Annotated in this window: 832 protein-coding genes, 21 tRNA genes, 2 other RNA genes, 44 pseudogenes, 1 riboswitch and 2 other annotated features (2 of these 902 cut by a window edge); of the genes and pseudogenes, 497 read left to right on the plus strand and 402 right to left on the minus strand. The window is 51.2% G+C overall.

Going from position 1 to position 922,746, the window contains the following annotated elements:
• Positions 1-473: the 5' portion of a 7-cyano-7-deazaguanine synthase QueC gene (gene queC, locus SBG_RS02080; protein WP_000817215.1), read on the minus strand. The gene continues 223 nt to the left of window position 1, outside the view; 473 of the gene's 696 nt are visible here — the first part of the coding sequence; its start codon is at positions 471-473; its stop codon lies off the left edge, out of view.
• A gap of 63 nt (positions 474-536) precedes the next feature.
• Positions 537-2,237: an SgrR family transcriptional regulator gene (locus tag SBG_RS02085; RefSeq protein ID WP_001238186.1), complete on the minus strand. Its 1,701-nt coding sequence runs from the start codon at positions 2,235-2,237 to the stop codon at positions 537-539.
• A gap of 100 nt (positions 2,238-2,337) precedes the next feature.
• Here SBG_RS02085 and cof point away from each other — a divergent pair, with 100 nt between their 5' ends.
• Complete coding sequence (cof, locus tag SBG_RS02090) at positions 2,338-3,156, plus strand: HMP-PP phosphatase (RefSeq protein ID WP_000113028.1); 819 nt, start codon at positions 2,338-2,340, stop codon at positions 3,154-3,156.
• 52 nt (positions 3,157-3,208) lie between these two features.
• On the opposite strand, the gene cdsH is transcribed toward cof, so the two are convergent.
• Entirely contained in the window at positions 3,209-4,264 is a 1,056-nt protein-coding gene (cdsH, locus tag SBG_RS02095) for a cysteine desulfhydrase (RefSeq protein WP_000987840.1), read from the minus strand.
• A 112-nt stretch (positions 4,265-4,376) separates the two neighbouring features.
• Here cdsH and decR point away from each other — a divergent pair, with 112 nt between their 5' ends.
• The 5 genes from decR to amtB all read left to right on the plus strand — a co-directional run bounded on the left by decR (position 4,377) and on the right by amtB (position 10,293).
• Positions 4,377-4,835, plus strand: a complete 459-nt coding sequence (decR, locus tag SBG_RS02100) for a DNA-binding transcriptional regulator DecR (protein WP_000884583.1) — start codon at positions 4,377-4,379, stop codon at positions 4,833-4,835.
• Positions 4,836-4,875: 40 nt separating this feature from the next.
• A complete protein-coding gene (locus SBG_RS02105; RefSeq protein WP_001235654.1) occupies positions 4,876-6,648 on the plus strand; it encodes a SmdA family multidrug ABC transporter permease/ATP-binding protein in 1,773 nt (590 codons plus the stop codon).
• Positions 6,641-8,422, plus strand: coding sequence for a SmdB family multidrug efflux ABC transporter permease/ATP-binding protein (locus SBG_RS02110; protein ID WP_001256095.1), 1,782 nt, complete (start codon positions 6,641-6,643; stop codon positions 8,420-8,422). The genes SBG_RS02105 and SBG_RS02110 overlap by 8 nt, the downstream gene beginning before the upstream one ends.
• A gap of 214 nt (positions 8,423-8,636) precedes the next feature.
• A complete protein-coding gene (gene glnK, locus SBG_RS02115; protein ID WP_000780337.1) occupies positions 8,637-8,975 on the plus strand; it encodes a P-II family nitrogen regulator in 339 nt (112 codons plus the stop codon).
• A gap of 31 nt (positions 8,976-9,006) precedes the next feature.
• The gene (gene amtB / locus SBG_RS02120) at positions 9,007-10,293 is read left to right on the plus strand and encodes an ammonium transporter AmtB (RefSeq protein WP_000816971.1); all 1,287 of its coding nucleotides are present in this window, start codon (positions 9,007-9,009) and stop codon (positions 10,291-10,293) included.
• Positions 10,294-10,415: 122 nt separating this feature from the next.
• Here the strand turns inward: amtB and tesB are convergent, their stop codons facing one another.
• Entirely contained in the window at positions 10,416-11,276 is an 861-nt protein-coding gene (gene tesB / locus SBG_RS02125; RefSeq protein WP_000084183.1) for an acyl-CoA thioesterase II, read from the minus strand.
• Positions 11,277-11,490: 214 nt separating this feature from the next.
• Between tesB and SBG_RS02130 the strand changes: the two genes are divergently transcribed.
• Positions 11,491-12,060 carry a YbaY family lipoprotein gene (locus tag SBG_RS02130; protein ID WP_000779806.1) on the plus strand — a complete coding sequence of 190 codons (570 nt, stop codon included), beginning with the start codon at positions 11,491-11,493 and terminating at the stop codon, positions 12,058-12,060.
• 32 nt (positions 12,061-12,092) lie between these two features.
• Here SBG_RS02130 and SBG_RS02135 read toward each other — a convergent pair whose 3' ends face one another.
• Positions 12,093-12,482 (minus strand): MGMT family protein, encoded by a 390-nt coding sequence (locus SBG_RS02135; RefSeq protein WP_000908589.1) that lies wholly within the window; start codon positions 12,480-12,482, stop codon positions 12,093-12,095.
• An 84-nt stretch (positions 12,483-12,566) separates the two neighbouring features.
• Here SBG_RS02135 and ffs point away from each other — a divergent pair.
• Positions 12,567-12,663: signal recognition particle sRNA small type (gene ffs, locus SBG_RS21290), an RNA gene on the plus strand.
• A 57-nt stretch (positions 12,664-12,720) separates the two neighbouring features.
• Here the strand turns inward: ffs and SBG_RS02140 are convergent.
• Positions 12,721-14,271 carry an EAL domain-containing protein gene (locus SBG_RS02140; RefSeq protein ID WP_000213124.1) on the minus strand — a complete coding sequence of 517 codons (1,551 nt, stop codon included), beginning with the start codon at positions 14,269-14,271 and terminating at the stop codon, positions 12,721-12,723.
• A 204-nt stretch (positions 14,272-14,475) separates the two neighbouring features.
• Between SBG_RS02140 and SBG_RS02145 the strand changes: the two genes are divergently transcribed.
• Both SBG_RS02145 and ykgO read left to right on the plus strand, forming a co-directional pair.
• Positions 14,476-14,736 carry a type B 50S ribosomal protein L31 gene (locus tag SBG_RS02145; RefSeq protein WP_000801419.1) on the plus strand — a complete coding sequence of 87 codons (261 nt, stop codon included), beginning with the start codon at positions 14,476-14,478 and terminating at the stop codon, positions 14,734-14,736.
• A gap of 5 nt (positions 14,737-14,741) precedes the next feature.
• A complete protein-coding gene (gene ykgO, locus SBG_RS02150; RefSeq protein ID WP_001197749.1) occupies positions 14,742-14,882 on the plus strand; it encodes a type B 50S ribosomal protein L36 in 141 nt (46 codons plus the stop codon).
• 52 nt (positions 14,883-14,934) lie between these two features.
• Here ykgO and SBG_RS02155 read toward each other — a convergent pair whose 3' ends face one another.
• The 6 genes from SBG_RS02155 to acrA form a co-directional block, all read right to left on the minus strand.
• Entirely contained in the window at positions 14,935-15,405 is a 471-nt protein-coding gene (locus tag SBG_RS02155; protein ID WP_000136180.1) for a YlaC family protein, read from the minus strand.
• 117 nt (positions 15,406-15,522) lie between these two features.
• The gene (maa, locus tag SBG_RS02160; protein ID WP_001278796.1) at positions 15,523-16,074 is read right to left on the minus strand and encodes a maltose O-acetyltransferase; all 552 of its coding nucleotides are present in this window, start codon (positions 16,072-16,074) and stop codon (positions 15,523-15,525) included.
• A gap of 178 nt (positions 16,075-16,252) precedes the next feature.
• Positions 16,253-16,471 carry an HHA domain-containing protein gene (locus SBG_RS02165; RefSeq protein WP_001280991.1) on the minus strand — a complete coding sequence of 73 codons (219 nt, stop codon included), beginning with the start codon at positions 16,469-16,471 and terminating at the stop codon, positions 16,253-16,255.
• 27 nt (positions 16,472-16,498) lie between these two features.
• Positions 16,499-16,873, minus strand: a complete 375-nt coding sequence (gene tomB, locus SBG_RS02170) for an Hha toxicity modulator TomB (RefSeq protein WP_000344807.1) — start codon at positions 16,871-16,873, stop codon at positions 16,499-16,501.
• 495 nt (positions 16,874-17,368) lie between these two features.
• Positions 17,369-20,518 (minus strand): efflux RND transporter permease AcrB, encoded by a 3,150-nt coding sequence (gene acrB / locus SBG_RS02175; protein ID WP_001132513.1) that lies wholly within the window; start codon positions 20,516-20,518, stop codon positions 17,369-17,371.
• A 22-nt stretch (positions 20,519-20,540) separates the two neighbouring features.
• On the minus strand, positions 20,541-21,734 hold the full coding sequence (acrA, locus tag SBG_RS02180; RefSeq protein ID WP_001039205.1) for a multidrug efflux RND transporter periplasmic adaptor subunit AcrA: 1,194 nt from the start codon (positions 21,732-21,734) through the stop codon (positions 20,541-20,543).
• 141 nt (positions 21,735-21,875) lie between these two features.
• Between acrA and acrR the strand changes: the two genes are divergently transcribed.
• On the plus strand, positions 21,876-22,532 hold the full coding sequence (acrR, locus tag SBG_RS02185) for a multidrug efflux transporter transcriptional repressor AcrR (RefSeq protein ID WP_000101762.1): 657 nt from the start codon (positions 21,876-21,878) through the stop codon (positions 22,530-22,532).
• A 116-nt stretch (positions 22,533-22,648) separates the two neighbouring features.
• Entirely contained in the window at positions 22,649-26,011 is a 3,363-nt protein-coding gene (gene mscK / locus SBG_RS02190) for a mechanosensitive channel MscK (RefSeq protein ID WP_000178226.1), read from the plus strand.
• A gap of 39 nt (positions 26,012-26,050) precedes the next feature.
• Here the strand turns inward: mscK and SBG_RS21300 are convergent.
• The 4 genes and pseudogenes from SBG_RS21300 to priC form a co-directional block, all read right to left on the minus strand.
• Positions 26,051-26,203 (minus strand): annotated as a pseudogene (locus SBG_RS21300) (Rpn family recombination-promoting nuclease/putative transposase); the annotation flags it as partial.
• A pseudogene (locus SBG_RS23430) lies at positions 26,196-26,341 on the minus strand (Rpn family recombination-promoting nuclease/putative transposase); the annotation flags it as partial. The pseudogenes SBG_RS23430 and SBG_RS21300, both read right to left, overlap by 8 nt.
• A 69-nt stretch (positions 26,342-26,410) precedes the next feature.
• The gene (gene rsmS / locus SBG_RS02195) at positions 26,411-26,578 is read right to left on the minus strand and encodes a pleiotropic regulatory protein RsmS (protein WP_000051160.1); all 168 of its coding nucleotides are present in this window, start codon (positions 26,576-26,578) and stop codon (positions 26,411-26,413) included.
• Positions 26,579-26,590: 12 nt separating this feature from the next.
• Positions 26,591-27,118 carry a primosomal replication protein N'' gene (priC, locus tag SBG_RS02200; RefSeq protein WP_020842834.1) on the minus strand — a complete coding sequence of 176 codons (528 nt, stop codon included), beginning with the start codon at positions 27,116-27,118 and terminating at the stop codon, positions 26,591-26,593.
• A 68-nt stretch (positions 27,119-27,186) separates the two neighbouring features.
• On the opposite strand from priC, the gene SBG_RS02205 reads away from it, so the two are divergent.
• From SBG_RS02205 to adk, 7 genes are all read left to right on the plus strand, one after another.
• A complete protein-coding gene (locus tag SBG_RS02205; protein ID WP_001189866.1) occupies positions 27,187-27,564 on the plus strand; it encodes a DUF454 family protein in 378 nt (125 codons plus the stop codon).
• Between the two features lie 152 nt (positions 27,565-27,716).
• Positions 27,717-28,268 carry an adenine phosphoribosyltransferase gene (apt, locus tag SBG_RS02210; protein WP_000127345.1) on the plus strand — a complete coding sequence of 184 codons (552 nt, stop codon included), beginning with the start codon at positions 27,717-27,719 and terminating at the stop codon, positions 28,266-28,268.
• A 114-nt stretch (positions 28,269-28,382) separates the two neighbouring features.
• Positions 28,383-30,314: a DNA polymerase III subunit gamma/tau gene (gene dnaX / locus SBG_RS02215; protein WP_000121952.1), complete on the plus strand. Its 1,932-nt coding sequence runs from the start codon at positions 28,383-28,385 to the stop codon at positions 30,312-30,314.
• Positions 29,647-29,711, plus strand: a sequence feature (DnaX frameshifting element). (Overlaps the previous gene by 65 nt.)
• A gap of 45 nt (positions 30,315-30,359) precedes the next feature.
• A complete protein-coding gene (locus SBG_RS02220) occupies positions 30,360-30,689 on the plus strand; it encodes a YbaB/EbfC family nucleoid-associated protein (protein ID WP_000467098.1) in 330 nt (109 codons plus the stop codon).
• Complete coding sequence (gene recR, locus SBG_RS02225; RefSeq protein WP_001195018.1) at positions 30,689-31,294, plus strand: recombination mediator RecR; 606 nt, start codon at positions 30,689-30,691, stop codon at positions 31,292-31,294. Before SBG_RS02220 ends, recR begins: the two co-directional genes overlap by 1 nt.
• Positions 31,295-31,403: 109 nt before the next feature.
• Positions 31,404-33,278 (plus strand): molecular chaperone HtpG, encoded by a 1,875-nt coding sequence (gene htpG, locus SBG_RS02230; protein ID WP_015702744.1) that lies wholly within the window; start codon positions 31,404-31,406, stop codon positions 33,276-33,278.
• Positions 33,279-33,499: 221 nt separating this feature from the next.
• A complete protein-coding gene (adk, locus tag SBG_RS02235; protein ID WP_001220230.1) occupies positions 33,500-34,144 on the plus strand; it encodes an adenylate kinase in 645 nt (214 codons plus the stop codon).
• On the opposite strand, the pseudogene SBG_RS23435 reads toward adk, so the two are convergent.
• Positions 34,141-34,248, minus strand: a pseudogene (locus SBG_RS23435) (hypothetical protein); the annotation flags it as partial. The gene adk and the pseudogene SBG_RS23435 overlap by 4 nt on opposite strands.
• 72 nt (positions 34,249-34,320) lie before the next feature.
• Between SBG_RS23435 and hemH the strand changes: the two are divergent.
• Entirely contained in the window at positions 34,321-35,283 is a 963-nt protein-coding gene (gene hemH / locus SBG_RS02240) for a ferrochelatase (RefSeq protein ID WP_001250070.1), read from the plus strand.
• On the opposite strand, the gene aes is transcribed toward hemH, so the two are convergent.
• Positions 35,280-36,251, minus strand: a complete 972-nt coding sequence (gene aes / locus SBG_RS02245; protein WP_015702745.1) for an acetyl esterase — start codon at positions 36,249-36,251, stop codon at positions 35,280-35,282. The two genes, hemH and aes, sit on opposite strands and share 4 nt — an antisense overlap.
• 152 nt (positions 36,252-36,403) lie before the next feature.
• Here aes and SBG_RS02250 point away from each other — a divergent pair, with 152 nt between their 5' ends.
• Positions 36,404-37,708, plus strand: coding sequence for an inosine/guanosine kinase (locus SBG_RS02250; RefSeq protein WP_015702746.1), 1,305 nt, complete (start codon positions 36,404-36,406; stop codon positions 37,706-37,708).
• Between the two features lie 81 nt (positions 37,709-37,789).
• Here the strand turns inward: SBG_RS02250 and ybaL are convergent, their stop codons facing one another.
• Complete coding sequence (gene ybaL, locus SBG_RS02255) at positions 37,790-39,466, minus strand: YbaL family putative K(+) efflux transporter (protein ID WP_000546199.1); 1,677 nt, start codon at positions 39,464-39,466, stop codon at positions 37,790-37,792.
• Positions 39,467-39,680: 214 nt separating this feature from the next.
• Positions 39,681-40,901 carry an MFS transporter gene (locus SBG_RS02265; RefSeq protein WP_001251648.1) on the minus strand — a complete coding sequence of 407 codons (1,221 nt, stop codon included), beginning with the start codon at positions 40,899-40,901 and terminating at the stop codon, positions 39,681-39,683.
• Between the two features lie 172 nt (positions 40,902-41,073).
• On the opposite strand from SBG_RS02265, the gene ushA reads away from it, so the two are divergent.
• Positions 41,074-42,726 (plus strand): bifunctional UDP-sugar hydrolase/5'-nucleotidase UshA, encoded by a 1,653-nt coding sequence (gene ushA / locus SBG_RS02270; RefSeq protein ID WP_000670385.1) that lies wholly within the window; start codon positions 41,074-41,076, stop codon positions 42,724-42,726.
• Positions 42,727-42,831: 105 nt separating this feature from the next.
• On the opposite strand, the gene ybaK is transcribed toward ushA, so the two are convergent.
• The 3 genes from ybaK to copA form a co-directional block, all read right to left on the minus strand.
• Positions 42,832-43,311: a Cys-tRNA(Pro)/Cys-tRNA(Cys) deacylase YbaK gene (ybaK, locus tag SBG_RS02275; protein WP_000186622.1), complete on the minus strand. Its 480-nt coding sequence runs from the start codon at positions 43,309-43,311 to the stop codon at positions 42,832-42,834.
• A 201-nt stretch (positions 43,312-43,512) separates the two neighbouring features.
• Complete coding sequence (locus tag SBG_RS02280) at positions 43,513-44,307, minus strand: TraB/GumN family protein (RefSeq protein WP_000365142.1); 795 nt, start codon at positions 44,305-44,307, stop codon at positions 43,513-43,515.
• A 153-nt stretch (positions 44,308-44,460) separates the two neighbouring features.
• Positions 44,461-46,962: a copper-exporting P-type ATPase CopA gene (gene copA / locus SBG_RS02285; RefSeq protein ID WP_015702747.1), complete on the minus strand. Its 2,502-nt coding sequence runs from the start codon at positions 46,960-46,962 to the stop codon at positions 44,461-44,463.
• Positions 46,963-47,079: 117 nt separating this feature from the next.
• On the opposite strand from copA, the gene cueR reads away from it, so the two are divergent.
• A complete protein-coding gene (gene cueR, locus SBG_RS02290) occupies positions 47,080-47,496 on the plus strand; it encodes a Cu(I)-responsive transcriptional regulator (RefSeq protein ID WP_001026763.1) in 417 nt (138 codons plus the stop codon).
• Here the strand turns inward: cueR and SBG_RS02295 are convergent, their stop codons facing one another.
• Together SBG_RS02295 and SBG_RS02300 are read right to left on the minus strand one after the other, a co-directional pair.
• The gene (locus SBG_RS02295) at positions 47,497-47,949 is read right to left on the minus strand and encodes an NfeD family protein (RefSeq protein ID WP_000561168.1); all 453 of its coding nucleotides are present in this window, start codon (positions 47,947-47,949) and stop codon (positions 47,497-47,499) included.
• Positions 47,946-48,863, minus strand: coding sequence for an SPFH domain-containing protein (locus tag SBG_RS02300; protein ID WP_000906148.1), 918 nt, complete (start codon positions 48,861-48,863; stop codon positions 47,946-47,948). Before SBG_RS02300 ends, SBG_RS02295 begins: the two co-directional genes overlap by 4 nt.
• 146 nt (positions 48,864-49,009) lie before the next feature.
• Between SBG_RS02300 and fetA the strand changes: the two genes are divergently transcribed.
• Together fetA and fetB are read left to right on the plus strand one after the other, a co-directional pair.
• Complete coding sequence (fetA, locus tag SBG_RS02305) at positions 49,010-49,687, plus strand: iron efflux ABC transporter ATP-binding subunit FetA (RefSeq protein WP_000140154.1); 678 nt, start codon at positions 49,010-49,012, stop codon at positions 49,685-49,687.
• The gene (gene fetB, locus SBG_RS02310) at positions 49,674-50,453 is read left to right on the plus strand and encodes an iron efflux ABC transporter permease subunit FetB (protein WP_000014138.1); all 780 of its coding nucleotides are present in this window, start codon (positions 49,674-49,676) and stop codon (positions 50,451-50,453) included. Before fetA ends, fetB begins: the two co-directional genes overlap by 14 nt.
• Positions 50,454-50,542: 89 nt before the next feature.
• On the opposite strand, the gene SBG_RS02315 is transcribed toward fetB, so the two are convergent.
• The 3 genes from SBG_RS02315 to tesA form a co-directional block, all read right to left on the minus strand.
• Positions 50,543-51,397, minus strand: coding sequence for a co-chaperone YbbN (locus SBG_RS02315; RefSeq protein ID WP_000116050.1), 855 nt, complete (start codon positions 51,395-51,397; stop codon positions 50,543-50,545).
• A 59-nt stretch (positions 51,398-51,456) separates the two neighbouring features.
• Complete coding sequence (locus SBG_RS02320; protein WP_001172809.1) at positions 51,457-52,227, minus strand: SDR family oxidoreductase; 771 nt, start codon at positions 52,225-52,227, stop codon at positions 51,457-51,459.
• A 162-nt stretch (positions 52,228-52,389) separates the two neighbouring features.
• Positions 52,390-53,004, minus strand: a complete 615-nt coding sequence (tesA, locus tag SBG_RS02325; RefSeq protein WP_001010568.1) for a multifunctional acyl-CoA thioesterase I/protease I/lysophospholipase L1 — start codon at positions 53,002-53,004, stop codon at positions 52,390-52,392.
• On the opposite strand from tesA, the gene ybbA reads away from it, so the two are divergent.
• The 3 genes and pseudogenes from ybbA to SBG_RS21320 all read left to right on the plus strand — a co-directional run.
• On the plus strand, positions 52,975-53,661 hold the full coding sequence (gene ybbA / locus SBG_RS02330; protein ID WP_001110588.1) for a putative ABC transporter ATP-binding protein YbbA: 687 nt from the start codon (positions 52,975-52,977) through the stop codon (positions 53,659-53,661). The two genes, tesA and ybbA, sit on opposite strands and share 30 nt — an antisense overlap.
• Positions 53,658-56,072 carry a putative ABC transporter permease subunit YbbP gene (gene ybbP / locus SBG_RS02335; RefSeq protein WP_000561753.1) on the plus strand — a complete coding sequence of 805 codons (2,415 nt, stop codon included), beginning with the start codon at positions 53,658-53,660 and terminating at the stop codon, positions 56,070-56,072. Before ybbA ends, ybbP begins: the two co-directional genes overlap by 4 nt.
• Positions 56,073-56,305: 233 nt before the next feature.
• Positions 56,306-56,593: pseudogene (locus SBG_RS21320) on the plus strand (DUF2931 family protein); the annotation flags it as partial.
• Positions 56,594-56,610: 17 nt separating this feature from the next.
• On the opposite strand, the gene mnmH reads toward SBG_RS21320, so the two are convergent.
• The 5 genes from mnmH to ppiB all read right to left on the minus strand — a co-directional run bounded on the left by mnmH (position 56,611) and on the right by ppiB (position 60,707).
• A complete protein-coding gene (gene mnmH / locus SBG_RS02340; protein ID WP_000997736.1) occupies positions 56,611-57,699 on the minus strand; it encodes a tRNA 2-selenouridine(34) synthase MnmH in 1,089 nt (362 codons plus the stop codon).
• 95 nt (positions 57,700-57,794) lie between these two features.
• A complete protein-coding gene (purK, locus tag SBG_RS02345; protein ID WP_000815607.1) occupies positions 57,795-58,862 on the minus strand; it encodes a 5-(carboxyamino)imidazole ribonucleotide synthase in 1,068 nt (355 codons plus the stop codon).
• Positions 58,859-59,368: a 5-(carboxyamino)imidazole ribonucleotide mutase gene (gene purE / locus SBG_RS02350; protein ID WP_000098731.1), complete on the minus strand. Its 510-nt coding sequence runs from the start codon at positions 59,366-59,368 to the stop codon at positions 58,859-58,861. Before purE ends, purK begins: the two co-directional genes overlap by 4 nt.
• A gap of 119 nt (positions 59,369-59,487) precedes the next feature.
• The gene (gene lpxH / locus SBG_RS02355; protein ID WP_000212275.1) at positions 59,488-60,210 is read right to left on the minus strand and encodes a UDP-2,3-diacylglucosamine diphosphatase; all 723 of its coding nucleotides are present in this window, start codon (positions 60,208-60,210) and stop codon (positions 59,488-59,490) included.
• A gap of 2 nt (positions 60,211-60,212) precedes the next feature.
• Positions 60,213-60,707, minus strand: coding sequence for a peptidylprolyl isomerase B (gene ppiB / locus SBG_RS02360; RefSeq protein ID WP_000255986.1), 495 nt, complete (start codon positions 60,705-60,707; stop codon positions 60,213-60,215).
• Positions 60,708-60,880: 173 nt separating this feature from the next.
• On the opposite strand from ppiB, the gene cysS reads away from it, so the two are divergent.
• Positions 60,881-62,266 (plus strand): cysteine--tRNA ligase, encoded by a 1,386-nt coding sequence (gene cysS / locus SBG_RS02365; RefSeq protein WP_000912380.1) that lies wholly within the window; start codon positions 60,881-60,883, stop codon positions 62,264-62,266.
• A 109-nt stretch (positions 62,267-62,375) separates the two neighbouring features.
• On the opposite strand, the gene ybcJ is transcribed toward cysS, so the two are convergent.
• From ybcJ to SBG_RS02380, 3 genes and pseudogenes are all read right to left on the minus strand, one after another.
• A complete protein-coding gene (ybcJ, locus tag SBG_RS02370; RefSeq protein ID WP_000190296.1) occupies positions 62,376-62,588 on the minus strand; it encodes a ribosome-associated protein YbcJ in 213 nt (70 codons plus the stop codon).
• 1 nt (position 62,589) lies between these two features.
• The gene (folD, locus tag SBG_RS02375; protein WP_000225829.1) at positions 62,590-63,456 is read right to left on the minus strand and encodes a bifunctional methylenetetrahydrofolate dehydrogenase/methenyltetrahydrofolate cyclohydrolase FolD; all 867 of its coding nucleotides are present in this window, start codon (positions 63,454-63,456) and stop codon (positions 62,590-62,592) included.
• A 344-nt stretch (positions 63,457-63,800) separates the two neighbouring features.
• Positions 63,801-64,043: pseudogene (locus SBG_RS02380) on the minus strand (fimbria biosynthesis transcriptional regulator FimW); the annotation flags it as partial.
• A 254-nt stretch (positions 64,044-64,297) separates the two neighbouring features.
• Between SBG_RS02380 and SBG_RS02385 the strand changes: the two are divergent.
• Positions 64,298-64,374: transfer RNA gene (locus SBG_RS02385), tRNA-Arg, on the plus strand.
• A 16-nt stretch (positions 64,375-64,390) separates the two neighbouring features.
• Here the strand turns inward: SBG_RS02385 and SBG_RS02390 are convergent.
• Positions 64,391-65,098 (minus strand): annotated as a pseudogene (locus SBG_RS02390) (site-specific integrase); the annotation flags it as partial.
• Between the two features lie 80 nt (positions 65,099-65,178).
• Here SBG_RS02390 and SBG_RS02400 point away from each other — a divergent pair.
• Both SBG_RS02400 and SBG_RS02405 read left to right on the plus strand, forming a co-directional pair.
• Positions 65,179-66,278 (plus strand): IS3 family transposase gene (locus tag SBG_RS02400; RefSeq protein ID WP_088736678.1). Its coding sequence is split into 2 segments (ribosomal slippage): positions 65,179-65,440 and positions 65,440-66,278, totalling 1,101 coding nucleotides; the frame shifts between segments, so codons are not numbered across the junction.
• Between the two features lie 375 nt (positions 66,279-66,653).
• Complete coding sequence (locus SBG_RS02405; RefSeq protein ID WP_000990995.1) at positions 66,654-67,757, plus strand: hypothetical protein; 1,104 nt, start codon at positions 66,654-66,656, stop codon at positions 67,755-67,757.
• Between the two features lie 158 nt (positions 67,758-67,915).
• Here SBG_RS02405 and SBG_RS23010 read toward each other — a convergent pair.
• Positions 67,916-68,059: pseudogene (locus tag SBG_RS23010) on the minus strand (IS3 family transposase); the annotation flags it as partial.
• Between the two features lie 72 nt (positions 68,060-68,131).
• Here SBG_RS23010 and SBG_RS21335 point away from each other — a divergent pair.
• Positions 68,132-69,141: pseudogene (locus tag SBG_RS21335) on the plus strand (IS110 family RNA-guided transposase).
• A gap of 215 nt (positions 69,142-69,356) precedes the next feature.
• Here the strand turns inward: SBG_RS21335 and SBG_RS23440 are convergent.
• Both SBG_RS23440 and SBG_RS02425 read right to left on the minus strand, forming a co-directional pair.
• Positions 69,357-69,473: pseudogene (locus SBG_RS23440) on the minus strand (transposase); the annotation flags it as partial.
• Positions 69,474-69,598: 125 nt separating this feature from the next.
• A complete protein-coding gene (locus SBG_RS02425; protein WP_015702749.1) occupies positions 69,599-70,657 on the minus strand; it encodes an acyltransferase family protein in 1,059 nt (352 codons plus the stop codon).
• A 1,040-nt stretch (positions 70,658-71,697) separates the two neighbouring features.
• On the opposite strand from SBG_RS02425, the pseudogene SBG_RS22445 reads away from it, so the two are divergent.
• Positions 71,698-72,500, plus strand: a pseudogene (locus SBG_RS22445) (IS3 family transposase); the annotation flags it as partial.
• Here SBG_RS22445 and rclR read toward each other — a convergent pair.
• On the minus strand, positions 72,498-73,352 hold the full coding sequence (gene rclR, locus SBG_RS02445) for a reactive chlorine-specific transcriptional regulator RclR (RefSeq protein WP_000339575.1): 855 nt from the start codon (positions 73,350-73,352) through the stop codon (positions 72,498-72,500). The pseudogene SBG_RS22445 and the gene rclR sit on opposite strands and share 3 nt — an antisense overlap.
• Positions 73,353-73,566: 214 nt before the next feature.
• Here rclR and rclA point away from each other — a divergent pair, with 214 nt between their 5' ends.
• From rclA to rclC, 3 genes are all read left to right on the plus strand, one after another.
• Positions 73,567-74,892 carry a reactive chlorine resistance oxidoreductase RclA gene (rclA, locus tag SBG_RS02450; protein WP_000195938.1) on the plus strand — a complete coding sequence of 442 codons (1,326 nt, stop codon included), beginning with the start codon at positions 73,567-73,569 and terminating at the stop codon, positions 74,890-74,892.
• Between the two features lie 157 nt (positions 74,893-75,049).
• A complete protein-coding gene (gene rclB / locus SBG_RS02455; RefSeq protein WP_000913124.1) occupies positions 75,050-75,286 on the plus strand; it encodes a reactive chlorine resistance periplasmic protein RclB in 237 nt (78 codons plus the stop codon).
• An 11-nt stretch (positions 75,287-75,297) separates the two neighbouring features.
• The gene (rclC, locus tag SBG_RS02460; protein ID WP_000362172.1) at positions 75,298-75,858 is read left to right on the plus strand and encodes a reactive chlorine resistance membrane protein RclC; all 561 of its coding nucleotides are present in this window, start codon (positions 75,298-75,300) and stop codon (positions 75,856-75,858) included.
• 95 nt (positions 75,859-75,953) lie between these two features.
• On the opposite strand, the gene SBG_RS02465 is transcribed toward rclC, so the two are convergent.
• Positions 75,954-77,129 (minus strand): coiled-coil domain-containing protein, encoded by a 1,176-nt coding sequence (locus SBG_RS02465; RefSeq protein ID WP_000720315.1) that lies wholly within the window; start codon positions 77,127-77,129, stop codon positions 75,954-75,956.
• A 325-nt stretch (positions 77,130-77,454) separates the two neighbouring features.
• Here SBG_RS02465 and pheP point away from each other — a divergent pair, with 325 nt between their 5' ends.
• Positions 77,455-78,849, plus strand: a complete 1,395-nt coding sequence (pheP, locus tag SBG_RS02470) for a phenylalanine transporter (RefSeq protein ID WP_000786297.1) — start codon at positions 77,455-77,457, stop codon at positions 78,847-78,849.
• A gap of 41 nt (positions 78,850-78,890) precedes the next feature.
• Here pheP and SBG_RS02475 read toward each other — a convergent pair whose 3' ends face one another.
• Entirely contained in the window at positions 78,891-80,138 is a 1,248-nt protein-coding gene (locus SBG_RS02475; RefSeq protein WP_001156972.1) for a mechanosensitive ion channel family protein, read from the minus strand.
• Between the two features lie 315 nt (positions 80,139-80,453).
• Between SBG_RS02475 and SBG_RS02480 the strand changes: the two are divergent.
• Both SBG_RS02480 and SBG_RS02485 read left to right on the plus strand, forming a co-directional pair.
• Positions 80,454-82,423: pseudogene (locus tag SBG_RS02480) on the plus strand (autotransporter outer membrane beta-barrel domain-containing protein).
• 200 nt (positions 82,424-82,623) lie between these two features.
• Positions 82,624-85,353, plus strand: coding sequence for a sigma 54-interacting transcriptional regulator (locus SBG_RS02485; protein WP_001031472.1), 2,730 nt, complete (start codon positions 82,624-82,626; stop codon positions 85,351-85,353).
• A gap of 104 nt (positions 85,354-85,457) precedes the next feature.
• On the opposite strand, the gene SBG_RS02490 is transcribed toward SBG_RS02485, so the two are convergent.
• The 9 genes from SBG_RS02490 to SBG_RS02530 all read right to left on the minus strand — a co-directional run bounded on the left by SBG_RS02490 (position 85,458) and on the right by SBG_RS02530 (position 92,000).
• A complete protein-coding gene (locus tag SBG_RS02490; RefSeq protein ID WP_000109364.1) occupies positions 85,458-86,444 on the minus strand; it encodes an SIS domain-containing protein in 987 nt (328 codons plus the stop codon).
• 66 nt (positions 86,445-86,510) lie between these two features.
• Complete coding sequence (locus SBG_RS02495) at positions 86,511-87,554, minus strand: glutamine--fructose-6-phosphate aminotransferase (RefSeq protein WP_015702752.1); 1,044 nt, start codon at positions 87,552-87,554, stop codon at positions 86,511-86,513.
• A gap of 32 nt (positions 87,555-87,586) precedes the next feature.
• A complete protein-coding gene (locus SBG_RS02500) occupies positions 87,587-88,441 on the minus strand; it encodes a PTS system mannose/fructose/sorbose family transporter subunit IID (protein WP_001293372.1) in 855 nt (284 codons plus the stop codon).
• Positions 88,442-88,443: 2 nt separating this feature from the next.
• A complete protein-coding gene (locus SBG_RS02505; protein ID WP_015702753.1) occupies positions 88,444-89,187 on the minus strand; it encodes a PTS mannose/fructose/sorbose/N-acetylgalactosamine transporter subunit IIC in 744 nt (247 codons plus the stop codon).
• 14 nt (positions 89,188-89,201) lie between these two features.
• Positions 89,202-89,672 (minus strand): PTS sugar transporter subunit IIB, encoded by a 471-nt coding sequence (locus SBG_RS02510; RefSeq protein ID WP_000594173.1) that lies wholly within the window; start codon positions 89,670-89,672, stop codon positions 89,202-89,204.
• Positions 89,650-90,099 carry a PTS sugar transporter subunit IIA gene (locus SBG_RS02515; protein WP_001216295.1) on the minus strand — a complete coding sequence of 150 codons (450 nt, stop codon included), beginning with the start codon at positions 90,097-90,099 and terminating at the stop codon, positions 89,650-89,652. The genes SBG_RS02510 and SBG_RS02515 overlap by 23 nt, the downstream gene beginning before the upstream one ends.
• A gap of 196 nt (positions 90,100-90,295) precedes the next feature.
• A complete protein-coding gene (nfsB, locus tag SBG_RS02520; protein WP_000355871.1) occupies positions 90,296-90,949 on the minus strand; it encodes an oxygen-insensitive NAD(P)H nitroreductase in 654 nt (217 codons plus the stop codon).
• A 101-nt stretch (positions 90,950-91,050) separates the two neighbouring features.
• Entirely contained in the window at positions 91,051-91,419 is a 369-nt protein-coding gene (locus SBG_RS02525; RefSeq protein ID WP_000348995.1) for an MmcQ/YjbR family DNA-binding protein, read from the minus strand.
• A complete protein-coding gene (locus SBG_RS02530) occupies positions 91,419-92,000 on the minus strand; it encodes a TetR/AcrR family transcriptional regulator (RefSeq protein ID WP_000113600.1) in 582 nt (193 codons plus the stop codon). The genes SBG_RS02525 and SBG_RS02530 overlap by 1 nt, the downstream gene beginning before the upstream one ends.
• Before the next feature lie 290 nt (positions 92,001-92,290).
• Here SBG_RS02530 and SBG_RS02540 point away from each other — a divergent pair, with 290 nt between their 5' ends.
• Entirely contained in the window at positions 92,291-92,632 is a 342-nt protein-coding gene (locus tag SBG_RS02540; RefSeq protein WP_000155634.1) for a RamA family antibiotic efflux transcriptional regulator, read from the plus strand.
• A 5-nt stretch (positions 92,633-92,637) separates the two neighbouring features.
• Here SBG_RS02540 and SBG_RS02545 read toward each other — a convergent pair whose 3' ends face one another.
• The 4 genes and pseudogenes from SBG_RS02545 to SBG_RS02560 all read right to left on the minus strand — a co-directional run bounded on the left by SBG_RS02545 (position 92,638) and on the right by SBG_RS02560 (position 97,090).
• Positions 92,638-92,886 carry a DUF1158 domain-containing protein gene (locus SBG_RS02545; RefSeq protein ID WP_000682504.1) on the minus strand — a complete coding sequence of 83 codons (249 nt, stop codon included), beginning with the start codon at positions 92,884-92,886 and terminating at the stop codon, positions 92,638-92,640.
• Between the two features lie 65 nt (positions 92,887-92,951).
• A complete protein-coding gene (locus tag SBG_RS02550) occupies positions 92,952-94,070 on the minus strand; it encodes a YbdK family carboxylate-amine ligase (protein WP_001130608.1) in 1,119 nt (372 codons plus the stop codon).
• Between the two features lie 14 nt (positions 94,071-94,084).
• Positions 94,085-94,787: pseudogene (entD, locus tag SBG_RS02555) on the minus strand (enterobactin synthase subunit EntD).
• Positions 94,788-94,834: 47 nt separating this feature from the next.
• Positions 94,835-97,090 carry a TonB-dependent siderophore receptor gene (locus SBG_RS02560; protein WP_001034959.1) on the minus strand — a complete coding sequence of 752 codons (2,256 nt, stop codon included), beginning with the start codon at positions 97,088-97,090 and terminating at the stop codon, positions 94,835-94,837.
• A gap of 189 nt (positions 97,091-97,279) precedes the next feature.
• On the opposite strand from SBG_RS02560, the gene fes reads away from it, so the two are divergent.
• The 4 genes from fes to wzz(fepE) all read left to right on the plus strand — a co-directional run bounded on the left by fes (position 97,280) and on the right by wzz(fepE) (position 104,009).
• Complete coding sequence (gene fes, locus SBG_RS02565; protein WP_015702754.1) at positions 97,280-98,494, plus strand: enterochelin esterase; 1,215 nt, start codon at positions 97,280-97,282, stop codon at positions 98,492-98,494.
• A gap of 30 nt (positions 98,495-98,524) precedes the next feature.
• Complete coding sequence (locus SBG_RS02570; RefSeq protein ID WP_000396017.1) at positions 98,525-98,743, plus strand: MbtH family protein; 219 nt, start codon at positions 98,525-98,527, stop codon at positions 98,741-98,743.
• Positions 98,740-102,624, plus strand: coding sequence for an enterobactin non-ribosomal peptide synthetase EntF (gene entF / locus SBG_RS02575; RefSeq protein ID WP_000194177.1), 3,885 nt, complete (start codon positions 98,740-98,742; stop codon positions 102,622-102,624). Before SBG_RS02570 ends, entF begins: the two co-directional genes overlap by 4 nt.
• 248 nt (positions 102,625-102,872) lie before the next feature.
• A complete protein-coding gene (gene wzz(fepE) / locus SBG_RS02580) occupies positions 102,873-104,009 on the plus strand; it encodes an LPS O-antigen length regulator Wzz(fepE) (RefSeq protein ID WP_000096777.1) in 1,137 nt (378 codons plus the stop codon).
• Between the two features lie 54 nt (positions 104,010-104,063).
• On the opposite strand, the gene fepC is transcribed toward wzz(fepE), so the two are convergent.
• Genes fepC through fepD form a run of 3 tightly spaced genes read right to left on the minus strand, consistent with a single transcriptional unit; the run spans position 104,064 to position 106,851 of the window.
• Positions 104,064-104,858, minus strand: a complete 795-nt coding sequence (gene fepC, locus SBG_RS02585; RefSeq protein ID WP_000140625.1) for an iron-enterobactin ABC transporter ATP-binding protein — start codon at positions 104,856-104,858, stop codon at positions 104,064-104,066.
• Positions 104,855-105,844, minus strand: coding sequence for an iron-enterobactin ABC transporter permease (gene fepG / locus SBG_RS02590; protein ID WP_015702755.1), 990 nt, complete (start codon positions 105,842-105,844; stop codon positions 104,855-104,857). The genes fepC and fepG overlap by 4 nt, the downstream gene beginning before the upstream one ends.
• Complete coding sequence (fepD, locus tag SBG_RS02595) at positions 105,844-106,851, minus strand: Fe(3+)-siderophore ABC transporter permease (RefSeq protein WP_000098940.1); 1,008 nt, start codon at positions 106,849-106,851, stop codon at positions 105,844-105,846. Before fepD ends, fepG begins: the two co-directional genes overlap by 1 nt.
• 110 nt (positions 106,852-106,961) lie before the next feature.
• On the opposite strand from fepD, the gene entS reads away from it, so the two are divergent.
• Positions 106,962-108,206, plus strand: a complete 1,245-nt coding sequence (entS, locus tag SBG_RS02600) for an enterobactin transporter EntS (protein ID WP_001081651.1) — start codon at positions 106,962-106,964, stop codon at positions 108,204-108,206.
• A gap of 61 nt (positions 108,207-108,267) precedes the next feature.
• Here the strand turns inward: entS and fepB are convergent, their stop codons facing one another.
• Positions 108,268-109,224: a Fe2+-enterobactin ABC transporter substrate-binding protein gene (gene fepB / locus SBG_RS02605; RefSeq protein ID WP_001239000.1), complete on the minus strand. Its 957-nt coding sequence runs from the start codon at positions 109,222-109,224 to the stop codon at positions 108,268-108,270.
• A gap of 308 nt (positions 109,225-109,532) precedes the next feature.
• On the opposite strand from fepB, the gene entC reads away from it, so the two are divergent.
• From entC to SBG_RS02640, 7 genes are all read left to right on the plus strand, one after another.
• Positions 109,533-110,708: an isochorismate synthase EntC gene (entC, locus tag SBG_RS02610; protein ID WP_000367607.1), complete on the plus strand. Its 1,176-nt coding sequence runs from the start codon at positions 109,533-109,535 to the stop codon at positions 110,706-110,708.
• Positions 110,709-110,717: 9 nt separating this feature from the next.
• A complete protein-coding gene (gene entE / locus SBG_RS02615; protein ID WP_001222454.1) occupies positions 110,718-112,328 on the plus strand; it encodes a (2,3-dihydroxybenzoyl)adenylate synthase EntE in 1,611 nt (536 codons plus the stop codon).
• Between the two features lie 13 nt (positions 112,329-112,341).
• Positions 112,342-113,199 carry an isochorismatase gene (locus SBG_RS02620; protein WP_001007175.1) on the plus strand — a complete coding sequence of 286 codons (858 nt, stop codon included), beginning with the start codon at positions 112,342-112,344 and terminating at the stop codon, positions 113,197-113,199.
• The gene (gene entA / locus SBG_RS02625; protein ID WP_000204919.1) at positions 113,199-113,954 is read left to right on the plus strand and encodes a 2,3-dihydro-2,3-dihydroxybenzoate dehydrogenase EntA; all 756 of its coding nucleotides are present in this window, start codon (positions 113,199-113,201) and stop codon (positions 113,952-113,954) included. Before SBG_RS02620 ends, entA begins: the two co-directional genes overlap by 1 nt.
• Before the next feature lie 2 nt (positions 113,955-113,956).
• The gene (entH, locus tag SBG_RS02630; protein ID WP_000637971.1) at positions 113,957-114,370 is read left to right on the plus strand and encodes a proofreading thioesterase EntH; all 414 of its coding nucleotides are present in this window, start codon (positions 113,957-113,959) and stop codon (positions 114,368-114,370) included.
• A gap of 181 nt (positions 114,371-114,551) precedes the next feature.
• Positions 114,552-116,657, plus strand: coding sequence for a pyruvate/proton symporter CstA (gene cstA / locus SBG_RS02635; RefSeq protein ID WP_001043104.1), 2,106 nt, complete (start codon positions 114,552-114,554; stop codon positions 116,655-116,657).
• Between the two features lie 63 nt (positions 116,658-116,720).
• Entirely contained in the window at positions 116,721-116,918 is a 198-nt protein-coding gene (locus SBG_RS02640; RefSeq protein ID WP_000460621.1) for a YbdD/YjiX family protein, read from the plus strand.
• A gap of 85 nt (positions 116,919-117,003) precedes the next feature.
• Here SBG_RS02640 and SBG_RS02645 read toward each other — a convergent pair whose 3' ends face one another.
• Positions 117,004-118,092 carry an oxidoreductase gene (locus SBG_RS02645; protein ID WP_001057952.1) on the minus strand — a complete coding sequence of 363 codons (1,089 nt, stop codon included), beginning with the start codon at positions 118,090-118,092 and terminating at the stop codon, positions 117,004-117,006.
• A 126-nt stretch (positions 118,093-118,218) separates the two neighbouring features.
• Here SBG_RS02645 and SBG_RS02650 point away from each other — a divergent pair, with 126 nt between their 5' ends.
• On the plus strand, positions 118,219-119,379 hold the full coding sequence (locus SBG_RS02650; protein ID WP_001257293.1) for a pyridoxal phosphate-dependent aminotransferase: 1,161 nt from the start codon (positions 118,219-118,221) through the stop codon (positions 119,377-119,379).
• Here SBG_RS02650 and SBG_RS02655 read toward each other — a convergent pair whose 3' ends face one another.
• The 4 genes and pseudogenes from SBG_RS02655 to dsbG form a co-directional block, all read right to left on the minus strand.
• A complete protein-coding gene (locus SBG_RS02655; protein ID WP_001164750.1) occupies positions 119,380-119,997 on the minus strand; it encodes an IbrB-like domain-containing protein in 618 nt (205 codons plus the stop codon).
• Positions 119,970-121,205: a phosphoadenosine phosphosulfate reductase gene (locus SBG_RS02660; RefSeq protein ID WP_000118131.1), complete on the minus strand. Its 1,236-nt coding sequence runs from the start codon at positions 121,203-121,205 to the stop codon at positions 119,970-119,972. Before SBG_RS02660 ends, SBG_RS02655 begins: the two co-directional genes overlap by 28 nt.
• A 167-nt stretch (positions 121,206-121,372) precedes the next feature.
• Positions 121,373-122,277: pseudogene (gene citR, locus SBG_RS02665) on the minus strand (DNA-binding transcriptional repressor CitR).
• Positions 122,278-122,604: 327 nt separating this feature from the next.
• On the minus strand, positions 122,605-123,351 hold the full coding sequence (dsbG, locus tag SBG_RS02670) for a thiol:disulfide interchange protein DsbG (RefSeq protein ID WP_000597116.1): 747 nt from the start codon (positions 123,349-123,351) through the stop codon (positions 122,605-122,607).
• 388 nt (positions 123,352-123,739) lie between these two features.
• Here dsbG and ahpC point away from each other — a divergent pair, with 388 nt between their 5' ends.
• From ahpC to SBG_RS02700, 6 genes are all read left to right on the plus strand, one after another.
• Complete coding sequence (gene ahpC, locus SBG_RS02675; RefSeq protein ID WP_000052802.1) at positions 123,740-124,303, plus strand: alkyl hydroperoxide reductase subunit C; 564 nt, start codon at positions 123,740-123,742, stop codon at positions 124,301-124,303.
• 242 nt (positions 124,304-124,545) lie between these two features.
• On the plus strand, positions 124,546-126,111 hold the full coding sequence (gene ahpF, locus SBG_RS02680) for an alkyl hydroperoxide reductase subunit F (protein WP_015702757.1): 1,566 nt from the start codon (positions 124,546-124,548) through the stop codon (positions 126,109-126,111).
• Between the two features lie 224 nt (positions 126,112-126,335).
• Positions 126,336-126,890, plus strand: a complete 555-nt coding sequence (locus SBG_RS02685; protein WP_000377446.1) for a TorD/DmsD family molecular chaperone — start codon at positions 126,336-126,338, stop codon at positions 126,888-126,890.
• Positions 126,887-129,166 (plus strand): molybdopterin-dependent oxidoreductase, encoded by a 2,280-nt coding sequence (locus SBG_RS02690; protein WP_000064218.1) that lies wholly within the window; start codon positions 126,887-126,889, stop codon positions 129,164-129,166. Before SBG_RS02685 ends, SBG_RS02690 begins: the two co-directional genes overlap by 4 nt.
• Positions 129,163-129,720: a 4Fe-4S dicluster domain-containing protein gene (locus SBG_RS02695; protein WP_001250389.1), complete on the plus strand. Its 558-nt coding sequence runs from the start codon at positions 129,163-129,165 to the stop codon at positions 129,718-129,720. The genes SBG_RS02690 and SBG_RS02695 overlap by 4 nt, the downstream gene beginning before the upstream one ends.
• Positions 129,720-130,487, plus strand: coding sequence for a dimethyl sulfoxide reductase anchor subunit family protein (locus tag SBG_RS02700; RefSeq protein WP_000417087.1), 768 nt, complete (start codon positions 129,720-129,722; stop codon positions 130,485-130,487). The genes SBG_RS02695 and SBG_RS02700 overlap by 1 nt, the downstream gene beginning before the upstream one ends.
• 67 nt (positions 130,488-130,554) lie before the next feature.
• Here the strand turns inward: SBG_RS02700 and uspG are convergent, their stop codons facing one another.
• Positions 130,555-130,983: a universal stress protein UspG gene (gene uspG / locus SBG_RS02705; RefSeq protein ID WP_000278498.1), complete on the minus strand. Its 429-nt coding sequence runs from the start codon at positions 130,981-130,983 to the stop codon at positions 130,555-130,557.
• Between the two features lie 225 nt (positions 130,984-131,208).
• Between uspG and SBG_RS02710 the strand changes: the two genes are divergently transcribed.
• Positions 131,209-132,447, plus strand: a complete 1,239-nt coding sequence (locus tag SBG_RS02710; protein ID WP_000646107.1) for a zinc-dependent alcohol dehydrogenase — start codon at positions 131,209-131,211, stop codon at positions 132,445-132,447.
• Between the two features lie 82 nt (positions 132,448-132,529).
• Here SBG_RS02710 and rnk read toward each other — a convergent pair whose 3' ends face one another.
• The 9 genes from rnk to citC all read right to left on the minus strand — a co-directional run bounded on the left by rnk (position 132,530) and on the right by citC (position 140,829).
• Positions 132,530-132,940, minus strand: a complete 411-nt coding sequence (rnk, locus tag SBG_RS02715) for a nucleoside diphosphate kinase regulator (RefSeq protein ID WP_000089744.1) — start codon at positions 132,938-132,940, stop codon at positions 132,530-132,532.
• Positions 132,941-133,175: 235 nt separating this feature from the next.
• The gene (gene rna, locus SBG_RS02720; RefSeq protein WP_001274573.1) at positions 133,176-133,982 is read right to left on the minus strand and encodes a ribonuclease I; all 807 of its coding nucleotides are present in this window, start codon (positions 133,980-133,982) and stop codon (positions 133,176-133,178) included.
• A 109-nt stretch (positions 133,983-134,091) separates the two neighbouring features.
• Complete coding sequence (gene citT, locus SBG_RS02725) at positions 134,092-135,555, minus strand: citrate/succinate antiporter CitT (protein WP_000059044.1); 1,464 nt, start codon at positions 135,553-135,555, stop codon at positions 134,092-134,094.
• Between the two features lie 37 nt (positions 135,556-135,592).
• On the minus strand, positions 135,593-136,489 hold the full coding sequence (gene citG / locus SBG_RS02730; RefSeq protein WP_000982651.1) for a triphosphoribosyl-dephospho-CoA synthase CitG: 897 nt from the start codon (positions 136,487-136,489) through the stop codon (positions 135,593-135,595).
• Positions 136,461-137,012 carry a citrate lyase holo-[acyl-carrier protein] synthase gene (citX, locus tag SBG_RS02735; protein WP_001238271.1) on the minus strand — a complete coding sequence of 184 codons (552 nt, stop codon included), beginning with the start codon at positions 137,010-137,012 and terminating at the stop codon, positions 136,461-136,463. The genes citG and citX overlap by 29 nt, the downstream gene beginning before the upstream one ends.
• A 3-nt stretch (positions 137,013-137,015) precedes the next feature.
• Entirely contained in the window at positions 137,016-138,545 is a 1,530-nt protein-coding gene (gene citF / locus SBG_RS02740) for a citrate lyase subunit alpha (RefSeq protein ID WP_000192338.1), read from the minus strand.
• Positions 138,546-138,554: 9 nt separating this feature from the next.
• Positions 138,555-139,463, minus strand: coding sequence for a citrate (pro-3S)-lyase subunit beta (gene citE / locus SBG_RS02745; protein WP_000623662.1), 909 nt, complete (start codon positions 139,461-139,463; stop codon positions 138,555-138,557).
• Positions 139,460-139,756 (minus strand): citrate lyase acyl carrier protein, encoded by a 297-nt coding sequence (citD, locus tag SBG_RS02750; RefSeq protein ID WP_000700713.1) that lies wholly within the window; start codon positions 139,754-139,756, stop codon positions 139,460-139,462. Before citD ends, citE begins: the two co-directional genes overlap by 4 nt.
• Positions 139,753-140,829 carry a [citrate (pro-3S)-lyase] ligase gene (citC, locus tag SBG_RS02755; RefSeq protein ID WP_000467879.1) on the minus strand — a complete coding sequence of 359 codons (1,077 nt, stop codon included), beginning with the start codon at positions 140,827-140,829 and terminating at the stop codon, positions 139,753-139,755. The genes citD and citC overlap by 4 nt, the downstream gene beginning before the upstream one ends.
• 385 nt (positions 140,830-141,214) lie before the next feature.
• Here citC and dpiB point away from each other — a divergent pair, with 385 nt between their 5' ends.
• Together dpiB and dpiA are read left to right on the plus strand one after the other, a co-directional pair.
• Positions 141,215-142,876, plus strand: a complete 1,662-nt coding sequence (gene dpiB / locus SBG_RS02760; protein ID WP_001115047.1) for a sensor histidine kinase DpiB — start codon at positions 141,215-141,217, stop codon at positions 142,874-142,876.
• A complete protein-coding gene (dpiA, locus tag SBG_RS02765) occupies positions 142,845-143,525 on the plus strand; it encodes a two-component response regulator DpiA (protein WP_000138787.1) in 681 nt (226 codons plus the stop codon). The genes dpiB and dpiA overlap by 32 nt, the downstream gene beginning before the upstream one ends.
• 45 nt (positions 143,526-143,570) lie before the next feature.
• Here dpiA and dcuC read toward each other — a convergent pair whose 3' ends face one another.
• Positions 143,571-144,956: an anaerobic C4-dicarboxylate transporter DcuC gene (gene dcuC / locus SBG_RS02770; RefSeq protein WP_015702758.1), complete on the minus strand. Its 1,386-nt coding sequence runs from the start codon at positions 144,954-144,956 to the stop codon at positions 143,571-143,573.
• Positions 144,957-145,348: 392 nt separating this feature from the next.
• Here dcuC and pagP point away from each other — a divergent pair, with 392 nt between their 5' ends.
• Positions 145,349-145,921 carry a lipid IV(A) palmitoyltransferase PagP gene (pagP, locus tag SBG_RS02775; RefSeq protein ID WP_000289777.1) on the plus strand — a complete coding sequence of 191 codons (573 nt, stop codon included), beginning with the start codon at positions 145,349-145,351 and terminating at the stop codon, positions 145,919-145,921.
• A 187-nt stretch (positions 145,922-146,108) separates the two neighbouring features.
• Entirely contained in the window at positions 146,109-146,318 is a 210-nt protein-coding gene (cspE, locus tag SBG_RS02780) for a transcription antiterminator/RNA stability regulator CspE (protein ID WP_000034825.1), read from the plus strand.
• 52 nt (positions 146,319-146,370) lie between these two features.
• Here the strand turns inward: cspE and crcB are convergent, their stop codons facing one another.
• Positions 146,371-146,754, minus strand: coding sequence for a fluoride efflux transporter CrcB (crcB, locus tag SBG_RS02785; protein ID WP_000939754.1), 384 nt, complete (start codon positions 146,752-146,754; stop codon positions 146,371-146,373).
• 90 nt (positions 146,755-146,844) lie between these two features.
• Here crcB and SBG_RS02790 point away from each other — a divergent pair, with 90 nt between their 5' ends.
• Together SBG_RS02790 and tatE are read left to right on the plus strand one after the other, a co-directional pair.
• Positions 146,845-147,633: a deaminated glutathione amidase gene (locus SBG_RS02790; RefSeq protein ID WP_000959101.1), complete on the plus strand. Its 789-nt coding sequence runs from the start codon at positions 146,845-146,847 to the stop codon at positions 147,631-147,633.
• A gap of 128 nt (positions 147,634-147,761) precedes the next feature.
• Positions 147,762-147,965 carry a twin-arginine translocase subunit TatE gene (gene tatE, locus SBG_RS02795; protein ID WP_000503937.1) on the plus strand — a complete coding sequence of 68 codons (204 nt, stop codon included), beginning with the start codon at positions 147,762-147,764 and terminating at the stop codon, positions 147,963-147,965.
• Between the two features lie 86 nt (positions 147,966-148,051).
• Here the strand turns inward: tatE and lipA are convergent, their stop codons facing one another.
• The 15 genes and pseudogenes from lipA to leuS form a co-directional block, all read right to left on the minus strand.
• Positions 148,052-149,017 (minus strand): lipoyl synthase, encoded by a 966-nt coding sequence (lipA, locus tag SBG_RS02800; RefSeq protein WP_000042643.1) that lies wholly within the window; start codon positions 149,015-149,017, stop codon positions 148,052-148,054.
• Positions 149,018-149,222: 205 nt separating this feature from the next.
• Positions 149,223-150,176 carry a YbeF family transcriptional regulator gene (locus SBG_RS02805; protein WP_001282839.1) on the minus strand — a complete coding sequence of 318 codons (954 nt, stop codon included), beginning with the start codon at positions 150,174-150,176 and terminating at the stop codon, positions 149,223-149,225.
• 300 nt (positions 150,177-150,476) lie between these two features.
• A complete protein-coding gene (lipB, locus tag SBG_RS02810) occupies positions 150,477-151,118 on the minus strand; it encodes a lipoyl(octanoyl) transferase LipB (RefSeq protein WP_000284003.1) in 642 nt (213 codons plus the stop codon).
• A gap of 99 nt (positions 151,119-151,217) precedes the next feature.
• Positions 151,218-151,481 carry a DUF493 family protein YbeD gene (gene ybeD / locus SBG_RS02815; protein ID WP_000850547.1) on the minus strand — a complete coding sequence of 88 codons (264 nt, stop codon included), beginning with the start codon at positions 151,479-151,481 and terminating at the stop codon, positions 151,218-151,220.
• A 107-nt stretch (positions 151,482-151,588) separates the two neighbouring features.
• Positions 151,589-152,800: a D-alanyl-D-alanine carboxypeptidase DacA gene (dacA, locus tag SBG_RS02820; protein ID WP_000858710.1), complete on the minus strand. Its 1,212-nt coding sequence runs from the start codon at positions 152,798-152,800 to the stop codon at positions 151,589-151,591.
• A 139-nt stretch (positions 152,801-152,939) separates the two neighbouring features.
• Positions 152,940-154,061, minus strand: a complete 1,122-nt coding sequence (rlpA, locus tag SBG_RS02825) for an endolytic peptidoglycan transglycosylase RlpA (protein WP_001231312.1) — start codon at positions 154,059-154,061, stop codon at positions 152,940-152,942.
• Between the two features lie 10 nt (positions 154,062-154,071).
• Positions 154,072-155,184, minus strand: a complete 1,113-nt coding sequence (mrdB, locus tag SBG_RS02830) for a peptidoglycan glycosyltransferase MrdB (protein ID WP_000131712.1) — start codon at positions 155,182-155,184, stop codon at positions 154,072-154,074.
• A gap of 2 nt (positions 155,185-155,186) precedes the next feature.
• On the minus strand, positions 155,187-157,088 hold the full coding sequence (gene mrdA, locus SBG_RS02835) for a peptidoglycan DD-transpeptidase MrdA (RefSeq protein WP_000813319.1): 1,902 nt from the start codon (positions 157,086-157,088) through the stop codon (positions 155,187-155,189).
• A gap of 30 nt (positions 157,089-157,118) precedes the next feature.
• The gene (gene rlmH / locus SBG_RS02840) at positions 157,119-157,586 is read right to left on the minus strand and encodes a 23S rRNA (pseudouridine(1915)-N(3))-methyltransferase RlmH (RefSeq protein WP_000776107.1); all 468 of its coding nucleotides are present in this window, start codon (positions 157,584-157,586) and stop codon (positions 157,119-157,121) included.
• A gap of 3 nt (positions 157,587-157,589) precedes the next feature.
• Complete coding sequence (rsfS, locus tag SBG_RS02845) at positions 157,590-157,907, minus strand: ribosome silencing factor (RefSeq protein ID WP_001161670.1); 318 nt, start codon at positions 157,905-157,907, stop codon at positions 157,590-157,592.
• A gap of 312 nt (positions 157,908-158,219) precedes the next feature.
• Positions 158,220-158,704 (minus strand): annotated as a pseudogene (locus SBG_RS02855) (histidine phosphatase family protein); the annotation flags it as partial.
• Between the two features lie 43 nt (positions 158,705-158,747).
• A complete protein-coding gene (gene nadD, locus SBG_RS02860) occupies positions 158,748-159,389 on the minus strand; it encodes a nicotinate-nucleotide adenylyltransferase (RefSeq protein ID WP_015702759.1) in 642 nt (213 codons plus the stop codon).
• A 1-nt stretch (position 159,390) separates the two neighbouring features.
• Entirely contained in the window at positions 159,391-160,422 is a 1,032-nt protein-coding gene (holA, locus tag SBG_RS02865; protein WP_000620488.1) for a DNA polymerase III subunit delta, read from the minus strand.
• Positions 160,422-161,012, minus strand: coding sequence for an LPS assembly lipoprotein LptE (lptE, locus tag SBG_RS02870; RefSeq protein WP_001269956.1), 591 nt, complete (start codon positions 161,010-161,012; stop codon positions 160,422-160,424). The genes holA and lptE overlap by 1 nt, the downstream gene beginning before the upstream one ends.
• A 14-nt stretch (positions 161,013-161,026) precedes the next feature.
• A complete protein-coding gene (leuS, locus tag SBG_RS02875) occupies positions 161,027-163,609 on the minus strand; it encodes a leucine--tRNA ligase (RefSeq protein WP_001157883.1) in 2,583 nt (860 codons plus the stop codon).
• A gap of 280 nt (positions 163,610-163,889) precedes the next feature.
• Here leuS and SBG_RS02880 point away from each other — a divergent pair, with 280 nt between their 5' ends.
• Together SBG_RS02880 and SBG_RS02885 are read left to right on the plus strand one after the other, a co-directional pair.
• The gene (locus tag SBG_RS02880; protein ID WP_138993375.1) at positions 163,890-164,081 is read left to right on the plus strand and encodes a hypothetical protein; all 192 of its coding nucleotides are present in this window, start codon (positions 163,890-163,892) and stop codon (positions 164,079-164,081) included.
• Between the two features lie 46 nt (positions 164,082-164,127).
• Positions 164,128-164,601: a zinc ribbon-containing protein gene (locus SBG_RS02885; RefSeq protein ID WP_001044882.1), complete on the plus strand. Its 474-nt coding sequence runs from the start codon at positions 164,128-164,130 to the stop codon at positions 164,599-164,601.
• Positions 164,602-164,695: 94 nt separating this feature from the next.
• Here SBG_RS02885 and rihA read toward each other — a convergent pair whose 3' ends face one another.
• The 10 genes from rihA to miaB form a co-directional block, all read right to left on the minus strand.
• On the minus strand, positions 164,696-165,631 hold the full coding sequence (gene rihA, locus SBG_RS02890) for a pyrimidine-specific ribonucleoside hydrolase RihA (protein ID WP_001207595.1): 936 nt from the start codon (positions 165,629-165,631) through the stop codon (positions 164,696-164,698).
• A gap of 116 nt (positions 165,632-165,747) precedes the next feature.
• Entirely contained in the window at positions 165,748-166,473 is a 726-nt protein-coding gene (gene gltL, locus SBG_RS02895; protein WP_000631373.1) for a glutamate/aspartate ABC transporter ATP-binding protein GltL, read from the minus strand.
• Complete coding sequence (gene gltK / locus SBG_RS02900) at positions 166,473-167,147, minus strand: glutamate/aspartate ABC transporter permease GltK (protein ID WP_000272803.1); 675 nt, start codon at positions 167,145-167,147, stop codon at positions 166,473-166,475. Before gltK ends, gltL begins: the two co-directional genes overlap by 1 nt.
• The gene (gene gltJ / locus SBG_RS02905) at positions 167,147-167,887 is read right to left on the minus strand and encodes a glutamate/aspartate ABC transporter permease GltJ (protein ID WP_000020927.1); all 741 of its coding nucleotides are present in this window, start codon (positions 167,885-167,887) and stop codon (positions 167,147-167,149) included. The genes gltK and gltJ overlap by 1 nt, the downstream gene beginning before the upstream one ends.
• A 159-nt stretch (positions 167,888-168,046) precedes the next feature.
• Positions 168,047-168,955 (minus strand): amino acid ABC transporter substrate-binding protein, encoded by a 909-nt coding sequence (locus SBG_RS02910; protein WP_020843612.1) that lies wholly within the window; start codon positions 168,953-168,955, stop codon positions 168,047-168,049.
• A 379-nt stretch (positions 168,956-169,334) separates the two neighbouring features.
• A complete protein-coding gene (lnt, locus tag SBG_RS02915) occupies positions 169,335-170,873 on the minus strand; it encodes an apolipoprotein N-acyltransferase (RefSeq protein ID WP_000853077.1) in 1,539 nt (512 codons plus the stop codon).
• Positions 170,874-170,896: 23 nt separating this feature from the next.
• Positions 170,897-171,775 (minus strand): CNNM family magnesium/cobalt transport protein CorC, encoded by an 879-nt coding sequence (corC, locus tag SBG_RS02920; protein WP_001278611.1) that lies wholly within the window; start codon positions 171,773-171,775, stop codon positions 170,897-170,899.
• 157 nt (positions 171,776-171,932) lie between these two features.
• The gene (gene ybeY, locus SBG_RS02925) at positions 171,933-172,400 is read right to left on the minus strand and encodes an rRNA maturation RNase YbeY (RefSeq protein ID WP_000084482.1); all 468 of its coding nucleotides are present in this window, start codon (positions 172,398-172,400) and stop codon (positions 171,933-171,935) included.
• Positions 172,397-173,443, minus strand: coding sequence for a PhoH family protein (locus SBG_RS02930; RefSeq protein ID WP_001018048.1), 1,047 nt, complete (start codon positions 173,441-173,443; stop codon positions 172,397-172,399). The genes ybeY and SBG_RS02930 overlap by 4 nt, the downstream gene beginning before the upstream one ends.
• Positions 173,444-173,658: 215 nt before the next feature.
• A complete protein-coding gene (miaB, locus tag SBG_RS02935) occupies positions 173,659-175,083 on the minus strand; it encodes a tRNA (N6-isopentenyl adenosine(37)-C2)-methylthiotransferase MiaB (protein ID WP_024134959.1) in 1,425 nt (474 codons plus the stop codon).
• A 143-nt stretch (positions 175,084-175,226) separates the two neighbouring features.
• Between miaB and ubiF the strand changes: the two genes are divergently transcribed.
• On the plus strand, positions 175,227-176,402 hold the full coding sequence (gene ubiF / locus SBG_RS02940; protein WP_000184645.1) for a 3-demethoxyubiquinol 3-hydroxylase: 1,176 nt from the start codon (positions 175,227-175,229) through the stop codon (positions 176,400-176,402).
• 133 nt (positions 176,403-176,535) lie between these two features.
• On the opposite strand, the gene SBG_RS02945 is transcribed toward ubiF, so the two are convergent.
• The 12 genes from SBG_RS02945 to nagB all read right to left on the minus strand — a co-directional run bounded on the left by SBG_RS02945 (position 176,536) and on the right by nagB (position 183,648).
• Positions 176,536-176,610, minus strand: a tRNA-Gln gene (locus SBG_RS02945).
• 43 nt (positions 176,611-176,653) lie between these two features.
• A tRNA-Gln gene (locus tag SBG_RS02950) sits at positions 176,654-176,728 on the minus strand.
• Positions 176,729-176,774: 46 nt separating this feature from the next.
• Positions 176,775-176,851, minus strand: a tRNA-Met gene (locus SBG_RS02955).
• A 15-nt stretch (positions 176,852-176,866) separates the two neighbouring features.
• A tRNA-Gln gene (locus SBG_RS02960) sits at positions 176,867-176,941 on the minus strand.
• Positions 176,942-176,976: 35 nt separating this feature from the next.
• Positions 176,977-177,051 (minus strand) — tRNA-Gln (locus SBG_RS02965).
• Between the two features lie 23 nt (positions 177,052-177,074).
• A tRNA-Leu gene (locus SBG_RS02970) sits at positions 177,075-177,159 on the minus strand.
• A 7-nt stretch (positions 177,160-177,166) separates the two neighbouring features.
• A tRNA-Met gene (locus SBG_RS02975) sits at positions 177,167-177,243 on the minus strand.
• Positions 177,244-177,462: 219 nt separating this feature from the next.
• Complete coding sequence (asnB, locus tag SBG_RS02980) at positions 177,463-179,127, minus strand: asparagine synthase B (protein WP_000337045.1); 1,665 nt, start codon at positions 179,125-179,127, stop codon at positions 177,463-177,465.
• A gap of 288 nt (positions 179,128-179,415) precedes the next feature.
• A complete protein-coding gene (gene nagD / locus SBG_RS02985) occupies positions 179,416-180,168 on the minus strand; it encodes a ribonucleotide monophosphatase NagD (protein WP_000153140.1) in 753 nt (250 codons plus the stop codon).
• A 240-nt stretch (positions 180,169-180,408) separates the two neighbouring features.
• The gene (nagC, locus tag SBG_RS02990; protein ID WP_000187571.1) at positions 180,409-181,629 is read right to left on the minus strand and encodes a DNA-binding transcriptional regulator NagC; all 1,221 of its coding nucleotides are present in this window, start codon (positions 181,627-181,629) and stop codon (positions 180,409-180,411) included.
• Between the two features lie 4 nt (positions 181,630-181,633).
• Positions 181,634-182,788: an N-acetylglucosamine-6-phosphate deacetylase gene (nagA, locus tag SBG_RS02995; RefSeq protein ID WP_000271199.1), complete on the minus strand. Its 1,155-nt coding sequence runs from the start codon at positions 182,786-182,788 to the stop codon at positions 181,634-181,636.
• A gap of 59 nt (positions 182,789-182,847) precedes the next feature.
• Entirely contained in the window at positions 182,848-183,648 is an 801-nt protein-coding gene (nagB, locus tag SBG_RS03000) for a glucosamine-6-phosphate deaminase (protein ID WP_001237055.1), read from the minus strand.
• Between the two features lie 326 nt (positions 183,649-183,974).
• Between nagB and nagE the strand changes: the two genes are divergently transcribed.
• From nagE to chiQ, 4 genes are all read left to right on the plus strand, one after another.
• Positions 183,975-185,933 carry a PTS N-acetyl glucosamine transporter subunit IIABC gene (gene nagE / locus SBG_RS03005; RefSeq protein ID WP_001023076.1) on the plus strand — a complete coding sequence of 653 codons (1,959 nt, stop codon included), beginning with the start codon at positions 183,975-183,977 and terminating at the stop codon, positions 185,931-185,933.
• Positions 185,934-186,198: 265 nt separating this feature from the next.
• Positions 186,199-187,866, plus strand: coding sequence for a glutamine--tRNA ligase (gene glnS / locus SBG_RS03010; protein ID WP_001287192.1), 1,668 nt, complete (start codon positions 186,199-186,201; stop codon positions 187,864-187,866).
• A gap of 506 nt (positions 187,867-188,372) precedes the next feature.
• On the plus strand, positions 188,373-189,779 hold the full coding sequence (gene chiP / locus SBG_RS03015) for a chitoporin ChiP (RefSeq protein ID WP_001258807.1): 1,407 nt from the start codon (positions 188,373-188,375) through the stop codon (positions 189,777-189,779).
• Positions 189,780-189,828: 49 nt separating this feature from the next.
• Positions 189,829-190,161, plus strand: a complete 333-nt coding sequence (gene chiQ / locus SBG_RS03020) for a ChiQ/YbfN family lipoprotein (RefSeq protein WP_000738511.1) — start codon at positions 189,829-189,831, stop codon at positions 190,159-190,161.
• Positions 190,162-190,210: 49 nt separating this feature from the next.
• On the opposite strand, the gene tcuC is transcribed toward chiQ, so the two are convergent.
• The 9 genes and pseudogenes from tcuC to ybfF form a co-directional block, all read right to left on the minus strand.
• Positions 190,211-191,515, minus strand: coding sequence for a tricarballylate/proton symporter TcuC (gene tcuC / locus SBG_RS03025; protein ID WP_000035247.1), 1,305 nt, complete (start codon positions 191,513-191,515; stop codon positions 190,211-190,213).
• Between the two features lie 50 nt (positions 191,516-191,565).
• On the minus strand, positions 191,566-192,705 hold the full coding sequence (gene tcuB, locus SBG_RS03030; RefSeq protein ID WP_000811129.1) for a tricarballylate utilization protein TcuB: 1,140 nt from the start codon (positions 192,703-192,705) through the stop codon (positions 191,566-191,568).
• Positions 192,692-194,095, minus strand: coding sequence for an FAD-dependent tricarballylate dehydrogenase TcuA (tcuA, locus tag SBG_RS03035; RefSeq protein WP_000228714.1), 1,404 nt, complete (start codon positions 194,093-194,095; stop codon positions 192,692-192,694). The genes tcuB and tcuA overlap by 14 nt, the downstream gene beginning before the upstream one ends.
• Positions 194,096-194,192: 97 nt before the next feature.
• Positions 194,193-195,119 carry a tricarballylate utilization LysR family transcriptional regulator TcuR gene (tcuR, locus tag SBG_RS03040; protein WP_000423382.1) on the minus strand — a complete coding sequence of 309 codons (927 nt, stop codon included), beginning with the start codon at positions 195,117-195,119 and terminating at the stop codon, positions 194,193-194,195.
• Between the two features lie 114 nt (positions 195,120-195,233).
• The gene (gene fur, locus SBG_RS03045; protein ID WP_000131705.1) at positions 195,234-195,686 is read right to left on the minus strand and encodes a ferric iron uptake transcriptional regulator; all 453 of its coding nucleotides are present in this window, start codon (positions 195,684-195,686) and stop codon (positions 195,234-195,236) included.
• Positions 195,679-195,764 (minus strand): annotated as a pseudogene (locus SBG_RS22935) (fur leader peptide). The gene fur and the pseudogene SBG_RS22935 overlap by 8 nt, the downstream one beginning before the upstream one ends.
• Positions 195,765-195,967: 203 nt before the next feature.
• The gene (gene fldA, locus SBG_RS03050; RefSeq protein ID WP_001018621.1) at positions 195,968-196,498 is read right to left on the minus strand and encodes a flavodoxin FldA; all 531 of its coding nucleotides are present in this window, start codon (positions 196,496-196,498) and stop codon (positions 195,968-195,970) included.
• A gap of 150 nt (positions 196,499-196,648) precedes the next feature.
• Positions 196,649-196,942 (minus strand): LexA regulated protein, encoded by a 294-nt coding sequence (ybfE, locus tag SBG_RS03055; protein ID WP_001040939.1) that lies wholly within the window; start codon positions 196,940-196,942, stop codon positions 196,649-196,651.
• A gap of 129 nt (positions 196,943-197,071) precedes the next feature.
• Complete coding sequence (gene ybfF / locus SBG_RS03060) at positions 197,072-197,845, minus strand: esterase (protein ID WP_000773242.1); 774 nt, start codon at positions 197,843-197,845, stop codon at positions 197,072-197,074.
• 184 nt (positions 197,846-198,029) lie between these two features.
• On the opposite strand from ybfF, the gene seqA reads away from it, so the two are divergent.
• Positions 198,030-198,569, plus strand: a complete 540-nt coding sequence (gene seqA, locus SBG_RS03065) for a replication initiation negative regulator SeqA (RefSeq protein WP_000848390.1) — start codon at positions 198,030-198,032, stop codon at positions 198,567-198,569.
• 24 nt (positions 198,570-198,593) lie between these two features.
• Positions 198,594-200,234 (plus strand): phosphoglucomutase (alpha-D-glucose-1,6-bisphosphate-dependent), encoded by a 1,641-nt coding sequence (pgm, locus tag SBG_RS03070; RefSeq protein ID WP_000974370.1) that lies wholly within the window; start codon positions 198,594-198,596, stop codon positions 200,232-200,234.
• A 154-nt stretch (positions 200,235-200,388) separates the two neighbouring features.
• Here pgm and SBG_RS03075 read toward each other — a convergent pair whose 3' ends face one another.
• The 10 genes from SBG_RS03075 to kdpF all read right to left on the minus strand — a co-directional run bounded on the left by SBG_RS03075 (position 200,389) and on the right by kdpF (position 213,001).
• Complete coding sequence (locus SBG_RS03075) at positions 200,389-200,874, minus strand: pyridoxamine 5'-phosphate oxidase family protein (RefSeq protein ID WP_015702761.1); 486 nt, start codon at positions 200,872-200,874, stop codon at positions 200,389-200,391.
• Between the two features lie 65 nt (positions 200,875-200,939).
• On the minus strand, positions 200,940-202,259 hold the full coding sequence (gene potE, locus SBG_RS03080) for a putrescine-ornithine antiporter (protein WP_000042649.1): 1,320 nt from the start codon (positions 202,257-202,259) through the stop codon (positions 200,940-200,942).
• A complete protein-coding gene (gene speF / locus SBG_RS03085) occupies positions 202,256-204,454 on the minus strand; it encodes an ornithine decarboxylase SpeF (RefSeq protein WP_001292414.1) in 2,199 nt (732 codons plus the stop codon). Before speF ends, potE begins: the two co-directional genes overlap by 4 nt.
• A gap of 379 nt (positions 204,455-204,833) precedes the next feature.
• Complete coding sequence (gene speFL, locus SBG_RS22450; protein ID WP_015632840.1) at positions 204,834-204,938, minus strand: leader peptide SpeFL; 105 nt, start codon at positions 204,936-204,938, stop codon at positions 204,834-204,836.
• 277 nt (positions 204,939-205,215) lie between these two features.
• A complete protein-coding gene (kdpE, locus tag SBG_RS03095; protein WP_000186046.1) occupies positions 205,216-205,893 on the minus strand; it encodes a two-component system response regulator KdpE in 678 nt (225 codons plus the stop codon).
• Positions 205,890-208,574: a two-component system sensor histidine kinase KdpD gene (gene kdpD / locus SBG_RS03100; protein WP_000997496.1), complete on the minus strand. Its 2,685-nt coding sequence runs from the start codon at positions 208,572-208,574 to the stop codon at positions 205,890-205,892. Before kdpD ends, kdpE begins: the two co-directional genes overlap by 4 nt.
• Positions 208,571-209,155, minus strand: a complete 585-nt coding sequence (gene kdpC, locus SBG_RS03105; RefSeq protein ID WP_000579805.1) for a potassium-transporting ATPase subunit KdpC — start codon at positions 209,153-209,155, stop codon at positions 208,571-208,573. Before kdpC ends, kdpD begins: the two co-directional genes overlap by 4 nt.
• Before the next feature lie 8 nt (positions 209,156-209,163).
• Entirely contained in the window at positions 209,164-211,212 is a 2,049-nt protein-coding gene (gene kdpB / locus SBG_RS03110; protein WP_000088041.1) for a potassium-transporting ATPase subunit KdpB, read from the minus strand.
• Positions 211,213-211,232: 20 nt separating this feature from the next.
• Positions 211,233-212,912: a potassium-transporting ATPase subunit KdpA gene (kdpA, locus tag SBG_RS03115; protein WP_000730061.1), complete on the minus strand. Its 1,680-nt coding sequence runs from the start codon at positions 212,910-212,912 to the stop codon at positions 211,233-211,235.
• Positions 212,912-213,001, minus strand: coding sequence for a K(+)-transporting ATPase subunit F (gene kdpF, locus SBG_RS03120; protein WP_001670793.1), 90 nt, complete (start codon positions 212,999-213,001; stop codon positions 212,912-212,914). The genes kdpA and kdpF overlap by 1 nt, the downstream gene beginning before the upstream one ends.
• Before the next feature lie 337 nt (positions 213,002-213,338).
• Between kdpF and SBG_RS03125 the strand changes: the two genes are divergently transcribed.
• The 5 genes from SBG_RS03125 (at position 213,339) to phrB (ending at position 218,760) form a co-directional block, all read left to right on the plus strand.
• Positions 213,339-213,545 carry a YbfA family protein gene (locus SBG_RS03125; protein WP_000401433.1) on the plus strand — a complete coding sequence of 69 codons (207 nt, stop codon included), beginning with the start codon at positions 213,339-213,341 and terminating at the stop codon, positions 213,543-213,545.
• A gap of 341 nt (positions 213,546-213,886) precedes the next feature.
• Positions 213,887-215,881, plus strand: a complete 1,995-nt coding sequence (gene tssD / locus SBG_RS03135; protein WP_001280043.1) for an Hcp family type VI secretion system effector — start codon at positions 213,887-213,889, stop codon at positions 215,879-215,881.
• Positions 215,878-216,540, plus strand: coding sequence for a DUF2931 family protein (locus SBG_RS03140; RefSeq protein WP_000197723.1), 663 nt, complete (start codon positions 215,878-215,880; stop codon positions 216,538-216,540). Before tssD ends, SBG_RS03140 begins: the two co-directional genes overlap by 4 nt.
• Positions 216,541-216,543: 3 nt before the next feature.
• Positions 216,544-217,224 carry a DUF2931 family protein gene (locus tag SBG_RS03145; RefSeq protein WP_043942378.1) on the plus strand — a complete coding sequence of 227 codons (681 nt, stop codon included), beginning with the start codon at positions 216,544-216,546 and terminating at the stop codon, positions 217,222-217,224.
• A gap of 114 nt (positions 217,225-217,338) precedes the next feature.
• Positions 217,339-218,760: a deoxyribodipyrimidine photo-lyase gene (gene phrB, locus SBG_RS03150; RefSeq protein WP_001142026.1), complete on the plus strand. Its 1,422-nt coding sequence runs from the start codon at positions 217,339-217,341 to the stop codon at positions 218,758-218,760.
• A gap of 38 nt (positions 218,761-218,798) precedes the next feature.
• Here phrB and dtpD read toward each other — a convergent pair whose 3' ends face one another.
• Entirely contained in the window at positions 218,799-220,280 is a 1,482-nt protein-coding gene (dtpD, locus tag SBG_RS03155; protein ID WP_001041755.1) for a dipeptide permease DtpD, read from the minus strand.
• A 327-nt stretch (positions 220,281-220,607) separates the two neighbouring features.
• On the opposite strand from dtpD, the gene ybgI reads away from it, so the two are divergent.
• The 18 genes and pseudogenes from ybgI to nei all read left to right on the plus strand — a co-directional run bounded on the left by ybgI (position 220,608) and on the right by nei (position 242,413).
• On the plus strand, positions 220,608-221,351 hold the full coding sequence (gene ybgI, locus SBG_RS03160) for a radiation resistance protein YbgI (protein WP_000798856.1): 744 nt from the start codon (positions 220,608-220,610) through the stop codon (positions 221,349-221,351).
• A 15-nt stretch (positions 221,352-221,366) separates the two neighbouring features.
• Entirely contained in the window at positions 221,367-222,023 is a 657-nt protein-coding gene (gene pxpB, locus SBG_RS03165; RefSeq protein WP_001188379.1) for a 5-oxoprolinase subunit PxpB, read from the plus strand.
• Positions 222,017-222,949 (plus strand): 5-oxoprolinase subunit PxpC, encoded by a 933-nt coding sequence (pxpC, locus tag SBG_RS03170; protein WP_000932034.1) that lies wholly within the window; start codon positions 222,017-222,019, stop codon positions 222,947-222,949. Before pxpB ends, pxpC begins: the two co-directional genes overlap by 7 nt.
• Entirely contained in the window at positions 222,939-223,673 is a 735-nt protein-coding gene (gene pxpA, locus SBG_RS03175; RefSeq protein ID WP_001017916.1) for a 5-oxoprolinase subunit PxpA, read from the plus strand. Before pxpC ends, pxpA begins: the two co-directional genes overlap by 11 nt.
• Before the next feature lie 516 nt (positions 223,674-224,189).
• Positions 224,190-224,756 (plus strand): tyrosine-type DNA invertase, encoded by a 567-nt coding sequence (locus tag SBG_RS03180; RefSeq protein ID WP_000824703.1) that lies wholly within the window; start codon positions 224,190-224,192, stop codon positions 224,754-224,756.
• A 797-nt stretch (positions 224,757-225,553) separates the two neighbouring features.
• The gene (locus tag SBG_RS03190) at positions 225,554-226,294 is read left to right on the plus strand and encodes a hypothetical protein (RefSeq protein ID WP_015702763.1); all 741 of its coding nucleotides are present in this window, start codon (positions 225,554-225,556) and stop codon (positions 226,292-226,294) included.
• Positions 226,295-226,896: 602 nt separating this feature from the next.
• Positions 226,897-228,311, plus strand: a pseudogene (locus SBG_RS03195) (mannose-1-phosphate guanylyltransferase/mannose-6-phosphate isomerase).
• Positions 228,312-228,335: 24 nt separating this feature from the next.
• A complete protein-coding gene (gene rfbK / locus SBG_RS03200) occupies positions 228,336-229,718 on the plus strand; it encodes an O9 family phosphomannomutase RfbK (protein WP_000192695.1) in 1,383 nt (460 codons plus the stop codon).
• Positions 229,719-229,723: 5 nt separating this feature from the next.
• Positions 229,724-230,509: an ABC transporter permease gene (locus tag SBG_RS03205; RefSeq protein ID WP_015702765.1), complete on the plus strand. Its 786-nt coding sequence runs from the start codon at positions 229,724-229,726 to the stop codon at positions 230,507-230,509.
• Between the two features lie 2 nt (positions 230,510-230,511).
• Entirely contained in the window at positions 230,512-231,807 is a 1,296-nt protein-coding gene (locus tag SBG_RS03210; RefSeq protein WP_000025039.1) for an ABC transporter ATP-binding protein, read from the plus strand.
• A gap of 18 nt (positions 231,808-231,825) precedes the next feature.
• Positions 231,826-233,883 (plus strand): class I SAM-dependent methyltransferase, encoded by a 2,058-nt coding sequence (locus SBG_RS03215; protein ID WP_000207078.1) that lies wholly within the window; start codon positions 231,826-231,828, stop codon positions 233,881-233,883.
• A 10-nt stretch (positions 233,884-233,893) separates the two neighbouring features.
• Entirely contained in the window at positions 233,894-236,416 is a 2,523-nt protein-coding gene (locus SBG_RS03220) for a glycosyltransferase family 4 protein (protein WP_000547785.1), read from the plus strand.
• A 47-nt stretch (positions 236,417-236,463) separates the two neighbouring features.
• Complete coding sequence (locus tag SBG_RS03225) at positions 236,464-237,609, plus strand: glycosyltransferase family 4 protein (RefSeq protein WP_000691217.1); 1,146 nt, start codon at positions 236,464-236,466, stop codon at positions 237,607-237,609.
• Positions 237,610-237,618: 9 nt separating this feature from the next.
• A complete protein-coding gene (locus SBG_RS03230) occupies positions 237,619-238,734 on the plus strand; it encodes a glycosyltransferase (RefSeq protein WP_020843643.1) in 1,116 nt (371 codons plus the stop codon).
• 373 nt (positions 238,735-239,107) lie between these two features.
• Positions 239,108-240,700 (plus strand): acid phosphatase, encoded by a 1,593-nt coding sequence (locus SBG_RS21040; protein WP_143767824.1) that lies wholly within the window; start codon positions 239,108-239,110, stop codon positions 240,698-240,700.
• Positions 240,701-240,981: 281 nt separating this feature from the next.
• A pseudogene (locus SBG_RS23015) lies at positions 240,982-241,119 on the plus strand (ISL3 family transposase); the annotation flags it as partial.
• A 131-nt stretch (positions 241,120-241,250) separates the two neighbouring features.
• Complete coding sequence (locus SBG_RS03240; RefSeq protein WP_000807160.1) at positions 241,251-241,565, plus strand: hypothetical protein; 315 nt, start codon at positions 241,251-241,253, stop codon at positions 241,563-241,565.
• A gap of 56 nt (positions 241,566-241,621) precedes the next feature.
• On the plus strand, positions 241,622-242,413 hold the full coding sequence (gene nei / locus SBG_RS03245) for an endonuclease VIII (RefSeq protein WP_001114041.1): 792 nt from the start codon (positions 241,622-241,624) through the stop codon (positions 242,411-242,413).
• Positions 242,414-242,466: 53 nt separating this feature from the next.
• Here nei and SBG_RS03250 read toward each other — a convergent pair whose 3' ends face one another.
• From SBG_RS03250 to SBG_RS23540, 3 genes are all read right to left on the minus strand, one after another.
• Positions 242,467-243,513 (minus strand): AbrB family transcriptional regulator, encoded by a 1,047-nt coding sequence (locus SBG_RS03250; RefSeq protein WP_001122042.1) that lies wholly within the window; start codon positions 243,511-243,513, stop codon positions 242,467-242,469.
• A 141-nt stretch (positions 243,514-243,654) separates the two neighbouring features.
• Complete coding sequence (locus tag SBG_RS03255; protein WP_000785804.1) at positions 243,655-244,938, minus strand: citrate synthase; 1,284 nt, start codon at positions 244,936-244,938, stop codon at positions 243,655-243,657.
• A gap of 226 nt (positions 244,939-245,164) precedes the next feature.
• On the minus strand, positions 245,165-245,347 hold the full coding sequence (locus tag SBG_RS23540; protein WP_141024988.1) for a hypothetical protein: 183 nt from the start codon (positions 245,345-245,347) through the stop codon (positions 245,165-245,167).
• Between the two features lie 331 nt (positions 245,348-245,678).
• Between SBG_RS23540 and sdhC the strand changes: the two genes are divergently transcribed.
• The 8 genes from sdhC to sucD all read left to right on the plus strand — a co-directional run bounded on the left by sdhC (position 245,679) and on the right by sucD (position 255,575).
• Positions 245,679-246,083, plus strand: a complete 405-nt coding sequence (gene sdhC, locus SBG_RS03265; protein ID WP_000263343.1) for a succinate dehydrogenase cytochrome b556 subunit — start codon at positions 245,679-245,681, stop codon at positions 246,081-246,083.
• Positions 246,077-246,424: a succinate dehydrogenase membrane anchor subunit gene (gene sdhD, locus SBG_RS03270; RefSeq protein ID WP_000254372.1), complete on the plus strand. Its 348-nt coding sequence runs from the start codon at positions 246,077-246,079 to the stop codon at positions 246,422-246,424. Before sdhC ends, sdhD begins: the two co-directional genes overlap by 7 nt.
• A complete protein-coding gene (sdhA, locus tag SBG_RS03275; RefSeq protein WP_000775558.1) occupies positions 246,424-248,190 on the plus strand; it encodes a succinate dehydrogenase flavoprotein subunit in 1,767 nt (588 codons plus the stop codon). Before sdhD ends, sdhA begins: the two co-directional genes overlap by 1 nt.
• A 16-nt stretch (positions 248,191-248,206) precedes the next feature.
• Positions 248,207-248,923, plus strand: a complete 717-nt coding sequence (sdhB, locus tag SBG_RS03280) for a succinate dehydrogenase iron-sulfur subunit SdhB (RefSeq protein ID WP_024134962.1) — start codon at positions 248,207-248,209, stop codon at positions 248,921-248,923.
• A gap of 463 nt (positions 248,924-249,386) precedes the next feature.
• Positions 249,387-252,188 carry a 2-oxoglutarate dehydrogenase E1 component gene (gene sucA / locus SBG_RS03285; RefSeq protein WP_001181511.1) on the plus strand — a complete coding sequence of 934 codons (2,802 nt, stop codon included), beginning with the start codon at positions 249,387-249,389 and terminating at the stop codon, positions 252,186-252,188.
• Positions 252,189-252,202: 14 nt separating this feature from the next.
• Positions 252,203-253,423 carry a 2-oxoglutarate dehydrogenase complex dihydrolipoyllysine-residue succinyltransferase gene (gene odhB, locus SBG_RS03290; RefSeq protein WP_000099865.1) on the plus strand — a complete coding sequence of 407 codons (1,221 nt, stop codon included), beginning with the start codon at positions 252,203-252,205 and terminating at the stop codon, positions 253,421-253,423.
• Positions 253,424-253,539: 116 nt separating this feature from the next.
• Positions 253,540-254,706 (plus strand): ADP-forming succinate--CoA ligase subunit beta, encoded by a 1,167-nt coding sequence (sucC, locus tag SBG_RS03295; RefSeq protein WP_001048617.1) that lies wholly within the window; start codon positions 253,540-253,542, stop codon positions 254,704-254,706.
• Positions 254,706-255,575 carry a succinate--CoA ligase subunit alpha gene (sucD, locus tag SBG_RS03300; protein WP_000114550.1) on the plus strand — a complete coding sequence of 290 codons (870 nt, stop codon included), beginning with the start codon at positions 254,706-254,708 and terminating at the stop codon, positions 255,573-255,575. The genes sucC and sucD overlap by 1 nt, the downstream gene beginning before the upstream one ends.
• Before the next feature lie 72 nt (positions 255,576-255,647).
• Here sucD and SBG_RS03305 read toward each other — a convergent pair whose 3' ends face one another.
• On the minus strand, positions 255,648-256,364 hold the full coding sequence (locus SBG_RS03305) for a GntR family transcriptional regulator (protein ID WP_000527120.1): 717 nt from the start codon (positions 256,362-256,364) through the stop codon (positions 255,648-255,650).
• A gap of 171 nt (positions 256,365-256,535) precedes the next feature.
• Here SBG_RS03305 and mngA point away from each other — a divergent pair, with 171 nt between their 5' ends.
• The 18 genes from mngA (at position 256,536) to SBG_RS03395 (ending at position 271,743) form a co-directional block, all read left to right on the plus strand.
• The gene (gene mngA, locus SBG_RS03310; protein WP_001054841.1) at positions 256,536-258,443 is read left to right on the plus strand and encodes a PTS 2-O-a-mannosyl-D-glycerate transporter subunit IIABC; all 1,908 of its coding nucleotides are present in this window, start codon (positions 256,536-256,538) and stop codon (positions 258,441-258,443) included.
• A gap of 23 nt (positions 258,444-258,466) precedes the next feature.
• Positions 258,467-261,097: a mannosylglycerate hydrolase gene (gene mngB / locus SBG_RS03315; protein WP_000648940.1), complete on the plus strand. Its 2,631-nt coding sequence runs from the start codon at positions 258,467-258,469 to the stop codon at positions 261,095-261,097.
• 680 nt (positions 261,098-261,777) lie between these two features.
• The gene (cydA, locus tag SBG_RS03320; RefSeq protein WP_000884367.1) at positions 261,778-263,346 is read left to right on the plus strand and encodes a cytochrome ubiquinol oxidase subunit I; all 1,569 of its coding nucleotides are present in this window, start codon (positions 261,778-261,780) and stop codon (positions 263,344-263,346) included.
• 15 nt (positions 263,347-263,361) lie between these two features.
• On the plus strand, positions 263,362-264,501 hold the full coding sequence (gene cydB, locus SBG_RS03325; protein WP_000568260.1) for a cytochrome d ubiquinol oxidase subunit II: 1,140 nt from the start codon (positions 263,362-263,364) through the stop codon (positions 264,499-264,501).
• Positions 264,502-264,515: 14 nt separating this feature from the next.
• Complete coding sequence (gene cydX / locus SBG_RS03330) at positions 264,516-264,629, plus strand: cytochrome bd-I oxidase subunit CydX (protein ID WP_000270278.1); 114 nt, start codon at positions 264,516-264,518, stop codon at positions 264,627-264,629.
• A 211-nt stretch (positions 264,630-264,840) separates the two neighbouring features.
• Positions 264,841-265,122, plus strand: coding sequence for a cyd operon protein YbgE (gene ybgE, locus SBG_RS03335; RefSeq protein WP_000875304.1), 282 nt, complete (start codon positions 264,841-264,843; stop codon positions 265,120-265,122).
• 272 nt (positions 265,123-265,394) lie between these two features.
• Complete coding sequence (gene ybgC / locus SBG_RS03340; protein ID WP_001046007.1) at positions 265,395-265,799, plus strand: tol-pal system-associated acyl-CoA thioesterase; 405 nt, start codon at positions 265,395-265,397, stop codon at positions 265,797-265,799.
• Complete coding sequence (tolQ, locus tag SBG_RS03345; protein WP_000131317.1) at positions 265,796-266,488, plus strand: Tol-Pal system protein TolQ; 693 nt, start codon at positions 265,796-265,798, stop codon at positions 266,486-266,488. The genes ybgC and tolQ overlap by 4 nt, the downstream gene beginning before the upstream one ends.
• Positions 266,489-266,491: 3 nt before the next feature.
• Positions 266,492-266,920, plus strand: coding sequence for a colicin uptake protein TolR (tolR, locus tag SBG_RS03350; RefSeq protein WP_000124467.1), 429 nt, complete (start codon positions 266,492-266,494; stop codon positions 266,918-266,920).
• Between the two features lie 64 nt (positions 266,921-266,984).
• Positions 266,985-268,202, plus strand: coding sequence for a cell envelope integrity protein TolA (gene tolA, locus SBG_RS03355; protein ID WP_000030609.1), 1,218 nt, complete (start codon positions 266,985-266,987; stop codon positions 268,200-268,202).
• 131 nt (positions 268,203-268,333) lie between these two features.
• Positions 268,334-269,626 carry a Tol-Pal system beta propeller repeat protein TolB gene (gene tolB / locus SBG_RS03360; protein ID WP_015702772.1) on the plus strand — a complete coding sequence of 431 codons (1,293 nt, stop codon included), beginning with the start codon at positions 268,334-268,336 and terminating at the stop codon, positions 269,624-269,626.
• Positions 269,627-269,659: 33 nt separating this feature from the next.
• Positions 269,660-270,184, plus strand: coding sequence for a peptidoglycan-associated lipoprotein Pal (pal, locus tag SBG_RS03365; RefSeq protein ID WP_001176619.1), 525 nt, complete (start codon positions 269,660-269,662; stop codon positions 270,182-270,184).
• A 9-nt stretch (positions 270,185-270,193) separates the two neighbouring features.
• On the plus strand, positions 270,194-270,982 hold the full coding sequence (gene cpoB, locus SBG_RS03370; RefSeq protein ID WP_000097543.1) for a cell division protein CpoB: 789 nt from the start codon (positions 270,194-270,196) through the stop codon (positions 270,980-270,982).
• Between the two features lie 164 nt (positions 270,983-271,146).
• Positions 271,147-271,222: transfer RNA gene (locus SBG_RS03375), tRNA-Lys, on the plus strand.
• 136 nt (positions 271,223-271,358) lie between these two features.
• Positions 271,359-271,434: transfer RNA gene (locus SBG_RS03380), tRNA-Val, on the plus strand.
• 3 nt (positions 271,435-271,437) lie between these two features.
• Positions 271,438-271,513: transfer RNA gene (locus SBG_RS03385), tRNA-Lys, on the plus strand.
• A gap of 47 nt (positions 271,514-271,560) precedes the next feature.
• Positions 271,561-271,636 (plus strand) — tRNA-Lys (locus SBG_RS03390).
• Positions 271,637-271,667: 31 nt separating this feature from the next.
• Positions 271,668-271,743, plus strand: a tRNA-Lys gene (locus SBG_RS03395).
• 32 nt (positions 271,744-271,775) lie between these two features.
• Here the strand turns inward: SBG_RS03395 and SBG_RS03400 are convergent.
• A pseudogene (locus SBG_RS03400) lies at positions 271,776-272,155 on the minus strand (GNAT family N-acetyltransferase); the annotation flags it as partial.
• Positions 272,156-272,282: 127 nt separating this feature from the next.
• Here SBG_RS03400 and nadA point away from each other — a divergent pair.
• On the plus strand, positions 272,283-273,326 hold the full coding sequence (gene nadA / locus SBG_RS03405; protein WP_001275526.1) for a quinolinate synthase NadA: 1,044 nt from the start codon (positions 272,283-272,285) through the stop codon (positions 273,324-273,326).
• A gap of 24 nt (positions 273,327-273,350) precedes the next feature.
• A complete protein-coding gene (pnuC, locus tag SBG_RS03410) occupies positions 273,351-274,070 on the plus strand; it encodes a nicotinamide riboside transporter PnuC (RefSeq protein WP_000345383.1) in 720 nt (239 codons plus the stop codon).
• On the opposite strand, the gene zitB is transcribed toward pnuC, so the two are convergent.
• Positions 274,067-275,005 carry a CDF family zinc transporter ZitB gene (zitB, locus tag SBG_RS03415; protein WP_000951258.1) on the minus strand — a complete coding sequence of 313 codons (939 nt, stop codon included), beginning with the start codon at positions 275,003-275,005 and terminating at the stop codon, positions 274,067-274,069. The genes pnuC and zitB overlap by 4 nt on opposite strands.
• Before the next feature lie 110 nt (positions 275,006-275,115).
• Positions 275,116-275,502, minus strand: coding sequence for a YbgS-like family protein (locus tag SBG_RS03420; protein ID WP_000784380.1), 387 nt, complete (start codon positions 275,500-275,502; stop codon positions 275,116-275,118).
• Between the two features lie 316 nt (positions 275,503-275,818).
• Between SBG_RS03420 and aroG the strand changes: the two genes are divergently transcribed.
• On the plus strand, positions 275,819-276,871 hold the full coding sequence (gene aroG / locus SBG_RS03425) for a 3-deoxy-7-phosphoheptulonate synthase AroG (RefSeq protein ID WP_001109237.1): 1,053 nt from the start codon (positions 275,819-275,821) through the stop codon (positions 276,869-276,871).
• Positions 276,872-277,025: 154 nt separating this feature from the next.
• Positions 277,026-277,562, plus strand: a pseudogene (locus tag SBG_RS22795) (iron chelate uptake ABC transporter family permease subunit); the annotation flags it as partial.
• Positions 277,563-277,655: 93 nt separating this feature from the next.
• On the opposite strand, the gene gpmA reads toward SBG_RS22795, so the two are convergent.
• The 7 genes from gpmA to modE all read right to left on the minus strand — a co-directional run bounded on the left by gpmA (position 277,656) and on the right by modE (position 285,432).
• Positions 277,656-278,408: a 2,3-diphosphoglycerate-dependent phosphoglycerate mutase gene (gene gpmA / locus SBG_RS03435; RefSeq protein ID WP_000301553.1), complete on the minus strand. Its 753-nt coding sequence runs from the start codon at positions 278,406-278,408 to the stop codon at positions 277,656-277,658.
• A gap of 223 nt (positions 278,409-278,631) precedes the next feature.
• Positions 278,632-279,672, minus strand: coding sequence for a galactose-1-epimerase (gene galM, locus SBG_RS03440; protein WP_000931419.1), 1,041 nt, complete (start codon positions 279,670-279,672; stop codon positions 278,632-278,634).
• Entirely contained in the window at positions 279,666-280,814 is a 1,149-nt protein-coding gene (galK, locus tag SBG_RS03445; protein WP_001049353.1) for a galactokinase, read from the minus strand. The genes galM and galK overlap by 7 nt, the downstream gene beginning before the upstream one ends.
• A 2-nt stretch (positions 280,815-280,816) precedes the next feature.
• Positions 280,817-281,863 (minus strand): galactose-1-phosphate uridylyltransferase, encoded by a 1,047-nt coding sequence (gene galT / locus SBG_RS03450; protein ID WP_000171935.1) that lies wholly within the window; start codon positions 281,861-281,863, stop codon positions 280,817-280,819.
• 10 nt (positions 281,864-281,873) lie between these two features.
• Complete coding sequence (gene galE / locus SBG_RS03455; RefSeq protein ID WP_001265455.1) at positions 281,874-282,890, minus strand: UDP-glucose 4-epimerase GalE; 1,017 nt, start codon at positions 282,888-282,890, stop codon at positions 281,874-281,876.
• 213 nt (positions 282,891-283,103) lie between these two features.
• A complete protein-coding gene (gene modF / locus SBG_RS03460; RefSeq protein WP_000096916.1) occupies positions 283,104-284,576 on the minus strand; it encodes a molybdate ABC transporter ATP-binding protein ModF in 1,473 nt (490 codons plus the stop codon).
• Positions 284,577-284,643: 67 nt separating this feature from the next.
• The gene (gene modE / locus SBG_RS03465) at positions 284,644-285,432 is read right to left on the minus strand and encodes a molybdenum-dependent transcriptional regulator (RefSeq protein ID WP_001147420.1); all 789 of its coding nucleotides are present in this window, start codon (positions 285,430-285,432) and stop codon (positions 284,644-284,646) included.
• Positions 285,433-285,560: 128 nt separating this feature from the next.
• Between modE and SBG_RS03470 the strand changes: the two genes are divergently transcribed.
• From SBG_RS03470 to modC, 4 genes are all read left to right on the plus strand, one after another.
• Complete coding sequence (locus SBG_RS03470; protein ID WP_000891513.1) at positions 285,561-285,710, plus strand: AcrZ family multidrug efflux pump-associated protein; 150 nt, start codon at positions 285,561-285,563, stop codon at positions 285,708-285,710.
• 167 nt (positions 285,711-285,877) lie between these two features.
• Entirely contained in the window at positions 285,878-286,651 is a 774-nt protein-coding gene (modA, locus tag SBG_RS03475) for a molybdate ABC transporter substrate-binding protein (protein ID WP_000951409.1), read from the plus strand.
• Positions 286,651-287,340, plus strand: a complete 690-nt coding sequence (gene modB / locus SBG_RS03480) for a molybdate ABC transporter permease subunit (RefSeq protein ID WP_000604020.1) — start codon at positions 286,651-286,653, stop codon at positions 287,338-287,340. Before modA ends, modB begins: the two co-directional genes overlap by 1 nt.
• A gap of 2 nt (positions 287,341-287,342) precedes the next feature.
• A complete protein-coding gene (gene modC, locus SBG_RS03485; protein WP_000891718.1) occupies positions 287,343-288,401 on the plus strand; it encodes a molybdenum ABC transporter ATP-binding protein ModC in 1,059 nt (352 codons plus the stop codon).
• Here modC and SBG_RS03490 read toward each other — a convergent pair whose 3' ends face one another.
• Positions 288,402-289,220: a pyridoxal phosphatase gene (locus SBG_RS03490; protein ID WP_015702773.1), complete on the minus strand. Its 819-nt coding sequence runs from the start codon at positions 289,218-289,220 to the stop codon at positions 288,402-288,404. It abuts the gene before it with no gap.
• A 163-nt stretch (positions 289,221-289,383) separates the two neighbouring features.
• Between SBG_RS03490 and pgl the strand changes: the two genes are divergently transcribed.
• Complete coding sequence (gene pgl / locus SBG_RS03495; RefSeq protein ID WP_000815465.1) at positions 289,384-290,379, plus strand: 6-phosphogluconolactonase; 996 nt, start codon at positions 289,384-289,386, stop codon at positions 290,377-290,379.
• 150 nt (positions 290,380-290,529) lie between these two features.
• Here the strand turns inward: pgl and SBG_RS03500 are convergent, their stop codons facing one another.
• Positions 290,530-291,462: a LysR family transcriptional regulator gene (locus tag SBG_RS03500; RefSeq protein ID WP_000679981.1), complete on the minus strand. Its 933-nt coding sequence runs from the start codon at positions 291,460-291,462 to the stop codon at positions 290,530-290,532.
• A gap of 196 nt (positions 291,463-291,658) precedes the next feature.
• On the opposite strand from SBG_RS03500, the gene SBG_RS03505 reads away from it, so the two are divergent.
• From SBG_RS03505 to SBG_RS03515, 3 genes are all read left to right on the plus strand, one after another.
• A complete protein-coding gene (locus SBG_RS03505) occupies positions 291,659-292,714 on the plus strand; it encodes a 4-oxalomesaconate tautomerase (RefSeq protein ID WP_000723618.1) in 1,056 nt (351 codons plus the stop codon).
• Positions 292,715-292,796: 82 nt separating this feature from the next.
• Positions 292,797-294,230, plus strand: coding sequence for an anion permease (locus SBG_RS03510; RefSeq protein ID WP_000817131.1), 1,434 nt, complete (start codon positions 292,797-292,799; stop codon positions 294,228-294,230).
• Between the two features lie 96 nt (positions 294,231-294,326).
• Entirely contained in the window at positions 294,327-296,585 is a 2,259-nt protein-coding gene (locus SBG_RS03515; protein WP_024134966.1) for a hydratase, read from the plus strand.
• Between the two features lie 76 nt (positions 296,586-296,661).
• Here SBG_RS03515 and SBG_RS03520 read toward each other — a convergent pair whose 3' ends face one another.
• From SBG_RS03520 to SBG_RS03530, 3 genes and pseudogenes are all read right to left on the minus strand, one after another.
• A complete protein-coding gene (locus tag SBG_RS03520) occupies positions 296,662-297,945 on the minus strand; it encodes a putative acyl-CoA thioester hydrolase (RefSeq protein WP_001094759.1) in 1,284 nt (427 codons plus the stop codon).
• Between the two features lie 136 nt (positions 297,946-298,081).
• Positions 298,082-298,855: pseudogene (locus SBG_RS03525) on the minus strand (tyrosine-type recombinase/integrase); the annotation flags it as partial.
• Positions 298,801-299,244, minus strand: a pseudogene (locus tag SBG_RS03530) (integrase core domain-containing protein); the annotation flags it as partial. The pseudogenes SBG_RS03525 and SBG_RS03530, both read right to left, overlap by 55 nt.
• 33 nt (positions 299,245-299,277) lie before the next feature.
• On the opposite strand from SBG_RS03530, the gene SBG_RS23445 reads away from it, so the two are divergent.
• The gene (locus tag SBG_RS23445) at positions 299,278-299,634 is read left to right on the plus strand and encodes a T3SS effector NleG family protein (protein WP_000392462.1); all 357 of its coding nucleotides are present in this window, start codon (positions 299,278-299,280) and stop codon (positions 299,632-299,634) included.
• Positions 299,635-299,721: 87 nt separating this feature from the next.
• On the opposite strand, the gene SBG_RS03540 is transcribed toward SBG_RS23445, so the two are convergent.
• Positions 299,722-301,320: a hypothetical protein gene (locus SBG_RS03540; protein ID WP_001274311.1), complete on the minus strand. Its 1,599-nt coding sequence runs from the start codon at positions 301,318-301,320 to the stop codon at positions 299,722-299,724.
• Between the two features lie 522 nt (positions 301,321-301,842).
• On the opposite strand from SBG_RS03540, the pseudogene SBG_RS21370 reads away from it, so the two are divergent.
• Positions 301,843-302,072 (plus strand): annotated as a pseudogene (locus SBG_RS21370) (helix-turn-helix domain-containing protein); the annotation flags it as partial.
• Between the two features lie 81 nt (positions 302,073-302,153).
• Here SBG_RS21370 and SBG_RS23020 read toward each other — a convergent pair.
• Positions 302,154-302,436: pseudogene (locus SBG_RS23020) on the minus strand (hypothetical protein).
• 117 nt (positions 302,437-302,553) lie between these two features.
• A pseudogene (locus tag SBG_RS23325) lies at positions 302,554-302,661 on the minus strand (BRO-N domain-containing protein); the annotation flags it as partial.
• A 280-nt stretch (positions 302,662-302,941) separates the two neighbouring features.
• On the opposite strand from SBG_RS23325, the gene hutI reads away from it, so the two are divergent.
• The 5 genes from hutI to hutH all read left to right on the plus strand — a co-directional run bounded on the left by hutI (position 302,942) and on the right by hutH (position 309,276).
• The gene (gene hutI, locus SBG_RS03555; RefSeq protein ID WP_001249468.1) at positions 302,942-304,165 is read left to right on the plus strand and encodes an imidazolonepropionase; all 1,224 of its coding nucleotides are present in this window, start codon (positions 302,942-302,944) and stop codon (positions 304,163-304,165) included.
• Positions 304,162-305,103, plus strand: coding sequence for a formimidoylglutamase (gene hutG, locus SBG_RS03560; RefSeq protein WP_000195679.1), 942 nt, complete (start codon positions 304,162-304,164; stop codon positions 305,101-305,103). The genes hutI and hutG overlap by 4 nt, the downstream gene beginning before the upstream one ends.
• A gap of 43 nt (positions 305,104-305,146) precedes the next feature.
• A complete protein-coding gene (locus SBG_RS03565; RefSeq protein WP_000283554.1) occupies positions 305,147-305,872 on the plus strand; it encodes a histidine utilization repressor in 726 nt (241 codons plus the stop codon).
• A 196-nt stretch (positions 305,873-306,068) separates the two neighbouring features.
• Complete coding sequence (gene hutU, locus SBG_RS03570) at positions 306,069-307,754, plus strand: urocanate hydratase (protein ID WP_001115190.1); 1,686 nt, start codon at positions 306,069-306,071, stop codon at positions 307,752-307,754.
• Between the two features lies 1 nt (position 307,755).
• Positions 307,756-309,276 carry a histidine ammonia-lyase gene (gene hutH / locus SBG_RS03575; protein WP_001095249.1) on the plus strand — a complete coding sequence of 507 codons (1,521 nt, stop codon included), beginning with the start codon at positions 307,756-307,758 and terminating at the stop codon, positions 309,274-309,276.
• 84 nt (positions 309,277-309,360) lie between these two features.
• Here hutH and SBG_RS03580 read toward each other — a convergent pair whose 3' ends face one another.
• Complete coding sequence (locus tag SBG_RS03580) at positions 309,361-309,837, minus strand: kinase inhibitor (RefSeq protein WP_000767414.1); 477 nt, start codon at positions 309,835-309,837, stop codon at positions 309,361-309,363.
• A gap of 57 nt (positions 309,838-309,894) precedes the next feature.
• On the minus strand, positions 309,895-311,184 hold the full coding sequence (gene bioA / locus SBG_RS03585; RefSeq protein WP_000205498.1) for an adenosylmethionine--8-amino-7-oxononanoate transaminase: 1,290 nt from the start codon (positions 311,182-311,184) through the stop codon (positions 309,895-309,897).
• 86 nt (positions 311,185-311,270) lie between these two features.
• On the opposite strand from bioA, the gene bioB reads away from it, so the two are divergent.
• The 6 genes from bioB to slrP all read left to right on the plus strand — a co-directional run bounded on the left by bioB (position 311,271) and on the right by slrP (position 320,100).
• A complete protein-coding gene (gene bioB, locus SBG_RS03590) occupies positions 311,271-312,311 on the plus strand; it encodes a biotin synthase BioB (RefSeq protein ID WP_000930078.1) in 1,041 nt (346 codons plus the stop codon).
• Positions 312,308-313,465 carry an 8-amino-7-oxononanoate synthase gene (gene bioF, locus SBG_RS03595; protein ID WP_000118929.1) on the plus strand — a complete coding sequence of 386 codons (1,158 nt, stop codon included), beginning with the start codon at positions 312,308-312,310 and terminating at the stop codon, positions 313,463-313,465. Before bioB ends, bioF begins: the two co-directional genes overlap by 4 nt.
• The gene (gene bioC, locus SBG_RS03600; RefSeq protein WP_000079901.1) at positions 313,449-314,204 is read left to right on the plus strand and encodes a malonyl-ACP O-methyltransferase BioC; all 756 of its coding nucleotides are present in this window, start codon (positions 313,449-313,451) and stop codon (positions 314,202-314,204) included. The genes bioF and bioC overlap by 17 nt, the downstream gene beginning before the upstream one ends.
• Positions 314,197-314,883 carry a dethiobiotin synthase gene (bioD, locus tag SBG_RS03605; RefSeq protein ID WP_000167230.1) on the plus strand — a complete coding sequence of 229 codons (687 nt, stop codon included), beginning with the start codon at positions 314,197-314,199 and terminating at the stop codon, positions 314,881-314,883. Before bioC ends, bioD begins: the two co-directional genes overlap by 8 nt.
• Before the next feature lie 646 nt (positions 314,884-315,529).
• Positions 315,530-317,551 (plus strand): excinuclease ABC subunit UvrB, encoded by a 2,022-nt coding sequence (uvrB, locus tag SBG_RS03610; protein ID WP_000042510.1) that lies wholly within the window; start codon positions 315,530-315,532, stop codon positions 317,549-317,551.
• Positions 317,552-317,835: 284 nt separating this feature from the next.
• On the plus strand, positions 317,836-320,100 hold the full coding sequence (gene slrP, locus SBG_RS03615) for an SPI-1 type III secretion system effector E3 ubiquitin transferase SlrP (protein ID WP_000482016.1): 2,265 nt from the start codon (positions 317,836-317,838) through the stop codon (positions 320,098-320,100).
• A gap of 93 nt (positions 320,101-320,193) precedes the next feature.
• On the opposite strand, the gene yvcK is transcribed toward slrP, so the two are convergent.
• Complete coding sequence (gene yvcK / locus SBG_RS03620; RefSeq protein ID WP_001246039.1) at positions 320,194-321,102, minus strand: uridine diphosphate-N-acetylglucosamine-binding protein YvcK; 909 nt, start codon at positions 321,100-321,102, stop codon at positions 320,194-320,196.
• A gap of 264 nt (positions 321,103-321,366) precedes the next feature.
• Positions 321,367-321,512: riboswitch (molybdenum cofactor riboswitch) on the plus strand.
• Between yvcK and moaA the strand changes: the two genes are divergently transcribed.
• The 6 genes from moaA (at position 321,500) to SBG_RS03650 (ending at position 324,955) form a co-directional block, all read left to right on the plus strand.
• Positions 321,500-322,489: a GTP 3',8-cyclase MoaA gene (gene moaA, locus SBG_RS03625; RefSeq protein ID WP_000168193.1), complete on the plus strand. Its 990-nt coding sequence runs from the start codon at positions 321,500-321,502 to the stop codon at positions 322,487-322,489. Its footprint overlaps the riboswitch before it by 13 nt.
• Positions 322,490-322,510: 21 nt before the next feature.
• On the plus strand, positions 322,511-323,023 hold the full coding sequence (moaB, locus tag SBG_RS03630; protein ID WP_000084607.1) for a molybdenum cofactor biosynthesis protein B: 513 nt from the start codon (positions 322,511-322,513) through the stop codon (positions 323,021-323,023).
• A gap of 2 nt (positions 323,024-323,025) precedes the next feature.
• The gene (gene moaC / locus SBG_RS03635) at positions 323,026-323,511 is read left to right on the plus strand and encodes a cyclic pyranopterin monophosphate synthase MoaC (RefSeq protein ID WP_000080875.1); all 486 of its coding nucleotides are present in this window, start codon (positions 323,026-323,028) and stop codon (positions 323,509-323,511) included.
• On the plus strand, positions 323,504-323,749 hold the full coding sequence (gene moaD, locus SBG_RS03640; RefSeq protein ID WP_000598598.1) for a molybdopterin synthase sulfur carrier subunit: 246 nt from the start codon (positions 323,504-323,506) through the stop codon (positions 323,747-323,749). The genes moaC and moaD overlap by 8 nt, the downstream gene beginning before the upstream one ends.
• Position 323,750: 1 nt before the next feature.
• On the plus strand, positions 323,751-324,203 hold the full coding sequence (gene moaE / locus SBG_RS03645) for a molybdopterin synthase catalytic subunit MoaE (protein ID WP_000141039.1): 453 nt from the start codon (positions 323,751-323,753) through the stop codon (positions 324,201-324,203).
• A 47-nt stretch (positions 324,204-324,250) separates the two neighbouring features.
• Complete coding sequence (locus SBG_RS03650) at positions 324,251-324,955, plus strand: Bax inhibitor-1/YccA family protein (RefSeq protein WP_000373635.1); 705 nt, start codon at positions 324,251-324,253, stop codon at positions 324,953-324,955.
• A 110-nt stretch (positions 324,956-325,065) separates the two neighbouring features.
• Here SBG_RS03650 and SBG_RS03655 read toward each other — a convergent pair whose 3' ends face one another.
• The 3 genes from SBG_RS03655 to SBG_RS03665 are packed head-to-tail and all read right to left on the minus strand — an operon-like array spanning position 325,066 to position 328,024.
• A complete protein-coding gene (locus tag SBG_RS03655; RefSeq protein ID WP_001129812.1) occupies positions 325,066-326,028 on the minus strand; it encodes a lysylphosphatidylglycerol synthase transmembrane domain-containing protein in 963 nt (320 codons plus the stop codon).
• Positions 326,028-327,269 (minus strand): cardiolipin synthase ClsB, encoded by a 1,242-nt coding sequence (gene clsB / locus SBG_RS03660; RefSeq protein ID WP_000649647.1) that lies wholly within the window; start codon positions 327,267-327,269, stop codon positions 326,028-326,030. Before clsB ends, SBG_RS03655 begins: the two co-directional genes overlap by 1 nt.
• Positions 327,266-328,024, minus strand: a complete 759-nt coding sequence (locus tag SBG_RS03665; RefSeq protein ID WP_000192042.1) for an endonuclease/exonuclease/phosphatase family protein — start codon at positions 328,022-328,024, stop codon at positions 327,266-327,268. Before SBG_RS03665 ends, clsB begins: the two co-directional genes overlap by 4 nt.
• 132 nt (positions 328,025-328,156) lie before the next feature.
• Between SBG_RS03665 and SBG_RS03670 the strand changes: the two genes are divergently transcribed.
• Entirely contained in the window at positions 328,157-328,567 is a 411-nt protein-coding gene (locus SBG_RS03670) for a YbhQ family protein (protein ID WP_000871967.1), read from the plus strand.
• Here SBG_RS03670 and SBG_RS03675 read toward each other — a convergent pair.
• From SBG_RS03675 to cecR, 5 genes are all read right to left on the minus strand, one after another.
• Positions 328,529-329,635 carry an ABC transporter permease gene (locus SBG_RS03675; protein ID WP_000469040.1) on the minus strand — a complete coding sequence of 369 codons (1,107 nt, stop codon included), beginning with the start codon at positions 329,633-329,635 and terminating at the stop codon, positions 328,529-328,531. The genes SBG_RS03670 and SBG_RS03675 overlap by 39 nt on opposite strands.
• 61 nt (positions 329,636-329,696) lie before the next feature.
• Positions 329,697-330,827, minus strand: a complete 1,131-nt coding sequence (locus SBG_RS03680) for an ABC transporter permease (protein WP_000045759.1) — start codon at positions 330,825-330,827, stop codon at positions 329,697-329,699.
• Entirely contained in the window at positions 330,820-332,556 is a 1,737-nt protein-coding gene (locus SBG_RS03685; protein WP_001287607.1) for an ATP-binding cassette domain-containing protein, read from the minus strand. The genes SBG_RS03680 and SBG_RS03685 overlap by 8 nt, the downstream gene beginning before the upstream one ends.
• Entirely contained in the window at positions 332,549-333,544 is a 996-nt protein-coding gene (hlyD, locus tag SBG_RS03690; protein WP_000743443.1) for a secretion protein HlyD, read from the minus strand. Before hlyD ends, SBG_RS03685 begins: the two co-directional genes overlap by 8 nt.
• Positions 333,544-334,218 carry a transcriptional regulator CecR gene (cecR, locus tag SBG_RS03695; RefSeq protein WP_001095906.1) on the minus strand — a complete coding sequence of 225 codons (675 nt, stop codon included), beginning with the start codon at positions 334,216-334,218 and terminating at the stop codon, positions 333,544-333,546. The genes hlyD and cecR overlap by 1 nt, the downstream gene beginning before the upstream one ends.
• Before the next feature lie 227 nt (positions 334,219-334,445).
• Between cecR and rhlE the strand changes: the two genes are divergently transcribed.
• From rhlE to ybiB, 3 genes are all read left to right on the plus strand, one after another.
• Complete coding sequence (gene rhlE, locus SBG_RS03700; RefSeq protein ID WP_000007044.1) at positions 334,446-335,801, plus strand: ATP-dependent RNA helicase RhlE; 1,356 nt, start codon at positions 334,446-334,448, stop codon at positions 335,799-335,801.
• 209 nt (positions 335,802-336,010) lie between these two features.
• The gene (gene dinG, locus SBG_RS03705; RefSeq protein ID WP_001218673.1) at positions 336,011-338,155 is read left to right on the plus strand and encodes an ATP-dependent DNA helicase DinG; all 2,145 of its coding nucleotides are present in this window, start codon (positions 336,011-336,013) and stop codon (positions 338,153-338,155) included.
• Between the two features lie 29 nt (positions 338,156-338,184).
• Entirely contained in the window at positions 338,185-339,159 is a 975-nt protein-coding gene (gene ybiB, locus SBG_RS03710; RefSeq protein WP_000386566.1) for a DNA-binding protein YbiB, read from the plus strand.
• 154 nt (positions 339,160-339,313) lie between these two features.
• Here the strand turns inward: ybiB and ybiJ are convergent, their stop codons facing one another.
• Together ybiJ and SBG_RS03725 are read right to left on the minus strand one after the other, a co-directional pair.
• Positions 339,314-339,574, minus strand: coding sequence for a DUF1471 family protein YbiJ (ybiJ, locus tag SBG_RS03715; RefSeq protein ID WP_000849093.1), 261 nt, complete (start codon positions 339,572-339,574; stop codon positions 339,314-339,316).
• Positions 339,575-339,858: 284 nt separating this feature from the next.
• Positions 339,859-340,125, minus strand: coding sequence for a DksA/TraR family C4-type zinc finger protein (locus SBG_RS03725; protein ID WP_000146333.1), 267 nt, complete (start codon positions 340,123-340,125; stop codon positions 339,859-339,861).
• 237 nt (positions 340,126-340,362) lie between these two features.
• Between SBG_RS03725 and rlmF the strand changes: the two genes are divergently transcribed.
• Positions 340,363-341,289, plus strand: coding sequence for a 23S rRNA (adenine(1618)-N(6))-methyltransferase RlmF (gene rlmF / locus SBG_RS03730; RefSeq protein ID WP_001275952.1), 927 nt, complete (start codon positions 340,363-340,365; stop codon positions 341,287-341,289).
• Here rlmF and ybiO read toward each other — a convergent pair.
• From ybiO to rhtA, 6 genes are all read right to left on the minus strand, one after another.
• Positions 341,286-343,514, minus strand: a complete 2,229-nt coding sequence (gene ybiO, locus SBG_RS03735; protein WP_001267689.1) for a mechanosensitive channel protein — start codon at positions 343,512-343,514, stop codon at positions 341,286-341,288. The two genes, rlmF and ybiO, sit on opposite strands and share 4 nt — an antisense overlap.
• Positions 343,515-343,634: 120 nt before the next feature.
• The gene (gene glnQ / locus SBG_RS03740; protein ID WP_000569092.1) at positions 343,635-344,357 is read right to left on the minus strand and encodes a glutamine ABC transporter ATP-binding protein GlnQ; all 723 of its coding nucleotides are present in this window, start codon (positions 344,355-344,357) and stop codon (positions 343,635-343,637) included.
• The gene (glnP, locus tag SBG_RS03745) at positions 344,354-345,013 is read right to left on the minus strand and encodes a glutamine ABC transporter permease GlnP (RefSeq protein ID WP_001159051.1); all 660 of its coding nucleotides are present in this window, start codon (positions 345,011-345,013) and stop codon (positions 344,354-344,356) included. Before glnP ends, glnQ begins: the two co-directional genes overlap by 4 nt.
• 176 nt (positions 345,014-345,189) lie before the next feature.
• Positions 345,190-345,936, minus strand: coding sequence for a glutamine ABC transporter substrate-binding protein GlnH (glnH, locus tag SBG_RS03750; protein WP_000843878.1), 747 nt, complete (start codon positions 345,934-345,936; stop codon positions 345,190-345,192).
• A 471-nt stretch (positions 345,937-346,407) separates the two neighbouring features.
• A complete protein-coding gene (dps, locus tag SBG_RS03755; RefSeq protein WP_000100806.1) occupies positions 346,408-346,911 on the minus strand; it encodes a DNA starvation/stationary phase protection protein Dps in 504 nt (167 codons plus the stop codon).
• A gap of 289 nt (positions 346,912-347,200) precedes the next feature.
• Positions 347,201-348,088, minus strand: a complete 888-nt coding sequence (gene rhtA / locus SBG_RS03760) for a threonine/homoserine exporter RhtA (protein WP_001119561.1) — start codon at positions 348,086-348,088, stop codon at positions 347,201-347,203.
• A gap of 353 nt (positions 348,089-348,441) precedes the next feature.
• On the opposite strand from rhtA, the gene ompX reads away from it, so the two are divergent.
• The gene (gene ompX / locus SBG_RS03765) at positions 348,442-348,957 is read left to right on the plus strand and encodes an outer membrane protein OmpX (protein ID WP_000716762.1); all 516 of its coding nucleotides are present in this window, start codon (positions 348,442-348,444) and stop codon (positions 348,955-348,957) included.
• A 61-nt stretch (positions 348,958-349,018) separates the two neighbouring features.
• Here the strand turns inward: ompX and SBG_RS03770 are convergent, their stop codons facing one another.
• Complete coding sequence (locus SBG_RS03770) at positions 349,019-350,599, minus strand: phosphoethanolamine transferase (protein ID WP_001054639.1); 1,581 nt, start codon at positions 350,597-350,599, stop codon at positions 349,019-349,021.
• A 263-nt stretch (positions 350,600-350,862) separates the two neighbouring features.
• Positions 350,863-350,991, minus strand: coding sequence for a manganase accumulation protein MntS (gene mntS / locus SBG_RS03775; protein ID WP_001001757.1), 129 nt, complete (start codon positions 350,989-350,991; stop codon positions 350,863-350,865).
• Positions 350,992-351,176: 185 nt separating this feature from the next.
• On the opposite strand from mntS, the gene mntR reads away from it, so the two are divergent.
• Both mntR and SBG_RS03785 read left to right on the plus strand, forming a co-directional pair.
• Positions 351,177-351,650 carry a manganese-binding transcriptional regulator MntR gene (gene mntR, locus SBG_RS03780; protein ID WP_000091025.1) on the plus strand — a complete coding sequence of 158 codons (474 nt, stop codon included), beginning with the start codon at positions 351,177-351,179 and terminating at the stop codon, positions 351,648-351,650.
• A complete protein-coding gene (locus SBG_RS03785; RefSeq protein ID WP_000761378.1) occupies positions 351,647-352,759 on the plus strand; it encodes an anion transporter in 1,113 nt (370 codons plus the stop codon). The genes mntR and SBG_RS03785 overlap by 4 nt, the downstream gene beginning before the upstream one ends.
• Before the next feature lie 72 nt (positions 352,760-352,831).
• Here SBG_RS03785 and ldtB read toward each other — a convergent pair whose 3' ends face one another.
• Positions 352,832-353,752: a L,D-transpeptidase gene (gene ldtB / locus SBG_RS03790; protein WP_001056410.1), complete on the minus strand. Its 921-nt coding sequence runs from the start codon at positions 353,750-353,752 to the stop codon at positions 352,832-352,834.
• A 218-nt stretch (positions 353,753-353,970) separates the two neighbouring features.
• On the opposite strand from ldtB, the gene SBG_RS03795 reads away from it, so the two are divergent.
• The gene (locus tag SBG_RS03795; RefSeq protein WP_000961438.1) at positions 353,971-355,563 is read left to right on the plus strand and encodes an ABC-F family ATPase; all 1,593 of its coding nucleotides are present in this window, start codon (positions 353,971-353,973) and stop codon (positions 355,561-355,563) included.
• A gap of 116 nt (positions 355,564-355,679) precedes the next feature.
• On the opposite strand, the gene SBG_RS03800 is transcribed toward SBG_RS03795, so the two are convergent.
• Together SBG_RS03800 and SBG_RS03805 are read right to left on the minus strand one after the other, a co-directional pair.
• Complete coding sequence (locus SBG_RS03800) at positions 355,680-358,043, minus strand: glycoside hydrolase family 31 protein (RefSeq protein WP_000854247.1); 2,364 nt, start codon at positions 358,041-358,043, stop codon at positions 355,680-355,682.
• Between the two features lie 14 nt (positions 358,044-358,057).
• Entirely contained in the window at positions 358,058-359,359 is a 1,302-nt protein-coding gene (locus SBG_RS03805; RefSeq protein ID WP_000077527.1) for an MFS transporter, read from the minus strand.
• Positions 359,360-359,600: 241 nt separating this feature from the next.
• On the opposite strand from SBG_RS03805, the gene SBG_RS03810 reads away from it, so the two are divergent.
• Complete coding sequence (locus tag SBG_RS03810) at positions 359,601-360,761, plus strand: LacI family DNA-binding transcriptional regulator (protein ID WP_000333598.1); 1,161 nt, start codon at positions 359,601-359,603, stop codon at positions 360,759-360,761.
• Here SBG_RS03810 and SBG_RS03815 read toward each other — a convergent pair.
• Positions 360,728-361,993, minus strand: a complete 1,266-nt coding sequence (locus tag SBG_RS03815) for a DUF1479 domain-containing protein (protein WP_000154963.1) — start codon at positions 361,991-361,993, stop codon at positions 360,728-360,730. The genes SBG_RS03810 and SBG_RS03815 overlap by 34 nt on opposite strands.
• Positions 361,994-362,250: 257 nt before the next feature.
• Between SBG_RS03815 and SBG_RS03820 the strand changes: the two genes are divergently transcribed.
• Positions 362,251-363,060 (plus strand): Cof-type HAD-IIB family hydrolase, encoded by an 810-nt coding sequence (locus SBG_RS03820; RefSeq protein ID WP_000217911.1) that lies wholly within the window; start codon positions 362,251-362,253, stop codon positions 363,058-363,060.
• A 76-nt stretch (positions 363,061-363,136) separates the two neighbouring features.
• On the opposite strand, the gene SBG_RS03825 is transcribed toward SBG_RS03820, so the two are convergent.
• A complete protein-coding gene (locus SBG_RS03825; protein ID WP_000192651.1) occupies positions 363,137-365,569 on the minus strand; it encodes a formate C-acetyltransferase/glycerol dehydratase family glycyl radical enzyme in 2,433 nt (810 codons plus the stop codon).
• A gap of 5 nt (positions 365,570-365,574) precedes the next feature.
• Positions 365,575-366,474, minus strand: coding sequence for a glycyl-radical enzyme activating protein (locus tag SBG_RS03830; protein ID WP_000576955.1), 900 nt, complete (start codon positions 366,472-366,474; stop codon positions 365,575-365,577).
• A 136-nt stretch (positions 366,475-366,610) separates the two neighbouring features.
• Between SBG_RS03830 and SBG_RS22800 the strand changes: the two genes are divergently transcribed.
• Positions 366,611-366,754 carry a hypothetical protein gene (locus SBG_RS22800; protein ID WP_153655392.1) on the plus strand — a complete coding sequence of 48 codons (144 nt, stop codon included), beginning with the start codon at positions 366,611-366,613 and terminating at the stop codon, positions 366,752-366,754.
• A gap of 48 nt (positions 366,755-366,802) precedes the next feature.
• Here the strand turns inward: SBG_RS22800 and moeB are convergent, their stop codons facing one another.
• Positions 366,803-367,552 (minus strand): molybdopterin-synthase adenylyltransferase MoeB, encoded by a 750-nt coding sequence (gene moeB, locus SBG_RS03835; RefSeq protein WP_000829267.1) that lies wholly within the window; start codon positions 367,550-367,552, stop codon positions 366,803-366,805.
• The gene (gene moeA / locus SBG_RS03840) at positions 367,552-368,787 is read right to left on the minus strand and encodes a molybdopterin molybdotransferase MoeA (RefSeq protein WP_000395774.1); all 1,236 of its coding nucleotides are present in this window, start codon (positions 368,785-368,787) and stop codon (positions 367,552-367,554) included. The genes moeB and moeA overlap by 1 nt, the downstream gene beginning before the upstream one ends.
• Before the next feature lie 264 nt (positions 368,788-369,051).
• Here moeA and gsiA point away from each other — a divergent pair, with 264 nt between their 5' ends.
• From gsiA to gsiD, 4 genes are read left to right on the plus strand one after another with little or no spacing between them, the layout of a single operon-like run.
• Entirely contained in the window at positions 369,052-370,923 is a 1,872-nt protein-coding gene (gsiA, locus tag SBG_RS03845) for a glutathione ABC transporter ATP-binding protein GsiA (protein ID WP_015702778.1), read from the plus strand.
• 32 nt (positions 370,924-370,955) lie between these two features.
• Positions 370,956-372,494 carry a glutathione ABC transporter substrate-binding protein GsiB gene (gene gsiB, locus SBG_RS03850; RefSeq protein ID WP_000191697.1) on the plus strand — a complete coding sequence of 513 codons (1,539 nt, stop codon included), beginning with the start codon at positions 370,956-370,958 and terminating at the stop codon, positions 372,492-372,494.
• A gap of 59 nt (positions 372,495-372,553) precedes the next feature.
• Positions 372,554-373,474: a glutathione ABC transporter permease GsiC gene (gene gsiC, locus SBG_RS03855; RefSeq protein WP_000935938.1), complete on the plus strand. Its 921-nt coding sequence runs from the start codon at positions 372,554-372,556 to the stop codon at positions 373,472-373,474.
• 2 nt (positions 373,475-373,476) lie between these two features.
• The gene (gene gsiD, locus SBG_RS03860; protein ID WP_001238269.1) at positions 373,477-374,388 is read left to right on the plus strand and encodes a glutathione ABC transporter permease GsiD; all 912 of its coding nucleotides are present in this window, start codon (positions 373,477-373,479) and stop codon (positions 374,386-374,388) included.
• Between the two features lie 116 nt (positions 374,389-374,504).
• Here gsiD and rimO read toward each other — a convergent pair whose 3' ends face one another.
• Positions 374,505-375,830, minus strand: a complete 1,326-nt coding sequence (gene rimO / locus SBG_RS03865) for a 30S ribosomal protein S12 methylthiotransferase RimO (RefSeq protein WP_000073310.1) — start codon at positions 375,828-375,830, stop codon at positions 374,505-374,507.
• 229 nt (positions 375,831-376,059) lie between these two features.
• Between rimO and bssR the strand changes: the two genes are divergently transcribed.
• Positions 376,060-376,443, plus strand: coding sequence for a biofilm formation regulator BssR (gene bssR / locus SBG_RS03870; RefSeq protein ID WP_000259654.1), 384 nt, complete (start codon positions 376,060-376,062; stop codon positions 376,441-376,443).
• 117 nt (positions 376,444-376,560) lie between these two features.
• Positions 376,561-377,682 (plus strand): PQQ-dependent sugar dehydrogenase, encoded by a 1,122-nt coding sequence (locus tag SBG_RS03875; protein ID WP_015702779.1) that lies wholly within the window; start codon positions 376,561-376,563, stop codon positions 377,680-377,682.
• Here the strand turns inward: SBG_RS03875 and SBG_RS03880 are convergent.
• Positions 377,679-378,305, minus strand: a complete 627-nt coding sequence (locus SBG_RS03880; RefSeq protein ID WP_000631914.1) for a glutathione S-transferase family protein — start codon at positions 378,303-378,305, stop codon at positions 377,679-377,681. The genes SBG_RS03875 and SBG_RS03880 overlap by 4 nt on opposite strands.
• 243 nt (positions 378,306-378,548) lie before the next feature.
• On the opposite strand from SBG_RS03880, the gene dacC reads away from it, so the two are divergent.
• Positions 378,549-379,751 (plus strand): serine-type D-Ala-D-Ala carboxypeptidase, encoded by a 1,203-nt coding sequence (gene dacC, locus SBG_RS03885; RefSeq protein WP_000195705.1) that lies wholly within the window; start codon positions 378,549-378,551, stop codon positions 379,749-379,751.
• A 44-nt stretch (positions 379,752-379,795) separates the two neighbouring features.
• Here the strand turns inward: dacC and deoR are convergent, their stop codons facing one another.
• Positions 379,796-380,554 (minus strand): DNA-binding transcriptional repressor DeoR, encoded by a 759-nt coding sequence (deoR, locus tag SBG_RS03890; RefSeq protein WP_000450099.1) that lies wholly within the window; start codon positions 380,552-380,554, stop codon positions 379,796-379,798.
• Positions 380,555-380,625: 71 nt separating this feature from the next.
• Positions 380,626-381,234, minus strand: a complete 609-nt coding sequence (ybjG, locus tag SBG_RS03895) for an undecaprenyl-diphosphate phosphatase (RefSeq protein WP_000892320.1) — start codon at positions 381,232-381,234, stop codon at positions 380,626-380,628.
• Between the two features lie 315 nt (positions 381,235-381,549).
• Between ybjG and SBG_RS03900 the strand changes: the two genes are divergently transcribed.
• Positions 381,550-382,800 carry an MFS transporter gene (locus SBG_RS03900; RefSeq protein WP_000551908.1) on the plus strand — a complete coding sequence of 417 codons (1,251 nt, stop codon included), beginning with the start codon at positions 381,550-381,552 and terminating at the stop codon, positions 382,798-382,800.
• 35 nt (positions 382,801-382,835) lie between these two features.
• Here the strand turns inward: SBG_RS03900 and SBG_RS03905 are convergent, their stop codons facing one another.
• Positions 382,836-383,651, minus strand: coding sequence for a Cof-type HAD-IIB family hydrolase (locus tag SBG_RS03905; protein ID WP_000023537.1), 816 nt, complete (start codon positions 383,649-383,651; stop codon positions 382,836-382,838).
• Positions 383,648-384,859, minus strand: coding sequence for an MFS transporter (locus tag SBG_RS03910; protein ID WP_000217413.1), 1,212 nt, complete (start codon positions 384,857-384,859; stop codon positions 383,648-383,650). The genes SBG_RS03905 and SBG_RS03910 overlap by 4 nt, the downstream gene beginning before the upstream one ends.
• 167 nt (positions 384,860-385,026) lie before the next feature.
• Here SBG_RS03910 and SBG_RS03915 point away from each other — a divergent pair, with 167 nt between their 5' ends.
• Positions 385,027-385,581, plus strand: coding sequence for a TetR/AcrR family transcriptional regulator (locus tag SBG_RS03915; protein WP_000662486.1), 555 nt, complete (start codon positions 385,027-385,029; stop codon positions 385,579-385,581).
• 153 nt (positions 385,582-385,734) lie between these two features.
• On the opposite strand, the pseudogene SBG_RS23450 reads toward SBG_RS03915, so the two are convergent.
• Positions 385,735-386,290, minus strand: a pseudogene (locus tag SBG_RS23450) (tyrosine-type recombinase/integrase); the annotation flags it as partial.
• Here SBG_RS23450 and SBG_RS03925 point away from each other — a divergent pair.
• From SBG_RS03925 to SBG_RS03950, 6 genes and pseudogenes are all read left to right on the plus strand, one after another.
• Positions 386,257-386,810, plus strand: a pseudogene (locus tag SBG_RS03925) (phage baseplate assembly protein V). The pseudogenes SBG_RS23450 and SBG_RS03925 overlap by 34 nt on opposite strands.
• Positions 386,807-387,166, plus strand: a complete 360-nt coding sequence (locus tag SBG_RS03930) for a GPW/gp25 family protein (protein WP_000177407.1) — start codon at positions 386,807-386,809, stop codon at positions 387,164-387,166. The pseudogene SBG_RS03925 and the gene SBG_RS03930 overlap by 4 nt, the downstream one beginning before the upstream one ends.
• A complete protein-coding gene (locus SBG_RS03935) occupies positions 387,153-388,061 on the plus strand; it encodes a baseplate assembly protein (protein ID WP_000268334.1) in 909 nt (302 codons plus the stop codon). Before SBG_RS03930 ends, SBG_RS03935 begins: the two co-directional genes overlap by 14 nt.
• Positions 388,054-388,659, plus strand: a complete 606-nt coding sequence (locus SBG_RS03940) for a phage tail protein I (protein WP_001086799.1) — start codon at positions 388,054-388,056, stop codon at positions 388,657-388,659. Before SBG_RS03935 ends, SBG_RS03940 begins: the two co-directional genes overlap by 8 nt.
• Positions 388,656-389,432: pseudogene (locus SBG_RS03945) on the plus strand (phage tail protein); the annotation flags it as partial. The gene SBG_RS03940 and the pseudogene SBG_RS03945, both read left to right, overlap by 4 nt.
• Positions 389,433-389,967: 535 nt before the next feature.
• Positions 389,968-391,125: an acyltransferase family protein gene (locus SBG_RS03950; RefSeq protein ID WP_001285260.1), complete on the plus strand. Its 1,158-nt coding sequence runs from the start codon at positions 389,968-389,970 to the stop codon at positions 391,123-391,125.
• A gap of 221 nt (positions 391,126-391,346) precedes the next feature.
• Here SBG_RS03950 and SBG_RS03955 read toward each other — a convergent pair whose 3' ends face one another.
• From SBG_RS03955 to SBG_RS22860, 3 genes and pseudogenes are all read right to left on the minus strand, one after another.
• The gene (locus tag SBG_RS03955; protein WP_000584703.1) at positions 391,347-391,811 is read right to left on the minus strand and encodes a tail fiber assembly protein; all 465 of its coding nucleotides are present in this window, start codon (positions 391,809-391,811) and stop codon (positions 391,347-391,349) included.
• A 1-nt stretch (position 391,812) separates the two neighbouring features.
• Positions 391,813-392,013: pseudogene (locus tag SBG_RS23545) on the minus strand (gp53-like domain-containing protein); the annotation flags it as partial.
• Positions 392,014-392,143: 130 nt separating this feature from the next.
• The gene (locus SBG_RS22860; protein WP_162470497.1) at positions 392,144-392,491 is read right to left on the minus strand and encodes a hypothetical protein; all 348 of its coding nucleotides are present in this window, start codon (positions 392,489-392,491) and stop codon (positions 392,144-392,146) included.
• Between SBG_RS22860 and SBG_RS03965 the strand changes: the two are divergent.
• From SBG_RS03965 to SBG_RS04005, 9 genes and pseudogenes are all read left to right on the plus strand, one after another.
• A pseudogene (locus tag SBG_RS03965) lies at positions 392,428-392,982 on the plus strand (recombinase family protein). The gene SBG_RS22860 and the pseudogene SBG_RS03965 overlap by 64 nt on opposite strands.
• 83 nt (positions 392,983-393,065) lie before the next feature.
• Positions 393,066-393,270 (plus strand): annotated as a pseudogene (locus SBG_RS03970) (phage tail protein); the annotation flags it as partial.
• Between the two features lie 40 nt (positions 393,271-393,310).
• Positions 393,311-393,517 (plus strand): annotated as a pseudogene (locus SBG_RS03975) (phage major tail tube protein); the annotation flags it as partial.
• Between the two features lie 54 nt (positions 393,518-393,571).
• On the plus strand, positions 393,572-393,874 hold the full coding sequence (locus SBG_RS03980; RefSeq protein WP_001280962.1) for a phage tail assembly protein: 303 nt from the start codon (positions 393,572-393,574) through the stop codon (positions 393,872-393,874).
• Positions 393,875-393,888: 14 nt separating this feature from the next.
• The gene (locus SBG_RS03985) at positions 393,889-394,008 is read left to right on the plus strand and encodes a GpE family phage tail protein (RefSeq protein WP_000763316.1); all 120 of its coding nucleotides are present in this window, start codon (positions 393,889-393,891) and stop codon (positions 394,006-394,008) included.
• Positions 394,001-396,969: pseudogene (locus SBG_RS03990) on the plus strand (phage tail tape measure protein); the annotation flags it as partial. The gene SBG_RS03985 and the pseudogene SBG_RS03990, both read left to right, overlap by 8 nt.
• A gap of 7 nt (positions 396,970-396,976) precedes the next feature.
• On the plus strand, positions 396,977-397,462 hold the full coding sequence (locus tag SBG_RS03995) for a phage tail protein (RefSeq protein WP_000980410.1): 486 nt from the start codon (positions 396,977-396,979) through the stop codon (positions 397,460-397,462).
• Complete coding sequence (locus SBG_RS04000; protein ID WP_001102270.1) at positions 397,459-398,511, plus strand: phage late control D family protein; 1,053 nt, start codon at positions 397,459-397,461, stop codon at positions 398,509-398,511. The genes SBG_RS03995 and SBG_RS04000 overlap by 4 nt, the downstream gene beginning before the upstream one ends.
• A gap of 90 nt (positions 398,512-398,601) precedes the next feature.
• The gene (locus SBG_RS04005; RefSeq protein ID WP_000972393.1) at positions 398,602-398,820 is read left to right on the plus strand and encodes an ogr/Delta-like zinc finger family protein; all 219 of its coding nucleotides are present in this window, start codon (positions 398,602-398,604) and stop codon (positions 398,818-398,820) included.
• A 235-nt stretch (positions 398,821-399,055) separates the two neighbouring features.
• Here the strand turns inward: SBG_RS04005 and SBG_RS04010 are convergent, their stop codons facing one another.
• A complete protein-coding gene (locus SBG_RS04010; RefSeq protein ID WP_001024857.1) occupies positions 399,056-400,741 on the minus strand; it encodes an aspartate:alanine antiporter in 1,686 nt (561 codons plus the stop codon).
• 271 nt (positions 400,742-401,012) lie between these two features.
• Between SBG_RS04010 and SBG_RS04015 the strand changes: the two genes are divergently transcribed.
• Positions 401,013-401,390, plus strand: a complete 378-nt coding sequence (locus SBG_RS04015) for an inner membrane protein YbjM (protein WP_000681116.1) — start codon at positions 401,013-401,015, stop codon at positions 401,388-401,390.
• A gap of 31 nt (positions 401,391-401,421) precedes the next feature.
• On the opposite strand, the gene SBG_RS04020 is transcribed toward SBG_RS04015, so the two are convergent.
• On the minus strand, positions 401,422-401,685 hold the full coding sequence (locus SBG_RS04020) for a GrxA family glutaredoxin (protein ID WP_000495514.1): 264 nt from the start codon (positions 401,683-401,685) through the stop codon (positions 401,422-401,424).
• A 169-nt stretch (positions 401,686-401,854) separates the two neighbouring features.
• Here SBG_RS04020 and SBG_RS04025 point away from each other — a divergent pair, with 169 nt between their 5' ends.
• The 13 genes from SBG_RS04025 to SBG_RS04085 all read left to right on the plus strand — a co-directional run bounded on the left by SBG_RS04025 (position 401,855) and on the right by SBG_RS04085 (position 414,063).
• Positions 401,855-402,145: a YbjC family protein gene (locus tag SBG_RS04025; protein ID WP_001259125.1), complete on the plus strand. Its 291-nt coding sequence runs from the start codon at positions 401,855-401,857 to the stop codon at positions 402,143-402,145.
• On the plus strand, positions 402,129-402,851 hold the full coding sequence (gene nfsA / locus SBG_RS04030; RefSeq protein WP_001070124.1) for a nitroreductase NfsA: 723 nt from the start codon (positions 402,129-402,131) through the stop codon (positions 402,849-402,851). Before SBG_RS04025 ends, nfsA begins: the two co-directional genes overlap by 17 nt.
• A gap of 58 nt (positions 402,852-402,909) precedes the next feature.
• The gene (gene rimK / locus SBG_RS04035; protein WP_000684312.1) at positions 402,910-403,812 is read left to right on the plus strand and encodes a 30S ribosomal protein S6--L-glutamate ligase; all 903 of its coding nucleotides are present in this window, start codon (positions 402,910-402,912) and stop codon (positions 403,810-403,812) included.
• 96 nt (positions 403,813-403,908) lie between these two features.
• Positions 403,909-404,385: a YbjN domain-containing protein gene (locus tag SBG_RS04040; protein ID WP_000624815.1), complete on the plus strand. Its 477-nt coding sequence runs from the start codon at positions 403,909-403,911 to the stop codon at positions 404,383-404,385.
• A gap of 348 nt (positions 404,386-404,733) precedes the next feature.
• Positions 404,734-405,846: a spermidine/putrescine ABC transporter substrate-binding protein PotF gene (potF, locus tag SBG_RS04045; protein ID WP_000126167.1), complete on the plus strand. Its 1,113-nt coding sequence runs from the start codon at positions 404,734-404,736 to the stop codon at positions 405,844-405,846.
• A gap of 85 nt (positions 405,847-405,931) precedes the next feature.
• Complete coding sequence (gene potG / locus SBG_RS04050) at positions 405,932-407,065, plus strand: putrescine ABC transporter ATP-binding subunit PotG (RefSeq protein ID WP_001000692.1); 1,134 nt, start codon at positions 405,932-405,934, stop codon at positions 407,063-407,065.
• A gap of 9 nt (positions 407,066-407,074) precedes the next feature.
• The gene (potH, locus tag SBG_RS04055; protein ID WP_000105458.1) at positions 407,075-408,028 is read left to right on the plus strand and encodes a putrescine ABC transporter permease PotH; all 954 of its coding nucleotides are present in this window, start codon (positions 407,075-407,077) and stop codon (positions 408,026-408,028) included.
• Entirely contained in the window at positions 408,025-408,870 is an 846-nt protein-coding gene (potI, locus tag SBG_RS04060; protein ID WP_000183361.1) for a putrescine ABC transporter permease PotI, read from the plus strand. The genes potH and potI overlap by 4 nt, the downstream gene beginning before the upstream one ends.
• A 72-nt stretch (positions 408,871-408,942) precedes the next feature.
• Complete coding sequence (locus tag SBG_RS04065; RefSeq protein WP_000506267.1) at positions 408,943-409,416, plus strand: YbjO family protein; 474 nt, start codon at positions 408,943-408,945, stop codon at positions 409,414-409,416.
• A 42-nt stretch (positions 409,417-409,458) separates the two neighbouring features.
• Positions 409,459-410,589, plus strand: a complete 1,131-nt coding sequence (rlmC, locus tag SBG_RS04070; protein WP_001149768.1) for a 23S rRNA (uracil(747)-C(5))-methyltransferase RlmC — start codon at positions 409,459-409,461, stop codon at positions 410,587-410,589.
• A 281-nt stretch (positions 410,590-410,870) separates the two neighbouring features.
• Complete coding sequence (locus tag SBG_RS04075; RefSeq protein ID WP_000399312.1) at positions 410,871-412,214, plus strand: PTS sugar transporter subunit IIC; 1,344 nt, start codon at positions 410,871-410,873, stop codon at positions 412,212-412,214.
• Positions 412,215-412,245: 31 nt separating this feature from the next.
• Entirely contained in the window at positions 412,246-412,566 is a 321-nt protein-coding gene (locus SBG_RS04080; protein ID WP_015702781.1) for a PTS sugar transporter subunit IIB, read from the plus strand.
• A 9-nt stretch (positions 412,567-412,575) separates the two neighbouring features.
• Positions 412,576-414,063, plus strand: coding sequence for a sulfatase (locus tag SBG_RS04085; RefSeq protein WP_000644037.1), 1,488 nt, complete (start codon positions 412,576-412,578; stop codon positions 414,061-414,063).
• An 85-nt stretch (positions 414,064-414,148) separates the two neighbouring features.
• Here SBG_RS04085 and SBG_RS04090 read toward each other — a convergent pair whose 3' ends face one another.
• The 8 genes from SBG_RS04090 to SBG_RS23330 all read right to left on the minus strand — a co-directional run bounded on the left by SBG_RS04090 (position 414,149) and on the right by SBG_RS23330 (position 422,844).
• On the minus strand, positions 414,149-415,561 hold the full coding sequence (locus SBG_RS04090) for an aryl-sulfate sulfotransferase (protein ID WP_015702782.1): 1,413 nt from the start codon (positions 415,559-415,561) through the stop codon (positions 414,149-414,151).
• A 176-nt stretch (positions 415,562-415,737) separates the two neighbouring features.
• Positions 415,738-416,469, minus strand: a complete 732-nt coding sequence (gene artJ, locus SBG_RS04095; protein WP_000737541.1) for an arginine ABC transporter substrate-binding protein ArtJ — start codon at positions 416,467-416,469, stop codon at positions 415,738-415,740.
• A 234-nt stretch (positions 416,470-416,703) separates the two neighbouring features.
• A complete protein-coding gene (gene artM, locus SBG_RS04100) occupies positions 416,704-417,372 on the minus strand; it encodes an arginine ABC transporter permease ArtM (RefSeq protein WP_000895391.1) in 669 nt (222 codons plus the stop codon).
• Positions 417,372-418,088 (minus strand): arginine ABC transporter permease ArtQ, encoded by a 717-nt coding sequence (artQ, locus tag SBG_RS04105; RefSeq protein WP_001001674.1) that lies wholly within the window; start codon positions 418,086-418,088, stop codon positions 417,372-417,374. The genes artM and artQ overlap by 1 nt, the downstream gene beginning before the upstream one ends.
• Before the next feature lie 6 nt (positions 418,089-418,094).
• On the minus strand, positions 418,095-418,826 hold the full coding sequence (artI, locus tag SBG_RS04110) for an arginine ABC transporter substrate-binding protein ArtI (protein WP_000756594.1): 732 nt from the start codon (positions 418,824-418,826) through the stop codon (positions 418,095-418,097).
• A 17-nt stretch (positions 418,827-418,843) separates the two neighbouring features.
• Entirely contained in the window at positions 418,844-419,572 is a 729-nt protein-coding gene (gene artP, locus SBG_RS04115; protein WP_000027180.1) for an arginine ABC transporter ATP-binding protein ArtP, read from the minus strand.
• A 223-nt stretch (positions 419,573-419,795) separates the two neighbouring features.
• Positions 419,796-420,311, minus strand: coding sequence for a lipoprotein (locus SBG_RS04120; RefSeq protein ID WP_001270718.1), 516 nt, complete (start codon positions 420,309-420,311; stop codon positions 419,796-419,798).
• A 760-nt stretch (positions 420,312-421,071) separates the two neighbouring features.
• A complete protein-coding gene (locus SBG_RS23330) occupies positions 421,072-422,844 on the minus strand; it encodes a DUF4116 domain-containing protein (RefSeq protein WP_000701348.1) in 1,773 nt (590 codons plus the stop codon).
• A 601-nt stretch (positions 422,845-423,445) separates the two neighbouring features.
• Between SBG_RS23330 and SBG_RS04130 the strand changes: the two genes are divergently transcribed.
• The gene (locus SBG_RS04130; RefSeq protein ID WP_001160725.1) at positions 423,446-423,769 is read left to right on the plus strand and encodes a heavy metal-binding domain-containing protein; all 324 of its coding nucleotides are present in this window, start codon (positions 423,446-423,448) and stop codon (positions 423,767-423,769) included.
• The gene (locus tag SBG_RS04135; RefSeq protein WP_001202301.1) at positions 423,766-424,596 is read left to right on the plus strand and encodes an N-acetylmuramoyl-L-alanine amidase; all 831 of its coding nucleotides are present in this window, start codon (positions 423,766-423,768) and stop codon (positions 424,594-424,596) included. The genes SBG_RS04130 and SBG_RS04135 overlap by 4 nt, the downstream gene beginning before the upstream one ends.
• On the opposite strand, the gene SBG_RS04140 is transcribed toward SBG_RS04135, so the two are convergent.
• The 7 genes from SBG_RS04140 to SBG_RS04170 all read right to left on the minus strand — a co-directional run bounded on the left by SBG_RS04140 (position 424,593) and on the right by SBG_RS04170 (position 433,769).
• Positions 424,593-425,606, minus strand: a complete 1,014-nt coding sequence (locus SBG_RS04140) for an NAD-dependent epimerase/dehydratase family protein (RefSeq protein ID WP_000866899.1) — start codon at positions 425,604-425,606, stop codon at positions 424,593-424,595. The two genes, SBG_RS04135 and SBG_RS04140, sit on opposite strands and share 4 nt — an antisense overlap.
• A 95-nt stretch (positions 425,607-425,701) precedes the next feature.
• Positions 425,702-427,135, minus strand: coding sequence for an SDR family oxidoreductase (locus SBG_RS04145; RefSeq protein WP_001136512.1), 1,434 nt, complete (start codon positions 427,133-427,135; stop codon positions 425,702-425,704).
• Positions 427,136-427,145: 10 nt separating this feature from the next.
• On the minus strand, positions 427,146-428,147 hold the full coding sequence (gene ltaE, locus SBG_RS04150) for a low-specificity L-threonine aldolase (RefSeq protein WP_000566417.1): 1,002 nt from the start codon (positions 428,145-428,147) through the stop codon (positions 427,146-427,148).
• A 38-nt stretch (positions 428,148-428,185) separates the two neighbouring features.
• Positions 428,186-429,904, minus strand: coding sequence for a ubiquinone-dependent pyruvate dehydrogenase (gene poxB / locus SBG_RS04155; protein ID WP_000815328.1), 1,719 nt, complete (start codon positions 429,902-429,904; stop codon positions 428,186-428,188).
• 191 nt (positions 429,905-430,095) lie between these two features.
• A complete protein-coding gene (hcr, locus tag SBG_RS04160; RefSeq protein WP_000178699.1) occupies positions 430,096-431,064 on the minus strand; it encodes an NADH oxidoreductase in 969 nt (322 codons plus the stop codon).
• Positions 431,065-431,074: 10 nt separating this feature from the next.
• Complete coding sequence (gene hcp, locus SBG_RS04165; RefSeq protein WP_000458840.1) at positions 431,075-432,727, minus strand: hydroxylamine reductase; 1,653 nt, start codon at positions 432,725-432,727, stop codon at positions 431,075-431,077.
• Between the two features lie 142 nt (positions 432,728-432,869).
• Positions 432,870-433,769 carry a lysine exporter LysO family protein gene (locus SBG_RS04170; protein WP_000490988.1) on the minus strand — a complete coding sequence of 300 codons (900 nt, stop codon included), beginning with the start codon at positions 433,767-433,769 and terminating at the stop codon, positions 432,870-432,872.
• 200 nt (positions 433,770-433,969) lie between these two features.
• On the opposite strand from SBG_RS04170, the gene SBG_RS04175 reads away from it, so the two are divergent.
• Entirely contained in the window at positions 433,970-435,628 is a 1,659-nt protein-coding gene (locus tag SBG_RS04175; RefSeq protein WP_000599777.1) for an ATP-dependent endonuclease, read from the plus strand.
• Here the strand turns inward: SBG_RS04175 and SBG_RS04180 are convergent.
• The gene (locus tag SBG_RS04180; RefSeq protein WP_000192850.1) at positions 435,625-436,575 is read right to left on the minus strand and encodes a VirK/YbjX family protein; all 951 of its coding nucleotides are present in this window, start codon (positions 436,573-436,575) and stop codon (positions 435,625-435,627) included. The two genes, SBG_RS04175 and SBG_RS04180, sit on opposite strands and share 4 nt — an antisense overlap.
• Positions 436,576-436,720: 145 nt before the next feature.
• Between SBG_RS04180 and macA the strand changes: the two genes are divergently transcribed.
• Together macA and macB are read left to right on the plus strand one after the other, a co-directional pair.
• Positions 436,721-437,839 carry a macrolide transporter subunit MacA gene (gene macA / locus SBG_RS04185; protein ID WP_001201757.1) on the plus strand — a complete coding sequence of 373 codons (1,119 nt, stop codon included), beginning with the start codon at positions 436,721-436,723 and terminating at the stop codon, positions 437,837-437,839.
• A complete protein-coding gene (gene macB, locus SBG_RS04190; protein ID WP_000125868.1) occupies positions 437,836-439,782 on the plus strand; it encodes a macrolide ABC transporter ATP-binding protein/permease MacB in 1,947 nt (648 codons plus the stop codon). The genes macA and macB overlap by 4 nt, the downstream gene beginning before the upstream one ends.
• Positions 439,783-439,932: 150 nt before the next feature.
• On the opposite strand, the gene cspD is transcribed toward macB, so the two are convergent.
• Positions 439,933-440,154 carry a cold shock-like protein CspD gene (cspD, locus tag SBG_RS04195; protein WP_000447498.1) on the minus strand — a complete coding sequence of 74 codons (222 nt, stop codon included), beginning with the start codon at positions 440,152-440,154 and terminating at the stop codon, positions 439,933-439,935.
• A 323-nt stretch (positions 440,155-440,477) separates the two neighbouring features.
• Here cspD and clpS point away from each other — a divergent pair, with 323 nt between their 5' ends.
• A complete protein-coding gene (gene clpS, locus SBG_RS04200; RefSeq protein ID WP_000520786.1) occupies positions 440,478-440,798 on the plus strand; it encodes an ATP-dependent Clp protease adapter ClpS in 321 nt (106 codons plus the stop codon).
• A 30-nt stretch (positions 440,799-440,828) separates the two neighbouring features.
• Complete coding sequence (clpA, locus tag SBG_RS04205; RefSeq protein WP_000934068.1) at positions 440,829-443,105, plus strand: ATP-dependent Clp protease ATP-binding subunit ClpA; 2,277 nt, start codon at positions 440,829-440,831, stop codon at positions 443,103-443,105.
• A 384-nt stretch (positions 443,106-443,489) separates the two neighbouring features.
• On the opposite strand, the gene SBG_RS04215 is transcribed toward clpA, so the two are convergent.
• The 3 genes from SBG_RS04215 to SBG_RS04225 form a co-directional block, all read right to left on the minus strand.
• A tRNA-Ser gene (locus SBG_RS04215) sits at positions 443,490-443,577 on the minus strand.
• Between the two features lie 148 nt (positions 443,578-443,725).
• Positions 443,726-444,403, minus strand: a complete 678-nt coding sequence (locus SBG_RS04220; protein ID WP_000203410.1) for a hydrolase — start codon at positions 444,401-444,403, stop codon at positions 443,726-443,728.
• Positions 444,404-444,422: 19 nt separating this feature from the next.
• Positions 444,423-445,283, minus strand: a complete 861-nt coding sequence (locus SBG_RS04225) for a pirin family protein (RefSeq protein ID WP_000809976.1) — start codon at positions 445,281-445,283, stop codon at positions 444,423-444,425.
• 108 nt (positions 445,284-445,391) lie between these two features.
• On the opposite strand from SBG_RS04225, the gene SBG_RS04230 reads away from it, so the two are divergent.
• Positions 445,392-446,303, plus strand: a complete 912-nt coding sequence (locus SBG_RS04230) for a LysR family transcriptional regulator (RefSeq protein WP_000597933.1) — start codon at positions 445,392-445,394, stop codon at positions 446,301-446,303.
• A gap of 238 nt (positions 446,304-446,541) precedes the next feature.
• Here the strand turns inward: SBG_RS04230 and infA are convergent, their stop codons facing one another.
• The 5 genes from infA to trxB form a co-directional block, all read right to left on the minus strand.
• Positions 446,542-446,760: a translation initiation factor IF-1 gene (gene infA / locus SBG_RS04235; RefSeq protein WP_001040187.1), complete on the minus strand. Its 219-nt coding sequence runs from the start codon at positions 446,758-446,760 to the stop codon at positions 446,542-446,544.
• Between the two features lie 292 nt (positions 446,761-447,052).
• Positions 447,053-447,757, minus strand: coding sequence for a leucyl/phenylalanyl-tRNA--protein transferase (gene aat / locus SBG_RS04245; RefSeq protein WP_001241653.1), 705 nt, complete (start codon positions 447,755-447,757; stop codon positions 447,053-447,055).
• Between the two features lie 44 nt (positions 447,758-447,801).
• A complete protein-coding gene (gene cydC / locus SBG_RS04250; protein WP_001202240.1) occupies positions 447,802-449,523 on the minus strand; it encodes a heme ABC transporter ATP-binding protein/permease CydC in 1,722 nt (573 codons plus the stop codon).
• Entirely contained in the window at positions 449,524-451,290 is a 1,767-nt protein-coding gene (cydD, locus tag SBG_RS04255; RefSeq protein WP_001044529.1) for a heme ABC transporter permease/ATP-binding protein CydD, read from the minus strand. It abuts the gene before it with no gap.
• A gap of 114 nt (positions 451,291-451,404) precedes the next feature.
• A complete protein-coding gene (gene trxB / locus SBG_RS04260; RefSeq protein ID WP_000537395.1) occupies positions 451,405-452,373 on the minus strand; it encodes a thioredoxin-disulfide reductase in 969 nt (322 codons plus the stop codon).
• Between the two features lie 546 nt (positions 452,374-452,919).
• Between trxB and lrp the strand changes: the two genes are divergently transcribed.
• From lrp to rarA, 4 genes are all read left to right on the plus strand, one after another.
• Positions 452,920-453,414 carry a leucine-responsive transcriptional regulator Lrp gene (gene lrp, locus SBG_RS04265; protein ID WP_000228469.1) on the plus strand — a complete coding sequence of 165 codons (495 nt, stop codon included), beginning with the start codon at positions 452,920-452,922 and terminating at the stop codon, positions 453,412-453,414.
• 134 nt (positions 453,415-453,548) lie between these two features.
• Positions 453,549-457,520: a DNA translocase FtsK gene (gene ftsK / locus SBG_RS04270; protein WP_000076975.1), complete on the plus strand. Its 3,972-nt coding sequence runs from the start codon at positions 453,549-453,551 to the stop codon at positions 457,518-457,520.
• Positions 457,521-457,662: 142 nt separating this feature from the next.
• Positions 457,663-458,274: an outer membrane lipoprotein chaperone LolA gene (lolA, locus tag SBG_RS04275; RefSeq protein WP_015702786.1), complete on the plus strand. Its 612-nt coding sequence runs from the start codon at positions 457,663-457,665 to the stop codon at positions 458,272-458,274.
• 9 nt (positions 458,275-458,283) lie between these two features.
• Positions 458,284-459,627 carry a replication-associated recombination protein RarA gene (gene rarA, locus SBG_RS04280; protein ID WP_000067777.1) on the plus strand — a complete coding sequence of 448 codons (1,344 nt, stop codon included), beginning with the start codon at positions 458,284-458,286 and terminating at the stop codon, positions 459,625-459,627.
• A gap of 90 nt (positions 459,628-459,717) precedes the next feature.
• On the opposite strand, the gene SBG_RS23335 is transcribed toward rarA, so the two are convergent.
• Positions 459,718-459,840 (minus strand): hypothetical protein, encoded by a 123-nt coding sequence (locus tag SBG_RS23335; RefSeq protein ID WP_256861780.1) that lies wholly within the window; start codon positions 459,838-459,840, stop codon positions 459,718-459,720.
• Between the two features lie 43 nt (positions 459,841-459,883).
• Here SBG_RS23335 and serS point away from each other — a divergent pair, with 43 nt between their 5' ends.
• From serS to SBG_RS04320, 7 genes are all read left to right on the plus strand, one after another.
• Positions 459,884-461,176, plus strand: a complete 1,293-nt coding sequence (gene serS, locus SBG_RS04285) for a serine--tRNA ligase (RefSeq protein ID WP_000886701.1) — start codon at positions 459,884-459,886, stop codon at positions 461,174-461,176.
• Positions 461,177-461,411: 235 nt separating this feature from the next.
• A complete protein-coding gene (gene dmsA / locus SBG_RS04290) occupies positions 461,412-463,856 on the plus strand; it encodes a dimethylsulfoxide reductase subunit A (protein WP_000850271.1) in 2,445 nt (814 codons plus the stop codon).
• 10 nt (positions 463,857-463,866) lie between these two features.
• Positions 463,867-464,484, plus strand: a complete 618-nt coding sequence (gene dmsB / locus SBG_RS04295) for a dimethylsulfoxide reductase iron-sulfur subunit DmsB (RefSeq protein ID WP_000213081.1) — start codon at positions 463,867-463,869, stop codon at positions 464,482-464,484.
• A 1-nt stretch (position 464,485) separates the two neighbouring features.
• Positions 464,486-465,349 (plus strand): dimethyl sulfoxide reductase anchor subunit family protein, encoded by an 864-nt coding sequence (locus tag SBG_RS04300; protein WP_000526460.1) that lies wholly within the window; start codon positions 464,486-464,488, stop codon positions 465,347-465,349.
• Between the two features lie 349 nt (positions 465,350-465,698).
• Complete coding sequence (locus SBG_RS04310) at positions 465,699-466,847, plus strand: MFS transporter (protein ID WP_000109261.1); 1,149 nt, start codon at positions 465,699-465,701, stop codon at positions 466,845-466,847.
• A 217-nt stretch (positions 466,848-467,064) separates the two neighbouring features.
• Complete coding sequence (locus SBG_RS04315; protein WP_001134271.1) at positions 467,065-468,486, plus strand: amino acid permease; 1,422 nt, start codon at positions 467,065-467,067, stop codon at positions 468,484-468,486.
• 760 nt (positions 468,487-469,246) lie between these two features.
• Positions 469,247-472,450: an Ig-like domain-containing protein gene (locus SBG_RS04320; protein ID WP_141024932.1), complete on the plus strand. Its 3,204-nt coding sequence runs from the start codon at positions 469,247-469,249 to the stop codon at positions 472,448-472,450.
• Positions 472,451-472,636: 186 nt separating this feature from the next.
• Here the strand turns inward: SBG_RS04320 and pflA are convergent, their stop codons facing one another.
• The 4 genes from pflA to ycaO all read right to left on the minus strand — a co-directional run bounded on the left by pflA (position 472,637) and on the right by ycaO (position 478,930).
• A complete protein-coding gene (pflA, locus tag SBG_RS04325) occupies positions 472,637-473,377 on the minus strand; it encodes a pyruvate formate lyase 1-activating protein (RefSeq protein WP_000111035.1) in 741 nt (246 codons plus the stop codon).
• A gap of 191 nt (positions 473,378-473,568) precedes the next feature.
• A complete protein-coding gene (gene pflB, locus SBG_RS04330) occupies positions 473,569-475,851 on the minus strand; it encodes a formate C-acetyltransferase (protein WP_001292826.1) in 2,283 nt (760 codons plus the stop codon).
• Positions 475,852-475,907: 56 nt separating this feature from the next.
• Positions 475,908-476,765 carry a formate transporter FocA gene (gene focA, locus SBG_RS04335; RefSeq protein ID WP_000642537.1) on the minus strand — a complete coding sequence of 286 codons (858 nt, stop codon included), beginning with the start codon at positions 476,763-476,765 and terminating at the stop codon, positions 475,908-475,910.
• A 404-nt stretch (positions 476,766-477,169) separates the two neighbouring features.
• Complete coding sequence (gene ycaO, locus SBG_RS04340; protein WP_020843786.1) at positions 477,170-478,930, minus strand: 30S ribosomal protein S12 methylthiotransferase accessory factor YcaO; 1,761 nt, start codon at positions 478,928-478,930, stop codon at positions 477,170-477,172.
• A 135-nt stretch (positions 478,931-479,065) separates the two neighbouring features.
• Here ycaO and SBG_RS04345 point away from each other — a divergent pair, with 135 nt between their 5' ends.
• The 14 genes from SBG_RS04345 to SBG_RS04410 all read left to right on the plus strand — a co-directional run bounded on the left by SBG_RS04345 (position 479,066) and on the right by SBG_RS04410 (position 494,985).
• Positions 479,066-479,758, plus strand: a complete 693-nt coding sequence (locus SBG_RS04345) for a DUF421 domain-containing protein (RefSeq protein ID WP_000642861.1) — start codon at positions 479,066-479,068, stop codon at positions 479,756-479,758.
• Positions 479,759-479,943: 185 nt separating this feature from the next.
• The gene (gene serC, locus SBG_RS04350) at positions 479,944-481,032 is read left to right on the plus strand and encodes a 3-phosphoserine/phosphohydroxythreonine transaminase (protein WP_000079583.1); all 1,089 of its coding nucleotides are present in this window, start codon (positions 479,944-479,946) and stop codon (positions 481,030-481,032) included.
• A 70-nt stretch (positions 481,033-481,102) separates the two neighbouring features.
• Complete coding sequence (gene aroA / locus SBG_RS04355; protein WP_000445206.1) at positions 481,103-482,386, plus strand: 3-phosphoshikimate 1-carboxyvinyltransferase; 1,284 nt, start codon at positions 481,103-481,105, stop codon at positions 482,384-482,386.
• A gap of 143 nt (positions 482,387-482,529) precedes the next feature.
• Entirely contained in the window at positions 482,530-483,291 is a 762-nt protein-coding gene (gene loiP, locus SBG_RS04360) for a metalloprotease LoiP (protein WP_000792313.1), read from the plus strand.
• A 172-nt stretch (positions 483,292-483,463) separates the two neighbouring features.
• A complete protein-coding gene (gene cmk, locus SBG_RS04365) occupies positions 483,464-484,147 on the plus strand; it encodes a (d)CMP kinase (protein ID WP_000125010.1) in 684 nt (227 codons plus the stop codon).
• A gap of 113 nt (positions 484,148-484,260) precedes the next feature.
• Positions 484,261-485,934 carry a 30S ribosomal protein S1 gene (gene rpsA, locus SBG_RS04370; protein ID WP_000140319.1) on the plus strand — a complete coding sequence of 558 codons (1,674 nt, stop codon included), beginning with the start codon at positions 484,261-484,263 and terminating at the stop codon, positions 485,932-485,934.
• Positions 485,935-486,089: 155 nt separating this feature from the next.
• Positions 486,090-486,374, plus strand: a complete 285-nt coding sequence (gene ihfB / locus SBG_RS04375; protein ID WP_000167332.1) for an integration host factor subunit beta — start codon at positions 486,090-486,092, stop codon at positions 486,372-486,374.
• A 229-nt stretch (positions 486,375-486,603) separates the two neighbouring features.
• Positions 486,604-488,868, plus strand: coding sequence for a ComEC family protein (locus tag SBG_RS04380; protein ID WP_000705768.1), 2,265 nt, complete (start codon positions 486,604-486,606; stop codon positions 488,866-488,868).
• Positions 488,869-488,904: 36 nt separating this feature from the next.
• The gene (gene msbA / locus SBG_RS04385; RefSeq protein WP_000551247.1) at positions 488,905-490,653 is read left to right on the plus strand and encodes a lipid A ABC transporter ATP-binding protein/permease MsbA; all 1,749 of its coding nucleotides are present in this window, start codon (positions 488,905-488,907) and stop codon (positions 490,651-490,653) included.
• On the plus strand, positions 490,650-491,627 hold the full coding sequence (lpxK, locus tag SBG_RS04390; RefSeq protein ID WP_000561700.1) for a tetraacyldisaccharide 4'-kinase: 978 nt from the start codon (positions 490,650-490,652) through the stop codon (positions 491,625-491,627). Before msbA ends, lpxK begins: the two co-directional genes overlap by 4 nt.
• A gap of 43 nt (positions 491,628-491,670) precedes the next feature.
• Positions 491,671-492,903: a winged helix-turn-helix domain-containing protein gene (locus tag SBG_RS04395; protein WP_000056906.1), complete on the plus strand. Its 1,233-nt coding sequence runs from the start codon at positions 491,671-491,673 to the stop codon at positions 492,901-492,903.
• 51 nt (positions 492,904-492,954) lie between these two features.
• Positions 492,955-493,137 carry a protein YcaR gene (gene ycaR, locus SBG_RS04400; protein WP_000350056.1) on the plus strand — a complete coding sequence of 61 codons (183 nt, stop codon included), beginning with the start codon at positions 492,955-492,957 and terminating at the stop codon, positions 493,135-493,137.
• On the plus strand, positions 493,134-493,880 hold the full coding sequence (gene kdsB / locus SBG_RS04405; RefSeq protein WP_000011565.1) for a 3-deoxy-manno-octulosonate cytidylyltransferase: 747 nt from the start codon (positions 493,134-493,136) through the stop codon (positions 493,878-493,880). Before ycaR ends, kdsB begins: the two co-directional genes overlap by 4 nt.
• A 211-nt stretch (positions 493,881-494,091) precedes the next feature.
• Complete coding sequence (locus tag SBG_RS04410) at positions 494,092-494,985, plus strand: YcbJ family phosphotransferase (protein ID WP_000436896.1); 894 nt, start codon at positions 494,092-494,094, stop codon at positions 494,983-494,985.
• On the opposite strand, the gene elyC is transcribed toward SBG_RS04410, so the two are convergent.
• Positions 494,965-495,741: an envelope biogenesis factor ElyC gene (elyC, locus tag SBG_RS04415; RefSeq protein ID WP_000899613.1), complete on the minus strand. Its 777-nt coding sequence runs from the start codon at positions 495,739-495,741 to the stop codon at positions 494,965-494,967. The two genes, SBG_RS04410 and elyC, sit on opposite strands and share 21 nt — an antisense overlap.
• A 135-nt stretch (positions 495,742-495,876) precedes the next feature.
• On the opposite strand from elyC, the gene cmoM reads away from it, so the two are divergent.
• From cmoM to SBG_RS04455, 7 genes are all read left to right on the plus strand, one after another.
• On the plus strand, positions 495,877-496,680 hold the full coding sequence (gene cmoM / locus SBG_RS04420) for a tRNA uridine 5-oxyacetic acid(34) methyltransferase CmoM (RefSeq protein WP_001154030.1): 804 nt from the start codon (positions 495,877-495,879) through the stop codon (positions 496,678-496,680).
• The gene (mukF, locus tag SBG_RS04425) at positions 496,673-497,995 is read left to right on the plus strand and encodes a chromosome partition protein MukF (RefSeq protein ID WP_001288862.1); all 1,323 of its coding nucleotides are present in this window, start codon (positions 496,673-496,675) and stop codon (positions 497,993-497,995) included. The genes cmoM and mukF overlap by 8 nt, the downstream gene beginning before the upstream one ends.
• Positions 497,976-498,680 (plus strand): chromosome partition protein MukE, encoded by a 705-nt coding sequence (gene mukE / locus SBG_RS04430; RefSeq protein WP_000060026.1) that lies wholly within the window; start codon positions 497,976-497,978, stop codon positions 498,678-498,680. Before mukF ends, mukE begins: the two co-directional genes overlap by 20 nt.
• Positions 498,680-503,146: a chromosome partition protein MukB gene (mukB, locus tag SBG_RS04435; RefSeq protein WP_000572756.1), complete on the plus strand. Its 4,467-nt coding sequence runs from the start codon at positions 498,680-498,682 to the stop codon at positions 503,144-503,146. The genes mukE and mukB overlap by 1 nt, the downstream gene beginning before the upstream one ends.
• Positions 503,147-503,455: 309 nt before the next feature.
• Positions 503,456-505,312: a L,D-transpeptidase gene (ldtD, locus tag SBG_RS04445; RefSeq protein ID WP_000925903.1), complete on the plus strand. Its 1,857-nt coding sequence runs from the start codon at positions 503,456-503,458 to the stop codon at positions 505,310-505,312.
• A 272-nt stretch (positions 505,313-505,584) separates the two neighbouring features.
• Entirely contained in the window at positions 505,585-506,133 is a 549-nt protein-coding gene (locus SBG_RS04450; protein WP_000357051.1) for a YcbK family protein, read from the plus strand.
• A 27-nt stretch (positions 506,134-506,160) separates the two neighbouring features.
• Positions 506,161-506,808: an MBL fold metallo-hydrolase gene (locus tag SBG_RS04455; protein ID WP_001109476.1), complete on the plus strand. Its 648-nt coding sequence runs from the start codon at positions 506,161-506,163 to the stop codon at positions 506,806-506,808.
• A 61-nt stretch (positions 506,809-506,869) separates the two neighbouring features.
• Here the strand turns inward: SBG_RS04455 and aspC are convergent, their stop codons facing one another.
• The 5 genes from aspC to SBG_RS04480 form a co-directional block, all read right to left on the minus strand.
• Entirely contained in the window at positions 506,870-508,060 is a 1,191-nt protein-coding gene (aspC, locus tag SBG_RS04460; RefSeq protein WP_000462660.1) for an aspartate transaminase, read from the minus strand.
• Between the two features lie 184 nt (positions 508,061-508,244).
• A complete protein-coding gene (gene ompF / locus SBG_RS04465; protein WP_000977715.1) occupies positions 508,245-509,336 on the minus strand; it encodes a porin OmpF in 1,092 nt (363 codons plus the stop codon).
• Between the two features lie 603 nt (positions 509,337-509,939).
• Positions 509,940-511,340, minus strand: a complete 1,401-nt coding sequence (gene asnS, locus SBG_RS04470) for an asparagine--tRNA ligase (RefSeq protein WP_000117875.1) — start codon at positions 511,338-511,340, stop codon at positions 509,940-509,942.
• Between the two features lie 166 nt (positions 511,341-511,506).
• Positions 511,507-512,709: a nicotinate phosphoribosyltransferase gene (gene pncB, locus SBG_RS04475; protein ID WP_000191415.1), complete on the minus strand. Its 1,203-nt coding sequence runs from the start codon at positions 512,707-512,709 to the stop codon at positions 511,507-511,509.
• Positions 512,710-513,232: 523 nt separating this feature from the next.
• Positions 513,233-513,718: an MEKHLA domain-containing protein gene (locus SBG_RS04480; protein WP_000138826.1), complete on the minus strand. Its 486-nt coding sequence runs from the start codon at positions 513,716-513,718 to the stop codon at positions 513,233-513,235.
• A 684-nt stretch (positions 513,719-514,402) separates the two neighbouring features.
• On the opposite strand from SBG_RS04480, the gene pepN reads away from it, so the two are divergent.
• The 3 genes from pepN (at position 514,403) to zapC (ending at position 519,012) form a co-directional block, all read left to right on the plus strand.
• Positions 514,403-517,015, plus strand: a complete 2,613-nt coding sequence (pepN, locus tag SBG_RS04485) for an aminopeptidase N (protein ID WP_000193878.1) — start codon at positions 514,403-514,405, stop codon at positions 517,013-517,015.
• 277 nt (positions 517,016-517,292) lie between these two features.
• Positions 517,293-518,303 carry a quinone-dependent dihydroorotate dehydrogenase gene (gene pyrD / locus SBG_RS04490; protein ID WP_000291726.1) on the plus strand — a complete coding sequence of 337 codons (1,011 nt, stop codon included), beginning with the start codon at positions 517,293-517,295 and terminating at the stop codon, positions 518,301-518,303.
• Between the two features lie 166 nt (positions 518,304-518,469).
• On the plus strand, positions 518,470-519,012 hold the full coding sequence (zapC, locus tag SBG_RS04495) for a cell division protein ZapC (RefSeq protein ID WP_001220655.1): 543 nt from the start codon (positions 518,470-518,472) through the stop codon (positions 519,010-519,012).
• On the opposite strand, the gene SBG_RS04500 is transcribed toward zapC, so the two are convergent.
• The gene (locus SBG_RS04500) at positions 519,009-520,118 is read right to left on the minus strand and encodes a YcbX family protein (RefSeq protein ID WP_000224087.1); all 1,110 of its coding nucleotides are present in this window, start codon (positions 520,116-520,118) and stop codon (positions 519,009-519,011) included. The genes zapC and SBG_RS04500 overlap by 4 nt on opposite strands.
• 98 nt (positions 520,119-520,216) lie before the next feature.
• Here SBG_RS04500 and rlmKL point away from each other — a divergent pair, with 98 nt between their 5' ends.
• The 6 genes from rlmKL (at position 520,217) to rmf (ending at position 528,142) form a co-directional block, all read left to right on the plus strand.
• Positions 520,217-522,325: a bifunctional 23S rRNA (guanine(2069)-N(7))-methyltransferase RlmK/23S rRNA (guanine(2445)-N(2))-methyltransferase RlmL gene (rlmKL, locus tag SBG_RS04505; protein ID WP_001086478.1), complete on the plus strand. Its 2,109-nt coding sequence runs from the start codon at positions 520,217-520,219 to the stop codon at positions 522,323-522,325.
• Positions 522,326-522,337: 12 nt separating this feature from the next.
• Positions 522,338-524,245 (plus strand): ABC transporter ATP-binding protein, encoded by a 1,908-nt coding sequence (locus tag SBG_RS04510; RefSeq protein ID WP_000053132.1) that lies wholly within the window; start codon positions 522,338-522,340, stop codon positions 524,243-524,245.
• Between the two features lie 14 nt (positions 524,246-524,259).
• Positions 524,260-525,513, plus strand: a complete 1,254-nt coding sequence (pqiA, locus tag SBG_RS04515) for a membrane integrity-associated transporter subunit PqiA (protein ID WP_000333142.1) — start codon at positions 524,260-524,262, stop codon at positions 525,511-525,513.
• Positions 525,514-525,517: 4 nt separating this feature from the next.
• A complete protein-coding gene (gene pqiB / locus SBG_RS04520; protein ID WP_000433624.1) occupies positions 525,518-527,158 on the plus strand; it encodes an intermembrane transport protein PqiB in 1,641 nt (546 codons plus the stop codon).
• Positions 527,155-527,718 (plus strand): membrane integrity-associated transporter subunit PqiC, encoded by a 564-nt coding sequence (gene pqiC, locus SBG_RS04525; protein ID WP_000758950.1) that lies wholly within the window; start codon positions 527,155-527,157, stop codon positions 527,716-527,718. The genes pqiB and pqiC overlap by 4 nt, the downstream gene beginning before the upstream one ends.
• Before the next feature lie 256 nt (positions 527,719-527,974).
• Positions 527,975-528,142, plus strand: a complete 168-nt coding sequence (rmf, locus tag SBG_RS04530; RefSeq protein ID WP_001537784.1) for a ribosome modulation factor — start codon at positions 527,975-527,977, stop codon at positions 528,140-528,142.
• 99 nt (positions 528,143-528,241) lie between these two features.
• Here the strand turns inward: rmf and fabA are convergent, their stop codons facing one another.
• On the minus strand, positions 528,242-528,760 hold the full coding sequence (fabA, locus tag SBG_RS04535; protein ID WP_000227926.1) for a bifunctional 3-hydroxydecanoyl-ACP dehydratase/trans-2-decenoyl-ACP isomerase: 519 nt from the start codon (positions 528,758-528,760) through the stop codon (positions 528,242-528,244).
• A 68-nt stretch (positions 528,761-528,828) separates the two neighbouring features.
• A complete protein-coding gene (locus SBG_RS04540; protein ID WP_000156464.1) occupies positions 528,829-530,589 on the minus strand; it encodes an AAA family ATPase in 1,761 nt (586 codons plus the stop codon).
• A 185-nt stretch (positions 530,590-530,774) separates the two neighbouring features.
• On the opposite strand from SBG_RS04540, the gene matP reads away from it, so the two are divergent.
• Positions 530,775-531,227, plus strand: a complete 453-nt coding sequence (matP, locus tag SBG_RS04545) for a macrodomain Ter protein MatP (protein ID WP_000877171.1) — start codon at positions 530,775-530,777, stop codon at positions 531,225-531,227.
• Between the two features lie 70 nt (positions 531,228-531,297).
• On the opposite strand, the gene ompA is transcribed toward matP, so the two are convergent.
• Positions 531,298-532,347 (minus strand): porin OmpA, encoded by a 1,050-nt coding sequence (gene ompA / locus SBG_RS04550; RefSeq protein ID WP_015702792.1) that lies wholly within the window; start codon positions 532,345-532,347, stop codon positions 531,298-531,300.
• Positions 532,348-532,703: 356 nt separating this feature from the next.
• Positions 532,704-533,213: an SOS-induced cell division inhibitor SulA gene (gene sulA, locus SBG_RS04555; protein ID WP_000288729.1), complete on the minus strand. Its 510-nt coding sequence runs from the start codon at positions 533,211-533,213 to the stop codon at positions 532,704-532,706.
• Between the two features lie 216 nt (positions 533,214-533,429).
• On the opposite strand from sulA, the gene SBG_RS04560 reads away from it, so the two are divergent.
• On the plus strand, positions 533,430-534,044 hold the full coding sequence (locus tag SBG_RS04560) for a TfoX/Sxy family DNA transformation protein (RefSeq protein WP_001202381.1): 615 nt from the start codon (positions 533,430-533,432) through the stop codon (positions 534,042-534,044).
• On the opposite strand, the gene yccS is transcribed toward SBG_RS04560, so the two are convergent.
• Positions 534,022-536,175, minus strand: a complete 2,154-nt coding sequence (gene yccS / locus SBG_RS04565) for a YccS family putative transporter (protein ID WP_000950885.1) — start codon at positions 536,173-536,175, stop codon at positions 534,022-534,024. The genes SBG_RS04560 and yccS overlap by 23 nt on opposite strands.
• Positions 536,176-536,193: 18 nt before the next feature.
• Positions 536,194-536,640: a YccF domain-containing protein gene (locus SBG_RS04570; protein ID WP_001261225.1), complete on the minus strand. Its 447-nt coding sequence runs from the start codon at positions 536,638-536,640 to the stop codon at positions 536,194-536,196.
• A 122-nt stretch (positions 536,641-536,762) separates the two neighbouring features.
• Here SBG_RS04570 and helD point away from each other — a divergent pair, with 122 nt between their 5' ends.
• Positions 536,763-538,817 carry a DNA helicase IV gene (helD, locus tag SBG_RS04575; protein ID WP_000420532.1) on the plus strand — a complete coding sequence of 685 codons (2,055 nt, stop codon included), beginning with the start codon at positions 536,763-536,765 and terminating at the stop codon, positions 538,815-538,817.
• A 35-nt stretch (positions 538,818-538,852) separates the two neighbouring features.
• Here helD and mgsA read toward each other — a convergent pair whose 3' ends face one another.
• Together mgsA and SBG_RS04585 are read right to left on the minus strand one after the other, a co-directional pair.
• Positions 538,853-539,311: a methylglyoxal synthase gene (gene mgsA, locus SBG_RS04580; RefSeq protein ID WP_000424184.1), complete on the minus strand. Its 459-nt coding sequence runs from the start codon at positions 539,309-539,311 to the stop codon at positions 538,853-538,855.
• Between the two features lie 94 nt (positions 539,312-539,405).
• Entirely contained in the window at positions 539,406-540,068 is a 663-nt protein-coding gene (locus tag SBG_RS04585) for a DUF2057 family protein (protein WP_000847728.1), read from the minus strand.
• 173 nt (positions 540,069-540,241) lie between these two features.
• On the opposite strand from SBG_RS04585, the gene SBG_RS04590 reads away from it, so the two are divergent.
• Positions 540,242-540,655, plus strand: a complete 414-nt coding sequence (locus SBG_RS04590; protein ID WP_024134977.1) for a CoA-binding protein — start codon at positions 540,242-540,244, stop codon at positions 540,653-540,655.
• A gap of 47 nt (positions 540,656-540,702) precedes the next feature.
• Here the strand turns inward: SBG_RS04590 and hspQ are convergent, their stop codons facing one another.
• Both hspQ and rlmI read right to left on the minus strand, forming a co-directional pair.
• Positions 540,703-541,020: a heat shock protein HspQ gene (gene hspQ / locus SBG_RS04595; protein ID WP_000561983.1), complete on the minus strand. Its 318-nt coding sequence runs from the start codon at positions 541,018-541,020 to the stop codon at positions 540,703-540,705.
• Between the two features lie 57 nt (positions 541,021-541,077).
• Complete coding sequence (gene rlmI, locus SBG_RS04600) at positions 541,078-542,289, minus strand: 23S rRNA (cytosine(1962)-C(5))-methyltransferase RlmI (protein WP_000140487.1); 1,212 nt, start codon at positions 542,287-542,289, stop codon at positions 541,078-541,080.
• Between the two features lie 213 nt (positions 542,290-542,502).
• Between rlmI and SBG_RS04605 the strand changes: the two genes are divergently transcribed.
• From SBG_RS04605 to yccX, 3 genes are read left to right on the plus strand one after another with little or no spacing between them, the layout of a single operon-like run.
• Positions 542,503-543,051 carry a YbhB/YbcL family Raf kinase inhibitor-like protein gene (locus SBG_RS04605; RefSeq protein ID WP_000859425.1) on the plus strand — a complete coding sequence of 183 codons (549 nt, stop codon included), beginning with the start codon at positions 542,503-542,505 and terminating at the stop codon, positions 543,049-543,051.
• 25 nt (positions 543,052-543,076) lie between these two features.
• Complete coding sequence (locus SBG_RS04610) at positions 543,077-543,856, plus strand: helix-turn-helix transcriptional regulator (protein ID WP_000558464.1); 780 nt, start codon at positions 543,077-543,079, stop codon at positions 543,854-543,856.
• Positions 543,857-543,904: 48 nt separating this feature from the next.
• Positions 543,905-544,186 (plus strand): acylphosphatase, encoded by a 282-nt coding sequence (gene yccX / locus SBG_RS04615; protein WP_000029956.1) that lies wholly within the window; start codon positions 543,905-543,907, stop codon positions 544,184-544,186.
• On the opposite strand, the gene tusE is transcribed toward yccX, so the two are convergent.
• On the minus strand, positions 544,183-544,512 hold the full coding sequence (gene tusE / locus SBG_RS04620; RefSeq protein ID WP_000904437.1) for a sulfurtransferase TusE: 330 nt from the start codon (positions 544,510-544,512) through the stop codon (positions 544,183-544,185). The genes yccX and tusE overlap by 4 nt on opposite strands.
• Before the next feature lie 81 nt (positions 544,513-544,593).
• The gene (gene yccA, locus SBG_RS04625; protein ID WP_000374045.1) at positions 544,594-545,253 is read right to left on the minus strand and encodes an FtsH protease modulator YccA; all 660 of its coding nucleotides are present in this window, start codon (positions 545,251-545,253) and stop codon (positions 544,594-544,596) included.
• A gap of 406 nt (positions 545,254-545,659) precedes the next feature.
• On the opposite strand from yccA, the gene SBG_RS04630 reads away from it, so the two are divergent.
• Positions 545,660-545,747, plus strand: a tRNA-Ser gene (locus SBG_RS04630).
• A 105-nt stretch (positions 545,748-545,852) separates the two neighbouring features.
• On the opposite strand, the gene SBG_RS04635 is transcribed toward SBG_RS04630, so the two are convergent.
• From SBG_RS04635 to SBG_RS23045, 3 genes and pseudogenes are all read right to left on the minus strand, one after another.
• Complete coding sequence (locus SBG_RS04635) at positions 545,853-546,872, minus strand: tyrosine-type recombinase/integrase (protein ID WP_015702793.1); 1,020 nt, start codon at positions 546,870-546,872, stop codon at positions 545,853-545,855.
• Positions 546,873-547,097 carry a DUF4224 domain-containing protein gene (locus SBG_RS04640; protein ID WP_000196400.1) on the minus strand — a complete coding sequence of 75 codons (225 nt, stop codon included), beginning with the start codon at positions 547,095-547,097 and terminating at the stop codon, positions 546,873-546,875. It lies immediately after the preceding gene.
• Between the two features lie 35 nt (positions 547,098-547,132).
• Positions 547,133-547,288: pseudogene (locus SBG_RS23045) on the minus strand (hypothetical protein); the annotation flags it as partial.
• Positions 547,289-547,538: 250 nt separating this feature from the next.
• Between SBG_RS23045 and SBG_RS04645 the strand changes: the two are divergent.
• Positions 547,539-547,745, plus strand: a pseudogene (locus SBG_RS04645) (hypothetical protein).
• A gap of 39 nt (positions 547,746-547,784) precedes the next feature.
• Here SBG_RS04645 and SBG_RS04650 read toward each other — a convergent pair.
• The 3 genes from SBG_RS04650 to SBG_RS04660 form a co-directional block, all read right to left on the minus strand.
• A complete protein-coding gene (locus SBG_RS04650; RefSeq protein WP_000846936.1) occupies positions 547,785-548,591 on the minus strand; it encodes a DUF3037 domain-containing protein in 807 nt (268 codons plus the stop codon).
• Positions 548,588-549,436, minus strand: coding sequence for a hypothetical protein (locus SBG_RS04655; protein ID WP_000097141.1), 849 nt, complete (start codon positions 549,434-549,436; stop codon positions 548,588-548,590). The genes SBG_RS04650 and SBG_RS04655 overlap by 4 nt, the downstream gene beginning before the upstream one ends.
• 171 nt (positions 549,437-549,607) lie before the next feature.
• Positions 549,608-550,075, minus strand: a complete 468-nt coding sequence (locus SBG_RS04660; RefSeq protein WP_000214259.1) for a helix-turn-helix domain-containing protein — start codon at positions 550,073-550,075, stop codon at positions 549,608-549,610.
• Positions 550,076-550,088: 13 nt separating this feature from the next.
• On the opposite strand from SBG_RS04660, the gene SBG_RS21430 reads away from it, so the two are divergent.
• The 7 genes from SBG_RS21430 to SBG_RS04690 all read left to right on the plus strand — a co-directional run bounded on the left by SBG_RS21430 (position 550,089) and on the right by SBG_RS04690 (position 553,949).
• Positions 550,089-550,316: a transcriptional regulator gene (locus SBG_RS21430; RefSeq protein WP_000145711.1), complete on the plus strand. Its 228-nt coding sequence runs from the start codon at positions 550,089-550,091 to the stop codon at positions 550,314-550,316.
• Positions 550,282-550,656: a CII family transcriptional regulator gene (locus SBG_RS04665; RefSeq protein WP_015702794.1), complete on the plus strand. Its 375-nt coding sequence runs from the start codon at positions 550,282-550,284 to the stop codon at positions 550,654-550,656. Before SBG_RS21430 ends, SBG_RS04665 begins: the two co-directional genes overlap by 35 nt.
• 91 nt (positions 550,657-550,747) lie before the next feature.
• Entirely contained in the window at positions 550,748-551,653 is a 906-nt protein-coding gene (locus tag SBG_RS04670; RefSeq protein WP_000024047.1) for a replication protein, read from the plus strand.
• On the plus strand, positions 551,650-552,342 hold the full coding sequence (locus SBG_RS04675; RefSeq protein WP_000788824.1) for a replication protein P: 693 nt from the start codon (positions 551,650-551,652) through the stop codon (positions 552,340-552,342). The genes SBG_RS04670 and SBG_RS04675 overlap by 4 nt, the downstream gene beginning before the upstream one ends.
• 13 nt (positions 552,343-552,355) lie before the next feature.
• Positions 552,356-552,613: a DUF4752 family protein gene (locus SBG_RS04680; RefSeq protein ID WP_000025837.1), complete on the plus strand. Its 258-nt coding sequence runs from the start codon at positions 552,356-552,358 to the stop codon at positions 552,611-552,613.
• A complete protein-coding gene (locus tag SBG_RS22975; RefSeq protein ID WP_000065099.1) occupies positions 552,610-553,521 on the plus strand; it encodes a DUF551 domain-containing protein in 912 nt (303 codons plus the stop codon). The genes SBG_RS04680 and SBG_RS22975 overlap by 4 nt, the downstream gene beginning before the upstream one ends.
• 101 nt (positions 553,522-553,622) lie before the next feature.
• Positions 553,623-553,949: a hypothetical protein gene (locus tag SBG_RS04690; RefSeq protein ID WP_024134978.1), complete on the plus strand. Its 327-nt coding sequence runs from the start codon at positions 553,623-553,625 to the stop codon at positions 553,947-553,949.
• 286 nt (positions 553,950-554,235) lie between these two features.
• Here the strand turns inward: SBG_RS04690 and SBG_RS04695 are convergent, their stop codons facing one another.
• Positions 554,236-554,667 (minus strand): Arc family DNA-binding protein, encoded by a 432-nt coding sequence (locus SBG_RS04695; protein ID WP_000085729.1) that lies wholly within the window; start codon positions 554,665-554,667, stop codon positions 554,236-554,238.
• Positions 554,668-554,789: 122 nt separating this feature from the next.
• On the opposite strand from SBG_RS04695, the gene SBG_RS21440 reads away from it, so the two are divergent.
• The 9 genes from SBG_RS21440 (at position 554,790) to SBG_RS04735 (ending at position 559,999) form a co-directional block, all read left to right on the plus strand.
• Positions 554,790-554,957, plus strand: coding sequence for a hypothetical protein (locus tag SBG_RS21440; protein ID WP_000409416.1), 168 nt, complete (start codon positions 554,790-554,792; stop codon positions 554,955-554,957).
• Positions 554,958-555,030: 73 nt separating this feature from the next.
• On the plus strand, positions 555,031-555,858 hold the full coding sequence (locus SBG_RS04700) for a phage antirepressor N-terminal domain-containing protein (protein WP_015702797.1): 828 nt from the start codon (positions 555,031-555,033) through the stop codon (positions 555,856-555,858).
• Between the two features lie 72 nt (positions 555,859-555,930).
• Positions 555,931-556,677, plus strand: a complete 747-nt coding sequence (locus SBG_RS04705) for a hypothetical protein (RefSeq protein WP_000128278.1) — start codon at positions 555,931-555,933, stop codon at positions 556,675-556,677.
• A gap of 185 nt (positions 556,678-556,862) precedes the next feature.
• On the plus strand, positions 556,863-557,096 hold the full coding sequence (locus SBG_RS04710) for a DinI family protein (RefSeq protein WP_001217667.1): 234 nt from the start codon (positions 556,863-556,865) through the stop codon (positions 557,094-557,096).
• 116 nt (positions 557,097-557,212) lie between these two features.
• Positions 557,213-557,461: a hypothetical protein gene (locus tag SBG_RS04715; RefSeq protein ID WP_015702798.1), complete on the plus strand. Its 249-nt coding sequence runs from the start codon at positions 557,213-557,215 to the stop codon at positions 557,459-557,461.
• A gap of 34 nt (positions 557,462-557,495) precedes the next feature.
• Complete coding sequence (locus SBG_RS04720; RefSeq protein WP_000929795.1) at positions 557,496-558,098, plus strand: DUF1367 family protein; 603 nt, start codon at positions 557,496-557,498, stop codon at positions 558,096-558,098.
• Positions 558,098-558,304 carry a hypothetical protein gene (locus SBG_RS23050; RefSeq protein WP_001241018.1) on the plus strand — a complete coding sequence of 69 codons (207 nt, stop codon included), beginning with the start codon at positions 558,098-558,100 and terminating at the stop codon, positions 558,302-558,304. The genes SBG_RS04720 and SBG_RS23050 overlap by 1 nt, the downstream gene beginning before the upstream one ends.
• 182 nt (positions 558,305-558,486) lie before the next feature.
• Positions 558,487-559,158, plus strand: coding sequence for a bacteriophage antitermination protein Q (locus SBG_RS04730; protein ID WP_000793789.1), 672 nt, complete (start codon positions 558,487-558,489; stop codon positions 559,156-559,158).
• 268 nt (positions 559,159-559,426) lie between these two features.
• A complete protein-coding gene (locus tag SBG_RS04735; RefSeq protein WP_000211402.1) occupies positions 559,427-559,999 on the plus strand; it encodes an ORF6N domain-containing protein in 573 nt (190 codons plus the stop codon).
• Positions 560,000-560,140: 141 nt separating this feature from the next.
• On the opposite strand, the gene SBG_RS04740 is transcribed toward SBG_RS04735, so the two are convergent.
• From SBG_RS04740 to SBG_RS23055, 3 genes and pseudogenes are all read right to left on the minus strand, one after another.
• On the minus strand, positions 560,141-560,641 hold the full coding sequence (locus SBG_RS04740; protein ID WP_000151608.1) for a type II toxin-antitoxin system death-on-curing family toxin: 501 nt from the start codon (positions 560,639-560,641) through the stop codon (positions 560,141-560,143).
• Between the two features lie 10 nt (positions 560,642-560,651).
• Positions 560,652-560,831, minus strand: coding sequence for a hypothetical protein (locus SBG_RS04745; protein ID WP_000509712.1), 180 nt, complete (start codon positions 560,829-560,831; stop codon positions 560,652-560,654).
• Positions 560,832-561,286: 455 nt separating this feature from the next.
• Positions 561,287-561,373 (minus strand): annotated as a pseudogene (locus tag SBG_RS23055) (ORF6N domain-containing protein); the annotation flags it as partial.
• Positions 561,374-561,763: 390 nt separating this feature from the next.
• Between SBG_RS23055 and SBG_RS04750 the strand changes: the two are divergent.
• The 14 genes from SBG_RS04750 to SBG_RS21055 all read left to right on the plus strand — a co-directional run bounded on the left by SBG_RS04750 (position 561,764) and on the right by SBG_RS21055 (position 569,864).
• Positions 561,764-562,189, plus strand: a complete 426-nt coding sequence (locus SBG_RS04750) for a subtilase family AB5 toxin binding subunit (RefSeq protein ID WP_000717991.1) — start codon at positions 561,764-561,766, stop codon at positions 562,187-562,189.
• Between the two features lie 70 nt (positions 562,190-562,259).
• Complete coding sequence (gene artA, locus SBG_RS21445; RefSeq protein ID WP_141024936.1) at positions 562,260-562,961, plus strand: toxin ADP-ribosyltransferase subunit ArtA; 702 nt, start codon at positions 562,260-562,262, stop codon at positions 562,959-562,961.
• Positions 562,962-563,198: 237 nt separating this feature from the next.
• On the plus strand, positions 563,199-563,588 hold the full coding sequence (locus SBG_RS04755; protein ID WP_001294877.1) for a phage holin family protein: 390 nt from the start codon (positions 563,199-563,201) through the stop codon (positions 563,586-563,588).
• Entirely contained in the window at positions 563,575-563,856 is a 282-nt protein-coding gene (locus SBG_RS04760; RefSeq protein WP_000226306.1) for a phage holin family protein, read from the plus strand. Before SBG_RS04755 ends, SBG_RS04760 begins: the two co-directional genes overlap by 14 nt.
• Positions 563,856-564,470: a glycoside hydrolase family 19 protein gene (locus SBG_RS04765; RefSeq protein WP_000372743.1), complete on the plus strand. Its 615-nt coding sequence runs from the start codon at positions 563,856-563,858 to the stop codon at positions 564,468-564,470. The genes SBG_RS04760 and SBG_RS04765 overlap by 1 nt, the downstream gene beginning before the upstream one ends.
• A complete protein-coding gene (locus tag SBG_RS04770; RefSeq protein WP_001050816.1) occupies positions 564,467-565,009 on the plus strand; it encodes a DUF2514 family protein in 543 nt (180 codons plus the stop codon). The genes SBG_RS04765 and SBG_RS04770 overlap by 4 nt, the downstream gene beginning before the upstream one ends.
• 261 nt (positions 565,010-565,270) lie before the next feature.
• On the plus strand, positions 565,271-565,801 hold the full coding sequence (locus SBG_RS04775; RefSeq protein ID WP_001109263.1) for a KilA-N domain-containing protein: 531 nt from the start codon (positions 565,271-565,273) through the stop codon (positions 565,799-565,801).
• The gene (locus SBG_RS04780) at positions 565,767-566,126 is read left to right on the plus strand and encodes a DUF2514 family protein (RefSeq protein ID WP_086935865.1); all 360 of its coding nucleotides are present in this window, start codon (positions 565,767-565,769) and stop codon (positions 566,124-566,126) included. Before SBG_RS04775 ends, SBG_RS04780 begins: the two co-directional genes overlap by 35 nt.
• Positions 566,127-566,200: 74 nt before the next feature.
• On the plus strand, positions 566,201-566,611 hold the full coding sequence (locus SBG_RS04785; RefSeq protein WP_001222152.1) for a hypothetical protein: 411 nt from the start codon (positions 566,201-566,203) through the stop codon (positions 566,609-566,611).
• A gap of 88 nt (positions 566,612-566,699) precedes the next feature.
• The gene (locus SBG_RS04790; protein ID WP_000819054.1) at positions 566,700-567,005 is read left to right on the plus strand and encodes a hypothetical protein; all 306 of its coding nucleotides are present in this window, start codon (positions 566,700-566,702) and stop codon (positions 567,003-567,005) included.
• A 102-nt stretch (positions 567,006-567,107) separates the two neighbouring features.
• The gene (locus tag SBG_RS21450) at positions 567,108-567,458 is read left to right on the plus strand and encodes an HNH endonuclease (RefSeq protein ID WP_001111091.1); all 351 of its coding nucleotides are present in this window, start codon (positions 567,108-567,110) and stop codon (positions 567,456-567,458) included.
• Between the two features lie 84 nt (positions 567,459-567,542).
• Positions 567,543-567,800, plus strand: a complete 258-nt coding sequence (locus SBG_RS04800) for a hypothetical protein (RefSeq protein ID WP_000480907.1) — start codon at positions 567,543-567,545, stop codon at positions 567,798-567,800.
• A gap of 1 nt (position 567,801) precedes the next feature.
• Entirely contained in the window at positions 567,802-568,914 is a 1,113-nt protein-coding gene (locus tag SBG_RS04805; protein ID WP_015702803.1) for a hypothetical protein, read from the plus strand.
• 371 nt (positions 568,915-569,285) lie between these two features.
• Complete coding sequence (locus SBG_RS21055) at positions 569,286-569,864, plus strand: T3SS effector NleG family protein (RefSeq protein WP_001131213.1); 579 nt, start codon at positions 569,286-569,288, stop codon at positions 569,862-569,864.
• Between the two features lie 333 nt (positions 569,865-570,197).
• Here SBG_RS21055 and SBG_RS04815 read toward each other — a convergent pair whose 3' ends face one another.
• The gene (locus tag SBG_RS04815) at positions 570,198-572,546 is read right to left on the minus strand and encodes a type III secretion system effector HECT-type E3 ubiquitin transferase (RefSeq protein WP_015702805.1); all 2,349 of its coding nucleotides are present in this window, start codon (positions 572,544-572,546) and stop codon (positions 570,198-570,200) included.
• 354 nt (positions 572,547-572,900) lie between these two features.
• The gene (locus SBG_RS04820; RefSeq protein ID WP_000817267.1) at positions 572,901-574,031 is read right to left on the minus strand and encodes an RNA-guided endonuclease InsQ/TnpB family protein; all 1,131 of its coding nucleotides are present in this window, start codon (positions 574,029-574,031) and stop codon (positions 572,901-572,903) included.
• 238 nt (positions 574,032-574,269) lie between these two features.
• Here SBG_RS04820 and SBG_RS21460 point away from each other — a divergent pair.
• Positions 574,270-574,362, plus strand: a pseudogene (locus SBG_RS21460) (heavy metal-binding domain-containing protein); the annotation flags it as partial.
• A gap of 323 nt (positions 574,363-574,685) precedes the next feature.
• Positions 574,686-574,889, plus strand: a tRNA-Ser gene (locus tag SBG_RS22775).
• Positions 574,890-575,023: 134 nt separating this feature from the next.
• On the opposite strand, the gene SBG_RS04830 is transcribed toward SBG_RS22775, so the two are convergent.
• The 3 genes and pseudogenes from SBG_RS04830 to SBG_RS23385 all read right to left on the minus strand — a co-directional run.
• Positions 575,024-575,353, minus strand: a complete 330-nt coding sequence (locus SBG_RS04830; protein WP_000416679.1) for a type II toxin-antitoxin system RelE/ParE family toxin — start codon at positions 575,351-575,353, stop codon at positions 575,024-575,026.
• Between the two features lie 25 nt (positions 575,354-575,378).
• Positions 575,379-575,609, minus strand: a complete 231-nt coding sequence (locus SBG_RS04835) for a type II toxin-antitoxin system Phd/YefM family antitoxin (RefSeq protein ID WP_001261974.1) — start codon at positions 575,607-575,609, stop codon at positions 575,379-575,381.
• Between the two features lie 80 nt (positions 575,610-575,689).
• Positions 575,690-576,472: pseudogene (locus tag SBG_RS23385) on the minus strand (integrase); the annotation flags it as partial.
• Between the two features lie 279 nt (positions 576,473-576,751).
• Between SBG_RS23385 and SBG_RS21060 the strand changes: the two are divergent.
• The 3 genes and pseudogenes from SBG_RS21060 (at position 576,752) to yibB (ending at position 579,074) form a co-directional block, all read left to right on the plus strand.
• Positions 576,752-577,330 (plus strand): T3SS effector NleG family protein, encoded by a 579-nt coding sequence (locus tag SBG_RS21060; RefSeq protein WP_001131213.1) that lies wholly within the window; start codon positions 576,752-576,754, stop codon positions 577,328-577,330.
• Positions 577,331-577,520: 190 nt separating this feature from the next.
• Positions 577,521-578,007 (plus strand): annotated as a pseudogene (locus SBG_RS21475) (hypothetical protein); the annotation flags it as partial.
• 212 nt (positions 578,008-578,219) lie between these two features.
• On the plus strand, positions 578,220-579,074 hold the full coding sequence (gene yibB / locus SBG_RS04855) for a protein YibB (RefSeq protein WP_000207287.1): 855 nt from the start codon (positions 578,220-578,222) through the stop codon (positions 579,072-579,074).
• 488 nt (positions 579,075-579,562) lie between these two features.
• On the opposite strand, the gene SBG_RS22895 is transcribed toward yibB, so the two are convergent.
• The gene (locus tag SBG_RS22895) at positions 579,563-582,370 is read right to left on the minus strand and encodes an SET domain-containing protein-lysine N-methyltransferase (protein WP_001214050.1); all 2,808 of its coding nucleotides are present in this window, start codon (positions 582,368-582,370) and stop codon (positions 579,563-579,565) included.
• A gap of 185 nt (positions 582,371-582,555) precedes the next feature.
• On the opposite strand from SBG_RS22895, the pseudogene SBG_RS22500 reads away from it, so the two are divergent.
• Together SBG_RS22500 and SBG_RS23065 are read left to right on the plus strand one after the other, a co-directional pair.
• A pseudogene (locus SBG_RS22500) lies at positions 582,556-582,763 on the plus strand (integrase core domain-containing protein); the annotation flags it as partial.
• A gap of 468 nt (positions 582,764-583,231) precedes the next feature.
• Positions 583,232-583,639, plus strand: a complete 408-nt coding sequence (locus SBG_RS23065) for a hypothetical protein (RefSeq protein ID WP_000877078.1) — start codon at positions 583,232-583,234, stop codon at positions 583,637-583,639.
• Between the two features lie 236 nt (positions 583,640-583,875).
• Here SBG_RS23065 and SBG_RS04875 read toward each other — a convergent pair whose 3' ends face one another.
• Positions 583,876-584,217, minus strand: a complete 342-nt coding sequence (locus SBG_RS04875; RefSeq protein WP_000527416.1) for a type III secretion system chaperone — start codon at positions 584,215-584,217, stop codon at positions 583,876-583,878.
• Positions 584,218-584,232: 15 nt separating this feature from the next.
• A complete protein-coding gene (locus SBG_RS04880; RefSeq protein WP_001166942.1) occupies positions 584,233-585,915 on the minus strand; it encodes a type III secretion system effector inositol phosphate phosphatase in 1,683 nt (560 codons plus the stop codon).
• Positions 585,916-586,228: 313 nt separating this feature from the next.
• Here SBG_RS04880 and SBG_RS04885 point away from each other — a divergent pair, with 313 nt between their 5' ends.
• Positions 586,229-586,399, plus strand: a complete 171-nt coding sequence (locus SBG_RS04885; protein WP_001111007.1) for a YlcI/YnfO family protein — start codon at positions 586,229-586,231, stop codon at positions 586,397-586,399.
• A gap of 3 nt (positions 586,400-586,402) precedes the next feature.
• Here SBG_RS04885 and SBG_RS04890 read toward each other — a convergent pair whose 3' ends face one another.
• The 4 genes from SBG_RS04890 to hprR all read right to left on the minus strand — a co-directional run bounded on the left by SBG_RS04890 (position 586,403) and on the right by hprR (position 590,287).
• Positions 586,403-586,510: a hypothetical protein gene (locus SBG_RS04890; protein ID WP_000175091.1), complete on the minus strand. Its 108-nt coding sequence runs from the start codon at positions 586,508-586,510 to the stop codon at positions 586,403-586,405.
• A 108-nt stretch (positions 586,511-586,618) separates the two neighbouring features.
• Positions 586,619-588,088: a C69 family dipeptidase gene (locus SBG_RS04895; protein WP_000784858.1), complete on the minus strand. Its 1,470-nt coding sequence runs from the start codon at positions 588,086-588,088 to the stop codon at positions 586,619-586,621.
• A gap of 164 nt (positions 588,089-588,252) precedes the next feature.
• A complete protein-coding gene (locus SBG_RS04900; protein ID WP_000593980.1) occupies positions 588,253-589,614 on the minus strand; it encodes a heavy metal sensor histidine kinase in 1,362 nt (453 codons plus the stop codon).
• On the minus strand, positions 589,607-590,287 hold the full coding sequence (gene hprR / locus SBG_RS04905) for a response regulator transcription factor HprR (RefSeq protein ID WP_000698219.1): 681 nt from the start codon (positions 590,285-590,287) through the stop codon (positions 589,607-589,609). The genes SBG_RS04900 and hprR overlap by 8 nt, the downstream gene beginning before the upstream one ends.
• A gap of 135 nt (positions 590,288-590,422) precedes the next feature.
• Between hprR and hiuH the strand changes: the two genes are divergently transcribed.
• Positions 590,423-590,833 carry a hydroxyisourate hydrolase gene (hiuH, locus tag SBG_RS04910; protein WP_000833189.1) on the plus strand — a complete coding sequence of 137 codons (411 nt, stop codon included), beginning with the start codon at positions 590,423-590,425 and terminating at the stop codon, positions 590,831-590,833.
• A gap of 125 nt (positions 590,834-590,958) precedes the next feature.
• Here hiuH and SBG_RS04915 read toward each other — a convergent pair whose 3' ends face one another.
• The 3 genes from SBG_RS04915 to hpaR all read right to left on the minus strand — a co-directional run bounded on the left by SBG_RS04915 (position 590,959) and on the right by hpaR (position 593,709).
• Positions 590,959-591,471 (minus strand): 4-hydroxyphenylacetate 3-monooxygenase reductase subunit, encoded by a 513-nt coding sequence (locus SBG_RS04915; RefSeq protein WP_001188448.1) that lies wholly within the window; start codon positions 591,469-591,471, stop codon positions 590,959-590,961.
• A 17-nt stretch (positions 591,472-591,488) separates the two neighbouring features.
• On the minus strand, positions 591,489-593,051 hold the full coding sequence (gene hpaB, locus SBG_RS04920) for a 4-hydroxyphenylacetate 3-monooxygenase, oxygenase component (protein WP_000801499.1): 1,563 nt from the start codon (positions 593,049-593,051) through the stop codon (positions 591,489-591,491).
• Positions 593,052-593,268: 217 nt separating this feature from the next.
• Complete coding sequence (hpaR, locus tag SBG_RS04925; RefSeq protein WP_000543925.1) at positions 593,269-593,709, minus strand: homoprotocatechuate degradation operon regulator HpaR; 441 nt, start codon at positions 593,707-593,709, stop codon at positions 593,269-593,271.
• A 274-nt stretch (positions 593,710-593,983) separates the two neighbouring features.
• Here hpaR and hpaG point away from each other — a divergent pair, with 274 nt between their 5' ends.
• The 9 genes from hpaG to SBG_RS04970 all read left to right on the plus strand — a co-directional run bounded on the left by hpaG (position 593,984) and on the right by SBG_RS04970 (position 602,995).
• Positions 593,984-595,273, plus strand: a complete 1,290-nt coding sequence (gene hpaG, locus SBG_RS04930; RefSeq protein WP_000679214.1) for a 4-hydroxyphenylacetate degradation bifunctional isomerase/decarboxylase — start codon at positions 593,984-593,986, stop codon at positions 595,271-595,273.
• Positions 595,270-596,736, plus strand: a complete 1,467-nt coding sequence (hpaE, locus tag SBG_RS04935; protein ID WP_000723532.1) for a 5-carboxymethyl-2-hydroxymuconate semialdehyde dehydrogenase — start codon at positions 595,270-595,272, stop codon at positions 596,734-596,736. Before hpaG ends, hpaE begins: the two co-directional genes overlap by 4 nt.
• Before the next feature lies 1 nt (position 596,737).
• Positions 596,738-597,589 carry a 3,4-dihydroxyphenylacetate 2,3-dioxygenase gene (gene hpaD / locus SBG_RS04940; RefSeq protein ID WP_000516972.1) on the plus strand — a complete coding sequence of 284 codons (852 nt, stop codon included), beginning with the start codon at positions 596,738-596,740 and terminating at the stop codon, positions 597,587-597,589.
• Between the two features lie 9 nt (positions 597,590-597,598).
• Complete coding sequence (locus SBG_RS04945) at positions 597,599-597,979, plus strand: 5-carboxymethyl-2-hydroxymuconate Delta-isomerase (protein ID WP_001120094.1); 381 nt, start codon at positions 597,599-597,601, stop codon at positions 597,977-597,979.
• Positions 597,980-598,057: 78 nt separating this feature from the next.
• The gene (gene hpaH / locus SBG_RS04950; protein WP_000884789.1) at positions 598,058-598,861 is read left to right on the plus strand and encodes a 2-oxo-hept-4-ene-1,7-dioate hydratase; all 804 of its coding nucleotides are present in this window, start codon (positions 598,058-598,060) and stop codon (positions 598,859-598,861) included.
• A 9-nt stretch (positions 598,862-598,870) separates the two neighbouring features.
• A complete protein-coding gene (gene hpaI / locus SBG_RS04955; RefSeq protein WP_000785080.1) occupies positions 598,871-599,662 on the plus strand; it encodes a 4-hydroxy-2-oxoheptanedioate aldolase in 792 nt (263 codons plus the stop codon).
• Positions 599,663-599,760: 98 nt separating this feature from the next.
• Complete coding sequence (gene hpaX / locus SBG_RS04960) at positions 599,761-601,137, plus strand: 4-hydroxyphenylacetate permease (RefSeq protein ID WP_001285808.1); 1,377 nt, start codon at positions 599,761-599,763, stop codon at positions 601,135-601,137.
• 9 nt (positions 601,138-601,146) lie between these two features.
• On the plus strand, positions 601,147-602,043 hold the full coding sequence (gene hpaA / locus SBG_RS04965) for a 4-hydroxyphenylacetate catabolism regulatory protein HpaA (RefSeq protein ID WP_000336605.1): 897 nt from the start codon (positions 601,147-601,149) through the stop codon (positions 602,041-602,043).
• Between the two features lie 13 nt (positions 602,044-602,056).
• Positions 602,057-602,995 (plus strand): MBL fold metallo-hydrolase, encoded by a 939-nt coding sequence (locus SBG_RS04970; protein ID WP_000977386.1) that lies wholly within the window; start codon positions 602,057-602,059, stop codon positions 602,993-602,995.
• Between the two features lie 408 nt (positions 602,996-603,403).
• On the opposite strand, the gene SBG_RS04975 is transcribed toward SBG_RS04970, so the two are convergent.
• From SBG_RS04975 to cbpA, 3 genes are all read right to left on the minus strand, one after another.
• A complete protein-coding gene (locus tag SBG_RS04975) occupies positions 603,404-603,766 on the minus strand; it encodes an anti-adapter protein IraM (RefSeq protein WP_015702810.1) in 363 nt (120 codons plus the stop codon).
• A gap of 651 nt (positions 603,767-604,417) precedes the next feature.
• Complete coding sequence (gene cbpM / locus SBG_RS04980) at positions 604,418-604,723, minus strand: chaperone modulator CbpM (protein WP_000200902.1); 306 nt, start codon at positions 604,721-604,723, stop codon at positions 604,418-604,420.
• The gene (cbpA, locus tag SBG_RS04985) at positions 604,723-605,643 is read right to left on the minus strand and encodes a curved DNA-binding protein (protein WP_000420598.1); all 921 of its coding nucleotides are present in this window, start codon (positions 605,641-605,643) and stop codon (positions 604,723-604,725) included. The genes cbpM and cbpA overlap by 1 nt, the downstream gene beginning before the upstream one ends.
• 233 nt (positions 605,644-605,876) lie before the next feature.
• On the opposite strand from cbpA, the gene SBG_RS04990 reads away from it, so the two are divergent.
• The 5 genes from SBG_RS04990 to agp all read left to right on the plus strand — a co-directional run bounded on the left by SBG_RS04990 (position 605,877) and on the right by agp (position 610,686).
• Positions 605,877-606,239: a hypothetical protein gene (locus SBG_RS04990; protein WP_001118909.1), complete on the plus strand. Its 363-nt coding sequence runs from the start codon at positions 605,877-605,879 to the stop codon at positions 606,237-606,239.
• Between the two features lie 48 nt (positions 606,240-606,287).
• Positions 606,288-608,174, plus strand: coding sequence for a protein-disulfide reductase DsbD family protein (locus SBG_RS04995; protein WP_000972987.1), 1,887 nt, complete (start codon positions 606,288-606,290; stop codon positions 608,172-608,174).
• Positions 608,171-608,794, plus strand: a complete 624-nt coding sequence (locus SBG_RS05000; RefSeq protein ID WP_000873971.1) for a DsbA family protein — start codon at positions 608,171-608,173, stop codon at positions 608,792-608,794. Before SBG_RS04995 ends, SBG_RS05000 begins: the two co-directional genes overlap by 4 nt.
• The gene (locus SBG_RS05005) at positions 608,784-609,290 is read left to right on the plus strand and encodes a protein disulfide oxidoreductase (RefSeq protein ID WP_000907554.1); all 507 of its coding nucleotides are present in this window, start codon (positions 608,784-608,786) and stop codon (positions 609,288-609,290) included. The genes SBG_RS05000 and SBG_RS05005 overlap by 11 nt, the downstream gene beginning before the upstream one ends.
• 160 nt (positions 609,291-609,450) lie before the next feature.
• Positions 609,451-610,686 carry a bifunctional glucose-1-phosphatase/inositol phosphatase gene (gene agp / locus SBG_RS05010; protein WP_000752016.1) on the plus strand — a complete coding sequence of 412 codons (1,236 nt, stop codon included), beginning with the start codon at positions 609,451-609,453 and terminating at the stop codon, positions 610,684-610,686.
• A 33-nt stretch (positions 610,687-610,719) separates the two neighbouring features.
• Here the strand turns inward: agp and SBG_RS05015 are convergent, their stop codons facing one another.
• Together SBG_RS05015 and wrbA are read right to left on the minus strand one after the other, a co-directional pair.
• Positions 610,720-610,947: a YccJ family protein gene (locus SBG_RS05015; protein WP_001143127.1), complete on the minus strand. Its 228-nt coding sequence runs from the start codon at positions 610,945-610,947 to the stop codon at positions 610,720-610,722.
• Between the two features lie 20 nt (positions 610,948-610,967).
• Positions 610,968-611,564 (minus strand): NAD(P)H:quinone oxidoreductase, encoded by a 597-nt coding sequence (gene wrbA, locus SBG_RS05020; protein ID WP_001062897.1) that lies wholly within the window; start codon positions 611,562-611,564, stop codon positions 610,968-610,970.
• Positions 611,565-611,948: 384 nt separating this feature from the next.
• Here wrbA and SBG_RS05025 point away from each other — a divergent pair, with 384 nt between their 5' ends.
• Positions 611,949-612,116, plus strand: coding sequence for a con-10 family general stress protein (locus tag SBG_RS05025; protein ID WP_001273663.1), 168 nt, complete (start codon positions 611,949-611,951; stop codon positions 612,114-612,116).
• A 137-nt stretch (positions 612,117-612,253) separates the two neighbouring features.
• On the plus strand, positions 612,254-612,892 hold the full coding sequence (rutR, locus tag SBG_RS05030) for an HTH-type transcriptional regulator RutR (RefSeq protein ID WP_000082921.1): 639 nt from the start codon (positions 612,254-612,256) through the stop codon (positions 612,890-612,892).
• Here the strand turns inward: rutR and SBG_RS05035 are convergent.
• On the minus strand, positions 612,889-613,284 hold the full coding sequence (locus SBG_RS05035) for a lysozyme inhibitor LprI family protein (protein WP_000821067.1): 396 nt from the start codon (positions 613,282-613,284) through the stop codon (positions 612,889-612,891). The two genes, rutR and SBG_RS05035, sit on opposite strands and share 4 nt — an antisense overlap.
• A 58-nt stretch (positions 613,285-613,342) precedes the next feature.
• The gene (gene putA, locus SBG_RS05040) at positions 613,343-617,305 is read right to left on the minus strand and encodes a trifunctional transcriptional regulator/proline dehydrogenase/L-glutamate gamma-semialdehyde dehydrogenase (RefSeq protein WP_000537478.1); all 3,963 of its coding nucleotides are present in this window, start codon (positions 617,303-617,305) and stop codon (positions 613,343-613,345) included.
• Between the two features lie 420 nt (positions 617,306-617,725).
• Between putA and putP the strand changes: the two genes are divergently transcribed.
• Positions 617,726-619,234 (plus strand): sodium/proline symporter PutP, encoded by a 1,509-nt coding sequence (gene putP / locus SBG_RS05045; protein ID WP_001018466.1) that lies wholly within the window; start codon positions 617,726-617,728, stop codon positions 619,232-619,234.
• Between the two features lie 50 nt (positions 619,235-619,284).
• Here the strand turns inward: putP and SBG_RS05050 are convergent, their stop codons facing one another.
• Entirely contained in the window at positions 619,285-621,045 is a 1,761-nt protein-coding gene (locus SBG_RS05050; protein ID WP_000936836.1) for an NEL-type E3 ubiquitin ligase domain-containing protein, read from the minus strand.
• Between the two features lie 115 nt (positions 621,046-621,160).
• Positions 621,161-623,437 (minus strand): NEL-type E3 ubiquitin ligase domain-containing protein, encoded by a 2,277-nt coding sequence (locus tag SBG_RS22505; RefSeq protein ID WP_141025018.1) that lies wholly within the window; start codon positions 623,435-623,437, stop codon positions 621,161-621,163.
• A gap of 417 nt (positions 623,438-623,854) precedes the next feature.
• Between SBG_RS22505 and SBG_RS22865 the strand changes: the two genes are divergently transcribed.
• Together SBG_RS22865 and phoH are read left to right on the plus strand one after the other, a co-directional pair.
• Positions 623,855-624,151, plus strand: coding sequence for a hypothetical protein (locus SBG_RS22865; protein WP_000245491.1), 297 nt, complete (start codon positions 623,855-623,857; stop codon positions 624,149-624,151).
• Positions 624,130-624,918 (plus strand): phosphate starvation-inducible protein PhoH, encoded by a 789-nt coding sequence (gene phoH / locus SBG_RS05070; RefSeq protein ID WP_000533519.1) that lies wholly within the window; start codon positions 624,130-624,132, stop codon positions 624,916-624,918. The genes SBG_RS22865 and phoH overlap by 22 nt, the downstream gene beginning before the upstream one ends.
• A 465-nt stretch (positions 624,919-625,383) precedes the next feature.
• Here the strand turns inward: phoH and SBG_RS05075 are convergent.
• Positions 625,384-625,471, minus strand: a tRNA-Ser gene (locus SBG_RS05075).
• Positions 625,472-625,706: 235 nt separating this feature from the next.
• Between SBG_RS05075 and ghrA the strand changes: the two genes are divergently transcribed.
• From ghrA to SBG_RS05100, 4 genes are all read left to right on the plus strand, one after another.
• Positions 625,707-626,645: a glyoxylate/hydroxypyruvate reductase GhrA gene (gene ghrA, locus SBG_RS05085; RefSeq protein WP_000402542.1), complete on the plus strand. Its 939-nt coding sequence runs from the start codon at positions 625,707-625,709 to the stop codon at positions 626,643-626,645.
• Between the two features lie 84 nt (positions 626,646-626,729).
• The gene (locus SBG_RS05090; protein ID WP_000283639.1) at positions 626,730-627,467 is read left to right on the plus strand and encodes a phosphatase; all 738 of its coding nucleotides are present in this window, start codon (positions 626,730-626,732) and stop codon (positions 627,465-627,467) included.
• A gap of 23 nt (positions 627,468-627,490) precedes the next feature.
• Positions 627,491-628,042: a TorD/DmsD family molecular chaperone gene (locus SBG_RS05095; protein WP_001001893.1), complete on the plus strand. Its 552-nt coding sequence runs from the start codon at positions 627,491-627,493 to the stop codon at positions 628,040-628,042.
• 100 nt (positions 628,043-628,142) lie between these two features.
• A complete protein-coding gene (locus tag SBG_RS05100) occupies positions 628,143-628,625 on the plus strand; it encodes a DUF1097 domain-containing protein (RefSeq protein ID WP_043942384.1) in 483 nt (160 codons plus the stop codon).
• 49 nt (positions 628,626-628,674) lie between these two features.
• Here SBG_RS05100 and csgG read toward each other — a convergent pair whose 3' ends face one another.
• The 4 genes from csgG to csgD are packed head-to-tail and all read right to left on the minus strand — an operon-like array spanning position 628,675 to position 631,028.
• Positions 628,675-629,508 (minus strand): curli production assembly/transport protein CsgG, encoded by an 834-nt coding sequence (gene csgG / locus SBG_RS05105; RefSeq protein WP_001137624.1) that lies wholly within the window; start codon positions 629,506-629,508, stop codon positions 628,675-628,677.
• Positions 629,509-629,534: 26 nt separating this feature from the next.
• Positions 629,535-629,951, minus strand: coding sequence for a curli production assembly/transport protein CsgF (gene csgF / locus SBG_RS05110; RefSeq protein ID WP_001264076.1), 417 nt, complete (start codon positions 629,949-629,951; stop codon positions 629,535-629,537).
• Between the two features lie 26 nt (positions 629,952-629,977).
• On the minus strand, positions 629,978-630,373 hold the full coding sequence (gene csgE / locus SBG_RS05115) for a curli production assembly/transport protein CsgE (protein ID WP_000683729.1): 396 nt from the start codon (positions 630,371-630,373) through the stop codon (positions 629,978-629,980).
• A gap of 4 nt (positions 630,374-630,377) precedes the next feature.
• Positions 630,378-631,028 (minus strand): biofilm master transcriptional regulator CsgD, encoded by a 651-nt coding sequence (csgD, locus tag SBG_RS05120; protein ID WP_000481522.1) that lies wholly within the window; start codon positions 631,026-631,028, stop codon positions 630,378-630,380.
• 767 nt (positions 631,029-631,795) lie between these two features.
• Between csgD and csgB the strand changes: the two genes are divergently transcribed.
• The 6 genes and pseudogenes from csgB (at position 631,796) to SBG_RS05150 (ending at position 635,644) form a co-directional block, all read left to right on the plus strand.
• On the plus strand, positions 631,796-632,251 hold the full coding sequence (gene csgB / locus SBG_RS05125; RefSeq protein WP_000791660.1) for a curli minor subunit CsgB: 456 nt from the start codon (positions 631,796-631,798) through the stop codon (positions 632,249-632,251).
• Between the two features lie 41 nt (positions 632,252-632,292).
• On the plus strand, positions 632,293-632,748 hold the full coding sequence (gene csgA / locus SBG_RS05130) for a curli major subunit CsgA (protein WP_000771416.1): 456 nt from the start codon (positions 632,293-632,295) through the stop codon (positions 632,746-632,748).
• A 61-nt stretch (positions 632,749-632,809) separates the two neighbouring features.
• The gene (gene csgC / locus SBG_RS05135; RefSeq protein WP_000557253.1) at positions 632,810-633,136 is read left to right on the plus strand and encodes a curli assembly chaperone CsgC; all 327 of its coding nucleotides are present in this window, start codon (positions 632,810-632,812) and stop codon (positions 633,134-633,136) included.
• A 130-nt stretch (positions 633,137-633,266) separates the two neighbouring features.
• A pseudogene (locus SBG_RS23390) lies at positions 633,267-633,586 on the plus strand (type 1 fimbrial protein).
• 95 nt (positions 633,587-633,681) lie between these two features.
• The gene (gene ymdB, locus SBG_RS05145) at positions 633,682-634,221 is read left to right on the plus strand and encodes an O-acetyl-ADP-ribose deacetylase (RefSeq protein ID WP_024134982.1); all 540 of its coding nucleotides are present in this window, start codon (positions 633,682-633,684) and stop codon (positions 634,219-634,221) included.
• A complete protein-coding gene (locus SBG_RS05150) occupies positions 634,157-635,644 on the plus strand; it encodes a phospholipase D family protein (RefSeq protein WP_015702813.1) in 1,488 nt (495 codons plus the stop codon). Before ymdB ends, SBG_RS05150 begins: the two co-directional genes overlap by 65 nt.
• Before the next feature lie 16 nt (positions 635,645-635,660).
• Here the strand turns inward: SBG_RS05150 and mdoC are convergent, their stop codons facing one another.
• On the minus strand, positions 635,661-636,815 hold the full coding sequence (gene mdoC, locus SBG_RS05155) for a glucans biosynthesis protein MdoC (protein WP_000100144.1): 1,155 nt from the start codon (positions 636,813-636,815) through the stop codon (positions 635,661-635,663).
• Between the two features lie 270 nt (positions 636,816-637,085).
• Between mdoC and mdoG the strand changes: the two genes are divergently transcribed.
• The 3 genes from mdoG to SBG_RS05170 all read left to right on the plus strand — a co-directional run bounded on the left by mdoG (position 637,086) and on the right by SBG_RS05170 (position 641,490).
• Positions 637,086-638,621 (plus strand): glucans biosynthesis protein MdoG, encoded by a 1,536-nt coding sequence (gene mdoG, locus SBG_RS05160; protein ID WP_015702814.1) that lies wholly within the window; start codon positions 637,086-637,088, stop codon positions 638,619-638,621.
• Positions 638,614-641,157 (plus strand): glucans biosynthesis glucosyltransferase MdoH, encoded by a 2,544-nt coding sequence (gene mdoH / locus SBG_RS05165; protein WP_001044617.1) that lies wholly within the window; start codon positions 638,614-638,616, stop codon positions 641,155-641,157. Before mdoG ends, mdoH begins: the two co-directional genes overlap by 8 nt.
• Positions 641,158-641,262: 105 nt before the next feature.
• Positions 641,263-641,490 (plus strand): YceK/YidQ family lipoprotein, encoded by a 228-nt coding sequence (locus tag SBG_RS05170; protein ID WP_001221026.1) that lies wholly within the window; start codon positions 641,263-641,265, stop codon positions 641,488-641,490.
• Here the strand turns inward: SBG_RS05170 and SBG_RS05175 are convergent, their stop codons facing one another.
• From SBG_RS05175 to SBG_RS05185, 3 genes are all read right to left on the minus strand, one after another.
• The gene (locus SBG_RS05175) at positions 641,491-641,865 is read right to left on the minus strand and encodes a MysB family protein (RefSeq protein WP_000180070.1); all 375 of its coding nucleotides are present in this window, start codon (positions 641,863-641,865) and stop codon (positions 641,491-641,493) included.
• A gap of 81 nt (positions 641,866-641,946) precedes the next feature.
• Positions 641,947-643,161: a multidrug efflux MFS transporter MdtG gene (gene mdtG, locus SBG_RS05180; RefSeq protein ID WP_000075061.1), complete on the minus strand. Its 1,215-nt coding sequence runs from the start codon at positions 643,159-643,161 to the stop codon at positions 641,947-641,949.
• 146 nt (positions 643,162-643,307) lie between these two features.
• Positions 643,308-644,228 carry a Kdo(2)-lipid IV(A) acyltransferase gene (locus SBG_RS05185; protein WP_000183366.1) on the minus strand — a complete coding sequence of 307 codons (921 nt, stop codon included), beginning with the start codon at positions 644,226-644,228 and terminating at the stop codon, positions 643,308-643,310.
• Positions 644,229-644,446: 218 nt separating this feature from the next.
• On the opposite strand from SBG_RS05185, the gene trhO reads away from it, so the two are divergent.
• A complete protein-coding gene (trhO, locus tag SBG_RS05190) occupies positions 644,447-645,499 on the plus strand; it encodes an oxygen-dependent tRNA uridine(34) hydroxylase TrhO (RefSeq protein WP_001144649.1) in 1,053 nt (350 codons plus the stop codon).
• A gap of 51 nt (positions 645,500-645,550) precedes the next feature.
• On the opposite strand, the gene SBG_RS05195 is transcribed toward trhO, so the two are convergent.
• The 10 genes from SBG_RS05195 to mdtH all read right to left on the minus strand — a co-directional run bounded on the left by SBG_RS05195 (position 645,551) and on the right by mdtH (position 652,946).
• Positions 645,551-646,126 carry a YceI family protein gene (locus SBG_RS05195; protein ID WP_000749276.1) on the minus strand — a complete coding sequence of 192 codons (576 nt, stop codon included), beginning with the start codon at positions 646,124-646,126 and terminating at the stop codon, positions 645,551-645,553.
• Positions 646,123-646,695, minus strand: a complete 573-nt coding sequence (locus SBG_RS05200; protein WP_001159777.1) for a cytochrome b — start codon at positions 646,693-646,695, stop codon at positions 646,123-646,125. Before SBG_RS05200 ends, SBG_RS05195 begins: the two co-directional genes overlap by 4 nt.
• Positions 646,696-646,956: 261 nt before the next feature.
• On the minus strand, positions 646,957-647,070 hold the full coding sequence (locus SBG_RS05205; protein WP_001216202.1) for a DUF2770 family protein: 114 nt from the start codon (positions 647,068-647,070) through the stop codon (positions 646,957-646,959).
• A 40-nt stretch (positions 647,071-647,110) separates the two neighbouring features.
• Positions 647,111-648,229: an N-methyl-L-tryptophan oxidase gene (gene solA / locus SBG_RS05210; protein WP_000872771.1), complete on the minus strand. Its 1,119-nt coding sequence runs from the start codon at positions 648,227-648,229 to the stop codon at positions 647,111-647,113.
• A 112-nt stretch (positions 648,230-648,341) separates the two neighbouring features.
• A complete protein-coding gene (gene bssS, locus SBG_RS05215; RefSeq protein ID WP_000414439.1) occupies positions 648,342-648,587 on the minus strand; it encodes a biofilm formation regulator BssS in 246 nt (81 codons plus the stop codon).
• A 287-nt stretch (positions 648,588-648,874) separates the two neighbouring features.
• A complete protein-coding gene (gene dinI, locus SBG_RS05220) occupies positions 648,875-649,120 on the minus strand; it encodes a DNA damage-inducible protein I (RefSeq protein ID WP_001217765.1) in 246 nt (81 codons plus the stop codon).
• A 73-nt stretch (positions 649,121-649,193) separates the two neighbouring features.
• Complete coding sequence (gene pyrC / locus SBG_RS05225) at positions 649,194-650,240, minus strand: dihydroorotase (RefSeq protein WP_000126578.1); 1,047 nt, start codon at positions 650,238-650,240, stop codon at positions 649,194-649,196.
• Positions 650,241-650,341: 101 nt separating this feature from the next.
• A complete protein-coding gene (locus SBG_RS05230; RefSeq protein ID WP_000713049.1) occupies positions 650,342-650,902 on the minus strand; it encodes a lipoprotein in 561 nt (186 codons plus the stop codon).
• A gap of 124 nt (positions 650,903-651,026) precedes the next feature.
• On the minus strand, positions 651,027-651,674 hold the full coding sequence (gene grxB, locus SBG_RS05235; RefSeq protein WP_000780887.1) for a glutaredoxin 2: 648 nt from the start codon (positions 651,672-651,674) through the stop codon (positions 651,027-651,029).
• A 63-nt stretch (positions 651,675-651,737) separates the two neighbouring features.
• Positions 651,738-652,946 (minus strand): multidrug efflux MFS transporter MdtH, encoded by a 1,209-nt coding sequence (gene mdtH, locus SBG_RS05240; RefSeq protein WP_000092164.1) that lies wholly within the window; start codon positions 652,944-652,946, stop codon positions 651,738-651,740.
• 236 nt (positions 652,947-653,182) lie between these two features.
• Between mdtH and rimJ the strand changes: the two genes are divergently transcribed.
• The 4 genes from rimJ to murJ all read left to right on the plus strand — a co-directional run bounded on the left by rimJ (position 653,183) and on the right by murJ (position 657,212).
• A complete protein-coding gene (gene rimJ / locus SBG_RS05245; RefSeq protein ID WP_000468203.1) occupies positions 653,183-653,767 on the plus strand; it encodes a ribosomal protein S5-alanine N-acetyltransferase in 585 nt (194 codons plus the stop codon).
• A 33-nt stretch (positions 653,768-653,800) separates the two neighbouring features.
• The gene (locus tag SBG_RS05250; RefSeq protein WP_000873040.1) at positions 653,801-654,448 is read left to right on the plus strand and encodes a YceH family protein; all 648 of its coding nucleotides are present in this window, start codon (positions 653,801-653,803) and stop codon (positions 654,446-654,448) included.
• A gap of 1 nt (position 654,449) precedes the next feature.
• On the plus strand, positions 654,450-655,373 hold the full coding sequence (locus tag SBG_RS05255) for a Gfo/Idh/MocA family protein (protein WP_001259716.1): 924 nt from the start codon (positions 654,450-654,452) through the stop codon (positions 655,371-655,373).
• Between the two features lie 303 nt (positions 655,374-655,676).
• Positions 655,677-657,212, plus strand: coding sequence for a murein biosynthesis integral membrane protein MurJ (murJ, locus tag SBG_RS05260; protein ID WP_024134985.1), 1,536 nt, complete (start codon positions 655,677-655,679; stop codon positions 657,210-657,212).
• A 64-nt stretch (positions 657,213-657,276) separates the two neighbouring features.
• Here the strand turns inward: murJ and flgN are convergent, their stop codons facing one another.
• The 3 genes from flgN to flgA all read right to left on the minus strand — a co-directional run bounded on the left by flgN (position 657,277) and on the right by flgA (position 658,748).
• Positions 657,277-657,699, minus strand: coding sequence for a flagella biosynthesis chaperone FlgN (gene flgN / locus SBG_RS05265; RefSeq protein WP_000197548.1), 423 nt, complete (start codon positions 657,697-657,699; stop codon positions 657,277-657,279).
• Positions 657,700-657,703: 4 nt separating this feature from the next.
• Complete coding sequence (gene flgM / locus SBG_RS05270) at positions 657,704-657,997, minus strand: flagellar biosynthesis anti-sigma factor FlgM (RefSeq protein WP_000020890.1); 294 nt, start codon at positions 657,995-657,997, stop codon at positions 657,704-657,706.
• A gap of 91 nt (positions 657,998-658,088) precedes the next feature.
• Entirely contained in the window at positions 658,089-658,748 is a 660-nt protein-coding gene (flgA, locus tag SBG_RS05275; RefSeq protein WP_001194092.1) for a flagellar basal body P-ring formation chaperone FlgA, read from the minus strand.
• A 155-nt stretch (positions 658,749-658,903) separates the two neighbouring features.
• On the opposite strand from flgA, the gene flgB reads away from it, so the two are divergent.
• From flgB to flgL, 11 genes are all read left to right on the plus strand, one after another.
• On the plus strand, positions 658,904-659,320 hold the full coding sequence (gene flgB, locus SBG_RS05280; RefSeq protein WP_000887044.1) for a flagellar basal body rod protein FlgB: 417 nt from the start codon (positions 658,904-658,906) through the stop codon (positions 659,318-659,320).
• Between the two features lie 3 nt (positions 659,321-659,323).
• Complete coding sequence (gene flgC / locus SBG_RS05285) at positions 659,324-659,728, plus strand: flagellar basal body rod protein FlgC (protein ID WP_001196451.1); 405 nt, start codon at positions 659,324-659,326, stop codon at positions 659,726-659,728.
• A gap of 11 nt (positions 659,729-659,739) precedes the next feature.
• Positions 659,740-660,438, plus strand: a complete 699-nt coding sequence (flgD, locus tag SBG_RS05290) for a flagellar hook assembly protein FlgD (RefSeq protein ID WP_000020453.1) — start codon at positions 659,740-659,742, stop codon at positions 660,436-660,438.
• A gap of 14 nt (positions 660,439-660,452) precedes the next feature.
• Complete coding sequence (flgE, locus tag SBG_RS05295; RefSeq protein WP_000010569.1) at positions 660,453-661,730, plus strand: flagellar hook protein FlgE; 1,278 nt, start codon at positions 660,453-660,455, stop codon at positions 661,728-661,730.
• A gap of 20 nt (positions 661,731-661,750) precedes the next feature.
• On the plus strand, positions 661,751-662,506 hold the full coding sequence (locus tag SBG_RS05300) for a flagellar basal body rod protein FlgF (RefSeq protein WP_000349282.1): 756 nt from the start codon (positions 661,751-661,753) through the stop codon (positions 662,504-662,506).
• Between the two features lie 13 nt (positions 662,507-662,519).
• Positions 662,520-663,302, plus strand: a complete 783-nt coding sequence (gene flgG / locus SBG_RS05305) for a flagellar basal-body rod protein FlgG (protein ID WP_000625846.1) — start codon at positions 662,520-662,522, stop codon at positions 663,300-663,302.
• A 56-nt stretch (positions 663,303-663,358) separates the two neighbouring features.
• Positions 663,359-664,057: a flagellar basal body L-ring protein FlgH gene (gene flgH / locus SBG_RS05310; protein ID WP_001171211.1), complete on the plus strand. Its 699-nt coding sequence runs from the start codon at positions 663,359-663,361 to the stop codon at positions 664,055-664,057.
• A gap of 11 nt (positions 664,058-664,068) precedes the next feature.
• The gene (locus SBG_RS05315) at positions 664,069-665,166 is read left to right on the plus strand and encodes a flagellar basal body P-ring protein FlgI (protein ID WP_024134987.1); all 1,098 of its coding nucleotides are present in this window, start codon (positions 664,069-664,071) and stop codon (positions 665,164-665,166) included.
• Positions 665,166-666,116, plus strand: a complete 951-nt coding sequence (gene flgJ, locus SBG_RS05320; RefSeq protein ID WP_000578695.1) for a flagellar assembly peptidoglycan hydrolase FlgJ — start codon at positions 665,166-665,168, stop codon at positions 666,114-666,116. Before SBG_RS05315 ends, flgJ begins: the two co-directional genes overlap by 1 nt.
• A gap of 64 nt (positions 666,117-666,180) precedes the next feature.
• On the plus strand, positions 666,181-667,842 hold the full coding sequence (flgK, locus tag SBG_RS05325; protein ID WP_000096430.1) for a flagellar hook-associated protein FlgK: 1,662 nt from the start codon (positions 666,181-666,183) through the stop codon (positions 667,840-667,842).
• Between the two features lie 14 nt (positions 667,843-667,856).
• Positions 667,857-668,810, plus strand: coding sequence for a flagellar hook-associated protein FlgL (gene flgL / locus SBG_RS05330; protein ID WP_001223038.1), 954 nt, complete (start codon positions 667,857-667,859; stop codon positions 668,808-668,810).
• Positions 668,811-668,894: 84 nt separating this feature from the next.
• Here the strand turns inward: flgL and SBG_RS05335 are convergent, their stop codons facing one another.
• A complete protein-coding gene (locus tag SBG_RS05335) occupies positions 668,895-670,097 on the minus strand; it encodes an MFS transporter (protein ID WP_000178754.1) in 1,203 nt (400 codons plus the stop codon).
• Between the two features lie 110 nt (positions 670,098-670,207).
• On the opposite strand from SBG_RS05335, the gene SBG_RS05340 reads away from it, so the two are divergent.
• The gene (locus SBG_RS05340; RefSeq protein ID WP_024134989.1) at positions 670,208-671,143 is read left to right on the plus strand and encodes a LysR family transcriptional regulator; all 936 of its coding nucleotides are present in this window, start codon (positions 670,208-670,210) and stop codon (positions 671,141-671,143) included.
• A 41-nt stretch (positions 671,144-671,184) separates the two neighbouring features.
• Here SBG_RS05340 and rne read toward each other — a convergent pair whose 3' ends face one another.
• A complete protein-coding gene (gene rne, locus SBG_RS05345) occupies positions 671,185-674,418 on the minus strand; it encodes a ribonuclease E (RefSeq protein ID WP_000827443.1) in 3,234 nt (1,077 codons plus the stop codon).
• A 572-nt stretch (positions 674,419-674,990) separates the two neighbouring features.
• Between rne and rluC the strand changes: the two genes are divergently transcribed.
• The gene (gene rluC / locus SBG_RS05355) at positions 674,991-675,944 is read left to right on the plus strand and encodes a 23S rRNA pseudouridine(955/2504/2580) synthase RluC (RefSeq protein ID WP_000846307.1); all 954 of its coding nucleotides are present in this window, start codon (positions 674,991-674,993) and stop codon (positions 675,942-675,944) included.
• Between the two features lie 98 nt (positions 675,945-676,042).
• Here rluC and SBG_RS05360 read toward each other — a convergent pair whose 3' ends face one another.
• Complete coding sequence (locus SBG_RS05360) at positions 676,043-676,627, minus strand: Maf family protein (RefSeq protein ID WP_001137601.1); 585 nt, start codon at positions 676,625-676,627, stop codon at positions 676,043-676,045.
• 197 nt (positions 676,628-676,824) lie between these two features.
• On the opposite strand from SBG_RS05360, the gene yceD reads away from it, so the two are divergent.
• The 14 genes from yceD to ptsG all read left to right on the plus strand — a co-directional run bounded on the left by yceD (position 676,825) and on the right by ptsG (position 689,481).
• Complete coding sequence (gene yceD / locus SBG_RS05365; RefSeq protein ID WP_001174490.1) at positions 676,825-677,346, plus strand: 23S rRNA accumulation protein YceD; 522 nt, start codon at positions 676,825-676,827, stop codon at positions 677,344-677,346.
• Positions 677,347-677,397: 51 nt separating this feature from the next.
• Positions 677,398-677,571 carry a 50S ribosomal protein L32 gene (gene rpmF / locus SBG_RS05370; RefSeq protein WP_000290727.1) on the plus strand — a complete coding sequence of 58 codons (174 nt, stop codon included), beginning with the start codon at positions 677,398-677,400 and terminating at the stop codon, positions 677,569-677,571.
• 134 nt (positions 677,572-677,705) lie between these two features.
• Entirely contained in the window at positions 677,706-678,785 is a 1,080-nt protein-coding gene (gene plsX / locus SBG_RS05375) for a phosphate acyltransferase PlsX (protein WP_079775220.1), read from the plus strand.
• 80 nt (positions 678,786-678,865) lie between these two features.
• Positions 678,866-679,819, plus strand: coding sequence for a beta-ketoacyl-ACP synthase III (gene fabH, locus SBG_RS05380; RefSeq protein ID WP_000288152.1), 954 nt, complete (start codon positions 678,866-678,868; stop codon positions 679,817-679,819).
• Between the two features lie 15 nt (positions 679,820-679,834).
• Positions 679,835-680,764, plus strand: coding sequence for an ACP S-malonyltransferase (fabD, locus tag SBG_RS05385; RefSeq protein ID WP_000191349.1), 930 nt, complete (start codon positions 679,835-679,837; stop codon positions 680,762-680,764).
• Between the two features lie 12 nt (positions 680,765-680,776).
• Positions 680,777-681,511: a 3-oxoacyl-ACP reductase FabG gene (gene fabG, locus SBG_RS05390; protein ID WP_000007236.1), complete on the plus strand. Its 735-nt coding sequence runs from the start codon at positions 680,777-680,779 to the stop codon at positions 681,509-681,511.
• A 154-nt stretch (positions 681,512-681,665) separates the two neighbouring features.
• Positions 681,666-681,902, plus strand: coding sequence for an acyl carrier protein (gene acpP / locus SBG_RS05395; RefSeq protein WP_000103754.1), 237 nt, complete (start codon positions 681,666-681,668; stop codon positions 681,900-681,902).
• 85 nt (positions 681,903-681,987) lie between these two features.
• Positions 681,988-683,229 (plus strand): beta-ketoacyl-ACP synthase II, encoded by a 1,242-nt coding sequence (gene fabF, locus SBG_RS05400; protein ID WP_000044671.1) that lies wholly within the window; start codon positions 681,988-681,990, stop codon positions 683,227-683,229.
• A 123-nt stretch (positions 683,230-683,352) separates the two neighbouring features.
• Positions 683,353-684,162: an aminodeoxychorismate lyase gene (pabC, locus tag SBG_RS05405; RefSeq protein ID WP_000478650.1), complete on the plus strand. Its 810-nt coding sequence runs from the start codon at positions 683,353-683,355 to the stop codon at positions 684,160-684,162.
• 2 nt (positions 684,163-684,164) lie between these two features.
• Positions 684,165-685,187: a cell division protein YceG gene (yceG, locus tag SBG_RS05410; protein WP_000736780.1), complete on the plus strand. Its 1,023-nt coding sequence runs from the start codon at positions 684,165-684,167 to the stop codon at positions 685,185-685,187.
• Entirely contained in the window at positions 685,177-685,818 is a 642-nt protein-coding gene (gene tmk / locus SBG_RS05415) for a dTMP kinase (RefSeq protein ID WP_000535405.1), read from the plus strand. The genes yceG and tmk overlap by 11 nt, the downstream gene beginning before the upstream one ends.
• Complete coding sequence (gene holB, locus SBG_RS05420) at positions 685,815-686,819, plus strand: DNA polymerase III subunit delta' (RefSeq protein ID WP_000872439.1); 1,005 nt, start codon at positions 685,815-685,817, stop codon at positions 686,817-686,819. The genes tmk and holB overlap by 4 nt, the downstream gene beginning before the upstream one ends.
• 10 nt (positions 686,820-686,829) lie before the next feature.
• A complete protein-coding gene (locus SBG_RS05425) occupies positions 686,830-687,627 on the plus strand; it encodes a metal-dependent hydrolase (protein ID WP_000480276.1) in 798 nt (265 codons plus the stop codon).
• 420 nt (positions 687,628-688,047) lie between these two features.
• Positions 688,048-689,481: a PTS glucose transporter subunit IIBC gene (gene ptsG, locus SBG_RS05430; protein WP_000475705.1), complete on the plus strand. Its 1,434-nt coding sequence runs from the start codon at positions 688,048-688,050 to the stop codon at positions 689,479-689,481.
• Between the two features lie 131 nt (positions 689,482-689,612).
• Here the strand turns inward: ptsG and fhuE are convergent, their stop codons facing one another.
• On the minus strand, positions 689,613-691,793 hold the full coding sequence (gene fhuE / locus SBG_RS05435; protein WP_000874159.1) for a ferric-rhodotorulic acid/ferric-coprogen receptor FhuE: 2,181 nt from the start codon (positions 691,791-691,793) through the stop codon (positions 689,613-689,615).
• 343 nt (positions 691,794-692,136) lie between these two features.
• Here fhuE and hinT point away from each other — a divergent pair, with 343 nt between their 5' ends.
• From hinT to SBG_RS05475, 8 genes are all read left to right on the plus strand, one after another.
• A complete protein-coding gene (hinT, locus tag SBG_RS05440) occupies positions 692,137-692,490 on the plus strand; it encodes a purine nucleoside phosphoramidase (RefSeq protein ID WP_015702824.1) in 354 nt (117 codons plus the stop codon).
• Positions 692,491-692,502: 12 nt separating this feature from the next.
• The gene (locus SBG_RS05445) at positions 692,503-692,877 is read left to right on the plus strand and encodes a YcfL family protein (RefSeq protein WP_000617904.1); all 375 of its coding nucleotides are present in this window, start codon (positions 692,503-692,505) and stop codon (positions 692,875-692,877) included.
• A 13-nt stretch (positions 692,878-692,890) separates the two neighbouring features.
• Positions 692,891-693,529, plus strand: a complete 639-nt coding sequence (gene lpoB / locus SBG_RS05450) for a penicillin-binding protein activator LpoB (RefSeq protein ID WP_024134990.1) — start codon at positions 692,891-692,893, stop codon at positions 693,527-693,529.
• Positions 693,510-694,334 (plus strand): thiamine kinase, encoded by an 825-nt coding sequence (thiK, locus tag SBG_RS05455; protein ID WP_001212572.1) that lies wholly within the window; start codon positions 693,510-693,512, stop codon positions 694,332-694,334. Before lpoB ends, thiK begins: the two co-directional genes overlap by 20 nt.
• A 10-nt stretch (positions 694,335-694,344) precedes the next feature.
• A complete protein-coding gene (gene nagZ, locus SBG_RS05460; RefSeq protein WP_000529343.1) occupies positions 694,345-695,370 on the plus strand; it encodes a beta-N-acetylhexosaminidase in 1,026 nt (341 codons plus the stop codon).
• Between the two features lie 24 nt (positions 695,371-695,394).
• Complete coding sequence (gene ycfP, locus SBG_RS05465; RefSeq protein ID WP_000587939.1) at positions 695,395-695,937, plus strand: alpha/beta hydrolase YcfP; 543 nt, start codon at positions 695,395-695,397, stop codon at positions 695,935-695,937.
• Positions 695,938-696,257: 320 nt separating this feature from the next.
• Positions 696,258-697,562 carry an NADH-quinone dehydrogenase gene (ndh, locus tag SBG_RS05470; protein ID WP_000211058.1) on the plus strand — a complete coding sequence of 435 codons (1,305 nt, stop codon included), beginning with the start codon at positions 696,258-696,260 and terminating at the stop codon, positions 697,560-697,562.
• A 186-nt stretch (positions 697,563-697,748) separates the two neighbouring features.
• Positions 697,749-698,288 (plus strand): glycine zipper 2TM domain-containing protein, encoded by a 540-nt coding sequence (locus tag SBG_RS05475; protein ID WP_001043444.1) that lies wholly within the window; start codon positions 697,749-697,751, stop codon positions 698,286-698,288.
• Positions 698,289-698,362: 74 nt separating this feature from the next.
• Here the strand turns inward: SBG_RS05475 and comR are convergent, their stop codons facing one another.
• Positions 698,363-698,998, minus strand: a complete 636-nt coding sequence (gene comR / locus SBG_RS05480) for a TetR family copper-responsive transcriptional repressor ComR (protein ID WP_000205977.1) — start codon at positions 698,996-698,998, stop codon at positions 698,363-698,365.
• Between the two features lie 239 nt (positions 698,999-699,237).
• Here comR and bhsA point away from each other — a divergent pair, with 239 nt between their 5' ends.
• Positions 699,238-699,495, plus strand: coding sequence for a multiple stress resistance protein BhsA (bhsA, locus tag SBG_RS05485; protein WP_000800157.1), 258 nt, complete (start codon positions 699,238-699,240; stop codon positions 699,493-699,495).
• Between the two features lie 139 nt (positions 699,496-699,634).
• Here bhsA and ldtC read toward each other — a convergent pair whose 3' ends face one another.
• The gene (ldtC, locus tag SBG_RS05490; protein WP_000917046.1) at positions 699,635-700,600 is read right to left on the minus strand and encodes a L,D-transpeptidase LdtC; all 966 of its coding nucleotides are present in this window, start codon (positions 700,598-700,600) and stop codon (positions 699,635-699,637) included.
• Positions 700,601-700,747: 147 nt separating this feature from the next.
• Positions 700,748-704,194 (minus strand): transcription-repair coupling factor, encoded by a 3,447-nt coding sequence (gene mfd, locus SBG_RS05495; protein WP_001114317.1) that lies wholly within the window; start codon positions 704,192-704,194, stop codon positions 700,748-700,750.
• Positions 704,195-704,530: 336 nt separating this feature from the next.
• On the opposite strand from mfd, the gene lolC reads away from it, so the two are divergent.
• Genes lolC through cobB form a run of 5 tightly spaced genes read left to right on the plus strand, consistent with a single transcriptional unit; the run spans position 704,531 to position 709,446 of the window.
• Positions 704,531-705,730, plus strand: a complete 1,200-nt coding sequence (gene lolC, locus SBG_RS05500; RefSeq protein ID WP_000284701.1) for a lipoprotein-releasing ABC transporter permease subunit LolC — start codon at positions 704,531-704,533, stop codon at positions 705,728-705,730.
• The gene (gene lolD, locus SBG_RS05505; protein ID WP_001033715.1) at positions 705,723-706,424 is read left to right on the plus strand and encodes a lipoprotein-releasing ABC transporter ATP-binding protein LolD; all 702 of its coding nucleotides are present in this window, start codon (positions 705,723-705,725) and stop codon (positions 706,422-706,424) included. The genes lolC and lolD overlap by 8 nt, the downstream gene beginning before the upstream one ends.
• Positions 706,424-707,668: a lipoprotein-releasing ABC transporter permease subunit LolE gene (lolE, locus tag SBG_RS05510; RefSeq protein ID WP_000168097.1), complete on the plus strand. Its 1,245-nt coding sequence runs from the start codon at positions 706,424-706,426 to the stop codon at positions 707,666-707,668. Before lolD ends, lolE begins: the two co-directional genes overlap by 1 nt.
• A gap of 27 nt (positions 707,669-707,695) precedes the next feature.
• Entirely contained in the window at positions 707,696-708,607 is a 912-nt protein-coding gene (gene nagK, locus SBG_RS05515) for an N-acetylglucosamine kinase (RefSeq protein ID WP_000291324.1), read from the plus strand.
• A gap of 17 nt (positions 708,608-708,624) precedes the next feature.
• On the plus strand, positions 708,625-709,446 hold the full coding sequence (gene cobB, locus SBG_RS05520; RefSeq protein WP_001191858.1) for a Sir2 family NAD+-dependent deacetylase: 822 nt from the start codon (positions 708,625-708,627) through the stop codon (positions 709,444-709,446).
• Positions 709,447-709,545: 99 nt separating this feature from the next.
• Here cobB and potD read toward each other — a convergent pair whose 3' ends face one another.
• Genes potD through potA form a run of 4 tightly spaced genes read right to left on the minus strand, consistent with a single transcriptional unit; the run spans position 709,546 to position 713,370 of the window.
• Positions 709,546-710,592: a spermidine/putrescine ABC transporter substrate-binding protein PotD gene (gene potD / locus SBG_RS05525; RefSeq protein WP_000759340.1), complete on the minus strand. Its 1,047-nt coding sequence runs from the start codon at positions 710,590-710,592 to the stop codon at positions 709,546-709,548.
• A 24-nt stretch (positions 710,593-710,616) separates the two neighbouring features.
• A complete protein-coding gene (gene potC / locus SBG_RS05530) occupies positions 710,617-711,396 on the minus strand; it encodes a spermidine/putrescine ABC transporter permease PotC (protein WP_000971934.1) in 780 nt (259 codons plus the stop codon).
• Positions 711,393-712,250, minus strand: a complete 858-nt coding sequence (potB, locus tag SBG_RS05535; protein ID WP_000799378.1) for a spermidine/putrescine ABC transporter permease PotB — start codon at positions 712,248-712,250, stop codon at positions 711,393-711,395. Before potB ends, potC begins: the two co-directional genes overlap by 4 nt.
• Positions 712,234-713,370: a spermidine/putrescine ABC transporter ATP-binding protein PotA gene (potA, locus tag SBG_RS05540; RefSeq protein WP_000531584.1), complete on the minus strand. Its 1,137-nt coding sequence runs from the start codon at positions 713,368-713,370 to the stop codon at positions 712,234-712,236. The genes potB and potA overlap by 17 nt, the downstream gene beginning before the upstream one ends.
• A gap of 250 nt (positions 713,371-713,620) precedes the next feature.
• On the opposite strand from potA, the gene pepT reads away from it, so the two are divergent.
• Entirely contained in the window at positions 713,621-714,847 is a 1,227-nt protein-coding gene (gene pepT, locus SBG_RS05545) for a peptidase T (protein ID WP_000359406.1), read from the plus strand.
• A 131-nt stretch (positions 714,848-714,978) separates the two neighbouring features.
• Here the strand turns inward: pepT and SBG_RS05550 are convergent, their stop codons facing one another.
• The 8 genes from SBG_RS05550 to rluE form a co-directional block, all read right to left on the minus strand.
• A complete protein-coding gene (locus SBG_RS05550) occupies positions 714,979-716,100 on the minus strand; it encodes a ribosomal protein uL16 3-hydroxylase (RefSeq protein WP_000456518.1) in 1,122 nt (373 codons plus the stop codon).
• 80 nt (positions 716,101-716,180) lie between these two features.
• On the minus strand, positions 716,181-717,644 hold the full coding sequence (gene phoQ, locus SBG_RS05555; RefSeq protein ID WP_001031691.1) for a two-component system sensor histidine kinase PhoQ: 1,464 nt from the start codon (positions 717,642-717,644) through the stop codon (positions 716,181-716,183).
• On the minus strand, positions 717,644-718,315 hold the full coding sequence (gene phoP, locus SBG_RS05560; RefSeq protein ID WP_001537766.1) for a two-component system response regulator PhoP: 672 nt from the start codon (positions 718,313-718,315) through the stop codon (positions 717,644-717,646). The genes phoQ and phoP overlap by 1 nt, the downstream gene beginning before the upstream one ends.
• A 126-nt stretch (positions 718,316-718,441) precedes the next feature.
• On the minus strand, positions 718,442-719,812 hold the full coding sequence (gene purB / locus SBG_RS05565; RefSeq protein WP_000423754.1) for an adenylosuccinate lyase: 1,371 nt from the start codon (positions 719,810-719,812) through the stop codon (positions 718,442-718,444).
• A gap of 3 nt (positions 719,813-719,815) precedes the next feature.
• Positions 719,816-720,457, minus strand: coding sequence for a high frequency lysogenization protein HflD (gene hflD / locus SBG_RS05570; RefSeq protein WP_015702828.1), 642 nt, complete (start codon positions 720,455-720,457; stop codon positions 719,816-719,818).
• Between the two features lie 35 nt (positions 720,458-720,492).
• Positions 720,493-721,599, minus strand: coding sequence for a tRNA 2-thiouridine(34) synthase MnmA (gene mnmA, locus SBG_RS05575; protein ID WP_015702829.1), 1,107 nt, complete (start codon positions 721,597-721,599; stop codon positions 720,493-720,495).
• 53 nt (positions 721,600-721,652) lie between these two features.
• Positions 721,653-722,114 carry an NUDIX hydrolase gene (locus SBG_RS05580; protein WP_000476061.1) on the minus strand — a complete coding sequence of 154 codons (462 nt, stop codon included), beginning with the start codon at positions 722,112-722,114 and terminating at the stop codon, positions 721,653-721,655.
• Positions 722,115-722,123: 9 nt separating this feature from the next.
• Complete coding sequence (rluE, locus tag SBG_RS05585) at positions 722,124-722,777, minus strand: 23S rRNA pseudouridine(2457) synthase RluE (protein WP_015702830.1); 654 nt, start codon at positions 722,775-722,777, stop codon at positions 722,124-722,126.
• A 171-nt stretch (positions 722,778-722,948) separates the two neighbouring features.
• On the opposite strand from rluE, the gene icd reads away from it, so the two are divergent.
• Positions 722,949-724,199, plus strand: a complete 1,251-nt coding sequence (icd, locus tag SBG_RS05590; RefSeq protein ID WP_000444467.1) for an NADP-dependent isocitrate dehydrogenase — start codon at positions 722,949-722,951, stop codon at positions 724,197-724,199.
• Positions 724,200-724,284: 85 nt separating this feature from the next.
• Here the strand turns inward: icd and SBG_RS23070 are convergent.
• The 3 genes and pseudogenes from SBG_RS23070 to SBG_RS05600 form a co-directional block, all read right to left on the minus strand.
• Positions 724,285-724,577: pseudogene (locus SBG_RS23070) on the minus strand (tyrosine-type recombinase/integrase); the annotation flags it as partial.
• A gap of 285 nt (positions 724,578-724,862) precedes the next feature.
• Positions 724,863-725,039: a hypothetical protein gene (locus tag SBG_RS22805; RefSeq protein WP_020843964.1), complete on the minus strand. Its 177-nt coding sequence runs from the start codon at positions 725,037-725,039 to the stop codon at positions 724,863-724,865.
• Between the two features lie 191 nt (positions 725,040-725,230).
• Positions 725,231-726,862: a serine hydrolase gene (locus tag SBG_RS05600; protein ID WP_000175908.1), complete on the minus strand. Its 1,632-nt coding sequence runs from the start codon at positions 726,860-726,862 to the stop codon at positions 725,231-725,233.
• Positions 726,863-727,134: 272 nt separating this feature from the next.
• On the opposite strand from SBG_RS05600, the pseudogene SBG_RS05605 reads away from it, so the two are divergent.
• From SBG_RS05605 to SBG_RS05625, 5 genes and pseudogenes are all read left to right on the plus strand, one after another.
• Positions 727,135-727,421, plus strand: a pseudogene (locus SBG_RS05605) (tail fiber assembly protein); the annotation flags it as partial.
• A gap of 179 nt (positions 727,422-727,600) precedes the next feature.
• Entirely contained in the window at positions 727,601-730,042 is a 2,442-nt protein-coding gene (locus SBG_RS05610) for an NEL-type E3 ubiquitin ligase domain-containing protein (protein ID WP_000481983.1), read from the plus strand.
• 576 nt (positions 730,043-730,618) lie between these two features.
• On the plus strand, positions 730,619-731,026 hold the full coding sequence (locus SBG_RS05615) for a subtilase cytotoxin subunit B (RefSeq protein WP_001033993.1): 408 nt from the start codon (positions 730,619-730,621) through the stop codon (positions 731,024-731,026).
• Positions 731,027-731,042: 16 nt separating this feature from the next.
• Positions 731,043-731,774: a pertussis-like toxin subunit ArtA gene (gene artA / locus SBG_RS05620; protein ID WP_000735766.1), complete on the plus strand. Its 732-nt coding sequence runs from the start codon at positions 731,043-731,045 to the stop codon at positions 731,772-731,774.
• Between the two features lie 192 nt (positions 731,775-731,966).
• Positions 731,967-732,509 carry a glycoside hydrolase family 108 protein gene (locus tag SBG_RS05625; RefSeq protein ID WP_000158846.1) on the plus strand — a complete coding sequence of 181 codons (543 nt, stop codon included), beginning with the start codon at positions 731,967-731,969 and terminating at the stop codon, positions 732,507-732,509.
• A 158-nt stretch (positions 732,510-732,667) separates the two neighbouring features.
• Here the strand turns inward: SBG_RS05625 and SBG_RS05630 are convergent, their stop codons facing one another.
• The 3 genes from SBG_RS05630 to SBG_RS23075 form a co-directional block, all read right to left on the minus strand.
• Positions 732,668-733,045: a DUF1353 domain-containing protein gene (locus SBG_RS05630; protein WP_001277617.1), complete on the minus strand. Its 378-nt coding sequence runs from the start codon at positions 733,043-733,045 to the stop codon at positions 732,668-732,670.
• A gap of 157 nt (positions 733,046-733,202) precedes the next feature.
• Positions 733,203-734,021 carry a cytolethal distending toxin subunit B family protein gene (gene cdtB, locus SBG_RS05635; protein ID WP_000754356.1) on the minus strand — a complete coding sequence of 273 codons (819 nt, stop codon included), beginning with the start codon at positions 734,019-734,021 and terminating at the stop codon, positions 733,203-733,205.
• Between the two features lie 743 nt (positions 734,022-734,764).
• Entirely contained in the window at positions 734,765-738,535 is a 3,771-nt protein-coding gene (locus SBG_RS23075) for an SET domain-containing protein-lysine N-methyltransferase (protein ID WP_001214051.1), read from the minus strand.
• 484 nt (positions 738,536-739,019) lie between these two features.
• Between SBG_RS23075 and SBG_RS05645 the strand changes: the two genes are divergently transcribed.
• The gene (locus SBG_RS05645) at positions 739,020-743,174 is read left to right on the plus strand and encodes a S6 family peptidase (RefSeq protein WP_001034026.1); all 4,155 of its coding nucleotides are present in this window, start codon (positions 739,020-739,022) and stop codon (positions 743,172-743,174) included.
• Between the two features lie 84 nt (positions 743,175-743,258).
• On the opposite strand, the gene msgA is transcribed toward SBG_RS05645, so the two are convergent.
• The 5 genes from msgA to pagD form a co-directional block, all read right to left on the minus strand.
• Entirely contained in the window at positions 743,259-743,498 is a 240-nt protein-coding gene (gene msgA, locus SBG_RS05650; protein WP_000497449.1) for a virulence protein MsgA, read from the minus strand.
• Positions 743,499-743,701: 203 nt separating this feature from the next.
• Entirely contained in the window at positions 743,702-744,223 is a 522-nt protein-coding gene (locus tag SBG_RS05655; protein ID WP_000173717.1) for an RICIN domain-containing protein, read from the minus strand.
• A gap of 516 nt (positions 744,224-744,739) precedes the next feature.
• The gene (locus tag SBG_RS21070) at positions 744,740-747,487 is read right to left on the minus strand and encodes an NEL-type E3 ubiquitin ligase domain-containing protein (RefSeq protein WP_141024950.1); all 2,748 of its coding nucleotides are present in this window, start codon (positions 747,485-747,487) and stop codon (positions 744,740-744,742) included.
• Positions 747,488-747,852: 365 nt separating this feature from the next.
• A complete protein-coding gene (gene cspF, locus SBG_RS05665) occupies positions 747,853-748,065 on the minus strand; it encodes a cold shock-like protein CspF (protein ID WP_015702832.1) in 213 nt (70 codons plus the stop codon).
• Positions 748,066-748,277: 212 nt separating this feature from the next.
• Positions 748,278-748,541 (minus strand): virulence protein PagD, encoded by a 264-nt coding sequence (pagD, locus tag SBG_RS05670; RefSeq protein WP_000680383.1) that lies wholly within the window; start codon positions 748,539-748,541, stop codon positions 748,278-748,280.
• 695 nt (positions 748,542-749,236) lie between these two features.
• Between pagD and SBG_RS05680 the strand changes: the two genes are divergently transcribed.
• Both SBG_RS05680 and SBG_RS05685 read left to right on the plus strand, forming a co-directional pair.
• Complete coding sequence (locus tag SBG_RS05680; protein WP_000713482.1) at positions 749,237-749,794, plus strand: Ail/Lom family outer membrane beta-barrel protein; 558 nt, start codon at positions 749,237-749,239, stop codon at positions 749,792-749,794.
• Between the two features lie 358 nt (positions 749,795-750,152).
• Positions 750,153-750,229 (plus strand) — tRNA-Arg (locus tag SBG_RS05685).
• A 754-nt stretch (positions 750,230-750,983) separates the two neighbouring features.
• Here the strand turns inward: SBG_RS05685 and SBG_RS05695 are convergent.
• Positions 750,984-751,328, minus strand: a complete 345-nt coding sequence (locus SBG_RS05695; RefSeq protein WP_000977719.1) for a c-type lysozyme inhibitor — start codon at positions 751,326-751,328, stop codon at positions 750,984-750,986.
• Positions 751,329-751,709: 381 nt separating this feature from the next.
• Here SBG_RS05695 and SBG_RS23345 point away from each other — a divergent pair, with 381 nt between their 5' ends.
• The 3 genes and pseudogenes from SBG_RS23345 to SBG_RS23080 all read left to right on the plus strand — a co-directional run.
• Entirely contained in the window at positions 751,710-751,835 is a 126-nt protein-coding gene (locus SBG_RS23345; RefSeq protein ID WP_000758943.1) for a hypothetical protein, read from the plus strand.
• 606 nt (positions 751,836-752,441) lie between these two features.
• Complete coding sequence (locus tag SBG_RS05710; protein ID WP_001218113.1) at positions 752,442-752,909, plus strand: Hsp20 family protein; 468 nt, start codon at positions 752,442-752,444, stop codon at positions 752,907-752,909.
• A gap of 249 nt (positions 752,910-753,158) precedes the next feature.
• Positions 753,159-753,320 (plus strand): annotated as a pseudogene (locus SBG_RS23080) (hypothetical protein); the annotation flags it as partial.
• A gap of 92 nt (positions 753,321-753,412) precedes the next feature.
• Here the strand turns inward: SBG_RS23080 and SBG_RS05720 are convergent.
• Complete coding sequence (locus tag SBG_RS05720; protein WP_000929984.1) at positions 753,413-753,943, minus strand: cytochrome b; 531 nt, start codon at positions 753,941-753,943, stop codon at positions 753,413-753,415.
• Between the two features lie 144 nt (positions 753,944-754,087).
• The gene (locus SBG_RS05725) at positions 754,088-754,402 is read right to left on the minus strand and encodes a TRL-like family protein (RefSeq protein ID WP_000791255.1); all 315 of its coding nucleotides are present in this window, start codon (positions 754,400-754,402) and stop codon (positions 754,088-754,090) included.
• Between the two features lie 624 nt (positions 754,403-755,026).
• Here SBG_RS05725 and SBG_RS05730 point away from each other — a divergent pair.
• Genes SBG_RS05730 through SBG_RS05750 form a run of 5 tightly spaced genes read left to right on the plus strand, consistent with a single transcriptional unit; the run spans position 755,027 to position 759,824 of the window.
• On the plus strand, positions 755,027-756,661 hold the full coding sequence (locus SBG_RS05730) for an ABC transporter substrate-binding protein (protein ID WP_000489754.1): 1,635 nt from the start codon (positions 755,027-755,029) through the stop codon (positions 756,659-756,661).
• Positions 756,661-757,635 carry an ABC transporter permease gene (locus SBG_RS05735; RefSeq protein WP_000765073.1) on the plus strand — a complete coding sequence of 325 codons (975 nt, stop codon included), beginning with the start codon at positions 756,661-756,663 and terminating at the stop codon, positions 757,633-757,635. The genes SBG_RS05730 and SBG_RS05735 overlap by 1 nt, the downstream gene beginning before the upstream one ends.
• Positions 757,625-758,437: an ABC transporter permease gene (locus tag SBG_RS05740; protein ID WP_000966651.1), complete on the plus strand. Its 813-nt coding sequence runs from the start codon at positions 757,625-757,627 to the stop codon at positions 758,435-758,437. The genes SBG_RS05735 and SBG_RS05740 overlap by 11 nt, the downstream gene beginning before the upstream one ends.
• Positions 758,431-759,228 carry an ATP-binding cassette domain-containing protein gene (locus SBG_RS05745; protein ID WP_000950226.1) on the plus strand — a complete coding sequence of 266 codons (798 nt, stop codon included), beginning with the start codon at positions 758,431-758,433 and terminating at the stop codon, positions 759,226-759,228. The genes SBG_RS05740 and SBG_RS05745 overlap by 7 nt, the downstream gene beginning before the upstream one ends.
• Positions 759,222-759,824, plus strand: coding sequence for an ATP-binding cassette domain-containing protein (locus tag SBG_RS05750; protein WP_000947435.1), 603 nt, complete (start codon positions 759,222-759,224; stop codon positions 759,822-759,824). The genes SBG_RS05745 and SBG_RS05750 overlap by 7 nt, the downstream gene beginning before the upstream one ends.
• A 76-nt stretch (positions 759,825-759,900) precedes the next feature.
• Here SBG_RS05750 and SBG_RS05755 read toward each other — a convergent pair whose 3' ends face one another.
• Entirely contained in the window at positions 759,901-761,034 is a 1,134-nt protein-coding gene (locus SBG_RS05755) for a mechanosensitive ion channel family protein (protein WP_015702836.1), read from the minus strand.
• Positions 761,035-761,224: 190 nt separating this feature from the next.
• Between SBG_RS05755 and SBG_RS05760 the strand changes: the two genes are divergently transcribed.
• The 6 genes from SBG_RS05760 to SBG_RS05785 all read left to right on the plus strand — a co-directional run bounded on the left by SBG_RS05760 (position 761,225) and on the right by SBG_RS05785 (position 764,985).
• On the plus strand, positions 761,225-761,551 hold the full coding sequence (locus tag SBG_RS05760; protein ID WP_001183712.1) for a four-helix bundle copper-binding protein: 327 nt from the start codon (positions 761,225-761,227) through the stop codon (positions 761,549-761,551).
• An 8-nt stretch (positions 761,552-761,559) separates the two neighbouring features.
• A tRNA-Arg gene (locus SBG_RS05765) sits at positions 761,560-761,636 on the plus strand.
• Positions 761,637-761,774: 138 nt separating this feature from the next.
• Complete coding sequence (gene zinT, locus SBG_RS05770; protein WP_000234691.1) at positions 761,775-762,425, plus strand: metal-binding protein ZinT; 651 nt, start codon at positions 761,775-761,777, stop codon at positions 762,423-762,425.
• 120 nt (positions 762,426-762,545) lie between these two features.
• The gene (locus SBG_RS05775; RefSeq protein WP_000059486.1) at positions 762,546-763,334 is read left to right on the plus strand and encodes an aminoglycoside adenylyltransferase family protein; all 789 of its coding nucleotides are present in this window, start codon (positions 762,546-762,548) and stop codon (positions 763,332-763,334) included.
• Positions 763,335-763,475: 141 nt separating this feature from the next.
• Complete coding sequence (locus tag SBG_RS05780; protein ID WP_000147861.1) at positions 763,476-764,069, plus strand: helix-turn-helix domain-containing protein; 594 nt, start codon at positions 763,476-763,478, stop codon at positions 764,067-764,069.
• 67 nt (positions 764,070-764,136) lie between these two features.
• Positions 764,137-764,985: a MerR family transcriptional regulator gene (locus tag SBG_RS05785; RefSeq protein ID WP_000190256.1), complete on the plus strand. Its 849-nt coding sequence runs from the start codon at positions 764,137-764,139 to the stop codon at positions 764,983-764,985.
• A 51-nt stretch (positions 764,986-765,036) separates the two neighbouring features.
• On the opposite strand, the gene SBG_RS05790 is transcribed toward SBG_RS05785, so the two are convergent.
• A complete protein-coding gene (locus tag SBG_RS05790) occupies positions 765,037-765,285 on the minus strand; it encodes a biofilm/acid-resistance regulator YmgB/AriR (RefSeq protein ID WP_000208086.1) in 249 nt (82 codons plus the stop codon).
• 313 nt (positions 765,286-765,598) lie between these two features.
• Here SBG_RS05790 and SBG_RS05800 point away from each other — a divergent pair, with 313 nt between their 5' ends.
• From SBG_RS05800 to SBG_RS05835, 7 genes are all read left to right on the plus strand, one after another.
• Positions 765,599-766,144 (plus strand): chorismate mutase, encoded by a 546-nt coding sequence (locus tag SBG_RS05800; RefSeq protein WP_000621487.1) that lies wholly within the window; start codon positions 765,599-765,601, stop codon positions 766,142-766,144.
• Positions 766,145-766,168: 24 nt separating this feature from the next.
• Positions 766,169-766,951 (plus strand): transporter substrate-binding domain-containing protein, encoded by a 783-nt coding sequence (locus tag SBG_RS05805; RefSeq protein ID WP_015702837.1) that lies wholly within the window; start codon positions 766,169-766,171, stop codon positions 766,949-766,951.
• 96 nt (positions 766,952-767,047) lie between these two features.
• Positions 767,048-767,686 carry a leucine efflux protein LeuE gene (leuE, locus tag SBG_RS05810; RefSeq protein ID WP_000457184.1) on the plus strand — a complete coding sequence of 213 codons (639 nt, stop codon included), beginning with the start codon at positions 767,048-767,050 and terminating at the stop codon, positions 767,684-767,686.
• A gap of 173 nt (positions 767,687-767,859) precedes the next feature.
• Entirely contained in the window at positions 767,860-768,222 is a 363-nt protein-coding gene (yeaR, locus tag SBG_RS05815) for a DUF1971 domain-containing protein YeaR (protein WP_000939307.1), read from the plus strand.
• A 2-nt stretch (positions 768,223-768,224) separates the two neighbouring features.
• Positions 768,225-768,407, plus strand: coding sequence for a DUF1869 domain-containing protein (locus SBG_RS05820; RefSeq protein ID WP_020843991.1), 183 nt, complete (start codon positions 768,225-768,227; stop codon positions 768,405-768,407).
• 228 nt (positions 768,408-768,635) lie between these two features.
• Complete coding sequence (locus tag SBG_RS05825) at positions 768,636-769,277, plus strand: hypothetical protein (RefSeq protein ID WP_024134991.1); 642 nt, start codon at positions 768,636-768,638, stop codon at positions 769,275-769,277.
• A 311-nt stretch (positions 769,278-769,588) separates the two neighbouring features.
• Complete coding sequence (locus SBG_RS05835; RefSeq protein ID WP_000512151.1) at positions 769,589-769,837, plus strand: GlsB/YeaQ/YmgE family stress response membrane protein; 249 nt, start codon at positions 769,589-769,591, stop codon at positions 769,835-769,837.
• Between the two features lie 138 nt (positions 769,838-769,975).
• Here SBG_RS05835 and SBG_RS21525 read toward each other — a convergent pair whose 3' ends face one another.
• Positions 769,976-770,074, minus strand: coding sequence for a YoaK family small membrane protein (locus tag SBG_RS21525; protein ID WP_001589065.1), 99 nt, complete (start codon positions 770,072-770,074; stop codon positions 769,976-769,978).
• A 186-nt stretch (positions 770,075-770,260) separates the two neighbouring features.
• On the opposite strand from SBG_RS21525, the gene SBG_RS05840 reads away from it, so the two are divergent.
• Both SBG_RS05840 and SBG_RS05845 read left to right on the plus strand, forming a co-directional pair.
• Complete coding sequence (locus SBG_RS05840) at positions 770,261-770,512, plus strand: putative hemolysin (protein ID WP_000779518.1); 252 nt, start codon at positions 770,261-770,263, stop codon at positions 770,510-770,512.
• 68 nt (positions 770,513-770,580) lie between these two features.
• The gene (locus tag SBG_RS05845) at positions 770,581-770,892 is read left to right on the plus strand and encodes a hypothetical protein (protein ID WP_015702838.1); all 312 of its coding nucleotides are present in this window, start codon (positions 770,581-770,583) and stop codon (positions 770,890-770,892) included.
• Here SBG_RS05845 and SBG_RS05850 read toward each other — a convergent pair.
• Positions 770,878-771,225 carry a DUF488 domain-containing protein gene (locus SBG_RS05850; RefSeq protein WP_000907094.1) on the minus strand — a complete coding sequence of 116 codons (348 nt, stop codon included), beginning with the start codon at positions 771,223-771,225 and terminating at the stop codon, positions 770,878-770,880. The genes SBG_RS05845 and SBG_RS05850 overlap by 15 nt on opposite strands.
• Before the next feature lie 110 nt (positions 771,226-771,335).
• Positions 771,336-772,520 (minus strand): CynX/NimT family MFS transporter, encoded by a 1,185-nt coding sequence (locus SBG_RS05855; RefSeq protein WP_000106780.1) that lies wholly within the window; start codon positions 772,518-772,520, stop codon positions 771,336-771,338.
• Between the two features lie 100 nt (positions 772,521-772,620).
• Here SBG_RS05855 and SBG_RS05860 point away from each other — a divergent pair, with 100 nt between their 5' ends.
• Complete coding sequence (locus SBG_RS05860) at positions 772,621-773,394, plus strand: AraC family transcriptional regulator (protein ID WP_015702839.1); 774 nt, start codon at positions 772,621-772,623, stop codon at positions 773,392-773,394.
• On the opposite strand, the gene SBG_RS05865 is transcribed toward SBG_RS05860, so the two are convergent.
• Positions 773,395-773,841, minus strand: a complete 447-nt coding sequence (locus SBG_RS05865; protein ID WP_000460715.1) for a DUF441 domain-containing protein — start codon at positions 773,839-773,841, stop codon at positions 773,395-773,397. It lies immediately after the preceding gene.
• 209 nt (positions 773,842-774,050) lie between these two features.
• On the opposite strand from SBG_RS05865, the gene yoaI reads away from it, so the two are divergent.
• On the plus strand, positions 774,051-774,155 hold the full coding sequence (yoaI, locus tag SBG_RS05870) for a small membrane protein YoaI (protein ID WP_024134992.1): 105 nt from the start codon (positions 774,051-774,053) through the stop codon (positions 774,153-774,155).
• On the opposite strand, the gene SBG_RS05875 is transcribed toward yoaI, so the two are convergent.
• Positions 774,152-774,670 carry a YbaK/prolyl-tRNA synthetase associated domain-containing protein gene (locus tag SBG_RS05875; RefSeq protein WP_024134993.1) on the minus strand — a complete coding sequence of 173 codons (519 nt, stop codon included), beginning with the start codon at positions 774,668-774,670 and terminating at the stop codon, positions 774,152-774,154. The genes yoaI and SBG_RS05875 overlap by 4 nt on opposite strands.
• Positions 774,671-774,722: 52 nt before the next feature.
• Positions 774,723-776,213 (minus strand): diguanylate cyclase DgcJ, encoded by a 1,491-nt coding sequence (gene dgcJ / locus SBG_RS05880; RefSeq protein WP_001048648.1) that lies wholly within the window; start codon positions 776,211-776,213, stop codon positions 774,723-774,725.
• Positions 776,214-776,507: 294 nt separating this feature from the next.
• On the opposite strand from dgcJ, the gene SBG_RS05885 reads away from it, so the two are divergent.
• Complete coding sequence (locus SBG_RS05885; RefSeq protein ID WP_000825739.1) at positions 776,508-776,711, plus strand: hypothetical protein; 204 nt, start codon at positions 776,508-776,510, stop codon at positions 776,709-776,711.
• 154 nt (positions 776,712-776,865) lie between these two features.
• Here the strand turns inward: SBG_RS05885 and SBG_RS05890 are convergent, their stop codons facing one another.
• The gene (locus tag SBG_RS05890; RefSeq protein ID WP_000219720.1) at positions 776,866-778,149 is read right to left on the minus strand and encodes a YeaH/YhbH family protein; all 1,284 of its coding nucleotides are present in this window, start codon (positions 778,147-778,149) and stop codon (positions 776,866-776,868) included.
• Positions 778,150-778,271: 122 nt separating this feature from the next.
• Positions 778,272-780,206 (minus strand): protein kinase YeaG, encoded by a 1,935-nt coding sequence (gene yeaG / locus SBG_RS05895; protein ID WP_001518010.1) that lies wholly within the window; start codon positions 780,204-780,206, stop codon positions 778,272-778,274.
• A gap of 424 nt (positions 780,207-780,630) precedes the next feature.
• On the opposite strand from yeaG, the gene SBG_RS05900 reads away from it, so the two are divergent.
• The 3 genes from SBG_RS05900 to SBG_RS05910 all read left to right on the plus strand — a co-directional run bounded on the left by SBG_RS05900 (position 780,631) and on the right by SBG_RS05910 (position 783,966).
• Positions 780,631-781,377, plus strand: coding sequence for a MipA/OmpV family protein (locus SBG_RS05900; RefSeq protein WP_015702840.1), 747 nt, complete (start codon positions 780,631-780,633; stop codon positions 781,375-781,377).
• Positions 781,378-781,700: 323 nt separating this feature from the next.
• Complete coding sequence (locus tag SBG_RS05905; protein WP_001028190.1) at positions 781,701-782,897, plus strand: anaerobic sulfatase maturase; 1,197 nt, start codon at positions 781,701-781,703, stop codon at positions 782,895-782,897.
• A gap of 211 nt (positions 782,898-783,108) precedes the next feature.
• The gene (locus SBG_RS05910; protein ID WP_000978602.1) at positions 783,109-783,966 is read left to right on the plus strand and encodes an aldo/keto reductase; all 858 of its coding nucleotides are present in this window, start codon (positions 783,109-783,111) and stop codon (positions 783,964-783,966) included.
• Between the two features lie 134 nt (positions 783,967-784,100).
• On the opposite strand, the gene SBG_RS05915 is transcribed toward SBG_RS05910, so the two are convergent.
• Together SBG_RS05915 and gapA are read right to left on the minus strand one after the other, a co-directional pair.
• Positions 784,101-784,985, minus strand: coding sequence for a D-hexose-6-phosphate mutarotase (locus tag SBG_RS05915; RefSeq protein WP_000608647.1), 885 nt, complete (start codon positions 784,983-784,985; stop codon positions 784,101-784,103).
• A gap of 335 nt (positions 784,986-785,320) precedes the next feature.
• On the minus strand, positions 785,321-786,316 hold the full coding sequence (gene gapA, locus SBG_RS05920; RefSeq protein WP_000153508.1) for a glyceraldehyde-3-phosphate dehydrogenase: 996 nt from the start codon (positions 786,314-786,316) through the stop codon (positions 785,321-785,323).
• Positions 786,317-786,657: 341 nt separating this feature from the next.
• Between gapA and msrB the strand changes: the two genes are divergently transcribed.
• Complete coding sequence (gene msrB, locus SBG_RS05925) at positions 786,658-787,071, plus strand: peptide-methionine (R)-S-oxide reductase MsrB (RefSeq protein ID WP_024134995.1); 414 nt, start codon at positions 786,658-786,660, stop codon at positions 787,069-787,071.
• Between the two features lie 42 nt (positions 787,072-787,113).
• Positions 787,114-787,395: a YeaC family protein gene (locus SBG_RS05930; RefSeq protein WP_001046860.1), complete on the plus strand. Its 282-nt coding sequence runs from the start codon at positions 787,114-787,116 to the stop codon at positions 787,393-787,395.
• A gap of 119 nt (positions 787,396-787,514) precedes the next feature.
• Here SBG_RS05930 and SBG_RS23085 read toward each other — a convergent pair.
• Positions 787,515-788,012 (minus strand): annotated as a pseudogene (locus SBG_RS23085) (glycosyl hydrolase family 18 protein); the annotation flags it as partial.
• Between the two features lie 292 nt (positions 788,013-788,304).
• Between SBG_RS23085 and SBG_RS05940 the strand changes: the two are divergent.
• From SBG_RS05940 to SBG_RS05975, 8 genes are all read left to right on the plus strand, one after another.
• Positions 788,305-789,381, plus strand: coding sequence for a zinc-binding dehydrogenase (locus tag SBG_RS05940; protein WP_000645186.1), 1,077 nt, complete (start codon positions 788,305-788,307; stop codon positions 789,379-789,381).
• Between the two features lie 26 nt (positions 789,382-789,407).
• Positions 789,408-790,787, plus strand: a complete 1,380-nt coding sequence (locus SBG_RS05945; protein WP_000435319.1) for an MFS transporter — start codon at positions 789,408-789,410, stop codon at positions 790,785-790,787.
• A gap of 10 nt (positions 790,788-790,797) precedes the next feature.
• Positions 790,798-791,841, plus strand: a complete 1,044-nt coding sequence (locus SBG_RS05950; protein WP_000798084.1) for an NAD(P)-dependent alcohol dehydrogenase — start codon at positions 790,798-790,800, stop codon at positions 791,839-791,841.
• 21 nt (positions 791,842-791,862) lie between these two features.
• Complete coding sequence (locus tag SBG_RS05955; protein ID WP_000878875.1) at positions 791,863-792,699, plus strand: ketose-bisphosphate aldolase; 837 nt, start codon at positions 791,863-791,865, stop codon at positions 792,697-792,699.
• A gap of 4 nt (positions 792,700-792,703) precedes the next feature.
• On the plus strand, positions 792,704-793,651 hold the full coding sequence (locus SBG_RS05960; RefSeq protein WP_000343335.1) for a sugar kinase: 948 nt from the start codon (positions 792,704-792,706) through the stop codon (positions 793,649-793,651).
• A gap of 9 nt (positions 793,652-793,660) precedes the next feature.
• Complete coding sequence (ydjG, locus tag SBG_RS05965) at positions 793,661-794,644, plus strand: NADH-dependent methylglyoxal reductase (RefSeq protein WP_000782142.1); 984 nt, start codon at positions 793,661-793,663, stop codon at positions 794,642-794,644.
• 129 nt (positions 794,645-794,773) lie between these two features.
• Positions 794,774-795,532 (plus strand): DeoR/GlpR family DNA-binding transcription regulator, encoded by a 759-nt coding sequence (locus SBG_RS05970; protein ID WP_000719104.1) that lies wholly within the window; start codon positions 794,774-794,776, stop codon positions 795,530-795,532.
• Between the two features lie 135 nt (positions 795,533-795,667).
• Positions 795,668-797,026, plus strand: coding sequence for an MFS transporter (locus SBG_RS05975; RefSeq protein WP_000389920.1), 1,359 nt, complete (start codon positions 795,668-795,670; stop codon positions 797,024-797,026).
• A 103-nt stretch (positions 797,027-797,129) separates the two neighbouring features.
• Here SBG_RS05975 and pncA read toward each other — a convergent pair whose 3' ends face one another.
• The 3 genes from pncA to sppA form a co-directional block, all read right to left on the minus strand.
• Positions 797,130-797,786 (minus strand): bifunctional nicotinamidase/pyrazinamidase, encoded by a 657-nt coding sequence (pncA, locus tag SBG_RS05980; protein ID WP_000184716.1) that lies wholly within the window; start codon positions 797,784-797,786, stop codon positions 797,130-797,132.
• A 25-nt stretch (positions 797,787-797,811) separates the two neighbouring features.
• Positions 797,812-798,828 carry an asparaginase gene (gene ansA, locus SBG_RS05985; protein ID WP_001170146.1) on the minus strand — a complete coding sequence of 339 codons (1,017 nt, stop codon included), beginning with the start codon at positions 798,826-798,828 and terminating at the stop codon, positions 797,812-797,814.
• Positions 798,829-798,963: 135 nt separating this feature from the next.
• The gene (sppA, locus tag SBG_RS05990) at positions 798,964-800,820 is read right to left on the minus strand and encodes a signal peptide peptidase SppA (RefSeq protein ID WP_001259786.1); all 1,857 of its coding nucleotides are present in this window, start codon (positions 800,818-800,820) and stop codon (positions 798,964-798,966) included.
• Positions 800,821-800,998: 178 nt separating this feature from the next.
• Here sppA and SBG_RS05995 point away from each other — a divergent pair, with 178 nt between their 5' ends.
• The 3 genes from SBG_RS05995 (at position 800,999) to topB (ending at position 804,644) form a co-directional block, all read left to right on the plus strand.
• Positions 800,999-801,550 carry an NAD(P)H nitroreductase gene (locus SBG_RS05995; protein WP_000339307.1) on the plus strand — a complete coding sequence of 184 codons (552 nt, stop codon included), beginning with the start codon at positions 800,999-801,001 and terminating at the stop codon, positions 801,548-801,550.
• Positions 801,551-801,667: 117 nt separating this feature from the next.
• Positions 801,668-802,711, plus strand: a complete 1,044-nt coding sequence (selD, locus tag SBG_RS06000; protein WP_001294905.1) for a selenide, water dikinase SelD — start codon at positions 801,668-801,670, stop codon at positions 802,709-802,711.
• Positions 802,712-802,715: 4 nt separating this feature from the next.
• The gene (topB, locus tag SBG_RS06005) at positions 802,716-804,644 is read left to right on the plus strand and encodes a DNA topoisomerase III (protein WP_001235883.1); all 1,929 of its coding nucleotides are present in this window, start codon (positions 802,716-802,718) and stop codon (positions 804,642-804,644) included.
• Between the two features lie 69 nt (positions 804,645-804,713).
• Here the strand turns inward: topB and gdhA are convergent, their stop codons facing one another.
• Complete coding sequence (gene gdhA / locus SBG_RS06010) at positions 804,714-806,057, minus strand: NADP-specific glutamate dehydrogenase (RefSeq protein WP_000372638.1); 1,344 nt, start codon at positions 806,055-806,057, stop codon at positions 804,714-804,716.
• Positions 806,058-806,295: 238 nt separating this feature from the next.
• On the opposite strand from gdhA, the gene SBG_RS06015 reads away from it, so the two are divergent.
• Entirely contained in the window at positions 806,296-806,571 is a 276-nt protein-coding gene (locus tag SBG_RS06015) for a YnjH family protein (RefSeq protein ID WP_000488095.1), read from the plus strand.
• Here the strand turns inward: SBG_RS06015 and SBG_RS06020 are convergent.
• Together SBG_RS06020 and xthA are read right to left on the minus strand one after the other, a co-directional pair.
• Positions 806,531-806,947 carry a pyrimidine (deoxy)nucleoside triphosphate diphosphatase gene (locus SBG_RS06020; RefSeq protein WP_000591733.1) on the minus strand — a complete coding sequence of 139 codons (417 nt, stop codon included), beginning with the start codon at positions 806,945-806,947 and terminating at the stop codon, positions 806,531-806,533. The genes SBG_RS06015 and SBG_RS06020 overlap by 41 nt on opposite strands.
• Positions 806,948-807,019: 72 nt before the next feature.
• Entirely contained in the window at positions 807,020-807,826 is an 807-nt protein-coding gene (gene xthA, locus SBG_RS06025) for an exodeoxyribonuclease III (RefSeq protein WP_000673960.1), read from the minus strand.
• Positions 807,827-808,270: 444 nt separating this feature from the next.
• On the opposite strand from xthA, the gene astC reads away from it, so the two are divergent.
• The 6 genes from astC to spy all read left to right on the plus strand — a co-directional run bounded on the left by astC (position 808,271) and on the right by spy (position 815,115).
• Positions 808,271-809,497: a succinylornithine/acetylornithine transaminase gene (gene astC, locus SBG_RS06030; RefSeq protein WP_000059518.1), complete on the plus strand. Its 1,227-nt coding sequence runs from the start codon at positions 808,271-808,273 to the stop codon at positions 809,495-809,497.
• The gene (gene astA, locus SBG_RS06035; RefSeq protein ID WP_001263886.1) at positions 809,488-810,522 is read left to right on the plus strand and encodes an arginine N-succinyltransferase; all 1,035 of its coding nucleotides are present in this window, start codon (positions 809,488-809,490) and stop codon (positions 810,520-810,522) included. Before astC ends, astA begins: the two co-directional genes overlap by 10 nt.
• Entirely contained in the window at positions 810,519-811,997 is a 1,479-nt protein-coding gene (gene astD, locus SBG_RS06040; protein WP_000177339.1) for a succinylglutamate-semialdehyde dehydrogenase, read from the plus strand. Before astA ends, astD begins: the two co-directional genes overlap by 4 nt.
• Positions 811,994-813,337, plus strand: coding sequence for an N-succinylarginine dihydrolase (gene astB / locus SBG_RS06045; RefSeq protein WP_000127917.1), 1,344 nt, complete (start codon positions 811,994-811,996; stop codon positions 813,335-813,337). The genes astD and astB overlap by 4 nt, the downstream gene beginning before the upstream one ends.
• A complete protein-coding gene (gene astE, locus SBG_RS06050; protein WP_000368436.1) occupies positions 813,330-814,298 on the plus strand; it encodes a succinylglutamate desuccinylase in 969 nt (322 codons plus the stop codon). The genes astB and astE overlap by 8 nt, the downstream gene beginning before the upstream one ends.
• A gap of 331 nt (positions 814,299-814,629) precedes the next feature.
• Positions 814,630-815,115, plus strand: a complete 486-nt coding sequence (spy, locus tag SBG_RS06055; RefSeq protein ID WP_001228994.1) for an ATP-independent periplasmic protein-refolding chaperone Spy — start codon at positions 814,630-814,632, stop codon at positions 815,113-815,115.
• 74 nt (positions 815,116-815,189) lie between these two features.
• On the opposite strand, the gene cho is transcribed toward spy, so the two are convergent.
• Positions 815,190-816,071 carry an excinuclease Cho gene (cho, locus tag SBG_RS06060; protein ID WP_024134997.1) on the minus strand — a complete coding sequence of 294 codons (882 nt, stop codon included), beginning with the start codon at positions 816,069-816,071 and terminating at the stop codon, positions 815,190-815,192.
• 121 nt (positions 816,072-816,192) lie between these two features.
• The gene (gene nadE, locus SBG_RS06065) at positions 816,193-817,020 is read right to left on the minus strand and encodes an ammonia-dependent NAD(+) synthetase (protein ID WP_000174991.1); all 828 of its coding nucleotides are present in this window, start codon (positions 817,018-817,020) and stop codon (positions 816,193-816,195) included.
• 218 nt (positions 817,021-817,238) lie between these two features.
• Between nadE and osmE the strand changes: the two genes are divergently transcribed.
• The 7 genes from osmE to chbG all read left to right on the plus strand — a co-directional run bounded on the left by osmE (position 817,239) and on the right by chbG (position 823,136).
• Positions 817,239-817,580, plus strand: coding sequence for an osmotically-inducible lipoprotein OsmE (osmE, locus tag SBG_RS06070; RefSeq protein ID WP_001038667.1), 342 nt, complete (start codon positions 817,239-817,241; stop codon positions 817,578-817,580).
• A 300-nt stretch (positions 817,581-817,880) separates the two neighbouring features.
• Positions 817,881-818,201: a PTS N,N'-diacetylchitobiose transporter subunit IIB gene (gene chbB / locus SBG_RS06075; RefSeq protein ID WP_000412168.1), complete on the plus strand. Its 321-nt coding sequence runs from the start codon at positions 817,881-817,883 to the stop codon at positions 818,199-818,201.
• 81 nt (positions 818,202-818,282) lie between these two features.
• Complete coding sequence (chbC, locus tag SBG_RS06080; protein WP_000073001.1) at positions 818,283-819,641, plus strand: PTS N,N'-diacetylchitobiose transporter subunit IIC; 1,359 nt, start codon at positions 818,283-818,285, stop codon at positions 819,639-819,641.
• Between the two features lie 50 nt (positions 819,642-819,691).
• Positions 819,692-820,039: a PTS N,N'-diacetylchitobiose transporter subunit IIA gene (gene chbA, locus SBG_RS06085; protein ID WP_000459885.1), complete on the plus strand. Its 348-nt coding sequence runs from the start codon at positions 819,692-819,694 to the stop codon at positions 820,037-820,039.
• A 10-nt stretch (positions 820,040-820,049) separates the two neighbouring features.
• On the plus strand, positions 820,050-820,889 hold the full coding sequence (gene chbR / locus SBG_RS06090) for a transcriptional regulator ChbR (RefSeq protein ID WP_000983394.1): 840 nt from the start codon (positions 820,050-820,052) through the stop codon (positions 820,887-820,889).
• A 121-nt stretch (positions 820,890-821,010) separates the two neighbouring features.
• Positions 821,011-822,366: a 6-phospho-beta-glucosidase gene (locus SBG_RS06095; RefSeq protein ID WP_000078768.1), complete on the plus strand. Its 1,356-nt coding sequence runs from the start codon at positions 821,011-821,013 to the stop codon at positions 822,364-822,366.
• 11 nt (positions 822,367-822,377) lie between these two features.
• Positions 822,378-823,136, plus strand: a complete 759-nt coding sequence (gene chbG, locus SBG_RS06100) for a chitin disaccharide deacetylase (RefSeq protein ID WP_000442742.1) — start codon at positions 822,378-822,380, stop codon at positions 823,134-823,136.
• A gap of 43 nt (positions 823,137-823,179) precedes the next feature.
• Here the strand turns inward: chbG and katE are convergent, their stop codons facing one another.
• The gene (gene katE / locus SBG_RS06105; protein WP_000081155.1) at positions 823,180-825,432 is read right to left on the minus strand and encodes a catalase HPII; all 2,253 of its coding nucleotides are present in this window, start codon (positions 825,430-825,432) and stop codon (positions 823,180-823,182) included.
• 201 nt (positions 825,433-825,633) lie between these two features.
• Between katE and cedA the strand changes: the two genes are divergently transcribed.
• A complete protein-coding gene (gene cedA / locus SBG_RS06110; protein WP_000977513.1) occupies positions 825,634-825,876 on the plus strand; it encodes a cell division activator CedA in 243 nt (80 codons plus the stop codon).
• A 104-nt stretch (positions 825,877-825,980) separates the two neighbouring features.
• Here the strand turns inward: cedA and tcyP are convergent, their stop codons facing one another.
• The 3 genes from tcyP to hxpB all read right to left on the minus strand — a co-directional run bounded on the left by tcyP (position 825,981) and on the right by hxpB (position 828,914).
• Positions 825,981-827,372 carry a cystine/sulfocysteine:cation symporter gene (tcyP, locus tag SBG_RS06115; RefSeq protein WP_001010656.1) on the minus strand — a complete coding sequence of 464 codons (1,392 nt, stop codon included), beginning with the start codon at positions 827,370-827,372 and terminating at the stop codon, positions 825,981-825,983.
• Positions 827,373-827,508: 136 nt separating this feature from the next.
• Positions 827,509-828,108 carry a metal-dependent hydrolase gene (locus SBG_RS06120; protein ID WP_000505806.1) on the minus strand — a complete coding sequence of 200 codons (600 nt, stop codon included), beginning with the start codon at positions 828,106-828,108 and terminating at the stop codon, positions 827,509-827,511.
• A gap of 137 nt (positions 828,109-828,245) precedes the next feature.
• Positions 828,246-828,914 carry a hexitol phosphatase HxpB gene (gene hxpB / locus SBG_RS06125; RefSeq protein ID WP_000106806.1) on the minus strand — a complete coding sequence of 223 codons (669 nt, stop codon included), beginning with the start codon at positions 828,912-828,914 and terminating at the stop codon, positions 828,246-828,248.
• A 148-nt stretch (positions 828,915-829,062) separates the two neighbouring features.
• Here hxpB and SBG_RS06130 point away from each other — a divergent pair, with 148 nt between their 5' ends.
• Positions 829,063-829,599, plus strand: coding sequence for a YniB family protein (locus tag SBG_RS06130; RefSeq protein ID WP_000222153.1), 537 nt, complete (start codon positions 829,063-829,065; stop codon positions 829,597-829,599).
• A gap of 53 nt (positions 829,600-829,652) precedes the next feature.
• Here SBG_RS06130 and SBG_RS06135 read toward each other — a convergent pair whose 3' ends face one another.
• The 3 genes from SBG_RS06135 to pfkB all read right to left on the minus strand — a co-directional run bounded on the left by SBG_RS06135 (position 829,653) and on the right by pfkB (position 831,940).
• The gene (locus tag SBG_RS06135) at positions 829,653-830,513 is read right to left on the minus strand and encodes a fructosamine kinase family protein (RefSeq protein ID WP_000267680.1); all 861 of its coding nucleotides are present in this window, start codon (positions 830,511-830,513) and stop codon (positions 829,653-829,655) included.
• Between the two features lie 106 nt (positions 830,514-830,619).
• Positions 830,620-830,910 (minus strand): type V toxin-antitoxin system endoribonuclease antitoxin GhoS, encoded by a 291-nt coding sequence (ghoS, locus tag SBG_RS06140; protein ID WP_000135451.1) that lies wholly within the window; start codon positions 830,908-830,910, stop codon positions 830,620-830,622.
• A gap of 100 nt (positions 830,911-831,010) precedes the next feature.
• Positions 831,011-831,940 carry a 6-phosphofructokinase II gene (gene pfkB, locus SBG_RS06145; protein WP_000251695.1) on the minus strand — a complete coding sequence of 310 codons (930 nt, stop codon included), beginning with the start codon at positions 831,938-831,940 and terminating at the stop codon, positions 831,011-831,013.
• Between the two features lie 287 nt (positions 831,941-832,227).
• Between pfkB and SBG_RS06150 the strand changes: the two genes are divergently transcribed.
• Complete coding sequence (locus SBG_RS06150; RefSeq protein WP_000771384.1) at positions 832,228-832,986, plus strand: DUF481 domain-containing protein; 759 nt, start codon at positions 832,228-832,230, stop codon at positions 832,984-832,986.
• A 59-nt stretch (positions 832,987-833,045) separates the two neighbouring features.
• Here the strand turns inward: SBG_RS06150 and SBG_RS06155 are convergent, their stop codons facing one another.
• Positions 833,046-834,005: a lipid A deacylase LpxR family protein gene (locus SBG_RS06155; protein WP_001046430.1), complete on the minus strand. Its 960-nt coding sequence runs from the start codon at positions 834,003-834,005 to the stop codon at positions 833,046-833,048.
• Positions 834,006-834,459: 454 nt separating this feature from the next.
• Here SBG_RS06155 and SBG_RS06160 point away from each other — a divergent pair, with 454 nt between their 5' ends.
• From SBG_RS06160 to selO, 15 genes are all read left to right on the plus strand, one after another.
• Positions 834,460-835,314: a DNA/RNA non-specific endonuclease gene (locus tag SBG_RS06160; RefSeq protein WP_000278513.1), complete on the plus strand. Its 855-nt coding sequence runs from the start codon at positions 834,460-834,462 to the stop codon at positions 835,312-835,314.
• 249 nt (positions 835,315-835,563) lie between these two features.
• A complete protein-coding gene (thrS, locus tag SBG_RS06165) occupies positions 835,564-837,492 on the plus strand; it encodes a threonine--tRNA ligase (protein ID WP_001144228.1) in 1,929 nt (642 codons plus the stop codon).
• A gap of 3 nt (positions 837,493-837,495) precedes the next feature.
• The gene (gene infC / locus SBG_RS06170) at positions 837,496-838,038 is read left to right on the plus strand and encodes a translation initiation factor IF-3 (protein ID WP_001574431.1); all 543 of its coding nucleotides are present in this window, start codon (positions 837,496-837,498) and stop codon (positions 838,036-838,038) included.
• Between the two features lie 95 nt (positions 838,039-838,133).
• Entirely contained in the window at positions 838,134-838,331 is a 198-nt protein-coding gene (gene rpmI, locus SBG_RS06175) for a 50S ribosomal protein L35 (protein WP_001124225.1), read from the plus strand.
• Positions 838,332-838,380: 49 nt separating this feature from the next.
• Positions 838,381-838,737: a 50S ribosomal protein L20 gene (rplT, locus tag SBG_RS06180; RefSeq protein WP_000124850.1), complete on the plus strand. Its 357-nt coding sequence runs from the start codon at positions 838,381-838,383 to the stop codon at positions 838,735-838,737.
• 115 nt (positions 838,738-838,852) lie between these two features.
• Positions 838,853-838,976 (plus strand) — a sequence feature (Phe leader region).
• The gene (gene pheM, locus SBG_RS22530) at positions 838,858-838,902 is read left to right on the plus strand and encodes a pheST operon leader peptide PheM (RefSeq protein ID WP_001386830.1); all 45 of its coding nucleotides are present in this window, start codon (positions 838,858-838,860) and stop codon (positions 838,900-838,902) included. Its footprint overlaps the feature before it by 45 nt.
• A gap of 62 nt (positions 838,977-839,038) precedes the next feature.
• Positions 839,039-840,022, plus strand: a complete 984-nt coding sequence (pheS, locus tag SBG_RS06185) for a phenylalanine--tRNA ligase subunit alpha (RefSeq protein WP_000018575.1) — start codon at positions 839,039-839,041, stop codon at positions 840,020-840,022.
• A 15-nt stretch (positions 840,023-840,037) separates the two neighbouring features.
• Entirely contained in the window at positions 840,038-842,425 is a 2,388-nt protein-coding gene (gene pheT, locus SBG_RS06190) for a phenylalanine--tRNA ligase subunit beta (protein WP_000672312.1), read from the plus strand.
• 4 nt (positions 842,426-842,429) lie between these two features.
• Positions 842,430-842,729 (plus strand): integration host factor subunit alpha, encoded by a 300-nt coding sequence (ihfA, locus tag SBG_RS06195; protein WP_001229266.1) that lies wholly within the window; start codon positions 842,430-842,432, stop codon positions 842,727-842,729.
• Positions 842,730-842,931: 202 nt separating this feature from the next.
• The gene (btuC, locus tag SBG_RS06200; RefSeq protein ID WP_000954978.1) at positions 842,932-843,912 is read left to right on the plus strand and encodes a vitamin B12 ABC transporter permease BtuC; all 981 of its coding nucleotides are present in this window, start codon (positions 842,932-842,934) and stop codon (positions 843,910-843,912) included.
• A gap of 91 nt (positions 843,913-844,003) precedes the next feature.
• Entirely contained in the window at positions 844,004-844,555 is a 552-nt protein-coding gene (locus SBG_RS06205; RefSeq protein ID WP_001181574.1) for a glutathione peroxidase, read from the plus strand.
• A complete protein-coding gene (gene btuD / locus SBG_RS06210; protein WP_000080617.1) occupies positions 844,555-845,304 on the plus strand; it encodes a vitamin B12 ABC transporter ATP-binding protein BtuD in 750 nt (249 codons plus the stop codon). Before SBG_RS06205 ends, btuD begins: the two co-directional genes overlap by 1 nt.
• 76 nt (positions 845,305-845,380) lie before the next feature.
• A complete protein-coding gene (locus SBG_RS06215; protein WP_001210799.1) occupies positions 845,381-845,845 on the plus strand; it encodes a C40 family peptidase in 465 nt (154 codons plus the stop codon).
• A gap of 308 nt (positions 845,846-846,153) precedes the next feature.
• Positions 846,154-846,867, plus strand: a complete 714-nt coding sequence (ydiV, locus tag SBG_RS06220; RefSeq protein WP_000587218.1) for an anti-FlhDC factor YdiV — start codon at positions 846,154-846,156, stop codon at positions 846,865-846,867.
• A gap of 61 nt (positions 846,868-846,928) precedes the next feature.
• On the plus strand, positions 846,929-848,371 hold the full coding sequence (gene selO, locus SBG_RS06225) for a protein adenylyltransferase SelO (protein WP_000175653.1): 1,443 nt from the start codon (positions 846,929-846,931) through the stop codon (positions 848,369-848,371).
• 35 nt (positions 848,372-848,406) lie between these two features.
• Here the strand turns inward: selO and hemP are convergent, their stop codons facing one another.
• The 3 genes from hemP to ppsR form a co-directional block, all read right to left on the minus strand.
• Positions 848,407-848,598, minus strand: coding sequence for a hemin uptake protein HemP (gene hemP / locus SBG_RS06230; protein WP_000089119.1), 192 nt, complete (start codon positions 848,596-848,598; stop codon positions 848,407-848,409).
• Positions 848,599-848,743: 145 nt separating this feature from the next.
• Entirely contained in the window at positions 848,744-849,790 is a 1,047-nt protein-coding gene (gene aroH / locus SBG_RS06235) for a 3-deoxy-7-phosphoheptulonate synthase AroH (protein WP_001082200.1), read from the minus strand.
• Between the two features lie 156 nt (positions 849,791-849,946).
• Positions 849,947-850,780, minus strand: a complete 834-nt coding sequence (gene ppsR, locus SBG_RS06240) for a posphoenolpyruvate synthetase regulatory kinase/phosphorylase PpsR (protein WP_000370990.1) — start codon at positions 850,778-850,780, stop codon at positions 849,947-849,949.
• Between the two features lie 336 nt (positions 850,781-851,116).
• On the opposite strand from ppsR, the gene ppsA reads away from it, so the two are divergent.
• On the plus strand, positions 851,117-853,495 hold the full coding sequence (gene ppsA, locus SBG_RS06245; RefSeq protein ID WP_000069412.1) for a phosphoenolpyruvate synthase: 2,379 nt from the start codon (positions 851,117-851,119) through the stop codon (positions 853,493-853,495).
• Positions 853,496-853,598: 103 nt separating this feature from the next.
• On the opposite strand, the gene aroD is transcribed toward ppsA, so the two are convergent.
• From aroD to ydiK, 3 genes are all read right to left on the minus strand, one after another.
• On the minus strand, positions 853,599-854,357 hold the full coding sequence (gene aroD / locus SBG_RS06250; RefSeq protein WP_000860210.1) for a type I 3-dehydroquinate dehydratase: 759 nt from the start codon (positions 854,355-854,357) through the stop codon (positions 853,599-853,601).
• A gap of 60 nt (positions 854,358-854,417) precedes the next feature.
• Positions 854,418-854,525, minus strand: an RNA gene (gene rprA, locus SBG_RS21555) — antisense sRNA RprA.
• A 182-nt stretch (positions 854,526-854,707) separates the two neighbouring features.
• Positions 854,708-855,826, minus strand: a complete 1,119-nt coding sequence (gene ydiK / locus SBG_RS06255) for an AI-2E family transporter YdiK (protein ID WP_000248606.1) — start codon at positions 855,824-855,826, stop codon at positions 854,708-854,710.
• Positions 855,827-856,090: 264 nt separating this feature from the next.
• Between ydiK and ydiJ the strand changes: the two genes are divergently transcribed.
• The 3 genes from ydiJ to SBG_RS06270 all read left to right on the plus strand — a co-directional run bounded on the left by ydiJ (position 856,091) and on the right by SBG_RS06270 (position 859,842).
• Entirely contained in the window at positions 856,091-859,147 is a 3,057-nt protein-coding gene (gene ydiJ / locus SBG_RS06260; RefSeq protein WP_000612892.1) for a D-2-hydroxyglutarate dehydrogenase YdiJ, read from the plus strand.
• Positions 859,144-859,554 (plus strand): 1,4-dihydroxy-2-naphthoyl-CoA hydrolase, encoded by a 411-nt coding sequence (gene menI, locus SBG_RS06265; RefSeq protein ID WP_000637931.1) that lies wholly within the window; start codon positions 859,144-859,146, stop codon positions 859,552-859,554. Before ydiJ ends, menI begins: the two co-directional genes overlap by 4 nt.
• Before the next feature lie 99 nt (positions 859,555-859,653).
• The gene (locus tag SBG_RS06270) at positions 859,654-859,842 is read left to right on the plus strand and encodes a YdiH family protein (RefSeq protein WP_020844128.1); all 189 of its coding nucleotides are present in this window, start codon (positions 859,654-859,656) and stop codon (positions 859,840-859,842) included.
• Between the two features lie 274 nt (positions 859,843-860,116).
• Here SBG_RS06270 and SBG_RS06275 read toward each other — a convergent pair whose 3' ends face one another.
• Positions 860,117-861,463 carry an L-cystine transporter gene (locus tag SBG_RS06275; RefSeq protein ID WP_000237156.1) on the minus strand — a complete coding sequence of 449 codons (1,347 nt, stop codon included), beginning with the start codon at positions 861,461-861,463 and terminating at the stop codon, positions 860,117-860,119.
• 424 nt (positions 861,464-861,887) lie between these two features.
• Between SBG_RS06275 and sufA the strand changes: the two genes are divergently transcribed.
• The 7 genes from sufA to ldtE all read left to right on the plus strand — a co-directional run bounded on the left by sufA (position 861,888) and on the right by ldtE (position 868,563).
• Entirely contained in the window at positions 861,888-862,256 is a 369-nt protein-coding gene (gene sufA, locus SBG_RS06280; RefSeq protein ID WP_000418971.1) for a Fe-S cluster assembly scaffold SufA, read from the plus strand.
• 8 nt (positions 862,257-862,264) lie between these two features.
• On the plus strand, positions 862,265-863,752 hold the full coding sequence (gene sufB, locus SBG_RS06285) for a Fe-S cluster assembly protein SufB (protein ID WP_000089392.1): 1,488 nt from the start codon (positions 862,265-862,267) through the stop codon (positions 863,750-863,752).
• Positions 863,753-863,768: 16 nt separating this feature from the next.
• Entirely contained in the window at positions 863,769-864,515 is a 747-nt protein-coding gene (gene sufC, locus SBG_RS06290; protein WP_000948899.1) for a Fe-S cluster assembly ATPase SufC, read from the plus strand.
• A complete protein-coding gene (gene sufD, locus SBG_RS06295) occupies positions 864,490-865,761 on the plus strand; it encodes a Fe-S cluster assembly protein SufD (RefSeq protein ID WP_000907919.1) in 1,272 nt (423 codons plus the stop codon). The genes sufC and sufD overlap by 26 nt, the downstream gene beginning before the upstream one ends.
• Entirely contained in the window at positions 865,758-866,978 is a 1,221-nt protein-coding gene (sufS, locus tag SBG_RS06300; RefSeq protein WP_000143872.1) for a cysteine desulfurase SufS, read from the plus strand. The genes sufD and sufS overlap by 4 nt, the downstream gene beginning before the upstream one ends.
• A 12-nt stretch (positions 866,979-866,990) precedes the next feature.
• Entirely contained in the window at positions 866,991-867,407 is a 417-nt protein-coding gene (sufE, locus tag SBG_RS06305; protein WP_000279745.1) for a cysteine desulfuration protein SufE, read from the plus strand.
• A 154-nt stretch (positions 867,408-867,561) separates the two neighbouring features.
• Positions 867,562-868,563 (plus strand): L,D-transpeptidase LdtE, encoded by a 1,002-nt coding sequence (ldtE, locus tag SBG_RS06310; RefSeq protein WP_000817067.1) that lies wholly within the window; start codon positions 867,562-867,564, stop codon positions 868,561-868,563.
• 65 nt (positions 868,564-868,628) lie between these two features.
• Here the strand turns inward: ldtE and lpp are convergent, their stop codons facing one another.
• The 10 genes from lpp to ttrB form a co-directional block, all read right to left on the minus strand.
• Positions 868,629-868,865 (minus strand): murein lipoprotein Lpp, encoded by a 237-nt coding sequence (gene lpp, locus SBG_RS06315; protein ID WP_001082307.1) that lies wholly within the window; start codon positions 868,863-868,865, stop codon positions 868,629-868,631.
• Between the two features lie 309 nt (positions 868,866-869,174).
• Complete coding sequence (pykF, locus tag SBG_RS06320; protein WP_000751451.1) at positions 869,175-870,587, minus strand: pyruvate kinase PykF; 1,413 nt, start codon at positions 870,585-870,587, stop codon at positions 869,175-869,177.
• 6 nt (positions 870,588-870,593) lie between these two features.
• The gene (gene ynhH, locus SBG_RS23550; RefSeq protein ID WP_420802493.1) at positions 870,594-870,824 is read right to left on the minus strand and encodes a protein YnhH; all 231 of its coding nucleotides are present in this window, start codon (positions 870,822-870,824) and stop codon (positions 870,594-870,596) included.
• Positions 870,825-870,988: 164 nt separating this feature from the next.
• Positions 870,989-872,332, minus strand: a complete 1,344-nt coding sequence (locus tag SBG_RS06325) for an APC family permease (RefSeq protein ID WP_000756078.1) — start codon at positions 872,330-872,332, stop codon at positions 870,989-870,991.
• Positions 872,333-872,353: 21 nt separating this feature from the next.
• Entirely contained in the window at positions 872,354-873,247 is an 894-nt protein-coding gene (locus SBG_RS06330) for a proline iminopeptidase-family hydrolase (RefSeq protein WP_001000498.1), read from the minus strand.
• A gap of 58 nt (positions 873,248-873,305) precedes the next feature.
• Positions 873,306-874,043 carry a glutamine amidotransferase gene (locus tag SBG_RS06335; RefSeq protein ID WP_001259475.1) on the minus strand — a complete coding sequence of 246 codons (738 nt, stop codon included), beginning with the start codon at positions 874,041-874,043 and terminating at the stop codon, positions 873,306-873,308.
• An 11-nt stretch (positions 874,044-874,054) separates the two neighbouring features.
• Positions 874,055-875,281: a PfkB family carbohydrate kinase gene (locus SBG_RS06340; RefSeq protein ID WP_000471827.1), complete on the minus strand. Its 1,227-nt coding sequence runs from the start codon at positions 875,279-875,281 to the stop codon at positions 874,055-874,057.
• 443 nt (positions 875,282-875,724) lie between these two features.
• Positions 875,725-878,787, minus strand: coding sequence for a tetrathionate reductase subunit TtrA (gene ttrA, locus SBG_RS06345; RefSeq protein ID WP_000002383.1), 3,063 nt, complete (start codon positions 878,785-878,787; stop codon positions 875,725-875,727).
• Complete coding sequence (gene ttrC / locus SBG_RS06350) at positions 878,780-879,802, minus strand: tetrathionate reductase subunit TtrC (protein ID WP_000197497.1); 1,023 nt, start codon at positions 879,800-879,802, stop codon at positions 878,780-878,782. Before ttrC ends, ttrA begins: the two co-directional genes overlap by 8 nt.
• Positions 879,803-880,537: a tetrathionate reductase subunit TtrB gene (gene ttrB, locus SBG_RS06355; RefSeq protein ID WP_020844137.1), complete on the minus strand. Its 735-nt coding sequence runs from the start codon at positions 880,535-880,537 to the stop codon at positions 879,803-879,805. It lies immediately after the preceding gene.
• Between the two features lie 181 nt (positions 880,538-880,718).
• Between ttrB and ttrS the strand changes: the two genes are divergently transcribed.
• From ttrS to SBG_RS06375, 4 genes are all read left to right on the plus strand, one after another.
• Complete coding sequence (gene ttrS / locus SBG_RS06360) at positions 880,719-882,497, plus strand: tetrathionate respiration histidine kinase TtrS (protein ID WP_001214399.1); 1,779 nt, start codon at positions 880,719-880,721, stop codon at positions 882,495-882,497.
• Complete coding sequence (ttrR, locus tag SBG_RS06365; protein ID WP_000974597.1) at positions 882,472-883,095, plus strand: tetrathionate respiration response regulator TtrR; 624 nt, start codon at positions 882,472-882,474, stop codon at positions 883,093-883,095. Before ttrS ends, ttrR begins: the two co-directional genes overlap by 26 nt.
• A gap of 93 nt (positions 883,096-883,188) precedes the next feature.
• The gene (gene fumD, locus SBG_RS06370) at positions 883,189-883,398 is read left to right on the plus strand and encodes a fumarate hydratase FumD (RefSeq protein ID WP_000517887.1); all 210 of its coding nucleotides are present in this window, start codon (positions 883,189-883,191) and stop codon (positions 883,396-883,398) included.
• 105 nt (positions 883,399-883,503) lie between these two features.
• The gene (locus tag SBG_RS06375) at positions 883,504-884,397 is read left to right on the plus strand and encodes a LysR family transcriptional regulator (protein ID WP_000942976.1); all 894 of its coding nucleotides are present in this window, start codon (positions 883,504-883,506) and stop codon (positions 884,395-884,397) included.
• 62 nt (positions 884,398-884,459) lie between these two features.
• Here the strand turns inward: SBG_RS06375 and SBG_RS06380 are convergent, their stop codons facing one another.
• Complete coding sequence (locus SBG_RS06380; protein ID WP_000692602.1) at positions 884,460-885,509, minus strand: NAD(P)-dependent alcohol dehydrogenase; 1,050 nt, start codon at positions 885,507-885,509, stop codon at positions 884,460-884,462.
• 179 nt (positions 885,510-885,688) lie between these two features.
• Between SBG_RS06380 and SBG_RS06385 the strand changes: the two genes are divergently transcribed.
• Complete coding sequence (locus tag SBG_RS06385) at positions 885,689-886,648, plus strand: LysR family transcriptional regulator (protein WP_000828063.1); 960 nt, start codon at positions 885,689-885,691, stop codon at positions 886,646-886,648.
• Here SBG_RS06385 and SBG_RS06390 read toward each other — a convergent pair.
• From SBG_RS06390 to SBG_RS06425, 8 genes are all read right to left on the minus strand, one after another.
• The gene (locus SBG_RS06390; protein WP_000792043.1) at positions 886,597-887,556 is read right to left on the minus strand and encodes a YbgA family protein; all 960 of its coding nucleotides are present in this window, start codon (positions 887,554-887,556) and stop codon (positions 886,597-886,599) included. The two genes, SBG_RS06385 and SBG_RS06390, sit on opposite strands and share 52 nt — an antisense overlap.
• Before the next feature lie 172 nt (positions 887,557-887,728).
• Complete coding sequence (locus tag SBG_RS06395) at positions 887,729-888,457, minus strand: MerR family transcriptional regulator (RefSeq protein WP_000122329.1); 729 nt, start codon at positions 888,455-888,457, stop codon at positions 887,729-887,731.
• Between the two features lie 57 nt (positions 888,458-888,514).
• Positions 888,515-888,904 (minus strand): DUF4280 domain-containing protein, encoded by a 390-nt coding sequence (locus SBG_RS06400; protein ID WP_015702848.1) that lies wholly within the window; start codon positions 888,902-888,904, stop codon positions 888,515-888,517.
• Positions 888,901-889,827, minus strand: a complete 927-nt coding sequence (gene tssA / locus SBG_RS06405; RefSeq protein ID WP_015702849.1) for a type VI secretion system protein TssA — start codon at positions 889,825-889,827, stop codon at positions 888,901-888,903. The genes SBG_RS06400 and tssA overlap by 4 nt, the downstream gene beginning before the upstream one ends.
• A 10-nt stretch (positions 889,828-889,837) precedes the next feature.
• Positions 889,838-893,377, minus strand: coding sequence for a type VI secretion system protein (locus SBG_RS06410; protein ID WP_000193577.1), 3,540 nt, complete (start codon positions 893,375-893,377; stop codon positions 889,838-889,840).
• A complete protein-coding gene (locus SBG_RS06415) occupies positions 893,374-894,120 on the minus strand; it encodes a DotU family type IV/VI secretion system protein (RefSeq protein WP_001145006.1) in 747 nt (248 codons plus the stop codon). The genes SBG_RS06410 and SBG_RS06415 overlap by 4 nt, the downstream gene beginning before the upstream one ends.
• A complete protein-coding gene (gene tssK, locus SBG_RS06420) occupies positions 894,110-895,441 on the minus strand; it encodes a type VI secretion system baseplate subunit TssK (protein ID WP_001092370.1) in 1,332 nt (443 codons plus the stop codon). The genes SBG_RS06415 and tssK overlap by 11 nt, the downstream gene beginning before the upstream one ends.
• A 1-nt stretch (position 895,442) precedes the next feature.
• Positions 895,443-895,913 (minus strand): hypothetical protein, encoded by a 471-nt coding sequence (locus SBG_RS06425; protein WP_000980884.1) that lies wholly within the window; start codon positions 895,911-895,913, stop codon positions 895,443-895,445.
• A gap of 369 nt (positions 895,914-896,282) precedes the next feature.
• Here SBG_RS06425 and tssB point away from each other — a divergent pair, with 369 nt between their 5' ends.
• The 10 genes from tssB to SBG_RS06475 all read left to right on the plus strand — a co-directional run bounded on the left by tssB (position 896,283) and on the right by SBG_RS06475 (position 908,023).
• Complete coding sequence (gene tssB / locus SBG_RS06430) at positions 896,283-896,795, plus strand: type VI secretion system contractile sheath small subunit (RefSeq protein WP_024135000.1); 513 nt, start codon at positions 896,283-896,285, stop codon at positions 896,793-896,795.
• Between the two features lie 20 nt (positions 896,796-896,815).
• On the plus strand, positions 896,816-898,297 hold the full coding sequence (gene tssC / locus SBG_RS06435) for a type VI secretion system contractile sheath large subunit (RefSeq protein ID WP_000370974.1): 1,482 nt from the start codon (positions 896,816-896,818) through the stop codon (positions 898,295-898,297).
• Between the two features lie 18 nt (positions 898,298-898,315).
• Complete coding sequence (locus tag SBG_RS06440; protein WP_000338743.1) at positions 898,316-898,792, plus strand: Hcp family type VI secretion system effector; 477 nt, start codon at positions 898,316-898,318, stop codon at positions 898,790-898,792.
• A gap of 12 nt (positions 898,793-898,804) precedes the next feature.
• Positions 898,805-899,182 carry a GPW/gp25 family protein gene (locus tag SBG_RS06445; protein WP_001148931.1) on the plus strand — a complete coding sequence of 126 codons (378 nt, stop codon included), beginning with the start codon at positions 898,805-898,807 and terminating at the stop codon, positions 899,180-899,182.
• 18 nt (positions 899,183-899,200) lie between these two features.
• A complete protein-coding gene (gene tssF, locus SBG_RS06450) occupies positions 899,201-900,922 on the plus strand; it encodes a type VI secretion system baseplate subunit TssF (protein ID WP_000342708.1) in 1,722 nt (573 codons plus the stop codon).
• The gene (locus tag SBG_RS06455) at positions 900,886-901,824 is read left to right on the plus strand and encodes a type VI secretion system baseplate subunit TssG (protein ID WP_043942424.1); all 939 of its coding nucleotides are present in this window, start codon (positions 900,886-900,888) and stop codon (positions 901,822-901,824) included. Before tssF ends, SBG_RS06455 begins: the two co-directional genes overlap by 37 nt.
• Positions 901,815-904,328: a type VI secretion system ATPase TssH gene (tssH, locus tag SBG_RS06460; protein ID WP_000364403.1), complete on the plus strand. Its 2,514-nt coding sequence runs from the start codon at positions 901,815-901,817 to the stop codon at positions 904,326-904,328. The genes SBG_RS06455 and tssH overlap by 10 nt, the downstream gene beginning before the upstream one ends.
• 23 nt (positions 904,329-904,351) lie before the next feature.
• Positions 904,352-905,368 carry a hypothetical protein gene (locus SBG_RS22535; RefSeq protein ID WP_015702850.1) on the plus strand — a complete coding sequence of 339 codons (1,017 nt, stop codon included), beginning with the start codon at positions 904,352-904,354 and terminating at the stop codon, positions 905,366-905,368.
• A 169-nt stretch (positions 905,369-905,537) separates the two neighbouring features.
• Positions 905,538-907,502, plus strand: coding sequence for a type VI secretion system Vgr family protein (locus SBG_RS06470; protein WP_001113490.1), 1,965 nt, complete (start codon positions 905,538-905,540; stop codon positions 907,500-907,502).
• On the plus strand, positions 907,502-908,023 hold the full coding sequence (locus SBG_RS06475; RefSeq protein ID WP_001293697.1) for a toxin-antitoxin system YwqK family antitoxin: 522 nt from the start codon (positions 907,502-907,504) through the stop codon (positions 908,021-908,023). The genes SBG_RS06470 and SBG_RS06475 overlap by 1 nt, the downstream gene beginning before the upstream one ends.
• 82 nt (positions 908,024-908,105) lie before the next feature.
• On the opposite strand, the gene SBG_RS06480 is transcribed toward SBG_RS06475, so the two are convergent.
• The 3 genes from SBG_RS06480 to mdtK all read right to left on the minus strand — a co-directional run bounded on the left by SBG_RS06480 (position 908,106) and on the right by mdtK (position 909,797).
• Positions 908,106-908,182 (minus strand) — tRNA-Val (locus SBG_RS06480).
• A gap of 13 nt (positions 908,183-908,195) precedes the next feature.
• Positions 908,196-908,272, minus strand: a tRNA-Val gene (locus SBG_RS06485).
• A 151-nt stretch (positions 908,273-908,423) separates the two neighbouring features.
• Complete coding sequence (gene mdtK / locus SBG_RS06490) at positions 908,424-909,797, minus strand: multidrug efflux MATE transporter MdtK (protein WP_001182067.1); 1,374 nt, start codon at positions 909,795-909,797, stop codon at positions 908,424-908,426.
• Between the two features lie 216 nt (positions 909,798-910,013).
• On the opposite strand from mdtK, the gene SBG_RS06495 reads away from it, so the two are divergent.
• The gene (locus SBG_RS06495) at positions 910,014-910,655 is read left to right on the plus strand and encodes a riboflavin synthase (RefSeq protein WP_000493975.1); all 642 of its coding nucleotides are present in this window, start codon (positions 910,014-910,016) and stop codon (positions 910,653-910,655) included.
• 43 nt (positions 910,656-910,698) lie between these two features.
• On the opposite strand, the gene cfa is transcribed toward SBG_RS06495, so the two are convergent.
• Positions 910,699-911,847 (minus strand): cyclopropane fatty acyl phospholipid synthase, encoded by a 1,149-nt coding sequence (cfa, locus tag SBG_RS06500; protein WP_000098873.1) that lies wholly within the window; start codon positions 911,845-911,847, stop codon positions 910,699-910,701.
• A gap of 289 nt (positions 911,848-912,136) precedes the next feature.
• Positions 912,137-913,342: a purine nucleoside transporter PunC gene (gene punC / locus SBG_RS06505; protein ID WP_001182305.1), complete on the minus strand. Its 1,206-nt coding sequence runs from the start codon at positions 913,340-913,342 to the stop codon at positions 912,137-912,139.
• Between the two features lie 112 nt (positions 913,343-913,454).
• Between punC and punR the strand changes: the two genes are divergently transcribed.
• Positions 913,455-914,387, plus strand: a complete 933-nt coding sequence (punR, locus tag SBG_RS06510; RefSeq protein ID WP_000269511.1) for a DNA-binding transcriptional activator PunR — start codon at positions 913,455-913,457, stop codon at positions 914,385-914,387.
• Here the strand turns inward: punR and purR are convergent.
• Positions 914,384-915,409, minus strand: coding sequence for an HTH-type transcriptional repressor PurR (gene purR, locus SBG_RS06515; protein ID WP_000190994.1), 1,026 nt, complete (start codon positions 915,407-915,409; stop codon positions 914,384-914,386). The genes punR and purR overlap by 4 nt on opposite strands.
• A 294-nt stretch (positions 915,410-915,703) precedes the next feature.
• Between purR and cydH the strand changes: the two genes are divergently transcribed.
• A complete protein-coding gene (cydH, locus tag SBG_RS21560) occupies positions 915,704-915,793 on the plus strand; it encodes a cytochrome bd-I oxidase subunit CydH (RefSeq protein WP_000102275.1) in 90 nt (29 codons plus the stop codon).
• Positions 915,794-916,082: 289 nt separating this feature from the next.
• On the opposite strand, the gene sodB is transcribed toward cydH, so the two are convergent.
• Complete coding sequence (gene sodB, locus SBG_RS06520; RefSeq protein WP_000007289.1) at positions 916,083-916,664, minus strand: superoxide dismutase [Fe]; 582 nt, start codon at positions 916,662-916,664, stop codon at positions 916,083-916,085.
• A 125-nt stretch (positions 916,665-916,789) separates the two neighbouring features.
• On the minus strand, positions 916,790-917,614 hold the full coding sequence (locus tag SBG_RS06525; RefSeq protein WP_020844158.1) for a C40 family peptidase: 825 nt from the start codon (positions 917,612-917,614) through the stop codon (positions 916,790-916,792).
• 333 nt (positions 917,615-917,947) lie between these two features.
• Between SBG_RS06525 and grxD the strand changes: the two genes are divergently transcribed.
• Entirely contained in the window at positions 917,948-918,295 is a 348-nt protein-coding gene (gene grxD, locus SBG_RS06530; RefSeq protein WP_000108175.1) for a monothiol glutaredoxin 4, read from the plus strand.
• Between the two features lie 229 nt (positions 918,296-918,524).
• On the opposite strand, the gene rnt is transcribed toward grxD, so the two are convergent.
• The 4 genes from rnt to SBG_RS06550 form a co-directional block, all read right to left on the minus strand.
• Positions 918,525-919,172 (minus strand): ribonuclease T, encoded by a 648-nt coding sequence (gene rnt / locus SBG_RS06535; RefSeq protein ID WP_001282269.1) that lies wholly within the window; start codon positions 919,170-919,172, stop codon positions 918,525-918,527.
• A 100-nt stretch (positions 919,173-919,272) separates the two neighbouring features.
• Positions 919,273-919,680, minus strand: coding sequence for a lactoylglutathione lyase (gene gloA, locus SBG_RS06540; RefSeq protein WP_001237803.1), 408 nt, complete (start codon positions 919,678-919,680; stop codon positions 919,273-919,275).
• Positions 919,681-919,748: 68 nt separating this feature from the next.
• Positions 919,749-920,846 carry an alkene reductase gene (gene nemA / locus SBG_RS06545; RefSeq protein ID WP_000093567.1) on the minus strand — a complete coding sequence of 366 codons (1,098 nt, stop codon included), beginning with the start codon at positions 920,844-920,846 and terminating at the stop codon, positions 919,749-919,751.
• 58 nt (positions 920,847-920,904) lie between these two features.
• Positions 920,905-921,504, minus strand: coding sequence for a TetR/AcrR family transcriptional regulator (locus SBG_RS06550; protein ID WP_001041830.1), 600 nt, complete (start codon positions 921,502-921,504; stop codon positions 920,905-920,907).
• A 101-nt stretch (positions 921,505-921,605) separates the two neighbouring features.
• Between SBG_RS06550 and SBG_RS06555 the strand changes: the two genes are divergently transcribed.
• Positions 921,606-921,845 carry a DUF1289 domain-containing protein gene (locus SBG_RS06555; RefSeq protein ID WP_015702852.1) on the plus strand — a complete coding sequence of 80 codons (240 nt, stop codon included), beginning with the start codon at positions 921,606-921,608 and terminating at the stop codon, positions 921,843-921,845.
• Between the two features lie 49 nt (positions 921,846-921,894).
• Positions 921,895-922,746 carry the 5' portion of an aldo/keto reductase gene (locus SBG_RS06560; protein ID WP_000250722.1) on the plus strand. It continues 45 nt past the right edge of the window, so only the first 852 of its 897 coding nucleotides appear in the window; the start codon lies at positions 921,895-921,897; its stop codon lies beyond the right edge, outside the window.

Here is a 922,746-nt window from a genome sequence, read left to right on the forward strand (position 1 = left end):
GTTTCGAAGCGGATATTTTTCGCCATGCCCAGACTTACGGCGTGGTTCAACGCTTTGACAAATTCGTCCCGACAATCCGGATAACCGGAAAAATCGGTTTCACATACGCCGGTAATTACTGCTTCGGCTTTTACCTGATAAGCGTAAATAGCTGCCAGCGTCAGAAAGAGAATATTGCGTCCCGGTACAAACGTGTTGGGGATACCGTCAGCGTTCGGTTCATAATCCGGCACTGGAATGCTATCTCGCGTCAGGCTGCTGACCGCCAGTTCGTTCAGTAAGGTGACGTCCAGCACTTTATGCGCGCGCGCGCCAAGTTTTAACGCCAGAGAGCGTGCAACATCAATCTCAGCGCGGTGGCGCTGGCCATAATCAAACGTGACACAATGCACTTCATCATACTGATGCAGTGTCTGCGCCAGACAGGTGGTGGAGTCCTGACCTCCACTAAATACAACAACGGCGCGTTTCATAATTATTCCGATAATGACGAAAACCAATATGGTAACGCGTGCGGATAATGCCGACCAGCTTCTTCATGGCGAAGGCGGCGGAAGCCAGGCTTCGCTAAATTCAAACCATCCGCGGGGAGTAAGCCGAACGCCGTTAACGCCTGGTGGGGCGCTGATACGGTAATGATAATTAAACAGCGGCGTCAGTGTGGCCTCATCCATCAGATTGGCAAAAACCTGTTGCAGCGCAGTGCGGCGATCTTTTTCATTTGGCTGAATTTGCAGCGCGTCAAGCGTAGCCTGTAGATGCGAAAACGCCGGTGCATCTAACACATGTGGCCAGAGCGGATCGCAACGTAGCCATTGCTCCAGCGTATATTCCGGCGCTTCGCCGATTAGCCTGTCGCCCATCATTAGATCCGCTTGCGCCAGCGCAGGGCAGTTATCCCAGGTTTTAGCGTTATGAAAAATCAGCGTTAATTTACAGCCGAGAGTCGCAAGGTAGAGGCGAAGTTGTTCCGCCATTGTATGAAGCTCGACGGGAAGATGGTATGCCAGGGTGAGTTTTTTAGGCAAGGGCGTTTCATCAGCATCCTGCCATTGTGGTATTGTCCAGCCAGGTAGCAGTTCCTGACTCGGGGTAATCAGATTCTCATCTACCGGCAACGTTTTTAGCAGAGAAGTATGATGGATAATATGCATCAGGCGTCGCGCCTGCGATACGTTGAGCCGGAGGCCCTTTTTAATCGTTAAATAACAAAAGCCCAGACTAATACCACTACTTACCTGACTCAGCGTCGCCAGCTCGTCCGGTTTGCCGATGGCGATCTGCACCGGATGGCGGCAACTGGTGCCCAGATCCTGCGCAAATAGCTGGGGAGTGATCCAGAATTCAATCGCTTTAAGCAGCGGATGGCTAAGGTGGTAATGGTCGTGACTCTCCAGGCGTACCAGCTCCGGCGTAAATAACGTTAGACGAAAAGGACCGGTGCCGATAAGCGGTAGGTCAGGATGTGCCAGACCGCTGCAATAGCTCGCCAGACGATGCGCCAGCCAGTAATCAGGCCGATGAAGGATAAAGGTCAGGCACTGAGGATGGGTAATTTCGATACGTGCGACGCTAATAAACAATTTGCTTAGCGTTGGCAGGGTAAGCAGCCTTTCGAGGCGTTCATGTAGCTGCGCGGTATCCACCGTATCGCCATTATGCCAGTGCAGCGTGGAACGAATATAAAAATCCCAGCGTAAACCGTCGGCGGAAATATTCCAGTGATGCGCCAAATCCCCGCAAGGATATTGGCTATCACGATCGAAGCGCGTTAACCCGGAAAAGACTTGCCCGGCAAGATGTTGCTCGGCGCGCCCCGGCAGGAAACCCGGACGTAGCGGGTCAAGCGGACGATAATAAGGTATACGTAATGTCGGCGTATCGTTTTGCCATTGACCCCCCATAAAGGGCTGGAGCATTGCCCGCAACTCGCCCGGCGCCAGTTGGGCCAGTTCCAGCACATTAAGCTGTTGCCCCTTTTCCAGCGCCTGCTCCATCATGGCGGTGCGCAGAGATTCCGGCGTAACCAAAAACTGTAGCCGTCCACGTTTCCCGCGTCCGGACTGCGCCTCCCATTTTAACCAACCCGCTTCCTGTGCCTGACGGAGCAGCGTTCGCAGATGACGCTCGCTACAAAAGCAACGCCCAGCCAGTTCGCTTACGGTGACGTATTGTGTTTCTCCGGCGGAAGGCTGCCAGAGTCGTTGATATTGATTAAGTCGATTCAGTAGCCTCATAAAAACCCGGAACACTTCCTTTTATCTGTTCACTATTACTTCCGTATATCTCAGGTAATACTGAACGACAAGTTAACCGCGTCACAGTGTGGAGAAAGCGATGGCCCGTCTGGCTGCATTTGATATGGATGGCACATTATTAATGCCCGACCACCATTTGGGTAGAGAAACGATCGCCACGCTGGCGCGTCTGCGCGAACGCGACATCACTCTGACATTCGCCACTGGTCGTCATGTTCTGGAAATGCGGCATATTCTGGAAACACTTTCACTGGATGCTTATCTGATCACCGGTAACGGGACGCGCATCCACTCGCTGGAAGGCGACGTGCTTCATCGCCAGGATCTCGATCCCCAGGTTGCCGATACGGTGATGCATCATGCCTGGGATACCCAGGTCAGTATGCATGTTTTTAATGACAACGGCTGGTTTACTGGCCATGAGATCCCCGCGCTACTTCAGGCACACGTATACAGCGGCTTTCGTTATCAGGTTATCGATATAAAACGCATTCCAGCGCATCAGGTGACGAAGATCTGCTTTTGCGGCGATCATGACTCACTGGTCCGTTTGCGTATTCAGCTCAATGAGGCGCTGGAAGAACGCGCGCACCTCTGTTTCTCTGCTGTCGATTGCCTGGAAGTATTACCGCTGGGGTGTAATAAAGGGTCGGCGCTGGCGGTATTGAGCGGCCATTTGGGGCTTTCACTGGCAGACTGTATGGCGTTTGGCGATGCGATGAACGATCGGGAAATGCTGGGCAGCGTCGGGCGAGGGTTAATTATGGGTAACGCCATGCCGCAGCTTATCGCTGCGCTGCCGCATCTGTCGGTTATCGGACATTGTAGTAATCAAGCTGTGTCACACTTTTTGACGCATTGGCTGGACAATCCGCATCTACCTTATTCCCCCGAATGAGAGATCTCTTCCAGCAAGCCAGACGCTCTGTCTGGCTTTTTTTTGTCGGTTTTTAACCAGCGGTAAGCCATTTTTCGATAGTGGCCGACCACGGTGCTAAATCACCGATATGGTTGCTAACCCATAACGGGTTGTAATAAGTATCCAGATAGCGTTCGCCGCTATCGCACAATAACGTCACGATAGCGCCGGTTTCTCCAGCTTCGCGCATCCGGGCCGCAAGCTGTAACGCGCCCCACATATTCGTACCGGTAGAAGCGCCAACCTTACGGCCCAGCTGTGTTTCCAGCCAGTGCGCGGCGGCAACGCTGGCCGCGTCCGGTACACGCAGCATCTCATCAACGACATCCGGAATAAAAGAGGGCTCAACACGCGGACGACCGATACCCTCAATTTTGCTGCCCACCGGACTGCGTAATAAAGCGTCCCGATGTTGCCAGTAAGATAAGAAGACGGAGTTTTCCGGATCCACCACCATCAACTGAGTATCGTAGCCCTGGCAGCGAATATAGCGTCCGATTGTTGCTGAGGTTCCTCCCGTTCCGGCGCTCATGACAATAAACCGAGGCACCGGATGGGGTTCGTTCCGCATCTGGCGAAAAATACTGTCGGCAATATTATTATTGCCCCGCCAGTCGGTAGCGCGTTCTGCATAGGTGAACTGGTCCATATAGTGGCCGTTCAGTTCATGCGCCAGCCGCTCAGATGCTGCATAAATTTCGCTGGCGCTCTCCACAAAATGGCAATGGCCACCGTAAAATTGGATCTGCTCGATTTTACGTTTGGCGGTACAGGCGGGCATGACAGCGATGAACGGTAGTCCCAATAGACGCGCGAACCAGGCCTCGGAAATCGCCGTTGAGCCTGACGATGCTTCAATAATCGGCGTACCTTCTTTAATCCAGCCATTACATAGCCCATAAAGGAATAACGAGCGTGCCAGACGATGTTTGAGGCTACCGGTAGGATGCGTGCTTTCATCTTTCAGGTAAAACTGAATGCCGGGAAAGGCTGGCAGGGGCAGGCGAATAAGATGCGTGTCGGCCGAACGCTGGTGGTCAGCGTTAATTTCATTAATGGCATTTTTAACCCAATTGCTACTCATCATTAATATCCATTTATCATTTTGTGCCAAGATTAGCGAAAAGCACGGAAAAAATTGTTGCTATTTGGCCTTTAAATTACAATGCAGAGAGAAAAATATTCTCTATAGGCCGGCTATGTTAGATAAAATTGACCGTAAACTGCTTGCTTTATTGCAGCAGGACTGCACCCTCTCTTTGCAGGCGCTGGCGGATGCCGTTAATCTGACGACCACGCCTTGCTGGAAGCGGCTTAAGCGCCTGGAAGACGACGGCATTCTGCTGGGGCGGGTCGCACTGCTGGACCCGGAAAAACTGGGGCTGGGGTTAACCGCCTTTGTGTTGATAAAAACGCAGCACCACAGTAGTGAATGGTACTGTCGGTTCGTGACCGTCGTTACTGAGATGCCGGAAGTGCTTGGTTTCTGGAGAATGGCAGGGGAGTATGATTATCTAATGCGGGTTCAGGTAGCCGACATGAAGCGCTATGACGACTTCTACAAACGCCTGGTCAATAGCGTTCCAGGACTGTCAGACGTCACCTCCAGTTTTGCGATGGAACAGATTAAATACACCACGTCTCTACCCATTGAATAATTCTCCCGGTATTACCGGACATCATATCAGGAAATAACGCGTGCGATTATTTGCTCAATTAAGCTGGTACTTTCGCCGGGAGTGGCGTCGCTATCTTGGCGCGGTGTTCTTGCTTATGCTTATTGCGATTCTTCAGCTCATTCCGCCAAAAGTGGTAGGTATTGTCGTGGATGGCGTAACCGCACAGCACCTTACTGCTGGTTGGGTAGCGATGTGGATTGGTTCTATCGCGCTGATTGCCGTGGTGGTCTATTTATTGCGTTATGTCTGGCGTGTGCTGCTATTTGGCGCATCCTACCAATTAGCGGTTGAGTTGCGTGAAGATTATTATCGCCAGCTTAGCCGACAGCACCCTGAGTTTTACCAGCGTCATCGTACCGGTGATCTGATGGCGCGCGCGACGAATGATGTGGATCGTGTGGTCTTTGCCGCAGGCGAGGGCGTTCTGACGCTGGTGGACTCGCTGGTAATGGGGTGTGCGGTGTTGATTGTTATGTCCACGCAAATTAGCTGGCAGTTAACGCTGTTCGCACTGCTGCCGATGCCGATTATGGCGCTGATGATCAAACGTTACGGCGATCGGCTGCATGACGATTTCAAGTTGGCGCAGGCAGCCTTTTCCAGCCTGAACGATCGTACGCAAGAAAGCCTGACCAGCATTCGCATGATCAAAGCATTTGGTCTGGAGGACCGACAGTCCTCGCTATTCGCGGCGGATGCCGAAGATACCGGCAAGAAAAATATGCGAGTGGCGCGTATTGACGCTCGTTTTGATCCGACGATTTATGTCGCTATCGGCACGGCGAACCTGCTCGCGATTAGTGGCGGGAGCTGGATGGTGGTTAACGGCAGCATGACGCTGGGGGAACTCACCAGCTTTATGATGTATCTGGGGCTGATGATTTGGCCTATGTTGGCGTTGGCCTGGATGTTTAATATTGTAGAACGTGGCAGCGCCGCTTATAGCCGCATCCGTGCGATGCTGGCAGAAGCTCCGGTCGTCATCGATGGCGAAGAGCCGGTACCGGCGGGGCGGGGCGAACTGGTAGCGGCGATTCGCGAGTTTTGCTATCCGCAAACGACGCATCCGGCGCTGGAGAATGTCAATTTTCGTCTTAAACCCGGTCAGATGCTGGGAATATGCGGGCCGACCGGCGCAGGAAAGAGCACGATATTATCGCTTATCCAGCGCCATTTCGATGTCACGCAGGGAGAAATCCGTTTTGATGACACGCCGCTGACACGTCTGCAGCTTGATAGCTGGCGTAGTCGACTGGCGGTTGTCAGCCAGACGCCGTTTTTATTCTCGGACTCTATCGCTAATAACATTGCGCTTGGACGTCCGGATGCGACCCAGGAAGAGATTGAACAAGTGGCGCGTTTAGCCAGCGTCCATGAAGATATTCTCCGCTTGCCTCAGGGGTACGACACGCAGGTGGGCGAGCGCGGTGTGATGTTATCGGGGGGGCAAAAACAGCGTATCTCGATTGCCAGAGCGCTATTGCTGAATGCGGAAATCTTGATTCTTGATGATGCGCTTTCGGCGGTAGATGGCCGAACAGAGCATCAGATTTTGCATAATTTGCGTCAGTGGGGCGAAGGACGCACGGTCATCATTAGCGCGCATCGTTTGTCGGCACTCATCGACGCGAACGAAATCATTGTTATGCAGCATGGACATGTTGTTCAGCGCGGCGATCATGATCAACTGTCGCAGCAGATTGGCTGGTATCGCGATATGTATCGCTATCAACAACTGGAAGCCGCGCTGGATGACGCGCCGGAAAATGACGAGGAGGCGGCGAATGCGTAGTTTTGGGCAACTATGGCCGACGCTGAAACGGCTGCTGTCGTATGGCTCGCCCTGGCGAAAACCGCTCTCTGTCGCGGTGGTGATGCTGTGGATTGCGGCCGCGGCAGAGGTTAGCGGCCCGCTACTGATCAGCTATTTCATTGATAATATGGTGGCCCAACACCATTTACCGCTGGGTAAAGTCGCGGGTCTGGCGGCTGCCTATGTGGGACTGCAGTTTCTGGCGGCAGGTCTGCATTACGCGCAGTCTTTATTATTTAACCGGGCGGCTGTCGGTGTGGTTCAGACATTACGTACTGACGTAATGGATGCCGCTTTGCGCCAGCCATTAAGCGCCTTCGATACGCAGCCTGTCGGACAATTAATTTCACGCGTGACCAACGACACGGAAGTTATCCGCGATCTGTACGTTACGGTCGTCGCGACGGTATTACGCAGTGCGGCGCTGATCGGCGCCATGCTGGTCGCCATGTTCAGCCTTGACTGGCGCATGGCGCTGGTGGCGATTTTGATTTTCCCGGCGGTGCTGACCGTAATGATCATTTATCAGCGTTACAGCACGCCGATTGTTCGACGCGTGCGGGCGTACCTGGCAGATATTAACGACGGCTTTAACGAAATCATCAATGGGATGAGCGTTATTCAACAGTTTCGCCAGCAGGCGCGCTTCGGCGAACGAATGGGCGAGGCCAGCCGTTCGCACTACATGGCGCGGATGCAGACGCTGCGCCTGGACGGCTTTTTATTGCGTCCATTGCTTAGCCTCTTTTCCGCACTCATTCTGTGCGGTCTATTGATGCTCTTCAGTTTTTCGTCTGCCGGCACGATTGAGGTTGGAGTGCTGTACGCGTTTATTAGCTATCTGTCGCGCCTGAACGAGCCGCTCATTGAGCTGACTACCCAGCAATCTATGCTACAGCAGGCGGTTGTAGCGGGAGAACGTGTCTTTGAACTGATGGATCGCCCGCGCCAGCGCTATGGCAGTGACGACAGGCCGTTGCAAAGCGGTGCGATTGATATTGACCATTTGTCGTTCGCTTACCACCGCGATAATCTTGTTTTACAGGATATTACGTTATCAGTACCGTCTCGTAGCTTTGTGGCCCTGGTTGGACACACCGGCAGTGGGAAGAGCACGCTCGCCAGCTTACTGATGGGTTACTATCCGCTGACGCAAGGCGAGATCCGTCTGGATGGACGAGAAATTTCTTCCCTTGAGCACCGTGTTTTACGTCAGGGCGTAGCGATGGTTCAGCAGGACCCGGTAGTGATGGCAGATACCTTCCTGGCCAATGTGACGCTGGGACGTGAGGTTTCAGAGGAGCAGGTTTGGCAGGCGCTGGAAACGGTACAACTGGCGGAACTGGCACGCAGCCTGAGCAATGGCTTGCATACGCTTCTCGGTGAACAGGGAAATACGTTGTCTGTCGGGCAAAAACAGCTGCTGGCGCTGGCACGAGTGTTGGTTGACGCCCCCCAGATATTAATTCTTGATGAAGCAACGGCCAGTATTGACTCCGGCACCGAACAGGCGATACAGCAGGCATTGGCTGCGATTCGCGAGCACACCACTCTGGTGGTTATCGCCCATCGGTTATCAACCATCGTTGAGGCTGATACCATTCTGGTGCTCCATCGCGGCCAGGCCGTGGAACGCGGGACGCATCAACAATTACTGGCGGCGCGAGGGCGCTACTGGCAAATGTATCAGTTACAGTTAGTTGGTGAAGAGTTAGCCGCCAGCGTACATGAGGAGTCTGACTCCGTGGCGTAAATCCCGGCGCCACTGGGGCAAAATGTTACCTGTCATGCACCGTCATGGTGCGTTTTACGTTTTCCTGCTTTGATATCGGGGACGGTCAATATCATCACGCCCCGTTAATTGCGCGCTTTCTTGCCATTCCATTTTTGGCACATCCTTTGCAAAGTCCATCCTGAAGGGTTCATACATGGCTGCTGCCTTACCTGATTCTGCCTGGAGGGGGTCTATGAAACTGGTTACCGTGATTATCAAACCGTTTAAGCTGGAGGACGTGCGTGAAGCGCTTTCTTCTATTGGCATTCAGGGGCTGACCGTCACCGAAGTGAAAGGGTTTGGCCGTCAGAAAGGCCATGCCGAGTTGTATCGCGGCGCGGAGTACAGCGTGAATTTTTTGCCAAAAGTCAAAATTGATATCGCTATCGCCGACGATCAGTTGGAAGAGGTCGTCGATATCATCAGTAAAGCGGCGTACACCGGAAAAATTGGCGATGGCAAAATTTTCGTCGCAGAGCTCATGCGCGTTATTCGTATTCGCACTGGCGAAGCCGACGAAGCCGCGCTGTAAGCCCCGTCACCCAGCAACAGGACATGAAACAATGAAGAGAGCGATGATAAAAAACACACTGGCTTCACTGGCGCTGCTGCCCGGACTGACGATAGCCGCGCCAGCGGTTGCCGATAAAGCGGATAACGCCTTTATGATGATTTGCACTGCGCTGGTATTGTTTATGACGATACCGGGTATCGCATTATTCTACGGCGGATTGATACGCGCTAAAAACGTGCTGTCGATGTTAACTCAGGTAACCGTCACCTTTGCGCTGATCTGCATTTTATGGGTGCTTTATGGCTATTCGCTGGCGTTTGGCGAAGGTAATTCTTTTTTTGGTAATGTTGACGGGGCGATGTTGAAGAATATTGCCCTGACGGCAGTAACAGGCTCAATTTACCAGTATATCCATGTGGCGTTTCAGGGCTCTTTCGCCTGTATTACCGTCGCGCTGATGGTTGGCGCGCTGGCGGAACGTATCCGTTTTTCGGCTGTACTGATTTTCGTGACAGTGTGGTTCACACTCTCTTATATTCCGATTGCGCATATGGTGTGGGGCGGCGGCCTGCTGGCTGCTCACGGCGCGCTGGATTTTGCCGGCGGTACGGTAGTGCATATTAACGCCGCTATCGCCGGGCTGGTAGGGGCCTATTTAATTGGCAAACGTGTCGGTTTTGGGAAGGAGGCGTTTAAACCCCATAATCTGCCGATGGTCTTTACTGGTACGGCGATCCTGTATATTGGCTGGTTTGGATTTAACGCGGGCTCCGCGGGTAGCGCAAATGAGATTGCGGCGCTGGCCTTTGTGAACACGGTTGTGGCGACCGCCGCCGCGATCCTGGGATGGATCGTTGGCGAGTGGACGCTACGCGGTAAGCCTTCACTGCTGGGAGCCTGTTCCGGTGCGATTGCTGGTCTGGTTGGGGTGACGCCTGCCTGTGGCTATGTTGGCGTTGGTGGCGCGCTGCTCATCGGCGTTATCGCCGGGCTGGCAGGATTATGGGGGGTCACGATGCTTAAACGTATCCTGCGGGTGGATGATCCGTGTGATGTTTTTGGTGTTCATGGCGTGTGCGGGATAATCGGTTGCATCCTGACTGGCGTCTTTGCCGCCAGTTCTCTGGGGGGCGTTGGCTTTGCCGAAGGTGTCACGATGGGGCATCAGGTTTTGGTACAACTGGAAAGTATTGCTATAACGGTAGTCTGGTCTGGGGGTGTCGCATTTGTCGGCTTCAAACTGTCGGATAGCCTGGTGGGACTGCGCGTGCCGGAAGAGCAGGAACGGGAAGGACTGGATGTGAACAGCCACGGCGAAAATGCGTATAACGCGTGACTGTACAACATGCCGGATAGCGATGCGAAAGCGTCTTATCCGGCCTACGGGGCCCGACATTCACGGTAGACCTGATAAGCGAAGGACCATCAGGCAGTTAACGCCGGATAGCGGAATGGTTTTTAATTGTGATTACGCATCACCCCTTCTTGCACGGTCGAGGCGACCAGCGTGCCATCCTGAGTATAAAACTCGCCGCGAACAAAGCCCCGGGCGCTGGAAGCGGAAGTGCTCTCCACACTATAAAGTAGCCATTCATTAAGATTGAACGGGCGATGGAACCACATCGAGTGATCGATAGTGGCGATCTGAATGCCTTTTTCCAGAAAACCGATGCCGTGAGGCTGAAGCGCAACAGGAAGAAAGTTCAGATCAGAAGCATATCCCAGCAGGTATTGATGGACACGAATATCAGCCGGAACTGTGCCGTTGGCACGAATCCAGACCTGACGCGTCGGCGCGGCGACGTGACCTTTTAACGGATTGTGAAATTCTACAGGACGAATCTCCAGCGGACGATCGCTGAGAAACTTTTCTTTCAAAATCGGCGGCAGGAGATGCGCCAGCGACTGCGCGATTTCCGTTTCTGATTGTAGCCCTTCCGGTCCTGTTGCGGCCGGCATCGCCTTTTGATGTTCAAAGCCCGGTTCCGGGGCCTGGAAGGATGCGGTCATATAAAAGATCGGTTTCCCGTTCTGAATAGCGGCAACGCGGCGGGCGCTGAAACTATTACCGTCGCGCAGCACTTCTACATCATAGATGATGGGCTTTTGGCTATCGCCTGGCCGCAGAAAATAGCTGTGGAATGAATGCACCAGCCGCTCTTCCGGCACCGTTTCTTTTGCCGCATACAGCGCCTGGCCCACCACCTGGCCGCCAAATACCTGACGTAGACCTAAGTCTTCACTTTGGCCCCGAAAGAGTCCTTCTTCAATTTTTTCCAGATTCAATAACGTCAGCAAATTATTTAGCGTCTGACTCATACATGCTCTCCAGGTGACAACAATGCCGAAGCGAGATAGGCCAGAGTATAACGCAATTTCACAAGTGGTCCGATGGGTACAAAAGTCTGAATAACAGACCAATTCCAGGCAAAAATGAGTGACATGTGCCACACTTAATCACGTTATGTTTCTGTTAACCACTCTTCCGGCGGGGGGAAAGGCCTGCTGGTGCATTGATGATAAGGAGAATTGAATGAAACTCGTGCACATTGTAAGTGGTTTAGCGGTTGCGATATCTCTGGCGGCCTGCGCTGATAAAAGCGCTGATATCCAGACGCCTGCGCCAAACCCTAACATGTCGATTACTGCTAATCAGTCTACTATTCAGCAACCCAATGTTTCTGGTACCGTCTGGATCCGCCAGAAGGTCGCTTTGCCGCCAGATGCGGTGCTGACCGTGACGCTTTCTGATGCTTCTCTGGCGGATACTCCGTCTAAGGTATTGTCGCAAAAAGCGGTACGGACCGAAGGTAAACAGGCACCTTTCAGTTTTGTGCTGCCGTTTAACCCATCCGATATTCAACCTAACGCGCGTATTCTCCTGAGCGCGGCAATCACCGTCGATAACAAGCTGGTATTTATTACCGATAATGTAAAAACGGTGATTAATAATGGTGGCACTAAAGCGGATTTGACGCTGGTGCCGGTACAGCAAACGGCGGTGCCTATTCAGGCCAGCGGTGGTGCGACGACGACGGTTCCATCGACGTCGCCTACCCAGGTTAATCCGTCTTCTGCCGTTCCTGCGCCTACCCAGTATTAATCCTGCGCCAACCCTCTCCACACCGGAGAGGGTTAATACACCCAGCGATAGCGCTGTAAATCAATTTGCCCGCTTCCCGATACCACCACGCCTTCCGCCAGTAGCGCCTGACGTTGCCGTTGTAGATCTGGCCCGGTGAGAGATATGGCGCCGTGGCGATTGACAACCCGATGCCATGGCAGGTTACTGTCTTCCGGCAGACGTTTTAACACTCCACCAACCTGACGCGCCGCCCGCGGCGAGCCGGCAAGCCTGGCGACATCGCCATAGGTCATAACAAACCCTTCCGGGATCGAGGCGACGATTTGCCAGACGCGCTGCGGAAATGTGTCCTGTATATCCATCATAGAATCCTGCGTTAATGCTTCAGGATAATCCGGAATAACGGTGGAAGAAAGCCCGGGTGCGCAAGAAATCAGCATCCGATACCTGATGGGTTGCAATTACAGGGTATAGCAGTGATAATGCGCCTGCGCGTTGGTTCACAACGCTCTCTATGGGGGCTCTGTTGGTTCTCCCGCAACGCTACTCTGTTTACCAGGTCAGGTCCGGAAGGAAGCAGCCAAGGCAGATGACGCGTGTGCCGGGATGTAGCTGGCAGGGCCCCCACCCAATTCTGCCGTTCGGCAATGTTATCTACGTTGTTTTCTCTGCGCCTCGTTATAGCCGTTGCTCTGCCCAAAGAATAAATGCCTCGCCGGGCAGCGCCTTACTGTATAACCAGCCCTGACCATAATGCACGCCATGCTGGCGTAGCCACTGTTCTTGCCTCGTCGTTTCGATACCTTCTGCAACCATTTTGAGTTTGAGCGTTTTCGCCATTTCAATAATATGCGGCGTGACGTTTTTATATTCCAGCGCATCGACAAAGGACTTATCAATTTTAAGGACATCCACATCCAGATTTTGTAAATAGCTGAGGCTGGAATAACCGGTGCCAAAATCATCAATATAAATTGAATGCCCCGCGTTACGGTATCTGGCGACGATTGGCGCGCTGGTTTTCGGATCGGCGAACTCGCGCTCTGTTAACTCAAGCGCGATTTGCGATGGAGAAATTTGGCTACGGCTGAGCAGGGAGCTTAACAACGCCGGGAGCTTGTCCGACGCCAGATCGGATGCCTCAAGGTTGATGGAAATATGCTGTTCAGGGTGGGCTTTTAACCAGCTCCCCATGTCTTTAAAGACGGTTTCGATGATCAAGCGGGTTAGCGGCTCCGTAAGCCCGGTTTGTTCGGCCAGCGCGATAAAAATCTCCGGAGAAAGGAAGGTGTCGTCCGCCTGTGGCCAGCGAGCTAAGGCTTCTGCGCCGACAATTTTTCCATTGCTCAGGGAGACAATAGGCTGATAGTGCACGTTGATTTCTCGATTGTCTATCGCATCCTGGAGACGGTGGCGGGGCGACTGTAGCCGACGCAAAATACGCAGAATAAAGGCGGCGGCCAGTAAACCCGTGAGGATTCCCGCTGGCAGCCAGATAAATGTCTGGCGATACCAGTTTTGTTCCAGCGGGGCAGAGGATGCCCAGCTTACAATCGTGATCCCCATTTCCGGAAAGGGATGGATAGCATACAGAGTGCCATGATTTTCCAGGCGCAGGGGCGTCTCATGCTGAATCAGAGGAAGAATGGCGGGCTCAAGTTTACCACTGCTGGCAACCACGGTATTGCGCTCCTGCCCAATAATGGCGACATCAATCGGCCATGCTCCGAATGGAATCACGTCGATAAAAGATGCCGGGTCGATCATGACGATGTAGTTATTACTGCCGAGTGCGGCCATATAACGATTTATTCCCAGATCGTTTTGTGCCGTAAACCAGGCGCGATAACCATCCTGCGTGATTTTCATGGGAGGCGGAAAAGCGGGAATGTGGCTCTCTTTTTCCAGTGAGGAGCACACGGGAACATTGTTTTTAAGATACAACACTTCCTGAACATAACGAAAGCTATAAGACACACGGCGCATGGCGAGTAAATGAGCGCTGCTGCAGGGTTCTCCTTTAAAGGAAGCCATATACGCTAATGCGGCTTTTGCCTGGCCTCTGACCCTTTCTGTACGTAATGCAACCCGGGAGGAGAAGACATCCAGTTCGTCATTGAACTTTTTTTCAACCTGGCGGTGCGCCAGCCACAGACTTAATCCTATCGGGAAAAGGACAGACAGGATAAGCACTCCCGTTACCAGGCTGACCAGATGTCGTGTTGTCACAGTGATATCCTTATAAACACAGCGTAGAGAAAGTATATCCGATCACAAATCGCGCCTTCGAATGATAAAGCGATTTTATCGGTTTTACAGGCCGCAGGGGACCAGGGGGAGTCTGACGGAGGAGGCACCCTGTATTTACAGGTTGAAAAATGATCGTGAATGATGTATTTTAATGTTATGTTATAACATAATGGTGAGGGCGCAATGAAACCAGATATTCATCCTGTTTACCGTACCGTCGTATTTCACGACACCAGTGCAAATGAATATGTGAAGGTGGGATCGACTATCAAAACTGAACGTACAATCGACATGGACGGTGTGACGTATCCGTATGTCACTATTGATGTGTCATCAAAATCGCATCCTTTTTACACTGGTAAACAGAAAACGTTTGATAACGAAGGCAGCGCCGCGCGTTTCCAGAAACGTTTTGGCCACTTTCTCGGCGCTAAGCGGGGATAAATGCGATGCAGGTACTTAACTCACTTCGCAATGCTAAACAACGGCATCCGGATTGCCAGATAGTAAAACGCAAAGGACGCCTGTATGTGATTTGTAAAACGAATCCACGATTTAAGGCGGTTCAGGGGCGTAAAAAAAGGCGTTAACCACCTACTGTGAGAGAAGAACAGTGCGCACCAGGGATGGGGCGCACTTTTTTTATTCGCGTGCTTCTGCGCGGGCGAGCGTAAAAATATCGTAGAAGGAAAGTTCACCTTTGCGGGCTATCATCTTTTGCAACTGGGCCTTTTGCGCATTATCTACCCGTGGAGACTGAAGAATCGTCTCGATGAGCGTGGGGGGAACGAAACGGGTGTTGTACCATTCGCCGTTATAGCACACCCGGAGATCCAGCACGTCGATGTCGTCATAATGATAACGCGGAGCGACGTCGAAAAAGAAAAAACCATTAAACACGATAAATAACACGACTAACAGCCACACCGAACCCGCCAGTGTTTCTGATTGCAGCATAACCGCCAGTGTCGCAAACCAGGCGGCATACATCGCGATGAATAATCCGGGATGTTTACGAATAAAACTGATGCTAAAACGCGGTCTGTTATCGCGTTTTTCACGGGCGTTTAAGTCATCAATGGTTTCGCTGAGCAGGCGCTGTATCTCTGTCATCTTTTGCCTTCATGATTTCTGCGACATGCGGGATAGTAACAGCGCATTGTAAGAGGTTGCTCGGCATGAGAAAAGTAACAGATTAACTATGAATTATCATAACAGTTATCATTTTTACTACAATTTTTTAATGATTCGAGCCGGGTTTCCGCCGACCACGACGTTTGACGGTACGCTTTTTGTCACTACAGCGCCTGAGGCAACGACCACATTATCACCGATCGTTACGCCCGGATTAATGACAGCTCGTCCGCCTATCCAGACGTTATTGCCAATGGTCACGGGTTTGCCAAATTCTCGTCCACTGTTGCGTGTAACGGCGTCCAGCGGGTGTGTGGCAGTATAAATATGTACCCCCGGCGCAAACATACAGTTGTCGCCAATATGAATTGGGCACACATCAAGCATGACACAGTCAAAGTTAGCGTAAAAGGAATGACCAGGGTAAATATTATAACCATAGTCACAGCGAAAGGAGGGTTCAATATAGACGTTGTCGCTTTGACCCAACAGGTTACGCAAAATCGCCTGACGCTTATTTATTTCATCAGGCGCGGAATGATTGTATTGATGGATGAGTTGGCGTGCCCGCAGACGATCGCGACATAAAGTTTCATCGCTCGGGCAATACAACTCCCCGGCAATCATTTTTTGTTTTTCGTCACTCACTGTGCGCTTCCATTAGCAGATATTATCGCAACATAATCGATAATATATTATTCAAGGGAACGTTCCCTGTTATTTCTATGTGATCTATATCACTGTTCTATAATGACCCGTTGTGTTATTGGCTGAAAACGAAGGGGGATAACACATGGGGTATTCCCGTAAACGCAATATCGAGTGATTAACGAATGAATTTCCATACAGAAGAAGGAATCTTGTCGTAAAGTTTGTTCATCGTCAATTCTGCAAGACGGTGATCTGCTGCTGAGTAAAATACAGCCAACTCGTTATCGGATAGTTCATATTTATTTTTCTCAATGACGCGCTCCAGAGTGTCAATTGTCTGACAGCGCCGTAAACGCATCAAATAATCAGTTTTAGTTAATGGTTTATCAGACATAAATTCTACCTATGATTGTAATAATTTTTAACAAGACAAACTAACAGGATTGGCCCTGGTGGCGTTAACAAAACAGCGAAACAGGCGGTTGCCCGATTTACGCCATTTTTGCAAATCCTGCGTATTAATACCATAGCTACTGAACAACATAAAGGTGTCGTCCAAGTATTCATCTATCTGTGCAATCAATTTATTGTCTTCATTGTACTTAATTTTATAATTAAGCGCGAAAGTTGCAATATGCTCGATCAGTTCATTGAGCTGAAGATTGACTGCTGAGGTCGGATCGTTAACCCAACCATGGTTGCTTTCTTCAAGGTTCGCAAGACAGTCATGATACAGGGTTTCGCAAAGAAATTTAAGCTGCGCGATATCATGTCTTTTGGGTGAGTATTCGTCCATAATGCATCCCCTTCTTAGTGGCTTGAACTAACTGAACACCGTTGAGATGGATACAACTAACTAACCTGGCACTTCCCCATGTCACCTTATGATTTAACTATAATCTACTCTAAAAAACTTTTCATCGTCATATTACGAAAAATTACAATTGCGTGAAATCTGTGTTCTGCCCTGCATTTTCGAATTTTGACAGTCAACGTCGAAAGCTTAAAAAGCAATCATTTTATTGTTTTTATAATCATCAGGTTAACGTTTTTTTACGTGTCAGACTAAAGTAAATGTCCGGCACGGAAGAAACAAACCAGGAATAATCTTAATATTACTTAATTAATACTTAATTAAGGCGTGGCCTATTTTGTTAAGCATAGCCTTCAGGATACCAGAAATTATACATTTTATTAATATGGTAAAAATAAACCTTCCAACAATAAGCGTATTTTATGATTTTTGTGCAGAAAAAAGGCCGCTTGCGCGGCCTTATCGACAGTGAGTAGATCAGCGATGTTCTATAGTGTGGCTATGTTCAATATCTTCGCTTTTACGACTAAAGCGGCGACGTACCACGACGAAGAAGACGGGGACAAAGAAGATAGCCAGGACTGTTGCAGTTATCATCCCGCCCAGTACGCCAGTACCAACAGCGTTCTGGGCGCCGGAACCCGCACCGGAACTGATTACCAGCGGCATAACCCCCAGCATAAACGCTAACGATGTCATCAGAATCGGACGCAGACGCATACGTACAGCCTCCAGCGTCGCTTCTACCAGACCTTTCCCTTCTTTATCCATTAAGTCTTTGGCGAATTCGACGATAAGTATCGCGTTCTTCGCCGACAACCCAATGGTTGTGAGCAGACCCACCTGGAAGTAAACGTCGTTTGTCAGTCCGCGGAAGGTAGCTGCCAGCAGCGCGCCAATAACCCCCAACGGAACAACCAGCATGACGGAGAACGGTATAGACCAGCTCTCATACAACGCCGCCAGACACAAGAAGACGACAATCAATGAGATAGCGTACAGGGCAGGAGCCTGGTTGCCAGACAGTCGTTCCTGGTAAGACATGCCGGTCCAGTCATACCCGATACCGGATGGCAGCTTACTGGCCAGCTCTTCCATCATCGCCATCGCTTCACCGGTACTCTTACCTGGTGCCGCCTGACCCAGTATTTCCATCGAAGGCAGACCGTTATAGCGTTCCAGACGCGGAGAACCATATTCCCAGCGGGAAGAGGAGAATGCAGAGAACGGCACCATCTGACCGTCGCTACCACGGACGTACCAGTCATTAATGTCATCTGGCAACATGCGGTATTTTGCCTCGGACATCACGTAAACTTTCTTCACGCGACCTCGGTCGATAAAGTCATTTACATAGCTGCCGCCCCAGGCCGCGCCCAGAGTGGTATTAATGTCACTAATGGAAACGCCAAGCGCCTGCGCTTTTTCCTGGTCGATATCGATTTTGAACTGTGGCGTATCTTCCAGACCGTTAGGACGTACGCCTACCAGCAGATCGGGATATTTCGCCACTTCGCCGAATAACTGATTACGCGCCTGGGTCAGTTTCTCATGGCCGAGGCCAGCCTGATCAATCAACTCAAAGTCAAACCCGGTCGCGGTGCCCAGCTCAACAATCGCTGGCAGGTTAAAGGCGAAGACCATCGCATCTTTAATTTGTGAAAACGCCGCGGTTGCCCGTTGGGTAATCGCTTCAACCTTGTTTTCATCACCAGGACGGTCGGCCCAGTCTTTCAACGATACGAACGCAATACCGGTATTCTGGCCGCGCCCTGCAAAGCCGAAGCCGTTAACGGCGAACACAGACTCAACGTTGGCTTTCTCTTTGTTCAGGTAGTAGTCCGTGACCTCATCCAGCACTTTCTGCGTGCGCTCTTGCGTCGCGCCGGCAGGGAGCTGAACCATCGTCAGAAATACCCCCTGATCTTCATCCGGCAAGAAGGAGCTTGGCAGACGAACGAACAGATAAGCCATTCCGACGACGATAATAAGATAGAGCAGCAGATAACGACCGGTACTGCGCAGAATATTACCTACGCTATCGGTGTAATGATGCGTGCTCTTATCGAACAGGCGGTTAAACCAGCCGAAAAAGCCTTTTTTCTCTTCGCCGTGATCGCCTTTGGCGACGGGTTTGAGCATCGTCGCACACAGCGCGGGCGTCAGGATCAGCGCGACCAGCACCGACAACGCCATCGCCGATACGATAGTGATAGAGAACTGACGATAAATCGCCCCGGTAGAACCGCCAAAGAAGGCCATCGGAATAAATACCGCTGACAGTACCATCGCGATACCCACCAATGCGCCCTGAATCTGGCCCATGGATTTGCGCGTCGCTTCCTTCGGCGGAAGGCCTTCTTCCGTCATAACACGTTCGACGTTCTCGACCACCACGATGGCGTCATCCACCAGCAAGCCGATGGCGAGCACCATCCCGAACATCGTCAGGGTGTTTATCGAGAAACCGAAGGCTGCAAGGACCGCAAAGGTCCCCAACAGTACCACCGGCACCGCAATGGTTGGAATCAACGTCGCACGGAAATTCTGCAGGAACAGATACATCACCAGGAACACGAGGATAATCGCTTCAACCAGCGTTTTCACCACTTCATGAATAGAGATCTTCACGAACGGCGTGGTGTCATACGGGTAGACGATTTTCATCCCAGACGGGAAGAACGGTTCCATTTTTTTCAGTTCGGCGCGAATAGCGGTAGCGGTATCGAGCGCGTTAGCGCCAGTAGCCAGTTTGATGCCCAGACCCGATGCCGGCTGACCGTTGAATTTTGCAATAACGTCGTAGTTTTCGCCGCCAAGCTCAATCTTCGCCACATCCCGCAGACGAACCTGGGAGCCGTCCTGGTTCACCTTCAGCAGGATTTTGCCGAACTCATCTGTCGAAGTTAGACGCGTTTGGGCAATAATAGACGCGTTAAGCTGCTGGCCTTTTACCGGTGGTGTACCACCGAGCTGGCCTGCTGCGACCTGGGCGTTCTGCGCTTTGATAGCGTTAATCACATCAACTGGCGTCAGTTGATATTTAGTCAGCTCTGTTGGATTCATCCAGATGCGCATAGCGTACTGCGAACCAAACAGCTGTACGTCACCCACCCCCGATGTACGGCTGATCGGGTCTTTCATATTGGCGGCGACATAATCCGAAATATCCTCCTGAGTCATCGTACCGTCGGTGTTAATGACGCCCACGACCATCAGGAAGCTACTGGAGGATTTTTCAACGCTAACGCCCTGTTGCTGTACTTCCTGCGGAAGTAACGGCATTGCCAGTTGCAGTTTGTTCTGAACCTGAACCTGCGCGATGTCTGCATCGGTACCGGATTCAAAAGTGAGTGTGATCTGCACGGTCCCCGTGGAGTCACTGTTTGAGGACATATACATCAGATTATCGATACCGTTCATATTCTGTTCGATAACCTGCGTGACGGTATCCTGTACCGTTTTCGCATCAGCGCCAGGGTAAGTCGCTGAGATCGTCACTGCTGGAGGCGCAATAGTAGGATATTGCGCTACCGGCAATTTGAGGATCGCGAGCCCCCCTGCCAACATGATGATGATGGCGATCACCCACGCAAATATAGGGCGATCGATAAAGAAATTAGGCATGTCTTAACGGCTCCTGTTTAAGTTAAGACCTGGGCTGAGCAGGCTGGTTACCGTTTGCGGCTTGCTGTTTGTTATCCGCGGTAATTTCCTGCACTTTGACCTGTGCGCCAGGACGTACTTTTTGCAGCCCGCTGACGACCACGCGGTCACCCGCTTTCAACCCGTCAGTCACCAGCCATTTATCGCCGATCGCCTGGCTTGCGACGATTTGGCGGGTTTCCACTTTGTTATCAGCACCCACGACCAGAACCGTGGCATCGCCACGCGGCGTGCGGGTAACGCCCTGTTGCGGAACCAGTAAGGCCGTCGGGTTTGTCCCTTCTTGCAGACGCGCGCGAACGAACATTCCTGGGAGCAAAGTGTGATCCGGGTTAGGGAAGATGACGCGCAAAGTAATCGATCCGGTAGTCTGGTCGACGGTAACGTCGGAGAATTCAAGCGTACCGGATTGCGGGAATTTGATGCCGTCGCTGGTCACCAGATCCACCTTCGCTTTGCCGTTTTCCTGTTTCAGCGTGCCATTCGCCAGTTCCTGCTTCAGACGCAGGAAATCATTGCTGGATTGGGTTACGTCCACATAGATAGGGTCAAGTTGCTGTACGGTCGCCAGTGCCGATGCCTGACCGTTTTGTACCAGCGCCCCTTCCGTCACGGACGATTTACCAATACGGCCGCTAATTGGTGAGGTAACTTTGGTATATGCCAGGTTGATACGCGCGGTTTCAACGGCGGCCTTGGCTGCAACAACGGCGGCATTCGCCTGCTGCGCGTCAGCTTGCGCCTGATCGTATTCCTGCTTACTGATATACTGCGTACCTAACAGTTTTTGATAACGTTTTACCGTCAGTTCAGCGATATTCGCGGCGGCCTGCGCTTTTGCCAAATCACCTTTGGCACTGTCGTAAGTTGCCTGGTACGTCGCAGGATCAATCTGGTAGAGGGAGACTCCTGCTTCGATATCACTTCCTTCAACAAAATTACGTTTCAGGATAATGCCGCTTACCTGAGGGCGAACTTCGGCGATACGGTAAGCAACGGTACGACCCGGAAGTTCAGTAGTGATCTGCAGTGGTTCCGTTTTTAGCGTAACAACGCCAACTTCTGGCATCTGCTGGCCGCCTTGCTGGTCCTGTTTGTCGTCACATCCTGTTAGCGCTAAGCTGCCTGAGAGCATCAGAACGACCGCCAGAGGCGTTAACCCTCTGTTTTTGTTCATATGTAAACCTCGAGTGTCCGATTTCAAATTGGTCAATGGTCAAAGGTCCTTAAACCCATTGCTGCGTTTATATTATCGTCGTGCTATGGTACATACATCCATAAATGTATGTAAATCTGACGCCTGTAAATTCACCGACATATGGCACGAAAAACCAAACAACAAGCGCTGGAGACACGACAACACATCCTGGATGTGGCCCTGCGTTTGTTCTCGCAGCAAGGCGTATCGGCGACCTCACTGGCGGAGATTGCGAACGCAGCTGGCGTGACGCGCGGCGCAATCTATTGGCATTTCAAAAATAAGTCGGATTTATTCAGTGAGATCTGGGAGCTATCAGAATCCAATATTGGTGAGCTTGAGATTGAGTATCAGGCAAAATTCCCCGACGATCCACTATCTGTATTAAGAGAAATTTTAGTTCATCTTCTTGAAGCTACCGTCACAGAAGAACGCCGCCGCTTATTGATGGAGATTATATTCCATAAATGTGAGTTTGTCGGAGAAATGGTTGTGGTTCAACAGGCGCAACGTAGCCTTTGTCTGGAAAGTTACGATCGGATAGAGCAAACATTGACGCAGTGTATTGATGCTAACATGCTGCCTGAAAATCTGCTGACCCGTCGCGCGGCGATACTGATGCGCAGCTTCATTTCAGGTATTATGGAAAATTGGTTATTTGCTCCGCAATCATTTGATTTAAAAAAAGAAGCCCGCGCCTACGTTACCATCCTGCTGGAGATGTATCAGTTGTGTCCGACGCTGCATGCGCCAACCGCCAGTGAGGCCCCTTCATAATTGTCCAGGAAAACTCCTGGACATTTTCTATCTCGCTATTCTGTTTGTTACAGCCGTGATATTCTTGCGGCTCAACTATTTCCGGCCCGCTTGCCGGTTCAAATACCTTCATTGTCATGACTATGTTGCAGCTTTATAAACGTTCACAGCATTTTGTTTTTATTACCATTAGCTTCCTTATTATCCTGCTGTCCTGTCAGTCTCTGGCGTTTGCCCGGGGGCAAACGAATGGTGACTTGCCGTCAAAAGCGGATATACAAGCTCAGTTGGATACGCTGAATAAACAAAAAGATCTCTCCGCCCAGGATAAGCTGGTCCAGCAAGATCTTACCGATACGCTCGCCACTCTGGAAAAGATTGAACGGATAAAAGAGGAGACCGTACAGCTGCGACAGAAGGTGGCGCAGGCGCCGGAAAAAATGCGCCAGGCGACGGAAGCGTTAAATGCGTTGGGGGATGTTGACAATGACGATGAAACGCGAAAAACGCTGAGTACGCTCTCATTACGTCAGCTTGAGCTGCGTGTTGCGCAGGTGCTGGACGATTTGCAAAATTCGCAAAACGATCTGGCGGCCTACAATAGTCAGTTGGTTTCGCTGCAGACCCAGCCTGAGCGCGTGCAAAATGCGATGTATGCCGCTTCGCAACAAATTCAGCAAATCCGCAATCGTCTGGATGGCAATAATGTAGGCGAAGCCGCGCTACGCCCCAGCCAGCAGGTGTTATTACAGGCGCAGCAGGCGTTACTTAATGCGCAGATTGACCAGCAACGTAAGAGCCTCGAAGGAAATACTGTTTTGCAGGACACCTTGCAAAAACAGCGAGATTACGTGACGGCTAACAGTAATCGCCTTGAACATCAGCTTCAACTTTTACAGGAAGCGGTCAACAGCAAACGACTCACGTTAACGGAAAAAACCGCCCAGGAAGCCATCTCGCCCGATGAAACTGCGCGTATCCAGGCTAACCCGCTGGTAAAGCAGGAGTTGGATCTTAACCATCAGCTTAGCCAACGCCTGATTGCCGCGACCGAAAACGGCAATATGCTGATGCAGCAAAATATCAAAGTGAAAAACTGGCTCGATCGCGCGTTGCAGTCGGAAAGAAACATCAAAGAGCAGATTGCTGTACTAAAAGGCAGCCTGCTGTTATCGCGTATTCTTTACCAACAGCAACAAACGTTACCTTCCGCCGATGAACTCGAAGACATGACCAACCGCATAGCGGATCTGCGTCTGGAACAGTTTGAAATTAACCAGCAGCGCGATGCCTTATTCCAGAGCGACGCCTTTGTCGACAAACTGGAGGAGGGGCATACCAACGAGGTGAATGATGACGTTCACGATGCCTTGCTGCAGGTTGTGGAGATGCGCCGTGAGCTGCTGGATCAACTGAATAAACAGCTGGGTAATCAGTTGATGATGGCGATTAACCTGCAAATTAACCAGCAGCAGTTAATGAGTGTCTCGAAAAACCTGAAAGCTATTCTGACGCAACAGATTTTTTGGGTGAACAGTAATCGACCTATGGACTGGGCCTGGCTTAAAGCGTTTCCTCAAACGTTAAAAGAGCAGTTCAGCACGATGAAAATTACGGTGAACTGGCAAAAAGCCTGGCCTGCGGTATTTATTGCTTTTTTAGCGGGGCTGCCGCTGTTGCTCATTGCTGGTTTAATTCGCTGGCGTTTGAAATGGCTAAAAGCGTACCAACAGAAACTGGCCGCCGCGGTGGGATCGTTGCGTAACGATAGTCAGCTCAACACCCCGAAAGCGATCCTGATCGACCTGATCCGCGCGTTGCCGGTGTGCCTGATTATCCTTGCGATTGGCCTGATCCTGCTGACCATGCAGTTAAATATCAGCGATCTCCTGTGGGATTTTAGTAAGAAACTCGCGCTGTTCTGGCTGGTATTTGGGGTGTGCTGGAAGGTACTGGAAAAAGAGGGCGTGGCGATACGCCATTTTGGTATGCCAGCGCAGTTGACCAGTCACTGGCGTCGCCAGATTGTCCGCATTAGCCTGGCGTTGTTACCGCTGCACTTTTGGTCTGTGGTGGCGGAGCTGTCGCCGCTGAATCTGATGGATGATGTGCTGGGGCAGGCGGTTATTTTCCTCAACTTGCTGGTGATAACGTTACTGGTGTGGCCGCTGTGTCGGGAAAGTTGGCGTGATAAAGAGTCGCACGGCATTCGACTGGTGACCGTGACGATTCTTTCTATCATCCCGGTGGCGTTAATGGTGCTCACGGCGACCGGCTATTTCTATACCACCCTGCGCCTGGCTGGTCGCTGGATTGAAACTGTCTATCTGGTCATTATCTGGAACCTGCTTTACCAAACGGTGCTGCGCGGATTAAGCGTAGCGGCGCGCAGGATTGCCTGGCGCCGCGCGCTGGCTCGTCGTCAGAACCTGGTAAAAGAGGGAGCGGAAGGCGCGGAACCACAGGAAGAGCCAACTATCGCGCTGGAGCAAATTAACCAGCAAACATTACGTATCACTATGCTGCTAATGATTGCCCTGTTCGGCGTGATGTTTTGGGCGATTTGGTCCGATCTGATCACCGTATTTAGCTATCTTGATAGCATCACGTTGTGGCACTACAACGGCTCTGAAGCTGGTGCTGCGGTGGTGAAAAGCGTGACGATGGGGAGCTTGCTATTCGCCATTATTGCCGCGATGGTGGCCTGGGCGCTTATCCGCAACTTACCCGGTCTGCTGGAAGTATTAGTGCTTTCACGCCTGAATATGCGTCAGGGCGCCTCGTATGCGATCACCACGATCCTTAACTACATTATTATCGCCGTTGGCGCGATGACGGTGTTTGGGTCGCTCGGCGTCTCATGGGATAAATTGCAGTGGCTGGCGGCGGCGCTGTCGGTTGGTCTGGGTTTTGGTTTGCAGGAGATTTTCGGTAACTTCGTTTCAGGCTTGATCATTCTCTTCGAACGTCCGGTGCGTATTGGCGATACGGTGACGATTGGCACTTACTCCGGCACGGTCAGCAAGATTCGTATTCGCGCCACTACCATTACCGATTTCGATCGTAAAGAGGTGATCATTCCGAATAAAGCGTTCGTGACGGAGCGGCTGATTAACTGGTCGCTGTCCGATACCACGACACGTCTGGTTATTCGGCTAGGGGTCGCTTATGGCTCGGATCTGGAGAAAGTGAAAAAAGTCCTGCTACAGGCAGCAATGGAACATCCTAAGGTGATGCATGATCCGGAACCTGCCGTATTCTTTACCACCTTTGGCGCCAGCACTCTCGATCATGAGCTACGTCTGTATGTGCGTGAATTACGCGATCGTAGCCACACGGTGGATGAACTAAACCGCGCCATCGATCGCCTGTGCCGCGAAAATGATATCAATATTGCTTTTAACCAGCTTGAGGTGCATCTGCACAATGAGAAGGGCGATGACGTGACCGAAGTAAAGCGCGATCTTAACGGCGATGAGCTGGCGCCAACGGTAAGCTAAAAGGGGGCGCCGCGCGCCTTATTATTGCGCGCGGCGCCGCTAATGCGAAAGCGTGGAAAGCGTTTCCAGCGTAATGCCAGTGACGCTGGCGATAAGCCTGGCTTCCGGGCCGCTGGCAAGTATTTTGCGGGCAATAGCACGCGCGTCGGCCTGATGACCTTGCGCTAATCCTTGCTCAAGGCCTTTTTGCAAAACGCCCTGACTCCAGCTTCAGCGAATCCAGAGCGCAGATAGTAAGAAAGGCTTCTGGCGGGAATCGCGGGCGACCTCTTTTTGCATCAGCATCTGTCGGAATACCGCATTGTGCGGCGTGGTGGGTAAACGTTCCATGACCCGTCCCTTGTTGCCTGACTGTAGCGACCACTTTGTCAGCGGCAACAAGGATAAACCAGTGAATAATTATTCCGTTTGCGAGCCGTCTTCCGCACTTTTTAATTTGTTTTCATAATCACGCATCACAATTTCCAGCGCGCGTAGCACCGTTCGCGCCGGTAAGCGGTTCTCTTCAAGCAGAACAATTAAATCTACGGCCAGTTTGACTTCATCCGGGGCGTTTTCAAGCGACATACTTTCTCCTGGTTAACGGGTTAAACGCGCCAGTACGTTTTCTATCTTCTCCAGCGCATGGCGACAGCGCGCCAGTCGCCCTTCATAGATCTCGACTTCCTTCTGGAGCGCCTGTTGTTCGACATGATGGGTCGCCTGTACCAGACGCGCTTTTCGCTCCTGCGTCATCGCCAGCAGTCGACGCTCAAACTCCTGATGCTGTATTCGTCTACGCTGCCAGCGGCCAAGCCCTGGCGCAGCGCTGTCCCACTGGCGCAGCGGCCAGGCGGCGGTTTCACGCGATATTGCTTCCAGTTGCGAAGCCAGATGTTCCGACAGCCAGGCAATTTGCGGTAGCTGTTTATGCTTTACCGCCTGACCCAGGGCAGCAAGATTGGCTTGTGCCTCTTCCAGATATCCCTGCAACAGAGTACTGCGGGTACGAAAAAGATGCCTATCAAAGCGTGCGCTAAGCGTCGCGTGTTGCGCCAGCGGCGCGCACCGTTGACGTAGCCGCGCCAGCTTCTCTTCCAGCGCCTGTAACAGCATAGCGGTTTTCAATTCAACACCCCGATGAAAATAAGGCAGGCTGTGCTACAGTAGCCTTCTGTTTGATAACGATTCGCATTATGCAACGTACTATTTTAATCATTATTGGCTGGCTGGCGGTAGTATTGGGTACGGTAGGCGTGGTTTTACCTGTGTTGCCGACGACTCCGTTTATTTTACTGGCTGCCTGGTGCTTCGCCCGCTCGTCGCCGCGCTTCCATGCCTGGTTATTGTACCGCTCATGGTTTGGTGGTTATCTACGCTACTGGCAGCAGCATCGGGCCATGCCGCCGGGGGCGAAACCACGAGCGATCGCGCTGATATTGGTGACCTTCGGTATTTCGCTGTGGCTGGTGAATCTCATGTGGGTGCGGGCGCTGCTGTTGGTTATTCTGACCTGCTTGCTCATTTTTATGTGGCGGATACCGGTGGTTGATGAAAAGCAACAAAAGCGCTGAAGCACACGAATCGCTGTTGCAATTGTTGTTCGCAGCCAGTAAATTCGACCGTTTTCGAGCACAGGCGCAGGCGGTCAAAGTGTAACCGAGAGTTACCCCTGACCAAAGCGTATTGCGCCGTGAGTAACACCGTACTTAGCAGGCATACATCCATGACCGCGACTGCACAGCAGCTTGAGTTTCTTAAAAACAGCATCAAAAGCATTCAGGACTACCCGAAACCGGGCATTCTTTTCCGTGATGTCACCAGCTTACTGGAAGACCCAAAAGCGTACGCGCTCAGTATTGAACTGTTGGTTGAGCGTTATAAAAAGGCGGGTATCACCAAAGTCGTCGGCACCGAAGCGCGTGGCTTTCTGTTTGGCGCGCCGGTCGCACTTGGACTGGGCGTTGGTTTTGTTCCGGTACGCAAACCGCGTAAATTACCGCGTGAAACCATTGCCGAGACCTATGAGCTTGAGTATGGCACCGACCAGCTGGAAATCCATGTTGACGCTATCAAACCCGGTGATAAAGTGCTGGTCGTTGACGATCTGCTGGCGACCGGCGGCACCATTGAAGCGACCGTGAAGCTGATTCGTCGTCTGGGCGGGGAAGTCACCGATGCGGCGTTCATTATCAATTTGTTCGATCTTGGTGGTGAGCAGCGTCTGGAAAAACAGGGTATTACCTGTTATAGCCTGGTCCCCTTCCCGGGGCACTGATTCAGGTTATCTGCGTCTGATATTTTAGCCACAGACACAACCTCGCTGTATTGACGAGGTTGTGTTAGCATTACCCTCCTATGAATCCACCTTCCAGCGTTTCAGAGCCTGCCAATGAGTTATCAGGTCTTAGCCCGAAAATGGCGCCCACAAACCTTTGCTGACGTCGTCGGCCAGGAACATGTGCTGACCGCACTGGCGAACGGCTTGTCGTTAGGGCGTATTCATCACGCGTATCTTTTTTCCGGCACGCGCGGCGTCGGGAAAACGTCTATCGCCCGACTGCTGGCGAAGGGATTGAACTGCGAAACGGGCATCACCGCCACACCCTGCGGCGTCTGCGATAACTGCCGCGAAATCGAGCAGGGACGCTTTGTCGATCTGATTGAGATTGACGCCGCCTCGCGCACGAAAGTGGAAGATACCCGCGATCTGCTGGATAACGTCCAGTACGCGCCTGCGCGCGGGCGTTTTAAGGTCTATTTGATCGACGAAGTACATATGTTGTCGCGCCACAGTTTTAACGCGCTGCTTAAAACGCTTGAAGAGCCGCCCGCGCACGTGAAGTTTTTACTGGCAACCACCGATCCGCAGAAGCTACCGGTGACCATTTTGTCTCGCTGCCTGCAATTTCATCTCAAGGCGCTGGACGTTGAACAGATTCGCCATCAGCTTGAGCATATTCTTGATGAAGAACATATCGTTCACGAACCTCGCGCGTTGCAACTGTTATCACGGGCGGCTGACGGCAGTTTGCGCGATGCGCTAAGTTTGACTGACCAGGCTATCGCCAGCGGCGACGGACAGGTCTCAACACAAGCAGTAAGCGCGATGCTCGGCACACTGGACGACGACCAGGCGCTGTCATTAGTGGAAGCGGTAGTTGACGCCGATGGCGAACGTGTTATGGCGCTTGTCAATGAGGCGGCGGCGCGCGGTATCGAATGGGAAGCGCTACTCGTCGAAATGCTTGGCCTGCTGCACCGTATTGCGATGGTACAACTTTCGCCTGCTGCGTTAGGCAGCGATATGGCGGCCATTGAACAACGAATGCGCGAGCTTGCCCGGACGGTGTCTCCAGGCGACATCCAGCTTTATTACCAGACGTTGCTGATTGGCCGTAAAGAATTGCCCTGGGCGCCAGATAGGCGTATGGGCGTTGAAATGACATTACTGCGTGCGCTGGCGTTTCACCCGCGTATGCCGTTACCGGAACCGGAAGTCCCCAGACAATCTTTTGCGCCTGTTGCGCCAACGGCGGTGATGACGCCGATGCAGGTGCCGCAGCAGCCCGTGGCTCAACAGCCGCCGGCGGCGCCCGTTGGATTGTCGGAGAGCACCAGCCAGGTACTGGCGGCGCGTAATCAGTTGCAGCGCGCGCAGGGAGCAACCAAAGCAAAAAAGAGTGAACCGGCAGCCGCATTCCGCGCGCGGCCGGTGAATAACGCTGCGCTGGAGCGGCTGGCCTCCGTATCGGAACGCGTACAGGCACGTCCTGCACCGAGCGCGCTGGAAAAGGCGCCAGCGAAGAAAGAGGCGTATCGCTGGAAGGCGACAACCCCAGTGGTGCAGACCAAAGACGTTGTTGCGACGCCAAAAGCGCTAAAAAAAGCGCTGGAGCATGAAAAAACGCCGGAGCTGGCGGCAAAATTAGCGGCCGAAGCGATTGAGCGCGATCCGTGGGCGGCGCAGGTAAGCCAGTTGTCTCTGCCTAAGCTGGTGGAGCAGGTGGCGTTAAATGCGTGGAAAGAAGAGAACGGCAATGTCGTCTGTCTGCACCTACGCTCAACTCAGCGGCATTTGAATTCCAGTGGCGCGCAGCAGAAGCTGGCGCAGGCGCTGAGCGAATTAACCGGTTCACCGGTTGAACTGACTATCGTTGAAGATGATAATCCGGCGGTGCGTACGCCGCTGGAATGGCGTCAGGCTATTTACGAAGAGAAGCTTGCGCAGGCGCGCGAGTCGATTATCGCGGATAATAACATTCAGGCGTTGCGTCGGTTTTTCGACGCCGAACTGGATGAAGAGAGTATCCGCCCCATTTGATCGTAAGCCCGGCTTGCGATTGTGAACCATCAAGAGAGAGAGCTTATGTTTGGAAAAGGCGGTCTGGGCAATCTGATGAAACAGGCCCAGCAGATGCAGGAAAAAATGCAGAAAATGCAGGAAGAGATTGCGCAGCTGGAAGTGACCGGCGAATCCGGCGCAGGTCTGGTGAAGGTCACTATCAATGGTGCGCATAACTGCCGCCGCGTGGAAATCGACCCCAGCCTGCTGGAAGATGACAAAGAGATGCTGGAAGATCTGGTCGCTGCGGCGTTTAACGATGCGGCTCGCCGTATTGAAGAGACGCAGAAAGAGAAGATGGCGTCCGTCTCTTCTGGTATGCAGTTGCCGCCAGGCTTTAAGATGCCGTTCTGATGCAAACCAGCCCGCTGTTAACTCAGCTTATGGAGGCGTTGCGCTGTTTGCCGGGCGTTGGCCCTAAGTCGGCACAGCGGATGGCGTTCACCCTGTTGCAGCGCGATCGCAGTGGCGGTATGCGTCTGGCGCAGGCTCTGACCCGGGCGATGTCGGAAATTGGCCACTGCGCCGATTGCCGGACGTTTACTGAGCAGGATATCTGTCATATCTGTTCGAACCCGCGGCGCCAGGAAAACGGCCAGATTTGCGTGGTGGAGAGTCCGGCGGACATCTACGCTATTGAGCAGACCGGGCAATTTTCCGGGCGGTATTTTGTGCTGATGGGCCATCTGTCACCGCTGGACGGCATCGGGCCGGATGATATCGGTCTCGATCGCCTTGAACAGCGACTGGCGTCAGAAAAAATCAGCGAACTGATCCTCGCGACCAACCCAACGGTCGAAGGGGAAGCTACCGCGAACTATATTGCCGAGCTGTGTGCGCAATATGGCGTCGAGGCCAGCCGCATCGCCCACGGTGTGCCGGTTGGCGGCGAGCTGGAGATGGTTGATGGCACCACGCTGTCCCACTCTTTGGCAGGGCGCCATAAGATTGTTTTATGAACAAACGGAGGCCGCATTTGCAGCCTCCGCTTGAAATCACACACGCTTGTCCCCATTTCACCCTCAACGTATTTTTACCCTTAAAATGGTATTGTTGAGGTCTATCCACATGAAAGGTCAAGAAACTCGTGGTTTTCAGTCAGAGGTTAAACAGCTTCTGCACCTGATGATCCATTCTCTTTATTCCAATAAAGAAATCTTCCTGCGTGAACTTATCTCTAACGCCTCAGATGCGGCGGACAAGCTGCGTTTTCGCGCACTGTCAAACCCGGACCTGTATGAAGGTGACGGCGAGCTGCGCGTGCGCGTCTCTTTTGATAAAGATAAGCGTACGTTGACCATTGCTGATAACGGCGTGGGGATGAACCGCGATGAGGTGATTGACCATTTAGGCACGATTGCTAAGTCTGGCACCAAATCTTTCCTTGAGTCGATGGGGTCCGATCAGGCGAAAGACAGCCAACTCATCGGTCAATTCGGGGTGGGTTTCTACTCCGCGTTTATCGTTGCCGATAAAGTGACCGTACGTACCCGTGCAGCGGGCGACAAGCCGGAAAATGGCGTGTTCTGGGAGTCTGCTGGCGAAGGTGAATATACCGTTGCGGATATCACCAAAGACGACCGTGGTACGGAAATCACCCTGCACCTGCGTGAAGGCGAAGATGAATTCCTTGATGACTGGCGCGTGCGCTCCATCATCAGCAAATATTCTGATCACATTGCTCTGCCGGTAGAGATTGAAAAACGGGAAGAAAAAGACGGCGAAACCGTCATTTCCTGGGAGAAAATCAACAAGGCTCAGGCGCTGTGGACCCGCAATAAATCTGAAATTAAAGACGATGAGTACAACGAGTTCTACAAGCACATCGCGCATGATTTCACCGATCCGCTGACCTGGAGCCACAACCGCGTGGAAGGGAAGCAGGAGTACACCAGCCTGCTGTATATCCCGTCGCAGGCACCGTGGGATCTGTGGAACCGCGATCATAAGCACGGTCTGAAACTGTACGTACAGCGCGTGTTCATTATGGACGACGCTGAGCAGTTCATGCCGAACTATCTGCGTTTTGTGCGTGGTTTGATTGACTCTAACGATCTGCCGCTGAACGTGTCCCGTGAAATCCTGCAGGACAGTACAGTGACGCGTAATCTGCGCAGCGCGTTGACCAAACGCGTTCTGCAGATGCTGGAAAAACTGGCGAAAGACGACGCGGAAAAATACCAAACTTTCTGGAAACAATTCGGCCTGGTGCTGAAAGAAGGCCCGGCGGAAGATCATGCCAATCAGGAAGCCATCGCCAAACTGTTGCGCTTCGCCTCTACCCATACAGACTCTTCCGCACAGACCGTGTCGCTGGAAGACTATGTTTCCCGAATGAAAGAAGGGCAGGAAAAAATCTACTACATCACCGCAGACAGCTATGCGGCGGCGAAAAACAGCCCGCATCTGGAACTGCTGCGTAAGAAAGGCATCGAAGTGCTGCTGCTCTCCGATCGTATTGATGAGTGGATGATGAACTATCTGACCGAGTTCGACGGTAAGGCGTTCCAGTCTGTTGCTAAAGCCGATGAGTCCATCGAAAAACTGGCGGATGAAGTCGACGAAAACGCGAAAGAAGCGGAAAAGGCGCTTGAGCCGTTCGTGGAGCGTGTCAAAACCCTGCTGGGCGATCGCGTGAAAGAGGTGCGTCTGACGCATCGTTTAACCGACACGCCGGCGATTGTCACCACCGATGCGGATGAGATGAGCACCCAGATGGCGAAACTGTTCGCTGCGGCCGGTCAGTCCGTGCCGGAAGTGAAATACATCTTTGAGCTCAACCCGGATCACATCCTGGTCAAACGTACTGCCGATACGCAGGACGAGGCGCAGTTCAAAGAGTGGGTAGAACTGTTGCTGGATCAGGCGCTGTTTGCCGAACGCGGTACGCTGGAAGATCCGAACCAGTTTATCCGCCGTATGAACCAGCTACTGGTGTCCTGATAGCGGTTATATGAGGCCGGATGATGCTAACGCGTATCCGGCCTACTGATTCCAGGCCGGAAGGTTATTTATACCGCCATCCGGCACTTTCTCTTCTTATTTTCGATTTTCCCCCCGTTAACCGTTTCAGCATCAGGCGGCTTCCTTGAGCGAACTGCGTGATGGTGGTATCGTTTAGCGCTTTTTAAAAAATATCGACAACCTTTAAGGGGATTTTCGTAATGCGTATTATTCTGCTTGGCGCTCCGGGCGCGGGTAAAGGAACTCAGGCTCAGTTCATCATGGAGAAATATGGTATTCCGCAAATCTCCACCGGCGATATGCTGCGCGCCGCAGTGAAATCAGGCTCCGAGTTGGGCAAACAGGCAAAAGACATCATGGATGCTGGTAAGCTGGTGACTGATGAACTGGTGATCGCGCTGGTTAAAGAACGTATCGCCCAGGATGACTGCCGTAACGGTTTTCTGCTGGACGGCTTCCCACGCACGATTCCGCAGGCTGATGCGATGAAAGAAGCAGGTATCGCAGTGGATTACGTGCTGGAATTTGACGTACCGGACGAACTGATCGTTGACCGTATCGTTGGTCGTCGCGTACATGCTGCCTCAGGGCGTGTTTACCACGTTAAGTTCAATCCACCGAAAGTGGAAGGCAAAGACGATGTTACCGGCGAAGATCTGACGACCCGTAAAGATGATCAGGAAGAGACCGTACGTAAGCGCCTGGTGGAATATCATCAGATGACCGCGCCGTTGATCGGCTACTATCAGAAAGAAGCGGAAGCGGGTAACACCAAATACGCGAAAGTTGACGGTACCCAGGCCGTGGCCGACGTGCGTGCTTCCCTCGAAAAAATCCTCGGCTAATATTGCCCGCCGCCATCCGCCTTACCGGATGGCGGCGTGAACGCCTTATTCAGCCTACAAGATTGCGCAGGCCTGATAAGCGTGGCACCATCAGGCAAAACCTCTCACAGCAATTAGTTCTTCTTCTTCGCTTTTCCGCTACAATTATCAACAATTTGAATGGACAAGAGGCGGCAATGCGTCAGACGAAAACCGGTATCCTGCTGGCTAACCTTGGCACGCCAGACGCCCCAACCCCCGAGGCGGTAAAACGCTATCTTAAACAATTTTTAAGCGACAGACGCGTGGTGGATACGCCTCGTCTGCTGTGGTGGCCGTTACTGCGTGGCGTCATCTTACCTCTGCGCTCACCGCGTGTAGCGAAACTTTATCACTCTATCTGGATGGAGGATGGTTCACCGCTCATGGTCTATAGCCGCGAACAGCAGCAGGCTCTGGCCGCGCGGCTACCGGATACACCCGTCGCGCTGGGGATGAGCTACGGCTCGCCCTCGCTGGAAAGCGCCGTCGATGAACTGTTGGCAAGCAACGTCGATCATATTGTCGTGTTGCCCTTGTATCCGCAATACTCTTGCTCAACGGTGGGCGCCGTCTGGGACGAACTGGGACGGATACTGGCGCGTAAACGCCGTATCCCCGGTATTTCCTTTATCCGCGATTATGCGGATAACGGCGCTTATATTGATGCGTTGGCGAAAAGCGCACGCGAGTCGTTTGCCAGACACGGCGAGCCGGATTTGCTCCTGCTCTCCTATCACGGTATTCCACAACGTTACGCGGATGAAGGTGATGACTACCCGCAACGTTGTCGCGATACCACGCGCGAACTGGTTTCCGCATTGGGGCTGCCGCCGGAAAAAGTGATGATGACGTTCCAGTCGCGCTTTGGCCGTGAACCGTGGCTGACGCCCTATACTGATGAAACGCTAAAAATGTTGGGTGAGAAAGGAACGGGGCATATTCAGGTCATGTGTCCGGGGTTTGCGGCGGACTGCCTTGAAACGCTGGAAGAGATTGCGGAGCAGAACCGGGAGATCTTCCTTGAGGCAGGTGGTAAAAAATATGCATACATTCCGGCGCTGAACGCGACGCCGGAACATATTGATATGATGCTGAAACTCACGGCGCCGTACCGTTAACGCGGCGTCTTCATCCTCGCCATAAAGAATCGCGCGCCGTCCTGCAAGGCATCGTCGGCGATTGTCATCATTCGCGAATAGTGCAGAAAGGCGTGCAGTGTGCCGGGATACATTTTGTATTCGCAGGGCTGCTGGTGCGCCTGTAATGTCTGGTGCAGCAAGCGGCTGTCATCAATGAGCGGATCAAACTCCGCGCTGGCAATAAAGCAGGGCGGCACATCGTGCGTGAGATCGTTATTAAACAGACAATACCAGGGCGATTCCCGATCTTCTTCGTTACGCAGATAGGCCTTTTCGTACATGTCCAGATCTTCACGCGTCAGGCCGTCCCACGTGCCGCCGAACAGACGGCGGCTTACCGAATCCTGCAACCCATACAGCCCATACCACAGCAGAATCGCGATAACGTTACCGCAGCGAATGTGCTTATCACGTAACCAGATCGCGCTGGCAAGCGCCAGCATGGCGCCTGCGGAATCTCCGGCGAAACCGATTTTCTCCACGTTGAGCGAGTATTCATCGGCATGTTGAGAGAAGTAGCTGCATACTGCGACGGTTTCTTCAATGGCCTGCGGATAACGCGCTTGCGGCGACAGCGAATAATCAATACCGATCACGGTGCAGCCGGTATAACGCGCCAGCAAACGCATTATCCGGTCATGCGTATCCAGGTTACCGAGGATAAATCCGCCGCCGTGCAGATAGTATAAGGTGGCCTGACTGGTCGGCTGCGGCGAGTAGAGCCGGGTTGTTACATCGCCATAAGGCGTAGGGACGACGCAGGTGCGGGTGGTCATGGACGGCGCGTCGGCATTCCAGAAACGGCGCTCAAGAAGATAATACTGGCGCTGGGTCTCAATATCGCCATCGGCAGGCCAGGGGGGAAGACCTGGTTGCTGGAAGTTTACGACGGCTTTCATTTCGTCTGACAGTCGGGTGAGTACGGGAATTTTATTTTCCGGCTTCATAAAACGCTCCTTGTGAAAGTGAACCATTGTAAAAAACGCGGCTGGAGAAACTGCGATCCCGTCGTCCGATATTGAAACGCCATCGCCCATCGCGCCCATCAGAAGGAATGTGCTACCATGCAGCGCTCCGTTATTCATCCGTAAGCACAATCATGAAATTTCCCGGTAAACGTAAATCCAAACACTATTTTCCCGTCAATGCGCGTGACCCGTTGTTGCAACAAATTCAGCCAGAACAGGAAACTAACGCCTCCTGGGTGGTCGGTATCGACCAGACGTTGGTGGATATTGAGGCGAAAGTGGATGACGATTTTATTACACGCTATGGATTAAGCGCCGGGCATTCTCTGGTGATAGAAGACGAGGTGGCGGAGAAGCTGTATCAGGAACTGACGCGGGAAAATCTGATCACCCATCAGTTTGCTGGCGGCACCATAGGCAATACGATGCATAATTACTCGGTACTGGCGGATGACCGTTCGGTGTTACTGGGCGTGATGTGCAGCAATATTGAGATTGGCAGCTACGCTTATCGCTACCTGTGTAATACTTCCAGCCGTACCGACCTGAATTATCTGCAAGCGGTAGATGGCCCGATTGGCCGTTGTTTCACGCTAATTGGCGAATCCGGCGAGCGTACCTTCGCTATCAGCCCCGGCCATATGAATCAGCTACGGGCGGAAAGTATTCCGGAAGCGGTGATCGCTGGCGCCTCCGCGCTGGTGTTGACCTCATATCTGGTGCGCTGTAAGCCTGGCGAACCGATGCCTGACGCGACGATGAAAGCAATCGAATACGCGAAAAAGCATAACGTGCCGGTTGTCATGACGCTGGGCACCAAATTTGTGATCGCCGATAATCCGCAGTGGTGGCAGACGTTTCTTAAAGAAAATGTCTCTATTCTGGCAATGAATGAAGAAGAAGCAGAGGCGCTGACCGGCGAAAACGACCCGCTGCTGGCCGCGGATAAGGCGCTGGACTGGGTCGACCTGGTGTTATGCACCGCCGGGCCGATAGGGTTATATATGGCAGGCTTCACCGAAGAGGAAGCAAAACGTAAAACCCAGCATCCGCTGTTGCCGGGGGCTATTGCTGAATTTAACCAGTATGAATTTAGCCGGGCGATGCGCCATAAAGATTGTATTAACCCGCTGCGTGTCTATTCGCATATTGCGCCGTATATGGGCGGGCCGGAAAAAATCATGAACACCAACGGTGCGGGAGATGGCGCGCTGGCAGCGCTGCTGCATGATATTACGGCGAACAATTATCATCGTACCAACGTGCCGAATTCCAGTAAGCACAAATTTACCTGGCTGACTTACTCGTCGCTGGCGCAGGTCTGTAAATATGCTAACCGTGTCAGTTATCAGGTGCTGAACCAGCACTCCCCACGTCTGACGCGCGGACTGCCGGAACGTGAGGATAGCCTGGAAGAATCGTACTGGGATCGCTGAGTTAATGCCCGATGACGCTTCGCTTATCGGGCCTGCAACGTCTCAGGCCTGATAAGACGCTTTTCGTCGCCATCCTGCACATCAACTGGCGACGACCTCACCTGCAGGCGGCGTTTCAAGGAGTTTCAGCATAGCGCGGGCAATCTCTCGCTCACCCATCACAACCTGGTTCGCGCCGCGCTCGGTGATGTAATCCACCTCATCGTCGTAATGCGCTCTGGCGATAATTTCAATCCCCGGACATTTTTCCCGCGCCGAAGCGACAATCTCACCAGCTTCATAACCATTGGGAATGGTCAACAGCAGCCAGCGGGCGCAGTCAAGATGCGCCAGATTCATGATCTCTTCGTTAGCGGCGTTGCCCAGTACGGCGCGAATCCCGCGGTCACGTAGTTCATCCACGCGGGTACGCGATGTTTCAATAACCACCAGCGGAATACCGGCGGCCATTAATTTTTCTCCCAGCAGGCTACCGACGCGGCCAAAACCCACCAGCAGGGCATGATTACAGATATCCACCGGAATTTGTTTTTCTTCTTCGATAGCCTCTTCCAGCGTTTGCTCCTCCAGCGTTTCAGTTTTCGCCAGATACTTCTCCAGCAGGGCAAACAGTACGGGATTAAGCATAATCGACAAAATCGCGCCCGCCAGCACCAGGTTTTGCCCTGCTTGCGGCAGCAGGTCAAGCGCCATGCCGAGTCCGGCGAGAATAAAAGCGAATTCGCCGATTTGCGCCAGGCTGGCGGCAATGGTCAGCGCGGTTCGTGGCGAGTGGCCGAACAACCGCACCAGAAAGAATGCGGCGACCGATTTCCCAAAAACGATAATGGCAAGCGTCGCCAGCACCGCCAGCGGCTGTTGGATCAAGACTAACGGATCGAACAACATGCCAACGGAAACAAAAAACAGGACAGCAAATGCATCACGCAGCGGCAGTGTATCGTGCGCTGCCCGGTGGCTAAGTTCCGACTCATTAAGTACCATTCCGGCGAAGAACGCGCCCAGCGCGAAGGAAACGTCAAACAGTTCCACGGCGCCAAAGGCAATACCTAACGCCAGCGCCAGTACGGAAAGGGTAAATAACTCGCGGGAACCGGTGGCGGCGCTGCGGGCCATAATCCATGGCACCAGGCGGCGTCCCACCAGCATCATGATGGCAATAAATGCCACCACTTTACCAATGGTTATTCCCATATCCACTGCCAGCGAGGCAACGCCGACATCACCTTTTTCCACCATGGCGGCGACGGCAGGCAGCAACACCAGGGTCAATACCATCACCAGATCTTCGACAATCAGCCAGCCGATAGCGATTTGTCCTCGCTGACTATCAAGAAGCTGTCGCTCTTCAAGCGCGCGTAGCAGGACGACAGTACTGGCGGTAGACAGGCAGAGCCCAAAGACGATGCCTGTCATTAATGACCATCCCAGCACAGCGGAAAGCGCCATACCCAACAGCGTCGCCACGGCTATCTGAGCGACGGCGCCGGGAATGGCGATAGACTTTACCGCCATCAAATCCTTCAGCGAAAAATGCAGCCCGACGCCGAACATCAGCAGAATCACGCCGAGTTCCGCCAGCTCCGGCGCCAGTTTGGTATCCGCCACAAAACCCGGTGTAAAAGGCCCAGCCAGAACGCCCGCTAACAGATATCCCACCAGTGGAGAAATACGCAATTTGTTGGCAATCATGCCGAGAATAAAAGCGAGCACAAGGCCGCCGACAATGGTGGTAATAAGCGGGGTGGCGTGATGCATTCCGTCTCCTTTGGTTGCTGGGGTCCAAAATTCCGGTTAATAGTTTATGACAATTTCAATCATGATGTTTATAAAAAATGGTTGAGTTTTATAAAAAAATGGAATTTAGCTCTAAAAAGAGCACGGATCGGAAAACAGGCAAAGAAGGGACACGCTAAGCGTGATAGTATCGGGAAATAAGGGCGGTTAAAGCATATGTTTAACCGCCATAAAATTACGCTTTATGTCGATTATCAGGCAGGAATATAGTCAGTATCCCCAGAAGCGGAAGGAAAGCGCAGATTTTATAAACTAAATAGATACTGGTATGGTCGGCAATAAGCCCCAATACCGCTGCACCAAGTCCCCCCATCCCGAAGGCAAAACCGAAAAAGAGGCCGGAAACCATACCGATACGTCCTGGAAGCAGCTCTTGCGCATAAACCAGAATGGCGGAAAATGCTGACGCAAGAATGAAGCCGATAATGACGGTTAAAATCCCCGTCCAGTACAGGGTGGCGTAGGGTAAAATGAGGGTAAACGGCGCAACGCCGAGAATAGAGCCCCAAATGACATATTTTCTACCAATTTTATCGCCTACTGGCCCGCCGATTACCGTCCCGGCAGCCACCGCAAACAGGAATGCAAACAGATGAAGCTGTGCATTTTGTATCGATAACCCGAATTTTTGCATCAGATAAAAGGTGTAGTAGCTGCTGATGCTGGCCATGTAAAAATATTTTGAGAAAATCAGCAGCAGTAAAATGCTAACGGCCAGAATAACTTTATTCCGCGGCAGTGGGTTAGCGATAACCGCTTTGGGTTTACCTTTTGCTATCCGGTGCTGGGCTGCATACCATCGGCTGATCTGCGCCAGCACCACGATCGCCAGCAGTGCGGCCAGCACAAACCAGGCAACATTCCCTTTGCCATACGGCGCGATAATCACAGCGGCCAGCAGCGGGCCTAACGAACTGCCGAAATTGCCGCCTACCTGGAAGATAGACTGCGCCAGACCATGACGCCCACCGGAGGCCATACGCGCCACGCGGGAGGACTCCGGGTGAAAGACGGACGAGCCAGTGCCGACCAGCGCTGCAGCGAGTAATACGGCGCCAAAACTGCCCGCCATCGCCAGTAGCACCAGACCGCTGAGGGTAAAACACATACCGACAGGCAGCGACCACGGCATGGGATACTTATCCGTCCAGTAGCCAACGACCGGCTGAAGCAGCGATGAGGCGAGCTGGAACGTCAGGGTGATCAAGCCTATCTGGACGAAGGTTAGCGAAAACTCTGCCTGCAATAGGGGGTAAATCGCCAGGATTAGCGACTGGATCATATCATTCAGCAGATGGGAAAGACTAATCGCGCCCAAAATACCAAACGAGGTGCGTGCTTTAGCGGCGGCTGTGGGCGCGCCTGCCAACGGCTGGGTTGATTCACTCATGGCCATAGAAAGTCACTTAAATTTTATGCGATGTTGTAGATAGTAGGATGTGTAATTATTACTCGCCTAACATACCTGTGAAATGTGTTTGAAGGAAGTCTCAATTCTGAAAACATATTTGTCTATTATCGCAAGGAAAGGTAATTTCTGCGGTTGATATCGAGTCAGGGAGAGAAGCATGAAATTTTTAAAACGGGGTGTGGCGCTGGCGTTACTGGCGGCGTTCGCGCTGGCGAGTCAGTCTGCACAGGCTTACGAAAAAGATAAAACTTATAAAATTACTATTCTGCACACAAATGATCACCACGGTCACTTCTGGCGCAGCGAATACGGCGAATACGGTCTGGCGGCACAAAAAACTCTGGTGGACGGTATTCGTAAAGAGGTGGCGCAAGAGGGCGGAAGCGTGCTGTTGTTATCCGGCGGCGATATTAATACCGGCGTGCCGGAGTCTGATCTTCAGGATGCCGAACCCGATTTCAGAGGGATGAATCTTATTGGCTACGACGCTATGGCCGTCGGCAACCATGAATTTGATAACCCGCTCACCGTACTGCGTCAGCAGGAAAAGTGGGCGAAATTTCCTTTCCTCTCCGCCAATATTTATCAAAAGAGTACCGGCGAGCGTCTGTTTAAACCATGGGCGATTTTTACGCGCCAGGATATAAAAATCGCGGTGATCGGTTTAACCACCGATGACACGGCTAAAATAGGCAACCCGGAATATTTCACCGATATTGAGTTTCGTAAACCTGCTGAAGAAGCAAAGGTGGTGATTCAGGAACTTAATATGAACGAAAAGCCGGACGTGATTATCGCGACCACGCATATGGGGCATTATGACAATGGCGTTCACGGTTCGAATGCGCCGGGCGATGTGGAGATGGCACGTAGCCTGCCTGCCGGTTCGCTGGCGATGATTGTGGGGGGGCACTCTCAGGATCCGGTATGCATGGCGTCAGAAAATAAAAAGCAGACCGATTACGTACCGGGAACCCCCTGCGCGCCGGATAAGCAAAACGGCATCTGGATAGTACAGGCGCATGAGTGGGGGAAATATGTGGGCCGCGCGGATTTCGAATTCCGTAACGGCGTAATGAAAATGGTTAACTATCAACTCATTCCGGTCAATCTTAAGAAAAAAGTGACCTGGGATAACGGGAAAAGCGAGCGCGTACTTTACACGCCGGAAATCGCAGAAAATCCGCAAATGCTTTCGTTATTAACGCCGTTCCAGAATAAAGGTAAAGCGCAACTGGAAGTCAAAATCGGTAGCGTGAATGGTCCTCTTGAGGGCGATCGCAGCAAGGTCAGATTTGTCCAGACGAATATGGGCCGGGTGATTCTGGCCGCGCAAATCGCGCGTACTGGCGCCGATTTTGGCGTAATGAGCGGCGGTGGTATTCGCGATTCCATTGAGGCGGGAGACATTACCTATAAAAGTGTGCTCAAGGTACAACCGTTCGGCAATATTGTGGTGTATGCCGATATGAGCGGCAAAGAGGTGATAGATTATCTTACCGCTGTGGCGCAGATGAAACCGGATTCAGGCGCCTACCCACAGTTTGCCAATGTGAGCTTTGTTGCCAAAGAGGGCAAACTCACGGATCTGAAAATTAAGGGTGAGCCTGTTGACCCGACCAAAACTTACCGTATGGCGACGCTCAGTTTCAATGCCACGGGCGGCGATGGTTATCCGCGTATTGATAACAAACCGGGCTATGTGAATACTGGTTTCATTGATGCCGAAGTGCTGAAAGAGTTTATTGAGCAGAATTCACCACTGGATGCAGCGGCATTTGCGCCAAAAGGCGAGGTGAGCTGGTTGTAACGGTACTGATAGCCATCACTCCCCGATGGTGCGCTGCTGACTCTGTATACTGTAGGCCGGACAAGGCGCTTGCGCCGCCATCCGGCAACACTATTTCGCGCTGGATTAATCCCGACGTGCGATATCGGCGAATGTGGCATCCAGTAGCATGGCCAAATCATCAGCGGCCAGTTCAATATCCAGCCCTCGTTTACCCCCGGAAACATAAATGGTGGCAAATGTACGGGCTGGCGCGTCAATCAACGTTGGTAGCCGTTTCTTCTGCCCCAGCGGACTGATTCCGCCGACCAGATATCCCGTGGTACGTTGCGCCACCATGGGGTCGGCCATATCGACCTTTTTCGCGCCCAGAGCTTTGGCGACTTTTTTCAAATCCAGTTGTCCGGCCACAGGCGTTACGGCGACCGCCAGCTGCTTCAAATCGCCATTCACGGCCACCAAAAGCGTTTTGTACACCTGATCGGCGTTCAGCCCGAGCTTACGCACCACTTCATCACCAAAGTTAGTTTCATTTGGATCGTGTTCGTAGGTGTGAACGTTAAACGGAATCTTGTTCTTTTCGAGTAACTTAACTGCGGGTGTCATAACGTACCTTCTTACTACAGACGTGATTTTCTATCAGCATACGCCGGAAAGCGGACTAAAAAATAGTACAATCTTGTGCATTAGGTCTTGGCAGTTGCGGCAACTTTGAGCGACAATCTGAAGATCCGAAGTGAAAGCTTCGGGATAATAATAATGATGAAATTCCTCTTTGACGGGCCAATAGCAATATTGGCCATTTTTTTAACGCATTAATTCCGGCAAATTTCCTTCTCCATAAACATGGAGAGCGCCAACGGCGACCACATATTGTCCTGGCGGCATAGCACTCAGCCGATCCCGCCAGGCAAGATTACGCTGATGCATGAGCACGTCATACAGTGATTGGCTAAATGTTTTGGGTAAGGTGATATCCCCCCTCTGTTGCGGCATTTTCAACCACCAACTCATCATTTGCTGTAACAGACGGGCGTTGGTATGCCAGTGTGTCAGCGTATCGTCCAGCAGCGCCAGACCGTTATCCGGTAACTGACACAGCAGCGCAATCTGGCTGGCGGCGCCTTCCAGTTCAATCACCGGTTTTTGCGCCTGCCTGGCGGCTTGCAATAACTGATAATCAATTCCGTATTCCGGTCGTAAACCTAACTGCTGTGCCTGTGTCGCCTGTAAAATCATGGCGATTTGCCATAACGGCTGGGTAGAAAACAGCGACAGGGAAATGCCCAGCTCCCCGGCAATTTTTTGCAGATTGCACAACTGCTCTTCGCTGATACGGTCTTCCAGCGCAGCAAATTTAGGAAGATCGGCAAACGGAGAGTCATGACCGGAGACATCGGCTTCGACAATCAGCGCATCGGCGTGTTTAAGCTTTTTAAGCAGTCTGGCCGGGAGGGGAGCCATATCGCGCGTGCCCATATGAATACTGCCTACAAGATGAAAATGACGGTTGCCAGGCAAAAAGATATCGATGGCGGGCCAGGTATAATGATTGCCACGCAATGCGGCCCATAGTGTTTTTACCCGGTACAACAGATCCATACGACCTCCTTGAGTAGGCGACTATGCTAGCGCGTGGCCCAGGAAGATACAATGAATTCGCGGAGGGGAGAAAGGTAGGATCACAACGCGAAAGCGTCTTATCCGGCCTGGAGAATAGCCTATTCCTGCCAGACCGGGTAAGTAGACGCTGGTTTATGCTTTCGGTTTAAAGCGCAACAGACGGTTGGCGTTACTGACCACGGTAATGGATGACAGCGCCATCGCCGCGCCTGCTACAACCGGGTTTAACAGGGTACCGGTAAACGGCCACAGAATACCGGCGGCCACCGGGATACCAATACTGTTGTAAATGAACGCGCCAAGCAGGTTCTGCTTCATATTGCGCAGTGTCGCGCGCGAAATGGCCAGCGCATCTGCTACGCCCATCAGACTATGGCGCATTAGCGTAATTGCTGCGGTTTCAATCGCTACATCGCTACCGCCCCCCATAGCAATACCAACGTCTGCCTGTGCCAGAGCGGGCGCATCGTTGATACCGTCACCGACCATTGCCACCTGACGTCCCTGGCTTTGCAGACGTTTAATCGCATCGGCTTTGCCATCCGGCAGTACGCCTGCAATGACCTCATCAATGCCCGCTTCTTTGGCAATGGCGTTAGCCGTGGTCGGGTTATCCCCTGTGAGCATCACCAGACGGTATCCGGCACTGTGCAGGCGTTCAAGCGCGGCAATACTATCGCTACGCAACGGATCGCGCACCGCCAACAAGGCCGCTGCTTTACCGTCAACCGCCAGCAGCACCGGCGTAGCGCCTTGCGATGCCTGTGCGGTAATTTCCGCGGTCATAGCATCTGTGGCGACGTGCTGTTCATTCAGCAACGCCTGGTTCCCCAGAAGCAGTTGATGACCCTCCGCTTCGCCGCTGACGCCCAGCCCGCGCAGCGTTCTGAAACCGTTCACCTGCGGCAGTTTATCGTCGCCGGCTTTTTCCAGAATCGCATGTGCCAGTGGGTGGCTGGATCCTTGTTCTAGCGCGGCCGCCAGACGTAATGCCAGGGCTTCATCAATGCCATTGAAGGTTTTCACCGCCACCACTTGCGGCTTACCTTCCGTGAGTGTCCCGGTTTTATCAAAGACGATCGTATCCAGCGTACTGGCGCGTTGCAGGGCGTCTGCATCACGTACCAGCACGCCAAATTCGGCGGCGCGGCCTACACCGGAAATGATCGACATCGGCGTCGCCAGGCCTAATGCGCAAGGGCAGGCGATAATCAATACAGTTGTGGCAATGACCAGGGTATAAACAATTTGTGGCGCCGGACCGAAGAAATACCAGATGGCGGCACTGAGTAGCGCAATAACCACCACCACGGGAACGAATACCGCGGAGATTTTATCGGCCAGTTGTCCAATTTCCGGTTTACTACTTTGCGCCTGGCGCACCATGCGAATAATGCGTGACAGCGTGGTATGACTGCCTACCGCACTGGCGCGGAATAATACGCTGCCGTCCTGTACGACAGTACCGGCATGAACGCTGTCGCCTTCGCCTTTTTGCTGCGGAATAGGTTCGCCGGTCAGCATGGCTTCATCAAGCCACGCTTCGCCCTGGGTAATTTCGCCATCCACCGGCACGCGATCGCCAGTAGTCAGACGTAACAGCATCCCTGGCTGAACATCTGCCAGCGGGACGCTTTTTTCACCGTCTTCTGTCACGACACGAGCGGTCGGCGGGGTGAGATCGAGTAATTTTTCCAGCGCTTTTGAAGACCGCTGACGGGCGCGCGCTTCCAGCATGTGTCCGAGGTTAATCAGACCAATAATCATCGCGCTGGCTTCGTAATAGAGATGCCGCGCCTCCATGGGGAACCATTGCGGCCATAAGTTGACGCTCATGGAGTAGAGCCAGGCGACCCCTGTGCCGAGCGCCACCAGCGTATCCATCGTCGCCGTGCCGTTCAGCAGGCTTTTCCATGCGTTACGATAAAAGTGACCGCCCGCAAAGACCATCACGGCAAGCGTTATGATGCCGATAACAAGCCATAAACTGCGGTTGTCGCCCGTCACCATCATGTTATCGCCGATCATCCCCCAGACCATGACCGGGATACCGACCGCCAGGGCGACGATGGCCTGCCAGCGAAAACGTTTCATGGTGGCGATGGCGGTTTCCTGCTGGCGCTCGCGGCGTTTAATGTCATCTTCAATCGCCTCTGCGCCGTAGCCGGCTTTTTCCACCGCCTGCACTAAATCAGCGGCGGACGCGCTGCCCATCACCAGCGCAGTGCGTTCCGCCAGGTTTACCCGTGCCTGCGTGACGCCCGGTACGCTTTGCAAAGCATGTTGTACGCGGGTGACGCAACTGGCGCAGCTCATGCCGCTTAACAGCAACTGTTGACTTTCTTCATCGGCCGTCGCTACCGGAAGCTCATGGGGAACCGCTGCCAGTGCTTCCGACGGGATTGATGACTCCGTCAGCGGTTTAGCCTTTGGGTGGCTTAACGTCGCGCCATACCCGGCTTGTTTGATGGTTTCAATCAACGCGTCCGCACTGGCGGTGCCGGTGACGTGAGCTTCGGTTACGGTGACGTCCGCCAGTTCAACATCCGGACGTTGTTCAAGACTTTCTTTTACGCGTTTGACGCAATGACCGCAGGACAAACCGTCCAGGGTCAGGTCGATAGTTTGAGACATAATAAAAACTCCTTTATGATTGGCCATCAATTCATTGACCTTAATAATCATAGTGACTCACTGTGATACTGTGATAAAGGTTAAACCTTCCAGCAAGGTTAAGGTCAAGGGGGAAATATGAATATTAGCGATGTGGCGAAAAAAACCGGCCTAACCAGCAAAGCGATCCGGTTTTATGAAGAGAAAGGGCTGGTGACGCCGCCATTACGTAGCGAGAATGGCTATCGTACTTATACGCAGAAACATCTAAATGAGCTGACGTTACTGCGACAGGCAAGACAGGTCGGCTTTAATCTGGAAGAGTGTGGCGAACTGGTCAATCTGTTTAACGATCCGCGGCGCCATAGCGCGGAGGTGAAAAAGCGGACTCTGGAAAAAGTCGCGGAGATAGAGCGACATATCAGCGAGCTGCAATCAATGCGCGATCAATTGCTGGCGCTGGCTGAGAGTTGCCCCGGCGATGACAGCGCCGATTGCCCGATTATTGATAATCTTTCCGGCTGCTGCCATCACAAGGTGCAAAAGCCACGTTGATTAAACGGCGCGGATACGTAGGGTGATGCCTTCCACGGCGATCACTTCGACATGCGTTCCTGCTTGCAGATCTTCGTCAGCCCATACCGGCCATGAGCTATCGCCGACGCGCATATGTCCCCGTCCGTTGATTAACGGGGCATCAAGCATAAACCGACGACCTATCAATTGTTGTCCACGTTGGTTAAGGCGGTTGTCTGCCGGTTTTTGTTCCCGCACGCGGCGCGCCAGCCAGCGCCACCAAAGCCAGGCCGCCAGTAACGTTAATGCCGCAAACAGTACGCCCTGCCATTCCCAGCCTAGCGGCACAAGCCAGACCGCCAGGCCAGTAATCACTGCCGCCACGCCGCTCCACAGCAAATAGCCGTTACCGCCGAGCATTTCAGCGGCCAACAACAGGCCGCCAAGACTAAGCCAGAATATGTGTGGATGGACCAGTATCATCGCTATCATGGTTTTTTCCGTTCGCTGGCGCTGTCCTTAACCAGCTCGCTGATCCCGGCGATAGCGCCCATCAGACTGCTGGCATCCAGCGGCATCATCACCACTTTGCTGTTATTCGCCGAGCCGATTTGCTGTAACGCTTCGGTGTATTTCTGCGCCACAAAGTAGTTTACTGCCTGAATATCCCCGGCGGCGATGGCTTCCGACACCATCTGCGTGGCGCGTGCTTCCGCTTCGGCGGAACGTTCGCGCGCTTCTGCCTGCAGGAAAGCAGACTGGCGTTCGCCTTCGGCTTTCAGAATCTGCGACTGTTTTTCCCCTTCGGCTTTCAGAATCTCCGCCTGACGCACCCCTTCGGCTTCAAGGATATAGGCGCGTTTGGTCCGCTCCGCTTTCATCTGAGCGTTCATTGAGGAGATCAATTCCGCAGGTGGACGGACATCGCGAATCTCAATGCGGGTAACTTTAATCCCCCACGGATTGGTGGCTTCATCGACAATATGCAGTAGCCGCGTGTTGATGCTGTCGCGCTGGGAGAGCATTTCATCCAGCTCCATCGAGCCGAGCACTGTACGGATATTGGTCATGGTAAGGTTAATAATCGCCAGTTCCAGATTGCTGACTTCATACGCGGCGCGCGGCGCATCGATAACCTGAATAAAACAGACTGCGTCGATAGTGACGTTGGCGTTATCTTTTGAGATCACTTCTTGCGATGGAATATCCAGTACCTGTTCCATCATATTAATTTTACGGCCAATTCTGTCCATAAACGGCACCACAAGGCTTAACCCCGGCTGTAGGGTTTTGGTGTAACGTCCAAAGCGCTCCACCGTCCACTGGTATCCCTGCGGAACGATTTTGACGCCAGCGCCGACGATCACCAGCGCGACGAAAATAAGAATAGGGATAAGAATGAGCATAGCTACACCTCCTGTTGTGTTATCCATAAACCAATTTTGCTGACAAATTAAGCGAATTATACCTGATTCCGTAAAGCATGTTCCCCCCTTATTAATTACAGGGATACACTATCGCTATAAAAAGATGAACAACGGATGCGCAATAAATGACAGAACGTAACATGTTGCTTGAGTTAAAGCAGGTTGGCTATCAGACGCCGACGACAAAAATATTGCATAACATTAGCTTTACGCTGCAATACGGTGAATTTAAGTTAATTACCGGTGCTTCTGGCTGTGGAAAAAGTACGTTGCTGAAAATGGTGGCCTCGTTAATGAGTCCTGATATCGGCGTGATTCTTTTTGAGGGGCAGGATATTACGACTCTGAGTCCGGAAGCTTATCGCCAGCAGGTTTCTTATTGCGCTCAGACACCAGCACTATTTGGCGATACGGTTTACGATAATCTGATTTTTCCGTGGCAGATTCGTCATCAGCGTCCGCAACCGAAAGTATTCGCGGATGATCTGGCGCGTTTTGAACTGCCGGAGGCGATTTTGCAAAAACCCATTGCCGCGCTTTCTGGCGGCGAAAAGCAGCGTATCGCTTTAATCCGTAACCTACAGTTTTTGCCGAAAATACTGTTACTTGACGAAATAACCAGCGCGCTGGATGAACATAACAAACGGAATGTGAATGATATTATTCATCATTATGTCCGCGATAAGCAGGTCGCCGTCTTATGGGTAACGCATGACAAAGATGAAATTCAGCACGCGGACAAAGTGATAACGCTAAAGCCGTCTGCCGGAACGATGCAGGAGGCATGTTATGAGCGGACATAATATTACCAATACATCGCTGGCATTATCGATGCTGCTGGTAGTTGTGGCGATGTTAATCAGCCAAAAAGAAAAGCTGGCGTTGGAAAAAGATATTTTGTGGAGCGTATTCCGGGCGGTAATACAGCTTATTATTGTCGGCTATGTGCTGAAATACATTTTTGGTGTTAACCATGCCGCTCTGACGCTACTGATGGTGCTGTTCATCTGTTTTAACGCCGCATGGAACGCGCAAAAGCGTAGTAAATATATCGATAAGGCATTTCTCTCCTCGTTTATTGCCATCACTGTCGGCGCCGGGTTGACACTGACGGTACTGGTACTTACCGGTTCGATTGAGTTTGCGCCGATGCAGGTTATACCGATTGCCGGTATGGTGGCGGGTAACGCAATGGTGGCGGTAGGGCTGTGCTACAACCAACTGGGGCTGCGTTTTCATAGCGAGCAGCAGCAAATCCAGGAAAAGTTAAGTTTGGGCGCAACGCCGAAAATGGCCTCCGCCGGGCTTATCCGCGATAGCATCCGCGCATCGCTTATCCCGACGATCGACTCGGCAAAGACCGTTGGGCTGGTGAGCCTGCCGGGGATGATGTCCGGGCTGATTTTTGCCGGAATCGATCCGGTAAAAGCGATTAAATATCAAATTATGGTGACATTTATGCTGCTTTCGACAGCCAGCCTCTCAACCATCATTGCCTGTTATTTAACCTACCGGAAGTTCTATAATTCGCGTCATCAGCTGGTGGTGATACCGCTTAAGAAATCGTGATGCTCGCCGGATGACGGCGCAAGCGCTTTATCCGGCCTGGGGACGATGGGGGAGGCCTGATAAGCGCAGCGCCATCAGGCAAGCAATGATTAATACAGCAGCGCGTATAGCTGGCGACGGTATTTTGACGCCAGCGCATCGCCGGTGCCGAGTGCGGCCAGAATTTCCTGGAAGGTTTTGCGCGCCTGTCCCTCGGCGGCGGCAAGATCTTTTCTCAGATGGCTGAACAGCAATTCCAGTGCTTCCTCATTGCGTCCGACCTGATGCAACTGTAACGCCAACTGCGTGGCCAGGGCCGCATTCTGAGGATTATCCGCCACCTGCTGCTGAAGTTGCTGAATTTCTGGCGTATCCGCCGCCTGTTTAAGCAGATCGATCTGTGCGACCAGTCCCTGATAACGGGTATCCTGATCCTGTAGCGGGATAGTTTTTAATACCGCTTCGGCTTCCTCTGAACGGTTCAGAGCAATGTGTGCTTCTGCCAGTAACAAGCCAATCTCGCTGCTTTGTTGAGAGAGCTGCCAGGCGTCTTTCAGCAGCGGCAACGCATCAACGTAGTTACCTTCCTGCATTAACTGCATCGCCTGCTGCGCTTTTAGCTCTTCTTCGCGCGGCAGTACTTTATCCAGTAGAGCACGGATAGCTTCTTCCGGCTGCGGCCCCTGGAAGCCGTCGACCGGCTGTCCGTTCTGGAACAGATAGACCGTCGGAATAGCGCGAAGGCCAAACTGTGCGGCGATCATCTGTTCGGCGTCGCAGTCCAGCTTTGCCAGAATAAACTGACCGTTGTACTGGGCGGCCAGCTTTTCCAGAACCGGCGTTAATTGCAGACAGTGCTGGCTGCGTTCAGACCAGAAGTAGAACAGTACCGGTGTAGTCATAGACTGTTCTAAGGTCTGCTGCAGGTTAGACTCATTAATATTGACAATATTCTGTACGGACATGGCGTCGCTCTCTTTTGTCTGTGTCACGTTTACATGGGGGCGGACGGGCGCGCTTCAACTCAGCTTTGTAAAATTTTATCCAGCATCCGGCCCGGCAATAGGCGTTTCAGCGCCATCACCGCCCAGGTGACCAGCGTAACGGGGTAGCGTAGTTTTGGCTTATCGCTTGCAAAAGCATGACGCACTTTCGCTACTACCGCGTCAGGATCGCGGGTGAAACGCGCGGCGATGCCGGGATTTTCTACCGGTTTATCGCGTTGTGTCTGGTTAACGTTATCTGTAAACCGGGTACGAATTGGGCCGGGTTCTATCAGACTCACTTTAATGCCGGTGTGCCGTAGTTCCATACGCAGCGCGTCAGACCACGCTTCCAGCGCGTATTTGCTGGCGGCGTAAGCGCCGCGCCCTGGGGTGGAAATCAGCCCCATCACTGATGAGGTCATCACAATGCGACCTTCGCCATGGGGCAGCATAGCGGGAAGTAAGCGCATGGTAAGCTGATGCGCGCCGAAAAAATTGCTGGAGAACTGTTGCTCCATTTGTTCGCGGCTGATGGTAGAAAGGGGGCCATAAACGCCGTATCCGGCATTATTAAAGATCCCATACAGACGGTTATCGGTCAGCGCGATCACCTCATCGGCGGCACGATCCACGCTTTCGGAGGAATCAAGATCGATCAACACGCCGGTAAATCCCATACTGTTCATTCGGGCGACATCATCGGGTTTGCGGCAGCCCGCCAGGATTTGAAATCCCTGGCGTTTAAGTTCAAGTGCGCTATCCAGACCGATTCCGCTGGAACATCCTGTTATTAAGACCGATTTTTGCATAACTTTACCTGTCAGGATCTCCGTTGATTTAAGAGTCGTGGTTAACTATATCCGTCATACTTTGAGTTGCCTGTGTGTTGGCGGCGTTCGCTCACCCCAGTCACAGAGTTAACTATGCTCCTGGGATTCTCTTACTTGCCGCCTTCATGCAACCCGAACTATTCAGGAGAGAAAAGGGGTCAACTGCTTCGCCATCCAGTCGGCAATAAACGGCTGGGCGTCGCGGTTAGGGTGAATACCGTCATCCTGCATCCACTGCGGTTTCAGATATACCTCTTCCATAAAAAACGGCAACAGAGGAATATCGAACTCTTTGGCAAGCTTAGGATAAATCGCACTAAAGGATTCATTATAACGGCGTCCGTAGTTAGCGGGCAGATGAATTTGCATCAGTAATGGTTGGGCATCGGCGGCTTGCACCGTCTGAATAATTTTACGTAACGTTTGCTCGGTTTGCGCAGGCGCAAAACCCCGTAAGCCATCGTTGCCACCAAGTTCCACCAGTACCCAGCGCGGCTGATGGTGTTGCAACAGCGCGGGTAAGCGCGCCAGTCCCTGCTGCGAGGTATCGCCGCTGATACTGGCATTTATGACCGGCGTTTTGTTTTGCCATTTATCATTAAGCAGCGACGGCCACGCCGTGCTGGCTGCCATACGGTAACCAGCGCTAAGGCTATCGCCCAGGATTAATAAGGTGTCCGCGGCGGCGGCGCGGAAGGTTAACAGGATCATAAACAGGAAGGACAAATGCCAGCGGAAAATAGTGTTGAAGTTCATCGTCTCAGGAAGTCCGTCGGTCAGGGTGAGCATGAGCTTTCCATCCTTACCGGAGTTGAACTGGTTGTCAAACGTGGTGAAACCATTGCGCTGATTGGCGAATCAGGATCGGGCAAATCCACACTGCTGGCAATTCTCGCCGGACTGGACGACGGCAGCAGCGGAGAGGTCAATCTGGTAGGGAAACCGCTTCATCAGATGGACGAAGAGGCGCGGGCACAGCTTCGCGCTCAGCATGTCGGCTTTGTTTTTCAATCCTTTATGCTAATTCCTACGCTTAATGCATTGGAAAACGTCGAACTGCCGGCCTTGCTGCGTGGAGAGAATAGCGGCCAAAGTAAAGCGGGGGCCAAAGCGCTGCTCGAACAACTGGGGCTGGGAAAACGGCTCGATCATCTTCCGGCGCAGCTTTCCGGCGGCGAACAGCAGCGTGTGGCGCTGGCGCGCGCGTTTAATGGGCGTCCTGATATTTTGTTTGCCGATGAGCCGACGGGTAACCTTGATCGGCAGACCGGGGATAAAATCGCCGATTTGTTGTTCTCGCTTAACCGTGAGCATGGCACTACGCTGATTCTGGTGACGCACGATCCCCAACTGGCAGCACGTTGTGACAGGCGGCTGCGGCTGGCCGACGGTCTGTTACAGGAGGAAGCATGATAGCCCGTTGGTTCTGGCGTGAATGGCGCTCGCCCTCGCTGATTATTGTCTGGCTGGCGCTAAGTCTGGCGGTGGCCTGTGTACTGGCGCTCGGCAATATCAGCGACCGGATGGAAAAAGGGTTAAGCCAGCAAAGCCGCGAGTTTATGGCGGGTGATCGAACGCTGCAAAGTTCACGAGAGGTGCCGAAAGCCTGGATTGAAGAAGCGCGTAAGCGCGGTCTCAATGTGGGCGAGCAGCTGACTTTCGCGACGATGACGTTTGCCGGCGATACACCGCAACTGGCGAGTGTGAAGGCGGTAGATGGCGTTTATCCGATGTACGGTGAACTACAAACCCGTCCAGGCGGAATAAAACCGCAACCGGGCAGCGTACTGCTGGCGCCGCGTCTGATGGCGCTGCTTAATCTGAAAACGGGCGACATGATAGATGTCGGCGACGCTACCTTGCGTATTGCGGGTGAAGTGGTGCAGGAACCGGATTCCGGGTTTAATCCTTTTCAGATGGCGCCGCGTCTGATGATGACCATAGCCGATGTGGCAAAAACTGGTGCGATACAGCCGGGTAGCCGTGTGACATGGCGGTATAAATTCGGCGGAACGCCACAGCAACTTGCCAGCTATGAGACGTGGCTATTACCGCAGCTTAAGCCTGAACATCGTTGGTACGGACTGGAGCAGGATGAAGGGGCATTGGGAAAATCGCTCGAACGCTCGCAGCAGTTTTTGCTGCTCTCGGCGTTGCTAACGCTACTGCTGGCAGTGGCCGCCGTCGCGGTAGCGATGAGTCATTACTGCCGTAGTCGCTACGATCTGGTAGCGATTTTGAAAACGCTGGGCGCGGGCAGAGCGCAGTTGCGTAAGCTGATTGTCGGACAATGGATGATGGTTCTGGGCCTTTCCGCCGTTACGGGGGGCGCGATTGGGCTCTTGTTTGAAAACGTCCTGCTGGTGCTGCTCAAACCGGTGCTGCCCGCCGATTTGCCGTCTGCCAGCCTGTGGCCCTGGATGTGGGCGTGGGGTGCGATGACGGTTATCTCTTTACTGGTTGGCTTACGGCCTTATCGATTGTTGCTGGCGACCCAGCCGCTACGGGTACTGCGTCGCGATGTTGTCGCCCGCGTCTGGCCGTTAAAAATTTATCTGCCTGCCGCCTGCGCCGTCGTGGTGGCGCTGCTTGCTGGATTAATGGGAGGAAGCATATTGTTATGGGCGGTCCTGGCTGGCGCCGTGGTGCTGGCGCTGCTGTGCGGCGTGCTGGGCTGGATGCTGCTTAACGTGCTGCGCGGCCTGACGCTGACGTCGCTACCGCTGCGTCTTGCCGTCAGCCGCCTGCTGCGCCAGCCGTGGTCAACGTTGAGTCAGCTCTCTGCATTCTCACTTTCGTTCATGTTGCTGGCGTTAATACTGGTATTGCGCGGCGATCTTCTTGACCGTTGGCAGCAGCAGCTCCCGCCGGAAAGTCCGAACTATTTTCTCATTAATATTGCTGCGGAACAGGTGACGCCGCTGAAAGCCTTTTTGTCGGAGCATCAGGTACTCCCGCAGACGTTTTACCCGATTGTGCGGGCGCGGTTAACCCGGATAAACGACCGTCCGACGGAAGGTCAGCAGGATGAGTCGCTCAACCGTGAACTGAATTTGACCTGGCAGGATACACGCCCGGAGCATAATCCGCTTGTCGCTGGCCACTGGCCACCAAAAGCCGGTGAAGTCTCTATGGAGGAGGGGCTGGCAAAACGGCTAAACGTCAGGCTGGGCGATAGTGTGACCTTCATGGGCGATACGCAGGCGTTTAGCGCCAAAGTTTCCAGTCTGCGCAAAGTAGACTGGGAAAGCCTGCGGCCTAACTTTTTCTTCATTTTTCCTTCCGGAGCGCTGGACGGGCAACCACAAAGCTGGTTGACCAGTTTCCGCTGGGAAAATGGCAACGGCATGTTGACGCAGCTTAACCGTGAATTTCCTACTGTCAGCCTGTTAGATATCGGCGCGATCCTGAAACAGGTGGGGCAGGTGCTGGAACAGGTCAGCCGGGCGCTGGAGGTGATGGTGGTGTTAGTCACCCTCTGCGGTATATTGTTACTATTGGCCCAGGTGCAGGTCGGTATGCGTCAGCGTCATCAGGAGCTGGTGGTATGGCGTACGTTGGGGGCCGGAAAGACACTGCTGCGTACCACACTCTGGTGCGAATTCGCCATGCTGGGGTTGGTTTCCGGGCTGGTCGCCGCGATTGGCGCGGAAACGGCGCTGGCGGTCTTACAAATCAACGTCTTTGATTTCCCCTGGGAGCCGGACTGGCGTTTATGGATGGCGCTACCGTTTTGCGGCGCGCTGCTGCTTTCCGTATGTGGTGGCTGGCTTGGCGTTCGTTTGCTGAAAGGGAAAGCGTTATTCCGCCAGTTTAGTGGATAATCCATAATGTGAATAATTACGCGCCGTATTTTAAAGCGGCGCGTAATTCTTTTGTCGCGCAAAGTGTTAACTTATTGATTTTTAGTGGTATAAAACATTTAAAAATGCACAACACTAAGATTTTATAATTGTTATTATTTTCACGCTAAGTGATTTGAATTGGCTATCTATCAAGAAAAATATAATGACAATTAAAATAACTGCGTAGGTGGCATCGTTCTTTACGCATCCTGTCTTTTAATAAAGCTAAAAATCCGCCACAGTTTATTCCTTTCTGTTGGGATTCAGTGATTGATAAAAAGGCGTATGAAACACGAATCACCTTCAGCGTTACGGTCTGGAAAATGACCATAAACCTAATATTTCGCTTACCGGTGAGCGAGTGATTTTAATTGAAACGGTATCGGGAAAGGGTGCAAAAATGTGTAAGAACATAACCAACCATCCTGATGGATATGTGTATTATGAAGACACACCGGACTTTATCAAAGGTAAAAAGTACCCCCTACGGCGAGTGGTAAGGGGACCTCTCTAATTGTTACTGATGTTCCATTAACCAGTGCCCAACGGTTTCCGATGTGCCGCGAAAAACGATATTCGCGGCTTTCTTTTTCAGTTGATAGCGGTACATCGGGTCGTAATATTCATTCAGTAGCGGAACCAGCCATGCCATATGTCCGTCTGTGCTACCGCTGGATAATTGCTCCGCCAGCGCCATATCCAGCGTGTTTGTCAGTTCGGCGAAGCGTTGCAGCCCCAGACGGCGGCGAATGGCGAAAAGTCCGTGGCGCAGGTACTCACTGTACGCCTGCCAGCCGCGGTCATCGCCGTAGGCGCTGGTGAAATCGTGATGCATACGGATGAAATATTCTTCACGCAGACGTTCCAGTCGACGCTCAAGCGGATCTTCTACTACCACAACCGGTGCCTGCGCCATTCGTTCGCGTAAAGGCTCAGGTAGATGGTTAGCGCCAATCGTTCGCCCTTCATCTTCCAGTACCCATCTTTTTAATGTTTGACGCGCGTTAATCTTCAGCATTTCGACTGCAAGTTTATTTTCAAAGCTGGCCTGGCTGAGCTGGGGTTTCAGCGTGCGTCCGAACGAGGAGCCGCGATGGCGTGCAAGCCCTTCCAGATCCAGACCGTTGGGCTGCTGTCGTACCAGTTGTGTTTTGCCGCTACCGGTACAGCCGCCAATTAACAGAATGGGTTTTTGCACCAGTTGTTGGGTCGCCTGAATTGCCTCCTGGCGCAGCGCTTTATAGCCACCTTCAATAAGGGGGCAGTCAATCCCAGCCTCTTGCAGCCAACGTTGTACGATATGCGACCGCTGACCACCGCGTGCGCAGCACAGAAACCCGTTGGGGAAGCGCTGGAACGCGGCTTTCCAGGCTTCAAGACGCTGCTGGCGAATGTCACCGCTCACTAACCGGTGTCCCAGCGCTAACGCTGCATCCGCACCCTGACGTTTATAACAGGTGCCGACGGCGGCTCGCTCGTCATCCGTCATCAATGGCAGGTTGATAGCGCCCGGCATGGCGCCCTGTTGAAACTCAATCGGCGCGCGTACATCAATTAAAGGCGTATCGGCAATGAGGAGCGCGCGAGAGTCCGTTCCATCGTTCATGTGTAATCCCGAAAAACAAAACAGCAATAGTGAGATTTTACGCGCTGAGGGAGGAGCCGGGAAAGGGGAAGATCATTCTCCCGGCATTTTATGCGTTATTTAAGCTTACTTTGCGCCCAGATAATACCGCTGGCATATTCTGGCGGCAGGAGCGGAGAGAGCGCTTCCAGAGTCGCCCTAAGACGTGACGTATCGCTGTCGGTCAAATTCAGATGGCCGACTTTTCGTCCCGGACGTACCGCTTTATCATACCAGTGCAGATGTACCAGAGGCAGCTTTAGCCAGTCGTACTGTAAGTCGCTGCCGATCAGATTGACCATCACCGATGGGGCATTAACGACCGGTGTAGGCAGCGGCAGGCCGGTAATCGCGCGTAGATGTAATTCAAACTGACTGATGCTGGCGCCATTTTGCGTCCAGTGTCCACTGTTATGTACGCGCGGCGCCAGTTCGTTGATTAACAGACCTTCGGGCGTAATAAAACATTCCATTGCCATCACGCCGACATAGTTTAGCGTCTGCATAATCGCCGAAAGCATGGATTCTGCCTGTGCCTGCTGCCCGGCGTTCGCCTGCGGGAATGCGACGCTGGTCCGCAGGATGCCGTCCTGATGCAGATTGTGCGTCAGTGGGTAAAACACAGTATTGCCGTCGTGAGCGCGTGCGCCGATTAATGACACTTCACCGGAAAAATGAATGCCGCGCTCAACAATACATTCGCCATAGCAGTCATCCGGCAGTTGCCCGGTTTCGCCCGCGCGTAGCCGCCACTGTCCGCGACCGTCGTAGCCGCCAATACGACGCTTAACAATCGCCAGTTCGCCCAGTTTATCGAACAGGGCAGGCCATTGGCCCTTATCCGACAACTTTTCCCAGGGGGCGGTCGCCAGCCCAAGCTTATCGAAAAGCTGTTTTTGTGTCAGGCGGTCGGCGATGATCGGGAATACCTCTCGATTGACGAACGCCGGGTGACGTGCCAGTTCGCGGGTAAGCGCGGTTTCAGGCCAGCGCTCAATCTCTGCGGTAATAACGCTCTGTTGTACCGGAACGGCGGTAGGTTCCGCATCCAGCCCGACCGGCCAGACGGCAATACCCAGCGGTTCGCCTGCCTGGCGCAGCATCCGGCCCAGTTGCCCATTGCCGAGAACACACACTTGCTTCATGCCGCACCTCGTGGATCGGGGTTTTCCAGCACGTCATCCGTTTGTGCTTTGCGCCAGTCGCGAAGGCGCTGATGCAGTGCGTTATCGTGGGTGGCCAGAATTTGCGCCGCCAGCAGCGCCGCGTTAGCGGCGCCAGCTTTGCCGATGGCCAGTGTGCCAACCGGAATACCGCGCGGCATCTGTACAATAGAATAGAGACTGTCCACACCGCTTAGCGCAGCGCTTTGTACCGGAACGCCAAGTACCGGCACCAGCGTTTTTGCCGCAATCATTCCTGGCAGATGCGCCGCGCCGCCCGCGCCGGCAATAATTACCTGAAAGCCGTTTTCTTCAGCATTTTCGGCAAAGCTGAACAGTTTATCGGGGGTACGGTGAGCAGAAACCACTTCGACATGGTGCGGAATATCCAGAATGTCAAAAATTTCGGCGGCGAATTGCATGGTAGCCCAGTCGCTTTTGGACCCCATCACGATGGCGACACGCGCCGGATTATTGCGGGAAGACATGCGTCTTAAAACTCCTGTGGTGCGGGACACGCTGCTTTTGAGGTGTCAGAGAATAGCATGATAATCAGGCAAGGAAAACGGTTGCGTAGCCGCCATAACAGAAGAGTAGACGATCGAATTTAAAAGGGGAATGGGATGAGTTCCACGTCGTCCGGCGTAACTTTTACCATTGAACCTTCATGGTGCCATGCGCCTAACACTACACGGAAGGCGGGCTGACCGTTAGCGAAAAGTGTATGCACTGCCGGACGGTGGGTGTGACCGTGAATCAACCACTGTACGCGGTGTTTTTCCATTTCGGCGATAACGGCCTGCGCATTGACATCCATAATATCCAGCGACTTGCTGCTGTTAGCCGCTTTACTGCCAGCGCGCATTCTGGCGGCGATACGGCGACGAATAAACAGCGGCAGGGTAAGAAACAGTCGTTGGATCCCCGGATGGTGAACTTTGGCGCGAAATGCCTGATAACCGACATCGTCGGTACAGAGGGTGTCGCCATGCATAATCAGTACATTGCGGCCATACAGGTCGAGGACTTTTTCCTGCGGCAGTAGCGTCATGCCGCTCTCGCGGGCAAAGCGTTTACCCAGCAAGAAGTCGCGATTGCCATGAATAAAGAAGCAGGGCACGCCAAAATCCACAACCGCTTTGATGGCGGTGGCTATCTCATGATGCAATGGGGTGGGATCGTCATCGCCAATCCAGGCCTCGAAGAGATCGCCAAGAATATACAATGCGTCGGCCTGACGGGCTTCCGTGGCTAAAAAACGCAGAAAACCGGCGACGATCGCCGGTTCTTCCGTTTGCAGATGCAGATCTGCAATAAATAGTGTCGCCACGATTACTCGCTGACGGTCACGTTTTCAATGATCACGTCTTCTTTTGGCACGTCCTGGTGCATACCGCTGCGACCAGTAGCCACGCCTTTGATTTTATCCACGACGTCCATACCTTCAACCACTTCCGCAAAGACACAATAGCCCCAGCCCTGCATGCTTTCGCCAGAGAAGTTCAGGAAGTCGTTGTCAACCACGTTGATGAAGAACTGTGCGGTTGCGGAGTGAGGTGCCTGAGTGCGCGCCATGGCCAGCGTACCACGGGTATTTTTCAGACCGTTATTGGCTTCGTTTTTAATAGCGTCTTTAGTGGCTTTTTGTTTCATGCCCGGCTCAAAACCGCCGCCCTGAATCATAAAACCGTTAATCACACGGTGGAAAATGGTGTTGTTGTAAAAACCTTCGCGACAGTAGTCCAGGAAGTTTTTAACTGTTTCAGGCGCTTTATCATCAAAGGTTTTGATTACGATATCGCCGTGATTAGTGTGGAAAGTAACCATTTTTGCATCCTGTTCCGTTATAGTGGTGCTTCAACTCTCGGAAGAGTCAGATATAGGGGTGTGTTATAGCATAACCGCAAGGTTCGATCACCTCGCAAAGTGTGCTGCTTCCTGCCCGAATTATGGGTATCATACGGACTTTATTACCCACACACGTCTATACGGAATCTTCGATGTTAAAAATATTTAATACACTGACGCGCCAAAAAGAGGAATTCAAACCCATTCATGCCGGGGAAGTCGGCATGTACGTGTGTGGTATTACCGTTTACGATCTCTGTCATATTGGCCACGGACGTACGTTTGTCGCCTTTGACGTTGTCGCGCGCTATTTGCGTTTTCTCGGCTATAAGCTGAAGTACGTGCGTAACATTACTGATATTGACGATAAAATCATTAAGCGCGCAAATGAAAATGGCGAAAGTTTTGTCGCGCTGGTCGACAGAATGATTGCGGAAATGCATCAGGACTTCGATGCGCTGAATATTCTGCGTCCGGACAGCGAACCGCGTGCGACGCACCATATTCAGGAGATCATAAATATTACCCAAACGTTGATCGAGAAAGGTCACGCTTATGTAGCGGATAACGGCGATGTGATGTTTGATGTACCGACCGATCCGGCTTACGGACAGCTTTCGCGCCAGGATCTGGAGCAACTTCAGGCGGGCGCGCGCGTTGATGTGGTTGACGTGAAGCGTAACCCGATGGACTTCGTGTTGTGGAAAATGTCGAAAGAGGGCGAGCCGAGCTGGCCGTCACCGTGGGGCGAAGGGCGTCCGGGCTGGCACATTGAATGTTCGGCGATGAATTGCAAACAGTTGGGCAACCATTTTGATATTCACGGCGGCGGTTCCGATCTGATGTTTCCGCATCATGAAAATGAAATTGCCCAGTCCACCTGCGCGCACGATGGCGAATACGTCAACTACTGGATGCACTCCGGTATGGTGATGGTGGATCGTGAAAAGATGTCCAAATCGCTGGGCAACTTCTTTACTGTGCGCGACGTACTGAAATACTACGATGCGGAAACTGTGCGCTACTTCCTGATGTCCGGCCATTACCGTAGCCAACTGAACTACAGCGAAGAGAATCTCAAGCAGGCGCGCGCCTCGCTGGAGCGGTTATACACTGCGCTACGCGGAACGGATAAATCAGCGGCCCCGGCGGGCGGCGAGGCGTTCGAAGCACGTTTTGTGGAGGCGATGAATGATGATTTCAATACGCCGGAAGCTTACTCCGTTCTGTTTGATATGGCGCGTGAAGTCAACCGTCTCAAGGGTGAAGATATGACCGCCGCGAATGCAATGGCGTCCCATCTGCGCAAAATTTCCGGCGTGCTCGGTCTGCTTGAGCAGGAGCCGGAAGCCTTCCTGCAAAGCGGCGCGCAGGCGGATGACAGTGAAGTCGCGGAAATTGAAGCGCTGATTCAACAACGTCTGGATGCGCGTAAAGCGAAAGACTGGGCGGCGGCAGATGCGGCGCGCGATCGTCTCAATGAGATGGGGATCGTGCTGGAAGACGGCCCACAGGGAACCACCTGGCGTCGTAAGTAATAGCCGTATTGCCGGAGGGTGACGCAAGGCGTCTCATCCGGCCTGCCGTTCATTGTATAGTAGGCCGGATAAGGCATGAGCCGCCATCCGGCGCATTCACCGACGCAGCTCAGTCGGTGACATTTACGCTTTGACCGGCATAGCTTACCGTTTGTCCGGCCACGATTTTGCAGCGTTTACGCGTTTCAATTGCGCCATCGACCTTAACCAGCCCATCGGCAATGGCCATTTTCGCCTGGGCGCCGCTTTCGCTCCAGCCTTCCAGCTTGAGGAGATCGCACAGTTCAACGTGCGGATGCTTGCCTAAAGAGAATGTCGCCATGTTATTTTCCTTGTGGATCGTGATATTCAACGCACGCCTGTAGCGTATTTTCGATAAGCGTGGCGACCGTCATTGGGCCGACGCCGCCGGGGACTGGCGTGATGTATGACGCGCGTGCCGCGGCTTCTTCAAACACGACATCGCCAACGACTTTGCCATTTTCCAGACGGTTAATCCCGACATCGATCACAATCGCGCCTTCTTTAATCCATTCGCCGGGAATAAATCCCGGTTTACCGACGGCGACGATCAGCAAATCGGCATGTTCAACATGGTGACGCAGATCTTTGGTAAAGCGATGCGTGACGGTAGTGGTGCAGCCGGCCAGCAGCAGTTCCATGCTCATTGGGCGACCAACGATATTCGAGGCGCCGATCACCACGGCATTCAGGCCGTAGGTATCAATGTTATAACGCTCAAGCAGGGTGACAATACCGCGGGGCGTACAGGGACGCAGACGCGGCGCCCGCTGACACAAACGACCAACGTTATATGGATGGAAACCGTCCACGTCTTTATCCGGCGCGATACGCTCCAGCACTTTAACGTTGTCGATACCTGCCGGTAAAGGCAACTGCACCAGAATACCGTCGATCGTGTTATCTGCATTCAGAGTATCGATAAGCGCCAGCAGTTCGGCTTCGCTGGTAGTTTCCGGCAGGTCATAGGAGCGGGAGACGAACCCTACTTCATCGCATGCTTTACGTTTGCTTGCCACATAAATCTGTGAGGCAGGATTGCTGCCGACCAACACAACCGCCAGACCGGGCGCGCGAAGACCTGCAGCGATGCGTGCCTGAATTTTTTGAGCAACCTCAGATCGCACCTGTTGCGCAATCGTTTTACCGTCAATTATCTTTGCTACCATCAGAGAGAGGATTCCATCTGTTACTTCAAGCCAAAGGGGATAACGCTATTTTGTCAGAACCCGGCCTCGCTGTCAGTTAACGTTTGCATTTCCGACGCGATCACGACGCCTGTTGCCTCCGCGTACGAAAGGGATGCCTGGCCTGCGAGTACGCTGGAGTTAACCAAAAACAAACAATTCATCACGTAGGTATAATTAACGTAATTCCGCATCACTAATAGGTCCAGACAATATAACACCCCTATTTATACAAAACAGGATTAAACCCTTCTTATATCCCAATAAGAATTAACTTAGGTCATTAAAAGAGTTTGTGTCTATTTTGTATTTATCAAAATGTTTGCTTTATTATCGTGGTTATTACAAATAATTACCCTTAATTGATGTTGGGTATGCATAGGTATCTGATAGCAGTCTGCGCTGAACCAGTCATCGTCCAGCGCCAGAAAAGCAATGTCAGCATTATCTATCTTTTTGGCGGAGAGAAAGTCAATTTTCTGTTACCACTGATTCGTCAGACGCGTCATGATGATTTTAAGACCATGCTCGAAGTGGCTGTTTTGCTCTTTAATAGCGATACTCAGCATAAAAAATAACCTGAACAGCAGGTGAGTCATGGTGAAATATTAAAGAAACGTATTGATTTTCTAAAGACAGGCAACCTTAATTCCCGCTTTAGGTCTGCTGAGTTGTGTCCGGGTGATTTCCTGGACCCCGTCGTAGCGCCAGAAAAGATGATATTCGTACACTTAGTCAGCAACCGGAACAAAAGCCATTGACTCAGAAGTGCCTGACCGTATAATTCTCGCGTTTCGTCTACGCGAAGTCTTCACTTCACAAGGCGCCCTTAGCTCAGTTGGATAGAGCAACGGCCTTCTAAGCCGTGGGTCGCAGGTTCGAATCCTGCAGGGCGCGCCATTATTATATCAACTGGTTACGCCTCTTTAATTCCCTCCTTATTTTCCATATGGGACATATTTGGGACATCATCACTGAAAATCGAGTCAATTTGCTTTGCGTGTTCCGTTAAACGGTTCGGCGCAAGGTGAGCGTATCGGCGCACCATCTCGATGCCCTCCCATCCTCCCATTTCCTGCAGAACAGAAAGCGGTACTCCGGACTGAATTAGCCAACTGGCCCACGTGTGCCTCAGATCGTGGAAACGGAAATCCTCAATTCCAGCCCGGCGGCAAGCTGCATTCCATGCTCGCTGGTCATCGACGCGCATCTTTCTGATAGTCGGCGTCTTTGAGCCATCGGGCCGGATGCCTTCTTTCGTATGCACGAACACCCATTTATGATGCTTACCAATCTGGTCACGCAATATTTTACAGGCAGTATCATTTAGCGCTACGCCAATAGCGTGGTTTGACTTACTGTCTTCAGGGTTCACCCAGGCAACGCGACGTTGCATGTCTATCTGTTGGCATTCCATATTGATGATGTTAGACCGCCTAAGTCCCGTTGCCAGCGCAAATTTAACAACAGATTTCAACGGTTCCGGACATTCTTCAATAAGTCTTTTTGCCTCATCACGCTCAAGCCATCTGACGCGTTTGTTTCTGACAGCAGGAACCTTGATTACAGGCGCTTTCTCCAGCTATTTCCAGTCACGTTCTGCCGCGCGCAGAATCGCCTTCATTGATCTCCGCCCTGAAAACAGTGCCAGGCTAAACGGAAGTATCCGGCCTTTCTTTCATCTCACAGAGAGGCCCATCCATCATGAAAAAGACCTGTTATACCAAAGAACAGATAGCGTTTGCGCTGAAAAAGGCCGAAACCGGCACTCGTGTCGGGGAAGTCTGCAGAAAGATGGGCATTTCTGAGGCCACGTTTTACAACTGGAAGAAGAAATTTGCCGGTCTGGGCGTGACGGAACTGCGTCGTTTGCGGCAGCTGGAGGATGAAAATCAGCGGCTGAAGAAACTGGTGGCTGATCTGAGTCTGGACAGGGAGATGCTGCAGGAGGTACTGAAGCAAAAGCTCTGAGGCCGGCTCAGAAGCGCCAGGCGGTGCATTTCCTGCGGGAGGCCTATCGTATCAGTGTCCGCCGGGGATGCGGGTTGCTGATGCAGCGCAGAACTGTCTACCACTGGCAGAGCCGGCGTGATGATCGTGCGATAACCCTGCGCATCAGGGAGATCGCGGAAACACGAATACGCTACGGTTGCCCGCGTATCCATATCCAGTTGCGGCGGGAAGGCTGGCGGGTTAATCACAAGAAAACACACCGGATTTATTGCCTGGAAGGGCTGAATCTGCACAGAAAGCGCCCCCGCAGGCATGTCAGTGCAGTACGCCGCCAACAGCGCCCGGACCTGACGCATATCGATCAGTGCTGGAGTATGGATTTCGTGTCGGATAGTCTGTTTAACGGACGGCGTTTGCGGGCGCTGGCTGTAATGGATAATTTTAGTCGGGAATGTCTGGCAATCCATGTCGGAAAATCACTGAAGGGTGAGGATGTGGTCCGCGTAATGGAAGCGCTGCGGGTGCTGGATAAGCGCCTGCCGGTACGTATTCAGACGGATAACGGCAGCGAATTTATCTCGAAAACCCTGGACAAATGGGCGTATGAGCATGGTGTGACGATGGACTTCTCGCGCCCCGGAAAGCCGACAGATAACCCGTTTACTGAATCATTTAACGGCAGTCTGCGGGATGAATGCCTGAATATTCACTGGTTCCTGTCACTGGAAGATGCGCAGGAAAAACTCGACAACTGGCGCAGGGAATACAATCATGAGAGAACGCATTCATCATTAAATGGCATGACTCCGGCTGAATTTATCCGGAGTCTCCGGAAAGACGAAGATCTCTGATTTAGCACTGTACGGAATTTGGGCCAGGGGCAAAGGCTACATCTTTTGGTTTAGAAACTGTATTAAAGGGGGGCTAAGGTCTCAAAAGAAATAAGAAAGAGTTTTTATAAAAAAATTAAGGGAGATACACTGCAAAAAATTAATGTTCGCTATCACTTCTGGCTTAGCGCTCATACAGTTAGCAATATATTGAATAATAAAGATTTAAATACTGATCTGTGAATTTTGGTGTAAGCGTAAAGCACATAACAGGTATAGGTATGATATAAGACACGATGAATCAATAGAATGCATTATGTATCTTGATGTATTTATAAATTGCATAATTATAGTGTTACATGTACAATATGAGTAATTTTTTTTAGGGTTATTGACATGAACGCCTTTTTGCTTTTTATTGCGATCTTAAGTGTGATAATCGACATTGCCTCACCTTTGTCTGTGTATGGAGCCCAACTTATTATTTTCCCACTTGTTTGTTCATTATTGTATATAAACAGCAATGCTAAAGCTGGATACCTGTCGATTATATGTGTCTTTTTGATAATGTCTCTAATTATTATAAGTGCTTTTATACATATTAATATTTCTATGCACACAGAGATATTGATATATCAATCAATAAAAGTCTGCCTTTGGTTGCTTTCTGCTTTATTATTATATTATGCCTCCGTTAGTATTCCTGTTTTTACAATAGAAAAGGCTGTAAGAGTTGCTATTATTGTATATATGGCGTGTTTGGTTTTTCAGGTTGCGTTATATGGTCTATATGGAACTGTCATTGATTACTCAATAATGATGGGAGGAGAACCATCAAGAAATATGATGAGTGGTGTGGGATTTAGGCCTACTGGATTGACTTCGGAGCCAAGTGTGTATTGTGGAATTACTGCATGGCTAATTACTTTAAGATATGCAGTAAATAAAAAAACAGATGTATTATTTATATTATCATGTCTATCCATGCTATTAACATTATCTTTTGTTGGTGTGTTCCTCTGCTTCGGGATTCTTTTGATAGGCATGCTTCGTGTTAGAATGATAATCCCTGTTATAGGGTTTATTTTTATGGGGTACTTAGTTCTGATTGATAGAGTTGACGAACGAGTATCTCTGTTTCTCTCAGGTGGAGATGGAAGTAATAATGTAAAAATAGATACATGGAATAACTTCATATCTAACTCCGACATATATACATATGGTTACGGATTGATAGGGAAGTCGCTATCAGCACCATCATTTTATGAATCATTATATGATATGACTATATTTGGCAATCTTTTTACTATTTTCGGTATGCATTTGGGCGTAGTTGCATTGCTTGCGTTCATAATGTTTGTAGTTAGAATTAATCTTTCAAAAAGGACAAAGATAATGCTTATGTTATCATCGTTGAAGATTAGCCTGCCATTCTTTGCCGTATTTTACTTGTCCATTTCATTACTTTGTGCCATAGCAGATAATAAGACCAAAAGCTAGTCATAAAATCGCACATGTTAGAACACACATTAGTTTCTTGGCTGGTGGTTATATATTTATACTATAGTCATCAGGAAAAGATGCTGTTAAAGAAAAAATGAATCTGTACCGTTAATATGATAATAGATTCCGATTTGCATCAACAGACCGCATCCCTATAGAACACTGGTACGGTAATCCTCCTGCAGCATCTTCTTATCCAGACTCAGATTAGCAACCAGTTTCTTCAGGCGCTGATTTTACTCCTCCAGTTGCTGCAGACAACATAGCTCCGTCACGCCCAGAGTGGCAAATTTCCTCTTCTAGGTAATGGGATGGACGACCTCCACCCGCTGCAGTTAACTGTACAAAATGTGTTCAGCAGGAGGAGCGCCATGAATATTGTATTTCTGGGTATTGCTCTGCCTAAAAATATCTTTCAGCTCTGCGGGTTAAACTAGGCCGGTGAGTAAATTTACTCAAAACGTACCGGCCGGAATGAATTACTTCAGACAGTGGCGAATATTCTTGCCTGTCTGATTGGTGTCGAAACGTCCATAGAAGCATTTTACTGGGAACGTAAGTTTGAAAAGCTGGGGTATAAAGTAAAAGTCATCAGCCCTCAGTATATAAAACCTTATGTCCGCGAACAAAAAAATGACGGTAATGATACGCAGGCGATCGCTGTGGCTCTGATGTAACCGACGATATAATTTGTTCCACGGAAAAGCCCGGAGCAGCAGTATATACAGGTTTTACACCGTGCCAGGCAGTGAATAATCAATCATCGTACTGCAACAATCTGTCATCAGATGGCTGCTGCTTGACCGGAGGAATAACAATCGGCGCGGCAGCCTCAAGAGTTCGTCGTACAGTTCCGCTGATTTTTGAAGATGCAGAAAATGGTCTCAGTGCCCGAATGTACAAGACAATTGCGGAACTCTATGATCTCTTTAATGACCATGGTCGTCGTATAAACTTTTTTGATAAAGAAATCGATGTTGTGTTCAGGCAATCTGAGGCCTGCCAGCGTATCGTCAAAGTTAAAGGCATTGGACCTAAAACGGCTATGGCCGTTGTTGCGGCAATTGGCAATAAAAATGGTCGTCACTTTGCTGCATGACTTGGTCTGGTTCCACGGCAACACTCAAGTGGCGACAGGCAGGTACTGATGAATATGACGAAGAAAGCCGACAAGCATTTGCGAACACTTTTTATTTATGGTGCACGCGCTGTTTTTAGGATTGCCACAAATAACAATGATGGCTGTCTGCATCAGTGGGTTAACTAGTAGAAGGAACGGCGCGGATTTAATAAAACGATCGTGGCAGTCTCTAGCAAGAACGCGAGAATAATTTGGTCGATGTTGAGAAATGAGAGCGAATATCAGGCTGTAGGAAGTTAATACCTCGCAATAAAAGTTGCATTATACTGAAAAATGATGACAGGTTGCACCTGCACAATTTCAAGCTGATTTTTATACTGGCCTTTTAGTCCGCCCAGATGTTGAGATGATTGTGTACGGATTACCCATTTGGACACAGGTATTCCTGTGCTGGACAGATGTAAGCAGCAACTCAAAACTAGATTTAGTACTTACAAAACGGAGGTAGTCAATATATATAAAATGTCCTCAGAAATCCCCATCTTTCTGCAGAGTTTCCCGATGTGAATGCCAGTTTCGGCCTGTATCAGCGCAAATGCTATCTGTGCCTCGATATAACGGGTCTTTTTCATGACGAATATGTCTCCAGGTAGAGTGAAAAAAGGCCGGATACTCCAGTTTAGCCTGGTACGTCTCTCAGAGAAGAGATCACAATGTTATCTAAAATGGAGTTTCGGCCCAAATTATGGTCATTTTGCTATTTTATAAATCGCTTTCCTAGAGAAATAAAAGGCTTCTCTATTAGCTCATGTACGATTATAGAGATAATTAAAATAACTGACAATATAATAAATAGCCTTGAAAAACCAGATGTGTTCGGGAATATGAAAAAATCATATTTATAAATACACTCAAGGATAACAACATGAATTATGTATAATGAATAAGAAATATTTCCAAGGTATTCAAATGTTCTGCAATGCCTCATTCCGTTGTTCTTCTCGTACATGACTGATATGAGTATTATAATTGCGCTTAATAATCCCCACTTTAACGGTCCGTGACCATAAAATAAACTAATTTGCGAAGCAATTAAAGAGAACAAAAAGAACAATAAGTAAGGTGATAGAGTATTTAAAATTGATGAGCTAAAATTTATGTTTTTATAAATCAAGTAGATAACAATTCCATAGATAAAATCTATAAACATTGGAGAGTAAAATAGTGCAATTATATTGTTCTGGTTTACATCTGGTTGCTTTGTATAGGCGTCAAGCGATATTGTGCCAGTGAAATAGTGAGATGCCACGGTAAATATGATTAGGATTGTTAATCCGCTGATGTAAGCTCTATATTTCCTGCTTAAAAGCATAGCAAATCCGAAAATAAGATAAAATGCTATTTCGTATGTTATTGTCCATGCGGTGTCGAGTAAATTAAATCCATAGAAAGGGCTGCCTTCTGAATAATTGCTATGCACTGGTATAAGTGATTTTAGGTATAGCAAATAACTCGCTTCTGGTTTTATAGCCAAAAAGTAGATGGTTACACATATTATTAGTAATGGGTATATTCTGAAGAAGCGGCGGATGAAAAAATTAGTAAAAAAGGACTTTTCTAATCTTTCAGTTGAAAGGCAAATTATGAATCCACTAATTATAAAAAAAAGATCAACACCAAAAGCTCCGTAATTGAAAAGCAATGAGCCGAGGTCCTTTTGGGAATAAACCTCATTGAGATACCACTTGGTATGGTAAAGAACTACAAAAATTGAGGCAAAACCTCTCATATACTGTATTGAATGAACTTTGTTCAATTAATCACCCTCAATGTAATAAGTATCCACTTTATATTATAAAAATCAGTGTACCCGGAAAGGTCCGAAGTGTAGCACCAAGCGCAGATTCGATCGACTGGCATGGAAGTCTCCAAAATAAATTCATTTTCTTCCAACTGTATCGCTTATCGAAAGTTGCTCCTTCGCATTAGCCGTTTGATTGCCTAAATCGATAAAATAACTTGTATGAATAAACAGTATTAGTTGGCACAAAGATGGGAAAACGTAGTGATATTGAGATTGTATGGAGTTCCTCCATGTTTCGAGGGGTAAGTGGAAGGACAGGCCGTTATCGTTGCTTGGTTTGTTCTGAAACTGGGAAAACTGAACTGACACTGATCCTACGCGAGGCTAACCGATGGGTTGAGTGTTACGTAATGACTTTCTGTGATGTATCGAAACAAGAGGGCGAGAGCAGGATATTACATCATATTCAATCCAAATGGAGGGTTGTGAACATAGGGGGTCACAGTCAGGCCGCTGATTGCATTGAATGTCGTATATCGTTCGACGAGGCATTACTCACGAGGCTGAGAGCAGGCCATATGTTCTGTCGCGACGGCATCATGTACGGCGTATTGCTGGTTGATGATAACTTGCTAACGGCGTCTGACGACTTCTTCTCGTGTTCAGCATAGGCGGTGAATTCCTAGGGAATCGGTATAAATTACGGCCTAGAATTAATCTGGAAACCGGGGCTGAAGAGGAAATACCCCAGTCTGGAAGCGGACGGGGCTCATTTCATCGCAGAACGTGGGACAAATCAAGCGAACTGGTAGAACCGACACATAAGCACGTTCGCAGCACTGATAGTGAAGCAAAATTTTGGCTAACGCCTTAATGAGGATATTTCTATTGATGGTTTATTGGCTGGTCGTGGCGGTGTAACGTTTCAACCGCATAACGCCGCATAAAATCCCATCGGGCGATAACGCCCTTCTGTAAGTATCCCGTATAATCGTGCCATTCACATTTAGAGATCATCCGGCATAATCAATCTGCCAACGAAGGAGATCGCTATGCGTAAAGCCCGTTTTACTGAGCATCAGATCATCACTGTGATTAAGTCGGTTGAAGCTGGACGAACCGTTAAAGATGTCTGCCGGGAGGCCGGTATCTCTGAGGCCACCTGGTATAACTGGAAGTCCAGATACGGCGGCATGGAAGCTTCTGATATTAAAACGATAAAAGATCTTGAGGACGAGAACCGACGCCTCAAACAGATGTTTGCCGACCTGAGCCTTGAGAACCGGGCGCTGAAAGACGTTATCGAAAAAAAGCTTTAAAACCAGCCTTTAAGCGTGAGCTGGTCACTCATCTGATAACAACATTCGGACTCAGTATCCGTCAGGCCTGCTGGAGCCTGAACCTGAGCAGAACGGTTTATCATTACCGTCCGGATAACACACGTGACGAACCCGTTATTACCGCATTGCAGACGGCAGCTGAACGGTATCCACGATACGGTTTTCCGAAGCTTTTTCAGGTTCTGCGGCGGCAGGGATACGCGTGGAATCACAAAAGGATCCACCGTATTTATTGTCTGCTGAAGCTGAATTTTCGCCGTAAGGGCAAACAACGGCTGCCGGTGCGTAACCCCTCGCCACTGGCCACGCCGGAAGCGCTGAACCAGAGCTGGTCTGTTGATTTTATGCATGATGCCTTGGTCTGTGGGCGTCGTTTTCGCACGTTCAATGTCGTTGATGACTTTAACCGTGAGGCGTTGTCGATTGAAATAGATCTGAATCTGCCAGCCCCACGAGTGGTCCGGGTGCTTGACAGGCTAGTGGCAAACCGCGGTTATCCAGTCATGCTGCGTTTATTGTCCGAGCATTTTTGCCCGTTTGCGGTACTCGCCTGGCGTACAGCCAAATTCACGAACAAACGCTTTATGAAAAGAGGATTCGCTCGCATAACCTACCGACTCTGCTATCACGATGACTGGCTGCGTCTCTCGTGACAAGGCCTGGGCGGCAATTTGTAAGCGTAGCGTCGTTAATACGCTTAAGGGCGTTGTATCGGAAATGTCGCGAAATAACTGCGCGAAACTCGCCCGGGACATATGTACCTGTTGCGCCAGTGTTTCGACCGTCCAGGGATGCGCAGGCGTTTCCAGCATTTGAAGCATTACGCGACCCAGTCGGGGATGCAGCAATAAACTCAGCACGCTTTTCGCCGCGCCCGCCTGCGACAGCCAGTCGCGAACGGCGAGGGTAAACAGAGTGGCGCATTGCTGGCTGCATAAAACGTCAGCGCCGGGTAAATGGCGATCTGACTCCTGCTGTAACAGTAAAAGGGCAGCGTTAAGCCAGATACTGACAGGGCTATGCTGCTGCGGGGCAAAGTACAACACTTCCGGTAGTGCGGTAAGGAAATAACGTGACGTTGTGTGTAGACGTAAGCTACCACACACGATATGCGTCGGTGCTTTGCCGGCCTGGCGTAAACGGTGAGCGGAGTTTTGTGGCAGGATCACCACGTTTCCCGGCATGAGCGTAATGGCATCGCCGGCTGGCATTTCCAGCAGCGCTTCGCCCTGCGTGACGGTATGCCAACGAATCACCGAAAGTTCGCCAGCGGCGTGTGGCAACTGCCAGTCGCCGCCTAACGGGCAATTTTTATCGATTGAGCCCTGAGGATTATTAAGCGTTAATAGTTGACTAAGCGCGTCCATATAGACTCCAGAACAGATTTTTTTCAATAAAAATAATAATTATTCCCTTGTATGCTCACTATATTTGGGTTTTAACGTGATTTCTACTCTGGTGGCTGTTAAATGCGATTTTAGACGATAAGACAAAAAATGGCGCGTTGCAGATAATACTTTCCTGGCTGGCGGTACCTATACTTTGCCTGACAAAAAGAGGGTGATTTGGCGGAGAAAGAGAATGACACAGTATCAGGCACTCATTATTGGTTTTGGTAAGGCAGGAAAAACGCTGGCGGCAACTTTGGCTAAGACGGGATGGCGTGTGGCGATTATCGAACAGTCACCCAGTATGTTCGGCGGAACTTGTATCAATATAGGTTGTATTCCTACAAAAACGCTGGTGCATGACGCTGAACGCGAGGCGGATTTTTCTGCCGCTATGCAACGTAAAGCGGCGGTCGTGAATTTTTTACGCGATAAAAATTTTCATAATCTTGCCGACCTGCATAATGTTGATGTGATTGAGGGAAGGGCGGAATTTATTGATAACCAAACCGTTCGGGTCGTTCAGGCGAAAGGCGAACAGGTGTTACGGGGGGAAAAGATCTTCATCAATACGGGCGCAGAGTCGGTGATTCCTGCTATTACAGGATTAACAACCACCGAGGGCGTGTTCGATAGTACCGGGCTGCTCAGCCTGAGCGAGCGTCCGGCACGGCTGGGTATTTTAGGCGGCGGCTATATTGGTCTGGAATTTGCCTCAATGTTTGCCAACTTTGGTACGAAGGTCACAATCTTTGAGGCTGCGCCGCAATTCCTGCCTCGTGAAGATCGGGACATCGCGCAGGCTATTGCCCACATTTTGCAGGAAAAGGGCGTTGAGCTAATTTTAAATGCTAAAGTGCAGGCGGTGTCGTCACAGGCGGGAGCGGTACAGGTAGAGCTACCGGAGGGCGCACACCTTGTGGATGCACTGCTGGTTGCGTCGGGGCGGAAACCGGCGACTGCAGGCTTACAGCTTCATAATGCCGGGGTCGCGGTGAATGAACGCGGGGGGATTATCGTTGACGATTACCTGCGTACCACGGCAGAGAATATCTGGGCGATGGGCGATGTTACTGGTGGGTTACAGTTTACCTATATTTCACTGGATGATTTCCGCATCGTTCGTGATGGCTTGTTGGGTGAGGGTAAACGCAGCACCCGCGATCGCCAAAACGTGCCATATTCTGTCTTTATGACGCCGCCGCTCTCCCGTATTGGGATGACAGAAGAACAAGCGCGGGCGAGCGGCGCAACGGTACAGGTGGTGACATTGCCGGTAGCGGCGATCCCTCGCGCCCGTGTTATAGATGATACCCGTGGCGTACTGAAAGCCGTGGTGGACGTCAATACACAGCGCATAGTGGGCGCATCATTGTTATGCGCCGATTCACATGAAATGATTAATATCGTTAAAACCGTTATGGATGCGGATTTACCTTATACGGTGTTACGCGACCAGATATTTACCCATCCTACAATGAGCGAGTCATTAAACGATCTCTTCTCCCTTATTAAGTAAAATGTAAATCATGTAGCCCTGTTAACCAGGGCTTTTTATTGTCTGTTATACCGTAAAATATACGCCAGAACAATAATGCTGGCGTCTGAAAGAAAAAGCATTAGTCAGAGCTAACGTATTATAGCGCTATTGAAATAACTCATTAATGGAAATCACTATGTTAAAAATTACGACACTTATTGCCTCCTTACTGGCCGCGCCGCTGGCGTTTTCTGCCTCCACTCAGCCGTTAACCGAAGTCGAGTATATTAGCGTTTCCGCCATTGCAGCAACGCCTTCGATGCTTGAGAACGCTATTGCCCAACTGGCACAAAGTAAACAGGCATCGTCATGGAAAATAACCTCAATGCGTATTGATAATACGGGCTATGCCACCGCGATTTTATATAAATAAGGAGGTATATAATGGACAAATATCTTCGTCTGTTAAGTCAGGGAGATCGGATTGGATTAACATTAATACGCCTGAGCATTGCCATTGTTTTTATCTGGATTGGCTTGCTTAAGTTTGTGCCCTATGAGGCCGATAGTATTACACCGTTTGTCGCGAATAGCCCTTTTATGTCATTTTTCTATGAGCATCCAGAGGAATACCGCCAACATCTGACTCATGAAGGCGAATTAAAGCCGCAGGAGCGCGCCTGGCAAACGGCTAATAATACTTATGTGTTTTCGAATGGCCTGGGCGTAGTGGAATTGATTATTGCGGCACTGGTGCTGGCTAATCCCTTCAGCCGCTGGTTAGGGCTGGCGGGAGGCGTGCTGGCATTCCTGACGCCATTTGTAACGCTGTCTTTTTTAATCACCACGCCGGAGGCCTGGGTTATGCCGCTGGGCGATGCGCATTACGGTTTTCCGTACTTATCGGGGGCCGGACGGCTGGTATTAAAGGATACATTAATGTTGGCAGGCGCGGTGATGATCATGGCGGATTCCGCCCGATCGCTACTTTCACAGCGACAATAGCGAGTCCCTTGCTCTCTTTAAAGCTGTGAGTCGTCGGATGGCTGCGTAAGCGCCATCCGGCAATCAGTGTCATAGCTGATGTGTTTAGATACGCGCTACCCTGTCAGTAGTTCCTTTTCTACTTGCTGGACCTGCGCTTCCAGCGAATTGCGAATTTCCGTCAGCGCCCGTTCCTGCTCGGAAAAATAGGCTTCTTTATCCGTTACGGAAGAGGCGAGCCGCCAGGCATTTTCCGTTTCCAGTTGTGTAATTTCTTTTAACAGCGCGTCGATTTGGGTGCGAAGCTGGCGTATTTTATTGCGCAAATGTTCCAGATTATTCAGCCTGTCGCTTGCCATCATTGGTTCCAGACCACTTTGTAACTGAGTCAACAGCGTGCGAATTGTCGCCAGATCGGCATTTTGCCGCGCCTGATTGAGCTGTACCATCATCTGGTGAGCTTTTTCTTTTAATTCATCGGCGACCACATCCGGGTGACACAGGCGGCTGGCCTGGCGCCACAACCGTTTTAATTCACTGCGTTCATCAGCCGACAAACGTTGATCGCGGGCGTAGCGGAACTGCGCTTCCTGTTGCTGCTCCCGATACTGATGGTATTCCTGTTCTGCATTTTCCTGCGCCTGACGGGAGGCGCTGTTGTTCTGATGGGAAAAACTTTCCTCCAGCTCACGAATCTCCGCCAGCAACGCGGTAATTAACTCCGTTTGTTGCTGAATACGCTGACGAAACCCCACCGCTTCCCGTGAGGCGGTATTTAACACTACCCATTGCTGTTTTAGCGTGGCCAGTTGATCCACCGCCCGGGAAATATATTGCAGACAGGACTGATAATCCTTTTCCCGGCGTTTGAGTTCTGCTTCTTGCTTACGCTGCATACTCACGGCGAGCTGTTGACGTAACTCCAGGATACGGCTCATCAATGGCCCGAGACGCAGATGATAAAGATCGTTGAAATCGTCAAGAATTTGCACCCGCGCGTTTCGCTTATCAATCAGATCGCGAAGTTGGGCTTCAAGCGCTTTCAGCTCCAGTTTACTGGCGGCCACAGAAGGATCTTGCCACGTCGAGAGCGCTCGTTGGGCCTGTAGCCAGGCTGAGATATTCTGCATGGCGTCGCTGAACCGGCGGGCTTCAATCGCCTGGACAATCGTGGTGATAACAGCATCCTGCGGCTCATTTTTCAGGTGAATGAGCTGCTGACGGATAATCTCTTCATCCTCAAGTTCAATGGCGCTTTTGATGATCTCTAAACGTTTAATGATCTTCTTCATGACGTTAATGCCTGGTGTGGCTCAACAACAGATAACAGATACCAGGTCTGATTCACCTTTTTGGAAATACAGAAAAAATACTAAACGCATTCTGTGGGTTGTTGTACTTTTCGTCCAGAGCTATTCATACATTTTATACTTGTCGCCATTCACCCGTAATGCTTTATATCGGCGCGCGTGCTTTTCTTTTTACACCCCGTAGCCTCTTTTTTTATGCGTCGACGTTAATGCCCGGTATTGAGCGGTGACAAACGATTGCGCCTTGCGGCAGCGAGAGCGAAATGTTAAAAGGTGCCCCTCAATAAAAACGATACAGGGGTAGGGCGTGAAAAACGCGTCAACAGCATCCGGCGCCAGCGTGACGGATGCCGCGTCGAAGAATGAACCGACGCTTCAGCGGGGATTGCAAAACCGTCATATTCAGCTCATTGCGTTGGGCGGCGCTATTGGTACTGGACTGTTTCTGGGGATCGGCCCGGCAATTCAGATGGCAGGGCCGGCTGTTCTGCTGGGCTACGGCGTTGCCGGGATTATTGCCTTTCTCATTATGCGCCAACTGGGCGAAATGGTTGTGGAAGAACCCGTCTCCGGATCGTTTGCCCATTTTGCTTATAAATATTGGGGACCGTTTGCGGGCTTTCTGTCAGGTTGGAACTATTGGGTCATGTTTGTACTGGTCGGGATGGCGGAGCTAACCGCGGCGGGCATCTATATGCAGTACTGGTTGCCTGACGTACCCACATGGATATGGGCGGCGGCGTTTTTTATTATCATTAATGCTGTGAATCTGGTAAACGTACGTCTGTATGGCGAAACGGAATTCTGGTTCGCGCTGATTAAAGTGCTGGCGATTATCGGCATGATAGGTTTTGGCCTGTGGCTCCTGTTTTCCGGCCACGGCGGCGAACATGCCAGCATTGATAACCTCTGGCGCTATAACGGTTTCTTTGCTACCGGCTGGCAGGGTTTGATTCTGTCGCTGGCGGTGATTATGTTTTCCTTTGGCGGGCTGGAACTGATCGGTATTACTGCGGCGGAAGCGCGCGATCCACAAAAAAGTATTCCGAAAGCGGTCAATCAGGTGGTCTACCGTATTTTGCTGTTCTACATCGGTTCGCTGGTGGTTTTGCTGGCACTCTATCCGTGGATAGAGGTGAAATCCAATAGCAGCCCTTTTGTCATGATTTTCCATAATCTGGACAGTAATGTGGTGGCTTCGGCGCTGAATTTCGTTATTCTGGTCGCGTCGCTCTCGGTGTATAACAGCGGCGTTTATTCGAATAGCCGCATGCTTTTCGGCCTGTCCATACAAGGCAACGCGCCGAAATTCTTGACGCGCGTCAGCCACCGCGGCGTACCGGTAAACTCGCTGATGCTTTCCGCGGCAATAACGTCGCTGGTGGTATTGATTAACTATTTGTTGCCACAGAAAGCGTTTAGCCTGTTGATGGCGCTGGTTGTCGCGACGTTACTGCTGAACTGGATCATGATCTGCCTTGCGCATTTACGTTTTCGCACGGCGATGCGTCGTCAGGGGCGCGAGACGCAATTTAAGGCGTTGCTCTATCCCGCCGGAAACTATTTGTGCATAGCGTTTCTGGCGCTAATTCTGGTGCTGATGTGTACGATGGAGGATATGCGATTGTCGGCGATTTTGCTGCCGGTATGGATTGTATTCCTGTTTATCGCGTTTACTGTTTTGCGCCGTAAGGCTCATTGACTTTTTTGCCCGATCCCATGCTCATGCGATCGGGCAATCCATTAATGCCGCAATGTCCCTGACAGCGCGCGAATATCGCTGCCGGTCGGCGTCTGGTGAATACGCAAGCCAAACTCTTCCACCACGGCAAAAATATGGTCGAAAATATCGGCCTGAATGCTCTCATATTCCAGCCACACGACGGTATTGGTAAAAGCATAGATCTCTATCGGCAAACCATGATCGTCAGGTGCCAGTTGGCGTACCATCAGCGTCATATCTTTACGGATGCGCGGATGGTGGCGTAAATATTCGTTCAGGTAGGCGCGAAATGTCCCGATATTGGTCATTCGGCGGTGATTTAAGGCGGATTCCGGCGCATCCAGTTGTTTATTCCATTCATCGATTTCCTGATGACGGCTGGTAAGGTACGGCTTTAACAGTTGCGCGGTTAACAGCCGCTGTTTTTCATCATCATCCAGAAAATGGATACTGGTCGCGTCAATATTAATGCTACGTTTAATCCGGCGTCCGCCGGACGCAGACATGCCGCTCCAGTTTTTGAACGAATCGGAAACCAGGGACCAGGTGGGAATGGTGGTGATGGTATTATCCCAGTTGCGTACTTTTACCGTGGTTAAACCAATATCAATGACGGCGCCATCTGCGCCATATTTCGGCATTTCCAGCCAGTCGCCCAGTTTGAGCATATCGTTGGCGGAAAGCTGTATACCGGCAACCAGGCCAAGAATCGGGTCTTTAAAGACCAGCATTAATACCGCGGCCATCGCGCCCAGCCCGCTGATTAAAATCGCTGGCGACTGACCAATCAGCAATGAGATCATCAGAATGCCGACAATAATGGCGCCAATCAGCTTAATACCCTGAAATATTCCTTTCAGTGGAAGTTGAGAGGCGGCGGGCCATTTTTGCGACAGATTAAGAATCACGTCCAGCAGCGAAAATAACGACAACAGGGCATAGATCATAATCCATAACTGTGCGCAGACAGTCAGAATATTTGCAGCCTCACTGCCCTTTTGCAGCCAGAGCGTAGCCTGAATATTGACGATGATGCCTTGCAATGTAAAAGCCAGACGATGAAACAATTTATTTTGGGTAATAATTTGCAGCCAGAGACGGGAACTGGCGATAGCGCGTTTTTCGAAGGTGCGTAGTACTACCCAGTGCAAAATAATATGCACGACAACTGCCGTCAGAAAAATAATACCAAATATCACCACCAGCGACGTGGTGTAATTCATTTCAATACCCGCTAAATCTTCTACCTGGGATATTAATTCCTGCATAATCTCTCCTTTATAAACAGCGGCCTATGATGACCGCTGGAGCGCATTTATGCAAATCAGGACACCTGCAGGTCAGCCTAACCAACGGGAGAGGAGGAAAACGTTCTTGCATTTTCCCATACGCTATAGTGTATCCGGCGTCCCGTATCACCTCGTTATTTTACGCTGACGTTCTTTTCTGTACAGACGCCACTTCGTCAACAGGGGATAAATACCTCTCAACCAGAACATCTGACTTAAAACCATTGCAATGTATTTACCGGATGATGATGTGCGCAAGTCGTACTCACCCACAATAACACTAAGGAACACAGGATGACTAAAAAGCGTGCCCTGGTAAAATACCGCATACTCTCGTTCGCGCTGGCAACGCCATTATCTGCCTATGCGTTGGACTCCCTTACCGTGTTTGGCGATAGCCTTAGCGATACCGGCAATAACGGACACTGGACCTGGGATAGCGGTGAAAATAAGCTTTACGACGAACAATTGGCCGAGCGGTATGGATTGACATTTCGTCCTTCCAGAGAAGGTGGTTCTAATTATGCCGCTGGCGGCGCGACGGCGACACCAGACTTAAATCCCCAGGATAATACGGCGAATCAGGTACAGCAATGGCTCGCCAAAAACGGGGGAAGGGCTGACCGCAATGGCTTATATATTCACTGGGTTGGCGGAAACGATCTGGCGGCAGCGTTAATGCAGCCAGCCATGGCCTGGCAGATAGCCGGTAATAGCGCGGTCAGCGCAGCGGCGCAGGTAGGACAACTACTGGATGCTGGTGCCGGGCTGGTGGTAGCGCCAAATGTTCCAAACATTGGTGCAGCGCCAATGCTTCTGGAAGCCGTCATTACTGCCGGGCTGGGCGCAGCGGCGCCACCGGCGCTGAAGGCAGCATTAGAGGCGCTGGCAGCGACACAGACAACCGATTCCGCCAGTCGGCAACAGGCGATCCGCAATGCGCTGTTGGCGGCGGCGGCAACAATAAGCAGTAATCCGCTGATTCAGCAGTTGATTCTCGAGCAACTGCTGGCGGGTTATCATGCGGCGGCAGAGCAGGCGTCAGAGCTGACTGACTATTATAATCAGAGTGAGGAAAAGGGGTTGGAGCAACATGGCGGCAATATTGCCCGGGCCGATATTAACGGCCTCTTTAAGGAAATCCTCGCCAATCCGCGGGCGTTTGGTTTGACAAATACCGTGGGTATGGCCTGCCCGCCAGGCGTACCCGCTTCGGAATGCTCCTCCGCAATGCCGGGATTCAACCTGTCACAGAACTATCTGTTTGCCGATCATTTCCATCCCGGCCCACAGGTGCACACCATTATTGCGCAATATATTCAGTCGATTATTGTCGCGCCGGTACAGGTGACTTACCTGAACCAAAGCATTCAATCGATGGTACAAGATAGCCGCGCTACGCTTGACAGCCGTTATCAGCAGCTTCGCCAGGGAGAAAATCCGGTCGGTTCGCTGGGCATGTTCGGCGGATACCGCGGCGGATATCAACGCTATGATGATAACGGGGCCGATGGTCACGGTAATCGTAATAATTTAACGGTTGGCGTCGATTATCAACTTCATGAGCAGATACTGCTGGGAGGATTGATAGCCGGTTCTCTGGATAAGCAACGTTCTGATGAGAATTATCGTTATAACGCTGGCGGCTTTCAGGCCGCCGTGTTTAGCCATTTACGTGCCGGACAGGCGTGGCTGGATGGCGATATACATTACCTGTCCGCTACCTTCAGTGACATCCAGCGTAGCATAACACTGGGGGCGCTCAGACGCGTGGAAGCAGGCGAGGCCAATGGCCGGCTGTGGGGCGCGAGGTTAACCAGCGGTTATGATTTTTCCGTCATGCCGTGGTTAACGACCGGGCCGATGCTGCAATATACGTGGGATTATAGCCACGTTAACGGCTATAGCGAAAAGAGCGCGACCAGTACTTCAATGCGTTTTGGCGACCAGAATGCCCACTCTCAGGTGGCGGCGCTGGCTGGCGTTTGGATATCCGTGATACCACTATCCGTTCCTGGGCGCAGATAAATTATCGCCGCCAGTTTGGCGATGATGCATATGTGGCCAACGGCGGGCTTAAATCCACGAGATTGACGTTTAGCCGAACCGGAAAGACGCAGGATAAAAACTGGGTGGATATTGCTATTGGCGCCGATTTTCCGCTGTCTGAAACGGTATCTGCTTTCGCGGGACTGACACAAACGGCAGGGGTAAATGAGGGTAATCAGACCCACTATAACGTCGGGTTTGGCGCACGGTTCTGATGACATGCCAGCCAGGAAACCGATGCCGTCGAAACGGGCTGCCAGGGAGGGGAAGCCTCCTTTTTCGTGATAAGACCACGTAAAAGCGTAACGGGAACTGTTGGGAAAAGTAAGTATTTTCAAAAGTGTGGGCGAAGCCTGTGACGTCGTTTGTAAATTAACGTATAAGCGGAATTATACGTTTTGGGCGGGGCACAGGTATGAATAAAGAGTCCATATTTCGCCAGTTGGAGCGTCGGCTGGCTGGATGTCCACTCACAGTCGACGCCCTGGGCGGGTTCAGCGCGATGGCAATTGCCGACAGCCTAAGGCAAAAACGCAGTATTATTAGCTATCATCTCAATAACCTGTATCGCGAGCAGCGGGTGGTCAAAGTAAATGGCCGTCCTGTGTTGTTTCTGCCTGTCGACGCGCTACGTCGCTGCCATCGACTGGCCGTTCGACAGGGGGAATATGCGTCTATCCAGGCGCTGTGCGCGGAGCGGCAGGATAGCCTGGCATTGCTTATCGGCGCGCAGGGGAGTTTGCAGGAGTCTCTGCGTCAGTGTAAGGCGGCAATCAGTTATCCTGGTGCAGGTTTGCCTTTGCTGTTGCGTGGTCCGACGGGAACAGGAAAAAGCTTTTTGGCGCGTCAGTTATGGCAGTACGCCATTGAGCAGGAGATTTTACCCCCCGAAGCGCCCTTTACCGTGTTTAACTGCGCCGAATATGCCAATAATCCGGAACTGCTGACGTCAAAATTGTTTGGTCACGCTAAAGGCGCATTTACTGGCGCCGACAGATCGGTATCCGGGCTAATCGAGACCAGTAACGGCGGCGTTTTATTTATTGATGAGGTACACCGCTTACCGCCAGAAGGGCAGGAAAAATTGTTCCATTTTATGGATAACGGTACCTGGCGGCGATTAGGCGAAAGCAGCGATGAACGTCGCGCCACGGTACGTTTGATATTTGCCTCTACCGAAGATCTGGAAAAGCACTTTCTGGCGACGTTTATTCGCCGTATACCCGTCATTGTCAAAATCCTGCCCATCGCCGAGCGCGGGCAGTACGAGCGGCTGGCATTTATTCACCATTTTTTCCGTCGCGAGGCGCAGCGTCTTCATCTCGATTTATCATTGGATAGTGAAATTATCAGCCAACTGATGCAGGAGACGCTGGAGGGAAATGTCGGCGGTCTGGAAAATCTTATCCGTAATATTTGCGCCAGCGCCTGGACTTTCGGCCAGCGCGGTGACGGCATACTGGAGATTAAAGCCGGACAATTGCCGGATCGTTTGCTGATGGAGGTGCCGTTTACCGTTTCCCAGACGGCCGAGCGCGTCATGATTTATCGCGAAAGCGGCACTTTTCCGCTCGTTTCCAGCCAGCATCTGGATTATTTGCGGTTGGCGGAAAATATCTATGGTCTGTGCAAAGATATGGCGCAGGAGAATATTACCGCGAAGACGTTTGATAAGCTGGTTTACCAAAACCTTACGTTATATCTCGATGCGTTAATGAATAAAGAGAGTCCTCGTTCCCGCCAGGACAAGCGGTTACGTTTCATTGAGGATGTGGGTAAAGCGATCGCCGCGCATTACGATCTCGAATTGAATGCGGAGTTCGCTTATCTCACCGGACGCTATCTTACCAGCTTGCCGCTAACACCGGGGGAGACGCCACCGCCAGTTCGTCAGATTATGTTGCGCTGGCTGGAGGAGACGCCTGGACTGGCGCAGCGTGTGGCGCAAAAACTGCTGGATGTGGTGAATAATAAATACGACTTGTTGATTGACACTCTCGACAGACTGGTGGTTACGGCAATCGTCAGCAATGCCATTGCAGCCACCAGCGGCGGTAAGGTAAAAGCGCTGATCATTGCACATGGCTATTCGACTGCCAGCAGCATTGCGGGGGTGACAAACAGACTGATTGGCGAAAAAATTTATCATGCGATGGATATGCCGATGGACGTTGCGTTTAGCGATGTCAGCCGGGCCATTGTCGATTATCTCCAGCATACCGACACCCGGGCTGGCGTTATGGTGTTGATAGATATGGGATATACCAAAGAGATCGCGGATGCTCTGTTGAGCGTCATCAACGGTCCGCTGGTGGTGGTTGATAACGTCACGACGCGTCTGGCGCTAAATGTCGCCAGCGAGATTGCGCTGCAAAAAAACATCGAACAGATCGCTGAAGAGATTGTCCCGTTAAACCAGTCGCGCTGGGATGTATTCTGGCCTGAGCAGAAAAAGTCGCGGGCGCTGCTGGTGACCTGTATTACCGGCATCGGGACGGCATTTAAATTTAAAAATCTGATGGAAAAAAGTCTGCTGACAGACTTTGATATTAATATTATTGCCTGTGAGTATACCCGGTTGAAAAATAGCCGGATGGCGGCTTCACTGCTGAATCAGTATGAAGTGATTGCGGTTGTTGGCACCCTTGATCCGCAACTGGCGGGCGTCCCTTGGGTGGGTATTGAAGAACTGCTTGGCGAGCAGGGATACGCGCATTTAAGTCAGTTATTGAGCGGTTATCTTAACGATAAACAAATCGCCTTAATTAATAAAAATATGGTTCGTGAATTCTCGTTACATAATGTGGTTAATTCGCTGACCATTCTTAATGCCAGTAAGACGATGGGACATATTGAGACCATCATCGCCGAATGGCAACATACGCTGGGTTTCAATTTTAATAATAATTTGATTATTAGTTTATATATTCATTTAAGCTGCATGATCGAACGGCTGGTTATGCGTAATGAAATTACCCACTATAAAAATCTGGCGGAATTTAACGAGCAACATGGTGATTTTATTGCTATGGTAAACCATTCGTTTCAGCGGTTAAAAATCCTGTATAATGTGGCGCTGCCAATCGCGGAAATTGGTTATATTCACGATATTTTCGAATTACGGATAGAAGATTTTCGCTGGTAGCAGCGGCGACGAGGTACGTTTACGTCGCTTATGCAAGGCCGGATAAGGCGAAGCCGCCATCCGGCCTGCGCGGTAAGCAAATTGCGCCTTACAATGCGCACATATTAATACTCAACCTTCCACATATAACGACGTGTTGTCAGTGGGTGGTGACGGGCTGTCGCCAGAGCGAGGTTATAAACGTCCAGTACGCTATTATGCAGCAGGCCGCAAAAGTACTCGCTAACACTGGCGGGTAAATCCTGAATGCCAAGTTTATCCGCATCGATCAACTGCAGTTTCCCCTGGTAGCGTTCAATAAAGCGAATCGCGCGATCATCCAGAGGACGGGTGCGACCATTGCTTTGCAGCAAAATAAACGGTGTGCCCGGCTCGGTGATTTCAAACGGTCCGTGGAAATATTCTCCGCTGTGTATGCTGGCGGAGTTAATCCACTGCATTTCCAGTAAAATACAGATAGACTCCTGATGCGCGGCGCCGAAAGAGGGGCCGCTGCCCATCATATAGACGACCTTTTCATCTTTCCATTCGGCGGCAAAATGTTTAGCGTCGTCCTGTACCTGCTGTTGCGCATGGCGCACCACAGTTTCGAAGCGGCTAAAGGCCTCAACCATCTCGTCATATCCGGCATAACCCTCGGTTTGAGCGAGGATTTCCAGTGCCAGCCACAGACTGTAAGCTGCTTTCTGTTCCACGGGATCGACCGTTTCCGGATAACGCGCCCACTGATATTCAATAACGTAATCGCTGTGTTCGCACAATGGCGTGTTGGGTTGATAAACCAGTCCTATTGTTGCCGCCCCTTTTGCACGTGCCACTCGGGCGGCTTCGACTGTTTCCGCTGTATTACCCTGCTGCGACGCGAGAACAACAACGCTATTTTTCCCTAACGCGCCTGGTGTGGCGTGAACAAATTCATTGCTGGTAACATAGCCGACCGCCAGTTTTTGCGCTTCACAGTCCAGAAAGTATTTCCCAGGCCAGAAGCCGGTTAATGAACCGCCGCAACCGACAAACCAGACGCGTTCAATTTTTTGTTTACGTAAAATATCACTAATAATACGATGGGCATTTTTATGAGCAACAGACATCATTATCTCCTTAGCGTGTAGCATGTTCTCCGCAAAAGCGCGGATAACAACGAATATGAATAAAAATTAAATTTCTTGCTTACTTTTCATTTTCTGATGAAATTGCGGATCTTTGGGTATTGCTGGGTTAATGCCTTTTTGTAGCGGTAATATCGCGCATAGCATTTGCAGCGGAATGATATATTCAAAGACGGAAAAATCTTTATCATTTATAAACGGGAAACGCAGATTCAGATCATTATTTCCTACGTGTGGACCAATCCGGTAAATATATGGCGTCCAGTTGCCCAGTATTTCCGCCAGCCGATCCTGACGCGCGTCAGGCTGCGGGTCGAGCATAATCAGCGTGGACTGCGCATTAAAGGCGTTATAAATGCCGTGAATAAACTCTTCAAATTCGTAGCCCGATACAGGACAGCGCAACGTCTCCAGCATTTTGAGCGTCCCCTCTTGCACGGTACCGAACAATGCCGCCGGGCTGGTCAGACGAATGTCTGCACTTTCGCACAGCGCCAGTGCGTGGGTTTGCGTCCATGTTTTTGCGGCGGCAATCAGTACGGGCAGGTGGTTAAAGGTTTTTTCCATTCGCAGTAACAGCGACCGGCGCTGTTCATCGTCCAGTCGCTGTTGTTGTCCGGCGACGGCGAGCGCGAGCAGCATCAAGTTGAGTACTGTACAGTGATAACCTTTTGTTTTTGCGCCAGCGGTTTCTTCACCGCAGGGTACAGTAAGAACATAATCCGCAGCCCGGTCGATAGTGGCTGGCGCAACGCCAGCCATTGATGCGGTGACATGACCGAAATCGCGAGCGCGTTCCATCGCCGTCAGAGTCGAGAGACTGCCGCCACCCTGGGAGACGCCGATAACCAGCGCTTTACCGCTACGGGCAAGTGTTTCGTCGTCAAGCATAAATGGCCAGCAGACATCCACCGGCAACATGCACCATCGCTGCATAAACGTGCGGGCGGTCAGCGCGCCGTGGTATGACGTGCCGGAGCCTGTCAGAATAAGGCGGGTGACGCCGCGTTCCGTTATCGCCTGTGCTGCGCGCCAGAGATCTTCTCGCGTCTGTGCCAACATCTCCAGCAGCTGAAGGGGCGTCTCGTTCATATAGTCTTCTACTTGCATATCGTTACCTCTCGTCAAAGCAGGCCCAGTGCGCTGGCAAGAAGACCAAACGCGACGGTGCCTAACAGGATCCAGTTAATGTTCACACCCTTACGGATAAGTTTGTACATGCCGAGCGTGAAGAGCAGCGGTAGTAAAGAAGGGAGAATTTTGTCGATAAAATCCTGCACCTTCATGGTGGTCTGCCCGGCGGTAAAACTGAGCGGGGTAGTAATGTCGATCATACTGGCGGTCATTGCGCCGACGACCATCAAACCGACGATAGAGGCGATATAGGTCACCCTGTCCATCAGCCCACTTTGCCAGAGGCGCATCAGCCAGGTCGTACCCGCCCTGTAGCCCAGTTTAAGCGCGTACCAACGGCAGAGAAGGTGCGGAATGTTATAGACCAGCAGCGCGATAATGGGCCCCAAAATGCTGCCCTGTTGAGCAAAGTAGATCCCCATCCCGGCAGCAATAACTTTCAGCGATCCCCAAAAGATAGAATCGCCGATCCCGGCCAGCGGCCCCATCAGGCTGGTTTTAACAGCATTGATGGACTCTTCGTTAAAATCGGGATTACGCTGATTTTCCTCTTCCATCGCAATCGACAGGCCAAAGACAAATGTCGACAGGTGCGGCGTGGTATTGAACAGCACCAGATGGCGTTGTAAAGCACGTCCCAGCTCTGCAGGATCACGGTAGATACGCTTTAGCGCAGGTGACATGGCGAAGGCATAGCCCATATGCTGCTGGCGTTCATAATTCCACGAGCCTTGCAACGTAAAGGAGCGCCAAAAAACGCTGCGTAAATCGCGGGCGGTAATTAGGCTTTCGCTTTGCGACTGTGCCGACGCGTCGTCGGTCAGGGTCTGCGTCATTTCGCTCATGATTAGCTCTCCTGTTGAGAAGTATTAAGAAACTGGCTGATGATGAAAGCCAGCACCACGGCAAACAGCGCAATGGCGATAATGTCCAGTTTGGTATACGCGGCGAGCAGAAAACCCAGCCCGAGGTAAGGCATTAACTTGCTGCTGAGCATCATGCTGATTAGCAAAGCAAAACCCAGCGCCGGTAAGATCTTACTGGCGACAACCAGGCCATTGGTGATAAAGGCAGGAATAGCGTCAAGGAACCAGGTGACAGCGGCCGAGCCGAGCAGAATAGCGAAAAAGACCGGCAGAAAACCGCTCAGAAAATAGAGTAGCGTTGGGCCTCCCAGGTGCATGACAGCAACCATTCGGGTATTGCCCTGCGCCGCGTAACGATCGGCCATGTGTCCAAAGCGGGCATTAACTACGCGCACCAGTACGCCGAGGGTCTGCGCCAGCATCGAGATAGGAATCGCGATAGTTAGCGCCGCTTCGGGGCCGCGACCGGACATGATAGAAAACGCCGTTGCCAGTACTGAACCAGTCACAACATCAGGCGGTACCGCGGCGCCAATAGCAACGTTGCCTAAAAAGATCAGTTCCAGCGTTGCGCCGATCAGAATACCTTCGTGCAAATTGCCACAGACCAGGCCGGTGAGAGCGCACATCACCAGCGGACGGTCAATCATCGACACGCCGAGTAAACGCCCGTCAAGAATGCCCAATGCGGCAATCAGGCCGAGTAACGTTGCGGTGAGCAACATAGTGACCTCCGGGTTCAGAGTTTATCGTTAAGCAATTCGGCGGAATGGGCCGGAACCTGGCGCATTTCCAGACGAATGCCTTTAGCTTTTAGCGCTTGACTATCGGCAATTTCCTGCCCGGTCAGGTAGATGGCTTTTCCGAACTGTTGCGCGCCCTCTTTTTGCGCAATACCGCCGTAATTGATGGTGCTAATCCCCGGCACTTTCTCGGCAAAATCCAGGGTTTCGGCGGTATTGCCCAGCACGACCATCACTTTTTTGTGATCCAGCTTACCGCTGGTGAGTTTTTCCGCTGCCTGTGCCACGGTGATAATGTCCAGCGATACACCGGCGGGTTTGGCCAGGCTTAATGACATAGAGACAAAGGCGTCGCTGGCGGCTTTGGCATTGGCGACGATGATATGATCGATATCCAGCGCCCGGGTCCAGGCGAAGACCACCTGGCCATGCAGCAGGCGGTAATCAATGCGCACTAATTTGATCATGGGATTCTCCCTGTAGGTCAGAGGATGGTTGTGTGATTAGCGTGTTGATAAAGACAATGGATTCACGCGCCGCATTGGTGGCGTAGGTAATGGCTGCTTCTGTGCTTTCTTCTTCACAGAGTAAAAATTCCAGCAACAGGGTCATGTTGACACCAGCTACCACAAAAACGTGACGGTGGCGCATCAGCACTTTCGCGGCGCTGTTGTTGATACTGCCGCCGAGCAGATCGGTAAACACCACCACTTCTTCGCCATTGGCCTGGGCTATCAGATTTTCAAGGGTTTGTTCTAGTTGTTCCGTGGTCACAATATCGCCATCATAAGCACAAACCGGTGTCACGCCGTGCTCGTCGCCAATCAGTAGCGATAAACTGTTAACCAGTCCGCGGGCAAAAGGGCCGTGGCTGGCCACATAAAGATGTCTCACCCGTTTTCTCCTTCATCCAGATAGGGGTATCCAGATAAGGCAAACAGCGTGCCACTTTTAAATATTTTTTATTTTCAAAGAGTTGAAAGAGGAAATTAACACTGGCGATGTAAAACCTGGCACTTCACGCCATTTATCACTGGAGAACCTGGCAGAAAGGTAAAAAAGCCGGACGGGTATCCGGCTTGGGGGGAGGTTAGACTTCTGTCAGCGTGGTTTCCAGCGGCAGGCGTGATTTCGGTAGCCCGGCGTTGAAATCTTCGACGCTATGATAACCGACCGGTACTACCACCAGGCTGGTATAGCCTTTTTCTTTCAGACCAAACTCAGCGTCGAGCACGTCGGCGTCGAAACCTTCAATAGGGACAGCATCAAGGCCCATGGCGGCAACGCCCAGCAGAAAGTTGCCAACGTTGAGGTAGACTTGTTTTGCCATCCACTGATGGTCATCTTTCAGCGAGACGCGGTGCATATCGGCAAAAAAGCGACGGCCTTTATCATTTGCCGCTTTGGCTTCCGGCGTGGCGAAGCGGCCATCGGCCTCTTCCTGATTAACGACACGCTCAAGCCAGGCGTCATCCATTATGGTTTTTGCGCAGAACACGACGACATGGGACGCATCCAGCATTTTACGTTCATTAAACACATAATTTTCGGCGGCGGATTTTGCGACGCGCGCTTTGCCTTCTTCCGTACTGGCGACAATAAAGTGCCACGGCTGGGAGTTGGTGCTGGAGGGGCTGTACTGGAGCAGCATTTTTAATTTATCCGCTTCTTCGGCGGTTAATTTTTTACTGGGATCGAACGCCTTAGTGGAGTAGCGTTTTAAGGCGACAGAAACGATATCCATAAATACTCCTGGTTGGTTTAGTACCCTTTTGTATCAACAGGGTACCGGGTTATCGGCAAAAAGATAAGGGAGGAAAATGCGATATGACTATCGGTATGACGTCAGCGAGGCCGCAGACGCTGTTGATCTCGTTTTGGCAGCCCATCCACCACCAGATTCCATGAATCCTTTATCAAATCATTGAGTAGCGATACGGTGATATCCTCGCCTGCATAGACTGAAATCCAGTGTTTCTTATTCATGTGATAGCCTGGCGCAATGCTGGGGTAAATTTGCTGATTCACCAGCGATTTTTGTGGGTCCGACTTCAGATTTACCAGCGGGCGGCAGTGATGTTCAGTGAAAAGCATGAATATTTTTCCACCGACTTTAAACACATCATACTGCGGGCCGAAAGGCCAGCAGTGTTCGGTAAAAGGCAGTTCCAGAGCAAAGCGTTTTGCGCTGGCGTGCAGCGTTTGACCGTCCATTATTGTTCCTCGCGAGTCAGTGCGCGCCACATGGCTTCGAATCCCAGTGCAATATATTCTTCGCCACGCGCGGGATCGCGCGCGGCGAAATCCATGGTCGTTTCGGCCAGCGCCAGGAAAAGGCCGTCGCCGAAGGCGCGGTACTCATCCGACATAAACACCGGCAAAACGGAGCGATGACACAAATCGCGTAGCTCGGGGAAGATATCGTCGGCCCGTTGTTCCGTCTCTTTGGTGATCTTGTCGCTGACGGCCAGTTGACGGATAGTACGGTGGCCGGTGGGATGGTTCAGGCCCCAACTGATATAGCGGTTCCAGATAAAACGGGTCATCGCTTTGGCATCAGTAATGGATCGATCCAGTTCCCCCATCATTGACTGGCAGAGATCCTGCTTTAAATGCAAATACAACGCGTTAATCAGCTCATCTTTGGTCGCAAAATAGCGAAATAACGTCCCTTCAGCAACGCCTGCGTTACGCGCAATTACCGCCGTAGAGGCGGCGATGCCGGATTGCGCTATCGCCTGGGTTGCTGCTTCCAGTAATGCCAGTTTTTTGTCTTCACTCTTCGGACGAGCCACTACACGTTACCCTTATATCTGTAAAAACATGATTGAATCACGCCCGTAGCCGCGTCGCAACGGGGAATGTCAACCTTTGAAAAGTGCCTTGACGGCGTACTTTGGTTCTTTATAATGAGTGCTTACTCACTCATAATCAAGGGCCGCCTACGTGAAGTGGTGAAAAAGCCTATTGCAGACCACGCCATAAGCCATCTCACAATTTGTGTGGTTATTACTATGCTTATTGCTGTTGCAGTAAACGTTGTGGCTTGTGAGCCGTTGACGAGTTTGATAGAGGGGAGAGCACGATGACCATTTCCGCTCAGGTTATCGACACGATTGTCGAGTGGATTGATGATAATTTGAACCAGCCGTTACGTATTGATGATATCGCCCGCCATGCCGGGTATTCCAAGTGGCACCTGCAACGCCTTTTTATGCAGTATAAAGGGGAGAGTCTGGGGCGCTATGTACGCGAGCGGAAGCTAAAACTGGCGGCGCGCGATTTGCGCGACACCGATCAGAAAGTGTACGATATTTGTCTCAAGTATGGTTTCGATTCGCAGCAAACCTTTACGCGTATTTTTACCCGTACGTTCAATTTGCCGCCAGGCGCTTATCGTAAAGAAAAGCATAGCTGTACGCATTGAAGCGCTTAATCAGCCAGTGAAAACCACCGACGCCAGATAAAGCGAATAACAAAATATTCCAGCGTGCCAAGCAACAGAAACCATAAACAAAACAGTAAGGTATAAAGCTGGTTGAGATCCATAAGATGAAAGATCCCGACCAGCTTTTGTGCCAACGCAAGGCCGGGAGAAGGGACGGGCAGCAGCAGGCTGGAGAGAAACGCCATCAGCAGGATACCGGCAACGGTCATTAATGATTCAAGCGGGTGTTTCATCACTTTGTTAAACGTAAGTTAAAACATCATTGTCCGGGATATTGCCCGGTAACGCAAATTTGCTGTCATTGCCCAGCCCAGATCTCACAATGTTTTTGCACCAGGCCAGTCAACGATCCGCCGTCGGCAATAAATTTCCGCATTGAGTGTGCTTCGTTACCGCTTTTTTTCACCTGCATACGCAGTGCTTCAATCGCACTGTCGGCGCCCACTTTGCCCGCAGAAGCCGTAACGTTGTCTAATAGACGCAGCGTATCGTCTGCCAGCCGACGGCGATCGCCGGTATAAACATCCGTTAACACCCCTTCCAGACCATAGCGGCACGCCTGAAAGCGGTTGAATTTATATAACAGATAGTCCTGTTCCTGAGGTTTAAAGGGACGTTCGGTCAGTAGCCAGTGAGCTGTTGCCTGAATCAGTCCTGCCATATTGATAGCATGATCGAGGGTGAGCGGCGTATCCATTACCCGAACTTCTACTGTGCCAAAGACCGGGCTGGGGCGGATATCCCAGTGTAAATCTTTGATGCTGTCAATCATCGTGGTGTAAGACAACTGACGAAATAGCCTGGCAAACTCTTGCCAGTTACTGACCCACGGCATAGGCCCATTATCGGGAAACCCGGAAAAGATATTCAGGCGCGCGCAGGCAAAACGGGTATCTGATCCTTGCATATAGGGAGACGCGGCGGAGAGTGCAATAAAATGCGGAACAAAATGCGATAACCCGTGTAAGAGATAAATAGCGTCGTCGCCATTCGCGCATCCGACATGCACATGTTGGCCGAAAACCGTCGCCTGTTGAATTAAGTAGCCGAAATTTTCCAGAGTGCGCTGATAGCGCTCATTATCACAGACTTCCTGACGTTGCCATTTTTGAAAAGGGTGAGTACCACCGCCACAAATGCCGAGATGGTGTTCCGACGCCGCCTGTAAAATAATGTGCTGCATGACAGAAAGTTGAGCCGCCGCCTGATCAATGTCACGGCAGACGTCCGTAGCCATCTCCAGCATACTTTCGGTGATATCGTGCTTAACTTCGCCAGCCGTGAGTCGGGATTTAACGGCATTAATTAACGTAGAAGAATCCTGGCTTAAATCGTAGCCTGGCGGGTTGACCACCTGCATTTCCAGTTCAATGCCAAGCGTATAGGGGTCAGAAACGTGAAAATCAGGTAGCGGCATAGCGATCTCATTTATTAGGGTAATGCGCTAAGTATAGAAGCGGGGACGCTTTTGTCGTGGTGGAGCGAGGTTATTACCGGAGCAAAGGGTGATAACCGCATCATCGTGTTGCAGCCACTGTACAGGGACAACACGTTCAGCCTGAGTGACGGCAAAAGCGGACAGTATGTTTAACGAGAGATGCGTAGCGGTGAGTGATGTAATTTTGGCACTATCGAACCCCGGTAACGAGAAATTCTCTGAATACGCCTTATAAACACTCTCTTTGGCGGAAAAGGCCAGCGTCAGAGCTAGCGGAAAAGGTAGCGGACTCGCCTGGAGAATATGATGCTCATCGCTATCAATAATGGACGAGGCCAGCTCTGTCGCAGTGTGCTGGCACATCACTTTTTCTATATCAACACCGACGCACTGCCGGGATATAACAGCCAGCGCCGTTGACGCACAGTGGCTGATGCTTCCAAAGATACCAGCCGGCCATAGCGGCTGTCGTTTATTGCCAATATCGGGAACCATCCTGATACCCGTTTCGCGTAGCGCATGAACGGCGGCGATACGGCCTGCCAAATGTTCAGCCTTACGCTTGCGCCCGGCAGACCGGAGCCGATGGTGATGAGGAAGCCAAAGCAGATCATGCTCGTGAAAGCTGCTCGCGTCAAAGTCGATGATATGCAGCATGTGTCCGGCAAAGGGAAGAGAAAAATGGGTTGTCAGCATGGTCTCTTTACATCTCCCTCCCCCGAACGAGGGAGGGAAGGCCGGTATCAGAAATGGGTATTAATGCTCATATACCACGTACGGCCCGGTTCGTTATAGGTGTACGCGCCAGCGCCTGCCATATAGGCGCCTGTTTGGGTATCTCTGACGGTTTGCGCATTACCCTCACGCCACAGACGTTTGTCAAACAGGTTATCGACGCCGCCAGTCAGACTGACGTTTTTAGTCACATCCCAGGTCGCGCTCAGACCAACAATACTGTACGGACTGACGGCTTGCTTATCTGTTCCGGTGACGGGGTTTCCCTGGTAATCATATTTCTTCGGTTCTTGTTTACCGTACCAGGTGAAGGTTGATTGCAGAGAAACGTCCTGACGTACCTGCCAGCTCAGGGTTGAGTTGAGCGTGTACTGCGGGATAATCGACAGTCGCTCGCCGGTCTCTTTGTTCTTGCTCTGTAGCATATAGGTCACATTATTCGTCCAGTTCACGGTGTTGCTCACCGGTACGTTTAACGTTCCTTCCAGACCTTCAACGACCGCTTTAGGCACGTTTTCCCACTGATAGACATCGGTTTTACCGTTGTTGATACGCTGTAATGGCACTGTGCCCGCTTCAATTTTATTACGGTAATCATTGCGGAACCAGGTGACGCCGGCCAGCCAGCCATCACGTTTAAACTCCAGGCCGATCTCTTTGTTGATGCTGGTTTCAGCTTTCAGGTCATCGTTGCCCATCATGTAACAGCCGATACCGGTGCCGGCGCCAGTTGCGTAGCAGCCCTGGCCTTTACTGTACAAAATATAGTTTGGGTTAGTCTGGTACAGGCTCGGGGCTTTATAGGCGCGGGCGATCCCCATTTTCAGGGTAAAGTCATCCCCCAGACCTTGTGACAGATTCAGCGACGGGCTCCAGTTATCTCCCACAATGCTGTGATGATCGAAACGCAGTCCCGGCGTCAGCATGGTGCTCTCGGTTAACTCCATGTTGTTTTCAGCAAAGAGGGAGAAAATTTCTGCTTTTGAATACGGGCTACGATCGGTACTGCTGTAACCCGGAATCGTGCCCCCCATGAAGGTTTGTGAGTTGGAGAGTGTATCTTTCATACGTTGTTGGGCCCATTCGGTGCCCAGCGTCAGGTTTTGGTTGACCAGCAGATCGAAAGGAATGCTCACTTCGCTGTGCAAAGTGACGTCATTCAGATCGGCATCGGCATATTTTTGCGACGCTTTCGGGTCGAAAATCCCTTCGGTGCCACCCGCTAAGCCTTCCGGCATACGGGAGTTACGGGTATGTTCATATTGCACCCAGTTGCTGGTAGTAACGCCATTATTCCAGCCGCCGTTCCAGGTCAGGGAGTAATTCTGCCGATAAAGGCGGTTGGTCTCTTTTCCGTAATTATCCTTTACCAATTGGTTGGTATTCGTATTTTGGGTATCGCCGGCGTACAGGTTGCCCTGGCGACTGTAACCGGCCTCCAGCTCCAGAGACTGAAGCGGCGCAAAATCCCAACGAACCACGCCGTTGATATCTTTGTTAATGACCCCCTCGCGTCCGGCTGGTAACGTGTCGGCGTAACTCCCGGTACGTTCAGACTGATGCCCCTGGTTAATATTGCGCGCATCGGCCTGGGTTTTGTCGAGATTGCCATACAGACGGAAGCTGAAATCCCCGCCCAGTGGGCCGTTCAGGCTAAAGTTGGTGCGTTTGGTCGCGCCTTCGTCTTTGTGTTCCGGCGCGTTGAAATACGTGTTCCAGGAACCGTGCCACTCGCTACCGCCTTTTTTGGTAATGATATTGACTACGCCGCCAGCGGCGCCATTGCCATAACGCGCTGCGGCTGGGCCGCGTAGGACTTCAATACGTTCGATCATCTCCGGCGGCACCCACGCGGTATCGCCGCGGGTATCGCGTTCGCCGCGCCAGCCCAGCCGCACCGAGTTACGGCTGCTGACGGGTTTACCGTCAATCAGGATAAGGGTATTTTCCGGGCCCATGCCGCGAATATCGATTTGGCGGTTATTACCGCGTTGACCGCTGGTGGAGTTACCGGTCAGGTTAACGCCCGGCATGGTGCGGATGATTTCGGACACATCGCGCGCGGGTGGATTTTTGCGAATTTGATCGGCAGTGATGGTGGAAACGCCAGGCGCCTGCAGGTTTTGCTGGGCGGCAGTGACCACGATAGTATCTTCATTGTTGAGTACAGCATTATCGGTTTTCTCTTCCGCCATCACGGGCAGAGCGGCCCCATAAATCCCTAAATTGACCAGTAAGGTCAGAGAATGAATCTTCTTGTTCATTGTATATCCTGCTTTTCTTTAGCCACGTAAGCCAAAGCGCCCGTCAAAGGTATTGGCCTGGGTGGTGAAATTATGTTCGCGCTTCCCATAGCGCGACAATACGCTATTGCAAATGCAAATAGTTATCAATAATATTATCAATATATTTCGCTAATTATATGTAAAATTCATAATAAACATAGGGTTATGATGGTAGAGGCGCTGGCAACCGGAAGTGAGGCCTGGTGGAGGACGAAAAACGGGCCGGAATGGGTACAGGAAAGAGACGGCAATTATCGGGTCACCTTTTGGTGGCGCGATCCGCAAGGGAATGAAACATGCTCCCCGATACGGCGTGTCTGGGTCTACATCACCGGCGTGACCGATCATCACCAAAATGCACAGCCTCAGACGATGACGCGTATTGCCGGAACGGATGTCTGGCACTGGAGTACGGTACTGGGCGCTAACTGGCGCGGTAGTTACTGTTTCATTCCCACCGAACGTGATGACATTTTTGCCACTTTTTCACCGGGTGAAACGCCTGATCTACGTGAGTTGCGTGAAGGCTGGCGACAGCTATTACCGCAGGCGATTGCCGACCCGCTTAATTCCCAAAGTTGGCGGGGAGGGCGTGGTCATGCGGTTTCGGCGCTGGAGATGCCGGATGCGCCCCCCCAGCCAGGATGGGATCGCCCTGAAACGCCATCCTCCCCGCCGGTGATGGTGCACTGGCATAGCGAACGTTTGGGTAATTCCCGTCGCGTATGGATATTGACCACCGGAGACGCTGCGCCGGAAGAAAGGCCACTGGCTATTTTGCTGGACGGTCAGTTCTGGGCGGAAAGTATGCCCGTCTGGCCTGCACTCGCCTCGCTTACCCAACAACATTTGCTTCCTGGTGCCGTCTACGTGCTGATTGACGCGATCGATACCCAACATCGTGGTCAGGAATTGCCCTGCAACGCCGACTTCTGGCTGGCGGTGCAGCAGGAATTGTTACCGCAAGTCAGATCCCTGACGCCTTTTAGCGATGATGCCAGACGGACGGTGGTGGCCGGCCAGAGTTTTGGCGGCCTGTCGGCTCTTTATGCCGGTCTGAACTGGCCGGCGCGCTTTGGCTGCGTACTGAGTCAGTCTGGATCTTTCTGGTGGCCCCATCGCACAAGCCAGGCCGGGGGGGAAGTGCTTACCCGGTTGAAAACCGGCGCATTACGTGCGCATGGGTTACGCATCGTTCTGGAAGCCGGCGTGCGTGAGCCGATCATTTTTCAGGCAAATCAGGCGCTTTATGCCCAACTGAATACCCCTCAGCAGTCCATTTTCTGGCGTCAGGTTGACGGCGGACACGATGCGCTTTGCTGGCGCGGCGGGCTAACGCAGGGGTTGATGCTGCTCTGGCAGCCGCTCATTGACACGCTTTAACCGGGCATATGTCCACGACAGGAGTTGAGTATGGAATTCAGTAATCCCTTCGATAACCCGCAGGGACAGTTTTACCTTCTGCAAAATGCGCAGCGTCAATTCAGCCTTTGGCCGGCAGAGTGTACGCTTCCTGCAGGGTGGGCAGTTGTATGCGAACCGCAATCGCAGGATGCGTGCCAGCAGTGGCTTAATACGCGCTGGACGACATTGAATCCGGCACATTATGCCGATAAGCAGGAGGCGAAATGACGCAACGTTTACCGCTGGTTGCCGCTCAGCCAGGGATCTGGATGGCGGAAAAACTCTCTGATTTACCTTCTGCCTGGAGCGTAGCGCATTATGTGGAACTGACCGGCGAGCTGGATGCCGTCTTACTGGCAAAAGCGGTAACGGCAGGGATGCGGCAGGCGGATACGCTACAGATGCGTTTTACCGAGGAAAACGGCGAGGTCTGGCAGTGGATCGATCCCGGGCACACTTTTGGCGAACCCACGATCACAGATTTACGCGACCAGACCGATCCGCATCAGGCGGCGCTGGATATCATGCAGGCGGACTTACGGCAAAACCTGCGTGCAGATAGCGGCAAGCCGCTCGCGTTTCACCAGTTGATGCGCATTGATGATACCCGCTGGTATTGGTATCAACGCTATCACCATTTGTTGGTGGATGGGTTTAGCTTCCCGGCGATAACTCGCCAGATTGTGGCGATTTATCGCGCCTGGCGGAGCGGTGTCCCTACGCCTGATTCGCCTTTTACGCCTTTTGCCGATGTGGTTGAAGAATATCTGCGCTATCGCCAGAGCGAAGCCTGGCAGCGTGACGGCGCTTTCTGGGCGCAACAGCGCTGCGAACTACCGCCGCCAGCGTCAATTTCTGCCGCGCCGCTGCCGGGGCGTCCGGCGAACGCGGAGACTCTTCGCATGAAACTGACCGCGCCGGAGGGGGCGTTTCGCCAACTGGCCGCGCAAATGCCCGACATACCGCGAGCGGATCTCGCCCTGGCGCTAGTGACGCTGTGGCTGGGACGGCTGTGCGGAAGGATGAACTATGCCGCCGGGTTTATTTTTATGCGGCGGATGGGGTCCGCGGCGTTAACGGCGACGGGTCCGGTGCTTAACGTTTTGCCGTTGGCAGTTAATATTCATGCGACGGAAAACCTGCCAATGCTGGCGAGACGTCTTGCGACGCAGTTAAAAAAAATGCGTCGCCACCAGCGTTACGACGCCGAACAGATCGTTCGCGATAGTGGACGAGCTGCGGGAGAAACGCCGTTATTTGGCCCAGTGTTAAATATAAAAGTCTTTGATTATCATCTTGATTTTCCAGATATACAGGCGCAAACCCATACCCTGGCAACGGGACCGGTTAACGATCTCGAACTGGCGCTTTTCCCTGATGAAAACGGCGGTCTGGATGTTGAATTACTGGCGAATTCGCAGCGTTACGATGAGGCCACGCTGTCCCGTCATGCTTTACGGCTGATGGCGCTTATCAGGCAGTTTGCTGATAATCCTGCGCTATGTTGCGGCGACGCGCAAATGCTGCTGGCGGATGAAACGGAGCAGCTGACGCGCCTTAATGATACGGCAGTGACGATTCCTGTCGCTACGCTCAGCGACCTGGTGGCGCAGCAGGCGCGAAAAACGCCTCAGGCTCCGGCGCTGATCGATGCGCACTATCATTTTACCTATCGTGAAATGCGTGAACAGGTTGTCGCGCTGGCGCACGCGCTTCGTGAGCGCGGCGTTCAGCCCGGCGATAGTGTGGCGGTAGCGCTGCCGCGGTCGGTTTTCCTGACCTTAGCGCTGCATGGCATTGTCGAGGCAGGGGCGGCATGGTTGCCGCTGGATACCGGTTATCCTGACGATCGGCTGCGAATGATGTTGGAAGATGCGCAGCCGAAACTGCTCATTACCACTCAGGCGCAACTGGTGCGTTTTCACGACATCCCGGGGATGGAATACTTCTGTTATAGCGAACCGCTACCGGGCGGTGATACTACCCCGCTGGGGCTGTCTTTACCGCAACATACCGCTTATATCATTTTTACCTCTGGCTCAACCGGCAGACCAAAAGGGGTGATGGTGGGACAAACGGCGATAGTGAACCGGTTGCTATGGATGCAGGATCACTATCCGTTGAATGCGGATGACGTGGTGGCGCAAAAAACGCCGTGCAGTTTTGATGTTTCAGTATGGGAGTTTTTCTGGCCGTTTATCACTGGGGCGAAACTGGTGATGGCGGAACCGGAAGCGCACCGCGACCCGCTCGCGATGCAACAGTTTTTTGCGCAATATGGGGTGACGACCACCCATTTTGTACCGTCGATGCTGGCGGCGTTTATTGCCTCGCTAACGCCAGAGTCGGCTGAAAGCGCTTGCGCCACCTTAAAACGGGTTTTCTGTAGTGGTGAAGCGTTGCCGACGGCGTTGTGCCGCGACTGGGAAATGTTAACTGCCGTGCCATTACACAATCTGTACGGACCCACAGAGGCCGCGGTGGATGTGAGCTGGTATCCGGCCTGCGGGACAGAACTGTCGGCGAACGGTGGTAACAGTATCCCGATTGGTTATCCCGTCTGGAATACCGGTTTGCGGATTCTTGATGCGCATATGCAGCCGGTGCCGCCTGGGGTGGCAGGCGATCTCTATCTGACCGGCATTCAACTGGCGCAGGGTTACCTTGGGCGTCCGGATCTTACCGCCTGCCGTTTTATCGCCGATCCTTTTGCGCCAGGCGAGCGAATGTACCGTACCGGCGATGTGGCGCGCTGGCTGGATTCTGGCGCCGTGGAGTATCTGGGGCGCAGCGACGATCAGCTCAAAATTCGTGGTCAACGTATTGAGCTGGGCGAAATTGACCGCGTTATGCAAATGCTGCCGGATGTTGAACAGGCGGTGGCCCATGCCTGCATCTTTAATCAGGCGGCGGCGACGGAGGGAGATGCCCGGCAACTGGTCGGCTACCTGGTTTCGCACTCCGGGTTGCCGTTGGACTTATCGGCATTGCAGGAAAAATTACGCCAAAAACTCCCCGCGCATATGGTGCCAGTGGTACTGTTACAGCTTGCCAGCCTGCCGCTTAGCGCCAATGGGAAGCTGGACCGTAAAGCCTTGCCGCTGCCGGAACTTACGCCGCGCGTGAACGGGCGTGCGCCGCAGTCTGCAACGGAACGCGCTGTTGCCGCGGCGTTTTCCCGTCTGCTGGGCTGTGAGATAAACGATGTTGAAAGCGATTTCTTTGCACTGGGCGGCCACTCGCTGCTGGCGATGAAACTGGCTGCACAGTTAAGCCGGACCTTTAACCGTCAGGTGACACCGGGGCAGGTGATGGTGGCGTCTGATGTGGCGCAGTTAAGCAAACTGCTCGAAACCGACGATGATGAACGCTCGCGTAATCTGGGGTTTGGGCCGCTGTTACCACTACGTGAAAGCAATGGCCCAACGTTATTCTGTTTCCACCCTGCTTCGGGCTTTGCCTGGCAATTCAGCGTATTGTCACGCTATCTCAGCCCGCCGTGGTCGATTATAGGGATTCAATCGCCACGACCTGTTGGTCCCCTGCAAACTGCGGCCAATCTTGATGAGGTCTGTGAACGTCATCTGGCGACGCTGCTCGCCCGGCAACCGCATGGTCCCTATTATTTATTAGGCTATTCGCTGGGAGGGACGCTGGCGCAGGGGATCGCCGCCCGTTTGCGTGCGCGCGGCGAAACAGTCGCGTTTTTAGGTCTGCTGGACACCTGGCCGCCGGAAACGCAAAACTGGCGGAAAAAAGAAGCGAATGGTCTTAATCCGGACGTGCTGGCGGAAATTGAGCGCGAGCGTGCGGCGTTTGTCGCCGCCCAACAGGGAAAGGCATCTGAAGCCTTCTTTGCCGCTATTGAAGGCAATTATGCTGATGCCGTTCGTCTACTGACAACGGCCCATAGTGTACCGTTTGATGGACATGCCACACTTTTTGTGGCGGATAAAACGGTGCCGGAAGGCGTATCGCCAGAGCAAAGCTGGTTGCCGTGGATAGCCTCTATGACTATTTATCGCCAGCCGTGTGCGCATGTGGATATTATTTCGCCCACTGCATTTGAAACTATTGGACCCGTTATCAATGCGCTAATTAATAAATAACGGGCATTGTTCCTGATTTTAGCAAATGGTATCGCATAACCCATAATAAATAGCAATTATTATGGGTTTTTTATTGTGCCCATTAATTAATTTAACATAAATGATACATTTTGCAGGCAGGTGCAATTCCGAATGTTGTGCTTTTCGGGCGCAGGGGGGAAAGAGTGTTTCGGATAATTCTGACTAGCTGATAGAATATCTGACAGGAATGTGTTCTCTCATTGGATAAAGTTTTCAGGTCATACGGCATGTCATCTCTTAATGTAAAGCAAGAAAAAAATCAGGCATTTGCAGGTTACCCATTGCCGCCCGCCAACAGCAATGAAATCGATTTGTTGAGCCTTATGGAAGTGTTGTGGCAGGCTAAACGTCGTATTGTTGCGACCGTTTTTGCCTTCGCGTGCGTGGGTTTACTCCTGTCCATTCTTCTTCCGCAAAAATGGACCAGCCAGGCAATTGTTACGCCTGCGGAATCAGTACAATGGCAGGATCTGGAGAGAACGTTAACTGCGTTGCGCGTGCTGGATATGGAGGTAAATGTTGATCGGGAGAGCGTATTTAATCTGTTCATTAAAAAGTTTAGCTCTCCGTCGCTGCTGGAAGAATATCTTCGTTCTTCGCCTTATGTCATGGATCAATTAAAAGGCGCGGAAATTGACGAACAGGATCTTCATCGGGCAATTGTCGCGCTGAGTGAAAAGATGAAAGCGGTGGACAGTAATGCCAGCAAGAAAAATGAAACGTCGTTATTCACGTCATGGACATTGAGTTTTACTGCGCCGACGCGGGAAGAAGCGCAAAAGGTGCTGGCTGGCTATATTCAGTACATCTCTGGTATTGTCGTGAAAGAGACGATGGAAAATATTCGTAACCAGTTGGAAATCAAAACCCGCTATGAGCAGGAAAAACTGGCGATGGATCGGGTTCGCCTCAAAAATCAACTTGATGCTAATATTCAACGTCTTCATTATTCGCTGGAAATAGCCAATGCCGCCGGAATTAAGAAGCCGGTTTATAGCAATGGGCAGGCGGTAAAAGACGATCCTGATTTCTCTATTTCCCTCGGCGCGGATGGTATTTCCCGCAAACTGGAGATTGAAAAGGGGGTCACGGACATGGCCGAGATCAACGGTGATTTACGTAACCGTCAATACCATGTTGAACAACTGGCGGCAATGAATGTGAGCGACGTGAAATTTACTCCCTTTAAATATCAACTGGCACCATCCCTGCCGGTGAAAAAGGATGGACCGGGTAAAATGATCATTATTGTTCTGGCGGCGTTGATCGGCGGCATGATGGCCTGCGGCAGCGTATTACTACGTCATGCGCTGGTTTCGCGTAAAATGGAACATGCGCTGGCGATAGATGAACGGTTAGCCTGAATAACAAAGAAAAAGCCGGATGGCAGTTGTCCGGCTTTGGGGGCATCTACGCAATTATTGCCGTCCCAGCGGCACCACCAGCGGCGTGCCGGCAACCGGATCGTCGATAATCATACAGCGCAGACCGTAGATTTTTTCGATAAGATCTGCGGTAACAATCGCTTTCGGCGCGCCCTGCGCCACAATCTTACCTTCGCGTAGCGCAATCAAATGGGTCGCGTATCGGCAGGCCTGATTCAGATCGTGCAGAACGGCGGCAAGCGTATAGCCTTTTTCGCGATTCAGCTCGCTTAACAATTCCAGAAGATCAATTTGATGGCTAATATCCAGCCAGGTTGTTGGTTCATCCAGCAGCATGATCGAGGTCTCCTGTGCCAACACCATAGCGATCCACGCTCGCTGTCGCTGCCCGCCGGAGAGGGTATCCACGCTTTGCGTCGCCAGTTGGGTTATGCCCGTAGCGCGCATGGCATTGGCGACCGCGTCGGCGTCTTCTTTGCGCCAGCGGGTAAATAAAGGCTGATGCGGGTAGCGCCCTCTGGCGACCAACTCTTGTACGGTGATATCGCCAGGCGTAGTGGCGTTTTGCGCCAGCAGACCGATTCGCCGCGCTACCTCTTTACTGGCGTAACGCTGTATCTGTTCACCATCCAGCCAGACGTGGCCGTCGACAGGCGTCATCAGACGGCTTAGCGTACGTAGCAGCGTCGACTTCCCGCAACCATTAGGGCCTATGATAGCGGTAAAATGTCCGTCCGGAATCGAAACGTTAAGATTTCTTGCGACGGTATAGCTGCCATAACCCAGAGTTAACTGATCGCCACGCAAACGGGCTACGGATTCGGTCATTTTTTGCGGGACTCCTGAATTAACAAGACGATAAGATAAATACCGCCGAGGCTAACGGTGACGACGCCCACCGGAAGTTGATAAGGCATAAACAGTTGCTGCGCACACGCATCGGCGGCCAGTAATAATAAAGCGCCGCACAGCGCCGACTGGGTCAATCCCCAGCGGGCGGTACCGCTCAGGCGACGGGCGATATGCGGTGCGACAAGGGCGACAAACGAGATGGGGCCGGCCAGCGCCGTCGCAGCGGCGGTCAGTACTACCGCCACCAGCATCATCATCAGGCGTGACCGCTCCACGCTAACGCCCAGCGCGCAGGCGCTGTCATCTCCCATCTCCAGCAGCCTCATTCGGCGTACCAGGAGCGCGGCGCCTGTCAGCATCACTATAATTAGCGGCGCCGAAGGCCAGGTTTTCGCCCATGTCAGGCCGTTGAGCGATCCGGCATTCCATAAACCGGCGGTGAGTGCCGTTTCCAGCGACGCCTGCAACAGAAGCCAGGTATTAAAGGCGACCAACATGGCGCGAATGCCGATACCGATGATAATCAGCCGGAAGGTTTCAATCCCATTACGCCAGGCAAGCAGCCAGACAATCAATGAGGTGACGATGCCGCCTGCCATTGCCGCCAGCGCGATCGCGGTAAGGTGCTGGCCAAAAAGGACCATTGCGACCAGCACACCACTCCATGCGCCGGTATTAAAGCCCATCACGTCCGGGCTGCCCAGCGGGTTACGCATCAGCGACTGAAAAATCGCTCCGCTGACGCCAAGCGCAGCGCCAATCAGCAGCGCCATTAATACGCGCGGCAACCGCCATTCGGTTACCACCAGGGTAACGTTACGCGGCGCGTCACCCAGTAGCGCGGCAATAACCTGCCCGGTCTCAAGCGGAACAGCGCCGCTTTGCAGGCTCCATAATCCAATGGCGAAACAGCCTGTCGCCAGCAGCAGGCAGCTTATGATAAGTCGTCGTGAAAGAAACATCATAAGCTGCCTCCGCCTGATTTTCGGCGTACCAGAAAAATAAGTACCGGCGCGCCGATAAATGCACTGACGACCGAGACGCGGAGTTCGCCAGGCACTATCAGGCGGCCAATAATATCGGCGAAAAGCAGCAGGGCAGGGGTCGACAATAGCGTCACCGGCAGCGACCAGCGGTGGTCAGCGCCCACCAGCCAGCGTGCCATATGCGGCATCATCAGACCGATGAAGGCGATAGGGCCGACCAACGCCGTTGCGCTGCCGCACAAGACGGTGATCGCCAGTAAACCGATAAGCTGGGTTCGCGCCACTTTACTGCCCAGCGCCGTTGCGGTATCGCTGCCAAGGCTCAGACTGTTCAGTGCGCGGCTCAGAAATAGGGCTACGATCCCGGCGATGGCGACGGGCGCGATGACCACTTTCAATGTTTGCAGGCTGCGAATATCCAGCGAACCTGCCTGCCAGAAGCGAAGCTGGTCGTAGACCTCTGGATTTAACAGCGCGATACCGCTGGTCAGTCCTTCCAGGACTGCGCCAAGCGCCACGCCAGCCAGTGTCAGGCGGACCGGGCTCAACTGGCCGCCGCCCTGACTGCCGGTAAAGGCGACAATCAGCGATGCGATAAGCGCGCCGCTAAAGGCCATGAAAAGCTGTTCCAGCGGTGTGGAGAAACCGAACAGCGCCGCGCCCAGAACAATGGCGAAGCTGGCGCCGTGGTTAACGCCCAGAATCCCTGGATCGGCGAGCGGGTTACGGGTAAGCGTTTGCATCAGCGCGCCGGCGAGTCCCAACGCGCCGCCTGCCAGTAGTCCGGCCAGCGTACGAGGCAAACGCGCATCCAGGACGATGGTGCAATCGGCGCTTTGGCAAACGCCAGTGAACGCGTCCAGCACGACAGCGGCGGGCAAGGGTTTCGCACCAATGACCAGACTTAAAACTGTCGCGAGAATCAACAATAACAGCAATCCGGGCACGGCAAACGCGCGCGTCACGGAAAACGACGATGACATAATAACTTCCCTGATAATGATAGTAATTATCGTTATCTATCTTATTTGGTTATGTTAGCATGTGCAGCCACTGAATGGATATTTAAAAAAATTCGCATTAAGGCGTTGTAATGAATCGACAATCCTGGCTGCTTAATCTCAGCCTGTTGAAGACGCATCCTGCATTTCGCGCAGTATTTTTGGCCCGTTTTATCTCAATTGTTTCGCTGGGGCTGCTTGGTGTGGCGATACCAGTGCAGATCCAGATGATGACGCACTCCACCTGGCAAGTGGGGCTGTCGGTAACGCTGACCGGCGGCGCCATGTTTATTGGCTTAATGGTGGGTGGCGTACTGGCCGATCGCTATGAGCGCAAAAAAGTGATTCTGCTGGCGCGCGGCACCTGCGGTATTGGTTTTATTGGTCTGTGCGTAAACGCGCTGTTGCCGGAGCCATCATTACTGACAATCTATCTGCTCGGTCTGTGGGATGGCTTTTTTGCGTCCCTGGGCGTGACTGCATTGCTGGCAGCGACGCCTGCGCTGGTTGGAAGAGAGAATCTGATGCAGGCTGGCGCGATTACCATGCTGACGGTACGTCTGGGATCGGTGATTTCGCCCATGCTCGGGGGCGTATTGCTTGCCAGCGGCGGCGTAGCCTGGAACTACGGGCTGGCAGCGGCCGGAACGTTTATCACGCTATTGCCGTTGCTGACATTGCCGCGGCTGCCAGTCCCCCCGCAGCCGCGGGAAAACCCTTTTATCGCATTGCTGGCCGCGTTCCGTTTTTTGCTCGCCAGTCCGCTTATCGGTGGTATTACGCTACTTGGCGGCCTGGTGACAATGGCAAGCGCGGTACGTGTACTTTATCCGGCGCTGGCGATGAGCTGGCAGATGTCAGCGGCGCAAATCGGTTTGTTGTATGCGGCAATCCCGCTGGGGGCCGCTATTGGCGCACTGACCAGCGGACAGCTGGCGCATAGTATTCGTCCTGGGCTTATTATGCTGGTTTCGACGGTCGGTTCCTTTCTGGCGGTGGGGGTGTTCGCCATTATGCCTGTCTGGGGGGCGGGTGTTATCTGTCTGGCGCTGTTTGGCTGGCTTAGCGCGATTAGCTCGTTATTGCAATACACCCTGCTGCAAACTCAGACGCCGGAAAACATGCTGGGGAGAATGAATGGTCTGTGGACTGCGCAAAATGTCACGGGAGACGCCATCGGCGCGGCGCTTCTCGGCGGTCTTGGCGCCATAATGACACCGGTCGCCTCCGCGAGCGTGAGTGGGTTTGGGCTGGTGCTTATCGGTTTGTTACTGCTGTTAGCCCTGAGAGAACTACGCCGTTTTCGCCAGACGCCGCCGAACAACGATCCTGGCTAATGGCAAAGCGCTTATCTGGCCGACAACACCCGAATGGTCGGCCAGATAAGACGCGGTTACGTCAAAACAGGGTGGCAAGTCGGTTAAGCAGTAACGTCGCGCTGTAATAATCCAGACGGAACGTTTCTGTGCCCAGCGCATAAACACGTTTATTTTGCACAGCTGGCAGGTGCGCCAGCAGAGGGTTGGCGTAAAGAGCCGCGGCATCTTTGCTGTCGCCGGCAAACAGGAAGAGGGATTCTCCGTTTAAACCGGCAGCCAGATTTTCCCCGCCAAGTTGAATAATATCGTGGCGCTTACCCTGGCTTTTACTGGTTTGCAGCCCATCCGGCAGCGTCGCCAGCGTAAAGCCCAGTTGTGCCAACAGCTTGCCCTGCGCTGATTCCGGTGTCCACAGGTTGGCGCTATGCGCGGCAGGGGTATACACCAGCGCGCTGACCGGCTGTGGCGGCATGGTGATGTGTCGTTTAACCGCCGCCAGCTGTGTTTCAAATTCTGCTATGCGCGCGGCGGCCTGTTTCTCCTGACCGGTGATTTCGCCGAGCTGAGTGAGTAATGTCTGCCAGCTTTTATCGTCATAGTTGATGATAAGCGTCGGCGCGATAGTGGAAAGCTGATCGTATAGCGCCAATGCCGAGTCGCCGCCAGTGGCGCTTATCAAAATCAGGTCCGGCATCTGTGCGGCGACCGCTTCGGCATTCGGTTCACCGATGTAGAGGCGGGCAACATGGCGGGCTTTCGCTACGTCGCTCCACTGGCGCATAAACCCTTGATCGTCAGCAAAACGGTTATTCGGCGTGGTGGCCCCACTGGCGATGATGGGGGCGTCAATCGCTAACAGCGAGCCTGTTAACGTCACGCTGGTAGAAACAATACGCGTGGGCTGATGAGTCAGGGTATGAACGCCACGGCTGTCAGTGATTTGCCGGGGCCAGCCTGCACCCTGGGCTAAGGAAATTCCTGAAAAAAATAAACTAACCACTAAAAGCAGCCAACGATAAAAGGCGGGGAGTCTCACAATAGCGTCCTGTTATTAATAAAGTTAATGCTTCTCATTTTCATGTTAGTGGCAGCGAGATGCAAGCCTTAGTGCCATTTAAGTCATGACCAGAGTTGACAGAGCGACGTTTTACTCTTAGGTTAGCGCACTAAAAATAGAAATAATAATCATTATTATACACAAAATCATTCAAGAAGCATCGCGGCGGCAAGGGAAGAAATCCCCAAGAGCATAGATAACTATGTGACCGGGGTTTCTGAGCGCAGCCAACAAAGAGGTAGCTTGAAGGATGAAGTGTATATAAGCCTTTATCATTGGAGGATGATATGGATATGTCACTGGCCGAGGACGCTCAGGAGACAATGACAACGCTCGCTCCCGATCGCTTTTTCTTCATGTCACCGTATCGCAGTTTTACCACCTCGGGCTGCTTCGCCCGCTATACCGAGCCTGCCGTTGACGGAGATTCGCCGCAGAGTCCTTTCCAGCAGAAATTGCAGAAACGGTTTGCTGAGGCCAAATCGCAGGGCATCGCAAACCCTATCCTGGTGGGGGCGATTCCTTTTGACACCCGTCAGCCATCGTCGCTCTATATTCCAATGGAATGGCAGCCTTTTTCCCGTCAGGAAAAGCAGCGTACGGCGCGTTATTTCACCGCTCATCAGTCGTTGACGGTGACGGCGAGGAGGGCGATACCGGAACAGGATGATTTTGAAGCGATGGTAGCGCGCGCGGCTGCGCTAACTGCCACGCCGGACGTCGATAAAGTGGTGCTTTCGCGGCTGATTGATATTACCACTGATGTTGCGGTGGATAGCGGAGCGTTGCTGGAGAGGCTGGTCGCGCAAAACCCGGTTAGTTACAACTTTCATGTCCCACTGGCGGATGGCGGTGTTCTGCTGGGCGCCAGCCCCGAACTCCTGTTACGCAAAGAAGGCGAGCGCTTTAGTTCGTTGCCGTTAGCCGGTTCGGCGCGCCGCCAGCCAGATGATGTTCTGGACCGCGAAGCGGGAAACCGACTGCTGGCTTCGGAAAAAGATCGCCATGAACATGAACTGGTGACTCAGGCGATGAAGCAGATCTTGCGTGACCGCAGCTCGGAACTGCGATTGCCTTCCTCCCCGCAGCTGATCACCACACCGACGCTCTGGCATCTCGGTACGCCATTTGAGGGCAAGGCCAATGCCGATGAAAATGCGCTGACGCTGGCCTGTCTGCTGCATCCGACACCTGCGTTAAGCGGATTTCCCCATCAGGTGGCGAAAAAGCTCATTGCCGAACTGGAACCGTTCGATCGTGAACTGTTTGGCGGCATTGTCGGCTGGTGCGACGCCGAAGGAAATGGCGAGTGGGTAGTGACGATTCGTTGTGCGAAATTACACGGTAATCAGGTGCGCCTGTTCGCCGGTGCCGGGATTGTCCCTGCCTCTTCGCCCGTTGGAGAGTGGCGGGAAACCGGCGTCAAGCTCTCTACGATGTTGAACGTTTTTGGACTGCATTAAGGACCGATGATGCGTATACCTTTCACCCGTTGGCCGGATGAATTTGCCCGCCGTTATCGTGAAAAAGGCTACTGGCAAGACGTGCCGTTGACCGATATTCTGACCCGCCACGCTGACAGCGACAAGACGGCGGTCATTGAAGGCGAGCGCGCCTTCAGCTATCGCCAGCTTAACCAGGCTGCGGATAATCTGGCCTGTAGTTTACGTCGTCAGGGCATCAAATCTGGCGAAACCGCTCTGGTACAGTTGGGGAATGTGCCGGAACTGTATATCACCTTTTTCGCCCTGCTGAAACTTGGCGTTGCACCAGTTCTGGCGCTGTTTAGCCATCAGCGTACCGAACTGAACGCTTATGCGGCGCAGATCGCGCCAGCGCTGGTGATTGCCGATCGCCAGCATACGCTGTTCGCCGGCGAGGCGTTCCTGAACACGTTTGTGTCTGAACATCGCTCTGTACGGGTGGTGTTATTGCGCAACGACGACGGCGATCACAGCCTGGAATCGGCGATGCGTCAGACGGCGGACGACTTTACCGCCACCCCATCGCCCGCTGACGAGGTCGCCTACTTTCAGCTTTCCGGCGGGACTACCGGCACGCCAAAGCTTATTCCCCGTACTCATAACGACTACTATTACAGCGTGCGCCGCAGCAATGAGATTTGCGGTTTCAACGCGAAGACGCGTTTTCTGTGTGCGATTCCCGCGGCGCATAACTACGCCATGAGTTCGCCGGGTGCTTTAGGCGTCTTTCTCGCCAAAGGAACGGTGGTACTGGCAGCCGATCCCAGCGCCCCGCTCTGTTTCCCGCTGATCGAAAAACAGCAGATTAATGCCACGGCGCTGGTACCGCCTGCGGTCAGTCTGTGGCTACAGGCTATCCAGGAGTGGGGCGGTAATGCGCCACTGGCGTCATTAAGGTTATTGCAGGTTGGCGGCGCGCGGCTTTCCGCGACGCTGGCCGCCCGCATTCCGGCTGAGATTGGTTGCCAGTTGCAGCAGGTCTTTGGCATGGCGGAAGGACTGGTGAACTATACCCGCCTGGATGACAGTCCGGAACGGATTATCAATACTCAGGGAAGGCCTATGTGCCCGGATGATGAAGTGTGGGTGGCGGATACCGACGGAAATCCTCTGCCGCCGGGCGAAATTGGCCGTCTGATGACGCGTGGCCCCTATACTTTCCGCGGCTATTTCAACAGCCCACAACACAATGCCAATGCCTTTGATGCCAACGGCTTTTACTGCTCCGGCGATCTGATTTCCCTTGATCAAGACGGCTACATTACTGTTCATGGGCGTGAAAAAGATCAGATCAACCGGGGCGGCGAGAAGATAGCCGCCGAAGAGATCGAAAACCTGTTACTGCGTCACCCGGCGGTGATCCATGCGGCGTTGGTTAGCATGGAAGATGAATTATTGGGAGAAAAAAGTTGCGCCTATCTGGTGGTAACAGAACCGTTGCGCGCGGTACAGGTACGTCGTTTCCTGCGAGAGCAGGGCGTGGCGGAATTTAAATTACCGGATCGCGTAGAGTGCGTTGAATCGCTGCCGCTGACGCCGGTTGGTAAAGTCGATAAAAAACAATTACGCCAGCGGTTGGCATCACGTTCACCGCTCTGAAGGAGAAAGAGAGATGGCAATTCCGAAACTACAGTCTTATGCGTTGCCCACTGCACAGGATATTCCGACCAATAAAGTGAACTGGGCATTTGAACCGGAACGCGCTGCGCTGCTCATCCACGATATGCAGGATTACTTCGTCAGCTTTTGGGGCCGCGACTGTCCAATGATGGACCAGGTGATTGCCAATATCGCCGCTCTGCGCCAGTACTGTAAGGAACATCATATCCCGGTTTATTACACCGCTCAGCCGAAAGAGCAAAGCGATGAAGATCGCGCATTACTTAATGATATGTGGGGACCGGGACTGACGCGCTCTCCGGAACAGCAGAAGGTGGTGGAAGCCTTAACGCCGGATGAGGCGGATACGGTGCTGGTGAAGTGGCGTTATAGCGCGTTTCACCGCTCGCCGCTGGAACAGATGTTAAAAGATACCGGACGCAATCAGCTCATCATTACCGGCGTGTATGCGCATATTGGCTGTATGACCACCGCTACCGATGCGTTTATGCGCGATATTAAACCGTTTATGGTGGCGGACGCGCTGGCGGATTTCAGCCGGGAAGAGCATCTGATGGCGCTGAAATATGTGGCGGGGCGTTCAGGTCGTGTCGTTATGACTGAATCACTACTGCCGACGCCAGTTCCTGCCAGCAAAGCGGCGTTACGGGCGATGATCCTGCCGCTACTGGATGAGTCCGACGAGCCTGTGGATGATGAAAACCTGATCGACTATGGTCTGGATTCCGTTCGAATGATGGGGTTGGCGGCGCGTTGGCGCAAAGTACACGGCGATATTGATTTCGTGATGCTGGCGAAAAATCCAACCATTGACGCCTGGTGGGCGCTGCTTTCCCGCGAGGTAGAGTAATGACCAGCGTTGATTTTTCAGACAAAACGGTATGGGTGACCGGTGCAGGGAAAGGGATCGGTTACGCCACGGCGCTGGCGTTTGTTGACGCCGGGGCGCGGGTGATCGGCTTCGATCGAGAATTTACGCAAGAGAATTACCCCTTTGCTACCGAAGTCATGGATGTGGCGGAGGCCGGGCAGGTTGCTCAGGTGTGCCAGCGTGTATTGCAAAAAACGCCGCGGCTGGATGTCCTGGTCAACGCCGCCGGTATTTTACGAATGGGAGCAACCGATGCGCTTAGCCTTGACGACTGGCAGCAGACATTTGCGGTCAATGTTGGCGGCGCGTTTAACCTGTTTTCGCAGACGATGGCGCAGTTCCGCCGTCAGCAGGGGGGGGCGATTGTCACCGTGGCCTCAGATGCGGCACACACGCCGCGCATCGGTATGAGCGCCTACGGCGCATCTAAAGCGGCGCTGAAAAGCCTGGCGCTAACCGTAGGGCTGGAGCTGGCGGGCAGTGGGGTGCGCTGTAATGTGGTGTCGCCCGGTTCGACTGACACCGATATGCAGCGCACTTTATGGGTGAGTGAAGATGCCGAACAACAGCGTATTCGCGGTTTTGGCGAACAGTTTAAGCTCGGTATTCCGCTCGGTAAAATCGCCCGTCCGCAGGAGATAGCCAATACGATTTTATTTCTTGCCTCCGATCTGGCCAGCCACATTACCTTGCAGGATATTGTGGTCGATGGCGGTTCAACCTTGGGAGCCTGACGATGATCTGGAAACGGCATTTAACGCTGGATGAATTGAACGCTACCAGCCAGAGCACACTGGTGGCGCATCTGGGTATTGTCTATACCCGTCTTGGCGATGAAGTGCTGGAGGCAGAAATGCCGGTCGATACCCGCACCCATCAACCGTTTGGCTTATTGCATGGTGGCGCATCGGCGGCACTGGCAGAAACGTTGGGTTCGATGGCGGGTTACCTGATGACCCGCGACGGGCAGTGCGTCGTAGGCACAGAGTTGAATGCCACCCACCACCGCGCCGTCTCGCAGGGAAAAGTGCGCGGCGTCTGTCAGCCGCTCCATCTGGGACGGCAGTATCAAAGCTGGGAAATTACCCTTTTTGATGAGCAGGGGCGTCGCTGCTGTACCTGCCGACTGGGAACGGCAGTAATGGGATAGTTCTGGCAAAGCCACATGCAATTGCAGCCTGAGTAAAGACAGGAAGTGATCTGGTTAACACTGTAATGTAAAAAATGGGTAACGCTACGGTTTTATGATGTTGTTGTGTTGTTAATTACAGTAAAGGTGTTATAGAAACAAAATGTAACATCTCTCTGGAACACGCAAACGGACAACAACTATGAATAAGTCAGGGAAATACCTCGTCTGGACAGCGCTCTCGGTATTGGGTGCGTTTGCCCTGGGCTATATTGCGTTAAATCGTGGGGAACAGATCAACGCGTTATGGATTGTGGTCGCGTCGGTCTGTGTCTATCTTATTGCGTATCGTTTTTATGGACTCTACATCGCCAAAAAGGTGCTGGCGGTTGATCCAACGCGTATGACTCCTGCAGTACGTCATAACGATGGTCTGGATTATGTTCCGACCGATAAGAAAGTGCTTTTTGGGCACCATTTTGCAGCAATAGCCGGGGCAGGGCCGTTAGTAGGTCCGGTGCTGGCGGCGCAGATGGGATATCTGCCAGGTATGATCTGGCTGCTGGCGGGCGTTGTTCTGGCAGGCGCGGTACAGGACTTTATGGTGTTGTTCGTCTCGACCCGTCGCGATGGGCGCTCGCTTGGTGAGCTGGTTAAAGAGGAAATGGGCGCGACGGCAGGGGTGATCGCGCTGGTCGCCTGTTTTATGATCATGGTGATCATTCTGGCTGTGCTGGCGATGATAGTGGTGAAAGCGCTGACCCATAGCCCGTGGGGAACCTACACCGTCGCGTTCACGATTCCGCTGGCGATCTTTATGGGGATCTACCTGCGCTATCTGCGTCCGGGGCGTATCGGCGAGGTGTCGATCATTGGGCTGGTGTTCCTCATTTTCGCTATTATTTCCGGTGGATGGGTGGCGGCAAGCCCAACCTGGGCGCCGTACTTTGACTTTACCGGCGTGCAGCTTACCTGGATGCTGGTGGGCTACGGTTTTGTCGCGGCGGTATTACCGGTCTGGCTGCTGCTCGCGCCGCGTGATTACCTGTCTACCTTCCTGAAAATTGGCACAATTGTCGGTCTGGCGGTCGGGATTCTGATCATGCGCCCGACGCTGACTATGCCAGCGTTGACCAAATTTGTTGATGGCACAGGGCCAGTCTGGACGGGCGACCTGTTCCCGTTCCTGTTTATTACCATCGCCTGTGGTGCGGTATCCGGCTTCCATGCGCTCATCTCCTCCGGCACGACGCCGAAGATGTTGGCCAACGAAGGCCAGGCCTGCTTTATCGGTTATGGCGGGATGTTAATGGAATCTTTCGTCGCCATTATGGCGCTGGTCTCCGCCTGTATTATCGATCCGGGCGTTTACTTTGCGATGAATAGCCCGATGGCGGTACTGGCGCCAGCGGGGACAGCGGATGTCGTGGCTTCTGCCGCGCAGGTGGTCAGTAGTTGGGGTTTCGCTATCACGCCGGATACGTTACACCAGATTGCCAATGAGGTCGGCGAGCAATCTATTATCTCCCGCGCAGGCGGTGCGCCAACGCTGGCGGTAGGAATGGCTTATATTCTCCATGGCGCGCTGGGCGGGATGATGGATGTGGCGTTCTGGTATCACTTTGCCATTCTGTTTGAAGCGTTGTTTATTCTGACGGCGGTAGATGCGGGTACCCGCGCGGCGCGCTTTATGTTGCAGGATCTGTTGGGCGTAGTGTCGCCAGGGTTGAAACGTACCGATTCATTGCCAGCGAACCTGCTTGCCACTGCGTTGTGCGTGCTGGCGTGGGGCTATTTCCTCCATCAGGGCGTGGTCGATCCGTTGGGCGGTATTAACACATTGTGGCCGCTGTTTGGTATCGCTAACCAGATGCTGGCGGGTATGGCACTGATGCTCTGCGCCGTGGTACTGTTCAAAATGAAGCGTCAGCGTTATGCGTGGGTCGCTCTGGTACCGACGGCCTGGCTGCTGATTTGTACGTTGACAGCGGGCTGGCAGAAAGCGTTTAGTCCGGATGCGAAAATCGGTTTCCTGGCCATTGCCAACAAGTTCCAGGCGATGATCGACAGCGGTAATATTCCGCCGCAGTACACCGAATCGCAGCTTGCGCAACTGGTATTCAATAATCGTCTGGATGCCGGGCTAACGATTTTCTTTATGGTGGTGGTCGTGGTACTGGCACTGTTTTCTATTAAGACGGCGTTGGCCGCTCTGAAGATTGATAAACCGACGGCGAATGAAACGCCGTATGAGCCGATGCCAGAAAATGTGGATGAGATCGTGACGCAGGCGAAAGGCGCGCACTAATCTTTTTTCATCGATAGCCCTCTCCAGAACAAGGGGAGGGCGTTTGTAAGACAGGTGACAACAATGTTCGATACGCTTTCGAAAGCCGGAAAATATCTGGGGCAGGCAGCAAAAATGATGATTGGCGTGCCGGATTACGACAACTATGTTGAGCATATGCGCGTGACACATCCGGATCAAACGCCAATGACCTATGAAGAATTTTTCCGCGAGCGACAGGATGCACGCTATGGTGGCAAAGGCGGCGCGCGTTGTTGCTGATCTTTGTCGGGTAATGTCGCCAGCGGATTATTTTTCAATAAATTACGTTATTATTACCCAGGTTGTTAAGCGTAGTCCCGCCAGGTTATGTCCTGAAAAATTCAACTTTTTCAAACGCCGCGCGCAGGGTTTCTGGCGTTAACGTAACCGGTAAATAGTGGATGGATTCCACAGGGCGCAGGGTATGCGCGATCATTTTATTGATATCTGCGGTGTTATGGATATCCACATCCAGTTCGGTAAGCCGGGTCGGTAGATGAAAACGTCGATACGCCGCAATCAATTGTGACAAAACCTCATCTTGCTCCAATAGTGCGCTTTGTACCAGAATGCCATAAGCCACTTTTGTTCCGTGCAGGAACTTCTCTGTTTGCGGCAGGACGGTCAGGCCGTTGTGTACCGCATGGGCAGCGGCGACGCGGGTATAGCGTTCACCAAGGCCGCCGACCATACCGCCGCCAGCAATAATCGCATCCACTACGTCACAAAATACCTGCGTCAACTGTCGCTGTTGTTTATCCGCTAAAGCCTGCTCGCTGCTTTTCAGCAGAAGATCGCGTATGGCGCACGCGTTGTTAATGCCCAGCCGCACAGTCAATGGCAACGTTTCCGGCTGCGGCGCAAGCACAACGGCTTCATACCATTTCGCCAGAGTATCGCCAATGCCAGCCAACAGATAATCATCGGGTGCGTGCAGGATAATGTGGGGTTCGACCAGCACCAAAAAATTGGCATCATCAAAAATTTCGAACTGTAACGCTTGTCCTGCATCGTTATACCAGACGGAGAGTGGCGTCCAGGCGGCGCAGGTTGCTGCGATTGTGGGGATGGCGACAAACGGTAGATTCAGACGGCGGGCAAGCGCTTTTGTGGTATCAAGCAGAGCACCTCCGCCGACGCCAATCACTACCTGTCGATCATCGCCGGAGTCATGCGCCAGTTGGACAACATGACGTTCGCTACAATGACCGGTAAACCGTAGATGTTTTGCACCAGCATACTCAAATGCTCCCGGCAGGTAAGGCCTGGCGGCGACAATCGCACGTTCTCCGTACACCCACACAGCGTGGGAAAGCTGTTCCTCCGTGAAAAAATCTGTCAGCCTGCTGAGGCTTCCTACATGGGAGAGGTAGTTCGCCGGCCCGGTCACGACACGAATAGCACAGTTGTTCATGGTGTGTTGTCCTTATGACTTTCTGGTGGTGTTATTATATTTAGACATCTAAACGTCTTGATTGCCAAATGCTAGCACCGTGTTATAGTGTGTTCAACAACCACTTCACTGGCGGGGATGAAGATAATGAGAAGTAACGAACTGATCCCACAAAGTAAATTGCCCAATCTTGGTACCACGATTTTTACCCAAATGAGCGCGCTGGCGCAGAGGTACCAGGCGATAAATTTATCGCAGGGTTTCCCTGATTTTGACGGGCCGCGTTATTTACAGGAGCGGTTGGCTTATCATGTCGCACAGGGGGCGAATCAATATGCGCCGATGACGGGGGCGCAGGCGCTACGGGAAGCCATTGCCGATAAAACGGCGGAAATATATGGTTATCGACCGGATGAAGCGTCTGATATTACCGTCACGGCGGGGGCGACAGAGGCGTTGTATGCCGCGATTACCGCGCTGGTGCGGGAGGGGGACGAGGTAGTCTGTTTTGATCCCAGCTACGACAGCTATGCGCCTGCCGTTGAGCTTTGTGGTGGAGTATTAAAACGCATAGCGCTTGCGCCACCGCATTTTTGCGTGGACTGGCAGGCGTTTTCAGGAGTGCTTAGCGAGCGCACACGGCTGGTGATCCTTAATACGCCGCACAATCCTACCGCCACTGTCTGGCGTCAGGCGGATATCGACGCGCTGTGGCAGGCTATTAGCACGCGGGAAATCTATGTATTAAGCGATGAAGTATACGAACATATTTGCTTTGCTGCTGAAGGCCATGCCAGCGTACTGGCGCACCCCCGGTTACGAGAGCGGGCGGTTGCCGTGTCATCGTTTGGTAAAACCTTCCATATGACCGGGTGGAAGGTTGGTTATTGCATAGCGCCTCCAGCCATTAGCGCTGAAATACGCAAAGTTCACCAGTACCTGACGTTTTGCGTCAACACGCCAGCCCAACTGGCGCTGGCGGATATGCTACGCGCCGCGCCGGAGCACTATCGCATACTCCCCGATTTTTACCGGAAAAAGCGGGATGTGCTGGTTAATGCGCTGGCGCAAAGCCGATTAAATGTGCTGCCGTGTGAAGGCACCTATTTTCTGTTAATCGATTACAGCGCTGTGTCGACGCAACATGACGTTGAGTTTTGCCAGTGGCTGACCAAAGAAATTGGCGTTGCCGCGATTCCGCTCTCTGTCTTTTGCGCCGCCCCTTTCCCGCATCAGCTTATACGTTTATGTTTTGCTAAACAGGAATCAACGCTGTTAGCCGCCGCAGATCGCCTGTGTAAACTCTAGTCATTTTACCGTCCACGCCCTGGAAAATCGGCGGTTTGCAAAAAGCTCCTGCAGACCGTTGATCTGTTTCAGGCGCAAGACTTCATCGGCGTCCATACCTAATTCCTGGCCGATTTTGCTCTCGTCCCAGCCCAGTTGTGAAAGTTCGCGCACAATTTCGGACATGGCGTGGATCTGATGGCGCCCGCGCGCGCGGTTATGTCGGATAGTTGCCGCCATTCGTTCGTGACGTTCTCTGTCCAGACACGTTACCGGCAGATAGCCCTTCAGACGCGATTTCAGGACCGCTTTTCCTTTGCCCAGCTCATGGCGGTGAAAACCATCCACAATCTCATATTCTTCCGCATCGGCCTTAACCACGACGATCGGTTGGGTAAAACCATCTTTTTCAATTGATTTAAGTAGCAGTTTTTTTTCTGGTGGCGCGACGTTATTCGGGTTGTAGTCATTAGGCGAAATGTGATCGTTTTTTACCCACAGGACACAATCGACGGGCTCACTACGAAACGGGCTAACACTATGTATTGCTAACCTGAATTCATTAATGGCGGCAATTCTCTCCTCTTCTGGCAGGGCAGATAGAAAGTGAGTTATTTCGGTTGCGAGTCGGTGTTGCATAAGATCCCCCATTCCTGGCGTTTAGTTTTCATGCGTTCGTTATAGCGCTGGTAACTTTTCGGTTTTGTCGGACTGAACGACAGTGCCCGGCACCAGTAATCATTGTTTAGTAATACCTTACAGATCCGCCGCCATGACGGTAGGTCTCGTGACCCGATATCGCCTTGTTGCATCTGTGGGATCGTCTCCTGGCCTTTTTTCTTATACCACTGCAAATAAACGGCGATTTTATTACGGTAATGTTCGGCAGTTGCTTCGGGCATACTGTGTAGCAGGAGCAGAGCGTACTCTTCCCAGTTAAGGTGATCGGGTTTTAAAATTTTTCGGTGGCCGTAGAAATGGCTATCTTGTCCGGCATATATCCCGCCGCTGAGTACGCCGCTGACTCTGGCGCACATGGCCGCCCAGCGCTCAGGTTCGATAACATGATATAGCCATAATCCCTGTCGCTGTTCCGGGCCGAACGGTTCGCAAATCCGCATATAACGAGACGGTACGCCAGCCTGATACATTAAATTATACAATGGGTTACAGGGTTTGCCTGTTTTGGCGAACCAGGTCCAGATATCGGCGGTTTTCCAGTCATAGATGGGGTAGATATACCAGGTGTGCCCCCCTGGCGCTAATGTGGTCCAGGGTTTATCGTCGGCAAAGCGCAGTTTATGTGAGTTAGCGATAGCGACAAAACGGTTATAGGACTCGTCGGAGCGAATCCCGACCAGCATGGCGGCAGGGCGCTTGTCTGAAAACCAGTCAGCAAAATCGCGAACGAACTGTTCAAAGGTCATGCCGTGTTGGTAAAACGAAAAAAACGCCGGGTCGGTAATCGCCTCTTCCGGCGGTTGTCGTACCCAGTCGGCTCCAGGTTGCCAGCACTGCCACTCCGGCTGATATTGTGAAAGGGAATTTTGCGTGGTCAAGGGTAAAGCGACCCAATAAAACCGTTCAATCACATCTGCGTAATATTCGCGTAGCGATTGCACATAGTCGATAGTACAGGAGAATTGGGCCTCCCAGTCAATGAACAAAACGTGGATCTTTTTATTCATTTTGCGTGCCAGCGTCGCTGTCAGGTGCAGCATCAGGCCTGAGTCTTTTCCACCAGAAAATGAAACGCAGACCCGTGGCAAGGTTTCAAGGGTCCACGCTATACGCTCTTGCGCCGCTTCCAGAACATTTTGTTCAAGCGGAACTTTATACACTGACATCTCTGGTTATTCTCCGATGTATTAATCGTATTATATTCAAAAACAATTAACCCAGAGGATAAGCTGATTAGGTTAACTTGCAATACTTTATTATATTTACCATGAGAATGGATATTGAAGATGTATATTTATAAATTATGCTTTTACCCATTACTGATGACGGCAGGTTAGTTTTTCGTGTTTTTTATGTGCTCAATCAGTTCCGTAAATCCATTATTGTTCAGCGATGCTTTATTATACATAAGATAAAGCTGGCTGGTAGGAATTGAAAAAGGTGTAACGATTTTTTTTAGCTTCAACACGGGGTTATAATGTTCAACAATCATTTTAGGTACAAGACCAATAAGATCCGTTACGCTGATGGTATTGGCGATAGTGATAAATGACTTGCTACGGAAACCAATCACTCTTTCTGGTAATAATGTATCGGTAAAAATTTGATATTCTCTTACGTTGGCATCATTGGAGATAAGCTGGGTAAACGCTTCTTTTTTCAGCACTTCAAGCGTTGCGCTTTTTCCGATTCTGGGATGTTTTTCACTACAAACTAAAAAACATTCAACGTCACTAAAGTAAGTGCACACGATGGAACGGTTACGGACTGGGGTCATAGAAACAACAATATCCGCTTTACGGTAAGCCAGCAGATCTTCGGGTTGCTCACTGGTCGATAGCAGATCGTGATGCTCGATTTCAATTTGAGAATCTTTGCGAATATATTTAACCAAATCAATTACGTTTTTAGTAATAAGGAGTTGTGGGCTGTAAATAATGAATTTTTTCTTCAGGCTGGACTGGTTCATTATATTAATGGTTTGTTCCAGACTGTTAGGTTATTTTCCAGATGATGATGTAAATTAATTCCCGTGATCGTGGGGGTAATACCTTTTCCACAACGGATAAATAAAGGATCATTGAATTGTGTACGTAAGCGTTGTAATGACTGGCTGACGGCAGAAGGCGTAATATAGAGTGTTTCTGCGGCCTTGCTAATGCTCAGATGTTGATAAATACATTCAAAAATTACCAACAGGTTAAGATCGAACTTTTTAAGATCGTAAAGGTTAGCCATAATATCTCCCCGCACCCTCATGGTATTAACCATGATTATGACTTATTTCAAATAATTTACCATAATTATGTTTATAAAACTTAATGTAGAGTTTATTTAAACTAAAATACCACAGTTGTAAATATTTTAGCGAGTAAATAATTACAGTAAAGGTGAATATAGTTTACATGTGCAACAATGACGGGGGAGGCGACAAATTCTGCGCCGGGGAAAGGCTACCTACCTTATCCGATCTGCCAGTGAATAGCCTCCAGTGGTTGTGTTAAACTTCATGCCCGATAGACGCAACGCTACCGGGCGAGGTGTCGTTGTGCGTCTGTTTTCGCGTTAAGGTTGCCCCATCATCACGTCCAACTGTGCTTTTTCAGGTAAACCAACAACCTGTTGCAGGGTGTTATCTTTATTCATGTAATAAATCGCCGGGGTGGCATTAGCGCCAAGATCATCCATCAACTGCTGATTCTGATTAATGACTTTCATCTGCGCCGGCGGGATGGCCGCCGGAACGTCCAGTTTCATTTTTCCGGCTGAGGCCTCATAATCATGCCAGGTTTTCGCCGGGTCTTTGGCGGCTAAGATTGCTGCGGCTGTCGCCGGGCTTTCCGGTTTAATCACGCCGACCAGTAACGTGCGTAATTGCACTTTGCCAGATTCGACCCACGGACGGGCCTGTTGCCAGAACTGCTTACAATAGGGGCAGAAAGGGTCGGCGAAGACATACAGCACCACCGGCGCGTCTTTTTTACCGTCGAGTATCCAGGACGCTTTTTCCATTTTCTGCCACATTTCACGTCCGGCGGGCGCATAGATCTCTTTTTCTATCAGGGCGTTGCTAAGGTTTTCACCTTTTTCATTATACATATAGCCGGAAATCGCGTGTTTGCCGTCCGGCGTCAGGTAAATCGTGACGCCCATGTCCTGGTACTTTCCGAGATAGCCTTTCATGCCTCCCGGCGCATCGAAGGGCTTAAGAATGGTAATACCCTGTTTTTCAATGGCTTTAACCGGCGCAGGCAGGTCTTCCGCGTGGGCGAGGATGGGCAGCATAGCAAGCAGTAGTGTACGTTTAATCATGTTTTTTCCTTTTAAAATCAAAGCGAAAAGAGTATTAATGATGTTGCCTATCGCAGTCATAGGTAAGAGCTGGCGTGGTGAGATTGCCCTTTCTGTACTGGGGTGATGTAATTCTTTTCGCTGTTACAGCCTTTGTTAAGGTAATGTAGAGCGCAACACTTAGCCAGCATATACTGGCTCTGAAGTTACCTTGTACGGGTAGTTCAGGTAATGGGGCCGCCTGTCAGGCGGCCTTTTTACTTTAGATGGCTGAAAGGGCGCAGTGTTCACAATGTTGCCCGGATCGGGTTGTTAGTTAACGCTTATTGATTTGATAATGGAAACGCATTAGCCGAATCAGAAAAATTCCGTTAACTTACTCCTCAACGAAAACACGGAGGAAGTATAGATGTCCTTAATTAACACCAAAATCAAACCTTTCAAAAACCAGGCGTTCAAAAACGGTGAATTCATCGAAGTCACTGAGAAAGATACCGAAGGCCGCTGGAGCGTCTTCTTCTTCTATCCGGCCGACTTTACCTTTGTTTGCCCGACTGAGCTGGGCGACGTGGCTGATCATTACGAAGAACTGCAGAAGCTGGGCGTAGACGTTTATTCTGTTTCTACTGATACCCATTTCACCCACAAAGCATGGCACAGCAGCTCTGAAACCATCGCAAAAATCAAATACGCGATGATCGGCGACCCGACTGGCGCCCTGACCCGTAACTTCGACAACATGCGTGAAGATGAAGGTCTGGCAGACCGTGCAACCTTCGTTGTTGACCCGCAGGGGATCATCCAGGCTATCGAAGTTACCGCTGAAGGTATCGGCCGTGACGCGTCTGACCTGCTGCGTAAAATCAAAGCGGCTCAGTACGTTGCAGCCCACCCAGGCGAAGTTTGCCCGGCAAAATGGAAAGAAGGCGAAGCGACGCTGGCTCCGTCTCTGGACCTGGTCGGCAAAATCTAAATTTCCGTCGTCTTTCACGTCATAGCGGCGTTGGCGTCGCCTGCTCACCCCGGTCACTTACTTATGTAAGCTCCCGGGGATTCCCAGGCTAGCCGCCTTGCTCTGACGCGAAATACTTAGGAAATGGCTTTAGTTATGGGCGCATTCGCGCCCATTTCATTCCAGCACCATGATTCAAGTTGCATTCAGGTATGCCTTATCAGGCAGCTTGCATGATGATGTTTTTTAAGCAGGAGATAACGATGCTCGACACTAACATGAAAACCCAGCTCAAGGCCTACCTTGAGAAACTGACCAAACCTGTTGAGCTGATTGCCACGCTGGATGACAGCGCTAAATCGGCAGAAATCAAGGAACTGCTGGCGGAAATCGCCGAACTTTCACCGAAAGTGACCTTTAAAGAAAATAACAGCCTGCCCGTGCGCAAGCCCTCTTTTCTGATCACCAATCCAGGCTCGGAGCAGGGGCCGCGCTTTGCGGGCTCGCCGCTGGGCCATGAATTTACCTCGCTGGTGCTGGCGCTGCTGTGGACGGGGGGGCATCCGTCTAAAGAGGCGCAGGAACTGCTGGCACAGATCCGCGATATTGACGGTGATTTTGAGTTCGAAACATATTATTCCCTTTCCTGCCACAACTGCCCGGACGTGGTACAGGCGCTGAACCTGATGGCGGTGTTGAATCCACGGATTAAACATACGGCGATTGACGGCGGCACCTTCCAGAATGAAATCACCGAGCGTAACGTAATGGGGGTTCCGGCGGTATTTGTGAACGGTAAAGAGTTCGGCCAGGGACGTATGACTCTGAGCGAAATTATTGCCAAAGTGGATACCGGGGCAGAAAAACGAGCGGCGGAAGCGTTAAACAAACGCGAGGCGTATGATGTACTGATTGTCGGTTCCGGTCCGGCAGGGGCGGCGGCGGCGGTTTACTCGGCGCGTAAGGGGATTCGTACCGGTTTGATGGGCGAACGTTTTGGTGGCCAGGTGCTGGATACTGTTGATATCGAAAACTATATTTCAGTGCCAAAAACCGAAGGCCAGAAACTGGCGGGCGCGCTGAAAGCGCATGTCAGCGATTATGACGTTGACGTCATTGATAGTCAGAGCGCAAGTAAACTGATTCCGGCAGCGTCAGAAGGCGGATTGCATCAGATTGAAACCGCGTCCGGCGCAGTATTGAAAGCGCGCAGTGTTATCATCGCCACTGGCGCCAAATGGCGTAATATGAATGTGCCCGGTGAAGATCAGTATCGCACCAAAGGCGTGACTTATTGCCCGCATTGTGACGGTCCACTGTTTAAAGGCAAGCGTGTTGCCGTTATTGGAGGCGGTAACTCTGGCGTTGAAGCGGCTATCGATCTCGCAGGGATTGTAGAACACGTTACCCTGCTGGAGTTTGCGCCGGAAATGAAAGCCGACCAGGTATTGCAGGATAAAGTCCGTAGTCTGAAAAACGTCGATATTATTCTGAATGCGCAAACCACCGAAGTGAAAGGTGATGGTAGCAAGGTTACGGGTCTGGAGTATCGCGATCGCGTCAGTGGTGACACGCATCAGGTTGCACTGGCGGGGATCTTCGTGCAGATCGGCCTGCTGCCGAATACCCAGTGGCTGGAAGGCGCGCTGGAACGTAACCGGATGGGCGAAATTATCATTGACGCCAAATGTGAAACCAGCGTTAAGGGGGTCTTTGCGGCGGGTGACTGTACCACTGTCCCTTACAAGCAGATTATTATCGCCACAGGCGAGGGGGCAAAAGCCTCGCTTAGTGCCTTTGATTATCTGATTCGCAGCAAAGTCGCCTAAAAGAAAGAAGCCAACACCTGCCTATTCTGAGCCGCCTGCTACCCTGCAGGCGGCTTTTTTTTACCGTTCAGGTATAAATCTTATTTTTAGAAACAAAAAAATACATTATCCATTTATTTTGTAGGGTTAATGAATTTTTTAATCAAAAAAAATAAGTTCCTTTTGTTTATCCTGTCTCCTCTTTATCACAAATATTTTTTATGTGAATGTTGAGCGGTGCATTAATGGATTCAATTTATGAATACCTGACGGAACTTGAATCTTCAGGACTATTACTACGTGATTTTTTTATTTCCTCTGACAGCCAGACTCTTAAGTCTGCTTACCTTGCGCTTAATAAAGAAGCCGCTGAGTTAAGCGACAGTGACTGGCTGGCTGCAGAATATGATTTTAATGCCCTGTTTGTCGGTCCTGGAAAGCTTAAGGCCGCGCCCTATGCTTCGGTTTATCTGGAGGAAGATGCGTTGGTAATGGGTAAGTCTACGTTAAGTTTACGGGAGTTTATGGAAGATTTAGGTCTCTCCATAAATAAAAAAAATAATACGCCTGATGATCATATTTCTTATGTTCTGGAATTGGCAGTTTTATTGCTTATCAACGCCAGAAAGTCCCCGGAATACATAGAAATGCTTACTCGATATGTAAATTCTTATATAACCGAGTGGGTGCCTGAGTATATCGAAAAAATAAAAATAAATGCCCAGACTGCGCCGCTACGTAAGGTTGCGGAAAAATTATCTTATTGGCTTGATGAATTAATTACGAGAGTACAATTATGAGCAATGAACCGGGACTTCTGAACAGACGTTCGTTTTTAAAGGGACTGGTTGCGCTGGGGGCGGTATCCGCTTTACCCGGCGGGCTATTGTCTTCCCGTTGCGCTTATGCGCAACCGCCGATTCCTTTTAACCCTAAGACCTACAAAATCTATCGCAATGCGTGCCCACGTAATTGCTATGACACGTGTAGCCTGAAGACCTGGGTTAAAGATGACGTAATCACCTTCGTGGAGGGCGCGCCAGAATCCACTTTTACGCACGGCACGCCGTGCGTAAAAGGACTTAGCTACCCGCGCCGTGTCTACAGCCCGGATCGCATCAAATATCCCATGGTACAGGATGTGCGTGGCAGCGGTAACTGGCGTCGTATCTCCTGGGAAGAGGCAATGCAGCGTATCGCTACCAAGATGCTGGAAATCAAGAAAAAAGACGGTTCCATGCTGGGCGTGGCGCTGACCAAATACTCCGGCAAGTTCGGCGTACTGAACTATGCCGTTGAAGGGATGATGTCCTCACTGGGCTATACCACTCGTTTCGCCGGCACGCCGTGCTGGCCTGCCGGTATCGATGCGCAAAACTACGACATGGGCGATATGTGGTGTAACGACCCGGAAGATATGGTGAAAGCGAAATATATCATTATCTGGGGCGCCAATCCGGCCTGGTGCTCGATGCACTCAATGAAGTACATCTATCAGGCGCGCGAGAAAGGGGCGAAGGTCGTCGTTATCGACCCGCTGCTGTCGCAAACCGCTGCTAAAGCCGATCTTTATCTGCGTGTTCGCCCAGGTTCTGACGGCGCGCTGGCGCTGGGGATGGCGCGTCATCTGGTCGATAAAGGGCTGGTGGATCAGGATTTCGTCAACAACTACGCCCACGGTTATGCCGAGTTTGAAGTGTATCTGCGCAATAACGTGACTGTGGAATGGGCATCAGAAATCTGCGGCTTGTCTGTGGATGTCATTCGCCAGCTGGCGGAAGAGTTTACCGCCGTTAACCCGGCCACCGTATGGATTGGTTACGGAATGCAGCGTCACGTCAATGGCGGCGCTAACGTGCGGGCGATTGACGCCTTTGTCGCCATGACCGGTAATATCGGCGTGGAAGGCGGTGGTGCGCGTTATGGGCATCTGCATACCTGGGGTTTTAATTATAACGCCATGTTGCAGAAGCAGCCGGAAGGTTCCATTGGCGTGCCTGGCGCGGCGGGGACAACCAGCGAATTTGGTGCAGCAGCCGGTAGCGAAGCCGTCCAGTACTCTGATCGTTCTTTGAATATCAACCAGACGGCGCAGGGGATCCTCGACGCTACTGATCCACCGGTACGTATGCTGTGGGTGGCCTGTAAAAACCCGTTTGCCCAGGATTTTGATCGCAGCAAAATGGAAAAAGCGTTTGAAAAGCTGGAGATGGTGGTGTGCGCCGACCAGTTCTTCAACGAAACCGTTCAGCATGCCGATATTGTGCTACCGGTGACGACAGCGTTTGAAGAGTGGAATGTAGACGCCTCTTACTGGCACTACTGGCTTTCTATTAACCAGCCGGCTATCAAGCCAATGTTCGAAGCGAAATGCGATCTGGAAATCGCCACGATGCTGTCGCGCACCATCAATAAGATGGCGCCGGGCTCCTGTACCTTCCCGCAAGAGTTTGACCACAAGCGCTGGCTGGATCTGGAATTTAACGACGGAATGGCGAAGATGTTCGGTATCTCTTCCTGGGACGAGCTGCTGGATGGGCCGAAAAAAGCGATTCTGCCAAGCTCTGCCGCCTGGTATGACCGTAAGTTCAAAACGCCCTCAGGCAAGTATGAATTTAAATCTGAACTGGCGGAGAAGAACGGCCACACCGCGCTGCCGGAATACAAACCGGAAGCCGAGAGTAAATTGCCGTTCCATCTATTTACGCCGCACGTGCAGTTTGGTCTGCATTCGCAGTTTATCAACCTGGACTGGATGCAGGTGTTCTACCCGGAACCGTTTGTCTATATGCACCCAGCTTCGGCGCAGAAAAAAGGTATTGCTGAGAACGATCTGGTGAAAGTCTTTAATACCACGGGTGAGATTGAGTTGCGTGTCAAAGTGACGACTAACGTGCCGGAAGATTTTCTGGTGATGTACGAAGCGTGGTTCCCGAAACGGAAATATAACGTGCAGAACGTGGTGGCTGATACTCCGGCCGATATGGGGTTAATGAAAACGGGCGCGCCGGGTGCCGCCATTCATAGTCAGTTTGCTGACGTTGTGCTGATCGGTAAAGGAGGTGACGTCGCATGAGACGCGCATTCTTAGTTAATAGCGATAAATGCATTGGCTGCCGTGGCTGTGCGATGGCCTGTAAAAGTTTTAACCAGCTGGAACCGGAACGCTTCTGGCGTTACGTCTATCCGCTGGATAAAGAAATCTATCCGCATGAGGAGCGAGCGTTTTACTCGCTGGCCTGTAACCACTGTGAAAATCCGGCCTGCGTCGCCGCCTGCCCGGTAGAAGCCTACACCAAACGTGAAGATGGCGTGGTGGTGCATAATCCTGAGCACTGTATCGGGTGTAAGAACTGTATTCGCAATTGCCCATATGGGGCGCCGCGCTTCAATGAAGAAACGCGTAAAGCCGAAAAGTGCAGTATGTGTTATGAACGTCTCGATGTTGGTATGAACCCGGCCTGTGTAAATGCCTGTCCGGTTGGTGCGCTGAGTATTATCGATCTGGATGCCGATCCGCTGCCTGACAATGCGGTGCAGTTCCCGCCGGGGTTTCCGCGAATGCCGCACCTCAATCCAGGGACGCGCTTTATTCTGGCGCGTCAGCCTAAGCAGCCGGAGGACAAGTAATGGAAAAATATGAACTGCCGCTGGTGTTTTTTACGGTCTTAAGTCAGATGTCTGTAGGGATGGCGCTGATACTGACATGGCGTACGCTACGTGGCGAAATTGAAGCTAAGCGCGTCTACTGGCTGGTGACTGGCCTGGTGCTGGCACTGGCGTCTGTTGCCGCGATTTTGCACCTGGCGCATCCGGATCGTGCATATGACGCATTACGTAACCTGCAACATGCCTGGCTGAGCCGGGAAATTCTCGGTGCCACTCTGTTTGGCGTTGCAGTGGGCGTAACGTTTCTTGCGAAGGGACATAAAGCGCCGGCTATCGTCGCCTCGGTGTGTGGTGTGGTATTGGTGGCGGTACAGGGCATGACCTACGCCGCGCCAGCAATGGTAGCTATCGCCAATGGTTTTACCATGTTGTTATTTTTTATTACGGTATGGGTGATGGGAGGCGCGGCAATTCCACTGTTAACATTAAAGCCTGCCCACTCTGCGTTACGCCAGGGGATTGTGGTGTGTATTGCCGTCTTGCTCTCAGCTCCACTGCTTTGGTTGAGCGGGGGGACGATCATGCAAATGACGGCGCGTTCATGGCTGGCTTCACCGTTTTATCTGGCAAGTCTGGCCTGCCTTGCGATCGCTTTCATCGTCAGCCGTCGCAGCGATTCACGCCCGGCGCTCCTGCTCATCTTATTATTTGTCGGCGTATTCCTGAGCCGCCTGGTCTTTTTCGGTGATACGGTGAGCACTATTGTGAATATCGGGCATTTGTACTGACGGTTATTCAGTAAAAAACCCCGCCAGGATTACTCTGGCGGGGCTTGTCAATGTTGAGATAACAAGGTTAACGCACTACCAACACTGGCAGTGTCGCATGGCGAACCACGCTTGAGGCGTTAGATCCCAGCAGGTGTGTCGTAATGGACGGATTACGCGAACCGATCACTACCACATCGGCATCCAGTTCTTCGCCCATTTCATTCACTACATCGCGTACGCTACCAAAGCGAACGTGGGTTTTAATCCGTGAAGGATCGATGCTGAAGTGCTCCACCATCGTTTGTAGACGCGTTTCCGCCTCGTGCTGCAAATGTTCTTCAAAGCGACGGACATCGGCGGCAAAGCGGTGCAGGCTCATGCTTGCGGAGCCTGGCAGAACATGCAACAGATGAATGACGCCATCCTGTTGCGCCAGAAACTCAGCGTGACGAATGGCTTTATCGCTTAGTTCCATTTCAAAAACATCAACCGGCATAATGATTGTCTTATACATACCCGTTTCTCCCTGTTAATCAATACTGAACTTATTCAAACATATAATAATGTTTCTTTCTGTTATTTGTCTGGCAATTTTAAATATTACGACAATCCGCCTTTAAAAAATGCTTGCCGTTTTTCCAGGAAAAATCCTAAAGCAGCCTGTTTTCCCGGCACTTCCTGCGTGATAGCTACCCTTTTATAAACAAACGCGACATTTACCGTTATTCCAGGAGGCTGCATGAAAGCATTGACGTATCACGGTCCACATCATGTAAAAGTTGAAAATGTACCCGATCCCGGCATTGAGCAGCCCGACGATATCATTTTACGTATTACCGCCACCGCGATTTGCGGTTCCGATTTGCATCTCTATCGCGGCAAGATCCCACAGGTAAAGCATGGCGATATTTTCGGCCATGAATTTATGGGAGAGGTCGTTGAAACCGGGCGGGAAGTGAAGAATATTCAGAAAGGGGATCGAGTCGTTATTCCGTTCGTTATTGCTTGCGGCGACTGTTTTTTCTGTCGCCTACAGCAATATTCCGCCTGTGAAAATACCAACACCGGGCACGGTGCAGCGTTGAATAAAAAACAGATCCCGCCGCCGGCGGCGCTGTTTGGTTATAGCCATCTTTATGGTGGCGTTCCCGGTGGGCAGGCTGAATACGTTCGTGTGCCAAAAGGCAATGTCGGGCCGTTTAAAGTGCCGCCGCTGTTATCTGACGATAAGGCGCTGTTTCTTTCCGATATTTTGCCTACTGCCTGGCAGGCGGCAAAAAACGCTCAGGTTCAGCAAGGTTCCAGTGTGGCGGTTTTTGGCGCGGGCCCGGTAGGATTGTTGACCATTGCCTGTGCGCGGCTGTTGGGCGCTGAACAGATCTTTGTTGTTGATCACCATTCCTGGCGGTTACGTTTTGCCGAAGAACGCTACGGCGCGATACCGATAAACTTCGATGATGAAAACGATCCGGCGGAAAAAATTATTGAGCAGACCGCAGGACACCGCGGCGTGGACGCAGTTATTGATGCTGTCGGATTTGAAGCGAAAGGCAGTATGACGGAGACGGTACTGACAAACCTTAAACTGGAAGGCAGCAGCGGCAAAGCGTTGCGACAATGTATCGCAGCAGTCCGGCGCGGCGGCGTGGTCAGCGTGCCTGGCGTTTATGCTGGTTTTATTCACGGCTTTCTGTTCGGCGACGCATTTGATAAGGGGCTGAGTTTCAAAATGGGTCAGACCCATGTTCACGCGTGGCTGGGTGAATTATTGCCGCTTATTGAAAAAGGGCTGCTAAAACCGGAAGAGATTGTCACACACTATATGCCGTTTGAAGAGGCGGCGCGCGGCTACGAAATTTTCGAAAAACGCCAGGAAGAGTGCCGGAAGGTCATTCTGGTGCCGGGGGCATCATCGGCGGAGGCGGCGCAAAAACAGGCGACGGGAATAATCAATCCGTTACCCGGCAGTGTCGTTTGAAAGAGGCTGAAAGAGAAGAGGGAACGGAAAGAGGATGCGCAGGCATCCTCTGTGTAAACGGGTTAACGCTTATGCAGATGGTTTAACGCTGAAAATCGCCGGCGGCTTCAGGCTGGTATTCGAGTTCCAGCACTTCGAGGTGGGTAGAGGCGCCGCCCGGCAGTTCCCAGTGAATGGTATCGCCGACGCGTAGTCCCAGCAATGCCGCGCCAACGGGGGCCATTACCGAAAGTTGTGTACTGCTGTCCGTCATGTTAGCCGGATATACCAGCGTACGCACACGCGTTTCACCATCGCTCAAATTGCGGAATTTAACGCGGCTGTTCATCGTGACGACATCGTGCGGCATCTCTTGTGGTGAACACATTTGCGCGCGATCCAGCTCCGCGTTGAGCGCGTCGGCAATCGGCAGATCCGCATACGCAGGTTGTTCCAGCAGACGATCGATACGTTCGGCGTCAAGGTCGTTAATGATAATTGTGGGTCTGGACATTTCTTACTCCATGTCATCGATACTGCGAGTAGTGCAGGTAAATGGTCCCAAAAGAAAACCCTCACCGTCTGGCGGCGAGGGTTTAACTCTTATGATGATACTGAGACTTTTCCCGTCTTTGAAGTGATTTAGTTCACATTCGGGCAAATCCTCAAACGTCATCGCCTTGTGTGAATTTTAGTCTACATCCGGGCGTGTTCTCAAATTTAGCTGCGGTTTTTAACACTCTGCCACGTTAATAACCCGCTTTATCGATAATAAACTGTTTCCCGCAGTTGCCGGGATGCGGCTGTGGCAGGAAAGAGGCGGAGGAGAGCGGCGCGTTAATCATTGAGGCTCTTAATGAAAACTGGATCTCGGTTAGATAAGCGGGATGGCCATGGCAGTTTACTTTTACGGCTTTAACGTTATCCTTGCCCCACGTTTGTTCGACTACGCCATCAAACGCGGCGCGACTCACAGTTTTGCCGTAATTTTCTGCCAGAAATTGCCCCAGTGCGCTGCTTTTTATCGCCTTATCCAGCCGTATCATTGTGCCAAAATAGGCATTCGGATCAAAGCCAAAACAGGCGCCATGCTTTGCATATTCATAGCGTTCCAGGCAGGAGTTACCTCCTGCGCCAGGCATCACTTCTCTAAGCGTGGCCGCGATGTCTGGTGAAAGTCCTGGCGCGGGGGCTGCGCACTTCCGGCTGGCCCGTACTTCAGGCAGATTCGGGACTGGCCGTGTCGCGCAGCCAAAGCGCTGCCAGCGCCGCTTATCAACACCGTGTGCGGCAATAGATTCAGGTAATCCCGGCCACAGACCGTGAACGGTCAGAAAGTCAGCTTTATTGGTCGGCTCTTTTTGCCGATGGCACTCATCGGGTTCCTGGTGATGGCGTTCATGTTGGCTTTGGCAAAACCCGGTTTGCCAGGATAACGCCAGCACGTAGTCAGAAAAATCACCGTACTGTCTCGCCTGGAGCTCGTTGGCGTTTGCGGCAAAAATAGGGGGTAAAAGTACAGCCAGTAGCGGACTGTAATGCCATATTGCGCTCATGATGAATTCTGTAATTTATACACATTATGAATATCATCTATTTAATCATAAAAAATGCCGGTCAGGTTCACCCGACCGGCATCATTTTTAGCCTGTACTGGCGTAATGCTTAATTCCACATTGCCAGAATCGGCCAGCCGACAAGCAGCAGCATGGCGATATAGATCACGCCAAAGATTGCGCCAAGACGCCAGTAGTCTTTGGATTTCACGTAGCCACAGCCGTAGATAATTACGCCAGGGCCGGTGGCATACGGCGTCAGACAGCCCATGATACCGATAGACAGCACCAGCAGAATACACAGTTGTTCCATCGGCACGCCTGGAATGCCTTTACCCACCGCCAGAATGACCGGCAGCATGGTTGCGGTGTGGGCGGAAAGGCTGGCGAACAGATAATGCGCAAAATAGAACACCAGTACCAGTACAATGACGGTTGCATCCGGTGAGAAACCTTCCAGATGCGTGCTCATAGTATTGGCGAACCAGTCGATAAAGCCGGAGCGCGTTAAGCCATTGGCCATGACCACCAGTGTTGCGAGGTTCACCAGAGTGTTCCAGGCGCTGTTGTAACGCGTAATGTCTTTCCACGGAACCACATGTAGCGCCAGCATCAGCGAAACGGCCAGCAGACCCACGGCGGTGGCGTTGATGATTTTGCCACCAAAAACCCATAATCCTAAGCTAAGCAGTACCAGGCCAATCAGCGTCCACTCTTTGCGGGACAGACGTCCCATGCTTTTTAACTCGTCGCCAGCCCAGGCCGCGACTTCCGCGCTATGGGTTACTTCAGGTTTATAAAGTACGTAAGAAAGCCAGGGGGCAACGATCAGTAAAATAATCCCCACTGGCAGGAAGCTAAGGAACCATTGCAGCCAGCTAATCTGGACGCCAGCAATTTTGCTGACAAACTCCAGACCCAGCACGTTTGGCGCCGCGCCGGTGACAAACATGGAGGAGCTAAGGCTGGTACTGATCACCATCATCCACATCAAATAACCACCGATACGGCGTGCGGAAGGATCGTTTGGAAAGGATTTAAACAGCGGCGGCAGGTTTTTGATTACCGGGAATACAGTACCACCGGTACGGGCGGTATTGGAGGGGGTAAACGGCGCCAGCAAAATGTCGATAATGACAATCGCATAGCCGAGCGTCAGTGTGCGTTTGCCCATGAATTTTACCAGGAATAACGCGATACGGCGTCCCAGTCCGGTGACTTCATAACCCAGCGCAAAAATAAACGCGCCGAAGACCAGCCAGACCGTGGTACTGGAGAAGCCGGCAAGCCCCCATTTCAGCGCCTGTTTACCTGCTTTAAATGCTGGATCGGCCAGCTCTGAAGCATCAAATAACAGGTAATTGCTGCCGATAACGCAAATGGTTACTGCGATAAAACTGATCGCCGTCGCCGGGATTGGCTCCAGGATCATACCAACAATCATTGCGACGAAAACCGCAAAATAGTGCCAGGCCTGTGGTGGCATACCATCAGGGACAGGAATAAGCAACATGACGCCCATCACCACCAATGGGGCCAACAACTTCCATATACTATCTTTGGATAAAGACATAAATGACTCTCCGGAAAGGATATTTTCTATAATTGTGTTAATGATTAACTTGCGAAATTTGCGCTAAAAACCAGGTTACGATCAGCAGATCGGCGCTGCCGCCGGGACTGAGGTTGCGTTCAATGCATTGCTGATCGAACTGGTGGAGATAAATGAGATCGTCAGGAGTACGTATACCGCCCTGACGTAATAAGAACGTCGCATGCTGCTGTAACCAGCGCAGGCCGTCCGCCCCGCCGCGTGAGGCGACGTTGGTATCACCGTTGAGCGACATCAGCAGCAGTAACGTGTCGAGTAACGCCAGTTCCGGATCGCGTCCCTGCGCCAGCAATGCGCGGTAGTGCGGCAATGCGTGGCGGATGACCAGCGGATAGCCCGCTTCCGCTTCGCCGCGCGCGCCGGTTAAACCGAGTTGCTGATATAGCCGTTGGCCTGCAGTGAGCTGTAGATTGTTCTGGCGCAGTTCGCGCGCGGTCAGACCGCGACAAAAGGCAGCAGCGGTAGCACAGAGCGTTTGTGCGGTTATCGGCAGACGTAACTGATACAGGCGGCCAATAGCGGCGCATAGCAGCCCCAGTGAGAAAATGCTGCCTTTATGGGTATTGACGCCTGCCGTGGCGCGAAACATCGCCGCCTCACAGGCCATCCCCAACGGACGCAGGCCCGCCAGAACCGATTCAGGCGGCAGGCGCGTGCAGCTTGCGCCATACTCCATAAATCGCGGCAGCCAGGCGCGAATCGCCTCCGCGCTGCGGTGAAAGTCCGCCAGCGCCATATCTTTGTGCGCGCCGCAGTTTAGCCGGTCTACCAGGCCGGGTTTTGGCGATAGATTTACCTCGGTCAGCATGGCGCGCCAGGCGAGATCGGCCCAGATGTCGTACAGTGACGGAGGCTGAATGGCGGCGTTAGTCGGGTTGGCGGGAATCGGCATCATGCAGCAGCGCCTCCATTCGGGTGAGTAATTCGGGAAGCGCGTGAGTTTTACCTCGCGCGCATTCGGCAGCGCTGTGTCCGCACAATAAACAGCGGCGGGCAGGGAGCGCAAAATGGCGACGTGAGAGGATTTCCCCTTCCGGGGTCAGCACGTCAACGTCCCATAAGCGTCCTAACGGATGCGTATGCTCAAGCGCGATAGTGGCGTGTTTAAGCGCGTGAGCCGGCGCTTCAACGGCAAGAACACCCTCCGGCCCACTGGCAGAAACCAATGCGGCCTGCTCCCTGATAATCCAGCCTGATGCTTTTGTCATCGCCTGCAACGCAGCCACGCCGTGATTAAAGATCCTGCGGGTTAACGCGCTATCTTTAATCGGGCCTGGGGCCACCACGGTAAAGGAGACCAGCGGAAGGTGGTGACGCGTAAGCCAGACGTGTTGCCTTGCCTGTCTTTCATCCCGGCTGGCAAGCAGCTCAGGAATCGATACTGCGTGGTTAGAGGCGCTATCAGGAAGCAGACGCATGGTTTACTCTTTCACCTGATGAACGACATCAATCACCGAACCGTCGCGGTAACGCACGACAGCAATCACGCGATCGGTGAATTCGATAGGGCGGGGCTGACCGGTGAGCAGTTGCGCGCGCTCGCGCAGCCATTCCATCGATACCACTTTCATTCCCGCTTCTTTCAGGCGTTCCGCCAGTTCCGGACGTGCCGGGTTAACGGCGATACCGTGATCGGTGACGAGAATGTCGATGCTGGAGCCCGGTGTGACGCAGGTGGTGACGTTATCGACCAGCGTCGGGATACGACCGCGAACCAGCGGCGCGACAATGATGGACAACGCCGCCGCAACGGCGGTATCGCAGTGGCCGCCGGACGCGCCGCGCAGAACCCCGTCGGAGCCGGTCAGCACGTTAACGTTGAAATGGGTATCCACTTCCAGCGCGCTCAGTACGACGACATCCAGACGGTCAACGGATGCGCCTTTTGAGCCCCAGTTGGCATATTGGTTAGCGCTGATTTCAATATGGTTCGGGTTACGCGCCAGTGATTCCGCGGCGTTACGGTCAAAGCTCTGAACGTCAAGCAGCTTGCGGATTAAGCCCTTTTCATGCAGGTCGACCATGGTGGCGGTAATACCGCCCAGCGCGAAATCAGCAACGATGTTGCGGCTGCGCATTTTGTCTTCCAGGAAGCGGGTGACCGCCAGCGATGCGCCGCCAGTGCCGGTTTGCAGTGAGAAGCCTTCGTTGAAGTAGCCGGAGTGAGCAATGACTTCCGCTGCGCTGCGGGCGATCAGCAGTTCACGCGGGTTGGTGGTCATGCGGGTCGCGCCAGCGCCGATTTTGTTAGCGTCGCCGACTTCGTCGATCTGTACGATCAGATCAACCTGATCCTGAGCGATGCTGGCCGGGTTATGCGGATACGGCAGCAGCGTTTCTGTCAGCATCACAACCTGCTTCGCGCTATCGGCATCAACCATTGCATAGCCCAGGGAACCGCAACAGGCCTTGCCGGTATAACCGTTAGCATTACCGAATTCATCGCAGGACGGAACGCCGAGGAAGGCGACGTCAATGTTCAGTTCGCCGCTTTGTACCAGATGCACACGACCACCGTGGGAGTGAATCTGAACGGGTTCAGCCAGCAGGCCGCGAGAAATTTCTTCCGCCAGCGGGCCGCGCAGACCAGACGTGTAGATGCGGCTGACCACTCCGTTACGAATGTGCTCAATCAGCGGCGCATGGCAGTCGCTTAATGAGCTGGAGGCCAGCGTTAAATTTTTGAAGCCCATCTTCGCGATGGTCTCCATTACCAGGTTAATCGTCAGATCGCCGCCACGAAATGCGTGGTGGAAGGAGATGGTCATACCGTCGCGTAAACCAGAACGGCGGATGGCCTCTTCCAGACTGGCGCACCGTTTGTGGTTGCGCGGTTTTTGCGCTTGTAGATTCAATTTAGCCGCGTTTTGGTAAGCGCTCAGTTCGCTTTCTATGTGACGGCTCCAGGCCGCTACGCGATCCTGGCGTTGAGATTCGTTTTTCTGCGTCATTTTTTTGCCTTATTCTTCGCGAATGCCGGAAAGTTCTGCGCGGGAGAGCACCAGACGGGCGCGTTCAATCACCGGGCTGTCGACCATTTTGCCGTTAAGGGAAACGACGCCGAGACCTTCTCGGGCGGCAGCTTCTGCGGCTTCTACCACCAGGCGCGCATGGGCGACCTCTTTACGCGTCGGCGCGTAAAGGTTGTGCAGCAGTTCAATCTGGCGAGGGTTGATCAGGGATTTACCGTCAAAGCCCAGTTGTTTGATGTGGGCGGCTTCTTGCAGGAAACCAGCTTCGTTATTGGCGTCGGAATAAACGGTATCGAAAGCCTGAATGCCGGCGGAACGCGCGGCCTGCAAAATGGCGCAGCGGGCGAACAGCAGTTCGGTACCTTCCGGCGAACGTTCGGTACGCAGGTTGCGCACATAGTCTTCAGCGCCCAGGGCGATACCGATCAGCCGTTCAGAAGCGTGCGCGATTTCTACCGCGCGGGTAATGCCCAGCGGTGATTCCACGGCGGCTAACAGGCCGGTGCTGCCCGGTTCGCGACCACAGGCGTTTTCAATACGCAGAATCTCGTTTTCAATATCAATGACGTCTTGCGCGGTGTCGGTTTTCGGCAAACGCACTACATCCGCGCCGCCGCGTACGACCGCTTCCAGATCGTTAACGCCCCATTCGGAATCCAGCGCGTTCACACGGACAATAGTTTCAACGTCACGGTAAAGCGGATGTTGTAGCGCGTGATATACCAGACGGCGCGCCGCGTCTTTTTCGCGTAAGGCAACGGAATCTTCCAGGTCGAACATCAGTGCGTCGGCTGGATAAATAAACGAGTTGCTCACCATCGCTGCGTTGGCGCCTGGTACGAATAACATGCTGCGGCGGGTGCGGGTTTTACGTTGTTGCAGAGAAATGGAAATCATTGACGATCCTCCCAGGGCAGAGCGGCAATACCGCTGGCGCGCGCCAGTAGCGTTTCCAGTCGGGCGCGTAAAATGCAGTCCAGCGCGCCTTTATCATCGACGTTCAGTTGTACGCCGCGTACGTCATAGCGAGAGAGTACTTCCAGGATGGTGGCCCGAATGGCCTCGCCAAACTGCTTTTCAACGCTGCTGTTGATTTGCAGGTCAATATCCTGTGTATCGAGCGGCGCAATGCGTATCATCACATCGCCGGACTCAAGCGTGCCTGCGACGGCTACCTGGTTTATTTTCATTTTTCACCTGTTGCTAATGCGGGGGACTTTTGACGGGCCGCCGCGCTGCCTGGATGGCGTTCGGCCATCGCCTGCAAGTAGCGCAGGGTGGCGTCGGGAACCAGCGGCGCGATAGCCGTGAGATCGTGTTTAACCAGCAGTTTGCGAACCCAGGAGGCGGATATCGGCGTTTCCTGGAAGCAAAGCCGCTCTATTTCCACCAGCGCAATGGGTGGGGCGGGAAGCGTTGGCGTTTCCAGCCAGAAACGCATATCACAGTTGTACTGGGCGGTAACGGCGCAAAATGGCTCCGTACCGACAAAGCGGTGTGTGATGCCAAGCGCGGGCGCCAGATACTGGCGGAAAATCTTCAGGTCGATTTCGGTATAACAGTGATTAATGACGCTCTGCTCTTTAATGAAATAGCAGGGAAACGTCGCACGAGAGATAATGTATTCGGAGCCGCGGTGAACGGTCAGGCGCGGAATATCGCGAGTGCCTTTCAGCACCAGATCGAGTCGATCTTCATAGGGAAAGCGTGACGTATCTTCTTTGACCAGGAACAGATGCAGCCAGTCACACTGCGCAGCCGCCTGTTGGATTAGATAGCGATGGCCGTTAGTGAAAGGATTGGCGTTCATCACGATACAGCCAATTTTCTTTCCCTCATGACGCAATGTCGCCAGCGATTCCGCATACCGTTTCAGTCGGGTGGTACTATTTTCCATTAAAACCATTACGCCGGGGACGCTGGCTATCGTCGAAAAACTGCACTGTTTAAACAGCGCTTCGTATTCCGTTTTCGTATAAATAAAAAGATGGGTGCAGTGACGTTCCCAGGCGAGATTGATTAGCTCAGTCGCCAGCGTTAGTGCTAAGCCTTCACCGCGTACGGATTCACTGATGGCCACACATTTGATGATATTTCCGGCGATGCCGCCGCAGGCAATAAGATGGTCATCGCGGGTGACGGTAATAAACACCTCGACAGTGGTATCGACGCTTAAATCATTCGCTTTGAGAAATTGTGCGATCTCCGCCATTTTTTTATTTTCAGAGCGTTTTACCCGGGTAAATACATTATTGCCAAACATAGTAAGAAATATCCTGGTGATATATTTGTTGCTATTTTTCCGTATATGTTGCGTCGTGTTGCAACTTGATAACGTTTTCTTTTCAGTCAGAGAACGGCGGTTTTTTATTATGGATTATTTCTTTTTCTCTCTGCCGTATACATCGTAAGGAGTATTTTGGAGGTAAATTTTGATTTATTTCACAAAGCGTTAGATGGTTTTTAAGTGTTTTATGGTTTTAAGTTTTTTAATTAATTTAATCGCCATTTGGGCCGTGGGTTTTAGTTGTTTAATTGATTTAATGTGGGGAATCTGTAACGATCGGTTTTTATATCCCTTAAGCATCTTAAAACAAATTTATTACATTTGCGGTAAGTCCGCAGAAAAACACCCACAAGGAACCTTAATGCCAGAACAGAAAAATAGAAAGCTGTTTCCTTTTTTTCGGCAACTCGCGTTTCCGTTGCGTATTTTTCTGCTCATTCTGGTGGTTTCTGTTTTCATTGTGGCGGCGTTAGCCCAATATTTTTCTGCCAGTTTTGAAGATTATCTGGCATCCCATGTTCGTGACATGGCGATGAATCAGGCAAAAATTATTGCCTCTAACGACAGCATTATTACCGCCGTAAAAAACCGGGACTACAAGCGTCTGGCGACAATCGCGAATAAGCTACAGCGCGGGACGGATTTCGACTATGTCGTGATAGGCGATCGCCATTCGATCCGGCTTTACCACCCAAATCCGGAAAAAATCGGCTATCCCATGCAGTTTACAAAGCCCGGCGCGCTGGAAAGGGGAGAAAGTTATTTCATTACCGGCAAAGGCTCGATAGGCATGGCGATGCGCGCTAAAACACCCATCTTTGATAACGAAGGTAAGGTGATTGGCGTTGTTTCAATAGGATATCTGGTCAGTAAAATTGACTCCTGGCGGCTGGACTTTTTACTGCCGATGGTGGGCGTTTTCGTGCTGCTGCTGGTGGTATTAATGTTGCTTTCCTGGTTTTTCGCTGCGCATATCCGCCGGCAAATGCTGGGCATGGAGCCGAAACAGATTGCACGCGTGGTACGTCAGCAAGAGGCGCTGTTTAGTTCGGTCTATGAAGGATTAATCGCCGTTGATCCGGAAGGACATATCACAGCGATCAACCGTAATGCGAGAAAAATGCTGGGGCTACCGTCTCCAGGGCGACAATGGTTAGGTCAGCCAATAGCGGAAGTCGTCAATCCCGCGGATTTTTTTACCTGTCAGATCGCAGAAAAACGCCAGGATGTGATGGCTAATTTCAATGGATTGAGCGTAATTGCCAATCGTGAAGCTATTCGTTCCGGCGAGGAGTTGCTGGGGGCGATTATCAGTTTTCGCAGCAAGGATGAAATAGCGACGTTGAATGCGCAGCTAACCCAAATTAAACAGTATGTCGAGAGTCTGCGTACGCTACGCCATGAGCATCTGAACTGGATGTCTACCCTGAACGGTCTGTTGCAAATGAAAGAATACGAGCGGGTCAGAGAGATGGTACAGGGTGAATCGCAGGCGCAACAGCAGCTTATTGATAGTTTACGTGATGCTTTCGCCGATCGTCAGGTCGCAGGCTTACTGTTTGGCAAAGTTCAGCGTGCACGCGAACTGGGACTCAAAATGGTCATCGTTCCCGGTAGTCAGTTACATCAATTGCCGGAAGGGCTGGATAGCACAGAGTTCGCCGCCATCGTCGGAAATCTGTTAGATAATGCCTTTGAAGCGAGTTTACGCACGCAGGAAGGCGACAATACCATCGAACTTTTTCTGTGCGATGAAGGCGACGACGTGGTGATAGAGGTCGCCGATCAGGGCTGCGGGATCCCTGAGGCGCTGCGGGAAAAAATTTTTGAACAGGGCGTCAGTACCAGAACCGATGAACCCGGTGAGCATGGTATCGGGTTATATCTTATTGCAAGTTATGTGGGGCGCTGTGGTGGGGTCATTATGCAGGAAGATAATGATCCTTGTGGCACCTTATTTTCTATATTTCTTCCGAAAGTGAAAAAAAACGATGACAGAACCATTAACCCTATTGATCGTTGAGGATGAAACGCTGTTGGCAGAGATGCACGCGGAGTATATCCGTCATATTCCTGGTTTTAACCGGATATGGCTTGCGGGCAATCTGGCGCAGGCAAGAATGATGATTGACCGATTCAAGCCTGGATTAATTCTGTTGGATAATTATTTGCCTGATGGGAAGGGAATTACTCTGCTGCATGAGTTAATGCAAACGCGTTATCCAGGCGGCGTGGTGTTTACTACCGCAGCCAGCGACATGGAAACGGTAGCGGAAGCGGTACGTAGCGGCGCGTTTGATTATCTGGTTAAACCCATCGCTTATGAACGTCTGGGGCAGACGTTGATGCGCTATCAGCAGCGCAGACGTATGTTGGCGAGCGTGGATAGCGCAAGCCAGAAGCAGATAGATGAAATGTTTAACGCGTACGCGCGCGGCGAACCGAAAGGCGATTTGCCGACAGGTATTGATGCTTTAACCCTGAATGCGGTCATGAAGCTGTTTGCCGACCCGACAGTACGCCATACGGCTGAAACGGTAGCGCAGGCCTTAACGATAAGTCGTACCACTTCCCGACGCTATCTGGAATATTGCGCGAGTCGACACCTGATTATTGCTGAAATCATTCATGGCAAAGTAGGAAGGCCGCAGCGAATTTACCACGGCGGCTAAGCCAGATGTAAGCTGCCGGAGACGAGCCCCGGCGCTTACCAGCGATTAACCGTCAGCGATGGCGGAGGAGGCGCCTGGCACCATAATTTCTGTGGCGATAATCACTACCAACAGACCGACTATGACCGGGACAGAGGTGCGTTTTACCACTTCAAACGGTGAAATTTTCGCCATTCCGGCGACGGCGACCACTACGCCGGAGACCGGCGAAATAGTGCGCCCCAGATTTGAGGCTTGTAGCATCGGAATTGATAAATAGGCTGGATTGATACCGGAGGAGTGCGCCAGTTTAGGGATCATCTCAACAAAGGCGTAGAACGGCGCATTACCTGAACCGGTGGTCATTGCGGCCAGCATAGTTAAAATAACTAATACCAGCATCAAAATAATACTGGCGGAGCCAAAAGAGGTGGCGATAGAGATCAGGCTTTGAATAAAGCCAATCGTGCTTAGTCCCTGAGCAAAAACACCAGCAGCGACTAACAGCATCACGACACTGGCAAATGCATCCGCCATGCCGCGCCAGGCCACTTCCAGACCGGAAAATACATTTTGAGTATTGAAGCCGCGCACAAATTCCAGCACGGCGGCAAGCACTATACAGATCACCAGAATCGTGATGATGTGCAGTTGCGGTCCCCATTTACCGTCAAAAATCAACACGCCGATAATGGGCGTGAATGGCAAAAGAGCATAAAACGCAGGGGCCGTCGTGGTGATCTCTGTGACATCCAGCATCTCATGCGAAATGTTCTCTTTTTTATCCAGGTAGCTTTGCCAGAAAAAATGCGCAATCGCCATGGCGATAATCGCAACGATAGAAATCGGCAAAGTGGTTTTAAACGCAAAATCGATTAACGGCATCTCCGCCGCTTTTGCGGCCAAAACCACATCGCCAGAGGTTGGCGAGAGGATGATGGCAGCCGGAGAAGCGCAAATAGCCGCCGCCGCGCCGCGGCTAATGCCGACGTTGACCATCACCGGGAAGAGCGTGGCCATGAGCAGTACGCCAAGCCCCGTAGCGGAAGAGACGGCCAACGACATCAGGCAAGCGACAAAATAGGCGGCGATCATCAATAAATAGGGCGAATTAATGTACTGTAAAGGCTTCGACGCCAGTTTAACGACCATATCATTCGCGCCGATATGAGTCATATAGGCAGCAAAACCGCACAGCATCATGATCATCATACCTAGATCGCCGCCGCGGCTCATGAGCAAAATCTTGATGTATTCCACAATATCTGTTGCGGTATAGCCCGTACTGGTTTCGCTGGCGGGTAACACGTTATGCCCCATCAGCGCGCTGATAATGAGCAGAGCCAGACCGCCGACAAATAAAACGCCAGTGGCGGAATATCCCTTGATGATGTAGCGTGCTACACCCACAATAACCACGACCCCGATGAGGAGCTCTATAACTGTTAGCATTGTTTCCCCTGTCTTATAGACACCCAGAATAAAAAATAAGCACTGCCAAAGTGGTATAAAAATATACCGAATAAAAGTTGACGCCTTACTGATTAAAATCACGGCAATGTTATTTTCCTGTGCAACGAATAAAGATGAGATAGGTCTGTAAGCCATTTTGCTGTGTCTTAAGTATTAATTTATTGTTATTTCATTGTGTTAAATGTTGTTTTTTTTGGTTGTTTTATTATTTTGTATTATAGCTAAAGGCGCAGTGAAATAGAGCAGAATTAGGTTGAGTGTCGAATTACGTACGGTTAACCAGACAATCTCTCAGGTTATTTTGTTTATACCTTGTTAAGATTTTATTCAGGTTAAAATTGTTATTATCATGCTCGAATTTTTTAAATGGTATGTATGTTGTGATGATCACCAGAAAGCATTTTTCTATTATTGCAGTTCTTATTATGCAATGGCTGGCTATTCCTGTGGTATTCGCTGCGGATAAAGGGTGGTTTGACACCTTTACAGATAACGTCTCTGAAACATGGCGACAGCCTGAGCATTATGATTTATATGTTCCGACCATTACGTGGCATGCGCGTTTTGCCTACGATAAAGAGAAAACGGATCGCTATAACGAGCAGCCATGGGGTGTTGGTTTTGGTCAGTCACGCTGGGATGACAAAGGCAACTGGCATGGTCTTTATATGATGGCCTTTAAGGATTCGTTTAATAAATGGGAGCCCATCGGCGGTTATGGCTGGGAGAAGACATGGCGACCACTGGAGGACGATAATTTTCGCCTGGGCCTGGGCTTTACCGCGGGCGTTACGGCGCGTGACAACTGGCACTATATTCCTGTTCCGGTATTGCTACCGTTAGCGTCGATAGGGTATGGTCCCGCCACCTTTCAGATGACCTACATTCCGGGTACGTATAACAATGGAAATGTCTATTTTGCCTGGTTGCGTTTCCAGTTTTGACAGAGAATGGCACTCTTCATTCGTGAATTAAAAATCCTTACAAAACAATAAGTAGACAGGAAAGTCTAAAAATTAACGCGATATTTATCACTTTTTAGCAAAGTTCGACTGGACAAAATGCATCACAATTGTTGTACTGGTATCCGACACAGCATTTGTGTCTATTTTTCATGTAAAGGTAATTTTGATGTCTAAGATTAAAGGTAACGTTAAGTGGTTTAATGAATCCAAAGGATTCGGTTTCATTACTCCGGAAGATGGCAGCAAAGACGTGTTCGTACACTTCTCTGCAATCCAGACCAATGGTTTTAAAACTCTGGCTGAAGGTCAGCGCGTAGAGTTCGAAATCACTAACGGTGCCAAAGGCCCTTCCGCTGCAAACGTAATCGCTCTGTAAGCGTACGACAGCAAGATTTCAAAACCCGCCTTTCTGGCGGGTTTTTTTATGCTTAACGCGCCGTTGCTACGGAAAATAGCCAGAATGCCAGCGCCGTCATGGCAAACGAGCCCAGCAGATTAATCAGCACATTCAGCAAAGCCCAGCCAAAGCGGCCTTCCTGTAGTAAAAACACCACCTCGGCAGAGAACGTAGAAAACGTCGTCAGGCCGCCGCAAAAACCGGTAGTAATTAGTACTTTCCACATTGGATCGATATGCGTCATGCGGTTAAACCATGCGAACCCCATACCGATAATAAACGCACCGAGTAAATTTGCCGTTAGCGTACCGATGGGAATCGCCTGATGGAGAGGATTAAAACGCATACTTAACATCCACCGGGCCACACTCCCGGTTCCACCGCCGATAAAAACGGCTAAAAGAAGCTGTAACACTGCCGAATCCTGTAGTTAATTGCTATATAGAGAGAGTGTAACGCCGAACAAGCATAATTGGCGAGTCCAGGTAAATGAGCGGGAGGGGGGATGTTAGTTGCAGCTGCACAGTTTGTCGTAAGTCCCGTATGGGAAAATAATGCGGAAACCTGCGTGTTGTTAATGTCCCAGGCGGCAGGCCGCGGTGTTTCACTTCTGGTACTGCCTGAGGGGGTGTTAGCCCGAGACGATATCGACCCTGACCTGTCGGTACGCGTCGCGCAGCCGTTGGAAGGCGCGTTTATGACGCGGCTTCTTGCCGAGAGCCGCCATAATGGTATGACGACGATCTTGACTCTCCTTATTCCGTCAACGCCCGGACGTGCGGTTAATCTGCTGGTGGCGTTACGGGCAGGTAATATTGTCGCACATTACGCGAAGCTGCATCTCTATAATGCGTTTTCGATGGAGGAGTCTAAAAATATTGATGCGGGGAATGCTATCGCGCCGATACTGGACGTCGGGGGATTAAAAGTTGGGCTGATGACCTGCTATGATCTGCGCTTTCCTGACATGTCGATGGCGTTGGCTTTACAGGGCGCCGAAGCGTTGGTGTTGCCCGCGGGATGGGTGCGCGGCCCGTTAAAAGAGTCGCAATGGTCGACGTTACTGGCGGCGAGAGCACTGGATACCACTTGCTATATAATTGCCGCCGGAGAGTGCGGTAACCGGAATATTGGCCAAAGCCGTATTATCGATCCTCTGGGCGTCACGATAGCGGCAGCCGCCGATCGCCCGGCGCTGATTGTTGCAGAAATATTCAGGGAGCGAATACAGCATGTGCGGGCCCAGCTCCCGCTTTTACAGCAGCGACGATTTGCGCCACCGCAATTATTATGACGTTTTTTTACGCAAAGCTTGATTCACCTTGTTACAGATTGCTATTGTGTGCCCGCGTCAAAAGACCGTTAATATTCTCAGGTTAATCCGGCGCGTTATGCAGCCTGTTTTTAGTGAAGAAGGTATCTATGGGTGAGATTAGTATTACCAAACTGCTGGTGGTTGCCGCACTGGTCGTTCTGCTGTTTGGTACCAAGAAGTTACGTACGCTGGGTGGAGACCTGGGCACGGCGATTAAAGGATTCAAGAAAGCAATGAACGATGAAGACGCGGGCGTTAAGAAAGACGTCGACGGTGGTGTTCAGGCTGAAAAACTCTCTCATAAAGAGTAATGGCGCGATGCGTTTGCTCTGCAGAGTAAAAAAACCGGCGATGTGCCGGTTTTTTTCTGTCTAAAATGTAAGCGTGTATTACACGATCATTTCACTTCCATGCCTTTGGCCTGTAGATCGGCATGATAAGAAGAACGGACAAAGGGCCCACAGGCGGCATGAGTAAAGCCCATCGCCAGGGCTTCCGCTTTCATTTCGTCAAACTCTTCCGGACTGACATAGCGCTGCACCGGCAGGTGATGGCGGCTTGGCTGTAGATACTGGCCAAGCGTCAGCATGGTAACACCATGACGGCGTAAATCGCGCATAACCTCAATGATTTCCGCGTTAGTTTCACCCAAGCCAACCATCAGACCCGATTTAGTCGGGATTTCCGGATGTGCTTCTTTGAAGCGTTCCAGTAATTTTAGCGACCAGTTGTAATCCGCGCCCGGGCGTACCTGGCGATAAATGCGCGGTACGTTTTCAAGGTTATGGTTAAACACGTCTGGCGGCGTTGCGTTGAGAATATCCAGCGCGCGATCCATACGTCCACGGAAGTCCGGCACCAGTGTTTCTATTTTTATCTCCGGGCTTTTGGCTCGAATGGCGGTGATGCAGTCAGCGAAATGCCGGGCACCGCCGTCACGTAGATCGTCACGGTCGACAGAAGTGATCACTACATAGCGGAGCGCCATATCAGCGATAGTTTGCGCCAGTTTTTGCGGCTCTTCCGCATCCGGCGCAACGGGGCGACCATGGGCGACATCGCAGAAGGGACAGCGGCGGGTACAAATTGCGCCGAGGATCATAAACGTGGCCGTACCGTGGTTGAAACATTCAGCCAGGTTTGGGCAAGACGCTTCCTCGCAGACAGAATGCAGGCCATTTTTGCGCATTGCGGCTTTGATGCCCTGGATACGGGTAGAATCCGCCGGAAGTTTTATTTTCATCCATTCCGGTTTGCGTAGCAGAGCGTCGCGCTCTGTGACCACATTTTTGACCGGGATAAGAGCCATCTTATCGGCATCGCGGTATTTTACACCGCGTTCCATCACAATGGGTTTACTCATAGCGTGCGTGTTCCAGTTGCGAATAACGAAGGAAAGCGTTTCAATTCAAGGGAAAGTTGTATTTATCAACTATTTTTGAATTTGTGACACGCAGTATATCATTGATAAGGACTATAAAGCAGCCTGGCAGCCCGGCAAAATGTAAAATAGTTGTTGTTTTGTGCTGTTTGTCCACCTCTTCCGTGACCTGAATGCAACATTTTTGTCAGAAGGCCCCACGAATGATATCAATGACGTTCTCCAGCACCGGATCGCGCAGACTCAATTTATTGTAGTGCAGCGAGAAGTCGACCTGTTCATTATTCACCGGCGCGTAGGGGATGCGTTCGAGCGGCCAGCAGCGACTAAATAAAGCGTAGAAGCGGGTGGGCATCAGTCCCAGCAGATCGCTACTGGCGATCAGAGCTGCGATGGTAAAAATATTGTAACTGCTAAAGCTGATTTGCTGGTCAGGAAAAGTCTCCTGTAGCCTCTGGCGCAGCAGGGAGAGATTTTGTCCCTCAAGCATCAGAAAGGTATGATCCGCATTATTCAGTTTTTGTTCAGTGATAGTGGACGCCAGACAAGGATGCTGCTGTCGACAGACAATCTCAAGCGTATCGCTAAACAGGACATGATGCTGAATACTTCGGTTATTATAACTGTGAGTATTGATAATCAGATCAGTCTGAAACTGGCTCAACTGGCTCTCGGCATCGTCTACCGGAATATTGCGCAATAAAAGCTGAGGATAACGCGATCTGATTGCCTGATAGATGACGGGCATCACCAACGCGCCGACTGAAGGCGTAGTGCCAATCGTAATGGTGCGTTGTTTATCATAACTGCCCGTGAGGTCAAGGGCACCGAGGATGGACTCCAGCCCCTGGCTGATGTATTCGTGCAGATGTGAAGCATACGTTGTGGGGGTTACGCCCTGACCTTTTCGAATAAAAAGCGGATCGGGAAATATGGTCCGTAATTTTTGAATTGACTGGCTGATAGCTGACGGCGTCAAATTAAGTATTTTTGCCGCATTAACGATCCCTTTATGGACATACACCGCTTCAAAAATCGTCAACAGATTGAGGTCGATATTTCTTAGCGTTCTGAAAATTTGCGGTTTGTCCTGGGGATGTTGATCGGCAGATTGTCTTTCTGTCTGGTTATTATCACTCACGCTCTGGCTCCAGATTTATTCATATTATAAATAATAGATTAAGTAATATATCTTGCATTTATATATTGGCTTAAAATTTGTTCTGCTACGTATATCTTTAATTATTTCAATAAGATAAGTAATGGTAAGATCAAGATTTTGTTCACGGACAATTCCTCATCATGAGGACTGAAGAGGCCATGTCGCCTGGGGGATTCAACAGGTTATAATGAAAATATAGAAAGCGGGAGGAGAAGTAAAGTATTCAAATCATATATGATTAATGACCCATAAATTTCTTGGGCCATTATATTTTGCTAATTAAGCAGCAATATATTCATGTGGTGGATTATTTAGCAGGGCTAAAATATTTTCCAGCAAACGTGGCGCGATATTATCTGTGGTAGCATCTTCTTTCCACTGCGATATTTTCGCCATTTCCATTCCAGCATAACCACACGGGTTAATGCGTAAGAACGGAGAAAGATCCATGTTGACGTTTAGCGCCAGACCGTGAAATGAACAACCGCGACGGATACGTAACCCCAGGGAGCAAATTTTCTTTTGACCCACGTAGACGCCCGGCGCATCGGCACGTGGATGCGCCTCTATGCCAATTTCCGCCAGCGTATTCACCACGGTCTGTTCAAGTAGGGTGACTAAATCACGCACGCCCAGTTTGCGTCGTTTCAGGTTAAGTAATACGTACATCACCTGTTGGCCCGGACCATGATAGGTCACCTGTCCTCCACGATCGCTCTGCACAACGGGAATATCGCCGGGCATCAATATATGTTCCGCTTTACCGGCCTGGCCCTGGGTAAAAACCGGGTAATGCTCAACCAGCCAGATTTCATCATAGCTGTTTTCATCGCGCATATCGGTAAAGTCATGCATGGCCTGAGAGATAGCTTCATAGGGCTGAAGGCCGAGCTGGCGGACAAGGATTTTATCCTGATACAAAACGGCATCTCCGTAGAGAATGAAAAAAGAGAAGAAAGTATATCACAGCGGGGGAGGGGGAGAGTTACCCGGACAAGGCCGGGTAACTGTCTGGATGCGTTACAATACCATTCGAACGATATCGATATTGCCCAACTCTTCGTACAGAGTTTCAACCTGCTCAATATGAGTGGCGTTAATGGTGATAGAAACTGAGTGGTAGTTACCTTTGCTGCTCGGTTTTACCGTCGGGGAGTAATCACCAGGCGCATGGCGCTGCACCACTTCAACCACCTGATCAACCAGCTCAGGTAACGCCTGCCCCATCACTTTGTAAGTAAATGGCGTAGGGAATTCAAGCAGTTCGTTAAGTTTGGTTTTCATGTCAGCTCCGGCATTACGTAAAAAAATAACAACTCCCGCCAGAGGACGGGAGTTTTACTGATGCTTAGTATATGGGGACGCAAATCACACTTTCAAGTGTTCGATTTTTATCCAAACCAGTGATGGAACATTAATTTAATGTAATCAATGATTTTACCGAAGAAGTTTCCTTCCGGGATCTCCTGCAGTACGACCAACGGACGCTGCTCAATAGTTTTGCCGTCCAGCTGGAAGTTGATGGTGCCAACCACCTGATTTTTTTGCAGAGGCGCGTGCAGTTCCGCGCTATTCAGTACATAGCTCGCTTTCAAATCTTTCATGCGGCCACGCGGAATCGTCAGGTAAACGTCTTTATCTACACCCAGCGAGGCGCGATCGGTGTTACCAAACCAGGCAGGTTCAGAGGCGAATTCTTTACCGGCCTTTAAAGGGTTAACGGTTTCAAAGAAGCGAAAGCCCCAGGTCAGCAGTTTTTTGCTTTCTGTTTCACGGCCTTTATAAGTACGTCCACCCATCACTGCGGAGATCAACCGCATCTGGCCTTCGGTTGCGGAAGCGACCAGATTATAGCCCGCTTTGCTGGTATGGCCGGTTTTGATGCCGTCCACATTCAGGCTGTTATCCCACAGCAGACCATTACGGTTTAACTGGCGAATACCGTTAAAGGTGAATTCTTTTTCTTTATAAACGGCATATTCGTTAGGCACATCGCGAATTAACGCCTGGCCAATCAGCGCCATATCGCGCGCCGAACTGTACTGACCATCGGCGTCAAGGCCGTGTACGGTCTGGAAATGGGTATTTTTCAGCCCCAGCGCGTTCACATAACTGTTCATTAGCCCGACGAAAGCATCCTGGCTACCGGCGGCGAAATCAGCCATCGCCACACAGGCGTCATTGCCGGATTGCAGATTGATGCCGCGTATCAACTGAGAGACCGGTACTTGCATTCCTGGCTTGAGGAACATCAACGAGGAGCCTTTAAATACCGGATTGCCGGTGGCCCAGGCGTCATTCCCGACGGTAACCAGATCGGTTTCTTTAAATTTACCCGCTTTCATTGCCTGTCCGATGACGTAACTGGTCATCATCTTCGTCAGACTAGCCGGGTCGCGACGTTCGTCGGCGTTTTGTTCCGCCAGAACTTTGCCGGAGTTATAGTCGATCAGGATGTAAGATTCCGCATCGATCTGCGGAACACCCGGGATCATAGTTTTGATATTCAGGTCATCGGCATGTGCGGTAGAGATAAATGCGGCACAAAGCGCCGTGGTGAGCGCCATGCGCTGCATGAAACGAGCGGAAAAAGTGGTCTTCATGGTCTGAACTACGACGTCCGTGATGAAATTAAAAAAAGTGCCCTACTATAGCAAAAGCATAACCGGCAGGCATCTGACTTTCCGCGTGACTTTGTTAATGTCATTTACGGAAATTGACAATTCAGATGCCCGCAATATGTTACTGCGCGCTGGCGATAAAGGACTGTAATTGTGCTTCTGTTTGCAACCGCTGCTGTAATGCGCTGGCATCCGCTTTACTGGCGAACGGCCCCAGTTGAATACGCCAGACTGCGCCGTTTTGCATTACGCGTCCCGGTACGCCGAATTGCTGGCTTAAACGCTGTTGGTACTGCTGCGCGCGCGTTTGATCGCTGACGGCGCCGACCTGAACAACGAAACGACCGTTCGTCGTGGCGGCTGGCGCGCTCACCGGAGCCGATACCGGGGCGGCGCTAACTGACGATGCCGTCGTTGGTGCTGTAACCGGCGCGGAAACCGGCGCTGGCTGTAGAGCCGGCGTCGGTTCGCTACCTTCCAGTACGCCTGGCGCCAGCGTGGTTGGCGCACCCAGGAAGCCGCTGCCGCTCACCGGAGCGCCAGTGGTATCGTCACTTTTTAGGGGGGAATTACTGACCGGAAGAACGTCGCCTTGCGGTTGCGCAGGCGCTGAAGAGACACTTTCCATCCCGCCGCTTAAATCAGGGCGGGGGGGCAGAGCGTAGGTTTGCTTTGCCACTGTAGTACAGACCATTCCGGGGCCAGAGAGCGAACCGTCCTGCGCCACGATAATGGGATCAATCCGTACTTTTGTATTATTTGAGGTGTTCAGGCGATCGGCCGCTGCACGGGAAAGTGAAATGACGCGATCGGTGCCATAGGGACCGCGATCGTTAATACGCACGACGATCATGCGTCCATTTGCCAGATTAGTAATTCGTGCATAGCTGGGGATTGGCAGCGTCGGATGGGCGGCGGTAAGCTGCATCGGATCGAACATCTCTCCGGAGGCCGTCAAATTACTGCCGGGTTCCGCATCATAAATGGCGGCCAGACCGGCCTGGCTAAAACGAGACGGGTCCTGAACGATTTTATAGCTTTTACCGTCACGCTGATAATCCTGGTTTACGGTTGGATTCAGAGGTTCATAACGCGGTTCCGCTCCGCTGATTTCAACCACCGGACCATTACATACCGCAGGCTGCGGTGCGACGGTAGTTTGCTGCTGACCGCCGTCATTGGTACATGCCGCGAGTAATACTATTCCTGCCGCGACGCAGATTACAGGCAACTGCTTACGCATTGCGCACCCCTTATACGCTTTTCGACAACATTTTTCTGTGGGTATGGATCGACATCACAATCCCGAACCCGGCCATCAGCACGATCAGTGCGGAGCCCCCATAGCTGACCAGGGGTAAAGGTACTCCGACAACAGGCAGAATACCGCTCACCATACCAATATTTACGAAGACGTAAACGAATAATATTAACATTAACCCGCCAGCCATCACGCGACCAAACGTTGTTTGCGCTCTGGCGGCAATCCACAGGCCACGCATAATCAGCAAAATATAGAGAGCGAGCAGAATCAGGATGCCCACCAGACCGAGCTCTTCCGCCAGCACCGCGAAAATAAAGTCGGTATGGCGTTCGGGTAAAAACTCCAGCTGCGATTGGGTGCCATGTAGCCAGCCTTTGCCGCGCAGTCCGCCTGAGCCAATAGCGATTTTAGACTGAATAATATGATAACCCGCGCCCAACGGATCGCTTTCCGGATCGAGGAGCATCATGACGCGCTGGCGCTGGTAATCATGCATCAAAAAGAACCACAAAATGGGGATAAATGCGGCGATCAATACAATGGCGACGCCAATCAGACGCCAGCTGAGACCAGACAAAAACAGGACAAAGAGGCCGGAAAGTGCGACCAGAATAGAGGTCCCCAGATCCGGCTGGGCGGCCACCAGCAGGGTAGGCATAAAAATTAATACCAGGGCGATGGCGGTGTTTTTTAGCGATGGCGGGCAGACGTCGCGGTTAATAAAGCGGGCGACCATTAAGGGGACCGCAATTTTGGCTATCTCCGAGGGCTGAAAGCGCACAATCCCCAAATCCAGCCAGCGCTGCGCGCCTTTAGATATTGCGCCGAAGGCGTCGACAGCGACCAGCAGAATGATACAGACGATATAGAGATAAGGCGCCCACCCTTCATACACGCGCGGCGGGATCTGCGCCATTACTACCATGATGACCAGCCCCATCGCAATCTGGCCGATTTTACGTTCCATCATACCGATATCCTGGCCGCTGGCGCTCCAGATGACTAACGCGCTGTAAACCAGTAATGCCAGCAGAATGAGTAACATCGTGGGATCGATATGAATTTTATCCCAGAAGGTTTTTTTGTTCGGATTATCCGTCATGATTATTGGTCCTCCGCCGCTGCAACCACCGGGTTTTCCGCAGGCAAATTGGTATTGTTGTCACCCAGCATAATGTGATCAAGGATTTGGCGCATGATCGTGCCCACTGCCGGGCCTGCGCCGCCGTTTTCAAGGATGATCGCGACGGCGACTTGAGGGTTGTTATACGGCGCAAAGGCGGTCATTAATTTATGGTCGCGCAGGCGTTCGGCGATTTTGTGCGCATTGTACGTTTCATTGGCCTTCAGGCCAAAGACCTGCGCGGTGCCCGATTTCGCCGCAATTTTATAAGGCGCGCTGGCAAAATATTTATGCGCTGTACCGTTGGGACGGTTGGCGACGCCGTACATACCATCTTTAGCAATTTCCCAGTAGCCGGAGTGAATATCGCCTACCGGTGGCTCATGAGGCTGTACCCACGGCACCTGTTTACCGTTTTCGGCAGTGCTCATTAACAGGTGCGGCACTTTAACTACGCCGTCGTTAATAAGGATCATCAGCGCCTTACTCATCTGAATCGGCGTCGCGGTCCAGTAGCCCTGGCCAATGCCTACCGGAATCGTATCGCCCTGATACCACGGTTTTTTAAAGCGTTTCAGTTTCCATTCGCGGGTCGGCATATTACCCGAGCGCTCTTCTGCAAGATCAATCCCGGTATAGTGACCATAGCCGAACTTACCCATCCATTCCGACAGACGATCAATCCCCATGTCATAGGCGACCTGATAAAAGAAGGTATCCGCTGACTCTTCAAGGGATTTGGTGACGTTCAGATGCCCATGTCCCCATTTTTTCCAGTCGCGGTAGCGTTTCTCTGACCCCGGCAACTGCCACCAGCCAGGGTCGAAAAGACTGGTGTTACGGGTGATGACGCCAGCGCTTAACGCCGATACGGCGACATAAGGCTTCACGGTGGAAGCGGGAGGGTACACGCCCTGAGTCGCGCGGTTCACCAACGGTGTGTTCGGGTCGTTAAGCAATCCGGAGTAATCTTTACTGGAGATGCCGTCCACGAAAAGGTTTGGGTCGTAGCTTGGCATAGAGACCAGCGATAGCACGCCGCCAGTACGTGGATCGGTGACAATCACCGCCGCCCGGCTGCCTGCCAGCAACGTTTCAATATACTGCTGGAGTTTGAGGTCCAGCGTCAGGTAGATATCGTGCCCTGCCTGCGGAGGCACCTCTTTGAGCTGGCGAATAACGCGACCGCGGTTATTAACTTCAACCTCTTCATAGCCAGTTTGCCCATGCAGAATATCTTCATAGTAACGCTCAATGCCAAGCTTGCCGATGTCATGAGTGGCGGCATAGTTTGCCAGTTTGTTTTCTCTGTCGAGACGCTCTACGTCTTTATCATTGATTTTAGATACGTAGCCGATGACGTGGGTTAACGCCGAACCGTACGGATAATAGCGGCGTTTATAGCCTTTTACTTCAACGCCTGGAAAACGGTACTGGTTGACGGCAAAGCGCGCGACCTGAACTTCCGTCAGGTTCGTTTTTACCGGAATAGAGGTAAAGCGATGCGAACGAGCACGCTCTTTTTTAAAGGCGGCGATATCGTCGTCATTCAGATCGACCACGCTGCGTAGCGCATCCAGTGTTTGCTGAACGTTATCCACTTTTTCCGGCATCATTTCTATCTGATAGATAGTGCGGTTCAGAGCAAGAGGAATGCCATTACGGTCATAAATGATGCCGCGGCTTGGTGCGATCGGCACCAGCTTGATACGGTTTTCGTTTGAACGGGTCTGGTAATCGGTAAAACGGAGAATTTGTAGATTATACAAATTGGCGATCAGAACGCCGGTCAGCAGCAAAATGCCCAAAAAGGCAACCAGCGCGCGACGCACAAACAGTGCGGACTCAGCCGTATAGTCACGAAAAGAATTTTGTTGTTTCATCCGCTGCTTAATCTTCTCAAGACTTCACGATCACTCACGGTGATAAGGGTGGTTGGTGGTAATGCTCCATGCCCGGTACAAACTTTCCGCGACCAGAACCCGGACGAGTGGGTGGGGGAGCGTTAACGCCGAAAGCGACCAACTCTGTTCCGCTGCCGCTTTACAGGCGGGGGATAACCCCTCCGGTCCGCCAATCAGCAAACTGACGTCGCGACCATCCTGTTTCCAGCGCTCCAGTTCATTGGCCAACTGTGGCGTATCCCATGGTTTACCGGGAATATCCAGCGTAACAATGCGATTTTTACCCGCGGCGGCCAGCATCTGCTCGCCCTCTTTGTCGAGGATGCGTTTGATATCCGCATTCTTGCCGCGTTTGCCCGCAGGGATTTCGATCAGTTCAAAGGGCATGTCTTTCGGAAAACGACGCAGGTACTCCGTAAATCCCGTTTGAACCCAGTCGGGCATCTTCGTACCGACAGCGACAAGTTGCAGCTTCACGCATTAACTCCAGAGTTTTTCCAGTTCATACAGGCGACGGCTCTCTTCCTGCATCACATGCACAATCACATCGCCCAGATCAACAACAATCCAGTCAGCCGCATTTTCGCCTTCAACGCCCAGCGGCAGCATACCAGCCGCACGCGATGACTGTACGACGTGGTCGGCAATAGACATAACGTGGCGACTGGATGTCCCGGTACAAATAATCATACAGTCGGTGATACTGGATTTACCCTGAACATCTAAGGCGATGATGTCCTGACCTTTCAGGTCATCAATTTTGTCGATAACAAAATCCTGGAGTGCTTTACCCTGCAAGTTTTCCCCCTGGGTGAATAATTGCGTTACAACGATAGAAAAAGGCCAACAGGCTGGGCCAGCGAGGGCTCCCCTCTGGCGGGACGCCGTGTAGTATACCTGAATTAGCGGCGATACCGGGACTGATGTCGCCGGATCGGCGTTTAAAAACAGGTTATCATCCCATCCCACGTTACAGAAAGCATCGCCATTTTTGTAAAACAATTTCTGCAATGCTCTGAAAGGTGAAAAAAGCCTGGCTGCGGAGAATAACAGCCTGTCGGGGGCTGTCAATGGGCGAAACCGCTACGGCGAGAAAAAACAGAAAATTCATCACTCCGGGCGCCAGACGGCACGACTATTTAATACCTTTAAAGTGGCGAAACCTTCGCATATATCCATTACACTCCGGGACCCCGTTCCACCCGAAAATGCCATAGTGAGGCGGCGGGCATCGCGAGCAGACGGGTAATCAACAGGCTGAGTACGCCCTGATGGCTGACGATCAGCAGGTTCTGGCAATCGCTGAACGCGTCGAGCCGCGAGATAACGCGCTCCATGCTCCGGTCAAGTGCCTGAAAATCTGCGCCATTTGTCGGAATTGTATTCTGCCAGTCCGTACACCAGGCAGCATAACTTTCAGCATCTTCATGGGTGAGCTCGCGGTGATGGCACATTGCCCAGTCGCCGAAATATATCTCGTTACGCTCAGATAAACGATATTGGGGCACATCGCGCCCCTTCAGTATGAGCCGGGCAGTAAGACGCGCGCGTTCCAGCTCGCTGCATAACACCCTGTCAAATGGCGCGAGGCGCAGCGCGGCGCAAAACGGGCGGCTGTGTCGGCGCTGTGCGACGTACTTACCGGTAAAGGCCCTGCTGATTAATATAGTTAAGTACGTTTTCCGGCAGCAGGTCGTCGCAGGATTCGCCTTTTTCCAGCCGTTCGCGGATGAGGGTCGCCGAGATATTGAGCCAGGGCGTTTCCGCCAGATAAATTTTACCGGCAGGTAACTGGTGTAGATCGTCCGGCGTGTGGGTCAGATGTTGCTCCAGCCACCGCTGGTGATGCGCCTGCGTCATTTCAAGCGGGTAACCCGGCCGGCGACAGACAATCAGGTGCGCATTATCGAGAATCGTGTCGTAATCATGCCAGGTAGGGAAGTTAAGCAGTGAGTCCTGGCCGATGATAAACGCCAGCGGCGTCTCAGATCCCTGTTCTGTACGCCATTCTTTCAGCGTCTGTGCAGTGTAAGATGGCGCATTCCGCTTTAATTCGCGTTCATCCAGTGTAAAAAGCGGTTTATCAGCGATAGCGAGTTCCAGCATATATTTACGTTGCGCGCTGGAGGCTTCCGGCTGGGGGCGATGCGGCGGTACATTGTTGGGCATAATAATTACCCGCGATAAGCCGAGCAGATTCGCCAGCGTTTCAACGGGTTTGAGGTGTCCATAATGCACCGGATCAAAGGTGCCGCCGAATAAAGCCTGTAACGATTTCATATCACCCATCAATAAATATATCTGCCAGTGCCTTATGGCAGAGCAAGAGCGATAGCCCTTCAAGCTCTGCCCATACTGACTGACCATAGTCCTGTTTGAGTGTAATTTCCGTGCGCGTCAGCAGCTGTACTGCCTGGCGAAGCTGGGTAGGATGGAGACGCTGCAGGGCGTCGCCGATCATCGCGCGACGGTTTTGCCAGACCCGGTGTTTATCAAACAGCGTACGCAACGGCGTATGGGCAGACTGACGTTTGAGATTCACCAGTAGCAGCAGCTCTCGCTGTAGCGTACGCAGCAGAATAACTGGCTCGCTGCCTTCCAGACGTAATTGTTGCAGGATATGCAGCGCCCGTTTGCTTTTCCCCATCAGTAATGCATCTACCCAGTGGAAAGGGGTAAAATGGGCGGCGTCATTGACGGCCTGCTCCACTCGAGGGAGCGTTAATTTACCGTCAGGCCAGAGCAGTGACAACCGTTCCAGCGCCTGCGCCAGCGCCAGCAGATTGCCCTCGTAGCAATAGCACAACAGTTGGTTTGCGGCGTCATCCAGCTGCAAATTCTGCGCTTTCGCTCTGGCGGCTACCCAACGGGGAAGTTGCGCCTGTTCCGGCGTCTGGCAACTGACCTGAACGCTACGCTCTGCCAGTGTGGTATACCAGACGGCGTTTTCCTGGGCTTTGGTGAGCTTGTTGCCGCGCACAATGAGCAGCAAGTCATCATGCAGTAAACGGCTCAGTGTGGCGAGCTGCTCATTCATTGCCGCGTTAGGCCCGTTTTCAGGCAATTGCAGCACCAGCGTTTGACGACTGGCGAACAGGCTCATCGCCTGACAAAGTGAGAAAAGCGCCTCCCAGTCGGTACTGGGATCAAGCGTAAACGCGTGATGTTCTTCGAAGCCTTGTGATGTGGCAGCCAGACGTATAGCGTCCTGGCTTTCCTGTAATAGCAGCGGATCGTTGCCCAATAACAGATATGCCGCGCGCAGCCCCTCTTTGAGCTGCGCGCGGAGTTGTTCAGGATACAACCTGATCATTAGTTACTCAGCGTAGTGGAGACGCGTGCTGGCGTGGCGGCGGATGTCGTCGTCGCGTTGTCAGCGGTCGCCGCTTCTTTTGTCGCCTCAATATCCGCCGCACGGACACTGGTCAGCTTACGAATCAACTGCTCGGCGGCTTTGTCGTACATTTCCTGAACGATCATTGCCTGTTCGTTATCCTTCGCCAGCGCCATCTGCGGGTTATCGAAGAACGAACGGTACACTTTCGTGCTGATAGGATAGATGTCATGGCCCGGAATCAATACCGAAGCGTTGACGGTCATCACCATTTGGTATTCCGCCGTCTGGCCGTCCTGGAACACTGACGCCGTATCCTGCGAAATAGTCACTGCTCCAAGCCGCAGAGACGGAACGTCTTTGCGCGTTGTGTCTTTTTCAAGCAGGTTTACGTTATTCAGCCGTAACTGATTACGTACCGCACGGCTTAACGGGCCGTTCGGATCGCCTGAATCGAGGATCATCGTTTTCATTGAAGCCGGAACCTGCGTAGTGCTACGCAGATGCCAGCCACATCCGGCGGTGACCAGCACCGCCAGAGATAACACCAGTGTTACCAGATATCGCACGCTTCCTCCCGCGCTTAGCCAACAACCAGATTGAGGAGTTTACCCGGTACGTAAATCACTTTACGTACGGTAACGCCATCAAGATATTTTGCGACCAGATGTTCCTGGCCTGCGCGCTCGCGCACCTGCTCTTCAGTTGCATTTACCGGTACGGTGATCTTACCGCGCACTTTACCGTTAACCTGCACCACAACCAGCGTAGACTCTTCGACCATCGCTTTATCGTCCGCCACTGGCCACGGTGCGTTATCAATATCGCCTTCGCCTTCCAGCGCCTGCCACAAGGTAAAGCAAACATGCGGCGTGAACGGGTTAAGCATACGCACAACCGCCAGCAGAGCTTCATGCATCAGTGCTCTGTCCTGCTCGCTTTCCTGCGGCGCTTTCGCCAGTTTATTCATCAGCTCCATAATCGCCGCGATCGCGGTGTTGAACGTCTGACGGCGGCCAATATCATCGGTCACTTTGGCGATGGTTTTATGCACATCACGACGCAACGCTTTTTGTTCATCGTTCAGTGTATCTACGTTCAGCGCCGCGACAGACCCTTTAGCGGTATGCTCGTAAACCAGCTTCCAGACGCGTTTAATAAAGCGGTTTGCGCCTTCTACGCCGGACTCCTGCCATTCCAGAGTCATGTCAGCCGGAGAAGCGAACATCATAAACAGGCGTACCGTATCCGCGCCATAACGTTCAACCATCACTTGCGGGTCGATACCGTTATTTTTGGACTTGGACATTTTACTCATGCCAGTGTAGACCAGCTCATGACCCGCTGCGTCTTTTGCTTTCACGATACGGCCTTTTTCATCGCGCTCGACGATAGCGTCAACGGGTGAAACCCAGTTACGCTCGCCGTTTTCACCGACATAATAGAACGCATCCGCTAGCACCATGCCCTGACACAGCAACTGCTTAGCCGGTTCGTCAGAGTTCACCATGCCCGCGTCGCGCATCAGCTTATGGAAGAAGCGGAAGTAGAGCAGGTGCATAATGGCGTGCTCAATGCCGCCGATATAGATATCCACTGGCAGCCAGTAGTTTGCCGCTTTCGAATCCAGCATACCTTCCTGATACTGTGGACAGGTGTAACGCGCGTAGTACCATGACGATTCCATAAAGGTATCGAAGGTGTCGGTTTCACGCAGCGCAGGCATACCGTTAACGGTCGTTTTCGCCCACTCGGGATCGGCCTTGATCGGGCTGGTGATGCCGTCCATGACGACGTCTTCTGGCAGAATAACCGGCAGTTGATCTTCCGGTGTCGGGATCACGGTGCCGTCTTCCAGGGTGACCATTGGGATCGGCGCGCCCCAGTAGCGCTGACGGGAGACACCCCAGTCGCGCAGGCGATAGTTCACTTTACGTTCGCCGACGCCAAGGGATGCCAGCTTATCGGCAATGGCGTTGAAAGCGTCTTCAAAGCCCAGACCATTGAACTCGCCGGAGTTAAACAGCACGCCTTTTTCAGTCAGCGCCTGCTCAGATAAATCGGGCTCAGAGCCGTCAGCGGCCAGAATCACCGGTTTGATGGTTAAACCGTATTTGGTGGCAAACTCATAGTCGCGCTGATCGTGACCCGGAACGGCCATCACCGCGCCAGTGCCGTACTCCATCAGGACAAAGTTTGCCGCCCACACCGGGATCTCTTCGCCGGTTAATGGGTGAATCGCTTTAAAGCCAGTGTCGACGCCTTTTTTCTCCATCGTCGCCATTTCAGCTTCGGCCACTTTAGTGTTGCGACATTCGTCAATGAACGTCGCCAGATCAGGATTATTTGCCGCGGCTTTAACGCTAAGCGGGTGACCCGCGGCCACCGCCAGGTAAGTGGCGCCCATAAAGGTATCTGGACGGGTGGTATACACGGTCAACGTGTTATCGTAACCCTTAACGTCGAAGGTGATTTCCACGCCTTCCGAGCGACCGATCCAGTTGCGCTGCATGGTCTTAACGGTATCCGGCCAGTGATCCAGTTTATCCAGATCGCCCAGCAGTTCTTCCGCATAAGCGGTGATTTTGATAAACCACTGTGGGATCTCTTTACGCTCAACTTTGCTATCGCAGCGCCAGCAGCAGCCGTCGATCACCTGTTCGTTGGCGAGAACGGTCTGATCGTTCGGACACCAGTTAACGGCGGAAGTCTTCTTGTACACCAGGCCTTTTTTATACAGCTCGGTGAAGAATTTCTGTTCCCAACGATAGTATTCCGGGGTGCAGGTCGCCAGCTCGCGGCTCCAGTCATAGCCGAAACCCAGCATTTTGAGCTGGTTTTTCATATACGCGATGTTGTCATACGTCCACGGTGCTGGCGCGGTATTGTTTTTCACCGCCGCGCCTTCCGCAGGCAAGCCAAACGCGTCCCAGCCGATAGGCTGCAGCACGTTTTTACCCAGCATACGCTGGTAGCGGGCGATCACATCACCGATGGTGTAGTTACGTACGTGGCCCATGTGTAGTCGGCCAGAAGGATAGGGAAGCATCGACAGGCAGTAATACTTCTCTTTGCTCTCGTCTTCGGTCACTTCAAATGTGCGCTTCTCATCCCAGTGAAGCTGTACTTTGGATTCTATCTCTTCCGGGCGGTATTGCTCTTGCATGGCAGCCAGTAGTCCTGTTTTCAATACAGCTACAAATGTAGCTTTAAAGGTGGTGTTTAGATCCGCATAGCATAGCCCAAACGCCCGCGTCAAAACAGGGGGTAGAACATTTGTCGCGTCTGGCGTCCATGAAGAGGCGAGGCAAAATGCGCCCTCGCTGAGACAAATTACCGCAGTTCTTCCAACCGTCAGGCAAGGCTCTCAAAATAAAACTATATAAAACATAATATTAATAATCAGGATGCTTTTTAGCACAAGAAAGCAGAACCATAACAAAGGCGTGAATTGTGAAAAAAATATCGTAGTGATTTACCCTGAAGATAACGTCATCACGGCTGGCGAAACCACTTCAATGTTTATTGGCATGGCGAAGCAGTTAAATGTCGATCGTATCTCGCTAATGCGCGGGATACGAGAATCAGCTGACAAGAATTTACAGACTCTGTGGGCAGGCTTGCAAAGCGTAACGTAAATAACGTCTATTATTATAGGCAGTTAACGACCCGGGAGACGAAGTGATGAACAAGGTTGCTCAATATTACCGTGAACTGGTGGCCTCCTTAAGTGAGCGTTTACGCAATGGAGAGCGCGATATTGATGCGCTGGTGGAGCAGGCGCGCCAGCGTGTGCTGCAAACAGGGGAGTTAACGCGAACCGAGGTGGATGAGCTAACGCGCGCCGTCAGACGCGATCTGGAAGAGTTCGCCATGAGCTACGAAGAGAGCCAGGACGACAGTGTTTTTATGCGGGTTATTAAAGAGAGCCTGTGGCAGGAACTTGCCGATATTACCGACAAGACCCAGCTGGAATGGCGTGAAGTCTTCCAGGATTTGAATCACCACGGCGTGTATCACAGTGGCGAAGTGGTGGGGCTGGGAAATCTGGTGTGTGAGAAGTGTCATTTCCATTTGGCGGTTTATACGCCGGATGTGCTGCCGCTGTGCCCGAAATGCGGTCATGACCAGTTTCAGAGAAGACCGTTTGAGCCGTAATTTATCCTCGCCGGAGGGCGATGCGTTGCGCCTTATCCGGCCTGGAAAAATCATTTCTGTAGCCGGATAAGGTGAAGCCGCCATCCGGCAGATATTACGCGTAAAACTTCAGCCGTTCCGCCAGGAGATCGACAAATCCTTCACGATCGATATCCACCATTACGGTGGTATTAGGTTTGTTCCCGGTCAGGAAATAATAATCCACGACCGTCATCCCCTGGGTATATTTCCCCTGTGTTTCGACGCCAACCCAGCGTTCAATGGTGGTGAATAGCTCAGGTTTTAGTAGCCAGGCGATGGTGCACGGGTCGTGCAGCGGCGCGCCGACAAATCCCCATTTTTCGTCTTTGTGGTACTCCATAAAGAAGTCCAACAGCTCGGCGACGATGGTGGAAATGGGGTTGCCAATCGCGCGGAAGCGTTCGATATCGGCAGCGTGAATCTGTGCCTTATGGGTGACGTCCAGCCCGGCCATCACCACCGGAATGCCTGACTGGAAGACGATTTCCGCCGCTTCCGGGTCGACGAAAATGTTGAACTCGGCAGCGGGCGTCCAGTTCCCCAAACCCATTGCGCCGCCCATGATCACAATGCGGGCGATTTTCGTATGCAGTTCCGGATGGCTATTCAGCAACAGCGCCACGTTGGTCTGTGGGCCAGTGGAGACGATGGTGACCGGTTGTGCGCTCTCGCGCAGGGTTTTTGCCATCAGTTCAACTGCGCTGCAGCGTTGCGGCAAAAATGAGGGCTCCGGCAAAGCCGGACCGTCCAGCCCACTTTCGCCGTGGACGTTATCGGCGATGATCAGTTCACGCATTAGCGGTTTCACCGCGCCTGCCGCCACCGGAATATCCGGGCGTTTGAGCAGCGTCAGCATCCGCAGCACGTTGCGCAGCGTCTTATCCGGCGTCTGGTTGCCAGCCGAGGAGGTAATGGCTTTGACCTCCAGTTCAGGGGAGGCGAGGGCGAGAACGAGGGCGATCGCGTCATCATGACCTGGATCGCAATCAATAATCATGGGCAGTGCCATTGTGGCTCCTTGTAAGCGGTACTTTGTGACAAGGTTAACGCCCGGCTGGATACGTTTCGAGAAGCGAAGCGGTAAATCGTGAGATAGCGCGCACTCTGACGTGCGCGCCGGGAGGATTAGTGCAGGATTTTCGCAAGGAAGTCTTTTGCGCGATCGGAGCTGGGGTTAGCGAAGAACTCCTCTTTTGGCGAGTCTTCAACGATTTTACCTTCATCCATAAAGATCACCCGGTTCGCCACTTTACGGGCAAAGCCCATTTCGTGCGTTACCACCATCATGGTCATCCCTTCGTTCGCCAGCTCGACCATCACGTCCAGCACCTCGTTGATCATTTCAGGATCAAGCGCGGAAGTCGGTTCATCGAATAACATCGCGATGGGGTCCATACACAGCGCGCGGGCAATCGCGACGCGCTGCTGCTGACCACCGGAAAGCTGAGCAGGATATTTATTGGCATGCGCCGAGAGCCCAACGCGTTCCAGTAGCTTGAGCCCTTTCTCGCGGGCGGCAGCTTTATCGCGTTTCAGTACTTTCACCTGCGCCAGAGTCAGGTTTTCGATGATCGACAAATGGGGAAATAGCTCAAAGTGCTGGAACACCATACCCACACGGGAGCGGAGTTTCGCCAGATCGGTTTTTTTGTCGTTCACAATAATGCCGTTAACGGTGATTTCGCCTTTTTGCACCGGTTCCAGACCATTGACAGTTTTAATCAGCGTTGATTTACCGGAACCCGATGGCCCGCAAACCACCACGACTTCGCCTTTTTTCACTTCTGTTGAACAATCGGTCAGCACCTGAAAGTGACCATACCATTTTGAAACATTTTTCAGGGTAATCATTAAACTGTCCTTTTCTTCAAATAGCTGACCAGCAACGACGCGCTCAGGCTGATAACAAAATAAACGGCGCCGGCGAACAGAATCATTTCGACCTGAGTACCGTCACGTTCGCCGATAGTAGACGCAGTGCGGAAGAAGTCCGCCAGACTTAATACATACACTAAAGAAGTATCCTGAAATAGCACGATGCCCTGTGTAAGCAGCAGCGGCACCATCGCCCGAAACGCCTGCGGCAAAATAATCAACTTCATGGATTGCCAGTGGGTCATCCCCAGCGCCAGCGCGGCGCTGGATTGCCCGCGAGAAATACTCTGAATGCCGGCGCGAATAATCTCGGAATAGTAGGCCGCTTCAAACATTGAGAATGCGACCATCGCGGAGATCAGACGGATATCGGTTTTCGGCGATAGTCCCAGCACGTTTTGCAGAAAGCCGGGCACAATCAGATAGAACCATAGCAAGACCATAACCAACGGTATGGAACGGAAAACGTTAACGTACGCCTTCGCGAACCAGGCGATGGGGGCAAAGCTTGAAAGGCGCATTACAGCCAGAATAGTTCCCCAGACTATCCCCACGACAACGGCGGTGACGGTGATCTTTAGTGTGATGACTAACCCGGCCAATAGATAGGGCATTGAGGGGATAATAGAACTCCAGTCAAACTCGTACATTATTTACTCCCCACGTTGCCCGGCAGGCGAACTTTACGTTCAACCAAACTCATGACCAGCATGATGACCGCGTTAATCAACACATAGGCCAGTGTAATGGCGGTGAAGGATTCCCAGGCGTGCGCCGAGTAATCCAGCAGCTTGCCTGCCTGCGCCGCCATGTCTACCAGACCGATGGTTGAAGCGATAGCCGAGTTTTTCACCAGGTTCATCATCTCCGATGTCATCGGCGGTACGATAACGCGATAGGCATTCGGCAGCAGCACATAGCGGTATGCCTGCGGCAGTGTCAGCCCCATCGCCAACGCCGCGTTCTTTTGCCCGCGGGGAAGGGACTGAATAGCCGCGCGTACCTGTTCGCAAACGCGGGCAGCGGTAAACAGTCCCAGACAGATCATAGAAGAGAGGAAAAATTGTATATTGGGATCAAGCTCCGCCTTAAACCACATGCCGATATTTTCCGGCAATAGCTCAGGTACTACCAGATACCAGGTGAAGAACTGTACGATCAGGGGAACGTTACGAAACAACTCAACATATAGCGTGCCCAGCCCGGCGAGGAAGCGGTTGGGAACGGTACGTAAAATGCCGAAAATAGATCCGACCAGGAAAGCGATAATCCAGGCGGTAATCGAGAGGGCTACAGTGACCTGAAAGCCACTCCATAGCCAGCCGAGATAGGTGGTGTTGCCGAAGGGGGCTTCTTGTAAAAAAATCCCCCAGTTCCAGTCTATTGACATACCTCTACTCCGAAAAAAAAGGGTAGCAGCGCTACCCTCGAAGATTGTTGCCCGGCGATTTGCGGTTTCAGGCCCGATGGGGAACGACCATCAGGCTTATAGTCTGTCCGTGCTGAGCGACAATCGAGAGGGCAGGAGTTCCCGCCCTATTATTTTTAGTTAGTTAAGTGCTTTATCATTCGGTTCTTTGAACAACGCTTTCATCTCGTCAGACAACTCGAAATTCATGTTCAGGTTTTTCGGTGGGATCGGATTTTTGAACCACTTATCGAACCATTTTGCAGCAATGCCGGAGGTTTGCGCCTGGGCGATAGTGTCATCCATCAGCTTTTTGAATTGTGGGTCGTTTTTACGCAGCATACAGCCGTAAGCTTCCTGAGACTGGGGTTTTCCGACGATCTCCCAGTTATCCGGCTTCTTCGCTTTGGCGCGTTCACCGGCCAGCAACGCATCATCCATCATAAAAGCAACAGCACGGCCGCTTTCCAGGGTACGGAATGAGTCGCCGTGGTCTTTCGCGCTAATAATGCGCATCCCCATTTTTTGCTCTTCGTTAAGCTTATGCAGCAAGATTTCAGAGGTGGTTCCGGAGGTCACAACAACCGCTTTTCCTTTCAGATCCGGAAAATCTTTAATATCGCCGCCTTTTTTGGTCAGCAAGCGCGTTCCGACGACGAAAATCGTATCGGAAAAGGCGGCCTGTTTTTGGCGCTCAAGGTTATTGGTCGTTGAACCGCATTCAAAATCGAACGTCCCGTTTTGCAACAGTGGGATGCGGTTTTGCGAGGTGATAGGGATCAGCTTAACTTGCAGATCGGGTTTGTTGAGTTTCTTTTTTACCGCTTCCACAATGGCATTGGAGTAGTCCTGGGAATAGCCGACCACTTTCTGCTGGTTGTCGTAATAAGAAAAAGGGACAGAAGATTCGCGATGCCCAACGACGATAACGCCATTTTTGGCGATTTTGTCCAGAGTGCTACCGGCGGCAGGCGCGCCATCTTCTGCGTGCGCAAGGCCCGCAGACAGTCCCATTACCAGCATTGCTGTGGTTAGCTTACGTAATTGCATATCCAACTCCTTTATCATCTGCGCCAACGACGCATTGATAGCTATTGTGATGTTGTTATTGCCTGCAACTTGCGCGTGCAGTGTTATACGTGTTTGTTAACATTTAGTTTGGCTTGTTGTAAATATTTTGCTGCGATATTGTTTATTTTTGCGAAGTGCGCCGCACCGTTCAGAGGCAAAAATCTTACATTGCACCATTCGGGTGCTGCCGCCGAGCGATTTGGGTGCGCTTCGGTGGCACTGATAGCCAAAACGGGTTTACCACATATAACAAAGCAACAGACGTGCCAGAATGACGAAGGAGAGTAGGCCGGATAAGAACCATCCGGCGGGGCGGTGAAAAGCCGGTGCATTTAGCGCATCCGGCCTGGAGAAAGGATTATTTACGCCGCTGCCGCAGACTCATCACCACTGCGCCAAAAGCAAACAGTGCGGTCAGTATCCATAGCGGCCAGTGGCCGGTACGGGCATAGGGTGTCAAACCTGTGGTTGGCGTCACTTTGGCCGTCAGTACCTGACGCGTGAACTGCGGGATCATCGCCTGGATTTCGCCCTGCGGACCAATCACTGCCGTAATACCATTATTGGTACTGCGCAGGAGCGGACGCGCCAGCTCAAGCGCACGCATCCGCGCCATCTGGAAATGCTGCCACGGGCCGATGGACTTACCGAACCAGGCATCATTAGAAATCGTCAGCAGATAATCCGTATCCGGACGGAAATTATCGCGAACCTGCTCGCCGAGAATAATTTCATAACAGATCGCTGCCGTCAGCTTATAGTCGTGTGCATGTAATTGCGGCTGAATATAAGGGCCGCGGCTAAAGGAAGACATCGGCAGATCGAAGAACGGCGCCAGCGGGCGCAAAATAGACTCCAGCGGCACAAACTCGCCAAACGGCACAAGATGATTTTTATTGTAGCGATTGGGCGAGTCATAACTGTATGGGTTATCTTTGCCCAGCGTGATAATCGTGTTGTAGGTGTCGTAGCGGTTTTCTTTATTGAGACGCGCATCGACAATGCCGGTAATCAGCGTGCTATTTTTTTCGCGTAGCATCTCGTCCAGCGAACGAAGGAAAGGCTGCTGGTTGATTTCGAGATCCGGAATCGCCGACTCTGGCCAGATAATAATCTGTGATTTTCCTAGCGCGGGGCGGGTTTCGTTGAGATAAATTTTTAGCGTATTCAGTAGCTGATTTTCGTCCCACTTCAGCGACTGTGGAATATCGCCCTGTACCAACGATACCTGAGTCGCTTTGGCCGGTTCCAGCGTAAACCACTGGATATAGCGTAGCGGGAAGGGCAGAGCAAACAGAATGACGGCGGCAACCAGCGGACGCCAGTTCCGTGTCGCTAATGCCAGCGCTAGCAGGCCGCTCGTCATCATCAGCAGGAAGTTGATGGCTTCGACGCCCATCATCGGCGCCAGACCTTTTAGCGGACCGTCGACCTGACTGTAGCCAAATTGCAGCCAGGGGAAGCCAGTCAGCACCCAGCCGCGAAGAAATTCGGTGATTTGCCAGATTGCAGGTGCAGCGATCGCCACGCGCAGCCAGTTCGTTTGTGGCCATAGGCGCGACAGAATACCGGCAAATAATCCGGTATAGAGCGAGAGATAAGCCGCAAGCAGCACCACCAGAAAAACGTTAACCGGCCCCGGCATCCCGCCAAACTGGGCGATACTGACGTAAACCCAGTTAATCCCGGTGCCAAAAAGCCCGAGTCCCCAGACGTAGCCAATGGCGGCAGACTGGAGTGGGCGGCGGTTAAATGTTAACGCCTGTAGCCCGATAAGCGACACGATGGCCGCCGGCCAGACGTCATAGGGAGAAAACGCCAATGTTCCACAGGCGCCGAATAATAACGCCAGCAGCAGGCGAATGCGCTGGCGTTCAATTAGGGAGGCAAATGCCATGTAGTCTTCAATCCAATTTTATTTTATTCGTCCAGTTTAGGCTGGGGCGAGTCATCCGGAATTCTGACATGAACCTGAATAATACGACGACTGTCGGCCATTGCCACTTTGAACTGGTAACCATCAATGTCAATGGTTTCGCCGCGGGCCGGTAAATGGCCGAACGCCTGCATCACCAGGCCACCGATAGTATCGACCTCTTCATCGCTGAAGTGGGTGCCAAAAGCGTCATTGAAGTCTTCAATCGGCGCCAGCGCTCGGATCGTCCAGGTGTGGCGACTAAGTTGACGGAAGTCGATATCGTCTTCTTCGTCATACTCGTCTTCAATTTCACCGACAATCAGTTCGAGGATATCCTCGATAGTCACGAGGCCGGAAACGCCGCCGAACTCGTCAATCACGATCGCCATATGGTAACGCTGGGAGCGGAACTCTTTGAGCATACGATCAACGCGTTTGCTCTCCGGTACGACAACGGCGGGGCGTAACACTTTGTCCATGCTGAAGGCTTCGGCATCGCTGCGCATAAACGGCAGCAAATCTTTAGCCATCAGAATCCCTTCAATGTGATCTTTATCTTCGCTGATCACCGGAAACCGTGAGTGGGCGGACTCGATGATAACATCAAGACATTCGTCCAGCGTCTGGTTACGTTTCAGGGTAATCATCTGGGAGCGTGGGATCATAATGTCGCGAACGCGCTGGTCCGCGATGTCCATTACGCCTTCGAGCATATCGCGCGTATCTTCATCGATAAGCTCGTTCTGCCCGGAATCACGGATCAGCGCCAGCAATTCATCACGGTTTTTAGGTTCACCGTGGAAAAGTTGGCTGAGTAGTAGGGAAAAAAATCCCTTTTTACTGTTTACTGTGTCACTACTGTGTGAATTGTCGTCGCTCATGGCGTCGTATGGGTTCTCATGTTAGTTAATGTATTGCACATGCGCGTAAATTCAGCACATGGCGGTGTGTAAACGGCCAGGCCTGAGAAGGCGGAGCCGCCGTCAGGCATTATGCCCGATGATGTTGCGCTTATCAGGCCTGGCAGTCTTCGGCCTACTATTCCTTCTCGGCAATGTACGGATCCTCATAGCCCATAGCAAGCATAATCTCCGTTTCGAGGGACTCCATTTCTTCCGCCTCGTCATCGGCGATATGATCGTAACCCAGTAAATGCAGGCTACCATGTACAACCATGTGCGCCCAGTGCGCTTCCAGCGGCTTATGCTGTTCCTGCGCTTCTTGCTCCACGACCTGACGGCAAATAATCAGATCGCCCAGCAGCGGCATTTCAATACCCGGCGGTGCTTCAAACGGGAAAGAGAGCACGTTGGTCGGTTTATCTTTCCCACGGTAGGTCAGGTTAAGATCGTGGCTTTCTCTTTCATCCACCAGGCGAATTGTGACTTCCGCCTCCTCCTGAAACTGCGGAATAACGCCGTCCAGCCAGCGTTGGAACTGGGCTTCGTTCGGTAGGCCCGTGTGGTTTTCACAGGCCAACTGTAAATCGAGGATCACCTGACTCATTTCTGTTCCTGCTCCTGGACTTCACGCTTACGCTCTGCTGCCAGCGCCGCTTTGCGTTTTTGTTCTGCTTCTTCCCAGGCTTCGTAGGCGTTAACAATCCGCGCAACCACCGGATGGCGCACCACGTCTTCACTGTGGAAGAAGTTGAAGCTGATTTCATCCACTTCCGCCAGCACCTCAATGGCGTGACGCAGGCCGGACCGGGTATTGCGCGGCAGGTCAATTTGCGTGACGTCGCCGGTGATCACCGCTTTTGAGTTAAAGCCGATACGTGTCAGGAACATTTTCATCTGTTCGATAGTGGTATTCTGGCTTTCATCAAGAATGATAAAGGCGTCGTTTAACGTGCGTCCGCGCATATAGGCCAGTGGCGCAACTTCAATTACGTTGCGCTCAATCAGTTTTTCGACCTTCTCAAAACCGAGCATTTCGAACAGGGCGTCATACAGCGGACGCAGGTATGGGTCCACTTTCTGACTTAAATCGCCCGGCAGAAAGCCCAGTTTTTCCCCGGCTTCAACCGCCGGTCGGGTCAACAGAATACGGCGAATCTCCTGGCGCTCCAGGGCATCGACTGCTGCGGCAACCGCAAGATACGTTTTCCCGGTACCCGCAGGGCCGACACCGAAGGTAATGTCATGATCGAGAATATTGGCGATGTACTGCGCCTGGTTCGGCGTACGCGGTTTGATCACGCCGCGCTTGGTTTTGATATTGATAGCTTTACCATAGTCAGGCACGCTTTCCGCGCTCTGTTCGAGCACGTGCGCTTCTTTGATCGCCAGATGAATTTGTTCCGGTTCGATATCCTGAGTCTGGCCGCGCATCGGAGCGGTATCAACGTACAGGCTTCGCAAAATATCTGCCGCCGCGGTCACGCAAATCGGACGACCGGTCAGTGTAAAGTGATTGTCACGGCGGTTAATTTCAATACCGAGACGACGTTCGAGCTGTTTAATATTGTCATCAAACGGCCCGCAAAGGCTCAATAGACGAGCGTTGTCTGCGGGCTCAAGGGTAATTTCGCGAGTGTCTATATTCAAACCGTTCCTCTTGTGTCTGTATCGCCGGACAACGGATGGCTACCGGCCTGTAAGGAAATTATTCACGCCAGTAGGTAAAGGCGCAAGCATTGCAATGAAAATGGGGATGAAGAGAGAAAATTGCAAGGCCCGTCGGGCGACGGGCCATAAGTATTAAGGCTGGCAATTCCTGTAGGCCAGATAAACATAGCGCATCTGGCTGGCATTTCTCAGGATTAAGGCTGGTAGAATCCTACGCCCAGCTCGTTTTCTTTACGGGTACGGGCAATGACGGATTCTGGCGTTTCGGCGACGCGCAGCCCCATTTCATCTTCGGTGCGCACCACCTTCCCGCGCAGTGAATTGGGATAGACGTCGGTAATCTCCACATCGACAAACTTACCGATCATTTCAGGCGTACCTTCAAAATTCACCACCCGGTTGTTTTCGGTACGGCCAGACAGCTCCATAATATTTTTACGTGAAGTCCCTTCCACCAGAATGCGCTGCGTCGTGCCGAGCATACGGCGACTCCAGGCCATGGCCTGCTGATTGATACGTTCCTGCAGAATATACAGGCGCTGCTTTTTCTCTTCTTCCGGTACGTCATCAACCATATCGGCAGCTGGCGTTCCCGGGCGCGCAGAGAAGATGAAGCTGTAGCTCATATCAAAATTGACGTCGGCGATAAGCTTCATGGTTTTTTCGAAATCATCCGTCGTTTCGCCAGGGAAACCGACGATAAAGTCAGAGCTTATCTGAATGTCTGGCCGCGCCGCGCGCAGTTTACGGATGATGGCTTTATATTCCAGCGCGGTATGGGTGCGGCCCATCAGATTCAGCACGCGATCGGAACCGCTCTGTACCGGCAGATGCAGGAAACTGACCAGCTCCGGCGTATCGCGGTACACCTCGATAATATCGTCGGTGAACTCAATCGGATGGCTGGTGGTAAAGCGAATACGGTCAATGCCGTCGATGGCGGCAACCAGCCGTAGCAGATCGGCAAATGTACCGGTAGTGCCGTCGTAGTTTTCCCCGCGCCAGGCGTTAACGTTCTGGCCCAACAGGTTAACTTCACGTACGCCCTGTGCGGCCAACTGGGCGATTTCAAACAGGATATCGTCACAGGGACGGCTGACTTCTTCACCACGGGTATACGGTACCACACAGTAAGTACAATATTTATTACAGCCTTCCATAATGGATACGAAGGCGGTGGGACCTTCCGCGCGCGGTTCCGGCAGACGGTCGAACTTCTCGATTTCCGGGAAGCTGATATCCACCACCGGGCTGCGGTCGCCGCGCACGGAATTAATCATCTCTGGCAGGCGATGCAGGGTTTGTGGCCCAAAAATAATGTCGACATAATGGGCGCGTTGACGAATGTGCTCACCTTCCTGGGAAGCCACGCAGCCGCCGACGCCGATGATCAGATCGGGATTCTTCTCTTTTAACAGTCTCCAGCGACCTAATTGATGGAAGACTTTTTCCTGAGCCTTCTCGCGGATTGAGCAGGTATTCAACAGCAGCACATCCGCCTCTTCCGCCACGTCGGTCAGTTGATACCCGTGGGTGGCGTCCAGCAGATCGGCCATCTTCGATGAATCGTACTCGTTCATCTGACAGCCCCAGGTTTTAATATGGAGTTTTTTAGTCATCGACTTGCTCTTGCGAAATAGTGGCTGAAAAGCAGGGCGCATAGTGTAATGCTTTGGCGCGGTTGTGACCAGTATGACTGACGTCAGCCCTAATGGGTAAAAAATCCTGTAAACTTGTCTAAAACGTAACAGGATGAATGGCCATGACAAATCAACCAACAGAAATTGCCATTGTCGGCGGAGGAATGGTCGGCGGCGCGCTGGCGCTGGGACTGGCGCAGCAAGGGTTTACGGTCACGGTAATTGAACATGCCGCGCCGGCGCCGTTTGTCGCTGATAGCCAGCCTGACGTGCGAATTTCAGCCATTAGCGCGGCATCAGTCTCGCTGCTCAAAAGTCTGGGGGTCTGGGAGGCGGTAAAGGGGATGCGTAGCCATCCTTATCGGCGACTGGAGACCTGGGAGTGGGAAAATGCGCATGTGGTGTTTGATGCCGCCGAACTCAAGCTGCCGCTGTTAGGCTATATGGTCGAGAACAATGTCCTGCAACAGGCGCTATGGCAGGCGCTGGAGGCGCATTCCGGCGTGACATTGCGCGTGCCGGCTTCACTGACGGCGTTGCACCGCCATAACGAGGGTTATGTGCTGGAACTGGCCGATGGCGAACGTATCACCCCGGCGCTGGTGATTGGCGCTGACGGTGCGAATTCGCAGGTCCGGCAAATGGCGGGAATTGGCATCCACGCCTGGCAATATGCGCAGTCATGTATGCTTATCACCGTCAAGTGTGAAAATGCGCCGGGCGACAGTACCTGGCAGCAGTTTACGCCGGATGGGCCGCGCGCCTTTTTGCCTCTGTTTGATAGTTGGGCGTCGTTGGTGTGGTATGACGCGCCAGCGCGTATTCGCCAGCTACAGGGTTTACCAATGTCGCAATTGCAGGCGGAAATTAACACACATTTCCCGGCGCGCCTGGGTACGGTGACGCCCGTGGCGACGGGGGCGTTTCCGCTAACCCGTCGTCACGCGTTACAGTATGTGCAGCCAGGGCTGGCGCTGGTGGGCGATGCAGCGCATACCATTCATCCTCTGGCCGGGCAGGGGGTTAACCTGGGCTATCGGGATGTTGATGCGCTGATTGATGTCCTGGCGAATGCCCGTAGCTATGGCGAACCCTGGAGCAGCGATGTCGTATTGAAACGCTACCAGACGCGGCGTATGGCTGATAATTTTATGATGCAAAGCGGAATGGATCTGTTTTATGCCGGGTTCAGCAATGCACTGCCGCCGTTGCGCATTTTACGCAATATGGGGCTGATGGCGGCGCAGCGCGCAGGCGTGCTAAAACGTCAGGCGTTGAAGTATGCGCTGGGGTTATAGTTTGTGTTATGCCGGGTGGCGGCGATGCCTTATCCGGCCTGGATTTGCTCGCAGATCTGATAAGCGTCGCGCTATCAGGCAATTCTGACTGACAGAAAAGCGAAAAGCTCGCCGAAGCGAGCTTTTCTGATTTTGGCTGGGGTACGAGGATTCGAACCTCGGAATGCCGGAATCAGAATCCGGTGCCTTACCGCTTGGCGATACCCCAATTGTTGTACTTCTTACGCTCACTAGCAGAGCGTCTTTAAAACTGGCTGGGGTACGAGGATTCGAACCTCGGAATGCCGGAATCAGAATCCGGTGCCTTACCGCTTGGCGATACCCCAACAAATTATTTTCGAACCTGTCGAATACCTCGACGCATTCTGAATATGGTGGCTACGACGGGATTCGAACCTGTGACCCCATCATTATGAGTGATGTGCTCTAACCAACTGAGCTACGTAGCCAGATAACCTCTTCGATGGCTGGGGTACCTGGATTCGAACCAGGGAATGCCGGTATCAAAAACCGGTGCCTTACCGCTTGGCGATACCCCAATACCGTCGCGGTGAACCGCAAACTCGAAGAAATATGGCTGGGGTACCTGGATTCGAACCAGGGAATGCCGGTATCAAAAACCGGTGCCTTACCGCTTGGCGATACCCCATCCGTACAACGCTGATTGGTGAATGGTGCGGGAGGCGAGACTTGAACTCGCACACCTTGCGGCGCCAGAACCTAAATCTGGTGCGTCTACCAATTTCGCCACTCCCGCAAAAAGATGGTGGCTACGACGGGATTCGAACCTGTGACCCCATCATTATGAGTGATGTGCTCTAACCAACTGAGCTACGTAGCCCTCTTTTTTCGCGTTACCTTATCGGCGTTGCGGGGCGCATTATGCGTATTGAGTCTTGAAGCGTCAACCTCTTTTTCATCGAAAAACGGTGGAAAGTGTCTGTTTGGTTAGGTTGCGAACAGCGTGACGCAATATTCGGCAATTATTGGTTATGAATCGTTTTTCTGAAAGGGGGGGCATAAAAAAAGAGCCCCTAAGGGCTCTTTCACCATGGTTAATTTACTGGTATGCCGACTGATGCACGCCGACCGCGCGGCCTGACGGGTCATCCATCGTTTTGAATGCTTCATCCCACTCAATGGCTTTGGCGGAGGAACAGGCGACGGATGGGCCGCCGGGCACGCACTCTGCCGCGCTCGGCACCGGGAATAATTCTTCAAAAATTTCCCGGTATAAGTACGCCTCTTTAGACGACGGCGTGTTGTAGGGGAAGCGGAAGCGGGCGGTTTCCAGTTGTTGATCGGAAATCTGTTTCGCCGCCACCTCTTTCAGCGTATCGATCCAGCTGTAGCCTACGCCGTCAGAGAATTGCTCTTTCTGACGCCACGCGACGCTGGCCGGCAGATAAGACTCGAAGCACTCGCGCAGCACGTGTTTTTCCATCTTGCCGTTGCCGCACATTTTATCCTGCGGGTTGATACGCATCGCCACGTCGAGGAATTTTTTATCGAGGAACGGTACGCGCGCTTCCACGCCCCAGGCGGACATCGCTTTGTTGGCGCGGGCGCAGTCATACATATGCAGCGCCTGTAGCTTACGTACCGTCTCTTCATGTAACTCTTTGGCATTCGGCGCTTTATGGAAGTACAGATAGCCGCCGAAAACTTCATCAGAACCTTCGCCGGAGAGCACCATTTTGATGCCCATCGCTTTGATCTTACGTGACATCAGATACATTGGCGTTGAGGCACGGATAGTCGTCACGTCATAGGTTTCAATGTGGTAAATCACGTCACGAATCGCATCCAGTCCTTCCTGAACGGTGAAATGAATTTCGTGATGTACGGTGCCGAGGTGGTCGGCCACTTCCTGGGCCGCCTTCAGGTCAGGCGAACCTTCCAGACCCACCGCAAAAGAGTGCAACTGCGGCCACCAGGCTTCGGAACGCTCCTGATCCTCGACGCGACGGGCGGCGAATTTTTTGGTGATCGCCGAAATAATCGACGAGTCCAGGCCGCCGGAGAGCAGTACTCCGTAAGGTACGTCGGACATCAGATGGCTTTTCACCGACTCTTCCAGAGCCTGACGTAGCGCATTTTTGTCGGTGATGTTGTCTTTCACCGCATCGAACTCAAACCAGTCGCGCTGATAGTACTGGCGGATTTCACCGTCTTTACTCCACAGGTAGCTGCCCGCCGGGAACTCTTTAATGGTGCGACAAACCGGCGTCAGCGCTTTCATTTCCGAGGCTACATAGAAGTTGCCAAATTCGTCATAACCCATATACAGCGGAATAATGCCGATATGGTCACGACCAATCAGATAAGCGTCCTTTTCGCTGTCGTACAGGGCGAAGGCGAACATGCCCTGTAAATCGTCAAGAAACGCAGGGCCTTTTTCCTGATAGAGCGCGAGGATGACTTCACAGTCGGAGCCGGTCTGGAACGCATAGCGATCGCCGTATTCCGCGCGTAACGCCTGATGGTTATAAATTTCACCGTTTACCGCCAGTACGTGGGTTTTACTGGCGTTATACAACGGCTGAGCCCCGGCGTTAACGTCAACAATGGATAAGCGTTCATGCGCGAGAATCGCTTTATCGCTGGCATAAATACCGGACCAGTCCGGGCCGCGATGGCGCATCAGGCGTGACAGTTCCAGGGCTTTTTTGCGCAGTTCAACTGCATCTGTTTTGATATCGAATACGCCGAAAATAGAACACATAACCTTCTCCGTTAATCTGCTGCATCATACTTTTTGTGTTTGCTTGTTTAAAAAATGCCGCAAAGACGTGGAGGGCGCAAGGGGTTTACCGTCTGAAAAAGAAAAAACGCAATGATCATTGTTGATTGGTGAAAAAAGAGTACGCATTACGCGAATTTATTGATGAATACTCAGTTTTTTAGCAATTTAATTAAATTATTTTTTTTGATGGCGTTTTGCGTATCAAGCCGACAATGTTGTTTAAACTGTAGACCCGCTAAGCGAAACGCCATCAGGCAAGGAACCGTTTTAGATAACGTCGATCTCGGCGACGGAAGGGTAAATCCAGCTCGGGCGGAATGGCATACTGTCAATATCATTAATGGTTGATACGCCAGATAGCACCAGAATAGTCTCCAGACCAGCCTGGAACCCCGCCAGAATATCGGTACGCAGGTTGTCGCCGACGATAACGGTCTCTTCCGAGTGCGCCTGCATTTTGTTTAACGCCGCGCGAATAATCCACGGACTGGGTTTGCCGACATAAAACGGTTTCCGACCGGAGATTTTTTCAATTCCCGCGCACAGCGCACCGCAGGCTGGATAAAAACCGCGACCGTGGGTATCCGGGTTCGTCGCGATAAAACGCGCGCCATTGGCAACGAAAAATGCCGCTTTATGCATCATATCCCAGTTGTAGGAGCGGGTCTCTCCAACGATGACAAAATCAGGGTTCACATCGGTAATGGTAAAGCCTGCTTTATAAAGCTCGTGGATGAGCGCGCCTTCACCCACCACATACGCCTTCTTACCTTCCTGACGGCGCAGGAAATCGGCCGTCGCCATCGCTGAGGTATAGAATACGCTGTCTGGTACATTGATCCCCGCAGTCGCGAAGCGGTTGGCCAGATCCTGGCCTGTCTGCGACGGGTAATTGGTCAGCAGCACCAGCGGCAGCCCTTTTTCCAGAATCCCCGTCAGAAATTCCGCCGCACCGGGTACGGCTACGTTGTCGTGCATTAGCACGCCGTCGATATCGCAGATTACATTCTTGATGGTCATGAACTATCCAGGGAATGAGTAAATAATCCGATACTATACCCTAAATACCTCAAGTTGCAGGAAGGCGGCAAGAGAACGACAAATTTGTCTGGAACGAATTTTAACCACCGGAGGCTGCCTGCGGTGAAGGACAACGATATCCCTCTGTAATCCCCTGGCGCATAAATAACAAGGTGACAGAGGGAATGAGCGCAGCCAACACTCATGCCGCTTAAGGTATGACAGGTATGTGAGAGCGCATCAATTTTCCAGCAAACGTTGCAGCAATGTTCCGTTGAGCATGGCGCGCTTCACTAACGCAAATGCGCCAATAGCGGAACGGTGGTCCAGCGTAGAACGCACCACCGGCAAATTTTTGCGGAATGCCTTCAACGCCTGAGTATTGATACAACTTTCAATTGCAGGTAGCAGGACTTTATCGGCTTCAATGATCTCGCCGGCAATGACGATCTTTTGCGGATTAAACAGGTTGATAGCGATAGCAATCGTTTTGCCCAGATGGCGACCGACATGCTCAATCACTTCCGAGGCCAGACTGTCGCCCTTATTCGCCGCTTTGCAGATGGTTTTAATCGTGCAGTCGTCAGCCGGGACACGGCTTTGATAACCCTGTTTAAGCAAATTCAGCACTCGCTGTTCAATCGCCGCATTGGCAGCAATCGTTTCCAGACAGCCAAAGTTGCCGCAGTGACAGCGTTCACCCAGCGGTTCCACCTGAATATGGCCAATTTCGCCGACGTTACCATTACGGCCAATAAAGATACGCCCGTTAGAAATAATACCGGCACCCGTACCGCGATGGACACGCACCAGAATCGAGTCCTCGCAATCCTGGCTGGCGCCGAAGTAGTGCTCCGCCAGCGCCAGGCTACGGATATCGTGTCCCACAAAACAGGTAACGTGAAACCGTTTTTCCAGCGCCTCGACCAGCCCCCAGTTTTCCACCCGAATGTGCGGCATGTAACGAATCACGCCGCTTTCCGGATCGACAAGCCCTGGCAGAATCACGGAGATAGCGATTAACTCACGGATTTTACGCTGGCAGCTCTCAATAAAGAGGGCGATAGTGTTGAGCAGCGCGTGTTCCAGTGTCTCCTGGGTACGCTCCGGCAGTGGATAATGTTCTTCAGCGACCACTTTACTGCTCAAATCGTAGAGCGTTAAAGTGGTGTCATGACGCCCCAGACGAACGCCAATGGCATGGAAGCTGCGGGTCTCGGTGATAATAGAGATAGCGCGGCGGCCTCCGGTGGAGGCTTGCTGATCGACTTCTTTGATCAGCCCGCGCTCAATGAGCTGGCGCGTAATTTTCGTTACGCTGGCGGGAGCAAGCTGGCTTTGCTCGGCAATTTGTATGCGCGAGATGGGACCATGCTGGTCAATCAGGCGGTAAACGGCCGCGCTGTTAAGCTGTTTTACGAGATCAACATTACCTATTTGAGCTTGTCCGCCTGGTGTCATATTCTCACTTACTCACGTCAACGACCTCGTCACCATTAACGATAGTCTTGATAATTTTAAAGTCGTGGGTGAATGCGGTCAGGTTTGCTACTTTCCCTGGCGCGATGCTACCAAGATGCTTGTCAACGCCGATAGCGCGAGCCGGGTAGAGCGTCGCCATACGCAGCACTTCATCCAGAGCGATGCCGCAATGCGCGACCAGGTTACGTACGCCTTCAATCATGGTTAAGGACGAGCCGCTCAGCGTACCGTTTTCATCCACACACAGTCCATTGCGGTAGTATATTGTTTTACCAGCGAAAATGAACTGATCAATGTTAGCTCCCGCCGGTGCGGTGGCATCTGTCACCAGACAAAGTTTGTCGCCTTTCAGGCGCTTGGCATTGCGAATATTGGCATAGTCGACATGCAGACCATCGGCGATAACGCCGCAATAAATATCCGCTTCATCCAGGATAGCGCCAGCCAGACCCGGCTCACGCCCTGTAATATACGGCATCGCGTTAAACAGGTGAGTTGCAAAGGTAATCCCGGCGCGGAAGCCCGCTTTTGCCTCTTTTAACGTCGCGTTGGAGTGACCTGCGGAAACCACAATGCCTGCATTCGCCAGTTTAGCGATCACGTCAGCAGGAACCATTTCCGGCGCGAGAGTGACTTTGGTGATGACGTCAGCATTATCGCACAAGAGATCGACCAGCGCAGCGTCTGGTTTACGTACGAAATCAGGATTATGGGTACCTTTTTTTACCAGATTGAGCCAGGGACCTTCCAGGTGAAGGCCCAGCGCCTGATTCGGATGTTTTTGCAGGTACTCGCGCATGACACGAATACCCTGCTTCATCAGGTCATCGCTGGTGGTGATGAGCGTTGGCAGGAAGTTAGTACAGCCCGATTTCTCATTGGCTTTCTGCATAATTTCCAGCGTTTCAACGCTGACAGCTTCTGCAGTATCGTTAAACTGAACGCCGCCGCAGCCATTTAGCTGCACATCAATAAACCCGGGGGAGAGAATGGCTCCATTCAGTGAGCGTTGTTCCATTCCCGGCGGCAGTTCAGCCATCGGACAAACGCGGTCAATCAGGCCATTAGCGACAATAAGTGCATGGTCATCAAGAATTTCGTAACCGGTATAGATCCGGCTCTGGGTTAAAGCATACATTCCGACCCCCGATATCAAAAATTTACCGCCCCGCATTGGTCGGCAGGGCGGAGACAACATTACAGACCTTTAATATTTTCTGCTTCTAATTCGTTGAAATATTTCAATGTTTTAACTTTAAGCTCCATGGTTGACGGCTCATCACATACCACAACCGCTTTCGGGTGGAGTTGCAGGCAGCTAATTGTCCACATGTGGTTGACGTTGCCTTCAACTGCCGCCTGCAGCGCCTGGGCTTTCTGGTGACCCAGCACCAGGATCATCACTTCTTCTGCATCCAGCAGCGTGCCTACGCCTACCGTCAGGGCATATTTCGGCACCTGGTTGACGTCGCCGTCAAAGAAACGGGAGTTCGCTACACGGGTATCATGGGTCAGCGTTTTGATACGGGTACGGGAAGCCAATGAAGACGCCGGTTCGTTAAAGGCGATGTGACCGTCGTTACCAACGCCGCCCATAAACAGGTGGATTTTACCGTAAGAACGAATCTTTTCTTCATATTGGCGGCATTCCGCATCAATATCTGGTGCGTTACCGTTGAGGAGATTAATGTTTTCTGCTGGAATATCAACATGATCGAAAAAGTTACGATGCATAAAACTGTGGTAGCTTTCCGGATGCTCTTTCGGCAGGCCGACATATTCGTCCATATTGAAGGTGACCACATGCTTAAAGCTGACCTCACCCGCTTTATGCATCTCAACCAGCGCTTTATAGGCCGTCAGCGGCGTGCCGCCGGTAGGCAGACCCAGGACAAACGGGCGATCGGCGGTCGGTTTGAACGCATTAATACGTTTAACGATGTGACGAGCGGCCCATTTGCCAACTTGTTCTGCGGTACTCAGGGGGATCAGTCTCATTCTTCACCTCAATAATCAATGTCAAAATTTGGCGGATACTCTTAAGCGTAACCTGGATGTCCAGGATCCGTATTTAATCCGTCCTGATTTTTTGAATCATAAAATAAGTTTTCCATGTTAGCCAGTGGATGGTAAGGGTGATTACGATATTTAGTGATTATAATCACAAAAAACACGCGTTTAATTTGCGAGGCGAATTAATTTTCCACACACTCTGCAGGAGATGATCTCACCGTTCGATTACAGAACATTGCGTTTTTAACGTTTGCAGCACAATAAAAAACGGCTTCAAAGAAGCCATACCGGCGTCTCGTAGGGGGAATAAGATGAATATTTTAGGGTTTTTCCAGCGGCTGGGTAGGGCGTTGCAGCTCCCTATCGCCGTGTTGCCGGTCGCAGCGTTATTGCTGCGATTCGGTCAACCAGATTTGCTGAATATGCCGTTTATCGCGCAAGCGGGCGGGTCTATTTTCGATAACCTTGCGCTGGTTTTCGCCATCGGCGTGGCATCCAGTTGGTCTAAAGATAGCGCGGGCGCAGCAGCACTGGCAGGAGCTGTCGGCTATTTTGTCATGACCAAAGCAATGGTGACGATTAACCCGGAAATCAACATGGGCGTGCTGGCGGGTATTATTACCGGTCTGGTAGGCGGTGCAGTCTATAACCGCTGGTCTGGTATTAAACTGCCTGATTTTCTCAGTTTCTTCGGCGGAAAGCGTTTTGTGCCGATCGCGACGGGCTTTTTCTGCCTGGTATTGGCGGCGATTTTCGGTTACGTCTGGCCGCCCGTGCAGCATGGCATCCATGCGGGTGGTGAATGGATCGTGTCCGCAGGCGCGCTGGGCTCCGGTATCTTTGGCTTCATCAACCGTCTGTTGATCCCAACCGGTTTGCATCAGGTATTGAACACCATTGCCTGGTTCCAGATTGGCGAGTTCACGAATGCCGCAGGTACCGTGTTCCACGGCGACATCAACCGCTTCTACGCTGGCGACGGCACAGCGGGAATGTTTATGTCCGGCTTCTTCCCGATCATGATGTTTGGTCTGCCGGGCGCCGCTCTGGCGATGTACTTCGCAGCGCCGAAAGAACGCCGTCCGATGGTGGGCGGTATGCTGTTATCAGTGGCGATTACCGCGTTCCTGACCGGCGTAACCGAGCCGCTGGAATTCCTGTTTATGTTCCTTGCACCGCTGCTGTACCTCCTGCACGCAGTGCTGACAGGGATCAGCTTGTTCGTCGCGACTCTGCTGGGTATCCATGCGGGCTTCTCTTTCTCGGCAGGAGCGATTGACTATGTACTGATGTACAACTTGCCCGCGGCCAGTAATAACGTCTGGATGCTGCTGGTGATGGGTGTCGTATTCTTTATCATCTACTTCCTGTTGTTCAGCGCAGTTATTCGTATGTTTAACCTGAAAACGCCGGGTCGCGAAGACAAAGTTGATGAGATGGTAACGGAAGAAGCCAACAGCAACACCGAAGAAGGGTTAACGCAACTGGCGACCAGTTATATCGCTGCGGTTGGCGGTACGGATAACCTGAAAGCGATCGATGCATGTATTACCCGTCTGCGTCTGACCGTGAATGACTCCGCTCGCGTCAACGATGCAGCTTGTAAACGTCTTGGCGCATCCGGCGTGGTAAAACTGAACAAACAGACCATTCAGGTTATTGTCGGCGCGAAAGCAGAATCGATCGGCGATGAAATGAAGAAAGTGGTGGCACGTGGCCCGGTTGCCGCGGTATCTGCATCTGCTGACGTCGCTCCAGCAGCGACGCCCGCCCCGGCAATCACACCGCAGGCGGTACCGAATGCAGTCACTATCGCTGAGCTGGTTTCTCCAGTGACTGGTGATGTGGTAGCGCTGGAACAGGTACCGGATGAAGCGTTCGCCAGCAAAGCCGTTGGCGATGGCGTTGCGGTGAAACCCACTGATAAAATTGTGGTTTCTCCGGCAGCGGGTACCATTGTGAAAATCTTCAACACCAACCATGCGTTCTGCCTGGAAACTGAAAAAGGCGCGGAGATCGTTGTCCATATGGGTATTGATACCGTGGCGCTGAACGGGCAGGGCTTTAAACGTCTGGTGGAAGAAGGTGCAGAAGTGACGGCAGGTCAGCCGATCCTGGAAATGGATCTGGACTTCCTGAACGCGAATGCGCGCTCCATGATTAGTCCGGTCGTTTGCAGCAATAGCGACGACTTCAGCGGTTTGGTCATCAAAGCTGAAGGTCATGTAGTGGCGGGTCAAACGCCGCTGTACGAGATTAAAGGCAAATAAGGTTTTTATTGCCCGATGGTGCAGGCTTATCGGGCCTACGAAAATCTCGGAATTTCGAGGTCGAGGCCGAATAAAGCGTAAGTCGCCATCCGGCAACATATAACGAATCATAAGCGGCAGAGGGAAACCTTCGCCGCTTTTTTTTGCAGCAATTAGCCCCAATATTTTCGTCTGATACGTATTTTGCGTAACTAAAGGTTGTCAGTCTGTCCGGCTTATAAGATCATATGCCGTTATACGTTGTTTACGCTTTGAGGAATCCACGATGAGTGAGGCTGAAGCCCGCCCGACTAACTTTATTCGTCAGATTATTGATGAAGATCTGGCGAGTGGTAAACATACCACTGTCCATACCCGTTTTCCGCCGGAGCCGAATGGCTATCTGCACATCGGCCACGCGAAATCTATCTGCCTGAACTTTGGCATCGCGCAAGATTATCAGGGCCAGTGCAACCTGCGTTTCGATGATACCAACCCGGTAAAAGAAGATATCGAGTACGTTGATTCGATCAAAAACGACGTCGAGTGGTTAGGCTTTCACTGGTCTGGCGATATTCGCTACTCCTCCGATTACTTTGACCAACTGCATGCCTATGCGGTCGAACTCATCAATAAAGGTCTGGCCTACGTTGATGAGCTGACACCGGAGCAGATCCGCGAATACCGCGGCACGCTGACCGCGCCCGGCAGAAACAGCCCGTACCGCGACCGTAGCGTGGAGGAAAACCTTGCGCTGTTTGAAAAAATGCGTACCGGCGGTTTTGAAGAGGGTAAAGCCTGTTTGCGCGCCAAAATCGACATGGCGTCGCCGTTTATCGTCATGCGCGATCCGGTGCTGTACCGCATTAAATTCGCCGAACACCACCAGACGGGCACGAAGTGGTGCATTTATCCGATGTACGACTTCACGCACTGCATCAGCGATGCGCTGGAAGGTATTACCCACTCGCTGTGTACTCTGGAGTTCCAGGACAACCGTCGTCTGTACGACTGGGTGCTGGACAACATCACCATTCCGGTTCACCCGCGCCAGTACGAATTCTCGCGCCTGAATCTGGAATACACCGTGATGTCCAAGCGTAAGCTGAACCTGTTGGTCACCGACAAACACGTTGAAGGCTGGGATGATCCGCGTATGCCGACTATTTCCGGTCTGCGCCGTCGCGGCTATACCGCGGCTTCTATTCGTGAGTTCTGCAAACGCATCGGCGTCACCAAGCAGGACAACACCATTGAGATGGCGTCGCTGGAATCCTGTATCCGCGAAGATCTGAACGAAAACGCGCCGCGCGCGATGGCGGTAATCGATCCGGTAAAACTGGTTATCGAAAACTACCCGCAGGGTGAGAGCGAAATGGTTACCATGCCTAACCATCCGAATAAACCGGAGATGGGCAGCCGTGAAGTGCCGTTTAGCGGTGAGATCTGGATCGATCGCGCAGATTTCCGCGAAGAAGCGAACAAGCAGTACAAACGTCTGGTGATGGGTAAAGAAGTGCGTCTGCGTAATGCCTACGTCATTAAAGCAGAGCGCGTCGAGAAAGATGCCGAAGGGAATATCACCACCATCTTCTGTACCTATGATGCCGATACGCTGAGTAAAGATCCGGCTGACGGGCGTAAAGTGAAAGGCGTCATCCACTGGGTTAGCGCAGCACATGCGCTGCCGATTGAAATTCGTCTCTACGATCGCCTGTTCAGCGTGCCGAATCCGGGCGCTGCGGAAGATTTCCTGTCCGTCATCAACCCGGAGTCATTAGTCATTAAACAGGGATATGGTGAGCCGTCGCTGAAAGAGGCGGTGGCAGGAAAAGCCTTCCAGTTTGAGCGTGAAGGTTACTTCTGTCTCGACAGCCGATATGCAACTGCCGATAAGCTGGTTTTTAACCGCACCGTTGGCCTGCGCGATACGTGGGCGAAAGCGGGCGAATAAGCGTGTCGTCCTGTGTTATTGGCGAACGCTGTTCCCAGGCCTGATAAGCATAGCGCCATCAGGCGAGCAGCGTAAAATACGTTGTCACTCCTTCCTGACGCCGCAATTCGCGGCGTTTTTTCTGTACTTCTTAGTTCCTGCTCTTTTTCGCGGGGCGAATTAATTATTCTCCGGAAATTATTTTTCTGCTAAATGACTCTTAATCAAAATGCTATTAGCATCAGGTCAACAGGAGACAATTATTTTCATCTGTATGGAAAACCACTCTATTTTTCTTTTGTGAAGCCACTTACCGTCGACAGATGCGAATGTAACAGAAAGCAATTAAATATGTGCGGTTGCTCATATTATTACATACTGGTTACAGAAAGAGATTGATAATTCGCATCGCGAAAAATAGTCTATTTACTGTTGTTAATGCGGTTTCCCCGCACAACTTTTTCATCTTTATTTTTTCGCTGTTCGCTTTTGTCGGCAGCATTTTATACGTCAAAGAGGATTAACTTATGCGTACGTTTAGTGGCAAACGTAGTACGCTGGCTCTGGCTATCGCCGGTATCACAGCAATGTCGGGGTGGGTCGTGGTACCGCAGGCGCAGGCCGCCGGATTTTTCGACGATTCCACGTTAACGGGAGGTATCTATTACTGGCAGCGTGAGCGCGATCGTAAAGATGTGACCGACGGCGACAAATATAAAACCAACCTTTCTCATGCGACCTGGAACGCTAATCTGGATTTCCAGTCTGGTTATGCGGCGGATATGTTCGGTCTGGATATTGCAGCCTTTACTGCGATTGAAATGGCGGAAAACGGCGACAGCGGTCATCCAAACGAAATTGCCTTCTCGAAAAAGAATAAAGGCTACGACGAAGACTATTCCGGCGATAAGAGCGGTATCAGTCTTTATAAAGCCGCAGCGAAATTTAAATATGGCCCGGTCTGGGCGCGCGCCGGTTATATTCAACCTACCGGTCAGACGCTGTTAGCGCCGCACTGGAGTTTTATGCCGGGTACTTATCAGGGCGCGGAAGCCGGTGCCAGTTTTGATTATGGCGATGCGGGGGCGTTAAGTTTCTCCTACATGTGGACTAACGAATACAAGGCGCCGTGGCATACCGAAATGGATAAGTTTTATCAGGCAGATAAAAAAACCAATGTGGATTACCTCCACTCCATCGGCGCGAAATACGACTTCAAAAATGATCTGGTGCTGGAAGCGGCATTTGGACAGTCCGAAGGCTATGTTGATCAGTATTTTGCGAAGGGCAGCTACAAATTTGATTTAGGCGGCAATCCACTCACTACCAGTTACCAGTTCTATGGTGCGCGCGATAAGGTGGACGATCGCAGCGCGAATGATATTTACGACGGTACGGCCTGGTTGCAGGCGTTGACTTTTGGCTACAAAGTCGCGGAAGTGGTTGATCTGCGTCTGGAAGGTACCTGGGTGAAAGCCGATGGGCAGCAGGGCTATTTCCTGCAGCGTATGACGCCAACCTACGCCTCTTCTAACGGTCGTCTGGATATCTGGTGGGATAACCGCTCCGACTTTAACGCCAATGGTGAAAAGGCGGTTTTCTTCGGCGCGATGTATGACCTGAAAAACTGGAATCTGCCGGGCTGGGCTGTGGGGGCTTCTTACGTTTACGCCTGGGATGCTAAACCGGCAACATGGCAAAGTAACCCGGATGCCTACTACGATAAAAACCGCACGATTGAGGAGTCCTCATACAGTCTGGATGCGGTCTACACCCTGCAGGATGGGCGCGCCAAAGGCACTATGTTCAAACTGCACTTCACCGAATATGACAACCACTCCAATATTCCAAGCTGGGGCGGCGGTTATGGCAACATCTTTCAGGATGAACGCGACGTGAAATTCATCGTGATCGCGCCATTCACCATTTTCTGATGTCAGTTGCGGCAGACGTCGGGCCTGCCGCACTGTTGAGGAACGAACTATGAAAAAAATGCTACTTATTGCCAGCATGGCCACTGGATTAACGGCTTGCGTATCATCCCCTGTGCCGGAAGAAGATAGCCGTCTGAAGGAGGCATATAGCGCCTGTATCAACACCGCACAAGGCTCGCCTGAGAAGGTGGAAGCTTGCCAAAGCGTACTGAATGTCCTTAAAAAGGACAGCAAACATCAGCAATTCGCTAATGAAGAAAGCGTGCGGGTTCTGGACTACCAGCAGTGCATTCAGGCGACGCGTACGGGTAACGATCAGGCGGTTAAAACTGACTGCGACAAGGTCTGGCAGGAAATACGCAGTCATAATAGCGCGCCATAAAATCCTTTAATATCACCCACGGGAGGAATGTTTCCCGCCCGTGGTTTTTTCAGGCTTTGTTTTCCGCTGTGCTATAGCCGCGACTCAGGCGCACAAATAGCATAGCAGTTGCGGCAAGTCCGCATAACGCCGCGCACATCAGCCACCAGCCGGGCGAACTTTTGTCGCCGGTTAACTTTACCAGCGCGGTAGAGATGGCTGGCGTCAGGCCGCCAAAAATTGCCGTCGCCAGGCTAAAGGCCAGCGAGAAACCAACGGTACGCACATAGACTGGCATCACTTCGGTTAACGCCGCGACCATTGCGCCGTTATACATGCCAAAAAAGAAAGAGAACCACAGCAGTACCAGCGTCATGCGGGTAAAGTCGGGCGCGGCGGTCAGCCACTGCATGACGGGCCAGGTGGTGATCAGCGCCAGCAACGTAATGCCCATTAATACGGCGCGACGGCCAATCCGGTCGGAAATCGCACCGCCGATGGGTAACCAGATAAAATTGGAGATGCCCACCAGCATGGTGACAATCAAACTGTCCCGCGCGCTAAGATTAAGTACGGTTCTGCCATAGGTCGGCGTATAGACGGTGATAAAATAAAACGTTGTGGTGGTCATCGCCACCAGCAGAGTTCCGGCTATAATAATGCGCCAGTTTTTGGCGATAGTAGCAAAAATTTCCCTGGTGTCGGGGCGATGCTTGCGTTGTAAAAATGCTTCTGTTTCTTGTAATGAACGGCGTAAAACAAAAATCAGTGGAATAATCATACAGCCGATAAAGAACGGAATTCGCCAGCCCCACGCCGATATCGCGTCGTGTCCTAACGTCATATTCAGGCTGTAACCAATTAACGCCGCAACGACTATCGCGACCTGCTGACTGGCGGATTGCCAACTGGTGTAAAATCCTTTATTGCCCGGGGTGGCAATTTCAGACAGATAGACCGAGACGCCGCCTAATTCAACGCCTGCAGAAAATCCCTGTAATAACCGTCCCAGCAGCACCAACGCAGGTGCTGCCAGGCCGATGGTTTGGTAGCCGGGGACGAGCGCAATGAGCAACGTACCACAGCCCATAATCGCCAGCGTTACCATCAGTCCCTTACGACGTCCTATTTTGTCAATATAGGCGCCAAGAACAATCGCGCCGACAGGACGCATTAAAAAACCGGATCCAAAGACGGCAAAGGTCAACATGAGTGAAGCAAATTCGCTTTCCGCCGGAAAAAACGTTCTGGCGATATAGGTGGCATAAAACCCGAACAAGAAAAAATCAAACTGTTCAAGAAAATTGCCGCTTGTCACGCGCAGTATGGTGCCGAACGTGCCGGCGCGCGATGTTGTAGGTGTGTGTGGTGCCATAGGGTTTGCTCTCCACTGTCTTTATTGTTTTAGGGGTAAGATGTTGCGGGTCAGTTGTTTGTATTTCCCGCCTGTTTTCCGCGTCGCTTCTCGACTGCCCATTTGAGCAAGGCCGCGCAGCGGAAAAATCCGTGAGCGAATTTTCCGTAGGGAAGAGTGAGAAAGAGCGCCATCACCACGCCTAAATGAAGCGCCAGCAATATGCCCATCCCGCTGGTGTCTCTGCCTGCCAGTAACGCCAGTCCGGTAAGGCTGGTTAATAGCAGGAGCAGAATAAAGCCGCGATCCATCGGTTTCTGACGCGCATCGCCATGTAACGGCGAACGCCGCAGGTTAAGCCACAATAGCCCGGCCGGACCGATAAGCAGACCGATACCGCCCAGCGTGCCAAGTATGACCGGCAGGCTAAAGAACGGGTAGGGCGCTTCCCAACCGGCGACGTAGTGATAGCCCGTCGCCACGACCGTGGCGGCAAAACAGAGCATAAAACCGTAGAAGGTAAGGTGATGAAAGCGACGGCGCAGCAGCGTGAACGCATCGTCCGCTTCGTTACAGCCTTTGCCGTGACCGCCGTCGAGATATTTCAGCGTTAACGCATTGTGCGACGCTTCCGCAATCTCCGCCGAACGCGGTATGCCCGGCGAGATCTCACGCCAGAAGCGGATTACGCCCGCCATAAGCAAACCGATTGCCAGCACAAAAACTGAGCCGAACATCCATGCCAGCAGGCTATGCGGGAAAATTTGATAAAAATCACCGGCCAGCGGCGGATGAATCAGCGACCCTTTCAGCGCCATCGCCAGTAATAAAAAGAGCGTCAGACCGGCTATTAGCGCCAGCGCGACGGTGATACCCGCGCGGCGGTATAACGCGCCAAAAGCGGCGGGCTGGGCATACTGTTGATACGTCTCCAGGCGGGCTTGCGCCATCGCTTTCGGCACGTTAATGGCAAATTCATGGGGCGGCGCGTACTGGCACGCGTGCAGGCAGGCGCCGCAGTTATGACATAGATTCGCCAGATAATGAATATCGGCTTTACCGAATTCGAGCCGCTGGGTCATCGCCGGAAATACCGCGCAAAAACCTTCGCAGTAGCGACACGCGTTACAGACTTGCATGACGCGTTCGACCTCGGCTTCCGGTTCGGTAAGCACGGTAGCCTCAATGATTAATTTTTCAAGCTGTTTCATGATGCGCCTCCTTGTGCGCCGCACGTGCGGCTTCTCTCCCCGCAATGCGGCCAAAGGTTGTGCCGATAGACATGCCTACGCCTGCGGTATACCCTTTGCCAAGTACGTTTCCTGCCATCATCTCACCGGCAACAAACAGGTTGCGGCTTGGATGGCCGGCAAAATGCACGGCGGCACGCTCATTCACTTTTAGCCCCAGGTAGGTAAAGGTGATGCCGGGGCGCAGCGCATAACCGTAGTAGGGGGGCGTATCAAGCGGGCGTGCCCAGTGGGTTTTCGCTGGTGTCAGGTTTTCAGTGGCGCAATTATCAAGCACGGTATGATCGAAGTTACCGGGTCGGCAGGCCTGGTTGTACTGCGCGACGGTATGGGTAAATTTGTCTGCGTCCAGACCCAACTGGCAGGCCAGATCCGCCAGTGTATGCGCCTGTGCGCCAGGGAAAACCGGCGGCATAAAGTGACCAATGGCTTTGCTGTCGATAATCGAATAGCCAATTTGCCCTGGCTGTTGAGCGACCAGACGTCCCCAGATGGCATAACGCTTCGGCCAGAAATCTTCGCCCTCATCATAAAAACGTTCGGCGTCGCGATTCACGACAATACCCAGCGATACGCAATCAACGCGAGTGCAAATACCGCCGTCGTACAGCGGCGCCCGCGCATCAATCGCCACGCAGTGCGACTGGGATGGATCGCCAATAATATCTGCTCCGGCATCTATCATAAATTTGAGCAATACACCCTGGTTAAAACGCGTGCCGCGGATGAGAAAGTTATCCGCAGGCCATTCGCCGCGCGCATTTTCTCCCCAGGCTTCCCGCAACCACTCGCGGTTGGATTCAAATCCGCCTGCTGCCAGTACACAGCTTTTAGCGGTGATACGTTCAGTTCCGGCCAGCGCCGCCACAAACTCGCCATCGCGCAGCTCCAGCGCCTGTACCGGTGTGCTATAGCGGATCTGCACGCCCAGTCGCTCAGCGCTACGGTAATAGGCATTGACGAGTGCTTTGCCGCCCCCCATAAAAAACGCATTGGTGCGCGCGACGTGAAGCGCCCCTGATAGCGGCGGTTGAAAATTAACGCCGTGCTTGCGCATCCAGTCGCGGCATTGCGACGAGGTACGAATGACCAGGCGTGCCAGCGTTTCGTTGGTATTACCGCCGGTGACTCGCCACAGGTCCTGCCAGAACTCCTCTTCAGGATAACTTTCTACCAGCACATCCTGCGGCGCATCATGCATACAGCGCAGGTTTCGTGTGTGCTGAGAATTTCCGCCGCGCCATTCTCGTGGCGCGGCTTCCAGTAGCAGAACCGATGCGCCCGCCTCCCGCGCGGTTAGGGCGGCGCATAACGCGGCATTGCCTCCGCCTATCACCAGTACATCAACCATCTTATACTCCCGTACCATTTAACTATTTGTTAAATTTGTAATTAAAATGTATACGGATAAATAAGCGGCTCGCTATCAGGTAGCGCTAAACGGGGGTTTAGTAAGCGTAAAGGGTAGCACCTGGCCATTCGCCGGCGTCGACTAACTGACGCATCACTTTTGTCAGTACCACTCTGGCGGCAAGCCCGGCTGGCGTCAGTTCATCGTCCGAGAGACTGACTAAAAAGTTGGGGCGGCTGAGTACCGGATTATGGACGCCGATCACGCTTAGCGCATCATTATCCAGGTGTGAAATCGCCGCACCGGGTTGTAACGTGGCACCGAGGCCATCACGCACGGCGCGCATCAATAACGCCAGACCGTCAATTTCCGCAACGATCTCAACGTTAAGCGAATATTCCTGGCAGACAGCGTCCAGCCTGCCGCGCAGCCCGTGTCCCTGGCTGGGCATAATGAGCGGAATGCCTGCCAGTTGTTCTGGCGTGATGGGGTTATCAGGAAGCGTTGCCAACAGGGCGTGAGAGCCAATCAGAAAAAGCTGTTCTTCAAGAATTGGTCTGGCGCTCCAGCGCAGGATTTTATCTTTTTGAAAGACTACGGCTAAATCAATCTGGCGGGTATTAATCATTCTTTCCAGATTACCGGACAGGCTTTCCACCACATGCAAACGAACATCGGCATAGTTTTCCCGCATGGCATGAATAAACGGTATACCCAGTATGGACGCGGTACTGGGAGCCATCCCTACACTCACATGGCCCGAAAGACGCGCTTCTCTGGCGGCAAGGATCGCGTCGTCGGCATGGCGCAAAGCGAGTTGTGCTTGCGAATAAAAAGCCAGACCCGCATTGGTCGGTGTAACACCACGCGAAGTACGCTGCAACAGACGGATAGCGAGCTCGTTTTCCAGGCGGGACATCTGTTGGCTTAATGCTGAAACGCCAATATCCAGATCCTGCGCGGCGCTGCCCATACTGCCGGTTTCAATAATACGGACGAAATAGCGTAACTGGCGAAGCTCCATTCCTGCTCTCCTGAGATGCGATAGCGTTTTTTTACATTAAATCAACATCAAGCGGCAGAAAAGAGGGGATATAAAAAAGCCAACCGGGCGGTTGGCTCTTTGAAAGATTTATACTTATTTGTTCGCGTCATCGTGCGCGTGTTCGTCTTCGCGGCAGTCGCCTTCAGCGCAGTGGCCGTAAAGATAGAGGCTGTGATTAGTTAAACGAATACCGTGTTTCGCCGCAATTTCACGCTGGCGCGCTTCAATAGACTCATCACTAAATTCAATCACTTTTCCACAGTCAAGGCAGATAAGATGATCATGATGATGCTGTTGCGTCAGTTCAAAAACGGATTTACCGCCTTCAAAATTATGGCGGGTTACGATACCGGCATCGTCAAACTGGTTCAGCACACGGTACACGGTTGCCAGACCGATTTCTTCACCCATGTCGATCAGGCGTTTGTATAAATCTTCCGCACTGACGTGATGGTTATCTGGTTCCTGAAGAACTTCCAGAATTTTTAAACGAGGAAGCGTTACTTTCAGGCCAGCCTTCTTTAATGCGGTATTGTTGTCAGTCATGCGGAATCTGTCCTGTTGCTAAACGATTCACTTCATTAGAGAAGTGACAGAAATTGCACTCAAGATAATGCGTATCATTATAGGACTGCCATGCCGAAATGAAAACCGCAAGTCTCTCGCAGATATTAATAAAACTGTGGTGTTGCCTGCAAATCCCGGCGCCACCTGATTACACCCGGACATTGTACAGGGATAGGTGCGAAAGTTACAAATTTGTAGCAATTATTTTGATTGGTCTTGTCTATTGATGCGGCGCAGACATAATGCTGCGCCACATGAGATCAGGCGTTGAGGATATCGTCGAGATGCAATTCAGCCGAAACTTGCTTGACCCATTTTTCAACGCGCTCGGCAGTCAGCTCAGGCTGGCGGTCTTCGTCAATCGCCAGGCCGACAAAATGATCGTCGTCGGCCAGACCTTTAGAGGCTTCAAAATGGTAGCCTGCGGTTGGCCAGTGACCTACAATCGTCGCGCCGCGCGGCTCAATAATGTCGCGAATCGTGCCAAGCGCATCACAAAAATATTCCGCGTAGTCTTCCTGATCGCCACAGCCAAACAGCGCCACTAGCTTACCGTTAAAATCAATTTCTTCGAGCGTCGGGAAGAAGTCATCCCAGTCGCATTGCGCTTCGCCGTAGTACCATGTCGGGATGCCCAGCAACAGAATGTCATACCCTTCCAGGTCTTCTTTACTGCTTTTCGCAATGTCATGCACATCGGCAACGTCTTTACCAAGCTGTTTTTGAATCATTTTTGCGATATTTTCGGTATTACCGGTGTCGCTGCCGAAAAAGATGCCAGTGATTGCCATGAGTAAAATAACCTCTTGAAACTTATTGAAATGGTGGTGGCGAATTGCCCACGGATAAGGGCAATCATAGCAGAACAGGCAGACATGCGGAAACAGCAATCACGTGGGACTGCACGCTCTGCTACACGAAATATGCAACAAAACTTGTTTTCAGACTAACCCCTGGCCGCGCAGCGCCATGAGCTGCTTCATTAATATTTCTTCAATGAGCTCGCTGCGGCTAATGTTACGCGCTTCGGCCAGCTCATTGAGCGCGTCAACCGCTTGTGCGTTGAGTTTTAATTCGACACGCTTAAGGCCACGAACTTTGTCGCGTTTTAACTGGTTGCGCTTGTTGATGCGTAACTGTTCATCGCGCGAAAGCGGATTCGTTTTAGGTCGTCCCGGGCGACGCTCGTGCGCGAACAGATCTAATGTCGTACGGTCCGTTTGTTCTTTGGCCATGATTTTGGTGACTTCGGGGGAAACAATCAGCCAGGCTTATGCCCGGATGGATAGCGCGCCATCATACATCAGCGAAGAAGCGACGCCAACGCCCGTGCGCGTAATCGTGCGCGGGCGATGAGTTTTTAATCAGTTAGCGGTATCGTGCAGGTAACGGCGGATGGCGCGCAAGACCGCCTCAGGTTTTTCAGCATGTACCCAGTGACCCGCACCGGCAATCACATGCGCTCGCGCCAGCGGGAATTGCGCCAGCAGAGCGTCGCGGTATGTTTCCGTTACATACGGCGAGTTGCCGCCAGGGATAAACAGCGCCGGCTGTTCCCAGGCCGGAATGGTTTCCCAGCCCACGATATGCGGATACTGATCCCATAATACCGGGACATTAAAACGCCATTGCCCCTCACTCCAGGATTTTAACAGAAACTGAATCACCCCTTCTTCGCTAAGATGCTGGCGCATAACACCTGCTGCCTGTTGGCGGGACGTGGCGTTGGATTCGCTCACGGCGTTAATAGCCGCGAAAATCCGATCGTGGCGGCGAACGTGATAATCCACGGGGGCGATATCAATCGCAACCAGACGATCGATGCGATCGGGCGCCAGCGCTGTTAGTGCCATGACCGCTTTACCGCCCATTGAATGACCAATAAAAGTCGCTTTTTCGATCTGCTGTGCATCAAGTGTATCCAGCAGATCCTGGGCCATTGCCGGATAATGCATGACCGGATCGCGCGGCGACAAACCATGGTTGCGCATATCCACCTGGATGATGTCGTGATCGGACACCAGATCGCGCGCCAGTACGCCGAGGTTGTCCAGGCTGCCAAACAGCCCATGAACGAGAACGATGGGGGAATTATTGTGCAGGTTTTGTGCAGATTGCGCTCGGATATTTAATTTCATGGCAAAGTTCTTTTTTTCGCACTGTCGGGTTAGGGTATTATGTTGACCATTCTGCCACTGGGCTGCAAGCGCTAAGGTTTACTCCGAGTTTTTTTGTCAGCCGGGCTTAACGCTATCCGCTGTTGGGATTTGTTCCTATAATCCCAATGACTTGTATTCAGCAAAGACATCGCACTGGATTAAGATGAAAACGATTGAAGTTGATGATGAACTCTATAGCTATATTGCCAGCCATACCAAGCATATCGGCGAGAGCGCATCCGACATTTTACGGCGTATGTTGAAGTTTTCCGCCACGACACAGCCTGCTTTGGCAGCGAAAGGGGCGCCTGCGGCGCAACCTGTCGCTGAAGCGAAACCGGTCAACCCGGTAAAAGACAACGTTCGCGCCATGCGTGAACTGCTTTTGTCTGACGAATATGCCGAGCAGAAAAAAGCGGTTAACCGCTTTATGCTGATTCTGACTACACTCTATTCACTGGATCACCACGCGTTTGCTGAGGCGACGGAGTCGTTGCATGGCCGCACGCGCGTCTATTTTGCGGCGGATGAGCAAACGCTGCTGAAAAATGGGAATCAAACTAAACCTAAGCACGTTCCCGGCACGCCGTACTGGGTGATCACCAACACCAACACCGGCCGTAAATGCAGCATGATTGAACACATCATGCAGTCAATGCAATTCCCGGCGGAATTGATTGAAAAGGTTTGCGGAACAATTTAATCCTTGCATTAGAAGGACCAGGCAATGGCAATCCACAACCGCGCAGGACAACCCGCGCAACAGAGTGATTTGATTAACGTCGCCCAACTGACGGCGCAGTATTATGTACTGAAACCGGAGGCAGGGAATGCAGAACATGCCGTGAAATTTGGCACCTCCGGTCATCGCGGTAGCGCAGGTCGTCATAGTTTCAACGAACCGCATATTCTGGCAATCGCCCAGGCGATTGCTGAAGAGCGGGCAAAAAACGGTATTACCGGCCCCTGCTATGTGGGTAAAGATACTCACGCGCTCTCGGAGCCTGCATTCATTTCTGTGTTGGAGGTGCTGGCGGCAAACGGTGTCGACGTTATTGTGCAGGAAAATAATGGCTTCACGCCAACGCCTGCCGTGTCAAATGCTATCCTGGTCCATAACAAAAAAGGCGGTCCGCTGGCGGACGGTATTGTGATTACGCCGTCGCACAACCCGCCGGAAGACGGTGGAATTAAATATAATCCACCCAATGGCGGGCCGGCGGACACCAACGTCACTAAAGTTGTAGAAGACCGCGCCAATGCACTGCTGGCTGATGGTCTGAAAGGTGTTAAACGTATTTCTCTTGATGCGGCCATGGCGTCAGGCCACGTTAAAGCGCTGGATCTGGTACAGCCGTTTGTAGAGGGGCTGGCAGATATTGTTGATATGGCGGCAATTCAGAAAGCCGGTCTGACGCTGGGCGTTGATCCGCTGGGCGGCTCCGGTATCGAATACTGGAAACGTATCGCTGAGCATTACAAACTTAACCTGACCCTTGTCAACGATCAGGTTGATCAGACCTTCCGCTTTATGCATCTTGATAAAGACGGCGCGATCCGTATGGACTGCTCCTCTGAATGCGCGATGGCGGGTCTGCTGGCGCTGCGTGATAAATTCGATCTGGCTTTTGCCAACGATCCGGACTATGACCGTCATGGCATCGTAACTCCCGCAGGGCTGATGAACCCAAACCATTATCTGGCGGTGGCGATTAATTACCTGTTCCGGCATCGTCCGCAGTGGGGGAAAGATGTTGCTGTCGGTAAAACTCTGGTCTCTTCCGCGATGATTGACCGTGTGGTTAATGATTTAGGACGTAAGCTGGTGGAAGTGCCGGTGGGCTTCAAATGGTTTGTTGATGGTCTGTTTGATGGTAGCTTCGGCTTCGGTGGAGAAGAGAGCGCGGGCGCATCTTTCCTGCGCTTCGACGGTACGCCGTGGTCCACTGATAAAGACGGGATCATCATGTGTCTGCTGGCGGCGGAAATCACCGCGGTCACCGGGAAAAACCCCCAGGAACATTACAACGAACTGGCCGCGCGTTTTGGTGCGCCGAGCTATAACCGTTTGCAGGCTGGCGCAACTTCAGCACAAAAAGCGGCATTATCTAAACTGTCTCCGGAAATGGTCAGCGCCAGCACGCTGGCGGGCGATCCGATTACCGCGCGTCTTACCGCAGCGCCGGGTAACGGCGCATCGATTGGCGGCCTGAAGGTAATGACCGACAATGGTTGGTTTGCCGCGCGTCCATCTGGTACGGAAGACGCGTACAAGATCTACTGTGAAAGCTTCCTCGGCGAAGAGCACCGCAAGCAGATTGAGAAAGAAGCCGTGGAAATTGTCAGCGAAGTATTGAAAAACGCCTGACAGATAATGTTGAAGAAAAAGGAGCCGTCAGGCTCCTTTTTGTATAACCGTATTGCCGATGGCGCTGCGCTTATCAGGCTTATAAAATCGTCTGTAGGCCGGATAAAGCGCTTGCGCCGCCATCCGGCAATCGGCAGGTGTGCGTTATATGGACTTATTCGCTCTGAGTCGCCAGATGTCGGCGGCAGGTGAGGGCGTCGCATTCAATACGCACCACGCAAACCGCTTTCATCATATCTTCCCGATAACTGAAGGTTTTTCCCGGATCGGTCTGGCGCATAATGATGTCCAGACCGTAGCGCATTTCTTCGTGCGTTTGTAATATCGATGCCAGCCCGGTGGCGAAAACACTGGTGTAGGCGTAGCTATAATCACAGGGATCGTCGGCGCGCAGTAATGCGTGGTCGCCGTCAATTTCAATGCACACCGCCGGGTTCTTGCGTAACAGACGCATCTTTTTCCCGGTGCGGGCACCGTGAAAATAAAATATCCAGCGCCCGCCCTGATACTCATAGCCAAAATTTACGGGGACAACATACGGGCAGATATTGTCGTTAAACCCTATCCGACACACCTCATGTTTGCTGAGAATAGCGAGTATTTCTGCTATATCAGCGACTTCCCGTTCTGGATTGCTCATTTCTATTATCTTATTCAAAGAGTGAAAATTGCCCGGACTGCTGATGATGCAGCCCGGGCGCGCCATCAGCCGTGTTTATTTTTCAGTTCAAAACGTGGTGAGACCAGGCCGTATAACGTCCAGCCAAGGAAGGTCACAATTGAGCCGTACAGCATGGCTTCTTCACCGGAGGAATATAGCGCGTAGAAGCTATACATTGCGCCAATGAAGGCCACGAAGTTAGCGACTTTCGCTTTTGATGACGGTACATTCGCCATTTTCTGAATGATAACCAGCGCGGCCATCGACAGAATGTATGGAATAATGTTCGTCACCACCGCCAGGTTAACCAGGACGTTAAACTGACTATTCAGCGACGGGCTAATGGTCATCAGCGACAAGCCGGTCTGAATAATCACAATAATCAACATCCCTTGTACCGGCGCGTCGACTTTCGTTACGCGAGAGAAGACTTTCGGGAAGTAGCCTTCGTCAGCGGAAGATTTAAAGACCTGCGCGATAGTAAACTGCCAGCCCAGTAATGAGCCGCAGCAGGACATTACCATCAGCGCCATGATCACTTTACCTACCGCAGGTGTGAACATCTGCGCAAACGCCAGACCAAACGGCGCCGTAGAGTTCGCCAGATCCATGTTCGGTACAATCCCGGCGATCACGTTAGTCGAAACGATATAAATGACTGCCGCGCCCAGCGTACCGCCCAGTACTGCGATGGGGACGTTCTTTTCCGGATTCTCGACGACATCGGCGTTGGCGCAGGCGGATTCCAGGCCAAGAAATGCCCACAGTGTCATGGCGATGGAAGAACCAACCGCACTAAAGAATGGAACATGATGCGGGTTCCAGGATGCTACGTACATGCTGGGGCTAAACCAGAACCAGCCGATGATGCACAGGCCGACTACCGGAATGATGACGCCCCAGACGGTGACGCTACTGATCTGTCCGGTAATACGCGCGCCGCCAAAGTTTGCAATGGTACAAATCCACAATACGCCGATAGTGGCCAGACCGATCTGGATCGGTGTCAGCGCGGCGCCGAATAATTCGGTACCATAACCGACAGCAGAGATGGCGATAGCGACGTTGGCGATCAGCAGAGAGACGCCATAGGTATAGTTCGCCATAAAGTTGCCGGATTTACCGAAGGCATATTCGGCGTAGCCGCCCATACCGCCGGATTTACGGCTAAACATACCGCACTTCGCAAATGCCCAGGCCAGCGCCATCGAGCCGACGGCAGTGACCAGCCAGGAAATGATGGATATCGTACCGACCTCAGACAGCTTGGTTGGCAGCATGATGATCCCGGAGCCCATCATGTTGACCATTGTCAGAATGGTGAGCTGCACGACACCCATTTTGTTGGCTTTAGGTTTACTCATAATTTTTCCTCCTTCAACAGGGAGCGCTGCATGTCGCGAGGCTTAATGACATAGCACCAGACCTGTTTGCGGCCGTCGTGTTCTTCGATATAAACGCCCTGCAGTTCAGGCGCAAAGCCCGGTAGCAGGTTAATGCCTTCCTCCAGGGCACTGAAGTAGCGCAGGACTGAGCCGCCCCAGATTTCACCCGGAACCACACACAGTACTCCCGGCGGGTAAGGCAGAGCGCCTTCAGCCGCGATACGGCCTTCCGCGTCCGGCAGGCGAACCAGTTCGACCTCGCCACGCAGATAGGCGTAGTTGGCTTCTTGCGGGTTCATACTGACTTTCGGGAAATGTGATTTACGGAACATCTCTTTTTGCAGCTGTTTCACGTTGTGCCGCGCATAAAGATCATGCATCTCCTGGCAAAGTTGACGCAGGGTGTAACCGGCGTAACGCGATTCATGCTGTTTGTAGATAGACGGTAATACTTCGGCCAGCGGCGCATCTGCTTCCAGTAGTTTTTCGAAACGCGCCAGCAGAGCCACAAGCTGTTGCAATTTCGCCATATCTTCCGCCGGCGTCAGCAGGAACAGAATGGAGTTGAGATCGCATTTTTCCGGTACAACGCCGTTCTCGCGCAGGAAGTTAGCAAGGATAGTGGCAGGAACGCCAAAGTCTTCATATTCGCCACTCGCTGCATTGATACCCGGGGTGGTGAGCAACAGTTTGCAAGGGTCGACGAAGTACTGATGTTCGGCATAGCCTTCAAACGCATGCCAGTGTTCCCCCGGGACGAAGTGGAAGAAACGCAGATCGCTTGCGATCTCAGACGTCGGGTATGACTGCCACGGCTTGCCGTCAATCATTTCCGGCACGAATGGACGGATATGATGACAGTTCTCGAGGATTAATTTACGGGCATCGATGCCGTTAACCACACAATCCATCCACATATTGCGACCGCTGACGCCTTCGTGCATTTTGGCGTTAACGTCCAGCGCGGCGAACAGCGGATAGAACGGGCTGGTGGAGGCGTGCATCATAAAGGCGTTGTTCATGCGCTTATGCGGCACGTAGCGCGATTGCCCTTTGATATGGCTATCTTTTTTATGGATCTGCGAGGTCTGGGAGAAACCGGCTTGTTGTTTATGAACGGACTGCGTCACCAGAATACCCGGATCGTTTTCGTTCAGTTCCAGCAGCAGCGGCGAACAATCGGCCATCATCGGAATAAATTGTTCATAGCCGACCCAGGCGGAGTCAAACAGGATGTAGTCGCACAGATGACCAATTTTATCGACGACCTGACGGGCGTTATAAATGGTACCGTCGTAGGTGCCTAACTGGATGACGGCCAGACGGAATGGACGTGCTTCGCGGGCACGCTGCGGCGCGACTTCGCTAATCAGTTCGCGCAGATAATCTTCTTCAAAGCAGTGAGCGTCGATCCCGCCGATAAAACCATACGGGTTACGTGCGGTTTCCAGATAAACTGGCGTTGCGCCCGCCTGCAATAATGCGCCGTGGTGGTTAGATTTGTGGTTGTTACGGTCAAACAGAACCAGATCGCCCGGTGTTAACAGCGCGTTGAGTACGACTTTGTTAGAGGAGGAGGTCCCGTTCAGCACAAAGTAGGTCTTATCAGCGTTGAAGACTTTCGCCGCATGTTGCTGCGCAATGCAGGGGGCACCTTCGTGAATCAGCAGATCGCCCATGGCCACGTCCGCGTTGCATAGGTCGGAGCGGAAGAGGGTTTCGCCAAAGTATTCCACGAACTGATTACCGGCAGGATGACGGCGGAAGAATTCGCCGCCCTGATGCCCCGGGCAGTCAAATGCGCTGTTGCCCTGGTTGACATAATCCACCAGCGCGCGGAAGAACGGCGGACGTAACTGTGTTTCATAATGGCTTGCCGCTGTCTCCAGTTGGCGACCATAGAAGGCAGTACGGGATTCATTATATTCGAATACACCAGAGATACGCGGCAGATACTCAGGCGGTACGCGCCCTTCGTCGTGTGTCGCGACAAACACGGGAATACCGTAACCCGTTGCGTCGATTTCATCGAGTTTTCCTCGCTCAATATCTTCGATGGATAACACGATGGCAGCCACGTCGATAAAACGACTTTCATCAACATTTACAATATTACGCTGTGTAGAAAAACAATCCGGGCAATGGCGGCTAACGGCAATTTTTAATTCTGACATTTTTTCATCTCTTTATTTCAGGTAATAGCAGGCCCTCAATTTCTCGACGGAGAAACTGATTCTTCCGGAAAAAATCAAAGCTATCCCGCTGATAAAAAATCAGTAAATTAGCTTTATTTTAGATGTAATAAACCCTAACCCGTCCGGTCACGAGAAATACAGGATTTAAGAGTTTGAGTACGACGATATACAGGCGGAAACCGTGATAACTAAAATCGTGCGAAGTCTGGATTTCTTCTGTCAGACCAGGTGGTTATCGGGCTGTACATAAAGAGATTTCCCTACTTTTGCTTTTAACAATTTGAGTTATTTAGGCAATAGACCTGAATGACATAAGGGTCGGAAAGACCTGTATGCTGAAGTACCCGTAGCAAAAAAACTACCGGGCATTAAAGAAATGAAAGTCGAAACTGTTACGGTGGGCAAACATCATAATATGCGTTGTCCGCCTTATATGGGGCATAAAACGATTATTATTTTCCATTTTGAGATCCTTTCATTGATTTATTGAAAGCATGGATATTTTATCCAGGCAGCATCAATGATCTGTGAACCAGATCAACAAAAAACGATCATTTGAAAAATAATTAGTCGACGATTATGCATATCGTGCTGTTAGATAATGAGTTGTTTCTTTAATGTTAAATATATGTGTTTTATATCCTTAATGAAATATCATCTCGCCGCGAAAATAATCATTCGCGACGGCGAAAATAAATAACATAAAATTCATCATTTATTTAAAAATAATGAATAGCTATTCATGGCATAAAGCGATAGCCAATGCCGGTCTCGGTAATAAAGTGGCGTGGGCGGGTGGGATCTTGTTCCAGTTTCTGGCGTAAATGCCCCATATAGATGCGCAAATAGTGGCTATGCTCCACGGCGTTAGGGCCCCAGACCTGGTTTAATAACTGCCGTTGGGTTAATACCTTGCCGGCATTATTGAGTAATACCGCCAGCAGGCGGAACTCAATCGGCGTCAGATGGATTTCTTCGTCGCCACGGTGGATCACGCGTGCGGCGAGATCGACCGTCACGTTGGAAAAGCGGACGACAGGATCGGCGCAAGGGCTGGCGGTGTGCCGTCTTAGCGCTACACGTAAACGCGCCTGTAGCTCGCCAATGCCGAACGGCTTGCTCAGGTAATCGTCAGCCCCGGCATCAAGCGCGGCAATCTTATCACTCTCTTCGCTACGGGCGGAAAGCACAATAATGGGTATCGCGCTCCACTGACGCAGGTCGCGAATGAAATCGATACCGTCACCGTCTGGCAGGCCGAGGTCGAGAATAATCAGATCGGGCTTTCGCGTGGCGGCTTCCAGTAAACCGCGTTGTAATGTTTCCGCCTCATACACGCGCAGACCGTCGCCTTCCAGCGCGGCGCGCAGAAAGCGGCGGATGGCCTGTTCATCTTCAACAATCAGAACGTTCGTCACAAATCCTCATGAAAATCATCAAGTTCAGGGGGATTCCCTTGCGGCAGTGTAACACGAAAACAGGCGCCGCCCTGGGGGCGATTATAGGCGATGAGCGTACCTCCGTGTACCTCCACGATGGCGTGACAAATTGCCAACCCCAGCCCCACTCCGGGGACGGCGGACTCTTTATTGCCGCGGGCGAACTTATCGAAAATAGCCTTTTCTTGTCCCTCAGGAATACCCGGCCCGTTATCCCAGACGTCCAGTTGCAGGCGATCGTCCTTCACCGCAGCATCTATACCAATACAGGCCTGCGGCCCGGCGTACTTAACGGCATTTTCCAGCAGGTTGATCAGCACGCGCTCAAATAAGGGGCCATCGACATGGATTAAAGTCAGTTGTTGCGGTAGCGACAAAGTAATCGGGTGCAGTAAACCCGGCTCCAGCATCTGTAATGCGCTTCCGACCACCTCTTCCAGCGTCAGCCACTCTTTTTTAAGATTAAACCCGCCGGACTGAATACGCGCCATATCCAGCAAATTATTCACCAGCCGGGTGGTGTTGAGAATATGCTGGCGGATTTCACTGGCCTGACGCGCATGGGGTGATCCTGCGCTGGCTAAATCCAGCGTCAAAATTTCCGCCTGGCCGAACAGTACCGTTAACGGCGTACGTAAATCGTGCGACAGCGCCGCCAGCAGCGCATTGCGAATGCTTTCGCGTTCGCTGGCGAGACGCGCCTGTTCTTCGCTGGCGGTCAGCACCAGTCGTTCCAGCGCATTGGCGACCAGCAGTGTGAACGTTTCCAGCAAACGTTGCTGTTCTGGCACCATCAACTGGCGCAGATTCCCCGGTTCGACGATAGCCAGACCGTACGTTTTATCGGCGCTTTTCAATGGCAGAATCTGATAGGGCACGCCGGGAAGTGTATCGGTGCCTGCACCGGCAGGCTGTCCTTTATCAAAACTCCAGCGTGCAATGGCGTCATCCCACGGCGTGATACCCTGCTGATGCGTGAGAGGCAGTAATTTACCGTTGGCATCAGGCAATAAAATTTGACTGCGCGCCTGGAAAGTGGAGGCGATAAATTGCTCGCTGGTGGCGGCGATATCACGTTCGCTACGCCCGACGGCCAGCGCTTTAGACATCTCATATAAATGGCGGGTACGCTGTTCCCGGTAACGAGCGACGCGTGCCTGGTAACGTACCCCGGCAGTAAGATTGCCGATGACCAGACCGACCGTCAGCATCACAGCAAAGGTCAGCAAATACTGCACGTCCGAGACGGCGAGCGTTCCGCGCGGCGCGATAAAAAAGAGATCAAAACTCGCCACGTTAATCACCGTTGCCACCACTGACGGCCAGCGTCCGTAAAGCAGTGCGATAACCACCACGCCCAACAAATAGAGCATCACCAGATTAGCGGCATCGAAAGCGACGAGCCACTGCATGGCGATAAGCGTGGTGAAGGCGCAAAGTGCAATGGCGACCAGACAACCCTGAAGTTGAGCGCGCCATTTTTCTTTAAAACTTCGGTTATCAGGTGCGGGAGCCAGCGCACGGGGAGGGGGGTCTTGCAGTGCAACAATCACCTGATCGAGATCCGGGGCGCGCCTGGCGAGACGATCGGCGAAAGTGTCGCGTCGCCACCAGCGCCGCGCCGCCGGACGGCCCATCACGACTTTTCCCAGATTATGTTCGCGGGCGTAGCGCACGACCGCTTTCTCTTCAGCAGGATCGGACAGAGTGGCGGTTTCCGCGCCAAGTTCCTGCGCCAGGCGCAGCGCGCTTAAAATTTCTCGTCGCTGTTTTTCTGGTAAGCGGTGTAGCGTTGGTGTTTCGACATAGATAGCATGCCAGACGCTGCCGAGCCGGGAAGCCAGGCGAGCCGCGGTACGCACCAGTTTTTCGCTACCGGTATTATGTCCGATACACAATAAAATCGCATCGCGGGTATGCCACACTTTCTCTTCGCCCGGACGAGCACGCCACGCACGCATCTGATCGTCCACGCGATCCGCTGTCCGGCGCAACGCCAGTTCGCGCAGAGCGATCAAATTACCCTTGCGGAAAAAATGCTCAATAGCCCGTTCCGCCTGACCGGCGATATACACTTTACCTTCCTTGAGACGTTGGCGTAGATCGTCGGGCGGCAGATCGACCAGGACGATTTCATCGGCAGCATCGAAAAAGGGATCGGGGACGGTTTCGCGTACCTGAATCCCCGTGACGCCGCTCACCACGTCGTTCAGACTTTCCAGATGCTGTACGTTAACAGTGGTGAAAACATCGATTCCCGCTTCCAGCAGCTCTTCAATATCCTGCCAGCGCTTAGGATGGCGTGAGCCCGGCGCGTTACTGTGCGCCAGCTCATCCATTAAAATCAGCGCCGGACGGCGGGCGAGGGCGGCATCCAGGTCAAATTCGCGAATTTGCCGCCCCCGGTGTGTGTGTCGTTTGGGCGGCAGAACGTCCAGCCCCTCCAACAGCGCGGCGGTCTCTTTACGACCATGTGTCTCCGCGACGCCGATCACCACATCCAGACCTTGCCCCCGTAGCCGCTGCGCCTGCGCCAGCATCGCCCAGGTTTTCCCGACGCCTGCACAGGCGCCGAAGAAAATTTTTAACGTCCCCCGATGGGGCTGTGGCGTTTGCTCCAACAAGCGATCCGGGTCAGGACGCAAGGGTTCATCATTCATTTTGCTCTGTGTCCCTGTAGCGCATCCAGCGCCAGATTAAGCTCAACAATATTCACCACCGGTTGCCCAAGAAAGCGCGCCAGCGGCCTGTGCGTATATTCTGCAACCAGTTGCGCCACCTGTTCAACGGGAAGCTGGCGAGCCGCCGCGACGCGGGGGATTTGCCATGCTGCGGCGTCGGGTGTCAGATTATTATCCAGCCCGCTTGCCGAGGCCGTTACCAGCTCAACCGGAACCGCAGCACTCGCCTCAGGGTTAGCGGCGCGTAACGCTGCGACACGGGCCTGTATTTGCGCATCCAGTTCGGGATTGCTGGCGGCCAGATTGCTCCCGCCTGATGCCATAGAATTATAAGGTGTATCGGCGGTGGCGGAGGGCCGACCATGAAAATAGCCCGCGGCGGTAAACGATTGTCCGATAAGCGCCGAGCCGCGTATTACATTGTCTTCACGAATCAGCGATCCATTGGCTTGCCAGGGAAACCACCACTGCCCCAGCGCTGTGGTCAGCAGCGGATAGACGCCACCGGTGAGGAGTAGCAGAAATACCATTGTCGAAAACACAGGACGTAAACCGATCATCGTACACCTCACACCAGACCCAGCAGGGTCAGCAGGATATCAATCACTTTAATGCCAATAAACGGCACCACCAGGCCACCCAGACCATAGATCCATAAATTACGGCGCAGCATAGCTGATGCGGAAAGCGGCTTATAACTCACGCCCTTTAATGCCAGCGGGATCAGGAAAATAATAATCAAGGCGTTAAAAATCACCGCGCTCAGAATGGCGGAGTTCGGCGAATGCAGCCCCATTACGTTGAGCGTGTTCAACTGTGGGTAAGTAGCGGCAAACGCGGCGGGAATAATGGCGAAATATTTCGCCACATCGTTAGCGATACTGAAGGTGGTGAGCGAGCCGCGCGTCATCAGCATCTGTTTACCAATATGCACCACTTCAATCAACTTGGTCGGGTTAGAGTCCAAATCCACCATATTACCGGCTTCTTTTGCCGCCTGGGTGCCTGAGTTCATCGCCACCGCGACGTCAGCCTGCGCCAGCGCCGGGGCATCGTTAGTGCCGTCGCCAGTCATGGCGACCAGCCGTCCTTCCGCCTGATATTGACGGATCAGCGCCAGCTTGGCTTCCGGCGTGGCTTCGGCAAGAAAATCGTCCACACCGGCTTCGGCGGCAATCGCTGCCGCCGTCAGGCGGTTATCGCCAGTGATCATCACCGTTTTGATGCCCATCTTGCGTAGCTGGGCGAAGCGCTCTTTAATGCCGCCTTTGACGATATCCTTAAGCGCAATGACGCCCAGCACGCGCGCACCTTCCACCACCACCAGCGGCGTCGCGCCAAGACGTGCCACGTTCTCGACGTTTTGCTCCACATCGGCAGGGAAATAGCCGCCATTGCTTTCGACATGACGACGAATGGCATCTACCGAACCTTTACGGATCATCCGGTTATCAATATTAATGCCACTCATGCGGCTTTGCGCGGTGAACGGAACAAAGGTAGCATGAAGCGCCTGTACATCGCGCTCGCGTAGATTAAAGCGCTGTTTGGCAAGGACAACAATGCTACGGCCTTCCGGTGTTTCGTCGGCCAGTGAAGCGAGCTGCGCGGCGTCGGCCAGGGTGCGCTCGTCCACGCCCCGGGCGGGAATAAAATCGGACGCCTGACGGTTGCCGAGCGTGATAGTGCCGGTTTTATCCAGCAGCAGCACGTCGACATCGCCTGCGGCTTCTACAGCGCGGCCGCTGGTGGCGATTACATTCGCGCCCAGCATCCGGCTCATTCCGGCGACGCCAATGGCGGAAAGCAATCCGCCGATGGTCGTTGGGATAAGGCAGACCAACAGTGCGACCAGTATGGTGACGCTGACCGCGTTACCGCCCCAGGCGGAGAAGGGCCACAGGGTGGCGGTCGCCAGTAAAAAGACAATGGTCAGGGCAATGAGCAGAATTGTCAGGGCGACTTCATTAGGCGTTTTCCGCCGCTGGGCGCCTTCCACCATCGCGATCATTCGGTCAAGAAAGGTTTCGCCAGGATTCACGCTGCACGTAATCACCAGCCAGTCGGAGAGCACTCGCGTGCCGCCGGTTACCGAGGCGAAATCGCCGCCGGATTCGCGGATCACGGGCGCTGATTCGCCGGTAATTGCACTTTCATCCACCGACGCGCCGCCTTCGATCACCTCACCATCACAGGGAATAATATCGCCCGCCTTGACCAGCACAATATCGCCTTTACGCAGTTCAGCGGCAGGCACGTTGTCCGCCTGCGCATCATGGCGTGGGGCGCGCAGACGGCGAGCGAACGCCATCTTTTTCACCCCTTTTAGGCTATTTGCCTGGGCTTTGCTGCGACCTTCCGCCAGCGCGTCGGCAAAATTAGCGAACAGGACGGTGAACCATAGCCACAGGCTGATAGCGCCAGTGAACAATGTGTTTCCTGCCAGTTGGCCTGTTAGCATGGCGAGCGTTAATAGCGTGGTTAACACGCTACCGACCCAGACCACAAACATCACCGGGTTACGCCACTGGGCGCGTGGGCTGAGTTTTTTTACTGCATCCGTTAGCGCCTGTACGAGCAAAACAGGTTCGAACAGCGCCAGTTGCTTGCGACTCATATCAATGTACTCCGCATCGCTCAAGGTAAAGAGAAATGTTCCACTACCGGGCCAAGCGCCAGAGCAGGAATAAACGTCAGTGCGCCGACCAACAATACTGTGCTGATTAACAGTCCGATAAAGAGCGCGCCGTGAGTGGCCAGCGTCCCCGGGCTTGCGGGTTGGGCTTTTTTACTCACCAGCGAGCCGGCGATAGCCATGACAGGAATGATGACGCCGAAACGTCCGACGAACATGCAGAATGCCAGCAGGCAGTTCCAGAAAGGTGAGTTAGCGCTCAGGCCCGCAAAGGCGCTGCCGTTGTTATTCGCTGCGGAGGAAACGGCATACAGCACTTCGCTAAAGCCGTGAGGGCCAGGGTTCAGCATCGCACTGCGTCCGGCATCCGTCATCATTGCCAGCGCCGAGCCGAGCAAGACCAGCATTGGCGTGACCAGAATCGCCAGCGCGATCATTTTCATGTCGCGAACGTCGATTTTTTTCCCCAGATATTCCGGCGTACGACCGATCATCAGCCCCGCGATGAACACCGCCAGCAGGGCAAACAGCAACATGCCGTACAGCCCTGAACCGACGCCGCCAAAGACCACTTCGCCAATTTGCATCAGCCACATCGGCACCATACCGCCCAGCGCGGTAAACGAGTCGTGCATGGCATCTACCGCCCCGCAGGACGCCGCGGTCGTGACGACGGCAAACAGGCTGCTGGCCAGCACGCCAAAGCGCGTCTCTTTACCTTCCATGTTGATGCTACTGTCTGCGCCTGCCGCCAACAGATGTGGATTTCCCTGAACTTCCGCCCACATCACTATCGCCACGCAGACGATAAAAATGAATGACATTGCCCATAATAGCGCGCGTCCCTGGCGGCGATCGCCCGCCGCTTCGCCAAAGGCAAAACAGAGAGCGGCAGGGATCAAAAAGATCGCCAGCATCTGCACTATATTCGTAAGCGCGGTGGGGTTTTCGAACGGATGCGAAGAGTTGGCGTTAAAGAAACCGCCGCCGTTGGTGCCAAGCATTTTGATCGCCTCCTGCGAAGCAACCGGGCCCATCGGCAAGAGTTGTTTAGCGCCTTCAAGAGTGGTGATGGGCTGATAAGCCGACAGGTTTTGCGGTACGCCTTGTTGGATAAAAAACAGCGCGATAATTAACGCGACAGGAAATAATATCCATAGCGTAATGCGTACCAGATCCTGCCAGGCATTACCCAGCGTGTGCATATTCTGGCGCGTAAAGGCGCGGATAAGCGCAAAAACCACCGCAATCCCGGTCGCCGCCGACAGGAAATTTTGCACCGTCAGCCCGGCCATCTGGCTAAAGTAGCTCAGCGTACTTTCGCCGCTGTAGGCTTGCCAGTTGGTATTGGTCACAAAGCTGACGGCGGTATTCAGCGCCAGATCCCAGGAAAGCCCCGGTAGCCGCTGCGGATTTAAGGGCAACCACGCCTGCCAGAATAGCAGGCAAAACAGGATGCCCAGCCCCAGCAGATTGAGCGTCAGTAGCGCCAGTAAATACTGACGCCAGTTCATTTCGTGGTCGGTAATGCCAAGAATCCGCCAGAGGACACGCTCAACGCCAGCCACGCCCGGTAGCGGAACGGCGGCAATAAGTCTTGCCAGCCCTGAACCCAACGGTTTTGCCAGTATAAACAAGATCAGTAAAAAACTGGCGATCAGTAAAAATCCTTGCGCGGCCATCAGAACGCCTCCGCATTAATCAGGGCATAGACCAGATAACCTAAAAGTAAGAAAACCAGCACGATGCCGGTTATCACGCCTGCACTCACAGAGCACCTCCAGTGGCATTGTTTTACTCCTGAGAAAAGTAAATTTTTGGCTGCAAAGATTTCGCAAAAATTGGCGGGCGGAGTGTAAAAAAAGTATAAAAACGGCAAAGACCATTATTTAACTAATGGTTAGTATTAATTTAACTTTTTTGTAACTAATTTACGCTTTGAATGTAAATATGCTGGAAAATCGTGAAAATAAGTGGTCGGATGAGTGGTAAAATTACACAGAAAGCGGTACTATTTTAACCAGGTAACGAGGTTCAATTTTTCGGTGCTATTCACCGATTCAATCTATACCGGAGCGGGGAGCGTCGGTATAAGGGGGGAGAAACGTATGGAACACTATAAAGACTATCCGGCGCATGTCATTTTTGCCCGTCGTGCTTTCGCGGTGATCGCAGGCGTGCTGGCGCTGCCGGTGATGCTGTTCTGGAAAGACCGCGCGCGTTTTTATAGTTATCTGCACCGTGTCTGGTCGAAAACCAGTGATAAACCGGTATGGATGGCGCAGGCTGAAAAAGCCACCTGCGACTTTTATTAATCGCGACCAGCCTGAAAAACCGTCAGCCGCCACGCTGGCGGTTTTTTTGTCTGTGAGCAATCCGGCGATCTCAGGCTCAAATACCGCAGCAGAGATTTGATATGGTGGGAAAAGACAGCGTAAATTTCAGGACCAATGCTTTGCGTTGTTAAAGGTGTTGGCGCTTTATCCTGCAACTCAAAATATTTAAAGCACATATAAAGTTTGCCAGCATTATCATGCCGGGAAACTAATTCGACTATTCTTTGAAAAATACGCTTTTATTGCCAAATAAAATTTATCTATGTTGTTTATATTTTTATTTGCAATATCCGCATGAAATATAGAAGTGACAAATATATATGAGCGATATTATTTATTTAAAAATAGTCGGCGAACGTCAGGGGATGATATCCGAAGGCTGTGGCAGTGAACCCTCTGTCGGTAATCGTTACCAGACCGGACATGAAAATGAAATTTTTGTTTTTAGCCTGCAGGCGCTGCTCAGCAGTACTGTGGACGGCGTCAACCATCATGGGATTCGCTTTTGTAAGCCGATTGATAAAAGCTCGCCGCTGTTTGCCCAGGCAATAAATAACAATGAGCGTTGCTCTCTGGATTTTAGCTTTTATCGTATTAACCGCTGGGGAAGGTGGGAGAAGTATTATCATATTGAGGTTCGTGGAGCGGGTATTACAACATACTCAATGCATTCCCAAACAGAGGGAATACCTGAAGAATTTATCACAATACATTATGATTATATCCGCTCAAAACATCTGATAGCCAATACGGAATACAGTGTCCTGTTAACGCCAGAAAACTATAATCGACTTTTTCCGGCAACCCTTCCCGTGGTTGAACCACCTGATATCCCTGCAAAAAAACGAGAAATTGCCTTAACCATTGGCGTCTTCTTTGACGGTACGGGGAACAACCTGCTCAACACGAATTTACGGATGCAGAAATGCAATCCAGAAAACTATGGCCTTGATGCGCGGACGTTAACGGAGTTTAACCAGCGTTGTATAAAGAAAACGGGCTTTGACGGAACGGAGGCAGGTAGTTATCTGAATTATTATACGAATATTTACTGGTTGAATAAGTTGTATCATAAAGAACCAGAGCTTAAAGATGGGGTAAAGAATATTCAACGCGATATCTATATCGAAGGTATTGGCACCGAGAATAACAAAGCCGATTCTCTGTGGGGGATGGGGCTGGGAAATAACGATACCGGGGTTATCGCCAAAACCGATCGCGCGATGATCCAACTGCGCAGGGTACTGACGGAAGTGGTTGGCGCTCTTCGGGGCAAAGACATTACGATCGCGGGTTTGCAGTTTGATGTCTTTGGGTTCAGCCGCGGCGCCGCAGCCGCTCGCCACTTTACCAACCGCGTCTTTGAGCAAGATCCTGTGTTGGTCAGGACGATCGCGACCGCTTTTCAGCCCGTTGAATACCAGGGGAAACCGGCAGGTGAGGTGCAATTTTTAGGCCTTTTCGACACCGTCACCGCCGTGGGGGGAATACTGGACGGTCTTGACCCCCATGACGGTAATAATCTGGCGGTTAAAATAGGTTTACCGCCGGGGGTGGCAAAACAGGTTTTTCACCTGACGGCGATGCACGAGTGCCGTTATAACTTTTGCCTCAATAGCGTCAAAGCGCAATGGTCTGAATTAAGCTTGCCGGGGGCACATGCCGATATTGGCGGGGGATATAACCCGCAGGAAGAGGAATATCTTTTTTTGAGTCGGCCCGCTGTTGAAACTGTATTAGCCGACGTGCCGACAGAGGCGACCGGCGTCTACCAGAAGGCGGTCCAGCAGGCAGACACTTTGCCGTATTACTTTGCGCTGGCGCCCATATTGCCGTCAGGCGTTATGAAGGTCGAGACCAATACGGATGAAAAGGTGTCGCCGGATCATCTTGGCAATGCGAAAAAGCGCGTAGCCGCTGCGGTCACCTTCCAGCGAATCGTCAGCAATGACTGGTCTAAAGTTGCTCTTCGGGTGATGTATGAGGTCGCCAAAGAGGCTGGCGTTGTGTTTGATGCTATGCAGGAGAATAATGATTATTCCTGGCCGACGGAACTGGATGCGATATGCCAGAAAGCCTTATCACAAGCAAAAAATGCCTTTAATGGGACCAATTCGCTTCAGTTTTCTTCAGATGAGTTGAACACTATCGGCAAGTATATTCACTGTTCGGCCAACTGGAATGCCGTTGATTATCATCTTAAAAATAATATTTCCTCTGCGGTCTCGTCTTCTGAGATATTTAGTTTTGTTAACCGGCCGGATGAAAACTGGACCCGGACCGTTTATGACATGGCTGGGAATCCTCAAAAATGACGCGTAATTTCAGGTTGTTACTGCTGGGCGTTTTGCTGGGGCTGTCGGTTACCGCAACCAGTAAAGAGTTAACTTCGCTACTTGCTCCCTACGATGAGTGGTATTTCAATTTCCTTTATCCAAATGCGTTACCAGCAGATGTGACCTATGTGGAGTTGCTGGACACGGATGGAATATTGTATCGGTACAGAGCGCTGGATGGCACGGTACCCAGCTCAACGACGGTTGAGGAATGGGAGGACGATCTTAGCGTTGGGATGGCGTCATTCAATAAAGCCAAAAATCCTCCCCAGGCTATGCATTTCTGCTGGGATTCGGTAATTGATAAAAAAGTGTATGAGACGTGGATAACGTTTGGTTATCCGGTCTGGGAAATGATGCTGACCCCTTACCCGTCGCCATGGGACGCCGGCGTACAGGAGTACCGCCGTTATCTGCTAATTGGTCTGGCGCCGGAAGGCAGGGTGCGAGTCTGGCTGGAGAACACTAAAAAGCCCAATACGCGATTAACGGAGGACAAAGATATCATGGTTGAGACGGTATCCGGTGAAAAACTGGCGATGTGCAAGGGGGTAACCAGATTTAGCCGTGGATATAAATATATAAAAGAGACCGAAGATTTTATCAAAGATAAAAAATACCCTTACGGTAACTGGTAAGCGATGATGAAGATACAATCCGGAGTGACGACCATACTGATGTTGACGCTTTTGCTGTGCGCAGAAATGCCCGTTCATGCGGCGGATAAAAAGCTGACCTCGCTACTTGCTCCCTATGATGAGTGGTATTTCAATTTCCTTTATCCAAATGCGTTACCAGCAGATGTGACCTATGTGGAGTTGCTGGACACGGATGGAATACTGTATCGGTACAGGATGCTGGGAAGCACAAACGCCAGTTCAGCCAGTGTTGGAAAATGGAATGAAGAGGTGATGGGTATCCATTCAGATTTCAATAAGGCCAAAAATCCTCCCCAGGCTATGCATTTTTGCTGGGATTCGGTAATTGATAAAAAAGTGTATGAGACGTGGATAACGTTTGGTTATCCGGTCTGGGAAATGATGCTGACCCCTTACCCGTCGCCATGGGATGCCGGCGTACAGGAATACCACCGTTATCTGGTAATCGGTCTGGCGCCGGAAGGCAGGGTGCGAGCCTGGCTGGTAAATAATGGCAAGCCCAATACGCGATTAACGGAGGACAAAGATATCGTGGTTGAGACGGTATCCGGTGAAAAACTGGCGATGTGCAAGGGGGTAACCAGATTTAGCCGTGGATATAAATATATAAAAGAAACCGAAGATTTTATCAAAGATAAAAAATATCCTTACGGCAACTGGTAAGGGGAATGGGGGCATCTGAAAAACCGTCAGCCGCCACGCTGGCGGTTTTTTTATGCGCCAGGGTCTACACTGTTTAACGCTATTCGCCGTGACGTTTCATCTTTCAGGAGTTGTATGCCTACCCATTTAGTCTGGTTCAGGCGCGATCTGCGTTTACAGGATAACCTTGCGCTGGCCGCCGCCTGCCGCGATGCATCCGCGCGGGTGCTGGCGCTTTATATTTCCACCCCCGCGCAGTGGCAGGCCCATGATATGGCGCCGCGGCAGGCGGCATTCATCAGCGCGCAGCTCAATGCGCTACAGACGGCCCTTGCAGAGAAAGGGATTCCGCTGCTGTTTCATGAAGTGGCGGATTTTAACGCCAGTATTGAGACGGTTAAAAACGTTTGCCGGCAGCATGACGTCAGCCATCTGTTTTATAACTATCAGTATGAGATTAACGAACGTCAGCGTGATGCAGCGGTGGAAAAAGCACTGCCATCTGTCATCTGCGAAGGCTTTGACGATAGCGTGATTCTGGCGCCCGGCGCGGTGATGACCGGCAATCATGAAATGTATAAAGTTTTTACACCGTTTAAAAACGCCTGGTTGAAACGGCTAAAAGAGGATATCCCGCCGTGCGTTCCGGCCCCGACGATCCGGGCGAGCGGCGCGCGCGCTACCCCCTTAACGCCAGTCTCGCTTAACTACCCGCAACAGGCGTTTGACGCCACGCTTTTCCCGGTTGAAGAAAACGCGGTCATCGCGCAGCTACGTCAGTTTTGCGCGCAGGGCGCAGACGAGTATGCCTCACGGCGCGATTTCCCTGCGGTTGAAGGCACCAGTCGGCTTTCCGCCAGCCTGGCGACGGGGGGGCTGTCGCCGCGACAGTGCCTGCACCGACTACTGGCGGAGCAGCCGCAGGCGCTGGACGGCGGACCGGGAAGCGTCTGGTTGAATGAGCTCATCTGGCGGGAATTTTACCGTCATTTAATAACCTGGTATCCGGCATTATGCAAACACCAGCCGTTTATCCGCTGGACAAAACGCGTCGCGTGGCAGGAGAACTCACACTATTTTCAGGCATGGCAGAAAGGCGAAACCGGTTATCCCATTGTCGATGCGGCGATGCGCCAGCTTAACGCGACGGGCTGGATGCATAACCGTTTACGCATGATTACCGCCAGCTTTCTGGTAAAAGATCTGCTGATTGACTGGCGGTTGGGGGAGCGCTATTTCATGTCGCAGCTTATTGACGGCGATCTTGCCGCCAATAATGGCGGCTGGCAGTGGGCCGCTTCAACCGGTACTGATGCCGCGCCTTATTTTCGTATTTTTAATCCCACGACGCAGGGGGAGAGGTTTGATCGCGACGGCGAATTTATCCGCCAGTGGCTGCCAGCGTTACGTGATCTCCCCGGAAAAGCGATTCACGAGCCGTGGCGGTGGGCGGAAAAAGCGGGAGTTGTGCTTGATTATCCACGGCCCATTGTGGATCACAAACAGGCGAGAGTCGCGACGCTTTCCGCCTATGAGACTGCGAGAAAAGGGGCGTAATGCAGGCCCGGTAGCGCAGACTACCGGGCCTTCTGCTATCAGGATTCGACGGCCAGCGCGCGGCTTTTGAATTTGAAGGACTGATACAGCCAAATCAGCAGGACAACGCCTACGCAGGCTAACGCGCCCCAGGTGATCTGTTCAAAAACATCCACATAGGCGTTGATAGCGTAATTAACCGCGCCGCTGGCGTCAAAGGCGCTTTGCGAGGTCTGGTCAGCGATGACGCCTGCCAGATAGTTAGCAATCGCGCCGGACAGCAGCATATAAATTCCGGTTAATACACCGGTGACGCCGGGGATGTCAATGCGCGTAATTTGCGACATGGCGACCGGGTCGATAAACAGTTCGGCAAAGCCCATCACCGCCAGTCCCAGCACCATCAGCGGCATGGAGGAGTGCCCGTAAGCGGCGGACCAGCGTGCGCTCAGGGTCAGAATACAGAATCCGGCGCTCATTAGTCCGAGACCCAGCGCGAATTTGCCCCAGATACGCACGGTGCGATTACCGCTTACGCTCTCTTTAACCAGCCAGGCCAGGACGACCCCGCATAACATCACGGCAAAGGCGTTTACCGACTGGAACATGGCGGTGGGAACGGAATAGCCCAGAATATCGCGGTTCACAAAGCGGTCGATATACAGGCTGATCGAACTGCCGCCCTGTTGGGCAAACGCCCAGAACAGCATACTGAACAGGGTCAGGGTGACAATCAGTCCCAGTTCCTTACGCTGTTTGGCCGTCTGCGCCTGGCGATAAATTTTCGTCAGCACGCCCAGGCCGATCGCGGTCGCCACGATTAAGGCATAGACTGACCATTCTTTCCAGAACAGAACGGTAATCAGCAACGGCGCAGCCACCAGCAGGAGTAACAGCCACCCCCAGTTCGGCAGCAGATAGTTTCTGGCGCACAACACGGCTTTATTAACGCCGGTGGTGTGGGTGAAATGACGATTCCCGCACAGAAAGATCACCAGCCCCGCCAGCATACCAATGGCGGCGAGCGCAAATCCCATCGCCCAACTGTATTCCTCTTGTACATAGCCGCAGGCGATAGGGGCCACGATCGAGCCTATATTGCCTGCCGCGTAAAGCAGCGAGAACCCGCCGTCGCGGCGCGGATCTTCCGGTTGGTACAGTTCGCCCAGCAGGCAGCTAATATTCGATTTAAACAGGCCGTAGCCGCAGACAATGATCGCCAGCGACAGATAAAGGAATGTCGGCGCGATTTCACTGGCGCCCAGCACTAAATGACCAACTGCCATTAAAAAGGCGCCCAGCATCACGGCCATTCGGTTGCCAAGCACTTTATCCGCCAGGTAGCCGCCCAGAATTGGGGTGACGTAGACCAGCGAACAGTAAGCGCTGAATAACTCATAGGCATGGTTATCGTCGTATTTCAGCTGATTGGTAAGATAAAGAATCAGTAGGGCGCGCATACCATAAAAGCTGAAATACTCCCAAATTTGCAGGGCGACAACGTAATAAATGGCACGAGGTTGAGATGATTGTTTATTCATTGTATTTCCGGGATAGAAGCGCTGCGGCAAAAAGAGACATTCCTGGGTAATGCCTTTCTGTTTAGGCTCATTAAGCCTGCCGTATCGCTGTGTTTCCTTAAAGTTACCAACTTGATACAGAACTGATTTATTTTGCAATATGCGTTCTGATTGCATAAATATACATGAAATAGATCGTGTTTTGCTAAGTAATTTGCGCCAAAGCCGGGTGTGATTGTTTCTTGATGTGTCAAACAAATGTTTATCGACGAACTGACGACGGGAGGCTATGTTAACGGAGGCTGAATCCGTCACCGGAAAGCAGAACGACGGTTAAAGGGAGCGATGATGAAAAACACCGAACTGGAACAACTGATTAACGACAAGCTGAACAGTGTGGCGATGAGTGATTATGCGCCAAACGGTTTACAAGTCGAAGGAAAAGAAACGGTACAGAAAATCGTGACCGGCGTGACCGCCAGTCAGGCGCTGCTCGATGAGGCGGTGCGTTTACAGGCCGATGCGGTCATTGTTCATCATGGTTACTTCTGGAAAGGCGAGTCTCCTGTTATTCGCGGCATGAAACGCCGTCGCTTAAAAACGTTACTGGTAAATGATATTAACCTGTACGGTTGGCACCTGCCGCTGGATGCGCACCCTGAACTGGGCAACAACGCGCAGCTGGCGACGCTATTGGGCATTACCGTGAAAGGGGAAATTGAGCCGCTGGTGCCGTGGGGGGAACTCTCAATGCCGGTGCCGGGGTTGGAGCTGGCCTCGTGGATTGAAGCGCGTCTGGGGCGGAAACCTTTATGGTGCGGCGATACCGGGCCGGAAAATGTCCAGCGCGTCGCCTGGTGTACCGGCGGCGGGCAAAGTTTTATTGATAGTGCCGCCCGCTTTGGCGTTGACGCTTTTATTACTGGCGAGGTGTCTGAACAGACCATTCATAGCGCGCGCGAACAAGGGCTACATTTTTATGCCGCCGGCCACCATGCCACGGAACGCGGCGGCATTCGCGCTCTGAGCGAATGGTTGAACGAAAACACAGAATTAGATGTGACGTTTATTGATATCCCTAACCCGGCATAATTGAGAGGGAATAAAGTGCAGCGAGCGCGTTGTTATCTGTTAGGCGAAACGGCGGTCGTCCTGGAACTTGAACCGCCGATAACACTGGCGAGCCAGAAACGCATCTGGCGCCTGACGCAGCGTCTGGTCGATATGCCGAACGTGGTGGAAGCGATTCCCGGGATGAACAATATCACCGTGATCCTGCGCAACCCACAAACCCTGGCGCTGGATGCGATTGAACGTCTACAGCGCTGGTGGGAAGAGAGCGAAGCGCTGGAGCCGGACTCGCGTTCGGTTGAGATCCCGGTGATCTATGGCGGCGCAGGCGGGCCGGATCTGGCGGAGGTGGCGCGGCACTGTGGTTTAAGTGAAAAACAGGTTGTGGAGCTGCACGCCTCTGTTGAGTATGTCGTCTGGTTTTTGGGGTTTCAGCCAGGCTTTCCCTATCTCGGCAATTTACCGGAACCGCTCCATATACCGAGACGCGCGGAGCCGCGTCTACAGGTACCGGCAGGTTCTGTCGGTATCGGCGGCGCTCAGACGGGAATTTATCCATTATCCACGCCGGGCGGCTGGCAGCTAATCGGCCTTACGCCGTTGCAGTTGTTCGATCCGATGCGGGAAACTCCTGTGCTGCTGCGCCCTGGTGATAGTGTACGCTTTGTGCCGCAAAAGGAGGGAGTATGCTGAATATTATTCGCGCGGGGATTTACACCTCCGTGCAAGACAGCGGGCGACACGGTTTTCGTCAGTCGGGACTGAGCCACTGCGGCGCGCTGGATAAACCCGCCTTTCAGACGGCTAATCTCCTGGTCGGGAATGACGCGAATGCCCCGGCGCTGGAAATTACCCTCGGTCAACTGGTCGTCGAATTTGAAAATGATAGTTGGTTCGCCCTCACCGGCGCGGGCTGTGAGGCGCAACTGGATAATCAACCGGCCTGGACCGGTTGGCGACTACCGGTAAAAGCGGGCCAGCGTTTGACACTACACCGCCCGCTTCATGGAATGCGTAGTTATCTGGCGGTGGCGGGCGGTATTAATGTGCCGAAAGTGATGGGATCGTGTAGTACCGATCTGAAGTCTGGTATCGGTGGGCTGGAGGGGCGGTTGCTAAAAGATGGCGATCGCCTGGTGACAGGCAAGCCATCCCGACAATTTAGCGGGCCGCAGGGTGTGAAACAGTTACTGTGGGGCAATCGCATCCGCGCACTGCCGGGGCCGGAATACCGTGAATTCGATCACGCGTCGCAAGAAGCGTTCTGGCGTTCGCCGTGGCAGCTTAGCCCGCAGAGTAACCGCATGGGCTATCGTTTGCGGGGACAATCGTTAACGCGGACAACGGATCGCGAATTGCTGTCGCACGGTTTGCTGCCGGGTGTTGTGCAGGTGCCTTACAACGGTCAGCCTATTGTGCTGATGAACGATGCCCAGACGACTGGCGGCTATCCGCGTATTGCCTGCATCATTGAGGCGGACATGTACCACCTGGCGCAAATCCCGCTGGGTCAACCTATCCATTTTGTGCAATGTTCGCTGGAAGAAGCGCTTAACGCGCGTCGCGAGCGTCAGCGCTATCTGGAACAGCTTGCCTGGCGGCTTCAACATGAATATTGATTTGAATGCGGATTTGGGCGAAGGCTGTACCAGCGATGCTGAATTATTAACGTTGGTCTCCTCTGCTAATATCGCCTGCGGTTTTCATGCGGGCGATGCGTGGACTATGCTGGTTAGTGTGCGTGAGGCACTGAAAAATGGTGTGGCGATTGGCGCGCATCCCAGTTTCCCTGATCGGGAAAATTTTGGGCGGACAGCGATGGATTTGCCGCCGGAAACGGTATACGCCCAGACATTGTACCAGGTCGGCGCTCTGGGGGCAGTTGTTCAGGCGGAAGGCGGCGTGATGCGCCATGTCAAACCACACGGTATGCTCTATAACCAGGCGGCAAAAGATCGTTGTCTGGCGCAGGCCATTGCGAAAGCGGTACACGACTATGATCCGTCATTGATTCTGGTTGGACTGGCCGGAAGTGAGCTGATCCGGGCTGGCGAGCACTACGGGCTGGTGACGCGACAAGAGGTATTTGCCGATCGCGGCTATCAGGACGACGGTAGTCTGCTGCCACGTACGCAGCCTGGCGCACTGATTCATGATGAAGAGCAGGCGCTGGCGCAAACGCTGGATATGGTTCAGACCGGGAGAGTAAAAAGTGTTACTGGCGTGTGGACGAATGTCACGGCGCAAACGGTGTGCGTTCATGGTGATGGCGAGTATGCGCTTGCGTTTGCCCGCAGACTACGCGCCGCGTTTAACGCGAACAACATAGACATTATCGCCTGAGAATCAGGCGATTGAAGCTATTGTATGACGGCTGGTAACCTTTATTACCTACTATTATCTTAACGTTAATCAGCGGGTTATCCTTTATACAATAAAATATATCCTCTTCTTAATACCTGTTTTGTAAAAATAACCACGCTGTACGGTAATAATGGGTATGACGAATTAATGACCGTTAGCCGTCGAATACTGAAAAAAACTCACAATATTGTTAGCAAGGTTTATCTAATCAAACCTCCATGACGAGTAAAGTCCCTGCCTCTTTAACGCTCCTTTCTTACTGATTTATCTCATAATATTCTTATTTTTTTGTATATTACTCTGGCGATGGGCGTGCTTCAAAAAGCGTAAGCCAGACTCGCTCGCTGATTTATCCGCAATCTACAAATACCACGCAGATTGATAGGTGTTTGGATTTTAAGCTATTTGCTGGTATTCACTTTTCAGCGAAAATTAAACTCATCTGATCAGTGTTTTTTTAGTATATTACTCATTTTGTTATGATGGGTTTGCTTTGTGAAAAGAAAATATCTTACGCAAGAAGAGATTGAAAAGCTGCTATCAGCGACTGACCGAATGCCTTTTCCGGAAAGAAACCGCTGCTTAATTCTGATGGCGTTTATCCATGGTTTCAGAGCCAGCGAACTGTTGGGGTTGCGTTTATCTGATATTGATCTGGCAGGGAGGCAGCTCTATATCCGGCGCCTTAAAAATGGATTTTCTACATGTCATCCCCTTCTTCCGGATGAGTATAACGTACTAAAAAGCTGGCTCAGGGCCAGGAAGCCGCTTGAAAAAGGGGCCGACGGAGACTGGTTGTTTCTGTCACTGCGGCGGCATCCACTTAGCAGACAACAATTTTTTTACATACTCCGTGAGGCAGGGCGGCTGGCCGAATTAACGATAGCGCCGCATCCCCATATGCTACGACATGCGTGCGGCTACGCCCTTGCTGATAAAGGGATTGATACGCGACTCATACAAGATTATTTAGGACACAGGAATATCCAGCATACCGTAAGATACACCGCCAGTAATGCCGCACGCTTTCATGGAATATGGCGAAAAAAACGCCGAATATGACCGTACCTTCTGATGCAAAAAGTTAAATCCTCTCCGTGTTGTCACCATCCTCTCAGATTTACCCCCTCCGCACAAGAGTAATAGATACGTAATCTATTGCTTATTAAGGAATTATTTTTATAACACTAAAAAAACTAAGGGAAAATATATCTGGTACAACCAGCGCCACATAGTCTCTGTTTTAGCCCTTACTGCACAAATTGTTAACTTTTAGTTTTAAAAAAAACCATTAAACAGCATTTAATTCTAAATTATCTTAATCAAATGGAATTTAATTCTTTATTTAACTTTTTGCATCATATTGTTAAATCAAGAGAAGACGACCTTAAACAGATTTAAATCATTTTATATCCATTAAAATCAAATGGTTATCATGGTTTTATTGGGCTCTTCATACTCCGTTCAGGACAGAATCACCCTGCTGTAGGGCAAATTTATCGCCACGGATGCTGATGGTCTGTGAAGCTGAAAATCAGATCCCGACAGGATGTCAGAGTGCTGTATTCAGACTGGGGTCAGAAGTCATTCTTCATACTGGTATGGCGCGACTTCAGGCACGCAAAAGGATGCGGACATTTTGTTTCCACATAGAGAAGTTGCTGTTGTTGGAGCACTGCCGGACTGGCAATGGCTTGAGGAGAACAATTTGATGACGCAAGAGTATGAAGGCATATCAACCGGACAAAGACGAGTCGACAAGTACCGGTACAGCAGGGGAGCAAAAATATTTTTGTTTCTTCTGACGATTTCAACGGCCATAGCGCTATATGGCCTGTATCAGATTCTGACGTACTGATATGCAGACGTTAACGAGAGCATTACCGCCTCTCCGGCTGATTATGTTTTGTCAGTCAGGAGAAAATCCTGCGCAGTTTCCGGATATTAGCGGTCTTTGCGTGGAAAATAGAGTTCGTCTCAGAACCACTGAGGGACTATTGGATCGCTTGCGTCGGTGGCCCGGCGCTGTGGTGATATCCGCCGGGCGACCGTCAACTCAGCTTCTGTTATGGCAACAGGTTTTTCAGTGTTATCCCCGTACCGTTGTTTTTTGCAGTAGTCACGAGTTTTTACCGATAGACGTGAGCGTGGAAGGGTATTTCCGCCATCTGCGACTGATCAAATGCGCCATGTCGGAGAGAGTTCTGGCAAAAATGGCTGAACTGGCCGTGTGGTCATCAGTACAGACATTTCCTTATGAAGAGGAGCTGAAAAACGTCTTAAGCGTACCGGAGCTGGTGATGGAAATAAATAGCCGCACGCTGGTCCGGTTACTGTCGGAGCGTCTACCCAAACAGGGACGGCGAGTACTGGGATTGTTGTTATCAGGCTGCAGCCCGGAAATGACGGCACGTATGTTGGGGACAGGGGTGAGGCAAGTCTGGCTCGCGGAGCAGACGCTGAAACAGCGCTGGGATATACCGCCAGGCGTACCGTTACTCGATGCGGTAAGAATTAAGATGCCGCACCTAAATTCGGAAAAAAATCAACAGATTGATCATATAAAAACAGCCGCGAGTAATGCTTCGAATTTACGCTGATAGCGGAGGGAACGTCACGCTGTGCTGTATTCGTAAGCATGATATTCGGTTCTGAATTATTTATTTTTTCCGCAAAACAAAATAACGGCGCTCATCGTTCTTTGGTAATACCGCAGAACGCGTGACGCTAATAATTTTATATCCAGCGTGAAGTTTTCTGCGCTGTGGCGGTAGCGTGGGATTTGCAGGATATATGGAATAAAGTATCTTTAATGTGTTGATAGCACTGAATACTGAATATAGATTTAGAAAAATAATGATAACATCTCTATGATTACTAAAACCTTTCCCCGTGGCTATGACAGCGTAATTAACCTGACTAACGATTAATAAAATCTTACATGTCTATTGATTGTTATTATAAAAAATACATCTATGAAGCAGGAGAATACGCTAATAAAAATTACAAGGGCTTTGAGGGAAACTCTCCTGGAATCTTCTCTTGCTCCGTTATCAAACACTATTAGCCAAATTTTATTATTAGAACAATGTGGTAGCTCAAAACCATAAGGTTATGAGACCTAATGGATGTATTTGCACTCCGTTAAGCTTATGCCGCAAGCACTATGGAATATAATCTTCATATACATAAGGATTTTATTATGTTGCTTCCTGTGATTATGGCTGGTGGCACCGGTAGCCGTCTGTGGCCCATGTCTCGTGAGCTTTATCCAAAACAGTTCCTGCGGTTGTACGGACAGAACACCATGTTGCAGGAAACCCTCTCTCGTCTCTCCGGCCTGGATATTCATGAGCCCATGGTTATCTGTAACGAAGAACACAGCTTCCTCGTTGCTGAACAGCTCAGACAACTTAATCAGTTGTCGAAAAATATCATCCTTGAACCCGTGGGCCGTAACACCGCCCCGGCTATCGCCCTGGCGGCACTACAGGCCACACGGAACGGCGACGATCCGCTGATGTTGGTGCTCGCGGCAGATCATATCATTAACAATCAGCAGGTCTTCCGCGATGTTATTCGCGTCGCGGAACGCTATGCCGAAGCTGACCATCTGGTCACTTTCGGTATTGTGCCGAATACTCCGGAAACCGGATATGGCTATATCCAGCGTGGGGAGGCATTGGTCGGCAGCGAACAGACGCTTTACCGGGTCGCTCGCTTTGTAGAAAAACCAGACCTGGCACGCGCCAAAGATTATCTCGCTTCCGGAGAATACTACTGGAACAGCGGCATGTTTATGTTCCGGGCGAAAAAATACCTTTCCGAGCTGGCAAAATTCCGCCCGGATATTCTCGAAATTTGTACGGCTGCGATGCGGGCTGCGGAGGGAGACGGCAACTTTATTAGCATCCCCCGCGACGTGTTTAGCCTTTGTCCGGATGAGTCCGTTGACTACGCCGTAATGGAAAAAACTGCCGATGCAGTGGTGGCAGGACTGGACGCAGGTTGGAGCGATGTTGGTTCCTGGTCCGCGCTGTGGGATGTCAGCCCTAAGAATGAGCAGGGTAATGTGTTAACAGGTGATTGCTGGACGTACAACAGCCAAAACTGTTACATCAGCAGCGATGAAAAATTGGTGGCAGCAGTAGGCGTCCAAAACCTGGTAATCGTTAACACCAGAGATACCGTCCTGGTGATGAATAAAAATTGCGCCCAGGACGTGAAAAAGGCGGTTGAGTATCTGAAGCTCAACCAGCGTAGCGAATACAAACACCATTGTGAGGACCGCCGACCATGGGGCTGCAGCGACGTACTGGCGCAGACCCCGCGTTACAACGTTAAGCGCATTACCGTCAAACCGGGGGGGACGCTTTCAAGGCAGATACGTCATTACCGCGCCGGGCATTGGGTCATTCTCGCAGGAATAGGGAAAGTTACTGTTAATGGTAAGCCGTTCCTGCTCAACGAAAACCAGTCAACGTTTATTCCCATCGGCGCTGAGTATTACCTGGAAAACCCGGGCCGTACTCCTCTTGAGATACTGGAAATCCAGTCAGGCTGTTGCCCGGGTGAAGACGACATATCCGTATCAAAGACAAGTATGGTTGTTGCTAATTTTTTACAGGACATTGATTCAGAATGACTCAGCTTAACTGTTTTAAATCCTACGATATTCGCGGCGAATTGGGTGAAGAACTGAATGACGATATAGCCTACCGAATTGGCCGTGCCTATGGCGAGTTACTGAAACCACGCCAGGTCGTCGTGGGAGGCGACGTGCGATTGACCAGCGAGCCCCTGAAGCAGGCGTTAGCCAATGGATTGATGGATGCAGGTAGCGATGTGCTGGATATCGGTCTGAGCGGTACCGAAGAGATTTATTTTGCCACTTTCTACCTGGGCTTGGATGGCGGCATTGAGGTGACGGCCAGTCACAACCCGCTGAATTATAACGGGATGAAGTTGGTTCGGGAGAACGCGAAACCCATCAGTGGTGATACCGGATTGCGTGATATCCAGCGTTTAGTTGAGAAGAACTGCTTTGCGCCAGTGGATGCATCCCGCCGCGGTACGCTGCGACAGATCTCTATCCTGCGGGAATATGTTGACCACTTAATGGGCTATGTGAACCTGGCGAATTTCACCTGTCCGCTGAAACTGGTAGTGAATTCCGGTAATGGCGTAGCGGGACATGTTATTGACGAGGTAGAAAAACGCTTTGCCGCGGCGGGCGCACCGGTGACCTTTGTAAAGGTACATCACCAGCCGGATGGTAGCTTCCCTAATGGTATTCCTAACCCGCTACTGCCGGAGCGTCGGCAGGACACCGCCGATGCGGTGCGAGAACATGGGGCGGATATGGGGATCGCCTTTGACGGAGATTTCGATCGTTGTTTTATGTTCGATAACGATGGGGCATTTATCGAAGGTTATTACATTGTCGGCTTGCTAGCGGAGTCATTCCTGCAGAAACAACCCGGGGCAAAAATTATTCATGATCCGCGCCTGACATGGAACACGGTAGATATCGTGACGCGCTGCGGGGGCACGTCGGTGATGTCAAAAACAGGACATGCGTTTATCAAAGAGCGCATGCGTCAGGAAGATGCGATTTACGGGGGAGAGATGAGTGCGCACCACTACTTCCGAGATTTTGCGTACTGCGACAGCGGGATGATCCCCTGGCTGCTGATAGCGGAGCTGTTATGCCTGAAGGCGAGTACGTTAAAGGCGCTGGTGGCAGACCGTCAGGCGGCGTTCCCGGCGTCGGGAGAGATTAATCGTCGGCTGGGTGATGCGACAGCAGCTATATCGCGTATCCGCAAGCATTATGAACCGGAGGCGGTGAACGTGGATACGACGGACGGCATCAGTATTGAATATACGGACTGGCGTTTTAACCTGCGCTGCTCGAATACTGAGCCTTTGGTGCGCCTTAATGTGGAGTCGAAGGCGGCTCCTGCGCTGATGCATGAGAAGACGGCTGAGTTGCTCAATATGTTAAAAGAGGAAACGCTGTGAGTCCGATGTTTTCAGCGGTTTATCGTTATCGTGGTTTTATTATTGATAGTGTGAAGCGGGACTTTCAGTCTCGTTATCAAACCAGCTTTTTAGGCGTGGCGTGGCTTATTTTACAACCCGTTGCCATGATTTCCGTGTATACGCTTATTTTTTCAGAACTCATGCGTACACGTTTAGCCGGTATGGAAGGCCCCTTTGCCTATAGCATCTATTTATGTTCGGGTGTACTAACCTGGGGCTTTTTTACTGAAATGCTGAATAATCTGGTCAACATATTTTTGACCAACGCGAATATTCTTAAAAAGATGAGCTTTCCACGTATTTGCTTACCCATCATCATTACTGCCTCAGCCTTTATTAATTTCTTAATTATATTTGGTTTGTTTGTTGCGTTTTTACTGATGACCGGTAATTTTCCTGGGTGGATCTTTTTTGACATTATTCCTGTACTGATAATCCAGACCCTGTTCACTCTCGGACTGGGGATTATCCTGGGAGTACTGAACGTTTTTGTCCGCGATGTTGGGCAATTCGTGAATATTCTGCTGCAATTCTGGTTCTGGTTTACACCTATTGTTTATGTCTCAAAAACTCTGCCGGAATGGGTATCAGGTCTTTTAACCTATAACCCGATGGCGTCGATTATTAGCGCATATCAGAAAGTTATTCTCTACCAACAACATCCTGACTGGATGACGCTTTTTCCGGTTACCATTGTGTCCCTTATTTTGTTTTTATTTGCCTGGCGATTATTTAAAAAACATTCTGCTGATATTGTGGACGAGATTTAAATATGAGTATTAAAGTTCAGAGCGTCGGCAAGGCGTATAAATACTATTCATCAAAATGGGATCGGGTGATTGAAAAGTTACTGCCAGGAGATAAAACGTGGCATAGTAAAAAATGGGTCCTGAAAAATATTAGTTTCACTATAGAGCCTGGAGAATCTGTTGGTATTGTTGGCGTAAATGGCGCAGGTAAAAGTACGCTGTTGAAATTGCTCACTGGCACTACGCAACCATCTAAGGGGTCCATTAATATTCGGGGAAGAGTTGCGGCGCTTCTTGAATTAGGTATGGGGTTCCATCCTGACTTTACTGGTACTCAGAACGTCTATATGTCCGGATTGATGATGGGGTTAAACCGTGAAGACATTGAGCGTTTAATGCCGGAAATTGAAGCTTTTGCCGATATTGGTGATTATATCAGGGAGCCTGTACGCATCTATTCAAGTGGTATGCTTATGCGCCTTGCCTTTGCCGTCGCCACGGCTGCGCGCCCGGATATATTGATCGTTGATGAAGCACTTTCTGTGGGGGATTCGCGTTTCCAGGCTAAATGTTACGCCCGTATCGCTGATTTTAAAAAACAGGGGACGACGTTACTGTTGGTTTCGCATAGCGTCGGCGATATTGTTAAACACTGTGATCGCGCCATCTTCCTGAAAGAGGGGGATATTTGTATGGACGGCGCGGCACGCGATGTAACTAACCGCTACCTTGACGAGTTATTCGGTAAGCCTGATAAAAGCCCGTCCAGCCGGACAAAACATAAAGAAGAGGAAAACGACCCGACGATCAATATGTCTCCGGAAGAGACCGCCGATATTTATCATACTCGTCCGGGATACAGGCCGGAAGAATATCGCTGGGGGCAGGGGGGGGCGAAGATCGTCGATTACTGTATTCAAAGCAATGGCGAAGCTTTCCCTCCGTCACTTATCAGCGCTCAGCAGACTGATTTTATAATGAAAGTCGTTTTTGAACACGATTTCGACTGTGTAGTACCGGGGTTATTAATCAAAACATTGGATGGATTGTTTCTGTACGGCACAAATTCTTTTCTTGCCACTGAAGGACGCGAAACTATTTCCGTATCCCGCGGTGATGTCCGGGTATTTAAATTCAGCCTTCCGATCAACTTAAACAGTAGTGATTATTTGCTCTCATTCGGTATTTCCGAAGGGAATCCGCAAACCGATATGACCCCGCTCGACAGGCGCTATGACTCCATCATATTACATGTCACCAGAAATATGGATTTCTGGGGAGTTATCGACCTTAAAGCAACATTTAATAGCTACCCATAAAGTTGAGATTATAATGACATGACTACTCACTTAGCTAAATTAGTTAGCGAACTCCCTGAAATTTATCAGACAATTTTTGGTCATCCTGAATGGGATGGCGAAGCTGCGCGTGATTGTAATGAAAGACTGGGGCTGATTACTCAGCAGTACGGCTATTTATCACGTGAACTCGGGCGTCCATTGCGGGTGCTCGATCTTGGTTGTGCTCAGGGCTTCTTTAGTTTTAGCCTCGCCGCCAGGGGGGCAAGCGTTGTCGGCGTAGATTTTCAACAAGAGAATATTCATGTTTGCCAGGCGCTGGCGGATGAGAATCCGGATCTGGATGTCTCTTTCCGGATTGGACGAATTGAAGATACTATCGAGGCGCTAAAAGCAGACCAGTTTGATCTTGCTATTGGCTTGAGTGTTTTCCACCATATTGTGCACCTTCATGGCGTGACAAAGGTTAAACGGTTACTGTCGCACCTGGCTAGCTGCACACAAGCGATGATCCTTGAATTAGCAGTAAAAGAAGAGCCATTGTTCTGGCGTTTTTCTCAGCCACAGGATCCTCGTGAATTGATTGAACAATGCGCGTTTTACCGCTTGATTGGGCAATTTAATACTCATCTTTCTCTCGTTCCGCGACCTATGTACCTGATAAGCAATACACGTGTGATCCTGGAGGATTTCAACCAGCCATTTGAACGCTGGCAGGATCACCCCTATTCAGGAGCCGGTTTTGCGCATAAGAAGAGCCGACGTTACTATTTTGGCGAAAATTATGTCTGTAAGGTTTTCTATTATAGCCCTCCTAACAATTTATTAACCGATGAAGAGGGACAACGTAATCGGGAAGAATTAAGTAACGAAGCGGAAATACTTACCCATCCGCCGCGAGAATTTAAAACACCTGCATTGTTGGCATATGGCAATAATGATCACTTTGGCTGGCTGGTAATGGAAAAATTATCAGGTCGTCTGTTAAGTGATATGCTGAGAGCAGGTGAAGCCCTCGATCGTGAAAAAATTTTACAATCGTTGCTCGTGGAGCTGGTTAAACTGGAAAAACAAGGGTTGTGGCATGATGATATCCGTCTCTGGAATATCATGGTCGACGACCAGCAAAAAGCCTCCCTGATTGACTTTGGATCTATTGTTAACATTCCGCGAGACTGTAGCTGGCCGCTAAATATTTTTCAGTCCTTCTTTATTTTCGTTAATGAATTGTTTGATGAGCAGCGAAGCTGGAAGCAATTATGGCGTTCCGCACCGATACATCCCTTTAATTTACCGCAGCCATGGTCGAATTGGTTATATGCTGTATGGCAAAAACCGGTTAATGCATGGAGCTTTACCCTACTGGAGCAGTTATTTAAAACCAAAGATCGCCTTCCAGTGCCGGAAAGTAATATCAGCGCCATTGAGCAATGGATTGTTGCTCAGGAGACAGTATTACTGGAAAATCAAACCCGCCAGCGTGATGAAGCCGCGCATCGTGAACAACTGAGCCAGCAGCTATATCAACTTAATACGCAAGTGAGCCAGCTTCAGCAAGATATGGTAGCGCTGGCACAGGCAAGGACAGAATCTGAGACGTTTGTCGCGCCTGAAACTGGGCCCGAATCGTTGCCGACTGAGATCGCTACATTACAGGAGCAGTTGGCGGCTGCCCACCGAGAAATTGATCATTTAAGTAATATAAACAATGAGCTGTGCCATGAAATAGCCAAAATTCATCACAGCCGCTCATGGCGGATGACCCGGGGTTACCGTTATGCTGGCCTACAGATTTATTTGCTGCGGCAGTATGGTTTTAGCCTGCGTTGTAAGCATCTGATTAAACGATCTCTGCAATTTGTATTTTCGTTCCTGCGTAAACATCCCAACGTGAAGCATAGTGTGGGAAACGCTTTGCACAAACTGGGACTTTATCAGCCTGCATACCAGCTTTACCGCCGAATGAATCCGTTACCGGAAAGCCATGAGCAGGCCAATGAACACAAGGCTTCGCACACCGAACTGCAGATACTGCATCCTGAATGGTTACCCCCAGCAGTGCATGAAATTTATCTCAAACTAACTAAAAATAAGTAAGGAGAACGCCTTGCACATTTTGATTGATGTCCAGGGATTACAGTCGGAAAGTAAGTTCCGTGGTATAGGACGCAGTACTCTGGCAATGAGTCGTGCCATTATTCAAAATTCAGGCGATCATCGCGTTAGTATTTTGATAAATGGCATGTATCCCATTGACAATATTAATCATGTCAAAAAAGCGTATCGTGATATTTTAACCGATGAGGAGATGTTTATCTTTTCCGCAGTCGGTCCAACCGCCTATTGTAATACCGATAATCATGATCGTAGCAAAGCGGCATTTGCTGCAAGAGATATTGCGATCGCGAATATCAATCCTGATATTGTGTACGTCATTAACTTTTTTGAGGGGCATAGTGATAGTTATTCTATCTCCATACCTGCCGATAATGTGCCGTGGAAAACGGTTTGTGTATGTCATGATTTGATTCCGTTACTGAATAGAGATTACTATCTTCGTGATCCAAATTTCCGTGAGTTTTATATGAATAAACTGGCGGAGTTCGGGCACGCTGATGCCTTCTTTGCCATTTCTCAATCTGCGGTGCAGGAGCTTATTGAATATACAAATATCTCCTCATCTCGCATCCATAATATATCTTCTGCGGTTGGCGAAGAGTTTTGTGCTCGGGAGTACTCGGCAGACGAGATTTCGGAGCTGAAAAGAAAGCATCATCTTCCTGATGAGTTTATTTTGACACTGGCGATGATCGAGCCGCGGAAAAATATTGAAGCGCTACTCAAGGCTTATAGCCAGCTACCAAAAACTCTACAGCAGCGTTACCCAATGGTATTGGCATATAAAGTAAATGCGGATGATTTGGAACGTATCTTGTCCCTGGCGGAAAGTTACGGACTATCCCGTAATCAGCTTATCTTTACCGGTTTTCTGGCTGATGATGATTTGATTGCGCTCTATACGTTGTGCAAGCTGTTTGTATTTCCATCGCTGCATGAGGGCTTCGGTTTGCCGCCGCTGGAAGCGATGCGCTGCGGGGCCGCGACGCTGGGTTCTAATGTAACCAGCCTGCCGGAAGTTATTGGCTGGGATGAAGCGATGTTCGATCCGCGGGACGTCAACGATATTCGGCAGTTGATGGAAAAAGCGCTTACCGATGATGCCTTTTTCTCCGCTCTGAAAGCGCATGCTTTAACGCAGTCGGCGAAATTTTCATGGGCTAATACAGCGAGGCTGGCTATCGACGGTTTTAGTCGGTTACTGAACGAGAAGGAAGACAATGTTTCTCTCTCTGTTGCTGAAGTTTGCGCTTCCCGGTTTGCAACAATACAAGCAATTGACACCCTGAGCGAGGTTGACCGTATTGGACTGGCCTGGGCAATAGCGCGTAATAGCTTTAAAAGCCATAAGCGCAAGCTGTTGGTGGATATCTCTGTACTGGTGAAACATGATGCAAAGACCGGCATTCAACGCGTATCGCGCAGTATTCTTAGCGAACTGCTGAAGTCTGGTGTCGAGGGGTATGAGGTCAGTGCTGTTTATTACACACCGGGCGAATGCTACCGGTATGCTAATGCCTATCTTTCCACACATTTTAACGGTGAATTCGGTTCTGATGAGCCCGTGTTATTCAGTAAAGATGATATTCTCCTCGTCACCGATCGGACTGAACATCTGTTCCCGACAGGGAGTACGCCAATTGACCATATCCGTTCAGCCGGTGCATTCGTTTGTTTCCTGGTGCATGACATTTTACCCATAAGAAGGCCCGAATGGAGTATTGAAGGCATTCAACGTGAATTTCCTATTTGGCTGTCCCACCTTGCGGAGCATGCTGACCGACTGATCTGCGTCTCAGCGAGTGTGGCGGAAGACGTAAAGCGCTGGATTGCCGAAAACGACCACTGGGTAGACGTTAACCCCTTGCTGGAGGTGAGTCATTTTCATCTTGGCGCTGACCTGGATAATAGTCTGCCCACCATGGGTATGCCGGAAAATGCCGATGAGTTACTGGCAGAAATGGCAGTTGAGCCGTCTTTTATTATGGTTGGCACCATCGAACCAAGGAAGGGACATGCACAAACGCTGGCCGCTTTTGAGCAACTGTGGCGAAAGGGTAAAAATTATAATCTCTTTATCGTTGGTAAACAGGGGTGGAAGGTTGATGCGTTGTGCGAATGTTTACGCCATCATCCGCAACTAAATAAGAGACTGTTCTGGTTACAGAATATTAGTGATGAGTTTTTATCGAAACTGTATGCGCAATCGCGTGCGCTGATTTTCGCTTCTTTAGGAGAGGGGTTCGGTTTACCGTTGATTGAGGCCGCACAGAAGAAATTACCGGTGATTATTCGCGATATTCCAGTATTTAAAGAAATTGCGCAAGAGCACGCATTTTATTTTTCCGGAGAATCGCCGGGAAATATTGCAAAAGCTATTGAAGAATGGTTGATTCTTTATCGACAAAATATTCACCCGCGCTCGGAGAATATTAATTGGCTAACCTGGAAAGAAAGCACTCAATTTCTTCTGAAAAGTTTGCCGATTAGACGATCAGCGGCGGATAAATGACGCTTGTCAAGCCGGGTGGTTGATACCGCCCTGACAATGATTTGACTATGAAAATAATATTTGCAACTGAATCAATTAAATATCCATTAACGGGTATCGGACGTTATTCATTTGAACTGGTCAAGCGTCTTGCTGTCGCCAGTGACATTGAAGAGTTAAAACTTTTTCATGGCACTACATTTATTGAAAAAATTCCCCAGATACAAAATAAATGGAATAACAAACTTAGCCATCATAATCGCTTTTCAGCTTTTTTACGCCGCCAGTCAGTGTTAATTGAGGCTTACCTTATTATGCATCCACGCCGCCAGGCGCGAGCATTGCGTGATTATAAAGACTATATTTACCATGGCCCTAACTTTTATCTGCCGCATCGGCTTGAGCGCGCCGTGGCGACATTTCATGATATTTCAATATTTACCTGCCCGCAATATCATCCGCAAGCGCGGGTTCGTTATATGGAGAAATCGCTGCGTGAAAGTTTATCTTCGGCAAAAATAATCTTGACGGTTTCCGAATTTTCTCGTCAGGAAATAATACGCTTGTTTAACTATCCTGCTGAGCGAATTGTTACGACCCCCCTCGCCTGCAGTAGCGATTATATCCCTCGTAGTTCGAAAGAATGTCAGCCGATATTACAAAAATATCAGCTGGAGTGGCAACGGTACGGACTCTATATTGGCACCATGGAGCCACGAAAAAATATTCGCGGTCTGCTACAGGCATATCAGTTGTTACCAATGGAAGTGCGTATGCGATATCCATTAATTCTCAGTGGTTATCGTGGCTGGGAAGACGATATTCTTTGGCAGATTGTCGAAAAAAGTCAGCGTGAAGGCTGGTTGCGCTATTTAGGTTATATTCCTGATAACCATCTTCCATATTTATACGCGGCAGCCAGAACGTTTATTTATCCTTCCTTTTATGAGGGGTTTGGATTGCCTGTGCTTGAAGCTATGTCCTGCGGTATTCCGGTCGTGAGCTCTAATGTCACCTCACTGCCTGAAGTAACAGGAGACGCGGGATTATTATCCGACCCCAACGACATAGATGCGATAAGCGCTCATATTTTACAAAGCCTGCAGGATGAACAGTGGCGAGACATGGCCATTGCGCGGGGGGGCGCTCAGGCCCGGCAGTTTTCATGGGAAAACTGCACAGCCCAGACCATCAATGCCTACAAACTAATTTAAGGATATACATTGAGAGTTTTGCACGTCTACAAGGCCTATTATCCTGATACCTATGGGGGTATTGAGCAGGTCATTTACCAATTGTCTCAGGGGTGTGCCCGGCGGGGGATAACTACCGATGTATTTACTTTTAGCCCGAATAAAGATAGTGGTCCTGTAAATTATGAAGATCATCGCGTCATTTATAATAAACAATTTATTGAGGTCGCTTCCACGCCGTTTTCTCTGCAAGCAATGAAACGTTTTAAAAGAATTAAAGATGACTACGATATTATTAATTACCATTTTCCATTTCCATTTATGGATATGCTACATTTGAGTGCGCGTCCTGATGCCAAAACGGTCGTCACTTATCATTCTGATATCGTAAAACAAAAGCGGTTAATGAAATTATATCAGCCGTTAAAGCAGTATTTTCTTTCAAGCGTTGACTGTATCGTTGCTTCATCTCCTAACTATGTGGCTTCCAGCCAGACGTTACAACAATACCTTGACAAAACCGTGGTCATTCCTTTTGGTCTGCAACAACATCCTGTTCAGCACGACCCACAGCGTCTGGCGTATTGGCGCGAGAAGGTTGGCGAGAATTTTTTTCTCTTTGTCGGCACGTTCCGCTATTACAAGGGATTGCACGTTTTACTGGATGCTGCTGAACGAAGCCAATTGAGGGTCGTTATTGTTGGAGGCGGGCCGCTGGAAGCTGAGGTGCTCCGGGAAGCGGCGCGACGAGGCCTACAAAACGTCATTTTTACCGGCCGGCTCAATGATGAAGATAAATATATTCTTCTTCATCTTTGTCGTGGCGTCGTTTTTCCGTCACATCTGCGATCTGAAGCTTTTGGCATTACGCTGCTGGAGGGGGCGCGATTCGCAAGACCGCTTATTTCCTGTGAGATAGGTACCGGAACATCATTTATCAACCAGGATAAAGTTAACGGCTGCGTGATACCACCACACGACTGTGCTGCGTTGGTAAAGGCGATGAATGAACTCTCGCATAATGATGAAATCGCCGCACGCTACGGTAAAAACTCGCGTCGTCGCTTTGAAGAGATGTTTACTGCCGAGCATATGCTTGATGCTTACATTAATCTCTATACCACTTTATTGGAACAAAAATTCTGAACTGTCTGCTACCGTTGTTGTAGCGGAGCCGGAGATTAATAACGAATTTTCAGGTTAACAATCGGGGGTTATGCCAGAGAATGGTATTCAGTTACGTTCTTGCTGATACTTCAAAATAGTTCTGTTTGGTCTCGAAAAAATTATGTTGCGGTTCTGTATTCTTAGGGTTTGTTGATACTATGAATTATTTATCAGGTAGAGGTATTTTTCCTGTTGTAAAAAATTGAATTGATACACTCAATTATAGGTAAATTAACGCTCAAGAAATACCAATAACGATTAAATGAAATTTTAAAGGAATATTCAATAATGATTATAAAACCTGTATTGCGTATTGCGTATTGCGTTTTGTCAATTTGCAATAAGCATCTTATTGTTATTATCTGTTCATGATGTTTTTGCAAAGGAATATATATCGGGTGATCTTATTCCCGATAGCCTATATATTCTACCTTCACCACCAGATAAAAACTCTTCAGCGTTTCTAAATGATAAGTCACTGTATATTTCTCCAAAAAAAGGAATGAAGACTCCGCAATGGCGTGACGCACAGCAAACGGTCGACTTAAATGACATTAACGCTCTGTTCGCCAACGCTACGGGGCTTGATTTGGATAAAAAGCACATGCCGGAAACCTACAGTCTCCTGGAGTCTTTGGTGCCATTAGTGGCTGATAAAGGTACTCGCAAAGCTAAAGAGTTCTACCATCGTCAGCGTCCATTCGTTTATTTCCACCAACAAACGTGTTCGCCTGCGCAAGAAAATGACCTGCGCAATAACGGCTCTTATCCTTCTGGACACGCTGCTACAGGGTGGGCGCTGGCTCTGGTACTGGCGGATATCATGCCAGAAAAAAGAAACGAAATATTGAAACGTGGATACGAAATCGGCCAATTGCGTGTTGTTTGTGGTGTACACTGGCAAAGCGATGTCGATGCTGGGCGGTTAGTAGGCGCGGCAATTTATTCTGCTTTAAACCAGTCAGAATCATTTAAACGGGATCTGAATAAGGCTCGTGACGAAATACATCAGTTGATCGCGGGGAGAAAATGGTACAACAACGTATATGCGCCAACATTTATTGACTATATCGATGGAAAATGGGTTTTGGTTGATTGCTGGAATAGTCGTATTCTCTGGAGCAATGAGCTAGTACCAGATTTAGCACGCTGGCAGGTGCTCGAAGATCGCTTTTCATCCCATTCGGTTGCTTATGACGGCCATAAATATTGGGCCACGGAAGATACCGAGCATGGAAGAATAGTGTTTTACACTTTCTCAAATGGTAAATTTCATCAAGTCGCTGATTTAAACAACCTTGGAACAAGAACACACCGTCTTCGCTACGACCAGCACAGTAATTCTTTTATGCTCATTTCCGCCACATCAGGCGATTTTTGGCGTATACAAATTACCAACAATAAGCCTAAAATTATCCAACATGTTGATCTAAAAAAATATCTTAAACCACAAGGTAAAGATTTTGAAATTAGAACATTCACTCGACATAACGGTATGTTATATTTTGTATCTTCTTTAGCAACACCAGAAATACTGATCGTTAAAGATGATAAGAATCTTACGATGGTTAAAAAAATACCTGTACCAGCCGATTTATCAAATATGCAAGAAATTTATTTCTTTCCTGACGGGAAGGTTTTTATCTCTGGTGATTATAAAAAGGCTGTATTATTGAATTCTATTGAGGATATTAGTAGTGCCAGCAATCAATACGATAAATTTAGTTTTTCTGGATCGCCATATTGGATCTCTCAACAGGCTAATCACTATTTGATCTCTGAGTTGGGATATAAAAATGGTGATAGCAATAACCTTGGGCTCAACGGTGTATCTGAGTGGAGCTACAGCAATGGTAAATTAAAAAAAATAAAAGAAGTCATTCGTTTTACTTCACCTACTGATAGTAATGTGCAGAAAAAATCCGAAATTAAGTTTCAGATATAATTTGTATTAGTCGGAAGTGAATTTGGCTTTGGGGCTTGAAATATTCAGGCTTCCAAAGTCACGTCGGACAGATTGATACCTGGTTTATTTACGTCCTTAAGTTTCAAATCATAATATGTCAGAAAGCTGGGGCTTATTATTCATGTTGATTTATTACATACTCACATAATGCAGGAAAGTTGTTTCTGCCCATTTCACTATATCCTGCCTGTTGCCATAATTCATCGTGTGAGAATTGATGGCAATATTATGACTCTTGAGGTTAAGCTCGTTTTTCATGGGTAAAAAAGCCGTTAGTAGCCCGACAGATGGATGTGGATGGGGTAGCGTTTAAGAAAAGACATTCTTATATAACGATGCACTTCGATCGTAATGGGCTGGCGTTGGCTTTAACTGATGATGGCGGTAAAGCAAACCTTGTTTATGGCGTGTTTTATGGTCCGTCTTTTGCGTCAGCGTCGTTGATGACGAGATATTCGTGTTATGGTTGTATTGCTCAGCCTGACAGGTTGTTTGTTTCCTTGTTGACGATTATTCAGGTTATGCAATCATGGCTGAATTCGCCAGGGTGATCTACTCCCTGGCGCCGCTATGTAGTAACACGATTTTCCATGTGCGCAGGTTCGCTTATTGGGTTGAGAAGTGTGATGAAAATGAGGCAAGGAAAAGTACATTAGTCTTTTCACTTCATTCCGCTCCTGGTCTACGTTATCGGCATAATGCGGTTAATGATTGTGGTGGCTACCGTGGGATATTGGTGATGCTAATGGTGGCGGATTTTAGTATTGTTCCCGCTGTGTTGCTGGAGCTACCGAATAAAAAACATCACGATCAACGCAATAGCGGCGGAGCCGCTGGAAGGTGATGCTTTCATAGCGAGCGGTACAATCCATTAATTATCTGTTAAAAAAGGACATTATCATGCCAGAAGGCCCGGAAATTCGTCGTGCGGCGGATAATCTGGAGGCGGCAGTCAAAGGCAAAACCTTAACCGACGTCTGGTTTGCCTTTGCACAGTTAAAACCGTATGAATCACTGCTTACCGGTCAAATTGTTACCCGAATAGAGACGCGGGGGAAAGCGCTGCTGACCCATTTTTCAAATGGCCTGGCGCTCTACAGCCACAACCAGCTTTACGGCGTATGGCGGGTGATCGACACCGGTGAAATACCGCAGACCACGCGTATACTGCGCGTCAGGTTACAAACGGCGGATAAAACTATTCTGCTTTATAGCGCGTCTGATATCGAAATGCTGACAGCAGAGCAATTAACGACGCACCCTTTTTTACAGCGGGTCGGACCAGACGTGCTGGACGTCCGTCTTACTCCGGAGGTGGTCAAAGCTCGACTGCTGTCGCCGCGTTTTCGCAACCGACAATTCTCCGGTCTGTTGCTGGATCAGGCCTTTCTGGCGGGGCTGGGGAATTATCTGCGCGTTGAAATCCTTTGGCAGGTAGGGCTAAGCGGGCAGCATAAAGCGAAAGATCTCAGCGATACGCAACTGGATGCGCTGGCGCACGCGCTGCTTGATATTCCTCGCCTGTCTTACATGACCCGTGGACAGGTGGATGACAATAAACACCACGGCGCGCTATTTCGCTTTAAGGTTTTCCACCGTGACGGCGAAGCGTGCGAGCGGTGCGGCGGCCTTATTGAAAAGACAACACTTTCCTCACGCCCGTTTTACTGGTGCCCGTATTGCCAGAAATAGCCGGAACCGCCATCGGCGAGCGGCTATTGCCTGACGGTGCAACGCTTATCGTCCTACAAAGGTTGTTTGGGCGCATAGGTTGAAATAAAACGGGCCACTGCTGGCCCAGTTAACAGAATGCTGAACAGCCGTAGGGTTTGCATTGCCATGATGAGCGCCATATCGGCACTGCTTCCTGCCGCGATCGCGGCAACCGTATCCAGACCTCCGGGACTGGTGGCGAGATAAGCCGTCATAAAATCAATCTGCATGTAGTAAGCCATTCCCCACGCCATCGCGGCGCAAATCGCCATCAGCGCGAAAATTGACAATAAGATTTGCGGCAATGGCCGCAGCGCCATAAAAAAAACCTGTCTGTCAAAGCCCAGCCCGATACGCCAGCCTATCGCCATATACGCCACGGCCAGCAGCCATTCGGGTAATTCAATCTCAATGATGCCGTGCGAATGGAGAAGCGCGCCTGCCAACATGGGGAGCAGCATCGTGCCGGAAGGGATACGCATCAGGCGACCGGCAATGCCCGCCACGATCGCTAATAGCAGCGTCGTCAATACATTATCGCTAAGCGGTGGAAACCAGACCACCTGTTGGCTGACCGCGGCCGCGCTGTCGCCGAGTATCAGGCGTGTCACCAACACCGCCGCGCCAGCGACAAACAGTACCCTTAGATACTGCATAAACGCTACCAGGCGGATATCCGCCCCGTAATCTTGCGCCATCGCTACCATTGCCGCCGCGCCGCCCGGCGAAGACCCCCATGCGCCGGTGTTGCCGGGCAGCGAGCTGTAACGTACCAGCAGCCAGCCAACTATCGCGCTGGAAAACAGCGTCACCAGCAATACCAAAAGCACGACCGGCCAGTAGAGGGCGAGGGTGGTCAATATCGAATCGGTTAGATTTTGGGCGATCATACAGCCGAGAATCGCCTGCGCGGCGAGAAAAATACCACGCGGAAGTTGTAGCGTACTGCCTCGCAAACTCAACACGATACCCGCAATCATAGGGCCGAGCAGCATCGCCGCCGGAAGGTGCAGATAGAGAAAAATAAGGGAAATGAGCAGCGATAACAGGAACAACAAAAACCACTGCAGAATCGGCATTCCATGCTCCCTGAATGATATTTAGCGAAATCTTAATTAATCATAGAGAGTAACGGGATAAGAATAAAATAATGAGGATAAGAAAAAAGGGAAAATGTACCGGATGGCGGGGGGGGGGGGGCGTCGCCATCCGGTTGTCAATTAACGCTTCAGCGCCGATTTAAAATCGCGTTTATCGTAGCCAGTGTACAGCTGACGAGGACGGGCGATTTTCATGCCTTCGCTATGCATTTCGTTCCAGTGGGCTATCCAGCCGACAGTACGCGCCATCGCGAAGATCACGGTAAACATAGAGGACGGAATGCCCATGGCTTTCAGGATGATGCCAGAGTAGAAATCTACGTTCGGATAGAGTTTCTTCTCAATGAAGTATGGGTCGTTCAGTGCGATGTTTTCCAGTTCCATCGCGACTTCCAGCAGGTCATCTTTGGTTCCCAGCTCTTTCAGTACTTCATGACAGGTTTCACGCATGACGGTGGCGCGCGGGTCATAGTTTTTGTAAACACGGTGACCGAAGCCCATCAGACGGAAAGAATCGTTTTTGTCTTTCGCACGACGCACAAATTCCGGAATATGTTTAACCGAGCTGATTTCTTCCAGCATTTTCAACGCGGCTTCGTTGGCGCCGCCGTGAGCCGGTCCCCACAGGGAGGCAATCCCCGCCGCGATGCAGGCAAACGGGTTGGCGCCAGAGGAGCCGGCGGTACGTACGGTAGACGTTGATGCGTTCTGCTCGTGGTCGGCGTGCAGGATCAGAATACGGTCCATGGCGCGTTCCAGGATAGGATTCACTTCATAGGTTTCACATGGTGTGGAGAACATCATGTTCAGGAAGTTACCGGCGTAGGAAAGATCGTTACGTGGATAAACAAACGGTTGGCCGATAGAATATTTGTAGCACATCGCCGCCATGGTCGGCATTTTGGACAATAAGCGGAACGCCGCGATTTCACGGTGGCGCGGATTATTCACATCCAGTGAGTCGTGATAAAACGCCGCCAATGCGCCAGTAATCCCGCACATGACCGCCATCGGATGCGAGTCGCGACGGAAAGCGTGGAACAGGCGAGTGATTTGCTCGTGAATCATCGTATGGCGGGTGACTGTCGTTCTGAACTCGTCATACTCTTCCTGCGTTGGTTTTTCGCCGTATAGCAGGATGTAACACACTTCCAGGTAGTTGGAATCGGTAGCAAGTTGGTCAATCGGGAAACCGCGATGCAGTAAAATGCCTTCGTCGCCATCGATGAAGGTAATTTTGGATTCGCAGGATGCGGTAGAGGTAAAACCAGGGTCAAAAGTAAAGATTCCTTTTGAACCGAGACTACGAATATCAATCACATCTTGACCGAGTGTGCCTTTTAGCACATCCAGTTCAATAGCAGTGTCACCATTAAGGGTGATTTTTGCCTTTGTATCAGCCATTTACGGTCTCCTTAGCGCCTTATTGCTTAAGACTGCCGGAACGCAGACTTGCCTTCTCCACGTCATCTTCCACGTCGTTACTGCACGAAGGATTCGGTGTATGCATCAATCAACCGTTACCAGTTTGTTATTTGGCTCGCCGCTCTGTGAAAGAGGGGGATGACCTGGGTACAGAGCAATGGGCGCTTGCAGATAACGGTTTAATTTATGTCGAATTAGCGGCAAATCAGGAACTTAGCAATCCGGGTAATGTAACCTTTCTATCACTAATAACTGTCCTGAATGAATGGGTCAATACCACCACACTGTTGCATAACTTATTGTCAGGTGAAAGAGTGACCCCATAACTTTTACGAATTATATGCTTTTTCTGGTGTTGTTTGTAACAACTTTGTTTAATGTTTGTCAAATCAGATGATTGAAAATTAAAAAAATGTTGTTATCGTGACCTGCGTCACTGTTCAGGATAAAACCCGACAAACTATATGTAGGTTAATTGTAATGATTTTGTGAACGTCCTATACTGCCGCCAGGTCTCCGGAATACCCTGCAATCCCGAGCCACCCAGCGTTGTAACGTGTCGTTTTAGCTACTGGAAGCAGTGTTTTACATGACGCGCAGTTATAGAAAGGACGCTGTCTGACCCGCACGCAGACCGGAGGAAGGAAATCCCGTCGTCTTTCTGTCTACAGGTAAATTCTCGCCTGTAACCGAAGCCTTAAGGGAATAATAAGAACAGCATGTGGGCGTTATTCATGATAAGAAATGTGAAAAAACAAAGACCTGTCAATCTGGATCTTCAAACGATTCGGTTCCCCATCACAGCGATAGCGTCCATTCTTCATCGCGTATCTGGTGTGATTACCTTCATCGCAGTCGGCATTTTGCTGTGGCTTCTGGGCACTAGCCTCTCTTCCCCGGAAGGATTCCAGCAGGCTACCGATATCATGGACGGCTTCATCGTTAAATTCATCATGTGGGGCATTCTTACCGCGCTGGCGTATCACGTCGTCGTTGGGATTCGTCACATGTTAATGGATTTTGGCTATCTGGAAGAAACATTCGAAGCGGGTCAACGCTCAGCCAAAATTTCTTTTGTTATCACTGTCGTGCTTTCACTTCTCGCAGGAGTCCTCGTATGGTAAGCAACGCCTCCGCATTAGGACGCAATGGCGTACATGACTTCATTCTGGTCCGTGCTACCGCTATCGTTCTGACGTTATACATTCTCTACATGGTCGGTTTTTTTGCGACCAGCGGCGAGCTGACCTTTGAAGCCTGGACCGGTTTCTTCTCATCGGCCTTCACCAAAGTTTTCACCCTGCTGGCGCTTTTTTCCATCTTGATTCATGCCTGGATCGGCATGTGGCAGGTGTTGACCGACTACGTTAAACCACTGGCAGTCCGTCTTGGACTGCAACTCGCTATTGTCGTTGCGCTGGTGGTTTACGTCATTTATGGATTTGTTGTGGTGTGGGGGGTGTAATGAAACTGCCAGTCAGAGAATTTGATGCTGTCGTTATAGGAGCAGGTGGCGCAGGTATGCGTGCGGCGCTGCAAATTTCCCAGAGCGGCCAGACTTGTGCGCTGCTTTCTAAAGTTTTCCCAACCCGATCGCATACCGTATCCGCGCAGGGCGGTATCACCGTAGCGCTTGGTAATACCCATGAAGATAACTGGGAATGGCACATGTACGACACCGTAAAAGGGTCGGACTACATCGGCGATCAGGATGCGATTGAATATATGTGTAAGACCGGTCCGGAAGCGATTCTGGAGCTGGAGCACATGGGGCTGCCGTTCTCCCGTCTGGACGATGGCCGCATCTATCAGCGCCCGTTCGGTGGGCAGTCGAAAAACTTCGGCGGCGAGCAGGCGGCCCGCACTGCGGCAGCCGCCGACCGTACCGGTCATGCCTTGCTGCATACGTTGTATCAACAAAATTTGAAAAACCACACCACGATTTTCTCTGAATGGTATGCGCTGGATCTGGTAAAAAACCAGGATGGCGCGGTGGTAGGGTGCACCGCTCTGTGCATCGAAACGGGTGAAGTGGTTTACTTCAAGGCGCGCGCAACGGTACTGGCGACCGGCGGCGCAGGCCGTATTTATCAGTCCACTACCAACGCCCACATCAACACCGGTGACGGTGTCGGGATGGCGCTGCGTGCCGGTGTCCCGGTGCAGGACATGGAAATGTGGCAGTTCCATCCGACCGGTATCGCCGGGGCGGGGGTGCTGGTCACTGAAGGGTGTCGCGGCGAAGGCGGCTACCTGTTGAATAAACATGGCGAGCGCTTTATGGAGCGTTATGCGCCGAACGCCAAAGACCTGGCGGGTCGTGACGTGGTGGCGCGTTCCATTATGATCGAAATCCGTGAAGGCCGCGGCTGTGACGGCCCGTGGGGGCCACACGCTAAACTGAAACTCGATCATCTGGGTAAAGAGGTTCTCGAATCCCGTCTGCCGGGTATTCTCGAACTCTCCCGCACCTTTGCCCACGTCGATCCGGTGAAAGAGCCGATTCCGGTTATCCCGACCTGCCACTATATGATGGGCGGTATTCCGACCAAAGTGACCGGCCAGGCGCTAACCGTGAACGAGCAGGGCGAAGACGTGGTGATTCCGGGGCTGTTTGCGGTAGGCGAAATCGCCTGTGTATCGGTTCACGGCGCTAACCGTCTGGGCGGTAACTCACTGCTGGATCTGGTGGTCTTTGGCCGTGCGGCCGGTCTGCATCTGCAGGAGTCAATCGCTGAGCAGGGCGCGCTGCGCGACGCCAGCGAGTCTGACGTGGAAGGTTCTCTGGAGCGCCTGAATCGCTGGAACAATAACCGCAATGGCGAAGATCCGGTGGCTATTCGCAAAGCGTTGCAGGAGTGTATGCAGCATAACTTCTCGGTCTTCCGTGAAGGCGACGCGATGGCGAAAGGGCTTGAGCAGTTGAAAACGATCCGCGAACGTCTGAAAAACGCCCGTCTGGATGATACCTCCAGCGAGTTTAATACCCAGCGTGTTGAGTGTCTGGAGCTGGATAACCTGATGGAAACCGCCTACGCCACTGCCGTATCCGCTAACTTCCGCACCGAAAGCCGCGGCGCGCATAGCCGCTTCGATTTCCCGGAGCGTGATGATGCCAACTGGTTGTGTCATACCCTGTATCAACCGCAAACGGAATCCATGACGCGCCGAAGCGTCAATATGGAACCGAAATTACGTCCGGCGTTCCCGCCGAAGATTCGTACTTATTAATGGCGGAGACAGGATGATGAAACTCGAATTTTCAATTTATCGTTATAACCCGGATGTTGATGACGCGCCGCGTATGCAGGATTACACCCTCGAAGGTGAAGAAGGGCGTGACATGATGCTGCTGGATGCCTTAATCCAGCTTAAAGAAAAAGATCCCAGCCTGTCTTTCCGCCGTTCCTGCCGCGAAGGGGTGTGTGGTTCTGATGGTTTGAACATGAATGGTAAGAACGGCCTGGCCTGTATCACCCCGATTTCAGCGCTGAATCAGCCGGGTAAGAAGATTGTCATTCGTCCACTTCCCGGTTTGCCAGTGATCCGCGATTTGGTGGTAGACATGGGGCAATTCTACGCACAATATGAGAAGATTAAGCCTTACTTATTGAATAATGGGCAGAATCCGCCGGCGCGTGAACATCTACAGATGCCGGAGCAGCGTGAAAAGCTCGATGGGTTGTATGAATGTATTCTCTGCGCCTGTTGCTCAACGTCCTGCCCATCATTCTGGTGGAACCCGGATAAGTTTATCGGTCCGGCGGGTCTGCTCGCGGCGTATCGTTTCCTGATTGATAGCCGTGATACCGAGACTGACAGCCGTCTGGAAGGGATGAGCGATGCATTCAGCGTATTCCGCTGTCACAGCATTATGAACTGCGTCAGTGTATGTCCTAAAGGACTGAACCCGACGCGCGCTATCGGCCACATTAAGTCGATGCTGTTGCAGCGTAGCGCATAAGCATAAGTAGTTGTCGTTGCCGGGGAAGCGATTCCCCGGTCGTGCAGGAAACCTCTAAAAACTGCCACATTGATAACAATCATCGGGATGTTCCGCGAGACAGGGCGCGAACGGAACGAATCTTCGGGAGCAAGTTCACTATGTGACCGGAGTAAGTGAGGGTCGCAACGCCGTTGCAGCCTGAACGACGAAGATTATTAGACAGTTTTTAAAGGTTCCTTAGCGGACGCAGATGACACGACAGTCCGCAACAAGTGAACCCCGGCACGCATACAGCGTATGCGTGGTTAGTATCCACGGCGAAATACTCGTCATAGTTCACGTTGCATGTGCGTTGGCTGCACTTGCTCACCCCGGTCACTTACTGGATGTAAGCTCCCAGGGATTCGCAAGCTTGCCGCCTTCCTGAAACGTGACCTATTTAGAGTATTAAATAAGCAGAAAAGATGCTTAAGGGATCACGATGCAGAACAGCGCTTTGAAAGCCTGGTTGGACTCTTCTTACCTCTCTGGTTCGAATCAGAGCTGGATAGAACAGCTCTATGAAGACTTCTTAACCGATCCTGACTCGGTAGACGCTAACTGGCGTTCGACGTTCCAGCAGTTACCTGGTACCGGAGTCAAACCGGATCAACTCCATTCAAAAACACGTGAATACTTCCGTCGGCAGGCGTTAGCGGGAGCACGTTTCTCTTCTACGATTTCCGACCCGGATACCAACGTGAAGCAGGTTAAAGTCCTGCAGCTTATCAATGCTTACCGTTTCCGTGGTCATCAACATGCAAACCTCGACCCGCTGGGATTGTGGAAACAAGAAAGGGTGGCGGATCTGGACCCTTCCTTCCACGATTTGACCGATGCCGATTTCCAGGAGTCCTTCAACGTAGGCTCTTTTGCCAGCGGTAAAGAGACAATGCCGTTGGGTGAGCTTATTTCCGCGCTCAAACAAACCTACTGCGGTCCGATTGGCGCTGAGTATATGCACATCACCAGCACCGAAGAGAAACGCTGGATCCAACAGCGTATTGAATCCGGTCGCACGGCGTTTTCCGCTGAAGAAAAAAAACGCTTCCTGAACGAACTGACCGCTGCAGAAGGGCTGGAACGTTATCTGGGGGCAAAATTCCCTGGCGCGAAACGTTTTTCGCTGGAAGGCGGCGATGCGTTAATTCCGATGCTCAAAGAGATGGTCCGCCATGCGGGCAACAGCGGCACCCGCGAAGTGGTGTTGGGAATGGCGCACCGTGGTCGCCTGAACGTACTGGTCAACGTGCTGGGTAAAAAACCTCAGGATCTGTTTGACGAGTTTGCCGGTAAACATAAAGAACATTTGGGCACCGGCGACGTGAAGTACCATATGGGTTTCTCGTCGGATATCGAAACCGAAGGCGGACTGGTTCACCTGGCGCTGGCGTTTAACCCGTCGCACCTGGAAATCGTCAGCCCGGTAGTGATGGGGTCTGTGCGCGCACGTCTCGACCGGCTCGACGAACCGAGCAGCAACAAAGTGTTGCCAATCACCATTCATGGTGATGCAGCAGTTACCGGGCAGGGCGTGGTTCAGGAAACCCTGAACATGTCGAAAGCCCGTGGCTATGAAGTGGGCGGTACGGTACGTATCGTTATCAACAACCAGGTGGGTTTCACCACTTCTAACCCGCTGGACGCCCGCTCTACGCCGTACTGTACCGATATTGGTAAGATGGTGCAGGCGCCGATTTTCCACGTCAATGCTGACGACCCGGAAGCGGTGGCTTTTGTGACTCGCCTGGCGCTCGACTTCCGTAATACCTTTAAACGCGATGTCTTTATCGACCTGGTGTGCTATCGCCGTCACGGCCATAACGAAGCCGACGAGCCGAGCGCAACGCAGCCGCTGATGTATCAGAAAATCAAAAAGCATCCGACCCCGCGTAAAATCTACGCCGATAAGCTGGAAGCCGAACAGGTTGCCACGCTGGAAGATGCGACCGAAATGGTCAACCTCTATCGTGACGCGCTGGATGCCGGTGAATGCGTGGTGAAAGAGTGGCGGCCAATGAACCTGCACTCTTTCACGTGGTCGCCGTACCTCAACCATGAATGGGACGAAGCGTACCCGAACAAGGTTGATATGAAGCGGCTTCAGGAACTGGCGAAACGTATTAGCACCGTGCCGGAAGCCGTAGAGATGCAGTCGCGTGTGGCCAAAATCTACGCCGATCGTCAGGCGATGGCGGCAGGGGAGAAGTTGTTTGACTGGGGCGGTGCTGAAAATCTGGCCTACGCCACGCTGGTCGATGAAGGTATTCCGGTGCGCTTGTCCGGTGAAGACTCCGGACGTGGTACGTTCTTCCACCGTCATGCGGTGATCCATAGTCAGTCGAACGGCTCAACATATACGCCGTTGCAGCATATTCATAGTGGTCAGGGGCAGTTTAAAGTCTGGGACTCTGTACTGTCTGAAGAAGCGGTACTGGCCTTTGAATACGGCTATGCCACGGCGGAACCGCGTACCCTGACTATCTGGGAAGCGCAGTTCGGCGATTTTGCCAACGGCGCGCAGGTGGTGATCGACCAGTTCATCTCCTCCGGCGAACAGAAATGGGGCCGTATGTGCGGTCTGGTGATGTTGCTGCCGCACGGCTACGAAGGGCAGGGGCCGGAGCACTCCTCCGCGCGTCTGGAACGTTATCTGCAACTTTGCGCCGAGCAGAACATGCAGGTCTGCGTACCGTCCACGCCAGCGCAGGTGTATCACATGCTCCGTCGCCAGGCGTTGCGCGGGATGCGGCGCCCGCTGGTGGTGATGTCGCCGAAATCGCTGTTGCGCCATCCGCTGGCAGTTTCCAGCCTTGACGAGCTGGCTAACGGTACCTTCCAGCCGGCGATTGGTGAGATTGATGAGCTCGATCCTAAGGCCGTGAAACGCGTGGTAATGTGTTCTGGTAAGGTGTATTACGATCTGTTGGAACAGCGTCGTAAGAATGACCAAAAAGATGTCGCCATTGTGCGCATTGAACAGCTCTATCCGTTCCCGCATAAAGCGGTGCAGGAAGCGCTGCAACCTTACGCCCATGTACATGATTTTGTCTGGTGCCAGGAAGAGCCGCTTAACCAGGGCGCCTGGTATTGCAGCCAGCATCATTTCCGTGAAGTGATTCCGTTTGGGGCCTCTCTGCGTTATGCAGGTCGCCCGGCCTCCGCCTCTCCGGCGGTAGGGTATATGTCCGTTCACCAGAAACAGCAGCAAGATCTGGTTAATGACGCGCTGAACGTCGATTAAATAAAGGATAAATAATGAGTAGCGTAGATATTCTTGTTCCCGACCTGCCTGAGTCCGTAGCGGACGCAACCGTTGCGACATGGCATAAAAAACCGGGCGATAGTGTCCAGCGTGATGAAGTGCTGGTAGAAATCGAAACTGACAAAGTGGTACTGGAAGTACCGGCATCAGCGGACGGCGTTCTGGATGCGGTTCTGGAAGAGGAGGGGGCTACCGTGACCTCTCGCCAGATCCTCGGTCGCCTGCGTGAAGGCAATAGCGCCGGTAAAGAGACCAGTGCGAAATCTGAAGAGAAAGCCTCTACCCCGGCCCAGCGCCAGCAGGCCTCGCTGGAAGAACAAAACAATGATGCGCTCAGCCCGGCGATCCGTCGCCTGCTGGGTGAGCATAACCTTGACGCCAGCGCCATCAAAGGGACCGGCGTTGGCGGTCGCATCACTCGTGAAGATGTAGAAAAACATCTGGCGAACGCCCCGGCAAAAACGGAAACCAAAGCCCCGGCCGCTGAGTCTGCGCCGCAGGCACCAATGAGCGCGCGCGGTGAAAAACGCGTACCGATGACGCGTCTGCGTAAGCGCGTGGCGGAACGTCTGTTGGAAGCAAAAAATTCCACCGCTATGCTGACGACTTTCAACGAAGTCAACATGAAGCCGATTATGGATCTGCGTAAGCAGTACGGCGAAGTGTTCGAGAAACGTCATGGCATCCGCCTGGGCTTTATGTCCTTCTACGTGAAAGCGGTAGTGGAGGCGCTGAAACGCTATCCGGAAGTGAACGCTTCCATCGACGGCGACGATGTGGTGTACCACAACTACTTCGACGTGAGCATGGCGGTTTCTACGCCGCGCGGCCTGGTCACGCCAGTATTACGTGACGTGGATTTACTGGGCATGGCTGACATCGAGAAGAAAATTAAAGAGCTGGCGGTGAAAGGCCGTGACGGCAAACTGACTGTAGAGGACCTGACTGGCGGTAACTTCACCATTACCAACGGTGGCGTATTCGGTTCACTGATGTCTACCCCGATCATTAACCCGCCACAAAGCGCGATTCTGGGGATGCACGCCATTAAAGATCGTCCGATGGCGGTGGATGGAAAGGTGGAAATCCTGCCGATGATGTACCTGGCGCTCTCTTACGATCACCGTCTGATCGATGGTCGCGAGTCCGTGGGTTTCCTGGTCACCATTAAAGAATTGTTGGAAGATCCGACCCGTCTGTTACTGGACGTGTAGTAACACTTTAGCGTCACCTGCCCCGTAGGCCGGATAAGCGTAGCGCCATCCGGCAAACATACCGCGCTGGTCTACGGGTTTAAAGATAACGATTACCTGAAGGATGGACAGAACACATGAACTTACATGAATATCAGGCAAAACAACTTTTTGCCCGCTATGGCTTACCGGCGCCGGTGGGTTATGCCTGTACTACTCCGCGCCAGGCCGAAGAAGCCGCGTCTAAAATCGGCGCCGGCCCGTGGGTAGTGAAATGTCAGGTTCACGCTGGTGGCCGCGGCAAAGCGGGCGGTGTGAAGGTGGTAAACAGCAAAGAAGATATTCGCGCCTTTGCGGAGAACTGGCTGGGCAAACGTCTGGTAACTTATCAAACCGACGCCAATGGTCAACCGGTAAATCAGATTCTGGTCGAAGCAGCGACCGATATCGATAAAGAGCTGTATCTTGGCGCGGTGGTTGACCGTAGCTCCCGTCGCGTGGTCTTTATGGCTTCTACCGAAGGTGGTGTGGAAATCGAAAAAGTGGCGGAAGAAACTCCACACCTGATCCATAAAGTGGCGCTCGATCCGCTAACCGGCCCGATGCCGTATCAGGGACGCGAACTGGCATTCAAATTGGGTCTGGAAGGCAAACTGGTTCAGCAGTTCACCAAAATCTTCATGGGCTTGGCGACCATCTTCCTGGAGCGCGACCTGGCGCTTATCGAAATCAACCCGCTGGTGATTACTAAGCAGGGCGATCTTATCTGTCTCGACGGCAAGTTGGGCGCTGACGGCAACGCGTTGTTCCGCCAGCCGGATCTGCGCGAAATGCGCGACCAGTCGCAGGAAGACCCGCGTGAAGCGCAGGCGGCACAGTGGGAACTTAACTACGTGGCGCTGGACGGTAACATCGGCTGTATGGTAAACGGCGCAGGCCTGGCGATGGGGACGATGGACATCGTTAAGCTGCACGGCGGCGAACCAGCGAACTTCCTCGATGTGGGCGGCGGTGCGACCAAAGAGCGCGTCACCGAAGCGTTTAAAATTATTCTCTCTGACGATAACGTTAAAGCCGTTCTGGTGAACATTTTCGGCGGCATCGTGCGCTGCGACCTGATCGCCGATGGCATTATCGGCGCGGTGGAAGAAGTGGGGGTTAACGTGCCTGTGGTGGTGCGTCTGGAAGGCAACAACGCCGAACTTGGCGCGAAAAAACTGGCTGACAGCGGCCTGAATATTATTGCAGCGAAAAGTCTGACGGATGCAGCTCAGCAGGTTGTTGCCGCAGTGGAGGGGAAATAATGTCCGTTTTAATCGATAAAAACACTAAAGTTATCTGCCAGGGCTTTACCGGTAGCCAGGGGACATTCCACTCCGAGCAGGCGATTGCGTATGGTACGCAGATGGTGGGAGGCGTGACGCCGGGCAAAGGCGGCACTACCCATCTGGGGCTGCCGGTATTCAACACTGTACGTGAAGCGGTAGAGGCGACGGGCGCGACGGCGTCAGTTATCTACGTACCGGCGCCGTTTTGCAAAGACTCTATTCTGGAAGCCATCGACGCGGGCATCAAACTGATTATCACCATCACTGAAGGTATCCCGACGCTGGACATGCTGACCGTGAAAGTGAAACTGGATGAAGCGGGTGTGCGCATGATTGGTCCGAACTGTCCAGGTGTTATCACCCCGGGTGAATGTAAAATCGGCATCATGCCGGGCCATATTCACAAACCAGGAAAAGTGGGAATTGTCTCCCGCTCTGGTACGCTGACCTATGAAGCGGTTAAGCAGACCACCGATTACGGTTTCGGCCAGTCTACCTGTGTCGGCATCGGCGGTGACCCCATCCCTGGCTCTAACTTCATCGACATCCTGAAATTGTTCCAGGAAGATCCGCAGACCGAAGCGATCGTGATGATCGGTGAAATCGGCGGTAGCGCGGAAGAAGAAGCGGCGGCGTATATTAAAGATCATGTGACTAAGCCGGTTGTGGGTTACATCGCCGGTGTGACCGCGCCGAAAGGCAAGCGTATGGGCCATGCGGGTGCCATTATTGCCGGTGGTAAAGGCACTGCGGATGAGAAATTCGCCGCGCTGGAAGCCGCAGGCGTCAAAACCGTTCGTAGCCTCGCCGATATCGGCGAAGCGCTGAAAGCGATTATAAAGTAAAACTCTCTGTTCCTGTGTGAACAGATAAATGTCCGTTTTCGACATGGTTGGCCACCTTTAAGGTGGCCTTTTTTATTGCCTGCGTTTGGCGATGAGGGTGAACTTATAGTCGTCACAGTTGAACACGTTACGGCTGTATTCGAATGGCCGACCATCTTTCAGAAATCCGCGAGACACCTTTTCCAGTACCGGTTTGCCTGGATCCAGCGCCAGCGCGGCGATCGCCTCTTCTGAAGCCATGACGGGGACTAACTCCTGTTCGCTGCGATCGATCACCATCTTTTTGATCTGCTCAATATAGTGATACTTCGACTTCTCCATCACCTCCCATGTCAGGTCTGGGAACATGGTCAACGGCATCCAGGTCTCTTCCAGATTCACCGGTTTTTGCTTGATAAAGCGTACGCGTTTGACGTGCCAGACGTTGTCTTCAGGGGGGATGTTTAGCATTTCGGCCAGCTTCGCGCCAGCTTTCACGACCTCGAACGTTTTTACGTCGCTATGGGCATCAACGTTTCGGTCAGCCAGTTTCTCGTAAAAGCCAGTGAGTTGGTAGATATCGTAATTGACGCGCTCTTCTTTAACATAGGTGCCACTGCCCTGAATGCTCTCGACGATCTGCTCTTCGGTAAGCCGTTTGAGCGCCTGCCTTACCGTTACGCGGCTTACGCCAAACGCCTCCTGAAGACTGGATTCCGTCGGTAACGCGTCACCGGGTTTTAACTCACCCGCATTAATTTTCTCGCGAAGCGCATCGGCTATCTGCCGGTACATCGGTTTGTTACCCATGACGTCTGCCTTTCTAATACCTTTTGACGGCATTATGCCTTTAGCGCTGAATTTGTAAATAATACAACATAAATACAAATAATGGAATTTAGTGAAAATGATCACATAAAGGTATCTTTTCGCCTGTCACAATCGCTGCCAGACAATAACAACTTATTTGTGGGGATCTTCATGAACCTGACGACTCTGACCCACGCCAGTGCTGTCTGTGTGCAGGCGCGTTATACCAGCCGTGATGAGGCCATTCGCCAGCTTACAATGCGTCTGGTGGCGCTTGGCAAAATTTCAGATGGCGACACATTTTTGTCGGAAGTCTTTCGTCGCGAGTCGCTCGGTCCCACTGCGCTTGGCGAAGGGCTGGCTGTCCCCCATGGCAAAACAGTCGTGGTGAAAGAAGCGGCTTTCGCGGTTGCAACTCTCAGCGAACCGCTGGCGTGGGAGGGCGTGGACGGGCCGGAAAACGTTGAGCTGATCTTCCTGCTTGCCATCCCGCCTGCTGAAGCGGGAACCACGCATATCCAGGTACTGACAACGTTGACGTCTCGCCTGGCGGACGATGTTCTCCGGGCACGCGTGATGGCGGCAAGCTCAGCGGAAGCCCTGCTTGCTGCTCTGGAGGAGGCTCCTCAGGAAGACGAGGTTGTCACATTGGTCGATGTGCCAACCGTCGTTTGCGTCACCGCGTGTCCAGCCGGGATTGCCCATACCTATATGGCGGCTGAATATCTGGAAAAAGCCGGGCGTAAGCTTGGCATTAACGTGGTGGTTGAAAAACAGGGGGCGAACGGTATTGAAGATCGCATTACTCCTCAACAGTTACAGGCGGCGAAAGCGTGCATCTTCGCCGCCGAGGTGGCAATCAAAGAAAGCGAGCGTTTCGCGGGAATTCCGGCCATTTCAGTGCCGGTTGCGGAACCGTTACGTCATGCCGAACATTTAATTGTGCGTGCGCTGGCATTATCGCCCTCATCAGGGACGCAGCCGGTACAGGCTGAAAAAAAGAGCGTAAAGACGGAGCTAAAGCAGGCACTTCTCAGCGGTATCTCCTTTACAGTGCCATTGATTGTCGCCGGGGGGACGGTGCTGGCCGTGGCAGTGCTGTTGGCGCAAATGTTCGGTCTGCAGTATCTGTTCGACCAGGAGAATTCGTGGTTGTGGATGTACCGGAAACTGGGCGGCGGTATGCTCGGTATTTTGATGGTGCCGGTACTTTCCGCCTATACCGCCTGGTCGCTGGCGGATAAGCCTGCGCTTGCTCCGGGCTTTGCGGCTGGTCTTGCCGCCAACATGATCGGCTCCGGTTTCCTGGGGGCTGTCGCGGGCGGCCTGATTGCAGGTTATCTGATGCGTTGGGTGAAAAACCATATTCGTCTCAGCAATCGTTACAACGGTTTTTTAACTTATTATCTCTATCCTGTCATCGGCGTGTTGGGGGCGGGCAGCCTGATGCTGTTTGTCATTGGCGAACCGGTGGCGTGGCTGAATAACTCTCTCACCGCCTGGCTGAACGGGCTGTCAGGAGCGAACGCGTTGTTGCTCGGAACGCTTCTTGGTTTTATGTGCTCTTTCGATTTGGGAGGGCCAGTCAATAAAGCGTCGTATGCGTTCTGTCTGGGTGCAATGGCCAACGGTGTCTATGGGCCCTATGCCATCTTCGCTTCTGTAAAAATGGTGTCAGCCTTTACTGTGACCGCCTCAACGATGCTCGCGCCACACCTTTTCAAACCGTTTGAGATTGAGACTGGCAAATCTACGTGGCTGCTTGGTCTGGCGGGCATTACCGAAGGGGCTATCCCGATGGCGATAGAAGATCCGCTGCGGGTGATAGGCTCGTTTGTCCTTGGCTCTATGGCCACAGGAGCGATTGTCGGCGCGATGGGAATTGGGTTGTCCACGCCAGGGGCTGGCATTTTCTCCCTCTTTTTATTGCATCCTGCCGGGATGAATGGCGTGACTGCGGCAGCTGGCTGGTTTGGCGCAGCGTTGATAGGCACCGCCATCTCCACAGTGATTTTACTTCTCTGGCGACGCCATGCCGTTGGGCACGGTAAGTACATTATTGAAGACGTCACGCCATAAATACTCATACACAGGAAACGAAGATGAAAGCTGTATCTCGCGTTCATATTACGCCGCATATGCACTGGGACCGTGAGTGGTACTTCACCACCGAAGCGTCACGAATTCTCCTGGTCAATAATATGGAGGAGATCCTTACCCGTCTTGAGCAGGACGAAACGTATAAATACTACGTTCTCGATGGTCAGACGGCGGTGCTGGAAGATTATTTTACCGTGAAACCGGAAAACAGGCCGCGCGTAAAGACGCTGGTGGAAGCCGGAAAGCTGATTATCGGGCCCTGGTATACCCAGACTGATACGACAATTGTCTCCGGCGAGTCGATTGTGCGTAATTTGATGTACGGCATTCGCGACTGTATGGCCTTTGGTGAACCCATGAAAATTGGCTATCTGCCGGATTCCTTTGGGATGTCCGCGCAGCTTCCACACATCTATAACGGCTTTGGTATTACACGAACGATGTTCTGGCGTGGCTGCTCCGAACGACACGGTACCGATAAAACCGAGTTTCTTTGGCAGAGTAAGGACGGCAGTGAAGTCACGGCCCAGGTGCTACCGCTGGGCTACGCGATTGGTAAGTACTTACCGGAGGATGAGGCAGGACTGCGTAAACGCCTCGATAGCTATTTCGACGTACTGGAGAGTGCTTCCATCACCAAAGAGATTTTGCTGCCCAACGGCCATGACCAGATGCCGCTGCAGCAGAACATTTTTGCGGTGATGGATAAGCTTCGTGAAATCTATCCGCAACGTAAGTTTGTGATGAGCCGGTTTGAGGAGGTGTTCGATTACATCGACGCCCACCGGGATGAACTGACGACGCTGAAAGGGGAGTTTCTTGACGGGAAGTACATGCGTGTGCATCGCACAATTGGCTCCACGCGAATGGACATCAAAATTGCCCATGCCCGTATTGAAAATAAAATCGTCAATCTTCTCGAACCGCTGGCGTCGCTCGCCTGGACGTTAGGATTTGAATATCACCACGGTTTACTGGAAAAAATGTGGAAAGAGATATTGAAAAACCACGCTCACGACAGCATCGGTTGCTGCTGTAGTGACAAGGTACATCGCGAGATTGTTTCCCGGTTTGCGCTGGCGGAGGACATGGCTGACAACCTGATATGCTTCTATATGCGCAAGATTGTCGATAACATGCCGCAAACCGACGCAGACAAGTTGGTGATGTTTAACCTCATGTCCTGGCCGCGTGAAGCGGTGATTAACACCACGGTACGTCTGCGTGCCAGCCAGTTCCGTCTGCGTGATGATAAAGGCAACGATATTCCGTATTTCATTCGTAGCGCCCGCGAGATTGATCCTGGATTAATTGACCGGCAAATCGTCCATTATGGGAATTACGAACCGTTTATGGCGTTCGAGATCCAGCTCAATCAGATCCTTCCGTCGATGGGATACTGCACGCTCTTTATCGAACCGCATGTTGCCGGGAAAATAATCCCCCCGATGACACAGACGCAAGCACTGCTGGAAAATGCCTTCTGGCGAATTGATATCAACAATGATGGCACGCTGCGGCTATGTGATAAAGCGTCCGGACTTATCTATGACCGCGTGCTGGAAATTGAAGAGAGCTCCGATGATGGCGATGAGTATGACTACTCGCCTTCAAGGGAAGAGTGGAGACTCACGTCCGCGCAAGGAGAACATGATGTTGAGGTGATACGTGAAGGCTGGCAGAGCAGGGCGATAATTCGTCACCGTATGGCCGTTCCGGCAAACCTGGCCGAGCGCTCGGCGCATCAACAAAATGGTTATCTTCAGACCAATATTGAGGTGACGCTAAGCCATAACAGCAGGCGAATTGATGTGACTGTGCATCTGGATAATCAGGCTGATGACCACCGTATACGTATTTTGATCCCCACACCGTTTACAACGCAAGAGGTGTTAGCCGATACGCAGTTTGGTTCGATCACTCGCCCGGTACGGGATGCCGCAATGGAAATCTGGCAGGCCGAGGGCTGGAAAGAAGCGCCGATCCCTGTCTGGAACTTACTCAACTATGCTGTCCTTCAGGAAGGTCGTAATGGACTTGCGCTGTTCACCGAGGGGCTTCGCGAGTTTGAAGTTGTCGGTGATGACAAAAAGGCGTTCGCATTGACCCTGTTGCGTGGGGTGGGATTACTCGGCAAAGAAGATCTGCTCTTGCGTCCTGGCAGGCCATCCGGTATCAAAATGTCGGTCCCTGACTCTCAGATGCGTGGCCCGCTAAGTTGTCGGTTCAGCCTTTTCAGTTTCAGTGGGGCACCTGAAAACGCAGGGGTTGCCCAGCAGGCTAAATCATGGTTAACGCCCGTACAGTGCTACAACAAAATCCCCTGGGACGCGATGAAGCTTAATCGCGCCACGTTCAGCACGCCTGAGAATTATAGTCTTCTTACCCTTTCGCCGACGGGATGCGTGCTTAGCACCCTTAAGAAAGCAGAAGATCGGGATGAGTTGGTGCTCCGCTTGTTTAACCCTTCTGACACGCACTCCTGTGATGCTGCACTTTCTGTGAATGCCGGCATGATAACGTGCCGCGAAACAGACATGAATGAACGGATAGTGGATGGGGGAGAAGAGCCACGCATTGCAGGCGCATTTAAACCGGGGCAATCGCGCACCTTCAGCATTCAGATAGCGTGATAACAAGTTAAGGAATCAACGGGCTGCAGACATTGCGGCCTTTTTTTCATAAAATAATCACTATTCGGTATTAATTTAAGATATAGCAAAAGTAAATTTAATGTCACTCCACGGGCTGGCAGGAACAGGATGGGAAATAGTCGCAAGAAACTAACATTAATGGTTTACCCTGATGTGAAATACCGTTTGCCTTCTGCGTTAATTAAAATCATTTCTGTTTATATTTTATGTCGTCTCTAATAACTGGCAATACCTTTATGTACACATATTGTTAACATCATTTTCACCATTCATGGCATTGTTAAACATGATTAACACCAAGGTCTGTTTTTTGATTTAAATCAATATTTAATCCTTGGAAAAATTCATCAAAAGGCGCTAAATTGTCCTCGATCAAAATGACCAAAAAACGGTAATTTTGCTATAAATTGATCGCCGTCGAAAAACGTAAATGTGATTCAATAAAAACCTGTTTATTGTAGGGATTTTACGGCGTAATATATTTGCGGGATCAATTTGGGTTTTTAATTAACATGTTTGTAACTTTTCATCATTACTGTTTCCTTTCCGAGGGGATAGTACGATGAAAGGCAGCAAATAAATTTATATTGGGGCATGCGTGTGACCCTTTCTAACGGGGTTCACTCTCGGAGTCTTCATGCGATGAGCAAGGAGTCATGATGTTAGATATAGTCGAACTGTCGCGCTTACAGTTTGCCTTGACCGCGATGTACCACTTCCTGTTTGTGCCGCTGACGCTCGGTATGGCGTTCCTGCTGGCCATTATGGAAACGGTATACGTCCTTTCCGGCAAACAGATTTATAAAGATATGACTAAGTTCTGGGGCAAGTTGTTTGGTATCAACTTTGCTCTGGGTGTGGCTACCGGTTTGACCATGGAGTTCCAGTTCGGGACAAACTGGTCGTACTACTCCCACTACGTTGGCGATATCTTCGGTGCGCCGTTGGCGATCGAAGGTTTGATGGCCTTCTTCCTCGAATCCACCTTTGTAGGTCTGTTCTTCTTCGGCTGGGATCGCCTGAGTAAAGTCCAGCATATGTGCGTTACCTGGCTGGTGGCGCTGGGGTCCAACCTCTCCGCATTGTGGATCCTGGTGGCAAACGGCTGGATGCAAAATCCAATCGCTGCGGATTTCAATTTCGAAACCATGCGTATGGAAATGGTGAGCTTCTCTGAACTGGTGCTGAACCCGGTAGCACAGGTGAAATTTGTTCATACTGTTGCGTCCGGCTATGTCACTGGTGCGATGTTCATCCTTGGTATCAGCGCTTACTATATGCTGAAAGGCCGTGACTTCGCCTTTGCTAAGCGTTCTTTTGCTATTGCCGCCAGCTTCGGTATGGCTGCCGTACTGTCCGTTATCGTACTGGGCGATGAATCTGGTTACGAAATGGGTGATGTGCAGAAAACCAAGCTCGCTGCGATTGAAGCAGAATGGGAAACGCAGCCTGCTCCGGCCTCCTTTACCCTGTTTGGTATTCCTGATCAGGATAAACAGGAAAACCATCTGGCAATTCAGATCCCTTATGCGCTCGGCATTATCGCTACGCGTTCCGTGGACACGCCAGTTATTGGTCTGAAAGACCTGATGGTACAGCATGAAGAGCGTATTCGTAACGGGATGAAAGCCTATGCACTGCTGGAACAGCTGCGTGCCGGTTCTACCGACCAGGCCGTTCGCGACCAGTTCAACAGTATGAAGAAAGATCTCGGTTATGGTCTGCTACTGAAACGCTATACGCCGAATGTGACTGACGCGACCGAAGCGCAGATCCAGCAAGCGACGAAAGATTCCATTCCACGCGTTGCGCCGCTCTATTTCGCGTTCCGTATCATGGTGGCGTGCGGCTTCCTGCTGCTGGCAATTATTGCGCTTTCTTTCTGGAGCGTGATTCGTAACCGCATCGGTGAGAAAAAATGGCTGCTGCGTGCCGCGCTGTACGGTATTCCACTGCCGTGGATTGCGGTAGAAGCGGGCTGGTTTGTGGCGGAATATGGCCGTCAGCCGTGGGCGATTGGTGAAGTGCTGCCGACAGCTGTGGCGAACTCATCGCTGACCGTTGGCGATCTACTGTTTTCCATGTTCCTGATTTGCGGCCTGTATACCCTGTTCCTGGTGGCAGAATTGTTCCTGATGTTCAAATTTGCACGCCTTGGCCCAAGCAGTCTGAAAACCGGTCGCTATCACTTTGAGCAGTCCACCGCGACTACTCAGCCGGCACGCTAAGACAGGAGTCGTCAAATGATCGATTATGAAGTACTACGTTTTATCTGGTGGCTGCTGGTTGGCATTTTGCTGATTGGTTTCGCAGTCACCGATGGCTTCGACATGGGGGTGGGGATGCTCACCCGTTTCCTCGGTCGTAACGACACCGAGCGTCGAATTATGATTAACTCCATCGCCCCGCACTGGGACGGTAACCAGGTGTGGTTGATCACTGCGGGCGGTGCGCTGTTTGCCGCCTGGCCGATGGTTTACGCCGCCGCGTTTTCCGGCTTTTATGTGGCGATGATCCTGGTGTTGGCCTCTTTATTCTTCCGTCCGGTTGGTTTTGATTACCGTTCCAAGATTGAAGATCCGCGCTGGCGTAACATGTGGGACTGGGGCGTTTTCATCGGTAGCTTTGTGCCGCCGCTGGTGATTGGCGTAGCCTTTGGCAACCTGCTGCAGGGCGTACCGTTCCACGTAGATGAATATCTGCGCCTGTATTACACCGGTAACTTCTTCCAGTTGCTAAACCCGTTTGGTCTGCTGGCGGGTATCGTCAGCGTCGGGATGATCATTACTCAGGGTGCAACCTATCTGCAGATGCGTACTGTGGGCGAGCTGCACCTGCGCGCCCGCGCCACCTCGCAGATTGCGGCGCTGGTGACATTAGTGTGCTTTGCGCTGGCCGGTGTTTGGGTGATGTACGGTATTGATGGTTATGTGGTCACCTCCGTGATTGATCCTCATGCCGCTTCTAACCCACTGACCAAAGAAGTTACGCGTGAAGCGGGCGCCTGGCTGGTGAACTTTAATAATGCGCCGATCCTGTGGTTAGTTCCGGCGCTGGGCGTGGTTCTGCCGCTGCTGACTATTCTGACTTCCCGTATGGAGAAAGGCGCGTTGGCATTCCTGTTCTCTTCGCTGACGCTGGCCTGCATTATTCTGACCGCTGGTATCGCCATGTTCCCGTTTGTGATGCCGTCCAGCACGATGATGAATGCCAGCCTGACCATGTGGGATGCGACATCCAGCCAGATGACGCTGAACCTGATGACCTGGGTCGCGGCGGTATTTGTACCGATCATTCTGATCTATACCAGCTGGTGTTACTGGAAAATGTTCGGTCGTATCACCAAAGAACATATTGAAAGTAACACTCACTCTTTGTACTAAGTAAGGAGCTTAAAATGTGGTATTTCGCATGGATTCTGGGAACGCTTCTTGCCTGTGCATTCGGGATCATTACCGCCCTGGCGCTTGAGCACGTTGAAGCGGGTAAAACCGGCCAGGAAGAAAGCTAATGATCCATATTGTCGCTATGCAATATACAAAATCATTTAAGTTGCATCGCGGCGGCAAGGCTGCGAATCCCCAGGAGCTTACATTAGTAAGTGACTGGGGTAACAAATCTGTCAGGAACAGATTTGAACGCTGCTTGCAGCGGCCCTGTAGGGGGGAGGCCCAGTGATGGGCCGACTAACAGCCGCAGCCAACAAAGAGGCAGCTTAGAGGATGAAGTATATTTATGCGGTAATGGACAAGCGCCCGTTAAGGGCGCTTTCCTTCGTGATGGCGATAGTGTTGGCAGGATGTATGTTCTGGGACCCATCACGTTTTGCTGCTAAAACCAGCACGCTTGAAATCTGGCACGGCTTATTGCTGATGTGGGCGGTTTGCGCAGGGATAATCCACGGGGTAGGGTTTCGTCCAGAATCCGTTCACTGGCAAGGGATTTTTTGTCCGCTGCTTGCGGATATCGTTCTCATCATCGGCCTGATTTTCTTCTTCTTGTGAATAAGAAACCTCCTTAAAAATATAGGGGCTTGCATAAGCCCATATATTTTTACTCTCCCTTAACTTCCCCCCATTCCCAAGCCTCACTCCCACGCGTATAGTAGCAACGTTCAAAAGCGCTACTTTTGTTGCATTACCGGGATGTAAAGTGAATACACGGCGATATACAACGGCATTCTTGATGCATTGCGGCGGCGAGTGCATATCTCGCCAGAAGCTTACAAAAGTAAGTGACTGGCGCGAGTGGCAAAGCCAACAAAGAGGCAACAAGAATGAATAAGTATATATTTCGGTGGCCGGTACGTGTTTATTACGAAGACACGGACGCCGGCGGTGTGGTGTATCACGCCAGCTATGCGGCTTTTTATGAAAGAGCGCGTACGGAAATGTTGCGCCACCACCACTTCAGCCAACAGGTGCTGCTGGCGGAGCGAGTTGCCTTTGTGGTGCGCAAGATGACGCTTGAGTATTATGCGCCTGCGCGGCTCGACGATATGCTTGAAGTTCAAACAGAAATTACGTCAATGCGTGGCACCGCTTTGGTCTTCACGCAACGCATTGTCAACGCAGAGAACACGGTGCTGAATGAAGCAGAGGTTCTGATTGTTTGCGTTGATCCACTCAAAATGAAGCCTCGTGCGCTTCCTAAGTCTATTGTCGCGGAGTTTAAGCAGTGACTGACATGAATATCCTTGATTTGTTCCTGAAGGCGAGCCTTCTGGTTAAACTTATCATGTTGATTTTGATTGGTTTTTCAATAGCGTCCTGGGCCATCATTATCCAGCGAACGCGCATTCTGAACGCCGCTGCGCGTGAGGCTGAAGCGTTTGAAGATAAATTCTGGTCTGGAATCGAACTTTCTCGTTTGTACCAGGAAAGCCAGGGCAGACGCGATAATCTGTCGGGATCGGAACAAATCTTTTATAGCGGATTCAAAGAGTTTGTCCGGCTCCATCGTGCCAACAGCCATGCGCCGGAAGCGGTGGTAGAGGGGGCGTCGCGTGCGATGCGCATCTCAATGAACCGCGAGTTGGAAACGCTGGAAACGCATATTCCTTTTCTCGGCACGGTAGGTTCTATCAGTCCCTATATCGGTCTGTTTGGGACCGTATGGGGGATCATGCATGCGTTTATTGCCCTGGGGGCAGTAAAACAAGCGACTCTGCAAATGGTTGCGCCAGGTATCGCGGAAGCGTTGATTGCCACGGCGATTGGTCTGTTTGCCGCCATTCCGGCAGTCATGGCCTATAACCGTCTGAATCAGCGCGTCAACAAGCTGGAATTGAACTACGACAACTTTATGGAAGAGTTTACTGCGATTCTGCATCGTCAGGCGTTTACCGTAAGCGAGAGCAACAAGGGGTAAGCCATGGCCAGATCGCGTGGACGAGGTCGCCGCGACCTCAAGTCTGAAATTAACATTGTACCGTTGCTCGACGTACTGCTGGTGCTGCTGCTGATCTTTATGGCGACAGCGCCAATCATTACCCAGAGCGTGGAGGTCGATTTACCGGATGCGAATCAGTCGCAGGCGGTCAGCAGCAACGACGATCCGCCGGTCATTATCGAAGTTTCCGGAGTAGGGCAATACAGCGTGGTGGTTGATAAAGAGCGAATGGATCAACTGCCGTCCGAACAGGTCATCGCAGAGGCAAAGCGTCACCTACAGGCCAATCCGAAAACGGTCTTTTTAATCGGCGGTGCGAAAGAAGTGCCGTACGATGAAATAATTAAAGCGCTGAACTTGTTACACAGTGCGGGCGTGAAATCGGTTGGCTTAATGACGCAGCCAATCTGAAGTCTGCGTCCCGCTGGCTTGAAAAACAGCGAGTAACAGGCGAACAGTTTTTTGGGAACCGAGAGTGTCAAAGGCAACCGAACAAAACGACAAGCTCAAACGGGCGATAATTATTTCAGCCGTGCTGCATATCATCTTATTTGCAGTACTGATCTGGAGTTCGTTCGATGAGCACATAGAGGCTTCCGCCGGCGGCGGCGGTGGCTCCGCCATCGATGCAGTCATGGTCGATCCCGGGGCGGTTGTACAGCAGTACAACCGCCAGCAGGATCAACAGGCCAGCGCCAGACGTGCGGAACAAGAACGTAAAAAGCTGCAACAGCAGCAGGAAGAAGAGCTTCAGCAGAAGCAGGCTGCCGAACAGGAGCGCCTGAAGCAACTTGAGAAAGAACGTTTAGCGGCCCAGGAGCAACAAAAGCAGGCCGAAGAGGCGGCAAAACTGGCGCAGCAGCAACAGAAACAAGCAGAAGAAGCAGCGCAGAAAGCAGCAGCGGATGCGAAGAAAAAAGCGGAAGCCGAAGCAGCGAAAGCGGCGGCAGACGCGAAGAAAAAAGCGGAGGCTGAGGCAGCGAAAGCGGCGGCGGACGCGAAGAAAAAAGCGGAGGCTGAGGCAGCGAAAGCGGCGGCGGACGCGAAGAAAAAAGCGGAGGCTGAGGCAGCGAAAGCGGCGGCGGATGCGAAGAAGAAAGCGGAAGTTGAGGCAGCGAAAAAAGCCCAGGCTGAAGCGGAGAAGAAAGCCGCAGCCGAAAAAGCGGCAGCTGATAAAAAGGCTGCCGCAGATAAAGCGGCAGCAGAGAAAAAGGCGGCAGAGAAGAAAGCGGCTGCGGAAAAAGCTGCGGCGGATAAAGCGGCTGCTAAAAAAGCCGCAGCTGAAAAAGCGGCCGCTGCAGAGGGTGTCGATGATCTGCTTGGCGATCTCAGTTCGGGTAAGAATGCGCCGAAAACCGGCGGTGGTGCAAAAGGCAACAATGCTTCTCCTGCGGGGAGTGGTAATACTAAAAATAATGGCGCATCAGGCGCGGAGATTAATAACTATGCCGGCCAGATTAAATCGGCGATTGAGAGTAAGTTTTACGACGCATCGTCTTATGCAGGTAAAACCTGTACATTGCGGGTAAAACTGGCCCCGGATGGCATGTTGTTGGATATCCAGTCTGAAGGAGGTGATCCTGCGCTTTGTCAGGCAGCGCTTGCCGCAGCCCGACAGGCGAAGATTCCAAAACCACCAAGCCAGGCGGTATATGAAGTGTTTAAAAATGCACCTTTGGACTTTAAACCGTAAGCTAAACTTTCCCCGTTATGACAGGGAAAACAATCTTCGGTCATCGTAGGGTTCTGGTAGTTTTGTGTATTTGAGTTTGTTAACATTCTGCTAAATTATCGTGGGTCTTGGGCCCAGGTATGGGAGATATGATGAAGCAGGCATTACGAGTAGCATTTGGTTTTCTAATGCTGTGGGCGGCGATGCTGCACGCAGAAGTCCGTATCGAGATCACCCAGGGGGTGGACTCGGCGCGCCCAATTGGCGTTGTGCCCTTTAAATGGGCCGGGCCGGGCGCCGCGCCTGAAGATATCGGCGGTATCGTTGCTGCAGATTTACGCAACAGCGGTAAATTTAACCCGTTAGACAGGTCTCGACTGCCGCAGCAGCCCGCCACCGCTCAGGAAGTGCAACCTGCCGCATGGTCTGCGCTGGGTATTGACGCCGTCGTTGTTGGGCAGGTTACTCCGAATCCGGACGGTTCTTATAATGTCGCTTATCAGCTGGTTGACACTGGCGGCGCACCGGGTACTGTACTGGCACAAAATTCTTATAAAGTGAATAAACAGTGGTTGCGCTATGCAGGCCATACCGCCAGTGACGAAGTCTTTGAAAAACTCACCGGTATTAAAGGTGCGTTCCGTACCCGTATTGCCTACGTTGTACAAACTAACGGCGGTCAGTTCCCATATGAGCTGCGCGTGTCGGATTACGATGGTTACAACCAGTTTGTTGTGCACCGTTCTCCGCAGCCGCTGATGTCTCCTGCGTGGTCACCGGATGGTTCAAAACTGGCATATGTGACTTTTGAAAGCGGTCGCTCCGCGCTGGTTATCCAGACGCTGGCGAACGGTGCCGTGCGTCAGGTTGCGTCTTTCCCGCGTCACAACGGCGCGCCGGCGTTCTCGCCGGATGGGACTAAACTGGCTTTTGCATTGTCGAAAACCGGTAGCCTGAATCTGTACGTTATGGATCTTGCTTCCGGCCAGATTCGTCAGGTTACGGATGGGCGTAGCAACAATACGGAGCCGACCTGGTTCCCGGACAGCCAGACACTGGCTTTTACCTCTGACCAGGCTGGACGTCCGCAGGTATATAAAATGAACATCAATGGCGGTGCGGCACAGCGTATTACCTGGGAAGGTTCGCAAAACCAGGATGCGGATGTTAGCAGCGACGGTAAATTTATGGTAATGGTAAGCTCAAATAATGGGCAGCAGCACATTGCCAAACAAGATCTGGTGACGGGTGGCGTACAGGTTCTGTCGTCAACGTTCCTGGACGAAACGCCAAGTCTGGCACCTAACGGCACGATGGTAATCTACAGCTCTTCTCAGGGGATGGGATCTGTGCTGAATTTGGTTTCTACAGATGGGCGTTTCAAAGCGCGTCTTCCGGCAACTGATGGTCAGGTGAAATCACCTGCCTGGTCGCCGTATCTGTGATAATAATTAATTGATTACTAAAGGAATTAATAAATGCAACTGAACAAAGTGCTGAAGGGCCTGATGATTGCCCTGCCTGTTATGGCAATCGCGGCATGTTCTTCCAACAAGAACGCCAGCAATGACGGTAGCGAAGGCGGTATGCTGAACGGCGCCGGCACTGGTATGGACGCTAACGGCAACGGCAATATGTCATCTGAAGAGCAAGCGCGTCTGCAGATGCAGCAGCTGCAGCAGAACAACATCGTCTACTTCGATCTGGATAAATATGATATCCGTTCTGACTTCGCGGCTATGCTGGATGCGCACGCTAACTTCCTGCGTAACAACCCGTCTTACAAAGTCACCGTAGAAGGTCACGCGGACGAACGCGGTACCCCTGAATACAACATCTCCCTGGGCGAGCGTCGTGCGAATGCCGTTAAGATGTACCTGCAGGGTAAAGGTGTTTCAGCTGACCAGATTTCCATCGTTTCTTACGGTAAAGAAAAACCTGCAGTACTGGGCCACGACGAAGCGGCTTACGCTAAAAACCGTCGCGCTGTACTGGTTTACTAAGAGAATTGCATGAGCAGTAACTTCAGACATCACCTGTTGAGTCTGTCGTTACTGGTTGGCATAGCGGCCCCCTGGGCCGCTTTTGCTCAGGCGCCAATCAGTAGTGTCGGCTCAGGCTCGGTCGAAGACCGGGTCACTCAACTTGAGCGTATCTCTAACGCTCACAGCCAGCTTTTAACCCAACTTCAGCAGCAACTCTCCGATAATCAGTCTGATATTGATTCTTTACGTGGTCAAATTCAGGAAAACCAGTATCAACTGAATCAGGTGATTGAGCGCCAGAAGCAAATCCTGTTGCAGCTAGGGAATTTGAATAATAGTGGCGCAGCGCAGACTACAGACGGCGCTCAGAGTGGGGCGACACCTGCTGCGACCCCGGCTCCCGAGGCTGGTGCGGCAACGTCTGGCACGCCAGTACAGACTGGCGACGCGAATACTGATTACAATGCGGCAATTGCGCTGGTGCAGGATAACTCCCGCCAGGATGAGGCGATTGTGGCATTTCAGAACTTCATCAAGAAATACCCTGATTCTACTTATCAGCCGAATGCCAATTATTGGCTGGGCCAGTTGAATTACAACAAGGGTAAAAAAGATGATGCGGCCTATTATTTCGCTTCGGTAGTAAAAAACTATCCTAAGTCGCCGAAGGCGGCGGATGCGATGTATAAAGTTGGTGTTATCATGCAGGACAAAGGTGATACGGCAAAAGCAAAAGCAGTGTATCAGCAGGTAATTAGCAAATATCCTGGCACAGATGGCGCGAAACAGGCACAGAAACGTCTTAACGCGATGTAATGTGTACGACGCGACCAGAAAACGCCTTTTTTCTGGTCGCGTCGTGTGATTCCTAAGCAGTTGAGTTTCCCGTATCGAAATTTTTGTTGCGCTCAAATCTGAAATCAGTAATATATGCCGCCGTTGCCACGGGATATTAAACAGCCTGTAAGCAATGCCAGAGTGGGTCGTTAGCTCAGTTGGTAGAGCAGTTGACTTTTAATCAATTGGTCGCAGGTTCGAATCCTGCACGACCCACCAATCGTTAAGGTGGAAAACAATAGTAAAATGTGAAGGATAACGTTGCGTCAGCAACGGCCCGTAGGGCAAGGCGAAGCCAGTCATCCTGCACGACCCACCACTAGCGTAAGTTAGTAAACGTATCCAGCGTAGTATCGGGTGATTAGCTCAGCTGGGAGAGCACCTCCCTTACAAGGAGGGGGTCGGCGGTTCGATCCCGTCATCACCCACCACTCGGGTCGTTAGCTCAGTTGGTAGAGCAGTTGACTTTTAATCAATTGGTCGCAGGTTCGAATCCTGCACGACCCACCAATTTTCGAATTGGTGCCGAGTAAAAATCTTTCAGGTAACACCCTAACGGGTCGTTAGCTCAGTTGGTAGAGCAGTTGACTTTTAATCAATTGGTCGCAGGTTCGAATCCTGCACGACCCACCATCCTGAATGATTAAGCAGCAAATCCCGTAAGGGGTCGTTAGCTCAGTTGGTAGAGCAGTTGACTTTTAATCAATTGGTCGCAGGTTCGAATCCTGCACGACCCACCAATGTAAAAAAGCGCCCTAAAGGCGCTTTTTTGCTATCTGCGGTTTATAAGATTCGAACCTGCAGCAGGCTCGGATCGAACGCAGTAACGTTCCGGTGAACTCACCTTGATCATCGAATCCATCGGCGATGGTCCAAGTCCCATCCGCAGGTAAAACTCCCGCGCTTCGTCAGACAGCGTATGAACCAGCATCCCGCGGATGCCGATAGTCGCCGCCACCTGAATCACCTGCAGCCCGGCGTCGCGAAACAACGCCCGACCAATGCCCTGCCCATGTAGAGACCGATCCACTGCCAACCGCCTCAACACCACAACCGGGATTGGATCAGGCATATTACGACGAAAGCGACCGGGGCAGTGTTTGTCGTCACTGCGCTGGAAGCCAGTGAGTAATACGCTTGTACCTTAAAATCACAATTATTGTGACTTTTATTCGTCAATCGGCTATCTTGTTTAGCATATAAAACAAAAGCAACCGATAATATGTGTGTTTTGTTTGAATTCGGTTGTTTCGTTAAGCAAATAAAACGAGAAGCCATGATGAGCGCAATGTTTGGTCTACAAACCGCACTTTACCCGTTCCCACCGAAGCCCGCGCCGTTGAGCGTTGATGAAAAGCAATTCTACCGTGAGAAAATCAAACGGCTTCTCAAAGAACAGGATGCGGTAATGGTGGCCCACTACTATACCGATCCGGAGATTCAACAGCTCGCGGAAGAGACCGGCGGGTGTATTTCCGACTCCCTGGAAATGGCCCGTTTTGGCGCGAAGCACCCTGCGTCTACACTGTTGGTGGCAGGCGTGCGATTTATGGGTGAAACCGCCAAAATCCTCAGCCCGGATAAAACTATTCTTATGCCTACTTTAGCGGCGGAGTGTTCGCTGGATTTGGGCTGCCCGATAGACGAATTTAGCATGTTTTGTGATGCTCATCCGGACCGGACCGTGGTGGTCTATGCCAATACCTCGGCTGCGGTAAAAGCGCGTGCGGACTGGGTTGTGACCTCCAGTATCGCCGTAGAACTGATTGAGCATCTGGATAGTCTGGGGGAAAAAATTATCTGGGCGCCGGACAGACACCTGGGGAATTATGTGCAAAAACAGACCGGGGCCGATATGCTGTGCTGGCAGGGAGCCTGTATTGTGCATGACGAATTTAAAATCCAGGCACTGATCCATTTGAAAAAAGTCTATCCCGAGGCCGCTATTCTGGTCCATCCTGAATCGCCGCAGTCCATTGTCGATATGGCTGATGCGGTGGGTTCCACCAGCCAGCTCATTAATGCGGCGAAAACCTTGCCGAACAAACAGCTTATCGTGGCGACCGATCGCGGCATCTTTTATAAAATGCAGCAGGCGGTGCCTGATAAAGCGCTACTTGAAGCGCCTACGGCTGGCGAGGGTGCGACCTGCCGCAGTTGCGCGCATTGCCCCTGGATGGCAATGAATGGTCTGAAAGCCATAGCAGAAGGGCTGGAGCAGGGCGGCGCGGCGCATGAGATACAGGTCGATGCGGCGCTACGCGAGGAGGCACTACTGCCTCTTAACCGGATGCTGGATTTTGCGGCTACACTTCGGGCGTAAAACATAACCTCCTGGAGGGGAAAGATGGATTTTTTTAGCACGCAAAACATATTGATGCACATTCCCATCGGTGCAGGCGGGTACGATCTTTCCTGGATCGAAGCGACAGGCACTATTGCTGGGCTGCTCTGTATTGGGCTTGCCAGTCTGGAAAAGATCAGTAACTACTTTTTTGGGTTGGTGAACGTTATCTTGTTTGCGATTATTTTCTTTCAAATCCAGCTTTATGCGAGCCTTCTGCTGCAACTCTTTTTCTTTGCCGCCAATATTTATGGCTGGTATGCGTGGTCGCGGCAGACCAACGATAATGAAACGGAGCTCAGGATCCGCTGGCTGCCGTTGCCAAAAGCAATAGCATGGCTGGCAACATGCATAATAGCCATCGGTCTGATGACGTTCTATATCGATCCGGTATTTGCCTTCCTGACCCATGTGGCCGTCACCATTATGCAGATGCCGGGGCTACAGGTGACAATGCCCGTACTGCAACCGGACGCCTTTCCGTTCTGGGACTCCTGCATGATGGTGCTATCTATCGTAGCGATGATTCTGATGACACGTAAATATGTCGAAAACTGGCTACTGTGGGTGATAATCAACGTGATTAGCGTGGTAGTTTTTGCCTTGCAGGGCGTCTATGCGATGTCGCTGGAATATCTGATTCTGACATTTATCGCGATAAACGGCAGCCGTATGTGGATAAACCGCGCGCGCGAACGAGGGTCGCGCGCGCTCTTCCGTTAATGATGATGAATATGCCCTGATGGCGTCTGATTCAGATGGCAGTCCGGGCCGTGGCAGACCTGATACTCCATCTGAATTGTGGCGTGCCCAATGTGATATTCGTGCATCAGGAAGTCCTGAATACGTTTCAGCAGCGCATCGTGGTCGTGAGGTGGAATGACCTGAGCGTGCAATGTCATTACCGGTTTTTCGCCGACCATCCAGACATGCACATGGTGTACGTTGCGAACTTCGGGGATTTCCCGACTTAAATGACGTTGTAAAACGTTAATATCCAGTGAAACCGGTGCGCCTTCCAGCAACTCATTGACGCTATCTTTTAATAGCCGCCAGGCGCTGCGGAGTACCAGCACGGAAACCAGGATAGAGAGAATCGGATCTGCAGGCGTCCAGCCTGTCCAGATAATGATCAGCGCGGCGGCTATTGCACCGACAGAACCCAACAAATCGCCCATCACATGGAGCGCGGCGGCGCGAACGTTCAGGTTTTTTTCATCGCTTCCCCGGTGAAGGACCCAGAATGCCAACAGGTTCGCAAGCAGACCCGCGATCGCGATAATCATCATCAGACTGCCCGCCACCGGGCGCGGCGTATAAAAGCGCTCTATCGCTTCCCAGACAATGAGAATCGTAATGACTACCAACGCAATGGCATTGACAAAAGCCGCCAGCGTGGTGAGTCTTAGCCAGCCAAACGTATGGTGGGCCGTCGGTGGACGGCGAGAAAACTGTACCGCCAGCAGCGCAAAGAGAAGGGCCGCTGCGTCGGTGAGCATATGTCCCGCATCCGCCAACAACGCCAGAGAGCCGGAAAGGATCCCACCCACCACCTCAAGGAGCATAAATCCGGCGGTAATGGTAAAGGCGAAAAGCAGGCGACGAGCATTATTATCTTTCGGCAGGTGTGAGTCGGCATGAGAGTGTGAGTGCGCCATAATGTCATTCCTTTGTAATTCTCATCAATACTGTAGACATCATACTGGTTTTTCGCTGACAAAATAAAAAGGAGAGCGAAAGCTCTCCCGTTATCAGTCTTTTTTCAGGATTACTGTGTAGTGCCGTCGGTTTTGGTATTCACGTCATTGTTGACGCCATTACCTGTTTCCACTTTTTTATTAATATCCGGGCAGCGACCGTCTTTACACATGGTATTTTTATGCTCTTCATCCTTGGTCATTCCGTCGTGATTCATGGTTGAACCGTCTGGATGCTGCATCGTGCTGTTAGTGTTGCCGTTGGTATTGATGTCGTTGTTATTCACATCATTCGGCGCCACATTCTGGCGAGCGTCCGGGGCAACCTGACCGGCATTTGCCGCCGAGTTTGCCTGGCCATTACTGGATTGCGCGTTAGATTCAGCAGCTAACGCTGCGCCGCTGGCGAGGCCGAGGGTAGCGGTAAGTAAAAGCGTAGTCAGTTTTGTCATTTTCATAAGATGCTCCTGTTATGGTGGATATGTCGGATAACCTCTTCCAACAGTGCACGTGTAAGTCAAATCCTCAAATAAGGCATAAAAAGCATCCGCCGCCTGTTAACGCAGCAGAGAATCTTGCAATAATTCACAAACAGAGTGGTTACAGTTAAAAAGTGTAGGTTAGATCCCATTTTTCGCTACATTTGTGCGTTTTTTTCCTCAATTCCAGGATTAATCCGTTCAAAGTGTAAAACCCCGTTTACACTATTTAATCGAAGAGATAGATTGGAGGGATTGCATTCATTGAGATAAGCACGGCAACACTGGAATAAACATGAATTATCAGAACGACGACTTACGTATCAAAGAAATCAACGAGTTATTACCTCCTGTCGCACTGCTGGAAAAGTTTCCCGCGACGGAAAACGCAGCAAATACCGTTGCCCACGCGCGCAAAGCCATCCATAAAATCCTCAAAGGTAATGACGATCGCCTACTGGTAGTCATTGGCCCTTGTTCAATTCACGATCCGGCAGCGGCGAAAGAATATGCCGCCCGTTTACTGGCGTTGCGTGAGGAACTCAAGGACGAACTCGAAATTGTGATGCGCGTCTATTTCGAAAAGCCGCGTACCACCGTCGGCTGGAAAGGGCTGATTAACGATCCGCACATGGATAACAGCTTCCAGATTAACGACGGGCTGCGCATTGCGCGCAAATTGCTGCTGGATATTAACGATAGCGGTCTGCCTGCCGCTGGCGAATTCCTTGATATGATTACGCCGCAATACCTGGCCGATCTGATGAGCTGGGGCGCCATTGGCGCGCGGACTACTGAATCCCAGGTTCATCGCGAACTGGCGTCTGGTCTCTCTTGTCCGGTCGGCTTTAAAAATGGCACTGATGGGACGATCAAAGTCGCGATTGATGCGATTAACGCCGCCGGTGCGCCGCACTGCTTCCTTTCCGTCACTAAATGGGGTCATTCGGCGATTGTTAATACCAGCGGCAACGGCGACTGCCATATTATTCTGCGCGGCGGTAAAGCGCCAAACTATAGCGCGCAGCACGTCGCGGAAGTGAAAGAAGGGCTCACCAAAGCGGGGCTGACGCCGCAGGTCATGATCGATTTCAGCCATGCCAACTCCTGTAAGCAATTTGAAAAGCAAATGGAAGTATGCGCCGATGTTTGCCAGCAGATTGCCGGCGGGGAAAAAGCGATTATTGGTGTGATGGTAGAGAGTCATCTGGTAGAAGGAAACCAGAGCCTGGAAAGCGGTCAGCCACTCACCTACGGTAAAAGCATTACTGACGCCTGCATTGGCTGGGAAGATACTGATGCGTTGCTTCGCCAGTTATCGGAAGCGGTGAAAGTCCGCCGTGGTTAATCTTTATTACGTGTTAAACCGGCCAGTAAGGCCGGTTATTTATCGCCGACAGACAATTATTCACCCAATGTGATGCTACTCGAAATATAAATAAATATATAACGAATTAATTCGGCGCTATAATTCATCCCCCTATGAATAACGAGCCCGAACGATGACCTGTCAGGACAAATCACTTTTAGCTCCCCGTCTCGCTTCCGCTCCCGTCATGCCACGCTATCACCAGATCATGCATAAAAGGGCCGTGCTCATGCTGGCTATTGCGCTGGCGATGATGGTTTCACTGATAGTGGATTTAATCTTCGGGTCTTCTGGTTTATCGCTCAGCGCGCTGTGGCAGGCGCTTTTCCAGCCGGAAAAGTGAGTGTAGGCATACCTGGGATATTCGCTTACCTTATGCCCTGATGGCGCTACGGGTTGGCATGGCATTAGGGTTGGCCGGTGCTGAAATGCAAACGATTTTAAATAATCCGCTGGCGACGCCATTTACCTTCGGCGTATCGTCCGCCGCGGCTTTTGGCGCTGTACTGCGATTGTGCTGGGGATCGGTATTCCTGGTATTCCGGCCGCCTGGTTCATCCCGGACAATGCGTTCATTTTTGCGCTATTGTCCGCGTTACTGCTGGACGGTATTACCCGCTGGACAGGTGTCGCTGCATCCGGAGTGGTGTTGGATGGCGTGATCGCTGTTTAAGACATATTGCCTGATGGCGCCGCGCTTATCCGGCCTACCCATTGCTCGTAGGCCAGATAAGGCAGTTATACCGCCATCCGGCAAAGGTGATTACTTCGCTTTACCCTGGTTCGCCACGGCAGCCGCTTTCGCTGCGATCTCGTCAGCGTTGCCCAAATAGTAGCGTTTTACTGGCGTAAAGTTTTCGTCGAACTCATACACCAGCGGCACGCCGGTCGGGATGTTCAACTCAAGGATCTCATCTTCACTCATCTTATCCAGGTATTTCACCAGCGCACGCAGGGAGTTACCGTGAGCAGCGATGATGACGCGCTCACCGCTCTTCATACGCGGCAGGATGGTGTCGTTCCAGTAAGGAATAACGCGGTCGATGGTCAGTGCCAGGCTTTCGGTCAGCGGTAGCTCTTTCTCGCTCAGTTTGGCATAACGCGGATCGTGACCCGGATAACGCTCGTCATCTTTGGTCAGTTCCGGCGGCGTAACGGCAAAACCGCGGCGCCACTGTTTAACCTGCTCATCGCCATATTTTTCTGCCGTTTCCGCTTTATTCAGCCCCTGCAACGCGCCATAGTGACGTTCATTGAGTTTCCATGATTTTTCCACCGGCAGCCAGGCCTGATCCAATTCATCCAGTACGTTCCACAGCGTATGGATAGCGCGTTTCAGGACGGAGGTGTAGGCAAAATCAAAACTGAAACCTTCTTCTTTGAGAAGCTTACCTGCCGCTTTTGCTTCGCTTACCCCTTTTTCAGACAGGTCCACATCATACCAGCCAGTGAAACGGTTTTCTTTGTTCCACTGACTTTCACCGTGACGTACCAGAACCAGCTTCGTTACAGCCATACTCTCACTCCTATAAATCATATGTAATGATAATAATTCTCATTATATTGCCGCGGTGTGTCGGCGGCAATGCTTACGCATAACCATAGCGAAAATAGTGGCGCAGTGTAAGGTTCTTGTGAACCTGGAGTTGCGATTTTGTCTTTAAGTGATGGAGGTTTGAGCAGAATAATGGGGCATAAGCCCGATAAGCTTGCGCTATCGGGCCTGTCGCGATGGACTGTCAGAACGGAATAAACTGGTACTCGGTCAGGCTGGCGTATTCTTCACCGGGGCGCAGAAAGCTGTCTGGTTGCGGCCATTCAGGATGATTCGGGCTGTCCGGCAGTAGTTCGCTTTCCAGCGCCAGCCCCTGCCAATCAGCATAGGGTTCAGGCCCACGGGAAGGCGTACCCGCCAGATAATTGCCGGAATAAAACTGTAGCGCCGGGGCGGTGGTGTAAACCATCATTTGTAGCTTTCCATCCTGCGACCATAGACGGGCCGCAGGTTTTTTGCCATCGCCCTGCGTCTGTAGCAGAAAGGCGTGATCGTAACCTTTAACCTTGCGCTGATCGTCATCGGCGAGAAACTCGCTGGCAATAACTTTTGGCATCCGGAAGTCAAACGAGGTGTTGGCCACCGATTTTAACCCCTGATGTGGAATCCCGGCTTCATCGACCGGCAGGTATTCATCCGCCAGGATTTGCAACGTATGTTGACGTACGTCGGTTTGATCGCCGTCCAGATTGAAATAGACGTGGTTGGTCAAATTTACCGGACAGGGTTTATCGACCGTCGCCCGGTAGGTAATGGAGATTCGATTATCATCGGTCAGGCGATACTGCGCCGTAGCGCAAAGATGACCGGGAAAACCCTGATCGCCATCGTCAGAGGTCAGCGCAAACAGCACATGGCGATCGTTCTGGTTAACAATTTGCCAGCGGCGCTTGTCAAAGCCTTCCGGCCCGCCGTGCAGCTGGTTTTTACCCTGGCCTGGGCTTAACTGTATGGTTTCGCCGGCAAACGTATAACGGCTATTGGCAATACGGTTTGCGTAACGGCCAATAGAGGCGCCGAGAAACGATGTCTGCTCAGGATACTGTTCCGGGCTGGCGCAGCCCAGTAATGCTTCCCGAACGCTGCCGTCAGACAGCGGAATACGGGCGGAAAGAAGAGTGGCTCCCCAGTCCATCAGCGTTACCACCATTCCGGCGCGGTTGCGCAGGGTTAACAGGCGGTACGGTTGACCATCGGGTGCCAGTGCGGGCGTTTCATTTAGCACTGTCCTGCTCCTTGTGACGGTTTGCATACATAAAAGGTTTCTTTGATACCGGTTTTCGCTTCGTACTGTTGCGCAACGGCCTGCTGAACGGCGGGCACCAGATCTTCCGGGATTAGCGCGACAATACAACCGCCGAAGCCGCCGCCGGTCATGCGCACGCCGCCTTGATCGCCGATGGTCGCTTTGACGATGTCCACCAGCGTGTCTATCTGCGGGACGGTAATTTCGAAATCATCGCGCATCGAGGCATGGGACTCCGCCATCAGTTGGCCCATACGTTGCAAGTCGCCTTTTTCCAGTGCGCTTGCCGCTTCAACGGTACGCGCATTTTCGCTCAGTACATGGCGAACGCGTTTTGCAACCACCGGGTCCAGTTCGTTGGCAACGGCATTGAACGCCTCAAGGCTGACATCGCGCAGAGCGGACTGCTGGAAGAAGCGAGCACCCGTTTCGCACTGTTCACGGCGGGTATTATATTCGCTGCCCACCAAAGTACGCTTAAAGTTACTGTTGATGATCACCACGGCAACGCCTTTCGGCATGGAAACCGCTTTAGTTCCGAGCGTACGGCAGTCGATCAGCAACGCATGATCTTTTTTGCCGAGCGCAGAGATGAGCTGATCCATAATGCCGCAATTACAACCAACAAACTGATTTTCGGCTTCTTGCCCGTTGAGCGCGATTTGTGCGCCGTCCAGTGGCAGGTGATAAAGCTGCTGGAAGACGGTGCCTACCGCGACTTCCAGCGAGGCGGAAGAGCTTAACCCCGCGCCTTGCGGTACGTTACCGCTAATCACCATATCCACACCGCCAAACGCGTTGTTACGCTGTTGCAGATGTTTCACTACGCCGCGCACATAGTTGGACCACTGCTGACTGTCGTGGGTTACGATCGGCGCATCCAGTGAAAATTCGTCGACCTGGTTGTCATAATCGGCGGCAATCACCCGTACGGTGCGATCGTCGCGCGGCGCACAGCTAATCACGGTCTGATAATCGATAGCGCAGGGTAGAACAAAACCGTCATTGTAATCGGTATGCTCGCCAATCAGGTTGACGCGGCCTGGCGCCTGAATGGTGTGGGTGGCAGGGTAGCCGAAAATTTCAGCAAACAGAGCGTGCGTTTTCTCTTTCAGATTCATTTTTATACTCCGGATTCGCGAAAATGGGTGTCGCTGACTGCACGCAGGCGTTCAGCCGCTTGTTCTGCGGTCAAATCACGCTGGGTTTCCGCCAGCATTTCATACCCGACCATAAATTTACGGACGGTCGCAGAGCGCAGCAGTGGCGGATAAAAGTGCGCGTGCAACTGCCAGTGTTCGTTTTCTTGGCCGTTAAACGGCGCGCCGTGCCAGCCCATTGAGTAGGGGAAGGAACACTGAAACAGGTTGTCATAACGGCTGGTCAGCTTTTTCAACGCCAGCGCCAGCGAGTCGCGCTGCTCGTCGCTTAAATCGGTCATACGCAGCACGTGCGTTTTGGGCAGCAGCAAGGTTTCAAACGGCCACGCCGCCCAGTAAGGCACCACCGCCAGCCAGTGTTCAGTTTCAACCACGGTGCGGCTACCGTCCGCCAGCTCGCGTTGTACGTAATCCACCAGCATTGGCGAGTGCTGCTCAGCGAAATAGGCTTTTTGCAGACGATCTTCGCGTTCGGCCTCATTCGGTAGAAAGCTGTTAGCCCAGATTTGTCCATGTGGATGTGGGTTAGAACAGCCCATCGCCGCGCCTTTGTTCTCAAAGACTTGTACCCACGGATAGGTTTGGCCCAACTCAGCGGTCTGCTCCTGCCAGGTTCTGACGATTTCTGTCAGCGCGGGCAGGCTTAATTCCGGCAGCGTTTTACTGTGATCGGGAGAAAAGCAGATCACGCGGCTGGTGCCGCGCGCGCTCTGACAGCGCATTAGCGGGTCGTGACTGTCCGGCGCGTCTGGTGTGTCGGCCATCAATGCCGCGAAATCGTTAGTAAAGACGTAAGTGCCTTTGTAATCTGGGTTTTTATCGCCAGTCACGCGTGTATTGCCCGCGCACAGGAAGCAGTCCGGATCGTGGGCTGGCAGCATTTGCTGAGACGGCGTTTCCTGCGCCCCCTGCCAGGGACGTTTTGCGCGATGCGGCGAAACCAGAATCCATTGGCCGGTAAGCGGGTTATAACGGCGATGCGGATGATCAATAGGGTTAAATAGGGTCATAACAACATCCTTAATCTGGATATCCCTGCGGATGGCGTGACTGCCAGTGCCAGGTGTCCTGCGCCATTTCGTCAAGCGTGCGGGTGACGCGCCAGTTCAACTCGCGGTCGGCTTTACTGGCATCCGCCCAATAAGCAGGTAGATCGCCATCGCGACGCGGCGCGAAGTGGTAGTTAATGGGCTTGCCGCAGGCTTTACTAAAGGCGTTGACTACGTCCAGTACACTGCTGCCGACGCCTGCGCCGAGATTATAAATATGCACGCCGGCTTTGTTGGCCAGTTTTTCCATTGCCACAACGTGCCCATCGGCTAAATCCATTACGTGAATGTAATCGCGCACGCCGGTGCCGTCCGCGGTCGGGTAATCGTTGCCGAAAACGGCGAGCGACTCGCGGCGGCCCACGGCGACCTGAGCGATATAGGGCATCAGGTTATTCGGAATACCTTGCGGATCTTCTCCCATGTCGCCTGATGGATGCGCGCCGACCGGGTTGAAATAACGCAGCAGCGCAATGCTCCACTCCGGCTGGGCTTTTTGCAGGTCGGTCAGGATTTGCTCGACCATCAGCTTACTTTTGCCGTAGGGGCTTTGTGGCGTGCCGGTAGGAAAACTTTCGACATAAGGGATTTTAGGCTGATCGCCATAAACAGTCGCGGAGGAGCTAAAAATAAGGTTCTTGACGTTGGCCGCGCGCATAGCGCTGATCAACCGCAGCGTACCGTTGACGTTGTTGTCATAGTACTCCAGCGGTCTGGCGACCGATTCGCCGACGGCTTTCAGGCCAGCAAAGTGAATCACGGTATCAATAGCGTGATCGTGCAGAATTTCGGTTATAAGCGCTTCGTTGCGAATATCGCCTTCAACAAAGGTCGGATGCTTAGCGCCCAGACGTTCGATAACGGGCAGTACGCTGCGCTTGCTGTTGCAAAGGTTGTCGAGAATGACGACGTCATGACCATTTTGCAGCAATTGTACACAGGTATGACTTCCAATGTAACCGCTACCACCTGTAACCAATACTCTCATAAATCGCTCCGTTAAGCCTATGGTATGAAATAACCATAGCATAACAAAGATGCGAAAAGTGTGACATGTAATAAATTAGTGGAATCGTTTACACTTGAGTTTACTCATAAACCGCCATCCGGAATCTGATGGTAAATCAACGCATTTAAGCATGATCACGCCTTTTATCTGAAAACGCGCCTGAAAAGGGCGCGCCATACGTCCGGGTTGGTATTAATGTAATGCATATTGGCGATAGATATAGTGGTCGCCTTCCGGGACAAATTCCAGTCGATGAGTAATACAGGCTGGCGCATCCTCTGCATGATGAGAAACGAACAGCAGTTGGGTTTCTCCCTGGCGAAGTAATACATCTACAAAACGACGTACCAGCTGGCGGTTTAGTGGGTCCAGCCCTTGCAACGGCTCATCCAGAATCAACACTGTTGGATGCTTAACCAGCGCGCGCACGATTAGCCCCAGCCGTTGCTGTCCCCAGGAGAGGCTGTGGAAGGGGGCATCTGCCGTACGCTTATCGATTCCCAGAATATCCAGCCACTGCTGCGCCAGCGTCTGCTGCCTGTCTGAAACGGCCTGATAAATGCCAATAGAATCGAAATAGCCGGAGAGAATCACATTGCGCACTGTGGTACTGACGCGGTAATCCAGATGTAAACTGCTGCTGACGTAGCCGATATGTTTTTTGATATCCCAGATCGTTTCGCCGCTTCCTCGCCGCCGGCCAAACAGAGTGAGATCGTTGCTGTAACCTTGCGGATGATCGCCAGTAATAAGGCTAAGCAGCGTAGACTTACCTGCCCCGTTAGGACCGACGATCTGCCAGTGTTCGCCCGGATTTACTTGCCAGCTTAGATGGTGGAGGATAGGACGATCGTTATACGAGACCACGCCATCGTTAAGTACGATTCGTGGTTCGCCCTCAGGTAACGCATGGTGAACAGAAGGCTCGTCCGGTTCAGGGAGCTTTACAGTGGTAAGACGTTCGCTGTGCGCGAGTTGAGCCACCAATGCCCGTTGCAGCAACTCTGCTTTTGTTCCGGTTTCCGCCAGGGTACAGTCGGCGAGCACGCCGGCAAACTGAATGAAATCCGGGATTTCATCAAAACGGTTGAGTACCAGCGCCAGGGTAATACCCGCCTGGTTCAACGCCGCCAGGCGGTGAGCCAGTTGTTGACGGGAGGCCATGTCAAGCCCGTCGAACGGTTCATCGAGGATCAATAACTCCGGTTCAGACATCAGCGCCTGACACAGCAGCGCTTTCCGCGTCTCGCCGGTAGAAAGGTATTTAAAGCGCCTGTTGAGTAAAGCGGAAATGCCGAATTGTTGCGCCAGCATCGCACAGCGGGCGGGATCATGAACATCATCCTGAATAATTTCCGCGGTAGTGCGTCCGGTATCTTCTTCGCCGGGACTGTGCATATCGGTGTTATTGCGCTGCCACTCATCGCTGACCAGCTTTTGCAATTGTTCAAAGGATAGCCGGGTAATGCGGGTAAACTGACACTGACGTCCGCCTTTTAATAATGGCAGTTCGCCTGCCAGCGCGCGGGCGAGCGCCGACTTACCGCTCCCGTTAGCCCCAACGAATGCCCAGCTATCGCCCGCTTTTAGCGTCAGGGAATCCAGATGAAGTGTTTTTGTGTCACTCAGACGAAACGTGCCTTGCGAAATTTGCAACGATGACATTTTGCATCCCATTTTATGCAGCAATGAATGACAGGGATACGTCTTTCGGCAATGGATGTCAATGTGCTTAGCACAACGTTGCAATAATCACTCTGTCCGCATTAAACCAGGCAATAACGTCATCGCCTTCTTTTAACGTAGCAGCCTCCGCCGTCGGTATCGTGGCGCACAACGCCTGGCCGTCCGGGAGTGCCATCAACACTTCACACTGCTCCGCACCGCGTTCAATATGGCTAATCGTCCCCGACAATTGATTGTCGGCGGCGCGCGCAATGGTCGCATCCCGGGTTATGCCGACCCACGGCGCTTTTAGCAGGATCAGCACCTCTTTACCTTCCTCCAGGCCGAGACGCTCGCCGCTTTGTGCCGTCAGCGCGACTTTAAGCCGTGTTTTGCCGTCGGCCAGCAGTACGTCGACATGCTGTTGCACCTGATCGCGATCGCGTGCGGTTATGGTGCCAAACCACTGGTTGCGGGCGCTGGTTTGCAGCGAAAAGCGGGAAATAGCGGCCAGCAAGCTGTCCAGCGGCAGGGCATCATCGTCACTTAGCACATCGAACGCTTTTTGCTGAATCTGGCCCAGCAGATCGTAAAGCTGGATCAGACGCTGGCCATAGCGGGTCAGCACTGCGCCGCCGCCCCCTTTGCCGCCCGTCGCGCGTTCCACCAGCATATGCTCGCTAAGCTGGTTCATATCGTTTATCGCATCCCAGGCGCTCTTATAGCTAATTCCCGCATCTTTCGCGCCCTGACTAATAGAACCAGAAAGCGCAATGTGTTTCAGCAGAGAGATACGACGGGGATCGGCAAAAAGCTTTTGCTGAAGTTTCAGGGTAAGAAGGATTTCGGCCTGCATAACCAGCTCCGGGTAAAAAGACTATTGTGACTGAAAAGCGCGTCGGCGCAAAGCCGACCGCACAAAAGGGGAGTGCTTTTCTGTGTGATGCGGTTAAAATACCAAAAGGACTATATCTGGAGTTGACCATGTTAGAGTTATTAAAAAGTCTGGTATTCGCCGTCATCATGGTACCGGTAGTGATGGCCATCATCCTCGGTCTGATTTACGGTCTGGGTGAGGTGTTCAACATTTTTTCCGGTATCGGTCAGAAAGACCAGTCCAGACAGAACCGCTGATTTCCCCAAACGCCCGCTCAGTCGGGCGTTTTTGTTTCCTCAAGATCCTGCTTTTCCTGCCGATATTTTCTGTGTTTAATCGTTAATGGGGATGAATAACCGCTGGGAAACCCCTGGAATTACCGTTATATTGTCGTTTACATAACGAAACGCACAAGGAGTTACAGATGGCGCATTCCTGGTTACGCCTGGTCGCAGGGGCAACATTATCTTTCGTCATCGCCGGTCATGCGCTGGCGGATGAAGGCAAGATCACCGTATTCGCCGCCGCGTCGCTGACAAACGCAATGCAGGACATTGCGGCGGATTATAAAAAAGAGAAAAATGTGGAGGTGGTCTCCTCATTCGCCTCCTCTTCAACGCTGGCGCGCCAGATAGAAGCGGGCGCGCCGGCGGACCTGTTCATCTCTGCTGACCAGAAATGGATGGATTACGCAGCCGATAAAAAAGCGGTGGATACCGCGACGCGCGAAACCTTGCTTGGCAACAGCCTGGTGGTGGTAGCGCCGAAAGCCAGTGAGCAGAAAGCGTTCACCATCGACAGCAAAACGAACTGGATTCGTTTATTGAACGGCGGGCGCCTGGCGGTGGGCGATCCGCAACACGTACCGGCGGGGATTTATGCCAAAGAAGCGCTGCAAAAGCTGGGCGCATGGCAAACGCTTGAGCCGAAACTGGCGCCCGCGGAAGATGTGCGTGGCGCTCTGGCGTTGGTCGAGCGTAACGAAGCGCCTTTAGGCATTGTATACGGTTCTGATGCGGTGGCCAGCAAGGGGGTTAACGTTGTTGCGACCTTCCCGGAAGATTCACATAAAAAAGTGGAATATCCCATCGCTATCGTGGATGGGCATAAAAATGCGACGGTCAGTGCGTTCTATGATTACCTGAAAGGACCACAGGCCTCGGCAATCTTTCAACGTTATGGATTTACGACGAAGTAATGATACTGACCGATCCAGAATGGCAGGCAGTCTTTCTGAGCCTGAAAGTGTCTTCCCTGGCTGTGCTGTTTAGTCTGCCGTTTGGGATCTTTTTTGCCTGGCTGCTGGTGCGATGCCAGTTTCCTGGCAAAGCTTTACTTGATAGCGTCCTGCATCTGCCGCTGGTGCTGCCGCCAGTGGTGGTCGGCTATCTGCTGCTGGTCTCGATGGGCCGACGCGGGTTTATTGGCCAGTGGCTGTATGACTGGTTCGGCCTCACGTTTGCGTTTAGCTGGCGCGGCGCTGTACTGGCGGCGGCGGTGATGTCTTTCCCTCTCATGGTGCGGGCTATTCGGCTGGCGCTGGAAGGTGTGGATATCAAGCTTGAGCAGGCCGCCAGAACTCTGGGCGCCGGGCGCTGGCGCGTTTTTCTGACTATCACCTTACCGCTTACCCTGCCGGGCATTATTGTCGGTACGGTGCTGGCGTTTGCCCGTTCACTTGGCGAATTTGGCGCGACCATTACCTTTGTTTCCAATATTCCGGGCGAAACCCGCACCCTACCTTCCGCCATGTATACCTTGATCCAGACGCCGGGCGGGGAGAGCGCGGCGGCGAGGCTGTGCGTGATTTCGATAGTATTAGCGCTGATTTCGCTGTTGATTTCTGAATGGCTGGCGCGGATTAGCCGTGAACGGACGGGGCGCTAACCATGCTAGAGCTTAATTTTTCCCAGACGCTGGGAACGCACTGTTTAACCCTCAACGAAACGCTGCCAGCCAGTGGGATCACGGCTATCTTTGGCGTCTCCGGCGCGGGAAAAACCTCGCTAATTAATGCTATCAGCGGCCTGACGCGGCCGCAAAAAGGGCGCATCGTGCTTAATGGCCGGGTGTTGCATGATGCCGAAAATGGCATCTGTTTAGCGCCGGAAAAACGTCGCATCGGCTATGTTTTCCAGGATGCGCGCCTGTTTCCACATTATAAAGTACGCGGCAATTTGCGTTATGGCATGGCGAAAAGCATGGTCGGTCAGTTTGATAAGCTGGTGTCGTTGCTGGGGATTGAAGCGCTGCTCGATCGCCTGCCGGGAAGTCTGTCCGGTGGGGAAAAGCAGCGTGTGGCAATAGGCCGGGCATTGCTCACCGCCCCGGAGTTGCTATTGCTGGACGAGCCGCTGGCCTCGCTGGATATCCCACGTAAACGCGAGCTACTGCCGTACCTGCAACGGCTGGCGCGGGAAATCAATATTCCCATGCTGTATGTTAGCCATTCTCTCGACGAGATTCTTCACCTGGCGGATAACGTTATGGTGCTGGAAGACGGCCAGGTTAAAGCGTATGGTCCGCTGGAAGAGGTCTGGGGAAGCAGCGTTATGCACCCGTGGCTGCCGAAAGAGCAACAGAGCAGTATTCTGAAAGTCAGCGTGCTGGAGCATCACCCGCATTATGCCATGACTGCCCTGGCGCTTGGCGACCAGCACCTGTGGGTAAATAAACTCAATCAGCCGCTGCAATCCACGCTGCGTATTCGTATTCAGGCGTCGGATGTCTCGCTGGTACTACAGCCACCACAACAGACCAGTATCCGCAACGTATTGCGGGCGAAAGTGGCGAACTGTTATGACGATAACGGGCAGGTGGAAGTTCAGCTTGAGATCGGCGGCAGAACGCTGTGGGCGCGAATAAGCCCGTGGGCCAGGGATGAACTGAGTATCAAGCCTGGACTGTGGCTTTACGCGCAGGTGAAAAGCGTTTCTATCACCGCCTGACTACAGCAGGTGGGTGTAAATAAATTTGGCGATGCTATCGGTAGTGTTATCGCCGATCACAACGTTGGCGCGCGCTTTCACCGCGTCGTCGGCATTTCCCATCGCAACGCCGGTGCCAGCCGCTTCCAGCATACTGATGTCATTGTAGTTATCGCCGAAAGCGATCACATTCTCCATTGACCATCCCTGCGCTTCTATCCACTGAGTGAGGCGCTTGCCTTTGCTGTTGCCCTGGCGAGCGATATCTACCTGATCGTGCCATGACCATTCACACTCCAGGCCAAGCGACTGTTCAACCTGCTGACCGAACCGCTGTAGCCTGGGAATATCTTCATCGGTAAGCGCAAACTTCCACACGGCATTGACGTCGCGCGCCGCCTGCGCCAAAGAAGAGACCTGCGTAAAGGTCGGACGCTGTTCCGGCGGCAAGGTCTGTGCCCACCGGGAAGTACGCACGACGTGACCGGTCGGGCGCTCGTAAAGCATGGCGTCATCGACATACATCAGGCCGTGAATCTGATACGCGTCCAGTAAATCAATTAATTGCAGCGCCTTATCCACAGGCATAGGATCGGCATCCAGAACGGTTTTCGCTTGATAATCATACAAATAAGTGCCGTTGCAGCAAATAGCAGGTGTTTCCAGCGCCAGCGCCTGATAAAAAGGATGGATAGCAACGTGATGGCGGCCCGTGACGATGATAAGTTGAAAGCCCGCCTCCCTGGCGCGTGAAAGCGCGTCAAGCGAGGAGGGGAGTAAAGTTTTTTGTGGGGTTAATAACGTCCCGTCTAAATCGAGGGCAATCACGCGTGCAGTCATAATTTTTTCCCGTTTAAGAGTAATCATTCCGTCTGACGGCATGGTACACCGGGACGGTAAGCAGACAAAATTCTGCATCTGAGTTCAGCATTCGCCGTCAAAAGCGGCTACGTTAAACTGTGTCCTGTCATTGCAGCTACATGCCATATGTAAAGGAGTATTCATGAAACAAACAGTCTATACCGCCAGCCCTGAGAGTCAGCAAATTCACGTCTGGAGCCTGAATCACGAAGGGACGCTGACGTTGGTGCAGGTCGTGGATGTGCCCGGCCAGGTTCAGCCAATGGTGGTCAGCCCGGATAAACGCTACCTCTATGTTGGCGTGCGCCCGGAGTTTCGTGTGCTGGCGTATCGTATTGCGCCGGATGATGGTGCGCTGACCTTTGCTGCCGAATCTGCTCTGCCGGGTAGCCCGACGCATATCTCTACCGATCATCATGGCCGTTTTGTCTTTGTCGGATCGTATAACGCCGGTAACGTCAGCGTGACGCGCTTACAGGATGGCCTGCCGGTTGAACTGGTGGATGTCGTGGAGGGGCTGGACGGATGCCACTCGGCGAATATTACGCCTGATAACCGTACCTTGTGGGTACCTGCGCTAAAACAGGATCGCATTTGTCTGTTTACGCTAAGCGATGATGGTCATCTGGTGGCCCAGGAGCCGGCGGAAGTGAATACGGTTGAAGGGGCAGGCCCGCGCCATATGACGTTCCACCCGAATCAACACTATGCGTACTGCGTCAATGAACTGAACAGTTCGGTGGATGTCTGGCAGCTCAACAATCCGCATGGCGAGATAGAGTGCGTACAAACGCTGGATATGATGCCCGCTGATTTTTCCGATACGCGCTGGGCGGCGGATATTCATATCACGCCGGATGGACGGCATCTGTATGCCTGTGACCGCACCGCCAGTCTGATTACTGTCTTCAGCGTCTCCGAAGATGGCAGCGTACTGAGCATTGAAGGGTTTCAACCGACGGAAACCCAGCCGCGGGGTTTCAATATCGACCACAGTGGGAAATATCTGATTGCCGCCGGGCAAAAATCACATCATATCGCGGTCTATGAAATTGCTGGCGCCCAGGGGCTGCTGACGGAAAAAGGCCGTTACGCCGTCGGCCAGGGGCCGATGTGGGTAGTGGTGAACGCATATTAAACACATGGTATGTCGGGTGGGGCCTGCCTGCAAAGCGACGCCGCCCCTGTAGGCCCGGTAAGCGGCAGCGCCGCCGGGCAACTCGCCGGATGGCGGTGGTGCGTGAGCCGGCTTATGCCATAACACCGCCTCGAAGGCCTCCATGCGGTGTTATTGCTGTGGCCTGGCGAAAGGCGTCCAAAGATTGTCTTTGTCATCGGCCCAGACATTCAGCAGCAGTGAGAAAAAACGTTCCGCCGGCGGTGAAAGGATGGCGTCTTTTCGGCGAATAATGCCCAGAGTGCGCCTGATTACGGGTTCTATCAGGGGAATACCGATAAGCGTAGGGTGCGGCGCCTGCGGCATCGCCAGCCCAGGCAATGCAGAAATACCTAAACCTGCCTCCACCAGACCCAGAGAAGTGGATAAATGGCGAACCTCGTAAAACCACTCCAGCTTCCAGGGTTTATCAGCAAGTTGTTGCTCAATTAAGAGGCGGTTGCCGCTTGAGGCGCGTACGCCTATCAGTGTGTGGTTGACTAATTCCTGCCATTCAACCAGTTGCTTGGAGGCTAAAGGGTGATCTCGTCGACAGGCCAGAACAAACGGTTCGTTGACCAATGGTGTGAAGTCAATGGCGGGATTTGTGATGCTATTCATATTTATACCAAAATCCGCCTCTTTGCAGAGTACGGATTCCATACAATTACTGGTGCCTTTTTCAAGTATCCGTACTTTTATGTTGGGGTATAAGGCGTTAAATTTGCCAATCGCGAGCGGTAAAAAATAGAAAACGGCAGTTGGAATACATGACAATGTAATTATTCCGTGATGGTAATTATTGAGTTCGCGAACGTTAAAAATAGTTTCATCCAATTTCCTGATTAATTCACGGGCTTCTGGTAACAACATTCTTCCCGCTTTTGTTAATGTTACCTGGCGTGTTGTTCTCTCAAAAAGGAGTATATGTAAATCATCCTCCATATTTTTTATTCTGCGCGTTAATGCGGGTTGCGTAATATTTAGTAATTTAGCTGCTTTGTTAAATGATGTGGTCTCCGCCAGAGTAACAAACGCTTTCATACTTGATAGTTCGTGTTTCATTATAACTCCAGAAAATATAATTGATATTGATTTATTATTATACCTATATCGGATGTTACTGTGAGTGTACTCGCCATCACGGGGATTTGATTAATAAAAAAAGCTGATTAATGGCATCTCGAAAGTCATTAGCCTCGATATTTTTTACATGCAACCATAGGCACAGAAAAATAAGGTGATTATTAAGGACTGTGTCATGAAAAAAATACCCTGTGTATTAATGCGAGGGGGAACCTCCAGAGGTGCATTTTTATTAGCGGAGCATTTACCCGAAGAAAAAACGCAGCGAGATAAAGTATTAATAGCGATCATGGGATCGGGTAATGCATTAGAAATTGACGGTATTGGCGGCGGGAATCCGTTGACCAGCAAAGTTGCGATTGTCAGTCGTTCGGCCGATCCACAAGCGGATATTGATTATCTTTTCGCCCAGGTCGTTGTGCAGGAACAACACGTGGATACCACGCCAAACTGCGGCAATATGCTATCCGGCGTCGGCGCTTTTGCCATTGAGCAAGGGCTTATGACTGCAACGTCTCCAGTCACGCGGGTACGTATACGCAATGTGAATACCAACACCTATATTGACGCCGATGTGCAGACACCGGACGGTAGAGTGACGTACGAGGGAGCAACGAAAATTGATGGCGTGCCGGGGACAGCGGCGCCGGTCATGCTCACGTTTTTGAATGCGGCAGGCGCGAAAACAGGCAAAATTTTTCCCACTGGACGTGGTACCGATTACTTTGACTCCGTTGCCGTAACTTGTATGGATATGGCGATGCCGGTAGTCATTATTCCCGCCGCCAGCGTAGGGAAAACAGGCTATGAGTCGCCTGAGGAATTAGACAGTGATACCGAATTATTACGCCGTATTGAATCTATTCGTCTACAGGCTGGTAAAGCAATGGGCCTTGGCGATGTCCGTACCATGGTTATTCCTAAACCTGTACTTATTTCTCCTGCGCAACATGGCGGCACACTTAATGTGCTCTATTTTATGCCGCATTCATGTCATAAAGCGCTGGCCATTACCGGTGCTATCGCCATTGCCAGCAGCAGTGTTATTGACGGTACAGTGACGTATTCGCTTACCCAAAATAAGGGTTATGGAAATATTACTATTGAGCACCCTGGCGGCTGTCTTGATGTTCATTTGAGTAATGATGGAAATACCCCTGATTCTATTCGTGCAGCGGTTATTCGTACCGCAAGGAAAATCTTCTCTGGCGATGTCTATCTTCCGGAATAATGCCAGCATAGTGCGCTGACGTGAAAAAGGATGAGCAGATACGATTCTGTATTTAATATACAGAAAAATCAGGATATATGAAATGAAACGAGCATCTTTATGGAAGCTAATTACGATATTAGCTATTCCTTGTATTATTGCTTTATTGCCAGTGCCGGCTGGGTTAAGCCCGTTGGCGTGGGTGCTATTTGGTATTTATCTTGCCGCAATAGTAGGATTAGTCATTAAACCTTTTCCTGAACCCGTTGTTTTATTAATGGCGGTTGCGGCATCGATGGTGGTCGTTGGTAATTTAGGCGGGGGAGCCTTTAAAACCTCCAGCGTCCTGAGCGGTTACGCCTCCGGGACAACCTGGCTGGTATTTTCCGCCTTCACCCTGAGCGCCGCATTTGTCACGACCGGGCTCGGCAAGCGCATCGCTTACCTGTTGATTGGTAAAATTGGCAACACGACATTAGGCCTGGGCTATGTTACCGTTTTTCTTGATCTTGTACTGTCTCCGGCAACGCCATCAAATACGGCGCGGGCGGGCGGAATCGTATTACCGATCATTAATAGCGTGGCGGTAGCGTTAGGGTCCGAACCGGAAAAAAGCCCCCATCGTGTTGGCCATTATTTGATGATGAGCGTCTATATGGTGACGAAAACCACCAGCTATATGTTTTTCACCGCCATGGCGGGGAATATCCTGGCGCTGAAAATGATCAACGATATTTGCCATCTACAACTAAGCTGGGGGGACTGGGCGCTGGCGGCAGGATTGCCCGGCATTGTGATGCTGTTGGCGACACCGTTGGTCATTTATACCATGTACCCACCGGAGATAAAAAAGGTAGATAATAAAACCATCTCCAAAGCGGGGCTTCAGGAATTGGGGCCAATGCAGGCGCGGGAGAAATTGCTATTAGTCATTTTTGTTCTGGCGCTCCTCGGCTGGATTTTTAGTAGTTATCTTGGCATTAATGAGTCGGCGGTCGCCATTGTCGTGATGGGCGCGATGTTGGTACTTGGTGTGGTGACCTGGGATGATGTAGTAAAAAATAAAGGCGGCTGGAACACGTTAATATGGTATGGCGGTATTATTGGCCTGAGCTCGTTACTCTCTAAAGTTAAATTTTTTGACTGGTTGGCTGAGCTGTTCAAAAATAATATTTCATTTGATCATCATGGCAATATTGCTTTCTTTGTTATTTTATTTATGAGTATCGCTGTACGTTATTTTTTCGCCTCCGGTAGCGCCTATATTGTAGCAATGATGCCGGTATTTGCGATGTTGGCGAACGTGTCTGGCGCGCCGCTTATGTTAACCGCCATCGCATTATTATTTTCTAACTCTTATGGCGGAATGGTGACGCATTACGGCGGCGCTGCCGGGCCGGTTATTTTTGGTGTCGGCTATAATGATATAAAATCCTGGTGGTTGGTAGGCGCTGTATTAACTATCTTTACTTTTCTTGTCCATATTACCTTGGGCGTCTGGTGGTGGAAGCTATTAATTAGCTGGCACGTACTGTAAAAAAATTTCTTTCGTTTTACACATATTATTGACTGTCCTTATTAAAGGCGGCAGTACCTGGCGCTGCAGGTAAGGAACAGTCAAATGGAGTCGGTCATGATTACGTTATATAAAAAGGGTGTTTATCTGTCAGCGGATGAGATTATCGCAGAAGACCAATATGCCGGGGCAGTTGATAAAGCGCAGGCCAAAAAAGGCACTATAAGCTGGTCAATTCTCGCCTCGCATAATACCTCTGACAATATGGATAAGCTGAAAGTTAAGTTTGATTCATTGACCTCACACGATATTACCTATGTAGGCATTATTCAGACGGCAAAAGCATCAGGGATGGAACGATTTCCTTTACCTTACGTTTTGACCAATTGCCATAACGCCTTGTGTGCGGTCGGGGGAACCATTAACAGCGACGACCATATGTTTGGTTTATCGGCAGCGCAACGGTATGGCGGCATTTATGTTCCCCCGCACATTGCCGTTATTCACCAGTATATGCGTGAGATGATGGCTGGCAGCGGTAAAATGATTTTGGGTTCCGACAGCCACACCCGCTATGGCGCACTGGGAACGATGGCAGTAGGCGAGGGCGGCGGCGAGTTGGTTAAACAACTGTTGAATGATACCTGGGATATTGATTATCCCGAGGTGGTCGCCGTGTATCTGACCGGCAAGCCAGCAGCATACGTCGGGCCGCAGGATGTGGCGTTGGCGATTATTGGCGCGGTGTTTAAAAATGGGTACGTCAAAAATAAAGTGATGGAGTTTGTTGGTCCTGGCATCCGCCACCTGTCTACGGATTTTCGTAACAGCGTTGATGTTATGACCACTGAAACCACCTGTCTGACTTCGGTCTGGCAAACGGATGAGGAAACCCGGAGCTGGCTGGCATTGCACGGTCGCGAGCAGGATTTTCGCCCGCTAAATCCACAGCCGATGGCCTGGTACGACGGTTGTATTTATGTTGATCTCAGCGCTATCAAACCGATGATTGCACTGCCTTTCCACCCCAGTAACGTTTATGACATCGACACGTTAAACGAAAATCTGGCTGATATTCTTCGCCAGACCGAAATAGAGTCGGAACGCGTGGCGCACGGGCAGGCGACACTTTCGCTGGTGGATAAAATGGAAAACGGGCGCCTGAAAGTGCAGCAGGGAATTATTGCTGGCTGTTCCGGCGGTAACTATGAGAACGTGATTGCGGCAGCCAATGCGTTACGCCATCGCTCATGCGGTAATGACGCGTTCTCTCTTGCCGTTTACCCGTCTTCCCAGCCGGTGTTTATGGATCTGACGAAAAAAGGCGTCGTGGCGGAGTTGCTTGGCGCAGGTGCGATAATCAGAACGGCGTTTTGCGGCCCCTGCTTTGGTGCCGGCGATACGCCTGTCCACAATGGACTGAGTATTCGTCATACCACGCGTAACTTCCCGAACCGGGAAGGATCTAAACCGGGAAATGGACAGATGTCCGCCGTCGCGCTGATGGATGCCCGTTCCATTGCCGCAACGGCAGTGAATGGCGGCTATTTAACGTCGGCAGCGGAACTGGATTGCTGGGCTAATGTGCCGGATTATGTTTTTGATCCTACGCCTTACAAAAATCGGGTTTATCAGGGATATATAAAAGGCGTTACACAGCAGCCGCTCATCTATGGGCCAAATATTAAAGACTGGCCGGAATCAGGCGCGCTGACGGAAAATATTCTACTCAAGGTTTGTTCGAAAATTCTTGACGACGTGACCACCACTGATGAGTTGATTCCGTCCGGCGAGACTTCTTCTTATCGTTCGAACCCGGTGGGGCTGGCGGAATTTACCCTCTCGCGCCGCGATCCGGGCTATGTTGGCAGAAGTAAAGCCGTTGCTGCGCTGGAAAAACGGCGGCAGGACGGTGACGCCGCAGAACTGACCGCGGTGTTCGCTTGTATTCAGCACATTGCTGGCCAGGAAAACGTACGCCCTGAGGACACGGAGGTTGGTAGCGTGATTTATGCGGTCAAACCGGGGGACGGTTCGGCACGGGAACAGGCGGCAAGTTGTCAGCGGGTGATTGGCGGTCTGGCAAATATCGCGCAGGAATACGCGACTAAACGTTACCGCTCTAATGTGATCAATTGGGGAATGCTGCCTCTGCAAATGAAGGAGACACCGAATTTTACGGTGGGGGATTATATCTATATTCCGGGCATTCTTGCGGCGCTGGAGCAAGCGCGTCCTGCCATTACAGGGTATGTTATTCGCGACAATGTGTTGGTCGAAGAAATCGCGCTGTATATTGAAAATCTGACCGCTGAAGAGCGGGAAATCATCAGAGCGGGATGTCTGATTAATTTCAATAAACACCGTTTACAATAAAATGACGTGCCGCCGCGTGTGAGGAGGCGGCACTTTTATTTATTGGAGCAGATAGCTGTTGGATCTGAGTCTGCCTTTACTGCTTAGGTTCCGCCACCACTTTACTGCCTACGCCGCGGTTGTTGTATTCCCACATGCGGTTGTAGTTCGTGTCGTTAAGGTTACGCTGTACCTCGCCTTTGTCATCCACGGTTCCTGTATTCCCGGCAAACTGACGTTTTGAGATAACCGCGTCGGCCCAGGGAGTAGCGACATTAAAGCCCTCGTTAATCACGCTGTCGCGGATCACCACCTGACCATTCGTGTTGGCGTCGACATCCAGCGAGCGGCCAAGCTGCGCAACGCCATCGCCGGATGCGTTAAAGCGACTGTTGATCGCGAGGAAACCATAGTAAATATTGGACAGCGTCGCCGGGGCGAAAACGTAAGCTTCCTTCTGGGTGCGGGAGTTGACGACCTGGAAGGTGGTGTTATCGAACACCACGGCGCCACGACCGGAAACCATATCCACATCCCCTTCAATATAGCTGTTTGTGACCAGCGTCCGCGGCTGACGATCGGTTTGTAGACGGTTCTGTACGCCGCTATTAGTTACAAAGAAGGTGTTCTGGCGGCCAAGGATATTCACCTTGTCAATCTGGACTTTATCGCCATCGGTACGCAGCGCTACCGCAGGATGATTACCGGCATCAACGCTGTCGCCCAGGGTGTTTTCGATGGTCAAATTCTGTAACTGAAGACCATTATTTTGCGACCAGAAAGCGGCGGAACACATCACCCCGATAGTCGCAGCGCGTTTGCTTTGACAATTATCAAACATATACCACGCCGGTTTACCCGGCATGTATTTTCCGCCAGGATTCACCGCGTGACGCCAGTCGGCAACACTCATTTCACCATCAATCGACATGCCGATTTTCACATCGATCGGTTTTTCACCGGTGCCGTACAGAGTCAGGCTGCCTGGCGCGGCGGGAACATAAACGGTCCCTTGATAGTCGCCCGGCATAATAGCGATGTACTGACGTTTGTTTGTACGTTTAACCATCGCCGCATCGACAGCGGCCTGAATCGACGTGTGCGTAACGCCAGGTGTGCCTGCCGGGCCAACCACAAAGTCAGGCTGCGCGGGCAGGGAAATCGGCGACGGCGACCACGGCGCGGTATTCGGCGTCAGGGAGGCGAAATAACGCGTCGCCACGAAGTTTTTCGCTTCACTGGCCGACAAAATCGGGCGCGAGGCGGTGCCAGGCGCGATTTGATCGGAAGGAATTTGATCGGGCGGCGTAGAGCTACAGGCGCTCAGCGTCACGCCAAAAGCCAGTGCCAGCGCCAGACGGGAAACCGATAATGTATTCACAGGTTGCTCCGGGCTTTGAAAAAGTTAAATGACATCCATTGAAGCCTGCTTTTTTATACTAAGTTGAACGCATAAAAATGGCTTTATATTCAAAGTGTTATGCAGCAAAAGGTCACTGTTGGTCAAAATGAAATCACTAGCTGATTTCTATTCTCTCCCACTCTCTCCCGCGATCGTTCCGGTATTGCGCAGCCATGCTATCAGACTTATGTCCGAGAAGGTGCTGCGCAAACCTTTCGCCATATTGTTTCTCATAGAGCCTTGCAGACAGGCTGCGTATCTCATGAAATGTTGGCGGTTCTCCGTTGAAAGAAAGTCCAGATTCCTTGCGTGCGCGCATAAAATACCTTGATACCGTCCCTGATGAAAGCGCTTCGCTTCGTGTAGAGGAAATTATTGTTTCCCCTTGCGAAAGTGATTTACACCTCTTCAGCGTATCTGAAAGCGAAAGGTTAGCTGCATCCAACTTAATCGTTACCGGTATCGCTAGTTTTGCTCCTGTTTTTTGTTGCTGTACGTGTAGAAATCCCTCTGAAATGTCATCCCATTTCATTGCACAGATATCACTTACCCGCCGCCCAGTAAGTAATGCTATCTCCATAGACAGTTTCACCCATGGCGGAAGCTTCCCGGCAGCATCATATATTTTCATGAATTCATCGGTGGTTAACCTGACCCGTTTAACTTCAGATTTAGCTGCCCTTGTGGCCGTGACTGGATTTGAGTGTATGTAGCCTTCAGCTATAGCTTCTCTGAAAATGTCACTCAACGTCGATCTGATTAATTTTGATGTGGCAGACTTTCCTTCTGAAATATAATCATTGAGTATGGTGGCAATATGTAAATAGACCCGTTTTAGTTCCATACATTTTTTGAGTTTCCGGCCAAATAATGGTGCTGTCGGTATTCCTCCGGTGTCATATTGTTCAGCGATTCATGCGGGCGTTCACAGTTATATTCTGATAACCATTTTTCCGTGATTTCCCGTACTTCATTCAGCGTTCTGAACAGATAAAAATCGAGTATTTCTGTACGGTATGTCCGGTTAAAACGCTCAATGAAAGCATTCTGTGTCGGCTTACCCGGCTGGATAAACTCCAGTTTTACGGCATGTTTCTCTGCCCATTCAGCCAGTGCCAGAGAGATAAATTCTGGGCCGTTATCCATGCGAAGCATGGCCGGATAGCCACGGTCTGCCGCGATCCTGTCAAGCACCCGGACCACTCGTGGGGCTGGCAGATTCAGATCTATTTCAATCGACAACGCCTCACGGTTAAAGTCATCAACGACATTGAACGACAGTTAAATAATGGCAGGACTGCTACAGAGGTTATGGAAGAGCAGCTTGATCGCCTGTTTCCTTCAAGAGTATCAGCCGGTGTGCAGGGGGTTCTGGGGAAAATTGACGCGTGTCTCTTTGCCACAGAACCGACGGGCTTTCAAATCCCCGGTGTACACCTGACCTGTCCGATAACGCTAAATATCCCTGAGAGGGGCGTCTTTGCCCGGACATCATTACAGTCAGATGTCCGTTGCTTATATGACTCAACTGCACTGAAAGAGCTCGTGTCCCGGCGCCTGCCTCATCCGATTAGCAGGGAAGCCATAACAGCGGCGCATATAGTTCCAAAAGAGCAGTGTCATTTTGACCCGGAGAAGGGCGCGTTTATTCATTCTGCATCACAATAGTGGTGATAATGTGGTTACATAATATTATATATACTAATCATAGTAGCAATTGTCGATGTTGAAAATCATATTGCATCGTAATAAATACTATTTGGCTTCGATATTTTTATACGCTCTTTGCAAAAGAGATTCTGATTGTTTGGTGCGTAAAAAAAGCTGCATTTTTTCCAGTGTGAGTATTCTTCCTTGGTTTTTGAATATTTTCCTGGATATAAAGCTAATGATATCTTGATTGGTTCTTATAACGTCATTTGAGTTAATTATTTTCTCTTTTAATTTCGTAACCAGGATTATTTTTTTTGCGTCATCATCTGCACTGTATATGTTTTTTGTTTGTTCAATTATGCTTTTTTTAATTAAAGGGTCGAGATTTCTTTCAATTTTTGATATTTTATTGCTAATGAGTTCATCAAGAAGTGTTAATATATTACATGTGTATGTGTTAAATTCGGATAAGAAAACAAGTTCACTTAATTTTGCTAAGGTTTCTTTTTTGAATACATCATTATCTTTTTCTTCTTCTTTAAGTTTATTTATATATTCCTCCTTTAACATTATTTCAGAATTGGATTTATTTGAAAGGGTAAAAAATTGGCTTTTATTAATGTTGTCGAGAATGTTTTTTTTCAGTCTTTGGTTAAGTTTACCCTCTAAAATAACATTGTTTACATTATTCAATATGTTGTCAATGGATTTATTTAGTGCGTAAGGGTTGGGTTTTATTATTGGTTTTTGATCACTGTCCAGACCAATATGCAATAATGAATGAAATAAATCCAGGTGATAATGTAAATCTATATTTCCATTATGTACATGTTTACTGATTTCCGATGCTATAGATAGCACTAATTCAGAAATTACTTCTTCTTTGAGGTTTTTTTTGACTTTGTTTTCATTTAAATGCGTTTTTAATTTCTGTAATTTGTTAATGAAAATATCTGAATTAAACATGATTTCTTGCTTATGAAAGTTCTCTGTTATTTTATTTTGTAGTTTAACTAAAAGATCGTTAGGTAAATTTATATCAGAATGCTTATCGAGATTAATGTCACTGGCCATTCGATCAGATAACTGATTTAATAATTTTAAATAACACATATTGGCATAACCTATTAATATCAATATGTTACTTGAATCCTGATTGGATATTTTTTCAGCAACAATATTATTTATTTTTATAGTCATATCCAAAATATCATTAAGATTGTATTGTTTTGATATATGGGATATCGATTCTATTTTTTCTTGCATTATTTTGCAGTTATTTATAGCTGGAGAGAATTCAGTCAAAATTCTGTTGTTTGTATATTGTTGTGCAAGTTTAAATCCGGCAGTGATTTTTCTTTTTGATATGATGTTATCAGTAAGATTTAGCCTATTCATAACATAAGTAAAAGCATTTAATCCATATTTATTTTTTAAATGAGATTCAAAGCTTTCTCTTAAATCTCTTTGTTTTTCAGAAAACGAATGAAAACTACGGATATGCAGATTGTATCCTTTTCTAATTAATTGGTAATAAATACGCTGACCAAACGAATGATTGCTTTCTATTCCGGATAGGAAATCATCACTGTTATCCTTAAAGAAATAAGGGGGGACTTGTGGAGATTTTATTCTGCTAAAATATTCGTTATTTTGTGACGAATCATAGTGAATGGTTTTGGTTACTTGAATTGCTGACATTATGTTACCTGATTATATTATTTAAATGAATAAAATAATTTGACTCAATTGATTAATCACTATGTGGTGTAATTTATACATGAAATTGTATAAAGAGCTCAAGTGATAACTCTATTTTCGTTATTTATTGGTCCAAAAAGAATAATTTTAAATAGTTATACGCTCATACTATTCTATACAAATATTTAAAACCAAAATAATATTAATGGTTATTAACTTATAGAGCGGTGCTGTTCTTTATAAAAACAGAAAAATTGATAAAAGGTTATCGTACAGTCGTACTCATGTTGGCTTGTTTGTAGCGCATGAAGATAGTCGAAGCGGTAGTAGATGGGCAAAGCGAACCTTATCAGAAGAGTGGACATAGTTGGAAGTATGCGTAATGTCTGGGATGAGTATCTGTATCATCAACGGCGGGCAGTAAAGAAGGGCTATGAATGCCAGATGTGATGAGTTGTCACAGCCACGTCTTATGCAAATGTGCAGCGGCCGACTGGCGAGAGTTCGATAGCGCGAGTAATAATGGAACGTGAACTGATTGTGGAAAGAACCCGCGCTGGGTTGGAAGTGACAAAGGCGAGGGGGGGATTGGTGGCCGTCGACCGAAACTAACATCGGAACAAGGGGCGCAGGCCGGACGCCTGATGGGGGCAGGATTACCGCGACAGCAGGTAGCGATTATTTATGACGTGGGGATGTCAATGCTGTACAGAAAATTACCGCTAATAAATCAGGAAGTTAATCTGGTGTAGTAATTGATGCGCGATCAGGGGAGTTTGATGATTGCCCAATGATGTGACGGGAGCGTCCATGCTCCCTTAATTTGTCCAGCATCAGCAAGCCGTCGTTTTCTTTCTGCTGCAATTCAAGCAACTTAAGCCGCATTTCGTTGAGTAAAGGTTCAATAGCTCCGCGCTTGCGAACCACCTTTCTGATAACGTCTTTTTCGAAGTCATAAACAGCAGAGTGAACGGCAGAAGTGATTTTCATAATTCGCATACACTCTTCACCCAGCGCTGGCAAATCTTCAATGCTGAAAGGTTGGGGAGAAGGGCGTCCAGTTGCTGAACGGAGAGCATACCATACGCCCTGATTCCACGCGTTATCAAACTTCATACCGTTGGTCATCATCCAGACAAGGCGCTTGAGGTTGCTCATGTCTTTTGGGGAAAGAGGTTCGGCTGCTGGTTTTTTCTCGTAGCGTCCGGTTTTACGGATGGTAGGAAGCACTTCAGAAAACACCCAATCCTGAAATTGTTTTGTTTCTGGTTTGTTGCTGCGGAAAATGACGCTGTAGAGGTTGGGTTCGTTGACGAATGCTGCTTCCTGTTCGCGCCCCATAGAATCGATGATGTACGCTTTGCGTACCCCATCATGATCTATATATCGTGTATATCATTGATTATATTCAATATTAACGTTATGTATTCTGCTTTTTATACTAAGTTGAGCGAAACGGGAAGGCGAAAAGGTAAAAAGTTCCCTTTCAGGCTGGAAACGCGTTGAGTATCAGGTGGTTTTGTCACAATTAAATAACAACTTTCGTGCTTTAAGTTGACAATCTGCGGCAGAAAGAAAATAAATGTCTATACAACCCCTGACAGGCAAGAGAGCGACAGTAATGCGGCAACTTTTACCGGGCGATATTATCTGGCGAAACATCCGGCTGGCGACGATGGACCCGCAGCGGCAAACGCCCTATGGGCTGGTGGATAACCATGCGCTGATTGTGCGCGAAGGGGGCATCGTGGATATCGTCCCGCAGGCGCAACTTCCCGTCAGTGGAGACAATATCCATGATATGCAGGGACGGTTGGTGACGCCGGGACTTATTGATTGCCATACACATCTGATTTTTGCCGGCAACCGCGCCGACGAGTGGGAGCAGCGGCTGAATGGCGTTTCATACCAGCATATTAGTGCGCAGGGGGGCGGCATCAATGCCACGGTGTCCGCAACCCGCGCCTGTCCGGAGGAAACGCTCTACCTGCTGGCGCGTGAACGGATGATGCGCCTGATCAACGAAGGTGTCACGCTGCTGGAGATTAAATCCGGTTATGGTCTGGAACTGGCGACGGAAGAAAAGATGCTACGCGTCGCCGCAAAACTTGCTGCCGAAAATGCCATTGACATTAGCCCCACGCTGCTTGCCGCTCATGCCACACCAGCGGAATATCGTGGCGACCCGGACGGTTACATCGCCATGGTATGTGAGACGATAATTCCACAGCTCTGGAAAAAGGGGTTATTTGAGGCGGTAGACCTCTTTTGCGAGAGCGTCGGCTTTAACGTGGCGCAGAGTGAGCGGGTGTTGCAGACGGCGCAGGCGTCAGGCATTCCCGTTAAAGGGCATGTCGAACAGCTTTCGCTGTCGGGCGGGGCGCAGTTAGTGAGCCGCTATCACGGCTTATCGGCGGATCATATCGACTATCTTGATGAAGCGGGCGTCGCGGCGATGCGTGACGGCGGCACCGTCGGTGTGCTATTGCCCGGCGCGTTTTACTTTCTGCGCGAGACGCAGCGTCCGCCAGTAGAACTGCTGCGTCGTTATCAAGTGCCTGTCGCCGTTGCCAGCGATTTCAATCCTGGCACCAGCCCGTTTTGCAGTTTGCATCTGGCCATGAATATGGCCTGCGTGCAGTTTGGTCTGACGCCGGAAGAGGTATGGGCGGGTGTTACGCGCCATGCCGCACGCGCGCTGGGAAGACAGGCGACGCATGGGCAGATCAGGGCCGGCTACCGGGCGGATTTTGTGGTGTGGGATGCTGAACAGCCGGTAGAGGTTGTATATGAGCCGGGGCGTAACCCTTTATATCAGCGGGTATACAGAGGACAAATCTCATGACGCAATGGTATCCGGCTTCTCCGGCGCTTTGGCAGGGGCGCGATGACAGTATAGAAGCGCCGGATGCGCGGCGTCTGTTTCAGACCGTCACGCGCAGCGAGACCTTTTCCCCCGAAAACTGGCAGCAAAAGATCGCGTTAATGGGATTTGCCTGCGACGAGGGGGTAAAACGCAATGCAGGGCGTCCCGGCGCGGCAGGCGCCCCGGACGCGTTGCGTAAAGCGCTGGCGAATATGGCCAGCCACCAGGGACATGAACGGCTGGTGGATTTAGGCAATTGGGTTGCGCTATCGCCCGATCTGGAAGGCGCGCAGCAGGCCTTGCGCGATGCGGTAAGCCGCTGTCTGCGGGCTGGAATGCGCACTCTGGTATTGGGCGGCGGACATGAAACCGCGTTTGGACACGGCGCGGGCGTGCTGGACGCGTTTGCGCAGGAAAGCGTAGGGATCATTAATCTTGATGCGCATCTGGATCTGCGCCAGACCGACCGGGCAACATCCGGTACGCCGTTTCGTCAACTGGCGCAGTTGTGCGACGCGCAGAGCCGCGCGTTTCATTATGCCTGTTTCGGCGTGAGCCGTGCGGCGAATACGCGGGCGCTATGGCGGGAAGCGCAGTGGCGGAATGTCACTGTGGTGGAGGATCTGGACTGCCATAACGCGCTGGCGCAGATGACGCAGTTTATCGACAAGGTGGATAAAATTTATCTGACTGTCGATCTCGACGTATTGCCTGTCTGGGAAATGCCGGCGGTTTCCGCCCCCGCCGCTCCGGGCGTGCCGCTGGTCCATGTATTACGTTTAATTGAGCCGGTTTGCCGTAGCGGAAAATTACAGGCGGCGGATCTGGTCGAATTTAATCCGCGTTTTGATGAAGAGGGTGCCGCAGCACGCGTGGCGGCGCGGATTGGCTGGCAAATTGCGCACTGGTGGCGTTAATCTGATCATCGGCAAATAACCCCTGCATAAGGAAGCTTCACGCATGTATCCCTCCCGAATCCGTTCTGCGCCTGCGCCTTTTTACGAAACGGTGAAACAGGAGATCTGTAAAAAAATTGCCAGCGGCGTCTGGCAGCCGCACGATCGCATTCCGTCAGAAGCAGAACTGGTCGCGCAGTATGGCTTTAGCCGCATGACTATCAACCGGGCGCTGCGTGAGCTGACGGATGAAGGGTGGCTGGTGCGTTTACAAGGTGTGGGAACCTTTGTCGCCGAACCGAAAGGCCAGTCAGCGCTGTTTGAAATTCGCAGTATCGCTGAAGAGATTGCCGCCCGACACCATCAGCATCGTTGTGAGGTGCTGACGCTGGAGCGTGTGCGGGCAAACGTCATCCAGGCCAGCGCTCTCAACGTCAATGAGAGCGATGTCATTTTCCATTCCATCATGGTGCATTATGAAAACGATCTGCCGGTACAAATTGAAGATCGCTGCGTGAACGCGGAACTTGTCGCGGATTATCTGACGCAGGATTACCGTCAGACCACGCCGCACGCTTATTTGTCGCGGATCGCGCCGTTAACGGAAGGGGAACATATTGTGGAGGCGGTGCGCGCCACGGCGCAAGAGTGTGCATGGCTAATGATTAAAGAGCACGATCCCTGTCTGCTCATTCGCCGTACGACCTGGTCCGCATCGCGAATTGTCTCTTATGCCCGCTTGCTGTTTCCCGGAGCGCGCTACCGTCTGCAGGGACGGTTTATCTCCTGAACAGTCGGCTGCCGGAAAACGTGATTGCTGACGCAATGTAACAAAATTGTATCATTTTTGTTAATTCTTTTCTTGTGCTTGCTTGTATAGACAAGTATATGTCTGGTTCTTATCCTTGAGTCTGTGGCGGTACCTGATAGCGACGCTTTAGCGTTATTCGGTGATGGCAGACCGATAATAATGAGGAGTCATTGCTATGCCTGAAAGCAAGTATCGTCAGCAGACTATCCGCGCGCCCAGAGGCACGGTATTAACGGCGAAAAGCTGGCTGACAGAAGCCCCGCTGCGGATGTTAATGAATAATCTCGATCCTGACGTGGCGGAAAATCCGCATGAGCTGGTGGTCTACGGCGGGATTGGCCGCGCGGCGCGCAACTGGGAGTGTTATGACGCTATTGTTGATGCGCTCACCCGGCTGGAGGCGGACGAAACGTTGCTTATTCAGTCTGGCAAACCGGTCGGCGTATTTAAAACGCACGACAACGCGCCGCGGGTATTAATCGCCAACGCCAACCTGGTTCCCCACTGGGCGACATGGGAACACTTTAACGAACTGGATGCGAAAGGGCTGGCGATGTACGGTCAAATGACGGCCGGAAGCTGGATCTATATCGGCAGTCAGGGAATCGTGCAGGGAACATACGAAACCTTTGTCGAGGCGGGGCGTCAGCACTATAACGGCACGCTGTCGGGACGCTGGGTGCTGACCGCTGGGCTGGGCGGCATGGGCGGCGCGCAACCGCTAGCCGCGACGCTGGCCGGGGCATGTTCGCTGACGATTGAATGCCAGCAAAGCCGCATCGATTTTCGTCTGCGTACTCGCTATGTGGATGAGCAGGCCGCCACGCTGGATGATGCGCTGGCCCGCATTACGCGCTATACCCGTGAGGGGAAGGCCGTATCCGTCGCCCTGTGCGCGAACGCGGCGGATATCCTGCCGGAACTGGTTAATCGCGGCGTGCGCCCGGACCTGGTGACCGATCAGACCAGCGCCCACGATCCGCTACACGGTTATTTGCCCTCCGGCTGGCGCTGGGAGGAGTATCAGAAAAACGCGCAATCCGATCCCCAGGGGACGATGCAGGCAGCGAAACGTTCCATGGCGGCGCACGTTCGGGCGATGCTGGCGTTCAGTAAAATGGGCGTGCCGACCTTTGACTATGGCAACAATATTCGGCAGATGGCGAAAGAGATGGGGGTGGAGAACGCCTTTGATTTTCCGGGATTTGTGCCAGCCTATATTCGCCCGCTTTTTTGTCGAGGGATCGGGCCGTTTCGCTGGGTGGCGCTGTCCGGCGACCCACAGGATATTTATAAAACCGATGCCAGGGTCAAAGAGATAGTGGCTGAGGATAAACATCTGCATCACTGGCTGGATATGGCGCGCGAGCGCATTCATTTTCAGGGGCTACCGGCGCGTATTTGCTGGGTAGGCCTGGAGTGGCGGCAAAAACTGGGGCTGGCATTTAACGAAATGGTGCGCTGTGGCGAGGTATCCGCGCCCATTGTGATTGGCCGCGATCACCTGGATTCTGGTTCTGTCGCCAGCCCTAACCGTGAAACCGAAGCGATGCGCGACGGTTCCGACGCGGTTTCCGACTGGCCGCTGTTAAATGCGTTGCTCAATACCGCCAGCGGGGCGACATGGGTATCGCTCCATCACGGTGGCGGGGTGGGGATGGGTTTTTCGCAACACGCCGGGATGGTGATTGTCTGTGATGGCTCTGACGAGGCCGCCGCGCGTATTCGCCGCGTGTTACACAACGATCCGGCGACGGGCGTCATGCGCCATGCCGATGCCGGATATGATCTCGCGGTGGAATGCGCTGTTGAGCAAGGTCTGAATTTACCGATGGTTGCGGCGACGCAGGGGAAAGGCTGATATGAACACCATGACACTTACTCCGGGGCAGTTAAGCCTCTCTCAACTGTACAACGTCTGGCGTCATCCGGTACAGCTTCGGCTGGACGCCAGCGCTACTGCTGGTATTAACGCCAGCGTCGCGTGCGTTAATGATATCGTTGCCGAAGGTCGTACCGCTTATGGTATCAACACCGGTTTTGGCCTGCTGGCGCAGACGCGCATCGCCGATGAAGACCTGCAAAATCTACAACGCTCTCTGGTGCTATCCCATGCGGCGGGCGTAGGCGAACCGCTGAATGATGCGATGGTGCGCCTCATCATGGTATTGAAAATTAACAGCCTGGCGCGTGGATTTTCCGGGATTCGGTTGAGCGTGATAGAAGCGCTTATCGCGCTGGTGAATGCCGGCGTGTATCCGCTGATTCCGGCAAAAGGGTCGGTTGGCGCGTCGGGCGATTTAGCACCGCTGGCGCATATGGCGTTGACGCTGCTTGGGGAAGGGAAAGCGCGTTGGCAGGGCGAATGGCTTCCGGCGCAGACGGCGCTAAAAAAGGCTGGGCTGGAGCCTGTCGCGCTGGCGGCAAAAGAGGGGCTGGCGCTGCTTAATGGTACCCAGGCGTCAACGGCCTTCGCGCTGCGCGGATTGTTTGAGGCGCAGGAGTTGTTTGCCTCAGCCGTCGTCTGCGGCGCACTGACCACCGAGGCGGTACTGGGATCACGCCGTCCTTTCGATGCGCGTATTCATGCTGCACGCGGACAGCAGGGGCAAATTGATGCCGCGCGACTGTTCCGGCATCTGTTGAGCGAAACCAGCGCCATTGCTGAATCACATCACCATTGTAATAAGGTTCAGGATCCGTATTCCCTTCGCTGCCAGCCGCAGGTGATGGGCGCCTGTCTGACCCAGTTACGCCAGGCGAAAGAGGTGCTGTTGGTTGAAGCTAATGCTGTATCCGATAATCCACTGGTCTTTGCCAGTGAAGGGGAGGTGATTTCCGGCGGCAACTTCCATGCCGAACCGGTCGCGATGGCGGCAGATAATCTGGCGCTGGCGATAGCGGAAATCGGCGCTCTGTCGGAACGGCGCATCGCGTTGATGATGGATAAGCATATGTCGCAGTTGCCGCCGTTTCTGGTGAAAAATGGCGGCGTCAATTCTGGTTTTATGATTGCCCAGGTGACTGCCGCGGCGCTCGCCAGTGAGAATAAAGCGCTGGCGCACCCGCACAGCGTGGATAGTTTGCCGACGTCGGCTAACCAGGAAGATCATGTCTCAATGGCCCCGGCGGCAGGACGGCGGCTCTGGGAAATGGCGGCGAATACCCGCGGCGTCATTGCCGTGGAGTGGCTGGCTGCCTGCCAGGGAATCGATTTGCGGGAAGGGTTAACCTCCAGCCCGCTACTGGAACAGGCGCGGCAGGCACTGCGCGAGCAGGTGGCGCACTATACGCAGGATCGTTTTTTCGCGCCCGATATTGAGTGTGCGACGGCGCTGCTGGCGCAAGGCGCGTTACAGCATCTGGTGCCGGACTTTATGTGAATGCCGCCGGATGGCGCGGCGCTTATTCGGCTTACCCAACCCGTTGGCAGTGTAAGACGTTTACGTCGCCACCCGGCACAGCGCTTAACGGAACATCGCTGTTATCGAGGCGCTGGCGAGCGAATGGAAATGCACGTTAAAGCCTACCATCGCGCCACTGGCGTCTTCATCCACATTAAGACGCTCAACGTCCAGCGCGTGAACCGTAAAGATATAGCGATGCGTTTCCCCTTTAGGCGGCGCAGCGCCGCCGTAACCCGCTTTACCAAAATCGGTACGCGTCTGAATAACACCGTCCGGTATGGCCACCAGGCCTGAGCCGAAACCCTGGGTCAGTACGCGGGTATCTGCCGGCAGGTTAACCACCACCCAGTGCCACCAGCCGGAACCGGTTGGCGCATCAGGGTCGTAACAGGTCACAACAAAACTTTTGGTGCCCGCCGGTACTTCGTCCCAGGCCAGATGTGGCGAAATATTATCGCCATCGTAACCCATACCGTTAAAAACGTGGCGATGGGGGAGTTTATCTCCATCGCGCAGATCGTTGCTGATAAGTTTCATGCGCTCTCCTTTTGACTCACCAGAAGTGTAGCCAGAAGCGGCGTCGCTTACCGCTGATTAATGGCTAAAAAATGTTTCATTCTGTACCGCGTCATTGACCGCCTGCGTCAAACGCCGCAATTGATCCGGACGAATAATGTAGGGCGGCATCAGGTAGACCAGTTTGCCGAAGGGTCTGATCCAGACGCCTTGCCCGACAAAGAAGCGCTGGAGCGCCGCCATATTGACCGGGTGGGTGGTTTCAACCACGCCAATGGCGCCCAACACGCGTACGTCCGCTACCCAGGGCGAGTTTTGCGCCGGGGCTAATTCAGCGCGTAACTGAGATTCGATGGACGCGACCTGCTGGCGCCATTCGCCGCTTTCCAGCAACGTCAGGCTGGCGCAGGCGACGGCGCAGGCCAGCGGATTACCCATAAACGTTGGGCCATGCATAAAACACCCCGCCTCGCCGCGGCTGATGGTTTCTGCCACCTGCCGCGTGGTGAGTGTTGCCGAGAGGGTCATTGTGCCGCCAGTTAACGCTTTGCCGAGACATAAAATATCCGGCGCAATCCCGGCATGTTCACAGGCGAACAGTTTGCCGGTACGACCAAATCCAGTGGCAATTTCATCGGCAATCAGCAGAATGCCTTCCCGATCGCACATGTTGCGGATGCGCCTGAGCCACTCAGGATGATACATGCGCATCCCGCCCGCCCCCTGGACGATAGGCTCGAGAATGACGGCAGCGATCTCATGGCGATGTGCGGCCATCAGGCGGGCAAACGGCACAATGTCCCGCTCATCCCACTCGCCGTCCATTCGGCTTTGCGGTGCCGGCGCGAACAGATTTTCCGGCAGGTAGCCTTTCCACAGGTTATGCATGGAGTTATCCGGATCGCACACCGACATCGCGCCGAAGGTGTCGCCATGATAACCATTGCGAAAGGTCAGAAAACGCTGACGTGATTCGTCACGCGCCCGCCAGTATTGCAGCGCCATTTTCATAGCCACTTCCACTGACACCGAGCCGGAGTCGGCCAGAAAGACGCACTCCAGCGGCTCAGGCGACATTGCAACCAGTTTGCGACACAGATTTATCGCGGGCGTGTGTGTTATCCCGCCGAACATCACATGCGACATGGCGTCAATTTGTAATTTCATCGCCGCGTTGAGCTGTGGGTGGTTATAGCCATGAATGGCCGCCCACCAGGAAGACATTCCTTCAATCAGGCGCTCACCTGATGAGAGGAACAGTTCGCACCCTTCCGCTCGCTCGACAGGATACACCGGCAGCGGCGAGGTCATGGAAGTGTAAGGGTGCCAAATATGGCGCTTATCGAAGGCAAGATCGTCCGTTGTCATAATCGACTTGTAAACCAAATTAAAAACATTTAGGTTTACGAGTCTACACCATATCAAAAACGAACAACATATTTTGGAGAGGCCCGATGGCTCACCATCCACGCTGGACACTGTCGCAAGTCACCGAATTATTTGAAAAACCACTGCTGGAATTGCTGTTTGAAGCGCAGCAAATTCATCGCCAGCATTTCGATCCGCAGCAGATACAGGTCAGTACACTACTGTCGATTAAAACTGGCGCTTGTCCGGAAGATTGTAAATACTGCCCGCAGAGTTCACGTTATAAAACCGGGCTGGAAACCGAGCGTTTACTGGAAGTGGAGCAGGTCCTGGACTCCGCCCGAAAAGCAAAAAACGCCGGTTCGACCCGGTTCTGCATGGGCGCGGCCTGGAAGAATCCACATGAGCGTGATATGCCTTATCTGGAGCAAATCGTGCAGGGCGTCAAAGCGATGGGGCTGGAAACGTGTATGACGCTTGGTATGTTGAATGAGAGCCAGGCGAAGCGCCTGGCTAACGCCGGGCTGGATTACTACAACCATAACCTTGATACCTCGCCGGAATTTTACGGCAATATCATTACTACCCGTACTTATCAGGATCGCCTCGATACTCTGGAGAAAGTCCGTGAGGCGGGGATTAAAGTGTGCTCTGGCGGCATCGTTGGCCTGGGCGAAACGGTTACCGATCGCGCCGGACTGTTGTTGCAGTTGGCGAACCTGCCGACGCCGCCGGAAAGCGTGCCAATCAACATGCTGGTGAAGGTGAAAGGCACGCCGTTGGCGAATAACGATGACGTGGATGCATTTGATTTTATTCGTACTATCGCCGTGGCGCGCATCATGATGCCGGCCTCATATGTGCGGCTTTCCGCCGGGCGTGAACAGATGAACGAGCAAACCCAGGCGATGTGCTTTATGGCCGGAGCTAACTCGATTTTCTATGGCTGCAAGTTATTAACTACCCCTAATCCGGCGGAAGACAACGATCTGCAATTGTTTCGCAAGCTGGGGCTCAATCCGCAACAGACGAAGGTGCTGGCGGGCGATAACGAGCAACAGCAACGTCTGGAGCAGACGCTGATGACGCCGGATACCGATGATTATTACAACGCGGCAGCCGTATGAGTTGGCAACAACGCGTCGACGATGCGCTGGCGGCGCGTCGGGCGACGGATACGCTGCGCCGCCGTTATGTGGTGTCGCAGGGCGCCGGACGCTGGCTGGTAGCGAACGGACGGCAGTATCTTAACTTCTCCAGCAATGATTACCTCGGTTTAAGTCAGCATCCACAAATTATTCGCGCCTGGCAGCAGGCGGCGACGCGTTTTGGCGTCGGCAGCGGCGGATCGGGCCATATGAGTGGTTATTCCGTGGCGCACCAGGTGCTGGAGGCGGAGCTGGCGCAGTGGTTAGGATATCCGCGCGCGCTGCTCTTCACCTCAGGTTTTGCGGCGAATCAGGCGGTTATTACCGCGTTAATGAAAAAAAACGACCGGATTGTGGCCGACAGGCTGAGTCATGCTTCGTTGCTGGAGGCCGCTAATCTGAGTCCGGCGCAGCTTCGTCGCTTTATCCATAACGATACGCAGCATCTGTCACGTTTATTGCAATCGCCCTGTCCGGGACAGCAACTGGTGGTAGCTGAAGGCATGTATAGCATGGACGGCGACAGCGCACCGTTGGCAGAGATCCAACGGATCGCCCGCAGGCATAACGCCTGGCTGCTGGTCGATGACGCTCACGGCATTGGCGTGACAGGCGATGAAGGGCGGGGTACCTGCTGGCAGCAACAGGTGAAGCCTGAGCTCCTGGTGGTGACGTTTGGTAAGGGATTTGGCGTCAGTGGCGCAGCGGTGCTTTGTTCGGAAAGCGTGGCGGATTACCTGCTGCAATTCGCCCGCCATCTGGTTTATAGCACCAGTATGCCGCCCGCGCAGGCGCAGGCATTAAGCGCCTCGCTGGCGGTGATTCGCAGTGATGAAGGTCATGAACGGCGAGAAAAACTTGCCCGTCTGGTTCAGCGTTTTCGGGCGGGTATTAACGCGTCCCGCTTTACGCTGCTCCATTCCCCTGGCGCTATCCAGCCATTGATCGTGGGCGATAATAGTCGCGCGCTGCGCCTGGCGGAGGCGCTGCGTCAACAAGGATGCTGGGCGACGGCGATTCGTCCGCCGACAGTGCCTGCCGGTACGGCGCGCCTGCGGTTAACGTTAACACAGGCACATGAAGTGTGTGATGTCGATCGTCTGCTGGAGGCGCTCCATGGCGCAGGTGAATAAGCCGGCTATCGCGGCGGCGTTTGGCCGGGCTGCATCGCAGTATGAACAGCACGCTTCTTTGCAGCATCAAAGCGCGGAGGCACTGCTTACGATGCTGGCAGGCCGTCAGTTTTCCTGCGTTCTGGATGCTGGCTGCGGCCCTGGACGCATGAGCCGCTACTGGCGTGAACGGGGGAGTAACGTTACCGCCCTGGATCTTTCGCTGCCGATGTTGCGACAGGCCCGCGATCGCAAGTCCGCACATCACTATGTGCTGGCGGATATCGAAGCGATTCCCCATGGTGCAGGCGTTTTTGACCTGGCCTGGAGCAACCTTGCTGTCCAGTGGTGTGGCGATTTACGCGGCGCGTTGAGCGAGTTGTACCGGGTTGTGCAGCCTGGTGGCGTCGTGGCTTTTACCACACTGTGCGAGGGATCTTTGCCGGAACTGCGTCAGGCATGGCAGGCTGTCGATAATCGCGCCCATGCGAATCGTTTTCTGCCGGAAGAGGCCATTGACCACGCGCTGCGCGGCTGGCGGGCATATTGCCGAACGCAGGCAATGACCGTGTGGTTTGAGGATGCTCTGAGCGCGATGCGCTCGCTGAAAGGGATTGGCGCTACCCATCTCCATGAAGGGCGGGAACCGGATGTATTAACCCGCGCCCGGCTGAGACAAATTCAACTGGCATGGCCGCAGCGGCAGGGGAAATATACGCTGACATACTATCTTTTTATGGGAGTGATTCAACGTGACTAAACGCTATTTCGTGACCGGTACGGATACCGAAGTCGGCAAAACGGTTGCCAGTTGCGCCTTATTGCAGGCGGCAACACGGCTGGGTTATCAAACCACAGGCTATAAACCCGTCGCTTCCGGCAGTGAAATGACCACCGACGGGCTACGCAATAGCGATGCGTTGGCCTTACAGCGTAACAGTAGCCTGCCGCAATCCTATTCCGCGATCAACCCTTATACTTTTGCGGAACCTACCTCCCCCCATATTGTTAGCGCTGACGAGGGCCGGGCGATAGAGGCAGAGGTCTTATCACAAGGATTACGAACCCTGGAAGCGCAGGCCGACTGGGTGTTGATAGAAGGAGCGGGCGGTTGGTTTACGCCGCTCTCTGCTACATTGACATTTGCCGACTGGGTGCAGGCGGAGCAGTTGCCGGTGATACTGGTCGTTGGCGTAAAGCTGGGCTGTATTAATCACGCCATGCTGACGGCGCTGGCGGTAAAGCAGGCTGGGCTAACGCTTGCCGGATGGATAGCCAACGGCGTACAGCCGCCGGGCGCTCGTCATGGTGAATATCTTGATACGCTCCGGCGCGTTATACCGGCTCCGCAATTAGGGGAAATCCCGTGGCTGGAAGTGTCTCCGGAGCAGGCTGAAACAGGGCAGTATCTTGACCTTAGCGCCCTGGATAACGCGTAACCATGGGGTAATCCCCCCGATAGCAGGATCAGACAGTGCTGCTATCGGGTTGCCAGATATTTCAGCGTTGCGATAAAAAATAGGCACACTATGAGCATGTACGCAGCTATTTTTTCCCGTCGCGCCAGCCGATAATCATCCAAAAAGCGCGATAATTTTTTTTTATCGCCCCACGAAAACGCTCGCCGTTGATTTTGCCAGGCGGCAGGGCATACGGGCTGGAAGCAGTTATCCACTATTCCTGTGGATAACCTTGTGTATTAGAGTTAGAAAACACAACGTAAGCGAGAGGCGACGCGGCCTGCGACTAAATTGACGCGAAAGACGGCTTGAGAAAATATCCTTTTTTATACAGCGAGTTATATAAAATCAATGGTTGTAAAGGACGAACTATATGTTGACACAAAACTTTCATCATACGACTTGACAAATGTTAAAAAAGACTCTGGTCTGGGGATAACCGCACGCTGCTGGAATTTTGCCCCATGCCTGTGTACATTTTACCTCGCAACGGCGTGAGTTATTGGTTGATAACCGACCGTTTTTGGGAAGGTACTGTTTTTTTATCCAGCTTTTTTTATTGGCAATATTCGCCGTCGGGAGTAAAATTACTCACCTGCCCGCTCACTCCTTCAGGTAGCCGCCCATGAGTAAACCGTTCAAACTGAATTCCGCTTTTAAACCTTCTGGCGATCAGCCGGAGGCTATACGCCGTCTGGAAGAGGGCCTGGAGGATGGCCTGGCGCATCAGACGTTGTTGGGCGTAACCGGCTCCGGGAAGACATTCACCATTGCCAACGTCATTGCCGACTTGCAGCGGCCGACGATGGTACTGGCGCCTAATAAAACGCTGGCGGCGCAGCTTTATGGCGAAATGAAAGCGTTTTTCCCGGAAAATGCGGTGGAGTATTTTGTCTCTTACTACGATTACTATCAGCCGGAAGCGTATGTGCCGAGTTCGGATACGTTTATCGAAAAAGATGCGTCGGTGAACGAACATATTGAGCAAATGCGGCTGTCGGCCACGAAAGCACTGCTTGAGCGACGCGATGTCGTGGTGGTGGCTTCTGTGTCCGCTATCTACGGGCTGGGTGATCCTGATCTCTATCTGAAAATGATGCTACATCTGACGGTAGGAATGCTGATCGACCAGCGCGCGATTCTGCGTCGGCTGGCCGAACTGCAATATACCCGAAACGACCAGGCGTTCCAGCGCGGGACGTTCCGCGTGCGCGGCGAAGTGATCGATATCTTCCCGGCGGAATCTGATGATATCGCGCTGCGCGTTGAGTTGTTTGATGAAGAGGTTGAGCGCCTGTCGCTATTTGACCCGTTAACCGGGCAGGTCGAGTCAACAGTGCCACGTTATACCATCTATCCTAAAACGCACTATGTGACGCCACGCGAGCGTATTCTCCAGGCGATGGAAGAGATAAAAGATGAGCTGGCGGACAGGCGTAAAGTGCTGCTGGCGAATAATAAGCTGCTTGAAGAACAGCGGTTAAGCCAGCGCACGCAGTTCGATTTAGAGATGATGAATGAGCTGGGCTACTGCTCGGGTATTGAAAACTATTCTCGCTTTCTGTCTGGCCGCGGGCCGGGCGAGCCGCCGCCAACCTTGTTCGATTATCTGCCCGCCGACGGACTGCTGGTGGTGGATGAGTCCCACGTGACGATCCCGCAGATCGGCGGCATGTATCGCGGGGACCGGGCGCGTAAAGAGACGCTGGTTGAGTATGGTTTCCGTCTGCCTTCGGCGCTGGATAACCGTCCACTAAAGTTTGAAGAATTTGAAGCGTTAGCGCCGCAAACCATATATGTTTCCGCTACGCCCGGCAACTATGAACTGGAGAAATCCGGTGGTGATGTCGTGGACCAGGTGGTACGGCCAACCGGGCTGCTGGACCCGATTATTGAAGTGCGTCCGGTGGCGACCCAGGTGGACGATTTACTTTCTGAAATCCGTCAGCGTGCGGCCATTAACGAGCGTGTGCTGGTGACCACGCTTACCAAGCGGATGGCGGAAGACCTGACTGAATATCTGGAAGAGCACGGCGAGCGCGTGCGTTATCTGCACTCGGATATTGATACCGTGGAACGCATGGAAATCATCCGCGATTTGCGTCTGGGGGAGTTTGACGTGCTGGTGGGAATTAACCTGTTACGCGAAGGGCTGGATATGCCGGAAGTCTCGTTGGTGGCGATTCTGGACGCCGATAAAGAGGGCTTTCTGCGCTCTGAGCGTTCCTTGATTCAGACCATTGGCCGCGCGGCGCGTAACGTCAATGGTAAAGCGATTCTTTACGGCGATAAGATCACGCCGTCGATGGCGAAAGCGATTGGCGAAACTGAACGTCGTCGCGAGAAGCAGCAGAAGTACAACGAAGAACACGGCATCACTCCGCAGGGGCTGAACAAAAAAGTGATCGATGTACTGGCGCTGGGGCAGAACATTGCGAAAACCAAAGCGAAGGGGAAAGGAAAAGGCCGCGTTACGGCGAAATCCGGGATTGTTGAACTGGATATGACGCCAAAAGCATTGCAGCAGAAAATTCATGAGCTGGAGGGGCAAATGATGCAGCACGCGCAGAATCTGGAGTTTGAAGAGGCCGCGCAAATTCGCGACCAGCTGCATCAACTACGCGAGCTGTTTATCGCCGCCTCCTGACGGTGTGGTTAACTATAAATCAGCGTTGAGACTATACTTAACGCTGAAATCACTCGTCTCTTTGGCCATGAGGAAACCAGCCCCGTATTATCGGTCTGGATAGCCTTTATGGTCGTCATTTTACTCTCACCTTCGTCCGTTGAAATAATCTATCCGCTATAAATGACATTCCTCCTGTAAAAACAGGACGACTCGTCAAAAGCGATGACGAAAATGGTCTTTTATTAAAAGCTGAAAATACCGGATTCGTTACTCTCGGAACTTTCAGCTCAGGTAGAGGACATATGTTTAATATCACCAATACGCAGTCCGCTGCAAGGAATCAAAATATCACTGATGAGGCTGCAAGAGAGGCGCTTCTGGGAGAGAAAATATGGAATAGCGTAAGGGGGTTTTTCTCTTCTGAACATCAGGTTGAAGCACAAATTTACATCTCCGACCTTTGTCATCTATCTGAAACTGTTTCGCCAGAAGTGCTCAAAAACAAGTTTGAACGGCTGAGGGCGTTAGCTTTCCCTGCATATATGGAGAATATTCAATGTAATAGAGCGGGAACAAGCCAGTACTGTATTTTGAATGTAAATAGTCAGGAAATCCTGTCAATAACATTTAATACAGACAGTTATACTGTTGAGTGCGAAGGGGAGACAGTAACCTATACCCTTGAGATCGAAAGCGAGCAGACTAAGAGGACTTCCCTCTCCAGAGAAGCTGTGGATTATGAGTTAATCTGGTCTGACTGGGTAAACCATGCGCCAACCGATGAGGCTCCGTATCGTGAAAGCGCTGTAAAGCGCATGCGCAACTGCCTGGAAGATAATGAGACTTACCTTCGTCTGGACAGGTTAAAACTAACAACGATACCCGGTTATATTCCCGCCTCGGTAACGCATCTGTTACTCGATAAAAATAACCTGCACAGCCTGCCGGAGAATTTACAAGCCAATATACAGGTGTTATCTGCTAAAGAGAATAAGCTAACCGGTATACCCGCCACGCTACCGCATACTATTCAGCACATGGATCTCACCTGTAACCCTATTTCTGAATTACCTGACCATTTGCCCTCATCGCTTGAAACGCTGATTGTTGCCTCGAATGAGCTCACGGCACTGCCGGACATTTTGCCTGCCGGGCTTCTGCAACTGGATGTTTATCAAAACTATTTAACAGCACTGCCAGAAACGCTTCCATCAGGGATCGAAGTATTGATCGTTGGCGATAATCTGTTAACGGTTTTGCCTGCAAGATTGCCAGAGAACCTGCAGTATCTGGAAGCCAGCAATAATGTATTAATCTGCCTGCCCGAGTTGCTACCCTCAACGTTAAAACGCCTGGATATAAGTGATAATCAGCTTACCACTTTGCCAGAAACGCTGCCGTCCACGTTACAACGGTTGGACGTTTCCCGGAACCAATTGACAAGCCTCCCGGAATGCCTTCCATCAGCGTTGCAAGAAATGAATGCTTCTTACAATCAACTGTCTCGTCTCCCGGAATTGCTACCCTATTTCTCAGGTGATGGGCCCCGTCCTGCAAGCCTGTTTGTAGAGCATAATCCTCTTACAGCACGAGCGATACAGGATATTCAGATGCTAATGTCCGCTGTGGATTATCGGGGACCCCGGATCTTTTTCGCTATGGAAGCATCTTCCGCTTCTCGGGTAACCCGGCCACTGCATGAAGCGGTCAAGGCCTGGCTAGCGCATAGCGGGGAGGAGGACGTTAACAAATGGCAGGCATTTGAGGCAGATGCAAACGCTGAGGCTTTTAGTCAATTTCTGGACCGTCTTGGTGAGACGCAGAACACCAGACACCCGGATTTTAAGGAGCAGGTCTCCGCCTGGCTAATACGTCTGGCAGATGATAACGCGCTAAGAGAAACCGCATTTATTATAGCGATGGATGCAACAGAAAGCTGCGAAGACCGGGTCACACTGGCATACCACCAAATGCAGCAGGCGACATTGGTTCATGATGCTGAAAGAGGCGCTTTTGATAGCCAGTTAGCGGAACTGATTACGGTGGGGCGTGAAATCTTTCGGCTGGCGCAAATAGAACCTCTGGCGAGAGAAAAGGTAAAACGGCTTTTTTTCATTGACGAAATCGAAGTATTTCTGGGGTTTCAGAATCAGCTACGCGAGTCGCTTTCACTAACGACAATGACCCGGGATATGCGATTCTATAACGTTTCGGGTATCACTGAGTCTGATCTGGAGGAAGCGGAAATACGGATAAAAATTGCTGAAAATAGCGGTTTTCACACCTGGTTTGCACAGTGGGGGCCATGGCATAAAGTACTGGAGCGTATAGCGCCAGAAGAGTGGTGTGAAATGATGGATAAAAGGGCTGAGTATATTGAAACGGATGCTTATCAGAGCCGGATTAACTCTGAACTGGATGCGTTAGGAATCGCAGGCGATTCTGACGCAGAGCGTATGATCGGGATGCGGATAATAGAAGAGATCAATCAGACACTCTTTACTGAGCTCATGGAGAAAGTGTTGGCTAAAAAAGGGGTGAGCTCACTCATGAACGCCTACTGGTGATAACTGGACGCCGTTTATTCAGAAGGGGAGAGCCTGTTTACGGGTAAGAGTAAACAGGCTGTGGATAAGCGTGGTGCCATAAGGCAAGCAGCGTTAACCCAACGCCTGTAACGCTTTTTCCAGTGCATTATGCAATAATTGACGATCGTGGCGATAGGGGATATCGCTGGCTTCCAGCACGTCCTGGATCACCACCCGATCGTTCACCGCACTGACGTCAACTTGCGGCCCAACCACCACAGCGTCAATGACTTTTTTGCCAATATATTGCTCCATCATCGCCAGCTTATCGACGAGCGTTAAACTGGCGGCGGGCAGACTTAATTCGCGACCCAGATTGCCGATATACACCATTGGCGCCGGAGTACGCCGCAGCGCCTGCGCCAGTTCATCCAGCAGCAGGCCAGGCATCAGACTGGTATAGAAACTGCCAGGGCCTATCAGAATCAAATCAGCATCATTGATAGCCTGTACCGCTTCCCGCGTCGCCGGAACATTCGGCGTTAACATGATCTCCTGAGGCGGCGTCGCTAACTGATCAATATTCACTTCGCCGTAAATCTCGTGACCCTGTTCATCAATCGCCATCAGATCCACCGGCAACTCCGACATCGGGATCAGCTGTGCATCCACCTTAAGCAGATTACGAATTAAATTGATCGCCTCCAGAGGCCGCACGCTCAGGTGATCTAATGCTTTTAACATCAAATTTCCGAGGTTATGACCTGAAAGTTCGCCATTACCGCCAAAACGATACTCAAACATAGCGGACGCGACGCTGGGTTCGGTGATTAACTGATTCAGGCAGTTGCGCATGTCACCCCAGGCGATCCCCCCTTCCGAGCGGCGGATACGGCCTGTTGACCCCCCGTTATCTGTGGTAGTAACAATACCGGTCAGGCGTGAACCTAATGAAGAAAGCGAAGAGAGAACGCGTCCTAATCCATGCCCTCCGCCGAGAGCGACAACACGATCCAGGTCGGCCAGCGTACGATTGCGCATAAAAATTCCTGAAGTCAAATAAACAGCGCTACAGTAGCGCAAGTCGCGGGTTTTCAGCAATTAGCCGGTCGGCTAAAAGACAATTAATTATTCCCGACTACCCCTTTATAGCGAGGGCGTTACCACGGCTAAATGATATATATCAATGTAAAAGTGTGAGTTTCACGTATTCTGTCGTTAAATAGCACGATCATATCGCTATGTACATGTTTATATAGCGAAAGCGTGATGGCGAAATTGTCATTTACACGCTAGTATCGGCGTAACCACAGTAAACACTCTAGCCTCTGCACCTGGGTCATTTTTGATACGGTGCTTTGGCCGTGACAACGTTCAGACGTTTGTTGCCAGGGCGCAGGAAGAAATGACTCCGCCTCCCGTATTTGGAAAGGTGTACATGGCTTCACAACTTACCGATGCTTTCGCGCGTAAGTTTTACTACTTACGTCTGTCGATTACCGATGTGTGTAACTTTCGTTGCACCTATTGCTTGCCGGAGGGCTATAAGCCCGGCGGAGTTACCAACAACGGTTTCCTTACCGTCGATGAAATTCGTCGCGTTACGCGTGCCTTTGCCAGTCTTGGCACGGAAAAGGTGCGCCTCACCGGCGGAGAGCCTTCGCTGCGCCGGGATTTTACCGACATCATCGCCGCTGTAGGTGAAAATAAAGCGATCCGTCAGATTGCGGTGACGACCAATGGATACCGACTGGCGCGCGATGCCGCACACTGGCGCGAAGCAGGTTTGACAGGCATTAATGTCAGCGTCGATAGCCTGGATGCGCGTCAGTTCCATGCGATTACCGGACAGGATAAATTCCGTCAGGTGATGGCCGGGATTGATGCCGCCTTTGATGCTGGTTTCGAAAAGGTGAAAGTCAACACCGTACTGATGCGCGATGTGAACCACCATCAGCTTGACACTTTCCTTGCCTGGATTCAGTCTCGCCCCATTCAGCTACGCTTTATTGAACTTATGGAGACAGGCGAGGGGAGCGAACTCTTTCGTAAACACCACATTTCTGGCCAGGTGCTACGCGACGAATTACTACGCCGTGGTTGGATTCATCAGATTCGCCAGCGTAGCGACGGCCCGGCGCAGGTTTTCTGTCATCCTGATTATGCCGGCGAGATCGGCCTCATCATGCCGTATGAAAAAGATTTCTGCGCCACCTGTAACCGTTTGCGTGTTTCGTCCATCGGTAAGCTGCATTTGTGTCTGTTTGGCGAGGGCGGTGTGAGCTTGCGCGATCTGTTGCAGGATGATGCGCAGCAATACGCGCTCGAAGAACGTATTTCCGGCGCGTTGCTGGAAAAAAAGCAGACCCATTTCCTCCATCAGAGTAATACGGGTATTACACAAAATTTATCCTATATTGGCGGTTAATCCTTAATAAGGAGATTTCAGATGAGTCAGGTAAGCGCTGAATTTATCCCGACCCGCATGGCTATTCTTACCGTCTCTAATCGCCGCGGCGAAGAAGACGATACCTCCGGCCATTATCTGCGTGATTCAGCGCAGGAGGCAGGGCACGTGGTGGTGGATAAAGCCATCGTTAAAGAGAACCGTTACGCCATTCGTGCCCAGGTTTCCGCGTGGATTGCCAGCGATGAGGTACAAGTCGTATTGATTACCGGCGGGACCGGTCTGACTGAAGGCGATCAGGCGCCGGAAGCGCTGCTGCCGCTCTTCGATCGCGAAGTGGAAGGGTTTGGCGAAGTGTTCCGTATGCTTTCATTTGAAGAGATCGGCACTGCAACCCTGCAGTCGCGCGCGGTAGCTGGCGTGGCGAACAAAACCCTGATTTTTGCCATGCCGGGTTCCACAAAAGCGTGCCAAACCGCGTGGGAAAATATCATTGCGCCGCAGCTGGATGCCCGTACGCGTCCGTGTAATTTTCATCCTCATTTGAAGAAATAACGATGTCGCAATTAACCCATATCAATGCCGCTGGCGAAGCACACATGGTGGATGTTTCCGCTAAAGCGGACACGGTTCGTGAAGCGCGGGCGGAAGCATTTATTACTATGCGTAGTGAAACGCTGGCCATGATTATTGACGGTAAACATCACAAGGGCGATGTTTTCGCGACCGCTCGTATTGCCGGTATTCAGGCAGCCAAACGTACCTGGGAGCTTATCCCTCTATGCCATCCGCTGTTGCTCAGTAAAGTAGAGGTGCAGCTTCAGGCCGAGCCGGAGCATAATCGGGTGCGTATTGAGTCTCTGTGCCGCCTGACCGGCAAAACGGGCGTCGAAATGGAAGCGTTAACTGCGGCGTCCGTTGCGGCATTAACGATCTACGACATGTGCAAAGCAGTACAAAAAAATATGGTCATTGGCCCGGTGCGTCTACTGGCGAAAAGCGGTGGTAAGTCGGGAGACTTTAAGGTGGATGCGCATGATTAAGGTGCTTTTCTTTGCTCAGGTTCGCGAGCTTACAGGAACCGATGCGCTGGATGTTCCGGCAGATTTTTCCACCGTTGAGGCATTGCGACAGCATCTGGCGGCAAAGAGTGATCGTTGGGCGTTAGCGCTGGAAGACGGGAAACTGCTGGCGGCGGTCAATCAGACGCTGGTGAGTTTTGACCATCCGCTGGCGGCGGGCGATGAAGTGGCGTTTTTCCCGCCGGTAACGGGAGGCTGACATGACTGAAACGCGAATTGTGGTTGGTGCTGCGCCGTTTAGTGTCGGGGATGAATATCCCTGGCTGGCGGCGCGCGACGAAGACGGTGCGGTTGTCACTTTTACCGGCAAAGTGCGTAATCATAACCTCGGCGATAGTGTTAAAGCGCTGACGCTGGAACATTATCCGGGCATGACAGAGAAAGCGTTGGCGGAGATTATCGCAAAGGCGCGTTCCCGCTGGCCGCTGGGTCGGGTAACCGTTATTCATCGTATTGGCGAATTATGGCCGGGTGATGAAATTGTTTTCGTCGGCGTAACCAGCGCGCACCGCAGTAGCGCGTTCGACGCGGGTCAGTTCATTATGGATTATCTGAAAACCCGCGCGCCTTTTTGGAAACGTGAAGCGACGCCGGAAGGCGAGCGCTGGGTCGAAGCGCGCGACAGTGACCAGCAGGCGGTAAAACGTTGGTAGCAGAATGTGATACGCTTTAAGGTATCATTTCCACACAGGAGTTCATCATGGACAGATTTTCACGATCTGATTCAATAGTGCAGGCGCGTTCCGGCCTGCAGGCTTATATGGCGCAGGTGTATGGCTGGATGACAGTCGGGCTGTTGTTGACCGCGTTTATCGCGTGGTATGCGGCCAATACGCCAGCCGTTATGATGTTTGTCTTTTCCAGTAAAATCACTTTCTTTGGCTTAATTATTGCCCAGCTTGCCCTGGTGTTTGTTCTGTCCGGGCTGGTGCATAAGCTTAGCGCCGGGATGGCGACCACGCTATTTATGCTGTACTCGGCACTCACCGGATTGACATTATCCAGTATTTTTATTGTTTACACGTATTCCTCTATTGCCAGCACGTTTGTGGTAACTGGCGGAATGTTCGGCGTAATGAGTCTGTACGGATATACCACCAAACGCGATCTTAGCGGTTTCGGCAATATGTTGTTTATGGCGCTGATTGGTATCGTTCTGGCGTCACTGGTCAACTTCTGGCTGAAGAGCGAAGCGCTGATGTGGGCGGTAACCTATATCGGGGTGATTGTATTTGTCGGGCTGACTGCCTATGACACACAGAAGCTGAAAAATATCGGCGAGCAAATAGATACCCGCGACAGCGCTAATCTGCGTAAATATTCCATTCTCGGCGCGTTAACGTTGTATCTGGACTTTATCAACCTGTTCCTGATGTTGTTGCGTATTTTTGGCAACCGCCGCTAAGTTTTATTGTTGGATGGTGAGTAAACCCTTATCAGGCCTACAAAGGAATGCTTCGTAGGCCTGATAAGCGTAGCGCCATCCGGTAATGTGCCAGCGTCTTATTCCTCCTGTTACTTCGCCATCGCCTTCTCATTTTTCGCCCGCAGCTTTTTCGCCCGGCTCTCCAGTATCAGATAACAGATCAGCGCCAGCAGCAGAGGGATAAAATAGTACAGTACGCGATAAGCGAGCAGGGCGGCGATAATTGTACCTTGCGACGTATGTTCGCCCGCCAGCAACGCCAGAAATACGGCTTCCAGCACGCCGATGCCTGCCGGAATATGCACAATAACGCCCGCGATACTACTCACCAGTAATACGCCCAGCACAAAGAAATAGTTCACACCCTGGCCCATCAGCAGCCAGATTATCGCCCCCATCGCCATCCAGTTCGCGCTGGAGATGGCCATCTGTGCCAGCGCGAACTTCCATGACGGCAGCACCAGTTTCTGGCCTTTAATTGTTATATGCCGACGCTTCGCAAAGGCGCAAAACCACAGATAGACCGCGATAATCAACAATAAAATGATACCGAGAATACGCAGAGTACCTTCATCGATATACCAGTGGTCGGGAAGCTGGACAACGCCGAAGGTAAAAATGATGCCGCCAAGCAAAATATAGCCCAGCCAGTTAGTGGTAATACTGAGCGAGAAAATGCGTGTAATGGTGCTACCAGGTAAGCCGAGGCGCGAGTAAAGCCGGTAACGCATCCCTATCCCGCCGACCCAGGTACTGAGCGTCAGGTTAAAGGCGTAACAGACGAACGACACCAGCATGACCTGCCGTTTTGCCAGTTTGTGCCCACAATAAAGCCGGCCAAGTAGATCGTAACAGCCGTAAAGAAGATAGCTAATAATAACCAGCCCAACCGCGCTTAATAGCGCAGTGCGGTTATAGTCGCGAATGACGGTCCAGACATCGCCCCAGTCGACTTTTTTAGCATAAACCACCAGCAGAACGACGACTGCAATAAAAAACAGCCAGGTCAGTACTTTTTTAGCCAACCGCCAGCGCGGATGCGATTTAGCCATCAGGGCTTCACTCCTGTATTTTCTGGATCAACGCGATCCTGGGTTTCCATTTCTGGCTGTGCAGGTGGGGGAACCTGCGCCAGATGCGGGGTATGCGCCGGAAGCCAGCCGACCAGCGCCGGGAAATGGCGTAAAAAGTGGAACGCTAGTACGCTTTTAGTCAGGTTCCACCAGGTGCGTTTCGGCAGCATAGACTCATCGACCTGCTTACAATCATTCACGATAATGCCTTGTAGATTGTCGCGCAGAGTCTGGTTAAAGGTGCGATCATGAATAATCAGGTTAGCTTCAAGGTTGAGCGACAGACTGAGCGGATCGAGGTTACTTGAGCCTACCGTGGCCCAGTGATCGTCCATGAGCGCCACTTTGCCGTGTAGCGGGCGGCGGCGATATTCATAAACCTGAACCCCCCCTTTCACCAGGTAGTTATAGAGCAGTCGTGCGCCCACTTTAACAATCGGCATGTCTGGCTCTCCCTGGACAATCAGTTTTACGCTCACGCCACGGCGGGCGGCCTTACGCATCGCATGGAGCAGACGGTAACCAGGGAAAAAATAAGCGTTAGCGATAATGACTTCACGTTTTGCTTGCGTCAGCATTTTCAGATAATGACGTTCGATATCGTCGCGGTGCTCTTCATTATCCCGCCAGACAAACAGAGCCTGTGCCTCGCCGGGGTGGCGGTTTTCTTCGGCCTGATGATGGCGTTTCCACCAGCGGCGTGCCGGGCTTTGCCCCGGCAGGTTTTCTACTTCAAATTGCAGAATATCCGCCACTACCGGCCCTTCCACACGTACTGCATAGTCTTGTTTCGCTTGCGGGCCGTAATCCGACATATGTTCTGCAGAATAGTTAATGCCGCCGACAAAGGCGATACGGTCATCAATCACCACAATTTTGCGGTGCATCCGGCGAAAAATATTGGTTCGCATTCCCAGCAGACGAGGGCGGGGATCGTAATAGCGGAAAATAACACCGGCAGCGGTAAGTTCACCGACAAATGCGTCACTAAGATCGGGAGAGCCATAGCCATCAAGCAGTACTTCAGCTTTTACGCCGCGTTGCGCCGCTTTTAACAGAGCGCTGTGGAGTTTTTTGCCCACTTCATCTTCAAACAAGATGAAGGTTTCCAGAATGATTTTTTGCTGTGCCTGAGCAATAGCCTCAAACACGGCAGGATAGAACTGGTCGCCATTTTCCAGTAGCTGAATTTGATTACCTTCACGCCAGCCGCATTTCATAGATGGATCTCCGCGCTAAGGGGGGCATGGTCTGATAAATGTCGCCAGTCTCGCAGCGGCAGCGCCGTAGGGGAACTGGCGTGGGCATTCTTGACATAAATACGATCGAGTCGCAGCAATGGCATACTCACCGGGAACGTGCGCGCCGGTCGGCCATAGGCGCGAGTAAATATCTCCTCCAGACCGGCTGCGTTTAATGGTCGATTGGCCTTTTGCCGCCAGTCGTTGAAGTCCCCGGCCACCAGTACCGGTTCCGATTCGGGCAAGGCATTTACCCATTCCGCCAGCAGAGTTAACTGTGCCTGGCGATGACTTTCCCGCAGGCCAAGGTGAACGCACATGACGTGAATAGGGTGTTGCAGCATGGGCGGTGTAATACGGCAATAGAGCACGCCGCGCTTTTCACTGCCGCCAATCGAGACATCTCGATTTTCGTAGTATTCAATGGGATAGCGAGAAAGTACTGCGTTACCGTGATGGCCCTCCGGATAGACCGCATTGCGACCATAGGCGAAATCGCTCCACATGGTATCGGCCAAAAATTCATAATGCGTGGTGTCCGGCCAGTTTTCGATATGCAGTGGATGTACCTCATGCGCACCCATCACTTCTTGCAGACAGACAATATCGGCGCCGACCGTTCTGACAGCGTCGCGCAACTCCGGCAGGATGAAGCGTTTATTAAAGGCGGTAAAACCTTTGTGCGTGTTAATCGTGAGCACTTTGAATGAAAAATTTCGCGTGTGTTGAGTCATTTTCTTCCTGTCCGCGTCACTATCCTGATTGAAATAGTGTAGTCGTCGTCACAAAAAGATGCGGCCTTACGGAATTTTCCGTAAAGTTCGGTACTCTGAATAATTAGAGAAAAATCCTTCAGGAGAAAATCCATGAAGTGGCAACAACGTGTTCGTGTCGCAACCGGCCTGGGTTGCTGGCAGATTATGTTGCATTTACTGGTCGTGGCGATGCTGGTAATCGGCTGGATGAGCGGCACATTAGTGCGCGTCGGCCTGGGATTATGCGTACTTTACGGCGTGACAGTACTGCTGATGCTGGCGTTACAGCGCCATCATGAGCAGCGCTGGCGCGATGTGGCTGATGTGCTGGAAGAGCTTACCACGACCTGGTACTTTGGCACTGCGCTGATTGTCCTGTGGCTGCTGTCCCGCGTTCTGCAAAATAATATCTTATTGGCGCTGGCGGGGCTGGCTATCCTGGCCGGGCCCGCCGTGGTGTCATTACTGGCGAAAGATAAAAAGCTACATGACTTTGCGTCTAAACATCGCATACGCCGCTGAACCCGTAGTGGCCGCTATCACCAGTAGCGGCCACAAACTTCCCCAGACTATCCTGAGACTCGCGTCCTTGAGATAGATTTGTTTGGTAATATCGGTAAAGTGACGGATAGGGTTTACCCACGTCAGATTTTGCAGCCAGACGGGCATATTTTCCACCGGTGAGACATAGCCCGAGAGCAAAATAGCCGGCATCATAAAGACAAAAACGCCGATAAACGCCTGCTGTTGTGTGGCGCACAGCGATGAAATCAACAGGCCGAATCCGACCAGCGAGAGTCCGTAAATCACCATGGTAAAGTAAAATAGCGCCAGCGATCCGGCAAAGGGAATTTGATACGCCCAAATACCAATAGCCAGTACGATTGTGGCCTGGAAGGTGGCGACAATCAACGCTGGTACCGCTTTACCAACGAAAATTTGCCAGGTGGTGAGCGGAGAGACCAGCAGTTGATCCAGCGTGCCCTGTTCACGTTCGCGGGCCACGGAAAGCGAAGTGACGATCATCACGCCGATAGTGGTGATCATGGCAATCAGCGACGGCACCACAAACCATTTGTAATCCAGGTTCGGGTTATACCAGTTACGCACCACCAGCTCGCTGTTGTTCGGTTTCGGTTTTCCATCCATCAACTCCTGCTGGTAATCTTTAACGATCTGCTGCAGATAGTTAGCGGCGATCTGTGCGCTGTTAGAGTTACGTCCGTCGAGAATGAGTTGCATCGGCGCGGGCTGAAAGGTATCCAGATTCCGTGAAAAATCCGCCGGAAAACGCACCAACAGCAGCGCTTTTTGCGTATCAATCGTCGGTTGGATCTCCTGTGGACTGGCCAGTAACAGCACATGGGTAAACGCCTTCGCGCGGGCAAAGCGCTGCGTGAGTTCTACCGAATGTTTGCCGTTATCTTCGTTATAGATGGCGATGGTGGCATTAGTGACTTCAAGCGTTGCGGCAAAGGGAAACAGGATAACCTGAATCAGCACCGGCAAAATCAGGATGGCGCGGGTTTGCGGCTCGCGTAATAACGATTGCAGCTCTTTACGAATTAACGTCCATAAACGATGAAACATGCCGTTATCCTCAGGTATGTCGTTTGTAGGCCTGATAAGCGTAGCGCTATCCGGCAAATCCTTAGTCCAGCCGTCGTTTGGTTTTCAGCCATGTCAGACCAATAAACATCACCGCCGAGGCGATTAAAAACAGCACGTTAATCCCCAGTACCACCGGGATATTACCCGCCAGGAACAGACTTTGTAGAGTACTGACAAAATAGCGCGCCGGAATAATATAGGTCACCGCGCGTATCACCGCAGGCATACTGTCTATCTGAAAGATAAAACCCGACAGCATAATTGATGGTAAAAAGGCGGCGTTGAGCGCCACTTGCGCGGCGTTAAATTGGTTGCGAGTGATGGTGGAAATTAACAGCCCCATTCCTAACGTACTCAGTAAAAACAGGCTGGTGATAACAAACAGAATCAGCAGCGAACCGCGATAAGGGACGCCGAGAATAAATACCGATACCAGCATACAGAGCAGCATTGCCAGCATACCGAGAAAGTAATAAGGAATAAGTTTACACAGTAGCAGTTCGATGCGCGTCACTTCGGTAGAGAGCAACGCCTCCATCGTACCGCGTTCCCATTCGCGGGCAACGACCAGCGAGGTCAGGATCGCGCCGATCACCGTCATAATGATAGTCACTGCGCCAGGAATAATAAAATGCTGGCTTATCGCCGCCGGGTTAAACCAATAGCGGGTCTGCACGTCAATTAACGGCTCAAACGTTTCGCCGCGATCTTCCGCTCGCTGCATTTGCCAGATTTGCCAGATGCCCTCGACATAGCCCTGCACAAAGTTCGCGGTGTTCGGCTCGCTGCCGTCGGTAATCACCTGAATGGGGGCTGTATCATTGGTGCGCGCCATTTGTTGCGCAAAATCTACCGGGATCACCACCAGTCCGCGAATGTGTCCGGCCTGCATTTTTTCAATTAATTCATGTCTATTGTCGCTGATGGTGGCGTCGATATAGGGTGAACCGGTCATCGCATGCGTAAAGTCCAGCGCTTCCTGGCTCTGCTGTTCAAGCAGAATACCCACCCGAAGTTTGCTGGAGTCGAGGTTAATGCCGTAGCCGAAAATAAACAGCAATAACAGGGGGATCACCACTGCAATCAGCCAGCTACTGGGATCGCGGACAATCTGACGCGTCTCTTTGACGCACAGAGCACGCACGCGGCGCCAGGAGAGAGACTTACTCATGCGTATGCTCCTTATCCCAGTCATTGATGAGGGTGATAAAAGCCTGTTCCATTGTCGGATCGGTCTGCTCCTCATCGGCGGCCTGTGCTTTTAGATCGTCCGGCGTACCACTGGCGATCAATTTCCCCCGGTACACCAACCCGATACGATCACAATATTCCGCTTCATCCATAAAGTGGGTTGTCACCATTACTGTGACTCCTTTTTCCACCATGCTGTTAATATGCAGCCAAAATTCACGGCGGGTAAGAGGATCGACGCCGGATGTTGGTTCATCGAGGAATAAAATATCCGGTTCGTGCATCAGCGAGCAGGCCAGCGCCAGACGCTGTTTAAAGCCCAACGGCAGGGCATCGGTGGGATGCGACGCAATGCTTTTCAGACCAAAGGCTTCGCTCATGCGCTGAATTTTTTCATTCTGCACGCGGCCCCGCAGGCCATAAACACCGGAGAAAAAACGCAGGTTTTGCTCCACTGTCAGGTTGCCGTACAGCGAGAATTTTTGCGCCATATAGCCCAGATGCTGACGGGCTTTGCCTGAGCTGACTTTAAGATCCATATCCAGCACCAGCGCCTTCCCGGAAGTCGGCACCAGCAGGCCGCACATCATTTTAAACGTGGTGGATTTACCGGCACCATTCGGACCGAGCAGGCCAAAAATTTCACCGCGTTGTACTACGAAGTTAACGTGATCTGTCGCCGCGAAATCGCCAAATTTTTTCGTCAGTTCTTTTGCTTCAATCACCGTTTCGCCGGGTGTACCTTCTACGGTATGCAAAATAGCGCCGAGCGGGGATTCCGAGGTGCCGGCTCCGCCCAGCAGATCGATAAACGCATCTTCAAAGCGCGGCGCGGTTTCGTTGAGGATGATTTCCGGCATACCGTCGGCCTGGCGAATCTCATCTGCGGTTGCCTCTTTTTTCAGGATTAGGCGTACTGACCTTCCCTGAATCATACCGTCGCTTACCTGCGGTAACCTGAGCGCCCGCTGTAATAACTTACGGTTGTTCTCCTGTGGACTGCTTGCCAGGAAGCTGCGTCCGGCCATGGTTTGCGTCAGCGCTTTAGGTTCGCCCTGATACAACAACTCGCCTTCATTCATTAGCAGCACGTCGCGGCACTGTTCGGCTTCATCCAGATAGGAGGTGCTCCATAAAATCAGCATTCCGTCGCCCGCCAGTTCGTGGACCATTTGCCACAGTTCGCGGCGCGAGATTGGGTCAACGCCAACGCCCGGCTCATCCAGCAGCAGGACTTTGGGTTCGCCAACCAGCGTACAGGCCAGCCCCAGTTTTTGCTTCATCCCGCCGGACAATTTCCCCGCCAGACGACCGGTGAACGGACCGAGCGCAGTAAACGCTAACAAACGGGCAAATGTTTGTTCCCGTATCTCGCCGGTAACGCTGCGCAAATCGGCATAGAGAGTAAGGTTCTCCATGACGGTAAGATCTTCATACAAGCCGAATTTCTGTGGCATATAGCCCAGAACCGCATGCAGCTCACTGTCGTTTTGTATTGGGTCGAAGCCCAGCACAGATGCGCTGCCGTCATCGGCTTTGAGCAGACCCGCCAGCATACGCATTAGCGTGGTTTTTCCTGCGCCGTCCGGCCCTACCAGCCCGGTGACATAACCGGAATGAATGGTACAGTCGAGCGGGGCGACGGCGGGTTTATCCATTCCCGCGAAGCGCTTCGTCAGACCGTGCAGCGTAATGACGGCCTCACTCATGCCTTGCCTCGTCATTAAATTTGACCGTGACAGGCATCCCCTGGCGTAACGCCTCGTCTGCATCGGTAACGACAATACGCAGGCGGTAGACCAGATCGGTACGCAGGTCCGGCGTTTCGACGGTTTTCGGCGTGAATTCCGCGGTTGGCGAAACGAAGCCTATTTTTCCATGATAAGGTTTATCCGGGCGGCCATCGGTATAAAGCAGAATTTCGCGTCCTGGTTGCGTCTGGCTAAGATGACGTTCATCGACATAGGCGCGCACCCAGACTGGACGGGTCAATGATAGCGTCAATACCGTGCTGCCGGCATTCAGCATACTGCCGGGTTCTACTGCGCGGGTGAGCAACGTACCGTTAGAAGGCGCGATAAGCGTAGTGTCCTGCAAATCAAGCTGTGCCTGCGCCAGTTGAGCTTTCGCTTGTTCCAGGCTGGCTTTCGCCTGGGCGATGTCCTGTTCGCGATTACCACTGCGATATTGACTGAGTTTATCCTGCGCGGATTTCAGCGTCGCCTGCGCCTGATCGCGCGACGAACGGGCATTTTCCAGATCGTTAGCGGAGATGGTGCGGCTTTTCCATAGCCCCAGTTGACGGTTATAAAAGTTCTGCGCGTAGTCATAGGCGGCTTGCGCTTGTCTTACCGCGGCGGCGGTCTGGGCTATCTCTTCATCACGATAGCCTGCCAGCATCAAATCATATTGTGCCTGAGCGACGGAGACGCCCGCTTTGGCCTGCATTAGCGCGTTTTCATACGGCGCGTGATCCAGTTCACCGAGCACCTGCCCGGCTTTGATGGCATCGCCTTCATCCACCTTTAGCGACGCCAGCCTGCCGCCGACGCGAAAGCTAATATTGACGGTACGAATATCGACATTACCGTACAATGTCAGCCCATCGTCCTGCCGACTTTGATACCACCAGGTTCCACCGGCAATCACCGCGACGATAGTGGCGATGGCCAGTCCGATAACGACAGGTTTTTTCATCAGTCCAAACTCCTTTGCGTTAAACCTTGCAGAATGAGATCGATATGGCAGGTTACCGTCTGGTAAATCAGCTCCGCTTTTTCTTCATCGAACTGCGGCCAGCCGGTACGTAACAGAATAGTTTCTTTGCCGAGACGAAACGCCAGCACTTCGCCAATTAAGGCATGGGTGTGCAAAATCATGCGGGTATCACTGGCGTCACAGCCGGTATAAGCGGCAATTAATCGTGTCAGATGCGTATGCAGCGGGTCGATAACCTGGGCATGAACCAGCTGATAGGCCGCCGTGGGAGAGAGCTGCTCGCGTGAAATAAATTTGCTCAGGTTAACGGTGTGCTCCTGGGTTAGCAGCATAATCATATTTTTACAGGCGAGTAGAATCAGCTCGCGGATAGCATCCCGGTCAGGCTCAGGCTGGCTAAACAGACGTTCCGCCGCTTCAGCATGGGGGCGAAATTTTTCGCCAAGAAAGTCAGCGATCCACTGAGCGCAGGCAAGGTATAAATCCTCTTTTGAGCCGAAATAATAAGTAATGGCGGCAATGTTTTGCCCCGCCAGAGCGGCGATGTCACGCGTGGTGGCATGCAAGCCATACTCGCCAAACTGCGCCAGCGCGGCGGCAATTAACTGACTTTTGGCCTGTTCGCCTTTGGTTGTCGTTGTGGGAGTATTCATCACACGCCTAATCTTAATCAATCGATTGATTAAGATTATGACTGATAAGGGTTCTTGTCCAGTGTGGATGATTATTTTGTCTCTGCCACCTTACGGGATAATTTATGCGCCGCATCACAAAAACTGCTACACTCCGCCTCTTCATGACACTGTGGTTTTTGTCATTCCAAATTTAAGTATCTCCCTGAAAACTACACCGGGAACGGTCGGGGCGGTTCGGAGTAGTTATGTCTTTTGATTCCCTGGGTTTACATCCTGATATTTTGCGCGCCATCGCCGGGCAGGGTTACCGTGAACCGACCCCCATTCAGCAGCAGGCGATTCCCGCCGTACTGGAAGGCCGCGACCTGATGGCCAGCGCGCAGACCGGCACCGGTAAAACCGCTGGTTTTTCACTGCCGTTATTACAGCATCTGATTACTCAACAACCACATGCGAAGGGACGTCGTCCGGTGCGGGCGCTGATCCTCACTCCGACTCGCGAACTGGCGGCGCAGATTGGCGAAAACATCCGCGATTACAGTCAGTATCTCAACATTCGCTCGCTGGTCGTTTTCGGCGGCGTGAGCATCAATCCGCAGATGATGAAACTGCGTGGTGGGGTCGATGTGCTGGTGGCAACGCCGGGGCGCCTGCTCGATCTGGAACATCAGAATGCTGTGAAGCTGGATCAGGTAGAAATTCTGGTGCTGGACGAGGCCGACCGGATGCTGGATATGGGCTTTATCCACGATATTCGCCGCGTGCTGGCAAAACTGCCGCCGAAGCGTCAGAACCTGCTATTTTCTGCGACCTTCTCTGACGATATTAAAGCGCTTGCCGAAAAGCTGCTGCATAACCCGCTGGAAATTGAAGTGGCGCGCCGTAATACCGCCTCTGAGCAGGTCACACAGCATGTCCATTTTGTCGATAAAAAACGCAAACGCGAACTGCTGTCACAAATGATAGGTCAGGGTAACTGGCAACAGGTGCTGGTCTTCACCCGCACCAAGCATGGCGCGAACCATCTGGCGGAACAGCTAAATAAAGACGGTATTCGCAGCGCGGCGATCCACGGTAATAAATCGCAGGGCGCACGTACTCGCGCATTGGCCGATTTTAAATCCGGCGATATTCGCGTGCTGGTGGCGACCGACATTGCTGCGCGTGGCCTCGATATCGAAGAGTTGCCGCACGTGGTCAACTATGAGTTGCCAAATGTGCCGGAAGATTACGTACACCGGATTGGCCGTACCGGTCGCGCGGCGGCAACCGGCGAAGCGCTGTCGCTGGTCTGTGTTGACGAGCACAAGCTGTTACGTGATATTGAAAAGCTGCTGAAAAAAGAGATCCCACGTATCGCTATTCCGGGTTATGAACCCGATCCGTCAATCAAAGCGGAGCCAATTCAGAACGGTCGCCAGCAGCGTGGCGGCGGTGGTCGCGGCCACGGGCAGGGCGGCGCAGGCCGTGGCCAGCAGCCGCGTCGTCAGGACGGCGGCGCGCCGAAGGCGAAAGCCAAACCGCGTACTGGCGAGGGGAAATCTGCTGGCGACAAAGCCCGTCCGCCGCGCCGTCCGCGTAGAATTACCCCCGCACAATAAATTTTATTGCGCAAAAATACCGGATGGCGTTAATGCTTATCCGGCCTACGGACTATGCCAATCCGTAGGCCGGATCAGGTGCCTGCGTCACTACCCGGCAAAATCCCCCTCGCGTTGCGAGCCGCCTTCCACAAGCGGCAAAAAAGGTACTTCCTGAGGCTGAAATGTGCCACAATAGTGGCTGTTTATACAGTGTTTCAGGTTTTCTCATGGCATTGACTGCTGCGCTGAAAGCGCAAATCGCCGCCTGGTATAAGGCGTTACAGGAACAGATCCCCGATTTTATTCCCCGGGCGCCGCAGCGGCAGATGATTGCTGACGTTGCCAAAACGCTGGCCGGGGAAGAAGGGAGGCATCTGGCGATTGAAGCGCCGACCGGGGTCGGGAAAACCTTGTCCTACCTGCTTCCGGGGATTGCCATCGCCCGTGAAGAGCAGAAAACGCTGGTCGTCAGCACCGCTAACGTCGCCCTTCAGGACCAAATCTATAGCAAAGACTTACCGCTACTACGCAAAATTATCCCTGACCTGCGCTTTACGGCAGCGTTTGGCCGGGGGCGCTATGTCTGTCCGCGTAATCTGGCGGCGCTGGCCAGTAGCGAGCCTGCTCAGCAAGATCTGCTTGCCTTTCTGGATGATGAACTGACGCCCAATAACCAGGAAGAGCAAAAGCGTTGTGCCAGGCTGAAAGGGGATCTTGATAGCTACAAGTGGGACGGCCTGCGCGATCACACTGATATCGCCATTGATGATGATCTCTGGCGACGGTTGAGTACCGACAAAGCCAGTTGCCTGAACCGCAATTGCCATTACTATCGCGAATGCCCGTTTTTTGTCGCCCGACGTGAAATTCAGGAAGCGGAGGTGGTGGTCGCCAACCACGCGCTGGTGATGGCGGCGATGGAAAGCGAAGCCGTGCTGCCGGAACCAAAACATCTGCTGTTGGTACTGGATGAAGGTCATCATCTGCCGGATGTTGCCCGCGACGCGCTGGAGATGAGCGCCGAAATTACTGCCTCCTGGTATCGCCTGCAGCTGGATCTGTTCAGCAAACTGGTGGCAACTTGTATGGAACAGTTTCGGCCAAAGACTACGCCGCCACTGGCAATTCCTGAGCGGCTTAACGCCCACTGCGAAGAGCTGTATGAGCTTATCGCCTCACTGAATAATATTCTCAATTTGTATATGCCTGCCGCTCAGGAGGCAGAATATCGTTTTGCCATGGGAGAACTGCCGGACGAGGTGATGGAAATCTGCCAGCGGTTGGCAAAGCTCACCGAAACCTTGCGCGGTCTGGCGGAGTCCTTTCTGAACGATCTCAGCGAGAAAACAGGAACTCATGATGTGGTACGCCTGCACCGGGTGATTTTACAAATGAACCGGGCGTTGGGCATGTTTGAAGCGCAAAGTAAATTGTGGCGGCTGGCTTCAATGGCGCAGTCTTCGGGCGCGCCGGTGTCCAAATGGGCGACGCGTGAAATACGTGAAGGGCAGCTACATGTCTGGTTCCATTGCGTAGGCATCCGCGTCAGCGATCAGCTGGAAAGGCTGCTCTGGCGCAGCGTGCCGCACATTATTGTCACGTCGGCAACGTTACGCTCGCTCAATAGCTTTTCGCGCTTGCAGGAGATGAGCGGCTTAAAAGAGAAGGCGGGCGACCGTTTTGTGGCGCTGGATTCGCCATTTAACCACGTTGAACAGGGCAAAATTATCATCCCGCAAATGTGCTATGAGCCGTTAATTGAAACTGAGGAACAGCACATTGCTGAGATGGCGGCCTATTTTCGCGAACAGCTGGAAAGTAAAAAACATCGTGGCATGTTGGTGCTATTTGCCAGCGGGCGGGCGATGCAACGCTTTCTGGAGCATGTGGCTGATTTACGCCTGCTACTGCTGGTTCAGGGCGATCAGCCGCGTTATCGGCTGGTGGAGCTACATCGTAAACGGGTCGGGAGCGGTGAACGCAGCGTACTGGTAGGCTTGCAGTCATTTGCTGAGGGGTTAGATCTTAAAGGTGAACTGCTGACTCAGGTTCATATTCATAAAATTGCCTTTCCGCCGATCGACAGTCCGGTCGTGATTACTGAAGGCGAATGGCTAAAAAGCCTGAATCGCTATCCTTTTGAGGTACAAAGCTTACCGAGCGCGTCTTTTAATTTAATTCAGCAAGTCGGAAGACTAATTCGTAGCCACGGCTGTTGGGGCGAAGTGGTTATTTATGACAAGCGCTTGTTGACCAAAAACTACGGCCAGCGTTTACTGAAGGCGTTACCTGTTTTTCCGATAGAGCAACCTGTGGTGCCAGACGTTATAGTAAAACCAAAAGCGAAACCTGCACGTCGCCGACGACGTTAATGCGGTGAGCACAATTCAAGGAGCTTTCAATGGATTATCGCAAGATCATCAAAGAGATCGGGCGAGGTAAAAATCACGCCCGCGATCTGGAAAAGGATACTGCACGCGGTTTGTATACCCGAATGCTGAATGGCGATATACCCGACCTGGAAATGGGCGGCATATTAATGGCGTTGCGTATTAAAGGGGAAGGCGAAGCCGAAATGCTGGGCTTTTATGAAGCTATGCAGAATCACACCATTAAACTGACGCCGCCCGCTGACAGGCCGATGCCAATTGTCATACCCAGCTATAACGGCGCGCGTAAACAGGCGAATTTAACGCCGCTGCTGGCTATCCTGCTGCACAGACTTGGCTTTCCGGTGGTAGTACATGGCGTTAGTGAAGATCCGACGCGTGTGCTGACGGAAACCATATTTGAACTGATGGGGCTTGAACCTACCCTGCATGGCGGGCAGGCGCAAGCGAAACTTGAGGGGCATCAGCCGGTATTTATGCCTGTCGGCGCGCTCTGCCCACCGCTGGAGAAACAGTTAGCGATACGCTGGCGAATGGGCGTGCGCAACAGCGCGCATACCCTGGCGAAACTCGTCACCCCTTTTGCAGAATACGCGGCTTTGCGGCTTTCCAGCGTTTCGCATCCGGAATACGTTCCACGTGTGGCGAAATTCTTTACTGATATCGGCGGGCGGGCTTTGCTGATGCATGGTACCGAGGGTGAAGTTTATGCTAACCCCCAACGCTGTCCGCAGATCAGCCTGATCGATAACCGCGGCGTACAGGTGCTACTTGAGCGCCAGAGTGAAATGGGCGCCGGGCAGCTTTCACTGCCGGCAGATAAAGATCCTGAAACCACTGCGCGCTGGACTGAGCGCTGCCTTGCCGGACGCGAGCCGGTGCCGCAATCATTAAAAGCGCAAATAGCCTGTTGTCTGGTTGCGACGGGAGAGGTGGCTACGTTAGAAGACGGGTTTGCACGTGTTAAACACGCTTTTAGCGGATAAAAAAAGCCCGTCCAGTGGCGAACGGGCAAATAAGGGTAACAACAGGGTTAATGAGGGTTGGAGCAGTGGGTCTGTTGGCAAACAGACGAGGGTAATACCCACCAGAATTCAGACCACAGCGATGTTACCGCCTGAATTCTGACGGACAGATAACTTATTGATAAATTACCGCGGTGCCGCTCATTTTGTCATTACCAATGGCGGAGGTAATGTTATAGGCGCTTGCGCCAGCGGCTGCGGCTTTTTCGGCCAGTTTGGCTTCCAGGCCGTCCAGCGTGGTGGCACCATCGGCAGAAACCACGCCGATTTTGTGCAGATGTTGTGCCTGAGATGGGCTAACGGGTTCTGCAGCAAAAACGCCAAAAGAAAGGGTGGAAAGCGCGATAGCTGCAACAGCATATTTAATGGTTTTCATGGTTAATCTCTCGCAGGTTATTCTGTTTATGGGACGTTGTTTCGTCGATGTGATGAGTATCACGGTATTCTGCGAAAGATAAAATCGAATAGAATTGACGGCTTTGCTCAAAATTTTTGAATGACAAATAACCTATTGATTATTAATTAATACATTATCTGTATTTACTGTTCTTGTCATAGCGATTTACATAGCCGGGTTTAACGGCACATTCTGCGACGCAGAATGCTAAAAATCATGCGCGTAAAGGAATGGATAATCCTGGCGAGTTGAGTAAAGAAAAGTCAGCGTAACTGACTATCTTTCGAACCTCTGCGATTATATCCTGAAAATGTTGCATTATGTAAATCTTTCTCTTGTTGACAGGCGATGCATAGCCGAACGCCAGGCACCGCTTTACGCCGCGCTTCGGGAATGGGGTCGCCGCAAGATTCGCATTCATAGCGGCTTTCGCCATGCGGTAGTTCGCCACGCGCCCGGGCGACAGCATCTTCAATAGTATTGTTGATTTGTTCATTTACAGCGTCGTCATTTGCCCAGCCGGATGCCATAACGCTCTCCTCATTTTATGGGGACACGCTTTAAGTGTAGCGCCGTCCTGCGCGAAAATCGTATTGGACAACTTTTTCAGACCATAAAAATGCCAAACGGAACGGGAACGGGAACGGGAACGGGAACGGGAACGGGAACGCGGGGCCGGGGCAAAGCCGCTGGAAGGAATTCGCGTCGGTATATTTACCCCGTGGCGTTATACGGGTATCTTACGCCGCTGCTAAAAGGAGAATGTTATGTCTGCCCAGAAACCGGGTTTACACCCGCGTAACCGTCATCAACACCGCTATGATCTTGCTGCCTTATGTCAGACCACTCCGGAATTGACGGCATTTCTTATCCGTACGCCCGTCGGCGAACAGAGCGTCGATTTTGCGAATCCGCAGGCAGTAAAAGCGCTCAATAAAGCGTTGCTGGCACATTTTTATGCGGTTGCGCATTGGGACATTCCGGAAGGTTTTTTATGTCCGCCAGTGCCAGGCCGTGCAGATTATATTCATCATTTAGCAGATTTGCTTGGCGAGGCAACGGGTAGCATACCGACCCAGGCCACTATTCTGGACGTGGGGGTGGGCGCCAACTGTATTTACCCGCTTATCGGCGTACATGAATATGGCTGGCGATTTACCGGTAGTGAGGTTAGCGACGCGGCGATGTCCAGTGCGCAGGCCATCATACAGGCGAATACGGGGTTAAGCCGCGCGATTCGTCTGCGCCGTCAACACGATCCGGCAGCCATTTTTACCGGCATCATTCATAAAAATGAATATTATGACGCGACGCTTTGTAACCCGCCTTTCCATGATTCCGCCGCAGCGGCCCGTGCCGGTAGCGAGCGCAAACGTCGTAATCTGGGGCAGAACAAAGACGATGCGCTTAACTTTGGCGGCCAGCAGCAGGAATTATGGTGTGAAGGCGGCGAAGTCGCCTTTATTAAAAAAATGATTGCCGAAAGCCAAACTTTCCGCCGTCAGGTGTTGTGGTTTACGACACTGGTCTCGCGTGGCGAAAATTTACCGCCGCTTTACCGGGCGCTGACGGCGGTAGGCGCGGTGAAGGTGGTGAAAAAAGAGATGGCCCAGGGGCAAAAGCAAAGCCGCTTTATTGCCTGGACCTTTATGGATGACGATCAGCGTCGCCGTTTTATCACCCGTAAACGCTAAATCGTTGGCTCGCGCGGCGGCAGTGAATCAGGCGCCGGGCCGTTAACGGGAGCGGGCAGAATCTGATATGTTTGTACTGGTGCGCGAACATGGGCCAGATCAAAGTGCTTTTTCACCTGGCTATCAAGGGCGAAACGCACCGTCCACTGCTTGAGTGGTAAGGTGGTGAACGATACGCGTAGGGTAAACGCCGTATTTGTTAAGCCGACAATACCGGCGAACGTGGGTTCGCCGATAATCAGCCCGCGAATATCCTCCGTTTGCATGAGCGCCGTAACCGCATCTTTCAGTGCCTGATTCGCTTTATCCGCATCTTCATGGCGATCCACGTCGTAATTAGCGACAACGGAACCGATACCCCGCACAAAATTGGCGAAAGTGGTGATCGAAGACCACGGAATAATATGATATGCCCCGGTATCCTGCCTTACGCCAACAGAGCGAATCGACATTCTTTCGACCGTCCCCGTCAGCGGACCTATGGTAACTAAATCGCCAGTATTCATCCCGTTTTCAAACTGGATAAAGACGCCCGTAATAATATCTTTCACCAGGGTTTGCGAACCAAAAGAGATAGCCAGACCTAACGCGCCAGCCCCAGCCAGCAATGGCGCGATATTGACACCAATTTCCGATAACACAATCATGATGGTAATGGTACTGATAATGACCGCTAATGCGTTGCGAAACAGCGTCAGCAGGGTTCGTGTGCGGGCACTGGGTAGCGGGCGGCCATGAATATCGGAAGCCAGGCGATTTTCAATCAGACTGGCAAGAATCGTCCAGCCTACGGCAGAGAAGAACAAAATCAACGCGATCCGGATAAGAATATCGACCATTTTCTCCCCGGCGCCATAATGCAGCCAGTGCCAGAAATCAAACAGTCCCCAGGCGTTGAGCAACAGCATGATAGCCACGCAGACGGTCAGAAAGCGTGCAACTTTCAGCGCGGAGGAGAGCCAGCCGTTAAGCCGCTTTTGCAGTTCCGGGTAATTGCGTTGCGTATGGGGTGACAGCGTAATGGTTTTGGCTATCCAGCGGGTAAACATGCCGGAGATAAACGCGGCGATACCAATAATCGCCAGACTGCGTACGGTTGCGCCCATCATAAATTTCAGGCTATTGCCCGGGTCAAATAACGAGAAGAAAAACAGCACAATAAAGTAAGCGCTGGCCAACCAGTGCCACACCAGAGCAAAAGCGCGAATAAACAGACTAAAAAAGGCTAATGATCGTTCCGCCAGGCCTAACAAATGCTGCGTAATTTCAGTCTTGTTTTTAAAGATCAGGTACAGCGCCCAGATGGTGATGCAGAGCATGATCGCCACGTTCGCCATCGCCCCGACCTGAACATTCACCTGGTTCGAAATAATCGGCACGGCAACAATCAGTCCGTAGCCAATTAAACTACTCAGCGAACTGATACGGCGATTCCAGTAACGCGCCGTTGCGTCGTGAATCGTAAATGGACGTAATTCCGGTACATTAGGACAAAATATCAGCCGTAGAATTGCTTTAAAGAACTCAATCAGCGCGAAGGCATTCAGGAACAGACTTTGCTGGAAGGCGATGGTTTGACTTCCGGCATGGAAATTATCACTGAGCAGTTGACCGACAAATAACGTGAGCGCCAGCAGCAGGAGATCGATAATAAATGCGCCAGCAATCATCGCCGGAAGCTGTAGCCAGTTGCTGCGTTCCCGGTTTTTCTTTCGTGCCCACTGGCCCATTTTTCGATACAGCGGCAGGGCGCAAAGCCGTATCGCGCCATAAAGACCGAATACCGCCCCCGCCAGAAATAAAAAGTGGGTTAACGCGTTGGTGAAGGTTTGCGAGTTAAACGGTTTGTGTGGCGCGTCGGTGATGTTACGGTAAAGCTGGGCAAATCGGGTGGCGAAAGCATCGCCATACTGGCGGGTGATAGTGGTAACGTTCTCCAGTACCGTTTTCTCATCTTTAGTTGCCGGTGGCGTAATCACTGGCGCAGGTTCGGTCGGCGGTGTCGTTGAAGCTTCGCGTAGTTGCGCGATTAAGGCCTTTCGCGAGGCCTCATTTTCCAGTACGTCGGCCAGGGCCGCATAGGCCGCTTTTTTTTGTTCAGGGCTGGGTTCCGGCGTAGTCGACGTTTGCTGATTGGTTGACGTTCCCGTGGTTATGCCGGGTATCGCGACCGCATGAGCAGGCGCGCCCAGAAGACAAAAAAGGATGAACAGGGTCCACCGCATGACTCCTCCAGTGAGAAAAGAGACGCAAAGCATTAAGTATAGATGGCCGAGGAGAGGGAAAATGAAATGGGATGATTCCAGGAAGCCCTTCCTGCCACAGGGCAGGAAGGGGGGGATACATCAGGAGACGTGCTGCAAAAATTCCTGTAAACGCGGGCTCGGCGGATTTTCGATCAGTGCCTGGGGACTACCATCTTCGGCAATACGGCCTTTATCGATAAAAATCAGCCGTGAAGCCACCTTTTCAGCAAAGCCGATTTCATGGGTGACGATGACCATGGTCATACCTTCTTCTGCCAGATCCTGCATGACTTTCAGCACTTCATGACGTAATTCAGGATCCAGAGCAGAGGTCGGTTCGTCAAACAGCATCATTTTCGGTTTTACAGCCAACGCTCGGGCAATGGCGACACGCTGCTGCTGGCCGCCGGAAAGCTCGGAAGGGTAGTGGTGCGCCCGTTCCGCCAGGCCAACTTTCGCTAACAGTGCTTTCGCCTGTTTTTCTGCTTCTTCTTTCTTCGTGCCACGCACGCGCAACGGGCCGAACATGACGTTCTCAAGCGCGGTCAGATGTGGGAACAGATAAAACTGTTGAAACACCATGCCGGCTTCCTGGCGAATCAGCCGTTCGTCTACTTTAGGATCGTTGACTTTAAGACCATCGACAATCAGATCGCCGGAGGTGATCTCTTCCAGTTTGTTGATACAACGCAACAACGTGGATTTCCCCGAACCGGAAGGGCCGATGATCACTACCACTTCGCCCTGACGAATGTTTAAATCAATGTTATGCAGCACCTGGGTTGGGCCAAAGTGCTTGGAGACGTTTTTAAATTCAATCACAGGATTTTCATCCTTCTTTCAAGACGACGCAAAATAAAGCTCAGTACCAGCGTAATGATCAAATAGAACACCGCCACGGCGCTCCAGATTTCCAGTGCGCGAAAGTTACCAGCAATGATCTCCTGGCCCTGACGGGTCAATTCGGCTACGCCGATAACAATAAACAGCGAGGTATCCTTGATACTAATGATCCACTGGTTACCGAGCGGCGGCAGCATACGGCGCAGAGCAAGCGGCAGAATAACATGGCGGATGGTTTCCCGACGTGAAAGGCCCAGTGCCAGTCCTGCTTCACGGAAACCTTTGTGAATCGACAGCACCGCGCCGCGGGTAATTTCCGCGATATAAGCGCCGGAATTGATCATGATCGTCACAACCGCCGCGCTAAACGGATCAATACGCAAATCATTAAATGCCATCGGCAGGGCAAAATAGATAAACATGACCTGGACAACGATGGGAGTGCCGCGAATGATTTCAATGAAAACCAGTGCGATGTGGTTGGCTATCCAGCCGCCAAATGTACGGGCAAATCCTGCCGCCAGTCCAATAACAAGGCCGCCCGCCAGACCGAGGATCGAGATCCACAAGGTCATTTTAGCGCCCTCAATCAAAAGCGGAATGGCGGGCCAGATGGCGCTCCAGTCAAACTGCATATGTCGTTCCTGTTACCGTAGTATAAATAATCAAATGCTCCATCCGGTTCGCAGATGAAGCGAAAATCACAGGCTTGTTGCCGGATAGCGACGCCATGCGTCTTATTTCTCCAGGAGAGAATCTGTAGATCCGATAAACGGTCGTATTACCGACAACAAACCTGCGTCAGGCCGATTTATTTAGGTTCTGTACCGAACCATTTTTTGTAGATTTCGTTATAGGTGCCATTTTCACGCAATGTTTTCAGCGCGCCGTTGACTTTTTCGCGCAGTTCATCGCTGCCTTTCGGGAAGGCAATCCCGTATTGCTGTGCTTCCAGTGATTCGCCTACTGGTTTGAACTGGCCGTTACCGGCGGTTTTGATAAAGTACAGGATGTTCGGCGTATCATGCAGAACAGCATCTGCGCGGTTGGTGCCCAATTCCATATACGCATTATCAATGTTCGGGAACTGACGCAGATCTTTGGTTTTGATATTGGCTTTCGCATAGTCTACTGACCCGGTACCGCTCTTCACGGCAACGACTTTGCCATCCAGATCTTTGACGCTTTTAATGTCGTTATTGTTAGCTTTGACCATCACTAACAGACCACTTTTGTAGTAACCATCGGAAAAGTCGATCGCTTTTTTACGTTCATCAGTAATCGTAATACCTGCCAGAGCCAGATCGACATTCCTGGTTTGCAGCGCTGGAATGATGCCGCTGAAATCCATTGGCTTCAGGGTATAGTCCAGCTTCAGTTCTTTCGCGATGGCGGCCCATAGATCAACATCAAAGCCAACGTACTTGTCGCCCTGCTTAAATTCAAACGGGACGAACGCCGTATCGGTTGCCACAACGAGTTTCTTATCCGCGGCGTGAGAAGACACGGCAAAAGCCAGGGTAAGTGCAGCCAGAGAAACTTTGAGTACAGACTTCATAGCATTTCCTTTTCTATCCACGGGGCGATCCCCTGCGAGAACATTTAGCGTAATGAAAAAATCATGCCAATTTTGTAACCTGTTGTTTTAACAGAAGCGTGAATCATTCCTGTGCACAATGAGTTGGGCAAAATCAGCATCCCGCACCAAATTGGGGCGCTAATGTAGTGCATGAATAACAGCGTATAAACACCAGAACTATTTAGCGTAAAAATTGTTGCTAAAACAATCTTTAATTAACGATTGTGTGAGGTAATTATTACAAATTATTCACTTTTAAGGGCGGAGTGGATAAGAAGTGCGCACCATTTAAGTGCAAAACCCCTGCCGGGGCAGGGGTAAAAGGGATACTGATACTTCTATCGTATTTCAAGTGGCATAGTCGTTAAACTTTAGGCGAGCATCTGGCGAAGTTCCCTGCGGCGCATAGTTGCTTGCCTGCCACCTGGCATATTTCAGGGAGAAAAAGCGTTATTCGATATTAGATTCGATAAACCACAAGAACTTATCCAGGTCGCGTGATGCGGCGGTAAAGATATCGGCAGTGTCTTCATCTTTTGCTTCGCCAATAGCTTTGCGAACATCATTAGCGACTACAGCATAACGATCCGCCAACTCTTTCAGGTGATCCTGTACAGTGTGAATGTCCAGCGGGTAGCTCTTCAGCGGCGTTTTGCTGTTGATAACTTGAGTTGTACCTAACGCTACGCCGCCAAGCTGCACAGCGCGTTCAGCCATAGTGTCCAGATGATCGGTCAGTGCAGTGCGAAAGCCATCGAGCATCTCATGTACGGCAATAAAGTTAGCACCGCGCATGTTCCAGTGGGCCTGTTTTGTGATCAAAGACAGGTCAATGAACTGGATCACCTGACGATTAAGCAACTCCACTGTCGCTTTTTTATCGCTCTCTGATACATCGTTACGGGTATAAAGCAGATTAGACGCTTTTGTTTTTACCAGTTTAGCGGTACTCATAATCTCATATCCTCTTGATGTTTGTGTCCCAGGTAATTAACGACACTAAGTATAGCACCGGGTTTTCACTTTGCTTTTCTGAATTTACCTATCACTTTAATAGTGCGGATAAGGTTTAATATTAATTATTTATATTAATCAGATGGTTATGAAAATGTGTTGTTGGGCGGGTAATAATTCTCATTTTAATGTAAAAATGAGAAAAATATGACGCAGTAATAATGCGATAATAACCGAGTATAATGCGATGATATTCTGCATGATTATGCACATCATGCAGAATAAGAAATTATTTTACGTCAATCTGTGTAATTTGCGGCTCGCGTCGAATCGTTAAGGTAGATCCCATAGAGGCGGCAATGATGGCACACAGGGCCATGATCTGTACGCCCGTAAGCGTTTCGCCCAAAAAAATCATCCCCGAAACGGCGGCAAGCGCGGGCTCCATGCTCATCAGCGTACCGAAAGTACGGGTGGGCAGACGCGTCAGCGCAATCATTTCCAGTGAATAAGGCAGCGCCGTAGAGAGCACCGCTACCGCTAACCCTAAGGGAAGAATTGACCAGTGCCATAGTGCGTCACCGGCCTGGACTGCACCAACAGGCACAAAAATAATCGCCGCAATCAACGAACCTACCGCGACCGTCGCCGGCCCATGCTCCGCGCCGGCCCGCTGGCCGGTAAGGATATAGACAGCCCAACAGGCGCCAGCGCCGAGCGCCAATGCAGCACCGGTCAGATCAACATGAGAGACATCTTGTCCTAACGGCAGCAGGAACCACAGGCCCAGCACCGCCAGGACTACCCAAATAAAATCTACCGGTCGGCGGGATGAAAACAGCGCAACCGCAAGGGGGCCGGTAAATTCCAGCGCGACCGCAATACCCAATGGCACCGTCTGAATTGACAGGTAGAAAAGATAGTTCATCCCGCCCAGCGACAGACCATAAAACAGTAAAGGCAGCCGTTGTTCTCTCGCAAACCGCAACCGCCAGGGTTTGAAAAAGGTCATCAGGATAAGCGTTCCCAGAGCCAGACGAAGCGCCGTTACGCCTGGTGCGCCAACAAGGGGAAACAATGATTTTGCCAGCGAAGCACCACTTTGAATAGAGGACATGGCAATGAGCAAGACCAAAATGGGCAACCAGACTGGTAGTTTACGTGTCGACCCCGGCATCCTTTCTCCTGTCAAAAAATGTCAGTACGAGTAAAGGTGGCAGTGTAATGGAAATTCCCCGTGGCAGTTTAGGATTCGTTGAAAAAAAATTTCCAGGATTACATAAAATGGACTTAAATTGATGGATAAATAGGCTGATAGTTTAGGAATAATCTGGATGAATGTGTTGCGCCTGACGCGCATTATTGGTGCAATCAACCGGAAAAATGATGTTAATTGAATAAGATAGCGGGGTATGGAAACGTTCTGTTACATGAAAGGCGCTCTTAGACACCGTGAATCGCAAAGAGTTTCCCATTAATTTTTGATATATTTAAAACTTAGGACTTACTTGAAGCACATTTGAGGTGGTTATGAAAAAAATTGCATGTCTTTCAGCACTGGCCGCTGTTCTGGCTTTTTCCGCAGGTACTGCTGTAGCTGCTACTTCTACCGTTACGGGTGGCTACGCTCAGAGCGATGCGCAGGGCGTAGCGAATAAAATGAACGGTTTCAACCTGAAGTATCGTTACGAGCAGGATGACAACCCGCTGGGCGTAATCGGCTCCTTCACCTACACCGAAAAAGATCGTACTAACGGTGCGGGCGATTACAACAAAGGCCAGTACTACGGTATCACGGCTGGCCCGGCTTATCGTTTGAACGATTGGGCGAGCATCTACGGTGTGGTCGGTGTGGGTTACGGTAAATTCCAGACGACTGACTACCCAACCTACAAACATGACACCAGCGATTATGGCTTCTCCTATGGCGCGGGTCTGCAGTTCAACCCGATGGAAAACGTTGCGCTGGACTTCTCTTATGAGCAGAGCCGTATTCGTAGCGTTGACGTAGGCACCTGGATCGCTGGCGTGGGTTACCGCTTCTAATCACTTCGGTGAAAATGAAAAATCCGCCTTTCGGGGCGGATTTTTTTTGCCTGGACGGGCGCTATTTTTTCGAAAAAATATCCGTACCCAGATGGTTATAGTCTACCTTCTGTAATTTGAAATTGGTGATATAAATAGGCCCGGCGTTCTGCTCTGAGATAAAGCGATAGCGGTTTTTGATCTCTTTAGCGCTAATCCCCGTCCACTGTGAGAAAAAGCTCAGGAAATCGTTCGCGGAACGGCGAGCTTTAATGATCCTGTGTGCTTTGTCGTTGCTGGATAACACCATAAATGGCACCTGGAAATTCTGCTGGAATTTGTCGTCATGCGCCAGATACTGCACTGCTTTGCCGCGCTCTTTAAACGCCAGCCCGTGGTCGGAAAAATAGACTAACGAAAAACTGTTGCCGCTATGACGAAGTTGCGTGTAGAGCTTGCGGAGCAAATCGTCGGTTTGCGTCATCGTATATAAATAACAAGACGTTTCTTTCGACTGGACAAACGTCACGTATTTTCCCTGAGTACGGTCACAAGCCTGAGGATGTGAGCCCATCAAATGCAATACCATTAACTGCGGCTGCGTGCGTTCTGTGGCCAGTACCTGCGCCGTCATGGTTAACAGAGCGTCGTCGCGAGTGTTTTTATCCGCTTCAAAATCGCCATTTTTCAGAAAATGTACCTCATCGGCGCGTTTGGCGATACTGGCGATCGCGGTGTCATATTCGCCGATTTTCCCCTGATTAGAAAACCACCATGTCTGAAAGCCGGCACGATTGGCCAGAGTGATAACGTTATTCTGATATTGCGGTTTGTTATCTACCACGCGGTTTAATGTTAAGCCGAGCGATTTTTGCGTTGAACCGCTGGCGGCAATGTAATCCATAAAGAAGTCACCGTTCACATGGCTGGCGAAGGGCGTGTTATCCCAGTGGCCACCGAAGGCGCCCATCGCGTCCCGCCTGGCGCTTTCTCCAATCACCACTACATAGATGTGGTATTTAGGTTTTACCGCGGTGACGGTCCAGCTATCCTTTAGGCTGGATAACTGCGCCATACGCTGCTGCTCTTCAATCACCTCGGTATTATTAACGATAACGTCTTTTGCAAAGCGAAAGACCGGATAGCCGGTATCAATCACCTTAAAAACACCGCCCCAGGCCAGATTTTGTACCGGCGCGACAAAAAATGCCGCAACACTCACCAGCAAACACAGGCTATCTGCGCTATTCCAGCGCGATCTGGGCTCCTCTTTTTTGCGGCGAATGGCAATTATGCCCAGTGCGCAAATGAAAAAGCCTGTCAGGTAGCTATACCACGGAAATAGGGTCAGGATTTCGGTCGACTCTTCTACATTGGTGGAATGTAGCGCCAGTAGCGTATTAAAATTCGGCGCGCCGTAAGCCTGACCAAACGGAAAATAGAAAGCAGCCACCAGCGAACAGATGCCGAGTAACGCTTTTTGTCCACGGGGCAGGTAGCGCCAGAGTAGCAGTAACAGGCAGGTAAACGCCGCGGTATAAAGCAGGCTAAAGGGGTAGCCAAGCGCGAGGTTAATCAGCAGGGACTGCAAAAAGTAGAGGCCCGCCCATGGGCTCATAGCCCGACGACGAGCGAGAAGGGAATCGATAAGGGTTAAATTCATATGCCACTATTGCAAAAACGCCATGTGCTAACCCTGGCGCGAAGGGTCGTTACCTGCCTGATTATACATAAAAAAGCGTATCGGGTTCGCAACGGCGAGTCGCAAAATATTCAGGGCTGCCAGAAGATAGAGCGTGCGGGAACGAAGGTCAACCGCCGGGAAGGAAATGTTTTGCGAAGAGAATAGCAAAACCACAAAAAACAAGGGCAATGGGCGCTATTTCCTGAGGGATACGACATGAAGCGGCGTACCGCGACGCCGCGTTATTTTGCTGACGGGGTATTCTGTTTTGGTTTGCCATTGATCATATCGCACACCATAGAAAGCAGCATCAACCGGACTTTAAAGGGAGAGTGGCTAAACACGCGTATACACCTCTTAAACTCGTTCATATAGACCTCCTGATGGCGTTATCCCATCGTTCCGTGAGGGATGTCTGTATTACATACAGATATAGCACAGGCTATGTTTTATAGCTATTGCTAAAACGTTAATTTTTTGTGCCAGGACAACTCTGGTTTACAATGAGCGCTCTGTCAGCTGACGCGGTAACGTGTCACAGAAACGAGGAAGCAAAATGAGTCGTCGCGCAGGTACGCCAACAACAAAAAAAGTGACGCAATTGGTAAACGTAGAAGAGCACGTTGAAGGGTTTCGTCAGGTCAGGGAAGCGCATCGCCGTGAGTTGATAGACGACTACGTTGAGCTGATTTCCGATTTAATTATCGAGGTAGGGGAAGCGCGTCAGGTGGATATGGCGGCGCGGCTTGGCGTTTCCCAGCCGACCGTGGCCAAAATGCTTAAGCGCCTGGCCTCCCTGGGATACATTCAAATGATCCCCTGGCGCGGTGTTTTTCTGACATCGGAAGGGGAAAAACTGGCGCAGGAAAGCCGTGAGCGGCATCAAATAGTCGAAAACTTTCTGCTGGTGTTAGGCGTAAGCCCGGAAATTGCGCGTCGCGATGCGGAAGGGATGGAACATCATGTCAGCCAGGAAACATTAGATGCCTTTTTGGCCTTTACGCAACAGTATGGAACGCCTGGAGAATGAAGCTGGCTTTTTTACGGGCATTGCGCCGCGATCGTTTTTTTCAACTGTTGATCATTGTTGGCATGGCGTTAAGCCTGTTTGTTCCTTTTACGCCTCGCGCCTGGCCTGACGCGATCGACTGGCATACCATTATCACGCTGAGTGGTTTAATGCTGCTCACCAAAGGCGTTGAGTTAAGCGGCTATTTTGATGTGCTGGGACGCAAGATGACGCGCCGTTTTACTACCGAGCGGCAGTTGGCGATGTTCATGGTACTGGCTGCGGCGGCGCTGTCGACCTTCCTGACAAACGATGTCGCGCTGTTTATCGTGGTGCCACTGACGATGACATTGAAAAAACTGTGCGCCATCCCGATCAACCGGTTGATCATTTTTGAAGCGCTGGCGGTGAACGCCGGTTCGCTGCTGACGCCTGTCGGCAATCCGCAAAACATTCTGTTGTGGGGACGATCTGGCTTAACATTTGCTGAATTTAGCGAACAAATGGCGCCGCTTGCCGTCATGATGATGTTAACCCTACTCCTCCTGTGCTGGTTTTGTTTTCCGGGGCGAGTGTTACAGTACCATACCGGCACGCGTTCGCCGCAGTGGCAGCCCCGTCTGGTGTGGAGTTGTCTGGGATTATATCTCGTTTTTCTTACCGCGCTGGAATTCAGACAAGAGTTATGGGGGCTGATATTTGTGGCGGCCGGGTTTATCGTGCTGGCGCGCAAAGTGATCGTTAGCGTGGACTGGACGCTGTTGCTGGTGTTTATGGCGATGTTTATTGATGTACATCTGCTGACGCAACTGCCCGCCCTTCAGGGGGTTTTCAACCAGGTTGGTACGCTGTCTCAGCCAGGGCTTTGGCTCACTGCTATAGGCCTGTCGCAAATTATCAGTAATGTACCCAGTACCATTTTACTGCTGAACTATGTGCCCGCGTCGATACTTCTGGCATGGGCGGTGAATATTGGCGGTTTTGGCCTGCTGCCGGGGTCGCTGGCAAATCTCATTGCGTTACGGATGGCAAACGATCGCCGAATCTGGTGGCGATTTCACCTTTATTCGTTGCCAATGCTGGTTTGGGCTGCGCTGGTGGGGTATGGATTATTACAACTGATATCGTGAGAGAAGCCCGACCGTGTTTATCGGGTTTGGTAGGCCGGGGATGGCAGTAGCCCTCGCCCGGCGCTAAGCTTATCAGTTCAGACGAACCGGCATTCCGGAACGATCCTGAACCGCTTGTTGTACGACGGCCTGATCGACGTCCGGCTCGTTGGTAACCGCCAGAATGCTCTTATTGAGCGTGATCGGCACCGCTTCTTTGCCTTCAAACTGTGCTTCCGTCGTCGAGAGCGGGTTATGCACTTCAATGTAACGGCTGCCGTCCGGCTCGGTGGTGGCTTTTACCGGTTCATCGATAAACTGCACGCGAGTGCCGACCGGCACATTCTCAAACAGGAACTTAATATCATCGTTACGTAGACGCACGCAACCGTGGCTCACGCGAAGCCCGATGCCGAAATTAGCGTTAGTGCCGTGAATAGCGTACAGACGGCCAATATACAGCGCGTATAGCCCCATCGGGTTATCCGGACCCGCAGGGACGACAGCAGGCAGCGGCTCGCCAGCGGCGGCATACTCAGCGTGCATTTTTGCCGTCGGCGTCCAGGTTGGGCCGGCTTTTTTACGTTCAACTTTGGTCGTCCAGTTGATAGGCGTGTCTTTACCTAACTGACCGATACCGATCGGCAGGACGATGACGGTATTGGTACCTTTCGGATAGTAATAAAGGCGCATTTCCGCGCTATTGATAATAATACCTTCGTGTACGGTATCCGGCAGGATCAACTGTTGCGGAATGTTCAGCACGGTTCCCCCCTTCGGCAGGAAAGTATCCACGCCAGGGTTGGCCTCCAGCATGTTAGACAACCCCATCTGATATTCCGCGGCGAAATACTCCAGCGGCTGGGTATTGCCCTCTGGAACGGTGATGACCTGGTTTTGCCCAATTAAACGACTACCATCGGTAGGCAGCGGATAAGTGACAGCTGACGCTGTTTTACAAAAACCAACTACAGCGAAAGCCGCCGCAAGAAGCGTTGTTAATTTCATATTCATGTTATGCGAGATTCTGTGTCAAACAGGCTAGTGGGTTGAGAATTCTGTCATGTTGGGAGCGCATTATAGGTGCATTCCCGTAAACAGGGAATTCAGATGTGTACGAAATCATGTTTTTTCCCTTAGGGTTCAGTGTAGCCCGTTGTCGTCGGGCGCGATCTTATTTCAGACTTGTGGCATAATAAGCGGTTTGTCACATCTTTTTTCAGGATAAGCCTGTGTTAGTTTCCAGCAACGTTACCATGCAGTTCGGCAGTAAGCCGCTGTTTGAAAATATTTCCGTCAAATTTGGCGGCGGCAACCGTTACGGCCTGATCGGCGCCAACGGTAGCGGAAAGTCCACTTTTATGAAAATCCTCGGCGGCGACCTTGAGCCGACGCTGGGCAACGTTTCTCTCGATCCGAATGAGCGCATTGGTAAGCTGCGTCAGGACCAGTTCGCTTTTGAAGCGTTCACCGTCCTGGATACCGTTATTATGGGGCATGGCGAACTGTGGGAAGTAAAACAGGAGCGTGACCGCATCTACGCCCTGCCGGAAATGAGCGAGGAAGATGGCTATAAAGTCGCCGATCTTGAAGTGAAATACGGCGAGATGGACGGCTATTCCGCCGAGGCGCGCGCGGGTGAATTGCTGTTGGGTGTGGGTATCCCACAGGAACAGCATTATGGCCCGATGAGCGAGGTCGCGCCAGGCTGGAAGTTACGTGTACTGCTGGCGCAGGCGCTGTTCTCTAACCCGGACATTCTGTTGCTCGACGAACCAACCAACAACCTGGATATTGATACTATCCGTTGGCTGGAACAGGTGCTGAACGATCGCGACAGTACAATGATCATCATTTCGCACGACCGCCACTTTCTGAACATGGTCTGCACGCATATGGCAGATCTGGATTATGGCGATCTGCGCGTCTATCCGGGTAATTATGATGAGTATATGACGGCGGCGACCCAGGCGCGTGAACGCCTGTTGGCCGATAATGCGAAGAAAAAAGCGCAAATTGCTGAGCTACAATCTTTCGTCAGCCGTTTTAGCGCCAACGCCTCTAAATCGCGTCAGGCAACGTCACGCGCGCGTCAGATCGATAAAATTAAACTGGAAGAGGTGAAAGCCTCCAGCCGTCAGAACCCGTTTATCCGTTTTGAGCAGGATAAAAAACTGTTCCGTAATGCTTTGGAAGTGGAAGCTCTGACAAAAGGCTTTGATAACGGTCCGCTATTTAAAAAGGTCAATTTGCTGCTTGAAGTGGGCGAAAAGCTGGCGGTACTCGGCACTAACGGCGTGGGTAAATCTACGCTGTTGAAGACCCTGGTCGGCGATCTGGATGCCGATCAGGGCACCGTTAAATGGTCGGAGAACGCCCGTATTGGTTATTACGCTCAGGACCATGAATACGAGTTCGAAAATGACCTGACAGTGTTTGAATGGATGAGTCAGTGGAAACAGGAAGGCGATGACGAACAGGCGGTGCGCAGTATTCTGGGACGTCTGTTATTTAGTCAGGACGATATCAAAAAACCGGCGAAGGTACTGTCCGGGGGAGAGAAGGGCCGTATGTTGTTCGGCAAGTTAATGATGCAAAAGCCGAATATCCTGGTCATGGACGAACCTACCAACCACCTGGATATGGAATCTATCGAATCGCTGAACATGGCGCTGGAATTGTATCAGGGCACGCTGATTTTTGTTTCCCATGACCGCGAGTTCGTCAGTTCACTGGCGACCCGCGTCATTGAAATTACGCCGGAGCGTGTAGTGGACTTTAGCGGCAACTATGACGATTATTTGCGTAGTAAAGGGATAGAGTAATTTCCTGCCTGGGCTACGTAGATAAAACTCATGCCCGGTGGCGTTGTGCTTGCCGGGCCTACGTATTTTGGATCGTAGACCGGGTAAGGCGACGCCACTCTGCTGCCCGGGAATGTTTACCGTATCCACTCCCGCCGGTCTTCGCCGTTGACCCGCAGTGTGCGTTTTTCTTCGGCCGGTAATGATACTTTCAATGCTTTCCACGCCGGACGATAATCGCCGCGCGTGTTTATTGTCAGATCAATCGTCGTTGCGGTACAGGTCATCTCCCATTCCAGCCACAGCGCATGGCCTTCCTTATATCTCCATGATTCGCCGTCATCCTCAAACAGCAACCCTGATGATACGCCAGCGCCTTTCACCGGGAACAGTTTTAGCTCCCGGCTGGTATCTGCGGCAGCCTTCACGTAGGCGATGCGATCGCTCAGCGGCAGACCCGCGCCTGCGCGTACCAGTAACGGTAGTTTTTCCAGCGGTGCGTCGAGCGTAATCCACTGACCGCCGCTAAACCATGCGCTGGTGTAGAAATCATACCAACCGGTTTGGTTAGCTGGCAGCCAGACGCGGCGCTTGCGCTCCCCTGGTGAGACGACGCTGGCGACCAGCATATCGCGTCCCAGCAGGAAATCGTCGCACTCCTCAAAAGTCTGCGCGTCGTGCTCATGGTCGAGAAAAGTAGGTCGTAGCATCGGCTCATCGTCAGCGTGCGCTTGCCATAACAGAGTGTAGAAGTAGGGCAACAGACGGTAGCGTAGTTCAATAGCGTGGCGAATTGCTGGTGTGACGTCCGGATACATCCACGGTTCGTTGACCGTATGATCGTCGTTCCATGAGTGGATAGTAAAACGCGGATGCATCACGCCGTTCTGTACCCAGCGCACAAACAGTTCCGGGTCTGGTTTATCCCCGGAGAAACCGCCAACATCATGGCCCAGGTTGTACAGACCGGAAAGGCTCATCCCAAGTCCCATGCGAATGTTGTAGCGTAGGGTATCCCAACTGGTGCGGTTATCGCCGCTCCAGGTCTGGACGTAGCGCTGCATCCCGGCACAGCCGGAGCGGGAGATTAAATACGGGCGTTTCGTCGGTGCAAAGCGCTGTTGTGCCTCCAGCGACGCGCGGATCATCAGTAGCGGCATGACCGGGCGAATGTGTTTAATAGCGACCTCATTGCCAAAACCGTGGCAGCGTGCTTCGCCGTCCCACACCTCAAACTCGTTATTATCGTTCCAGGTCGCGTCAATGCCCATCTCCAGCAGCTGCGTGGTAACGCCGTTCTGCCACCAGGCAATAGTTTGCGGGTTGGTAAAGTCGAGATTGGAACCTTCATCATCCCAGAAACTGGAGCGTTCCGGGGTATCGCTTTCAGAGTCGCGGATAAATAATCCCTGTTCCGCTACGTCGTGATAGCGTGGGTGATCCTGCAACAGACACGGTTTAATGTTGGCCGCCAGATGCATCCCCGCGTCATGGAATGCCTGGCTCATTATCTTCGGTTGCGGCACCTTGTCGTAGTTCCAGTTGAATACGTAGCGCTTGCCGTTAATTGAGGTATAACCTGAAGAGAGCTGGAAGGAATCGCACGGAATGGCGTGCTCGTCGCACAGACGAATAAAATTCATCAACTGGTTCTGCGCGTCTGGCGCGTCGGTGTAATGCATGGTCGAACCGCTATAGCCCAGACTCCATTTTGGCCCAAACAGCGTTTTCCCTGTCAGGCGTACAAAGGCTTTGGTAACGTCAAGCACACGCTCGCCGGTAAACAGGTAGTAGTCAATATCGCCTGCTTCTGCTTGCCAGCGGCGGTAGGCGGTGTGGTAGTTGTCTATCTCGTTGCCCAGATCCAGCCAGCAGCTACTGAGGTTGTCATAAAACAAGCCGAAGCTGATGTCATCGCGGCGGGTAATAGTAAATGGAATGTGTTTGTACAGCGGGTCGGTGCTGACGGCGTTGTAACCCATTGCATCAAGATTGCGCATTTCGTAGCGTTTGCCGGTACGTTGCAGATCGCCCGCTTTATCGCCCAGACCATAAAAACGTTCATCCAGGCGGCGGCTCTGGTAGTGGGCGACGCCGTCGCCGTGGGCGTTGAGCAGATAAGCGCTGGTGGGACGGTCATTCACCAACGGTTGCCATTTGCCTTCGTCGTTGCGATAGTGCCACTCAATCCACAGCGGCTGGTGGATGGTAGCGCGCAGCGATTCGGTGGCGACAATGAGCGTGCCGTCCTGCTGGTGTAGTGTCCAGGCGGGCAGAGTAAAGCCGCTAAGGTCTTCTCGCCTGCGGCCTTCCCACGGTACATCCTCCACGGGAGCGATACTCCAGGTGCGGTTCAGCGCCAGTTCGCCCTTACGTTTTACCAGGACGCGAAACAGAGTCTCCTCCAGCACATAGAGACACAGCGTATGTTGGCCGTCGACCAGCAATTCGATATGGTGGGGGAACTGCTTTTGCACTATCCAATTTTTTAGCGTTTTCATGTTTACATCCACTCTCAGGCGCGTTTTGCGCGACGTTCAGCAATAAAAGTGATCAGGAAGAAGGCGCCAATCAGGTCGAAGAAACCCATGGCGACGAACAGTGGGTTGAAACCAATTTTGTCGGCGGTTACCCCGATAATCAGGGAGAACAAGAAGCTCGCGATCCACGCGGCAGAGCCGCGCATACCGTTAACGGTCGCCATTTGGCCTTTATCGAATGATTCCACGACCAGTGCGCTCAACATGCAGGAGATGATCTGATGACCGAAGCCACCAATGGAGATGAGAATAATGGTGATATAGGGGTTCCGGGTGAAGGCGACGATGGCCAGTGAAATCATCAAAAATGCGCCTGTCACGGAGCTTGCAACGACCGAGTTGACGCGGGTGCAGCCGAAAATACGGGTATAGAGTCTGGTCAGATAACCGCTGGCAACGCTACCGAGATCGGCGGCGAGAAATGGCAGCCAGGCGAACATAGCAATCTGCCTGAGATCCATACCCAACTCTTTTGACAGATACAGCGGCACCCAGAAGCTCAGTACTGCCCAGGCAGGTTCCGCCATAAAAGCCGGAATGGCGATCCCATAGAAACGTTTATCTCTCCCGACCGTTTTCAGTGCAGTGATAAACGGTAATGTTAGCGCCGGGGCTTCATCATCCTGGCGGATATAGTCCAGTTCTCTCTGGCCCAGGTTCGGGTGTTTATCCGGCGAGTTATAGAATAGCCACCAAAGTACGACCCACAGCATCGCCAGCACGCCGGTAAACATAAATGCACCCTGCCAGCCAAAAGAAGCATGGGCAAAGTAGATGATGGGGGGCGCCAACATCGCGCCGATAGAGAAACCGACGCCAGCCCAACCTGAAGCGATAGGGCGCTCGGATTTCGGGAACCATTCGCCAATGGTTTTAGCGTTGGCTGGGGTTGCCGCCGCCTCCGCGCCGCCCATAAAAAAACGTAGAATAGCGAGATATAACCAGCTCCCGGCGCCGGCATGGAGTAAGCAGGCCAGCGCCCACAATCCGGCGCAGATCATAAAGCCGAGCTTGAGGCCAATCACGTCAATTAGCCAGCCGCACAGCGGCTGGAACAGGGTATAGGCAAGCTGGAAAGCGCCGACGATCCACGAATATTGTTCGGTAGTGATCCCAAGGCTGCTTTTCAGTTCCGGCGCCAGGATCCCCAGCGAGTTGCGAGTGATATAGTTAACGGTCACGCCAAGTAAAAAGAGGACCAGTATCCACCAGCGTAGATTTTTTACTACGCGGCGGGATTTGCTGGCGGCCATATCATTATTGATGCCCTGGCTCATAACGATCTCCACTGGATGGTATAGGGGGTGGCGGAACAGTTATCAGAAAAATTGTTACACCACGCTTATTAACTGTTTGATTATTATTGTTTTATTTATTAATACTTCCGCCACTTCGGGAGGAAAGTTGTTCTACCAGTTCACAATAGGAGAGTAAAAAAGCCACGAAAAGCAGGTTTTGTGCACGTTTTTTCATCGCACGTTACGGTAGGGTACGAATCTCTTTTTCAGGCCAGGCAAGATGTGTTTTTTGGGCTATGAAATTTCTTTCATTTCTGAATTTGAAGCGGATCACAAAATGGAAAAGAAGCTGAAAATCGCCGAAATTGCTGCGCGTACCGGGTTATCCGCCAGCACGGTTTCGCGCGTCCTGGCCGGGAAATCAAATACCAGCGTTCGCGCCCGTGAACACGTACTGGCCTGCGCTCGTGAGTTGGGAGTGATGGACGGAATGGCAGCAGGTCGTATGTTGCTTAACAATTTGATCATTTTTGCGCCGCCGCGGGCCTTTGATGAGCGACTGGATATTTTTTATTACCGCGTAATCCAAAGTATCAGTAAAGCGCTCTCACCCCATGAAGTACGCCTGCGTTATTGTGCGCTGGAGGAGAATGACAGCGATCCGGCGTTGTTTCTGACCCGGATGAACGAACCGGAGACTCAGGCGGCGATCCTGGTCGGCATTGACGATCCGCATATCCACGATCTGGCGGCAGATCTCGCCAGGCCCTGTGTGTTGATCAATTGTCGCGACGATCGAATGCGGTTGCCCTTAATAGCGCCGGATCACCGTCTGATTGGCGCTTTTGCCGCCCGCTATCTCTTTGAGATGGGGCATCGCCAGGTGATGAACGTCATGTGCCTGCGCCGCTACACGATGGAGCAGCGTTTGGCGGGTATAAAAGAGGCATGGCGGCAATACAATCTGGATTTCCAGGACGAGCGAGATTTACTGATTATCAGTAACTTCAGCGCGAAAGAAACGGAAGATAAGGTTGGTGCCTGGCTGGATGCCGTTAATGGCAGAACACTGCCGACAGCGTTATTGGTTGGCGGCGATTTTATGGCGGCAGGCGCCATTAACGCGTTGCGCCTTCGCGGCCTGCGTGTGCCGCAGGATATGTCAATCATGAGTATTGACGCCTTTAATCTGGCGGCGATTGAGGATATACCGCTTACGGCGGTCCATGTACCACGTGACGAGCTGGGCGTTGAGGCGGTACAGATGCTGCAACAGCGTCTGATCCGCCCACATGCGCCCATCGGCTCGCTATTGCTGCATGGGCGTCTGGCGGTACGGGAGTCGGTACGACGAGTGCGCCCAGGTAAAGGGCACACCGTCGTCACAGGCGAGGGGCTGTACGACAGTCAAACGTCCATACCTAATGCCCGTTTACCGTGAATATTCAGATCGCGCAGCGTGAAGCGTCCTTCCCAGGTGGTTTCATAGTCTTCGCGGGGAAAATCGGCCGGTGACGCGCCTGTCTCCAGCGCGGCTTTTACCTTACGCGCATAGGCCAGATTCTTCTCACACATTGGCGCGGCAGGAATATACATTACATTGCCCCAGCCCCGTTGATTTTCCACTGGCGCAACCGAATGGATGACATCGCAATGCCACCAGACGGAATCCCCGGCTTCCAGCGGCGGAATGCTGGTTAACGCCGCCATCAGTAAAGGATGCCAACGTTGTGAAACCGGCAGCACCCGGCCCGGCGCGACGCCGCATAGTTCATCTTCCGGGACATCATCCAGCAGCGGGCGCAGCAGAATATACGCCATCGCTTCCGGGATAGGGACGACATGCAGCAAACCCTGACCGGGCAGCATATCGGAGAGCGCGGTCCAGCCCTGAAAGGTGCGAAATACCGAGCATTTTGTGGTGTTATCCACCGTATACTCTTCAACTTCGGTACGGTGCGCCGCATTCCACGGATCGTACTGCTCGACCTTGCCATTAAACACGCTGGCGAATACCTGCTGATAGGCCGGAAGCAGCCAGCGCTCCAGCGCGCCGGAGTCGGTATGCGCTCCCAGCCCTTTGGACGTGGTGCCCGGCGGGCGGCGACGGATGCGATCCGGGTAAATTATGCTGATATCCGGATTAAACCACCGCTTGCCTTCGCTCTCTGTCTGCCACAGGTGGTTGAGGAACGACTGCACCAGCGCCATCTCTTCACTTTGGCGGGCCTGCATTTGCGCCTGCGACCAGTAGACAGGATAGATTTCAGGCCGGGAGGCGCTTAGTGTACCGAAAAAATTATCCCCCGGCCCTTTATACACTTCGTCAAAATGGTTCTTGTCCAGATAGTCGAGCATCGACTGGTCCCATGCCAGTGCTCGTTCGCGTGGAAAATGACCTTTAATCACCGCGCACCCGCGGCGCTTAACCTCGGCGCGGGTGGCATCGCTAATGTTGCCCATCGCCAGTTCGCTAAAAGGAATCATCGGCCATATCGGTTGCTCCTGTGCCTTCAGATCGTCAATTTCTGCCACCCGGGCTTCTATGGTGGCGCTCAGGCGGTTGAATATTGTCTGCACATCGCCGATTTGCGCACGCAGCGCCTGCTTCATCTGTCGAATGGCTGCTTTCGGTTCGGCGGGCAGCGCGTCGTGGGTAAAAGGAATCGTCATATCAACCTCAGTGACTTTCGTTCGAAAGTGAATTTTATTGTATATGACACTTTAAGTTAAAATTAGGTTAATGCAAGTTTAAAATATTGAAAGTGGTCACCAGAGAGACATGAGATGAAAACATAGACCGACAGCGCTTCTGGGGCCTTATGTGTTATTTATTGGGTTCAACTGCTTTTCATTCGAAATAAATTTGTGGTTCTGCTCACATTGTTATTAAAATGTTTCTGGTCGCAGTGACAGCCAGGAGCTTAAGTATGACCGTTAATGTTGTCGTTACCGATATGGACGGCACTTTTCTCGACGATGCCAAGCAGTACGATCGCGTACGCTTTATGGCGCAGTATCAGGAACTGAAAAAACGTAATATCGAATTTGTGGTCGCCAGCGGGAATCAGTACTATCAATTGATCTCCTTTTTCCCCGAACTGAAAGATGAAATTTCCTTCGTCGCAGAAAATGGCGCGCTGGTATACGAACACGGCAAGCAAGTGTTTCATGGGGAATTAACCCGGCACGAATCGCGTATTGTGATTGGCGAACTGCTAAAAGATAAGCAGCTTAATTTCGTCGCCTGCGGTCTGAAAAGCGCATATGTCAGCGAAAACGCCCCTGATGCTTTCGTGGCGCTGATGGCAAAACATTATCACCGCCTGCAACCAGTAAATGATTATCACGACATTGACGATATCCTGTTTAAGTTTTCTCTGAATTTGCCTGATGAACAAATCCCGCTGGTTATCGACAAACTGCACGTAGCTCTGGATGGCATCATGAAGCCTGTTACCAGCGGTTTCGGCTTTATCGACCTGATCATCCCGGGGCTGCATAAAGCTAGCGGCATCAGTCGTCTGTTAAAACGCTGGAACCGGTCGCCACAGAATGTCGTTGCCATTGGCGATAGCGGTAACGATGCAGAAATGTTGAAAATGGCGCATTACTCTTTTGCCATGGGCAATGCCGCAGACAACATCAAAGCGCTGTCACGTTATCAGACCGAGGATAATAACCATCACGGCGCGCTCAACGTTATTCAGGCCGTGCTTGACGGTACCGCGCCCTTCTGATTATCAGGCCTGTGTAGGCCTGATAAGGATGCGCCATCAGGCAGTTCGGGCATCTTGCCGGATGGCGCCAGCGGGATTACAGCATATGTTCAGTACGGGCGATAATATCGTCCTGCGCATCCGGCGATAGCGCGGTGAAGAACGCGGAGTAGCCTGCTACACGTACGACCAGATCGCGATACTGGTCCGGATGTTTTTTCGCATCCAGCAGAGTGTCGCGCGATACGATGTTGTACTGAATATGCCAGCCTTTATGCACCTCAAAGAATGTCCGTAGCAGCACCATCAGTTTCTGTTTGTCAGATTCGTTTTCCAGCGTCGTTGGGTTCAGTTTCTGATTGAGCAGCACGCCGCCGAGAATCGAACCGGTAGGTAATTTGCCTACGGAGCCAATTACCGCCGTCGGGCCGAGATGATCCGTACCCGAGGCTGGGCTGGCGCCTTCCGCCAGCGGCGTATGCGCTTTGCGGCCATCCGGGGTCGCCATAGTTGCCGCGCCAAACGGCACATTTGCCGAGATAGATGATGTACCGGCGTAATAGCTGCCGCCAATCGGGCCGCGACCATAGCGCGGGTTATGATATTGCTTTAGCTCATCAATATAGCTCTGATAAGCGCGCGCCAGCAGGGTATCGACACTGTCATCGTCGTTGCCGTACTTCGGCGCGCCGTTAATCAGACGTTGACGTAGCTGTTCATGGCTCAGCCCGTCAAAGTCATCGGTCAGCGCGGCGGCAAGCTGCTGTTGACCGATAACGCCTTGTTCGAAGACCAGTTTTTTCACGGCGGCGAGGCTGTTGCCCAGGTTGGCGATACCGACCTGCAGACCCGATACCCAGTCATATTTCGCGCCGCCTTGTTTGATGCTTTTCGCACGTTCAATACAGTCATCTACCAGCGCTGAACAGAGGATATCGTGGACGTTCTCTTCCAGCATGGTGTCGACTACATACTCAATTTCGATCGATTTGCGCGTGTAGTAGCGAATCTGGCTATCCCAGGCGGCCATCACTTCGTCAAAATTGTTGAAGTTGCCTGCGGAGAGCGCCTTTTTCTGCGGTAAAAATACCTTGCCGCTGGTGGCGTCACGACCGCCTTCCAGCGCCGCCAGCATGACGCGGGCGAAGTTAATAAAGCTCATGCCGGTGCAGCGATAGCCCCATTTCCCGCCGACGGCGGTTTCGATACAGCCAATCGCCGCGTAATCGTAAGCATCCTGCGGTTCGATTCCCAGCTTGATAAATTCCGGGATGACGATTTCATCATTATTAAACGCCGGCATCCCAAAGCCGCAGCGGATGACCTGCACACACGCGTCAAGGAAATCGTTACTCATTCCGGCGTGATAACGCACACTGAGGTTTGGCTGAGTAGACCGCAGACGTCCGCAGGACTCCAGAATGGCGTAAGACAGCGGATTCACTGCATCCAGTGGCTGTCCGTTGATGAGATTCTGACCGCCAATGGTGACGTTTTGATACAGCGGGCTGCCCGCGGAAGCTTTAGAGTGCGAACCGGAACGGATCTTGTTGACTTCCAGCAGTTTCAACCAGCAGCTGTGCAGCAGTTCAATAGCGTGCTCACGATCCAGCGTCTGGTTGAGTTCAACGTCACGACGGTAATAGGGGTAGAGATACTGGTCCATGCGGCCAAACGACACTGAGTGACCGTTAGATTCAATTTGCAAAATTAACTGAATGAAGTAGCACAATTGCAGCGCTTGCCAGAAGGTCTGCGGCGGTTGGTGGGCAATCACCTCGCAGTTTTTCGCGATGGTGAGGAGTTCATTACGACGGCTTTCGCGGGTCTCTTCGCCCGCCATCTGGCGCGCCAGTGCGGCAAAGCGCGTGATGTGCTGGCTTACCGCGTCCAGCACAATATCAATCGCCTTCAGAAACTGCTCGCCATGCAGATCTTCCAGCACGGTCAGGTTGATGCGTGAGCGGCGCTCGGCGACTTTATGGCGCAGGCCATCAAGCCCTTTTTCCAGCAGTCGCGGGAAGTTCACCGCCAGGTGCGCATCGCCAGAGGTCATATTGCCTTCGGCTTTGATAATGCCAGTCGCCAGCAGCCCTTTTTGTTCATCGGTAAACATGCCGTAGCAACGATCCTGGACGGTTTGACCGCGCCACCACGGACAGACGTCATGCAGAATACGTTTGTTTTCTTCACTTACGGAAAAACCCGCGCCGGGCCTGTCCGCCAGGGCGTCGATCTCTTTTTCAATCCACGAGACGGTATATTCCGGGAAAATCGGCGCCGCCCGAACTTCGCTTGCCTGGTTGCCGACGATCAGTTCGTCATGTTTAATCCAGATAGTACGTTCCGCCAGGTGATGGGCCAGCGCCAGCGCACGGCGTACCGGAATCGGTTTATCCAGATGCTGTTGGTACATTTCGGTATAATGCTGCGCACGTTCGGTACAGACCGGCGGTTTCACGATATGTACCAGCGCGGTTTTGTGCGCCTTAATGCGGTCGCTGAGCGTGTCCAGTTTCAGTTGGGTCATGATAATTATCCTCGTAGGGTCGCGGTTAAACCTTTTTGGCAGGCGTACTTCTGGGCAAAATCAAGTAACGCCGGCGCATCCAGTGGTTTATCCGGGGCATGATAGGGCTGACTGAGTAAGTGGTATTTATTGATGCCCAGCGTGTGGTAGGGCAGAAAATGAATTTCCCCGACGTGCAGTTCGTCGGCGGCAAAGTCGGTAATGGCTTTAATGGCCTCCTCATCGGCATTAAATCCCTGAATGAGCGGGACGCGGATCACCATTTTTTTGCCCGCGGCGGCGAGTTTCCGGAGGTTTTCCAGTACCCGCGAGGCGCTGCCATCGGTCCACTGCTTAAACGGCGCGTCGGCGACATGCTTTAAATCAGCCAGAAACAAATCGATATAAGGCAGCGAAGGTGCTACATATTTCCATGGAACATGCAGGCAGGTCTCAACCGCGGTATGAATACCGGCATCATGGCTGGCTTTAAACAGTTCTGCCGCCAGTTCTGGCTGCATAAACGGTTCACCGCCGGACAGTGTCAGACCGCCGCCGCTACGATCGTAAAAAGGTTTATCGCGCAGTACCGTCGCCATGATCTCATCCACGCTTTTTATTTCGCCGCAGACGGTTAATGCCTGTGTTGGACAGCATTGAGCCAGGCTGGAAAAATGGGTGTCGGTCAGTTTTTCACGATGAATGAGCAGGCCGTTTAGCGCGCGCTCAATGACGTCCGGCGCGGCTTGCGCGCACAGGTCGCATCCTTCCAGGCACAGTCGCGCATCGTATAACAGATCCTGGGCGCGGGCGCGGCTTTCGGGGTTCTGACACCAGCGACAGCCCAACGAACAACCTTTAAGGAAGACTACGGTACGGATGCCGGGGCCATCATGGGTAGAATAGCGCTGAATATTGAAGATCATAAACGGCCTCTTTTATTTCATATAAAGATTAAATTACTTTCGAATGAAAGTTGTCTTGATGTGCGTCAACGGAAGAGCAAGTTCTGAAAGAGGTGTTTTTTAAATGGTGTACAACCTCACAGCTTGAGGTAGTGGTATGACGTTCAGGATCATGCCGCACCAGCGTATTGTGCTACCTGATGTTGCGTATTCGACTAAGCAGGAAGAGAGGAGGGATAGCGTGCTGATTGCGAGATTTACCGGACTTTCACTGGATGGGGCTAACTCCCTGATGCCTTAATCTCCCTTCGAATCACGACCCGGCGCGTGATGGCACGCCGGGTTCTGGCTATTGCCCGCAGACCTCACAGCCGGGGTTGCGCATCAATTTCATTTCGCGAAACTGACAGGTCATCGCATCGTACATGACAATTTTTCCGCTAGCGGGCTGACCATAATGCGCCAACAGTTTAATGGCCTCCATCGCCTGGAGCGAACCAATCACGCCAATCAACGGCGCCATTACCCCCGCTTCTACACAGGTCAGAGCGTTTTCGCCGAACAGACGGCTCAGGCAACGGTAACAGGGTTCGTTTTCCCGATACGTAAAGACGGTAACTTGTCCTTCCATACGAATGGCCGCGCCGGAGATTAGCGGCACTTTCGCGGTATAGCACCCGGCGTTAAGTTGATTACGTACGCTAACGTTATCGGTACAGTCCAGCACCAGCGAATGCCCGGCAATCAGGCTGGTCATCGCCTCATCGTCCAGTCGCGCGTTGATCGGTGTAATGGTAATGTGTGGATTGATACGCGCCAGCGCGTCGTGGGCGGACTCCACTTTCGGCTGCCCGACCATTGCGTCGTGATGCAGAGTCTGGCGTGGAAGGTTGGAAACAGAAACCGTATCGAAATCGAGCAGCGTCAGTTGTCCGACGCCTGCACCGGCCAGATACTGCGCCGCCGCGCAGCCAAGTCCGCCCAGCCCGACCACTAATACCCGCGCATCTTTTAATGCTTCTTGTCCTTCAAAATCGAAGCCGCGCAGAATAATTTGTCGGTTATAGCGCAGCATCTCCTGGTCGCTAAGTTCTGCCATTACAGGCCTCCGAACAGGGTATTAAATGGCTCGACGTCCACCCATTCTCCCGGTTCAACGTTACCGCGCTCACGCTCCAGCACAATAAAGCAGTTGCCCAGACTAAACGAACTGAAAATGTGCGACCCTTGATGTCCGGTGGTCATGACCTCCAGTTCGCCGTTAGCGTTATGCTGCAGTATCCCGCGTTGGAAATCGAGACGTCCCGGCGTTTTCTTTAGTCGCGACGCCGTCCGTACGCGCTGGCGTGGTGGCAGGCCACAGGCAGTGTTACCACTGAGTTTCGCCAGCAGCGGTTGTACCAGTTGATAAAAGGTGAGCGCTGCTGAAACCGGATTGCCCGGCAGGCCGCAAAACCAGCTATTGCCCAGTTTGCCGAAGGCGAACGGTTTACCCGGCTTGATAGCCAGCTTCCAGAAGGCGATTTCGCCCAATTCCTCAAGGATCGTTTTGGTATAGTCTGCTTCGCCGACCGAGACGCCGCCAGAGCTTATTACGACATCTGCCTGACTGTCGGCCTCAAGAAATGCGGCGCGGAGCTTACAGGGATCGTCGGGGATAATGCCTAAATTGATGACCTCGCAGCCAAGCTGCTGCAGCATCAGATGGACAGTCAGACGATTGGTGTCATAAATTTGTCCCTCGCCCAGCGGTTGGCCTGCAAGCTGGAGTTCATCACCGGTTGAGAACAGCGCGACGCGCACTTTGCGTACTACCTGAGCATCGGCAATACCCAGTGAGGCCAGCACTGGCAGCTCGGCGACCGTCAGGCGCGTACCGGCCGGAAAAACTACCGCGTCCTGGCGAATATCTTCGCCGCGACGGCGTATATTCTGCCCGCCACGAACCCCGGCGGTAAAACGCACGCCGTCATCGGTTTGCTCCGTTTGTTCCTGCATCACGACCGCCTCACAACCTGTCGGTATCGGGGCGCCGGTCATAATGCGAATACAGGTTCCCGCAGGCCACTCTCCCTGATAAGGCTGACCGGCAAACGCTTTGCCCGCGACGGGTAGCGGCTTATCGAGGGACAGATCTGCTAACCGTACCGCATAACCGTCCATCGCTGAGTTATCAAAACCGGGTACATCCAGCGGCGAAACGACATCGGTTGCCAGAATACGGCCAAAACAGTTTACCAGCGGCAGTGTCTCGACGGCGGTGAGCGGGGTAATACGCGAAAGCATCTGGGTCAGCGCCGCTTCAAGCGACATCAATTCGGCGGAAAATTCCATGAACCTACTCCTGCGAAACAAATCGAATCCACCTATTATGTCAGAAAACCGTGGCGGGCAGTATGCCGCCGAGTCTTAACGGTCGGCCTTGCGCCTTTACATAACATCCTCATCTTTCTATATTCAAAAATCGTATGAATAACTCGCCACCATTCTGATAGTTATAATAAATGTTGTGCGCCACCGTTAATGGACCCTGAAATGCGTAAAGCAGTGATTGCGATCCAGGGCGGCGTAGGATTTACCGGAAATAAGGAGCTGCGGGTGCCGCACAGCGATGAACTGGATACCTGCGATGTTCTGTCCGTTAGCGGCCTGAACGTTGCGTTTCACCACCAGGTACAGCCGATAGAGGCTGTGCGTGATTTGTCATTTCACCTGAAGCGTGGCGAAACCCTGGCGATTGTCGGCGAGTCGGGATCGGGAAAATCGGTGACGGCGCTGGCGTTAATGCGACTGCTTACGCAGGCGGATGCGAATGTTCATAGCGGTGAAATGTTGTTGCGTCGGCGCAACCGTCAGGTGATTGAACTGTCTGAACAGAGTGACGCGCAGATGCAGCGCGTGCGCGGCGCAGATATCGCCATGATCTTCCAGGAGCCGATGACCTCGCTCAACCCGGTATTTACCGTTGGCGAGCAGATTGCCGAATCTATTCGCTTGCATCAGGGCGCCAGCCATGAAGAGGCGTTAACGGAAGCGAAACGTATGCTTGACCTGGTACGGATCCCTGAATCGCAGGCGATCTTATCACGTTATCCGCATCAGCTTTCCGGCGGTATGCGCCAGCGGGTCATGATCGCGATGGCGCTATCCTGCCGCCCGGCAGTATTGATTGCCGATGAACCCACCACGGCGCTGGATGTCACGATACAGGCGCAAATTCTGCAACTTATCAAAGTGTTGCAGCAAGAAATGTCGATGGGTGTGATTTTTATCACCCATGACATGGGCGTCGTGGCGGAGATCGCCGATCGCGTACTGGTGATGTATCAGGGCGAAGCCGTGGAAACCGGCAATGTAGCGCAAGTCTTCCATGCGCCAGCGCATCCTTATACCAAAGCGTTGCTGGCCGCCGTCCCCCAGTTGGGCGAGATGCGCGGCTACGCTCTGCCGCGTCGTTTTCCGCTGATTTCCGCCGATGAACCGGCCCCTTATGACGCGTATATTGAACAAAATACGGTGATGGAAGGTGAACCTATTCTTCAGGTCCGGGGGTTGGTGACGCGTTTTCCGCTACGTAGCGGTATTTTTAACCGCATTACGCGCGAAGTTCATGCCGTTGAGAATGTCAGTTTTGATCTCTGGCCCGGCGAAACGCTCTCGCTGGTGGGGGAGTCCGGCAGCGGAAAATCAACGACCGGACGTGCGCTGCTGCGACTGGTTGCATCCCGGCAGGGAGAGATCACCTTTAACGGCCAGCGCATTGACACTCTACCTGCGAGCAAACTCCAGCCGTTGCGCCGCGATATTCAGTGTATTTTCCAGGACCCTTACGCGTCGCTCGATCCGCGCCAGACTGTAGGGTATTCCATTCTGGAGCCGTTACGGATTCACGGTCTGGGACAGAGTGATGCCGCGGCAAAGCGTGTAGCCTGGCTGCTTGAGCGTGTCGGATTACGTCCTGAACATGCCTGGCGTTATCCACATGAGTTTTCTGGCGGTCAGCGTCAGCGTATTTGTATTGCTCGCGCGTTGGCACTGAACCCCAAAGTCATTATTGCTGATGAGGCAGTCTCTGCGCTGGATGTTTCCGTTCGCGGACAGATCATTAATTTACTGCTTGATTTACAGCGGGAGATGGGGATCGCCTACCTGTTTATTTCGCATGATATGGCGGTTGTGGAACGGATCAGCCATCGTGTGGCGGTGATGTACCTTGGTCAAATTGTTGAGATGGGGACACGGCGCGCCGTTTTTGAAAATCCACAGCATCCTTATACGCGTAAATTGATGGCGGCAGTGCCGGTAGCCGATCCCTCCAGACACCGACCGCAGCGCATACTGTTATCAGATGATATACCCAGCAATATTCGTAAACGTGGCGAAGAAACACCCGCCGTTTCATTACAGCTGGTTGGGCCGGAGCATTATGTTGCGCGTCCACTGCAGGATAATGCGCTCTCGCGCTTATAACATTCAGACTGGTAGGGCTTCAGGAGAACAACATGACGCAATTTTACGCGCATAAATGGCTGGCGGCGCTGGGACTGGCCTCATCCATCGCGGCTTTTCCGGCCCTGGCGGCCAAAGATGTGGTGGTGGCGGTAGGTTCTAATTTCACCACGCTCGATCCGTACGATGCCAACGATACGCTCTCGCAGGCGGTGGCGAAGTCATTTTATCAGGGGCTGTTTGGCCTGGATAAAGACATGAAGATAAAAAATGTGCTGGCGGAAGGCTATACCGTTTCTGTTGACGGCCTGACCTATACCATTACGTTACGGCAGGGGGTGAAATTTCAGGACGGCGCCGATTTTGATGCGGCGGCAGTGAAAGCGAATCTCGATCGCGCCAGCAATCCGCATAATCACCTCAAGCGTTATAACCTGTATAAAAATATCGCGAAAACGGATGTTGTCGATCCGGCAACGGTAAAAATTACTTTGAAACAGCCGTTCTCTGCTTTTATTAATATTCTGGCGCACCCGGCGACAGTGATGATTTCACCGAAGGCGCTGGAAAAATATGGTAAGGATATTGGTTTTCATCCCGTCGGCACCGGGCCTTACCAGCTTGAAACCTGGAATCAGACCGATTTTGTAAAAGTGAAGAAATTCCCCGGTTACTGGCAGCAGGGCCTACCTAAGCTGGACTCTATTACCTGGCGTCCGGTCACCGACAACAATACCCGCGCGGCGATGCTGCAAACCGGCGAAGCGCAGTTTGCATTCCCCATTCCCTATGAGCAGGCCGCATTACTGGCGAAAAATAAAAACCTCGAACTGGTCGCCAGCCCGTCCATTATGCAGCGTTATATCAGTATGAACGTGACGCAGAAGCCGTTTGATAATCCTGAGGTGCGTGAGGCGTTGAATTACGCTATCAATCGTCAGGCGCTGGTCAAAGTTGCCTTTGCCGGGTATGCCACGCCGGCGACGGGGGTAGTGCCGCCGTCGATAGCCTATGCGCAGAGCTATAAGCCATGGCCTTACGATCCGGCTAAAGCGCGCAAATTATTGAAAGAAGCCGGATATCCAAACGGTTTCAGTACCACGCTGTGGTCGTCTCATAACCATAGCACTGCGCAAAAAGTGTTACAGTTTACTCAACAGCAACTGGCGCTGATTGGTATTAAAGCGCGAATAACCGCCATGGATGCCGGACAACGTGCTGCGGAAGTTGAAGGAAAAGGGCAAGAAGAGAGTGGTGTGCGAATGTTCTATACCGGCTGGTCGGCGTCAACGGGCGAAGCGGATTGGGCGTTATCGCCGCTCTTTGCATCGCAAAACTGGCCGCCGACACAGTTTAATACCGCCTTTTACAGCAATCAGCAAGTTGATAGTGATTTGGCGGCGGCGTTAAAGACTCACGATCCGCAGCAGAAAACACGCTTGTACAAAGATGCGCAGGATATTATCTGGAAAGAGTCGCCCTGGATACCACTGGTAGTAGAAAAATTGGTTTCTGCGCATAGCAAAAATTTGACCGGCTTCTGGATTATGCCGGATACCGGTTTCAGCTTTGATGATGCAGATTTGCAATAAGTGACGCGATGAGGCTGGATGCGGGGGCGTTGTCCGCCATCCGGTGAAAGGTTTGTGTAATGCTTAACTATATTCTCAAGCGCCTGCTGGGGTTAGTTCCCACGCTGCTGATTGTAGCGGTGTTGGTGTTTTTATTTGTTCATCTGTTGCCTGGCGACCCGGCGCGGCTGATCGCCGGTCCGGAAGCCGATGCGCAAGTGATCGACCTGGTTCGTCAGCAGCTTGGTCTTGATAGACCGCTTTATCTCCAGTTCTGGCATTACATCACCCATGTTTTGCAGGGGGATTTCGGTACGTCGATGGTTTCCCGTCGCCCGGTTTCTGAAGAGATCGCCAGCCGTTTTCTGCCGACTCTGTGGCTGACAATAACCAGTATGATATGGGCGGTACTGTTTGGCATGGCGCTCGGCATCGTGGCCGCTGTGTGGCGTAATCGCTGGCCTGACCGGGTTGGTATGACGCTTGCCGTAACTGGTATTTCTTTTCCGGCTTTTGCGCTGGGAATACTGTTAATGCAGATTTTTTCCGTTGAGCTGGGTTGGCTGCCGACCGTGGGGGCGGATAGCTGGCAACATTATATTTTGCCCTCCCTGACGCTTGGCGCGGCGGTGGCATCTGTGATGGCGCGTTTTACGCGCTCCTCGTTTGTCGATGTCCTGAGCGAAGACTATATGAGAACCGCGCGGGCGAAAGGCGTAAGTGAAACGTGGGTGGTGTTAAAACATGGCCTGCGCAACGCGATGATCCCGGTGGTCACCATGATGGGACTGCAATTTGGCTTTTTGCTCGGAGGATCGATTGTCGTCGAAAAAGTATTTAACTGGCCAGGTCTGGGACGATTACTGGTGGACTCTGTCGAAATGCGTGACTATCCCGTGATTCAGGCTGAAGTGTTGCTGTTTTCGCTGGAATTTATTCTTATCAACTTAGTGGTGGATGTTCTCTATGCTGCCATTAACCCGGCTATCAGGTATAAGTGAGGATGCGATTATTAAACTGGCGCCGCCAGGCGATGTTGAATGCCATGCCTGTGGTAAAACCCGAACAGATACGTACGCCGTGGCGGGAGTTCTGGCGTCGCTTTCGCCGCCAGCATGTGGCGTTGAGCGCCGGAGGATTCGTACTGGCGTTAATTCTGGTGGCGATTTTCGCGCGTTGGCTGACGCCTTACGATGCGGAAAACTATTTTGATTATGACAGCCTGAATAACGGTCCCTCTTTGCAGCACTGGTTTGGCGTTGACTCTCTGGGAAGAGATATCTTTAGTCGGGTTCTCGTGGGGGCGCAGATCTCGCTGGCGGCTGGCGTATTTGCGGTACTTATCGGCGCGATAATCGGCACTGTGTTGGGATTGCTGGCGGGATATTATGAAGGCTGGTGGGATCGTCTCACTATGCGCATTTGCGATGTGTTGTTTGCTTTCCCGGGCATTCTGTTGGCGATTGCCGTCGTCGCGGTGCTGGGCAGTGGTATCGCCAATGTAATCGTGGCGGTGGCGATTTTTTCTATTCCGGCGTTTGCCCGTCTGGTGCGCGGAAATACCCTGGTCTTAAAACAGCAGACCTTTATTGAGTCTGCGCGCAGTATCGGCGCCAGTGACGTGACGATTTTGTTTAGCCATATCTTGCCGGGGACGGTTTCGTCAATCGTCGTTTACTTTACGATGCGTATCGGTACATCGATCATTTCCGCCGCCAGTCTGTCGTTTCTCGGATTAGGCGCGCAGCCACCGACGCCGGAGTGGGGAGCGATGCTCAATGAGGCGCGGGCGGATATGGTCATCGCACCACACGTCGCGCTATTCCCGGCGGTAGCGATTTTCCTGACGGTGCTGGCATTTAACCTGTTAGGCGACGGGCTACGCGATGCGCTGGACCCGAAGGTTAAAGGGTAAGATTTAGCGGTACTGCCCCGTGACGCTAATGACCACCAGGCCTGAAGTGGGCAGGAACGTAGGCTGGATAAGGCATTCATACCGCCACCGGGCATGAATGCCAGAGGGAGAATGGGTTAAACCCGGCTTCCCCACAAATCATATTCGTCGGCGTTTTCTACCTTCACGCGTACGATGTCGCCAGGTTTGACGTTGGTTTCGCCGTTCAGATAGACCGCGCCGTCAATTTCTGGCGCATCCGCCATGCTGCGCCCAATAGCGCCTTCTTCATCAACCTCATCGACGATCACCAGAATTTCACGACCTACTTTTTCCTGCAAACGTTCAGCGGAGATCTGCTGTTGCAGTTGCATAAAACGATTCCAGCGCTCTTCTTTCACCGCTTCCGGCACCTGATCCGGGAGATCGTTCGCGCCTGCGCCTTCTACCGGGCTGTACTTGAAGCAGCCCACACGATCAAGACGCGCCTCTTTCAGGAAGTCGAGCAGCATCTGGAAATCGTCTTCCGTTTCACCGGGGAAGCCGACAATGAAGGTGGAGCGGAGCGTTAGCTCCGGGCAGATTGCGCGCCACTGCTTAATACGCGCCAACTGGCGGTCAACGGAGCCTGGACGTTTCATTAATTTAAGAATTCGCGGGCTGGCATGTTGCAGCGGAATGTCCAGATAGGGCAGGATTTTGCCTTCCGCCATTAGCGGGATCACATCATCAACGTGCGGGTAGGGGTAAACGTAATGCAGACGCGTCCAGACGCCCAGTTTTGATAACTGTTCGCACAGGCTTACCATACTGGTTTTCACCGGCTCGCCGTTGTGGAAACCGGTGCGATGCTTCACATCCACGCCGTAGGCGGAGGTGTCCTGTGAGATCACCAGAATCTCTTTGACTCCGGCGTCAACCAGACGTTTTGCTTCGCTTAACACATCGCCAATCGGACGGCTGACCAAATCTCCGCGCATCGACGGAATGATGCAGAATGTGCAACGGTGATTACAGCCCTCGGAAATTTTCAGATACGCATAATGGCGCGGCGTTAGCTTTACGCCCTGTTCCGGTACGAGACTTAAAAATGGATTGTGCTTCGGTTTTGGCACGTAATGATGCACGTGCTGCAGAACCTGCTCATAGCTATGCGGCCCGGTGATCTCCAGAACTTTCGGATGCACTTCACGGATCTGATCTTCTTTTGCGCCCAGGCAGCCGGTGACGATCACCTTACCGTTTTCATTCAGCGCTTCGCCAATGGCTTCCAGTGATTCCTGTACCGCACTGTCAATAAAACCGCAGGTATTGACAATAACCATATCCGCATCGTCATAACGTGGTACAACGTCATAGCCTTCGGTGCGCAGTTCAGTCAGGATACGTTCCGAATCAACGAGATTTTTCGGACAGCCCAGGGAAACGAAGCCGATCTTCGGCTGGTGGGTTACATTACTCATAGCTTAAAAAGTGTTCATTTATTGGAGTGGTCAGGGCAGGGATTCTACAGATATCCGGACAAAAATTGTATCGCAATCTCATTGGCAGCAGCGGCATACGCCACTGCCGTTATTAACGAAGGGTGAAAAAGGGTAATTCTAAGAAAATTCTTGATCTCAGACACCCATTTGTCTAAAAAACGACCATACTATTATGTTGAACCCTGGTAGAAAAGAGGAGGAAAAAGGTATGGTCGTTGACAGACTGAGAACCGATCTTCTCAACAAGCTGATAAACGCGCGTATCGATCTGGCCGCTTATCTGCAACTGCGAAAAGCGAAGGGGTATATGTCAGTCAGCGAAAGTGACACTCTGCGTGATAATTTTTTTGAACTGAACCGCGAACTCCACGATCAATCTCTACGGCAGAGACTGCATCTTGATCAGGAAGAGTGGAATGCGCTGCGCCGCGCTGAAGGTGCGCTCGCTGCCGCCGCGGTGTGTTTAATGAGCGGACACCATGATTGTCCGGCCTTTATTGCCGTCAACGCAGATAAACTTGAAAACTGTCTGACAACTTTGACACTGAGCATTCAGAGTCTGAAAGCACATTCACCCCTTATACAGGTCTGAACACCGGGGGAGGCGACTCCCCCTTTTACCGGACCGCGTGGCTTAATGTTTTGTAAAAATAAACCGACCTCCTCTGATGCTGGCTACGCTTTAACGCAGGGTCCTGAAGGAGGCGGTATGCGTCGAATACTTCTCGCGATAGTTTCATTATCCCTTTTCTCTTCGTGGTCTAATGCGGAGCTTGCGCCGGTGAATGTTGAGGTACTGCAAACCCGACTTGATCATCCGTGGTCGCTGGCTTTTTTGCCCGATAACCGTGGAATGCTGATTACCCTGAAAGGGGGGCAACTACGTCACTGGCAGGCTGGACAGGGCCTTTCCGATCCGCTGGCTGGCGTACCGAACGTGTGGGCTAGTGGGCAGGGAGGTTTACTGGACGTCGTGCTGGCACCTGACTTTGCCCAGTCGCGCCGCGTCTGGCTGAGCTATACCGAAGTCGACAGCGAGGGAAAAGCCGGCACGGCAGTCGGCTTTGGGCGGCTGAGCGATGATCTCCGGCGTCTGGAGCATTTCCGTACCGTGTTTCGCCAGATGCCGAAACTCTCCACTGGCAACCATTTCGGCGGACGTATGGCATTCGACGCGAACGGAGATCTTTTTATTGCCCTGGGTGAAAATAACCAACGCTCTACTGCACAGGATTTGGATAAGTTACAGGGCAAGCTGGTACGGTTGACCGGGCAAGGCGAAATCCCGCCGGATAATCCATTTGTTCATCAGGCGGGGGCGCGTGCGGAAATCTGGGCTTACGGTATTCGTAATCCACAGGGACTGGCAATCAATCCCTGGAGCGGTGCGTTATGGCTGCATGAACACGGTCCGCGCGGCGGCGACGAAATTAATATTCCGGAAAAAGGCAAAAATTACGGCTGGCCGCTGGCCACATGGGGCGTCAATTATAGCGGTTTGAAAGTGCCGGAAGCCAAAGGCGAAATTGTCGAGGGGACTGAGCAACCGGTTTACTACTGGAAGGATTCTCCCGCGATAAGCGGGATGGCTTTTTATACCAGTGATGTTTTTGCACCGTGGCGGCACACACTGTTTATCGGCGCGCTAAAAGATAAAGAGGTCATTGTGATGCGCGTCGATGGCAATACGGTGACGGAAGAAGGCCGTCTTCTGGGCGACAGAAAACAGCGCATCCGTGATGTGCGTGTCGGACCTGACGGCTACTTATATGTATTGACCGATGAGTCCGACGGGCAGTTACTCAAGGTCAGTCCTGCAGCCACGCGTTAGGTCACCGGGATCATCACCACTTTGCGAAAAGCAGGGCGCTCGGTGAGCTGTTGATACCAGCGCTCCAGATTCGGGCGTGGCGTCCATTTCAGACCCACGTTCAACAGGTTATAGACGAAAGGCGCAATAGCGATATCGCCAGTGCCGAAATTCTCCCCCGAGAACCATGGCTGCCGGGCCAGAGCCTCATCAAGAAGCGCAAACAGGCTATCGCACTTTTCGATACCCGCCTCAATTGCCGCCCGATCGCGTTTTTCCGGCGGGGTTCTGACTAATCCCATCAGGATGACACGGTGCGCCGGGCTTAACGTTTGGTTTGCCCAGTCCATCCATTTTTCGCCTTCCGCACGGCGCGCCGGACTATCGACCCATAACCGATTTTGGCCGTATTGCGCCGCCAGATAACGGACAATGGTATTCGATTCCCACAATAACAGGTTGGTTTCATCATCTTTAAGTAGCGGTACCAGGCCATTGGGATTCATTGCCAGATAGTCGGCATCCTGATTAACCCCGAACTTCCCGCCTGCCAGAATTTGATCATATGGCAGTTCAAGCTCCTCAAGCGTCCACAACACTTTTTTAACGTTAGTCGAGTTGTTCCGGCCCCACAGCGTAATCATATTGACCCCTTATGTTTTATCAGGATGATGACAGTCATCGGCCTACCGTGAGATAAACCTAACATTTACACAATGGCCTGTAAAAAAATCGTTATGAAGGAAGCGTAACGGGATGTTATTGCATAAACTTTAAAAACTTTACCAAGTTACGGTTTCTTTAACGTCGTGAGTGCGCTATTACTCACCGCACTTATTACACGGTGGTGTGACGTGTGTTTTTGGAATGGATACTCGGGTGGTACTATGACGCAATACGCTTCTTCCCTTCGTAGCCTCGCTGCAGGTTCGCTTCTCTTATTCCTTTTCGCGTCGCCTGTAAAGGCGGAGGAGCAAACGATCGCGCCGCCGGGCGTTGACGCGCGTGCCTGGATCTTAATGGATTACGCCAGTGGTAAAGTGCTGGCGGAAGGCAACGCCGATGAAAAACTCGATCCTGCTAGCTTGACAAAAATTATGACCAGCTACGTTGTCGGTCAGGCGTTAAAGGCGGGGAAAATCAAGCTGACCGATATGGTAACGGTCGGTAAAGATGCCTGGGCGACAGGGAATCCGGCGCTACGAGGTTCGTCAGTGATGTTTCTGAAGCCTGGCGATCAGGTGTCGGTGGCGGACCTTAATAAAGGCATCATCATTCAGTCAGGTAATGATGCCTGTATTGCGCTTGCCGATTATGTCGCCGGAAGCAAGGAGTCCTTTATCGGTCTGATGAACGCCTATGCGAAACGACTGGGGTTAACGAATACAACCTTCCAGACGGTACACGGCCTTGATGCGCCAGGGCAGTTTAGTACCGCGCGTGATATGGCGCTGCTTGGCAAGGCTTTGATCCACGATGTGCCTGACGAGTATGCCATTCATAAAGAGAAAGAGTTTACTTTTAATAATATTCGTCAGCCAAACCGTAACCGACTGTTGTGGAGCACGAATCTGCATGTCGACGGCATGAAAACGGGAACGACGGCAGGGGCCGGGTATAACCTTGTCGCGTCCGCCACCCAGGGCGATATGCGCCTGATCTCGGTCGTGCTGGGGGCGAAAACGGACCGTATTCGTTTTAATGAGTCAGAAAAACTGCTGACCTGGGGTTTCCGCTTCTTTGAAACGGTTACGCCGATTAAACCAGACGCGACGTTCGTGACGCAACGGGTCTGGTTTGGCGATAAACGTGAGGTCAATTTGGGGGCGGGCGATGCGGGGTCTGTGACGATTCCGCGTGGGCAGCTTAAAAACCTCAAGGCCAGCTTTACGTTGAACGAACCACAGCTCACGGCGCCGTTGAAGAAAGGGCAGGTTGTCGGCACTATCGACTTCCAGCTTAACGGGAAATCCATTGAACAGCGCCCGTTACTGGTGATGGAAAATGTCGATGAAGGCGGATTTTTCAGCCGGATGTGGGATTTTGTATTGATGAAGTTCCATCAGTGGTTTGGTAGCTGGTTCTCATAAGATAATCTGATTGCCGGGTGAGCGGTTCATCCGGCAACCTGCGGTTAATACATCAGAGTGATGTGCTGCGCTTTAGCGTAGGCCACAAAGGCATCATCGGGGCGGCGGTCGCTGATAATCGTATCAAAGCGTGATAATTCCCCCATCCGCGCCGGGCGTACCTTGCCAAATTTACTGTGATCCACCACCAGTACATGGCGCTGTGCCATCGTCATTGCCCAATGTTTTACCGGCAGTTCTTCCAGATTAAAGCAGGTCGCGCCCTTACTGGTGTGAACGCCGGCGGCGGAATAAAACGCAATATCCGGGCAAATATTGTTTAACGTTTCATGGAAATCAAGTGGTTTAAAAATCGCGTTGCTGGCGTGAAACTCCCCGCCGCTGAGGATAGCACGGCAATGAGGTTTTTCCTGCAGCGCCAGAAAGGTATTAAGCGAATAGCATACCGCCGTAAAGGGAAGGTCATCATCAATGGCTTCAATAATCCAGGGGGTGGTGGTACCACAATCGATAAATATCGTCTGATGCGCCTGTATCAGGCCTGCGGCCAGCTGCGCGGCGCGGCGTTTTTCTTCTACCAGACGGGATTTTTGATCGCTTAACAGATAATGACTGGCGCTGCGGGGTTCCAGTACGATATAGCCACCCAACAACACGACGGGCGCACTTTTATGGTTTAGATCGCGACGGATGGTCATTTCAGAGACGCCCAACAGGGTCGCGGCTTCTTTAAGGTGGAGTTTATCGCTGCGTTTTAAGGCCTGCAGCAATTGACCAATCCGCTCGTCGCGTCGCGTTTCCATAATTCTCCTGAAGAGTCAAATAAGCGCCCCGTACCATACAGAGCGTTTAATATTACTCTTTTTTTTGCCGTTTAGTCACGCACCCACCCCTTACGAATGGGGAGCGCGAAACAGAAACGATAACAACGCTGCAAAGCCTGGTAGAGCGGCGTACCGTATCGTTGCCAGATCAGTTGTGCGCTCAGGCAGCCAAGCATCGCCACCAGCAGCGCGCCAATCATATCTAACGGCCAGTGTACGCCGAGATAGACGCGCGACCAGGCAATAGTTGTGGCTATCGCCATCATGATGATGCCTGACCAGAGACGATGCCAGAGCAAAAATGCCAGCGCAAAGGTAAAAATCACCGTACCGTGATCGCTGGGGAAAGAATCATCAGGAGCATGATGCAGGAAGTTGTAGCCGATATGATCGACAAAAGGACGATCGTGCGGGAAAAGGTGTCCCATTGCCCATGAAACCACCAGGCTGATAATCAGTGCGATACCTATTTTCACAATCAACTGACGTTGGGCGCAGACCTGGTCGCGGGGCCCCCACAACCAGAGCACAACGGCTAAAAGCGGGACGATGTTGATCACATCTTTGGCGATAAAGGTTGCGAGTGAAATCATCCACTGCGCAGAATCAGGCGTGGCGTTGATAACATAAAACAGCGAGTTGTTAAGGTTTTCCAGCATAACATCCAGGCTCAAAGCAATGAGATCAAAAGGGACAGCCAGCGATTATCCCCGTACAAACTGAGCATAAAGGCACCGTAACACGAAGGAAAAGCGGTATTGTCTTATTTCGCTGCAACAAAAGAGATTTAAGACAATGGCATAAAATATCTTCCATGATAACGGCGTCAACTTAAATTAACCTTAAAGTATGCCAGCGCTAAACGGCTTTCTGTAAAAATGTGCGCAATTTTCATTGACGTCTCATAATTTACTATCTCCGTTCCGGGACTTTCATTACACTTTGCGCGGTTTTTTATTTGCGAAGAGATGGTAATGCATAACCGTACACAATCAGGCGCCAGGCTGGGACGCCAGGCGCTACTTTTTCCTCTCTGTCTGGTGCTGTACGAATTTTCTACCTATATTGGCAACGACATGATCCAGCCGGGGATGTTGGCGGTAGTGGAGCAGTACCAGGCGGGCCTGGACTGGGTTCCGACCTCAATGACCGCCTATCTGGCGGGCGGCATGTTCTTACAGTGGCTACTTGGACCGTTATCCGACCGTATTGGTCGTCGTCCCGTGATGCTGGCGGGCGTTATATGGTTTATTGTCACCTGCCTGGCGACGTTGCTGGCGAAAAATATTGAACAGTTTACATTCCTGCGTTTTTTACAGGGAATTAGCCTGTGTTTTATCGGCGCCGTGGGGTATGCCGCAATCCAGGAATCCTTTGAGGAAGCGGTATGTATAAAAATTACCGCCCTGATGGCGAACGTAGCGCTAATCGCACCGTTACTGGGACCGTTGGTTGGGGCTGCATGGGTACATGTTCTGCCGTGGGAGGGCATGTTTATTCTGTTTGCCGCGCTGGCCGCTATTGCCTTTTTCGGATTACAGCGTGCAATGCCGGAGACCGCCACGCGGCGCGGCGAAATGCTGTCGCTCAAAGATCTTGGACGAGACTATCAGCGGGTAATAAAAAATCGACGGTTTGTCGCAGGGGCGTTAGCTTTGGGATTTGTCAGCCTGCCGCTGTTGGCCTGGATTGCCCAGTCGCCGATTATTATCATTAGCGGCGAACAGCTCAGCAGCTATGAATATGGACTGCTGCAGGTGCCTGTTTTTGGCGCGTTGATTGCCGGTAACCTAGTTCTGGCGCGTTTAACTTCCCGACGTACGGTTCGCTCGCTGATCGTGATGGGCGGCTGGCCTATCGTGGCAGGGCTGATTATTGCCGCGGCGGCGACGGTTGTTTCATCTCATGCTTACTTATGGATGACGGCAGGACTAAGCATATACGCTTTTGGCATTGGGCTGGCGAATGCCGGACTGGTGCGTCTGACGCTTTTCTCCAGTGATATGAGTAAAGGAACGGTATCAGCGGCGATGGGAATGCTACAGATGTTAATTTTTACCGTGGGCATTGAAGTGAGCAAACATGCCTGGTTAAGCGGCGGCAACGGGCTATTTAGCCTGTTTAATCTGGCAAATGGCATACTTTGGCTGCTGCTAATGCTGGTCTTCTTAAAAAATAAGCGGACAGGGGATTCGCAAACAGATCCTGAGAGCGGCTATGCCTGAGAAACCTTCAGTGCTCAGGCATAGAGATGCCTCCGCTAGATGTTGAACGGCGGCGCGTTTTTTAATATCTCATCAATGATATCCAGCACGCCCTCCTGATTATTCGATCCGGCGCGGTATTTCGCCGCTGCCGCGACCACTTCGTTGGCGTGCGCCATCGCAAAACTAAACCCGGCCTGGCGTAGCATCTCAATATCGTTGCCGCCGTCGCCGAACACCACGACTTCATTATCATGAATGCCCCAACGCTGCTGTAACAGGCGCAGGCCGTTGGCTTTATGGACGCCGGGAATAATTAAATCGATGCTGCCATAGCCAGTATGAACGGGGACCATGATATCGCCAATGGCGTCGTGCAACGCCGCCTGTACTTCTGGTATCCGCTCATCGGTAATGTTGAGCCCGAATTTGAAAAAGACATCGTTAATATTATTAAAATTATCCACGAATTCCAGACGGTGGTAATACATTGCCGCAACGGCTTTTAAGGCATCATCATACCGTTTTAGCGTGTAGGCGCTGTTTTTCCCGCAGGCGATAATCTCTACATCGGCACGTGTGAGCAGGTGATCGACAACCGTCTGGAAGTCGGTTTTTGTCAGCTCACCGTTAAAAATATCTTCTCCTTCGCTTACCACCCAGCCGCCATTTTCCGCGACAAAAGCGATTTCGTGCGCAATTTCCGGAAAGAAGGAAATTAGCTGGTAATACTGATTGCCGCTGGCTACGACAAAGCGAATGCCTTGCTGCTTCATTTGCTGATACTGCGCCATAAACCGCTCACGGTTATAGGTTTTATGATCGCTCAGAAAAGTGCCGTCCATGTCGACGGCGATTAATTTGATACTCATGCGTTATGCTCCATCACTGGTTGCGTCGTCGATACAGGTTTGGCGACGGCCTTCGCCACCAGCGCCGCCAGAATAACCAGCGCCAGCACGACCAACATGGCGCTGCGTAATCCATAGTGCTCCCCCAGATAACCCAACAGCGGCGGCCCGACCAGAAACGCCAGGTAGCCGGTTGTGGCGACAACGCTTACGCGTGTTGGCGCATCGGGACCGGTATCGCTGGCAGCAGAAATAGTCAGTGGGAAGCCGAGCGAGGCACCTAATCCCCAAAGAATGACTGATATGCCAGCAACCCAGGCACTATCCACAAAAATAATCAGACCAATTCCCAGCGCTCCCATCAACGCACTGGCGCGAACAACCGCTACACGGCTATAACGGTCGATAAACCAACCACCGGTAAAGCGGCCAACGGTCATACCGAGTGTAAAACCGGCATAGATCAGAGAACCGGAGGTTGGGCTAAAACCGTGCCCGTCTACCATCAGTAACGGCAGCCAGTCATTCGCGGAGCCTTCGGCGAATGCCATCGCCAGCACTACCACGCCAATAAGCAAAAGCTGGATGTCCCGATAAAAAGGTAATCCTTTTTCCTGAAGGTGAGAACCTTCCGATGCGTTTTTACCCGTACCGTCAGGGATCGCCCGAATAGCAATAAAAATGGGTGTAATAGCCACGGCAGCCGCGAGGATGATATGGAGGTTAGCCGGGACGCTTAATGCCGTTAACGCCATGCCGACCCCCGCGCCTGCCAGCGTGCCGAAACTGTAGAAACCATGCATCATCGGTAGAACGGTTTTCTTCAGTTCGCGTTCAACTGCGGCCCCTTCGACGTTAATCGCTACTTCGGCTGCACCAAAACTGGCGCCGAAAACCGCTAATCCAAGGGCAAAGATCAGCGGAGAGGTACACCATAGTGCGACGCTAAGAATTATCATTCCGCCTACTGCACAGGTCATCGTCGTGCGGATAACCTTACGGGTGCCAAATCGTTTCACCAGCCAGGCAGAACAAAGAATACCGCTCATCGAACCGATAGAAAGCCCGAATAAGACCGCGCCCATTTCGGCAGTAGAAACGGAAAGAATATCCCGGATAGCAGGTGTCCGGGTTGCCCAGGATGCCATCAGCAGTCCGGGTAAAAAGAAGAACATAAACAGCGCCCAGGTCCGGTGTTTCAAGGCGTTGCGTGAGGAGAGGACGGTCATAGCGTCAGGCCAGAAAAAAGAAGCGAGAGGTTAACATTAGCAAGCTTGTGTACATTTGTACATATCGTTGTCATACTTTGGTGTACAGATATGTTGGCTGTCTTTTTTTTGCAGTATCAGCGATAAGCTACTCTCGCCTGTCTCCTGAATGAGCCGTGGAACCCATCATGAAAGAAAATTCCGTTCGACGCGTCAATGACCCTGAGCGACGTGAAAAAATTATTCAGGCCACCCTGGAAGCGGTAAAAATATATGGCGTTCATGCCGTGACGCACCGAAAAATCGCCGCTATCGCACAGGTGCCGCTTGGCTCTATGACCTACTATTTTACCGGTATGGATGCCTTATTAAGCGAAGCTTTCACGCTATTCACCGAAAATATGTCGCATCAATATCAGCATTTTTTTGCGCAGGTGACGGATACGCAGGAGGCGTGTCAGGCGATAGCTGAAATGATTTACGGTTCACAGGTTACTACACCGGATAATATGGCGCTGATGTATCAATTATATGCCTATGCCAGCAGCAAGCCGGCATTAAAAATCGTCATGCAAAACTGGATGCAACGTAGCCAGAATACGCTAACGCAGTGGTTTGACTCACAGACCGCCCGCGCGCTGGATGCGTTTATTGAGGGAATGACGCTGCATGTTGTGACGGATAGAACGCCACTGGCGCGTGACGTGATTTTACAAATGGTAAGGCGTATCGCCGGAGAATGATGTCGTCTCCTCGTTCAGGGCCGGACAACAAAAAACCCATTTATGTAAATGGGTTGGTGAAAACAATGAGTTGCAAGATAATCAATAAGTTGGGTTGGTGGTGAGATGTGACGATTACGGGGGATTGTCAACCGCTGCCGCCACTTTGTCGCCACTTGGCAGCGTTGCCAGAGGATTGAAACGCAGCGCTGTTTCTAGGTGATCCGGTGCCAGATGTGCATAACGCATAGTCATTTTTATGTCGTGATGTCCGAGGATTTTTTGCAAAGTAAGGATATTTCCGCCCGATATCATGAAGTGCGCAGCGAACGTGTGACGCAGAACGTGTGTTAGTTGACCGCGTGGGATCACGATGGACGTTTTCTCCATCACGGACAAAAATTGAAAATAGCAGTCTGTGAACAAATTGAACCCATCAAGTGCCATGATCTCTTCGTAAAGCTCTTTACTGATAGGGATGCTTCTGTTTTTCTTCCCCCTTCGTTCTTACAAAAGTAATTCGATATTTGGTCACCTGTAAGCCGGTAAGATTTATTGCTTCTCGCCAGCGTGCGCCTGTGCTTAAGCATATCTTGACTACCAGTGCCAGAATTGAGTCCTGACGTTTGCAATCAGCCAGCAATTCAACAATCTGCTCATGGGTAAGCCATGCCATCTCTTTTTCTGCGATGATGAATTTTCGCATGTTCTCCAGTGGGTTCGGATACGACTGTGACCGAAGTGGACCGGGAAAACTAGCTGTGCCGGGTGAGAGTGGGCGAGCTTGAAACCAACTGGATTAACTGGCTGACGCTGCGTGCCGGTGGTGCCCGTACATGGTGGTGTCCGTCGCCGGATGAGCAGGTGGTGGTGCTGAGCATGGGCGGCAATCTGGAAACCGCTTTTGTGCTGCCCGCCATCTACTCCAATCAGTTTGCGCCGCCGTCGGATTCTGTGGACGGCTGCGTGACGGAGTACCCGGACGGGGGCTGGTTTGAGTACGAACCCGCCACCGGGCGGTGGCATGTCCGGGGTATCAAATCCATGGTGATCGAGGCGGCGGATAATATCACCCTCAAAACCGGTGAGTTTGTGGTGGAGGCTGACACAACACGCATTAACAGCGAGGTGGTGATCAACGGCGGCGTCACCCAGGGCGGCGGCGCAATGAGTCTAACGGGGTCGTGATGGATAAACACGGTCACACTGGCGTTAAGTCAGGCGGGGATACATCGGGAGGTCCGGTATGACGTTGTATATCGGTATGAGCAGGAATGACGGGCAGGTAATTGCAGATACCGACCATCTGCGCCAGTCGGTGCGGGATATTCTGCTGACGCCGCAGGGCAGTCGTCTTGCTCGCCGGGAATATGGCTCCCTACTGTCTGCCCTGATTGACCAGCCGCAGAACCCGGCACTGCGCCTGCAGATTATGTCTGCAGTCTATGTGGCGCTGAACCGCTGGGAGCCGCGCCTTACGCTGGACTCCATCACCATCAACGGCAATTTTGACGGCTCTATGGTGGTTGAGCTTACGGGACATAGTAATAACGGAGCACCGGTTTCCCTTTCCATATCAACAGGAGCAGACAATGGCAGTCATTGACCTTTCCTGGTTACCGCCGCCGCAGATAGTGGACGTGCCGGATTTTGAGACGTTGCTGGCTGAGCGCAAGGCCTCTTTTGTGGCTCTTTATCCTGTGGATGAACAGGACGCGGTGCGGCGCACGCTGGCGCTGGAATCTGAACCCGTCACCAAGCTGCTGCAGGAAAGCACCTACCGCGAAATCCTGCTGCGCCAGCGTATTAACGAGGCTGCGCAGGCGGTGATGGTGGCCTATTCGATGGGAAATGATCTTGAGCAGCTGGCAGCCAACTGCAACGTGAAACGTCTGACGGTAGTGCCTGCTGATAATGATGCAGTACCGCCGGTCGCCGCAGTGATGGAAGATGATGAGGCGCTGCGCCAGCGCATCCCTGCAGCATTTGAGGGACTGTCCGTTGCTGGCCCTACGGGAGCCTATGAATTTCACGCCAGAAGTGCGGACGGACGTGTGGCAGATGCCAGCGCAACCAGTCCGGCCCCTGCCGAGGTGGTACTTACCGTGCTGAGCCGGGAGGGTGACGGTACAGCAGTAAAAGACCTGCTGGATGTGATTGAAAAAGCCCTGAACAGTGAAAGTGTACGCCCGGTGGCTGACCGTCTGACGGTTCGTAGTGCGGAGATCATCCCGTACCGGGTGAAGGCTACCATTTTTCTTTATCCAGGGCCGGAAGAGGAGCCTGTTATGGCGGCGGCAAAAGCCAGCCTGCAGAGGTACATCGCCAGTCAGACGAGGCTGGGACGTGATATCCGCCGCAGCGCCATTTATGCCGCGTTGCACGTGGAGGGCGTCCAGCGTGTGGAGCTGACGTCCCCTCTGGAGGATGTGGTGCTGGATAAGACGCAGGCGGCATCCTGTACTGAATGGAGCGTTACCAACGGGGGCACGGATGAATAGTCTGTTGCCGCCGGGTTCGTCGCCGCTTGAGCGCCGACTGGCGCAGACCTGCAACGGGATTTCCGATCTGCAGGTATCGCTGCGTGATTTGTGGAACCCGGCAACCTGCCCGATCAGATTTCTGCCTTATCTTGCCTGGGCGTTTTCTGTTGACCGCTGGGATGAGAGCTGGGCAGAAAGCGTCAAGCGCCGCGTTGTGCAGGACGCTTTTTATATCCATCAGCACAAGGGGACAACCAGCGCCGTGCGGCGCGTGGTGGAGCCGTTCGGCTTCCTGATCCGCATCATTGAGTGGTGGCAGACCGGCGAAACGCCGGGGACGTTCCGTCTGGATATTGGCGTGCAGGACCAGGGCATAACAGAAGGAACCTATCTGGAGCTGGAGCGCCTGATCGGTGATGCCAAACCATGCAGCCGTCATCTGGTTGGTATGTCCATCAACCTGCAGACAGGCGGCCCGTATTTTGTGGGTGCAGCCACCTACACCGGCGAAGAAATCACGATCTACCCGTACATCAACGAAACCATTATTTCCGGCGGCACCGCCTATGAGGGCGGAGCGGTCCATGTTATTGACACGATGAGAGTGAACCCATGAGCGCAAAATTTTACACCCTGCTGACGGATATCGGCGCGGCGAAACTGGCAAGCGCCACCGCGCTCGGTGTCCCGTTGAAAATTACCCATATGGAGGTGGGTAGCGGTGGCGGTGTGCTGCCCACACCCAATTCGCAACAGACCGCATTAGTGGCTGAGGAGCGCCGCGCGGCGCTGAATATGCTGTATATCGATCCGCAGAATAGCAGCCAGATTATTGCTGAGCAGGTGATCCCGGAAAATAAGGGCGGTTGGTGGATTCGTGAAGTTGGTTTGTTTGATGAAACCGGTGCGTTGATCGCTGTGGGTAACTGCCCTGAGAGCTACGAGTCACAACTGGCAGAAGGGAGCGGACGTACGCAGACCGTGCGCATGGTACTGATTACCAGCAGCACCGATAACATCACCCTGAAAATTGGCCCTGCTGTGGTTCTGGCAACCCGCAAATATGTGGATAACAAGGTGCTGGAGCTTAAGGTGTATGTTGATGACCTGATGGCAAAGCACCTTGAAGCTGTTGATCCTCATTCGCAGTATGCACCAAAAGACAGTCCGACACTCACCGGCACGCCAAAAGCGCCGACTGCGGCGGCAGGCAATAATTCGACGCAGCTTGCAAATACGGCCTTTGTGCAGGCTGCTATTCTTGCCATGATTGGTGGCGCACCGGCAACGCTGGATGCGCTGAAAGAAATTGCAGCAGCTATCAATAATGACCCGAATTTCAGTACCACCATGAACAATGCGCTGACACTGAAAGCACCGCTGGCAAATCCGGCCCTGACCGGAACGCCCACGGCTCCCACTGCAGTTCAGTCAACGAACAATACGCAGATTGCCACTACCGCGTTTGTGAAATCTGCCGTTGCCGGGCTGGTCGGTTCCGTCGCCGGAGGCGCTGGATACACTGAATGAACTGGCGGCTGCGATGGGAAATGATCCTAACTTTACGACAACAGTGATGAACGCGTTGTCGGGAAAACAGCCACCTGATGCCACGCTGACAAATCTCAGCGGGAAAAGCATTTCAGGGCTTCTCGAATACCTCGGTTTTCAAAAACGTCAGAATAATGTGGGACATTGTTAATTCAAACGATACATACAACATTTATTTCATTGGAAAATAATAGTTAAGATTGAATTAAAAAAATACCATTCACACATTTTTATTTATATAAAAATATCAAAAAAAATTAGTCACAACAAACATCATTTATTTTCATCCCTGCCATCAATCTTAGATTGAATTTTAGCATGTCAAATGATATATTATAAATCGTTCATTATATTTTAAAGGGTTAAACAAAGAATGAGTGATAGTCAGGGATTTCAGATTATATTTATTTTTACATGTTTGATATTCGCAATAGTATTATTCTCTCATAGAAAATTTAGTTATATTGATCGTGTAACTGAGAATGACAGAAACACCAGGTTGGATAGTTTGAGATTTTTAATGTCATCATTTGTTGCATTTCATCATTTTATTTTTAGCTATCATCTTGTCAATAGTGGGCAGTGGATAATCCCAAACCATCCAATTGAAGAATTTGCTGGAAAGTTCGGCGTTGCTATTTTTTTTATGATTTCAGGATATTTGTTTGTTAAGTGTATAGAAAAAAAAGTAAATTGGCTAACTTTCTTTATAAAGCGGTTTTTTAGAATTTGGCCTGTATGTGCTTTGTCCTCGGTAATTTGTATACTAATTGTTATATATATTGAAATTAAAAATAATATCCCCCTCAATACTGATGGCATAATGCAATGGTTTGATGGCGGTCTAATCATAGATACACGTCCCAACCTGGGCTACGAACATTCAACCTTAATAAATGCAGGTGTTACCTGGACATTATATTATGAGTGGGTGTTTTATTTCTCGTTGCCTTTTATTTCTTTATTTTCTTCTAAAAACAAAAGCTCTCAAATTTTACTATCAATAGTCTTTTTATCTATATACATATTTAGTAAGTATGATTATTTATTGTCATGTTTTATACTGCTTTTTGCGCTTGGTGGTATGGCAAAAAAAATAAGAGAACAAATATCAAATGTTAATCAACATACTGTAAACATACTGGCAGTCACTTCATTTATTTTATGCTTCTACTTTGGTTATAAAGAAAATCCATTTACGATATCAATGATATTTCTGTATTTTGTTTTTTTCCTTTCAGTTTGTCTTGGCGCTGATATTTTTGGAGTGCTTAGATTAAAAGGAATCATTAGGCTTGGTGATGTCAGTTATAGCATATATTTGCTGCATGGGATATTTTGGTTCATCATGAACAAGCTCATATTCAGCGCAGGGTTTGAGAATTCACAAGCCATATACTATACAGCTTCATTTTTAACATGGATTTTCATATGCGTATTCTCCAGCATCGTGTATGCATTGTTAGAAGTGAAATTTATACATATTGGAAATATTATATGTAAAAAAATCACAAATAGTAACATTCAGTAATCTAAAAGATATTATATATAAAAAATTAACACCAGACCTCCTAAGATCTGGTGTTAACACATGATGTTATGAGCACTTAATTGAAAGACTGAAAACCATTAATTACTTCTTGCGGAAATATAACTGTAAATGATGAATATTTAGTATTAAAAATAAACATTAAGCACATTGATTTTATCTTGGTTTTTGCCAAGTACTATAGCAGATGGATGAGATTGTAATTAACTGGTGGCGGTGGATACTTCCAGCACACACCAGAAATTAACTAAACTGTTCCCCGGTAAGGCAGGCCATACAGGTTTTGAAGTATCTACACGCATCAACAAGACCCGGTATTTCCTCCACGCAATCAATGCAACGGACTCATCCGCAGTCGCTATCTCCGCATCAACAGCATCCTGACGCCATTCAATCTCAGTATCGGCTACTGTCTTTAAACGCAATTTTTCAGATTCTGCACGAGAGACTAATTCATCATGAGTCGGGGCAAGAATATCAACCCATGCAGGCATTCCATCGCAGTCCACTCCGAGAATTTTACCCTCAGGCGCGGGGCCAGAATATTCAATGTGGATTGATGCAGTGACTTCAACTAAATCATCAGGCCAATTTCCTGCCTGTTCATAGAAGAACTTCAATACTTCATCATAAAAACCGATATTTGACGCGCTAAATAAAATGATCATATCAATATCCTATAGCGAACCAGAACCCACCACCGTTTGAGTTGAAATCAGAGTCATTAGCGACATAGAAGCCAAATCCTGTTCGCGATACCCCTGTCGACGAACAACCAACCCCTTTACCAGATTGTGACGTTGCGTCCAGACTACAAATAACGGAAGCCGCTATTGGCGGAAATGTAATGGTAAAGGTTACATTTGTGTTTTCCCAGCTTGAGTCGGCCCGACTTTACCCCATTGAAAAATAAGCCCTCCGGGCAAATACTGATATCCGGTCTCGTTTTTTGATACACCAAAAGCGTTCATATCCGGAACTTGATTTGCTCCAGTACCAATTATTTTGAGAGCAGCGCTTCCCAGTTGAAGTAACGTTCTGACCTCATCAACAGTATTTTTGGCGATAATATCGCACCCAGTTTTGTCAGTGTGGTTATATCAGCAGAATTGTTACTGTTGAAAAATGGCAGTTTGTCCTTCGCTATTTCCAGCCCGGATAATGCAGTCAGCTGTTGTGAGTAATTCTGTTTGTTTCCCAGTGCTTCTGTTAAACCGACGTTTAAGAAAATGCTGTTTTCCCGTCTGGCTGGCATTATTTGGGCTTTTGCATAAGGGAAAACAAATGTTAGTCGGCTATGTGCGCGTATCAACAAGTGAGCAAAACACAGCGCTGCAGCGTGATGCACTGGAACGCTCAGGATGTGAGCTAATTTTTGAAGACAAAATGAGCGGAAAAACAGCAGACAGGCCCGGGCTAAAAAGGCTGCTCAGGACGTTATCAGAGGGAGACACGCCGGTTGTATGGAAACTCGACAGGCTGGGACGAAGCATGCAACACCTTGTGACCCTGATAGAAGAACTCCGACAGTGCGGAGTTTAATTTCCGCAGTCTGACTGACAACATAGATACCAGTACGCCAATGGGGCGGTTTTTCTTTCACGTTATGGGGGCACAGGCGGAGATGGAACGCGAGCTGATAGTGGAACGAACCCGTGCGGGACTACAAGCTGCAAGAGCTAAAGGCAGGATTGGAGGGCGAAGACCAAAACTGACGCCAGAGCAATGGGCGCAGGCAGGTTACTTGCTGAAGGTGAAACACGGCAGCAGGTTGCTTTAATTTTTGATATGGGTATCTCAACGTTATACCGCAAATATCCTGCGACATTGTGTGATTAACAGGACAACGCCGCGCAGCTGTCTGCGTGACGTAATCAATACAACACAGGGCGAAGCCTATTCCAATCAGGAGGTTCGCCGCTATGGCTCAGGATTACCACCACGGGGTGCGCGTTGTTGAAGTCAACGAGGGCACCCGCTCTATCACCACGGTGAGCACCGCTATCATGGGCATGGTCTGCACCGGCGATGATGTTGATGCGTCCGTGTTTCCCCTCAATAAGCCGGTCCTGCTGACTGATGTGCTTACCGCCAGCGGTAACGGGTGAGTCAGGAACGCTGGCCCGTTAGCTGGATGCGATTGCCGACCAGTCAAAACCCGTGACGGTTGTTGTGCGCGGGCCGCCATAAAGAAGTGGATTCCGGCGAGTGGAAAACCGGCGAGAGCAGCAGCACCAAAGTCAGCAGTATCAACAGCTACGCGAAACTGACCATTAATGGTGAGGTGCTCTATGAGGTCGATCTGGTCAACATGGTAGAAATCGTTGGCGGCGTGGACCTGATGGAAGAACACCGTAATGCCCTTGGCCTCTGATTAACCTTAACGGCGCGGGCAGCCGCGCCAGTATTTCATTAACAGGATACGAACATGAGCGACAAGCTGACTGAAAAGACCGTAAAACTGGATACTCCCATCATGCGCGGTAAAGCTGAAATTACCGAAATTGTGCTGCGCAAGCCTCAGTCCGGCGCACTGCGTGGCACCCGTCTGCAGGCCATTATGGATATGGACGTGGGCGCAATGATGACTGTGATTCCACGAATCTCCACCCCGACGCTGACCGCGCAGGAAATGGCAGAGCTGGACCCCGCCGATCTCACCGCGCTGTCGGTAGAGGTGGTGACTTTTTTGTTGAAGAAGTCGGTGCTTGCCGGTTTACCGACAGCCTGACGATTGATGATCTTGTGGCGGACATCGCCACCATCTTTCACTGGTCGCCATCCATCACTGACGTTATGCCGCTGACTGAGGTGCTGGCGTGGCGGCATAAGGCAATTCAGCGAAGCGGGGCCAGCGATGAGTGACAATAACCTGCGTCTGCAGGTGATTCTTAATGCGGTTGACAAGCTCACCCGCCCATTTCGATCCGCGCAGGCCAGCTCAAAAGAGCTGGCTGCAGCCATTCAGCAAAGCCGCGCCCGTTTAAAAGAATTAGATGCTCAGGCGGGCCGCATTGACGGTTTCTGCAAGGCCAGCGCGCAGCTGGCAGTCACCGGTAACAGCCTGAAAGCCGCACGCGAAGAAGCTGCGAAACTTGCCACGCAATTCTCTGCCACCAACCGCCCGACGGCGGCGCAGGCACGGCTGCTTGAGCAGGCAAAGAACCGCGTTACGGAGTTACAGAGCAAATATAACGGTCTACGTCAGTCAGTGCAGCGCCAGCGTCTTGCGCTCAATGAAGCCGGACTGGACACGAAAAAGCTCAGTAGTGCGCAGCGGGAACTGCGGCAGAATGCCGACGAAACCCGGCAGGCCCTGGACCGGCAGCAGAAATCCCTTAAACGCCTGGGCGAACAGCAGGCGCGAATGAACGCCGTCCGCGATCAGTATTCGCGCCGTCTTGAGGTGCGGGATCGCATCGCCGGGGCAGGGGCTACCACTACGGCTGCAGGGGTGGCAATGGGCGCACCTGTTGTGGCGGCAGTTAAGAGCTACGCCAGCATGGAAGATGCCATCAAGGCCGCCAGCGAACAGCTGCCGATGGAGAACGGCGCTATAGACTATGCCGCGCTGGTTGAAGGTGGTGCTCGCATGGGTGTGACCAATCAGGACGATCCTTACGAAGAGCAGAAACGTGACCTGCTGGCTTTTGCATCCACGGCGGCAAAAGCGGCAACGGCCTTTGAGCTGCCCGCCGATGAGCTGGCGGAAGGATTGGGGAAAATCGCACAGCTCTATAAAGTGCCGACGCGCAATATTGAACAACTGGGCGATGCGCTGAACTACCTGGACGATAACGCCATGTCAAAGGGTGGGGACATTATCAACGTCCTGCAGCGTATGGGGGGCGTGGCTGACCGCCTTGACTTCGAAAGGCTGCTGCGCTGGGTTCAACATTCCTTTCTCTTGGGGCTGCCCCGGAAATTGCCGCCAGCGCCTCTAATGCCATGGTGCGTGAACTGTCCATTGCCACCATGCAAAGTAAGCGCTTCTTTGAAGGCATGAATCTGTTGCAACTCAATCCGGCGGAGATTGAAAAGCAGATGACCACCGATGCCATGGGCACCATTCAGCGGGTTCTGGAGAAGGTCAACAATCTGCCGCAGGATAAACGCCTGTCAGCCATGACAATGATTTTTGGCAAAGAGTTTGGCGATGATGCGGCAAAGCTGGCTAACAACCTGCCGGAGCTGCAGCGTCAGCTGAAACTCACATCAGGCAGTGGTGCTAATGGCTCGATGCAGAAAGAATCCGACATTAACAAGGATTCATTGTCTGCGCAGTGGTTGCTGGTTAAGACTGGCGCGCAGAACGCTTTCAGCAGTCTGGGGGAAACGTTGCGTCAGGCGCTGATGGATATTATGGGCATGGTTAAGGGCGTGACCGGGGCGCTGCGTCGCTGGGTGGAGCAGAACCCCGTGCTGGCTGGCACGCTGATGAAAGTGGCGGCGGCTACGGCGGCTGTCACTGTAGGGCTGGGTACACTTGCCGTGGCGGTAGCTGCCGTGCTGGGGCCGATTGCGGTGATTCGGTTTGGCCTGTCTGTGCTGGGTGTAAAAACATTACCTTCCGTTGCTGCAGCGGTAACACGTACTGGCGGTGCCCTGTCATGGCTGGCAGGTGCGCCACTTTCCCTGTTGCGTCGGGGTATGGCGTCATCCGGTGGCAGTGTCGGGTTACTGAGTGCCCCGCTTAATTCCCAGCATCGCTCAGCCGGAATAGCGGGTAATGCGCTGAAAACGGTAGCAGGTGTGCCGCTTGCCGTGTTCCGTGCCGGTATGTCAGGCATCCGTAATGTTATCGGTATGGTGATGAACCCGCTGGCGGCGTTGCGGGGTGGGCTGACAGCTGCCGGTGGCGTGTTGCGTTTTCTTGTTTCTGGTCCGCTGGCATTACTTCGCGGCGCGCTGTTTGGCATTTCTGGCCTGCTGGGCGCGCTGCTCAGTCCGATAGGGCTGGTTGTGGCTGCGCTGGCTGGTGTGGCGCTGGTTGTGTGGAAATACTGGCAGCCCATCGGTGCATTTCTGGGGGGCGTGGTGGAAGGGTTCAAAGCCGCTGCTGCGCCCATCAGCGCCGCCTTTGAGCCGCTCAGACCCGTGTTTCAGTGGATTGGTGACAGGGTGCAGGCCTTGTGGGGCTGGTTCAGTGATTTACTTACCCCGGTTAAATCCACTTCCGAAGAACTGAACAGCGCAGCTGCAATGGGGCGTCGGTTTGGTGAGGCGCTGGCGGAAGGTCTGAATAGGGTGATGCACCCGCTGGAGTCTCTTAAATCCGGTGTGTCATGGCTACTGGAAAAGCTCGGTATTGTCAGTAAGGAGGCGGCAAAGGCGAAACTGCCCGCGCAGGTTACGCAGCAGCAGTCCGCCACAGTGAACAGTGACGGCAAAGAGGTGCTGCCGCCAGGCGGGTTCCCGGCTTACGCGGGGATGTACGACAATGGCGGGATCATTCCACGCGGGCAGTTTGGCGTTGTCGGAGAAAATGGCCCTGAAATTGTGAACGGACCGGCAAATGTTACCAGCAGGCGGCGTACTGCTGAGCTGGCCTCTGTCGTTGCTGGCGTGATGGGGGTAGCTGCGACACCTGCAGAAGCGGCTCCGCTTCATCCGTTCAGTTTGCCTGCGAGGGCATACCAGCCCCCGCTTGCTAAGGCAGATAGCCCGCCGCCGGTTATTCGTTATGAGATAAATGCGCCCATTCATATTGTCGCTCAGCCTGGGCAGAACGCGCAGGATATTGCCCGTGAAGTGGCACGCCAGCTTGACGAGCGGGAGCGCCGGGCCAGGGCAAAAGCGCGCAGCAATTTCAGCGATCAGGGGGGGATGAATCATGATGATGGTACTGGGTTTATATGTATTTATGCTGCGCACTGTCCCTTATCAGGAACTGCAGTATCAGCGCAGCTGGCGACACGCCGCCAACAGCCGGGTGAACCGCCGTCCGTCAACGCAGTTTCTTGGCCCGGATAATGATTCACTGACACTGTCCGGGGTTCTGCTGCCGGAAGTGACCGGCGGCAGACTGTCATTACTGGCGCTTGAACAGATGGCTGAACTGGGCAAGGCATGGCCTTTGATTGAAGGCTATGGAACCATTTACGGCATGTTTGTTATTGAGAGTCTGAGCCAGACAAAGACGGAGTTTTTTGCCAGCGGAATGCCCAGGCGCATTGAGTTTACGATCACCCTCAAACGGGTTGATGAGTCGCTTTCTGACATGTTCGGGAGCCTGAGTGACCAGCTCAGCAACCTGCAGGACTCTGCTGTTTCTGCGATTGGGGGGATTAAAAACACGGCTGGAGGGTTGCTGCAGTGAACGTTAATTCTGATCTTCTGAATCTGAACAGCAAAAGCCCGGCTTTCAGTATCGTCATTGAAGGTAAGGACGTGACGACCGTGCTGGATACCCGCCTGATGAGTCTGACACTGACGGATAACCGGGGCTTTGAAGCGGACCAGCTTGATCTGGAGCTGGACGACGCCGACGGGCTGATCGCCCTGCCGCGACGTGGGGCTGTGATTCAGCTGGCGCTGGGCTGGAAAGGCCAGCCGCTTTTCCCTAAAGGGGCTTTTACCGTAGATGAAATTGAACACAGCGGAGCCCCTGATCGGCTGACCATCAGAGCGCGTAGCGCAGATTTCCGTGAAACCCTCAATACACGGCGCGAAAAATCATGGCATCAGACAACGGTGGGGGAGGTGGTAAAGGAAATAGCCGCACGGCATAACCTCAAAATGGCGCTGGGTAAAGACCTGACGGATAAGGCGCTGGATCATCTGGACCAGACCAATGAAAGCGATGCAAGTTTTCTGATGAAACTGGCGAGACAGTATGGGGCGATTGCTTCCGTTAAAGACGGGAACCTGCCAGTTATCACCATCACGCGCAAAGTCGGTGACGGTCATCGGTTCACCCTTGCTGATCGTGGTGCCTATACCGGTGTTATTGCCAGCTGGTTGCATACGCGTGAACCCAGGAAAAAAGAAACAACCAGTGTTAAGCGTCGTCGAAAGAAAACCACCACACCCAAAGAGCCGGAAGCAAAACAGGGAGATAATCTGGTGGGAACGGATGAAAACGTGTTGGTTCTTAATCGTACCTACGCCAACCGGAGCAATGCAGAGCGCGCAGCAAAAATGCAGTGGGAACGCCTGCAGCGCGGCGTTGCGTCATTCTCGCTGCAACTGGCAGAAGGCCGGGCAGATCTATATACCGAAATGCCGGTGAAGGTGAGCGGCTTTAAGCAGCCGATTGATGATGCCGAATGGACCATTACCACCCTGACGCATTCTGTCAGCCCGGATAATGGATTTACGACCTGTCTGGAGCTTGAAGTGAGAATTGATGATTTCGAAATGGAATGATTATTCGCAATGGAGAACTTTTAAGTTTGCAAAATGGAATAATACGGTATTATTATTGTGAATTTAGCAAAAATGGGGAGAGCTCGAAAAATGATGATTTGCCCACTGTGTGGAAGTGCCGCCCATACTCGCAGCAGTTTTCAGGTATCTTCATTGACCAAAGAGCGTTACAACCAGTGCCAGAACATTAACTGCAGCCATACTTTTGTTACCCATGAAACTTTTGTTCGTTCAATTGCAACGCCAAAAGAGTCGAATCCGGTTCGGCCGCATCCAATGAAATCAGGACAGGTGACGTTCTCTCTTTGACGCTGCCGCCATTTTGTCGCCATCTTTAAAAAACAGTGCTTCTAACATCATGATTTTAAACGGCATAAAATTCAAACAACAAAAAACCCATCAACCTTGAACCTAAATGGCGGGGTTGATGGGCTCCACAAAATGGGGACATCAAAGAAAAGCAGTGGCAATAGGTATGACTGAGGCTTTAACGGAAAGTTCTACTTATCTGCAAAATTTTTTCACTTAAAGGCAAACTTCAGTTTTATCCTAATCCCGGCCAGATGATAACAATGAGCGTCCCCGCCAGTGTCAGCAGAACGTTGGCGATAGCATAAGTCCCGGCATAACCCAGCGCCGGAATATTGCTGCGCGCCGTATCGCTAATGATTTCCATCGCCGGGGCACAGGTACGGGCGCCCATCATGGCGCCGAACAGCAGCGCCCGGTTCATACGCAGGACATAGGCACCGAACAGGAAGCAAATCACTACTGGCACCAGGCTAACGACAAGGCCTGCTATTAGCATTTGCCCGCCGACCGCGCCCAGACCATTACTGATACCGCTGCCTGCGCTTAAACCGACGCCTGCCATAAATACCATTAAGCCGAACTCTTTTACCATGTTAAGCGCGCCCTGAGGAATATAACCAAAGGTAGGATGGTTAGCGCGCAGGAAACCGAGCATGATCCCGGCGAACAGCAACCCGGCCGCGTTACCGATGCCGAAACTAAAATTGCTGAACTGGAAGGTAATCATCCCGATCATTAAGCCGATGATAAAAAAAGCGCAGAAGGCGAGCAGGTCCGTCACCTGGCTATGAATCGAAATAAAGCCGATGCGATCGGCGATGGTTTTTACGCGTCGGGCATCGCCGCTCACCTGTAACACGTCGCCTTTATTCAGCACCACGTTATCATCGATAGGCATTTCGATCTGGCTGCGGATGACGCGGTTAAGGAAGCAGCCATGATCGGTCAGCTTGAGTTGAGCGAGACGACGACCGACGGCATTGTGGTTTTTCACTACAATTTCTTCCGTTACGATGCGCATATCAAGCAGATCGCGGTCAAACACTTCCTTACCATTACGGAAGCTGGGGTCGAGCCGGGCGTGCGCATCCGGATAGCCGACCAGTGCAATCTCGTCGCCCATTTGCAACACCGCGTCGCCATCCGGGTTCGCCAGAATGCCGTTACGGCGAATACGTTCGATATAGCACCCTGTCTGGCGGTAAATACCCAGTTCGCGCAGGTTTTTACCGTCAGCCCAGGCCACCAGTTCCGGGCCCACCCGGTAAGCGCGGATAACCGGCAGATAAACTTTGCGATTGGCATCGGTATCCAGGCCACGTTCACGGGCAATTTGCTGGGCGCTGGTTTGCAAATCCTGATGCTGTAGTTTAGGCAGGTAACGTGCGCCCACGATCAGGCTGACCAACCCGATGAGATAGGTCAGGGCATAGCCCAGACTGAGATTATCGAGAGCGGAGGAGAGCTGCGCGCTGGCGATGCCGGAATGTCGCAGGGTATCGCCTGCGCCCACCAGAACGGGCGTCGATGTCATTGAGCCCGCCAGCATACCGGCCGTCAGACCGATATCCCAGCCAAATACCTTACCCAGGCCTAAGGCAATCAGCAGGGCGCTACCGACCATGACCAGGGCAAGCATCAGATAATTTTTACCGTCGCGAAAAAAAATCGAAAAAAAGTTGGGGCCCGCTTCAACGCCGACACAAAAAATAAATAGCATGAATCCCAAATTTAGCGCGTCGGTGTTAATACTAAAGTGTTGCTGCCCTAATAAGAGAGAGACCACCAAAACGCCAATGGAATTACCAAGTTGGACTGAACCCAGGCGTAACTTGCCAAGACACAGGCCCAAAGCAAGGACCACAAATAATAACAGGATGTAATTCCCATTTAACAAATCTGCGACGTTTATATTCACGGAGACTAACTTCTTGTTTACGAGTAAGCTGTTGAAAGAAATGGTAATTTACGCTACTGTTTTTATCATGCGTTAAGGGTGTAATCGTATTGCATATAGCATCCAAATAAAACAACACAACAATATATCCTGCTAGTTTAATCTTATTGCGTACTAACGGCTATAAGAATCGTGCAGGTGTGTTTTTGGCATGGAATGCCACATGACTTTATCTGACTGGATGCCTCACGGCGGAAAGCGTGTTCGATAGAGAGAGTGTCAGGAGGAACGATTGAAACATAAACAGAGGTGGGCAGGCGTTGTCTGCTGCTTTGTACTCTTTATTGTGGTGTGTCTTTCATTAACTATGCACGTGCAAGGCGCTTTTCGCGCGACCGGGCATCCTGAAATTGGGCTGTTATTTTTTACATTGCCAGGTGCAGTGGCGAGTTTTTGCTCTCATCGGCGCGAGGTGATCCGACCGTTGATCGGGGCGATGCTGGCGGCGCCGTTTTGTCTGGTGCTCATGCGCTTTGTATTTATGCCCACTCGTTCATTATGGCAAGAGCTTGCGTGGCTGTTTAGTGCGGTATTCTGGTGTGCTTTAGGCGCGCTCTGCTATCTGTTCATCAGTAGTCTGTTCAGTCAGAGGCGGAAAAAGCACCGATAACGCCCTCGGCCAGAGGGCGCTAATACAGCGATCAAGCGAAAAGATTCAGGTTCTCTTTTGCCCATGCTTCAAAATCCGTACAGCCGCCGATATGTTTTTGATCGACAAAAATTTGCGGTACGGTTTCCACAGGCTTACCGACCGTCTTTTCTAAATCGGCTTTAGTAATGCCTTCAGCGTGGATATCAATGTAGCGATAGTTGAAATCGTCGCGTTCGTTGCTCAGTTTTTCCGCCAACTCTTTTGCGCGTACGCAATAAGGGCACCCGGGACGGCCAAAAATAACAGTAAACATATCTCTCCTCGAACATAAAGCCAGACGGCGAACGAGAGCTATCATGACGCGATTTGCGGTGGATGAAAAGCAGGTTGCGCCTGTTCCTTTGATAACCTAAGGCTATATCTGTTAAGCATACAGGGCCAGAACGTTCTACACTGTGCGTCAGTTAACCGGGAGGCTTGATATGCGCACGATTGGCGCGTTACCTAAAAGCGTACTGATTCTGGAATTCCTCGGTATGATTTTGCTGGCGCTGGCGTTATTGTCGCTAAATCATTACCTCACGCTGCCGGCGCCGTTTAATGCGTCGCTGGCTGGCGTGGTCATGGTTTTTCTGGGCGTCATATTGATCCTTCCCGCTGCGGTGGCGATGATGTGGCGTGTTGGGCAGTTACTGGCACCGCAACTGATGAAACGTCCACCCGATATTTCTTCCCGTTCAGATAGAGAAAAGCATAATGAATCCGACCATTGAACTTCTTTGTGGCCATCGTTCTATTCGCCATTTCACCGATGAACCTATTACTGATGCGCAGCGAAAGGCCATCATTGCCGCCGCGCGTAGCACGTCCAGTTCCAGTTTTTTACAGTGCAGTTCTATTATTCGTATTACCGATCGAACGTTGCGCGAAGCGCTGGTGCCCCTGACTGGCGGACAAAAACATGTGGCGAAGGCCGCTGAGTTTTGGGTATTTTGCGCCGATTTTAATCGTCATTTGCAGATCTGTCCTGACGCCCAGTTGGGGCTTGCCGAACAGTTGTTGCTCGGGGTAGTCGATACGGCGATGATGGGACAAAACGCGCTGACGGCGGCGGAATCGCTGGGGTTAGGTGGCGTTTATATCGGCGGCATCCGTAATAATATCGAGTCGGTTACCGAACTGTTGAAATTGCCGAAGTATGTCTTACCACTGTTTGGCCTGTGTCTGGGTTGGCCTGCGGATAATCCGGATCTGAAGCCGCGTTTGCCTGCCGAAATTGTGGTGCATGAGAACCAGTATCAGCCGCTTGATAAAAACCTGCTGGCGCGCTACGACGAGCAATTGGCAGAGTATTATTTGACTCGCGGCAGCAATACACGACGCGATACCTGGAGCGATCATATTCGTCGTACGTTGATTAAAGAAAATCGCCCATTTATCCTCGAATATTTGCATAAACAGGGCTGGGCGACGCGCTAAAACCCGCGAGCCAGTGTATGATACGCGGGCTTGTCAGGGTTTTTCAGCGAGGTGCCGGGTGAAAATTGCCATATTGTCCAGGGATGGAGCGCTCTATTCTTGTAAACGCCTGCGCGAAGCGGCAATGCAACGCGGCCATCTGGTAGAAGTACTTGATCCGCTTTCCTGCTACATGAATATTAATCCGGCAGCCTCGTCAATCCATTACAAGGGACGTCGTCTCCCCCATTTTGACGCCGTTATTCCCCGTATTGGCTCCGCTATTACCTTTTATGGTACGGCTACGCTGCGTCAGTTTGAACTGCTGGGCAGCTACCCGCTGAATGAGTCCGTCGCCATTACCCGTGCGCGCGATAAGCTCCGCTCGCTCCAACTTCTGGCGCGCCAGGGGATCGATCTTCCCATTACTGGCATCGCCCATTCGCCGGACGATACCAGCGATCTTATTGATATGGTTGGCGGAGCGCCGCTGGTCGTAAAATTGGTCGAGGGCACACAAGGCATCGGCGTAGTATTGGCGGAGACGCGTCAGGCCGCTGAAAGCGTCATTGATGCGTTCCGGGGACTTAATGCCCATATTCTGGTACAGGAATACATTGCTGAAGCCAAAGGGCGGGATATTCGTTGTCTGGTCGTCGGCAATGAGGTTGTGGCAGCAATTGAACGGTGCGCGAAAGCAGGCGATTTTCGTTCAAATCTTCATCGCGGCGGCGTGGCCAGTATCGCGACGATCACGCCCCGTGAACGGGATATTGCCATTAAAGCCGCACAGACGCTCGGGCTGGACGTGGCGGGCGTTGATATTTTACGCGCAATGCGTGGGCCGTTGGTTATGGAAGTGAATGCCTCGCCGGGACTGGAGGGCATCGAAAAAACCACCGGTGTGGATATCGCGGGGCGGATGATCCAGTGGATCGAGCGCCATGCCACACCTGAATTTTGTCTTAAAACCGGCGGATAACCGCAAGCGTGGCTTCCGTCGTGGTACAAAGCAGGCTTTTTGCGTAAGCTGCGCCAGTAATTTTTTCATCGTCATCGTAAGAGGTAGCACATTATTATGATATCACTGGTCGTTCCCACTCTGGATACGTTGCGTCAATGGCTCGACGACCTGGGCATGAATTTCTTCGAATGTGATACCTGCCAGGCGCTGCATTTGCCGCATATGCAGAATTTTGACGGAGTCTACGATGCGAAAATCGATTTGGTGGACAATACCGTTCTTTTTTCCGCAATGGCGGAGGTCAGGCCTTCCGCATTGCTGCCATTAGCGGCCGATCTTTCCGCGATCAATGCCAGTTCGCTGACGGTAAAAGCCTTTCTCGATATGCAGGATGATAATCTGCCAAAGCTGGTGGTTTGCCAGTCTTTATCCGTTATGCAAGGCGTCACCTATGAACAATTCGAATGGTTTGTTCGCCAAAGCGAAGAGCAGATTTCCATGGTGATCCTTGAGGCCGGGGCGCATCAGCTTCTGTTCAGCGCGGAAGAAGACACGCAAAAAGCGAGTACGGCGCACCATTTTCTTCACTGATCCGTTTTGGTTATCAGGCAGTCGCTGCCAGAGCGGCTGCTATTTACAGTTTTTTATTCTTCAATTAACCTTTCTTTAAAGTATTATTCACCTCATTTCTGACCATTTCGCTTTATCACATAGACAAAATCTGCATAAAAAATTGATAAAAGGCGTTTTTTAATCTGGGCTATAGCCTCAAACCTTAGCTAAAGTTATTCTTGCGAAGCTTTTATAGCGAGCTTGATGGCAGGGAGGGCGACCTCTCTTCTTCACTTGTATCAAATGAAAAGGTATGCATGTTTCCGGCATGTTTTAAACCGCGTCTATTGGGTTCATTTGTTAACGGATTTCAGAAGGAAAGCGATGATGACCGCCTTAACTAAAAAATGGCTATCGGGTCTGGTTGCCGGCGCGCTGATGGCCGTCTCTACCGGTACACTCGCTGCAGAGCAAAAAACACTGCACATTTACAACTGGTCAGATTATATCGCGCCGGATACGGTGGCGAACTTTGAAAAAGAGACCGGGATTAAAGTCATCTATGATGTATTCGACTCTAACGAAGTGCTGGAAGGCAAATTAATGGCAGGAAGCACCGGTTTCGATCTGGTGGTGCCGTCAGCCAGTTTTCTTGAGCGTCAGCTTACGGCGGGCGTTTTTCAGCCACTGGATAAAAGCAAACTGCCCGCCTGGAAAAACCTCGATCCTGAATTGTTGAAACTGGTGGCGAAGCACGATCCTGACAATAAATACGCCATGCCCTATATGTGGGCCACAACAGGCATTGGCTATAACGTCGATAAAGTGAAAGCAGTACTGGGAGAGGATGCGCCAGTGAATAGCTGGGATCTGGTACTTAAACCGGAGAATCTGGCGAAGCTAAAAAGTTGCGGCGTTTCCTTCCTTGACGCGCCTGAAGAGATTTTTGCCACCGTGCTGAACTATCTGGGGAAAGATCCGAACAGCAGCAACGCGAATGACTACACCGGTCCGGCAACCGACCTGTTGCTGAAGTTACGGCCAAACATTCGCTATTTCCACTCCTCGCAATACATTAACGATCTGGCTAATGGCGATACCTGTGTGGCCATCGGCTGGGCAGGGGATGTCTGGCAGGCCGCTAACCGGGCGAAAGAGGCAAAAAATGGCGTCAATATCTCTTTCTCGATCCCTAAAGAGGGGGCGATGGCATTTTTTGATGTGTTCGCCATGCCGGCTGACGCTAAAAATAAAGACGAGGCCTACCAGTTCCTTAATTACCTGCTGCGCCCCGATGTGATTGCTCATATCTCCGATCACGTTTTCTACGCTAATGCGAATAAAGAGGCGACGGCGCTGGTAAGCCAGCAAGTGCGCGATAACCCGGGAATTTATCCGCCAGCGGATGTGCGGGCCAAACTATTTACCCTGAAAGTCCAGGAACCGAAGATTGATCGCGTCCGCACCCGTGCCTGGACGAAGGTGAAAAGCGGCAAGTAAGGCATATGGTATTGCCCGAAAAGCGTGTGCTATCGGGCTAACCACTGTTGGTATTGTGTGATTGTGTTATGCCGGAGAGCGCCCTGTGAATGATGTCCCCCACCGCCCGCAGGTGAAAACCCGTAAAGCGCTGACGCCGCTTCTGGAAATTCGTAATCTGACGAAGTCATTCGATGGGCAACACGCCGTTGATGATGTCAGCCTGACTATCTATAAAGGTGAGATTTTTGCCCTGCTGGGCGCGTCAGGTTGTGGAAAATCGACCTTGCTACGGATGCTGGCAGGTTTTGAGCTGCCGAGCAGCGGGCAGATTATCCTTGATGGTGTCGATTTGGCCCATGTCCCGCCATATCAGCGTCCAATTAATATGATGTTTCAGTCCTATGCGCTGTTTCCGCATATGACGGTCGAGCAGAACATCGCTTTTGGTCTGAAGCAGGACAAACTGCCGAAGGCGGAGATTGCCGGTCGCGTAAATGAGATGCTGGGTTTAGTGCACATGCAGGAATTCGCTAAACGTAAGCCGCATCAGCTTTCCGGCGGTCAGCGCCAGCGTGTGGCTCTGGCGCGCAGTCTGGCTAAACGTCCTAAGTTGCTTTTGCTGGATGAACCAATGGGCGCGCTGGACAAAAAATTACGCGACCGTATGCAGCTTGAAGTGACTGATATCCTGGAGCGCGTTGGCGTGACCTGCGTCATGGTGACGCATGATCAGGAGGAAGCGATGACGATGGCGGGGCGCATTGCCATCATGAACCGTGGCAAATTTGTGCAAATTGGCGAACCGGAAGAGATTTATGAGCATCCGACGACCCGCTATAGCGCAGAGTTTATCGGATCGGTAAATGTTTTTGAGGGCTTACTGAAAGCGCGTGAAGAGGATGGTCTGGTCCTTGACTCGCCCGGTCTGGTACATCCGTTAAAGGTCGATGCTGATGCCGCTGTCGTTGATAATGTGCCGGTATATGTGGCGCTGCGTCCGGAAAAAATTATGTTGTGCGAGGTGCCGCCTGCCGATGGTTATAACTTCGCCGTCGGCGACGTGGTGCATATTGCCTATCTCGGCGATCTGTCTGTGTATCATGTGCGACTGAAAAGCGGGCAAATGATTACCGCTCAACTGCAGAATGCGCACCGTTACCGGAAAGGGTTACCAACCTGGGGCGACGAAGTGCGTTTGTGCTGGGAAGCAGATAGCTGCGTGATCCTGACGGTATAAGGGGGAAACATGAGCACACTTGAACCTCCGGCGCGCGTCAACAAATCCAGCGGCGCGGCGCTGTGGCTGGCGCGGATGCAAATGAAACATGGCCGTAAGCTGATTATCGCTTTGCCCTATATCTGGCTCATTTTGCTGTTTTTACTACCGTTTCTGATCGTCTTTAAGATAAGCCTGGCGGAAATGGCAAGGGCGATCCCACCCTATACCGATTTGCTGGCATGGGCCGACGGGCAGTTGTCGATTACGCTCAATTTTGGCAATTTTTTACAGCTCACCGACGATCCGCTCTATTTTGAAGCCTATCTGCAATCTTTACAGATTGCCGGTATTTCCACGCTCTGCTGTTTACTGCTGGGTTACCCGCTGGCGTGGGCAGTGGCGCACAGTAAACCCTCGACGCGTAATATCCTGCTGTTGCTGGTGATCCTGCCTTCGTGGACCTCTTTTTTAATTCGCGTCTATGCCTGGATGGGTATTTTAAAAAATAACGGCGTGCTGAACAACGTTCTGCTGTGGCTTGGGATCATCGATCAGCCGTTAACGATCCTGCATACCAACCTGGCGGTCTATATCGGCATAGTCTATGCCTACCTGCCGTTTATGGTTCTGCCCATTTATACCGCGTTGACGCGCATTGATTATTCGCTGGTAGAAGCGTCGCTCGATTTAGGCGCCCGTCCGCTGAAAACGTTTTTTAGCATCATTGTTCCGCTGACCAAAGGCGGGATCATCGCAGGCTCAATGCTGGTTTTTATTCCGGCGGTGGGCGAGTTCGTGATCCCTGAGCTGCTCGGCGGGCCGGACAGTATCATGATTGGTCGCGTTTTGTGGCAGGAGTTTTTCAATAATCGCGACTGGCCAGTGGCTTCTGCGGTCGCCATTATTATGCTGTTGCTGCTCATTATCCCGATCATGTGGTTTCATAAACATCAGCAAAAAAGCGTAGGAGAACACGGATGACTAACTTACCGATCGTTCGTTCGCCCTGGCGCATTCTGATTCTGGTGCTGGGGTTTACTTTTCTCTATGCGCCTATGTTAATGCTGGTGATTTACTCGTTTAACAGCTCAAAACTGGTGACGGTGTGGGCGGGATGGTCGACGCGCTGGTACGGTGAGCTGTTTCGGGATACCGCCATGATGAGTGCGGTGGGATTAAGTCTGACGATTGCCGCCTGCGCGGCGACGATGGCGGTGATTCTCGGTACCATTGCCGCGGTAGTGATGGTGCGATTTGGGCGGTTTCGCGGCGCAAACGGCTTTGCTTTTATGATCACTGCGCCGCTGGTGATGCCGGATGTGATTACTGGACTGTCGTTGCTGCTGCTATTTGTCGCGCTTGGCCATGCTATTGGCTGGCCCGCCGATCGCGGTATGTTAACCATCTGGCTGGCGCATGTCACTTTCTGTACCGCCTATGTGACGGTGGTGATCGCTTCCCGGTTACGCGAACTGGATCGTTCTATTGAAGAGGCGGCGATGGATCTTGGCGCCGCGCCGTTGAAAGTCTTTTTTGTCATTACACTTCCAATGATCATGCCCGCGGTGATTTCGGGCTGGCTGCTGGCCTTTACGCTCTCTCTTGATGACTTAGTGATTGCCAGCTTCGTGTCCGGCCCCGGCGCCACCACGCTGCCGATGCTGGTTTTCTCCAGCGTGCGTATGGGCGTAAACCCGGAAATCAATGCGCTGGCGACGTTAATCCTCGGCGTGGTAGGAATTGTCGGATTTATTGCCTGGTACCTGATGGCACGGGCGGAAAAACAGCGGATTCGCGATATCCAGCGTGCAAGACGCGGCTGAAGCCACTAAAATCTCCCACCATGGCAATGCGTTGCCGCGCGGGGCGCGGCATCATTTCAGGGAAGACATTCATTGGGATTTTTAAAGCAATCAACGTCATCACATGCCCGCTTAAATGTGCCTACGCTGGTACAGGTTGCGGCTATGGCGATTATTTTGATTCGCGGCCTCGATGTGCTGATGATTATGAATACCCTCGGCGTTCGCGGGATGGGCGAGTTTATTCACCGCAGCGTGCAGACGTGGAGCTTAACGTTGGTTTTTCTGGCCAGTTTAGTTCTGGTCTTTATTGAAATTTATTGTGCGTTTTCGCTGGTTAAAGGACGTAGCTGGGCGCGTTGGGTCTATCTGGCGACGCAAATTATAGTCAGTGGATATCTGTGGGCGGCGTCACTGGGTTACGGATATCCCGAGTTGTTTAGCATCGCCGGGGAATCGAAACGTGACATCCTGCATTCACTGATTATGCAAAAACTCCCCGACCTTTTAATTCTGTTTTTGTTGTTTATTCCCGCTCCCAGCCGCCGGTTCTTCCGGCTGCAATAATGTGTATAATCGTCGACCCGGATAATATGAAGGTTTTTTGGTATGCAGTGCGCACTTTATGACGCGGGTCGCTGCCGCTCCTGTCAATGGATTACGCAGCCAGTTAACGAGCAACTTTCCGCGAAAACAACCGATCTACATCGCTTGCTGGACGGGCTGCCTGTTGAACAGTGGTGCGCGCCGGTTAGCGGGCCGGCACAGGGGTTTCGCAACAAAGCGAAAATGGTGGTGAGCGGCAGTGTCGAAAAACCCTTATTCGGGATGCTACATCGCGACGGCACGCCCGTCGATCTTTGCGGCTGCCCACTATATCCCGCGTCCTTTGCTCCCGTGTTCAGTATGCTGAAGCCCTTTATCGCCAAAGCTGGGCTCACGCCTTATAACGTGGCGCGTAAACGTGGCGAACTCAAATACCTGCTGCTTACGGAAAGCCAGTTTGATGGCGGCATGATGCTACGCTTTGTGCTGCGTTCGGAAACTAAGCTCACGCAACTGCGTGCGGCGTTGCCGTGGTTGCATGAGCAACTGCCGCAGCTCAGGGTGATCACTGCGAATATTCAGCCGGTACATATGGCGATTATGGAAGGAGAGCGAGAAATTTATCTGACGGAACAGCAGGCGCTGGCGGAACGTTTTAACCATGTGCCGCTGTGGATCCGTCCGCAAAGTTTCTTTCAGACCAACCCTGCGGTTGCCAGCCGATTATATGCGACGGCGCGTGACTGGGTAAGGCAACTGCCGGTACGACATATGTGGGATCTTTTTTGCGGGGTGGGGGGATTCGGCCTGCACTGCGCCACGCCACAGATGCAATTAACCGGGATTGAGATTGCGCCGGAGGCGATCGCTTGTGCGAAGCAATCCGCTGCCGATCTGGGACTAACCCGCCTTCATTTTCAGGCACTGGACTCCACCCGGTTCGCTGTTGAGCAAGGCGAAACGCCCGATCTGGTGTTGGTCAATCCTCCCCGCCGCGGCATTGGCAAGCCGTTGTGCGACTATCTTACGAAAATGGCGCCGCGTTTTATCATCTACTCCAGCTGCAACGCACAAACGATGGCGCAGGATGTGCGTCATCTGCCGAATTACCGCATTCAACGCGTTCAGCTTTTCGATATGTTCCCGCATACCGCACATTATGAAGTTTTGACGTTATTGTGCCGGTCCGAATAGTATATTCGTATCATCTATTTTTAATTCCATATCATCTATAAAAATAATAAATACAATCAATTAATTGTGAGATTAAATTGATTGTATTTATATATTGGTCTATTTTTGCAAATCAAATCACAAATAATCACTTTGAATCTTTTAATGACTACTTTTGATTATTACAGTGCGTGTAAGGCAAAATCAGACAAGGTGGTTTATCGGGTAAATTTCAATAGCATCAGCGAAGCAATACGTAACGTCAGTAAAGGGGTCAATTATGACAACGAATAGGCACGCTTATGGAGGGCGTTCAGACGATGTTTGCCAAATTTATAGATGTTATTCAAACGTTTTTAACTGAACCTGCAATATTAATTGGGATATTAGTAGGTATTGGCTATGCGCTGGATAAAAAAACGCCTATAAAAATTATCACCGGCATGGTTAGCGCAATGGTCGGTTTGATGATGGTATTATTTGGCGGTTTTCAATTTTCAGCAACCTTTAAACCTGTCGCAGAGGCGGTGAGCAAGGCTTATGGCGTACATGGATATTTAATGGATTCATACGCAATGAAAGCCGCGACGCAAATAGCGCTGGGTGATAATTTCGGTTATGTAGGATACGTTTTTGTTCTGGCGTTTTTTACTAACCTGATATTGGTTTTATTCGGCCGTTATACTGGCGCAAAAGGTATATTTCTTACCGGGAATACCGGGGTATCGCATTCGCAGGCGGTGCTGTGGTTAATCGTTTTCTGGCTGGGGTTCGGCTGGGTTCAGTCAATTGTGATTGCCGGAATATTGACCGGGGTCTTCTGGGCTTTTTCAACCACGCTCATTGTCAAACCTATTGCCAAAGTGACTAATAACGCGGGTTTTACCATTGCGCATAATCAGATGCTTGGGCTGTGGTTTTTCTCAAAATTCGCGCATAAATTCGGCGATCCGGAAAAACATGATGCTGAAAACCTGAAGCTTCCCGGCTGGTTAGCCATTTTTAACCACAATGTCACGGCCATCGCCATTGTGATGACGCTCTTCGTCGGCGGATTTCTTCTGGCGACAGGGATTGATAACGTACAGTTAATGGCAAAGGGCAAGCCCTGGTATATCTACATCATCAATCTGGGTCTGCAATTCTCTATGTATATGGTCATCCTGCTACAGGGCGTGCGGATGATGGTAGGTGAAATTAATGGTTCGTTTAAAGGATGGCAGGACCGCTTTATTCCTAACGCCATACCGGCTGTAGATGTTGCCGCCTTATTACCTTTTTCGCCAAATGCGGCAACTCTGGGATTCGTCTTTTGTACCTTTGGCACCATTTTTTCAATGGGTATTCTGCTACTTATCCATAGTCCTATTATGGTGTTGCCTGGTTTTGTTCCGCTCTTTTTTTCCGGTGGCCCCATCGGCGTATTAGCCAACCGAATGGGAGGATATCGCTCCGTCATTATTTGTACTTTCTTGTTAGGGATTATTCAGACTTTCGGTACGGTATGGGCCATTCCTTTAACCGGGCTGGCAAAAGAAGGTGTGGGTTGGACAGGAATATTTGACTGGGCGACCGTATGGCCTGCGATTTGTGAGTTACTGAAATTTATTGCTTCAACGTTCCATCTTGGTCCTTACTCCATTTAATTGATTCAGTTTATATACAAAGGATTCTATTATGAAAGATTCTGTAAATATTCTCTTCGTATGCGGTTATGGTGTTGGTAGCAGCGTAATGTTACAGACTGTCGTTAAAAAAGCGCTAGCAAAATATAACTTCTCTTTTGCTATGGAGCATACAGCGGCAGGGGAAGTTGGCGGGTTTACCGACTGGGCAGATATTTATGCCATTTCAAAAAAATTGCTGGATGTCGTCAGCCTCGATCCTAAGCACGGCCAGTATCTCATTCCCATCGAAAATATTATGGATGGTGAATCAATCGGCAAACAGATTTACGATGTGGTAGAGAAAAATTTCCCGCACCTGCTCAACAAATGAGGGTGAGTCATGAAAGCAATTATTCTGCTGTTTGACAGTCTGAATAAAAATTATTTACCGCCCTACGGTGATTTGGTAACGAAAGCGCCGAATTTCCAACGTTTGGCGGCACATGCCGCCACTTTTGATAAGAGCTATGTTGGCAGTATGCCCTGTATGCCAGCCCGTCGGGAGTTGCACACCGGGCGTTATAATTTTCTGCACCGCGAGTGGGGCCCGCTTGAACCTTTCGATGACTCGATGCCAGAGATACTGAAAAAAGCGGGGATCTACACCCATCTCATCAGTGATCATTTGCATTACTGGGAGGATGGCGGCGGTAACTACCATAACCGCTATAGCTCCTGGGAAGTGGTACGCGGTCAGGAGGGCGATCACTGGAAGGCGAGCGTTGGCGAGCCGCCTATTCCACCGGTGCTTCGTGTTCCGCAAAAACAGACCGGAGGTGGCGTTTCGGGGTTGTGGCGTCACGACTGGGCAAATCGTGAATACATTCAGCAGGAGGCCGATTTTCCCCAGACAAAAGTTTTTGACGCCGGATGCGATTTTATCCATAAAAACCATGCCGAAGACAACTGGTTATTGCAGGTTGAGACGTTCGATCCGCATGAACCGTTTTATACCACCGAGGAATATTTATCGCTGTATGACGATGACTGGCAAGGCCCGCATTATGACTGGCCGCGCGGCAAAGTCAGTGAAAGCGAAGAGGCAATTGCACATATTCGCTGTCGCTATCGGGCTCTGGTTTCCATGTGCGACCGCAATCTGGGGCGCATCCTTGATCTTATGGATGAACACGATCTCTGGCGCGATACGATGCTGATTGTTGGTACCGATCACGGTTTTCTGTTGGGGGAGCACGGCTGGTGGGCTAAAAATCAGATGCCCTATTATAACGAGGTGGCGAATAACCCGCTGTTTATCTGGGACCCGCGCAGTGCAGTATGCGGAGCGCGGCGGCAGTCTCTGGTACAGATGATTGACTGGGCGCCAACGTTACTGGATTATTTTCAGCAACCTATTCCCGCGGACGTTCAGGGGCAACCGTTGGCGAAAGTGATTTCTGGTGATGAACCCGTCAGGGAAGGTGCGCTGTTTGGCGTGTTTAGCGGGCATGTTAATGTTACCGATGGGCGTTACGTTTATATGCGCGCCGCGCAGCCGGGGTGTGAGCATGATATTGCGAACTACACGTTAATGCCGATCAAGATGAATGCGCGTTATGACGTGGATGAACTGGGAAAATTATCTCTGGCGCCCCCGTTTAACTTCACCAAAGGTCTACAGGTATTACGTATTCCGGCCAGGGAAAAATATAAAGGTGTGAATAGTTTTGGTCATCTCTTGTTTGATCTCAGAGACGATCCGCAACAGCAACATCCCATTCGCGATGAGGCCATCGAAGCAAGGATGATCAACTTACTTATCCGCTTGATGAAAGAAAATGATGCTCCGGCGGAGCAGTATCGCCGTCTGGGTCTGGACGTTGCCTAAGAACGTTACAACGTTGTAAGCCGGGTACGCGTCGGCGCCACCCGGCAGGTATCTGTGCGAATCGCCTGTTGATGCAGGCGATTTCTTAAATAAGGGAACGTAGTTCATTATAGCTAAAGATTCGACCACGATAGCCAAGACCGGTATCAATAGCAAAAATTGACACTCCACGGATATTGTCAGTATCGAAAACGAAAAAGGATTGTTCAGCGCCAAAATAAACGCAGTAATTCTCTCCCGTTTCGAAGACAGAAGAGGTAAGCTCGCTGCGTTGTCCAGGGAAGCTAAACTGATCTATTCGCTGAACCGTTTTTTCATTCAGATCAACGGCAAAAATGGTCGGAAGCGAGTCCAGTTCAGCTGCCGTATAGGCAGCCGGTTCGGATTCAATGAGACGGACCAGCTCATTACCATTTTCATCCGCACATGAATTATTATTGAACATAGAGATAACAAATTTATTTTCCCCCTGATAAGCGGTATATTTGTCATTGTTGGTGATAAATACTGCGTGTTCGCCATTAGGATATTTGAAATTATCAGGATTTTTTACGCTTAAATTGATGTCGGCATTTAATGTCGGAAATTCTGGATTGTCAATAATCCATTCTGGATCGCCAGTCTCAATATTTAAGCCGATAATGGTGCAGGTTGAACGTGAATTAACCATCAGTTGATTGGTTTGAGGGATGTACTCCAGACTATTAAAATGTACGTCATTGGTATCGGTATTATCAAGTACGGTAGCATGCATGAACTCGTTCGAGTAATCACGTTGCCAGAGCAGTTCTCCGCTTGTAATAGCGTATTTATAAATAATACACTCCAGTTTTTGAGTATCAGACCAGTTATCTAACATGGAACCGAGAACGTAAAGATTGCCATTATTGTCGGTAGTAATATCATGATGAAAGCCAAAGCCCTCTGGTGCTGTGAGCGTTTGGGCAACTTTACCCATGAGATTAACATTATAGAGGTGCGGCGCAAAGGCGTGTTTTTCAGGATCGTAGGTTTCACTGGCAAGCGCAGACCAAAGTGAGTGATTAATGACTTTTAGGTTACCGTACATCCACGGATATAGTCCAGTAATACGCAGATCGCCGTTAATATCATACCCGTTCCACTCACTTGTTACGAACCATCCTTGCCCTAACGTATTATCAGCCAGTGTTTGGTCAAGAATATTGACTGTTAGATTTAAAGGTGTATCGCCATAATCTTGCCCCAGGGTCGATATTTCTAACGTAAAATTATTAGTGTTACCGGAAAGCGAGCGCGTGGTAATATCAATGTGATTTAGATAATTTGCATAAAGCCCAACAACGCTTATTTCTGGACTCTCGGTATAATCTGAGGCTGACCAGTTAAAATCAGTAGTACTGGTTTTACCTCTGACAATATAGCTGACTTTTACAGGCTCGGTAGTTTGAAAGCTGATAAGTGCACATAATTGATTTTGATTATAGGGATTAATAATAACATTGATATCACTGTTCATAATAGTTCCTCTGGTGAGTAAGTGATGTCTTGCAGACGTATTATTGACCCAGAAGATAGTGTGGCGTAGTCATTTGAAATAAAAAAAGATAAAGCAGACGGTATAAAAATATAAAAAGTTAAATGCTGAAAACTAACAACCCACCAGGACGGTGGGTCATTAGAATAGAAGGCGTCTTACTGCGGGAACCACTGTTCGCTGATTTTCTGATAAGTACCGTCCGCTTTAATGGCCGTCAGCGCATTGTTCAGTTTTTCCAGCAAGGCCTTATTATCCGGACGCACCGCAATGCCGAGTCCAGTGCCAAAATATTGTGGATCGGTAACTTTTTCCGTTGCGGCGCCAAGCTGCGGGTTGGTTTTCAGCCACTCGTTCACTACTGCCGTATCGCCAAATACACCATCAATACGGCCATTTTTTAGATCGATAATTGCATTCTGGTAACTGTCGTAGGCCACCGTTTTGACTTCCGGATGTTTATCCTGGAGGTACTTCTGATGGGTGGTGCCATTTTCCATACCGATACGCTTACCTTTTAGATCGGCAAACGTTTTGTAGGTGTCTTTTTTGGCAATGACCAGCGCGGAGTTAGCGTAATAGGGGTTACTAAAGGCAACCTGCTTGCTACGCTCCGGAGTAATGTCCATCCCGGAAATGACGGCGTCATATTTTCTGAATTTCAGCGCAGGGATCAGACTATCGAAAGCATGATTGGTAAAAGTACATTCTGCCTGCATCTGTTTGCATAATGCGGTCGCCAGATCGATATCAAATCCTACAATCTTATTGCTCGCATCCAGTGATTCAAACGGTGGATAGGTGGCGGAGACGCCAAAACTGATTTTTTCAGCGGCGATGCTGCCTGTGGCGAAAGAGGCGAGTAATGCGGCCAGAACTAACTTTTTCATGATGTCACTCCCGTAATCTTATGATTATGCGCCGTGTTTACGGCATGGATTAACAATGCCATCATTTGAATTTATATGCAATATAAATGATTAAATATTTTATTGAGGATAAAAAAAGACGGGCAAGTTAACCACTTGTCCGTCTGATTCATTCATTATTATGCATTGCAGGCCTGATAAGCACAGCGCTGTCAGGCCATTGAAGGATGACAGCAAACGCCTTATCCGGCCCGGTTAGCTCCGCCGTTCAAACGCCAGGGCTTTACGCTCAATCATACGCATCATCAGCGTCAACAGGCCGTTGACGACCAGGTAAATTATCCCCGCTGCGCCAAATACCATGACGTCGTAGGTGCGGCCATAGAGCAGCTGACTGTAGCCCATGACTTCCATTAACGTGATGGTATAAGCCAGTGAGGTACTTTTGAAGACCAGTACCACCTCATTAGAGTAAGAGGAGAGGGCGCGTTTAAACGCATAGGGTAGCAAAATCGCCAGCGTATCTTTTTTACTCATCCCCAGTGCGCCGCAGGACTGCCACTGGCCTTCCGGAATAGCACGAATCGCGCCATAAAAGAGCTGTGTGGTGTAGGCAGCGCTGTTTAGCGACAGTGCGATCAACGCGCACAGCCACGGTTCGGACAGCAAATGCCAGAGTACCGGATAGTTTTGCAGCGTCGGGAATTGACCTGGCCCGTAATAGATCAGGAAAATTTGCACCAGCAGCGGCGTACCGGTAAAGAGCGTGATATAACCACGTACCAGCCACACCACGACTGGTGTTTTCAGCGTCAAAATGATGGTAAAAATCAGAGCCAGTACCAGCGCGACGGCAATAGAGGCGACCGTCAGCGTCAGGCTGGTGTGCAGCCCTTTCAGCAGTTCAGGTAAATACTCAAGCATCAGTCAGGCCTCCGCTCAAAACGCGTTGTACGCAGGTCTATGCGTTTGAGGATATACTGACTTATCAGCGTAATGACCAGATAAATCGCCGCCGCAATGATGTACCAGTTAAACGGCTCCTGAGTACGGGTAGCGATGCTTTTGGTCTGTAACATCAGATCGTTAACGCTGATAAGGCTGACCAGCGCCGTATCTTTTAGCAAGACCAGCCACTGATTGCCCAGCCCCGGCAGAGCGTGACGCCACATCTGTGGCATCACCAGACGGAAAAAAATTGCCGTCTTCGATAATCCCAATGCCTGGCCCGATTCCCACTGACCAGACGGCACGGCTTTCAATGCGCCACGCAGAGTCTGCGATGCATAAGCCGCATACAGCAGGGACAATGCCATCACGCCGCACAGGAAGGGGCTGACGTCAAAGTTTTCAATCTCCATTTGCACCGGGATCTGCGCAAAACCGAGATGAATGATAAACCCGTCAGACAACGTAAGCAGAAGCTGCGAGGCGCCGAAATAGATAAACAGCACCACCAGAATTTCCGGCAGACCGCGCAGAATAGTGACCAGCGCTGAACCCATCCAGGCAACCGGACGCCACTTTACGGACTCCCAGACGGCAAAAAACATGGCTAACGCGAGGCCAATAATCAGCGCGCAGATGGCAAGGCCGACGGTCATCCCGGCGGCGCTCGCTAAAGGAAAAAATTCGTTCATCAAAAATTACTTCTGGAACCATTTGTTATAGATGGTCTCGTAAGTCCCATCTTTCTTCACTTTTTCCAGCGCAGTATTGAATTTCTGCTGCAACTCCGTGTTGCCCTGGCGTACCGCAATACCCAGACCGGTGCCGAAATAATCTTTATCGGTGACTTTATCGCCGACCGGTGACAGCTTAGGATTCGCTTTCAGCCATTCGGTGACTACCGCTGTGTCACCGAAAACGGCATCGATGCGACCATTTTGCAGATCCAGCTTCGCGTTCTGGTAGCTGTCGTACGGTACGGTCGTGATTTCCGGATGTTTATCCATAATAAATTTCTGGTGCGTCGTTCCGTTCTGCACGCCAACTTTTTTGCCTTTCAACTGGTCCACACTGGAGAATTTGCCCTGCTGACCAACGAACAGTGCGGAGTTGTCATAATAAGGCGTAGTAAACAATACCTGTTTTTCACGTTCCGGGGTGATATCCATTCCCGCCATAACGGCGTCGAAGCGGCGGAATTTCAGGCTGGGAATAAGGCTGTCGAACGCCTGATTGGTAAAGGTGCAGGTGGCGTCAATCTCTTTACATAGCGCGTTGGCCAGGTCGACGTCAAAGCCGACAATTTTGTTATTAGCGTCCATTGATTCAAACGGAGGATAAGACGCTTCGGTCGCAAAACGAATGGTCTGGGCTGCTGTAGCGGAAAGGCTAACGCCTGCAATTAGCGCGGCAATCAGAACTTTTTTCATTGTCATTGTCCCGAATCTTAGTGAGAGAGATAGTTTTTGAACGCTTCGGTCTGTGGGTGGATAAAGCAACCCGCGTCACCGTGCTCGACGATGTGACCATTTTCCATATAAATCACACGACTGGCGGTCTTACGCGCCACTTCGACTTCATGCGTAACGATCACCTGAGTAATGTTGGTTTCCGCCAGCTCATGAATAATACTGACGATTTGGGCGGTAATTTCCGGGTCCAGTGCGGCGGTCGGTTCATCAAACAGCAACACTTGCGGTTCCATCATCAGCGCGCGGGCAATCGCGACGCGCTGCTGCTGACCGCCGGAAAGGTGCAACGGATAACGATCGCTGTATGGCTTCAGACGCAGACGCTCCAGCAGCTTTTCTGCGCGTGCCAGAGCCTGATCTTTTGTCAGACCCAGTACGCGGCAGGGAGCTTCAATGAGGTTCTGCACCACAGTGAGATGTGGCCAAAGATGATATTGCTGAAAGACCATGCCGACATTTTGACGCAGCTCACGAATCGCCTTATCAGACGGCGTTTTCGTAAAGTCAAAATCATTCCCGGCGATGGACAACGTGCCGGAGCGCGGCATCTCAAGCAAATTGAGTACACGCAGCAGCGAGCTTTTACCCGCCCCGCTTGGGCCAAGCAACACCAGCGTTTCGCCTTCAGGGCAATCCAGCGTGATATCGAACAGCGCCTGATGGGCGCCGTAAAAGCAATTAATGCCGTTTAATTGAATACTCATTGACACTCGTATACTGGCAGTCTGATAGCTATTGAAGCCGCAGATAGTACCTTTGACAGAATAGTTATGCAATAATTATGCGTTAAAAGTTAAATATATCCCACATTCTTCCCTAAACATAGCACAAAATAGCAGGCGGGATAGACGGTGAGAATAATTGTCGGCATTCCACGCAGAATGCCGGACAATTTACGGGGTTATAAGTGGAAGGGCGCGCCGTCTGTTAACGGTTTTCTATCGACTGGCGCAGCGTACCGGCAGGCGCATGGACATTCCCACCCAGATAACGAACGTCGTCAACCACCCAGCATGGGCCTTCATGAATCATAAGCACTTCATCTTGCCAGGTTTGATCACCCTGTTTTAACGCTACCCGCAGAGGAATGTTGCGTGCATCCCGGTTCGGAATGGTTGAGGCGCTGGCAACGTTAGCGCTATCCGGCAGTGTAGCGCGGCTTGAGAACGGATCGCCGCTCATCAACTGGCGGTGTTCCGAGTCGCGGCTGGCATCGGTCAATAATTGTGCCAGATTGTCACTCAAAAAGGGGCGAAGCGCGGCGATATCATTACTGCGATTCTGAATACGGTAGTCATAGAATTGTTGAGCCACGCTGTCCGGGCCGCCTTCCACGCACGCGCCGATACGCGGGCCATTATCTTTGTAGGCTGGAGTGACAGTTGTACAAGCGCTAAGCAGAAGCGCGCACGGGATGAGCAAAGAGAATTTAGAATAGCGCATGATGATTTCCTTATAGCCGATCGTATAAGATCCGATCTACGATAATCAGTTATATCCTTTCAATGATTGCATAACCAATTAGCGTGTTGTTTTACCTGAATAAAGCTTACGATGTTATCTTCCTGGGACGCTCTTGAGCAGTAGTAACGAGTTTAGTATATCTACCTGTGGCTGGTTATTATCAGCCATCCGTGCTCCCTATATTGTATAGACTATCTGGGCGCTTGAGCATCCTATTTATTCAAGAGTTGCGCCAGCGAAGATGCCCAGGTATGACGGGATTGATACGCTGTTCAGTAGCGTCGTCTGGTGCGCCATAGCCGATGCCAGCGACAACATCATCTTGCAGAGAGAAGAGCGGTTAGCGCGTAGCGTATCAACGAAGAGCCGGTATACAGAAGGTATGCCTGGCAGCGGGTCTTCATTTCAGAGTGGACGGCGACCACCTCAAAACATGGTGGGGCGGTCAGTATGAAAAACTGGGACAGCCCAAAATGGGGAAAGACAACGCGGGGAAGAAGGCAATACGGTTCGTCTGGTGGAAGGCGGTCGAAAAGAGATGTCGGTAAGGGAGAGTGTCTCCATTTGTCCTAAAATTAACCTTCCCGCGGGTGGATATTAATCGTTATTTTTTATATGTATCAGCCCGGACCAGATCTGATAGGAACTTATACCAATAATCGGTAACTGTTAGATCTGGTCGCGACTCATACACGAAATAATAAATGAACTTTCGTGCTCTCTGATCGAATGCGTTGATTTAATCTCTTTTAAGATTATTTTTTATCCTGTCGGAAGCATAATCAATTGCATATTTGTTACTTTTTACTGCCATTGCAAAAATAAAGTCATTGTCTTTTAACCTATCTGATGCGAATTTTAATGCACCGCCATTTTTTTGAATTGCTGCTAATACAATATCTATATCATCTCTTAACCTGTCTGATGCGTATTTTAATGCGAAACTATTATTGTTAACTGCTTTCAGTACAATATCTTTATTACTTTTAAAATCATCTGGCGCATATTTTAAAGCCAAGCCAGAATTCTGGATCGCTGTTAATAAAACGTTTCTGTCATTTTTTAATCTTTCCGAGGCAAAGGCTATCGCTATACCTGACTGTTGAACGGCTGTTAATACTAAATTCTTATCATCTTTAAATTTTTCATCAACATGTTTCAAAGCCAAGCCTGATTGTTTCACCGCTGTGAACACAATCTCTTTATTTTCTTTAAGATTATCAGAAGCATAAAAAAGGCTTCTGCCTTCCTGGCTGACAGCCGACAACGCTATCAAATAGTCATTTTTTACGTCATCAGAACCATTAGCGAATGCTTTATAGTGTTTATTAACTTTACCTAACATATAGTCTTTGTCATTTACCTTTTGGGGATCCAGAAATCCTCCGGTACCGTCAAAAAGAGAAGCGGTATATTCTTTGCTAAAAAAATATTTTGGCACTTTGATCTCTGGCCGGGCAATGCCGTTAATGACATGATTTAACTCATCCTCGCTTCTCATGGCAAGAATCTTTTGTCTGTCATTTTCCGGGATAGTCCTTAGCCTTTTTAGAATGTATAAACCTAACCCCGCTCTCATTTCTTTTCCAAAAAACGTAAAGCCATATTTGGACTGGTCTTTTTTTCTCAAAGTCTGAATGGCTTCATCACTAAGACCTTGAATATGTTTTCTAATATCAGGTGGGCGTGGTATAAGCATATCGTAAATACTGATACAGGCAACTTGCTCAAATACCGGTTGATTAATATCAACAGAGTAAATTTTTGAACCAAATCGACTTGCGGCTTTCTTATTTTCTTCGCCGGGTTCGACGGAAAAGAAAACAAAGTCGTCATTAGCAAGAGTATCAATCTCGTTGTCGGAATGGCATTTAGGGAATGAAATGTTTTTGTCAGTCAAAATTTTTCTGGAGTAAATGTTAAAGGTATCATTTTTATTTATCAGGGTAGCATCCGAAGCATGTGTAGCGCGAAGCTTAACTTGCAAAATGGCGTTCAGGAACTCTACTTCTTGTTTATCCAACGTTTTCAGCTCCTTTCGAAGATTGCTGATATTTTCCCTGGATAATTTTTGCATCAGTTTAATCCCTTTTTCTTCATGCTTGCCAGGCATATCGTTCCAATAGGTACCAAACTGGAACATATAATCATATGATTGATTTGCAATATGCTTACGCATGAATGCTGTAATAATTTTTGAGGCATTTTCTTCTGAGATATTTTTCTTAAATAGGCTATTTGCGTCTGTAATGTTTTTAACATTAACCAATGTTTTGTCTAATGTGTTTTTATCTTTCATATGAAAGAATTTTTTTATTTTGTGTGGTAATGCTATCTCAATTGGTGAGGATTTTTCGATTTTTAATTTTTGATTTAAAGATATATGCGTGTTTTTAACACAAATTATGTTTGAGGAAAACGCGTTTTTTGTACGTTCACGGATAGTGTCAATGAAGTTTTTAACCTTATCAGGCATAGTAGAAAAATTAATTTTACTGGATGGTATCTTCATTAAAGTCCCTTATTTTCATTTTTATGAAAAAAGATCATTGCTTTTAATGCCTTAAAGATTAGCTCTATGTATTGCGATGGTGATCACAATTCATCATGTTATCTGGCATGATTCTTTCAGGAAATGTCCATTTTGTAATAGTGTTTTGGAGGAACCACAATGTCTTAGGGGATTCTAAAGTTTCGCCGATGAGTACAAGCATAAAAGATCTGATCGGATACCGAAGCCCGTGAGCACGCAAAAGTGAAACCAGCCTCACGAGGCCCAACAGGCTTCAGCGGCAGGCCAATACGCAGGCGCCAGAGGCGGAGATAACCAACCTCAGGAGCTACGAAGGCAGGTTGTGTCTCATCGTGGTTGTTGCTCAAAGGTTTGTGGAGGAGTATGGCAGGCAAATTGGTGTTTTTAAGACAGATAACGGTGGATAAACATAAAACGCATAGAATACCTGAACGAAACATTTGTATATCGCTGAAAATAATATGCTTCAGGACGATCTTTAGTGATGTTGAAAAAAATACCACACCCACCTTTTAATAAAAGCGTATCAGCTTGATAATGCGTTTGAGAGCGTGTGCTTAGCTAACCCGGGAGATTCACTATGCAGTTTTCAACTACCCCAACGCTGGAAGGACAAAGCATCGTAGAGTACTGCGGTGTGGTGACGGGCGAAGCCATTTTAGGCGCCAATATCTTTCGCGATTTTTTCGCCGGTATTCGGGATATTGTCGGTGGACGTTCCGGCGCGTATGAGAAAGAGCTGCGTAAAGCGCGTGAAATCGCTTTTCAGGAACTTGGCGAGCAGGCTAAAGCGCTGGGCGCCGATGCGGTTGTGGGCATCGATATTGATTACGAAACCGTAGGTAAAGATGGCAGTATGCTGATGGTCAGCGTCAGCGGAACGGCGGTGAAAACGCGCCGATGAGAGCGCTACTGTGGCTGGTCAGCCTTGCATTGCTGTTAACGGGCTGCGCGAGCGAAAAAGGAATTATCGACAAAGAGGGATATCAGCTTGATACCCGTCATCGGGCGCAGGCGGCGTATCCGCGCATTAAAGTCCTGGTTATTCACTACACGGCGGAAAATTTTGGCGTTTCTTTGGCGACGTTAACAGGTCCTGACGTGAGTTCACATTACCTGATCCCCGCGACGCCGCCATTATATGGTGGCAAGCCACGCATCTGGCAACTGGTGCCGGAACAGGAGCAGGCCTGGCATGCGGGTGCCAGTTTCTGGCGCGGCGCTACGCGTCTCAATGATACGTCTATTGGTATTGAACTGGAAAATCGCGGCTGGAGAATGTCCGGCGGGGTGAAATCTTTCGCGCCGTTTGAATCTGCGCAAATTCAGGCATTGATTCCGTTAGCGAAGGAGATTATCGCGCGTTATGACATCAAGCCGCAGAATGTGGTAGCCCATGCGGATATTGCGCCGCAGCGTAAAGATGATCCCGGCCCTCGTTTCCCGTGGCACGAGCTGGCGGCGCAGGGTATTGGCGCCTGGCCTGACGCCCGGCGCGTAGCGTTTTATCTGGCCGGACGCGCGCCGTATACGCCAGTCGATACCGCCTCAGTCCTTGCGTTACTCTCGCGGTATGGCTATGAAGTCAAAACAGATATGACGGCGCGCGAGCAGCAGCGGGTGATAATGGCGTTTCAGATGCACTTCCGTCCGGCGCAATGGGACGGTATTGCAGATGCCGAAACGCAGGCGATTGTTGAAGCATTACTGGAGAAATACGGCCAGGATTAACGCGGTAATTTTCCGTGATCGCGTAGCCAGGTGGCGGTGCGCTCAATGCCTTCGTCCAGCGTGACGATGGGCCGGTACCCCAGTTCTTCCTGTGCGCGGGTGGTATCAAGCGTAAAGTCAAAATTCAGTTTTGACACGCCGTAATGCGTTAGCGGGGGCTCTTTGGCGGATTTCTTGCCGAAGCGTTCCATACTGCGGGCGATCATATCCAGCATCGGATAGGGAACGGAGCGAATGCGGCAGTCAATCGCCAGTTCATCAATCAATTTTTGCACGATGCTGCGTAAGGTACGGTTTTCGCCATTAGTGATGTTATAAACGCGCCCGGACGGCAGGTGATCGCAGGCAGGCTGGCTTGCCAGCCACATGGCGTGGATCGCATTTTCATAATAGGTCATATCGACCAGCGCGCTCCCCCCGTGTGGTAATAAGACGCTGCCGTAATGGTGCATCATATGCGCCAGGCGCGGGATAAACACTTTATCGTGTGGGCCAAACAGGCTTTGCGGACGCAGTACCGTAAAACGTGTTTGCGGATTGGCCTGTGTCAGCAGATTAATCACTTCTTCGCCTGCGGCTTTACTGCGGGCAAATTCATTAGCAAACCGATGCGGGCGAAAATCTTCTTTGATATCACGGTGGTGATGGTAATCAAAATAGAGCGAGGGGGAGGAGATATGAATAAAATTACGCACGCCCCAGGCGACCGCCCATTCACCCAGACGACGGGTGGCGCGAACATTTGCCAGGTCGAAAGCGTGTTGGGTTCCCCAGGGCGAGGTAAAGCTGGAGCAGTGCCACAGCGTGTCGATCCCGGCGAGCATAATTTTAGCCTGCGAGGAAACCAGTTCGGTTAAATCCGCATGGACGAATTCCGCGCCCATTTTTTCAAGCAGCTTGCCCATCGCTTCATTGCGACCCGTCGCTCTGACGCTAATGCCTTTATTGCGCAAAAATTCAACCGCGTTTCGACCTAAGCCGCTGGTGGCGCCGGTAACCAGTACCTTCATATCAATCCACTGTGTTTAATAAACCGTCGTGCGCATTCTTCCGTGAATTACGTCGGTATGCAATGGGAAACATGAAAGAATACAGCAGGTTTTTCTCATTTTTCTGTGATTTGTTCTGCAAGACGGGCGATGCGCTTTGCCATCCCACGGAAAATAAACACGTGCGCCGGGATCATCAGCAGCCAGTAAATCAGGCCCGGCATTCCGTGTGGATGCCACCAGGCGCGTACGTCAATTTCGCGATAGCGGCCTTTATCGTGTAGCGTAAAACTAAGCCGCCCCAGACCCGGCGCTTTCATGCCAAACAAGAGGGTGAGCTGTTTTTCTGGTTCGACAATAATTACTTTCCAGCTATCCACGCTATCGCCAGGCTTAAGAAATGCGTTGGACGGACGGCCTTTCGCCAGTTTATGCCCTACCAGACGGTCCATCGCGGCGCGCGTCTGCCACAAAATATTGCCGAAAAAATACCCCTCTTTCCCGCCCAGACGGTTTACCACCTGCCATAACGCCTGTAGGCTGGCCGGAGTCTGAGCGGTAAAACCGGCCTGCTTCGGGAAGTAGCCATATTCGGGCCGCCAGCGGGCGAAGGCCAGCGCATCGTAGCCCCAGTCGCTGGAGTTCACCAGTTTTTCTTCTTCTTTCAGTGTACGGCGAACGGCGTCGTCAAAGGTGATAAGCGTTTGCGGGATTAACTTTTTTAACGCGGCGTCATTGGCCAGTAAGTCATGCCTTAGCCCCTGGATTAATGCTTTTGCGGTGGTCGGCGGCACGGAGGTAATGACGTTTAAAAACCAGACTGAAATCCAGCGGGTCGGAAAAGGAATCGGAATAAGCGGACGCCGCTTACCGCTGACCGCCATAAATCGTTCAAACTGTTGCTGGTAGCTTAATACCTGCGGCCCGGCGGCCTCCAGAATACGGTGCTCGCGCGCAGGGTGGTCCAGTAATCCGACCAGGTAGAAGAGTAAATTTTCCAGAGCGATGGGTGTGGTGCGCGACCGCACCCAGCGCGGCGGCGTCAGTATCGGCAGATTGTAAACCATGTCGCGCATAACTTCGAAGGCGGCGGAGCCAGCGCCGACGATGATCCCCGCGCGTAATTCTGTAAGCGGTACGCCAGCATCGCGCAGTGTGTCAGCCGTAAGCTGACGGGCGCGCAGATGATCGGATTGCTCATGTTTCGGCGCCTGCAATGAGCTGAGGAAAATGAGTTGTTTAACCGGTGTCTGCCGCAGTGCATCGCGTACATTCAGCGCTGCCTGACGTTCATGGGCAATAAAATCGCCGCCTTCGCCCATACCGTGTACCAGATAATAAACGGTATCAATACCGTGAAGCAGAGCAGGCAAATTCTCCGGCCAGTGCAGATCGAGCTTATAGCAGCTGACATTGGCAATACACTGTTTTTCCAGACGTTCGATGCGCCGCGCCGCCGCTCGCACCTGATGCCCTTGCTGACTTAGCGCCAGGACCAGGTGCTGGCCAATATAGCCGCTGGCACCAAGAACCAGAATGCGTTGCGGCACAGTGCTCTCCTCAACGGGTTAAAAAGGCGCGCCACTGGGCGACGACATCGGTAAGTTGCTCGCGTGAGACGTCCAGGTGCGTCACCAGACGCACAATCGGCGCGGCGTTAATCAGGATATGCCGCGCACGCAGGTATTCGCCAAGCGCGGTGGCCTGGGTTTCACCAACGCGAACAAACAGCATATTTGTTTCGTGTCGCATTACCTCTGCGCCCGCCTCGCGAAGCTGCTGCGCTAACCAGGCTGCGTTATCATGATCCTCTTGCAGGCGCGCCACGTTATGTTTTAACGCATACAGCCCGGCCGCTGCCAGAATTCCTGCCTGCCGCATTCCGCCGCCGACCATTTTACGCCAGCGCGTTGCGCGTTTAATGTAGTCGTGGTTACCGACCAGCAGCGAACCCACCGGCGTTCCCAGTCCTTTGGACAGGCAGATGGTAAAGGTGTCGCAATACCGGGTAATTTCTTTTAGCTCACAGCCGTAGGCGATGACCGCGTTGAAAATTCGTGCGCCATCAACGTGTAGCGCCAGCCCGCGTTCGCGAGTAAAATCCCAGGCGTCTTTCAAATAGGCGCGCGGCAGCACTTTCCCGTTATGCGTGTTTTCCAGACTGAGCAGGCGTGTGCGTGCGAAGTGGATATCATCCGCTTTAATCTTTGCCGCTACGTTATCCAGTGGCAGAGTGCCGTCTGCGGCAGCATCAATGGGTTGCGGCTGAATACTGCCGAGTACCGCGGCGCCGCCCGCTTCATAGAGATAATTATGTGCGCCCTGACCGACAATATACTCTTCGCCGCGTTCGCAGTGGCTAAGCAGGGCGACCAGATTGGCCTGGGTGCCGGTAGGTAAAAAAAGCGCCGCTTCTTTGCCGGAAAGGTCGGCGGCATAGCGCTGGAGGGCGTTAACGGTAGGATCATCTCCGTATACGTCGTCCCCGACCGGGGCGGCCATCATCGCTTCAAGCATGGCGCGGCTCGGTCGGGTAACGGTATCACTACGTAAATCAATCATGGCACATCCCTGGATTTTAAAAGGTGATGTGCACTGTTTTACCTTAGCCAGTTTGTTTTCGCCAGCTCGATAACTTCATCGCCGCGACCGCTGATAATGGCGCGCAGCATATACAGGCTAAATCCTTTGGCTTGTTCGAGTTTGATCTGGGGCGGAATCGCCAGTTCTTCTTTGGCAACCACCACGTCCACCAGTACCGGTCCATCTATCGAAAAGGCACGCTGCAGCGCTTCGTCCACTTCGGACGCTTTTTCGACACGGATCCCCGGAATACCGCAGGCTTCAGCGATTTTCGCAAAGTTGGTATCATGCAACTCGGTGCCATCGGTAAGGTAGCCACCCGCCTTCATCTCCATTGCCACAAAGCCCAACACACTATTGTTAAATACCACGATTTTTACCGGGAGCTTCATCTGTACTACCGAGAGAAAATCACCCATTAACATGCTAAATCCGCCATCGCCGCACATCGCAATAACCTGACGTCCAGGCGCAGTAGCCTGCGCGCCGAGCGCCTGCGGCATGGCATTGGCCATCGAACCGTGGTTAAACGAGCCCAGTAACCGTCGCTTACCGTTCATTTTCAGATAACGGGCTGCCCAGACGGTCGGCGTACCGACATCGCAGGTAAAAATGGCGTCGTCATCGGCAAAATGACTAATTTGTTGCGCCAGATATTGCGGATGAATGGCTTTGTCGCTGAGTTTAGCCAAATCATCCAGCCCCTTGCGCGCATCGCGATAGTGCTCCAGCGCTTTGTCGAGAAAGCGCCGATCGGTTTTTTCTTCCACCAGCGGCAGCAGGGCGCGAAGCGTGGCTTTAATATCGCCCACCAGCGCCATGTCGACTTTACTGTGTGCGCCAATACTGCCCGGGTTGATATCAATCTGAATAATTTTGGCATCACTGGGGTAAAAGGCGCGATAGGGAAACTGGGTGCCGAGCAGGATAAGCGTATCGGCGTTCATCATGGTGTGGAAACCAGACGAGAAGCCAATCAGGCCGGTCATTCCTACATCATAAGGGTTATCGTACTCAACGTGCTCTTTGCCGCGCAGGGCATGAACGATTGGCGCTTTCAGTTTTGCCGCAAACTCGACCAACGCTTCATGCGCGCCGGCGCAGCCGCTGCCGCACATCAATGCGATATTGCTGGAGTAGCGCAACAGTTGTGCCAGTTTTTTCAGCTCGTCCTCTGTCGGCGTGATAACGGGTAGTGGGGCATGATACCAGTGGGTGACGGCATTATCAGGCGCAGGTTTCAGCGCCACATCGCCCGGGAGTACCACTACGGAGACACCGCGGTTTAGCACCGCTTTACGCATGGCGATCGCCAGAACCTGGGGAATTTGCTCAGGGCTGGAAACCAACTCGCAATAGTGGCTGCATTCACGGAACAACTCCTGCGGGTGGGTCTCCTGGAAATAACCGCTGCCGATTTCACTGGACGGAATATGGGCGGCGATCGCCAGAACAGGAACGTGGTTACGGTGGCAATCAAACAGGCCATTGATCAGGTGCAGGTTACCTGGTCCGCATGAACCGGCGCACACTGCCAGCTCGCCGGTAAGCTGCGCTTGTGCGCCGGCGGCAAAAGCGGCAACTTCTTCGTGGCGGGTCGGCATCCATTCAATAGTTCCCATACGATTAAGACTGTCACTCAGACCATTCAGGGAGTCGCCTGTGACGCCCCAGATCCGTTTAACGCCAGCCTGTTCCAGCGTTTTGGCAATATAAGCGGCAACGGTTTGTTTCATGGTTGTCCATCTCCTTAAATGTCATACCGGTTACAAGTTTAGTTGAAAATGGTGATGACGTTTTTCATGGAAAGGCGTGGGGGCATAAAAAGGAAAATGCCGGATGGCGGCGCTGCGCTTATCCGGCCTACATGACAACGGTAGGCAGAATAAGGCGTTTGCGCCGTCATCCGGCAAGTATTGCGAAGGTGTTATGCGAGCACAAGATCGCCCTGTGGATGGCAAGAACAGGCCAGCACGTAGCCGTCGGCAATTTCTGCGTCGGTCAGCGTCATGGTGCTATTTACCGTATAGTCTCCGGAAATGATTTTGGTTTTGCAGCAGCCGCAAACGCCCGCCCGGCAGGCGGCGACAACCGGTACTTTATTACTTTCCAGCGCCTCCAGCAGCGTTGTACCTACCGGTGCGTAGAACGCTTTTGCCGGCTGCAGCTTGGTGAATTTCAGCCCGCTGGTTGCCGCTTCCGCGACCGGCGTGAAGAATTTCTCATTAAAGAAGCGGGTGACGCCGAGCGCTTTCACCTCTTTTTCCACCTGCTCCATATACGGCGCCGGGCCACAGGTCATCACCGTGCGACTTGCCAGATCCGGCACGCTTTTCAGCAGTTCGGTGGTCAGTCGGCCCGCAACAAAACCGTGTGTGGCGTTGTTTTCTGCGACCAGTGTAACCGCGTACTGACGCCACTCATCGGCGAAAATGACGTCAGCGGGCGAACGCACGTTAAAAATAACCTGAACATCAGCCTGAGGACGATATTTTGCCAACCAGCGACGCATCGACATAATCGGCGTTACGCCGCAGCCAGCGGCCAGCATCAGGAACTTGTCATCCGTTTTATCTTCACAGGTGAACTCGCCCATCGCATCAGACAGCCAGAGATAATCGCCGCGTTTGACGTCGCGAGTCAGCCACTGCGACCCTTCACCGCTTTCAATACGACGAACGGTCAACGTAATGTACTCGCTAACGCCCGGCGTTGAAGAAATGGTATAGGCGCGCAACGTTTCAGCTGAATTGCGTACGCTGACCAGTGCATACTGCCCGGCGCGATACGGATAATAATCGTGGCACAGCAACGAAATTGTCCATACATCCGGCGTTTCCTGATGGATGTGGTGCACCTGCATCCGCCACGGGCACTGTGTGGTTGGCATCGTCATCTTATACTCCTTACGCGCTCAGCAGCTGTTTCATGTCTTCTTCAACGGTGGTTACGGAACGCAGACCAAATTTCTCGTTGAGGACCGCCAGCAGATCCGGGGTAAAGAAGCCCGGCGCGGTCGGGCCGGTCACGATGTTTTTCACACCCAGCGACAGCAGAGTCAGCAGAATCACGATCGCTTTCTGTTCGAACCAGGATAGCACCAGCGACAGCGGCAGATCGTTCACCCCACAGCCCAGTTTTTCAGCCAGAGTGACCGCAAGGATGATGGCTGAGTAAGCATCGTTACACTGACCAGCATCGACCAGACGCGGCAAACCTTCGATATCGCCGAACTCCAGTTTATTAAAGCGGTATTTACCGCACGCCAGGGTCAGGATCAGGCAGTCGTCCGGGACGCTGGTGGCGAAATCGGTAAAGTAGTTACGTTCACCGCGTGCGCCGTCACAGCCGCCGACCAGGAAGATGTGACGCAGTTTTTCACGGCTAACCAGATCGATCAGCGTATCGGCTGCGCCCAGCAGAGTCTGACGGCCGAAGCCAACGGTAATCAGATGTGGGATTTCGCTGTACGGGAAGCCTGCCATCTGTTGCGCCTGCGCGATAACCGGACCGAAATCATCGCCTTCCAGGTGACTTACGCCCGGCCAACCAACGATGCTACGGGTCCAGATGCGGTCATCGTACGCGCCTACGGTCGGGTCGATAATGCAGTTCGAGGTCATCACAATTGGGCCCGGGAAGCGAGCGAACTCAACCTGCTGGTTCTGCCAGCCACTACCGTAGTTACCGACCAGATGTTTAAATTTACGCAGTTCCGGATAGCCGTGGGCAGGCAGCATTTCACCGTGGGTATAGACGTTGACGCCGGTGCCTTCGGTCTGTTCCAGTAGGTTGTAGAGATCTTTCAGGTCGTGACCGGAGATCAGAATGCATTTGCCCTCGGTCGCTTTTACGTTGACCTGAGTCGGCGTTGGGTGGCCGTATTTGGTCGTTTCACCGGCGTCCAGAATGCTCATCACTTTGAAGTTCATCTGGCCGATTTCCATTGAACACTCCAGCAGAGCGTTCATATCGGCAGGCCAGGTACCCAGCCACGCCATGATTTTGTGGTACTGAGCATAAATGTCATTGTCATACTGACCCAGAACGTGCGCGTGTTCCATGTAGGCCGCTGCACCTTTCAGACCGTACAGGCAAAGCAGACGCAGGCCGAGAATATTTTCGCCAATTGCTGCTTTGTCTTTGTTCGGGGTAAATTCTGCAGCCTGGCGCTGCAGTTCACCGAGGTCGTCGCTGACCAGCTGCAGATCAGCCATTGGGTTGTCGCAATGTGCATTGGCATCCACGCTCAGGCACTGGGCTTTCAGCGTTTCGCGCATGGCGATCGCGTCACGCGCATAGCCAACAATACGCGGGGAGTCAAAGTTAACGTTAGTCAGGGTAGAGAAAAATGCGCGTGGCGCAAAGTTATCAACGTCGTGGTTGATGATGCCGTATTCACGCGCTTTTACTGCCCATGCAGAGAGCCCCTGTAAGGAGGCAATCAGCAGATCCTGGAGATCGGACGTTTCAGCGGTTTTCCCGCACATACCCTGCGCGTAAGAGCAGCCGTTTCCTGCCGGAGTACGGATGGTTTGTTCACATTGCACACAAAACATGGTCACACCTTTAAAGTTATATTTAATATACATGTTTAAGATTATGCTTGTGCTCAAAGGGATAAAAGGAATTTCTGCCATAATTTGCAGGGAGATTGATTTAGCGCAATTTTGGCGATAGGTGACTACCGCCAGAGAGGTATCAGGCTGAGAAAAACGCCATTAATAGCGGCACCAGCAGGCTCAGAATAAAACCGTGAACAATAGCCGCAGGAACAATCTCTACGCCACCGGAACGCTGCAAAACCGGCAGCGTAAAGTCCATCGACGTCGCCCCGCACAGACCTAACGCTGTTGAACGACTGCGGCGTACCAGGCCCGGAATAAGCATGATGGCTAATAACTCGCGGGCCAGATCGTTAAAGAATGCTGCACTGCCGATAACCGGCCCAAATGACTCTGTGAGCAAAATACCGGAAAGCGAGTACCAGCCGAAACCTGACGCCATCGCCAGAGCGGTTTTTAACGGTAAGTCCAGGATAAATGCATTAATCACACCCCCCAGCAATGAGCTTGCCACCACAACGACCGCGACAATCATTCCCCGGCGGTTAAGCACAATTTGTTTTAAGGTCATGCCGCTATTTCGTAACTGAATTCCCACCAGGAATAATAAAAAGATCAGTGTATATTCACTGGCTTCTGTCGCGTGCTGTAAAAAGGAAAGACCGCTCAGACCAATCACAAATCCCACGACGACTACGCCGCACAGTTGCAGTGACTCAAGCGCCATTGCGATACGCGAGGGCAGTTTTTCCTGCTGATGGTGGTGGCGCCACGGTAAGGTGCGCTCCAGCCAAAATAATGCAGCGACATTGCACAATAAAATGATCGTAATACTGACGGCGGAATAATGAAAAATCGCCACCAGATTACGGGTGAGATTATCCAGAAACGCCAGACTGATTCCCATAAAAAAGAGAATGAGATATACGATCCAGCTCAGTAGTCGATTAATGAGTTGTAATGCGGCTTTTTGTCGCAGCACGATGAGATAGCCCACAATCAGTGGAACCAGAATGATAAAAAGTCCTGAGAACATGAACAGCCGGGCCCTTTTTTATTGTTTGAATAACGTCCATGACACTACCGAATTACAGACTCTCAGTAAAGCGACACCGCTATCCGTACATTTATCAGGCTGTTGCTCCTGGCAAAGAGGGGAATATCACGCCAGGCGGAAGCATTTGCCGTTATACTGCGGTGAAGGTAATGGAGTGGTGACGCATTTCTGGAGGAAGCATGATTCTCGAACGCGTTGAAATCGTGGGATTTCGTGGTATCAACCGACTGTCGTTGATGCTGGAACAAAACAACGTGCTGATTGGGGAAAACGCCTGGGGCAAATCCAGCCTGCTGGATGCGCTGACTCTGTTACTGTCGCCAGAACTGGATCTCTATCACTTTGTACGTGAGGATTTCTGGTTTCCGCCAGGCGATGTAAAAGGACGCGAACATCACCTGCATATTATTCTTACCTTTCGCGAAACGCAGCCGGGGCGACACCGCGTACGTCGTTACCGGGCGCTGGAGGCGTGCTGGTCGCCTTGCCAGGATGAATTCCATCGTATTTTTTATCGGCTTGAGGGCGAATGCGGCGCCGATGGTAGCGTGATGACGCTACGCAGTTTTTTAAATAGTGATGGGCAGCCGCTGCCGATTGAAAATATTAATGAGCTGGTGCGGCATCTGGTTCGTCTGATGCCTGTGCTGCGTTTGCGCGATGCGCGTTTTATGCGCCGTATTCGCAACGGTACGGTGCCCAGTGTTCCGGATGTTGAAGTCACGGCCCGACAGTTGGATTTTCTGGCGCGCGAACTGGCGACCCGGCCACAAAATTTAACCGATGGGCAGATCCGTCAGGGCCTGTCTGCAATGGTGCAACTGCTTGAGCACTATTTTTCGGAGCAGGGCGCAGGAGAGGCACGTCATCGGCTTATGCGTCGTCGTTCGCAAAACGAACAGCGTAGCTGGCGCTATCTGGATATTATTAATCGGATGATCGACAAACCGGGCAGCCGGTCGCACCGGGTGATTCTGTTAGGGCTTTTTTCCACACTGTTACAGGCGAAAGGGACGCTGCGCCTGCATAAAGACGCGCGACCATTATTGCTGGTGGAAGATCCGGAAACCCGCTTACATCCTATTATGCTCTCGGTCGCCTGGCAATTGCTCAATCTTTTACCACTACAGCGGATAGCGACAACTAACTCAGGCGAACTGCTGTCGCTAACGCCAGTGGAGCATGTTGTACGTCTGGTGCGCGAGTCTTCCCGCGTTGCCGCCTGGCGCCTGGGACCGGGCGGATTAAGCGCAGAGGATGGAAGACGTATCGCGTTCCATATCCGCTTTAACCGCGCATCATCGTTGTTTGCGCGTTGTTGGCTACTGGTGGAAGGCGAGACGGAGACCTGGGTTATTAATGAGCTGGCGCGTCAGTGCGGACATCATTTTGATGCGGAGGGCATTAAAGTTATTGAGTTTGCTCAGTCCGGCCTGAAGCCGTTGGTAAAGTTTGCCCGCCGTATGGGAATCGAGTGGCATGTCCTGGTCGATGGTGACGAAGCCGGAAAAAAATATGCCGCAACGGTGCGTAGCCTGCTCAATAACGATCGGGAAGAAGAGCGCGAGCATCTTACCGCACTGCCTGCCCTGGATATGGAACACTTTATGTACCGTCAGGGTTTTGCCGATGTTTTTCATCGGGTTGCACAGCTTCCACCCAACGTGCCGATGAATACCCGAAAAATTATCACTAAAGCTATTCATCGCTCATCAAAGCCGGATCTGGCGATTGAGGTCGCGATGGAAGCCGGGCGGCGGGGGATTGACGCTGTGCCGCCGCTGTTCAGAAAAATGTTTTCGCGTGTAGTGTGGCTGGCGCGGGGCCGGGCAGATTAGCAACTAAATATGGCCGGAACCTGTTCAACAATATTATCGAGTAAAGCATAGCGACGGCGATACTCTGCCCGCTTTTTACTGGCGATCTCCGCTTCGCTTTTTCGTGCGATCGCCAGCGGTAGCGCGTAGTAATTCCTTTTGATTTTTTCACCGCCTAACGAATCCCAGAATGCGTCGTAGTCAGCATGCATTTGTGTCTTTTTATCCATGTATCGCCAACTACGGTATACGTGCGCATCGTTACTCACGGCAACAATCTGCTCTGCCTGCAAAACCTGGGCAAACTGACAGAGAGCCTCCATTACAATACGTTTTGGGAAAAGACCATAACAGGCTTTAGTAGCCTGTTGGATAACCTCATGAGGGACGTCGTTGGCCGCCCCCTGTAATCCACCAATAAATAGTGTGCGTTGTTGATTAAAGCGGCACAAGGTAAAGGTAATCTCTGCCAGAATACGTAACCGGGCGTCGCGTATAACCAGGGTGCTTTCGCCTTCTTTATCCAGCGAAACCAGACTAATTAAATCAAGTTGAAACAACTCACCGGTTTTAGTTTCAAATTTAGCAAGATTCAGGCCATACTGACTTAAATAGCTAACTTGTTGTTCTCGCGACAAAAGCTGGCGTAATGCTTGATAATGAAAACACAGAGCGTCTAAAGCGAAATCACGTTTAATATTCACTGCCATATAAGGACGATGTAGCCGAATAGGCAAACGCGGCTGACGAGCAAGTAAAGTATTTAACTCCGGCCATTGGGTCAGATTTGTCAATAATTGGCTGGTTGCACGCGGCATGATTAATGAACGGATTAGAAACTTGCGGCGAAAACTGGCCTTACGCCAGAATTTCCCTGGCTGTAATTGCCCGCGGGTCAGACGAATAAATAATTGTAAAGGAGAGAGGTGTTCTGAAGTATACCAGGTATTATCTGTAAGCTGTGTCATGATCGTAATCCGCGACATAAGATTGTCGTGATTGGACCACAGGAAACATTAACCAATCGTCAATACAGCCAGCGCTACCTTTATTGCGTCAGGTTTGTTTAGATAAGGTTTACTTTCTGGTTAAACTTTTGCCGTCAGGATTTCTATGCGTGCTAAGGGAAAGAAATTTAAAAAACGTTACCTTGTCATTATTTTAATTCTTTTAGTGGGGGGAATGGTGATCTGGCGGAAGCTAAATGCGCCGCTGCCACAGTATCAGACGTTAATCGTGAGGCCCGGCGATCTCGAACAAAGTGTACTGGCGACCGGGAAACTGGATGCGTTGCGCAAAGTGGATGTCGGTGCGCAGGTTAGCGGCCAGTTAAAAACGCTGCTGGTCTCGATTGGCGATAACGTCAAAAAAGATCAGTTGCTCGGCGTGATTGATCCTGAACAGGCGGAGAACCAGATAAAAGAGGTTGAAGCCACCCTGATGGAGTTAAACGCGGAACGCCAGCAAGCCGTCGCCGAGTTGAAGCTGGCACGGGTGACGCTGACGCGCCAGCAACAGTTGGCTAAGACGCAGGTGGTGTCGCAACAAGATCTGGATACTGCCGTGACGGAGATGGCGGTTAAACAGGCGCGTATTGGTGCCATTGATGCACAGATTAAACGTAATCAGGCTTCGTTGAATACCGCAAAAACCAATCTGGAATATACTCGCATCGTTGCGCCTATGGCGGGAGAAGTCACGCAAGTTACCACTCTGCAAGGGCAAACGGTGATTGCGGCTCAGCAGGCGCCCAATATTCTGACATTGGCAGATATGAGTACCATGCTGGTAAAAGCGCAGGTCTCGGAAGCCGATGTCATTCATCTTCGGCCAGGTCAGAAAGCCTGGTTCACTATTCCCGGCGATCCGCAGACGCGCTATGAAGGTGCCTTAAAAGATATTCTGCCGACGCCGGAAAAGGTCAATGATGCTATTTTTTATTACGCCCGGTTTGAAGTGCCTAATCCTAAAAGAATTTTACGTCTTGATATGACTGCGCAGGTCTATATCCAACTCATGGATGTAAAGAATGTGCTGATTATTCCCCTCGCCGCGCTCGGCGAACCCGTCGGCGACAACCGTTATAAAGTGGCGCTGTTGCGTAACGGCGAAAAACGTGAGCGCGAAGTGGTGATTGGCGAGCGTAACGATACCGACGTGGAAGTGGTTAAAGGTCTGGAAGCGGGCGATGAGGTGATCATCGGTGAGGGCAGGCCGGGAGCGACGCCATGACGGCCTTGCTTGAACTGTGCAACATTAGCCGTAGTTACCCGTCCGGAGAGGCGCAGGTGGAAGTGTTGAAAGACATCTCCCTGCAAATCCGCGCCGGAGAGATGGTGGCGATTGTTGGTGTTTCCGGTTCCGGAAAGTCAACGCTAATGAATATCCTCGGGTGTCTGGATAAACCGACCAGCGGCACGTATCGGGTGGCGGGACGGGACGTCTCGATGCTGGACCCGGACGCACTGGCGCAACTACGGCGCGAACATTTTGGCTTTATATTTCAGCGCTACCATCTGTTGTCGCATTTAACGGCGGAGCAAAACGTTGAGGTGCCTGCCGTTTATGCCGGTATTGATCGCAAAAAACGCCTGGCGCGCGCCAGGGAGTTGCTTCAGCGGCTGGGGCTAAGCGATCGCGTCGATTACTCGCCTTCGCAGCTTTCAGGCGGTCAACAGCAGCGCGTCAGTATTGCTCGCGCGCTGATGAATGGCGGACAGGTCATTCTGGCGGATGAGCCGACCGGTGCGCTGGATAGTCATTCCGGCGAAGAGGTCATGACGATTTTGCATCAGCTGCGCGATCGCGGCCATACGGTGATCATTGTTACGCACGATCCGCAGGTTGCCTCTCAGGCGGAGCGCGTCATTGAAATTCACGATGGCAAGATTGTCCGTAACCCGCCCGCGCAGGAAAAGGGCGGCGGGCAAAGCACTGCTGCTGCCGTTGTGAATGAGGCTTCTGGCTGGCGTCAGTTTGTCAGTAGCTTTCGCGAAGCGTTGGCGATGGCATGGTTAGCCATGGCCGCTAACAAAATGCGTACCTTGCTTACGATGCTGGGAATTATTATTGGTATAGCGTCGGTGGTGTCGATTGTGGTGGTCGGGGATGCTGCAAAGCATATGGTGTTGGCGGATATTCGCGCTATGGGCACTAACACGATTGATATCCACCCCGGTAAAGATTTTGGCGACGATAACCCGCAGTACCGGCAGGTACTGAAGTATGACGATTTGGCCGCTATTCAGAAACAACCATGGGTCAACTCTGCGACGCCCAGCGTTTCAAAGAGTTTACGTCTTCGCTATGGCAATATTGATATCGCGGTAAATGCTAATGGCGTTAGTGGCGACTATTTTAATGTTTACGGAATGTCTTTTAGCGAGGGGAATACCTTTAATGTGGTACAGCAACGGGATCGCGCCCAGGTTGTGGTGCTGGATGCCAACACGCGACGCCAGCTATTTCCAAATAAAGCGAATGTGGTAGGAGAAGTGGTACTGGTAGGGAATATGCCGGTCATCGTTATTGGCGTGGCGGAAGAGAAACCGTCCATGTATGGCAATAGCAATCTGTTGCAGATCTGGTTGCCTTACAGCACGATGTCTGATCGTATTATGGGGCAGTCATGGCTTAACTCGATCACCGTTCGTGTGAAAGATGGCGTTAACAGTGATCAAGCTGAACAGCAGCTTACCCGTTTGCTTACCTTACGGCATGGCAAAAAAGACTTCTTCACCTGGAATATGGACAGTGTCCTGAAAACCGCTGAAAAAACCACCTATACCCTTCAGCTATTTTTGACGCTGGTGGCCGTCATTTCGCTGCTTGTCGGCGGGATAGGCGTCATGAATATTATGCTGGTTTCCGTTACTGAGCGAACGCGTGAAATCGGCATCCGCATGGCAGTAGGCGCGCGCGCCAGCGATGTGCGACAGCAGTTTCTTATTGAAGCTGTGCTGGTCTGTCTGGTTGGCGGGGCGTTGGGGATTGGTCTGTCGATGCTAATCGCGTTTATGCTACAGCTTTTTCTACCCGGCTGGGAGATTGGCTTTTCACTGACTGCGCTCTTGAGTGCGTTTTTATGTTCGACCTTTACCGGCATTTTGTTTGGCTGGTTGCCGGCAAGAAACGCGGCGCGTCTGGATCCGGTGGACGCGCTGGCCAGGGAATAATTGTGCTGGCGCTTTATCCGGCACGATATGTTGGCCTGATAAAACGCAGCAGCATCGCTATCTGGCATTGGCGCTATTCGCCAGAAATAAAAATGCCAGCCGATCGGGCTGGCATTTTGCCTCCTGGATGTACACAATGAGACAGAGGAGTTATGCAACGGCCTCTGCTTCGATGGGCACGATGATACTGGCATGATTGCCTTTTGGCCCCTGGTGTACATCAAACCGGACAGACTGCCCGGCTTTAAGCGTTCTGTAACCATCCATCTGAATGGTGGAATAATGGGCGAAAATATCCTCGCCGCCGCCTTCAGGGCAGATGAAACCAAACCCTTTGGCATTGTTGAACCACTTTACAGTACCCGTTTCCATGCTTCGACATCCTTCGTAAAACTTATATAAGTAAGATGGAATGAACCGGTGACGGAGTGGGGGCTGTTCAAAACCTCACCAACTCTCGACAGTACAATTTAGAGAAATCAGGCGAGGCGTCAAGCATCAGTCAGGGGGGAGCGGGTAAAAATGAATCAAAAATTTGAAGCAGTTAACGCTATTGCCGGGAATGTGACAGATGTCGCGGATGGTACTAATAGATGATAGTTATCTATCAATTGAGGTAGATTGACTGTGTGCATAGTCTCTGGTCAGCGGCAGAGTTTCCTGCCGGCAACCGTAACCGATAATGACGACTGACGATGGGCAAGACGAACGATTGGCTGGATTTTGACCAGTTGGTGGAAGATAACGTGCGCGACGCGCTAAAACCACCATCTATGTATAAAGTGATATTAGTCAATGATGATTACACTCCAATGGAGTTTGTTATTGACGTGTTACAAAAATTCTTTTCTTATGATGTAGAACGTGCAACGCAATTGATGCTTGCGGTTCACTATCAAGGGAAAGCTATTTGCGGCGTATTTACTGCCGAAGTAGCGGAAACCAAAGTGGCGATGGTGAACAAGTATGCAAGGGAGAACGAGCATCCGTTGCTGTGTACGCTGGAAAAAGCCTGAATGCAGGTATAAAAATTGGGGGAGGTGCCTATGCTCAATCAAGAACTGGAACTCAGTTTAAACATGGCTTTCGCCAGAGCGCGCGAGCACCGTCATGAGTTTATGACCGTCGAGCATCTGTTGCTGGCGTTGCTCAGCAACCCATCGGCTCGCGAAGCGCTGGAAGCGTGCTCCGTGGATCTGGTGGCGCTCCGTCAGGAACTCGAAGCCTTCATTGAACAAACCACACCCGTACTGCCTGCCAGTGAAGAAGAACGCGATACGCAGCCGACGCTAAGTTTCCAGCGTGTACTGCAACGTGCAGTTTTCCATGTTCAGTCTTCCGGGCGCAGCGAAGTGACCGGTGCGAACGTGCTGGTGGCTATCTTTAGCGAACAAGAGTCACAGGCGGCTTACCTGCTGCGTAAGCATGAAGTTAGTCGTCTGGATGTCGTGAACTTTATTTCTCACGGGACGCGAAAGGACGAACCGAGTCAGTCTTCCGATCTCGGTAATCAGCCAAATAGCGACGAACAAGCTGGCGGGGAGGAACGTATGGAGAACTTCACGACGAATCTTAACCAGCTTGCTCGCGTAGGCGGCATTGATCCGCTCATCGGTCGTGAAAAAGAGCTGGAACGCGCGATCCAGGTGTTATGTCGCCGCCGTAAAAATAACCCGCTGCTGGTGGGCGAATCCGGTGTCGGGAAAACGGCGATTGCCGAGGGACTAGCCTGGCGTATCGTTCAGGGCGATGTCCCGGAAGTGATGGCCGATTGCACCATTTACTCGCTGGATATTGGTTCTCTGCTGGCAGGCACGAAATACCGCGGCGATTTCGAAAAACGCTTTAAAGCGCTGCTAAAACAGCTTGAGCAGGATACCAACAGCATCCTGTTTATCGATGAAATCCATACTATTATTGGCGCGGGAGCGGCGTCGGGCGGTCAGGTCGATGCGGCAAATCTGATTAAGCCATTGCTTTCCAGCGGCAAGATCCGGGTGATTGGCTCGACCACTTACCAGGAGTTCAGCAATATCTTTGAGAAAGACCGCGCGTTAGCGCGCCGTTTCCAGAAAATAGATATTACCGAACCGTCGGTAGAAGAGACGGTGCAAATTATCAACGGCCTGAAACCGAAGTACGAAGCGCATCATGACGTGCGTTATACCGCGAAAGCGGTACGTGCGGCGGTGGAGCTGGCGGTAAAATATATTAACGATCGTCATCTGCCGGACAAAGCGATTGACGTCATTGACGAAGCCGGAGCGCGTGCTCGCCTGATGCCGGTGAGCAAACGTAAGAAAACGGTTAACGTTGCGGATATTGAGTCTGTGGTAGCGCGCATTGCACGTATCCCTGAAAAGAGCGTCTCGCAGAGCGATCGTGATACGCTGAAAAACCTCGGCGATCGGCTGAAAATGCTGGTCTTCGGTCAGGATAACGCGATTGAGGCGCTGACCGAGGCGATTAAGATGAGCCGTGCGGGTCTGGGTCATGAGCATAAACCTGTCGGTTCGTTCCTGTTTGCCGGTCCAACCGGGGTTGGGAAAACCGAGGTAACGGTACAGCTTTCCAAAGCCCTGGGCATTGAATTGTTACGCTTTGATATGTCCGAGTATATGGAGCGTCATACGGTGAGCCGTCTGATCGGCGCGCCTCCGGGCTACGTTGGTTTTGATCAGGGCGGGCTGTTGACCGATGCGGTGATTAAACATCCTCATGCAGTGCTGTTGCTGGACGAGATCGAAAAAGCGCATCCGGATGTCTTTAACCTGCTGTTGCAGGTGATGGATAACGGTACGCTGACCGATAACAATGGCCGTAAGGCGGATTTCCGCAACGTGGTGCTGGTGATGACCACGAACGCTGGCGTGCGCGAAACCGAACGTAAATCCATTGGTCTTATTCATCAGGACAACAGCACCGATGCGATGGGCGAGATCAAGAAAGTATTTACGCCGGAGTTCCGTAACCGTCTCGACAACATTATCTGGTTCGATCATCTCTCTGGCGAGGTAATCCATCAGGTGGTTGATAAGTTTATCGTCGAGTTGCAGGCTCAACTGGATCAGAAAGGCGTCTCTCTGGAAGTGAGCCAGGAAGCGCGCGACTGGTTGGCGGAAAAAGGCTATGACCGGGCGATGGGCGCACGACCTATGGCGCGCGTGATTCAGGATAACCTGAAAAAACCGCTGGCTAATGAGCTGCTGTTTGGCTCGCTGGTTGATGGTGGGCAAGTGACCGTCGCGCTGGATAAAGAGAAAAATGCGTTGACCTATGGTTTCCAGAGCGCCCAGAAGCACAAGCCAGAAGCCGCGCATTAATCCTTCGTTTCACTGTCATACAAACCGGGCCTTAGCGCCCGGTTTTTTATACCCGTTGAAGCTATCACTGTCTGATAGCGCTGCGTTTATCCGTCCTGGTCACTCGCAGGCCGGTTCAGGCGCTTACGGCGGTCATCATGCAATGGACTGGTGGCTTTATGTAAAAAAGAGCCCGTACTTTCGTACGCGCTCTTTTTTGAAGATGGCAGTGAGGGGGGGATTGACTCGCTTTGCTCGCCCTGCGGGCAGCCCACTCACGGTGTTCGTGGTCTGTCCAACTGGCTGCGCCAGTTGTCGACCCCCGGTCGGGTGTTCTCATCCCCCCCTGCAGGGGGCTTTATGTAAAAAAGAGCCCGTACTTCCGTACGCGCTCTTTTTTGAAGATGGCGGTGAGGGGGGGATTCGAACCCCCGATACGTTGCCGTATACACACTTTCCAGGCGTGCTCCTTCAGCCACTCGGACACCTCACCATATTGTATTGCTGCCTGACCGCTTAGGGGGCAACGGGGCGCTACTATAGGGAGTTGCGCTAAAACGGTCAAGCAGAATTTACATATTCACTGTTGTTTGCTCATGCAATAAACATAATCCCCGCCCAAACTGGCGCGGGGACGCAAATTAACGCTGTGAATCCAACATCTCGTTGTTTTTCACCACATCCTGCGCTTTGCTGTAGCTTTCGATCAACAGCTGATATGCCGGGAATACCTGGGTATAAACTTCAGCCCACGCGGCGGCATCTTCACGGTTCCAGGTGCCTTGCAGCTCAGAGGCGACCGCGGCGGTATCCATCGGTACGACGCCAGCCTGCACGATACGCGCCAGAGTGATCTCTTGCGCCATTTTGCTGTAAGTGCCGGATGCGTCAATCACGGCAAATACTTTATAACCTTCCGCTACTGCACTAATGGCCGGGAATGCCATGCATACGCTGGTAATCGTTCCCGCAATGATCAGCGTCTTACGACCGGTCGCTTTTACTGCCTTGACGAAATCTTCGTTATCCCAGGCGTTAATTTCACCTTTACGCGCGATGTACTGCGCATGTGGGGCATTAGTATGGATTTCCGGGATCAGCGGGCCGTTCGGACCTTGCGGTACGGATGCCGTGGTAATAACCGGCATTTTCGCCAGCGTTGCCATTTTAGCTAACGCTGCGGCGCGAGCACGTAATTCCGGCATTGGCATATCGCCTACGGTCTGGAAAAGACCACTCTGATGGTCGATTAAAAGCATCACGGAATCGTTAACATCAATTACCGGGCGCAAGCCATTAAAGTTAGCAGGACTGGTCATTGTGTTCTCCTTCATGTTTTCAGATTTGGCCAAAATGGCCGGAGTTGAAATCGCGTACTGCTTCTGCGATTTCTTGTTTCGTATTCATGACAAACGGGCCGTAACCTACGATCGGTTCATTTAATGGCTCGCCTGATAACAGCAATACGCTGGCATCGCTGCTGGCCTCAAGATGCAGCGCTTTACCTTGCTGGCTCAATACCACCAGTTGCGCTTCGTTTACTGGCGTCGTGCCGTTTATCGTAATATTGCCTTTCAGTACTACCAGCGCGGTGCTCCATCCTTCTGGCTGCGTCAGTGTGAGTTGGCTATTGCGTTGCAGACGCATATCCCAGACATTGAGCGGCGAAAAAGTATGCGCCGGACCTTTTGTCTCTTCATAACGCCCTGCGATGATGCGGGCGGTTCCGGCGTTATCCGGCAGCGTAACGGTCGGAATAACATCGTGAGTAATGCTCTGATAACCCGGGGTCGTCATTTTGTCCTTCATGGGAAGGTTAACCCACAACTGCACCATTTCCAGTTCACCGCCCTGACGGGTAAAGGCGTCGGAGTGGAATTCTTCATGCAAAATGCCTGCGCCTGCGGTCATCCACTGAACGTCGCCCGGGCCGATAACCCCACCGCGACCGGTAGAGTCCCGGTGCTCGACTTCGCCGCTATACACAATCGTGACGGTTTCGAAACCGCGATGCGGATGTTCTCCAACGCCGCGTTTTTCATTACCCGGCGTAAAGGTGTGCGGACCGGCATAATCCAGCAGTAAGAACGGGCTCAACTGCTGCGCATGGGTTTGGTAAGAAAAAAGTGAACGAACCGGAAATCCATCGCCAACCCAGTGTGGGCGAGGTGCGGTATAGACGCCTGTAATCTGTTTCATTGTGTTCTCCTCGATGGCGTTGTCTTGATGTGAATAAGCTTATATTCATGACAAAAGGTTGAGTAGTGGCTAAAATGGCTCATACCGTTCCATTAATAGGACAATATAATGATAAAAACGGATCTCAATGATTTTGCGTGGTTTGTGCATGTGGTCGAAGAAGGCGGATTTGCAGCGGCGGGACGGGCGCTGGATGAACCAAAATCGAAACTAAGTCGACGTATTGCACAACTGGAGGAGCGGCTGGGTGTACGATTAATCCAGCGAACCACGCGGCAGTTTAACGTCACCGAAGTGGGGCAAACGTTCTATGAGCACTGTAAAGCAATGCTGGTAGAGGCGCAGGCAGCGCAGGATGCCATTGCCGCGTTACAGGTAGAACCTCGTGGTATCGTGAAGCTGACCTGCCCGGTAACGTTGTTGCATGTACATATCGGCCCGATGCTGGCGAAATTTATGGCGCGCTATCCTGATGTTTCGCTGCAACTTGAAGCGACCAATCGTCGGGTGGATGTCGTCGGGGAAGGGGTAGATGTGGCGATTCGCGTCCGGCCTCGCCCGTTTGAAGATAGCGATCTGGTGATGCGTGTTCTGGCCGACAGAGGGCATCGCCTGTTTGCCAGCCCGGATCTCATTGCGCGGATGGGGAGTCCTTCTGCACCTGCGGAATTGAGTGGCTGGCCAGGATTAAGTCTGGCATCGGGTAAGCATATCCATCGATGGGAACTTTACGGTCCGCAGGGCGCGCGTGCTGAAGTCCATTTCACCCCGCGTATGGTGACAACTGACATGCTGGCGCTACGTGAGGCGGCGGTGGCTGGCGTAGGCCTTGTTCAGTTACCCATTTTAATGGTGAAAGAACAACTGGCCGCGGGTGAACTGGTGGCGGTGCTGGAAGAATGGGAGCCCAGAAGGGAAGTGATTCATGCCGTGTTTCCCTCCCGGCGAGGATTATTGCCTTCCGTACGCACATTAGTTGATTTTTTGACGGAAGAGTATGCGCGTATGGTGGAAGATTAACCTGCTCGTCATTCATCGACTTAGTGCCTATCCCATTAGGGCTATTTTACTTGCCATTTTAGACCTGGGCAGTGCTCAAAATCCTCACGTACTACGTGTACGCTCCGGTTTTTGCGCGCTGTCCGTGTCCAAACTGGCTGCGCCAATAACGCCTACTGGGATAGGCTCTTAATGGACGCAAAAAAGGCCGGTTAAACCGACCTTTTATCCAGCCGCCCTTCAGGGCGTGAGGAGACAATTAGCGACTACGGAAGACAATGCGGCCTTTGCTCAGGTCGTACGGGGTCAGCTCAACGGTCACTTTGTCGCCCGTCAGGATGCGGATGTAGTTCTTGCGCATTTTACCGGAAATGTGTGCAGTAACCACGTGACCGTTTTCTAACTCTACGCGGAACATGGTGTTAGGTAACGTTTCGAGAACGGTACCTTGCATTTCAATATTGTCTTCTTTGGCCATCTAATCCTCTGGGGTATCACTACCATAATTTGAACCGGCAAGATAATGCCGAACTTCTTTTGATAAGTAAAGATTTGTGCGTTTAAAACGCAGCAAACCTGGTTTGGCGTATGATCCCGGTACACATCCGTCCTTTATGTTACCACCAGATAGATGCACATAAGCGCAACATCAAGAAGGGAACGATGAGATAAACGATGGGCGTTACCTGACTACGGCCTGCGGGATAATGAGCTAAACCAACTCTGCGGCCCCAATTATAACACCCCAGTAAAAAATGTGCCGAAAACATTTACTGCCGGGGCAAAAATAATGTACGCGGCACCCAAAAACGGGAGGCCAGGGACTGTTGGCGTAGGAGCGCGAGGTGTTCGAGATAGTCGCGACGTGGAATTTCAATCGCGCCAAGCGAGGCAGTGTGACTATTAAGCACCTGACAATCAATAAGTTTCCCACCGTGATGGGTAAATTCTGCGCAAAAAACCAGCAGTGCGGTTTTAGAGGCATTTTCCTGACGGCTAAACATTGATTCTCCGCAAAATAGCGCCCCCTGCGCGACGCCATACATTCCGCCAACTAACTCCTGTTCGCGCCACACTTCAATTGAGTGCGCATGCCCCAGTTCATGTAACCGACGATAGGCTTCCTCAATACCGCGCGTTATCCAGGTTCCTTCTTCACGGTGATGAGCGCATCCTTCAATTACCCGGTCGAAGGCGTAATTGAGTGTCACACGATAGGGCGATGAATGATGAAAGCGTTTCATGCTGCGACTGAGATGAAACGTTTCTGGCCAAAGCACAGCACGCGGATCGGGCGACCACCACAGAATCGGATCACCTGGCGAAAACCACGGAAAAATTCCGTGCTGATAGGCCATTAATAACCGGGCAGGGCTGAGATCGCCACCCAGCGCCAGTAAACCGTTAGGCTCGCGTAACGCGCCTTCCGGCGAAGGGAAGGCAATAGAATGTCGGGAAAGTTGAACCAGACGCATGACGGCGAAACTCCAGTACGCAAGTCGGATCGTTCAATAATAGCTTACAGGCGTTGTTTAAACTGATAATAGCGCCCTTGTCCGGCTAACAATTCTGCGTGTGTGCCTCGCTCAATGATACGTCCGTCGTCCATCACGATGATTTGATCGAAGCGGGCCAGGCCGCGTAAACGGTGAGTCACCATCAGGACCGTTTTCTCACGCATCACATCGGCAAGTAATTCAAGCATTTCACTCTCGGTTGTCGCATCCAGCCCTTCGGTAGGTTCATCCAGCAACATTAGCGGGGCATCGTGCAATAGCGCGCGGGCGATGGCCAGACGACGAAGTTCGCCGCCGGATAGCTGGCGGCCGCCTTCGCCGAGCCAGCTATTGAGTCCGCCATCTTCGAGCAGTTTTTCGAGGCCAACGCGACGCAGCATGTCGGAGAGGATATCGTCGCTGGCATTGGGCGACGCCAGTAATAAGTTGTCACGCAGCGTGGCGCTGAACAGATGGACACGCTGAGGCACCACGCTAATTGTACGGCGTAATGCGGGCTCGCTCAGCGAGGATAGCGGATGGTCATTAAGAAGAATTTCGCCCTGTTGCGGGTCCCAGGCGCGGGTAAGCAACTGTAACAATGTTGATTTCCCGCAGCCGGTACGCCCCAGAATAGCGATATGTTCGCCAGGAGTAGCCTGTAGTGAAAGCGCACTGAGCGCGTTAATCGGCTGGTCGGGATAACGAAACGAAACGTCTCGTAGTGTGAGCGTGACTTTCTCCGGCGCGGTAGACTCCGTTTGCGGAAAAGTGACTTCCGGCTTTTGCTCCGTTAATTCGGTAATACGAAGCGCAGAGGCGATAACCTGTCCCAGATGCTGGAACGCGCCGGTGACAGGCGCAAGCGCTTCGAAAGCCGCCAGCGCGCAGAAGACAAACAGCGCAATGAGTGCGCCGGGCTGCGTATTACCACCGACACCGCCGGAGGCCATCCACAGCATTAACATTACCGCCAGCGCGCCAATTAGCAGCATCAACGCTTGCGATAAGGCGGTAAGTTCCGACTGCCGACGTTGCGCTTCATGCCATTGTAATTCTGTGGCTTCCATTTGCGCCCGATAACGTTTGCTGGCGCCAAAAATAGTGAGTTCCGCCTGGCCCTGTAACCATGACGTGAGCTGCTGGCGATACTGACCACGTAGATGCGTTAGATTTTGCCCCGTATTTTTTCCGGCGCGATAAAACACCGGCGGCATAATAAACAGCGTCAACAGCATAATGCCGCCCAGTGTGATAGCCAGCGTAAAGTCGAGAGCGCTAAGCCCCAGGGTGACAATCATAATCACAACAAAGGCGCCGACCAGCGGAGAGATGACCCGCAAATAGAGATGATCCAGTGTGTCGACGTCGGCAACGATGCGGTTAAGTAATTCACCTTGCTGATAACGTGCCAGACCTGCAGGGGAGAGCGGTAACAGTTTGCTAAAGGTATAAATACGCAGGTGTTGCAGTACGCGGAACGTGGCGTCATGGCTTACCAGCCGTTCAAAATAGCGGCCAGCGGTACGGGTGATAGCCGCACCGCGAACGCCTGCAGCCGGAAGCATATAGTTAAAACTGTAAATTCCTGCAAAGCCTGCGATAGCGGACGCGGACAGGAACCAGCCGGACAGTGTCAGCAGGCCGATACTGGCAAGCAGGGTCAATATCGCCAGCGCGATTCCCAGCGTTAACATCCATTTGTGGCGTTTATAAAGCGTCAGATAAGGGAGTAGCGCGCGCATTTAAATATCCTCCTGACGGTGGGCCAGTAACGTCGCAAAGGCGCCATTGGCGGCGCTGAGTTCGGCATAGTTGCCCTGTTCGACAATCGCGCCATTCTCCATGACCCAAATGGCATCCCAGTCGGCGAGGTTTTCCAGTTGATGCGTCACCATTAATGTGGTCTGGCGTTTTGACGCTGCTTTTAATGCCTGCATAACGCGTTGTTCACTGTGAGCATCCAGACTTGCCGCGGGTTCATCCAGTAACAGGAGTTGACAGGGATTAAGCAGCGCGCGGGCGACCGCGACACGTTGCGCCTGGCCAACGGAGAGCCTACTGGCATGATTGCCGAGAGGGGTATCTATTCCCTGCGGCAATAGCGGTAAAAACTCGCTTACCCATGCGGCGTCAAGCGCGGCGTGAAGTTCTTGCTCGCTGGCGTCCGGGCGCGCCAGTAATACATTTTCGCGTAATGTCGCCGCAGGTAATTGCGGGTTCTGTCCAACCCATGAGAGATGTTGGCGCCAGGATTCCGGCGAAAGATCGCGAAGTTCGACCCCGTTGATACGCAAAGAGCCCTGATAGGAAAGAAAACCGGATAACACATTCAGCAGCGAGCTTTTTCCGGAACCACTACGTCCTACCAGGACGGCGCGCGCTCCTGCCGCTAATGAAAAATTCAGCGGCCCGGCAAGTGTTTTACCCTCTGGCGAGGTGATAATAAGATCGACCGCGTCAATCGTTACTGGTTCGTTCTCCGCTAACTCGACTTCGCCGCGCTCCGGGTGAGCGAGGGGCGTTTCCAGAAAGGTTTTCAGACTATCCGCCGCGCCAACCGCCTGCGCCTTAGCATGATAAAATGTGCCGAGATCGCGTAACGGCTGAAAAAACTCCGGCGCGAGGATCAACGCGAGGAAACCGGCGGCAAGCGTCACGCCAGTGCCGTAATGGCCAAAGTTCAGCTCGCCCAGGTAAGAGAAGCCGAAATAAACGGCGACCAGCGCAATAGACAGAGAGGTGAAAAACTCCAGTACGCCGGAAGATAAAAAGGCGAGGCGCAGCACTTCCATCGTGCGCTGACGAAAATCCTGTGATGCTGCGCGAATGCTTTCGATTTCTGCTTCGCCGCGACCGAAAATTCGCAGCGTTTCCATTCCGCGCAGACGGTCAAGAAAATGGCCGCTTAGCCGGGCAAGTGCAAGGAAATTACGGCGGTTGGCGTCAGCTGCGCCCATTCCCACCATCGCCATAAATAAGGGAATTAGCGGAGCGGTACCCAGCAGAATCAACGCCGCTGCCCAGTTTGATGGGAAAATCGCCGCCACGATTAAGAGCGGTACGCAAACGGCAAGCGCCATTTGCGGCAGATAACGCGCATAATAGTCATGCATATCGTCAATTTGTTCCAGCACCAGTGTTGCCCAGCTACCGGCAGGTTTACCCTGGATCCAGGCGGGGCCGGCTTGTTGCAGGCGGTCCAGTACCTGACGACGGATCTCAAAGCGAATATGCTGTCCGGCATGAAAACCGACACGCTCGCGCAGCCATACAACCCAGGCACGAAGGACAAAGACCAGTATCAGCAGGATAAAGGGGAGCAACAGCGCTTCCCGGGGGATATTCTCCATGATCATATGCTGCAGAATACGCGCCATGATCCAGGCCTGAGCGACAATTAATACGCCACTCATGAACCCCAACAGGCGGGAAATATTCAACCACCGTTGGGAGATTACGCTTTGCTGTTTTAACCAGCGGGTCAGCTCTTTTTGACGGGTTTTATTCATTGCACGCTTAGCAGGTGAGTTATTGGAATTTCAGGCAGGGGCAATGTTACAACGACGCAAAAATAAAGGCGACTTATAGTCGCCTTTTTTACTTTTGTTACTGATTTGTAAAAACTATTTGCTGGCGTCGGCCAGACCGTCAAGATAACGTTCGGCATCCAGCGCCGCCATACAGCCTGTCCCTGCTGAGGTAATGGCCTGACGGTAAATGTGATCCATCACGTCACCCGCCGCAAACACGCCAGGGATGCTAGTTTGCGTTGCATTGCCATGAGTGCCGGACTGAACTTTGATATAGCCGTTTTCCAGTTCAAGTTGGCCTTCAAAGATGGCGGTGTTTGGGCTATGGCCGATGGCAACAAAAAGCCCGGCGACGTCCAGCGTCTCTATATTATCGCGTTGTTGCGTGTCGCGAAGACGCAGACCGGTTACGCCCATCTGATCGCCAGTTACTTCTTCCAGAGTGCGATTAGTGTGCAGGACGATGTTGCCATTGTCGACTTTATCCATCAGGCGTTTAATCAGTATTTTTTCAGCGCGGAAACCGTCACGTCGATGAATAAGATGCACTTCCGAGGCAATATTCGACAGATAAAGTGCTTCTTCAACTGCGGTGTTGCCGCCGCCAATCACCGCTACTTTTTGGTTGCGGTAGAAGAAACCGTCGCAGGTTGCGCAGGCGGAAACGCCACGTCCTTTAAAAGCTTCTTCCGATGGTAAACCAAGGTAGCGCGCGGAAGCGCCCGTCGCGATAATTAACGCATCGCAGGTATACTCGCCGCTATCGCCCGTCAGACGGAAAGGGCGGTTTTGCAGATCCACGCTATTGATGTGATCGAAAATGATCTCCGTTTCAAATTTGGTCGCATGTTCATGCATGCGTTCCATCAGCAGGGGGCCAGTGAGATCATTGGGATCGCCAGGCCAGTTTTCCACGTCTGTCGTGGTGGTCAACTGACCGCCTTTTTCCATACCGGTAATGAGTACCGGCTGTAAATTTGCGCGCGCGGCATAAACCGCCGCGGTATATCCCGCCGGTCCTGAGCCCAGAATAAGCAGCTTACTGTGTTTGGTCGTGCCCATGAGATCCCCATAGTTGTTGGCAGACAATAGGCAGAATTGTAGGGAATTTACAGACGTAAAAAAAGAGTATAACGATTTTGTTAACAATATGTGTAATAGCAGAAACCAATGGGCACACCCTACAGCGGCGTGACTATCACGAATTTTACTTAAAGTGGGGAGCTTATAAGATGACAAAATGACAGTTTACCGCCTTCCCTAATGAATAACTGGCATGTTGTACTAAAAATCGATGTTTTGCTTTGACAATCACCTGCTGTTTTGCGAAAACAGTCGAGGAAGAAAAAACTGTGTTATGTATGTGCTGCATAATCATGCATGTAAATACCATGTTTACCGGGCTAGTGAAATCTACGCATGGCGTGGACAGACGCCATTCGTGATATCGATAGCTGCCGAGAGGCAACGGTCTTCTCACCATAGACCCAGGCATTGCGCGCCGTTAATCCCTCTGGGTTTCGGTCTATCGTGATGGGCAGCGACTCTGAACAGTGATGTGAGTAGAGTCAGGCAGGAGTAGGGAAGGAATACAGAGAGACAATAATAATGGTAGATAGCAAGAAGCGCCCTGGCAAAGATCTCGACCGTATCGATCGTAACATTCTTAATGAACTGCAAAAGGATGGGCGTATTTCCAACGTCGAGCTTTCTAAACGAGTAGGACTTTCGCCGACACCTTGCCTTGAGCGTGTACGTCGGCTGGAGCGACAGGGGTTTATTCAGGGCTATACGGCGCTGCTGAACCCGCATTATCTGGATGCGTCACTTCTGGTATTCGTTGAGATTACCTTAAATCGTGGCGCGCCGGATGTGTTTGAGCAGTTTAACGCCGCTGTGCAAAAGCTTGAAGAGATTCAGGAATGTCATTTGGTTTCCGGCGATTTCGACTATCTGTTGAAAACCCGTGTACCGGATATGTCAGCATATCGAAAACTGCTGGGAGAGACATTACTGCGTTTGCCAGGAGTGAACGACACCCGAACTTACGTAGTCATGGAAGAAGTAAAACAGAGTAATCGTCTGGTTATTAAGACGCGCTAACACGGAACAGGTGCAAAATCGCCGCAGTTTGATTACACTCCTGTTAATCCATACAGCAACAGTGCCGGGGGAACCCGGTGCTGTTGTCCGTTTTAGCATCGGGCAGGAAAAGCCTGGAACCTGGAGAGCCTTTTTTGAGCCAGGAATATACTGAAGACAAAGACGTCACATTGACGAAGTTAAGCAGCGGGCGCCGACTTCTGGAAGCGCTGCTGATACTTATTGCCCTTTTTGCTGTCTGGTTGATGGCGGCCTTGTTGAGTTTTAACCCTTCGGATCCCAGTTGGTCGCAAACCGCCTGGCATGAGCCCATCCATAATTTAGGCGGCACGCCGGGCGCGTGGCTTGCGGATACTCTTTTCTTTATTTTCGGCGTGATGGCCTACACTATCCCGGTTATTATTGTCGGGTGCTGTTGGTTTGCGTGGCGTCATCAGTCTACGGACGATTACATCGACTATTTCGCGGTATCGCTACGCCTTATCGGCGTACTGGCGCTGATTCTCACCTCTTGCGGTCTGGCTGCCATTAACGCCGATGATATCTGGTATTTTGCTTCTGGCGGCGTGATTGGCAGCTTGTTAAGTACCACGTTGCAACCGTTGCTGCATAGTAGCGGCGGGACGATAACGCTTCTCTGTATTTGGGCTGCCGGACTGACACTCTTTACCGGCTGGTCCTGGGTGAGCATTGCCGAAAAATTAGGCGGCTGGCTGCTTAATATACTGACTTTTGCCAGTAACCGTACCCGTCGGGATGATACGTGGATAGACGACGAAGAGTATGACGATGAATATGATGAAGAAGCCGACGGCGAACAGCGTGAATCCCGCCGGGCGCGTATTTTGCGCGGCGCGTTGGCGCGTCGTAAACGGTTAGCTGAAAAGTTCAGCAATCCGCGGGGGCGTCAGACCGATGCCGCGCTCTTTTCCGGCAAGCGGATGGATGATGACAATGGTATTCAGTATAGCGCGCGCGGCGTCGCTGCCGATCCCGACGATGTTCTGTTTTCGGGTAACCGGGCGACGCAGCCGGAATATGATGAATACGATCCCCTGCTAAACGGCCACTCTGTCGCTGAGCCTGTTGTCGCCGCTGCGGCCGCTACCGCAGCAGCCCAGACATGGGCCGCGTCCGCCGATCCCATACCGCAAGCGCCTTCTATGCCGGGCGTGGAGTCGGTTGTTGTCCAACCGACCGTGGAGTGGCAGCCCGTACCCGGGCCGCAAACCGGCGAACCGGTTATCGCGCCTGCGCCGGAAGGCTATCCGCCGCATGCTCAGCCCGGCCAACCGCAGTCGCAGTTTGAGCCGTGGCAGCAAGTTGCGCCCGTCGCCTCTGCGCCGCAATACGCCGCCGTACCGCCAGTGGCCGCACCAGCGTATACCTCTACTGCGCCGCAGGAAACGCAGCCGCAATGGCAGGCGCCAGTTGCCGAACAACCCTGGCAGCCAGAGCCGATTCACCAGCCGGAGCCTGTTTATCAGCCGGAGCCGGTAGCGGCTGCACCTTCTTACGTGCCGCCAGTCGCTGAACAACCTGTTATAACCGAACCTGAACCTGCTATAGAAGAGACCAAACCAGCCCGTCCTCCGCTTTACTATTTTGAAGAAGTGGAAGAAAAGCGTGCTCGTGAGCGTGAACAACTGGCGGCCTGGTATCAGCCGATTCCTGAGCCGGTTAAAGAGGCCGCACCGGTAAAAGCGGCTGCGTCGGTCAAACCTACGGTATCTGTCGCGCCATCCGTACCGCCAGTAGAAGCGGCTGCCGTTGCCGCGCCGCTTGCTGCAGGCATCAAGAGTGGCGTAGTGGCCGCAGGCACCGCCGCTACCCCTGCATTTGGCGTGGCTGCCGGCGGTGCGCCACGCCCGCAGGTGAAAGAGGGTATTGGTCCGCAACTGCCGCGTCCAAACCGCGTTCGCGTGCCAACTCGTCGGGAGCTGGCGTCGTATGGTATTAAACTGCCGTCGCAGCGAATGGCAGAAGAAAAAGCCCGCGAGGCGGAGCGCAATCAGTACGGGACTGGCGCGCAACTGACTGATGAAGAAATAGATGCTATGCATCAGGATGAGTTGGCACGTCAGTTTGCGCAGTCGCAGCAGCATCGTTATGGTGATACTTATCAGCACGATGTGCTGCAGGCAGAGGATGACGATGCTGCCGCGGAAGCTGAATTAGCCCGCCAGTTTGCCGCTTCGCAACAGCAGCGCTATTCCGGCGAGCAACCCGTTGGCGCGCAGCCGTTCTCACTGGATGATCTTGATTTCTCGCCTATGAAAGCACTGGTCGATGAAGGTCCGCACGAGCCGCTGTTTACGCCGAGCGTGATGCCGGAGTCAGCGTCTGTCCAGCAGCCACAGCCGCAATACCAGCAACCGCAGCAGCCAGTAGCGCCACAGCCGCAATATCAGCAACCGCAGCAGCCAGTAGCGCCACAGCCGCAATACCAGCAACAGCAACAACCGGTAGCGCCACAGCCGCAATACCAGCAACCGCAACAACCGGTAGCGCCGCAGCCGCAGTATCAGCAGCCGCACCAGCCGGTGCCGCAACCTGCGGCTCAGGATAGCCTGATCCATCCGTTGCTAATGCGTAATGGCGACAGTCGGCCATTGCAGCGTCCGACGACGCCGCTGCCCTCATTAGATCTCCTGACGCCGCCGCCGAGTGAAGTCGAACCGGTAGATACCTTTGCGCTGGAACAAATGGCGCGCCTGGTTGAAGCGCGTCTGGCAGACTTCCGTATCAAAGCCGATGTGGTGAATTATTCGCCAGGGCCGGTCATTACTCGCTTCGAGCTGAATCTGGCGCCGGGCGTTAAAGCCGCGCGTATTTCTAACCTTTCCCGCGATCTGGCACGTTCCCTGTCGACAGTGGCCGTACGTGTTGTGGAGGTTATTCCAGGTAAACCATACGTAGGACTGGAATTGCCGAACAAGAAACGGCAAACCGTTTATCTGCGCGAAGTACTGGATAACGCCAAATTCCGTGAGAATCCGTCACCGCTTACCGTCGTGCTGGGTAAGGATATTGCGGGCGATCCGGTGGTGGCGGATCTGGCGAAAATGCCCCATCTGCTGGTAGCCGGTACGACCGGTTCCGGTAAGTCGGTTGGGGTTAACGCCATGATCCTGAGTATGCTATATAAAGCGCAGCCGGAAGATGTTCGGTTTATCATGATCGACCCGAAAATGCTGGAACTCTCGGTCTATGAAGGCATTCCGCATCTATTGACCGAAGTCGTCACCGACATGAAAGATGCGGCTAACGCGCTGCGCTGGAGCGTTAATGAGATGGAGCGTCGCTATAAGTTGATGTCCGCGCTCGGCGTGCGTAATCTGGCAGGGTATAACGAGAAAATCGCCGAAGCGGCCCGAATGGGACGTCCGATTCCGGACCCCTACTGGAAGCCGGGCGACAGTATGGATGTTCAGCATCCGGTTCTGGAAAAACTGCCGTATATCGTGGTTCTGGTCGATGAATTTGCTGACCTGATGATGACCGTCGGTAAAAAAGTTGAAGAGCTGATCGCACGACTGGCGCAGAAAGCGCGTGCGGCAGGGATTCACCTGGTACTGGCGACGCAGCGTCCGTCGGTTGACGTTATTACGGGGCTGATTAAAGCCAATATTCCAACCCGTATTGCCTTTACCGTGTCCAGTAAGATCGATTCCCGCACGATTCTCGATCAGGGCGGCGCGGAGTCGCTATTAGGTATGGGGGATATGCTTTATTCCGGGCCAAACTCCACCATGCCGGTTCGTGTTCACGGGGCGTTTGTGCGTGACCAGGAAGTCCATGCGGTGGTACAGGACTGGAAAGCGCGCGGTCGTCCGCAATATGTCGATGGTATTACTTCCGATAGCGAAAGCGAAGGCGGCGGTGGTGGTTTTGACGGTGGCGAAGAACTCGATCCTTTATTCGATCAGGCCGTTAATTTTGTTACCCAAAAGCGTAAAGCGTCTATTTCCGGCGTTCAGCGTCAGTTCCGCATTGGCTATAACCGTGCGGCGCGAATTATTGAACAGATGGAAGCGCAGGGAATCGTCAGCGCCCAGGGGCATAACGGTAATCGTGAAGTGTTGGCTCCCCCGCCTTTTGAATAAGCCTGTCAGCCGGATGGCGCTGTTCAGGCTGCCATCCGGTATAAAAATTCAGTATTTTCTTCTTTCCTCATGCTGATTTTTGGCCTGGAATAGAAAGCAAAAGGATCTCCTGGTCGGGAGTGTCGAAATTTGAGGAATAATGATGAAAAAAATGGCAATTGCCTGCGCATTACTTTCAAGCGTCGTGGTCAACAGTGTATGGGCTGACGCCGCCAGTGATTTAAAAAGCCGTCTGGATAAAGTGAGCAGCTTTCATGCCAGCTTTACCCAGAAAGTAACCGATGGCAGTGGGGCTGCTGTGCAGGAAGGTCAGGGGGATTTATGGGTCAAGCGCCCCAATTTATTCAACTGGCATATGACACAGCCCGACGAGAGCATCCTGGTGTCTGACGGTAAAACATTATGGTTCTATAATCCATTTGTCGAGCAGGCTACCGCCACGTGGCTAAAAGATGCCACTGGCAACACGCCGTTTATGTTGATTGCCCGTAACCAGTCCAGCGACTGGCAGCAATATAATGTTAAGCAAAATGGCGATAATTTTGTGTTAACGCCGAAAGCCAGTAACGGCAATCTGAAACAGTTCACCATCAATGTAGGACGCGACGGGACTATCCATCAGTTCAGTGCTATCGAACAAGACGATCAGCGCAGCACCTATCAGCTGAAGTCCCAACAAAATGGTGCTGTCGATCCAGCGAAATTTACGTTTACTCCACCGCAAGGGGTAACGATAGACGATCAACGTAAGTAGAGGCGATGAGTGAGCAATCTGTCGCTCGATTTTTCTGATAATACATTTCAACCGCTGGCCGCGCGGATGCGGCCGGAAAATTTAGCACAGTATATAGGCCAGCAGCATCTGCTGGCTGCAGGTAAGCCATTGCCTCGCGCTATTGAGGCCGGGCACCTGCACTCCATGATTTTATGGGGACCGCCAGGTACCGGTAAAACTACGCTCGCGGAAGTTATAGCCCGCTACGCCAGCGCCGATGTTGAGCGTATTTCCGCCGTCACTTCCGGTGTAAAAGAGATCCGCGAAGCCATCGAGCGTGCTCGCCAGAATCGAAACGCCGGGCGTCGTACTATCCTGTTTGTCGATGAAGTCCATCGTTTTAACAAAAGCCAGCAGGACGCCTTTCTACCGCATATCGAAGATGGCACTATCACTTTCATCGGCGCGACGACGGAAAATCCCTCTTTTGAATTGAACCCGGCGTTATTATCACGCGCGCGGGTCTATCTGCTGAAGTCGTTGACCACCGACGATATTGAGCACGTTCTGGACCAGGCAATGCAGGACAAAACGCGTGGTTATGGTGCTCAGGATATCGTGTTGCCGGACGAAACGCGGAGAGCGATTGCGGAACTGGTCAATGGTGATGCGCGGCGCGCCTTAAATACACTGGAAATGATGGCTGATATGGCGGAGGTGGATGACAGTGGCAAACGTGTTTTATTGCCCGCGTTATTGACCGAGATCGCCGGCGAGCGCAGCGCGCGTTTTGATAACAAAGGCGATCGATTCTACGATCTTATTTCTGCCTTACACAAATCTGTGCGCGGTAGCGCGCCGGATGCCGCCCTCTATTGGTATGCCCGTATTATTACCGCAGGAGGCGATCCTCTGTATGTGGCGCGCCGTTGCCTGGCGATCGCCTCGGAAGATGTCGGTAATGCCGATCCACGTGCGATGCAGGTTGCCATTGCCGCCTGGGATTGTTTTACCCGGGTTGGTCCGGCGGAAGGCGAAAGAGCGATTGCGCAGGCTATTGTTTATCTCGCCTGCGCGCCGAAGAGCAACGCTGTCTATACCGCCTTTAAAGCCGCGCTTGCCGACGCGCGTGAACGTCCTGATTATGACGTTCCTGTCCATCTGCGTAATGCGCCGACTAAGCTCATGAAAGAGATGGGTTATGGTCAGGAGTACCGCTATGCCCATGATGAGCCTAATGCGTATGCGGCGGGCGAAGTGTACTTCCCGCCGGAAATCGCGCAAACGCGTTATTATCATCCGACTCATCGGGGTCTGGAGGGCAAGATTGGCGAAAAGCTCGCCTGGCTGGCTGAACAGGATCAAAATAGCCCCACAAAACGCTACCGCTAGTGTAAACGTTGCGGTAAGGTTATCTTAAACATGATGCCGTGGGTATCATGGTGTTGGTGGTCACTCTTGTGATGTCTGATGGCGTTTGGCTTACCAGGCCTGCCAGTGCGGCGCAATGGATGCGTTGCTGTTATGGTTGGCCCGATAAGGTGAAAATGTCGCCATTGGCAAATGAATTTCAGGCCCATCAACATGATCAGATGCGATCATCAATTGATCGCGTTTCCTTTTATTATTCGATAAGCACAGGATAAGCATGCTCGATCCCAATCTGCTGCGTAATGAGCCAGACGCAGTCGCTGAAAAACTGGCACGCCGGGGCTTTAAGCTGGATGTAGATAAGCTGCGCGCTCTTGAAGAGCGTCGTAAAGTTTTGCAGGTCAACACGGAAAACCTGCAGGCAGAGCGTAATTCACGATCGAAATCCATTGGCCAGGCGAAAGCGCGCGGGGAAGATATCGAGCCTTTACGCCAGGAAGTGAATAAACTGGGCGAAGCGCTGGATGCGGCGAAAGCCGAGCTAGATACCTTGCTGGCGGAGATCCGCGATATTGCGCTGACTATTCCAAACCTGCCGGCGGATGAAGTACCGGTGGGTAAAGATGAAAACGACAACGTTGAAGTCAGCCGTTGGGGTACCCCGCGTGAGTTTGATTTTGAAGTTCGCGATCATGTCACTTTAGGTGAAATGCATTCTGGCCTCGACTTTGCCGCTGCGGTTAAGCTGACCGGCTCCCGTTTTGTGGTCATGAAAGGACAGATTGCGCGTATGCATCGCGCATTATCGCAGTTCATGCTGGATCTGCATACGGAGCAGCATGGCTATAGCGAGAACTACGTGCCGTATCTGGTTAACCACGACACGCTGTATGGCACTGGTCAATTGCCGAAATTCGCAGGTGACCTGTTCCACACCCGTCCGCTGGAAGAAGAAGCCGACAGCAGCAACTATGCCTTGATTCCGACGGCAGAAGTCCCGCTGACCAACCTGGTGCGCGATGAAATCATCGACGAAGACCAGTTGCCGATTAAAATGACGGCGCATACGCCATGCTTCCGTTCTGAAGCAGGGTCTTATGGCCGTGATACCCGAGGTCTGATCCGTATGCACCAGTTCGACAAAGTTGAGATGGTGCAGATCGTTCGCCCGGAAGATTCCATGGCTGCGCTGGAGGAGATGACCGGCCATGCGGAAAAAGTGCTCCAGCTACTGGGACTGCCGTACCGTAAAATCATTCTGTGCACCGGCGATATGGGCTTCGGCGCCTGCAAAACTTATGATCTTGAAGTCTGGGTTCCGGCGCAGAATACCTACCGCGAGATCTCTTCCTGCTCTAACGTCTGGGATTTCCAGGCGCGCCGTATGCAGGCACGTTGCCGCAGCAAGTCCGACAAAAAGACTCGCCTGGTGCATACCCTGAACGGTTCCGGGCTGGCCGTAGGCCGTACCCTGGTGGCGGTAATGGAAAACTATCAGCAGGCTGATGGCCGTATTGAAGTGCCGGAAGTACTACGTCCGTACATGAACGGGCTGGAATTTATCGGCTAATCCTCGCTTCCTCCTCTTCTAAAAAGCGCCTTTGGGCGCTTTTTTTATACCAGTTTGATACCGGACAATAATTTCTACCCTATTAGGGGTAATACTGATTTCGAATGAAGGTCAGTTTTTAACACTCTTATTTTTACTTTTTCGATATATAAAAGAAGTTATAACGTCATTTCGCTATATAAATTTATATACATCTATTTATTATTTTTTATTGTGAGCAGCAGAGTGAGCCCTTATGAAAACTAAGATCCCTGATGCCGTGCTGGCAGCCGAGGTAAGCCGTCGTGGTTTAGTCAAAACCACCGCGATAGGCGGCCTGGCGATGGCCAGTAGCGCATTTACCCTGCCATTTACCCGCATCGTTAACGCTGCAGAGACGATAAGCCCGGCCAAAACGGGCGAGAAAGTTGTCTGGAGTGCCTGTACGGTAAACTGCGGCAGCCGTTGCCCGCTACGTATGCATGTCGTGGATGGCGAAATTAAATATGTCGAAACGGATAATACTGGAAACGATGATTACGATGGTCTGCACCAGGTTCGCGCCTGCCTGCGTGGCCGTTCCATGCGTCGTCGCGTCTATAACCCGGATCGGCTCAAGTATCCGATGAAGCGCGTTGGCGCACGTGGCGAAGGTAAATTTGAGCGTATTAGCTGGGACGAAGCCTACGATATCATCGCCAGCAATATGCAGCGTCTGATCAAAGAGTATGGCAACGAGTCCATTTATCTGAACTATGGCACGGGGACGCTGGGCGGCACTCTGACACGTTCATGGCCGCCAGGAAAAACGCTGGTTGCCCGCTTGATGAACTGCTGCGGCGGTTATCTCAACCATTACGGTGATTACTCATCCGCGCAAATCGCCGCAGGTCTGAACTACACCTATGGTGGCTGGGCGGATGGCAATAGTCCATCCGACATTGAAAACAGTAAGTTGGTGGTGTTGTTTGGTAATAACCCTGGCGAAACCCGCATGAGCGGGGGCGGTGTAACGTATTATCTTGAACAGGCGCGGCAGAAATCAAATGCGCGTATGATCATTATCGATCCCCGTTACACCGACACCGGTGCCGGCCGCGAAGATGAGTGGATTCCGATTCGCCCTGGTACCGATGCGGCGCTGGTTAATGGCCTGGCGTATGTCTTAATTACCGAGAATATGGTCGATCAGCCATTCCTGGACAAATATTGCGTCGGTTATGACGAAAAAACCTTACCTGCCAGCGCGCCGAAAAACGGTCACTACAAAGCCTATATTCTGGGCCAGGGCAAAGACGGTATTGCGAAGACGCCGGAGTGGGCGGCGCAGATTACCGGTATCCCGGCAGATCGCATTATTAAGCTGGCACGAGAAATTGGCAGCGCTAAACCCGCGTATATTTGCCAGGGGTGGGGACCACAGCGTCACGCCAACGGGGAAATTGCCACGCGCGCCATCTCGATGCTGGCGATCCTGACCGGTAATGTCGGCATTAACGGCGGCAACAGCGGCGCACGAGAAGGCTCTTATGACCTGCCATTTGAGCGTATGCCCACGCTGGAAAACCCGGTTGAAACCAGTATCTCCATGTTTATGTGGACCGATGCCATTGAACGCGGCCCGGAAATGACGGCGCTGCGTGATGGCGTGCGGGGCAAAGATAAACTGGATGTGCCGATCAAAATGATCTGGAACTATGCTGGCAATTGCCTGATTAACCAGCACTCTGAAATTAACCGCACCCATGAAATCCTGCGGGATGATAAAAAGTGCGAGATGATCGTTGTTATTGACTGTCATATGACTTCATCGGCGAAATATGCCGATATTCTGCTACCTGATTGCACCGCTTCTGAGCAGATGGATTTTGCGCTGGATGCCTCCTGTGGGAACATGTCTTACGTTATCTTCACCGATCAGGCGATTAAACCGCGTTTCGAGTGCAAGACAATTTATGAGATGACCAGCGAACTGGCGAAACGTCTTGGGGTAGAGCAGCAGTTTACCGAGGGGCGGACGCAGGAAGAGTGGATGCGTCATCTGTACGAGCAGTCGCGCAAAGCGATTCCGGAGCTGCCCACCTTTGAGGCGTTCCGTCAGCAAGGCATCTTCAAACAGCGTGACCCCGAAGGCCATCATGTTGCCTATAAAGCCTTCCGTGAGGATCCTCAGGCGAATCCACTCACAACACCGTCGGGCAAGATTGAAATCTATTCACAGGCGCTGGCGGATATCGCTGCGACCTGGGAATTGCCGGAAGGCGATGTGATCGATCCCTTACCGATCTATACGCCAGGCTTTGAAAACTATAACGATCCGCTAACGGAGAAATTCCCGCTGCAGTTGACGGGCTTCCACTATAAAGCACGCGTTCATTCCACTTATGGCAACGTGGATGTACTGAAAGCCGCCTGCCGCCAGGAAATGTGGATCAATCCAATGGATGCGCAGAAACGCGGTATCAGCAATGGCGATAAAGTTCGCATCTTCAACGACCGCGGCGAAGTGCATATTGAGGCTAAAGTGACGCCGCGCATGATGCCGGGCGTGGTCGCCTTAGGAGAAGGCGCATGGTACGACCCGGACGCAAAACGTGTGGATCAGGGCGGATGTATTAACGTACTGACGACCCAACGCCCCTCTCCGCTGGCGAAGGGGAACCCGTCACACACTAACCTCGTTCAGGTTGAAAAGGTATAAGGAGTAACCGATGACAACCCAGTATGGATTTTTTATTGATTCCAGCCGTTGCACCGGTTGCAAAACCTGCGAACTGGCCTGTAAAGACTACAAAGATTTAACCCCGGACGTCAGTTTCCGCCGCATTTATGAGTATGCCGGTGGCGACTGGCAGGAAGATAACGGCGTCTGGCACCAGAACGTTTTTGCCTATTATCTCTCGATTTCGTGTAACCACTGCGAAGACCCGGCCTGTACCAAAGTCTGCCCGAGTGGTGCAATGCACAAACGTGAAGACGGTTTTGTGGTGGTGGATGAAGACGTGTGTATCGGCTGTCGCTATTGCCACATGGCCTGCCCGTACGGCGCGCCGCAGTACAATGCCGCCAAAGGCCATATGACCAAGTGCGACGGTTGCCACGACCGGGTGGCAGACGGCAAAAAGCCGATTTGCGTGGAATCCTGCCCGCTGCGGGCGCTGGATTTCGGCCCGATAGACGAACTGCGTAAAAAGCACGGTGACCTGGCGGCGGTCGCGCCGTTGCCGCGCGCGCATTTCACAAAGCCGAATATTGTGATTAAGCCCAACGCCAACAGCCGGCCGACCGGGGATACCACCGGTTATCTGGCCAATCCGAAGGAGGTATAAGATGGGAAACGGATGGCATGAATGGCCGCTGATGATCTTCACGGTCTTTGGCCAGTGTGTGGCCGGTGGTTTCATTGTTCTGGCCCTGGCGCTAATGAAAGGCAATCTGCGAGTAGAAACGCAGCAGCGGGTGATTACCTGCATGTTTGGTCTGTGGGTGTTGATGGGCATCGGCTTTATCGCCTCAATGCTACATCTGGGCTCGCCAATGCGTGCATTTAATTCGCTTAACCGCGTGGGGGCTTCCGCGCTGAGTAATGAAATTGCCAGTGGTTCTGTGTTTTTTGCAATCGGCGGAATTGGCTGGCTACTTGCAGTACTGAAAAAGTTGTCGCCGGCGCTGCGCACTTTCTGGCTGGTTATCACGATGGTACTGGGTGTCGTTTTCGTCTGGATGATGGTGCGGGTGTATAACAGCATTGATACAGTACCGACCTGGTACAGCATCTGGACACCGCTGGGCTTCTTCCTGACGCTCTTTATAGGCGGCCCACTGCTCGGGTATCTGTTGCTGCGCATTGCGGGCGTAGATGGCTGGGCGATGCGTTTGTTGCCCGCGGTTTCAATGCTGGCGCTGGTGGTCAGCGCCATTATGGTGTCGATGCAGGGCGCAGAACTGGCGACGATTCATAGTTCCATTCAGCAGGCGTCTGCGCTGGTGCCGGATTATGGTTCGCTGATGGCCTGGCGTATGGTACTGCTGGCCGTGGCGCTGTGCTTCTGGATTGTGCCGCAGTTAAAAGGGCGCCTGCCTGCGGTGCCGCTGCTCTCCCTGGCCTTTATTCTGGTACTGGCGGGAGAACTGATTGGCCGCGGCGTATTCTATGGTCTGCATATGACCGTGGGCATGGCGGTAGCCAGCTAACGCGTTGACGCGTATTCGGCCTGCAGAACGTGCAGGTCGAATACGCCAGCAGTCGCCATCAATCTGAGGAATATAACCGGGGCGGAGAAGGCGCATATAAATCCATAGAGAGGAAAACGAAGCTAAAGGAACCATGAAATTTTTCGACTGAACGAAACGCCGTTTTTATAGAGGAGATCAATAAAAACAAAGGGATGAATTTTTAGCCTTCCAATATATTCACGCTCAGAATCAGTAAATCAAATCGATAGTCGTAAAAGTCGCGTAACGCCTGTATAGAGCCAATTGACAATGTTTTTGGCGGTGGCATGATGCGCATGAAATTTGAACTTCCTCACGGTTTTGACTCATGTCCACCTATACCCGTCCCGTCATGCTTTTGCTGTGCGGGCTACTTTTGTTGACCCTGGCGATTGCCGTATTGAATACGCTTGTCCCGCTGTGGCTTGCTCAGGCCGACCTTCCTACGTGGCAGGTTGGTATGGTCAGTTCGTCTTATTTTACCGGCAATCTGGTCGGGACATTATTTACCGGGTATTTAATTAAACGCATTGGGTTTAACCGTAGCTATTATCTCGCCTCGCTGATCTTCGCCGCAGGGTGTGTAGGTCTGGGGGTGATGGTAGGATTCTGGAGCTGGATGAGCTGGCGTTTTATTGCGGGTATCGGTTGTGCCATGATTTGGGTGGTCGTCGAAAGCGCACTGATGTGCAGCGGAACTTCACATAATCGCGGGCGCCTGCTCGCGGCGTATATGATGGTCTATTACGTGGGAACTTTTCTCGGACAATTGCTGGTTAGCAAAGTTTCCGGTGAATTAATGCATGTCCTGCCCTGGGTTACGGGAATGATTCTGGCGGGGATATTGCCGCTTCTCTTTACCCGGATTATAAATCAGCAAACGGAGGCGCGTTCTTCCACCTCTATTACCGCCATGCTGAAGCTACGTCAGGCGCGTCTTGGCGTGAATGGTTGTATTATTTCCGGCATCGTTCTCGGCTCGTTATACGGCCTGATGCCGTTATATTTGAAACACCAGGGGATGGGGAATGCCAGCATTGGCTTCTGGATGGCAGTTCTGGTCAGCGCCGGTATTTTGGGACAATGGCCAATAGGCCGTCTGGCGGATAAATGTGGTCGGTTGCTGGTATTACGTGTACAGGTATTTGTCGTGATAATTGGCAGTATTGCGATGTTGACTCAGGCGGCAATGGCGCCTGCGTTATTTATTCTTGGGGCGGCGGGTTTTACGCTTTATCCGGTCGCCATGGCCTGGGCCTGTGAAAAAGTCGAACATCACCAGCTTGTGGCAATGAACCAGGCGCTGCTGTTAAGTTATACGGTAGGGAGTCTGTTAGGTCCCTCCTTCACTGCCATGTTAATGCAGAATTATTCAGATAATCTGCTGTTTATTATGATAGCCAGCGTATCGTTTATTTATCTGCTGATGTTGTTGCGTAATGCCGGACAGACACCCAACCCCGTCGCGCACATGTGATGGCTCTCTGAATAGTATGCAGAATAACTGTTTTGCATACTATTTATCTATATTTTATGTGGAATAATAGATCTACATAATTTCCTTTCTTTGCTAAAAAATAAAATGTGCAGAAGGTTTTAATTTTACGTTCCGCCATTTTCTCTCCCCACTTTTAGCGTGCATAATTCCTCTCTTTATCTATAGCAATAACATTGTATTCACAAAGGATGGCGTTATGCCGAATGTACAGGAAAAACAGTTACGATGGTACAACATCGCCTTGATGTCGTTTATTACCGTTTGGGGATTTGGCAATGTTGTCAATAACTATGCTAACCAGGGGCTGGTGGTTGTTTTCTCCTGGGTGTTTATTTTTGCGCTCTATTTTATTCCCTATGCGTTGATCGTTGGCCAGTTGGGGTCAACCTTCAAAGAGGGAAAAGGGGGGGTCAGTACCTGGATTAAACATACGATGGGACCAGGGTTGGCTTACCTTGCGGCATGGACTTATTGGGTGGTGCATATTCCCTATCTGGCACAAAAACCGCAGTCGATACTTATTGCATTAGGATGGGCATTAAAAGGTGACGGCTCGTTGATCAAAGAGTATAGCGTCGTCGCGTTGCAGGGGCTGACGCTGGCATTGTTTGTTTTCTTTATGTGGGTCGCTTCCCGTGGGATGAAATCGCTAAAGGTTGTTGGGTCTGTGGCTGGTATTGCCATGTTTATAATGTCAATTTTGTATGTAGTGATGGCCGTAACCGCGCCAGCAATTACTCACGTTGAAATTGCGACCACTAACATTACCTGGCAGTCATTTATTCCCCATATCGATTTTACCTATATCACCACCATATCTATGTTGGTCTTTGCCGTTGGTGGGGCGGAAAAGATCTCGCCTTACGTCAATCAGACCCGGAATCCGGGGAAAGAGTTTCCGAAAGGAATGTTATTTCTGGCGGTGATGGTTGCTGTGTGTGCCATTCTCGGTTCGCTGGCGATGGGGATGATGTTTGACTCTCGCCATATCCCTGATGATTTAATGACCAACGGTCAATACTATGCGTTCCAGAAATTGGGTGAGTATTATCATTTAGGGAATACGTTAATGGTGATTTATGCCATTGCTAATACGTTAGGGCAAATCGCTGCGCTGGTATTTTCTATTGATGCCCCACTAAAAGTCTTGCTGGGTGACGCAGACAGTAAATACATTCCGCAGCGTTTATGTCGTACTAACGCATCTGGAACACCGGTTAATGGCTATTTGCTGACGTTAGCGCTGGTTGCCGTCTTGATTATGTTGCCGACGCTTGGTATCGGCGATATGAACAATCTGTACAAGTGGCTGCTTAATCTCAACTCTGTAGTAATGCCTTTACGTTATCTGTGGGTTTTTGTCGCTTTCATTGCAGTGATTCGGTTGGCGCAAAAATATAAGCCGGAATATGTCTTTATTCGTAATAAGCCGCTAGCGTTAACCGTGGGGATTTGGTGCTTTGCCTTCACCGCTTTTGCCTGCCTCACCGGAATTTTCCCCAAAATGGAAGCCTTCACGACGGAGTGGACATTCCAGCTCGCGCTGAACATAGTCACGCCTTTTGTGCTGGTGGGATTGGGTCTAATTTTTCCGTTGCTGGCACGTCGGAACGCATAACGGTGCTCTTTTTAACGGCGCTCTTTATTAGTGAGCGCCTTTTTAAATTAATAAAGATGCAAGCAAGCATATAAATCTGAAAATAAAGTAAAGTTGATTTTATATATGTTAATAACAAGGTAGCATAGCTATAAATGCTGGTTTTAGTGAGGTGCTATTATTAGTTGATTGAAAACTATATGTTTTTATTTATAGTGTGATATCGCTCCGCTTTTGGACAGACTTATTTACATTGCTACTTTTAAAGAGGCAGTGACAGTGAACGTTATTGTTGTCGATAATGCATAATCAGTGTAAGGGTTGAAGAAAATAAACTATCAGCAGTTTTTTTTATTATTCTGGTGCGATTGGTTTTATTGTAAGTTAGAAAATATATTATTCATAATCATTAACCGATATGGTTTAAGAAGCTGGTGGTGGGAGGTTTCTTTTGCTATTTACCACCCTAAGTTTGTTGTCCTGGTCTGGTTTTTAAAAGTTGTACTTATTTATCCTTTTTTGGACAGGTATCGGCGCTGTAAAATTTTCTTGTATGAGATATAATATTTAATGAATGAAATGGTAACTCTTTGATTTTTCTGATGTTAATAATATAAAGAAATAATATATATGGAGTGCGATTATACACTCCTGTTTGTGTTGCGCCCCGAAATTATTCTGAATTCCTGACTGTAATGGAAGGGTATTTCTTTAACTTCATCCACTATAAAGTAAGTTTATTATGAAAAAAAGAGACAGGCATAATCCTGGCAAGGGATTAATGAAAAGTATGGCAATGATACAGATACTACTTCAGGCAATGCTCCCTGTTGCTCTGAGTATATCTGCATCCGTCAGGGCGGCTGAATTATCACAAAGTGCCCGCTCTGTTGATAAAAATAATACCTCACCTTACTCCTCACAGATGACTCAGGCAGCAACCGCATTATCTTCCGGAAATGTGACAACTGCGGGGGCGAATATGGCCTCCGGTTACGCGGGTGATTCGGTTGAAAAATGGCTAAGTCAATTTGGCACCGCGCGCGTACAACTTAACGTTGACGATAAAGGCAACTGGGATGATAGCGCCATCGATTTCCTGGCGCCGCTTTACGACAGTAAAAAGGCAATGTTGTTTACCCAGCTTGGTCTGCGTGCGCCGGACGATCGTGTAACCGGTAACTTTGGTTTAGGCGTACGTACGTTTTATACCGAAAACTGGATGTTTGGCGCCAACGTCTTTTTTGACGATGATTTCACTGGTGATAACCGGCGGATTGGTTTGGGAGGTGAGGCATGGACCAATTACCTGAAACTCTCCGCAAATACCTATCTGGGGACAACGGACTGGCATTCGTCGAGAGATTTTGACGACTACTATGAAAAACCAGCCGACGGCTTCGACGTGCGGGCCGAAGGCTATCTGCCAGCGTATCCGCAACTGGGTGCGAAGGTAATGTACGAACAATATTACGGTGACAAAGTTGCCCTGTTCGATAAAGATGACCTGCAGAGTAATCCCTCGGCCGTTACGGTAGGCGTGAGCTATACTCCAGTCCCGTTGATTACCGCCGCTGTTGATTACCGTCACGGACAGGACTCAATGGACGAGACGCATTTCGGCGTAAACTTTCGTTATAACTTCGGGCAGACGCTCTCTCAGCAGCTTTCTTCCTCCGAAGTGCAGAACTTGCGTAGTCTGGCAGGCAGCCGCTACGATTTAGTCGAGCGTAATAATGAAATTGTGCTGCAGTATAAACAGAAGAAACAGGCCGACGCGGTGGCCAATATGCTGTTAACGACGGTAAAAGATAACAGCCCGGCGGATGGTGTGACGGCGAATACAGTTACAGTCAGAGCCACAACGACTGATGGCGCACCAGTACGTAACGCGGTTATCGGCTGGAGTATTATTGGCGGCGCGCAGAAAACCACTGCTGGCAGCACGGCAAGCGATGCACAGCTTAGCGTGGAGAGCGGTGTCACCGATGCAAATGGCAACGCCAGTGTGAATGTCACCAGCAAGACGGCCGGGGCAGTGACGGTACAGGCGACGTCGGGCAATATTTCGCGCACGGCGACGACCACGTTTGTACAGTCGGTGGGGAGCCTGAATCTGGCGCTGACCCAAAACAATAGTCCTGCGGACGGCAGCAGCCAGAATGCGGGTGAAGTGACAGTCAAGGATATTAACGGCAATGTCATGTCGGGCGTGGCCATTAACTGGAGCGTGAATAACGATGCGAAGGTTGTCGCCAGCGATGTTCAGACCAATGCGCAGGGCAAAGCCACCGTGCATTACACCAATACGAAAGCTGGCGCCGTGACATTAACGGCATCAGCCGCAGGAAAAACGGCGTCAGTGAATTCCGCTTTCGTTTCACAGTCAGAGGTCAGTAATGTTACGGTGACCACGACAACCAATAATGCGCAGGCCAACAATAACGCGACCAACGCGGCGCAGGCGCTGGTGACCGATGGAAACGGCCTGCCGATGGCGAACGCCAGCGTAACATGGTCGATAAGCGGTAGTTCAACCGCCAGCCTGAGCAGCGCAGCGACAGTGACGACCAATGCGCAGGGGATTGCTACGGTTACCTTTAAAGATTCTGTTGCGGAAACGGTGACGATTGTCGCCAGCGCGGGGAGTAAGAGCGGTTCATCAGGCGCAGTATTTACGCAGACGGCTGCGACTAATATTCTGCTTACCGTACAGCAAAATAACGCGGCGGCAGACGGGACTTCAACCAATACCGTGCAGGCGAAAGTGACAGACAGTAGCGGTCAGCCGGTAGCAAATACGGCGGTCTCCTGGAGTGTGGGAGGAAGCGCAAAAGCGGTTTCAGCCGTCACCGTTAATACTAACGCTGATGGCGTAGCGACGCTGTCTCTGAGCGATAATGTCGCGGAAAGCGTGACGGTTAATGCTTCGGCGAATGGTGCGCAGGGACAGGCGACAGTCACGTTCGTTCCGACGATATCTTCCGTCTTTGTTGCGGTTACGGCAAACAATGCGCTGGCTGACGGCTCGTCGGTGAATACCTTCCGGGCGACGGTAACCAGTCCGAGCGGCCAGCCTGTGGCAAATACCAGCGTTACATGGAGCTTAAGCAGCACTACCGCCAGCGCCACAACATCGCTGAATGCCACGACGGACGCCTCTGGCGTGGCGACGCTGAGTATTACCGATACCGTCGCGGAATCAGTGACTGCAACTGCTAAAGCGGGTAATGTTCAGGGGCAGGCGGCAGCGACATTCAACCCGGCAGCCGTTGAGGTGAGTTCGGTGACGGTAACGGTTCCTACTAACAACCAGCCCGCGGACGGTAGCGCGACGAACCAGGCGCAGGCGCTGGTTACAGATGCGAATAATCAGCCGCTGGCGAATGTGCAGCTCGTCTGGGCGCTCACCGGCAGCGCCACGGTAAATGCCACTACGCCGCTTAGCGTGACCACCGACAATAACGGTATCGCCACATTAGGTTTTACCGATACGGTTGGGGAAAACGTGACCGTGACAGCGACGGCGGGAGGGAAACGAGGGCAGACGACGGCGACGTTTATCGACACATCCTTTGGTCCTATTACCGTACAATACGAAAACCTGAACATGAATGGGGTCATTAACCGAAATACCGTTACCGTTGCCGGGGGACTTAAGACACAGGTGCTTTCGTATCGCAATATTCAGGCAGGAGATACCCTTCATCTGCATTTTGAAATCACCGGCACGCTCAATACGCCGTTGGATCCTGACGCATCAATTACGACCCTTCCTTATACCTGGGATACGGATTATACCGTGACGGCAGATGATGTTTCGTCCGGAAAACCTATTGAGTTTATCAACCCGGATAACCTGGCATGGATTGACTCCCCCGATGGGGAACCCCCACTGGAGGCCAAAACCACCGTTATCGTTGTACGCCCGTCAACGCAGGAACAGGAAACCGGAACTGTCAGCGCATCTCTTGATACTCGCTGATAAACAGGCTGGTATAGTGGCTTAGTAACACAATAAGAAACCTGGGTTATCCAGGTTTCTTATTTACTGACGTAGCCATGGCTGAAAAGTCAGAACGCTGATCTCAACGTAAAAATAGGGGATGCGTCAGCACTCTAACGGCGACCTTTATGGGGGCCGTTCAAAAGCTAATAATAGTGCTGGCGTTTAATACATGACCTTATGACCATACTGCTCAAGGATGCCTTTGACGCGTTCCATGGTCTCTTTCTTCGGTGGTTTCACACCATCCAGTTTGTATTCTTCGCCCATTGCCACCCATTTATGTTTACCCAATTCATGATAGGGCAGTAATTCGATTTTTTCGACATTGCCCATATCGCGGGTAAACTCGCCCAGTCGATGCGCGGAATCATCATCATCAGACCAACCGGGTACGACAACATAGCGGATCCATACTTTCACATCTTTCTTCGATAAATACTGTGCAAATTCCAGTGTCCGATGGTTTGAGACGCCCACCAGGTTCTGATGGATCTCATCGTTCATCTGTTTGATATCAAGCATCACCAGATCGGTCACGTCCAGCAGTTCATCAATAACCGGATCGTAACGACGAACAAAGCCGTTGGTATCCAGGCAGGTATGGATACCTTCTTTTTTACAGGCGCGGAACCAGTCACGAACAAACTCCGCCTGCAAAATCGCCTCGCCGCCTGAGGCGGTCACACCACCACCAGACGCGTTCATAAAGTGACGATAGGTCACAACCTCTTTCATTAAATCTTCAACGGTCACTTCTTTACCGCCATGCGTATCCCATGTGTCGCGATTATGACAATACAGGCAGCGCATCAGGCAGCCCTGGAAAAAGGTAATAAAGCGGATACCCGGGCCATCAACGGTGCCACAGGATTCAAAGGAGTGAATGCGACCAATAACTGACATTGCGGTGTTTCTCCAGATGTGGCCCATCCGGGGCCGTGTTGGTGCACAGCTCGTCGGCTGTGTCGAGTCTGTTTTGGCAGCCACCCATTACGTTTAGATAGCTGACGAAAAAGACGTAGTTGTTAAAAAGGCCCCACTGACGTGGAGCCTTTATTGTACGCTTTTTTAATGACTATTTCAGTCAAAAACCATTACATGGTCTGCGTGAAGGTACGGGTAATAACGTCCTGCTGCTGTTCTTTCGTCAGGGAGTTAAAGCGTACCGCGTAGCCAGAAACACGGATGGTCAGCTGCGGATATTTTTCCGGATGCTCCATCGCATCCAGCAGCATTTCACGGTTCATGACGTTCACGTTCAGGTGCTGACCGCCTTCGATAGACGCTTCGTGATGGAAGTAACCATCCATCAGGCCTGCCAGGTTAGTTTTACGAACTTCGTCGTCTTTACCCAGTGCGTTCGGAACGATAGAGAAGGTGTAAGAGATACCATCTTTAGCGTAAGCAAACGGCAGTTTTGCAACGGAGGTCAGAGAGGCAACAGCACCTTTCTGGTCACGGCCGTGCATTGGGTTAGCACCTGGTCCGAACGGCGCGCCAGCACGACGACCGTCTGGGGTGTTACCGGTTTTCTTACCATACACAACGTTGGAGGTGATGGTCAGTACAGACTGCGTCGGGATAGCGCCACGGTAGGTGGTCAGTTTCTGAATTTTCTTCATGAAACGTTCTACCAGATCAACCGCCATGTCATCAACGCGAGCGTCGTTGTTACCAAACTGCGGGTATTCGCCTTCGATTTCGAAGTCGATAGCCAGACCATCTTCGTCACGAATCGGTTTAACTTTCGCATATTTGATGGCAGACAGGGAGTCAGCTGCAACGGACAGACCAGCGATACCACACGCCATGGTGCGGATAACGTCACGGTCGTGCAACGCCATCAGAGAGGCTTCGTAGCTGTACTTATCGTGCATATAGTGGATAACGTTCAGCGCAGTGACGTACTGTTTAGCCAGCCAGTCCATGAAGTGATCCATGCGTTCCATAACTTCGTCATAGTTCAGCACGTCACCTTTGATTGGCTCAGATTTCGGACCCACCTGCATTTTCAGTTTTTCATCAACGCCGCCGTTGATAGCGTACAGCATGGTTTTCGCCAGGTTTGCACGCGCACCGAAGAACTGCATTTGTTTACCAACGATCATCGGGCTTACGCAGCAAGCGATAGCGTAGTCATCGTTGTTGAAGTCCGGACGCATCAGGTCATCGTTCTCGTACTGCAGAGAAGAGGTGTCGATGGACACTTTAGCGGCGAATTTTTTGAAGTTCAGCGGCAGTTTTTCAGACCACAGAACGGTGATGTTCGGTTCCGGAGAAGGACCCATGGTGTACAGGGTGTTCAGGAAACGGAAGCTGTTTTTGGTGACCAGAGTACGGCCGTCAACGCCCATACCACCGATAGATTCAGTTGCCCAAATCGGGTCGCCGGAGAACAGTTCATCATACTCAGGGGTACGCAGGAAGCGAACCATACGCAGTTTCATGACCAGGTGGTCAATCATTTCCTGAGCGTCTTGCTCTGTGATTTTGCCTGCTTTCAGGTCACGTTCGATGTAGACATCCAGGAAGGTAGATACGCGACCAAAGGACATTGCTGCGCCGTTCTGAGATTTAACCGCAGCCAGATAGCCGAAGTAAGTCCACTGGATAGCTTCCTGGGCGTTCGTTGCCGGACCAGAGATATCACAGCCATATTTAGCTGCCATTTCTTTGATCTGACCCAGAGCGCGGTGCTGTTCAGCAATTTCTTCACGCAGACGGATAGTCGCTTCCAGGTTTACACCGTTTTCCAGATCGGATTGCAGGGAAGTAAACTGAGCGAATTTGTCTTTCATCAGGTAGTCGATACCGTACAGCGCGACGCGACGGTAGTCACCGATGATACGGCCACGGCCATACGCATCCGGCAGACCCGTCAGAACGCCGGATTTACGGCAACGCAGGATGTCCGGAGTATAAACATCGAATACGCCCTGGTTGTGAGTCTTACGGTATTCAGTGAAGATTTTTTTGATCATCGGGTCCAGCTCGCGATTGTACGCTTTGCAGGAACCTTCAACCATTTTGATACCGCCGAACGGGATAATCGCACGTTTCAGCGGAGCTTCAGTTTGCAGACCAACAATTTTTTCCAACGCTTTGTTGATGTAACCCGCGTCGTGAGAAGTGATGGTAGAAGCAACAGAGGTGTCAAAGTCAACAGGCGCGTGAGTGCGGTTTTCCTGTTTAACGCCTTCCATTACGCTGTCCCACAGCGTGGTGGTGGCTTCAGTAGCGCCAGCCAGGAAGGATTCGTCACCCTCATAGGGAGTGTAGTTTTTCTGGATGAAGTCACGGACGTTTACTTCATTCTGCCAGTCACCTTTGGTAAAACCTTCCCAGGCTGTGGCTAACTTTTCATTAAGCTCGGACATGTAACACCTACCTTCTTAAGTGGATTTTTTATTTACTGCGCAGGGCGAACATCAGATTAATGATGATCGTTGCCACGCAGGTAAATGACCCAGTATGTCAACCCAACCAGCAAACCGCCGCCGATAATGTTACCGATCGTGACCGGAATCAGGTTATCAGTGATGAAGCTCATCACGGTCAGGTGAGAAAAACTTTCCGGAGATGAACCAACTGCGGTCCAGAATTCCGGTGTGGCGAAATCGCGTATTACAATACCCATAGGAATCATAAACATGTTTGCGATACTGTGCTCAAAACCGCTGGCGACAAACATGGCGACGGGCAGTACCATGATGAACGCTTTGTCCATCAGGCTGCGACCTGAGTAGCTCATCCACACGGCCAGACAAACCATCAGGTTCGCCAGAATACCGAGGCAGACAGCTTCAATAAAAGTGTGGTGCATTTTGTGGTCGGCGGTTTGCAGGACGTTAAGACCCCATTGACCGTTCGCAGTCATGTACTCGCCGGAAAGCCACATCAGTAACACAAAAAGCAGAGCGCCAATCAGGTTACCAAAATAGACGTTTAACCAGTTTTTGGCCAGTTGCCCCCAGGTGATACGACCGCTGGCTTTGGCCACAACGATCAGAACGGTGGAGGTAAAAAGATCAGCGCCGCAAATAACACAGAGAATCAGCCCCAAAGAAAAACAGATACCCCCGATAAGTTTTGCCATACCATAAGGCATCGCGGCAGTACCGGTTGTTGCAGTAATATAAAAAACAAAGGCAATTGAAATGAATACACCGGCAGTAATCGCCAGATAGAAAGTCTTAAGCGGATGCTTCGTTGCTTTATAGACACCTGCTTCTTCAGCCACTTTGGCCATCGCTGCAGGGAGTAAAAGGTCAAAAGGGTTGTCAGCTTTCACACTAACTCTCTCTTTATTAAGTCGGCGACGAGATACTAACAAAGCATTATAGATGAGAATTTGATGTAGATCATATCTCGCCTGGCTTATAGGCCCGCAAGTCGCATGATTTTTATGCAACTACGGTGTAACTTTTTGATTATCCAAATAAAAATAAATTTTAAAATTTATAAAGTGAGTTGAATCTTTTCTTTACTCCTCCGGATATACGGTTAATTAAAATGGAGTAATCAACAAATAAATTAACATTGCTATGTTAATTTATGTAATGCGAACAACTAATATTTAACCTCGTTATTACATTTTTTGCGGTTTATCGAAAATAAATAAAAAGGGCCCCCAAAGGCGCCCCGTAATATAACTCAGACGATAGGGTAAACCTACCCTAAGGTGCTCATATGGCCTTATTTTAACCAGTATGCCGCTTTCGCGCGTTGCAATTTTTCCCAGGCTTTTAACAGAGATTGATGGGCCGGGAATACTTGTAGATCGCTATCTACAGCCGGTAGTCCGTAAAAAGCCGCTTCGCCGCTCAGGGCAGCGCTGGCGGCTTCTACTGCTTCTGCGCCATACATCTTTATAAATGCATTAAGATATTGCAGCGGCTGACGCGCTTCTTCCTGTGACAACAGTAGGAGTGTTTGCAGGCAACGATAATAGTTTGCGCGTGCCGGAGTAAAGACCGACGCATTGAACTCCATCGTCCATTCCGTCCAGATCAGCGCCTGTTCCAGATCGCCGCCCGCTAACGCCAGCATCGCCTTTAACTCTCCGATACGCAGTGTATACCAACCGTTGTCCGATCCGGTCGCCAGACCCAGCAGTTCACGCACGCGGGTGAAGTCGTCAAACCCTTCTTCATCTAATTGTTCGATTAGGTTGAGATAGTCCTCTTTATCCCAGGCGCTGTCTGGCAACGAAAGCAGAGTCTCACGAAGATGGCTACCCATATTGTTGTTGGCCAGCCATAGATCCTCGGCAGGATAAATATCTGACATCCCCGGCACGATAATACGGCAGGTGTACACACCGAGATGTTCGTAGTCTGCAATGTAGACTTCTTTATCTTCAGCATTGAAGATAGCCATCAGTGTGGCAAATTCCTCTTCAGTGGTACCAGAGAAACTCCAGTCTGCGAACGGGTAATCGGCGTCCTGTTTGAACAGATCCCAGGAGATCAGACCGCTGGAGTCAATAAAGTGGGTCTCCAGATTGGTGTGTTCTGCGACCTCTTCATCATCGAACGTTGGCGGAGTGAAGACGTCAAGATCCTTCAGCCCGCGTCCCTGAAGCAGCTCAGTCACCGTACGTTCCAGCGCAACGCCAAAGTCAGGATGCGCGCCAAAAGAGGCAAAACAGGTGCCGTTCGCCGGGTTGAACAGGACCACGCAAATTACCGGGTATTTGCCGCCCAGCGAGCCGTCATAAGCGAAGATCGGGAAACCTTCCGCTTCCAGAGTGGCGATAGACGCCATTACCGCCGGATAACGTGCCATCACCTCGGCGGGAATTTCCGGGAGACTGATGCTTTCCGCAATAATGCGATTTTTCACATAGCGCTCGAAAACTTCCGACAATCCCTGAACGCGGGCTTCATTACGCGTATTGCCAGCCGACATCCCGTTGGAGACGTACAGGTTGCCAATGATATTCATCGGAATATACACCGTCTGGCTATCGGACTGACGGGTAAATGGCAGGCCGCAGACGCCGCGCTCTTCGTTACCGGACTGCAGATCGATAAGCTGACTTCCGGTGAGTTCATTCTCCGGATCATAAAACGCACGCAGACGGGCATCGAGCAGACCTTCCGGCACCTCGTCATTTTCGTTCAGCGGGAACCACTTTTCGTTCGGGTAATGCACAAATGGCCCATTGGCGACTGTTTCGCCAAGCCAGAAATCAGCAAAAAAGTAGTTAGTTGACAGACGCTCGAAGTATTCGCCCAGCGCCGAGGCCAGCGCCGCTTTTTTTGTCGCGCCTTTACCATTGGTAAAACATAGCGCGCACTCTTTATCACGAATATGCACTGACCAGACGTTAGGGACCGGATTCAGCCAGGAGGCCTCTTCGATATGAAAACCGAGGTCGAGTAACTTTTGCTGGAAGCGGGCGATGGAGTCTTCCAGCGCGGCGTCTTTGCCGGGAATAAATGTTTGCGTCATGAAAATCACTTTTGTCGTACGGAAAGCGCGCAATGATACGGGTTTTATGTGACGGGCGCTATCTCGCCGGGATCCCTGCGGAAATAAAAGTATTGGCTATGCTTTTACTCAGGATTTCACAGGAAGAGCATAAAAATGAAGGCGTTTGATTTGCAACGAATGGCACTGGACAAGGTGCCGGTAGAGTTTTTGGGGGAAGTGGCGCTACGCAGCTTTTATACCTTCGTTCTGGTATTTCTTTTTTTAAAGGTCACCGGGCGGCGTGGCGTGCGGCAAATGTCGCTTTTCGAAGTGCTGATTATTTTGACATTGGGCTCTGCGGCTGGTGACGTCGCGTTTTATGATGACGTTCCGATGCTTCCCGTGCTGGTGGTGTTTATCACCCTGGCGATGCTCTATCGTCTGGTCATGTGGCTGATGGCGCACAGTGAAAAGTTAGAGGATCTGCTGGAAGGTAAGTCGGTGGTCGTTGTCGAAGATGGCGAACTGGCCTGGGAAAAACTGCAACGCTCGAACATGACGGAGTTTGAATTTTTTATGGAGCTGCGTTTGAATGGCGTTGAACAACTGGGCCAGGTCAGACTGGCTATTCTTGAGACGAACGGGCAAATCAGCGTTTATTTCTTTGAAGATAAAGATGTGAAGCCGGGATTAAGTATCCTCCCTGAATACTGTACGCCACGCTTTACGGTGATACCGGAGGTTGGCGATTATGCCTGTATACGTTGCAGCGAAGTGGTACGAATGACCGTCGGTGAAAAACAATTATGTCCGCGCTGCGCAAATCCAGAATGGACGAAGGCAAGCCAGGCTAAACGCGTGGTTTAATAGCCAAAGTATCGGTTTTATACGCTTAATCCGGAAGATTCTGTTGTGTGATGCACGCCGCATTTTTCCCTCGACTTGTTTTACCCATTGCGGCGCGTGTCACTGAATGATAAAACCGATATCCACATGAATAACATTTGCCTGAGAGTTGTCAGGCAGATAACAATGCAGCGTGGTGAGGGGAAATGGCCCAGGTCTTTAATTTTAGTTCAGGTCCGGCAATGCTTCCGGCGGAAGTTCTTAAAATCGCACAACAGGAGCTGCGCGACTGGCACGGTCTTGGTACGTCGGTAATGGAAATCAGCCATCGTGGCAAAGAATTTATCCAGGTGGCAGAAGAGGCGGAACAGGATTTGCGCGATCTCCTTAATATCCCCTCTAACTATAAGGTGCTATTTTGCCACGGCGGCGGCCGCGGGCAATTTGCTGGCGTACCGTTAAATCTGCTGGGTGATAAAACCACGGCGGATTATGTTGATGCGGGTTACTGGGCAGCAAGTGCTATCAAAGAAGCTAAAAAATACTGCACGCCTAACGTCATTGACGCCAAAATGACCATTGACGGTCTGCGTGGCGTGAAGCCTATGCGTGAATGGCAGCTTTCCGATAACGCTGCTTATTTACATTACTGCCCGAATGAAACGATTGACGGCATCGCCATTGATGAAACGCCGGATTTTGGTTCGGATGTCGTGGTCACCGCCGATTTTTCTTCCACCATCCTTTCCGCACCGCTTGACGTCAGCCGTTACGGCGTAATTTACGCCGGCGCGCAAAAAAATATCGGCCCGGCCGGCTTGACGATTGTTATTGTGCGTGAAGATTTGCTGGGCAAGGCACATGTTGCCTGCCCCTCTATCCTTGACTACACCATCCTCAATGATAACGACTCGATGTTTAACACCCCGCCGACCTTTGCCTGGTATCTCTCAGGCCTGGTGTTTAAATGGCTCAAAGAGCAGGGCGGCGTGAAAGCGATGGATAGACTCAATCAGCAAAAAGCAGAGCTTCTGTATGGCGTGATTGATAGTAGTGATTTCTACTGCAACGATGTGGCGAAAGCAAACCGCTCGCGGATGAACGTCCCGTTCCAGCTGGCCGACAGCGCGCTGGATAAACTGTTTCTTGAAGAGTCCTTCGCAGCGGGTTTACATGCGCTGAAAGGCCACCGGGTCGTCGGCGGGATGCGCGCCTCTATCTATAACGCTATGCCGATTGAAGGGGTGCAAGCGCTGACCGATTTCATGATCGATTTCGAGCGTCGCCACGGATAATTCGTTTCTTTTGCCATCCCCACAGCTAGCCTGTGGGGTTTTTATTTCTGTTTTTTGAGAGTTAAGTTTCATGGAATCCCTGACGTTACAACCCATCGCGCGGGTCGATGGCGCCATTAATTTACCTGGCTCCAAAAGTGTTTCAAACCGTGCTTTGCTCCTGGCGGCTTTAGCTTGCGGTAAAACCGTTCTGACGAATCTGCTGGATAGCGATGACGTTCGCCATATGCTCAATGCCCTGAGCGCGTTGGGGGTTGATTATACCCTTTCTGCCGATCGCACCCGCTGTGAGATCATCGGCAACGGGGGAGCACTGCGTGCAAAAGGCGCTCTGGAACTGTTTCTCGGTAACGCCGGAACCGCGATGCGTCCGTTAGCGGCAGCGCTATGTCTGGGGCAAAATGAGATCGTGTTAACCGGCGAACCGCGTATGAAAGAACGGCCGATAGGTCATCTGGTTGATGCGCTGCGTCAAGGCGGGGCGAATATTGATTATCTGGAACAGGAAAATTACCCACCCCTGCGTCTACGCGGCGGTTTTACCGGCGGCGACGTTGAGGTTGACGGCAGCGTTTCCAGCCAGTTTCTTACTGCATTGTTGATGACGGCGCCGCTGGCAGCAAAAAACACAGTGATTCGCATTAAAGGCGAACTGGTCTCAAAGCCTTATATCGATATCACGCTAAATTTAATGAAAACCTTTGGCATAGAGATAGAGAACCACCACTATCAACAATTTGCCGTGAAGGGCGGTCAACAGTATCAGTCGCCGGGGCGCTATATGGTCGAGGGCGATGCCTCATCAGCTTCCTATTTTCTCGCTGCAGGGGCGATAAAAGGCGGTACGGTAAAAGTGACCGGCATTGGCCGCAAGAGTATGCAGGGAGATATTCGTTTTGCCGACGTGCTGGAGAAAATGGGCGCGACCATTACCTGGGGGGATGATTTCATTGCCTGCACGCGCGGCAAGTTGCGTGCCATCGATATGGATATGAATCATATTCCGGATGCAGCGATGACCATTGCTACGACGGCGCTGTTTGCCGAAGGTACTACTACGTTGCGTAATATTTACAACTGGCGTGTAAAAGAAACCGATCGCCTGTTCGCGATGGCGACCGAACTGCGTAAAGTTGGCGCGGAAGTCGAAGAAGGACACGATTATATCCGTATCACGCCGCCAGAGACACTCCATCACGCGGATATCGGCACTTACAACGATCATCGTATGGCGATGTGCTTCTCACTGATTGCGCTATCCGATACGCCAGTCACTATCCTGGATCCTCAATGTACCGCAAAAACATTCCCTGATTATTTCGAACAGCTGGCACGTATCAGTACGCCTGCCTGATCCGTCTTTGGCGCCAGCCGGCAGGCTGGCGCACCGATGTCCGTATTCGCACTATTTTTACAATTACGACTAATGCTAATTTGTTGATAATGTAACACATTGATTTATGTGTTTTTTATAATGATTATCAACGGAAGATTAGTATGAAAAATAAATCATTGCTATTGGCAGTCGCGATTTCCGCTACGCTGCTGGTGGGATGTAAAAATGGCGTGGATGACAATTTAATTGCCAGTTCCGGCATGTCAGCCTACAAAGCCGCCACTCTGTCTGATGCGGATGTCAAAGCATTATCTCATAATGCCTGTAAACAAATGGACAGCGAGAACCAACTGGCGGGCACGAAAAGCAAATACACCAAACGGTTAAATAAAATTGCTAAAGCGTTAGGCAATAATATCGACGGTACGTCGGTCAACTATAAAGTCTATATGACCAGTGATATTAATGCCTGGGCGATGGCAAATGGCTGCGTTCGTGTTTATTCCGGCCTGATGGATCTAATGACTGATAATGAGATTGAAGGCGTACTGGGCCACGAACTGGGCCATGTTTCCTTAGGGCACTCCCGCAAAGCGATGCAAACCGCTTATGCCGCGCTGGCGGCCCGCGATGCGATTTCCGCTACCAGCGGCGTGGCAGCGCAACTTTCCCGGTCTCAACTGGGCGATCTGGCGGAAGGGGTCATCAATTCCGCTTTTTCTCGTAGCCAGGAATCAGAGGCGGATGATTTCTCCTATGATTTGCTGAAAAAACGCGGAATCAACACCCAGGGCTTAGTCACAGCATTCGATAAATTCGCCACGATGGATGCCAGTCATGCGAAATCATTAATGGATTCTCATCCGGCTTCTGCCGACCGTGCGCAGCATATGCGCGACAGAATTGCTGAAGATAAAAAGTAAATCATTGTCATCTTTCGGGCTGGTTCTTCGTCAGCCCGCTATAATTGCGCAATTATTCCGCATCTGATTACAGACAAAACTGGTTTTTGCACGCAACATTAACGGTCGCGGGCGTTGGCGCGTATAATGCGCGGCGTTTACGTTAACAGTACGCCTGTTTAAGGAGATAAAGATGACGGCAATCGCCCCGGTAATAACCATTGATGGCCCAAGCGGTGCAGGCAAGGGCACCTTGTGCAAAGCAATGGCGGAAGCATTGCAATGGCATCTGCTGGATTCCGGCGCGATTTACCGCGTACTGGCGCTGGCGGCATTGCATCACCATGTTGATGTCGCTTCTGAAGATGCGCTGGTACCGCTGGCGTCCCATCTGGACGTGCGTTTTGTCTCAACAGACGGCAATCTGGAAGTCATTCTCGAAGGCGAGGATGTTAGCGGCGAAATTCGTACGCAGGAAGTGGCGAATGCCGCATCTCAGGTAGCGGCTTTTCCACGCGTGCGTGAAGCGCTTTTACGTCGTCAACGCGCGTTTCGCGAAGCGCCCGGATTAATCGCCGATGGCCGTGATATGGGCACCGTCGTCTTTCCGGATGCGCCGGTAAAAATTTTCCTTGACGCTTCCTCGGAAGAGCGTGCGCATCGCCGTATGCTACAGTTGCAGGAGAAGGGCTTTAGTGTTAACTTTGAACGCCTTTTGGCCGAAATAAAGGAACGCGACGATCGCGATCGTAATCGCGCTGTAGCGCCGTTAGTTCCTGCTGCTGATGCCTTAGTGTTGGATTCTACCCGATTAAGCATTGAGCAAGTGATTGAAAAAGCGTTACAATACGCGCGCCAAAAATTGGCTCTCGCTTAAAGGCGACCGAATTTGCAGTACCCCCGCTGCAAGGGAATGACAGTGGGTATGTTAAACAACCCCATCCGGCACGGAGCCAGGTGGACGTTAAATATGAAACCTGAAGATTAAACATGACTGAATCTTTTGCTCAACTCTTTGAAGAATCCTTAAAAGAAATCGAAACCCGTCCGGGTTCCATCGTTCGTGGTGTTGTTGTTGCTATCGATAAAGATATCGTACTGGTTGACGCTGGTCTGAAATCTGAATCCGCCATTCCGGCTGAGCAGTTCAAAAACGCCCAGGGCGAACTGGAAATCCAGGTGGGCGACGAAGTTGACGTTGCTCTGGATGCAGTAGAAGACGGCTTCGGTGAAACTCTGCTCTCTCGTGAGAAAGCTAAACGTCACGAAGCATGGATCACGCTGGAAAAAGCTTACGAAGATGCTGAAACTGTTACCGGTGTTATCAACGGCAAAGTTAAGGGTGGCTTCACTGTTGAGCTGAACGGTATTCGCGCGTTCCTGCCGGGTTCTCTGGTAGACGTTCGTCCGGTGCGTGACACTCTGCACCTGGAAGGTAAAGAGCTTGAATTCAAAGTAATCAAGCTGGACCAGAAACGTAACAACGTTGTCGTTTCTCGTCGTGCCGTTATCGAATCCGAAAACAGCGCAGAACGCGATCAACTGCTGGAAAACCTGCAGGAAGGCATGGAAGTTAAAGGTATCGTTAAGAACCTCACTGACTACGGTGCATTCGTTGATCTGGGTGGCGTTGACGGCCTGCTGCACATCACTGACATGGCCTGGAAACGCGTTAAGCATCCGAGCGAAATCGTGAATGTTGGCGACGAAATCAACGTTAAAGTTCTGAAGTTCGACCGCGAACGTACCCGTGTCTCCCTGGGCCTGAAACAGCTGGGCGAAGATCCGTGGGTTGCTATCGCGAAACGTTATCCGGAAGGGACCAAACTGACCGGTCGCGTGACCAACCTGACCGACTACGGCTGCTTCGTTGAAATCGAAGAAGGCGTTGAAGGCCTGGTTCACGTTTCCGAAATGGACTGGACCAACAAAAACATCCACCCGTCCAAAGTGGTTAACGTTGGCGACGTAGTGGAAGTAATGGTTCTGGATATCGACGAAGAACGTCGTCGTATCTCCTTAGGGTTGAAGCAGTGCAAATCTAACCCGTGGCAGCAGTTCGCAGAAACCCACAACAAGGGCGACCGCGTTGAAGGTAAAATCAAGTCTATCACTGACTTCGGTATCTTCATCGGCCTGGACGGCGGTATCGACGGCCTGGTTCACCTGTCTGACATCTCCTGGAACGTTGCAGGCGAAGAAGCAGTTCGTGAATACAAAAAAGGCGACGAAATCGCTGCGGTTGTTCTGCAGGTTGACGCAGAGCGTGAACGTATCTCCCTGGGCGTTAAACAGCTCGCAGAAGATCCGTTCAACAACTGGGTTGCTCTGAACAAGAAAGGCGCTATCGTAACCGGTAAAGTGACTGCAGTTGACGCGAAAGGCGCAACCGTAGAACTGGCTGACGGCGTTGAAGGTTACCTGCGTGCTTCTGAAGCATCCCGTGACCGCGTTGAAGATGCAACTCTGGTTCTGAGCGTTGGCGACGACGTTGAAGCGAAATTCACCGGTGTTGATCGTAAAAACCGTGCTATCAGCCTGTCTGTTCGTGCGAAAGACGAAGCTGATGAGAAAGATGCCATCGCAACTGTTAACAAACAGGAAGATGCAAACTTCTCTAATAACGCAATGGCTGAAGCATTCAAAGCAGCTAAAGGCGAGTAATTCTCTGAAACTTCGGGCGTTTTAGCCCGAAGTCTGACGAGTTTACTTGACAGATTGCGGGATTCGTCCTGTAATCAAGCACTAAGGGCGGCTACGGCCGCCCTTAATCAATCTCACGGCTGCAGCCAATTTGCCTTTAAGGAACCGGAGGAATCATGACCAAGTCAGAATTGATAGAAAGACTTGCAACCCAGCAATCTCACATTCCCGCTAAGGCGGTTGAAGACGCAGTAAAAGAGATGCTGGAGCATATGGCCTCGACTCTTGCGCAGGGCGAGCGTATTGAAATCCGCGGTTTCGGCAGTTTTTCTTTGCACTACCGCGCACCTCGTACCGGACGTAACCCTAAGACTGGCGATAAAGTGGAACTGGAAGGAAAATATGTTCCTCACTTTAAACCGGGTAAAGAACTGCGCGATCGCGCCAATATTTACGGTTAAGTTTTAACGCAAAACTTAAACCCGAAAAAAGCACCCTGAGGGTGCTTTTTTCATTTATATATTACCAGGCGCAATTGTTATTCAGCAGAAAACTGGAAAACATCTCGCATTTTTTGCTGTACCTTTCATTGGTCGGGTAAAAACCCTGGAATTCGTGCCGCACGGTACAAAATCCCTACCAGACAAGGGCTTCCGCAGCCTGCACACTTTCCTTCACAGGGAGGTGTCTATGAAAATAACAACAGTCAGCGTATGCGTATTATGCGGCATACTTCCACTCACAATATTGCCGACCTTACCTGACATGCACGTTCTTACGGTGCTGTTTTGTCTGGCGTGTTTGCTTTGCCTCATACCTCATCATTATGCGCGCTATGCAGCGTTAACATTGCTCTTTTTTCTGTGGGGAATATTTGCCGCCAGGCAGGTCCTCTGGGCGGGTAACGTCCTGCCTGCTGCCACGCAGGAGGCGACCGTCGAAATTACTGCTACCGATCATATAACGACCCATTATGGGCGAATCACCCATTTGCACGGAAAGCGGCTCTTTCCTGCTGTAGGGATTGTTCTGTATGGGCAGTATTTACCCACAGAGGTGTGCGCCGGGCAACAGTGGGCCATGACGCTGAAGGTCAGAGCGGTACACGGACAGCTTAATGAAGGGAGTTTTGACAGCCAACGCTATGCGCTGGCGCAGCACCAACCGTTGACCGGGCGTTTCTTGCAGGCTAAGGCAATTAACCCAACGTGCAGCCTGCGTGCGCGCTACCTTGCTTCGCTTCGCACCACGCTAGCGCCTTATCCATGGCAGCAGGTTATTCTGGCGTTGGGGATGGGAGAGCGGGTGGCGGTATCACAGGAGGTCAAGACCATCATGCGCGATACGGGAACGGCCCATTTGATGGCGATTTCTGGCTTACATATCGCTTTTGCTGCGTTATTAGCCGCTGGGTTAATCCGCGGTGGGCAATTTTTTCTGCCAGTCAGGTGGATATGCTGGCAGATACCATTGCTTGGCGGCATTCTTTGCGCCGTATTTTATGCATGGTTGACCGGTTTACAACCCCCTGCGTTACGTACCGTAGCCGCATTGAGCGTGTGGGGAGCATTAAAACTAAGCGGACGTCAATGGAGCGGCTGGCAAGTCTGGTGTTGCTGTTTGGCTGCGATTATTTTCATCGATCCTGTGGCGGTTATATCACAAAGCCTTTGGCTGTCAGCGTTTGCGGCTGCTGGTCTGTTATTCTGGTATCAGTGGTTCCCCGCACCACGCGGAAATTTTCCACGGAACGTACGCTGGTTGCTTAACCTGCTTCACTTACAGGTGGGCATTACACTTCTGCTTTTGCCTCTACAGGTGGCGCTTTTTCATGGCATAAGCGCCACCTCTATGCTGGCGAATCTTTTTGCGGTTCCCTGGGTTACGTTTGTGACGGTTCCGCTTATTCTGGCGGGAATGATTCTGCATTTAACCGGGCCACTTTTTCTTGAAGAGTGGGTATGGTTCCTGGCCGATCGCGCGTTAGCCGCGCTCTTTTACCTGTTGAACGCCCTGCCGCAGGGCTGGTTGAATATTGATCAGCGTTGGCAGTGGTTGGCGCTATCGCCCTGGTTCACGCTTATCGTGTGGCGATTAAATGTCTGGCGTACGTATCCGGCGATCTGTTTATCCGGATTACTGCTGATGAGTTGGCCATTTTGGCGACCGATAAACGCCAGCGGGTGGCAGGTACATATGCTGGATGTCGGGCAGGGGCTGGCGATAGCGATTGTCAGGGGCAATAAAGCAATACTCTACGATACTGGAAGAGCATGGCCGGATGGCGACAGCGGGCAACAGGTTATTATTCCCTGGTTGCGTTGGCATAATCTGACGCCGGAGGGCGTTATTTTGAGCCATGAGCATCTGGATCATCGGGGCGGACTGCGCTCGCTACAGCGGGTCTGGCCGTCAATGTGGATTCGCAGTCCGTTAGGCTGGCAGGGACATTGGCCCTGTTTTCGCGGCGAGCAGTGGCAATGGCAGGGGCTAACGTTCCACGCGCACTGGCCGTTACGCGAAAGTGCCGATCGAGGAAATAACCGCTCCTGTGTGGTCAAGGTGGATGATGGCGTACATAGCATCCTGCTCACGGGCGATATCGAAGCGGGGGCTGAACAAAAAATGCTAAGTCGCTACTGGCGACATCTTGCAGCGACGTTTATCCAGGTACCGCATCATGGTAGTAATACATCATCGTCGCTGCCGCTCATCCAGCGGGTACATGGTGTAGCAGCGCTGGCGTCCGCATCGCGCTATAACGCATGGCGACTGCCGTCCCGCAAGGTAGAACAGCGCTATCGACAACAGGCGTATCAGTGGCTTGATACCCCCCATCAAGGGCAAATTTCGCTGGCGTTTTCCCCGCAGGGCTGGCGTATACAAGGCTTACGGGCGCAAATTTTACCCCGTTGGTATCATCAGTGGTTTGGCGTGTCCGAGGATAACGGGTAGAATATGCGGCTATTTCAACAAATGCTGGTTTTTTGAATGCATAACGATAAAGATCTCTCTACGTGGCAGACCTTCCGCCGACTGTGGCCAACCATAGCGCCTTTTAAAGCAGGTCTGATCGTGGCGGGCATAGCGTTAATTCTCAACGCAGCCAGCGATACCTTCATGTTATCGCTCCTCAAGCCATTACTGGATGATGGTTTCGGTAAAACGGATCGCTCAGTGTTGCTGTGGATGCCGCTGGTGGTTATTGGGCTGATGATATTACGAGGCATCACCAGCTATATCTCCAGCTACTGTATTTCCTGGGTGTCAGGCAAAGTGGTAATGACCATGCGTCGTCGCTTGTTTGGCCATATGATGGGAATGCCCGTCGCCTTCTTTGATAAACAATCTACCGGTACGCTGTTGTCGCGTATTACCTACGACTCGGAACAGGTTGCCTCCTCTTCATCAGGCGCACTGATTACCGTGGTGCGTGAAGGGGCGTCGATCATCGGATTGTTTATCATGATGTTCTATTACAGCTGGCAGTTGTCGATTATTTTGGTTGTTCTGGCGCCAATTGTGTCGATTGCGATTCGCGTTGTTTCGAAGCGGTTCCGCAGCATCAGTAAGAATATGCAGAATACGATGGGACAGGTAACTACCAGCGCCGAGCAGATGTTGAAAGGACACAAAGAGGTACTGATCTTCGGTGGCCAGGAAGTCGAAACTAAACGCTTTGATAAAGTCAGTAACAAGATGCGACTACAGGGCATGAAAATGGTTTCTGCTTCGTCGATTTCCGATCCTGTTATTCAGCTGATTGCCTCTCTGGCGCTGGCGTTTGTCCTGTATGCTGCAAGCTTCCCAAGTGTAATGGATAGCCTGACTGCCGGGACCATCACCGTCGTGTTCTCCTCCATGATAGCCCTGATGCGCCCGTTAAAATCACTGACGAACGTTAACGCGCAGTTTCAGCGCGGGATGGCGGCATGTCAGACACTGTTTGCGATTCTGGACAGCGAACAGGAGAAAGATGAAGGTAAACGCGTCATTGAGCGTGCAACAGGCGATCTGGAGTTCCGCAATGTGACTTTTACCTATCCGGGCCGTGAAGCGCCGGCATTGCGCAACATCAATTTGAAAATCCCTGCCGGGAAAACTGTGGCGCTGGTGGGGCGTTCTGGATCGGGTAAATCGACTATCGCCAGCCTGATCACGCGCTTCTACGATATTGATGAGGGGCACATCCTGATGGATGGCCACGATCTACGCGAATACACTTTGGCTTCCCTGCGTAATCAGGTTGCGCTGGTTTCGCAAAACGTGCATTTGTTTAACGATACTGTCGCCAATAACATTGCTTATGCCCGGACGGAAGAATACAGCCGCGAGCAGATAGAAGAAGCCGCCCGTATGGCCTACGCTATGGACTTCATCAATAAGATGGATAATGGCCTGGATACCATCATCGGCGAAAACGGCGTGCTGCTTTCTGGCGGTCAGCGTCAGCGTATCGCGATTGCTCGCGCCTTGCTGCGCGACAGCCCGATACTGATTCTCGATGAGGCCACATCCGCGCTGGATACAGAGTCTGAACGTGCGATTCAGGCAGCGCTGGATGAACTGCAGAAAAACCGTACCTCTCTGGTGATTGCGCACCGTCTTTCCACGATCGAACAGGCGGATGAGATTGTCGTGGTTGAGGACGGTATTATCGTTGAACGCGGTACGCATAGCGAGCTACTGGCGCAACACGGCGTTTACGCCCAACTGCATAAAATGCAATTTGGCCAATGATCGCGCGTATCTGGTCGGGAGAGTCCCCGCTGTGGCGGTTATTGCTACCGCTCTCATGGCTATATGGCCTGGTGAGCGGCGCAATTCGCTTGAGCTATAAGCTTGGCCTTAAGCGAGCCTGGCGAGCGCCAGTACCAGTGGTGGTGGTGGGGAATCTCACTGCGGGCGGCAACGGAAAAACACCGGTGGTAATCTGGCTGGTGGAACAGTTGCAACAACGTGGCGTGCGCGTTGGGGTGGTTTCCCGTGGCTATGGCGGGAAAGCGACCGCTTACCCGCTGCTTCTGGCGCCGGAGACCACAACGGCAGAAGCGGGGGATGAACCGGTATTGATTTATCAACGAACCGGCGCGCCTGTTGCAGTTGCGCCTGAACGCGCCGCTGCGGTGAAGGCGATTCTTGCGGCGCATGATGTTCAGGTCATTATCACTGACGATGGGTTACAGCATTACCGACTGGCGCGGGATATTGAAATTGTAGTGATTGATGGCGTGCGTCGATTTGGTAACGGCTGGTGGCTTCCTGCTGGTCCTATGCGTGAGCGCGCCGGTCGTCTGAAAACGGTGGATGCCACTATCGTAAATGGCGGTATTGCACGACCAGGCGAAATTCCCATGCAGCTTGTCCCTGGCCTGGCGGTGAATTTACGCACGGGAGCGCGCTGTGACGTCTCGCAACTGAACAATATTGTGGCGATGGCGGGCATCGGGCATCCGCCGCGCTTTTTCGCGACGCTGGCATCCTGCGGCGCGCATCCGCACAAGTGTGTGCCGCTGGCGGATCACCAGATGCTGACTCCCGACGATGTCCGGGCCCTGATCGGCGAAGGGCAGACCCTGGTGATGACGGAAAAAGATGCGGTGAAATGCCGTGCTTTTGCCGGGGATAACTGGTGGTTTTTACCGGTGGATGCGTGTTTGTCGGGCGAGAAGCCAGATAAGTTGCTTAAGCAGATTACCTCGCTGGTTCGCTAGCGCAATCCAGTGCAGCGGCAGTGATGGATTTATGGAGCGATAAATGTCATTGCCGTATCTCTCTCTTTCCTGTGCCCGTTGTCTCCACCTCGCTGCACAAGGGCTACTAAAAAAGCCGCGTCGTAACGCGGCGCCAGACGATGTGCTTGCCGCCATATCTCGCATGGCGTTACTGCAAATCGATACCATCAATGTTGTCGCGCGAAGCCCCTATCTGGTGCTTTTTAGCCGTCTTGGGGCCTATCCACAGACCTGGCTGGATGAGGCGCTGCGATGCGGTGAGTTGATGGAGTATTGGGCGCATGAAGCCTGTTTCTTACCTCGCCGTGATTTTAAACTTATCCGTCACCGTATGCTCTCGCCGGAAAAAATGGGCTGGAAATACCGTGCGGCATGGATGCAAGACCACGCGGAAGAGATTGAACAGTTATTAAGGCATATTCAGGACCATGGCCCGGTGCGTTCTGCCGATTTTACGCATTCACCGAAGGGCATTAGCGGCTGGTGGGAATGGAAACCGCATAAACGCCACCTGGAGGGATTATTTACCGCCGGGAAAGTCATGGTTGTTGAGCGGCGTAATTTTCAACGCGTATATGATTTAACGCGCCGCGTGATGCCACACTGGGATGACGAACGCGATGGGCTTTTACAGCCGCAAGCGGAAAGCCTGATGCTGGATAAGAGTGCGCGCAGCCTGGGGATTTTCCGTGAACAGTGGCTGGCGGATTACTACCGTCTGAAACGCCCTGACCTGACGAGTTGGCGGGAAAGCCGGGTGGAACAGCAGCAGATTATCCCGGTTGAGGTAGAAACATTAGGAAAGTTGTGGCTACACGCCGATCTTTTCCCCCTGCTTGAACAGGCGCTGAATAAGACATTAAAGGCGACGCATAGCGCGGTACTATCACCTTTTGATCCTGTGGTATGGGATCGCAAGCGGGCAGCGCAGCTCTTCGCGTTCAACTATCGGCTGGAATGTTATACCCCTGCGCCGAAGCGTCAGTACGGTTATTTTGTACTGCCGCTGCTGCATCGTGGCCGCTTAGTCGGGCGCATGGACGCCAAAATGCATCGCAAGACGGGCGTGCTGGAGGTGATTTCGCTATATCTGGAAGACGATATTCGCCCCGACGCTAGCCTGCAAAAAGGGATTAGGCAGGCCATTAGCGAGTTTGCCGCCTGGCAACGGGCATCACGTGTCACGTTGGGACAATGTCCGGCAGGTCTGTTTAGCGCCATGCGCCGCGGCTGGGAAATAGACCCTGCAGCATAACTGATTATGATAATATTGAAGGATTCACAATCCGGTCCATCTGGAGGAACTATGGATCATCGTCTGCTTGAAATCATCGCCTGCCCGGTCTGTAACGGCAAACTCTGGTATAACCAGGAAAAGCAAGAATTGATTTGCAAACTGGATAATCTCGCTTTCCCGTTACGCGACGGCATTCCTGTATTGCTGGAAAATGAAGCTCGCTCCCTGACATCTGATGAGAGTAAATCATGAGTTTCGTCGTTATTATTCCGGCCCGTTTTGCCTCTACCCGTTTGCCAGGCAAACCGTTGTTGGATATCAATGGCAAGCCCATGATTGTTCATGTCCTGGAGCGGGCGCGTGAATCCGGTGCGGAACGCATTATTGTCGCGACCGATCATGAAGACGTGGCGCGTGCGGTAGAAGCCGCTGGCGGCGAAGTATGCATGACGCGCGCCGATCACCAGTCCGGCACCGAACGGTTGGCGGAAGTGGTAGAGACGTGCGGATTTAGCGACGATACCGTTATCGTAAACGTCCAGGGCGATGAGCCGATGATCCCGGCGGTTATTATACGTCAGGTCGCGGAAAATCTGGCGCAGCGCCAGGTCGGAATGGCGACGCTGGCGGCGCCGATTCATAGCGCTGAAGAGGCATTCAATCCTAATGCAGTAAAAGTTGTGCTGGATGCCGAAGGCTATGCGCTTTATTTCTCCCGGGCGACCATTCCGTGGGATCGCGACCGCTTTGCAAAAAGTCTGGAAACGGTAGGGGATACCTGCCTTCGTCATCTGGGAATTTACGGTTATCGTGCAGGATTTATCCGCCGTTATGTGAACTGGCAGCCCAGCCCGCTTGAACATATTGAAATGCTGGAACAGTTGCGCGTGCTGTGGTACGGCGAAAAAATTCATGTCGCCGTCGCCAAAACGGTGCCTGGCACTGGCGTAGACACCGCCGATGACCTCGAACGTGTTCGGGCCGAAATGCGCTAACGATGCCACTGTTCATGATCGTCGCAGACGATCATGAACAGAGTTGTTGAGTAGCGCGAAGAGGAATATTCACACCTATTCACCAGGCATAACGCTCTCGTATCGTTACGATTTTTCTCATTTATCTTTTCTTCCCTTGATCTCATACGGGTGACATCTTTCCATACGGCGCTCATTATTAAAGCAGTAGCACGAATGGGGGTAATCTGGAATGGAACAATTGCGGGCCGAACTCAGCCATTTACTGGGTGAAAAACTTAGCCGTATAGAGTGCGTGAATGAGAAAGCGGATTCCGCATTGTGGTCATTGTATGACAGCCAGGGTAATCCGATGCCGCTGATGGCGCGAAGCTTTACAACTCCCGGTGTGGCGCAGCAACTGGCATGGAAAACGTCAATGCTGGCGCGTAGCGGCACGGTAAGGATGCCGGTCATCTATGGCGTATTGACGCATGAAGAGCATCCCGGCCCGGATGTGTTGTTGCTGGAACGGCTGCGCGGCGTGTCGGTGGAGGCACCAGCACGCACACCGGAACGCTGGGAACAGCTAAAAGATCAGATTGTCGAAGGATTGCTGGCCTGGCATCGCCAGGATAGCCGCGGCTGCGTTGGTGCCGTAGACCATACTCAGGAAAATGTCTGGCCTTCCTGGTATCGTCAGCGGGTGGAAGTGCTGTGGATGACGCTAAATCAGTTCAGTAATACCGGCTTAACGATGCAGGATAGACGTATCCTGTTTCGCACCCGAGAGTGTCTCCCTTCATTATTTGAAGGCTTTAACGATAACTGCGTGTTGGTGCATGGTAACTTTTGTCTGCGCAGTATGCTTAAAGACGCCCGTAGCGATCAGCTTCTGGCAATGGTCGGCCCGGGGTTAATGCTGTGGGCGCCGAGAGAGTTCGAACTGTTTCGCCTGATGGACAATCCGTTGGCGGAGGGATTGCTTTGGCATTATCTGCAACGCGCGCCAGTGGCGGAGTCATTCATCTGGCGGCGTTGGCTTTATGTGCTGTGGGACGAGGTTGCGCAATTGGTGAATACCGGGCGTTTTAACCGTACCAATTTTGATCTGGCGGCGAGATCATTACTCCCCTGGCTTGCCTGATACGCCTTTCAGCCATTGCCAAAGTCGCCCTAATGTTTCATACCCAGCGCGATCGCTGTGCATCAGCCAGACCGGGGACGGAATTGCCCGCTCCCAGGGATTTAGCGGCGAATCGATCGCCAACTGATTAGCCGGCGCGGGAAGCGGATTCAGCCCGGCATGCTGAAAGAAAATCATCGCGCGCGGCAAATGCGAGGCGGATGTCACCAGTAAGAAAGGCGCGTCGCCGATGGCCTGCTTAACGGCGGCGGCTTCTTCTTCCGTATCTTTTGGCTTATCCAGCGTAATAATATCGCTACGCGGTACGCCCAGCGACTGCGCCACCCGCGCACCGACCTCCGCCGTGCTTACCGTATTGGTTTTGGCTACGCCGCCGGTAAAAATCAGTTTTGATCCCGGGTTTGCTCGCCATAGTCGAATGCCTTCCGCCAGCCGCGGTAAGCTGTTGTTAATTAAATTAGAGCTCGGTGCCCACTGTGAGTTCCAGGTATAACCGCCGCCGAGAACCACAATATATTCTACCTTTTGCGAACCCTGCCAGGTGGGGTAACTGTTTTCTATCGGGCGTAACAGATGGTCGGCGATGGGTTGCAGGCTTAATAGCAATAGCGCCAGCCAGCCCACGCTGATAAATACTTTACCGGTCTTCTGAAAACGGCTAAACCAGATTAGCGCCAGGCCGATGCCAATCACCAGTAGCATTAGCGGGAGCGGCAACAACATGCCACCAACCACTTTTTTTAGTGTAAAAAGCATCCTTTTTGGTTCCTTTTTTAACCATATAGCGGAGGATTAATAGTGATATTACACCAGACAGGTTCATTCTCGCCGCGGCTGTGACAAAATAGCGGTTTTATCAGATACCGTCTGAGCCAGCCTGTGGAGAGTCCGATGCAGGATCGCAATTTTGATGACATTGCTGAAAAGTTTTCCCGTAACATTTACGGCACGACCAAAGGGCAGCTACGGCAAGCCATTCTTTGGCAAGACCTGGATCGCGTGCTGGAGGGGGCCGGCGGGCGAAAACTGCAGGTGCTTGATGCTGGCGGCGGCGAAGGGCAAACGGCGATCAAAATGGCCGAGCGCGGCCATCAGGTGACGTTATGCGATCTGTCTGGCGAAATGATCGCCCGCGCGCAACAGGCAGCTGAGGCAAAAGGTGTGAGCAAAGACATGCATTTTATACAATGCCCGGCTCAGGATGTCGCTTCGCATTTGGAAAGCCCGGTTGATCTGATATTGTTTCATGCTGTGCTGGAGTGGGTGGCCGATCCTGTCGGTGTATTAGAAACGCTCTGGTCAGTATTGCGTCCTGGCGGTGTACTGTCGTTGATGTTTTATAACGCTAACGGTTTGCTGATGCACAATATGGTGGCGGGAAATTTTGACTACGTGCAGGCAGGAATGCCTAAACGCAAGAAGCGCACGTTGTCGCCTGACTATCCTCGCGATCCCGCGCAGGTGTACCAGTGGCTGGAAGCGATTGGCTGGCAGATTACCGGTAAAACCGGCGTGCGTGTATTTCATGATTATCTGCGTGAAAAGCACCAGCAGCGTGACTGTTATGAGACATTAGTCGAACTGGAAACGCGTTATTGCCGCCAGGAGCCGTATATTAGCCTTGGGCGTTATATTCATGTCACCGCGATTAAAAGCCCGGTTCTAGCCGCAGATGCAAGGATAACCTATGAGTGAATTTTCCCAGACAGTCCCCGAACTGGTTGCCTGGGCCAGAAAAAATGACTTTTCCATCTCGCTGCCGGTAGACAGACTTTCGTTTCTGCTGGCGGTCGCCACGTTGAACGGCGAGCGTCTGGACGGCGAGATGAGCGAAGGCGAGTTGGTGGATGCATTCCGCCATGTAAGTGATGCGTTTGAGCAAACCAGCGAAACCATCGGCGTGCGCGCTAATAACGCGATTAACGATATGGTGCGTCAACGTCTGCTGAACCGCTTTACCAGCGAGCAGGCCGAGGGCAATGCAATTTACCGATTGACGCCGCTGGGAATTGGCATCACCGATTATTATATCCGCCAGCGGGAGTTTTCTACGCTACGTCTTTCTATGCAGCTATCAATTGTGGCTGGCGAATTGAAACGTGCGGCGGACGCGGCACAAGAGGGCGGCGATGAGTTCCACTGGCACCGTAACGTCTATGCACCGCTGAAATATTCGGTGGCGGAAATTTTCGACAGTATCGATCTGACTCAGCGCATTATGGATGAGCAACAGCAGCAGGTAAAAGATGATATCGCACAACTGCTGAATAAAGACTGGCGCGCGGCGATTTCGAGCTGTGAACTGTTGCTTTCCGAAACCTCCGGCACGCTGCGCGAATTGCAGGATACGCTGGAAGCGGCAGGCGACAAGCTGCAGGCGAACCTGCTGCGCATCCAGGATGCGACGATGTCTCATGACGATCTGCATTTTGTCGACAGGCTGGTCTTTGACCTGCAAAGCAAACTTGACCGTATTATCAGTTGGGGACAACAGTCTATCGATTTATGGATCGGCTACGACCGGCACGTGCATAAATTTATCCGTACGGCGATCGATATGGATAAAAACCGCGTTTTTGCTCAGCGTTTGCGTCAGTCTGTACAAACATATTTCGACGACCCGTGGGCCTTAACTTACGCTAACGCCGATCGTTTGCTGGATATGCGCGACGAAGAGATGGCATTACGTGACGATGAAGTCACCGGGGAACTGCCGCCGGATCTGGAATATGAAGAGTTTAACGAGATCCGCGAGCAACTGGCGGCCATCATTGAAGAACAGTTGGCTATCTATAAAACCAGACAAACGCCACTGGATCTTGGGCTGGTGGTGCGCGAGTATCTGGCGCAATATCCGCGTGCGCGTCATTTCGACGTGGCGCGCATTGTTATCGATCAAGCGGTACGTCTTGGCGTAGCGCAAGCAGATTTCACCGGACTGCCAGCCAAATGGCAGCCGATTAATGATTACGGAGCCAAGGTACAGGCGCATGTCATTGACAAATATTGAACAAGTGATGCCGGTTAAGCTGGCGCAGGCGCTGGCGAATCCGTTATTTCCGGCGCTGGATAGCGCATTGCGTTCGGGCCGCCACATCGGGTTGGACGAACTGGATAATCATGCCTTTCTGATGGATTTTCAGGAATACCTGGAAGAGTTTTACGCGCGTTATAACGTGGAACTGATTCGCGCGCCGGAGGGGTTCTTCTACCTGCGTCCACGTTCTACCACGCTTATCCCGCGCTCGGTGTTATCCGAACTGGATATGATGGTCGGTAAAATTCTTTGTTATCTCTATCTTAGCCCGGAACGCCTGGCCAACGAAGGGATCTTTACCCAGCAGGAGCTATACGATGAACTGCTCACCTTGGCGGACGAAGCCAAACTGCTGAAGCTGGTAAATAACCGCTCGACAGGATCTGACGTTGATCGTCAGAAATTGCAGGAAAAGGTGCGTTCTTCTTTGAACCGCCTGCGTCGTTTGGGCATGGTGTGGTTTATGGGCCACGACAGCAGCAAATTCCGCATTACAGAATCGGTCTTTCGCTTTGGCGCAGATGTTCGTACCGGCGACGATCCACGCGAGGCGCAGCGTCGCCTCATCCGCGACGGGGAAGCGATGCCGATTGAAAACCATCTGCAACTCAATGATGAGACCGAAGAGAATCAGCCGGACAGTGGAGAGGAAGAATAATGATTGAACGCGGTAAATTTCGCTCGCTAACGCTGATTAACTGGAACGGTTTTTTTGCCCGCACCTTTGACCTTGATGAACTGGTCACGACGTTATCCGGGGGCAACGGCGCCGGAAAATCCACGACGATGGCGGCCTTCGTCACAGCGCTGATTCCGGATCTCACCTTACTACACTTTCGTAACACCACGGAAGCCGGCGCCACCAGTGGTTCGCGCGATAAAGGTCTGCACGGTAAGCTGAAGGCGGGCGTCTGTTACTCCATGCTCGACACCATTAATTCTCGCCATCAGCGGGTGGTGGTCGGCGTGCGTCTGCAGCAGGTTGCCGGGCGCGATCGCAAAGTGGACATTAAACCGTTCGCTATTCAGGGGCTGCCGATGTCGGTACAGCCGACACAACTGGTGACGGAGACATTAAACGAACGTCAGGCGCGCGTACTGTCGCTTGCTGAGCTGAAAGACAAGCTTGACGAGATGGAAGGCGTGCAGTTTAAGCAGTTCAACTCCATCACCGATTATCATTCGCTGATGTTCGACTTAGGGATTATCGCCCGTCGTCTGCGCTCGGCTTCCGATCGCAGTAAATTCTATCGTTTGATAGAAGCCTCGCTGTACGGCGGGATTTCCAGCGCCATTACTCGATCGCTACGCGACTATTTATTGCCGGAAAACAGCGGAGTGCGCAAGGCGTTCCAGGATATGGAAGCGGCGCTGCGCGAGAACCGGCTCACGCTGGAAGCGATTCGCGTGACCCAATCCGATCGCGATCTGTTTAAACATTTGATCAGCGAAGCCACCGATTATGTGGCGGCGGATTATATGCGCCATGCCAATGAGCGTCGGGTTCACCTTGATCAGGCGTTGGCGTTCCGTCGCGAATGGTATACCTCTCGCCAACAGCTGGCGGCTGAGCAGTACAAGCATGTCGATATGGCGCGCGAGCTGGCGGAGCATAACGGTGCGGAGGGTTCCCTTGAAGCTGATTATCAGGCGGCGAGCGACCATTTGAACCTGGTGCAAACCGCTCTGCGTCAGCAGGAAAAAATTGAGCGCTATGAGGCGGATCTTGAAGAATTGCAGATTCGGCTCGAAGAACAAAACGAAGTGGTGGCAGAAGCCGCCGAAATGCAGGAAGAAAATGAAGCGCGCGCTGAAGCCGCCGAACTGGAAGTCGATGAACTCAAAAGCCAGCTTGCGGATTACCAGCAGGCTCTGGATGTACAGCAGACACGCGCGATCCAGTATAACCAGGCGATATCGGCGCTCGCTCGCGCCAAAGAGCTTTGCCATCTGCCGGATCTCACCGCGGAAAGCGCCGCCGAATGGCTGGATACATTCCAGGCGAAAGAGCAGGAAGCCACAGAAAAATTGCTTTCGCTGGAACAAAAAATGAGCGTGGCGCAAACCGCGCATAGCCAGTTTGAGCAGGCTTACCAGTTGGTCGCGGCGATCAACGGCCCGCTGGCGCGTAGCGAGGCCTGGGATGTGGCGCGTGAGCTTCTGCGGGATGGCGTTAACCAGCGTCATCTGGCGGAACAGGTACAACCGCTGCGGATGCGTTTGAGCGAACTGGAACAGCGGTTGCGCGAGCAGCAAGAAGCTGAACGTCTGCTGGCGGAATTCTGTAAGCGCCAGGGCAAAAATTTTGATATTGACGAACTGGAAGCGCTACACCAGGAACTTGAAGCGCGTATAGCGGCGCTGTCAGACAGCGTGGCGAATGCCAGTGAACAACGACTGGCACTGCGTCAGGAGCAGGAACAGCTTCAGTCGCGCATTCAGCACCTTATGCAGCGGGCGCCCGTCTGGCTGGCAGCGCAAAACAGCCTTAACCAGCTTAGCGAACAGTGCGGCGAAGAGTTTACCTCCAGCCAGGAAGTGACCGAATACCTGCAACAATTGCTGGAGCGTGAGCGCGAAGCCATTGTTGAACGCGACGAAGTTGGCGCGCGTAAAAATGCGGTTGATGAAGAGATCGAACGTTTAAGCCAGCCGGGCGGCGCGGAAGATCAGCGTTTGAATGCGTTGGCGGAGCGTTTTGGCGGGGTTCTGCTGTCGGAAATCTACGATGATGTCAGCCTTGAAGATGCGCCGTACTTTTCCGCGCTGTATGGCCCGTCGCGCCATGCGATCGTCGTGCCGGATTTATCGCAAATTGCCGAACAGCTTGAAGGCCTGACCGATTGCCCGGAAGATCTGTACCTGATCGAAGGCGATCCGCAGTCTTTCGATGACAGCGTATTCAGCGTTGACGAGCTGGAAAAGGCAGTGGTAGTGAAAATTGCCGACCGCCAGTGGCGCTATTCGCGCTTCCCGTCACTGCCTATTTTTGGCCGTGCGGCGCGCGAGAACCGTATTGAAAGCCTCCATGCGGAGCGGGAAGTGCTTTCCGAACGCTTTGCGACGCTCTCGTTTGATGTTCAGAAAACCCAGCGTTTGCATCAGGCGTTCAGCCGTTTTATCGGTAGCCACCTTTCAGTCGCTTTTGAGGACGATCCGGAAGCGGAGATTCGCCGGCTGAACGGGCGTCGCGTCGAGCTGGAGCGTGCGCTGGCGACGCATGAAAATGACAACCAGCAGCAGCGCATCCAGTTTGAGCACGCAAAAGAGGGCGTTTCCGCGCTGAACCGTTTGCTACCGAGGCTGAATTTATTGGCCGATGAAACGCTGGCCGATCGGGTTGATGAAATTCAGGAGAGACTGGATGAAGCGCAGGAAGCGGCGCGGTTTGTGCAGCAGTTTGGCAACCAGTTAGCCAAACTGGAGCCAGTCGTTTCTGTTTTGCAAAGCGATCCGGAACAGTTCGAGCAGTTAAAAGAAGATTATGCGTGGTCCCAGCAAGTACAGCGCGACGCACGCCAGCAGGCTTTTGCGCTGGCTGAAGTCGTCGAGCGTCGGGCACATTTCAGTTATTCCGACTCGGCGGAAATGCTGAGCGGCAACAGCGATCTGAATGAAAAACTGCGTCAGCGGCTGGAGCAGGCGGAAGCCGAGCGCACCCGCGCCCGCGAAGCCCTGCGAAGCCACGCCGCGCAGCTGAGTCAGTACAACCAGGTGCTGGCCTCGCTAAAAAGCTCTTACGACACGAAGAAAGAGCTGCTTAATGATTTGCAACGCGAATTACAGGATATTGGCGTTCGCGCCGATAACGGGGCGGAAGAACGTGCCCGTCTGCGTCGTGACGAACTGCATACCCAGTTGAGTAATAACCGTTCGCGCCGTAATCAGCTTGAGAAGGCGCTTACCTTCTGCGAAGCGGAGATGGATAACCTGACCCGTAAGCTGCGTAAGCTGGAGCGTGATTATCACGAAATGCGCGAGCAGGTCGTGACCGCGAAAGCCGGTTGGTGCGCAGTGATGCGGATGGTGAAAGATAATGGCGTAGAACGTCGTTTGCATCGCCGTGAACTGGCCTATCTGTCGGCGGATGAGCTGCGTTCTATGTCGGATAAGGCGTTAGGCGCACTGCGTCTGGCGGTTGCGGATAACGAACATTTGCGCGATGTGTTGCGCTTGTCGGAAGATCCGAAACGTCCGGAACGTAAAATCCAGTTCTTTGTGGCCGTTTATCAGCATCTGCGCGAACGTATTCGTCAGGATATCATTCGTACCGACGATCCGGTTGAAGCCATTGAACAAATGGAGATTGAACTGAGCCGTCTGACGGAAGAACTGACGTCGCGTGAGCAAAAACTGGCGATCAGTTCCCGGAGTGTGGCGAATATTATTCGTAAGACTATCCAGCGTGAGCAGAACCGTATCCGGATGCTAAACCAGGGCTTGCAAAGCGTTTCGTTTGGTCAGGTTAATAGCGTACGGTTAAACGTCAACGTGCGTGAGACGCACGCCACCCTGTTGGACGTGCTTTCAGAACAGCAGGAACAGCATCAGGATCTGTTTAACAGTAATCGTCTGACTTTCTCCGAAGCGCTGGCGAAACTGTATCAGCGTTTGAATCCGCAGATCGATATGGGGCAACGCACGCCACAGACCATTGGCGAGGAGTTGCTGGATTACCGTAACTACCTGGAAATGGAAGTTGAAGTTAACCGTGGATCTGACGGCTGGCTACGGGCGGAATCCGGCGCGCTGTCGACCGGGGAAGCTATCGGGACCGGGATGTCGATTCTGGTGATGGTGGTGCAAAGCTGGGAAGACGAAGCGCGCAGGCTACGCGGGAAAGATATTTCGCCATGTCGCCTGCTGTTCCTCGATGAAGCGGCGCGTCTGGATGCGCGTTCTATCGCCACGCTGTTTGAATTGTGTGAACGTTTACAGATGCAGCTTATTATCGCGGCGCCGGAAAATATCAGTCCGGAAAAGGGCACGACATATAAACTGGTGCGTAAAGTATTTCAGAATACTGAGCACGTGCATGTCGTTGGGCTACGTGGTTTTGCGCCGCAGTTACCGGAGATGCTTCCTGGTACCCCGGCAGAAGATGTGCCTTCAGAGGCGAGTTAACTATGCCAGCATACAGGTAGCGACTTTCGCAGATAAGCGTGGCAGCATCAGGCATTACGTCTGGTATCAGTTTCAGGGCGGCGAAAGCCGCCTTTTTCTTTATCTGAAAATCCGCTCTGAGCCGTGCATTTTCTTTAAACTTCTTTACATTAGGTTAGGCAAAAACGTATTGAACTTTATATACTGGGATTAAGCCTGACGAGTGAGCAGGCGTACTCATCATACGAAACAGAAGCCTGGGGTGAGGTTGACCCGCGGCGCGGGCGACACGGTCATGCGGAGTATGATAACAAAAACAGGGGACAAGGGATGTTGCTTAACAAGATGTGTGGTCGTCTGACGGCAATCAGTTTATGCCTGGCCGTAACATTCGCTCCACTGTTTAATGCGCAGGCCGATGAGCCTGAAATGATACCTGGCGATGGTTCCGCTGTCGCTATTGGGCAGGCGGGCGCGTTATCGCAACCGCAGAAGCAGTCAGTCGCGACGGCGATCCTGACCGGGATTCAGCCGTTGCCGGAGGGGGTGGCAGCCGGGAAAGTCCGTGCTGATTTGCAAGCGCAGCTCCCTTCCGGTTATACGCCGGTCTATATGAGCCAACTGACATTACTTTATGCCGCGCGCGACATGAAGCCCATGTGGGAGAACCGCGATGCGGTAAAAGCTTTCCAGCAGCAGTTAGCGGAAGTAGCGATCGCTGGTTTCCAGCCGCAGTTTACCGCCTGGGTAGCGTTGCTGACCGATCCTGCCGTAAATGGTATGGCGCGCGATGTTGTGTTGTCAGATGCTATGATGGGCTATCTTCATTTCATTGCGAATATCCCTGTCAAAGGCAGCCGCTGGTTATATAGCAACAAACCCTACGCGCTGGCGACGCCGCCAGTCTCGGTGATTAACCAGTGGCAAATGGCGCTGGAAGAGGGGCAGTTGCCAGCCTTTGTCGCCAGCCTGGCGCCACAGCATCCGCAATATGCGCCCATGCATGACGCGTTGCTGAAGCTGGTGGCGGATTCTCGTCCATGGCCGCAGTTGAACAATACCGCGACGCTGCGTCCGGGGCAATGGAGTAACGATGTGCCCGCACTGCGTGAAATATTGCAGCGTACAGGGATGCTGGACGGTGGCCCGAAGATAGCCTTACCCGGCGATGAGGCTTCTGATAGCGTAGTCGTCAGCCCCTCCGCCGCAAATGTCGAAACATCGGTGGCACAGCCGGTCGGGCAACAAACGGCCCGCCGCAGCAAGGCGGCAGCGGTACGCGCCGCCTACGATCGTGAGCTGGTTGAGGCAGTCAAACGTTTCCAGACATGGCAAGGTCTGGGGGCAGATGGTGTTATCGGCCAGGCAACACGTAACTGGCTCAATATGACGCCTGCGCAACGTGCAGGCGTATTGGCGTTGAATATCCAACGCTTACGCCTGCTGCCGGCAGAATTATCCACGGGTATTATGGTGAACATTCCCGCTTATTCGCTGGTCTACTATCAGAATGGCAACCAGGTGCTGGCTTCGAGGGTGATCGTCGGGCGTCCCGATCGTAAAACGCCGATGATGAGCAGCGCGCTGAATAATGTGGTGGTGAACCCGCCGTGGAACGTTCCGCCCACGCTTGCGCGTAAAGATATTTTACCGAAGGTGTGGAATGACCCAGGCTATCTGGAGCGCCATGGCTACACCGTGATGCGCGGCTGGAACAGTAAAGAAGCGATCGATCCGTGGCAGGTTGACTGGGCCACTATTACGCCATCGAATCTTCCGTTCCGTTTCCAGCAGGCACCCGGGGCGCATAATTCACTGGGGCGTTATAAATTTAATATGCCGAGTTCAGACGCGATATATCTGCACGATACGCCCAACCATACTCTTTTTCAGCGTGATGCCAGGGCGTTAAGTTCCGGTTGCGTGCGGGTCAATAAGGCCTCTGAACTGGCGAATATGCTATTGCAGGATGCAGGCTGGAATGACGCGCGAATCTCCGGCGCTCTGAAGCAAGGCGACACACGGTATGTGAATATCCGGCAGAACATTCCGGTTAATCTTTACTATCTGACCGCGTTTGTCGGCGCAGACGGTCGGATGCAGTATCGTACAGATATTTACAATTACGATCTCACCGCGCGATCCAGCGCACAAATTGTGCCAAAGGTTGAACAATTAATCAGGTAAATGAAGACGTTCTGGTAAATATGTTGTCCTAATGTTTGGCTTCAACGGGGCGTTTCGCTGTAGACCCCCGTTGTTGCGGGGGGAGGGCCATCTTGACGCGGGCTTTATCGCCAGTTAAGGTGCCTTTCGTGCGCCAGAAGTGCATATACAACAACCTTTGAGTCGATGGCGTCGGCAGTCCTGGCCGCTCAGAAGCCTGTGCCCGCTGATATCTCACCTGCTTAAAGGTAGAAGTGTATTAACGATAACATTGACCTGTAGACCTGATTATCATGGACAAATTTGACGCTAATCGCCGCAAGCTGCTGGCGCTTGGTGGTGTCGCTCTCGGCGCCGCCATCCTGCCCGCGCCAGCGTTTGCCACACTCTCGACCCCACGCCCGCGTATTTTGACGTTAAACAATCTCCATACCGGAGAGTCAATCAAGGCGGAATTTTTCGATGGAAGAGCCTACATTCAGGATGAATTAGCAAAGTTAAACCATTTTTTCCGTGACTATCGTGCGAATAAAGTCCGTTCAATCGATCCCCGCCTGTTTGATCAACTCTACCGACTGCAGGGGCTGTTAGGGACGCGTAAACCTGTGCAACTCATCTCGGGCTACCGCTCTCTTGATACCAATAATGAATTACGCGCTCGTAGCAGTGGTGTAGCCAAAAAAAGCTACCATACGAAAGGACAGGCGATGGATTTTCATATTGAAGGCGTGGCGCTGAGCAATATTCGCAAAGCGGCGTTATCTATGGGCGCAGGTGGTGTAGGATATTACCCACGTAGTAACTTTGTGCATATTGATACCGGGCCGACGCGGCACTGGTAATCAGCGAGGCTTAATCAAAGGAGCTGTATGAACTATCGTATTATTCCGGTCACCGCATTCTCCCAGAACTGCTCATTGATCTGGTGCGAGCAAACCCGGCTGGCGGCGCTGGTCGATCCGGGCGGCGACGCTGAGAAAATTAAACAGGAAGTGGACGCCAGTGGCGTGACGTTGATGCAAATTTTACTCACGCATGGGCATCTCGATCATGTCGGCGCGGCGAGTGAACTGGCGCAGCATTACGGCGTTCCTGTTATCGGTCCGGAAAAAGAAGATGAGTTCTGGCTGCAAGGTCTGCCAGCACAAAGCCGTATGTTTGGTCTGGAGGAGTGCCAGCCATTAACGCCTGACCGTTGGCTGAATGGAGGCGATCGCGTCAGCGTAGGGAATGTGACGTTACAGGTGTTACATTGTCCAGGGCATACGCCAGGACACGTGGTTTTCTTTGATGAGCAGTCGCAACTGCTCATCTCTGGCGATGTGATTTTCAAAGGCGGCGTTGGGCGCAGCGATTTTCCTCGTGGCGATCATCATCAGCTCATTGACTCAATTAAGCGTAAACTGTTGCCGCTTGGCGATGAGGTGACCTTTATTCCAGGACACGGCCCCCTCTCTACGCTCGGTGACGAGCGTCTGCATAATCCCTTCCTGCAAGATGAGATGCCGGTCTGGTAAGCAGAAGAAAAAAGCCTGCAATGTGCAGGCTTTTTTGTCGGTTACGCCAGCCGACAGTTTTTTACAGTACCGCGACGATGGCTTCGCACAGCGGCGCCATATTATCCGGCGTCATGCCTGCCACGTTTACGCGACCAGAAGCCACGGCGTAAATGCCAAATTCTTCACGCAGGCGCAATACCTGCTCTTTGGTCAGACCGCTGAATGAGAACATCCCGTTTTGCTTGATAATAAAGCTGAAATCACGGTTTGCACCTTTCTCCTGCAGGGTATTCACGAACAGTTGACGCATACGCTGAATACGCTGGCGCATATCCGTCAGCTCCTGTTCCCAGATGGCGCGCAGGGCGTCATTACTCAGAATAGTTGCAACAATAGACGCGCCGTGAGCTGGCGGATTGGAGTAGTTGGCGCGAATGGCTGATTTCATCTGGCTGAAGGCACAATCTACGGTTTTCGCATCAGCGGCAACTAATGTGCAGGCACCGACGCGCTCATTATATAAGCCGAAGTTTTTTGAGTAAGAACTGGCGACAATCAGTTCTTTATGCAGTGCGGCAAAGGCGCGCAGACCTTCCGCATCCTCTTCCAGACCGCGGGCAAAACCCTGGTAAGCAAAATCAAATAACGGCAACCAGCCTTTTTCGACAGAAAGCTGGGCCAGCGTTTGCCACTGTTCCAGCGTAGGATCAATCCCGGTTGGGTTGTGGCAGCAGCCGTGGAACAGAACCACGTCGCCAGCCTGCGCTTCGTTCAGGCTTTCCAGCAATGCGTCAAAATTCAGCGTGTGATTTTCCGCATCATAGTAAGCGTACTCACGGACTTCCAGTCCAGCGGAGTTAAACACGCTTTTGTGGTTTGGCCAACTGGGATTACTCACCCATACCCGTTTTACCGGAGTATTTTTTGCCAGGAAGTCGGCGGCAACACGTAGCGCGCCAGTACCGCCAGGCGTTTGCGCCGTGCGCGCGCGTTTGTCGTTAATCAGTGCGCTACCTTTGCCAAACAGCAGTTCCTGGGTGCAGCGAGCAAACTCCGGAATACCGTCAATGCCGAGATAATTTTTTGTCGTTTCATTTTCCAGTAAATACTGCTCGGCTTTTTTAACGCTGGTGAGTACCGGTGTTTTGCCCGTTTCATCCTTATATACGCCAATGCCAAGGTTAATTTTCCCGGGACGGTCATCGGCGCGAAACAGATCGGCCAGGCCCAAAATCGGGTCGGCAGGAGCGGCGGTTATGTTCTCAAACATGACGAGGTTCCATTGTAGTTACAGAAGGGAAATCCGCTATCAGGTTAACGGCAGATTTACAAAATGCCAACCATTAGCGATAAAAAGCCCGCCTGTTTTTGAAAGACGCACATTTTCTCTAAGAGACATAAAAAAACAGGACCGAAGTCCTGTTTTTGGGGCATAAAACAAAGGGGTCTGCTGGTCAGAACTGGTAAGTAATACCCACAGCCGCCTGATCGTCGGTGCCAACGTAGCTGGAACTGTAGTCGTTTTCGTCCAGCAGGTTGAAACGGTAGTCAACCCATACGTTCATGTTTTTGTTAAAGTAGTAAGTCGCACCCGCCTGAATGTATTTCGCCAGATCGGCGGTACTGTCGGCACCGTTCAACTGCTTACCTTTACTTTGTACGTAAGAGATTGCCGGACGCAGGCCGAAGTCAAACTGGTATTGAGCGACCACTTCGAGGTTCTGTGTTTTGTTTGCCATCTCAACAGTATCGGTAACTGTATTTTCAACGATACTCATATTGCGGGTTTCAGCATATACGGCTGCCAGATAGACGTTGTTCGCATCATATTTCGCGCCAACAGCCCACGATTCGGCGCGATCGCCATTACCATCGCGATCCTGCTGATCGTTAGTACGCTTGCTGTTGCTGTAGGCTGCGGTGACGCCAAAACCGTCGAACTCATACGCCATGGTGTAACCTACGCCATCGCCGTTTTGAGAGTTGATGCTATGGTTGTCCTGATTTTTACCCTGGTACTGGATACCGAAAGAGAGACCGTCTACCAGGCCAAAGAAATCAGAGTTACGGTAGGTCAACAAACCGCCAGCACGGCTGGTCATGTAGTTATCAGTATAGGCACCGCCCCAGGTTTCGCCGGAGAAGTAGGGCGCCATATCGGTGTACGATTCAACATCGTAAACAATACCGTAGTTACGACCATAATCGATTGAACCCACTTCCGCGTATTTCAAACCCGCGAAGGCCAGACGGACCAGGTTCGAGTTCTGCTGTTCGCCTTCAGCACGGTCTGCTTTAGTACGATATTCCCACTGACCGAAACCGGTCAGATCGGTGTTAATCTGCGTTTCCCCTTTAAAACCAATCTGGGCATAAGTCTGGTCGGTATTTTTACTATCGCCGGTTGTTGTCCATACATGACGGCCCACGGCTTTACCGTACAAATCCAGTTTATTGCCATCTTTATTATAAATTTCTGCTGCGTTTGCGGTTCCGGCAGCCAGCAGGGCAGGGATCACCGCTGCCAGGATTTTGCGCTTCATCATTATTTATTACCCTCATTGGTTTTTTTATATGACACCTGCCACTGCCGCCAATAAATTCCGTCAATAAAACTTTACAGAAATATTGATGAGAGTTTGGTGTCTTTATGTGTCTGACAGGCATCTTTCCATTCAAGCTAACGTTTCGCTACCGTGAAAGTGCTACAAAGATAAAGATTTTGTTTCTAATAGAAATAATATGTAAATAAATATTATTTTAAAGGAACTTTGTGAACGACATCAAATTTCCCTTCTGTTCTGGTTCTTATTTATCGTTTCTCTTTTTATTTATATGATTTTATTATATTTATCTTACGTTGAAACCATTATGCTTAAAAAAGCAGCTGACAAAGCGGTTGATAATATTTTATGTCTGGACATCCGGATGCCTAAAATCACGGCGAAAAAATGTGCTATCAGAACAGAAAATTCTAATCCGCAATAAATTTAAGGTCTTATTTTTATAAGTAAATAATGACGTGAAATATTGAGTAACAAGATGTTTGAATTCAGAGGGTTGCAATTAAATTTATTTACTTATTGAAAATAAAACTGACATTCGGGCAGAGAAAAGGCCAGCTATGCTGGCCTTTGGTTTACAAAAGATTAGAAGCTGGCGTTGCGCGGGGTACGTGGGAACGGAATAACATCGCGGACGTTTTGCACGCCAGTGACGTAAGCGATAAGGCGTTCAAAGCCCAGGCCAAAGCCAGAGTGCGGTACGGTACCGTAGCGACGTAGGTCGCGATACCACCAGTAATCCTCTTTATTCAGCCCCATTTCGGCCATACGAGCATCCAGCACATCCAGGCGCTCTTCACGCTGGGAACCACCGATAATTTCGCCGATCCCCGGCGCAAGGACATCCATGGCCGCAACGGTTTTGCCGTCTTCGTTAAGACGCATGTAAAACGCTTTAATCTCTTTGGGATAATTTTTCACTACAACCGGCGCTTTGAAATGTTCTTCCGCCAGGTAGCGTTCGTGCTCGGAAGAAAGGTCTACTCCCCAGAATACAGAGTTTTCAAATTTCTTACCGCAGCTTTCCAGAATAGCGACAGCATCGGTGTAATCCACCTGGGCGAAGTCAGCGTCGATAAAGCGCTCCAGGCGGACAATGGCCTCTTTATCCACACGCTCGGCGAAAAATTTCATATCATCCGCACGCTCAGTGAGCACCGCTTTAAAGACATATTTCAGCATGGCTTCCGCCAGGCGCGCGTTGTCTTCCAGATCGGCGAAAGCCACTTCCGGCTCCAGCATCCAGAACTCCGCCAGGTGACGGCTGGTGTTGGAGTTTTCTGCGCGGAAGGTCGGCCCAAAGGTGTAGACTTTGGACAACGCGCAGGCATACGTTTCACCGTTTAACTGGCCGGAAACGGTCAGGAAGGACTCTTTGCCAAAAAAGTCTTTGTCAAAGTCTACCTTGCCCTGATCGTTACGCGGTAGGTTTTCCAGATCCAACGTGGAGACGCGGAACATTTCGCCAGCGCCTTCGGTATCGGACGCGGTAATCAGCGGAGTGGATACCCAGAAAAACCCCTGCTCATCAAAGAAGCGATGCAGCGCCTGGGCCAGCGTATGGCGTACACGGGCAACTGCACCAATCAGGTTAGTGCGCGGACGCAGGTGCGCGACTTCACGCAGGTATTCAATGCTATGGCGTTTTGCCGCCATCGGGTAGGTATCCGGATCTTCTACCCAGCCTGCGACCTCTACCTTTGTGGCCTGGATTTCGAAACTTTGCCCCTGCCCTGGCGACGCAACGACGTTACCCGTTACCACGACGGAGCAGCCTGTCGTCAGGTGTAATACTTCTTCATTATAATTGGGCAGAGAATTATTAATTACAGCCTGTACAGGATCAAAGCAGGAACCGTCATAAACGGCAAGGAAGGAGATGCCAGCTTTTGAATCTCGGCGGGTACGCACCCATCCGCGCACGGTGACTTCTTGGTCAACGGCTACACGGCCCTGGAGTACGTCGGCTACAGGCACAACGCTCATAATATTCTCTCTGTTAATAGTCGGAAATAATAAACACTTGTCCCCGAAATGGGGGAATTCCTATGTTACCTGGCATCTGCAATCAGACAAGCAGAAATCGCAGCTGGAGCGAAAGATTTCGGAAATAAACTTGAAAAAGGAGCCCTGTCAGGCTCCCCGGGAAGTATTAACTGGCTTTGCGGACCTGTGGCAGGTCAAAAGCTTTACGCAGCGCACGCACAAATGCTTTGTCGTGACAGATGGTTTTGCCGGGGCTATCGGAAAGTTTGGCAACCGGTTTTCCGTTGCATTCGACCAGCTTAATAACAATATTGAGCGGCTTCACCTGAGGAATATCGCAGGTCAGGCGGGTACCGATACCGAAGCTTAGCTGTACGCGAGACGCAAAATGACGATAGAGTTCGACCGCCTTTTGCAGATCAAGATTATCGGAAAAGACCAGTGTTTTTGTCATCGGGTCAATACCCAGCTTCTGATAATGGGCTATCGCCTTTTCGCCCCATTCTATAGGGTCTCCTGAATCATGGCGTAGTCCCTGGTAACGGCTGGCAAATTCGACGCCGAAATCGCGTAAAAACGCATCCATGGTAATGCAATCTGTCAGGGCGATACCGAGTTGATCCGGATATTCGTTGAGCCAGGCGGCTAATGCCGCACGCTGGCTGGTCGCCAGATCCGGACTGATTTGTTGATGTGCCTGAAACCATTCGTGCGCCTGAGTACCCATTGGCGTCAGAGACAGGCGGCGGGCAAGATCATAGTTGCTGGTGCCGACGAACCATGACTCCTGTTGGAGACGTTTAACAATCGCTTGTTGTACTTCCCGAGAGAAACGGCGACGGGTGCCAAAATCCATCAGATGGAAACGGGACATATCAAGATCGGCGGTTAACCCAGCAAAATTAACCAGCTTGCTTTCCAGCGTATCAAGCGCCTGAGCCACGCCAGCTTCAGGCGACCGGTAATGATGAACCAGTTCACTGATGACGGCCAGCAGCGGCACTTCCCACATGATGACTTCACGCCACGGACCGGTTAAGCGAATGTTCAGCTTGCCGCCATCGTTGGTGACACAGACCTGCGCCGGGTTATAGCGAAACTCGCGTAACCAGTGAAGATAATCCGTTTTAAAAAAGGGCAGGCCGGAGAGCCACTGGAACTCATCCTCCTGGAGGTGCAGGTGCTGCATCGCGTTAACCTGCTCGCGAATAGCATCGGCATAAATACCCAGCAGATCGTCGCCACGGCAACGAAACTCAGCCGCTACCTGCACATCATAGTAGTGGTGAAAAACGGCTTGCTGCATATGCAACTTATAAGCATCTGTATCCAGCAAAGAGTGCAGAACAGGAGAAGCGAATTGTGTCATAGGTGCGCTGTAGCGTCCTCTCACGGGAGCGTTTAGTACAATAAACAACTAAGAAAACCGCTGGAGTATACCTTGTTTAGCGATTTATTGAACCCCGATCACACCATAAGCTGTCTTTAGGGTCGAGCGCATTTCGTGCCCCATGTTATAAAAATGTAGCAGTATCGCCACTAACCATTTGAGTTTTAACGGTTCTACGGGGCTGTTACAAGTGAATGGGCACTGCCAGATAAAACGAGAACGCGTTCGCAAAAGTGATAGGGCGATCCTGAACCACGACAATCTAAACGTTTTGGCATTCCCTTTCAGGGCGCAATCAATGCCGCCTTCCAGCAAGGCGGATTTTTACTGTCTCCTGAAACTTTCTCGCCATCGTGAGATGTTAATCTGAACAGCCATCATAAGAATGGCCATGAAACACAGATAAGAAAGCCTGAAAGGTTTCGCTATCTTAATGATAAGATTCGTAATATCAAGAAACATCGATATTTAAATCTTACTCTTAAAAATAGCAGAAGCTTCGTCACTGAATAAAAAACTCTTCAGAAAACCAGTATGGCTTTTCAGAGTCATCTGGCCAAAATAATGCAGCCTGCCCGAAAATAGGCTTATTAGACTCACATGATTGCCAGACGATACCATCATATATGATAAACTGATTATTGTGTTTATCCACACGTGGTCCCGAATAATTAAATGCGATGCCTCTGTTTTTAACGGTCTGTAATAATGCTTGTCTTTCTGGTTGGTCGTTTTCCGATGCGCTCAGACGGGAAGGTAATCCCAGAAATTCCTGCAGTGGATATTTAAAACATTTTAGCGCCTGCATATTGGTATAGATAAATTTAGGATCTTTTTCTGAATTATGAGCAACTAAACTATAAGGTGCGTTATTATGCAGCCAGTCATAACGGTCAGATAACGAGGGAGGGCAGGGCAAATAAACGCCTGTATAGTGATAAAAGGAAGCATCAATAGCGCTAAGGAGTTGAAGTGCTTGTTCTGTCATAGGCTTTCTCCAGTCTTGAGTGAAAAACATCAATGATTATAGAGCGAGGATAATTCTTGTTATATGTAATCTGGTTTTGTTTAAAAAGAGTTTATTTTAACGTTATAACGGAGCCTTCTTTTTATATGACAGATAAAGGCGATCTCAAGCTCAGGTTGCCTCTCATTCCTGCTGATAAGTGGCACCACGCGTTTTTGCTGCTCGGGCAGTTGTCAGTCCGCACCGAATTTAGGATAAGGTAGATATCCACATCATCTTTAATGAATACCGGAGGATCGGCGTCCCAGACATACTGTCCGGAGCCCATGGTTGTGCTATCTGTCAGAGCATCTGCCATAAGCGGTTAAACTTTTGGAGAGTTCACAAAGGATGTGTATTGCAGATGTCCTCTACAAGACTAATGGGACCTGGTATTGGCTAACATTAATGATGGGTCATGGAGGGACAAAGCTGCATTGTGAAATTCTTACTGTTCGTTAACCCCGTCTTCTTGTGGTATCGCTCATTCCGTGTTTTAGGCGTCTCTGGACGGTTGTTATAGATTTTAAAAATTATGAGTTCATATTATAAAAATGTAGCAAAAAGGCCGTTTGTGCCTGAAAAGATGAACATTCTGCGTAGCGCGATTTGCGCAACAGGAATAGACTGGAGTCGACACTCTACAGTAGATGCGAAAGGTTTTTTATGACACAACAGCCACAAGCCAAATACCGCCACGACTATCGCGCGCCGGATTACCAGATTACTGATATTGACTTGACGTTTGACCTCAATGCCGAAAAAACCGTGGTCACCGCAATAAGCCAGGCTGTTCGTCATGGTGCGCCTGATGTGCCTCTTCGCCTTGACGGGGAAGATTTAACGCTGGTTTCCCTCCACGTTAACGATGCGCCGTGGGCAGCCTATAAAGAAGAAGAGGGCGCGCTTATTATCAGCGGTCTGCCAGAGCGTTTTACGCTGCGCATTGTCAATGAAATCAACCCAGCGGCGAATACGGCGCTGGAAGGATTGTACCAGTCCGGTGATGCGCTCTGCACCCAGTGTGAGGCTGAAGGTTTCCGCCATATTACCTGGTATCTTGATCGCCCGGATGTCCTGGCGCGATTTACCACTAAAATTATTGCCGATAAAATCAAATACCCGTTCCTGCTTTCTAACGGCAACCGCGTGGCTCAGGGCGAGCTGGAGAATGGACGTCACTGGGTACAGTGGCAAGATCCATTCCCGAAACCGTGCTACCTGTTCGCGCTGGTAGCGGGTGATTTTGACGTATTGCGCGATACTTTTACGACGCGTTCGGGACGGGAAGTTGCGCTGGAATTGTATGTTGACCGCGGCAATCTTGATCGTGCGCCATGGGCGATGACTTCGCTGAAAAACGCCATGAAATGGGATGAAGCCCGCTTTGGTCTCGAGTATGACCTCGACATCTATATGATTGTCGCGGTGGATTTCTTTAATATGGGCGCGATGGAGAATAAGGGTCTCAATATCTTTAACTCCAAATATGTGTTGGCGCGTACTGATACCGCGACGGATAAAGATTATCTTGATATTGAGCGCGTGATCGGCCATGAGTATTTCCACAACTGGACAGGTAACCGCGTCACCTGCCGCGACTGGTTCCAGCTCAGTCTGAAAGAGGGCTTAACGGTATTCCGCGATCAGGAGTTTAGCTCTGATTTGGGTTCGCGTGCGGTAAACCGTATCAGTAACGTGCGTACCATGCGCGGTTTGCAGTTTGCGGAAGATGCCAGCCCGATGGCGCATCCTATCCGCCCGGATAAAGTAATCGAAATGAATAACTTCTACACCCTCACCGTTTATGAAAAGGGTGCGGAAGTCATTCGCATGATCCACACGTTGCTGGGTGAGGACAATTTCCAGAAGGGGATGCAGCTTTATTTTGAGCGCCATGACGGCAGCGCGGCGACCTGCGATGATTTTGTGCAGGCGATGGAAGATGCTTCTAATGTCGATTTGTCCCATTTCCGCCGCTGGTACAGTCAGTCCGGCACGCCGATTGTAACGGTAAAAGATGATTATAATCCGGAAACCGAGCAGTATATGTTGACTATTAGTCAGCGTACGCCAGCGACGGCAGATCAGGCGGAAAAGCAACCGCTGCATATTCCGTTCGCCATTGAGTTGTATGATAACGAAGGCAACGTCATTCCGTTGCAAAAAGGTGGTCATCCGGTCAATGCCGTGCTGAACGTCACGCAGGCGGAGCAGACATTTACCTTCGATAATGTCTACTTCCAGCCTGTTCCGGCCTTGCTGTGCGAGTTTTCAGCGCCGGTGAAACTGGAATATAAATGGAGCGATCAGCAGTTGACGTTCCTGATGCGCCATGCGCGCAATGATTTCTCCCGTTGGGATGCGGCGCAAAGTCTGCTGGCCACATACATTAAACTGAATGTGGCGCGTCATCAGCAGGGGCAGCCGCTATCGCTTCCGGTGCATGTTGCTGACGCATTTCGCGCGGTGCTGTTAGATGAGAAGATCGATCCGGCGCTGGCCGCAGAAATTTTAACGTTGCCTTCGGCCAGTGAAATAGCAGAGTTGTTCGAGGTTATCGACCCGATCGCCATTATGCAAGTCCGTGAAGCGTTGACACGTACGCTGGCGACAGAACTGGCGGATGAGTTCCTTGCTATTTATAACGCCAACGCGTTGAATGCGTACCGTATTGATCATGGCGACATCGGCAAGCGCGCACTGCGTAACGCCTGCCTGCGCTTCCTGGCGTTCGGCGAGACGGAACTGGCTAATAGATTGGTCAGCAAACAGTATCGCGACGCCAATAACATGACCGATGCGCTGGCAGCGCTGTCTGCTGCGGTGGCGGCCCAGTTGCCGTGTCGCGATACATTGATGCAGGAATATGACGATAAGTGGCATCAGGATGGTCTGGTGATGGATAAATGGTTTATCCTGCAATCCACCAGCCCCGCGGAGAATGTCCTGGAAACGGTACGTGGCCTGCTCCGACACCGTTCTTTCAGTATGAGTAACCCAAACCGCATTCGTTCATTAATTGGTGCCTTTGCCGGCAGCAACCCGGCGGCGTTCCATGCGGAAGACGGCAGTGGATATCAGTTCCTGGTCGAGATGCTGACCGATCTGAATAGCCGCAACCCACAGGTAGCGTCACGCCTCATTGAACCGCTGATCCGCCTGAAGCGCTATGATGAGAAACGGCAGGAGAAAATGCGAGCGGCGCTGGAGCAGTTAAAAGGACTGGAGAATCTTTCCGGTGATTTGTATGAGAAGATCACGAAAGCGTTGGCCTGATAGCGCGCCGGAAGGAATTTATCCGGTATAAAAATGTGATGTAAGCCCGGTATGCGTTCGTGCAACCGGGCGTTTTTTTAGCCGGAGGAGGATTTGTTGCGCTTTATCCATCCAGTAAAGGAAGACGGTCATGTCGCACAGAACGGCATCTGGCGGAGCGTGTGGGAGAAGAGAGAGGGAAAACGATTGCTATTTATTGCGGCAGGTCAATTCCCTTTTTCAACGATATCGCCCATAATACGCCCCCGGTTTGCATACCGGGAATCCAGGAGAGTTCATGTACTATCCCTTCGTTCGTAAAGCCCTTTTCCAGCTCGATCCAGAGCGCGCTCATGAATTTACATTTCAACAATTACGCCGCATTACCGGTACGCCGCTGGAAGCGCTGGTGCGCCAGAAGGTGCCGACAAAACCGGTTACCTGCATGGGGCTTACTTTTAAAAACCCGCTGGGGCTGGCTGCAGGTCTGGATAAAGACGGGGAGTGCATTGATGCGTTAGGCGCGATGGGGTTTGGTTCCCTTGAAATCGGCACTGTGACGCCGCGTCCGCAGCCGGGTAACGATAAGCCGCGTCTTTTCCGTCTGGTGGAGGCTGAAGGCCTGATCAATCGGATGGGGTTTAATAATCTGGGCGTTGATAACCTGGTTGAGAATGTTAAAAAGGCCCATTTTGATGGTATTCTGGGCATCAATATTGGCAAAAATAAAGATACGCCAGTTGAAAATGGCAAAGATGACTACCTGATTTGTATGGAAAAAGTCTATGCGTATGCAGGTTATATCGCCATTAATATTTCTTCACCGAATACACCAGGGTTACGTTCACTCCAGTATGGCGATGCGCTGGATGATCTCTTAAGCGCTATTAAAAATAAGCAAAACGATCTTCAGGCGATCCACCATAAATATGTACCGGTGGCCGTAAAGATCGCGCCGGATCTTTGTGAAGAGGAATTGATCCAGGTTGCCGATAGCCTGCTTCGACACAATATTGATGGCGTAATTGCAACAAATACGACCCTTGATCGTTCGTTGGTACAGGGAATGAAAAATTACCAGCAAACGGGAGGATTAAGTGGTCGGCCATTGCAATTAAAAAGCACAGAAACTATTCGTCGTTTGTCCCAGGAGTTAAAAGGACAATTACCGATTATCGGCGTCGGCGGCATCGACTCAGTTATCGCCGCACGAGAAAAGATAGCCGCAGGCGCAACACTGGTACAAATTTATTCCGGCTTTATTTTTAAAGGTCCGCCATTGATTAAAGAGATCGTAACGCATATCTAAACTTTACCCTTTATCAGACAACCAGGGCTTTATTTCCGGCTCTGGTTGTTTTATATTTCTCCACTGTTGCTTATTTAGACATTTTAGGCTTTTATTATTGGGGTAATAAACGAAGCGGCAAAAGGACAATGCTGTTACGAGTTGCTTACAGGCGGGAGAGAGGCTAATGCGAATTAAACCTGACGATAACTGGCGCTGGTATTATGATGACGAGCACGATCGTATGATGCTCGATCTTGCCAATGGTATGCTTTTTCGTTCGCGTTTCCCTCGTAAGATGCTCACACCAGACGCCTTTTGCCCGACCGGTTTTTGCGTGGATGATGCCGCGCTCTATTTTTCCTTCGAAGAAAAGTGTCGGGACTTCGAATTAAGCAAAGAGCAACGGGCGGAGCTGGTGTTAAATGCGCTGGTGGCGATTCGTTACCTTAAACCGCAAATGCCAAAAAGTTGGCATTTTGTGGCCCATGGCGAAGCGTGGACGCCTGGAACAGGTGATGCCGCAAGCGTCTGGTTAAGCGATACGGCAGAACAGGTTAATTTACTGGTGGTCGAACCAGGAGAAAATGCCGCACTTTGCCTGCTGGCCCAGCCCGGCGTAGTAATCGCAGGCCGAACCATGCAGCTTGGCGATGCAATTAAAATTATGAACGACAGGCTGAAACCGCAGGTTCACTGTCACCGTTTCAGCCTTGAACAGGCGGTTTAATTTTCCAGTCGTAATGCGGACTTAGGCACGCAGCTACAACTCAGAATTGTACCATCTTCGCCCATGGCCGACGTTTTCAGCGGGCTAACTTCGCCTTCCAGCAAACGTATCCGGCAGCATCCACAGATACCCGCCCGGCAAGAATATGGAATACGGATCCCCTGATTTTCCAGCTGTTCCAGCAGTACCTGCTGATTATTCCCGAGAAAAATGTGCCCCTGCCAGTCGATGACCACGGTTGCGTCCGGCTGTTTATCTGGCGTAACGCAATCATCGGACGCGGCGGCGCCATAAATTTTTGCCGGAGCCGTCGCCAGGATCTCCACGTCATCACCGACGCGAATCACGCCGCTATTACGGGCAATCAGGTTCTGACCAAAATCCACATCGCCGTTGTCCTGAGCGGTACGGAAAGATTGCAGCGTCACCAGCGGTTCTCCGGAAGGATGTTTTTGCCCTTTTTCAGGGCTTACGGTCGTAAAAATGCAGCGGCTACAGGGCTTCACGACGTCAAAAATCACGTCGCCAATGCGAAGCACTTTCCAGCGATCCTCCTCCCAGGCCGCTACGCCGGAAACCACTAAGTTTGGGCGGAATTGCTCCATTGTCACGCCTGCCGGGCAACGCCGCTGAAGATCGCGCAGCGAGGCTTCGTTGGTCAGCAAGTATGGGTAGCCATCGGCGAATCCCAGCGGTACTGCGTTATGCCGTTTAACCCGACGCGTCAACTGCGGCCCGACCCAGCGTAGCTGGACATCGCGGGAAAAAAAGCCGCTCAGCCATTGGTTAATCGCCATTGGGGCGACACGAGCGGTAAAATGGTTTCCCCAGACCTCGGTCGGCACATCCTGCGGGGTGAAATCGGTAAAACGAACCAGCGCGCTGCTGCTGTCCGGTGCGGTCAGATGGAGCCCATCGTGAAAGGGAGAGGGCGTGAAACGTACCATTTGCGGAAACTGGCGGGCGGTAATAAAGGTACCGTCGGGCTCGGTAACCATGAAGATGCGATCAAAAGCCAGACCACTGACATCTGCCAGTGCATGAGTCAGACCAATGCCGCGCATGGATTTGACTGGATGAATAAAGAGCCGTGATAACGTCGCCACCGTACAGTCCCTCAAATGAAAATAAGCCTTCAACTTTATGACATGGGCGTGAGATTAGCTATAATGCGCAACAATTTTCTTAGCGTAAAAGTGATAATATGAATTCTCTGTTTGCCAGTACGGCCCGCGGGCTGGAAGAGCTGTTAAAAACTGAACTGGAAAAACTGGGCGCCGTAGGGTGTCAGGTTGTTCAGGGTGGGGTCCATTTTCAGGGCGACACGCGGCTTATTTACCAGAGTCTGATGTGGAGCCGTCTGGCCTCGCGTATTATCCTGCCGATGGGGGAGTGTAAAGTCTACAGCGATCTGGACCTTTACCTCGGCGTTCAGGCGATAAACTGGACAGAGATTTTTAATCCTGGCGCGACCTTTGCGGTGCATTTTAGCGGTCTGAACGACACCATCCGTAATAGCCAGTATGGCGCGATGAAAGTCAAAGACGCGATTGTCGATGCGTTTACGCGGAAAAATCTTCCGCGTCCAAATGTGGATCGCGAATCGCCGGATCTCCGTATTAATGTCTGGCTGAATAAAGAGACGGCCAGCATTGCGCTGGATCTCAGCGGTGATGGTCTGCACCTGCGTGGCTACCGCGATCGTGCTGGCCTTGCGCCAATTAAAGAAACGTTGGCGGCGGCGATTGTGATGCGTTCCGGCTGGCAGCCGGGCACGCCGTTGCTCGATCCGATGTGTGGGTCCGGGACGTTATTGATTGAAGCCGCGATGTGGGCGACCGATCGCGCGCCGGGCCTGCACCGTGGCCACTGGGGATTTAGCGGCTGGGCACAGCATGACGGGACTATCTGGCAGGAAGTGAAAGCCGAAGCACAGACCCGGGCGCGTAAGGGGCTGGCAGAATATTCGTCGCATTTCTATGGTTCTGACAGCGATGCGCGCGTCATTGAGCGGGCACGCAGCAACGCCCGTCGCGCCGGTATCAGCGAGCTAATCACCTTTGAAGTGAAAGATGTGGCGCAACTGAGTAATCCGTTGTCGAAAGGCCCGTATGGTACGGTTATCAGTAACCCGCCCTATGGCGAACGTCTGGACAGCGAACCGGCGCTGATTGCGCTGCATAGCCTGCTGGGTCGGACGATGAAAAACCAATTTGGCGGTTGGAATTTGTCGCTGTTCAGCGCCTCGCCTGATTTGCTGGGCAGTCTGCAACTTCGTGCCGACAAACAGTTTAAAGCCAAGAATGGTCCGCTGGACTGCGTGCAGAAAAACTATCATATTGCGGAAACCACTGCGGACAGTAAACCGGCAACGGTGGCGGAAGATTATGCTAATCGCCTGCGTAAGAATCTTAAAAAGCTGGAAAAATGGGCGCGTCAGGAAGGCATTGAGTGCTATCGCTTATATGATGCCGACCTGCCGGAATATAACGTGGCGGTAGACCGTTACGGCGACTGGGCGGTGATTCAGGAATATGCGCCGCCGAAAACGGTGGATGCGCAAAAAGCGCGGCAACGTCTGTTCGATATTATTGCGGCAACCTTGTCAGTGCTCGGTATTCCGCCGAATAAACTGGTATTAAAAACCCGGGAACGGCAAAAAGGAAAAAACCAGTATCAGAAAATGAGCGAGAAGGGCGAGTTCCTTGAGGTCAGCGAATATAATGCGCGCTTATGGGTAAATCTGACGGATTATCTCGACACCGGTCTGTTCCTCGATCACCGTATTGCTCGCAGAATGCTGGGAGAAATGAGCAAAGGCAAAGATTTCCTGAATCTCTTTTCTTATACCGGCAGCGCCAGCGTACATGCAGGGCTGGGCGGCGCACGCAGTACCACAACGGTGGATATGTCCCGTACCTATCTGGAATGGGCCGAACGTAATTTGCGCTTGAATGGACTGAGTGGCCGCGCGCATCGCCTGATTCAGGCCGACTGCCTGGGCTGGCTGCGCGAAGCAAACGAACAGTTCGATCTGATCTTTATCGATCCACCGACGTTTTCTAACTCAAAACGTATGGAAGAGTCGTTTGATGTCCAGCGCGATCATTTGGCATTAATGAAGGACTTAAAACGCCTGCTGCGTAAAGACGGCACCATTATGTTCTCTAATAATAAGCGCGGGTTCCGTATGGATCTGGAAGGGTTGGCTGAATTGGGGCTTACCGCACAAGAAATTACGCAAAAAACGCTCTCCCCGGATTTTGCCCGTAACCGTCAGATCCATAATTGTTGGCTCATCCGCGCCGCCTGAAAGGAAAAATAAATGTCATTAATCAGTATGCATGGCGCATGGCTGTCGTTCAGCGACGCGCCGCTTCTCGATAACGCAGAGCTACATATTGAAGATAACGAACGCGTCTGTCTGGTGGGGCGTAACGGTGCCGGGAAATCCACCCTGATGAAGATCCTCAACCGTGAACAGAGTCTGGATGATGGCCGTATTATCTATGAGCAGGATCTGATCGTCGCGCGTTTGCAACAGGATCCGCCGCGTAATATTGCGGGCAGCGTCTATGACTTTGTCGCTGAAGGTATTGAAGAACAAGCAGAATACCTTAAACGCTACCATGAGATTTCCCGTCAGGTGATGACCGATCCCAGCGAGAAAAACCTCAATGAAATGGCGCGTGTGCAGGAGCAACTTGACCACCATAATTTGTGGCAGTTAGAGAACCGTATTAATGAAGTGCTGGCGCAGCTTGGACTCGATCCTAACGCCGCGCTGTCGTCGCTCTCCGGCGGCTGGCTGCGTAAAGCCGCGTTGGGTCGGGCGCTGGTCAGTAATCCGCGCGTATTGTTACTGGACGAACCGACTAACCATCTGGATATCGAAACCATTGACTGGCTGGAAGGGTTTCTGAAAACCTTTAACGGAACGATTATTTTTATCTCTCACGATCGTTCGTTTATTCGCAATATGGCGACCCGCATTGTCGATCTCGATCGTGGCAAACTGGTTACTTATCCGGGAAATTACGATCAATACCTGCTGGAGAAAGAAGAAGCGCTGCGCGTAGAAGAGTTACAAAACGCGGAATTTGATCGCAAACTGGCGCAGGAAGAGGTCTGGATTCGTCAGGGCATCAAGGCGAGACGTACTCGCAACGAAGGACGTGTACGGGCGTTAAAAGCGATGCGTCGTGAACGCAGCGAGCGCCGTGAAGTGATGGGTACGGCGAAGATGCAGGTCGAAGAGGCGGCGCGTTCAGGGAAGATCGTCTTTGAGATGGAAAATGTTGATTACCAGGTGGAAGGAAAGCAACTGGTAAAAGATTTTTCCGCCCAGGTGCAGCGCGGTGACAAGATCGCCTTAATCGGGCCGAACGGCTGCGGTAAAACGACGCTATTAAAACTGATGCTGGGACAACTTCAGGCCGACAGTGGACGTATCCATGTGGGAACGAAGCTGGAAGTCGCCTATTTCGATCAGCATCGTGCCGAGCTGGACCCGGAAAAAACCGTGATGGATAACCTTGCGGAAGGCAAGCAAGAGGTCATGGTAAACGGCAAGCCGCGCCATGTACTGGGTTATTTGCAGGACTTTCTGTTTCATCCCAAACGGGCGATGACACCCGTTCGCGCGCTTTCCGGCGGCGAGCGTAACCGTCTGCTGTTGGCGCGCCTGTTTCTCAAGCCGAGCAACCTTTTAATTCTTGATGAACCAACGAACGATCTTGACGTCGAAACGCTGGAACTATTAGAAGAACTAATTGATGGCTATCAGGGGACGGTACTGCTGGTCAGCCATGATCGGCAATTTGTCGATAACACTGTGACGGAATGCTGGATCTTTGAAGGCGGCGGCAAAATCGGGCGTTATGTCGGCGGCTATCATGATGCGCGCACGCAGCAGGCGCAGCATCTGGCGACGAAACAGCCTGTGGTGAAAAAAAACGAGGAAGTTATTGCCCCTAAAGCAGAAATTGTAAAACGCGGCAGTAGCAAACTAAGCTATAAACTGCAGCGCGAGCTGGAGCAATTACCCGGCCAGCTTGAAGAACTGGAAGCGAAGCTGGAAGCGCTACAGGCGCAGGTTGCGGATGCGGCCTTTTTTAGCCAGCCCCATGAGCAAACGCAAAAAGTTCTGGCCGATTTGAGTCAGGCGGAGCAGGAACTTGAGCAAGCCTTCGAACGTTGGGAGTATCTTGAAGGCCTGAAGAACGGGGCATAATTAAAGGAGCGCCTATGTGTGAACATCACCATGCTGCGAAGCACATATTGTGCCCGCAATGTGACATGCTGGTGGCTTTACCTCGCCTCTCGCATGGACAAAAAGCGGCATGTCCACGGTGTGGCGCAACATTAACAACCGAGTGGGACGCCCCACGGCAGCGTCCTACTGCCTATGCGTTAGCAGCCTTATTTATGCTGCTGCTTTCTAACCTTTTTCCTTTCGTGAATATGAATGTCGCGGGCGTCACCAGCGAAGTGACGCTTCTGGAAATTCCTGGCGTTATGTTTTCTGAAGATTACGCCAGCCTCGGTACTTTCTTTTTATTATTTGTCCAACTGGTGCCGGCATTTTGTCTGGTGACCATTTTATTACTCGTCAACCGTGCTGACCTGCCGCTGCCGGTAAAAAAAATGCTGGCGCGGATCTTTTTCCTTTTAAAATCCTGGGGAATGGCGGAAATATTTCTTGCAGGCGTGCTGGTCAGCTTTGTTAAGTTAATGGCCTATGGCGACATTGGCATTGGCAGCAGTTTTATTCCCTGGTGCTTATTTTGTATCGTACAGCTACGGGCGTTTCAGTGTGTCGATCGCCGTTGGTTGTGGGATGATATCGCCCCGCAGCCTGCCCTGGCGCAACCACTCACGCCGGGGATAACCGGTATCCGGCAATCGTTGCGTTCCTGCGCCTGCTGTACGGCGATACTACCTGCCGATAGCCTCGTTTGTCCGCGCTGTCATACAAAAGGCTATGTCCGGCGTAAAAATAGTTTGCAGTGGACCCTGGCGTTATTATTTACCTCGATCATGCTTTATTTACCCGCCAATATTCTGCCGATCATGATCACCGATTTACTGGGCTCGAAAATGCCGTCGACTATTCTGGCTGGCGTTATTTTGCTGTGGAGCGAGGGCTCTTATCCGGTTGCGGCGGTCATCTTTCTCGCCAGCATTATGGTGCCGACGCTAAAAATGATCGCGATTGGCTGGCTTTGTTGGGATGCGAAAGGCCACGGTAAACGCGACAGTGAGCGGATGCATTTTATTTATGAAGTGGTGGAGTTTGTGGGGCGCTGGTCAATGATTGATGTCTTCGTCATTGCCGTACTCTCTGCGCTGGTGCGTATGGGAGGGTTAATGAATATTTATCCTGCAATGGGTGCGTTGATGTTTGCTTTAGTCGTCATAATGACAATGTTTTCTGCGATGACCTTTGATCCGCGTCTGTCGTGGGATCGTGAATACGAACCAGGCCATGAGGAGTCCTGATAACATGGAACCTAATAAAGGGGAAGCCAAAGTACAAAAGGTGAAAAATTGGTCACCTGTCTGGATATTCCCGATTGTGACTGCGCTTATTGGCGCCTGGATTCTGTTTTACCATTACAGCCACCAGGGGCCGGAAGTTACGTTAATTACCACAAATGCGGAAGGGATTGAAGGTGGAAAAACGACGATTAAAAGTCGCAGCGTGGATGTCGGCGTGGTTGAAAGCGCGACTCTGACTGACGATCTGACACATGTACAAATCAAAGCGCGGCTGCATTCTGGTATGGAAAAGCTGCTACATAAGGACTCGGTATTTTGGGTTGTAAAACCGCAGGTAGGGCGGGAAGGCATCAGCGGGCTTGGTACATTGCTGTCAGGCGCGTACATTGAACTACAGCCGGGAAGTAAAGGCAGCCAGCCGGAAAGCTACCAGCTTCTTGATTCGCCGCCGCTGGCCCCGCCAGATGCGAAAGGAATTCGCGTGATTCTGGACAGCAAAAAAGCGGGTCAGCTAAGTCCGGGCGATCCGGTACTGTTCCGTGGTTACCGCGTGGGGTCCGTTGAAACCAGCTCTTTCGATCCGCAAAAGCGCACAATGAGTTATCAGTTATTTATTAATGCGCCAAACGATCGGCTGGTTACCAGTAATGTACGATTCTGGAAAGATAGCGGTATAGCGGTGGATCTGACATCGGCGGGAATGCGCGTGGAAATGGGATCGCTGACGACGCTGTTTGGCGGTGGGGTAAGCTTTGATGTGCCGGAAGGGCTGGATCAGGGGCAGCCGGTTGCTGAAAAAACCGAGTTTAATCTCTACGACGATCAAAAAAGTATTCAGGATTCTCTGTACACCGATCATATCGACTATCTGATGTTCTTTAAGGATTCGGTTCGTGGATTGCAGCCTGGTGCGCCGCTGGAGTTCCGCGGTATCCGTCTGGGAACAGTAAGTAAAGTTCCTTTCTTTGCGTCTAAAATGCGCCAGGTATTTAACGATGATTATCGTATTCCTGTGTTGGTGCGCATCGAACCGGAGCGCCTGAAAGCGCAGCTGGGAGAGAATGCGGACGTTGCCGCGCATTTGGCGGAGCTGCTTAAGCGCGGTCTGCGTGCGTCGCTCAAAACCGGTAATCTGGTGACCGGAGCGCTGTATGTTGATCTTGATTTTTATCCTAAGGCACCGCCGATTACCGGTTTACGCCAGTTTGATGGGTATGAAATTATTCCGACTGTTAGTAGCGGTCTGGCGCAAATTCAACAGCGGTTGGTGGAAACGCTGGATAAGATCAACAGTCTGCCGCTGAATCCGATGATTGAACAGGCGACGAATACGCTGTCTGAAAGCCAGCGTACGATGCGTCGGCTGCAAACCACGCTGGATAATGTGAACAAGATCACCTCCAGTCAGTCGATGCAGCAGCTACCGGCGGATATGCAAACGACGTTACGCGAGCTGAATCGCAGTATGCAAGGCTTCCAGCCTGGATCGGCGGCGTATAACAAAATGGTGGCGGATATGCAGCGTCTCGATCAGGTGCTTCGCGAGTTGCAACCGGTGCTGAAGACGTTGAACGAGAAGAGCAACGCGCTGGTATTTGAAGCGAAGGATAAAAAAGATCCAGAGCCTAAGAGGGCAAGACAATGAAAAAATGGCTGATCGTGATAATGGCGTTCTGGCTGGCGTCATGTAGCTCTGGTGAAGAAAACAAACGCTACTATCAGCTACCGATAGCGCAAAACGGTGTGCAAAGCACCGCGAGCCAGGGCAACCGCCTCTTATGGGTAGAGCAGGTTTCCGTACCTGATTATCTGGCAGGTAACGGCGTGGTGTATCAAACCAGTGATGTCCAGTATGTGATTGCCAACAACAACCTTTGGGCCAGTCCACTGGATCAGCAGTTGCGTAACACGTTGGTGGCGAATCTTAGCGCCCGCCTTCCTGGCTGGGTCGTCGCGTCCCAGCCGTTGGGAGCGACGCAGGATACGCTAAATGTTACCGTAACCGGATTTCATGGACGTTACGATGGTAAGGTTATTGTCAGCGGCGAGTGGTTATTAAACCACGGTGGACATCTGATTAAGCGGCCTTTCTACATTGAAGCCAGCCAGCAGAAAGACGGTTACGATGAAATGGTAAAAGAGCTGGCAAATGCCTGGAGCCAGGAGGCGACCGCCATCGTTAATGAGATAAAACGGCTTCCCTGAGATAAAAGTAATGTAAATTTAACCGCTTCAGGTTATGCGCCTGAGGCGGTTTTTTTATTTTTTTAATATTCAAAAAGAATTGTTCTTGCGCACATTTTTTGTACAAATGTTTTACCGTATAGCTCACAAATATGACATTGGCGTGAATTTTGCGCATTGACGGACGATCTATTTAGAGGTATTCGTGTAGGGTGATTGCACATTTTGTAATCACTGTTTTCTTTTCCACCAGATACAAATATGAGGGAAACGAGGCATGAAGAGACAAAAACGAGATCGCCTGGAACGGGCACATCAGCGTGGATATCAGGCCGGTATTGCCGGACGATCAAAAGAAATGTGTCCCTATCAGACGCTGAATCAACGGTCATACTGGTTGGGAGGCTGGCGACAAGCCATGGAGGACAGGGCAGTAATGGCCTGATTCTGTCTCTTTAGAAAAAGAAACCTCCGCTGTGCGGAGGTTTCGCCGTTATCGACTTTGCAGCATGATACCTGATAACGAGGTATAACACTGAATGCCTTAAAACGCAGAAGTATCCTGGAACAAACCGACTTTTAGATCGTTTGCGGTATAGATCAGACGTCCATCTACCAGAACCTCGCCGTCTGCCAGGCCCATGATCAGGCGACGGTTTACAATGCGTTTGAAATGAATACGATAAGTGACTTTTTTTGCCGTCGGCAGAACCTGACCTGTAAATTTCACTTCGCCTACGCCCAGCGCGCGACCTTTACCTTCACCGCCCAGCCAACCCAGGTAGAATCCTACTAACTGCCACATGGCGTCCAGACCCAGACAACCCGGCATCACCGGATCGCCAATAAAATGGCACCCGAAGAACCACAGATCCGGATTGATATCCAGTTCCGCTTCGACATAGCCTTTGTCGAAATTGCCGCCCGTTTCGGTCATCTTAACGACGCGGTCCATCATTAGCATGTTTGGCGCAGGGAGTTGCGGCCCTTTAGCACCAAACAGTTCACCACGACCAGAGGCAAGAAGGTCTTCTTTTGTATAGGATTCGCGTTTATCTACCATGTCTAATATAAGCCTTATTTTATTGAAGCACGCAGGATAGCTAACACGTGTACGCTGAACAAGTCCGATCAGTTCGGTATAAAATAGTTCAGCCAACGTAGTGGCCACGGAAAACGATGCCGGCTTTCCTGCTGCGTCGCCTGTGCGATACGCTCCTGGATAGTCTGCATCAGCGTCGTTTGTCCTTCGCCATCCCACACCAGATTTAACAGTAGCGGTAAGGCGTCGGTCACGTCGTCTACCGCCCAGATAGTGAATTTTTCTTCTTTCACCGCCTGCAACAGTTCGGATTTAAGACTGAGGTGCCGGACATTGGCGGCAGGAATAATAACACCCTGTTTACCGTTTAATTCCCGCTGTTCGCAGATGGCAAAGAAACCTTCAATTTTTTCATTAAGCCCGCCAACCGGCTGCGCGCGGCCAAATTGATCGACTGAACCGGTAATTGCAATGTTTTGGTTTACGGGCACATTAGCCAATGCACTGATAAGCGCGCACAGCTCCGCCATTGAGGCGCTATCGCCATCAACTTCGCTGTAAGATTGCTCAAAGGTTAACGAGGCAGAGAAGGGGATCTGCTGCTCCAGCTGTAATTCTGACATCAGGAAGGCCTGCATAATCATCATTCCCTTGGCGTGAATGTTTCCGCCAAGTTCGGCCTTGCGTTCAATATCGTTAAACTCCCCATCGCCGATATGCACGACACAACTTATTCGCGACGGTTCACCAAAGGCGCGCGGATGCCCGGGAAATTCAATAACGGAAAGCGCATTAATTTGTCCGACACGTTCGCCTTCGGTTTCAATCAGAATCTGTTCTTGCAGAATTTCGTCCTGCATCCGCTCAGGTAGAAAGCCTTCCCGCCATTCGCGTCGGGCAAGCATCAGGCTGAGCACGTCGCCGCTGCATGTCTCACCTTCGCATAAGGGCGCCGCCTCCTTAAACTGGCGGGCTATCCACAGTGGGCAAAGAGGCAGCGTATCCTGTTCGCCGGTATAGCGCACAGCCTCGCGTATCAGGACGGGCCAGGCGTCCGGTGCCGGGGGCGGCAAATTATCGCGTAAAGCGATACGCGTCACCCATTGACACCACAGGGTCATAGCTTCTGCGTCCACTATCTGCAAATGGTCTTCAAATTCACTGTAGATAGCCTGTTCCGCGAGCTCCGGTTCCATCTCCTGAAAATCGGCCAGTGATTCACGTTCGCCAACCAGGATCACCTTCAGGTTGAGCGGCATTGATGGCACGGAGACCGGTAATGGACGCGACTCATCAAACGCCACCCAGTCAAAGCGTTCACGGCTAACGATGGCTTTCAGGCGCATCCACAGCAATGGCTGTGCCAGGAGGGTCCGTAAGGAGATAATAAGTATGCCACCGTTAGCCTGATGAACCAGACCCGGTTGCAGGGTAATGTCGCCGTTGTACTGGCGCAGGCAACCAAACAGTTGTTCGGCTTCTACCCAGTCCGCACTAACCACTTGTGTGATAGTGGCAAAGCTATCTTGCGCATTCTGCGCGGCGCGGTAATGAATGGTATTCCCGGAGACATCATAGTGCCCGCCAGTTAATTGCCCGGCATCGCTTTGCAGAGGGCGAACGGCATCTGCCAGTAACGTGAGATACGCTGGTTCTTCAGGCGCTTTGGCCAGCATAAATGAGGATGAGGCCCACGGTTGCATAAGTTGCTCAAGCGCAAACTGCAGTCGTGGCTGAGTATCACTGAGTAAGGTGTTGTTTTCGTCAGTCGCGTGTGGCTGTGCAAATATCTCCTGATAACTTTCGCTATCCGGAACCAGATCACGCCATGCTAGTTTCGTAATGGTCAAAGTTGAGGTTTTTTAGTCTGTTGTAAAAGGGGGGATTATAGCTTAACCCGCCACGCTGCACACGTGGAAAGCGAACGCAAAGTAATGTGAAGACGTGTAATCATTCACAGGTTCAAGATTCTTTTCTTCAGATGACTAAAAAACTGATATTCTGATAACAGTTACACGGTAACATTGGGATCGCAATGAAATATCAACAACTTGAAAATCTTGAAAGCGGTTGGAAATGGAAATATCTGGTGAAAAAGCACCGCGAAGGGGAGTTGATAACCCGTTACGTGGAAGCCAGCGCTGCCCAGGAAGCCGTCAATTTGTTGTTAGCCCTCGAAAATGAACCGGTGCGGGTAAATGTCTGGATAGACAGGCATATGAATCCTGCCTTGCTTAATCGGATGAAACAAACGATTCGGGCAAGACGCAAGCGACACTTTAATGCGGAACATCAGCATACACGTAAAAAATCTATCGATTTAGAGTTTATGGTGTGGCAGCGTTTGGCTGGTCTTGCACAACGGCGCGGTAAAACATTATCCGAAACGATTGTACAATTGATAGAAGATGCGGAACATAAAGAGAAATATGCCACGCAAATGTCCACGCTAAAGCAGGATCTACAGGCGTTATTAGGTAAAAAGTAACGCCGATGGGAACTGTTATACTGTCCAGAGTAAAAAACCCCGCTGCGCGGGGTTTTTATCAGACGGAAACTTAAGCCTGCGGCTGAGTTACTACGTCTTTGATGCCTTTAACTTCGATCTCTACGCGACGATCCGGTGCCAGGCAGTCGATCAGGGCAGCGCGAGCTTTCACGTTGTCACAGGTGTTGCCGGTAACCGGGTTAGATTCGCCCATGCCGCGTGCGGAGATTTTATTAGCCGGGATACCTTTGGAGATCAGGTAATCCACAACAGACTGAGCACGTTTTTCTGACAGGCCCTGGTTGTAAGCGTCAGAACCGATGCGGTCAGTGAAGCCCAGAACCACTACGGAACCGTCTTTCGGATCCAGGTTGCTCAGCTGGCTGTACAGCTGGTCCAGTGCCTGCTGACCTTCCGGTTTCAGGGTAGCTTTGTTGAAGTTAAACAGGACGTCAGACTTCAGAGTGAAGTGCTTGGTCTGTACTTCCGGCGCCGGCGCCGGGGCTGGAGCTACTACCGGAGCGGCTTCTTCCTGACCAAAACGGTAGGAAACACCTACGCTCAGCAAGCCGTTGTCCGGGCGAGTGCCGATGGTGTTAGCATCACCGATGTTGTTAGTCCACTGGTATTCCAGACGAGTTGCGATTTCAGGGGTGATAGCATACTCGATACCGCCCGCGAATACCGGGGAAACGCCAGTGTCGTGGTCTTTGGTAGAATAACCCGGTGCGTTAGACTTGGTATCTGCACGCCATACCATACCACCCAGACGAGTATAAACGTCCAGATCGTCAGTGATTGGATAACCCAGTTTAGCGGTCAGCTGAACACCCTGAGCTTTGTAAGCGCCATTGATGTTGTCGCCTTTGTACGGCATACGGCCTAACCAGTCGTAGCCCATTTCAAAGCCAACGTACGGGTTAACCTGATAACCACCAAAAGCGCCTGCGCCCAGTTGGTTTTCATGGGTTGGGCCATTGTTAGGAATGAAGCCAGTGTCATGGTACTGGGACCAGCCCAGCTTAGCACCAGCGTACCAGGTGTTATCTTTCGGAGCGGCCTGCGCTACGGTAGCGAAACCAGCCAGTGCCACTGCAATCGCGATAGCTGTCTTTTTCATTTTTTGCGCCTCGTTATCATCCAAAATACGCCATGAATATCTCCAACGAGATAACACGGTTAAATCCTTCACCGGGGGACCTGCTCAATAGTTACTCTACCGATATCTACGGCTTATGCCGAGCACCCCTGGCGATGTAAAGTCTACAACGTAGTTGGAAACTTACAAGTGTGAACTCCGTCAGACATGTGAAAAAAACATGCTGGACATACACATCATTTAACAGTTTCGGATGATAAATCAGACAGCAAAAATCGCGGAAACCGCTTCTGGCAAGCTTTCTCGCAAAAAAAACGTTAGTACTCAAAGGAGATGCGATCGCACAAAAAAAATTCCAGGATAAATCCTAATTTTACTTAATGATACAAATTAGAGTGAATTTTTAGCCCGGAATGCTGTCTCCTGGGTAACGAATGTGCGCTAACAGAGCGCATGATAAACCCTACCGCATTGCCTACATTCGCCGCCTCGACCAGGCTGGCATGTTCTTCTTCAGTAAGTTCTTCTGCCAGCCAGCCAATCACTACGCTGTAATTCCCTGTGCGCAGAGCGCGGATCATCGACGTCAGCGTATGTCGGGGCGCAAGCTGGCTAATTTGCATCACTTTCGTTAGTGGTAAACCTGCAGATTGCACCCATTCGCGGCTGAGTTTTTGCTGTGGTGTGAGCCATAGCTGCCAGCGTGATTGTTGGCCTAACTGCCGGAGCAGAGGCAAAAGCAGGAGTTGCGCCATCATGGGCTGGTCTTCCCGATAGACAACTTCACTAACAAGTCCGGCGGCGACATTTTCTGTGGTAGCGCGCGCGGCGTTGTGTGTGGTGGTAGGAAATGACGAAGAACGATTTGCATAACCTGAAGTGTACATAATCAATCCAGCCCTGTGGGTTACTGTATGTTTATACAGTACTCTTGTGACGATGAAAGATCAACTCTATTTTCGGAAAGTGTCTCGCAATTTTTATTCTTAGTCGCGTCAAAAATAAAATTCATCTTGCTCGTAAGACATAAGTTGCCTATTTTCGTCATTAGCGGATCCGTTACTGTAAATCATTCTTTTACCTTATGATTTAAAAGGAATTTTATGAGAGCACTCTCTTATGACAGGATCTATAAATCGCAAGAATATTTGGCATCTTTGGGGACGATTCAGTATCGATCTTTATTCGGCAGCTATAGCCTGACCGTGGAAGATACCGTTTTTGCGATGGTGGCGAATGGCGAGCTCTATCTCCGCGCCTGTGAACAAAGCGTATCCTATTGTGTGAAGCATCCCCCTGTCTGGCTCACGTTTATGAAATGTGGACGCCCCGTTATACTCAACTATTATCGGGTCGATGAAAGCCTCTGGCGCGATCAGCAGCAACTGGTACGTTTATCGAAGTTTTCTCTTGAAGCGGCAATGAAAGAAAAACATAGCCGTTTTTCACAGCACAGGCTCAAAGATCTTCCCAATATGACCTTCCATCTGGAAACATTGCTCAATGAGTCAGGGATAAAGGACGAGAGCATGTTACGCGTACTAGGCGCTAAAATATGCTGGCTGAGGCTGCGACAAAATAATCCGTTGCTAACGGTAAAGATCCTGTATGCGTTGGAAGGCGCCATTGTTGGCGTACATGAGGCGGCGCTCCCGACAAATCGTCGCCAGGAGCTTGCCGACTGGGTGCATTCGCTTACGGCTGCGCAAGCCCGGTAGAAGGCGGCGGTGAAATTTGCCGTTGCAGGCGCCCGATTTCGGGCAATAAAGCAATGAGCAACCCAATTTGTTGCACTACCAAAGGTTCTTTGCTGTCCGGACGTGTTTCCAGAGACTGGACTCGCTGCTTGAGACCCTCCAGCGCCTGGTGTACACGTTGTTCGTCTTCCGGTTGATGATGGAGCGCGTCATCAACATAGCAGACGGCGTCATCCAGAAGCCCTAACACGTCCGGATTACTGAGCTTTTCACGATGCGCGCCGAGGGCGGAAATATAGCTGGTAAAAGTATGGTTGAGGCAAAGGAGTCTGAATGCCGCTTCCCGCGTTTCGGCCGTAACATCGGGTTCGCTCGACATATTGGAGACAACAGATGCCAGTTCCGCATCGCGATTGTGCGCATCGCGTCTGGCAATACGGTAGGCCAGTCGGTTGTCCCGGCCCTGATGATATTGCTCAAGAATCGCATCAAGGTAGCGGCAATTCGCATCGGTGGCGCGCTGGAGTACTCTGGGAAGGTTGCGAAAACGCCAGTCCGGCCAAATAAAGCTGACTGCAGCCCAGGCGATAGCGCAGCCAAGCAGTGTGTCAATCACGCGCGGTAACGCCACCTCAAAGCCTTCGCCCAGGAGATTAAAGCAGAGCAATACTAACAGGGTAATAAACATGGTGGCATGAGCATACTGCACATTACGGAATGCAAAGAAAAGCACGCCGGTAATGACCAGCAGAACTAACTGTCCTTCGAGCGAAGGAACAAACCATAAAATCGGCAGGCCGATGGCAACACCTACCAGCGTACCGATGATTCTGAGCGCAAGGCGATGGCGGGTTGCATTATAGTTAGGCTGGCAAACGAACAGACTGGTAAGCAATATCCAGTATCCGTGACGCATTCCGGTAATCTGAATCAGAGCATAACCCACGCATAAGACCAGCGACATGCGTACCGCATGGCGGAAGAGAGCGGACTCCGGAGTAAAGTTACGGCTCAGACGTAGCCAGATGTCGCTAAACCCATGCAGGCTATCATCGGCCAACTGGTTTTCTGTTTCATTACGTGGCATCGCCTGCGCTTGTTCCGATTCAATGGTCGCCAGTTGTGCGTCGATGGCGCGCAGGTTGGTTAATAAGAATCCCAGCGTATTCAGTAATTCCGGAGACGCGCAGCTGGTGCGCATCCGGTCAAGCGCGGCGTCAATATGGGTAAAGGCGCGTTCAAACCGTGGATCATGTTGGTACGGTGTACGCAGTAAGATACAGCGTGCCAGCTGAGTACAGGCCTGTGCCTGCATCGACATCAGACGCTGAAAGCGAAACATGACGTCGCTGTGGCGAAAATGGTCGCGTAATGTCTGATATTGAATATGCGACGAGCTGGCGCGTTCATGAATATCCTGCGCGACAAAATAGTAGTGGAGAGTGCGGCGCGTACCGCGTTGACCGCGATCGCCGCGCAGGCGGGTTAATAACGATACTTTCGTTTGATTCAACGTCGCCATCAGTTGCCCGTTTGCTAACGCTAAGTCGTACAGCGGTGCCTGGCTTTCATCTTCGATATCCGGGTCAAACAGGCGGGATTTCAGATCCAGATAGTGCGCCAACTGTTCGTAACTGCGTGCCAGGTTATCCTGCAAAGGGCGGATCGGAAACAGCAGGTGTCCGGTGAGTGTCAGCAGGTTGTACCATACTGCGCCCGCCAGAAGGAGTAAGGGCTGCTGATACCAGTGTTCATATAAAGAAGTACCCAGCATCGTGTAGATGGCAATGAGTAAGGCCCCGAACGCGATGGTGGCATAACGTTGTCCTAATCCTCCCAACAGAATAAATCCGCTGGTGGATAAGGTTAAACCTAACGCAAATAGCCATGGCCAGGGAAAGAGTACTTCTACAGAAGCAGAAGCGATAAAAAAGCAGATTAAGGTAATAATTAAATTACGCAAGCGTCCGGTAAGACGGTCATCGAGATCGGTGAGTGCCGCGGCGACCATACCGAGCGTGAGCGGGATGGTGAGTTTGACCTCGCCCAGCCACCAGGGCAGGGCGGTAGTGCCGCACAGAGCGATAAAAATACGTATGTAATACAGCCAGGTACTGTTCCAGGTATAACGGCGAATCAGCGGACTTAACATAAAGGCTATTTGTCCCGGTCATTCAAAACGGCGGCGCGCGTTTGCTTCCCGTGCGGCGCGAGCGGTTTCTACAGAGACGACGCGGCGCCCGACGGGCCAAAGCGCGATCGCGGCAATTTTAAAGTTCGCAATACCGACAGGTATCCCGATGATGGTGATACACTGCGCGATACCGGAAGCGATGTGCATCAGGCATAGCCACCAGCCGAAACAAAGTAACCAGAAAATATTCAGCAGTGTACCGCCTGTATTCATGAATACGTTTTTTCCCGCCGGGTTGAGTTCGTCAACGTGAATAGCCTCATTGCCGTAAGGGAACAGGGAAAGTTTGGTAATCTCCCAGCATGAGCGGGTTAACGGCAGGGTAAAGATAAGCACAATACTGACAAGCGTGGCCAGCAGCCAGGCCAGCGTGGTGGCAAAGCCGCCCAGTACAAAGTTTAAAATATTCAAAACGGTACGCATAAACCCTCGGTTCATTCCGGTTTTCTATTCCTGTGGGCATTGTAACGTTTTTTTAGACTGGAGCACGTTTTCTCTGGCGGTTACACTGATAAGCACATCTTTACATCTGGATTCGCTGAGTCATGGAACTGAAAGCAACCACTCTTGGAAAACGCCTGGCGCAACACCCCTATGATCGCGCTGAGATACTGAACGCTGGGGTGAAAGTGTCCGGCGAACGACATGAATATCTTATTCCATTCAACCAGTTATTAGCGATTCACTGTAAACGTGGGCTGGTGTGGGGCGAGCTGGAGTTTGTCCTCCCGGAGGATAAAGTTGTACGTTTGCACGGCACTGAGTGGTCGGCAACCCAGCAATTTCACCGTCATCTGGATGCACACTGGCGTCGCTGGAGCCGGGAAATGAGTGATGTTGCCGCGCAGGCATTACAAGAACAATGGGCGCGGATTAGTGAACGAACGGGCGAAAACCAATGGCTTACCCGTGAGCGGGTTCGGGGACTGGAACACGAAATTCGTCAGATGTTCGCCGCCTTGCCGCTACCTGTCTCACGCCTTGAGGAGTTTGATAACTGCCGTGAAATGTGGCGTAACTGTCTGGCGTGGTTACAGGATAGCGAGCGAAGCCGGCAGCAACACAATCAGGCATATACCGATGCTATGCTGGAAACGCACACTGACTTTTTTACACAGATAGAGTCCTCTCCGCTTAATCCTTCCCAGGCCAGGGCGGTGGTCAATGGCGAATCATCGTTACTGGTGCTGGCAGGGGCGGGCAGCGGCAAGACGTCAGTGTTGGTGGCGCGGGCGGGCTGGCTGCTGGCGCGCGGGCAAGCCAGTGCCGGGCAGATTCTCCTGCTGGCATTTGGCCGCAAGGCGGCAGAGGAGATGGATGCGCGCCTTCGCGAACGCCTGCATACGCAAGAGATTACGGCCCGCACCTTCCATTCGCTGGCGCTGCACATTATTCAGCAAGGGAGTAAAAAAGCGCCAGTTGTCAGCAAGCTGGAAAGTGATGCCGGAGCCCGGCATCAGCTTTTTCTGCATACCTGGCGTCAGCAGTGTAGCGAGAAAAAAGCGCAGGCCAAAGGCTGGCGCCAGTGGCTGGAAGAAGAGATGCAGTGGACGGTGCCGGAAGGGAATTTCTGGGATGATGAGTCCTTGCAGCGGCGCCTGGCCCCTCGCCTGGATCGTTGGGTCAGTTTGATGCGTATGCACGGCGGCGCTCAGGCGGAAATGATCGCAGGCGCGCCGGAGGAGTGCCGTGAGCTATTCAGTAAACGTATTAAGCTGATGGCACCATTGCTGAAAGCCTGGAAAAGTGCGCTGAAAGCGGAAAATGCCGTTGATTTTTCCGGGCTTATCCATCAGGCAATGGTTATTCTCGAAAAAGGACGGTTTATCAGCCCGTGGAAACATATTCTTGTTGATGAATTTCAGGATATTTCTCCGCAGCGGGCGGCGCTATTAGAGGCGCTACGCAAACAGAATAGCCAGACTACGCTGTTTGCCGTTGGCGATGACTGGCAAGCGATTTACCGTTTTAGCGGGGCGCAGCTCTCCTTAACGACGGCGTTTCATCAGACGTTCGGCGAGGGCGAGCATTGCCACCTGGATACCACGTACCGTTTTAATAGCCGGATTGGTGATGTTGCCAACCGTTTTGTACAGCAGAATCCGCACCAGTTGAAAAAGCCATTAAATAGCCTGGCGGCAGGCGATAAAAAAGCGGTTACATTGTTGGATGAAAACCAACTGGATGCGTTACTGGATAAATTGTCCGGTTACGCGAAGGAGGATGAACGTATTCTGGTGCTGGCACGCTATCATCACCTGAAACCCGCCAGCCTGCAAAAAGCGGCTACCCGTTGGCCGAAGTTACAGATAGATTTTATGACTATCCACGCCAGCAAGGGCCAGCAGGCCGATTACGTTATTCTGGTTGGACTGCAGGAGGGCAACGACGGCTTCCCTGCACCGGCGCGAGAGTCCATTATAGAAGATGCGCTTCTTCCTCAGGTCGAAGATTTTCCGGACGCTGAAGAGCGACGTTTGTTATATGTGGCGCTGACACGTGCGCGTGCGCGGGTCTGGTTGCTTTTCAATAAAGAGAGTCCATCACGTTTTGTGGAGACGCTTAAACAATTGGATGTGCCGGTGGCAAGAAAACCCTAAAGCGCGGGCGGGGATGGTGCTCGCCCGCAAAGCGGTTACTTCAGGCGTTCGGCCAGATACCGCGTATAATCCGGAATAAGAATATCTACAGCATCATTAAAATGCGGGGACTGGATAATAAAGTCTGCCGTTGCGACGTTAGTGGCGACAGGGATATTCCACACGGTGGCCAGGCGCAATAGCGCTTTGACGTCCGGGTCGTGTGGTACCGCGTTCAGCGGGTCCCAGAAGAAGATCAATACGTCGATTTTCCCTTCTGAAATGAGCGCGCCAACCTGCTGGTCGCCACCCATCGGGCCGCTCAGCATCGCGTTAACGTCCATGCCGGTTGCGCGTTGGATTAGGTTCCCTGTCGTTCCGGTCGCATAAAGAGTATGTTTTTCCAGCAGTGGCTGATGGCGTTCCACCCAGTTCATTAACATCTGTTTGCAGTGATCATGGGCAACCAACGCGATATGTTTACGCGTTGGCAAAGTGCGAGTCGTCAGTTCCATAATTCGATTCCGTAGTTAACCTGTCTACAGATTACTGGAAGCGCTTGATGCTGCAAGAGAAAGACATAAAAATTGCGTGCTGGCACAACTCATATCAAGAAGGCGGCTGTTTTTCCGCCCACTGCAGGAAGTGGCTACGAGTCTGCGGGTCGGCCAGCCGGAACCAATATTTCAGCCGCTGTTCTGTCAGAGTTTGCGATTGAGGCGGCACAGTATCAAGCTCGGAGACGTCAGAAAGTAATGTACTGTCGTCCGCCATCATAGTGGCGAACTGCGGAAGTGAGGCGTGTTTCGCAGATTTATTATAACGCTCGGTCTCTATTTCATAATCGATCGCTTTAGCAGTGGACGTAATTGCCAGAATATCGAGTTTTACCGGAATGGGCATAGCGTCGCCGTCCAAAAGCGCCAGACGTGGTGCGGCATTAAAATGTAAGGCTTCGCGCTCATTTTCCAGCCGTGGGAGATGAAAATTGACCTGATTTATCCGTTGGGTATCGAAACTTATCACCAGCGGTGGAGAAATATAAAGCCGCTCTTCATGTCCGGACAAACGGATGGTTTTCTCCACCCGAAAGACAAGTTGGTGTGGCCCATTCTCCAGTTCGATGCTATCTGCGCCGCGTAATAACGAACTGGACACTTTTTTGCCGTCCAGCACCAGAAGATCGACTTCATTCGACAGGCGAAGCGTCGTGGCGAAAACAGTGACCGGCAAACAGAGAGCAAGAAAAGTAGTTAGCGCGCCGGTTTTCATAAGGTTCTCCTGTCCAAAGGCCGCCTGGCTAAGAATGTATCAAATTTTTTCTTCTATCACGTTTACTAACATATAGACATATTTTGGCGTTTTGCTCTCATACCCCGGTATGGGATGAATGGTTGCCATGTCAGGTTTGTCGTACACTTTGCAAAACAGCCAGGAGAAAGATGATGAAAGAGACCGATATTGCTGACGTTTTGACGTCCACTCGCACCATCGCGCTGGTCGGCGCGAGCGATAAACCCGACCGCCCAAGCTACCGGGTAATGAAATACTTACTTGACCAGGGCTACCATGTGATTCCGGTCGCGCCAAAAGTTGCCGGTAAAACCTTACTGGGACAACAAGGTTATGCCACGTTGGCTGACATTCCGGAAAAAGTAGATATGGTGGATGTTTTTCGCAACTCTGAAGCGGCGTGGGGCGTCGCGCAGGAGGCTATAGCCATCGGCGCAAAAACGTTGTGGTTGCAGCTTGGCGTGATTAATGAACAGGCGGCGGTCCTGGCGCGGGATGCAGGCATGACCGTAGTCATGGATCGCTGCCCGGCGATTGAGATCCCCCGTCTGGGACTGGCAAAATAAGAGACGAAATGGCCGGATAAGGCTGTATAGCCATCCGGCCTGTTCAGTCAGTTACGTAATCGCGGTGCCTGAAGCTGCTTGCGAATAGTACGCGCCAGTTCATCCATTGATGGCTGCTCTGGATGCTCGTCACGCATTTCGCTTCGCAACTGGGCCTCGGCCAGATAAGTATGTACTGGCTGACCATCATCATCTTCCATTACCACGTGGTACCACGGAGCGGCGCGAAGTTCGTCGTTAACCGCCAGTTCATCAGGCGACGGCTCATCAAGCGAATATTCCGGGTCGATATCGACGACCACTCCAAGGTAACCTAACAGGGAATGGCGGACCTGCTGGCCGATACCGAATTTGCTGGCTATCATAGTCACCTCCCGGGAAATAGATACCCTTTATATGAGGATTCTATTCCACTTTTCAAGTTACATGACGCGACAGGCAAACCCTTTCAGATACAGCCCTTCCGGGTAGGTGGCGATCACGGGGTGATCGGCGGCCTGACGGAACTGCTCTATAAATTGTACATCACGACCGGCATCTATTGCGGCATCGGCGATGATTTTCTGAAATAAATCGGTCGTCATCAGTCCGGAACAAGAGAACGTCAGCAGTATGCCCCCGGGATTGAGCAGTTGAATCGCCAGCATGTTAATGTCTTTATAGCCCCGGCAGGCACCCATCAACTGGCTTTTATTTTCGACAAATTTGGGCGGGTCCATGATGATGACGTCGAATTTTTCGCCGCGGTCGCGGTAGGTGCGCAGTAGCTTGAACACATCATCACGCACGAATTCCGCTTTGCTCAGATCCAGCTTATTCAGCGCGACGTTTTGTTTTGCAATATCGAGCGCTTCCTGGGAAGTATCGACGCTGACGACCTGGCTGCAGCCACCCATCAACGCCGATACGGCAAACCCACCGGTGTAGGAAAAGCAGTTCAGTACTCGCTGATTTTTCACGTAGCGGCGCGTCGCCAGACGACTGTCGCGCTGATCAAGATAATAACCGGTTTTGTGGCCGCCCTGGATATCGACCAGTAATTTCATACCGTGCTCTTCAATCGACAGAAGTGTAGGCGGTAGTTCGCCGGTTACCGGGCCTTGTGTTAGCGCCATACCCTCTTTTTTCCGCACCGCGACGTCGCTGCGATCGTAAATAGCGCAATCCGGATAGCATGTTTGCAGAGCGCTAATTAAGGCGGCGCGTTGATATTCGGCACCGGCGCTGAGCAGTTGCAATACCAGGAAGTTGTCAAAGCGGTCAATGGTGACACCCGGCAGACCATCGGATTCACCAGCAATCAGACGATAGCTATCCAGACCGTCTTTTTGCGCCAGCCAGTTGCGCCACTGCTGCGCCTGTTGCAGGCGGCGGATGAAAAACGCAACATCTATAGATTCTGCTTTATCAAATGTCCAGACGCGGGCGCGAATTTGTGACGCGGGGGAATACGCGCCACGTGCTAACCATTTACCCTGATGGTCAACGATGTCAATGGTTTCACCGAGACTGGCTTTGCCTTCCAGGCGGGAAACAGCGCCGGAAAAGACCCACGGGTGGCGACGGAGTAAAGACTTTTCGCGCCCTTTGCTGAGCACTAAACGGGGATACTGCGGAAATGTAGATTCAGTCATGCGGAGCAACCTCTCACAAACAGTGACGCGAGCCGGATGATAGTTCCAGCCAGGGACTGTGAAAACGAAATGGCGCGTAGGGTAGCACAGATGAGGGGGGCAATCATCAGTGTATGGGGTGAGCATTTCAGCACAAAACAGAATCGTAAAGGCACAGTTTCTTGAGCGGGCGCTTTTTATATTGCTATTTCTGTATATGAAGAAGGAAATACAATGAAAACAGTCTTCTCTTTAACCGCCGCCGCAATGATGGCATTGAGTGGTAGCGTATCTGCGGCTTCGGCGTTTAGCCTTAGTAGTGCGGATATCCCGGCGGATTTTCGTTTAACGCAACAACACGTCTTTAAAGGATTTGGTTGTGGCGGAGAAAATATTTCGCCGCAGCTGAGCTGGCGCAACCCGCCTGTCGGAACTAAAAGTTACGCTATTACTGTCTTCGACCCCGATGCGCCCACCGGAAGCGGCTGGTGGCACTGGACGATGGTAAATATTCCGGCTCAGGTTCATGACCTGCCGACGGGGGTTGATAAAAACACGCTGCCCGCTGGGGTGGTGCAGGGACGCAATGATTTCGGTTATGCTGGCTTTGGCGGCGCCTGTCCACCGCCGGGCGATAAACCTCATCGTTATCAGTTTACCGTGTGGGCGCTGAATACAAAGACACTGCCGCTCGACAGTGAGTCGAGTGGCGCGTTAGTGGGGTTTATGCTTAACACGCATGTGATTGCGAAAGCAAAATTCACGGCCACATACGGAAGATAAAACAGAGGGCGGCACGGTGCAGGAGATGCATGTTCGACATCAAGACCTTACGACGGCAGAGGTGCGATCCAGCCATCTGCACCGTTTGCATCGTGTGACGCTTTTTTCCGCCGCTATCTGCCACATTACGCAGGGCAGTAAAGTCATCATTCAGGACGATAATCGTCTTGTCGCCGGGCCTGGCGAGTTGATTATTATCCCGGCGAACACGCCGCTGGAGATTATCAATCAGCCAGCGCAGAGTGGTTTTCGCTCCGATCTGCTGTTGCTTTCACCGCAGATTATTGCGCGTTTTAAGTCAATGTATGTGCAGGATTATCCGCCGGCGAAACTGACATCGCTGTGTACGCCGATGAGCCATAGTCTGTCATTTATGTGGACGAACGTGTTGGATGCGGTGCGCCAGGCGTTACCCGCTGGGCTGCAAGAACATCAGGCGATGGGGTTACTGTTAGCGCTTTTGCATGATGGCGCGGCGGGACCGCTGCTTATTGAACGGCGTTATACTCTCACGGAGCAGGTGCGGCAACTGATTATGCTCTCGCCTGCTAAGCTATGGACAGCCCAGGAGATAGCTCGCCGTCTTGCTATGGGGACGTCAACGTTGCGTCGGCGTTTGCAGCGCGAATCGCAGAGTTATCGACAAATCATTGAAGAAGTGCGCATGTCCTGCGCGCTTTCTCAACTGCAATCGACGACGCTACCGATCAGCGAAATAGCGCTACGGTGCGGCTACCTGTCGGGGTCGCGATTTACGGCCAGATTCCGCCAACATTATGGGTGCCTGCCCAGCCAGGTACGTTAAGTCTGTTCTGTATGAGCGTCTGTCATTGATGATGAAAGGAGAACCGTTATGTCAAAAGCATGCATTATCGCCTGGGTTTATGGTCGGGTTCAGGGCGTCGGGTTTCGCTATACCACGCAGCATGAAGCGCAACGGCTGGGTTTAACTGGCTATGCGAAGAATATGGATGACGGAAGCGTAGAAGTGGTGGCCTGTGGCGAGGCGGCGCAGGTGGAAAAGCTCATCAGGTGGCTGAAAGAGGGCGGGCCGCGCTCTGCTCGTGTGGATAAAATCCTCACTGAACCGCACAGCCCTCGCGAGACGTTAACAGGCTTCAGTATTCGGTATTAAATACATTTTACTGGTTTGGGCAGGCCGGCGATTTTGGTCGCTTGCTTTGCCGGGCCTTTCGGAAACAGACGATACAGGTAGCGGCTGTTGCCTTTTTCTTCGCCGAACTTATTTGCCATCGCTTTTACCAGCATTCGGATGGCGGGAGAGGTATTAAACTCCAGGTAGAATTCGCGCACGAAGCGCACAACTTCCCAGTGTTCCGCAGAGAGTTCAATGCCTTCATTCGCGGCGATAGCGACGGCCAGCGGTTCACTCCACTGCGTCGTCTCTTTCAGATAGCCTTCGCTATCAGTACTGATTTCTTTATCTTCAAAGATCAACATAACGTTTCACTGCGTAATCAACACGAGCGGCAGTGTAGCAAAAAATAAAGCCCCGCATAAGCGGGGCTGGAAGAGGGGGGATTAATCGCGGCTGGCGAAACCCAGGATGCTGAGCAGGCTGACAAAGATGTTGTATAGCGAAACATACAGGCTTACGGTCGCGCGAATATAGTTGGTTTCACCGCCGCGAATAATATTACTGGTTTCAAACAGGATAGCGCCCGAGGAAATCAGGATAAATACCGCGCTAATCGCCAGGTGCAACGCGGGCAGTTGCAGGAAAATATTCGCCACCATACCAATCAGTACAACGACGAGCCCGGCCATCAGCATACCGCCCAGGAAAGACATATCTTTACGGGTGGTCAGGACGTAAGCGGAGCAGCAGAAAAATACTAACGCAGTACCGCCTAACGCCATGCCAATAACATCACCCATGCCCGCGGACAGATAGGCGTTAAGCATCGGTCCCAGGATGTACCCGAGGAAGCCGGTAAACGCAAAAGCAGACAGGATACCCGTCGGCTTATTCGCCGTTTTATAGGTCAGGAACATCAGCCCATACATACCGACCAGCGTCAGGATCAAGCCGGGAGAGGGCAGCATCAGTACGGTACTGGCAGTCGCGGTGATTGCAGAAAAAGCCAGCGTCAGACTCAGCAGAAAATAGGTGTTGCGCAGTACTTTGTGCGTACTCAGTAGCGAGCTACGATCACGCGATGATGTAATGATACGATCCATTAGTCACTCTCTTATGACAGATGTAATTAATTAAGGAGAATAATAAAATCGGTCATCATCACCCAGCGGTTTTACCCATCTTTACGCATTCGTTGACGTTTAGTTTCCTTAAAAGATTTCAGGCAATTACCGCCGTTGAGAGGGGGCTTTTACGTTAGCACTACGCCATAAAAAAAGCCGCTACGCTGACAGCGTCATCGGTCCCGGTAAAACAGAATACAAAAACGGCTAATCACAACGGAATGCATGATAGTGCTAAACCAACAGTAAGCCTGTTTTAGTGCTGAAGAAGTGATCAGTATGCTGCTATTTCAGGCAATTAACGGGATTTTGACTGTTTTTCACGCAAACAAACACATTCGGTCTTTACATGACGCATCGGGATGTTTATAGTGCGCCTCATTCCGGAAGTGTGGCCGAGCGGTTGAAGGCACCGGTCTTGAAAACCGGCGACCCGAAAGGGTTCCAGAGTTCGAATCTCTGCGCTTCCGCCAGATTAAACAAGGGGTTAGCAATAAGCTAGCCCCTTCGTTTTTGAGGCGAAGAATAAAAAAAGAATATTCTCAGAGAATATCGTATCTTTCCATTTGAATAAAAATTCACTTTTCCCCAATAACCGGACGATCCAGTGTCGGGCTGATTTGTACCTTCCTGTCGTAGATAAGCACCTGGCTTTCTGTTTTGTGGCCGCTGAAAATCTGCTTATCCCTGCTACTACCCTCAAAATCTGAAATAGCTTTTGCCTTGATATCATGGAATGTGTAATCCAGCTGTCGGCCCAGTTCACTTTGTGCGGCGCGTACAGCTTTTAACCAGCGATTATTGAACGTCTTGTGGATGAACTGACCACGATTGTTGTTGTAGAGAACCAGCGCGTCAGGTGACAGTTTTGGACATTCTGTCTGTGCTGTTTTCAGCGCTTGCTGAAGGCGAGGTGTCCAGACCTTAATCTGTTTTTTTCCGGTCTTTCCTTGCTGGATAAAAATACCCTTATCAGAAACTTGCATCCAGCGCAGAGCGAGTACGTCAGCTTGCCGGGCGGCGCACAGGTAAGAAATTTCCATTGCAGCCCTGACAACGTGATCAGCATGCTTATAAATAGCCAGGTAGTCTTCGTCAGTGATGTATTGCTCGCGAGCCTTGAGAGAGAATTTACTGACGCCAGCACACGGATTTCCCTTAACGTAACCGCGTTCATATCCCCAGCGGTAAACACGTGACATACTGCTCATCTCCTGGTTGGCCTGGTTTTTACTTTGCAGTCCACGACGATCCATAAACTGACGCACATCTTCTGGCTTTATTACATCAGCTTTAACTTTACCAAACACGGCAAGTAATTTTTTCTGATGTTGTAAATAATCCCGCTGGGTTCGTATTGCAAGCTCGGTGTAGTAGGCGCTTTTAAGAAACATTCCCCAGAGCTTTTCAAACGTCATTACATCTGAGTAATTGCGCCGTTCTTCCTCGTACCGTTTCCATAATGCCGACATAGTGAGTGTGATTGGCCCCAGTGTCACAGTTTCCCGCGACGTGGGTTTGTAGTAGTAACGCGTTTTTGTTTTGGATACGCGCGGCGGCAGTTTGTTATCTCCAGGATCCTTTCTTCTGCGCCCCATTTAAATAGCTCCGAAATCGGGTTTTTCTTCTGTTCTGGTCTGTACGGTGATCTGTCCGTTCAATACAGCGTTAATGTGCGTCCAGGTCACCATCGGGCGACCTTCCCGGTCGGGTATGTACGAGACGCCGCCGCGGTCAAGGATTTCCCTTTGTTTGGATGCCTTCTGATAACCGGTAAACTCAATCAGTTCTGCGTCTGTTAGCAGATCGTTTTCTCTGGTCATGTTGGTCTTTCCTCATCATCCGGTAACCGCATTGTTTAAGCATCCGGATCTCCTTTCTGCGCCAGCAGGTAGCAGAGGCGGCGGATTAAAACCTCAATCCGGTTGAGCGGGACGGCCTGCTGTCGAGCTGGTTTACGTGCGAAATCAATCATTCTCACCCTCGTTTGCCTTATCGCCGGCCAGCGGAACGTTTATCACCTTCTGCGCGTTAACTTTTCCACCTCATTCCGGTCTTCGTATGCCCCGGACGGCTACTTCGTGGGCGTCCTGCCTCGGTGGTTCGTTGTTGCTATGGAATAAGTAAAGCATCATTTTACTTCTTAGTCAACTTATACGGAATTAAAGCGTAAAGCAAAGCTGTACAACAAGCATGTTCATTTTTGGACTATGTTTAGCAGCTCAATATGTATATGATTAAAAAAACATCAGTAAGAGGTGGTTATGGAACGCGATGAGCTGGAAGAAGACCGTGCGACATTCATTGCGGGTGAGATTGGCGGCGCAGTGGTCGAATTGATAATCGACGGCGTAGTGATCAGCCGCGATGCAACAGTTAAACGTCTGAAGGAGAAGAGGAGGTGAGTCGGGAACGTTATTCACAAAGGTGTATTACGGGATGCAGCAGCTATGGTGAGGAAAGGGCAGTAAATACCCGGCGCGGTGGCCGGGTTGGATTCATAAACTAAATTACTGAAGCATTGACGCAGCGTTTAACATCTTCTCATAATAAAAATTCATATCTTCTTTACTGTACGCGTTTATAAGGTTATCTGCATGTTTTTCAAGAAGATTTATTTGCTGTTTTGCTGTTTTTTCTTGTGCTGTAGTTTCCGCTGCATAAATAACAAATGAGTCAATATTATATTTGTAAATTTCACATGCTTTTGAAATTGTTAAAGCACTCACAGCAGCCTCACCCATTTGTTTTTTAAAATTTTCTGAACGGAAATCTAAAGTTTCAGTCAGATGGTATTTGCCGTTCTTAAGCAAGAAATCTGCAACTAAACCTTCGTCATCGCTTATAGGATAGTTAGCAACAATCTTGTGCTGATAAAGGTCTTCAGAGTATTTGCTAAAGATTCCGTGCTGCATGAAGGTTGACTTTATTTCAAAGAAAACTTTTCTTTTCAGTTGCTTGTGAGATTGTTTCTGTGGATTTACTAACCTATTCATCAAATCAGTAATTTTTGTTTCGTAATTATCATTGCTTTGAATGGTAAACATACCAAAAGAAGATAGTGATAACGATCCCTTAAAAAGGCAGGGAAGAAGTTCAACGTCATTTATTTTGTGTGACAAATCAAAAAGTGAGTTTGAAAGATCTTCCAAGTAATTTTGTGAAAGACCTTTATCAATTGCTTTAAGCTTTGAAACTGAATTAAGCATGCGTACGTCTATGTCGGAGTCGTGGTAAACGATCAAGCCAACGTTAATCGTTTCACCTTTCTCAAGATTAGGCGTAACTCTGATTAAGCTGTATTTGAAGGTTTTCAAGAGGTTATCTCCAGTCTTATAGCGTTTATTCGCTCAATTCTTTCCTCACTATCCCACCACTTCAGAAAATATTCTTTATGCATTGGTGGCATCCATGCGACAGGCATGGACTCTAGTATATCAGAGATTGTAGCAACTCCAATTTTCTCAATCTTGTCAAGTATTGACAATGCGCACATTCTTAATTCTGGTGTATCGCCGACAAATTGCTTAGCTATAGACCAGTTTGTTGATGTGCTTGAGTCCGTAGGAAGTGTGTGCGGGGTGCTACGTGGCCAACCGATAACAAAAGAACTCAAGCTAAAATCGAACGTTTTTACTATGATATGACCGCGCGTATTCTCCATGTAAAGATAATTATTGAGATGGCGATCAATGTTGTACACGAATTGGTCAAATGCATAAATTGCCCATAGCTGTTTTTTCAATGACTCAGAGGCGTTTGCCAGCAAATTGATCCATTGCGGGCCGTTAAGTCCTGACTTCCATGCAGAAAACTCAATGCGAGAGCCAAATACATACTCGCCATCAGCAATACACTTAAGAACCTTACAAACAGGAGTTGCAATACCACACCTTTCAGCCAAATTTGTGCAAAACCACTCTGCAGCAGGTACTTGAGTTGGGTTTTGTACAGGAAAAGGAGGTGCAGTTTTCATACTTTTAACCGCATACTCCATCTCATCAGTGGCAATGGCAAAACCAGAAAGATGCACAGTACCCAAGTTCGATGGGGTATATTCATTGAACTCTAATTCAAATAAACTTCCTTGTTCCGGGTCCGGTTCGCTATTGTTTGGATCTTGTTCTTCTGTCATCTGCTTTTTACCCCACAAAGAAGACATGTAAACCTCATGAAATTAAATTATCTCTATAATATTCTTAGCTTTTTTCTATTCCGGTCTCTCATGGCGAGCATAGCCAAGTTTTCTCCCCATGCTTCATGTTCGTAAGCGGGGCAGTTCTAGTTTGTTAGGCTTCGAAATGTGTGGTTGAGCAGAGCCTAACTAGGGTAGTTACTCCACATCGCCCTTAATCCGCCGCCCCATATACTTGGCGTACAGTTCATCGAGCTCCTTCAGGCGCAGGGATACGATTCGCAACATGTTCTGTTGTTCTTCTTCCGGTAACTGGCGATAGAGCTCAAGCAGGCGCTGTTCGTCAGGTTTAAGTCCGTCTTTCTCTCCGACATCCTCACCAAGCAGCCACGGAACTGATACGCCAGCAGCATCAGCAATAGCTAATGCGGAGCTTTTGCTAATTCTTCCTGTTTTGAACCAACTGGAAACTGCTTGCTTGCTGACACCAGCTACCCTGGCCATCTCTGTTTTAGAGAAACCCTTCTTATTTAACTCTGCCAGCCTGGAGATCAGGCCATTCGTCAGTGTGTTATCGCTCATCGCCTCATTGTAAATGATTGCTTTACTTGTAGGTAGGCATGCTATGTTTGACTTGTTGGTAAAATGATGCTTTACTGTTGTCATCTAAGGAGGTCCTATGACTGGTATTGAAAAAGCAATTCAAAAATTTGGAACAGGGGCTGCTCTTGGAAGAGCGCTTGGATTTTCAAAAATGACAATTTCCAACTGGAAAAAGACCGGGATTCCACCCGATCACATTCGTTCAGTTTTCGAACTTACAGGTGTTACGCCACATGAGTTACGGCCTGACTTGTATCCAAATCCAACAGATGCATTACCAAGCCAAGAGGCATCAGCCAAATAACCATAGAGGATATTTACCCATGGAGAACGCAATTGCACGAAAGTTAGACCCACCAGAAATCAACCCGATTGAGATAGAGAGTGTCCTGCTCAACCGGCTTGCATCAGTAGGGCAGAAATCATACGCCGAGCATATGGGCATCAGCGAGTCGACAGTCAGCAGGCGTAAAGCTGAGGGATATTTCTGCAACATGGCGAAAGAGCTGGCTTTTCTTGGGATTCAGGCCGCGCCACCGGAAGCGGTACTGGTATCCAGAAACTATCTCACAGCAGTAGAGATTCTCGCTGATGCCGGGCTAAAGGCTGAACGAGCCAGGCCGGATGCGCTGGGGTGGGACTGAAAATGGCAGCAACCAAAAAGGCGAAAGCCGCGGTGAGGGGTCACCAACGGCTTTCAGGTGGAATTAACTGGATCAATTCACAGGAGTAATTATGGCAAACACTGCCGAAGTAATCAATTTTCCTGTGCCTGACGTGGCACCTAAGGAGCCGCGCGTGGCAGATCTCGATGATGGCTATACGCGCCTGGCAAATGAACTTCTGGATGCCGTGATGTGTTCTGGTTTGCCGGAGACTGAGCTGTGCATCCTGATGGCCGTATGGCGCAAAACGTATGGATACAACAAGAAAATGGACTGGATCAGCAACGAGCAGCTAGAGGAGATGATTCAGAAGCATCATACCCATTGCTCGACAGCAAAAAACAGTCTGATCAGGAAGAAGGTTCTGATTCAGGAAGGCCGCAGGGTTGGTATGAATATCCATATTTCCGAATGGCAAACTAAAAATAACGGATTCTGCAAAACATTAGCCAAACCTGCTAAGAAAACCTTAGCGGAAGTTGCTAACGCACCTAAGCAGAAGTTGCTAACCACAAAAGACAAACTAACAAAAGACAATATTAAAAGATCTACGTCCGAGAATTCTGACGAATCCTCTGACAATCCAGGAAAGAAACCTCATGTTCTAAAACCAGAAGCGGCGATTCAGAGAGGCAACAAGTGGGGAACTGCTGAAGACCTAACTGCTGCCGAGTGGATGTTTGACCTGATAAAAACCATTTCTCCATCAGCCAGAAAACCTAACCTGGCAGGATGGGCTAACGATATACGCCTGATGCGTGAATGTGACGGACGAACACATCGCGACATGTGCGTGCTGTTTCGCTGGGCGTGCCATGACAGCTTCTGGGCTGGCAATGTCATTAGTCCGGCAAAGCTCCGCGAAAAGTGGACTCAACTCGATATCAACCGCAACAAGCAACAGACTGGCACAACTGCCTCTAAGCCAAAACTTGACCTAAATAACACTGACTGGATTTACGGAGTGGAGCTATGAAAAACATTGCTGCGCAGATGGTTAATTTTGACCGTGAGCAGATGCGCCGTATTGCCAACAACATGCCGGAACAGCATGACGATAAGCTGCAAGTTGAGCAGGTTGCTAAGGTCATCAATAACGTGTTTAGTCATCTTATGGCCGCGTTCCCTGCTACCACGGCTAATCGCAGCCAGGCCGAGATGAACGAAATCCGGCGCCAGTGGGTTCTGGCTTTCCGTGAGAACGGCATCACCACCATGGAGCAAGTTGCGGCCGGAATGCGTGTCGCCCGCCGTCAGGAACGTCCGTTTCTGCCATCGCCGGGACAGTTTGTAGCGTGGTGCCGTGAGGGGAGTGGAGCACTCGGGGTCAGTGTTGACGACATCATGGGCGAATACTGGCGCTGGAGAAAGCTGGTTTTCCGTTATCCGACAGGTGAGCAGTTCCCATGGAGAGATAAAAATCCGCTGTATTACCACGTCTGCCTGGAGCTGCGCCGCCGTGGAACTGAGGGGCAATTAAGTGAAATGGAACTTATCCGGGCCGCTGGCGACATCCTGCATGACTGGGAAAAGCGAGCTCTTGCAGGTAAACCCATACCGCCTATTCGTCGCGCTTTAGCCGCGCCGTCGCGGGATCGCGGTCTAACGCCAGCCGAGATGCTAATGGCTAAATACAAACAACGCAAAGACGCCGGTCTGATTTAACAGGAGCAACCAATTGAGCATTCTCACCATTCTAGATGTCGGTCTTGCCTTAATGGGGTGGCTGTTCATCATGTTCAGAGCGGGTCAGTGGTTTATCTCCGTTGCGCTAAAGCAATGGGATAAGCGCAGAAAGCAATCTCGTCGGCAAAAAGCAGTAAACGAATTTTACGATGCGTTTGACCTGTCCAGTATCGAACCTGGTACAACGGTTCGCCTAACGACTAAAGGCGATCTGACAATCATGATGTTTCGCCGGGAGGCCGCCCAATGAGCAACATCGACAAACAGGCGCGGGAGCAACTGGAAGCCGCAGAACGCAGCATGGCAGAACAAAGCGCGATTGTAGCTGCTGCTGAAAAACTGGTCCGTTGCAAAGGTCGTTATCACAGCGAACTGAACTACCGGGCGCTTGCAAAACTGTTTGGTGTCATTACGCCGGATTTACCACCACTTGAGCATGAAAACGTTCAATGCGCAGACGCTGCTGAAGGGTTTCGTATCGCGCTGGCATCGTTGGAATCCATGACACCAGAAAAGCGGGCGAAACATGACGCCAGTATAGAAGCATTCAAAGAGATGTTGCCGCAACCAGCACCGGTAGACAAAGAATTTATCCCTAAAAACCTGGACAAGGCGTTGGGTGTTGTTGGTGTTGCGTTACCTGAATCAAAGGAAGAGTTTAATTTCCAGATAGAGCGCTGGATACAGCGTCTCATTGATCGGGTTATTCGTTATGCCGATGAATTCAAAGAGCAGCCAGCGCCGGTAGTGCCGGATGAGTGCCCGGCTGAGTTATTGGCGTTCTGTGAGCAGGTGATTGATAGCCGTATCACCGCAAACGCAAAAGCTGATGAGCTATGGAACGACTGCCGCGATGCCATGCTTAATGGCGATACTTTTCGGGGAAACTCAATTTCGTCAACCAATAATTTTCGGGGAATCGCGGAAACGTCAACCAACTCTCAGGTAATTCCGGATGGCTGGATAAGCTGTAGTGAGCGGATGCCTGAGCAAGGTGCTTACATTTCAGCGGTGTCAAGGCATGGTGAATACGTAGCCGGGCAAGTTATTGACGACTGGCTAGATCTGCATGATGGAACATCATTCGGACTTGATGAGGTGTATCTATGGATGATGTTGCCTCCACTGCCAGCAGCACCACAAAAGGAGGTTAAGTGATAGGCGTCAAGAGCAAGAGGGAGAGGTTAGCATAAACATTAATCAAGGCTCTTATGGGCTTTTTATTCTATTATAAACGGACTTTTTTTGAGGGTGATACCATGAAGCCGAAGAAGCTAAATGCTGAGCAGCAATATCAAACAGACCTTGAATTGGTCAAGAAGAAGCCCGCAAATCGTACCGAGGCAAAAGCTCATTTGGCAGCGCAGTTACGGATTAGCAAGTACAAGGCGCAGAACTCTTCCAAAATTCGCGTTGGCAGTTTCAGGGGAAGAAAGAAGGTGCATTTCAGTAAGGCCGAAGAAGATGCCAGGGCGGCACTAAATAAAGCAAATGCCATTAGATTTTCTGAAGGGGAGGTTGAATCCGTTGATACAGATCGAATCTCTGAGAGTAATAAACGCTGGCGTGGGAGAACTGCTGACTAATGTCTGACTGGAATATTGCAGCACAATCAAAAGACAAGCAGGACAACGAGGCGCTCAGTTTTACCTACGAATACGCGTTTGCCCCGGAAAACCGCTACAAATACTAACCCGTTGCGGCGGGTTGGCGGGAGGGTAGATTATAATTAAAGCCCACCCAGATGGGCTTTTTAGCAAGGTTTATCCGAGAGCGCCGTAAAACCCCGTTCTTTTAGGTCGGGGATATAAGGCGTGCGTGCCCTTGATCTTCTAACTAACCAAGAATTCCCTTCTTTTAGGGAGGGGAGTGTCAATCAGGAATGTGTATTATAAATCCACTTATGTCCCAGGTATCCATCGGGACGTGATACCCTAATTCTTTCAAGCGATTAAATGTTGGCTGGAAAACGGATAGATAATCATCTTCGTTTAGACCCTCAAGATCTAAATCGTCGAGCTCGACACTGAAACTAGAGTGTCCTAGCTTTATTTTTTTACTTATCTCGGCGAATGTTCTCTTAAAAATGATTCTGGAAACTTCTTCTTTTGCTTTTTGTATGATAGCGACGGCCTCTTTGGCTGAAATCTGTTTATCAGCAGGGATTTCTCCTACAAAACTACCTTCTAATCTTTGAACAATCTCTGCGTTCATTGATCGGCCATTTCCCTTAGCGGCAACTTCAATTTTCTCTTTTAATTCAATTGGAAGTCTAATACGCAACTGCGGATCTTCTCTGCTCATTTTTCACGAACACCTTAGAAAGTTCACAATATGTAAATTATGCCCCACCGTGGGGTTGACAGCAATGACGCACGGTGTGACAATCAAATTGCCCCACCGTGAGGCAATTTAAGGGGGTGGAGATGGAAAAAGCAAAAGACATGTATCAACGCAAGGTTCGTTTTCCAGAGGATGTAAGGAAGGCGATTGAAAGAAATGGGGAAGAAGAGTGTCGGCAGTTCAACACGGAACTTATTTATCAATTGAGGAAAGTGTACGGACTGGTTAGAGAGAAGAATGCTAGGACATAAAAATGGCGAAGCCCAGCAGTGCGCTAACACTAACCGGGCCTCTATCGAAGATAACCGCAAAGGAAATATCGACATGCCTAATTTAGCAATAAAACCTACTGAATGCACTATCAACGTCCCGTTTTACGGTTCTGAGCTTTATGTGGTTAACCATAACGACGAGCCGTACACCCCAATGAAACCGATCGTTGAGGGTATGGGCATGGATTGGAAAAGCCAATTCATCAAATTAAAACAGAGATTTAAAACCTGCGTGGTGGATATCACCATTCAGCTACCCGGGGATAACCAACGGCGTAGTGTTATCTGCCTCGCCTTGCGTAAGTTGTCCGCATGGCTAAACACAATCAGCCCAAACAAGGTTCGTCCAGAAATCTGCGAGCGCGTTATTCGTTATCAGGAAGAGTGTGACGATGTGCTCTATGAATACTGGACTAAGAGGCAGGTAATTAACCCGCGCAAATCGGAAACGAACGTTGACGATCGTACTCCATTGCGCGGCCTGGTAAACCGCATCATGGGTAAAACCGGTATTCACTATCAGACCCTTTACAAAATGATCCACCGAGAGTTTGGCGTGAATCATATTGATGAATTGACAGGGAAACTGATTGCTGAGGCGATGGAATACCTTGCGGGGAAAGTTCTGGAAGGTGAGTTATTACCAAAAGACCAAGGCAGATCCACGCTTTCATCCGCAATCCCCAAACATGGGCCTGGTAGGGTACTGCTTAACCTGAATGAAAACGGTCAGGTTAAGGACACTTATCCGTTAACTGAGGATCAGGTAGTCATGTCATTTGATGCATTTGTCAGCTATTTCAGGAAAAAGGGATGGGTAGTGGCCCCAAGGGATGAGGTAGCAAAAGGAATAATGGGGGCAATACAGGTTTTATCGTAGCAAAAAAGAAAAACCGCCAGTTGCTGCTGGCGGCCTATGTCACAAACCCTATCATCACATAAGGAATGTCGAATGACTTGTAAGAATGTAGCAAAGCTCGGATCTGTTGTCACGGATAAAACCATTGATAGCCAGTACCTGCTTGAGATGGTAAATCACGCTCGTAAACAGTGCGGTGAAAAAGAAGTCCGCAACAACGACTTTATTGGACGTATTAAGGATGAGCTTGAAGGTGAGCACTACGAAATTTTCGTAGTTCAAAAAGCAAACAAAACAACCTCTGAAAAAATTGTTATGTCAATTAAGCAAGCCCTTCGAGTGGCCGCTCGTGAATCAAAAGCGGTGCGTCGCTCCCTGGTCGATAAACTGGAAGACATGCAATCCATCCAGATTCCTGCGCAAAGTAATTCCGGTCTTTCTGAATACCGTCTTGCAAAGGCCGAACAGTTGAAAGCGCTGGCGCTGGAGAAAAATATCGTATCCGCTCGTAAGTTGATGGTGATGCTGCCCCGTCTTGACCCTATGTCCCACCAGACGCTGGCGGCTTCGCTGATTAATCCGATTATCGGTTATGACGCGATCCCCTTACCAGTGATTGAAGAGCATTACTACACCGCAGCGGAAGTGGGTGAGAAAATCGGTGTCAGCGCCAATAAAATCGGTCGCATCGCTAACGCAAACAACCTTAAAACTGAGCAGTACGGCAAGTTCTTCCTGGATAAATCCGCGTACTCCAGTAAGCAGGTCGAGGCGTTCCGCTACAACACAGAAGGGATCGAGGCGCTCCGCCATTTGATTCAAGGTGTTGATGTGGCATAAGAATCACAACTCAGAAAGTCTAACCCGCCCATTGCTGGGAATTCCTCGGCAATGGGCGGGTTTTCCGCTTAAAATCTGATATGAAACAACATGCTAGCTTTTGCAAAAAGTGCTATTCACCTCTTGAATATTCTTTCTAACATGTATACTGTGTTTATATACAGTAGTTAAATGTAGAGGGAATTATGAGAATTGAGCTTGTTATCAGCCGGACAAAACAGCTTCCGGAAGGTGCCGTTCCTGCACTTGAAAAAGAATTAATTACCCGTCTCCAGAATCAGTATGAAAACTGCAACTTAACCATCCGTCGAGGCAGTCAGGATGGTCTGAGTATCATCGGCGCCGCTGATGGCGATAAAAAACGTATACAGAGCATTCTGCAGGAAACGTGGGAAAGCGCTGACGACTGGTTTTATTAACATTGCGCTTAATGCTGGCGCGCATTTTTCAGAATACCGCAATTTGCGTATCCCTTTGATGCTGCTGCCGACAATTTTTAACCGCGTCTGTACATCGCCTGAAGGGAGAACAAAAATTGAGTAATTCAGCTTTGCAAAAGTCAGAAGATAGCTGGTATGACATTGTAAGAAGATCTGATGGCTGCGTGGTGTTTAGCTTTCCATCATCAGGCAGGCATCTTATCTATCGTGTAAATGGCATGGTATCTATGCGTCCTTTGCTGGATGATGAAGAAGTTTTTACTCCCAACGGTTTTGTGCATTTTATTCGCCGTCTCGGCTACCGGGTAACACCACCTTCTGATAATATGAAATCAACGGCCTGAACAACCGTTAACCTTCTGCGCCACGGAGAACACCATGGCGCACGAATTACAACTCATCAAGCAGTCATCTGGAATTCTGATCCCCGCAACGCCGGAGACCAGTGATATTCTGCAATCAAAAATCAAACTCGGCGCCGTGCTGGTGGCTGAGTTCCGTCAGGTGAGGAATCCTGCATTCCATCGCCGCTTTTTCGCGTTGCTTAATCTTGGGTTTGAATACTGGGAACCCACCGGCGGCGCCATTTCTGCCAATGAGCGCAAACTGGTAAACGGTTATGCAAAGTTTCTCGCTGCATATGGCGGGAATGAAAGCGCATTACTGGATGCGGCTGAACAGTATCTGGAACAGATTGCAAACCGCCGGGTAACAAACGGGATTAGCCTGTGTAAATCATTCGATGCCTACCGCGCATGGGTGACGGTTGAGGCTGGTCACTATGACGCCATCCAGTTACCGGACGGCACCCTTCGCAAACATCCCCGCAGCATCGCTTTTTCCAGTATGGATGAGGTCGAATTTCAGCAGGTGTATAAATCTGCGCTTGATGTTCTCTGGCGCTGGATTTTATCACGTACATTCCGTACTCAGCGCGAGGCCGAGAACGCTGCCGCCCAGCTCATGAGCTTTGCGGGGTGATGGCGATGAAATACTCCTGGTTCCATCATCACGACTGCACAACCGAGCAGGCCGACACGCTGATATCGGATTATCAGAAGCGGGGCGTAAGGACAGAAAAGAGCCTGAACCCTGACTTCATTACCTGGACTGTCAGCGCGAAATTACCTGAATATGCACACCGGGAGCGGACGCCAAAATCCTTACGCCAAAAGGTCTGGGGGTGAACATGGCTATTTATCGCAGTAAAAAGTGGCTTGCTGGTGGTGCCAGTTTGACTGCTCCCCGGCCTGAAGGCCGGGGTTTCCCGGAGGTATTCTGATGAAGCCTGAAGTTATTGAGTCCCTTCGGTGGCGTACCGAATCCTTCACAATTACATCCGTATTCAGCAAAATGTAGGGGAAAATAAGTGAAAAATTTATCCTGGATACGCCAGCAACTGATCACGGCGACGGCAGATCTAAGCGGTGCAACAAAAGGGCAGCTTATGGCCTGGCTGGAGAACGCACAATTTGACACGAAAACCTATCCCCGAAAAAAACAGCGCATCCGTGATGAAGTGACCGGGAAAATAATAACGCTGAATAACCCTCCGATTCCGGGTAAGCAATCACTGGCGAAAGGAAGCGCAATTCCGCTTGTGCAGCCGGTAGAATACGCCACTTCCTCATGGCGTCGGGCGCTTTTGTCACTTGATGAACACTACAAGGCCTGGCTGCTGTGGAACTACAGTGCAAACACTTGCTGGGAGCATCAGGTTGATATAACCCGCTGGGGCTGGAGTGCGTTTGCGGCGCAACTCGACGGAAAGAAGATGGCCGGTAAAACACAGGAACGACTCCGGGCGTTAATCTGGCTGGCGGCACAGGATGTCAAATCTGAATTAGCCGGGCGTGAGGTTTATCAATATAAAGAGTTAGCGGGACTGGTAGGCGTTAGCGAAAAGAACTGGTCAGAAACCTTCACCAGACACTGGCTGACCATGCGTGCGGTATTTCTGCGTCTTGATCAGGCGTCTCTTTTGAGTGTATCGAAGACGCGATCGGAGCAGGTCGCATTCAATCAATACGCACTTAATTGACACAAACAGGCATCCGGGGCTATATTCCCGGAACGCCAGCAAAATCTGGCGTCGGGATTGGCGTCCCGGATGTTAAGAGGCGACACCAGACGCGCCAGCGTCTTTTTTATTGTCGTTTGCACAGTCACATCTTCGCATTATGGTGGGCTGTGTGGGGGCGGAGAAATCCGCGCCGGTTCCTCTTACCCGGTTACGCCAACCCTGCACAGTTCACCACCCATCGATTGGCGTCGTTGGTGGTGATTATCTCAGTTAAGAGGGAATTACCATGACAACTCAAATTTCTGCCGAAACTCTTGCTCCGATTACCCATCACCAAATCCCCGTCATTACCACTGAGCTGTTGGCGCAACTTTATGGAACTGAAACAAACAATATCAAAGTAAATTTCAGTCGAAATTCAGATCGTTTTGTATGCGGGAAACATTACTTCAAGATTGAAGGAGATGAACTTCGCGCTATGAAGCACGAGGTTACTCAAAGTAACTCTGTGAAAATTGCCCGTAATGTTCGATCCCTCATTCTCTGGACAGAACGCGGCGCAGCCCGCCACGCGAAGATGCTCGAAACCGATCAGGCTTGGGAGGTATTCGAGAAACTGGAGGATTACTATTTCAGCCGGAAGCAACCTGTTCCAGCACGTCAGTCCCATCCCGCGATTCCATTTCCAAAAGAACGGCGTTTCATTGTAACAGTGTTCCCTGACGGAACTGCTGATACCCAACCTTTGCCTGACGACGTATTTGTCGGCAAAATATCGAGCATATTAAGTGATCTTCGCCAGATGGGGTGGATAGTGATTAAGCGTGACCGGCTGGTTGAAACGCTCGCGACATGGTGACTGCAAAACTGGATTAAAACGGCTATATTTCGTGTAAATCTGATATTGTTGTTATAGTTTCAATCGTCGACCAAACAAATTCAAGCCTCGCCAACGTGCGGGGCTTTTGCGTTTTAGGGGGCTCTCATTCGCGGGCCTTTTCTATTCAACAGGCTTTGAATTGTGGCTTCTTGTGCACGTCGCCACAAGAGCCTGAATCGTATTGCCGCCAGTTGCGCATAACGTTCTGGAATCATACTCACGTGACCAGTGGCATAACCAATTTTCCAGGTCATCCACTGAGTAATCTTTACGGGCCAAACCCTCTGCGATGGTTACGACCTCATCACTCGGTGCTGTAAGCTCATATCCGTTCAGCAACAGGAATACGTAACCTGCCATCATAGCGGTGCGTTTGTTTGCGTTTGCGAATGGATGATTCTGGATCAGGCTTTCAATTAGAACAGCAGACAGACGAAACATATCGTCTGTCTGCTCATAATATCGAATGGTACTTGGCCGGGACTGGGAAGAACTGAGGTTGTTCGGATTCAGTACGCCTATCGGTTCATTGGGCGTCTGAATCTCAATCAGAGACCTGTTGATGTAAACGATATCTTCAATGGAAAGATAATTGACTCCTTCAACATACTCTATCGTCATCCGTTTTTACTCAGACCTTTGAAAGTTCTTCCATCGCCTTCTCGTAACGAGCAAACCCAAACTCAAAGGCGTTTTTAACTTGAGCAGTATGTGAACATGCTTTGCTGATCGCTGCACGAGGTTTCGCCACCGTGGATTTGTCACGAGGCGGAATGTACAAGCGATCTGCCTTTTTTAATGCGTGACCCATGATTATCACCCTCATGCACGTTTGGCAGTGCTTTCTCAAATTGTAAATTTTAGGATGTAAACACATCCAAAGAATTTATGACTACTTTAAGTGGTTGAGGACAATTTAATACCATTCGTCATATTTGAGCAATGGGCCTATGTCTGAAGATAGAAGCAAGTTCGACGAAAATTGCATTGGACACTTTGCAAGTTAACGACATTTTCGCAGAACTACCCCTCATGTAATAGTAAACTATTGTCACGTTCTCAGGAGATAGTCTGAGCCTATGACTCGACTAGAGTGAACACAATGCCGATAAATAGCACTTTTTGCACAAAAATCATGTCCTGGTTGGAATGCACAACGCCCAACATTGCTGTGGTATTACGCCCCCAGTGACTGCTCCCCGCCCTTCAGGGCGGGGAGCAGTCACGGAACATTGTTACAACGAAACGCCGTTCTTTTGGAAATGGAATCGCGGGATGGGACTGACGTGCTGGAACAGGTTGTTTCTGGGTGAAATAGTAATCCTCCAGTTTCTCGAATACCTCCCATGCCTGACGACGTATTTGTCGGCAAAATATCGAGCATATTAAGTGATCTTCGCCAGATGGGGTGGATAGTGATTAAGCGTGACCGGCTGGTTGAAATGCTCGCGACATGGTGATTGCAAAACTGGATTAAAACGGCTATATTTCGAGTAAATCTGATATCGTCGCCATAGCTTCAATCGTCGACCAAACAAATTCAAGCCTCGCCATCGTGCGGGGCTTTTCTGTTTGTGCCGTCCGGAATAATCCCACTGAGTTTTGTCGTTAATCCACCGGGTGGCCTTCCTGCTTCACACTGAGCCATTCGAGCTATCGAAAGAGAGGTTTTGACTGCTCCACGACCTTCAGGGCGGGAAGCAGTCGATTCTTTTTCTTAATTTAAATGAGAGGTTGAATATCATGAAGAAGATTTTTTTTGCTTTTGCATTGGTAATGATGGCTGGTGCGAGTAATGTCTATGCAACGGTTAATAACTGGTATCTGAAAGACACTACGAAATATGAGAATGTTAAAATTACGAATGTTTTTTATGCTCCTTATTTACACTCGCCAAGGATTTGTGCATATTTCACTGCATCATCAGGTGGTTCAAATGTTACTGGGTGCGCGGTGGCTGATAATGGCTATTATCAGAAGAATGCAGGACAGACATCACCTTTCATGGAAATTTTTGATACTGTAAAATATTTTTATACAACAGGTGAGAAAATATCTGTTTATATAAGAATAAATGCATTTTCGCACTTTGATTCAAGCGTGTCACAAAATGAAATCGTGGCTATCGGGACCTGTAATCAGTGGTGTTTTGGAGAGATAATTAAATAATTTTTATAATATACCATAAGGAAATATGATGACAGGTTATTCTCGTTTCTTAAGGCTGGGGGTATACCTTATGTTTGCGTATAGCCCTTTTTCATCTGCTGTCGATTTTGTTTATCGTGTGGACTCGAGACCTCCGGATGTTATTTTTCGGGATGGCTTTAGTTCTCACGGTAATAACAGAAATCTTCAGCAACATATCAGAGGTGACTCCTGTGCCGCCGGTAGTCGGGACAGTAACTATATTGCGACCACCTCAGATATTAATGAGACTTATAATATAGCCCGAGTATATTATTCTAGGGCAACATTTAGTGGCAGATTGTACAGATACAGAATCCGTGCAGACAATAGTTTCTATAGCCTTCCGCCGTCTGTCGCTTATATTGAGTCACGTGGTGTCCAGTTTAATCATTTTGAGCGAGTGATGATGCGGTTGCAAAGTGAGTATGTAGCCGTAAATTCTATCCCAATTGAAAATATCCAGGAAGCAGTTGAGCTTGTTTACGACAGAAATACAAGCCAGGTAAGAGACGGGCCTGGAACATCAAATTCCCGTTATTTACGAGTGAGTACACAATCAAATCCAGGGGTAATACCCAACTTACCAGTACCACAGGTCAGTACCCGGGAAAGGATTAGTGCATTTGGTACTTTAATCAGTGCTTGTTTTTCAATGAGAGGAGTGCGCAGGGATGATACACGTATTAATTCTAATTACTATGAAATGGAGTTTTACGACGCGCGGGGAGTTTTAACGGAATTATTGAAGTGACTGCTCCCCGCCCTGAAGGCCGAGGTTTCCCGGAGGCATTCTGATGAATAGAGAATTTGACAAGTGACTTTCAGGAAAATGTCTCGCACTAGCGGGGCATTTTTACCCGGCTTTTCGCGGAAAGCCCCTTCCTTTTAGGTAGGGGATATAAGGCGCTCTCGGATAAATCAGCCCGTGAAGCCTGATCCTATTTCCCCTCAATTCTGAGAGGACTCACAGCAATTAAGAGGGGGATGAATGTCCGAACCTGTATCCAGTGCGACAGTGTTGGCTGGTGGAGTAATGGGGGCCAGTGTATTCGGCCTGGCAACCGGAACCGATTATGGTGTGGTATTCGGCGCTTTTGCCGGCGCGGTATTTTATGTCGCCACGGCAACCAACATTGGACGCATCAGGCTGGTCGCTTATTTTATTACATCATTTATTGTGGGAGTGCTTGGCGCCGGGCTGATAGGTACTAAGCTTGCGGCAATAACGCATTATGAAAAACCACTGGATGCTCTTGGCGCAGTGATTATTTCTGCAATGTGTATAAAGTTTCTCACTTTTCTTAACAGTCAGGATCTGAACAGCCTGTTCAGTATTCTTTCTCGTATCAGGGGAGGGGGATCAAATGGTAGCAAATGACCCTTCTGCAGTTCTGAATGCCGTAATTTGTGGGGTAATAGTAATCGTTCTGATGTTTTACCGACGCGGTGATGCGGCACACCGCCCCCTGATTTCGTTACTGGCCTATGTCATGGTGCTGGTATATGCCAGCGTCCCTTTCCGGTTTGTTTTTGGTTTATATGAATCATCCCACTGGCTGGTGGTGATGGTGAATATCCTTATCTGCGCCGCTGTGCTGTGGGCTCGCGGTAATGTGGCGCGTCTGGTCGATGCACTGAGGCACTGATGGATCAACAACAATTTCAGCAGGCGGCTGGTATCAGCGCCGGGCTTTCTGCGCGCTGGTTTTCGCACATTGATGCGGCAATGAGCGAATTCGGTATTACTGCGCCACTGGATCAGGCCATGTTTATTGCACAAACAGGACATGAATCAGCAGGATTTACTGTTCTGAAGGAAAGCTTCAATTATTCGGTGGAGGCGCTGAAAAAGACGTTTGGTAAACGCCTTACGCCTTATCAGTGCGAAATGCTGGGGCGTATTGATGGTCGCCAGGTTGCCCACCAGCCACAAATAGCCAATCTGGTTTACGGTGGTCGCATGGGGAACAAAGACACCGGAGATGGCTGGAAGTATCGCGGGCGTGGGCTTATCCAGATTACCGGGCTGGAGAATTACACCAGATGTGGCGTTGCCCTGAAACTGGATCTGGTGGCGAATCCGGGACAGCTTGAGCTGGATCGTCATGCCGCCCGTTCCGCAGCGTGGTTTTTTGTGACTAGAGGGTGTCTGAAATACTCCGGCGACCTGGTACGCGTTACGCAGATCATTAACGGAGGGCAGAACGGCATCGGTGACAGGCGAGAGCGCTTTGAAAAAGCAAAATCGGTGCTGGTATGAATCTGTTACCTGTATTGCTTAAAAAATTCTGGAAGCCATTAGCAGAAATACTGCTGGTGGCTTTTTTGTTATGTGCTGGTGCGTACTGGTGTTATTCACGAGGTTATCAGAAGGCGGATACATCCTGGAAATACCAGTGGGCGCAACGAGACCTTACCGATGCGACCGCTGCATTGCAGCGTGAAGTAACCGAACGAGCGAAAGAACAGCGTCGCCAGCACGCCGCAGATGAAGAACGGAAAAGAGCCGATGAAGAACTGGCAAAAATACAGGCCAACGCTGATGCTGCTGAGCGTGCTCGCGGTGGGCTGCAACAGCAGCTCGCAGCAGTACAACGGCAACTTGCAGGAAGTGAAACCGGCAGGCTTTCCGCTCTTGCCGCAGCAAGCCAGGCAAAAGCCGAGACCGGAATACTGCTCGCCCAGTTGCTTGGCGAAGCTGACGATCTGGCGGGAAAGTTCGCAAAAGAGGCTGATGAGCGTTATGTCGCCGGAAGCACATGCGAACGTACCTGGGACAAAGTGACCGGGCAGAAGTGAAACCTGGTGACTGCTCCCCGGCTTGAAGGCCGAGGTTTCCCGGAGGCATTCTGATGAATAGAGATTTTGACAAGTGACTTTCAGGAAAATGCCTCGCACTAGCGGGGCATTTTTACGTCTGCAGTAAACGCGCTTCACACGCGCGACTTATGAACACAGAACCTTTCAGGATGACCCTTGAGGATGCCGGTTTGGTAATCGGTGCCTTTCTGTGGGCCGGAATCCTGTGTGACAAGGTTCATCACTAAAAGGTAATCACTGATGAATTATCAAACAGTTATTGTCAATGGTGTGTCCGTTCGTGTTGATGAGGGGGGACGCTACAACTTAAACGATCTCCATGCAGCAGCAGTTGCAAATGGCGAGGCAACTGAATCTCAACGTCCCAGTAATTTTCTGAGGAGTGCACAGATTAAACGGTTCATTTCAGCACTAAAAGCCAAAGCTCAAAAAAGAGCTTTGAAAGAGATTCAACCACTTAAAGTAATAAAGGGTGGGGTTGATTCTGGTGTGTGGGGTGTTGAACTACTGGCAATCAGATATGCAGCATGGATTAAGCCGGAATTTGAAATCGAAGTTTATGAAGTTTTCAAAACGGTTGTCCGTCTCGGCGTTGGTGCTATGTCTCGCCTGAACAAAATTGACCACATCATCAACACGGAAACCAAAGCGATAAGCCAGTGCGCAAGTCAAATGGCTAAGTGGGGCGTTGGTGGGCGGAAAAGATTGCTTCACGTTGCTCGTGAGCGAGTAGTGAATGAAGTGCAAATGTATTTACCCGGCATGGTGTGATTACAGCCGGTTAATCCAGTTTGTGCATTACGACAGTACTGCTGGCCTGTCTGTCACTGTTAGCCAGCTGCGTGCCGAAGCAGAAAAACTTGCCACCCGCCTGGACGCCGCAAAGCACACCGCAAATCTTGCCGCTGCCGTCAGAAGCAAAACAGCCGACGCCACCGCCGGAATGCTTGCCGACATGCTCGGAGATATTGCAGCAGAAGCTAAACGATATGCTGCAATCGCTGACGAACGTTACACCGCCAGGATAACGTGCGAATGGATACATGGCTCTTTAAGAGAAGAAAAAAATATGTTGAGTCGGGGAAAGTCATATTGATTTTTGTTAACATTACTATTTTGGTAGGGTGGTAATTGATATAATGAAGAATTCATTACTACGAGAATTTCATTATGAGAATAAATATTGATTACCTTAAGGGCCTAACTGGACTTTTTTTAGAATCCAATCAGCACTTTTTAACCATATCTGAATTAATTGAATCGGGTTATGACATTACTACCGGAGAGGGGGCATTTCATGCACTGCTGCTTGCAGAACAGGGCTATATAAGTAATTTGAAAAATGAAACTGGAACCCCTGAGTCCATCGGTTTGTTTGTCACCAGGAGTGGAGACTTTGATTATACAAATTCAAAGCTTAGATTAACGACTGATGGTATGGAATTTGCATTGTCTCTAGATAAGGACGATGTTTTTGAGCGCTTGAAGAATCTTAGTAATGAACCTATTTCAGTAATAAAAGATGTTGGTGTTGAATTATTGAAAGGATATGCAAAAAAGAAATTTGGTTTGAGTGTTTAAATTTAGTTAAATTCCATGGTGATATTTACATTAACTATCCGTCATAATTTAACACTTAATTTCTGAATTATGGCAACACGAGGTGTAAATGGCTGAATTAAATTATGAGGCAATTGGGCGTTGCAAAGTACTTGGCGAAAGTATCAGACGACTTGATATAGACCGCAACAAGTACATCCAAGAGTTACGCGCTGAAGTATCTAGATTAAGCAAAGGTAACTCGAATGCTACTCCACCAGTGATAGTTATCTTTGATATAAATCTGATTAATACATTATCGGAGAGAATTGCCATTGCTGATAGTGATCTTATGTCAGCTGTTACAGAGTTTAACAACTGGTGCCAGGATGCAGGAGAGAAACCTGTAGTTCTTAAAGAACCTTTCCGTACATAACTGCTAGATTATCACTACCACTTATTTACATAGCCTCGCATATGCGAGGCTTTTTTATGTGCAGAACACGAGCACCACCATGGATTTTTGTAAGGATGAACCATGCCAGCACTAATTCCTCGAGCCTGTCGTAAGCGCGGCTGTCACAGTACAACAACAGATCCATCCGGATATTGTGAAGGCCATAAAAGTGAAAGCTGGAAGCAATACAAGCCAGGCCAGTCCCGACATCAGCGCGGCTACGGTTCGAAGTGGGACATTATCCGTGCGCGTATCCTGAAGCGTGATCAATACCTGTGTCAGAACCATCGACGGCAGAAGATAGCTAAGAAAGCGACCAGCGTTGATCACATCATTCCAAAAGCTCATGGCGGCACTGATGATGATTCGAATCTGGAATCGTTATGCTGGGAATGCCATCGGGCCAAGACAGCCAGAGAGAGACTGAACTGATGGTGTATATCCACTGCACATATTGTGGTTCAAAACTGCATTCAGTCGCAGTCGCTAACTGCCCAAAAACATAAGGAGGTCAGTATGTTTATGTTACTGCTCAGCGGTAACCGATATACCCCTGATACCTTCATTTCCGTCAGGCAGGTGTATGGCTCGGTGATGCAGAACGCAGGATTATCAGTGGTGGTCAGGTCTCTGCGGGGAGAGGCCGTCAGCAGAGGGCTTATGCTTAACGTGCCCGTCAGGATTGTCGGTGGAGCGGTCCTGAGTGGTGGGGACACACTGGTTAAACCGGTGAAAAGTCTCCACGGTTTTCTTTTAGTGACAAAAGAGGTGTGAGTTGACGAATACAGTTAATCCCCTGACAGTACTGGACATCAGAACGCTGGTCGGATTTAAACAGATAACGCCTGGTGAGATTACCGGGGAGCCGGTGGAGGCCCTGAAACGGTGCGGCATTACTGCTTTCAGGGACATTGTGCCAGGAAAGTCGGTTATCCGGACAGGCAGTATGATGGTGCAGGGCAATACATTTTATGGCCTGCAGGCGCAGACAGAGAAAAACATGTCTGCAGCAACATTCACGCTGGAACTGCTCCCCCGAATGCTGGATCTGAAGGTGCAGGCCATACAGGTTGGTTTCCGCATGAGTCAGAAGCCGGTAGTACTCTCGCAGGTGAACACTACTATGTTATCGATACCAAGAAATGGGACTGCGCCCACAAGGGTGAATAGTGTCAGAACAGCAACGGAGGAAACCAGCGCGTACTATGAGCTGGTAATAAGCACGGACAGTCAGGGGGTAAATGCAACTGTACAGGTGTATGTCAGCCGCCAGCCTGTGGAAAACCTTACTTTGACAATGGCTGGCAGTCACGGTGAATACCCTCTTGCACTGACGGTCGGGTCAGTATTCAGCCCGGTGAAAGAGGATGGTTTCAGCTTTATGGTCGGAGATATTTATATTGCTCAACTGGATTATAACAGCGACCACACGGTAACGCCGCATCTGCTGGGTAATCTTACGCTGGAGCCATTTAAAGTAGCCTCTTACGAGGGGGACCGGCACAGCAACACTCACGGTGAGGATATTGTCACTGCACTGAACACGCTGGACCCGAATAATGATATGGGGGTGCTGGCGGTGAAGCCGGTGGCGCAACCGGCCAGCGTGACGTTTGAGCTGCCGGACAGTACAGGGAAGGCGATACTGGGCGTGGCGCTGAATGTAGTTTATCGGGACTCTATAGCGCCGGAAAACCGGCTGCGTTATCAGATAACCGAAGGCACAACACAGCTGCCGGTGGAGATTATCACCGAGCGAAGGGCGGATGTGACCGGGTTTACCACATTTAGTAAGTTCATGGCATCCCCTGTGGATGGTGGAGAATGGAATGCCGAAAATCTGGCGTTCAGTATGAACCTGTTAAACAATCCTGGCGAGGGGCGTTAAACAGAAAGTTTCCTGCAGGCATCACGAAGTGAAACCCGGCTCCGGCAATCATCAAAATGCCTCCGGGAATCCCCGTCCTTCAGGGCGGGGAGCAGTCAATGGGGAAATTACCGGGAAGTGAAATCTGCATGAAAATGGAATACCAGGAAGGAGGTGCTGAGTCCCGTCTGAAACTACGTGTGAATAATGAGCAGACTAAATGGAATGTGTCCTAAATATGATTGAAAGCGTTGCATTAAAGATATTAAAACCTTGAGGATATTTAAGTATCAGTACTGGATGGATGATAGTGAGATGATGTGAGGTATATTTTCAAAAGAAATTAATAGCTGCTGTATTTTTGATATTAATAATATAAAAGGAAATGAAATATGCCGTTAAGTTTTTCAAGTTTAAGTTTAAATACCTTTGATGGGAGCGGGAGCATAGATACATATACGTTGGATATGCTCGACAGTATACGTAATGAAGCCAGACCTGCTGATGGCGGGACTGGGTCGACTGAAATTCAGGTGCAACTATCTGATGTGCTATACCAGGTATGCCATCGGCCCGATAAAGGCTTATTTAACGTGGTTCCGTTGTGTGAGCCGGGGCTGGATCGTTTTTCTTGTCAGGTAAGGGAGGGCAATGCAAAAAAGCTGGCAAAAGAATTAAACATTTCATGGAAGATTGATTTATGTAATTTTCAGGTTGAATCAGGAAGTTTTGCATGTTCTGAAGAATATTTAACATGTCCGATAACGATGGCTATTCCAACAAACGGTATTTTTGTTAAAGCATCATCACGGTCAGATGTTTGTCACTTATTTGATAAAGAGGCATTCTTCAATGTACTGTCCCTGGAGTTAAGACACCCTTTGAGTCAGGAGCCTATCCGTAGTGATATGATAGTTAGAAAGAGCGAATGTTATTTTAATACCGAACGTGATTGTTTTACCTTAAGATAGAATCTGATTAAACATTATCAGATGAACATGAACTTTGTACGGACAGGCGGAGGCGGCTGTCTTCACAGCTTACGAGTCTGAGGAGTAAGAGACCCGGCAGCGAGAAATCCCCGCCACCTCTGATGTAACAGGTACTTCAATGCACCCGTACTTAACCCGCTGGGCGGGTTGGCGGGAGGGTAGATTATAATTAAAGCCCACTCAGATGGCTTTTTAGCAAGGCTTATCCGAGAGAGCCGTAAAACCCCGTCCTTTTGGGGCGGGGATATAAGGCGTGCCCTTGATCTTCTAACTAACCAAGAATCCCCTTCCTTTAGGGAGGGGAGTGTCAAATTACGCCCAGGCCAGTGGCAGGATGGATGACAGAACACCCGGGAAATGTTCTCTGGCATGACGTTGCATATCATACGCCACAATGCTGGTACAGGTAAAGGCATTATGGAGGCCGTGAAAACGGTTGGACCAGTCGGTAAGCTTGTCTACGGACGGGAATATTTCCGGAGACAGTTCATACGCTTTCTGCATCAGCGCCTCCGCATAGCCTCTCAGGATAGTCGGAGAATCGTGTTCAGTGCCGAAAATAGCGCTGGAGGAATAGCGTGCGAATGCGGTACTGAGACAGAACAGGGTTTCCGCCTGTTTCTGTGGGGTGGCATCAGTCAGGTGATAAGCATTGAGGATATGCTGGTAGTGTGGCGGGCTGAGTTTACCTTCAGGAAGCAGGGATTCAAAAACAGCGTTCAGACGTGACTGTGAAGGGGCATCAACAAACTTCACGTCGGAATATTTCTGTTTCGTGGCGGCAATAAACTGCTGGTTAAGCTCCCTGTGTTCTTCAGAGCTTAGGATGGTATCAATCAGTTGCCCAAAGCGTCGCTGTTGGGCCTGCTGATTAAATGCGGTGTGAAACACCGGAAAGTCATGACGGAATAATTCTTCCGGAGAGATTTGCGCGGTGGAGACGTTCTCTCCCCCTCTCAGCAGGTAAAAGCGGTCCCATGCAGTGTCAGGTTTGGGGTTTAACATCGTTGACAGTGTGTCAGCGGAGAGCATCATCGCCGTGTCAGAAGCTCGGGAGGAGAGCAGCAGGAAATTATCTGCAGCGCTGGTTGTCCAGTCCGGGCTGCCGTCATAATCGCCGAACAGCCCATTATTGATGTGTGGAGACACCAACGGGTGAGCAAGATACCGCTCATAAAGTGCCGCGGCTTTCTGGCGGATGTCATCAGTGCAGTCCACGCCTGTCATACAGTGTACAATCACCTGATTAAAGAATCCGCTGTGAGTGGTCATGGCGGCGCTGTTCCTGTCAAACGAATCCAGCAGCACAGGCAGTATGCGCTGCTGATGATATGTGTCAGGAGCTGGCAGGGGAACGTCATTATAGGTCTGGCACTGATGGGCAAAAAAACTTTCCTTAACAGGCCTGAGCCACTCGCTGATAAGTACACTTTGCGTATAGGGGGGGTGGGCCAGCACGCTTACCAGCGAACTTTCAACTGGCCGGATATGTGCCTCTGATAAGCAGCCACTCCGCAATGACTTAACCAGGTCTTCCATTGCCCGGACTTTTTCCTGACTGTATTTATCGGGCAGGCTGTCAATGGTCATCAGAATACTTTTACCATCATTGTGTTCATGATTTAAAAATCCATCCACAGCGTTCTCAGTCCAAAGGAGTGGCATTTGTATCCAGATATCACCTAAACGAATAAAATCTCCGCCCCCTGATTTTGACGGAGGTGATGAATTATCCGGTTCATTTAAAATAACGCCAGAGAGGTTTGCTTTGTGATGCATACACGTATTTTTTAATGTTGTATTAATAAAAGAGGGCTGTTGTTGTGTAAAAACTGAATACTGTAAAAACGCATTATTCATATCTGAATGACTAAATTTCGTATTGCTGCAGATTGCACCACGCAGTGTCGAATAAGTGAACCGGCATTCGTCAAAATGTAAATCAGATATATCAGAATGAGCGAAATTTGAATTTGAAAAGTTGAACCCCTTAAGGATATCGCCGTCTCGCTCCATGAAGCTGGAAGGCAATATTTCACTGAATAAAATGTAACGGAAATCTGCGCCTGAAAAATCAAGTTCTGTGGTCGAGAGAGTTTCTCCGGCTTTCTGTCGTAAAACTGCATCCGTGAGTTTCTTAGCCCATTCGGCAGGTGATGACGGGGAAGACGTAGCCTGAAGTGAGAGGGAGGGTGATACTGGTGGTGTTCTGGCTTCAGAAACCGTTGGCCTGTTATTGGCTGATACAGAGACTCCACCGGGGAGTGGGGCCGCACCTGTCACTCTGTAATTATAATCACGTGATTGATTTGCAATATTCTTATGCATGAATGCTGTAGTAATTTTTGAGACATCTTCCGCTGAAATATTTTTCTTACAGGTGTTATTTGTGTCAGTAATATTTTTAACAGTAATCAATGTTTTGTTTAAGGTGTTTTTATCTTTCGGATGAAAGAATTTTTTTATTTTTTGTGGTAACGCGAATTCAATCGGTGAGTCCTTTCCTATTTTAAATTTTTCATTTAAAGATATAGGTGTGTTTTTAACGCTGGTTATTTCTGAGGAGAACCGGTTTTTCGTACGCTCATGGATAGTTTTAACTAATTTTTTAACCTGGAAGGGAATGGTGGAAAAATTAATTCTGCTTGATGATATATTCATTAAAATCCTTTATCAACATCTGTTATGGAAAAACGCTCTGGCTTTTTAACGCCTTAAAAGTAAGTTCCATATGTTGCTATTGCAATAGCGATCACAATTCATCATATTATCTGGCATGTTTCTTTCAGAAAGTGTCCATTCTGTCATTATGTTTTGAAATAACCCACCGTGTGGTGGGGGCTGACGTATCTGCGGAAAAATACAGGTATAAGGGAGCGGGTCGGGTACCGAAGCCCATGGATGCGCAAAAGTGAACCCGCTTCGATGCCCAACCGTTGCCAGGCCAATCCGCTGGCGCCTGATTGACAGCTCCCCGCCCTGAAGGACGGGGATTCCCACTTCAACGAGCCGAACCTAAGCCGCTTTGAGCGATTCAGGATTTACAGGCTCTCCGTGGGCTAACACTGCCAGCCCGGCAGCTTTGATACTACGTGCCGCGTTAACGTCCCTGTCGTGGTCAGTTCCGCACTCAGGGCACTGCCATTTACGAACATCAAGAGGCATTTTTTTCATGGTGAAACCGCAACAGCTACAGCGTTTTGAGGACGGGAAAAACTGGTCAATGGCGACTACTGACCGCCCGGCCCATTCGCCTTTGTACTGGAGCTGGCGCACAAGTTCGCCCCAGCTCGCGTCTGCTATCGCTTTGGACAGCGACGGGTTGCGGAGCATGTTCTTCACTTTCAGGGATTCGACGCAAACAACTTGGTTATCGTTAATCAGTTTGCGGGATGCCTTGTGCAGGGCATCCAGTCGGCAATCAGCAATTTTCGCGTGGAGTCGGGCCACCTTTAAGCGGGCTTTGGCGCGGTTCTTTGAGCCTTTGGCCTTTTTGCTTAACCGGCGCTGGAGTAGTGCCAGGCGAGCCGCGTATTTAGCGGTATGGCGGGGATTGCCGGACCTGAATCCGGTATCGGTGACGAACAAATCTTTTAAACCAACATCAATGCCGACCATTGAAGAGGTGATCGGCAGTGATGCGGGTTCAAATTCGCAAAGGCACGAAACAAAGTACCGCCCTGCGGCATCTTTGGAAATGGTGACGGTAGACGGCACGGACGGCAGCGGACGACTCCAGCGCACGTCTAAGGGGATTTTGCTCTTTGCCATGTACAGCTTGCCGTCGCGGTATTTAAACGCGCTCGCAGTGAACTCAGCCGCCTGCCTGTGCCGTTTGCTTTTGAATGTCGGATATGCAGCCCGTCCGGCGAAGAAGTTAGCAAAGGCGGTTTGTTGGTGGCGCAAAGACTGCTGGAGGGGAACGCAGGAAACGTCGTTAAGCCAGGCAAATTCCGGCTCCTTTTTCAGCGCCGTAAGGCGAGCGTTGGCCTGTAGGTAACCGATCTTTTCCTTTCGCTCGTAGTACGCATCGGTACGCCAGCGGAGGATGGAGTTGTAGACGAAACGCACACAACCGAACGTCTGAGCTAAAAGCTCAGCCTGCTCAGTCGTGGGGTAAAACCGGTATTTATATGCGCGTTTCATAGCCTCACATATTAAAGAGGAAAATGTGATTATGCAAAAGACAGTTAGCCGGAAAACCGCCTCCTTTCCTCCCCGGCCTGAAGGCCGGGGTTTCCCGGAGGCATTCTGATGACTGAAAATACTCTGCTCCGGGACGAGCTTTCGTGATGTTGAAAAAATACCACTCCCTCCTTTCAAAAAGCGTATCAGCTTGATAATACGTTTGAGAGCGAGTGCTTAGCTAACCCGGAGATTCACTATGCAGTTTTCAACGACCCCAACGCTGGAAGGACAAAGCATCGTGGAGTACTGCGGTGTGGTGACGGGCGAAGCCATTTTAGGTGCCAATATTATTGGTGCCTGGTCTGACGCCCGGCGAGTGGCGCTTTATCCCTGCATCCATATAGTCGATTGCCTTTTGGAGTTCTTCAATCAAAGTAATGGCTTTCGTCCGTGAGATACACATAAACTGGTCAAGGAACTCTTGCAACGTCAGTAGCATTCCTGAACTGACAGATTTTGAAGTGAGCTATTCACTTCTCACGAACGAGGTCTATCTGTCCACCTCATTTACAGACAACATGGCCTGTATACCAAACTGGCCGTTGGAATCTGTACTGGTCATATGGTTATCTGATACTGTTTTTTTTGTACAGTTCATTATTCGGTGGTTGTGTAAGTGTAGTCAAGTGGATATGCCTGACTGGAAAGAATATTGTTTGTTTGATAGGAGCTAACTTTTTGTTTTTGCTGAATGTTTGAAATAAAGTAGTATTCTTTCTATTTATTATAACCACATGATAATAAATAAATTTTTTCCGGTCTTGAAAACCGGCGACCCGAAAGGGTTCCAGAGTTCGAATCTCTGCGCTTCCGCCAGATTAAACAAGGGGTTACCGAAAGGTAACCCCTTTGTTTTTGGGCTGTTAGAATACACTTAGAATATTCACTTAGAATATTTTCCCTTGTTCCTTTAACGGCAGACAAAAAAATCCCGCCGAAGCGGGAGAATTTCAGGCCTGGATGAGACGCTTAAACAGCAACTGTTTGATGTCCTGACGGTGCGACAAAATCGCATGTGCTGTTACTGTCGAGCCATCCACCGAATACAAAACACGATACCCGCCTGCGGTATTGCATTCCCGGTATTTTGCCACCCCGAGTTTCATCAGTTCCGGGCAAATCTGACAACCGAGCGGAAACTGGCCTACCTGTTTCTCAAATTGTTCGAGAATTTCTGAAACCACAGGTTTAGCTTCTACCTCATGCCGGTGGAGAAAACTTGCGATATCGTCGACGCAGGTTTTGACGGTGTGTGTGTATTCGATTTTGACTTTTTCCATTACTGGATCCTTATATCAATTTCTCTCATATAAGCCCGTCCAGTAACTGCTCCTTTGAATATACGTTGCCATTGGTTTTGTCCTGCTCTGACAGGGTAAGAAGTTTCAGAAGAGCAATGGCGTTTTCCCGCTCCTGTTGCTGAGCATATGACTCAATAACATACGCGGGTACACCATTTTGAGTTACCAGTATTGGCTCTGACAATTCGAGAGAAGCAGCATTCTTCTTGACGAAGCTGATCGTTTCTACTCGCATTAGGCGTAACCTCGCTTTAAATAAAATCCTCAGGATTGTTGATTCGGCCTAAATATAGACCATATTTAGGCCTTTGACAACTATGCGAACTGGCTGATAGCCGGGATATCAAGGGAAGGGGTTACTTTAACCTTACGATCGTAAACCAGTACCTGGCTCTCGGTTTTGTGGCCGGAGAATAGCTGCTTATCGCGACTCGATCCTTTATAGTCAGAAATCGCCTTTGCTTTGATGTCGTGGAATGTACATCCGAACGGTGTTCCGGCTTTTTGCTCTGCGGCTTTTTTTGCTTTGTCCCACCACTTATTAAGTGTCCTGCCCGTCACCTTTTCGCCGTTAGCGTTGGTGATAACATATTTTCCATTTTCGCCCATAGTATTTCTCGCGAGTTGAAATGCGGAACGAAGGCGAGGAGACTGCTCCTTAATTTGTTTCTTCCCGGTTTTTGTTCTGCTCAATAAACAAATCAGCATCCATCACATCACCCGAGACCTTCTCCAGAACGTCCCCTGGCGGGCGGCGCACAAATACGAAACTTCCATCGCAACGCGTAATGTAGGTGTGGTTTCTTCATAAATCGCCGCATAATGCTCATCACTGATGTAGACGGTACGTGGTTTCGAGATAAATTTACGTCCCCTTTTTCAGGGGTTCCCCTTCACATATCCACGTGCAAATCCCCATCCGTAAACACGGCTAAGGCTCGCGAGCTGTGTCTTACTTTTCAGCCTTCTCTTGCCCATAAAAATTCTGATGTGTTCTGTTTTTACCGTGTCTGCACGCATTTTCCCAAAAACAGCCAGCAGATTACGCTGGGGCTGGTGATACTCTTTTTGAATTCGTGGTGCTGGCTCGGTACTGGCATTTTATCGGGGATATTACCGGGGGGCGAAATCTGCATGAAAATGGAATACCAGGAAGGAGATCAGGAACTCCATCTGTGAACACGGCTCAATAATGAGCAGACTAAATGGAATATGTCCTAAATTTGATTGAAAGCGTTGCATTAAAGATATTAAAACCTTGAGGATATTTAAGGATCAGTACTGGATGGATGATAGTGAGATGATGTGAGGTATATTTTCAAAAGAAATTAATAGCTGCTGTATTTTTTATATTAATAATATAAAAGGAAATGAAATATGCCGTTAAGTTTTTCAAGTTTAAGTTTAAATACCTTTGATGGGAGCGGGAGCATAGATACATATACGTTGGATATGCTCGACAGTATACGTAATGAAGCCAGACCTGCTGATGGCGGGACTGGGTCGACTGAAATTCAGGTGCAACTATCTGATGTGCTATACCAGGTATGCCATCGGCCCGATAAAGGCTTATTTAACGTGGTTCCGTTGTGTGAGCCGGGGCTGGATCGTTTTTCTTGTCAGGTAAGGGAGGGCAATGCAAAAAAGCTGGCAAAAGAATTAAACATTTCATGGAAGATTGATTTATGTAATTTTCAGGTTGAATCAGGAAGTTTTGCATGTTCTGAAGAATATTTAACATGTCCGATAACGATGGCTATTCCAACAAACGGTATTTTTGTTAAAGCATCATCACGGTCAGATGTTTGTCACTTATTTGATAAAGAGGCATTCTTCAATGTACTGTCCCTGGAGTTAAGACACCCTTTGAGTCAGGAGCCTATCCGTAGTGATATGATAGTTAGAAAGAGCGAATGTTATTTTAATACCGAACGTGATTGTTTTACCTTAAGATAGAATCTGATTAAACATTATCAGATGAACATGAACTTTGTACGGACAGGCGGAGGCGGCTGTCTTCACGGCTTACGAGTCTGAGGAGTAAGAGGCCCGGCAGCCAGAAATCTCCGTCACCTTCGATATGTCAGGTATCCTCAACGCACCCACATTCAACCCGCTACGGCAGGTTTTTTAATGTTCGGGAAATACTGGCACGACAAGAGGCTGCGATGGAGGCCTGATAACGGACGAGGTTTACAACAATGGCTATTCTACGCAATACGAAAATATTTTGCGTCTGGCCGGAACTGGTGATGGGGAGATATTAATCGGATGGAGTGGGGTAACGGTGCGCCAGCTCCCGCCTATCTCTGTGGCCATCGTGATGCCGCTGACGCTGAGTGGTCCGAATGGGCAATGCTCTACACCTTACTAAATCCGCCACTGGTTCGTATCCAGTAGGGGAGGCGATTGTATGGCTGTCTGATGCCACTCCAGCAGGTTACGCCCTGATGTACGGGCAGTCCTTCGATAAATCTGTTTACCCGCCACTAGCGATAGCCTATCCAGCCGGCGTTATTCCGGGCATGTGCGGCTGGACAATCAAAGGTAAACCCGCAAGCAGCCGCGCAATGTTGTCACAGGAAATGAGCGGTAACGAATCGCACAGTCATAGCGCCAGGACGCAGGATACCATAGGGAGACTGGTAGACTGTGTTGATACCTCAAGCCCCACCAGGTCGGAAATACCAACATGATGCGTTTTGTACGGGCTGGATTTCCGGTACACTGTTGTACTCATATTCACACTTAAAATATTCTTATCATTCTTATAAACAATTTATATAAATTGTTTTGCATGTTAGCATTCCATATTGGTTTAAATTCACAGGATTTTTTAAGAGGTATGACCACTATAGCAATTGTTACTGCTTATTTTGATATAGGCAGAAGCCAATGGACATCTCAAAATGGATTTGCTCCATGCATTGAACGAGATACTGATGAATATATGGCCTGGTTTTCTAATCTTGCACAACTTGAAAATGATATGGTTATTTTTACCTCACCTGACCTCAAACCCAGGATTGAGGAAATCCGGAGAGGAAAACCAACAACGATTGTTACATTAGATTTCAATAAAGAATTTCATCATATCAGGAACCGGATTGCCTCTATACAGTCAGATGTAACGTTCAGGCTTAGAACACCTGTCGAGCAGCGCGGGAATCCAGAGTTCCTGTCGGCTGATTACGTTTTACTCTGCAATCTGAAAACATACTTTGTAAATAAAGCTATCAGGCAGGGGTTGATCAAAGACGACATGGTTGCCTGGATTGATTTTGGATATTGTAGAGATTCAGATACCACGAATGGAATAAAAACGTGGTCCTGGTCCTTCAATAAGGAAAAAATGCATTTTTTTACGATTAGAAGGGGTCTTAAACTTGAAACACTGGAATCAGTATACAACTGTATGTCAGGTAACCGTGTGTATATCATCGGTGGCGTTCTGGTCGGAGCGCTGGAAAAGTGGCAAGAATTTTACAGATTGGTGTGGCATTGCCAAAAAAAGGTGTTGAGAGAAAATATTGTGGATGATGATCAGGGGATATTTCTAATGTGTTATTATTATAGACCTGACATGATAAAGTTAAACTACCTGGGTAAAAACAAGTGGTTTGATTTATTCAGATGTAAGGGAAGGCGAACGATTCGTACTTTTTTTCGCAAGATGAGAATATTATGTCTATACAAATGAATGTGTTAATTTATAAAAAGCCAGGCATGTAGATTATGCCGGGCTTTTAAAAACTGAGAGATTTATTTTTTACCCTGTATCTCTAAATGAGACTGGTTTTCATTTGCCGATTTCACTCTGTCATTATTCATTTCACTATTAACAATCTTTTTATTAAGCATATAACCAATGAGACATGAAAGGATAGACTTAATCATTAGACCACTTAGCCATCTGTCCTTGCTTCTGAATTGTTCAGCGAATGAACAATCAAATTTGTCATTGGTAGATTTATATAGAAAGGTATGTACCATTGCTCCCTGCCTATCATAATCCCATGACCTTTATTGATCATTTGTTGATGACACCAGATGCCAGGTCGGAAATGGCGTAAACCCAGCATCGCAGGAACCCGGTAGCAGACTGTAAGGGCAGATAGCACTTCCGGGCATATATCTACTGAAAAATCAACATATATAGAATTGACTCCAGATCAGAATAATGTATTTCTATTCCTCCTCCGGTGAAAGTGGTTCCTCCTTAATCTGCACTAAGCGTAATGCCATGCCCGGTTCAAAATGCTGGTAATCCGCTCCGTAGTCAAACCACAGTTCTTCCCCGGCGGAGATGTCGCGTGTGGTGAGGTAAAAGGTAATATTCTTTCCGACAAGGACCGCGCTGACGTTCTGTCTTGCTTCTGCCTCCGCGGTCCGGCGGCCAAATACCGGGTTGTTAATCAGGCTGAGGAGATTTCCCTGCGGCCAGGCAGAAACGATTCGCTCCTGGCTTCGTGTGGCAAAGTAATAATTACTGGCTTCCCTGCCGTATTCTTTTTCATATTCATACCGTACCGTTTCGCTTTCCAGCAGGCGGCCGGAGTAGGGCCCCAGTACGGTGAAGGCGGGAAGGTCAGTACGCGCGTAAACGGTGCGCCCCCGGTAGCCGTCGCTGTCATCAAGAGGAATCGACACGGTCATCATGTCATTCATGCGCGCATCATGGTTACCTTCATTTTGCAGGAACCACTGGACATCCTGATTAATCCGGGCTTTTGTCTCCCGGGGGAGCCGGTTAAAAAGGCTCCCCCAGAGAGTGACCTGTAAGGTCTCCTTTCTGCCTTCTGCCTGTGCCAGAACCGATACCGTCGGGTCACGCCAGTGCTGCAGAATCGGCAGGTTATTGTTTATCTGATGCGTCCGCCAGGTCACGGCGTCTTCCTCTTTCTTAATCTGTTTTGTCGTTGGAACCGGAATATCTTCCCCTGCCACGGGGATGGCGCGCTTATCGCCGCTGCTTGCCAGAGATGTATCCGCCCTGACGGTGAGTGACCCCCTTCCACCCGTGGATGTTGAAGGCTGTGAACTGTCCTGCGTGACAGTGGTGGTGAATAACGTGCTGCCGTGGGGCATTTTGCTGTCTGCCGGTGCCAGAGATTGTCCGGTACGTTCGTTGGATATCCCCTGTGCCTGCGCCCATGTTCTCTGGCCGCCAGCCTCGCGTGTCGCCTCCGTCGACAGGTTCCGCCATGTCTGCATCGGGGAATCGGTAACAGGGGCATTCCTTTTCTTTGACTGCTGCAGCCGCACTACACCGCGGGGTGCCAGTCCGGTGTTTGTCAGAAAGGTTCTGGCACTTCCGACGGATATTCCCTGTGCCTGCGCCCATGCTACCCAGCCACCAGCCTCGCGTTTCGCCTCTGGTGTCATGTCCCGCCACGCTCGAATCTGTTTACTGGTAATAGAGGTTCCTTTTCCCTCTGGCGGCCGCAGGCGCGCCACGCCGCTGGAAGTCAATCCGGTGTTTGTCAGATAGTTCGCTGCACTTATGATATTTATTCCCAGTGCCTGCGCCCATGCTTTCCAGCCGCCAGACTCGCGTTTTGCCTCCGGTGTCAGGTCCCGCCACGTCTGAATCTGGGTTTTGGTAATAGGGACGTCCCTTTTCCCGGGCGGCTGCAGCCGCGCCACACCGCGGTATGTCAGTCCGGTGTTTGTCAGAAAGGTTCTGGCACTTCCGACGGATATTCCCTGTCCCTGCGCCCATGCTACCCAGCCACCAGCCTCGCGTTTCGCCTCCGGTGTCATGTCCCGCCATGCTCGAATCTGTTTACTGGTAATAGAGGTCCCTCTTACTTCTGGCGGTCGCAGGCGTGCCACGCCGCCGGGAGACAATCCAGTGTTTGTTAAAAAGTTCGCTGCACTTCCGACGGATATTCCCTGTGCCTGTGCCCATGCTCTCCAGCCACCCGCCTCGCGTTTCGCCTCCGGTGTCAGGTCCCGCCACGTCTGAATCTGGGCGTCGGTAATAGAGGCTCCTCTTCCTTCTGGCGGCTGCAGTCGCGCCACACCGCGGAGTGTCAGTCCGGTGTTTGTCAGAAAGCTTTTGGCACTTCCGACAGATATTCCCTGTGTGTGCGCCCATGCTCTCCAGCCGCCAGACTCGCGTTTCGCCTCCGGTGTCAGGTCACGCCACGCCCGAAGTTGTTTGTCCGTAATGGAGGGGCGCTTCGCCTCAGCCGGCAACAACCGCTCTATGCCGCGCGGAGTCAGTCCGCTGTTTGTCAGATAGTTCTCAGCATTCCTGATGGCTATTCCCTGTGCCCGCGCCCATACTTTCCAGCTACCAGCCTCACGTTTTGCCTCCGGCGTCAGGTCACGCCACGCCTGAAGTTGTCTGCTTGTAATGGAGGAAAACTTCTTCCCGACCGACAATAACCGCGCTACGCCGCGGGGAGTGAGTCCGCTGTTTGTCAGATAGTTCCTGCTACTCTCGATGCCTATTCCCTGCGCCCGCGCCCATACTTTCCAGCTACCAGCCTCACGTTTTGCCTCCGGCGTCAGGTCATTCCACGCCTGAATCTGCGCGTTGGTAATGGAAGGGAGCTTTGGGCGCGCTCCAGGCTCTGTTACGGTAGCGGTCCTGCTGTCAGAGCTTACTGACAACGGTAGTTCTTCCTGGGAATGTGCTGCATGCCATTCCGGGTCGCTCAGAAGGAGTGTGACAGTAGGAAAGTTGCTGCTTTTACCGGCGGCAATTGCGCATTGGGTTTCACCTGTGCCGACCATTCGCTCTGCCGTAAAATTTGCCTGCCGTCCCGGGGACGCCAGTGCTTTTAGCCTTAAAAAGCGCTTCAACCTGTCCGGTGCCGGTGTGCCTTCCTCCGGCTGATAAAAAACGCGAAAGCAGTGTGCAGCCTCATCCTGAGCGGTCAAGGGGAACCAGTCCCGGATATCGTTCCACGCCCGGCTTAAGTGGGTATCTGAGGTGCTGCTGGCTGCTGGTGCGTGAAAATGAATGACTGACCCGATACCCCGCATGGTGCCTCCTGCTGATACCCGTCTGGTTTAACGTAAACAGGAGAACGCTACCATCGCGCCTTATAATTTTCTTTTAAATAATGTCCATCTGCATGAACGTGCTCCGGTCCTGTCGATTTAAATCGGTCAATTCCGTGAGTGGCCGAGTACACAACAGGGGGCGAAAAACTGTGGCTATCTGACTGGGTAAGCCGAGGCAGAACGCTTTCATTGAGCGCTTTAACCGGATATACCGTACAGAAATACTTGCTTTTATCTGTTCAGAACACTGAATGAAGTGCGAGAAATTATAGATAATGGTTGTCAGAATATAACTGTTAACGCTTGTATGTATCACTGAACAATATGAAGCCGGAGGAATATCGACAACCCCCTTATTTGGCCGGGAACTAAAAAAATACATGGAACTAAAATGAGTCTATTTACAACTGTTTCATAAGGGTTCAAAATCAACCGTTGTGCCAGGAATCTTACCTGACAACCTGTATGCCACCCTCAAATTGTTGCGTTGAGCCTGCTCCACCAGTGAAATAATCGTGATGAAAAATAGTCCAGGTTGTCACAAAAAAACGGATATATAATAATTAGTCGGTTAAAATCGCAGCGGTCAGTTTAATTGGTGATTAATTAAATAAATATAGTTACCAGTCTTATATACACGTTAATTATTAAAACAATCACTCTACGGTAGAGTAATGGTTTAGATTTGTTGTGCTATGAATATCATTATGAAGCGGCATAATGCCTTATGAATAAATAGGCGAACAGTCATTTATCATTATGACGGTTAACTTTCAAGTAACGGGTGGAGCATTATGATTTGTTGTTATCAATCGGTGAGGCAGAAGGGGAGAAAAAGAGATGAAATACCAAAAGCGACTAGCGGGAATGATGGTTATTACCGTCATGATGATGACGGGATGTTCAACGTATAATCCCGTACAACTCCGTCAGCATCAATTAGAAAGAAACTATACTTATTATCTTCTTGATCCTCCGCTGTACGAAGGAGATGTAGTAGAATATAAATGTAAAGACGGAAGTCAGGATACAGTGACTATTCAGAAAGTAACGCCGCAGTCATTAATCACCAGTACTGGCCAGGTTATTCCACTATCTGATCTGACCTCACTTGAGAGAAAGGATATTTCCAAAGGGAAAACCGCTGCTGCTGTGGGGGCTGGCGTTGGCGTGACGGCGCTGGTTATTGCTGCGATTTTTGCTGCCACCCTGTCTGCCGGATTAGCTGCAATGATGGTCCATGGTTAATACGCAAGTATTATGAAAACAGGCCTGAAAATATTGGTGTACCCTAAAACGTCTTTTGGGGATAGAGCACAACGAGAAAAATGAGCATGTAACGCTTATGCTTCCGCTAAAAACTAGCCCCCCAGAGAATATCATTTCCTGGGGGGCTTTGGCGTGTATACAGATAAAAATTTAGTTTTCTCTCTTTAAGGAAAGGCCTGTCGTGCTGTCTCTCCATAAGGGAGTGGCATCCTGGCCTAAGTATAGTATTCTTTAAACTGTTTCACGTTTGAAATGAGTAACTCAAACCCGGTAAGCGCCTCTTCTTCGGTACTGGATTGTGGTAAGCGATACAGTGCCACTAAAACGGTATTGTCTGCATCAACGCCAATAGTCACAGGGCTGGAGTAATTCAGGCGTAAAAAATGCTGCAATGTGAGTATATCGTCGGGTAATGGCATAAAAGGGCAGCACATTTCCAGCAGCCCATCGGTTTCATTAAAATAAACCTGTATCTCATCATCAATGATGAGAAGTGGTTCCTCTTCGGGTACATCCAGACCTAACGCGTCATATAAACGATATAATAAATTTCCCATACATTACCCCAAGTCTCAGGAGGTGACTAATGAAGAAAGGCCCTTTACCAATTGCCATATATTGGCATCCCCAATGCGTCTTTGATAAGAAAGATTGAGCACTTCTGGCGGTAAGTTTTTCAAGACTTTGTTTCCCGCCCCGCCTGTATTTTGTTTTTGAATTTCCAGATTGCCGCTATTGAGTAATACTTTTTGAAAAATTTCCTGTCCATCACTATCCGGAAGGCTCGCAAGGGGAGTCAGCGTAGCCTTCTGATGGAGAGAGATAACCTCCCGCTTAATTTCAGCATCCTGCATACCCGTACGATCTTTACCGCTTTTGCAATTCCAGGCAGGAACCGCGCCGATTTCATGGGCTAGTATTGCAAGACGTTGCGCAAACTTATAGGGTTCGTTGCCGTCTGTATGATGAAGCTTGCTATTCCAGATATCCTTAATCTGCCGTACAAGAGTATTTACGACGGCGTGGTTATCCGGATGTTGCGCCAGCCATTCACCAACCCAACCGCCAGGGGGGGCTTCAGGACGTAAGTCATGGCCTAATAACTGATGTAATGCCCCGATATTATAGTTATCCGAGGCCTGATGTCCTAAGCCAAGTTTGAGCGTCAGCTCGTTGACACCCGTATTAAAAGCAGCGATCTCCGGCTTTATTTTTACCGTTCGCAGCTCACCCTCTTTATTGCGGATATTTAAATGAATCACATTTCCCGGCTGGGTCAACGATTGCCACGCGCGCATTTGATCCTGGACCATAGCGTCTTCATTACCAACAATAGTCGAGGTGGTAAGCAATCCGACAGATACCAGTCGCAGACTGACGACTTCGTCCTGTAAGGCTTTTGTAAGCAACGCGGGTTGACTAAAAAGCGCTGCAGTTAACACTTCTCTGGCTCTGTTTTCGGCGCCAACCTGACGCAGAATCGGGTCTTTTACGTGATAGGGAGAGAGGACACCATGACGTATCCCGCAAAAAAGCGTTTTATCTTTACCATTCTCATTAACGCTTAACGTGGACATCCATAGGTTAGTAGCATGCTGGGTATTCGTGGTATCACTACTGCATACGCCTTTTCCCTGATAGGCGTTGGGAAAAATATCCTGTGCGCCGATTTTCATGTCGGCGGCAGGGCACTGCGTATTGGTATAGCGATATCCGTTATGCGTGAGCGTATTTTTTATGGTCTGCCAGGGCTGATTATTAAGATACTGGACCTGAGCTTCCCTGAACGCGGCTACTGCAACCTGATGAGCCTCTTGTGCAGGCAGGCCATTTTGCTGATAGCGTGTGGCAATCAGAGCGATAAGATTTTTTTTCAATTCCTTCGCGGCGGTTTCTTCCTGTTTTGTAGCCGGTCGATCCGCTTTAACTTTCGCTAACACCATGTGGTTTGCCATTGACGTCAGCACCGGGTCCTGTTTACCCAAAACGGTGGCTGCAACAGTCAGAAGCACACGCTGAAAATCATAGAGGTTATGTAGCGACTGGCTGGACGCCTCCTGCCCCTGTAAATAATTTCCCCATGTCTCACCGGAGCTTCGCAGGACAAAGATTTCCAGGCGAGCACCGGGAGCTTTAGGCGGTGCGGTTCCCTGACCAGAGAGGATCTGCATCCCATTGTAGAAAATGGCTTGTAGGCTTTTAAATGCCTCCTGGGCTGTCAAAGAGACTGAATGACAGAAACTCTGTATTTGCATAGCGCTTTCGATACCTCTGAATGTGGTAGCGGGAACATTCGACAGATGTAATGCTCCTCTTAAGAGTGTGTTTTTTATCCATTGGAAACTTTTAAAAAACGACCTTTTTAACGGAGAAACGTTTCTGTTTGGCTGGAGGGGATAACTACAACGTGCGTACATCGCGGCACATCAGATGCTCACAACATCTACAAACTTCACAGTTTATGGCAGATCTTTGATTGGAAATCTATCTTATTGACTTAGATCAAATTCAACTGTTTTCTCCTGCGTAAAGTAATGGTGTTACATCAAAAGTTAGACAGGTGTGTGTATGCCAGCAAAGCCCCGGACGAGCAAGACTGTGACAAAAAATATTCGTTTTTCCTATTCCATGCTTGAACAAATAGAGTTCGCGTTGAAGTCTGAGAAAACGCGAAATTTTTCAGCATGGGTAAAAGAGGCCTGTCGGGAGAAGCTGGGTAATACAGGGCATAAGCTGTAATTGTTATCTTATGCGAGAGGGGGAGGCCATTTTGAAAAGAAGAACGTGCTTATATACCTCCTGGGTTTTTGCCGCTTTTGTCTCTTTGCTGATATTTGTCTGGAGCGTCATAAACTATCCTCTCTACGAGTCAATAATCATTATTGTTTTTTATATCTGGCTTATTTTGGTGCCGCTTTATCTTATTGTTTATGAGTGGCTAATAGATTATCGTTAGTTTCATGGCTGCGTACCTGAAAAATGATATTTCATATCTGTGTTGTACGTCATTGCTGTAATAATATTATTTGTCAGACGATGGGCGAGGGTTTGCGCATTTTGCATCGTTTTATCTTCAAAACGTTGCAGTAAGCGTTGCGCTTCTTTTGGGTGAGACGTATATAATCTCAAATATGCCTGTTCCATCGTATGCTGCTGTTTAGTCGTTTGCTGTTCAAAGGTTTTCCAGGCGCGTTGCACATCTGGCGCAAAAGCATTGTAGTCCTGCATAATCAGCGTTTGCAGCGTGCGGAATGTCCAGTAAGTAGAGTCACTGCTCGTCCGATCGGTTCCTTTGTCATATCCGGGCTGATAATGGCATGTCCCCTGATAATAAGGAAGATAGACGCTAAGGGATGGCATTCCATAGGCGACGTACTCTACTTCGCCAATGGCCTGCGGTAGTCCCGGTCTGACCTGTAAGATGTGCGATTCCTGGGTACGAAAAACGGAGATGGGGCGCCATGGTTCCTGTGGACGATCATGAGTATAAGGATCGTGCGGTGTTCCCTGGTAGTGATTACGTAACGCGTTTTGTACCGCCGCCACACTGATTTTCGCCATCGGCGTTAAAAAAACGGGAAATGTTTCCCCTTCGCTCACGGCAGTGTCCTGGTGTGGATTAAACTGGTGTTGTAGCGTCCAGACGCGTGGATAATTATAGGTGACATCGATTTTGCTATCCTGAGAATAGGCCTGGTGGAAGTCGAATTCCCCCTGAGCGGGATCATATAACCCCTGCTGCTCAGCAAAGCTTATTAATGACGGCGATGCCATATAATTTGCTTTATCATGTGGATCATAACGGTGTAAACGCCCCTGATTTGCGGAAACGAAATATTTATCTGCCGGAAGTCGTACCGCCAGCCACTGATGACCACTTCCCGTCTCCAGGTACCATATCTCTTTAGTATCGATAAAAGCAACGCCGAAACCTTCCCCCGCGCCTTTTTGTTCAATAATGTTGCCCAGTAATCTTGCGCCCTGACGCGCCGATTGCGCCACTGGCAGGATGACTGTCTGAATAGCGTCTTCAGTAATGCCCATTTTTGTCACATACGGATCGGCGGCCAGCGCCGTTCTGCCGTTATAAATAGTTTCCGTTGCGCTCATTCCGACGCCCGCTGAATTAAAACCCGCTTCTCCCATGGAATTATCATCAGTATCAAAGTCATGAATTGCTGTATAGCGCATCGCCATCTCTGGTAGCGGCCAGCTAAAGTCGTTTCGGTGGGCTTTAAATTCGCCTTGTTGATTAAATGAAACCGGATGAATAACCATATGCTTAGCGTTGTTCGCCGAGCCATCTTCGTTGCGCGCGATAATAAAGGAACCGTCAGCCGAGGCCTGATTACCTACCAGAAGGGTCGTACAGGCGATCACTTTACTCATATTCAGTAGCGTAATGGCAGATGCAAAGTACATTTTCATAAAGACTCCCATTGAATAACGCGTTATAGGATGAATTGACCCTGGTTTGAAAACAGAGAAAGTGATCGGTCCGGCAATATTCTTTGTTGTTATATCTTATTTTCGCTTTATTGAGGTTGTATTGATAACAACGGCCATGCCGCAGCAGGCCGTACTGACAACCGCTATGATTTGCTGGCAGGCAGATAAACCGAAAAGAGGTGATGTTCATCGGCATAGCGATAAGAGACTGAGCCGCCGTGTAACGTCGCAATGGCATTAACCAGCGATAATCCCAGACCAAAACCGGTGGTGTGGCGGGCATTATCTCCTCGCCAAAAACGCCTGAAGAGCTTGTCCGGATCGGCGGGATGACTTCCCGGATTAGCGGTCCTGATTTCGGTAATGGCATTCTCATAAGCGCTTTCAATACGTATTACGGCATTTTCTTCAGAATAGCGGATAGCATTCGTTAACAGATTAGAAAGCATTCTTTGTAATAACATTTTATCGGCCCATACTGTGCCCTGGCATTCGCTTATAACGCGGATGCGCTTCTCCTCGGCAAGCGGGCTAAGATAATCGAGCATATTTTCAATCAACTCATTGAGTGGAATGGGATGTTTTTCTACTACTATATTCTGGTGCTCCGCGCGCGCCAGAAAAAGGATATTTTCTGTCAGCCGCGACAGTTCCTCCAGCTCTTCAATATTATCAACAAGGGCTTGCTGATACTCTTCTGTGCTACGTTCCTGACTCAGTATTACCTGATTTTTCCCCAGCAGAATATTGACCGGCGTACGCAGTTCATGCGCCAGATCGTCGGCAAATTGATTCAGGCGTTCAAAATCGCCGGAAAGCTTCTGGCGCATGATATTGAGCGCCTTCCCAAGTGGTCTGAGCTCGGCGGGTAACGTCTGTTCCGCCAGCGGCTGGCGGAGTGTGCCGCTGTCTGTTGCCGCCGTGAGCCGGCTGAGTGACGTAATGGCCCGCAGCCCGTTTCTGATGACTAGCGGACTGAGTGCCGAAAAAACAAGGATTGCGACAAGGCTTATCAGTAAACTATTGTGACGATACTGCTCCAGCATTTGCCGTCTTTCCGTCGCCAGCCTGGCAAGAGTAAGAGTCAGTGGAATATCGCCGCTTCTGGCGTTTACCCGTACCGCAGTCAGCTCCGCTCCTTGAACTCGCTGGCGAAATAACGTGTCACGGGTTATTTTTTTAGTGACCGGAATTGCGTTAAAACGCTCGTCGGGGATACCACTATGGTTTATCGTCACACGGTGATCTGTGGGTGAATGTATTAACAATATATCCTGCTTCGTATCCACCATCCGGTTAAAATAAAGCGGTAGATTTTCCGGTCTGGCGCCATCCAGCAACAGTTGCTGCATTTGCGCCGCCCGGTTTATTAGCGTCAGATCGTCGCGCCATGTTAATTCTTTGCTTAACGCGTTATAAAGCGTCCAGCTGATGCTGGTACAGACGAGGATAAGTATGGCGATAAAGGAAATTGACAGGCGCAGCGTCATGGATAACTTAATCATTCTGCGAGGCTTCTGGTTGTAATCGATAGCCCATTCCCCGGACGGTCATAATGAGTTTCTCGTCAAACGGATCGTCTACTTTGGCGCGAAGCCTTCGAATGGCGACATCAACGGTGTTGGTTTCACTGTCAAAATTGATACCCCATACCTCGCTGGCGATCGCGGTTCGGGGCACAATTTCTCCTGCCCGGGACGCCAGAAGCCAGAGAAGTAGAAATTCCTTGCGGGTCAGGGAAATAGGCTTTCCATTTCGCGATACCGACTGCTTTGTAGCATCCATGTCCAGACCATCGATCGTCAGCCGGGTCGCAACAGGAACGTGTTGTCTGAGTTGAGCTCTCACTCTGGCCAGCAGTTCGGCGAAAGAAAAAGGCTTAACAAGGTAATCATTAGCGCCCGCTTCCAGACCTTTGACTCGGTCTTCAACCGAGTCCCGTGCCGTCAGGCAGATAACAGGCGGAGACTGTACTGTGCGTAATGCGCGTAACACTTGCCAGCCATCAAGTCCGGGCAGCATAATATCAAGAATAATCAATGAATAAGCCTCCCTGAGCGCCAAGTGTAGTCCATCTCGTCCATCACAGGCAGCATCCACCACATAGCCTGCTTCAGTGAGTCCCTGACGTACCCATTCCATAGTTTTTTGGTTATCTTCAATTAATAAAATCTTCATCAACGCAGTATGCCATAGGCTTTTTAGCGAGTCTGGACCCTCCCGTAAAAATGACACAATTGTAATGTCCGTGTAAGGTTAATCTTAGATGCGCCATATATATTTTTCTGCATTGATACCGTAAAGGAGTAAGGCATGAAACGATATATACTGGCTACCGTGATGGCAGCGATTGTGACAGTCCCGACAATAGCGCTGGCCACCGGAAAGAATATCCTCAGTGTACATATTCTTGATCAGCAAACCGGCAAACCAGCACCCGGTGTGGAAGTTATACTGGAACAGAAAAAAGATAACGGATGGGCGCAACTCAACGCCGGACGTACCGACCAGGATGGGCGAATTAAAGCGCTGTGGCCTGAACAGCCTGCCGTGCCGGGGGATTATCGTGTTATTTTTAAAACCGGACACTATTTTGAAAGTAAAAAGCTGGACACTTTTTTCCCGGAGATCCCCGTCGAGTTTCATATCAGCATTACAAACGAACACTATCATGTGCCGTTGCTATTAAGTCAGTATGGTTATTCAACCTATCGCGGCAGCTAATTCGCCGTGTCGTAAACGCCGCGATGGATGCAGGCATCAGGCCTCGCGGCGGGAATAAAAATTTCAGGGTATCGGACTGTCGTCCCACAAGCGGTAATTATTCCGTTTGTGGGCATGAAGGGTGATTAAATCGGCGTTTCCATCTCAAGCTTTACCGAATGAAAACGGCGTTTGAAATAAATCAGGCCATGTCCATCCTGGCTCAGAATAATATTTTTGATTGCTACCAGATACACCAGATGCGTGCCAATGGTCTGTACCTCACTGATTTCGCCTTCGAGACCCGCCAGAGCGCCATTAAGTACCGGCTGGCCCAACGGCCCGTTTTGCCAACACGGCTGGTGAAAACGCTCCTCCATCGCCATCCCCGTCATACCAGCAAAGTGGCGTGCCATAAGTTCCTGCTCATGGTTAAGCACATTAATGCACAACCTGCCGTTGCCCTGAAAAACGGGATTCATGGCGCTATTGGCATTAATACATACGATTACAGAGGGCGGCGTGTCGGTCACTGAGCATACTGCTGTTGCTGTGATACCGCAGCGTCCGGCGTGACCTGCTGTGGTGACAATATTGACTGCCGCCGCCAGACTTGCCATCGCATCGCGAAAACGCAGACGTTGTTCATCTCGTTGCATAAGAACCTCCTGCCGCGTTATTTCAGCAGCTTATCCAGTTGATTGATGTCGTCGTTATTATGCAAATGCGATACCGTCCAGCCATGTTGATCGTACTCAGAGAGACAGCGGTCAACCATCGCCATCATCTTATCCATATTGCCGGAGCTCTGGGCCTGACGCAGACACTGCAAGCGAATTTCATCCTGGCTGCCTGAGTAATTAATCTCGTAGAGCTCATGACGTCCGCCAAATTCACTGCCGATGGCATCCCACATCAATTTAAGGATTTTGATACGCTCGACATGATCCATTCCGTTAGAGCCGCGTACGTATTTTGCCAGGTACTGGTCGATGTGCGGATTATTCAGATCGCGGGCGCTGGAAGGCAGGTAAATGAGGCCGCTGGTGACATTACGTTCAATAATATTTTTAATTTTCGCGTAGGCCATCGGCGCCATTACACGATAGGTTTGCAGCGCGGCATGGTCCGGTAGCCAGGCGCCGTTCACCCATGGCGTCGCTTCAGAACACATAGAATCACTTAATGCCCAGAACATATTGCGCCAGGCCACCACTTCGCCGAGATCGGCCTGCACGCCCCGGAATTCCACGGTACCGGTACATTCGAGCGATTTTTTCAGCAGCGCGGTAATGAAATCAAGCTTAACCGCCAGACGAACACAGGCCTGCAGGGGATACATACGGGCAAATCCTCCCTCCATTGTCCAGCGGCGGCAACGATCAAAGTCGCGGTAAATTAACACGTTTTCCCACGGAATCAGCACATTATCCATGACCAGAATGGCGTCATTTTCATCAAAACGGCTGGAGAGCGGATAATCAAACGGCGAGCCCGTCGCGCCCGCGACCATTTCATAAGAGGCGCGCGAAATGAGTTTAACGCCTTCAGCATCCATTGGCGCGACAAACATCAGCGCAAAATCGGGATTTTCGCCCATCACCTGGGCTGAGCCGAAACCAATCATGTTGTAGTGAGTCAGTGCTGAGTTAGTGGCGACGACCTTCGCTCCGCTAACAATAATCCCGGCATCCGTTTCTTTTTCCAGCTTAATATAGACATCTTTGACTTCATCAGCGGGTTTATGCCTGTCAATAGGGGGGTTGACGATAGCATGGTTAAAGTACAGGCCGGTCTCCTGAATTCGGGTGTACCAGTGGCGAGCGTTCTGTTCGAACTGGCCGTAGAAGGCGGGATTCGCACCCAGCGCACAACCAAAGGCTGCCTTATAATCCGGTGTTCGCCCCATCCAGCCGTAGCTCAGGCGCGACCATTCTGCGATAGCATCACGCTGTTGACGCAGATCGTCTGCGCTTTTTGCCACGCGGAAAAATTTGTGCGTATAGCCGCCGCTGCCGGTATCGGTATTCCAGCACAGGGTATCCTGCATCGCGGGTTTGTGTAATGCGTCATACAGTTGTGCGACAGACGCTGCAGCATTACGGAATGCCGGGTGCGTCGTGACATCCTTAACGCGTTCGCCGTAAATATAGATTTCTCGCCCATCCTGCAGGCTTTTTAAATACTCTTCGCCAGTTAACGGACGCTTGCTATCAGTACGAAAATCTTCAGGTTTCATTGCGGCCTCTTCATGGTAAGCGGATTTATTTTGTTAATGATTTGTTTGTTCTTTGTTGTTTAATTGAATAGTCAGAAGAGCAAACTGTGAAGAGACTTTCAGGACAACGGCGGGTACTTTTCAGATGACCGCTGAAGAGGACGCGTAAAATGCGATCGGCGTCAACATGATTATCGGGAGGGGATTCCCACGTCGCCGGCGTGGGAGTGTAATAACACTATGCGTCGTCTTCGCCATCAGTGTGCTGGCCTCCAAGGGCAATAAGATCGTCCAACAGCAACATCAATTGCTGCATTTTCCCAGGTGTAAAGTCCGCCTCAATTTTTCGATAAGCCTCTTCTACCTGCGTCCGGGCGTGGGCATACAACGTTTGCCCCTGAGGTGTCAGCATGACATAAAGTTTGCGTTGATCGTTCACCGGTTTTAATCGCAACACCAACCCGTCTCGTTCCATACGCGTCAATATTCCCGTCAGACTTGGCCGCAGGATACAGCTCCGAAAGGCCAGATCGTGAAAATCTATGGATGGACTTTCAGCCAGTATCCGCACAATGCGCCATTGCTGCTCGGTCAGATTGTGGCTTTTAACGATGGGGCGGAAGTAGGTCATTGCCGCTTCGCGCGCCTGAAGCAGTGCGATGGTTAATGAATCATGCATAAAGGGGTCTCTTTTGCAGAATTATTAATACCTGAATGATCTTATCTGGTGGTGTTATGCATGTCACCAGTTTGACGAGGATAGTCTATCAGAAATAAGGGTCTTTTTTTAACTAGTTGATAATAAATAAACTTATTAATATTTTGTAAAAATATTGTTAATTAGATCACAAATAATTTACTTCAGTTTGCTAAATGTACAGCGAAAGCATAAATCTAATTATTAATATATTAATGAAATTACAGCCCGTTAAATCGGCCTGAGGAGTTTATGTATGAAGGGGACTGTTTTCGCTGTTGCGTTAAATCATCGCAGCCAACTGGATGCCTGGCGAGAGGCTTTCTCTCAGCCTCCCTATAATGCGCCACCTAAAACCGCCGTTTGGTTTATCAAGCCGCGTAACACGGTGATTCACCATGGCGAACCGATTCCTTACCCGCAGGGGGAAAAGGTATTGAGCGGCGCGACCGTGGCGCTCATCGTGGGCAAAACCGCCAGCCAGGTACGCCCTGAATCCGCGGCGGATTATATCGCCGGGTATGCGCTGGCTAATGAAGTCAGCCTGCCGGAAGAGAGCTTTTACCGCCCGGCAATTAAAGCGAAGTGTCGCGATGGCTTTTGCCCGCTGGGTGAAATGGCGTCCCTGGCTGACGTGGATAATCTCACCATTATCACTGAAATTAACGGACGAGAAGCCGACCACTGGAATACTGCCGATTTGCAGCGTAGCGCCGCACAACTGCTAAGTGCGTTAAGTGAGTTCGCTACGCTTAACCCTGGCGATGCGATTTTACTGGGGACGCCGCAGAATCGCGTTGCGCTGCGGCCCGGCGATCGGGTGCGTATTCTGGCGAAAGGTTTACCCGCTCTGGAAAACCCGATCGTCGCAGAAGATGAATTTGTCCGCCATCACACGTTTACCTGGCCGCTGTCTGCGACGGGAACCTTATTCGCACTGGGTCTGAACTATGCCGATCACGCCAGCGAACTGGCATTCACCCCGCCGAAAGAGCCGCTGGTCTTTATCAAAGCGCCCAACACCTTTAACGCGAATAACCAAACGTCGGTACGTCCGGACAACGTGGAATACATGCACTACGAAGCCGAGCTGGTGGTGGTGATCGGTAAAACGGCGCGTAAGGTGAGCGAGGCCGACGCGATGCAGTATGTGGCGGGTTATACCATCTGCAACGACTACGCGGTTCGTGACTATCTGGAAAACTACTACCGTCCGAACCTGCGGGTAAAAAGTCGCGACGGCCTGACGCCGATAGGCCCGTGGATTGTCGATAAAGAGGCGATTCCCGATCCACATAACTTAACCCTGCGTACCTGGGTTAACGGCGAGCTTCGCCAGGAAGGGACGACAGCCGATCTGATCTTCAACATCCCGTTTCTGATTGCGTATTTGAGCGATTTTATGACGTTGCAGCCGGGCGACATGATCGCTACCGGCACGCCAAAAGGTTTATCCGATGTGGTGCCTGGCGACGAAGTCATTGTTGAAGTAGAAGGCGTGGGGCGCCTGGTTAACCGAATCGTCAGTGAGGAGACGGCAAAATGAAAAAAATAAATCATTGGATTAACGGAAAAAACGTTGGCAGTAGCGACTATTTCCAGACGACCAACCCGGCGACCGGTGAAGTACTGGCGGACGTGGCCTCTGGCGGCGAAGCAGAAGTGAATCAGGCGGTGGCGGCGGCAAAAGCGGCGTTCCCGAAATGGGCCAATCTGCCGATGAAAGAGCGTGCCCGTCTGATGCGCCGCCTCGGCGAGTTGATTGACCAGAACGTGCCGGAAATCGCGGCGATGGAAACCGCCGACACCGGTCTGCCTGTTCATCAGACCAAAAACGTACTCATCCCACGCGCGTCGCACAATTTCGAGTTTTTTGCTGAAGTGTGCCAGCAGATGAATGGCAAGACTTATCCGGTTGACGACAAGATGCTCAACTACACGTTGGTGCAGCCGGTTGGCGTATGTGCGCTGATCTCGCCGTGGAACGTACCGTTTATGACGGCGACCTGGAAGGTTGCGCCATGTCTGGCGCTGGGCAATACCGCGGTGCTGAAGATGTCCGAGTTGTCGCCGCTTACCGCCGATCGTCTGGGCGAGCTGGCGCTGGAAGCAGGCATTCCGCCAGGGGTGCTTAACGTGGTGCAGGGCTACGGCGGGACGGCGGGAGACGCGCTGGTGCGCCATCACGATGTGCGTGCCATCTCTTTTACTGGCGGCACCGCTACCGGGCGTAACATTATGAAAAATGCGGGCCTGAAAAAGTACTCAATGGAGCTGGGCGGTAAATCCCCGGTGCTGATTTTTGACGACGCCGATATAGAACGGGCGCTGGACGCTGCGCTGTTTACCATTTTTTCGATCAACGGTGAACGCTGCACCGCCGGTTCGCGCATTTTCATTCAGCAGAGCATCTACCCTGAGTTTGTGAAACGCTTTGCCGAGCGTGCCAGTCGTCTGCGCGTGGGCGATCCGACTGATCCGAACACGCAAGTCGGCGCGCTAATTAGCAAGTCTCACTGGGAAAAAGTTTCTGGCTATATTCGCCTCGGTATTGAAGAAGGGGCAACTCTGCTGGCGGGCGGTGCGGAAAAACCCACCGACTTGCCTGCACATCTGCGCGGTGGCAATTTTCTGCGTCCGACGGTACTGGCGGACGTCGACAACCGGATGCGTGTGGCCCAGGAAGAGATTTTTGGCCCGGTGGCCTGCTTGCTGCCGTTTAAAGACGAAGCGGAAGGGCTGCGCCTGGCCAATGATGTTGAATACGGTCTCGCCTCTTATCTCTGGACGCAAGATGTCAGTAAAGTACTGCGCCTGGCACGCGGTATTGAAGCCGGGATGGTGTTCGTCAATACCCAGAATGTCCGCGACCTGCGCCAGCCGTTCGGCGGCGTGAAAGCCTCCGGCACGGGACGCGAAGGCGGCGAATATAGCTTTGAGGTGTTTGCGGAAATGAAAAATGTCTGCATCTCAATGGGCGACCATCCTATCCCAAAATGGGGAGTCTGATATGGGCAAGTTAGCGTTAGCAGCAAAAATTACCCACGTGCCATCGATGTATCTTTCTGAATTGCCAGGAAAAAACTTTGGTTGCCGTCAGGCAGCGATTGAGGGTCATATTGAGATTGGCAAACGTTGTCGCGACATGGGCGTCGACACCATTATTGTGTTTGACACCCACTGGTTGGTGAATAGCGCTTATCACATTAACTGCGCCGACCGTTTCCAGGGGGTCTATACCAGCAACGAATTGCCGCACTTTATTCGCGATATGACTTACGACTATGACGGCAACCCGGCGTTGGGCCATCTTATTGCCGATGAAGCCGTCAAGATGGGCGTGCGTGCCAAAGCGCACAATATTCCCAGTCTGAAGCTGGAGTACGGCACGCTGGTGCCGATGCGCTATATGAACGCGGATAAGCATTTCAGGGTGGTCTCCATTTCGGCCTTCTGTACCGTTCACGATTTTGCCGACAGCCGCAGGCTGGGCGAAGCGATCCTCAAGGCGATTAAAAAGTATGACGGTACCGTAGCGGTATTGGCCAGTGGTTCGCTATCGCACCGTTTTATTGACGACCAGCGGGCGGAAGAGGGGATGAATAGCTACACCCGCGAGTTTGACCGTCAGATGGACGAACGTGTGGTCAAGCTGTGGCGCGAAGGTGAATTCAAAGCGTTCTGCACCATGCTGCCGGAGTACGCCGACTACTGCTACGGCGAAGGCAACATGCACGATACTGTGATGCTGCTGGGGATGCTGGGCTGGGATAAATACGACGGCAAGGTGGAATTTATCACCAACCTGTTCGCCAGTTCCGGCACCGGCCAGGTCAACGCCGTTTTCCCACTGCCTGTGTAAGGAATCATCATGCCGCACTTTGTTGTTGAATGTACTGAAAATATTCGCGAGCAGGCTGATTTACCCGGCCTGTTCAGTAAGGTGAACGACGCGCTGGCCGCGAGCGGTATTTTCCCGATGGGCGGCATCCGTAGCCGCGCCCACTGGCTGGATACCTGGCAGATGGCCGACGGTAAGCATGATTATGCTTTCGTGCATATGACACTGAAAATCGGTGCCGGGCGCAGCCTGGAAAGTCGTCAGGAGGTAGGTGAAATCCTGTTTGGGCTGATTAAGGCCCATTTCGCTGCGCTGATGGCGCATCGCTACCTGGCATTGTCGTTTGAGATTGCTGAGTTACATCCGACGCTTAATTACAAACAGAACAACATACACGCGTTATTTAAATAGCGTGCAAATTGCCCGGCTGAAAACCGTAGGCCGGATAAGCGAAGCGCCATCCGGCAATGCAATGTCACAGGAAACACTATGCTCGATAAACAGACTCATATCCTGATAGCTCAGCGACTCAATCAGGCTGAAAAACAGCGCGAACAGATCCGTGCGGTATCGCTGGATTATCCGTCGATTACCATAGAAGACGCTTATGCCGTACAGCGTGAATGGGTCGGTATGAAAATTACCGAAGGACGTACGCTGAAAGGTCACAAAATTGGCCTGACCTCAAAAGCAATGCAGGCCAGTTCGCAAATCAGCGAGCCGGACTACGGCGCGCTGCTCGACGATATGTTCTTTCACGATGGCAGTGATATTCCGACTGATCGCTTCATCGTTCCTCGTATTGAGGTTGAGCTGGCGTTTGTGCTGGCGAAACCGCTGCGTGGTCCGAACTGCACACTGTTCGACGTTTATAACGCTACCGACTACGTTATTCCGGCACTGGAGCTTATCGACGCCCGCTGCCACAACATCGACCCGGAAACCCGGCGTCCGCGCAAAGTGTTCGACACTATTTCTGATAATGCCGCCAATGCCGGGGTGATCCTCGGCGGCCGTCCGATTAGGCCGGACGAGCTGGACCTGCGCTGGATTTCTGCGCTGCTGTATCGAAACGGCGTAATTGAAGAGACCGGCGTCGCCGCAGGTGTGCTTAATCACCCGGCCAATGGCGTGGTGTGGCTGGCTAACAAGCTGGCGCCGTACAACGTCCAACTGGAGGCAGGGCAGATTATTCTCGGCGGCTCGTTTACCCGCCCGGTGCCGGCGCGCAAGGGTGACACCTTTCATGTCGACTACGGCAACATGGGCGCGATCAGTTGCCGATTCGTATAAGGAAAAACAATGAAAAATGCTTTCAAAGACGCGTTAAAAGCGGGGCGTCCGCAAATTGGGTTATGGCTGGGACTGACCAGCAGTTACAGCGCCGAACTGTTAGCGGGTGCCGGATTCGACTGGCTACTGATCGACGGTGAACACGCGCCGAATCATGTGCAGACGGTGTTAACCCAGTTGCAGGCAATTGCGCCATACCCCAGCCAACCGGTGGTGCGCCCGTCATGGAGCGACGCGGTGCAGATTAAGCAATTACTGGATATCGGCGCGCAAACACTGCTGGTGCCGATGGTACAGAACGCCGATGAAGCGCGCGCCGCTGTAGCGGCCACGCGTTATCCCCCAGCCGGGATTCGAGGCGTCGGCAGCGCGTTGGCGCGGGCTTCTCGCTGGAATCGTATTCCGGACTATCTCCAGCAGGCCAACGAGGCGATGTGCGTACTGGCGCAGCTTGAAACCCGCGAAGCGATGAATAACCTGGCGTCGATCCTCGATGTTGACGGCGTCGATGGCGTGTTTATCGGCCCGGCGGATCTCAGCGCCGATATGGGCTTTGCCGGTAATCCTCAACACCCGGAAGTGCAGGCGGTGATAGAGACGGCCATCATGCAAATTCGCGCCGCAGGCAAAGCGCCGGGGATTTTGATGGCCAATGAACCGCTGGCGAAACGTTATCTGGAACTTGGCGCGCTGTTTGTAGCTGTCGGCGTCGATACCACTCTGCTGGCGCGCGGTGCAGAGACGTTGGCGTCGCGCTTTGGCGCGGCGAAACGCTCGCCCGGTTCGCCCGGCGTTTATTAAGCCAGGCAGGGTGGCGCCGCAGTGAACCGTAGGCCCCGGTAATCGCAGTGTACCGGGTAATCCGCTGTACCTTACAAAAATTCCCATCAGAGGAAAAAATGAGCGACACATCATCTGCACTTCCAAAAAGACACGAGTCTGCCCGTTCGCACAAGCAGCTTACCGCAGGCCAACAAACGGTCATTAATAAATTGTTCCGCCGACTGATCGTATTTTTATTTGTGTTGTTTATCTTCTCGTTTTTAGACCGTATCAATATCGGTTTTGCTGGCTTGACGATGGGGCAGGATCTGGGATTAAGCGCCACCATGTTTGGCCTTGCCACGACGCTGTTTTACGCCACCTATGTGATTTTCGGCATTCCCAGTAACATGATGTTGAGTATCGTCGGCGCACGCCGTTGGATTGCAACCATTATGGTGCTCTGGGGCATTGCCTCTACCGCCACGATGTTCGCGGTTGGGCCGAAAAGTCTCTATGTGTTGCGCATGTTGGTGGGCATTACCGAGGCGGGCTTTTTACCAGGGATATTGCTCTATTTAACGTACTGGTTTCCGGCGTTTTTCCGCGCCCGCGCCAATGCGCTATTTATGATTGCCATGCCGGTTACTACCGCGCTGGGATCAATGGTTTCCGGCTATATTTTATCGCTGGACGGTCTACTCAATCTGCATGGCTGGCAGTGGTTATTCCTGCTGGAAGGTTTTCCGTCAGTTTTGCTGGGCATTATGGTGTGGTTTTACCTGGATGATACCCCGGCAAAAGCCAACTGGCTGACGGCGGAGGATAAAAAATGCCTGCAGGAGATGATGGATAGTGACCGTCTGATTCTGGTGCAACCGGAAGGAACTATCAGCCATAACGCCATGCAACAGCGTAGCCTGTGGCGCGAAGTGTTCACGCCAATGGTGCTAATGTATACGCTGGCCTATTTTTGCCTCACCAATACGCTTAGTGCCATTAGTATCTGGACGCCGCAAATTCTGAAAAGTTTTAACGAGGGCAGCAGCAATATCACTATTGGTCTGCTGGCAGCCATCCCGCAAGTGTGTACCATTCTTGGCATGATTTACTGGAGCCGCCATTCGGACAAGCATCAGGAGCGTAAGCACCACACCGCGTTGCCGTTCCTGTTTGCCGCTGCAGGCTGGCTGCTGGCGTCGGCGACTGACCATACCCTGGTCCAGCTATTAGGGATCGTGATGGCTTCCACCGGTTCCTTTAGCGCGATGGCCATCTTCTGGACCACGCCGGATCAGTCGATCAGTCTGCGCGCCAGAGCGATCGGCATTGCGGTAATCAATGCCACCGGCAATATTGGCTCCGCGCTGAGCCCGTTTATGATCGGCTGGCTAAAAGATCTTACTGGTAGTTTCAATAGCGGGCTCTGGTTTGTCGCTGCGCTATTAGTTATAGGCGCCGCCATTATCTGGCTAATTCCCATGAATGCATCGCGTCCGCGCGCTACCCCTTGAGGAGAAACGATGTGCCAGCGTGCGATCGCCAATATTGATATCAGTAAAGAGTATGACGAAAGTATGGGCAGTAACGATGTGCATTATCAGTCGTTTGCTCGCATGGCGGACTTCTTTGGTCGTGATATGCAGGCGCATCGCCACGACCAGTTTTTTCAAATGCACTTTCTTGATACCGGGCAGATTGAGCTACAGCTCGACGATCACCGTTATTCAGTACAGGCACCGCTATTTGTGCTAACGCCGCCCTCGGTGCCACATGCTTTTATCACCGAATCGGATAGCGATGGTCACGTTCTGACCGTGCGTGAAGAGCTGGTTTGGCCGTTGTTGGAGGTGCTTTATCCTGGTACCAGAGAGGCCTTCGGCCTACCGGGAATTTGTCTGTCACTGGCGGATAAACCCAACGAGCTGGCGGCGCTCAAACATTACTGGCAGCTTATTGAGCGGGAATCCACGGAGCAACTGGCTGGCTGCGAGCATACTTTGGTGTTGCTGGCGCAGAGCGTATTTACCTTGCTATTGCGTAATGCGAAGCTTGATGATCACGCCGCAACCGGAATGCGCGGTGAATTGAAACTCTTTCAACGCTTTACTTTGTTGATTGATAACCACTTCCACCAGCACTGGACGGTGCCGGACTATGCCTGTGAGCTGCATATTACCGAATCGCGTCTGACCGATATCTGCCGCCGTTTTGCTAATCGTCCGCCTAAGCGCCTGATTTTTGACCGGCAATTACGTGAGGCGAAACGGCTGCTGCTTTTTTCCGACAATGCTGTCAATGAGATAGCCTGGCAATTAGGTTTTAAAGATCCGGCTTATTTCGCCCGTTTCTTTAATCGCCTTGCCGGCTGTTCTCCCTCGCAGTTTCGCCAACGTGAAGTTCCCTCTTTCCTCAACTAAGAAGAGTAAAAACATGATGAAAAACAGCGTCGCTATGCTGGCGGTTGGTATGTTGGCGCAAAGCCACCTTGCCAATGCTGCCGGGGCTCCTGCGCCTCAAGAGATAAAAATGGTTTTACTGGGCACCAAAGGCGGGCCTTCTTTGCTCAATACGGCCAGACTCCCGCAGGCCACGGCGCTCACTATCGGCGATAGAGTATGGCTGATAGATGCCGGCTATGGTGCAAGTCTGCAACTGGTGAAGAGTGGAATTCCACTGCGTAATATTAATACTATTTTGCTCACCCATCTGCACAGCGATCATATTCTGGATTACCCTTCCGTGCTGATGAACGCCTGGGCGAGCGGTCTGAAAGACCATACCATACAGGTTTATGGCCCGCCGGGGACACAGGCGATGACGAAGGCCATCTGGAACGTCTTTGACAGGGATATCACGCTGCGTATGGAAGAAGAAGGAAAACCCGATCCGCGCACACTGGTTAAGGCGACAGATATCGAACAAGGCGTCATCTATAAAGATGAACAGGTGACAATAAGCGCGCTAAAAGTGCCTCATTCGCCCTTCCCGGACGGGGAGGCGTTCGCTTACCGTTTTGATACCCAGGACAAACGAATTGTTTTCTCTGGCGACACGTCGTATTTTCCACCGCTTGCAACCTTTGCCCAAGGGGCGGATATCCTGGTCCATGAGGCGGTGCATGTTCCGTCGGTGGCAAAACTGGCTGACAGTATTGGCAACGGAAAAACGCTAGCCAAAGCAATTGCTTCACATCACACCACGGTTGAAGATGTGGGCAAGATAGCGCGCGAGGCACACGTGAAGACTCTGGTGCTAAGTCATCTGGTGCCTGCGACGGTGGCGGATGAGGTCTGGCAACAGGAAGCTATGAAAAATTACCCGGGCACTGTCATTGTTGGTCATGACAATATGACGCTAAGTGTACCGTGAATATCAGAAAAAAGGGGTAAACCAGCGGACTGACGTGTGTCGGTCCGTTGTGCTTTTAGTGGCCAGCGTGACGCATAAATTTTTTGTCTGAAACATTATTTTTTCTAAACACTCGTTACTGCCTTTTTCGGCGAATAAAAGTAAGGTAATTGCGCCCTTGAAATATTACTAAATAAGAATGTCACGGATAGAATTTATACCGGATTATAAGCAATGTGTTTCTTTGTCTGCCGGCCATTAGTGATATCCTATGTACCGGCTCGTCGTTGCCAAAGTGAAAGTCAGAATAAACGACTCAAAAAATATCCGAACTGTACAATTTTTATATCAAAAACATTTAACTGCAAAATACTGCAAACGTACGCAAATACACTTAAGCAGTAGCATCGCTTATGCATATTTTATTTCCTAAACTTTCTTATTATCTATTTGAATATTTCTGGTTAAACCAAATGGGCAAACGGATACCTGACACGCAAAAGGATAATTGCACGTTTCTGGTTTAGGATTGCAGTTACCGGGGCAGTGGCTATTTTCTTTAAGCGATTTCCATAACACAGGATTAAACCTGGTAACGTTGTAAACAGTAACGGGATAAAGTTTATCGTTTATTAAGACCCCCTTATTAAAGGGTATGATAACGCTACCCGGAGGCATGTAAACATCCGCCTGATACCATAAGGTTAATCTGAGATTTTTTAGGCTATGTATGCATGAGAACGACACTCCGGTAGTGGGGCTTATAACTGTATCAACGACCTTCCATTCCATTACAGAAACCTTTTAAGTGAAATAGTCAACGGTGTAAATTACATTTTTCGCAAGCCTATTCAGGATAGATGAAAATCAGACAAGTATAACTCGTTGAAAACGATCGTTTTTTATTGACCACTCTATTTATATTGATTTTTTAATAAGTTATTTATTTTATGCTCTCATTTTGTTTACATTCTATTACATTTTTGTGTTTCGGTGTTGATGCAAATATTGGGCAGTAATGGATGTTATAGCGCTCATTTATTAAACGGTAAGTGACTGTTGTATTTCTTATTTATAAATACCGATAGTCAGCAAACAACGCGGTACATTTTACCGGGTATTGGTATGGAAAAGGTATGTATCAACCTGCGAGTACAAAACAGGAAAGAATATATTCTTCAGCCAATAAATAGTCGTTGATTTGGAAAAATAATCGAAACACCTAAAAAGGTGGATCTGCGGTTGGTCTTTATTTAAACGATGGGGTGCTAAATTGTGCAATAATGCATAACACGGGCGGTTTGCTGAACAGATCGCACGCACTTTAGCAGATTATATTTCTGGCGTGAGGGGCTATGTCATGAGCGTTATGATATTTGTTGGGCGCGTACCAATCCGGGGCGGGCTGATAGCCCACCCTCAGTTTATTATCTTTCTTACTGATTAGGGGTGAGGGATAAAGCGTGAAAGGCGCCTCATCAGTAACCGGTTTTCCTCACGCAGCCGTGAATTCTCCTCCAGCAGTGTTAACGCAACTGCAATTCCCGGCCAGTCGAGCGCCAGCTCCTCTCGCAAGCGTAATGCGCGTTGTACGACGCTCACCGCACGATCGTCAAATTGCCAGTCGGCATTTTCACCGTCGTAAGGTTCAATCACGCCAAGCCCGACAATTTCGTTCAACTCCTCCTCAGTCACGCCGGTGTACAAACAAAATTCAGTGATGGTAAAGGTGACAGTGATGCTGGTCATTATGCTTTCCCCCATTGCTGGCGTGGATCAAAGGACGACTGTGCGTCCGCCAGTTGTCGCCACAGGGCGGCTGTCTTTTCATCGGGTTTCGGCGGCATGACGATTTTGATGACGGCATAAAGGTCGCCGGTATGTTTTTTACTGACTAATCCTTTGCCTTTGATACGCAGCCGCTGGCCTGCCTGGCTACCCGGGGGTATGGTCAGCAAAATGTGCTCTTTAAGCGTGGGGACAGCCACTTTTGCGCCGAGTGCCGCTTCCCATGGGGCAAGCGGCACGACGATTTCCAGATCATGATTGACGATATCAAAGAGCGGATGTGGAGCAATACGGATAACGAGCCACAAATCGCCATTCGGCGCGCCATTTTCTCCCGGTGTGCCCTGGCCTTTCAGCCTGATCCGTTGTCCGTTGCTGACGCCAGCCGGGATCTTCACATTCAACGTCCTGGGTATTTCCCGCTCCACCAGACCAAATGCGTTATAAACGGGGACGGAATAGCTAATCGTACGCGGGTGCTCAGTCAGCGTCTCTTCCAGGAAAACCGCTACTTCAATTTCGATATCATGACCGCGTGCGGCGTGGCGATGGCGCGAATGACTACCATGCTGACCAAAGATAGACGAGAAAATATCATCAAAGTCTTCGGCGTTATAAGGCTGGCCTTCGTGCTGCTGGAACGGGCGGTTAAACTGCGGGTCGTTACGGTGTTGCCATAACTGGTCATACTCGGCGCGCCGCTGTTCATCGCTCAGCACTTCCCATGCTTCAGCGACTTCTTTGAAACGGGCTTCGGCGTCGGGTTCTTTGCTGACATCAGGATGGTACTTGCGGGCCAGTCGGCGATAGGCGGTCTTGATAGTCTTGAGATCGTCCGTCGGTTTCACGCCCATAATGGCGTAATAATCCTTAAGTTCCATAGCATCATCTCGCTAAATCAATACATACAGAAGGGACCCCAAAAAGGTTTCTCCACTAAGTGTAGGGTAAACCTGAACAACGCGTATGAAAACACCAGTTATATCATTAGTAAGAATAAATTGTGGGAGAACTATTAGCAGGCTGGGTGGCGCGTCGACATAACTTTACAGGGGAAAGGTTGCCAAAACTGCGTCAGTGGATAAGATAACTCGCGTTAAACAGTGAGGGCGCAATGGCGAAACAACAACGGATGGGCTGGTGGTTTCTATGCCTTGCATGTGTCGTGGTAATGGTTTGTACCGCGCAGCGCATGGCGGGTTTGCACGCCTTGCAAATGCAAGCGACGGCCACGTCAGAGGTTGTCAGCGCCTATCCTTCAACGGATGACGCCTCGCCGGTTACACCCTGTGAATTAAGCGCCAAATCACTATTGGCGACCCCTCCGGTACTGTTTGAGGGCGCTATCCTTGCGCTTTGTCTGCTGCTTTCCTTACTGGCGCCCGTCCGGGTCATGCGCCTGCCATTTTCGCCTCCACGTGTTATTTCCCCGCCCACCTTGAGGGTACATCTTCGATTTTGTGTCTTCCGTGAATGACAGGCCGGTTATTACTACCGGTTAATGACTCATTCACGGAGAAAAAATATGATGATTTTGTTCAGGCGGATGCTGTTCTGCCTGTTATGGCTTTGGCTGCCCGTTTCCTGGGCGGCGGAAAGCGGCTGGCTGCGTTCGCCCGATAACGACCATGCCAGTATACGGCTACGTGCCGATACGTCCGCCGACGGCGAGACCCGGCTATTGCTGGATGTAAAACTGGAAAATGGCTGGAAAACCTACTGGCGTGCGCCGGGAGAAGGGGGCGTCGCGCCCTCTGTCGCCTGGAAAGGCGATATGCCGAAGGTAACCTGGTTCTGGCCAACCCCCTCGCGCTTTGATGTCGCGAATATCACCACCCAGGGATATCACAATGCGGTGACCTTTCCGATGATTGTGCGCGGCACGCCGCCCGCAACCCTGAGCGGCGTGTTGACGTTATCAACGTGTAGTAACGTGTGCCTGCTGACCGATTACCCTTTTTCGGTGATACCGACCACGCAGGATGCCGATTTTGCTCATGACTATGCACGTGCGATGGGCAACGTTCCGCTACTTAGCGGGCTTACCGACTCGCTCGAGGTGGGGTATCGGACGGGAGAACTGGTGGTTACGGCCACGCGAGCGGCGGGCTGGGCATCGCCAGAGCTCTTTATTGATACGATGGAGGACGTCGATTTTGGTAAACCTCGCCTGCACGTAGAAGGCGACCGCTTACAGGCGACGGTGCCGGTGTCAGACAGTTGGGGGGAAAAGGCGCCCGATTTGCATGACAAACTACTCACTATCGTGGTTGCCGATGGCGCTATCGCTCAGGAGAGCACACAAACCATCGGTGCTGCGCCTGCGCAAATGTTGGACAATGCGGCACTCCCTTTCTGGCAGATCGTATTGATAGCGCTGGTTGGCGGATTAATTCTTAATTTAATGCCCTGCGTGTTGCCGGTTCTGGGTATGAAGCTTGGCGCTATCTTATTAGTAGAGAAAAAAAGCCGCTCGCACATCAGGCGACAATTTTTGGCGTCGGTCGCCGGCATTATTGCGTCGTTTATGGCTCTGGCGGCGTTCATGACACTCCTTCGCCTGTCGAATCATGCGGTGGCCTGGGGGATCCAGTTCCAGAATGCGTGGTTTATTGGATTTATGACGTTGGTGATGTTGCTGTTTAGCGCCAGTCTGTTCGGGCTGTTTGAGTTCCGGCTTCCTTCATCCATGACCACGAAACTGGCGACTTACGGCGGCAACGGGATGGCAGGGCATTTTTGGCAGGGTGCGTTCGCGACTCTGCTGGCGACGCCTTGCAGCGCGCCGTTTCTGGGTACGGCAGTGGCCGTTGCGCTCACGGCGTCGCTGCCGACGCTCTGGGGGCTGTTTCTCGCGTTGGGGCTGGGAATGAGCGTGCCGTGGCTGCTGGTTGCGATACGGCCGGGACTGGCGCTGCGTTTACCGCGTCCCGGCCGATGGATGAATGTCCTGCGCAGAATTCTTGGTCTGATGATGCTGGGGTCAGCTATTTGGTTGGCGACACTCTTGCTGCCGCACGTAGGATTCACCGCGTCAAAGAGCGGTCAAGACCATATTCAGTGGCAACCGTTGAGCGAACAGGCAATCCAGACAGCGCTGGCGCAACATAAGCGGGTGTTTGTGGATGTGACCGCGGACTGGTGTATTACCTGCAAAGTGAATAAATACAATGTCCTGCAGAAAGAAGACGTGCAGGCCGCGTTGCAACAGCCGGACGTGGTGGCGTTGCGCGGAGACTGGACGCTGCCGTCCGATGACATTACTCAATTCCTGAAAATGCGCGGTCAGGTCGCCGTTCCCTTTAACCAGGTGTATGGCCCGGGTTTACCAGAAGGAGAGGCATTACCCACCTTGCTGTCCCGCGATACGGTATTACAAACATTAAAGAAAGCGAAAGGAATAACCCAATGAAATACATTATTATTTTACTCCTGGCTCTGTTACCGACGCTGAGCATCGCCCAGGAGACTGCGCCATTTACGCCCGATCAGCAAAAGCAGATGGAAAATCTGATCCATGCGGCATTATTTAACGATCCTGCCAGCCCGCGGATAGGTGCTAAACATCCTAAACTAACGCTGGTGAACTTTACGGATTACAACTGCCCGTACTGTAAGCAGCTCGACCCGATGCTTGAAAAGATCGTGCAAAAATATCCTGACGTCGCCGTCATTATTAAACCGTTGCCGTTTAAAGGAGAAAGTTCCGTACTGGCGGCGCGTATTGCGCTGACGACCTGGCGCGAACATCCGGAGCAGTTCCTTGCGCTTCATGAAAAACTCATGCAAAAGCGAGGCTACCATACTGACGGTAGTATCAAACAGGCGCAGGAAAAAGCAGGGAGCGCACCAGTGAATCTGGATGAAAAGAGTATGGAGACGATACGCACTAATTTGCAGCTAGCAAGGCTGGTTGGCGTGCAAGGAACGCCGGCAACGATCATAGGCGATGCGTTGGTTCCAGGGGCGGTGCCCTGGGAGACGCTGGAAAAGATAGTGAAAGAAAAACTGGCAACTGCCCATGGCGGGTAAACGGCGGCGCTGGTTGCGCGAAGCGGTGATTTTACTGGCGATCCTTGTTGTGGTGATGGCAAGCGTGGATGTCTGGCGTGCGCCGCAGGCCCCGCCAGCGTTCGCTACTATGCCGTTACGTACGCTGGCGGGGGAGCCGATTACGCTGGCAACGTTGAGCGAAGAACGCCCCGTACTGCTCTATTTTTGGGCAAGCTGGTGTGGCGTGTGCCGCTTTACCACGCCTGCGGTTAACCGTCTGGCGGCGGAAGGGGAAAACGTCATGACGATTGCGCTCCGCTCCGGCGACGACACTGAGATTGCCCGCTGGCTGGCGCGTAAAGGAATTTCCTTTCCGGTTGTCAATGATGCGAGCGGCGACATCTCTGCTCGTTGGGAAATCAGCGTGACGCCGACACTGGTCGTGGTTTCCCAAGGCCGGGTTGTATTTACTACCAGCGGCTGGACCAGTTATTGGGGCATGAAGCTTCGATTGTGGTGGGCGAAAACGTTCTGAACAGGCGCCGGGAGTTCCCGGCGCTAAAACAGGCAGCGCTTGCGGCGTAGCGGCAACATATGTTTTGTGAAAAAACACCCATTTTGCGAAATCGTTCCCGGAAAAATGATCTGTTTCTGTCACACTCAGAACGATTTGATAACAATAAAAGGGGATAGGGATGAAAAAAACGTTACTTGCTGTGGCTGGGGCTGTTTTGTTGTCATCCGCCGTTCAGGCGCAGACAACGCCGGAGGGCTATCAATTACAACAGGTGCTGGTGATGAGCCGCCACAACCTGCGGGCGCCACTGGCAAATAATGGCAGTATACTGGAGCAGTCGACGCCGAATGCCTGGCCGGAGTGGGACGTTCCCGGCGGGCAACTGACGACGAAAGGCGGCATACTGGAAGTCTATATGGGGCACTACACGCGTGAATGGCTGGTGGCGCAGGGGCTGATACCGTCGGGAGAATGTCCGGCGCCCGGTACCGTATATGCCTATGCGAATAGCTTGCAGCGCACTGTGGCTACCGCGCAATTTTTTATTACCGGCGCTTTTCCCGGCTGCGATATTCCTGTTCATCATCAGGAAAAAATGGGTACCATGGACCCTACCTTCAATCCGGTGATCACCGATGATTCCGCCACGTTCAGGCAACAGGCCGTACAGGCGATGGAAAAAGCACGTCGTCAGATGCACCTTGATGAGAGTTATAAACTGCTTGAGCAAATAACACGCTATCAGGATTCGCCATCCTGCAAAGAGAAGCATCAATGTTCGCTGATTGACGCGAAAGATACCTTCAGTGCGGACTATCAGAAGGAGCCTGGCGTGCAAGGGCCGCTAAAAGTGGGGAACTCGCTGGTGGATGCGTTTACCCTACAATATTACGAAGGATTTCCATTGGATCAGGTCGCCTGGGGCGAGATCAAGACCGATCGGCAGTGGAAAGTGCTGTCAAAACTGAAAAACGGCTACCAGGACAGTCTGTTTACTTCGCCAGCCGTGGCGCGCAACGTCGCGGCGCCGCTGGTAAGGTATATTGATAAGGCGTTAGTCGTTGATCGTGCCAGCGCGTCGAAGATGACTGTCCTGGTAGGCCATGATTCCAATATCGCTTCACTGTTGACGGCGCTGGATTTTAAACCCTATCAATTGCATGACCAGTATGAGAGAACGCCAATTGGTGGGCAGATAGTCTTTCAACGCTGGCATGACCGTAAGGCTAACCGCGAGTTGATGAAAATTGAGTATGTCTATCAGAGCGCCCGGCAGCTACGTAACGCGGAAGTGTTAACGCTCAGGTCGCCCGCGCAACGGGTAACGCTGGAGCTGAAAGGATGTCCGGTGGATGCGAACGGCTTCTGTCCGCTTGATAAATTCGATGCCGTCATGGAAGCGGCGGCAAAATAGTCACATGCCCCCGCATTGGCGGGGGCGTCTGGTTTATACGTTTTTACGTTCTATGGTCTGCTCGCCCCAGAAAAGGGAGTCTTTGTCCGTTTTCTCAAAGGCTTTGATCAGCACCTCATCGCTACCTTCTTCCCATATTTTTTCTGCCAGTTTCTCGTCATAGTTGGCGACTTCAAAAATGGCTTCGGCAATTTCCGGCGATGTATTGCGCAGGCTTGCCCATTCACCGACGCGATGCGCTTTTGCTTCTTGAGTTGGCATTCGAATCCTCCTGTTGAAGATTAGCCGTTGAGTTTGACAGCCAGACCGGCGACGTATTCCCCCTGATAGCGAGCAATAGAAAGTTCCTCCTGGCCTGGCTGACGTGACCCGTCGCCTCCGGCGATAGTCGTTGCGCCATAAGGTGTGCCGCCGCGTACCTGAGATACGTCAAACAGCTCCTGCGCGGCATAGCCGATAGGCACAATTACCATCCCATGATGGGCGAGTGTTGTCCAGGTCGAGGTGATGGTCTGCTCCTGACCGCCGCCCGTTCCCGTAGAACTAAACACGCTGCCGAGTTTGCCGTATAGCGCGCCGGATGCCCACAGTCCGCCGGTTTGATCAAGGAAGGTACGCATCTGGCCTGACATATTGCCAAACCGGGTTGGCGTACCAAAAATAATCGCATCGTAATCCGCCAGTTCCTGTGGGGTGGCAACGGGGGCGTTTTGCGTTTTACCGCCAGCTTTTGCGAAGATTTCAGGCGGCATCGTTTCTGGCACACGCTTAATAATGACCTCTGCGCCGTCGACTTTCTTTGCCCCTTCCGCCACAGCGTGTGCCATGGTTTCAATGTGTCCGTACATGGAATAATAGAGCACCAGAATCTTTGCCATTTGTACTACTCCTCAGATTAATCATGTAGGTAGCGATTCGCTACGTCTATTTAAAGATATGCCCTCCTGTGGAGAGTGCAAATTTCAGCGCCATTTATTTGATTTATAACAATAATTGATTTGACGACCTTTGTTGCAAAATGATACATTTTTAAGCACTTCGATTTTTTCAGCCATAAGAGTAACTTATTTATTTCTCATTGTTATTATTCTAAGTATTCGGCTTTTGATGTTGCAGAATATTTCCGATGGCGTCACAGGCTGACGATATCTGCCAGGCTTACATTGACGCGGCGATATTGATGGCATCGTTCATACGCTGCGCGAGGAGAGGCTCCTCACTACCTATGCAATATGATGTCTAATCTATGACGGAGGTCAGTAATGGCAAACCATCGTGGCGGTTCCGGTAATTTTGCGGAAGACCGCGAAAGAGCATCAGAAGCAGGTCGAAAAGGTGGTCAGCACAGCGGGGGCAATTTTAAGAATGACCCGCAGCGTGCGTCCGAAGCAGGTAAAAAAGGGGGCAAAAGTAGTAACCGTAATAGTTAGCCTGCGTAAAAACAGTAAGACGCTTAGCACTGCATTTTAAAGAGCGTCCTGTGCCACCGCCGCCGGATTTTCCGGCGGTTTTTTTGTTTGTAATCAGAATTTGATATGCTTGCGCCCTGACGAAGAGGAGAGGGCGCATGTCGCAACGCGCAGAAGAAAAAAAAGGTAAACGCTCGCAGGCCGTCAGTGCAAAACGGCAGGCTATTTTAACCGCCGCGCTCGCTGTTTTTTCCCAGTATGGTATTCATGGCGCGCGCCTTGAACAGGTCGCTGAACAGGCGGGCGTCTCCAAAACAAACCTGCTCTATTATTATCCCTCGAAAGAGACGCTGTATGTTGCAGTCATGCGCCAGATCCTTGATGTCTGGCTGGCGCCGCTCAGAGCGTTTCGCGCAGAATTTTCGCCTCTGGAGGCCATCAAAGAGTATATCCGTCTCAAGCTGGAGGTTTCGCGTGATTATCCGCAGGCGTCACGGCTATTCTGTATGGAGATGCTGGCGGGCGCGCCGCTATTAATGGGGGAACTGACTGGTGATCTGAAAGCGTTGATAGATGAAAAATCAGCGCTGATTGCCGGATGGGTGGATAGCGGGAAACTGGCTCCCATCTCTCCTCACCATTTGATTTTCATGATTTGGGCCGCCACGCAACATTACGCTGATTTTGCGCCTCAGGTCGAGGCGGTAACCGGCGTGACGCTTCACGATGACGTCTTTTTTAACCAAACGGTCGAAAGCGTTCAGCGCATTATTATTGAAGGGATTCGCGTACGCTAACCCGCTGGCGGCAGTGGACAGCTTAAATCACCCTCTTCACATTGTAGCAGCGAGGCTAAAAAGGCTTCGCGCTCGTTTGTTTTATCGGTCATGCACTGGCTGTCTATCATCGGTTGAACGCTGCCGCCTTCTGTACCCGAGCGAATAAGCGCGCAGTCGGCATCCCGTAAGGCAATCCATGCCACCTGCGCTTTTTTCAACAGCTCGCGCTGTGTCGGTTGCGCACGCTCAAGGGCGATCTGATAGGTTTCGTTTAGCTTTTTATCGGCCTCCTGGTATTGCCCGGCGGCGCAGCGATTCATTTCCAGCTGCGTACTGGCGTTCGTACACTCATCGGCTAACGTCTGGTTGCAGAATACCAGTGCAGCGCAGGTAAGGAAGATTCGTTTCATACAGTCCTCTGACGCGAGTGAAAAGGCTCCGTTTACGGAGCCTTAATTAAGCACAGTATCAGCCAATTGTCATCAGGCTGGCATTTCCGCCTGCGGCGGCAGTGTTTATACTCAGCGAACGCTCAATATAGAGCCGCTCCAGCAAGATATTGCTTTCGCCGCGGGCGAACCCCTGCACTGACACTATTGCGCCTTCGCGGGCGGCGACGGCTTCGCACACGGTTCGCAGCTTATCGGAGTCACCGTGGAAAATGACTGCGTCAAACGGTTTCGCCAGCAATGTTTCTGCTTTCGCAAACTGGATACGCGCCGTGACGGCTGCGGGCAGGCGTTTCGCCAGATCGCGATGGAAGGCGTCATCCGGCCATAGCGCCTGACTACCGACGGCGAGAACGGCGGCAAGCTGCGCCAGTGCATCCTGTTCGTCATCAGCCAGACATAATACCCGTTCACGCGGCAATAACGTCCAGGTATTACGCTCCCCGGTCGGCCCCGGTAGCAAACGCTGCGTACCTGCCTGCGCCAGATCGGCGAATTGTCTGCAGAGCGTCTGTAGCGCCGGGCGATCCGCCGCCCATTGCGTCAGGGCGGTCAACGGTGCGAGTAGCGTGGTTTTAAGCTGCGCATCTACCGGGTAACGTGCATCATGACGAGCAAGCGTCGTACTGAGCGCCTCTTGTGGACGATGTGCCAGCAGGCGGTAGAGATACAATGGCCCTCCCGCTTTTGGCCCGGTGCCGGATAATCCTTCGCCGCCAAAAGGCTGTACGCCGACTACCGCACCCACCATATTACGGTTAACGTACAAGTTGCCGACATGCGCCGAATCGGTGACCTGTGCAATGGTTTCATCAATACGGGTATGTACGCCCAGTGTCAGTCCGTAGCCGGAGGCGTTAATCTGATCGATAAGGTCCGCCAAATTGTTGCGGTTATAGCGTATGACGTGCAGCACTGGCCCGAAGACCTCTTTTTCCAGCTCTGCGAAGTTTTCCAGTTCAATAAGCGTTGGCATAACAAACGTACCGGTCTGCCATTCGTGCGCATCCTCGCTGTTTTCACGCGCGGCCTGGAAAACCGGGCGGCCTTTGGCGCGCATTGTCTGGATATGGCGCTCAATGTTGGCTTTAGCCTCGCTATCAATCACTGGCCCGATATCGGTCGTCAGGCGGCCCGGATTACCCATCCGGCACTCCGCCATCGCGCCGCGCAACATTTTTAGCGTATGTTCGGCGATATCCTCCTGCAAACACAGGACGCGGAGCGCGGAGCAGCGTTGTCCGGCGCTGTCGAAAGCGGAAGCCAGCACATCGACGACCACCTGTTCAGTGAGCGCGGAAGAGTCGACAATCATGGCGTTCATACCGCCGGTTTCTGCAATGAATGGAATGGGGCGGCCCTGGGCGTCAAGACGCGTAGCGATATTACGCTGCAACAGCGTCGCGACCTCTGTAGAACCGGTAAACATCACGCCGCGTACGCGCGCATCGGCGGTAAGCCGGGCGCCGACAGTTTCTCCCCGTCCCGGCAACAGTTGCACGACGCCCGGCGGTACACCCGCTTCCAGCAGAATGGCAATGCCCTGGGCGGCAATCAGCGAAGTTTGCTCTGCCGGTTTCGCCAGAACGCTGTTGCCTGCCGCCAGCGCAGCGGCGATTTGGCCGGTAAAAATCGCCAGCGGAAAGTTCCATGGACTAATACAGACGACTGGCCCTAACGGACGATGCGTTTCGTTATCGAAGTCGTCACGCACATGCCCGGCATAGTAATGGAGGAAGTCCACCGCTTCGCGTACTTCGGCAATGGCGTTGCTGAACGTTTTCCCCGCTTCGCGCACCAGCAGGCCAATCAGTTGCTGCATCTGATCTTCCATCAATACCGCCGCGCGTTGCAAAATGGCGGCGCGTGCTTGCGGCGGTGTTGCAAACCAGACAGGCGCCTGATTGACTGCGTTTTGCAACGCCTGGTCAACCTCGCTTTCTGTCGCTTCGCGACTCCAGCCGACAATGTCTTTTGGTTCCGCCGGGTTGATAACCGGCATCATCTCACCGTCGGGCACCGGTTGTTCCAGTATCGGTTTGGCCTGCCATTTCTGCATGGCGTTGCTTAACAGGGCCGAAGAGAGTGAGGCGAGGCGATGTTCATTCGCTAAATCAAGTCCGGCGGAGTTTATCCGACCTTCGCCGTACAGATCGCGCGGCAGCGGAATTTTCGGGTGTGGTATGCCAGCCTGACCTTCTTGCTGCGCCAGTTTTTCCACGGCCTCGACCGGATCCGCCACCAGTTCATCAAGCGGCAATGTGGCGTCGGCGATGCGGTTGACAAAAGAGGTGTTGGCGCCGTTTTCCAGCAGGCGTCGTACCAGATAGGCCAGCAGGGTTTCGTGTGTTCCCACCGGCGCGTAAATACGGCAGGGGCGGTTAAGTTTTCCGTCCGCCACTTTACCGGTGACCTGTTCATACAGCGGTTCTCCCATGCCGTGCAGGCACTGGAATTCGTACTGACCGGGATAGTAATTTTGCCCGGCAAGATGATAAATCGCCGCCAGTGTGTGGGCGTTATGGGTCGCGAACTGCGGGTAGATCAGATTAGGTACGGCGAGCAGTTTTTTCGCGCAGGCCAGATAAGAGACGTCGGTATACACTTTGCGTGTGTAAACCGGATAGCCTTCCAGCCCTTCCATTTGCGCGCGTTTAATTTCGCTATCCCAGTAGGCGCCTTTCACCAGACGAATCATCAGACGACGGCGGCTACGTGAGGCCAGCTCGATCAGATAATCAATCACCAGCGGGCAGCGTTTCTGGTAAGCCTGAATCACAAAGCCAATGCCATTCCATCCCGCCAGCTCGGGTTCGAAGCAGAGTTTTTCCAGTAGATCGAGCGAGATCTCCAGACGATCCGCCTCTTCGGCGTCGATATTGAGACCGATATCATACTGGCGCGCCAGCAGCGTCAGGGATTTCAGGCGCGGATAAAGCTCCTCCATTACCCGATCGTATTGCGCGCGACTATACCGTGGATGCAGGGCGGACAGTTTAATCGAGATGCCTGGCCCTTCGTAAATACCGCGACCGTTAGACGCTTTGCCGATGGCATGAATCGCCTGCTGGTAAGAGACCATATAGGCCTGCGCATCGGCGGCGGTCAACGCGGCTTCGCCCAGCATATCGTAAGAATAGCGGAACCCTTTTTCTTCCAGTTTGCGGGCATTCGCCAGCGCCTGCGCGATGGTTTCGCCAGTAACGAACTGCTCGCCCATTAAACGCATCGCCATGTCGACGCCTTTGCGGATTAACGGTTCGCCGCTCTTGCCGATAATGCGGTTCAGCGACCGCGAAAGGTTGGCTTCGTTATGGGTAGAAACCAGGCGGCCAGTAAAGAGCAGCCCCCAGGTCGCGGCGTTGACAAACAGCGATGGGCTACGGCCAATATGCGACTGCCAGTTGCCGTTGCTGATTTTGTCGCGAATCAACGCATCGCGCGTGGCTTTGTCAGGAATACGCAATAGAGCTTCTGCCAGACACATGAGCGCCACGCCTTCTTGCGAGGAGAGGGAAAACTCCTGCAGCAGGCCTTGCACCATACCCGCGCGACCGCTGGCGGATTTTTGATGGCGCAGTTTCTCCGCCAGTTGATACGCCAACTTGTGTGCCTGTTCAGCGACAGACGGTGGCAGGCGCGCCTGTTCCATTAGCATGGATACCGCGTCGGTTTCCGGGCGGCGCCAGGCGGCGGTGATGGCGGCGCGAGAGACGGATTGCGGGAGGATCTGTTCGGCAAACTCCAGGAAAGGCTGATATGGCTCATCCTGCGGTGCGACCGGCTCCTCGCTTTCATTCGCCGCGCCGGCAAACAGCGCAGGTAGTTCCGGCAAGGCATCACTATTTTCCAGCTTGTCCAGATAGCTAAAGATTGCCTGTTTTATTAACCAGTGCGGCGTGCGATCGATACGCGAGGCGGCCATTTTGATCCGTTCGCGCGTGGCGTCGTCCAGCTTAACCCCCATCGTGGTGGTTCCCATACCCTCTACTCCTGTTGTTCGCTCTATCTGCTAACCAATAGTTAGCGAGAAATATCTATCATGTTGCAACTTTGTGCAACCGCGTTAAATGTGACCTGCGTTGCAAGCTTAAAAATGAATAAATTGTTAAAAAAATAAGAAGGGAGTCTGACTGAAAAATAATCTGGGATTATTTTCTCTGCGGTAGTTAACACTTTTAAAAGGTGCAACCGCAAAAAATGTGAGAGAGTGCAACCTGGAGAAAAATAGTATCCCTCTGCAATCAAATTTGATGTAAATGGTGTGTTAAATCGATTGTGAATAACCACCGCTTCCGGCAGGATACGGTCGCCCTGGTAAACATAACACCCTTGCCACGTTCCGGCAGGGTACAAAACGGCACGCTACGGTAGTGCCAATAAATAAATCTGGAGAACCTTGATGGCTATTAGCACACCGATGTTGGTGACATTCTGTGTCTATATTTTTGGCATGATATTGATTGGGTTTATCGCCTGGCGCTCAACCAAAAACTTTGATGACTATATTCTTGGCGGCCGCAGTCTGGGGCCTTTTGTTACGGCATTATCTGCCGGCGCGTCGGATATGAGCGGCTGGCTGTTAATGGGGCTACCTGGCGCTATTTTTCTCTCGGGGATTTCAGAAAGTTGGATCGCCATTGGCCTGACGCTAGGCGCATGGATTAACTGGAAGCTGGTGGCCGGACGTTTGCGCGTGCATACCGAATTTAATAATAATGCGCTCACACTGCCGGACTATTTTACTGGCCGGTTTGAGGATAAGAGCCGGGTGCTGCGTATTATTTCCGCGCTGGTCATTCTGCTGTTTTTCACCATCTATTGCGCGTCAGGTATTGTCGCTGGAGCACGGCTGTTCGAAAGCACCTTCGGTATGAGCTATGAAACCGCACTGTGGGCGGGGGCCGCGGCAACCATTATCTATACGTTTATCGGCGGGTTCCTTGCCGTTAGCTGGACGGATACCGTTCAGGCCAGCCTGATGATTTTTGCGTTAATCCTGACGCCGGTGATGGTGATTGTCGGCGTAGGTGGTTTTAGCGAGTCGCTGGAGGTGATCAAGCAAAAGAGCATCGAAAATGTCGACATGCTCAAGGGGCTGAATTTTGTCGCCATTATTTCCCTGATGGGCTGGGGACTGGGTTACTTCGGTCAGCCGCATATCCTGGCGCGCTTTATGGCGGCGGATTCCCATCACAGTATTGTTCATGCGCGTCGTATCAGTATGACCTGGATGATTTTGTGTCTGGCGGGCGCGGTGGCGGTGGGCTTCTTTGGCATTGCGTACTTTAACAATAACCCCGCGTTGGCCGGGGCGGTGAACCAAAACTCAGAACGCGTATTTATTGAACTGGCGCAGATCCTGTTTAACCCGTGGATTGCCGGTGTTCTGCTGTCTGCTATCCTGGCGGCGGTGATGTCGACATTGAGCTGTCAGTTGCTGGTATGCTCCAGCGCGATTACGGAGGATTTATATAAGGCTTTTCTGCGTAAAAGTGCCAGCCAGCAAGAGCTGGTATGGGTAGGGCGAGTGATGGTGCTGGTGGTCGCGCTGATCGCCATTGCCCTGGCGGCGAATCCTGATAATCGCGTGCTGGGGCTGGTAAGCTACGCCTGGGCTGGATTTGGCGCGGCGTTTGGACCTGTTGTTCTGTTCTCTGTAATGTGGTCGCGTATGACGCGTAACGGCGCGTTGGCGGGAATGATCATCGGCGCGGTCACTGTTATTGTCTGGAAGCAGTATGGCTGGCTGGATCTGTATGAGATCATTCCTGGCTTTATTTTCGGCAGTATAGTGATCGTCCTCTTTAGCCTGCTGGGTAAAGCACCGTCCGCGGCGATGCAGGAGCGTTTTGCAAAAGCGGATGCGCATTATCATTCAGCGCCGCCGGCGAAGCTGCAGGCGGAATAACCGGGAGGCCCGATAGCGTTAACGTGTATCGGGCCTCTTTTACCAGGCGGTTACACTCCCGCCTGGTCTCCTGATAAGTTCCAGACGGGGTTCAGTAGCGGTAACTGCGCTTTGGCTTCCAGCGTACTGAGGGTACAGGGTATAAATAATTCCCGCATTTTCTCTTCCATCACCTCGACGCCAGCCTTCTGTATTGCCTCATCGGAAGCGGACTCCGGCGAGCCGCGCATTTGTAGCTTCGTCTTGATTCGGATCTGAAATTCATCGCTAACCGTGAAAGCGTTTTTTTCGCTTTCTGCAGCGTCCCAGGCAGCAGGATTGAGCCGTTTAAGCAGTAGCTGCCACGGTTCCCACAGACTAAGCCACTCCAGAAAATGGTGATTCTCTGCGGTCTGAACCTGAATTTTCGCCGCGTCTATATCTTCTGCTGTCAGATACGAACAGGAGAAGAAATACATATCTGGTACGACTTGCGTCAAATGAAGCGTATGTCGTAGAACGGTTTGGTAACCCAGCAGAACTTCTAAATCCTCACTGAAGTGTCCGTGCGTGCGTTGAATTTGAGCGATCTTCTGACTGGCGATCTCAGTAAGTCTTTCCATACGGAATACCTCGCGAGCGAGGTCGACCATTTTGCGGAGATTATGTTCAGCGCCGTGTTGTTCCACGGTGTAGGCCATTTCCGCAACGCGCATATTGTTCCAGCTAAGAGAGACACGGTCGTCACAGCGTGCCGTCGCTCCCAGAGCGCACATAAATAACCTTTCCCGTAACCCAGACGAAGCTGCTAAGCGGTTGAGACAACCCATAACCTGATACCGGAAGGTCTCATACTGCGGGCCGGAATAACGGTTGCGCAACCTGTCTAAAAATTCACTGAAAACGCCAGCGTTTGCTTCATGTGTGATCGTCCGAAAGCGCTCACGAATATCTCGTCGCTCGACGAGGGGAAACCAGTCGGCGGCGCTATCCGTCAATGGACGCGCTGTGTCAGTCGCGCCACCTTCATAGGGGCTATTATTAAGTGTACTAAGTGACGGCGGCAAAACAGGAAATTGCAGCAGGGGATTTTCCAGGTAGTTAAGTTCGTCGAGATCAACAGGTAATGGTGGGATTTCCCGGAGTTGATTTCGTTGACAAAGGAGAGAAGTTAACGACTCTGGTAAATCCGGCAGTGTTCCTAATTGGCATCCTGAACAAGTGAGTGAACACAGTGATCCCGGTAACCCGGGTAATGCTGAGAGTGGATTGTCTGAGCAAATCAATGTACGTAGTGATTCTGGTAGAGCAGGCAGTGCCTTAAGGTCATTGTTTGTGCAGGTAAGATACTTCATCGATACCGGGAGTCCGGGGAGTGCTTCCAGAGGATTCGATGAGCAACTGAGCTCCTCCAGTGCGTCTGGCAATGAAGGCAACTTTTTCAGATGGCAGGCTGAACAGGTAAGCGCTTTCAACGTGTGGGGCAACGGGGGCAGTTGCTCCAGTGGATTAAATGAACAGATGAGTATCTGTAACGACTCAGGCAGCTCCGGTAACGCCGAAAGATGATTATCATTCACACGCAGTGTCGTAATTAATGGTGGCAAGTCTGGCAGCGAAGTTAAATCGAGTTCACTGAGATCTAACATGCTCTCCTGTTTCTCCAGGCAAACCAGCAATCTTTTGAGCGCCATCTCCCGCAATTCATGGCTTCCTTCGGGGGCGGCTTTTACCCAGGCCTGCCAGATAGCAGGGTAGTCCTTGCCCATAGCCAACGAACTTTCTGAGGCGGCTGTCGGAAGGCGTGCGGAATTAGGGTTTATTGGCAGCATACTAACTCTCCTGCTAGTGGCATCAACATGGTTGAGATGCCGATGCCAGTAAAATCACATAGAGGCGGTATTAGCCGCTTGCGGCGTACGTTAACGCTGTAGCTAACGCTCTTTTTTATTCAGTCCATACGGGGTCCAATAATGATAAGCACCCCTTCGCGTCTAAAATCTTACGTGTTTGATTTTTAAAGATATCCTGTATCTTTTCAGTAATAACTATGTTGCCTAAAATACGTCTGGCATCGTCACGAGCATCAGGAGGTACCTGATGTATGCGTAGTTTTTCCTCCAGTTGCGATTCGAAATCAGGGCTATCCACAAAAGCGTATTTTTCATTTTCAGCAGCTTCATACCACTGGGGATCTATACGTTTGAGTAACATTTGCCATGGTTCCCAATTATTAAGCCATGATTCAAACTGTCTATTTTCCGTTGCCTGTACCTGGCGCTCTGCAGTATTTATATCTATCTCAGTCAGATGAGAAAAACGGAAGAAATACATATCGGGTGCGACTTGCGTTAAATGAAGAACGTCGCGCAATTGGGTTTGTAGGCCCAGTATCACTTCTAAGTCTTCATTAAAGGTATTATTCTCTCTGAGAAGCCGTTGGATTTTTTTATTGGCAATATCCGTTAGCAACTCCATGCGGAATACTTGTCGGGCAATATTGAGCATTTCTGGTATATTGTCTTCGTGCCCCTCTCGTTCTACCGTGAAAGTCATTTCAGCGATCCGCATCGTATTCCACGCCAGCGATACGCGATCGTCACAAGTTTGTGTCGATTCATAGGCGCACATAAACACTTTTTCTCTTAATTCAGCGTTATCAGCCAGCCGAATGAGAAACGCCCTAACTTGCGATCTGAAACCTTCATACTGTTGAGCTCGATAACGGTGTCTGAGTCTGTCAAGAAATGCACTAAATACCTCTGCATTCTCTTCGTTAGTAACAGTAGGAAAATGAGCAGGAATTTCATTGCGCTGAGCAAATGAGAACCAGTTTGCAATACTTTGCTGGAGCGGAGGGGGCGCAATAGCGCCTCCGGCACGCGGATTGTTATTCAACCTTATGAGGGACGCGGGAAGCTCGGGTAAGGTTGCCAGTGGGTTACCGCTGTAGCCAATTTCCTGGAGCGCGTCAGGCAACGCAGGGAGTGTTTCCAGCCTGTTGGCATGACAATAAAGTCCATCCAACGTGGCCGGCAAATCAGGGAGTACGGTAAGTGTATTATTTGAACAGTTAAGAAACCTTAACGATTCCGGTAAGGAAGGAAGTTGTGTGAGTGAATTATTAATAATAACAAGTAATTGTAGGTTGTCAGGTAAGGCGGTAAGTGTTATCAAACGATTGTTGGAGCACTCAAGCGATATCAGCGAATTGGGTAGCGCAGGCATTCTTACCAGACGATTATTTGAGCAATCGATACTGGTCAGCGAATCGGGTAATTCAGGAAGTAAAAGCAGTTGATTATTCTGGCAGTGAAGTTCTTGTAATGTCGGTGGTAGAGGAGGAAGCACCGCCAATGACGTGCTGGCGCACCCCAATATTTGTAATGAAGAAGGGAGCACAGGAAGTTCATGGAGTGGATTATGCAGACACAGGAACGTCGTCAGCGAATGAGGCAATGACGGAAGCGAATTGAATTCATTATAAGAGACATCGAGATATCTCAGTGAAGCAGGAAAAGGAGGAAGCCCGGTTAATTCATTATATGAGCAATTTAGTGTGTGCAGTGAAAAAGGCATAAATGGAAAACCTATTAACCCGTTTCCTGAACAATCAAGGTTTTTTAATGAAGGAGGAAGATCCGGCAGAACCTCAAGACGGTTTCCAGAACAATCCAGGATGTGTAAGCTATCAGGTAATTCTGAGATTAAGGCAATATTATTACCTGAACAATCTAATGATTGAAGCGTATCAGGTAAATCAGGAAGCCTTCTCATCGCGTTTTTTGAGCAATTAAGCGCCGTTAATGCGGACGGTAAATGTTGCAGTTCGGGTAATCTATTTTGTGAACAATCAAGTGTCATCAAAGTAGAGGGAAGCGAGGGAAGTGAAGTCAATGCATTGCCAGCGCAAGTCAGATGGCTTAATCCTGCGGGCAGCTCCGGAAGGGCAGATAGATTATTATTATTTACATTCAGTATTGAAACGCACGCTGGAAGTGTAGGTAAAGCACGCAGATTAAGGCCTTCTAAATCCAGTGTGTTTTCCTGATTGCCAAGACAAGCGCACAATCTTTCAACGGCAATCTCTCGTTGTTCTCCTGCGCCTGCAACTGCCTCACTGGCCCAGGTTTGCCATAAGGTATAGTAGCTAACGCCATCTACTGGTAATGATTCTGGTGCTGCGGGTTGAATCTGCCCTGGATTGTTACCGACTGGCCACATGTGAATTTTCCTTGTAATGGCATCATTATCCTTAGCGCTATACGGTGATGCCAGAAAATAACGAGTAAGCGCTATAAACACAAAAGTGCCATATGAATCACAGTAAATAATCACCGTTTTAGTGTCGATGTAGCCTGTAACGATGGCTATTCAGCCATTTGAACCTGATGCCAGCGGCCTGTTCAATATCCGGCTACTGTTTTCGGAATTAATACCCGGCAGGGCTGATTTTGATATTTTTTAATCACCCGACAGTGAAATAGTAGTGTAATCTTTTTGTAAGAGACTGACTGTAATGCAATGAAGTGAGGTTAAGATTTGGTGAATATATTGTTGCATTTTTGATGTTTTGTGTTGTACTTAAGTAACAGCGGTAGTTCCCCCGACGGTGACGGTCACTCACTATGGAGATCGCGAATGGTAATGTCCACAATTGGACACATTTTTTACAGTAGTTACAACACCCTGTACGGACGTTTTCTCTCCGGTGGTCGTCTTGTCACCTTAAAATATCTCATCTTTTCTATTATTCCCCGTATTCCTGACGTCATAGTTGGTGCGCGTAGCCATGTATGGCGTCGTTTCAAAAAGCAAGCTAAGGCTTACAAGGAAGCCAACCCTCAGATGTGTGTGCGCATAATCGCGTTCAACAAAACGCGGGTGATGTATACCTACAACTCAAGGTGCTATCCATGGGAAGACAAAAAGCAGTGATCAAAGCACGTCGTGAAGCGAAACGGGTGTTGAGACGAGATTCGCGTAGTCATAAACAACGTGAAGATGAATCAGTCACCACGTTGGTGCAGATGGGCGGAGTAGAAGCCATTGGCATGGCGCGCGATAGTCGTGATACCTCGCCAATTAAAGCGCGAAATGAAGCACAGGCGCATTATTTAAATGCAATCGACAATAAGCAGCTCATTTTTGCGACCGGTGAAGCCGGGTGTGGGAAAACGTGGATTAGTGCAGCAAAGGCGGCGGAAGCATTGATACATAAAGATGTTGACAGAATCATTGTGACCCGTCCTGTATTACAGGCTGATGAAGATTTGGGTTTCTTGCCCGGCGATATTGCTGAAAAGTTTGCCCCTTATTTTCGTCCTGTCTATGACGTACTGCTTAAACGGCTGGGCGCCTCCTTTATGCAATATTGTTTGCGTCCGGAAATTGGCAAGGTAGAAATTGCGCCGTTCGCCTATATGCGTGGGCGTACTTTTGAAAATGCTGTCGTGATCCTCGACGAGGCGCAAAATGTAACTGCGGCACAGATGAAAATGTTTTTGACGCGATTGGGAGAAAACGTGACGGTCATTGTCAATGGCGACATCACCCAGTGCGATTTGCCCGCACACGTACAGTCAGGTTTAAGCGATGCTTTAGCCCGTTTTAGCGAAGATGAGATGATAGGTATAGTGCGTTTTGATAAAGACGACTGCGTGCGCTCGGCGCTTTGTCAGCGAACGCTTTACGCCTACCGTTAACAGAGCATTGAATGGCAAAGCCCTGGGGATGGACTGCACCTTACTCAGTTGGGTGTCCAACTTTTGGGGTACAGTCCACTTTCGTACAGGCTCTTTTTTGAAGATGGCGGTGAGGGGGGATTGACTCGCTTTGCTCGCCCTGCGGGCAGCCCACTCACGGTGTTCGTGGTCTGTCCAACTGGCTGCGCCAGTTGTCGACCCCCGGTCGGGTGTTCTCATCCCCCCTGCAGGGGGGCTTTATGTAAAAAAGAGCCCGTACTTTCGTACGCGCTCTTTTTTGAAGATGGCGGTGAGGGGGGGATTGACTCGCTTTGCTCGCCCTGCGGGCAGCCCACTCACGGTGTTCGTGGTCTGTCCAACTGGCTGCGCCAGTTGTCGACCCCCGGTCGGGTGTTCTCATCCCCCCTGCAGGGTGGCTTTATGTAAAAAAGAGCCCGTACTTTCGTACGCGCTCTTTTTTGAAGATGGCGGTGAGGGGGGGATTCGAACCCCCGATACGTTGCCGTATACACACTTTCCAGGCGTGCTCCTTCAGCCACTCGGACACCTCACCATATTGTCGTACCAGCATTGCTGGAACGGGCGCTAATGTAGGGAAATATCCTTTCTACGTCAATCAACTTTTTTAAAAAAAAGTGCATTTATACAAACTTCCACCAATCTGCGGCTTTAATAAGCGAAAACGGCTTTTTTTGCCCGTGCCAGGAAATTTGCTATGCTGAACATCCCGTTGAAAACGCTGATAATAGACGCAACCACATTCCGCACAATATTGCTCAGGAGATAACATGGAGATAATTTTTTATCACCCGACATTTAACGCCGCCTGGTGGATAAATGCGCTGGAGAAGGCTCTACCCTATGCGCGCGTTCGTGAATGGAAAGTCGGTGATAACCATCCCGCAGACTATGCGCTTGTGTGGCAGCCTCCGGTTGAGATGCTGGCCGGAAGACGACTAAAAGCCGTATTTGCATTGGGCGCAGGAGTAGATTCAATTCTGAGTAAATTAAAAGCACATCCGGAAATGCTGGACATCACCATTCCTCTTTTTCGTCTGGAAGATACCGGTATGGGGCTGCAAATGCAGGAATATGCCGTGAGTCAGGTATTACACTGGTTCCGGCGTTTCGATGATTATCAGGCGCTGAAAAGTCAGGGAATATGGAAACCGTTGCCGGAATATACACGTGATGAATTTAGTGTCGGTATCATGGGAGCAGGGGTGTTGGGCTCAAAAGTAGCAGAAAGCCTACAGGCATGGGGATTCCCAATACGTTGTTGGAGTCGTAGCCGCAAATCCTGGCCCGGCGTAGAAAGTTTTGCGGGACGTGAAGAACTTGGCGCCTTTCTGAGCCAGACCCGCGTGCTAATTAATCTGCTGCCGAATACGGCGCAAACGGTGGGCATTATTAATAGTGAATTGTTGGATCAATTGCCGGATGGCGCTTACGTGTTGAATCTTGCACGCGGCGTTCATGTCCAGGAGAAGGATCTGCTGACTGCGCTTGATAGCGGCAAGCTAAAAGGTGCAATGTTAGATGTCTTTAGCCAGGAACCCTTGCCGCAGGAAAGTCCATTATGGCGTCACCCGCGAGTCGCCATAACGCCGCATATTGCGGCAGTCACCCGTCCGGCGGAAGCCATTGATTATATTTCCCGCACCATTCACCAGCTGGAAAACGGAGAGCCGGTGACGGGGCAAGTTGACCGGGTCAGAGGATATTAACAGCAACCCGGCGCGGACCGGGTTTCGCTAAAAAAGGCTGGCGATACCTGCTATCCTTGTCGGAAATGACTACAGGAGAGAGCAATGTATCCCGTTGACCTGCATATGCACACCGTCGCCAGCACTCATGCGTACAGTACGCTGAGCGATTATATCGCGGAAGCCAAACGCAAAGGCATTAAACTGTTTGCGATTACCGACCATGGACCGGATATGGATGATGCGCCGCACCACTGGCATTTTATTAACATGCGTATCTGGCCGCGTCTGGTTGACGGCGTAGGCATTCTGCGCGGCATTGAGGCGAATATCAAGAATATCGCCGGTGAAATTGATTGTTCCGGAAAGATGTTCGATTCGCTGGATCTGATTATTGCGGGTTTTCATGAGCCTGTTTTTGCGCCGCAAGATAAAGAAACCAACACTCAGGCGATGATCGCGACCATCGCCAGCGGTAAGGTACACGTTATCAGTCACCCTGGAAATCCAAAGTATCCTGTGGAGGTTACGGCCATCGCGCAGGCAGCGGCTAAACACCATGTCGCTCTGGAAATCAATAACTCTTCTTTTTTGCATTCGCGCAAAGGAAGCGAAGAGAATTGCCGCGCGGTCGCTGCTGCGGTACGCGATGCGGGGGGCTGGGTAGCGTTAGGTTCTGATTCCCATACGGCTTTTACGCTTGGTGATTTCACCGAGTGCCGGAAAATACTGGACGCGGTGAACTTCCCGGAAGATCGAATCCTGAACGTTTCACCGAAGCGTCTACTGGGCTTTCTCGAGTCGCGCGGTATGGAACCTGTACCGGAATTCGCCGATCTTTAATCGTTATTTATGAGAAGATATTAATGAATGAGTTTTCAATCTTGTGCCGTGTGCTGGGATCGTTGTATTACCGCCAACCGCAGGACCCGTTACTGGTTCCGCTGTTTACTTTAATCCGCGAAGGTAAACTGGCGGCAAACTGGCCGCTGGAACAGGACGATATGCTGGCGCGCTTACAGAAAAGCTGCGATATCACGCAGATTTCCACCGATTACAATGCGCTATTTGTAGGGGAAGAGTGCGCAGTGCCACCTTACCGTAGTGCGTGGGTGGACGGGGCGAATGAATCCGATGTTCGTGCCTTTTTGTCGTCCCGGGGGATGCCGTTGGCTGATACGCCTGCCGATCACATCGGCACTTTACTGCTCGCCGCCTCCTGGCTGGAAGACCAGTCTGCTGAAGATGAAAGTGAAGCGCTGGAAACCTTATTTGCCGATTATCTGCTTCCCTGGTGTAACACCTTCCTTGGGAAAGTCGAAGCTCATGCCGTAACACCATTCTGGCGTACCCTGGCACCCTTAACGCGTGATGCAATAGGGGCCATGTGGGATGAACTCCAGGAAGAAGAAGAGTAAAAGTGATCATGATCACCTTTAGCTGCAACTCGTTTTCATTTTTGCATAAAATGTGTGCGTGATCTCATTAATAGGCCACTTTTCTGCTATGATACGCGGCATGAACATACTTCTTGCTATTGCTATTACTACGGGCATCCTTTCCGGAATTTGGGGATGGGTGGCCGTCTCTCTGGGGTTGCTAAGCTGGGCTGGTTTTTTAGGTTGTACGGCCTACTTTGCCTGTCCGCAGGGCGGCCTGAAGGGACTGTTGATTTCAGCCTGTACGTTGTTAAGCGGCATGGTGTGGGCGTTGGTCATTATTCACGGCAGTGCCCTGGCACCGCATCTGGACATTGTCAGTTATGCATTGACAGGGATCGTGGCATTCCTGATGTGTATCCAGGCAAAGCAGTTATTGCTTTCTTTCGTACCAGGAACGTTTATCGGTGCCTGTGCAACATTTGCGGGGCAGGGCGACTGGCGACTGGTGTTACCGTCGTTGGCGCTGGGGCTACTCTTTGGCTACGCTATGAAAAATAGTGGGTTATGGCTGGCATCGCGCCGCGAGCAACGTTCAGCACACACCGCGGTTACCAAATAAAAAGCGTGGGCTCTTCCCCACGCTTTGTCACATTTATTATCAAGTATTATCAGGATTCTGGCGGTACTGACAGTTCACGGTATCTCACCAGGATGTCATTTTGCCTGTCCGCTTTATTTTGCAGATCCCACAGCCCGCGATCGATACCATCGTTAATAAGGAAGATAACACCGGTTTCAATGGCTGACATCAGGCACAGCATCACCGGTTCGTTCGAGGTGTAGCCAATTTCGCCTTCAAGCAGACGCTGGTAATCAATGAAACGGAACACGCCCGCCTGTACTTCATAGGAAAGAATTGTTTTACTGGTATTCACCGAAGAAAGAATTTCACCTGTGCTAACGTTAACCACGCGCAGGTTTACCGCAATCTGATCCAGCTGATACTGCGTGTCGGCGCCAATACCGAAATATCTGGCACCGACCCCGCCGGATTTCACATTGCTTTCATAACCAATAATGGATCCTTCCACCATGATATTTGCCGCCGTCAGCGACTGAAGCGGAATACGGTTATTCATTGCTACGGTGCCATTTTCCTGGGCTGCGCGAATAATTTTTCGTTCATTCAATAGATTTTGTAAGCCCTGCCGCTCCAGCGGGATAAACCAGCGTGAATCCTTCAGGGCAGTAACCAACATCGCTGTTGCGCTCTGTGGGACTGCTGTAGAAAAGTTACTTGCCGGGTAAGGTTTAAATTGGCCCGTTTCATCCTGAATATTATATACCGAAACAAAAATCTTACCGGATGGCACAGGTAAATGCGTTAAATCCTTATAACTTTGTGCTCTGGGCATTAATGTCGGTTTTGCAGCTTGTTTCGGCGGGGCCGTTAAGCATCCACTCAACAATAAAACGGCAACCAAAATAAGTAAGCGCGGCATGATTTATATCCTTTAGTGACTGTAGCTTAAAAATCGGTTGACTGAGTTTGTAAACCCGACACTTCGATAGTCGAGGTTCTTCCCGTTTTTCTGTCCGTGACGTTGAGTTGAAGCTGTCCGTCCCGGTTAGCGATATCAATAATAAAGTCGTTGGTTACCATACGGCCTGGTTTGCCAGTATTAATGTTGGTCAACAGGCCACCCAGAATTTGTGACTGGATAGCCTGAGTAAAGTTATCCAACGCTGTAGGGGTTTCGATACCAAAGTCGTCATCGTAATTGGGATCTTTATATGAATTTTGCGCCTGGGCGCTATTCAATAAAAAGGAACCGTTATTGGGATTGCCGCCGAAGTTGGGGTTACGGAACTGGAACGTCATGTTTCCGGCCCAGGTTAATGGCGAAAAAAGCATGAGCAAAACTACTGCATGTTTAACACGCATGTCAGCCTCCGGATAAAAATTATGTTTTAGAATTCATCACGCGCTAAATCGCTTGTGCTTAATAGCGTTTGATCTATTTGCCGGCGATTTAATGCTTCCTCTGTTTGCGCTAATGCGAAGACCACGGTTTTCTCGAAGTCTCTTTTCATTGGAAATAAAAATGTCTGGAAAATAACGTCCTGATTTACTGTTATGGTGATCCAGCTTCCCCAACGCGCACTGGGTCTTTCATTAATGGTCAGATTACCGGTGTACTCACTTTCCCATTTGTCGCTGAAAGCACGATAGAAATCATGTCCTATCGAAGAGACGGTGTGGTCGGTTAACAATCCGGGGACCTCAACTTCAACTTCATTGGCATAAAGATTGCCAGCAGCAAACAGGAACGCTGCTGCAACCATCCAGGGCTGATAGTGTTTCATGGCGTTAGCGCCTCAGATTATCATTTGCCCATGAGACTGCCTGAGTACGATTTTTAACAGCTATCTTTTTGAAAAGATTATAAAGATGTGTCTTAACCGTATTTTCGCTAATAAATAGCGACCTGGCGATTTCATTATTAGAGGCGCCTATACGCAACTTATTAAGGATCTCTTTTTCGCGATGGGTCAGTAACGCGGATTCAGTACTGTTATAGCGATAATTTCCCGAATGGGTAATCAGGTAACTGGCTAATTTTTGTGAAAAATAGCATTCACCACGCAGGATGCCCTGTAAGCCGGTGATGACGTGCTCCTGATCTTCATTAGCATAAAAAACACCGTTGATATAAGGCCAGTTTTCGATGTCACGGTAGGGATAATCGTCAGGCGTATTTAACAATAATGTTTTTATATTATTGTTTTTTCGGCTTAAATTATCCTGCCAATAATGGATAAGCTTTTTGTCCGCTTCCATCATATCCATTAAAACAATGCAGCCAGTGGAGATATCTTCCAGAGAACGTTGAATATTATGTAGTTTTCCGGTTAACGCCAGTGACTGTTTTAAATGCTGCAATAATGCCGTAGCTTGCAGAGAGGGTTTAGTGATCAACAATAATGTATGACCATGACTACTATGGACTTCATTAAACATGATGAAACTCCACTTTTTTAATCGCACATCTGACAGCTGCCTCCATAAAATAAAGGCACCAGAAGTACTGACAGATGTTGCACTGCTGTGGGTTGAAATAGCCCATTATCCAGAAAGAGAAAAATATTTGAGAAAATACTTTTAACTGTTTTCAATCTAGCCATTACAAATCTTAAAGCAAGTGTTAAACTTGTAACAAGATGTAAAAATATATATTGAAATGTTGTTTTGTGGTTTTTTTAAAGTTTAGATTTGATAGTAAAGTTGTACATTTTACTTTTATTGCATAGATTTAAAAAATCATACAAATTATATTAACATATTGATTTTTAGTTATTTTATTTGTGTTAAAAGTGACTGTTGTTTTATTTTTCCTTAAAAAGGCAGACGCAGCATTAACCTGGACAAGCCAAAGACAAAAAAAACGAAGTGTGTCACGTCTTGTACGTATTGCTTTCCCGGGAAGGGGCAAAGACATCTTTAGAGCGGCCTGACACATCACAATGCTTCATTTTTCTTTGGCTTGTCAGGCTATCTTCTTCGGTAGAAAACCATTTGCAACTAATCATATAATTATCGTGTTATTAGCACTTTGGTATGAGCTTAAATATAAAAATACCACTGGTGGGTGAGTTATAAAAAATATTTCCACAGACATACTCTTCATCGTAACGCCGCGTTAACAAAAACGTATGGCGTTAACAAATAGGTAAGTTGTAAGGTAAGAGATAATTTTTGCTATGTACGACCAGGTCCAGGGTGACAGCATGAAAAACAAACTGTTATTTATGATGTTGACAATACTGGGGGTGCCTGGGATTGCAACCGCGACAAATTATGATCTGGCTCGCTCAGAATATAATTTTGCGGTAAATGAATTAAGTAAATCTTCATTTAATCAGGCAGCCATTATTGGTCAAGTCGGCACGGATAATAGTGCCAGGGTACGCCAGGAGGGCTCAAAACTATTGTCCATTATCTCACAAGAAGGGGGAAATAATCGGGCGAGAGTTGACCAGGCAGGGAATTATAACTTTGCATATATTGAGCAGACGGGCAATGCCAATGATGCAAGTATATCGCAAAGTGCTTACGGTAATAGTGCGGCTATTATCCAGAAAGGTTCTGGGAATAAAGCCAATATTACCCAATATGGTACGCAAAAAACAGCAGTTGTAGTGCAGAAACAGTCGCATATGGCTATTCGCGTAACTCAACGCTAATACCGTTACGACTTTTAAATCAATCCGATGGGGGTTTTACCATGAAACTTTTAAAAGTGGCAGCATTCGCAGCAATCGTGGTTTCTGGCAGTGCTCTGGCAGGCGTAGTCCCACAATGGGGCGGCGGCGGTAATCATAACGGCGGCGGTAATAGTTCCGGCCCGGATTCAACATTGAGCATCTATCAGTATGGTTCTGCTAACGCTGCGCTTGCTCTGCAAAGTGATGCCCGTAAATCTGAAACGACCATTACCCAAAGCGGTTATGGTAACGGTGCCGATGTGGGCCAGGGTGCAGATAATAGCACTATCGAACTGACTCAGAATGGTTTCAGAAACAATGCCACCATCGATCAGTGGAACGCTAAAAACTCGGATATTACTGTAGGTCAATACGGCGGTAATAACGCCGCACTGGTCAATCAGACCGCATCTGATTCCAGCGTCATGGTTCGTCAGGTTGGTTTTGGCAACAACGCTACGGCTAACCAGTATTAATTTAGCGTCTGTGCTAATAAAAAAACAGGGCGTAAGCCCTGTTTTTTTTCGGGAGAAAATTATGCATACTTTATTGCTCCTTGCCGCACTCTCAAACCAGATTACTTTCGCCACTACTCAGCAAGGCGATATTTACACGGTCATTCCTCAGGTAACGTTAAGTGACCCCTGCGTCTGTCAGGTGCAAATTCTGTCTGTGCGCGATGGGGCCGGGGGGCAAAGTCATACACAGCAAAAGCAAACGCTATCTTTACCTGCTAATCAACCCATTGAGTTGTCCCGTCTTAGTATAAATGTATCGGCAGAGGACTCGGTTAAAATTATTGTTACTGTTTCGGACGGACAATCGCTACATTTATCACAACAATGGCCGCCTTCTGGACCTTAGCTTTTTGATGATGGTATAAATAGCGTGGTTAGCCTGTGTATGAAGAGGCGATAAAAAGTTTCATCGTCTCGGCATGTCGTTAAAGGGTAACGCCGAACCCTCGAGGATATTTCATCATTGGGGAGTTAACATGTCCGTCATAAAGAGAAATATTACAGGCATAAGCCTATGCATCTGCGTTTTTTTAATTAACCTGTAGGGGGATAACAAACGGTTCAGGGCGGTGTTATTCACTTTCGCGGTGCTATTGTTGCGTCAGTGTGTGATGTCCATACTCACGCCGGAAATATCGCGTTAACCTGTGTACGTGAAGGTAAAAAACACGCGAATAAGATAAACCTCCGGCAGGCAACTGTCTTATCGCAGGATATTCAATCCCTTGCGACGGTACGACTTCATTATCTGAATGAGCAAAAAAATTTGGCCGTCATGAATATAGAATATCGTTAGTAACGGTAACAGGAAGGTCTATCGATATTAAAAAGAGCGACTACGCTGAACACCCTGTTGTACACTTTGCTGATAACGTAAGACAAGGGGGAATGATGAAATCACGTCTTCAGGTTATACAAGGTGATATCACCCGGCTTGGCGTGGATGCGATTGTGAATGCCGCTAATGCGTCATTAATGGGAGGCGGCGGAGTAGACGGCGCTATTCATCGTGCGGCGGGGCCGTCATTATTGGATGCCTGTAAAAAAATCCGTCAGCAGCAGGGGGAATGTCCGACGGGACAGGCGGTTATCACGCCTGCCGGCAAGCTTTCTGCAAAGGCAGTTATTCATACGGTGGGCCCCGTCTGGCGAGGTGGTGAACATCAGGAAGCTGAGTTACTCGAAGAGGCGTACCGGAACTGCCTGCGGCTTGCCGAGGCGAATGGGTATCGTTCTGTCGCTTTTCCGGCAATCAGTACCGGCGTTTATGGTTACCCACGCGCCCAGGCCGCTGAAATCGCCGTCAGGACGGTTTCAGATTTTATTACCCGTTACGCTCTACCTGAACAGGTATACTTTGTCTGTTATGATGAAGAAAATGCCCGGCTTTACGCAAGATTACTTACCCAGCAAGGCGACGCCTCTGCCTGATAAGACGCGTCTGGAGCGTGCTGTTGAACCGTTATGCGCGCGCCATCCCGGACAATGCGGCATCCTGGCGCTGGATAACAGTCTGGATGCTTTTGCCGCCCGCTATCGCCTGACTGAAATGGCGGAGCGAACGCTGGATGTGCAGTACTATATTTGGGAAGACGATATGTCCGGACGTCTGCTCTTTTCGGTACTGTTGTCGGCGGCGAAACGTGGCGTTCATGTTCGTTTACTGCTGGATGATAATAACACGCCAGGCCTGGATGATACGCTGCGGCTGCTTGATAGCCACCCCAATATCGAAGTTCGTCTGTTTAACCCTTTTTCTTTTCGTACGTTACGCGCCCTGGGGTATTTGACCGATTTCGCCCGGCTTAATCGGCGAATGCACAATAAAAGCTATACCGCCGACGGCGTGGTGACGCTGGTCGGCGGGCGCAACATTGGTGACGCCTATTTTGGCGCTGGCGAGGAACCGCTGTTTTCCGATCTGGATGTAATGGCGATTGGCCCTGTAGTCAACGATGTTGCCAACGACTTTGAACGTTACTGGCGCTGTAGTTCAGTGTCGACCCTGCAGCAAGTGTTATCCCTTTCGGAGCAGGAACTAACGCAGCGTATCGAACTTCCCGAATCCTGGTATAACGATGAGATCACCCGTCGTTATCTGCATAAGCTGGAAACCAGTCAGTTTATGTCCCATCTGGATCGCGGTGCGTTGCCGTTGATTTGGGCAAAAACCAGGTTACTTAGCGATGATCCTTCCAAAGGCGAGGGAAAGGCGCAGCGCCATTCGCTACTTCCGCAGCGATTATTTGACGTGATGGGAGAGCCCACAGAGCGTATTGATATTATTTCTGCTTACTTCGTCCCTACACGCGCAGGTGTGGCGCAGCTGCTTAATCTGGTCAGAAAAGGGGTAAAGATCGCTATCTTAACTAACTCCCTCGCGGCAAACGATGTGGCGGTGGTTCATGCGGGGTACGCGCGGTGGCGAAAAAAATTACTGCGTTATGGCGTGGAGCTCTACGAACTGAAACCGACCCGTGAACATGAAACTGTCGTACATGATCGGGGACTCACCGGGAACTCAGGCTCCAGTTTACATGCCAAAACGTTCAGTATTGACGGTAGTAAAGTATTTATCGGGTCACTCAATTTTGATCCTCGTTCAACGCTTTTGAATACCGAAATGGGGTTTGTGATTGAAAGTGAAACGCTGGCAACGCTCATTCACAAGCGTTTTACGCAAAGCCAGCGCGATGCGGCCTGGCAACTCCGGCTGGATCGCTGGGGACGAATTAACTGGGTCGATCGACAGCAAGAAGAGGAAATAGTAGTAAAGAAAGAACCCGCAACGCGTTTCTGGCAGCGGGTTCTGGTACGGCTGGCGTCAATTTTACCTGTTGAATGGTTGCTTTAAGCCGGCGCGTAGGAGGCTAATCGCACGCGACGTGGGTTTTTCGTTTTACAAGTGGCTTACCTGAAAAGAGAAATTTTAGTAACGGTATACGTAAATGGATTTCATACAGAATTAACGCAATACCAATGACAAATATCAGCCCACATAAGAACCCGAGCAGGTTGGAGGTAATATGCGGTGTGATATAAGCGCCAAAGAAGAGGGTTAAGGGATGATGCACCAGATAAATAAACAGCGAAGCATTAACAAAATAGGTTACGCGTGCGGACTGGAAGTTTAACAGTCGGTACCCCAGCGAAAACACCACGTTTACCATCCATAGCCCCATCAGCATCGTAATGACGGATTCGGTTTCATACATCCAGCCGTCGCCGCTCCCATAACGCTGATTCAGCAAATAAGCGACAAAAGCAGCGGCGGCGGCTAAGGTACAACCGCGTGATGGCGTCGTAAAGCGTGCCTTAAGCCCGGGATGAATAAACGCCAGTGCGCCGAGGATAAAAAAAGGCACATAAAATAGCGTTTGCATTACGATAAAATTGAACATGCCATCGCTGAGAATCGCGGGATATAGACTAAAAATAGTGCGCCGGATGGCTGCGTAGCCTATACCCAGCAGGAGAAAAATAAACGAAAGTGTAACCAGTGATATGTCAGTAGAATGCTGTTGGCTTTTTTCTGCTCTATTTTGGAACCAGGTGAAAATCCCGATGCTGACAGTGGTTAATATCACCAGCACCAGTAAAAACCACAGATGCGAAATGAGCTCCCACACCAGGGTATTATATTTTTCATAGAAAGAAAGCGTATGCCAGTTCTCGGTTTTCCCCTTGACAAATTGCAACATAATAAATTGCGGCAAGGTAAGCAAAGGAATGGCGGTGAGCATAGGAATCCCCACACGTTCTACACGAACTTTCCACCAACGTTTTAACGGATAACGTAAAAACAACATGTATGAAAAATAACCGGAAATAACAAAAAACACCTGCATACGAAAAGCATGGATAAAATCGTTAAACAGGGTCAGCCACCACGATGGCGCGGTGCTATTGACATGCCAGCTGTGAGTGGAATAGATCAATGAGATATGAAAGGGAATCCCTAACAACATCAACCATGCGCGGATAGAGTCAAGAAAATATTCGCGCGGCGCAGATACAGAGCTCATATAAGGTCACATATTCTCAGATTTTTCGCCTTATCCATAAGGCGAATTAGGGTTACATTCGGTGGCAACCCTACACCAACTCCGACAACCTGTCTCCAGGATAAGCACGCAAAGTGAAAACAGGCCGGGAGGTGCTTAATCCATGAGCCAGCGCGCTGAACAAAGCCGGGATTCAGTTGTCGTAATGCCTGATTATCCATTAAAATAGATCGGATCGATATAAGCACACAAAGGGGGAAGTGCTTACTTATTATGAAACATAAACGACAAATGATGAAAATGCGTTGGTTGGGTGCAGCTGTTATGTTAACACTTTACGCATCATCGAGCTGGGCGTTCAGTATTGATGACGTGGCAAAACAAGCCCAATCTTTAGCCGGGAAAGGCTATGAAGCGCCTAAAAGCAACTTGCCCTCCGTTTTCCGCGACATGAAATATGCGGATTATCAGCAGATCCAGTTTAACAGCGACAAAGCATACTGGAACAACTTAAAGACTCCATTTAAGCTCGAATTTTACCATCAGGGGATGTACTTCGATACGCCGGTTAAGATCAACGAAGTGACGGCGACGACGGTCAAAAGAATCAAATACAGCCCGGATTACTTCAATTTTGGCAATGTTCAGCACGATAAAGACACGGTAAAAGATTTAGGCTTCGCCGGGTTCAAAGTCCTGTACCCCATCAACAGTAAAGATAAGAACGACGAAATCGTCAGTATGCTTGGCGCCAGCTATTTCCGCGTTATCGGCGCAGGCCAGGTGTATGGCTTATCTGCACGCGGCCTGGCGATTGATACCGCTTTGCCATCTGGTGAAGAGTTTCCCCGCTTTCGCGAGTTCTGGATTGAACGGCCAAAACCGACAGATAAACGTTTGACCGTCTATGCATTGCTGGATTCTCCGCGGGCGACCGGCGCATACCGTTTTGTCATCATCCCGGGCCGCGATACCGTGGTGGACGTACAGTCAAAAGTCTATCTGCGTGACAAAGTGGGCAAACTGGGCGTTGCGCCACTAACCAGTATGTTCCTGTTTGGGCCAAACCAGCCTTCGCCGACGACCAACTATCGCCCGGAGTTACATGACTCTAACGGGTTATCCATTCATGCGGGTAATGGCGAATGGATTTGGCGTCCGCTGAACAATCCGAAACATCTCGCCGTGAGTAGCTATGCAATGGAGAATCCGCAGGGATTTGGCCTGTTGCAGCGGGGTCGCGAGTTCTCGCGCTTTGAAGATTTAGACGATCGGTACGACTTGCGTCCAAGCGCCTGGATTACCCCGAAAGGCGACTGGGGGAAAGGTAAGGTTGAACTGGTTGAAATCCCGACTAATGATGAAACCAACGACAATATCGTCGCTTACTGGACGCCGGATCAGTTGCCGGAACCGGGTAAAGAGATGAATTTCAAATATACTCTGACCTTTAGCCGTGATGAAGATAAACTTCATGCTCCGGATAACGCCTGGGTGCTGCAGACACGCCGCTCAACGGGCGATGTTAAACAATCGAACCTGATTCGCCAGCCTGACGGTACTATTGCTTTCGTGGTGGATTTCGTCGGCGCTGACATGAAAAAACTGCCGCCGGATACGCCTGTCACTGCGCAAACCAGCATTGGCGATAACGGCGAAATCGTTGACAGTAATGTACGCTATAACCCGGTCACTAAAGGCTGGCGTTTAATGCTGCGTGTAAAAGTCAAAGATGCGAAGAAAACCACGGAAATGCGTGCCGCATTGGTAAATGCCGATCAGACGCTAAGTGAAACCTGGAGCTACCAGTTACCTGCCAATGAATAAAACAACTGAGTATATTGACGCACTGTTGCTTTCAGAACGTGAGAAAGCGGCATTGCCGAAAACTGACATCCGCGCCGTACATCAGGCGCTGGATGCCGAGCATCGGACTTACTCGCGAGAAGATGATTCACCGCAGGGTTCCGTAAAAGCCCGCCTTGAGCAAGCCTGGCCAGACTCATTGGCACAGGGGCAGTTAATTAAAGATGATGAGGGGCGTGACCAACTGCAGGCGATGCCGAAAGCGACGCGCTCTTCAATGTCTCCCGACCCCTGGCGAACCAACCCGGTTGGCCGTTTTTGGGATCGTCTGCGTGGGCGGGATGTCACGCCGCGCTATGTTTCCCGTCTGACCAAAGAAGAGCAGGCGAGCGAGCAAAAATGGCGCACCGTCGGCACTGTACGTCGCTACATACTGTTGATTCTGACTCTCGCGCAGACAGTCGTCGCCACCTGGTATATGAAGACGATTTTGCCTTATCAGGGATGGGCGCTGATCAACCCTATGGATATGGTAGGGCAGGATATTTGGGTCTCCTTTATGCAACTCCTGCCTTACGTGTTGCAAACCGGTATCCTTATTCTGTTTGCTGTGCTGTTCTGCTGGGTGTCAGCCGGGTTCTGGACGGCACTAATGGGATTCCTGCAACTGCTTATCGGGCGCGATAAGTACAGTATTTCCGCGTCTACGGTGGGTGATGAGCCGCTCAATCCGGAACACCGGACGGCGCTGATTATGCCTATCTGTAATGAAGATGTTAGCCGCGTTTTTGCTGGTCTGCGTGCCACCTGGGAGTCTGTAAAAGCGACAGGCAACGCCGCGCATTTCGATGTCTATATCCTTAGCGATAGCTACAATCCTGACATCTGCGTCGCGGAACAAAAAGCATGGATGGAGCTGATTGCGGAAGTGCAGGGCGAAGGGCAAATTTTTTACCGCCGCCGTCGCCGCCGCGTGAAACGCAAAAGCGGCAATATTGACGATTTTTGTCGCCGCTGGGGCAATCAGTACAGCTATATGGTGGTGCTGGATGCAGACTCCGTAATGAGTGGAGAGTGTCTGAGCGGCCTGGTGCGCCTGATGGAGGCAAATCCAAATGCCGGAATTATTCAGTCCTCGCCGAAAGCATCGGGGATGGATACTCTGTATGCGCGCTGCCAGCAGTTTGCAACCCGTGTCTATGGTCCGCTGTTTACCGCCGGGTTGCATTTCTGGCAACTGGGGGAGTCGCACTACTGGGGCCACAACGCTATCATCCGCGTGAAGCCGTTTATTGAGCATTGTGCTCTGGCGCCGCTGCCGGGAGAAGGATCGTTCGCCGGATCGATTCTTTCGCATGACTTTGTCGAAGCTGCGCTGATGCGTCGGGCAGGATGGGGCGTCTGGATCGCCTACGATCTGCCCGGTTCCTATGAAGAGCTGCCGCCAAACCTGCTTGATGAACTTAAACGCGATCGCCGATGGTGCCACGGCAACCTGATGAACTTCCGTCTGTTCCTGGTGAAAGGGATGCACCCGGTGCATCGCGCCGTATTCCTGACGGGGGTGATGTCTTATCTGTCGGCACCGTTGTGGTTTATGTTCCTCGCGCTTTCTACCGCTCTGCAGGTCGTTCATGCGTTAACGGAACCGCAATACTTTCTCCAGCCGCGTCAGCTTTTTCCGGTCTGGCCGCAGTGGCGTCCTGAACTGGCGATTGCGCTGTTTGCCTCAACCATGGTGCTGCTGTTCTTGCCCAAACTGCTCAGCATTATGTTGATCTGGTGCAAAGGCACTAAAGAGTATGGTGGCTTCTGGCGCGTTACGTTGTCGCTGTTGCTGGAGGTTCTGTTCTCTGTATTGCTGGCTCCGGTGCGTATGCTGTTTCATACCGTATTTGTGGTCAGCGCGTTTCTCGGCTGGGAGGTGGTCTGGAATTCGCCGCAGCGTGATGATGACTCTACGCCGTGGGGTGAGGCCTTTATGCGTCATGGCTCGCAGTTGCTGCTGGGGCTGGTCTGGGCGGTTGGTATGGCCTGGCTGGACTTACGTTTTCTGTTCTGGCTGGCGCCGATTGTCTTTTCACTGATTTTGTCGCCTTTTGTCTCCGTGTTCTCCAGCCGTTCAACGGTTGGATTACGCACCAAACGTTGGAAGCTGTTCCTGATCCCGGAAGAGTATTCACCGCCGCAAGTGCTGGTCGATACCGATAAATATCTGGAGATGAATCGTCGTCGTATTCTGGATGATGGCTTTATGCATGCGGTGTTTAACCCATCGCTTAATGCGCTGGCAACCGCCATGGCCACTGCGCGTCACCGCGCCAGTAAAGTTCTGGAAATTGCCCGCGATCGCCATGTGGAGCAGGCGCTGAACGAAACGCCGGAGAAACTGAACCGCGACCGTCGTCTGGTTTTGCTAAGCGATCCGGTGACAATGGCGCGTTTACACTATCGCGTCTGGAATGCGCCAGAGAGATACTCTTCCTGGGTGAACCATTATCAATCTCTTGTTCTGAATCCGCAGGCGTTGCAGGGCCGACTATCGTCTGTCGGATAGAGGAAGTCAGGTCTTGATGGCGATGCGCTTGCCAGGCCTATAATAAAGTGAAAAATACCGGCATAAAGCCGGTATTTTTATACTGAAAGTTTAATGAGGTGTTTGGTGCGTATCTTGGCGGTGAGTATCATGGTGGTGACTTTAAGCGGTTGCGGCAGCATCATTAGCAGAACGATCCCCGGACAGGGGCACGGCAACCAGTATTATCCTGGCGTGCAGTGGGATGTACGCGATTCCGCATGGCGCTATATCACTATCCTCGATCTGCCATTTTCACTGCTTTTTGATACGTTACTACTGCCGCTGGATATCCAGCATGGTCCTTATACGTAGTTAACGTTCATCCCATTCGTCAGCGGCGGTACGCCCCTCTTCAGTATCAAGCGGCGGCTCAAGCTGGAATTCCCCTTCATCCCATTCATGCAGGGTATTCTCTTCCTGCCATTCCTGGCGGATCTCTATCTCATCATAATCACCATCAAATACGCTTTGCGCGGCCTCACCACTCAGCATCGGCAGGCATTCACCTTCTTCACCTTCATCGGCGAAAAATTCGACCTGCCACATGATGTCCCCATCCTGTAGTACATATTTCTGAGCATTGAACTGCTGCACATTAGCTTCATCTTGTTCGAGGCCAGGATTTTCAGCCAGAAATTCTTCACGGGCTGCATCAATAGCTTCTTCCAGCGTGGCATACATGGTCATCAGTATCTCCCTTTGATTTGATGAGGTATTTAGGGAAAGAATAGCTGATTCTGTGATTTTGCAAGTATGAAAGCGAAAAAATCATTCCATTGCCAGCCTGCGTCGCCGTAAGCTGTACCATGAATAGATGGCATTGAACATTACGACGCCCGCCGTGACGCAGAACACCGCGCGGAAGCCATAATTTGCTGAAATTGCCGCGCCCATTAGCGGGCCGGTCACGTTGCCGATATCGCGGAAAGACTGGTTATAACTGAAGATCCGTCCGGCTATCTGATTGGTAGAATTGTAAACCAGCAAAGTTTGTACGGCTGGCAGTAGCGCGCCATCCGCCGCGCCAAGCAGGAAGCGCAATAACGCAAGCTGCCATGGCGTTTGCACAAAAGACATTGGTATCAACAGCAGTACGGAAATAATCAGCGCGACGATAAGGATCTTTTCCGGGCCTATTTTGTCGCCAAGCTTGCCGAGTCGAGGAGCGCTTAGCAGCGCTGCTACGCCAGGCACCGAGGCTATAACTCCGCTAATAAATGCAATGTTACTGACATTGCCGGCAAGTTCGCGAACATAGAGCGTCAGAATTGGTGCAATAGAACCCGTTGCCACCTGAATAATCAGCGTTGTAACAAACAAACTTAATACCAGGCGGGGATTTTTTAGCGAGGTGACAACTTCCCGGACATGAAGCATCTCTTTTTTGCTCACCGGCTGGAAATTCTCACGAATAAAAAACAAGGTGAGCAGAAAACAGATCAACAAGACGCTGGCGGTAATAAAAAAGACCGGACGCAGTCCGTAGTGGTCGGCGAGCAGACCACCTGCAAGCGGGCCAAGCAGCGCGCCGCTGACGCCGCCAGTGGAGAGCGTCCCTAACGCCCAGCCGCTTTTGTTGCGTGGCACCTGAGTGGCGATAAGGGCATTGGCATTGGGAATAAATCCGCCCAACAGCCCTAACAACGCACGGAGAATAAGAAATTGCCAGATATTTTGCGCCATACCCATTAGCAGCATGACAATGGCCATGCCGAGAGCGGAGCGCAACAGCATAATTTTACGTCCTTTGCGATCCGCCAGTCCGCCCCAAAAAGGGGATGCGATAGCTGAAAAGAGAAACGTAATGCTAAAGACCAGCCCGGACCACATATTCAGCGCACTATGGCCTGTCACGCCGAGTTGCTCCACGTAGAGCGGGAGAAAGGGCATGACCAGGCTGAAAGCCGCGCCGGTTAAAAAACAGCCCAACCAGGTAACGGTAAGATTACGTTTCCAGTTTATGGGGACATCAGAGGGTGACATAGTGTTCCACAGTATGATGCGCCATTTGCGCAATCATCAGTTTAATTATGAGCGCACTAATTATGCGCCGACCTTGTCAGCCTCGCAATGTGGGGAGCTTTTAAAGCTAAAAGAAGAGAGGTTGCAGCCTGACGGCTGCACTCCTGTTAATAACGCGATGGTACGCCTTCAGGCCGGGTTTTAAAGCGGCGATGCAGCCACATATATTGCTCTGGCGCCATCATAATGCACTTCTCAACAATCTTATTCATCCATGCGGCGGTCGCCTCTGCACTCTCCAGCGGAGGGGAGGGTTCCACAGGAAGAATGATCAGTTCGTAGCCTTTCCCGCCGGGTTTACGGCGCGGCACGAAGGGAACAATACAGGCTTTAGACATGCGTGCGAGCATCCAGGTGCCGGACGTCGTCGCGGCCTGGTCGACGGCGAATAACGGCACAAATACGCTGGCGCGCGGGCCATAATCGTGGTCCGGGGCGTACCAGATTAATTCACCGCTTTTCAATGCCTTAACCATACCTTTCAGATCTTTGCGATCCAGCATTGTTTTATTAGAACGTAAACGTCCCCAGGTCTGCAACCAGTCCAGCAAGGGATTGTCATTCGGGCGATAAACGCCAATACCGGGATTATGCATACCAAACATGCGTGCGCCAAGCTCAAGCGTAAGGAAATGGATCCCTACCAGTATAAAGCCGTGGCCCTGTGCTTTAATTGCACGGATATGTTCCAGACCGCTCGTCTCCGTCCAGCGGGCCACTCGACGATCGGGCCAGAACCAGGCCATGCCGGTTTCCATGACACCCATGCCGACGGATTCAAAATTTTTGACCACCATCCTGTGGCGTTCCTGTTCGCTCATTTCCGGAAAGCATAATTCAAGGTTGCGATAAGCAATTTGCGCGCGGCGTTTCATTACGCGCCGTGCCAGATGGCCTAATGCGCAGCCTAATTTATAGATAGCCGGGTAGGGGAGTTGTACGACCAACCAAAGCGTGCCTATACCTAACCAGGTTAACCAGTAACGCGGGTGCAGTAAGGCCACGGAGAACTTAGGCAAATTCGTCATTTCTATCCTGTTTGTTCACGAACAATTCTCGGTATTGTCGCATCTTTTTGCCTGGAGCAAAAATATGTTGCAGAGGAGTGGCGATTAAATCGGCAATTGTTGTTAATTGTTTAGTCTGAAGCGGGAAATGTAGCGCAAAATGTATGGATGTAAATTGGCGAGGCTTGCTTTATGATGCCTGCCCACTTTATTTTTGCCGATAGCAGGACACGTACACCATGCCAGTGTTACATAACCGCATTTCTAATGACGAACTGAAAGCCAAAATGCTGGCGGAAAGTGAGCCGCGGACGACAATTTCTTTTTATCGTTATTTCACCATTGCTTCGCCGCAGGAGACCCGGGACGCGTTGTACCGGTTGTTTACGGCGTTAGGGGTATTTGGTCGCGTTTATCTGGCGCATGAGGGGATCAACGCACAAATCAGCGTGCCGCAAAGTAAGGTAGAAATGTTTCGTCAACAGCTATATGCGTTTGATCCCGCATTAGACGGATTGCGCCTGAATATCGCTCTGGAGGATGACGGAAAATCATTTTGGGTGCTACGTATGAAAGTTCGCGACCGTATTGTAGCCGATGGCATTGACGATCCGCATTTTGATGCCAGTAATGTCGGTGATTATCTGAAGGCCGCGGAGGTTAACGCGATGCTGGACGATCCTGACGCGGTCTTTATTGATATGCGCAACCACTATGAATATGAAGTCGGCCATTTCGAAAATGCCCTGGAGATTCCTGCGGATACGTTTCGCGAACAGTTGCCAAAAGCAGTTGAAATGATGCAGGAACATGCAGATAAAAAGATCGTCATGTATTGCACCGGCGGCATTCGTTGTGAGAAAGCCAGCGCGTGGATGAAACACAACGGTTTTAATAACGTCTGGCATATTGAGGGCGGTATTATTGAGTACGCCCGTCGTGCGCGCGAGCAGGGGCTTCCCGTTCGCTTTATTGGCAAAAACTTTGTATTTGATGAGCGAATGGGCGAACGAATCTCGGATGATATTATCGCGCACTGTCATCAGTGCGGCGCGCCCTGCGATAGCCATACCAACTGCAAAAATGACGGTTGCCATCTGCTGTTTATCCAGTGTCCGCAGTGCGCCAGTAAATTTAACGGTTGCTGTAGTGAACAATGTTGTGAAGAGTTGGTCTTGCCGGAGGAGGAGCAGCGTCGGCGTCGCGCAGGCCGAGAGAACGGTAATAAAATTTTCAATAAATCACGTGGTCGGCTTAATACCACAGCAGACATCCCTGATCCGAAAGCGTAACCTTTTGCCGGATAGCGGTGTAAAGGCCGCTATCCGACATATTGTCAGGCGTTACTTCTGCTGAACGCCTTCTACCGAGATAATAAGCTCCACGTCTTGTGACATTGGGCCGAGATCGGTCGTAATATTAAAATCTTTCAGCTTAATTTTTCCTTCAGCCTCAAAGCCCGCACGTTTACCGCCCCACGGATCGTCTCCCTGGCCCATCAGTTTCGCTTCAAGCGTCACGGGTTTGGTCACGCCATTGAGCGTCAGATTACCGGTAATATCCAGTTCATCGCCCTCTTTTTTCACACTGGTGGAGGTGAAGGTGGCCTGAGGGAATTTCGTGACGTTAAGGAATTCCGCGCTGCGCAGATGCTTATCACGCTCGGCGTGATTAGTGTCGACGCTGTTGGTGTTAATGGTCACGTTTACTTTGTCTGCCTCCGGATTTTTTTCATCAAAAGTAAAACTGCCGTCGAAATCTTTAAAGGTGCCATATAGCCAACTATAGCCCAGGTGTTGGATACGGAAATTGATGAAAGCATGTTGGCCTTCTTTATCAATTTTATACTCCGCCGCCATGGCGGATCCGGTCGTGAACAACAGAGATGCGAGGGTAAGTCCTAGCAGGCTTTTTTTCATTTTTGAGCTCCATAGTCAGATGACGACCTTCCTGTCATACGTTTCAGAGTGTCGTCTTTATCGATGAAATGGTGTTTTAGCGCTATTACCCCATGCGAGAGTGAGATAATAACCAGCGACCAGGCAAACCACAGATGTAGCGTTCCGGCGACATCAGCTTGCGTGCCCGCATCAGCAAGCGTTGCGGGAACCTCAAACCAGCCAAAGACGCTAACCGGTTTCCCGTCGGCGGTGGAAATCAGGTAGCCGCTAATCACTATCGCAAACAGCAGAAGATACAGGATGATATGGCCAGCCGCTGCGCCGACGCGTGTTAAGCGGGAGTAGCTGGTTAACGCCCTGGGCGGGAGAGAATAAAATCGCCAGATAATACGTATGATCAGCGCCATCATCAGTAAAACGCCAATGCTTTTATGCCATTCCGGCGCCTGGTGATACCAGCTGTCGTAATAACTGAGTGTGACCATCCATAAACCCAACGCAAACATGCTATAGACCACTATTGCGGTCAGCCAGTGGAGCGCGGCGGAAACCACGCCATATCGTTGTGGAGTATTTTTAAATTGCATAAACACACCAATGAATATTTCACGAGAGAATGAAAATGGCGTGGAAAAGCGATGAATGCAACTAATAAATAACAATTTGAATGATATTTATTTTTATTTCAATAATTTTGATTTAGTTTGCGATTCAGCTTCAGAAGTTTCGAGATATTTCGCCCCGACAACTACGCTACGGGATGAATAGCAACATTGCTGGGCTTTAACCTCATGAAATAAAAAGCGATGAAGTTTCAGGAAACGTCAATTAACGTCAAAAAAAAGAAATCAAAAGAAAAAAAGATAAACGATATCCATAATCGCCCAAAGGGAGCAGAGAATAACGTAAAGCATAAAATGTTCGTGAAGGTTATTTACCAGGAAATGAAAGAGATGACGCATAGCTGACTTTAATGAACGGCCCCTTTACGGGGCCGGCAGATTATTGGGCAAAACGGGAAAGACGGAACGGCGCCAGATCAAAGGAGGGCGTTTTTCCCAGCGCAAAATCCGTGGCAATTTCTCCCAATACCGGGGCGAATTTAAAACCATGTCCGCTGAGTCCAGTAATGACGAGCGTATTATCATGGCCAGGCAGCGTATCAATAATAAAATCTTCATCTGGTGAATTATCATAGGTACACGCTGCGCCATGCAAACAGCCGCCGATGCCCGGCAGCACGTTGCGCAGGAAAGGAAATGCTTCGGAGCCATCGCTGGCAACGGCGGCAAAGGGCTTGCGTTCTTGCCGGGTCTGTATTGCTTGCCCACCATTATGTTTACCGATTTTTAACTCGTCATTTTCTGCCGGAAAACCGTAATACTGATCGCCGTTGGGCAGTTCGCCGGTAAAAGCCGGGAAACGATTTTTAGCGCTGTAACGCCCATCGGCCTGAAACCAGGCAAAGACTTTGCGGACGGGCTGGACGGGGAGCTCCGGAACGAGTGCTTTCACCCAGGTGCCTGCGCTAATCAGAGCTTTGCTGGCGTGATAGACGCCTTCACTGGTGTCTATCGTGACACCGTCGTCATCATGGTGAATACCGATTACCGGACAGTTGAACAACTGTGCGCAGCCTGCCTCTCTGGCCAGGCGAAGCCATGTGGTAATGGCTAATTCACTAAGCAGGAAGCCGGAGTCAGCTTCAAACAACCCGATATAGTGATCGGGGACGCGAATTTCTGGCCAACGTGTCATTATGGCAGCAGCGTCCAGGCGTTCGACATTCAACCGCCACTGTTGCGCGCTCCGCGCGACGTTAGCCAGGAAAGTGGAATCGGCTGGACCGAGGTTAACGACGCCGGAGCGGACGAAGACAGGCTCTTCATTAAGCGCGGAGAGCTCATCCCAAAGCGTCTGGGCGCGCAACACCAGCGGAACATATTTTTCGCCTTCACCATAGGCATGGCGGATAAGGCGGGTATCGCCGTGATGGCTGCCCTGTTGATGAGGCGGCATATGCGCATCAGTCATCAGAACCTTAAGCCCGGCACGGGTGGCATAATAACCAGCGGCGGCGCCAACCGAACCGCTACCGATAATAATAAGGTCGTATTTCATCAGCTTCTCTCTGCTATCGCGATGATTTCAGGGTAAATAACTGCGCTGAGATATACAAGCCAGAAATAAGTGAGGCACCTTACGGTGCCTGGGAGAGGGGGAGGGCGTCACGCTAATGGCGACGATACTCGTTTTCCTGGTAATCGCCTGATTCTATTTTGGCGATGCCGGCTTCTAATATTGAAATAAATTGCCTGGCCACATCAGTCGTTAACCAGAGCGTTTGACCAACTTCAGTCCCTTCCGGATTTGGGGTCTGGTAGTGTAAACGCAGCATCAGCGCATCATAGCTATCGACAGTGCTGATGTCCCATCCTACAAGCGGATGGGTCTGAATGACTTCATTATTTTTTTCCATCATGCCCCCCTGGTACGTGTTATAAGACAACGGTTCTCGAGGTTCAATGCGTCTTTTTCTGAAGCAACTTCAGTATACCAAGTAATAAGGCTATTCACTGCGTTTTTAAAGAGAGAGAAGGATAAATTTCTTTTTTTAAGAATTATATGAACAATAAAGCGGCAGTTCATTCATATTTTTTTAGGATGTTGTGCAATTATTTTGAGGTTCAGGTGAAATATTCATCAGTTGCGCAAATAAAAAAGCCGGGGCGACCCGGCAAAACTTACTTCACTGCATATCATTTTTTAGTCATTAATGAACCACTCATCAGCGCTTTCCCAGGTTTCCTGGAGGATCTCGCTAATGCGTGCTTTATCCTCTTTCGATGCGCCAATAACGGACAGGTTGTTGGCGGTTGCGTAACGCACGGTAACGTTACCCCTATTCTCAGGAAAATGATGGCTAATACGGCGAGAGAGTTCGCCCGCCAGCGCATCAATGGCACCAGCAGGCAGAGGTGATGTTTTGGCTATAGTGACTTCAATACGCATAATGCCTCCCTGTTGAATATACTGTATATATATACAGTTAGCTTCGCTATATAGCAACAGGTAAACGCATTTTTTATTTTTTTACTGACCAGCGTACTGTCTCACCGGCCAGAAAAGGCACCAGCGTATCATCTGCCAGTGTGATAGTTTCCGGGATCTGTTGTTCATCACGCACCAGTTCCACCCAGGACTCATTCACCGGCAGACCATAAAATCGTGGGCCGTTCAGGGAGCAGAATGCCTCAAAATGTGCCAAAGCGTTCATTTCTTCAAACACGGCGGCATAGCTCCCAAGTGCGGAAGGGGCGTTGAAGCAACCGGCGCATCCGCAACAGGTCTCTTTACGATGGCGCGCATGTGGCGCGGAATCCGTACCCAGAAAAGCGCGCGTAAAGCCGCTGGCGACCAGATCACGTAACGCCTGTTGGTGAATATTGCGTTTGAGAATTGGCAGGCAGTACAGGTGAGGGCGAATGCCGCCGACCAGCATATGGTTACGGTTAAACATTAAGTGCTGGGGCGTAATAGTGGCTGCCAGGCGTTCGTTGCCGTCACGTACATACTGTGCGGCATCTTTGGTAGTGATATGTTCAAAGACCACGTTAAGTGCGCTCAGACGCTGACGTAACGGTTCCATGACGGTGTCAATAAAACGTGCTTCGCGATCAAAGATATCAACATCGGCATGTGTCACCTCTCCGTGGACCAGCAACGGCATCCCGAGTTTTTCCATTCGCTCCAGCACTGGCATAATGGCATCGATTGACGTTACACCATGGCTGGAGTTGGTGGTGGCGTTGGCCGGATAAAGTTTAGCGGCCGTAAACACGCCTTCATGAAAACCGCGCTCAAGCTCATCGGCATCAAGCGAGTCCGTTAAATAACAAGTCATTAACGGCGTGAAATCATGTCCGGCGGGTACCGCGTCGAGAATACGCTGACGGTAGGCGATTGCCGCATCAACGGTGGTAATAGGGGACGCCAGATTAGGCATCACGATGGCGCGACCATAAATTTCGCTGGTATAAGGTACGACCGTTTTTAACATGTCGCCATCGCGAAGGTGAACGTGCCAGTCGTCCGGGCGGCGGATCTTTAAAACCTGGGATGGTGCAGTCATTAATATGCTCCGGCTGAGGGGTAGTCTTTTGCCGGAAACAAAGGATAAGCGGAAACGTTTTCGTTTGCACGTAAAAAAGGGCGCGATGGCGCCCTCAGCGATCAATTAGTGAAAGGAATGACGATTTCCCCTGGTTTAACTTCAATGCCTTTGGCGAATTTCTTCGCTAACGCTTCGCCTCTACTGCTATCTTCGCGCAACACATAAGCTGGCTGCTGGTTAAAGTAGTTACGTAAAGACTGATTTAAATAAGGTATGAGCGTCTGGAGTACCGATTGCATTTTTTCCGGCGTCACAGTGGCATCGACCACTTCCATCTCCTGCAGATAGATGGCGCCTTTTTCTTTATTAAAGACTGGCAGGGCTTTCAGCTTGAGCTTCATCGTCGCTTTTTGGCTACCGAAGAGTGAATTCATGTCCAGCCTGGCATCGCCAGTGAGGGTGACTTTATTGGGTTCTTCCCGGCCAATCTGGCTGGCGAGGTGAGTCAGTACGATATGCGCGTCGGCAATGCCGGGCAGACCAATATCTTTTGAGAAATTATTCCGTTTTTCAAGCGCTTGATTGATTTCTTGTTCGCTAATAGTGTATTGCGTAAGTTGATTACAACCCACTAACAGGCCGCTGACTATCAGCGCAGCGGCAAAAAAAAACTTTTTCATGGCGTTCCTCAACGTGTTGCCCATGCCCTAATCCTGACACAAAGCAGCATGTCGCGCCAGCGGACATGACGCCAGTAGAAAAAGCTGAAAATGGCGGCAAGGGCGGATTGCCGCCCGGCGGACGTTAGATTGCCATTGAGGAAAGTAAATTAATTTGCGTCTGCTTCGCCATATTATCGCGATAATCTGATACTTTCGTCGGCCAGCGGATACCAGCAACCAGCGTCAGATTACGTAGGAGCGGGAACAGATGAATATCATCTTCCGACAATTCGCCATTCACGGCATTCGGCTGCACAATAAGTTTATCCAGAGCGCGTAAATCATCGCTGATCTTTTTAATCAGTCCGGCAGAATGCGTGAGGTGGTCGGCAAAACTGCCGGAAGATGCTTCTTTTTTGCGGATAAAGTACTGGCGTGCCTCAGGCGTGGAAAATTCATCGAAAGCGGATTTTGCAAATCGCGGCAGCAGCAACTGATTAACGTAACCGTTAACTTTGCGTCGCCACTCTTCAAGGGCAGGATTGCATTTTCCGGTTAACAGCGGTTTGCCGTCGAGTGTATCGACATAATGCACAATATCCATACTTTCAGGCAGATAGCGGCTGTCCTCTTTTTGCAGGATAGGCACCATCTTTTTACCAATCATCCGGGTGGGCGTCGCCTCGTCGTCATTCTGTAACACGTTAAGTTCAACGGGGATATTCTTCAGGCCGAAAATCATGCGGGCTTTAACGCAGAAAGGGCAATGATCGTAAATATAGAGCTTCACGTTTCTCCTCCATTTGACTGTCGGTTCCTGACCAGTATGGAGGAGATAGCGGTAGGTATCAAATCAGGCGCCGGGTTCCAGCATATGGCGCGATGCGCGCTTGTGGCTAAATTGCCAGCTTAAAGCCAACAGGGTGATGAAGCCGATAATACCGAGCATCATCCATGGTAGTTCAGGCTGTGCAAACGCTTTACCCATGTCGAACAACCAGCCGCCGCCGATATAACCAATTGCGCCGCCAATGGCCAATCCCAGACGGCTAAAGCCCATATAACTTCCCCGCGCCCGTGCGTCCGCCAGCGATGCGCTAAGCGTTTCGCGTGCGGGTTCGGCGATAACCGAGCCAATGTAGAAGGCGCAAATAAGTGTAAAGAGTTGCTGTAAATTGCTCACCAGCCCGATGGGGACCATACTCAGCGACATGATGAGCAAACCGGCCATCAGCCGGTGCTCCAGACGAAAGCGTTTTTCGCTCCAGCGGGCAATCGGGTAAAGTAATGTCAGCGAAAGACACGCCTCGATAGCATACATCCACTTCACGGCGGCAGGCGAACCGGCGATGTCGTTTACCATAATTGGCAGCATTAACATGACCTGTACCGCCAGCATGTAGTAGCCCGCCAGCGTCAGCACGTAAGTCACAAATCGCTTATCGTTCATGACGCGACGCATTCCTTCACGCACTGGCGTTCTGACCGTTGACAGCTTCCAGGCCGGAAGCAGCCATGCGTTGAAAATGGCGCATAATATGAACAAAATAGCGCCCGTCGCGCAGACCAGACGGAAATCGTATTGTAGCAACCAACTGCCCAGTAGTGCGCCAATCACTGCGCCCGCACTGTCCTGCATCATCAGCAATGAGAAGAAACGGCCTCGTTGCGCCGGGCGGATTAATTTGACCACCAACGCTGAGCGCGGTGGGTCGAAAAGCGTACCGCCAAGACCGGAAAGGAAGCAAGAAAACCATAAAAGCCAGGGCTCATGCGCGATGCCCATTGTGGCAAAACCCGCGGCGCGCATCAGCATACCGGTGACGATCATCGGTTTCGCGCCAAAGCGATCGGCGATGGCACCGCCAAAAATGCCGAGGCCTTGCTGGATGAATTGGCGCAGGCCGAGCGCGATCCCTACCATCACGGCGGCCCAGCCCATTTGATCGACAAAGCGAATGGAGATGAGCGGGAAGACGACGAAAAAACCCAATACCACTAGCATGTTATCAATGAGAAGAAAATATTTACCCAGGTTTCTCGCCTGCGAGACGCGCGACATTTCCCCTCCCGGGAAATCAAAGATGAGCGTCTTCTATTCTGCGGCGGCGTTTCGTTTTTTCCTACCGTTAGCGGGACAATATTTTTTTATCAAAAGTTCTTTTTAATCGAGAGTTTTCATCAAAATGTGGCAGCAAATCAAAAAATGGCGATTTGCGCTTTTCACAGAGCCTGGTTGCGCAGGTATAGTAATGTGACTGGCGTGCTGAAGACGTTACAGGAAGGAGTAGGAATAGAATGTTTGGCTATCGCAGTAACGTGCCAAAAGTGCGCTTAACCACCGACCGTCTGGTGGTGCGTTTAGTGCATGAGCGTGATGCCTGGCGTCTGGCCGATTATTACGCGGAAAATCGTCATTTTTTAAAACCCTGGGAGCCGGTCCGTGATGAAAGCCATTGTTATCCTTCAGGGTGGCAGGCGCGCCTGGGAATGATCGGTGAATTTCACAAACAGGGCTCCGCCTTCTATTTCGCGCTGCTTGACCCGGAAGAAAAAGAAATTATCGGCGTGGCGAATTTCTCCAATGTGGTGCGCGGCTCATTTCATGCCTGCTATCTGGGGTATTCCATTGCACAGAAGTGGCAGGGGCAGGGGCTGATGTTTGAAGCCTTAACCGCTGCGATTCGCTATATGCAGCGTACTCAGCATATCCACCGTATCATGGCGAATTATATGCCGCACAACAAACGTAGCGGCGCACTATTGGCGCGGCTTGGTTTTGAGAAAGAAGGCTATGCGAAAGATTATCTGTTGATTGATGGACAATGGCGCGACCATGTCCTGACGGCATTAACGACGCCGGAATGGACGCCAGGACGTTGAGCGGCTTACCGGGCGAGCGAAAGGGAGAAAACGATGAAATATGAATTAACCGCCACTGAAGCGCGAGTGATTGGCTGCCTGCTGGAAAAGCAGGTGACAACGCCGGAACAGTATCCGCTTTCTGTCAACGGCGTGGTGACAGCCTGTAATCAGAAAACCAACCGTGAACCGGTGATGAACCTGACGGAACAAGAGGTGCAGGAGCAACTCGATAATCTGGTGAAACGCCACTTTTTGCGTACGGTCAGCGGGTTTGGCAACCGCGTCACCAAATATGAACAGCGTTTCTGTAATTCTGAGTTTGGCGATCTGAAACTGAGCGCGGCGGAAGTGGCGCTTGTCACCATCTTGCTGCTGCGCGGCGCGCAAACGCCAGGCGAGTTGCGTAGCCGGGCGTCGCGGATGTATGAATTCAGCGATATGGCGGAGGTTGAATCCACGCTGGAACGGCTTGCCAGTCGTGAAGACGGCCCTTATGTCGTTCGTCTGGCGCGTGAACCAGGCAAGCGTGAAAGTCGCTATATGCATCTTTTCTGCGGTGATGTCGATGAGGTCTCGCTTCGGACATCTGCGCCGGAAAGCACATCGGGCGATCTTCAGGCGCGCGTCGAGGCGCTGGAGAGTGAAGTGGCGGAATTAAAGCAACGGCTGGATTCTTTGTTAGCTCACCTGGGAGAGTAATGTGAGAACATTACGTATTGGTATTGTCGGGTTAGGCGGTATTGCGCAGAAGGCCTGGTTACCGGTATTGGCCAACACCGCCAGTTGGACGTTGCAGGGCGCCTGGTCTCCCTCGCGGGATAAAGCCTTACGTATCTGCGAAAGCTGGCGCATACCGTATATGGATTCGCTGGCAAATCTGGCGTCCGACTGTGATGCGGTCTTCGTTCACTCCAGTACTGCCAGCCACTATGCTGTGGTCAGCGAGCTTCTCAACGCTGGTGTACATGTCTGCGTGGATAAACCGTTGGCGGAAAATCTGCATGACGCCGAACGGCTGGTGGAACAGGCTGCGCGAAAAAAATTAACACTGATGGTGGGATTTAACCGCCGTTTTGCGCCGCTGTACCGCGAACTGAAAACGCGTCTCGACGCGGCGGCGTCACTGCGTATGGATAAACATCGTACTGATAGCATCGGGCCGCACGACTTACGTTTTACCTTGCTCGATGACTATCTGCACGTGGTGGATACCGCTCTGTGGCTGGCTGGTGGTCAGGCGAATCTTGTCAGCGGTACCTTGCTCACCGGCGAGTCCGGCGAAATGCGCTATGCGGAACATCATTTTTCCACCGACAGGCTACAAATTACTACCAGTATGCACCGGCGCGCCGGAAGCCAACGTGAATCAGTCCAGGCCGTTACCGATGGCGGGCTATATAACGTGACGGATATGCGTGAATGGCATGAGGAGCGCGGGCAGGGCGTACTCACCAGACCGGTGTCAGGTTGGCAAACGACACTTGAACAGCGTGGTTTTGCCGGATGCGCGCGGCATTTCATTGACTGCGTGAAAAATCAGACGGTTCCGGAAACGGCGGGGGAGCAGGCGATTTTGGCCCAGCGCGTCGTGGAGGCGCTATGGCGGGACGCCATCAGCGAATAATCCTCTGTAACATCTGGCGGTAGTAATTCATCGTAATCCAGGTACTATACCCTCAATAATTCGAGTTGCAGAAAAGCTAACGCACATGCAACTTGAAGTATGACGGGTATATATGCCAATTCTACATAACACCTCTTTTTCACAGTGAATCATGGCAAACCGTGAGGGAGTCTGCAGGCCTGATAAGGCATTTTAGTGTCGCCGCTGGACACGGCGATATCGCCGGGTGCGGCATAAATGAACTATCCGTTCTGTGGATCAGCCATGCAGGCGTTTTGCACCAGGGTCTGGAATACAACAGAAATGAATTTATTGAAATCGCTGGCTGCCGTCAGCTCGATGACTATGTTTTCACGCGTGCTGGGTTTTGCCCGTGATGCGATTGTCGCCAGAATTTTTGGCGCAGGAATGGCGACCGACGCCTTTTTTGTGGCGTTTAAACTCCCTAATCTGTTACGCCGAATCTTTGCCGAAGGCGCGTTTTCTCAGGCTTTTGTGCCAATCCTGGCGGAATATAAAAGCAAGCAGGGAGAAGAGGCGACGCGGATCTTCGTCGCTTACGTCTCCGGCCTGCTGACGCTGGCGTTAGCGGTAGTGACGGTAGCCGGTATGCTGGCCGCGCCCTGGGTAATTATGGTAACCGCGCCAGGTTTTGCGGATACGGCCGATAAATTCGCGCTGACGACGCAACTATTACGGATTACGTTTCCCTACATTCTACTGATTTCGCTGGCTTCACTGGTCGGCGCTATTCTCAATACCTGGAATCGTTTCTCTATTCCCGCTTTTGCACCGACATTTCTGAATATCAGCATGATCGGTTTTGCGTTATTTGCTGCGCCGTATTTTAATCCGCCAGTGCTGGCGCTGGCCTGGGCGGTCACCGTCGGCGGCGTGCTGCAACTGGTGTATCAACTTCCGCATTTGAAAAAGATCGGTATGCTGGTGCTGCCGCGCATTAACTTTCGCGATACCGGGGCAATGCGGGTAGTCAAACAGATGGGCCCGGCAATTTTGGGCGTCTCTGTCAGCCAGATCTCCCTTATCATCAATACCATTTTCGCCTCTTTTCTGGCGTCTGGTTCGGTCTCATGGATGTACTATGCCGACCGGTTGATGGAGTTCCCGTCCGGCGTGCTGGGCGTGGCGCTGGGAACCATCCTGCTGCCATCATTGTCGAAAAGTTTTGCCAGCGGCAATCATGACGAGTACTGCCGCCTGATGGACTGGGGGTTGCGTCTGTGCTTTTTACTGGCGCTGCCAAGCGCAGTAGCGTTGGGCATTCTGGCGAAACCGCTGACGGTCTCGCTGTTTCAGTACGGTAAATTCACTGCCTTTGACGCGGCGATGACGCAGCGGGCGTTAGTCGCCTATTCGGTGGGGTTAATAGGGTTAATCGTCGTAAAGGTACTGGCGCCGGGCTTCTATTCTCGCCAGGATATTAAAACGCCGGTTAAAATCGCCATTGTGACGTTAATTATGACCCAGTTAATGAACCTGGCCTTTATCGGACCGCTGAAACATGCCGGGTTGTCGCTCTCTATTGGTCTGGCGGCCTGTCTTAATGCGTCTCTCCTGTACTGGCAGTTACGCAAACAGAATATTTTTACGCCGCAACCGGGCTGGATGTGGTTTTTGATGCGGCTGATCATTTCCGTACTGGTCATGTCTGCTGTGCTGTTTGGTATGCTGCATATTATGCCGGAATGGTCGCAAGGGGCGATGTTATGGCGTTTACTGCGTCTGATGGCGGTAGTATTTGCGGGCATCGCAGCCTATTTTGCCGCGCTTGCCGTGCTGGGCTTTAAAGTGAAAGAGTTTGTCCGCCGGACAGCGTAAATTCAAAGCCTGATAATGTTGTGCTTATCGGGCCTGCTTCACAGGCCCGATAAGGCGGCAATCATCAGATGGAAATTTTTTTGCCGCCGCGGTGAGAAACAGAAGTCTGGCCGTTAGCCCCGTACAGCGTGGGTTCCTGGTGAGGTTTTAACACCTCCAGCGCCTGCTGGTTACGTTCAATCTGTCCCTCCAGCAGCCAACCGTTATGCTGGTTGAGGTCGCGCAGATGCTGCGTTTTTTCGGTAATCGTCTGCCAGCGCTCTGCAATGTCATCGTTTGCGCTACGTTGCGCGTTCTGCTCCAGACGGCGCTGTTGTTCCAGATAGTCCAGCGTCGCCAGCAATGAGCTTTTTTCTTCTGTAATACGCTGTAGCTGGCTGCCGTTTATCTGGCCTACGGAAAGTTGTTGTTGTTCAGCATCCATCACCGTCTTCAGGTCATTCAGAACGGTTGTCATCTGGTCAAGTATTTCTGACAAACGAGTCATACGCTTATTTACTCTGTAAGTAGCTCTGTGCCTCGCGGATTAGCGAGTCTGCTATTTTTCCGGTATCCATTTTTAGCTCGCCGTTACGGATAGCCGTTTTTAATGCTTCGACGCGTTCCATATTAATGTCGCTGGCGCCTGGCTGCATGAGCTTCGCCTGGGCGTCGCTTAAGGTTACGCTGGCGCTCGTCGCGGCAGACGACTTTTCCTGACGCGTTTTTTGTACCGGCGTGTCGCTGGTTTCGCGCGTCTGGACAGTGCTAACGGGTTTCAAAGGTGAGGTACGGTCAATGCTCATTTATTTATCCTCATCGAGGGTTACGTTGTAGCGGCCAGCTACCATCATGGTTGAATATCTCATCGGCAGCCGCGACAAAATCTTTACACAATTATAGGTTAATAAGAATATTCCCATCAGAATCGACGGTACCACTCACGATCTGACCCGATGTCATACGCACGCGCGCATTTTGCGCGACGGCAGCATTATTCATCGCCTGACCTTCCGCGTTAACGCTAAAACCTTCACCATTGGCGATAACCTGTACGCGTTGACCTGCCCTGACACGCCAGGCCTGGCGTATCATCGTAAGCTGTACCGGCTGCCCTGGGGCGAGATCGCGCAAGCTGACGGCGTCCTGGATCTGGCGGATATCCAGCACGGTTCGAGGCGGTAACTGATCCAGCCTGCCGCGTTTTAACGTAACGTTGGACTGGGTCAATTTTCCTCCGCGCGCGACAGGCGCGGCGGCGGCGACATAATTGCCGGTCGCCTGTACATTCACCTGTAAATAACGTTTTTCGTTGGCGCAGCGCGCCACCACGTTCACATTACCCCATAGCTTCGCGTTGCCCGTCATACTGAAGGCTGGCTGTTCGCAGCCTGGCAGCAGAGTGGACGGTGAACGGAGCGTCACAACGACCTCATCGCTGAATCCAGCCAGACGCTGGGAAAACCACGTCGTCAACTGGGCGTTGATATCCTGCGCCAGTGTCAGGGGGCTGAACAGCAAGGCCGCCACGGCAATTCCTCGTTTTAACGTTTGCATCGTTCTCCCCCTGTTTTACGCAATGTCAGGATTCTACCTGTGTGATGCAGGTATCAACGCAATAAATAGCGACGCATTTTGCGTTTATTCCGGCGATAACGCGCGCGTGAAGGGCTTTAAGCTGTCGGCTGAATTTTGCCATTTGCGGAGGAGATATGCTCGACAGGCTCGATGCCGCCTTACGATTTCAGCAAGAAGCGCTAAATCTGCGCGCGCAACGTCAGGAAATATTAGCGGCGAATATTGCCAACGCCGATACGCCGGGGTATCAGGCGCGCGATATTGATTTTGCCAGTGAGTTAAAAAAAGTGATGGTGCGTGGACGGGAAGAAACCGGCGGCGTCTCGTTGACGTTGACGTCCTCCCACCATATTCCCGCTCAGGCGGCCTCTTCTCCCGCAGTGGATCTGCTTTATCGCGTACCCGATCAACCTTCTCTGGATGGCAACACCGTGGATATGGACAGGGAACGTACGCAGTTTGCGGATAATAGTCTCAAATATCAGATGGGGCTTACCGTTTTGGGTAGCCAACTCAAAGGCATGATGAATGTGCTACAGGGAGGAAACTAATCCGTGGCGCTGTTAAACATTTTTGATATTGCCGGATCGGCACTTACCGCACAGTCCAAACGGTTGAATGTCGCGGCCAGCAACCTGGCCAATGCGGACAGCGTCACCGGGCCGGACGGACAGCCTTATCGCGCTAAACAGGTCGTTTTTCAGGTTGATGCCGCGCCGGGGCAGGCGACCGGCGGCGTAAAGGTGGCCAGCGTGATTGAAAGCCAGGCGCCGGAAAAGAGGGTTTATGAGCCTGGCAACCCGCTGGCGGACGCTAACGGCTACGTCAAAATGCCCAATGTGGATGTGGTCGGTGAAATGGTCAATACCATGTCGGCCTCGCGCAGCTATCAGGCAAACGTCGAAGTCCTGAATACCGTAAAAAGCATGATGCTTAAAACGCTGACATTAGGCCAGTAAAGGAGGCGCGTATGTCTATTGCCGTAACGATGAATGACCCGGCCAACACGGGCGTCAAAACCACGACGGGCAGCGGATCGATGACCGGGAGTAACGCGGCCGATCTGCAAAGTAGCTTCCTGACCTTGTTGGTCGCGCAATTGAAGAATCAGGACCCGACTAACCCTTTGCAGAATAATGAGCTTACCACGCAACTGGCGCAAATCAGTACCGTGAGCGGTATTGAAAAACTGAATACCACGTTGGGCGCTATTTCCGGGCAAATCGACAATAGTCAGTCGCTACAGGCAACCACGCTGATTGGACATGGCGTGATGGTGCCGGGCACCACGATCCTGGCGGGTAAAGGCGCGGATGAAGGTGCCGTTACGTCCACGACGCCGTTTGGTGTGGAACTGCAACAGCCTGCGGACAAAGTGACAGCAACCATTACTGATAAAGATGGCCGGGTCGTGCGTACGCTGGAAATTGGTGAGTTGAAAGCCGGGGTACACACCTTTACCTGGGATGGTAAGCAAACGGACGGCACCTCGGTACCTGATGGTTCTTACAACATTGCGATTGCCGCCAGCAATGGCGGAACGCAACTGGTGGCGCAGCCGCTGCAATTCGCTCTGGTGCAGGGCGTGACGAAGGGCAGCGACGGCAACCTGTTGGATCTCGGTACCTATGGCACCACTACCCTCGACGAAGTTCGGCAGATAATCTAAATCAGGAGTCAGTCATGTCTTTTTCTCAAGCGGTTAGCGGCCTGAACGCTGCGGCCACCAACCTTGATGTTATTGGTAATAACATCGCCAACTCCGCTACCTATGGTTTTAAATCCGGTACGGCATCGTTTGCTGATATGTTCGCCGGTTCAAAAGTGGGGCTGGGCGTAAAAGTGGCGGGGATTACCCAGGATTTTACCGACGGTACCACAACGAACACGGGGCGTGGACTGGACGTCGCGATTAGCCAGAACGGTTTTTTCCGCCTGGTAGACAGCAACGGTTCCGTGTTCTATAGCCGTAACGGCCAGTTCAAACTGGACGAGAACCGTAACCTGGTCAATATGCAGGGGATGCAACTGACCGGCTATCCGGCCACCGGTACGCCGCCGACCATTCAGCAGGGGGCGAATCCTGCGCCGATCACTATTCCGAACACGCTGATGGCGGCAAAATCGACCACCACCGCGTCAATGCAGGTGAATCTGAACTCGACAGATGCGAAACCGGCAAAAAATCCATTCGATCCTTCCGATGCTAATACTTACAACAAAAAAGGGAGTATCACCGTTTATGACAGTCAGGGTAATGCTCACGATATGAGCATTTATTACGTTAAAAATAACAGTAATAAATGGGATGTCTGGACGCTTGATAGCAGTGTTGCTGGTGCTACGGCTAATAAAGCGGCTCAGATGCACTTTACCGAGAATGGTACGCTGAATGAGATTTATAACTATAGGCTGACAAGTACACCACCCGCTTCACCGACTTGGGATTTAGCGACGACACCTAATCCAGAAAAGGAAATACAGATCATCACTGGTGAGATTAATGGCGCCACGCCTGCGGACTTCTCACTCAGCTTCCTTAACTCTATGCAGCAGAACACCGGGTCGAACAATATTGTCGCTACCAATCAGAACGGCTATAAGCCGGGCGATCTGGTGAGCTACCAGATTAACAACGACGGCACCGTGGTTGGCAACTACTCCAACGAGCAGGAGCAGGTGCTGGGGCAGATTGTGCTGGCTAACTTTGCCAACAACGAAGGTCTGGCGTCCCAGGGCGATAACGTCTGGGCGGCGACGCAGGCCTCCGGGGTAGCGCTGCTGGGAACCGCCGGTTCCGGTAACTTCGGTAAGCTGACGAACGGTGCGCTGGAAGCCTCTAACGTGGATTTGAGTAAAGAGCTGGTGAATATGATCGTTGCGCAGCGTAACTACCAGTCGAATGCGCAGACCATCAAAACCCAGGATCAGATCCTCAATACGCTGGTTAACCTGCGCTAAGCGCCTGACGGGATAGCTTAATGGATCACGCAATTTATACCGCCATGGGGGCGGCCAGCCAGACGCTTAACCAGCAGGCGGTAACGGCCAGCAACCTGGCTAACGCCTCAACGCCCGGCTTTCGCGCGCAGCTCAATGCGCTGCGCGCGGTGCCCGTTGATGGCCTCTCTTTAGCGACGCGCACGTTGGTTACGGCCTCGACGCCGGGGGCGGATATGACCCCAGGTCAACTGGACTACACCTCCCGCCCGCTGGATGTGGCGCTACAGCAGGACGGCTGGCTGGTGGTGCAGGCGGCGGATGGTGCCGAAGGATATACCCGTAACGGGAGTATCCAGGTGGGTCCAACCGGACAGTTAACCATTCAGGGACATCCGGTAATCGGCGAAGGCGGCCCGCTTACCGTCCCGGAAGGGTCGGAAATCACCATTGCGGCAGACGGCACGATCTCCTCGCTCAACCCGGGTGACCCGCCGAACACGGTGGCGCCCGTTGGACGACTGAAGCTGGTCAAAGCGGAGGGTAACGAAGTGCAGCGCGGCGATGACGGTTTATTCCGCCTCACCGCCGACGCGCAGGCCGAACGCGGCGCGGTGCTGGCTGCCGATCCGTCTATTCGCATTATGTCGGGCGTGCTGGAAGGCAGTAACGTTAAGCCGGTTGACGCCATGACCGACATGATCGCCAACGCGCGCCGTTTTGAAATGCAGATGAAGGTTATCACCAGCGTTGATGAAAACGAAGGGCGAGCTAACCAACTGCTGTCGATGAGTTAATACAGGACATTTTATGATCAGTTCATTATGGATCGCCAAAACCGGCCTGGACGCGCAGCAAACCAATATGGATGTTATTGCCAATAACCTGGCAAACGTCAGCACCAATGGTTTTAAGCGTCAGCGCGCGGTATTTGAAGATCTGTTATACCAGACCATTCGCCAGCCGGGCGCGCAGTCTTCCGAGCAGACGACGTTGCCCTCCGGGCTGCAAATCGGTACCGGCGTGCGTCCGGTCGCCACGGAGCGTCTGCACAGCCAAGGGAATCTGTCGCAGACCAACAACAGTAAAGATGTGGCAATCAAAGGCCAGGGTTTTTTCCAGGTTATGCTGCCAGACGGTACGTCAGCCTATACCCGCGACGGCTCTTTCCAGGTGGACCAGAACGGCCAACTGGTGACGGCAGGTGGTTTTCAGGTTCAGCCTGCGATCACCATTCCCGCCAACGCGTTAAGTATCACGATTGGCCGCGACGGCGTAGTGAGCGTGACCCAACAGGGGCAGGCCGCGCCGGTTCAGGTTGGGCAGATCAACTTAACCACCTTTATGAACGACACCGGGCTGGAAAGCATCGGTGAGAACCTCTACATCGAAACGCAATCGTCCGGCGCGCCGAACGAAAGCACGCCGGGACTCAACGGCGCGGGGCTGTTGTATCAGGGATATGTCGAAACGTCTAACGTTAACGTGGCGGAAGAACTGGTGAACATGATTCAGGTTCAACGCGCCTATGAAATTAACAGTAAAGCAGTATCGACGACCGATCAGATGCTGCAGAAACTGACGCAACTTTAAGGTGCCGCCGGTGGCGTGAAGACGCCGCCGGCGTCCTGATTTTGAAGATGAAGGTAATGCAAAAAAACGCGCTTCACGCTTACCCATTATTGGCCCTGCTGGCCGCGTCGCTGACAGGATGCGCCTGGATACCCGCTAAACCGCTCGTGCAGGGGGCAACCACGGCACAGCCGATTCCGGGGCCGGTGCCGGTGGCGAATGGATCCATTTTTCAGTCTGCGCAGCCGATTAATTATGGCTATCAGCCGCTTTTTGAAGATCGTCGACCGCGTAATATCGGCGATACGCTCACGATTGTGTTACAGGAAAACGTCAGCGCCAGTAAAAGCTCGTCCGCGAATGCCAGCCGCGACGGCAAAACCAGCTTTGGCTTTGATACGGTACCGCGTTATTTGCAGGGGTTATTCGGGAACTCCCGTGCGGATATGGAGGCCTCAGGCGGCAACACTTTTAACGGGAAAGGTGGTGCGAATGCCAGCAATACTTTTAGCGGCACGCTGACCGTGACCGTCGATCAGGTACTGGCGAATGGCAATTTACATGTCGTGGGTGAAAAACAGATCGCGATTAATCAGGGAACGGAGTTCATCCGCTTCTCCGGCGTGGTGAATCCACGCACCATCAGCGGCAGTAATTCCGTACCCTCGACACAGGTGGCGGATGCGCGAATTGAATATGTCGGCAACGGCTATATTAACGAAGCGCAAAATATGGGCTGGCTGCAACGTTTCTTCCTTAATTTGTCGCCGATGTAAGCGAGGTGTATGTGTTTAAAGCTCTTGCAGGAATCGTTCTGGCACTGGTTGCCACACTGGCGCACGCCGAACGCATTCGGGATCTGACCAGCGTCCAGGGCGTACGCGAAAACTCGCTGATCGGCTACGGGCTGGTGGTTGGGCTGGATGGTACCGGAGACCAGACGACCCAGACGCCGTTCACCACCCAGACGCTGAATAATATGCTGTCACAGCTGGGGATTACGGTCCCCACCGGCACCAATATGCAGTTGAAAAACGTGGCGGCGGTCATGGTGACGGCCTCGTATCCGCCTTTTGCGCGTCAGGGGCAAACGATTGATGTGGTGGTCTCCTCGATGGGGAATGCCAAAAGTCTGCGCGGCGGGACATTATTAATGACGCCATTAAAAGGGGTCGACAGCCAGGTGTATGCCCTGGCGCAGGGGAATATTCTGGTCGGCGGCGCGGGGGCTTCTGCTGGTGGCAGTAGCGTGCAGGTTAACCAGCTTAACGGCGGACGCATCACTAACGGGGCGATTATCGAACGTGAGTTACCAAGTCAGTTTGGCGCCGGAAACACCATTAATCTGCAATTGAACAACGAAGATTTTACGATGGCGCAGCAAATTACCGACGCCATCAACCGCGCCCGCGGATACGGCAGCGCCACTGCGCTTGATGCGCGAACGGTGCAGGTACGCGTGCCCAGCGGCAATAGTTCGCAGGTGCGTTTTCTGGCGGATATTCAAAATATGGAAGTGAGCGTGACGCCGCAGGATGCAAAAGTTGTGATCAATTCGCGTACGGGGTCGGTAGTCATGAATCGAGAAGTGACGTTGGATAGCTGCGCCGTGGCGCAGGGTAATTTGTCAGTGACGGTCAACCGCCAGCTCAACGTCAACCAGCCGAATACGCCATTTGGCGGCGGTCAGACCGTAGTGACGCCACAGACCCAGATAGATTTGCGCCAAAGCGGAGGGGCACTACAAAGCGTGCGTTCCAGCGCCAATCTGAACAGCGTAGTGCGCGCGCTGAATGCGCTTGGCGCGACACCGATGGATCTGATGTCGATTTTGCAGTCTATGCAAAGTGCGGGCTGCCTACGCGCTAAACTGGAAATTATCTGATGATCGGCGACGGAAAACTGCTGGCCAGCGCGGCCTGGGATGCGCAATCTCTGAACGAACTTAAAGCGAAAGCGGGACAGGACCCGGCGGCGAATATCCGTCCGGTGGCCCGCCAGGTGGAAGGCATGTTTGTTCAGATGATGCTGAAAAGTATGCGTGAGGCGTTACCTAAAGATGGCTTATTCAGCAGCGATCAGACGCGTTTGTATACCAGTATGTATGACCAGCAGATCGCCCAGCAGATGACTGCCGGAAAGGGGCTGGGTCTGGCGGATATGATGGTTAAACAGATGACCAGCGGGCAGACGATGCCAGCGGATGACGCGCCTCAGGTGCCGCTGAAATTTTCGCTGGAAACGGTGAACAGCTATCAAAATCAGGCGCTGACCCAACTGGTGCGTAAAGCAATGCCAAAAACGCCGGACAGCAGTGACGAACCGCTCTCCGGCGACAGTAAAGACTTTCTGGCCCGGCTTTCGCTGCCGGCGCGGCTGGCCAGCGAACAGAGCGGAGTACCGCATCATTTGATTCTGGCGCAGGCGGCGCTGGAGTCCGGATGGGGGCAGCGGCAAATCCTGCGCGAGAATGGCGAGCCCAGCTACAACGTGTTTGGTGTGAAAGCTACCGCCAGCTGGAAAGGGCCGGTGACGGAAATTACCACCACCGAATACGAAAACGGCGAAGCGAAGAAGGTAAAAGCGAAATTCCGCGTTTATAACTCCTATCTGGAGGCGTTATCGGATTATGTCGCGCTGTTAACGCGTAACCCACGTTACACTGCGGTGACCACCGCCGCCACGGCGGAGCAGGGCGCTGTCGCACTGCAAAACGCCGGATATGCGACAGACCCTCACTATGCGCGCAAATTAACCAGCATGATCCAACAGTTGAAAGCGATGAGTGAAAAGGTCAGCAAAACTTACAGCGCGAATCTCGATAATCTCTTTTAAATCGCTCAAGTCCGCGTAGACGCTGCCGATAACAACGAGTATTGAAGGATTAAAAGGAACCATCATGTCCAGCTTGATTAATCACGCCATGAGCGGACTTAACGCCGCGCAAACTGCGTTAAATACGGTCAGTAATAACATCAACAATTATAATGTGGCGGGTTATACCCGGCAGACCACGATTCTGGCGCAGGCAAACAGTACGTTAGGTGCCGGCGGCTGGATGGGTAATGGCGTCTATGTTTCAGGCGTACAGCGCGAATATGATGCGTTTATCACCAATCAGCTGCGCGGGGCGCAAAACCAGAGCAGCGGATTGACCACACGCTATGAGCAAATGTCAAAAATTGACAACCTGCTGGCGGATAAATCCAGTTCACTATCTGGTTCATTGCAGAGTTTTTTTACCAGTCTGCAAACGTTGGTCAGTAATGCAGAAGATCCCGCAGCGCGTCAGGCATTAATTGGTAAAGCGGAAGGGCTGGTAAACCAGTTCAAAACTACCGATCAGTATCTGCGCGATCAGGACAAACAGGTTAATATCGCGATTGGCTCCAGTGTGGCGCAAATCAACAATTACACTAAGCAGATAGCCAATCTGAACGATCAAATCTCGCGTTTGACGGGCGTAGGCGCGGGCGCGTCGCCGAACGATTTGCTCGATCAACGTGACCAGTTGGTCAGTGAGCTGAATAAGATCGTTGGCGTGGAGGTGAGCGTACAGGACGGCGGAACCTATAACCTGACGATGGCCAATGGTTATACATTGGTACAAGGTTCGACAGCCCGTCAACTGGCGGCGGTACCTTCCAGCGCTGATCCAACACGTACTACTGTTGCTTATGTCGATGAGGCTGCCGGTAACATCGAAATTCCGGAAAAACTGCTGAACACCGGTTCGCTCGGCGGGCTGCTGACATTCCGTTCACAGGACCTGGATCAGACTCGTAATACGCTGGGGCAACTGGCGCTGGCATTTGCCGATGCGTTTAACGCGCAACATACCAAAGGCTATGACGCCGATGGCAATAAAGGCAAGGACTTCTTTGGCATCGGCTCGCCGGTGATTTACAGCAACAGTAATAATGCGGATAAAACGGTATCGCTAACCGCAGAAGTGGACGACAGTACGAAGGTTCAGGCAACGGATTATCAGATTGTTTTTGACGGCAGTGACTGGCAGGTTACTCGCCTTGCGGATAACACCACTTTCACGGCGACAAAAGACGTTGACGGAAAACTGGAGATTGACGGTCTGAAAGTGACGGTGGGCACCGGGGTGCAGAAGAACGACAGTTTCCTGTTGAAGCCTGTCAGTGATGCTATCGTTGAGATGAAAGTGAAAGTGACAAATGAAGCCGGGATTGCGATGGCTTCCGAGTCAAAACTTGATCCGGATGTCGATACTGGCGACAGCGATAACCGCAACGGCCAGGCGTTGTTGAACTTACAAAACAGCGACGTGGTGGGCGGTAACAAAACCTTTAACGATGCCTACGCTACGCTGGTCAGCGATGTAGGTAACAAAACTTCGACGCTAAAAACCAGCAGCACTACGCAGGCGAATGTGGTTAACCAACTTTATAAGCAGCAGCAGTCAGTTTCCGGCGTTAACCTCGACGAAGAATACGGCAATTTGCAGCGTTACCAGCAATATTATCTGGCCAATGCGCAGGTATTGCAGACCGCCAATGCGCTGTTTGATGCGTTACTGAATATTCGTTAAGGGAGAAGGATAACATGCGTATCAGTACCCAGATGATGTATCAGCAAAATATGAGCGGCATCACTAACTCTCAGGCTGAATGGATGAAGTTTGGCGAACAGATGTCTACCGGTAAGCGCGTAACCAATCCCTCTGACGATCCGATCGCCGCGTCGCAGGCAGTGGTGCTTTCTCAGGCGCAGGCGCAAAATAGCCAGTATGCTCTGGCGCGTACATTTGCGACGCAAAAAGTCTCGCTGGAAGAAAGCGTACTCGGCCAGGTAACAACGGCGATTCAAACGGCGCAGGAAAAAATTGTCTATGCCGGAAACGGCGCGTTAAGCGACGATGACCGCGCTTCACTGGCGACAGATTTACAGGGTATCCGTGACCAGTTGATGAATCTGGCGAACAGCACAGACGGGAATGGTCGCTATATTTTTGCCGGGTATAAAACAGAGGCCGCGCCTTTCGACCAGGCCACGGGAGATTATCATGGCGGCGAAAAAAGCGTTACTCAGCAGGTAGATTCTGCGCGTACGATGGTGATTGGCCATACGGGAACGCAAATTTTTAATCACATCACCAGCAATGCGGTTCCGGAACCTGATGGTACGGCCTCCGAAACGAATTTGTTTGTTATGCTTGACACGGCAATTGCCGCGCTCAACACGCCGGTAGATGGCAATGACGTGGAAAAAGAAAAGGCTGCTGCTGCCATTGATAAAACGAATCGCGGTCTAAAAAACTCGCTTAACAACGTCCTGACCGTTCGTGCGGAGCTGGGTACGCAACTGAGTGAACTCAGTACCCTCGATTCACTGGGAAGTGATCGTGCGCTGGGTCAGAAACAACAGATGAGCGATCTGGTGGATGTTGACTGGAACTCGGTTATCTCTTCCTACGTGATGCAACAGGCGGCATTGCAGGCCTCCTACAAAGCGTTTACCGATATGCAGGGCATGTCGCTTTTCCAGTTAAACCGGTAACGCTTCTTTTTGAAACATATCACGAAACTGGATATGTTTTGTCTGCCCGCGCCATCCACCCCGGCGCGGGCATTTTTTTAGCCGTTATCGCTCCGCGTGTCGGGAATTTATTGACAGGTTTCCCATTACTCTGATGATGAGCGCAATAGCGCTGCTGATGACGGCTAGCATAACCACGCCGGACCAGTTTGCTAATGCGTAGACCTGGCTACCAAGCACGGAACCTAACGCCATACCGATAAATATCACCGTAAAGAGTAGCGCATTCAGACGGCCTCTGGCCTGCGGTTCCAGACCATATACCAGGTTCTGGTGCGCAACAAGACTGGACTGTAGCCCAAGATCAAACCCGATGGCGGAAAGGGCAATCAACGGCCATTGCCTTTGTACCGGTAACGCTGGAAGCAAAAACATCAGCGCGAATGACATTGTCACCAGTAGTGCGGCCAACTGTGTCACCTTTTCAGTGCCGACAGTGTCAGCCAGTCGTCCTGCGAGCGGCGAGGCGAGTGCGCCTGCTGCGCCAGCAAAGCCAAATGCGCCGGCGATGGCGCTTCCCATCTGGTAACGTTGCGCCAGCATAACCGCCAGCGTTGACCAGAAAGCGCTAAAGGCAATAGAAAGAAAACCCTGTGCCAGCGCCGCGCGTCGCAACGCAGGATAACGTTGCCATAGCTGCAACATAGAGCACATTAATGCGGGATAACTGAGCGTGGCACTTACGGCAAAACGAGGCAGCGCTTTCCACATAATGATGCCGATTATGGCAATGCTCAGGGCTGCCAGTTGGTACATTTCACGCCAGCCGAAGGCAGCGCCTATCAGTCCGCTAACGGTTCGGGACAGTAGAATACCCAACAGTAGTCCTGTCATTACGGTACCTACCATTTTCCCCTGCTGGCCTTGCGGCGCAAGGATTGCGGCGGCGGGAACAATATCCTGCGCCATGGTAGCGGCCATGCCCAGTAGCAGACTTATCAGCAAAAGTGAGTGAAGCTGAGCGGTAAAACTACATGCCAGCAAGAGGACGGCAAGCGAGGCGCTTTTCAGTAAAATTAATGTTCGGCGGTCGTAACGGTCGCCTAATGGCAGTAAAAACAGAATGCCCAGTGCGTACCCTGCCTGGGTTAAGGTGGGCACGAGTCCCATGCTGGTAATACGTAACGCCAGATCTTTTTCCATTAGCGGCAGCAGCGGCTGTGCATAATAGATGGCGGCAACGCTGAATCCCGCCCCCAGAGCCAGAATAAAAATAACCCAGCGGGAGCGCCCGGTGCGCATAGTCATAACGGTTTCCTTAATGGTCGATGATGGCGCTATTGTTCACCGTAATGTGCTGGTCAGGTAGAGGGTAGAGTGGTAAAACAGTTATACGCTTAACGTATAACTGTGTCGTAATGAAAAAGAGAGAACGTATAGACAGGATCGAGTTAATGCGTACCTTCGTGCGTATCGTTGAGGCAGGTTCCCTCTCAGCCGCGGCAAGACAAATGCAAATGACGCAGGCAACGGTAAGCCGTCGTCTACAGACGCTTGAAGCGTTACTAAGCGCTAAATTGCTGCTACGTACGACACATGCCATGCGCCTGACCGATGATGGCGAACGATGCTATCAACATGCCCGGGAAGTGATTGATGCCTGGCTGGCGCTGGAGGACAGGCTGAATGTGGCGACAGATAAACCCGTTGGAATGTTACGAGTCCGCGCACCGCATGCGTTTGGTCAGCAGCAGCTTCTGACGCCGCTATTGACATTTCTTACCCGCTACCCTCAGCTTTCGGTAGAGTGGATGCTAAATGATAAAACGGTCGATTTTCTTAGCGATGATATTGACTGCGCCATTAGAGTTGGCGCAGATGTTGATCCGCAAACTGTCTCGGTGCTGTTAGCGGAAGTGCCGCGTCGCGTCGTGGTCTCGCCGCTTTTACTGGCGCAATATGGAGGCATTGATACGCCGCATCAGTTAACATCGCTGCCGTGGATATCTGTAAGTACGTTCTACCAGCATAATGTGTCGCTGGTCCATCAGCGCAGTCGCGAACCGGTGACGTTCTCCATTTCCCCCCGATTAAGTACCGATAGCATTTATGTCGCGCGGAACGCCGCGCTGGCCGGACTGGGTATCGCCATTGTCTCCGGCTGGATGGTAGAAGAAGATATCAGCGCGGGGCATTTAACCGAGTTGATGCCGGAATGGCAGGCGACGGCGTTATCGGTTCATCTGGTTTACCCATGGGCCCGCTATTATCCTACCCGGCTACGTAAGTTTCTTGATTTGATGAAAGAGGTGATGCCCGCACTGACGGGAATGCGTCACCCTACAGGGGGATAAAAAAAGCCGACCAGGCGGTCGGCTTTTTATCAGCGGTTATTTCATTCTACTGGCTGCGGACGTGTAGCCGGAGCGCTGGCGTGACGTGTGGCGCTGTGTCCGCCTGCCGCGCCTTTACCTTCAAAGTGGAAGGAAGGACGTTGCCAGTCGCTATGATGTGGCGCTTCTGGCACATATTCCGGCGCGGGCGCGCGCGTCATCGGGGCGCTGGCGTGGTTATGATCGGCAACGCAGATAACATTTTCCGTCTTTTCCACCGCCTGGGCCGGAACAATGGCGGTCTCTTCTGCCGTGTGTTCCACAACCGTCGCTTCCACCTTCATCTCATCTTCTGGCTCAACAACGACAACGTCAGCCGCGTTTTCATCAACAGCGATGGAGGTATCGGCGGTTTCTGCCACCGGAGTTGCCTCAGCAATAACGTCTTGCGCCACCGGCGTATCGCTTTCGGCAATCCATTGAGGCTGGTCATCAACCGGCGCGGCAATCACTTCCGGATGCGTTGTCTCGACTTCAACTGCTTCCGGTGCCGGGGGGGCGATGACGGTCTGAGGCTCAACGACAATACTTTCTGCTGCTTGTGCTGGTTCGACGGCCTGTACTGGCATTTCTGGTTCGAAAGCAACGGCTGCGGCGACAGTCTGCTGTTCATTGGCGATGGCAGTTTGAGGCAGAGCCAGTTCTGCGTCGCGTTGCTCTTCAACCTGTGTTTCCTGAGAACGAACAATCGGGTAACGGATCCAGACTTTACCCGACGCCATTTCCGGCGACGCGCAGGCAACGGCTAACGGCATCGGCGACTGCGTCGGATATCGTTCGTCACGATAGCGACGACGACGCTGGCCGCTTACGCGCAAGTGGCGTGGTGAACGGCGGGAGCGACGCGGCATTCCGGCGTTATCACGCGACTCGGCGGTATCGTCCTGCTCCTGTACAACATTGGCAACGACGGGTAAATCGACTTTCGCCAGGTCAGTACGCGGTGCTGGAACGGGTTGCTCAACGTTTTCAACCGGGCGCGGTTCGTCAACGACAACTGGTGTATCAACGGTCTCAACCGCTTCGCGGTTGGTGAATCGGACTTTCTGAGTAAGCTGACGCTGTTTGCGGCGAGGTTGAACCGGCTGCACACGCTCTTCCTGCTCGGTTTCCTGAACAGGTTGTTCTTCGCGGTTGAGCGCTTTCACTTCCTGTTGCGCCTGGCGCTTCTCATCATTGCGGCGACGGTTGCGTTCGCGGCGCGGCGTCTGTTGCTGCTCATCGCTGGCTTTCACTTTTTCCGCCGTTTCCTGCTGGCGGGTATCGCGTGCTTCAGCGTTTTGCTGCTGTGCCTGGCGGCGGTTACGGCGATTCTCGTCGCGGTTCTCGCTACCCTCCCGCTCGACTCGGTTATCACGGTTGTCGCGGTTGTCGCGGCGTTCATTGCGATCGCGGCGGTTATTCTGCCGTGTTTTGCGGCGTTCTTGCTGGCGTTCCGGTTTTTCTTGCGCTTTCGGTGCCGCTTTTTCGACGGTTTTCGTTTCTTCATCACCGCTGAATAGCTGTTTCAGCGCATTAAGGAAGCGGCTAAACAGTCCTGGCTGAGCAGGTTGCGCAGCAGCCACCTTGCTGTTTTTCGTCGTCGCGACACTGGCCGCCGGTTCAGCAGGCGTGGGGGCTGGAGGCACTTCTGGCATAGCAAACGTTGCCAGCGCAGGTTGTTCCGGGCGTTTACGCTCGGCGTACTCTTCTTCAGAAGGCAACGCCATCGCTTCTTCATGCAGTTTAGGCAGCATGTAGCTCAGGGTAGGGGTTTCTTCCCCTTTGCGTACGCGTAGCACGGAATAGTGCGGCGTTTCCATCTGATCGTTTGGAACGATCACACAACGTACGCCATCCTGACGCGTCTCAATCGCGTTAACTGCCGTACGTTTTTCGTTAAGCAGATAAGAGGCAATTGGCACCGGAACAATGGCATGAACTTCCTGGGTGTTCTCTTTCAGCGCTTCTTCTTCAATCAGACGCAAAATAGAAAGAGACAAGGACTCGTTATCGCGCACGGTACCGGTACCGGAACAGCGAGGACACACGTGATGGCTGGATTCACCCAGCGACGGGCTCAGACGCTGGCGGGACATCTCCAGCAGGCCGAAGCGGGAAATATGGCTGATCTGGATACGCGCTCTGTCCTGACGCACCGCTTCACGTAGACGATTTTCCACCGCACGCTGATGGCGCACCGGCGTCATATCAATAAAGTCGATAACGATCAGGCCGCCCAGGTCGCGCAGACGTAGCTGGCGGGCAATTTCGTCGGCTGCTTCGAGGTTAGTATTGAACGCGGTTTCTTCAATGTCGCCGCCGCGAGTCGCCCGGGCGGAGTTAATATCGATGGCGGTTAATGCCTCGGTGCTGTCAATAACAATAGAGCCGCCGGACGGCAGACGCACTTCTCGCTGAAACGCCGACTCAATCTGCGATTCGATCTGATAATGGCTGAACAGAGGAATTTCACCGGTGTACAGCTTAATTTTGCTGCTAAAGTCCGGACGGCCTAATGCAGCAATATGTTGACGCGCCAGTTCAAGCACTTTCGGGTTATCGATAAGAATTTCACCGATATCCTGACGCAGATAGTCGCGGAAGGCGCGCACGATGACGTTGCTTTCCTGATGGATCAGGAATGGCGCTGGGCGGCTTTCAGCGGCTTTTTGAATGGCTTCCCAGTGTTTCAGACGGAAGCTTAAATCCCACTGCAACGCTTCGGCGGATTTACCGACACCCGCGGTACGCACGATAAGCCCCATCCCTTCAGGGAGTTCCAGACTGGCCAGCGCCTCTTTTAACTCGGTACGATCGTCACCTTCAATGCGACGGGAAATACCGCCTGCACGCGGGTTATTCGGCATCAAAACCAGATAGCTGCCCGCCAGACTGATAAAGGTGGTTAACGCCGCGCCTTTGTTGCCGCGTTCTTCTTTATCAATTTGAACAATAACCTCCTGGCCTTCACGTAACACGTCTTTGATGTTCGGACGACCATGAGCGCTGTAGTTGGCGGGAAAATATTCGCGGGCAATTTCTTTTAACGGGAGGAAACCGTGACGTTCAGCGCCGTAATCCACAAAAGCCGCTTCCAGACTCGGTTCGATACGGGTAATTTTGCCTTTATAGATGTTCGCTTTTTTCTGCTCGTGTCCGGGGCTTTCTATATCCAGATCGTACAGACGCTGCCCATCTACAAGGGCGACGCGCAACTCTTCCTGCTGAGTCGCGTTGATTAACATTCTTTTCATCGTAACTTACTCATTATTCTTACGTTGACGACTAAGCTGCGGGCATGGTGACGCCTTACCGGGCATGAACCGATGGCCTCGTGACTATTTCGCGTCGCCAACCTCACGGTTATCGTCAGCTCAAAGAGGCGCAGAGTGTCGGTTGCCTGTGTTTCATACGGAAACACAGCGCAATTATCAGGGAAGCAGCCTGGGTATTACTCTCCAGAGAAGATCCTATCTACCGGTAAGGACTGCAACCCGCAGCCCGCTAACTGCCTGAAAGATCAATACGTCTTACGCCATTGCTGCGTGGATGATCGGTCAGGCAAAATGGGTCATTCCGCTAAACTTTTTGTTTTAACAAGTTTCGGTGCGGAAACCGCATCATTATTCCACTGCTAACCTCGTTATAGCAAGATGACTTTTACCATTTATCACCCGCTTACTCACAGTTTTTTCACCTGTACGCGCAGATCGCTTTAATAACCGCCAAAAGTGCGGTGGTAAACGTTCATCGTCTGGCACAGACCTCAATATAAGTAGAGAAAAATGTGTGGCGCGAATCCCACAGGCTATTTAGAATCGCCCCCATGAAAACAGAAACGCCATCCGTAAAAATTGTTGCTATTGCCGCTGACGATGCGGGGCAACGCATTGACAACTTTTTGCGCACCCAACTGAAAGGGGTGCCCAAAAGTATGATTTATCGCATCTTACGCAAAGGCGAGGTGCGGGTGAATAAAAAACGCATCAAACCGGAATACAAGCTGGAAGCGGGCGATGAAGTTCGTATTCCGCCGGTTCGGGTTGCTGAACGCGAAGAAGAGGCTGTGTCACCGCATTTGCAAAAAGTGGCGGCGTTAGCTGATGTCATTTTGTATGAAGACGACCATATTCTGGTGCTCAATAAGCCTTCCGGCACTGCCGTACACGGCGGCAGTGGGTTAAGTTTCGGTGTAATCGAAGGATTACGGGCATTACGTCCTCAAGCGCGCTTCCTGGAGCTGGTGCATCGCCTCGACCGCGATACCTCCGGCGTGCTGCTGGTGGCGAAAAAACGCTCCGCTCTGCGTTCGTTGCATGAGCAACTGCGTGAGAAGGGAATGCAAAAAGATTATCTGGCTCTGGTTCGCGGTCAGTGGCAATCACACGTCAAAACCGTGCAGGCGCCGCTATTAAAAAATATTCTGCAAAGCGGGGAACGCATCGTACGGGTAAGTCAGGAGGGCAAACCGTCGGAAACGCGTTTCAAAGTAGAAGAGCGTTATGCGTTTGCCACGCTGGTGCGCTGTAGTCCGGTGACGGGCCGTACGCATCAGATTCGCGTGCATACCCAATATGCCGGTCATCCTATCGCGTTCGATGATCGCTACGGCGACCGTGAATTTGATAAGCAACTGGCGGGGACAGGACTGTCACGTCTGTTTTTACATGCGGCAGCGCTGAAATTTACCCATCCGGGGACGGGCGAGGTATTACGTATCGAAGCGCCGATGGATGAGCAGCTTAAGCATTGCCTGCAGGTATTACGTAAGCCTGTCTGATGCGTTTGTAGGCCGGATAAGCTTTACAACGTTATCCGGCAAAAATGCCTGATGGCGGCGCTTGCGCGTCTCTATCAGGCCTAAGGCAGCTTATCCGACTATGCGTTAAGCGGGTTCATCTCTTCCCGTCTGAGCATCTGACACAGGGCAATAAGCGGTAAACCGATCAGCGTATTCGGATCCCGGCCCTCTAAACGTTCGAATAAGGCAATCCCCAGCCCTTCGCTTTTAAAGCTTCCCGCACAGTATAGGGGATGTTCTTTGCGGACATAGTCATCTATTTCCGTCTCGCGTAAATGGCGAAAATGCACGTCAAAAGGCTCCACTTCGGTTTGTAAATGTCCGGAGGCGGAATTGTACAGCGCCAGACCGGTATAAAACGTCACAATATTCCCGCTGGCTTTGGCTAATTGCTGACGCGCTTTTTCCTCCGTCAGCGGTTTGCCGGTGATTTCACCGTCCAGAACGCAAATTTGGTCTGAGCCAATAATCAAATGATCCGGGAAACGCGTGGCGAGCGATTGCGCTTTGGCTTGCGCCAAACGCAGTACCAACTGCCGCGGCGCTTCGCCCGGCAGTGGAGTTTCATCCACATCCGGCGCGGCGCATTCAAAAGGAATCGTCAGTTTTTCCAGTAGTGCGCGACGCCAGGGCGAGGTAGATGCAAGGATGAGACGGGGCATATTTTTTCCCTCAGATATAGCGTAATAATGAGAGCCATCTTAAACTATGCTCTTCGTCCTTCAAGCTTGTCACACGGACTCGTCTTGAGCGAAAATAAGTCTGTAACCCGCAATGTGTGCGAATTATTGGCAAAAGGCAACCGCAGGCTGCCTTTTTCTTTGACTATATGACGTTACGAAGTTAATATGCGCGCCCTATGCAAAAGGTAAAATTACCCCTGACTCTTGATCCGGTTCGTACCGCTCAAAAACGCCTTGATTACCAGGGTATCTATACTCCCGATCAGGTTGAGCGCGTCGCCGAATCCGTAGTCAGTGTGGACAGTGATGTGGAATGCTCCATGTCGTTCGCTATCGATAACCAGCGTCTCGCCGTTTTAACCGGCGATGCGGTAGTTATGGTGTCGCTCGAATGTCAGCGTTGCGGGAAACCGTTTACCCATCAGGTTCACACAACATATTGTTTTAGCCCTGTCCGTTCCGACGAGCAGGCTGAAGCACTGCCGGAAGCGTATGAGCCGATTGAGGTAAACGAATTCGGCGAAATCGATCTGCTTGCAATGGTTGAAGATGAAATCATCCTCGCCTTGCCGGTAGTTCCGGTGCATGATTCTGAACACTGTGAAGTGTCCGAGGCGGACATGGTCTTTGGCGAACTGCCTGATGAAGCGCAAAAGCCAAACCCATTTGCCGTATTAGCCAGCTTAAAGCGTAAGTAATAGGTCTTCCCCGCGGACGCAGGGATAAACCGTAATTGAGGAGTAAGGTCCATGGCCGTACAACAGAATAAACCAACCCGTTCCAAACGTGGCATGCGTCGTTCCCATGACGCTCTGACCGCAGTCACCAGCCTGTCTGTAGACAAAACTTCTGGTGAAAAACACCTGCGTCACCACATCACTGCCGACGGTTACTACCGTGGCCGTAAGGTAATCGCTAAGTAATCGCGCGATACTCGATGCCTTTTGCAATGCAGGTGCGCCTGCAGTGTGAAAGCCGAAGAGTATAAGCGTGATATAGCTTAGTGAGGATTTCTCCGCGTAAGCGGGGAAACACCGAACCAGGCAGCGACGATACCTTGACACGTCTAACCCTGGCGTTAGATGTCATGGGGGGCGATTTTGGCCCTTCCGTGACGGTGCCTGCAGCATTGCAGGCACTAAACGCTAATTCGCAGCTCACTCTTCTTTTAGTCGGGAATCCCGATATTATCACGCCATTGCTTGCCAAAGCTGACTTTGAACAACGTTCGCGTCTGCAGATTATCCCTGCGCAGTCAGTTATTGCCAGTGATGCCCGGCCTTCGCAGGCGATCCGCGCCAGTCGCGGGACATCGATGCGTCTGGCCCTGGAGCTTGTAAAAGAAGGCCGAGCCGAAGCCTGTGTTAGTGCCGGTAATACCGGAGCGCTGATGGGGCTGGCGAAATTATTGCTTAAACCTCTTGAGGGGATTGAGCGTCCCGCGTTGGTGACGGTATTGCCACATCAGCAGAAGGGCAAAACGGTAGTGCTTGATTTGGGCGCCAACGTTGATTGCGACAGTACTATGCTGGTGCAGTTTGCCGTGATGGGTGCCGTTCTGGCGGAAGAGGTTGTCGGCATCAGAAATCCCCGGGTGGCGTTGCTCAATATCGGGGAAGAAGAAACTAAAGGCCTCGACAGTATTCGTGAAGCCTCTTTAATGCTAAAAACAGTCCCATCCATCAATTACATCGGTTACCTTGAGGCGAATGAGTTACTGACGGGAAAAACCGATGTACTGGTATGTGACGGCTTTACGGGCAATGTCACACTTAAAACGATGGAAGGTGTTGTCAGGATGTTCCTTTCACTGCTGAAATCACAGGGTGAGGGGAAAAAACGGTCGTGGTGGCTGCTGTTACTAAAACGTTGGTTACAAAAAAGCCTGACGAGGCGATTCAGTCACCTCAACCCCGACCAGTATAATGGCGCCTGTCTGTTAGGATTGCGCGGCACGGTGATTAAAAGTCATGGTGCGGCCAATCAGCGAGCATTTGCCGTCGCGATTGAACAGGCAGTGCAGGCGGTGCAGCGACAAGTTCCTCAGCGAATTGCCGCTCGCCTGGAATCTGTATACCCAGCCGGATTTGAACCGCTGGACGAGGGCAAAAGCGTAAACCTGCGGGCGCACAGATAATTTTGCTGTGTACCGGGGCGCTGCCAGCGTGCCAGACGTTAACAGGTGGCGGTATATAACCGAAAAGTGACTGAGCGTACATGTATACGAAGATTATTGGTACTGGCAGCTATCTGCCTGAACAAGTGCGGACTAACGCCGATCTGGAAAAAATGGTTGAGACCTCTGACGAGTGGATTGTCACTCGCACAGGTATTCGTGAACGCCATATTGCCGCGCCAAACGAAACCGTCGCGACGATGGGCTTTACTGCTGCGAATCGCGCGCTTGAGATGGCAGGGATCGATAAAGACCACATTGGCTTGATTGTGGTGGCTACCACCTCAGCAACGCATGCATTTCCAAGCGCAGCATGTCAGATTCAAAGTATGCTCGGTATTAAAGGTTGCCCGGCTTTCGATGTCGCGGCAGCGTGCGCAGGTTTCACCTACGCGTTAAGTATTGCCGACCAGTATGTTAAGTCCGGCGCGGTTAAACACGCGTTGGTTGTCGGTTCCGATGTATTAGCTCGCACCTGCGATCCCAGCGATCGTGGTACGATCATTATTTTCGGCGATGGTGCAGGCGCAGTTGTGCTCAGCGCCTCTGAGGAACCGGGTATTATCTCTACCCATCTTCATGCCGATGGCCGTTACGGCGAATTACTGACGCTGCCGAATGCCGACCGCGTAAATCCGGATAACCCGATTTATCTGACAATGGCGGGCAACGAAGTCTTTAAAGTGGCGGTCACCGAACTGGCGCATATTGTCGATGAAACCCTGGCGGCCAATAACCTGGACCGCTCAGAACTCGACTGGCTGGTGCCGCATCAGGCTAACCTGCGAATTATTAGCGCGACAGCGAAAAAACTTGGTATGTCGATGGACAATGTGGTTGTCACGCTGGACAGACACGGCAACACTTCTGCGGCTTCTGTGCCGTGCGCACTGGATGAAGCCGTGCGCGACGGACGAATTAAAGCTGGTCAACTGGTGTTGCTGGAAGCCTTTGGGGGCGGTTTCACCTGGGGCTCCGCGCTGATTCGTTTCTAGTATAAGGATTTAAACATGACGCAATTTGCATTTGTGTTCCCCGGTCAGGGGTCCCAGAGCGTTGGGATGCTGGCTGAGATGGCAGCAAATTACCCTATCGTAGAAGAAACGTTTGCTGAAGCTTCTGCGGCACTGGGATATGATCTGTGGGCGCTCACCCAACAAGGCCCGGCGGAAGAACTGAATAAAACCTGGCAGACGCAGCCTGCGTTATTAACGGCTTCCGTTGCGCTTTGGCGCGTCTGGCAGCAGCAGGGCGGCAAAACGCCAGCGTTAATGGCGGGCCACAGTCTGGGCGAATATTCTGCGCTGGTCTGTGCTGGCGTCATCAACTTTGCTGATGCCGTTCGTCTGGTAGAGATGCGCGGCAAGTTCATGCAGGAAGCGGTACCGGAAGGCACTGGCGGTATGTCTGCGATCATCGGTCTGGACGATGCCGCCATTGCCAAAGCCTGTGAAGAATCTGCCGAAGGCCAGGTGGTTTCTCCGGTTAACTTCAACTCGCCGGGCCAGGTGGTTATCGCCGGGCATAAAGCGGCGGTAGAACGCGCAGGCGCAGCCTGTAAAGCCGCTGGCGCGAAGCGTGCGCTGCCGTTGCCGGTTAGCGTGCCGTCGCACTGCGCGCTGATGAAACCGGCGGCGGATAAGCTGGCGGTGGAATTAGCCAAAATTACTTTTAGTGCGCCAACGGTTCCGGTAGTGAACAACGTTGACGTGAAATGTGAAACCGATGCTGCCGCTATCCGCGATGCTCTGGTTCGTCAGTTGTACAATCCGGTACAGTGGACGAAGAGCGTAGAATTTATCGCGGCGCAGGGCGTTGAACATCTTTATGAAGTGGGTCCAGGTAAAGTCCTCACTGGTCTGACGAAACGTATTGTCGACACCCTGACCGCGTCGGCGCTGAACGAGCCGGCGGCGCTGTCTGCGGCACTTCCGCAATAAAAGAGGAAAACCATGAGCTTTGAAGGAAAAATTGCGCTGGTGACTGGCGCAAGCCGTGGCATAGGCCGTGCCATTGCCGAGACGCTTGTTGCCCGTGGCGCGAAAGTTATCGGGACTGCCACCAGTGAAAATGGCGCGAAGAATATTAGCGATTATTTAGGTGCTAATGGGAAAGGTCTGATGTTGAATGTGACCGATCCTGCATCTATTGAATCTGTTCTGGAAAATATTCGCGCAGAATTTGGTGAAGTGGATATCCTGGTTAATAATGCCGGTATCACTCGTGATAATCTGCTAATGCGAATGAAAGATGATGAGTGGAACGATATTATCGAAACCAATTTATCATCTGTTTTCCGCCTGTCAAAAGCGGTAATGCGCGCTATGATGAAAAAGCGTTGTGGTCGCATTATCACTATTGGTTCTGTGGTTGGTACCATGGGAAATGCAGGTCAGGCAAACTACGCTGCGGCGAAAGCGGGTCTGATCGGTTTCAGTAAATCACTGGCTCGTGAAGTTGCGTCCCGTGGTATTACTGTCAATGTTGTGGCTCCGGGTTTTATTGAAACGGACATGACGCGTGCGCTGTCTGACGATCAGCGTGCGGGTATCCTGGCGCAGGTTCCTGCGGGTCGCCTCGGCGGCGCTCAGGAAATCGCCAGTGCGGTTGCATTTTTAGCCTCTGACGAAGCGAGTTACATCACGGGTGAGACTCTGCACGTCAACGGCGGAATGTACATGGTTTAATCACGTTGAAAAATATTTGCGTTATTAGAGCAAATAGCCTCAAAATAACGTAAAATCGTGGTAAGACCTGCCGGGATTTAGTTGCAAATTTTTCAACATTTTATACACTACGAAAACCATCGCGAAAGCGAGTTTTGATAGGAAATTTAAGAGTATGAGCACTATCGAAGAACGCGTTAAGAAAATTATCGGCGAACAGCTGGGCGTTAAGCAGGAAGAAGTTACCAACAATGCTTCTTTCGTCGAAGACCTGGGCGCAGATTCTCTTGACACCGTTGAGCTGGTAATGGCTCTGGAAGAAGAGTTTGATACTGAGATTCCGGACGAAGAAGCTGAGAAAATCACCACCGTTCAGGCTGCCATTGATTACATCAACGGCCACCAGGCGTAAGTGAACATCTCCAGGCGGTCGTTCGACCGCCTGAGTTTTATCCTTTTGTCCCACTAGAATCATTTTCCCTCCCTGGAGGACAACCGTGTCTAAGCGTCGTGTAGTTGTGACCGGACTGGGCATGTTGTCTCCTGTCGGCAATACCGTAGAGTCTACCTGGAAAGCTCTCCTTGCCGGTCAGAGTGGCATCAGCCTGATCGACCATTTCGATACTAGCGCCTATGCAACGAAATTTGCTGGCTTAGTAAAGGATTTTAACTGTGATGACATTATCTCGCGTAAAGAACAGCGCAAGATGGATGCCTTCATTCAATATGGAATTGTCGCTGGCGTTCAGGCCATGCAGGATTCTGGCCTTGAAGTGACGGAAGAGAACGCAACCCGTATTGGTGCCGCTATTGGCTCCGGTATCGGTGGTCTCGGTCTGATCGAAGAAAACCACAGTTCGCTGGTAAAAGGCGGACCGCGTAAAATCAGCCCGTTCTTCGTCCCGTCGACGATTGTTAACATGGTGGCAGGTCATCTGACTATCATGTATGGCCTGCGTGGGCCAAGCATCTCTATTGCTACTGCCTGTACTTCGGGCGTGCATAACATCGGTCATGCCGCGCGTATTATTGCCTATGGCGATGCGGACGCGATGGTGGCGGGTGGCGCTGAAAAAGCCAGTACGCCGCTGGGCGTAGGCGGTTTTGGCGCAGCGCGCGCGCTGTCTACCCGCAACGATGACCCGCAGGCGGCCAGCCGTCCGTGGGATAAAGAGCGCGATGGTTTTGTGTTGGGCGACGGTGCAGGTATGCTGGTACTCGAAGAGTACGAACATGCAAAAGCGCGCGGCGCCAAAATTTACGCTGAAGTTGTCGGATTTGGGATGAGCAGCGATGCTTACCATATGACGTCACCGCCGGAAGATGGCGCAGGTGCGGCGCTGGCGATGGTTAACGCATTGCGTGATGCTGCTATCGAGCCGGGTCAGATTGGCTACGTCAATGCGCACGGCACGTCTACGCCTGCTGGCGACAAAGCTGAGGCACAGGCCGTTAAGTCTGTCTTTGGCGACGCTGCAAGCCGTGTGATGGTGAGTTCAACCAAGTCGATGACGGGTCATCTATTGGGTGCTGCAGGCGCAGTAGAGTCGATTTTCTCTATTCTGGCGCTGCGCGATCGTGCCATTCCGCCGACCATCAACCTGGATAACCCGGATGAAGGTTGTGATCTGGACTTTGTGCCGCACGAAGCGCGCCAGGTCAGCGATCTGGAGTATGCTCTGTGTAACTCCTTTGGCTTTGGCGGAACTAACGGTTCCTTGATCTTTAAAAAGATCTAAGTTAAGCCAGAGACAGACATTAATAAAAAGGTCCGCTTGTCGGGCCTTTTTTATTAGGCATATCACCTCTTGTTCTGCGTTATTCATCCTGCCACACTAGCAGGCGACGGATAAGGAGCCACTATGTTTTTAATTAATGGCCATGCGCAGGATCAACTTGCTGTAAGCGACCGGGCGACGCAGTTCGGCGATGGCAGTTTTACGACCGCACGTATTGTTGATGGCAACATTTGCCATCTGGAAGCGCATCTTCAGCGCTTGCAGATTGCCTGTGAAAAATTACGGATCGCTTTTAGCCATTGGGCGACCCTTCGGCAAGAGATGACTATGTTGGCCACAGGGCATGATTCAGGCGTGTTGAAAGTGATCATTAGCCGTGGCAGCGGCGGCCGGGGATACAGCGCCATGAATTGTCAGGCAGCTACCCGGATCCTCTCCGTTTCTGCTTATCCCGCTTATTATTCTCAGTGGCGTAAGCAAGGCATCACTCTTACGCTTAGCCCTATCCCTCTTGGGCGCAACCCTTATCTTGCCGGTTTAAAACACCTGAACCGCCTGGAGCAGGTATTGATTCGGTCTTGTCTTGAGCAGACGGACGCCGATGACGCTCTGGTTCTTGACAGCGAGGGATGGGTTACGGAATGCTGTGCGGCTAATTTGTTCTGGCGTACTGGCGACATCGTTTCTACGCCGCGCCTGGATCAGGCAGGAGTAAACGGGATTATGCGGCAATTTTGTTTGCGCAAACTGGCGCAATCTCCTTTCCAGGTCGTCGAGGTACGAGCAAGAGAGGAGGTGGTCAGGCAGGCTGATGAAGTCGTTATCTGCAATGCGCTAATGCCGGTTATCCCCGTACGCGCCTATGATGGCGCGATGTATTCTTCGCGAACACTGTTTCAATTTTTAGCCCCATTTTGCGAGTATCCGAATTAGTTATGAAAAAATTGTCAGTCGTTGTCCTTCTCCTGTTGGTTGGGCTGGGTGTTGCCGTAGGGGTGGGGATGTGGAAGGTTCGCCATCTGGCGGATAGCACGTTACTTATTAAAAACGAGACTATCTTTACGCTCAAGGCGGGAACGGGGCGGCTGGCGCTTGGCGACCAGCTTTATGCTGAAAAAATCATTAATCGCCCCCGGGTATTTCAGTGGCTGCTGCGCGTGGAGCCTGAATTATCGCACTTTAAAGCGGGCACCTACCGTTTTATGCCGGGTATGACCGTACGGGATATGCTTAAGCTGCTGGAGAGTGGAAAAGAGGCGCAATTTCCGCTGCGGTTTGTTGAAGGGATGCGTCTTAGCGACTACCTCAAACAGTTGCGAGAAGCGCCGTATATCCGCCATACATTACCAGATGATGACTATGCCACCGTCGCCCGGGCATTAAAGCTTGCACATCCGGAATGGGTGGAAGGATGGTTCTGGCCCGATACCTGGATGTATACCGCCAACACCAGCGATGTGGCTATTCTCAAACGGGCGCACCAGAAGATGGTGAAAACGGTTGCTCGGGTCTGGGAAGGACGGGCGGAAGGTTTACCGTATAACGATCAGAACCAACTGGTGACAATGGCCTCGATCATTGAAAAAGAGACGGCTGTGCCGGGCGAACGCGATCAGGTGGCGTCAGTGTTTATTAATCGTCTGAGAATTGGTATGCGCCTTCAGACCGATCCCACCGTGATTTACGGGATGGGGGCAAGTTATAATGGTAAATTATCGCGTGCGGATCTGGAAAAGCCAACGGCCTATAATACCTATACCATAACCGGATTACCTCCAGGACCAATTGCGTCTCCCAGTGAGGCTTCATTACAGGCCGCGGCACATCCGGCGAAAACGCCATATCTCTATTTTGTGGCCGATGGCAAAGGCGGCCATGTGTTTAATACCAATCTTGCCAGCCATAACCGATCAGTGCAGGAGTACCTGAAAGTGCTTAAGGAAAAAAATGGGCAGTAATTATATCGTCATCGAGGGCCTGGAAGGCGCCGGAAAAACCACTGCGCGCGATGTGGTGGTAGAAACCCTTGGGCAACTGGGTATTCGCGACATGATCTTCACTCGCGAGCCGGGGGGAACGCAGCTTGCCGAAAAGCTAAGAAGCCTGGTTCTGGATATCCGGTCGGTAGGCGATGAAGTCATTACTGATAAAGCGGAAGTGCTGATGTTTTATGCTGCGCGCGTACAGCTTGTTGAAACCGTCATTAAACCCGCACTGGCGCAAGGCGTATGGGTGATTGGCGATCGTCACGATCTCTCTACCCAGGCGTATCAGGGAGGAGGGCGCGGTATCGATCAAACCATGCTGGCGACACTACGCGATGCCGTGTTAGGTGATTTTCGACCTGACCTGACGCTATATCTGGATGTTACGCCTGAAGTCGGGCTAAAACGCGCCAGAGCGCGTGGCGATCTGGATCGTATTGAGCAGGAATCTTTTGATTTCTTTAACCGTACCCGCGCACGCTATCTGGAACTGGCATCGCAAGATCCGCGTATCCACACGATTGACGCGACCCAGCCGCTGGAGGTCGTTAGACGCGACATTCGCGCCACGGTGACCAGATGGGTGCAGGAGCAAGCGGCATGAAATGGTATCCGTGGCTACGACCTGCCTATGAAAAACTGGTAGAAAGCTACCAGGCAGGTCGCGGGCACCATGCGTTACTGATTCAGGCCTTACCGGGCATGGGAGCAGAGGCGTTGAGCTACGCGCTTAGCCGCTATCTCTTATGCCAGCAGCCAGACGGCCACAAAAGTTGTGGGCATTGTCGTGGGTGCCAGCTTATGCAGGCCGGCACACATCCGGACTATTACACGCTGACGCCAGATAAAGGAAAGAGCAGCCTTGGCGTAGATACGGTGCGCGAAGTCAGCGAGAAATTGTACGAACATTCCCGGCTGGGCGGCGCGAAAGTGGTGTGGATTGCCGATGCGGCGTTATTAACTGATGCCGCCGCCAACGCATTACTGAAAACGCTGGAAGAGCCGCCGGAACACACCTGGTTTTTCCTTGCCAGTCCAGAGCCTGCACGTCTGCTGGCGACTCTGCGCAGCCGCTGTCGGTTGCATCATCTGGCCCCGCCGCCAGAGCAGTATGCAATAACCTGGCTGTTGCGAGAGGTGACAGTGTCACAAGATATTTTGCTCACAGCGCTACGCCTGAGCGCAGGGTCGCCCGGTGCTGCTCTGGCGCTGTTGCAGTCTGAACGATGGGCGCAGCGCGAGGCACTGTGCCAGGCGTTAACAGACAGTGTGCAAACGGGCGACTGGTACGCGTTATTAACGGCGCTCAATCATGAGCAAGCCCCGGCGCGTCTGCATTGGTTGGCTACGCTATTGGTAGATGCGCTTAAACGCCAGCATGGTGCGACGTACTTAACTAACGTTGATGCGGAAGCGGTCATTGCCGCGCTGGCGGGGCCACTATCCCCGGCGCGTATTCAGGCGATTCTGAATGACATTTGCCATTGTCGGGAACAATTACTTCATGTGACCGGCCTAAACCGCGAACTGGTGTTAACCGATCTTATTCTCCGCATTGAGCATTACCTGCAACCAGGCATCCTGTTGCCTGTTCCTCATCTTTGAGAGAGACATTATGTTTTTAGTCGACTCACACTGCCATCTTGATGGCCTGGATTATCAATCTTTGCATAAGGACGTGGACGATGTGCTGGCGAAAGCCGCCGCGCGTGATGTGAAGTTCTGTTTAGCGGTCGCGACAACGCTGCCGGGATATCGCCATATGCGCGAACTGGTAGGCACGCGTGATAATGTCGTTTTTTCCTGCGGTGTACATCCGTTAAACCAGGATGAAGCCTATGATGTGAATGAGTTGCGTCTCCTTGCCGCGCAAGACGATGTGGTGGCGATGGGAGAGACCGGGCTTGATTACTTTTATACGCCGGAGACCAAAGTACGGCAGCAGGAGTCCTTTATTCACCATATCCAGATTGGCCGTGACCTGAAAAAACCGGTGATTGTACATACCCGTGACGCGCGTGCCGATACGCTGGCGATTCTGCGGGAAGAAAAGGTGACGGATTGCGGCGGCGTACTACACTGTTTTACAGAAGACAGAGAAACGGCCGGTAAATTACTGGATCTGGGATTTTATATCTCTTTTTCCGGCATCGTAACGTTCCGTAATGCCGGGCAATTGCGTGAGGCGGCGCGCTATGTGCCGCTGGATCGTTTATTGGTTGAGACTGATTCTCCTTATCTGGCGCCAGTGCCGCATCGTGGTAAAGAGAACCAGCCTGCAATGGTACGGGACGTTGCAGAATATATGGCGGTATTGAAAGGGGTTGCCGTTGAAGAACTGGCGCAGATAACGACCGATAATTTTGCTCGCCTGTTCCATATCGACGCGTCTCGTCTGTCATCCATCTGCTAAACGAGTTTTTTTAATGCTCGTAATTAATAAGCAAAACGCGTAAAGTTCACCGCCACAAAGTGGGCGGTGAATGCGTTTACAGAAACATTCAGAAACTCATTTTGTCATAAAGTGATACTTTTTAGGCTATCTGGCGCTGAAACGTGATAGCCGTCAAACAAAATCAGACTTATTTATTTTACTCTGTGTAATAAATAAAAGGGCACTTAGATGTCCTGTTCACGGCGGGGTCCTCCCCCCTCGCCAACGCGTGAGAAAGTAGATATACACACTATCTTCAGGTTGCATTAAGACGGCACGTGTGTGAATCATCGGACTTCTACTTCAGTAGGCGACCGTGGTGAACAGACGCAGCCAACCCTGAGGCAGTTTGAAGGATGGCGTGTATAAAAGCACAAATACTCAGGAGCACTCCTAATTATGTTTAAGAATGCATTTGCTAACCTGCAAAAGGTCGGTAAATCGCTGATGCTGCCGGTATCCGTACTCCCTATTGCAGGTATTCTGCTGGGTGTCGGTTCCGCTAACTTCAGCTGGCTGCCAGCCGTTGTATCGCATGTTATGGCGGAAGCGGGCGGATCTGTTTTTGCCAATATGCCGCTGATTTTCGCTATCGGCGTGGCGTTGGGGTTCACCAACAATGACGGCGTTTCGGCTCTGGCTGCGGTGGTGGCGTATGGCATCATGGTAAAAACCATGGCTGTGGTTGCGCCGCTGGTTCTGCATTTACCTGCTGAAGAGATTGCTGCAAAACACCTTGCTGATACGGGTGTGCTTGGCGGCATTATCTCTGGTGCCATCGCAGCGTATATGTTTAACCGCTTCTACCGAATCAAACTGCCTGAGTATCTGGGTTTCTTTGCAGGCAAACGCTTTGTGCCGATCATTTCTGGTCTGGCGGCTATTTTTACAGGCGTGGTGCTGTCTTTTGTATGGCCGCCAATTGGTACGGCTATCCAGGCGTTCTCACAGTGGGCGGCTTATCAGAACCCTGTCGTGGCGTTTGGCATTTATGGTTTCATCGAGCGCTGCCTGGTGCCGTTTGGTCTGCACCATATCTGGAACGTTCCTTTCCAGATGCAGATTGGCGAATATACCAACGCGGCGGGCCAGGTCTTCCACGGTGATATTCCGCGCTATATGGCAGGCGACCCGACGGCGGGTATGCTGTCCGGCGGCTTCCTGTTTAAAATGTACGGTCTGCCGGCTGCGGCCATTGCCATTTGGCACTCGGCTAAACCGGAAAACCGCGCAAAAGTGGGCGGTATCATGATTTCCGCCGCGCTGACCTCGTTCCTGACCGGTATTACCGAACCTATCGAGTTCTCGTTTATGTTCGTGGCGCCGATCCTGTACATTATCCACGCGATTCTGGCAGGTCTGGCGTTCCCGATCTGTATTTTGCTGGGGATGCGTGATGGTACGTCCTTCTCCCACGGTCTGATCGACTTTATCGTTCTGTCCGGCAACAGCAGCAAACTGTGGTTGTTCCCAATTGTCGGTGCTGGTTATGCGATTGTTTACTACACCGTATTCCGCGTACTGATTAAAGCTCTGGATCTGAAAACGCCGGGTCGTGAAGATACTACCGATGATGCTAAAGCAGGTGCAACCAGTGAAATGGCGCCAGCTTTGGTGGCAGCGTTTGGCGGTAAAGAGAACATCACCAACCTGGATGCCTGTATCACGCGTCTGCGCGTGAGCGTGGCCGACGTAGCGAAAGTGGATCAGGCTGGCCTGAAGAAACTGGGCGCAGCGGGCGTTGTAGTTGCAGGTTCCGGCGTTCAGGCTATTTTCGGTACGAAGTCCGATAACCTGAAAACGGAAATGGATGAATACATCCGTAACAGCTAAGCAGTATTGATGTTGGGGAGAACTAAGGCAGCCGCGTGGCTGCCTTTTTTAATGGTATCTTACACTGTCTGATGGCGCTGCGCTTATCCGCCCTACAGGAGGCAGGCCGGACAACGCTATCCGACAGTCTGTCAGAACTGGTAACTGGCAGTGAGGCTCACATTACGCGGCGCGCCGTAAACGACAGCGCCGTCAATATTGGTGTCGTAGGTTTTATCGAACACGTTGTTAATATTCCCCTGTATGGAGAAGTTCTTCGTCACCTGATAGCGCGTAAAGAGATCGACCAGCGCATAGCTGCCTTGTTCGGCGCGGAAAGTGCCGTACGGCGTGACGGTATCTTTGTAAACACGATTCTGCCAGTTCACGCCACCGCCGACGGTTAACTCTGGCATTATCGGCAGACGATAGCGGGTGAATAACTTCATGCTGGTGCGTGGCAGATTGGGATTCACAGCATTGCCTTCATTGTCTTCGGCAATATAACGGGTAGCTCCGAAGGTCATCTGCCAGTTATCGGTCAGCGCGCCGTTGATCTCAAACTCCACGCCTTTGCTGACGGTGCCGTCGGCGGCCATATAGGCGATTTCACCGTTGCTGCCAGCAATCGGCACGCCGGTAGACTGTGCCAGGTTATCCTGCTCAATACGGAACACAGCAAGCGTGGTGGTTAATCGGCTGTTCATCCAGTCGGATTTCAGACCCAGTTCGTAATTTTTCCCGGTAATTGGCTTCAGATAGGCGCCCGAGCTGTCTTTTTTATTTTGTGGCTGGAAGATTGAAGTATAGCTGGCATATGTTGACCAGTTCTCGTTGATGTCATAAACCAGCCCGGCATACGGCGTGGTGTGGTTTTGCACCATACTGTAAGACAGAGTATCAATGCTCCAGTTGGTATAGCGCGCGCCAACGATTAGGTGCAGCGGGTCCGCCAGCGTGATACGAGTGGCGGTGTACAGTGACTTCATCCGTGTGGTGTCGTCCTGCGCCAGGCTCTGTGGATCCCAGCGGGTTTCCGGGAAGTCAGCGCTGTTGAAGCGGTAGAAACTGCCAATCTGATTCGGGAAAACACTGTCCCACGCGCTAAAATAGCGGTTATTCTGCTTGCTGTAGCTGCCGCCGAGCATCAGGTTATGCTGACGGCCAAACAGTTCGTAAGCACCATCAGCAAAGAGATCTATCGCATCTACGTTGCGCTTACCGCTGTTCCAGCCGGTGCCGCCAACCACGGGATAGCTTGTGCCATAAGGACTCACCAACGCGCCTGTTTCTTTATCCACTAACGCGTCGATATACATCATTTTACTGTCGAACTTGACCTCGGTATGCGTCGCATTCAGGGTCGCTTGCCAGTTGTCGGCAAAACGCTGCCGGAGTGTGACGAAGATTTTATTTATCTCTTTGTCATTGTAAGCCCAGTCCGGCGCCGTGCTACGTGCGCGATCATAGCTATTTTTACTGCCATCGGTGTTCCAGCGTGGAAGGCCGCCCCAGGTTGGGCTATTCACATCAATTTTTTGATATTCATAGCCGGCTGAAAGGCCGGTGTTCTCTCCCAGCGAGGCATCAATAATCCCGGAAAAGAACGTTTTCTCGCTATTATAACGATCCAGCCAGGAATCGTTATTCTGATAACCCGCCACGATGCGTCCGCGTACATTGCCATCCAGGGTGAGCGGGCTTTGCAGATCCATAACGTAACGCTGCTTATTCCAGCTACCGTATTCCGTCGAGATATTCCCTTTGAACTCGCGGCTGGTGGCATGTTTACGGATCATATTAATTGAGGCGGATGGATTACCGGTTCCTGTCATCAGACCATTGGCTCCGCGAACCACCTCCACATGTTCATACAGTGCGGTGTCCGTCAGCGCGTCGCCCAGATTCCAGCGGGACTCAAAATACGTTGGAATGCCGTCCACCATATAGTTATCAATTTCGAAACCGCGTGAGTAATAACTGACGCGATCGGAATCGGCCTGGCTTCCGCTAATTCCCGTCGTATTGACCATCACATCGCCCAGCGTTTGCAATTGCTGGTCTGCTATGCGTTGCTGGCTGACAATACTGACAGACTGCGGAATATCGCGTTGGGTCATCGGCATTTTTGTGCCTGCCGTGGTCGTTTTCACGCTGTAATCCTGTTCTTCACGCTTGATGGTGTCGGCAGGCCCTGCGCCTTCGACGATAACGGTCTCTTCCGTTGCAAAGACGGCAGCAGGCGCAAACGCCATCGCAATGTACATGGACAGCAACGTCGGTGCGGCGGCAGGTTGAATGTATTTATCCCGGCGGTATTGAATGAAAGCCATCAGATAATCCTTGCTGGTTAGCGGGCAATGTGAAGAACGCACAATGTGGAATCTTACTTCCAGTAATAGCGGGTTAATGTGCATAAAAATGCAAATGAGAAATATACGCATTTGTATTTAATGTGTAAAACGATATAAATCGTGAAGCTGAAAATATTTTCTGAGCGAATTAAGATGTCGTGGAAAGGGAGATGACGGTAAGTACAGTAGTGTAGCGATTTTTCACTTAAAAAATCGTGGGTTAAAGTTGAAAGGGCGCCGGTAACTCGCTCATACTCTATACTCGCAATGGGGCCTGGCGTAGCATGTGCGTCACAGGGCTATTATGAAAAAGGAAAACGTCGTGGCAGAAGAAACTATATTCAGCAAAATTATTCGTCGTGAGATCCCGTCGGATATCGTTTATCAGGACGATCTGGTCACCGCCTTTCGCGATATTTCACCGCAGGCACCTACGCATATCCTGATTGTTCCCAATATCCTGATCCCGACCGTCAATGACACGACGGCGGAACATGAGCAGGCGCTTGGCCGGATGATCACCGTGGCGGCGAAAATCGCCGAACAAGAAGGAATAGCCGAAGAGGGGTATCGCTTAATCATGAATACCAATCGTCATGGAGGCCAGGAGGTCTATCATATTCATATGCACCTGCTGGGCGGTCGTCCGCTTGGCCCGATGCTTGCGCATAAATAAAGGTTTGTAAGAATGATCAGAGGATGCATCGCGATTTTTCTGGGCTTGCTGCTGCTTACCGGCTGCCGCTCACACCCTGAAATTCCGGTAAGCGATGAGCAGTCGCTGGTAATGGAGTCTACGGTTCTGGCGGCAGGCGTCACCGCAGAACAGCCACAACTGACGGCGTCTGATATCCAGCCATCAGCTTCTTCACGTGTCTATAACGAAAGGCAGGAACCCGTTACTATACATTATCGGTTCTACTGGTATGACGCCCGGGGACTGGAAATGCATCCTCTGGAAACACCGCGTCGTGTCACCATACCCGCGCATTCGTCGGTAACGTTATTTGGCAGCGCCAATTATCTGGGGGCGCATAAGGTCAGGCTTTATCTTTATTTGTAAGGAGTGAACTTTGATAACAAAAATGCATCGCTACGCTGCCGTAGCCGCGCTGGCGATATTTCTCTCCGGGTGTGTGGCGCAACGCGAGCCTGCGCCAGTTGAAGAGGTAAAACCCGCGCCAGAACAACCGACGCAACCGCCACAGCCTCCTGTTGTGCCGTCTGTACCAACGATTCCGCAGCAACCGGGGCCGATAGAACATGAAGATCAAACCGGTCAGCCAGCGCCAAAGGTGCGCCACTATGACTGGAACGGGGCTATGCAACCGATGGTCAGCAAAATGTTGCAGGCTGATGGCGTGACGGCCGGAAGCGTCTTGCTTGTCGATAGCGTAAATAACCGGACGAATGGGTCATTGAACGCGGGTGAAGCAACCGAAACATTGCGTAACGCCCTGGCTAATAATGGTAAATTTACCCTGGTCTCCGTACAGCAATTAGCGGTGGCAAAACAACAGTTAGGGTTGTCTCCGCAGGACAGCCTGGGGACGCGCAGTAAAGCGATAGGTATTGCCCGCAATGTTGGGGCGCAGTATGTGCTCTACTCCAGTGCCTCCGGTAATGTTAACGCGCCCACATTACAGATGCAGTTAATGTTGGTGCAAACGGGCGAGATAATCTGGTCAGGTAAAGGTGCGGTTCAGCAACAATAATTCTTTAACGCGCGACGAGATCCTGTCGCGCTATTTCCCGCAGTATCGTCCTGCCGCCGCCGCATCACAGGGGCTAAGCGGCGGGAGCTGTATTATTGAACATGGTTCCCATCGTATTGTGTTGCGTCGTCATCATGACCCTGATGCCCCGGAGTCCCATTTTCTACGTCATTATCACGCGTTATCCCGCTTACCCGCCAGCCTCACGCCCCGACCGATTTTTTATACCCCTGGGTGGATGGCGGTAGAATATTTGCACGGCGCGGTAAATTCCGTCTTACCGGATGCCGACGAACTGGCGGCCTTATTGTATCATCTGCATCAACAGCCGCGTTTTGGCTGGCGTATCGCACTGTCGCCATTGCTGGCACAGTACTGGGCGTGCTGCGATCCAGCGAGGCGTACGCCGTTCTGGTTGCGGCGGCTAAAATATCTGCAAAAAAAAGGGGAGCCCCGTCCGCTGCGGCTTGCGCCTTTACATATGGATGTCCATGGCGGCAATATGGTATTAACGTCCGCCGGGCTGAAGTTGATTGACTGGGAGTATGCCGGTGACGGCGATATTGCGCTGGAACTGGCGGCGGTATGGGTTGACGATGAATGGCAGCACCGACAACTAACAGATGCTTATGCCGCGCGCGCGCGCATTGATCCACGGCGGTTATGGCGACAGATACGATTATGGCAACCCTGGGTCAACCTGCTGAAGGCTGGGTGGTTCGAATACCGCTGGTGGCAAACCGGCGAACAACAATTTATCAGGCTGGCCGATGAAACCTGGCGTCAGCTACGTATGAAAGGATGAGGAGAGCAGTGTGGGTCCAGTAATGTTGAATGTCGAAGGATGTGAGCTGGATGCGGAAGAGCGGGAGATACTGGCGCATCCGCTGGTTGGCGGGCTCATTCTGTTCACGCGCAATTACCATGATCCGGAACAGCTACGTGAATTAGTTCGACAGATTCGGGCGGCGTCGCGTAACCATCTGGTGGTGGCAGTCGATCAGGAAGGCGGGCGTGTACAGCGTTTTCGCGAAGGATTTACCCGCCTGCCCGCGGCGCAATCTTTCTTTGCGTTACTCGGACAGGAAGAAGGAGGACGGCTGGCGCAGGAAGCAGGCTGGCTGATGGCCAGCGAAATGATTGCGATGGATATTGATATTAGTTTTGCGCCGGTACTGGATGTCGGCCATATCAGCGCGGCCATCGGCGAGCGTGCTTATCATGCCGATCCTACAAAAGTACTGGCAATGGCGACGCGCTTTATTGACGGTATGCATGACGCCGGAATGAAAACAACCGGTAAACATTTTCCCGGTCACGGCGCAGTCACGGCGGATTCCCACAAAGAGACGCCATGCGATCCGCGCCCTGAAGCTGTCATTCGTGACAAAGATATGTCGGTATTTCGCACGCTGATTAGCGAGAATAAGCTGGATGCGATTATGCCTGCGCACGTCATCTACAGCGCGGTTGATTCGCGTCCGGCAAGCGGGTCGCCACACTGGTTGAAAACCGTGCTACGTCAGGAACTGGGTTTTGATGGCGTGATTTTCTCTGATGATCTCTCGATGGAAGGGGCGGCGATTATGGGTAGCTATGCTGAACGCGCTCAGGCATCGCTGGACGCGGGTTGCGATATGATTCTGGTCTGTAATAATCGTAAAGGCGCAGTCAGCGTGTTGGATAATCTGTCGCCGATCAAAGCAGAGCGTGTTACACATTTGTATCATAAAGGTTCATTTTCGCGCCGGGAGCTCATGGACTCAGCACGCTGGAAAACCGCCAGTGCTCAGCTCAACCAGTTGCATGAACGCTGGCAGGAAGAAAAAGCAGGTCATTAACTCGAGTTTTCGTGAGGGTGCCAGATGATTATTTATTTACACGGTTTTGATTCAAATAGTCCGGGCAACCATGAGAAAGTGTTGCAATTACAGTTTATCGACCCGGATGTCAGGCTGGTAAGTTACAGTACGCGGCATCCTAAGCATGATATGCAGCATCTGCTGAAAGAAGTGGACAAAATGTTGCAACTTAATGTGGACGATCGGCCTTTAATCTGTGGGGTAGGGCTTGGTGGTTACTGGGCGGAGCGGATTGGTTTTCTGTGCGATATCCGTCAGGTCGTGTTTAACCCGAACCTGTTTCCCTATGAAAACATGGAAGGGAAAATTGATCGCCCGGAAGAATACGCTGACATCGCCACGAAGTGTGTGACTAACTTTCGCGAAAAAAACCGCGATCGTTGTCTGGTGATCCTTTCTCGTCATGACGAAGCGCTGGACAGCCAGCGTTCAGCAGAAGCGCTTCACCCGTATTATGAAATTGTGTGGGATGAGGAACAGACCCACAAGTTCAAAAACATTTCGCCGCACTTACAACGTATTAAAGCCTTTAAAACGCTGGGGTGACGCCTTGATGGCGCTGCGTTTATCGGGCTGACAGAGTCCGTGACCGTAAGCCGGATAAGGTGTTAGCGGCGCTATCTGGCCATACGGCATTGTCGATAACCGGGACCAGCCTGCGGGCTGGTTTTTTATGCTCAACTTCCGCTTGTTGTCTATCTTTTCAGCATCAAAACTTGATGCACATCAATTTTGGTATGACCAATGCACCGTTCATGCTATTCTCATATCAGAAGCTAATGTTCATTGACGTAACTTGTTGTTAATTAAAGGCTATGTAAATAACTTTTAATTAACAATTGGTTAATAAATTTAAGGGGGTCACGTTGACTACACCATTAAAAAAGATCGTGATTGTCGGCGGCGGCGCTGGCGGACTGGAAATGGCGACACAGTTAGGCCATAAACTGGGGCGCAAGAAAAAAGCGAAAATCACGCTGGTAGACAGAAACCATAGTCACCTGTGGAAACCGTTGCTGCACGAAGTAGCAACCGGTTCTCTGGATGAGGGCGTTGATGCGCTGAGCTATCTGGCTCATGCGCGTAATCACGGTTTTCAGTTTCAACTGGGGTCGGTAATGGATATCGACCGGGAAGCGAAAACTATCACTATTGCTGAATTGCGTGATGAAAAGGGTGAGCTTCTGGTTCCGGAGCGCAAAATCGCGTATGACACGCTGGTCATGGCGCTGGGCAGCACCTCTAATGATTTCAATACGCCGGGTGTAAAAGAGCATTGTATTTTCCTCGACAACCCGCATCAGGCACGCCGTTTCCACCAGGAGATGCTGAACCTGTTCCTCAAATATTCGGCTAACCTGGGGACTAACGGTAAGGTTAACATCGCTATCGTTGGCGGCGGCGCCACCGGGGTTGAGCTGTCGGCTGAATTGCACAATGCGGTAAAACAGCTGCATAGCTATGGTTATAAAGGGCTGACCAACGACGCGCTGAATGTGACTCTGGTTGAGGCTGGTGAGCGTATTTTGCCTGCGTTGCCGCCGCGTATCTCCAGCGCTGCGCATAATGAACTGACCAAACTGGGCGTTCGTGTTCTGACTCAAACCATGGTTACCAGTGCTGACGAGGGTGGTTTGCACACCAAAGAAGGGGAATATATCCAGGCTGACCTGATGGTATGGGCGGCTGGTATTAAAGCGCCAGATTTTATGAAAGATATTGGCGGTCTGGAAACTAACCGCATTAATCAGCTGGTGGTGGAGCCGACCCTACAAACGACGCGCGATCCTGATATTTACGCGATTGGTGACTGCGCCTCCTGCGCTCGCCCTGAAGGGGGCTTTGTACCGCCTCGTGCCCAGGCCGCGCATCAGATGGCCAGCTGCGCAATGAATAACATTCTGGCACAAATGAATGGCAAACCGCTGAAAGCCTATCAGTATAAAGATCATGGTTCGCTGGTGTCGCTGTCCAACTTCTCTACGGTAGGCAGCCTGATGGGGAACCTGACCCGCGGTTCCATGATGATTGAAGGGCGTATCGCCCGCTTCGTGTATATCTCGCTATACCGTATGCATCAGATAGCCTTGCATGGATACTTTAAAACCGGGTTGATGATGCTGGTGGGGAGTATTAACCGCGTCATTCGTCCGCGCCTGAAACTGCATTAATCTTTCTGCGGCTCACCGGCTGTTTTGTCGGTGAGCGCTGCTCAGTACTGACGCTATCTTTCTTCGGAGTTGTCCGAATCCTTCGGCTTTACCTGATAATCCTGCATTTTTCATCCTCATTCCGATTGGCTCTGTTCGCATACTGGTTGCAAAATTGTTACCAATAGCAACGAAGGAGGAACTCCCGTGAATAAATCAATGTTGGCGGGTATAGGGATTGGCGTAGCGGCTGCGCTGGGTGTGGCGGCGGTAGCCAGTCTCAATGTCTTTGATCGTGGTCCGCAATATGCGCAGGTCATATCGGCTAAACCCATTAAAGAGACGGTAAAAACGCCGCGTCAGGAGTGTCGTAATGTTACGGTCACGCATCGCAAGCCAGTGCAGGACGAAAACCGCATTGCCGGCTCGGTACTTGGCGCAGTAGCCGGGGGCGTGATTGGACACCAGTTTGGTGGCGGCCGCGGTAAAGATGTGGCGACAGTAGTCGGGGCGTTGGGCGGGGGATATGCAGGTAACCAGATTCAGGGGTCATTACAAGAAAGTGATACTTACACTACCACGCAACAGCGCTGTAAAACGGTGTATGACAAATCTGAAAAGATGCTTGGCTACGACGTGACGTACAAAATTGGCGATCAGCAGGGTAAAATCCGTATGGACAAAGACCCCGGAACGCAGATCCCTCTCGACAGTAATGGTCAATTAATTCTGAATAACAAAGCATAAAAAAGTTGTACTCTGCAAGTTAGCCCCTCATTCGCTCAGGCTGAGGGGCTTTTTTTTATCAGAAACTGCGTCGTTCAGGACTTGAGTAGTTCAGGCCAGATGCGCAACGTTGTCTGCGCAATTTGCATCAGTTGTTCGAAAGTGGCGCCTTCACGGGCGCTAATCGACATACCCTGTAAAATACAGTTTAAATATTCCGCGAGCGTCTGTGGGTTACAATGTGACGGAATTTCGCCGTGCTCCTGACGCTGGCGCAAAAACTGGACGAGCGTCTGTTCCTGCATAGCGTGGCGTGATTTTACTGTACGGGCGATTTCGCGCGAGGAGGCCGCCAGGGTGGCGGAGGTATTGATCATAAAGCAGCCTGCCGGCGTATCTGTACTGGTAAAGCAGGCGGCAATTTCTCTGAAATAATCTTCCAGCGCGGATTCAACGCTTTTCCCTTCGCAAAAGAGCTGGGCTTCATGCTTTGAGGCAAAGCGGGTGATGTAGCGATCCAGTACGGCGCGAAATAATCCTTCTTTGTTGGTGAACTCCGCATAGAGGGTAGGTGCTTTTGCCCCGGTAGCCTCTACGAGATCGGCAAGCGAGGTTGCTTCATAACCGTGCTGCCAGAAAAGTGCCATGGCCTTATCAAGCGCGGCTTCCCTGTCGAACACTTTCGGTCGGCCACGGCTTTTCTTCACGCAACGTGTGGTATCTGTTGTCATAATGCCGTTGTACCTGCTTAGGAGGGAATCTTTATTATAAAAACAAACGACGTCTGGCTCCAGAGTATTCATTAGAAAAATAAATCAATTCTATTCACATGAAAAATAACACCTTTATAAATTATATAACGATCATTATAAAAAGAGGTTGACGTGTGATATAGATCACATCTATGATTAATTTATCGATCGTTAAGTTAATGCTTACGATACCTGTTCATCTGCAAAAGGTCACCACTATGAAAAACGTAAAAACCCTCATCGCTGCCGCAGTTCTTGGTTCGCTCTCGTTCGCCAGTTTTGCTGCCGTTGAAGTGCAGGCAACGCCAGAAGGTCAACAGAAATTCGGTACGATTTCTGCGAATGGCGGAACTAATCTCGGATCGCTGGAAGATCAACTGGCACAGAAAGCGGAAGAAATGGGCGCGAAGTCTTTCCGTATTACCTCTGTTACGGGTCCAAACACACTTCACGGTACCGCGGTTATCTACAAGTAAGCCTTAACCCTCATTAATGCTACTGCGATTGCCAGCATAAAAAGAAAAAGCCACGCGATACATCGCGAGGCTTTTTTGTCGGTCAGATAAAGTACTGGTCGCTATCCGGCTACCTTATGAAGCCATAATACCGTAACGTTTACAGCGACTGCGGTTTTGTCTCCGGATGACGGGTCACGTCTACAGGCATTCCGGAACGTGCTTCCATAACATGATCCATGACTACAGCGTCGGTCTGCGGCGCGTCTTTAAACGTCTGCATGGGACCATTCAGGATAATCGGCAGTACCTGAGGATCGTCACCAATATTTTTAGACAGCGGCTGATGAACCTCTACCAGCCGTACGCCGCCAGGTTCTACCGAAGCTTTAATCGGCGTATTAATGATATTCACTTTGGTTCCCGGCGTAACCTGGCGGAACAAGGTCTCTATATCGCCATCGCGCAGGCGGATACAGCCGGAACTGACGCGCATACCAATGCCAAAATCGGCATTAGTGCCATGCAGCAGATAAACACCGCCGTAAGCCGCTAAACGAATTGCATGATGCCCCATCGGGTTATCGGGCCCGGCAGGCACGACAGCGGGAAGATCGATGCCTTGCGCTTTATAGCGTGCGCGAATATTCGCAGTAGGCGTCCATGTCGGGTTGGCGCGTTTATCTGATACGGTTGTTACCATCGTTGGCGTTAACGTATCGCCGCCCAGTTGACCAATTCCGATAGGGTAGACCGTAACGGTATTTTTCCCGGGTTGATAATAATAAAGGCGTAATTCCGCAAGATTAATGACAATGCCCTCGCGCGGCACATCCGGCAGCAGTGTTTGCAGCGGAATCGTCAGTACGCTGCCTGCACGTGGCACATATGGGTCAATGCCGGGGTTGGCCTGTAACAAAGCTAAAAAACCCACGTTATATTTTTTGGCGATAGCTTCCAGCGAACCGCCGTCGTCTTCAACGACATGAAATTTATTTTCCCCTACCAGTCGACTGCCGGGAGGTGGAAGAGGCCAGGTATTCGCCTGCGTGGGGAGGGCAAGCGTTATGGTCGCAGCAAGCGCGATAAACGCCAGCCAGCGAGAGAGTCGCGTATTTTTTAACATTACAATAAACCCATGATTATTATATGGTTATTTTTATAAAAGAAGAAATAAGAATTATGGCGGTTGGCTGTGTCTGGAATTGCAGGGAAGTGCAAAGAATTTGTAAAGATGAGGCCGGGTGAGAGGAAATGACACCCGGCCTGATGTTTATGTGATGGCGTTTTCTTCCAGTTGTTGCATAAACTGTCGTACCCAGTCTATGCGCGTTTTCCGTTCGCTTAAATCCTGAATAAACTTGAGGCGTGTCGGGCCATCCAGACGGAAATGCTGCGGTTGTTTTTGCAGTAACCCAATAAGCCAGGCGGGATCGACATGGTTTTTCTCTGCAAACTCAATTGTTCCGCCTTTCTCGTTACTTTCCAGTTTTCGGATACCGAGCTTTTGCGCCTGTTGGCGCAGGCGGGCGATATCCAGTAGATTACGTGCCGGATCGGGTAGCAAGCCGAAGCGATCGATCAATTCCACTTTGATTTCTTCCAGCTCGTTTTCGCTCTTCGCGCTGGCAATGCGTTTATAGAACGACAGTCGGGTATTAACATCCGGAATAAAATCATCCGGCAGTAACGAGGGCATTCGTAACTCGACTTCCGTTTGCTGACTGGTGAGATCTTCCAGCGATGGTTCGCGGCCTGCTTTCAACGCATCGACCGCATTTTCCAGCAGTTCCATATAAAGCGAGAAGCCAATGGTTTCCATTGAGCCACTTTGCTCTTCACCCAACAGTTCGCCCGCGCCGCGGATTTCCAGATCGTGGGTCGCCAGCGCAAACCCGGCGCCTAAATCCTCCAGCGACGCAATCGCTTCCAGCCGTTTTTGCGCATCGGTGGTCATCGCTTTAGGATGCGGCGTTAGCAGCCAGGCGTAGGCCTGATGGTGCGAACGTCCTACACGACCGCGTAACTGGTGTAACTGTGCGAGGCCAAAATGGTCCGCGCGTTCGATAATAATCGTGTTCGCGGTGGGGATATCAATCCCCGTTTCGATAATGGTGGTACACACCAGCACGTTAAAACGTTGATGATGGAAATCGTTCATCACCCGTTCCAGCTCCCGTTCACGCATCTGCCCATGACCAATGGCGATGCGTGCTTCTGGCACCAGTTCCGCCAGTTTTTCTGCCGCTTTTTGAATGTTTTCCACGTCGTTGTACAAATAGTAAACCTGACCGCCACGCAGAATTTCACGCAGAATGGCTTCCCGCACGACCAGACTATCGTACTCACGGACAAAGGTTTTTACCGCCAGACGGCGGGCAGGCGGCGTCGCGATAATGGAGAGATCGCGCATACCGCTCATCGCCATATTCAGTGTCCGCGGGATAGGCGTCGCCGTAAGCGTCAGAATATCCACGTCGGCGCGCATCGCTTTAATCCGTTCTTTGTGGCGCACGCCGAAACGGTGTTCTTCATCGACAATCAGTAAGCCAAGATCGCGCAGCTTGACATCGCTTTGCAGCAACTTGTGGGTGCCGATCAGAATGTCAATTTTACCCTCAGCGGCTTCCGCCAGGATTTGCGCCTGTTCTTTGGCGCTGCGAAAGCGAGAGAGCATCTCAATGCGTACCGGCCAGTTGGCGAAACGATCGCGGAAATTGTCATAGTGCTGTTGCGCCAGCAGGGTGGTCGGCACCAGCACGGCGACCTGTTTATGGTTCTCCACCGCCAGGAATGCGGCGCGCATCGCCACTTCGGTTTTACCGAAGCCTACGTCACCGCAGACCAGCCTGTCCATCGCCAGCGGTTGGCACATATCGCTCAATACGGCATTAATAGCCTGCGCCTGATCAGGGGTCGTTTCAAACGGGAAGCTGTCGCAGAACAATTGATACTGTTCACGATCGTGCTTAAAGGCAAACCCTTCTTTTGCCGCTCGTTGCGCATAAATATCCAGGAGTTCCGCCGCCACATCGCGCACTTTTTCTGCCGCTTTTTGCCGGGCGCGCGACCAGGCGTCGCCACCCAGTTTATGGAGCGGTGCATTCTCTTCCGCGCCGCCAGCATAGCGGCTAATCAGATGCAATGAGGAGACAGGGACATACAATCTGGCGTCATTGGCGTACGTGAGCATCAGATACTCGCCTTTAATGCCGCCAGCCTCAAGTGTGGTCATGCCGGCATAGCGCCCGACGCCGTGTTCAAGATGCACCACCGGTTGGCCGACGTGTAACTCCGCCAGGTTACGAATTAACGTATCCGGATTAATCGTGCGGCGGGAATCCTGGCGACGGCGCGCGACCCGTTCACCCAACAGATCGCTTTCACAAATCAGCGCCAGATGACGTTGGGCGTCGATAAAACCATGTTCCGCAGCGCCAATCATCAGATAGCGTCCCGCATCCTGCGCCTCGTTCAGACGCAAAATCCGTTTTGGCGCGATTTTTATGCGGGCAAGCAGTTCCCCCAGCGCTTCGCGACGCCCCTCGCTTTCCACGGAGAAAATCACCGGGCCGCTAAAAGATTCAAGGAATTTACGTAGCGCGTCCAGCGGCGCTTTTTGCTGCGCCTGGATAGCCAAATCTGGTAATTTCTGGAATCCGAGATTGGTATTAGCCGCTTTTTCCGGCAAATGTTCGGTTTTAAGCTGCAGGCGAGGCCAACGTTTAAGCTCGGAAAAAAGCTCCTCCACCTTCAGCCAGAGCGCTTTCGGCGGCAGAAGCGGGCGCATAGGATCGACGCCGCGGTTTTCAAAACGCGCCAGCGTATCGGCCTGAAAGCGTTCTGCGCTGGTTTCCAACGAGCCGGTATTCACCACCAGAGTATTGGCGGGAAAGTAGCTGAATAACGGTGGTAGTGGTTCGCTGAAAAAGAGCGGCTGCCAGTATTCGATCCCGGCGGGCAGGGTACCTTTGCTAACCTGTTGATAAATGTGTTCGGCGTCGCGTTTCACCTCAAAGGTATCACGCCATTGACTGCGGAAAAGCTCAATGGCGGCTTTGTCGGTAGGGAACTCGTGCGCAGGCAGTAAATTGATTGCCTCAACTTCTTCCAGCGTGCGCTGGGTATCTGCATCAAACAGACGCAGACTGTCGATTTCATCATCAAAAAAGTCGAGACGATAAGGCTGTTCGCTGCCCATCGGGAAAAGATCCAGCAGCGCACCGCGCGTCGCGTATTCACCATGCTCCATGACCTGATCGACGTGCCGATAACCGGCGCTGTCAAGTTGCACGCGCAGGGCGTCGCGGGACAGCCGCTGGCCTTTTTTCATCACCAGCGCATGGCCATGCAAGTAGCTATGCGGGCATACGCGTTGCATCAGAGTATTTACCGGCACAATCAAGACGCCGCGCTGCATTGATGGCAACTGGTAGAGCGTAGACAGACGCGAAGAGATAATCTCCTGATGGGGGGAGAAGCTGTCATACGGCAGTGTTTCCCAGTCGGCCAAATTCATGACCATTTGATCGGTAAACTGGCGGATTTCATCATGGAGTCGCAGAGCATTTTGCATGTCAGGTGCTAAAAGCACCACCGGGCCGGTATGTTGTTCGGCTATCTCCGCCACCAGCGTGGCGCAGGCGGCGCCGGTAAGCTCGCCCAGCTGGCGCTGATCGCCCGCTTTTGTTGGCAGCGTGTAACGTTGTTTTTCAGGCATAACGATTGTCTGTATCTCTTTTTGTTTTACGCCACACTTTACGCGTCATCCTTCAGGCTGCTTCATGATTGGCTGCACGCCGTGACAGCATGAAGGGCTCAGGTATTCAGGGGCATATCACTGATAAGCAATGTTCTTTATTATCCGCGATCGTTGTCTATTAGCAAATTGAATCCGCCGGATAACGCGCCGGACAGACGGGGAGGGACGCACAAGTGATTTGATTTACCGACATTTTTCAGAATAACACTGACGAACACTTACGGTTCAGTCATTTACGCATTCCGCTTTCGCTTATATACTCGAGACTTTGCTAACAGCAACCAGACGGATTACATGTATCAACCTGTCGCTCTATTCATCGGCCTGCGTTATATGCGTGGGCGTGCAGCAGATCGCTTCGGTCGCTTCGTTTCCTGGCTTTCCACTATCGGCATTACCCTGGGGGTGATGGCCCTGGTCACGGTATTGTCAGTGATGAACGGTTTTGAGCGAGAACTGCAAAATAACATTCTTGGTTTGATGCCGCAGGCTATTCTCTCCGCTGAACATGGCTCTCTTAACCCGAATCAGGTGCCTGAAAAAGCCGTGGTTCTGCAAGGTGTTAACCGTATTGCGCCGCTAACGACGGGGGATGTCGTGCTGCAAAGCGCCCGCAGTGTTGCGGTTGGCGTGATGTTGGGGATCGATCCGGCGCAAAAAGATCCATTAACGCCGTATCTGGTCAATGTGAAGCAAAGCGAATTACAACCGGGTAAGTATAATGTCATCCTCGGCGAGCAACTCGCCGGCCAGTTAGGGGTCAACCGTGGCGATCAAATTCGGGTAATGGTGCCGTCCGCCAGCCAGTTTACGCCAATGGGACGCCTGCCCAGCCAGCGTCTGTTTACGGTGATTGGTACGTTTGCCGCCAACAGCGAGGTCGATGGCTATGAAATGCTGGTCAATATTCAGGACGCGTCGCGTTTAATGCGCTATCCGGCAGGTCATATTACCGGCTGGCGCTTGTGGCTGGATGAACCGCTGAAAGTCGATACGCTTAGTCAGCAGACACTGCCAAATGGCACGAAATGGCAGGACTGGCGCGAACGTAAAGGGGAGCTGTTCCAGGCCGTCCGCATGGAAAAGAACATGATGGGGCTATTGTTAAGCCTGATCGTGGCCGTTGCGGCTTTTAATATTATTACCTCGTTGGGCCTGATGGTTATGGAGAAGCAGGGCGAAGTGGCGATTTTACAAACCCAGGGGCTGACGCCGCGACAAATTATGATGGTCTTTATGGTGCAGGGCGCCAGTGCCGGGATTATCGGCGCGCTGTTGGGCGCCGCGCTGGGCGCATTGCTTGCCAGCCAACTGAATAACCTGATGCCGATCATCGGCGCGTTTCTGGATGGCGCTGCGTTGCCCGTGGCGATAGAGCCGTTACAGGTGATCGTTATCGCGTTGGTGGCAATGGCCATCGCGCTGCTTTCTACGCTTTATCCTTCCTGGCGCGCTGCCGCCACTCAACCCGCTGAGGCTTTACGTTATGAATAAGATCCTGTTGCAATGCGACAACCTGTGCAAACGCTATCAGGAAGGCACTGTGCAAACCGACGTGCTGCACAATGTCAGCTTCAGTATCGGCGAAGGCGAAATGATGGCAATCGTCGGCAGCTCAGGTTCTGGTAAAAGTACGCTGCTGCATCTGTTAGGCGGTCTGGATACGCCAACGTCCGGCGATGTGATTTTTAGCGGGCAGCCGATGAGCAAACTCTCCTCCGCGGCAAAAGCGGAATTACGTAACCAGAAGTTGGGGTTTATTTATCAGTTTCACCATCTTTTGCCGGATTTTACCGCGCTGGAAAACGTGGCGATGCCATTGTTGATCGGCAAAAAAAAGCCGACGGAGATTGATGCGCGTGCGCGTGAGATGCTGCACGCTGTAGGGCTGGAGCATCGTGCTACCCATCGCCCTTCAGAGCTTTCCGGCGGTGAGCGCCAGCGTGTCGCGATTGCGCGTGCGTTGGTTAACAACCCCCGTTTGGTTCTGGCTGATGAACCGACTGGTAATCTGGACGCGCGTAACGCCGACAGTATTTTTGGACTTCTGGGCGAGTTAAATCGCCTGCAGGGAACCGCATTTTTAGTTGTGACTCATGATCTGCAACTGGCGAAACGAATGCGCCGCCAGCTTGAGATGCGTGATGGCCGCCTGACGGCGGAACTGAGCCTGATGGGGGCGGAGTAATGGCATCGCCTTTATCACTGTTAATTGGGTTGCGTTTCAGTCGCGGACGGCGGCGCGGCGGTATGGTTTCGCTCATTTCCGTGATTTCTACTATTGGTATTGCGCTTGGCGTGGCGGTATTAATCGTCGGTTTAAGCGCCATGAACGGTTTCGAACGCGAGCTGAATAATCGTATCCTGGCGGTGGTGCCGCACGGGGAAATTGAAGCCGTCAACCAGCCGTGGACCAACTGGCGTGAAGCGCTGGCAAAAGTGCAGAAAGTGCCGGGTATTGCCGCCGCCGCGCCGTATATCAACTTTACCGGCCTGGTAGAGAGCGGGGCGAACTTACGTGCGATTCAGGTTAAAGGCGTCGACCCTAAGCAAGAGCAGCAGTTGAGTGCGCTACCGTCATTTGTACAGAATCACGCCTGGGATCATTTCAAAGCGGGCGAGCAGCAGGTCATTATCGGTAAAGGCGTCGCCGATGCGCTGAAAGTGAAACAGGGCGACTGGGTGTCAATAATGATCCCCAATGCTAACGCCGATCATAAACTGCTCCAGCCAAAACGCGTACGTTTGCATGTCATCGGTATTTTGCAACTGAGCGGCCAGCTCGATCACAGTTTTGCCATGATCCCGCTTGCAGATGCGCAGCAGTATCTGGATATGGGGTCCAGTGTTTCCGGTATCGCACTGAAAGTCCATGACGTGTTTAACGCCAACAAGCTGGTACGGGACGCGGGCGAGGTGACTAATAGCTATGTTTATATTAAAAGCTGGATTGGCACCTACGGCTATATGTATCGCGATATTCAGATGATTCGCGCCATTATGTATCTGGCAATGATTCTGGTGATCGGCGTGGCCTGTTTTAATATCGTTTCCACCTTAGTGATGGCGGTAAAAGACAAAAGCGGCGACATTGCAGTGTTAAGAACACTGGGAGCAAAAGATGGTTTAATTCGCGCCATTTTTGTCTGGTATGGACTCCTGGCGGGGTTGGCAGGCAGCCTGATTGGCGTAGTGCTCGGCATTGTCGTTTCGCTTCAGCTTACCACTATTATTAATGGGATTGAAAAAGCGATCGGGCATCAGTTTTTGTCCGGCGATATCTATTTTATCGACTTCCTGCCATCCGAATTGCACTGGTTAGATGTTGTTTACGTACTGGTCACGGCGTTGTTATTAAGCTTACTGGCGAGTTGGTATCCGGCGCGGCGGGCGAGCAACATTGACCCAGCGCGAGTATTGAGCGGCCAGTAATCGCGGAAGAAAAAACAAGGAGTGGTGATGTATTACGGGTTTGATATTGGCGGGACAAAAATTGCGTTAGGCGTATTTGATTCGACACGGCGGTTGCAGTGGGAAAAACGTGTTCCCACGCCCCATACCAACTATAGCGCGTTTTTAGATGCCGTGTGCGAGCTGGTCATGGAAGCCGATCAGCGATTTGGCGTAAAAGGCTCGGTAGGGATGGGTATACCCGGTATGCCGGAAACCGAGGCGGGTACGCTGTACGCCGCGAATGTCCCGGCGGCCAGTGGCAAACCGTTGCGCGCCGATCTCAGCGCCCGTCTGGATCGCGATGTGCGTCTGGACAATGACGCTAACTGTTTTGCCTTATCTGAAGCCTGGGATGATGAATTCACGCAATATCCTTTGGTCATGGGACTTATTCTCGGAACCGGCGTCGGTGGGGGGCTGGTACTAAATGGGAAGCCGATTACCGGTCGGAGTTACATTACTGGCGAGTTTGGCCATATGCGTTTACCGGTTGACGCGCTGGCATTGATGGGGTTTGATTTTCCTTTGCGCCGTTGTGGATGCGGTCAAATAGGCTGTATTGAAAACTATCTGTCCGGACGTGGGTTTGCATGGTTGTACCAGCACTATTACCATCAACCGCTGCAGGCGCCGGAAATTATCGCGTTGTGGGAGCAAGGCGATGAGCAGGCGCGGGCGCACGTTGAGCGCTATCTGGATTTACTGGCGGTTTGTCTGGGGAATATTCTGACGATTGTTGATCCTGATCTGGTAGTGATCGGTGGCGGATTATCAAACTTTACGGCAATAACAACGCAACTGGCGGAAAGACTGCCGCGCCATCTTCTCCCTGTTGCCCGCGTGCCGCGTATTGAGAGAGCGCGGCATGGGGATGCTGGTGGGATGCGCGGCGCTGCTTTTTTACATCTTACCGACTAATCAAAAAAGAGGTTGTTATGCAATCGCGTCGGTTTCATCGATTAAGCCGCTTTCGTAAAAATAAACGCCTGTTGCGTGAACGTCTGCGTCAGCGGATCTTTTTCAGAGACAGAGTGGTGCCGGAAATGATGGAAAACCCAAGAGTATTAGTTCTTACAGGCGCAGGAATTTCTGCAGAATCTGGTATTCGTACGTTTCGTGCGGCGGATGGCCTTTGGGAAGAGCATCGGGTTGAAGATGTGGCGACGCCGGAAGGATTTGCCCGTAACCCGACGCTGGTACAGTCTTTTTATAATGCCCGCCGTCAGCAGCTTCAACAACCGGAAATTCAACCCAATGCGGCGCATCTGGCGTTAGCGAAGCTTGAAGCGACGCTTGGCGATCGCTTTTTGCTGGTGACGCAAAATATCGACAATTTGCATGAGCGCGCAGGTAACCACAACATCATTCATATGCATGGCGAACTGTTGAAAGTACGCTGTTCACAGAGTGGTCAGATTCTGCAATGGAACGGCGATGTGATGCCGGAAGATAAATGCCACTGCTGCCAGTTCCCGGCGCCGCTGCGCCCGCACGTGGTATGGTTTGGCGAGATGCCGCTTGGCATGGATGAAATTTATATGGCGTTATCGATGGCGGATATTTTTATCGCTATCGGTACATCCGGTCATGTCTATCCGGCTGCGGGGTTTGTGCATGAAGCAAAACTGCATGGCGCGCATACGGTGGAGTTGAATCTTGAGCCAAGCCAGGTCGGCAGCGAGTTTGCAGAGAAGCACTACGGTCCGGCAAGTCAGATTGTGCCTGAATTTGTTGACAGGCTACTGAAGGGGCTATAGTTCTGTCTGCCGGACGACGCTGTATCGGGCCTGAGTTTCACGTAACGTTCATCTGTAGGCCCGATAGGCACTGCTATCGGGCATTTACTATTAGCTGAATCAGCGTCCTGCTTTCAGTTTCTGGTAGTATTCTTCATAAATCGCGCTGGCATCGCCGACATCGTTTTGCCATTCGCCTTTACTGATGGTTTGCGCATCCGGATAGAGCGATTTATCATTCGCTACCTCCGGGCTTAACAGCTTGCGCGCCGCAAGGTTTGGCGTCGGATAGCCGATGGTTTCCGCCACCTCTTTCGCCACGTCTGGACGCAGCAGGAAGTTGATCAGCTTCAGCGCGCCTTCTTTATTTTTCGCGTTCGCTGGAATCGCCAGACTATCCATCCAGAAGATACCGCCTTCCTTCGGCCAGACGACCTCCAGCGGCGTGCCAGCCTGACGTGCCACAAACGCGGAGCCATTCCACACCATTCCCAGATTCACTTCCCCTTCCATATACGGGTTCGCCGGGTTATCAGAGTTAAAGGCTGCAACGTTTGGCATCAGTTTTTTCAACTCTTCATATGCCGCTTTGATCTCTTTCGGATCAGTTGTGTTACCGGAATAACCCAACTTACGCAGCGCCATCTGGAACACTTCTCTCGCGTCGTCGGTCAACAACAGGCTATTTTTATACTCCGGCTTCCACAGGTCAGCCCAACTGGTAATGGTTTTCGGATCGATAGCATCGCTGTTAACGCCAATCGCTGTTGCACCCCAGATATACGGAACAGAGTAATCGTTGTTGGGGTCAAACGGTTTGTTGAGCATTTCCGGATCGAGGTTATGGAAATTGGTTAATTTCGACTTATCGATCTTCTGGATCATGCCCTCTTTGCGCATTTTATCGACATAGTAGGTGGAGGGTACGACCAGATCGTAGGCTCCATCCTTATAGGTTTTGAGTTTGGCGTACATGGTTTCATTCGACTCGTAGGTCGAATAAATAACCTTAATACCCGTTTCCTTAGTGAACTGCTCCAGCAGTCCTGGCGGCACGTACTCGGTCCAGTTATAGAAATAGAGCGTGTCGTTGTCGGAGGCCATAGCGGCATTCATGCCCAGAGCAAGAGCACCCGCCGTGAGCAGGTGGCGTGACCATTTTTTCATTTAACGTCCCCTGAGTTACGGGCCTTACCGGCCCTTGGTTTTATCACGAGCAATCATCTGGCTGGCAATGACCATGACCAGCGACAGTACCAGTAGAATTGTCGCCAGCGCGTTTACTTCCGGTGAAACGCCGACTTTTACCATGGAATAAATCTTTAAGGGTAAAATTTCATAGCCCGGTCCGGTGACAAACGACGAAACGACGACATCATCCATCGACAGGGTAAAGCTCAACAACCAGCCGGCCGCTACCGCGGGCATTGCCAGCGGTAGAATGATTTTGCGTAGAATTGTTACCTCACTGGCCCCCAGGTCTTTTGCGGCTTCCAGCATTCTGACATCAAAGCCTTTCAGGCGCGAATACACCGTCACTACCACAAACGGCAGGCAGAAGGTGATATGCGAGAATAGCAATGACCAGAAACCCAGTTGAATACCGAGCAACATAAACAGTACCAGTAGAGAGATCGCCATTACGATATCCGGCGACATCATCACCACAAACAGCATTCCGCTAACAAATGGCTTGCCGCGAAAGCGGTAACGGTAAAGCGCGACCGCTGTTAGCGAACCGATTATCGTGGCGAAGGTTGCCGAGAAGATCGCCATCGTCAGCGAATGTTGAGCAGCCTGTAACAGACTGTCATTATTAACCAGCAGTTCATACCATTTAGTCGTAAAGCCCTGCCAGTTGATGCCGAATCGCGAGCTGTTAAAGGAGTTCACAATCAAAATGATGATTGGGATATACAGATACGCATAGATAGCGGTCATAAAACCGCCGCGAAGCAGTCGACCCATCATTCGAGTTCCACCTTCTTATTCAGCAAACGGGAGACGCGCCAATATATCAACAGCATCAGTCCCATTACGATGGTCAACGTAATACTAGTGGCGGCGCCAAACGGCCAGTCGCGGATATTCAGGAACTGCACTTTAATGACGTTACCAATCAGCAGGTTTTTCGCACCACCCATTAAATCGGAGACGTAAAATAGCCCCATTGCCGGGAGCATCACCAGCAGGCAACCCGCGACAATGCCTGGCATGGTCAGAGGAATAATGATGCGAATGAACGTTTGCAGCTTGCTGGCGCCGAGGTCGCGTGCGGCCTCCAGCAAAGGTTTATCCAGTTTTTCAATGCTGGAGTAGAGCGGCATGACCATAAACGGCAGCAAAATGTAGACCAGGCCGATAATGACCGCGCCTGGGGTGAACATGATGCGAATCGGGGTATCAATCACACCCAACCACAGCAGAAACTCATTGAGATAGCCCTTTGTGCTGAGAAAAATTTTCAGCCCGTAGATGCGGATCAGCGAATTGGTCCAGAAAGGCACAATCAGCAAAAACAGCAATAGCGGGCGTATTTTTTCCGGTAGCTTCGCCAGAAACCAGGCAAAAGGATAGCCAAGCACCAGGCAGGAGAGGGTGGCGATCAGCGCCATATTCACTGAGTGCAGGAGCACTTCAAGATAAAGCGGATCGAGCAGGCGCGTGTAGTTATCCAGCGTAAAAACCATTTTGACGAAGTTGGCGTCGTCACGGGTCAGAAAGCTGGTGCCAATGATCATCAGGTTGGGCAGAAAGACAAACAACACAAGCCAACCGACGATAGTGACAATCACTATATTCTGGAATTTACTTGTGTTCTTCATCAGCCAGTACGACCTCCCAGCTTTCCACCCAATTAATGGCCATTTTTTGGTCAAGCGAATGGTCGAAATCAGGATCGTCTTCGTTGAAGAATTCACTGACCATCACCATTTTGCCATTTTCCAGTTCGACGACCGACTCCAGCGTCATGCCTTTGTAATTGCGCTCGCGTACGTAGCCGATAAGTCCTTCAATGTGGTTATCATCGTTGATCTCATCGACGCGCAGGTCCTCCGGTCGCAACAGAACGTTCAGCTTCTGGCCGGGGGTGACAGCGAAATTGACGTAAATATTGCACTCCCGCCCTTCAACGTTAGCGCGCACGCGCTGTTCATCAAGCCGTTCAATCACGGTCGCATCAAAGCGGTTAATTTCACCGATAAAGCCGGCGACGAATAGATTTTTCGGCTCTTCGTAGATTTCACGCGGCGTGCCATCTTGCTCGATAACGCCATTACGCATCACCACGATACGATCGGACATGGTTAACGCTTCTTCCTGATCGTGAGTAACAAAAACAAATGTGATGCCGAGTTTACGCTGTAACGCTTTTAGCTCGTTCTGCATTTGTTTGCGTAATTTATAGTCCAGCGCGGAGAGCGATTCATCCAGTAATAGCAGACGGGGTTTATTCACGACTGCACGGGCGATAGCCACGCGCTGCTGTTGTCCGCCGGAAAGCTGGTGCGGCTTACGTTGTGCAAATTCTTCTAACTGTACCATACGCAGAGCATCGGTAACGCGGGGCGCTATCTCGGCAGTGGGTGTTTTCTGCATTCGTAAGCCAAACGCGACGTTTTCAAATACCGTCATATGCGGAAATAAGGCGTAGCTTTGAAATACGGTATTTACATAACGATTTTCGGCGGGAACGTGGGTAATATCCTGGTTATCCAGCATGATATGCCCGGTATCAACGGTTTCCAGGCCGGCTATCAGGCGAAGAACGGTTGTTTTACCGCAACCGGAAGGGCCAAGCAGCGTGAGGAATTCGCCATTGTTAATGGTCAGATCCAGTTGCGAAATGACCTCTTTGCCATCGAAACTTTTGCTAATTCCCGACAAAAGCACCAGCGGTGAAAGCGAACGCGGTTGTTTATTCAATTTCTTACTCTGTCCCATGTAGACGCAACGGATGGCTGACCGTTGCGGGGTTTGTGGTTAACCACCTTAATCACTCTTAATGAGGGCGGTCATTCTACGGCAAACCACGGTAATCGCCAATCCTTGTTGCGAATTACTGACTTAGCTTTATAGTCAGAAAGCGTGTCAAAGTGAAATATTCTTGTTTGCAGGGATAAAAGTGACCTGACGCAATATTTGTCTTTTCTTGCTTATGAATAATGTTGTCACGAAAAGTGAGGGTGACTGCATGGATAAACTACTTGAGCGTTTTTTACACTACGTATCGCTGGATACCCAGTCAAAATCGGGTGTCCGGCAGGTTCCCAGCACTGAGGGGCAGTGGAAGTTATTACGTTTGCTCAAACAGCAGCTTGAAGAGATGGGGCTGGTTAACATTACATTAAGCGAAAAAGGGACGTTGATGGCGACGCTCCCGGCCAATATCGAAGGGGACATTCCCGCCATTGGCTTTATTTCCCATGTGGATACCTCTCCAGATTTCAGCGGTAAAAACGTTAACCCGCAGATTGTCGAGAACTACCGTGGCGGCGATATCGCATTAGGCATTGGCGATGAGGTACTGTCGCCTGTCATGTTCCCGGTGTTGCATCAACTGCTGGGGCAGACGCTGATTACTACCGATGGTAAAACCCTGCTGGGCGCGGATGATAAAGCCGGTGTTGCGGAGATCATGACTGCGCTGGCAGTATTGAAAGGTAATAATATTCCCCATGGTGAGATTAAGGTAGCATTTACGCCTGACGAAGAGGTAGGGAAAGGGGCGAAGCACTTCGACGTTGAGTCCTTTGGCGCACAGTGGGCCTATACGGTTGACGGCGGCGGTGTGGGGGAGCTGGAGTTTGAAAACTTTAATGCTGCCTCGGTGAATATCAAAATCGTTGGCAATAACGTACATCCTGGTACGGCAAAAGGCGTAATGATGAATGCGCTGTCGCTGGCGGCGCGAATTCATGCAGAAGTGCCCGCAGATGAAGCACCTGAAACGACCGAAGGCTATGAAGGGTTTTATCATCTGGCCAGCATGAAAGGTACCGTTGACCGGGCCGATATGCACTATATCATTCGCGATTTCGATCGTAAGCAGTTTGAAGCGCGCAAGCGTAAGATGATGGAGATTGCCAAAAAAGTCGGTAAGGGATTGCATCCGGACTGCTATATTGAACTGGTGATTGAGGACAGTTATTACAATATGCGCGAAAAAGTGGTTGAGTATCCGCATATTCTTGATATTGCCCAGCAGGCCATGCGCGACTGTGATATTGAACCACAGATGAAGCCGATTCGCGGCGGTACTGACGGCGCGCAGCTTTCTTTTATGGGGCTACCTTGTCCTAATCTCTTTACCGGCGGGTATAACTATCATGGTAAACATGAGTTTGTCACGCTGGAAGGGATGGAAAAAGCGGTGCAGGTGATTGTGCGTATTGCGGAGTTGACCGCGAAGCAGCCGTAATTTTGCCGCCGGATGATTGAGTGCCGAATGACGCTTCGCTTATCAGGCCTGCAAGGTCAGCGATCCTGTAGGCCTGATAAGACGCGTCAGCGGCGCCATCAGGCTTTACGCCATCCGGCGCGCACGTAACCTTATCCCTCGAAGAACCAGTACCCGCTGTTTATCAGCGACGCCAGCATGGCGAGGAACGATGGATCTTCCAATGCATCGCCAATGTTTTCGGCGCTGAGTACAATATGATCGGCAAGGGCCGCCAGAGCGGGGCGATGCGGAGAGTCGACTCTCTCGCCATTCACATAGACTTCATCGCCGATACGTAGTACGCGAAGACCGCCGAGACGCACCAGCACGCCGCCATGCTTTAAGACATCATAAATCTCATCGGGTTGATACGGCGGCTCCGGCGGCGCAATATCCAGTTCGTGGCGTGACTGGGAGATAAACTCGCCCAACCACTGCTGGAAGTGTGCCGGTTGATTGATCAAATCGAGCATCATATTGCGTAGTTTATCCATTTCCTGCGGCAGGATATCGGCTGGATGCTCGCGTGAAGGCATATCCGGATCGCTGTAGTAAGTATTACCCAGTTCTCGTTGCAGCACATAATCGGCAAAACCGCTGATCAGCTCACGGGTATTGGGTGCGCGAAAACCAACGGAATAGTTCATGGCGTTTTCCAGCGCATAACCTTCATGCGGGAATCCAGGCGGAATATACAGAATGTCGCCCGGCTCCAGCTCTTCGTCGATAAAGGCCTCGAAAGGATCGACCTGCAACAGATCAGGGTGTGGGCAGTGCTGTCGCATTGGCAGCTTTTCTCCCACACGCCAGCGGCGGCGCCCGGTACCCTGGATAATAAATACATCATACTGATCCAGATGTGGGCCAACGCCGCCACCGGGAACTGAAAATGAGATCATCAGATCGTCGATACGCCAGTCCGGTAGCGCGCGGAACGGACGCATCAACGCGGCGGTCGGTTCATGCCAGTGGTTTACCGCCTGTACCAGCAGCGACCAGTTGTTCTCACCGAGATGATCGTAGCTTTCAAAGGGACCGTGGCTGACCTGCCATTTCCCCTCCTGGTGGCTGACGAGGCGACTGTCGATTTCGCTTTCCATCGCCAGCCCTGCCAGTTCATCCGGCGAGAGCGGATCGATAAAATGGGTAAACCCACGTTTTAAGACGACCGGGCGTTTTTGCCAGTGACGTTCAAGAAAGTCGGGCCAGTTAAGAGTTAATTGGTATTCCATGTTAAGTATCCGCAGGCTGGTATCTGACACCGATTATAACGGATGCTTAGCGAGATGCGCGGCAGAACGCACAGAAATGTTTACTCCTCTTTCTGGGTAGGATGTTGTCGGCCAAAAACGACTTCCATGCGGGCACCGCCAAGCAGGCTGTCGCTGGCGATAATATGTCCGGCGTATTGTTCCGTAATCTCGCGGGCGACAGCCAGTCCTACGCCTTGTCCCGGTCGTAGAGTATCGGCGCGCTGGCCGCGATCAAACACCAGGGAACGTTTACTGTGAGGGATGCCCGGCCCGTCATCTTCAACAAAAATATGCAAATTATCATCCGTCTGGCGAGCCGAAATTTCCACGAACTCCAGGCAATATTTGCAGGCGTTGTCCAGTACGTTGCCCATTACTTCGACAAAGTCATTTTGTTCGCCGACAAAACTGATCTCCGGTGAGATATCCATACTGATATTCACGCCTTTACGCTGGTAAACTTTATTAAGCGCAGAGATCAGGTTATCCAACTGCGGCGCGACAGGATGTAGTTCGCGGCTTAACAATACGCCGCTGCCACGCATACTGGCACGATGCAAATAATATCCGATTTGCTGGGAAATCCGGCTAATCTGCTCCAGCATCACCGGCTCGGCTTTACTGACGCTCATTTTTTCGTTGCGTAAAGAGCGTAGCGTACTCTGCAATACCGCGAGCGGCGTTTTTAAACTGTGCGTCAGGTCGGTCAGGGTCGTGCGGTATTTGTTGTAACGTTCACGTTCGCTTTTTAACAGCTGATTAAGGTTACGCACCAGGCTGGTGAGCTCACGTGTTGTTTCAGGATTGAGCATTTCACGGTGATGCTCTTCAAGCTCCCGGACTTCCCGCGCCAGCGCCTCGATAGGGCGTAAACTCCACCAGGCAGCGATCCACAACAAAGGAATGACTAACAGTAAATTGGCCGCCAGAACGTATACGAACCAGCTCCATACCATATATGAGCGTTTTAGCTCTATTGGAATAGTATCGACCACGACGATCGTTAACTGCGGCATTCGCGCCGTAGCAGGATAAATATTCACCGCTACCGAGTGGGTCATTTCCGCGTCATCGTCATCTTCACGGACTTCTTTAAGCTTCTCCTGTGCGGAGTGGTCTTCGCTTAATAGTGTGCTGGTAGCGTCTACGTTAGTTTCAATTTCATGAAAACCATTCGTTTTTAACCAGTCCGGTTGAATACTTTTTATCAGCCAGGGAATATTGCGCTGCGTCCATAATAATTTGCCCGTTTCATCGTAAATCAGCGTCATGGTTGGGCTTTGCATATCCAGATTTTCAGGTAACTCAACGCTGATTTTATTATCTTCCCATTTAGCGAGGGTATAAAACAGATTGCTTTCCCCGCGCAGCAGGCGAAATGTGGTTTTATCAAAACTCACGCTATAGCCGACCAGCGCGACCATGCCATAAGCCAGAGAAAGTACCAGTACGACGCCAGCTGTCGCCAGCAAAAAGCGAACCCGCAGCGACAGCGGCAAAAAATGGCGAGCAAATTTATTCATTAGCGCAATTCGAAAAGGTATCCTTGCCCGCGCACAGTGGTAATCACATCATGCGGATACTGGGCCTGTATTTTTTTTCGCAGGCGCCCCATGAGAACATCAATGGTATGGCTTTCCCGCAGTTCAGCATCCGGATATAGCTGAAGCATCAGCGAATCTTTGCTGACAACTTTACCATTATTACGGATAAGCGTTTCCATAATGGTGTATTCGAACGCCGTGAGTTTAATAACCTCTTCATTAACGGATAATTCCCGGCGAGAAAGATCTACCTGGAAAGGCGGGATATTGATCACCTGAGAGGCCAGGCCGCTATTACGGCGCATCAGCGCCTGCATACGCGCCATAACCTCCTCAATATGAAACGGCTTCGTCACGTAGTCATCGGCACCGGAGCTGAGGACTTCGACTTTATCCTGCCAGCCTTCGCGCGCGGTTAATACCAGAACCGGCAGTGAAACGTCACTGCTGCGCCAGCGGCGAATTAAGGAAAGGCCGTCTTCATCCGGCAGACCTAAATCGACAATCGCGATGTCCGGCAGATGCTCATTAAGGTAGTAATCGGCTTCCCTGGCATCTTCTGCGGCATCGACCTGGTGACCTGAATCCTGGAGTTGAACCTTCAGGTGGTGGCGTAATAATGCATTATCCTCTACAACCAGTACGCGCATCATCTCTTCTCCCTTGTGTTAACAATAAGAACAGTCTAGCGTTGATTATGGTGCTGTGGGGATAAACATTTAATAAACCAGACAAATAGTCACCCTCTTTCTGCAGGAAAGAGGGTGAGGTACACACTATTTAAGTTCGTCGACCAGAGTCATGGCGCGACCAATATAATTCGCCGGAGTCATGGCCTTAAGGCGCGTTTTTTCAGCTTCCGGTAAAGCCAGGCTATCGATAAACTGTTTCATTCCTTCGGCATCGACACGTTTGCCACGCGTCAACTCTTTCAGTTTTTCATAAGGTTTTTCAATACCGTATCGGCGCATCACGGTCTGAATAGGTTCAGCTAATACTTCCCAATTATGGTCCAGTTCATCCAGCAGGTGCTCGCGATTCACTTCCAGTTTACTGACGCCCTTGAGGGTGGACTGATAAGCGATCAGCGCATAGCCGATGCCGACGCCCAGATTACGCAGAACGGTGGAGTCGGTCAGATCGCGCTGCCAACGAGAGACCGGCAGTTTATTTGCCAGATGTTGCAATACCGCATTCGACAGGCCCAGATTACCTTCTGAGTTTTCAAAGTCGATTGGGTTAACCTTATGCGGCATAGTGGATGAACCAATTTCCCCGGCAATCGTTTTTTGTTTGAAATGATTTAAGGCTATATAGCCCCAGACATCGCGATCAAAATCGATCAGAATGGTATTAAAGCGCGCGATGCAGTCAAACAGCTCCGCAATATAATCATGAGGTTCAATCTGAGTGGTATAGGGGTTCCACTGGATGCCCAGCGAGGTGACGAACTCTTCGCTGAACTGATGCCAGTCAACGTCCGGATACGCGGCGATATGGGCATTATAGTTGCCAACGGCGCCGTTAATTTTACCGAGAATCTCCACCTGGTTTAGCTGGCGGAACTGACGCTCCATACGATACGCCACGTTCGCCATCTCTTTACCCAGAGTGGACGGTGTTGCCGGCTGGCCGTGGGTGCGGGAGAGCAGGGGGATATCGCGATACTGCGTGGCGAGATCTTTTACTGCGTCGATCATTTTGCGCCAGTACGGGAGAATAACCTCGTCGCGGGCGGTTTTTAGCATCAGTGCGTGAGACAGGTTATTAATATCTTCCGAGGTACAGGCAAAGTGGATGAATTCGGAGACCGCGTGCAGTTCCGGGATGTCCGCCACTTTTTCTTTCAGAAAATACTCAACCGCTTTAACGTCGTGATTGGTGGTACGCTCAATGGTTTTGATGCGTGCGGCATCTTCTTCATTAAAGTTGGCAATAAGAGTATCCAGGTAACCGTTTGCGTCGGCAGCAAAAGCAGGAACTTCCTTGATCGCTGCGTGCGCGGCTAATTTTTGCAGCCAACGTACTTCAACTTGTACACGGAATTTCAGCAAACCGTATTCACTGAAAATCCCGCGCAGCGCGCTGACTTTGTCGCCGTAGCGTCCATCGACAGGGGAAACGGCGGTCAGTGAGGATAATTCCATAGATCATAACTCCGGGGTTAAATGAGCAAGAATTTGTTTTGCCTGAGTCGTCAGGCGATGACGAGAAAACATAAGCTGCAGGCGGCCACCGCCTACCTGATGCCAGAGCACGGCTGCGCGGATACCAGCCAGAAGTGAAGCGCGAACTTTAGCCTGAACCTGCGGGCTTTGCAGGACAGCCGGGGAGCCCGTTACCTGAATGCGCGGGCCCAGCGGGCTGATAACATCGACATAAATACCCGCCATCGCGCTCATCAGGGTATCAGACTGTAAGTCGAAATGGTCAAGCTGGCGCTGTAATCCGTTAATACGATCGCCTAACGTATTCAGCGCCCCTTTAGCCGATGATAGCTTGCGCTCCAGTACCATCAGACTAAGTGTATAGCGCGTCAGTTCGGCGTTAAGTCCCTGCCGACTGCTGGCGTTAAGCACGCCGAGCAGCGTTTCCAGACCGAGACGCAGGTTAGCTTCGCTTCCGCCGAATACATCCAGCGTAGAACTGGGGTTCATATCAATGACACTGTTGAGTGAAACGTGTAGCGCGTCGGCATCACAGTGCCCCTGGTGCGCCAACTGCTGTACCAGGCGCGCCGACTGGCAAATGCCTGCCAGCGCCAGGGTGATGTCATAATAGTTCTTTGCCACGTTCACTGCTTCCTTGTATGAGTTTGAGTTAACTATTACGCCGGCAGGGGCAGGCGTTGCTCAATGATGCCGCCGCCCAGGCACACTTCGCCGCTATAGAAAACGGCGGACTGCCCGGGAGTGACCGCGGCAACGGGTTCGTCAAAAATCACTTCAATACGATCGTTATCCAGCGCTTTCACGGTGCAAGGGATATCCGTTTGACGATAGCGGGTTTTCACCGTGCAACGCAGGGTACCGATAAAGGGGGCCCGATCGACCCAGTGTAATTGTTGCGCAATCAGCCCGATGGACATCAGGCGCGGATGATCGTGCCCCTGGGCAACGATCAGAATATTGTTTTCAACATCTTTATCCACCACGTACCACGGATCTTCCGAACCGTCTTTGGTACCGCCGATGCCCAGCCCTTTACGCTGCCCAAGGGTGTGGTACATCAACCCTTGATGCTCGCCGATTTCCTCGCCGTCCACGGTAAGTATTTTGCCTGGCTGCGCCGGAAGATAACGGCCAAGAAATTCACGGAATTTGCGTTCGCCAATGAAGCAGATACCGGTAGAGTCTTTTTTCTTCGCTGTGACCAGACCAAGATCTTCAGCAATCTTACGTACCTGAGGTTTTTCCAGCTCGCCAACCGGAAACAGACTTTGCGCGATCTGTTCATGACCGAGGGTATACAGGAAGTAGCTCTGGTCTTTATTACCGTCGAGGCCACGCAACAGGCGGCTTTTACCGTTGACGTCCGCACGACGAACATAGTGACCGGTGGCGATATAGTCGGCACCTAAATCTTCAGCGGCGAATTCGAGGAAGGCTTTAAACTTAATTTCTTTATTGCACAGAATATCCGGGTTCGGCGTACGCCCGGCTTTGTATTCCTCAAGGAACAGCTCAAAGACGTTATCCCAGTATTCTGCGGCAAAGTTAACGGTATGCAGTTCAATGCCAAGCTTATCGCATACGGCCTGTGCGTCAGCCAGATCGGCTGCCGCTGTACAATATTCCTCACCGTCGTCCTCTTCCCAGTTCTTCATAAACAGGCCTTCTACCTGATAACCCTGCTGTTGCAATAGCCAGGCAGAAACGGAGGAATCGACACCGCCGGACATGCCGACGATCACTTTTTTTGGGCTTTCAGACATAGGAATACTCACGACATTGAACTTCAAGGCGGCGTATTCTACCACGCAGCCCCTTACTTGACACCCTCTGTAAACGGCCAGTTAAATTCGCTAATGAGGGATAAAGGGTAACGTTTCCCCGTTTGATAACTGCGAATACTTTCAGCCACCAGGGGAGAACGTAGATTGGGCGCGTTGAGAATGTCGTCGGCATTAACCCAATGACAACTGTCGATGTCGCTGTCATGCGGTTCGGTGGCGCAGATATGATCAAGCTCAATAGAAAATAAAAAGCGTAAGAAGGGGGTTTTATCCGGCGCAATCCACTGATGCATGCGGATAAAGTACTGTGGTTGTGCCGTGATGCCCGTCTCTTCCCACAGCTCGCGCGCGGCAGCCTGTGCCAGAGTTTCATCTGCTTCCAGATGCCCGGCAGGCTGATTCCATAATGCCTTGCCGTTAATGGTCTCTTCTACCACCAAAAATTTGTCCTCTGCATGTACAATGCAGGCGACGGTGACGTGCGGTTTGAACATATTTTTTCCTTATTCTGTCACATCCCGCCATGCACCGCTGGCAAGATTATCCAGCGTATAGTTTCCCATCGCATAACGTATTAGGCGCAAAGTTGGATGACCAACATGCGCTGTCATGCGCCTTAGCTGGCGGTTACGACCTTCATATAAAGTGACTTTTAACCAGGCTGTGGGAATATTTTTGCGTTCGCGAATCGGCGGGGTGCGCGGCCACAGCCAGTCCGGCTCCGCGACAATCTCAATACCGGCAGGTAGTGTAGGGCCATCGTTAAGCGTGACGCCAGTACGAAGCGCCTGCAGCGCGTCGTGATCCGGGATGCCTTCTACCTGAACATAGTAAATCTTGCCGGTACGTTTGCCTGGTTGTGTAAGGCGCGCCTGTAGCGCGCCGTCATTAGTCAGTACCAAAAGTCCTTCGCTGTCGCGGTCCAGGCGGCCTGCGGCATAAACACCCTGCACAGGAATAAAATCTTTTAACGTGCGGCGGCCTGCTTCATCCGTAAATTGCGGCAACACATCGTAAGGTTTATTGAACAACACCACGCGCTTTGGCTGATTTACTTTCCGTTGCTGAGACGCTTGTCGAGAGCTGAATCGCTTAACCTGGTGATTTCTAAAAGAAGTTTTTTGCATGGTATTTTCAGAGCTTATTAATTGCCGCATTATAGCGCAATAACGAGTGTCTTTCATGGCGGCAAACATTAGGGTACTATTGACATGCTCATTACAAAACATTAACAAAAAATTGCTCTAACGCAGTCGTGCAGCAGGACGCAAGTGCACATGCAGCGCGATGACAGACGAGCAAACCAGAAGCGCTCGAAGGAGAGGTGAATGGAAAGCAAAGTAGTTGTTCCGGCGGAAGGTAAAAAGATCACCCTGCAAAACGGCAAACTCAACGTTCCTGAGAATCCGATTATCCCGTTTATTGAAGGCGACGGTATCGGTGTTGATGTAACCCCTGCCATGCTCAAAGTGGTCGATGCCGCAGTCGAAAAAGCCTATAAAGGTGAGCGTAAAATTTCCTGGATGGAAATTTACACCGGTGAGAAATCCACCCAGGTTTACGGCCAGGACGTCTGGCTACCTGCTGAAACCCTTGATCTGATTCGTGAATACCGTGTGGCTATCAAAGGCCCGTTGACCACGCCGGTCGGTGGCGGTATTCGTTCTCTGAACGTGGCGCTGCGTCAGGAACTCGACCTGTACGTTTGTCTGCGCCCGGTCCGTTACTATCAGGGCACCCCGAGCCCGGTAAAGCATCCTGAACTGACCGATATGGTCATCTTCCGTGAAAACTCCGAAGATATCTACGCGGGTATTGAGTGGAAAGCCGATTCCGCCGACGCTGAGAAAGTGATCAAATTCCTGCGCGAAGAGATGGGCGTGAAGAAAATTCGCTTCCCTGAACATTGCGGTATTGGTATCAAACCGTGTTCTGAAGAAGGCACCAAACGTCTGGTCCGTGCGGCAATTGAGTACGCCATCACTAACGATCGTGACTCCGTGACACTGGTCCATAAAGGCAACATCATGAAGTTCACCGAAGGCGCGTTTAAAGACTGGGGTTACCAGTTGGCGCGTGACGAGTTCGGTGGCGAACTGATCGACGGCGGCCCGTGGATGAAAATCAAGAACCCGAACACCGGCAAAGAGATCGTGGTGAAAGACGTTATCGCCGATGCCTTCCTGCAGCAGATCCTGCTGCGTCCGGCGGAATATGACGTTATCGCCTGCATGAACCTGAACGGTGACTATATCTCCGATGCGCTGGCAGCGCAGGTTGGCGGTATTGGTATTGCGCCTGGGGCAAACATTGGTGATGAATGTGCGCTGTTCGAAGCAACCCACGGTACTGCGCCGAAATATGCAGGCCAGGACAAAGTAAACCCAGGCTCTATCATTCTGTCCGCTGAGATGATGCTGCGTCACATGCAGTGGTTCGAAGCGGCGGATCTGATTGTTAAAGGTATGGAAGGCGCGATTGCCGCGAAGACCGTGACCTATGACTTTGAACGCCTGATGGAAGGCGCTAAGCTGCTGAAATGTTCAGAGTTTGGCGACGCGATTATCGCGAATATGTAATACCGATAATTGCTAAAACATTAACGGGGGCTTAACGTCCCCGTTTTTATTATTAGCATTCGAGCGGTTATCAATACTCCTCAATTCAGACCGCAATAGTAATCCATCCTTTACCCCGATCGTCATGATAACGGGCTGTCTGATTTGGCGATTTATGTCCGAGCAGCTTTTGAGTCTTGATTCCCTGAGCCTCGTAAAGCCGCTCAGTAAGTGAGCGTTGCTCATGGAAGGTAGCTGGCGTGCCGGATCCCCAGTCAATATCTGCCTTATCCCGAGCTTTGCTGAAATTCATGGTAATGGTGCGGGACTAATGGCATTCAAGCGAAGTGAAAGTGGAATAGCTATTTTGCTTCCAGTTTTTTCCTGAACAATATGCAGTTGTAGCTTCTTCCTCATTTGTTCCGAGGCTATGAGATTTCCCAGTAACGAGGTGTTTGTATCGCCAGTAAATTTTATTCACTTTGCGACTGTAGAATGGGTATTTTGTATTGCTGGTTAGCTTTTGCCTGAAGCCCGGGTGTATACCTTAAATCCTGACTGGCCTGGTGTGCTTTTAACCGCTCTCCGCCTTAAACGGCGGGCTTGTCGCGTACCTCGTCAACAAATGTTTAGATAAAAAGTCAACGGCATGTCTCATCATTCCCGACCTAAAAGGACGGGGGATTACGGCACTTTCGGATAAAAAGAAAAAAAGGGGCCGCGATAAACTGCCCCTAATGAATGATACTCAACTTTTTTATCATTATTTAAGGAAATCACGGGTAATAATTTCCGCAAATAATAATAAAAAGAGGGCTGAGCCTCAGCCCTGAATACCAGCAATAAAAATTCACCATACATCAGGATTAATCCTGAAAAACACTTTATGCCACGACACCCTGTATCGGGTGTGCAGATATTTATTTCATTGGCAGGATATAATTGTCTGTGACTTTAGTCACGCTTTGAATATTTTAAAACCTTAAGAAAATATAACCTGGAAAATGGTATTGACTGCTCCTCGCCCTAAAAGGCGAGGATTCCCACCTCCTTTAAGGAGTGCTAAATACGTTGTTTGCGTTGCTGGTTAACTTTTGCATGAAGCTGGAAATTTTATTCAGTGTTTCTGTATCAGTTATTCCATAATCCTGAGACAATCGGTCCAGGTTTTCGTATCCAGTCCACACCCGGCCACGAGCATCCTGCCAGACGGAAATACGTAAAGGAAGTTCAAGTGCAACGCCCTGTTTATCAAGCATGAGTTTTGTACCAACCGCAGGATTACCAAACACCAGTACTTTTGTTGGCCTTAACTTCATCCCGGCGGACCTGGCGTTTTCATCGTGATCAAACTGGGCAAATATTGGGATTTTTTTAGCTGTAAGCTGTTCTTTAAGTCTGCTTACCGTTTCATCCACGTTAAATTTACTTTCTTGAGTGATGACTTTGTCTGGATCTAATCCTGAGCCAAGGCCGGTTTTGTATGCTTCAGCAATATCTCGAGCCAGAGTAGTGAGGTCAATATTTTCTTTATTTGTTATTAAAGTGACACAAACCAGCTCATCACTGGCTGTGAAACGGCTTAAATAAGCACTAAAACCTCCGTTGCTTCCTTTGATTTCCATAAAACCGGGATGATGAGTAAACTCCCATCCGGCCATTGCTGGAACGACAGTGCCATTTTTCAATTTAGCTGGTTTATAAATAATGTCACGATGAGCAGGATCTTTAACCAGGACACTACCAGCAAGGGCTATATCCCATCGACTAATATCTTCTGCTGATGACCAGAGTCCAGCATAAGCATACATATTTTGGGACTCATCCATTTTTACTGGAACCTGTTTCCCGTTCACTATTTTATACCCGGTAGCTGGCTCTGTCGGATCAATATAAACTGATTGTGATTTAAATATTGAATGCTGATTTTTTTCCTTAGTTGGTGCGGGGCGATCTAAGTGAACTTTTTTCTGCATATCATCAAAGAACATTGTACTTTTTAAGTTCAATGGTTCGATCTGATATTTTTTGATGAAGTCTTCATAGGACATTCCACTCGATCGTTCAATGACTTTACCCAGTATGATAAAATCTGTTGCACTATCCTTGACTGCAGTACCGGGCTTGAAGTTAACGGGGAGCGATTTAACCAGGTCAAGCAACATATCGGGAGAGTACTTTTGAGAAGCTTTAAATCCATGACTCCGGAAGTCTGGAATACCTGAAGAGTGCTGCAGTAACTGAAGGATTGTAATATCCTGCCAGCTTGAGGGAAGGTCTTTAATGTATTTTGAAACGGCGTCATTTACATCCAGTTTTCCCATCTCAACTAGCTGAAAAATAGCCACAGCCGTAAAGCCTTGTGTGATTGGACCGACGTTCCATATAGTTTTGATTGAAGCCAGTTCATCGTTGGTTAATGTTGCCAACCCGTATCCAGCCGCTCTGGGGATATATGGAGCTTGTACTATAGCCATTGAAAGCCCGGGAAGGTCATTTTTATTCATAAAGTCCGATATCATTTGATCAATATACTTACCATGGGATTTCAAACTTGGGTCCCCTCGTTGTAATAAATAGAGTGTTGTATGGTTATTATCGGAGGCATAGGTCGGTAATGTTAACATGCTGCTTGATGTCATAATGCAAGCTGAAATGAGGGTCATTTTTAATGAGAGAGTCATATATGGTTCCTTTATAAAAGATTGAGCGTTAAAGTTATATCTCTTCTGAATAATAGAGTATGTTCTATAGTCTCGTTCGAATGTCATTTAGTATATCGCTAGTAACATTTTTTGTGATTATGTAATGATATGTTTCTGTGTTGTCTGATTGTACTTTCCTTGCTGAGTAAATGTGTGACAAATTTGCGAGCATTAATTGAATGCAATTATAAAAAAATATTTTTCGATATTTATTGTTTTATCCCAGGAGTTGAATTTCTTTTTTCTACCGTCAGTTTTATATTTTCCATCCTGGCCTGTTGTCTGAAAACGTCACATCGGTTTCACCAGATGGTGAGACCAGAAAGGGGATGGTAAGACGTGGGGAAGAATGAAACTGCGGAAATAGCAGCCAGATTTCGTGAAGCTAAAGGGACCAAAAGCCGCCTTTTGCAAATAGCATCTGAAAAAACACGCCGTTACAGGATGCAGTTGATCATGAAATTGCAACAGATAATAAGAAAGCGCAGCTCAACGAATGGAAAAATACAGAGTGTGGATAAACAGGGTAGACAGTTAAAAACTTGATTGGCCAGATATACCGATTATAGGGCAGATGCAACACAGATAGTTATTATAATTTATGACATAACTGTATGTCATTGGTCTTTTATTGCTAGTTTTGGACGTAAAATGAAAGTTTAGTACGTGTGCTTGCGTTAATATATTCTTATTATGCTGTAAACCAGGAGGTAGAATATGTTTAATATCCGCACTACGCAACCTTCTGTAAGTATGCAGGCTATTACTGGTACAGTGGCACCAGAGGCATCTCCAGAAAAAATTGTATGGGAAAAAATTCAGTTTTTTTTCCCGCAGGAAAATTACGAAGAGGCGCAACAGTGTCTCGCTGAAATTTTCCATCCGACCCGGGGAACAGTGTTGGATCATATCAACTGCTGGTTTAACCATTTAAAAGCACTTACCTTCCCGGCGTGGGAGGACAATATTCAGTGTAACCGGGAGGATATACATCAATTTTGTATTGTGGGTGCCGATAGCAAGGAAGTTTTGGTGGTCGGCATTGATTCCCAACATTGTACACTTGAATGGGAAGGCGGTACGGTAACATGTAGCGTTGACACTCAGCAGGTTGGAGATGTTGGCGCTATGCCGTTAGAAAACAGGGAATATGAGGCTATGTGGACAGTCTGGCAGCATGATGTCCCCCCCGGAAACGAAGAAGATCGTGAAACAGCGTTACAACGGCTAAGCGCTTTCAAAGAGAGTGGTGAAAGTCGTCTGGATTTGCATGGCCTGGCTCTAACCTCATTACCACCTCTCCCTGACTGGATTACGGAATTGGATGTTGGAGGTAATTCTCTTTCGGCGCTGCCAGATAATCTGCCTGCTACCCTGAAAAATCTGACTGCAGGTCTTAATGAATTAACTTCACTCCCGGATAGGCTTCCTGTCGGACTGGAAACACTGGACGTATCTTACAATGAACTTACTATCATGCCGGAAAGATTGCCTGACAGCTTGCGTGAGCTCATTTTTCATAAGAACCAACTTACGGAGCTGCCTGAAGAGTTGCCGCAGGGACTTGAGATACTGGGTGTTAGCAAAAACAAACTAACCCGGCTACCGGAGACGCTGCCTGAAAAGCTGCGCAAACTGTATGTTGATGAAAACAGGATTACAGATTTGCCAGAGACTCTTCCTCCTGAACTTAAGGAGCTGGATGTTAGGCAAAACCGTTTAACAGCGTTGCCGGAAATTTTGCCTGATGGCCTGAAAAGACTTGATGTCGCATTTAACCGCTTGACGCACTTGCCAGAAAGATTACCGTCAGGACTGAAAAAACTTAATGTCAGCGGAAACCTGTTAACTACTTTACCGGAAACATTACCGTCAGGACTGAAAAAACTTAATGCCAGCGTTAACCAGTTAACTGCTTTAGCGGAAGCGCTGCCATCGGGACTGGAGGAACTTGATGCCAGCATTAACCAGTTAACTGTTTTACCGGAAACACTACCGTCGGGACTGAAAAAACTTGATGCCAGCGTTAACCAGTTAACTGCTTTACCGGAAACACTACCGTCGGGACTTGAAGTGCTGAACGTTGAATATAACCAGTTGACCACCTTTCCGGAATGTATAGTCAGTGAGTTGCATGCAACTATACGTGCTGACGGTAATCACCTGTCAGAACGAGCTATACAACGTCTGCAGGAGTTAATGTCTGCAGATGACTATGAAGGCTCCCGGGTAATGTTCTCGATGGGACGTCCTTCAACGACCCGAACAATTCAGCCGCTTCATCAGGCCGTCAGGAACTGGTTGCCCCTCCACGAGGCAGAGAAGTGGAGGGCATTTGAAACAAATACCAATGCAGAAGTATTCAGTGCATTTCTTGACTACCTGCTTAAAACACAGAATGCTAAAAATCCGGACTTTATGGCTGAGGTGTCTGCATTATTGATGAGGCTAGGGGATGATGATGCTTTGAGGGAAAAAGCCTTTGCTATAACCGTTGAAGCAACGGAAAGATGTGAAGATCGCGTTACTTATACTTACCACAATATTCAGTGTGCATTACAGGTATACGATATTGAAAAAGGGGATTTCGACAGCAGGTTGTCGGAGTTGATACCCCTTGGACGAGAGGTTTTTCGCCTGCAGCAAATAGAACAAATCGCGCAGGAAAAAGTAAAAAGAATGCATTTGGTTGACCCCATTGAGGTTTTTTTGGGATATCAGAACTACCTGCGTGATGTGTTTGAGCTCAAAACTGTGACCAAAGAGATGCGATTTTTTAGGGTTTCCGGTATTACCCGGGCTGACCTGCAACAAGCGGAAGAGCGCATAAAAAAAGCAGAGTCCGCCAGTTTCAGACAGTGGTTCGCACGATGGGACCCGTGGCATAAAGTACTGGAGCGGATCGTACCGGAAGTTTGGAACGATATTAAGGAGCGAAGAGCGGATATTTTGGAGTCTGATGAGTATAATCAACGGCTCCGTGAGGTAGTGAAGAGCTTAAAAGAGAGTGGTGTTCAGGACGTTGAGCTTTCGGCCCAAATGGGGGTGTTTGAAGAAATGGATAATAGATTGCTGAAAAGCGTAACGGAGAAGGTGCTGGCAGAAAAAGGTCTTGAGCAGCTTCTTAATGCGCCATGGAAAGGAAAACCTGAGCAGTAAAGATGTTCCTGCAGGCTAAGGGAGCCTCAGAAAATTATACCTAATAAGACCAGCACCCTATTTCGATAGGTGCTGGTCAGCTTTGTCAGCAATGAGCTTATTGGGGCTCATCCCGGCTCAACAAATTTTTCCAAAGCAACAGGTGATTCAGTGATTGAAACAGGAATGATAACGATTTATTAACTCCCCGTTGGCACTGCAATAGTGAGCCAATAGTTACTCCCAAATACCTTTACCGGTGAACTTGTTACAGTCTGTCTAATTTAGCAGTACGTGCTTCCACCTTTACTGGAACTTACGGTCAGCAGGCAGATGGCGGTGGTAAATCATCCCGGGAAATGACCGTTTTATTATCGGACTAAGTATTCTGCGGCAGATAAAAATAGGTATGACTTATTATCAGCAATGAAAGTTTTGCTTATGTATATTATTGCTATTCACAAGTGAGTTTTGCTATTTATCTTAGCTGATAACGTTTTGTTGAAGTAAGCCATGTTAGACTGAATTTTAATGTGGTGAAATATAATAAATTTGTATTTTATCAAATATTTCAAATGTACAGGAGAGGGGTAGCATATGAATAAGATTGTTCCTGTTTGTACATTATTAAGCCTCGCTTGTTCTTTCTATGCCAGCGCTGAGTGGACGGGGGATAGTTCAAACGCCTATTACTCAGATGAAATTATCAGTGAGTTTCATGTTGGCCAGATAGATACTAGTCCTTATTTTTGCATAAAAGCGGTTAAAGCTAATGGCAGTGGTACACCGGTTGTTGCATGTTCGGTAGCAAAGCAGAGCATATGGGCGCCTTCCTTTAAAGAACTTCTTGACCAGGCAAGATATTTTTACAGTACAGGGCAAGCCGTAAGGATTCATGTTCAGCAAAATATCTGGACCAATCAAGACTTTATAAATACTTTCTCAACAAATGCCCTTGTGGGGCTCTCATCGTGTAGTGCAACACAATGCTTTGGCCCCCAGTGAGAGGGGAAAATAAATAATGAAAAAGTTAATGTTATTAACCTTAATAATCGTTAGTTTTAATAGCTATGCGATTAGTTTTGTGTATCGTGTGGATTCAACTCCGCCAAGTGTGATTTTCCGTGATGGCTTTTCACTACTTGGATATAATCGTGATCTACAGCAATTTATCAGTGGAAGGTCATGTGGCGGTGGAAGTAGTGATAGTCGCTATATTGCCACCACCTCAAATGTTAATCAGACTTATGCTATAGCCAAAGCGTACTTCTCCCGTTCAACATTCAATGGTCATCTGTACCGATATCTAATTCGCGCAGACAATAATTTCTATAGTTTGTCTCCATCTGTCGATTACCTGGAATCGCAAGGTGGTCACTTTAATGCTTATGAAAAAACGATGATGCGATTACAACAAAATGAGTATGTTTCGACATTATCCGTTTTACCCGAAAATATTCAAAAGGCCGTAGAGCTTGTTTATGATAGTACATCAGGTCAGGTAAAAGAGGGGACAAGCACAATGAATACCAATTATTTAAGTATAAGCAGTGAGTCTAATCCAGGAGTGATACCTTTTCTTCCGGAGCCACATACTACTACTCAGCAACGGATTAATGCATTCGGCCCACTATTAAGTTCATGCTTTTCGATATGTAGCGTGTGTCAGTCACATAGAGGACAAAAAACTGACGTGTATAAAATGTCATTTTATGACGCAAGGCCAGTAATAGAGCTTCTGCTTTCTAAATGAATGAGGTTGGTCTGTGCGGTACATTAAATTAAACAGGCTACTGTTAAGTAGTCTGTTTAATGTCGTTTGTCAGGTTTTGTTTCTGCTTAAAGATAAGGGTTATATAATGATTATAAGTATTCTTGTCAGATTAAGCGCGTTATCAATCATGGTATGCGGGTACGTAGTTCATTCCTGTCAGAAGGGGCAATCATGACTAAAGATGAAATTTTTGCATCTATACTGAGTAGAGAAGGCGGTTACGTTAATCATCCTGACGACAGAGGGGGACCAACACATTGGGGAATCACTCTGACGATGGCCCGCGCGAATGGCTATATGGGCGATATGCGAAATCTTACTCGCAACCAGGCATTAAACATCCTTGAGGCAGATTATTGGTATGGTCCACGGTTTGATCAGGTTGCCATTATTTCTCACTCTGTTGCAGCTGAGCTTTGTGATACTGGTGTTAATATGGGGCCATCTACTCCGATTAAGTATTTTCAGCGTTGGCTGAACGTATTTAATGATCAACAACGATTTTATCCGGATTTGATAGCAGATGGTCAGATCGGGCCACGAACGCTTTCGGCGCTAACATTTTTCCTCTCTCACCGGAAAGATGAGGGTGAAAGGATTCTTATCCAGGCGTTGAATTGTAGTCAGGGGCAACGCTATCTCGAACTGGCTGAACAGCGGCAGGCAAATGAATCATTTGTTTACGGATGGATGAAAGAACGAGTAAGATTGTAATTTCATTACTCAGAATCCTTGATGGTAGCGTGCGAGAATCGTTCAGCCAGTAAAATAGCTAAAACCGTTAAGATCATTGGCACTATTTTAGGGTGTGGAATTTTTTATACTTAAATAATATATTTATTTTATTCGTTTTTGAAATGATTATGCGTAAATTAATTATGCTGTATGACATGAGAGTGATAGTATTTCCAGCCAAATATTCTTACCGCTAAATACATTAATATTCGTTTCCATTTGGTCACGCCGAGAACCTTCATGCCATCCAGGAATATGAGATCGGCCTCTTTTCTGTCACGTAACGGATAGTGGTACAGATAATCATGAATAATTGCCGCTTTGGCGTATTCGCCGTCTGGCGGTAATAGTGACCAGAAAATACGCGGAATAGTGGCAAGATCGGTAACAAACCCTACCGGGACTTCAATGACATCATTTTTGTCTTCACTGAGATAAAATCTGAATGGTTCATAAACACGCCATCTATAATGACCTAACATTTCCATTATGGCTGGACTAGTAAAACAACTCATAATATTACCTTTTATTAATTCTGTACACTGTACCCAACATCAGGACTCATACTGTGAAAATCTATAGCCGAAAGTGACTGCTCTGTTGTTTTCTTTTTCTGCTAACAGATTTATTATCTGAGGTGTGTTAAAAATAATATTTTTTACTGTGCTCTCATTAGCAACTTTGGGCAAGGAATGCTACGGGATAATGATCAGAAGCAAGTTGTGGTGTCGTATCATTACGTAACGCTTGAAGCCGTTGTGAATAAGGTGCTCTATCGACAATGACGCCATAATCTAAAACTCCACCGCCAACTTGCGTAGGTTCTTCAGGCGCGAGTACGGTGACTTCACGATTAAGCCTTTCGGTGATAAGATCATTTTCAAGTCTGCCAGGCGCACGGTTGAAATCTCCGGCCAGAAACCAGGAGAAATGCCGTGTTGAAAACTGATTGAAATAGTCATAGGTCGCTCGGACAATAGCCGCAGCATCCGGGCCTCCGCTGGCCAATGCGTGTGTCGTCAGAAAAACATCATTACCCAGTCCGATACCAATGATGGGGCGAGATGCAACGGTTACCGGGCGCAGGACATAAACATTATCTGCTCTTTGCCGGGAAACTATTGCCAGATTAACACGACGCGCTCCAACATCAATACGCGAGTAATAGATATAGCGTATATCCTCACGACGGGAGGTTCCAAGGTTCCAGGTATATTCTTCAATGGGGATACCTACGCCAAAAGGCTGAATATGCCGCCCGGTTGGAACCGCTGACAAGGGGATAACGCCAGCTTCCTGAACCATAAGAATATCTGCACCATCACTACCACTTACCAGCCGCCTGATATTGACGTTCCATTTACTTTCAGTGGCAGCTGATGCGCCCTGAAGGTTCCAGGTCATGACTTTGTAATCGCTGATATTAGCGCGGGCAAAAGAAATATAGCTGCAGATGATCATGATGAGAAAGGAAAAAACAGTTTTTTTCATGATATCCACTCTCCTGTTAAGTAGATGTTTAATTACTTATTTATCTGTCAGATGTATGTATTCATAGCCTATTGGTGCGTTATGCAGATGTTAATGCGGCAATGCCTGGCGTGTTTCTTGTACAGGTAATAAGATACATAGCCTAATGTCAATAGAACTAAAATAGATGTCTATTCAGGAGCGCAATGATGATTTATCTGATACAATTAATTGATTATTATTAGAAATAAGGTTGATATGTGTAAATGAATGGTATAATGAACTTTAACTCTCATTTGCTTAACTAATCATGACTGTACTTCTTTGATTTATATAAATAAAAAGAAGATCTATTCATTGAATGTACTATAAGTAAAAAATCAACTACCCATCAACAGAGTTATTATTATCCCTGTGAGGAGGGAATATTTGTCTATTCTTACTCTGGAGGTCTTGCATCAGGTAAAAAAACAAAAGTAGAGTATTGCGCGGAGGAACTATGAGTAGAATTAAGTCTATATGGCTGCTATTATTTTTGGCCTTCTTTACTTCTCTTTTTTCCCTGTCAGCGCTGGCGATGACATGCATGGATCAAGGGCACTCGGCAGATGATTGCGCTCAGATATGTAGTGGTCTTGATCCATTTGGATTTATATGGTGTTTGTGAATATTACATGAGATGTAAAACAAGCCTGGAGTGTCAGTCCACTCCAGGCCCGGGGAAGGGCAGATACTCTTTCGGATTTTAAAAGAATCGAGTAGTTTTATACAGCTTCGGCCTCCGGGGATGGTGGCTCTTCTTTAATCTGCCCTGACCGCAGCTCTTTACCTGCCTCAAAATGCTGGTAATCCGCTCCGTAATCAAACCACAGTTCTTCCCCGGCGCTGATGTTGCGTGTGGTGAGGTAAAAGGTAATGTTCTTTCCGACAAGGACCGCGCTGACGTTCTGTCTTGCTTCTGCCTCCGCGGTCCGGCGGCCAAATACCGGGTTGTTAATCAGGCTGAGGAGATTTCCCTGCGGCCAGGCAGAAACGATTCGCTCCTGGCTTCGTGTGGCAAAGTAATAATTACTGGCTTCCCTGCCATATTCTTTTTCATATTCACACCGTACCGTTTCGCTTTCCAGCAGGCGGCCGGAGTAGGGCCCCAGTACGGTGAAGGCGGGAAGGTCAGTACGCGCGTAAACGGTGCGTCCCCGGTAGCCGTCGCTGTCATCAAGAGGAATCGACACGGTCATCATGTCATTCATGCGCGCATCATGGTTACCTTCATTTTGCAGGAACCACTGGATATCCTGATTAATCCTGACTTTTATTCGCCGGGGGAGTCGGTTAAAAAGGCTACCCCAGAGAGTGACCTGTAAGGCCTCCTTTCCGCCTTCTGCCTGCTCCATAACCGATACCGTCGGGTCACGCCAGTGCTGCAGAATCGGCAGGTTATTGTCTATCTGGTGCGTCCGCCAGGTCACGGCGTCTTCCTCTTTCTTGATTTGTTTTGCCTGCGGGGCAGAGATATCTTCTTCAGCCCAGGGAAGTGAGCGTTTATCTCCGATACTCTCCGAAGGCGTGCTCATTCTGACATCCTCTTTACCTGCGGCTGCCGATGCCTCTTGACTGGCACTCGTGACGGTTGCGGAGGGTGAGGGGCGAGTACGACCGGAAGGTATCTCGCTGTCTGTCAGCGTCAGATACTTTTTGGCGCTTCTGTAGGATATCCCCTGCGCTTGCGCCCATGTGGCCCACCCGCCTGACGTGCGGCGTTCCTCCGGTGACATGGAAAACCATGCCAGAAGTTGCGCCTCTGTGATGGGAGACCCTCTCTCTTTGAGAGGCTGCAGGCGTTCCATGCCAATGACAGTTAACCCTGTGTTTGTCAGATAGGTGGAGGCATTCAGGATAGATATTCCTTGTGCTTGCGCCCATGCTCTCCAGCCGCCAGCCTCACGCTTCGCCTCCTGCGACAGTTTTTGCCACGTCCGAATCTGCGTTTTGGTAATGGCGGAGCCCCTCTCTTCATGAGGCTGCAGTCGTTCCATGCCGAGGGGAGTTAGTCCGGCGTTCGTCAGATATTTTCTGGCACTGTTGATTGATATTCCCTGCGCTTGCGCCCATATCCTCCAGTCGCCGACCTCGCTGCGTGCTTCCGGTGACATGTTAAGCCATGCCTGGAGTTGTTCCTTCGTAATCCGGGAGATCCTCTTTTCAGGGGACTGTAGTCGTTCCATGCCGAAAGGAGTTAGTCCGGCGTTCGTCAGATATTTTCTGGCACTGCGGATTGATATTCCCTGCGTTTGCGCCCATGTCATCCAGTCGCCGACCTCACTGCGTGCTTCCGGTGACATGTTAAGCCATGCCTGGAGTTGTCCCTGCGTAATGTGAACGCCCCTCTCTTCAGTGGAGTGCAATCGTTCCATGCCACGTCGGGTCAGTCCGTTGTTTGTGAGATAAGAGTAGGCATTGCTGATGGATATCCCCTGCGACTTCGCCCACGGCATCCAGCCACCTGCCTCATGGCGTGCTGTCGGCGACATGTTAAACCATTCCAGAAGTTGCGTTTCTGTGATAAGGGTGCCTTTCTCTTCGGTTGACTGCAATCGTTCTGCGCCACGGGGCGTTAAGCCTGAATTTGTCAGATAGTTCTTAGCGCTCCAGAGAGAGATTCCTTGTGTCTGTGCCCACTTTGTCCAGCCGCCAGCCTCGCGTTTCATCTCCTGTGGCAGATCCCGCCACGCCTGAATCTGAGTATTGCTAATAGAGGCGTTTCTACCTTTTGCCGACTGCAGACGCGATATACCACGGGGAGTGAGCCCGCGGTGGGTCAGATAGACGCCTGCGCTAGTGAAGGATATCCCCTGCGCCTGTGCCCACGCTATCCAGCCGCCAGCCTCGCGTTTCTCCGCTGGCGACATATCCTGCCACGTCTGAATCTGCGTTTTGGTAATGACGGAGCCCCTCTCTTCGGGGGACTTCAAATGCGTCATGCCGCGGAAAGTTAACCCGCTATTTGTCAGATAGAGTCTGGCGTTGCTGATGGATATCCCCTGAGTCTGTGCCCATGCTATCCAGCCGCCCGCTTCGTTTTTCGCTTCTTGTGGCAGGTCCTGCCACGCCTGAATTTGTTTGTCCGTGATGGTGGAGCCTCGATCTTCGTCATGCCGCAATCGTTCTATACCGCGTGAGGTTAGTCCGCTGTCCGTCAGATATTTTCGGACGCTGCTGGCTGCTATCCCCTGTGTCCGCGCCCACGTTTTCGCGCCGCCTGTCTCGCGGCGAGCTTCCGGTGACATGTTAAACCACGCCAGAAGTTGCGTCACAGTAATGTAAGAACCCTTCTCTCCGGGGGATTGCAGTCGCTCCTTGCCGTAAGGGGTCAGTCCGGTATTGGTCAGATATTTTTTTGCACTACTGATTGCTATCCCCTGCGCTTGTGCCCATTTAACCCAGCCTCCAGTTTCGCGCTTCATCTCCTGCGGCAGATCCCGCCACGTCTGAATATGCGTACGGGTAATAGGGACTCCTTTTTCCTGCGGCGATTGCAGGCGCGTTATACCAAATGAGGTCAGTCCGCTATTCGTCAGATATTTTTGAGCACTTGTGATAGAGATCCCTTGCGCCTGTGTCCATTTAACCCAGCCGCCAACCTCGCGTTTCGCCTCCGGTGTCAGGTCATTCCATGCCTGAATCTGCTTGTTTGTGATGGGGAAACTTCTATTTTGGGGAAGATGCAGACGTTCTATGCCACGGAGAGTCAACCCTGCATTTGACAAATAGGCCCCGGCGCTACCCATGCTTATTCCCTGTGCCAGTACCCACGTTACCCAGCCGCCAGCCTCGCTGCGTTCTTCCGGCGACATGTTAAGCCACATCAGGAGTTGTGTCTCAGTGATGGGCGAGCCTTTGTTTTCAAGTGATTTTATCCGTGCTTCGCCGCGGACGGTAAGCCCGATGTTTGATAAAAGTGCTCCGGCGCTTCCGGTGGATATCCCTTGCGCCCGCGCCCATTTTTTCCAACCGCCCGCCTCACGTTTCGCCTCCTGCGGCAGGTCACGCCATGTCTGAAGCTGCTCATTGGTAATAGGGGTTCCTTTTGGACGTGTTCCTGTGCTCTCTGTTGCGGTTGTTTCCCGGCTGTCTTCACTGACTGAGGATAGCGAGCTGTCAGCCTTCTCTTCCTGAGGTTGTACCGACTGCCACTCTTGATCACTCAGAGATAGCGTGACAGACGGAAATACACTGCTGCTACCGGAGGCGATGGCGCAGATGGTTTCACCGGTACCGTGCATACGATCTGCTGTGAAGCTATCCTGTCGTCCCGGAAACGCTAACGTCTTTAGCCTTAAAAAGTGCTTCAGCCTGTCCAGCGCCGATACCCCTTCATCCGGCTGATAAAAAACGCGAAAGCACAACGCGACCTCATCCTGAACGTGAAGGGGAAAGTAATCCTTAATGCTGGACCACGCCCCGCTGAACTCTGGCATTTCAGGATCGCTGCCTGTGAGTGAGCGAAAAGGAATGATGGTTCCAATCCCTCGCATAGTGGCTCCTGCTGATGTTTAATGGGTTTAATGTAAACCGGAGGCTAACATCGCTGATTGCCGTTTTCTTTAATATTATGTCCATGGGAGATAGCCTGTCTTCGCCTGGATAGCATACCCACAACAGAACGTGTCGGGTTGTTATTGTCGTGACGTGTAATATATGCCCAGGCGCCAGAACACGCAGTTTGTATTATCTCCGGGGTGTGGTGGTTTTGGGTGAAATAGTATGATGATAATTTGCTTTTATTAGTTCTTTTTATCCAGAGTTCTGGGGTAGATTTGGTGGTTTATTGCAAATTCTATTTCGCTACCATTTTTGGTAGTGCCTGATATAGCTTCGAAAGTAAAAACTTACGAATGTAATAAAATATTTTTCATTCATAATATTTTATTGCCAACCCTTTTTATAGCTGGTACGTTTTTCAATGTCAGGACTGACATCCAACACGTATTTATATAATAAAATACACAGGGATTATCCATGAATAAAATATACGCTCTGAAGTATAGCGTCAGGCAAGGCGCGCTTGTGCCTGTTTCCGAACTGGCAACCCACGTAAAAAAATCATCTCGCACAGGTTTGATAAAAAAAATTATTCCGTCGCTGCTCATTAATACCATTCTGTTAGGGTATTCGGTCTCATCGTTGGCCTCAGTAGTCAGGTATGATCTCCCTTACCAGACGATAAGAGATTTTTCTGAGAATAAAGGGCAATTCACGCCGGGCAGTTTGAATATTCCCATTTACAACAAAACAGACGCGATTATTGGCTATTTGAATAAAGCGCCAATGCCTGATTTCAGCAGTGCCAATCATCAGTCCGCGGTTGCTACTCTTGTTTCACCACAGTATATCGTAAGCGTAAAACATAATGGCGGTTATCAAAGCGTCAGTTTTGGTGATGGCGAAAATAAATATCGTCTTGTTGACAGAAATAATCAGCCGGGACGAGATTTTCATGCCCCACGTTTAAATAAGTTAGTTACAGAAGTTGAACCTTCTTTGATGACGCAGTCAGGGATGGTGTCTGGCGCTTATAGTGATAAAAATCGCTATCCCACATTCTACCGGATAGGGTCCGGGACCCAGGAAATTAAACAGACAGACGGGCAAATCATCTCCCTTTCCGGCGCATACAATTACCTGACCGGAGGAACGGCGGGTTCACTGGGGTCCTATGCTCAGGGCCAGATGATCAGTGCCAATACCAATAAACAGTTGTATAACCTGGCGCAGGGTCCAATGGGAACCCATCCCCGCAGTGGTGATAGCGGTTCACCTTTATTTGCCTATGATTCTGTTTTACAACAGTGGGTCATTGTTGGCGTGGATAGCTCCGGCGGTGGCGGAGGAACTAACTGGACGGTGGTTGATGCGGATTTTGTAAACCAGTCCATTCAGGAAGATACCGATGCGCCAGTAACCTTTGTGGCCGGGCAGGGGGCCTTACGCTGGGCATTTGACTCGACAGACGGCACGGGGACTCTTACCCAGCAAGAAACTGTTTATCAGATGCATGGTCAGAAAGACGCAGACCTGAATGCGGGTAAGAATCTGGTATTTAATGGTGCTGATGGCCAGATTGTCCTGGAAGACTCGGTTAACCAGGGGGCGGGGGCGCTGACGTTTAACGGCAATTATACAGTATCCACTAATAACGGCTCTACCTGGCAGGGCGCAGGTCTGGATATTTCCCGGGATGCGGAGGTGATATGGCAGGTGAACGGGGTTCAGGGCGACAACCTGCATAAGATTGGCGAGGGAGTGCTGAAGGTCAATGGTACCGGTATTAACCCGGGCGGGCTGAAGGTCGGGGATGGGACGGTTATTCTGGCTCAGCGTCCGGATGAGGACGGCAAGGCACAGGCCTTCAGTTCGGTGAATATCGCCAGTGGCCGACCCACGGTGGTTCTTACCGACAGCCGGCAGGTTAATCCCGATAACATTAGCTGGGGGTTCAGGGGAGGCCGGCTTGATATAAACGGCAATGACGTCACTTTTCATAAACTTAACGCCGCGGATAATGGTGCGAATATCATTAATGCCAGCGATACCTTTGCCACCGTTTCAATTAAGCCCATCACGGACATGACGGTGACGATTAATGACTGGGATAAAAATAAAGCTTCCGGCGGTGCTGCCGGGTTATTGTATAAATATAATAATCCTTACGCCCATACAGTGGATTATTTTATCCAGAAGAGGAAAGGATATGGATTTTATCCTGTCAATCAGTCAGATAACGACAGTTGGGAGTATGTCGGGCACAATGAGACGCAGGCCATTGAACAGGTAAAATCGCGGCGGCCCGTCGATGATCGGATGTATCATGGTAATCTTGCTGGCAATATTGATCTTAATATTGATACCTCTCGCAGTAGCGGCGGCGTTATTTTTGATGGCAATATAGATACGCCTGAGGGCGGATTAATGCAGTCTGGGGGCCAACTGACGTTCCAGGGCCATCCGGTTATCCACGCCTATAATAATAAAGGAGTGGCAGATAAGCTTAAATCTCTTGGTGACGATTCGGTCAGGACTCAACCCACCTCTTTTGACCAGCCTGACTGGGAGGGCCGGACATTTCGTCTGAAAACGCTGTTGCTGAAAAATACCGATTTCGGCCTGGCCAGAAACGCGTCGCTGAACGGAGATATTGAGGCAGTGCATTCGTCCGTGACGCTGGGTACGCCGAATGTGTATATCGATCTGAATGACGGGAATGGCACAAAAGTAACGCCACAAAAGGGAACCTCAGTTGCCAGGCAAGACACGGACAGGAGCCGCTATGCCGGGAAAGTGACGCTTGGCGAACAATCAACTCTGGACGTACGTGAAATTTTCACCGGCAGTATCCAAAGTCAGGATAGCGCTGTCACGGTGTCCTCCCGCCATGCGACACTGGATGGTTACAGCCGGTTCGGCAACACGTCACTGGCTCTTCAGGAGGGAGCCCGATTGACCGCTACCGGTGGGTGGTGGAGTGATTCAGACGTCATTGTCGGACCAGCCGCTACGTTGAGTCTGGCCGGTACGTCCGTAACCGGCCAGCCGGGGCAGGTGAGTCCGGCGTTTTATTCCACCGATTATGGCGCAGGTTATCAACTGGATACCGGCAGCCAGTTACACTTCTCTCCCTACACTTTTGTCACGGGTGATATTCGGGCAAAGGGGGATACAGGGATCTCTATTGGTGGTGAGGACGGTGTTGCCCTGGCAGATAACCTGCCCCTGGGGGAACAGATGATGTACAGTCTGTTCAATGGCTTTCGAAACGTTTATTCGGGTAATGTCAGCGTCCCGCAAGGGCGAATGACAATGACGGATACGCAGTGGCAAATGCCCGGTGATTCTCATACCGGCGCACTGCGTATGATACGGTCGCTGGCCGGCTTTACCGGTCGCGGATTTAATTCCCTGACTACGAATACGTTACAGGCCAACCAGTCCGCTTTTGCGCTCAGAACGGACCTGAAGGACAGCGACAAAATTGTGGTGAACCAGAAAGCAGAGGGCCGGGATAACACCCTGTTTGTGAATTTCCTGAAAAAACCATCCGGGCAGGAGCCTCTGAATATTCCACTGGTCAGCGCCCCGGCGGGGACAAATCCGGCGATGTTTAAGGCCGCCGAGCGGGTGACCGGGTTTAGTCTGGTGACGCCGACTCTGCACACGACAGAACAGGATGGCAAAATACAGTGGGTACTGGATGGCTTTAAGTCCGCGCCGGACAAGGGGTCAGCCACCTCGGCCAACAGCTTTATGGGCATGGGATATAAAAACTTCATGACCGAAGTCAACAACCTGAACAAGCGTATGGGGGATCTGCGTGATACTCAGGGCGAGGACGGAATGTGGGTACGTATCATGAACGGCGCCGGAACCGGTGACGCCGGATATTCTGATCGTTACACCCATCTGCAAACGGGGTTTGATAAAAAACACCGGTTGTCAGGTGCTGACTTGTTCACTGGTGTGTTGATGAGTTATACCGACAGCAGCGCCAGTGGACGGGCCTACAGCGGCGACACGCATTCGCTCGGGGGTGGGATGTACGCATCCGTGATGTTTGATTCGGGGATATATATGGATGTTATCGGCAAGTATATTCATCATGATAATGACTATAACGCCGGTTTTGCTGGTCTGGGCAAACGGAATTACGGTACACACTCATGGTATGCTGGCCTGGAAGGCGGATACCGTTACCGTCTGACAGAAAGCCTGTATATTGAGCCGCAGGCGGAACTGGTATATGGAACCGTCTCCGGAACAACGCTGAAATGGAATGATAATGGTATGGATGTGTCGATGCGCAGCAAAACGTATAATCCGTTGATAGGGCGTACAGGCGTGGCATTGGGCAAAACGTTCAGTGGCAAGGACTGGAGCGTTACGGCCCGTACAGGTGTGGATTACCAGTTTGACCTGGTGGCCAATGGCGAGACGGCGCTACGCGATGCCTCCGGCGAGAAACGTTTCACTGGTGAAAAAGACAGCAGAATGCTGTACAACGTGGGGCTGAATGCGCAGGTGAAGGACAATGTGCGCTTTGGACTGGAGCTGGAGCAGTCGGCATTTGGCAAATATAATGTTGACCATGCCATAAACGCCAACTTCCGCTACATGTTCTGAGTGGTGGCGTTTGCATTATATCGTCACAGACAGCGCCTCAGGGCGCTGTTTTTTATCGGACATGTCGCTTCGCAGGAGGGGACGTTATTCGGCGACCAGCCACATATCAGCCTCGTCAAACATCTCTTCCAGCATACGGTGCAGCCGTTCTTTCTCGGTTTTTGTACAGTCACTGTTTAATGCGTTCGCCTGCATTGGCTTAACTTTCACTTGCGCATCGGGAAAAAGTTGGTGTACGCGTTTTGTGAGTTCATTGAGGATGATTTCGCGTGCGCCTGGCAGGCCTTCAACATTTCGCTTGTCATAAACGAGTTCAACGAACATCACACTTTCCTTTTTACTGGTTGAATAAACAGTATTTAAACTGTCTAAATAACCAGTGTCAAGAGTTAGTCGCCGTTTTGATCTCTTTTATCATGACGGCGGGGAATGTTAAAAGCATACAACATGAGCGGAAAAGCCGCTAAGCTGCTGCAGTGTCGTGTGTGTAGCGGCATGATCGCCTGCAGGCGCCCGGTCGCTGCCAACTACGGTAGGGTAAATTCCAGCGCGCGGCTGAAATCACAATCGGCTAACACCACAGGGTCGCCTTTTCTGACAATAATGCTCGTTGTGCCCAGGCATTTTCGGCTTTGCTTCCCTTTAATGTGGTTATCATCAGCAAGCCAGCTCTGATTATCATTACCGGTGCATGAATACAGAATGATCGGCGTGCCTTCTTTTGTACCCTGGCCGGCGGCATCCAGACATTTCTCACGGTGTGTTATCCTGTCCCGGTGAAATGAGAAAAGCTGAGAGGGCACAGATTTACACTCCTGAAGCGTCAAATGACTCTGTTGCCCTGAGCCAGCATCAAGACACAGGCCATCGGTAGTCCGAATCTGTTCAGCATTCTTAATATAATAACCACCGGAATTAATCTGGTTTTGCGTAATGACAGGGAACGATAAATTAATACTATAAGGCGCGGGTAAACCGTTAGTGGTACATCCACATAAAATAGAGGAGAGGCAAAGAACCAGCGCGGTTTTTCCTGGAAGTAAAGTCATTCAATTATTACCATAAAAATAAATAGCATTATAAGTTTATTGGGTAATCTATATCCGTCCGCTTTTGGGATGCGTCGGAGCTGTAATGAAGAAAATTCCGATAGTTTTACAGAAATAATACAGGCAAACGCATGCAGTCAATCCACAAACGACGCAAATTAATGATGAGTATATAACATCAGATACTTTTCAGTGTGGAATGCTATCACAGCGGAAAACGGTTGTACATTTCTCGGCGTTAAACAGAAAGATGGGATTTGATGCCCCTGACATTCGGTAAAAGAAAAATCAGCGAGTGACTGATAAAATATATTACCAGGTTAGAGGGCTAATGATATTTGTGAGCACTATCAGTAGTAATATTAATATGACAGTAAAAATAGCCAACGGCGACAAGCCGTGAAGAGGGCCAACGCTGAATCACGGGCCAGTATTCCCATAGCTGCGGTGATAATCGATGTTAAAACAGTGCTGACATGGCAAAGAATAGCGCTTGCTGTCCGGTATACCGTTGCGTTACATTTCTGTGTTGTTCCATTTCGCCTTCAACAGATGCTCCTGGCCTTTGTTAGCCAGCACATTATCCGTTGTGGTCGTAAACAACAGGTGATCAATGTCTTGCATAATTCTGCTGCCAGCTGCTGTTTCGGCTTCAATATCGTCGCTTATATTCAGAGATTTTAATTCGTCGCTGACACGTGTCGCGAACTCTCCTGTATCCATAATGCGACATTTTTCAACGATGGTTTCATTCCACGCTTCAGGAGCTATACGGGCCAGTACCTTATGCCATGGGTTCCACAGAGCAAACCATTCCCGGAACCGACTATTTTCAGCCGTTTTAACCCGTATTTCCGCTTCTTTAATATCTGATTCAGTGATGCCAGAGACGCCAAAAAAGCGCATTTTAGGTGTTGTTGTCTCTAATTGAAGCGTCTCTCTAAGACGGTTCTGAAAGCCCAGGTGGACTTCAATTTCATCAACAAGGGGAAGTTTTTTTACTTTGTCCTGCGCAATGAGCTCCAGTTGCTCAAGACGGAACATTTCCCGGCCTGTTCTCACCAGTTCTGCTAAAGAATTATCGAATGCGCCTTTTTCGGCATCATGCACCAGTACTACACTTTGCATCGTGTGATACGCAAGCGTTACCCGATCTTCACAACTTTCTGTCGCATCCATCGCAACGGTAAAAATTTTTTCCCGGAGTTCCTCATCTTGCGCCACGCGTTCCAGCAAGGTAGACACTTGCTTCTTAAACGGGGGATTATTTTTAGTATTCTCTGTACGGCCCAGTCGATCCAAAAAACCGCTAAAGGCCATTGCATTCACTTCTTCTGCAAACGTTGCCCATCGCTCAAGCTCACTCGGCTGGGTCAGTATTAACCAGTCTGCCACCGCCAGGGAAAGTGGCCTGGTTTCTCCGTGGGTAGAGAAGGCGGCCATTGAAAATTCTATCTGTGGGCCTTGATAACCATCAGCTGATGTTATTCGCTGTAAATATTGTATCACTCGTTCTGGCAGTGGGTTCCCTTGTACCTCTACTCTCAGTGTCCCAGGAAGACGAAGGAAAGAGGGGGGCAGATGGGTTAGCCGATTCTGTTTAATCTTTAGCAACAGCAGCCTGAGTGGGAGGTTTTCTGGTAGCCGGACCACGTGATTGTTAGAGGCATCCAGTATACGTAAACTCTCGGGCAACCTTTCTGGTAGCCGGGCCAGTTGATTATTAGAGGCATTCAGGACTCGTAGACTCTCGGGCAATCTTTCCGGCAGGGTCGTCAGCTGATTATAAGAAACATATAACTGTCGTAAATTTTTCGGTAGCGTTTCCGGCAACCTGCTTAATTGATTTCTACTGATTACCAGGAAGTCAACATTTTCAGGGAGATAGTCAGGTAAGGTGGTAAGGCCTAAGTGACTCAAATCAAGATTGAAGGCGCCATTTTCCAGGTACTGGCGCATCCTCTCTACTGCGATACGACGATTTCCACCCTCTTCAGGCGGAGCGCTGGTTATCCATTCAGACCAATCGGCTTCATATTCTTCTGCATGTTGTCGTGGTTCACATGTATGGGCCGCGCTATGGGATGCCGCAGGTTCACTCATTGAGAAATAGAGTTGAGGCCCACGGTAATCAGGCGTGGATGTCAGCCTCTGTAACTGTTGTATCGCCTGTTCGGTGAAGGGGTTGTTTTCTGCGACGACTGCGCCGAAATTCGCCAGCATCGCCTCTGGCAGGTAGGTTAGCTTGTTATTGCTAATATCCAGCCATTCCAGCGTCGGTGGGAGAGTATCCCATAGTAATGTCAGTTGATTCGTTGAGGCATCCAGTTGGCGTAGCCCTGGAGGAAGTGATGATGGTAGTTGAGACAGGTGATTATGGGAGACATTCAGATCATCTATACCCTCTGGTAGTGTAATGATGACAGTCAACCTATTATGGGAAACATCCAGCCGTTGTAACCTCGCAGGTAACGTTGTCGGGAGGGCTGTCAGGTGATTTTGGGAAGCGTTTAGTTGCTGTAATTCACCTGGCAAAGTTTCTGGCAATCGGGTCAGGCAGTTATTGATAACGGTCAGCACCGTAATATGTTCCGGAAGCAGTGCCGGTAAGGTGGTGAGTTGCAGACCACTCAAATCCAGTACGGCCTTTGATGTCGCCAGGCAATCTCGCATCCGTTCTACCGCTTGACTGCAGTTTCGCGCTTCTTCAGGGGGAGCGTTAGCCTGCCATTCAGACCAGATGGCGTCATACGCTTCTGGTTGCGCTAACGACGTTGCGCCGGACATAGCGTGGGCACCATACAGGCGCTCTTGAGCGTAGCCATACATTATCGTGACGCCTTCCCATTCAATAAGATAATGTTCAGGCTCAATCGTAACAACTAACGCTTCCTTACTGTCTGCATCCAGGATACAAAATTGATTTAAGCCCTCTCTATTGCGCTGGATATTTTCCATCTGTGCCGGAAAAGCCAGGCCTTTCAGATACTCAAATTTGCTGCCGACATGTTCTGGCGATATGTCTTCTGTTGGCTGACAAATTTCAGCGAGACAACGCTGCGCAGCACTCTGATTCTCAGTCGGGAAAAAAAGATGAATTTTTCCCCATACACTTTCTTCAGGAGAGCGCGTTGATGAGGGCTGGGGGGGGATATTTATGCTTCTGATTGAGACGTGTGCGCTATTTATATCGAACATGGTGTCGTCCATCAAATGACATGGAAAAGCATAAGATGCCTGATATTCTTTTTGTTTGTCTGTCAAAAAAAGACCATTTTTTTAGGCTAATAATCTGTACATGTGAGGTTTGTGGCTTACATCTATAATATCGATTTTAAGGGAAGCCAGGGGCACGCATCGTCAGTCTGGATACGATAAGTGCCTTTCTGTTATTAAAATTTACGAACAATCATACTGTTATAAATATTAGCCCGAATTATCTTTTTAAATAAATTCTTTAAAAATGAATGCGTATTAACGCTATATTTCTCAAGTGTTCGTACGCGCTACCGACGTCGGGTTGGGGGCAGCGCACAGGATGAACGTGGGGGGAGTCGAGAGAAAATGTGCTGAGTGACCAGACAGCTTATTCTGACGCTTCATTATTGTTGCAAAAGCAGAATAACGAATTATGAAAGATAAACGTTGGCTGCAGTGGGCCCACGCAGGCCATTGATACGGCAAAACTCAACGCGTATACCGGGTATAAGCGCTTTTGCTTCTTGCTGGCTACATGCTGAAATGTGGAGCTGGACATCTTTACGTCCATCGGAGGGAGTGATGAGACCTTTCCCGCTATTATAATCAAAAGTTTTGACAATTCCTGTCATTTTACGAGACAAACAAATTCCTTAAAGTGATAACGAGATGCACTATACACGCCAGGGAAAATAATACCACTGATATTTCATGGTAAGGTGAATTTTCACAGGGTCAGAATGTTCTACCAGGCTCCCTCTCATCAATAATGTAGCCACAACATAAGCGGCGCGTGAAGAAAATTTCTATCAAAAATGGGCAGATAAGAGCTATTTCCCTTTCCAGAGGAAAAGCATTACGTTCTGGAGAACGTAGTATTTTTTTTCGTCTCGTTTACTGGACATGTTGCCCTGGGCGGCATCGCAGAGCAGGGCGGCAAATTGATCTTCTTTGCGTGTTTTTTCCCGGAGGTTGCCGGTGGTGGCGGGGTTTTACTGCCAAAGTCGTAGATAAAAATCTCCCATGACGCCTGTTGTACACTACGAGCACAGTATGCGTTGGTCAGCGTGGGAAATGAAAAAATAATTAATGAGCAAAGCATAAAAACATGATGTTTCATAACACCTCCTGTCATATGCAATGATTTATATACTGTGGTGCCTGAATTATAGGTCATAATTTTCATTATTTATTAAACGACGAGTTAATCACTTGCATTATTAACGCTCTTTAAACGAAGTTGAGTGGAATGATTAGGGGTTTAATGTTTTTATATATCATTATTGTTTTGAAATATAAATATATCCTAAACGTAAAGGATATTTATGTAGGCTTTGTGACACTAATTCTATCCTTATATCAAGAAATGGTGTAATTAATAGGTATATTAAAATAATTAAACTGGAGAGGTAATTAATTGTATTGTGTTGTTTTTTTTGCCAATGATGATGTGGAGCATACTGAGTACGTTTGCAGCGCCAACGATGGCATATAACTGTACTACTACTGGTAAATCAAGCGAAGACTGTGCAGTGCGACATGTTCTGGTTATCTGGAGCATATGCTTGCTGGACATATTTTAGTCGACAGAAATTAGAGTTTAGGAATACGAGACAGGCAAGATACTTGTCTGTAAGCGTAAATAATAAAACATTTGTATCAAATTTTGAGTGTTTTTGAGAGTAAACGCATCGGGAGCGATAAAGGTGAATTTCCAGGTTTGTCGATTCGGCATAGTGGCGATAACTGAATGTCGGATCGGTACCGCAGGTGTTTAAACGCACCATAAATAAGAAGTAGTAGTAAGGAGCTGTTATGAAAAAATTTATTATATCCACTTTAGTTGTTTCTGCAGGCGTCTTGGCTGCGAATGTTGCACAAGCCGATACGAATTCGCTTTCCGTGGGGTATGCACAAAGTAAAGTTCAGGATTTTAAAAATATTCGTGGGGTCAATTTGAAATACCGTTATGAGACAGACTCCCCGGTAAGTTTCATCACCTCATTAAGCTATTTATCTGGAGATAGACAGAATTCGGATTCTGTTGAGCCTGAGGGTATTTATTACCATGATAAGTTTGACGTAAAGTATGGCTCTTTAATGGTCGGGCCAGCTTATCGCCTGTCTGACAATTTTTCATTATACGCACTGGCGGGTGTTGGTACAATGAAGGCTACATTTAAAGAACAATCCACTCAGGATGGTATGTCGGCTTCATATAAAATGTCTTCAAGGAAAACGGGTTTTGCATGGGGGGCGGGTATCCAGATGAATCCGCTGGAGAATATTGTTATCGATGTCGGGTATGAAGGAAGCACTATTTCTTCTACAAAAATAAACGGGTTCAACGTTGGGGTTGGGTACCGTTTCTAAGAAGTATAATGTATGCGGAAGGTTTACCTTCCGCATGCCTGCCTTTCAATAGGCTCATTACAGTAAATGAATGCCTTCCTGTTCGTTGTACCGCGCTTTGCACCCCATTCATCTGCATCAGAGTAGATAAGTGTTAGTTGTAAGAAACCAGGACAGTTCTACGAAGGGTTCGGGACAGTCAATAATGGCTGAGCCCAGAAAGTTAACCCTGCAAGAAATTTTTTGAATTAATCACAATGTCATCAAGATTTTGTGATCTCCTTCGCATATTGTACCTGCCGTTGAAAGACTTCTGAAAGTAGTAAGGTCTGTATCTTATCCAGTAGAGTACGACTTTGCTCCTGCCAGGAGTTCCCAGCCGCCACTAGCTCAGCTGGATAGAGCATCAACCTCCTAAGTTGATGGTGCGAGGTTCGAGACCTCGGTGGCGGTCCAATGTGGTTATCGTATAATGTTATTACCTCAGTTTCTGACTGATGATGTGGGTTCGATTCCCACTGACCACCTCAGTTTTGAATAAGTGTTATTTTTACAGACCCGTTACAGAATAATTTCATTTATTACGTGACAAGATAGTCATTTATAAAAAAAGCACAAAAATATTATTGTATTTTCTTCCCGGTGAGCTGTAAATTTTTCTTATGCGGTGAATCCCCCTTTGCGGTGGGGCGTCCAGTCGAAATACATAATGTTCCGCGCGGGCCATATTGACTGTGGTATGGTTCACCGGGAGGCACCCGGCACCGCTATTCTTTATGAAAGGCATTTATCCTCCAGCTCCAGTGCGGCAGGCTTTTTACATCAGATATATAAGAATAATATCAGCCAGCCTGAAAGGTGAGATCAATGGTATGGATAAATGTTTTTGATCGGGGTCTGAAGATTTAACCGCGCCAGAGCGTATGCAAGACCCTGGCGCGGCTGGCTGGTGATCGTTCGATAATGCAAATTGAATGGTTACCAGCCGCTGCGAATTCTACCGATGCCGTTTGATAAAGCAAAACATTTAGACGCTAAACCATGATAATTCAGACAGTTCGAACATTTCTTTAAAGATAGGCTCATTATGCTTAAAAGTGACTATTAATTGACCATTATAACGCTACGCTAACGTATATTCTTTAACGTTACGGTACAGAAAAGGTTAATGCAGCAATGCCTGATAACAAGCCTCAGGCATTGCTACAAATTAGTTAGCTAAGGAACAGTTGCTGAGGACGGGTTTATCATCGCCTTCTACCAGTTCCGCCGTTTTGCCTTTTGTATAGAGTTTATAAGTATAATTTTTGTCCATAGCCTCATAATTTGCTCCTGAGGCCATCTTCATTATCCGCATCGGGATCATTTCGTTTACCTGATTGATAATCGCATAGGCGTTACCTGCCTCGGTGTTGATATAAATCACCTCCATAACCTGATTATCATTGCAGGTGTAAATAGATTTCGAAATCTCTTGTGAAGCCGCTGTGGATGCAGTACTGAAGCCAAGGGCGGTAAGAAAGAGAGTGAACAGGATCAATTTGCGTTTCATCATCAGTGTCCTTTTTATTTGTTGTCGTCAATTTTCTGGGCAACGAGAGGTAAGGCTGCAATATTATCATTACTACTGTAGTATTCCCATTTACTGGTTACTGGCAAAAAGTAGCGCCAGAAAAGCGTGTTACAATTTATCCAATAAAGACACATGCGGTGAGTAGATAAATCTTAAAATAATACACTACAGGCTACCAATCCTGACGTCAGGATAGAAGACGATTGTCACTGCCGCTCAATCATAGGTCTCTGGAACTGGAAAAGCAGTACTGTTCGCTCTTTTTCTTCATACAGTAACGATCAGGGAAACTATTTCTATCAATGATGGTCTGTCTATTATCAGTAAGATAACGGAATCAATAGGGATTATTCAGGAGTATACGTGAAAAAGTGGCTTATAGGAGGGATTTTGATCGCAAGCTTTCTGACGGGATGTCTGATGTGGCACAATATTGACAAATGGTTTAACAAAGATATCGATGTTTTTTATGCCGGAGACGATAACTAAGCCGCTTGTCAGTTTTGCTGGCTGGCATCATATCGCCGGATGTTGCGCCCCAAAACTGCCGGGCGCAAATGATAGTCGTATTATTTAATAAAATTAAATGGCTAACAGGGACAGTTACGATAGCGTACTAACGATCTACTGAGGGAACGAGATGAATAAGCCAGGCTTTTGTTTCAGATGTGATTGAAACATATTTTGTTTCCCGTGGACTTATCGCGAGTTGCTGAAAAAAACACCGATTGTGTAACCGTTGTAGAGGTTGACTGATACGACGACCATGAATTTTATTTTTGGCGACCATGTTTCCTCCAAAAAGGCCGCCCGAAGGCGGCGGGGGGTGAGTAATGGAGAAGGGACGTTGGTCACTGCCATAACCAACCCGCTCACGCTAACACAAATGATAATCATTATCAACATAGGGGGGGGAAAAAGGGGGATGGCAGAAACGGCGGCGAGCAGGTAGGGCCGTTTTGTTAACGGCTTCAATGGGTGACTAGAAAATGCTTTTCCAGAGTTGAAAAATTGCTATCCATCCCTATTTAGTTACTGGACAAGCAATGCTTGCCTTGATCTTGAACTTTTGAATAGTGATTCAGGAGGTTTATGATGGCACTCAGAACCTTGTCAGCACTTCCCGTTTTTGCTGATTCTTTTTTCTCGGACCGTTTCAACCGCATTGACAGGCTTTTCAGCCAATTAACAGGCGATACGCCCGTCACTGCGACGCCGGCTTATGATCTGAAAAAACGCGATGCGAATAATTATCTGCTTAGTGTGAGCGTCCCTGGCTGGAAGGAAGAAGAACTGGAAATTGAAACGGTTGGTGGCAACTTGCATATTTCGGGTAAACATACCGAAGACACTACAGAGGAGCAGGCGCGCTGGATTTATCGTGGTATTCGTAAAGCTGATTTCCAGCTCAGCTTTTCTTTGCCTGAACATGCTAAGGTGAATAATGCGAAACTGGAACGGGGTCTCTTGCTGGTAGATATTTACCAGGAAATTCCTGAAAGCGAGAAACCGAAAAAAATTGCTATAGAAAGCAAGCCAAAGGCGCTTGAACACAAATCATAATCGCGTTACTGAAGGCCCGTTTAGACGGGCCTTCAGCATCTGTAGCGAAAAGAATTTTATCTTGCCTGTAAGCACAGATCGCTAAATATTATGACTCTGACCTCTATATTATTCCGGGCCACTGACCTCGTCGCCATCGGACGGCGGTAAGTTGGAATTATCCGCGAGGTCAGTCCAGTTCCTGCTCCGTTCTCTATATCGTGCCAGAGAGGGCCACGAAGTCTTTAAGTAAATTCGTATAACGACTCTGCTTCCCGTGATAATGGGAAATCATGGCTACCGTGACTGGATCTGGAAAGCGACAACGGTGAATATTCTTCTCCTGCTATTATTAGCGAAGGGTATACCGTACATATTACTTACACGGTGAACCGAAAAAATATCGTATATTATCGATTACAAACGGTTTAAGGCGCTATACACCAAAACAGATAGCGCCTGGCGAAATGAGAGCGAACAACGCTTGCCGGAGACAGAACGATGACGCGGATAGCGCGGCATAACTACGATTTACCGGGTAACATCCTTAAAAAAGTATCATCTTTTTGTATGTAATGATGAAACAACGCCGCAGCCGCATGCAAGGCAATCAAGCAATAGCCGATATTGGCCAGCACTTCATGAATATTTTTTATCTCCGATTTTAGCGTACTATCCGGCGTTAAAAACACCGGTACGGTCACGCCAAAAAAGCTCCAGTTTTTTCCGCCTAACGCCATCATCGTGACGCCCAGCAACGGTAAGGCAAGAAAGGTTAAATAAAGTGCGAGATGCATGGCTTTAGCAGCCCTATGTTGCCAGCGAGGAGGGGGCGGCGTAATGGCGGGGGATGGATAATGATGTTTCAGGTATAACCGGAAAAACATCAGTGCCCAGACCAGGACTCCTGAATCATAATGTATATCTTTCATAAGCAGGTAAACACTGGAACCTTTAGGCGCCCATCCTCTTAGCTCAATGGCGGCATAAGCGATACCTGTCAGGAACAGAGTTAACCAGTGAAGTCTTATTTGTAGTGTTGAGAAATGTGCCATTATTATTATCCTTTATTAACGACCGCTTATAGCGTATGCGTAAAACCTTAACAAAATCTTAAAGCGAGGCTCACGGCAATGAGATGGAAAATCAGCGGCGCCTTAAACGCTAAGAAAGCCGGCGGTCTCGCCGGCTTTGCGTTATTACTGTCCTCTTACGACAACACAGGTTTTACCATAAAACGGGTATGAGCCCGTCGTTTCATAATCAACGCTTGAAACTAAAGAAATATCTCCTGCTTTTTTTGCTGAATCAATAGAAGCGTCCCCGGTATTTACAATACCCAACACTGTCTGCGCACAGGCTTTACCGATTTTGGTTGCCGGGACACTGGTGGCTGTAATTGGCCCTTTAACATCTGTGTATAACCCAATTCCTGTCGGTGATGGCCCTGTAGCACAACCCGTTAAAAGGGAGCCGATAAAGATAATAGAAAAAATGTGTTTTTTATTTTTCATGGAAATAGTCCATTATAAATTAATAGGAAGCCTACCGTCCGAAAGTATCCGGACAGCTATTTAAATAGGTGTACACTAAATATGTGATATTACTCTTTACATCCTCCTGTTGACGTAGTGCCTGGTGAAGAAATAACCGTAGAAGTTGGGTATATTCCCTACTCTGAGTTTTTAAAACTTGCACATCCTGTTAGCCATGAGAACAGGGTGGTGAAAAAACACATGAGTCTTGTCGGGATTAACATTGTTCAGCGGAACTCCATTGCATGTCATTTTATTAGGCTGCTATATGACTGAGGTTTTGATGGTAAGTTTCGTTAACGTGTATTTCGTTTAATATTGATTGAGGTTTAAAGTACAGGGCCGTGGGATATTCTTTTCATAAACAACCGTCTGAATGGCGAAGGGATAACGTAGTTGACACAATGGCTCAATTGGTAGCTGAATCATTCCGATAGGCAGAAGGATAGGTAAAGTTGTCGGGATGGTCATGTAAAAGGAGCCGGCGCCGCACACATACTGCGTATGATGTTTTTAAGAGATCATCATACTTTCTGTTCTGCATCATTTTTTTCATCACAAATGCTCGCCATAATGCCGTCCTCAGGAGGCTTCCCGACGCTTATGTTTCGTCGGGAGGAACAAGAACAACGCATAATCCGGGATAAACTGATGATTAAAGGCAAACTAGTGCAGATGACATGTGCACTGACTCTGGTATTAACCTCACCGCTTTTCGCTGCGCCGGAGACGACAGATGGGCATACTTTGAAGCTGGCCATTGGCCCCGAGCCGACGGAAGGTTTTGATCCTATGTTGGGCTGGAGTCATGGCAGCTATTTGTTGCTTCATGCGCCGTTGCTAAAGCAAAATGCCGATATGAGTTGGGGAGATTTGCTAACGGAAAAAGTGGAAACCAGCTCCGATGGTAAGACCTGGACGCTGACCTTAAAACCCGATCTGAAATTCTCTGATGGTTCGTCATTGACCGCTGAAGATGTCGTATTTACGTACAACAAAGCAGTGAAGAGCGGCGGTAAAATTGATATGGGCAATTTCAGTCATGCGCGAGCGCTGAATGCGCGCCAAATTGAGATGACGCTGAGCCAACCGCAGAGTACCTTTGTGAATGTGTTAGGGTCGCTCGGGATTGTTCCGGCCAGTCGCTATGATGAAAAAACGTTCGCCCGCGAACCGATAGGCGCTGGCCCGTACCGTCTGGTCAGTTTTCAGCCAGGTCAGCAATTGATCGTTGAAGCCAATCCCTGGTATGCGGGTAAAAAGAATGATTTTAACCGACTGGTTTTTGTTTTCCTGGATGAAGATAACGCTTATGCCGCCGCGCGCAGCGGGCAGTTGGGACTGGTACGTATTGCCCCTTCTATGGCGGTGGCCCCGCAGCAGGATAATCTTAAACTCTGGGTACGCGATAGCGTTGAAAACCGAGGCATCGTATTCCCAATGGTGCCGGCCGGTAAAAAAGATGCTAATGGCTATCCTGTCGGCAATGACGTGACCGCTGATGTTGCTATCAGGCGCGCAATTAACTATGTCATTAATCGTAAGCAACTGGCTGAGCAGGTGATGGAAGGCCATGCTATACCCGCGTATAGCGCGGTGCAGGGATTGCCATGGCAAAACCCTTCCGTAGTATTCCGCGACGGCGATATTGCCAGCGCGCGCGCTATCCTGGACGAGGCGGGATGGAAGGTGAACCGTTCAGGCGTGCGGGAGAAAGCAGGTAAAGAAGCACGTCTGACCTTATGGTATGCCAGTGGCGACAGTACCCGGCGGGATCTGGCCGAGGCGGTACGCGCCATGTTGCAGCCTTTAGGTATTATCATCTCGCTGCAATCGGGAAGCTGGGAAACCGTAGAGCGCCATATGCATGCCAACCCTACATTGTTTGGTTGGGGAAGTCTGGACCCGATGGAACTTGTTCATCACTACAGCGGAAAAGCCGCTGGCGTGGAATATTATAATCCGGGTTATTACAGTAATCCTGTAGTAGAAGCGCACCTGAAACAGGCGATGGATGCGCCTGACTGGCAAAAGGCGATTCCTTTCTGGCAGCAGGTCGAGTGGGACGGAAAGCAGGGCGCGGGCGTCCAGGGGGATGCGGCGTGGGCCTGGCTGCTGAATATTCAGCATACCTATCTGGCAAACGCCTGTATTGACCTGGGGAAAGGTGCGCCAGAAATCCATGGCAGTTGGTCGGTGTTAAACAACCTTGATGACTGGACCTGGACCTGCCGGTAATGAAATTGTTCTTCAGTCATTTTTTGCGGCTGATTATCCTGTTGGTGCTGGTGGCTGCCGGCACCTTCATTCTGCTCAGCTTCTCACCGGTCGATCCTGTTCGCGCTTATATTGGCAACGATCTTCTTCATGTGCCGCCGGAGCAGTATGCGCGGATTGCCGCGCGCTGGGGGCTTGACCAGCCGCTGTGGCAGCGTTTCGGTCACTGGTTTTGGCGTTTGCTCCAGGGCGACATGGGGTATTCCATGCTGTTTAACGCGCCTGTCGCCAGCGTGATCCGGGAACGTTTTGCGACATCATTCGCGCTGCTGGCAGGTGCCTGGTTATTGTCTGGTGTTCTGGGCGTGGCGTTGGGTTTTCTGGCTGGGCGTTTTCTTAACCGCTGGCCGGACAGGGTGATTTGCCGTATCAGCTATTTATTGTCATCGTTGCCCACCTTCTGGATAGCAATGCTGTTACTGGCGCTCTTTGCTGTCCGATGGCCGGTATTGCCTGTATGTTGCGCCTGGGAACCCGGAAATAATGCAGGAACAGCTCTGTTATCGGAACGTTTACGTCATCTTGTGTTGCCGGTATGTGCGTTGAGTCTGTTGGGCATGGGGCAAATCGCGCTGCATACGCGGGAAAAAATAGCCAGTGTGATGAAGAGCGAATTTGTTCGTTTTGCGCGTGCTCAGGGGGATAAAGGATGGTCTCTGTTACGCCATCAGGTGTTACGTCATGCAATTACCCCAGCGCTCTGTCTACAGTTTGCTTCTCTGGGCGAGCTGCTGGGAGGGGCGTTACTGGCGGAAAAAGTCTTTGCATATCCGGGTCTGGGACAGGCGACAATCGATGCTGGCCTGCGCGGCGATGTTCCGCTCCTCATGGGGATTGTCTTATTCAGTACGTTATTGGTGTTTGTCGGTAATACAATTTCAGCGTGGCTGGTGGCGGTACTCAATCGATCGCTGGAGCGTCCCGATGCTCTATAATCCTGCGCCGACGTTGCTGCGTCTGAGCCTCTCCGTCGCCTGCCTGCTATTTATTGCCGGATACGGTTATGCCACGTTGAGCCAGCCGCCAGAGGTTAATCTGCTTGCCCGGCATTTGTCGCCTGATATTCAGCACTGGTTTGGCACCGATAATCTGGGGCGAGATGTATGGCTTCGTTGCTTTCAGGGCGCTTTCACCAGTTTACAAATTGGCATTGGCGCCGCGCTGTGCAGTGGCGTTATCGCGCTAGTGATGGCGGCAGCGGCGCGTATTCATCCCCGCCTGGATCTCCTGATGCGGCTGATAACGGATGCCATGCTTGCGATGCCGCATTTACTGTTGCTCATTCTGATTTGCTTTACGATGGGTGGGGGTAAAAGCGGTGTTATTGCCGCCGTGGCGCTAACGCACTGGCCCCGTCTGGCGCTGATTTTGCGCGCCGACGCGGAGCGGGTGGCGCAGAGCGACTACCTGATGCTGACGTATCGTCTGGGGCATGGCCACCTTTATTGCTGGCGATATCACTATCTTCCGGCGCTATTGCCGCAATGGTTGACAGGGACATTATTGATGTTTCCTCATGCGGTATTGCATAGCGCGGCGTTAAGTTTTCTGGGCTTTGGTCTGGCGCCGCATGAGCCTTCGCTTGGGCTGCTGTTGGCGGATGCGTTACGGTTTATCAGCCATGGCAACTGGTGGCTGGTGCTGTTTCCGGGGCTGATGTTATTTACACTGGTGATGCTCTTCGATCAGTTTGCGCGTGCCGTTCAGCGGCTGTGGTTAAGGAGTGACGTATGCTGAGTTTACGTCAGGTAACGCTGGAGAGTGCGCGTTATCGTTGGTATGGCGCAAGACGCTGGTCGCCGTTGCTGCAAAATGTCTCTTTTGATATCGCGCCAGGTGAGATGGTGGCGTTGGTTGGTGGTAGTGGAGAGGGAAAAAGCCTGCTGCTGCAATGCCTGCTCGATTTGCTGCCGGAGAACTTACGCTTTCGCGGAGAGATCACACTTGATGGCGACCGGCTGGACAGACATACCATCAGGCAGCTCCGAGGCAATACTTTTAGCTATGTGCCGCAAGGGGTACAGGCGCTTAACCCAATGCTGACTATCAAAAAGCATCTGAACAGAGCATGTCATCTGACCGGACACGCCTGGGATGAGGCGCAGATGGTACAGCTATTACAGCAAAGCGATCTTGAACCGACGGTCCTGGAGCGTTTTCCCCGCCAGCTCTCCGGCGGGATGGCTAAACGTATTCTGGCCTGCCATGCCTCGCTCAGCCAGGCGCGTTACATCCTTGCAGATGAAATCACCGCCTGGCTTGATACAGGCCTGGCGAACCAGCTGCTTATGCGCCTGCGGGGTCTCTGTGGACAGGGATGCGGCGTGCTGTGGGTGACTCATGACCTGCTGCTGGCCGCACAGTATGCCGATCGCATTGTGGCGTTGCATCAGGGGCGTGTCACGGACAATATCCGCCGTGAGCGGCTACAGCCGGATGAGATGAGCGAGCCGTTAAAACGGCAATGGCAAGCATTGCCTGAAATCAACTCGTTATTTATGCCGACCGGAGAGGGAATAGAATGCTGAGCTGCCACGACCTCGTTATTCGCCAGGGGGGGAAAGTCTTATGGCAGAATCTGACGTTTGCGATTTCTGCCGGTGAACGGGTAGGGATTCATGCACCTAGCGGAACGGGGAAAACGACGTTGGGGCGCGTCCTTGCCGGATGGCAAAAGCCGACGGCAGGCGATGTTTTTCTGGACGGCAGACCATTGCCTTTACATCACTATTGTCCGGTACAGCTCGTCCCGCAACACCCTGAACTGACGTTTAATCCCTGGCGAAGCGCCGGGGAAGCCGTACGTGATGCCTGGCGACCTGATCCAGAAACGCTGCGACGGCTGTATGTACAACCCGAGTGGTTGACGCGTCGGCCAACGCAACTGTCAGGCGGGGAGCTGGCGCGTATTGCGATATTGCGTGCGCTTGATCCGCGTACCCGCTTTCTGATTGCCGATGAAATGACGGCGCAGCTCGACCCCTCTATTCAGAAAGCAATATGGGAATATCTGCTTGAGGAATGCCGCAGCCGTTTATTAGGTATGTTGGTGATTAGCCATCAGCCTGCGCTACTGGATCAGATCTGTACCCGCTATCTACTGAGGAATAACAACCAGATGTAGAAAGCCATTTAGCTGTACAGTAACGTCATAGTTAACAAACCGGGAACCGAGGGCTCCCGGTATTGTTTGCATAATGTTACTGGATGACGCGTTTACCTGCGTCTTTTGCCTCCGCAGCGTTACTGTAGTCCGTTGTCTCTTCAACTTGTACGGGAGCTCTGACAACCAGGCTTGGTAGCGCCAGTTCGATATCATTCTCAATTAATTTTTCAATAATACGGATATTTATTTCTTGCTGAATATCCATGTATTTATTGTAATCTGCGGTATTGACGATATGCACCACCTCATAGGTCAGGCGGTCCTGGTCAAAGGCCAGAAAATGTGCGCGGTCGAATTGTGTTTCGCCAACATCGGTAATAATGTCTTTTACCATATCGCCGATGAGTCGTAACTTCTCAGGCGGCGTTGCGGTGGCGACGCCAAAAGTAAACACGATGCGACGCGTTTGCATACGCTTATAGTTATGTATGGTTTGTTGTAACAGTTGCGCATTCGCACAAACGATTTGTTCGCCGCTGAGGCTACGAATACGGGTGGTTTTCAGGCCAATATGTTCAATCGTTCCCGCTACATCATTAAAGACCACAAAATCGCCGATTTCGAAGGGTTTGTCGAAACCAATCGATAGCGACGCGAAGACGTCGCTAAGTACCGTTTGCACAGCCAGTGCAATGGCAATACCGCCAACGCCGAGGCTTGCCACCAGCGCAGTGATATCTACGCCGACGTTTGCCAGGATGGAGAGCAACATCATCGACCAGACCAGTACCCGCAAAATCATACCAAGAATGACCAGCGTCACCGGGTTTTTATTGGAGCCTGGGGCATACAGTAAATGACGCATCCATGACTGTACGCCCTGATCAAGCCAAATCGCCATTTGTATCGCAACCACTAAAAACCAGGCGTGGGACAGGGTAGAGAATAATCGGTCAGGTAGCGCGACAAAACGCAAGCTGAAAAGAAACGCGGCAAAAAAGATCAGCGTTTTGCTGGTTTTTTTTAGCATTTCAAAAATGATAGAGCGCAACCGTCCGTGCGCGTCATCCTTCTTATCAGAGCGTTGTAGTGTTTTATAAACTACACCAAGTAACCAGTTGATAAACCAGTAAGTGATGAGGGTGACGAAAAAAACGACCGCCAGATTGATCCAGAAAGCCGTAGACATCAACATCGTAACGATATTTAGTCGCGCCAGATACTCCATTTTACCTCCGAGGAAAAACACATGAACCATACAGTATAGACGTCACGTCCAGGGACCGATGACAGGCGTTAGGTTTATGGTTTTATTCTGCCGTTTGTTCAAAAAGTGTGAAAAAAAGGATAGCCGTTTGGCTATTCCGAGGTTTCTGTGCAGACTTATCTACTCCTCTTAGTAAAATAAGGAGTGATTTATGCAACAAGAACTTCGCGAGTGTATAGAACAGTGTTATGAATGCGCAGCGGCGTGCGATATCTGCGCCTCCTCTTGTCTGCGAGAAGACAATGTGGGGATGATGAAACATTGCATTCAGTTAGATATGCAATGTGCGGCCATTTGCCGCCTGGCGGCGCAATTTATGGCGTTGGATAGCGAGTATTCACAAAAATTATGCCGCCTTTGCGCTGATATCTGCAAAGCCTGTGCGGATGAGTGCGCAAGGCACGATCACGATCATTGTCAGAACTGCGCGCGGGCATGCAATCAATGCGCAGATACTTGCCTGAAAATGGTGGCTTGATTGATTTTCCGCCATTAGCTCAACCGGATAGAGCATAGAGCTTCTACCTCTAAGGTTCGGGGTTCAATTCCTCGATGGCGGACCAGTTCATGTTGAAAAGACCACGTATGTGGAGTGCCCTGAGTTCGGTATTGTCCCGGACTCAGGCCGTTTAGTTTTTATTGAAATAAATGTGATGTTATAATATAACAATCATCTTTCTAAGAAAGATGAGGGAAACATTTTGGTTATTCATTTAAAAAAATTGACAATGGTTCTGGGGATGTTGTTGGCAAATGGCCCTGTCTTTGCGCATAGCCACCATGCTCACGGCGCGCCAATGACCGAGGTTGAGCAAAAAGCGGCTCAGGGCGTGTTTGATGAGGCCAGTGTGCGCGATCGTGCGCTCACCGATTGGGATGGTATGTGGCAATCCGTTTATCCATATCTGGTTAGCGGCCAACTTGATCCCGTATTCAGACAAAAAGCACAGAAAGATAAAGGAAAAACCTTCGAGGATATTAAGACATATTATCGCAAAGGATATGCGACGCAAGTGGAGACCATTGGCATTGAAAATGGCGTTATAGAATTTCATCGTGATAATAGCGTCGCGTCCTGTAAATATGATTATGCAGGCTATAAAATCCTGACTTACTCATCGGGTAAAAAAGGTGTGCGCTACCTGTTCGAATGTAAAGATGCTGACAGTAAAGCACCAAAATATGTGCAGTTTAGCGATCATATCATTGCCCCGCGTAAATCGGGGCACTTCCATATTTTTACGGGAAATACCTCGCAGCAGGCACTGCTCCAGGAGATGGAAAACTGGCCTACTTATTATCCTTACCAGTTAAAGGCGAGTGAGGTCGTTGACGAAATGCTGCATCATTAAGTGTTGCAAGGGTTAAAAGCTCGCGTCAATAGCGGGCTTTTTCCTGAAGTCAGACAATATGTTTGGCACTATACGTAAAAAGTGACACACTAAAAAGATGCCTGAAATTCCGGAGCAACAATGTCACTCTCCGTACCTCCCTCTATTCAACGCCAAACGGATGCGGCATGTCGGCAGATTACCCATGTAACGGGTGATACGTTGCTTGCTATTCATTTATATGGTTCCGCTATCGCGGGTGGCTTAAAGCCAAACAGCGATATTGATCTTTTGGTGACCATTCGCCAGCCGCTGACGGATGCGCAACGCGCAATGCTGATGCAGGCGTTGCTGGCGCTTTCATCGCCTCCAGGACTGTCGTCAGACAAACGTGCTCTGGAAGCCACCTTTGTGGTCTATTCGCAGCTGGTTCCCTGGTCCTTTCCACCTTCACGGGAAATGCAGTTTGGCGAATGGCTACGAGAGGATATTGGCCGGGGTATTTATGAACCGGCGCAACAGGATTGGGATATTGTGCTGCTGATAACGCAGATGCTGGACGCCAGCATCCCTCTAAAAGGGGAGCACGCAGAAAAGCTGTTTATACCGGCTCCTGCGGAGCAGTTATTGAAGGCCCTGCGTTATCCTCTCAACTTTTGGCAATCCGCGGCAGACCTGGAGGGAGATGAGTATCATATTGTTTTAACCCTGGCGCGTATCTGGTACACACTCTCGACAGGAAGATTTGTTGCTAAGGATGTGGCGGCTGATTGGTTGTTACCGCAATTGCCAGCAGATTACGCCACTACATTGCGAGCAGCACAGCATGAATATTTAGGTCTGGAGAAAAAAAACTGGCATAGTTTGATGCCTGCGGTCATCCGATTTGTGGATTATGCGAAAGCAAGTATCCCTACACAGTTTCGATAGGCTGTCCCGGGGCGTCAGCCGGGTTGCGCAAACGGCGTTCCTCAACTACTACTTAATAGGTTATCATCGCGGCAAGCAGATGATCTTATGTGAGCCATAAAATGGAGATTCCCATATGGCTTTCGTTTTGTTGAGGTAGATATGACTGGCTCCGCATCATCTGTTTTAGTGACAGATACACGACTATTGAGCGAAAACCTGTTTCTTAATTATGGATTGGAATCCTTATTTAAGGATATAGCCATAGTCGCGGGTAACGTAAATTATATTATTTTTGATATTGACGATTACTATGCTATACAGCGAGATATTACCTCTGCATTTAAAACAGTACTCATTGGGATTGTTACCCATAATGAATATAAATTTATTGAGGAGCAACAGACAATTTATCGAATAAAGGCCGATGCTTCTATTGCCGAGTGGCGTGAGTTACTTGTTTTAGCAGGTTCGGGACACTTTTTCCCCAGACCGGAAAAAGTACGATTAACGGCAAATGAAAAAAATGTTCTGGCGATGCTTGTCAAAGGTTTGGATATTCGACAAATAAGCTATGAACTTAATGTACATTTAAAAACCATCTACTCAGTACGTTACCATGTTTTAGCGAAATTAGGTTGTAGAACGGTGCTGGACTATCAAATACTTTCAGTCTCTAAAGCGTTTACGCACTGGGCTACAATAAATAATGTTGGAAATGTAATTACGCCTGTAAATAGTAAGGCTATTGCTTAATAATGTTTGCTTCTGATGACGTTTAGGTTCACTATGCTTTCTTACATCATCATGAGGCCAGACAGACATGGCTACTTTTAGTATTATCGCAATGGCTGCACAGTGTGGCGTCACAACAGCAAATATCCGTGCCTGGGAACGTTATGGTCTGCTTGAACCCGTAAAGGATGAAGCTGGCAATCGTTTTTATTGCATGGAAGATGCTATCAAAATACAACATATTATCGACGCGTTAAGCAAAGGCTTCTCATTAAAAGAGATCAAGCCTGCGCTCTATGGCGAAGAGACATATTGTCGCTCCGGGTGGTTATTCTACCAGGAAGAGATTTTAGCGCAGTGTAGAAATTTTAATCCTGCTAAGTTGCGAAAATTACTCTGGCGTTATGGTCGGGAAATCCCGCCTGTTATCGTAATTGAGTCGATACTGCGCCCTTTAAGGTTGTGGCTGTCAGCAGGCAGTGATGATGCGCGCCGATTTGAAAAAGCCTTACTGGATACTGCGATTATTGAATACGCTACGTTCCAGCTAAGCAGCGTAAGGAAGGCGCCTGCGGGGACTATGCTTATTGCCGCCTTTTCGTTGAATGACCCTATTGAGTTATGGCTGGAGACGATTAAATATTGCAGTGAAGGTATGCGGGTTGAAGTTATCCCGTGGCAGACGCCGATGCCCGACCTTTTAGCCACCTCTTTCGAGCATATTGTTCTGTGGCATGACGAAACGTTAACACCTGCTCAGGAAAATCTTATTCAGGCTTTAAAAGAGTCAGGTAAATTTAGCCTTCAGGTAAAAAATGGCTCAGGACTCTTCTTATTGCCAGCAGTGCACCAGCAGCATGACACCTCAGCCGGTTTGCGGTATGTCGACCCGCAAATCTGTTCAGGCGGTTATGAAAAGTCAGGTGCGGCACGTTGATGTACCCGTGTCGTTAACGAACAAAGGAGGGTAAACCCTCCTTTATATATATTAGATGTCGTCAGGAGTCTGAAACAAAACGGCTTCTAATGCATTACGGTAAATATCAAGCTGAACTACGTCTTTTTCTGTTTCCAGTTTTTCGATAAGTTTTGCGATAATATCCTTATTTGAGACATGCTGCTGTGATTGCAATAGTTCGTAAGTAATTTCCTGAATAGCTCGTTGTTCACATAACATATGTGCAGAAAAAGGGTTGCCAGTACTATTTTGTTCATTGACTAGTGTAATGGTAGTCATATTTCACCATATTCGATGTAAATTGAAGCCGATCTCCCTGAGCGGGGGAGAGAAATTAGTGACTTATTAAAGTTAGACCTATATCATAAAATTGTAATAAAAAATCATGAAAACGTGATGTTCATCACATTTATGTAATTTGTTGTATATTTCATACACATTTAATGAAGGTAAAGAGGCAGCAGAATCAACAGAGGGGGCTTTTTTTAACCAAGTTTAAACAAAAAAGTATTAACACCGCTCTAAATAATTACTTAATGTTATATTAACAAAGGTAAAATATTGTCAGACCTCCGTAAAAGGAGATTGAATCATGATTCGCACGATCGCCATTTTCCTTTGTTCTTTATTGATGTGTAGCACCACCTTTGCTGATTCGGTTACCTCAGTATCACTCGGTGCCCTTTCTGATGCTCTCAATGAGCGCATGTTATTAATGAAAGAGGTGGCTGCTTATAAAATGAAATATCAGTTACCAGTGAATGATTTCGCTCGTGAGCAAAATGTCTTCGCCGAGGCTGAAGAAGAGGCTAAAAATAATGGCCTGGACCCGCGTTCGGTAAGACCTTTTATTCGCTCGCTAATGGATGCCGGTAAGGCGATACAGCAACGCTATTTAGCGCAATGGGGGGCCGGATTGTCTCCCCCTTTTCCCACACAAGCCTTGTCGGTGTCCCGGCAGCGTATTCGGCAAATCGATAATCAATTGTTGATCATTATTAGTCAGCGTCTGATGGTAGGGGCGTTTAGCCATGAAGATATGGCCTGGCTGAGAGCACAGCTTAGCGCCCCGAATCTGAGCGAGGCTGATATCAACGATGTGCTGGCCGCGTTGTCCCTGGTACAACGTACACATTAGCGCTAAAAAAGAGAAGAATATGTGATGTCCAGAAAAACGAGAATATTGGCACTCATAGGGTTATTGGTAGCCGCAACCGCGGTAAGAGCGGAAACGAAACTTCTGCGTGTCGGTGTAGATTTAGAAAATCCTCCGTTTCAGGCCAGAGACTCTCGCGGAAACCCGACGGGGTTTAATATTGATGTAACGAATGCGCTGTGTCAGGCAATAAATGTAAAATGTCAGTATATCGTGAACAGCTTTGATGCGCAGATCCCGGAATTGCTGGCACGAAAAGTCGATGTCATTATGCCGCTGGGCGTCACGCCAAAAAGAAGAGCGTCGATTGCCTTTACTCACTATGTATACCATGATCCCACGGTACTGGTTGCCAGGAAAACGGCGAATGTCCTGCCGCAGATAGCGCTCTTACAGGGTAAAAATATCGCGGTAGTGCAAGGAAGTATCCAGGAAACCTGGGCCAATACTTATTGGCAACCTGCGGGGGTGACGATAAAAAGCTATTCTGATATGAATTCAATTTATCAGGACTTAGTGGCCGGGCGGCTTGATGGCGCACTGTGTACAGCCATTGCGCTCAAATTTGGTTTTTTACACACCGTGGCAGGTAAGCCATTTGAAGTAAAGGGGGCTGCAGTAACGGATACGCGTTTATTTAGCATTGGTTCGGCTTATGGCATCCGTAAAGAGGATGGGACAACACAGCAATTACTCAATCAGGGACTGGAAAAAATTAAGCGTAACGGTAGCTGGCTGGCGATAAAAGAGCGTTATTTTGGCGATTTAGATATAGACGTGCCTGAATAGCAGTGTTGAGATGTGCTTTTGCTTCCCATCTTTCGGTGCATTCGTTAGCATATTGTTTCGCAGTTAAGCGTAAATCTTTTTCAGGAAGAGGTTAATGTGTTCGCGGAGTATGGAGTTCTGAATTATTGGACGTATCTGTTAGGGGCAATTTTTATCGTTCTGGTGCCGGGGCCGAATACACTTTTTGTGCTTAAAAATAGTGTAGGACGTGGGATTAAAGGAGGGTACCTTGCCGCAAGTGGTGTATTTATCGGCGATGCGATATTAATGTTTCTGGCATATGCAGGTGTGGCGACGTTGATCAAAACGACGCCAGTTCTGTTTAACATTGTTCGCTATCTCGGCGCATTTTATCTGCTTTACCTCGGCGCAAAAATTCTGTACGCGACTCTGACGTCGAAAGGCGGTGCGGCAGCGGAGACAGAGGTTCCTTTTGGCGCTATTTTTAAACGTGCGTTAATTCTGAGTCTGACCAATCCTAAAGCCATACTTTTTTATGTCTCCTTTTTTGTGCAGTTTATTGACGTCAATGCGTCGCATACTGGCGTATCATTTTTTATTTTGGCGATCACGTTGGAAATCGTCAGCTTCTGCTATCTGAGCTTTTTAATCCTTTCTGGCGCTTTCGTAACCCACTATATTCGTACCAAAAAGAAACTGGCTAAAGTGGGCAACTCGCTGATTGGCCTTCTTTTTGTTGGTTTTGCAGCCCGGCTGGCAACCCTTCAGTCTTGAGCTTGTTGACCCGCTAACAATGGCGGGTCATTGCTCTCATTTCCGTTTTAGCGCATGAAAGTAGCGACATAAAGTAACTAATAAATGGTATTTAAAATGCTGTTTATGGGGCGTAACCTTCTTACGACAGTGATGAAATAATCGCTGAGTTACCCGCGGGAAGAGGGAAGAAAATGCTTCAAATTCCACAAAATTACATCCACACCCGTTCCACGCCATTCTGGAACAAAGCGTCGGCACCTGCCGGAATTTTCGAACGCCATCTTGATAAGGGAACGCGTCCGGGTGTTTACCCCCGACTCTCGGTGATGCAGGGGGCGGTCAAATATCTCGGATATGCCGATGAACATAGCCCTGAGCCGGAAGAGGTCATGATTATCAACGCCGGAGAATTTGGCGTGTTTCTTCCGGAGAAGTGGCACAACATTGAAGTGATGACGGATGATACTTATTTTAACATTGACTTTTTTGTCGCTCCGGAAGTGTTGATGGAAGGAACGCGTTCACGAAAAGTCATTCATACCGGGAGGACATGATCATGGGGAAAGCCACCTATACTGTTACGGTAACGAATAATAGCAACGGTGTCTCTGTGGACTATGAAACGGAAACGCCGATGACGTTATTGGTGCCTGAAGTCGCGGCGGAAGTGGTTAAGGATCTGGTCAATACTGTCCGTTCCTACGATACCGAAAACGAACATGACGTTTGCGGTTGGTAAGGATAATTTAATATATTATTGATATATAAACATTTTTATATTAAAAGCCGTATTGCGTGTCGCCAGCGTGATGCGGCTTTTTCTTGTCTGAAAATACTGTTTATTGGCATCAGACACAGGTTGAAAAGAAACATTAAGAAAACATTAAGAATATCGCATTGTTTGCTAATGAGAGCGTATTCATAAAACTTATGATTGGGTATTGAAAACCAGAAGAGTCTTATGATCATGAAATTCGATACCCGATTAAATTCGTCAGCACTTCTTCTCGCACTTGCCGCTGTGGTCATCCCGTTTACGGCAGACTGGCAAGTGCCTTTGCTTAGTGGCGTGGTAGTCAGATGGATTGAAAATGGACAAGCGCTATGGTTGCTGTTTGGGGCACTATTTACTACGTGGTATATTCGGCCATTTTCCCGTCCCGAAGGGGCAAAGCAATTTTGGTTATGGGCGGTTATCTGGTGGGTTGTATTACTGGGCAGGAGCACCAGCTGGGGACGTGACTATTTCCCTGGCGAGCCGCACATACTGTTCAGAACGATCTCTGTTTTGTTAATTGCCGCACTGGTATTGCCGCTCCTGTTTTCTGCTGGCCTGCGTAAAGAGATTGTTCGTCGTCTGCGGGAAGCGCCTCTGCCATTATGGTTGTTTGCTGTGACAGCATGTTCATATCTGATTTCTGACACCGTTGAGCATCATCGGCTACTATCGCCGATATTCCTGCATAACGCGCATTATACGGATTTGATTGAAGAGCTGTACGAGGTGCCATTCATGATTGGTTTGTTTATGGTGACCCTTGGGTTTATGCGGCAGGACAAACAGCATGAGTATACAGCGCTTAAGATGACGCCTTATCACGCCAAATAGTGCGGTGAGTAAGGCGCCAGATTCGGCGTAAGCCACCTGCGGCCTGCTAAAAAAAGCCCGCACTCGACGAGGCGGGCAAACAATACGGGAAGCAATGTGAGCAATGTCGTACCGAAGCGTTGAGTGACAAACTCAACCACCTGGTATTGATAAAGATAATCGTTATCATTAATGCATGCAACCCTGATTTTTATGTGCCTTTATTCATGGTATTAAAGGTGATAAACATCACAAACTTCACTTTTCTGACGATGTGCTATTCTTTTTAACGGCATATAAACCGCTAACGTTAAGACATAAGTGAGGAAAAAATGGGTATTCTTTCATGGATTATTTTTGGGCTTATTGCGGGTATTTTGGCTAAGTGGATTATGCCAGGCAAAGATGGCGGCGGATTCTTTATGACGATCATTCTGGGGATCGTTGGTGCGGTCGTCGGCGGATGGATCAGCACGCTTTTTGGTTTCGGCAAAGTAGACGGCTTTAACTTTGGTAGCTTTGCGGTCGCCGTGATCGGCGCGATTGTCGTACTGTTAATCTACAGAAAAATCAAAAGCTAAACGTACAACCTCCAGAGATAATAAAGGCTACGACAGGTAGCCTTTATTATGTAAAACGTTTTTACCATCAGTCTTGTTCTGTACCCGACACCGCCATTAGCGCGATGCCCATCAATACCATCGTTGTTTTTCTCATCGTTATGCTCCCGGCGCGGCATAACCGCCAATAAAAAACCATGCCAGAAATAGTATTGCCGTAATGAAAATGACGACAGGGAAAAGGATGCCCACTCTCATACTGTTACCTTCACCGTTCAGGGGGCGTCAGCATAGCAGGCTTCCTGCAACGACAAAAGTTGGATTGCAGGAGACCAGATATTCACTTAGCCTGGAATGAATATCTGCTAATGCACTGACAGAAAGCATGGAAATAGCGTACGCGTCAGGTTATCCTGGGCAGAAAGAATTTTCACAGGAGCGGTTATGAAATTGACGTGGATTGCATTGCCAGGCGTATTGTTGCTTGGCGCGTGTTCGTCGTCGCAACACGACGTCCCGAAGCCGCCGCACATCGGTATGCCTAACCCTGCAGCCGTCTACTGCGAACAACAGGGGGGTACGCTGGTACCGGTGCAGACTCCACAAGGCGTGCGTTCTGATTGCAACTTGCCTAACGGCGAGATCGTGGATGAATGGACGTTATGGCGTCGCGATCATCCCAATACGAAAAAGTGACAAACAGCGGGCCGACGGGATATGATTAAGAATAATCTGGCAGCAGGTTTTACGTGGTACAAGAAATTATGTTTCAGTTAAAGCCGGGGGCGCTGGCAATAGTGATCGGCGCTAAGACGGTCGCCGGGCGGCGGAATTTGGGTAAGTCGGTTGAGTTATTTTGCCTGTGCCAGCCCGGGGCTAAATTCATTAATCCGGTAAATGGGCACGTTACCTTACTGCCGAAAGAGGCGCCCCGGGCGTTGTGGTTAGTCACGGGCGACGTGACCTCCGCTAATGGTCAGCACGGTTTTGCCTGGGTGCGCGCAGAACATCTGATGCCGCTTTCACCGGACAACCCGCCAGGCCAGGCAGCAACCCGCCAGTTACAATTCTCGTAACCACTCCGCCAGGACAAGAGCATGATTCTGGCAGGTATTTTTGGCGGCGTATAGCAACGTCAGTGGTTGTTGTCGGGCAATATCCGCCAGCCGTTTGCCTTCCTGCAAATGTTGCGCGAGTTCTGTACGGTATTGTTGCGTGAAATGGTCAAAATCAATCATTTCGCTATGAAAGGCGTTGCGTAATTCTGTGGAAGGCGTAATGATTTTATTCCATTCATCACATACCAGCGCCGCTTTCTTGATGCCACGTGGCCATAATCTGTCAACCAATACCCGATAGCCATCGTTTTTTTCTACCGGGGAATAGACGCGTTTACACTGAATTAACATTTTTTCTCCTGCGAAGGTACCGCGTGCGGAATTTCTGCTTGCAGTTAGCGGATAGTGGCGTAAATATGGTGTCCGCCATCAGGCACTCCAGAATTTGCCATCCGTCTCATTTATGACGATATCTCCCGATCGCGTCCTGCGTAAAGGCCGAAAATCGCCATAATGATAGCCAGAATTGCCACCCCCGATAGCGGAAGATACCAGCTCCCGCTGGCGTCATGAAGTTTTCCCATAATGGGTGGGCCACATGCCGCCAGTAAATATCCGACCGATTGCGCCATGCCGGAAAGCGCTGCCGCCTGATGTGCTGAACTGGCACGCAGACCGATAAACGTCAGGCCGAGGATCATTGTTGCACCCGAACCGAAGCCGAACAGCAGCGTCCAGATGACCGCCTGGGCCGGCGCAAACCAAAGTCCGGCCGCGCCGGCCGCGCACAGTAACGACACCAGTGCGGCAATCCGGCGTTGATCGTTAAAGCGATGCAAAATCAGCGGAATGACTAACCCCGGCGCAGCGGTGGCCAGTTGTAGCAGGCCATGTAGCGTTCCTGCCTGCGCCTCGCTGTATCCATGGCTGATAAGCATTGCCGGTAGCCAGCCGATAATGACGTAATAAATAAGCGAGTTTATGCCAAGAAACAGAGTGACCTGCCAGGCTAAAGGTGAGCGCCAGATACCGCGTTCATGGAATGTGCGGGAAGTGCTCAGGTTAGCCTGGCGGGTCCTGCGCCACTGCGGCAACCAGATGATAAATGCCAACAATGGAAACAGCATCAACATTAACAGAGCGCCGCGCCAGCCAAAACCGTGTAACGCCAGCGGCACCACCAGTGCGGACCCCAACGCGGCAGCAGCCCCCATCGTCAATGAGTACGCCCCTGTCAACCTGGCGACATGTTGTGAAAAATCACGCTTAATTAATCCTGGAAGCAACACATTACCCAGTGCGATTCCACAACCAATAATAGCGGTTCCGATAAACAACAGGACGGTGGAGGGGAGAGAGCGGAGGGCAATACCCGCACAAATTAACAGCATTGCGGCAAACAAGCTGCGCTCCATCCCAAAACGACGGGCTATACTGGCGGCCAGGGGTGACACCAGGGCAAAAGCCAGCAGTGGTAAGGTCGTTAGTAGTCCTGTCTGGGCAGTGGAAAGACCATAATCCGCGCGGATCGTCTCCAGTAACGGCGCTGCACCGGTAAACGTTACGCGCAGCGTAGTGGCTATCATCAGAATACCAGCTATCAGGAGCGCACCCTGTTTACCGCGTGGTGTAAGGGGAGTTGACATGCTTTTCTCATTTCGTCAGGCGAGGCGATACCTTAACAGTTTTTACGGTTTGGATGAATCAAGCTAAAATGACAATTTATCGCTAAAATCGGACACAATAATGCGTGGCCTGAGACTGAACGGCTATGAACCTGATCTTCACCACGACGCGGCAGTGGCCTTTAGTATTCGCGCCAGAGACGACGAACTTTTTAGTCCTCTCCATCAGCATCGTAAGGGTCAGTTGATTCTTGCCCTGCATGGCGCGATTACCTGCGAGGTGGAAAATGCCATGTGGATGGTTCCTCCACAGTACGCAGTCTGGATCCCCGGTACGTTGCCTCACAGTAACCATGTAACGGCGGGGGCTAAGCTGTGCTTTTTGTTTATTGAACCCGACGCTGTCGTCATGCCGGAACGCTGCTGTACGCTAAAAATTTCACCGTTATGCCGGGAATTAATTTTGTCGCTGGCGCGCAGAACGGATGCCGGGAGAGCGACGCTGCCCACGCAGCGCCTTATTCAGGTGTTGTTTGATGAACTACCGCAGCAGCCACAGGAACAGCTACAATTACCCGTGTCAGCCCATCCGAAAATTCGCCAAATGGTGGATACGATGGCGCGGGAGCCAGCGCGATGGAATACGTTAGGGCAGTGGTCCCGCGTATTCGCTATGAGCGAGCGCAACCTTGCCCGTCTGGTAGTAAAAGAGACGGGGCTGAACTTTCGCCGTTGGCGCCATCAGCTACAGTTAATTCTGGCGCTGCAGGCGCTGGTCGCGGGGAATAGCGTACAGCAGACGGCGCAAATGCTGGGGTATGATTCCACCACGGCATTTATTAGCATGTTTAAGAAAGGTCTGGGGAAAACGCCAGGCCAGTACCTGGCGCGCTAGTTACTGCTTCCCGACAATTAAAGAGACCAGTCCTGCCGCAATAAGCGGGCCGACTGGCACGCCGCGAAACAACGCAACACCCAACACTGTACCGACCAGCAGCCCGGCGACAAGCTGCGGTTGACTTCCCATCAGCGTAACACCGCGACCGCCCAGCCAGGAGACGATGACGCCGACGGCAATCGCCACCAGCGACTTCCAGTTCACAAAAGAGTGAATTAATGTGGATGGCGGCAGGGTACCGCTGGCCACAGGGGCCATCACACTGATGGTCAGAATGATAATCCCTACGGTGAGCCCCTGCTTTTCAATCCAGGGGAAAAAGGTATTCAGCGGGGTTACGCGAACAATAATTAGCACCAGAACTGAGACGGCAACCGTGGTGTTGTGGCTAATAAATCCCAGGGCTGCCAGCCCGAGTAGGATCAGCAGAGTGACATCAAACATTATGGTTTCCTTGCCAAAAAGTAAGCCCGATTACTTTACGCCTGAATGGGAAAGCGCACAGGCTTTTTTAACGATTGATGCGGTTTTCCGGCAGATGCCTGAAAGGTCAAATTTCTGTGCAAAAAACGACGTCTTGTCATTAAATTGCCATTAGCGCAGAGTATTGATAACGGGTAAATCTTTATTGCTGTCTTCCAAAGGAGACAAGTATGTATGATCCGTTACTTCTTGAGGCGCTGACAATAGCGGCATCGTTTTTCGCCATTTTTATGATCATCGTTATATCTGTCTTGCTCTTCGAAAGAGTAAGTTAGCTCGTCTGTGAGGACTGCGAGCGGCGAAAGGTGATAAGCTCTGGCCGGGCGATGCGCAGATAGTCCTGTGTGTTCATAATGACAGATTTTTCCAGCAGACCGGCATTAAAGGCAATTTCATCGAAGCGCTCAAACAGGAGCGGATCGGCGACCAGTTTCAGGTTTGGGTGAAAACTGAAAGGCGGGATCGCGCCAAAAACGCAGCCGGTTAGCATATCGACTTCTGCCGGGCTGGCAAGAGATGCCCGCAAGCCGCCCAGATGCGACGCCAACTGAGAAAGATCGGCTTGCTGATCGGCCGCCAGAATAGCCAGAACATGCTGGTTGATGCCGTTGCCTTTGACTTTACAGACCAGCGCTTTTGCGCCCTGGCCCAGCGCGGTGCCACGAATTTCAGATACCGCTTCGCATTTTCCTACCGCTTCATGGCTCACAACACGAAAACGCGCGTTCTCCTGCGTTAATAATGTTACTAAACGCTGGTGCGTAGTGAGGTCTTTCGCGACGTCAGTCAATTCGGTCATTTCTCTCTCCTGGTGCAACATGAAAATTCACTGCGAAACACTATCATGAACGATGCTGTTTTTGTTGCTTGTTCAGGTAGAGCTGCGCATCGGAAGCCTGGTAGGCATCATTAATGGTGTCATTCGGTTGCATATTATAAATACCGGCAGAAAAATGGACTGTCTTGTCCGGCGCGATAATTTGCAGATTACGAATAATACGTTCCGGCAGATGCATAGCCAATTCTGCCGCGTAATCGACAAGGATAATACAGAACTCATCCCCGCCGAGGCGAATCGCATAATCGCTTTTACGAATTGATGTTTTAATCGCTTTCGCTAAAAGCGTAATGATTCGATCGCCTTCCTGATGCCCGTGAGTATCGTTAATCACTTTTAACTTATCACAATCAATAGCGACAAATGTCACCGGGGTACCGGCGTTTACCAGCCGTTGCAGTCGTTGCTCCAGTACCGGCGTCAATATTTTACGGTTATAGAGCCCGGTCATGGCATCGCTAATATTTTCGCGCGTAACGTTGCGGTAAAGCCGAAAGTGCATTCGTACCATATTGAGCAGAAGCGCCGTCGCCAGTAAGTAAAACGCCAGCGCTTTCCAGGATGAGACAAGGAAATAGGTTAAATCAAGAGATAAAGAAACGCGCAGCCCACCGGGGATATCGTGATTATAATTCACATATTGAAACAGATTATTTTTGCTCTGGTTAATAATGATTTCTTTACCAGAGTCCAGATCGGTTAGCGTGACATTCAGGTAGCGCCAGACCAGTGGACGGTCCTGGGTATAGAAAATATTTTTTAAATTATCCTGGTTAACGTCCACCAGTACAATGCCTTTTAACGTGCCAGCCAGATAGACTGGCGTTAAAAAGCTCATGACGTTTTCCTGGGTAATATCATCCATGTAGATGCTGGAAATAACCGTGCGGCCAGTGAAAAGCTTATCGATGTCTTTCCTGTTAATACCCATTGTGCCTTTTTGTAAAAAAGTCCAACGATGCATAGCGAAGCGCCGTGAGTTGATTAAATCATAGAAATAAACATAATGCTTAGTTAAATCAACGTAATAGCGGAACTTAAGCTCCAGTGTGCCCAGCCCGTGGCTGTGGTCGTCCTGCGCACGGTTGATGCTGACCGCCTGATCAAACGCAGGCAGTAAAAGGACGTCATCAAGATTATCGGTACACTGTGTAGCGGCGGTTTGTAAGGTGCCATGCAGCGCCGGATAATTATGGCGGGTCAGATTGACGCCATGCGTACCGTTAATCGTTTCAAAGGCAGCGCAGAACGCGCGGCGTTTTTCTGCCGTCACGGGGTCGCCCGGCGCTTCAAAGGTCCGCATCAAATGCGCGGCGATACTTTGATTCTGATACTTATCGTACAAAAACGATGAATCGGCTCTCTCCATGATATAACGCATATAGGCATTCATTGCCCGGTCGCTGGCGATAAGTTCGTAAATCAGGAAGGACGATGTCAAAACGATGACGCTTGCCGAGATAAAGTGCCTGAGCGCTTTATGATGCAAATTCATGATGAACTACAGCCCTGAAAGTCGGATACGGTAGTTTACCACAGGGATAAGAATTCCTCTAATACACTTATTAAAAATAAGTGCCTTTGATATTCATGAATAAAAATCATTCTCGCTTTAATAATGCAGGTAATACATTTTGTTTATATTTTCACTTGTGACTATTGTAATAAAAATTAAACTTTTAATTAACGGGATTGATTTATTTATGACAAAAATAAAATAGCCTTTATTATTATAGTGAAAGGAGTGCAGCGTGATAGGGATAAAAATAAACTTCCATCAGGAGGCTCTATGAAACGATTGAAAGAAATGGCTGTGATTTTATTTTTTGCATTACTGACAGCAGGCTTCACGTCGTCGGCGATGGCATCGTCTGGTAACGATGATCCGTGGGATTTTGATCTGGACTTGTCAGGTGGTCATTATTTTTGCAGAGTAACACCGGCTGGTACTCTGCAGTTACCTCCTCCCTTTGGTGAATATTGCTGGCATTAATAGTCGTATGATATTAAGTAAGACAAAGGTGAGCAAATCTGACGCTAAGTCATACTACCCGTGACTTATTTAAATAGTGTTCAGATATATCGCTTTTGTCGGTTCGCAAAGATCAACCCTAAATCCGCCCATTAATAATAACGGGCGGATTTATTTATACGCTTTGACTGGCGCTCTGTTTCTGAAACAGTTCCCGGAATACCGGGTAAATATCATCCTGATCGCGAATATGCTGCATGGCGAAGTTGTCAAATGTCGCCTGCAGATGTTCATACTCACGCCATAAGGTCTGGTGGGCGCGGCGGGTAATCTCGATATAGCTGTAATAGCGCACTACTGGCAGCAGTTTTTTCGCCAGAATCTCATGGCACAGCGGCGAGTCATCGGCCCAGTTATCGCCATCCGACGCCTGGGCGGCGTAGATGTTCCATTGTGCGGGATCGTAGCGCTCTTTAACGACCTCATCCATGAGCTTCAGCGCGCTGGAGACAATGGTTCCTCCGGTCTCTTGTGAGTAAAAGAACTCATGTTCGTCCACCTCCTTTGCCTGTGTATGATGACGGATATAGACCACTTCAACGTTTTTATAGGTTCGGCTCAAAAAGAGATAGAGCAGAATGTAGAAGCGTTTGGCCATATCTTTGGTGGCCTGATCCATCGATCCCGAGACGTCCATCAGACAGAACATCACCGCCTGGCTGGAGGGCTCAGGGCGTTTTTCATAATTTTTATAGCGTAAATCAAATGTATCGATAAAAGGTACCCGTTCGATTTTCGCCCGCAGTTCGGCAATTTCCCGGCGTAATCTTTCCTCTTCAAGTAACTGCGCGGGTTCTCTGTTGCTAATGGCCTCCAGTTCCGCTTCCAGCGTGTGCAATTCGCGACGTTTTCCGGCGGTCATCGCGGTGCGGCGCGCCAGCGAGTTTTGCAACGAACGTACTACGCTGATATTGGCCGGCACACCGTTAGAAGTGAAGCCGGCGCGGTGGGTTTTATACTCGTTAATCTGGCGATGCTGGTTTTTTTTCAGGTTAGGCAGAGCTAAGTCTTCAAAGAGCAGATCCAGATATTCATCTTTTGAAATCTGAAAAACAAACTCATCCTGGCCTTCGCCATCCTGGCTGGCTTGCCCCTGACCGCTACCGGAACCCCCGCCGCCGCCCTGAGGACGTTCAATGCGATCATTCTGGATAAAGTGATCATTACCCGGATGAACGCGGTGGCGCAGACCGCCGCGCCCCTGATGAAACATCGGTTCACTTATATCATCGGTTGGAATAGAGACGGATTCCCCGCTGTCGACATCGGTGACTGAGCGTTTGTTAATCGCCTCGGAAATCGACTGCTTAATTTGTGCTTTATAACGGCGTAAAAAGCGCTGGCGATTCACCGTGCTTTTATTTTTACCGTTAAGACGTCGGTCTATGAACCAGGTCATATGCCCCCCGTACTGCCCACTTAGCGCCTGTTTTGCCAGTACCGGATGATGCTAACGTTTGTCCGGCCGACAGAATCTTGCTTTCCGGGCCCGGTAAGCGCAAGCGCCACCGGGCATGACTATCAGGACGATTTACGTACGCGCAAGTACCATTCACACAGTAGACGAACCTGCTTGCGGGTATATCCTTTTTCCATCATCCGATCGACAAAATCGTCATGCTTTTTCTGCTCGTCAGTCGACGTTTTGGCGTTAAAGGAAATGACCGGCAGCAGTTCTTCGGTATTAGAGAACATTTTTTTCTCAATCACCGTGCGCAGTTTCTCGTAGCTGGTCCAGTTTGGATTACGGCCACTGTTATTGGCTCTGGCGCGCAGCACAAAGTTTACTATCTCATTACGGAAGTCTTTCGGGTTACTAATGCCCGCCGGTTTTTCAATTTTTTCCAGCTCAGCGTTCAGCGACTCGCGATCGAACAGTTGCCCGGTATCCGGATCGCGATACTCCTGATCCTGAATCCAGAAATCTGCATAGGTCACGTAGCGATCAAAAATATTCTGTCCGTACTCAGAATACGATTCAAGATAGGCCGTCTGGATCTCCTTGCCAATAAATTCAGCGTATTTGGGAATAAGGTAACCCTTGAGGAACTCAAGGTAGCGTTCAGCCTGCTCCTGTGGGAACTGTTCGCGCTCAATTTGTTGTTCCAGGACGTAGAACAGATGTACCGGGTTGGCCGCCACTTCCGCATGATCGAAGTTGAATACGCGGGAGAGGATCTTAAACGCGAATCGGGTCGAGAGACCGTTCATTCCCTCATCCACGCCTGCGTAGTCGCGGTATTCCTGGTACGACTTGGCTTTTGGATCGGTATCCTTCAGACTTTCCCCATCATAAACGCGCATTTTTGAGTAAATGCTGGAGTTTTCCGGCTCTTTCAGTCGGGAAAGAATTGAAAATCGGGACAGCGTTTCGAGGGTGCCCGGCGCGCAGGGCGCATGAGCCAGTTCGCTATGATTCAGTAACTTCTCGTAAATCTTGATTTCCTCAGAAATCCGCAGGCAATAAGGCACCTTCACGATATACACGCGGTCAAGGAAGGCTTCATTATTTTTATTGTTCCGGAACGTCACCCATTCAGATTCGTTTGAGTGGGCAAGAATGATGCCATTAAAGGGCAGCGCAGATATCCCCTCCGTGCCGTTGTAATTACCTTCCTGGGTGGCGGTGAGCAACGGATGCAGCACTTTAATAGGCGCTTTAAACATCTCGACGAATTCCATGATCCCCTGATTAGCGCGGCACAGCGCGCCGGAGTAGCCATATGCATCCGGATCGTTCTGGGCGTGATGTTCAAGTTTACGTATATCCACCTTGCCAACCAACGCCGAAATATCCTGGTTGTTTTCATCGCCGGGTTCGGTTTTTGCGATCGCAATCTGTTCCAGAATGGAGGGCCACACTTTCACCACGCGGAATTTAGTAATATCCCCGCCAAATTCATGCAGGCGTTTTGCCGCCCACGGGGACATAATCGTGCCGAGATAGCGGCGCGGAATGCCGTATTCTTTTTCCAGAATCTGCGCATCTTCCTGCGGATTAAACAGGCAGAGCGGGTGATCGTTTACCGGGCTGCGTTCGCCATTGGCGCTTAATACGTAAATAGGGACGCGCTGCATCAGCGATTTTAGCCGTTCAGCGAGCGATGATTTACCTCCTCCCACAGGCCCCAGCAAATAGAGAATTTGTTTCTTCTCTTCCAGGCCTTGCGCCGCATGTTTCAGGTAAGAGACTATCTGCTCAATCGCGTCTTCCATGCCGTAAAACTCTTCAAACGCAGGATAGCGAGCAATAACCCGGTTGGAGAAAAGCCGGGAAAGTCTGGGCTCCTGGGCAGTGTCGACCATATTGGGCTCACCGATAGCCATTAATAGTCGTTCTGCCGCGTTGGCATAAGCACTGCGATCTTGCCGGCAAATGGTAAGAAAATCCTGCAGTGTGAACTCTTCGTCCTTGGCAGCTTCGTAGCGCTGGCGATAGTGATCGAATATATTCATGATATGCCATCCTTTCGTTTTTTCGCACATGTTAAGAGCCGTTCATATGAATAGTAGAGGCTCCCGGAAGAGGTAGACTGAACGCCGTTTATGCTAAGGAAAAAAGCGACTCTCATGCCATTTTGTTGGTCAGGAGATCAACGTGCCCGGTGATACACCTTCTTAACATTAAGCGTAGATGGCATTTGCCAAACTTGCCTGCGCACGCCGCAGGATTTCGATGGCATATCAATAACTCATCGGGTGGAAATGCCGGGTGAATGTCAGAAAAAGTGCCCCCCGTCACATAACAATCATCTGCTGATCATCTGAAAATAATCTGTGGTGGTGATATTAAACGGTTACATTGTGTAAAATAGTTGGGCATATGCGTATTGGCAGTTACACTTTTGCCGCGAAACATTTGAATAAGGAATTATGGATTGTGACCAAACTTAAACTTCTGACTCTTGGCGTGCTTATTGCAACGTCCGCCAGCGTCGCGCACGCTGAAAGCAACCTGACGCTGGGTGCAGGCGTTGGTGTGGTTGAACACCCTTATAAAGATTACGATAGCGATGTTTATCCGATACCGGTCATCGCTTATGAAAGTGAAAACTTCTGGTTCCGGGGTCTGGGCGGCGGCTATTACTTGTGGAATGACAATACCGATAAATTGTCAATAATGGCGTACTGGTCCCCCATGTACTTCAAACCGGACGACAGCGACGACCATCAGTTGCGCCGGCTGGACAAGCGTAAGAGTACGGTGATGGCGGGTGTTTCTTATGCCCATCATACCCAATATGGTTTCCTGCGTACCTCTTTGGCAGGAGATACGCTGGATAACAGTAACGGTATCGTCTGGGATCTGGCCTGGTTGTACCGGTACACCAATGGTGGGCTGACCCTGACGCCAGGTATCGGGGTAGAATGGAATAGCGAGAACCAGAACGACTATTATTACGGCGTATCACGTAAAGAGTCTTCGCGTAGTGGCTTGCGCGGCTATAACCCGAATGACAGTTGGAACCCGTATCTTGAGCTTAGCGCTAACTATAATTTCTCAGGCAACTGGAGCGTATACGGTACTGCGCGTTACACCCGCCTGTCGGATGAAATTACCGATAGCCCGATGGTGGATAAATCGTGGACTGGTATCCTTTCTACTGGCGTGACGTATCGATTCTGAGTTCATGCCTGTGCCAGAAAATCCTTGCGAAGCCTGCTTTATGCAGGCTTCAGTATATTGACACCTGGATTCGTTTTATGGGATAGCGTCGTAGACGCCTTATTTTGTCTGTAATAAAGACGTTTCAGATAACGTAAAGTATGGCAAAGTTTTACGCGGCTTACGCTTTATAACATCCCTTTAAATAACTATGCGTTAATGTGTAAAAGCCTGGTTATTACAATCACACTAACAATTAGTGCATTAATTGTTGCAATGCCAGCTATTATCGACCTGTCACTCTCCGCTTATGCTATGCCCATTCTTCACCATGAGTAAGACGAATGAACATAGTATTCAATACCGTTGCCAAGCCCAGCGGCAGTTTGTGTAATTTATCCTGCAAATACTGTTTCTATCTTGATAAACCCCGGGCACAGCGTGTCATGTCTGATGATGTGCTGGAAACATATATCCGTCGGGTAATTGATGATACGCCCTCCTCAGACGTCTCGTTTTGCTGGCAGGGCGGTGAGCCGACACTGTGCGGCCTCTCTTTTTACCAAAAAGTAGTGTTATTACAGCAGCGCTATGCCAACGGCAAAACTATCCATAACAGTTTGCAAACGAATGGGGTATTAATCAACGAAGAGTGGGCCGCTTTCTTTGCGCAGCACCGTTTCCTGCTCGGTATATCGATTGATGGGCCGCAAGTTGTTCACGATCATTACCGGAAGACGGCGTCAGGACGGGCGTCTTTTTCCCGGGTCGTTAATGCTATCCGCCTCTTGCAGGCAAATGATGTCGAGTTCAATACGCTCACCGTTGTCAATGATGAGTCATGTCGTCATGGTAATGCGATTTACCGTTTTTTGACTCAGGAACTGGGCAGCAGACATCTGCAATTCATCCCTGTTGTTGAGCAATCTGTGCCGGAGGATGGTTGCGCTTCGGCGATGCCTGACGTCAATTTTTCACCTTCGCTGCTGCCTTTTTCCGTCACACCTGAAGGGTGGGGCGCATTTATGTGTGATGTCTTTGATAAATGGATACGACACGATGTCGGGCGCATATTTGTACAGCTTTTTGATAATTTACTGGGTGTCTGGATGGGGGAACCCGCTACGCTTTGCACTATGCAGCCGACCTGCGGACAAAGCCTGCTGGTGGAGCAGAATGGCGACGTTTTCAGCTGCGACCATTTTGTCTTTCCCTCTTATAAACTGGGCAACTTACGACAACAGCCTTTAAAAGAGATGGCGGCTTCTCCTTTTCAGCAGCAGTTTGGCGCGGCTAAAGCGAACCTGTCTTCACGTTGCCAGAACTGCACCTGGCGCTTTGCCTGTCACGGCGGCTGTCCGAAACACAGAATCTGCAGGGAAGACAGCGAACTGCAAAATTATCTCTGCAAAGGATACTTACAGTTCTTTCAGCATATAACACCCTATATGAATGTGATGCGTCAGTTATTACTGAATCATCAACCTGCTGCGCATATTACCCGCATCGTTGACTTGATTGCGAAGGACGCTCGGCAGTGACAAGACCATTAGCCTGAAGCATGTCGATAACCAACATGAAAAGCAGCGGATTTGATCAAAAATGGCGGGTGTTGTGCCTGACCCTCGCAACGCCGCAAGGGGGAAAACGTCAAAATCGATCGGAATAGTCATTTTCGCAGTACGATGTCGGACATCACCGTAGGGGATAAGTGTCCTGTATTATTTTACCGTTGGCGACACCGTAGAGGAGATGATGAAAGTGAAAAACGTAACGTTCAGCGGTCAGGCGGTACTGCCGGCCGTGGGGCAGGGAACATGGTATATGGGCGAGCGTGCGGATCATCGTCAGCGTGAAGTCTCGGCGCTACGTGCAGGCCTTGATCTGGGGTTACGCCTTATCGATACGGCGGAAATGTATGCCGATGGTGGTGCGGAAAAGGTGGTGGGCGAGGCGCTGGTAGGGCGACGCGATGAGGCCTTTCTGGTGTCAAAAGTGTATCCATGGAACGCGGGTGGTCAAAAGCTGGTCGCTGCTTGCGAGGGAAGCTTGCGTCGTCTCAAAACAGATTATCTCGATCTTTATTTGTTGCACTGGCCCGGAAGTGTTTCATTCGAAGAGACCGTTGAAGGTATGGAGCGGCTAATAGCGCAGGGGAAAATTCGTCGCTGGGGAGTATCTAACTTTGATTATGACGATATGCAGGCGCTGTGGCGTGTAGAAGGAGGGCAGCAATGCGCGACAAATCAGGTGCTCTATCATCTGGCGTCACGCGGTATTGAGTATGATTTATTGCCGTGGTGTCAACAACAGCGAATGCCAGTGATGGCCTATAGCCCGCTCGCACAGGCTGGACGGCTACGTAGCGGTTTACTGAATCATCCCGTGGTGAATGAGATTGCACAGACACACGACGTTACGGTCGCGCAAATTTTATTGGCGTGGGTGATTGCGCACCCGGGCGTCGTGGCGATCCCGAAAGCCGGAAGTGCAGAGCATGTGAAACAGAATGCGGCGGTGCTTGAGATTACCTTGTCAGCAAACGAACTTGCTTTACTGGACAACGCCTGGCCCGCGCCAAAAGGCAAAACCACGTTGGATATGGTGTGATGCCAAATAACGCTTTTTTTGCCGGATAAGATGCCTGAACATCGTTATCCGGCGAAAAAAGTCTGACAGCAACGGGGCCTGTCAGACCTGAGAAACCTCAACTTGCCTGCGGAAACGCCGGCCACCATTCTCCGTTAACGTTTTGCGACGCGGATAGTCTGTGCCAGACGGGAGGGCTTTTCTTCTGTGGCTTTTTGCGGCGCAGTGGCGTAAGCCGTTTCAACGCACACAAATGTTTTATAGCCGTCATCTGGCATGTCGCCCATGCTGACGGACAACGCCGGGCCAGGGTTCCAGCCTACAACGTTAAGATGATGGTGGTGAACAACCTCAATCGTACGGCTTAACGTCTTATCGTGGATCATGCTACATGCTTCAGGATTGAGATAAACGCGATCGGTACGGTCCGGGAAGGCCTGAACGCCGTCGGCCAGGATACCTTCTTTGGCATCGTTAACTTTATCAATAAACCGATCGCCGAGTCCGCTGACCTGAACGTTGGCGATATCGCCAACGTTAAAATAGCTGTGGAGAGCGGATGTGGTTGCAAACTCGCCATGTGCTTCCAGTTCAATTTCACAGGTTTTGCCTACTTTAAAACGTGCCAGCAGCGTGAAATCGTGCGGCCAGTATTTCCGGGTGGCCTCACTGCTTTGCAGCTCAAATGTCAGCATTACGCCATTATCATCTTCATTATGCGCTTTTAGCGCCCACGGTAGATTACGCGCAAAGCCGTGTGACGGCAGACCTTGTTGAGCCGCAGGTCCAAACCAGGGCCAGCAGATCGGTACGCCGCCACGTAGCGCCACGCCGGTTTTGAAAGGCGTATTATTACTGAGCCACAATACCTCTTCCTCGCCAACGGGTTTCCAGGAAAGAAGATGCGCACCCTGTAATGCAAAAGCGGCTTTAACCTGTGGATGGTCGATAACAACCAGCTCCAGATCGTCAAGCTGGCGGCGGGATAAGACAGGAGTAAACTGTTCGATAACCGGTAGGGCAAAAATTTTATTAATCATTACGCAATCCTTTTTACCTCAAATAATTCGAGTTGTAGGACAAGGCACAGGTGCCTTGAACAGCGCTTGCGCTGGCCCTATGGGGCGAGGTCGCAGGCCGGGTAAACGCGGCAAGTGAGTGACAAATTCGTCAGCAACAAATTTGAACAACCCGATTGCCTTCAGTCAGGGAGATGGATGTCCCTGGATTCATCCCGATAAGCTTGACTTCTGTCAGTGATTCGGGTGAGAGAGCGTAGTCAGCACCTCTGAAATTTGAGGTGTGACGGGGATATCTTTGGGCAAAAAAAAAGAGCGACCAGAGTCGCTCTTACCAATGACTGTTTCATCTCAACTTATTTGGAGATGTGGGCAATCAGGTCCAGAACTTTGTTAGAGTAGCCGGTTTCGTTATCGTACCAGGAGACCAGTTTCACGAAGTTGTCGTTCAGTGCGATACCTGCTTTAGCATCAAACACGGAAGTGCATACTTCGCCGTTGAAATCGGTAGAAACTACGTCATCTTCGGTGTAGCCCAGAACGCCTTTCATTGCGCCTTCGGAAGCAGCTTTCATTGCTTTCTTAATCTCTTCATAAGAAGCCGCTTTTTCCAGGCGAACAGTCAGGTCAACGACGGATACGTTCGGCGTCGGAACACGGAACGCCATACCAGTCAGTTTACCGTTCAGTTCCGGCAGTACTTTACCTACTGCTTTCGCTGCACCCGTAGAGGACGGGATGATGTTCTGAGCTGCGCCGCGGCCGCCGCGCCAGTCTTTGTGAGACGGACCATCAACGGTTTTCTGAGTAGCGGTGGTGGCGTGAACAGTGGTCATCAGGCCTTCAACGATACCGAAGTTGTCGTTGATCACTTTTGCCAGCGGTGCCAGGCAGTTAGTGGTGCAGGATGCGTTGGAAACGATGTCCTGGCCTGCGTAAGTGTCGAAGTTAGCGCCTTTAACGAACATCGGGGTGTTGTCTTTAGACGGACCGGTCATAACCACTTTTTTCGCGCCAGCGGTGATGTGCTTACGAGCAGTTTCGTCGGTCAGGAACAGGCCAGTCGCTTCAGCAACGACGTCAACACCAACTTCGTCCCATTTCAGGTTAGCCGGATCGCGCTCAGCGGTAACACGGATTTTCTTACCGTTAACGATCAGATGACCGTCTTTCACTTCAACAGTACCGTCGAAACGGCCGTGAGTGGAGTCATATTTCAGCATGTATGCCATGTACTCTGCGTCTAACAGGTCGTTGATTGCAACGATCTCGATGTCAGAACGTTTCTGAGCAGCACGGAAAACAATGCGACCGATACGGCCAAAACCGTTGATACCTACTTTGATAGTCATATATTCCACCAGCTATTTGTTAGTGAATAAAAGGTTGCCTGTAAAATTACAAAAACCTTACGCAGCGTCAAGCGGAATCGTGTCAATCATTGCGACAAATCAATCCTCTGCACAACCTTTGCGCGGCTGATTCGCCTCACTCTTCCTTTCGGCTTGAAACCACATGGGGCCACCGCCCCGAATTTTAAAGGGCGACCGAGATAATAATGTGATATCAGTCACGATTCGTGAGCCGCCATTTCGCAATGATCAAGTTTAGAACAAAAGTTGGTACTGAGGTGTTAATGTTTTGTTAGAATCGGTCAGGCAATGTGAGCATGTATAAAGTGAGATGTGAGCAAATGGCTAACCAACCTTCAGCAGAAGAACTCAAGAAAAAATTGTCCGAAATGCAATTCTATGTGACGCAAAATCGTGGCACAGAGCCGCCATTTACCGGGCGTTTACTCCATAATAAACGCGATGGGGTTTATCACTGTCTGGTCTGTGATGCGCCGCTTTTTTACTCTCACACTAAATATGACTCAGGCTGCGGCTGGCCAAGCTTTTACGAGCCTGTCAGCGAAGAGGCAATCCGTTATATAGACGATTTTACCCATGGAATGCAGCGTGTCGAAATCCGCTGCGGGCATTGCGATGCGCATCTTGGACACGTATTCCCGGATGGTCCACAGCCCACCGGTGAACGTTATTGCGTTAACTCGGCCTCGCTGGCCTTTTCTGACGAAAAAAACGGCGATCAAATAAAAGGTTGAAAAAACGATTCAGCAAATTATTCCACAGAAACGGACCCTATCATGAATCTTGATGAGATCATTAACAGCATGACGCCGGAAATATATCAACGTTTAGCTACTGCGGTGGAGGTGGGAAAATGGCCGGATGGTGTGCCGCTGACGCCGGAACAAAAAGAAAACTGTCTGCAACTGGTGATGTTGTGGCAGGCGCGGCACAATACGGAAGCGCAGCATATGACCATCGATACTCACGGTCAGATGGTGATGAAAAGCAAGCAGCAGCTCAAAGCGGATTTCGGCATTACTCCCCAGCCGATTGCGACATTAAAAATGCAGCAATAATTGGCAGGCCGGATAACCGGATAAGATGTAGCCATCATCCGGCACTTTTATCGCCGATGCGTTGTGCTTACCGGGCCTGCTCATTGCTGTCAGGTACAGGCCCGCCATATTTTTACCAATTAACGCTTAATGTCCAGCGGGTCCGCCAACTGTGTCGCTAACTGGTTATTGTCATCGGCGTCCTCTTCCCAGAACATTGCGCCGGCCAGCCCGCGCTTTTAATCTGGTCCGCTTTGATCGCCACCGAGCGCGGATTTTCATAAGAGAGGGCAACAGTGCCTTCCCCAGGCAAACTTCATTGACAGCGGCAGCAGCAGTAGGCCAGCGTTTGAGTCATACAGATTGGCGTTGAAATACTGCGTGCCATAAGCCATGTCGTAAGTTATCAGATTGATTAAGTCGAGCAACGGGGCTATAGCTTTCACGTCCAGCCAGCTTTTCGGACTTTCCGCATTCGCGCCGACGGCGATGGTGACCCTTTTTTAGGGCCCATTAGCTGACGAAGCGCTTTTAAATGCGACGTTAACCGAATATTCCCGGTCAAGATCGATCCCATCGAGGCCATATTTGTCGACAATCTCCTGCGCCAATTTAATAAACACCGCGCGAGCTTCTTTAACGATCCTCTTTGACATTTAAAACAGAAACATGCCACAGCATAGAGTGACGAAAAAATAACCGCAGAAGATTAGCATCTTCATCCATGGAAACCTGCGAAGGCGTTCACGCCGTCTTTCGCGATACGGCTTCCATCTTTTTGGTTTTATCGCCGTTTGTTTCGTTGAGTTTGTGATCTTGGTTGTGAAATGCAGATCATTATCTGTGTTTTAAAGATTTATCGTTGACCTTAAAGATTTTATGGTTAAGTATGATCAGCATTGATACACACCAAACACAAAGGAAGATGCAATGAAAGCACTGGCGAGATTTGGCAAGGCCTTTGGCGGCTACAAAATGATTGATGTCCCGGAGCCGGTATGTGGTCCGGAAGATGTGATTATCGAAATCAAAGCGGCGGCGATCTGCGGCGCGGATATGAAGCACTATAACGTTGACAGCGGGTCCGACGAATTTAACTCCGTTCGCGGTCATGAATTCGCCGGGCGTATCGTGCGGGTGGGCGAAAAAGTGAAAGACTGGAAAGTCGGCCAGCGCGTGGTTTCTGACAACAGCGGACACGTTTGCGGCGTTTGCCCAGCCTGTGAACAGGGTGATTTTCTGTGTTGTACAGAAAAAGTGAATCTGGGTCTGGATAACAACACCTGGGGCGGTGGATTTTCCAAATACTGCCTGGTTCCGGGAGAAATCCTGAAAATCCATCGCCATGCCCTGTGGGAGATCCCGGAAGGCGTGGATTACGAGGAAGCCGCAGTACTGGACCCTATCTGCAACGCCTATAAATCTATCGCCCAGCAATCCAAATTTTTACCCGGCCAGGACGTGGTAGTCATCGGCACCGGTCCGTTAGGTCTGTTTTCGGTCCAAATGGCCCGCATTATGGGGGCGGTAAATATCGTGGTGGTTGGCCTGGATGAGGATGTTCCTGTCCGTTTCCCTGTGGCCAAAGAACTCGGCGCGACGGCGTTTGTTAACGGCTCCACGGAAGATGTCGTCGTACGCTGCCGGGAGATTTGCGGCAAAGACAACCTCGGTCTGGTGATCGAATGCTCCGGTGCCAACATTGCGCTTAAACAGGCCATCGACATGCTGCGGCCAAATGGTGAAGTGGTTCGCGTCGGTATGGGATTTAAGCCGTTGGATTTCTCCATTAACGACATTACCGCGTGGAACAAAAGCATCATTGGGCATATGGCCTATGACTCCACATCCTGGCGCAATGCGATTCGCCTGCTTGCCAGCGGCGCTATCAAAGTAAAACCGATGATCACCCATCGTATCGGTCTTTCTCAGTGGCGCAAAGGCTTTGATGCGATGGTCGATAAGACAGCCATTAAAGTGATCATGACCTACGACTTTGATGAATAACCTTTCTGCTAAAGGATCGTTATCGCATGGAACAGATAACAAAACCGCACTGCGGCGCCCGGCTGGATCGCCTGCCGGATTGCCGCTGGCATTCATCAATGTTTGCCGTCGTCGCCTTTGGTCTGCTTGTTTGCTGGAGTAATGCCGTCGGCGGATTAATTCTTGCCCAGCTCAAGGCGTTAGGCTGGACCGATAATTCCACGACAGCCACCTTCTCCGCCATTACCACAGCGGGGATGTTTCTCGGCGCGCTGGTGGGCGGCATTATTGGCGATAAAACCGGGCGCAGGAATGCTTTTATCCTCTATGAGGCAATCCATATCGCCGCGATGGTGGTTGGCGCATTCTCACCGAATATGAGCTTTCTGATCGCCTGTCGTTTTGTGATGGGCGTGGGATTAGGGGCACTACTGGTCACGCTGTTCGCCGGATTTACCGAGTACATGCCCGGCAGAAATCGGGGAACCTGGTCGAGTCGTGTTTCGTTTATTGGCAACTGGTCATATCCATTGTGTTCCCTGATTGCAATGGGGCTGACGCCGCTAATTAGCGCGGAATGGAACTGGCGCGTGCAGTTACTGATCCCGGCTGTGCTGTCGCTGATTGCTACCGCGTTTGCCTGGCGATATTTCCCTGAATCTCCCCGCTGGCTGGAATCGCGCGGGCGTTATCAGGAAGCCGAAAAGGTCATGCAGGCCATTGAAGCAGGCGTCGAACGTCAGACAGGAAAACCGCTGCCGCCGGTTGTTATTGAAAGCAGCGGCAAGCCGCCGCGTTCCGTACCTTATTCCGCGTTGCTCACTGGCGTATTACTGAAACGCGTTATTTTGGGTTCCTGCGTATTGATTGCCATGAACGTTGTGCAATACACGTTAATTAACTGGCTGCCAACCATCTTTATGACACAGGGCATAAACCTCAAAGATTCGATTGTTTTAAATACCATGAGTATGTTCGGCGCACCGTTTGGCATATTTATCGCTATGCTGGTAATGGATAAAATTCCGCGCAAAACCATGGGTGTCGGTTTATTAATTCTGATTGCTGTGCTGGGATATATTTATTCGCTGCAAACCAGCATGTTGCTCATCACCTTAATTGGCTTTTTCCTGATTACCTTTGTCTATATGTATGTCTGTTATGCCTCGGCGGTCTATGTGCCGGAGATCTGGCCAACAGAAGCGAAACTTCGCGGTTCCGGCCTGGCGAACGCTGTCGGCAGAATCAGCGGTATCGCTGCCCCCTATGCGGTGGCGGTATTACTCAACGGTTATGGCGTGACGGGTGTTTTCGTCCTGCTGGGAGCTGTCTCGATTATCGTCGCCGTCGCAATAGCGACTATCGGAATCGAGACCAAGGGTGTTTCGGTCGAAAGTCTGGGCATTGATAAGGTCACGAGTAAATAAAGGAATAAAAATGAAAAATTCAAAAGCGATATTAAAAACACCGGGCACCATGACAATTATGGCGGCTGATATTCCAGTACCAAAAGAAAACGAAGTATTGATCAAAGTGGAATATGTCGGTATTTGCGGTTCAGATGTTCACGGTTTTGAATCCGGGCCATTCATTCCTCCGAAGGATCCAAATCAGGAGATTGGTCTCGGTCATGAGTGTGCCGGAACAGTCATTGCGGTCGGCAATCGGGTAAGCAAATTTAAGCCAGGCGATCGGGTTAATATCGAGCCGGGCGTGCCGTGCGGCCACTGCCGCTATTGTCTGGAAGGAAAATACAATATTTGTCCGGATGTTGATTTTATGGCGACGCAGCCGAATTATCGCGGGGCCTTAACTCACTATCTGTGCCATCCGGAAAGTTTTACGTACAAGCTTCCGGACAATATGGACACTATGGAAGGTGCACTGGTGGAACCCGCTGCTGTTGGAATGCACGCGGCAATGCTGGCGGATGTTAAACCGGGTAAGAAAATCGTCATTCTCGGCGCGGGCTGCATTGGTTTAATGACCCTGCAAGCGTGTAAGTGTCTGGGTGCGACCAATATCGCGGTAGTGGATGTGCTGGAAAAACGGCTGGCAATGGCTGAACGACTGGGAGCGACAACCGTTATCAATGGGGCGAAAGAAGATGCTGTCGCGCGCTGCCAGCAGTTCACCGATGATATGGGCGCCGATATAGTGTTTGAAACCGCCGGTTCCGCCGTCACAACTCAGCAAGCGCCGTATCTGGTCATGCGTGGCGGGAAGATCATGATTGTCGGCACTGTCGCAGGAGATTCAGCGATTAATTTCCTCAAAATTAACCGTGAAGTCTCCATCCAGACGGTATTCCGCTATGCCAACCGCTATCCGGTTACTATTGATGCCATCTCCTCCGGGCGTTTCGATGTGAAATCAATGGTGACGCATATTTACGATTACAAAGACGTACAACGTGCATTTGAAGAGTCGGTCAATAACAAACGCGACATTATTAAAGGCGTTATTAAAGTTTGCGATTAATGAAAAACGGGAGAAACAGCGATGTTGGCAGATATAAAATATTGGGAAAATGATGCACAAAATAAACATTACGCGATTGCGCACTTTAACGTGTGGAATGCGGAAATGTTGATGGGAGTGATTGATGCTGCGGAAGAGGCAAATTCGCCGGTTATTATCTCCTTTGGTACCGGATTTGTGGGCAATACTTCATTTGAAGACTTCTCTTATATGATGGTTTCCATGGCTAAAAAAGCCTCTGTGCCGGTAATTACCCACTGGGATCACGGACGTAGTATGGACATTATCCATAATGCCTGGACGCACGGCATGAACTCGCTGATGCGTGACGCTTCATCCTTTGACTTTGAAGAAAATATTCGCCTGACCAAAGAAGCTGTTGATTTCTTTCATCCGCTGGGTATTCCGGTAGAAGCGGAGTTAGGGCACGTAGGGAACGAAACGGTGTATGAAGAGGCGTTGGCGGGGTATCACTATACCGACCCGGATCAGGCGGCGGAATTTGTAGCGCGCACCGGTTGTGACTCGCTGGCGGTCGCTATCGGCAACCAGCATGGCGTGTACACCTCTGAACCAAAACTGAATTTTGAGGTCGTGGAGCGCGTTCGCCAGGCAGTTTCCGTACCGCTAGTGTTACACGGCGCTTCCGGCATTAGCGACGCGGATATCAAAAAAGCCATTTTGCTGGGCATTTCGAAAATCAATATCCACACCGAACTGTGTCAGGCCGCGATGGTAGCGGTAAAAGAGAATCAGGATCAGCCGTTCCTGCATCTGGAACGCGAAGTACGCAAAGCGGTAAAAGTCCGCGCGCTGGAAAAAATCAAACTGTTTGGTTCAGATGGTAAAGCGGAATGATGATATGGACGAAATCGAAGTTCTTTGCATAGGGGCGGCCATTGTCGACATTCCTTTGCAACCGGTTAGTAAAAATATCTTTGATGTCGATTCGTATCCATTAGAACGAATTACCATGACCACCGGGGGAGATGCGATTAATGAAGCCACGATTATTTCGCGTCTCGGGCATCGCACTGCGCTAATGAGTCGTGTTGGCGACGATGCAGCAGGATATTTTATTCTCGACCACTGTCGGAAGGAGAATATCGATATTCAGAGCCTGAAGCAGGATGCTGATATTGATACCTCAATTAATGTTGGGCTGGTGACTGATGATGGTGAGCGCACCTTTGTCACTAACCGTAACGGCAGCCTGTGGAAGCTAAATATTAACGATGTCGATTTTGACCGTTTTTCTCAGGTCAGGCTGTTATCACTGGCAAGTATCTTTAACAGCCCGCTGCTGGATGGCAAAGCATTAACGGCTATTTTTACGCAGGCGAAAGCGCATCAACTGGTTATCTGCGCTGACATGATCAAACCGCGGCTGAATGAAACTCTGGACGATATTCGCGAAGCGCTAAGTTTTGTCGATTATCTGTTTCCTAATATTGATGAAGCCAAAAAACTGACCGGGAAAGAAACGCTGGATGATATTGCCGATTGTTTTTTGCAATGTGGCGTAAAAACGGTGGTGATTAAAACTGGCAAGAAAGGCTGCTTTATCAAACGTGCCGATATAAAAATGGAGGTGCCTGCGGTGTCAGGCATTACCGCCATCGACACTATTGGCGCTGGCGATAATTTTGCATCGGGATTTATCGCCGCGCTGCTGGAGGGAAAAACGCTGCGCGAATGCGCACGGTTCGCCAATGCGACGGCCGCGATATCGGTACTCAGCGTGGGCGCCACAATGGGCGTGAAAAACAGAATGCTAGTGGAACAACTCCTGAATGAATACGAAGGGTAATAGCGGCAGATGAAAATGATACCTTTAGGTAATACAGATATAGCACTTTCCCGAATGGGACTCGGTACCTGGGCTATCGGCGGCGGTCCGGCATGGAATGGCAACCTCGATATGCAGGTCTGCATTGATACTATCGTTGAGGCGCACCGTTGCGGTATTAACCTGATTGATACGGCGCCGGGCTATAACTTTGGCAATAGCGAAGTGATTGTCGGCCAGGCCCTGAAAAAATTACCGCGTAACGAGATGGTGGTGGAAACCAAATGCGGGATCGTCTGGGAGCGGGAAGGGAGTTTGTTCAATAAAGTCGGCGATCGCCAGCTCTATAAAAATCTTTCTCCGGACTCTATTCGTAAAGAAGTCGATGCCAGTCTCCAGCGACTAGGGATTGATTATATCGATATCTATATGACCCACTGGCAGTCGGTACCGCCGTTTTTTACGCCGATTGCGGAAACCGTTGGCGTGCTCAATGAGCTGAAAGCAGAGGGGAAAATCCGTTCTATCGGGGCGGCGAATGTAGATGTCAGCCATATCCGCGAATACCTTAAACATGGCGAGCTGGACATCATACAGGCGAAATACAGCATTCTTGACCGGGCGCTGGAAACGGAACTGCTGCCGCTATGCCGCGAGCACGGCATCGTGGTACAGGTTTATTCGCCACTGGAGCAGGGATTGTTAACCGGCACCATTACCCGTGACTATGTTCCCGGCGGGGCGCGAGCGAATAAACTCTGGTTCCAGCGTGAGAATATGTTGCGGGTTATTGATATGCTGGAGCAGTGGCAGCCATTGTGCGACAAATATCATTGCGCCGTCCCGACGTTGGCTCTGGCGTGGATATTGCGACAAAGCGAACTGATTTCGATACTTAGCGGCGCCACGTCGCCGGAGCAGGTACGAGAGAATATCGCTGCGCTGTCCATCACCTTAACGGATGACGATGCGCTATTGATGAGACAAATGGCGGAAGCGCTGGACAACCCATAAGTAATACATTACACCTCTTTTTTGGCGAAATGCAGATAAAATCTGTTATTCAAACAGGTTATTTTGAAAATAAACATAGTCTGTGAGATACTCAATGTTTATCATGACGTCGAAAACAGAGGTGTAATCGTGGCGGCGAAAGACAGGATTCAGGCGATCAAACAAATGGTCGCTAATGATAAAAAAGTAACAGTCTCTAACTTGAGTTCAATTTTTCAGGTAACCGAAGAGACAATTCGACGCGATCTGGAAAAACTCGAAGATGAAGGCTTTTTGACTCGAACTTATGGCGGTGCGGTATTAAATTCGGCGGTGCTGGCTGACAATATCCATTTTTATAAGCGTGCAAAATCGTTCTATGAAGAGAAACAAATTATAGCCCGTAATACGCTTCCGTTTATTAAAAACAAAACAACGATGGCCGCCGACTCCAGCAGTACGGTAATGGAATTGCTAAAACTCCTGAAAGACCGAAATGATCTTACTTTGCTAACTAATTCAGCGGAAGCTTTCCATGAACTGGCGCAATCGGACATTAATCTTGTTTCTACGGGCGGTGAGTTAAATAAAAATACGCTATCACTGCAGGGGCGTATCACTAAAGAAATAATCAGCCGTTATCATGTTGATATTATGGTAATGAGTTGTAAAGGGCTGGATATGGCGAGCGGGGCGCTTGATTCTAACGAGGCGGAGGCTGAAATCAAAAAAACGATGATTCGCCAGGCCACAGAGGTGGCGTTATTGGTGGACCACTCAAAATTTGATCGTAAAGCGTTCGTGCGGTTGGTCGATTTTAGTCATATCCATTACCTGATAACGAATAAAACGCCAGGTGATGAATGGATCGCATTTTGCGATAAAAATAATATCCAGCTTGTCTATTGATCTATAGATTATCCTTGCCTGGATTGTTTTCGCCTGGACTATGCCAAAAAAAACGGCAGATGATAGCAAGTGCGGCAAATACCCCTTTGCCGCGAGACAATAATTTATTATTTTGCTGCGTTAGAGGCCATCCAGATGGAAGACAATGATCATATCGGTGCCAGACTAGACCGCTTACCTTTATCTCTGTTTCATTTTCGTATTTTTGGAATAATTAGTTTTGGCCTGCTATTAACGGGGTTTTTGAGTTACTCAGGAAATGTGGTTCTGGCCAAATTGATAAACAATGGCTGGTCGAATAATTATCTTAATGCCGCGTTCACATCGGCACTGATGCTTGGCTATTTTATTGGTTCGCTTACCGGCGGTTTTATTGGGGATTACCTGGGGCGTCGAAAAGCGTTTCGCATGAATTTGTTGCTTGTGGGCATCTCCGCAACGGCTGCCGCATTTGTTCCCAATATGTACTGGCTGATTTTCTTTCGTTGTCTGATGGGGACAGGCATGGGGGCATTGATTATGGTTGGATATGCTTCTTTTACCGAGTTTATCCCTCCCGTTGTACGAGGAAAATGGTCCGCGCGTCTCTCTTTTGTAGGGAACTGGTCACCGATGCTGTCTGCGGGGATTGGCGTAGTGGTCATTGCGTTTTTAAGCTGGCGGATGATGTTTCTCCTTGGCGGGATAGGGATGCTGCTGGCGTGGTCTCTTTCAGGAAAGTACTTTATAGAGTCGCCCAGGTGGTTAGCAGGTAAAGGGCGGCAACGCGAGGCTGAACAGCAGCTTCTCATGATTGAATCGCAAATAGAAAAAGAAAAAAGTATTATTTTGCCGCCGCATCAGGAAAGCAATAAATCCATGGAATCGCGCTTTGAAAACGGTACATTCTGGCTATTATTCAAAGGACAAATGCTGCGGCGCACGTTAGTGGCGATCACTGTATTGATTGCGATGAACATTTCGCTTTATACCATTACGGTATGGATTCCGACAATTTTTGTTAATTCAGGAATTGATGTTACAAAGTCCATTTTCATGACCGCCATCATTATGATTGGCGCGCCGGTGGGCATATTTATCGCCGCGCTCATTATTGATCATTTCCCCAGACGGTTATTTGGTTCGCTGTTGCTTATCGTTATTGCGGTAGTAGGATATTTTTACTCGATACAGACTGAGGAATGGGCCATTCTGGTTTATGGACTAGTAATGATTTCCTTTCTGTATATGTACGTCTGCTTTGCCTCGGCGGTTTACGTTCCCGAATTATGGCCTACGCACCTTAGACTACGTGGATCGGGTTTTGTGAATGCGGTGGGGCGGATCGTCGCTGTCTTTACCCCCTACGGCGTGGCGGTTTTACTGACCCGGTATGGATCTGTCACCGTTTTTGTTGTGCTGGGTATGCTGCTGGTGACGTGCGCGCTGATATTATTTTGTTTTGGCATTGAAACGAGAAGGGTTTCGTTAGAAGCGCTCTCCAGCCTGCGTTGAGCTTTGCCTGGTAGCGATGCTGGCGCGACGTATCCGGCCCCAAAGAACTATGCAATGGTCTCATCGTTGCGTGATGTATTGACCGGATACGACGCCTGGGCCGCTACCTGGCGACAGCCTGGCCCTGCGTCTCTTCCCAGTCTGCCAGCGTATACAGCGTCGCGCCTGCCGCCGCCATCTCCATAAACGCGTGTGCGCTATCCTGCGGGTGAATATTCACGCCACGGCAGCCATCGGTGATAACGTTAACGGCGTAGCCTGACTGTAATGCATCCAGCACCGTAAATTTTACGCAGTAATCGGTAGCCAGTCCCATCACAATCAGCTCCGTAACGCGATGCTCGCGAAGCCAGGTATCAAGGGTCGTTTTCTGCCGATGTTCGTTGTCAAAAAATGCACTGTAGCTGTCAATCAGCGGGTTTTCGCCTTTATAAATGGTAGCGTCGATCGCATGGTGATTAAGCAGAGGATGTAACGCTGCGCCTTCAGTGTGTTGAACACAGTGATCGGGCCAAAGTGTTTGCGGCAAACCATCCAGTTCTCCCTGGCTATAGGGCTCCGCCTGATGCTGGCTGGCGAAGCTGCCGTGTCTGGCTGGATGCCAGTCCTGGCTGGCGAGCACCGGAATCTGGCGGGACTGGCACCAGTCAATAAGATAGTTGGCGACATCAATAGTGCTATCGCCTTCCGGTACGGCCAGCGCGCCGCCAGCACAAAAATCATTCTGCAAATCGACCAGCAATAAAGCCCTGTTTGTCATTCTGTTCTCCTTGTCGCCGGACTTTTTAGTCTGCCAGCGTCAGTTCACCACGCAAGTTTTGCGCCATCGCGCTACGAATCGCCGGAGTATCCAGGTCCTGGCTTAACAAGTAATGTAGCTTGGTTAAGGTGGCTTCGACGGTCATGTCAGCGCCGCCAATTACGTCGGCATGCGCCAACGCATTACCGGTAGCGTACCCCTCCATATTGACCCGTCCTGACATGCATTGCGTCAGGTTAACTACCACGATACCACGCGAACTTGCTTCCTTCAGTTCTTGTAAAAAGGCTTTATCTTGTGGCGCGTTGCCCACGCCATAGGAGCGCAGGATCAACGCTTTTACCGGCTGGCGTAAAAAGTTACGTACTACCTCGGCGGAAATCCCCGGATAAATGGTTACTACCCCTATCGGCTGCGGCGTTATAGGGTGAACAATCAGTTCACCAGAACCGTGGGGCGCGGGTGGCGTATTTAAACGGCGAATGTGAATTCCCGCCTCCAGCAAGGGCGGCAGATTAGGGGAGGCAAAGGCGTCAAAACCGTCCGCGTGCGCTTTAGTGGTACGATTGCCGCGGAACAGGCGATTGTTAAAAAATAGCGTGACTTCGTTAATGGGATAGTTCGCGGCGACATAAAGCGCATTGAGCAAATTAATTTGGCCGTCGGAGCGTAGCTCAGCCAACGGAATTTGTGACCCTGTCACGATAACCGGTTTACCCAGATTTTCCAGCATGAAAGAGAGCGCCGATGCGGTATACGCCATCGTGTCGGTGCCGTGGAGGATAACAAAACCGTCATACTCCTCGTAGTGCGCTTTGATATCCTCAGCGATGTGCTGCCAGTCTTCCGGCGTCATATCCGATGAATCCATCAGCGGGGCATATTCATGGATGGTGAAATCCGGCATCTCCGGACGGTGGAATTCCGGCATCAGCGCCAGTTGGCGCTGAAGGTGGCCGGATACCGGGATATATCCCTGCTCTGAACGCTGCATACCGATAGTACCGCCGGTATAAGCAACGTAAATTGATTTTTTTTGCATGGTATGTTCAATCTTGTCGCGAAGGACGTAGTCATTAATAGCGGATAGCGACCCGATCTTATCCGGCCTGGCAGTTTTGCGCAGGCCGGACAGGACGCCTGTGCGTCGCCATCCGGCATGGTCATAAATAAAAAATTAGCGAACGTTCGCGCAAGTCAAACAGAACGCATAACGGTTTTGTGGATCGTTAAATGCTGCCAGTTTATCCCCCTCGGCCTTCACCGTGTTGGCGGCGGAAACGAGCGGCGCCGGGAGCATTGCCTGAATGGCCTCCGGCAGCATGACGCGTACAGATCCGGTCATACTGTCCATGACCATATCAAGGACTGTCGGTTCGTCCTGATAGTAATCAAGATGCCACTGTTTCAGTTTCGCGAGTTCAGCTGCTTTGGCGACGGCGTCGTCAAAGTCGCCGAGACCGTCCACCAGACCATTGGCTTTTGCGTCCTGACCGGTCCAGACATGGCCCTGAGCGATTTTATCAATCTGTTCCGGCGTACGCTTACGCGCCTCCGCCACCAGCGTGATAAAGCGTTTGTAACCATATTCGATACTGAGTTGCATCATCTGCTGCACTTCCGGCGACAGCGCTTTGGTCATAGAAAGATCCGCCAGCGGTGATGTGGATACGCCATCGCTATGTATACCAATCGAAGACAGGCTGTTTTCCACCGTATTGACGACCCCGAAGATACCAATTGAGCCTGTCAGCGTACTGGGGCTGGCCACAATATAGTTTGCTGGCGTAGAGATCCAGTAACCGCCGGAGGCTGCCATACCGCCCATAGAAACGACAATGGGTTTGCCCGCCGCTTTTGCCGCCGCCAGTTCGGCGCGGATAACTTCAGAGGCGCTAACGCTGCCGCCAGGGCTATTGACGCGTAGCACAATCGCCTTCACGTTAGGATCGAGGCGTGCATCGCGAATCTGCGATGCTGTTGTGTCGCCGCCGACATTTCCCGCGGTCTCTTCGCCATCCATAATCGCGCCGTTAGCGAAAATAACCGCAATCGTACCGCCGCTATTGGCGGGTGCTTTTAGCGAATAATCATAATAGCTGATTGCCCGATAGTTATTCCCGGCTTTGCTCCAGCCAAACTGCTTTGTCAACGCTTTTTCAACCTCAGCGCGGGAGGCGAGGGCATCCACCAGTTTATGGTCGAGCGCATAGGTGGCGGTATCGCCCCCCGCACGGGTTAGCCCGTCGAGAATGGCCTGCGCGCCCGGGAAGAGCTGCCGCGGTGAAATCTGGCGATTTGCAGAGACGGTATTCAGGTAATTCTGCCACAGCTCACCTATCCAGCGGCTATCGGCCTCGCGGGCGGCAGGCGACATATCATCGCGAATAAACGGCTCAACGGCAGATTTATAGGTGCCAACCCGGAAAACGTGGGTAGACACTTTAAGTTTATCCAGCAGCGTTTTGTAATACAGGCCATTGGTGGCGAAGCCGTGAAGATTGACCTGGCCCTGCGGGGAGAGCCAGATTTTATTGGCGAAACTGGCGAGGTAATACTGACCTTGAGTGTAATTGTCACCTACAGCAAAAACGGGTTTACCGCTGTCGCGAAATTCGCGCAACGCCTTGCCGATATAATGCATTGAGGGTTGGTCGGCGCCGGTGAAGTTTTTCAGGTCCAGAACGATGCCGGTGATATTACGGTCATTTTTTGCCTGACGAATAGCGCTGACGATGTCAAACAGAGAGTTTTCCTGCAGACGGTCGGAACTGGCGCCAAACAGTTGGCGACCCAGTGCGCCCAGACGGTGATTGGTAGACGGTTTATCCACAATGGTGCCGGAAATATCCAGCAGCAGCGCGCCGCGCGCCGTTTGTTCACTGTTGCTGCCACTACCGAGTTGCATCCAGATCCCGACACCCACCAGAACCAGAAAAATAAAGAACAGGTTGAGCACCATTTCACGGACGAAGTTTAACAGTCGCCACGTCCATTTAAAAAAGCCGGCAATAAATCGCCACAGGGTTCGCATGTATTCTTCCTATCTGATCTGAGTAACAACGCTTATGCCTCAATGAGGACAATGCATTAGGATGTGGCTATCGTAATGACCCATCAGGCAGTTGTCAGCAGGAATCACTGCCTGTGCTGTAACAAAATCTGCTCCTGTGTTAATTTTGTTAATAAATATCATTTGCGGAGTTAATCAAATGGATGCACTCGAACTGCTAGTCAATCGTCGTAGCGCTTCTCGTCTCGCGGAACCGGCGCCGACCGGAGAGCAATTGCAGAACATTTTGCGGGCGGGGATGCGTGTACCTGATCATAAATCTCTACAGCCGTGGCGCTTTTTTGTGATTGAAGGCGAAGGGCGCGAACGTTTTAGCGCCGTTCTTGAACAAGGTGCCGTTGCCGCCGGGGGAGATGAAAAAGCGATTGAAAAAGCGCGTACCGCGCCGTTTCGTGCACCACTAATCATTACCGTAGTCGCAAAATGTGAAGAAAATCACAAAGTACCCGTGTGGGAGCAGGAGATGTCCGCCGGATGTGCAGTGATGGCGATGCAAATGGCGGCGATAGCGCAAGGGTTTAATGGTATCTGGCGTAGCGGCGCGTTAACTGAGAGCCCCGTCGTACGGGCAGCTTTTGAATGCCGTCCCCAGGATAAAATTGTCGGTTTTCTCTATCTCGGCACGCCGCAGCTTAAAGCGTCAACGACGATTGGTATGCCCGATCCCACACCGTTTGTGCGTTACTTCTGACATTGAGGGCTAAAACTGTCTGGATTCTGAGCAAAGGCGCGGTAATTCAGACAGTGATACTTATCACATCAAGGAATGAGCGCTACCATAGCGCGATTGCAATGACAGGAGATGTCCATGAGCGAGCAAGCCATTCGTTTAACGCAATACAGCCACGGAGCCGGTTGTGGTTGTAAAATTTCCCCTAAAGTGCTGGAAACTATCCTGCATAGCGAGCAGGCGAAGTTCGTCGATCCGAATCTGCTGGTGGGGAATGAAACCCGTGATGACGCAGCGGTTTACGATTTAGGTAATGGCACCAGTATTATCAGCACTACCGACTTCTTTATGCCGATAGTCGATAATCCGTTTGATTTTGGCCGCATTGCAGCCACAAACGCCATCAGCGATATTTTTGCGATGGGCGGCAAGCCGATTATGGCCATCGCGATCCTCGGCTGGCCTGTCAACACCCTGTCGCCCGATATTGCGCGTGAAGTGACCGAGGGGGGACGTTTTGCCTGCCGTCAGGCTGGTATCGCCCTGGCAGGCGGACACTCTATTGATGCGCCTGAACCCATCTTTGGTCTCGCAGTCACCGGCGTGGTGCCGACCGAACGGGTGAAGAAAAACAGTACCGCGCAGGCCGGCTGCAAACTTTTCCTGACGAAACCGTTGGGGATTGGCGTATTGACTACCGCCGAGAAAAAATCGCTGCTCAAGCCTGAACATCAGGGACTGGCCACGGAAATCATGTGCCGGATGAATAGTGCCGGCACCGCATTTGCCAATATCGACGGTGTCAAAGCCATGACTGACGTCACCGGCTTTGGTCTGCTGGGGCATTTAAGCGAAATGTGCCAGGGCGCAGGCGTGCAGGCGCAGCTTAACTATCAGAACATCCCTAAACTGCCTGGCGTGGAAGAGTATATTGCTTTGGGCGCCGTACCAGGCGGCACAGAGCGTAACTTTGCCAGCTACGGTCATCTGATAGGCGATATGCCGCGTGAAGTTCGTAGCCTGCTGTGCGACCCGCAAACGTCTGGCGGCCTGCTGCTGGCGGTCACGCCAGACGCCGAAGACGAAGTAAAAGCCACCGCGGCGGAATTTGGTATCGATCTGACCGCGATTGGCGAACTGGTCGAAGCCCATAGTGGTCGCCCTATGGTTGAGATCCGTTAACTTGATGCGGTTGTTTATTGCCGAAAAACCGAGCCTGGGACGCGCTATTGCGGATGTGCTGCCAAAGCCGCACCGTAAGGGGGACGGTTTTATTGAATGCGGAAACGGGCAGGTGGTCACCTGGTGTATTGGTCATTTGCTGGAGCAGGCGCAGCCTGACGCGTATGACAGCCGCTATGCGCGCTGGAGCCTGGCCGATCTGCCTATCGTACCCGAGAAATGGCAGCTTCAGCCTCGTCCTTCCGTCACCAAACAGCTCAATGTGATTAAACGCTTTCTGCAAGACGCTGGTGAAATTGTTCATGCCGGCGACCCGGATCGTGAAGGGCAGCTTCTGGTCGATGAAGTGCTGGACTATCTTCAACTTCCGGCCGAAAAGCGTCAGCGGGTGCAACGTTGTTTAATAAACGATCTTAACCCGCAGGCGGTGGAGCGTGCTATCGACAGACTGCGTGCGAACAGCGACTTTGTGCCGCTGTGCGTTTCCGCGCTGGCGCGCGCGCGCGCGGACTGGCTGTATGGCATTAATATGACTCGCGCGTACACGATTCTGGGGCGTAATGCGGGCTATCAGGGCGTGTTATCTGTGGGGCGTGTACAGACGCCGGTACTTGGCCTGGTGGTGCGCCGGGATGAAGAGATTGAGAATTTCGTCGCCAAAGACTTCTTTGAAGTGAAGGCGCACATCGTTACGCCTGCCGACGAGCGTTTTACCGCTATCTGGCAGCCGAGCGAGGCGTGTGAACCTTATCAGGATGAAGAGGGACGGTTGCTTCATCGTCCGCTGGCGGAACATGTGGTGAACCGGATCAACGGTCAGCCTGCGCTGGTAACCAGTTATAATGATAAACGGGAATCAGAATCCGCACCGTTACCTTTTTCGCTCTCGACGTTACAGATTGAAGCGGCCAAACGCTTTGGTCTGAGCGCGCAAAATGTGCTTGATATTTGTCAGAAACTGTATGAAACCCACAAACTGATTACTTACCCACGTTCCGACTGCCGTTATCTGCCAGAGGAACATTTTGCCGGCCGCCACGCGGTGATGAAGGCGATTAGCGTCCACGCCCCGGATTTACTGCCGCAGCCTGTGGTTAATCCTGATACGCGCAATCGCTGCTGGGATGACAAAAAAGTGGATGCGCACCACGCAATTATCCCGACGGCGCGCAGTTCTTCTGTCCACCTGACGGAAAATGAGGCGAAGGTCTACGCCCTGATTGCGCGCCAGTATTTGATGCAGTTCTGCCCGGACGCGGTGTTTCGTAAATGTGTTATTGAACTGGACATTGCCAAAGGGAAATTTGTCGCCAAAGCGCGTTTTCTGGCGGAGGCCGGTTGGCGGACGTTACTGGGCAGTAAAGAGCGCGACGAGGAGAACGACGGTACGCCGCTGCCGATTGTCGCGAAAGGAGATGAGTTACTGTGTGAAAAGGGCGAAGTGGTTGAACGGCAAACTCAGCCGCCGCGCCATTTCACCGATGCGACATTACTGTCCGCGATGACCGGAATTGCCCGCTTTGTGCAGGATAAAGATCTGAAAAAGATTCTGCGTGCGACCGATGGGCTGGGAACAGAAGCGACCCGTGCCGGGATTATTGAACTGCTTTTCAAACGTAGCTTTCTGACGAAAAAAGGGCGCTACATTCATTCGACCGATGCTGGAAAAGCGCTGTTCCATTCGCTGCCAGAAATGGCGACTCGTCCGGATATGACGGCGCACTGGGAGTCTGTTCTGACGCAAATTAGCGAAAAACAGTGTCGCTATCAGGATTTTATGCAGCCGCTGGTAGGCACACTGTATCAGTTGATCGAGCAGGCGAAACGGACGCCGGTACGCCAGTTTCGCGGCATTATCGCCCCGGTGGGCGAAGGTAAGAAAAAAAGCGCGCCGCGTAAACGTCCGGCGAAAAAGAGCCCGCCCCAGGCCTGATAAGCGTAGCGCCATCAGGCATGCAATGCAGGATGGCGGCTAAACACGTTATTTGGCCTGTAAGGTGTGTTAAATCACGCCTTGCGCCAGCATCGCGTCGGCGACTTTCACAAAGCCGGCGATATTGGCGCCCTGAACGTAGTTGGTATGCTGGTTGTCGCCGCCATATTCTACGCAGGCGTGGTGGATATCCAGCATAATGTGATGCAGACGAGCGTCCACCTTTTCGGCTTTCCAGCTTAAGCGTGCGGCGTTCTGCGCCATTTCCAGCCCGGATGTCGCCACACCGCCCGCGTTGGCGGCTTTACCCGGCGCAAACAGTACGCCTGCCTCAAGGAACAGATCGGTTGCTTCAATTGTGGTCGGCATGTTTGCCCCTTCCGCCACCGCTTTTACACCATTCGCAATCAGTATGCGCGCAGCGTCAACGTCCAGTTCATTTTGCGTTGCGCATGGCAGGGCGATATCTACCGGCACGTTCCAGGGCTGCTGACCCTGCAGATAGGTTAAACCAAACTCACGGGCGTAGTCGGCGACACGACCGTCGCGACTGGCTTTAATTTCACACAGGCGCGCCAGCTTCTCTGGCGTGAAGCCGCTTTCGTCGACAACCGTACCGCTCGAATCCGATGCGGTAACCACGCGCGCGCCAAATGCCATCGCTTTCTCAATGGCGTATTGCGCTACGTTGCCAGAGCCGGAAACGGCGACGCGCATTCCTTCAAAACCGAGGCCATGCCGTTTAAGCATTGCTTCGGTGAAGTAGACCAGGCCATAGCCCGTTGCCTCCGGGCGGATCAGACTACCGCCGAAAGACAGTCCTTTGCCGGTGAAAACACAGGCGCTGTTATTGGAAAGTTTACGCATCATTCCCGCCATAAAGCCCACTTCGCGTCCGCCCACGCCAATATCGCCGGCAGGTACGTCGGTATCCGGCCCTAAATGACGATACAGTTCGGTCATCAACGCCTGGCAGAAACGCATCACTTCGCCTTCGCTTTTCCCTTTTGGATCGAAATCGCTACCGCCTTTACCGCCGCCCATCGGCAATGTGGTGAGGGCATTTTTAAAGGTTTGCTCGAAGCCGAGGAATTTAAGAATGGAAAGGTTTACCGACGGATGGAAGCGCATACCGCCCTTATAGGGACCAATCGCAGCATTAAATTGCACGCGCCAGGCGCGATTTACTTGTACCTGGTTTCTGTCGTCCAGCCATACCACGCGAAACTGGATCACGCGCTCTGGTTCAACCAAACGTTCCAGTAAAGACATCTGACGGTAACGAGGGTTCTGTTCAAGAAACGGCCACAGGGTGGTCATGACTTCACGGACGGCTTGCGCGAACTCGGTTTGATGCGGGTCGCGCTTTTGTACATGGTTGAGGAACGACTCCAGAGAACATGGCTGATCCATAGATATAAAAACCTCTTATAGATTAATGTGGTTGTATTTGTGTGTTATCAGAATAGGTGTTTGCAGTTTTTGACTATACCATCAGCGATGTGACGATAAGCAAGAAAAAAATGACGGCGCTAAGTAAATTCATAACGGGGCGAGGGTCATAACCAAAAGCGATGAAGAAAGAGGCGTAAAGTTTTTGCGGCGGCTTACCGTTATACTGAGAATATGCTCAGAAAAATAAGGAAATACTATGTTCCGATGCCTTGTGGCTACCGCGATAGCGGTCGTGTCAATCGTCGCGCTGGCAAACCAGACCGTTCGCCCCGATATAGAAGTGAACGTCCCGCCGGAGATTTTTAGTACGCGCGGTCAGGCGTCTCAGCCCTGCATTCAGTGTTGCGTTTATCAGGATCAGAATTACTCCGAGGGCGCGGTGATAAAAGTTGAAGGCGTATTGCTCCAGTGTCAGCGTGATGAGCAAACCATCAGCACAAATCCTCTGGTCTGGCGTCGCGTAAAGCCATAAACGCCAGCAATAGCGGAATATCCGCCGGGGCGAGAGAGTACTCCAGCGCTTCTTCTGGGGAACACCAGACTAATGCCTGATGTTCCAGCGCACATATCAGGCCGGTAAATGCAGGCACATGCCAGGCGTGTAAATGAATCCGTCGGCCAGAAACATCGCGTTGATGGCTGGCGATATACGCGCCGGGCGTTGCGTCGATGCCTAATTCTTCGCGCAGCTCGCGGACAAGCGCTTGTGGTTGGGTTTCTCCAGGCTCGACTTTACCGCCGGCAAACTCCCATAAACCGGCTTGATCCGCATGGTTTGGGCGCTGGGCCAGCAGTATTTTACCGTCACGTTCAATAATGGCGGCAACAACATCAATTTTTTTTATCATCTTCGGTAAGGTCGCTATTCCAGCCGGGAAGCGTCACGCTATCCCGGTCTTACGGTCAACCACGCGGCTGAATCAGACGCGAAACGTCGCCCATACCGGCGCGTGGTCGGAGGGCTTTTCCATGCTGCGAATATCATAGTCAATACCGGTTTCTGCGCAGCGCTCTGCCAGCGGCCGGCTTGCCAGCAAAAGATCTATCCGCAGCCCACGATTATCCACAAAACCTTTAGAGCGGTAATCAAACCATGAGAATTTATCCCCCGTTTCTGGATTTGCCTGACGGAAGGTGTCTACTAATCCCCACTTCAGCAACCGCGACATCCACTCACGCTCTTCCGGCAGGAAGGAGCATTTACCGGTACGCAACCAGCGTTTGCGGTTCTCTTCACCGATACCGATATCCAGATCGGTTGGGCTGATATTCATGTCGCCCATAATTAATACCGGATTATCGCATTTGAGTTCCGTTTCAAGATAATGTTGCAGGTTTTGGTAAAACTGCGCTTTTGCGGGAAACTTTAGTGGGTGATCCCGGCTTTCTCCCTGGGGGAAATAGCCGTTAATGACAGTGATATTCCCCAGCGGCGAGGGTATCTCCGCCATGATAATGCGGCGTTGCGCCTCTTCGCCATCATTCGGGAAACCGCGTCTGATGGAAATAGGTGTAGCTTTTGTCAGCAGCGCAACGCCGTAATGCCCTTTTTGACCGTGATAGAAAACGTTATAGCCCAGCTTCGCGACCTCTTCGAGCGGGAACATCTCGTCGTGGACTTTTGTCTCCTGTAAGCCGATGACCTCAGGTTGGTGTTTTTCGACAATCGCTTCAAGTTGATGAGGACGGGCGCGCAGTCCGTTGATATTAAAAGAGACAAATTTCATAGTCGCTGCCATTTTGCAAGGTGAATCGTGCTGGGATGGTAGCAGAAATTTTACCGGGTGACTGCTTCTCATCGTCAGAGTACACCTATTGAAGCGTTTGGGGGGGTGTGGGGGCAAAAACGGCTCTGTTTGAGCGCAGATGCACCAGAATGGGGCGGAAATTTCCAGTAAATTTCGTATAAGATCACAATTCCAGAATTATATTTGGCAACTGAATAATATTTCGCTTTTTCCTCTCTTAAGCCAACGATTATGCGGGAATATGCACTTTTTATGCGGTAAAGGTGAATATCGCTACGCTGTAACCTGTTGATTAATCGTTTATCACCTCCGTTTATGCAATTTTAATGCTGGCTGGCACGAACGCTGCAATCTACATTTACAGCGCAAACACCCATATTATTTAACATATAAATAACCTTATTTTTACTAAAAGGGGTCGCTATGTCTCTGTCAGTTACGCGTGAAAACTTTGATGAATGGATGGTGCCGGTTTATGTTCCCGCGCCTTTTATTCCCGTACGCGGAGAAGGCTCACGCTTGTGGGATCAGCAGGGAAAAGAGTACATTGATTTTGCTGGTGGGATAGCGGTCAATGCGTTGGGACATGCGCATCCTGTGCTGCGCGAGACGTTAAATGAACAGGCGAGCTGCTTCTGGCATACGGGGAATGGCTATACCAATGAACCGGCTCTGCGTCTGGCGAAAAAATTTATCGACGCTACCTTTGCCGAACGCGTTTTCTTTTGTAATTCAGGCGCTGAGGCGAACGAAGCGGCGTTGAAACTGGCGCGCAAATACGCCCACGATCGTTTCGGCAGCCATAAAAGCGGCATCGTGGCCTTTAAAAACGCATTCCACGGTCGCACGCTTTTTACCGTCAGCGCTGGTGGCCAACCGGCGTATTCACAGGATTTTGCGCCATTACCGCCTGATATCCGTCACGCGGCCTATAACGATCTGAATTCTGCCAGTGCGCTCATTGATGACAATACCTGTGCCGTAATTGTGGAACCTGTGCAGGGCGAGGGCGGTGTCATCCCTGCCACAAAAGCGTTTTTACAGGGGCTACGTGAATTGTGTGACAGGCATCATGCGGTGTTGATTTTTGATGAGGTGCAGACGGGCGTTGGGCGCACTGGCGAGCTGTATGCATATATGCATTATGGCGTTATACCCGATCTCCTGACGACGGCAAAAGCGTTGGGCGGTGGTTTTCCGATCGGCGCAATGCTGACCACACAGGACTATGCCAGCGTCATGACGCCAGGCACTCATGGTACCACCTACGGTGGTAATCCGCTGGCGACGGCAGTCGCCGGAAAAGTGCTGGATATCATCAATACGCCAGAGATGCTAAACGGCGTCAGGCAGCGCCACGATGCGTTTATTGAACGGTTAAATACGATAAATGAACGTTTTAGCATGTTCAGTGAGATTCGCGGGCTGGGGCTGCTGCTTGGCTGTGTGCTACAGGCGGAGTTTGCCGGGAAGGCCAAACTCATCGCTCAGGAGGCCGCAAAAGCAGGCGTCATGGTGCTTATCGCCGGCGGCGACGTGGTACGTTTTGCGCCGGCATTAAATGTGAGTGATGAGGAGATAGCCACAGGACTTGATCGTTTTGCCCTGGCATGCGAACGCCTTCAGACGGGAGGCGCATCATGCGGGTGATTCGTCCTGTCGAACATGCGGATATCGCCGCGCTGATGCAGCTTGCAGGCAAAACGGGCGGCGGCTTAACCTCGCTGCCGGCAAATGAAGCGACGCTGGCGGCCCGCATTGAACGTGCGCTAAAAACCTGGTCCGGCGAGTTGCCAAAAGGCGAACAAGGATATGTATTTGTTCTCGAAGACAGTGAAACGGGTGATGTCGGCGGGATCTGCGCCATTGAGGTCGCGGTCGGCCTTAATGATCCCTGGTATAACTATCGTGTCGGTACGCTGGTTCATGCCTCCAAAGAGCTGAATGTGTACAACGCGCTGCCAACGCTGTTCCTGAGTAATGATCACACCGGCAGCAGTGAGCTTTGCACGCTGTTTCTCGATCCTGAATGGCGTAAAGAGGGCAATGGCTATTTGCTGTCAAAATCGCGCTTTATGTTTATGGCCGCATTTCGCGAAAAATTCAATGAGAAAGTGGTGGCGGAAATGCGCGGCGTCATTGACGAGCACGGTTATTCTCCCTTCTGGCAAAGTCTCGGCAAACGCTTTTTTTCTATGGATTTCAGTCGCGCTGACTTTTTATGCGGCACCGGACAAAAAGCGTTTATCGCCGAACTGATGCCTAAACATCCTATTTATACCCATTTCTTATCGGAAGAGGCACAGGCCGTGATTGGCGAAGTCCATCCGCAAACGGCACCAGCCCGTGCGGTGCTGGAAAAAGAGGGATTTCGCTATCGCCATTATATCGATATCTTCGATGGCGGACCGACGCTGGAGTGTGATATTGACCGTGTGCGGGCTATTCGCAAAAGCCGACTGGTGGAGGTCGCTGAGGGACAACCTGCGCCTGGCGACTATCCGGCATGTCTGGTCGCTAACGAAAATTATCAGCATTTTCGGGCCGCGCTGGTGCGCGCCGATCCGCAGACTTCACGGCTCGTACTTACCGCAGCGCAATTAGATGGGCTGAAATGTCGCGCGGGCGACCACGTTCGACTGGTACGTCTTTGTGCAGAGGAGAAAACGGTATGACGTTATGGATAAATGGCAGCTGGGTCATCGGTCAGGGCGAGCGCCGCCGCAAAACGAATCCGGTGAGCGCAGAGCGCCTTTGGCAAGGTAATGACGCGGCGGCGGCGCAGGTCGCCGAGGCCTGTCAGGCAGCGCGCGCGGCGTTTCCCGCCTGGGCCAGACAACCTTTTGCGGCGCGGCAGACTATTGTAGAAAAGTTTGCCGCCCTGCTGGAGGAGCATAAGACCGAGCTCACGGCAGTTATCGCGCGTGAAACGGGTAAACCGCGCTGGGAAGCCGCGACGGAGGTAACGGCGATGATGAATAAGATCGCTATCTCTATTAAGGCTTACCATACCAGAACAGGTGAACAAAAAAGCGAACTTGCCGATGGCGCCGCGACGTTACGCCATCGTCCTCATGGCGTACTGGCGGTATTTGGTCCTTATAACTTTCCCGGCCATTTGCCGAATGGCCATATAGTCCCCGCGCTGCTGGCAGGCAATACGCTTATCTTCAAACCAAGCGAGTTAACGCCGTGGACCGGCGAGGTGGTGATCAAACTCTGGGAACGGGCGGGGCTACCGGCAGGTGTTCTTAATCTGGTACAGGGGGGGCGGGAGACCGGGCAAGCGCTAAGTCAGCTCGACGATCTCGACGGACTGCTGTTTACCGGCAGTGCCGGTACCGGCTATCAGCTTCACCGTCAGCTAGCCGGCCAGCCGGAAAAAATCCTGGCCCTTGAAATGGGGGGAAACAACCCGCTTATTATTGAGGACGCGGCAAATATTGATGCGGCGGTCCATTTGACGTTGCAATCGGCGTTTATTACTGCCGGACAGCGCTGTACTTGCGCACGACGGCTTCTGGTGAAACAGGGAGCGCAGGGCGATGCGTTTCTGGCGCGGCTGGTGGATGTCGCAGGGCGCTTGCAGCCAGGCCGGTGGGACGACGAACCGCAGCCGTTTATCGGCGGCCTGATTTCTGCACAGGCCGCGGGGCAGGTGATTGATGCCTGGCGTCAACGAGAGGCATTGGGCGGACGCACGCTACTGGCGCCGCGGAAGATTAAAGAGGAAACCTCCCTGCTTACGCCGGGCATCATTGAACTGACGGGCGTGGCAGATGTGCCGGATGAAGAGGTGTTTGGTCCGCTATTGAACGTCTGGCGTTATGATCATTTTGATGAGGCGATTCGCCTGGCGAATCATACCCGTTTTGGGCTGTCGTGCGGGCTGGTGTCTCCGGATCGCGCGCAGTTCGAGCAGCTTTTGCTGGAGGCGCGGGCAGGGATCGTTAACTGGAATAAGCCGCTCACCGGGGCGGCGAGCACTGCGCCGTTTGGCGGTATCGGCGCGTCCGGCAACCATCGGCCCAGCGCCTGGTATGCCGCCGATTATTGCGCCTGGCCGATGGCCAGTGTGGAAGCTCCCGAACTCACATTACCCGATACGCTCAGCCCCGGGCTCGATTTTTCTCACCGGGAGGTAGTATGACGGCGTATGAAGTCAATTTTGATGGACTGGTGGGGCTCACTCACCATTATGCCGGACTATCATTCGGCAATGAGGCGTCGACTCGCCACCGTTTTCAGGTATCAAATCCTCGCCTGGCGGTGAAGCAGGGATTGTTAAAGATGAAAGCGTTGGCGGATGCCGGATTCCCTCAGGCCGTAATCCCACCGCATGAGCGGCCTTTTATCCCTGCGTTGCGTCAACTCGGTTTCAGCGGTAGCGATGAGCAGATTCTGGACAAAGTTTCACGTCAGGCACCGCGCTGGCTTTCCAGCGTGAGCTCCGCTTCGCCAATGTGGGTAGCGAATGCGGCGACGGTGTGTCCGTCCGCAGACGCGCTGGATGGGAAAGTTCACCTGACGGTGGCGAATTTAAACAATAAATTCCATCGTTCCCTTGAGGCGCCGCTCACCGAAACACTTCTACGCGCTATATTTCGTGATGAAGAGCGATTTTCGCTGCACAGAGCCTTGCCGCAGGTGGCTTTATTGGGAGATGAAGGCGCGGCGAATCATAACCGTCTTGGCGGCGACTATGGTTCGGCAAGCGTGCAGCTTTTTGTTTATGGGCGTGAAGAGGAAAACGACACGCGGCCCACCCGTTACCCGGCACGCCAGACCCGTGAAGCCAGCGAGGCTGTGGCGCGCCTTAATCAGGTTAATCCGCAGCAGGTTATCTTCGTTCAGCAAAATCCGGAGGCTATCGATCGGGGTGTATTTCACAATGATGTCATCGCCGTATCGAATCGCCAGGTTCTGTTTTGTCACGAAGCAGCGTTTGCGAGACAGGAAATTTTAATAAATCAACTACGGACACGCGTTGACGGTTTTATGGCGATAGAGGTACCTGCCGACGAGGTTTCCATATCGGATGCCGTAGCGACTTACCTGTTTAATAGCCAGTTACTAAGCCGTGACGATGGGTCAATGCTGTTAGTGGTCCCCCAGGAGTGCCAGGAGCATACCGGCGTCTGGCGCTATCTGAACAGGATATTGGCGGAGGATAATCCGATCAGCGCAATGCAGGTGTTTGATTTACGCGAAAGTATGGCGAATGGTGGCGGTCCGGCCTGCCTGCGATTACGTGTCGTGTTAACAGAAGACGAACGGCAGGCGGTGAACCCGGCGGTAATGATGAATGACAGCCTGTTTGCCGCTCTCAACGCCTGGGCGGATCGTTATTATCGCGATCGGCTGACAGCCGCCGATCTTGCCGACCCGTTATTGCTGCGAGAAGGTCGTGAGGCTCTGGATACATTAACGCGACTGCTTGACCTGGGGTCGGTTTATCCTTTCCAGCAGACGGGGGCGGTAAATGGATAACTTTCTGGCGTTGACGCTAGCAGGAATGACGCCGCCGGAAACGCAGGGGAAGGCCGGCGATTTTCGCTGGCGCTGGTTAGGGCATGGCCTGCTCGAACTGACGCCGGATGTCCCGGTTGATCGGGCGTTGATTCTTTCTGCGGGCGTACACGGCAATGAAACCGCGCCGGTGGAAATACTGGACATGTTGTTATCGGCCTTGTATAGCGGCAGTATTTCCCTGACATGGCGGGTGCTGGTGGTGTTGGGGAATCCGCCCGCGCTGGCAGCGGGAAAGCGCTATTGCCACAGTGATATGAACCGTATGTTTGGTGGACAGTGGCAGTCCTTTGTCGAAAGCGGTGAAACGCGGCGGGCGCGTGAACTGGAGCTAAGTCTGGAGACATTCTTTTCACACGGACAAGAGCAGGTTCGCTGGCATCTGGATCTGCATACCGCTATTCGGGGTTCATATCATCTGCGCTTCGGCGTACTGCCGCAGCGCGACTCGCCGTGGGATGCGAATTTTCTGGCATGGCTGGGCGCGGCGGGGCTGGAAGCGCTGGTATTTCATCAGGCGCCTGGCGGTACATTTACGCACTTTAGCTCTGAACATTTCGGCGCGCTTTCCTGTACGCTGGAGTTAGGGAAGGCACTGCCGTTTGGGCAAAACGATCTGACGCAATTCACCGTTACCTCCCGGGCGTTGTCAGCACTGCTGGGTGGCCTCGTGACACCATTCTTGTCTTCGCCGCCGCAGCGGTATCGGGTGGTATCGCAAATCACGCGTCACAGCGATAATTTTGTGCTTTATATGGATGCGCAAACGCTGAATTTTACCGCCTTTGCAAAAGGCACGTTGCTGGCAGAAGAGGGAAATAAGCGCGTGACGGTAACGCACGACGTAGAATATGTGCTCTTCCCTAATCCCGCTGTTGCCTGCGGATTGCGCGCGGGATTAATGTTAGAAAAGCTTCCCTGATAATTTCCCTGCAGCCTGATATTCTGGCTGTGGGGATTATTTCAGACATGCTTTTCTATTGCAGATTATTCCTGGAGATTTGCTTTATTACTATGCGCTGATGCGTTATATTTCTTCATAATCTCTACTAAATCATATGGTTGTATATTTCTCTTTCAACTCTGCGCAATTTATTCTTTTTTTCTTCACAATTGGCGAAAAAGTGTTTTTTATACTTTCATTGTTTTACCGTTGTTATGACTAATTGACGCTAAGGCGGCTAAAGTTAATCACGACAACACGGCACTGTTATAAAAATGCCGTAAAAATAACTGAAAGGAAGGATTAAAATATGCGTAAACTGACTGCTCTGTTTGTTGCCTCTACCCTGGCGATGGGGGCTGCGAATCTGGCGCATGCGGCAGAGACCACGGCCACAGCGCCAGCGGATGCAAAGCCAATGATGCAACATAAAGGTAAGTTTGGCCCGCAACACGATATGATGTTCAAAAACCTGAACCTGACGGATGCGCAGAAGCAACAGATCCGCGACATCATGAAAGCGCAGCGCGAACAAATGAAACGTCCGCCGCTGGAAGAACGTCGCGCCATGCATGATATTATTGCCAGCGATACGTTCGATAAAGCTAAAGCAGAAGCGCAAATTACGAAAATGGAAGCGCAGCGTAAGGCCAATATGCTGGCGCATATGGAAACCCAGAATAAAATTTATAACGTTCTGACGCCGGAACAGAAAAAACAATATAACGCTAACTTTGAGAAGCGTCTGACAGAACGTTCGGCACCAGAAGGTAAAATGCCAGCTGCGGTGGAATAATTTCCCGCATTATTTAAGACCGTCGGTTTTGTCAACCATATCGTTGTTGAGGTGGACAGGATCGGCGGTTTTCTTTATGAGCGGCGACAATCAGTATCCAGTTCAATGATGTCATATTGACCTGACATTAACGGTTTACAGAGGATTTTATAGCCGTCCTGATCAAAACCGGCAGGCGTACGCACCAGCGTAGTGGCCTCTTCCAGAGAGGATACAGCCCCCAGCCATAACCAGTTGTTGATAATGTGAAACTGGGTCATTTGCGGGCGGCTCTCTTTTAGCGCGATGGCGCCTTTCCAGGGCCAGCAAACAACACGTAAACGCTCCAGCGATGCCTGCAGACGAAGAAAATGCGCCTGGGGGCTCTCTTGTCCGCAACAGGCGCCGGCACAACGCTTTAGGGCAAAACGAAAACAGGCGCGCCCACGACTTAACGGTTCAAGCCCCAGCAGGCCGTAACACAATTTTTGCTCATCGGCGAGGTTCTGTAAGCTTTGCAGCGCCGCCCGACGATTGGCGAAAAGTCCAAAAAGATTCGGCGCATGGGAAAAATCGACATTGCGAGCGGAGACCACCTCAATCTTATGTTCGTTTAGCTGTAAAGAACAAAGCTGGCGATTACGCCGTAACCGCTTATTAAACAGCGGCTGTTGCTCTTTGATTAGCCGCGCTTCGAGGAGCAGAGCGCCCATTTCACCGGCGGTACAAACCCAGCTTATCCGCCGCGACTGCCGCAGCATGGCGGCTTCGTCAGGCGTGCGCAAATGCGAAAGTATCCGGCTGCGAATATTCACGCTTTTACCGATATAAAGCGGCAGCGTATCACTTTCGCTGTGAAACACGTATACGCCCGGTAACGCGGGTAATTCGCTGAGAAAAGGACGTAAATGTTCTGGATATTCGTAAATAGCCGCCGCTTCGAACTCAAGACGGGGGGCAGACTGACGCCGTACCACAGTGCTCTCCATTAACTGGTTATTCATCCAGTATAACAGCGAATGCCTGATGAAAAAAGAGGCTGTCGTTAAGCGCGTGCCGGATAGACGAATGATATCCGGCACGGCAGAAGATGGACGCTTATTTTTTCCAGAAGGTATCGAATACCGTAATCGGTAGACGGCGCTTATGTTCAGTTTTTATATACCAGCTTTCAATAATTTTAGCGGTAGCGGGTTCCAGCGTTTTGCCTTCCAGATAATCATCAATATTGTCATAGGTGACGCCCAGCGCAGCTTCATCAGGCAATGACGGGCGGTCGTCTTCTAAATCGGCGGTGGGGATTTTTTTATACAGGTGCTCAGGACAGCCCAGCGTTGCAAGAAGCTGTTTGCCCTGGCGTTTGTTAAGGCGGTGAAGAGGATTAATATCGGTACCGCCATCGCCATATTTGGTGAAGAATCCCGTTATCGCTTCCGCCGCATGGTCAGTGCCGACTACCACGCCGTGAGTCATACCTGCGATACTGTATTGCGCTTTCATTCGTTCACGGGCTTTTTCATTGCCACGCACAAAATCGCTTAGCTCAATCCCCGCTTCGCGCAACGCCTGCTCACTGGCGAGGACGGCGCCTTTAATATTGACAGTCAGCACTCTGTCCGGCTGAATAAAAGCAATGGCATCCTGACAATCCTGTTCATCAGCCTGTACGCCGTAAGGCAGGCGAACGGCGATAAATTGCAGCGCGTTATCGCCTGTTTCTTCCCGCAGCTCGGAGATAGCCATCTGGCTTAGTTTCCCCGCCAGCGTTGAATCCTGTCCGCCGCTGATGCCTAAGACCAAAGATTTCAGGAAGGGATAAGTTTTCAGATACGTTTTAAGGAACTCCACGCTGCGGCGAATTTCCTCTTCAGGGTTTATATGCGGTTTTGCGCCAAGCGCCTGGATTATCTCTTGCTGCAATGTCATCTGGCCCCCTTCGACAGTAGAAAATGTATTTTTTACTCTGTTAAAGCTAACCCTTTGCTGCTGAAACGACAAGGTGTGCCGGGCTAAGCGGCGAGTAAAACAGCATATCTGGGGTTTATGGAATTTTCCTAAAGGCTTTTTGTGACAAGGCGCGGCTTGAAAAATGTTCTGATGTATTCCAGGCTTACATAACACGCTGATAAACAAGAGGACGGAAAATGAACAAGAACATAGCAGGAATTTTAAGCGCAGCGGCGGTAATGACTATGCTGGCAGGCTGTACGGCGTACGATCGTACAAAAGATCAATTTGTTGAGCCTGTCGTTAAAGATGTTAAAAAAGGAATGAGCAGGGCGCAGGTTGCGCAGATTGCGGGTAAACCTTCATCTGAAGTGAGCATGATTCATGCGCGCGGTACCTGTCAGACCTACATCCTGGGTCAACGTGATGGTAAAGCGGAAACCTATTTTGTCGCGCTGGATGATACTGGACACGTGATTAACTCCGGCTATCAGACCTGTGCCGAATACGATACTGACCCACAGGCACCGAAGCAGTAACAACTGTATTTTGCCTGTGCATTCAAGGAAACCGGCCGCCAGGCCGGTTTTTTTTTGTCCGCAATAACCTTATTTATTATCGCGAATTATTTACCTGAAATGTGAGGGGGGTCATAACGCCAGGTCAATGAGAGACAATTTAGTGGGTCAAGGAAATACCATCCGGCGGTCCGATCCCGTATACTCATTTCAGCCACCTAAAAAAGTAAATTCGGTTACGCAAGTCGCCCAGAGTATGGATGCAGGTTGAGGCTTGCGGAATATCTGGCTGACAGATAATCGCACATGAGGAAGGTTTTTATGGAAAAGAAACACATTTATCTGTTTTGTTCTGCGGGCATGTCAACGTCGTTACTCGTATCAAAAATGCGCGCGCAGGCTGAAAAATATGAAGTGCCGGTGATTATTGAAGCATTTCCTGAAACCCTGGCCGGTGAAAAAGGCCCGTCCGCGGACGTTGTGCTGTTAGGTCCACAGATTGCCTACATGTTACCCGAAATTCAGCGTTTATTACCCGGTAAACCGGTCGAAGTGATTGATTCAATGTTGTACGGCAAGGTAGATGGTTTAGGTGTGCTTAAAGCTGCGGTAGCGGCAATTAAAAAAGCCGCCGCTAATTAATTATTTTTAATTTTTCCCGTCAAAGAGTTATTTCATACACTAACCGCAATATTTTATTGCGGTATTTAAGGGTATTTTTCTATGAGTAACGTCATTGCTTCACTTGAAAAGGTACTCCTTCCTTTTGCTATAAGAATAGGAAAGCAGCCACACGTTAATGCAATCAAAAACGGCTTTATTCGCTTAATGCCATTAACCCTTGCGGGGGCAATGTTTGTATTAATTAACAATGTATTCCTGAGCTTTGGGGAGGGGTCATTTTTTTATTCTATGGGCATTCGGCTGGATGCTTCAACCATTGAAACACTTAATAGTTTGAAAGGCATCGGCGGGAACGTCTATAACGGCACACTGGGCATTATGTCGCTCATGGCGCCGTTTTTTATCGGCATGGCGCTGGCGGAGGAGCGTAAGGTTGACGCGCTGGCTGCCGGGCTACTCTCTGTAGCGGCGTTTATGACCGTAACGCCGTATAGCGTAGGTGAAGCTTACGCTGTAGGCGCTAACTGGTTGGGCGGCGCGAATATTATCTCCGGTATTATTATTGGTCTGGTCGTTGCGGAGATGTTCACATTTATCGTCCGGCGCAACTGGGTTATTAAACTACCGGATAGCGTACCGGCCTCGGTGTCCCGTTCATTCTCGGCGTTAATTCCTGGCTTTATTATTCTCTCCGTGATGGGGGTTATTTCCTGGGCTCTGTCTAATTACGGCTCGAACTTCCATCAGATTATTATGGATACGATCTCGACGCCGCTGGCATCGCTGGGTAGCGTAGTGGGGTGGGCATATGTCATTTTTGTACCGCTGCTGTGGTTCTTTGGTATTCATGGTTCGCTGGCGCTGACTGCGCTGGACAGCGGCATCATGACGCCTTGGGCCCTGGAAAACATCTCTATTTACCAGCAGTATGGCTCCGTCGATGCGGCACTGGAAGCCGGTAAAACGTTCCATATCTGGGCGAAACCGATGCTGGATTCTTATATCTTCCTCGGTGGTAGCGGCGCAACGCTGGGTCTGATCATCGCTATTTTCCTGGCATCCCGTCGCGCGGACTATCGGCAGGTAGCCAAACTGGCGCTGCCATCCGGTATCTTCCAGATTAACGAGCCTATCCTGTTTGGTTTGCCAATTATTATGAACCCGGTGATGTTCATCCCATTCATTCTGGTACAGCCTATTCTGGCGGCAATTACGCTGGTGGCTTATTATTTGGGTATTATCCCGCCGATTACCAATATTGCGCCGTGGACCATGCCAACCGGGTTGGGGGCGTTCTTTAACACCAATGGCAGTGTCGCCGCGTTACTGGTCGCCTTGTTTAACCTGGTTATTGCCACCCTTATTTATCTGCCCTTCGTGGTGGTTGCCAACAAAGCGCAGAACGCCATTGAGCAAGAAGAAAGCGAAGAAGATATCGCTAATGCACTGAAATTCTAAACGCCGCGTCGGCATGGGATGCCATGCCGGGCTGAATAAGAGGAAAGACTATGTTTGATCTTGAAAATGTTGTTGATAGCCAGACAGCGGCTGAAGAGCTTGAAGAAGTCGTCATGGGGCTCATCATCAATTCCGGTCAGGCGCGCAGCCTGGCGTACGGCGCACTCAGAAAAGCGAAAGAAGGTGATTTTGAAGGGGCGAAAACGATGATGGACCAGTCGCGTATCGCACTCAACGAAGCGCACCTCGTCCAGACAAAACTGATTGAAGGCGATCAGGGCGAAGGTAAAATGAAAGTCAGTCTGGTCCTGGTTCATGCTCAGGATCATTTGATGACGTCAATGCTGGCTCGCGAACTGATCGCCGAGTTGATTGAGCTCCATGAGAAGCTGAAATAACAGGGGGCGGATGATGCAGCTACAGGTTAACGCGACGGAAATCAAAACCGTTTATGAGCAGCAGCTCTTCAATGGCAAAAATTTTCATGTGTTTATCTATAACAAGACGGAAAGCGTCACCGGGCTGCATCAGCACGATTACTATGAGTTTACCCTGGTATTAACCGGACGTTATTACCAGGAGATCAACGGTAAGCGCGTGCTGCTGGAGCGTGGAGATTTTGTTTTTATCCCGGTAGGATCAAATCACCAAAGTTTCTATGAGTTCGGCGCAACGCGTATTCTGAATGTAGGAATCAGTAAACGTTTTTTTGAACAGCATTATCTTCCGTTATTACCGTTTTGTTTTGTGGCGTCGCAGGTGTATCGGGCGAACAGCACCTTCCTCACCTATATTGAAACCGTCATTGCTTCGCTGAATTTCCGTGGCAACGGACTCGACGAGTTTATAGAAGTAGTAACGTTTTACATTATTAACCGCTTGCGCCATTACCGTGAAGAGCAGGTATATGATGATATTCCACAATGGCTGAAAGCAACCGTCGAGATAATGCATGATAAAACGCAGTTTGGCGAAAATGCGCTGGAAAATATGGTGCGTCTGTCGGCAAAATCCCAGGAGTATCTGACCCGAGCCACCCGACGTTATTACAGTAAAACGCCGATGCAAATCATAAATGAGATTCGCATTAATTTTGCCAAAAAACAGTTGGAAATGACTAACTATTCGGTCACCGATATTGCTTATGAAGCCGGATATAGTAGTCCCAGCCTGTTTATTAAAACGTTTAAGAAAATGACCTCATTTACGCCCAATAGTTATCGTAAACGATTGACGGAAATTAATTAGTAACGGTTTGCCCGATTAACCATATTTCACGCTTGCCCAGTAGCGAGGGGAACGCCATGCTATTATCCTCGCCCGGGCGTAGCGTAGTACATATCAGTGTATTGCACTGAAGGGAGATATTATGAGCCAGAAATTAAAAGTCGTCACGATTGGTGGCGGGAGCAGCTACACCCCTGAATTACTTGAAGGCTTTATTAAACGCTATCATGAATTACCGGTTACCGAATTATGGTTGGTTGACGTTGAGGATGGAAAAGAGAAGCTGGACATCATCTTTGACCTCTGTCAGCGAATGATTGATAAAGCAGGGGTCCCACTCAAACTGTATAAGACGCTGGATCGCCGGGAAGCTCTGAAAGACGCCAATTTTGTCACGACGCAACTGCGTGTAGGTCAACTTAAAGCTCGCGAACTGGATGAACGTATCCCGCTTAGCCACGGCTACCTGGGGCAGGAAACCAATGGTGCAGGCGGTTTATTTAAAGGGCTGCGTACCATTCCGGTTATTTTTGGCATCATTAAAGATGTTGAAGAATTATGTCCGAATGCGTGGGTCATTAACTTTACTAACCCGGCGGGGATGGTAACAGAAGCGGTGTATCGCCATACCAACTTTAAAAAATTCATCGGCGTATGCAACATTCCTGTTGGCATGAAGATGTTTATTCATGACGTACTTGCGCTGAATGAGAACGACGATCTTTCTATTGATCTGTTTGGTCTAAACCATATGGTCTTTATTAAAGATGTGCTGGTGAACGGCACCTCACGGTTCGCAGAATTACTGGATGGCGTGGCGTCCGGTCAGTTGAAAGCGTCAAGCGTAAAAAACATCTTTGATCTGCCGTTTAGTGAAGGATTGATTCGTTCGCTAAACATGCTGCCGTGCTCTTATTTGCTGTATTACTTCAAACAAAAAGAGATGCTGGCTATTGAAATGGGCGAATATTATAAAGGCGGTGCGCGTGCGCAGGTTGTGCAAAAGGTGGAGAAACAACTCTTCGACCTGTACAAAAATCCTGAGCTGAACGTGAAACCGAAAGAGCTTGAGCAACGCGGCGGCGCTTATTATTCCGATGCAGCTTGTGAAGTCATTAACGCTATTTATAATGACAAACAGACTGAGCATTATGTGAATATTCCGCACCATGGTCATGTAGAGAATATCCCGGCGGACTGGGCAGTAGAAATGACCTGTATTCTGGGGCGTAATGGCGCGACGCCACACCCACGCATCACCCGTTTTGACGAGAAAGTGCTGGGTCTTATTCATACCATTAAAGGGTTTGAGATCGCGGCCAGCAATGCGGCGTTGAGCGGAAACTTTAATGATGTTCTGCTGGCGCTTAACCTGAGTCCGCTGGTCCATTCTGACCGTGATGCGGAAGTGCTGGCGCGCGAGTTAATCCTGGCGCATGAAAAATGGTTGCCTAATTTTACGGCTTGCATTGAAGCGTTGAAAGGTAAGCAACACTGACAGAGGTGGCTATGGAACGCGTGTTGATTGTGAATGCTGATGATTTTGGCCTGAGTAAAGGACAAAATTATGGCATTGTTGAAGCATATCGCAACGGCGTTGTGACCTCCACCACCGCGCTGGTCAATGGCGAGGCCATTGACCATGCGGCGCGACTTAGCCGCGAGCTGCCCGCGCTGGGGGTGGGAATGCATTTTGTTTTGACGTTAGGCAAGCCAATATCAGATATGCCGGGCCTGACGCGAGAGGGGCTGTTGGGAAAATGGATCTGGCAGATGGCGGAAGAGGATACGCTTCCGCTGGATGAAATCGCGCACGAACTGGCATGTCAATATCAGCGCTTCATCGCATTGTTTGGCCGGGAACCAACACATCTCGACAGTCATCATCATGTGCATATGTTCCCACAACTCTTTCCCATCGTCGCCCATTTTGCGAAGCAACGCGGGATTGCGCTGCGTATTGATCGCCAGGTGGCGATCAACGCAGGCGATTTGCCGTCAGGTTTGCGCACTACGCAGGGATTTAGTAGTGAGTTTTACGGCGAAGAGATTTCCGAAGCGCGTTTTTTACGCATTCTGGATACTTCGGCGAACCGGGGGGATGCTTCTCTGGAGGTAATGTGTCACCCGGCGTTTGTTGACAACATTATTCGCCAGAGTGCCTATTGTTACCCCCGCTTAACTGAACTGGATGTATTGACGTCCGCGTCACTCAAAGCGGCGATTGCGCAACGTGGATATCGTCCTGGCAGTTTTCTTGATATTTAGCTCCTGAGTTTGCGGCGCATATCTGCGCCGCATTTTTTGCCGCTTATGCAGGAATGGTGTTAATTTTCCCCGCGCGAGACCACACTCGGTGCGCCGTCATAAGCGTCAGTAGGGTGTCCATAAAGTGGTTATCAACGCTATCTGCCTCAACAAGACCTTCTTCCCCCTGGCTATCAATGTTTAAAAGCGTCTTAAACTGTCGGGCATCGCCTGTCAGTGCGATGGGCTTCAGATGCTTGTAGGCTTCCAGAAGGTAGTAACGGGCATCGCCGCAACTCTCGATATCGGCAATATTGCCGCACGGTACTATTACCGCATCGACCGTTAGCGACGGCGCGCCAGCAAAGGTTGCCGCAATAGTTAATGTTGAACCATCATCAGCTGTCACTTCACCCATCCGTGAATAGAGCAGTTTTGCGTGGACGCTTTTAGCTTTTAAAGCCTGCAAAATGGTAAGCAGATCGGCGGCGTTAACCTTGTCGTTCAGCAGAATAGCGACCACGCGGCCTTTAACATCACCGTCTGGCACCGCATACAGGCTGAGCGCCGGATCTTTTTTCAGACCGTTGACATCAGGAGGCGGGGCAATTTGTGTTTGCTCATGGGTGAGTTCAAAACCGAGATTATGCGCGACGCCCTGAGCCAGCGTGATATCAATATGCGCTAACTGATCGACCACCCGCTCCCGAATATACGCGCGGGCGACTTTACCCAGTTCAAAGCTGAACGCGTCAATAATATGCTGCTGCTCTATCGGGGTCTGACTTAGCCAGAACAGGCGAGGGTGCGCGTAATATTCACCGAAAGAGGGGCTGCGTTCGCGGATTTTATTGCCGTCCACACGTTCCTGGTATGACTCAAAACCACCGCGTTTTGGCGCCGGAGGTGTCTCTCGCGGCCAGTTATCATTAATAGAGTTCGGTTCATAGTTTGCCGGATTGGTGTCGATATCCATCCGGTGCATACCATCGCGCTGAAAGTTGTGATAGGGGCAGGTTGGGCGGTTAATCGGAATTTCGTGGAAGTTTGGTCCGCCCAGGCGACTAATTTGCGTGTCGGTATAAGAGAACAGGCGGCCCTGTAACAGCGGGTCGTTAGTAAAATCAATGCCGGGAACAATATGTCCCGGATGAAATGCAGCCTGTTCGTTTTCAGCAAAAAAGTTATCCGGGTTACGGTTTAAGACCATTTTGCCGACACGTTGTACCGGTACCAACTCTTCCGGGATGAGTTTAGTCGGATCGAGCAGATCAAAGTCGAACTTAAATTCATCCTCTTCTGCAATGAGCTGTAGACCCAGCTCATATTCCGGAAAGTCGCCTGCCTCAATGGCTTCCCACAGATCCCGGCGGTGGAAGTCCGGATCACGGCCCGTCAGTTTTTGCGACTCATCCCACACCAGAGAGGCTTTACCTGCCAGCGGCTTCCAGTGGAAACGGACAAAGGTCGCTTTCCCTTGCGCATTGATCAGACGGAAGGTGTGAATGCCGAACCCTTCCATGGTCCGATAACTGCGCGGAATGCCGCGATCCGACATTGCCCATATCACGTTGTGCAGCGTTTCAGGCTGTAAGGAAACATAGTCCCAGAAAGTGTCATGCGCGCTTTGCCCCTGCGGGATAGCCCAATGCGGTTCGGGTTTAACGGCGTGTACAAAATCCGGGAATTTATGCGCGTCCTGGATAAAAAAGATCGGCGTGTTATTACCGACGAGATCGAAAATACCCTCTTCGGTATAAAATTTGGTTGCAAACCCGCGGATATCACGCACAGTATCGGCGGACCCGGCCCCGCCCTGAACCGTCGAAAAACGAACAAAAACCGGGGTGCTTTTCCCCGGATCGCACAGAAACGCGGCTTTAGTAATATCGCTCAGGTCTTTGTACGGTTGAAAATAACCGTGTGCCGCAGATCCGCGGGCATGAACGATCCGCTCCGGGATGCGCTCATGGTCAAAATGGGTAATTTTCTCGCGCAGGATAAAATCTTCCAGCAGCGTAGGGCCGCGGCTTCCGGCGCGAAGAGAATTTTGATCGTCTGCAATACGCACACCCTGATTGGTGGTCAGTGCATAATTTTCGCTGCCTTTACGAAAGGCGTCGAGGGCGGTGAGCTTGTCATTCACGGTCCCGGGGGCTTTTAAACTCCCGGGAGCCGTAGGTTGAGCGCCCGGTGGCGTTGGTTCCGACGCGGGCCGATGTGAACCGTCTGACGGCGCCAGGGCATCCAGTCCAGGCTGAGATTCACGGGAATCATGTACCGGTGACTGATGGGGGGCTTTCTCATTCTGCGACATTGAACTCGTCTCCTGCTTTCATCACTGAAATGGGCGTGGTAGGGGGCAAATCACTCTAACTATAGAACATTTCGGCCATTATGCCGGGGGAAGCGGGGCGGCAGAAAAGGCACGACAGGGAAATGGCAGGACGCCGGCGGTGAAAATCGGCTAAAATAGTGCTTTTCTGATTTTTAGCCTTGGCCTTTTAGTGAAGCATTAATGATGAAACCTCTTCGCCAGCAAAATCGCCGGATTATTAGCTATATTCCGCGTGTTGAACCCGCACCGCCGGAACATGCGATAAAAATGGATGCGTTTCGCGATGTCTGGATACTGCGCGGTAAGTATGTTGCCTTTGTTCTGTTAGGGGAATCATTTCAACGGTCGCCTGCTTTTAGCGTGCCGGAATCCGCACAGCGATGGGCGAATCAGGTCCGCCAGGAAAACGAAATCGCTGACTAAGTAAAAACAAAAGCGCCGGTACTTCAGACCGGCGCTTTTAGCTGCGAAAACTGAGAAGCGTGTGCCGGATGGTTTTATCCGGCACACGAACTGTCGATAACGTATTAGCGGTGCGCCAGTTCAGCGTCCTCTTCGCTATCAAGAAGCGTTTTATCGGTTTGCTTCAGCCACTGACTGGTCAGCGTACCGGCGGTCATTGAGCCGCTCACATTCAGTGCAGTGCGGCCCATATCAATTAACGGTTCAACCGAGATTAACAGTGCCACCAGCGTGACCGGTAAACCCATCGCAGGTAGCACAATTAGCGCGGCGAACGTCGCGCCGCCACCGACGCCGGCCACACCTGCCGAACTCACGGTAACGATACCCACCAACGTGGCTATCCATACGGGATCTAAAGGGTTAATACCGACTGTCGGCGCGACCATCACCGCCAGCATTGCGGGATAGAGACCAGCACAACCGTTTTGGCCGATGGTCGCGCCAAAAGAAGCGGCGAAGCTGGCGATCGATTCCGGCACACCCAGACGGCGGGTTTGCGCTTCGACATTTAATGGAATGGAGGCGGCGCTGGAACGGCTGGTAAAGGCAAATGTCAGTACCGGCCATACCTTGCGAAAATATTTTAGCGGGCTGATGCCATTCACACCCAGTAAAATGCCGTGAACGACAAACATCAACGCCAGGCCAAGATAAGAGGCCACCACAAAGCTACCCAACTTAATGATGTCCTGCAGATTAGAGCCAGCAACCACTTTAGTCATCAGCGCCAGTACGCCGTAAGGCGTAAGTTGCATCACCAGACGCACCAGCTTCATCACCCAGCTTTGCAGGGTATCGATAGCGATAAGGACGCGTTCGCCTTTTGGTGCATCATCTTTCAGCAGTTTGAGCGCGGCCACGCCCAAAAATGCGGCGAAAATCACTACGCTGATAATAGACGTGGGGTTTGCGCCAGTCAGATCTGCAAACGGATTTTTCGGCACAAAAGAGAGCACCAGCTGCGGTACGCTGAGATCGGCTACTTTTCCAACATAACTTGTCTCAATCGCATTCAGACGGGCAGTTTCTGCGCCACCCTGTACCAGACCTTCCGCCGTCAGCCCGAACAGATTAGTGACCAGAACCCCCACCAGCGCCGCGATAAGGGTAGTAAATAGCAGCGTGCCGATAGTCAGAAAACTAATTTTCCCCAACTGGGAGGCGTTGTGCAGGCGCGCGACGGCGCTTAAAATCGAGGCGAATACCAGCGGCATGACAATCATTTGCAGCAATTGCACATAACCGTTGCCGACTATATTGAACCATTGAATTGAGTCTTTTAATACTGGACTGTCGGCACCGTAAATAGTGTGCAGCACCAGGCCAAAGATCACGCCCATTACAAGGCCGACAAGCACTTTTTTAGCCAGACTCCACTGTTTATGGCGGGCCTGCGCCAGTACAAACAGCAGAATGACGAACACCGCAATGTTCGCGATTAATGGAAAGTTCATCCCCGTTCTCCTGATTTTTTTATTATGAAGCGCTCTGTTTTAGCGATTCTGTTGGCGCAAGATTAGCAGAACTGTGACCGGGCTCTTATATTCAAATGGAATGGTTTATGCCAAAAATGACTTTGGCGCTGGTTTACTAATCAATCTGGTGAGTTATAAAACGGTTGAACTGCATTTGCAGGATATTAATGATGTGCGAAGACCAGCGTATCGCACTATTTTCCGGAATGGATTGCGGCATCCATACCGCCCAGGCGAACAGAGCCATACATAAAAACCGCTCCAGTTGATTGCCCTTTCGCGGCGCCAGAATCGGCAGGCGGAAACGCCAGCGGCAAGGCCAGAGCAGGGGAACGCCGGCGGGCGTGAGCATATCCGCAACAATATGGCTTAAATAGCCGAGTACCATTCCCTGCAACGCATCTGCCGGGATAATCCACGTATCCGGGACCTTAAGGTAAAATGTCGCCAGTAGGGCAAAGACTGCCAGCAGGCTATGGGTAAAACCCCGATGACCGAACGCCCTGGCGATCGGTTTCGATACCCATTTCAGGCGCTGGCCCAGAAAAGATTTGGGGTGGTCAATATCCGGCAACAGGCAGGTCAAAATAGCCGAAGGAATAATATGCCACCAGTCTCCCTGAGCGAGGACGGGCGTTAACTCGGCATTCTTGGCGAAAACCGCGCTGGCTATAGAAAAAAGAAGATGTCCTTCCGCCGTCATGATAAAACCCATCAAACTGTCAATTCATACAGTATAGGGTTTTTATACAGTAGGTGGAAGTGGTGACGTTGTAACTCTTTGTCTCTGCCAAAGCCGCAGAGCGACTGGCTTAGCGGCTAATCGCCCGTTTATCGCGTTTCGGAAACATCTTAACCGTGCAGATGCGCCATTGTCAGCTCTGTCAGCGAATGGAGTTGAACATTTGCCAGCGCAAAACGCGGATCCTGCTGATTCTCTTCTGCTGGCACCACAATGGCGTGCATCCGCGCTGCCTTTGCCGCGATTAATCCATTAACCGAATCCTCCAGCGCAACGCAGGTTAATGGATCAACGCCCAGTTTAGCGGCGCAGTCCAGATAGACTTGTGGGTGTGGTTTGCTGTAGGGCAATTTTTCCGCGGAGGCCAGTGCGTCAAAACTGTCGCGAAGTTCGAACATAGTGAGCACTTTTTCCAACATATGCAGCGGTGATGCCGAGGCAAGTCCCACTAAGAGTCCCTGAGCCTTACACAGCGCCACGGCCTCACGCACGCCAGGAAGAAGGGGGCGCGTCTCTTCAATAAGCGTAATGGCACGGGCAATGACACGATTGGTCACCTCCTGGCGATCGGGGCCGCTCCATGGTTGCTGCGCAAACCAGAGATCGACGACCATATCAATGCGTAGCCCAAGCGTGTCGGGGAGTTCGTGGCGTCGGGAGATATCTACGCCTAAACTTGCCATCACGTCCAGTTCAGCGCGGTCCCAGAGTGGCTCGGAATCGATCAGTAAGCCATCCATATCAAAAATTGCAGCAAGAATTTGACGCGGGGTTGACATCACAACCTCTCCTGTTGAGATTAAACAATATCGGATTAAGCGTTCATTATGACCCTATTCTTAGTATATCGCCTTTAAAGATCAGGCGAAAACAGTAATCAACAGGTAGACTTAGGCCAAAACGACGCGTCTTAATCAAGGGGAACTCATGACGTATCAACAAGCCGGACGCATTGCAATCCTAAAAAGAGTGATAGGGTGGGTGATTTTTATTCCAGCGCTGCTTTCCACGCTTATTTCAGTCCTTAAATTTATGTATGCGCACAGCGAAAAGCAGGAGGGGATAAATGCGGTAATGCTGGATTTTACCCATGTCATGATAGACATGATGCGCGTGAATACGCCGTTCCTGAACGTTTTTTGGTACAACTCGCCGACGCCGGACTTTCAGGGAGGGCTGAATATCGGCTTCTGGTTGATTTTTATTCTGATTTTCGTCGGACTGGCGATGCAGGATTCAGGCGCCAGAATGCGCCGCCAGTCGCGTTTTTTACGCGAAGGCGTGGAAGATCAGTTGATCCTGGAAAAAGCAAAAGGCGCGGAAGGGCTAACACGTGAGCAGATCGAGTCGCGTATTGTGGTGCCGCACCATACCATCTTTTTACAGTTTTTCCCGCTCTATATTTTACCCGTTATTATTATCGTGCTCGGCTACTTTTTCTTTTCTTTGCTAGGCTTCATGTAAGCTGCAAATGCCGGAGAGTCTGGTGGATGCAGCGTCTCCGGCATGGGCACTGGTTATACGGCAAGCAGCCTGTCCATCGCTTTTTGTGCAATCACCAGATGCTGGCCGCCAAACAGCCTTGCCCGGTTAAGAAGCGTATAGAGTTGGTAGATCGGTTGCCTGTCGAGGAAATCCACCGGCAACGGTGAGACGGACTGGTAACCATCATAAATTTGCGGTGGTTGATCGGTATGCAGTGGCAACATCGCCAAATCGCACTCTCTGTCGCCCCAATAGCAGGCTGGATCGAAGATATAAGGACCGTCAGGACCGAGCGCGCAGTTCGCCGACCACAGATCGCCATGCAGAAGAGAAGGCTGCGGTTGATGAGACGCAAGACGTAGCTGAACATGCTCAACAATGGCGTCAATATTGCCAAAGGTGATACCTTTCTCCGCGGCTAATTCAAGCTGCCAGCCAATACGCTGTTCGGCGAAAAAGGTCGACCAACGGCGCTGCCAGGTGTTCGGCTGCGGCGTGGTAGAGAGCGCGTTGTCGAAATCAAGACCAAACTGCGGTTGATCGCTCCATTCGTGCAGGTGCGCTAACTGTTGACCGAGAATAAACGCATTATGGGCGTCCAGCGGACGGGGAGCAAGGTAGTCCATGACGAGAAAACTGTAATCCCGATCCGAACCTACCGCCCATACTTTAGGCACAGCAACGGTTTTACTGCGGGAGAGCAGTTCCAGCTGATCGGCTTCAGCGGTAAACCCGCGCAGCATTTCTCTTTCATCGCATTTCACGAAAAAATCACGGCCCGCATAACGTAAATGCCATGCGGCATGAACTTCTCCGCCTGGCAGTTCATGACGCAGTTCGATTTCACCTTCACCGACTTGCTCGCTTAAAAGACGACTGATAGCTTGCCACATAATGTCTCTCCCCACGTTGTCTGCCATATCATAAGGTTAGCGCAAAAATGCGGTTAAAAAATACGAGCTAACGCACATCGCGGACGCACCGCGGCGGGAATGTCATTTATTGTGCGCTTTTAGTCCACTCTTCCCAGGTCGTTACGATAACGTCAACGTCCTTATCTAACGCGCTTTTGGCAAGTCCTGTGACAAGCGCGTGGATTTCGTCCCGGCTTTGGGCGCTAATAAAACCGAACGTATTTGTGCCGAGCTCATGCACATTTCCTTCATCGTCCGTTAATGTAAGCAAAAAACCGCTACGGCTCAGATGATTATTGAGCTCGTTAATCTCGGTCAGGGAATCTTCATGGAATGTTACCGTAATGACATAACGGGTAATATCGTCGCTGGCCATCGTTTACCTCGCTGGAAAGCACTATCTGTTTAACAGAGGCGGATGCACCGCCAGTCAACCCATTTTCCGCGCTCCCCCTCGGCGAGGGGGGAGGCACTTATTATGCGGAAAGATAAGCGTATATTTTTTGGGTATCATCGTGAGAGCACAGACGCGTACCCTGATTGAGCGTGGCGGCGCTACCCGCTGCTACGCCAAAGCGCACCATCTCCTCCAGCGACGCGTCTTCCGCCAATTTTAATGTCATGGCGCCTACCATACTGTCGCCAGCGCCGACGGTGCTTTGGCTTTTCACCGGGGGAGGAACGACCTGGATGCAGTTTTCGCCATCTACGCCCAGCGCCCCCTGAGGCCCCAAAGAGACGACCACCCGGCGCGCTTTGCCGCTTTGTACTAATTCCTGAGCTGCTTTACGCACATCATCAGGTTGTGTCAGATCGCGGTTGACTAACGCACTCAATTCTTTCAGGTTAGGTTTCACCAGTTCGATGCCGCCAAGCGCCAGGGCTGCGGTGAGTGCTTCGCCGGAGCTGTCAATAATGCAGCGAATGCCTTGTCTCTGCGCAGCGGAAATTAATTGTGTGAGCTTGTCGACCTTAACCCCAGGCGGAAGGCTACCGCTGATAACCAGGATTGCCCCTGATTCAATTTCCAGCACGTGTTCTTCAAGTTGGCGAAATTCATCATCGTCAAGCGTGGCGCCAGGCATGACAAAACGATACTGCTCGCCGCTGGACTCAACATGGACGTGCAGGTTCTGGCGGGTCCAGTCTTTTGCATTAACGGTAGAAACCGGGACATGTTCGTCGGCCAGTAAGGCAACCAGATGCTCACCGGTTGCGCCGCCCGCTGGAAAAATTGCGGTTGCGGCGCCGCCAAGATGCGCAATGGCGCGAGCGACATTAATACCGCCGCCGCCGGGTTCGAATACCGGCGCGGAACACCGCAGTTTACCTTCGGGATAAATTTGCGGTGTGATTGTTGCGCTATCGAGTGAGGGCGCAAGCGTTAACGTATAGATACGTACCATCGTTACCTCCTGTTAGGCTGATTTCAGTCTGGCACTTAATTTGTGGAAAGTGAAGGAATTAACAATATGATTTCCCGCCTCTTTATTTAAAAATCGCGCTGTAAAGATATATAAATAAATGAATGCTTTGGGAGGGTTCTTATTCAAAAAATGAAATAGTAATTCATTGCTATGTTATTCGGGGCTTCTTATAATTCGCTACCTTTCCAGGGGCGTTTGTCATTGATCCCTATGAAAGTTTCCGGGACCACCATGGTCTCTTTTTTAGTTGTACGGACTCTTTATAAATGAAGCTTTTGAAGACAGTACCCGCTGCAGTTATGCTGGCGGGTGGCGTGTTTGCGTCTATGTATGCTGCCGCCGATGATTCCGTTTTTACTGTCATGGATGATCCCTCCACAGCGAAGAAACCTTTTGAAGGTAATCTGAATGCGGGCTATCTCGCGCAGTCAGGCAATACCAAAAGTTCTTCCTTAACGGCTGACACATCAATGACCTGGTACGGACAACGTACTGCGTGGTCATTGTGGGGCAATGCCAGTAATACCTCTTCTAATGATGAACGTTCTTCAGAAAAATATGCGGTAGGCGCGCGTAACCGCTTTAATATGACGGATTATGATTATGCATTTGGTCAGGCAAGTTGGCTGACAGACCGTTTTAACGGTTATCGCCAACGTGACGTATTGACCGCCGGTTACGGACGGCAGTTCCTTAATGGGCCAGTGCACAGCTTCCGCTTTGAATTCGGTCCGGGGGTTCGCTATGACGAACATACTGATGATACCACTGAAACGCAGCCACTGGGCTATGCTTCTGGCAGCTATGCCTGGCAATTGACCGACAATGCGAAATTTACACAAGGGGTGTCGGTATTTGGCGCGGAAGACACCACACTGAACTCAGAAACAGCCCTTAATGTCGCCATTAACGAACATTTTGGTTTAAAGGTGGGCTATAACCTGACATGGAACTCGCAGCCGCCAGAATCGGCGCCGGAACATACCGATCGCCGTACCACGGTAACGCTGGGTTATAAGATGTAATGTTCACCGGGTTACACAATGTAACCCGGTGATTCCATCACGGTGCCAGAATGGGCGCCTCAGAAAAAGAACGTTATATCTCCGTTGATGTAAGAATAATCACCCCCGGTGCGGAATTCTGACGTGACTTTGTTTAAAGAAAGAGAAAATGCGACGGGAGAGTAGCCGATCGTTGCGCCGACGCGATATTCATCCACGGTTTTATTAATGTCCACCGTTTCCATTTTTGTTTGCAGCGTTTTCCCCTGTAACGTGTAATTTTTGCCAATGTCCCGCCGTTCGACGCCAGCAAATATTTTATATATCAAACCCTCTTTTTGAGTGTGCATTAAGCCGCGGCGAGACAGCAATCCAAACCCATTATCAGAGTTGAATGTCTTGTCATTTCCCAGTGCCACGGTTGCACCGTATCCCAGATACTGGAAGAGATTACCGCCGACCGCAGAGACTTCCGGATAGAACCCCACATTGACGCCAAAAATATCTATGCTTGGTGTAAGAGACACCATGCCTTTTGCCGTATAGCCATAACGATTTTCAATCTGATCCTGCCAGGCCGGATATTTTTCCGCGCCTATTATTCGATGCGCCCGGTTCTGAACCTCCTGACCACCTGCGTCAGGGCCAATAACACCGATATCCGTGCCCAGACGATAGCGTAGCCATTCCGTGGCTAATGAGTTCCATTCCAGTCCGGTATGAAGAAATGCGCTGAACGCGCGGTCGCCTTTGACCGCCTCTGGCTTTCTCTTGTTAACGCCTGATGGAGAATAAATATCCTGCGCAATATGAAATGAGAGCTGGCTGGCGTCAGTGAGGTCGTGGCTATAGCCCAAAAAGAGTCCTGCGGTATAATCATCGCGGTCTGCAGCCTGATGCCCATAAAGGGTATTTAATGATGGTTGAAATATGCCGGCATCATCATTCGCCACTGAAAGAGCCAGGCTGCTGGCATTGGCTATCGTCGTTGTACTAAGAATAGCGGCCAGCGTCGCTGCGCAATAGCTGTATTTGTTCACTTTTTACCTCTGAATATGAAAGTGAATAATCTTATTTTTCCATAAATAATAAGCACAACGGTCGAACACTCAGTACTTATTAATCCGTTAATATACCCAGGTGCCTGTTAACAGCGAGTTGTTGCGAGGATAGGTTGTCTTGATGTTGAAAGGTGTTTCTTAAAAGTTTATCTCAGTTGCAAGTGAATACCTATTTCTTACTCTACGGTCTGAGTGTTGATAATGGTTATCTACTCAATTATGCGTATAAATAGCTGGGTGTTGATATCAATATGCATATCATATTGTGTTTCTTTTGGCTCATTTTTCTGGGTGATATGTATGTTTATCCCTTATTAACCTTTGCTGTGGTAGTGTGGTTCTTAGTGGTGAAATAAATTAACGTCCGGTAGGTTATTATAAGTAAATCCCTATCCGTTGTATTGTTAGGAGGGATATAATTAAGGAAGCTTGTGTGTATAAAACCATTAATTTGTTAAAATTACTGCCAGTAATCTTATTAAGCGCATGTTCGACATCGCAGCATCTTCAGAATACCAAACCCGCGTCCGAATTACCTCAGCGCGTAATAACAGTTCAGCAACCTGATAACTGTAGCGTTGGCTGCCCGGCAGGAGGAAGTCAGCAAACGATCTACCGCTATGCCTATACGCTGAATAATAATAGCGCCACAAAATTTGCAAATTGGGTTGCCTATCGCGTGACAAAAACCAGCCAGGCAAGTGGTCGACCGCGAAACTGGGCGCAGGACCCAGATTTACCGCCTTCTGATACCCTGACGCCTTCCGCCTATAAAAATGCACATTTGCTGTTAAAAGTCGACAGGGGACATCAGGCGCCGTTGGCCGGACTGGGCGGCGTATCCGACTGGCCGTCATTAAATTATTTATCGAATATTACACCGCAGAAATCCGCGCTGAATCAGGGCGCATGGGCGGTCCTCGAAAACCGGGTGCGCGACCTTGCCAGACAGGCGGATGTTTCCGTAGTGCATGTGGTGACCGGTCCCCTTTTTGAGCGGCATATTGCTACATTGCCAGAAGACGCTACGGTAGAGATCCCTAGTGGGTACTGGAAGGTATTATTCACCGGTACAGCGCCGTCAAAAATTGAAGGAAATTATGCGGCGTTTATCATGGATCAGAATACGCCCCGGTCAGCGAATTTTTGCGACTATCAGGTTACTGTGGAAGCCATCGAGCATAAAACGACGCCGGGGCTGACGCTGTGGTCCTCCTTGCCGGAAGCGGTAGCCAGCGTAGTGAAAACAACCCGGGGGAACCTGGCGCAGAAGTTAGGCTGTCAATGAAATAGGCTGTGTAGGGCGTAGAGGGAGCCTGTCAACATCCTCAATTTGCTACAGAGTGATGCAATCTCCCTTTTTTTAATGTTACCATCGTCATGCCGGGCAAAAAATATCAATTTCTGTCTGTGCCGAAGGTTGTGCGCCAATTTAGCAATTGTTGGTTAGATGGATACACAACTTACTGTAAATAAATTAATTTTCTCTTTGTATGTGATCTTGCGTATGGGTCACCACTGCAAATAAGGATATCACATGCCTGTTATTACTCTTCCTGATGGCAGCCAACGCCATTATGACCGCCCTGTAAGCCCGATGGATGTTGCGCTGGACATTGGTCCAGGCCTGGCGAAAGCCACCATTGCGGGCCGTGTGAACGGCGAGCTGGTTGATGCTTCCGATCTGATTGAAAATGATGCGACGCTTTCCATTATTACCGCAAAAGATGAAGAAGGTCTGGAGATCATTCGTCACTCTTGCGCGCATCTGTTAGGCCATGCCATCAAGCAACTCTGGCCACACACGAAAATGGCGATCGGACCGGTTATCGACAACGGTTTTTACTATGACGTTGATCTTGACCGCACGCTAACCCAGGAAGATGTCGACGCGCTCGAAAAGCGAATGCATGAGCTCGCCGAGAAAAATTACGACGTTATCAAGAAGAAAGTAAGCTGGCACGACGCTCGTGAAACTTTCGTGAAGCGCGGCGAGACTTACAAAGTCGCTATTCTTGATGAAAATATTACCCATGATGACAAGCCTGGCTTGTATCATCATGAAGAATATGTCGACATGTGTCGTGGCCCTCATGTGCCTAACATGCGTTTCTGTCATCACTTCAAACTGATGAAAACCGCAGGCGCGTACTGGCGTGGTGACAGTAATAATAAGATGCTGCAGCGTATCTACGGCACCGCGTGGGCGGATAAAAAATCCCTGGGCGCCTACCTGCAACGTCTGGAAGAGGCGGCAAAACGCGACCACCGTAAAATCGGCAAGCAGCTCGACCTGTATCATATGCAGGAAGAAGCGCCGGGTATGGTATTCTGGCATAACGACGGCTGGACTATTTTCCGCGAGCTGGAGGTCTTTGTTCGTTCTAAACTCAAAGAGTACCAATATCAGGAAGTTAAAGGCCCGTTTATGATGGACCGTGTGCTGTGGGAAAAAACCGGCCACTGGGACAACTATAAAGATGCGATGTTCACCACCTCTTCAGAGAACCGTGAATACTGCATCAAGCCGATGAACTGCCCAGGCCACGTGCAGATCTTTAACCAGGGTCTGAAATCATACCGCGATTTGCCGCTGCGTATGGCGGAGTTTGGTAGCTGTCACCGTAACGAGCCGTCAGGCGCGCTACACGGTCTGATGCGCGTTCGCGGTTTTACGCAGGATGATGCGCATATCTTCTGTACTGAAGAGCAGATCCGCGATGAAGTTAACGCCTGTATTCGTATGGTCTACGATATGTACAGCACCTTTGGCTTCGAAAAAATCGTCGTCAAGCTTTCCACTCGTCCTGAAAAACGTATCGGTAGTGACGAAATGTGGGATCGTGCTGAGGCGGATTTGGCAGTTGCGCTGGAAGAAAATAATATCCCGTTTGAGTATCAACTGGGTGAAGGCGCCTTCTACGGTCCGAAAATTGAATTTACCCTATATGACTGTCTCGATCGCGCATGGCAGTGCGGTACAGTACAGCTGGACTTCTCCTTGCCGTCTCGTTTGAGCGCTTCCTATGTAGGCGAAGACAACGAGCGTAAGGTGCCGGTAATGATTCACCGCGCGATTCTTGGGTCGATGGAACGCTTTATTGGTATCCTGACCGAAGAGTTCGCTGGTTTCTTCCCGACCTGGCTTGCGCCAGTTCAGGTAGTGGTAATGAATATTACCGATTCGCAGTCTGTATACGTTAACGAATTGACGCAGAAACTACAAAATGCGGGCATTCGTGTAAAAGCAGACTTGAGAAATGAGAAGATTGGCTTTAAAATCCGCGAGCACACTTTACGTCGTGTCCCTTATATGTTGGTCTGTGGTGATAAAGAGGTGGAAGCAGGCAAAGTTGCCGTTCGCACCCGCCGTGGTAAAGACTTGGGCAGCCTGGACGTAAATGACGTGATTGAGAAGCTGCAACAAGAGATTCGCAGCCGCAGTCTTCAACAACTGGAGGAATAAAGTATTAAAGGCGGAAAACGAGTTCAAACGGCGCGTCCGAATCGTATTAATAGCGAAATTCGCGCGCAAGAAGTTCGCTTAACAGGTCTGGAAGGCGAGCAGCTTGGTATTGTGAGTCTGAGAGAAGCTCTGGAAAAAGCTGAAGAAGCCGGAGTAGACTTAGTCGAAATCAGCCCTAACGCCGAGCCGCCGGTTTGTCGTATAATGGATTACGGCAAATTCCTCTATGAAAAGAGTAAGTCTTCTAAGGAACAGAAGAAAAAGCAAAAAGTTATCCAGGTTAAGGAAATTAAATTCCGTCCTGGGACAGATGAAGGCGACTATCAGGTAAAACTCCGCAGCCTGATTCGCTTTCTTGAAGAGGGCGATAAGGCCAAAATCACGCTGCGTTTCCGCGGTCGTGAAATGGCCCACCAGCAGATCGGTATGGAAGTGCTTAATCGCGTGAAAGACGATTTGCAAGAACTGGCAGTGGTCGAATCCTTCCCAACGAAGATCGAAGGCCGCCAGATGATTATGGTGCTTGCTCCTAAGAAGAAACAGTAAGGCCTTCAAGTAACATTCCTGTGAAGCCTTCGGGCTTCACAGGCTTTGTTCGCCTGGGTTTCGTTTATTAACAATGCGAAGTGGAAGTTATTAAAATGCCAAAAATTAAGACCGTACGCGGTGCTGCTAAGCGCTTCAAAAAAACCGGTAAAGGTGGTTTTAAGCACAAGCACGCTAACCTGCGTCACATTCTGACCAAAAAAGCGACCAAACGTAAACGTCACCTGCGTCCGAAAGCCATGGTTTCTAAAGGCGATCTGGGCCTGGTTATCGCGTGCCTGCCGTACGCATAAGCCGTAAACGTTTTTAACTTTTTAATTAGAATAGATACAGGAGAGCACTATGGCTCGCGTAAAACGTGGTGTAATTGCACGCGCACGTCACAAGAAAATTTTGAAACAAGCCAAAGGCTACTACGGTGCGCGTTCTCGCGTATACCGCGTTGCTTTCCAGGCCGTTATCAAAGCTGGTCAGTATGCTTACCGTGACCGTCGTCAACGTAAGCGTCAGTTCCGTCAACTGTGGATTGCGCGTATCAACGCAGCAGCACGTCAGAACGGTATTTCTTACAGCAAATTCATCAACGGCCTGAAAAAAGCCTCTGTTGAAATCGACCGTAAGATCCTGGCTGATATCGCTGTATTCGACAAAGTCGCGTTCACCGCGCTGGTTGAAAAAGCGAAAGCAGCTCTGGCATAAGCCAGTGAAAAGAGGGAGCCTGGCTCCCTCTCTTTTATTTACTGTTCAGTGAGTTGACAATTTATCCGTAACCCTTTTCAATAAAGGATGTCTGATTTTAGCCTGTAAGGTAATGCAAGCATGAACGCTGCTATTTTCCGTTTCTTTTTTTACTTTAGCACCTGATCTCAGGGGGCTGGCGCGTGAAAAACGAAACGAAAAACAGCGCAAAAAAGCCTCCTGATGGAGGCTTTTTTTGTGCCTGAAATCGAGAGATTACATCCAATAAACCGGTGTCTTCACCGACACAATGAGGAAAACCATGTCACATCTCGCAGAGCTGGTTGCCAATGCAGCGGCCGCCATTAACCAGGCGTCAGATGTTGCCGCGTTAGACAATGTACGCGTCGAATATTTGGGCAAGAAAGGGCACTTAACCCTTCAAATGACAACCCTTCGTGACCTGCCACCCGAAGAACGTCCGGCTGCAGGGGCTGTCATTAACGAAGCGAAAGAGCAGGTACAACAGGCGCTTAACGCACGTAAAGCAGAGCTGGAGCGCGCAGCGCTGAATGCCCGTTTGGCCGCTGAAACCATTGATATCTCCCTGCCGGGGCGTCGTATTGAGAACGGCGGTCTGCATCCGGTCACCCGCACCATTGACCGTATTGAAAGTTTTTTTGGTGAACTTGGCTTTACCGTAGCAACAGGGCCAGAAATTGAAGATGACTACCATAACTTTGATGCGTTAAACATTCCAGGCCACCACCCGGCGCGCGCTGACCACGATACCTTCTGGTTTGACGCGACCCGTTTGCTGCGCACGCAAACTTCCGGCGTCCAGATCCGGACAATGAAAGCGCAGCAGCCGCCGATCCGCATTATTGCTCCGGGCCGCGTATATCGTAATGACTACGACCAGACGCATACGCCGATGTTCCATCAGATGGAAGGTCTGATTGTTGATACCAACATCAGCTTCACCAACCTTAAAGGTACGCTGCACGACTTTCTGCGTAATTTCTTTGAAGAGGATCTACAGATTCGTTTCCGTCCTTCTTATTTCCCGTTTACCGAACCTTCTGCCGAAGTGGATGTGATGGGCAAAAATGGCAAATGGCTGGAAGTGCTGGGCTGTGGGATGGTGCATCCGAATGTGCTGCGTAATGTCGGTATCGATCCGGAAATCTATTCCGGCTTCGCCTTTGGTATGGGAATGGAGCGTCTGACGATGTTGCGTTACGGCGTTACTGACCTGCGTGCATTCTTCGAAAACGATTTGCGTTTCCTTAAACAGTTTAAATAAGGGCAGGATAAGACAATGAAATTTAGTGAACTGTGGTTACGCGAGTGGGTTAACCCGGCAATCGATAGCGACGCTTTGGCCAATCAGATTACGATGGCGGGCCTGGAAGTCGACGGCGTTGAGCCGGTTGCGGGAGATTTTAATGGTGTTGTCGTTGGGGAAGTGGTTGAGTGCGCCCAGCACCCGAACGCCGATAAATTGCGCGTAACGAAAGTCAACGTCGGTGGTGAACGTCTGTTGGATATCGTCTGCGGCGCGCCAAACTGTCGCCAGGGGCTGAAGGTGGCGGTCGCCACCATCGGCGCGGTACTGCCGGGCGATTTCAAAATCAAAGCGGCCAAACTGCGCGGTGAACCGTCGGAAGGGATGCTGTGCTCTTTCTCGGAGCTGGGGATTTCCGATGACCATAGCGGCATTATCGAACTGCCGGCGGATGCGCCAATCGGTACCAATATTCGCGAGTATCTGAAGCTTAACGATAATACCATCGAAATTAGCGTCACACCGAACCGCGCCGATTGCTTAGGCATTATTGGCGTAGCGCGCGATGTAGCAGTTCTGAACAAATCGCCGCTCCTTGAGCCGAAAATGGCGTCAGTGGCCGCCACGATAGAGGACGTATTGCCTATCGCCGTTGAAGCGCCAGATGCTTGCCCGCGTTATCTGGGCCGGGTGGTGAAAGGTATCAATGTTAACGCGCCGACGCCGCTGTGGATGAAAGAGAAACTACGTCGCTGTGGTATTCGCTCCATTGATGCGGTGGTTGACGTGACTAACTACGTGCTACTCGAACTGGGTCAACCGATGCATGCCTTTGATAAAGATCGCATTGAAGGCGGTATCAAAGTGCGGATGGCGAAAGAGGGCGAAACACTGGTGCTGCTGGACGGTAATGAAGCGAAGCTGACTGCCGATACGCTGGTTATCGCTGATCATAACAAAGCCCTGGCGATGGCCGGTATCTTTGGCGGCGAGCACTCCGGCGTAAACAGCGAAACGCAAAATGTATTGCTGGAGTCTGCCTTCTTCAGCCCGCTGTCTATCACTGGTCGCGCGCGTCGTTACGGTCTGCATACCGATGCGTCTCATCGCTACGAACGTGGTGTTGATCCGGCGTTACAGTATAAAGCGATGGAGCGTGCCACGCGTCTGCTCCTTGATATCTGCGGCGGTGAAGCCGGTCCGGTCATTGATGTGACTCACGACGCCGCGCTGCCGAAGCGTGCCACAATCCTGCTTCGCCGCAACAAGCTTGATCGTCTGATCGGGCATCACATTGCGGATGAGCAGGTCAGCGATATTCTGCGCCGTCTGGGCTGTGAGGTGATTGAAGGCCAGGACGAATGGGAAGCTGTCGCGCCGAGCTGGCGCTTCGATATGGAGATCGAAGAAGATCTGGTAGAAGAGATTGCTCGCGTCTATGGCTACAACAATATTCCGGATGAGCCAATCCAGGCGGGCTTAATCATGGGGACGCATCGTGAAGCCGATTTGTCATTGAAGCGGGTTAAAACCATGCTGAATGACAAAGGCTATCAGGAAGTGATTACCTATAGCTTTGTTGATCCTAAAGTACAACAACTGATTCACCCTGGCGTAGAAGCCCTGCTATTGCCAAATCCTATTTCCGTTGAGATGTCGGCGATGCGTCTGTCCCTGTGGAGCGGCTTGCTGACGACGGTAGTGTATAACCAGAATCGCCAGCAAAATCGCGTGCGTATTTTCGAAACCGGTTTACGTTTCGTTCCGGATACACAAGCCAATCTGGGAATTCGACAGGATCTGATGCTGGCTGGTGTGATTTGCGGCAACCGCTATGATGAGCACTGGAACCTGGCAAAAGAGACCGTTGATTTCTATGATTTGAAAGGCGATCTGGAAGCCGTGTTGGATCTAACGGGTAAACTGGGCGATATCCAGTTCAGGACGGAGTTGAATCCAGCTCTGCATCCGGGACAGTCCGCAGCGATTTATCTGAAAGATGAACGCATTGGTTTTATTGGGGTTGTTCACCCTGAACTGGAACGTAAACTGGATCTGAATGGTCGTACGCTGGTGTTTGAACTGGAGTGGAATAAGCTGGCAGACCGTATCGTGCCTCAGGCGCGGGAGATTTCACGCTTCCCGGCCAACCGTCGCGACATTGCGGTCGTGGTTGCAGAAAACGTTCCCGCAGCGGATATTTTATCCGAATGTAAGAAAGTTGGCGTAAATCAGGTAGTTGGCGTAAACTTATTTGACGTGTACCGCGGTAAGGGTGTTGCGGAGGGCTATAAGAGCCTCGCTATCAGCCTGATCCTTCAGGATACCAACCGTACACTCGAAGAAGAGGAGATTGCCGCTACCGTCGCCAAATGTGTAGAGGCATTAAAAGAGCGATTCCAGGCATCATTGAGGGATTGAACCTATGGCGCTTACAAAAGCTGAAATGTCAGAATATCTGTTTGATAAGCTTGGGCTTAGCAAGCGGGATGCCAAAGAACTGGTTGAACTGTTTTTCGAAGAGATCCGTCGTGCTCTGGAAAACGGTGAGCAGGTGAAACTCTCTGGTTTTGGTAACTTCGATCTGCGTGATAAAAATCAACGTCCGGGACGTAACCCGAAAACGGGTGAAGATATTCCTATTACAGCACGGCGCGTGGTGACCTTCAGACCCGGGCAGAAGTTAAAGAGCCGGGTCGAAAACGCTTCGCCGAAAGAAGAGTAATCAGTTCCAGACATAACATCTGGCAGGGTGTATTACGGCAGATACGCTGCCATCCCGACAGTCTATCGGCGGGATGACAGCGTGTCTGTTAGCCTGAAAGATGACGCGTATAACTAAAAAGGCCGCATAGCGGCCTTTTTTCTTTTAAGTATGGGATAGCCACCGTAAAATCACGCTACCTCTTTTCAGCTGAATGGATAACATGCTGACTTTTGCCCGCCAACAACAGCGACGAAACGTACGCTGGCTTCTGAGCCTGTCATTGCTGGTGCTACTGGCTACATTTCTGAGCTTATGCGCAGGTGAACAGTGGATTGCTCCCGGTGACTGGCTCAGTGCCCGGGGAGAGCTGTTTGTCTGGCAAATTCGCCTTCCCCGAACACTGGCCGTACTGCTGGTTGGCGCTGCACTGGCCTTATCTGGCGCCGTGATGCAGGCCCTGTTTGAAAATCCCCTTGCTGAACCAGGCTTGCTTGGCGTCTCGAATGGGGCTGGCGTTGGGCTTATTGCCGCCGTTTTGTTGGGACAGGGACAACTGCCAGGATGGGCGCTGGGTCTGTGCGCTATTGCCGGAGCACTTACTATTACATTGATTTTGCTGCGTTTTGCGCGACGGCATCTCTCTACCAGCCGTTTACTGTTGGCGGGCGTCGCGCTGGGGATTATCTGTAGCGCGCTGATGACGTGGGCCATCTATTTTTCCACCTCTTTCGACCTAAGGCAGTTAATGTACTGGATGATGGGCGGTTTCGGCGGTGTTGACTGGCAACAGAGCTGGTTAATGATCGCGCTCATTCCGGTGTTAATCTGGATATGTTGTCAGTCGCAGCCGATGAATATGCTGGCGTTGGGGGAGACCTCGGCACGGCAGCTTGGGCTGCCGCTGTGGTTCTGGCGCAATCTGTTGGTCGTTGCTACTGGCTGGATGGTCGGTGTGAGTGTGGCACTGGCGGGTGCTATTGGTTTTATCGGCCTGGTTATTCCGCATATTTTGCGTCTCTGCGGCTTAACCGATCACCGGGTATTACTTCCCGCTTGTGCGCTGACGGGGGCGATTGCACTACTACTGGCGGATGTGGTCGCCCGACTGGCACTGGCGTCGGCGGAATTGCCTATCGGCGTGGTCACTGCCACGCTGGGCGCGCCGGTATTTATCTGGTTGTTGCTCAAATCTGCGCGTTAGCGCATCGGTAACCCACTGTTTTCATCATTCGCAGTCTATGATTAAAGGCTAACGATGAAACTCATTATTCTACCGATATCAGGGAGACGCCATGCAAAACTCGCTTCTTAATACGCAAGTTACGACGATTGATGGAGAGGTTACGACGCTTGAAAAATATGCCGGGAAGGTGTTACTCATTGTGAACGTCGCCTCCAGATGTGGCCTGACGCCGCAATATGAGCAGTTGGAAAATATCCAGAAGGCGTGGGCAGACAGGGGGTTTGTCGTGTTGGGTTTTCCCTGCAATCAGTTTATGGGGCAGGAACCTGGTAGTGAAGAAGAGATTAAAACCTACTGCACCAGTACCTGGGGTGTAACGTTCCCGATGTTCAGTAAAATCGACGTTAACGGCGAAGCGCGCCATCCGCTGTATCAAAAACTGGTAGCTGCAGCGCCCACGGCTGTCGCGCCGGAAAAAAGTGGCTTTTACGAGCGGATGGTCAGTAAAGGCCGTACGCCACTCTATCCGGACGATATCTTATGGAATTTTGAAAAATTTTTAGTCGGCCGGGATGGTCAGGTGATACAGCGTTTTTCACCGGATATGACGCCTGAAGATCCGATTGTGATGGAAAGCATAAAAATCGCGTTGGCAAAATAATGTCTCAGTTGATGCAATTAACCGATGTTGCTGAAAACACCCGCCTGGGACCGCTTTCCGGCGAGGTAAGCGCAGGAGAGATCCTTCATCTTGTCGGGCCGAACGGCGCCGGAAAAAGTACGCTTCTGGCGCGTATGGCGGGGTTAACTTCCGGTGATGGGCGCATTATGTTTGCTGGAGCGCCGCTGGACGCGTGGTCGGCGGCAATGCTCGCCCAACATCGTGCTTATCTTGCGCAACAGCAAAACCCGCCGTTCGCCATGCCGGTCTGGCATTACCTGACATTACATCAACCTGACAAAACGCGCACTGGTCAACTTAACGAGGTGGCCGATATGCTTGGCCTGGGGGATAAATTAGGGCGAAGCGTCAACCAGCTTTCCGGCGGTGAGTGGCAGCGGGTTCGCCTTGCCGCCGTCGTGCTACAAATTCATCCTGACGCCAATCCGGTTGGCCAATTATTGCTGCTTGATGAGCCGATGAATAGCCTTGATGTTGCGCAACAAAATGCCCTTGATAGCGTATTACATCAATTGTGCCAGGCTGGAATCGCGATTGTGATGAGCAGCCACGATCTGAACCATACCCTGCGGCATGCGCATAAAGCCTGGTTGCTAAAGCGCGGTAAGCTCCTTGCCAGCGGTACCAGGGAGGCGGTGTTGACGCCCGCTAATCTGGCGCAAGCTTACGGACTGCGTTTCCGACGGCTTGATGTCGAGGGCCATCAAATGCTCATATCGGCCACTTAAGTGAAATCGTTTCTTGAAAAGCAGGTAATTTCGACGCTAAATTAATACCAAAATAAAAACAGAGGATTGTTGCGGCATGCGTTTTGGGCTTCTTGTTATCACAGCATTGTTCCTGGCAGGATGCAGCACTCACCGGGCACCGGCGCCGAACGCCAGGCTATCAGACTCGATTACCGTGATCGCGGGTCTTAACGATCAGTTACAGTCCTGGCGCGGTACGCCATATCGCTATGGCGGCATGAGCCGCAGAGGTGTGGACTGCTCCGGTTTTGTGGTCGTCACAATGCGTGACAAATTTGATTTACAGTTGCCGCGTGATACGCGTGAGCAATCAAAAGTGGGCACCAGAATCGACAAAGATGAGTTACTTCCGGGAGATTTGGTTTTCTTTAAAACGGGTTCGGGCGAAAGCGGCTTACATGTCGGTATTTACGATACAAATAATGAGTTTATTCATGCCTCTACCAGTCGTGGCGTGATGCGCTCGTCGCTGGATAATGTGTACTGGCGGAAAAATTTCTGGCAGGCAAGGCGAATTTAATTGTGCAGATGTTATTAATTTTTGGTCTGTTTTTAACATGTTGCCGATGGAACTTACGACGTTTGTTGCCGTCCTATATAAAGATATATCTGTAGCTTTTACCAACTCCTATTAAAAGTGGGCATGTTCATGCCCTGTTAAAAGTACAACGTTGGATATTGGTTTATAATCAGGGTAAGTTAAAAAAAGGAACCGGCTTGCCGGTAAAAAAGAAAAATGATAACGCTTCAATTAGTATCTGAAGTTACGTCTGTTTCCGTCCATAGTGACTGGATAGCGAATAACACCCTCACTATGAGGTTGGCGTAATGATTATTTCACTTGATGAACTTTACCATTCCGAACTTTTTTTCCTTCCTGTAATGGATAAAAATGCCCGGCTTGTTGGCCTGGAAATTATCGCGACGTTTGCCACTGAAGACGGTGCTGCACGGATGCCGACTGAGCTGTTAGCGCCACGCCTTTCAGCGGAAGAACAATGCAGTCTTTTTGTTGAAAAACTTGCCTTGTTAGAAACGTGTCAGCACTTTTTTATTCAGCATAAACTTATTGCATGGATTAATTTAACCCCCGCAATTAGTGAATCATTATTATTAGATAGCGAACTTTTTTCCCGAACCGCGCGTTTTCCGTTTCTTGAATTGGCCATCAGTGAGAATTATCCAGGATTAAACCTGGGTAAAGAGAACCAAACGTTAGCGAATCTGGCAATGCATTTTCCATTAATGTTAGCAAATTTTGGGACAGGTGAGGCGTCGACCAGAGCTATTTTTGATGCGCTTTTCAGACGCGTTATGCTCGATAAAAACTTTATTCAGCAGCGAGCCGAAATGATCTCATTTGAGCCATTTATGCGTGCCATTGTTTCACAGCTCTCCTCCAGCTGTGAGTCGCTGATGATTACTGGCATTGATAGCGAGGCAATGTTTACGCGCACTGCGCCATTGGGATTTAGCGCATTTCAGGGCGGGTTATGGCCGCCAGTGCCGGTAAATCAGCTCATTAAACTGGTTCAGCGATAACCTTTCTGTCTGTCGGTGTTTAACCCCTGATTAACCGTCTACACTGGAGACAGGAGGCCCTATGACCCTGTCTTTTACAGCTCGCTGGCGCGATGAACTGCCAGCAACATATACCGCGCTTTTACCCACACCGTTAAAAAATGCGCGTCTGATCTGGTTTAACGACGCGCTGGCGCAGCAGTTGGCCATCCCCGTTTCGTTATTTGACACGACAAACGGCGCTGGCGTCTGGGGCGGCGAAACCTTGTTGCCCGGCATGTCGCCTTTAGCGCAGGTGTATAGCGGACACCAGTTCGGTGTCTGGGCAGGGCAACTCGGCGACGGGCGAGGGATTTTGTTAGGAGAACAAATCCTGGCGGATGGCTCAACCCTTGACTGGCATCTGAAAGGTGCCGGATTAACGCCTTATTCCCGAATGGGGGATGGGCGCGCCGTCCTGCGTTCAACTATACGTGAAAGCCTTGCCAGCGAAGCCATGCACTATCTGGGCATTCCCACTACGCGCGCGTTATCTATCGTGACCAGCGATACAGCGGTTCAGCGAGAGACACAGGAGGCCGGCGCGATGTTGATGCGACTGGCGCAAAGCCATATGCGCTTTGGCCATTTTGAGCATTTCTACTACCGCCGCGAGCCGGAAAAAGTTAAGCAACTGGCCGATTTCGCTATTCGCCATTACTGGCCGCAATGGCAGGATGCGCCGGAGCGGTATGTATTATGGTTTGAAGAGGTCGTGATACGTACAGGCACGCTTATCGCCGAGTGGCAGGCAGCTGGTTTTGCGCATGGCGTTATGAATACGGATAATATGTCAATTCTTGGGTTAACTATCGACTATGGCCCATTTGGTTTTCTTGACGATTACGATCCTGGCTTCATTGGTAACCATTCCGATCATCAGGGACGTTATCGTTTCGACAACCAACCTGCGGTTGCGCTGTGGAATTTACAACGACTGGCACAGACGTTAACGCCTTTTATCGCAGCCGATGTTTTAAACAATGCGCTGGAACGTTACCAGGAAGCGCTTTTAACGCGCTATGGGCAACGTATGCGTCAGAAGCTGGGTTTCTTTACAAGGCAAAAAGACGATAACGCTTTACTTAATGAATTGTTCAGTCTGATGGCGCGTGAAGGGAGTGATTATACCCTTACGTTTCGGATGTTAAGCCACACCGAGCAACAGAGCGCTTCCTCCCCGCTGCGTGATATGTTTATCGATCGTGCAGGGTTTGATGCCTGGTTCGACCGCTACCGGGCGCGATTACGAACAGAGGCGGTGGATGATATGCAGCGTCAACAGCAGATGCAGAGTGTGAACCCTGCAGTTGTATTGCGCAACTGGCTGGCGCAGCGGGCGATAGAGGCGGCTGAACAGGATGATATGTCCGAATTGCATCGATTACATGAAATACTACGCCAGCCTTTTGCCGACAGGGATGATGACTATGCCAGCCGACCTCCAGAGTGGGGAAAGCGGCTGGAAGTGAGTTGCTCAAGTTAACCTGACGCCAGTAGCAAGGTCTACTGGCGGGAGCGCTATTTGGTTAACAGGAGTTTTCCTGCCTGGGTCTTGCGCAACAGATATTCCTGACCGTTGTGATCAATAATGACTTTGCCGTCCGGACCTAATAGCGCCTGACTGCTGACGCGCCGTTCAGCGGCAGGGAGAAGCATTTCATTGTCTGTTTCCTGAGGGTGGGGCAATTCGGTGTTATCCATACGCGACATGATGCTTATTAATAATAAAACTAACAATGATTATTATTATCAATAATTAATGCGGTAACAGCAAGTGCTAATTCTCCGGCGAGTATGTAAAAAGGTGTGGGGAAATGAGGAAAAAATGCCCATCCGCGGCGAGATGGGCAGAACATTAAAAGCGGCTATCTACCGCCGCGGCAAGTTTTTCCAACAGAATTTCTGTATCTTCCCAGTTCAGGCAGGGATCGGTAATAGACTGGCCATATACTAATGGTTGCCCGCTGATAATTTTTTGCGTACCTTCACGCAGAAAACTCTCTGCCATAACCCCGGCAATTGCCGTGGAGCCATGACGAATTTGCTGGCAAATATCATCACAGACTTCCAACTGGCGGCGATGCTGTTTTTGACAGTTACCGTGGCTGAAGTCAACGACCAGATGTTCCGGCAGATCAAATTCGTGCAGCGTGTCGCAGGCGGCGGCAATATCTTCGGCATGGTAGTTCGGTTTTTTACCGCCGCGCATGATGATATGTCCGTAGGGGTTTCCACTGGTCTGGTAGATGGTCATCTGCCCATTTTTATCTGGCGAGAGGAACATATGGCTGGCGCGGGAGGCCCGGATGGCGTCAACGGCAATGCGAGTGTTGCCATCCGTCCCGTTTTTAAACCCGACCGGACAAGAGAGCGCAGAGGCCATTTCCCGATGAATCTGGCTTTCGGTAGTGCGTGCGCCAATTGCTCCCCAACTGATCAGGTCAGCAATAAACTGGCCAGTGACCATATCAAGAAATTCCGTAGCGGTCGGCACCCCCAGTTCGTTCACCTGCAATAGCAAGCGCCGCGCCAGCTCCAGTCCATGATTGACACGGTAACTTCCATTCAGATCGGGATCGGAAATCAGGCCTTTCCAGCCCACTACGGTACGCGGCTTTTCAAAATAGGTGCGCATGACGATCTCCAGGCGCGTCTGATGCTTCTGGCGTTGCGTCTGGAGCTGCGTTGCGTATTCCATGGCGGCATTCAGATCGTGAATCGAACAGGGGCCAATGACGACCAGTAGCCGTGGATCTTCACCGTTTAATATTTTTTCTATCCGGCGTCGGGAGTCGGTAACATGACTGGCGACGGAGGACGACACAGGATACCGCTGCGCAAGTTCGGTCGGTGTCACCAGGCTGTCGATACGCGCAGTACGGAGTTCGTCGGTTCTGTTCATTACTATTCTCAGAAATTTGTTGCTTCAACGGCAGGACTACCGGGAAGTGATGGGGCATCACGATAAACCAATCCCTGCTGATTTCAAGTGCGAGGCGTTTCACTCCTCGCAGACAGAACAATATGATAACAAAAATCAAACCCGCGAACTAGTTTGTTAGTACATTCTGCGGTTAAGTCCCATAATATCGAGAATTTTGGTGGCTATCTCTTCAACGGAATAATTGGTGCTGTTCAGGCAGGGAATTTGATTCTTACGATACAAAGCCTCGACTTCCGCCACTTCCATTCGGCACTGGCGCAACGAGGCGTACCGACTATTTTCGCGGCGCTCTTCGCGAATAGCCGCCAGACGTTCCGGGTCAATCGTCAGGCCGAACAGTTTATGCTGCAACGGTTTTAATGATACCGGCAAGGTCAGATTGTCCATATCATCGGCGATGAACGGATAATTAGCTGCACGGATGCCAAATTGCATCGCCAGATAAAGGCTGGTGGGCGTTTTTCCACAACGCGACACGCCAAGTAAAATGACCTGAGCCTGATCGAGGTTGCGCAACGAAATGCCATCGTCATGCGCCAGGGTGTAATCGATAGCGGCAATACGGGCATCATACTTGTTCAGATTACCCGGATTAAGGCCATGAGTGCGGTGAGCGATTGGGGTGGGGTCCAGTTTCATCTCTTGCTGAAGCGGCGCTACCAGCGCCTGGACGATATCCTGGCAGAAACCTTCGCTCTGTAAGATGATGGCGCGAATTTCAGGTAAAACAATAGAGTAGAACACCAGTGGACGTACACCGGTCTGATGATAAATGGCGTCAATTTGGTCTTTGACAGCGCGGGCGCGGCTCTCGTTTTCTACGAATGGCAGCGTAATGCTGCTGATCGTCACAGGAAACTGCGACATAACCGCATGGCCCAGCACTTCAGCGGTGATGGCGGTGCCATCAGAAATATAGAAAACATGGCGATCAACAACATTATCCATTCTGTTCATCCTGAAGAGTAAACATAATTCTCTGAAAGCATAAATTAAAAGTAATGGGAAGCGTATAACTTGTCGCGTATTTTATAAAATGACATGCATTTTTTATATTTAATGAAAACACTGTTTCATTTATTGAAAACACAGTTTATAGCGAAGATTATTTGAGGAAGACCGCGTCATGCGTGGGTTTGCGCAACTACGTAAACAATCTGAAAAAATGAAAAAATAAATTTGCTTGAACGATTCACCGTTTTTTTCACGCGTTTAAATATGCCAGGATAAATACGCAACTATGTGTTTCTTAAACTCGTTCATTTATCACAAAAGGATTGTTCGATGTCCAACAATGGCTCGTCACCGCTGGTGCTTTGGTATAACCAACTCGGCATGAATGATGTAGACAGAGTTGGGGGCAAAAATGCCTCCCTGGGTGAAATGATTACTAACCTTTCCGGTATGGGCGTATCTGTACCGAATGGTTTTGCCACGACTGCCGATGCGTTTAACCAGTTTTTGGATCAAAGCGGCGTAAATCAGCGTATTTACGAACTGCTGGATCAGACGGATATAGATGATGTCTCCCAGCTTGCGAAAGCGGGCGCGCAGATCCGCCAGTGGATTATCGACACTCCTTTCCAGCCGGCGCTGGAAAATGCCATTCGCGATGCCTACGCGCAGCTTTCTGCGGATGATGACAATGCCTCTTTTGCCGTCCGTTCTTCCGCTACGGCGGAGGATATGCCAGATGCCTCATTTGCCGGTCAGCAGGAAACGTTTCTTAACGTTCAGGGTTTTGATGCGGTACTGGTGGCTGTGAAACACGTATTTGCTTCTTTGTTTAACGATCGCGCGATCTCCTATCGCGTTCATCAGGGATATGACCATCGCGGCGTGGCGCTTTCAGCGGGCGTACAGCGGATGGTGCGCTCCGATCTCGCGTCGTCAGGGGTAATGTTCTCTATCGATACCGAGTCCGGTTTTGACCAGGTGGTGTTTATCACTTCAGCGTGGGGACTGGGAGAGATGGTGGTGCAGGGCGCGGTTAACCCGGATGAATTTTACGTGCATAAGCCGACTCTGGCAGCAGGTCGCCCGGCGATTGTGCGGCGCACCATGGGGTCGAAAAAAATCCGCATGGTTTATGCCGCCACTCAGGAACACGGTAAGCAGGTGAAAATTGAAGATGTGCCGCAGGAACAGCGCGACATTTTCTCGCTCACCCATGAAGAGGTACAGGAACTGGCGAAACAGGCGGTGCAGATTGAGCAGCATTATGGTCGCCCGATGGATATCGAATGGGCGAAAGACGGCCATACCGGTAAGCTCTTTATTGTACAGGCTCGCCCGGAAACCGTGCGCTCACGTGGCCAGGTGATGGAGCGTTATACGCTACATGCACAGGGCAAAATCATTGCTGAAGGTCGCGCTATCGGTCACCGTATCGGTGCGGGTCCGGTGAAAGTGATTCATGATATTAGCGAAATGAACCGCATTGAGCCTGGTGATGTGCTGGTAACCGACATGACCGATCCGGACTGGGAACCGATCATGAAAAAAGCGGCGGCGATTGTCACTAACCGCGGCGGGCGAACCTGCCACGCCGCGATTATTGCCCGTGAATTGGGCATTCCGGCAGTCGTCGGTTGCGGTGATGCCACTGAACGTATGAAGGATGACGAAAAAGTCACCGTCTCTTGTGCGGAAGGCGACACGGGTTACGTCTATGCCGACATGCTCGATTTCAGTGTAAAAAGTTCCAGCGTAGATACCATGCCGGATTTGCCGCTAAAGGTGATGATGAACGTGGGGAATCCGGACAGGGCGTTTGACTTCGCCTGTCTGCCGAATGAAGGTGTAGGGCTGGCGCGACTGGAATTTATCATTAACCGCATGATTGGCGTCCACCCGCGCGCGCTGCTCGAGTTTGACGAGCAGGATGCTGCGTTGCAAAACGACATCCGCGAGATGATGAAAGGTTTTGATTCCCCGCGTGAATTCTACGTAGGCCGCCTGACCGAGGGTATCGCCACGCTGGGCGCAGCCTTCTTCCCGAAGCGTGTCATTGTTCGCCTCTCAGACTTTAAGTCCAACGAATACGCTAATCTGGTCGGCGGGGAACGCTATGAGCCGCATGAGGAGAACCCGATGCTGGGCTTCCGCGGCGCAGGCCGCTACGTTTCTGAAAGTTTCCGCGATTGTTTTGCGCTGGAATGCGAAGCGGTGAAACGCGTGCGTAATGATATGGGACTCACCAACGTCGAAATCATGATTCCATTTGTGCGCACGGTCGAACAGGCGAAAGCGGTTGTTGATGAGCTGGCGCGCCAGGGGCTTAAGCGTGGTGAAAACGGTCTGAAGATCATTATGATGTGCGAAATTCCGTCCAACGCGTTACTGGCTGAGCAGTTCCTGGAACATTTCGACGGCTTCTCAATCGGTTCAAATGACATGACACAGCTGGCGTTGGGGCTGGATCGCGATTCCGGCGTAGTGTCTGAACTGTTTGACGAGCGTAACGACGCGGTGAAAGCGCTGTTGTCGATGGCGATCCGCGCGGCGAAAAAACAAGGTAAATATGTTGGTATTTGCGGTCAGGGACCATCCGACCATGAAGATTTTGCCGCCTGGCTGATGGAAGAGGGGATCGACAGCCTGTCGCTGAACCCGGACACCGTGGTTCAGACCTGGCTGAGTCTGGCGGAACTGAAGAAATAAGCCACGACCAGATAGCGCTATGCTTATCCGGCCTATAAAAGGACGGTTTTGTGTAGGCCGGATAGCGCGGTATGCCGCTATCCGGCGCTTGCATCATGCCGGGTCAGGCGTTATGCAGAATCATTAATACGCGGCGTAGATCATTAACGGCGATTTGCCCCGGCGCTGAAGCCTGCTTCACGGCGCCAAACGTGGCGGCAGATCCAAACACTTCCCCTGCCAAACGAGAAATGATGCCCTCTTTCGCCATCGACATAGTAATCACTGGACGATCAGCATAGCGTTGTTGCATCTCCAGCGTGGCAGTGAGTAACGCTAATACATCATGCTTGCTTTGCGGCATAACAGCAATCTTGGGAATATCTGCGCCGAGTGCTTGCATTTTCCGTAGCCGCAGAACAATTTCCTCTGCAGGTGGCGTCTGGTGAAAATCGTGGTTAGACATTAAGACATAAACACTATGTGCATGGGCATAATCGACGGTAGCTTTAACATCAGCATCGCCGGTAAATAGCTCAAGATCGATCATATCGATCAGGCCGCTGTCGACTGCGGCACGATTAAGCGCGAGATAATGTTGAGTGGTTATCGACTGCTCGCCGCCTTCTTTGGCGCTACGGAAAGTAAACAGTAATGGAATATCAGGCATTACATCGCGGATAGCACGCGCTGCTGTAAGAACGGATGGTATAGAGGCGATATCCGCAAAGTGATCCACGCGCCATTCCAGAATATCGAATGTTGCTTCGCGGTAGGCCAGCGCTTCCGCTTTCACGGTGTTGATATCTCTTCCCATCAACGACACGATAATTTTGGGCATCCCTTCGCCAAGGGTAATATTTTTTACGGTGACGGTTTTCATGCGTGTCCTGTCAGTTTTTCTCTTCTCGCCATTATGAACTGTGAGGCGGGCCGCTTGAAGCAAAAAAAAAGCCCATCGTGGGAGACGGGCAAAGACTACACACAGCAATTCGTTGTTTCACTCAGGGGATTTCCATGCTTATAAATCAATGTGTTGATTTATAACCGTGTGCTAATAGTAAGCATGAGCACTTTTTGCGTCGATCAGATTCGTCTCAATAGTTTAAAAATTGTAAAGAATTTGCGACAAAAAAGGGTTACCTACGAGAGCAGATATGCGGTTCAACAGGAGCGGGATGCTGGATTGATAAAATTATCTAAAGCATCGGGCGGCATCGCCGCCCGGGATGGTTATGAATACTTATTGGCCTCCTCAATTTCGTCCAGTTCTTCAAGGATCTCTTCTGGTTCATTCGTTGGCGCCGGAACTTCATGTACCCATGCGGAAAACAAACGCCAGGTGACGGCCAGAAGCACCGGTCCAATAAACAGACCAATCATACCGAATGCAATCAGGCCGCCGATCACCCCGGAAAGGATTAGAATCAACGGAAGATCGGCGCCCATGCGGATGAGTACCGGGCGAATCACATTGTCCAAGGTACCGACGACGGCGCTCCACACCAGCAGCACAGTGCCCCAGGTAGTGTCGCCAGTCCAGTAAAGCCAGATAATTGCCGGAATCAATACCGGCAGCGGCCCCAACTGAACCAGGCAAGAAAGGATCATCACTACCGTCAACAGGGTGGCATAGGGCACGCCGGAAATCGCCAGCCCAATACCACCGAGCACCGCCTGAACCAGAGCGGTAACCACTACGCCAAGCGCTACGGCCCGAATCGCCTGGGCTGCCAGCAGAACTGCCGCGTCGCCGCGTTTTGCTGCGAGACGGCAGGCGAAATGGCGTATCCCCATCGCCACCTGTTCGCCGCGCCAGTATAGGAGGGCGCTAAACAACAGCATCAGGGCGCAGTGCATCATAAAGCGTCCTATATGCGCCGCCTGACCAACAAACCAGGTAGTGGTAGCGCCAATATAGGGGCGAACTTTCGCCATAATGGCGCTGCCGCCCATATCCAGCAAGTTGTGCCAACCAGCATACAGTTTAGCGCCAACCAGAGGAATACTGTTTAGCCACGCAAGATCGGGCAGTGTCATGTCGCCACCAGTCACCGCATGGATGAGCGGGCCGCTACCGTCAACAATGCTATTGACCAGCAAGGCGACGGGGATAACGAACAACAATACTAATAGCAGGGTCATGATCAGTACGGCAAGCGAACGGCGACCCCACAGTATTTTTTGTAATTTCAGCAAAACGGGCCAGGTCGCGATGACAATCGTACCTGCCCATGCAAACCCCAAAATAAAAGGCTGTACTATCCACAAACAGGCCACAATCATGATGGCTAAAAACAGCACCGATAGCAGCACCTGCGCAATATCCCTGGGCTGACGAACATTTACCATAAATACTTTTCACCTTTGTCTTTGCGCCAGAACGTTGGCGCGACGTGAATATGCAAATCACACCCTATAATGATGAGCAATTTCAGCCGTTTTTAACAGGCCGATTCTGCATGTAATTCTGTTGGGCGCACAGGAAAAAAATGTGATACAACAAATAACGCAACACGCAAACGATTAAGCATCCCTTCCAGTGCGTAGACCGCTCGCGCTCGCCGGGTCGGGTGCCACCGTTCACAACACAGACCGCAGGAAAGGGTCAATATAATGATTCCACAAATTTCTCAGGCACCCGGCATAGTTCAGCTGGTGCTCAATTTTTTGCAGACGCTGGAGCAGCAAGGGTTTACGGGCGATACGGCAACCAGCTATGCCGACCGTCTGACAATGTCGACCGATAACAGCATCTATCAGCTTCTTCCCGATGCCGTCGTTTTTCCCCGTTCTACGGCGGACGTCGCGCTTCTTGCCCGTCTGGCGGCAGAACCTCGCTTTACCTCACTGGTATTTACGCCGAGAGGTGGCGGTACAGGCACCAATGGACAGGCGCTAAATCAGGGCATTATTGTTGATATGTCCCGCTACATGAACCGTATTATTGAAATCAATCCTGAAGAGGGATGGGTACGGGTGGAGGCGGGCGTGATAAAAGATCAGCTTAACCAGGCGCTGAAACCGTATGGCTATTTTTTTGCGCCGGAGCTTTCCACCAGTAACCGCGCCACGCTTGGCGGTATGATTAATACCGATGCTTCCGGTCAAGGCTCGTTGGTCTATGGCAAAACATCGGATCATGTCTTAGGCGTTCGGGCCGTATTGCTGGGAGGGGATATCCTTGACACGCAATCGATGCCTGTGGAGCTTGCCCGCATGCTCGGTGAAAATAATACGACGCCAGGCCGCATCTATCAGACCGTCTATCAGTCCTGCCAGGAAAACCGTCAACGTATCCTCGATAGCTTTCCAAAGCTCAATCGCTTTCTGACAGGCTACGATTTACGCCACGTCTTTAACGATGACATGACCCGCTTCGATCTCACCCGTATCCTGACGGGCTCGGAAGGGACGCTGGCGTTTATTACTGAAGCCCGGCTGGATATTACGCCGATACCCAAAGTTCGCCGGCTGGTGAATGTAAAATACGACTCCTTTGATTCCGCGCTGCGTAACGCGCCTTTTATGGTGGCGGCGCGCGCCTTATCCGTCGAGACAGTCGATTCCAGAGTTCTTAACCTCGCGCGGGAAGACATTGTCTGGCATTCGGTGAGCGAACTGATTACTGATGTGCCGGACAAAGAGATGCTTGGCCTGAATATTGTGGAGTTCGCGGGTGATGATGAAGCGATTATCGACGAACACGTCGCGGCGTTGTGCCAACGGCTGGATGAGCTGATGGCCCTCGCGCAAGCGGGGGTGATTGGCTGGCAACTGTGCACCGATCTTTCGGGTATCGAACGCATTTACGCGATGCGTAAAAAAGCGGTAGGGCTGCTGGGTAATGTGAAGGGTGCAGCCAAACCGATTCCTTTTGCGGAAGATACCTGCGTACCGCCTGAGCATCTGGCCGATTATATTGCGGAATTTCGTGCTCTGCTGGATGGCCATGGATTAAGTTACGGCATGTTTGGTCATGTGGATGCCGGTGTGCTGCATGTGCGTCCGGCGCTGGATATGTGCGATCCACAACAGGAGCTGTTGATGAAACAGATCTCTGATGAGGTCGTCGCTCTGACTGCCAGATACGGTGGGCTGTTGTGGGGCGAACATGGAAAAGGCTTCCGTGCGGAATATAGCCCGGCCTTTTTCGGTGAAATTCTGTATGGCGAACTGCGCAAAATAAAAGCGGCTTTTGATCCGCATAATCGACTAAACCCAGGAAAAATTTGTCCCCCGCAAGGGATTGACGCGCCGATGATGAAGGTGGATGCGGTGAAACGCGGTACCTGGGATCGTCAGATCCCGCTGGCGGTGCGGCAAACCTGGCGTGGCGCCATGGCATGTAACGGGAACGGTCTGTGCTTTAATTTCGACGCGAGAAGCCCTATGTGCCCGTCAATGAAAATTAGCCTTAACCGGATCCACTCGCCGAAAGGCCGGGCGACTCTGGTGCGGGAATGGCTTCGTCTGTTGGCCGACCGCGGTGTCGATCCATTGAAGCTGGAAAAGGAACTACCGGAAAAGCGTGCCAGCCTTCGTACGCTGATTGCCCGTACCCGCAATAGCTGGCACAGTCGTAAAGGCGAGTATGACTTTTCCCATGAAGTTAAAGAGGCCATGTCTGGCTGTCTGGCGTGTAAAGCCTGTTCGACCCAGTGCCCGATTAAAATTGATGTTCCGGAGTTTCGTTCACGCTTTCTTCAGCTTTATCATACGCGTTATCTGCGTCCGGTACGCGATCATCTGGTGGCGACGGTCGAGACCTATGCTCCGCTAATGGCGCGTGCGCCAAAGACCTTTAACTTTTTTATTAACCAACCGGTGGTGCGTAATCTGGCGAAAAAACATATCGGTATGGTGGATTTACCTCTGCTCTCTGCCCCTTCGTTGCAACAGCAACTGGTGGGCCATCCGTCCGCCAATATGACGCTTGAGCAGCTGGAACGCATGAGCGCCGAGCAAAAAGCGAAAACGGTACTGGTGGTTCAGGACCCGTTTACCAGCTACTACGACGCTCGGGTCGTGGCGGACTTTATCCGCCTGGCGGAAAAACTGGGCAGGAGGCCGGTATTGTTACCGTTCTCGCCGAATGGTAAGGCGCAGCATATTAAAGGTTTCCTTAACCGCTTCGCGAAGACGGCGAAAAAAACATCAGAATTTCTGAACCGGATCGCCGCGTTGGGGATGCCGATGGTTGGCGTCGATCCGGCGCTGGTATTGTGTTATCGCGACGAATACAAGCTGGCGCTCGGTGAGCAGCGCGGCGATTTTCATGTGTTACTGGTCAATGAATGGCTATCGCAGGAAATAAATGCAAGACAGCCTGTCGAGATAAGCGGTGAACCGTGGTACTTTTTTGGTCACTGTACGGAGGTGACGGCTTTACCCGGCGCGCCTGCGCAGTGGGCCGCCATCTTTGCCCATTTTGGCGCGAAGCTGGAAAATGTCAGCGTAGGCTGCTGCGGTATGGCGGGCACTTATGGACATGAACTAACCAATCATAAAAATTCGCTGGGAATTTATGAGCTATCCTGGCATCAGGCGATGCAACGTCTACCGCGAAACCGCTGCCTGGCAACCGGCTATTCCTGCCGAAGCCAGGTTAAACGCATTGAAGGTACGGGCGTGCGTCACCCGTTGCAGGCATTATTGGAGATTATGGGATGATCTGGAAACGCGAAGTGACCCTGGATGCGCTGAACGCGATGGGGACAGGGAACATGGTGGGGTTGCTCGATATCCGTTTTGAGCATATTGGTGATGATACACTGGAAGCGTCGATGCCCGTCGATCACCGTACCAGGCAGCCTTTCGGCTTGCTGCATGGCGGCGCTTCTGTTGTGCTGGCGGAGAGTATCGGATCGGTCGCAGGCTATCTGTGTACGCAGGGAGAGCAAAAGGTGGTAGGGCTGGAGGTGAATGCCAACCATGTGCGCTCGGCACGCCAGGGCCGCGTTCGGGGTGTCTGTAAAGCGCTGCATACCGGGGCTCGCCATCAGGTCTGGCAGATAGATATCTTTGATGAACAGGGACGGCTATGTTGCACTTCGCGTCTTACTACTGCTGTGGTGTGACGTTGTCACACTTAAAAGTGTGACCCATATTGCTTTTGGTCAAAATGTGCGCAGAAAAAGGTGATATACTGTGCACGTTTACACATAAGCGAGGATGATATGTCTACTGATTTGGACCCAACCCAACTGGCGATTGAATTTTTACGCCGTGATAAAACCGAACTTTCTCCCGCCCAGTATCTGAAGCGTTTAAAACAACTGGAACTGGAGTTTGCCGATCTTCTCACGCTCTCTTCAACCGAGTTGAAAGAAGAGATCTATTTCGCCTGGCGCTTGGGCGTGCATTAATAACCTCTGTGTAGGCCGGATAAGGCATTAGCCGCCATCCGGCTATGTCACCAGTCAGTCTCACCAGGTGAAATATAATCTTACTGATTTTGTTCAAAAAAAACACAGATCGCCATTTGTGCTAAAAAGGCCTGCACTTTTTATGAGAATATTCTTATGCCCCTTCAAGAGCTAAGCCATCAAGAGTGCCGGAGATAAGCGCCGGGTGGGGCCGGAACCCTTAAGCCTGTAGTTAACAGACTTAAGGGTTTTTCTTATTCCGGACGGCAAAAAATCAGGATCTGTCAGTAACAGGCGATACGCAGTTAGTGGTTGTATTATTTAATATGCGGTTAGCCAATACGCCTGACATCATCGAACCGTTAACGTTCAGGGCGGTCCTGGCCATATCGACGATGGGCTCAATGGCAATAAAAATACCGACCAGCGCAACGGGAAAGTTTAATGTTGACAGGACAATCAGCGCGGCGAATGTTCCCCCACCGCCGACACCGGCCACGCCAATAGATCCCAGAGCAATAGCAGGCAACATTGCGGCCAGAAAATGCAGCGAGAGTGGATCAATGCCGATGGTGGGCGCAATCATCGCCACCATAATAGCCGGATAGATCCCGGCACAGCCATTTTGTCCCATGCTGGAACCAAACGAAGCGGAAATATTGGCAATGGTACTCTGTACACCACATTTTTCCTGCGCGGAAATGGCCAATGGAATAGATGCGGCACTGCTACGGGAAACAAATGCAAAGGTTAAGACTGGCCAGACCATTCTGAAGTAACGCGCCGGATTATTACCGCTGAGCAACAATAAAATGGCGTGTACGATAAACATCATTAAAATTGCGATATAACAGGCGCCGATAAAACCAAGCAGGCTGGCGAACTGTTCAAGGCGGTATGATGAAAATACCGAAGCCATTAATGCCATTACTCCATAGGGCGTTAATGCAATAACGATACGTACCATCTTCATTACCCAGATCTGAATAGCGTTAATGCCTGTACTTAATTTTTGGCCTTCTTCCGGCGTGTCTTTTTTGACTTTTAACAGAGCAATACCCGCTATTAACGTAAAGATGACAATTCCAATAACGGAAACGTTTCTGGCGCCAGTAAGATCAAGGAAAATATTGGTTGGTATCAGCGATGTCACCAATTGTGGGATCGACACCGCGGCTGTTTTGTTGACCTCTTCCGTGGTCAATGTGGACGGCATGTGTGCAAAAGCACTGGCGTCAAGTCCAAGGATATGGGCTGTCAGTAAGCCGATAAAACCAGCAATCATCACCAGACATAACATGCATCCGACGATCGTCAGCGACATTTTTCCGATACCGGCGCTATTTTCCAGTTTATTGATGGCGGAAAGAACGGAAATAAAGATTAGCGGTATGGCAACCAGTTTTAACAAGTTGACGTAACCATTGCCGATGATGCCGTACCATTCGATTATGGTTTTAGTGTGAGTTGCAGAAATAAAATGCAAGGACAAACCAATAACAGCCCCTAAAAAGATAGCGATAAAAACGCTTTTCGACAGAGAATCGCTTTTTTGATTAATTCTGAATATTGCCCATGCGAAAACCAAAAAAAGTGCGATATACGCGAGCGTAATAACCATTTTAAGCCTCTTGCCTCATTCAGCACCTGAAATGCCGGAAAGAGTTAATGTAAACCTATAGCTCAGGCTGAGTTATAGAACCGCAGCGGATTATAAAGAGCGAAACAGCAGGTATCCATACAAAAAATGTGGTTCTTGCATCACTGACGGGCAGCTACAAGTGCCTATTAATTAAATAGCCATTTTCTATACATCTTTTCGCTTTTGACCTGTCAGAACGGTTAACCTTATAAAAAGCATTCAATATCAAAAGGTTAACCCAATTTATCTCTGCCCGGTAAGCTGACGCGCAGGGTCTATGCTTAATAAAAGGTATCCAGTATGGCCCTTTACGTGAAAGCCCCTGCTGTTAAGGGGTTGAAGTGATAATCATTATCACTAACATGCTGTTATATCCTGCTGATTAAAAACGTGAGGTAACCCTATGGAATTGCATTCAGGAACGTTTAATCCGGAAGATTTCGCCTGGCGAGGGCTAACGTTAACACCTGCGGCGGCAGCGCACATTCGTGAACTGGTGGCAAAGCAGCCTGGTATGTTGGGCGTGCGATTAAGCGTCAAACAGACGGGATGCGCCGGGTTTGGCTATGTTCTGGATGCCGTCAGTGAGCCGGATAAAGACGATCTGGTCTTTGAAGCTGAAGGCGCCAGGCTCTTTGCGCCGTTACAGGCGATGCCTTTTATTGACGGAACAGAAGTGGATTATGTGCAGGAAGGGCTGAACCAGTTATTTAAATTTCATAACCCCAGGGCCCAGAACGAATGCGGCTGCGGCGAAAGTTTTGGGGTATAGGCGGAACTATGTCTCGTAATACTGAAGCAACGGAAGAGGTCGGCATCTGGACGGGCGGGCGTCTTAATTATAAAGAGGGATTTTTCACGCAATTACCTACTGATGAACTGGAAAAAGGCATCAGCGAAGAGGTAGTGCGGGCGATTTCCGCAAAACGCAACGAACCTGAGTGGATGCTGGAATTTCGTCTCAACGCTTATAACGCCTGGCTGGAAATGGATGAGCCACACTGGTTGAAGGCGCACTACGATAAGTTGAACTATCAGGACTACAGTTATTACTCTGCGCCGTCATGCGGGAGCTGCGATGATAGCTGCGTTGCGCAACCGGGCGCCGTACAGCAAACGGGCGCAAACGCCTTTTTGAGCAAAGAGGTTGAAGAGGCTTTCGAGCAGCTTGGCGTTCCGGTTCGCGAAGGGAAAGAAGTGGCTGTAGATGCGATTTTCGACTCCGTATCTGTGGCGACCACATATCGTGAAAAACTGGCGGAACAGGGCATTATTTTCTGCTCTTTCGGTGAGGCGATACAAGACCACCCTGATCTGGTCAGGAAGTACCTTGGTACAGTCGTCCCGGCGAACGATAACTTTTTTGCCGCGCTGAATGCGGCGGTTGCCTCTGACGGGACGTTTATTTATGTCCCCAAAGGTGTGCGTTGCCCAATGGAGTTATCCACCTATTTTCGTATTAACGCCGAAAAAACCGGTCAGTTTGAGCGCACTATTCTGGTGGCGGATGAAGGCAGCTACGTGAGCTATATCGAAGGATGTTCTGCGCCCGTACGCGACAGTTACCAACTTCATGCCGCGGTCGTGGAAGTTATTATTCATAAAGACGCTGAAGTGAAATATTCCACCGTACAAAACTGGTTTCCTGGCGACAACAATACAGGCGGTATTCTGAATTTTGTGACTAAGCGTGCGCTGTGCGAAGGGGAAAACAGCAAAATGTCATGGACTCAGTCGGAAACCGGTTCAGCGATCACCTGGAAATACCCGAGCTGTATTCTTCGTGGTGATAATTCTATTGGCGAGTTTTATTCTGTCGCACTGACCAGTGGACATCAGCAGGCCGATACCGGCACGAAAATGATCCATATCGGTAAAAATACACGCTCAACGATCATCTCAAAAGGTATCTCCGCCGGGTATAGCCAGAATAGCTACCGTGGGCTGGTAAAAATTATGCCGACGGCCACCAACGCCCGGAATTTCACACAGTGCGACTCCATGTTGATTGGCGCGGACTGCGGCGCGCATACGTTCCCGTACGTTGAATGCCGTAATAACAGCGCGCAACTGGAGCATGAGGCGACCACATCACGCATCGGCGAAGATCAGCTTTTCTATTGCCTGCAACGCGGCATCAGCGAAGAAGACGCTATTTCGATGATCGTCAACGGTTTCTGTAAAGATGTTTTCTCGGAACTGCCGCTGGAGTTCGCCGTTGAAGCGCAAAAACTGCTGGCGATTAGCCTTGAGCACAGCGTCGGTTAATGATGAAGGAAAACCTATGTTAAGCATCAAAGATTTACAGGTCAGTGTGGAAGAAAAAGCGATTTTGCGTGGCCTGAATCTGGAGATTCGCCCCGGCGAAGTTCACGCCATTATGGGGCCGAACGGTTCCGGAAAAAGCACGCTCTCCGCCACGCTGGCGGGACGTGAAGATTATGAGGTCACCGGCGGCTCGGTTACGTTCAAAGGTAAAGATCTGCTTGAACTGTCGCCGGAGGAACGGGCGGGCGAAGGGATTTTTATGGCCTTCCAGTACCCGGTAGAAATCCCCGGCGTCAGTAACCAGTTTTTCCTGCAAACTGCGCTGAATGCCGTGCGCGCCTGGCGTGGGCAGGCGTCGCTGGACCGTTTTGATTTTCAGGACTTGATGGAAGAAAAGATCGCCTTGCTGAACATGCCGGAAGATTTGCTGACCCGTTCAGTGAACGTTGGTTTTTCCGGCGGGGAGAAAAAGCGCAATGACATTTTGCAAATGGCGGTGCTGGAGCCGGAATTGTGCATTCTTGATGAGTCTGACTCCGGGCTGGATATCGATGCGCTGAAAATTGTCGCGGAGGGTGTCAACGCGCTGCGTGACGATAAACGCGCTTTTATTATCGTGACCCACTATCAGCGCATACTGGACTACATCAAACCTGATTACGTCCATGTCCTCTATCAGGGGCGAATTGTCCGATCCGGCGATTTTACTCTGGTCAAACAACTGGAGGAGCAGGGTTATGGCTGGCTTACCGAACAGCAATAAGGCGTTGCAACAATGGCAGCAGCTTTTTGAAGAACAAGGTGAAAGCCGTACGGAGCAGGCAAGACAACATTTACAACAGATGCTGCGCCTGGGATTACCAACGCGCAAGCACGAAGACTGGAAATACACACCGCTTGACGGCTTAATCCAGAATCAGTTTATCCGTCAGTTTACGGCCATTAGCAGCGCACAGCGTGATGCGCTGGCGCTACAAATCGATGCCGTACGGCTGGTGTTTGTCGACGGACAGTTTATGCCTGAACTCAGCGACAATACGCAAAGTAGCGGATTTAAGGTTAGCGTCAAAGATGAGCGTCAGATGCTTGCCGAGCCGGTGCAGCCGGAGGTTTTTCTGCATCTCACAGAAAGCCTGGCACAACGTGTAACGTACATTCAGGTAGCGCGAAATCAGCGTCCGGCTAAGCCCCTCCTGTTAATGCACATCACCCAGGGCGTGGATGGAGACGAACTGAACACCGCACACTATCGTCATCATCTGGAACTGGCAGAAGGCGCGGAGGCGACGGTAATTGAGCATTATGTCAGCTTTGATGAAGCAAACCATTTCACTGGCGCGCGGATGACGATGCAGGTCGCAGCAAATGCGCAACTGCGCCATATCAAACTGGTGTTTGAAAATGCGTCCAGCTACCATTTTGCGCATAATGATCTTTTGTTGGCGGCAGACGCTCAGGCATTTAGCCACAGTTTTCTGTTGGGCGCCACGGTGCTACGCCACCATACCAGCAGCCGGCTAAATGGCGAAAATGCGACGCTTCGCCTTAATAGTCTGGCGATGCCGATAAAAAACGAAGTGTGCGATACGCGGACCTGGCTGGAGCATAACAAAGGCTATTGTAACAGCCGCCAGTTACATAAAACCATTGTCAGCGATAAAGGGCGAGCGGTTTTTAACGGTCTCATTAACGTGGCGCAACACGCCATCAAAACTGACGGCCAGATGACCAATAATAATCTCTTGCTAGGAAAACTGGCTGAAGTCGATACCAAACCGCAATTAGAGATCTATGCGGATGACGTGAAGTGCAGCCATGGCGCAACGGTTGGCCGTATTGACGATGAGCAGATGTTTTATCTGCAATCGCGCGGTATCAGGCAGCAAGAGGCGCGTCACATGATCCTTTACGCATTTGCCGCTGAGTTAACGGAAGCCATTCATGATGCCGCGCTTAAACAACAGGTGCTGGCGAGAATCGGCCTGCGTCTTCCCGGAGGTTTAGCATGACATTTCCTGTTGAAAAGGTACGGGCCGATTTTCCCGTATTGCAGCGTGAAATTAACGGCCTGCCGCTGGCTTATCTGGACAGTGCGGCCAGCGCCCAGAAGCCCAATCAGGTGATTGACGCTGAATCTGCCTTCTATCGCCATGGCTATGCAGCGGTACACCGTGGTATCCATACATTAAGCGCGCAGGCGACCGAGCGCATGGAAAATGTGCGTAAGCAGGCGTCGCAGTTTATTAACGCCCGCTCCGCAGAAGAACTGGTTTTTGTACGCGGCACTACGGAGGGCATTAACCTTGTCGCCAACAGTTGGGGAACGGATAACGTACGGGCCGGGGATAACATTATTATCAGTGAGATGGAGCATCACGCCAATATCGTCCCGTGGCAGATGTTGTGTGAGCGTAAAGGCGCTGAACTGCGCGTGATCCCGCTGAACCCTGACGGTACGCTGCGCCTGGAGGTTCTGGCGACTCTGTTTGATGACCGAACGCGACTGCTGGCCATTACTCATGTTTCCAACGTGCTGGGGACGGAAAACCCGTTGACGGAGATAATAGCGCTGGCGCGCCAGCAGGGAGCGAAAGTGTTGGTGGATGGTGCCCAGGCCGTGATGCACCATGCCGTTGACGTCCAGGCGCTGGACTGCGATTTTTACGTTTTTTCCGGCCATAAACTCTATGGGCCGACCGGCATCGGCATTCTTTATGTGAAAGAGGCGTTGCTGCAAGAAATGCCGCCATGGGAAGGCGGCGGGTCTATGATAGCGACCGTCAGCCTGACGCAGGGAACCACATGGGCGAAAGCGCCCTGGCGCTTTGAAGCGGGAACGCCGAATACCGGCGGCATCATCGGTCTTGGCGCGGCAATTGACTATGTGATGTCGTTGGGGCTGGATAAAATTGGTGAGTATGAGCAAATGCTGATGCATTATGCGCTGGAGCAACTGGCGAGGGTGCCTGATCTCACACTCTACGGCCCGGCGCAGCGGCTGGGCGTCATCGCCTTTAATCTGGGTAAACACCATGCCTACGATGTCGGCAGTTTCCTCGATAATTACGGTATTGCGGTACGGACCGGCCATCACTGCGCGATGCCGCTGATGGCCTGGTATGGCGTGCCGGCAATGTGCCGGGCTTCGCTGGCGATGTATAACACCCATGAAGACGTGGATCGGCTGGTGGCGGGGCTAATGCGTATCCACCGTTTATTGGGATAACAGTGAGGTTTTATGGCTGTACTACCAGATAGAGAAAAACTGTTGCGTAACTTTACGCGTTGCGCTAACTGGGAAGAAAAATATTTATACATTATTGAGTTAGGGCAGCGTCTGGTAGAGCTACATCCGCAGGATCGTAATTCGCAGACGACGATCCAGGGCTGCCAGAGCCAGGTATGGATCGTGATGCGGCGAAATGCCGACGGTATTATCGAATTACAGGGCGACAGCGATGCGGCCATCGTCAAAGGTCTTATGGCGGTGGTATTTATTTTGTATCACCAAATGACGGCGCAAGATATTGTGAATTTCGATGTACGGCCATGGTTTGAAAAAATGGCGCTTGCGCAGCATCTCACGCCTTCGCGATCGCAGGGACTGGAGGCAATGATTCGCGCGATTCGCGCTAAGGCTGCAACTCTTAGCTAAACTATACAGACAGCGTTCTACCTGATGTCAAATCCTTTGCCGGACGGCGACTTCACTTTATCCAGAATGGATAAAGCGTGTATGTTGTTGTTCTGATAAGCGAAACGCTATCAGGCGTCGCAGGGGGCATCACCAGCAATACAGGAGGTTTGGTATGAAACGTGCGTCTTTCATTACTGTTACACTTATTGGCGCGTATAGCGCATTACAGGCAGCCTGGGCAGTAGATTATCCATTACCGCCCGTAGGTAGCCGTCTTATTGGTCAGAATCAAACCTATACCGTACAGGAAAGTGATAAAAACCTGCAGGCTATTGCCCGGCGTTTTGATACGGCGGCGATGCTCATTCTGGAAGCGAACAATACGATTGCGCCGGTGCCCAGGCCCGGTACGCTGATTACCATTCCTTCGCAGATGCTATTGCCGGATGCGCCAAGGGAGGGGGTTATCGTCAACCTCGCAGAATTACGGTTATACTACTATCCGCCCGGCGAAAATCGCGTCCAGGTATATCCCATTGGTATTGGTTTACAGGGGCTGGAAACGCCCGTTATGGATACCCGGATAGGGCAAAAGATCCCTAATCCGACATGGACGCCGACGGCGGGTATCCGCCAGCGTTCGCTTGAGCGGGGCATTACATTGCCGCCGGTGGTGCCTGCCGGACCAAATAACCCGCTGGGCCGCTATGCGTTGCGTCTGGCGCACGGTAACGGCGAGTATCTCATTCATGGCACCAGCGCCCCGGATAGCGTTGGCCTGCGCGTAAGCTCCGGCTGCATTCGTATGAACGCGCCAGATATCAAAGCGTTATTTGAGCAAGTCAAAACGGGGACGCCGGTCAAAGTGATTAACCAGCCGGTGAAATTCTCAGTCGAACCGAATGGTATCCGCTATGTTGAGGTGCACCGGCCATTATCGCCTGAGGAAGAGCAAAACGTACAGACGATGCCATACGTGCTGCCAGCGGAGTTTACGTCGTTCAGAAACGCGAAAGAGGTGGATAGCCGTCTGATCGATAAGGCGCTATACCGCCGGGCCGGATATCCCGTTAGCGTGAGCGCCGGGCAGACGCCAGTGGCTACTACGACGGCGGTTGAATCTGCACAGAACGGTTTTGTGGGGGAAGAGGGAGCCACGCGTGCGACGCAGTAGATTTCGCGACAAACGATGGAAAAAAATGGCGCACAATGTGCGCCATTTTTATTACGCAGGTACTATTACTTACGGTATTTAGTAGCCTGGTTGTCCAGACGCTGGTTAGCGCGAGCTGCGTCGTCTTTAGCAGCCTGAACGTCGGAACGCATTGCGTTCACGTCGTTGCTCAGCTGGTCAACTTTAGCGTTCAGAGTCTGAACGTCAGAAGACAGCTGATCGATTTTAGCGTTGCTGGAGCAACCAGCCAGCAGAGTAGAACCCAGGATTACCGCGCCCAGTACCAGTTTAGTACGATTCATTATTAATACCCTCTAGATTGAGTTAATCTCCATGTAGCGTTACAAGTATTACACAAACTTTTTTAGGTTGAGAATATTTTTTTGATGGGAATGCACTTATTTTTGATCGTTCGCTCAAAGAAGCATCGAAAAGCATAAAAGTCCCTAAAAAACCGAAAGAAAACAGGGGGCTTCCATCGGATTCTTCTTAGATAATCCGTGATTGGATAGTAAAATCCGATTTGATTTTTTATTAATAGCGGCTATCGATAAAATAAAAAAAGCGCCGTGAGGGCGCTTTTTTAAACAAATTAATTCACACAAGAATTATTACAGTACGTGAACAGAGGCGGTGTTAGTTGTGCCGCTTGGAACCAGCGCGCCGGAGACCATCACCACAACGTCGCCTTTCTGGGCAAGACCGCTTTGCAGGGCGACTTCTTTGCCCAGACGGTAGAAATCATCAGTAGAATTGATTTCTTTCACCAGCTGCGATACCACACCTTTGCTCAGCACTAACTGACGCGCAGTGACTTCATTGGTGGTTAACGCCAGAATGGTGGCGTCCGGGAAGTATTTACGCACGGCGCGAGCGGATTTGCCCCCCTGGGTGGCGACCACAATCAGCGGCGCTTCCAGTTTTTCGGCGGTTTCTACTGCGCCGCGGCATACCGCTTCCGTGATGCGCAGTTTACGGCTGTCGTTGTTGTAGTCCAGGCGGCTGTTCATGACGCGGTCGGTGCGTTCACAAATGGTCGCCATGATAGACACGGCTTCCAGGGGATATTTCCCTTTCGCAGATTCGCCAGACAGCATAACAGCATCCGTACCGTCGAGGATGGCGTTTGCAACGTCACCCGCTTCCGCACGGGTCGGACGTGGGTTTTTGATCATGGAATCCAGCATCTGGGTAGCGGTAATGACGACTTTACGGGCGCGGATACATTTTTCGATCATCATCTTCTGCGCGAAGATGACTTCTTCGACCGGGATTTCTACGCCCAAATCGCCACGTGCGACCATGATGCCATCGGACGCTTCGAGAATTTCATCGAAGTTGTTCAGGCCTTCCTGGTTTTCAATCTTGGAGATAATCTGAATGTTTTCGCCGCCGTGAGCTTTCAGATGCTCACGAATTTCGACAACGTCAGAACGCTTACGGATAAAAGACGCTGCAACAAAGTCAACGCCCTGCTCACAACCGAAAATCAGGTCCTGTTTGTCTTTTTCCGCCAGTGCTGGCAGTGCAATAGAAACGCCCGGCAGGTTAACGCCTTTGTTTTCACCCAGATCGCCGTTGTTCAGCACCTTACAAATCACTTTGTTGCCTTCGATAGCGGTGACTTCCATACCGATCAGACCATCGTCAACCAGCACCGTGTTGCCAACGGAGAGATCGGAGGTAAGGCCTTCATAGGTGACGGCGACAATTTCATTATTACCGACCACAGATTTGTCGGTGGTAAAAGTAAAGGTCTGGCCCGCTTTCAAAGAAACGTCGTTGCCGCCTTCCAGTTTAATGGTGCGGATTTCTGGGCCCTTGGTATCAAGTAGAATAGCGGCTTTTTTACCGGACTTGCTCATTACGTTGCGCAAATTCTGGATACGCTGACCGTGTTCTGCATAATCGCCATGAGAGAAGTTCAGACGCATCACGTTCATGCCTGCGTCCAGCATTTTGGTTAACATCTCTTCGGATTCGGTTTTCGGACCGATAGTGCAAACAATTTTCGTCTTTTTCATGACAGTCTAGTCTTTAAGTTGAGAAGGATATGGAAATCTGGCTTCAGGCGCGCACGGCCCGGAAGCTAAGCCTGTGTTGCTAAAGTGATGATGCCTCGCTCTAAGGATAGGTGACATCGAAAAAGCGTGCAGAGGAATGTGTGCTCGTGTTTCAGCCCAACGGAAGGGGGATAATGTGAGTCGTTGAGTTTTACAGTCCAATGCGCTGAAACCATTCAAGAGACAATTGGCGCGCATTATACGCTGAAATTTACATAAAAGGAAAATGAAAACGCTGTTTCAAAAAACATCTGTGCAGATCCACAACAATTTGTTATCACTATGTTTATGATTAGACTGGCGAGGACGCCGACCGACCATCGGGCGGCGTTGCGCAACGAAGAGGGGTGTTGCGTATGTTGTCAGTCGAGTAGCTTTTTCCCTTCCAGGTCGATGGCGATGTTTTGGTTGTGTGCTTTTCGATAGCAAAGAATCGCTATTCCGATTGCCGACCAACTAATCCCGAGAATCAGCGCATGAATATTCATGTTTAAACAGACGTAGCCTATCACTATCATACCCATGACTGGCGATATGATATGGGCAAAAATACGTCGCTGGGCTTTCAGCCGAAAATTAAACAGGATAAACACACACAGGTTCACCACAAAAAAAGCGAAGAGCGCGCCAAAGTTCACAAGGGTAGAAATGGATTCGATCTTGCCGGAAAAAAGGTAGCTGAGCAGCAGGGTGACGCCGCCGGTGAACAAAATGGCGTAATCCGGCGTTTTACGCGTGGTATGGACGTGCGCGAGGAAGGCGGGCAACATGCGGTCGCGTCCCATGGAAAATAGCACTCTGGATACCGCCGTTTGCGCAGTAATTATGTTGCCGACGGCGCAGACAAACGCCACAATGATAGAGAATGCGACTTTGAGCCACATGCCGCCAATGTTACCGGCTATAGTGAAAAAGGCTTCATTCGTTGCATTACCTTCCGCGAAGCGCTCGACGTTGCCGGTGGCGAATGCCGCAAACGCCACAACGATAATAAACAGCACCGTCGCCAGGATTAATGCCAGAAGCGTCGCTTTACTGACAGCGTGGCCGCCGCCTTCGCTTTCTTCACTTAATGTACTGATAGCGTCAAAGCCGAGAAAATTCAGCGCAGCCACAGAAATCGCCGTCGCGATGAGCCCTGGCGTGAACCATTGTGAATCGAAGAAAGGTCGGAAGGAAAGGGTTATCTGACTACTGTCCGTCATTATCAGGCGTACAATAAGCAGAACAAAGATTGCCAGGACACCGAGTTGAATAAAAACCAGCAACTTATCAAATTTCGCCGTTTGCTGTATTCCGAGATAGTTTATTCCGGTGCCGATAGCTACGTAAATCAGCGGCCAGACCCAGACCGGGATCTGCGGTAAAATAGCGTGGACCGCAACACCGCCCAGCACTGCAACCAGCGTAGGAAATAAAAGATAATCCAGCAACAATATCCATCCGGTAAGAAAACCTATGGCAGGATTAATGCATACCCCGGCATATGCATAAGCCGAGCCCGACGATGAAATATGCTGCGATAATGTCGAGTAGCTGTATGCAGTAAAAAACATCGCGATAGCGCCAATAATATAAACCAGCGCAACCATACCGTGTGAAAGATTATAAACGACGCCATAGAGAGAAACAGGCGCGATAGGCACCATAAACACCAGGCCATAAAGCACTAAATCGGTGAGGGACAGTTTTTTGACTTTTTTCATGATAAATACCTTAATGGCAATTTATGCCAGGTCGCGTAAAAACTCACTTACCGCTGCGAGGCAGGGCGCGATATTTTCTTCATGCGGGTTATGGCTGCTGTCGGGAATAGTGACCGAGCGGCAGTCTGGAATATGTAAGGTAAAAGGAGAGACGACATGCTCGGTTGCCTGATCGTTTTCTCCACGTAGTACCAGCACAGGACAACGTATCTGGTGTAAATGGGACGTTATATCCCAGTTGGCGAGTTTTCCATTCGCCGCCAGTTCATTGGTTCCCCATAACAGGTGGTAACCCGTAGGGTCAGCGGCGAACTGCGCATTAGATCGTTGAACATGTACGGCTTCTTGCGTCAGGCTATAAACATGTCTGGCATAGTAAGCGACAAGCTGTTCCGGTGGATTTTGATAAATGACGGCGGGCATAATACGCTCTTGTATATCGTCATCGGACATCGGCGAGAGCGTCTTAAAAAGCCGTAAGGCTTCCTGCTGCCATAGGGAAATACTGGCTGGTGAACTGGCTAATATCGTGCCGCGAAGCCCGGCAGGCTGCAAGCAGGCGTGCTCTGCGGCAAGCATCCCGCCCCACGAATGTCCCAGTATCGAATAATCGTGCCCAATGCTCAGATGGTCAATTAACAGGGTTAATTGACGGAGGTAACGCTCAATCGTCCAGAAAGAGGCGTCGGCATGTGGGAAGTGCGTTGAACGCCCACAACCATATTGATCGTAAAATACGACCATGCGCCCGTCATCAGCCAGATGACGATAATTTAATAAATAATCAAAGCCGCCAGAAGGGCCGCCATGGAGAATAATTAGCGGTGTCAGTAATGAATTTCTGTCACCATAAATCCGATAACTCGTCAGTATGCTTTCAGAAAATATTTCGCCATAGAGATAGGTATCATTCATATTCTTTATTACTCAATGTGTCACCGGGCAGGGCAAAACGTATGTTCGCCTGAATGAGTTATTTTTTTATAGAATGCAGTACATTACACCAGAATGTGGCGTAATGTTCCCATTGCAAAAACTGTGGACTTCCCCAATGTGGCGAACAATCACTGGCAAAGCAGCATACTTTTCCTTGCTTATAGTGGCCCATAACCAACAGTGGATCGCCATTGATTTCAGCAAGAGTATGACTATGTTCTTTGGCGATAAACTTGTTATAGCCCAATAGCGGTGGCCATTCACTAAATGGTTGGGTAATAAAATGATCTACTGTTGTATTTACCGCCTGACATCCCTGCGGTAATTCTACGCGGTCATCTACGTCCAGCATGTCGACCGGTAATACCTCCGCCAGAATAGTATTTTTGTAATTGGCTTTCGCCTCTATTCCTGTAAAAGATAAATATCCGCCGATCATCAACAGACCACCGCCATTGGCGACATAATCCGTGATCAGACTTAATGCGTCAGGAATAATATCTCTATTATAAAACGTCCTGTTCTGTAACAGAAAGGTATTGCTTCCAATATCACTAATAACAATCGCGTCATAGCAGGCTAACGCCTCGACAGTTTGTGGAAATTGGGTCTGAACAATATGCGCTGGCATATAGTCTACATCTATATTGGCATGACGTAAGCAGGACAGTAAATAATCAGCACCTTCTTCATATTTGCTCGATGTAAAACTATCAAAACCTTTGGAATGAATCATATGAATGTGCCATGACTCACCAATAAATAAAGTTCTCATTAGGTCACCTGTTAATTAATGTTAATAACTTTGTTAGATTGAGTACGCATACGATGTAAAACCTGTAAATGCTGAGGCATACTCGACGCGCCTACATGTTCCACCGCCAGAGAAGCGAAAGCGGAGGCATATTGAATGGCGGCTATCAGGTCTGCTTGCCGTGCCAGCGCGGCGGCTAATGCGCCGTTAAAGGCATCGCCAGCGCCAGCGGCATCTTTAACCACGGCGCTCCATGCAGGAATATATAACGTTCTGGCATGGTCACAGAACAGTGAACCGCGAGCGCCAAGGGTAATAATGACTTTTTTCACGCCGGATTGTAGAATAATATTTCCGGCTTTTTTGGCATCATTAATATCGGTAATAGTCACGCCTGATAAAAAAGAGGCTTCAGTTTCATTTGGCGTGATGATGTCAATATCGGATAATAAGTGTGTCACCTGTTTTGTATAAGGGGCAGGATTCAGAATGATTGTTTTATTTTTTTCTTTACCTAGTCGAATGAATTCAATAAGAGCCTCAATGTTGGTTTCAAGTTGCATTAGCATTACATCGCATTCTGTAATATAGCGGTGCTGTTCGTTAATTTCTTGAGGGGTCAGCATCATATTGGCACCGGGATATATGGCGATAATATTATCGCCATCAGCGGAGGAAACATAAATTAATGCGCTGCCAGTTGGCGCTTTATCCGTTTGATAAGCGCTATAGGATGTAATGCCGGATTGAATAATATGATTTATGGCAAATGCGCTGAATTGATCTGTACCGACTTTAAATATAAAATGTACCGCCGCGCCGGCGTTATTGGCGGCTAAAGCCTGGTTGGCCCCTTTACCGCCAGGATAGAATCCAAACTGACTGGCAAGGATTGATTCTCCACTTTGCGGGAACCACGGCACGGTTGCTGAAACATCAATATTAAACGACCCCAGGACACATACCTTGCCTGCTTTTTTTGAGCTTTCCCGGCGTAATTTGGCATCCTGGTGGGTTGGTGTGGCGATAGTGCTGGAAATATCGATCTTATTTTCCGTGATAAGCTTACTAAGCGCATCTCGGTTTAAAATTCCTCCACCATAACACCGCTGAAGCATACCGGATTTCTGAAAATAGCGCAGATCGGAACGAATAGTCTCCTGGCTCACCTTATAAAGGTCTGAAAGTTTACTGACACTAACACTATTATTCTTTATCAGTAAATTAATGATGGCATGACGTCTTTCTTCTTTAAACATATCGCCTCCGGGTAATGCGTTGAATTGTATTTATGGCGATGTTGTCATGCGGTGAATTCAATCACAGATTATGCGGTGAACCGGAAGTAATCCCAAAAAAATGTAATTAAATAGAAACGCAGCCAATACGTTAAATATTAAGTGCTTGCAAAGAGGTTAAATAATTTTGTGAGACCGGTCATAGATCTTCGCTGTAATATAGCGGCGTAAACTTAAATTAGTTGGGCTTACACGATTCAGTGACTATCCAATATGGATATATATTATGACTACTATTGTTGAGGGTATTAACACCATAATCTGCGCGTGTCGCATAAAAGCCGTGAAAAGCAGGTGGAAGAGGGGAAGAGACATAGCGTCACAAAAGGAGAAGCCGGACAGCGCTCGCTTATCTGTCGCTATCATCGACGAAATAAGAGAAAGTCGTTCTCCGGCTCAGGACATTATATACGCTCGATCTTTGCCGGGAGTCCCTGGCGTACTGCCGCGCCAGAAACCCAGTCGAGCCAGGTATTGGTAACGGTTCTCGTTGGATCGGCAAAACCCAAATCGTTAAGGTTTATGCCTGAGCTGATTTGCGGATCATATGGCATAGGCACGCCGTCCAGAAAGTGCTGCGTTGCGCCCATCTCACGATGCCCGTACCCGTGTTCGATGGCAATAACGCCGGGCATTACACCCTTTAATAAACTGATTTGCGCTACGACCTGCCCGCCTGGCGTAGTAATCCGTACCCGATCGCCATGTTGCAGTCCGTAGCGCTTGCCATCTTGCGGATTCAGCGCCACCAGATTCGCGGGTTTCACATGATGCAAGCGCGGGATCACCGCCGTTGCGCTGGACATAGTATTCGATTTAAATGAAATCAGTTTCAGCGGCCACTGCCCAACGGGAAACAGGTCGTCAATGGATCGGCCATCTGATAAACGCGCCGGATACCAGATCGGGCAGCCGCTAAAACGCTCTCCGGTAATCGCATGGCGGTGAGCGGCGACATCCGCATTCCAGACCTGTAAGGGTTTTTCCCAGGCGTTACCCAAACGTTGCGCCATATAGCCGCTGTCCTCTGGCGCAAACCGACCGCCGCGAGAGTAAATAAACGCCACGCGACTGACCTCATCAGGTTTAAGCGTTTGCTGAATTGCCGGCAGAATATGGGTTACGCCACTCAGGGTGATATCTTCCCGATTTGCCTGAGCGACCGGGGACTTACCCATAAAGGCGATATTAGCGGCTACACGCAGATAGAAATCTTCTGCCCGGTTTAGCGGGAAGGTATTACCCTGCGGATCGGTTATCGCCCGGTCGCCAAACCCGGGCAAGTGGAGACGCTTCGCTACGGCAATACAAAATGCTTCCATCGAGACAGGCTGCCCGTCCGCGGTTCGGCTGGTCGCGGGGGCGACAACCGGCCAGCGGGCGGTTGTGACTTTACTGGCTACGCCGCCCCAGGGGGCCGTGAAGCCCCAACTCTCAAAGTTATGCGTATCCGGGACAATGTAGTCAGCCAGCGCCGTCGTTTCATTCATAAAGGCGTCTATCGCGATAAAGAGCGGCAAACGGCGTGGGTCTTTTAGTTTTTCCTCCGCGACGGCGCGTAGGCCTGGAACGCCATAAAACGGATTGCTCATATTGGAAATCCAGGCTTTAAGCGGGTAAGGATAGCCTTCGAGCGCGGAGGTCAGTAGTTCGGTAAGCTGGCCGGCCACAAAGGGGTACCACGGTGCTTTGGCTGGATAAGGGGATTGTCCGGCGGCAATCTTATCGCGATACTCTTTCGATGCCTCGTAAGGGGTTTTGCTACGGGCAATGCTTAACCCGGATGGTTTTACTTTCCCGGCAAAACTGCTCATGTTGTAACGAGGGCCATCGCTGACGCCGTTGAATTTGCCGCCGCCGACAAAGACGCCCCCCGACAGGCTGAGATTACCGATGAGCGCGTTAAGCATCATGACCGACCAGGCGTTATAAAACCCGTTCCCGGCCATCATGCCGCCATGGCTGATGACTGCCGCTTTACGTCCGTGACCGGTAAAGGTTTCCGCCAGCGCGATAATTTGCGCTTCCGGCACGCCGCACTGTTCGCTGTATTGCGCCAATGAGAGCTTTTCTGCCGCCTCTTTCAGCCGTTGTAAACCGCTCTTCACCGTGACCCGTTGGCCGTCGGCGAGCGTAACGTACTGCGTCACGAAAAGCTGTGCCTGTCGGCAAGTGGACGCGGCGACCAACTCGCCGTCGGTATTAAGCACGACGGGGGTCTCTTCGCCATCGGGCGTGAGATGCCGCAGCGTCAGGTGTTGTCCGGCCAGCGTCGGCAGCTCATCGGTAATCACCAGATGCGTGGCGTTGGTCCAACTGTGTTCTCCGGCCTGCTGCATCGCGTGTATGCCGGGAATCGCCAGATAATCAGCATGATAACGGTGATTATCTATGATCCAGCGGATCATCCCCATCGCCAGCGCCGAATCGCTGCCCGGCAGGACAGGCTGCCAGCGACCGTGAGAATCGGCCAGCACCGTTGATAGCGGCAGCGCGGGAGCTACTACGACATAGTGAAAGTTCTCACGCAGCCGCGCGCTCGCTAACTGGCGTGCCTGACGTTTAAACGGATTGCCGGACTGGGCCGGGGAGGTGCCCATAAAGAGCGCAAATTCCACATTTTCCCAGTCGGGTTTAACATGCGGGTTCTTATCCAGATCGCCCATTAGCGCCCCGGAGCCTGCCCGATAAGCCAGTCCACAGTAGGCGCCGTGTGCACCGAAATTTTTGCTGCCAAAGCTGGTTAACGCAAAACGGCGCAGGAAAGCATCGCGGCCTTCATCGCTGGTATTTGTAACCAGTAGCTGATTGGTTTTCGGCCCGAAGTCTGGGCACGTTGCGTCGATTGGCGTATCCGGCGCATAAATAGCGCGCAGCCCGTCCACGTGGCCTTCACCAAACAGGTCACCGCCTTCCACAATTTCGTCAATCAACTGCTCAAAGCTGATACGCTGCCATTTTCCTTCTCCGCGTTTCCCTGCGCGTTTCATTGGTTCAAGTAGCCGGAGCGGGCTGTACAAACTTTCCAGTAGCGTGGCGCCGCGCGCGCAGGCGGTCGAACGGGCGTCAAGACCATTTTCTCCCGCCAGTTGTTCCATCGCTTTGCTAAAAGGGACGGAGGGAGCGATCGGGTGTTCCTGTGACAAGGGATGATACGGATTGCCGGCAATACGTATCACTTTGCCGTCTGCATTAACCCTGGCGCGGATACCGCACTGTGTCCAACATCCGAAGCATTGCGTCATGGCGATGGTTTGTTGTGGGTTTTGCTGCCAGTGCGTTTGTGCCTGTGCCTCCGGAATTAATGCATTGCCAAAGATGCGGTCGCGCGTTATCTTGCCGGACGTCCCGTTTAACAGGCCATCAATGGCGCGTTTCGCCACATCACGGTAGCTCAGACTAGAAGTGACCATCCCACCGACGGCGAGACCGACTTTTAGCCACTGACGACGGGTTAAATTAGCCATGTTGTAATCTCCTGGTGAGCCCATTCAGCGTTTCACGAATAATAATCAGCAGCGCTACCCACAGGCCGAAGGTGCCGATAATCGCAAGCCAGCCATCCGTTCCGCCTGGCAATGAGTATGGGTTAAATTGCGCATTGAATTTCGGTACGGTTTGTACCTGGATCAGTAAGGTCCAGCGCATCAGCCAGCATAGCGCCAGCGCGCTCAGAACCAGCAGGATGCGGCTTGGTTGTGATAAGGGATGGTGTAGCGTCAGGCTACAGAACATCAGTGTTAATACCCACAGTACCAGCCAGCCGACCGCGTAATATTTGGCTGACAGGGCGACAGTCATCCACTGACGGATTGCCGTACCGGAAAGGGTGTCACCGCTGACCCACATGGCAACGACCAGACCCAGCGCCGCCAGCGCCCATATTTGTCCCCACAGTATTTTTGGCAGCCTTACAGAGTCGCGTCGGGCGGCGGCAATCATCAGTGCGAAGAAGGCCTGTAAAGCGCTAAGAAACATCACCACAGGAAAGGCGTAGCTAAACCAGATTGGGCGCGCCATTACAACAGAGACTTCTCGACCGGTATAAATCAGCAAACCCACCGCGCAAAACGCGCTGGCTAAAGCTAACCACTTAGTGACGTTGTAACTTTTGTGCAGTAACCGTTTCATGTGCTGCGCAAGGAACCACAGGGCGAGAAACCCGGTAAACAGCGGCAGGAATAAGGCTCCCCAGGGCATCCACGACCAGGGGGTTGGCCAGGCATAGAAATGCCAGACGCGCGCGGTCTGGTGGAGATCCGCTGTCAGCGCCAGCGGGGCGGTAATCGCACAGGTAATGGCAATCAGTAAGGCCCGATTTTCTTCTGGCGCGGCGTCTTTTTTCCGCCAGTGAAGAGAGCAGGCGAATAGTGCGGCGCAGGCGGCGATGCCAATGAAAAAGAAATATTGTACCGCCCACGGTAGCCAGCTTATTTCCTGCGGGTGAGTCAGCACTTCTTCAATAATGAGTAAACGCGTCATTCAGACCTCCTGCCAAAGCGCGGGCTGCGCGCGGCCCAGTAATGGGGTAACAAAGGCGTCATCCAGCCCCAGGTAGAAAACATGGGGCGACGTGCCGTTTTCCGGCTTTAATACTTTGATAGCGTCCCGGTGTTGATGAAGCATTTTGGTGATGCGGCTATGGGGATCTTTAAGATCGCCAATAATGCGTGCGCCGCCGACACACGACTCCACGCACGCAGGTAACAACCCGGCCTTCAGACGATGGACGCAAAACGTACATTTATCGGCGGTTTGTGTTTCATGATTGATAAACCGTGCGTCGTAAGGACATGCCTGTACACAGTAGGCACAGCCGACGCAGCGTTTGTTGTCTACCACCACAATGCCGTCTTCACGCTGAAAGGTGGCCTGCACCGGGCAGACCGGCACGCAGGGAGGGTTATCGCAATGGTTGCACAGGCGCGGCAGCAGCACGTTTGTCACATCCGGGCTTCCCTCCAGCTGGACCTGGTACTGATTCACCGTAGTGCGAAACGCACCCTGCGGCGTTTGGTTTTCAATCGCACAGCTTACGGTACAGGACTGACAACCGATACAACGTCGCAGGTCGATAAGCATGGCGTAGCGGTGGTGCGAAGAGCCTTCATGCCGCTCAGGCGAAAAAGGGAATTTCGCTTCCGCCAGCGGAACCAACGAGGCGCCAGCGGTCAGGACGCCCAGTTGCTGGAGGAATTGCCGTTTACTGTTATCCATAGTGATTCCCGTCCACATTGCCAACAGTGACACATTTGTCACGATGTTGGTCCATATGTAATGAATAAAAAATGTCGATGATTTACAGTGTAAAAATCGAGACGGGGAGAGCTCTATTGTGGTTAACCACATACCCGGCTTGTTGTTGATCTAAAACAACATAATTGGCAGGGATATTGGGGTGAGAGGTAAAACCGTAAGGTGCCTGGCGGTGTTAGCGGCAGTAGGGCTACTTTGTCATGACGCGTGGGCAGGGACGTGGAATATTGGTATTTTGGCGATGCGCGGCGAGGCCTCTACGCGAAGCCACTGGCAGCCTCTGGAAAAGACGTTAAATCAACAACTTTCCGGAGAAACCTTTCACATCCAGCCGCTGGATTTGCATCAAATGCAGGATGCCGTCAACCGGGGAACCGTGCAGTTTGTGATAACCAACCCGGCGCAGTTCGTCCAACTGAATAGCCATGCGCCACTCCGCTGGCTGGCCTCTTTGCGCTCAACGCGTGGTGGGAAAGCAGCTGGCAACGTCATCGGCAGCGTGATCCTTACCCGACGCGATAGCGGAATTACCACGGTGCACGATCTGATCGGTAAAACGGTCGGCGCGATTGATGCGCAGGCATTTGGCGGCTATTTATTAGGCTATAAAGCGCTCAGCGACGCGGGTTTACGTCCGGAACGTGATTTCCATCTGCGTTTTACCGGATTTCCTGGCGATGCGTTGGTCTATTTGCTGCGTGAAAAAGCCGTACAGGCGGCAATTGTACCGGTATGCTTATTAGAAAATATGGACCAGGAAGGGGTCATTGATAAAAAGGATTTTGTCGCGCTGCTTTCACGTCCCACGTCTCTTCCATGTTTAACCAGTACGCCGCTATACCCTGACTGGTCGTTCGCGGCGTTGCCCACCGTCAGCGATACGTTGGCGGATCGCGTAACGCGGGCGCTATTCAGTGCGCCTGCCGTCGCGCCATTTCACTGGGGGGCGCCCGCCTCGACCAGCCAGGTTGAAGCGCTGTTGCATGAGGTTCATCAGCATCCGCAGCAGCGTCGGTTGTGGCTGGACGTCAAAAGTTGGTTGATTCAACATCAGCTTATGGTCGGCGGCGTGGCGCTGACGTTTTTGCTGCTCACGCTCAATTACATTTGGGTCATGCTGCTGGTGCGCCGGCGTGGAAAACAACTTGAACGTCATAGCGTGATGCTCCATCAGCAGGAGCGTGCGCTGGAAACTGCCCGGCAAATGAGCGTATTGGGTGAAATGACCTCCGGGTTTGCCCATGAACTGAATCAGCCACTCTCCGCAATTCGACATTATGCCCAGGGGTGCCTGATTCGGCTGCGCGTTGAAGATGAACGACATCCTTTGCTACCGGCTCTGGAGCACATCGATCAGCAGGCGCAACGCGGCGCAGACACGGTGCGTAATCTGCGTCACTGGGTCAGCCAGGCGCAGGGCAACCCGGTGCTGACGGAAGAGTGGGGGGCGATAGCCATTCGTGAAGCGATTGATCACGTCTGGAAATTGTTGCGTATGTCGCAACAATTTCCGTTCGTGACTCTGCATACCACAGTTAGCGACGTTTTGCGTGTTACGCTGCCGCCTATGCTGTTGGAACAAGTGCTGGCAAATATCATTCTTAATGCGGCTCAGGCTGGCGCCACTCATTTATGGATGGTTGCCGGGCGGACTAAAAACGGCGTCAGAATTATTTTGCAGGATAACGCCGGGGGAATTGATGAGGAACTATTACGCCATGCTTTCCAGCCGTTTATGACAACCCGTAAAGAGGGAATGGGCCTGGGGCTGGCGATTTGCCAGCGGCTGGTACGGTATGGGCGGGGCGATATCAATATGATAAATCAGACCGCGCCGGATGGGCGGGCGGGCACAGTAGTTACGTTACATTTCTTACATGAAGACGGGGGCAAGGATGGCGATAATTCATCTGCTGGATGATGATACGGCAGTCACTCACGCGTGCGCGTTTTTGCTGGAAAGCCTGGGATATAACGTAACCTGCTGGACGCAGGGAGCAGATTTTTTGGCGCAGGCCAGCCTGTATCAGGCCGGGGTGGTATTGCTGGATATGCGAATGCCGGGGTTGGATGGACAGGGGGTTCATGACGCCTTGCGCCAGTGCGGCAGCACTCTGGCGGTGGTTTTTCTTACCGGACATGGCGATGTGCCGATGGCGGTGGAGCAGATGAAACGCGGCGCCGTTGATTTTCTGCAAAAACCAGTCTCGGTAAAACCGCTACAGGCGGCGCTGGAACGTGCGCTGGCGGTTTCATCAGCGGAGGTGGCGCGCCGTGACATTATGCTTTGCTATCAACAATTAACACCGAAAGAGCGCGAGTTGGCCAGTCTGGTAGCAAAAGGGCTTATGAACCGTGAAATTGCACAGGCAATGAATATTGCGGTTCGTACCGTCGAAGTTCATCGTGCCAGAGTGATGGAAAAAATGCAGGCCAGTAGCCTGGCGGAACTGATCAGACGCTTTGAAAAACTGGCTGCGCCAGAGGATCGGATGGAAAAACGCATAACTCATGAATAATAAATGGCGTTATTTCTTTGATTTTTGTCAAATTTTGTTTAATTAACGAGAGTGTTATATTCTGTTGGTTTGAGCTGGCGACGAGTAAACCGTATGGGAAAACCAACAAAAGAGGATGAACTGTACCGCGAGATGTGCAGAGTGGTGGGTAAAGTTGTGCTGGAAATGCGCGATCTGGGACAGGAGCCGAAGCATATTGTCATTGCCGGGGTGTTAAGAACCGCGTTGGCGAATCAACGTATCCAACGTAGCGCGTTAGAAAAACAGGCAATGGAGACGGTGATCAAGGCGCTGGCCGGGTAAAATCTGCCGTCGGAGGGATAAAAACGACAGTCCCTGACGATAAAGCGTGTTGAAATGCGCGCGTAATCTGTACCATGCGCTATGGCGGTTGGTCTGGAGAAATATATGCTGCGCGATAATTTTAACGACCTTTGGTATCTCATTGTCGTTGCGCGGGAGCGAAGTTTTACGCGGGCGGCGGCGAAGCTGGGCGTATCGCAATCTGCCCTTAGCCATGCGATTCGTGGGCTGGAAGAGCGGCTTGGCATTCGGCTGCTGACCCGCACCACGCGCAGTGTTGCGCCAACCGAGGCGGGAGAACGGTTAATTCATGGCGTGGGCCCGCGATTTGATGAGATAGAGACGGAACTACTGGCGGTAACAGAGATGCGCCAGCGTGTGACGGGAAATATTCGCCTGACCCTTAGCGAACATGCGTTACATTCTACCGTCTGGCCAGCGCTGCAGCCTTTTTTGCAGTCCTGGCCGGATGTTAATGTCGAAATGTCTATTGATAATCGTCTGATGGACATTGTCGAAGGACGCTATGACGCCGGGGTAAGGCTGGGAGAACAGATAGCAAAAGATATGGTGGCGGTCAGGATCGGCCCTGACTGGCGAATGGTGGTAGTGGGCGCGCCTGACTATTTTGCCCGGCATGGCGTACCGGCAACGCCGCACGATTTGCAACATCATGACTGTATTAACATGCGAATGCCGACCTTAGGGGGGCTATATGCCTGGGAGTTCAGCCGAAATGGCCAGGAACTACGGGTTCGTGTCGAAGGGCGGCTTATTTTTAATAACCTTGGCTCTCGTATTTCGGCAGCTGGCGCAGGCATGGGGCTGGCTTTTGTGCCAGAAGATACCGTCGGGCAGGCGGTCGCTGAGGGTAAGCTGGTCAAAGTGCTTGAAGCGTGGTGCGAACCGTTTCCCGGCTATTATCTCTATTACCCAAGCCGTAAACAACATACGGCAGCGTTTGCGCTACTTATTGATGCGCTTCGCTATCAAGGGTGATTCATACCGCCACCGATAACAAGCGTAAAGCCGTACTTCATGGTACGGCTTGCAGATGGCGATCAGGCGGTTAGCGTGGCGGTATCAATAACAAAGCGATAATGGACATCGCCTTTTAGCATTCGTGTATAGGCGTCGTTAATTTGATCGGCACGGATAAGTTCAATGTCAGCGACAATACCGTGTTTGGCGCAGAAATCAAGCATCTCCTGGGTTTCCGGGATACCGCCAATCATTGAGCCGGCGATTGAGCGGCGCTTCATGATCAAATTAAAAACTTCGGGAGACGCGTGCGGCGTGGCTGGCGCGCCGACCAGCGTCATGGTGCCATCGCGTTTCAGCAGAGAGGTATAAGCATCCAGATTATGCGGCGCCGCGACAGTATTAAGAATAAAGTCAAAACTTTTACTATGCGCTGCCATTTCGTTTTCGCTGCGGGACACCACTACCTCATCCGCGCCCAGCGTTTTCGCCGCCTCGCGCTTTGATTCCGAAGTGGTGAAAGCGACAACATGCGCGCCCAGCGCGTGCGCCAGTTTGATTCCCATATGGCCTAATCCGCCAATACCTACAATGCCGACCTTCTTTCCCGGGCCGACTTGCCAGTGGCGTAGCGGCGACCAGGTGGTGATCCCCGCGCACAATAGCGGCGCGACGGCGGCAAGCTGCTCTTGCGGGTGGCGGATACGTAAAACGTAACGTTCGTGTACCACAATTTGTTGAGAATAACCGCCCAGCGTATGACCCGGTGCATCCGGGGTTGGGAAATTGTAGGTGCCGATCATCTGGTCGCAATAATTTTCCAGCCCGTCCTGACATTCTTCGCATTGCTTGCAACTGTCCACTATACAACCTACACCCACCAGATCGCCCACCTGATAAGCGTTGACGTGAGTGCCGGTGGCAGTGACGCGGCCTACGATCTCATGACCCGGTACACATGGGTAGAGCGTACCGGCCCACTCTGCGCGAACCTGGTGAATGTCGGAATGACAAACGCCGCAATAAGCAATGTCAATTTGCACATCATGCGGTCCAGGCTCACGGCGGTTGATGTCCATCGCTTCCAGCGGCTGTGTCGCGGAGTACGCGCCAATTGCTTTTATTTTCATTGTATTAAGTCCTGTTTGAGTGGTGCACGGTAAAAACGTGAGTTGTGCCGCCATAGCGGGCAGGGGGAGTAAAAGAAGCATCAATAAGGTGATGAAAATTTTACACGTTGAGCGTAGGGTTACTAGCTAATGAAAGCTTAATATGCTTATAAGTATTACTTATTAATATCGGAAGCGCCATGAAGCGTAATCTCAACGATCTTTTCTCTTTTATCACCGTCGCCCGGGAGGGCAGCTTTACCCGGGCTGCCGCCCGTTTAGGCGTCACGCAGCCAGCGTTAAGTCAGGCGATTTCTGCGCTGGAAGAACGCATGAAGATTCGGTTATTAACGCGCACTACGCGTAGCGTATCCCCGACCGCCGCCGGTGAGCGATTGCTCAATGCTATCGGCGATCGCTTTGATGAGATAGAGGCTGAACTGGATATGCTGACGGCATTACGTGATAAGCCCGCCGGAACGGTTCGTATCACCTGTGGGCCTGACGTATTACGTACCACTCTATTGCCAAAGTTGACGCCGCTTTTGCGCGAGTATCCGGATATTCATATTGAATTTGATGCCAACCACGGCTTTCGCGATATCGTGGCAGATCGCTTTGATGCTGGCGTACGGTTAGGCGATACCATTGACAAAGATATGATCGCAGTCCCTGTCGGACCCAAAATACGCATGGCTGCGGTAGCTTCGCCGGATTATTTCTCCCGTTTTCCGGTACCCCGGACGCCGCATGAACTGACGCAGCATCAGTGTATTAATCAGCGGATGGTACGCTCTGGCGCGCTCTATGTCTGGGATTTCGATGAGGATGGCGGCGACCTGAACGTTCGGGTTAGCGGACAGCTGATATTTAATACTTCTGAACATATTGTAGATGCGGCGCTGGCCGGCCTGGGGATCGCGTTTTTACCGGAAGAGGAATTCGGCAACCACATTCAGGAAGGGCGATTGATACGGATACTCGAGCCCTGGTGCCGGCCTTTTGCAGGCTATCATCTTTATTACCCCAGCCGTAAACAGCCATCGCCGGCGTTTTCATTAGTGGTCGAGGCGTTGAGGTTACCCGTAACCAGTGATAGGCAGAGGCATCAGGCAATGGCTATCCGCAGCCCTAACGTATCGGGGTACGGCTCAAAATAATTCTGTGTACGCAGATAGGCATCCGGATGCTCCGCCAGGTAGTGTTTTAGTAGCGTTAACGGTGCCAGGATCGGCAATTGGCCGGCCCGGTAGCGGAGAATGACCTCGCGTAATTCCGCGCGCTGCCTGCTATTCAGGGTGCGGTGAAAATAACCCTGAATATGCATCAGCACATTGGTGTGATTTTTACGGGAAGCGGGGTGGCTCAGGATCGTCATCAGTTTCTCCCGGTAGCGGATAAAGAAGGCCTCCAAATCGTCCCACTCGTGCAAACGCGCGACGAAAGGGCCAATCTCTCGGTAACCGCCCTGGTGGTGGGCGAGAAGCTGAAGTTTGTATCGGCTATGAAACGCGAGCAAACTGTGACGACTCAATCCCTGCGCACGTAGCGCATTTAATTCATTTAGCGCGAAGACGCGTTCGACAAAATTCTCGCGCAGTACCGGATCGTGCAGGCGGCCATCTTCCTCCACCGGTAGCCAGGGATATTTATTCATCATCGCGGCGGTAAATAGCCCGGTGCCGGCTTTATGGCCGCGATTACCCTTTTCATCATACAGTCGAACACGCTCCATTCCGCAACTGGGGGATTTTGCGCATACGATAAACCCTGCCAGTTCACCTGCCGTAGGTAGAAACCGATCGGCAAAGGCGTTCATCTGTTCAGTAACATCATCGTGCGGGGCATGACTATAGCGCATCCGGATGTCGCCGCGGGTGGTCTGGATAAGACGCAGCGCAGGGCGAGGAACAGGCAGGCCGATGGCGACCTCCGGACAGATCGGTTTGTAGGTCACCCACGGCGCCAGAGAATTCATGACGAAATCCATACGTTTGTGTCCGCCATCAAAGCGTACTGCGGCACCTGTCAGACATGCGCTAATGCCGACCACCGGTTTATTTTTCATGATCTTCCCCCTATTGAAAGCACGAAGACTGCCGCTGTAATAGCGCAAAATGATCTCCTGCACTCATTTAAAACTTACACAACTTTGTTTTTTTGTCTAAGTTTTCGTGTGAATTTTTTTGACGTATCGACATATCACTCAGACAGAAACGAGGGGCCAGGGGGCGTGGCGCTTATAACGTGATAACCTCAAGCGCTGCGATAACGTTGTGCCACCGGGCGAGCTGCTTTTTCTGTCCGGCGGTGAGCTTGCCTGTCGTGACCAGAAACCATTTTTGCCGGGCGAACAGTTCGGGCGCCAGTACGGCTGGCGGTGTGGGAAGAACATCGATGCGTAATCCCTGTCCGGTACGGGTTAGCGCTTCCAGCCAGATTTCGCAGTGATCCGAGAGATGCCAGCCGCTCATAAAGGCATTGTCGCCGGGGGCTTTTCTGTCGCCTTCCAGGCAAAAAGCGGTGTAAGAAATAATGATGCCATCCAGCACTTCGCGCAGCGTCATCATGGCGGGGAGATGCGCTGACACCTTGCTGCGTAATGGCCGCAGCACATGGGTAACCAGCTCCGCCCGGGGATATTCGCGCCCGCAGTCGTAAATTAACTGGCGTAATGCCGCGATTCGCCCTTCATGAAGGTGTTGAAGCATCGTTTCCTGGAGCGTTATCCAGTTATCGCTCTGGTGACTGGCCGGACGCGACAACAGCGGTTTAACCTGGCTTATGGGCACGCCTTTTCTCATCCAGTCCAGGATGCTCAGCGCTTGTTGGACATCGTCATCACTGTACAGGCGATGCCCGCCGTCAGTTCGCTGCGGTTTCAGCAAACCATAACGCCGTTGCCACGCTCTTAGCGTGGTGGCATTGATACCGCATAGCCGGGCAAACTCGCCGATAGAGTACGACATGGTGAAATCCGTTAAAAAAGCGTTTTACCCGCCAGTATAAAGCAGGCGGTAAAACGGCTACACCATTGTTTGCATCTGGCCCGGTTGGACAATCTGGATTATGCCAGCCCACATGCACATTAATTGTGATTGCATATTGAGGGCGGGCATATTGCCAACCAGTGCTGTGGGCGAGCCGGGCATCCAGGGGGCGACAGTTGCGGGAATGCAGGGCATGGGAGTCAGTACGCCGAGCGCCGCCGCGGTGGCCGCGACAACGCTGGGGTTGGCCATACTACTGCACATACCAAACGGCAAAATATTGACCATCGGTTTATTATCCATAATCGTGGCCATCGGCAGGCCGCTAACCAGTGTGCGGTTAGCAGGTAATACATTGAGTACGGAAGGTGCGAGGCCAAAGGAGCAACATATTGTTGCGCCTGTACACACAGCAGGACAACTCATGGTAACACCCCCAGTTGCCGCCAGAGCTGGCGGGCGGCTTCATCGCTGACGAGCAATTCGTTAAGTAACTCTGGTAACGGCGTATGTCCCCATATACAGGCGCGATGTAGCAGATAAGGCACCGGACTATGGGGTTCCGTACGCTGCAGGTAGTCCGCAATCTGTTTAAGCATCTGGTAGGCCTCTTCACGGCTGGCGAATGCCGGCGAGTTCGTCGCCGCAGATATTTGCGTTTCTCCGGCTTCCGACTGTGGACGTTCAGTGACGCTATGTCCCAGCGCCTGTTGACAGGTTTTAATTTTCTGCTCCAGCACATTGAAAGAGGGGGCAGTTGCGTCAGGCCAGTTCTGGCAAAGATCGGTAAGGCGCTGCAGCCACTTCAGGCTCGCCGTTAGGGCCAGACCAATATTGGCCTGCATTTCAGGGGGAGGGAGATCGTGGCGTTTTCCCTGTTGCCATTGCGCCAGCGAGATGGTTTCCTCCTCGCAGGTAAACAGCGGCGCGTTAGCAACCATCGCGGCATAATGCTGCGCTACCCAGCAGAGTGGGGCAGCGCGATAATCGTAATCGTCATCCTTAATTTGTGGATGTAGCTCGTTCGGGTAGCGCTCCAGCGCCAGCGCCAGCAGGGACAGCGCGTCGGGCAGCGCCACCAGACCGCGCAGGTGTAACCAGGCTTCCCCCAGCCAGCTCATAATCACCAGATCTTTACTGCGCGATAGCGTTAACTCGCAGGCCAGCCGGGCGACCTCTTCCCAATCGGCGCGTCGCGGCGTGCTTTGCCAGACGCCGGTCGGCAGAGTTTCATCATCCTGTTGCCGCGCCGCCGCCAGCCGGTCGAATTCCGGCGAGTAGCGTACCGATTCTCCACAAGGATGCTCCGGGCTGACAGGCGTCAGTAGCGTCTCTATAGCTTCCATCATCTTCTCCTGATTATTCTTTTGCGCTAAGCGGTACCCACGCCAGCGGCGCTTTCCCTTCCGCGTCCAGTAACGCGACGTTGAAATAAACGGTGGCCTGGGCCCGCTGCTGGCCGTTACCGGTAGGCAGGCTGAAGCGCAGAGATAATGGCAATGCTAACTCGCCACCAGGACGCTGTTGGCTTATCATTCGCAACAGCGACCACGCGCCCTGCCAGCGCCAGCGTCCGGTATCATCCACCACCGTCACGCTTTGCGGCGAACCTGGTAAAGGCCGCCAGGCGGAATTAGTTGCCCAGCGCAGGCTGAAGCTCAGATTATCGCCGCTTCGCCAGTGCAGATCTTCCCTCGTGCCGCCAGGGTAGCTTATCGACTGCTGATTGCCGCTAAGACGCCAGTCGACTATCTGATCCGCTCCTGCTTCTTTATCACGTTGGGTGCGCCAGTGGACGCGCACGACTACGCCGTCGGGGGAGAGCAGCGCGGCGAGCAGCGGCTGTGCAGCCGCCAACTGCTGGATCAGTGGCGGCTGAATGGCGAGGGAGTCCGCGGGCAGCGTGGCGAGAAGTTGCGTGAGTTCGCGCACTCGATCAACATCGGCGTCTGGCGCGTGAGGTAAGGTGGTAAACGGAAAATGGCCTGCCAGCCAGACGTTATAGAGGTTACTAATGGCTTGTACCGTACCGGCGCTCTCGTGCTGGCGTAACTGCTGGCATTTTTGCTGTGAGGCGTTGATTAGCGAATTCAGCGACTGGCTGTAAAAATCGTTGCTGCCGGAGGCGGTAAACGGCGTCAGTTCGCTCTGACAATTCTGCGCATTCAGCGTCGGTATCATGGCGGCAAGCGCCGTCATTCGCGCGGGCGGACTGGTCGGGTCTTGTTGTTGCAGACGTTGCATCGCGCCAAGCGAGTTTGTCCAGCGCATAATAAGCTGGTTGTCTTCGCTGTTAAGCCATGGCCGCTGCCGGTCAAGCCACGCGATATCCTGCTGGTAACGGGCAAGCGTGGCGGAAATTTGCTCCGTCTGCGCATTCGCCCAACTTGTCATCCTTTGACTGCTATCCTGTGCCTGTTCCGGGGTCATATAATTTACGGCTGGTGGCGCGTTGGCTGGCAATAGGGCGCTGCCCTCGCGGCGGATACGGGCGATAATCTGTACCGCAATTTGCTGGCGAAGCGCCACTGCGCGCTGCGGGCGATTAAGTTGAACTAAGGCGTCGATTGCCTGACCCGCGCTTAACGTGTCGATGTTGTTCTCCTGCACGGCTTCCGGCGCATCGGCATAGAGCGCCTGTAACATTGCATTTTCGACCGCATTCTGCGCCAGCGACAGTAATTTGGGCCGCCACAGGCTGTCCGGCAGTTGCTGGATGAAACGCTGGTAGCCGTTATACAGCATTAATGCTTGCTGCAACTGTAATTCTCCCGGATAGCCGGATTTATTGGGTTGCGTCTGGTTTGTGCCACGCTGCCAGAAGGGCTGGTTAAGCAGGCCGCGTAAACTTTTTTGCAGCGCAAGAATATCTGGAGATACGCTGAATTCGCCTTCCGGCGACTGTTCGGTCAGCGAAGAAAAATGCAGTCGCGAGCCGTCAACCTGCGCCAGAAAACGCTGTCGCAGTAACGCCTCATGGCGTAGCAACGCCTGGCCGACCTTATTATCAATAAGCCTCAGGGAGTGAGCCTGCGCCAGCAGATCGTCCAGCGGTAGGCGGATAGGGGAATGCGCCGCATCGCGGCTGAGATTATTAATTGTTGCCAGCGCACTTTGTAAACGGCTGATCTGGCGCACCAGCGAGCGGACAAAAAACGGCGTTACCGCCGTACCGTTACTGAACAACGTCAGTATCTGCTCCAGTTGCTCCTCATTGTTGTCAAGGCTGGTGTTGCCATAGTGCTGTTCCAGCCAGCGCATCGTCTCCCGGGAAAAGAGCTCGCTATTGCGCTGCGTCAGATCGCTGATTTCCGGCAGGCGCAGACGGTTGATATTGAGAGTGGCAAACAGTTCATTTAGCGCGGTCCGTGAGGGTAACGAGTCGGTATCGACATTAACCCCCCAGACGCTGGCGGAGATGGCCGCTAAAGTCTGGACAGTGGGTTGTTTTACCTGCATAAGCTGGAGCAAGGGCAGGTAATGGGCCTCCATCTGTTTGGTCTGGGCGAGAAGCTGGGTGATGTTCCGGTAACGTTCATCAGGCAGTAGATCGTCATGCTCGCCCGAAAGTTCGCCGGCGCGGGGAGTTTGATCCTGCAGACAGACGCTATTGGCGGCAGGGGCCAACAGGCTTGCCAGCGTTGCATTCTGGAATGTTTCACGCAGTTTATTATCGGTACGGCTGAACAGCGAACCGGGCCAGACGATGGAGCGGAACTGCCACTGTGGCACCGCGTTCAGAATACGCCAGTAGAGCGTAGCGGTACGTTCGCCAGAGTTGCTGTCGCGAGCGGTTTGAGTGGCGAGTAATTGCAGGCGATCGTGTAGCACCAGGGCATTGGTATGCTGGTAATGCCAGCTCCAGATCATCGCCACCAGCCAGAGAATACCCGCGCAACTATAGCAGGCAAGCGTAATAAAATGGCGCCGCAGATTAAGTCGCAGCAGACGGCGAACCGGGAGCGCCAGCCCGCTTTCGGCAATGATTTTTCCCTCCAGTAAATTCTGGCAAAACTGCATGTGTGGTTTATCGGCGATAGCGCTGCGGGCGACAAACCAGATGCCGCGTAGCAACGGCGGTTCGTCCCTGGCGCTGCTATTGAGCAAGGTATCAAAATAATCATGCAGGGGGGTGGCGATAGTGGGGAAAAACTCCGGCAGTCTGAAAAGCGTGCCTGACGTGTGTCCATGCAATGTGCCCAGCGCTGTAATAACATCGCGCAGGGTATGGCGCGTGTTGGCCAGCGCGTCGTCAATCCATACTGACTTCCAGATAGCCTCCCGGGCGACCGGAATTGCGCTGCCTATCGGGCTACGTTTGGCCTCATCAGACAAAAGCGTCAGTAAATCCTGAGTGCCTTCGATCTCTTCCAGACCGCTTACTATCAGATAGACTGGCAGGCTCAAGCCACATGCCTGCTGGATTTGATGGCAGTTATTCAGCAGTTGCGCCTGCTTATTGTCATCACCGCGCAACGCGTCAAGCGGTAGAGTGATAATCATCGCATCCAGAGGACGCTGGGGGCGGCTTTTTACCAGCGCCGCCAGCAGTTTTTGCCAGTCGCTTTGTCTGATGAGCCGCTTTTTGCCCGGCATTTGCAGAGTTTGCGGCACACAAAGCAGTGAACACTGCTGGTTATACCACCACTGCCCGAACCAGTATTCTGCGCCATCGGCGAGCGACCAGCTGCGGCACAGCAGGCGGTTATCCGCCTCGTCGCCCAGCATCAGGATTCGGTTACTATCGTAGGGATCCTGGCCGCCGCAGGCGTGCTGGATCTCTTTTTGTGCGCGGATAAACGTGTTATTGCGGTATTCCCATTGCCACCAGAGGCACCAGAGGGTCACCACCAACAGCACCAACACAATAATAAGAAGCGTAAGCCAGGGTTGCGTCACGATCTATCTCCCTCGCAATACTGCGTCACTGGAAAGTTGGGCAGAGTGCTGACGCCAATGGCATCTTCAATACTCAGCCACAGCCGTTGGCTTAGTAACAACAGCGTCAGTAGCACAATGAAGGCGATCAGATGCAGACGGGAATTGTCCGGAAGGCGGCGGCGGGGAGGAAGCTGCAAAGGCGACGCCAGCGAGTCGGCATTGAGCTTTTGCGCGATGCCCGACATTTGCGCCTCTTCCTGAAAAGCAAAATGCCATAGCAAACGGCAGGTCTCCTGATGGGCTTGTTCGTCGAAGTTGTCACGTTTGACACCAAAGCCCAGCGTCAGGCAGCGCAGATAAAGGGCCGCCAGATCGCGTTGCGCAGGGTTGCGTTCATTCAGCAGTGCCTGAATATGAGCGGGAAACTGGTCGCCAGCGCTGTGAGTTTGCCAGAGATGGTATTCCAGCGGGCAGTCCTGCCACCAGCTAAGTGCAGGCCAGTCGCTATAAAGAACGGTTTCATCGAGCAGCGCTACCAGCGCATAAATCGCGGCATCAATATGCTGCTTAAAGGGCGTGCCCAGTTCACGGGTCAGGCGTCGGCTATAATCGGCGACAGTCTGATTACTGTAGTCGAAAGCTAACTGGTGCAGCGCTTCAGGAGGCAGGGTGATGCGCTTCCATTGCTCAAATTGGGTCAGCCAGCGGGAAAAAATGTCGTCAAATAACCGGCAGGCGGGCATATCTGGATTAACAGGCATCGTAATGGTCCTCCTGGCGGTAAAGCATGATCCGCTCCGGTATACTGTCGGTCTCATGCAGCGGCGAAATAATCAGCGGTGTTTCCTTTTCAAACCAGTTAGTGACCAGGGTAAGGGTAAACAGCGTGATGCTATTATCAATTTCCCAGTCGCTACGCCGCTCTGCCGGTAGTGGCGAAATGGTCATGCCATGCATCCGCTGGCGGCGTAAAACCGCTAAAAACGGCTGGCTGGCGATAATGCTTTGCTGAAGCCAGCTCTGCGCCGGCATCGTACAGCCGTTCGGCATTAATACGCCGATAATGATCTGATCGCCCGCACGGATGCCGGCAGGTAGCGTCAGGGTAAAGCTATTTTCCTGTCGGTTGAAATTAAGGCGTTGCCAGCGGCGATGAATATGTGCCAGTTGATTGCGCAGCAGAGCAAAAAGCGAGGTAAACGCCGCGTACATATCCAGGTAATCAAACTCAGGCAGCAACGGCAGAGTTTTCTCCTGGGTTAAGATGGCCGTTTGCCCGGCGAACAAACAGAGCGCGCGGTAAAGATCGACAGGGTGTACGTGCCCGCTGTTAAGCAACGATTCAAGAAACACAAGACCGCCCTGAAGACTTTGCAGCGATAGGGTTAACCACAGCCCGTCTGTCGTTCTTTGATTCTGCCGGGCCAACTGGATTTCGCGGTTGAGAAAAAGGATTTTCTCCCGGGCCTGAAGGCATATCTGTCGGGCGTGGCGCCAGGGGTAGCTCTCGTGCTCCAGCGCAGGCATCGGTGCGAACCACTCATTGCGGCGAAATCCTCCTTCGCTATAGACCACCTGAATCAGCGGCAAACAGATGAAATCGGCGCGCTCATGCTGGCTCACCAGGTGTGGCATCGGTTGCCAGAGTGGAACACTTTGCGGAAATTCGCCGCTGGTTAAGTCGGGTAATGGTGCGCTATTTACCGAGCGATATCGGGTATTCATTAGCTGCCACTGTCCGGCGCGGCTGGCGGGCGACAGCGCCAGCCATAACGTATGTTCGCTATCCGGGGAGGCGGGCAACAGCCTGGCGCAGTCGAATTCCAGCGGCGGATCGCGGCTTATATCGTAATTGATGGGCACTCCGTCCGGCATTATCGCCTGCAGTTGCATAACGCGTAAGGTTCCCGCGCATAATGCCGCCTCGTCGATTTCCAGCCGCATCACGCCCCAGAACCAGGGATTGGCGCAGCGCGCCAGGGTTGCTGTAAGCATTTCATGGCGTAGCGCTTGTAGTTGAAAGTGCTGCGGCAGCATTGCCATTCCTTCGTACCAGCAGACCATAGCAGGAATTGTATTCATCTTACTTTCCTTGTTCGGGCGCCAGAACAGCGTCATCCATCATTAATCGCAGATGCAGCGAATCCATATTATCCAGCCGCAACCGATGTTCCCCTTCACTGCGGTAACGGGCGAAAAGTAATAATGCCTGGGCTTGCGCGCCTTTTAACGGATTCTCATCAGCGACAAAGTGAGAGTCGGGTACCAGTTCTAAAGACCAGATATGCAACCCGTTCGGGTAATCATGCAGATATTGGGATTTCGCATTAAACCATTGCGAGGCGGACAGTGTCTGGATAACAGGCACAAGTGAGGCGTCCGCGATAGCAACAATATCTACCGCAATAGGGGCGTTATCATTAGCGTGTGGTGCGGTATCGATGACGACCGAATCCAGTCCAACCCGGTTTTGCCATAATGAGCAGCCACTGTTCAGGATACAGATTAAACTTAAAAAAATAACCCTCAGAAAATGATATATTCCGTTCATCATATAAAATCCTTTTATATTGTTGATATGAAGTTAATTAAACGCGAGGAAGTGTTTTTTGATTTATATCATTCATTATGATGGATAACGGAATAAAAATGTTAAACAGATCACATTCACATTGTGAATATAAACGCATGAATAATTTACCTTGATATTGCTTTGCATTAACTTTTTGATATTTAATTAAATTTTAATTTGCTTGATGTAAATCAATTCGCTGTTTTCTTTGCTGGATAGTAAAAGTTAAGTTGAAATTTATTTGGTGATGTGTTTTTTATATTTCCTGTAGTGAATCAAAAGAGATGTTCTTAAATAGAGGTGCAGTAATTTATGCACCAGGAATACTATTGCGATAAAAAAGGATTGAATATGGCAGAGAGCATTCAGCATAAACTTAATCGTATTAGGCCGCCGCGAGTACAAATCACCTATGATGTGGAAACCGGCGGGGCGATTGAGAAAAAAGAACTTCCGTTAGTGGTGGGTATACTGGCGGATTTATCCGGGCAGCCTGCGACCCCGCCAGAAAAATTACGAGAGCGCCGTTTTGTCGAAATCGATCGGGATAACTTTGATGATGTGCTTGCTTCAATAGCGCCCCGTCTGGCGCTGCAGGTTGAAAACCGGCTGGCGAACGATGGCAGTAAATTTAATATTGAGCTCAACTTCAAAACCTTTGAAGACTTTTCTCCCCGCAACATTATCGATCAGGTTAAGCCCCTCCAGCGCTTATTTCTGGCGCGGCAGCGCCTGCGCGATCTGCTCACTAAACTGGATGGTAATGATGATTTGGACGCGTTGTTGCAACAGGTCATCAACGACAATGCCGAACTTCAGGCACTGCGCCCGGCCGCAGCAGAACGTCCGGCCGAAAACGCGTAACCGCATACAGGAGAAGAACAATGGATAATGTTCAGGAACACGCTGATACTGGCGGGAAAACGGTTACGCTGAGCGTACTGGATCGCATCATTCAGGAAGGCCGCATGGCGCGCGACGAGCTACAGCAGACCTACGCACGCGATATGCTCGAAGAGTTGGCGACACAGATCCTGGATGAAGGGATGTCGGTGGACAGCGACACCGTGGCGATGATCAATCATCGTATCGCGCAAATTGATGAGCTGATCAGCGCCCAGCTCAACGACGTGCTGCATCACCCTGATATGCAGAAACTGGAAGCCTCATGGCGCGGGCTGCACCAGTTTGTGATGAATACGGAGACCAGCACCCGCCTGAAACTGCGTCTGCTGAACGTTTCGCGCAACGAACTACAGACCGATCTTGAGAAAGCCGTCGAATTTGATCAGAGCACGCTGTTTAAGAAGCTGTATGAGGATGAATACGGCACCTTCGGCGGCAACCCGTATAGCGTGCTGGTCGGCGATTTTGAGTTTGGTCGTCATCCGCAGGATGTGGCGTTGCTGGAGAAAATTTCTCAGGTCGCAGCGGCGGCCCATGCGCCTTTTATCGCCGCCGCCAGCCCACGGTTATTTGATATGGGATCGTTTGCCGATTTGAGCGTACCGCGCGATTTGGCGAAAATTTTTGAGAGTGCTGAATTGATGAAGTGGCGAGCGTTCCGGGAAAGCGAAGACTCCCGCTACGTATCGCTGGTGCTGCCGCATGTGTTGCAGCGTTTGCCTTATGGCCCGGATACGGTACCGGTTGAAGGCGTCAACTTTGTCGAAGATGTTGACGGGATGGATGCGAGTAAATATCTGTGGGGCAACGCCGCGTGGGCGCTGGCGGGGCGGATAACGGAAGCTTTTGCTCTGTATGGCTGGTGCGCGGCGATTCGCGGCGTGGAAGGGGGCGGTCTGGTGGAAAATCTGCCAGCGCATACGTTCTCCACCCCTTCCGGTGACATCAGCCTGCGCTGCCCGACGGAAGTGGCGATTACCGACCGGCGTGAGAAAGAACTTAACGATCTCGGCTTTATCGCCCTGTGCCACAAGAAAAACAGCAATACCGCCGCCTTCTTTGGCGGACAGACCACCAATCAGGCGAAAATCTACAATACCCCGGAAGCCAACGCTAACGCGCGTATTTCCGCCATGTTGCCTTATATTCTTGCCGCCTCTCGCTTTGCGCACTATCTGAAGGTGATCATGCGTGACAAAGTCGGCAGTTTTATGAGCCGTGATGAGGTCGAAAGCTATCTGAATAACTGGATTGCCGATTATGTGTTGCTGACCGACAGCGCGCCGCAGGAGATCAAAGCGCGTTATCCGCTGCGCGAGGCTCGCGTTGATGTCAGCGAAGTGCCGGGCAAACCGGGCGTTTATCGTGCCGTCGTTTTTCTGCGCCCGCACTTCCAGCTAGAAGAGTTGACCACCTCGATTCGTCTGGTCGCTGAACTGCCGCCGCCGGCCGCCGCCTGATCAATAAGGAGATAAACCATGGATGCGATTTTTTTAAAGCTCGACGATATCAAAGGTGAATGTCAGGTCGATGGGTTTAAAGATCAGATAGAAATTATGTCCTACAGCCATAACGTGGCGATGCAGGTCACCAACGACGTCAGTAATACCGAGCGCACTTCCGGACGGGCGCATGTGGGGGAAATGTCGCTGACCAAATTTGTCGATCTTTCCACGCCGAAGCTTAATGAGTACTGCTGTGGCGGCAAAATGATCAAAGAAGGGACTCTGACGCTATGCCGTAATGACGATGGCAAAATGCTGCCGTTTATCGTTTATACCCTGACCAACGTATTGATCTCGCATCTGAGCGTCAGCGGCGGCTCCGGCGGTAAGCCAGTCGAAACGATGTCGCTCAATTTCACCAAAATTAAATGGGAAATCACCGCGCAGAAGGAGGGGGGGCAGAAAGAGGGCAACGTCTCATCCCTCTGGGATATGGCGATGAATAAATAAAGGTAGCTAACGATGCAAGCCTCCATTCCGGTCGCGCTGTTTGACCGACTGCTGGATGAGGAGATAAGCCCCGGAGAGTCGGTGCGCCGGGAGTTGGTTCGTCTTTTCAACTCCCGCGCGCCCGCAGATGCTGACGAATTACCACCGCTGCTCGCCTGGGGCGTGCCGGAGTGGCACGGTCTCAATGTGGGCGATGAGCGGGTGCTCGACGGGTACTGCCGTCAGCTACGCGCGGCGATTCTGCGTTGTGAACCGAGAATTAAGACGCTGAGTATCAGCGTGAAAGATGCGTATCAGCAGACGCTGATGCTGCATCTGGACGCTGAACTACGCGACGAGACTGAACCGCTGAGCCTGCTACTGGTCTGGCAAGACGGTCGATGGCAATAACCCTTCCGGGGAGGATCAATGGACGATCGATTACTGGATGACTATCTGCAAGAGCTCAGGTGGCTGCGTACGGTAAGCGGCGAGTTTGCCCGCCAGCACCCGGACGTCGCTGCCCGGCTTCGCCTGAGCGAGTTCGACTGTCCCGATCCGCATGTGGAACGGCTGCTGGAAGGATTCGCCCTGCAAAGCGCCCGCCTGCAACGCCGGCTGGACGACGGTTTCAGCGAACTCAGCGCTTCGCTGCTGGAGCTGCTTTCTCCGCATCTGATGCGGCCTTTTCCCGCCAGCGCCACCGCCTGCTTTACCCCCGACCCGCTGGCGGGCGATCTGACCCACGGTTATACCCTGCCTGCCGGCACGCCGCTGTACGCGCTGACGAAGAGCGGCGAAACGGTCTGGTGGCGCACCACCCTTGCGCAAACGCTATGGCCTGTCGTTATCGAGACGCTGGAGTGGTGCGACGCCTCAGTTGCGCAACACTACAGTGGCCTGCAACAGGCACGCAGCGCACTACGCATCCAACTACGCTGTTTGCCGCCATACCGTTTTTCGACGCTGGCGATGAAATCGTTGCGCATCTGTCTTAACGGGTCGCCGCAGATTAACGCCACGCTGTTTGATTTGCTTTACGCACACACCATTGGCCCGCTGCGCCCACAGCCCGCAGGCCTGCGCCATGCGGAGCAGATATTGCCCTGCGAATCCGCTGTGGAGTCGGGGGGCCTGGCCTTAAGCGCCTGGATCCACGCGCCACAGGCATTAATGTATTTTGATTTGCCGATAACGCCGGGCGGCGAGGAGGAGATCCTGACGCTCTGCATTCCGTTTAATCAGGCACCTGATTCGCCGCTGCCTCTTCAACCGCACGATATTCGCCTTGGCTGCACGCCGGTGGTGAATCTCTTTCCCCGTACCGCAGAGCCGCTGATGGTGGATCACCGGCGTAGCGAATACCGGCTGGTGGCCGATCATCATGATAAAAATATCCAGATCTATCGCGTGCAAGCGCTATGGCTGAGTCATCAGCAAAAGGCCTGCAACGTACCGCCGTACTACTCAGCGCAGGGGCACAGCGACGCCCGCTGGTTCTGGTACGCGCGGCGCAACGACAAAGAGGATAACGCGCTGTGGCTGACGCTGGTGGATAGCCGGTTCGACCCGAGGGAAAGCGCTGAAGAAGCCAGCATAACGGCAAAATTGTGGTGCAGCAATGGCGAAACGGCTGTGCAACTTCCTGCCGACAGTCCGCTGATTTTCGACTTTCCCGGCCCGATAGCCCGGGTACAGTTGTCAGGAACGCCCACACCGCCATCATCGCCAGCGCGTCAGCATGACGCCCGCTGGAAGCTGGTCTCTTCGTTGGCGCTGAATCACCTGTCGCTGCTGGAGGGCGAAATGGCGCTGGCGTCGCTTAAAGAGATGCTGGCCCTGTATGCCTCATCCGGCGCATCGGCAGCCGTCTGGCAACAAATCAATGGTATCAGCGATATGCGCTGCGAGCGGGTGAGTGAGCATTACGGGCAGGACGCCTGGCGCGGATGGCGCAACGGTATCCGGGTCACGCTGACGCTGGATCCCGCCGCGTTTACCGCCAGTAGCCGGCTGCTGTTTGCCGCCATTGTCGCCCGTTTTCTGGCGCGTAACGCCACGGCGAACTGTTTTGTGCATACCGTATTACAGGATGAAGAGGAGGCGCTGCCGTTATGGAGCGAGACCGGGCAGAGCGCATTGATAGCGTAATCGCGCAACTGCGCCGCGAACCGTGGCGCTTTTCGCTGGAGCAGTGCGTCAGGTTGCTGCAACTGTGCGGCGACTCGCCGCAGTTGTGTGGTGAGCTGGGGCTGGCGTTTACGCCTTCGGAAACCGGCGTGCTGCGCGACGGCAGGTTACAGGTTCGCAGTCTCGGCCCTGGCGGCGCAGACGGCGTTTTGCCTTACGCCTGGCTGGAAGTGTTGCAACAGGCCGCGCAGGATAAGGTACGGGCGCCGCAGAATTTTTTAAATCTGTTTCAGCGCCGTTTATTTGCCCATCACTATCGCAGTCTGAGCCTGTACCGGCTGGCGACGCCCTACGCCCGTCGTGAAGACGCGCCGGGGTTTGCCATTATGCGCGCGTTGTGTGGTTTTGATAGTAAGGCGCAACAGGGCGCTGCGACGCCTAACATTCTGGCGTACAGCGGACTACTGGCCAATCGCAGACGGTCAACGGCTGGTTTTGTGACGCTGGTTGCCGCGGTACTTAATATTACGGTGCATACCGAAGAGTTTATCGGCCGCTGGCAGGCACTGCCGCCTGCCGCCATCAGCCGCACCGGTTGTCGTCTGGGGCGCAACAGCGTGGCAGGAAGGCACGCCTGGAATCAGCATGCGGCGCTGCGCCTGCATTTGCAGGCCCGCGACGCGGCGCAGTGGCGGGATTTTCTCCCCGGCGGCAGGGGATTTATCCAGCTTGGCTGGCTCGGCAGACTCTGGTTTGGCGCAGGGGTGGAACTGCTGCTAATGATGAGAGGAACGCTGCGTCTGGATAATCATCTGGATCGCGCCAGGCCGCCGTGTCTGGGTTACAGCGCACAACTGACCGGACGCCGACTCACGTCGTTTTGTTGCCAACAATCTCTTAAGGAGAGCGTTAAATGGATTTAAAAATACTGGTACAAAAACTTAATCCGGTTTGTTTACGCGCCCTGGAGCAGGCAGCAGAACGCAGCCGGGCGCAGGGCCACTGGTTCGTGGAGCCGGAACATTTGTTACTGGCGCTACTGGATGATGAGCATTGTGATTTCGTTTGCTGTCTTAACGGCGCAGCGATCCCGGTTGACGCTCTGCGCGATGAGATCCTGCGCGCGCAGGGACAGTTCAAAACAGGCTGTACGCGGATGCCGGTATTTTCTTTGCAACTGGTTGAGTTGCTGGAGGGTGCCATTTTACAGGCGACCTTTCAGAATCATACCGAGGTACGTTCCGCGCTGGTATTGTTGGCATTACTGACTCGTGACCGCCTGCGCGTCCAGCTGGCGCAGGGAATGCCGCTGCTGTTGAAAATTCCCACTGAGATGCTGGAGAACCAATGGCGAGAGTGGTGCCGGGGAGCGGCGGAAGATGCGGCAAAACCGGTAAAAGGCGAAACCCCACGGCATAGTGGCGGCGTGCTTGAACAATACACCCACGATCTGACTCATGATGCGCGGGAAGGGCGGATCGACCCGATCATCGGGCGCGATGCGGAGATCCGCCAGTGTATCGACATCCTGCTGCGTCGCAGGCAGAACAACCCGATTCTGGTCGGTGCGCCAGGCGTGGGGAAAACCGCCGTCGCTGAAGGGCTGGCGCTGCGCATCGCCGAAGGCAAGGTACCGCCTCCCCTGCGCGAGGTGGTGTTACTTTCGCTCGATCTTGGCCTATTGCAGGCAGGCGCTGGTGTGAAAGGCGAGTTTGAACAGCGTTTGCGCGGCGTGATCGAGGCGGTAAAAACATCCCCGCAGCCGATTATTCTGTTTATCGACGAGGCCCATACGCTGATTGGCGCGGGCGGCGCCGAAGGCGGCAGCGACGCCGCCAACCTGCTGAAACCGGCGCTGGCGCGCGGCGAACTGCGTACCATCGCCGCCACTACCTGGCAGGAGTATAAAAAGTATTTCGAGAAGGATCCGGCGCTGGACCGCCGTTTTCAGCGTATCCAGATTGAAGAGCCGGACGAGAACGGTGCGGTGGTGATGCTGCGGGCGGTGGCCGATAAACTGGAGGCGCATCACGGCGTGCAAATTCTGGATACCGCCATCCGCGAGGCGGTGCGCCTCTCGCAGCGCTATATCTCTGGTCGCCAGTTGCCGGACAAAGCAATCAGCGTGCTCGATACCGCCTGCGCGCGGGTGGCGCTGGCGCAGCATGACGTGCCGCCCCAGCTGGAGGAGATCCGCCAGCATCTGGCGGCCATCGAGGAAGAGAGCGCGCGCCTGAACCGCGAACTGCTGGTGGGCGTCGATCATCACGACCGGCTGTGCGACCTGGCGGCGCAGGCGGAAAAACTCCACCAGCAGGCGCGGGAGGTGGAGGAGCGCTGGCAGGATGAGCGCCAGCGGGTCGGCGAGCTGCAGGCCGCCCGTCAGCGGATGCTGGATCTCAGCGTGCGGCTGGAAGAAGACGATGAACTGGAAGAGGAGCTGGTGGAGTGCGCGGCGCTGATTGGCAAACTGGAAACCGCCGCCGCCCAGCTACGTGAAGAAGTGCCGCTGGTGCCGGACTGCGTCGATCCCGCCACCGTGGCTTCGGTGATCAGCGGCTGGACCGGGATCCCGATAGGCCAGATGCAGACCGATGAAGCCCACGCTCTGCGCACCCTGGTAGACCGGATGAGCGAGCGTGTGATGGGGCAGCAGATGGCGCTGGAGACTATCGCCCAGCGCCTGCGCGCCTACCGCAGCGGCCTGACCGATCCGCAAAAGCCGGTCGGCGTGTTCCTGCTGGTGGGGCCAACCGGTGTGGGCAAAACCGAAACTGCCTATGCGCTGGCCGACGCCCTCTACGGCGGCGAACGCAATCTGATCACCATCAACCTGTCTGAATATCAGGAGGCGCACACCGTCAGCCAGCTTAAAGGCGCGCCGCCGGGCTACGTTGGCTATGGTAGCGGCGGGGCGTTAACCGAAGCGGTGCGCCGTCGGCCTTATTCGGTGGTGCTGCTCGACGAAATCGAAAAGGCACACCCGGACGTACTGGAGGCGTTTTATAACGTTTTCGACAAAGGGGTAATGGAAGACGGCACCGGGCTGATTGTCGATTTCAAAAATACGGTGATGCTGGCGACCAGCAACGTCGGCGCGGAATTAATTCTGGAAACGCCGGCGGCTGAATTAAATAGCGAGCAGTTTAACGAGGCGCTGCGTGAGGAACTGCTGCGTCATTTCCGCCCGGCGTTTTTAGCGCGGATGACCACGGTGGCCTATCGCGCACTGGATGAGGAGATATTAAAAGGAATTGTGCTGGCGAAACTGGAGAAATTAGCACAGCGGTATTTTGTGGCGACGGGGGAGAAGTTGAATATTATAAATAATATAGCTTTAGATTTATCATTTTTTTCCAGGGCAGGGGATGTGAGAAATATAGAAAATACGCTTATAAATAAAATCCTTGAAAAAAATAGAATTTAACTTGTTCTCGATATGGAGGGGGTATGGCGATTGTTTTATCTTATAATGATTCCATTTGTGATTGGGTTTATACTGCGATTTCAAAAGTAAAGGACATAATTAGCAAGCAAAGAACAATTGTTCAGAACTTAGATGTTATAAGATCTATTTTTACAGTTTGTGCATCTTCTGAAGGGCTTCGTTGCGAAATAGAAGTGATAAAGGATGATGATAGTAAGCATACGAATAAATGGAGTATTTTTTTTACTAATAGTGCTGGGTTAACTTGTTTGGTTGCTACTGCTTTAGAAAGTGGAACTAGTAAAAGAGATATTCCATTATTATGTCCAATTTGTGGTAATCCTAATATCGAAAATGTTCCCGGAACAAATGCTCATAATGTTGTATCTGCTTCTATATGGCGTGCTGTTTTTGATGAAATTTCATCATATTTCCCTAGTGAATATAAAGCAAATAAAAAATTTATTGAATTTTTAAATTCACTAAAAAAAATAGGAGAATCTACTAGTAGAGAAACTTATTGTGGTGCAGCAACACAAGGAGACAGAAGAACATGTAAATCCTGTGAGCAACTTCATGGTGGGTTATCTCTTTTACAAAGAGAAAAAATAATGAGAGAGGTGAGCTTATTGCCATTAGAACCTTATTGCGAACCAGATGGTAAAGGGAAAAGACATGTTGTCGGTTATTTACATTATTTTTGTTCGGAATCAGCTATTGGTGCTGAGTTTAATGTTGAAAGTTCTATTCAACATGAGATATTAGTAGAAATAACGAAACAAAGGATTGAAGATGTTGTTCGAGGCGTTGCACTTGAAATTCGTAATGAAAAATATAAAGAATATGATTCCGGGAAGGCTAAAATAAAAGAAGAATATTCATTTATGAAATTATTCAATGAGAGCGGATTTTATTATGGTTTTTTGCAATTAATTAGGGATAAGGCTTTTTCAAAAGCATCAGGGAAATCTACAGACGGGCATGCTTCTTATTTTATGGAAAGAGTGAAAAGAGTTGATTTTATTTCTAAGAAATCTTAAATAGTAAGGAGCGGATAAAAGTATTGTTAAATAATCTGTAATCACTTTATTCGGGATACAGAACTGCCGGATAGCAGCCTCGCCTTATCCGGCGGGTCTATATAAGTCTGGTAAGCGTAGCTCCACCGAGTAATAAGCATATAGCAACAAAGTATAAAAGGAATTTCTTATGCCCGACACCACCATCATCAAACTTACCGCCCCGAATCTAACCGGCCTTACCGTTGCGACCGCTTACACCGATTCCCAACTTAACACCCTGACCACCGCCACCATTGCCGCAACCACCTCCGCGCCATTAACCTTAGACAGCGCGCTGGCGACCCATCTGACCGTTACCATCAATGACGCCAACTACGACGCCCTGATTGCCGAAGCCCACCAGCTTCCGGCGACCGGCAACGCCGATCGCTATCAGTTTGTTCTGCGACCCTGGCTGTGGTGGCTGACGCTCTCCAGCAACAACCGTGTGTTTCAGAACCTCAGCGCGCAGGAAATCGTCGAGAAAGTATTTAAAGACGGCGGATTTAGCGACTACAAATTCCAGCTGAAAAGCAAACCGGCGAAGCGTGAATACTGCCTGCAATATAACGAAAGCGACTTCAACTTTATTTCGCGGCTACTGGAGCAGGAGGGGATTTGCTGGTTCTTCACCCATGCAGAAGGCAAGCACACCCTGGTGCTGGCGGATGATAATAGCGCTTTCCCGCCCATTCCCGGCGAGAAAAAGGTGAAATATCAGGCGGCGCAGAGCGGCGCGCGGGAAACCGGCATGATTCGTTCGGCACAGCTGCATCTGCAGGCGACCGCCCAGGGCTTTCAGGGCAGCGACTATAACTACGAGCAGCCAAAAGCCGCGCTGTTTTCGCAGGCAGGTGAGAAGAAAGGGGGCATGCAGTATCAGCATCCGGGCCGCTTTAGCGTCAAAGCCGAAGGCGACGCGCTGGCGGCGTGGAAGGTTAACGCCCTGAAGGCGCAGGCGAAACAATTGGTGGGTGAAAGCGACTGCGCGGCGCTAATGGCTGGACACTGGTTTACCCTCACCGATCATGATGACAAATCCCTCAACATCGACTGGCTGGTCACCGCCGTTAGCCATGAATACGACGGCGAACACTACCGCAACCGCTTTACCGCCATCCCGAAGGCCACACCGTATCGCCCGCTCGCCGTGACGCCACAGCCCTTTATGCATACGCAAACGGCGACGGTGGTGGGTAAAAGCGGAGAGGAGATCTGGACGGATAAACTCGGGCGGGTGAAGGTGCAGTTCCCGTGGGACAGAGAGGGCAAAAGCGACGAAACCAGCTCCTGCTGGCTGCGGGTGGCCACCGCCTGGAGCGGCAACGGCTTCGGCGCGCAGTTTATCCCGCGCATTGGTCAGGAAGTGGTGGTGAGCTTTATCGACGGCAGCCCGGATAAACCGCTGATTACCGGCTGCGTCTACAACGGTGCGAATGCGCTGCCCTATGCACTTCCGGCGAACCAGACCCAGTCAGGCATTAAAACCAAAAGTGAAAAAGGCTTCAACGAACTACGCTTCGACGATAAAAAAGATGCCGAGCTGCTGGCGATGCAGGCACAAAAAGATTTTCAGCTCACCGTGCTGAACGACAGTAAAACCACGGTCAGCCATGACGAGATCCAGAGCGTCAAAAACGACCGCACCCGCATCGTTGAAGAGGGCAATGAAACCGTCACCCTGAAAAAGGGCAACCGGACGGTGAAAATCGAAAAAGGTAGCGACACGCTGGAGGTGAAAGACAAGCGTAGCGTAACGGTGAAAGGCGATCAGGAACACGCGGTGGACGGCAACGAGACGCACAAGGTGAAGGGCAACTATACCCTCAACGTTGACGGCAACCTGACGATCAAGGTCAGCGGCACGTTGACGCTGGAAAGCAGTAAAACTCTGAACCTGAAAAGCGGGGCTGATCTTAGCGCCAGCGCGACGTCAGGTCTGAAGCTGGACGCCACCAATATCGCCAGCGAAGCGAAAGCGTCGCTCACCCAGAAAGCGGCCACCATCAGTCATGAAGCGAAGGCCACGCTCACCAGCAAGGCCAGCGCCACCCAGACGGTGGACGGCGGCGGGATGCTGATTATCAAAGGCGGACTGGTGAGGATTAACTGATGAGTGAAAATCTTGATATGCAGCAGGATGGTACCTGCATCCAGTGCGGACTTAGCGAAAACCAGCTTGAAGGCGAGATGCGGATTGAAGAACACGGGGGCTTACAGGCGGTTCTGCGTTATCAGCAGGGGGTATTGCATGGCGATATGGAGCAGTGGCATCCCAACGGGGAGCTGGCTATGCGGCGGACTTATCGGGCGGGTCGGCCTGACGGCATCGCCCGCTATTTTGCGGAAGACGGGACGCTGATACGTGAAGAAAACTGGCTCGACGGGCAACTGCACGGCGAGTGCCGCAGTTTTTACCCCACCGGGCAACTGCAACTGTGCGAACAGTGGCAGCATGGCCTGCGTCATCAGCTTAGCGAACAGTTCTACCCGGATGGCGCGCTTGTCGTACGCCAGCATTACGATCATGGCAAACTCACCAGGGGAAGCGAACGCTGGCTGCCGGATGGGCGGGCTATTGACGCCAGCGGCAAACCGCAATCCCGGCTCAGTAAATGGACGGAAAAGCTATAATGCTTCTGTCTGAGCAGACGGTGGCTGTGTGAAACGGAGCATATATAATGGAAAATGCAGATATTGCAGAGCGATCACTGATTGGTGCGTCTGAATGGACTCGAACCATCGACCCCCACCATGTCAAGGTGGTGCTCTAACCAACTGAGCTACAGACGCATAAAATGTAAGATGGTGCGTTCAATTGGACTCGAACCAACGACCCCCACCATGTCAAGGTGGTGCTCTAACCAACTGAGCTATGAACGCAACGTTGTAGGTGACAACGGGGACGAATATTAGCGGCACAGTCGGAATGAGGCAAGAGGGAAATGACAATTTTCTTTCTGAAATCACCTGATTGCGGCGGAAATGCGCAACGTGTCGATAAAATAGCCGCCGTGAGGCGGCTGTTGTCGTATTAACGCGCAGCGCGCTGCAGAATAACAGAGGACGGTTGCCGTTGTAGATAACGCATTCGTAGCATCATTAACACCGCCGCAGAAGTCAGGCCGATAATAAAACCCATCCAGAACCCTGCCGGCCCCATACGATCGACCACCAGATCCGTTAACGCAAGAATATACCCGCTGGGTAGACCTAACACCCAATATGCAGTAAAAGTGATAAAAAAGATGGAACGCGTATCTTTATAACCGCGCAGAATACCGCTGCCAATAACCTGAATGGAGTCGGAAATCTGGTAAACCGCCGCGAGCAGCATTAATTGCGCGGCAAGCGCCACAACTTCGGGGTTGTCATTGTAAAGTAAAGCAATGTGCTTACGCAGCGTAACGGTAAAAATAGCGGTGATCACCGCCATACACACGCCAACGCCTAAACCGGTTCGCGCTGCGGTTTGCGCATCCAGTGTAGAGCCCTGGCCCAGGCGATAACCCACACGAATCGTCACCGCCGCGGCCAGCGACATCGGTAGCACGAACATCAGCGAGCTAAAGTTAAGCGCAATCTGGTGGCCGGCGACATCCACAATGCCTAAAGGCGAAACCAGCAGTGCGACGACGGCAAACAATGTTACTTCAAAGAACAACGCCAGCGCTATGGGCAGCCCCAGTTGAATCAGACGCTTCATGACGGCGCTATCGGGTTTGCCAAAGCCCTTTTCATTACGAATATCGCGCATTGAGCGCGCATGTTTAATATAAGAAAGCATGGCGATAAACATCACCCAATAGACAGCGGCAGTGGCAACGCCGCAACCGATGCCGCCGAGCTCTGGCATACCAAAATGCCCGTAAATGAAAATATAGTTAACCGGAATATTGACCAGTAGCCCCAGAAAACCCATTACCATACCTGGTTTGGTTTTTGCCAGGCCTTCGCACTGGTTTCTCGCCACCTGAAAGAAAAGATATCCCGGTGCGCCCCATAATAACGCGCGAAGATAGCCTACGGCTTTATCGGCCAGCGCCGGATCAATATTATGCATGGAGCGGATAATATACCCGGCGTTCCACAGGACGATCATCACCAGTACTGATACAAAGCCGGCCAGCCAGAATCCTTGCCGAACCTGATGCGCGATACGTTCGCGACGGCCGGAACCGTTGAGTTGCGCAATTACAGGCGTTAACGCCAGCAATAAGCCGTGACCAAACAGAATGGCGGGAAGCCAGATCGAGGTGCCAATAGCGACGGCGGCCATGTCCGTAGCGCTATAGCCGCCCGCCATGACGGTATCGACGAATCCCATTGCGGTCTGAGCCACTTGCGCAAGGATTACCGGTATCGCTAACGCTAATAACTGACGCGCTTCACTGGTATAATTCTGCACGTATTCACCTTTTATTTTGTTGTTATATGAAAGACTAAAGCGCCGCCGTAGTGGCAGCCAAAAGAAAGAGCGGGGGAAATTTCAGTCTATTGTAGCGAGGTATTACTATTTCTCCAGTGAAAAAAGCGTTGTTAACGGGGCATTGCTGGCAAGCTGTTTTTCCACCTGCTATTGTGCTGAGCAGTTCTGCTTTTATTTATTTCAGGAGTTGAAGATATGTTTACGGGGATCGTGCAAGGTACCGCGAAACTGGTATCGATTGATGAAAAACCCAACTTTCGCACCCATGTTGTGACATTACCGGACTACATGCTGGAAGGGTTAGAGACAGGGGCGTCCGTGGCGCACAACGGATGTTGCTTAACCGTGACTGAAATAAACGGTAATCAGATAAGCTTTGATTTGATGAAAGAAACCCTGCGTATCACCAATCTGGGCGAGTTGAAGGTGGGTGATGAGATTAACGTAGAGCGCGCCGCTAAATTCAGCGACGAAATCGGCGGACATCTGATGTCGGGGCATATTATCACTACGGCTGAGATTGCGAAAATCCTGACCTCTGAAAATAACCATCAGGTATGGTTTAAAGTACAGGATGCCTCACTGATGAAATATATTCTGTACAAAGGTTTTATCGGTGTCGACGGGATTAGTTTAACCGTCGGCGAGGTAACGCCGACGCGATTCTGCGTGCATCTGATTCCAGAGACGCTGGAGCGTACTACCCTTGGCAGAAAAAAACTGGGTGAGCGCGTCAATATTGAGATCGATCCGCAGACACAGGCGATTGTCGATACCGTAGAGCGCGTACTGACTGCGCGAGAAAAAGCGGTTAAACACCCGTCTGATATTTCCTGACAGAGCGTGGAATAAGCCCCCGCATAACACGCGGGGGTGGTAATTAGCGAGGAACGCGCAGACCGTTTTCAACGCCGCGCGTAAATACGACCTGCCAAAGCTGGATATCGCGCGCGCGAAACGCGCCAGCGCAGGCGTTGAGGTAATAGCTGAACATACGTTTGAAGCGCTCGTTATAATTGCCTGCAATTTCCGGCCAGGCATTGATAAAACGCTCGTGCCACGCCATCAGGGTGGTATCGTAGTCGGCGCCAAAGTTATGCCAGTCTTCCATCACAAAATGGGGTTCGCTGGCCTCGGCGATTTGACGTACAGACGGTAAGCAACCATTGGGGAAAATATACTTATTTATCCACGGATCGACATTATGATCGGTTTTTTTAGAACCAATAGTATGGAGTAAGAAAAGGCCGTCCGGTTTTAAATTTTTGTCTACGACCTCAAAATAGGTGTTGTAGTTTTTCGGCCCGACATGTTCGAACATCCCGACGGAGACGATACGGTCAAACTGCTCGTGAAGGTCGCGGTAATCTTGCAGGAGAATGGAAACATCTAATCCTTCACAACGCGTTTGCGCCATTTTTTGCTGTTCAGCGGAGATGGTTACGCCCACTACGCTAACGCCGTACTGAGTCGCCATATATTGCGACAGGCCGCCCCAACCACAACCGATATCCAGTACGCGCATTCCCGGCTGAAGCTGAAGTTTTTCACAAATTAATTTCAACTTAGCTTTCTGTGCGGCTTCAAGCGTATCGGCATCTTTCCAGTAAGCGCAGGAATATTGCATATACGGATCGAGCATACGGGAAAAAAGGTCATTACCAAGATCATAATGCTCTTTGCCGACTATCCAGGCGCGTTTTTTACTTTGCAGATTAACCAGACGTGCGCCGAGGATGCGGAGCGTATCTTTAAGATGGTGGGGGAGTTGATTTTCAAGGCCGGCACGTAAAACTTTGCTGAAAAAAATATCCAGCCGCTCGCATTCCCACCAGCCATCCATATAACTCTCGCCTAACCCCAACGATCCTTCCTGCAGGACACGCTTAAAAAAATCAGGATTTTTTACACGAATGTCAGACGGGGCGGAACCATTAATTGTAATATCCGCATGACTTAACAATTCGTTGGCGATTCTGTACCAGTTATCATCCGGTACGCTGACTTCTTCTATACATGATGAACTCATAGTTTCTCCATCACTGGTCGGTGATCAGAACCTTAAAACAGCGTAGACGCTTTTTTGGCTTTGTGAGAAATCCCACGGACAATTCCGTGAGCCAGTTATCCGACGTAGAACAGAGGAAGGGAGGAACCCTTGCCGAAAAGGCCATCCATGGTAAATCGGGAACGCTCCGGTTCCCGTTAATGCCTAATAATTATCGTAATATAAACAACCGGGAATCAGTATAGGCCGCAATTTTTGATGATTCAACTGAAAATTGTTAGCGTGCTAATTACCAGGGGTTAACAAAGCTTTAGTGAGACTCCTCGTGGGCGACGCTGGCACAAGGAGATCCGGCCTTATCACGTGCAGAATGAGACTGCATTTTGTAGCCCAACGCCGCCAGAATGACGGTAGAAAGCATGACGCTGGTGGTGGTCAGCAACGGTGTGCTGATAAGCCAGGAGACCACCAGACTTGCCAGGAAACATAATCCCAGTTGCAGCGTATTTTGCAGCGCGGCAGCGCGCCCTGTCGCTTGCGGGAACGGGCGCAACGCCTGCGCGACGACGATAGGATAGATTGCACCGTTAGCAATCGCCATGACGCAGAACGGGATCAGAATCTCTACCAGCGAGGCATTATTCAGGAAACCTGCGCCCCACGTGGCGATGACGCTTAACGCATACAGCCCCAGCAGCCACGGAAGGAGTTGGTTGCCCTGCCATTTTTGCAGCGCCGCGCGGCAACCATACCCGCCCACCAGAAAAGCGATGGTTTGCGGGACATAGCTCAGGCCAATCACTGCCGGACTGTACCCCATCTCGCTCAGAATGAATGGAGACCCCGTTAACCAGGCAAAAAAGCTGGCGGAACAGGCGGCATAAATCAGAACATTGCCGCGATAGGTTTTAGAGCGTAACAGGGTTGTGAAAGTGAGTTTATCCTGCCCCCCGGCACGCGCTTTGTCCGACGGCTTTAAGCGCAGGGCGGGCAACATCAAAATCAACGTAATGGCAAACAGCGTGGCGAAAATCGCCTGCCATGAGAAATGCGTCAGTATCCAGCTGCCCAGTAAGGGGGCCAGCGCCGGAGATAACCCTACCAATGGCATGATCGTGGCGAAGATACGATTAATTTTTTGCGAGGGATAATAATCGGTCACCAGCGCTTGCCAGATAACCGTGGCTGCGCATACGCCGATTGCCTGCACAAAGCGTAACGCCAGCAATGCTGCCGCGCTATCCACCCACAGCATCCCCAGACTTCCCAGCGCGAAGATAGACAGCCCCAGCAGTAGAATCGGCTTACGGCCATAGCGGTCCGAAAGGGGCCCCCAGAGTAACTGCGCGACGGCAAATCCGGCTAAAAACAGGCTGAGACTGGCGCTGACGGCGGCAGCAGGCGTTTGTAAATCCGCCTGGATAGCGGCAAACGCAGGCAAGTACATGTCCGTTGCCAGAAAACCCAGCACGCTAAGACCGGCCAGCCAGACTAAAAAACCTTTTCCAGGTTGCATATTTGTTTCTCTTTATTATCAAACAGACACTGCCGCAGAGTGTAGGGAGTGAAATTAACGTTGTGAAACGTTAATATTTGTCCATTGGGTTCAAAATTTTTGCAGGCATATAATGTGGTCCGAATATTCGCTTGAAGTGGTTGACGCCGTGGCGCGTAATGGAAGTTTTAGTGCGGCGGCGCAAGAGTTGCACCGTGTACCCTCAGCAGTCAGTTATACGGTTCGTCAGTTAGAGGAGTGGCTGGCTGTACCGCTTTTTGTACGACGTCATCGTGACGTCGAATTGACCCCTGCCGGCGCCTGGTTTTTAAAAGAAGGGCGTTCTGTTATCAAAAAAATGCAGATCACACGCCAGCAGTGTCAGCAAATTGCTACTGGTTGGCGCGGGCAGTTGGCGATTGCGGTGGATAATATTGTCAGGCCGGAACGAACCCGCCAAATGATCGTCGATTTCTATCGCCATTTTGACGATGTGGAACTACTGGTCTTTCAGGAGGTATTTAACGGCGTCTGGGATGCGCTCTCCGACGGACGGGTGGAACTGGCCATTGGGGCGACGCAGGCAATTCCGGTCGGGGGACGTTACGCTTTTCGGGATATGGGAACCCTGAGCTGGAGCTGTGTAGTGGCACACGATCACCCGCTGGCGTCGATGCAGGGGCCATTAAGCGATGATACGTTACGCAACTGGCCGTCGCTGGTCAGGGAAGATACTTCGCGAACCTTACCGAAACGAATTACCTGGCTGCTTGATAACCAAAAAAGGGTTGTTGTACCGGACTGGGAGTCATCAGCCACTTGTCTGTCGGCTGGTTTATGCGTAGGAATGGTGCCAACGCATTTTGCCCGTCAGTGGATAGACAGTGGCAAATGGGTAGCACTGACATTAGAGAATCCGTTTCCCGATGCAGCTTGTTGTGTGACGTGGCAACAAAATGAGGCATCGCCCGCGCTGTCCTGGCTACTGGACTATTTAGGCGATAGCGAAACGTTGAATCGGGAGTGGCTACGGGAGCCAGAGGAGGCTCCCGACGGTGGGGATTAACGCCGATAGTCGCGGAACGGACCGTCGGCGACTGAGCGACGCTCAACCAGACGCGGATGAACTTCAATAGACTGCGACTCTTCGCGTTTATTGACGATGCGATCCAGCAGCATATTGAAAGCAGTTTCGCCTAAAGAGTCTTTGGGCTGGTGAATTGTTGTCAACGCCGGCGTAAAGAATCGCGCGTTACGCACATTGTCATAACCAATCACCGAAACGTCCTGTGGTACGCGAAGGCCCATTTCATCCGCGGCGCACAGAGCGCCCATCGCCATAATATCGCCGCCACAGAAAACAGCGGTAGGGCGATGCGACTGCGATAAGATCTGCTGCATCGCATGGTAACCGGACTCCGGCTCGAAGTCGCCCTGGACGATCCAGTTATCCGGCACTTTGATCAACGCTTCTTCCATCGCCTTCATGAAGCCAGCCAGCCGCCCGGCGCCCGTGTTGCGCTCCAGCGGGCCGGGAATAACGCCGATATCACGGTGGCCGCGTTCAACCAGATAACGACCCGCCATATAACCGCCCTCAAAGGCGTTATCAATAACCGTGTCGGTAAAATCCGCCTTCGCTTCACCCCAGTCCATCACGACCATCGGAATGTGGCGATACTCTTCCAGCATGGAGAGTAAAGGCTCCGGATACTCAGAACACATTACCAGTAGACCATCCACGCGCTTTTGCGCCATCATGGACAGATAGGCGCGCTGTTTTTCCAGATTATTCCAGGCATTACCCAGAATCAGCGTATAGCCTTTCTGGAAGCAGTTCTTTTCAACCGCCTCGATAATTTCTGCGAAATAGGCCGCTTCGCTGCTGGTCGCCAGTAAACCTATCGATTTAGTGTGGTTAACCTTCAGGCTACGTGCGACAGCGCTGGGAGAGTAGTGCAGCTCTTTAATCGCCGCCCAGACCGCGTTACGCGTCTCTTCAGCAACAAAGCGTGTTTTGTTGATTACGTGTGATACAGTTGTAGTGGAAACGTTTGCTCGTTTCGCTACATCTTTAATTGTTGCCATTACATTTCACTCCAGACCCTTGCTAAGCTCCTGAGAAACGCCAGGTAAACGTTTGCCTACACACACCCTAATCGCAACGTCAGGGTTGCGGCACGCCGGAAAACGACACGGAACGTCAGGAAGGGGTCAATGGCCGTTACGCTAATTCAGTAAGCCTGGAATTTTGTCTGATCTTGAGGAAAAGGGGAAGCGTTAAAAACAGTTATCAGTATAAAACGTGAGAGATTTTTGTGCGTGAATGTGCAAAAATGCGCTATATCACTTTTTGTGTGGGAATAAAAAGGAGAAAACTTGATGAGTACCGACCTGAAATTTTCATTGATCACGACGATTATTGCATTGGGCTTGATTGTCGCTGGTGGATTAACCGCCGCTCTGCACTGATTTTCCTTCTCTTTTGAGGGAGCGCCTCGCCTCCCTCGCACTGCCTCAATGTTATCTATATGGCAAAAATGTTTTGTTATTATGTAGCGGGCTATCCCGGAGGGAGGGGGGCAACGTCGGTGCGTTTGTTATCTGTAGAACATGTGAACGGACGTTGAGTGAGCGCAGGAGAGAAATATCGGCGTGATGGCGGCTGGCGTTTGTACCTCAGCCAGGAAATGTTCTGATCTGACGCCTCCTGCAAATGGTGCTCATACGCAGAAGGCGAACCTTCTGCGTATTCTCAGACTTATGCGGCGAGGTTTTTCGCGACAAACGCCCAATTAACCAGTGCCCAGAAATGTTCCAGATAGTTTGGACGGGCGTTGCGGTAGTCAATGTAATACGCGTGTTCCCACACATCAACCGTTAGCAGCGGAGTCGCATCCGTGGTCAGCGGCGTACCGGCATTAGAGGTTGAGACGATAGCCAGTTTGCCATCAGCGCCTTTTACCAGCCATGTCCATCCGGAACCAAAGTTTTTGATAGCGGCATCCGTGAACTGCGCTTTAAATTCCGCGAAGCTGCCAAAGGAATCCGCGATAGCATCAGCCAGTTTTCCGGCTGGCTCGCCGCCAGCGTTTGGCGCCAGGCAGTTCCAGTAGAACGTGTGGTTCCAGACCTGGGCTGCGTTATTAAAGATGCCGCCTTCAGAGGTACGAACGATCTCTTCCAGCGATTTGTCTTCAAACGCCGTGCCTTTGATCAAATTATTGAGATTGGTCACGTAAGTTTGATGATGTTTACCATAGTGATATTCCAGCGTCTCGGCAGAAATATGCGGTGCCAGAGCATCTTTGGCATACGGTAATGCAGGTAATTCGAACGACATTGCTTCTCTCCTTATTATTAAATTGCGCACGCACAATACCCCTGGTGCGCGTAGGGATAGGGTAGCAAATTGAGAGAAGACGCAAAAGGAGAAGTTATCCTGTCGTTAAACGACAGGATAAAATATTAGCGAATTGTTTTAGGCGTCATCACCCGGCGGGCGCCGACATAATGGCGCTGCCAGTAATCTTCGTTCAGTGAGGTGATCTGAATTTCCTGGCCGCTACGCGGAGACTGGATAAATTTACCGTTACCAACATAGACGCCAACGTGATCGGCGGTGCCGCGCCCCTGTGTACGGAAGAAAACCAGATCGCCGTTTTTCAATTCGCTACGCTCAATAGGCGCCGCGTCGCGCAGATGGTACATTTCGTTTGCCGTACGGGGAATACGGATCTTCACTAAATCCTTATAGGCATAGTAAACCAGGCCGCTGCAATCAAACCCTGTACGCGGCGAGGTGCCTCCCCAATGATACGGTTTACCGAGCTGATTCATCAGCTTGGACATCGCGGTCTTCGTCGCTTTTTGAACTTTGGCCCGATGCGCATCGGCAATGGAAAGCGGCAACGTTCCTTTCCCTTTCGCGCAGTTCGGCTTACGGCCTTTACGCGTCGTGCATTTTTCTGTCACATTGAGGTCAGCGATAGACGTTGGCGCGGTTCTGCTCCGGCGGTGCGTCGTATGACGAGATTGCGTGAAGGCGACGGTACGTTTAGGGGAGGAGGTGGACGTGGAATGGCTATTTTTTGCTGTTTTTCTTACTGTTTTCTTGCCGGTTTTGCTGGTCTTATGGGTCGCTACGCTTTTCTTTTTATCTGCCGTTTTAGTGATATGAGAAACAGCAGTTGTCGCTTTGGCTTGCCTGGAAGCATGAGCCATTGGCGTAAAGGGGAGAGTAGTAAAAAGTAAAGCACAGAGCGTGATCGAGATTTTGTTTATCCGCGCCACTGAGCAATCCTCTGTTAAAAGGCAGGCAATCATGCCTGCGTATGATTTACAAAACCCAATAATTCTAATCTACAAAAGCACAGATTGGTAATTGCTTTTAGTATCCGAAGTTGTGTTTCGTTAACAGATGTAAAAAAATAGCAATTAATGCGAAATGTGGTCATGTTATCAACACATCCCTGCGCGTTAACTGGTTAAAAGATATTTAGAATGCAACTTATTCCTGCAGACGGTAAAATAATAAGGCATGATGAAAAATGTTATTTTCCGAGGCCAGCCTGCCCGTTACAATGACAGGCTTCTGCCGTAAAAGAAGTTTAAGGAAGCGAGACAATGAGCACCACTATTGAAAAAATCCAGCGCCAGATCGCTGAAAACCCGATTCTCCTGTATATGAAAGGTTCACCGAAACTGCCAAGCTGTGGTTTCTCTGCTCAGGCTGTTCAGGCGCTTTCAGCCTGTGGCGAACGTTTTGCCTATGTTGATATCCTGCAAAACCCGGATATTCGCGCGGAGTTGCCGAAATACGCTAACTGGCCAACATTCCCACAGCTGTGGGTGGATGGTGAACTGGTCGGCGGGTGTGATATTGTGATTGAAATGTATCAGCGCGGCGAGTTGCAGCAACTGATTAAAGACACTGCGGCAAAATATAAGACTCAGGAGCCGGACGCAGAATAATCTGCGGACAGGGAAAGCGATCTGCTAAGGTCGCCTGAGTCTGAAGATAAACTCATGCCTACTGGCGCTTCGCTTATCAGACCTGCGGGATTTCTCACTCGCTGGAGTTGTTGTTAACAATAGGCCAGATAAGGCATTTATGCCGCCATCCGGCAAAATGAATCCGGGGCTGTCAGCCATCTAAAGCGACCTGTTAAGGTCGCTTTTTTTACCGACATAAGGATTAATGTTATTTGTCTGTCGGCAAGGGTAACGGCCAGCCGCCCAGACGCTTCCAGCGATTGACGATTTCACAAAACAGTACCGCCGTGCGCTCGGTATCATACAGTGCGGAGTGGGCCTTTTCGCCGTCAAACTCCATACCTGCCGCCAGGCACGCTTTTGATAACACAGTTTGACCAAGCGCCAGCCCACTCAATGCTGCAGTATCAAAAGTGACGAAGGGATGAAAGGGGTTACGTTTCAGTGAGGCGCGATCTGCGGCGGCCATCATAAAACTGTGATCAAAGGTGGCGTTATGGGCGACCATAATAGCGCGGTTACACCCGCTCTCTTTAATACCCTTACGCACCATTTTGAAAATAGCATGTAGGGCCTCATATTCGCTCACCGCGCCCCTCAGGGGATTAGAAGGATCAATACCGTTAAAGGCGAGCGCTTCTGGTTGAAGATTGGCTCCAGCGAAGGGCTCAACATGGAAATGCAGCGTCATATCCGGCATTAGCCAGCCTTGTTCGTCCATTTTCAGCGTGATGGCCGCGATTTCGAGCAGAGCATCGGTTTTTGCGTTAAATCCCGCTGTTTCAACGTCTATGACGACAGGATAAAAACCACGAAAACGGTCGCACAGACCGGAAAGTTGAGCGTTATCGGACATCTGAGTCTCTTAATACGAAAAAATGCAGCGCGTATTATGGCAAATTTTACGCCGGGATGCAGTAAAACAACGGGCGCCGTGACCGGCGCCCGGCGGGAGATCAGTTACCCAGACCGCGACCTGCGTCTTTAGCTTCAATCAATTCGATTTTATAGCCATCGGGATCTTCGACGAAGGCGATCACGGTCGAGCCGCCTTTAACCGGACCGGCTTCACGGGTTACGTTGCCGCCGTTCTGGCGAATACGTTCACAGGCCTCGGCTGCATTATCGACGCTTAGCGCAATATGCCCATACGCGTTGCCCATGTCGTAGCTATCCACGCCCCAGTTATAGGTTAGCTCGATGACCGCGTCTTCCGTTTCCGGACCATATCCCACAAAGGCCAGAGAGTATTTGTATTCCGGATTTTCGCTGGTACGTAGCAATTTCATACCCAAAACGTTCGTGTAGAAGTTGATGGAGCGCTGCAAATCGCCAACGCGTAGCATGGTATGCAATAAACGCATTTTTGTTGCCCTCAAAATAGTCAGGTTATTCAAAGTATAGCGGCGATGTGACGCCGCTATCAATGGAATTACAGAGTAGGGTAATCCGTGTAGCCTTCCGCACCGCCGCCATAAAAACTTTCAGGACGTTGTGGATTGAGTTTCGCTTTATGCTGAAGACGCGCCACCAGATCCGGGTTAGCGATATAATCGCGACCAAAAGCTACGGCATCAATCAGTCCTTTTTCGATCAGAACCTCCGCTTTTTCTGCTGTATAGGCACCAGCGCCAATAATGGGTCCGTGGAAGCACGTGCGGACTTTTTTACGGAACACTTCAGTATAAGGTGTACCGCCTGCCCAGTCTGGTTCTGACATATGCAGGTAAGCAATACCACGTTTCCCTAACTCTTTAATCAGGTAGAGGGCGTCAGCTTCTTCATTCGGGCCGTTATCAACATTCTGAAACGTGCCGACAGGAGAAAGACGAATGCCGATGCGGTCTGCGCCCCATTCCGCAATGCCAGCATCGACAACGTCCAGCACCAGACGAGCGCGATTTTCAACGCTGCCGCCGTATTGGTCGGTACGATGGTTAGAGGATGGAGAGAGGAACTGATGTAACAGATAACCGTGTGCAGCGTGCAACTCCACCAGATCAAAGCCCGCTTCACGTGCGTTGGCGATGGCCTGGCGGAAGTCGTTGACGATCCCCGGGATTTCGTCAGCATCCAGCGCGCGCGGCGTAGAGGTCTCGACGCGGATCGCCTGGCCGTTTTCATCCCGCAATGAGGTTCGGGTACCCGCATTGATAGCGGATGGGGCTACGGGTGCTTGTCCGCCTGGCTGCAGACTGGTATGGGAAATACGGCCTGTATGCCACAGTTGCACGGCAATGTGACCGCCCTGAGCATGAACCCCGTGGGTAATGCTTTTCCAGGCTGCGATTTGTGCATCACTGTGTAACCCTGGCGCACCCGCATAGCCTTTTGCCTGTGCGGAGATCTGCGTTGCTTCGCTAATAATTAATCCGGCACTGGCGCGTTGCCGATAATATTCCGCCATTAATGGCGTAGGGATATCACCGGGTTCTATACTCCGCAAACGCGTCAGAGGCGCCATAAACACGCGGTTTGCCGCGGTGATAGCGCCCACTTTAAGTGGGGTAAACAGTTTTTCTGATGACATAGTGGCTCCAGACATAAGTAGACCGGTCGTCTTGTAATAAAGGAAATAAAAACGCCTGTTACGGCTCAGGCGTTGCAATAATAGTCTTAACATGCGCCAACGCATTTTCCAGCGGTGTGGCGCTACGGGATATTTTGGCCTGCAGATTGGCGCCCAGCCACAGAGCATAAAGCACTTGCGCCTGTTGCAACGGTTCGCCAGTGAAACGTAAGCAGGCGTTATTGCGACCGTTTTCCAGAGCGAGCGCAAGTAGCGCGATGATCTCTCGGGCACCTTTATCCATGGCGGTACGCATATCTTCCGACAGATCGCACACTTCCGCCGACAACTTCACCGTCAGACAGCCGCTAATGGCGCCTTGCTGGCAAAACTGATTCAATGTTTCCTGATACCAGGCGAGGATACGTTCGCGGTAGGTGCCGGGGCCGGACGTAAAATGTGCCGTCAGACATTGATGATAGTGGGCGTAATGCCGCTCCAGCATGGCGACGCCAAAGGCTTCTTTGGAGCGAAAATAATGATAAAACGATCCCTTAGGCACTTGAGCGGTTTTCAGTAATTCGCTAAGTCCCATTCCAGTAAACCCCCGCTGCATACAAAGCTGCTCGCCAGTAGCCAGAAGATGTTCGCGGGTATCATGTTCGGTTTGCTTGTTCATGGTAAGAGTGTAATAGACCAGTCGGTCTACTGCAAGCAAAGTTGCTATTATGTACGTTAGCGACTTCAATAGTCATAAGCGTCAAATATTGAGGAGGGGATGTGGCCGAGCAGTTGGAGTTTTTTCCTGTAGCAAGCCCATGTCGCGGTATCTGCCAGTCTGATGAGCGTGGCTTTTGCCGGGGATGTATGCGCAGCCGCGATGAACGTTTTAACTGGCAAAAAATGAGCGATGCCGAGAAACAAAATGTGCTACGGCTTTGTCGCCAGCGCTTCTTGCGTAAAATTCGCGCAAACAAGCCTCTCCCCCCGGAAGATCCTCAACAACCCTCACTCTTTTAAACGCGGAATTGCGTATACTCACCTCATTATTCTCGATGAGGAATCTGTTATGGTTCAGCGTGTCACCATCGCTCCACAAGGCCCGGAGTTTTCGCGTTTTGTTATGGGATACTGGCGTTTGATGGACTGGAATATGTCCGCGCGCCAGTTGGTAAGTTTTATCGAAGAGCATCTGGATCTGGGCGTCACTACCGTTGACCATGCGGATATTTATGGCGGTTATCAGTGCGAAGCCGCGTTTGGCGAGGCGCTAACGCTGGCACCGCATCTACGTGAAAGGCTGCAGATCGTCACCAAATGCGGTATTGCGACCACCGCCAGAGCGGAAAATAAACTTGGTCACTACATTACCGATCGCCGCCATATAATTCTGAGCGCTGAGCAGTCATTAAAAAATCTGGCCACAGATCATCTGGATATGTTGCTCATTCACCGTCCCGATCCGCTAATGGATGCGGATGAGGTGGCAGAGGCGTTTCAACATCTGCACCAGAGTGGAAAAGTACGTCATTTTGGCGTCTCCAATTTTACGCCAGCGCAATTTACGTTGCTGCAATCGCGCCTGCCTTTTACCCTGGCGACCAACCAGGTGGAGATTTCGCCGGTTCACCAGCCCTTATTACTGGACGGCACATTGGATCAATTACAGCAACTGCGGATTCGTCCGATGGCCTGGTCATGCCTTGGCGGCGGACGGCTATTTAATGACGAAGCTTATCAGCCGTTACGACATGAACTGGCTATTATTGCGCAAGAACTCAACGCCAGTTCTATTGAACAGGTGGTTTATGCCTGGATTCTGCGCTTGCCGTCACAGCCGCTGCCGATTATTGGCTCGGGTAAAATCGAACGCGTACGCGCCGCCGTAGAAGCAGAAACGCTGTCATTGTCGCGCCAACAG

Source organism: Salmonella bongori NCTC 12419 (assembly GCF_000252995.1).
Lineage (GTDB): Bacteria > Pseudomonadota > Gammaproteobacteria > Enterobacterales > Enterobacteriaceae > Salmonella > Salmonella bongori.

What these genes read in the sequence shown, in the direction of transcription:
- SBG_RS02085 (WP_001238186.1), bottom strand. Translation starts at nt 2,237, where the DNA reads ATGAGGCTACTGAATCGACTTAATCAATATCAACGACTCTGGCAGCCT.
- cof (WP_000113028.1), top strand. Translation starts at nt 2,338, where the DNA reads ATGGCCCGTCTGGCTGCATTTGATATGGATGGCACATTATTAATGCCC.
- cdsH (WP_000987840.1), bottom strand. Translation starts at nt 4,264, where the DNA reads ATGATGAGTAGCAATTGGGTTAAAAATGCCATTAATGAAATTAACGCT.
- decR (WP_000884583.1), top strand. Translation starts at nt 4,377, where the DNA reads ATGTTAGATAAAATTGACCGTAAACTGCTTGCTTTATTGCAGCAGGAC.
- SBG_RS02110 (WP_001256095.1), top strand. Translation starts at nt 6,641, where the DNA reads ATGCGTAGTTTTGGGCAACTATGGCCGACGCTGAAACGGCTGCTGTCG.
- glnK (WP_000780337.1), top strand. Translation starts at nt 8,637, where the DNA reads ATGAAACTGGTTACCGTGATTATCAAACCGTTTAAGCTGGAGGACGTG.
- amtB (WP_000816971.1), top strand. Translation starts at nt 9,007, where the DNA reads ATGAAGAGAGCGATGATAAAAAACACACTGGCTTCACTGGCGCTGCTG.
- tesB (WP_000084183.1), bottom strand. Translation starts at nt 11,276, where the DNA reads ATGAGTCAGACGCTAAATAATTTGCTGACGTTATTGAATCTGGAAAAA.
- SBG_RS02130 (WP_000779806.1), top strand. Translation starts at nt 11,491, where the DNA reads ATGAAACTCGTGCACATTGTAAGTGGTTTAGCGGTTGCGATATCTCTG.
- SBG_RS02135 (WP_000908589.1), bottom strand. Translation starts at nt 12,482, where the DNA reads ATGCTGATTTCTTGCGCACCCGGGCTTTCTTCCACCGTTATTCCGGAT.
- SBG_RS02145 (WP_000801419.1), top strand. Translation starts at nt 14,476, where the DNA reads ATGAAACCAGATATTCATCCTGTTTACCGTACCGTCGTATTTCACGAC.
- ykgO (WP_001197749.1), top strand. Translation starts at nt 14,742, where the DNA reads ATGCAGGTACTTAACTCACTTCGCAATGCTAAACAACGGCATCCGGAT.
- SBG_RS02155 (WP_000136180.1), bottom strand. Translation starts at nt 15,405, where the DNA reads ATGACAGAGATACAGCGCCTGCTCAGCGAAACCATTGATGACTTAAAC.
- SBG_RS02165 (WP_001280991.1), bottom strand. Translation starts at nt 16,471, where the DNA reads ATGTCTGATAAACCATTAACTAAAACTGATTATTTGATGCGTTTACGG.
- tomB (WP_000344807.1), bottom strand. Translation starts at nt 16,873, where the DNA reads ATGGACGAATACTCACCCAAAAGACATGATATCGCGCAGCTTAAATTT.
- acrB (WP_001132513.1), bottom strand. Translation starts at nt 20,518, where the DNA reads ATGCCTAATTTCTTTATCGATCGCCCTATATTTGCGTGGGTGATCGCC.
- acrA (WP_001039205.1), bottom strand. Translation starts at nt 21,734, where the DNA reads ATGAACAAAAACAGAGGGTTAACGCCTCTGGCGGTCGTTCTGATGCTC.
- acrR (WP_000101762.1), top strand. Translation starts at nt 21,876, where the DNA reads ATGGCACGAAAAACCAAACAACAAGCGCTGGAGACACGACAACACATC.
- mscK (WP_000178226.1), top strand. Translation starts at nt 22,649, where the DNA reads ATGACTATGTTGCAGCTTTATAAACGTTCACAGCATTTTGTTTTTATT.
- rsmS (WP_000051160.1), bottom strand. Translation starts at nt 26,578, where the DNA reads ATGTCGCTTGAAAACGCCCCGGATGAAGTCAAACTGGCCGTAGATTTA.
- SBG_RS02205 (WP_001189866.1), top strand. Translation starts at nt 27,187, where the DNA reads ATGCAACGTACTATTTTAATCATTATTGGCTGGCTGGCGGTAGTATTG.
- apt (WP_000127345.1), top strand. Translation starts at nt 27,717, where the DNA reads ATGACCGCGACTGCACAGCAGCTTGAGTTTCTTAAAAACAGCATCAAA.
- dnaX (WP_000121952.1), top strand. Translation starts at nt 28,383, where the DNA reads ATGAGTTATCAGGTCTTAGCCCGAAAATGGCGCCCACAAACCTTTGCT.
- SBG_RS02220 (WP_000467098.1), top strand. Translation starts at nt 30,360, where the DNA reads ATGTTTGGAAAAGGCGGTCTGGGCAATCTGATGAAACAGGCCCAGCAG.
- recR (WP_001195018.1), top strand. Translation starts at nt 30,689, where the DNA reads ATGCAAACCAGCCCGCTGTTAACTCAGCTTATGGAGGCGTTGCGCTGT.
- htpG (WP_015702744.1), top strand. Translation starts at nt 31,404, where the DNA reads ATGAAAGGTCAAGAAACTCGTGGTTTTCAGTCAGAGGTTAAACAGCTT.
- adk (WP_001220230.1), top strand. Translation starts at nt 33,500, where the DNA reads ATGCGTATTATTCTGCTTGGCGCTCCGGGCGCGGGTAAAGGAACTCAG.
- hemH (WP_001250070.1), top strand. Translation starts at nt 34,321, where the DNA reads ATGCGTCAGACGAAAACCGGTATCCTGCTGGCTAACCTTGGCACGCCA.
- aes (WP_015702745.1), bottom strand. Translation starts at nt 36,251, where the DNA reads ATGAAGCCGGAAAATAAAATTCCCGTACTCACCCGACTGTCAGACGAA.
- SBG_RS02250 (WP_015702746.1), top strand. Translation starts at nt 36,404, where the DNA reads ATGAAATTTCCCGGTAAACGTAAATCCAAACACTATTTTCCCGTCAAT.
- ybaL (WP_000546199.1), bottom strand. Translation starts at nt 39,466, where the DNA reads ATGCATCACGCCACCCCGCTTATTACCACCATTGTCGGCGGCCTTGTG.
- SBG_RS02265 (WP_001251648.1), bottom strand. Translation starts at nt 40,901, where the DNA reads ATGGCCATGAGTGAATCAACCCAGCCGTTGGCAGGCGCGCCCACAGCC.
- ushA (WP_000670385.1), top strand. Translation starts at nt 41,074, where the DNA reads ATGAAATTTTTAAAACGGGGTGTGGCGCTGGCGTTACTGGCGGCGTTC.
- ybaK (WP_000186622.1), bottom strand. Translation starts at nt 43,311, where the DNA reads ATGACACCCGCAGTTAAGTTACTCGAAAAGAACAAGATTCCGTTTAAC.
- SBG_RS02280 (WP_000365142.1), bottom strand. Translation starts at nt 44,307, where the DNA reads ATGGATCTGTTGTACCGGGTAAAAACACTATGGGCCGCATTGCGTGGC.
- copA (WP_015702747.1), bottom strand. Translation starts at nt 46,962, where the DNA reads ATGTCTCAAACTATCGACCTGACCCTGGACGGTTTGTCCTGCGGTCAT.
- cueR (WP_001026763.1), top strand. Translation starts at nt 47,080, where the DNA reads ATGAATATTAGCGATGTGGCGAAAAAAACCGGCCTAACCAGCAAAGCG.
- SBG_RS02295 (WP_000561168.1), bottom strand. Translation starts at nt 47,949, where the DNA reads ATGATAGCGATGATACTGGTCCATCCACACATATTCTGGCTTAGTCTT.
- SBG_RS02300 (WP_000906148.1), bottom strand. Translation starts at nt 48,863, where the DNA reads ATGCTCATTCTTATCCCTATTCTTATTTTCGTCGCGCTGGTGATCGTC.
- fetA (WP_000140154.1), top strand. Translation starts at nt 49,010, where the DNA reads ATGACAGAACGTAACATGTTGCTTGAGTTAAAGCAGGTTGGCTATCAG.
- fetB (WP_000014138.1), top strand. Translation starts at nt 49,674, where the DNA reads ATGAGCGGACATAATATTACCAATACATCGCTGGCATTATCGATGCTG.
- SBG_RS02315 (WP_000116050.1), bottom strand. Translation starts at nt 51,397, where the DNA reads ATGTCCGTACAGAATATTGTCAATATTAATGAGTCTAACCTGCAGCAG.
- SBG_RS02320 (WP_001172809.1), bottom strand. Translation starts at nt 52,227, where the DNA reads ATGCAAAAATCGGTCTTAATAACAGGATGTTCCAGCGGAATCGGTCTG.
- ybbA (WP_001110588.1), top strand. Translation starts at nt 52,975, where the DNA reads ATGCCAGCGGAAAATAGTGTTGAAGTTCATCGTCTCAGGAAGTCCGTC.
- tesA (WP_001010568.1), bottom strand. Translation starts at nt 53,004, where the DNA reads ATGAACTTCAACACTATTTTCCGCTGGCATTTGTCCTTCCTGTTTATG.
- ybbP (WP_000561753.1), top strand. Translation starts at nt 53,658, where the DNA reads ATGATAGCCCGTTGGTTCTGGCGTGAATGGCGCTCGCCCTCGCTGATT.
- mnmH (WP_000997736.1), bottom strand. Translation starts at nt 57,699, where the DNA reads ATGAACGATGGAACGGACTCTCGCGCGCTCCTCATTGCCGATACGCCT.
- purK (WP_000815607.1), bottom strand. Translation starts at nt 58,862, where the DNA reads ATGAAGCAAGTGTGTGTTCTCGGCAATGGGCAACTGGGCCGGATGCTG.
- purE (WP_000098731.1), bottom strand. Translation starts at nt 59,368, where the DNA reads ATGTCTTCCCGCAATAATCCGGCGCGTGTCGCCATCGTGATGGGGTCC.
- ppiB (WP_000255986.1), bottom strand. Translation starts at nt 60,707, where the DNA reads ATGGTTACTTTCCACACTAATCACGGCGATATCGTAATCAAAACCTTT.
- cysS (WP_000912380.1), top strand. Translation starts at nt 60,881, where the DNA reads ATGTTAAAAATATTTAATACACTGACGCGCCAAAAAGAGGAATTCAAA.
- ybcJ (WP_000190296.1), bottom strand. Translation starts at nt 62,588, where the DNA reads ATGGCGACATTCTCTTTAGGCAAGCATCCGCACGTTGAACTGTGCGAT.
- folD (WP_000225829.1), bottom strand. Translation starts at nt 63,456, where the DNA reads ATGGTAGCAAAGATAATTGACGGTAAAACGATTGCGCAACAGGTGCGA.
- SBG_RS02405 (WP_000990995.1), top strand. Translation starts at nt 66,654, where the DNA reads ATGAACGCCTTTTTGCTTTTTATTGCGATCTTAAGTGTGATAATCGAC.
- rclR (WP_000339575.1), bottom strand. Translation starts at nt 73,352, where the DNA reads ATGGACGCGCTTAGTCAACTATTAACGCTTAATAATCCTCAGGGCTCA.
- rclA (WP_000195938.1), top strand. Translation starts at nt 73,567, where the DNA reads ATGACACAGTATCAGGCACTCATTATTGGTTTTGGTAAGGCAGGAAAA.
- rclB (WP_000913124.1), top strand. Translation starts at nt 75,050, where the DNA reads ATGTTAAAAATTACGACACTTATTGCCTCCTTACTGGCCGCGCCGCTG.
- rclC (WP_000362172.1), top strand. Translation starts at nt 75,298, where the DNA reads ATGGACAAATATCTTCGTCTGTTAAGTCAGGGAGATCGGATTGGATTA.
- SBG_RS02465 (WP_000720315.1), bottom strand. Translation starts at nt 77,129, where the DNA reads ATGAAGAAGATCATTAAACGTTTAGAGATCATCAAAAGCGCCATTGAA.
- SBG_RS02475 (WP_001156972.1), bottom strand. Translation starts at nt 80,138, where the DNA reads ATGCAGGAATTAATATCCCAGGTAGAAGATTTAGCGGGTATTGAAATG.
- SBG_RS02485 (WP_001031472.1), top strand. Translation starts at nt 82,624, where the DNA reads ATGAATAAAGAGTCCATATTTCGCCAGTTGGAGCGTCGGCTGGCTGGA.
- SBG_RS02490 (WP_000109364.1), bottom strand. Translation starts at nt 86,444, where the DNA reads ATGTCTGTTGCTCATAAAAATGCCCATCGTATTATTAGTGATATTTTA.
- SBG_RS02495 (WP_015702752.1), bottom strand. Translation starts at nt 87,554, where the DNA reads ATGAACGAGACGCCCCTTCAGCTGCTGGAGATGTTGGCACAGACGCGA.
- SBG_RS02500 (WP_001293372.1), bottom strand. Translation starts at nt 88,441, where the DNA reads ATGAGCGAAATGACGCAGACCCTGACCGACGACGCGTCGGCACAGTCG.
- SBG_RS02505 (WP_015702753.1), bottom strand. Translation starts at nt 89,187, where the DNA reads ATGTTGCTCACCGCAACGTTACTCGGCCTGATTGCCGCATTGGGCATT.
- SBG_RS02510 (WP_000594173.1), bottom strand. Translation starts at nt 89,672, where the DNA reads ATGATCAAATTAGTGCGCATTGATTACCGCCTGCTGCATGGCCAGGTG.
- nfsB (WP_000355871.1), bottom strand. Translation starts at nt 90,949, where the DNA reads ATGGATATCGTTTCTGTCGCCTTAAAACGCTACTCCACTAAGGCGTTC.
- SBG_RS02525 (WP_000348995.1), bottom strand. Translation starts at nt 91,419, where the DNA reads ATGGACGGTCAAACGCTGCACGCCAGCGCAAAACGCTTTGCTCTGGAA.
- SBG_RS02540 (WP_000155634.1), top strand. Translation starts at nt 92,291, where the DNA reads ATGACCATTTCCGCTCAGGTTATCGACACGATTGTCGAGTGGATTGAT.
- SBG_RS02545 (WP_000682504.1), bottom strand. Translation starts at nt 92,886, where the DNA reads ATGAAACACCCGCTTGAATCATTAATGACCGTTGCCGGTATCCTGCTG.
- SBG_RS02550 (WP_001130608.1), bottom strand. Translation starts at nt 94,070, where the DNA reads ATGCCGCTACCTGATTTTCACGTTTCTGACCCCTATACGCTTGGCATT.
- SBG_RS02560 (WP_001034959.1), bottom strand. Translation starts at nt 97,090, where the DNA reads ATGAACAAGAAGATTCATTCTCTGACCTTACTGGTCAATTTAGGGATT.
- fes (WP_015702754.1), top strand. Translation starts at nt 97,280, where the DNA reads ATGGTAGAGGCGCTGGCAACCGGAAGTGAGGCCTGGTGGAGGACGAAA.
- SBG_RS02570 (WP_000396017.1), top strand. Translation starts at nt 98,525, where the DNA reads ATGGAATTCAGTAATCCCTTCGATAACCCGCAGGGACAGTTTTACCTT.
- entF (WP_000194177.1), top strand. Translation starts at nt 98,740, where the DNA reads ATGACGCAACGTTTACCGCTGGTTGCCGCTCAGCCAGGGATCTGGATG.
- fepC (WP_000140625.1), bottom strand. Translation starts at nt 104,858, where the DNA reads ATGACCGAATCCGTAGCCCGTTTGCGTGGCGATCAGTTAACTCTGGGT.
- fepG (WP_015702755.1), bottom strand. Translation starts at nt 105,844, where the DNA reads ATGTTTCTTTCACGACGACTTATCATAAGCTGCCTGCTGCTGGCGACA.
- fepD (WP_000098940.1), bottom strand. Translation starts at nt 106,851, where the DNA reads ATGTCATCGTCGTTTTCCGTGACGCGCGCGTTTGCCGTGCCCGGATTG.
- entS (WP_001081651.1), top strand. Translation starts at nt 106,962, where the DNA reads ATGAATCGACAATCCTGGCTGCTTAATCTCAGCCTGTTGAAGACGCAT.
- entC (WP_000367607.1), top strand. Translation starts at nt 109,533, where the DNA reads ATGGATATGTCACTGGCCGAGGACGCTCAGGAGACAATGACAACGCTC.
- entE (WP_001222454.1), top strand. Translation starts at nt 110,718, where the DNA reads ATGCGTATACCTTTCACCCGTTGGCCGGATGAATTTGCCCGCCGTTAT.
- SBG_RS02620 (WP_001007175.1), top strand. Translation starts at nt 112,342, where the DNA reads ATGGCAATTCCGAAACTACAGTCTTATGCGTTGCCCACTGCACAGGAT.
- entA (WP_000204919.1), top strand. Translation starts at nt 113,199, where the DNA reads ATGACCAGCGTTGATTTTTCAGACAAAACGGTATGGGTGACCGGTGCA.
- entH (WP_000637971.1), top strand. Translation starts at nt 113,957, where the DNA reads ATGATCTGGAAACGGCATTTAACGCTGGATGAATTGAACGCTACCAGC.
- cstA (WP_001043104.1), top strand. Translation starts at nt 114,552, where the DNA reads ATGAATAAGTCAGGGAAATACCTCGTCTGGACAGCGCTCTCGGTATTG.
- SBG_RS02640 (WP_000460621.1), top strand. Translation starts at nt 116,721, where the DNA reads ATGTTCGATACGCTTTCGAAAGCCGGAAAATATCTGGGGCAGGCAGCA.
- SBG_RS02645 (WP_001057952.1), bottom strand. Translation starts at nt 118,092, where the DNA reads ATGAACAACTGTGCTATTCGTGTCGTGACCGGGCCGGCGAACTACCTC.
- SBG_RS02650 (WP_001257293.1), top strand. Translation starts at nt 118,219, where the DNA reads ATGAGAAGTAACGAACTGATCCCACAAAGTAAATTGCCCAATCTTGGT.
- SBG_RS02655 (WP_001164750.1), bottom strand. Translation starts at nt 119,997, where the DNA reads ATGCAACACCGACTCGCAACCGAAATAACTCACTTTCTATCTGCCCTG.
- SBG_RS02660 (WP_000118131.1), bottom strand. Translation starts at nt 121,205, where the DNA reads ATGTCAGTGTATAAAGTTCCGCTTGAACAAAATGTTCTGGAAGCGGCG.
- dsbG (WP_000597116.1), bottom strand. Translation starts at nt 123,351, where the DNA reads ATGATTAAACGTACACTACTGCTTGCTATGCTGCCCATCCTCGCCCAC.
- ahpC (WP_000052802.1), top strand. Translation starts at nt 123,740, where the DNA reads ATGTCCTTAATTAACACCAAAATCAAACCTTTCAAAAACCAGGCGTTC.
- ahpF (WP_015702757.1), top strand. Translation starts at nt 124,546, where the DNA reads ATGCTCGACACTAACATGAAAACCCAGCTCAAGGCCTACCTTGAGAAA.
- SBG_RS02685 (WP_000377446.1), top strand. Translation starts at nt 126,336, where the DNA reads ATGGATTCAATTTATGAATACCTGACGGAACTTGAATCTTCAGGACTA.
- SBG_RS02690 (WP_000064218.1), top strand. Translation starts at nt 126,887, where the DNA reads ATGAGCAATGAACCGGGACTTCTGAACAGACGTTCGTTTTTAAAGGGA.
- SBG_RS02695 (WP_001250389.1), top strand. Translation starts at nt 129,163, where the DNA reads ATGAGACGCGCATTCTTAGTTAATAGCGATAAATGCATTGGCTGCCGT.
- SBG_RS02700 (WP_000417087.1), top strand. Translation starts at nt 129,720, where the DNA reads ATGGAAAAATATGAACTGCCGCTGGTGTTTTTTACGGTCTTAAGTCAG.
- uspG (WP_000278498.1), bottom strand. Translation starts at nt 130,983, where the DNA reads ATGTATAAGACAATCATTATGCCGGTTGATGTTTTTGAAATGGAACTA.
- SBG_RS02710 (WP_000646107.1), top strand. Translation starts at nt 131,209, where the DNA reads ATGAAAGCATTGACGTATCACGGTCCACATCATGTAAAAGTTGAAAAT.
- rnk (WP_000089744.1), bottom strand. Translation starts at nt 132,940, where the DNA reads ATGTCCAGACCCACAATTATCATTAACGACCTTGACGCCGAACGTATC.
- rna (WP_001274573.1), bottom strand. Translation starts at nt 133,982, where the DNA reads ATGAGCGCAATATGGCATTACAGTCCGCTACTGGCTGTACTTTTACCC.
- citT (WP_000059044.1), bottom strand. Translation starts at nt 135,555, where the DNA reads ATGTCTTTATCCAAAGATAGTATATGGAAGTTGTTGGCCCCATTGGTG.
- citG (WP_000982651.1), bottom strand. Translation starts at nt 136,489, where the DNA reads ATGATGCCGATTCCCGCCAACCCGACTAACGCCGCCATTCAGCCTCCG.
- citX (WP_001238271.1), bottom strand. Translation starts at nt 137,012, where the DNA reads ATGCGTCTGCTTCCTGATAGCGCCTCTAACCACGCAGTATCGATTCCT.
- citF (WP_000192338.1), bottom strand. Translation starts at nt 138,545, where the DNA reads ATGACGCAGAAAAACGAATCTCAACGCCAGGATCGCGTAGCGGCCTGG.
- citE (WP_000623662.1), bottom strand. Translation starts at nt 139,463, where the DNA reads ATGATTTCCATTTCTCTGCAACAACGTAAAACCCGCACCCGCCGCAGC.
- citD (WP_000700713.1), bottom strand. Translation starts at nt 139,756, where the DNA reads ATGAAAATAAACCAGGTAGCCGTCGCAGGCACGCTTGAGTCCGGCGAT.
- citC (WP_000467879.1), bottom strand. Translation starts at nt 140,829, where the DNA reads ATGTTTGGCAATAATGTATTTACCCGGGTAAAACGCTCTGAAAATAAA.
- dpiB (WP_001115047.1), top strand. Translation starts at nt 141,215, where the DNA reads ATGCCAGAACAGAAAAATAGAAAGCTGTTTCCTTTTTTTCGGCAACTC.
- dpiA (WP_000138787.1), top strand. Translation starts at nt 142,845, where the DNA reads ATGACAGAACCATTAACCCTATTGATCGTTGAGGATGAAACGCTGTTG.
- dcuC (WP_015702758.1), bottom strand. Translation starts at nt 144,956, where the DNA reads ATGCTAACAGTTATAGAGCTCCTCATCGGGGTCGTGGTTATTGTGGGT.
- pagP (WP_000289777.1), top strand. Translation starts at nt 145,349, where the DNA reads ATGTATGTTGTGATGATCACCAGAAAGCATTTTTCTATTATTGCAGTT.
- cspE (WP_000034825.1), top strand. Translation starts at nt 146,109, where the DNA reads ATGTCTAAGATTAAAGGTAACGTTAAGTGGTTTAATGAATCCAAAGGA.
- SBG_RS02790 (WP_000959101.1), top strand. Translation starts at nt 146,845, where the DNA reads ATGTTAGTTGCAGCTGCACAGTTTGTCGTAAGTCCCGTATGGGAAAAT.
- tatE (WP_000503937.1), top strand. Translation starts at nt 147,762, where the DNA reads ATGGGTGAGATTAGTATTACCAAACTGCTGGTGGTTGCCGCACTGGTC.
- lipA (WP_000042643.1), bottom strand. Translation starts at nt 149,017, where the DNA reads ATGAGTAAACCCATTGTGATGGAACGCGGTGTAAAATACCGCGATGCC.
- ybeD (WP_000850547.1), bottom strand. Translation starts at nt 151,481, where the DNA reads ATGAAAACCAAACTTAACGAACTGCTTGAATTCCCTACGCCATTTACT.
- dacA (WP_000858710.1), bottom strand. Translation starts at nt 152,800, where the DNA reads ATGAAGACCACTTTTTCCGCTCGTTTCATGCAGCGCATGGCGCTCACC.
- rlpA (WP_001231312.1), bottom strand. Translation starts at nt 154,061, where the DNA reads ATGCGTAAGCAGTTGCCTGTAATCTGCGTCGCGGCAGGAATAGTATTA.
- mrdB (WP_000131712.1), bottom strand. Translation starts at nt 155,184, where the DNA reads ATGACGGATAATCCGAACAAAAAAACCTTCTGGGATAAAATTCATATC.
- mrdA (WP_000813319.1), bottom strand. Translation starts at nt 157,088, where the DNA reads ATGAAACAACAAAATTCTTTTCGTGACTATACGGCTGAGTCCGCACTG.
- nadD (WP_015702759.1), bottom strand. Translation starts at nt 159,389, where the DNA reads ATGAAATCGTTACAGGCTTTATTCGGCGGCACCTTTGATCCGGTGCAT.
- holA (WP_000620488.1), bottom strand. Translation starts at nt 160,422, where the DNA reads ATGATCAGGTTGTATCCTGAACAACTCCGCGCGCAGCTCAAAGAGGGG.
- leuS (WP_001157883.1), bottom strand. Translation starts at nt 163,609, where the DNA reads ATGCAAGAGCAATACCGCCCGGAAGAGATAGAATCCAAAGTACAGCTT.
- SBG_RS02885 (WP_001044882.1), top strand. Translation starts at nt 164,128, where the DNA reads ATGAACAAGGTTGCTCAATATTACCGTGAACTGGTGGCCTCCTTAAGT.
- rihA (WP_001207595.1), bottom strand. Translation starts at nt 165,631, where the DNA reads ATGGCACTGCCCATGATTATTGATTGCGATCCAGGTCATGATGACGCG.
- gltL (WP_000631373.1), bottom strand. Translation starts at nt 166,473, where the DNA reads ATGATTACCCTGAAAAATGTTTCAAAATGGTATGGTCACTTTCAGGTG.
- gltK (WP_000272803.1), bottom strand. Translation starts at nt 167,147, where the DNA reads ATGTACGAGTTTGACTGGAGTTCTATTATCCCCTCAATGCCCTATCTA.
- gltJ (WP_000020927.1), bottom strand. Translation starts at nt 167,887, where the DNA reads ATGTCAATAGACTGGAACTGGGGGATTTTTTTACAAGAAGCCCCCTTC.
- SBG_RS02910 (WP_020843612.1), bottom strand. Translation starts at nt 168,955, where the DNA reads ATGCAATTACGTAAGCTAACCACAGCAATGCTGGTAATGGGACTGTCT.
- lnt (WP_000853077.1), bottom strand. Translation starts at nt 170,873, where the DNA reads ATGGCATTTGCCTCCCTAATTGAACGCCAGCGCATTCGCCTGCTGCTG.
- corC (WP_001278611.1), bottom strand. Translation starts at nt 171,775, where the DNA reads ATGAGCGACGACAATTCACACAGTAGTGACACAGTAAACAGTAAAAAG.
- ybeY (WP_000084482.1), bottom strand. Translation starts at nt 172,400, where the DNA reads ATGAGTCAGGTGATCCTCGATTTACAGTTGGCCTGTGAAAACCACACG.
- miaB (WP_024134959.1), bottom strand. Translation starts at nt 175,083, where the DNA reads ATGACTAAAAAACTCCATATTAAAACCTGGGGCTGTCAGATGAACGAG.
- ubiF (WP_000184645.1), top strand. Translation starts at nt 175,227, where the DNA reads ATGACAAATCAACCAACAGAAATTGCCATTGTCGGCGGAGGAATGGTC.
- asnB (WP_000337045.1), bottom strand. Translation starts at nt 179,127, where the DNA reads ATGTGTTCTATTTTCGGCGTATTCGATATCAAAACAGATGCAGTTGAA.
- nagD (WP_000153140.1), bottom strand. Translation starts at nt 180,168, where the DNA reads ATGACCATCAAGAATGTAATCTGCGATATCGACGGCGTGCTAATGCAC.
- nagC (WP_000187571.1), bottom strand. Translation starts at nt 181,629, where the DNA reads ATGACACCAGGCGGACAAGCTCAAATAGGTAATGTTGATCTCGTAAAA.
- nagA (WP_000271199.1), bottom strand. Translation starts at nt 182,788, where the DNA reads ATGTATGCTTTAACCCAGAGCCGGATCTATACCGGTTACGAAATTCTT.
- nagB (WP_001237055.1), bottom strand. Translation starts at nt 183,648, where the DNA reads ATGAGACTGATCCCCCTGAGTACCGCAGAACAAGTTGGCAAATGGGCC.
- nagE (WP_001023076.1), top strand. Translation starts at nt 183,975, where the DNA reads ATGAATATTTTAGGGTTTTTCCAGCGGCTGGGTAGGGCGTTGCAGCTC.
- glnS (WP_001287192.1), top strand. Translation starts at nt 186,199, where the DNA reads ATGAGTGAGGCTGAAGCCCGCCCGACTAACTTTATTCGTCAGATTATT.
- chiP (WP_001258807.1), top strand. Translation starts at nt 188,373, where the DNA reads ATGCGTACGTTTAGTGGCAAACGTAGTACGCTGGCTCTGGCTATCGCC.
- chiQ (WP_000738511.1), top strand. Translation starts at nt 189,829, where the DNA reads ATGAAAAAAATGCTACTTATTGCCAGCATGGCCACTGGATTAACGGCT.
- tcuC (WP_000035247.1), bottom strand. Translation starts at nt 191,515, where the DNA reads ATGGCACCACACACACCTACAACATCGCGCGCCGGCACGTTCGGCACC.
- tcuB (WP_000811129.1), bottom strand. Translation starts at nt 192,705, where the DNA reads ATGAAACAGCTTGAAAAATTAATCATTGAGGCTACCGTGCTTACCGAA.
- tcuA (WP_000228714.1), bottom strand. Translation starts at nt 194,095, where the DNA reads ATGGTTGATGTACTGGTGATAGGCGGAGGCAATGCCGCGTTATGCGCC.
- tcuR (WP_000423382.1), bottom strand. Translation starts at nt 195,119, where the DNA reads ATGGAGCTTCGCCAGTTACGCTATTTCGTCCGTATTATTGAAACCGGC.
- fur (WP_000131705.1), bottom strand. Translation starts at nt 195,686, where the DNA reads ATGACTGACAACAATACCGCATTAAAGAAGGCTGGCCTGAAAGTAACG.
- fldA (WP_001018621.1), bottom strand. Translation starts at nt 196,498, where the DNA reads ATGGCAATCACTGGCATCTTTTTCGGCAGCGACACCGGTAATACCGAA.
- ybfE (WP_001040939.1), bottom strand. Translation starts at nt 196,942, where the DNA reads ATGGCCAAAGAACAAACGGACCGTACGACATTAGATCTGTTCGCGCAC.
- ybfF (WP_000773242.1), bottom strand. Translation starts at nt 197,845, where the DNA reads ATGAAATTAAATATCCGAGCGCAATCTGCACAAAACCTGCACAATAAT.
- seqA (WP_000848390.1), top strand. Translation starts at nt 198,030, where the DNA reads ATGAAAACGATTGAAGTTGATGATGAACTCTATAGCTATATTGCCAGC.
- pgm (WP_000974370.1), top strand. Translation starts at nt 198,594, where the DNA reads ATGGCAATCCACAACCGCGCAGGACAACCCGCGCAACAGAGTGATTTG.
- SBG_RS03075 (WP_015702761.1), bottom strand. Translation starts at nt 200,874, where the DNA reads ATGAGCAATCCAGAACGGGAAGTCGCTGATATAGCAGAAATACTCGCT.
- potE (WP_000042649.1), bottom strand. Translation starts at nt 202,259, where the DNA reads ATGAGTAAACCTAAAGCCAACAAAATGGGTGTCGTGCAGCTCACCATT.
- speF (WP_001292414.1), bottom strand. Translation starts at nt 204,454, where the DNA reads ATGTCAGAATTAAAAATTGCCGTTAGCCGCCATTGCCCGGATTGTTTT.
- speFL (WP_015632840.1), bottom strand. Translation starts at nt 204,938, where the DNA reads ATGGAAAATAATAATCGTTTTATGCCCCATATAAGGCGGACAACGCAT.
- kdpD (WP_000997496.1), bottom strand. Translation starts at nt 208,574, where the DNA reads ATGAATGATGAACCCTTGCGTCCTGACCCGGATCGCTTGTTGGAGCAA.
- kdpC (WP_000579805.1), bottom strand. Translation starts at nt 209,155, where the DNA reads ATGATCGGTTTACGTCCTGTGTTTTCGACAATGGTATTTCTGCTACTC.
- kdpB (WP_000088041.1), bottom strand. Translation starts at nt 211,212, where the DNA reads ATGAGTCGCAAGCAACTGGCGCTGTTCGAACCTGTTTTGCTCGTACAG.
- kdpA (WP_000730061.1), bottom strand. Translation starts at nt 212,912, where the DNA reads ATGGCCGCGCAAGGATTTTTACTGATCGCCAGTTTTTTACTGATCTTG.
- SBG_RS03125 (WP_000401433.1), top strand. Translation starts at nt 213,339, where the DNA reads ATGGAACACTATAAAGACTATCCGGCGCATGTCATTTTTGCCCGTCGT.
- tssD (WP_001280043.1), top strand. Translation starts at nt 213,887, where the DNA reads ATGAGCGATATTATTTATTTAAAAATAGTCGGCGAACGTCAGGGGATG.
- SBG_RS03140 (WP_000197723.1), top strand. Translation starts at nt 215,878, where the DNA reads ATGACGCGTAATTTCAGGTTGTTACTGCTGGGCGTTTTGCTGGGGCTG.
- SBG_RS03145 (WP_043942378.1), top strand. Translation starts at nt 216,544, where the DNA reads ATGATGAAGATACAATCCGGAGTGACGACCATACTGATGTTGACGCTT.
- phrB (WP_001142026.1), top strand. Translation starts at nt 217,339, where the DNA reads ATGCCTACCCATTTAGTCTGGTTCAGGCGCGATCTGCGTTTACAGGAT.
- dtpD (WP_001041755.1), bottom strand. Translation starts at nt 220,280, where the DNA reads ATGAATAAACAATCATCTCAACCTCGTGCCATTTATTACGTTGTCGCC.
- ybgI (WP_000798856.1), top strand. Translation starts at nt 220,608, where the DNA reads ATGAAAAACACCGAACTGGAACAACTGATTAACGACAAGCTGAACAGT.
- pxpC (WP_000932034.1), top strand. Translation starts at nt 222,017, where the DNA reads ATGCTGAATATTATTCGCGCGGGGATTTACACCTCCGTGCAAGACAGC.
- pxpA (WP_001017916.1), top strand. Translation starts at nt 222,939, where the DNA reads ATGAATATTGATTTGAATGCGGATTTGGGCGAAGGCTGTACCAGCGAT.
- SBG_RS03190 (WP_015702763.1), top strand. Translation starts at nt 225,554, where the DNA reads ATGCAGACGTTAACGAGAGCATTACCGCCTCTCCGGCTGATTATGTTT.
- rfbK (WP_000192695.1), top strand. Translation starts at nt 228,336, where the DNA reads ATGACTCAGCTTAACTGTTTTAAATCCTACGATATTCGCGGCGAATTG.
- SBG_RS03205 (WP_015702765.1), top strand. Translation starts at nt 229,724, where the DNA reads ATGTTTTCAGCGGTTTATCGTTATCGTGGTTTTATTATTGATAGTGTG.
- SBG_RS03210 (WP_000025039.1), top strand. Translation starts at nt 230,512, where the DNA reads ATGAGTATTAAAGTTCAGAGCGTCGGCAAGGCGTATAAATACTATTCA.
- SBG_RS03215 (WP_000207078.1), top strand. Translation starts at nt 231,826, where the DNA reads ATGACTACTCACTTAGCTAAATTAGTTAGCGAACTCCCTGAAATTTAT.
- SBG_RS03225 (WP_000691217.1), top strand. Translation starts at nt 236,464, where the DNA reads ATGAAAATAATATTTGCAACTGAATCAATTAAATATCCATTAACGGGT.
- SBG_RS03240 (WP_000807160.1), top strand. Translation starts at nt 241,251, where the DNA reads ATGGCTGAATTCGCCAGGGTGATCTACTCCCTGGCGCCGCTATGTAGT.
- nei (WP_001114041.1), top strand. Translation starts at nt 241,622, where the DNA reads ATGCCAGAAGGCCCGGAAATTCGTCGTGCGGCGGATAATCTGGAGGCG.
- SBG_RS03250 (WP_001122042.1), bottom strand. Translation starts at nt 243,513, where the DNA reads ATGCCGATTCTGCAGTGGTTTTTGTTGTTCCTGTTATCGCTGCTCATT.
- SBG_RS03255 (WP_000785804.1), bottom strand. Translation starts at nt 244,938, where the DNA reads ATGGCTGATACAAAGGCAAAAATCACCCTTAATGGTGACACTGCTATT.
- sdhC (WP_000263343.1), top strand. Translation starts at nt 245,679, where the DNA reads ATGTGGGCGTTATTCATGATAAGAAATGTGAAAAAACAAAGACCTGTC.
- sdhD (WP_000254372.1), top strand. Translation starts at nt 246,077, where the DNA reads ATGGTAAGCAACGCCTCCGCATTAGGACGCAATGGCGTACATGACTTC.
- sdhA (WP_000775558.1), top strand. Translation starts at nt 246,424, where the DNA reads ATGAAACTGCCAGTCAGAGAATTTGATGCTGTCGTTATAGGAGCAGGT.
- sdhB (WP_024134962.1), top strand. Translation starts at nt 248,207, where the DNA reads ATGAAACTCGAATTTTCAATTTATCGTTATAACCCGGATGTTGATGAC.
- sucA (WP_001181511.1), top strand. Translation starts at nt 249,387, where the DNA reads ATGCAGAACAGCGCTTTGAAAGCCTGGTTGGACTCTTCTTACCTCTCT.
- odhB (WP_000099865.1), top strand. Translation starts at nt 252,203, where the DNA reads ATGAGTAGCGTAGATATTCTTGTTCCCGACCTGCCTGAGTCCGTAGCG.
- sucC (WP_001048617.1), top strand. Translation starts at nt 253,540, where the DNA reads ATGAACTTACATGAATATCAGGCAAAACAACTTTTTGCCCGCTATGGC.
- sucD (WP_000114550.1), top strand. Translation starts at nt 254,706, where the DNA reads ATGTCCGTTTTAATCGATAAAAACACTAAAGTTATCTGCCAGGGCTTT.
- SBG_RS03305 (WP_000527120.1), bottom strand. Translation starts at nt 256,364, where the DNA reads ATGGGTAACAAACCGATGTACCGGCAGATAGCCGATGCGCTTCGCGAG.
- mngA (WP_001054841.1), top strand. Translation starts at nt 256,536, where the DNA reads ATGAACCTGACGACTCTGACCCACGCCAGTGCTGTCTGTGTGCAGGCG.
- mngB (WP_000648940.1), top strand. Translation starts at nt 258,467, where the DNA reads ATGAAAGCTGTATCTCGCGTTCATATTACGCCGCATATGCACTGGGAC.
- cydA (WP_000884367.1), top strand. Translation starts at nt 261,778, where the DNA reads ATGTTAGATATAGTCGAACTGTCGCGCTTACAGTTTGCCTTGACCGCG.
- cydB (WP_000568260.1), top strand. Translation starts at nt 263,362, where the DNA reads ATGATCGATTATGAAGTACTACGTTTTATCTGGTGGCTGCTGGTTGGC.
- cydX (WP_000270278.1), top strand. Translation starts at nt 264,516, where the DNA reads ATGTGGTATTTCGCATGGATTCTGGGAACGCTTCTTGCCTGTGCATTC.
- ybgE (WP_000875304.1), top strand. Translation starts at nt 264,841, where the DNA reads ATGAAGTATATTTATGCGGTAATGGACAAGCGCCCGTTAAGGGCGCTT.
- ybgC (WP_001046007.1), top strand. Translation starts at nt 265,395, where the DNA reads ATGAATAAGTATATATTTCGGTGGCCGGTACGTGTTTATTACGAAGAC.
- tolR (WP_000124467.1), top strand. Translation starts at nt 266,492, where the DNA reads ATGGCCAGATCGCGTGGACGAGGTCGCCGCGACCTCAAGTCTGAAATT.
- tolB (WP_015702772.1), top strand. Translation starts at nt 268,334, where the DNA reads ATGAAGCAGGCATTACGAGTAGCATTTGGTTTTCTAATGCTGTGGGCG.
- pal (WP_001176619.1), top strand. Translation starts at nt 269,660, where the DNA reads ATGCAACTGAACAAAGTGCTGAAGGGCCTGATGATTGCCCTGCCTGTT.
- cpoB (WP_000097543.1), top strand. Translation starts at nt 270,194, where the DNA reads ATGAGCAGTAACTTCAGACATCACCTGTTGAGTCTGTCGTTACTGGTT.
- nadA (WP_001275526.1), top strand. Translation starts at nt 272,283, where the DNA reads ATGAGCGCAATGTTTGGTCTACAAACCGCACTTTACCCGTTCCCACCG.
- pnuC (WP_000345383.1), top strand. Translation starts at nt 273,351, where the DNA reads ATGGATTTTTTTAGCACGCAAAACATATTGATGCACATTCCCATCGGT.
- zitB (WP_000951258.1), bottom strand. Translation starts at nt 275,005, where the DNA reads ATGGCGCACTCACACTCTCATGCCGACTCACACCTGCCGAAAGATAAT.
- SBG_RS03420 (WP_000784380.1), bottom strand. Translation starts at nt 275,502, where the DNA reads ATGAAAATGACAAAACTGACTACGCTTTTACTTACCGCTACCCTCGGC.
- aroG (WP_001109237.1), top strand. Translation starts at nt 275,819, where the DNA reads ATGAATTATCAGAACGACGACTTACGTATCAAAGAAATCAACGAGTTA.
- gpmA (WP_000301553.1), bottom strand. Translation starts at nt 278,408, where the DNA reads ATGGCTGTAACGAAGCTGGTTCTGGTACGTCACGGTGAAAGTCAGTGG.
- galK (WP_001049353.1), bottom strand. Translation starts at nt 280,814, where the DNA reads ATGAATCTGAAAGAGAAAACGCACGCTCTGTTTGCTGAAATTTTCGGC.
- galT (WP_000171935.1), bottom strand. Translation starts at nt 281,863, where the DNA reads ATGACCCTATTTAACCCTATTGATCATCCGCATCGCCGTTATAACCCG.
- galE (WP_001265455.1), bottom strand. Translation starts at nt 282,890, where the DNA reads ATGAGAGTATTGGTTACAGGTGGTAGCGGTTACATTGGAAGTCATACC.
- modF (WP_000096916.1), bottom strand. Translation starts at nt 284,576, where the DNA reads ATGTCATCGTTGCAAATTTCGCAAGGCACGTTTCGTCTGAGTGACACA.
- modE (WP_001147420.1), bottom strand. Translation starts at nt 285,432, where the DNA reads ATGCAGGCCGAAATCCTTCTTACCCTGAAACTTCAGCAAAAGCTTTTT.
- SBG_RS03470 (WP_000891513.1), top strand. Translation starts at nt 285,561, where the DNA reads ATGTTAGAGTTATTAAAAAGTCTGGTATTCGCCGTCATCATGGTACCG.
- modA (WP_000951409.1), top strand. Translation starts at nt 285,878, where the DNA reads ATGGCGCATTCCTGGTTACGCCTGGTCGCAGGGGCAACATTATCTTTC.
- modB (WP_000604020.1), top strand. Translation starts at nt 286,651, where the DNA reads ATGATACTGACCGATCCAGAATGGCAGGCAGTCTTTCTGAGCCTGAAA.
- modC (WP_000891718.1), top strand. Translation starts at nt 287,343, where the DNA reads ATGCTAGAGCTTAATTTTTCCCAGACGCTGGGAACGCACTGTTTAACC.
- SBG_RS03490 (WP_015702773.1), bottom strand. Translation starts at nt 289,220, where the DNA reads ATGACTGCACGCGTGATTGCCCTCGATTTAGACGGGACGTTATTAACC.
- pgl (WP_000815465.1), top strand. Translation starts at nt 289,384, where the DNA reads ATGAAACAAACAGTCTATACCGCCAGCCCTGAGAGTCAGCAAATTCAC.
- SBG_RS03500 (WP_000679981.1), bottom strand. Translation starts at nt 291,462, where the DNA reads ATGAAACACGAACTATCAAGTATGAAAGCGTTTGTTACTCTGGCGGAG.
- SBG_RS03505 (WP_000723618.1), top strand. Translation starts at nt 291,659, where the DNA reads ATGAAAAAAATACCCTGTGTATTAATGCGAGGGGGAACCTCCAGAGGT.
- SBG_RS03510 (WP_000817131.1), top strand. Translation starts at nt 292,797, where the DNA reads ATGAAACGAGCATCTTTATGGAAGCTAATTACGATATTAGCTATTCCT.
- SBG_RS03515 (WP_024134966.1), top strand. Translation starts at nt 294,327, where the DNA reads ATGATTACGTTATATAAAAAGGGTGTTTATCTGTCAGCGGATGAGATT.
- SBG_RS23445 (WP_000392462.1), top strand. Translation starts at nt 299,278, where the DNA reads ATGGAAGAGCAGCTTGATCGCCTGTTTCCTTCAAGAGTATCAGCCGGT.
- SBG_RS03540 (WP_001274311.1), bottom strand. Translation starts at nt 301,320, where the DNA reads ATGTCAGCAATTCAAGTAACCAAAACCATTCACTATGATTCGTCACAA.
- hutI (WP_001249468.1), top strand. Translation starts at nt 302,942, where the DNA reads ATGCGGCAACTTTTACCGGGCGATATTATCTGGCGAAACATCCGGCTG.
- hutG (WP_000195679.1), top strand. Translation starts at nt 304,162, where the DNA reads ATGACGCAATGGTATCCGGCTTCTCCGGCGCTTTGGCAGGGGCGCGAT.
- SBG_RS03565 (WP_000283554.1), top strand. Translation starts at nt 305,147, where the DNA reads ATGTATCCCTCCCGAATCCGTTCTGCGCCTGCGCCTTTTTACGAAACG.
- hutU (WP_001115190.1), top strand. Translation starts at nt 306,069, where the DNA reads ATGCCTGAAAGCAAGTATCGTCAGCAGACTATCCGCGCGCCCAGAGGC.
- hutH (WP_001095249.1), top strand. Translation starts at nt 307,756, where the DNA reads ATGAACACCATGACACTTACTCCGGGGCAGTTAAGCCTCTCTCAACTG.
- SBG_RS03580 (WP_000767414.1), bottom strand. Translation starts at nt 309,837, where the DNA reads ATGAAACTTATCAGCAACGATCTGCGCGATGGAGATAAACTCCCCCAT.
- bioA (WP_000205498.1), bottom strand. Translation starts at nt 311,184, where the DNA reads ATGACAACGGACGATCTTGCCTTCGATAAGCGCCATATTTGGCACCCT.
- bioB (WP_000930078.1), top strand. Translation starts at nt 311,271, where the DNA reads ATGGCTCACCATCCACGCTGGACACTGTCGCAAGTCACCGAATTATTT.
- bioF (WP_000118929.1), top strand. Translation starts at nt 312,308, where the DNA reads ATGAGTTGGCAACAACGCGTCGACGATGCGCTGGCGGCGCGTCGGGCG.
- bioC (WP_000079901.1), top strand. Translation starts at nt 313,449, where the DNA reads ATGGCGCAGGTGAATAAGCCGGCTATCGCGGCGGCGTTTGGCCGGGCT.
- uvrB (WP_000042510.1), top strand. Translation starts at nt 315,530, where the DNA reads ATGAGTAAACCGTTCAAACTGAATTCCGCTTTTAAACCTTCTGGCGAT.
- slrP (WP_000482016.1), top strand. Translation starts at nt 317,836, where the DNA reads ATGTTTAATATCACCAATACGCAGTCCGCTGCAAGGAATCAAAATATC.
- yvcK (WP_001246039.1), bottom strand. Translation starts at nt 321,102, where the DNA reads ATGCGCAATCGTACGCTGGCCGACCTGGATCGTGTTGTCGCTCTCGGC.
- moaA (WP_000168193.1), top strand. Translation starts at nt 321,500, where the DNA reads ATGGCTTCACAACTTACCGATGCTTTCGCGCGTAAGTTTTACTACTTA.
- moaB (WP_000084607.1), top strand. Translation starts at nt 322,511, where the DNA reads ATGAGTCAGGTAAGCGCTGAATTTATCCCGACCCGCATGGCTATTCTT.
- moaC (WP_000080875.1), top strand. Translation starts at nt 323,026, where the DNA reads ATGTCGCAATTAACCCATATCAATGCCGCTGGCGAAGCACACATGGTG.
- moaD (WP_000598598.1), top strand. Translation starts at nt 323,504, where the DNA reads ATGATTAAGGTGCTTTTCTTTGCTCAGGTTCGCGAGCTTACAGGAACC.
- moaE (WP_000141039.1), top strand. Translation starts at nt 323,751, where the DNA reads ATGACTGAAACGCGAATTGTGGTTGGTGCTGCGCCGTTTAGTGTCGGG.
- SBG_RS03650 (WP_000373635.1), top strand. Translation starts at nt 324,251, where the DNA reads ATGGACAGATTTTCACGATCTGATTCAATAGTGCAGGCGCGTTCCGGC.
- SBG_RS03655 (WP_001129812.1), bottom strand. Translation starts at nt 326,028, where the DNA reads ATGGCTAAATCGCATCCGCGCTGGCGGTTGGCTAAAAAAGTACTGACC.
- clsB (WP_000649647.1), bottom strand. Translation starts at nt 327,269, where the DNA reads ATGAAATGCGGCTGGCGTGAAGGTAATCAAATTCAGCTACTGGAAAAT.
- SBG_RS03665 (WP_000192042.1), bottom strand. Translation starts at nt 328,024, where the DNA reads ATGACTCAACACACGCGAAATTTTTCATTCAAAGTGCTCACGATTAAC.
- SBG_RS03670 (WP_000871967.1), top strand. Translation starts at nt 328,157, where the DNA reads ATGAAGTGGCAACAACGTGTTCGTGTCGCAACCGGCCTGGGTTGCTGG.
- SBG_RS03675 (WP_000469040.1), bottom strand. Translation starts at nt 329,635, where the DNA reads ATGTTTCATCGTTTATGGACGTTAATTCGTAAAGAGCTGCAATCGTTA.
- SBG_RS03680 (WP_000045759.1), bottom strand. Translation starts at nt 330,827, where the DNA reads ATGAGTAAGTCTCTCTCCTGGCGCCGCGTGCGTGCTCTGTGCGTCAAA.
- SBG_RS03685 (WP_001287607.1), bottom strand. Translation starts at nt 332,556, where the DNA reads ATGAGTGAGGCCGTCATTACGCTGCACGGTCTGACGAAGCGCTTCGCG.
- hlyD (WP_000743443.1), bottom strand. Translation starts at nt 333,544, where the DNA reads ATGAAAAAACCTGTCGTTATCGGACTGGCCATCGCCACTATCGTCGCG.
- cecR (WP_001095906.1), bottom strand. Translation starts at nt 334,218, where the DNA reads ATGAATACTCCCACAACGACAACCAAAGGCGAACAGGCCAAAAGTCAG.
- rhlE (WP_000007044.1), top strand. Translation starts at nt 334,446, where the DNA reads ATGTCTTTTGATTCCCTGGGTTTACATCCTGATATTTTGCGCGCCATC.
- dinG (WP_001218673.1), top strand. Translation starts at nt 336,011, where the DNA reads ATGGCATTGACTGCTGCGCTGAAAGCGCAAATCGCCGCCTGGTATAAG.
- ybiB (WP_000386566.1), top strand. Translation starts at nt 338,185, where the DNA reads ATGGATTATCGCAAGATCATCAAAGAGATCGGGCGAGGTAAAAATCAC.
- ybiJ (WP_000849093.1), bottom strand. Translation starts at nt 339,574, where the DNA reads ATGAAAACCATTAAATATGCTGTTGCAGCTATCGCGCTTTCCACCCTT.
- SBG_RS03725 (WP_000146333.1), bottom strand. Translation starts at nt 340,125, where the DNA reads ATGGCATCCGGCTGGGCAAATGACGACGCTGTAAATGAACAAATCAAC.
- rlmF (WP_001275952.1), top strand. Translation starts at nt 340,363, where the DNA reads ATGTCTGCCCAGAAACCGGGTTTACACCCGCGTAACCGTCATCAACAC.
- ybiO (WP_001267689.1), bottom strand. Translation starts at nt 343,514, where the DNA reads ATGCGGTGGACCCTGTTCATCCTTTTTTGTCTTCTGGGCGCGCCTGCT.
- glnP (WP_001159051.1), bottom strand. Translation starts at nt 345,013, where the DNA reads ATGCAGTTTGACTGGAGCGCCATCTGGCCCGCCATTCCGCTTTTGATT.
- glnH (WP_000843878.1), bottom strand. Translation starts at nt 345,936, where the DNA reads ATGAAGTCTGTACTCAAAGTTTCTCTGGCTGCACTTACCCTGGCTTTT.
- dps (WP_000100806.1), bottom strand. Translation starts at nt 346,911, where the DNA reads ATGAGTACCGCTAAACTGGTAAAAACAAAAGCGTCTAATCTGCTTTAT.
- rhtA (WP_001119561.1), bottom strand. Translation starts at nt 348,088, where the DNA reads ATGCCGGGGTCGACACGTAAACTACCAGTCTGGTTGCCCATTTTGGTC.
- ompX (WP_000716762.1), top strand. Translation starts at nt 348,442, where the DNA reads ATGAAAAAAATTGCATGTCTTTCAGCACTGGCCGCTGTTCTGGCTTTT.
- SBG_RS03770 (WP_001054639.1), bottom strand. Translation starts at nt 350,599, where the DNA reads ATGAATTTAACCCTTATCGATTCCCTTCTCGCTCGTCGTCGGGCTATG.
- mntS (WP_001001757.1), bottom strand. Translation starts at nt 350,991, where the DNA reads ATGAACGAGTTTAAGAGGTGTATACGCGTGTTTAGCCACTCTCCCTTT.
- mntR (WP_000091025.1), top strand. Translation starts at nt 351,177, where the DNA reads ATGAGTCGTCGCGCAGGTACGCCAACAACAAAAAAAGTGACGCAATTG.
- SBG_RS03785 (WP_000761378.1), top strand. Translation starts at nt 351,647, where the DNA reads ATGAAGCTGGCTTTTTTACGGGCATTGCGCCGCGATCGTTTTTTTCAA.
- ldtB (WP_001056410.1), bottom strand. Translation starts at nt 353,752, where the DNA reads ATGAATATGAAATTAACAACGCTTCTTGCGGCGGCTTTCGCTGTAGTT.
- SBG_RS03800 (WP_000854247.1), bottom strand. Translation starts at nt 358,043, where the DNA reads ATGAAAACGCTAAAAAATTGGATAGTGCAAAAGCAGTTCCCCCACCAT.
- SBG_RS03805 (WP_000077527.1), bottom strand. Translation starts at nt 359,359, where the DNA reads ATGAGCCAGGGCATCAATAATGATATGGCCGCCAGCAAATCCCGCCGC.
- SBG_RS03810 (WP_000333598.1), top strand. Translation starts at nt 359,601, where the DNA reads ATGTGTTTTTTGGGCTATGAAATTTCTTTCATTTCTGAATTTGAAGCG.
- SBG_RS03815 (WP_000154963.1), bottom strand. Translation starts at nt 361,993, where the DNA reads ATGACGATTCCTTTTACCCACGACGCGCTGCCCGCCGAACCGAAAGCA.
- SBG_RS03820 (WP_000217911.1), top strand. Translation starts at nt 362,251, where the DNA reads ATGACCGTTAATGTTGTCGTTACCGATATGGACGGCACTTTTCTCGAC.
- SBG_RS03825 (WP_000192651.1), bottom strand. Translation starts at nt 365,569, where the DNA reads ATGACCCAACTGAAACTGGACACGCTCAGCGACCGCATTAAGGCGCAC.
- SBG_RS03830 (WP_000576955.1), bottom strand. Translation starts at nt 366,474, where the DNA reads ATGATCTTCAATATTCAGCGCTATTCTACCCATGATGGCCCCGGCATC.
- SBG_RS22800 (WP_153655392.1), top strand. Translation starts at nt 366,611, where the DNA reads ATGACGTTCAGGATCATGCCGCACCAGCGTATTGTGCTACCTGATGTT.
- moeB (WP_000829267.1), bottom strand. Translation starts at nt 367,552, where the DNA reads ATGGCAGAACTTAGCGACCAGGAGATGCTGCGCTATAACCGACAAATT.
- moeA (WP_000395774.1), bottom strand. Translation starts at nt 368,787, where the DNA reads ATGGAATTTTCCGCCGAATTGATGTCGCTTGAAGCGGCGCTGACCCAG.
- gsiB (WP_000191697.1), top strand. Translation starts at nt 370,956, where the DNA reads ATGACGCAATTTTACGCGCATAAATGGCTGGCGGCGCTGGGACTGGCC.
- gsiC (WP_000935938.1), top strand. Translation starts at nt 372,554, where the DNA reads ATGCTTAACTATATTCTCAAGCGCCTGCTGGGGTTAGTTCCCACGCTG.
- gsiD (WP_001238269.1), top strand. Translation starts at nt 373,477, where the DNA reads ATGCGATTATTAAACTGGCGCCGCCAGGCGATGTTGAATGCCATGCCT.
- rimO (WP_000073310.1), bottom strand. Translation starts at nt 375,830, where the DNA reads ATGAGTAATGTAACCCACCAGCCGAAGATCGGCTTCGTTTCCCTGGGC.
- bssR (WP_000259654.1), top strand. Translation starts at nt 376,060, where the DNA reads ATGGTCGTTGACAGACTGAGAACCGATCTTCTCAACAAGCTGATAAAC.
- SBG_RS03875 (WP_015702779.1), top strand. Translation starts at nt 376,561, where the DNA reads ATGCGTCGAATACTTCTCGCGATAGTTTCATTATCCCTTTTCTCTTCG.
- SBG_RS03880 (WP_000631914.1), bottom strand. Translation starts at nt 378,305, where the DNA reads ATGATTACGCTGTGGGGCCGGAACAACTCGACTAACGTTAAAAAAGTG.
- dacC (WP_000195705.1), top strand. Translation starts at nt 378,549, where the DNA reads ATGACGCAATACGCTTCTTCCCTTCGTAGCCTCGCTGCAGGTTCGCTT.
- deoR (WP_000450099.1), bottom strand. Translation starts at nt 380,554, where the DNA reads ATGGAAACGCGACGCGACGAGCGGATTGGTCAATTGCTGCAGGCCTTA.
- ybjG (WP_000892320.1), bottom strand. Translation starts at nt 381,234, where the DNA reads ATGCTGGAAAACCTTAACAACTCGCTGTTTTATGTTATCAACGCCACG.
- SBG_RS03900 (WP_000551908.1), top strand. Translation starts at nt 381,550, where the DNA reads ATGCATAACCGTACACAATCAGGCGCCAGGCTGGGACGCCAGGCGCTA.
- SBG_RS03905 (WP_000023537.1), bottom strand. Translation starts at nt 383,651, where the DNA reads ATGAGTATCAAATTAATCGCCGTCGACATGGACGGCACTTTTCTGAGC.
- SBG_RS03910 (WP_000217413.1), bottom strand. Translation starts at nt 384,859, where the DNA reads ATGACCGTCCTCTCCTCACGCAACGCCTTGAAACACCGGACCTGGGCG.
- SBG_RS03915 (WP_000662486.1), top strand. Translation starts at nt 385,027, where the DNA reads ATGAAAGAAAATTCCGTTCGACGCGTCAATGACCCTGAGCGACGTGAA.
- SBG_RS03930 (WP_000177407.1), top strand. Translation starts at nt 386,807, where the DNA reads ATGACGTTGTATATCGGTATGAGCAGGAATGACGGGCAGGTAATTGCA.
- SBG_RS03935 (WP_000268334.1), top strand. Translation starts at nt 387,153, where the DNA reads ATGGCAGTCATTGACCTTTCCTGGTTACCGCCGCCGCAGATAGTGGAC.
- SBG_RS03940 (WP_001086799.1), top strand. Translation starts at nt 388,054, where the DNA reads ATGAATAGTCTGTTGCCGCCGGGTTCGTCGCCGCTTGAGCGCCGACTG.
- SBG_RS03950 (WP_001285260.1), top strand. Translation starts at nt 389,968, where the DNA reads ATGAGTGATAGTCAGGGATTTCAGATTATATTTATTTTTACATGTTTG.
- SBG_RS03955 (WP_000584703.1), bottom strand. Translation starts at nt 391,811, where the DNA reads ATGATCATTTTATTTAGCGCGTCAAATATCGGTTTTTATGATGAAGTA.
- SBG_RS03980 (WP_001280962.1), top strand. Translation starts at nt 393,572, where the DNA reads ATGAGCGACAAGCTGACTGAAAAGACCGTAAAACTGGATACTCCCATC.
- SBG_RS03995 (WP_000980410.1), top strand. Translation starts at nt 396,977, where the DNA reads ATGATGATGGTACTGGGTTTATATGTATTTATGCTGCGCACTGTCCCT.
- SBG_RS04005 (WP_000972393.1), top strand. Translation starts at nt 398,602, where the DNA reads ATGATGATTTGCCCACTGTGTGGAAGTGCCGCCCATACTCGCAGCAGT.
- SBG_RS04020 (WP_000495514.1), bottom strand. Translation starts at nt 401,685, where the DNA reads ATGTTTACTGTTATTTTTGGCCGTCCCGGGTGCCCTTATTGCGTACGC.
- SBG_RS04025 (WP_001259125.1), top strand. Translation starts at nt 401,855, where the DNA reads ATGCGCACGATTGGCGCGTTACCTAAAAGCGTACTGATTCTGGAATTC.
- nfsA (WP_001070124.1), top strand. Translation starts at nt 402,129, where the DNA reads ATGAATCCGACCATTGAACTTCTTTGTGGCCATCGTTCTATTCGCCAT.
- SBG_RS04040 (WP_000624815.1), top strand. Translation starts at nt 403,909, where the DNA reads ATGATATCACTGGTCGTTCCCACTCTGGATACGTTGCGTCAATGGCTC.
- potF (WP_000126167.1), top strand. Translation starts at nt 404,734, where the DNA reads ATGACCGCCTTAACTAAAAAATGGCTATCGGGTCTGGTTGCCGGCGCG.
- potH (WP_000105458.1), top strand. Translation starts at nt 407,075, where the DNA reads ATGAGCACACTTGAACCTCCGGCGCGCGTCAACAAATCCAGCGGCGCG.
- potI (WP_000183361.1), top strand. Translation starts at nt 408,025, where the DNA reads ATGACTAACTTACCGATCGTTCGTTCGCCCTGGCGCATTCTGATTCTG.
- rlmC (WP_001149768.1), top strand. Translation starts at nt 409,459, where the DNA reads ATGCAGTGCGCACTTTATGACGCGGGTCGCTGCCGCTCCTGTCAATGG.
- SBG_RS04075 (WP_000399312.1), top strand. Translation starts at nt 410,871, where the DNA reads ATGGAGGGCGTTCAGACGATGTTTGCCAAATTTATAGATGTTATTCAA.
- SBG_RS04080 (WP_015702781.1), top strand. Translation starts at nt 412,246, where the DNA reads ATGAAAGATTCTGTAAATATTCTCTTCGTATGCGGTTATGGTGTTGGT.
- SBG_RS04085 (WP_000644037.1), top strand. Translation starts at nt 412,576, where the DNA reads ATGAAAGCAATTATTCTGCTGTTTGACAGTCTGAATAAAAATTATTTA.
- SBG_RS04090 (WP_015702782.1), bottom strand. Translation starts at nt 415,561, where the DNA reads ATGAACAGTGATATCAATGTTATTATTAATCCCTATAATCAAAATCAA.
- artJ (WP_000737541.1), bottom strand. Translation starts at nt 416,469, where the DNA reads ATGAAAAAGTTAGTTCTGGCCGCATTACTCGCCTCTTTCGCCACAGGC.
- artM (WP_000895391.1), bottom strand. Translation starts at nt 417,372, where the DNA reads ATGCTTGAGTATTTACCTGAACTGCTGAAAGGGCTGCACACCAGCCTG.
- artQ (WP_001001674.1), bottom strand. Translation starts at nt 418,088, where the DNA reads ATGAACGAATTTTTTCCTTTAGCGAGCGCCGCCGGGATGACCGTCGGC.
- artI (WP_000756594.1), bottom strand. Translation starts at nt 418,826, where the DNA reads ATGAAAAAAGTTCTGATTGCCGCGCTAATTGCAGGCGTTAGCCTTTCC.
- artP (WP_000027180.1), bottom strand. Translation starts at nt 419,572, where the DNA reads ATGAGTATTCAATTAAACGGCATTAATTGCTTTTACGGCGCCCATCAG.
- SBG_RS04120 (WP_001270718.1), bottom strand. Translation starts at nt 420,311, where the DNA reads ATGCGCTATTCTAAATTCTCTTTGCTCATCCCGTGCGCGCTTCTGCTT.
- SBG_RS23330 (WP_000701348.1), bottom strand. Translation starts at nt 422,844, where the DNA reads ATGAAGATACCATCCAGTAAAATTAATTTTTCTACTATGCCTGATAAG.
- SBG_RS04130 (WP_001160725.1), top strand. Translation starts at nt 423,446, where the DNA reads ATGCAGTTTTCAACTACCCCAACGCTGGAAGGACAAAGCATCGTAGAG.
- SBG_RS04135 (WP_001202301.1), top strand. Translation starts at nt 423,766, where the DNA reads ATGAGAGCGCTACTGTGGCTGGTCAGCCTTGCATTGCTGTTAACGGGC.
- SBG_RS04140 (WP_000866899.1), bottom strand. Translation starts at nt 425,606, where the DNA reads ATGAAGGTACTGGTTACCGGCGCCACCAGCGGCTTAGGTCGAAACGCG.
- ltaE (WP_000566417.1), bottom strand. Translation starts at nt 428,147, where the DNA reads ATGATTGATTTACGTAGTGATACCGTTACCCGACCGAGCCGCGCCATG.
- poxB (WP_000815328.1), bottom strand. Translation starts at nt 429,904, where the DNA reads ATGAAACAAACCGTTGCCGCTTATATTGCCAAAACGCTGGAACAGGCT.
- hcr (WP_000178699.1), bottom strand. Translation starts at nt 431,064, where the DNA reads ATGACGATGCCAACCACACAGTGCCCGTGGCGGATGCAGGTGCACCAC.
- hcp (WP_000458840.1), bottom strand. Translation starts at nt 432,727, where the DNA reads ATGTTTTGTGTGCAATGTGAACAAACCATCCGTACTCCGGCAGGAAAC.
- SBG_RS04170 (WP_000490988.1), bottom strand. Translation starts at nt 433,769, where the DNA reads ATGTTCTCAGGACTTTTTATCATTCTGGTTCCACTGATTGTGGGCTAT.
- SBG_RS04175 (WP_000599777.1), top strand. Translation starts at nt 433,970, where the DNA reads ATGATTCTCGAACGCGTTGAAATCGTGGGATTTCGTGGTATCAACCGA.
- SBG_RS04180 (WP_000192850.1), bottom strand. Translation starts at nt 436,575, where the DNA reads ATGACACAGCTTACAGATAATACCTGGTATACTTCAGAACACCTCTCT.
- macA (WP_001201757.1), top strand. Translation starts at nt 436,721, where the DNA reads ATGCGTGCTAAGGGAAAGAAATTTAAAAAACGTTACCTTGTCATTATT.
- macB (WP_000125868.1), top strand. Translation starts at nt 437,836, where the DNA reads ATGACGGCCTTGCTTGAACTGTGCAACATTAGCCGTAGTTACCCGTCC.
- cspD (WP_000447498.1), bottom strand. Translation starts at nt 440,154, where the DNA reads ATGGAAACGGGTACTGTAAAGTGGTTCAACAATGCCAAAGGGTTTGGT.
- clpS (WP_000520786.1), top strand. Translation starts at nt 440,478, where the DNA reads ATGGGCAAGACGAACGATTGGCTGGATTTTGACCAGTTGGTGGAAGAT.
- clpA (WP_000934068.1), top strand. Translation starts at nt 440,829, where the DNA reads ATGCTCAATCAAGAACTGGAACTCAGTTTAAACATGGCTTTCGCCAGA.
- SBG_RS04220 (WP_000203410.1), bottom strand. Translation starts at nt 444,403, where the DNA reads ATGACCAGTCCTGCTAACTTTAATGGCTTGCGCCCGGTAATTGATGTT.
- SBG_RS04225 (WP_000809976.1), bottom strand. Translation starts at nt 445,283, where the DNA reads ATGAAACAGATTACAGGCGTCTATACCGCACCTCGCCCACACTGGGTT.
- SBG_RS04230 (WP_000597933.1), top strand. Translation starts at nt 445,392, where the DNA reads ATGATAAAAACGGATCTCAATGATTTTGCGTGGTTTGTGCATGTGGTC.
- infA (WP_001040187.1), bottom strand. Translation starts at nt 446,760, where the DNA reads ATGGCCAAAGAAGACAATATTGAAATGCAAGGTACCGTTCTCGAAACG.
- aat (WP_001241653.1), bottom strand. Translation starts at nt 447,757, where the DNA reads ATGCGTCTGGTTCAACTTTCCCGACATTCTATTGCCTTCCCTTCGCCG.
- cydC (WP_001202240.1), bottom strand. Translation starts at nt 449,523, where the DNA reads ATGCGCGCGCTACTCCCTTATCTGACGCTTTATAAACGCCACAAATGG.
- cydD (WP_001044529.1), bottom strand. Translation starts at nt 451,290, where the DNA reads ATGAATAAAACCCGTCAAAAAGAGCTGACCCGCTGGTTAAAACAGCAA.
- trxB (WP_000537395.1), bottom strand. Translation starts at nt 452,373, where the DNA reads ATGGGCACGACCAAACACAGTAAGCTGCTTATTCTGGGCTCAGGACCG.
- lrp (WP_000228469.1), top strand. Translation starts at nt 452,920, where the DNA reads ATGGTAGATAGCAAGAAGCGCCCTGGCAAAGATCTCGACCGTATCGAT.
- lolA (WP_015702786.1), top strand. Translation starts at nt 457,663, where the DNA reads ATGAAAAAAATGGCAATTGCCTGCGCATTACTTTCAAGCGTCGTGGTC.
- serS (WP_000886701.1), top strand. Translation starts at nt 459,884, where the DNA reads ATGCTCGATCCCAATCTGCTGCGTAATGAGCCAGACGCAGTCGCTGAA.
- dmsA (WP_000850271.1), top strand. Translation starts at nt 461,412, where the DNA reads ATGAAAACTAAGATCCCTGATGCCGTGCTGGCAGCCGAGGTAAGCCGT.
- dmsB (WP_000213081.1), top strand. Translation starts at nt 463,867, where the DNA reads ATGACAACCCAGTATGGATTTTTTATTGATTCCAGCCGTTGCACCGGT.
- SBG_RS04300 (WP_000526460.1), top strand. Translation starts at nt 464,486, where the DNA reads ATGGGAAACGGATGGCATGAATGGCCGCTGATGATCTTCACGGTCTTT.
- SBG_RS04310 (WP_000109261.1), top strand. Translation starts at nt 465,699, where the DNA reads ATGTCCACCTATACCCGTCCCGTCATGCTTTTGCTGTGCGGGCTACTT.
- SBG_RS04315 (WP_001134271.1), top strand. Translation starts at nt 467,065, where the DNA reads ATGCCGAATGTACAGGAAAAACAGTTACGATGGTACAACATCGCCTTG.
- SBG_RS04320 (WP_141024932.1), top strand. Translation starts at nt 469,247, where the DNA reads ATGAAAAGTATGGCAATGATACAGATACTACTTCAGGCAATGCTCCCT.
- pflA (WP_000111035.1), bottom strand. Translation starts at nt 473,377, where the DNA reads ATGTCAGTTATTGGTCGCATTCACTCCTTTGAATCCTGTGGCACCGTT.
- pflB (WP_001292826.1), bottom strand. Translation starts at nt 475,851, where the DNA reads ATGTCCGAGCTTAATGAAAAGTTAGCCACAGCCTGGGAAGGTTTTACC.
- ycaO (WP_020843786.1), bottom strand. Translation starts at nt 478,930, where the DNA reads ATGACGCAAACATTTATTCCCGGCAAAGACGCCGCGCTGGAAGACTCC.
- SBG_RS04345 (WP_000642861.1), top strand. Translation starts at nt 479,066, where the DNA reads ATGAAGGCGTTTGATTTGCAACGAATGGCACTGGACAAGGTGCCGGTA.
- serC (WP_000079583.1), top strand. Translation starts at nt 479,944, where the DNA reads ATGGCCCAGGTCTTTAATTTTAGTTCAGGTCCGGCAATGCTTCCGGCG.
- aroA (WP_000445206.1), top strand. Translation starts at nt 481,103, where the DNA reads ATGGAATCCCTGACGTTACAACCCATCGCGCGGGTCGATGGCGCCATT.
- loiP (WP_000792313.1), top strand. Translation starts at nt 482,530, where the DNA reads ATGAAAAATAAATCATTGCTATTGGCAGTCGCGATTTCCGCTACGCTG.
- cmk (WP_000125010.1), top strand. Translation starts at nt 483,464, where the DNA reads ATGACGGCAATCGCCCCGGTAATAACCATTGATGGCCCAAGCGGTGCA.
- rpsA (WP_000140319.1), top strand. Translation starts at nt 484,261, where the DNA reads ATGACTGAATCTTTTGCTCAACTCTTTGAAGAATCCTTAAAAGAAATC.
- ihfB (WP_000167332.1), top strand. Translation starts at nt 486,090, where the DNA reads ATGACCAAGTCAGAATTGATAGAAAGACTTGCAACCCAGCAATCTCAC.
- SBG_RS04380 (WP_000705768.1), top strand. Translation starts at nt 486,604, where the DNA reads ATGAAAATAACAACAGTCAGCGTATGCGTATTATGCGGCATACTTCCA.
- msbA (WP_000551247.1), top strand. Translation starts at nt 488,905, where the DNA reads ATGCATAACGATAAAGATCTCTCTACGTGGCAGACCTTCCGCCGACTG.
- lpxK (WP_000561700.1), top strand. Translation starts at nt 490,650, where the DNA reads ATGATCGCGCGTATCTGGTCGGGAGAGTCCCCGCTGTGGCGGTTATTG.
- SBG_RS04395 (WP_000056906.1), top strand. Translation starts at nt 491,671, where the DNA reads ATGTCATTGCCGTATCTCTCTCTTTCCTGTGCCCGTTGTCTCCACCTC.
- ycaR (WP_000350056.1), top strand. Translation starts at nt 492,955, where the DNA reads ATGGATCATCGTCTGCTTGAAATCATCGCCTGCCCGGTCTGTAACGGC.
- kdsB (WP_000011565.1), top strand. Translation starts at nt 493,134, where the DNA reads ATGAGTTTCGTCGTTATTATTCCGGCCCGTTTTGCCTCTACCCGTTTG.
- SBG_RS04410 (WP_000436896.1), top strand. Translation starts at nt 494,092, where the DNA reads ATGGAACAATTGCGGGCCGAACTCAGCCATTTACTGGGTGAAAAACTT.
- elyC (WP_000899613.1), bottom strand. Translation starts at nt 495,741, where the DNA reads ATGCTTTTTACACTAAAAAAAGTGGTTGGTGGCATGTTGTTGCCGCTC.
- cmoM (WP_001154030.1), top strand. Translation starts at nt 495,877, where the DNA reads ATGCAGGATCGCAATTTTGATGACATTGCTGAAAAGTTTTCCCGTAAC.
- mukF (WP_001288862.1), top strand. Translation starts at nt 496,673, where the DNA reads ATGAGTGAATTTTCCCAGACAGTCCCCGAACTGGTTGCCTGGGCCAGA.
- mukE (WP_000060026.1), top strand. Translation starts at nt 497,976, where the DNA reads ATGTCATTGACAAATATTGAACAAGTGATGCCGGTTAAGCTGGCGCAG.
- mukB (WP_000572756.1), top strand. Translation starts at nt 498,680, where the DNA reads ATGATTGAACGCGGTAAATTTCGCTCGCTAACGCTGATTAACTGGAAC.
- ldtD (WP_000925903.1), top strand. Translation starts at nt 503,456, where the DNA reads ATGTTGCTTAACAAGATGTGTGGTCGTCTGACGGCAATCAGTTTATGC.
- SBG_RS04450 (WP_000357051.1), top strand. Translation starts at nt 505,585, where the DNA reads ATGGACAAATTTGACGCTAATCGCCGCAAGCTGCTGGCGCTTGGTGGT.
- SBG_RS04455 (WP_001109476.1), top strand. Translation starts at nt 506,161, where the DNA reads ATGAACTATCGTATTATTCCGGTCACCGCATTCTCCCAGAACTGCTCA.
- aspC (WP_000462660.1), bottom strand. Translation starts at nt 508,060, where the DNA reads ATGTTTGAGAACATAACCGCCGCTCCTGCCGACCCGATTTTGGGCCTG.
- ompF (WP_000977715.1), bottom strand. Translation starts at nt 509,336, where the DNA reads ATGATGAAGCGCAAAATCCTGGCAGCGGTGATCCCTGCCCTGCTGGCT.
- asnS (WP_000117875.1), bottom strand. Translation starts at nt 511,340, where the DNA reads ATGAGCGTTGTGCCTGTAGCCGACGTACTCCAGGGCCGTGTAGCCGTT.
- pncB (WP_000191415.1), bottom strand. Translation starts at nt 512,709, where the DNA reads ATGACACAATTCGCTTCTCCTGTTCTGCACTCTTTGCTGGATACAGAT.
- SBG_RS04480 (WP_000138826.1), bottom strand. Translation starts at nt 513,718, where the DNA reads ATGACAGAACAAGCACTTCAACTCCTTAGCGCTATTGATGCTTCCTTT.
- pepN (WP_000193878.1), top strand. Translation starts at nt 514,403, where the DNA reads ATGACACAACAGCCACAAGCCAAATACCGCCACGACTATCGCGCGCCG.
- pyrD (WP_000291726.1), top strand. Translation starts at nt 517,293, where the DNA reads ATGTACTATCCCTTCGTTCGTAAAGCCCTTTTCCAGCTCGATCCAGAG.
- zapC (WP_001220655.1), top strand. Translation starts at nt 518,470, where the DNA reads ATGCGAATTAAACCTGACGATAACTGGCGCTGGTATTATGATGACGAG.
- rlmKL (WP_001086478.1), top strand. Translation starts at nt 520,217, where the DNA reads ATGAATTCTCTGTTTGCCAGTACGGCCCGCGGGCTGGAAGAGCTGTTA.
- SBG_RS04510 (WP_000053132.1), top strand. Translation starts at nt 522,338, where the DNA reads ATGTCATTAATCAGTATGCATGGCGCATGGCTGTCGTTCAGCGACGCG.
- pqiA (WP_000333142.1), top strand. Translation starts at nt 524,260, where the DNA reads ATGTGTGAACATCACCATGCTGCGAAGCACATATTGTGCCCGCAATGT.
- pqiB (WP_000433624.1), top strand. Translation starts at nt 525,518, where the DNA reads ATGGAACCTAATAAAGGGGAAGCCAAAGTACAAAAGGTGAAAAATTGG.
- pqiC (WP_000758950.1), top strand. Translation starts at nt 527,155, where the DNA reads ATGAAAAAATGGCTGATCGTGATAATGGCGTTCTGGCTGGCGTCATGT.
- rmf (WP_001537784.1), top strand. Translation starts at nt 527,975, where the DNA reads ATGAAGAGACAAAAACGAGATCGCCTGGAACGGGCACATCAGCGTGGA.
- fabA (WP_000227926.1), bottom strand. Translation starts at nt 528,760, where the DNA reads ATGGTAGATAAACGCGAATCCTATACAAAAGAAGACCTTCTTGCCTCT.
- matP (WP_000877171.1), top strand. Translation starts at nt 530,775, where the DNA reads ATGAAATATCAACAACTTGAAAATCTTGAAAGCGGTTGGAAATGGAAA.
- ompA (WP_015702792.1), bottom strand. Translation starts at nt 532,347, where the DNA reads ATGAAAAAGACAGCTATCGCGATTGCAGTGGCACTGGCTGGTTTCGCT.
- sulA (WP_000288729.1), bottom strand. Translation starts at nt 533,213, where the DNA reads ATGTACACTTCAGGTTATGCAAATCGTTCTTCGTCATTTCCTACCACC.
- SBG_RS04560 (WP_001202381.1), top strand. Translation starts at nt 533,430, where the DNA reads ATGAGAGCACTCTCTTATGACAGGATCTATAAATCGCAAGAATATTTG.
- yccS (WP_000950885.1), bottom strand. Translation starts at nt 536,175, where the DNA reads ATGTTAAGTCCGCTGATTCGCCGTTATACCTGGAACAGTACCTGGCTG.
- SBG_RS04570 (WP_001261225.1), bottom strand. Translation starts at nt 536,640, where the DNA reads ATGCGTACCGTTTTGAATATTTTAAACTTTGTACTGGGCGGCTTTGCC.
- helD (WP_000420532.1), top strand. Translation starts at nt 536,763, where the DNA reads ATGGAACTGAAAGCAACCACTCTTGGAAAACGCCTGGCGCAACACCCC.
- mgsA (WP_000424184.1), bottom strand. Translation starts at nt 539,311, where the DNA reads ATGGAACTGACGACTCGCACTTTGCCAACGCGTAAACATATCGCGTTG.
- SBG_RS04585 (WP_000847728.1), bottom strand. Translation starts at nt 540,068, where the DNA reads ATGAAAACCGGCGCGCTAACTACTTTTCTTGCTCTCTGTTTGCCGGTC.
- SBG_RS04590 (WP_024134977.1), top strand. Translation starts at nt 540,242, where the DNA reads ATGAAAGAGACCGATATTGCTGACGTTTTGACGTCCACTCGCACCATC.
- hspQ (WP_000561983.1), bottom strand. Translation starts at nt 541,020, where the DNA reads ATGATAGCCAGCAAATTCGGTATCGGCCAGCAGGTCCGCCATTCCCTG.
- rlmI (WP_000140487.1), bottom strand. Translation starts at nt 542,289, where the DNA reads ATGACTGAATCTACATTTCCGCAGTATCCCCGTTTAGTGCTCAGCAAA.
- SBG_RS04605 (WP_000859425.1), top strand. Translation starts at nt 542,503, where the DNA reads ATGAAAACAGTCTTCTCTTTAACCGCCGCCGCAATGATGGCATTGAGT.
- SBG_RS04610 (WP_000558464.1), top strand. Translation starts at nt 543,077, where the DNA reads ATGCATGTTCGACATCAAGACCTTACGACGGCAGAGGTGCGATCCAGC.
- yccX (WP_000029956.1), top strand. Translation starts at nt 543,905, where the DNA reads ATGTCAAAAGCATGCATTATCGCCTGGGTTTATGGTCGGGTTCAGGGC.
- tusE (WP_000904437.1), bottom strand. Translation starts at nt 544,512, where the DNA reads ATGTTGATCTTTGAAGATAAAGAAATCAGTACTGATAGCGAAGGCTAT.
- yccA (WP_000374045.1), bottom strand. Translation starts at nt 545,253, where the DNA reads ATGGATCGTATCATTACATCATCGCGTGATCGTAGCTCGCTACTGAGT.
- SBG_RS04635 (WP_015702793.1), bottom strand. Translation starts at nt 546,872, where the DNA reads ATGGGGCGCAGAAGAAAGGATCCTGGAGATAACAAACTGCCGCCGCGC.
- SBG_RS04640 (WP_000196400.1), bottom strand. Translation starts at nt 547,097, where the DNA reads ATGACCAGAGAAAACGATCTGCTAACAGACGCAGAACTGATTGAGTTT.
- SBG_RS04655 (WP_000097141.1), bottom strand. Translation starts at nt 549,436, where the DNA reads ATGTCTTCTTTGTGGGGTAAAAAGCAGATGACAGAAGAACAAGATCCA.
- SBG_RS04660 (WP_000214259.1), bottom strand. Translation starts at nt 550,075, where the DNA reads ATGACAACAGTAAAGCATCATTTTACCAACAAGTCAAACATAGCATGC.
- SBG_RS21430 (WP_000145711.1), top strand. Translation starts at nt 550,089, where the DNA reads ATGACTGGTATTGAAAAAGCAATTCAAAAATTTGGAACAGGGGCTGCT.
- SBG_RS04665 (WP_015702794.1), top strand. Translation starts at nt 550,282, where the DNA reads ATGCATTACCAAGCCAAGAGGCATCAGCCAAATAACCATAGAGGATAT.
- SBG_RS04670 (WP_000024047.1), top strand. Translation starts at nt 550,748, where the DNA reads ATGGCAAACACTGCCGAAGTAATCAATTTTCCTGTGCCTGACGTGGCA.
- SBG_RS04675 (WP_000788824.1), top strand. Translation starts at nt 551,650, where the DNA reads ATGAAAAACATTGCTGCGCAGATGGTTAATTTTGACCGTGAGCAGATG.
- SBG_RS22975 (WP_000065099.1), top strand. Translation starts at nt 552,610, where the DNA reads ATGAGCAACATCGACAAACAGGCGCGGGAGCAACTGGAAGCCGCAGAA.
- SBG_RS04690 (WP_024134978.1), top strand. Translation starts at nt 553,623, where the DNA reads ATGAAGCCGAAGAAGCTAAATGCTGAGCAGCAATATCAAACAGACCTT.
- SBG_RS04695 (WP_000085729.1), bottom strand. Translation starts at nt 554,667, where the DNA reads ATGAGCAGAGAAGATCCGCAGTTGCGTATTAGACTTCCAATTGAATTA.
- SBG_RS21440 (WP_000409416.1), top strand. Translation starts at nt 554,790, where the DNA reads ATGGAAAAAGCAAAAGACATGTATCAACGCAAGGTTCGTTTTCCAGAG.
- SBG_RS04700 (WP_015702797.1), top strand. Translation starts at nt 555,031, where the DNA reads ATGCCTAATTTAGCAATAAAACCTACTGAATGCACTATCAACGTCCCG.
- SBG_RS04705 (WP_000128278.1), top strand. Translation starts at nt 555,931, where the DNA reads ATGACTTGTAAGAATGTAGCAAAGCTCGGATCTGTTGTCACGGATAAA.
- SBG_RS04710 (WP_001217667.1), top strand. Translation starts at nt 556,863, where the DNA reads ATGAGAATTGAGCTTGTTATCAGCCGGACAAAACAGCTTCCGGAAGGT.
- SBG_RS04720 (WP_000929795.1), top strand. Translation starts at nt 557,496, where the DNA reads ATGGCGCACGAATTACAACTCATCAAGCAGTCATCTGGAATTCTGATC.
- SBG_RS23050 (WP_001241018.1), top strand. Translation starts at nt 558,098, where the DNA reads ATGGCGATGAAATACTCCTGGTTCCATCATCACGACTGCACAACCGAG.
- SBG_RS04735 (WP_000211402.1), top strand. Translation starts at nt 559,427, where the DNA reads ATGACAACTCAAATTTCTGCCGAAACTCTTGCTCCGATTACCCATCAC.
- SBG_RS04740 (WP_000151608.1), bottom strand. Translation starts at nt 560,641, where the DNA reads ATGACGATAGAGTATGTTGAAGGAGTCAATTATCTTTCCATTGAAGAT.
- SBG_RS04745 (WP_000509712.1), bottom strand. Translation starts at nt 560,831, where the DNA reads ATGGGTCACGCATTAAAAAAGGCAGATCGCTTGTACATTCCGCCTCGT.
- SBG_RS04750 (WP_000717991.1), top strand. Translation starts at nt 561,764, where the DNA reads ATGAAGAAGATTTTTTTTGCTTTTGCATTGGTAATGATGGCTGGTGCG.
- artA (WP_141024936.1), top strand. Translation starts at nt 562,260, where the DNA reads ATGTTTGCGTATAGCCCTTTTTCATCTGCTGTCGATTTTGTTTATCGT.
- SBG_RS04755 (WP_001294877.1), top strand. Translation starts at nt 563,199, where the DNA reads ATGTCCGAACCTGTATCCAGTGCGACAGTGTTGGCTGGTGGAGTAATG.
- SBG_RS04760 (WP_000226306.1), top strand. Translation starts at nt 563,575, where the DNA reads ATGGTAGCAAATGACCCTTCTGCAGTTCTGAATGCCGTAATTTGTGGG.
- SBG_RS04765 (WP_000372743.1), top strand. Translation starts at nt 563,856, where the DNA reads ATGGATCAACAACAATTTCAGCAGGCGGCTGGTATCAGCGCCGGGCTT.
- SBG_RS04770 (WP_001050816.1), top strand. Translation starts at nt 564,467, where the DNA reads ATGAATCTGTTACCTGTATTGCTTAAAAAATTCTGGAAGCCATTAGCA.
- SBG_RS04775 (WP_001109263.1), top strand. Translation starts at nt 565,271, where the DNA reads ATGAATTATCAAACAGTTATTGTCAATGGTGTGTCCGTTCGTGTTGAT.
- SBG_RS04780 (WP_086935865.1), top strand. Translation starts at nt 565,767, where the DNA reads ATGAAGTGCAAATGTATTTACCCGGCATGGTGTGATTACAGCCGGTTA.
- SBG_RS04785 (WP_001222152.1), top strand. Translation starts at nt 566,201, where the DNA reads ATGAGAATAAATATTGATTACCTTAAGGGCCTAACTGGACTTTTTTTA.
- SBG_RS04790 (WP_000819054.1), top strand. Translation starts at nt 566,700, where the DNA reads ATGGCTGAATTAAATTATGAGGCAATTGGGCGTTGCAAAGTACTTGGC.
- SBG_RS21450 (WP_001111091.1), top strand. Translation starts at nt 567,108, where the DNA reads ATGCCAGCACTAATTCCTCGAGCCTGTCGTAAGCGCGGCTGTCACAGT.
- SBG_RS04800 (WP_000480907.1), top strand. Translation starts at nt 567,543, where the DNA reads ATGTTTATGTTACTGCTCAGCGGTAACCGATATACCCCTGATACCTTC.
- SBG_RS21055 (WP_001131213.1), top strand. Translation starts at nt 569,286, where the DNA reads ATGCCGTTAAGTTTTTCAAGTTTAAGTTTAAATACCTTTGATGGGAGC.
- SBG_RS04815 (WP_015702805.1), bottom strand. Translation starts at nt 572,546, where the DNA reads ATGAATATATCATCAAGCAGAATTAATTTTTCCACCATTCCCTTCCAG.
- SBG_RS04820 (WP_000817267.1), bottom strand. Translation starts at nt 574,031, where the DNA reads ATGAAACGCGCATATAAATACCGGTTTTACCCCACGACTGAGCAGGCT.
- SBG_RS04830 (WP_000416679.1), bottom strand. Translation starts at nt 575,353, where the DNA reads ATGGAAAAAGTCAAAATCGAATACACACACACCGTCAAAACCTGCGTC.
- SBG_RS04835 (WP_001261974.1), bottom strand. Translation starts at nt 575,609, where the DNA reads ATGCGAGTAGAAACGATCAGCTTCGTCAAGAAGAATGCTGCTTCTCTC.
- SBG_RS21060 (WP_001131213.1), top strand. Translation starts at nt 576,752, where the DNA reads ATGCCGTTAAGTTTTTCAAGTTTAAGTTTAAATACCTTTGATGGGAGC.
- yibB (WP_000207287.1), top strand. Translation starts at nt 578,220, where the DNA reads ATGACCACTATAGCAATTGTTACTGCTTATTTTGATATAGGCAGAAGC.
- SBG_RS22895 (WP_001214050.1), bottom strand. Translation starts at nt 582,370, where the DNA reads ATGCGGGGTATCGGGTCAGTCATTCATTTTCACGCACCAGCAGCCAGC.
- SBG_RS23065 (WP_000877078.1), top strand. Translation starts at nt 583,232, where the DNA reads ATGAAATACCAAAAGCGACTAGCGGGAATGATGGTTATTACCGTCATG.
- SBG_RS04875 (WP_000527416.1), bottom strand. Translation starts at nt 584,217, where the DNA reads ATGGGAAATTTATTATATCGTTTATATGACGCGTTAGGTCTGGATGTA.
- SBG_RS04880 (WP_001166942.1), bottom strand. Translation starts at nt 585,915, where the DNA reads ATGCAAATACAGAGTTTCTGTCATTCAGTCTCTTTGACAGCCCAGGAG.
- SBG_RS04885 (WP_001111007.1), top strand. Translation starts at nt 586,229, where the DNA reads ATGCCAGCAAAGCCCCGGACGAGCAAGACTGTGACAAAAAATATTCGT.
- SBG_RS04890 (WP_000175091.1), bottom strand. Translation starts at nt 586,510, where the DNA reads ATGACGCTCCAGACAAATATCAGCAAAGAGACAAAAGCGGCAAAAACC.
- SBG_RS04895 (WP_000784858.1), bottom strand. Translation starts at nt 588,088, where the DNA reads ATGAAAATGTACTTTGCATCTGCCATTACGCTACTGAATATGAGTAAA.
- SBG_RS04900 (WP_000593980.1), bottom strand. Translation starts at nt 589,614, where the DNA reads ATGATTAAGTTATCCATGACGCTGCGCCTGTCAATTTCCTTTATCGCC.
- hprR (WP_000698219.1), bottom strand. Translation starts at nt 590,287, where the DNA reads ATGAAGATTTTATTAATTGAAGATAACCAAAAAACTATGGAATGGGTA.
- hiuH (WP_000833189.1), top strand. Translation starts at nt 590,423, where the DNA reads ATGAAACGATATATACTGGCTACCGTGATGGCAGCGATTGTGACAGTC.
- SBG_RS04915 (WP_001188448.1), bottom strand. Translation starts at nt 591,471, where the DNA reads ATGCAACGAGATGAACAACGTCTGCGTTTTCGCGATGCGATGGCAAGT.
- hpaB (WP_000801499.1), bottom strand. Translation starts at nt 593,051, where the DNA reads ATGAAACCTGAAGATTTTCGTACTGATAGCAAGCGTCCGTTAACTGGC.
- hpaR (WP_000543925.1), bottom strand. Translation starts at nt 593,709, where the DNA reads ATGCATGATTCATTAACCATCGCACTGCTTCAGGCGCGCGAAGCGGCA.
- hpaG (WP_000679214.1), top strand. Translation starts at nt 593,984, where the DNA reads ATGAAGGGGACTGTTTTCGCTGTTGCGTTAAATCATCGCAGCCAACTG.
- hpaE (WP_000723532.1), top strand. Translation starts at nt 595,270, where the DNA reads ATGAAAAAAATAAATCATTGGATTAACGGAAAAAACGTTGGCAGTAGC.
- hpaD (WP_000516972.1), top strand. Translation starts at nt 596,738, where the DNA reads ATGGGCAAGTTAGCGTTAGCAGCAAAAATTACCCACGTGCCATCGATG.
- SBG_RS04945 (WP_001120094.1), top strand. Translation starts at nt 597,599, where the DNA reads ATGCCGCACTTTGTTGTTGAATGTACTGAAAATATTCGCGAGCAGGCT.
- hpaH (WP_000884789.1), top strand. Translation starts at nt 598,058, where the DNA reads ATGCTCGATAAACAGACTCATATCCTGATAGCTCAGCGACTCAATCAG.
- hpaI (WP_000785080.1), top strand. Translation starts at nt 598,871, where the DNA reads ATGAAAAATGCTTTCAAAGACGCGTTAAAAGCGGGGCGTCCGCAAATT.
- hpaX (WP_001285808.1), top strand. Translation starts at nt 599,761, where the DNA reads ATGAGCGACACATCATCTGCACTTCCAAAAAGACACGAGTCTGCCCGT.
- hpaA (WP_000336605.1), top strand. Translation starts at nt 601,147, where the DNA reads ATGTGCCAGCGTGCGATCGCCAATATTGATATCAGTAAAGAGTATGAC.
- SBG_RS04970 (WP_000977386.1), top strand. Translation starts at nt 602,057, where the DNA reads ATGATGAAAAACAGCGTCGCTATGCTGGCGGTTGGTATGTTGGCGCAA.
- SBG_RS04975 (WP_015702810.1), bottom strand. Translation starts at nt 603,766, where the DNA reads ATGGAATGGAAGGTCGTTGATACAGTTATAAGCCCCACTACCGGAGTG.
- cbpM (WP_000200902.1), bottom strand. Translation starts at nt 604,723, where the DNA reads ATGACCAGCATCACTGTCACCTTTACCATCACTGAATTTTGTTTGTAC.
- cbpA (WP_000420598.1), bottom strand. Translation starts at nt 605,643, where the DNA reads ATGGAACTTAAGGATTATTACGCCATTATGGGCGTGAAACCGACGGAC.
- SBG_RS04990 (WP_001118909.1), top strand. Translation starts at nt 605,877, where the DNA reads ATGGCGAAACAACAACGGATGGGCTGGTGGTTTCTATGCCTTGCATGT.
- SBG_RS04995 (WP_000972987.1), top strand. Translation starts at nt 606,288, where the DNA reads ATGATGATTTTGTTCAGGCGGATGCTGTTCTGCCTGTTATGGCTTTGG.
- SBG_RS05000 (WP_000873971.1), top strand. Translation starts at nt 608,171, where the DNA reads ATGAAATACATTATTATTTTACTCCTGGCTCTGTTACCGACGCTGAGC.
- SBG_RS05005 (WP_000907554.1), top strand. Translation starts at nt 608,784, where the DNA reads ATGGCGGGTAAACGGCGGCGCTGGTTGCGCGAAGCGGTGATTTTACTG.
- agp (WP_000752016.1), top strand. Translation starts at nt 609,451, where the DNA reads ATGAAAAAAACGTTACTTGCTGTGGCTGGGGCTGTTTTGTTGTCATCC.
- SBG_RS05015 (WP_001143127.1), bottom strand. Translation starts at nt 610,947, where the DNA reads ATGCCAACTCAAGAAGCAAAAGCGCATCGCGTCGGTGAATGGGCAAGC.
- wrbA (WP_001062897.1), bottom strand. Translation starts at nt 611,564, where the DNA reads ATGGCAAAGATTCTGGTGCTCTATTATTCCATGTACGGACACATTGAA.
- SBG_RS05025 (WP_001273663.1), top strand. Translation starts at nt 611,949, where the DNA reads ATGGCAAACCATCGTGGCGGTTCCGGTAATTTTGCGGAAGACCGCGAA.
- rutR (WP_000082921.1), top strand. Translation starts at nt 612,254, where the DNA reads ATGTCGCAACGCGCAGAAGAAAAAAAAGGTAAACGCTCGCAGGCCGTC.
- SBG_RS05035 (WP_000821067.1), bottom strand. Translation starts at nt 613,284, where the DNA reads ATGAAACGAATCTTCCTTACCTGCGCTGCACTGGTATTCTGCAACCAG.
- putA (WP_000537478.1), bottom strand. Translation starts at nt 617,305, where the DNA reads ATGGGAACCACCACGATGGGGGTTAAGCTGGACGACGCCACGCGCGAA.
- putP (WP_001018466.1), top strand. Translation starts at nt 617,726, where the DNA reads ATGGCTATTAGCACACCGATGTTGGTGACATTCTGTGTCTATATTTTT.
- SBG_RS05050 (WP_000936836.1), bottom strand. Translation starts at nt 621,045, where the DNA reads ATGCTGCCAATAAACCCTAATTCCGCACGCCTTCCGACAGCCGCCTCA.
- SBG_RS22505 (WP_141025018.1), bottom strand. Translation starts at nt 623,437, where the DNA reads ATGTGGCCAGTCGGTAACAATCCAGGGCAGATTCAACCCGCAGCACCA.
- SBG_RS22865 (WP_000245491.1), top strand. Translation starts at nt 623,855, where the DNA reads ATGGTAATGTCCACAATTGGACACATTTTTTACAGTAGTTACAACACC.
- phoH (WP_000533519.1), top strand. Translation starts at nt 624,130, where the DNA reads ATGGGAAGACAAAAAGCAGTGATCAAAGCACGTCGTGAAGCGAAACGG.
- ghrA (WP_000402542.1), top strand. Translation starts at nt 625,707, where the DNA reads ATGGAGATAATTTTTTATCACCCGACATTTAACGCCGCCTGGTGGATA.
- SBG_RS05090 (WP_000283639.1), top strand. Translation starts at nt 626,730, where the DNA reads ATGTATCCCGTTGACCTGCATATGCACACCGTCGCCAGCACTCATGCG.
- SBG_RS05095 (WP_001001893.1), top strand. Translation starts at nt 627,491, where the DNA reads ATGAATGAGTTTTCAATCTTGTGCCGTGTGCTGGGATCGTTGTATTAC.
- SBG_RS05100 (WP_043942384.1), top strand. Translation starts at nt 628,143, where the DNA reads ATGAACATACTTCTTGCTATTGCTATTACTACGGGCATCCTTTCCGGA.
- csgG (WP_001137624.1), bottom strand. Translation starts at nt 629,508, where the DNA reads ATGCCGCGCTTACTTATTTTGGTTGCCGTTTTATTGTTGAGTGGATGC.
- csgF (WP_001264076.1), bottom strand. Translation starts at nt 629,951, where the DNA reads ATGCGTGTTAAACATGCAGTAGTTTTGCTCATGCTTTTTTCGCCATTA.
- csgE (WP_000683729.1), bottom strand. Translation starts at nt 630,373, where the DNA reads ATGAAACACTATCAGCCCTGGATGGTTGCAGCAGCGTTCCTGTTTGCT.
- csgD (WP_000481522.1), bottom strand. Translation starts at nt 631,028, where the DNA reads ATGTTTAATGAAGTCCATAGTAGTCATGGTCATACATTATTGTTGATC.
- csgB (WP_000791660.1), top strand. Translation starts at nt 631,796, where the DNA reads ATGAAAAACAAACTGTTATTTATGATGTTGACAATACTGGGGGTGCCT.
- csgA (WP_000771416.1), top strand. Translation starts at nt 632,293, where the DNA reads ATGAAACTTTTAAAAGTGGCAGCATTCGCAGCAATCGTGGTTTCTGGC.
- csgC (WP_000557253.1), top strand. Translation starts at nt 632,810, where the DNA reads ATGCATACTTTATTGCTCCTTGCCGCACTCTCAAACCAGATTACTTTC.
- ymdB (WP_024134982.1), top strand. Translation starts at nt 633,682, where the DNA reads ATGAAATCACGTCTTCAGGTTATACAAGGTGATATCACCCGGCTTGGC.
- SBG_RS05150 (WP_015702813.1), top strand. Translation starts at nt 634,157, where the DNA reads ATGATGAAGAAAATGCCCGGCTTTACGCAAGATTACTTACCCAGCAAG.
- mdoC (WP_000100144.1), bottom strand. Translation starts at nt 636,815, where the DNA reads ATGAGCTCTGTATCTGCGCCGCGCGAATATTTTCTTGACTCTATCCGC.
- mdoG (WP_015702814.1), top strand. Translation starts at nt 637,086, where the DNA reads ATGATGAAAATGCGTTGGTTGGGTGCAGCTGTTATGTTAACACTTTAC.
- mdoH (WP_001044617.1), top strand. Translation starts at nt 638,614, where the DNA reads ATGAATAAAACAACTGAGTATATTGACGCACTGTTGCTTTCAGAACGT.
- SBG_RS05175 (WP_000180070.1), bottom strand. Translation starts at nt 641,865, where the DNA reads ATGACCATGTATGCCACGCTGGAAGAAGCTATTGATGCAGCCCGTGAA.
- mdtG (WP_000075061.1), bottom strand. Translation starts at nt 643,161, where the DNA reads ATGTCACCCTCTGATGTCCCCATAAACTGGAAACGTAATCTTACCGTT.
- SBG_RS05185 (WP_000183366.1), bottom strand. Translation starts at nt 644,228, where the DNA reads ATGACGAATTTGCCTAAGTTCTCCGTGGCCTTACTGCACCCGCGTTAC.
- trhO (WP_001144649.1), top strand. Translation starts at nt 644,447, where the DNA reads ATGCCAGTGTTACATAACCGCATTTCTAATGACGAACTGAAAGCCAAA.
- SBG_RS05195 (WP_000749276.1), bottom strand. Translation starts at nt 646,126, where the DNA reads ATGAAAAAAAGCCTGCTAGGACTTACCCTCGCATCTCTGTTGTTCACG.
- SBG_RS05200 (WP_001159777.1), bottom strand. Translation starts at nt 646,695, where the DNA reads ATGCAATTTAAAAATACTCCACAACGATATGGCGTGGTTTCCGCCGCG.
- SBG_RS05205 (WP_001216202.1), bottom strand. Translation starts at nt 647,070, where the DNA reads ATGCGTCATCTCTTTCATTTCCTGGTAAATAACCTTCACGAACATTTT.
- solA (WP_000872771.1), bottom strand. Translation starts at nt 648,229, where the DNA reads ATGAAATACGACCTTATTATTATCGGTAGCGGTTCGGTTGGCGCCGCC.
- bssS (WP_000414439.1), bottom strand. Translation starts at nt 648,587, where the DNA reads ATGGAAAAAAATAATGAAGTCATTCAGACCCATCCGCTTGTAGGATGG.
- dinI (WP_001217765.1), bottom strand. Translation starts at nt 649,120, where the DNA reads ATGCGTATTGAAGTCACTATAGCCAAAACATCACCTCTGCCTGCTGGT.
- pyrC (WP_000126578.1), bottom strand. Translation starts at nt 650,240, where the DNA reads ATGACTGCACCATCCCAGGTTTTAAAGATCCGCCGCCCGGACGACTGG.
- SBG_RS05230 (WP_000713049.1), bottom strand. Translation starts at nt 650,902, where the DNA reads ATGAAAAAGTTTTTTTTTGCCGCTGCGCTGATAGTCAGCGGCCTGTTA.
- mdtH (WP_000092164.1), bottom strand. Translation starts at nt 652,946, where the DNA reads ATGTCGCGCGTCTCGCAGGCGAGAAACCTGGGTAAATATTTTCTTCTC.
- rimJ (WP_000468203.1), top strand. Translation starts at nt 653,183, where the DNA reads ATGTTTGGCTATCGCAGTAACGTGCCAAAAGTGCGCTTAACCACCGAC.
- SBG_RS05250 (WP_000873040.1), top strand. Translation starts at nt 653,801, where the DNA reads ATGAAATATGAATTAACCGCCACTGAAGCGCGAGTGATTGGCTGCCTG.
- murJ (WP_024134985.1), top strand. Translation starts at nt 655,677, where the DNA reads ATGAATTTATTGAAATCGCTGGCTGCCGTCAGCTCGATGACTATGTTT.
- flgN (WP_000197548.1), bottom strand. Translation starts at nt 657,699, where the DNA reads ATGACTCGTTTGTCAGAAATACTTGACCAGATGACAACCGTTCTGAAT.
- flgM (WP_000020890.1), bottom strand. Translation starts at nt 657,997, where the DNA reads ATGAGCATTGACCGTACCTCACCTTTGAAACCCGTTAGCACTGTCCAG.
- flgA (WP_001194092.1), bottom strand. Translation starts at nt 658,748, where the DNA reads ATGCAAACGTTAAAACGAGGAATTGCCGTGGCGGCCTTGCTGTTCAGC.
- flgB (WP_000887044.1), top strand. Translation starts at nt 658,904, where the DNA reads ATGCTCGACAGGCTCGATGCCGCCTTACGATTTCAGCAAGAAGCGCTA.
- flgD (WP_000020453.1), top strand. Translation starts at nt 659,740, where the DNA reads ATGTCTATTGCCGTAACGATGAATGACCCGGCCAACACGGGCGTCAAA.
- flgE (WP_000010569.1), top strand. Translation starts at nt 660,453, where the DNA reads ATGTCTTTTTCTCAAGCGGTTAGCGGCCTGAACGCTGCGGCCACCAAC.
- SBG_RS05300 (WP_000349282.1), top strand. Translation starts at nt 661,751, where the DNA reads ATGGATCACGCAATTTATACCGCCATGGGGGCGGCCAGCCAGACGCTT.
- flgG (WP_000625846.1), top strand. Translation starts at nt 662,520, where the DNA reads ATGATCAGTTCATTATGGATCGCCAAAACCGGCCTGGACGCGCAGCAA.
- flgH (WP_001171211.1), top strand. Translation starts at nt 663,359, where the DNA reads ATGCAAAAAAACGCGCTTCACGCTTACCCATTATTGGCCCTGCTGGCC.
- flgJ (WP_000578695.1), top strand. Translation starts at nt 665,166, where the DNA reads ATGATCGGCGACGGAAAACTGCTGGCCAGCGCGGCCTGGGATGCGCAA.
- flgK (WP_000096430.1), top strand. Translation starts at nt 666,181, where the DNA reads ATGTCCAGCTTGATTAATCACGCCATGAGCGGACTTAACGCCGCGCAA.
- flgL (WP_001223038.1), top strand. Translation starts at nt 667,857, where the DNA reads ATGCGTATCAGTACCCAGATGATGTATCAGCAAAATATGAGCGGCATC.
- SBG_RS05335 (WP_000178754.1), bottom strand. Translation starts at nt 670,097, where the DNA reads ATGACTATGCGCACCGGGCGCTCCCGCTGGGTTATTTTTATTCTGGCT.
- SBG_RS05340 (WP_024134989.1), top strand. Translation starts at nt 670,208, where the DNA reads ATGAAAAAGAGAGAACGTATAGACAGGATCGAGTTAATGCGTACCTTC.
- rne (WP_000827443.1), bottom strand. Translation starts at nt 674,418, where the DNA reads ATGAAAAGAATGTTAATCAACGCGACTCAGCAGGAAGAGTTGCGCGTC.
- rluC (WP_000846307.1), top strand. Translation starts at nt 674,991, where the DNA reads ATGAAAACAGAAACGCCATCCGTAAAAATTGTTGCTATTGCCGCTGAC.
- SBG_RS05360 (WP_001137601.1), bottom strand. Translation starts at nt 676,627, where the DNA reads ATGCCCCGTCTCATCCTTGCATCTACCTCGCCCTGGCGTCGCGCACTA.
- yceD (WP_001174490.1), top strand. Translation starts at nt 676,825, where the DNA reads ATGCAAAAGGTAAAATTACCCCTGACTCTTGATCCGGTTCGTACCGCT.
- rpmF (WP_000290727.1), top strand. Translation starts at nt 677,398, where the DNA reads ATGGCCGTACAACAGAATAAACCAACCCGTTCCAAACGTGGCATGCGT.
- fabH (WP_000288152.1), top strand. Translation starts at nt 678,866, where the DNA reads ATGTATACGAAGATTATTGGTACTGGCAGCTATCTGCCTGAACAAGTG.
- fabD (WP_000191349.1), top strand. Translation starts at nt 679,835, where the DNA reads ATGACGCAATTTGCATTTGTGTTCCCCGGTCAGGGGTCCCAGAGCGTT.
- fabG (WP_000007236.1), top strand. Translation starts at nt 680,777, where the DNA reads ATGAGCTTTGAAGGAAAAATTGCGCTGGTGACTGGCGCAAGCCGTGGC.
- acpP (WP_000103754.1), top strand. Translation starts at nt 681,666, where the DNA reads ATGAGCACTATCGAAGAACGCGTTAAGAAAATTATCGGCGAACAGCTG.
- pabC (WP_000478650.1), top strand. Translation starts at nt 683,353, where the DNA reads ATGTTTTTAATTAATGGCCATGCGCAGGATCAACTTGCTGTAAGCGAC.
- yceG (WP_000736780.1), top strand. Translation starts at nt 684,165, where the DNA reads ATGAAAAAATTGTCAGTCGTTGTCCTTCTCCTGTTGGTTGGGCTGGGT.
- tmk (WP_000535405.1), top strand. Translation starts at nt 685,177, where the DNA reads ATGGGCAGTAATTATATCGTCATCGAGGGCCTGGAAGGCGCCGGAAAA.
- holB (WP_000872439.1), top strand. Translation starts at nt 685,815, where the DNA reads ATGAAATGGTATCCGTGGCTACGACCTGCCTATGAAAAACTGGTAGAA.
- SBG_RS05425 (WP_000480276.1), top strand. Translation starts at nt 686,830, where the DNA reads ATGTTTTTAGTCGACTCACACTGCCATCTTGATGGCCTGGATTATCAA.
- ptsG (WP_000475705.1), top strand. Translation starts at nt 688,048, where the DNA reads ATGTTTAAGAATGCATTTGCTAACCTGCAAAAGGTCGGTAAATCGCTG.
- fhuE (WP_000874159.1), bottom strand. Translation starts at nt 691,793, where the DNA reads ATGGCTTTCATTCAATACCGCCGGGATAAATACATTCAACCTGCCGCC.
- SBG_RS05445 (WP_000617904.1), top strand. Translation starts at nt 692,503, where the DNA reads ATGATCAGAGGATGCATCGCGATTTTTCTGGGCTTGCTGCTGCTTACC.
- ycfP (WP_000587939.1), top strand. Translation starts at nt 695,395, where the DNA reads ATGATTATTTATTTACACGGTTTTGATTCAAATAGTCCGGGCAACCAT.
- comR (WP_000205977.1), bottom strand. Translation starts at nt 698,998, where the DNA reads ATGACAACAGATACCACACGTTGCGTGAAGAAAAGCCGTGGCCGACCG.
- bhsA (WP_000800157.1), top strand. Translation starts at nt 699,238, where the DNA reads ATGAAAAACGTAAAAACCCTCATCGCTGCCGCAGTTCTTGGTTCGCTC.
- ldtC (WP_000917046.1), bottom strand. Translation starts at nt 700,600, where the DNA reads ATGTTAAAAAATACGCGACTCTCTCGCTGGCTGGCGTTTATCGCGCTT.
- mfd (WP_001114317.1), bottom strand. Translation starts at nt 704,194, where the DNA reads ATGCCTGAAAAACAACGTTACACGCTGCCAACAAAAGCGGGCGATCAG.
- lolC (WP_000284701.1), top strand. Translation starts at nt 704,531, where the DNA reads ATGTATCAACCTGTCGCTCTATTCATCGGCCTGCGTTATATGCGTGGG.
- lolD (WP_001033715.1), top strand. Translation starts at nt 705,723, where the DNA reads ATGAATAAGATCCTGTTGCAATGCGACAACCTGTGCAAACGCTATCAG.
- lolE (WP_000168097.1), top strand. Translation starts at nt 706,424, where the DNA reads ATGGCATCGCCTTTATCACTGTTAATTGGGTTGCGTTTCAGTCGCGGA.
- nagK (WP_000291324.1), top strand. Translation starts at nt 707,696, where the DNA reads ATGTATTACGGGTTTGATATTGGCGGGACAAAAATTGCGTTAGGCGTA.
- cobB (WP_001191858.1), top strand. Translation starts at nt 708,625, where the DNA reads ATGCAATCGCGTCGGTTTCATCGATTAAGCCGCTTTCGTAAAAATAAA.
- potD (WP_000759340.1), bottom strand. Translation starts at nt 710,592, where the DNA reads ATGAAAAAATGGTCACGCCACCTGCTCACGGCGGGTGCTCTTGCTCTG.
- potC (WP_000971934.1), bottom strand. Translation starts at nt 711,396, where the DNA reads ATGATGGGTCGACTGCTTCGCGGCGGTTTTATGACCGCTATCTATGCG.
- potB (WP_000799378.1), bottom strand. Translation starts at nt 712,250, where the DNA reads ATGAAGAACACAAGTAAATTCCAGAATATAGTGATTGTCACTATCGTC.
- potA (WP_000531584.1), bottom strand. Translation starts at nt 713,370, where the DNA reads ATGGGACAGAGTAAGAAATTGAATAAACAACCGCGTTCGCTTTCACCG.
- pepT (WP_000359406.1), top strand. Translation starts at nt 713,621, where the DNA reads ATGGATAAACTACTTGAGCGTTTTTTACACTACGTATCGCTGGATACC.
- SBG_RS05550 (WP_000456518.1), bottom strand. Translation starts at nt 716,100, where the DNA reads ATGGAATACCAATTAACTCTTAACTGGCCCGACTTTCTTGAACGTCAC.
- phoQ (WP_001031691.1), bottom strand. Translation starts at nt 717,644, where the DNA reads ATGAATAAATTTGCTCGCCATTTTTTGCCGCTGTCGCTGCGGGTTCGC.
- phoP (WP_001537766.1), bottom strand. Translation starts at nt 718,315, where the DNA reads ATGCGCGTACTGGTTGTAGAGGATAATGCATTATTACGCCACCACCTG.
- purB (WP_000423754.1), bottom strand. Translation starts at nt 719,812, where the DNA reads ATGGAATTATCCTCACTGACCGCCGTTTCCCCTGTCGATGGACGCTAC.
- mnmA (WP_015702829.1), bottom strand. Translation starts at nt 721,599, where the DNA reads ATGTCTGAAAGCCCAAAAAAAGTGATCGTCGGCATGTCCGGCGGTGTC.
- SBG_RS05580 (WP_000476061.1), bottom strand. Translation starts at nt 722,114, where the DNA reads ATGTTCAAACCGCACGTCACCGTCGCCTGCATTGTACATGCAGAGGAC.
- rluE (WP_015702830.1), bottom strand. Translation starts at nt 722,777, where the DNA reads ATGCGGCAATTAATAAGCTCTGAAAATACCATGCAAAAAACTTCTTTT.
- icd (WP_000444467.1), top strand. Translation starts at nt 722,949, where the DNA reads ATGGAAAGCAAAGTAGTTGTTCCGGCGGAAGGTAAAAAGATCACCCTG.
- SBG_RS22805 (WP_020843964.1), bottom strand. Translation starts at nt 725,039, where the DNA reads ATGTATGGTGAATTTTTATTGCTGGTATTCAGGGCTGAGGCTCAGCCC.
- SBG_RS05600 (WP_000175908.1), bottom strand. Translation starts at nt 726,862, where the DNA reads ATGACTCTCTCATTAAAAATGACCCTCATTTCAGCTTGCATTATGACA.
- SBG_RS05610 (WP_000481983.1), top strand. Translation starts at nt 727,601, where the DNA reads ATGTTTAATATCCGCACTACGCAACCTTCTGTAAGTATGCAGGCTATT.
- SBG_RS05615 (WP_001033993.1), top strand. Translation starts at nt 730,619, where the DNA reads ATGAATAAGATTGTTCCTGTTTGTACATTATTAAGCCTCGCTTGTTCT.
- artA (WP_000735766.1), top strand. Translation starts at nt 731,043, where the DNA reads ATGAAAAAGTTAATGTTATTAACCTTAATAATCGTTAGTTTTAATAGC.
- SBG_RS05625 (WP_000158846.1), top strand. Translation starts at nt 731,967, where the DNA reads ATGACTAAAGATGAAATTTTTGCATCTATACTGAGTAGAGAAGGCGGT.
- SBG_RS05630 (WP_001277617.1), bottom strand. Translation starts at nt 733,045, where the DNA reads ATGAGTTGTTTTACTAGTCCAGCCATAATGGAAATGTTAGGTCATTAT.
- cdtB (WP_000754356.1), bottom strand. Translation starts at nt 734,021, where the DNA reads ATGAAAAAAACTGTTTTTTCCTTTCTCATCATGATCATCTGCAGCTAT.
- SBG_RS23075 (WP_001214051.1), bottom strand. Translation starts at nt 738,535, where the DNA reads ATGCGAGGGATTGGAACCATCATTCCTTTTCGCTCACTCACAGGCAGC.
- SBG_RS05645 (WP_001034026.1), top strand. Translation starts at nt 739,020, where the DNA reads ATGAATAAAATATACGCTCTGAAGTATAGCGTCAGGCAAGGCGCGCTT.
- msgA (WP_000497449.1), bottom strand. Translation starts at nt 743,498, where the DNA reads ATGTTCGTTGAACTCGTTTATGACAAGCGAAATGTTGAAGGCCTGCCA.
- SBG_RS05655 (WP_000173717.1), bottom strand. Translation starts at nt 744,223, where the DNA reads ATGACTTTACTTCCAGGAAAAACCGCGCTGGTTCTTTGCCTCTCCTCT.
- pagD (WP_000680383.1), bottom strand. Translation starts at nt 748,541, where the DNA reads ATGAAACATCATGTTTTTATGCTTTGCTCATTAATTATTTTTTCATTT.
- SBG_RS05680 (WP_000713482.1), top strand. Translation starts at nt 749,237, where the DNA reads ATGAAAAAATTTATTATATCCACTTTAGTTGTTTCTGCAGGCGTCTTG.
- SBG_RS05695 (WP_000977719.1), bottom strand. Translation starts at nt 751,328, where the DNA reads ATGATGAAACGCAAATTGATCCTGTTCACTCTCTTTCTTACCGCCCTT.
- SBG_RS05710 (WP_001218113.1), top strand. Translation starts at nt 752,442, where the DNA reads ATGGCACTCAGAACCTTGTCAGCACTTCCCGTTTTTGCTGATTCTTTT.
- SBG_RS05720 (WP_000929984.1), bottom strand. Translation starts at nt 753,943, where the DNA reads ATGGCACATTTCTCAACACTACAAATAAGACTTCACTGGTTAACTCTG.
- SBG_RS05725 (WP_000791255.1), bottom strand. Translation starts at nt 754,402, where the DNA reads ATGAAAAATAAAAAACACATTTTTTCTATTATCTTTATCGGCTCCCTT.
- SBG_RS05730 (WP_000489754.1), top strand. Translation starts at nt 755,027, where the DNA reads ATGTTTCGTCGGGAGGAACAAGAACAACGCATAATCCGGGATAAACTG.
- SBG_RS05735 (WP_000765073.1), top strand. Translation starts at nt 756,661, where the DNA reads ATGAAATTGTTCTTCAGTCATTTTTTGCGGCTGATTATCCTGTTGGTG.
- SBG_RS05740 (WP_000966651.1), top strand. Translation starts at nt 757,625, where the DNA reads ATGCTCTATAATCCTGCGCCGACGTTGCTGCGTCTGAGCCTCTCCGTC.
- SBG_RS05745 (WP_000950226.1), top strand. Translation starts at nt 758,431, where the DNA reads ATGCTGAGTTTACGTCAGGTAACGCTGGAGAGTGCGCGTTATCGTTGG.
- SBG_RS05750 (WP_000947435.1), top strand. Translation starts at nt 759,222, where the DNA reads ATGCTGAGCTGCCACGACCTCGTTATTCGCCAGGGGGGGAAAGTCTTA.
- SBG_RS05755 (WP_015702836.1), bottom strand. Translation starts at nt 761,034, where the DNA reads ATGGAGTATCTGGCGCGACTAAATATCGTTACGATGTTGATGTCTACG.
- SBG_RS05760 (WP_001183712.1), top strand. Translation starts at nt 761,225, where the DNA reads ATGCAACAAGAACTTCGCGAGTGTATAGAACAGTGTTATGAATGCGCA.
- SBG_RS05775 (WP_000059486.1), top strand. Translation starts at nt 762,546, where the DNA reads ATGTCACTCTCCGTACCTCCCTCTATTCAACGCCAAACGGATGCGGCA.
- SBG_RS05780 (WP_000147861.1), top strand. Translation starts at nt 763,476, where the DNA reads ATGACTGGCTCCGCATCATCTGTTTTAGTGACAGATACACGACTATTG.
- SBG_RS05785 (WP_000190256.1), top strand. Translation starts at nt 764,137, where the DNA reads ATGGCTACTTTTAGTATTATCGCAATGGCTGCACAGTGTGGCGTCACA.
- SBG_RS05790 (WP_000208086.1), bottom strand. Translation starts at nt 765,285, where the DNA reads ATGACTACCATTACACTAGTCAATGAACAAAATAGTACTGGCAACCCT.
- SBG_RS05800 (WP_000621487.1), top strand. Translation starts at nt 765,599, where the DNA reads ATGATTCGCACGATCGCCATTTTCCTTTGTTCTTTATTGATGTGTAGC.
- SBG_RS05805 (WP_015702837.1), top strand. Translation starts at nt 766,169, where the DNA reads ATGTCCAGAAAAACGAGAATATTGGCACTCATAGGGTTATTGGTAGCC.
- yeaR (WP_000939307.1), top strand. Translation starts at nt 767,860, where the DNA reads ATGCTTCAAATTCCACAAAATTACATCCACACCCGTTCCACGCCATTC.
- SBG_RS05820 (WP_020843991.1), top strand. Translation starts at nt 768,225, where the DNA reads ATGGGGAAAGCCACCTATACTGTTACGGTAACGAATAATAGCAACGGT.
- SBG_RS05825 (WP_024134991.1), top strand. Translation starts at nt 768,636, where the DNA reads ATGAAATTCGATACCCGATTAAATTCGTCAGCACTTCTTCTCGCACTT.
- SBG_RS05835 (WP_000512151.1), top strand. Translation starts at nt 769,589, where the DNA reads ATGGGTATTCTTTCATGGATTATTTTTGGGCTTATTGCGGGTATTTTG.
- SBG_RS21525 (WP_001589065.1), bottom strand. Translation starts at nt 770,074, where the DNA reads ATGAGAGTGGGCATCCTTTTCCCTGTCGTCATTTTCATTACGGCAATA.
- SBG_RS05840 (WP_000779518.1), top strand. Translation starts at nt 770,261, where the DNA reads ATGAAATTGACGTGGATTGCATTGCCAGGCGTATTGTTGCTTGGCGCG.
- SBG_RS05845 (WP_015702838.1), top strand. Translation starts at nt 770,581, where the DNA reads ATGTTTCAGTTAAAGCCGGGGGCGCTGGCAATAGTGATCGGCGCTAAG.
- SBG_RS05850 (WP_000907094.1), bottom strand. Translation starts at nt 771,225, where the DNA reads ATGTTAATTCAGTGTAAACGCGTCTATTCCCCGGTAGAAAAAAACGAT.
- SBG_RS05855 (WP_000106780.1), bottom strand. Translation starts at nt 772,520, where the DNA reads ATGTCAACTCCCCTTACACCACGCGGTAAACAGGGTGCGCTCCTGATA.
- SBG_RS05860 (WP_015702839.1), top strand. Translation starts at nt 772,621, where the DNA reads ATGCGTGGCCTGAGACTGAACGGCTATGAACCTGATCTTCACCACGAC.
- SBG_RS05865 (WP_000460715.1), bottom strand. Translation starts at nt 773,841, where the DNA reads ATGTTTGATGTCACTCTGCTGATCCTACTCGGGCTGGCAGCCCTGGGA.
- yoaI (WP_024134992.1), top strand. Translation starts at nt 774,051, where the DNA reads ATGTATGATCCGTTACTTCTTGAGGCGCTGACAATAGCGGCATCGTTT.
- dgcJ (WP_001048648.1), bottom strand. Translation starts at nt 776,213, where the DNA reads ATGAATTTGCATCATAAAGCGCTCAGGCACTTTATCTCGGCAAGCGTC.
- SBG_RS05885 (WP_000825739.1), top strand. Translation starts at nt 776,508, where the DNA reads ATGAAACGATTGAAAGAAATGGCTGTGATTTTATTTTTTGCATTACTG.
- SBG_RS05890 (WP_000219720.1), bottom strand. Translation starts at nt 778,149, where the DNA reads ATGACCTGGTTCATAGACCGACGTCTTAACGGTAAAAATAAAAGCACG.
- yeaG (WP_001518010.1), bottom strand. Translation starts at nt 780,206, where the DNA reads ATGAATATATTCGATCACTATCGCCAGCGCTACGAAGCTGCCAAGGAC.
- SBG_RS05905 (WP_001028190.1), top strand. Translation starts at nt 781,701, where the DNA reads ATGAACATAGTATTCAATACCGTTGCCAAGCCCAGCGGCAGTTTGTGT.
- SBG_RS05910 (WP_000978602.1), top strand. Translation starts at nt 783,109, where the DNA reads ATGATGAAAGTGAAAAACGTAACGTTCAGCGGTCAGGCGGTACTGCCG.
- SBG_RS05915 (WP_000608647.1), bottom strand. Translation starts at nt 784,985, where the DNA reads ATGATTAATAAAATTTTTGCCCTACCGGTTATCGAACAGTTTACTCCT.
- gapA (WP_000153508.1), bottom strand. Translation starts at nt 786,316, where the DNA reads ATGACTATCAAAGTAGGTATCAACGGTTTTGGCCGTATCGGTCGCATT.
- msrB (WP_024134995.1), top strand. Translation starts at nt 786,658, where the DNA reads ATGGCTAACCAACCTTCAGCAGAAGAACTCAAGAAAAAATTGTCCGAA.
- SBG_RS05930 (WP_001046860.1), top strand. Translation starts at nt 787,114, where the DNA reads ATGAATCTTGATGAGATCATTAACAGCATGACGCCGGAAATATATCAA.
- SBG_RS05940 (WP_000645186.1), top strand. Translation starts at nt 788,305, where the DNA reads ATGAAAGCACTGGCGAGATTTGGCAAGGCCTTTGGCGGCTACAAAATG.
- SBG_RS05945 (WP_000435319.1), top strand. Translation starts at nt 789,408, where the DNA reads ATGGAACAGATAACAAAACCGCACTGCGGCGCCCGGCTGGATCGCCTG.
- SBG_RS05950 (WP_000798084.1), top strand. Translation starts at nt 790,798, where the DNA reads ATGAAAAATTCAAAAGCGATATTAAAAACACCGGGCACCATGACAATT.
- SBG_RS05955 (WP_000878875.1), top strand. Translation starts at nt 791,863, where the DNA reads ATGTTGGCAGATATAAAATATTGGGAAAATGATGCACAAAATAAACAT.
- SBG_RS05960 (WP_000343335.1), top strand. Translation starts at nt 792,704, where the DNA reads ATGGACGAAATCGAAGTTCTTTGCATAGGGGCGGCCATTGTCGACATT.
- ydjG (WP_000782142.1), top strand. Translation starts at nt 793,661, where the DNA reads ATGAAAATGATACCTTTAGGTAATACAGATATAGCACTTTCCCGAATG.
- SBG_RS05975 (WP_000389920.1), top strand. Translation starts at nt 795,668, where the DNA reads ATGGAAGACAATGATCATATCGGTGCCAGACTAGACCGCTTACCTTTA.
- pncA (WP_000184716.1), bottom strand. Translation starts at nt 797,786, where the DNA reads ATGACAAACAGGGCTTTATTGCTGGTCGATTTGCAGAATGATTTTTGT.
- ansA (WP_001170146.1), bottom strand. Translation starts at nt 798,828, where the DNA reads ATGCAAAAAAAATCAATTTACGTTGCTTATACCGGCGGTACTATCGGT.
- sppA (WP_001259786.1), bottom strand. Translation starts at nt 800,820, where the DNA reads ATGCGAACCCTGTGGCGATTTATTGCCGGCTTTTTTAAATGGACGTGG.
- SBG_RS05995 (WP_000339307.1), top strand. Translation starts at nt 800,999, where the DNA reads ATGGATGCACTCGAACTGCTAGTCAATCGTCGTAGCGCTTCTCGTCTC.
- selD (WP_001294905.1), top strand. Translation starts at nt 801,668, where the DNA reads ATGAGCGAGCAAGCCATTCGTTTAACGCAATACAGCCACGGAGCCGGT.
- topB (WP_001235883.1), top strand. Translation starts at nt 802,716, where the DNA reads ATGCGGTTGTTTATTGCCGAAAAACCGAGCCTGGGACGCGCTATTGCG.
- gdhA (WP_000372638.1), bottom strand. Translation starts at nt 806,057, where the DNA reads ATGGATCAGCCATGTTCTCTGGAGTCGTTCCTCAACCATGTACAAAAG.
- SBG_RS06015 (WP_000488095.1), top strand. Translation starts at nt 806,296, where the DNA reads ATGTTCCGATGCCTTGTGGCTACCGCGATAGCGGTCGTGTCAATCGTC.
- SBG_RS06020 (WP_000591733.1), bottom strand. Translation starts at nt 806,947, where the DNA reads ATGATAAAAAAAATTGATGTTGTTGCCGCCATTATTGAACGTGACGGT.
- xthA (WP_000673960.1), bottom strand. Translation starts at nt 807,826, where the DNA reads ATGAAATTTGTCTCTTTTAATATCAACGGACTGCGCGCCCGTCCTCAT.
- astC (WP_000059518.1), top strand. Translation starts at nt 808,271, where the DNA reads ATGTCTCTGTCAGTTACGCGTGAAAACTTTGATGAATGGATGGTGCCG.
- astA (WP_001263886.1), top strand. Translation starts at nt 809,488, where the DNA reads ATGCGGGTGATTCGTCCTGTCGAACATGCGGATATCGCCGCGCTGATG.
- astD (WP_000177339.1), top strand. Translation starts at nt 810,519, where the DNA reads ATGACGTTATGGATAAATGGCAGCTGGGTCATCGGTCAGGGCGAGCGC.
- astB (WP_000127917.1), top strand. Translation starts at nt 811,994, where the DNA reads ATGACGGCGTATGAAGTCAATTTTGATGGACTGGTGGGGCTCACTCAC.
- astE (WP_000368436.1), top strand. Translation starts at nt 813,330, where the DNA reads ATGGATAACTTTCTGGCGTTGACGCTAGCAGGAATGACGCCGCCGGAA.
- spy (WP_001228994.1), top strand. Translation starts at nt 814,630, where the DNA reads ATGCGTAAACTGACTGCTCTGTTTGTTGCCTCTACCCTGGCGATGGGG.
- nadE (WP_000174991.1), bottom strand. Translation starts at nt 817,020, where the DNA reads ATGACATTGCAGCAAGAGATAATCCAGGCGCTTGGCGCAAAACCGCAT.
- osmE (WP_001038667.1), top strand. Translation starts at nt 817,239, where the DNA reads ATGAACAAGAACATAGCAGGAATTTTAAGCGCAGCGGCGGTAATGACT.
- chbB (WP_000412168.1), top strand. Translation starts at nt 817,881, where the DNA reads ATGGAAAAGAAACACATTTATCTGTTTTGTTCTGCGGGCATGTCAACG.
- chbC (WP_000073001.1), top strand. Translation starts at nt 818,283, where the DNA reads ATGAGTAACGTCATTGCTTCACTTGAAAAGGTACTCCTTCCTTTTGCT.
- chbA (WP_000459885.1), top strand. Translation starts at nt 819,692, where the DNA reads ATGTTTGATCTTGAAAATGTTGTTGATAGCCAGACAGCGGCTGAAGAG.
- chbR (WP_000983394.1), top strand. Translation starts at nt 820,050, where the DNA reads ATGATGCAGCTACAGGTTAACGCGACGGAAATCAAAACCGTTTATGAG.
- SBG_RS06095 (WP_000078768.1), top strand. Translation starts at nt 821,011, where the DNA reads ATGAGCCAGAAATTAAAAGTCGTCACGATTGGTGGCGGGAGCAGCTAC.
- chbG (WP_000442742.1), top strand. Translation starts at nt 822,378, where the DNA reads ATGGAACGCGTGTTGATTGTGAATGCTGATGATTTTGGCCTGAGTAAA.
- katE (WP_000081155.1), bottom strand. Translation starts at nt 825,432, where the DNA reads ATGTCGCAGAATGAGAAAGCCCCCCATCAGTCACCGGTACATGATTCC.
- cedA (WP_000977513.1), top strand. Translation starts at nt 825,634, where the DNA reads ATGATGAAACCTCTTCGCCAGCAAAATCGCCGGATTATTAGCTATATT.
- tcyP (WP_001010656.1), bottom strand. Translation starts at nt 827,372, where the DNA reads ATGAACTTTCCATTAATCGCGAACATTGCGGTGTTCGTCATTCTGCTG.
- SBG_RS06120 (WP_000505806.1), bottom strand. Translation starts at nt 828,108, where the DNA reads ATGGGTTTTATCATGACGGCGGAAGGACATCTTCTTTTTTCTATAGCC.
- hxpB (WP_000106806.1), bottom strand. Translation starts at nt 828,914, where the DNA reads ATGTCAACCCCGCGTCAAATTCTTGCTGCAATTTTTGATATGGATGGC.
- SBG_RS06130 (WP_000222153.1), top strand. Translation starts at nt 829,063, where the DNA reads ATGACGTATCAACAAGCCGGACGCATTGCAATCCTAAAAAGAGTGATA.
- SBG_RS06135 (WP_000267680.1), bottom strand. Translation starts at nt 830,513, where the DNA reads ATGTGGCAAGCTATCAGTCGTCTTTTAAGCGAGCAAGTCGGTGAAGGT.
- ghoS (WP_000135451.1), bottom strand. Translation starts at nt 830,910, where the DNA reads ATGGCCAGCGACGATATTACCCGTTATGTCATTACGGTAACATTCCAT.
- pfkB (WP_000251695.1), bottom strand. Translation starts at nt 831,940, where the DNA reads ATGGTACGTATCTATACGTTAACGCTTGCGCCCTCACTCGATAGCGCA.
- SBG_RS06150 (WP_000771384.1), top strand. Translation starts at nt 832,228, where the DNA reads ATGAAGCTTTTGAAGACAGTACCCGCTGCAGTTATGCTGGCGGGTGGC.
- thrS (WP_001144228.1), top strand. Translation starts at nt 835,564, where the DNA reads ATGCCTGTTATTACTCTTCCTGATGGCAGCCAACGCCATTATGACCGC.
- rpmI (WP_001124225.1), top strand. Translation starts at nt 838,134, where the DNA reads ATGCCAAAAATTAAGACCGTACGCGGTGCTGCTAAGCGCTTCAAAAAA.
- rplT (WP_000124850.1), top strand. Translation starts at nt 838,381, where the DNA reads ATGGCTCGCGTAAAACGTGGTGTAATTGCACGCGCACGTCACAAGAAA.
- pheS (WP_000018575.1), top strand. Translation starts at nt 839,039, where the DNA reads ATGTCACATCTCGCAGAGCTGGTTGCCAATGCAGCGGCCGCCATTAAC.
- pheT (WP_000672312.1), top strand. Translation starts at nt 840,038, where the DNA reads ATGAAATTTAGTGAACTGTGGTTACGCGAGTGGGTTAACCCGGCAATC.
- ihfA (WP_001229266.1), top strand. Translation starts at nt 842,430, where the DNA reads ATGGCGCTTACAAAAGCTGAAATGTCAGAATATCTGTTTGATAAGCTT.
- btuC (WP_000954978.1), top strand. Translation starts at nt 842,932, where the DNA reads ATGCTGACTTTTGCCCGCCAACAACAGCGACGAAACGTACGCTGGCTT.
- SBG_RS06205 (WP_001181574.1), top strand. Translation starts at nt 844,004, where the DNA reads ATGCAAAACTCGCTTCTTAATACGCAAGTTACGACGATTGATGGAGAG.
- btuD (WP_000080617.1), top strand. Translation starts at nt 844,555, where the DNA reads ATGTCTCAGTTGATGCAATTAACCGATGTTGCTGAAAACACCCGCCTG.
- SBG_RS06215 (WP_001210799.1), top strand. Translation starts at nt 845,381, where the DNA reads ATGCGTTTTGGGCTTCTTGTTATCACAGCATTGTTCCTGGCAGGATGC.
- ydiV (WP_000587218.1), top strand. Translation starts at nt 846,154, where the DNA reads ATGATTATTTCACTTGATGAACTTTACCATTCCGAACTTTTTTTCCTT.
- selO (WP_000175653.1), top strand. Translation starts at nt 846,929, where the DNA reads ATGACCCTGTCTTTTACAGCTCGCTGGCGCGATGAACTGCCAGCAACA.
- hemP (WP_000089119.1), bottom strand. Translation starts at nt 848,598, where the DNA reads ATGTCGCGTATGGATAACACCGAATTGCCCCACCCTCAGGAAACAGAC.
- aroH (WP_001082200.1), bottom strand. Translation starts at nt 849,790, where the DNA reads ATGAACAGAACCGACGAACTCCGTACTGCGCGTATCGACAGCCTGGTG.
- ppsR (WP_000370990.1), bottom strand. Translation starts at nt 850,780, where the DNA reads ATGGATAATGTTGTTGATCGCCATGTTTTCTATATTTCTGATGGCACC.
- ppsA (WP_000069412.1), top strand. Translation starts at nt 851,117, where the DNA reads ATGTCCAACAATGGCTCGTCACCGCTGGTGCTTTGGTATAACCAACTC.
- aroD (WP_000860210.1), bottom strand. Translation starts at nt 854,357, where the DNA reads ATGAAAACCGTCACCGTAAAAAATATTACCCTTGGCGAAGGGATGCCC.
- ydiK (WP_000248606.1), bottom strand. Translation starts at nt 855,826, where the DNA reads ATGGTAAATGTTCGTCAGCCCAGGGATATTGCGCAGGTGCTGCTATCG.
- ydiJ (WP_000612892.1), top strand. Translation starts at nt 856,091, where the DNA reads ATGATTCCACAAATTTCTCAGGCACCCGGCATAGTTCAGCTGGTGCTC.
- menI (WP_000637931.1), top strand. Translation starts at nt 859,144, where the DNA reads ATGATCTGGAAACGCGAAGTGACCCTGGATGCGCTGAACGCGATGGGG.
- SBG_RS06270 (WP_020844128.1), top strand. Translation starts at nt 859,654, where the DNA reads ATGTCTACTGATTTGGACCCAACCCAACTGGCGATTGAATTTTTACGC.
- SBG_RS06275 (WP_000237156.1), bottom strand. Translation starts at nt 861,463, where the DNA reads ATGGTTATTACGCTCGCGTATATCGCACTTTTTTTGGTTTTCGCATGG.
- sufA (WP_000418971.1), top strand. Translation starts at nt 861,888, where the DNA reads ATGGAATTGCATTCAGGAACGTTTAATCCGGAAGATTTCGCCTGGCGA.
- sufB (WP_000089392.1), top strand. Translation starts at nt 862,265, where the DNA reads ATGTCTCGTAATACTGAAGCAACGGAAGAGGTCGGCATCTGGACGGGC.
- sufC (WP_000948899.1), top strand. Translation starts at nt 863,769, where the DNA reads ATGTTAAGCATCAAAGATTTACAGGTCAGTGTGGAAGAAAAAGCGATT.
- sufD (WP_000907919.1), top strand. Translation starts at nt 864,490, where the DNA reads ATGGCTGGCTTACCGAACAGCAATAAGGCGTTGCAACAATGGCAGCAG.
- sufS (WP_000143872.1), top strand. Translation starts at nt 865,758, where the DNA reads ATGACATTTCCTGTTGAAAAGGTACGGGCCGATTTTCCCGTATTGCAG.
- sufE (WP_000279745.1), top strand. Translation starts at nt 866,991, where the DNA reads ATGGCTGTACTACCAGATAGAGAAAAACTGTTGCGTAACTTTACGCGT.
- ldtE (WP_000817067.1), top strand. Translation starts at nt 867,562, where the DNA reads ATGAAACGTGCGTCTTTCATTACTGTTACACTTATTGGCGCGTATAGC.
- lpp (WP_001082307.1), bottom strand. Translation starts at nt 868,865, where the DNA reads ATGAATCGTACTAAACTGGTACTGGGCGCGGTAATCCTGGGTTCTACT.
- pykF (WP_000751451.1), bottom strand. Translation starts at nt 870,587, where the DNA reads ATGAAAAAGACGAAAATTGTTTGCACTATCGGTCCGAAAACCGAATCC.
- ynhH (WP_420802493.1), bottom strand. Translation starts at nt 870,824, where the DNA reads ATGCGCGCCAATTGTCTCTTGAATGGTTTCAGCGCATTGGACTGTAAA.
- SBG_RS06325 (WP_000756078.1), bottom strand. Translation starts at nt 872,332, where the DNA reads ATGAAAAAAGTCAAAAAACTGTCCCTCACCGATTTAGTGCTTTATGGC.
- SBG_RS06330 (WP_001000498.1), bottom strand. Translation starts at nt 873,247, where the DNA reads ATGAATGATACCTATCTCTATGGCGAAATATTTTCTGAAAGCATACTG.
- SBG_RS06335 (WP_001259475.1), bottom strand. Translation starts at nt 874,043, where the DNA reads ATGAGAACTTTATTTATTGGTGAGTCATGGCACATTCATATGATTCAT.
- SBG_RS06340 (WP_000471827.1), bottom strand. Translation starts at nt 875,281, where the DNA reads ATGTTTAAAGAAGAAAGACGTCATGCCATCATTAATTTACTGATAAAG.
- ttrA (WP_000002383.1), bottom strand. Translation starts at nt 878,787, where the DNA reads ATGGCTAATTTAACCCGTCGTCAGTGGCTAAAAGTCGGTCTCGCCGTC.
- ttrC (WP_000197497.1), bottom strand. Translation starts at nt 879,802, where the DNA reads ATGACGCGTTTACTCATTATTGAAGAAGTGCTGACTCACCCGCAGGAA.
- ttrB (WP_020844137.1), bottom strand. Translation starts at nt 880,537, where the DNA reads ATGGATAACAGTAAACGGCAATTCCTCCAGCAACTGGGCGTCCTGACC.
- ttrR (WP_000974597.1), top strand. Translation starts at nt 882,472, where the DNA reads ATGGCGATAATTCATCTGCTGGATGATGATACGGCAGTCACTCACGCG.
- fumD (WP_000517887.1), top strand. Translation starts at nt 883,189, where the DNA reads ATGGGAAAACCAACAAAAGAGGATGAACTGTACCGCGAGATGTGCAGA.
- SBG_RS06375 (WP_000942976.1), top strand. Translation starts at nt 883,504, where the DNA reads ATGCTGCGCGATAATTTTAACGACCTTTGGTATCTCATTGTCGTTGCG.
- SBG_RS06380 (WP_000692602.1), bottom strand. Translation starts at nt 885,509, where the DNA reads ATGAAAATAAAAGCAATTGGCGCGTACTCCGCGACACAGCCGCTGGAA.
- SBG_RS06385 (WP_000828063.1), top strand. Translation starts at nt 885,689, where the DNA reads ATGAAGCGTAATCTCAACGATCTTTTCTCTTTTATCACCGTCGCCCGG.
- SBG_RS06390 (WP_000792043.1), bottom strand. Translation starts at nt 887,556, where the DNA reads ATGAAAAATAAACCGGTGGTCGGCATTAGCGCATGTCTGACAGGTGCC.
- SBG_RS06395 (WP_000122329.1), bottom strand. Translation starts at nt 888,457, where the DNA reads ATGTCGTACTCTATCGGCGAGTTTGCCCGGCTATGCGGTATCAATGCC.
- SBG_RS06400 (WP_015702848.1), bottom strand. Translation starts at nt 888,904, where the DNA reads ATGAGTTGTCCTGCTGTGTGTACAGGCGCAACAATATGTTGCTCCTTT.
- tssA (WP_015702849.1), bottom strand. Translation starts at nt 889,827, where the DNA reads ATGATGGAAGCTATAGAGACGCTACTGACGCCTGTCAGCCCGGAGCAT.
- SBG_RS06415 (WP_001145006.1), bottom strand. Translation starts at nt 894,120, where the DNA reads ATGCCTGTTAATCCAGATATGCCCGCCTGCCGGTTATTTGACGACATT.
- tssK (WP_001092370.1), bottom strand. Translation starts at nt 895,441, where the DNA reads ATGAATACAATTCCTGCTATGGTCTGCTGGTACGAAGGAATGGCAATG.
- SBG_RS06425 (WP_000980884.1), bottom strand. Translation starts at nt 895,913, where the DNA reads ATGATGAACGGAATATATCATTTTCTGAGGGTTATTTTTTTAAGTTTA.
- tssB (WP_024135000.1), top strand. Translation starts at nt 896,283, where the DNA reads ATGGCAGAGAGCATTCAGCATAAACTTAATCGTATTAGGCCGCCGCGA.
- tssC (WP_000370974.1), top strand. Translation starts at nt 896,816, where the DNA reads ATGGATAATGTTCAGGAACACGCTGATACTGGCGGGAAAACGGTTACG.
- SBG_RS06440 (WP_000338743.1), top strand. Translation starts at nt 898,316, where the DNA reads ATGGATGCGATTTTTTTAAAGCTCGACGATATCAAAGGTGAATGTCAG.
- SBG_RS06445 (WP_001148931.1), top strand. Translation starts at nt 898,805, where the DNA reads ATGCAAGCCTCCATTCCGGTCGCGCTGTTTGACCGACTGCTGGATGAG.
- tssF (WP_000342708.1), top strand. Translation starts at nt 899,201, where the DNA reads ATGGACGATCGATTACTGGATGACTATCTGCAAGAGCTCAGGTGGCTG.
- SBG_RS06455 (WP_043942424.1), top strand. Translation starts at nt 900,886, where the DNA reads ATGGAGCGAGACCGGGCAGAGCGCATTGATAGCGTAATCGCGCAACTG.
- tssH (WP_000364403.1), top strand. Translation starts at nt 901,815, where the DNA reads ATGGATTTAAAAATACTGGTACAAAAACTTAATCCGGTTTGTTTACGC.
- SBG_RS22535 (WP_015702850.1), top strand. Translation starts at nt 904,352, where the DNA reads ATGGCGATTGTTTTATCTTATAATGATTCCATTTGTGATTGGGTTTAT.
- SBG_RS06470 (WP_001113490.1), top strand. Translation starts at nt 905,538, where the DNA reads ATGCCCGACACCACCATCATCAAACTTACCGCCCCGAATCTAACCGGC.
- SBG_RS06475 (WP_001293697.1), top strand. Translation starts at nt 907,502, where the DNA reads ATGAGTGAAAATCTTGATATGCAGCAGGATGGTACCTGCATCCAGTGC.
- SBG_RS06495 (WP_000493975.1), top strand. Translation starts at nt 910,014, where the DNA reads ATGTTTACGGGGATCGTGCAAGGTACCGCGAAACTGGTATCGATTGAT.
- cfa (WP_000098873.1), bottom strand. Translation starts at nt 911,847, where the DNA reads ATGAGTTCATCATGTATAGAAGAAGTCAGCGTACCGGATGATAACTGG.
- punC (WP_001182305.1), bottom strand. Translation starts at nt 913,342, where the DNA reads ATGCAACCTGGAAAAGGTTTTTTAGTCTGGCTGGCCGGTCTTAGCGTG.
- punR (WP_000269511.1), top strand. Translation starts at nt 913,455, where the DNA reads ATGTGGTCCGAATATTCGCTTGAAGTGGTTGACGCCGTGGCGCGTAAT.
- purR (WP_000190994.1), bottom strand. Translation starts at nt 915,409, where the DNA reads ATGGCAACAATTAAAGATGTAGCGAAACGAGCAAACGTTTCCACTACA.
- cydH (WP_000102275.1), top strand. Translation starts at nt 915,704, where the DNA reads ATGAGTACCGACCTGAAATTTTCATTGATCACGACGATTATTGCATTG.
- sodB (WP_000007289.1), bottom strand. Translation starts at nt 916,664, where the DNA reads ATGTCGTTCGAATTACCTGCATTACCGTATGCCAAAGATGCTCTGGCA.
- grxD (WP_000108175.1), top strand. Translation starts at nt 917,948, where the DNA reads ATGAGCACCACTATTGAAAAAATCCAGCGCCAGATCGCTGAAAACCCG.
- rnt (WP_001282269.1), bottom strand. Translation starts at nt 919,172, where the DNA reads ATGTCCGATAACGCTCAACTTTCCGGTCTGTGCGACCGTTTTCGTGGT.
- gloA (WP_001237803.1), bottom strand. Translation starts at nt 919,680, where the DNA reads ATGCGTTTATTGCATACCATGCTACGCGTTGGCGATTTGCAGCGCTCC.
- nemA (WP_000093567.1), bottom strand. Translation starts at nt 920,846, where the DNA reads ATGTCATCAGAAAAACTGTTTACCCCACTTAAAGTGGGCGCTATCACC.
- SBG_RS06550 (WP_001041830.1), bottom strand. Translation starts at nt 921,504, where the DNA reads ATGAACAAGCAAACCGAACATGATACCCGCGAACATCTTCTGGCTACT.